Genomic DNA, 912,800 nt, shown 5'->3' with positions numbered 1-912,800 from the left:
GACCTTGAGGATCTCCACGCGCTGGCGGGCGGCGACGCCGAGCTCCTCGACGAGGCGGTCGGGCTCCACGCCGAGGCCGTAGCGCTCGGAGATGTCCTTGATCTTGCGGCGGGCCTTGGCACCGATGCCGTACAGCTTCTCGCTGCCCAGCACCACGTTCTCGAGGACGGTGAGGTTGTCCGCGAGCATGAAGTGCTGGTGGACCATGCCGATGCCGCGCACGATGGCGTCGGCCGGGGACGAGAAGGTCACCTGCTCGCCGTCGACCGCGATGGTGCCCTCGTCCGGCTTCTGCATGCCGTAGAGGATCTTCATCAGGGTCGACTTGCCGGCGCCGTTCTCGCCGACGAGGGCGTGCACGGTGCCCTTGTTGACGGTGAGGTGGATGTCGTGGTTGGCCACGACGCCCGGGAAACGCTTGGTGATCCCGGCGAGCTCGACGGCGGTCACCTGACCGTTGACCGCCGCGCCGGCCGGAGGGCTGCTGGACGCTTTGATGGCGCACACTCCTGGGGACGGGGGTCGTCTACGCGCGTAGCGCCCCTATGGCCTGAAAAGGGGCCGGCGTACCGCGACAACGGGGTACGGGGAGCGAGCCTCCCCGTACCCCGTCGAGCGGACACAACCCCTGGGGTTACCGCTGCTCAGGGTCTGGCTTCACTCAGCTGGTCTTGACCTTGATCTCGCCGCTGACGATCTTCTCCTTGGCCGTCTTGAGGGCTTCCTGAAGCTCGGCATTGTCCGCGAACTTCGGGTTGGAGTTCGACAGGCTCACCTCACCCGACTTCAGATCGCCACGAACGATACCGGTCTCGGGCTTGCCGTCCTCGACCGACTTCGCCAGGTTGTACACCGCCTTGGCGACGTCCTTCATCGCCGAGGTCAGGATCGAGTCCTTGTACTTGGCGAGCGCTTCCTGGCTGTACTGGTCGGAGTCGACGCCGATCGCCCACACCTTGTTGGCGGCGGCGGCCTCGATGACACCCTGACCGGACACACCGGCGGCGGCGTAGACGACGTCCGCCTTCTTCTCGATCTGGCCCTCGGCGGCCGACTTGCCCTTGTCGGGGCTGGAGAAGCCACCCTCCTCAGCGGTCTGCGTGAGGTACTGGGTGAGGACCTTGGCCTTGGGGTTGGTGTCCTTGACGCCCTGCTCGAAGCCGGCCTGGAACTTGTGGATCAGCGGGATGTCCACGCCGCCCACGAAGCCGACGGTGTTCGTCTTGGTGCTCTTGGCGGCGGCGACACCGGCCAGGTACGACGCCTCCTCCTCGGAGAAGACGAGGTCGGCGACGTTCTTCGCCTCGACGGTGGAGTCGTCGACGATGCCGAAGGTGGTGTTCGGGAACTTCTCGGCGGCGCCCTTGACGGCGGCGGCGTAGGCGTAGCCGACACCGATCACCGGGTTGTAGCCCTGCTTGGCCAGCGACGCGAGGCGCTGCTCCTTGTCGGCGTCCGTCTCACCGTCGGTGGGCTCGACGTCGGCGGTCGTGTAGCCGAAGTCCTTCTTCGCCTTCTCCAGGCCCGCGTACGCGGCGTCGTTGAAGGACTGGTCGCCCTTGCCGCCGACGTCGTACGCGATGGCGAGACCCTTGTCCCCGCCCTTCGAACCCTCCGAGGAGGCCTCGGTGGAGGTGCCGCCGCAGGCGGAGAGAGCGAGGGCCAGAGAGGCGGTCGCTGCGCCCGCGACCGTGATCCGGGAAATCCGGCGCATGTCGTGTGACTCCTGTCGTACTAGCGCCGGGACGGTACAGCCTTGGGACAGCTTGCAGCTACGGCGCTGGCTTCCGCCGCAGAGTAACGCGCGTAGACCTGCCAGGAAACCCCTTCTGTCCACCTTGTTATAGGCCCGTGGCCAACCGCATGCCCGGGGCACTCCGAGGGCCCGCGACAGGGGCCGGCGGGTGGCCGAGGGTGACCGGCGCGTCACTCGCGCGGGGGGCCGGGAACGGCGAGCGGGCGGGCACCCGAGGGATGCCCGCCCGCTGAACGCCCGCACGGCCGAACTGCCGTACGACCGCGACTACTCGGTCTTGACCTTGATGGTGCCGTCGATGATGCCTTCCTTGGCCTTCTCGACGGCCTCGGCCAGACCCGGGATCTTCGCGAACTCGGGGTTGGAGTCCGACAGGCCCACGCCGTCGACCTTGAGGTCGAAGGTCTGCGTGCCGGTCAGCGGCTCACCGTCGTGGACGGACTTGGCCAGCGTGAACACGGCACCGCCGACGTCCTTCAGGGCGGAGGTCAGGATCGAGCCCTTGTAGTTGGCGAGGGCCGCCTGCTTGTACTGGTCGGAGTCGACACCGATCGCCCAGACCTTGGCCTTCGACGCGGCCTCGATGACGCCCTGGCCGGAGAGGCCGGCGGCGGCGTACTCGACGTCCGAGCCCTTCTCGATCTGGCCCTCGGCGGCGGCCTTGCCCTTGTCGGGGCTGGAGAAGCCACCCTCCTCGGCGGTCTGCGTCAGGTACTGCGACAGGACCTTCACCTTGGGGTTGGTGTCCTGCACGCCCTGCTTGTAACCGGCCTCGAACTTGTGGATCAGCGGGACGTCGACACCGCCGACGAAGCCCACCGTGTTCGTCTTGGTGGCCTTGGCCGCCGCGACACCGGCCAGGTAGGAGGCCTCCTGCTCGGCGAAGACGAGGGAGGCGACGTTCTCGCCCTCGACCACCGAGTCGACGATGCCGAAGGTGGTCTTCGGGTACTTCTTGGCCACGGCCTCCATCGCGGGACCGTAGGCGAAGCCGACGCCGATCACCGGGTTGTAGCCCTGCTTGGCCAGCGACGAGAGCCGCTGCTCCTTGTCGGCGTCCGTCTCGCCCTCGGTGGGCTCGATGTCGGCCGTCTTGTAATCGAACTCCTTCGCCGCCTTCTGCAGGCCGGCGTAGGCGGCGTCGTTGAAGGACTGGTCGCCCTTGCCGCCGATGTCGTAGGCGATGGCGAGACCCTTGGAGTCGCCGCTGCCGTCGCTTCCGCTGCCGCTGTCACTGCTGGTACCACCGCACGCCGTGGCAGCGAGCGCGATCGACGCGACCCCCACCGCGACACTGGTCAGTTTGGATGTCCGACGCATCGTGAAGTCCCCATTCTCCAAGCCCCGCAGTGGGTGCTGGGTTCGGCGCACATTAACGCGCGTAGACACTCCTGGGAACGGGGTTTCGCCGTGCCGTTATCCATTCGTGCCGATGGCCGGTTACGTCCTTGTGAACCACCGGACCGAAAGGCACGCATGGGGCGATCGCACCCACGGGTGCCTTCCGCGCGACAGCGCTCCGGACCGCCCGCCATGGCCCAGACTCCCCCCGGCTCCGGCGGGTCGCAAGCGGAGGGGGCGAGACGAGTGGCGGGGTGTCCGGGGCGCGCTCCGGGGCCGCGTTCCGGGCGCCGGGCTCAGCGGGTCGCGTCGAGCAGGGCCGCCGCCGTGAACAGCTCCACGCCGACCGTGATGGCCGACTCGTCGACGTCGAAGTCGCCCTGGTGCAGGTCGCGGCCGATCCTGTCGCCCGGGTGGCGGACGCCGAGGCGGGCCATGGCGCCGGGGACGTGCTCCAGGTACCAGGAGAAGTCCTCGCCGCCGAGGCTCTGCTCGGTGGACTCGACGGAGTCGGCGCCGCGCCGGGCGGTCATCGCGTCGCGGAGCAGCTCGGTGGAGTCGGCGTCGTTGACGACGGGCGGGACGCCCCGCACGTAGTTGATCTCCGACTTGGCGCGGTGCAGGTTGGCGACCTCGTCGATCGCGGCGACGACCAGGTCGGGGGCCTGCCGCCAGGTGTCGAGGTCGAGGCAGCGCACGGTTCCGGCCACCTCGGCGTGCTGCGGGATGACGTTGGGCGCGTGCCCGGACTCGACGCGGCCCCAAGTCACCGACAGTCCGCTGCGGGCGTCGACGCGCCGGGCGACGATCGCCGGCACATCGGTGACGACGCGGGCGACGGCGGTGACGAGGTCGGTCGTCAGATGCGGGCGGGCGGTGTGTCCGCCGGGGCCGTCGAGAGCGATCTCCAGCCGGTCGCAGGCGGAGGTGATGGCGCCCTGCCGCAGCCCGATCCGCCCCGCGTCCACCTTGGGGTCGCAGTGCAGGGCCAGGAACCGGCCCACCCCGTCGAGCACGCCGTTCGCGATGGCCTCGACGGCGCCGCCGGGGAGGACCTCCTCGGCGGGCTGGAACAGCAGCCGGACCGGCCGGGGCAGCTGTCCACGCCGCTCCAGCTCGGCCAGGACGAGCCCGGCGCCGAGGACGACGGTGGTGTGCACGTCGTGGCCGCAGGCGTGGGCGCGGTCGGGCACGGTGGAGCGGTAGGCGCACTCACTCTTCGTGTCCGGGATGGGGAGCGCGTCGATGTCGCCGCGCAGCGCGAGCATGGGGCGTCCGCCGTCCCACTCGCCGATGTCGCAGACGAGGCCGGTGCCGCTCGAGAGGACGCGGGGCTTCAGGCCGGCCTTCTCCAGGCGGGCCTTGATCGCCGCGGTCGTTCTGAACTCTTGATTGCCGAGCTCAGGGTGCATGTGGAGGTCGCGCCGGAACTCGATGAGCTCGGCGCGCAGCGCTTCCGGCAAGGTGCCGGGGAGTGCTGATTCTCCGGTTTGGTCGGCCTCGGACTCTGCGGACATCAGTTGGTTCACCCTCTGAAGGGTAGGACGCCGAGGCGGCCAACTGACCCTCGATCAACAAAACTTCAACCCGTTCGGGGAAGAAAATCTGGCCGTCCGACGCGTAGGTATTGATTTGGGTGGGTAAACTCACGCGCTTTTCACAGAGCCGGCCCTTGTGGTCGACGCAGCGTGACGACGACACGGGCGGCCCATACTCCACGGATACCACGCCGCGGACAGAACTGTCGGTTGTGTTCACCTGTCGGGACCGGACGCTCCGCGCGAAGCGCCGGACAGGGGGCTTGGCGGCGTCCTAGGGTCGCCGGGTGCCAGCCGACTTTCTGGAGGCCACGCGGGCCTCGTACGACACCATCGCCGCCGCCTGCACGGACCGCTTCCCGAACCGGCCGGGCGACCGGCATCCGCTGGACCGGTCGCTGATCGACGCGTTCGCCGAGCTGGCGGCCGCGCACGCCCCGGCGCCGGTGGCCGACCTCGGCAGCGGTCCTGGCGCGGTCACCGCGCATCTGCACGGGCTCGGCCTCACCGTCTTCGGGGTCGACCTGTCCCCCGGCATGGTGGCCCTGGCCCGGCGCGCGCATCCCGCGCTGCGCTTCCACGTCGGCTCGATGACGGCACTGGACCTGCCGGACGGGACACTGGGCGGGATCGTCGCCGCGTACTCGCTCATCCATGTGCCCGACGAGCATCTGGCGGACGCGTGCGGCGAGATGGCACGGGTGCTGCGGCCGGGGGCGCCCGTGCTGCTGGCGTTCCAGTCCGGGGAGGCGGGGCGGATGCATCTGGCCGAGCGGTTCGGGCGGGACGTCGATCTCACCTACCACTGGCGCACCCCGGGGACGGTCGCCGAGCGGCTGGCGGAGGCCGGGCTGCGGGTGACGGCTCGGGTGCTGCGGGAGCCGGTCGGCGAGGAGAAGCGTCCGCGGGCCTTCCTCCTCGCCGACAAAGTCAGCCCGCGCTGATCGCCGCCAGACGGTGCACGTCGCGTGCGGTGCCGGTGACGCCCGACAGAAAGCCCTGGGCGCGGGGGGAGGCGTGGGCGGTCAGCCACTCCGGGTCGATGTCGCACACGGCGACCCGGACGCCGGTGCCGGCCAGCGCGAGCGGCAGGGTGTGCACGACGGTCGACGGAAAGCTCAGGACCGTACGGCCGATCGGTCCACGGCGGGCGATCAGTTCCAGGGGGAGGTCGGGCCGGACGACCTCCAGTCCCGTCTCGACCGCCAGCCGGTGCAGTTTCTCGGCGCTCTCGCGGCGGTGGGCGAAGTAGCGGGTGGCGCCGTGCGCCGCGGCCAGGGAGCGGACGGCCCGCAGATAGCGGTCGCCCTCCACCACGCCGGTCTCGACGAGGGACGTGCCGACCAGGTCGGCGCCCTTGGTGATACGGGGCGGCCCGAACCGTTCACGGGTCCAGGCGAAGGTGTTCGCCGTGACCGTCACGCCGGGCGGGGTCTCAGTGACCGGCATGGACGAGAAGACCTCGACGGTCCGGCTGCCGCCGGGGGTGAGGCGTCTGCGGGCGACCGCCGACACCGGCGCGAACAGCAGGTCGCGCGGGCCGGGGCGACCGCCCTTGCGGTGCCAGCGGACCAGGCGTTCACCACGGGCGAGCTGCGCCACGAACTCCATGGTGGCGGTGCCGTCGTCGACGACGACGAGGTCCCGGGCGCCGGTGATCGTCAGCAGCAGCTGGACGTACCGGGAGAAGGGGTCGCCGAGGACGATCCGCTCGGCGCGGCGCAGCAGGCCGGCGAGCCCGCCGATGGTCCGGAAGGGTGCCGTGGCACCGCCCCGGGCCTCCTCCCAGCGGATGGTGTGCCCCTCGGTGCGGGCCAGTTCGGCCGTCCTGCGGAGCTGACCGCGGGTCATGGGGTCGGTCGGGGACAGCACGACGAGGGTGAGCCCCGCGCCGGGCGCGTGGGCGTGGGCCCACTCCAGCACGTTCAGGAGCTGTACCGGGCTCTCGACGAACGCGAGAGTGGAGTGGCCGGCGTTCCCGGCGCGGCGGCTCATCGGTGTGACCGTCCCTGCCTCGTGGTGTCCGGGTTCAGACCGTGACCGGTTCGCCGGCCGCGGCGGCGATCTCCGCCTCGGCGACCACGCCGGAGACGCGGCGGAGCTTCTTCATGGGGCCGAGCTCGGAGTCGTAGACCTTCTTCACGCCGTCACCGAGGGACGCCTCGATGGTGCGGATGTCCCGGACCAGTCGGGTGAGGCCCTGCGGCTCGACGGAGGCGGCCTGGTCGGAGCCCCACATGGCGCGGTCCAGGGTGATGTGCCGCTCGACGAAGGCGGCGCCGAGGGCGACGGCGGCGAGCGTGGTCTGCAGACCGGTCTCGTGGCCGGAGTAGCCGATCGGGACGTTCGGGTACTCCTTCTCCAGCGTGTTGATCACGCGGAGGTTCAGCTCCTCGGCCTTGGCCGGGTAGGTCGAGGTGGCGTGGCACATCAGGATGTTGTCGGAGCCGAGGACCTCGACGGCGTGCCGGATCTGGCGCGGGGTGGACATGCCGGTGGAGAGGATGACCGTACGGCCCGTCGCGCGCAGTTCGCGCAGCAGTTCGTCGTCGGTCAGCGAGGCGGAGGCCACCTTGTGGGCGGGCACGTCGAACTTCTCCAGGAAGGCGACGGCCTCGGTGTCCCACGGGGAGGCGAACCAGGCGATGCCCTTCTCCCTGCAGTACGCGTCGATCTGCCGGTACTCGTCCTCGCCGAACTCGACGCGGTGCCGGTAGTCGATGTACGTCATCCGGCCCCAGGGGGTGTCGCGTTCGATGTCCCACTGGTCGCGCGGGGTGCAGATCTCGGGGGTGCGCTTCTGGAACTTGACGGCGTCGCAGCCGGCTTCGGCGGCCACGTCGATCAGCTTGAAGGCGTTCTCCAGCTCGCCGTTGTGGTTGATGCCGATCTCGCCGCAGATGTACACGGGGCGGCCGGGGCCGACCTCGCGCGAACCGAACGTACGCAGACGGGAGTTGGTGCTCATCAGAGGATTCCTCACTTGGGCTTACTTGGGGAGGGAGTCGAGGGAGGGGCCGAGGATCCAGCCGGCGATCTCCCGGACAGCGCCGTCGCCACCGGGGGCGGTGGTGACCGCGCGCGCGGCGCCGCGGACGACGTCGTGGGCGCTCGCGACCGCCACGGGCCAGCCGGCGAGGGCGAAGCACGGGAGGTCGTTGACGTCGTTGCCGACGTAGAGCACGCGCTCGGGCGCGATGCCCTGTTCCTCGCACCACTGCTTGAGGGCGAGGTCCTTGCGGTCGACGCCGTGCAGCACGGGGATCCGCAGCTTGCGGGCGCGGGCGGCGACGACCGGGTTCTGTTCCGTGGACAGGATCAGCAGCTTCAGTCCGCTTCGGCGGAGGGCCGCGATGCCGAGGCCGTCGCCGCGGTGCACGGCGACGAACTCCCGTCCGTCGGAGTCGATCAGCACCCGGTCGTCGGTCTGGGTGCCGTCGAAGTCCAGGACCACCGCGTCGATGTCGGCGGCGGTCGGCAGCGCACCAGGGCCGTCGAGGAGGGGGGCCAGTGCGCGGGCGCGGGCCAGGTCGTGCGGGTCGTCGATCTCCAGGACGCGGGCGGGGTCGGTCCGCACGAGTTCGGTGCGGCCGAAGAACCGGTGACCGTGCTTGCGGAAGCCGGCCGCGTCCATGGCGTAGGCGGCGCCGGTCTCCAGGAAGTCCTCGGGGCGGTCCTGGCGGCGCGGGCGGTGGGACGGGTCGTGGTTGACGCCGTGGCCGCCGCCCCCGGTGGACTCGCCGGTCTCGCCGGTCGCTGTCTCGCGCCACACGAAGCCGTGGAAGGGTGCCACGGTGACGGCGGTGTCGGCGCCGTTCTCGGCGACCGCGGCGGCGACCTTCTCGATGTCGTCGCGAACCAGGAACGGGCTGGTGCACTGCACGAGCAGGACCACGTCGACGGGCGCGCCGTGCAGCGCCTCATGGGTGTCGAGGGCGTGCAGGACCGCCGCCTCGGAGGTGGCGGTGTCCCCGGCGATGGCGGCGGGCCGCAGTACGACCTCGGCGCCGGCCTGCCGGGCGGCTTCGGCGATGGCCCGGTCGTCGGTGGAGACGACGACGTCGGTCACCAGCCGGCTCGCCCGGCAGGCGCGCACCGCGCGGGCCACCAGCGGGACTCCGCCGACCGGGGCGAGGTTCTTCGCGGGCACGCCCTTGGAGCCGCCGCGTGCGGGGATCACGGCGAGCACCCGGCGGGTCGAGGTGCCGTGGCCCGTGGCCGGGTCGGACATGGTTTCTCCTTGTCGATGGGGGCGTCCTTGGGCGGTCACAGCTCGCCCATCCGCCGGATCACGGGGGCGACGCGCTGGACGCCGTGCCGGTAGGCGCCGCGCGCGGCCCGGCGCACGATCTGCCGGACGGGGCCGGGCGCTCCGGCGGTGGCGGGCGCTCCGGGCAGCGGTGAGCCGTCGGGGGTGAGGTGGTGGCGGGCGAGGACGGCGGGGAGGTAACCCTGGGCCGTGGCGGGGGTGTAGTACGGGGTCAGGGGCGGGAGCGGCAGGGCGAGGAGCTCGGCGATCCGTTCGCGGGCCGCGTCGAACGCGCCGTCCGTGGCCACGCCCTGCCGGGCCACCCACTCGTCGTCCGGAGCCGGCCGGTGTCCGGCGTCCAGCTGGTCCCAGGAGGCCAGGCAGCCGGAGCCGATGAAGTGGTGGTTGCCGAGCGCCTCACGCACCCCGAGGTCGGTGAGGACCGCGGTGGGGATACGGCGGTGCAGGGACTCCAGCGCGGCCGTGGAGCTGACCGTGACCAACAGGTCGGCGCGGTCCAGCACCTCGCCCATGTGCCCGTACACCAGCTGGAAGTTGTCCGGCGCGGCCAGCTTCCCGGCGAGCTTCTGGTACGGCAGTTCCTCGATGTGCGTGGTGTGTTCGCCCGGCCTGGAGCGCAGCTTGAGCAGGACCTCCCGCTCGGGGTGCAGCCGGGCGTGCCGGACCAGGCGCTCCAGCAGATACGTGCGGTCCCGGCGGTTCTCCGGCACGGACGGCTGGGCCGCGAACACCACCGTGTACGGATCGTGCTCCCCCGTGTAGGGATCACCGCCCAGGAACGGCAGTGCCACCTCGGTCACCGCCGAGGCATCGGCACCGACCCCCTCGTACACGGCCCGGAACCGCTCGGCGTCCTGCCGGGAGTTGGCGAGGACGAGGTCCGCGCCGTGCCGCAGCAGCAGGCCGTCGGCGAGCTTCTCGTAGACGACGCCGACATAGCCGGTGACCACGACGGGGCGCCTCTCGCGGTCCTCCCACACGCGCTTGAGCCCGTGCAGCACGGCCTGCACCCCGCCGCCGACCAGCGCGAGGACGACGACGTCGTACGGCTGCCGGGCCATGGTGTCCAGGAACTCGGCCGTGGTCACCTCGCGCAGGGAGTCGGCGGGGACGCCGACCTCCTGGAGCTGGCGTGGTGTGGGGGTGGCCCGGCCGCGCAGGAGGTATCCGTCCAGGCGGACGTCCGTGTCCTCGGGGGCGATACGGCGCGCGGTGAGCGCACCCCATTTCCACCGGGTGTCGGAATCCGCGAGGACGGCCACTCGCCGGGTCTTCGTCGTTCTCGCTGGCACGTCGATGACGCTAGGAACGCATTCGGGACGGCCGCCCAACCCGAACACAACAAACGGTGAACAGCGCACCGACGAACGGCGAATCCGGCCGCCTCAGGGGGGAGGGAAAACCCGGTTCACGGCTTCTCCACTCGCCGTTCACCTGAAATCAATTGAGGCGTCAAGACGAATGCCGGGCCGCCCCCTACGGTCTTTTCCGTGGTCAAGCTCTCCGTCATCGTGCCGTTCTTCAACGTGCGGCAATACGCGCCCGACACCCTCAGGAGTCTTCGTGCGAACGCACGCGACGACTTCGAGTTCATCCTCGTCGACGACTGTTCGCGCGACGGGACCCCGGAGATCCTCGCGCGCGCCGAGCGCGAGCTGCCGGGTGCCGTGCTCGTGCGGCACGAGCGCAACGGGGGGCTGGCGACCGCGCGCAACACCGGGATCGACCGGGCGCGCGGCGAGTATCTGACGTTCCTGGACGGCGACGACTGGCTGGCGCCCGGCTACTACGCCCGGCTGGTCGCCGCCATCGAGGGGCTGGGCTGCGATTTCGTGCGCACGGACCATGTCCAGTGCACGGGGCGGGCGCGGACGGTGCACCGGGTGCCGCACGGCCGCCGGGGTGTCGTGCTGCGTCCGCGGGACGCGATCCTGCCGGCCGACCGCTCCACGTCCGTCGACTACGCGTACGCCTGGGCGGGCGTCTACCACCGCCGGCTCGCCGAGCGGGGGCTGCTGCACTTCACCGACGGGCTGCGCACCGCGGAGGACCGGCCCTGGATCTGGCGGCTGCACCGCGAGGCGGAGTCCTTCGCCGCGGTCGGACTGCTCGGTGTCTTCTACCGGCGCGGGGTCGCCTCGTCGCTGACGCAGATCGGGGACGTACGGCAGCTGGATTTCATCCGCGCATTCGACCAGGTCGTGTCGGAAACGGCACAGGATTCCGCCGCGGATGTTCTGCTGCCGAAAGCCGTGCGCACGTATTGCGCGATCATTTCCCATCACCTGACGTCCATCGAAAGGTTCGAACCGGCGGTGGCGAGGAAACTTAAATCGATGAGTGCCGCGGCGCTGCGCCGAATGCCGCAGGATGTGCTGGAGGAGGCGCTGGACTCGATGGACGTGCGGCGCGCCACCCGGCTGCGGCGGCTGCGGCGCCGTCCCGCCGTCGTGGGGGCCGCCGCGTGACCACCCGGATCTTCCAGGCGTCCACGCTGTACGGCGCCGCCACGCTGGCCGCCGCCCTGGACGCGGGCTGCTTCGACTCCACCGGCCGTCGCGTCCTGCTGGTCTGCAACAACGCGGCGACCCCCGAGACCACTCCGGGTCTGGACTCCATGCCGGGGTTCGCGCGGCTGCGCGACCGGTTCGACGACGTGGTGTCGTACAACGAGACGTTCTTCCCTTTCCACCCCGGCGGGTGGTCGCCCCGGCCCGACGATCTGCCGTTGTGGGAGCGGTTCCTGCGGCACGAGTGGCGCCTGGGCGACGACGATGTCGAGCTGGCCGTCGAGTCGATCCAGGTCGACCCGTCGCTGACGCTCGCCCGGATCTTCACCGGCGCCCCCGTCACCGTCTACGCGGACGGCCTGATGAGCTACGGCCCGACCCGCAACAAGATCGACCCGCTGGTCGGCACCCGGGTGGACCGGGTGCTGCACGTCGACCTGGTCCCGGGGCTCGCCCCGCTGCTGCTCACCGAGTTCGGCGTACCGGCGGAGGTCGTGCCGGCGCCGGCGCTCACCAAGGTGCTGGCCTCCCTCGCGGACGGGGCCGAGGGCCTGCCGGACGTCGAGGAGCCCGCGCTGCTGCTCGGCCAGTATCTGTCCGCGCTCGGCATCCTCTCCCCCGACGAGGAGGACGCCCTGCATCTGCGGATGCTGAGGGGTGTGGTGGCGCTCGGCCATGAGCGGGTGGTGTTCAAGCCGCATCCGTCGGCGCCCGCGCGGTTCACGCGCAGTCTGGAGGAGGAGGCGGGGCGGCTCGGCGCCGAACTCGTCGTCTGTGACACACCCGTGCTCGCCGAGGTGCTGTTCCAGCGGACGCGTCCGGCGCTGGTGGCCGGCTGCTTCTCCACGGCGCTGCTGACGGCGTCCGCGCTGTACGGTCTGCCGGTCGCCCGGGTGGGCACGGACCTGCTGCTGGAGCGGCTGACGCCGTACGAGAACAGCAATCGGGTGCCCGTGACGATCGTGGACGCGCTGCTGCCCGCGCTGGAGGACCCGGGGGCGGTGGCGGAGCGGCGTCCGGGCAGGGACGTCGAGGCGCTGGGCGCGCTGGTGCGCGCGGTCGGTTTCGCGATGCAGCCGAAGATCCTGCCGGGGCTGCGCGCGGAGACGGAACGCTATCTGGCGGCGCATCAGGACGACGGCACGCTGCGTTACTTCAAGCGCCGGCGGCTGACCTCGCTGGGGCTGCCGGGCGGGCTGCCCGCGCAGCTGTCCTTCCTCCCGCGCAACGCCACCGTACGCCGCGTGGCCCGCCGCGCCCGGGACATACGCCGGTCGGCCCGCGGGGGCTCCGCGTGATCGACGCGCCCATCGCGGCGAAGGCTCCGGCCCGCCCGGTCAGCCGCCCGGGCCAAAGCCGGCTGCGCGCCCTGGACGGACTGCGGCTCGTCGCCGCGCTGATGGTGGCGGCGTACCACTACGGCGGCCGCGACGGCGAGGTAGCCCACGCCTGGGGCAGCTCGCCGAGCCTGCAGTTCCCCACGCTGCACAGCTGGTTCGCGTACGGCTGCCTGGGTGTGCAGGTGTTCTTCGTGATCAGCGGCTTCGTGATCTGCATGAGCGGCTGGGGCCGCACCCTGACGTCGTTCTTCGCGTCCCGCGCGGCCCGGCTGCTGCCGGCGTACTGGGCGGCGGTCGTCCTGGTGACGGCCGTGTTCGCGCTGCCCGTCGTCGCGTACCGGGCGGTCTCGCCCAGCGACGCACTGGTGAACCTGACGATGCTCCAGCAGCCGCTGGGCGCCGACCGGGTGTTGGGGGTGTGCTGGACGCTGTGGGCGGAGATCCGCTTCTACGCGCTGTTCGCGCTGTGCGTCGTGCTGCCCGGCGCGACCCGGCGGCGGATCATCCTGTTCTGCGCCGCCTGGACGCTGGCCGCCGCACTCGCGCAGGCCGCCCGGGAACCGCTCCTCGACCTCGTGCTGATGCCCGAGTACGCGCCCTTCTTCATCGGCGGGGTCGGCCTGTACCTGGTGCACCGCGACCGGCGGGACGCCTACGCGTGGGGTGTCGTGGCGGTGAGCTGGCTGCTCGGCCAGCACCAGGCGGTGACCCGGCTGTGGCACGCGCCGGACGTCGACGCCTTCTCGTACCGCGGTTCGCTCGGCATCATCCTGGTCGTCACCTGCGGCTTTGCGGCCGTGGCCGCGATCGCGCTGGGGTGGCTGCGGTGGGCCGACCGGCGCTGGCTGACCGTCGCCGGCGCGCTGACGTACCCCTTCTACCTGGTGCACGAGCATCTGGGCTGGGTCGTCATCGAGGCGCTGCACCAGGGGCTCGGTCTGCCGTCCGCGGCCACCGCCCTGCTCACGGTCGCCGCGATGCTGTTCCTCGCCCGGCTCTTCAACCGGTACGTCGAGGAGTGGGCGACCCCGCTGCTGCGGCGGGCGCTGTCCTCCCGCCCACGGTGACGGGCAGCGCCCAGCGGATGCCGTAGCGGGCCTCGCCACCACGCGACCTACGGCACCGGAGTCTTCCTGGTCCGCCCCGACGGTTGTGTCGGCTGGGCGGGGACGACCGCGGAGGGACTGGCGCAGTACGCGGGGGAACTCCGCCTGGTCTGACCTACGCGCCGGCCAGCGACAGCTTCACCGCGAACCCGAGGAACAGCGCACCCGCCGCCGAGGTCGCCCCGGCCGACAGACGCCTGCGGCGGCGGAACGCGGCGGCCAGCCGGGTGCCGCTGAAGATCAGGGCGCTGAGGTAGAGGACGCTGGCCAGCTGCGCGAGGGTGCCGAGCACCACGAAGGAGACGGCCGGGTGGGCGTAGGCCGGGTCGACGAACTGCACGAAGAAGGCGACGAAGAACAGGATCGCCTTGGGGTTGACCAGGCTGACGACCAGGGCGCGGCGGAAGGGCCGCTCCTCGCCGGCCGGGGCCTCCCCGGTGGCCGCGGCGACCGTCTCCCGGCGGGTGCGCCACATGGCCCAGGCGGCCCGCAGCATGCCGATCGCGAGCCAGGTCAGATAGCCCGCGCCGGCGTACTTCACGATCCCGAACAGCAGGGCGTTCGCCTGGAGCAGCGAGGCGACCCCGGCCGCGGACAGGGTCATCAGCACGGCGTCCCCGCACCAGACGCCGGCCGCGGCGGTGTACCCGGCGCGGACGCCGCGCCGGGCGGCCACCGAGAGGACGTAGAGCGAGTTGGGACCGGGCAGCAGGATGATGAGGACCAGACCTGCCAGATAGGTCGGGAGATCGATGACGCCGAACATGGACAGGAGTGTCACACGTGTCCCGGCGCGTGCACCCGGTGTTCCGCAGGGTGGGACACCGGCGTCCGGCGGCCGTGCTCAGAAGGTGCCGGACGGCTCGTAGCGGCCCCACACCTCCCGCAGGGTGTCGCAGACCTCGCCCACCGTGGCGCGGGCCCGCAGCGCCTCCTTCATCGGGTACAGCACGTTGTCGTCGCCGGCCGCCGCCTTGCGGAGCGCGGCCAGCGCCGTCTCCACCGCCCGCCCGTCGCGTTCGGCGCGCAGCCGTGCGAGCCGCTCGGCCTGCCGGGCCTCGATGGCCGGGTCCACCCGCAGCGGCTCGTACGGCTCCTCCTCGTCGAGCCGGAACCGGTTGACGCCGACGACGACCCGTTCGCCCGAGTCGGTCTCCTGCGCGATCCGGTAGGCGTTGCGCTCGATCTCGTCCTTCTGGAACCCCCGCTCGATGGCGGCGACGGCACCGCCGAGGTCCTCGACCCGGCGCATCAGGTCCCGCGCGGCCTCCTCCACGTCGTCCGTCATCCGCTCCACGGCGTAGGACCCGGCGAACGGGTCGACGGTCGCGGGCACGTCCGTCTCGTAGGCGAGCACCTGCTGGGTGCGCAGGGCCAGCCGGGCGGAGCGGTCCGTCGGCAGGGCGATCGCCTCGTCGTAGGAGTTGGTGTGCAGGGACTGGGTGCCGCCGAGCACCGCCGCGAGGCCCTGGACGGCGACCCGCACCAGGTTCACCTCGGGCTGCTGGGCCGTCAGCTGGACTCCGGCGGTCTGGGTGTGGAAGCGCAGCATCAGGGACTTCGGGTTCCGGGCGCCGAACTCCTCCCGCATGACCCGGGCCCAGATCCGCCGGGCGGCGCGGAACTTGGCGACCTCCTCCAGGAACGTCGTCCGGGCCACGAAGAAGAACGACAGCCGGGGCGCGAAGTCGTCCACGTCCATGCCCGCGGCGACCGCCGTACGGACGTACTCGATGCCGTCGGCGAGGGTGAAGGCGATCTCCTGGACGGGGCTCGCCCCCGCCTCGGCCATGTGGTAGCCGGAGATGGAGATGGTGTTCCAGCGCGGGATCTCGGCCCGGCAGTACCGGAAGATGTCCGCGGTCAGCCGCAGGGAGGGCTTCGGCGGGAAGATGTAGGTGCCGCGTGCGATGTACTCCTTCAGCACGTCGTTCTGGATCGTGCCGGTGAGCTGGTCGGCGCCGACGCCCTGCTCCTCGGCGACGAGCTGGTACAGGAGCAGCAGCAGGGCCGCCGGCGCGTTGATGGTCATGGACGTCGACACCTGGTCCAGCGGAATGCCGTCGAACAGCACCCGCATGTCGTCGATCGAGTCGACGGCCACGCCGACCTTGCCGACCTCGCCGTGCGCGAGGGGCGCGTCGGAGTCGTGGCCCATCTGGGTGGGCAGGTCGAAGGCGACGGAGAGCCCGGTGGTGCCGTGCCCGATGAGCTGCCGGTAGCGGGCGTTGGACTCGGCGGCCGTGCCGAACCCGGCGTACTGGCGCATCGTCCAGGGCCGCCCGGTGTACATCGTCGGGTAGACGCCGCGGGTGAACGGGTAGGCGCCGGGCTCGCCCAGCCTCTCGGCGGGGTCCCAGCCCTGGAGCGCGTCCGGTCCGTAGACCGGTTCGATGGGCAGTCCGGACTCCGACTCACGCGCCATGGTGGGTGCCTCTCGCGTCGCTGGGGTGTCGTCGGGCGGCCCGTCCCGCCGGCCACCGTGACTCCTGTGTTCCACCATGCCGCCTGGTTCGCCACCGGTCACGCGCGGGGAACATGTCGAGTGACATCCGCATGGCCGGGGGCGGCCGCGATGAGACGACGGGGGCCTGGATGCGTACCAGGGGCATGGGGCGGAGCACTCGGGACGGGCGCGGCGGACGACCGGGCGGCCTGCGCGTGCCGACGGCCGTGGCTGCCTGCGGAGCGGCGATCGCCGTGCTCGGCGGCTGCACGGTGCAGGGACCGGACGGGGAGCGGCAGTCACCGGTGCGCGTAGAGCTGCCGAGCGGCACCCCGTCGCCGAAGTCGGCGCCGCCCGACGACAAGCCGAGCGCCCCGGCGGCACCGCCCGCGCCCGCCGTCCTGTGGAAGCCCGGCGACAAGGGCCGCGACATACGGGAACTGCAGGCGCGGCTACGCCAGATCGCCTGGCTCTACGACGGGCCGACCGGTGTCTACGACGACCTCACCGAGCGGGCGGTCCGGGGCTTCCAGGGCAAGCGGGGCCTGCCGAAGACCGGCAGGACGGACCGGGTCACCTGGGAGCGGCTGCTGAAGATGACCCGTGAACCGGGCCGCTGGGACCTGTATCTGATGGGCGGCCAGCCGGCCGACGCGCCGGACGCCCGCTGTCTGACCGGCCGGGTGCTGTGCGTCAGCAAGGAGAGCCGGACGCTGCGCTGGATGGTGGACGGCCGGACGGAGCTGACGGTGCCGGTGCGGTTCGGCTCGGAGTACACCCCGACCCGGGAGGGCGTGTTCAGCGTCTACTGGAAGTCACGCCACCATGTGTCGACGCTCTACGACTCCCCGATGCCGTACGCGATGTTCTTCAGCGGCGGGCAGGCGGTGCACTACTCGTCGGACTTCGCGGCCCGGGGTTACGCGGGCGCCTCGCACGGCTGTGTGAACGTGGCGGACGAGCCGGCGATCCGGGAGATGTTCGCGCGGGTGCGGACCGGCGACAAGGTCGTCGTCCACTGGTGAGAGGCGGTGTGTGGGGCGCGGGCGGGACCGGGGGAACGTGTCCCGCCCGCGCCGATGCACGAGCCGTAGGTACGGGGGGAACCCCGGCTCTGTGCGAGGGCCGATGACCAGTCGGCTCACTCAGATCAGCGCCGGGGCGCCCGAAAACGTCACTCCGGGTGCGAAGATTTTTCTATCCGTCTCAAAAACCGCAGGTCAGCGGCTTGCGACGGAGCCGCTCTCGGTGTCGTCGGTGGGGCGTGCGCCCGCTTCGGGGTTCTCCTGGGAGCTCCGGTCGTCGCCGCGGGTCAGGCCGTTCGGGGTGTCGTCGTCCCGGCCCGGACCGCCCCCGTCGCTCCAGTCGCCGTCGTCGTGCCGCCCGTCGCCGTCACCGTTGCCGTGGCCCCGGCCCTTGTCCCGGTCCTTGGCGTCGCCGCCGGTCCGGGCGTCCACGAGCCGCAGGACCCGGTCGCAGTACGTCTGCACCCGGCCGTGGCCGCCCGCCGCGCCCTCCAGGGTGCGGCGGCGGTCGCCGGCGACCGCCTTGCCGTCCCGGAAGTCCCGGCAGGAGGAGACGACTCCGCGCCACCAGCCGCCGGAGCCGCGCCGGCCGTCGCCGTCGGCCTTGTCGTCGGCGGGTCCGCCGGGCGGCGTCTCCTTGCCGGCGCCGGGGTCCTGGGTCGCCGCGTTGCCGCCGCCGGTCGGGGTGCCGGCCGGCGCGTCCTCCTCCGGGGAGGGCGATACGAGCGGGCGTTCCGTCTCGGGCGGCGCGGAGACCGTGGAGGCGGGGCGGGCGGGCTCGTCGCGGTCGAACGGCGTCGGCAGGACTCCGGTTCCGGCCGCCACGGCGACTCCGCCGACCATGCCGACGGCGAGCGCGGCGGCGAGGGCGAGCCGGACGGGCCGCCCCCGGCGCGGGCGCCGCAGCCGGTCCACGGGGGCGCCGAGCCGGACGAGACCGACCTCGTCGGCCGTCGGTCCGCCCAGCGTGCCGGGGGTCGCGGGAATGCCGTCGCGGCCCGCGCGGGATGCCCGGAATGCCGCCAACGCGGTGGCCTCTCCCGGGAGTTCTTCGCAGGCCGGCGCCGGTTCGGCGGTCAGTGCCTCAAGGGTCTTGGCGAGCCGTTCGGCCTGATCGCGGTCGGCCGGGTCGACAGCTTCGAGTGACTCTCCCCGCAGCAAGCGTTCCGCTGTTTCGCGGTCCAGCCACCTGTTCAGCTCGTCGGCCATCACACATCCTTCTGCGTCCGCGTACGCAGATGCGTCACAGTCGCGGACGTCACCGCGCGGCGACGCGGTTCTCGCTGCGGCGGCAGGGCGTCGAGCACCCCGGCCGATTCCGGATCGTCACCGAGCAGTTCGGCGAGGCGCTTCAGGCCCCGGTGCGCCGCGGTCCGTACGGCACCCGGGCGCTTGCCCAGCGTCTGCGCGGCCGTCTTGGCGTCGAGGCCGACGACCACGCGCAGGACGACCGCCTCGGCCTGGTCCTGGGGCAGCCGCGCGATGAGGGAGAGGGTGCCGTCGGTGGCCAGCGCCTCGATCGCCTCACCGGCCGTGTCGGACTCGGCGGCCTTGCCCGTCAGCTCGGTCTCGTCGCCGCCGATCGCGGGGCGGCGCCCACGCATCCTGATGTGGTCCAGCGCCCGGTTGCGCGCTATGCGCGCCGCCCAGCCGCGGAACCGGTCCGCGTCCCCGCTGAACCGGTCCAGGTCGCGCGCTATCTGGAGCCACGCCTCGGAGGCGACGTCCTCCGCGTCCGGATCGCCGACCAGCGTCCGCACGTATCCGAGCAGCCGCGGGTGCACGGAGCGGTACACAGTACGGAACGCGGTCTCGTCCCCGTCCTGTGCCGCAAGCACCGCGGTGGTCAGCTCCGCGTCGTCCCCCAGCACTGGATACCTCAATTGATGGTTGCGGCAACAGGACCGCAGGTCGTTGCGGTGGTACTAGGCCCCCCGCGTCCGGCGCGAAAGGCACGTTACGGCCTGAAACCGCCGCTCGTCCATGTCTGTACAACATGCAACCACCCAGGATTCCGGCTGTCCCGCCGTCCGGGTGTGACAGAAAACGCAGTCATGGCGCTGTAGAGAGTACGGGCCGCCGCGCGGCCCGTGCCGCGCGACGGCCGGGGCCTCTCCTGTGGGGGGTGGCGGCCCCGGCCGTTGCTTTGGCCGGCATTCGCGCCTTCTCGAGCCTTTTGGGCCTACGGGCACACGCGGGCGGCTATCACGCCGATTCCCGAGCGCGGGTCAGCCCTTGTTCTTCCCGGAGTTCCGGGCATTCCCGTCGTTCGCGTCATTGGCGCCGTTCGCACCGTTCGCGTCGTTTCCGTCGTCCTCGACGCCCTGTCCCGGCCTGCCCGCGCCGGTTCCCGTGCCGTCCTGGCCCTTGCCGGTGGCCGGTGTTCCGGGCGTGCCTTGGCCGGGATCGCTGCCAGGGCTGCCGCTCGGGCGGGCCGGTGCCGTCGCCAGGCGGTCGGCGCAGTAGGCGGCGACCCTTTCCTCGCCGCCCGCCTCCGCGACGAGCCGTTGCCACGCCGTCGACTCCAGCGCCTGACCCCGGCCCGCGACCTTGCCGTACGCACGGCACTTGGCCTCGGTGTCGCGGGCGTTGCCCGGGTGGTCCGGGCGGGTGGTCCGAGGTGCGGCGGACGGCGGTGAGGAAGGCGCGGCCGACCGGCGGGAAGCGCTTTCGGACGGGGACGTCCGGCGCTTCTCCGGAGCCTCCGTGGGACCGGACGCATTGATGGCGGCGGCCGCGACCCCGCCCAGCGTCAGACTGGCGAGCAGCAGCGACAGGGTGGCCCGCGCCGAGATCGCGAGGCGGCGCCGCTGCCGGGGCCGCCAGTCGTCCCGGCGCCGGGTGCGCGCCCGGTGGGCGCCTTCGGCGCGGGCGGCACGGAACGCGGCCACGGCCCGCTGCTCCCCGGCGGCGTCCGGGCGGTGCCCGCGCAGCACTGCGGCGGACAGAAGCTCCTCCAGCGCGGCGTCGTCGAGCACGGCCTGGGGGGTGGACGGGTGACGGGCCGTCATCCGGTCGGGGTGCGTGCGCCGACGGCCGGGCGTCGCACCGCCGCTCTGCCGTTCACCCATGTCCGTTTCCGTTCCCGTCCGATTTCGCTCCGCCGACTCCGGTCCGCCGGGCGCCTGCGCCCCGCGTGTGACAGCCCTGCCGCCGGGAGCCGTAGAGCCTCTACGTCTCCTGCGTCCGTACGTCCCGTCCGTCCGTACGACTCACCCGCACCCGCCGCCCGCGACGCATGTCACGTGCCGGGCGTCCGGCCGCCGTCGCCCGCACAGGTCATGTCGATTCCCCCAGCGTCCCGGGGCCGTCATCCGTCACACCGGCCGCGCCGAGCTGGTCGGCGAGCCGCTTCAGTCCCCGGTACGCGGCGGTGCGCACCGCGCCCGGGCGCTTGCCGAGCACCCGGGCCGCCGCCGGGCCGTCGAGTCCGACGACCACCCGCAGCAGCACCGCCTCGGCCTGGTCCCTCGGCAGTCCGCGGACCAGCCGCAAAGCCTGTTCCGTGGAGATCGACTCCAGCGCCCGCTCATGTGTGCTGGACGGGTCGGGCAGTTCCAGGACGTCCTGTTCCAGCACGGACGACCGGGGCCGTACGCGCTGCCGGCGCAAGTGGTCCAGCGCGCGGTGCCGGGCGATCGTCGCGGTCCAGCCGCGGAAGCCGGCGCCGTCGCCGGAGAACCGGCCGAGGTCGCGGGCGATCTCCAGCCAGGCGTCGGACGCCACGTCCTCGGCGTCGTTGCCGACCAGACCGCGCAGATAGCCCAGCAGCCCCGGCTGCACCAGCCGGTACGCGACCGCGAACGCGGCCTCGTCGCCCTCCTGGGCCCGCGCGACGGCCGCGCCCAGTTCCCCGTCGTGCGCGAGCGCGCGCCGGGGTTCCCCTCCTCGAGCCAAGAACTGTCCTCGTCCGTACCGGTTCGTGGCGATCCGTACCGCTTCGGTACGCCCACCCTTGCGCACGTCCCCTTCACGCTCAACAGCGCCCCGCGCCACGGAAGTGTCACTGGTGACGGCGGTATCGGTCCTGTCCACGGCCCGGTACAACCCTCTCGGCACCTCGTGAGTCAGACGCCGCGAGTGAGGGCCCGTGCACCCTCGGCCCCGCGTTCGGGGCCCGGTGCGCCCGCCCCGTAAAGATCAATTAAGAGGATGTACACGTCATGGCTACCCAGGCCCCTCGCCGTTCCCTTCGCGGCCTCTCCGTCGCCGTCGCTCTGATCGCCGCCGGGGCGGTGGGCTGTTCGGGTGTCTCCGACGCCGTCGACAGCGCCAAGGACGGTGCGAAGAAGGTCGCCCGTCAGCGCTCGGTGTTCTCCCTGGACATCGGTGACTGCTACAACCCCAACGGCAAGGCCGAGGGGACCGCCTTCACCGTGGAGATCGTGCCCTGCGACGAGGCCCATGTCGGCCAGGTCGTGGGCGAGTTCTCGATCGACAAGGGCAAGGAGTACCCGGGCGACGACGGCGTCTCCACGATCGCGGACAACCAGTGCCCGGTCGAGGCGCAGAAGTACTCCCCGGACACCTGGGCGCTCCCCAAGGGCGTCTCGCTCTTCTACTACACGCCCACCAAGGAGAGCTGGGAGACCGGCGACCGTGCCGTGAGCTGCACCTACACCTCGGAGAAGGGCAAGTTCAGCGGCACGCTGGACACGTCCAAGTCGCTCAAGCCCGAGCAGGCCACCTTCCTGAAGGGCTCGAACGCCGTCTACGAGGCCCTGTGGGCGAACCAGTCCGAGAAGGACACCGTCGAGGCCGACCTCGCGGGTTACAAGAAGCAGGCCAAGGCCGTCGCGGCCGCCCTCGCCACGCACGTGGACGGGCTGAAGGGCATCGAGGGCGCGGAGGTCGCCAAGCTGCGCACGACCCTGGAGAAGGCCGCCGCCGACTGGAAGAAGGCCGCGGGCGCCGCCGACGCCGACGCGTTCTACATCGCCTACGACCCGGCGTTCGACGGCATCGACCCGAACAAGTCGGTCGCGTCCCGCAAGGAGCTGGGCCTGGCCACCACCGTCCCGGCCGACGAGGCCGAGGTGTGGGCGGGCTGATCCACCGCCTCGGACCGACGGGGCCGTGTCCGGACGGACCGGCCCCGTCGCCGTGCCCGGCCTCTCCGCGGGGTCGAGGGTGACGGTTCGGGCTGTGTCTGCGCTGTGTGTAATCGCCACCCGAGTGACAGGTGTGGCATCCGTAAACTGCTCATAGGGGTGGGACAGTTGAGTCCTCGTAAGACTCATGCGTACAGGCCGCTCAGTCTGAAGAGACGTGCGTGGCTGACCGTGGGAGCCGTGGTGTTGAGCGCGGCGGGCGTGGTCACCTACGCCATCGCCGAACCGTCGACGAAGGCCGACGGCGCGCGCGAGACCCGCAAGCCCGCGATCCACACGCTCAAGCTCAAGGACCGCGGCGCCGGGCGCAAGGGTCTGGAGAGGCGGAGCACCGAGCGTTTCAGCGCGGTCGTGCTGACGTGGAACGACCCGGAGGCCGAGGCCAAGGGCACCCCGGAGGTGCGCACCCGCGACCTGGAGACGGGCAAGTGGTCCCCGTGGCGGCGGGTCGCGCTGGAGCCGAGCCAGGCGGACGGCGCGGAGGGCGAGCGGGCGGCCCTGCGCGGCGGTACGGAGTCGGTGTGGACCGGTGACTCCGACGGCATCGAGCTGCGGGTGGTGAACGCGGACGGCACCGAGGCCAAGGGCCAGCCGGCCGGCATGGACGTCAAGCTGCTCGACCCGGGCACGGACCCGAAGGGCACGCTCCGGCCGGCCGCGTTCTCCGCCGACGAGACCCCGGACCCGGCGACGGACACCCCGACGGACCCCGCCACGGACACGCCGACGGACCCCGCCACGACGGCCGATCCCACCGACCCGGCCCCGACCACCGAGGCCCCGGCCCCGACGGACACGCCGACGGACACGCCGACCGACACCGCGTCCCCGTCGCCGACGCCGACCGCGCCCGAGCCCCGGCCCTCCACGGTCGTGAAGCCCCCGATCATCACGCAGGCCGAGTGGGGCGCGTCCACGGACTACGACGGCACGCCCTCCTACAGCGAGACGATCAAGGCCGCCGTCATCCACCACACCGGCGTCGACACCGACAACGCGGTGTCCTGCGCCGACTCGCGGGCCCGGCTGCGCACCATCCAGCAGTCCCACTTCAGCCAGGGCTACTTCGACATCGGCTACAACTTCGTCGTCGACCGCTGCGGCCAGATCTTCGAGGGACGCAGCGGCGGGATGGACCTGCCGGTCATCGGGGCGCACGACGCCGGGTTCAACACGGACACGGTCGGCATCTCGTACATCGGCAACTTCGAGAGCGCCAAGCCGAGCAAGGCCGGCCTGGACGCCATCGCCCGGGTCGTCGCCTGGAAGTTCGGGATGTACGGCGTCGACCCGACCGGCAAGGTCGCTCTGACGTCCGGCGTCCCGCAGGGGTCCAGCGGCAACAAGTTCCCGCTGGGCGCCTCCGTCACGCTGCCCCGGGTCCTCGGGCACCGGGACACCAACACCACGGCCTGCCCGGGCGCCAACCTGTACCCGAAGCTCTCCCGGATCGCCCAGCTCGCCGCGACCCCGGGCATCTCGCACGCCCTGCCGACCTCGGACACCGACCGTGACGGCCTCGCAGACCTGGTCGCGGGCACGCCCCGCGCGCAGAGCGGCGGCGGCACCGTCACCGTCGTCCCGGGCGGCGTCGACGGCCCGGTCGCGGCGGCCCGGCGGACGTTCAGCCAGAGCAGCACCGGCGTCCCCGGCTCCCACGAGTCCGGTGACGGCTTCGGCACCTCCACCGCGTGGGGCGACGTCAACGGCGACGGCCACGCGGACCTCGCGATCGGCGCGCCCGGCGAGGACGACACGAGCGGCCACGCGGACCGCGGCGCCGTCACCGTCCTCTACGGCCCGGCCCTGAACTCCGGCTTCTCGTACACGACGTCGGGCTCGGTCACGGCCACCGGCGCCAAGCTCGGCTCGACCGTGGCGGTCGGCGACTTCGACGGCGACGGCAAGGCCGACGTCTTCGCGGCCGGCACCGGCAAGGGCGGCAACTGGAACGCCCGTCTGACCGGCGGGAAGACCAGCACCGGCACGCTCACCTCGGCCACCGGCGCCATCGCCTACCTGGACTCCGCGACCGGTGACTTCAACCGGGACGGCTACGCGGACGTCGCCCTCAACTACCGTGACGCCGGCGGCATCGGCCGTGTGGTCCGCTTCGCCGGTTCGGCGACGGGCCTGACCAAGGTGGGCGTCCTCTCCGTCAAGGGCGGGCGGGCCGTCGCGTCCGGCGACGTGGACGGCAACGGCTACGACGACCTGGTCATCGGCCAGCCGTACGTCGCCGAGTCGGGTGCGGCCACCGGCGGTCAGGTGACCATGCTGTTCGGCACGTCCGCCGGGTTCACCACGACCGGCATGAAGGTGATCCACCAGAACACGGCGTCCGTCCCCGGCTCCAACGAGGCCGGTGACGCCTTCGGCGGCTCGGTGTCGGTCGGCGACCAGAACGCCGACGGCTACGCGGACGCCCTGGTCGGTCTGCCCGGCGAGGACATCAGCCGCGACGGCAACCGGTCCAACGCCGGTATGTCGGTGCTGCTCAAGGGCACCGCGTCCGGTCTGACCGGGGCCGGTTCGATCGCGTTCTCGCAGGACACGTCCGGGGTGCCTGGCGTCTCCGAGTCCGGTGACACGGCCGGTTCCTCGGTGTCGCTGACGGACTTCTCCGGGTACGGCCGGGCCGATCTGGTCATGGGCGTGGAGGGCGAGGACGCCGGCAACGGCATCGTCATGTACGTCCCGAGCGGCAGCGCGGGCCTCGGCTTCGGCAGCACCGCCATCCTCAGCCGGACCCCGCTGGGCACGCCGTCCGGCGCCCACCTGGGGCAGACGCTCACCCCGTGAGCGAGGGGTGCGGGGCGCCGGACGGCGCCCCGCACCGCCGGGTCAGCGGCGTGTCCCGCTCGTCGCGTCCCGGCACAGCAGACGCAGCGACCCGTCGCCCGCGAAGCACCGGCGGGCCTCGTCGATCGGGTCCCACAGGCGCCCGTCGGGCGTACGGACCCAGTGGTCGCCGCCGGTCGACCACCACTCGGCCCCGGTCCGGCGGGCGATCACCTCCCCCGCGTAGGCGCCGAGTCCGCGCAGCACATGGGCGGCGGCGGCCGGCGGGGTCCCCTCGCGGCGCAGTCCCTCGATCATGCGGTCGACCCGCCACAGACTCTGCTCGGAGTAGTCCAGGCGCAGCCGCGCCCCCTCGCGCATCGTCGCCACCGCGTCCGTCGCCCACCGGACCGGCTTGGTCGCCGCCGCGGGCCTGGTCTCCTGCTGAGTCGTCACACCCTGGAGAGCGTGGCCCGACGGCGATCCGTCACGCCGTTCCGGCGGCTTTCCCGGACCCGTGCAGGACCGCCGCACGGCACTCCCACGACGGGCACAGGACTCTCTCAGGAACGGGGTTTGGGCCGGTCGGGTGCCCGGAATCGAGGGTTCAGCCCCTTCCGCGGGCCCGGCGCGACACGACCGCCCGGAGCACGCGCCGGCCCTCCGTCGACACCTCCAGCGCCCGGCGCACCCCGCCCGCCCCGTGGCTGTCGAGGATCTCCAGGACGCTGATCTGGCGGCGCAGTTCGGCGACGACGAGCGGCGAGACGCCCTCGGGGCGTGCGTCGGAGGCGTCGGCGGCGCGCACGGTCTCCAGCGCCCCGGACGGCACGGCCGCGCCGTCCTCCTGCGCGGGATCGAGGAGCCGGTGGATCTGCAGGGACGCCACCGAGCAGCCGTCGGCCCAGGTGCGGGCCTCGGCGGCGGAGCGGACGGCGGGGGCTGCGGCGAGCATGCGCCGGGCCAGCAGCGCGGCCTCGTCCTCGATGTCCTCGTCGTCCACGACATCGGCGACGCCCAGCTTGGCGCGGACCTGGTCGAGGAGGGTGCCCCAGGCGGCCGGGTCGCCGTCGGCCGCGAGGTTGGCCCACAGGGGCCGCAGCACCTCGTCGTCACCGCCGAGCAGCGGCACGCACCGATCCAAACAAGCCAACCCGCTGGCGGCCAGTCCGCGTTCGTCGGCCTGAGCGATCATTTCCACCAGGCTCATCCACGCCTCCCTAAGCGGGTCATCTCCGAGGGTGCGGGGCCCCCGCACAGGCCCCAGCCGGGCTCCTTTCTCACGGAGCCCGCACTTCCCCTTACTGCGTGCGACGGCCCCGGAGTGTCACAGCGGGACCACACCCAGCCGATCGAGCAGCCGGAAGAAGAGGTTTTCGGCCAAGGAGTCCGCTTCGGCGGTGAGTACGTCCAGCACTGCCTCGGCGTTCACCTCGTGCCCGGCCTCGGCGGCCCAGGCGACGGCCCGCTCCGCGGCGTCGGCCGGTTCGAGGAAGTAGTCCTCCAGGGAGAGCCCGTCCTCCCCGGCGCCGAGGTGGCGGGCGGTCGCGGCCCGGTTGAGGCAGGTGGTCCAGGCCCCGCTGTCCGGGGCGGCCGCCTCCACGACGACGCCGGCGCTGTCCATCACATAGCCGAACAGCGCGGGCGCCCCGGTCTCGGCCGCCAGGTCGTTCATGCTCGCGATCCGGTCGTCCCCGCCCGGGTACTCCCACACCTGCCAGCCGTCCGGCGCCCGTCCGCGCAGTGTCATCCCCTCGGCGCCGGCCAGCGCCTCCCCTTCCGCCAGCGGCCGCTCCCCGCGGCCCACGACGAAGTAGCCCCAGTAGCCCATCCGGTGTCCCCCCGGTGATCGGTGTCGGCTCGGGCCGAATACACCACATTCGTACGGGGGTGCGCAGGCGTTCGGGTCAATCGGCGGGGCGGTCCAGTTCGTCCGCGAGGGCCTTGAACTTGGTCCAGGACAGGTCCGGCTCGCCCGGGTCCCAGGTCTTCTGCATCATCGCCCGCAGCGGCATCCGGATGCCGGCCGCCACCTGCGCCTGGGTCTGGGCGTTCGCGATGTCGCACCAGACCGCGAAGGAGGCGCCGAGGATCTGGCCGTCGTACTTGGCGGGGACGGCGGTGGTCCCGCGCAGCACGCGCGGTGTCCACTGCTCGTAGATCCGCTCGCCGGTCGGGTAGACGAAGGTCTGCGGCTCCCCGAGCACGTAGTAGAGGAACTCGTCGTTGTAGTTGATGACCTTCCGGCCGGCGCTCAGATACTCCTCGGGGGTGCGGGCCCCGATCTCCTTGCCGGTCCAGTACGCCACCTGGATGTCCTTGTCGGCCTGCACCTTCGTGTCCCGGAAGAACCCGTCGTTCCAGGCGCGGGGCGTGCGGTCGTGGGCGCGGACGGTGTCGGCGCGGTCGTTGACCCAGCCGGTGGCGAGGTCGGCGACGCCTGCGCCGGAGCCGAAGGCCTCGCGGGCGGCGCGGGCCAGCTGCGGATAGGAGGCCTCGGGATTGGAGACGACCAGCGCCTGGTACTCGTCGCCGCCGAGGTGCCACTGGTCCCCGGGGAAGAGCCCGGCGTACTCGTTCAGCAGGTCGTCCACGATCTCGGCGGCGGCGGGCTTGGAGATGTCGATGGCGCCACGCGTCGGCACGCCGTTCACATTGCGCAGCTGCAGGTCGGGGTGGGCGGCGATGACGGCCCCGAGGTGCCCGGGCGAGTCGATCTCCGGGACGACGGTGATGTGCCGGCTCTCGGCCAGCTTCACGATGGCGCGGACCTGCGCCTTGGTGAGGTGCTCCTTCGACACGATCTCCGGGTGCGAGGAGGACTCGATACGGAACGCCTGGTCGTCGGAGAAGTGCAGACCGAGCTGGTTGTACTTCAGGTCGCCCAGCTCCCGCACCCGGTCCTCGATCCAGTCCGCGGTGAAGTGCTTGCGGGCGATGTCGAGCATGAATCCGCGCACCGGCTTGGCCGGCTCGTCACGGACGACGCCCTCGGGCGCGGTGCCGCCGCCGTGCACCTCCTGCTTCAGCGTCCGGGTGCCGTAGAAGACGCCGGCCTCGGCGGGCCCGCTGATGACGACACGCCCGTCGCGGACGGTCATCGTGTACGACTCCGGGTTCGCTCCCTCGTCGTCGTTGAGCGACAGCCGTACGTCGCCGGCGCGGACGTCGTCCTTGCGGCCCGCGTACGTCAGGTCCAGCTCGCCCGCGAGGAGCCGGCCCTCGTCGGCGAGCTCGTCGTCGCTGACGACGACCCGGTGCTTGTCGGCGGGCTGCCAGCCGGGGCCGCGCGCGGCGGTGTGGGACCGCACGGCGGGGATGGTCGAGGGCGCCTTGGAGAGCGGGTAGGTCCGGGTGGGCGACGGGGTGGCGCCGTCGGTGCCGGAGAGGCCCTCGGAGGCGCCCGGGGCCGACCCGCGGGGACCGGATCCGGCCGAGTCGCCGTCACCGCCGCTCGCCAGGAGGCCGAGGCCCACTCCCGCGCCGACCGTCACGAGGACCACCGCGACGATCAGCACCCACGTCTGCTTCAGGGCCTTCTTCGCCGGTGCCCGGCGCCTGTGCTTGTGCTGGCTCACGGCGCCAACCTAGGGCCTGTGCGCATCGTCAGCCGTCCAGCACACGTTCTGAAACTCTCCCGTTCGGCTGAAATTCGGGCATCGGTCGGACACCTCACGTCCACAGTCGGTAGCGTGGCGCCACTCCTCTCCCGAATTCCCCTGCCGAAACCCACGTGACGCCCACACATCTTCCTGGCCGAGTGGCCATACCCGCACTGCCCGAGCAGAGCCGCACAGCGCCTCCGGGCGGGCTGGACCCGTTCAACGCCGCTCCCCCGCGCGAGGCCCGGGCCGTCCTTCTGACCTGCCTGCACAGCGTCCGTTGGGCCGAACGGGTGACGGACCACCGCCCCTACCCCGACCTCGGCGCACTGCTGGCCGCCTGCGACGAGGCCGCGTACGACCTGACGCCGGCGGAGCTGGCGCGGGCGCTGGCGGCGGAAGGGCTGCCGTCGCTGCCGGAGGACGTGTACGCGGCGGCGCACACCGCACTGAGTGCCGCGTACGCCGCATATGAGGCCAAATTCGGGCATGGGTTCATTATCTGCCTGGACGGCCTGTCGGGCACCGAGAGCCTGGACCATGTTTTGGCAGGCATCCGGTCACGATTGGCAAACGATCCTGAGGAAGAAAGGGTCCTCGCGGCCGAGGAACTACGGCGGCTCGCGAAGGGCCGGCTGATCGGCCATCTCGCCTGACCCGGGCATTCCGCCCCCAGCCGCGCGAATGGACCATCCGCGTGCCAGTTTGATCACACCAACAGGCCCGGCGTAAGCGCCGCAGGCAACCGTCGCTACGATGCTGGGGGCCGGTGGACCGTACCCGGCCGGGCCCGACCGACAGCACAAGCCGGCAGGCCCCGATACCCCGCTCCCGGAGGGACTTCCGTGCCGGCTGGAACGCTGTACCGCGGCCGGGAAGGAATGTGGTCCTGGGTGGCTCACCGAGTCACCGGCGTCCTCATCTTCTTCTTCCTGTTCGTTCATGTGCTGGACACCGCTCTCGTCCGTGTCTCCCCCGAGGACTACGACAAGGTCGTAGCCACCTACAAGACGCCGATCGTCGCGCTGCTGGAGTACGGCCTCGTCGCCGCCATCCTGTTCCACGCGCTCAACGGCCTGCGCGTCATCGCCGTCGACTTCTGGTCGAAGGGCCCGCGCTACCAGAAGCAGATGCTCTGGTCCGTCGTCGGTCTGTGGCTCGTGCTCATGCTCGGGGCGATCTACCCCGTCCTCGGCCACGCCGCTCGTGAACTGTTCGGGAGCTGACGCACATGTCCACGACTGAAACCACCGCTTCCGGGATCGGCCCGGTCGAGGGTGACTCGCTCTACAACGTCGACAACCCGGCCCCGCTCATCGAGGCCCCGCGCAAGCGGACCAAGAAGACGCCCCGGTCCACCCGGGGCAACTTCGAGCTGGCCGCGTGGCTGTTCATGCGCCTGTCCGGCGTCGTGCTGGTCGTCCTCGTCATCGGCCACCTGCTGATCCAGCTGGTCCTGGACGGCGGCGTCTCGAAGATCGGCTTCGCCTTCGTGGCCGGCCGCTGGGCCTCGCCGTTCTGGCAGGTCTGGGACCTGCTGATGCTCTGGCTCGCGATGCTCCACGGCGCCAACGGTCTGCGCACGGTCATCAACGACTACGCGGAGCGCGCCAACACCCGGCTGTGGCTGAAGGGCCTGCTCTACACCGCCACGGTGTTCACCATCCTGCTGGGCACGCTGGTGATCTTCACCTTCGACCCGAACATCCGCTAGGCACGGGGCTGAGGTAACCGACCATGAAGATCCACAAGTACGACACCGTCATCGTCGGCGCCGGTGGCGCGGGTATGCGCGCGGCCATCGAGTCGACGAAGCGCAGCCGCACCGCCGTGCTGACCAAGCTGTACCCCACCCGCTCCCACACGGGCGCCGCGCAGGGCGGCATGGCCGCCGCGCTCGCCAACGTGGAGGAGGACAACTGGGAGTGGCACACCTTCGACACGGTCAAGGGCGGTGACTACCTGGTCGACCAGGACGCCGCCGAGATCCTGGCGAAGGAGGCCATCGACTCCGTCCTCGACCTGGAGAAGATGGGCCTGCCGTTCAACCGCACCCCGAACGGCACCATCGACCAGCGCCGCTTCGGCGGTCACAGCCGCAACCACGGCGAGGCCCCGGTCCGCCGGTCCTGCTACGCCGCGGACCGCACCGGCCACATGATCCTCCAGACGCTGTACCAGAACTGCGTCAAGCACGGCGTGGAGTTCTACAACGAGTTCTACGTCCTGGACCAGCTGATCACCGAGGTCGACGGCGTCAAGAAGTCGGCCGGTGTGGTCGCCTACGAGCTGGCCACCGGCGAGATCCACGTCTTCCAGGCGAAGGCCGTCATCTACGCGTCCGGCGGCACCGGCAAGTTCTTCAAGGTGACGTCCAACGCGCACACCCTGACCGGTGACGGCCAGGCCGCCGTGTACCGGCGCGGTCTGCCGCTGGAGGACATGGAGTTCTTCCAGTTCCACCCGACCGGCATCTGGCGCATGGGCATCCTGCTGACGGAGGGCGCCCGCGGTGAGGGCGGCATCCTCCGCAACAAGGACGGCGAGCGCTTCATGGAGAAGTACGCGCCGGTCATGAAGGACCTCGCCTCGCGTGACGTCGTCTCGCGCTCCATCTACACGGAGATCCGCGAGGGCCGCGGCTGCGGTCCCGAGGGCGACCACGTCTACCTGGACCTCACGCACCTCCCGCCGGAGCAGCTGGACGCCAAGCTCCCGGACATCACGGAGTTCGCGCGGACCTACCTCGGCATCGAGCCCTACACGGACCCGATCCCGATCCAGCCGACCGCGCACTACGCCATGGGCGGCATCCCGACCAACGTCGAGGGTGAGGTCCTGGCGGACAACACCACCGTCGTCCCGGGCCTGTACGCCGCCGGCGAGGTCGCCTGCGTGTCCGTGCACGGCGCCAACCGCCTCGGCACCAACTCGCTGCTGGACATCAACGTGTTCGGCAAGCGGGCGGGCATCGCCGCCGCCGAGTACTCCCAGAAGGCCGACTTCGTCGAGCTGCCGGAGAACCCGGCCGAGCTGGTGCTCGAGCAGGTCGAGCGGCTGCGCACCTCCACCGGCACCGAGCGGGTGGCCACCATCCGCAGGGAGCTGCAGGAGACCATGGACGCCAACGTCATGGTGTTCCGCACGGAGCAGACCATCAAGACGGCGGTCGAGAAGATCGCGGAGCTGCGCGAGCGCTACAAGAACGTCTCGATCCAGGACAAGGGCAAGCGGTTCAACACGGACCTGCTGGAGGCCATCGAGCTGGGCAACCTGCTCGACCTGGCCGAGGTCATGGCGGTCTCCGCGCTGGCCCGCAAGGAGTCCCGCGGCGGTCACTACCGCGAGGACTACCCGAACCGCGACGACGTCAACTTCATGCGCCACACCATGGCGTACCGCGAGGTGGGCGACGACGGCACGGAGTCCATTCGTCTCGACTACAAGCCGGTCGTCCAGACCCGCTACCAGCCGATGGAGCGTAAGTACTGATGGCAACCCCCGTACTGGACAAGGCCGAGGCGCAGTCCGAGGCCTCCCCCTACATCACGGTCACGTTCCGGGTCCGCCGCTTCAACCCGGAGGTCGCGGCCGAGGCGGTGTGGGAAGACTTCCAGCTGGAGATCGACCCCAAGGAGCGCGTCCTCGACGGCCTCCACAAGATCAAGTGGGAGCTGGACGGCACGCTGACGTTCCGCCGCTCGTGCGCCCACGGCATCTGCGGCTCGGACGCGATGCGGATCAACGGCAAGAACCGCCTCGCCTGCAAGACGCTGATCAAGGACATCAACCCCGAGAAGCCGATCACGGTCGAGCCCATCAAGGGCCTGACGGTCCTGAAGGACCTCGTGGTCGACATGGAGCCGTTCTTCCAGGCGTACCGGGACGTCATGCCCTTCCTCATCACGAAGGACACGAACGAGCCCACGCGCGAGCGTCTGCAGTCGGCGGAGGACCGCGAGCGCTTCGACGACACCACGAAGTGCATCCTCTGCGCGGCCTGCACCTCCTCGTGCCCGGTCTTCTGGAACGACGGCCAGTACTTCGGCCCGGCGGCCATCGTCAACGCACACCGCTTCATCTTCGACTCGCGTGACGAGGCCGGCGAGCAGCGCCTGGAGATCCTGAACGACAAGGACGGCGTCTGGCGCTGCCGCACGACCTTCAACTGCACGGACGCCTGCCCGCGCGGTATCGAGGTCACGAAGGCGATCGCCGAGGTCAAGAGGGCCCTGATCACCCGCCGCTACTGATCACGCCGCACACCGGCCTCAGGGCCCCGCTCCCGCCTCACCGGGAACGGGGCCCTCTGGCGTTTCTGTCTGGTTCCGACCTCTACCGAATGACTTCTTCCGGCTGCCACACTTCGGGCACATTGCCCGGATGGGGGACGGTTGATGGAGAAGAGCGATGAGCCGCTCGTAGGACCGCCGGTGCCGGTTCCGCTCGGCTACGCGGAAGCCTCGGTCGCCCTGCAGACGGTGTCCGCGCCCCTGCTGGCCGGGGCATCGCTGACCCTGCTCGGTGTCATCGTCGTGGACGCCGGCGACTTCCGGTGGCCGGGGCTCACCCTGCTGATCGTGGTCTCCGCTTCGATGGCGCTGATCGCGAGCATGCAGATCGGTGCCGACGCCCGGCAGTACCTGTACAACCGGGACACGATCAACGCCTGGTACACCGAGGACGAGCAGCGGCGGAGCGCGGGGCTGAAGGAGCGCAGGGAGAGGGACTTCCGCCGCTGGCGCCGACGCAATCACCGTGCCGCGATCGTCTTCAACACCGGCACGCTGCTGCTGATCCTCGCCGTGTCGACCGCCCTGGCCCCACCGGGCCGGGACCAGGCCGTCTGGCGCTGGATCGCGGCCGGACTCGCACTGGCGGGCGCGTTCGTCGAGGCCTGGTGGGTGCACCGGCTGTTCCGCCGGGACGGGCCGCCCCGGGAGAAGACCAAGTCGCTGGACGGAGGCAAGCGTTGATCGTCTACGAACTGACTCTTCCGGGGCATCCCCCCGGCTGGAGCGCCTGCCGGCACCTTTCGTGCGAGGCCGAGTTCCGGATACACGTCCGGCGCTTCGGCTCCGCCGCCCTGGACGCAGCTCTGGAGCAAGGGCCGGAGGCGGTGCGGGCGTACATCGAACGTTCGGGAGCCGACGGAGTACCGCATGTCCCGGCGTGCCCCTTCAGGTTCCTGCCCCCGGACCTGCTCGCGCTGGGCACCGAGGAGGAGATCCTGCGCTATCGCGAGAAGATCCTCGCCCTCGTCAAGGAGGACCTCCTCTAAGGGCCCGGCTCTCGTCGGCCGTCGGCGCCGTGCGTGCCCTGGGCGCGAGCGGTCCGTCCCGGGCGGGCCGGATGGCTGTAGGGGCTCTCGGGCCGCCGGACCCCGGCGAACAGGTCGGACACCTGTGAGAACAGCGCCCCCTCGCTCCTGCCGTCCGCGGGCAGCGGGTAGTGCAGCGCCTCCAGCAGGTCGAAGCGATGCAGGTCGTACACGAGGTGCATCAGGCCCGAGTACGTCTGAGCAGCCGTCACCGCCCCCTTGTAGGCGACGGCGGCCAGAAGCAGTCCGGCGCCGCACAGCCACCAGGCGGACGGCTCGTCGTACAGTGCCGCGCCGCCGACGGCCGTGAGGGCCAGGAAGGCCCAGCAGAGGTTCACCGCGGTGTCGAGCATGTCGCGGGCGGACCCGAGCGCCTCGGCCATGCGGCCGGATACCTGGAGCGCGATACGGGGCCATGAGGTCAGCGTCGTCAGACCGTACCGCTCCCCCGCGGAGACCTCCCCGGCGCGCAGGGCGTTGCCGAGCGCGGTGGGCAGCAGGGCGTCGACCGGAGGGTGGGCGGCGAGGCGGCGGCGGGCTTCGGCCCGTATCCGCAGTCCCCGTTCGCCGCCCACCGGCCCGTGCGTGCGTCGCCGCAGCGCCTGCCACCTTCTGCGCTGCACGTGGGCCAGCAGTCCCGCGAGCCAGGCGGTGAGGGGCCAGCGGTCCCAGTAGCCCTCCAGTACGCGGACCGCGCGGACCTGGAAGGGCTGGAGGAGGAGGGCCAGGCAGGTCGCGCCGAGCGTGATCGCGGTGATCGTGCCGAGCACGTCGGCGGGGCGGCGAGGGCAGACGGCCCCCCAGTCGCTGTGGCCGGTGAAGCTGCCCGCCCGCAGCAGCGCCAGCACTCCGGCGACGAACAGCGCGCACGGCGTGAAGTGCACCGCCAGCACCCGTCGCACCAAGCCCGTCCCCTCCAACACCTTTTGAGCGCTGTTCAGTATGGAGGGCGGGCGTCCACACGGCGGAGGGAGGTGCCGCTACAGCCGGCTCAGGGTCGCACGATGCCTCCGACCGTACGCACCGGCACCGACAATCACCGGATCCCGTGGATCATCCCCTTATTCTGACGCCATGTCAGATGACGAGTCCTACGAGCTGCTCGGGTTCGACAACGTACTGCTGCCGGTCGGCGACATCGCCGAGGCCGTCGGGTTCTACGAACGGGCCGGGTTCACCGTCGGGTTCCGGCTCGACGAGGCCGGGATCGCGCTGCTGAAGGTGGGGGGCGAGACGCCGGGCATCCTGCTGCGGCACGAGGACGGCTTCGGGCACCGCACCCCGCCGTGGCCGTCCGCGCGCGTGTGGCTGGAGGTGCCGGACGCGCGGGCGGCGGCGCGGATCCTGCGGGACGCGGGGACGCAGCCGCTGGACGAGCCGTTCTCGACCGCCACCGGCTGGACCGTGGAGATCGCCGACCCCTGGGGGAACGTCATCGGCCTCACGGACTACACCAAGCGCCCGGAGCTGGGCCGAAGGCCCTGACGACGGAGGCCCCCTGACGGCGTGACGCACGCCTCACGCCGTCGAGTTGAACGTGTTCAAACACAGGTCTACTGTCATCCACGACAGCGAGTTGAACACGTTCAAGAAGGGGGCCGGGCCATGGACCGCACGGTCATCGCCTATGTCATCTACCTGGTCGTCAGCATCGGGCTGACCATCTGGGTGGCCCGTACGCTCAGCCGCAACGGCCGCATCTTCCTCGCCGACGTCCTGCACGGCAACGAGAAGCTCGCGGACGCCGTGAACCACCTGCTGGTGGTCGGCTTCTACCTCGTCAACCTCGGCTTCGTCGCGCTGTATCTGAGCGACGACGACACCGTCGTCGACACCCGCGGCATCTTCGAGGCCCTGTCGACCAAGCTCGGTGTGGTCCTGCTGGTCCTCGGTGTGATGCACCTGGCCAACGTCTACGTCCTCAACAAGATCCGGCGGCGCGGTGTGATGGAGCGCGAGCAGCTGCCGCCGGTCGCGCCGCAGGGCTGGGTCGCCCCCACGGCCGAGGCCTGAGCGGCGGGGCCCGGCATGACCGCCGAGACGGCCGCCCGGGCGGCCAGGATTCCGGTCCGCGCGCTCACCGTCCTCTACGACGCCGAGTGCTCCCTGTGCACCTTCCTCCGCGACTGGCTCGTACGGCAGCCGCAGTGGGTGCCGCTGGAGCTGGTGCCCGCCGGGTCCGCCGAGGCCTGCCGGCGCTTCCCCGGCCTCGACCACGCCGGCACCTTCGAGGAGATCACGGTGGTCGGCGACGCCGGGCAGGTCTACCGGGGCGCCGACGCCTGGGTCGTCACCCTGTGGGCCCTGCGGAAGTACCGGCCGCTCGCGCACCGGCTGAGCACCCCGTCCGGGGCGCGGCTCGCCCGGGGGGCCGTGCTCGCTGCCGCCGCGTGGCGCGGCACGAAGAGCCGGGGCGGCCAAGCACCGCGACGCGGCGACGGATGGGTGTACGACCGGCGGGCGGGGTGGACGTACCACCCGCCGGGGTGTGCCGACGGGAGGTGCGCGGCCCCCTCGTGAACAGGGGACACGAGGGGGCGCGTACGGCGGGGCGCGCGAACTGGTTTGGCATGCACCCTTCCAAAACGGCGTTCGGGTTGGCACGCTGCACCCGGTTCCGCACTCCGCAATCGCACCGACTGTCGCAGCCGGACGGCCCCCCGGGGCCGTCCGGGCCCCCCATCGCAGAAGGAGTACGCGTGAGAGGCACACCCCGCACCCGTCGGATACCCCGCCCCGCCCTCGGCGTCCTGATCGGCGTCACCGCGCTGTTCACCGCCGGCACCCTCGCCACCCCGGCCGGCGCCGCCCCCGAGCCCGGCCCCTCCCCCGCCCGCGTCCACTCCGTGCCGGCCTCGGCACAGCAGCAGGCCCGCGACTTCTGGACCCCGGAGCGGATGCGCTCGGCGGTCCCGCTCGACCTCCTCGACGCGGACGCCCGCTCGACGGACGCCGCACCGCGCGCGGGCCGCCCGGCCACCGTCGCGCCCACCGCCCCCACCGCCGGGACGGCGGACGTCGGCCCCGCCGCCTTCCCGAACGGCGGCGGCGCGTGGACCGGCGGCGGCGCCGTCGTCAACACGGCGGGCCGCGTCTTCTTCACCTACCAGGGCCGTACGGCGTCCTGCTCCGGCAACGCGGTCACCAGCGCCAACAAGAGCACGGTCATCACGGCCGGCCACTGCGTGAAGCTGGAGGGCGCCTGGCACACCGACTGGGTCTTCGTGCCCGGCTACCACGACGGACAGGCCCCGCACGGCCGCTGGACGGCGACGAAGACGCTGTCCACCCCGCAGTGGACGGCGAGCGAGGACATCAACTACGACGTCGGCGCGGCGGTCGTGGCCCCGCTGGACGGACAGCGGCTCACGGACGTCGTCGGCGGGCAGGGGCTGGCCTTCAACACCGGCTACAACCTGCGCATGTACGCCTTCGGGTTCCCGGCCGCCGCCCCCTACGACGGGCAGAGGTTCATCTACTGCTCCGGCACGACCAACCGGGACTTCCTGCTCTCCAACGACCATGGCATGGGCTGCGACATGACCGGCGGCTCCAGCGGAGGCCCGTGGTTCACGAAGTTCGACGAGACGACCGGCACCGGACTGCAGTCCTCGGTGAACAGCTTCAAGTACAACTTCCTGCCCAACCGCATGTACGGCCCGTACTTCGGCGCCGACGCGCAGAACCTCTACCAGGCGGCGCAGTCCTCCTGATCCGCAATGGTTAGGCTCGCTCCGTGCCCTCGAAGAACGACCGCCCCGAGCAGGGCGACACGCCCAGCAAGTCCGAGCAGACCCGCGCGCTGATCCTGGAGACCGCCATGCGGCTGTTCCAGGAGCGCGGCTACGACAAGACGACGATGCGGGCGATCGCCCAGGAGGCCGGGGTCTCGGTCGGCAACGCGTACTACTACTTCGAGGGCAAGGAGCACCTGATCCAGGGCTTCTACGACCGGATCGCCGCCGAGCACCAGGCGGCGGTCCGGGACATCCTGGCCCGGGAGACGGATCTGGAGGCGCGGCTCGCGGGCGTGCTGCGGGCCTGGCTGGACATCGCCACGCCGTACCACGAGTTCGCGGTGCAGTTCTTCAAGAACGCCGCCGACCCCGACAGCCCGCTCAGCCCCTTCTCGCAGGAGTCCGAGCACGCGCGCCAGGAGGCCATCAGCATCCACCGGCAGGTGCTGGCGGGCGCGACCCGGACGAAGGTCCCGGAGGAGCTCCGGGAGATCCTGCCCGAGCTGATGTGGCTCTCCCAGATGGGGCTCGTCCTGTACTGGATCTTCGACCGGACCGAGGGCCGTGAGCGCAGCTACCGGCTCGCCGAGCGCGGCGCCCGGCTCACCGCGCGCGGGGTGTCACTGGCCCGCTTCCGGGTGCTGCGCCCGCTGGTCCGCGAGGTGCACGACCTGTTCACGGACTTCCTGCCGGGCATGACCCGGATGATCCCGGACCCGGCGAAGGAGTCCCCAAGGGCGCCCGCGCGCGACGAGCGCCCCTGAGGTGAGCCGGGTCAGTTGACGGCGTCGACCTCGTCCCCGGTCAGTTCGACGTCGTGCACGAGCGGCCCGTCGCCCACGACCACGTGCGCGGCGCGCGACCCGTACGCCGGGGCGCTCGCCGCCAGCAGATAGGTCCCCGGCCCGGGCACCGAGACGATGTACGACCCGTCGGCCAGGGACGTCACCCGGTCCAGCTGCCGGCCGCCCTTGCTGAGCAGTGTGACCGCCGCGCCGTCGACGGGCTCGCCGTCGGCGCTGAGGACGAAGCCGTGCACGACCGAGGTGACGGACGGGCCGGCGGGCGCCGCCTCGGCCGGCGCGGGCTCCTCCGCCGGTTCGACGGCCAGATGCGGCAGCCGCTTCTCCATCCAGTCGGGCAGCCACCAGTTGGCCCTGCCGAGCAGATGCATCGCGGCCGGTACCAGCGCGGTGCGCAGGATGAAGGCGTCAAGGGCGACGGCCGCCGCCAGTCCGATGCCGGCCATCGCGCCCTCCATGTCGCCGCTCAGCACGAACGCGCCGAACACGCAGATCATGATGAGGGCGGCCGAGTTGATGACCCGGCTGGTCTCCGCGAGGCCGACGCGCACCGCGCGTGCGTTGTCCTTGGTGTGGACCCACTCCTCGTGCATCCGGCTCACGAGGAACACCTGGTAGTCCATGGACAGGCCGAACAGCAGCGAGAGCATGATGACCGGCAGGAACGAGGTGATCGGGCCCTCCTTGCCGACGCCGATCAGCTCGGTGCCCCAGCCCCACTGGAAGATCGCCACCAGCACGCCGAAGGACGCGGCGGCCGCGATCAGGTTCATCAGGGCGGCGGTCAGCGGCACCACCAGCGAGCGGAACGCGACCAGCAGGAGCAGGAAGCCGAGCGCGATGATCGTCGCCACGAAGTACGGCAGCCGGTCGCCGGTCACCGCCGCGAAGTCCTTGAACACGGCCGTCACCCCGCCCACATGGGCTTCGGCGCCCGACTGCGGGATCACGTCGTCCCGCAGCCGGTCGATCAGGGCGTCGGTCTCCTCGGACTGCGGTGAGGTGTCCGGCACGACCTGGATGACGGTGACCCCGTTGGCGGGCGGCACGGCCGCGACCTGCGCGACGCCCTCGGTGGAGCGGATGCCCTCGACCAGGCCGGCGGGCGCGTCTCCGTCGACGACGACCTGGAGCGGGCCGTTGAAGCCGGGCCCGAAGCCCTCGGCGAGCAGGTCGTACGCCTGCCGGGTGGTCGTGGACTCCTGGTGGTTGCCCTGGTCCGTGGCGCCCAGCCGCAGCGACAGCACGGGGATCGCGAGGACCGCCATGACGACGACGGCCATCGCGACGACCGGGCGCGGGCGCCGCTGCACATACGCCGACCAGCGCGCCGCCAGCCCGCTGGTCTCCGCGGGCTCCGGGCCGGCCGCGGCGAGCCGGGCGCGCTGCCGTCGGCTGAGCACCCGCATGCCGAGCAGTCCGAGGAGGGCCGGCAGCAGGGTGATCGCGGCCAGCACGCTCAGGACGACGGTGAGCGAGGTCGCGACGACCACGCCGTCGAGGAAGCGCATGTTCATCACGAGCATCCCGGCGAGGGCGATGCACACCGTGCCGCCCGCGAACAGCACCGCCCGCCCGGAGGTGTTGAGGGCGGTCACGGCCGCGTCCTCCGGCTTCATCCCGCGCAGGATGCCGCGCCGGTGCCTTGTGACGATGAACAGGGCGTAGTCGATGCCGACGCCGAGGCCGATCAGGGAGCCGAGCAGCGGGGCCACCTCGGGCACGTCGGTGACATGGCTCATCAGCATCGTGGCGATCATGCCGGTGCCGACGCCCGCGACGGCCACGACGATCGGCAGCAGCATCGCGAACAGCGAGCCGAACGCGAGGAACAGCACGACGGCGGCCGCGAGGATGCCGACAGCCTCCGCGGTGCCCTGCGGGGGCTCCTGGGTGCGGGCGATGGCCTGCCCGCCCAGCTCGACCGCCAGACCGTCCTGCTCGGCGGCCTGAGCGGTGTCCACCACGTCCTCGATGAGTTCCATGGGGACGGCGTTGGCCTGCTCGGTGAAGGTGACCTGCGCGTACGCGATCGTGCCGTCCCGGCTGATCTGCGCGGCCCCCTGCTCCGCGTACGGGTCGGTGACCTCGCCGACGCCCTTCATCCGCCCGATCTCCTCGAGGGCGGGCTCGATCCGGGACCGTACGGACGCGTCCCGCACGGATCCCTCGTCCACCTTCCACACCACCGTGTCGGTGTCGCCGGCACGCTCCGGGAAGGCCTTCTCCATCAGGTCGTACGCGGTCGCCGAGTCGGTGTCCGGGAGGGAGAAGACGTCCGCATAGTTCGTGCCGGCCTGCGAGCTCGCCGTGCCCAGGCCGAACAGCGCCCCCAGCCAGAGCAACAGGACCACCAGCCGGTGCCGATAGCACCACCGTGCCAATGCCGCCACGCTCAACGCTCCTTAGTCGGTCGGATGGTCCCCCAGGTCCTGCGCAACAGCATTGGGTGTGCGCCCGCCCGCGCGGCAGCCGACGGCCACGACTCTCAAGGAACTCCAAAGACGGAACCGGCCCGGACGCACGCGAGCCCACAGATACTGGGGGCATGACGACGGCTTCAGGCACCGTGCTGGTCGTGGAGGACGAGGAGAGCATCGCCGACGTCCTCGGGATCGCCCTGCGCTACCACCGGTTCGAGGTGATGACGGCGGGCACCGTCCGCGACGCGCTCGCCCTCACCGAGCGCACCCGCCCGGACGTGGCACTGCTCGACGTCATGCTCCCGGACGGCGACGGCCGAGCCCTCGGCCGTGAACTGCGGCGCACCCGGCCCGATCTGGCCCTGGTCTTCCTCACCGCGCGCGACGCGCCCGCCGAGATCGTCGGCGCCCTCGGCTTCGGCGACGACTACATCACCAAGCCGTTCGACGTGGACGTGGTCGTCGCCCGGATCACGGCCGTGCTGCGCCGCACCCGCCCGGCCGACGTCCTGCCCCAGCGCCCGCCGCTGCGCTACGGCGACCTGGAGCTGGACGAGGCGACGTACTCGGTGCACCGCGCGGGCCGCACCGTCGAACTCACTCCCACCGAATACGCGTTGCTGCGCTTCCTGGTGCGCAACGGCGGACGGGTCGTCCCCAAGGAGCAACTCCTGCGCCATGTCTGGCAGTACGAGCACACCCCGCCGGAGTCGACCGTCGTCGAGACGTACATCAGCTATCTGCGGCGCAAGCTGGACACCCTGGGGCCCCCGGTGATCACCACCCGGCGCGGCGTCGGATACGGGCTGGCATGAGGGCCCGGCACCTGCTGCAGCGGTGCCGGATCCGCGGCATACGCTCGCTGCGCGGCAAGCTGACCCTGGTGAACGTCGCGCTGCTGGCCGCGGGCATCGTCGTCGCGACCGCCGTCAGCCTGATGACCGCGCGGTTCTATCTGCTCGACAAGGTCGACACCGAGCTGAAGAGCGCCCGCGGCACCCTCAGCCAGGCCGGGTTCACGCTGCGCCAGATCGAGTCGCTGAGCGAACTGGGCATCGCCCTGGACAAGTTCAGCGGCGGCGGCGCCACCGACACCGACCCGCTGCCGGGCCCGTCCATGGTGTACGTCGCCGTCGGCGCCACCGGGGAGCCGGTCGCCCTGGGCCCGCTGCGGCCGACGGCCCGCCAGCACGCCCTCGCCTCCGCCGTCGACGATCCGCGGGCGCTGGCCGCCGACGAGGAGCCGCGCGACGTCACGGTCGAGGGCGAGCGCTACCGGATGGCCGGGGCCCGGCTGGCGGACGGCACCGTCGTCCTGGTCGCCGTGCCCACCGAGGGGCTGCACGAGGGCATGGGCAAGGCGCTCAAGATGGATCTGGCCGTCGGCACCGGTCTGCTGGCCCTGCTCGTCTGCCTGACGATGTTCAGCGTGCGCCGGCGGCTGCGGCCGCTGGAGGACATGGTGGAGACGTCGTCGGCCATCGCCGAGGGCGATCTGACCCGCCGGGTCCCCTCCAGCGGCAACGCCACCCTGGAGGTCGAACAGCTGCGGCTCGCCCTGAACTCGATGCTGCACCAGGTGGAGTCCGCGTACCGCACCCGCGAGCGCAGCGCGGCCCAGCTGCGGCGCTTCGTCGGCGACGCCTCGCACGAGCTGCGCACCCCGCTGTCCGCGATCCGCGGCTATCTCCAGCTGTACGACAAGGGGATGCTCCCGGACCAGGCCGAACGCAAACGGGTCTGGGACCGGATGAACGGCGAGGTCGACCGGATGGGCCGGCTCGTCGACGAACTGCTCACCCTGGCCCGCCTGGACCAGCGGCCCGCGCTGCGGTTCCGCAACGTGGACCTGAGCCGGCTGGTGCGGGAGGCGGCGGAGGATCTGCGGGTGCAGCAGCCCGAACGGCCGCTGACGGTCGGCGCCGAGGGTTCGCTCCTGGTGCACGCCGACGAGTCGGGGCTGCGTCAGGTGCTGGGCAATCTGCTGAGCAACGTCCGCATCCACACGCCCGCCGATGTGCCGGTGCGGCTGGAGGTGGAGCGGGACGACACGGCCGTACGGCTGTGTGTCACCGACCGGGGGCCCGGGCTGTGCGAGGAGGACGCGGGCCGGGTCTTCGACCGGTTCTTCCGGGCCGGCGGGGGCGCCGGCAGCGGCCTCGGCATGGCGATCGTGCAGGGCGTGGTGGAGGCGCACGGCGGGGAGGTCGCCGTGCGGACGGCCCCCGGTGAGGGGCTGGCCGTCACGGTGACCCTGCCGGCGCCGGCGGTGTCCGCGTCCTGACACCGCCGGCGGTGCGTTGCCCGCGTCAGATCCAGCCGAGGCTCCACAGCCGGAACACGCCGGTGCCGTCGGAGAGGTACTGTCCGCCGCCGACGTCCTCGGTGGTGACGACGTACTCCTTGGCCTGCCACAGCGGGATCACCGGCACGTCCCGGGCGACCGCCTCCTGCATGTCGCGGAAGTCCCGGGTGGCCTGGGCCCGGTCGGCGTACTGCTGGCTGGCGGTGATCAGCCGGTCGACCGTCCTGTCGCTGTACCCGGTGTTCATGGTGCCCTTGGTGCCGACGAGGGGGCCGCCGTAGGTGTCCGGGTCCGGGAAGTCGGCGACCCAGCCGACCGCGTAGGCGTCGAGCTTGCCGCCCGCCCAGCGCTTCTGGAAGTCGGTCCACTCGTAGCCCTTGACGTCGACCTTGAACAGGCCGCTCGCCTCCAGTTGCTGCTTGATCTCCTCGGCCTCCTCGGCGCCGGAGCCGCGGCCGGTGGCGTAGCCGTAGGTGAAGCGCACCGGCAGGCTGATCCCGGCGTTCTGCAGAAGGGCCCGGGCCTTCGCGGTGCTCTGCTTCGGGTAGGCGTCGAAGAACGAGGTGGTGTGGCCGGTGATCCCGGTCGGGATCAGCGAGTACAGCGGGTCGACGGTCCCCTTGTAGACGGTGGCGGCCAGCTTCTCGCGGTCCATCAGCCACGCCATGGCCTTGCGCACCCGCACGTCGTGCAGCGGGGAGGAGGCGCGGGTGTTGAGGTACAGGTTGCGGACCTCGGAGCTGTCGGCCTCCGAGACGCGCTGGTCGGTGTCGGCGGCGTTGAGGCCTGCGAGGACGCGGGGCGGCAGGGTGCGTGTGGCCACGTCGATCCGCCGGTCGTTCCAGGCGTCGCCCAGGGCGTTCGCGTCGGAGTAGTACCGCAGTTCGACCGGGCTCCCCGAGCCGTCGACGGCCCCCTCGTACCGGGGGTTGGGGTCGAGCTGGGCCTGCTTGCCCTCGCTGTAGCCGGACAGCGTGTACGGGCCGGTGCCGTCGACGGAAGTGCCGGTGCGCAGCTCGCCCGCCGGGTACTTCTCCCGGTCGACGATGGCGCCCGCGCCGGTGGCCACCTTCAGCGGGAACGTGGCGTCCGGCGACGACAGCCGGAAGGTGACCGTACGGCCGCTCGCGCGCACCGAGCCGAGCGTGTCCAGCAAGGAGGCCGGGCCGACGTCCGAGTTGATCCGCTTGACCCGGTCGAAGGAGAACTTGACGTCCTCCGCGGTCATCGTGCGGCCGCTCGGGAACGTGAGGCCCTCGCGCAGCTCGCAGCGGTAGGCCCGCAGGCCGTCGCCGACCCAGCCGCAGCTCTCGGCGGCGTCCGGGACGGGTGTGACGCCGCCCGCTTCGAAGGTCATCAGTGACTGGAAGACGTTGCTGAACAACGCCCATGAGCCGGCGTCGTAGGCGCCGGCCGGGTCGAGCGAGGTGACGGCGTCCGTCGTGCCGACCGTGATGGTTCTGTCCTGGTTCTGCCGGGACGGCAGCAACTGCCAGCCCCCCACTCCCACGGCCGCCAGTACCAGCAGCGTCGCGAGAATCCGCATGCGAACCGTACGCATGGGTGTGCCCTCTCCCCAGGCCCCTCGGGGCCCCCGCATGAGCTGAACAATTCACGCCACTCCCCTAAGCGGCGGGCACACCTAACCACACGGATTTCAGCGGGCGGAAGAGGATTCTGGGGACATGAGAAAGATCTTACCTACAGGCGATTCCAGCAGGTTTCACAATCCGGTCACTCGGCGGGCACACGCGGGTCATGCCTGACGGGACGCCAGCTGGATCACGGTGATGTCGGAGGGGGCGCCCACGCGTGTGGGCGGGCCCCAGGCGCCCGCGCCCCGGCTGACGTACAGCTGGGTGTCGCCGTAGCGCTCCAGACCGGCCACCGTGGGGTTGGCCAGCTCGGCGACGAGGCTGCCCGGCCAGAGCTGGCCGCCGTGGGTGTGCCCGGAGAGCTGGAGGTCGACGCCGTGGTCGACGGCGTCGTGGATCTGGACCGGCTGGTGGGCGAGGAGCACGCATGCGCGTGCCCGGTCGCGGTCGCCGAGCGCCCGGCCGAAGTCGGGGCCCTGGCCCTCGTCCTCGCCCGCCACGTCGTTGACGCCGGCCAGGTCGAAGTGGGGCAGTTCCGTACGGGCGTTCTCCAGGGGGCGCAGGCCCAGCCGGCGCACCTCCTGGATCCACTGCCCGGCGCCCGAGAAGTACTCGTGGTTGCCGGTGACGAAGAAGCTGCCGTCACGCGCGCGGAGTTGTGCGAGCGGCGCGGCGGCGGGGCCGAGGTCGTGGACGCTGCCGTCCACCAGGTCGCCGACGACGGCGATGAGGTCGGGCTGGGTGCCGTTGATCGTGTCGACGACCTTCTGCGCGAAGCCGCGGCCCAGCACGGGGCTGAGGTGGATGTCGCTGACGACGGCGATCCGGTAACCGTGCGCCGCGCGCGGGAGCTTGGCCAGCGGGACGGTGACCCGCTTCACGCCGGGGCCGCGCAGCACGCTGTGGGTGCCGTATCCGACGGTGCCGACGGCGGCCGCCGCGGCGGTGCCGGCGACCACCCGGGAGACGAACAGGCGCCGCGTGAGGTCCGGGCGGGGGCCGTCGGAGTCGCCGGCGCCCGGGGTGGGGGCGGCCGGGGGCGGGTCGGCGGTGAGCGCGGCCGTGCGGCCCGGGGCGGCGGACGGGCCCCCGTGAGCGCGCGGGCCGGCCGTCGCCGTGGCCGGGGCGGCGGACGCGGCGGTGTCCGGCTCCGGGCTCGGCGCGGGCTGCTCGGCGCCCGCGCGGCGGTCGAGAAGGCGGCGCAGCAGCGGCCGGACGAGCTCGCCGGCCAGCAGGAACAGCAGCAGGTACAGCGACAGGGCCAGCCACAGGAAACCCGGCCAGGCCAGGATCCGCTGGAGCGGGAAGGGCGCGCCCGCACGCTCGGCGACCAGGGCGCCGACGGTGAGCGCCCAGCCGCCGGCGATCACGACCACACCCGCGCGGCGCACGGCCCCGGGGTCCCGCGTCGTGTCGCGGAAGAGGCGCCGCCACACCCACCAGTTGCCCGTCACCAGGACGGACAGCACGAGCAGTGCGACGAGCACGAAGACGATGACCACGCCGGCGTTCCCTTTCCCTTGCGTGCCGGGTGAACGTCCGGCCCGGTGGCCGAGTTCCTATGACGTCCGGCGCAGTGCGCGCACTCCGCGCAACCCGATGGCCCCGACGACCGTCCCCAGTACGAAGGAGACGACGGCGAGCAGCAGATGCACCCAGAAGTACGCCGTGGGGTCGCCGTCCTCGAACGCGAGCCCGCTGCTGTCCTTGATCAGGTTTTTGACGAAAGTGACCCAGATGACCCAGCTCCACACTCCGAAGGCGAGCAGGAACCAGGAGACGGGGCGGCTGAGCTTCATGTCCTCAGTATCGCCGTCCCCCGTCGGGTGCGCGGAGCGGGGTGGGGGCGGGGACGGGACTTCCATGGGAACGCCCTGTACGTTTCCGCTCGTGCCCGCACCTACGAAGACCGCCAGGCGTGGCCTGCTGGTCGCCTCCGCCGTCCTGTCGTCCCTCGCGCTGACCGCGCCCGTCGCCCACGCGGCCCCCCGGCCGTCGCCGGGCACGAGCCCGTCGGCCACTCCCCCGGCGGACATGTCGACCGTGGGCGGGGCGCAACTGGGCCGCCCCGGCACCCAGGTGAACCTCGCGGGCGACGCCCCCGTCCTGCCGAAGGACCTGTCGGCGCGCTCCTGGATCGTCGCCGACGCCGAGTCCGGCGATGTGCTCGCGGCGCACAACGCGCACTGGCGACTGGCCCCGGCGAGCACCCTGAAGATGCTGTTCGCCGACACCGTGCTGCCACGCTTCCCCAAGGACACCGAGCACAAGGTGGCCGTGTCCGACCTGGCCGGTGTCGGCGCCGGCTCCAGCGTGGTCGGCATAAAGGAGAACGAGACGTACAAGGTGCACGACCTGTGGCTCGGCGTCTTCCTGGCGTCCGGCAACGACGCCGTGCACGTGCTGTCCGCGATGAACGGCGGCGTCGACAAGACGGTGCGGGAGATGAACGAGCACGCCGAGGAGCTCCAGGCCCTCGACACCCATGTGGTCTCCCCCGACGGCTACGACGCCCCGGGCCAGGTCTCGTCGGCGTACGACCTGACGCTGTTCGCGCGCTCCGGGCTGCAGAAGAAGGACTTCCGGGAGTACAGCTCGACGGTCCGGACGAAGTTCCCCGGCGCGACGAAGAAGAGCAAGGGCAAGTCGGTGCGCGGGTCCTTCGAGATCCAGAACACCAACCGGCTGCTGCGCGGCGACTCGGACATCTCCGTCTATCCGGGCATCGCCGGGGTGAAGAACGGTTACACCACCAACGCCGGTCACACCTTCACCGGTGTCGCCGAGCGCGACGGCAGGGTGCTGCTGGTCACGGTCATGAACCCGGAGAAGCAGGAGCACAACGAGGTCTACAAGGAGTCCGCGCGGCTGCTCGACTGGGGCTTCGAGGCGGCCGGCAAGGTGCAGCCGGTGGGTGAGCTGGTGCCGCCCAAGAGCGCCCAGGCGAGCGCGCAGCCGGGTGCGGGCACGTCCGGGGAGGCCGGGGGCGCCAAGGGCGCGGAGAAGTCCTCGAAGCCTGCCGTGGGCGCCTCCGCGGCGAGCGGGTCGGGCGGCATGGGGGTCGCGCTCGGGATCGCCGCGGGTGTCCTCGCGCTGCTCGGCGCGGGTGTCTTCCTGGTCAACCGCCGGTGGCCGCTGCCCGACCTGGTGCGCCGCCGGGGCCGTTCCTGATCGTGCCGTCGGACGGGTCCGGGCCGCCGGAGGTCTCCGGTGCCGCGGACCCGTCCCCCAGCTCGGTCTCCTTGCTGCCCGTCGCCGTCCAGGCCGCGCAGAACACGACGAGTTTCGATGTGAAGTTGATCCAGAGCAGCAGGGCGACGGGCACCCCGAAGGCGCCGTACATGCTCTTCGTGGCGACGCCCTGGATATAGCCGCTGAGCAGCAGTTTCAGCAGTTCGAAGCCGATCGCGCCGATCAGGGCGGCCACCAGCAGCCGGCGGCGCGGCGGTTCGACGCCCGGCAGCAGGGTCAGCACGTAGAGCAGGACGAGGAAGCCGGCGAGCACCGCGACCAGGAAGGCGGCGGCCCGCAGCAGGACCCCGCCCCAGCCGCCCTCGTCGACGCCGAGCTGTCGGGTCGTCCAGCCGACGGCTGCGGAGGCGACGGTGGAGGCGAGGATCGTCACCAGGATCGCGCCGCCGAGGCCGACCAGGACGCCGGCGTCCTTCACCTTGTGCAGGAGGGGGTTCTCCTCCTCGTCGGGCAGCTCCCACACCGCGCGCAGGCACTCGCGCACCGAGCCGACCCAGCTGATGCCGGTGAGCAGCAGGGCGGCTCCGGCGATGAGTCCGACGGTGCCGGCGTTCTGCACCAGGGCGTCGATGTCGAGCTGGTCGGAGATGCCGGGGACCTGTTCGGCCAGCTTGTCCTGGAGCTTGTCCTGCTGCTCCTTGTCGAGCGTGGCGGCCGCGACCGCCGCGGCCACGGTGAGCAGCGGGAACAGCGCGACGAAGCTCACGAACGTCATCGCCGCCGCCAGCCGGGTCCACTTCACCCGGTCCAGGCGCTCGTACGACCGCCACGCGTGCGTGGTCATCAGCCGGGCCACCCAGGGGCCCACGACGGGGAGTTTTCTCAGCCAGTCCACGATCCGACTCTCCCCTCCGCGCGGAACACCCATGTCCGTGTGCCCCAGAACCGCAGGACCGTAGCCAGCGACATGCCGACGACCGCCCCCGAGACGGTGTCGGCGCGCTGGGAGGTGAACCCGAGCCCGTAGTGGCTCACGGCCAGACAGAGCAGCTGGACGGCCGCCCCGGCGGCGTTGACGAGGAGGAAGGCGGCGTAGGGGCGCGGTCCGCGGGGCCGGGTGTGCCGGTAGGTGCCGAGGGCGTTCCCGGCGTAGGCGACCGTGCAGCCGGCGAGGAAGGAGAGCCCCTTGGCGGTGAGCGGGCCGAGACCGGCGGGACCGCGCAGGGCGGTGAACAGCGCGAGGTCGACGGCGTAGGCGGCGAGCCCGGCGGCGGCGAAGCCCAGGATCTCGCGGCGGGCGGGCCGCCCCCTCACCAATTGGCCACCGCCAGCGCGTACATCGTCATCCACACCGCCCCGATGACCGTCAGGGCCCGGTCGCGCAGGACCACCTCCTCGGGCTCGCCCGCCGTGCCCCGGTCGGCGAACACGGCGTACCGCAGGATCGCGAGGACGAAGGCGACCATGGACAGCTGGCGCCAGGGCAGCACGCTGGTGTGCGGCACCCCGCCCTCCTCCAGGGCCCACAGGCAGTACCCGAGCACGGCGACGCCGGCCGCGAGCTGCCAGACGAAGCGCAGATAGCCGGGGGTGTACTCGGTGAGCAGCGCGCGCGTGGCGCCCGCCTTGCCGGCCATCTGGACGGCCTCGGAGTAGCGCTTGGCCGCCACCATGAACAGCGCCCCGAACCCGGTCGTGATGAGGAACCAGCGCGACAGCGGGATACCGAGCGCGAGCCCGCCCGCCACGGCCCGCATCAGGAAGCCGGTGGTGACGACCACGAGGTCGACGACGAGGACGTGCTTGAGGCGGACGCAGTACGCCAGTTGCATGGCGAGGTAGGCCACCAGCAGGGCGGCGACGGCCGGTGCGGTCAGCCAGGCGGCGAGAGCGGGCGCGAGGACCGCGAGGAGGCCGCCCATGGCGTACGCGACGGGGACGGGGACCTGCCCGGCGGCGACCGGGCGGTGGCGCTTGGTGGGGTGGGCGCGGTCCGCCTCGGCGTCGCGGGCGTCGTTGACCAGGTAGACGGCGGCCGCGCACGCGGTGAACAGCGCGAAGACGAGCGCGAGTTGGGTCAGGGCGTGCGCGGAGAAGAGCCGGCCGGCGGCGGCCGGGGCCGCGACGACCAGGACGTTCTTGACCCACTGCTTGGGGCGCGCGGCCCTGAGCAGGCCCTTCGCCACGACGCCCGGGCCGCGTCCGCCGGCCGGGGGTTCCGTCCGGGGCGCCGCCCTGCGCTGCTCGTGGAGCGTCGCGTCCCCGGCACGCGCGGCGCTCGTCAGGGGCCCTGCCTCAGGCATGGACGCCTCCCGGGCCCATCCAGCGCGCCCCGAGACGCGCCGTGAGCGCGCCGAGGGCGGCGCCCGCGGCCACGTCCGACGGGTAGTGCACGCCGACGACGAGACGGGACACGCACATGGCTGCGGCGAGCGGCGCGATCGCGGGTGCCCCGAGCGCCCCGAAGGCGACGGCCGCGGCGGTGGCGGAGGCGGCGTGGGAGCTCGGGAAGGAGTGCCGGCCCGCGGTGCGCACGAGCGGTTCGACGTGCGCGGGGCGCGGGCGGCGCACGATCCGCTTGACCGCCATGCTGACGAGGTGGGCGCCGGCCGTGAGCGCCGTGCCGCGCAGCCAGGCTCCGCGCCGCCCGCCGTCCACGGCGGCTCCCGTCAGCCCCGCCGCCAGCCATAGCGCGCCGTGTTCGCCCGTCCAGGACAGGGCGCGGGCGGCGGTCGCGACCCGCGGGTCGCGGGCTCGGGCGTGCAGGGCGGTGAGGATGCGGTGGTCCGCGCCCCGAAGGCCTGGCCGATCGATGGCGTCGAGGTGGTCCATGTGGACCCACTGTTCACGCCCACGGTCCCGCGATTACGGCAATATTGAGCGACATCCCATTAATCACCCATTTCGGGGAGGGCTGGGATGTTTCAGAAGTAATGCCGTACAAGCGGGCGCTACGGTCGCCGACATGTCTGCCGAGACCGTCTCCGTCACGGGGTGGGGCCGTACCGCCCCCACCACGTCCGTGCTGATCCGTCCCCGGACCTACGAGGAGGCCGCCGCCGCGGTCCGCGGCTGCGGGGCGCGCGGCGGCATCGCGCGGGGCCTGGGACGGGCGTACGGGGACGCGGCGCAGAACGCCGGGGGCACGGTCCTCGACATGACCGCCCTGGACCGGGTGCACGCCGTCGACGCGGCGGGCGGGGTGGTGTCGTGCGACGCGGGTGTCTCCCTGCACCGGCTCATGGAGGTCCTGCTGCCGCTCGGCTGGTTCGTGCCCGTCACGCCCGGGACCCGCTATGTGACGGTCGGCGGCGCGATCGGCGCCGACATCCACGGCAAGAACCACCATGTGTCCGGCTCGTTCTCGCGGCACGTCCTGTCGCTGGAACTCCTCACCGCCGACGGCGAGATCCACACGGTCCCCCGCGGCACCCCCCTGTTCGACGCCACCACCGGCGGCATGGGCCTGACCGGCGTGATCCTCACCGCCACCCTGCAACTCCAACCCGTGCAGACCTCGCTGATGACGGTCGACACCGAGCGGGCCCGCGACCTGGACGACCTGATGGCCCGTATGACGGCCACCGACGACCTCTACCGCTACTCGGTCGCCTGGATCGACCTGCTGGCGCGCGGCACGGCTACCGGACGCGCGGTCCTCACCCGCGGCGACCACGCCCCCCTGGAGGCGCTGCCGAAGGGGAAGCGCGCGCGGAGGCAGCCGCTGGCCTTCCGGCCCGCCCGGCTGCCCGCCGTCCCCGCCGTGCTGCCCGAGGGGCTGCTGAGCCGCCGTACGGTCGGCTGGTTCAACGAGTTCTGGTACCGCAGGGCGCCTCGCGCGCGTACCGGAGAGCTCCAGACGCTGTCCGCGTTCTTCCACCCGCTGGACGGCGTGCCGCACTGGAACCGGATCTACGGCCGGGGCGGCTTCGTGCAGTACCAGTTCACGGTCGGGCACGGCCGGGAGGACACCCTGCGCACGATCGTGCGGCGGCTGTCCGAGCACCGCTGCCCGTCGTTCCTGGCCGTCCTCAAGCGGTTCGGGGACGGCGACCCGGGCTGGCTGTCCTTCCCGCAGCCCGGCTGGACCCTCGCCCTGGACATCCCGGCCTCGCTGCCCGGCCTGGGCGCCCTCCTGGACTCGCTGGACGAGGACGTGGCCACGGCCGGCGGACGCGTCTACCTCGCCAAGGACTCCCGGCTGCGGCCCGAGCTGCTCGCCGCGATGTACCCGCGCCTCGACGACTTCCGCGCACTGCGCGCCCGCCTGGACCCCCGCGGCCTGTTCGTCTCGGACCTGGCCCGCCGCCTCGATCTCTAGCCACTGCCCCCCAACCCCCAAGGAGCTTTCGTGAAGGACGCCTTCGGCATTCCCCAGTCCCTGCTCGTCCTCGGCGGCACATCCGAGATCGCGCTGGCCACCGCCCGCCGGCTGATCACCCGCCGCACCCGTACGGTCTGGCTGGCGGGCCGCCCCTCGCCCGCCCTGGACCGGTCCGCCGACGAACTGCGCGCCCTGGGCGCCGACGTGCGCACGGTCGCCTTCGACGCGCTCGACCCCGAGTCCCACGAGCCGGTGCTCGGCAAGGTCTTCGCGGAGGGCGACATCGACATGGTGCTGCTCGCCTTCGGCATCCTCGGCGACCAGGCGCGCGACGAGCGCGAGCCGCTGAACGCGGTCCGGGTCGCCCAGACCAACTACACCGGTGCCGTGTCCGCCGCCCTGGTCAGCGCCTGCGCCCTGCAGTCCCAGGGGCACGGCTCGCTGGTCGTGCTGTCCTCGGTGGCCGGCGAGCGGGCCCGCCGCGCCAACTTCATCTACGGCTCCAGCAAGGCCGGCCTGGACGCCTTCACCCAGGGCCTGGGCGACGCGCTGCACGGCACCGGCGTGCACGTCATGGTCGTACGCCCCGGGTTCGTGCGCTCGAGGATGACCGCCGACCGCGAGGAGGCGCCGTTCGCGACCACCCCGGAGGCGGTCGCCACGGCGATCGAGGTGGGGCTGCGGCGGCGCTCGGAGACGGTGTGGGTGCCGGGCGCGCTCCGGGTGGTGATGTCGGCGCTGAGGCACGTCCCGCGCGCGGTGTTCCGCCGGCTGCCCGTGTGAGGACGGTGACGGCTACGTGGCCGGGATGGAGCCGCGCTCGACATGTTCGGCCTGCGGGGGGACCACCGGGCCGCCGAAGGTGAAGTCCCGCAGCCTGCGCCAGACGCCGTCGGCGCCCTGCTCGTACAGGGCGAAGCCGGTGCAGGGCCACTCGGCCCGGTAGTCGGCCAGCTCCTCGAACGCGCGGTCCATCGACTCCTCGTCGATGCCGTGCGCGACGGTCACATGCGGGTGGTACGGGAACTGCAGCTCGCGCGCGACGGGCCCCGAGGCGTCCCGGACCTGCTTCTGCAGCCAGGTGCAGGCCTCGGCGCCCTCGACGACCTGGACGAAGACCACCGGCGACAGCGGCCGGAAGGTCCCCGTGCCGGACAGCCGCATCGGGAAGGGGCGGCCGGCGGCCGCGACCTCCACGAGGTGCGCCTCGATCGCGGGCAGCAGCGAGGAGTCGACCTCGGTCGGCGGCAGCAGCGTGACATGCGTGGGGATGCCGTGAGCCGCGGCGTCGCCGAAGCCCGCGCGCCGCTCCTGGAGCAGGCTGCCGTGAGGCTCCGGGACCGCGATCGACACACCGATCGTTACGGTCCCCACGTCGTCTCCTGTCGTTCGTCGGTGAGTCCGCCGTCGCGGAGCTCGTACCCGTCGGGTGGGCGCGGGTGACGGACGATGCCGTCACCCGCTATCGACTGTACGGCCACGGCCCCGCCGCGGGCAGGCGCAACCGAAGTGATGTGCAGCGCTGTGCGGTGGTGCGGCCGGCGCACCACCGTCTCCGCCGCCCGCGGTCGGGCGGGGTCAGTGCTTGGCGGGCAGGAAGCCCACGCTGTCGTACGCCTGGGAGAGCGTCTCCGCGGCGACGGCACGCGCCTTCTCCGCCCCCTTGGCCAGGATCGAGTCGAGCGTCTCCGGGTCGTCCAGATACTGCTGGGTGCGCTCCCGGAAGGGCGTCACGAACTCGACCATGACCTCGGCGAGGTCCGTCTTGAGCGCACCGTAGCCCTTGCCGTCGTACTTCTGCTCCAGTTCACCGATTCCCGTACCTGTGAGGGTCGAGTAGATGGTCAGGAGGTTGCTGACGCCCGGCTTGTTCTCGGCGTCGAAGCGGACGACGGTGTCGGTGTCGGTGACGGCGCTCTTGACCTTCTTGGCGGTGGCCTTCGGCTCGTCCAGGAGGTTGATCAGGCCCTTCGGCGTGGACGCCGACTTGCTCATCTTGATCGACGGGTCCTGGAGGTCGTAGATCTTCGCCGTCTCCTTCAGGATGTACGGCTTCGGGAGCGTGAAGGTCTCGCCGAAGCGGCCGTTGAAGCGCGTGGCGAGGTCACGGGTGAGCTCGATGTGCTGGCGCTGGTCCTCGCCGACGGGGACCTCGTCGGCCTGGTACAGCAGGATGTCCGCGACCTGGAGGATCGGGTACGTGAACAGGCCGACGGAGGCCCGGTCGGCGCCCTGCTTGGCGGACTTGTCCTTGAACTGGGTCATGCGGGAGGCCTCGCCGAAGCCGGTGAGGCAGTTCATGACCCAGGCCAGCTGGGCGTGCTCGGGCACATGGCTCTGCACGAACAGCGTGCAGCGCTCGGGGTCGAGCCCGGCGGCCAGCAGCTGGGCGGCGGCGAGCCGGGTGTTGGCGCGCAGCTCGGCCGGGTCCTGCGGGACCGTGATCGCGTGCAGGTCTACGACCATGTAGAACGCGTCGTGGGTCTCCTGGAGCGCCACCCACTGACGGACGGCGCCGAGGTAGTTGCCGAGGTGGAACGAACCCGCGGTCGGCTGGATCCCGGAGAGCACGCGCGGGCTGCCCGGCACGGCGGAGCCGTTCCCCTGAGGGTGGTCGTGGGCGGCGAGTGGGCGATCAGTGGCCATGCACACCATTCTCTCAGGTCCCGGGGGCCGGTCCGGAACAGGCCGCGTACGAACGGGAACCGATCGGGCCCGGGCGGTGTACCAAGGATGTGAGGACGCGGGAGGGGGGCCGCATCGTCGATGAGGCCGCGGTGATCGCACGCGTACGTGCCGGGGAGCCGGAGGCGTACGCGCAGCTGGTGCGGGCTCATACGGGCATCGCGCTCAGGGCGGCCGCCGCGCTCGGCGCGGGTGCGGACGCGGAGGACGTGGTGCAGCAGGCGTTCGTGAAGGCGTACTGCTCGCTGGGCCGCTTCAGGGACGGCTCGGCGTTCAAGCCGTGGCTGCTGTCGATCGTGGCCAATGAGACGAGGAACACAGTGCGGGCGGCGGCCCGTCGGCGCACCCTCGCCGGGCGCGAGGCGGCGATGGTCGAGGCGGACCCGCTGATACCGGAGTCGGCGGACCCGGCGGTGGCCGCGCTGGAGCGGGAGCGCCGGGCCGCGCTCCAGGCCGCCCTCGACCGGCTGAGCGAGGAGCACCGTCTGGTCGTCACCTACCGCTATCTCCTGGAGATGGACGAGGCGGAGACGGCCCAGGCGCTGGGCTGGCCCCGTGGCACGGTGAAGTCCCGGCTGAACCGCGCGCTGCGGAAGCTGGGACGGCTGCTTCCGGAATTCGAGCCTCGGGAAGGGGGTGAGACGCATGGGTGACGGGCGGGGGCGAGGCTCCGGGGACGCGTTCGGCGGCGCGGACGGCGGCCGGGGGCGCGGTCCAGGCGCGGACGACGGCCGAGGTCGCGGTCCGGGCGCGGACGACGGCCGAGGTCGCGGTCCAGGCACGGACGACGGCCGAGGTCGCGGTCCAGGCACGGAGGGGTCCGGCCTGCCCGAGGAGCTGCGGGCGCTCGGGCGTGCGCTGGACGCGCGGGTCGGCGCGGACGGCCCCGAGACGATGGTCGAGCGGGTGCTGGCCGAGATACTCGCCGAGCGTCTGCCCGTCCCGGCGCCCGAACCGCCGGGTCCCCGTGAGCGGCTGCGCGCGCTGCGGCGCTGGGCGCGCCGGCGATGGCGTGCGCTGATGGCCGCTCTGTGCGGCCTGGTGGCCGTGCTCGTGCTCACGCCTCCGGTGCGGGCGGCCGTGCTCGACTGGTTCGGCTTCGCGGGCGCCGAGATCCGGTACGACCCGTCGGCGACGCCCTCCCCCGGTGCCGGGGTCCCCGGCTGCGGGAGCCCGGTGCCGCTCGCCGAGGCGGAGCGCCGCGCCGGGTTCGCGCCGGTGGTGCCGGGGCGGCTCGGGACGCCGGACGCGGTCGCCGTCACCCGCGAGCCGCAGGACCGGTTCGTCGTCAGCCTGTGCTGGTACGAGGGCGGGCGCACGGTCCGGCTCGACGAGCGGCGTGCGGGGCTGGACCCCCGCTTCGGCAAGACGGTGCGGGTCCAGCCGCGGTGGATCGAGCTCGGTCCGGAGGGGACGGACGGCGAGGCGCCCCGGACGGGTCTGTGGTTCGACCGTCCGCATCTGCTCTCCGTCTGGCTCGCGGACTCGCAGGGCGTCTTCGAGCGCGAGGTGCGCACGGCCGGACCGACACTGCTGTGGACGCACGAGACCGGGGGCGGGACGGTGACGTTCCGGCTGGAGGGTGTGGAGGGCGTCGCCCGGGCGACGGAGATCGCGCGGTCCGTGGAGGAGTGAGGGTGCGCGGTCCGTGGAGGAGTGAGGGTGCGCGGTCCGTGGAGGAGTGAGGGCGCGCGGTCCGTGGAGGAGTGAGGGCGCGCGGTCCGTGGAGGAGTGAGGGCGCGCGGTCCGGGGGTCGGTGCCGGTGCGGGGTGCCGGTGCCGGTGCGCGGTGCCTGTGCCGGTGTCGGGCCCGGAAAAGGTGGGCCCGAGGTGGGAACCGGGTGGGGGCGGGCGGTGTACCAGAAGTGTCATGCGGCTCGGGGACGGGCCGCTCGGGTGGGATTCGGGTTGGGGGTTCGGATGTGGGGAGCGGAGAGCGGCAGGCCGCGGGGCTCGTGGCGCCGACTCATGGGTGTGGCGGGGGCGTTGCTCGCGGGCTGTGCGCTGCTGCTGTGGGGGCTGGCGCCCGTGGCGTCCGCCGGCGGACCGACGAGCGTGCTCCTGTCGGCGCCGGGGAACCAGCGGACGGCGGCGCTGTACTACTCCGACCGGGAGTACGTCGCGCTGGAGAAGCTGCTCGGCACCCCCGCCAGGGGGTCCCGGGAGCAGCCGCCGGATGAGTCGCTGATGGCGGCCGACCAGATCAACGTCACGTGGATGGTGCACGACGTGACGCCGTGGCGCATCGACCGGGTCCACCGGATGGCGCGCGGCAAGGACGTGTGGATCCGCCGGACGACGGACGTCGAGCGGCAGACGCACGGCTCCTGGTACCGGGCCGCCCGTCCGGGCGAGCTGCGCGCCCTGCTCGACGAACTGGACCTGACGGGCGGGCCGACCTCGGCACCGGGGGCGTACGAGGAGCCGGCCGAGACGGGGGACACGGCGGCGGAAGCCGAGGAGGCTGCGGGCTCGGGGGCGGCGGCCTCGGCTTCTCCCGCCGCCCGGGCGTCGTCCGGGCCGAGTGCCGGTACGGGCTGGTGGTGGGCCGTGCCGGGCGCGGTGGCCGGGGCGGTGCTGGCGCTGGGGCTGCGCCCGGTCGTCGCCCGGCGGCCCTGGGACCGGCTGCGTGGTGAGCCGGGCCCGCGTCAGGAGCTGCGGGACGTGTGAGCTGGGCCCCGGCGGGGCGGGCAGGCATCGGACTGGGACGGACGGTGAGGGGAGCCGTGGGGGCCATGGGGCGGGCGAGGGGGGCCATAGGGGTGAAGGAGGCGGGGCGGAGAAGGCCGTGGCGGTGGGGCGCGGAAGGCGTGGGGCGGCTCGGGACCGTGGTCCTCGCGCTGGTGTCGGGTGCGGTGGTGTCGGGTGTACTGGCCGGCGAGTCCGGGGCTGTCGCCTCGGCGGCACCGGTGCCGGTGCGGGATGTGCCCGATGTGGCGGTGGTCGTCGAGGGCGACGGGGGGCGGACGACGGCGCTGCACTCCGGTGACCGGGACTTCGCCCGGCTGTGGCAGCTGTTCCATCCCACCTACGCGGGGACCGAGCGGGTGCCCCGGGAGTGGGCCGAGGGGCGCCATCCGCCGGTCCGGCTCACCGTGCTCTGGGGGCTGACGGGCATCGGCGGCTGGCCGCAGACGGACCGGGCGCCGGGTGGGGATGTGGCCCTGCGGCGCCAGGACCAGCTGGTCGTGGCGGGCGACGGTACCCCCTGGGTGCGCTCGGACCTCGCGCCGGACGTGGAGGACGACGACATCCGCTGGCATCGCGCCCCACGGTCCGTCTTCGAGCGGCTGGAGCGCGGGCGGCTGCTCGGCGGGGCGGAGGACGTACCGGCAGGGAGCGGCCTGACGGGGGACGGTACGGCGGAGGCCGTAGCCGGGGAGCGGGCCGGGGCGGAAGCGGACGAGGTCCGGTGGGCGCTGGCCGGGCTCGCCGTCGGTGTCGCGGCCGGCGCTGGCGGGACGGCGCTGATACGCCGCGCGGCGGCCCGGCAGGGAGCCGGACCGCCGCGGGAGGAGCCGCGTCAGGAGCTGATCGACCTGGACCGGTGAGGCACCGGACGGGTCGCGGACAGCTCGCGGGCGGGTCGCCGGGCCGTCAGCCCAGGTCGACCTCCGGGTACAGCGGGAAGCCGGCCACGAGGTCGGTGGCCCGGCGGGAGATCTCGTCCGAGACCTTCGCGTCGAGGATGTGCGCGGCCTTGGAGGGGGCGCCCGACTTGGTGGTGCCGGGCTCGGTGGTGGTGAGGACACGGTCGATGAGGGCGGCGACCTCGTCCATCTCGGCGGTGCCGAGGCCCCGGGTGGTCAGGGCGGGCGTGCCGATGCGGATGCCGGAGGTGTACCAGGCGCCGTTCGGGTCGGCCGGGATGGCGTTGCGGTTGGTGACGATGCCGGAGTCGAGCAGCGCGGCCTCGGCCTGGCGGCCGGTGAGGCCGTAGGAGGAGGCGACGTCGATCAGGTTCAGATGGTTGTCGGTGCCGCCGGTGACCAGGGTGGCGCCCCGGCGCGTCAGGCCCTCGGCCAGCGCGCGGGAGTTGTCCACGATGCGCTGGGCGTAGTCCTGGAAGGAGGGCCGGCGGGCCTCGGCGAGGGCGACGGCCTTGGCGGCCATGACGTGCGGGAGCGGGCCGCCGAGGACCATCGGGCAGCCCCGGTCGACCTGGTCCTTGAGGGAGTCGTCGCACAGCACCATGCCGCCGCGCGGGCCGCGCAGCGACTTGTGGGTGGTGGTGGTGACGATCTGGGCGTGCGGGACCGGGTCGAAGTCGCCGGTGAGGACCTTGCCGGCGACGAGACCGGCGAAGTGGGCCATGTCGACCATGAGCGTGGCGCCGACCTCGTCGGCGATCTCGCGCATGATCCGGAAGTTCACGAGACGGGGGTACGCGGAGTAGCCGGCGACGATGATCAGCGGCTTGAACTCTCGGGCGGACGCGCGCAGCGCCTCGTAGTCGATCAGGCCGGTGGCCGGGTCGGTGCCGTAGGAACGCTGGTCGAACATCTTGCCGGAGATGTTCGGGCGGAAGCCGTGGGTGAGGTGGCCGCCGGCGTCCAGGGACATGCCGAGCATGCGCTGGTTGCCGAAGGCGCGCCGCAGCTCGGCCCAGTCGGCCTCGGAGAGGTCGTTGACCTGGCGGGCGCCGGCCTTCTCCAGAGCGGGGGCCTCGACGCGGTCGGCGAGGACGGCCCAGAAGGCGACGAGGTTGGCGTCGATGCCGGAGTGCGGCTGGACGTAGGCGTGCCGGGCGCCGAAGAGCTCCTTGGCGTGCTCGGCGGCCAGGGACTCGACGGTGTCGACGTTGCGGCAGCCGGCGTAGAAGCGGCGGCCGACGGTGCCCTCGGCGTACTTGTCGCTGAACCAGTTGCCCATCGCCAGCAGGGTGGCCGGGGAGGCGTAGTTCTCGGAGGCGATCAGCTTGAGCATCTCGCGCTGGTCGGCGACCTCCTGGCCGATCGCGTCGGCGACGCGCGGCTCGACGGCGCGGATCACGTCGAGGGCGGCACGGAAGGCGGTGGACTCGGGAGAAAGGGACTCGGCTGGCATGGGGACCTCCGGACGTCGTGTGCAGCGTTCACGGGTCGGCCCAGGCGCACGGCACTCGCTCTGGACGGGGTCCAGTGGGCCGCTCCCCGATGGTTGGTCCATCCCAGCGCGCCAGTCACGGCCCGTGAGCCAGCCTACCGGGCGGGCCGCGCCGGGGGCCCGCACGTCCACCATGCGGGCCCGGCGTGGGCGGTCGGGGATGCCGTCAGAGGATCACGTGCGGGAGGAAGCGGGCGTACTCGTCCGTGATGAGACCGGAGGACTCGCGGATGCCGAGGCCGGCCGGTTCGTCCTCGACGATCCAGGCGCCGAGGACGACGTGGTTGCCGTCGAACACGGGCAGCGGGGCCAGCTGCTGATAGCAGCAGGGCTCGTCGCGCACCTCGGCGGCGGCACCCTTCTCGTGGACGGTGACGCCGGCGCCCTCGCGGCCGAGCAGCGGCTTGGCGACGTAGCCGGTGGTGTCCGCCAGGTCGCGGGGGCCGTCGAGGTAGGCCGGGAGGAGGTTGGGGTGGTCCGGGTAGAGGTCCCACAGGACGGCGAGGAGGGCCTTGTTGCTGAGGAGCATCTTCCAGGCGGGTTCGATCCACAGGGTGGTGCCCGTGCCGCCGCCGTTGTCGAGGGTGTCGAGGACGTGACCGGCGAACCGATCGGTGGTCAGCCACTCCCAGGGGTAGAGCTTGAAGCAGCTGCGGATGAACCGGATCCGGGTGTCGACGAAGCGGCCCGACAGGTGCTCCCAGCCGATCTCCTCCATGGAGATCCAGCCGGTGTCCAGACCGGCCTGCTCGGCCGTCTCCTTGAGATAGGCGACGGTCATCAGGTCCTCGCCGAGCTCGTCGGCCGAGGAGTACGCGAAGTACAGGGGGCTGCCGGGCGGGAGCCGGTGCGCCTGGCCCCGCCAGGCCTCGACGAGGCGTTCGTGGAGGGAGTTCCACTGGTCGGCGCCGGGAAAGCGCTCCTCCATCCAGAACCACTGGGGTGAGGCGGCCTCCACCAGCGAGGTCGGGGTGTCGGCGTTGTACTCCAGCAGCTTGGCCGGGCCCGTGCCGTCGTGGCGCAGGTCGAAACGGCCGTAGACGGAGGGGAGTTCGGCGCGCCGGCGCCAGGACTCGGTGACCGCGTCGACGACCCGCGGGTCGGTGATGCCGAGGTCGGCGAAGCGGCCGGCTGAGACGATGTGGTCGGCGGCGGCGAGGCACATGTGGTGCAGTTCGGCGACGACCTCCTCCAGCGCCTCGACCTCCTCCAGGGAGAAGACGTAGTAGGCGCTCTCGTCCCAGTAGGGGCGCAGGGAGCCGTCGGGGTGACGGGTCAGCGGGTAGACGAGGCCCTGTTCCTCGACCGTCCGCTGCCAGTCGGGGCGGGGTTCGATGGTGCGACGCTGCATCGGGGCGCCTCCGCTCAGCCGCCGCCGCTGCCGGAGCAGCCGAAGCCGCCCCGGTCGACGGCCTCGCTGCGGCTGAAGGTGCCGGAGTCGGCGCGGCCGCGGGACACGTCGGCGTCGTAGTACCAGGCGGCGTCCGAGCGGCCGGACGTCTTGCGGCCCTTGCCGCTGGAGGAGCCGGAACCGCCCGAGCAGTTCTTGTCCGCGACGACCTTGTAGCCCTCGTAGGTGTAGCTGTCCCGGTCGACGCAGCGGCGGTCGGGGTCGGAGCCGCACGAGGTCAGGGCCGCGGCGATGACTCCCATACCGCCGAGGACGACCGTGCTGGACCGCAGCCGTCGTCGTGTTTCCGCCATGTGTGTCTCCCCCGTCGAGTTCGTGTCCGTGTTTTGTCCGTGGTTCGTCAGGCGGACAGCCTAGGGAGGTGACGGGCGCGCCGTCGTAGCGGGGCTGGGTTTCCCCTCCTCCCCTACAGTCGCTTTGTGCTGTTAGGGATGCTCTGTGCGTTGGGTGCGGCGGTCTGTTTCGGAGCGGCGACCGTGCTGCAGGCGATGGCCGCGCGGACGGCGAGCGCACAGGGAGGCGGGGGCGGCGAGGCGGGCGTGCTGCTGCGCGCGCTGCGGCAGTGGCGCTATCTGGCCGGTCTCGGGCTCGACGGACTCGGCTTCGTGCTGCAGGTCGTGGCGCTGCGCTCGCTGCCCATCTACGCGGTGAGCGCCGCCCTCGCGTCCAGTCTCGCCGTCACGGCGGTCGTCGCGGCCCGGCTGCTGCGGGTGCGGCTGAGCCGGGCCGAGTGGGGCGCGGTGGCCGTGGTGTGCGCCGGTCTGGCGATGCTGGGCCTCGCCTCGGGGACGGAGGGCGACAAGGAGGGGTCCGACGCGCTGAAGTTCGCGATGCTCGGGGTGGCGCTGGCCGTGCTGTGCGTGGGGCTGGCCGGGGGCCGGCTGCCGGAGCGGGGGCGCGGGCTGGTGCTCGGCCTGGCGGCGGGGTTCGGCTTCGGGGTGGTGGAGGTGTCCGTACGGCTGATCGACTCGGTCTCGCCCCGGCATCTGCTGTCCAACCCGGCGACGTACGCGCTGCTGCTCGGCGGCGGGGCCGCGTTCCTGGCCCTGACCTCGGCGCTCCAGCGCGGCTCGGTGACCGTGGCCACGGCGGCCCTGGTGATCGGCGAGACCGTCGGCCCGGCGCTGGTGGGCGTGGTCTGGCTGGGCGACCGCACCCGGGAGGGCCTGGCCTGGCTGGCGGTGCTCGGCTTCCTGGTGTCGGTGGCGGGGGCGCTGGCCCTGGCCCGCTTCGGGGAGGCACCGCCTCCACAGGACCCGGGGATTTCCCCGGGTGCTTCCCGGAGGCCCGGGGAGGGCCACCGTCCCTAGCGTTCCGCTGTACCGGCCGACAGGCGGCCGGAGCGAACCAGGGGGTAGTCATGGGACCGAACGACGCACAGATCGTCCGGGTGTTCAGCCGCGAGCCCAAGGGCGCGATCGCGGACATCACGCTGGACCCGAAGACGGACGGCGAGATCGTGGTCGAGGCGGAGGCCGGCGACACACTGCACGACGGGCAGGGGAAGTACACGGTGACGCTCGCCCTGCGCGACCTCTCCGACGGCACGGCCGTTCTCGCACAGGTGGCGGGCGCCGCTCAGCCCGGTCTGGTGGAGGGCTCGTTCGGCGACGCCCACTGGCCGGACCTGCCGGGCCGTTTCGAGTTCGTCGTGAGCAGTGCCGAACTCCAGGCGCACAAGGGGCACCTGCTCCAGGCGTACGCGACCGTCCTCTACGGCAACAAGAAGATCGGGGCGACCTCAGCGATCAGCCCGCTGTTCCAGGTGCTTCCGCGCTAGGGACGATCCGGGCGGCGAGTTCCACCCGGGACCGGATGCCCAGCTTGGCGTAGGCATGGCTCAGGTGGTACTCGACGGTCTTCGCGCTGAGGACCAGCTCGCGGGCGATCCGGCGGTTGGTCAGCCCGGTCGCCGCGAGCTGGGCCACGGCGAGTTCCTGCGGGGTCAGTCCGTGCCGGGGGCTCGCGGTGCCGTGGGGGGCGGCTCCGCAGGCGGCCAGTTCCCGGTCGCAGTGCTGGAGGAACGGCACGGCGCCCAGTTCGTCGAACGCCGCCCGGGCCGCGGTCAGCCGGTCCAGGGCGGCGGTCCGGCGCCCGGTGCGCCGCAGGAAAGCGCCGAAGTCGAGCTCGACGCGCGCCCGTTCGAACGGCAGGTCGAGGGCCGCCGACCGCTCCAGGGCCTCGGTGAAGGCGTCCCGGGCGCTCTTCGGCTCCCGGCGGGCCGCGTGCAGGGTGCCGCGCGCCCGGCAGACGGCCACCAGCGTCGACGCCCGGGAGCGGCGTACGGCACGGGTGTGCAGGGCCGTCAGCACCTCCTCCGCCTCGTCGAGGCGGCCGGCGGCCACCAGGGCGTCGGCCAGGAGGTCCCGCCAGGGCACGCACGCCGGCTCGGCCGTGAAGTCGAGCTCCTCATGGGCGAGGAGAGGCAGCAGGCGGTCCACTGCGGCCGTGGGGTCGCCCTGGACGAAGGCCAGCCAGCCAAGGCCGTACGCCACGAAGACCTCGACCATGGCCGACTCCCGGACCACCGGATTCGCCCGGGCCAGCCGCAGATGACGGGCGGCGCCCTCCAGGTCGCCGCGGGCCGCGAGCGGGAGCGCGGCCTCGGCGTGGATCACCGGCGCGAACCAGCGCTGCCCGAGGTCGGCGGCGACGGAGGACGCCGCCTCCCAGTGGGCCGTCGCCGGGTCCCAGGCCCCGCACCGGAACTCGGCCTTCGCCAGGACGGCCAGCGCGATCACCCGCAGCGGCACCGGTCCCTGACGGGCGAGTTCGGCGGCCCGCTCCAAATCCTGGCGGGCCCGGCCGCAGCGGTCGGTGTAGAGGTGCAGGGCGCCCCGGCCCATGAGGAGTTCGACGTCCTTCGCGCCCACGAGGGCGGCGGCCGGCAGCCCCTCGGCCAGCCGGAACCCGGTGTCGTACGCGCCGAGGTGCCCCAGCGCGGCCAGGTGCACGAACCGCAGCGTGCCCCCGCAGCGCGCCCGTCCGCCGGGCTGCCGGGCCCGGTCGGCCCAGGCGCACACCTGGGAGGACAGGCCGCGCATCATGTGGACCATCACATGCTGTTCCGCGATCCGGGCCTCCAGGGCGGGGTCGGCGCCGGGGACGCGCAGCCGCCACGCCTCCTCCAACAGGGTGGCGGCCCGCCCGATGTCCCCGGCGACCAGCGCGAGATGACCGCGCACGCAGCACCGCAGGGCCTCCTCGGTGCTCTCGGGGAGGGCGGCCGCCACACCCCGCGCCTCCTCCTCGCGGCCGTCGAACAGCAGGGCCTCGACCGCCTCGCAGTCCAGCCGCGCCGCGTCCGCGGGGGTGGCGGTCAGCCGGGCCGCGTACCGCAGCAGGGGCGCCGCCTCCACCCAGCGCCCGAGGGCGCCGCGCCGCCGGGCGCAGTCGGCGAGTTCGGCGGCCAGCCGCTCGTCGGGGCCGTGCGCGGCCCGCGCCCGATGGTGCAGCCGGGTGAACGGGTCGTCCTCGGCCTGCGCCGCCCTCGTGTGCAGGGCCGTACGGCGGACCGGGCCGAGCCGGTCGTACACGGCCGCGCGGATCAGCGGGTGCGGGAACGCGACGGTGACGGCGCCGGCCTGGGGCAGTTCCCGCAGCAGACCGTGGGTCAGGGCCTGGGCCAGCGCGGCAGGCGGGTCGCCGACGCCGGCGAGCCGGGCGGCCCGGGCGAGGGCGCACGGGGTGCCCAGCACGGCGGCGGCCCGCACCAGGTCGCGGGCGGGCCGGTCGCAGCGCGCCAGCCGGTCCCGTACGAGGCGGGTGTACGACCGCGGCGCGGGCAGCGCGGCGTCGGCGGACCGGAGCGTGCGGGCGGGCACCTCCTCCAGCAGGGCCCGGCAGTGCAGCGGGTTGCCGCCGGTGTGGCGGTGCAGCCGGAGCGCGGCGGCCGGCTCCAGCGGCTCGGGGAGGAGGCGGGCGCTGAGCCCGGCGACGTCCCTCACGCCCAGTCCGCCGAGCCGCAGTCGCAGGGCTCGGTCGTCGGTGAGGATGCGGCGCAGCCCGTCGGGCAGACCCAGGTCGTCCACGTCGCGCACGACCATCAGGCACAGCACCCGGTCGGCGTCGAGGCGGCGCAGCGCGAAGGTGAGGGCGTGCTGGGACGGCGCGTCCGCCCAGTGCGCGTCGTCCACGACCAGGACGACCGGATGCGAGCCCTGCAGTTCACCGAGGGGTTCCAGGAGCGTGGCCCCGGCGGTGAGCGGGTCGGTGCGCACGGGTCGGCCGAGGAGCTGGTCGAGGACGCCGTACGGCAGGGCCGCCTCGTTCGCCTCGCCGGCCGCCGTGAGGACACCGCCGCGCGCGGTGCCGTCGACGAAGTGCCGTACGAGGGCGGTCTTGCCGATGCCGGCGGGCCCCTCGACCACGACCAGCCGGGGCCGGCCCTTCGCGGCCTCCTCGTAGCAGCGGCGCAGTGCGGCGAGTTCGCCGGTCCGCCCCAGGAAGTCGGCGGTCCCCGCCCGGCTCCCCCCGTGCATGGCCGTGTCGGTCACAACCCCTCCCCCGAGGTCGTTTCCCGGTGCCGCGTCCCGGCGCCGGGCCGGTCCAGCATCCAGCGCGCGGGCGGTGCGAGGGGGCGGAAGGCGGAGAACTACGCCCGGGGGCAGGTGCCGGAGGGTGGTGCTCTGCGCGAGGCCGGGTACGCGTGGCGGCGGGGAGCGTGCGGGCCGATGGCGTATCCAGGGGCAGGGCGCGTACGGGCCGGGCGCGGTTCAGGGCAGGACCCGGCAGAGGGCCTCCAGGGTGCCCGCCCAGGCGTGGTCCGGTGGGGTGCCGTAGCCGACGACCAGGGCGTCGAGGGGGTCGGTCAGGGCCTGTTCGTGGCGGTAGAAGCCCAGGCCGTGCAGGGCGAGGCCCTGCCAGGCGGCCGCCTGGACCACGGTGCCCTCGGTGCCGGGCGGGAGGCGCAGGACGGCGTGCAGGCCGGCGGCGATGCCGGTGACGGGGATGTCGGGGGCTTGTTCGGCGAGGGCCCGCACCAGGGCGTCCCTGCGGCGCCGGTAGCGCAGACGGGCCGCGCGGACGTGCCGGTCGTAGGCGCCTGAGGTGAGGAACTCCGCGAGGGTCAGCTGGTCGAGCACGCCGCAGGTGTCGGAGCCGCCCTTGGCCTCGGTCACCTCCTCTACCAGCGCGGGCGGCAGCACCATCCAGGCCAGGCGCAGGCCGGGGGCGAGGGCCTTGCTGGCGGTGCCGAGGAAGACGACATGGCCGGGGGCCAGGCCCTGGAGGGCGCCGACGGGCTGGCGGTCGTAGCGGAACTCACCGTCGTAGTCGTCCTCCAGGACGAGTCCGCCGGTGCGGCGGGCCCACTCCACGACCGGGGTGCGGCGGCTCTGGTGCAGGGGCACGCCCATGGGGAACTGGTGGGCGGGGGTGAGCAGGACGGCCCCCGCGTCGGCGGGCGGCTCCCCCGGGTCCGTGCCGCGCTCGTCGAAGGGCAGGGCCGGGATGGCGAGGCCGGCCGCCGTCAGCTGGCGCCGGTGCGGTGCGAGACCGTACGACTCCACGGCGACCGTGCGGACGCCGCGTGCCCGCAGGACCTGGCCGAGCAGCCGCAGGCCGTGCACGAAGCCGGAGCACACCACGATGTGCTCGGGGTCGGCGCGTACGCCCCGGGCGCGGGCGAGGTAGCCGGCGAGCGCGGTGCGCAGTTCGGCGCGGCCGCGCGGATCGCCGTAGCCGAGGGCCTGATTGGGGGCGGCGAGGAACGCCCGGCGGGCCGCCCGCAGCCACTCCGCGCGCGGGAACGCGGCGAGGTCGGGGGTGCCGGGGACCAGGTCGTGGGCGGGGCGGGAGCCCTCCGGGCGGGGGCGGACGGGGGTGCCGGGCGGCGGGATCACCGGACGGTCGGCCACCCGCGTGCCGGACCCCTGCCGGGCGGTGAGCCAGCCCTCGGCGACCAGGTCGGCGTAGGCGTCGGCGACCGTGTTGCGGGCGATGCCGAGGTCACCGGCGAGGGAGCGGGAGGAGGGCAGCCGGGTGCCGGGGGCGAGCCGGCCGGTGCGGACGGCTTCGCGCAGGGCGTCGGTCAGGCCCCGGCGCAGTCCGGGTCCGGTGGGGTCGAGGTGCAGGTCGATGCCGAAAGTGGCCCAGCGTTCCGCCATGGAAATGGACCATACTCCTGGGCTGCCTCGCACCTAGATTCAAGGCATGACGAACACGCCGACCACCACGGACACCACCTCCGAGCCCTATGCCGCCGAACAGCCCGCCCGTCTGGAGTGGGTGCGGCACTCCCCCGAGGTCTACAAGGCGATGGTCCGCCTGGACGCCGCCGCCCGGAAGGGCCTCGACCCCCGGCTGCTCGAACTGGTCAAGGTCCGCGCCTCCCAGCTCAACCAGTGCGCCTACTGCCTGGACATGCACTCCAAGGACGCCCTCGCGGCCGGGGAGAGCGTCGAGCGGATCGTGCAGCTCGCCGCCTGGGAGGAGTCCCGGCACTTCTACACGGAGAAGGAGTGCGCGGCGCTGGAGCTGACGGAGGCCGTCACGGTCCTCACGGACGGGTTCGTGCCGGACGAGGTGTTCGAGCGGGCCGCCAAGCACTTCGCGGAGGCGGAGCTGTCCCAGCTGATCGCCGCGATCACGGTGATCAACGCCTGGAACCGCTTCGGCGTGACCTGCCGCCTGACGCCGGGCCACTACCGGCCGGGACAGCACGGCTGATCCGCGAGCGGCCGAGGCCCGGCCCGATCCCCCGTGAGGGGATCAGGCCGGGCCTCGGCCGGTGCGAGGGTGCCGTTCGCGTCAGGGCAGCCACTTCTTCCAGTCGGACTCGTGGGCGTCCACCCACTTCTTCGCCGCCTCCTGCGGCGACATCTTCCGGTCGGCGATCAGCAGGGAGACCTCGTTCTGGTCCTCGGTCGTCCACCTGAACTTCTTCAGCAGGGCGGCCGCGTCGCCGCCGCTCCTGGCGAAGTCCGCGTTGAGGTACTTCTGGAGCGGGGTGTGCGGGTAGGCGCAGGCGACCTTCTCCGGGTCGGCGTCGCAGCCCTCCTTGTACTCGGGCAGCTTCACCTCGGTCATCGGGACCTTCTCGAACAGCCACTGCGGCGAGTACCAGTACGTCAGGAAGGGCTTCTTCTCCTTGGCGAACTGCTTGATCTGGGTGATCTGGGCCGCCTCGGAGCCGGCGAACACCACCTGGTAGTCCAGGTCGAGGTTCTTCACCAGCGCCTTGTCGTTGGTGACGTAGGACGGTGAGCCGTCCATCAGCTGGCCCTTGCCGCCGCTCTCCGGTGTACGCATCCGGTCGGCGTACTTGTTCAGGTTCTTCCAGTCGGTGACGTCCGGGTGGGCCTTCGCGAAGTACGTCGGGACGTACCAGCCGATGTGCCCGGTGACGCCGAGGTCGCCGGCGTTCACGATCGTCTTCTTGTCCTCGACGTACCGCTTTTCCTCGTCCGGGTGCCCCCAGTCCTCCAGGAGGGCGTCGACCCGGCCCTGGCTGAGCGCGTCCCAGGCGGGCACCTCGTCGATCTGCACGGTGTCGACGCGGTAGCCGAGCTCGTGCTCCAGGAGGTACTGGGCGACGGCCACGTTGGCCTGGGCGCCCACCCAGGACTGCACGGACAGGGTGACGGTCCTGGCTCCCTCGGCGTTGGCGAAGGGCGATGCCTGCTTCGTCATGTCGGCGGCGCCGCAGCCGGTGAGCAGCGCCAGCGAGGACACCGCGGCCCCGAGGGCCGTCGTACGGATGCGCGGACCCATGTCAGGCTCCCTTCGTCGCGCGGCGTTCGGTCGGCTGGGTCACCCGGTCGAGCATCAGGCCGAGGCAGACGATCGCGGCGCCGGCCACCAGACCGGTCGCCAGGTCGCCCTGCGCGAGGCCGAAGACGACGTCGTAGCCGAGCGCGCCTCCGCCGACCAGGCCGCCGATGATGACGACGGCGAGGACCAGGACGACGCCCTGGTTGACGGCGAGGAGCAGCGCGCGGCGGGCCAGCGGGAGCTGGACCTGGCGGAGCTGCTGCGCCGGGGTCGCGCCGAGCGAGCGGGCGGACTCCAGGGCGGCCGGGTCGACCTGGCGCAGGCCCTGCGTGGTGATCCGGACGACGGCGGGCAGCGCGTAGACGACCGCGGCGGCGACCGCGGGGGCCCGGCCCACACCGAACAGGGCGACGACCGGGATGAGGTACACGAACTGCGGCATCGTCTGGAAGACGTCCAGGACCGGGCGCAGCAGCCGTTCGAAGCGGTCGCTGCGGGCGGCCGCGACACCGGTCGCGAAGCCCACGACCAGGGTGACGGCGACGGCCGCGAGGACCTGGGAGAGCGTGTCGAGCGACGGCTTCCACACGCCGAGCACACCGATCGCGGCCAGGGCGAGGACGGCGGTCAGCGCGGTGCGCCAGGTGCCGATCAGCCAGGCCAGGGCGGCGACGATCAGCAGGAGTCCCCACCAGGGCAGCCCTTGCAGGCCGTCGCGCACCGGGTCGAGGACCCAGGTGGTGAAGCGGCCGGCCCAGTCGGCGGTGCCGCCGACGACGGGCACACCGGAGTAGAGGTGCGCGGTCATCCAGTCGACGGCGCGGTTGACGGGCTCGGCGATGTTCAGGACCCACGCGTCGGGCCAGTCGAGCCGGCCCACGAGCCGACCGGCGACGGCCACGGCGACGGCACCGGCCAGCGCGACCAGCCACAGTCGCCGGCCGTGGGGGTGCGGCTCCTCGCCGAGGGCCTCCCCGGCGGCGCCGGTGACGCGGTCCAGGACGACGGCGAGCAGCACGATCGGGATGCCGGCGGCGAGCGCGGCGCCGACGTCGACCGAGGCCAGCGCCTGGTAGACGCGGTCACCGAGGCCGCCCGCGCCGATGACGGAGGCGATGACCGCCATCGACAGCGCCATCATGATCGTCTGGTTGAGGCCGAGCAGCAGTTCCTTGCGGGCCAGCGGGATACGGGCGGTCAGCAGGCGCTGCCGCGCGGTCGCGCCGAGCGACTCGACGGCCTCCAGGACCTCCTTGTCGGCGCCGCGCAGGCCCAGGGCGGTGAGCCGGGCCATCGGCGGGGCGGCGTAGACGACGGTGGCGAGGACGGCGGCGGGCACGCCGATGCCGAAGATCAGCACGACGGGCAGCAGATACGCGAAGGCGGGCAGCACCTGCATGGTGTCCAGGACGGGCCGCAGCACCTTGTCCGCGCGGTCCGACAGTCCGGCGGCGAGCCCCAGCAGGGCGCCGACGACGACCGAGGCGAGGACGGCCACGACCATCAGAGCGAGGGTCTGCGTGGTCGGCACCCACATGCCGAGGAACCCGCAGGCGAGGAACGCCACGCCGGTCCCGGCGGCCAGCCTCCACCCGGCGACACGCCAGGCGACGAGGGCCGCGGCGGCGGTGACACCGGCCCAGCCCGCGGCGAGCAGCACGAGGTACACACCCCGTACGGCGAGCACGACCGCGTTGCTGATGTGCCCGAAGAAGTAGAGGAACAGCGGGTGGCTGTCGCGGTTGTCGATGATCCAGGTGCTGGTGTCGGTCAGCGGCCCGGACACGTCGATGGTGAGGGCGGCCGGCCAGCTGCCGCTGGACCAGCGGGCGTGGGCCAGCGGCACCAGGATCGCGGCGACGACGGCGAGCACCGCGAGCTTGCGGACGGCGGGGCGCGCGAGCAGGCCCGGCGCGGCGGGGCGCGCGGCGGTGGCGGTGACGGTCGTCATCAGACCGCCCCCTTGGGCTGCTCCGTTCCGGCCACGACACCGAGAAGCCGTTCGTGGTCCACCACCCCCAGGCAGCGGCCGTCCTCGACGACCCGGGCCGGGGAGCCGGTGCGGGCCACGGCCTCGATCGCCTCGGACACGGTGGCGTCCGGCGCGAGGGCCGGGCCGTTGCCGGTCTCGTCGGCGGATGCGGCGCGCATGGCGGTGCGGACGGTCATGACCTGTTCGCGCGGGACGTCACGGACGAACTCACGGACGTAGTCGTCGGCCGGGGAGCCGACGATCTCCTCGGGGGTGCCGAGCTGGACGACCCGGCCGTCGCGCATGAGGGCGATGCGGTCGCCGAGCTTCAGCGCCTCGCTCAGGTCGTGGGTGATGAAGACCATCGTGCGGCCCTCCTCCTGGTGCAGGCGGACGACCTCCTCCTGCATGTCCCGCCGGATCAGCGGGTCGAGCGCGCTGAACGGCTCGTCGAAGAGCAGCACCTCGGGGTCGACCGCGAGCGCCCGGGCGAGCCCGACGCGCTGGCGCTGACCGCCGGAGAGCTGACCCGGTCTGCGGTGCTCCATGCCCTGAAGGCCGACCTTGGCCACCACCTCGGCGGCCCGCTCGCGGCGCGCGGCCTTGCCGAGGCCCTGGATCTCCAGCCCGTACGCCACGTTGTCGAGGACGGTGCGGTGCGGGAGCAGGCCGAAGTGCTGGAAGACCATGGCGGCGCGGTGCCGGCGCAGTTCGCGCAGCCGGCCGCGGTCCATGGCGCGGACGTCCTCGCCGTCGATGGCGATGCTGCCGGCGGTCGGCTCGATGAGCCGGGTCAGACAGCGCACCAGGGTGGACTTGCCGGAGCCGGACAGGCCCATGACGACGAAGACCTCGCCCTTGCGGACGTCGAAGGACACGTCCCGCACGGCCGCCGTGCAGCCGGTGCGCTCGCGCAGCTCGGCCGCCGGGAGCGCGGCGAGTTCCGGGTCGGCGGGGACCCGGTGCGCCTTCGGGCCGAAGACCTTCCACAGGCCGTCGACGGAGAAGACCGGCTCACCGGTCGGGGGCTTGCGGGTCTCGGGTGTCGCGTCACGAGGCGTCAGGGGAGCGGTCGTACTCATCACGCCTCACCTCCCATCAGGTCCGCCGCCTCCTCCCCGACCATGAGCACACCGATCATCGGGTTCACGGCGGTCATGGTCGGGAAGACGGAGGCATCGGCTATTCGGATGCCTTCGAGGCCGCGGATCCGCAGTTCGGGGTCCACGACGGCCAGTTCGTCGCCGGCGGCGCCCATACGGCAGGTGCCGGCCGGGTGGTACACGGTGTGCGCGACCTTGCGCGCGTACTCGCTGAGCTCCTCGTCGCCGGTGATCTCCGGGCCGGGGCAGACCTCGCGCTTGATCCAGTGCGCGAGGGGTTCCCGCGCGGCGATCTCGCGGGCGATGCGGATGCCGTCGACGAGTGTGCGGGCGTCGTAGTCGTCCTCGTCGGTGAAGTACCGGAAGTCCAGCGCGGGCTTCACGGACGGGTCGGCGCTGGTCAGGTAGAGCCGGCCGCGGCTCTTCGGCTTGGGGATGTTCGGGGTCATGGAGACACCGAACTCCGGCCGCTGGTAGCCCAGTCGCTCCGGGTTGTCCGTGAACGGGATCTGGTAGAAGTGGAACATCAGGTCGGGGCCCGGGTGTTCGGGGTCGCGCCGCACGAACAGGCCCGCGTCGGAGTCCATCGCGGAGTTGTCCGGGATGGGTCCGTCGGTCTCCCAGACGATCACGGACTCGGGGTGGTCGAGCAGGTTCTCGCCGACGCCCGGCAGATCGTGGGCGACCGGGATGCCCAGCTCGGTCAGGTCCCGCGCCGGGCCGACGCCGGAGTGCAGCAGCAGACGGGGCGTGTCCACGGCGCCGGCGCACAGGACGACCTCGCGGCGGGCCCGGATCAGCGTCTCCTCGCCGTCCTTGGTCCGCACGTGCACGCCCTCGGCGCGGGTGCCGTCCAGCTCCAGCCGGTACGCCCACGTCTCCAGCAGGATCGTGAGGTTCTCCCGCTCGTCCATGACGGGGTGCAGATACGCCACCGACGCCGAGGAGCGCTTGTTGTTCTCGGGGTGGTAGGCGAGGTCGAAGAAGCCGACGCCGTCGGTGAACGGCTTCTTGTTGAAGCCCTCGACACGTGGGACGCCGAGCGTCTCCCGGGCGGCGTCGACGAAGTCGCGGGCGATGGCGTTCCGGTCCTTCTCGTCGACCGGGACGATGTTGTTCTTCAGCCGGGCGTAGTACGCCTCCATGGGCACCGCGCCCCAGCCCTCGGCGCCGGCCGCCTCCCACTCGTCCCAGTCGGACGGCAGCGGCTTGAAGGCGATCAGGGTGTTGTGCGAGGAGCAGCCGCCGAGCACCCGGGCCCGGCTGTGCCGGATGTGGCTGTTGCCGCGCGGCTGTTCGGTGGTCGGGTAGTCGTAGTCGAGTTCACCGCCGAGGAGGCCCATCCAGCGGCGCAGGGTCAGGACGTCGTCGCGGCCGACGTCACTGGGGCCGCCCTCGATGACGGCGACGGTGACATCGGGGTTCTCGGTGAGCCGGGAGGCGATCACCGAACCCGCGGTGCCACCTCCGACGACGACGTAGTCGTAGACAGGGGTGTTCTCGGACATGAGGGGGGTACTCCAGGGGCTTGCGACGTCTCGTACGGCGAGAAGGGGTCGAAGTGTCAGCCGGCGAACCAGCGCACCGGGCGGGGCGCGAGGTTCTGGTACACGTGCTTGGTCTCGCGGTACTCGGCGAGTCCTGCGGGGCCGAGTTCGCGTCCTACGCCGCTCTTGCCGAAGCCGCCCCACTCCGCCTGCGGGAGGTAGGGGTGGAAGTCGTTGATCCAGACGGTGCCGTGGCGCAGCCGTCCGGCGACCCGGCGGGCGCGGCCGGCGTCGGCGGTCCACACGGCGCCGGCGAGGCCGTACTCGGTGTCGTTGGCGAGGGCGACGGCCTCGTCCTCGGTGCGGAAGGTCTCGACGGTGAGGACCGGGCCGAAGACCTCCTCGCGGACGACGCGCATCTCGCGGTGGCAGTGGTCGAGGACGGTCGGCTCGTAGAACCAGCCGCTCGCCGGGCGGTCCGCGGACGGCTCGGGACGCCGGCCGCCGGAGCGCAGCACGGCGCCCTCCTTGAGCGCGGACTCGACGTACGCCTCGACCTTGTCGCGCTGCTGCTCGGAGACGAGCGGGCCGCACTCGACGCCGTCGGCGGTGCCGCGGCCGAGGCGGATCTTCTGCGCCCGGCGGGCGAGTTCGCCGACGAAGCGGTCGCGTACGGGCTCCTCGACGATGAGCCGGGAGCCGGCCGAGCAGACCTGGCCGCTGTGGATGAACGCGGCGTTGAGGGCCTGGTCGACGGCGGTGTCGAAGTCCTCGTCGGTGGCGCAGGCGTCGGCGAAGACCACGTTGGGGTTCTTGCCGCCGAGTTCGAGCGCGACCTTCTTGACGGTGGGCGCGGCGGCCTGGGCGACCTTGGTGCCGCTGGCCAGGCCGCCGGTGAAGGAGACCAGGTCGACGTCGGGGTGCTCGGAGAGCCGGGCGCCGACGGAGTGGCCGGGGCCGGTGACGATGTTGGCGGCACCGGCGGGCAGGCCGGCCTCGGCGAGCAGGTCGATCAGGGCGATCGTCGTCAGCGGGGTGATCTCGCTGGGCTTGACGACGAAGGTGTTGCCGGCGGCGAGCGCCGGGGCGATCTTCCAGCTGGCCTGGAGCAGCGGGTAGTTCCACGGCGTGATCAGCGCGCAGACGCCGACCGGCTCGTGCACGACGACGCTGTGGAGGTCCGGGGACCCGGCGTCGACGACCCGGCCGGGGGCCTCGGCGGCGACGAGGTCGGCGAAGTACCGGAAGGCGTCGGCGACGCAGTCGATGTCGACGCGCCCCTCCTCGACGGTCTTCCCGGCGTCGCGGCTCTCCAGCAGGCCGAGCTTCTCGCGGTCGCGCACCAGCAGGTCGGCGACCTTGCGCAGCAGGGCCGCCCGGTCGGCGACCGGGGTGCGGGGCCACTCCCCCTGTCCGCCGTCGAAGGCGCGCTTCGCGGCCGCCACCGCCAGGTCGACGTCCTGCTCGTCGCCCTCCGCGACCACGGCGAACGGCGACGCGTCCGCGGGGTCGAGGATCTCGCGCGTCGCGCCGGAGACGGCGCCGCGCCATTCCCCTCCCACGTGGATGGTGCCGCGTGCCTGGAGTTCCGTACTGTCCGCCATGATCGGTGTTGCCTTCCGTTCCTGTCACGAACCCATGCGTCACACAGGGGTCACTCACGGGACCGAGTGCACCTGCCCGCACCCCTCGCTTACATGCGCGATCGGCGAACGAAAGTGCGCCGGGTCACTGGAGATCCGCCCATAACCTGACATAGCGCATCGCCACCTCGGCCTGGGCCGGGTGCGGGTTCGAGAAACGGCGGCCCGGCGTCAGCTCGGGGTGAACGCCGACCGTGCGTTCTGGAGGGTCTCCTGGCTCGTGGGCCAGTCGTCCGTCGTGCCGCGGACGACCATGGCGTACAGACCGCCGTCGTCCGTCCGGAACACCCGGTCGACGGCCCTGACCCGCTCGCCGAGGTCCTTGCTGTCGTACTCGTAGACGAGTTCGCTCGCATCGGTCTCGCCGGGGACGGGGCCGCGGCTGATCTCCGTGAAGCCCGGCTGCTCGGAGAGGGTCTTGAAGGCCTCGCCCAGGGCCTCGTCGGGGGTGAAGCCCGGTTCGACCACCTCGAAGATCTGCAGCAGACTGCGCTCGTCGGGCGAGGTGTAGAAGACGACGGCCCCGGCGTCGCGCTCGCTGCGGGTCCAGTCCTCGGGGACCACGGTGGTGAAGCCCGAGGGGTCGTCGACCAGGCGGTGGCCGGCCGGTACGTCGGGTGACTCGGACGCGGCGGAGAACGTGTCGTCGGTCGGCTCGGCCCAGTCGGACGTGGCGTCCGAGGGCCCTGTCGGGGCGTCCTCGGAGGTGGCGGACGTGCTCGACGCGGTGCCGCCCGCCTTGTCGTCGCCGTCGTCCCCCGTGCCGCCGACCGCGAGCCAGGCCGCCAGCGCGGTGACCGCGACCGCCGCCACGGCCGCGCCGGCGATGACTCCGGTGCGCCGGCCGCCCGGCGCACCGGGCGGTACGGAGGGCGGCTGGGGCCGGCCGGGCGGAGCCGGCGTGTGCCGGTCCCCCGGCGCCTCGCCGCCGGAGCCGTCCGTCCCGGGTGGCCGAACGGGCGGCGGGGGCGGGGCGGGGTGACCGTCCGCGCCCACCGGCACCCACGACTGGGTCTCCTTGTTCCACCGGACCTCGCCGGCGCCCCGGCCCCCCATCGTTCAGCCCCCGATGAGTCCGGCCACGGCCGTGCCGAGGGCCGTCGCCGACGTGATCGCGCCGAGGACGCCGCCCGACGCCTCGAGGGCCGTACGGAGCCGGGTGAGGACGCCCGGCTGGGCCTGGCCGGTGGTGGTGACCTGCCGCTCGGTCTCCTCCAGGCTCGCGGAGAGTTCCCGCGTCTCGGGGGTGACCGGGTACCTCTTCAGGTCCTCGCCGAGCTCGCGGACGGCCTGGAGCAGCGCCTGGTACGACTCGTCGGCCGGGGCCGACGTCGACGTGTAACTGGCGCTCGCCCCGGCACCGACCGCGATGCCGTTGCCGGTGACGGATCCCCCCACATAGGTGCCGGAGCCCTGGGCGTCGCCCGCCGGTGACTGGTTCATGTCGTCCTCCCGTTGTCTGCTGGTGCTTCGGCGTCCGCCGCTACTTCGGCGCGCCGCCGGAACGTGCCGACGGAGCCCCGGACGGCTTGCCCGCCGGCGCGGTGGCCTTGCTGTCCCTGCCGATGGCGATGCCGTTGCCCTGGACCGAGCCGCCGACGAAGGTCCCGCTGTTGTTGAACACGTTGGTGACCTTCTGCTCGAACTCCGCGATGTCGTACCCCGCGTTCCACAGCGCCTGACGGACCCCGCCCGCGATCCGGTCCTGTACCGACTTCAGATAGCGGGCGATGTCCATCTCCTGGAAGAGGGTCGCCCGGTCGTCCGCGCCCAGTTCCCGCACGGAGGCGCCGGGCCCGTCCGGCAGCGTGTCCGCGTGGACGCCGGTGAGCTGGCGCCACTGCTGGGCGACGGCGCGGACCAGGACGCGCAGGGCCTCGCCGGTGGTGGCCGGGACGCGCAGCAGCGCGAAGACGTAGCGGCCGAACCCGCCGCGGTGCAGATGCTCGTGCGCCGTCCTGTCGGCGGTCGCGAACAGCGGGTCGACGGGCGGCAGTACGTGCGGCGCGACCTCCAGCATCAGCATCCCGCCCTGCGTGTGGACCCGGACGAACACGGTGACGACGATCTCCTCGTCCCAGCCGCCGACCCGGACGCGCAGGAAGTGCCGCCGCTGCTCGCCGCCCTCCTCGACGGCGTCGGCGCGGTGCATCGCGTACGTCTCCGGCGTGTACGGGAAGGCCATCCGGCTCGGCAGCCCTTCCGCGGGCAGGAACACGCACTCGTCCACGACGAGTTCGCGCAGCCGGTCGATCACGACGTCGGACGCCTGCAGGGACGTGCGGGCCGACGGCTCGCGCAGTTCCTCCAGCAGCGGTCGGATCTTCTGCAGGACCGTGTCGTTGTCGAGCGGCTCCGCGGGCGCGGGCGCCGCCCCGGGCTTGGTGAGGGCGTCGATCGGCGAGTCGCCGTCACGCGTGTCGCGGGGGCGCAGCTCGATCGAGAGGGACCACGGTTCGAACGGCACGCCCGCGCCGCGGAACGGATCGGACTTCGCGTAGAGGATCAGCGGCGCGTGCTGTTCCTGGCGGACACGCCGGCTCAGTTCCCGGAACCGCGGCCCGGTCGCGGCCTCGGCCGGGTCGCCGGCGACATCCGGGAAGCGCTCCTTGGACAGCTCGCCCGCGATGGTGCGCGCGAACAGACCGCGCTGCCCCACGCTGAGCAGGGCGAGCAGCAGCGGCAGGGCCAGCAGACACGCGGCGGTGAAGCGGTTGAGATCCGCGAAGTCGCCGGCCAGCAGGTCCGGGAAGCCGAAGTCGCCGCTGCCCGACGAGTCGAGGAAACCGTCACCGGAAGTGCCGAAGGAGCCGGAGACGCTCCCGTCGGACGCGGCCTCCTCGGCACCGGCGACCAGCACCAGGATGAGAAGGCCGTACAGGCGGAACAGGTCGATACGCCCGTACCAGCGCAGCGTGAAGGCGACGAGGCGACGGATCAGGGCGAAGTGCTGCGGAAGCTGCCTGTCGACGGCACGGCTGCCGCCCAGCCGGCGGCCCAGCGCGATCAGGAGGATCGGAAAGACCACCATCACGATCAGCCACTTGGTGAGGACCGCCGCGACCACCCACAGGCCGGCCATGCCGGCCGCCCAGGCCACTTCCTGACGGCGGGCGCGCAGGGCGTGCGCGAGAACCCGGGCCGCGTCGAAACCGTAGGAGGGGGCGGCGAACCGCTCACGGTGCACATACAGCTCGTCGATCACCGCGTCCCGGTAGCCGACGTGCAGATACGTCCCCGCGCACAGCAGCCGGCACGCCTCGCTCCGCGCCGGATCGACCGGACGGCGTTCTCCGGTTCTCGGCTCCGGCGCCCGCTGGGGCGGGAGCTGCGGCTGGGTCATGGATCGTCCCCCCGACGCAAAGCAGTCGTTCCTGTCCGTGAATCCATGGCCATGGATCAACTGTGTGGCGGAGCAAGGGAGTTGAGCAGGCCAGGATCGACCAGCATAGGACACCGCTGTGACACCAGTCACCTGAAGCCGACGTCTCACCCCCGGCCCTCACGTTTCCCGCGCAACCCCGAACGCACCGGTCCCCGGACGGCTGTCGCCGTCCGGGGACCGGTGGTGGTGAGTCGGGTCGGACCCCTCGGGGTCGGACCGTCAGATCAGGCCGAGGGCGCGGACCGCCTCGCGCTCCTCCTCGAGCTCCTTGACGGAGGCGTCGATCCGGGTGCGGGAGAACTCGTTGATCTCCAGGCCCTGGACGATCTCGTACGTGCCGTCCTTCACGGTGACCGGGAAGGAGGAGATGAGGCCCTCGGGGACGCCGTAGGAGCCGTCCGACGGGATGCCCATGGAGACCCAGTCGCCCTCGGCGGTGCCGTTGACCCAGGAGTACACGTGGTCGATGGCGGCGTTGGCGGCGGAGGCGGCCGACGAGGCACCGCGGGCCTCGATGATCGCGGCACCGCGCTTGGCGACGGTCGGAATGAAGTCCTCGGCCAGCCACTTCTCGTCGTTGACGACCTCGGCGGCGTTCTTGCCGGCGATCGTGGCGTGGAAGATGTCCGGGTACTGGGTGGCGGAGTGGTTGCCCCAGATGGTGAGCCGCTTGATGTCGGCGACCGTCGAGCCCGTCTTCTTCGCGAGCTGGGTCAGCGCGCGGTTGTGGTCCAGGCGGGTCATCGCGGTGAAGCGCTCGGCCGGCACGTCCGGGGCGGCGGCCTGGGCGATCAGCGCGTTGGTGTTCGCCGGGTTGCCGACGACCAGGATCCTGACGTCGTCCGCGGCGTGGTCGTTGATGGCCTTGCCCTGCGGCTTGAAGATGCCGCCGTTGGCCTCGAGGAGGTCACCGCGCTCCATGCCCTTGGTGCGGGGGCGGGCGCCCACGAGCAGACCGACGTTGGCGCCGTCGAAGGCGACGTTCGGGTCGTCGGTGATGTCGATGCCCTGGAGCAGCGGGAACGCGCAGTCGTCGAGCTCCATCGCGGTGCCCTCGGCGGCCTTCAGGGCCGGCGTGATCTCCAGGAGCCGCAGCTTGACCGGCACGTCCGCGCCGAGCAGCTGGCCTGAGGCGATGCGGAAGAGCAGGGCGTAACCGATCTGGCCGGCCGCGCCGGTGACGGTGACGTTCACGGGAGTGCGGGTCATGGCGTTCTCCGTAGGACAGCTGTCGGTGGGTCGTCCCCGCCCCTGGGTGCGGGACGTCAGGATGATCGATCTCTTGGCGTCGAGAGATCCACCGGTCAGGCTATCGCGCATCGGAGGGCGCGCACGGCCGGGTCCCTGTGGCCCGGCCCACAGAGTCACCGGTATGGCCAGGAAGGACCGTGCGGTCGCGGGAACGAGGAGGCGGCCACCGGTCCGGGAGAGCAGGACCTGGCGGCCGCCGGGTGGGGGTACCGATGCCGGACTCCCGTGGGGGTACCGTGCGCGTGCCCCGTAATCCGGCGCCCATTCCTGCCCCGCCGGATTTCTTCCCGGCCCCCTGTGCGGGCCGGGTGTCCGACGGGGCCGGGCGGCCCGCTACTTCGTGCAGCCGTCCTGTCCGGCGGGCAGCGTCACACAGGCGACGGCCTCGCCCGCGTCCTTCACCGCGACCATCGGCGTGTAGGCGATCGTGTCGCCGGCCTCCGTGATGGAACCGGTCTCCTTGGCCTTGCCGACCGCCACCGAGACCTCGGCGCCCTGCGACGCCTGGGTGACCCGGCCCCACGCGGCGCCGCACGTCTCGCTGTAGCGGACCTCGACCACGGCCGTGCCGACGGTCGTGGTCTTCGCGGTGGTCACCAGGTCGCCGCTGCACCCCATCGCCTCGGCGTCCTTGCCGGTGCAGGAGTCGCCGCTGCACTTCACGCCGGGCGGCAGCTCCGGGTCGGTGGTGACACTCGGCGCGGGCGACTTGGCGACCCCGCCGTCCGGCTTCCCGCCGCCCTCGGTGAGGTAGAAGGCCAGGCCGATCACGACCAGTACGCCGACGACACCCGCGAGGAACATCGTCAGCCGCCGCTTGCCCGCGCCGGCGGGGGCGGGAGCCCGCCGGTCGGCCCGGGGACCCTGCGGCGGCTCGCCGAACGAGCCCTGGGCGCCGGGCGGATAGGCCCCGGCCGGCGACGCGCCGGTCGGCGCGGGGCCCCGATAGCCCGCCACGCCCCAGGAGTTGCCCCCTGAGGACTCGGCGTCCCGGACGTCCCCGGAGTCCCGCGCCGGGGCCGGACGGCCCGAGGAGTCCCGTACGTCGGGGGCGGACGGCTGCACCGGGACCGAGGGGGCCACCCCGGCGGGACCGGCCACGCCCGGTGTCGCCGTGGCGCTTCCGCCGCGACGGGCGCCCCGGCCGGTCTTGGCGCCGCCCTTGGCAGCACTGGCCGGCGGCGGTCCGAACTCGCTCAGGGCCGCGCGGGCCTGGGAGATCCGGATCGCCTCCATGGTCATGTCGTGGCGCATCTCCGAACGGCTCCAGGCGCGTTCGGCCAGCTCCCACATCGTTGTCAGGTGCACCGGGTTGGTCCCGGTGACCTCGGCGAGCGCCACGATGGCGCCCTTGGGCGCGAGCAGCCGTCCGTTCAGATACCGCTCCCAGGACGTCTTGCTGTAGCCGGTGCGGTCGGCGAGCGCGGCGATGCTCAGACCACTGCGGTCGACGAGCCTGCGCAACTGGCTCGCGAACTCTCTGACCTGCGGATCCATCTCATCCGGCAAGTCCTTCCAACGAGGCATTGTCCCCCCTCTTCCCCCGGTTGGTGCTGGTGTTACTCGCGATTCCCCCGCGCGTGGTGCCCTCTGCCGAGTCCCCGGTGTGGCTACCCACAGGGATGCGCCCACTGAGGATCTCAGTTCCCGGGGTGGGGGCGCACGGGAGCATCGGGACCGTGAGCGTGCACCGTCGCACGCCCGACCGGTCGCGTCCAGTGTTCCACCGGCTCCCCCGGCCGGCCCACGCAACCCTGGTAGTAAGCCCTTGCGGTACCGCGGAACGCCCCGGACCGTCCCGATCGACCACGCTAGCCCTCCGGTCGAACGGCTTTCTCGCACATGCGCGAACTTGTCAACACATCGCCACATGGAACGCACAAAAACGATCACTGGGGTCGCACGCGCAGCATTCGGACACATGCGCGCCCTCTCACCCCGGGCGGCTCCTCAGCGCGCCACCGCCCCTGTGGGCCGGCCGGGCTCAGCCGAAGGCGAGGGCGCCGATCACGGCCGTCAGCGCCAGGACGGCGGCGAGGATCAGGGCGGTCGTCAGCAGGCGCCGGGAGGAGGCGGCGGGGGCCGGTGGCGGCCCGCCCCACCAGGGCAGGGTCGGCTCGTCCTCGTAGTCGTCGCCGGGGTCCTGCGCGGCGGCGGTCTGCGTGGGCGTCTCGGGGATTGGGGGCGCGGCGTCGTCCGGCTCTCCCGGGAGCGCTGGGGACGCGGCGTCGTCCGGCTTTCCGGGGAGCGGCGTCTGCTTCGGCCAGACCTTGACCGCCAGCTCCCAGCGCACGCCGAAGCGCTCGGCCTCCTCCGCCCCGGTCCCGGCGACCCGGCACAGCGCGACGACGGCCTGCCGGGGCGGCGGCTGGGTGGCGTTGAGGTACCGCTGCCAGGAGGACTTGCTGTACGCGGTGCGCGCGCCCAGCGCGACCAGGCTGAGGCCCGTGCGGTCCTTGAGCAGCCGTAACTGCTCCACGAAGTGCCGCACCTCGGGCGGCAGACCCTCGGGCAGCGGCTGCCACGCACCCATCGCTCACCTCCGAACCGACTCGTTCGGGTGACGACGCGACGGCGCGCCTTGGTTCCCGGTGCGTGGGGCGTAGCGGAACGGTCACTTCCGTGCCACAGCGCGCGGACAGCCGTTGAACAGGGACTCCGCCGTGCCCGAGGGTTGACGCACGACGGCGGCCCGTCCCTCTTCGGGGGAGGGGACGGGCCGTCGTCGTGCGCGAGGTCTCGGTCGTCGACTCGGTCGTGGACTCAGCCGTCGACTCAGTTGTCGACCGTGAAGTGCAACGCGTCGTTCAGGAACGGGATGGTCAGCACCGGGTTCGGCTGGGCCATCAGCGCCAGCAGCACGATCGCGCCCCCCAGCACGCCGTACGTCACCATGTCGGTGAAGCGGGAGCGCACCGCGAGCATGCCGACGCTCGGCAGGGCCCAGCGCAGCACCGCGCCGAGCAGCAGTGCGCTGCCGATCAGCAGCGTGCCGGCCCGGAAAACGTCGAGCGCCGTGACGAGCAGCCCGACCGCGACCAGCCCGCAGACGACCAGCACCGGCCACTGCCGGGCCGGGGCGGGGGCGTCGCCGGGCGCCGCCCGGCCGCCGCCCTCCGGGCGGGCCGTGTCCTTGGTGAACAGCGGGAAGCGCCGGGTGGTCCGCCGGGGCGTGCCGTCCGCGTCCGGCGCGCTGATGGGGTCCCGGACCTCGATGTCGTCCGCGCCGTCGGCGCCGCCGTCAGCCGACACTGCGCTCCGCCGCCTCGACCACGTTGACCAGCAGCTGCGCCCGGGTCATCGGGCCCACGCCGCCGGGGTTCGGGGAGATCCAGCCGGCCACCTCGGCGACACCGGGGTGGACGTCGCCCACGATCTTGCCCTCGGCGCTGCGCGAGACGCCGACGTCGAGGACGGCCGCGCCGGGCTTGACGTCCTCGGGGCGGATCAGATGGGCGGAGCCCGCGGCGGCCACGATGATGTCGGCGCGCTTGAGGTGGGACGACAGGTCACGCGTCCCGGTGTGGCACTGGGTCACGGTGGCGTTCTCGCTGCGGCGGGTCAGCAGCAGCGGCATCGGGCGGCCGATGGTGACACCGCGGCCGACGACCACGACCTCGGCGCCCTTGATCTCCACGCCGTAGCGGCGCAGGAGGGTGAGGACGCCGTTGGGGGTGCAGGGCAGCGGGGCGGGCTCGTTCAGGACGAGGCGGCCCAGGTTCATCGGGTGCAGGCCGTCGGCGTCCTTGTCCGGGTCCATCAGCTCCAGGATGCGGTTCTCGTCGATGCCCTTGGGCAGCGGGAGCTGCACGATGTAGCCGGTGCAGGCCGGGTCCTCGTTGAGCTCGCGGACGACCGCCTCGATCTCCTCCTGCGTGGCGGTGGCGGGCAGTTCGCGCTGGATGGAGGCGATGCCGACCTGTGCGCAGTCGCGGTGCTTGCCGGCGACGTACTTCTGGCTGCCGGGGTCGTCCCCGACCAGGATCGTGCCGAGGCCGGGCGTGACGCCCTTCTCCTTCAGCGCCGCCACGCGGGCGGTCAGATCGGACTTGATCGCGGCTGCGGTGGCCTTGCCATCGAGAATCTGGGCGGTCATGCCCCCCATCCTCCTTGATGACGCCCTTCCTCTTCCAATCCGGGTCGCATCCCGGTCGTATCCCTGTCCCATCCGGGTCATGGACAGGGCTTCCGGCGCATCTCCGGGCGTATGCGTTCATGATCAGCGATGTTGCACTTGCACAACACATAGGGAATGCGGCTGGACAAGTAAGAGCCGACTAAAGAACGATGTGACTGCAGTGCCGCGGGCAGTACCGGGGGGACGAACCGCATCAGTCACATCTCCTCCGCACCGTGCCGCGCGTCCCCGCACTCGGACAACGGAGGAAAGACCGCCATGAGTTTCGGCGACCCGAACAACCCGTACGGCCCGCCGCCCCAGGGCCAGCCCGGTTACCCGCCGCAGCCCCCGCAGGGACAGCCCGGTTACGGCTACCCGCAGGGCGCTCCCCAGCAGCCGCCCGCCTACGGCTACCCGCAGCAGGGCCAGCCGGCCTACCCCGGCTACCCGGGCGGACCCGCGATGCCCATGGAGATGCCGGGCCTGATGAAGACGGCCCGTGTGCTGCTCTTCATCCTTGCCGGCTTCCAGCTTCTGTTCGGCCTGATCGCCGGTGTCGCGGTCGGCGCGGCCCAGGACCTGTCCAACGGCGTCGGCTCCGGTGACAGCACCGACTCGCTGGCCGGTCTGGGCTTCCTGCTGGCGGGTCTGCTGCTGGCGCTCGGCGCGCTGTCGATCTTCCTGGGTGTGAAGTTCAAGAACGGCGGCAGCGGCATCCGCGTCACGACGATCGTGTACGCCGCGTTCATGATCCTCGGCGGCATCGTCAACATCACGAGCGGTGGCAACGGCTCCGCCACCTTCGGCGGTCTGATCTCTCTCGCCATCGCCGGCATCATCCTGACGTCGATGGTCAACAGCCAGGCGTCCGCCTGGTTCAACCGTCCGCGGTACTGAGCCGCGCCGCGCGCACCGACACAGCCGAGGCCGTGTCCACCCGCACCGGGGGGGGGCACGGCCTCGCTGTGTGACCGCCCCCGTGTCACCCAGGAAATGAACACCTGTTCGGCATTGCCGGGTTGTCGCCCTGATCTTGTCAGTGCCCCCCGGCATGATGGTCACGCGGCTTGTGGCGCACGGGAGTCGGGGGAGGCATGTGCCCTCCCACGTCCTGCGTGCCGCGCTTCACCGTCGAGCCGCGGTCCTGATCTCCCGCATGGAAGGTTCACCTGTGAGAACGAACCGCATCGCCCTGGCCCTCGTAGCAAGCGCTCTCGCGCCGGCGCTTCTTGCGGCCGTACCGGCCTCCGCCGCCGACGCGGCGCCGTCGTCCGTCACCGTCACGGCGGTGGCCGCGACGGACGACCCCGGCACACCGGTGGACGAGATGTCGGAGGAGGAGCTGCGCGCCGCCATAGCCGCCGTCCTGGCCGACCCGGACTCCGGCAGGGGCGTCGAGCGGGAGGCGAACGAGGCCCTCGGCGGCACCGTGGAGGACATGCGCGAGTTCCTCAAGACCGGCTACCGCCTCGCCCAGTACGAGGACGACAAGGTCGCCGTCGTCACCATCCTCGGCAAGCCCTACGCCGGAAAGCGCGTCAAGCAGGAGATCTACGCACTCCTCGACGCACCCACCCCCGAAAACCTCCGCACCTGGCTCGAGACCGGCTACCGCCTCGCCCAGTACGAGGACGACAAGGTCGCCGTCGTCACCATCCTCGGCAAGCCCTACGCCGGAAGGCGCGTGACGCAGGAGATCAACGCGCTCCTCGACGCACCCACCCCCGAAAAGCTCCGCACCTGGCTCGAGTCCGGCTACCGCCTCGCCCAGGCCGAGGACGACCGCGTCGCCGTGGCCCGCATCCTCGCGGATCCGACGATCAGCGCCGCCCTGCGCGCGGCGGCCGAGGACGTCATCGACGGCACGCCGGAGGAGCTCCGGTACTTCCTGGCGACCGGGCAGTACGAGGTGGACAAGTAGGACGTCGTCCGCCCGGCCGACCGTATCGGGGGCCGGGCGGACGGACCCGTCAGTGGAAGAAGTGGCGCGTGCCCGTGAAGTACATCGTCACGCCGGCCTTCTTCGCGGCCTCCACGACCAGTTCGTCACGGACCGAACCGCCGGGCTGGACCACGGCCTTGACGCCCGCCTCGACGAGGATCTCCAGACCGTCCGGGAAGGGGAAGAACGCGTCGGACGCGGCGTACGAGCCCTGGGCGCGCTCGGCGCCCGCCCGCTCCACCGCGAGCTTCGCGGAGTCGACGCGGTTGACCTGGCCCATGCCGACGCCGACCGAGGCGCCGTCCTTGGCGAGCAGGATGGCGTTGGACTTCACGGCCCGGCAGGCCTTCCAGGCGAAGGCGAGCTCGGCCAGCTCCTCGGCGGAGAGGGCCTCGCCCGTCGCCAGGGTCCAGTGCGCCGGGTCGTCGCCCTCGGCCTGCAGCCGGTCGGTGACCTGGAGGAGCGCGCCGCCGTCGATGGGCTTGAGCTCGACCGGGTTGGCGGGGGCGGCCGGAGCCTTGAGGACGCGGATGTTCTTCTTCTTGGCGAGGGCCTCGAGGGCGCCGTCCTCGTAGTCGGGCGCGACGATGACCTCGGTGAAGATCTCGGCGACCTGCTCGGCCATCTCCTTGGACACCGGCCGGTTCACGGCGATCACACCGCCGAACGCGGACAGCGGGTCGCAGGCGTGGGCCTTGCGGTGGGCCTCCGCGACGTCCGCGCCGATCGCGATGCCGCACGGGTTGGCGTGCTTGATGATCGCGACGCAGGGCTCGGCGTGGTCGTACGCGGCACGGCGCGCGGCGTCCGTGTCGGTGTAGTTGTTGTACGACATCTCCTTGCCGTGCAGCTGCTCGGCCTTGGCCAGGCCGGCGCCCGTGCCGTCGACGTACAGCGCGGCCGGCTGGTGCGGGTTCTCGCCGTACCGGAGGGTGTTCTCGCGCTCCCAGGTGGCACCCAGGAAGTCGGGGAACCGCGACTCGTCGACGGGGGCGTAGGAGGACGCGAACCAGCTGGCGACCGCCACGTCGTACGCGGCCGTGTGCTGGAACGCCTCGGCGGCGAGCCGCTTGCGGGTGGCGAGGTCGAAGCCGCCGCCCTGGACCGCGGCGAGGACGTCGCCGTAGCGGTCGGGGCTGGTGACGACGGCGACCGAGGGGTGGTTCTTGGCGGCCGCGCGCACCATCGAGGGACCGCCGATGTCGATCTGCTCGACGCACTCGTCGGGCGACGCGCCGGAGGCCACGGTCTCGCGGAACGGGTAGAGGTTGACGACGACCAGGTCGAACGGCTCGACACCCAGCTCGGCGAGCTGCTCGCGGTGGCTGTCCAGCCGCAGGTCGGCGAGGATGCCGGCGTGCACGCGCGGGTGCAGCGTCTTGACGCGGCCGTCCAGGCACTCGGGGAAGCCGGTGAGCTCCTCGACCTTGGTCACGGGGACACCGGCAGCGGCGATCCTCGCGGCCGTGGAGCCGGTGGAGACGAGCTCGACACCCGCCTCGTGCAGGCCGCGCGCGAGGTCTTCCAGACCGGTCTTGTCGTAGACGCTGACGAGCGCCCGTCGAATGGCCCGCTTGTTGCTCTCGGCGGTCACTGGATAACTACCTTTCGTCCCTCAATGCGATAGCCGTTGCGGGCGATCCGCCCCACGACCTCGACGAGCAGCCTTCGCTCGACTTCCTTGATGCGCTCGTGCAGAGCGCTCTCGTCGTCCTCGTCCCGGACCTCGACCACGCCCTGGGCGATGATCGGACCGGTGTCGACGCCGTCGTCGACGAAGTGGACGGTGCAGCCGGTGACCCTGGCTCCGTACGCGAGAGCGTCGCGGACGCCGTGGGCGCCGGGAAAACTGGGCAGCAGGGCGGGGTGGGTGTTGATGAACCGGCCGCCGAAGCGCGCCAGGAACTCCTTGCCCACGATCTTCATGAAACCGGCGGAGACCACGAGGTCGGGCTCGTACGCGGCGACGGCCTCGGCGAGCGCGGCGTCCCACTCCTCGCGGCTGCCGTGGTCCTTCACCTTGCACACGAACGTCGGCAGCCCGGCGCGCTCGGCGCGGGCGAGCCCCTCGATGCCCTCGCGGTCGGCGCCCACGGCCACGATCTCGGCGCCGTACGCCTCGGATCCGACGGCGGCGATCTCGTCGAGCAGCGCCTGGAGGTTGGTGCCGGATCCGGAGACCAGGACGACGAGGCGCTTGGCCACGGGCTTGGCGGCCACGATGAGCCCTTTCTCGGGGGTGCGTTCTTCGCGGCCGGCGGCACGACGAGCACCGCTTGTGCGTTCATACGAATGCGTCGCGCCCCGGGATACGGGGAAGTCTACGAAGCAGCCGACCGGCAGCAACGATACCGGCACCGGGAAGCGGCCCCCATGGGACGGGGGCCCGGCCGGGGGGTAGCGTCTGCTGGGGGCGGCTCGGGAACGCGGCCGGTGTCCGGTGCGTTCAGGAAGTGTCAGCTCAGACAGCTCACCAGCCCAGCAACTCAGCAGCCGACCGGCCCGCGCGGCCGGACGGCCCGCCCGGACCCACCGTCCGTTCCGCCCATGTCCTGTCCAGCCAACTTCAGGGAAGACGCTCGATTTGATGCCGGACCGCAGCCTGCGACTCCTCACGCTCCCCTCGCATCCGGTGCAGGGAGGGGCGCACAGCGGCGTGCTGCTGCGGGAGCGCCCCTCCTCACCGCCCGACGCGCCCTCCGGCGGCCAGGGCGGCGACGAGCGGGGCGACGGCCGGAAGCAGGACGACAACCCCTTCGCCCCGCCCCCCGAGGGCACCCCGGACCGGCCCTGGCAGCCCCGACGCCCGGCGGGCGGGGACGACTCCCAAGGGTCCGGCGACGGCGGTGAGCCCGCGTGGGGCAGCCAGTGGAGCGACCGCCAGCCCGGCCGCTCGTCCGGCGGCTTCGGCGAGCGGCCCTCCCGCGGCGGCGGCCCCGAAGGCCCCGGCCAGGGCGGCGGCCCCGGTTCGGGCATGCGCTGGGACCCGACGGACCCGGCGCAGCGCCGCGCCCGCTACGCGCTGCTCTCCGGTATGTGGGCCTTCTTCTTCGCCCTGTTCAGCTGGCCGTACGCGGCTCTGCTCCTGGGCGCGCTGTCCCTGTACTGGGGGATCAGCAGCCTGCGCGCGAAGCCCCGCACGCCCGACCCGGACAGCCCGGCGCCCGCCAGGCCCGGTGGCCGGCCGCAGACGACCGCCGCGGTGAGCGGCCTGGTCACGGCGTCGCTCGCGCTCGCGGTGGTCGCCGCCGGGTTCACGGCGCAGATGGTCTACAGCGACTACTACACGTGCCGCAGCGACGCGCTCACCAGCGAGGCGGAGCAGTCCTGCAAGCAGCTGCTGCCGGAGGAGCTGCGGGGGGTGCTGGGCAGCACGGAGTGACGGCGGGTCCGGCGCCCCTTGGGGGGCGGCTGTTCCGTCAGGGGGCGTCGGCGGCCGGCTGAGGGGGCGTGGGGGGCGTTTCCGGGTCAGCTTTGGGTGCCGGGGTGGTTTCGGTCTCGCTGGGGGTTGCGGGTAGCGCTTGTGCCTCCGGTTGTGTGTCGTCGTCCGGGTCCTGGGGTGTTGGGGCGTCCGGGGTGTCCTGCGCGGGGGCTGCTTCGGCGTGCGGTTCGTCGCGCCGTTCGTCGTCTGATGCGTTCGGTTCGTCGTCGTGGTCAGGCTGGGGCGCGTTCCGTGCGGGGCCGGTGGGCTGCTCGAAGTCGTCCGGCTCGAACGTCGTGTCGTGGTCGTACGCCCCGTACGGCACGTCCTCCACGAGGTCGTAGGCGTCGCCCTCGTCGTCGCCGTCGTACTGCCGTGGCGCCGGCTGATCCTTCACCAGGGCGGTGAACGGCCCCTTCCGCGCACCGGCCGTCGCCCTCTCCGCCGGGCGCCCGGCCGTGGGCGCCTGTCCCGTGCGGGGCGGGCCGATCACCGTGCCGCGCGGCTCTGTGGCCTGCCGTCCGGCGCGCCCGAGGCACCGCCAGCCGCGGACGATCACGGCCACCGGGACGCCGACCAGCGCGAACCACACCAGCGTCGCCGCACCCGCCTGCCACCACACCGGGCCGAAGTCCGCCAGGGCGCCCCGCCCGAGCGGGCCGCCCGACAGCCCGGCCAGCACGGCGACCACGGACGCGCAGATGAGGGAGGCCAGCAGGGCGGCCACGGCCGTCCGCAACGGGGACCAGGTCGGGGCGGCCGGCCCGGTGACCCGGTCTCGCCGTGGGCCGGGATCGGAGGCACCCGATCCCCAGCGGGCGGCACCCCGGCCCAGCACCACACCGGCCACCACCGGGACCGCCGCCACGGCCCACTGGAGCGGTCCGGCGATCCCGGTCGACGGCACCGCCTCCAGCAGCGGGAAGGGCGGCAGGGGCGGCGGCGGTGCCGAGGTCAGCGGGGCCACCACATGCCCGGTGCCGAGCACGAAACCGGGGCCGAGGGCGTAGGACGCCGCCCACACGGCGGCGTTGGGCACCAGGGCGGCGCACAGCATCAGGACGCCGATCCGGCCCGACCAGCCCTGGGTCAGTCCGGCGAACGTCGCGCGGGTGTCCGCGCCGTGCCACACCAGGGACACGGCCACCAGCAGCGCCCCGCCGCCGACGAGCGCCGCCGCGCCCGCCCCGGCCGCGCGGGCCGCCGCCGCCAGCCGGGCGGGCGTGTCCGGTCGCTGCGCGAGCCTCCGCGCGCGGCCCGGGAGCGCGCCGAGCAGCCCGTGCGCCGCCCCGGGCCGGCGCTCGCACGCCGTCCACACGCCCACCCCGGCGACCACCATCACGACGAGGGGGACGCACAGCACGGCCGACGGCCAGGACGGCTTCAGGACACCGCCGGCCGCGTACAGCGCAGCCGCCGTCGCCACCCCGAGGTAGCCGAGGACGACCCCGGCCCAGGCCGTGGGCCCGGGCACCGGCGGGGCGCCGTCGCCGCCGTCCGCCGCCGCGTCCCGCGCCGCACGGTGCACCAGGCAGACCGGCAGCACGAACAGCAGCAGCGGGGTGATCCCGACCGGTACCGAGGCGCCGGAGAGGGTGTCGGCGCGGATCAGTTCGGCGCCGTGCCCGAGCAGCCACAGCACCGCCGCGATCCGCAGCGCGCCGCCGGGGCCGCTGTCGGGAAACGGCGAGATGACCCACAGCACCATCACGAGGACGACGAGCGCCCCGAGCCCGAGCGCCGCGGCGACCGCCCCGTTGAGAAGGCTGGCGCTCAGCCCGGGTGTTCGGTGGCGCAGCCGCGTGAGCAGGGACGACAGAGGCGTTCGGCGAGCGGTCATCTCGATCACGCGGCCATGCTCCCAACGACACGCGCTCAACCCTCGCAACAGGCGAACCTCCGAAGTGTCGCCCAATATACGTTTATGTACTTTTTCACACGGAGGGGTGCACTGTGACGCAGAGCCCGGCAGCCCCGATTCCCCCGCCCACGGAGCGCCGACGCCTGCGTGAGGCCGGGTCCTTGACACAGGCTCAGGTCGCGGAACGGGTCGGCGTCAACCGCCGGACGGTGCGTGCCTGGGAGACCGGCCGCGCGGTTCCGCAGGGCCGGGAGGGGGAGGCGTACCTGGAGCTGCTGAGGTCGCTGGAGGAGCGGAGGAGGGATCAGAAGCCGGTCGCTGATGTCGAGGTGACGCCGGATCAGCCCTTGGAGGAGAGTGAGGGCGACAGCGAGGTCGAAGGGGGCGCTCTCGGCCTGGATGCGGGGCCCGCTCCCTCCACCCGGACCGACCGGCCCCTCACCCCCGCCCAGGCGTTCGACGCGCTGTACGCCTTCTGCGCCCCCGCCCTCGTACGGCAGACCTATCTGCTCAGCGGGCGGCGTGAGCTGGCGCGGGAGTCGGTCGAGCGGGCCTTCCAACTCGCCTGGGAGCGCTGGCCCGAGGTCGCCCGGGACCCCGACCCGGCGGGCTGGGTGCGGGCGGCGGCGTACGACTTCGCCCTGTCGCCCTGGCACCGGTTCCGCCCCCGCTACCGGCACCCCGAACCACCGCCCGCCGACCGGGCGGACCGGCTCCTGCTCGACGTCCTGCTCGATCTGACGCCGCCGCAGCGCCGCACCCTGCTGCTGTACGACGGGGTCGGACTCGACCTGCCCGAGACCGCGGCCGAGACCGAGGCGAGCACCCCGGCCGCCGCCAACCGCATCCTGCACGCCCGTGCCGCCGTCGCCACCCGGATGCCGACCCTGTCCGACCCGGACGATCTGCACCGGCGGCTGGCCGAGCTGGCCTCGGCGGAACGTCTGCGCGCCCCCGCCCCGGCCGCCGTGCGCGAGGGCAGCGAACGCCGGGCCCGGTTCTGGACCCGCGCGGCGATCGCGTTCACCGTGGCGCTGATCGGCACGACCGCCCTGACGCTGCGGACGGCCCCGACCCACTACGAGCCGCCGGTGCCGCCGGGGGCCACCGTGCGCGGGGTGCCGCCGCCGGTGGCGCCGGGGCCCTTGTCGCACAAGGAACAGAAGCTGCGCGACAAGCTCCGCTCGGAGCTGCACCACGGTCCGGAACGGCTCGCGCCCCAGTCCTTCTAGCCTTCTCGAGCATGGAAACGTCGGTGGGCCCGCCCCCGGAAGGGGACGGGCCCACCGACACGTCGGCGCGATGCCGGGGCGCTGACTCAGCCGCCCAGGATCTCGCGGGCCAGCTTCGCGGTCTCGGTCGGCGTCTTGCCGACCTTGACGCCGGCGGCCTCGAGGGCCTCCTTCTTCGCCTGCGCGGTGCCGGAGGAACCGGAGACGATGGCGCCGGCGTGGCCCATGGTCTTGCCCTCGGGCGCGGTGAAGCCCGCGACGTAGCCGACGACCGGCTTGGTCACGTTCTTGGAGATGTACTCCGCGGCCCGCTCCTCGGCGTCGCCGCCGATCTCACCGATCATGACGATCAGGTCGGTGTCGGGGTCGGCCTCGAACGCGGCGAGCGCGTCGATGTGCGTGGTGCCGATGATCGGGTCGCCACCGATGCCGACGGCGGTCGAGAAGCCGATGTCACGCAGCTCGTACATCATCTGGTACGTCAGCGTGCCGGACTTCGAGACCAGGCCGATACGGCCCGGCTTGGTGATGTCGCCGGGGATGATGCCGACGTTCGAGCCGCCCGGGGTGATGATGCCGGGGCAGTTCGGGCCGATGATCCGGGTCTTGTTGCCCTTCTTGCCGGCGTACGCCCAGAAGGCGGCCGAGTCGTGCACGGCGATGCCCTCGGTGATCACGACGGCCAGCGGGATCTCGGCGTCGATGGCCTCGACGACGGCGTCCTTGGTGAACTTCTCCGGCACGAAGATGACGGAGACGTTGGCGCCGGTCTTCTCGATGGCCTCCTTGACGGTGCCGAAGACCGGTACCTCGGTGCCGTCGAAGTCCACGGTCTGACCCGCCTTGCGCGGGTTCACGCCGCCCACGACGTTGGTGCCGTCACCGAGCATGAGCTTGGTGTGCTTCATGCCCGTGGCGCCGGTCATGCCCTGGACGATGACCTTGCTGTCCTTGTTGAGCCAGATAGCCATGGTGTGTTGTGTCCTCGTCCTGAGTGCTTACTTGGCGGCGTGGGCCAGCTCGGCGGCCTTGTCGGCCGCGCCGTCCATGGTGTCGACGCGCTGGACCAGCGGGTGGTTGGCGTCGGTGAGGATCTGCCGGCCGAGCTCGGCGTTGTTGCCGTCGAGGCGGACGACGAGCGGCTTGCTGACGTTCTCGCCGCGGTCCTCGAGCAGCTTCAGGGCCTGGACGATGCCGTTGGCGACCTCGTCACAGGCGGTGATGCCACCGAAGACGTTGACGAAGACGGACTTGACGTCCGGGTCGCCGAGGATGATCTCGAGGCCGTTGGCCATGACCTGGGCGGAGGCGCCACCGCCGATGTCCAGGAAGTTGGCCGGCTTGACGTTGCCGTGCTTCTCACCGGCGTAGGCGACGACGTCCAGGGTGCTCATGACGAGACCCGCGCCGTTGCCGATGATGCCGACCTCGCCGTCGAGCTTGACGTAGTTGAGGTTCTTCTCCTTGGCGGCGGCCTCGAGCGGGTTCGCCGCGGCCTTGTCGTGGAGCTCCTCGTACTCGGGGTGACGGAACTCGGCGTTGTCGTCGAGCGACACCTTGCCGTCCAGGGCGAGGACCTCGCCGGAGGCGACCTTCGCGAGCGGGTTGACCTCGACGAGGAGGGCGTCCGACTTGATGAAGGTGTCCCACAGCTTGATCAGGACGTTGGCGACCTTGTCCGCGACCTCGGCCGGGAACTTGGCAGCCTCGACGATCTCGCGGGCCTTGGCCTCGTCCACGCCGTCGATGGCGTCGATCGCGATCTTGGCGACGGCCTCCGGACGGGTGGCCGCCACCTCCTCGATCTCCATGCCGCCCTCGACGGACGCGATGGAGAGGAAGGTGCGGTTGGCACGGTCGAGGAGGAAGGAGACGTAGTACTCCTCCAGGATCTCCGGGGCCGTCTCGGCGATCATCACCTTGTGGACCGTGTGGCCCTTGATGTCCATGCCGAGGATGTCCGTCGCGCGGGCGACGGCCTCGTCCGGGGTCGCGGCGAGCTTCACGCCGCCGGCCTTGCCGCGGCCACCGACCTTCACCTGGGCCTTGACGACGGACTTGCCACCGAGACGCTCAGTGGCTGCGCGGGCCGCCTCAGGCGTGTCGATGACTTCACCGGCCAGCACCGGTACATCGTGCTTGGCGAAGAGGTCCCTCGCCTGGTACTCGAACAGGTCCACGCGCTTCCGTCCCTATCAGTGATCTCGCGGTTCGTTGGATGCGTGGGCGTGCCGCGAAGGGCAACGTGACGTCCGCTCTGTCACAAGGGAGGCGCACACGGTGTCCGAGCGCGCGGCATGTCCGTCTCGCAGGTTATCGCCGCATGGCGGGAGCCTCTAAATCGCGGGTCACACGTGAGCGGTGATACCTGTCACATGATGCCGCGATCGGTGGATATCACTGGCACGGCGTGCCGAACGCACGGTCGAAAGGGAAGGACCTCACCGGGTTGGGGTTGACCCGGTGAGGTCCTCTGAACAGCCCGGAAGCGGCGGAACAGGGCCGCTTCGATGGGCCCTGGCCGGGGTGATCCCCACCCCAATGGGGATCACCCCGGCCTGTCCGCGGGGTCCGGACCCGAACGACCGACGGCTTTCGCCCGTCCGGGTCCAGGACGCCCGCGAGTCGGAAGGCGGCGTCATGCGACGCCGGGGGTGCCGGCCGGCGGCGCCGGGGGCGCTCTGCGGGCGGGGGGTTGGTGTGCGGCTGGCCGGGGGCTGGTCCCTGTCGAGGGGGCGCGATGGCGGGCGGCTGCCCTGCCGGGGCCAGGGCTGCGCGTCCAGGGTTGCGCGGCGCGAGGTTGCGAAGCGCGGGGTGGGGAGCGCAAAGGCGGGGGACGCGCCGGCTACCGGGCCACTACGGCGAGAACCGCAGCGGCGGCGGTCAAGCGGGGGAAACCGGGACGTCCCCGCTCCGGTCCCGTGTCTCGTCCGACTCCGCCCGGACGGCGGCGCCGGGGACCAGTCGCACCGGCACCCGGTGCTCCACGGACACCGCATGGGCGTCGGCGTACCGCAGCCCGCTGTTGTCGCCGCTCGAACGGCTGCCCGGCACCCCGGCCGGCTGCTCCACCGGCGCCTGACGCACGGGGCCGCATCCGAACGGTGCCTCCGGCCGCGCGGCGACGACGTCCCCGGCGCCCCTTGGGCTGGAGCCGACCGCCTGCTCGTGGTGCGGCTCACCCCAGGGGCCGTAGGCGCCGGTCGTCCCGGTCGTCTCGGTCGTCCTGGTCGTCTCGGCCGCTTCGGGCGTCTTCTCGTCGGTACGGCCCTTGCCGTCCCGGTGCTTCCCGGGCTTGGGCACACTGGGCACGGGCTCGGGCGTCTGGGCGGTCCCGCCAGGCTCGGACGGGTCGAACGGGTCGGGGAGATCCGGCAGGCCCGGCGCTTCGGTGGCGGGCGGGTCCGGCAGGTCCGGGACCTCCCAGTCGGGCCAGTCCGGCACCCCGGGCGGCGTCGGCGGCGTGACCGGCGACGTGGCGGGGGGCGGCAACCGCTTCTGCACCTCGGTGAGGGCCGCGCCCACCGTCTGCTCGACGGTCCGCGCCAAGCCGTCCGTCACGCCCGTCACGGTCCCTACGAGGTCCTGCGCGGGCCGGGCCTTCGGGGCAACCGGCGGGCTCGCGGCCGACTGGGCTGCCTCGCCTGCCTCCACCCGCGTCCCCACCGGTGCACCGACCCCCTCCGCCGCACTGGCCCGCTCCCCGCAGAGGAGTGCCAGCGCGAACAGCCCGCCGACGAGCAGCGCCAGTTGGAGCGCACGCCGTCCGGCCGCGGCGCGCGGGACGCGCACCGCGGCATCGGGTGAGGCGGCGGGCGGGGACACGGTGGGGAGCCTCCCGTGGGTGGAGCAAGGACGTGGGCGGGACGAAGGACTTCGGTGGAGCAAGGGGTTGGGGCGCCGGGGTGTATGCGCTTACGGAGGACGCCACACCCCTGCAGGAACGCAGATCCTCGCACGCCCCTCCCGCGGTCGCGCAAGCCCTGTGTGGCCGTTGGCCACTCATGTCCGTTTTTCTGGCCGGAGTCCATCGCCCGCCCGCTCAACGCCGTTCCCGCGACGGGCCGTCAGGGGGTGTCCGGCACCGGGATCGGCCGCTTCTCGATGGCCGCCGCCATCACCTCCGGGAACAGGTCGGGCGTGCAGGCGAAGGCCGGCGCCCCCAACGCCGCCAGCGCCGCCGCGTGTTCACGGTCGTAGGCGGGCGCCCCCTCGTCGGACAGCGCCAGCAGCGCCACGAACTGCACCCCCGACGCCTTCATCGCCGCGACCCGCTTGAGCATCTCGGCGCGTATGCCGCCCTCGTACAGGTCGCTGATCAGCACGACCACCGTCTCGGCGGGCCGGGTGATCTGCGACTGGCAGTACGCGAGCGCCCGGTTGATGTCCGTACCGCCGCCGAGCTGCGTACCGAAGAGCACGTCGACGGGGTCGTCCAGCTGGTCGGTCAGATCGACCACCGCCGTGTCGAAGACGACCAACCGCGTGTCGATGGACCGCATCGAGGCCAGCACGGCCCCGAACACCGACGCGTACACCACGGACGCCGCCATCGACCCCGACTGGTCGATGCAGAGCACGACCTCCTTCTTCACCGACTGCGAGGCCCGCCCGTAGCCGATGAGCCGTTCCGGCACGATCGTGCGGTACTCGGGCAGGTAGTGCTTGAGGTTGGCCGCGATCGTGCGGTTCCAGTCGATGTCGTGGTGGCGCGGCCGGTTGATCCGCGCGCTGCGGTCGAGGGCGCCCGTGAGCGTGGCCCGGGTGCGGGTGGCGAGCCGCTTCTCCAGGTCCTCGACGACCTTGCGCACCACGGCCCGCGCCGTCTCCTTCGTCGTTTCCGGCATGGCCCGGTTCAGCGAGAGGAGCGTGCCGACGAGGTGGACGTCGGCCTCGACCGCCTCCAGCATCTCCGGTTCCAGCAGAAGGGTGGACAGCCCCAGCCGGTCGATGGCGTCCCGCTGCATGACCTGGACGACGGAGGAGGGGAAGTAGGTCCGGATGTCACCCAGCCAGCGCGCCACGGACGGCGCCGACGCCCCGAGCCCCGCCGAACGGTCCTTGGCCGTCTGCTTCTTGTCCCCTCTGCCGTAGAGGGAGGTCAGCGCTCCGTCCATCGCGGCGTCCCTGCCGGAGAGAGCGCACCCTGTGCCGTCGGCGTCGTCCCCGCCCAGCACCAGCCGCCAGCGGCGCAGCCGCTCCCCCGCCGGGTCCCTCACCTCTGTCGTCATCAGCACGACCCCCTTCGGCACCGTTCCCACAGCGGCATCACCAGCACGGCCCGGGGCGTCGTCGCCCTCGCCGTGGTCTGAGCGCGGCCCGGGTGCCGTGCGGCACCCGTCGTCCCGGCGCCGGTGTGCTCCCGGCGCTCCAGTAGTCCCTCGGTCCTCATCCCGTCGCCCCCACGAGGTCGTCGGCGGCGGGGCTGCCGCGCCCGGCGGCCCCGTCCTCCGTCCCGTCCAGTCCCAGCAGCAGGCGTACGACCGGCATCACCGCGTCCGCCCGCTCGATGTCCAGCTCGTCGGCGAAGCCGGGTATGCCGCCACCAGCGGTCCCCACGCCCTGCCGTTCGCCCGGCCCGCGCCGGACCAGCTCCCCCAACGTCCGCCGCACGCCCGGCTCGTACGCCGAGAAGGTGCGCCGCAGCAGCGGCAGCACATCGGTGAACGCCTCCGCCGGCACCCCCGTCAGCCAGGTGTCGACCAGGCCGAGCAGCCGCTCGTCGTGCACGAGCAGCATCCCGCCGCCGGAGCCCCCGCCGACGAAGCCCTCGATCCACGCCGCCGCGTCCGCCGGCGGTGTCCCCGGCGACAACGCCAGCCCCATCAGCCGCGCGGCGTCCTCCTGCCGCAGCTCCCCGTCGTCCAGGAGCAGCCGCACCGCGCGCCCCCTGATGACGCCGGGCACGGTGTCCCGGCCGGACAGCACCCGCAGCACCTTGTGCCAGCGGCGCCGCATCCCGGTCTCCGCGTCCCCGAGCAGCCCCAGCGCTCCGTGCACCGCGTCGACATGGCGCCGCATCTCGTCCGCCGCGTCCGTGTCGAGGCCGACGCAGGCCGGGGGCAGACCGACGAAGACGCGCTCGGCGAGTCCGGCGGCCACCTCCGCCAGCGCGCCGGTGTCGGTGCCGCGCACATCGCCGTACCGCAGGGAGCGCACCAGCGCCGGCAGGGCCTGGGCGAGGTGACCGACGTCCGCGTCGAGTGCCGCCCGGTCGGCCAGGACGCCCATCACCACGGGCAGCGCGTCCGGCAGTTCGGCCAGCAGGCAGCGCTCGGCCAGCGCCGTCACATCGGCGAGCCCCGGCGCGGCGACGGCGTCGGCCTCGGCCTTCGCGGTGGCCGCCATGAGCACGGTGGTCCCCCACACGCCGGCCTCGGCGACCCGCACCGCCAGCTCGGGCTCCCACCGCAGCCGCCAGGTCTCCCGGAACGTCCCGGTGCTCCCCCGCGACGCGACCGGTTCGCCCCAGGCCACGCCGAGCAGCCGCAGCCGGTGCAGCAGCCTGCTGCGCTCGGCGTCGTTCTCCTTGCGCAGGTCCAGCTCCAGCTCCCGCTCCAGCGCCTCCGGCCTGAGCCGCAGACGGCGCTGGATCCGGTCGAGATCGCGCTGCAACGGCACGGCCGGCGCCGACTCCGGCACCTCCCCCAGCACATCCCCGACGATCAGCCGGTCCCGCACCAGCTCCAGGGGGACGTCCGAGCCCTCGCACATCACCGCCCGGATCGCGTCGGTGGTCTCGCTCAGGCCCGGCAGTGGGCGGCCGCGCACCACCGCCAGCGTCTCCGCGAGCCGGACCGCCTCGATGACATGGGCCGAGGAGACGATGCGGTCCTCGTCCCGCAGCAGTCCGGCGACCTTCGTCATCCAGCGCTCCACGGGCCGGTCGGGCGCACCGAACAGATGCCCGTACCACCCCGGTGAGTCGATGCCCGCTCCGTAGCCGCTCGCGCGGGCCAGCCGGCGGTGCGTCCACGGCACCCAGGTCATCTCGGCCTTGACCTTGGGCAGCCCCTTCAGCAGCGCCTTGTCGGCGGTGACCGTGCTCTTCTGCCGCAGGGCGGGCACATGCCACGCCCCGCACACGACGGCGACGTCGTCCCCGAACTCCCGCTGGGCGGCGCGCATCTGGAGGCGCATATGGGCCTCGCGCACCAGGTCCCGATCGTGCCCGCCGCTGCCGTACACCTCCCGCAGGGCGGACATGGCCTCCTCCAGCCCCAGGAAGGGCGCGAACGCGTCCCCTCCGGCCGTCCCCCGGTGCTCGACGACGTCCTCCCACCAACGCTCGGGATCGTCGTAACCGGCGGTCTCGGCGAGCACGGCCAGCGGGTCGACCCGGACGTCGGCCGGGGCCTCCTGCGGGTCCTCCGGCTCGGCGGTGGACTCGGGCCGCTGGTCGCCGTCCCGGCCCCACGCCAGAGTGTGCGTGGCCGGCAGGTCGATGAAGCGGGCAGGGACCCGGTGCTCCAGCGCCCAGCGGAGGGCCACCCACTCCGGGGAGAACTCGGCGAGCGGCCAGAACGCCGAGCGGCCGGGCTCGTCCACGGCGTGGGCGAGGAGGGCGACCGGCGGCCGCATGCCCTCGTCCCCGGCGAGCGGAACCAGCGCATCGGCCTCGGGCGGCCCCTCGATCAGCACGGTGCGCGGCCGGGCCGCGTCCAGCGCCGCGCGGACCGCCCGCGCCGATCCCGGCCCGTGATGCCGTACGCCGAGCAGCAACGGCCCGGCAGGCCGGGCCATGGAGGCAGCCGCGGCGTCCTGCCCGGCCGGGCCCGTGTCCCGTGCTCCGGAGCTCGTCCCCGCACCTTCCCCCACGGACCTCTCAACACCTGTCACTTCGGCCCCCTCACTCCGCGCCACCGTCCGTCCCCCGTTCACGTCGCCCCTCGTTCACGCCGTACCCTCGCCCCCATCCGGGCCGCGCGACCTCGTTCACGCCGCACCCCGCCGTCGCCGTGGGTGCTCACCCCACCTGTGTCGCTCGCGGCGTCACTCCCCCGCGCACCGCATGTCCGGACCGCGTCCGGCGGCCGTCGCGTCTCGGCCGGCCGGACGCTCCGCCCGGCTTCGATCCACCGGCCGGTTTCGACCCCCCGCCGGGGCGACCCCATCCGAGGTCGTCGCTCACGCACTCACCTCCCGGCAGGCGCGGTAGAAGTCGGTCCAGCCGTCCCGCTCCCGGACGACCGCCTCCAGGTACTCCTGCCAGATGACGCGGTCGGCGGCCGGGTCCCGGACGACGGCGCCGAGGATGCCCGCGGCGACGTCTCCCGGCCGCAGCACCCCGTCGCCGAAGTGGGCGGCCAGAGCCAGGCCGTTGGTGACCACGGAGATCGCCTCGGCCGTCGAGAGCGTGCCGCTCGGCGACTTCAGCTTCGTCCGGCCGTCGGCCGTGACCCCGTCGCGCAGCTCCCGGAACACGGTGACCACGCGGCGGATCTCGTCGATGCCGTCGGGTGCCGTCGGCAGGTCGAGGGAGCGCCCGATCTGGTCGACACGGCGGGAGACGATCTCCACCTCCGCGTCGGCGCTCTCCGGCAGCGGCAGCACGACCGTGTTGAACCGGCGGCGCAGCGCGCTCGACAGGTCGTTGACCCCGCGGTCCCGGTCGTTGGCGGTGGCGATGAGGTTGAAGCCGCGCACGGCCTGCACCTCCTGCCCCAGCTCCGGTATGGGCAGCGTCTTCTCCGACAGGATCGTGATCAGCGTGTCCTGCACGTCCGCCGGGATACGGGTCAGCTCCTCGACCCGCGCCGTCATGCCCTCCGCCATGGCCCGCATGACCGGGCTGGGGACCAGGGCGTCCCGGCTGGGGCCGTGCGCGAGCAGCTGCGCGTAGTTCCACCCGTAGCGGATGGCCTCCTCGGGGGTGCCGGCCGTGCCCTGCACCAGCAGCGTCGAGTCGCCGCTGACCGCCGCGGCCAGGTGCTCGGAGACCCAGGTCTTCGCGGTGCCGGGCACGCCGAGCAGGAGCAGGGCGCGGTCCGTGGCGAGCGTGGTGACGGCGACCTCGACGATGCGGCGCGGGCCCACGTACTTCGGAGTGATCACCGTGCCGTCCGGGAGGGTGCCCCCGAGCAGATAGGTGGCCACGGCCCACGGCGACAGCTTCCAGCGGGCCGGGCGCGGCCGGTCGTCCTGCGCGGCCAGCGCGGTCAGTTCATGGGCGAAGGCGTCCTCGGCGTGCGGTCGCAACGCCTGGGCCGCCTCCGTCTCCCCCGCCTCGACGGACGTCGGCTCAACGGACACAGTCATGGCAAAGTCCCCCTCCAGCTCAGCCGGTTCGGATCTGGGTCCAACCCTGCACCACCCCACTGACAACGCGTCGTGACCTGCGGAGACACCGCCGCCGACCGCTGCGCCGGACCGATTGTCAGTGGCGGGATCTACCTTCGGAGACATGACTCAGCAGGGGGTGCGCTGGACCGCGGACCAGGTGCTGGCACTGGCACCTGACGCCGCATCACGCAAAGCGGGAAGCAAACTCGGGGCGGCGGGGCCGTGGTCCGAGGCGGGGAGTTCCGACGAGGGGACGGTGTGGGGACTGTGCAAGGGCAGTGGCAGCAAGCCGTATCAGACGGTCATCGATCTCGCGGACGCGTCCGGGCCCGCGTACAAGTGCAGTTGTCCCAGCCGTAAGTTCCCGTGCAAGCACGCGCTCGGGCTGCTGCTGCTCTGGGCGGGCGGGGACGGGGCCGTGCCGGACGGGCAGGCGCCGGACTGGGCGGAGCAGTGGCTGTCGGGCCGGCGGCAGCGGGCCCAGGAGAAGCGGGCGGCGGGCCGGGCCGGCTCTTCCGCGGCCGCGGCCGATCCGGAGGCGGCCAGGCGCAGGGCGGAGCGGCGGGCCCTGCGGGTCACCGCGGGGGCGACGGAGCTGGAGCGGCGGCTCGCCGATCTGCTGCGCGGCGGGCTGGCCGGTGCGGAGCAGGCGGGGTACGGGCTGTGGGAGGAGACGGCCGCCCGGATGGTCGACGCCCAGGCGCCCGGGCTGGCCGCGCGGGTGCGGGAGCTGGGTTCGATACCGGCGTCCGGTCCCGGCTGGCCGGTCCGGCTGCTGGAGGAGTGCGCGCTGGTGCACCTCCTCGACCAGGGCTGGCTGGGCCGTGAGCGGCTGCCGGCCGAGCTGGCGGAGACGGTCCGCTCGCGCGTCGGCCTGCCGTCCTCGGCGGATGGTCCGCCGGTGCGGGACCGCTGGCTTGTGCTCGCCCAGTACGACGTGGCGGACGTGAAGCTGACGACACGCCGGATCTGGCTGCATGGCGCCGACTCGGGCCGTACCGCTCTCCTCCTCTCCTTCGGTGCGGCGGGCCGCGCCCCGGAGCTGACCCTGCCGGTGGGGCTCGCCCTCGACGCGGAGGTGTCGGCGTACGGGGGTGCCGGGCAGGTACGGGCGGCGCTGGGCGAACAGTTCGGACCGCCCACGCCGACGGCGATCCGGCCTCCGGGGGTGACGACGGCGCAGGCCGCCGCCCGGTACGGGGAGGCGCTGCGCGCCGATCCCTGGCTGGACTCGGTGCCGGTCACATTGGACCGGGTCGTGCCCGTCCAGGACGGCGACGGCTGGCAACTCGCGGACGCCGAAGCCGACTCGGCGCTGCCGCTCACGGCGGCCGCCCGCTCCCGGCCGGGGCTGTGGCGGCTGGTCGCGCTGTCGGGCGGCACACCGGTCACGGTCTTCGGCGAGTGCGGGCACCGCGGCTTCACCCCGCTCACGGCCTGGGTGGACGGGACGGGAGAGGCGGTGCGCCTGTGGTGACCGTCCAGCGACGCCCGCCCCGAGGCGAGCGCCCCTCACCGTACTCATCGCACCCACGGCACGACGGCAACGGCAACGGCAGAGAGGGACGAACGACATGAGCAGCCCTTCCCTTCCCGTGGACTCACCGGCGCCGGGCGCCTGGGAGGAGCTCGTCACGACGGCGCTGCTCGGCACGGACCGGCGCACGCTCCCGGGCTGCCCGCCCGGCCAGGAGGCCCCGGTCGCGCTGCTGGACCTGGCGGCCGTCGAGACCGTACGGCGACGGGCCGGGCTGCGTCCGGCGCGCGCGGCGGAGCGCCCGCAGCCCGCTCCCGAGGAACCGCGACCGGCGCTTCCTCCGGCGGCGGCCCGCAGGCTGGCGCTGCTGCTCGCGGACCGTCCGGGGACGGGCAGTGGCCGTCGGGGTTCGGCACCGGACCTGATGGAGCTGCTGCCGCAGTGGCTGGCGGCGGCCAACGAGCGCGGCTTCGCCCCTCCCCCGCAGGCGCTGCCCGCGCTGCTGGACGCGGCCCGGGGGCGCACGGATCTGCGGCCGGCGGCGCTGACCTTCGCGGGCCCGCGCGCGATGTGGCTGGCCCGGCTGAACCCGGACTGGCGGTTCGCGCTGCGCACGGCGCCCGGCGGAGGCGCCGCCGCGCCGCCGCTGGAAGACCCGGCGCAGGTGGAACGGCTGTGGCAGGAGGGGCTCTTCGCGGAGCGGGTCGCCCTGCTCGCCGCGATCCGCGCGCGGGAGCCGTCGGCCGCCCGAGAGCTGCTGGCCACGACGTGGGGGACGGAGCGGGCCGAGGACCGGCTGATGTTCCTGGACTCGCTGCGCACCGGGCTGGGCCCGGAGGACGAGCCGTTCCTGGAGCAGGCGCTCGGCGACCGCAGCCGTAACGTCCGGGCGACGGCGGCGGAGTTGCTGTCGGCGCTGCCGGGCTCGGCGCTCGCGGCCAGGATGGCGGTCCGGGCCGGGGCGTGCGTGGCCGTCGATCACACGGGGGACGCGCCGACGCTCACCGTGGAGGCGCCGCACGAGTGCGACGCGGCCATGGAGCGTGACGGCGTCGTGGCCAAGGCTCCGCCGGGCCGGGGTGAACGGTCGTGGTGGTTCGGTCAGTTGGTGGAGGCGGCACGGCTGGGCACGTGGCCGGGGCGGCTCGGCGGACGGACACCGGAGGAGATCGTCACCCTGCCGGTGGCGGACGACTGGCAGGGCGAACTGCACGCGGCCTGGTGCCGGGCGGCGGTGCGGCAGCGGGACGCCGAGTGGGCGAGGGCGCTGCTCGGATCGCCGGCGGCTCCGGAGGCGGGCGGTCCGGGGGCCGTGTCCCTGGCCGAGCGCGCCAAGCTCCTGGCCACGCTGGACACCGGTGAGCGGGCCGAGTGGGTCGCCGGGTTCATCGCGACGCACGGACTGTCGGAGGCGTTCCAGCTGCTGGGCGTGTGCGCGGTGCCGTGGGGCGGGCCGCTGGGACGTGCGGTGGTCGACGCGCTCAACATCGCGCGGGACGCGGGGAGTTACCCGTGGAGTTTCAGCGGGGTGATGGGGCTGGCGGAGCGCTGCCTCGACCCGTCCGAGGCCGGCCGCCTCGACGGCCTCCTGGCGATACCGGACGAACCGGAGGACGCGTCGCCGGGGGCGACGGGCTACTGGGCGGAATCCTTCCAACGGCTGGTGACGACGCTACGGCTGCGCGCCACGATGATCGCCGAGCTGGAGGGGTCGGAGGCCGTCCGGACGTGAGCGGTGACCTGCCGGGCGCCGGGCACATCCGACGCCCAGGGGACGCGGGTGCGCCCGGCGCGCAAAACGGGACGTGGGCCCGAGCCACGGGAAATCCCCGTGAATCACCCCGCCCGCGGGGCAACTGGGCTGCGGGCCGGGGGCGCCCGGAACCGGACGCTGCCCCGGGGGCACTCACACCGTCAACCCGGGGCGCAGCCCCACCGGCGGTCCCCCAGTCACGCCCCTGCACCCCACCGGCGGTATCCCTGCCCCGCCGAGGCCCCCCGGTACCGGGGCACGCCTCCCCTCAAGGCCCGCGCCGGCGACTACGCGCCGGCCGGCTGCCGCACGTTCTCGCGGACCCAGTCCACGATCGACTGGGTCGTGGCGCCGGGCGTGAAGATCTCCGCGACGCCCTTCTCCTTCAGCGGGGCGATGTCCGCCTCGGGGATGATGCCGCCGCCGAACACGAGGATGTCCTCCGCGTCGCGCTCCTTGAGGAGGTCGATCACCGCGGCGAAGAGCGTGTTGTGGGCGCCGGAGAGGATGGACAGGCCGATTGCGTCGGCGTCCTCCTGGATCGCCGTGTCGACGATCTGTTCCGGAGTCTGGTGGAGGCCGGTGTAGATGACCTCCATACCGGCGTCGCGCAGCGCCCGCGCGATCACCTTCGCCCCGCGATCGTGGCCGTCGAGCCCCGGCTTGGCGACCACCACGCGGATCGGACCGGCTGCCACACCCATCACTGCCTCCATGAAGCGACTACATCCATCCGTACCGACAAGTACCGCTCACATATGAGGTATGCCGCACTCGGCCTACTTGTCATACATGGTGCACGTATCGCACTGTCCGTCACCCGTTCCGGCACGCACCGCGCCGGACGTGCGACGACCGCACGGACGCCCGGGCCACACCGCCCGGAAGTGAACGCACGTTATCTCCAGCATCCCGCAACCGGCAGTTTCGCGGTGCTGACCGAGGGGGAAATCACACGTGGGACACGTTCGCCGCGCAGGTTCCACTCATCGCGGCACACGCGCCGCGGCGATGAGCGGTGCGCGCGTCGCGCGGGATCCCGCGCACAAGGAGCCGCAGCGAGGTCGTCGCACCACCGCGCCACCGGACGGCGCGCCGTGGTGATGCGACACGTCGGCGGTGGCACGAAGGGCACATAGGGCAGGTAAGGCACGACAAGCGGGAGCTCGTCGCCCCACCGGCAGCAAGCCCCCTCAGGTCATCGGCGCCGCACGGCCGCACGGGCCGGCGCACCTCTCACGCCTCGCTCACCCCGCTTCCCTTCCGCTGCCCGCCCGCCGACCGCCTCCGCCGCGACTTCCCACGAGGGCACACGGGGGCCGGAGCCGTCTCCTGCGTGCCACAAGGAGGTCGGCCATGAAGGTCACCGGGGCACTCCCCTTTCTCCCGTTCTGCCGACGCCTGCTCCCGAGCGGACTCGCCGGCCTCTCCCTCACCCTGCTGAAGGCGACCGCCCTGGAGATCGCGATCCTGGCCGGTCATGTGCTGCTCTATCCGTCCGGCATCGCCCAGGAGCGCCGCTCATCCGGCGCGCTCCCCGCGCGGGACACCACCCGGCTGCCGGCCGAGGCGGCAGCGCCCGTCGTCCTGCTGCACGGCTTCATCGACAACCGCTCGGTGTTCGTCCTGCTGCGCCGCACCCTCGCCCAGCACGGCAGGCACCAGGTCGAGTCGCTCAACTACTCCCCGCTGACCTGCGACATCCGCACCGCCGCCGAACTGCTCGGCCGGCATGTCGAGGGCATCTGCGAGCGCACCGGCAGCAGCCGGGTCGACATCGTGGGACACAGCCTGGGCGGTCTGATCGCGCGCTACTACGTGCAGTGCCTCGGCGGCGACCTCCGGGTCCGCACCCTCGTCACCCTCGGCACACCGCACTCCGGCACCAGCGTCGTGCCGCTGGCCAACGCGCACCCGATCGTGCGCCAGATGCGTCCTGGCTCGGCCGTCCTCGAGGAACTGGCCATGCCTGCGCCCGGCTGCCGTACGCACTTCGTGAGTTTCTGGAGCGACCTCGACCATCTGATGGTCCCGCTGGAGACGGCCTGTATCGACCATCCCGATCTGATCGCACAGAATGTCCGGGTCACCGGAATCGGTCATCTCGCGCTGCCGGTCCACCCGGCCGTGGCGACCGGCATACGGCAGGCCCTCGACACCGTCCCGGCGGACGCGGGCACCTCCCGGGAGACCGACGGCCTGACCGTGGCCTGACCCCGGCCGACCGGAAGCACCCGGCGGGCCCCACGGCCCGCACGACACCCACTCGGCTTCGAACAGCCTTCGAACACAAAGCCAAAGTCGCGCCCACTGACCGCCAAATCACGGCCGAATGCCCGTTTCCTGCGCGCCTAAAACCTGCCGAAGATTGTCGCGCCCGCGTACCGCCGGGTACAGTCGCCGCACTGCTCTGGCAGCCCCTGTTGTCGAGGCGAGAGAGAAGTTGGTGAACGATCGTCACCCGTCGGGGACCATGACCTCCCCGGTCTCGGCCTCCGATGCCGCCTCGGCGCAGTACGCGTCGTACGGCACCCAGGAAGCGCCCTACGGTGACGCGAGCGCGTACGGCACCTACGACGCCACCGGCTACGCGGCCGGCCACGCGACCACGACGTTCGACGCGGACCCCCTCTTCGGCAGCCTCCCCGGTGACGGCACGGGCGCCTACGACGCCACGCAGTGGTCCACCGGTACCCACACCGCGCACTACGACACCTACGCGGGCGAACAGCACGGCGAGCAGCACACCGCCTACGGCACCGGCGCGTACGACACGAACGCCTGGACCGCCGAGCACGAGCGCCTCGACTTCGTCCCGCAGCAGGCCAACGGCCATGACGTGTCGGGGCAGTGGGACGCGCAGGCCTGGCAGCAGCCCGACCAGTCCGGTGCCGCCCCGGCCGACCCCACCCAGCAGTGGGAGTGGGGCACGCAGAACTTCGACACCGGCGCGTACGACGCCACGCAGTGGAACTCCGACGGCGGTTCCGCGCAGGCGACCGACGCGTACGACACGTCAGCAGAATCCTTCGACCAGCAGGCCACCGCGCACTTCGAGCAGGCCGAGCACACCTCCTACGACCAGTCCGCGTCCTACGACGAGCACTCCGCGTACCAGGACCAGTACGAGGACCAGACGCCGTACGAGGACGAGGCGCGCTACGACGGAACCGACCAGGAGGCCGCCGAGGCGACCTCGACCGGTCAACTCCCGGTCGTGGAGCCCCTCCTGGACGACCAGGAGGAGATCACCCCGGCTCCCGCGCCGCGCGCCGCCTCCCGCGGTGGGGCGCGCTCCCGCCGCCGTACGCCTCCCAAGCGCTCCGCGCTGTTGACGATCGCGGTGCCGTCGGCGTGTGTCATGGGTGTGGCGGGTATCGCCGCCGCGTCCGTCGGTGACCTCACCGACGACAAGGAGCCCCGCACGCTGGCGTCCGAGGGCGAGGCGGTGAAGCCGTCCGCCGCGAACAACAAGCTGGACAGCCAGCTCGAGAGCCTCTCCGCCGGCGCCGACGACTTCGCGGACCGGGCCAGCCGCACGCAGGAGCGCATCGACCTCAAGGCGCAGAAGGCCGCCGAGAAGCGGAAGGCCGCCGAGGAGGCGGCCCGCAAGGAGCGGCTGCGCCCGAAGTTCGCGGTCCCCGTCGCCCAGCACGGCCTCAGCGCCTACTACGGCCAGTCCGGCATCAACTGGATGTCGGTCCACTCGGGCATCGACTTCCCGGTCTCGTACGGCACCACGGTGCTGGCCGCGACCGACGGCACGGTCCGCACCCAGTGGAACAGCGCCTACGGCAACATGATGATCGTGACCGCGAAGGACGGCACGGAGACGTGGTACTGCCACCTCTCCACCTACCGGGTCGCCTCCGGTACGACCGTCAAGGCCGGTGACCCCATCGCGTACTCCGGGAACTCCGGCAACTCCACGGGTCCGCACCTGCACTTCGAGGTCCGGCCCGGCGGGGGTTCGGCGATAGACCCGCTGTCCTGGCTGCGCAGCCACGGCCTCGACCCGTCGTAGAGCCCCAGCCCCCTACCCGCGCCGCATCCGGAACGCCCGGCCCCCGTCCGTCCGACGGGGGCCGTCTCATGTCCGCAGCTGAGCAGCTGAGCCGCCGGCGAGGAGCCGCAGCCCCGCCGGCGAGGCGCTACAGCTTCTCCACCGGCGCGTACCGCAGCAGCAGCCGCTTCGGCTTGACGTCGCCGAAGTCGATCGTCGCCTCGGCGTTCGCGCCCGTGCCCTTCACCGCCATCACCGTGCCGAGCCCGAACTGGTCGTGGGTGACCCGGTCCCCCACCGCCAGCTGCACGACAGGCTTCTCCGAGGTGCGGCGCGTCGCGAAGCCGGACGCGCCCGACGCCGAGGAGCGCGAGCGGGACGAGGACAGCGACGCCGCCACACCGCCGGCCGGACCGGACGACAGCGGCGAACTCCCGCCCGTCCGCTTCCAGTCCACGTGCATGGCCGGGATCTCCTCCAGGAACCGGGAGGGCGGGTTGTACGACGGCTGGCCCCAGGCGCTGCGCATCGCGGAGCGCGTCAGATACAGCCGCTCCCGCGCCCGCGTGATGCCGACGTACGCGAGCCGCCGCTCCTCCTCCAGCTCCTTGGTCTCGCCGAGGGCGCGCATGTGCGGGAACACGCCGTCCTCCATGCCGGTGAGGAAGACGACCGGGAACTCCAGGCCCTTGGCGGTGTGGAGGGTCATCAGGGTGATGACCCCGGAGCCGTCCTCCTCCTCGTCCGGGATCTGGTCGGAGTCGGCGACAAGCGCGACCCGCTCCAGGAAGGCGGCGAGCCCGCCGGACTCCTCGCCTTCGGCCGACTCCTGCTCGAACTCCAGGGCGACGGCCGCGAGTTCCTGGAGGTTCTCGATGCGGGTCTCGTCCTGCGGGTCGGTGGAGGCCTGCAACTCGGCCAGATAGCCGGTCCGTTCGAGCACGGCCTCCAGGACCGTCGCCGGGCCGGCGCCGGACTCGACGATCGTGCGCAGCTCCTCCATCAGCGTGTTGAACCGCTTGACGGCGTTCGTGGACCGCGCGGCCATGCCGTAGGCCTCGTCGACGCGGCGCAGGGCCTGCGGGAAGCTGATCTTCTCCCGCTGCGACAGGGCGTCGATCATGGCCTCGGCGCGGTCGCCGATGCCCCGCTTGGGGACGTTGAGGATCCGGCGCAGCGGGACGGTGTCCTCGGGGTTGGCGAGGACCCGCAGGTAGGCGAGGACGTCCCGGACCTCCTTGCGCTCGTAGAAGCGCACACCGCCGACGACCTTGTAGGGCAGTCCGACGCGGATGAAGACTTCCTCGAAGACACGGGACTGTGCGTTCGTCCGGTAGAAGACGGCGACGTCGCCGGCCTTGGCCTCGCCCGCGTCGGTGAGACGGTCTATCTCCTCGGCGACGAACTGCGCCTCGTCGTGCTCGGTGTCCGCGACGTAGCCGGTGATGCGTGCGCCGGCGCCCGCGTTGGTCCACAGGTTCTTGGGCCGGCGGGACTCGTTGCGCTCGATGACGGCGTTGGCGGCGCTGAGGATGGTCTGGGTGGAGCGGTAGTTCTGCTCCAGCAGGATCGTCGTCGCGTCCGGGTAGTCCTCCTCGAACTGGAGGATGTTGCGGATGGTGGCGCCGCGGAAGGCGTAGATCGACTGGTCGGCGTCACCCACCACACACAGCTCGGCGGGCGGGACCTCGGCCTCGGGGGGCACGTCGACGGGGTGCTCGGAGGTGCCGACCAGCTCGCGCACCAGCGCGTACTGCGCGTGGTTGGTGTCCTGGTACTCGTCCACCAGCACATGACGGAAGCGGCGGCGGTAGTGCTCGGCGACGTCCGGGAAGGCGCGCAGCAGGTTGACCGTCGTCATGATCAGGTCGTCGAAGTCGAGGGCGTTGGCCTCGCGCAGCCGCGACTGGTAGAGCGCGTACGCCTGGGCGAGGGTCTTCTCGAACCCGTCGGTGGCCTGGGCGGCGAAGTCCTCCTCGTCGATCAGCTCGTTCTTCAGATTGCTGATCTTGGCGCTGAACGACTTGGGCGGGTACCGCTTCGGGTCGAGATCGAGGTCCCGGCACACCAGCGCCATCAGCCGCTTGCTGTCGGCGGCGTCGTAGATCGAGAACGACGACGTGAACCCGAGCTTCTTGCTCTCCCGGCGCAGGATGCGGACGCAGGCGCTGTGGAAGGTCATCACCCACATCGCGTTCGCCCGCGGTCCGACGAGCTGCTCGACGCGCTCCTTCATCTCGCCGGCGGCCTTGTTGGTGAAGGTGATCGCCAGGATCTGGCCCGGATGCACGTTCCGCTCGCCGAGCAGGTACGCGATGCGGTGCGTGAGCACGCGCGTCTTGCCGGACCCGGCACCGGCGACGATGAGCAGCGGGGTGCCGGAGTGGGCGACGGCCGCGCGCTGGTTCTCGTTGAGCCCCTCCAGCAGCGCGGCGGCGTCGAGGGCCGGGCGCGGGGCACCGTCCCGGTAGTACGCGTCACGGTCCGGCGGCACGTCGAACTTCCCGCCGAACAGATCGTCCGGGATCGACTCCGGAGTGTGATCGTCCTCGGGCGGTGGCGGGTGCTCTTCCCCGTGGGCCCGTGGGGCCTGGAGGTCCGCCAGGAAGCTGTCGTCAAAGAGGCTGCTCATCGCTCTCCGAGTCTAGGCGGCCCCACCGACAACCGGCCGCCGTCCCGAGAACATCACACCCTCCGGTCCGCGGCCCGCCTCCACCCGCGATCACCCGGTGACCGTCCGAAGTCACCCCATCACGCCACACACCGACCTGGATCAATCCCCAGTACCGGCGCACCACACACAAAGAGGGTGAATGGTCGCCAACGCGGACCGATCATCCGTCGGAGCGTCCTCGACCCACTCCCCTGACCGAAGGTCACGAAAATGTATCGGGCATATCGCACATCAACCTTCACAGCGGCCACACCAGTTGGCTACCGTGCCGGGCAGGCCGTACGACCCCCACCGGCGATCGACGCCGGGCCGCACGGCCTCCGCCGAGTCCGGTTCATCCGGAGCCGGGGACCCACCGAACCCGGGGTGAATCGGCCCGACTTCCCGTCCAGGGAACGGCCGTAGGGCAACCCTTCCGAACCACCCGCCCGAACCCGACAGCTAACTCGGTAGGCGGAGCACGGAAGGAGTCGCCTCCCTTGGCGTCGCACCGCAAGTCGCGTCCCTCCGGTACGCGCGTGGCAGGCATACGGACCCCCGCGCTGGCCACCGCGGCCCTCACGTCCGTGGCCCTGCTGTCCCAGACCGCTCAGGCGAGCCCGTCCTCCGACGACCGGCCGAGCCTCGAGGAGGTCGAGAAGAAGGTCGACGATCTCTACCGCCAGGCGGAGTCGGCCACCGAGAAGTACAACGCGGCCAAGGAGAAGACGACCAAGCAGCGCAAGCGGGTCGACACCCTCCTCGACGACGTCGCCCGGCGCACGCAGAAGCTCAACGACGCGCGCGAGCAGCTGGGCCGCAACGCCGCCGCCCAGTACCGCACCGGCGCCACCGCCCCGGACACCGCGACGTTCCTCCTCGCGGACACCCCTCAGGACTACTTCGACCAGTCCCAGCTGATGGACCGTATGACGGGACGTCAGAAGGAATCGGTCGACGACTACTTCACCCAGCAGTCCGCGACGATGAAGAAGCGGCAGGAGGCCACGCAGAGCCTCGAGACGCTCACCGAGTCGCAGAAGGACCTGCGGACGGCCAAGTCCACCGTCCAGAAGAAGCTCGCGGACGCCCGCCAACTGCTCTCCGAGCTGACCGCGCAGGAGAAGGCCCGCCTCGCCGCGATCGAGAAGCGCAAGCAGGAGGAGGCCGCCCGCAAGGCGGAGGAGCTGGCGCAGCAGCAGGCGGAGGCCGAGCGCAAGCGCGAGGAGGCCGCGCGGCAGCAGGAACAGGAGAGCCAGGAGCAGGGCACCACCGCGCCGGACGCGTCGTACGCCACCAAGGCGCAGAAGGCGCTGTCCTTCGCCCGCACGCAGATCGGCAAGCCGTACGTCTGGGGCGCCACCGGCCCGGACTCCTACGACTGCTCCGGCCTCACCCAGGCCGCGTGGAAGGCCGCCGGGGTCGACATCCCGCGCGTGACCTACGACCAGGTGAACGCCGGCACGACGGTCCCCGTGTCCAGCGCCCAGCCCGGTGACCTGGTCTTCTTCTACGACGACATCACCCACGTGGGCCTCTACATCGGCAACGGCATGATGATCCACGCCCCGAAGCCCGGCACGTACGTGCGCGAGGAGTCGATCTTCTACGACGGCGAGTCGTCGATCCACAGCATCGTCCGTCCGGCCTGACGGACAGCGGACAGCGGACAGCGGACAGCGGCCAGCGGCCAGCGGCCAGCGGCAAAGGGGAGGGGGCCCGTGACCATGACGGGGGTCGTGACGGCGGTCAGCAGGAACGAGGTGTACTCGTTCACGAAGCCGAACCGGGAGAGCATCACGCTCCTCGCCGGCCTGGGCGTCGACGGGGACGTCCACGCCGGGGTGACGGTGAAGCACCGCTCGCGGGTCGCCCAGGACCCCACCCAGCCGAATCTTCGCCAGGTGCACCTCATCCACGAGGAGCTGTTCGGTGAGCTGGCCGAGGCGGGTTTCCGGGTGACGCCCGGCGAGCTCGGCGAGAACGTCACCACACGCGGCCTCGACCTGCTCGCCCTGCCGGTGGGCACGCTGCTGCGCATCGGCGCCGAGGCCGTGGTGGAGGTGACCGGGCTGCGGAACCCGTGCCTGCAGATCGACCACTTCCAGGACGGGCTGCTCAAGCGGGTCGTGGGGCGCGACGAGGCCGGCCGTCTCGTGCGCAAGGCCGGGATCATGGGCGTCGTCGCGGAGGGCGGTGTGGTCCACCCCGGCGACGCGATCGAGGTGGAGCTGCCGGACGGGCCGCATCGGCCGCTGGAGCGCGTCTGACCTCCGGTGGGTTCCGTCGCCCCCGCCGATTCACCCACCCTCCGCGCGCGCCCCCACCCGCGCGCCCGTGCCGCGCTCCTTAGCATCGGCCCATGCCCGCCGCCACACCCGCGTCCGCGTCCCCCCTGCCCCTCTGGTGGTCGCGACGTCCCCCCGCAGCCGGCGCCTCGGTCATGGCGACCGGCATCATCTCGGTGGCCCTGCACGAGACGGGCTACGCGACCCTGTCCCGGATCGCCCTGGTCCTGGCATGCGTCGCGTGGCTGGCCCTGGCCTGCGACTTCCTCGCCCGGCTCCTGTGGCACCGCTCCGAGTGGCTGAGGGAGGCGGTCACCCCGGCCTCGCTCTGCGCCGTCGCCGCGACGGCCGTCCTGGGCACCCGCTTCGCCCTGGCAGGCCGGCAGGTGCTCGCCGAGACGCTGCTGGCCCTGGCGTTCGTGCTCTGGCCGGCCCTGCTCTACGTCGTCGTACGCCACTGGCGGCCCGGGATGCCGGGCTCCGTCTTCCTCGGCTGCGTGGCCACGCAGGGTCTCGCCGTCCTCGCGGCCACGCTGGCCGCCACGGCGGGGGCGGCCTGGCTCGCGCACGCGGCCTTGGTGCTGTTCTGGCTCGGCCTGCTCCTGTACGCCGTGGCCCTCACCCGCTTCGACCGGCGGGAGATCGTCCGCGGAGCCGGGGACCACTGGGTGGCGGGCGGCGCGCTCGCGATCTCCGCGCTGGCCGGCGCCCGGCTCCTCGCCGCCGACAGCCGCGCCCTGTACCTGTGGAACGAGGACGACTTCGACGTGCTGCGCACGGTGACCTACGCCCTGGTCGCCCTGGACGCCGCCTGGTACGTGGTCATGCTCGTCGGCGAGATCGCCCGGCCGCGCCCGCGCCACGACGTACGCCGCTGGGCGACCGTCTTCACGATGGGCATGTCGGCGGCGGCGATGCTCTCCGTCGCCGCCACCCTGGACGTCCCGTGGCTGGAGGTTCCCGGCGAGGTCCTGATGTGGATCTCGGTGGCGGTATGGCTGGCGGTCGCCGCCGGAGCCGTACGGAACCACCTCGCGGTGGCCGGTCCTTCGGCCGGTGTCAGGTCCAGAGGACGGCGATGAAGACGTTGGCCAGGGTCAGCAGCCCCACCAGGCCGAACAGCTTCGCGTCCACCTTCTCCTCGTCCCGCTTCACATAGACGAGTCCGAGGATCACGACCAGCAACGCCAGCTTCACGCCGATCTTGACCTTGTTCACCGGCTGGTCGTCGGCCTGGTTGAGGCCGACCAGGATCACCCCGGTGACCAGCATGGTCAGCGCGCCGTGCAGCATCGCCGGCACGAACCGGGCGGTGCCCTGGCCCATCGCCTTCATCTGGGTGAGGAAACCGCCGAGCAGCGAGGCGATGCCGACGATGTGCAGGCCCACGAAGAGGTGGATGAGTACGTCCATGGGGCCGGAGCCTAACGACCGGCCCGGGCCCTGCCGCCACCGGGTGCGCGGCGGCCGCTCAGCTCCCGGCGACTGACCGGGCCCGGGTGCGGTGCTCGCGTTTCGATGCCCGCGACCCCGGCCGGCCGTGCATATATGCGCTCCATAGCAGCCCGTCCCGCCCTCCATCCGCCGAAGCCGCACATCGGTCAGCACACTGCGTGAACAAGACGCCGCGATCGCGGGATCACGCTCACTTACGGTCACGCCCGGTCCTCTCCCGGCACTTCCGCACAACGCGTTACCGACCCGACACATACCGGTTTAGCGTCCTCCACCAGGTGACCGGCTCCCCACCGCCGCCCGGGCCAGGGGCGGCTGTCGGCCACCACCGCCGAGAAAGGTTCGGCGGCGGTCCGCTCCCCCTGTGCGGGTCGCCGCCGGACGCGCGAGTCCCCCCGATGGAAGGATGTGCAGTCCACGTGGCAGCGCACCGGAAACCCCGCTCGAGACCGGCCGCAGGCGGCGCCGCCCGCACGGCCTGGACGATCGCCCTGGCGGGCGCGGCGACGGCGACGGGGTTCGACGGGGCGGCGCAGGCCGAGCCGCAGCTGACACCCGAGCAGATCAAGGCGAAGGTCGACAAGCTGTACCAGGAGGCCGAGGTCGCCACCGAGAAGTACAACGGCGCGCAGGAGAAGGCGGAGGCGGCCCGGAAGCGGATCCGCACCCTTCAGGACGAGGCCGCGCGCAAGACGGAGAAGCTGAACGCGGCGCGGGACGCGTTGGGTTCGATGGCGGCGGCCCAGTACCGGGACGGCGGCCTCGACCCGGCCTTCCAGCTCGCGCTCTCCTCCGACCCGGACCGCTATCTGCAGGGCGCGGAGTTCGCGGAGCGCGCCGGCAACCGGCAGGCGTCCTCCGTCGCCGGTGTCCGCAGGCAGCTGCGCGAGATCGAGCAGCTTCGCGGCGCCGCACGCGTCGAGCTGGCCTCGCTGACCTCGCGCGAGGCCGAGCTCAAGCGCCACAAGAAGACGATCACCGGCAAGCTGGACACGGCCCGTGCGCACCTGGCCCGGCTCGGCGGCGACGAACGCGCCCGGCTCGACGACCGTGCCGACCGCTCGGCCTCCGGTGCCCGCACCGCCCTCGCCGCACCCGGTTCGGCGGCGGCGCAGGCCCCCAACGCCCGGGCCGCTGCCGCCGTGTCGTACGCCTACAGCAAGCTCGGCAGCCCCTATGTGTGGGGGGCGACCGGTCCGAACGCCTTCGACTGCTCGGGCCTGACGCAGGCCGCCTACCGCGCGGCCGGTGTCTCCCTGCCCCGGACGACCTACAGCCAGATCGGCGCGGGCCGCCGGGTCTCCCGCTCCGAACTGCTCCCCGGCGACCTGGTGTTCTTCTACTCCGGCATCAGCCACGTCGGCCTCTACATCGGCAACGGGCAGATGATCCACGCCCCCAACCCGTCGGCGCCGGTGCGGGTGGCCCCGCTCGACGAGATGCCGTTCGCGGGGGCCACGCGCGTGGCGTGACGGGACGGGTCAGACGAGCCGCCGGGCCGTCGCCCACCGGGTCAGCTCGTGCCGGTTGGAGAGCTGGAGCTTGCGCAGCACCGCCGAGACATGCGACTCGACCGTCTTCACCGAGATGAACAGCTGCTTGGCGATCTCCTTGTACGCGTAGCCGCGCGCGATCAGCCGCAGGACCTCCCGCTCGCGCTGGGTGAGCCGGTCCAGGTCCTCGTCGACGGGCGGCGCGTCCGTCGACGCGAAGGCGTCCAGGACGAACCCGGCGAGGCGCGGCGAGAACACCGCGTCGCCGTCCTGGACCCGGAAGATGGAGTCGACCAGGTCGGTGCCGGTGATCGTCTTGGTGACATAGCCGCGCGCGCCGCCCCGGATGACCCCGATGACGTCCTCCGCGGCGTCCGAGACGGAGAGCGCGAGGAAGCGGACGGGCCGCTCGGCGTCCGCCATCAACGGGGCGCAGCGCCGCAGGACTTCGACACCGCCTCCGCCGGGCAGGTGCACGTCCAGGAGGACGACCTCGGGTCGGGCCGCGGTGATGACCGTGACCGCCTGGTCGACGTCCGCGGCCTCGCCGACGACCTCGACGCCGGTCTCCTCGGTGCGGCCGATCTCGGCCTGGACTCCGGTGCGGAACATGCGGTGGTCGTCGACGAGGACCACGCGCACCCGCCGCTCGCCCGCGTTTCCCCCGGTCGACTCCACGGGTTCGCTCGCCTCGGTCGGGTCGCTCATGACGTCTTCTCCGCCCTCTCCATCTCCAGCTCGACCTCCGTGCCGCCGTCGGGCACCGCCCGCAGCCGGGCCGTGCCGCCGTTGCGCTCCATGCGGCCGATGATCGATTCTCTGACGCCCATGCGGTCGGCGGGTATCGCGTCCAGGTCGAAGCCGGGACCGCGGTCCCGGACGGAGACGAAGACGGTCCTCCCCTCCACCTCCGCGTAGACCTGCACGGCGCCGCCCTCGCCACCGTACTTGGCGGCGTTCACCATCGCCTCGCGCGCGGCCTGCATCTGTGCGGCGATCCGCTCGTCGAGGGGGCAGTCGCCGACGACCACGACCTCGATGGGGACGCCGTGCTTGTCCTCGACCTCCGCCGCGTTGCGCCGGACGGCGTCGGCGAGGTTGGCCGGTTCGTCCTCCTCGTCCTTGCCGGTGCCCTCCGGCTTGTAGAGCCAGGTGCGCAGGTCGCGTTCCTGGGCGCGGGCGAGGCGGCGGACCTCGCTCGCGTTCTCCGCGTTGCGCTGGATCAGGGTGAGCGTGTGCAGCACCGAGTCGTGGACGTGGGCGGCGACCTCGGCGCGCTCCTGTGCGCGGATGCGCATGAGCCGCTCCTCGGAGAGGTCCTGGGTCATCCGCACGAGATAGGGGCCCGCGAGGAGCGTTATCCCGACGAGGACCGCGAGGGCGGCTTGGAGGATCGAGCCGAGGTGGGCGGCGGAGCCCTGGAGCACGAAGATGCCGGAGACGCCGGCCGTGACGAGGACGACGCCGGCTGCGGCGCGCAGCAGGGTCAGGGTGCGCCGGCGCCGGCCGACCTCCATCCAGCGGGCCCTGCGGGCGTTGTCCGCCTGGCGCCAGACCAGGGCGACACCGGCGCCGACGAGTACGGCGGGCAGGAGGTACGCCTTGGCGCCGTTGCCGACGTCGACGCTGCCGACGAAGACCATGGCCACGACGACCATGAGGAGCAGCGCGACGATCTGGCCCTTGTCCGGCTTGCGGGCGACGAGTCTGCGGCGGCCGTCGGCCGCGGTCTCGGTGGTGAAGGGGGACGGCCGCTGGGCGCCGACCCCGCCGACGCCGAGCGGTACGAAGAACCAGAACGCGGCGTACAGCAGGGCGCCGAGGCCGTCCGCCATGAACAGTCCGACGAAGACGAGCCGCACCCAGATGACGGGCAGGCCGAGGTGCCCGGCGAGCCCCCGCGCCACGCCCCCGAGCCAGCGTCCGTCACTGCTGCGGTAGAGCTTGCGCGGCGGCCGCGGTTCGGCGAGTGGCGCTGCTGCGGCTTCCGGCATGCCATCGATGTTCACACGGGCGGCCCATCGGGGCATCAGGGTCGGCCCCCTAGACGTCCCTGATCTTCGGCCCGGCGGGTCTCGAACGCTTCCCCCTCCCCCGGCTCAGGGCGATATCAGGGTCCGACCAGGGTCGTCCCGACTCCCGCCGGGCCGACCCGCCCGTCACCATGGACCCATGACAGATCACCAGCACGCCGCGGACTCCGGGCCCGAGCCGGACGCCGTGCCCTCCGCGGGCGCCGCGTCGGGCCGGCCGTCCGCGGGCGCCGCGGGTGAGGAACCGCGCGCACGCACGGGCACCCGGGAAGCGGAGGGCGAGACGGCGGACGCGGACGCGGTGTCGGGTCCGCCGCACCGGTTCCGGCGGGACCGGCCGCACAAGATGCTGGCCGGCGTGTGCGCGGGTCTGGGCCGGCAGTGCGACATGGACCCGGTGATCTTCCGGATCACCCTCGCCGTGCTCTCCGCGACCGGCGGCATCGGCCTGATCTTCTACGGTTTCGCCTGGCTCCTCGTCCCGTACGAGGACGACGACGAGAACGAGGTGCGCAAGCTGCTCACCGGCCGGGTGGACGGGCACGCGCTGACGGCCGTGCTGTTCGCGCTGGTGGGCTGCGGCGTCTTCCTGACGATGCTGAAGAACGGCGGTGTGCTGACCTTCGCCGTCGTCCTCTCCTTCCTCCTGGCGGGCGCCGGATACTGGTCGCGGCACCGCGGCGCCCCCGACCCGGACCCGCTCGCCGCGCAGGCGGTGGCCGACGCGCCACCGGAGGCGCAGGCGCCGCCGGTCCCGGCCGCCTACCCGTCCTGGTGGCGGGATCCCATCGTCAAGGACGGGACACATGAGGGCGGCACCGGCTATCTGTGGGGCCCCCATGACGCCCACGACCGGGACATAGCGGCGGCGGTCGCGATCGGCCGCGGCACCTGGCGCAGCCGGGCGGAGATACGAGCGCGGCCTCCGGCCCCGCCCCGGCCGCGCGGTCCCCGCCGGATCGGCGGCTGGGTGTTCCTGCTGGCCCTGCCGGCGGGGGCCGCGGGGACGGCCGGCACCTGGCACGACCAGCCGCTCGGCACCAGCCTCCAGACGGGTCTGGCCTGTGCCCTGCTCATATTCGGCCTGGGGATCGCGCTCAGCGCGTTCATAGGCCGCACGGGCGCGGGCACCGTCTTCCTCGCGGTGGTCACGGCCGGCCTGCTGGCGGCGTCGGCCGCTCTGCCGAAGGACGTCGGCACCCGGTGGGTCGAGACGACCTGGAGCCCGGCGACGGCGGCGGAGGTACGGCCCGCCTACGACCTCGGCACCGGGGTCGGCACCCTCGATCTGACCGGGGTGCCGTTCGAGTCGGACCAGCCGGTCACGACCCGCGCGGATGTGGGCGTCGGCCGGCTGAAGGTGCTCGTCCCCAAGGGCGTCACGGTGGAGCTGAGCGTGGACGTCGGCGTGGGCGACATCCAGTTGCCGGGCGACGACCGCCAGGACGTCGACGTCGCCCCGGGCAAGCACAAGGAGCTGACCCTGAAGCCGCCGAAGGGCACCAAGAGCGTGGGCACACTGGACCTCGACCTGGATGTCGGCATCGGACAGGCGGAGGTGCGCCGTGCTGCGTCATGAGTTCCAGCCCGGCCGGCTGGTCGCGGGAGCCTTTCTGACCCTCGCCGGTGTCCTCTACGTGGGGGACGCGGCGGACGCCTGGGAGACGCCGTGGTTCGCGGTGATCCCGCTGGTGGTCGGGGGCCTGTTCCTCGCGGGCGCGGTGGGCCTCCTGGCACGGATGGCCCGCCGTCACCGCACCCCGCCCCGGCCGGAGACACACCCCTGACCGAAGCCACACCCCGGACCGTGGACACACCCTCGACCGAGTCCCGGCCAGGGATCAGCGCAGTCCGACCCGTTCCCGTCGGCGTGCGTGGAGGAGGGCGTCGACGGAGAACAGGGGCGTGCCGGCGAGCACGAGCGGCAGCCAGGCCATCAGATAGGCCAGGTCGTTGCCGTAGTAGTAGGGGTCGGAGGCCCAGCTGACCGTGAGCCACAGGCTCAGCGAGATCAGCGCGCCGCCCAGGGCCGCCAGCCGGCCGAGCAGTCCGATGAGGGTGCCGATGCCGACGGCGAGTTCACCGAAGGCGATGGCGTACCCGAAGGCCACCGGGGCGTCGAGGGCCATGTCGACCATGGCCGGGATCGCCGCCGAGTCCCGTACGGCACGCATCATGTCGCCGATGGACCCCGCCCCGGAGCCCTTCAGGAAGGCGCTGTCGGTCAGCTTGTCCAGGCCGGCGTAGATGAACGTCACGCCGAGGAAGATCCGGAGCGGAAGCAGTGCGTAGCGGGAGGCCGTGTCCCGCCAGCCGCTGCCCGAGGAACCCGTGTGCATAACGTGCGTCATCGCCGAAGCCGCCTCTCGCCCGCCGTGATCCCTCGAACGACCATACGTAGGGAACTGCCGCACCGCTCAGGCACGCGCGGCACCCCGGCATTCTCCGCCGCATCCAGTCAAAACTTCAATCACTGAACACGGCCAACTGGCCGAACCTCACCGGTCACTCGGTCACCCGGCCCCTCGGTCACCCGGTCACTCGGTCACTCGGTCACTCGGTCACGTCGATGGCGTAGCGGTTGGTCTCCACGCCGGCCGCGGTCACCACCTGCACCTCGACCCGGCCCGGCTCCACGTCGGCCGGGACCGGCACCGTGAGCACCGCGTCGGCCGGGTTGCTGAACCCGCCGCTCACCGGCACCAGCGGCACATGCACATGCACCGCCCCGATGCGGACCACCATCCGCGCCAGCCGGTCGGCCCGCTGCGCGCCCGGCGGTACGAACCCGGCGCCGCGGATCTCGATGTCGTCCCCGGTGCGGATCGGCGCGTCCAGGTCCCCCGCCTCCCGCGCGCGCACCACGGAGAGGATGACCGGGCGGCCGCCCTCCGCGTACTTGCCGGCCAGATAGGTCGCCGCCGAGATGAGCACCACGACCGCGAGGCCCCACGGCAGATCGGGCAGTTGGTCCGGCCGCCGCCCCAGCCGTACCGCGGCGAACAGCAGCGCGACGGTGCCGATGACCACGTACTGGATGTCGGCGAACGTCCCGCGCCCCGCGTCGTCGGTCAGCAGGTCCGCGGCGCGGGGCCGGTCGGCCGGCACCTTCTGCAGCCACTGTCCGAGCACCCGCACCCCGACGACCCGCCGGACCAGCACCGCGATCGCGCACACCACGGCGAGCACGGTCACCACCCCGGCGCCGCGCCGCAGTTCGAGTCCTCCGATCAGCGCGTCGCGCTCCGCGTGACCCGAGGCTGCGGCGAGCCGTCCGGCCAGGACGAGCACGGCGTACGCGACGAAGAGCACCCAGGCCGCGGCGACGGCACGCGAGGTGGAGAGCCGGTTGTCCTCGCCGATGACCGGTGCGAGGGCCCCGCCGCGCGCCCGGTGGAACCAGGACGCCGCGGTGAGCGCCGCCGCCGTCACCACCGCCGCGAGCAGCCCGGCCGTACGGGCCGTCGTCCAGCCCGCCCCGATCGCCGTGAGCGCCTGGGCCAGGAGCAGCGCCAGGACGAGCCCCCAGACGACGCAGGCGGTGCGCCACCACAGCCGTCCCAGCCATGCCTCGCCTTCGGCGCGGCCGCGTTCGGCGACCTGTTCCGCGGACTGCGTCAGCTCCTCGGACACCCACTGACGGGAGGCCGAGGCCGAGTGGGCCACCGCCGCCGGAAGTCCCTGTCCGGCGGCGAACTCGTCCCGCTTGAGCAGGAACTCGGCCACCGCCCGCCGGTGTCCCGCACGCGCCCCGTGGGGGCAGTCCCCGCACGTGCAGCCACCCCCGTGCGGGCGCTCCACCGCGCCGCTCCGCCCAGCCTCCTGCACCGCCACGCCCGACGCCCGCCTTCCGACGACCTCACGCCCGTACGCCCTGTGGCGCCACGGGTTCCCCCGGGAGAGCCGCGCCGCCCGCGCGCGTTCCACAACTCCCGTCCGACGACGACGAATTGTGCCGTACTCCACCCGGGGGCCGCCCGGCAGGCCCGGTCGGGACGGGTGAGCGCGGTCCCGGTGTGTTGACCCGGCTGCGAGAATTCCCTTATGGCCGAGATCATCCAGCGTGACGGGACCTGGGCCTTCGACGGCACGACCGTCCGGATCACGCCGGGTCTCCACCGTTCCGTGCCGCTGTTCCGGCAGACGTACGGGGAGATCGCCGTGCCTCTGGAGGCGGTCGCGGGCGTCGCCTTCGAACCGGAGCGCCGGCGCGGACGGCTGCGGATGCGGCTGCGCGAAGGGGCCGATCCGCTGCTGCAGGCGACCGGGGGCCGGCTGCCCGAGGGGTCGGACCCGTACCGGCTTGCGGTGGACACTGACCGTGCGGGGGTCGCCGCCTATCTGGCGGAGGAGATCCGCCGGGCGCTGCTTCTGGACCAGGTCCCGAAGGAGCCGGTCACGGCCTATCTGCTGCCGGGCCCTCCGGTGCCGGTGTCGGTGCGGACCTCCGACGGCACGGTCTCCTTCGACGGCGGCCGGGTGCGCATCGACTGGTCGGACACCTCGGAGCGGGTGAAGCGGGCGACGGGCCCGCGCGTCATCGACGTCGACGACCTGGTGCAGGTCGAGTGGCTGCCCAACTCCCGCTCGGAGGACGGCTGTCTGCGCTTCGTGACCCGGGAGACGGTGTTCTCCGCCCTGCCTCCGGAGAAGGACCCGTACGCCCTGGACCTGTGGGGCAGCGCCCGCCGCGATCTGCTCACCGCGCTGGTGGCTGCCGCCGTCACGGCCCGTCTCCCGCATGCGTCCACCCGGCTGGGCGCGGCCCCCGTGGGCCGGTCCCCGGCGCGCGTCCCGGCGCCGGCCGGCGACCACGACGTACTACTGCGCCGGTTGCGGGAGTTGGGCGACCTGTATCGCGAGGGCGTGCTCACGGACGAGGAGTTCGCCCGGACGAAGGCGGCGGTACTGCGCGGCTTCTGACCGGCCCGGCCGGGTGTCAGCTCAGCAGATCCGGTTCGCTGCGGGCTATGTTCTGCCACATCGGCTGGTAGTTGATCCAGGCCACGAGGTCGCCGCCGAGCTGTTCGCGGGTGGCGACCGCCATCCGGTGGTCGATCAGGACCGGCCGGCCCGCGGCCCGGGCCGTGAGCTGCACCTGGCAGGAGCGTTCCATGGACAGGAACCACCAGGCGGCCGCGTCCACCGAGTCGCCGACGGTGAGCAGACCGTGGTTGCGCAGCACGAGCGCCTTGTGGGAGCCGAGCGCGGCGGCGATCCGGCGGCCCTCGGCCGCGTCGACGGCGACCCCGCTGTAGGCGTCGTAGAGCGCGTGGTCCTCGTAGAAGGCGCAGCTCTCCTGGGTGATCGGGTCCAGGAGCTCGCCCAGCGCGGCGAGGGCACGCCCGTGGACGGAGTGGCAGTGCGCGACGGCGACGACGTCGGGCCGGGCGGCGTGGACCTGTGAGTGCATGGTGAACGCCGCCTGGTTGACGTGGTAGCGGCCCTCGATCACCTGCCCCTCGGAGTTGGCGAGGACCAGGTCGCCGACGGTGACATGGCTGAACGGCATCCCGAACGGATTGACCCAGAAGCAGTCGCTGTACTCGGGGTCGCGCGCGGTGATGTGCCCGGAGACACCGTCCTCGAAGCCCATCCTGCCGAAGATCCGCAGCGCTCCGGCGAGGCGTTCCTTGCGGTGCCTCCGCTCGTCCTCGGCCGAGTCGTGCATCGGCGGCATGGCGAACCGCAGCTGATCGGTGGGCAGCGGCGGGGGCGGAGTGGGCCCGGCGGGCGTCCCGTGCATGTGTCCTCCGGCATGGGGGGCGTACGGGGCGGAAGTTACCCTCGGTCAGCGCAGGACGACAGGTGTACGAGATAACGATGCCGTGAACCAGGACGACAGCGGCCGTCGGCGAACCGTTCGGCGTAAACCGGACAGACGATGTCGGGTTTCGGAGTCAGACTCGGCGGCATGACAGCGAACTGGTCCGCCTTCGTCACCGCCGAGCCGGAATTGGCCCGGCTCGTCGAGGCCCGCTTCGGCGCCTTCACCCATCACGTCCTCGCCACGCTCCGCAAGGACGGCTCCCCGCGGACCTCGGGTCTGGAGGTGCGCTTCCTGGACGGCGAGCTCTGGCTCGGCATGATGCCGGACTCGCTCAAGGCCCTCGATCTGCGCCGCGACCCGCGCTTCGCGCTCCAGGCGAACCCCGGCGAGGGCCAGACCATGGGCGGGGGCGATGTACGGATCGCGGGACGCGCGGTCGAGGTCGAGGACCCCGCGCAGAAGGCCGCGTACGGCGAAGAGGTGGAACCGCCGGAGCCGTTCCACCTCTTCCGTGCCGAGCTGACGGAGGTCGTACGGACCTACGTCGAGGACGAGAAGTACCTCGTCGTCCAGGTCTGGAAGCCCGGCGGGCAGGTGCGCGTGATCAGGCGCACCTAGAAACCCGAAGGGAGATCTACTCCCACTCGATGGTGCCCGGGGGCTTCGAGGTGATGTCGAGCACGACGCGGTTGACGTCCCGGACCTCGTTGGTGATCCGGGTCGAGATCCGCCCCAGGACGTCGTACGGCAGCCGCGACCAGTCGGCGGTCATGGCGTCCTCGGAGGACACCGGGCGCAGCACGATCGGGTGGCCGTAGGTGCGGCCGTCGCCCTGGACGCCGACGCTGCGGACGTCCGCGAGCAGGACCACGGGGCACTGCCAGATCTCGCGGTCGAGGCCGGCCGCGGTCAGCTCCTCGCGGGCGATGGCGTCGGCCTCGCGCAGCAGGTCCAGGCGCTCCTTGGTGACCTCGCCGACGATGCGGATGCCCAGGCCCGGGCCCGGGAAGGGCTGGCGCTGGACGATCTCCTCCGGCAGGCCGAGCTCCTGGCCGACCATGCGGACCTCGTCCTTGAAGAGCTTCCGCAGCGGCTCGATGAGCTGGAACTCGAGGTCCTCGGGGAGGCCGCCCACGTTGTGGTGGGACTTGATGTTGGCGGTGCCGGTGCCGCCGCCGGACTCGACGACGTCCGGGTACAGGGTGCCCTGGACCAGGAACTCCACGGCCGGGCCCTCGTCGGCGATGATCTCCGCCTGGGCCTGCTCGAAGACCCGGATGAACTCGCGGCCGATGATCTTCCGCTTCTCCTCGGGGTCCGAGACCCCGGCGAGCGCCTTGAGGAACCGCTCCTCGGCGTCCACGACCTTCAGCTGCACACCGGTCGCGGCGACGAAGTCCTTCTCGACCTGCTCGGTCTCGCCCGTGCGCATCAGTCCGTGGTCGACGTAGACGCAGGTCAGCTGGGAGCCGATGGCCTTCTGGACCAGGGCGGCGGCCACGGCGGAGTCGACGCCGCCGGACAGACCGCAGATGGCGCGCTTGTCGCCGACCTGCTCGCGGATCGCGGCGACCTGCTCGTCGATGACGTTGCCGGTGGTCCAGTCGGGCTTCAGCCCGGCGCCCCGGTACAGGAAGTGCTCCAGCACCTGCTGGCCGTGCGTGGAGTGCATGACCTCGGGGTGGTACTGGACGCCGTAGAGCTTCTTCTCGTCGTTCTCGAAGGCGGCGACCGGGACGACCTCGGTGGAGGCCGTCACGGAGAAGCCCTCGGGGGCGGCGGAGCAGGCGTCGCCGTGCGACATCCACACGTGCTGCTCGGCCGGGGTGCCCTCGAAGAGGGTGGAGGACACCTTGGAGACGTGCAGATCGGTACGGCCGTACTCGCGGGCACCGGTGTTGTCCACCGTGCCGCCGAGGACCTGGGCCATCAGCTGGAAGCCGTAGCACATGCCGAAGACGGGCACACCGGCCTCGAACAGCTCCCGGTCGAGGCGGGGGGCGCCCTCCTCGTACACGGACGAGGGGCCGCCGGAGAGGATGATCGCCGCCGGGTTCTTCGCGAGCATCTCCGCGACCGGCATGGTGCTCGGCACGATCTCGCTGTAGACCCGGGCCTCGCGGACACGACGGGCGATGAGCTGGGCGTACTGCGCGCCGAAGTCGACGACCAGGACGGTGTCGGGGGCGGCGGCGGGGTTCGCTGATGACACGGGTTGCCTTCCGGCGGTGAGCGAGGTGTGTGTGGGGCCGAGTCTACCGGGCGTCGCACGCCCGCCCCGGGGCCGAAGCCCGTCTCACGATGCGAACCGGCTTGGACACCCTAGGCGAGCGCGGCATACTGGCCGCATGCTCACGCACCAGACGTTCCTGTTCACCTATGGCACCCGGCCCGCCGGCTGCCATGGTCGTGCTGCTTGAGCAACTGACAAGCGACTTCCCAGGCGCCCCGGGCCGACAAGGCCCGGGGCGCCTGTCGTTTCCCGGGTCCTGCCGCTCCGGGGCACCTCCCATCACGAGGAGCCCCCGATGACCACCACCCATGTGACCCCCGCCGAGGCGACCGGCGCCCGCACCGCCGAGGCCGCGGACGTGATCACCGGTGCCCGTGAACGCATCGACGCCCTGGACGACCGGATCATCGGGCTGATCCGGGAGCGTATGGCTGTGTCCGCCGTCATCCAGGAGGCGCGGATCACCTCCGGCGGCCGGCGGGTGAACCTGTCCCGCGAGATGGAGATCCTCAGCCACTACAGCGAGGCGCTGGGCAAGCCGGGGACGGGCCTCGCGATGACGCTGCTCGAACTGTGTCGCGGTCGCATCTGAGTTCGGCGCCCCTCTCACCCGGTCGGAGCGTGACGTCGCCCGGACCGCTTCGTTGGTACCGGTGTCCGTGCCAGCCAGGGGCGGGCCCGAAAGAACCACGCGTGGCTCGCCGGGGCGTTGTGGCGTACGGATCGCCGTACGCCGTGGGACCTCGCTCCGGGTGAGTGACCGGACGGCAGGGGACAGCAGCCCGGTCACCCAAGAGAAACGGCCGGCTTCGGGGACGCCCGGGGCCGGCCGGCAAGAACACCGACGGAGTACGGGGCGGCCCGAGCGGTTGCCGAGCCCCCGCCCGTCCCGCACGATGCGAGAGACCCTTTCAGCGGCGCACTCCCCCGGCGCCGCTCCCCCAGGCACCGGCGCGCCCTGACGCTGGTGCTGACCACAGAAGGGCCCCGCGGCCCCGCACCGCGGGGCCCTTCTCATGCCCGCGTCCGCCAGGGCGTCAGGTGCGGCTGACGACCCCGCACTCCTCACGGCGGTCCTCGGGGATGTCCTTGCTGCGGTCGTACGGGTCCGTCGTGGGGCCGGTGGGCGGTGCGCCGGTCGGCTCCGCGGAGTCGAAGTGCGGGTGCAGATAGCCGTCGTGGAGGTCGCAGGCGGTGTTGCCGACCTCCTGGTCGTAGCGCTTGACGACGATCTTCCCCGGGGTGACCTGGTAGCGGGTGGGATCGGAGACCTCGACGTCGAGGACGCGGCGGACGATGGTGCGGGCCACTTCGTCCGAGCCCTCGCGGACCAGCGGGTAGACGAAGGTGTAGTCGGCGTGCACGGCGACGGAGGCGTCCTCGCCCCCCTTGAACGTCATACGCCCCCGCGTCTTGACGACGTCCCCGGCGAGCCGCACCTCGGCGGGGTCGAAGCGGCTGAACATCCAGAGCGGGTCGTGCTTCTTGTCCGGCTTGCGCAGCGCGGTCCTCAGCAGGTCGAGCAGTTCCTTCTGGCGCGGCTCGATGACGTCGAGCGCGGTCTCCGGGCGCTCGCCGCGCAGGGTGGCCGGGTCGAGATTGGCGTCCACGAGGAGCCTGCGGGTCTGCCGCAGGGCCTGTTCCACCTGGGCCTTGGTCAGGGTGCCGACCGGGGTGGCCGCCGGGAGGGTGATACCGGCCTCGCCGTCCGCCCAGCGCTCGGCGGGCGAGCCGGCGAAGGGCCGGGCGACGGTCGGGGTGTCCGGGTCGGCCTCACCCGGCGCTGCCGTCGGCGCCGCCGTCTCCGCCGGGAGCGGTGAGGCGGCGGCCGCGTCCGAGGCCTCGGAGGCGGTGCCGAAGGGGTCGCCGGAGATCAGGGAGGGCCGTACGGCCACGACGGCCACGGCGACGGCGAGCGGCACGCCGACGATCGCCCACCACCGGCGGCGGCGGGTGGCGCGCCCGTTCATCTCCTGCCAGGCGGGGCCAATGCGCCAGCCGGGAGGCAGCTCACCGCGGGCCTCCTGGGCGCGCAGCCGCTCGGTGACCATCCGGGCGCGCGCGGACGGCTCCTTCGGCGCGGAGGCACGGCCGCGCTCGGCGTCCTCGACGAACTTCTGCAACTCCTCGTCCGAGAGGGACGGTGCGGAGGGCTCCGCCTCGTCACCGGATGCGGAGGAGGTGCCGTCTGACGGTCTGCCGGCCATGGATGTGTGAGCGCTTTCTCTCGAACTCCGGTACGGCCGCTGAGAGTACGTCAGGTCGGCGGGCCGTGATCCAGCCTCTGTGACCCAGGCCACATAAATTTTCTGTGAGTGCAGGCACAACCTTTGCGCGCCGTCGGTGATCAAAGTCTGCGAACCAAGGGCCACACCCGCGCCCCACACGCGGAGGCCTCCCGATACCCGTGCCGCGTCCGGCGGCACAACGGACTTTCGAGGTCTTCATGAAGCTTCGCCGTGCCCTGGCCGCCGCAGCGACGACGGCGGTCATAGCACCGATCGCCCTGCTGTCCGCGCCGGCCGCGTTCGCCACGGACGAGACCACCGCGCCCGCCACCACGGAGACCACCACGCCGGCCACGGGTGACACGACGCCTCCGGCCGACGAGGAGACGACGGCTCCGGCGGACGACGAGACGACCGCGCCGGCCGACGAAGAGACGACCGCGCCCGCCGACGACGAGACCACGGCTCCCACCGACGAGGAGACCACCCCCGGCGACGAGGAGACGACCACCGCTCCCGACGACGAGGAGACCACGCCCGCCCCCGAGGAGAGCACTCCCGGTGAGGACGAGGAGCTCCCGTACTGCGAGGAGGTCGACGAGGACTTCGCCGAGGAGGCCCTCGCGGTCGAGGTCAGCGCCCTCCCCGGCAAGATCGTGGCCGGCAGCGGCTGGCACTCCTTCAACCTGAAGGTCACCAACACCTCCGACGTCACGCTCAAGGACGTCGCGTTCTACGCCGAGGTCGAGAGCACCAAGTTCTGGGAGACCTGGGAGCCGACCCTCAGCCCGCACGTGGACCTGCAGTTCCGCAACCCGTCCACGAACTCCTGGGAGAGCATCAAGGGCGCCGAGGGCTTCGCCGGTGGCTACTTCTGGGGCACCGAGACGATGAAGCCGAACGACTACAACAAGATCGACCTGCGGGTGAACATCCACAAGGGTGCCCCCGCCGGTGAGTCGTACCACTTCGGCACCGGTGCCTACATCGACAACATCAACGGTGAGGACTGCATCGCCGAGGGCTTCGGCGACGGCTGGTTCTTCGACGTCCTGCCCGCCGGCGCCTCGAACGAGGACCCGGGCGAGGCCGAGCCGGGCGCCGAGAAGCCCCCGGCCGCCACGCCGGAGAAGCCGCAGGGCGGCGTCAGCGAGCAGCCGGTCACCGGCAGCCTCGCCGAGACCGGGTCCAGCTCCCAGCTGCCCGTCGTCGCCACGGTCGGCGGTGTCACGATTCTCGCCGGTGCCGGCGTGATGTTCGCCATGAAGCGTCGTCGGAGCGGTGCCGAGGCCTGAGCCTCCGCCGTCTGACGCACCACACAGAAGGACCTGCGCTCGGAGGGGGGCGCAGGTCCTTCTGGTTTTTCCGACAAGTCCCGCCGGCTACTTCTTCGGGGGCACCGCCGGCATCCCCAGGAACGGCAGCTTCAGCGCGCCGAACGCCTCCTTCGGCACCACCGGCGCCTGGGGCTCGACGGGCTTCAGCCGCTCGTACGCCGCTCCCTGCGCGGGACGCGGGTCGGCCTCGCCCTTGTTGGGCCAGTACGACATCGCCCGCTCGGCCTGCGCGGTGATCGTCAGCGACGGGTTGACGCCCAGGTTGGCGGAGACCGCCGCCCCGTCGACGACCGAGATCCCGGGGTGCCCGTACAGCCGGTGGTACGGGTCGATCACACCGGTCTCCGGGGAGTCGCCGATCGGGCAGCCGCCGAGGAAGTGGGCGGTGAGCGGGGTGCCCATCAGCTCGCCGACGTTGGAGCCGGGGAAGCCGTTGATGTCGGCCGCGATGACGGAGGCGGCCTCGGAGGCGGCCTTGATCTGCTTGGGGTTGGGCGCGCCGTGGCCCTGCCGCGCGGTCAGCAGCCCCTTGCCGACACCGTCCGGCTTCAGATACGTCGTCAGCGAGTTGTCCAGCGACTGCATCACCAGGCCGATGATGGTCCGCTCCGACCAGCGGCGGTTGGACAGCGAGCGCAGCACCAGCAGGGGGTGCCGGGCCGCGTTGGCCAGCCAGGCGCCGGCACGGGACCGGCCCTCGGCGTAGGGGACCTGGAGGATGGACAGGCCGCCCATCGAGTTGGAGCCCTTGCCGTACCGGACGGGTTCGATGTGGGTGTTCTCGTCCGGGTGGATGGACGAGGTGATGGCGACACCGCGGGTGAAGTCGACCTTGGGGGCGCCTGTCAGCTTGCGGTAGCGCCGGCTGTCGGTCTGCGCGCCCACCAGTGCCTCGGAGTTGGTGCGGGTCAGCTCGCCCAGCTTGTCGGAGAGGTGCGGCAGCTGACCGCCGGCCTTCATCCGGTGCAGCAGGGTCTGGGTGCCGTAGGTGCCGGCCGCGATGACGACCCGGCGGGCCTTGAACAGCCGGCCCTCGCCCTTGCGCCGGCTGTCGGTCGGCACGGTGGCGACGGCGTAGCCGCCCTGGGAGTCGTCGGTGACGGAGACGACCGTGGTCAGGGGGTGCACGACCGCGCCCGCCTTCTCGGCCAGGTAGAGGTAGTTCTCGTTGAGCGTGTTCTTCGCGCCGTGCCGGCAGCCCGTCATGCACTCGCCGCACTCCGTGCAGGCCCGCCGGGACGGTCCCGTGCCGCCGAAGTACGGGTCGGCGACCTCCTCGCCGGGGCGGGCCTTCGCCGTGCCCTCGGCGTCCTTGCCGTCGCCGAAGAACACGCCGACCGGCGCCATGTGGAAGGTGTCGCCGACGCCCATCTTCTCGGCGGCCGCCTTGAGGTGCACGTCGGACGGGGTCATCGTCGGGTTCAGCCGGACGCCGAGCATGCGCTGGGCCTGGTCGTAGTACGGCTTCAGCTCCTCCTCCCAGTCCGTGATGTCACGCCACTGGGGGTCCTCGAAGAACGGCTTCGGCGGGACGTACAGCGTGTTGGCGTAGTTGAGGGAGCCGCCGCCGACGCCCGCGCCGGCCAGCACCATGACGTTGCCGAGCAGATGGATGCGCTGGATGCCGTACATGCCGAGCCTGGGCGCCCAGAGGTAGTTCTTCAGGTCCCAGGAGTTCTTCGGCAGGGTCTGGCGGGTCCAGCGGCGGCCGGCCTCGAGGACGCCGACGCGGTAGCCCTTCTCGGTCAGGCGCAGTGCCGTGACCGAGCCGCCGAACCCCGATCCGACGACGATGACGTCGTAGTCGTACCCGGAACCGTCGTCCTGCTCGGGGGCAGAGTTCTCCTGTGACACGTGCTCTCCTCGTCGAAAGCGGTGGTGCGGTGGCCTCGGACAGCGGCCCTAGCGGAAACGGAGTGCCTTCATCACCCGCAGGCTCCGGCTCATGAACCGGGCGTACTTCTCGTCGTCCATCCCGAGCGACGGCGCCATCGGCAGCAGGCGCTGTGTCGCGACCGTCTGGGCCTCCGTGTACTTGAGGATGCCCTCGGAGCCGTGGCGGCGGCCGAGACCGGAGTCCTTCATGCCGCCCATCGGCGACTGGACGCTGCCGTAGGCGGGCGCGTAGCCCTCGTTGACGTTGACGGTGCCGGTGCGCAGCCGGGCCGCGACCGCGCGGCCCCGCCGCCCGTCCTTCGTCCACACCGACGAGTTGAGCCCGTACGGCGTGGAGTTGGCGTGGGCGATCGCCTCGTCGTCGGTCCTGAACCGGTAGATGGAGACGACCGGGCCGAACGTCTCCTCGGTGCACACGGCCATCGGCGCCTCGACACCGTCGAGGATGGTCGGCTCGAAGAAGTACGGGCCGATGTCGGGGCGGGCCACACCACCGGCGACGAGCTTGGCGCCCTTGGCGACGGCCTCCTCGACATGCCGGGTGACCGTCTCCAGCTGGCGCTCGCCGACCAGGGAGCCCATGTCGGCGCCGTAGGCGAGGGACGTGCCGAGCCGCATGGCCTTGGTGCGGGCGGCGAACCGCTCCAGGAAGGCGTCGGCGACGGACTCGTGGACGTACAGCCGCTCGATGGAGATGCACAGCTGGCCGGCGGAGGAGAAGCAGGCGCGGACGGCACCCGCCGCCGCCTTCTCCATGTCGGCGTCGTCCAGGACCAGCATGGCGTTCTTGCCGCCGAGTTCGAGCGAGACGCCGACCAGACGGGCGGCGGCGCTCTGCGCGACCTCGCGGCCGGTGCGGGTGGAGCCGGTGAAGGAGACGTAGTCGGCGTGCTTGACGACCTCGGGGCCGACGACCGGGCCCTCGCCGAGCACGACCTGGAAGACGTCGGCGGGCAGTCCGGCCTCGATCAGCAGGTCCCGCGCCCACAGGGCGGTGAGGCAGGTCTCCGTGTCGGGCTTCATCACCACGGCATTGCCCGCGACGAACGCGGGGAGCGCGTCGCCGACGGACAGCTCCAGCGGGTAGTTCCAGGGGGCGATCTGGCCCACGACCCCGCGAGGGTGGCGCAGTTCGGTGACCCGGGTGAGCGTGGGCACGGCACCCGTGTGCCGCTTGGGCCGGAGGTAGGCGGGGGCCTTGCGCCCGTAGTGGCGGGCGGCGACGGCGACGGCCTGCACCTCCTCGTGCGCGTGCAGCCGGGCCTTGCCGGTCTCCAGCTGGATGAGGTCCAGCACCTCCGCCTGACGCTCGAGCACCAGGTCGTGGAAGCGCAGCAGCACGGCGGCGCGCCGGCGTACCGGGACCTGCTCCCACACGGCCTGCGCCGCGCGGGCCGCCTCGAACGCCTCGCGGACGTCCTCGGGCGTCGACTCGGGCAGGTCGGCCAGCTTCTCGCCGGTGAACGGCGTGTGGTTGGCGGTACGGCCGGACCCGGCCACGCCCTTGGTGAGCTGGGCGACCAGCTCGGGCGTGACCACGTCGGCCGCGGTGCGGGCGCCCTCCGGGGCGGGGGCGAGGGGGTTCGTGCCGGTCTGGGCCGGGGCCTGCGCGTCCGTCATGAGGCGCAGGGTATGCCGCGCCGGAGCCTTTGTGTACCCGTCGGTAACGGGGATTCACCGACTGCTCACACACTGCCAGTGGACACTGGCAACAAACGCGCTGATCAGGGCGTTGCCGTGAACGCACCTGGCCGGTCGGTCTCGAGTCGGTCACGGGGCACCGGCGGCGGCCCTCCGGTTCAGAGCTTGTCGATCTCCAGATGGTCGATCGCGGTCCGCGCCACCTCGCGTCCGCGCTCCGTGAAGTCGCCCGCACCCGGGTGGACGACCGACAGCTTGTACATGTCCCCGGCGGAGGTCTTGTAGTAGAAGACGCGCAGCTCGCGCGGCCGGGGGTTCTGCGTGTCGGTGGTCGTGTAGGTGACCAGGTTCTCGGCGGACTTCCTGCCCTGGTACGTGGTCTGCTTCGGCTCGGTCCTCGGGTTCTGCGGCATGCCGATGTCGTAGTCGCCGCTCCGCTTGAAGTCGCTCTCGTCGTCGTACATCTCGGCGGCGGCGGACGCGGCGATGTCGCTGCCGGTGTCCTCGGCCTTCTTCTCCAGCGACAGGCTGACCCAGATGGCACCGCTCGGGTCGGTGTACGTGACCCAGTGGTCGTCGTCCGTCTCCTGGGGCACGGTCCGCTTGTACTCGTCCGGCACCAGCAGCGTCGCGCCGAGGGCCTTCTCCTCGTGGGTGTCCCAGCCCTCCGGCACCGACCCGGCGAACGGGTCCGCGATCACCAGATACGCCGTCACCGCGGCCGCGACCGCCGCCGCCGCGATCCCGAGCAGCGTCTTCGGCCCCAGCACGACCCCTCGCCGCACGCTCGCCGGGAGCCGTACGGGCTGGGTGACGGCCGGCTCCGGCGGGTTGGCCGCGCGTTCCAGCAGGACCCGGACCTGCGCGGCGTTCGGGCGGCGCGAAGGGTCCTTGTTCAGCAGGCCGTTGATGGCCTCGGCGAGCGGGCCCTGCGCGGCGGCGGGCGCCGCGGGCACGGCGTTGAGCACGGACTGGAGCGTCGCGGGGGTGTTGCTGCGGCGGAACGGCGAGACGCCCTCCGTCGCCGCGTACAGGACGACGCCGAGGGACCACAGGTCGCTGGCCGGGCCCGGGCGCTGGCCGAGCACCCGCTCGGGCGCGATGTACTCCGGAGAGCCGACGAAGCCGCCGGTGTCGGTCAGATTGGTCTCGCCCTCGATCTGGGCGATGCCGAAGTCGGTGAGCACGACCCGGTCGTGACGGCCGAGCATGACGTTGTCCGGCTTGACGTCCCGGTGCAGGATGCCCGCCGCGTGCGCCGCCTCCAGGGCGCCCAGCACCTCCAGGCCGATCCGGGCCGCCTCCCGGGCGTCGAGGGTGCCCTCCTGGAGCGCGTCCCCGAGGGAACGTCCCTGCACCAGCTCCATGACGATCCAGGGGCGGCCGTCCACCACGGCCACGTCGTGCACGTTCACCACGGCCGGGTGGTCGAGCCGGGCGGCGGCGCGCGCCTCGCGGCGCATCCGCTCGAAGGCGTTGGCCCGTTCCCGCTCGGGGAGGTGGTCCGGTACGCGGGGTTCCTTCACGGCGACCTCGCGGTCCACCGTCTCGTCCTTGGCGCGCCAGACGGTGCCCATGCCGCCGTGACCGAGCTTGGCGAGCAGCCGGTAGCGGCCCGCGACCAGCCGGCCGGTGCCGGGTTCCGGCGCGGACCGGGCGGGCCGCCCGGAAGACGCGGCTCCGGCGGACCGTACAGGGGCCGCCTGCTGCGGTACGGCCGCCGTGGGCGCCGCGTACGGGTTGTCCGGGTGCGGCACATGGGCGAACGGCGCCGGCTGCGGAGGCTGCAGTTCAAAGCTCGTCGGCTCGTCGGGCCGGTCTGGGAATCCCCCGTTGCTGCTCATGGATCCATCCATATCGTGCCGGGCGGCCGGGGATCCAGCGGCGGCGCCTTCGGTCACACAGCCGTGACGCGGGTCGCTCCTTATCTCCGGTTCGTCCCGGACGAAGGCGTTTCCGGGGTCGGGGAGTCGGGGGACCTGTCGGGGGTGGCCGTCGGCCCGTCGGACGGGCGTTCCGTATCGCTCGCCCCCGCCGACGGGCTCGCCGAGCTGGTCGGCGGCACGTCGGGTCCGCCGCCGCCCCCGTCCGCCAGCAGCGCCGCCGCCGCCCCGGCCACCGCCGCCGCGGCGGCCAGCACCACGGCCGCCGCGACCTTGTGGGTCGTCCAGGGCCGCTCCGGCCGCTCCGCCCGCCTGCTGAACCGTTTCGGCAGCAGATCCTCGCCGGTCGTCAGGAACTCCCGCAGCATCCGCTCCGCCTCCGCCGCGTCCAGCCGGGCGGCGGGGTCCCGCTCCAGCAGGCCCTGGACGACGGGCAGGATCGGCGCCGCCTGCGCGGGCGGCCGCACCTCGTCGGAGACCACGGCCAGCACGATGCCGCTCAGTGAGTCGCGCCGAAAGGGCGACTCACCGCTCAGCAGCGCGCACAGCAGCGCCCCCACCGACCACAGGTCGGACGCCGGACCGGTCCGCGCCCCGGACATCCGCTCGGGCGCGGTGTACTCGGGTGACCCCACGAAAGAGCCGGACTCGGTCAGCGTGCTGCTGCCCGGCACCCGGGCGATGCCGAAGTCGGTGAGAACGACACGCTCGGTGCCGCTCTCCACCAGCACGTTGGCCGGGGTGATGTCCCGGTGCACCACCCCGGCGGCATGCGCCGTGCGCAGCGCGTTCAGCAGGTCGGCGCCGATCCGGGCGGCCTCGCGGGCGTCCACGGGGCCGTGCGCGGCGAGCCGGTCGGCGAGCGAGTCGCCGTCGATCAACTCCATGACGATGTACGGGCGTTCGCGCTCCTCGATCACGTCGTGGACGACGATCACATGCGGGTGCCGCAGCTGTGCCACCGCCTGAGCCTCGCGTAGCCACAGCGCACGCTGCCGTCGCGCCTCGGACGCGCTGAGCGTCTCGTCGACCGGGATCTCCTTCACGGCCACCCGTCGCCCGAGCAACTGGTCGGTGGCCTGCCAGACGACGCCCATGCCGCCGCGGCCGACCTTCGCCTCGAGACGGTAACGCCCCGCTATCACACGGAAGTTGGCCCCCTCGGTCCCCATGCGACTCATCATGCCGCACCGGACGCTCCCGCTCCGGGCACCGATCGGCCAACTGTGCACAGCAGCAAAGCACGTCAAAAGCCGCCGACCACAGGGGGCGCGGGTGGGTCAGGAACCGGTGCGCCAGCCCCGCAGCACCGCCGAGAACTGTTCGCGGGCCTCCGCCCAGTCCTTCTGCGGCGAGGACATGTAGATCGCGTACTCGGTGCCGTCGCGGTCGATGTACCCCTGGTCGATGGCGCGGCGGGGGCCGGGGAAGGGCGTGTCCTTGGGCTGCGCGTCCCAGGTGTACTCCCACAGGGAGCCGGCGCGGTCGCGGTAGAGGTTCTCCTTCAGGTACCCCAGCCGATACCCGATGAGCCGGTCCTTCACCTGCTGTTCCAGGTCGACGAAATGGTCGTGGGCGGTCGCGAAGTCGGGCGAGGTGTCGACGGAGACCCGGACGAAGTGCTCCCCGCCGTCCGGGGAGTAGTCGACCTGCTGAAGGCCTTCGACCTCCTTGCCGACCACCTTCCGCTGCCAGCCCTCGGGCAGGTACAGGCTGAAGCCCAGGGGGTCGTCGACCTTCTTCCAGGAGGACGGCACCCCGCTCACGTCCACCTCCGCCTGCTCGGTGGCCGATTCCTTCGGGGTGGCGGGCGTGGACGGCGGCGCCGAGCTGACGGACGAACCGCCGCCGCCCGAGCCCCACTTCTGCAGCACCACGGCCGTGCCGCCGCCGATGACCGCGGCCAGGGCGACGACCAGGGCGACCGAACGCAGCCGGCGCCGCTTCGGCGCGGGGGCGGGCGGAACGGCCGCGGCCGGCTGCCCGACGGGCGGCCCGAACGCCGTCGGACCCGTCGTCGGCGGATACGGCGTGGCGCTGTGCACGGCACCCTGACCGGGGGCGGTGTGGGCCTCCGGCTCGTACCGGTTGTGCTGGGTCGGCACATAGGCCTGCGCCTCGCTGGGACGCCGTCCCTCAGCCGCCTCGGCCAGCATCTGCTCCGCCTCGGCGGCGTCGGGGCGGGTGACCGGATCCTTGCGCAGCAGGGCGGTGATCACGGGTCCCAGGGGCCCGGCCCGCTGCGGCTCCCCCGCGTCCTCCTCGACGACCGCCTGCATGGTGCTCAGCGGGGAGGTGCGGCGGAAGGGCGAACGGCCCTCGACCGCCGTGAAGAGGGTGGCGCCGAGCGCCCACAGGTCCGAGGCCGGCCCCGGATCGTGTCCGCGGATGCGCTCAGGTGCCAGGTAGTCGACGGAGCCGACGACCTCTCCGGTGCGGGTGATCGTCGTGTCGCCCTCGATCTGGGCGATGCCGAAGTCGGTGAGCAGGACGCGGCCGTCCTCGGCCAGCAGGACGTTGCCGGGCTTGATGTCGCGGTGCAGGACGCCCGCGGTGTGCGCGGCGCGCAGCGCCCTCAGCACCCACAGCCCGATCCGCGCGGCCTCGGCGGGCTCGACGCGCCCCTGGTCCTTGACGGCGTCGGCGAGCGAGCGGCCCTCGATCAGCTCCATGACGATCCACGGGCGCCCGTCGTGCTCCAGGACGTCGTGCACGGTCACCACGGCGGAGTGGTTGATGCGCGCGGCGGCCCGCGCCTCCGCCCGGGTACGGGCGAGCAGCCGGTCCTGGTCGCTCTCGGAGACGTAGAGGGCGGCGGTGAGTTCCTTGATGGCCACGGCCCGGTGGAGCACTTCGTCGTGCGCACGCCAGACGCGGCCCATACCACCGCTGCCGATGGCCTCGGTGAGCCGGTAGCGGCCCGAGACGAGCTGGCCCTGCATCTTATTCACGTTGCCCCGCAATGTTCTTGACAGGGTCAGGTTAGGGACCGGGCCATGCGACCGGAACCGCGGGGGTGCCAAGGAGACCGCACTGTGATGGTTCTCGCCTTCCGCTTGCCGGGGCAACCCCAACGCCGTTGTCACACACGGTTTTCGGACCGCCTCACCTGGTGATGCGATACGTCGCCGACGCCTGCTCGAACAGCCGCGTGACCTCGTCCCGCTCGGCCTCCGGCCCCCGCACCTGTACGACGTGGTACCGGCCGTCGGCGAGGATCGCGAGGTTCCGTACGAACAGCTCGCGTCCCTGGCCGTCGGTCCAGGTGAACTGCCCCTCGGCCATTTTCCGTTCGCCGACCTGAATGGTCCTCAGCCCGCCCGAGGACGCCCAGCTGGAGTCCCGGTACGGCTGCAACTCCCGCTCGTGCTCCCGCTGGTAGACCATGGGGTCGCCGCCGTACTGCTGCGCGGTGTCCCGACCCGGCACCAGGATCAGGTCGAAGTCGCCGTGCGCGTAGACGACCGGGCCGCGTCCGCTGCCGCCGCTGCGGCTCCAGCCGTTGGCCACGGCCACCTCGAAGCCCGCCGGGTCCTTGCGGACGGTGAAGCCGTCGGGCACGTCGGGGCCGGTCGTCTGCGTCTCGTCGGACCCGGCCGACTCCGAGGAGCCGTCGCCGGGCGACGGGGAGGTCTGCTCGGGACGCGGCTCGCTGCTCGCCTCGGCGGTCTGCTCGGGCGGCGCCTGGCTCGCGGCCGCCGTCTCACCGGCCTTCGAGGTGGCGCCGCTGTCCCGGTCGGCCTTGGGCATGAACAGCATGGCGTACGCGATCGCCGCGGCCATCCCGAGCAGGACGAGCAGCAGCAGCGTCCGGCCGAGCCTGCGGGGCGAACGCCCGCCCTGGGGAGCCCGCTTGTGCCGCCCCTGGTGGGCGGGCAGCCGGGCCCGGCGCCGGCGCACCAGCTCGCCGCGGCGCCGGACGATCGGCAGCCGGTTCGGGTCGACGGGCGGGGCGGCGACGACATGTGCGCCGGCCTCCGGCTCGGGCGCCGAGCGCACGAGGGAGCGCAGCCAGCCGCGCAGCTCCTCGAAGTCGGGCCGCTCGGTGGGGTCCTGACGCAGCAGCGACTCCACGACGGGCCGCAGCGGTCCGCACTCCTCGGCGAAGGCGGGCGGCTCGGCGCACACCATCTGCACCAGCTCGGCCGTCGACTCCTCCGGGTAGGGCGCGTGCCCCTGGACGGCCCGGAAGAGCAGCGCGCCGAGCGCCCACAGGTCGGTCGCGGGCCCGATCGGGGCGGCCAGCTGCCAGTTCTCGTGCACGGGACCGGCCTGCTCCGGCGCCCACCGCTCGGTGACCGGCCCGACGACGGCCATACGGGCCTGCCGGGCCCGCTCGGCGGCGAGCGCGGTGCTGGGGCCCTTACGGGCGGTACCGGACACCAGTTCGTCCCAGCGGCTCCCGGAACGCGCCGAAGGCACGGCGGCCGGTGCGTCGGCGGTCTCCTCGCGGGGCGCGAAGCCCGGCTGGGAGCCCGCGGGTGGCAGGGCCGTACGGGCGCTGTCGGTGTCGGTGGGGGCGCGCCCGGTACCGGGCCGGGGAACGGCCCCCTGCCAGGACGGGGCCCGCACACCGTACGGGTCGGCGATCTGCCCCGGCGGGGTGCCGCCACCGCCGGAGAGGTACGGCGGGGCCGTGCGGCCCTCCGGGGCGGTACGGGCGCCGGGCAGGGCGGCCCGTTCGCTCTGCTGTGCCTCCTGCACCCGGGCCGCGGCGCGGGCGCCCGCCCGGTAGGCGGCGATCGCGCCGGCCCGGGCGGCCCGGATGTCGGCACCGGTCTCCAGGGCGCCGCGCGGTGCCGTGCCGGGGCCGTCGGCGCCGGGGACCGGCCGGGTCTTGTTCGTGCGCGCCTCGATGGCGGCCCGCCGGGCGGCCTCCGGGTCGGCGTCCGGGCGGGGGGCGGAGCCCGCGGGGCCGGTGCTCGCGGCGGGCGCCGGTCCCGGGTCCGCGCCGTCCTCGGGCGGCACCGGGTCGTATCCGCAGAGCGCCTCCTCGGCGGCGCCGACCGCGAGCCCGGTCAGCATCACCCGGCCGTCGTCGCAGACCAGGACCGTACGGGCGGTGATGTTCCGGTGCACCCAGCCGTGGGCGTGCAGGACGCGCAGCGCCATGAGGACGTCGGAGGCCACCTCGGCCGCCCGGTAGGGCGACAGCGGCTGCTCGGCGAGCAGCGCGGCGAGCGGGCGGGCCGCCACCAGCTCGCTGACTATCCACAGCGAACCACCCTCGGCGAACACGTCGAAGACCTGGTCGAGGCGGGGATGGTCGGGGATGCGGGCGGCGGCCTGCGCGGCCTCGACCGCCCGCCGCACGGCGGGGTCGGCGGGCCGGCGGCCGGAGTCGCGGGCCCGCGCGTCACGGGCGGTGAAACCGTCGGGCAGCCCTTCGGCGTCGAGCACCTCGGCCTCGACGACCTCGGGCAACGGCACCTGACGGATCAGGACTTCCTGTCCGCTGTAGGTGTCGAAGGCGCGGCTCTCGGTGAGTTCGTACGCGTCGGAGGGCGGCAGCGGCAGGCGGTAGCGGTCGGCGAGCACCCGGCCCGCGTAGTCGTCCACGTTGCCTCCCCCGGCCGCCCGGTCGGTCGATTCCGTTCGCCTCGTGTCGCCTTCCGGACGCCGGAACGGATGCGTACGGTCCGCGAGCTTTCACGATACGTGCCGGAGGCAACTCTCCAGGAGAGGTTGCCGGATCTCACGGAGCAATCGCGGCGGCCCCCGCCCGGAGGGAGAGCCCCCGCTTCACGACTTGGGCTTGAACGTGCCCGTGAGCGCCTTCCATGTGCCCTTGCGCAGATCGCTGTCCCAGTCCGCGGCCTTCGCGGTGTACATCAGCGCGTACCCGGAATGGTCGTTCACCACGAAACCGCGGTCGATCGTGCGGTACTTGGTGCCGCCCTCGACATAGGTGAACTCCCAGTCGGCGGTGTTCCAGCCGCGGTAGTCCACCTGCTCTATGCGGATCTTCTTGTACTGGGAGCGCACCATGTAGCGCTCCTGGCTCTTCCAGTCCGCCACCGGGTCGCCCTTGGGCGTCGACGTCCAGGCCACGAGCAGCTTCTGCCCGTCCGGGCCGGTGAACCGGTCGCCGGCCGAGCCCGTGGACTGGAACTTCCAGCCCTTCGGCAGACCGATCGAGTAGCCCTGGCCGCCCTTGTGGGTCGACTCCACGGCGGCGCCGCCGGAGCCCTGCCCGCCGCCGTCGCCGCCACCGGCGGCCTCGCTCGACCCGGCGCTCGGCTCGCTCCCGTCGCCCTTGCCGGTGCCGGAGTCCGGATCCGCCGTGGACTTCGCGTCGCCGTCGCCGCGGCCGGTGCCGCCCTCGTCGTCGCTCTTGGTGTCCGGGGTCTCCTTCCCCGCGGCCGACGATCCGGTGCCGCCCGGCTTCCCGGACGCCTCGGAGCCGTCGTCGCCCAGTGTCAGCGCCAGCACCACGCCGAGGACGGCGACCAGGACGACCACCGCGATGATCAGCAGCGTCCGCTTCGGGACGACGTCGGTGAGCGGCGCCCGCTGGACGGGCCGCGCGGGCAGATCCGGCGGCGGCATCACGGGCCAGCCGGAGCTGGGGCCGGAACCGGCGTCGTTGGTGGTTCTGGCGTCCTCGGTGGCGGGGGTCGACTTCGACTTGGCGGGGGTTGCGTCGGCGGGCGCACCCGCCGCCGGCGGCGACCCGGCGGCCGCGTCCGCCCCGGCCGCCCCGGCCGCCCCGGTGCCCACCGCGGCCTTGCGCACCGAACGGAGCGCGCCGCGCAGCCGCTCCCCGGCCTCCTCGGCCTTCCGGCTCGCGGCGGCGCCCGAACGCCCCTTTCGCGAGGGCGCGTCGGACTGCGACGGCAGCGGGACGACCTTCGTCGCGTCGGACGCCTCGGCGGCCCGCTCGGAACGCGGCGCGTGGATGACGGCGTTGAGCATCGCCCGTGCGCCGGCGTCGTCGAGTCGCTTCTCGGGGTCCTTGGTGAGCAGGCCGTGGATGACGTCCCGCAGCGGCCCGGCGTTCTTGGGCTCCTCCAGCGGCTCGGTCATCACGGCGGTGAGCGTCGCGATCGCGGAGCCCTTGTCGTACGGCGGCACGCCCTCGACGGACGCGTACAGCAGACCGCCGAGCGACCACAGGTCGGCGGCGGGGCCGGGCTTGTGGCCGCGCGCCCGCTCGGGCGAGATGTAGGAGGGGGCGCCGACGAGCATGCCGGTCGAGGTGATGGACGGGTCGCCCTCGACCTGGGCGATACCGAAGTCGGTGAGCACGACCCGGTCGGTGTCGGACTCCAGCAGGACGTTGGACGGCTTCACGTCACGGTGCAGGATGCCCTCGCGGTGCGCGGAGCGCAGCACGTCCAGGACGGCCAGGCCGACCTCGGCGGCACGCCGGGGCTCCAGCAGGCCGTCCTCACGGATGACCTCGGCGAGGGACTTGCCCTCGACGAGCTCCATCACGATCCAGGGCCGGTCGTCCTCGTCGACCACGTCGTACACCGTGACCGCGCTGTTGTTCCGGATCCGGGCGATCGCCTTGGCCTCGCGCAGGGTGCGGGTGATGAGCCGGCGCTTCTCCTCCTCGTCGATGTTCGACGGGAACCGCAGTTCCTTCACGGCGACGGTCCGGCCGAGCGTCTCGTCGACGGCCCGCCAGACGGTGCCCATGCCGCCCCGGCCGAGGACGCCCCCCAACCGGTACCGCCCCGCGAGGAGACGCTCGTGGTCGTCCTGACGAGTCTCCTGGCGAGAAGTGCTCGCCCGCTCCGCCTCCGACATGCGTCCCCTCATACAACCCGCCCTGACAGAGCCTCCATTGTCCCTCACGCGACAAGCGCCCGACGCCCAGGGTGCCCCTCGTGGCGCAACATGTTCGAATCCGGTCCGGCACCTGGACACAAGGGCTCCGGGCCCGGGTGGGGCCCGGAGGTCGTCTTCCGTATCGGGCTACCTCGGCACGATGTCCGGTGCGCCCAGGCGGGCCGCGTCCGCCGTCAGGTCGTCCGGCTGGCGCTGTGACTCGCGTTCGGCCTCGACGCGCTTGTTGTAGTGCTCGACCTCGCGCTCGATCTGCTCCTTGTCCCAGCCCAGCACCGGTGCCATCAACTCGGCGGCCTCACGGGCGCACCGGGTGCCCCGGTCGAAGGTCTCGATGGAGATGCGGGTGCGCCGGGTGAGGACGTCGTCCAGATGCCGCGCGCCCTCGTGGGAGGCGGCGTAGACGACCTCGGCCCGCAGATAGTCGTCGGCGGACTGGAGGGGTTCGCCGAGGGTCGGGTCGTCGGCGATGAGTTCGAGGACTTCCTCGGTCAGCGAGCCGAACCGGTTCAACAGGTGCTCCACGCGCACCACATGAAGGCCCGTCCGCTCCGCGATGCGCGCACGCGCGTTCCACAGGGCCCGGTAGCCCTCGGCGCCGATCAGCGGGATGTCCTCCGTGACGCACTCCGCGACCCGCATGTCGAGTCCGTGCACCGCCGCGTCCACCGCGTCCTTGGCCATCACGCGGTACGTCGTGTACTTGCCGCCGGCGACGACGACGAGTCCCGGCACGGGGTGGGCCACGGTGTGCTCGCGCGAGAGCTTGCTGGTGGCGTCCGACTCGCCGGCCAGCAGCGGGCGCAGCCCCGCGTACACGCCTTCGACGTCGTCCCTGGTCAGGGGGACGGCCAGGACCGAGTTCACATGGTCGAGCACATAGTCGATGTCGGCGCTGGACGCCGCCGGGTGGGCCTTGTCGAGGTCCCATTCTGTGTCGGTGGTGCCGACGATCCAGTGCCGGCCCCAGGGGATGACGAACAGCACGGACTTCTCGGTGCGCAGGATCAGCCCGGTCGTGGAGTGGATGCGGTCCTTGGGCACGACCAGGTGGACGCCCTTGGAGGCGCGGACGTGGAACTGGCCGCGCTCCCCCACCATCGACTGGGTGTCGTCGGTCCAGACCCCGGTGGCGTTGACGACCTGCTTGGCGCGGATCTCGTACTCGCCGCCGCCCTCCGCGTCCTGGACGCTGACGCCGACGACACGCTCGCCCTCCCGCAGGAAGGAGGTCACCCGCGCGCGGTTGGCGACCTGGGCGCCATAGGCCGCCGCGGTGCGCACCAGGGTGGCGACATAGCGGGCGTCGTCCATCTGGGCGTCGTAGTACTGGAGGGCGCCGACCAGCGCGTCCTTCTTCAGCGCGGGGGCGACGCGCAGGGCGTGACGGCGGCTCAGATGCCGGTGCAGGGGCAGGCCCCGGCCGTGGCCGCGGGCCATCGACATGACGTCGTAGAGGGCGACGCCGGAGCCGGCGTACAGCCGCTCCCAGCCCTTGTGCTGCAGCGGGTACAGGAACGGCACCGGCTTGACCAGGTGCGGGGCCAGCCGCTCCAGCAGCAGGCCGCGTTCCTTCAGGGCCTCCCGGACGAGTGCGAAGTCGAGCATCTCCAGATAGCGCAGGCCGCCGTGGATGAGCTTGCTGGACCGGCTGGAGGTGCCGGACGCCCAGTCGCGGGCCTCGACCAGCCCGGTCGACAGGCCGCGGGTCACCGCGTCGAGGGCCGTGCCCGCGCCGACCACTCCGGCGCCCACGACCAGCAGGTCCAGCTCGCGCTCGGCCATGGCCGCCAGTGACGCGGCCCGCTCCTCCGGCCCCAGTGTCGCTGTCCTCACCGCTGCCTCCCGATGATCGGTCGCGTAAGCCGCACCCGTCGGGCGAAGCCCGCCTCGTACCCCCCATGCCCAGAATTCTGACCGGGTTGCCCGAGTTCAGCCACCACGTACCCCCAGCCTGTGGACAACACTCCTGGAAACGCGATCATTCAATGCGGCAAATCGGTCATATTTACTCCTAGTCTGACATTGCGCTCCCTCGTTCTGTCCACCGGGGTTGCGCACCAGCCATATGTCGGTTACTGGGAAGGACGGCCCACGTATGCCCGCAGATCTCGCCGTCATCGGACTGGGCCCGTACGGCCTGCCCCTGGCCAAGGCAGCCGTGGCCGCCGGCATCCCCACACTCGGTTTCCGCACCGGTCCGGAGGCCGCCTCCCTCAGTCCCGCCGAACTGCGCCGGATGCTCTCGGGGGGCTTCCGGCACGCCACCAGCCCCGCCGAGCTCGGCCGGGTCCGCACCGCCGTCATCTGCTCGCCGACGCCGCTCGGCGCGGACGGGGCGCTCGACCTGAGCGAGGTGGAGGCCGCCGCCCGCGCCCTCGCGACCCGGCTGCGCCCGCACTCGACGGTCATCCTGGAGTCGCCGGTCCCGCCCGGCACCACCGAGGACGTGCTGCGGCCCCTGCTGGAGGAGGGCTCGGGGATGCGCGCCGGCCGCGACTTCCACCTCGCCTACTCGCCCAGCCGTGTCGACCCCGGCAACCGCGACTTCCACCCCGCCAACACCCCCAAGGTGATCGGCGGTCTGACCCCCGCATGCACCGAGTCGGCGGCCGCCTTCTACGGCCGCCTCACCGACAAGGTGGTCCGCGCGCGGGGCCTGCGCGAGGCGGAGACCGTGCAGGTGCTGGAGACGAACTTCCGGCACGTGAACATCGCCCTCGTCAACGAGATGGCCGTGCTCTGCCACGACCTGGGCGTCGACCTGTGGGACGTCGTGCGCTGCGCCGAGACCAAGCCGTTCGGCTTCCAGGCGTTCCGCCCCGGCCCCGGCGTCGGCGGCCACGCCGTCCCCCAGGGCCTGACCGCCCACACCGGCCGCTCCCTGCGCATGGTCGAACTGGCCCAGCAGGTCAACAGCCAGATGCCCCGTTACGTCGTCCAGCGCGCCGCCACCCTGCTCAACGAGCACGGCAAGTCCGCGCGCGGCGCCCGCATCCTCCTGCTCGGCGTCACCTACAAGCCGGACCTCGCCGACCAGCAGTCCACCCCCGCCCAGGAGGTCGCCGTCCGCCTGCTGGAACTGGGCGCGTCCATCAGCTACCACGACCCGTACGTGCCGTCCTGGAGCGTCCTGGACCGCCCGGTCCCCCGCGCCGACTCCCTCTACGAGTCAGCCGCCGACGCCGACCTGACGATCCTCCTCCAGCAACACCGCACCTACGACCTCCAGGGCCTCTCGGTAAAGGCCCAACTGCTCCTCGACACCCGAGGCGCGGCCCCGACGGGGGCGGCGCACCGGTTGTGAAGAGGGGCGCACAGACGGACGCCGCCTCACGGCTGGTGGCATGCGGCCGACGGCCCGGGTACCTGACGAGCACAGGTGGAGCCCACCGCAGCGGCTACTGCGGCAGGCTCCAGGATGGATCACGGAGTGTCCGCCCCTAGTTGCTGCGGGGGCGGCCGCTCACCATCCGGAAATACGCAGGATCCACCTCCTGCGGCACTTCACCATCCACAGACGGATCCGGTCCCAGTCCAAGCCCCGCAGGGCACTCAGGGCATGCGAAAGGGGCCGGTCGGAGGACCGGCCCCTTTCGGCGTACGGCCGGCGGCTAGCGCTGGTGCTGGGAGTCCGCCACCGTGACCTCGACGCGCTGGAACTCCTTGAGCTCGCTGTAGCCGGTCGTGGCCATGGCGCGGCGCAGGGCGCCGAAGAAGTTCATGGAGCCGTCGGGGGTGTGCGAGGGGCCCGTCAGGACCTCCTCGATCGTGCCGACCGTGCCCAGGTCGACCTTCTGGCCGCGCGGCAGCTCCGTGTTCACGGCCTCCATGCCCCAGTGGCAGCCGCGCCCCGGCGCGTCCGTGGCACGGGCCAGCGGGGAGCCCATCATCACGGCGTCGGCGCCGCAGGCGATCGCCTTGGGCAGGTCGCCGGACCAGCCGACGCCGCCGTCCGCGATCACATGGACGTACCGGCCGCCGGACTCGTCCATGTAGTCGCGCCGGGCCGCCGCCACGTCCGCGACCGCCGTGGCCATAGGGACGCGGATGCCCAGCACGTTGCGCGTGGTGTGCGCGGCGCCGCCGCCGAAGCCGACCAGGACGCCCGCGGCGCCGGTGCGCATCAGGTGCAGGGCCGCGGTGTAGGTGGCGCAGCCGCCGACGATCACCGGGACGTCGAGCTCGTAGATGAACTGCTTCAGGTTCAGCGGCTCGTGCGAGGACGAGACGTGCTCCGCGGAGACCGTCGTACCGCGGATGACGAAGATGTCCACGCCCGCGTCGACGACCGCCTTGGAGAACTGGGCGGTGCGCTGCGGGGAGAGCGCGGCGGCCGTGACCACACCGGAGTCCCGCACCTCCTTGATGCGCTGCCCGATCAGCTCCTCCTTGATCGGAGCGGCGTAGACCTCCTGGAGGCGGCGCGTGGCGGCCTCCGTGGGCAGCTCGGCGATCTCGTCGAGCAGCGGCTGCGGGTCCTCGTACCGGGTCCACAGGCCCTCGAGGTTCAGCACGCCGAGGCCGCCGAGCTCGCCGATGCGGATGGCGGTGGCCGGGGAGACGATCGAATCCATGGGGGCGGCCAGGAACGGCAGCTCGAACCGGTAGGCGTCGATCTGCCAGGCGATCGAGACCTCCTTCGGGTCCCGCGTACGGCGGCTGGGGACGACGGCGATGTCGTCGAAGGCGTACGCCCGGCGGCCGCGCTTGCCGCGCCCGATCTCGATCTCAGTCACGTCTGTGGCCTTTCCCTGATGCGTTGCAGCGTCTACCAGTATCGCCGACGGGCACGACGAGGGCGGCCCCGGATACGCCCGGGGCCGCCCTGTCGCGGGAGCCGGCGGCTACTTGTTGCTGTAGTTCGGCGCCTCGACCGTCATCTGGATGTCGTGCGGGTGGCTCTCCTTGAGTCCCGCCGAGGTGATCCGGACGAAGCGGCCCTTGGACTCCATCTCGTCGATGGTGGCCGCGCCGACGTAGCCCATGGTCTGGCGCAGACCGCCGACGAGCTGGTGCAGCACGTTGGCCAGCGGGCCGCGGTAGGGCACCTGGCCCTCGACGCCCTCGGGCACCAGCTTGTCGTCGGAGGAGACCTCCGCCTGGAAGTAGCGGTCCTTGGAGTACGACCGGCCCTGGCCGCGGGACTGCATGGCGCCCAGCGAGCCCATGCCGCGGTACGACTTGAACTGCTTGCCGTTGATGAAGAGCAGCTCGCCCGGCGACTCCTCGCAGCCCGCGAGCAGCGAGCCCAGCATCACGGTGTCGGCGCCGGCGGCGAGCGCCTTGCCGATGTCACCGGAGTACTGCAGGCCGCCGTCGCCGATCAGCGGGATGCCGGCGGCGCGGGCGGCGAGGGACGCCTCGTAGATGGCGGTGACCTGCGGGACGCCGATGCCGGCGACGACACGGGTCGTACAGATGGAGCCCGGTCCGACACCGACCTTGATGCCGTCGACACCGGCGTCGATCAGGGCCTGCGCGCCGTCACGCGTGGCGACGTTGCCGCCGATCACGTCGACGGGGACGGCGGACTTGATCTTCGCCATCCAGCTGAGGGCGTTGCTGTTGTGCCCGTGCGAGGTGTCGACGACGAGGAAGTCCACCCCGGCCTCGGCGAGCGCCTGGGCCCGCTCCAGCGCCTCGGGGCTGGCGCCGACGGCGGCGCCGACGAGCAGCCGGCCCTCGGCGTCCTTCGCGGCGTTCGGGTACTTCTCCGCCTTGACGAAGTCCTTGACCGTGATCAGGCCCTTGAGGGTGCCCTGGTCGTCGACGAGCGGCAGCTTCTCGATCTTGTGCTTGCGCAGCAGCTCCATGGCCTCGACGCCGGAGATGCCGACCTTGCCCGTGACCAGCGGCATCGGGGTCATGACCTCGCGCACCTGGCGGGAGCGGTCCGACTCGAAGGCCATGTCGCGGTTGGTGACGATGCCGAGCAGCTTGCCGGCCGGGTCGGTGACCGGGACACCGCTGATGCGGAACTTGGCGCACAGGGCGTCCGCCTCGGCGAGGGTCGCCTCCGGGTGCACCGTGATGGGGTCGGTGACCATGCCCGACTCGGACCGCTTCACCAGGTCGACCTGGTTGACCTGGTCCTCGACGGACAGGTTGCGGTGGAGCACACCGACGCCGCCCAGGCGGGCCATCGCGATCGCCATCCGGGACTCGGTGACCTTGTCCATGGCGGCGGAGAGCAGGGGGATGTTGACCCGTACGTTGCGGGAGATGCGGGACGAGGTGTCGACCGCGTTGGGCAGGACCTCGGAGGCGCCCGGCAGCAGCAGCACATCGTCGTAGGTAAGCCCGAGTGTCGCGAATTTGGCGGGCACTCCGTCGACGTTGGCAGTCATGACACCTTCCCCAAATGGCCTTGATCGGTGCGGATGTCCATGCTAACGGGAAGCAGAGGTGTCACATTCCACGGTTCCGGGCGGCTTTCGGCTTCGTATGTTTCTACGGAATCGGAGCAACACCCGTTCACCCGGTGGGACTACTGCTCGGCGAGTGCCCGCAGCCTGCTCAGGGCCCGGTGCTGGGCGACCCGGACGGCGCCGGGTGACATTCCCAACATCTGGCCGGTCTCCTCCGCGGTCAGACCCACCGCGATCCGCAGCAGGAGCAGCTCCCGCTGGTTCTCCGGCAGGTTGGCCAGGAGCTTCTTGGCCCACTCGGCGTCGCTGCTGAGCAGCGCGCGCTCCTCGGGGCCCAGGGAGTCGTCCGGCCGCTCGGGCATCTCGTCCGAGGGGACGGCCGTCGACCCGGGGTGGCGCATGGCCGCGCGCTGCAGATCGGCGACCTTGTGCGCGGCGATGGCGAAGACGAACGCCTCGAAGGGGCGGCCGGTGTCCTTGTAGCGCGGCAGCGCCAGCAGGACGGCGACACAGACCTCCTGGGCGAGGTCCTCGACGAAGTGCCGGGCGTCACCCGGCAGCCGCGACAGCCGGGTGCGGCAATAGCGCAGAGCCAGGGGGTGGACATGCGCGAGCAGGTCGTGGGTGGCCTGCTCGTCCCCGTCCACCGCGCGATGGACGAGTGCACCGATCGCCCCTGCGGCATGGGCCGCCTCGTCGTCGCGCATCGGTCCATGGTGCCCTGCGGCCGCATGCTCCGCGGCATCGCGCCCGTCGTTGTGCACCGAAGCGTTATGAGCAGGTGCGCCGGAACTCATATCCTGCGCCCTCCCCTTCCGCTCGACCGACTCGTCCCCGAGAGACTCCACACCTCAAGGATGCGGCATCCGCGGCGAAACGAGCACCGGGCACCGATCGGACCCGTTGCCCGGCCTCGAAGCCGCGCCCCCACGGGGGCGCGGGACGAGACATGGTGCGGCCCGGCCGCGCGCCCGCGACCAGCCACGACGAACCCGGGGCCACCGGGCGACGCGACGCGCCCCACGGCGGGACGCTCAGCGCACCAGGCCCCACCGGAACCCGAGCGCCACGGCGTGGGCCCGGTCCGAGGCGCCGAGCTTCTTGAAGAGCCGGCGGGCGTGGGTCTTAACGGTGTCCTCGGACAGGAAGAGCTCACGGCCGATCTCGGCGTTGGAGCGGCCGTGGCTCATGCCCTCGAGCACCTGGATCTCACGCGCGGTGAGCGTCGGGGCGGCGCCCATCTCGGCGGAGCGCAGCCGGCGCGGGGCGAGCCGCCATGTCGGGTCGGCCAGCGCCTGGGTGACCGTGGCCCGCAGCTCGGCGCGCGAGGCGTCCTTGTGCAGATAGCCGCGGGCACCGGCGGCGACCGCGAGGGCCACGCCGTCCAGATCCTCGGCGACGGTGAGCATGATGATGCGCGCACCGGGGTCGGCGGACAGCAGCCGCCGTACGGTCTCCACGCCGCCCAGACCGGGCATGCGCACGTCCATCAGGATCAGGTCCGAGCGGTCGGCGCCCCAGCGGCGGAGGACTTCCTCGCCGTTGGCCGCCGTCGTCACGCGCTCGACACCGGGCACGGTCGCGACCGCGCGGCGGAGCGCCTCTCGGGCAAGCGGGGAGTCGTCGCAGACGAGGACGGATGTCATGGCCGCCCTCCGCAGCTGATGCACGTCACCTTGAGCCTCCAGGCTGGTACGAAATGTCACCTGTGCGGTCGACCGTCTCGGACGCTTGCCCGAGCGCTTCTTGTTTCAACCGCCTCCGCCCTCTCAACGACGGTCACTCGAAAGAGTTACGGGGGCATGTGCCGTCTTCGGCACTCTACGTGAGGGGACGGACACGGGGCAGACATGAGGGGCGGACCCTCCCCGTTTCATCACAAGCCGTGCCCCATTCAGCCCTTTTTCTTCCTGTTTCACGGCGTTTGGGGCTAGATTCGCAATGAGTCATATTTTCATCTTCTTAGATCGTAGATGTACGGTCGTAGACACCGTATCCGCCCAGAACGGCTACAAGGGGTCACGCAATGGCAGATTTCTCCCGCCTTCCCGGACCGAACGCGGACCTGTGGGACTGGCAGCTGCTGGCTGCATGTCGCGGGGTGGACAGCTCGCTCTTCTTCCATCCGGAGGGCGAGCGCGGGGCGGCCCGGAGCGCTCGAGAGAACTCGGCCAAGGAGGTCTGCATGAGGTGCCCCGTGCGCGCACAGTGCGCGGCGCACGCGCTGGCGGTACGCGAACCGTACGGCGTATGGGGCGGCTTGACCGAGGACGAGCGCGAAGAGCTCATGGGGCGGGCACGCAACCGGCTGGTGTCGGCGTCGACCACCGGCGGGGACGCGGGTCCCGACCGCTGAAGGAACGTTTCTCCATCCAGGGCACGCATTGCGTGCCCTCTCTCATGCCCGGGGCCGCTCTCCTACGGTGCGGACCGGCCCGGGCCGGCGGCGGCGCGGCCGAGCTGGTCCAGCGTCGCGGCGACGGCCGGCACCTGGGCGAGGTCGGGCAGCGTGAGGGCGACGATCTCGCGGCGCACCGCCGGTTCCAGCGCGACCATGCGCACCCCCCGCGGCCGTACGGACTCCACGGCGAGCTGGGGCAGGACCGCCACGCCGAGACCGGCGCCGACCAGGCCGACGACCGCCGGATAGTCGTCGGTGGCGAAGTCGATGCGCGGGGTGAAACCGGCGCTCGCGCACACCTCCACCAGCTGACCGCGGCAGCGCGGGCACCCCGCGATCCACGGCTCGGCCGCCAGATCGCCGATGGCGACGGACGCCGGCGACCCCGCGCGGGCGAGCCGGTGCCGCTCCGGGACCAGCCCGACGAGACGGTCCGTGAGCAGCGGGCGGACCACGAGGTCCTCCCACTCCTCGGCGCCCGCCGCGCTCTCGTACCGGAAGGCGAGGGCCACGTCGCACTCGCCCTCGCGCAGCATCTCCACCGACCTGGGCGGCTCGGCCTCCTCCAGGGAGACGCGGGTGCCGGGGTGGGCGGCGCGCAGCGCGGCGAGGGCGGTCGGGACGAGGGTGGAGCTGCCGCTGGGGAAGGAGACGAGCCGGACCCGTCCGGCGCGCAGGCCCGCGATGGCGGCGACCTCCTCCTCGGCGGCGGTGAGTCCCGCGAGGATGCCGGTGGCGTGACGCACCAGTGCCTCACCGGCCTGGGTCAGCCGCATGACGCGTCCGGTGCGGATCAGCAGCGGGGTGCCGACGGCCGTCTCCAGTGCCCTCATCTGCTGGCTCACGGCCGGCTGGGTGCAGCCCAGTTCGCGGGCGGCCGCCGAGAAGGAGCCGGTGGTGGCGACGGCGCGCAGGACGCGGAGATGACGGGCTTCGAGCACGTCACCGAGCATAAGCGAAGCTTGGGGTGCGCGCTGAATATCGCGTCGACACTTTGACCGCCGGTCGCCTACCGTGCCGCCATGAAGCTTCTGTCAGTGAATCTCGGCCGCCCGGAGGCGGTGCCGTACACGGACCACGTCGACGGTGTGACCGGTATCGACAAGCGCCCCGTCGAGGGCCCGGTGCGGGTGACGGCACCCGGACCGAAGGGAGTCGGCGGAAGCGGCCTCGCCGGGGACGCGGTGTGCGAGAAGAAGCATCACGGCGGCGACGACCAGGCCGTGTACGCGGTGGCGCGCGAGGACCTCGACGTCTGGGAGCGTGAGCTGGGGCGCCCGCTGCGCAACGGCGTGTTCGGCGAGAACCTCACGACCTCCGGGCTCGACGTCTCCGGGGCGCTGATCGGCGAGCGCTGGCGGGTGGGGCCCGATCTGCTCCTCGAGATCACCAGCGGCCGTATCCCGTGCCAGACCTTCCAGGGCCATCTGGGTGAGCGGCAGTGGGTGAGGCGGTTCACCGCGCAGGCCGCGCCGGGGGCGTATCTGCGGGTGATCGAGCCGGGCGAGATCCGCGCGGGCGACGCGATCGAGATCGTCCGCCGGCCCGACCACGAGGTGACGGTGGCGTTCCAGTTCCGGGCGGTCACGACGGAGCGGGCGCTGCTGCCCCGGGTCCTGGCCGCGGCCGAGTGGCTGCACCCGGAGGCGGTGGAGACCGCGAGGAAGTACGTGGCGAAGCACAGCTCCTGACACGACACCAAGACCCGGGCCCTGCACCGGAGTTGCCGTCCAAGGCCGCCCGAACGGCGGCCCGAGGAGCGGAACCAGTCCCTCCGGGTCACTAACCTTGCGCCATGACAACGGCATTGATCACGGGATCGACCGCGGGCATCGGCGCCGCGTTCGCGCGTCGGCTGGCCGCCGACGGGCATGACCTCGTCCTGGTGGCCCGGGACACCAAGCGGCTGCGCGAGCAGGCCACGGAACTGCACGACCGGCACGGCGTCGAGGCGGAGGTGCTGACGGCCGACCTCGCCGAGGACTCCGGGATCGAGGCGGTCGCCGCCCGCCTCGGCGACCGCCGCAACCCGGTCGACCTGCTGATCAACAACGCGGGGTTCGGCAACAAGGGCCGCTACCTCGACGTGTCCATGGCCGACGAGCTGCGGATGCTGAAGGTGCACTGCGAGGCGGTGCTGCGGCTGACCTCGGCGGCGGCCGGGGCGATGCGCGAGCGGGGCCGGGGCGGTGTCGTGAACGTGGCCTCGGTGGCGGCGTTCGTGCCGCGCGGGACGTACGGCGCGTCCAAGGCGTGGGTCGTGCAGTTCACCCAGGGGGCGGCGCGGGATCTGGCCGGGAGCGGGGTGCGGCTGATGGCGCTGTGCCCGGGGTTCGTCCGGACCGAGTTCCACGAGCGCGCGGGCATGGGCACGGACAACATCCCCGGGTGGATGTGGCTGGACGCCGACAAAGTGGCGGCCACCGCGCTGGAGGACCTGGCGCGGGGGCGGTCCCTCTCCATCCCCGACCCCCGCTACAAGGTGCTGCTGGGGGCGGCGAAGCTGGTGCCGCGGGGCGTGCTCGGCACGATCTCGTCGCGGACGGGCCGCAAGTACGGTCCGCAGTAGAGGGCGGTCCGGACGCGGAGGACAATGAGGGTGTCCACACAGGGGGGCCGGGAGGCGCCGGCGTCATGACCTTCGTACAGCTCATCGACTGCAGGACGGACCGGTTCGACGAGATGAACCGGCTGATGGACAAGTGGGTCGAGCAGACCAAGGGGAAGCGGACGGCCACGCACGACGTCATCGGCCGGGACCGCTCCGACGGCTCGCACTTCGTGGAGATCGTGGAGTTCCCGTCGTACGACGAGGCGATGCGCAACTCGCACCTCCCGGAGACCGGCCGGATCTACGAGGAGATGGTGGCGCTGTGCGACGGGCCACCGGTCTTCACCGATCTGGACGTGGTGCGCGACGAGCAGCTGAACGTCCTGGTCGCGCGGGCCTTCTTCACGGCGATGGGCCGCACGCCCCCGGACCGGATCGTCGCTCGGCTGACGGACGACTACGTGGACCACGACCCGTCCTACCCGCGCCCCGTCCGGGGCCGCGACGGGATCCGCGCGGTGCTGGAGGGCTGGTACGGCGCCTTCGACTTCACGTTCCGCGTCGACGACCAGATGGCGGAGGACGACCGGGTGTGCAGCCGCTGGACCTGGACCGCCCACCACAAGGGCGAGTTCCTGGGCGTTCCGGCGACCGGCCAGGACGTGAGCATGCAGGGCATGACCTGGCAGCGCTTCCGCGAGGGCCGCATGTGCGAGAGCCACTGGATGTACGACCGCGCGGGTCTGATGGAACAACTGGGGGTACTCGGCGAATGACCGCGAAGGGGAAGGCCCCGCCACCGTCCTGAAGGACGGCGGCGGGGCCTTTGTCGACCCGGCGTCGTACTAGTGGGCGTGGCCGTGGCTGTGGCCTGCGGCGGCCGGCTCTTCCTCTTCCTTCTTCTCGACGACCAGGGTCTCGGTCGTGAGGAGGAGGGAGGCGATGGAGGCGGCGTTCTCCAGGGCGGAACGGGTGACCTTGACCGGGTCGATGACGCCGGCCTTGACCAGGTCGCCGTACTCGCCGGTGGCGGCGTTGAAGCCCTGGCCCTTGTCGAGCTCGGCGACCTTCGAGGTGATGACGTAGCCCTCGAGGCCGGCGTTCTCGGCGATCCAGCGCAGCGGCTCGACGGCGGCCTTGCGGACCACGGCGACACCGGTGGCCTCGTCGCCGGTCTTGCCGAGGTTGCCCTCGAGGACCTTCACGGCGTGGACGAGCGCGGAGCCACCACCGGAGACGATGCCCTCCTCGACCGCGGCGCGGGTCGCGGAGATGGCGTCCTCCAGACGGTGCTTCTTCTCCTTCAGCTCCACCTCGGTGGCGGCGCCGACCTTGATCACGCACACGCCGCCGGCCAGCTTCGCGAGGCGCTCCTGGAGCTTCTCGCGGTCCCAGTCGGAGTCGGTGTTCTCGATCTCGGACTTGATCTGGGCGACGCGGCCCTGGACGTCCTCGGACTTGCCGGCGCCGTCGACGATGGTGGTGTCGTCCTTGGTGACGGTGACGCGGCGGGCGGAGCCCAGCACGTCGATGCCGACCTGGTCGAGCTTGAGGCCGACCTCCTCGGAGATGACGGTGGCGCCGGTGAGGGTCGCCATGTCCTGCAGCATCGCCTTGCGGCGGTCACCGAAGCCCGGGGCCTTGACCGCGACCGCGTTGAAGGTGCCGCGGATCTTGTTCACGACCAGGGTCGACAGGGCCTCGCCCTCGACGTCCTCGGCGATGATCAGCAGCGGCTTGGAGGAGTTGGTCTGGATGACCTTCTCCAGCAGCGGCAGCAGGTCGGCGATGGAGGAGATCTTGCCCTGGTTGATGAGGATGTACGGGTCCTCCAGGACGGCCTCCATGCGCTCCTGGTCCGTCACGAAGTACGGGGACAGGTAGCCCTTGTCGAAGGCCATGCCCTCGGTGAAGTCCAGCTCAAGACCGAAGGTGTTGGACTCCTCGACGGTGATGACACCGTCCTTGCCGACCTTGTCCATCGCCTCGGCGATGAGCTCGCCGACCTGCTGGTCCTGGGCGGACAGACCGGCGACGGCGGCGATGTCGGACTTCTCGTCGATCGGGCGCGCGGTCGCGAGGAGCTCCTCGGAGACGGCCGCGACGGCCGCGTCGATGCCCTTCTTCAGGGCGGCCGGGGAGGCGCCGGCGGCGACGTTCTTCAGGCCCTCGCGCACGAGCGCCTGGGCGAGCACGGTGGCGGTGGTGGTGCCGTCACCCGCGATGTCGTTGGTCTTGGTCGCCACCTCCTTCACCAGCTGGGCACCGAGGTTCTCGTACGGGTCCTCGACCTCGACCTCACGGGCGATGGTCACGCCGTCGTTGGTGATGGTGGGGGCGCCGAACTTCTTGTCGATGACGACGTTGCGGCCCTTGGGGCCGATCGTCACCTTGACCGTGTCGGCAAGCTTGTTGACGCCGCGCTCGAGGGCGCGACGGGCGTCCTCGTCGAACTTCAGGATCTTCGCCATGACAGCGGGAGCCCTCTCGGATTGTGGGTTCTGAAAAAACACTGCGCCCCGGGCGCCCGGTTCTTATGTGGTCGCGGGGGCCAGGGGCGCAGCTGAAAGCAAGAGCTTCGAGGCGTCTTACTTCTCGATGACCGCGAGCACGTCGCGGGACGAGAGGACGAGGTACTCCTCGCCGTTGTACTTCACCTCGGTGCCGCCGTACTTGCTGTACAGCACGATGTCGCCGACCTTCACGTCGAGCGGAAGACGCTCGCCGTTCTCGAAGCGGCCCGGACCGACGGCGAGGATGACGCCCTCCTGGGGCTTCTCCTTCGCGGTGTCCGGGATGACCAGGCCAGAGGCGGTGGTCTGCTCGGCGTCGAGCGGCTGGACCACGATGCGGTCCTCAAGCGGCTTGATGGCAACCTTGGAGCTGGTGGTCGTCACGATCCGACCTCCCCCTTCGGAGATCTCACGGGGTTAACTGTCTGAGGTGGCGACCAGGTCGATCCGTCGTCGCGGGTGCCGGACCTGCCCGTCGCGTTGTTGGCACTCTCCAGTGGGGAGTGCCAGAGCCGAGACTATGACCGCGATTAGCACTCGGTCAAGCGGAGTGCCAATTCGCTCGTGGCGCGGCGCGCCGCCCGCGCCACCGGGAAGAGCCCGGCGAGCGTCTACACGTAGTCCTCGAGGCGTCCGACCGTCAGGCCGCGCTTCTGGATCTCCCGCAGCAACCGGGTGGTGCGCTCGCGCAGCGACAGCCCGGCCGGCTCCCCGGACGGCACGGAGACGATGTCGCCGGGGCGCAGCCGCGCGGGCCCCTTCGCGTACGTCAGTCCGCCGTCGCCCTCCATCGCCGCCCGCCACAGCACGACGGCGGTGACCCCGCAGTCGGCGGCGGCGCGCAGCGTGGTGGCGTCGTGGACGCCGTAGGGCGGCCGGAAGAGCCGGGGCCGGATGCCGAAGCGGGCGCGCAGCTTGTGCTGCTGGCCGCAGATCTCGGCGCGCTGGCCGGCGTACGGCAGCCCGCGCAGGGCGGCGTGGTCGAGGGTGTGGTTCTGGATGGACGCGCCGACCGAGCGCAGCCGCGCGAAGTGGCCGTAGCCGGGGCCGACGACGCTGTCGGTGAGGAACATGCTGACGGGCAGCCGCAGTTCGCGGACCATGTCGACGAACCGGGGGTCCTTCTCGGCGCCGTCGTCGTAGGTGAGGAAGACGACCCGGTCGCGGGTGGGGACGCGGTGCACGACGGGCGGGGGGCCGCCGGGGCGGTGCGGCAGCCGCCGGGCGGGCGGCGAGGGCGGCGCGGGCAGCGGGTCGCTCAGGCCCCAGCGGCGGTACGGCTGCGCGGTGTGTGTCGCGTTCTTCGCCGAGCGCGTCGCCTCCTGGCCGGACCCGGCCCGGGACGCGGTGGGCGCGGTCTCCCCCGCGCATCCGGCGAGCAGGGCGGTCGCCAGGGCCACGGCGGCGAGCGCGCGTGCCCCCGGCGGCGTCCTCACAGGTAGTCCTCCAGCCGGGCCACCGCGAACCCCTCGGCCGTGACCTTGTCCAGGAACCTGCGGATCATGTCGGGCATTGTGCCCTTCCACTCGCCCCGGCCCCGGAAGTGACTGAGCACGATGTCACCCGGACGGATCTTCCGGTCCCACTCCCGGTACTCCCAGTGGTCGACGAAGACCTCCTCGTTCCACAGGGGGACGTACCGCACGCCGCAGGACTTGGCGGCGCGCAGGGTGTCGCGGTCGTAGTTGCCGAAGGGCGGCCGGAACAGCGCGGGGCGCTCGCCGTAGCGCTCCTCCATGACGTCCTGCATGCCGCAGATCTCGTACTGCTGGCGGCGGTAGGACAGGGCGGGCAGATAGCGGTGGTGGAGGGTGTGGTTGTGCAGGCCCGTGCCCGTGCGCCGCATCCGCTCGAAGTAGCCGTAGTCGTCCTTGATCACGTAGTCGCTGAGGAAGGCGGTGTACGGCACCTTCAGGTCGCTCATCATGCGCAGGAACGCCGGGTCCTTCTCGGCGCCGTCGTCGATGGTCAGGAAGACGACCTTCCGGGTCGTGGGGACGGTCGTGAAGACCGGCGGGAGGCCCAGCTCCTCGTGGCCGTCGACCTCGAAGCCCTTGCGGGTGGTGATCTCCGGCTTGGACCTGGGCGGTGGCGGGGGCACGAGCGGGACACGGGCGAGCCGCCAGCGCCGGGCGGCGGCGACCCGGGCGGCATGGGCCTGCTGCGCCGACTGCGGCCGCCGGCCGTCGGGGGCGCGAGTGCCGTCCGGCCTGCGCGTGCTGTCCGGCGGGCGCGTGCCCTGCGGACGCGACGCGGGAGCGTCGGCCGACCGGCTCGGGACGGGACCCGCGGCCGGGGAACCGCCGCCCGGCTGACCGGCGATACCGCCCTGCGCACACCCCGAGGCGATGGCCGCGGCGGCGAGCACGGCGACGACTCCCCGGAGCCGCGCCCGCCGAAGCCGCGCTCCCTGGAGCCGCGCCCCCCGAAGCCGAAGCCGTCCCTTTTTGTCATTTTGTACTACAAGTCGCATGGAGCCGGATCCTGACAGGCACCCGCACCCGGACCGGGACGACAGCGCCGCCGTGGAGCGGACCATCCACCGACTGGCCGACAATGACCCGGTGAACGACCACCTCGACGCCTTCACCGCCCTGCTCGCCCCCGAGGGCCGCGCCCTCCTCGACGCCGCGCGCGACACCGACCCCGCCGACGAACTCGCCGTCGCCACCAGGCTGCGCCGCGAGCACCCGGCCGAGCTGGTCTCCGCGGCCCTCGGACAGGCGCGGCTGCGGCAGCGCGCGGCGGCGAAGTTCGGCACCGAGGACGCGGGACGGATGTACTTCACGCCGAACGGCGTCGAGCAGTCGACGCGGGCGAGCGTGGCGGCGTACCGGGCGGCCCGGATGCGGGAGCTGGGCATCGGCTCGGTCGCCGACCTGTGCTGCGGCATCGGCGGCGACGCGATCGCGCTCGCGCGGGCCGGCATCCGGGTGCTGGCGGTCGACCGGGACCCGCTGACGGTGGCGGCGGCCCGGGCCAACATGACGGCGCTCGGGCTCGCCGGCCTCGTCGAGGTGCGCGAGGCGGATGTCACCGAGGTCGGCACCGCCGGATTCGACGCCGTGTTCGTCGACCCGGCCAGGCGCGGCGGACGCGGCCGCATCTTCGACCCCGAGGCGTACTCGCCGCCCCTGTCCTGGGCCGTGGAGACGGCGCGGACCACGCCCCACGCCGCCCTGAAGGTGGCGCCGGGCATCCCGCACGAGGCGGTCCCCGGCGACGCCGAGGCCGAGTGGATCTCGGACGGCGGGGATGTGAAGGAGGCGGTGCTGTGGTTCGGGACGGCCCCCGGCGCGATCCGGGCCACCCTGCTGCCGGGCCCGCGCTCCCTGCTCTCCCGCGGCCTGCCCGACCCCGAGGTGCGGCCCGTCGGCCGCTACCTGTACGAGCCGGACGGTGCCGTCATCCGGGCCCATCTGGTCGCCGAGGTCGCCGAGTCACTGGATGGCGGGCTGGTCGACGCGACGATCGCCTACGTCACGGCGGACACACTGCGTCCCACGCCGTACGCGACCGCGTACGAGATCACCGACCAGCTGCCGTTCAACGTGAAGAAGCTCAAGGCGCTGCTGCGGGAGCGCGGGGTGGGCACGCTGACCGTGAAGAAGCGCGGGTCGGCGGTCGAGCCGGAGGAACTGCGCCGCAAGGTCAAACCGCAGGGCCCGAACGCCGCCACCGTCTTTCTGACCCGGGTGGCGGGCGCCCCGACGATGCTCGTGGGGCACCCCGCCTAGGCCGTGTCCGCAAAGTCCCGCCTGCCGTTCGACGCCCGGCACGCCCTCTCGCCGCACCGGCCGGCCACCCGCGTACAACCAGTACGCGGGAGCCCGGCCTGCTCCAAACGAAAGGCCCTAAGGGGTGGCGTCCGCCGCCCGTCTCAGCAGCAGCTCCCGCTCCTGCTCGTTGCGCGTCAGCGCCGCCGCGCGCTCGAACGCCGCCCGCGCCTGCGCCGTACGGCCGAGGCGCAGCAGCAGATCGCCGCGCACGCTCGGCAGCAAGTGGTAGTCGCGCAGCGCGGGTTCGTCCGCGAGGGAGTCGACGATCTCCAGGGCGGGTCCTGGGCCCTCGGCCATCGACACGGCCACCGCACGGTTCAGCTCCACCACCGGTGACGGCGACTGGGCGGCGAGCAGCCGGTAGAGGGTGCTGATGGTCCGCCAGTCGGTCTCCTCGTAGGTGTACGCGTGCGCGTGGCAGGCGGCGATGGCGGCCTGGAGGGCGTACGGCCCGGGGGCGCCCGTGGCCGTCGCGCTCGCCAGGTCCAGGGCGTCGACGCCCCGGGCGACGAGCATGCGGTTCCAGCGGCGCCGGTCCTGGTCGCGCAGCAGGACGGGCGTGCCGTCGGGGGCGGTGCGGGCGGCCGTGCGGGACGCCTGGAACTCCAGCAGCGAGGCGAGCCCGTGCACCTCGGGCTCCTTCGGCATCAGCGCGGCCAGCTGGCGGGCCAGCCGCAGCGCGTCCTCGCACAGCGCGGGGCGCAGCCAGTCGTCGCCCGCGCTGGCGGCGTACCCCTCGTTGAAGATCAGGTAGATGACGTCGAGGACCGAGCCGAGCCGGGCCTCGCGGTCGGGTCCGTACGGCACCTCGAAGGGCACGTTCCGGCGGGCCAGGGTGCGCTTGGCGCGGACCACGCGCTGGGCGACCGTGGCCTCGGGGACGAGGTGGGCGCGGGCGATCTCGGCCGTGGTCAGACCGCCGACCAGCCGCAGGGTGAGGGCGGTGCGGGCCTCCGGGGAGAGCACGGGGTGGCAGGTGGTGAAGACGAGCCGCAGCAGGTCGTCGTCGATGGCGTCGGGGTCGGCGGGCTCCGGCGGCGGTGGCACGTCCTCCAGGTCCCGGCCGATCTCCCGGAGCTTGCGGGCGTAGTTCTCCCGGCGGCGGACCAGGTCGACGGCACGGTGCCGGGCGGCGGCGGTGAGCCAGGCGCCCGGCCGGTCGGGCACACCGTCGCGCGGCCACTGTTCCAGCGCGGCGACGAGGGCGTCCTGGGCCAGTTCCTCGGCGATGCCGACGTCCCGGACGATCCGGGTGACGGCGGCGACGACCCGGGCGAACTCCAGCCGGAAGACGGTCTCGATGGCGGACCGGGGATCGGCGGCGGACGGGGTGCCGGACGTCGGCCGGAGGGCTGGGCCGGACGGGGTGCCGAAGTCCGACCGGGGATCGGAGCCGGACGGGACGCCGGAGGCCGACCAGGCATCGGAGCCGGACGGGACGCCGGAGGCCGACCAGGCATCGGAGCCGGACGGGACGCCGGAAGCCGACCAGGCATCGGAGCCGGACGGGACGCCGGAAGCCGACCAGGGATCGGAGCCGGACGGGACGCCGGTATCCGACCGGGGGCCGGGGCCGGACGGGGTACCGGAGTCCGGACGAGGATCGGGGCCGGACGGGGTGCCGCGGCCCGGCCCGGGGTCGATGGCGCGCGATGTCTCCACAACCCACCATCGAACACCCTGCCGGTCCCGGCGCCCAGCGGACGGGCTCACCCCTCGGCGATCTCCCGCACCTCGCAGGTGACGGTCCAGAACTCCTCGTGGACCTTCAGGAACCGCGTGGTCCACTCGATGGCCTCGGCCTTGTCCTTGCACTGCATGAGCGCGTACCCGCCGACGACCTCCTTGGCCTCGGTGAACGGCCCGTCGGTGACGGAGATCCGGCCACCCTCCCAGTGCACCCTGGTCCCCTGCGCGGACGGCAGCAGGCCGGCGGTGTCGAGCATGACGCCCGCCTTGGTGACCTCCTCGATCAGCTCGCCCATGCGCCGCATCAGCTCGGGGCTCGGACCCTCGGCGGGGGCGGACGCCTCGTCGATCTTCACGAGCGACAGGTATCGGGGCATGGTGACTCCTCGTGCTGCGGTGACCGGGCCCTTCCCGGCCTCTCACCCCTGCGTCGAACGGCGGGCCGCCGGATCGACACGTCCTCCGGGATTTCTGAGAAATCTTTTCTCAGCGCAGCGACTTCCACAGCTCGCCCGCCTCCGGCTCGTCCGCCACGACCCTGTTGTGGTTGGACGGCGCGGGCACCACCGGCATGGTCACGGTCCTGACCGTGTCGGACGTCAATCCGCGCAGGCTCTGGCCCAGGCCGGTCAGCTCGCTCAGCGAGTCGAGGCCCGTGTCCGTGGTCAGGGCGCCGGTCACCGCGTCGGCGACCCGGTAGAGCTTCGCGGGGTCGGTGAGCAGGTCGGTGGCGGAGATCTGGTCGAGCAGGGCCTTCACCAGCTTCTGCTGGAGCTCGATACGGCCCAGGTCGCTGCCGTTGCCGATGCCGTGCCGGGTGCGGGCCAGGGCCAGCGCCTGCTTGCCGTCCAGGTGGTGCGTGCCGGCCGCGAGGTCGAGGTGGCTGTCCTCGTCGTGGATGTCCTCGTCCGTGGTGACCGTGACCCCGCCGAGGGCGTCCACCAGCTTCGCGAACCCGGAGAAGTCGAGCTCGACGTAGTGGTCCATCCGCACCCCGGTCAGCGACTCGACCGTCTTGACCGCGCACACCGGACCGCCCAGCGCGTAGGCGCTGTTGAACATGGCCTGGTACGCCGGCCGGGTCGAACCGCCGGACGGCAGCGGGCAGGAAGGCCGGTCGACCAGGGTGTCGCGCGGGACGCTCACGACCGTCGCCGCGGTGCGCCCGGCGTCGATGTGGAACACCATCGCGGTGTCCGAGCGTGCGCCCCCGCTGTCGCCCCCGCCGAGCTTCTTGTTGTCGGCGCCGCTGCGCGAGTCCGAGCCGAGGACCAGGATGTTCAGCGCCTCCGTCGGCAGCGGCGACGCCGACGGCGTCGGGGTCGTCATCGCCCGGGGCGGGCGGTCGTCGCCCAGCGCCTGGTCGATGTCGACGCCCGTGATGTTGTCGTCGAGATGCCGGTAGGCCCAGGCCGCCACCCCGATCGCCAGGGCCAGTAACGCCGCGAGGGCGATCCCCGCCCGTCGCCATACGGACGCCCGCCGGCCCCCGCGCCCCCCGTCGTCGTCCCCACTCGCTGCCCGCCCACGTCCCCTCATGGGGAGGAACGTACGTCCGAATTATTACGGCCAGGGAGCCCGGTGCCGCTTTTCTCGCGAAATTCTCAGACTTCTCTCAGGAAGGGGCCGAATGTTTCGGTCCCCGGCGGGCGTCAGAGCTCCGGCGGCGGGGCCGTGCTGCTGCGGACCACCAGGCTGGTCGCCAGGTCGATCCTGGTCGCCGTGGGGGCGGTCTGCTCCCGGGCGAGGTCGAGGACCAGCTTCGCCGCCGCCTCCGCCATCTCCGTCAGCGGCTGCCGTACGGTCGTCAGCGGCGGCCCGACCCACCGGGCGACCGGCAGATCGTCGAACCCGACCACGCTCAGGTCCTCCGGCACCCGCAGCCCCAGCTCCCGCGCGGCCTCGTACAGGCCGAGCGCCTGCAGGTCGTTGCCCGCGAAGACCGCGGTGGGCCGGTCCGGGCGGCGCAGCAGCTCCAGGCCCTGCCGGTAGCCGGTCTCATGGTGGAAGTCGCCGGTGCGCACCATGCTCTGATCGACCGCCATCCCGGCGGTCTCCAGGGCCGCGCGGTAGCCGTCGAGGCGGGCGCGGCTGCACATCATCCGGGACGGCCCGGTGATCGCGCCGATCCGCCGGTGCCCCAGCTCGATCAGATGCCGGGTGGCGGCGAGGCCGCCCTGCCAGTTGGTGGCGCCGATGGACGGCACGTCGGCGCCCGGGTCGCCCGCCGGGTCCATCACCACGAACGGGATGGAACGGCTGGTCAGCAGGGCGCGCTGCGACTCGTCGAGGTCGGACAGCACGAGGATCACGCCGTGCGGGCGGCGGGCGGCGACCTGGTCGGCCCAGGTCCGGCCCGGGGTGAGGCGCCCGGCGCTCTCGCTGAGCACGACGCTGAGCCCCGCGTCCCTGGCGACGTTCTCGACGCCCCGGATGACCTCCATCGCCCACGCGCTCTCCAGCTCGTGGAAGACCAGGTCGATCAGGGGCGAGCGGCCGGTCTCGGCCCGCCGTCGGCGGTAGCCGTGGGCGCGCAGCAGCTCCTCGACACGGGTACGGGTGCCCGGGGCGACGTCCGCGCGCCCGTTGAGGACCTTCGAAACAGTCGGCGCCGAGACACCCGCCTCGCGGGCGATCTCGGCGAGCGTGGCCGTCCGCCCGGAGCGGCCGGCCGTCGGCGCCGTCGACGGTGCCGACCGGGTCTCCGGCACGGCCGTCCGGGATTCAGCGGTCTCACGGGCTGTCATGGCGGCGATCGTAACCCCGCCCGGCCCCGTGACGAACCCCTTCTTTCCGAGTCTTCGCACCGGAACATTCGCGCGACGTCACGAAAGCTTCGGTTTGCCGAGTCGGCCCCCTCACCCGTCGGACCGGCCGGAACCCTCCGTACCGAGCGACTCGAACCGCCATCGGTGCACGGCCCGGACCACCAGACCGGCGTCCGGTTCGGGCAGTTCCGGCACCTCGGCGTCGGCGTCCGCGTCCCACCACGTGACGACGAGGACCCGGTCCTGGGGCGCCCGGAAGGTCTCCCGGCGCAGCGGCGGCCGGGGCAGCTCCTGCACCCGCGCCCAGGCGAGCAGTTCCTCGCCCCGGCCGGGGACCGCCCGCGCCTCCCACATCAGGGCGACGGTCACGAGTACAGGTTCTCCTTGCTCACCTCGTGCACATGGTCGTGCCCGGTGCCCGGCACATGCGGGTCCGTCACCGGCAGCGAGGAGTCCGCGGACAGGTCCCAGTCGGAGGCCGCCCGGTTGCGCGCGACCATCTCGGCGCCGAGCGCGGCGACCATCGCACCGTTGTCCGTGCACAGCTTCGGGCGGGGCACCCGCAGCCGGATGCCGGCCGCCTCGCAGCGCTCCTGGGCCAGCGCCCGCAGCCGGGAGTTGGCGGCCACGCCGCCGCCGATCATCAGATGGTCGACGCCCTCGTCCTTGCAGGCCCGTACGGCCTTGCGGGTCAGCACGTCGACGACCGCCTCCTGGAAGGAGGCCGCGACGTCCCGCACCGGCACCTCCTCGCCGACGGCCCGCTTCGCCTCGATCCAGCGGGCGACCGCGGTCTTCAGACCGGAGAAGGAGAAGTCGTACGCCGGGTCGCGCGGCCCGGTCAGACCGCGCGGGAACGCGATCGCCTCCGGGTCGCCCTCGCGGGCGTAGCGGTCGATGACGGGGCCGCCGGGGAAGCCGAGGTTCAGCACCCGGGCGATCTTGTCGAACGCCTCGCCGGCCGCGTCGTCGATGGTCGCGCCCATCGGGCGGACGTCGGAGGTGATGTCGGAGGACAGCAGCAGCGAGCTGTGCCCGCCGGACACCAGCAGGGCCATCGTCGGCTCGGGCAGCGGCCCGTGCTCCAGCTGGTCCACGCAGATGTGCGAGGCGAGGTGGTTGACGCCGTACAGCGGCTTGCCCAGCGCGTAGGCGTACGCCTTGGCCGCCGACACGCCGACCAGCAGGGCGCCCGCGAGGCCGGGACCGGCCGTGACCGCCACACCGTCGAGGTCACGGGCGCTCACGCCCGCCTCCTTCAGCGCCCGGTCGATCGTCGGAACCATGGCCTCCAGGTGCGCCCGGGAGGCGACCTCGGGCACGACACCGCCGAAGCGGGCGTGCTCGTCGACGCTGGAGGCGACGGCGTCGGCGAGGAGGGTGGTGCCGCGGACGATGCCGACGCCGGTCTCGTCGCACGAGGTCTCGATGCCCAGAACGAGGGGTTCGTCCCGCGAGTCAGCCATTGATCTCAGTTCCTTGTACGGAGTCGTCACCCGAGGCGCTGCCGCTGTCGGGCGCTGTGGTCAGTCGCATCACCAGGGCGTCGACGTTCCCCGGCTGGTAGTAGCCGCGCCGGAAGCCGATCGCCTCGAAGCCGAAGCGCTCGTAGAGCCGCTGGGCGCGGACGTTGTCCACCCGGCACTCCAGCATCACCTCGGCGCACTCGAACTCGGTGGCGGCGCGGAGCAGTTCGGCGAGCAGCCGACCGCCGAGGCCGGTCCCCCAGTGGTCGCGGGCGACGGCGATGGTCTGGACGTCGGCCAGATCGCCGGCGGAGGCCAGCCCGGCGTAGCCGACCAGACGCCCGTCCTCCTCGGCGACGACATAGCGGCGGGTGGCCTCGGCTCCGCGGGAGTGCGCCAGTTCGGACCAGAACATGCCCCGGGACCAGGCGTCCTCGGGGAACAGCTCCTTCTCCAGCGCCAGCACGAAGTCGATGTCCCACCAGCGCATCTCGCGCAGCGTGGGGCCCTCGGCGCCGCCGGGGGTGGTCGCGGGTCCGGTCACTTGGGGGTGACCACCTTGTAGTTCTTGGGGACCTGGGCGTCGGGGCGGCGCAGGTACAGCGGCCGGGGCGCGGGCAGTTCCTCCCCGGCGGCCAGCCGCTCGGCGGCCAGGGCCGCCAGGGCGGCGGCCGACACATGCTCGGGCTCGTGGACCTGCGGGAACGTGTCGGGGTAGAGCAGCGCGCCGGCGCCGACCGCCGGGAGCCCGGCGACCTCGGCGGCGATGTCGGCGGGCCGGTCGACGGCCGGTTCGGTCAGGCGGGTACGCGAGTCGGCGTACCGCGCCCAGTAGACCTCCTTGCGCCGGGCGTCCGTCGCCACGACGAAGGGGCCCTTCTCGATGTGGGCGGCGTAGGCGAGGCCGTCCAGCGTGCACACGCCGTGCACGGGGACGCCGAGGACGAGCCCGAAGGTGTCGGCGGTCATCAGGCCGACTCGCAGCCCGGTGTAGGGGCCGGGGCCGACGCCTACGACGACGCCGGTGACGGCGTCCAGCTTCACACCGGCCTCGGCGAGGACCCGGTCGACGGCCGGCAGCAGCAGCTCGCCGTGCCGGCGCGCGTCCACCTGGCTCGAGGAGGCGATGACGTCCGTGCCGTCGTGCAGTGCGACGGTGACGGCGGGGGTGGCGGTATCCAGAGCGAGCAAGAGCACGCAAACAGCCTACGGCGCCCGGGGCGCCGGAAGTGCCGCCCCGGTCGGGCCGCCGGTGACTGCTACGGTCGGCGTGATCACGTGGCGCGAGCGAACGCTGAGGTGGTGACGGTGGCGGGCAGCAGTTCCGGATTCGTCGTGGGCCTGACCGCGGCCGCCCTCGCAGCGGTCGGGTTCCTCACCTTCCAGGCCGCCGCGAACGTCCCACCCGACCTGGGCGAACGCACCGGCGGCACGCTCGGCGTGAGCACCTCCAAGGCTCCCCGGGACAGCGACGATCCGGAGGCGCTGCCCGCCGGCTCCGGCATCGGGGAGCGGGTCGTGTACTCGCTGGACGACGACCGGGTGTGGCTGGTCGGGAACGGCGACAAGGTCAAGCGGACGTTCCGGGTGTCCCCCGGATCGGTCGACCCGGCGCCGGGCGCCTACACGGTCGGGTCCCGCTCCAGCTCGATCACCGGAACCGACGGGCTGCCGGTGGAGCACGTGGTGCGGTTCGCGTCGGTGGACGGCGTGACCATCGGGTTCAGCGCGGCCGTCCCGGGCGGCACCCCGCAGCCGGACCCGGTCGCGCGGACGGGCGGCATCCGCGAGTCGCGCTCGGACGGCACGGCCATGTGGAAGTTCGCCACGATCGGCCGCACGGTCGTCGTGATCCCCTGATCCGGCGGGTCAGGCGGCCTCGGGGCGTGGCTCGGCGACCGGGCGGGACTCGGGCGCGGGCGGCGGTGTGGAGACGAGTCGCGCGGCGGCGTTGGCCGCCAGCAGATCGCGCACGGACAGGGAGACGCCGTCGGCCGGTGGGTACGGCCGCGGCCGGGCCTCGCCGTGGGGCGTGTTCTCCGATGCCGGCATGGACGCCTCCTGAGGTCGGGGGCGGGCGCGGTTAGGCAGACCTAACCACGGACTGGAGTCCATGTGACCACGCCCACGACCGTGAACGCAATGTTTTCCCGACACGTTGTCGGAACGGCCTCGCCGGGAGCGCTTCAGGCGGACGGCACAGGTCGACGGCTGGACGGCCGGCCCCGCCCCGGACGCTTCAGGCGGACGGCACAGGTCCACGACTGCACGGCCGGCCCCGCCCCGGACGCATCAGGCCGCCAGCACGCTCAGGTCCACCGCTCCCCAGCGCTCGCCCAGCCCGGTCACCGTCACCTGGCGCACCTCGTCGGTGGTGTCGCCGACGGCCCGGTGGATGACGACCTGGAGGCGCTCCTCGGTCAGCTCCTCGACCTTGCCCTCGCCCCACTCCACGACGACGACCGACTCGGGCAGCGATACGTCCAGGTCGAGGTCCTCCATCTCGTCCAGGCCGCCGGACAGCCGGTAGGCGTCGACGTGGACGAGCGGCGGGCCGTCGCCGAGCGACGGGTGCACGCGGGCGATCACGAAGGTCGGGGACGTCACCGCGCCCCGGACCCCGAGGCCCTCGCCGAGCCCCCGGGTCAGCGTGGTCTTGCCCGCGCCGAGCTCCCCGCTGAGCATCAGGAGGTCGCCGGCGCGCAGCAGCTTGGCGAGCCGGCGGCCGAGCTCGCGCATCTGCTCGGGGGAGGTGACGGTCAGCTGAAGATCACCCGCGTCGTGCGGTGCTGCTGGTGCTTCCATAGCCACTAACCGTAGCCCCTGCGGGCACCGCGCCCGCGCGCGTGAGCAGGTCCGCGAGGCGGTCCGTGACGACCTCCGGGTGCTCCAGCATGACGAGGTGCCCGGCGTCCGGCACCAGAACCAGTTCGGCCTCCGGCAGCAGATCGGCGATGGCCTCGCTGTGCTCGCTCGGTGTGACCAGGTCGCCCACGCCGGCGAGCACGAGCACCGGCATGTCGGTGAACAGGGGGAGCGCCTCGGTCTTGTCGTGGTCGGCGAAGGCCGGGTAGAACTCGGCGACCACGTCGATCGGGGTGCCCTCGATCATCCGCTCGGCGAACCGGGCGATCGCCGGGTCCACGTCCCGCGACGAGAACGAGTACCGCTTGATGATCCCCGCGAACAGGTCGGCGGTGGCCCGGCGCCCCTTCTCCACCAGCTCGGCGCGCTGCCCCAGCGCCTTGAGGACGCCCGGCAGCACCCGGCGCACCGCGTTCACCCCCGCGACGGGCAACCCGAAGTTGACCTCGCCGAGCCGCCCGGACGACGTACCGACCAGAGCGGTGGCGACGACCCGCTCGCGGATCAGCTCCGGGTACTCGTCGGCGAGCGCCATCACGGTCATCCCGCCCATGGAGTGCCCGACCAGCACGAGCGGTCCCTCGGGCGCCGCCGCGTCGATGACGGCCTTCAGGTCCCGCCCCAGCTGCTCGATGTCGACGTGCCGCCCCTCCTGGGTCTGGGCGACGCCGCGCGCCGACCGCCCGTGGCTGCGCTGGTCCCAGTGCACCGTGCGTACGACTCCGCGCAGCGCCGCCCGCTGGAAGTGCCAGGAGTCCTGGTTGAGGCAGTAGCCGTGGCTGAAGACGACGGTGACGGGGGCGGGCGCCTTGCGGCCGAACAGCCGGCGCCTGCGAGGGCTGAGCGCGGGCGCGGACTCCGGGTCGACGTCGTCGACCTCGTAGTACAGCTCGGTGCCGTCGTCGGCGTACGCCTTGCCGGGGGTGCCGCGCAGCGAGCCGTAAGGGCCCGCCGAGTCGAGGGCGAGGCGTGCCTTCTGCCGCATGCCGCGGCCCACGGTCATCCGCTCTATGGCGACACCCGCGGCCGCGCCGGCCGCGATCACGCCTATCGCCGCGCCGGCGAGACCGGTCGCCCTGCGCCAGCCCGCGGCCGCCTCCGAGGCGGAGGCGACGGCCGCGACGGCGGCCTCCGCGCTGCTCTCGCTCACGTACCGCTCCTCTTCGCTGGGTCCGGTCTGCCGGTGTGACGACGGTGGTGGACGGTGCCGGTGGTCCGCGTGGGGCCCCCTACGGGTTACCCCTCTCGTTCCTCTTTCACATGAATGTACTCACTGGTAGCAACCGCGTGGCCGCACACACCGCACTTCGCGAGGAACCGGCGGCCTCGGCTACCGGGTCCCGTCGACATAGACGCGGGGGACGCGCGATCCGATGCGCGTGACGATCTCGTACCCGATGGTCCCCGCGGCCTGCGCCCAGTCCTCGGCCGTGGGCTCGCCACCGTCACCGGGGCCGAACAGCACGGCCCGGGCGCCCGCCTCGGGCTCGTCCCCGCCGAGGTCGACGACGAACTGGTCCATCGCGACCCGCCCGGCGACCGTCCGCCACTTGCCGCCGACCAGGACCGGACCGGCACCCGAGGCGTGCCGCGGGATGCCGTCGGCGTAGCCGAGCGGGACGAGGCCGAGGGTGGTCTCGCCCGGGGTGACGTAGTGGTGCCCGTAGCTGACGCCGTGACCGCCGGGCACCTGCTTGACCAGGGCCAGGGACGCCGAGAGCGTCATCACGGGACGCAGGCCCAGGTCGGCGGGGCTGCCGAGCTCGGGGCTCGGTGAGACGCCGTAGAGCGCGATGCCGGTGCGCACCAGGTCGAAGTGGCTCTCGGGGAGCGTGAGCGTGGCCGGGGAGTTCGCGATGTGCCGCACCTCGGGGCGCGCGCCCCGCTCCTCGGCGTACGCGGTCATCTCCCGGAAGCTGTCCAGCTGGGCGGCGATGGAGGGGTGGCCCGGCTCGTCGGCGCAGGCGAAGTGCGACCACAGCCCGGTGATCCGGATCAGCCCGTCGGCCTCGGCGCGCAGCGCCTCCCGGACCAGCTCGGCCCAGTCGTCCCCGGGCTGGCAGCCGCCCCGCCCGAGGCCGGTGTCGGCCTTGAGCTGGACCCGCGCGGGTGTCCCGACCCGCCGGGCCGCCTCGGTGACCTCGCGCAGCGCCCACATCCCGCTCACGGAGACGTCCAGGTCGGCCTCGATCGCCTCCTGCCAGGGTCCGCCGGGCGTCCACAGCCAGCACATGATCCGTACGCCCTGGATGCCGGCGGCGCGCAGCGCGAGCGCCTCCTGCGGGGTGGCCGTGCCCAGCCAGGTCGCCCCGGCCTCCAGCGCGGCGCGGGCGCAGGGCAGCGCCCCGTGGCCGTACGCGTCCGCCTTGACGACGGCCATGAGGGCGGCGCCGGGGGCGCGGCCGCGCAGCGTCCGCACGTTGGCCCGCAGGGCGGCCAGGTCGATCTCGGCGCGGGCACGCGCGGGCGCGGTCCGCTGTGGTGCTGTCTCTCTCATCGCGCCCCCAGTGTCTCAGAGGGGCCCGGCGACGCCGTCGCGCCGGACCCCCGGGACCCGATCAGCCCTCGGTCCGGTGGCCCCACACGTAGACGCGGTCGCCCTTCCTCAGCAGCTTCCACAGGGCGCGGGCGTCGTCCAGGCGCATGTTCACGCAGCCCATGGAGCCGACCTCGGTGAAGATGCTGCCGTAGACGCCGTGGAAGGCCTGCCCGCCGTCGAAGAACTGCGCGTACGGCATCGGGCTGTTGTAGAGCGTCGACACGTGGTTCTTGTGCCGCCAGTAGACGCGGTGCCACCCGGCGCGGGTGCCGTAGCCCTTGCGTCCGCTGCGCACGGACACCGGCTGGAAGACGACCTTGCGGCCCGTCTGCACCCAGGCGATCTGCCGGTCGAGGTCCACGCAGGCGACCCGGTACGCCCGCACGGGGCACTTCCCGGCGGCGTTGGGGTTCTTGCGCGCCGACTCCAGCCGCATGGTGGCCCAGGTGACCGGTCCCGCGAAGCCGATCGCGGGCTTGATCCTGTGCTTGACCTGGAAGCGGCGGATGGCCCGGCAGTCGGCGGCGGACTGCTCGCCGTCCGCCTTCCGCCCCAGCCACCGCTCGACCTCCCGCTGGTGCGGCCCGTCCTCGTCGCTGCACTTCACGCCGCCGAGGGCGTCCATCGGAGTGACGTACTCGACGAGGTCGCGTGTCGCGTCGGGGGCGTCCTTCGGCTCGACGGCGTCCTCCTCGGCGCTGGGCTCGTACACCTTGGGCGGCAGGGCCTGGTCCGCGGTGTCGGCCGGGGCGGGCTGGAGCAAGTCGAGGGGGACACCCGGTACGAGTTCGGCGCCCGGCCCGCCGGCCGGGGGCTCGGGGTCCGCCGAGGCGCTGCCGACGGGCAGCAGGGAGGCCGCCGCGAGCATCACGGCGATGCTCCGGCAGGCGATACGTCCGCTGATCATGCGCACAGGGAAGCGTGCGCTCCGGGCCCGGTGGGAGGCGCCGCGCGGCGGGGTCACCCGTACGAGGACCCATAGGGTGCTCGCCATGAGCATCATCGGGGTCGGCATCGACGTGGCCGAGATCGACAGGTTCGACGCGGCGCTGCGCCGCACGCCCGGGCTGGCCGAACGGCTGTTCCTGGAGAGCGAGTTGCTGCTGTCCGGCGGTGAACGCCGGGGCGTCGCCTCGCTCGCCGCGCGCTTCGCCGCCAAGGAGGCCCTCGCGAAGGCGCTCGGCGCGCCGGCGGGCCTGCTGTGGACCGACGCCGAGGTCTACGTCGAGGACAGCGGCCGGCCGCGGCTGCGGGTGCGCGGCACGGTGGCGGCCCGCGCGGCCGAACTCGGCGTGCGGTCCTGGCACGTGTCCCTCAGCCATGACGCGGGGGTCGCCTCGGCGGTCGTGATCGCCGAAGGCTGATTCGATGCGCCGGGTCACGCCCGGTGCGTCAGACTCGGTCGTATGCGGACTGCGTACGGCGTGGAGACGGTAAGGGCGGCCGAACGGGAGCTGATGGCACGGCTCCCCGAGGGGGCGCTGATGCAGCGGGCGGCGGCCGGACTCGCCGCGGCCTGCGCGGACCTGCTGGGCCGGGTGTACGGCAGCCGGGTGGTGCTGCTCGTCGGCAGCGGCGACAACGGCGGCGACGCCCTGTACGCCGGTGCCCGGCTGGCCCGGCGCGGAGCCGGCGTCACGGCGGTGCTGCTCTCCCCGGAGCGGGCGCACCCGGGCGGCCTGGCCGCGCTGCGGAAGGCGGGCGGGCGGAGCGTCGGCGCCGACGCGGGCGCGGAGTTGGTCGAACGCGCCGACCTCGTCGTGGACGGCATCGTAGGGATCGGCGGCAAGGGCGGGCTGCGCCCCGAGGCGGCGGCGCTGGCGCACGCGGCGGAGCGGGCCCGGGTGCCGGTGGTCGCGGTGGACCTGCCGAGCGGTGTGGACGCCGACACGGGCGAGGTGCACGGGACGGCGACGCGGGCGGACCTCACGGTCACGTTCGGCACGCACAAGCCGGGGCTGCTGATCGACCCGGCCCGCGAACACGCCGGTGTGGTGCGGCTGGTCGACATCGGGCTGACGCTGCCGCACGACGCGGTGGAACTGGAGGCGCTGCAACACGCGGACGTGGCGCGTCTGTTGCCGGTGCCTGCGGCGGAGTCCGACAAGTACCGCCGGGGCGTGGTCGGCATCGCGGCGGGCTCGGCGCGCTATCCGGGGGCGGCCGTGCTCGCGGTGTCGGGCGCGCTGCGCGGCGGTGCGGGCGCGGTGCGGTACGTCGGCCCGGCCGCCGACGCGGTGATCGCACGGTTCCCGGAGACGCTGGTGTCGGATCGGGGGCCGGCGAAGGCCGGGCGCGTGCAGGCGTGGGTGGTCGGGCCGGGCGCCGGGGACGACGCGGCGACGGTCGCCGAGGTGCTGGCGGCGGACGTGCCGGTGCTGATCGACGCCGACGGGCTGCGGCTGGCGGACCGGGAGGCGGTACGGGCGCGGACGGCGCCGACGCTGATGACCCCGCACGCCGGGGAGGCGGCGGCGCTGCTCGGTGTCACCCGCGAGGAGGTCGAGGCGGCCCGGCTGACCTCGGTCCGGGAGCTGGCGGCGCGCTACGAGGCGACCGTGCTGCTGAAGGGGTCCACGACCCTGGTGGCCGGCGCCGGGGGCACCGGCCCGGTCCGGGTGAACCCCACGGGCACGTCCTGGCTGGCCACGGCAGGCAGCGGGGACGTCCTGTCGGGCCTCGCGGGCTCCCTGCTGGCGGCGGGCCTGGCGCCGCTGGACGCGGCGAGCGCGGGGGCGTATCTGCACGGCCTGTCGGGGCGGTTCGCGGCGGACGGCGCCCCGGTGGGCGCCCACGACGTGGCGGAGGGCATCCCGGAGGCGTGGCGGGACGTGGTGGGCTGAGCGGGCGCCGGGTCACCGCAGGGCGATCAGCCCGCGTCCGTCGCCCGGAACCCGCACGCCTCGAGGTAGAAGGGCCGCAGCCCCTCTTCGAAGTCGACGTGCAGCCAGTGGCAGCCCGCCGAGCGGGCCTCCTCGGCGGCGACGGCCACGAGCTCGGTCCCGACGCCCCTCCCCCGCCGGTCCGAGGCGACCATCGTGTCGAGGAGGAAGGCGTGCGCACCGCCGTCCCACACGACGTTGACGAACCCGACGAGCCGCCCGTCCCGCCGCGCGCAGACCCAGCCGAGGCTGTGCCGGCGCACCCGCGCGCCCCACTCGGTGCCCGTCGGAGCGTGCCCGAACGCCTCGCCGTGCAGGGCGTCGACGGCCGCGTCCTCGAAGTCGCCCCGCCACGCGTACGTGATCGTCATGCCGGGAGCGTAGGCAACGGGCGGCTCCGCGCGCCGGGGTTTTCCCGCCGCCTACTCCACCGTCACCGACTTCGCCAGGTTCCGCGGCTGGTCCACCTCGTTGCCGCGGGCCGTCGCCAGTTCGCAGGCGAAGACCTGGAGCGGCACGGTGGCCACCAGCGGCTGAAGCAGGGTCGGGGTGGCCGGGATGCGGATGAGGTGGTCGGCGTACGGCACGACCGCCTCGTCGCCCTCCTCCGCGATGACGATGGTGCGCGCGCCCCGCGCCCGGATCTCCTGGATGTTGGAGACGATCTTGTCGTGCAGGACCGACCGGCCCCGCGGCGACGGCACGACCACGACGACGGGCAGGTCGTCCTCGATCAGGGCGATCGGGCCGTGCTTCAGCTCGCCCGCCGCGAAGCCCTCGGCGTGCATGTAGGCGAGCTCCTTCAGCTTCAGGGCGCCCTCCAGGGCGACCGGATAGCCCACGTGCCGGCCGAGGAACAGCACCGTGTTCTTCGCGGCGAGGCTCCGCGCCAGCTCCCGCACCGGTTCCATGGTCTCCAGCACCCGGTCGACCGCGCCGGCGATCTGCGAGAGGTCCCGGATGACCGCGCGGATCTCGTCGCCCCACTTGGTGCCCCGCACCTGCCCCAGGTACAGGGCCACCAGATAGCAGGCGACCAGCTGCGTCAGGAACGCCTTCGTCGAGGCGACCGCGACCTCCGGCCCGGCGTGCGTGTAGAGCACGGCGTCGGACTCGCGCGGGATCGTCGACCCGTTGGTGTTGCAGATCGCCAGCACCCGGGCGCCCTGCTCACGGGCGTGCCGCAGTGCCATGAGAGTGTCCATGGTCTCGCCGGACTGGGAGATGGCGACGACCAGCGTCTGCTGGTCCATGATCGGGTCCCGGTACCGGAACTCGCTCGCCAGCTCCACCTCGCACGGGATGCGCGTCCAGTGCTCGATGGCGTACTTGGCGATGAGCCCGGCGTGGAAGGCCGTACCGCAGGCGACGATGACGACCTTGTCGACCTCGCGCAGCTCGGAGGCGCCGATCCGCACCTCGTCGAGCCGGAGCGAGCCGGCCGCGTCGATGCGTCCCAGCAGGGTGTCGGCGACCGCCTTGGGCTGCTCGGCGATCTCCTTGAGCATGAAGTAGTCGTAGCCGCCCTTCTCCGCGGCGGCCGCGTCCCAGTCGACCCGGTAGGAGCGCACGTCGGCGGGTTGCCCGTCGAACCCGGTGACCCGCACCCCGTCCCGGCGCAGCTCCACGACCTGGTCCTGGCCCAGCTCGATCGCCGAGCGGGTGTGGGCGATGAACGCGGCGACGTCCGACGCGAGGAAGGCCTCGCCCTCGCCGACGCCCACCACGAGCGGTGAGTTGCGCCGGGCGCCCACGACGACGTCCGGCTCGTCGGCGTGCACGGCGACCAGGGTGAAGGCGCCCTCCAGCCGGCGGCACACCAGCCGCATGGCCTCGGCGAGGTCGGCCGTCACCGAGAACTCCTCGGCGAGCAGATGGGCGACGACCTCGGTGTCGGTCTCGGAGGCAAGGTCGTGGCCGCGCTCGGTCAGCTCGGCGCGCAGGGCGGCGAAGTTCTCGATGATGCCGTTGTGGACGACGGCGACCCGTCCGGCGTTGTCCAGGTGCGGGTGGGCGTTGGCGTCCGTGGGGCCGCCGTGCGTGGCCCAGCGGGTGTGCCCGATGCCGGTGGTGCCGGTCGGCAGCGGCCGCTCCGTCAGCTCCTTCTCCAGGTTGACGAGCTTTCCGGCCTTCTTCCCGGCCGCCAGCCCGCCGTCCGCGAGCACGGCGACCCCGGCCGAGTCGTAGCCCCGGTACTCCAGCCGCTTCAGTCCGGCCATGACGATGTCGAGCGCCGGCTGCGACCCCACGTATCCCACGATTCCGCACATGCGCGGCAGCCTACGGGCGGATCCGGGACCCGAAGCGCCGATTCGTGCCCGATTTCGGAAATTCCTACGGTGGTACGAACGCTCCGGACGACCGGAAGCAGCCGGGTCGCCGTCACGTGACGGATCCCACCCTGCCGTCCTTTCGTACTGCCGTAACAATGGACTGTGATCTCTCCGGTCTCCTCGATGCCCCGGAGCGCCCACCGGCAGCGGCCGGAGGCGACTCCCTACGTGGACCTCACCCGCTCGGAGTGGAGTGCGCTGCGCGACAAGACCCCGCTGCCGCTCACGGCGGAGGAGGTCGAGAAGCTGCGCGGTCTCGGCGATGTCATCGACCTCGACGAGGTGCGGGACATCTACCTGCCGCTCTCCCGCCTCCTCAACCTCTACGTCGGTGCCACGGACGGTCTGCGCGGCGCGCTGAACACCTTCCTCGGCGAGCAGGGCTCCCAGTCCGGCACACCCTTCGTGATAGGCGTCGCCGGCTCGGTCGCCGTCGGCAAGTCCACGGTGGCCCGTCTGCTGCAGGCGCTGCTGTCGCGCTGGCCCGAGCATCCGCGGGTCGAACTGGTCACCACCGACGGCTTCCTGCTGCCCACCGAGGAACTGCAGGCGCGCGGCCTGATGTCGCGCAAGGGGTTCCCGGAGTCGTACGACCGGCGCGCGCTCACCCGCTTCGTCGCCGACATCAAGGCGGGCAAGGACGAGGTCACCGCCCCCGTCTACTCGCACCTGATCTACGACATCGTCCCGGACAAGCGGCTCACCGTGCGCCGGCCCGACATCCTCATCGTCGAGGGCCTGAACGTCCTCCAGCCCGCCCTCCCGGGCAAGGACGGCCGCACCCGGGTCGGTCTCGCCGACTACTTCGACTTCAGCGTGTACGTCGACGCCCGCACCGAGGACATCGAGCGCTGGTATCTGCACCGCTTCAAGCGGCTGCGCGAGACCGCCTTCCAGGACCCCTCCTCGTACTTCCGCAAGTACACGCAGGTGTCCGAGGAGGAGGCCCTCGACTACGCCCGCACCATGTGGCGGACCATCAACAAGCCGAACCTGGTGGAGAACATCGCCCCCACCCGCGGCCGGGCCACCCTGGTCGTCCGCAAGGGCGCCGACCACAAGGTGCAGCGGCTGAGCCTGCGCAAACTGTGACGGCTACGCTGCCCCCATGCTCCACCTGCGACTGATCTCGCCGCCCGAACGGACCGAGGACGTCGTCGGGCTGATCGAGCGGACGGTGGGGACGGCCCATCTCGTCGTCCTGCCCGGCGCGGCCCGCGACCCCGCCGGGGACCTCGTCCTGTGCGACGTGGCGCGCGAGTCGGGCGACGCGCTCCTCACCGGGCTCCAGCGTCTGGGTCTCGAGGACGACGGGTCCATCGCCGTGGAGAACATCGACCTGTCGCTGTCCCGGCGGGCCGAACAGGCCGAGAAGGACGCCCCCGGCGAACCCGCGGACGCCGTGCTGTGGGACCACCTGACGGAGGCCACGCACGAGGAGTCCACACTCTCCGCGACCTATCTGGCGTTCATCACGCTCGCCACCATGATCGCGGCCTGCGGTGTCGTGCTGGACAACGCGGTGCTGATCGTCGGGGCGATGGCGGTCGGCCCGGAGTTCGGCCCACTGGCCGGGATCTCCACGGCGACCGTGCGGCGGCAACCCCGGCTCGCACTGCGGTCGGTGGTCGCGCTCATCGCCGGGTTCGCCGTGGCGATGGCGGTGACCGTCGGCTTCAGCTGGTTCATGGACGCCCTGGGGCTTTTCTCCGAACGGCAGTTGGAGGCCGACCGGCCCAACACGGCCTTCGTCTACGCCCCCGACTGGTTCTCGTTCATCGTGGCGGTCCTCGCCGGGACCGCCGGCACGCTCTCGCTGACCTCGGCCAAGTCCGGCGCCCTGGTGGGCGTCGCCATCTCGGTGACGACGGTGCCGGCCGCCGCCAACGCGGCAGTCGCCCTCAGCTACGGCGACACCTGGCAGACCTGGCGCTCCTCGGAACAGCTCCTGCTGAACCTGCTGGGCATCGTCCTGGCCGGCACGCTCACGCTGGTGCTCCAGAAGTGGCTGTGGTCGCGGCAGCCGCGCAAGGTCAACGCCGTCTGAGAAGGCGAGGACCGCACGACGCGGCACGCCGCGCGGTCCGCCGCCTCGACGCCGCACGCCCGTGGCATCAGCTGCGGCGGCCCACGGTGTCCTCCAGCCAGTCGAACACGACCTCGCAGTGCTGCTGGGGCGCCATCGGCGAGCAGTGCAGTTGGGCCCCCGTGGCGGACGTCAGCCTGATGTACTCCTTGGGGGCGCGCAGCAGTTCGTACATCTCCCGCGGCTGGCCGGGGTAGAACTGCTCGTCCTCGTAGTCGAGCACGAGTGTCGGCGCCTCGATCCGGCGGACCACACCGGTGATGTCCATGGCCGCGACCCGCCGCGCGGCGGTCCAGAAGTCGGTGAACATCCGCCCCCGGCGCGCTTCGAGCATCGCCTCGACGGAGAACGGCTCGAACCGCTTCTTCACCAGGTACGCCTCGGACGGGCCCAGCTCGGGCACGACCTCCTCGTTCCAGATCCGGTTGGTCTCCTCCCGGTCCGGGGTGAGGATCTCCCGCAGCTCCGCGGGGAAGGCCAGCCACGGGTCGAGGCAGCCGGGCATCGCGACGAGCGCGGCGATCCGGTGGTCGAAGGCGGCGGCGCGCGGAGCCAGATTGCCGCCCATCGACAGTCCGGTCAGCGCGATCCGCCGGCCGTCGACGTCGGACCGGCGCAGCAGCCAGTCGATCAGGGGGCCGACCACCTGCTCCCAGCGCGGGGTGAACACCACCTCGTCGACGAAGAGCAACTGCCCCTGCCCGGGGCCGTCGTAGACGAGCGCGTTCCAGCCCCGGTCGAGCGCGGCCATGACCCCGTACGTCCACATGTCGACGTTCTGCCCGTCGCTGCCGTTGGTCAGGATCACCGTCGGGCGGGGCGTGCCGGAGGTGTCGGGCCGGAAGAACCACACAGGCAGCGGCGTCCTGCCGTACGGGACCCGGTCGGTGGTCGCGGCGGGGTCGCAGAGCCGGGCGAACCTCTCCCAGTTGCGGCGCCCGGCGAGGTAGAGCGGCTCCTCGTCACCGGGGGTGCTGGAGCCCAGGACGAAGAACAGCGCCTGGCCGTAGTACTGCGCGGCGCGCAGCGAGCGGAACCGGTCGGTCTCCCGATGGCCGGTGCGCAGGGAGTCGAGCCGGTCGCCCCAGGCGCGGAACTCCGCGGTGTACGTGTTCTCGTTCGCCCCGGCCGCGTTGATCGCGTTGACGGCGGTGAGGACTTCGCCGACCTCGGAGGCCCTGCCGCCCGCGGCCCCCAGAGCCAGCAGGGCGCCGAAGTTGAGTCCCGGGTCGGCGAAGAGCTGCATGGCACCGGGCGTCGGCGAGCCGTCGGGGGTCGGGCCGGCGGCGACGGCACCGGCGGGTGCGGCGGAGGCGGCCGGTGCGCCGAGGCCGACGCCCCCCACCGCTCCGGCGGCGCCCGCGAAGAGTCCGGCGAGCGCGGTCCGGCGGCTCGGCGCGCTGGAGGCGGCGTGAACGGGAGGCGGTACGAGGTTCCTCGATGAGTCCATGGACCCTGAAACTAGGGTCGCGTCCCGCGTCGGACGCGGCGCCACTCCACGCGCCACGGACCCGTCCCCCTGGATGGAGGCCCGTCACCGGCGGCTCGGCCGCGGTGGACGGAACCTCCGCTCCAGGAAGGCGCGGTCAGCCCAGCGCGGACTTCACCACGTCGGCCAGCCGTCCGGCCACGGACTGCGCCTGCTCGATGTCGGCGGCCTCGACCATCACGCGGACCAGCGGTTCGGTGCCCGAGGAACGCAGCAACACCCGTCCGGTGGCGCCGAGTTCACGCTCGGCCTCGGTGACGGCGGCGGCGAGCTCGGCCGAGGTCTTCACCCGCGACTTGTCGACGTCGGGGACGTTGATCAGCACCTGCGGCAGCCGGTCCATCACTCCGGCCAGCTCCCGCAGCGGGCGCCCGGTCTGCGCGACGCGGGCGGCGAGCAGCAGCCCGGTCAGCGTGCCGTCGCCGGTGGTGGCGTGGTCGAGGATGATGACGTGCCCGGACTGCTCGCCGCCGAGGGCGTAGCCGTGCTCCTTCATCTCCTCCAGGACGTACCGGTCGCCGACGGACGTCTGCACCAGCTTCAGGCCCTCGCGCTCCAGCGCCAGTTTGAAACCCAGGTTGGACATGACGGTCGCCACCACGGTGTCGGACCGCAGTTCGGAGCGCTCCCGCATGGCGAGCGCCAGTACGGCGAGGATCTGGTCGCCGTCCACCTCGTCACCGGTGTGGTCGACGGCGAGGCAGCGGTCGGCGTCGCCGTCGTGCGCGATCCCGAGGTGGGCGCCGTGCTCGACGACGGCGGCCTTCAGCTTGTCCAGATGGGTGGAGCCGCAGCCGTCGTTGATGTTGAGCCCGTCCGGCTCGGCCCCGATGGTGACGACCTCGGCACCGGCCCGCCGGAACGCCTCCGGGGAGACACCGGCCGCGGCGCCGTGCGCCTCGTCGAGGACGATCTTCAGCCCGTCCAGCCGGTTGGGCAGCACGTTCAGAAGGTGCCCGACGTAGGCGTCGAAGCCCTCCTCGTAGTCGCGCACCCGGCCGACGCCCGCGCCCGTCGGCCGCTCCCACGGCTCGCCGTGCCGGTGGGAGTCGTACACCGACTCGATCCGGTCCTCCAGTTCGTCGGCGAGCTTGTGGCCGCCGCGGGCGAAGAACTTGATGCCGTTGTCGGGCATGGCGTTGTGGCTGGCGGAGAGCATGACTCCGAGGTCGGCGCCGAGCGCGCCCGTGAGATACGCCACCGCGGGCGTCGGCAGCACGCCGACGCGCAGGACGTCCACTCCGGCGCTCGCGAGGCCCGCCACCACGGCGGCCTCCAGGAACTCCCCGGACGCGCGCGGGTCCCTTCCGACCACCGCGGTCGGCCGGTGGCCCTCGAAGGTGCCCGCCTCGGCCAGTACGTGCGCCGCCGCCACGGAGAGACCGAGGGCCATCTCGGCCGTCAGATCCGCGTTGGCGACACCCCGCACGCCGTCCGTGCCGAAGAGTCGTCCCACTTGTCCTCCTGAGGAAACTTCATTTCCGGGAAGCGGAGCCGGCGCCCGCCCTGACGCGGCCGCCGGTGGCTCCCGCTCCCCGGCATTCCATGCCGGGGCATCGGATCACACAAGCCTTTGAACGTCTTGTGCCGTTATACGCCCGCGCCCGGTGATAAGACGAACGCCCCGGTGGCACAGTGGCGTGCCGCCGGGGCGTTCGGAGTACCGGAGTACGTGCAGAGGCAGCTGGCGCTTAGCGCTTGCTGTACTGCGGGGCCTTGCGGGCCTTCTTGAGACCGGCCTTCTTGCGCTCGACCGCACGGTCGTCGCGCTTGAGGAAGCCGGCCTTCTTCAGCGGGCCGCGGTTGTTGTCGACGTCGGCCTCGTTCAGCGCGCGGGCGACACCGAGACGGAGCGCACCGGCCTGACCGGAGACACCGCCACCGGAGATACGGGCGACGACGTCGTAACGACCCTCGAGCTCGAGCACCTTGAAGGGCTCGTTGACTTCCTGCTGGTGCACCTTGTTCGGGAAGTAGTCCTCGAGGGTGCGACCGTTGATCTTCCACTTGCCGGTGCCCGGGACGATCCGGACACGGGCGATGGCGTTCTTGCGACGGCCCAGGCCGGCGGCCGGCTGGGGCTCACCGAAGCGCGAGGCGAGGGACTCGGAGGTGTACTCGCCCTCCACCGGAACCTCGGACTCGCTGGTGTAGCTGTCGATGTCAAGCTCTTCGAGCGGCTGCTCGGCAGTGGTCTCGGCCACGATTCTCCTCAGATTCTCTTCAGTCTTAGGGGGTGGCCGGACTTACTGCGCGACCTGGGTGATCTCGTACGGCTGCGGCTGCTGCGCGCCGTGCGGGTGCTGGTCACCCTTGTAGACCTTCAGCTTCGAGAGCATCTGACGGCCCAGCGTGTTCTTGGGGAGCATGCCCTTGACGGCCTTCTCGATGGCCTTCTCGGGGTTCTTGTCGAGGAGCTCGTCGTAACGGACGGAGCGCAGACCACCCGGGTAGCCGGAGTGGCGGTACGCCATCTTCTGGGTCCGCTTGTTGCCGGAGAGGTGCACCTTGTCGGCGTTGATGATGATGACGAAGTCACCAGCGTCGACGTGCGGCGCGTAGATCGGCTTGTGCTTGCCCCGGAGGAGCGTCGCGGCAGTGGTGGCGAGACGACCCAGGACGACGTCCTGAGCGTCGATGACGTGCCACTGGCGCGTCACATCGCCGGGCTTGGGGCTGTACGTACGCACGGTTCGTAGCCTTCGCTTCGAGTGAATGGTCCTGAACAGGTCACCGAAACGATCACGACAGCCTGAGCCACTGCGGCGACGCATACCGCGTACGTGGGGTTGCTGGTCATCGGCCCGGTGGACCGGTGTAAGGGCCCGTCCCGTGAGAATGAGCAAGCCAATACACAACGAACATGCAGGATACCTGCGGCGCCCCAGCCGGGTCAAAACGGGTTGCCCACGGCCGGCGTCGCTGTTCCGTGCCCAGGGTAGTCGACGCGCGGGGCCCTCCCGCTCACGCGCCGGACGCACCGCTGCGCGCCGCCACCCCGCGCGAGGGCGGGACCGGCACGGACGGCGCCGTCTCCGGGCCGGGCTGCCGCAGGGCGTGCAGTCCCACCGTCACCGCCAGGGCGCACAGCGTCACCGCGTCCCGGAAGGCCCGCCGCTCGCCCTCCTCCAGATAGGGCCAGGTCACCCCGGGCAACTGCGGCACCAGTGCCATCCAGAACCAGACCGAGCGGGTCACCGAGGCCGCGTACGGCAGCCCGGCCAGCAGCAGCGGCACCGGGACCAGCAGATAGTGGTCGTACGACGGCCGGGAGACCAGGAAGGCCGAGAGCATCAGCAGCGCCCCGGTCTCCGCGTACCGCAGGGGGCCGCCGCCCCCGTGCCAGCGCCGGTACGCACACCAGACGCCCGCCGCCGCCAGCGCGCACCCGAGGGCGCCGGCCAGCGGCCCGGGCACCCCCATCCTGGGCAGTACGGCCGCCGGGGAGGCCTCGTAGAGCCGTACGAACCGGTCGTCGCCGCTGAGCAGGAACGGCACGGTCCGGGTGAAGAACCCGGCCGGGTCCGGCAGGGTGAGGGCCGCGCCGGCCGAGGCCGCCACCGGCACCGCGACCAGCACCGCGAGGGCCCGCCACCGCCGGGCGAACAGGAACAGCAGGGCCATCGGCGCGAGCAGCGGCTTCAGCGCGATCGCGGCGCCGAGCACGGCCGCGGCGGACACCCAGCGCCCGCGTCCCGCGAGGAGCAGTGCCAGGGGCAGGGCCAGGGCCGCGGTCGCCGTCCAGTTGCCCAGCCAGACGAGATGGGCGAAGGGGGCGAAGCCCGCCGCGAGCCCGAGCAGCCCGAGGGCGGCGAAGCGGCTGCGCAGCGGGACGCCGTGCAGCCGCAGTGCGCAGACCCACCCGCCGACCAGGCAGGCGGTCACCGTGAGGGGCGCCAGCACGAGCAGCACGTCCCGGTCCATCAGCACCTGCGGGGCCGCGGCCAGCACCGCGCTCGGCAGATAGAGGAAGTGGGGGTCGTCATACGGCGAGCCGCCCTCCAGCCAGACCTTGGCCGCGCGGACGACGATGGCGTTGTCCATGCCTCCGCGCGAGGTCAGACGGGCCGTGCGCGCCACGAGGGCCCCCAGCACGGCGGCCAGGGCGACCCACAACGGCACGCTCGCCGGTCGTACCAACCACCCGGAGATGTCGCTTTTGCGCTCGCTCATCCCCTGAACGCTAGGTGCCGAAGGGCCCTTTGGGGCGGACCGGCACACCCGAGCTCCGTCTAAGATGCGCCCCATGAGCTACGGGCAGCAGGGGGGACCCCCGTCCCAGTGGGATCCCTGGAAACCGCATTCCCAGCAGCCGTGGAACGACGGCACCGACCAGACTCCGGACTGGGCCGCGCTCGCGGAGGCGTCGGAGACCCGCAACAAGCGGCGTCGGCTGCTGTTCATCGGCGGTGGCGCGCTGGCCACCGTCGCCATCGGCGCGGCCGTGGCCGTGGCCGTGGTGTCGGCGAACGGGGACAACTCCGCGTCCGGCTCACCGGCTTCGGGTCTGCCCTCGACGGCCGACCTGCCGGGCGAGTCGGCGGCCGTGCCGTCGTTCGCGCCGACGAGCGCACCGCCGCCGCTGGACCCGAAGGACTTCATCGCCAGCAAGAACAAGGACACGGCCCCGCTGGGCGCCCAGATCCTCTTCCCCGGCACGCAGCTGACGATGGGGGAGACGGTCTACAAGAAGGGCGCGACGGAGGACACGAAGAACTGTTCCGCCGCCACCAAGGGCGGGCTGCCGAAGATCCTCGCCGAGGGCGACTGCACCCGCTTCATGCGCGTCTCGTACGTCAAGGACGGCATCGCGGTGACGGTCGGCGTGGCCGTCTTCGACACCGAGGCGAAGGCGCAGAAGGTCAAGGGCAAGGTCGACACCAAGAAGGACATCGTCCGCTCGCTGTCCGGCAAGGGTGTCAAGGACTTCTGCACCTCGGCGGTCTGCCGTTCGACGTCCAACTCCTACGGCCGCTACGCCTACTTCACCATCACCGGCTTCACCAACGGCCGGGACATGACGGACAAGGACACCGCCGCCTTCAAGGCCGGCGACGACCTGGCCGAGTTCACGTTCCGTCAGATCCGCCGGCGCGGCGAGGCGCAGGCGTCGGCGGCGGCCGGCGAGTGACCGGCCGCCGCTAGGCGGGCTCCACCGGGCCGGGGTTCCCGGCCCGGGTCAGAGCCGCTTGGCGCTGCGCAGCGTCTTCGCGTAGTAGCCGTTGCCGTCGAGCCGGGAGACGCCGCCGACGTCGCCGATGGTGGGTCCGTTGACCTCCTCGCGGCTGGACACGAAGATCAGGTGCCCCTCGGTGTCGTGGCCGAGGACCATGCCGACGTGGTCCAGGCGCTGGCCGGTGCGGGTGTCCAGCTTGAAGAAGACGAGGTCGCCCGGCTGGAGCTGGTCGATCGCGGCGGGCCGGTCCTTCGCGGAGATGCCGCTGAGCGGCAGGATGTCGGCGCCCACCTTGGAGCGGGCCATGCCGTTCGCGGTGCGGGGCAGGCCGTCGCCGGAGGTGTCGGAGGACATCAGCGGGAAGCGCGCCCGGTAGCCCAGCACCATCCGGATGAAGCCCGAGCAGTCGATGGAGCGGGCCCGCATCGACTCCGGCTGCCCGACGGTGCCGTCCCGGAACGGGTAGGGCACCTGGAGGTAGTCGTAGAAGTCGGACTGCTCCAGGCGCAGGTCGCCCCCCTCGGCGCCGGTGGTGTTCAGCGGCCCGAAGCTGGCGTCACCGGCGTAGACGACACCCTGCTCGTCCTTCTTGTCCGGGGCGCCCGCCACGTACTGGAAGGCGAACGCGAAGATGTCGTCCTCCTTGCTGTCCTTGTACTCGGCGTACCAGTCCTTGAACCACTTCTTGTTCTCGGCGCCCTTGGTCCACGGCTCCGGCATCAGCCGCACCCAGTCCGTGGTGCTGACCTTGGACGCGGTCGACGCGGGCTCCTGGAAGGTGCGGGCCGGACCGGTCAGCGTCGCGGTGCGCGCGCCGTCGGTGAAGACGGCCTTGATCTGCCCGTCGGCCCCGCGCAGCACCGAGCGCGCCGGGTTCTCCAGCCGCGACCAGGTGGTCCTGGCCTCGGCGGCGCCCGTGCTGCGGCCGCCCTCCAGGACGCCGACGTTGCGCACCTCGGTGATCCCCGGGTCCTCCTGCTTGCGCAGCTCCACCGTGAGGTAGCCGGAGGTGCCGACCAGCGCCAGCAGCACCAGGCCGGTGACGACGGGCCTCGACTTCTTCTTCCCTGCCATCGTTAGCTCCTCGGTTCTCAGACGGTCGGCATGACGCCGAGCAGCAGGCCGGCGGCGACGACGATGTAGGCCATGAGGGACACCGTGCCGGTGGCCAGCAGCGTGGCCCCCTTGGGCTGGCGCACCATCTGGTAGGCGATCAGGCCCGGCACGATGAAGCCGAGCGTCTGGTTGCCGTACAGCAGCGGGAACTCCAGGGAGAGCACGATCATCACCGTGGCCTGGAGGAGCACGCCGAGCAGCACCACGGCGGCGAACAGCCGCTTGCCGTAGAGGATCACCAGCCGCTGCATGATCTTGGTGCCGCCGTAGGTGAGGGCGGTGACGCCCACCACCATGGCCGCGCGCTGGAGGTCCTCGATGAGGGTCAGCGCCAGCCAGCCGGGGGTGATCATTCCGCCGGGCGACAGGTTGGTCGTGAGATAGCACAGCAGCGAGAAGAACAGGCCTATGGCGATGCCCAGGGCGGCCATCTCGGGGGTCAGGGCGGCGGTGGTCAACGGGGTCTCCGGACGAAGGGTGCGGGTTCGTGGGCGGGGCGGGCGGCCTGCGGGGCGGGCCGCCCCGCGGGGTCAGGCGCGCGGGTGGTGTCCGCCGTCGCCGGCCGGCGGGCGCGGTGGCCTGCCCTGGTGCTCGTCGGGGTGCGGCTGCCGCGGCGGGCGACCCGTGCCGTGGGGCTGCCCGGGGTGGTGGCCGTCCGGGCCGGTGCCCTGCGGGAGCTGCGGCCGGGCGGGCTGGTGCGGTGCGCGCTGGGGGCGGCCCGACGTCTGGAACCAGTTGGAGACCTGCTGCTCCCCGCCGGGGGCGGGCTGCTGCTGCGCGTACGGCGCCGCCGTGCCGTGCCCCTGCTGCGGGGCGTGCGGGGCGTGTCCCCCGTCGTGCGCGCCCCAGCCGTCGGCCTGCCGGCCCGGTGCCTGCGCCTGCGCCTGCGCCCCGGCGTAGGCCGCCGCGGTGTCGCCGTACGACGCCGTGGGCTGCGCGGGGATGCGGACGACCGGGATCTCCTGGGTCTGCGAGGCCTGGTACCGCTCCTCGTACGCCGTCGGGTAGGAGGCGTACGGGTCGAGGCGCTGGGCCTGCTGCGGGGCACTGGTCACCGCCTCGGGTGCGTCCTCCACGGCGCTCTCGTCGGCGGGCAGCTCGGCCAGGTACTCCAGCAGCTCCTCGCCCTGCCCGTGGATGTTGCCGATGGCGACCAGGGAGGAGCCGTCGGCCATCCGGCCGAGCAGGGTCGGCATGAACTCGTCCGCCGAGCGGCGCTCGCCGCCGAGGTCGACCGCGCGGTCGCGCCAGTCGGCCGGGATGGCGTCGATGGCGCTCTTGGCCGGGTGGCCGATCACGAAGACGTTGTCCGGCTGCAGGTCGGGGATGATCTCGCCCATCTGCCCGTTGCGCTCCACCCGGTCCGGGCGGCAGTTGATCACGACGTTCAGGGGGCGGCGGATCGCGCCGAGGTCGAGCAGCTGGTTGATGTTCATCAGCGTCGACTCGGGGTCGTTGGCCGCGAACACGTTGGCGAAGGCCAGCCGCTTGCCGTCGGGGCCGACATAGCGCTCCACGGAGAGCACACCGGGGTCCGGCGGGGCGTCGTACATGCCCTGCAGGGCGACCTGCCGCTCGACACCCAGCAGCTCGGCGACGACCAGGGCGATCGCCACGTTCTCCTTGAACGTGAACCAGCTGAAGCCGCGCAGCTCCTCGTCGGTGACGGTCTCCGGGTCGGCGTAGACCAGCTTGCAGTTCCGGGCGTCCGCCTCCTCCTGGAGGATGTGGAAGCGCTCCTTCTCGGCGGTGACGCAGATGCCGTCCTCCGGCATCGAGCGGCACAGCGAGCGCGCCACGTCGTCCAGGGTGGGGCCCATCTCGGCGAGGTGGTCCTCACGGACGTTGCACAGCACGCCGATCGTCGAGCGGATCAGCTTGCTCTGGTTGACCTCCTGGAGCGCCGGCATGACCGCCATGCACTCGATGACGAGCGCGTCGGGACGGTAGGTGGCGGCCCGGCGGACGATGCCGATCTGCTCGACGACGTTGGCGATGCCGAACTTGCGGTAGACCGGCTCCTCGGTGGCGTCCGGGTGGATGAAGCGGGCCGCGGTGCCCGTCGTCTTGGCGACGGTGACCAGGTCACCGCCGCGCAGGGCGCCCGCGCACAGCCGGGTGATCGACGACTTGCCGCGGATGCCGTTGACCAGCACCCGGGAGGGGATGGAGTGCAGCGCGGCGTAGTGCCTGCGCTGCTCGATGATGCCGGCGACCAGCAGGAACACCCCGCCGATCAGCAGCACGAAGTACAGGTAGAGCACGTCCGGTCACCTTCCTCCGGCGCCGAGCCGGGGCTCGGCACTCCGGCGCGCCTGGTTCTGCCTGCGAGCCTGCAGCTGCTGGCGGACCAGTTCGAGGCTGCGGACGACGGCGCCCACCTCGTCGTGGTAGCGGGGGTACAGCACGGTCTTGAGGTCGCCGTCGGCCAGCTTCTCGGCGCTGCTCGCCAGGGCGCGCAGCGGCCGGACCACGACCAGGTGGATCCAGCCCAGGCACACCACGATCAGGGCGAGCCCGAGCATCCCGGCGAGCACGCTGCGGTCCTCGCGCTCGTACGCGGCGATCTCGAAGTGCTTGGCGTTCTGCCAGCTCACGACGGTCCAGCCGATGTCGGAGGCCACACCGCCGCCGGAGAAGGGCGCCGCCGCGGCGACCGTGACCGAGCGGCCCTCGCGGATGAGCAGCCCGTTCTCCACGGGTCCGGCGCCGACCCTGAGACCGCCGGCCTTCACGAGGTCGGTGAGCGAGTCCCGGGGCAGCCCCTCGAAGGCGAGGAAGCCGTCGCTGGCGCCGATGGTCCGGGCCTTCGCGTCGACGACCCGGACCTCGCCGAGGCCGGGCCGGGCCAGCAGCGAGTTCAGGAACTCGACGCGGATCTCGCCGACGAGCGTCATGCCCTTGTGCTCCGGTACGGCGGCCGCGGCCTGGATCACCGGCTTCTTGCCGCCCTCGCCGGTCACCCGGATCAGCGGGGCGTCCTCGCCCTTGGTCCCCTCGTCGTCTCCCCAGCCGGCGTGCGGCTCGTCACCGGCGCGCGCGATCACCTCGCCGCCCCGGTCGAGGACGTAGAGGGAGCCGTAGCGAGTGTGCTCGCGCAGGGCGTCGGACAGGACGTCCGAGGCGGTGTCCGCGTCGGACGGGTCGATCAGCCGGGTCATGGACGCGAGGTCGGCCTGGGCCTCGTTCAGCGCCCGGCGGACCCGGTCGGCGACGAGGTCGGTGCGGTCGCGCTGGTCGTTGACCATGGTGCTGGGCACGCTGACGGAGGCGTCCGTGCGGTTGAGCAGCAGGCCGACGGGCACGCACCACAGCAGGAGCAGGAAGGCCGTCAGGGCGAGCGGCACCCGCAGCCCGAACCGGCCGCGGCGGCCGGTGCGCTGGGTGGAGGGCTCCACGTCCCCGCCGGCCAGCTGCGCGCGCAGCCGTTCCAGGGCGGCGCCGACCCGGGCGGCCTCGCCCCAGCGGGGCACGGCGACGGGCCGGGTCAGATCGCCGCGGGCGAGCCGGCGGGACTCCAGGAAGAGGGCGAGCAGGGGCCGCTGCACGGCCCGCCAGAGCAGGGCGGCCGCGAGCAGGCCGACGACCACGAGCACACCGGCCGCGATCAGCCCGTACAGCTCGCGTTCCTGCCCGGCGGCCTCCTCCTGCACCACGGGGAGCATGGCCACGACGGTCAGACCGAGGCCCGCGCCGACGCTCTTGCGCTGCTCGGGGTCGGCGGAGGCGAGGGAGGCGTAGCCGGCGGTGGCGATCCGTCCGTTGTAGGAGTCGCCGAGCAGGGTGCCGCTGACGCCGGGGTAGCCGCGGGAACCGGGCTCGCGGGCGCTGACCGGGTCCTCCTCGGTCTCCTCGGCGGCGTCCTCGGAGAGGCGGCTCATCTGCTTCTGGAGGAAGGTGAGCTCGTCGCGCTCGGCGTCGGAGTTCAGCGCCTCGGCCTGCTCGAAGCCTGCCGTGGCGAGGATCTCGCCGCCGCGGGCCACGACCGCCATCGAGCGGAACGGGCCGAGGTTGATGGCGGGGACGGAGAGGCTGTTGGAGGCGATGAGGAGCTGCTGCGGGCGGTCCTTCCAGTCGAGGAGCGCCATGGTCATCAGCCGCACGTCGCCGGTCTTCAGGCGGACCATGCGCGGCGTCAGGGCGTTGTCGCCGGTGAGCGCGTCCTTGTCGAGCCAGCCCAGAGGAATCGTTTCACCACGGGCGGCGAGCACCTTGCCGCTCTCCAGGTCCAGCACGGTGGTGCCGGTCCACTTCTGGTACGTGTTGCTCAGGTCCGACAGGACCCGCTCCGGCTCCGTGTACTTCCCGGCGTTCAGCACGGCCGCGGTGCGGTTCAGGTCGGTGACCCGCTCGTCGATCGACGCGCGTAGGGCGATGGCGCCGTCCTCCGCGAAGTGCTGCTGGGACCCCAGCACGGCCTTCGGCACGACGGGCTCGCCGGCCGGGCCCAGCACCTTCGCGGTCAGCCCGGCCAGGGCGACGATCAGCAGGCACAGCAGCGCGATCGGCGGGCGCACGCCGCCCAGCAGCGGCATGTCGGCGCGTCTGCGCATGCGCCGCCGACCGCCGCGTCCTGGACGCGCGGAGCCTTTTGTTGGAGTCACCGGTGGTTTCCTTCGCCTCTTCACTACTCGGGCGCTCGTGGCAACCACCGCTGAAGCGGGCAGGAGACGCCGTCGCCTTAAAAGACTTCCGACAGGCGCGGGGGTTGGGCTCCCGCACCCAAGAGCTTGCTGTGTCCCTTGTCACTTCCCGAGGGACAGCGGCTCGAGGCCGTCGCCGCCGGGTGCGCCCCGGTTGTAGAGGAAGCCGCGCGTCCGGTCGGCGGCCAGCCGATAGCGGGCGATCCGCTCCTCGGACAGCTCGCCGGGGTGGTCGAGCGCGTCCTGGACGTCCACCAGCCGGTGGTCGACGACCGCGCCCTTCGGGGCCTTCTCCCCCGCCTCCAGCTCCGGCGGGATGTCGACCAGCGTGGTCCGGTAGCGCGCGTCGACCTTCCAGCCGTCCGTCGTCTCCTTGAACTCGAACCAGCCGATCGCGCCCTCCTCGGTGAGGCCGGTCGGCGAGGAGTGCCGGGCGACCTGGTTGCCCAGGCTGTAGGCGATCCAGGTGCCGTTGACCTTCTGGATGGGCTGCACGACGTGCGCGTGGTGACCGATCACCAGGTCGACCCCGGTCTCCTCGGTGATCCGCTCGGCCAGCTCCAGCTGCGGCACGCTCGGCTCGTTGTAGTGCTCCAGACCCCAGTGCACGGAGAGGATCACGACCTCGGCGCCCTTCTTACGGGCGCGCGCCTCGGCCTTCTTGATCTCGTCGGTGCTGAGCCGGTTGAACGCCCACTGCTGCTTCTCGGGCGTCGGGTTGAGGAACGACTCCCACGAGAACGCCAGGTGAGCGACCTTGACGCCGTTGACGTCCCGGATGTTGATCTGCTCTGCTTCCTTCGGCGTCCGCGCGGACCCGGTGTGGCCGAGGCCCACCTTGTCCATGGCGTCCAGCGTGCGCTTCACGGCCTTCAGGCCATGGTCGAAGGTGTGATTGGAGGCCGTCGAGCAGGTGTCGTACCCCACGTCCTTGAGGGTCGTGAGGATCTGCGGCGGGACCAGGAACTCGGGGTACCCCTCGAAGGGTCCCTTGGGGGTGCCGACCGGCGTCTCCATGTGACAGATGGCCAGGTCGGCCTTGCTGATGACGGGCTTCACGCCCGCCATGAGCGGTCCGAAGTCCAGCCCGGCCTGCCCCTCCCCGGTCCTCTCGGCGTCCTTGGCCGCCTGGTCGACCAGCTCGGGGTGGATGAGCACATCACCCGCGGCGGCGACGGTGAACGAGCGGCCACCCGGCTTCACCTGGGTACCGGACGGCTCGGAGGAGGTACAGGCGGCCACGAGGCCCGCCAAAGCCCCCAGAACCGCCACCGAGCGACCTATACGGAGAGACTTACGGAATGTCACCGCGACATACTCACATGCCACTCACATCTCGATCACGCTCGTTCGTCACAAAAACATCACGTTTCACTCGCATTCTTGCCCCGGTGGTTTTGACCGTCGCATTGGCCGCCTGCGACACGACGTCGTCCGAGGGCCCGGAACAGTCCGCTCCGCGGGCCCGTGAACTCGTCGATCTGCGCAGCCGCATCCTCGACTACACCGCGGACCTCACGGCCGACGGCGACTACTCCGCGCCGGACGACGACGAGCGCGAGCGGCTCGCCGAGGGCGTGGGACACCTGCTCGACGGCGACGCCGCCGAAGCCGCGCACGTGCTCGACCCCCTCGGCCTCGCCGTCACCCGCCTCACCGACACCGACTCCGGCCGCCGCTACGACGAGATAGCCGCCACCGAGCCCGACTCCGACGCGGCGACCTGGGGCCGGCTCTACCTGAACGCCGACTCCGTCCAGCGCTGGAACGTCCAGGTGCCCCACCCGGTCTCCGACCGCGACACCGAGGAGCTGGGCGTACGGCTGCTGGAGGGCACCCCGTCCGGCTCACTGGTCCTGGCCGGCGCGCACCGCAAGGCAGGGCGCTCCGGCGCCGCCGACGTCGCCCACCGCGAGGACAGCGCCTTCCACACGGTCGTCGAGGAGCTGCAGAAGCGCGGGGTGCCCGGCCTCCAGCTGCACGGCTTCACCCGCAACTCCGAGCGCCCCTACCGGGCCATCGTGTCCGGCGGCGCCGCCCAGAGCGCGCCCGCCGAGGCCACCGCCCTGGCCGACCGTCTGGAGGCCGACGGCCTGCGGGTCTGCCGGGGCTGGTCCGACCGCTGCCCGCTGGAGGGCACGACCAATGTGCAGGGCAGGTCGGCCGAGCGCCGGCACGCCCCGTTCCTGCACGTGGAGCTGTCCTCGACGGCCCGCGGCGACGGCCGCGGCGCCGACGACACCGCGGACGCCCTCGCCGACACCCTGGCCACCTGGGCCCGGGACTGAGCTCAGCAGCAGCCGGCCCCGGGCAGCGTCCGCTTGTTGCGCGCCTCCTTGTTCCGCGCGGCGAGCAGCTCGTCCGCGGGGTAGCCGACCTCCTCGAGGGTCAGCCCGTGCGGCCGTACGACGTGCACGGCGGAGTCCCGGACACCGGCCGCCAGCACCTTGCCCGGCCAGTCGGGCGGGCGGTGCCCGTCCCCCACGAACAGCAGCGCGCCGATCAGCGAGCGCACCATGTTGTGGCAGAAGGCGTCCGCCCGCACGGTCGCCGTGATGATCCCGTCGTCGCCGCGCACCAGGCTCAGCTCCTGGAGCGTGCGGATGGTCGTCGCGCCCTCGCGCTTCTTGCAGTACGCCGCGAAGTCGTGCTCCCCGAGGAGCCGCCGCGCCGCCTCGTTCATGGCGTCCACGTCGAGCGGCCAGTCGTGCCACAGGACGTGGTTGCGCAGCAGCGGATCGACGCCCCCGGGGTTGTCGGTCACGCGATAGGCGTACCGCCGCCACACCGCCGAGAACCGGGCGTTGAACCCGGCCGGCGCCTCGCGCAGCGCCCACACGCGCACATCCCTGGGCAGCCGCCCGGCGAGCCGCTTGAGCAGCTTCTCGCTGTGCTCGGCCCACACCGCGCGCGGTAGATCCACGTGCGCGACCTGCCCGCGCGCGTGCACCCCGGCGTCCGTCCGCCCCGCCACGGTCAGCTCGTACGTGGTGTCCCCGGACCGTGTGACGGTCCGCAGCGCGTCCTCGATCTCCCCCTGGACGGTCCGCCGCCCGCCGGCCTGCTTGGCCCACCCGGAGAACTCGGTGCCGTCGTACGACAGATCGAGGCGCAGCCGTACGTACCCGGGTTCCACTTCGTCACTCACCCGTAGATCCTCTCAGCGAAACGAAAGCGGGCCCGCCCCCCGGAAGGGACGGACCCGCGATCGAACAGCCCGGACTAGGCGTCCTTCGACTCCTCGGCGGGAGCCTCGTCGGCCTTGGTCGTGTCGACCGTGGCCTCGGTGGCCTCGGCGTCCTTGGCGGCACGCTTGGTGGCGGCCTCGGCCTCACCGGTGGCCTCCTGGGCGACCGTCAGCGCCTCGACCAGCTCGATGACAGCCATGGGCGCGTTGTCGCCACGGCGGTTACCGACCTTGGTGATCCGGGTGTAGCCACCCGGGCGGTTCTCGTACCGCGGGCCGATCTCGGTGAAGAGCGTGTGGACGATGCCCTTGTCCGTGATGACCTGGAGCACCTGACGGCGGTTGTGAAGGTCGCCCTTCTTCGCCTTGGTGATCAGACGCTCGGCGTACGGCCGCAGACGGCGGGCCTTCGCCTCGGTGGTGGTGATCCGGCCGTGCTCGAAGAGGCTCTTCGCCAGGTTCGCGAGGAGGAGCTTCTCGTGCGCGGCGCTGCCGCCCAGACGGGCACCCTTGGTGGGCTTCGGCATGTTCTTTCTCCTGTGTGTCTGCCCCGGCCGTATCAGGTACCGAGGTCAGTATCCGAGCAGGCGGTCGCCTGTCGGAGATCCGGGCACAGGCCCCGCAAGGGGCCGTGCCCGGAAGGGGCGCGGGGAACTGCGCGAGAAACCACAGCGCACCCGCACCCGAGTACGGACCGGAAGGCCCGAGCTCCTAGTACTGCTCGGTCTCCACAAAGCCCGCGTCCGCGTCGTCGTCCGCCCCGAAGGCGTCCGCGGCAGCGGTGGGGTCGAACCCGGGAGGCGAGTCCTTGAGCGCCAGGCCCATGCCCGCCAGCTTGGCCTTGACCTCGTCGATGGACTTCGCACCGAAGTTGCGGATGTCCAGCAGGTCCGCCTCGGAGCGGGCGACCAGCTCACCCACGGAGTGGATGCCCTCGCGCTTGAGGCAGTTGTACGACCGAACGGTGAGCTCCAGCTCCTCGATCGGCAGCGCCAGATCGGCGGCGAGCGCGGCGTCCGTCGGGGACGGACCCATGTCGATGCCCTCGGCGTCGATGTTCAGCTCGCGGGCGAGACCGAACAGCTCGACCAGGGTCTTGCCGGCGGAGGCCATGGCGTCACGGGGACGCATCGCCTGCTTGGTCTCGACGTCGACGATCAGCTTGTCGAAGTCGGTCCGCTGCTCGACACGCGTGGCCTCGACCTTGTACGTGACCTTCAGCACCGGCGAGTAGATCGAGTCGACCGGGATACGGCCGATCTCCTGGCCCACCTGCTTGTTCTGCACGGCGGAGACGTAACCGCGGCCGCGCTCGACCGTCAGCTCCATCTCCAGCTTGCCCTTGCCGTTGAGCGTGGCGAGGACGAGGTCGGGGTTGTGCACCTCGACACCGGCCGGGGGCGCGATGTCGGCGGCGGTGACCAGACCCGGGCCCTGCTTGCGCAGGTACATCACGACCGGCTCGTCGTGCTCCGAGGAGACGACCAGCTGCTTGATGTTGAGGATCAGGTCGGTGACGTCCTCCTTGACGCCCGGCACGGTGGTGAACTCGTGCAGGACGCCGTCGATGCGGATGCTGGTGACAGCGGCACCGGGGATCGACGACAGGAGGGTGCGGCGGAGGGAGTTGCCGAGGGTGTAGCCGAAGCCCGGCTCCAGCGGCTCGATCACGAACCGGGAGCGGAATTCGTCGACGACCTCTTCGGTCAACGAGGGACGCTGAGCGATCAGCATGTGTGGATCAGATCCTTCTTTCGTGGACGCCCGCTATTTGACGTCCGACGGAGACCGCCCCCGGCAAGAGGGACGGGTACTGCAAGGGTACGGGCGATACGGCCCCGAAGAGCCGTACCGCCCGAAAAGCCCGGTGAAGCGTGCGTCAGACGCGACGGCGCTTCGGCGGACGGCAGCCGTTGTGCGGGGTCGGGGTGACGTCCTGGATGGAGCCGACCTCGAGGCCCGTGGCCTGCAGGGAGCGGATCGCGGTCTCACGACCGGAACCCGGGCCCTTGACGAACACGTCGACCTTGCGCATGCCGTGCTCCTGAGCGCGGCGGGCAGCCGACTCGGCGGCCATCTGCGCGGCGAACGGCGTGGACTTCCGGGAGCCCTTGAAGCCGACGTGGCCGGCGGAGGCCCAGGAGATCACGTTGCCCGACGGGTCCGTGATGGAGACGATCGTGTTGTTGAACGTGCTCTTGATGTGCGCGTGGCCGTGAGCGACGTTCTTCTTTTCCTTGCGGCGCACCTTCTTGGCAGCGCCCTGACGACCCTTGGGGGCATCTGTACTCCTACGGGAGGTGGTCGGTCCTACAGCGAAGACCGCTGGACTGCGAAGTCCGCTGAGGACTACTTCTTGCCCGGCTTCTTCTTGCCGGCGATGGCGCGACGCGGGCCCTTGCGGGTACGCGCGTTGGTGCTGGTGCGCTGACCGCGGACGGGCAGGCCGCGACGGTGACGCAGACCCTGGTAGGTGCCGATCTCGACCTTGCGGCGGATGTCGGCCTGGATCTCGCGACGGAGGTCACCCTCGGTCTTGATGTTGTTGTCGACGTACTCGCGGATCGCGACGAGCTGCTCCTCGGAGAGGTCGCGGACGCGGGTGTTCGGGTCGACGCCGGTCGCGGCCAGCGTCTGCTGCGAAAGGGTCCGGCCGATGCCGAACACGTAGGTGAGGGCGATCTCCACGCGCTTTTCGCGCGGGATGTCAACACCGGAAACGCGTGCCATTCAATGGCTCCAGTTGGTTGTCGGAGGTCTTCCACAGAACCGGCTCCCAGCCGCCGTACCAGGTACGAACTGGGTCCCCGGCCTCCGAACCGGGGGTGTCAGGCGATCGCTCGCCCGGGTCCTGCGTATGAACAAATTCAGCTCGCGTCGCGCGAATCTCTGCGATAGCGGTGCAGAGGGGTGAGGTCGTGCGTCAGCCCTGGCGCTGCTTGTGGCGCGGGTTGTCGCAGATGACCATGACCCGGCCGTGACGGCGGATCACCCTGCACTTGTCGCAGATCTTCTTGACGCTCGGCTTGACCTTCATGGGGTGAGGTTCTCCGGGTCAGTGCCAACGCCCCGGCAAGACCGGGGCCCGGGCAAGATCTACTTGTAGCGGTAGACGATCCGGCCACGCGTGAGGTCGTACGGAGACAACTCCACCACGACCCGGTCGTCAGGGAGGATGCGGATGTAGTGCATACGCATCTTGCCGCTGATGTGTGCCAGGACCTGGTGGCCGTTCTGGAGCTCGACCTTGAACATGGCGTTCGGCAGAGACTCGACGACAGTGCCCTCGATCTCGATGGCACCTTGCTTCTTGGCCACGCTTCGCCCTTCGGAATCGACTACCTTGATCGACCCGTGCACTTTTCCTGTCTCGGTGAGATACAGGCGCATGCGGACATGCGGGTACACAAGAGCCGACGAGTCAGTCTACGTCAGCGCACCCGGAAAGACGAATCGGGGAAGTCTGCCCCACGCGAGTGATCCTTACGCAAGCGGATCGGGAGCAGCAGTCACGCCGAGCTCGGCCAGCTTGGCCTTGCCACCGTCGGGGGCCGTGAGGACCAGAGGGCCCTGCTCGGTGAGCGCGACCGAGTGCTCCCAGTGGGAGGACCAGGTGCCGTCGGTCGTGATGACCGTCCAGTCGTCCTCGAGGACCTCGGTCTTCGGCGTGCCGAGCGACACCATCGGCTCGATGGCCAGGCAGAAGCCGGGGACCAGCTTGGGGCCCTTGCCCCGCCGGCGCTCCACGTAGTTCAGCAGATGCGGGTCCATGTGCATCTCGGTGCCGATGCCGTGGCCGCCGTAGTCCTCGATGATCCCGTAGCGGCCGCCGCCCGGCTTGGGCTGGCGGCGGATGTACGTCTCGATGGCACGGGAGATGTCCACGAGGCGGTTCCCGAGCTTCATGGCGGCGATGCCCGCCCACATCGACTCCTCGGTCACCCGGGAGAGCTCGACCAGCTCGGGGGCGTGCCCGGAACCCACGAAGGCCGTGTAGGCGGCGTCGCCGTGCCAGCCGTCGACGATGGCGCCGCAGTCGATGGAGATGATGTCGCCGTCCTTGAGGACGACCTCCTCCGACGGGATGCCGTGGACGACGACGTCGTTCACGGACGTGCAGATCGTCGCGGGGAAGCCGCCGTAACCCAGGAAGTTCGACTTGGCGCCGTGCTCGGCGAGCACCTTGCGCGCGACCTCGTCCAGGTCCTTGGTGCTGGCCCCCGGCACCGCGGCCTCCCGCGTGGCGGCGTGGATGGCGGCGACGACGAGCCCCGCCTGCCGCATCTTGGCGATCTGCTCGGGGTTCTTGATCTGCACCATGCCGGGTTGCGCCTCCTGAACAGCGTCTATAGCGGCACCCCAGGATACGCTCACGCGCGAACGCACGGAAAAGCCCCCGTCGCTGCCGGTGAGCGACGGGGGCTTCCACGTGTGGAGACCGAACTACTGCTGCCCGGCCTTGTCGCGCTGCAGCGCCTGCATGGCGCGCGCCGTGACGTCCTCGACCTTGCCGAGCGCGGAGATGGTCACGACCAGACCCTGCGCCTTGTAGTAGTCGATGATCGGCTCGGTCTGCGTGTGGTAGACCTCGAGCCGCTTGCGGACCGTCTCCTCCGAGTCGTCGTCCCGCTGGTACAGCTCGCCGCCACAGACGTCGCAGACGCCCTCCTGCTTCGGCGGGCTGTACGTCACGTGGAAGACGTGGCTGGAGTCCTTGCGGCAGACCCGCCGCCCGGCGATCCGCTTGACGACCTCGTCCTCGGGGACCTCGAGATCCAGCACCGCGTCGAGCTTCATACCCGCGGCGCTGAGCATCTCGTCGAGCGCCTCGGCCTGCGACACATTGCGCGGGAAGCCGTCGAGCAGGAAGCCGTGCTCGGCGTCCGGCTGCTCCATGCGGTCCTTGGCCATCCCGATGGTGACCTCGTCCGGCACCAGGTTGCCCGCGTCCATGTAGGACTTCGCGAGCTTGCCGAGGTCCGTCTGCTGGCTGATGTTGGCGCGGAACAGGTCGCCCGTGGAGATGTGCGGGATCGACAGGTTGTTGGCCAGGAACGCGGCCTGCGTTCCCTTCCCGGCACCCGGCGGCCCGACGAGGACGATTCGCATCAGCGGAGGAACCCTTCGTAATTGCGCTGCTGGAGCTGGCTCTCGATCTGCTTCACGGTCTCGAGTCCCACACCCACGATGATCAGGATGCTGGTCCCGCCGAACACGAAGTTCTGGTTTGCCCCAAAACCAGCCAACGCCATTGTCGGCACGAGAGCGATCAGGCCCAAGTACAGCGAACCCGGCCAGGTGATCCGGTTGAGTACGTAGCTCAGGTACTCAGCGGTCGGTCGGCCAGCCCGGATGCCCGGGATGAAGCCACCATACTTCTTCATGTTGTCGGCGACTTCTTCGGGGTTGAAGGAGATGGCGACGTAGAAGAAGGCGAAGAAGACGATCAGCAGGAAGTACAAAGTGACGTGGATCGGGGCGTTGGGCTCGGCCAGGTTCTTCTCGACCCAGACCTTCCAGTCCGCGGTCCCGCTGGAGAACTGCGCGATGAGCGCCGGGATGTAGAGCAGCGACGAGGCGAAGATGACCGGGATCACACCGGCCTGGTTCACCTTGAGCGGGATGTACGTGGACGTGCCGCCGTAGGAGCGGCGTCCGATCATGCGCTTGGCGTACTGGACGGGGATCCTGCGCTGAGCCTGCTCCACGAAGACCACCAGGCCGACCATGACGAAGCCGACGAGCATCACGGTGCCGAACTCGATCCAGCCGCCCGCGAGGTCGCCCTGCTCCTTGATGGCCCACAGCGAGGCGGGGAAGGTCGCGGCGATCGAGATGAACATCAGGATCGACATGCCGTTGCCGATGCCGCGGTCGGTGATGAGCTCACCGAGCCACATGACGACGGCCGTACCGGCGGTCATGGTGATGACCATCGTGATGGTGGTGAAGATCGAGCGGTCCGGGACGATCTGGCCGGCCACCGCGCACTGCGGGAACAGCGAGCCGCTGCGGGCCGTCGCGACGAGGCCGGTGCCCTGGAGGATGGCGAGCGCGACCGTGAGGTAACGGGTGTACTGCGTGATCTTCGCCGTACCCGCCTGACCCTCCTTCTTCAGGGCCTCCAGACGCGGGATCACGACGGTCAGCAGCTGCAGGATGATGCTCGCCGTGATGTACGGCATGATGCCGAGCGCGAAGATCGTGATCTGCAGCAGCGCTCCGCCGCTGAACATGTTGACCAGGCCGAAGATGCCCTGGTTCGTGCTCGCCTGGTCGATACAGACCTGAACGGCCCGGTAGTCGACGCCGGGGATCGGGATGTGTGTACCGATCCGGTAGATCACGATGATGCCGAGCGTGAAGAGCAGCTTCTTGCGCAGGTCGGGCGTCTTGAACGCCCGGGCGAACGCGGTGAGCACGGTGCCTCCTGCGACCCCCGCGCAACTGCGTCAAGGGTGACGGTCTGAGGTTCGACTGATAGGGAACGACTTAGCTAACGGTCAACTGCCGCTCAGAGTGCCCCATTGGAGCACCCGGTGAAAGTGGGCAGTGCAGGCCACCTTACCGGCGAGACCGCCCCCCTAGGAACGACCAACCGGGGATACCCCATTTGTGGGGTATCCCCGGTCGGGATCGCTCAAGTCATCGAGACGCCTGATGCAATCAGACGAGCTCGGTGACGCTGCCGCCGGCGGCGGTGATCTTCTCCTTGGCGGAGCCGGAGACGGCGTCGACCGTCACCTGCAGCGCCACGGAGATCTCGCCCTGGCCGAGCACCTTGACGAGGCTGTTCTTGCGAACGGCACCCTTCTCGACCAGGTCCGCGACCGTGACCTCGCCGCCCTCGGGGTAGAGGGAGGCGAGCTTGTCCAGGTTGACGACCTGGTACTCGGTCTTGAACGGGTTCTTGAAGCCCTTGAGCTTCGGGAGACGCATGTGGAGGGGCATCTGGCCACCCTCGAAGCGCTCCGGAACCTGGTAACGGGCCTTGGTGCCCTTGGTACCACGACCGGCCGTCTTACCCTTCGACGCCTCACCACGACCGACACGGGTCTTCGCGGTCTTGGCGCCCGGGGCGGGACGGAGGTTGTGGATCTTCAGCGGGTTGTTCTCCGCCATGATCAGTCGACCTCCTCGACCGTCACGAGGTGGCGGACGGTGTGCACCATGCCGCGGAACTCGGGACGATCCTCCTTGACGACCTGCGTGTTGATGCCCTTGAGACCAAGGGACCGCAGGGTGTCGCGGTGGTTCTGCTTGCTGCCGATGTAGGACTTGACCTGCGTAATCTTCAGCTGCGCCATGATTACGCACCCGCCCCGGCACGCGCACGCAGCAGAGCCGCGGGGGCGACGTCCTCGAGCGGCAGACCACGGCGGGCCGCGATCTCCTCGGGACGCTGCAGGCCCTTCAGGGCCTCCACGGTCGCGTGCACGATGTTGATCGCGTTGTCGGAGCCGAGCGACTTCGACAGCACGTCGTGGATACCGGCGCACTCGAGCACGGCACGCACCGGGCCACCGGCGATAACACCGGTACCGGGCGACGCGGGCTTGAGCAGCACGACGCCGGCAGCCTTCTCACCCTGGATGGGGTGCGGGATGGTGCCCTGGATACGGGGGACCTTGAAGAAGTGCTTCTTGGCCTCCTCAACACCCTTGGCGATGGCGGCCGGCACCTCCTTGGCCTTGCCGTAACCGACACCCACGGTGCCGTCACCGTCGCCCACCACGACCAGCGCGGTGAAGCTGAAGCGACGACCACCCTTCACAACCTTGGCGACGCGGTTGATCGCGACAACGCGCTCAACGTACGCGGTCTTCTCGGCGGCGGCGTTGCCACCGTCGCGACCCTTCCGGTCCCGCCGCTCGCCGCCACCGGCACCGCCACCGCGGCGCTGGGGTCCAGCCATTGGAATTACCTCTCTCTGTTTCCGCTAGCTACGGAACCGACTCAGAACTTGAGTCCGGCCTCGCGGGCGGCGTCCGCCAGGGCGGCGATGCGCCCGGCGTACTGGTTGCCACCACGGTCGAACACGACAGCCTCGACGCCGGCGGCCTTGGCGCGCTCGGCGACCAGGGCGCCGACCTGCTTGGCCTGCGCGGACTTGTCGCCCTCGCCACCGCGGATCGTGGTGTCCAGGGTGGACGCCGACGCCAGGGTGTGACCCTTGATGTCGTCGATGACCTGGGCCACGATGTGGCGGTTCGAGCGGGTAACGACCAGACGCGGACGCTCCGCCGTTCCGTTGATGTGCTTACGGATCCGGATGTGGCGGCGCTTGATCGCGGCGCGCTTGTAGGCGTCGCCCTTGAGGATCTTCTGTCCGTATGCCATGGCTTACTTACCCGCCTTTCCGACCTTGCGGCGGATGACTTCGCCCTCGTACTTGACGCCCTTGGCCTTGTACGGGTCGGGCTTGCGCAGCTTGCGGATGTTGGCCGCGACCTCGCCGACCTTCTGCTTGTCGATGCCCTCGACCGAGAAGCGCGTGGGCGCCTCGACCTTGAAGGTGATGCCTTCGGGGGCCTCGACAGTGATCGGGTGGCTGTAGCCGAGAGCGAACTCCAGGTTCGAACCCTTGGCCTGCACGCGGTAACCGACACCGCTGATCTCGAGCTTCTTCACGTAACCCTGGGTCACGCCGGTGATCATGTTCGCCACCAGCGTGCGGGACAGGCCGTGCAGGGCCTTGTTCTGACGCTCGTCGTTCGGGCGGGTCACCGAGAGGGTGCCGTCTTCGCCCTTGGCGACCTCGATCGGCGCCGAGACGGTGTGGGTCAGCTCGCCCTTGGGGCCCTTGACCTTGACCGTACGGCCGTCGATGGTGACGTCCACGCCGGCGGGAACCGCGATGGGGAGCTTGCCGATGCGCGACATAGCTGTTTCCTCCGTTCCCTTCTGCTACCAGACGTAGGCGAGGACTTCCCCACCCACGCCCTTCTTGCCGGCCTGCTTGTCGGTGAGGAGACCGTGCGACGTGGAGATGATCGCCACGCCCAGGCCGCCGAGCACCTTCGGCAGGTTGGTGGACTTCGCGTACACCCGGAGACCGGGCTTGGAGATCCGCTTGATGCCCGCGATGGAGCGCTCACGGTTCGGGCCGAACTTCAGCTCGAGAACGAGGCTCTTGCCGACCTCGGCGTCCTCGACCTTCCAGCCCGTGATGAAGCCCTCCTGCTGGAGGATCTCCGCGATGTGCGACTTGATCTTCGAGTGCGGCATCGCCACGGTGTCGTGGTACGCCGAGTTCGCGTTCCGCAGACGCGTAAGCATGTCTGCGATCGGATCAGTCATGGTCATGAATTGGCCTTCGGCCTCTCTCGCCGGGGTTTCCTGGTGCGCCATCCCTCTCCCCGATCCGAGACGGGACGGGTGCGGCGCGGTGGACCTACGGCGTAGTAAGTCGTAAGGGCGGCAGCAGGCGCCCAACCCCACAAGCCTAAGGCATGCGGGCTGGGCGTCCTGCCGCCCTGTCTGCTTACCGAGAGCCTTGGTTATCCCTGAAAGTCGGGATTACCAGGAGCTCTTGGTCACGCCCGGCAGCTCGCCACGGTGAGCCATCTCACGAAGGCACACGCGGCACAGGCCGAACTTGCGGTACACGGAGTGCGGGCGGCCACAGCGCTGGCAGCGGGTGTAGCCACGCACACCGAACTTGGGCTTGCGAGCAGCCTTAGCGATCAGAGCCTTCTTCGCCATCTCGCTCACGCCTCCTTGAAGGGGAAGCCGAGGTGACGAAGGAGCGCGCGGCCCTCAGCGTCGTTGGTCGCCGTGGTGACCACGGTGATGTCCATACCCCGGACGCGGTCGATCTTGTCCTGGTCGATCTCGTGGAACATGACCTGCTCCGTGAGACCGAAGGTGTAGTTGCCACGGCCGTCGAACTGCTTGGGGGACAGACCACGGAAGTCGCGGATGCGCGGCAGCGCGAGCGACAGGGTGCGGTCCAGGAACTCCCACATGCGGTCGCCACGGAGCGTGACGTGGGCACCGATCGGCTGGCCCTCACGCAGCTTGAACTGCGCGATGGACTTGCGGGCCTTGGTGACGGCCGGCTTCTGACCGGTGATGGTGGTCAGGTCGCGGATCGCGCCCTCGATCAGCTTCGAGTCACGGGCGGCGTCACCGACACCCATGTTGACCACGATCTTGACGAGGCCGGGGATCTGCATGACGTTCTCGTACTTGAACTCGTCACGCAGCTTGCCCGCGATCTCCTCGCGGTACTTCGTCTTGAGACGCGGAGTGGTGGTGGTAGCCATCAGATGTCCTCACCCGTCCGCTTGGCAACGCGGATCTTGTTGCCCTCGTCGTCGAAGCGGTAACCGACGCGCGTGACGACCTTGTTGCCGTCCTTCTCCACGACCAGCTGGACGTTGGAGACGTGGATCGGGGCCTCGGTGGTCACGATGCCGCCGGCCTGGGAACCGCGAGCGGTCGGGCCGGCCTTGGTGTGCTTCTTGACCCGGTTGACACCCTCGACCAGGACACGGTCCTCGCGGGGGAAGGCCGCGATGACCTTGCCCTGCTTGCCCTTGTCCTTACCGGTGATGACCTGGACCAGGTCGCCCTTCTTGATCTTCATGCTTACAGCACCTCCGGCGCGAGCGAGATGATCTTCATGAACTTCTTCTCGCGCAGCTCACGGCCGACCGGGCCGAAGATACGGGTGCCGCGAGGGTCGCCGTCGTTCTTCAGAATGACGGCGGCGTTCTCGTCGAAGCGGATGTACGAGCCGTCCGGACGGCGGCGCTCCTTGACGGTGCGAACGATGACCGCCTTGACGACGTCACCCTTCTTCACGTTGCCACCGGGGATCGCGTCCTTGACGGTGGCGACGATGACGTCACCGATGCCCGCGTAGCGGCGACCGGAGCCACCGAGCACACGGATGCAAAGGATCTCCTTCGCACCAGTGTTGTCGGCGACACGCAGTCGCGACTCCTGCTGGATCACGTCTATCTCCTGTTTGTCTGCCGGTTCCCCGGGAGCCGCTCGGCGAGCGGCTCCCGGAGCCTGGCGGAACTGACCTGCCGGGTTTGCCCCGCAGGAATTACTTGGCCTTCTCGAGGATCTCGACGACGCGCCAGCGCTTCGTGGCGGACAGCGGCCGGGTCTCCATGAGGAGGACGCGGTCGCCGACACCCGCGGCGTTCTGCTCGTCGTGCGCCTTGAGCTTGTTCGTACGGCGGATGACCTTGCCGTACAGCGCGTGCTTGACACGGTCCTCGACGGCGACGACGACGGTCTTGTCCATCTTGTCGCTGACGACCAGACCCTCACGGGTCTTGCGGAAACCGCGAGCTTCCTTGTTCTCAGTCACGTTGCTCTCGCTCATGCGTTCTCCACCGTTTCGATGCCCAGCTCACGCTCGCGCATCAGGGTGTAGATCCGCGCGATGTCCTTACGGACGGCCTTCAGCCGACCGTGGTTTTCGAGCTGACCCGTGGCCGCCTGGAAGCGGAGGTTGAACAGCTCTTCCTTGGCCTCGCTGAGCTTCGCGAGAAGCTCCTCGTTGCCCAGCTCGCGCAGCTCGGACGCCTTGGTACCGGCCGACATCACGCTTCACCTGCCTCGCGCTTGACGATCCGGCACTTCATCGGCAGCTTGTGGGCTGCGCGAGTCAGGGCCTCACGGGCGATCTTCTCGTTGGGGTACGACAGCTCGAACATGACGCGTCCGGGCTTGACGTTGGCGATCCACCACTCCGGCGAACCCTTACCGGAACCCATGCGGGTCTCGGCCGGCTTCTTGGTGAGGGGACGGTCCGGGTAGATGTTGATCCAGACCTTGCCGCCACGCTTGATGTGGCGGGTCATCGCGATACGGGCCGCCTCGATCTGGCGGTTCGTCACGTAGGCCGGGGTCAGCGCCTGGATGCCGTACTCGCCGAACGCAACCTGCGTTCCACCCTTGGACATACCGTTGCGCTTCGGGTGGTGCTGCTTGCGGTGCTTGACCCTACGGGGGATCAGCATGACGGTCAGGCCTCCGTTCCGGTGCTCTCAGCCGGAGCGGCGGCGGGAGCCTCGGCCTTGGGGGCCTCGGCGCCTGCAGCCTGCTGCGGCTTACGACCGCGCCGCTCGCCACCGCGGCCACCACGGGCCGGGCGGTCGGCACCGCCGCGCGCCGGGCGGTTACCCGCACGGGCAGCGGCGTTCTCGGCGCGGACCTCGGCGATGTTCTTGACGTCGCCCTTGTAGATCCAGACCTTCACACCGATACGGCCGAAGGTCGTCTTGGCCTCGAAGAAGCCGTAGTCCACGTTCGCGCGGAGCGTGTGCAGGGGCACGCGGCCCTCGCGGTAGAACTCCGAGCGGGACATCTCGGCGCCACCGAGGCGGCCACCGCACTGGATCTTGATGCCCTTGGCGCCGGCCTTCATGGCGGACTGCATGCTCTTGCGCATGGCCCGACGGAAGGAGACGCGGGAGGAGAGCTGCTCGGCGACGGCCTGGGCCACCAGCTGAGCGTCCGTCTCCGGGTTCTTGACCTCGAGGATGTTCAGCTGGACCTGCTTGCCGGTCAGCTTCTCCAGGTCACCGCGGATGCGGTCGGCCTCGGCGCCGCGGCGGCCGATGACGATGCCCGGGCGAGCGGTGTGGATGTCCACACGCACACGGTCACGGGTGCGCTCGATCTCCACCTTCGAGATACCGGCGCGCTCCATGCCGGACGTCATCATCCGACGGATGGCGACGTCTTCCTTGACGTAGTCCTTGTACAGCTTGTCGGCGTACCACCGGGACTTGAAGTCCGTGGTGACACCGAGCCGGAACCCATGCGGGTTAACCTTCTGGCCCATTACCGGGTTCCTTCCTTGCTGGCGACGACCACGGTGATGTGGCTGGTCCGCTTGCGGATCCGGTAGGCACGGCCCTGGGCGCGCGGCCGGAACCGCTTCAGGGTCGGGCCCTCGTCGACGTACGCCTCGCTGATGAACAGCGAGGAGGCGTCCGTGTGGTCGTAGTTGTGCGCGGCGTTGGCAATGGCGCTGTCGAGCACCTTGCCGACCGGCACGGAGGCTGCCTGCGGAGCGAATCGCAGAACAGCCTGGGCCTCCGTGGCGTCCATGCCACGGATGAGGTCCACCACGCGGCGGGCCTTCATGGGCGTGACGCGGATGTACCGCGCCTGGGCCCTGGCTTCCATGGTTGTCCCTTCAGTTTCTTACGTGTCTGAATGCGATCCGCTACTAGCGGCGCTTCGACTTCCGGTCGTCCTTGACGTGGCCCCGGAAGGTGCGCGTCGGCGAGAACTCGCCGAGCTTGTGGCCGACCATCGACTCGGTGACGAACACCGGGATGTGGGTCTTGCCGTTGTGCACCGCGAGCGTGTGGCCGAGCATGGCCGGCACGATCATGGAGCGACGGGACCAGGTCTTGATGACGTTCTTGGTGCCGGCTTCGTTCTGGGCTTCCACCTTCTTGATCAGGTGGTCGTCGACGAAGGGCCCCTTCTTGAGACTGCGCGGCATCTAAACCCGCTCCTAGCGCTTCTTGTTCGTCTTGCGGCGGCGGACGATGTACTTGTTGCTCGCCTTCTTGGGAGCACGAGTACGACCTTCCTTCTGACCCCACGGGGAGACCGGGTGGCGACCACCGGAGGTCTTGCCCTCACCACCACCGTGCGGGTGGTCAACCGGGTTCATCGCCACACCGCGAACGGTCGGGCGGACGCCCAGCCAGCGCTTGCGGCCGGCCTTGCCCCAGTTGATGTTGCTCTGCTCGGCGTTGCCGACCTCGCCGACGGTGGCGCGGCAGCGCACGTCGACCAGGCGGATCTCACCGGACGGCATGCGGAGGTGGGCCATCTGGCCCTCCTTCGCGAGCAGCTGCACGGAGGCACCGGCGGAGCGGGCGAACTTGGCGCCGCCACCGGGACGGAGCTCGATCGCGTGGATCGTGGTACCGACCGGGATGTTGCGGAGCGCCAGGTTGTTGCCCGGCTTGATGTCGGCCCCGGGACCGTTCTCGACGCGGTCACCCTGCTGCAGGTTGCGCGGGGCGAGGATGTAGCGCTTCTCGCCGTCGGCGTAGTGCAGCAGCGCGATGCGCGCGGTGCGGTTGGGGTCGTACTCGATGTGCGCGACCTTCGCCGGCACGCCGTCCTTGTCGTGACGACGGAAGTCGATCACGCGGTAGGCGCGCTTGTGTCCGCCACCCTGGTGGCGAACGGTCACACGACCGGCGTTGTTACGGCCGCCCTTGCTGTGCAGCGGGCGGACCAGCGACTTCTCCGGCGTGGACCGCGTGACCTCGACGAAGTCGGCGACGCTGGAGCCACGGCGGCCCGGCGTAGTCGGCTTGTACTTGCGGATTCCCATTTCTCAGTCCTCGTCCGATATCGGACGATCCGACCCGCTTACGCGGTCGGACCGCCGAAGATGTCGATACGGTCGCCCTCGGCGAGGGTCACGATCGCGCGCTTGGTGCCCGCGCGCTGGCCGAAGCCGGTGCGGGTCCGCTTGCGCTTGCCCTGGCGGTTGATCGTGTTGACCCCGGTGACCTTGACGTCGAAGACCGCCTGGACGGCCTGCTTGATCTGGGTCTTGTTGGCGTTCGGGGCGACGATGAACGTGTACTTGTTCTCGTCGAGGAGCGCGTAGCTCTTCTCCGACACGACCGGCTTCAGCAGCACGTCACGGGGGTCCGTGTACGCCTTGCTCGCCGGGGTGACGACGGTGTTCTTGCCCTCGGCGGCGTGGCGACGCGCCTTGGCGACGCGCGCGGCCTTGGCGGCCTTGGCCGCCTTGGAGGCAATGCTCGGGTGACGCGTAGCCATCAGGCCTCGCTCCCTTCGGTGTCATCGGCCTTCGGGCCCGACACGAAGGACTCGAACGCGGCCTGGGTGAAGACCACGTCGTCCGAGACGAGAACGTCGTACGTGTTCAGCTGGCCCGGCTCCAGGATGTGGACCTGGGGCAGGTTGCGGGCGGACAGCCACGCGGCCTCGTCGGCGCGCTCGACGACCAGGAGCAGGTTCTTGCGCTCCGAGATCTTGCCGAACAGGCTCTTCGCGGCCTTCGTGGACGGGTTGTCGCCCTCGATCACGCCGGAGACGACGTGGATGCGGTTGTTGCGGGCCCGGTCGGTGAGGGCGTGGCGCAGGGCCGCGGCCTTCATCTTCTTCGGGGTCCGCTGCGAGTAGTCACGCGGCACGGGACCGTGCACGACGCCACCACCGGCGAACTGCGGCGCGCGGGTCGAACCCTGACGGGCGCGACCGGTGCCCTTCTGGCGGTACGGCTTCTTGCCGCCACCACGGACCTCGCCACGGGTCTTGGTCTTGTGCGTGCCCTGTCGGGCAGCGGCCAGCTGGGCGACGACGACCTGGTGAAGCAGCGGAACGCTGATCTTCTCTACGTCGAAGATCTCCGCGGGGAGCTCGACGGTACCGGCCTTGTCGCCAGCCGGCGAAAGGATGTCAACAGTGCTCATCGGTTACCTCAGGCCCCCTTGGCCGCGGTGCGGACCAGGACGAGGCCGCCGTTCGGACCGGGAACCGCGCCCTTGATGAGCAGCAGACCCTTCTCCGCGTCAACGGCGTGGACGGTCAGGTTCTGGGTGGTGACCCGCTCGTTGCCCATGCGACCCGCCATACGGAGGCCCTTGAACACACGGCCCGGGGTGGCGCAGCCACCGATGGAACCGGGAGAGCGGTGCTTGCGCTGGGTGCCGTGACCGGCGCCGAGGCCCTTGAAGTTGTGACGCTTCATGACACCGGCGAAGCCCTTGCCCTTGCTCTTGCCGGTGACGTCGACCTTGACGCCCGCCTCGAAGACCTCGGCGGTGACTTCCTGACCGAGGGTGTACTCGGAGGCGTCAGCCGTACGGATCTCGACGAGGTGGCGACGGGGGGTGACGTCGGCCTTCGCGAAGTGGCCCTTGAGGGGCTTGTTCACCTTGCGCGGGTCGATCTCGCCGAAGGCGATCTGGACCGACTCGTAGCCGTCGACGTCGTTCGTACGCACCTGGGTGACGACGTTGGGGCCGGCCTTGACGACGGTGACCGGAACAACACGGTTGTTCTCGTCCCACACCTGCGTCATGCCGAGCTTCTCGCCCAGGATGCCCTTGATCTGCTTAGCCATCGTTCAGATCACCGGCCTCAGAGCTTGATCTCGATGTCGACACCGGCCGGGAGGTCGAGTCGCATCAGAGAGTCAACGGTCTTGGGGGTCGGGTCGAGGATGTCGATCAGGCGCTTGTGCGTGCGCATCTCGAAGTGCTCGCGCGAGTCCTTGTACTTGTGCGGCGACTTGATGACGCAGTACACGTTCTTCTCAGTGGGCAGCGGCACCGGGCCCGCGACCGACGCACCAGTGCGAGTCACCGTCTCGACGATCTTCTTCGCCGAAGAGTCGATGACCTCGTGGTCGTAGGCCTTGAGCCGGATGCGGATCTTCTGTCCCGCCATGGCTACTCAGTAGTCCTGTCTCTCTTACGCTCTGGAACCCGGTGTTCCCTTGACCTCCTCCGACCCACGCGGTCGGGCGTGTCGCGCTCCCGCTGACACAGATGTCCCTTGTTCGAACATCCCTGCGTAGGAACACGGCCCTTCCGGAACCGCAAGCCGGGAGCTAGGAGGCCCACCGGGTGCCTGGTCGGTGCCGCGCTGTCACTTCCCGGAAGATTCCCGTACGTCCGCCCCAGCGCTGCCTTTCGGCAGTTAGGGCGACGAGTACTGTGGGACTCGCTTCCGGTCCTCCCGGCGGGAGGCGCGCAGCATCAACACTCGACCGAGCAACCCCGCTAGTCTGCCATACGGGGCAGGGGCCTGGCCAATCGAGCCGGAGACAATACCCCGAGCGTGACGCAGGTCAAACCCTGGGCCGCCGTGCGCGCCTCCCCGACGTGTCAGATGACGCCCTGGGCCAGCATCGCGTCGGCCACCCGCTCGAAGCCCGCGATGTTCGCACCGGTCACATAGTCGCCCGGAGCGCCGTAGCGCTCGGCGGTCTCGGCGCAGGTGGTGTGGATGTCGGCCATGATGCGGGCGAGTTCACGCTCGACCTGGTCGGCCTTCCACGACGTGCGCGAGGCGTTCTGGGTCATCTCCAGCGCGCTGACCGCGACACCGCCGGCGTTGGCCGCCTTGCCCGGGCCGAAGGCGACCCCGGCCCGCTGGAACAGTTGCACGGCCTCCGGCGTGGTGGGCATGTTCGCGCCCTCGGAGACCGCCTTCACGCCGTTGCGGATGAGCGTGTCGGCGTCGACGGCGTTCAGCTCGTTCTGGGTGGCCGACGGCAGGGCGACGTCCGCGGGGACCTCCCAGACGCGTCCACCGGGCACATAGCGCGCGGAGGCGCCCCGGCGCTCGGCGTACTCGCTCACCCGGCCGCGCTCGACCTCCTTGATCCGGCGCAGCAGCTCCACGTCGATGCCCTTGTCGTCGACGACATAGCCGCCGGAGTCGGAGCAGGTGACCGGGTTGGCGCCGAGGGCGGCCAGCTTCTCGATGGTGTGGATGGCGACGTTGCCGGAGCCGGAGACGACGGCGGTCTGGCCCTCCAGGTCCTCGCCCCGGGAGCGCAGCATGGCCTCGGTGAAGAGCACGTTGCCGTACCCGGTGGCCTCCGGGCGGATCAGCGAGCCGCCCCAGCCGGCGCTCTTGCCGGTGAGGACGCCGCCCTCCCAGCGGTTGGTGATGCGCCGGTACTGGCCGAACAGGTAGCCGATCTCCCGGGCGCCGACGCCGATGTCACCGGCGGGGATGTCCGTGTACTCGCCGATGTGCCGGTACAGCTCGCTCATGAAGGACTGGCAGAAGCGCATGACCTCGGCGTCGCTGCGGCCCTGCGGGTCGAAGTCGCTGCCGCCCTTGCCGCCGCCGATACCGAGCCCGGTGAGCGCGTTCTTGAAGATCTGCTCGAAGCCCAGGAACTTGATGATGCCGAGGTTCACCGAGGGGTGGAAGCGCAGACCGCCCTTGTAGGGGCCGAGGGCGCTGTTGAACTCGACGCGGAAGCCGCGGTTGACGTGGACCCGCCCGTGGTCGTCCTGCCACGGGACCCGGAACATGATCTGCCGCTCGGGCTCGACCAGCCGCTCCACGAGCCCCGGCTCCGCGTACTCGGGCCGTGCGGCGAGCACCGGTGCGAGCGTCTCCAGCACCTCGCGGGCGGCCTGGTGGAACTCCGGCTCCGCGGGGTTGCGGCGCTCCACCTCGGCACGCAGACGGTCGAGGGAGGACTTGGGATCGGGTCGGGAGGACACGGGGGTCACAGGGCAGTCCCTTTCTGGCACGGCTTCACCGGTACGGCACCGGTGGGGGCGCTCGGCGCCGTTGCCGCGCGCGGGACGGCGGCCGGGTCGTGGACCTATACGAGTTTTCGTATACGACACGCCGGCCAACCGTCCCAGTGTTACTCCTGTGTTACGCGAATACCAAGGGGCGGGCCCGAATGTCCGCCATCTGGACAGGCGCGGACGACTCAGTGCCCAGGGTGCTTCGGCCCCTTCGGACCGCCCTTCCCGCAGTCGTCCTCGCGGGCGTCCTTCAGCGTGTCGCGCAGCGCGTAGTACGCCGGCTTGCGGCCGAAGCCGTCCGTCATGACCGTCGCGAAGCCCTCGCCCTGGAAGAACACCGGGACCCACGAGTACTTGTCGGTGAAGCCCCAGATGGTGAACGAGTTGCAGCCCTCGACCTCCAGGCACGCCTGCAGCATCCGCTGGTAGTACTCCGCCTGCTGCTTCTCCTGGGCCGGGGTCGGGACCGAGCCCTCCGGGACGTCCATGCGGACGTCCAGCTCGGTGACCGCCGTCTCCAGGCCGAGCGCGTCGAAGCGGCGCAGGTTGTCGGCGAGGTCGCCGGGGAAGCCGTAGCGCGTGCTCAGGTGGCCCTGCACCGAGAAGCCGTGCACCGGCACCCGCTGCGCGCGCAGATCCTTCACCAGCGCGTAGTACGCGTCACTCTTCGCGTTGACGCTCTCGACGTTGTAGTCGTTGAGGAACAGCTTCGCCTTCGGGTCCGCCCGGTGCGCCCAGCGGAACGCGTCCGCGACGATCCCCGGACCGAGCTCACGGATCCAGATGTTGTCCCGCGTACGCAGGTTGCCCTGGTCGTCGAAGATCTCGTTCGCCACGTCCCACTGCTGGATCCTGCCCTTGTACCGGCCGACCACCTTGGTGATGTGCTCGCGCAGGATGCCGCGCAGCTCCGCCTCGGTGAAGTCGCCGTTCTCCAGCCACGCGGGGTTCTGGCTGTGCCACAACAGCGTGTGCCCGCGCACCACTTGGTGGTTCTTGCGCGCGAACTCGACGATCGCGTCCGCCTGTCCGAAGTCGTAGCGGTCGCGCTCGGGGTGGATGTAGTCCCACTTCATCTGGTTCTCGGGCGAGACCGAGCTGAACTCCCGCCCCAGGACCTTCCGGTACTCCTTGTCGTATGTGAACGGGTCCGGGTAGTCCTGCTCCAGGTGGTGGCCGCCGCCGGCCACGGCCGTGCCGATCACGAAACCTTCGGGGGCGGCCGCGCGCAGCCGGTCGGGCGCTGCGTGGGCGTGCGGCGGCGCCTTGGGGCCGGCCTTCGGGGTGGCGGACGCCGAACCGCCCAGGAGCGGCAGGGCCAGTGCTGCGGTGGCGAGGGCCACGGTGGCGAAACGAAGGGGTCTCATGCGGCTTCCATTCCCGTCCTCGTTCTCGAATGTTTCGAAATCGCATCCGAAACATTAGGGGGTGGGGCGGACGGTATGGTCTGGCCGAGCGGCGCGTCAATACCCGTGCACGCGCGGGGTTTTCAGGCCGCGCTCATCCCGCCGACGGACGGATCACCTCCTCCGCCACCCACCGGGCGATGCCCTCGGGAAACGGCGCCGGCAGCCCCAGCACGACATGCCGGAACCCCGCCTCCAGCGCCTCCCCCACGGCATCCCGTACGGCGTCGGGCCGGCCGGTGTCGACCGGGAGGTGGATCGACCGGACGATCGACGCGGGGTCGCGGCCGATGTCGGCGCAGTACCGGTCCAGCAGGGCGCTGCGCCGCACCACGTCGTCGATGTCGCCGCCCGGCACGTTCCACATGTCGGCGTGGACCGCGGCCACGCGCAGCGTCGCCGACGACCGGCCGCCGACGAGGATCGGCGGATGCGGGCGCTGCACGGGCTGGGGGCGGGCGAAGGCCCCGGTCAGCCGGTGATGGGTGCCGTGGAAGTCGAACGGCTCCTCCGCGGTCCACAGCCGGCGGATCACCGTGCACGCCTCGGCGAGGCTCTCGACCGCCTGGGCCGGCTCCAGGAAGGGCAGCCCGTGGGCCGGGTACTCGCGCCGGGCCTCCGGAGGGTGGGGCCGTGAGCCCACCCCGATGCCGAAGTCCAGTCGCCCGCCGGAGACGACGCCCACCGTCGTCGCGATCTTGGCGAGATGCGCGGGCGCCCGGAACCGGTTGCTGGTCACCAGGACCCCGAGCCGGAGTCGCCCGGTCTGTGCCGCGAGGGCGGCGAGCAGCGTCCAGCCCTCGAAGATCGGCCCCTGGGGGTCGCCGAAGATGGGCATGAGGTGGTCGAACAGCCAGGCGTGCTCGACCTCGGGGACCTCGTCCGCCTCGCGCCAGACGCGGACGAGGTCGTCGTAACCGACCTGCGAGGGCGCGGTCATGATCCCGAAGCTGGGTCGGGGGGTTCCGGACATCAGGTGCCGTCCGTCCCGGTCAGCGACGGCGCAGGGACGCGTCGAGCAGCGCGGGAGGCGTGTCGAACTTCTCCTGCGGGGCCAGGTCGGTGCCGGGGGTGACGATCTCGTCGATCGCGTCGAGGACGTCGGCGGAGAGCACGGTGTCGGCGGCGGCGAGCTGGGAGTGCAGGTGCTCCAGCGTGCGGGGGCCGATGAGCGCGGCGGTCACGGCGGGGTGGGCGTTCACGAACCCGAGCGCCAGCTGGATCAGGGTGAGACCGGCCTGGTCGGCGACCTCGGCGAGCCGCTCGACGGCTTCGCTACGGGCCTGGTTGGAGGGGATCGAGAGGTCGAACCGCTCGGGCAGCAGCTTCGAGCGGCTCGTGGCCACTTCCTGGCCCTTGCGGACCGCGCCCGACAGCCAGCCCGACGCCAGCGGGCTCCACACCAGCACGCCGAGGCCGTATTCCTGGGTCACCGGAAGGACGTGCGACTCGATGCCGCGCTGGAGGATCGAGTAGCTGGGCTGCTCGGTGACGTACCGACCCACACGCAGCTCTCGGGCGGCCCACTGCGCCTGCACGATGCGGTACGCGGGGAAGGTGGAGGAGCCGAAGTAGCGGATCTTCCCGGCGCGCTGGAGGTCGGTCAGGGCCGACAGGGTCTCCTCGTCGGTCGTCGTGGGGTCCCAGCGGTGGATCTGGAACAGGTCGACGTGGTCCACACCGAGGCGGCGCAGGCTGTCGTCCAGGGCCTTGTGGAGCCAGCGGCGGGAGCTGCCCCGGTGATTGCGCTCCTCCCCGATCGGCATGGTGGCCTTGGTGGCCAGCACGATGTCGTCGCGGCGGCCCGCGATGGCCTTGCCGACCATCTCCTCGGACTCGCCCTCGCCGTAGAAGTCGGCGGTGTCGATGAGGTTGACGCCGGCCTCCAGGGCCGCGTCGACGATGGCGGTGGCCTCGTCCTGGGTGGTGCGTCCGATGGCGCCGAAGTTCATCGCGCCGAGCGCGAGCGTGCTGACCTGGACGCCGGTGCGGCCGAGCGTGCGGTACTGCATGGGAGCCTCCTACACTGAAAACGGAACAACGTTCCGGTACGCCACTCACGATACGGAACAACGTTCCGTTTCCGCAAGGGCAGACGTACGAAAGGGCTCGGCGAACCCCCGTGAGACCATGCGGGGACCCGGCGAGCGAGCGAGGAGCACGCGGTGAGCGACAGCGACCAGCGCGACGGAAGCGCGGCCACGTCCCGGCGGAAGGACGCCCGGCGCAACAAGGAGACGCTGCTCGACGCGGCCGCCGCGGTCTTCGTCACCTCGGGCGTGGACGCCCCCGTGCGTGACATCGCCGCCCGCGCCGGCGTCGGCACGGGCACCCTCTACCGGCACTTCCCGACCCGCGCGGACCTGATCATCGCCGTCTACCGACATCAGGTGGACGCCTGCGCCGAGGCCGGTCCCGCGCTGCTCGAAGAGGCGCCGACCCCGCACGCGGCCCTGCGCCGCTGGATCGACCTGTTCGTGGACTTCCTGGTCACCAAGCACGGGCTCGCCGCCGTGCTGCGCTCCGACCAGTCCGGCTTCACTGCCCTGCACGAGTACTTCCTGGACCGTCTGGTGCCCGTCTGCGCCGACCTGCTGGCCGCGGCCGTCGCCGCCGGCGAGATCCGCGACGACGTCCCGGCCCTCACGCTGCTGCGCGGCGTCGGCAACCTCTGCATCGGCGCCGAGAACGACCCCGACCACGACGCCCGCCGGCTCGCCGCGGTACTGGTCGACGGGCTGCGCCGCACCCCCTGACGGACCGCGTCCGGACCTGTCTCCGGGCATGCGAAAGGGCCCGCACGACCGAAGTCGTGCGGGCCCCTCCAGGTGCTCGCGCTGGAGCTACCAGGTCAGATCGACAATTACTTGTTGATCTTGGTGACCTGGCCGGCGCCGACCGTCCGGCCACCCTCACGGATGGCGAACTTCAGGCCCTCTTCCATGGCGACGGGCTGGATGAGCTCCACCTTCATCTCGGTGTTGTCACCCGGCATGACCATCTCGGTGCCCTCGGGGAGGGTCACGACGCCGGTCACGTCCGTCGTACGGAAGTAGAACTGCGGACGGTAGTTGTTGAAGAACGGCGTGTGGCGGCCACCCTCGTCCTTGGACAGGATGTAGGCCTGCGCCTCGAACTCGGTGTGCGGGGTGACCGAGCCCGGCTTGATGATGACCTGGCCGCGCTCGACGTCCTCGCGCTTGATGCCGCGGAGCAGCAGACCGACGTTCTCACCGGCCTGGCCCTCGTCGAGCAGCTTGCGGAACATCTCGATGCCGGTGACCGTGGTGGTGGTCGTCTCCGGCTTGATGCCGATGATGTCGACGGTCTCGTTGACCTTGAGGACACCACGCTCGATGCGGCCGGTGACGACCGTACCGCGACCGGTGATGGTGAAGACGTCCTCGATCGGCATCAGGAACGGCTTGTCGACGTCACGCTCGGGCTGCGGGATCGCCTCGTCGACGGCGGCCATCAGGTCCAGGACCGACTGGCCCCACTCCTTGTCGCCCTCGAGCGCCTTGAGCGCCGAGACCTTGACGACGGGAACGTCGTCGCCCGGGAACTCGTACTCGGAGAGGAGCTCACGGACCTCGAGCTCGACGAGCTCCAGGATCTCCTCGTCGTCCACCATGTCGGCCTTGTTCAGGGCGACGACGATGTACGGGACGCCGACCTGGCGGGCCAGGAGCACGTGCTCCTTGGTCTGCGGCATCGGGCCGTCGGTGGCGGCGACCACGAGGATGGCGCCGTCCATCTGCGCCGCACCCGTGATCATGTTCTTGATGTAGTCCGCGTGACCGGGGCAGTCGACGTGGGCGTAGTGACGCGTCTCGGTCTGGTACTCGACGTGCGCGATGGAGATGGTGATACCGCGCTGGCGCTCCTCGGGAGCCTTGTCGATCTGGTCGAAGGCCGAGGCCTCGTTCAGGTCCGGGTACGCGTCGTGCAGCACCTTGGTAATGGCGGCCGTAAGGGTCGTCTTACCGTGGTCGATGTGACCGATGGTGCCGATGTTGACGTGGGGCTTAGTCCGCTCGAACTTCGCCTTCGCCACGGGGTCCTCCTGTGGAGTGGTTCTGAACGCCTTGCTTCATCGGCGCCAGGTGATCTTTGCTGGAAAGCCCGGGCCCCGGGGCATTCCGCCCGCTGTTGCGGTGGAATGCCCCCTGAGGCTCCGGAGTCAAGCCTAAAGCGTGTGAACGCGGTGCGTTACTCGCCCTTGGCCTTCGCGATGATCTCCTCGGCGACGTTCCGCGGAACCTCGGCGTAGGAGTCGAACTGCATGGAGTAGCTGGCCCGGCCGGACGTCTTGCTGCGCAGGTCGCCGACGTAACCGAACATCTCCGAGAGGGGCACGAGGCCCTTCACGACGCGAGCACCCGCCCGCTCCTCCATGGCCTGGATCTGGCCACGGCGGGAGTTGATGTCACCGATGACCTCGCCCATGTAGTCCTCGGGCGTGGTGACCTCGACGGCCATCATCGGCTCGAGCAGCACGGGGCTGGCCTTGCGCGCGGCCTCCTTGAAGGCCTGCGAGCCGGCGATCTTGAACGCGAGCTCGGAGGAGTCGACCTCGTGGTAGCCACCGTCGAGCAGCGTGACACGCACGCCGGTCATCTCGTAGCCCGCGAGGATGCCGAACTGCATGGCCTCCTGCGCACCGGCGTCCACCGAAGGGATGTACTCCTTCGGGATACGGCCACCGGTGACCTTGTTCACGAACTCGTACGAGGCGTCGCCGCCCTCGATCGGCTCGATCGCGATCTGCACCTTGGCGAACTGGCCGGTACCACCAGTCTGCTTCTTGTGCGTGTAGTCGACGCGCTCGACGGCCTTGCGGATCGTCTCACGGTACGCGACCTGCGGCTTGCCGACGTTGGCCTCGACCTTGAACTCACGGCGCATACGGTCGACCAGCACCTCGAGGTGCAGCTCGCCCATACCACCGATGATGGTCTGGCCGGTCTCCTCGTCCGAGTGGACCTGGAAGGAGGGGTCCTCCTCCGCGAGACGCTGGATGGCGACACCCAGCTTCTCCTGGTCACCCTTGGACTTGGGCTCGATGGCGACCTGGATGACCGGCGCCGGGAAGTCCATGGACTCCAGGATCACCGGCTGCTTGTCGTCGCTCAGCGTCTCACCGGTGGTGGTCTGCTTGAGGCCCATGACGGCGACGATGTCGCCGGCGCCCACCGACTCGATCTCCTCACGCTTGTTCGCGTGCATGCGGTAGATCTTGCCGATGCGCTCCTTCTTGCCCTTGACGGAGTTCAGCACCTGGGTGCCGGACTCCAGGCGACCGGAGTACACGCGGACGAACGTGAGCTTGCCGAGGTGCGGGTCGCTCATGATCTTGAACGCCAGCGCCGACAGCGGCTCCTCGTCGGACGGCTTGCGCTTGACGACGACCTCGGGGTCCTTGACGTCGTGGCCCTCGATGGCCTCGACGTCGAGGGGGGTCGGCAGGTAGCGCACGACCGCGTCGAGCAGGGGCTGGACGCCCTTGTTCTTGAACGCGGTGCCGCAGAACACCGGGGTGACCGTGGTGTCGCTCGACTTGCCGGACGCGATGGTGATGCGACGGATCGCGGCGTACAGCTGCTCCTCGGTGGGCTCCTGGCCCTCCAGGTACAGCTCCATGATCTCTTCGTCGTTCTCGGCGACGCCCTCGATCAGCTTGCCGCGGTACTCCTCGGCAGCCTCGGTGTGCGTGGCCGGGATGTCGACGACGTCGTACATCTCGCCCTTGGCGGCCTCGGCGGACCACACGAGCGCCTTCATGCGGACCAGGTCCACGACGCCCTTGAAGTCGGCCTCGGCACCGATCGGAAGCTGCATGACCAGCGGCTGCGCACCAAGGCGGTCCGAGATCATGTCGACGCAGCGGTGGAACTCGGCACCGGTGCGGTCCAGCTTGTTCACGAAGCAGATGCGCGGCACGCCGTAACGGTCGGCCTGACGCCACACCGTCTCGGACTGCGGCTCGACACCGGCGACACCGTCGAACACCGTGACGGCACCGTCGAGCACGCGGAGCGAACGCTCCACCTCGACCGTGAAGTCGACGTGACCCGGGGTGTCGATGATGTTGATCGTGTAGTCGTTGTCCTCGAGCGGCCAGTGACAGGTGGTGGCAGCAGAGGTGATCGTGATGCCACGCTCCTGCTCCTGCTCCATCCAGTCCATGGTGGCAGCGCCGTCGTGGACTTCACCGATCTTGTAGCTGACGCCGGTGTAGAAGAGGATCCGCTCGGTGGTGGTCGTCTTGCCCGCGTCGATGTGGGCCATGATCCCGATATTGCGGACCCTGGCCAGGTCAAGTGAAGTGGTAGCCATAAGGCTTCAGTCTTCTCTCGGTCTCGATGGGGTCTGCGACTACCAGCGGTAGTGCGCGAAGGCCTTGTTGGACTCGGCCATCTTGTGGGTGTCCTCGCGCTTCTTCACGGCCGCACCGAGGCCGTTCGACGCGTCGAGGAGCTCGTTGAGCAGACGCTCGGTCATGGTCTTCTCGCGACGGGCGCGGGAGTAACCGACCAGCCAGCGCAGCGCGAGCGTGTTGGCACGACCGGGCTTGACCTCGATCGGAACCTGGTACGTCGCACCACCGACACGGCGGGACTTGACCTCGAGGGTCGGCTTGATGTTCTCAAGCGCGCGCTTCAGCGTGATGATCGGGTCGTTGCCCGTCTTCTCACGCAGACCCTCCATGGCGCCGTAGACGATGCGCTCGGCGGTGGAGCGCTTGCCGTTCAGCAGCACCTTGTTGATCAGGGAGGTCACCAGAGGAGAGCCGTAGACCGGGTCGATGATGACCGGGCGCTTCGGGGCGGGGCCCTTACGAGGCATTCTTACTTCTCCTTCTTGGCGCCGTAGCGGCTGCGGGCCTGCTTGCGGTTCTTGACACCCTGGGTGTCGAGGGAGCCGCGGATGATCTTGTAGCGAACACCCGGCAGGTCCTTCACACGGCCGCCGCGCACGAGCACGATGGAGTGCTCCTGCAGGTTGTGTCCCTCACCCGGAATGTAAGCGGTGACCTCGATCCCGCTGGTCAGACGCACACGCGCGACCTTACGCAGGGCCGAGTTCGGCTTCTTCGGGGTGGTCGTGAACACACGCGTGCAGACGCCACGACGCTGAGGGGAACCCTCGAGTGCGGGCGTCTTGTTCTTCTCGACCTTGTCCTGCCGGCCCTTGCGGACCAGCTGCTGGATCGTAGGCACTACTTCTCCGGTTTCTGTGTGCCGAATGGTGAAGCTAACCTGGAACATCGCCGACCCACGCGGTCGGGTGTGTCGAATCCGGCGGACTCCCGCCGCGAGGCGAAAAGAGCACAGATCACGGTGGCCGCTCACAGCTCGCTGTACGGTCTGAAGGCACGCACAAGAGCCAGGGCACACCCCAGGCACAAGGTCTGAGCGTACCTATCGCATTCGCTGCGGTCAAAACAAATGGGTCCGGCCCGCATCCCCATACGGCCGATGTCAAGACCACACGGCGATCTCGATCTTCGTTCCGTCGATCCGGCCACGTCACGGCCCCGTTCACGCGGACACGGCCGCGGCCACGATCATCAGCGTCAGCAGCGCCGCCCACGCCGCGTTCGACAGCCAGCCGAGGACGAGCCCCGTCAGCGCGAGCCCGTCACCGCCCTCGCCCGTACGCCGTATCCCCGCACGGGCCGAGTGCCCCAGCACCACGGCCGGTATGCCGGCGAGTCCGAAACTCATCAGGCAGAGCACCCCGCAGACGGCCGAACCGACCGCCTTGCCGTTGGTCCGCGGCCGGTCGACGGGCAGGAAGGTCCGCGGCACCGGTGTGACGGGCGCCGGCAGCGGCAGCGGCCCCTGGGGCAGATCGGCGACCAGCAGGGCCAGCTCCCCCACCGTACGAGCCGCGTAGGCCCGCGCGACCCGCTGCTCGAACTCGGACTTCTCCAGGCGTCCCTCCCCGAACCCGGCTCTGAGGACGTCCACGGCCCGCTCACGGTCGGCGTGCGAGGCGAGCATCACGGGGGCGGCGGCCCCCGCCCAGGGCTGCGGCACACCGCCCGCGTCCCTCTGCCACGGCTGCGGGCCGTGCGCCTGCCAGGGCTGCCACGGCGGCCACGACGGCTGAGTCATGGAGCACCTCCCCCGTAACGGTCGGAGTCCCTCCATCATGCGCCGAACGGGCGCCTCGGGCATCGGGGTCGGACCCTGACGGATCCCCGAGCGGCCCCCGAGCCGGCCCCCGAACCGCCCCGGGCACGCCGAAGGGCGGCCACCCCGAGGGGTGACCGCCCTTCACACGATCGCTCGCTTACTGGTTGTACGGACCGTAGTCGTAGTCCTCCAGCGGAACGGCCTGGCCGGAGCCGGTGCCGAACGGCGAGTAGTCGATGTCGTCGTAGCCGACGGCCGAGTACATCGCGGCCTTGGCCTCCTCGGTCGGCTCGACCCGGATGTTGCGGTAGCGGGACAGACCCGTACCGGCCGGGATGAGCTTACCGATGATGACGTTCTCCTTGAGGCCGATGAGCGAGTCGGACTTGGCGTTGATCGCCGCGTCCGTGAGGACTCGCGTCGTCTCCTGGAAGGACGCCGCCGACAGCCAGGACTCCGTGGCCAGCGAGGCCTTGGTGATACCCATGAGCTGCGGACGACCGGAGGCCGGGTGACCGCCCTCCTGCACCACACGACGGTTCTCGGTCTCGAACTTCGAGCGCTCGACCAGCTCGCCGGGCAGCAGCTCGGCGTCGCCGGACTCGATGATCGTCACCCGGCGGAGCATCTGCCGGATGATGATCTCGATGTGCTTGTCGTGGATCGACACACCCTGCGAGTTGTAGACCTTCTGGACCTCGCCGACCAGGTGGACCTGGACGGCACGCTGACCCAGGATGCGCAGCACGTCGTGCGGGTTGGTGGCACCCACGGTGAGCTTCTGGCCCACCTCGACGTGCTCGCCCTCGCTCACCAGGAGACGGGCGCGCTTCGAGATCGGGTACGCCGTCTCGTCGCTGCCGTCGTCCGGGGTGACGACGATCTTCTTGGTCTTCTCGGTCTCCTCGATCCGCACGCGGCCGGTGGCCTCGGAGATCGGGGCGACACCCTTCGGGGTACGGGCCTCGAAGAGCTCGACGACACGCGGCAGACCCTGGGTGATGTCGTCACCGGCCACACCACCGGTGTGGAAGGTACGCATCGTCAGCTGGGTACCGGGCTCACCGATGGACTGGGCGGCGATGATGCCGACCGCCTCACCGATGTCGACCAGCTTGCCGGTGGCCAGGGAGCGGCCGTAGCACATCGCGCAGGTGCCGACCTGGGACTCGCAGGTCAGGATCGAACGGGTCTTGACCTCCTCGACACCGTGGTGCACCAGCTGGTCGATGAGCACGTCGCCCAGGTCCACGTTGGCCGGCGCGATCACCTTGCCGTCGATGACGACGTCCTCGGCGAGCATGCGGGCGTAGACGCTGGTCTCGACGTCGTCCGCCTTGCGCAGCACACCGTCGGCGCCGCGGTTGGCGATCCGCAGCTTCAGACCGCGCTCGGTGCCGCAGTCCTCCTCGCGGATGATGACGTCCTGGGAGACGTCCACCAGACGACGGGTCAGGTAACCCGAGTCGGCGGTACGCAGAGCGGTGTCCGCCAGACCCTTACGGGCACCGTGCGTGGAGATGAAGTACTCCAGCACGGACAGACCCTCACGGAACGACGCCTTGATCGGACGCGGGATCGTCTCGTTCTTCGCGTTCGACACCAGACCACGCATACCGGCGATCTGACGCATCTGCATCATGTTGCCTCGTGCACCCGAGTTCACCATCATGAAGATCGGGTTGGTCTTCGGGAAGTTGTCGTTCATCGCCTCGGCGACCTCGTTGGTCGCCTTGGTCCAGATCGCGATGAGCTCCTGCGTGCGCTCGTCCTTGGTGATCAGACCGCGCTCGTACTGCTTCTGGACCTTCTCGTCCTGCGCCTCGTAGCCCTTGACGATCTCCTTCTTCGCCTCGGGAACGACGACGTCGGAGATGGCCACGGTGACACCGGAACGGGTCGCCCAGTAGAAGCCGGACGCCTTCAGGTTGTCGAGCGTCGCCGCCACGATGACCTTCGGGTAGCGCTCGGCGAGGTCGTTGACGATCTCGGAGAGCTGCTTCTTGCCGACCTCGTAGTCGACGAACGGGTAGTCCTCGGGCAGCAGCTCGTTGAAGAGCGCGCGGCCCAGGGTCGTCCGCAGCCGGAACGAGTCACCCTGCTGCCACTCCGGCTCGCCCTCCTCCTGCGCCGGCGGGGTCCAGCCGCGCGGCGGGATGGTGCCGACCGGGAAGCGGATGTCGATCTTCGACTGCAGCGAGAGCTCGCCGGCGTCGAAGGCCATGATCGCCTCGGCCACGGAGGAGAAGGAGCGGTCCTCGCCCTTCACGTCCCGCATCTCGCCGTCGGTGGTGAGGAAGAACAGACCGAGGACCATGTCCTGGGTCGGCATCGTCACCGGACGGCCGTCGGCGGGCTTGAGGATGTTGTTCGAGGACAGCATCAGGATGCGGGCCTCGGCCTGCGCCTCCGCGGACAGCGGAAGGTGCACGGCCATCTGGTCACCGTCGAAGTCCGCGTTGAACGCGGTGCAGACGAGCGGGTGGATCTGGATGGCCTTGCCCTCGACCAGCTGCGGCTCGAAGGCCTGGATGCCGAGGCGGTGCAGGGTGGGAGCACGGTTCAGCAGAACCGGGTGCTCGGCGATGACCTCTTCGAGGACGTCGTACACGACCGTACGGCCGCGCTCCACCATGCGCTTGGCGCTCTTGATGTTCTGCGCGTGGTTCAGGTCGACCAGGCGCTTCATCACGAACGGCTTGAAGAGCTCCAGCGCCATGGCCTTGGGCAGACCGCACTGGTGCAGCTTCAGCTGCGGGCCGACGACGATGACGGAACGCGCCGAGTAGTCGACTCGCTTGCCGAGCAGGTTCTGACGGAAGCGGCCCTGCTTGCCCTTGAGCATGTCGGACAGCGACTTCAGCGGACGGTTACCGGGACCGGTGACCGGCCGGCCACGACGGCCGTTGTCGAACAGCGCGTCCACGGCCTCCTGGAGCATGCGCTTCTCGTTGTTCACGATGATCTCGGGCGCGCCGAGGTCGAGAAGCCGCTTCAGGCGGTTGTTGCGGTTGATGACACGGCGGTACAGGTCGTTCAGGTCGGAGGTCGCGAAGCGGCCACCGTCCAGCTGCACCATCGGACGCAGGTCCGGCGGGATGACCGGCACGCAGTCGAGCACCATGCCCTTGGGGCTGTTGCTGGTCTGCAGGAACGCGGAGACGACCTTCAGGCGCTTGAGCGCACGGGTCTTCTTCTGGCCCTTGCCGGTGCGGATGATCTCGCGGAGCTTCTCGGCCTCCTCGTCGAGGTCGAAGGACTCCAGGCGCTTCTGCAGCGCCGCGGCACCCATCGAGCCGTCGAAGTACGTGCCGAAGCGGTCACGCAGCTCGCGGTAGAGCAGCTCGTCGCCCTCGAGGTCCTGGACCTTGAGGTTCTTGAACCGGGTCCACACCTCGTCCAGGCGGTCGATCTCGCGCTGCGCACGGTCGCGCAGCTGCTTCATCTCGCGCTCGGCACCCTCGCGCACCTTGCGGCGCACGTCGGCCTTGGCGCCCTCGGCCTCGAGCTCGGCCAGGTCGGTCTCGAGCTTCTTGGCGCGGGCCTCCAGGTCGGCGTCCCGGCGGTTCTCGATCTGCTGGCGCTCGACCGAGACGTGCGCCTCCAGGGAGGGCAGGTCGCGGGTACGGCGCTCCTCGTCGACGTACGTGATCATGTACGCCGCGAAGTAGATGACCTTCTCGAGGTCCTTGGGCGCCAGGTCCAGCAGGTAGCCGAGGCGCGACGGGACACCCTTGAAGTACCAGATGTGCGTGACGGGAGCGGCCAGCTCGATGTGGCCCATCCGCTCGCGGCGCACCTTGGCGCGGGTCACCTCGACGCCGCAGCGCTCACAGATGATGCCCTTGAAGCGGACACGCTTGTACTTGCCGCAGTAGCACTCCCAGTCCCGGGTCGGACCGAAGATCTTCTCGCAGAAGAGTCCGTCCTTCTCGGGCTTGAGGGTGCGGTAGTTGATGGTCTCGGGCTTCTTGACCTCGCCGTGGCTCCACTGACGGATGTCGTCAGCGGTGGCCAGACCGATCCGGAGCTCATCGAAGAAGTTGACGTCGAGCACTATGCGTCAATCCCTCTCAGGGTTGTAAGTCTTGGGGTCTGAAACGGGGGCCTGGGGGTCGGCGGGGCCCTGTGGGTAAGGGCCCCGCCGGACTCCCGTCAGACCTCTTCGACGCTGCTCGGCTCGCGCCGGGACAGGTCGATGCCGAGCTCCTCCGCAGCGCGGAAGACGTCCTCGTCGGTGTCACGCATTTCGATGGACATACCGTCGCTGGACAGCACCTCCACGTTCAGGCAGAGCGACTGCATCTCCTTGATGAGCACCTTGAAGGACTCGGGGATGCCGGGCTCGGGGATGTTCTCGCCCTTGACGATGGCCTCGTAGACCTTCACGCGGCCGGTGACGTCGTCGGACTTGATGGTCAGCAGCTCCTGGAGGGCGTACGCGGCGCCGTAGGCCTCGAGGGCCCACACCTCCATCTCGCCGAACCGCTGGCCACCGAACTGGGCCTTACCACCCAGCGGCTGCTGGGTGATCATCGAGTACGGGCCGGTCGAACGGGCGTGCAGCTTGTCGTCGACCAGGTGGTGCAGCTTGAGGATGTACATGTACCCGATGGAGATCGGGTCCGGGAACGGCTCACCGGAGCGGCCGTCGAACAGCCTCGCCTTACCGGTCGGCTGCACCATGCGCTCGCCGTCCCGGTTCGGGATGGTGTGCTGGAGCAGACCCGCGAGCTCGTCCTCGCGCGCACCGTCGAAGACGGGGGTCGCGACGTTCGTGCCCGGGGCGACCTGGTCGGCGCCGATCACCTGCAGGCGCTGCGCCCAGTCCTCGGCGAGGCCCGAGACGTCCCAGCCGCGGCTGGCGAGCCAGCCGAGGTGGATCTCCAGGACCTGTCCCGGGTTCATTCGGGACGGCACACCCAGCGGGTTGAGGATGATGTCGACCGGGGTGCCGTCCTCCAGGAACGGCATGTCCTCGATCGGCAGGATCTTCGAGATGACGCCCTTGTTGCCGTGACGGCCGGCGAGCTTGTCACCGTCGGTGATCTTGCGCTTCTGCGCGACGTAGACGCGCACCAGCTGGTTCACACCGGGGGGAAGCTCGTCGCCCTCCTCGCGGTCGAAGACGCGCACACCGATGACCTTGCCGGTCTCGCCGTGCGGCACCTTCAGCGAGGTGTCACGGACCTCACGGGCCTTCTCACCGAAGATCGCGCGCAGCAGGCGCTCCTCCGGCGTCAGCTCGGTCTCACCCTTGGGGGTCACCTTGCCGACGAGGATGTCGCCGGCGATGACCTCGGCGCCGATGCGGATGATGCCGCGCTCGTCGAGGTCGGCGAGGACCTCCTCGGAGACGTTCGGGATGTCCCGGGTGATCTCCTCGGGGCCGAGCTTGGTGTCACGGGCGTCGACCTCGTGCTCCTCGATGTGGATCGAGGAGAGGACGTCGTCCTGCACGAGGCGCTGCGACAGGATGATCGCGTCCTCGTAGTTGTGACCCTCCCACGGCATGAACGCCACGAGCAGGTTCTTGCCGAGGGCCATCTCACCGTTCTCGGTGGCCGGACCGTCGGCGAGGACCTGGCCCTCGACGATCCGGTCGCCCTCGTGGACGATGACCTTCTGGTTGACCGAGGTGCCCTGGTTGGAGCGGGCGAACTTGGCCAGGCGGTACGTGATGTACGTGCCGTCGTCGTTGGCGGTGGTGATGTAGTCCGCGGAGACCTCCTGGACCACACCTGCCTTCTCGGCCTTGACGACGTCGCCGGCGTCGACCGCGGAGCGGTACTCCATGCCGGTGCCGACGAGCGGGGCCTCCGCCTTGATGAGCGGAACGGCCTGGCGCATCATGTTCGCGCCCATGAGGGCACGGTTGGCGTCGTCGTGCTCGAGGAACGGGATCATGGCGGTCGCGACCGACACCATCTGGCGCGGGGAGACGTCCATGTAGTCGACGTCCTCGCCGCCGACGTAGTCGACCTCGCCGCCACGCCGGCGGACCAGGACGCGGGCCTCCTCGAAGCGGAGGTCGTCCGTCAGCGGCGCGTTGGCCTGCGCGATGACGAAGCGGTCCTCCTCGTCGGCCGTCAGGTAGTCGACCTCGTCGGTGACCTGGCCGTCGATGACCTTGCGGTACGGCGTCTCGACGAAGCCGAACGCGTTGACCCGGCCGTACGAGGCGAGCGAACCGATCAGACCGATGTTCGGGCCTTCGGGCGTCTCGATCGGGCACATGCGGCCGTAGTGCGACGGGTGGACGTCACGGACCTCGAAGCCGGCCCGCTCACGGGACAGACCACCCGGGCCGAGCGCGGACAGACGACGCTTGTGCGTCAGCCCGGACAGCGGGTTGTTCTGGTCCATGAACTGCGACAGCTGGCTGGTGCCGAAGAACTCCTTGATGGAGGCGACGACCGGCCGGATGTTGATCAGGGTCTGCGGCGTGATCGCCTCGACGTCCTGGGTGGTCATGCGCTCACGCACGACGCGCTCCATACGAGCCAGACCCGTACGGACCTGGTTCTGGATGAGCTCGCCGACGCTGCGCAGACGACGGTTGCCGAAGTGGTCGATGTCGTCGGTCTCGACGACGATGCTCTGACCGCTGTCGCCGACCGTCTCGGTCTCGCCCGCGTGCAGCTTCACCAGGTACTTGATCGTCGAGATGATGTCCTCGACGGTCAGGATGCCCGCGTCCAGCGGAGCGTCCGCACCCAGCTTCTTGTTGACCTTGTAGCGGCCGACCTTGGCCAGGTCGTAGCGCTTGGGGTTGAAGTAGAGGTTCTCGAGCAGCGTCTGCGCGGCCTCACGGGTCGGCGGCTCGCCCGGACGCAGCTTGCGGTAGATGTCGAGCAGCGCGTCGTCCTGGCCCTGGGTGTGGTCCTTCTCCAGGGTGGCGCGCATCGACTCGTACTCGCCGAACTCCTCGAGGATCTGCTCGGTGGTCCAGCCGAGCGCCTTCAGGAGGACGGTGACGGACTGCTTGCGCTTGCGGTCGATGCGCACACCGACCATGTCGCGCTTGTCGATCTCCATCTCCAGCCAGGCACCCCGGGACGGGATGATCTTGGCGGAGAAGATGTCCTTGTCGGACGTCTTGTCGATGGAGGAGTCGAAGTAGACGCCCGGCGAGCGGACGAGCTGCGACACCACGACACGCTCGGTGCCGTTGATGACGAAGGTGCCCTTGTTGGTCATGAGCGGGAAGTCGCCCATGAAGACCGTCTGGGACTTGATCTCGCCGGTCTCGTTGTTCGTGAACTCGGCGGTGACGAAGAGCGGGGCCGCGTACGTGAAGTCGCGCTCCTTGCACTCGTCGATGCTGTTCTTCGGGGGCTCGAAACGGTGGTCGCGGAACGTCAGCGACATCGACCCGGAGAAGTCCTCGATCGGGGAGATCTCCTCGAAGATCTCCTCGAGGCCGGACTTGGTGGGGACGTCCTGACCGGACTCCAGAGCCGCCTCGACCCGACTCTGCCAGGCGGTGTTGCCGAGCAGCCAGTCGAAGCTCTCGGTCTGCAGCGCGAGCAGGTTCGGAACCTCGAGGGGCTCCTTGATCTTTGCAAAAGAGATGCGCAGCGGGGCGGTGCTGGCGCCGTTGTTCGTATTCGCGGTCGAGGCGTTGCGCGAGGCGGCCAAGAGGGGGTCCTTCCGAGGGCTCGGACTCACTACGCGCGTACCGGCCCCTCACTCCCACATCGGGACAGACGTCGCCTGATCCGGCTGTTGGGCCAGGTCAGAGATGTCCGGTCGGCGATACTGAGGCGAGGGCAGACCCCTGGTGACGGGCAGGGGACAGCTAACAGGCAGCGCAAAGGGTCAGTGTAGCCACTAGGCACACTGATGTCCAGTCCCGGTTTTCAGAGACCCTCATTGTTCTCAACGCCTGCGCCATGCCTGCCTTCAACGCACGTTGATACTGCCCTCTTCGTCGCCGATCCATGCCTCGGATTCGGATCCTGTGACGACGCGTCCTGAGAATTGCGCGCTGCGTGCGGTTCGTCAAGGCCCTCATACCCGAACCCCGGGCCGACCAGGGACACGACGAAGATCACCATACCCCCCGACGAACGCGGCGCAAGGCAACCGCGGCCACACCCCGGATACGCCGAGGAGCGACCACCCGAATGGATGATCGCTCCTCGGTACGTCCGCGTTACAGCCCTAGCGGGCCGCTGCGTTCGTGAAGGTCTTACTTGACCTCGACGGAGGCGCCGGCGCCCTCGAGGGACTCCTTGGCCTTGTCCGCGGCCTCCTTGTTGACCTTCTCCAGAACCGGCTTCGGCGCACCGTCGACCAGGTCCTTGGCCTCCTTCAGGCCGAGGGAGGTCAGCTCACGCACGACCTTGATGACCTGGATCTTCTTGTCGCCGGCGCCGGTGAGGATGACGTCGAACTCGTCCTTCTCCTCGGCCTGCTCGGCCGGGGCGGCCGGGCCGGCCGGGCCGGCAACGGCGACGGCGGCAGCGGCGGTGACGTCGAACTTCTCCTCGAACGCCTTCACGAACTCGGAGAGCTGGATGAGGGTCATGCCCTCGAACTCGGCGAGCAGTTCGTCCTGGGTGAGAGCCACGATGGCTTTCCTTCCACTAATTCGGCAGGTGCCGGATGTACATGTGCTGGCGGGCGTACGTTGGCCCGCTACGACCTCCGCCTCAGGCGGCGGCGGTCATCGTGCGAGCCGAATTACTCGGCACCGCCCTGCTCGTCCTGCTTGGCACGAAGCGCGTCCACGGTGCGGACGAGCTTCGACGGGAGCGCCTGGAAGACCTGAGCAGCCTGCGTCTGCTTGCCCTTCAGAGCGCCCGCCAGCTTGGCGAGCAGAACCTCGCGGGACTCGAGGTCCGCAAGCTTCTTGATCTCGTCGGCGGACAGCGCCTTGCCGTCAAGGACACCGCCCTTGATGACGAGATTCGGGTTGTCCTTGGCGAAGTCGCGCAGACCCTTAGCCGACTCCACCGGGTCACCGGTGACGAAGGCGACAGCCGTCGGACCGTTGAACAGGTCGTCCAGCGTCGAGATCCCGGCCTCGTTGGCCGCAATCTTGGTCAGCGTGTTCTTCACCACGGCGTACTGGGCGTTCTCACCGAGCGAACGACGCAGCGTCTTGAGCTGCGCCACGGTGAGACCGCGGTACTCGGTCAGCACGGCAGCGCTGGAGTTGCGGAACTGCTCCGTCAACTCCGCCACTGCGGCAGCCTTGTCGGGCCTCGCCATAGAGTCTCGGCCTCCTTCCGGGTGATTCTGACCGCGCGGACCCGAAGGAGGACTGGGGAAAACGAAACGCCCCGGCGCAGGCGCACGGGGCGGACTCGACCGGCTCTGCGCACAGGCTGTGCGCCCCTCCGGGAGTTCTTCCACTGACACCTGCGCGGGTCGTCCGCTATTTCAGCGGATCCTTCGGCCACCGCGCCCTCATTCGAGCGCACGGCAACGACCAGCGGTCTTTGGCTTCTGTAGGAGAGTACGGGACGGTGTCACCGTCAGGCAAATCGCCCCTTACGGATCAGCTTCGGGGCTTCGCCTCCAGCAGTTCCCGCAGGTCGGCGGTGTCCCCGGCCGGCGGTTTCTCGACCGCGACGCGGACGCCGTAGTCGCGGTAGTACGCGGTCTGGGTCAGCGCCCCCGCGGCCGTACGGCCCTTCTCGACCTTTTTGACCAGCAGGTCCCGGTCGTCGACCCAGATGTCGACGGTCTGCCCGGCGGCGCCCTCCCCCGGCACGGTCCCCGAGTAGTGCGTGGCCCGGGTGCCCCGGACGGTCTCCTCGCCGACCTTGCGCACGTCCGAGGACGCGAGGAGCCGCTTCACCGAGGTGTGGGGCGCGGTGTCGCGCATCCGGTCGGCGAGGTCGGCCCCCGCGCTGCCCGCGACCCGCTCCAGGTCGTCGTAGGCGTATCTGATCCAGTGCCGGCCATCGGTCTTGCCGGCGAACACCTCGCCCATCCGGGCGTAGTACGCGTCCGGGAGGTAGCGGGCCTCCATCGACGTGCTGCCCAGCCGGCGCATCGTCTCGGCCGTGCTGCCGCCGGTGTACCGGATGCGCAGCGTGCCGGTGAGCGGGCCGCGCCAGGCGAGGGTGCCGCGGGCCGTCATGGAGAGCGCGGAACCCATGGTCGTCGTGGACTCCACGTACGACGACGCGGCGCGGTGCGTGGACCGCTCGGCCTCGCGCAGGGCGGCGGCCACGGCAGGGGCGGGCTCGGTGCGCTCGGGGCCCGCGGAGCCTTCGGGGGCGGTGCAGGCGGCCAGCGCGGTCAGCGCGACCGGCAGGGCGGTCCACGGCGCCGGCCGGCGGGCCCTCGTGCTTCTCATGCGTCCCCCCGTGCGGTTCCCCTGCGTGCACGGTAACCCAGGGCACCGACAGGGCGGGCGGAGACGAGGAACGGGCCCCGCACCCGGGAAAGGGTGCGGGGCCCGTCGTCGAGCCTGGTGAGCCGTTGGCTCAGACCGCGGCCGGGTCCTCCTCGACGAGGAGGTTGCGGGTGCGGTTGGAGTCGACCGGAATGCCGGGGCCCATCGTGGTGCTGATGGCGGCCTTCTTGATGTAGCGACCCTTGGCGGCGGACGGCTTCAGACGGAGGATCTCCTCCAGGGCCGCGCCGTAGTTCTCCACCAGCTTGGTGTCGTCGAACGACGTCTTGCCGATGATGAAGTGCAGGTTCGAGTGCTTGTCGACGCGGAACTCGATCTTGCCGCCCTTGATGTCGTTGACAGCCTTGGCGACATCGGGGGTGACGGTGCCGGTCTTCGGGTTCGGCATCAGACCACGGGGGCCGAGGACGCGGCCGAGGCGGCCGACCTTGCCCATGAGGTCCGGGGTGGCGACGACGGCGTCGAAGTCCAGGCGGCCCTTCGAGACCTCGTCGATCAGCTCGTCGGCGCCGACGATGTCGGCGCCCGCGGCACGCGCGGCCTCGGCACGGTCACCGGTCGCGAAGACCAGGACCCGGGCGGTCTTACCGGTGCCGTGCGGAAGGTTCACGGTGCCACGGACCATCTGGTCGGCCTTGCGCGGGTCGACACCCAGGCGGAAGGCGACCTCGACGGTGCCGTCGAACTTGGTCGTGGACGTCTCCTTGGCGAGACGGACGGCCTCGAGCGGGGCGTAGAGCTTGTCCCGGTCGATCTTGGCGTCCGCAGCGCGGAGAGACTTGCTGCGCTTGCTCACTACTGCTCCTGTGTGTGCTTAGGAGTCGTGGTCGGGGCCGAGCAGGCCCTCCCACGTTCTGCTTGTCGTACGGGGGGGTGGAGGTCAGCCCTCGACCGTGACGCCCATGGAACGCGCGGTGCCGGCGATGATCTTCGACGCGGCGTCCAGGTCGTTGGCGTTGAGGTCGGGCAGCTTGGTCTGGGCGATCTCGCGGACCTGCGCCTCGGTGATCTTGGCGACCTTGGTCTTGTGCGGCTCGCCGGAGCCCTTCTCGATGCCCGCGGCCTTGAGGATCATCTTGGCGGCCGGGGGCGTCTTGGTGATGAAGGTGAAGGAGCGGTCCTCGTAGACCGTGATCTCCACCGGGATGACCCAGCCACGCTGCGACTCGGTCGCGGCGTTGTAGGCCTTGCAGAACTCCATGATGTTGACGCCGTGCTGACCCAGCGCGGGGCCGACCGGCGGGGCCGGGTTCGCGGCACCGGCCTGGATCTGGAGCTTGATGAGCCCCGTGACCTTCTTCTTCTTGGGAGGCATTGCTCTCCGGGTCCTTTCGATTCGGGTCCTGCCCGCCTCCGGGGACCACCCGGACGCAGGCATACCGCACAACGATAACGGGTATAGATGCGCGGCCTGAAACCGAGCAGGTCAGACAGGCTGCGGGACAGCCGGTCTGACCTGTTCGGACGTTATCGGGAAGACGCCGACTAGTTCTTCTGGATCTGGTCGAAGCTCAGCTCGACCGGCGTCTCACGGCCGAAGATCTCGACGAGACCCTTGACCTTCTTCGAGTCGGCGTTGATCTCGTTGATCGTGGCCTGCAGCGTGGCGAACGGGCCGTCGGTGACGGTGACCGAGTCGCCGACCTCGAAGTCCAGCACCTGGACCTCGACCTTGCGCTGCGGCGCGGGCTTGCCCTCGGCCTCGGCGGCCTCGCGGGCGGCCTTCTCCTCGGCCTCCGGGGCGAGCATCTTGACGATCTCGTCCAGGGTCAGCGGGTACGGGTCGTAGGCGTTGCCCACGAAGCCGGTGACGCCCGGGGTGTTGCGGACGACGCCCCAGGACTCGTTCGTCAGGTCCATACGGACCAGGACGTAGCCCGGGAGCTTGTTCTGCTTGATCGTCTTGCGGTCGCCGTTCTTGATCTGGACGACCTCTTCCTGCGGCACCTCGGCCTGGAAGATGTAGTCCTCGACGTTCAGCGAGACGGCGCGCTGCTCCAGGTTGGTCTTCACGCGGTTCTCGTAGCCGGCGTAGGTGTGGATCACGTACCACTCGCCGGGCAGGGTGCGGAGCTCCTCGCGGAGGGCGGCGACGGGGTCGACCGGCTCGGTCTCCTCGGCCTCTTCCTCGGCGGCCTCGTCCGCGTTCTCGGCGGTCTCGGCATCCTCGGTCTCGGCGTCCTCGACGGCGTCGGCGTCCACGACGGTCACCGCGGCTTCCTCGGCGGGCTCGCCCGCCTCGGCGTCGGCAGCCTCGACCTCGTCCAGGTCCTCGTCCGCGCCCTCGACGATGTCGAGCTCGTCGTCCACGGACTGGTCCGGCTCGACGGCGTCGTTCAGGTTCTGGTCAGACACGGTGGCTGCTTCTTCCTGGATACATAGGGGTGGAACATGCGAAAGGGGCGCCGGTAACCCGCGGCGCCCTTCGCTCTTTGCTCAGCCGAAGACGTACTTGGCGGCGTTGTCGAGCCCATAGTCAATCACGGTCACGAGACCGATCATGATGACGACGAAGATGATCACCACGGTGGTGTACGTCGTCAGCTGATTGCGCGTCGGCCAGACGACCTTCCGGAGCTCCGCGACGATCTGGCGGTAGAACAGCGCGAGCCGCTTCAGCGGGCCCTTCTTGCCGCGCTTGCCGCCCTTGCGCGTCTTCTTCTCCGGCGCCTCGTCCTCGGCATCAGGCATGTCGATGGAGCCCACGGCGTCCGTCACTCGTCCTCACCTGATTCCGGGTCGTGGCCGTGCCGCGCCCGGTTTGAGCCGCACGGCGGTGCATTGCTGTACGTACATGCGCACACATCCTGGCGAAGGTGTGTGTAGCAGGGCCGGAGGGACTTGAACCCCCAACCGCTGGTTTTGGAGACCAGTGCTCTACCAATTGAGCTACGACCCTTTGTGTGTCCCCCAACGTACCGCATCCGCGCGGATGCTCGGTGTGCACCGTGCGGCGGCGGCTGCTGAAGGCCAACGAGGTGAGAGTGTACGTGGTCGCGGGCGCCCCGTCGAACAGAAAGTGGCCGATGGGAACCCGGCCGGCGCAGGACCTTCGGCCGGGCGGGCCTCCGCCCGCCCAAGATCGCGCTGGCCGCGGGCGGGATCCGGACGGATGTTCAGGCGATGTTCAGTCCGTGAAACCCGTGTGCCGGGCGCGTTTCCTGTCTGAAACGATGGGGCCATGAGCGCTGCAACCCCTCCGACCGAGCGCCGGGTCTCCGCCCGAATCGGCGCGATCTCCGAGTCCGCCACCCTCGCCGTGGACGCCAAGGCAAAGGCCCTCAAGGCCGCCGGGCGCCCGGTGATCGGCTTCGGCGCCGGTGAGCCCGACTTCCCGACCCCGGACTACATCGTCGAGGCCGCCATCGAGGCCTGCAAGAACCCGAAGTACCACCGCTACACCCCGGCCGGCGGTCTTCCCGAGCTGAAGGCCGCGATCGCCGCGAAGACGCTGCGCGACTCCGGCTACGAGCCCGACGTCTCGCAGATCCTCGTCACCAACGGTGGCAAGCAGGCCATCTACGAGGCCTTCGCCGCGATCCTCGACCCGGGCGACGAGGTCATCGTCCCGGCGCCGTACTGGACGACGTACCCGGAGTCGATCCGGCTCGCGGGCGGCGTCCCGGTGGAGGTCGTCGCCGACGAGACGACCGGCTACCGCGTCTCCGTGGAGCAGCTGGAGGCCGCCCGTACGGAGAAGACGAAGGTCGTCCTCTTCGTGTCGCCGTCCAACCCGACCGGCGCCGTCTACACCGAGGCCGAGACCGAGGCGATCGGCCGCTGGGCCGTCGACAACGGCCTGTGGGTCCTCACCGACGAGATCTACGAGCACCTGGTGTACGGCGGGGCCGCCGCGGTCTCCCTGCCGGGTCTGTTCCCCGAGCTGCGCGACAAGTGCGTCGTCGTCAACGGCGTCGCCAAGACGTACGCCATGACGGGCTGGCGGGTCGGCTGGGTCATCGGCCCGAAGGACGTCGTCAAGGCGGCGACCAACCTCCAGTCGCACGCCACCTCGAACGTCTCCAACGTGGCGCAGGCCGCCGCGCTCGCCGCCGTCTCCGGCGACCTGGAGGCCGTGTCGAAGATGCGCGAGGCGTTCGACCGCCGCCGCAAGACGATCGTGCGGATGCTCAACGAGATCGACGGCGTGGTCTGCCCGGAGCCCGAGGGCGCCTTCTACGCCTACCCGTCGGTGAAGGCCCTGCTGGGCAAGGAGATCCGCGGCAAGCGCCCGCAGTCCAGCGTCGAGCTGGCCGAGCTGATCCTGGAGGAGGCCGAGGTCGCGGTCGTCCCGGGTGAGGCGTTCGGCACGCCGGGCTATCTGCGGCTGTCGTACGCGCTCGGCGACGAGGACCTCGTCGAGGGCGTGAGCCGTATCCAGAAGCTGCTCGCGGAGGCCCGGGACTGACGTTCCCCTTCCGCTGTGAGGGCACCTCCGGTCCCGGAGGTGCCCTCATTTGTTTGTGCGAGCAAGACCACTAAAGGGGAAACCGCTACCGGGACCCCTCGGGCGTGCGGCAGGATCTGGGAATGGAGCGTGTACGTGATGTCTCTGAGCTGCCGAAAGCCCATCTGCACCTGCACTTCACCGGCTCGATGCGGCCGACGACCCTGCTGGAGCTGGCCGACAAGTACGGGGTACGCCTGCCCGAGGCGCTGACCGACGCGCTGACCAGAGGCGAGTCCCCCAAGCTGCGGGCGACGGACGAGCGGGGCTGGTTCCGCTTCCAACGCCTGTACGACGCCGCCCGCTCGTGCCTGCAGCAGCCGGAGGACATCCAGCGCCTGGTCAGGGAGGCCGCCGAGGAGGACATCCGGGACGGCTCGGGCTGGCTGGAGATCCAGGTCGACCCGACGTCGTACGCGCCCCGGCTGGGCGGGCTCATCCCGGCTCTGGAGATCATCCTGGACGCGGTCGAGACGGCGTCGCGGGAGACGGGGCTCGGGATGCGCGTCCTGGTCGCCGCGAACCGTATGAAGCACCCGCTGGACGCCCGCACCCTCGCCCGGCTCGCGGTGCGCTACGCCGACCACGGCGTCGTCGGCTTCGGGCTCTCCAACGACGAGCGGCGCGGCATGGCCCGGGACTTCGACCGGGCCTTCCACATCGCGCGCGAGGGCGGCCTGCTGTCGGCTCCGCACGGCGGCGAGCTGACCGGGCCGGCCTCGGTCCGGGACTGCCTGGACGACCTGGACGCGCACCGGATCGGGCACGGGGTGCGCGCGGCGGAGGACCCTCGGCTGCTGAAGCGCCTCGCCGACCGGGGGGTGACCTGCGAGGTCTGCCCGGCCTCGAACGTCGCCCTCGGTGTCTACGCCAAGCCGGAGGACGTCCCGCTGCGCACGCTGTTCGAGGCGGGGGTGCCGATGGCCCTGGGCGCGGACGACCCGCTGCTCTTCGGCTCGCGGCTGGCCGCCCAGTACGAGATCGCCCGGCGGTACCACGGGTTCAGCGACGAGGAGCTGGCGGAGCTGGCGCGTCAGTCCGTACGCGCCTCGGCCGCGCCCGAGGAGACGAAGAAGAGGCTGCTGGCGGACGTGGACGACTGGCTGGTTCGCCCGGCCGTCTGAAGTGGGCGTACGGCGGGTACGGCTTGAAGCAGACCAGCACCTCGTAGGGGTGCCCGCCACCGGGCGGCTGGGCGAGCGGCAGTCCCGTCATCATCGCCGAGTGCCCTTGGGCGACCCGCTTCCGGCGCGGTCCGAACCCTGCCGCGTAGGCGAATTCGGCGGCGGACGCGGCGAACACCTCGCGGCCGCCGAACAGGAAGAGCGTGCGCGCGTGGGTGGTGTGCCGTAGGTCGTCCCGGTCCCGCCGGTCCTGCCAGGCCTGGGCGTCCCGCTCGGTGCGGGCCTCGTCGGTGCGGGCGGTCAGCGGGGTGCCCTGGCGCAGCCCGCGCCGCAGTCCGGGCCATTGGCCGGGGCGCAGGCCGAGGGTGTGGTGGGCGAGGACGAGGTCGACCCGCTCGCCCCAGCCCTCGTCGGGCGGGACGCCGTCGCGCAGGGACACATGGACGATCGTGTGCGGGGAGCGGGAGGCGAAGGAGAACAGGGCGGCCAGCGTGTTGAGGCCGTCGTGGTCGCCGAGCAGCAGACCGATGGGGTCGGGCGCGGTCAGGGAGGTGTGGCGCAGCGGGGTCCTCGGGCGGACCACCCGGTGGGTGTGCGGTCCCGTCCGGGGCCGGAACTCCGTCAGCCTCAGCCGCATCTGCGCTGCCTCATGGCGTCAGGGTCGCGGGCGGGCGGCCTCCGGCGCAACGGAGATTCCGTCGAGGAGGGTTCGGGCGAGCCGGGCGGCGAAGGCGTCCGCCGGCGGGCGTCCGCCCTCCGGGCCCGCGTCGTAGGCGAAGGCGCGCTGGGCGCAGGCGCCGAGGAGCAGGGAGGCGGCCGCGAAGGTGTCGGCGTCGGCGCGGACGCGGCCCGCCGTCTGCTCGGCGCGCAGATAGGCGTCGAGGGCCTCGATGGGCTTGTGCGGACCGGCGCCCATGGTCCGCAGCGCGTCGTCGTGGCGCCGCTTGAGCTGGGGCTCGGCGTACAGGGAGGCGGCGATCGGGAAGCTCTGCTCGTAGAAGAGGGCGGCCTGCTCGGCGATCCGGGTGAGGTTGTCCTCCAGGGTGCCCGTGCCGGGCTCAGCCGTGAGGGTGCTGAGCAGGGGTGCCAGCCGGGGCAGCCGCTCGCCGAGGACCCGGACGAACAGCTCCTCCTTGCTCGCGAAGTACTTGTAGAGCGCGGCCTCGGAGCATCCGGCGGCCTTGGCGATCTCCTTGGTCGTGGCCCGGGCGAGACCGACGGTCAGCAGCAGGTCGTGGGCGGCGTCGAGGATGCGGACGCGGGCGGGCTTCTGCACGGATTCCACGCAACGGACCTTACCGGGGGTTGACGGGTGGGTGAGTACTTACCCACTCTAGAGACCAAACAGAGGTGAGTGAATACTTACCCACCAACAGTTTCGGATCGGGGAGAGCCATGAAACTCACGGTGTTCGGTGCCACCGGAGGCATCGGTCAGGAGATCGTCCGGCAGGCGCTCGCCGCCGGACACGAGGTGACGGCGGTCGTCCGGGACCCGGCGCGACTGCCGGTGACGGGCGCCGGCCTGGAGGTGTTCCGCTCGGACCTGACCGACCCGGAGGCCGTGCGCCCCGCGGTGTCCGGCCGGGACGCCGTCCTCTCCGGCCTCGGCGCCCGCAGCCGCAAGGACGCCGGGATCACCGCCCGGCTCACCCGTACGGTGCTGCGGGCCATGGAGGCAGAGGGCACACGCCGGCTGCTGGTGGTGAGCGCGGCACCGCTCGGACCGGCCGCGCCGCAGGACGGCCCGCTGGACCGCACGATGCACGCGGTGGTCTCCGCGGTGCTCAAGCCCGTGTACGACGACCTCCGGGAGATGGAGGCCGAGCTCGCGTGCAGCACGGTGGAGTGGACGTCGGTCCGGCCGCCCCGGCTCCAGGACAAGCCGCTCACCGGCGCGTACCGCACGGTGGTCGGCGGCACCCCGGCCCGGGGCCGCTTCATCGGCCGCGCGGACGTGGCGCACGCGATGCTGGCGATGACGCAGGACGCGTCGACGGTGAAGCAGGGGGTGGGGGTGGCGTACTGACGCCGTGACCGGCGGTGGCTTTGCGGGCTTCCCGGCGGACCTACAGGCTGACTCCCACCGTCACCGGCTCGTTGACCAGCGTGATCCCGAACGCCTCACGGACGCCGGCGACGACCTCGCGGGCCAGCGCCAGCAGGTCCTCGGTGGTCGCCGCGCCCCGGTTGGTGAGGGCGAGGGTGTGCTTGGTGGAGATGCGGGCGGGGCCGCTGCCGTACCCCTTGGTGAAGCCGGCCTTGTCGATGAGCCAGGCCGCGGAGGTCTTGGTGTGCCCCTCCCCCGCCGGGTACGCGGGCGGCTCCACGCCGTCGCCGAGACGCTCGCCCACGCGCGCGCGGAACGCCGCGAACTGCTCGTCGCTCAGGATCGGGTTGGTGAAGAACGATCCGGCGGACCAGGTGTCGTGGTCCTCGGCGTCGAGGACCATGCCCTTCCCGGCGCGCAGCTTCAGCACGGTCTCGCGCGCGGCGGCCAGCGGCACCCGGTCGCCGGCCTCCACACCGAGGGCGCGGGCCGTCTCGGCGTACCGGATCGGCGCGGAGAGCCCGTCCGCGTCCTCCAGCGCGAACCGGACGCGCAGCACCACATAGCGCTCGGGGTCGGACTTGAAGCGGCTGTGCCGGTACGAGAAGGCGCACTCCTCGTTCGTCAGCGTGACGGTCTCGCCGCGGCGGCGGTCGTAGGCGATCACCTCGGTGATCGTGGAGGAGACCTCCTGGCCGTACGCGCCGACGTTCTGGATCGGGGTGGCGCCCGCGCTGCCGGGGATGCCGGCGAGGCACTCGACACCGGCGAGCCCGGCCTCGACCGTGCGGGCGACGGCGTCGGTCCACACCTCGCCCGCGGCCAGCTCCAGGGCGCCGCCGGCGAGCTCGACACCCTTGGTGGCGACGACGAGTGCGGTGCCCTCGAAGCCCTTGTCGCCGATGACCAGGTTCGACCCGCCGCCGATGACCAGCAACGGGGTCCCCGCCGCGTCCGCCTCGCGCACGACGTCGATCACCTCGGCGTCGGTGGTTGCGGTGACCAGGCGGGTGGCCGGGCCGCCCAGCCGGAAGGTGGTGAGGGGGGCGAGGGGGGCGTCGTGGAGTACCTGCACGCGCCCAAGACTACGAGACGGCACCGACAGCCCCGGCACCCCTGTGGATACCGGGGCCACGTCGGCCTCCACGCGCGCGTGCCGGTCAGCCGAGCCGGCGCCGCGCCTCCGCCCAGTCCAGCGGGAGCGCGTCACCCGGCACCTCCCAGCGGGCGTACTTGGCGTCCCGCATCTGCCCGGACAGGCCACCGGCACTCGGGGCGTGCGGGCCGGAGCGGGCGAACTCCTTCAGCGCGGCCGGCGACTCCCAGGCGGACAGCGTCCAGAAGGTCCTCCTGAACACCTCGGCCTTCAGGGTGGCCCCGTACGCCCCGGGCGCCCGGCTCACCTGCCGCCACACGCCCGGCGTGCGCAGGAGGAAGCGGAACGCTCCCCACAGGGTGCGGGTCTCGAAGCGGGAGGCGAAGACGAGCACGTCGGTGCCGGGCGGAACGGGGTTCGGCGTGGTCCAGGGAAGCGTGGGCACAGCGGTTCCTCCTTCTCCTCGGGCAGGGCAGGGACGTCGGCGACAGGGCGTCACCGGACGGCCGGCTGGAGCTCGCGCTCCGGCAGGCTCTCGGCCGCGTCCCCGTCCGCCTCGACGGCGTGCCGCCGCCCCGGGACGAACAGCGCCGCGACACCGGCGAGGGCCACGACGGCGGCACCGGTGACCAGGGCGGGCCGCAGCCCGTCGACGAACGTCTGGCCGGTCTCGTAGCCGCCCTGGGCCGCGAAGATCGAGCCCATGACGGCGATGCCGAGCGCGCCGCCGACCTCGCGCAGGGCGTTGTTGGCGCCGGACGCGATGCCCTGCTCGCCGCGGCGGACGCTGGACATGACCAGGTGGGAGGCCGGGGCGAAGAACAGCGCCATGCCGACACCGCTGATGATCAGACCGGGCAGCTGGGCGGCGTAGGAGACGTCGACGGTGACCACGTACGCCATGTAGCCGAGACCGGCGGCCTGCAGGAACAGTCCCGTGGCGACCACGGGCCGGCCGCCTATCCGGTCGGCGAGGATGCCGGCGATCGGCGCGACCAGCATCGGCATACCCGTCCACGGGAGCATCCGCAGCCCCGCCTCGGTCGGCGAGTAGCCGAGCACGCCCTGCATGTACTGGCTGAGCAGGAAGATCGACCCGAACATCCCGAGGAACATCAGCAGGCTCGCCGCGTTGATCCCGGCGAAGGCGCGGGAGCGGAACAGCCTCATGGGCAGCATGGCGTTGCGGGCCCGGGCGCTGTAGAGGACGAACCCGACGAGCAGCGCCCCGCCCGCGAACAGGCCGGTCAGGACCAGACGCCCGGTCCAGCCGTCGGAGGGGCCGCGCACCAGCCCGTACACGATGCCGAAGAGTCCGCCGCTGGCCAGCAGGGTGCCGGGGATGTCGAGCGGGGCGCCGGTGCCGTGCGACTCGGCGAGACGCAGCCGGGCGAGCGGCAGCAGGGCGACGCCCAGCGGGACGTTCAGCCAGAAGATCCACTGCCAGGAGATGTGCTCGGTGAGGCTGCCGCCGATGAGCGGCCCGGACGCGACCGCGAGCCCGTTGACCGCGCCCCAGATGCCGAACGCCATCCCGCGCCGGGCCTCGGGCACCGCCGCCGTCAGCAGGGTCAGCGTCAGCGGCATCATGATCGCGGCGCCGACACCCTGCACCGCGCGGGCGGCGATCAGGGAGTCGATGCCGGGTGCCAGGGCCGCGGCCGCGGAGGCGACGGTGAAGATCATGATGCCGACGAGGAAGAGCCGGCGACGGCCGAAGCGGTCGCCGAGGGCCGCGCCGAACATCAGCAGGACGGCGAAGGTGAGCGTGTAGGCGCTGACCGTCCATTCCAGGTCGTGCAGCCCGCCACCCAGGTCCTCGCGGATGGACGGCAGCGCGGTGGTGACGACGAGGTTGTCGAGTGCGGCCATGAATCCGGCGACGCCGGTGATGATCAGGGCCCAGACGGCCCCGCGCGGGTTCGTCTCCCCCGCCTTGTGATCGGTCCGGTGTGACATCGCTCCCCCAGGAGTGTGCGATTCCGCTTGATAGTTATTGATCACTAACTTCTGCGGCCATAAAAGAGAGCGGCGATCCGCGCCGCCCTTCCTACGCCCCGTTCCCGCTTCCGCTCTCGTCCCCTTCGGCGGAATCCATGCCCGCCCAGACCCGGTGCTCGGGCGGGAAGCCCATGGCCACCAGGCAGTTGATGAGCATCCCGTACGCCATGAAGGTCGTCGTCTCGCCGACATCCGCCCCCAGCGACAGATGCACGGTGTCCCACAGGCGCATCCAGCCGGCCCGTACGGCCTCGCCGAACTCGTGGTCGCCCTCCTGCTCGGCGGCGGCCACGGCGAGGAACATCTGCATCTGCATCATCAGCCGCTCGGGATGCTCGGAGACCATCCGGCGATACGCCTCACCCATGGCATGCAGGGCCTCCTCGCCCTCCACCCCTTCGGCGGCCTCGGCGAAGACCCGGTGGATGTCCTCCACGCACTGCCCGGCGGCGGCCAGGAAGATCGCCCGCTTGCCCGGGAAGAGCCGGAAGAGATACGGCTGCGAGACACCGACCCGCTTGGCGATCGTCTCGGTGGACGTGCCGTGGTAGCCGCCTCGCGCGAACTCGGCCATGGCCGCCCGCACGACGCTCTCACGCCTCTCCTCCGCACTCATCCTTGCCATGCTTCGAAGTTAGTGCTTAATAACTAACTAAGTCAAGGGTGGGTCGAACGCCGGAAAAAAAGGGGGGCGCCCCCTCCAAGGAGGCGCCCCTCACACGCGGTCGTGCGTCACGCCAGCCGCACGACCGCCCGCGACATGCCGAGCACCTTCAGCCCGGCGCTGGTCACGGTCAGGTCCACACGGACCTTGTTGTCGTCGAGCTTGGCCGCGACCTTGCCGCTGACCTCGATCGTGGCGCCCTTGTCGTCGTTCGGGACGACGACGGGCTTGGTGAAGCGGACGCCGTACTCGACGACCGCCGCCGGGTCGCCGGTCCAGTCGGTGACCACCCGGATCGCCTCGGCCATGGTGAACATGCCGTGCGCGATGACGTCCGGGAGTCCGACCTCCTTGGCGAACTTCTCGTTCCAGTGGATCGGGTTGAAGTCGCCCGAGGCGCCCGCGTACCGCACCAGCGTGGCGCGGGTCACGGGGAAACTCTGGGCGGGCAGCTCGGTGCCGACCTCGACATCGTCGTACGCGATCTTCGCCGTCATCGGTCTCAGCCCTGCCCTTCCCCGGCGTCCGCCCCACGGGCCACGAGTTTCGTCCAGGCGGTCACGACGTGCTCGCCGGCCTCGTCGTGGACCTCACCGCGGACGTCCAGGATGTCGTTGCCCGCCATGGTCTTCACGGCCTCGATCGTCGAGGTCACGGACAGCCGGTCACCGGCGCGCACCGGGCGGGTGTAGGCGAACTTCTGATCGCCGTGCACCACCCGGCTGTAGTCCAGGCCCAGCTGCGGGTCGGCGACGACCTGCCCGGCGGCCGCGAAGGTGATGGCGAAGACGAAGGTCGGCGGGGCGATCACATCGGGGTGGCCGAGCGCCTTGGCGGCCTCCGGGTCCGTGTGGACCGGGTTGGCGTCACCCACCGCCACCGCGAACTCGCGGATCTTCTCGCGCCCCACCTCGTAGGGCTCGGTGGGCGGGTAGCTCCGCCCCACGAAGGACTGGTCGAGCGCCATGGCCCGGCACCTCCTGGTGTCGTCTGCTGCGATGGTCCTGATGCTGCGCCCGGTCGGCCGGAACCGAGCGGTAACCGCGGTGGAAACGACGCGAGGCCGCCCCCACGATCGGGGACGGCCTCGCGTACGAGCCTGATTTATCGCGTTTCGCGGTGCGCGGTGTGCGCATTGCAACGCGGGCAGTGCTTCTTCATCTCCAGACGATCCGGGTTGTTACGCCGGTTCTTCTTGGTGATGTAGTTCCGCTCCTTGCACTCCACGCAGGCCAGCGTGATCTTCGGGCGGACGTCGGTGGCAGCCACGTGAGTGCTCCTAAGACGAACGGATGGACTGATTCAACGCAAGAAAGAGTAGCCGATCGAAGGACCGACCCCGCAATCGGCTACTGTCAGTAGCGGTGACCGGACTTGAACCGGTGACACAGCGATTATGAGCCGCTTGCTCTACCGACTGAGCTACACCGCTGTGATGCGATCAGGCCCCGTCTTGCGACGGGAACCTTTCACACACCAGAGCCCCAAAACGGAATCGAACCGTTGACCTTCTCCTTACCATGGAGACGCTCTGCCGACTGAGCTATTGGGGCGAGCGATGAAGACATTACACGGTCTGCCGCCGTTCGCCCAAATCCGTTTCCCGGCCCCCGTCCGCACCCGAACACCGGGCCGAACCACCGCCTCCCGGACCCCACCACCACCGCGCCGACGGCCCCACCGCGAGGGACCACGCCGGTACGACTATTGCGCTCCTGCGCGCCAGGACCGGGTCGCCACCCTAGGCTCGACTCACTCTGCGTGATCTTGCATGCCCGGCGCAGTGCCCCTGCGGGGTCCGCAGCGCCGATGCGCAGCCCGAGCCCCTGGAGCGCGATGCCCGACAGCCACCCCCAGCCGCCCCCTCCGTCCTCGTCGTCGGGCCCGGCCGACCCCGGCTCCCTCCTGCTGTGCGGGGCGCGTCTCACCGACGGCCGGACCGTCGACGTACGGCTGAGCGGCGGGCGTATCGAGGCGGTGGGCACGGCGGGGAGCCTGACCGGGGACGGCACACGCGCGTCCGGGTCCCGGGTGGACCTGAGCGGCTACCTGCTGCTGCCGGCACCGGCCGAACCGCACGCCCACGGCGACACCGCCCTCTCCGCCGACCAGGACGGCCCCGCCTCCTACGAGGCCGAGGACGTCCAGCGCCGGGCCACGGAGGCCGCCCTGCTCCAGCTCGGCCACGGCGCGACCGCGCTGCGGGCCCATGTGCGGGTGGGCGACGTCCAGGAGCTGAACGCGCTGGCCGCCGTCCTCCAGGCACGGCGTGCGCTGCGCGGGCTCACGGAGTTGACGACCGTCGCGATGCCCCGGCTGCTGACCGGGGTGGCGGGCGCGGACGGGCTGGCCATACTGCGGGACGCGCTGAAGATGGGCGCCTCGGTGGTCGGCGGCTGCCCCGACCTGGACCCCGATCCGACCGGCTACGTCGAGGCCGTCCTGGAGGTCGCCTCCGAGCACGGCTGCCCCGTCGACCTGCACACCGACGCCACCGACCCGGCCAGGCTGTCCCGTTACGCCGCCATGGCGGGCGGACTGCGCCCCGGCGTCACGCTGAGCCCGTGCGGCGGACTGGGGCGCCTGCCCGCGGAGACGGCCTCCCGCGCCGCCGACCAGCTCGCCGCGGCCGGGGTCACCGTGGTGTGCCTGCCCCAGGGCGGCTGCGGGGGCGTGGAACGCCGCGGCACGGCGCCCGTACGGCTGCTGCGCGCCGCCGGGGTCCGGATCGCCGCCGGCAGCGGCGCGTTGCAGGACGTCTCCAACCCGGTCGGTCGCGGCGACCCGTTCGAGGCCGCCTACCTGCTGGCCTCCCGTCATGGACTGCGCCCCGAGGACGCGTACGACTGTGTGAGCGCGTCGGCGCGCGCGGTGCTGGGTCTGCCGGAGGTCCGCGTGGAGGCGGGCTTCCCGGCCGAACTCCTCGCGGTGCGCGGCGAACGCCTCGCGGCGGCGCTGTCCCTGGCCTACAGCCGGATCGTGGTGCATCGCGGCCGCGTAGTGGCCCGGACGAGCGCGGTCCGCGAATACTGCAACTCGGCCGCGACGGCGGAACTGGGCCTGCCGCGGCAGGGCCGCGGGGAGCTGTCGTGAGGGCGTGGGCCGGGGGTGCGGCTCCCCTGTGTGGGTGACCGGCCGGCGTCGTGCGGCGGACGGGGTCGTCCGGGCGTACGGTCGAAGGCATGCGCATTGTCATCGCTGGTGGTCATGGTCAGATCGCGCTGCGGCTGGAGCGGTTGCTCTCCGCGCGCGGTGACGAGGTAGCGGGGATCATCCGCAAGCCCGAACAGAGCGACGATCTGCGGGCGGCCGGTGCCGAACCCGTGGTGCTGGACCTGGAGTCGGCGTCGGTCGAGGAGGTCGCGAAGCATCTCGAGGGCGCCGACGCGGCGGTGTTCGCGGCCGGCGCGGGCCCGGGCAGCGGGCCCGAACGCAAGGACACGGTCGACAAGGGCGCGGCGGTCCTCTTCGCGGACGCGGCGGTCCGGGCGGGCGTACGCCGCTTCCTGGTCGTCTCCTCGATGGGCGCCGACCCGGCGCACGAGGGCGACGAGATCTTCGACGTCTACCTGCGCGCGAAGGGCGCGGCCGACGAGTACGTCCGCTCCCAGAAGGCCCTGGACTCGACGATCCTGCGGCCCGGCATGCTGACGGACGACGCCGGGACCGGCCTGGTCCGCCTGGAGGCCCGCACCGGCCGCGGCTCGATCCCCCGGGACGATGTGGCCGCCGTTCTCGCGGAGTTGCTCGACACCCCGGCGACGGCGGGCCTGACACTCGAACTGATCAGCGGCTCCACTCCCGTGCCGGTGGCCGTCAGGTCCGTGGCGGGCAACTGAGACACGTCCTGCGGTGCCGCTCAGAACAACGGCAACTGCCCGGGGAAGTCGGGCACGACGTACCCGTCCAAGGCGGGCTGAGCGGCACCGAGTTGTGTCTGCCTCCGGGACCCGGGGCACGACACGAGCTCCCCGCTCTGCCGCGCGCCGGGCGGATCGTGCCGTGCGAACCGCCCGCCGACGACGGCGATCTCTCGACGGCATTCGGGACAGCGTCTGCGAGGCGTGGCCATGGGGCCAGTGTGCCCCGCCACAGGGTCCCCGGGAACGCGACGGCGTCCCCGGTGCCTGGCCGAATCCCCGGGAGCGCGATGGTGCCCCGGCACCTCGCCGGACTCCGCGAACGCGATGGTCCCGGCAACCCGACAGTCCCCCGGGAACGCGAAAACCCCTCCGCGCTACGTTTCCGTAGTACGGAGGGGTTTTCCTCAGCGTGGCGGCGCCAGGATTCGAACCTGGGAAGGCTGAGCCGGCAGATTTACAGCGGGCTGGCCCCCTTCGGCCTGATCAGGGCTTTTTCTCGTTCCTGGACCCGATGGGGGACGCCTGGGGGCCGCCGAGGTGTACCACCCCAAGCAATTGAGGGGCGTGCTATCCCAACCTGGGCGCCGTCTGTACGGCATCACCTGCACGTCGTACTCCGTTTCGGTGACGGGTGGAACCGATGCGGTGGGATGGTGGTCCCTCTACGACGTGCAACCCCCTGCGGAGCGTGGTGCGACGGTACTGCCGTGGGCGCTGTAGGGGCCCGTTGGATGGGAGGGCAGGGCAGCATGGAGATTGAGCTGGCGGATGCGGTGGCAGCGTTGCGGGATGAGCTGTTGGAAGCCGCGGCGAGGGGTGCGGGGCAGAACCTTGCCTTCCAAGTCGGTCCGGTGGAACTGGAGTTCGCGGTGGAGTTGCGAGCGGATGCCAAGGTCAAGGCGGGGTTCAAGGCATGGGTGGTGTCCGCGGATGCGGAGGCCGGGATAGCGCGGGGCCGTACGCATCGGGTGAAGATCGCCTTGACCCCTAAGAAACCCGGCGGCGGGGATCTCCTCGTTCACGGCAGTCCTGAACGGCAGCAGGGCCCGGGGAGTGTCGAAGACCGGATCGAGGACTGACCTCATCCCGGGCCCGAGGCTCGGCGTGAGATGTATCGGGGCGGGGATGAATCGCGAACGTGTGGTGGCCGTCGACGGCCACAGCGGGCCAGGCTCGGGATATGTGATCAGTGACCGCGTGGTGCTGACCTCTGCTCACGTCGTCCCGGCCCGGGATGGGGCAGTGAGTTTCTTCCGGCCGGGCCGGAAGGAAAGTTACACGGCCAAGGTGGTGTGGCGCGGCACGCCGGGCGGCCGGGATGATGCCGCCCTGCTCCTGGTCGACGACCCGGCCTGGCAACCGCTCACGAGTCCGGCGGTGAAATGGGGCCGACTGGTCACCAGCCGGCCGGGAACGACCTGCCAGACCGTGGGCGTCCCGAACATGATCCAGCGGCCCGACAGACCGGTGGAGTTGTGGCAGGCCACCGGCACGGTCAACCCCGTCACCGGCAGGGTCGACAACCGGCACGTCGTCACGGTTGCCGAGCACCCGCCTCAGTCCACGGATGAGAGCCCGTGGGGTGGCCTGTCCGGGGCGGCTGTCTTCTGCGGTGACCTACTCACTGGCGTGATCGCTGCCGACCTGGCCGGACTGGCCCATGCCGGCTTGCACGCCGTTCCGCTGTACGTGCTGCTGCACATCCCTGCCTTCCGAGCCACCCTGTCCCAGCACGCGCCGGAGGCAGGCACGGGGATAGAGGCGGTGGAGTGGCAGGGGCTGGCGGATGTCAGCGACACCCGCAACGTAACTGCTTTCCATGCGGTTTCCTCTCCCGCGACGCTGCTGAAGGCGCGGCGGGCGGTCGTCCCCTTCCGTGGACGCGACGAGCTGCTTACCCAACTGCGTGCGTGGGCTGGTCTGCCGGGTTTCGGGGCGTGGCTGATCCACGGCCCGGGCGGGGAGGGCAAGACCCGCCTCGCCCACCACTTCGCCACCCTGCTCGCCGATCAAAGCGGGTGGGCGGTGCTGTGGCTGCGCGCCGACGCTCCGGCCAGCTCATTGGATGTAGTGGCATTGGCCGCCGCGCCTGTGTTGATTGTCGTGGACTACGCCGAGACCCGCACCGCCCAGCTCACCGACCTCTGCCAGGCCCTGGCCCGGCACGGCATCGGCATGGGCGTCGGCACACCGGTGAAAGTGCTGTTGCTGTCCCGTACCGCGGGAGACTGGTGGCAGACCCTGCAAGCCAAGACCCCAGCGGCCGAAGAACTGCTGGACGGCACGCCCGTCACACAGCTGAAGGTCCTGGAACGCGAGCTCGGAGACCGGCTGGACGCCTACCGGGAGGCGGCCATCAGCTTCGCCGGACAACTCCCCTACGTCCAAGGCTGGCAACATCACGACTGGCCAGCACTGGCCAACCAGCTCACCGACAGCATCTCAGCGGCTGCGCTGGAACAGGTGGGCATGAGCACGGCTCTGACCCTGCACATGACCGCCCTGGCCGACCTCCTAGATGCCGTCCGGCCAGCCGATGCCACATCAAGTCCCGGATACGTACGGGATGTGGAAGACCGGCTGTTGCGCCACGAATGGCGCTATTGGGAACACTCCGCCGTCGCTCGCGAGCTTCATCCCGCGCTGACCATGGACACCCTCACTCACGCCTTGGCTGCCGCATTCCTGCTGGGCGCTCCCGACCATCAACAAGCCGACAAGCTTCTCGCCAAGGTTCCCGGACTGTCGGATCAAAGCGAGGACCGTCGCAGCAGCGTGCACCGCTGGATCACCGGGCTGTATCCACCGGCCCCTGGCGGTGTGTGGGACAGTCTCCGGCCGGATCGACTTGCCGAACGCTTCACCGGACGCCACCTGCTGGCCCACCCCCGCCTGCCCGACAGGATCCTGCCCGGAGCTACCGAAGCCCAAGTCCGACAGCTTTTGACCATGTCCACCCGGGCCGCCACCCACCCACCCCTGCGCCGCCCACTTGCCCCCTGCTCACCGAACTGTGCCTTCGCCACCCTGACTCCCTGGTGACAGCAGCAATCGAGGTCGCCACCCAGACCGAAACCCCAACACCGCTTCTTCACGCCCTGATCCGGATCACCGATGCTCCCGACACCACCCTCGACACCCTGCAGCAACTCTCGAACCGGCTCCCGCACACGAGCCACAACCTCGCCGAGACAGCCGCCCACCTCGCTCAGCGACTCACCGACCACCACCGCGCCCTGGCCTCTACCGATCCCGACGCCTTCCTGCCCAACCTCGCCACGAGCCTGAACAACCTCTCCGTCCGGCTGGGAGAGCTGGGACGGCATGCGGATGCACTGACCGCCATCGAGGAAGCCGTCACCGTCCGCCGGGAACTGGCTGCGGCGCGTCCCGACGCCTTCCTGCCCAACCTCGCCACGAGCCTGAACAACCTCTCCGTCCGGCTGGGAGAGCTGGGACGGCATGCGGATGCACTGACCGCCATCGAGGAAGCCGTCACCGTCTACCGCCAGCTGGCCGCGGCGCATCCCGACGCCTTCCTGCCCAACCTCGCCACGAGCCTGAACAACCTCTCCGTCGATCTGGGAAAGCTGGGACGGCATGCGGATGCCCTGACCGCCATCGAGGAAGCCGTCACCGTCTACCGCCAGCTGGCCGCGGCGCGTCCCGACGCCTTCCTGCCCAACCTCGCCACGAGCCTGAACAACCTCTCCGTCCGGCTGGGAGAGCTGGGACGGCATGCGGATGCACTGACCGCCATCGAGGAAGCCGTCACCGTCTACCGCCAGCTGGCCGCGGCGCATCCCGACGCCTTCCTGCCCGACCTCGCCATGAGCCTGAACAACCTCTCCGTCGGTCTGGGAAAGCTGGGACGGCATGAGGATGCACTGACCGCCATCGAGGAAGCCCTCACCGTCTACCGCCAGCTGGCCGCGGCGCGTCCCGACGCCTTCCTGCCCGACCTCGCCATGAGCCTGAACAACACATCCATCCGGCTGGGAGAGCTGGGACGGCATGCGGATGCACTGACCGCCATCGAGGAAGCCGTCACCGTCTACCGCCAGCTGGCCGCGGCGCATCCCGACGCCTTCCTGCCCAACCTCGCCATGAGCCTGAACAACCTCTCCGTCGGTCTGGGAAAGCTGGGACGGCATGCGGATGCCCTGACCGCCATCGAGGAAGCCGTCACCGTCTACCGCCAGCTGGCCGCGGCGCATCCCGACGCCTTCCTGCCCGACCTCGCCATGAGCCTGAACAACCTCTCTGTCGGTCTGGGAAAGCTGGGACGGCATGCGGATGCCCTGACCGCCATCGAGGAAGCCGTCACCGTCCGCCGGGAACAGGCCGCGGCGCGTCCCGACGCCTTCCTGCCCGACCTCGCCGGCAGCCTGAACAACCTCTCCAATCGGCTGGGAGAGCTGGGACGGCATGAGGATGCACTGACCGCCATCGAGGAAGCCGTCACCGTCTACCGCCAGCTGGCCGCGGCGCATCCCGACGCCTTCCTGCCCGACCTCGCCGGCAGCCTGAACAACCTCTCCAATCGGCTGGGAGAGCTGGGACGGCATGAGGATGCACTGACCGCCATCGAGGAAGCCGTCACCGTCCGCCGGGAACTGGCCGCGGCGCGTCCCGACGCCTTCCTGCCCGACCTCGCCGGCAGCCTGAACAACCTCTCCAATCGGCTGGGAGAGCTGGGACGGCATGAGGATGCACTGACCGCCATCGAGGAAGCCGTCACCGTCTACCGCCAGCTGGCTGCGGCGCGTCCCGACGCCTTCCTGCCCGAGCTCGCCGGCAGCCTGAACAACCTCTCCGTCCGGCTGGGAGAGCTGGGACGGCATGAGGATGCACTGACCGCCATCGAGGAAGCCGTCACCGTCCGCCGGGAACTGGCTGCGGCGCGTCCCGCTGCACATCAGGCGGCCCTCGAACAGTCCCTGCGAGTTCTGTCCTGGCTGCAGGACGGCAAACAGTAAGCACTCCAGCATCCCGGGACAGCCAGCAGCGCTCTCCGGGTCGCTCAGCCACTGCCCCATCGCCCCGTGGCAGTCACGCGCGCCAGGTAGGCCTCGACGACGGCCCTCACCCTCGACAAAGACGCCCCGCCCAAGCGCCCCAGCAGACTTACAGCGGGCCGGCCCCGTTCGGCCTGAGCAGGTCTTCTTCTCGCTCTTGGCCCCACTGGGGGACATCTGGGGTCCGGTGCCCCGCCCTAAGCGATAGAGCGCAGCCCGTACTGCCTTGCGTGCAGTCTGTGCTGCATCGCTTGCAGTTCCTTGTCCGTTTGGGTGACGGGTGGAACTGATGCGGTGGGATGGTTGTCCCTCTACGTGTGTAATGCCCTGCGGGGCGCGACGCGACGGTTTGGCCGTTGGTGCCTAGTCGCTTGAACAGGGGCGTGGTCGTATGGAGATTGAGCTGGCGGATGCGGTGGCGGCGTTACGGGATGAGCTGTTGGAGGCCGCGGCGCGGGGTGCGGGGCCGGATCTGGCTTTCCAAGTCGGTCCCGTGGAAATGGAGTTCGCGGTCGAGTTGCGGGCTGACGCGAAGGTGAAGGCTGGATTCAAGGCTTGGGTGGTGTCCGCAGAAGCGGAGGCCGGGCTGGCGCGGGGCCGTACACACCGGGTGAAGATTGCCTTGACACCGAAGAAGCTGGGGGGTGGAGATCTGTTAATTCATGGCAGTCCGGACCGGCAGCAGGGCCCGGGAAATGTCGAAGCCAGGATCGAGGACTGACATCGTCCTGGGCTTGGCCTTGGCGTGGGGAGTATCGGGGCGGGGATGGATCGCGAACGCGTGGTGGCTGTCGACGGTGCCGGCGGGCAGGGCTCGGGCTATGTGATCAGTGATCATTTGGTGCTGACCTCAGCTCACGTTGTCCCGGCCCTGGGTGGGTCGGTGAAGTTCTTCCAGCCGGGCTGGCCGGTGCGGTACGCGGCAAGAGTGGTGTGGCGAGGAACTCCGGGCGGCCGGGACGATGCCGCCTTGCTCCTGATCGACGATCCGGCCTGGCAACCGCTCAAGAGTTCAGGGGTGCGTTGGGGCCGGCTGATCACCAGCCGGCCGGGAGCAGTATGCCAGGCCGTGGGAGTGCCGAACATGGTCCAGCGGCCCGACAAGCCGGTGGAGTTGTGGCAGGCCACCGGAACGATCAATCCCGTCAGCGGCCGTGTCGACAACCGCCACGTCGTCACCCTCGGCGAGCACCCGCCCCAGTCCACGGACGGGAGCCCGTGGGGTGGCCTGTCCGGCGCAGCTGTCTTCTGCGGGGACCTGCTCACCGGAGTGATCGCTGCCGACCTGGCCGGACTGGCCCACGCCGGCCTGCATGCCGTGCCTTTGTACGTGCTGTTTCACGATCAGACCTTCCGCGGCACCTTGACCCTGCACGCCCCGGAGACAGGCACCGGGATGGAGCCGGTTGAGTGGCAAGGGCTGGCGGACCACACCGACACGCTCCGTGCCACCAGCTCCCGTACGGTTTCATCGCCGGCAGCTCTGCTGAGGGCCCGGCGGGCGGTCGTCCCCTTCCGCGGACGCGAGGAGCTGCTCACCCAGCTGCACGCGTGGGCCAGCCTGCCGGGCTTCGGAGCATGGCTTATCCACGGCCCGGGCGGGCAGGGCAAGACCCGCCTCGCCCACCATTTCGCCACCCTGCTCACCCGGCAGAAGCCGTGGGCCGTCCTGTGGCTGCGCGCCGACGCCGCAGACGGCTCCCTGGACGTGGTGGCCGCAGCGACCGCGCCTGCACTGATCGTTGTGGATTACGCCGAGACCCGCACCAGCCAGCTCACCGACCTCTGCCAGGCCCTGGCCCGAGACGGCATCGGCACGGGCGCCGGCACTGCGGTGAAAGTGCTGCTGCTGGCCCGTACCGCGGGCGACTGGTGGCAGACCCTCCAAGACAAGACCCCGGCAGCCGAAGAGCTGCTGGACGGCACGCCCGTCACGCATCTGGGTGCCCTGGAATCGAAGTCTGGGAACCGACTGGACGGCTACCGGGAGGCCGCCGACAGCTTCGCCGGGCACCTCCCCTTCGTCCAGGGCTGGCACCACCACGACTGGCCAGCCCTGGCCCACCAGCTCACCGAAAACGTCTCAGCAGCCGCCATCAACAGAGAAGGCATGAGCACGGCGCTGACCCTGCACATGACCGCCCTGGCCGACCTCCTCGACACCGCCCAACCACCTCATACCACGGCAGGTCCCGCACCGGCCGCAGGTGTAGAAGACCGACTGCTGCGCCACGAACGGCGCTACTGGGAGAACTCCGCTGTCGCACGCGCCCTTCATCCGGCGCTCACCATGGACACCCTCATTCACGCCCTGGCTGCCGCGTTCCTACTCGGAGCGCCCGACCGGCAACAAGCCAACGAACTGCTCGCCAAGGTCCCTGGACTGTCGGATCAGAGCGAGGACCGCCGCAACAACGTGCACTACTGGATCACCGCGCTGTATCCCCCAGCTGATGACAGCGTGTGGGACAGCCTCCGGCCGGACCGGCTCGCCGAACGCTTCACCGGCCGCCACCTGCTGGCCCACCCCAACCTGCCCGACCGCCTCCTACCCGCCGCTACCGAGGCCCAGGCCCGACAGCTGCTGACCGTGTCCACGCGGGCGGCAACCCACCCATCCCTGCGCGGCGCTCTTGCACCCCTGCTCACCGAGCTGTGTCTTCGCCACCCAGACACCCTGGTGCCAGCAGCAATCGACGTCGCCACCCAGACCGAAACCCCCACACCACTTCTGCATGCCCTGACCCGGATTGCCGATGCCCCCGACACCACCCTCGACACCCTGCGGCAACTCACCGCCCGGCTCCCGGACGCGAGCCACAACCTGGCCGAGACAGCCGCCCACCTCGCTCAGCAACTCGCAGACCGCTACCGCGCCCTGGCTGCGGCGCGTCCCGACGCTTTTCTGCGCGTCCTCGCCATGAGCCTGAACAACCTCTCCATCCGGCTGAGTGGACTGGGGCGGCATGAGGAAGCGCTGGCCGCCATCGAGGAAGCCGTCACCATCCGCCGGGAACTGGCCGTAGCGCGTCCCGACGACTTCCTGCCCAACCTCGCCTCGAGCCTGAACAACCTCTCCGCCCTGCTGGGACGGCTGGGGCGGCATGAGGAAGCGCTGGCAGCCGTCGAGGAAGCCGTCACCGCCTACCGCCAGCTGGCTGCGGCGCGTCGCGACGACTTCCTGCCCAACCTCGCCACGAGCCTGAACAACCTCTCCATCCTGCTGGGAGGGCTGGGGCGGCATGAGGAAGCGCTGGCAGCCATCGAGGAAGCCGTCACCATCCGCCGCCAGCTGGCTGCAGCGCGTCCCGACGACTTCCTGCCCGACCTCGCCGACACTCTGAACAACCTTTCCGTCCGGCTGGGGGAGCTGGGGCGGCGCGAGGAAGCGCTGGCCGCCATCGAGGAAGCCCTCACCGCCTACCGCCAGCTGGCTGCAGCGCGTCCCGACGCCTTCCTGCCCGACCTCGCCACGAGCCTGAACAACCTCTCCGTCCGGCTGGGAGGGCTGGGGCGGCGTGAGGAAGCGCTGGCAGCCGTCGAGGAAGCGGTCACCATCCGCCGCCAGCTGGCTGCAGCGCGTCCCGACGCCTTCCTACCCAACCTCGCCACGAGCCTGAACAACCTCTCCGTCCGGCTGGGAGGGCTGGGGCGGCATGAGGAAGCGCTGGCAGCCGTCGAGGAAGCCGTCACCGCCTACCGCCAGCTGGCTGCGGCGCGTCCCGACGCCTTCCTACCCAACCTCGCCTCGAGCCTGAACAACCTCGGCAGCCTGCTGGGGGAGCTGGGGCGGCATGAGGAAGCGCTGGCCGTCATCGAGGAAGCCGTCACCGCCTACCGCCAGCTGGCCGTAGCGCGTCCCGACGCCTTCCTACTCAACCTCGCCGGCAGTCTGAACAACCTTTCCATCCTGCTGGGGGAGCTGGGGCGGCGTGAGGAAGCGCTGGCCGCCGTCGAGGAAGCCATCAGTATCCGCCGGAAACTGGCCGCAGCGCGCCCTGCTGTCCATCAGGCTGCCCTCGAACACTCCCTGCAACTTCTGTCCTGGCTGCTGGAGGGTCAAAAGTAGGCACCCAATCGCGGCACAACCAGCCGTGCTCTTCCCGCTGCTCAACCACCGCCCCATCGCCGGGCGGAAATCACGCGCGCCAGGTGGACCCGTACCCAACAGCCGCAGTTCGCAACGGCGGGGACGGCGACGCCCTCACTTTCAGCAAAGCGTTCTGTCCAAGGGCCTTGGCAGACTTACTGCGGGCCACTTCCACCGTCGGCGACCTGCGGCTTTCCATATACCAGTCGCTGCTGAGGGAGACCTGGGGGCCCAGAGTCGAGCAACGTGAAACCGGGCCCGAAGCGGTGCACCCAAAGGCTCTCGCGGCCATCAGGTAGGTCGGGTGCTGGAACGGGAGGCACCTGCTTTTCCCCGTAAGAACGGGCCCAGAACTGGCCGTCCAGAGAGAACTTCGGTCGGTCATCGTCAGATGAAACAGGAACGAGGCGGGTGGAGATCCACTCACCCTTGGTCGGTTCCGGCAACCCGAGCGCACGGGCGACGTGTGGGTGTGATCCTTGGTGGCCCAGAACGACAATGCCCTCCGGGCGCAGCTTTATCCGGGCGTCGCGGGCACGCTTCGGCGCGTCGTCCTGCTGGCCGACGGTCAACACGGCCTGACGGCCAATGAGCCGGTCTTGCACATCGCGGAACAACTGGTTCACACGCTGCTGCCCCGACGAGGATCGGCGGCCCGGCAGTCGGGCAGTGAGAATCCGCTCGCGTGTTGCGGGATCCAGGTGGCGGAGCAGGTTCGTCGGCAAATCCCTCTGGAGCCCACCCCAGAGCCAGTAGACCTCGGACTTGGCGCTGTCGGAGAGCTTGCGCTTGTTGTCTCGGTTGTAGGCGCGGACGAGGTCGCCGTTTGCACCCGGCGCTCTCTTCCAACGCAGGCGCTCGTCGGTGATCCGCACTATGCCAGCGGCCCACCGGCTCGTGTCGTCGTCAATCCAGGTGACGACTGCAGCATGGTCGGCACGGCCACTCCGCTCGCCGTGGTCGGCGCACAGATACATCTCCATCGGGATCTCCCAACCACCGAGATCCTTCGAGAACTTGCAGTCGATGTCGACGCCGGCAATGGACCAGTCGAGGTCTGCGCCGTTGTCGATGGCGAACTCCTTGGTGAGGTTCACCTCGACGGCCGTGCCGAGATATGTCTTCTCGGTTTTCGTCAGGTGCTGGTACGCCCAGCGCCCCGTCCGCTGGCCATCGAGCAACTCGTCCAGGGAGTCGCGGAGCGCCCATCGGAAGCGCTCCCGCGCCTCCGGTTGGCTGTAGAACCACTCCACGAACGGCGCGAGGTCATCGGGGACGGGTTGCCTGAGACCGGACCCGATCCGCCACTCACGCGGCACCCTGCTCATGGGCTCGGTCGGGAGATCCCAAGTGCGGTATGAATTGCGGCGCGAGTGCCTCGCCGCCAACGCACGCGAATCCTGCATGCCAACCTGAGCAGCGTCCTCAGGCAACCACAGACCCTCTTGTATCGTCACGTGCTGAAGTCTGACAGCAGACAGTCAGCCGGGTTCGACGAACCCTCCTCGACGGGTTTCGAGGAGGATGCACAAGCGTCAGGCCCGGACGAGCACCTCGTCGTCAGCCGCAGACCGGGCCTGCACCGGCAGTCGGTGCCACCGCTCAAGCTTCGCCAGCAGGTCCTCACTCGGAGCAGACCAGCCGAAGGCGGCACTCAGTACATGCATCGCCAGGCGTGGCGGAACGGCGTTCCCGATCTGTTGCCCGATGTCGCGACCGGACCATGGGTAGTCGGCAGGAAAGGTCTGCAGACGTCCCGCTTCGGAATGATTGAACCGATCTAGTTCAGCCCCGTCGAGGGAGACGACACGGTTTCGGCGGATCTTGCCGGTCACGGTGGCAGAGGGCTGGGATGAGGTCCTGCGCCCACGCAGCTTCGGGTCGCCACCCGTTCCGTAGTTCGAGATGACTTCGAAGGGCGTTCCTCGCTCGATCACGTCGCCCATGGTGCGCCACGGCTCCTTCGACGGATCGCCAGCATCTCGTGGAACCCCCTTGCGGTAGGTCCTATGAGTAGCGGCGGGCAGCTTCACGTCGTGCTCCCCCCGGCGCGCGACCAGTACGGCCCGCTTCCGCGTCTGCGGAACGCCGTAGGCCTCCGTGAGTAGGAGTCCGAAGTCAACCGAGTAGCCCTCGTTCTGGAGGGCTCGGGCGTACGCCTCCCACACCGGGAGCACCGCCGGCACCTGCTCCAGGACGATGGCCTCGTAGGGCTTCTTCTGTACGTCGATGGCTTCCAAGATCCATCGGAGGGGTTCCAGTACGAGGCCGGTCCGCTCGTCATCCAGGTTCGCGAGATCGCTAGCGATCTGTTTGCGGTCGACGCGAGCAGTCATGCGGTCGACGAATTTGAGCACGTCATCCAGAGCCTTACGGCCCGCACCGCTGCCTGCGACCGTAAAGGTCTGGCACGGCGGCCCGCCGGCCAGCACGTCTGCCTCTGGGAAATCAGCCGGACCGTACTGTCGCACGTCGCCCTGGACTGTGCCCAGGCCAGCAGCGCGACGGGTCTCGCAGGCGTCGGCATCCCATTCAACGCCGACAGTGGGCACTCCCAATTTCTCCGCGGCCACGTCCACGCCACCAGGTCCGGCGAACAAGTCGACGATCTTGACTGGCTGCACGCGATCTCCAGAGCCTCAGGGTGGCGGTCGAACGGCCGCACTTTGCGGTGCAGCGCTGTGCGAGCGTACCTGTGACCACTGACAACCAAGTGCTGCGCGACTCTCCCGCGCTCTTACGGGATCACGGACTCGTTCGGCTCGGCGCTTCGAGACCCGCTCGCGAGAACGTTCATGGCGCTCTGGACGCGCTGGCTCACTTCCCCGTCACCCACTGCGGTGCGATACGCGTAAGAGATCACGGTCAGGTCCTCGTCCGCGATCTCCCAAGGCGACGTGCAGTGAAGCACTCCGCCTGAGGCGACCGGTTCTGCCGCGGTGCGATCGAGGACGATGGAGTGGACGACAACCAACGCATTTGCCGGGTAGTACCGCCTCTGTTTCTCCACCTCGGCCTTGGTCAGGATGACATCGTGGCCGGCCGAGGTCGTTCCCTTGACCTCCACGCGCAAAACGTCCTCGCCCCGCTTCAACTCAAGGTCGAAGGACTCCCGATTGCCGACGTCCTTAACGTTCCAGCCCTGCGCCTCGAAGTACGCCGTCGCCGCAGCCACGCTGTGCCTCTCGATCGCGCTCCGCTCCCCTGCGGTGAGTCGGAAGCCCTGGCCGGACCGCATGGGACGCGCGGCCCTGCGGGTGCGTCGCCCCGCCGCGATGGCAGCAGTGCGCTCGGCTTCCAGCACCTCGGGAGCCGGGTCGCCCGGGATGTGCGGGGCCAAGCGCTCAGCTTCATAGATTGTGCAAAGCAAGCCGAGCATGAACCGCAGATCGTCGATCAGAACGGCCTGCGAAGGCAGCGCATCGCGGGAGTACTCGAAGGCGAGTACATTCCCCGGTCCATAGCCGCGGCCAAGCGGACGGGTTGCATCGAGCTGGATCTCATCATGGAGTTCTCGCCGACCAGCTACCTGGTCGGCGAGGATCGGACGGGCCCACCCAACCCGAGCCCTGAGGTCCTCGGCCTTACGCGCCTTGAAGTCGCCCCCGTTCCACACGGTCGTCCCTTGGTTAAGGGACAGGTAGACGCGGTCACCCCCCGCGCTGAACAGGTAGACCACATACCAACCAGTCGTGGCCCTCGGCGACTGCTCACGACCGAAGACGCGGACCCACGGGATCTCAGTCTTGAGCCCCGTCGCGTCCCGTCCCTCAACACCCAGGTTGTCGTGTGGTGTGCCAAGGGCGTCCGCCAGGGCAGGCCCATGCGTCCGAAGAAACTCGGGGAGCTCTTGCCTGATGACGACGCCCCGCGCCTTCATCTCCTCTGTGTTCGCGGCCGTCCACGATGGCTGAAGCTCAAGGACCTTGCTCAGAAGATCATTCACGCGCCGCAGCGTAGACCTGTCCTCTGACAACGCAGCTCCACCTGCACGGGGCGACTCTGGGGTCGGTCGCCCGCGTGCACTGGTCGCAGCTTCGCAGCTCGCGCCACTGCGGATCGATCGCCTGCCGCTATCGACCGCCGCAAACTCACCTCACCACGACGGTTCTCAAGACCGTTCGGTTTCGCGAAGTCGAATAGGCTCTGACCTGCCAGTTCGCTACGTCGAGCCGTACCATCCCTCCGATGCTGGCCAGAGGATGGCCGGACGGCCCTCAGCACAAGCGTCCACCCCGAGGCCCCGAAGCCGCCGTCATCCACGTCAACGACTACACGATGATCGAAGGCGCACCCCACCGGATCAGCGAGCAGGGCGCGCCGTCTCGCACACCGACCCGAACATCCAACCGTGTGCCTTCTGTCAGCCAGGCAGCGAGTTGGGCATCAAGGTGAGCTGATCAGCGTCGTTGCAAGTTATCCACAGGCTCGCAGTGAGACTGTGTTGATGCCCCAACCCACAACTTCTAGTGTGACGCACGCCACTCATGTCAAACTGTCAGCCAGTCAACGGCTGGGGGGCACGGGTGACAGCTTCAAAGGTTGAGTGGGACGGCCAGTTCCTCGCTCTGGACGACGGCGTCCCATATGGCTCTCTGCATTCCGCAGAGTGCAAGCAGCAATTCAGCCTGGCATACACACACGCCATTACGACTGCCGCCAGGTGCACAATTTCTGACCTAAAGGTCGATGTTGAGCGGATCGATTTCACGGTACGCCAGAGCGCCCGACACAAGAAGTACAGTTCGTCCCAGGTCGACATTCAGCTGAAGTGCACGGCACAAGATCTGGAGCATAAAGGCAGGCTGCGATGGAGGCTTAGCCGCGATCATTACGACTGGCTGCGTGACGTAGAAACATATAACCATAAAATTCTGGTCGTCGTCACAGTTCCTAAACTACTGGATGAGTGGCTTGAAACGAAAGACGATCACCTTCTACTCAGAAAGAAGGCGTATTGGGTCTGCCTAGAAGGCATGGGAGAAATTGAGGCGGATTCAACCTACGTCGACCTGCCGAAAGATCAGACATTCGACGTGGTACAGTTGCTGAACATTTTGCATCGAGTTGGGAACGGAGAGCGGCCGTGAGTATCACTCATAGTGAAGGGGCCCGCCCTTACGATCCTATCCGAGATCTCAGCCCCCAAGCGATTGAGGACTTCCTCCGTACCGTTGGTTGGACTCGCGAGGATTACCGAGAGGGCGTCAATAGCTTCTGGGTAAACGCAGCAGAAGGTGCAAGCCTCATGCTGCCTTATAACGCCCGCTTTCGCGACTTTAATACGCGGCTAAACGATGCATTGCGCACCATTTCCGAGGTGCACAATGTAAAAGGCGAAGCTTTGGCGCTGGAGATCGCGAGCGCCAGAAGCGACATTCTTCTGCTTCGCGCGGATCAGACAACGATCGATGGATCTATTCCGCTGACGGAGGCGCAAAGCCTGATCAATGGGGCGAGCCAGATGATTCTGGCTGCGGCTTGTAGTGCCATCAACCCCCGCCCGACCCATCCACCCCGGAAGCCAGACGCGGCTAAGGAGTTCCTGGCCGAGGAGGTTCGCATGGGTCACACTCTCCGAGGCAGTTTCGTCATAACAATTCTGGCGCGGCACGATAGTGCGGTTCGAGAAGAACTGCCTGGACCGACTCTTGATGCCGGAAACCCATCTGCAGACCGCATCGATGTACGAGCCTCGGAAGCGCCCGAAGGAGTAATTGAGTCCTATACGCGTCGCGTGATGTCGACGTTGGCCTCAGGACTTCAGGCCGCTAATGAGCTACTGCAAGATGAGCCACAGATCTCACAATCTGAGGCAGTCGAGCAAGGGGCAAGTGCACAGTTGCTTGAGTCGATTGGGCGCATGGGGTCTTGGGAAGGCATCAATTCCCTCGACATGTCCTTTCGCTGGTCCCCGTCACATCCAAGTCCTCCCGCGGAAACGCCGAACCGGGTGGTCCTACCGCGGGAGCAAGCGGAGAGAGCTACATTTGTTGGGAAAAACCTTCGCAGCCAGCCAAGCGTTTTGCATGAAAGCGTCGTAGGCCACGTTATTCGGCTTGAACGAGCCGAAGGCAAGGACGATGGAATTGCGGTAATTGACGGTGTACTGGGAAAGTCTCGCCGCCGCGTCAGAGTTCAGCTGAGTGGAGATTTCTACCGTCTGGCAATTAGGGCCCACGATCAACGAGCACCCGTTGTAGCAGTGGGCACCGTTACTCTTGAACGCCGCGCATGGTGGATCAACCGAGCGGAAGAATTCCGCCTGGCACTACAGTGAAGTCGCGCGTGAGTCGTGAGCGTCTCCGACTTATTCAAGCTGCATACGGAAGCCGTGCCGGGGCCGGAGTTCGATCCTCGAAATAGTGCTTCGCTGGCCTCGCCGGCCGCTGTGCGAGCCATCCGGAGACTCTCGGACCGCCATTCACTGCGCTGCCCTCGCACACCGTGCGGACATGCGTGAACCCTTGCGATAGGTAGTACTGCTGAAGGCCCTCGTTTGTGGTCCAGGCATCGAGGCGAAGCCATCGCGCACCCGCGCGATGCGCCCGGTCGCCAGCCCAGTCGAGCAGCTGTCCCCCGAGATTCTGTCCGGAGTACTGGCGGGCGACGGTGAGCTTGTTGATGAACATCGACGGCTCGGCCAGTTCAAGGTCAGTCCACAGGCCGTCTTCAGCGACCGGGGTCAGCGTTATGGTGCCAGCAGTGGTGTGCCCGTCGCGAAGCATGAACACAGTGCCTGCTTCGATCGTGGCCAGCAGCTTGTCAGCCGGGTACGGTCGGCTCCACTGGTCTGATCCAAGGTCCCGTAGCCAACCTGCCGCCTCCTCGCGGAAAGCCAACAGCTTGGCTACCTCGTGCGGCTCTGCTGAGGTGATGATCACGCGTTCTCTCTCCGGGCGGCTAGGTCGCCGATCTCGTAGTTCATTCGGTTCAGGTCACCCCGGAACGTCGTGACGGTGCACCGGATCGGACGGTCTACCGAGTAGCCCGTACGCGTCCAGAGCATCACCGGCACACCTGCCCCGATCTCCAGAAGACGCGCCTCCTCAGGGGTCGGCATCCGGGCTTCGATCTCATCGAAGTACCCGACTTGTTCGATGCCTTGAGCGGCCAGGTAGCGCGTTGTCCCCTCCTCGATGTCTCCAGGCTCAGCGAGTCGCGGCGATGCGTCGACCAGCCACGACGGATAGTAGGTCGCCTGTGTTGACCAGGGGACGTCGTCTACATAGCGGTGACAAAACCGCAGTACCGTCTTCGTACTTGGCTCGACCTTGAGGCGTTCAGCGATCTCCCGTGACGCCGGCAGCATCTCGACACGGAAGGTCTGATGCGGTCGACGCCCCGCGTTGGTGACGTCCGTGCTGTACGCATCGCCGTTCTGTGGGAAGGTCAGGTTCTCGAACCGCGAGGCGTTGAGTTCAAATACCTCGTGAGACTTGACCTCGTAGCCGAGTCCCTGGCTAGACGAGATCAGTCCCTCGCTGACCAGCAAGCTCAGCCCGTTGCGGATGGTGTTCCGCGAGGCGTCAAAACGCTGCTGTAGGTCGTTCTCCGAGGGCAGCCGCGATCCTGGCGCGTGAGTGCCGTTGACGATCTCACGGCGCAGGACGTCGGCGACTTGCCGGTACTTCGGCTGCTTGTTCATGCCTTCATCATGACGCACTCGCGCAACTTGTTGGTACATGTAGGCCCCGATCCCTTGACGGCTCACCGTGTGTGGGTGCAGCATCACTGCATCAGCTTGTACCAACAAGCTGAGCAGGTGGTGCAGCACCATTAAGTGTGTCTGCCTGCGCCGACAACTCCACAGCGTGATCCGCCACAGACATGACGGCCGTGACCACACCGGCCGAGGTGAGCGGAGACCAGTCGGTCATCTCCCGTCAGGGACACGTGCCGACTCAAAAGAACGGATCTGCCCAAGGGCACGCACGCCGCGCGAAGAGACCGAGATGCGATTCCTCGGAGGAGCGGGACTGAGGCACAGATCCATATCGCGCAGGACGGGCCGTCACCTCCCGTACAAGGTGTCCAGCGCGGCTCGGGCCCGCATATCTCTGACCTCTGCCGCACACGGCGGCCGGTTGCCTCCGCTGCTCGTCTTGTACGAGCAGCGCTGAGGGGAGCCGGACATTCCGACTTCAACGGCGCGAGCCCCCGGAGGCGCAACCCCGGGGGCTCTGTTCGGGCCGTTGCCACCTGATAGGGAGAACACGACCCATGGAACACATCGTGACTGTTCAGGACGCTGTTACCGCGTTCGCTTCGTTCATGGAGCCCACGGACGCGGAGCTGGACGCCATCGAGCGCGAGGCGCCGCTGATCAAGGCGGAGCTTGAGCTGCTGGATGTACAGATTGCGCTGCTGGACCGGCCGGCGTCCCCGCTCGGGGAGCGGCGGCTGCGCCGGGCGGCGAACAAGGTGCTCGCTGAGCGGGCGACGCTGGCCAACCGCGCCACCTCGGGTGAGGCGGCCTGATGGCCAGCAACTGGCTCCCTGACCTGCCGGAAGGACCCTGGCTGTGGCTAGCGGGCGCGGTCGCTGTGCTGGCTGTGGCGCTGTGGGCTGTGGGACAGTTGCGGCAGTCATCGTGGCTGTCCGGGATCGGCCCGCAAGCCTTCGTCGCGCTCGGAGGTGTGGCGGTCAGCGTGCATGGCCTGTGGGGCTTTGCCACGCAGACCAGCGGCCTGCCCACCGAGTTGGCGGTGGCGTTCATCTCGGTGTTCGACGCCGCAGAAATGACGCTGCTGGTCATGATGTACCGCGCCGCCGACCCCGAGCAGGGGTGGACGCGGGAGCTCCGGCTGATGCACCGCACCGCCTGGGTGCTGGTCGCCTTCTCCGCAGCGATGAACGCGGTGCACGCCCCGAACTGGTGGGCCCGCCCGGTGCTCGCCGCGGTGCCGGCGCTGGCTGCGTGGCTGATCGAACTCCAGCTGCGCAGCAAGCTGCACCACGTCAAGCCCGGCCAGGACGACGACGCGCGGCCTGGCCCGGCTCGGCTGGTGGCGCTGCTGTGGCAGCACGCGTGGGCTGAGCTGTTCGCCCTGCTCGGTCTGGACGCCCGTACGTCGTCGTCGGCGATCGCGCGGGCCGCGCTGGTGCAGCGGGCCGCGCTGCGCGTCTACCGGCTGCGCCTGGCCCTGGACGCCGGGAAGCCCCGCAAGGTGGGGCGTCGGCGTCGCCGGGCGCAGAAGGCGCTGGATCGTGCCGATGTCGCGGTCGACTCCGACCAGGCGCTTGCGCTGGCGCGCAGGCTGGCCACGCTCACGGGAGCGGACGCGTTCGCCGCACTCGACTACCGCCAGCCGGATGCTGTCCTGACGCTGATCGAGAATCTTGCGATCACCCCGGCCGTGCAGCGGCAGGAAGCCTCCGCCCTGACCGAGCAGGCGCGCGAGGCGTTGCAGCGCGCGGAAGCCGCGCGGCAAGAGGCAGAGGACGCGCGGCAGCGCGCGGCAGACGAACTCACCGCCGCGCGCGAAGAGCTGGCCAGGGTCCGGCAGGAGCAGGCCGGCTTGCTGGAGCAGGGCAGTGATGCGACCGGCCGCGCGGAAGCCGCGCGGCAGGAGGAGCAGGCTGCGCGGCAGCGCGCGGAGGCTGCGCGGCAGGACGAACAGCAGGCGCGGCAGCGCGCGCAGGACATGCTCGCCGACGCGCAGCAGCAGATCGACGCCCAGCGGCAGACCGTTACTGACCTGTACGCCGCGGTGGAGCAAGCGCGCGCGGACTATCAGTCGCAGGCGAACGCGTTGCGGCAGCTCAACGGCCAGATTCAGGAGGCGCAGACGCTGTATGAGCGGCTGCGTGGCGACCTGGCCGGTCTGCACCCGCAGGCCCCGGACGGGGATGCGGAGGGCGGACAGGTTGCGTGGAAGTCGCCTGCCAAGCAGGACGGTTGGGCCTACTACGTGAGCACCCTCTCCGGTGCCAACCCGGCCGAGCCGACCGCCGCTGAGTTGGCGGAGCGGTTCGGGGTGGACCCCGGAAACGCGCGGAACTGGCTGCGTGACTTCCGTGCCGCGCGCGCCACGCAGCTTGCCGCGCAGCCGCGCGCACTGAGCACCGCCTGACGCCGTGGCGAGCATCCCTACCTACCCGTGGCGGCTCGCCCCGGACGGGTTGGCGACCTTTCGGCAGCTTCGGGCGCGCGGCTTACGGCCCGGCGGACAGGACGTTGCCGCGCAGATGGAACGCCCGCGCCGCCGCTGCGGCCCGCTGGTCGCCTACCTGTACGAGATCCACATGGCCAAGCCCGTGCGGCCGATGACGCCCGCGAAGTGGGCGGCCCTGGCCAAGGCCAACACCGCGCGGCGCACCTGCCCCGAGTGTCGGCGGGATGCCGGATACGTCATCCCCACAACGCTCGGCATGTGCGTCACCTGCGCCTATCCCGAGGAACATCGCGCCGCCTGAACACCTCACCAACAAGGGAGTTCGCGTGAGCATCCCACGTCAACGCGCCCTCACAGCGGGCGCCGCCGCCGTCAGCACGGCCCTGTCCACCGCGATCGGTGTGCGGCTGTCCGGCTACGGCGTGCCCGCCGTGCTGCTGCTGGCCTGCTGCCTGTCCTGCACGGCCACGTTCTCCAGCCTCCTGTTCCGCGTGATCGGTGCCTGGTCCACGACCGTGCACCGGTGTGCGCGGCCCGGCTGTGACTTCCGCGTGAGCCTGACCCACACGGACAGCGCGGAGAACCGCAGGTGGCAGGAGATCGCAGCTCAGCACCCGCACCGCACCCACTGAACAGCGCAAACGTCCCTGAATTCGGCGGGCCCGGCCGCTCGCCTCCTACAGCACCGGCCGGGCCCTACTCCCCTAAGGAGTGCTCACAGCATGACGGAACTCAGTACTGAGCCGGTAGCCGTCGAGGCTGTCCCGACCATCCCGCCCCCGCCGTCCGACACACCAGCCACCACCGCGAAGGACACGGTGGACGTGGAGCACACACCGGGCGGCTGGCCGGTCGTCCCCCTGGCCCTGTCCGGGGCGAACAGCACCGTGGGCGCGCTCGCCGCCGCCTCCCTCGTAGGCGGCCCCATTGCCGCGGCCGTGGCCGCTACCGGCATGGTCGTACTCGGCACGGTCGCCGCCACCCGCAACCGGACCGCGAACCCCCGCCGAGAGGCCCGCAGGTCCTCGGCCCGCGCCGCCGGGCGTTCCGCTGCGCGCGCTGCTGGCTCGCGCAGCGGCGGAGCAGGCAGCCGCGGCAGCTCCGGAAGCCGCTCCGCTGGCTCGCGGTCCGGTCGCTCCGGTAGTCGGTTGGGCAAGGTGTCCGGTCAGCACCGCCGCGGCACCGGTGCCGCCACCCGCCACGGCAGCGCTGCCACCAGTACAAAGACCCTCGGCAAGGCCGATCGCGGCGCCTCCAAGCACGCGGCCGGTGGCACGGGGCGCGGTGGGAAGCCTGTCGGCAGCCGGGTCGGGCAGGTCAAGGCGCTGCGGGCCGCTCAGAAGGCTGCGGCGGGCTCGCGGGCCGCGCAGCGGGCGCAGACCACCAACGCACGGCGCGCGGTCGCCGACGCGCGCCGCAACGCCAAAGCCCAGGCCACCCGCAGCAACGCGGGCAAGCGCCCTGGTCTGACCGGCCAACTGATGGGCGCCGCGACGCGCAAAGCACGCGGCGCGCGGGATGCCGCCATCGCCAAACAGCGCGCCCGCCGGGATGCGAAGAACGGGCGCACCATCGCCGGGCAGCGGGCGCAGGTCCGCAAGGCCCCGGCCCGCAAGGCGGCACGGCAGGCACTGCGCAGGTCCGCGGCCCGCTTCCACGGCCGCCGCCTGGTCGCCGCGCTGCTCGCCCTGCCGGTCGGCCTGCTGGGCTGCCTGACCACCGCCATCGGCCGCAAGTTCGGCATCCGCTCCCTCATGCATCCCGGCCGGCGCCTGTACCGGCGGATGGTGCAGGCCGCGGGCGAGCAGCGCGCGAGCCGGGATGAGTCCACCCGCAAGAACCTGCGCGAGCAGGAGGCCGCCGCCGATGCGCAGGCCGAACAGGACGGCACGGAGGCTGTGGGCGAGCAGGTCGAGCGTCCGGCCGTCGACGTTCCCGCCAGCACGATCCCCGAGGTCAGTGAAGGAGAGCACGTGTCCGGATTCCGATTCGAAGAGGCCGCCGAAGAGATGGAGCAGGCGGCCAACTCCTACGAGCCCGAGAACGCCATGGAGATCCTGGCCATGGTCGAAGGGCTCCCGGCCGCGCTGACCAGCGTCGCCAACGTGATGAAGATCCTCGCGGAGCGCTCCGACTCGGAGTTTCCGCTGGAGAAGGAGGTCGCGGACGGCTTCAACGACATCTTCGGCGCCCTGATGAGCGCCGTCGCGGTCGCGGAGGACATGGGCCCGCTGTTCCGGCAGGCCCACGAGCAGGACATCGCCCGCCACGAGGACCCCCGCAACGGCACTGAGGCCGAGAAGGGCTGGAACGTCTGAGATGAGCAGCACCGCCACCGCCAACAAGAACGCGAGCAGTGGCCCGGTGCTGGACTGGGCGGCCGGTCACGGACCCGTGACCGGCGCCCTGTCCGCCACCACCGGAGCCTTCGCCATCGCCACCACCGGCGCCGCCACCGGTATGCCCCCCGGCTGGGCCCTGACCGTGGGCGCGGCCGGCGCCCTCGGCCACACGGTCATGGGTCTACGCGTGCGCAACGCCGGCCGCACCCTGGCCACCCGCGCCGCCTCCTGGCTGATCGGCGCCGGATGGACCACCTGGGCAATGACCCACGGCCCCCTCACCTGGGCCGCCCTCGGCACGCTCGCCACCATCGGCGTCGGCATCGGCGCCGCCGCCCGCGCCTCCGCCTTCTACGAAGAGGCCCGTGAAGAGGAAGCCATCGCCGCCGAGCAACGGCAGATCGCGCAGGAGCTCTCCGCGGAACGCCGGGCGATCGCCGCGGAGTGGGTGGAGCGCATCCAGCGGATCTGCTCGATCAGCGTGAAGGTACTGGCGGTCGAGATGTGGCCGACCGGTACCGGATACTCCCTGGATCTGGAGCCGCAGGGCGGCGTCACCTACGACCGCATCGCGCAGCACTCGGTAGCCCTGTCCGCGGACGCCAAGCTGCCCCACGGCTGCACCGCGGCCGCGACCCCGGGTATCCACCAGGGCCGCACCATCCTGGACGTCACCACCGTCAACGTCCTCAAGGAAGACTGCCGCTATCCGGACGACTACGGCCCTTTGTCGATCCTGACCGGCTTGCCGTGGGGCGTGCGCACCAACGGGGAGATCGTCTCCGCCTACCTGCGCGAGCAGTGCGCGCTGGTCGTCGGCCCGACCGGTTCGGGCAAGACGAACATGGTCCACGACATCCTGGCCAGCTTCGCCCGCGCCGATGACGTCCTCACGTTCGTGATCGACCTCAACGCGGGATCGGCCGGACTGCCGTGGGTACTGCCCGCGCTGAATGGCGAGATCAAACGGGAGGACGGCCAGCCGGTCCGCCCCGGCATCGACTGGCTGGCCGCTTCCTTCGAGGAAGCCATGCTGATGCTCGATACCGCCCTGGCCATCGGGCTGCACCGCAAGAAGGCGTATCAGGACCTGCTCGCCAAGGCGAACACTGATCTGCTGCCGATCAGCTCGAAGATTCCGCAGATCATGCTGGTCATCGATGAGGGCGCGGAGATCCTGGTCAGCACCGACCGGCAGATGAAGCAACTCGCCAAGAAGATTCTTGAGGTCATCCGGATGCTGCGCGCCATGGGCGTGCGGACCGTGCTCACCGCGCTCGGGGCGACCGGCAGCGTGCTGGGCAACCTGATGATCCGCCGTGAGGGCAAGGTCCGCGTCGCGCTGACCGGCGGTGAGACCGAGGGCATGGACCTGGGCAAGATGTTCCCGGGCCGGCGCGGACTGCGCGTCGAGCAAGCCCCGTATAAGGGAGCCGGGTTCATGGGCACCCCGGAATCACCTGCGGCGCTGTTCAAGGCGTGGCGCATCCTGCCCAACCAGATCCGGGACATCATCGCCGCCACCTCCGACCGGCACCCGCGGCTGGACGACGTGTCCGCCAAGGCCGCCGGAGCCGCCTACGCGCGGCGCTGGGATGCCGACCGCACCGCATGGATGCGGGACCTCACCCCCGGCAACGACCACGCCAACGACGACACCGCAGAGGGACTGAATCTGTCCGCGCTGCGCGAGCAGGAGGCGGCCCCGGTCTCCCCGGAAGACGAGATGCTGCGCCGTTTCCGTGAGGAGATCGACGCCCAGTTCGCCACCACACCCGACCCGCACACACCCGACACCGGCACACCGCCGCCGGCGGCGGGCGGGCTGAACCTGTCGGCGCTGCGGGGCGAGCAGGACAGCCCCGCACAGCAAGCGGCGCTGGCACTGTTGCTCGCATCCGGTCGCGAGGGCACCGGAGCGTCCGCGATCGCCCGCGCCCTGTCCGGGGAGCACGGAACGTCCCGTCAGACGGTCGTCGGCTGGCTGCGGGACTGGGTCAAGGGCGGCACCGCCGTCCGCATCGGTGAGGGCACCAAAGCCCGCTACGTCCACCGCCAGCACGCCCCCGAACAGCCCCCGGAGGGCTGACCCAGGGCCCGGGGGACTGCTGCTACTCCCAGCCCATGTTCCGGGCGACGATCTCCCGGGCGCGTTCCAGATCCCTCTCTGTCGTTCCGAGCGCCCACTCGTCGAGCTGTGCCAACAGGTCGTTCAGCGCCTGCTTTTCTGCTTTGTGGTTGACCGGCAACTGGTCGAAGTCCAACTCCATGAGCCAGTGGAAGAGCACCACCACATCGGGTGCCCAGAGGCTGACGTCGATATGAGAGTCAAGGTCCAGCGGGCCGCTTGCATCGTCGGTCATGACCGAACCATACGGCTGGCCGCTTCCACCCGGCTTGTCACTTGTCGCCCGCCGCTCCGGGGAGGGCTCTGGGCGGCTTGCTGAGGACCTGAAATGGCTTGTGACCTGCAAGGCGACAAGCGACAAGACAAGACAAGCGACAAGGAAGACGACAAGCCACGCGACAAGTACACCCACCCAACCGAGCGGGCCCGCACCAGTCCCGGGTGCGGGCCCGCAGCCCACCCGAGGGAGCCCTCGCCATGGACCACCGCACCCCGCCGGGGGACATCGCCCCGCACATACCCGCCGACACCTACCACCGCGCGCAGGCCACCGGACAGCCCGTCGTCATCGTCCTCAACGACACCCACCCGACGGGCATCCCCTGGCACCGCGTGCTGATCCCGTTCGCGATCGCCGGGGCGGTCGTGGCTGGCGGCTGGGGACTGGTCGCCTGCCTGTGCCTCCTGCTCGACGCCGCGGCCCACACCGCCACCGTCATCGCCGGCGCCGCCGGACCCATCGGCATCGGCGGCATCACCCTCAAGGTCTTTTCGAAGAAGTAGCTACGCCAAGGGCGGCCCCCCACTCTCGCCAAAGAAGCGGGGCCGCCCTTGTCCAGCCAGTCACCATCAAGGAACTGGAGACATCCAGGATGACCCAACCCACCGACATCCGGCGAGTGCACGCCGCGCTCGCCCCGCCCGAGCCTTTCCGCGTGTTGGACGGGTGCTGCTGCATCGGCGGCGCCACCGAAGGCCTGCGCCGTGCGTTCGGCCCGAACGTCCACATCACCGGCATCGACATCGAACCCCAACCCGACTACCCGGGCGATGTGTTCCACCGAGGCGACGTGGTCGAATTCATCCGCGACTGTGGCCGTGAGTTCGACTTCATCCACGTCTCGCCGCCCTGCCAGGGAGAGGGCGCCCCGACCAAGGGCACCAACGCCGCGCGCAACGCGGCGATCGGCCGCACCTACCCCCGTCTCATCCGGCCCGTCCGCGCCGCTCTTGAGGCGACCGGCCGGCCGTACGTGATGGAGAACGTGGCCGGCTCCGAGGTCCGCAAGGACATCCGCCTGTGCGGCGAGCAGTTCGGGCTGGCTGTGCTCATGCACCGCTACTTCGAACTCGGAGGCTGGGCAGCTACGCAGCCCGCCCACCCCAAGCACAGGGGGTACGTGCGCGGTTGGCGCCACGGCGAATACCGCGAGGGGCCCTATGTCGCCGCGTACGGCAAGGGCGGTGGGAAGGCCACCGTGGAGGAGATCCGGGCCGCGAAGGGCATCGACTGGTCCACCGACCACCTCCGCCTGAGGGAAGCTCTCCCGCCTGCCTACATGGAGTGGATCGGCCGCGCCTTCCTTGCTTCCGGAACGCTGGGGGTGGCGGCGTGAGCAGCCACCTGCGTACCGCCCTGCGGCTCGCGGCTGAGGGGCTGCCCGTGCTGCCGCTGCGCAAGGGCAAAGTGCCCTTCGCCAACTGCCCCGGCTGCCTGTACACCTCGTGCGGCGGCCGGCCGCACATGAAGACCCCCGGCCCCTGCACCTGCCCCGCCCCCTGCCACGGCTGGGCCGCCGCCACCACCGACACCAGCGTCATCGCCTCGCTGGCATGGGCGAGCGCATGGCAGGGCGCCGCGGCGATCGCCTACCACCCGGGCGGCGCCGGCCTGACGGTCGTGGACTGCGACAACGCCGACGCCATCGCGTGGGCCCGCAAGACCCTGCCCGCCACCCGGACCGTGCCCACGACCCGCGGCGAGCACTGGCTCTACCTCGGGACGATGCCGTCGGCCAACGGCGTGCGGCCCGGCGTGGACATCAAGTCCACCATGTCCTACGCCCGCTGGCTCGGGCCCGGCACCGGCACCATGACAAAGCTCCCGGACGTCGTGTGCGTGCTCACCGCAGCCAAGCCCGCCACCCCCGTAGCCGTCAGGGTTCCCACGCCGGCCGGGGGCGGGGAATGCCGCCACCGCACACCCGCCTACCTCGAACGCGGGATCGCCATGGCGGAGCAGCGCATCACCGAGGCCCGCTGCGCGATCCACGCGACCGTCTATCGAACCTTCCTCGCCGTGCTGTCCACGCACGGCCGGTGCGGCTGCCTCACCGAGGACCACATCGCCCGCCTGTTCACCGCCGCTCAGGCCAAGGGCGAGACGCCGCGGCACTGCACGGATGCGTGGACCAATGCACGCACCACGTTGGGGCTTTGAGCATGGAAGACGACGACAAGAACCCGGCCCGGAAGGTCATCGCGGACTACGCGAAAGAGCGCTTTCGCTACTTCCGCACCGCTGACGGCACCGTCTACGCACAGCGCAAAGGCCACCCCGTGGCCCGCCCCATCCGCTCCCAGGGCACCACCGGCAGCCACCGCCAAGAACTCATGGTCGGCCTGTTCAAAGACGGACTCGGCACGTTCAACGGCACCGCGATGAAGGAGGCACTCGACTTGATCGAAGCACTCGCCCTCACCGAGCAGGTCCAGCCCGTCCACATCCGCGTCGCCCCCGGCCTGGACGGAGCCACCTGGCTGGACCTGGGCCGCAACGACGGCCAGTCCGTCCGCATCCACCCCACCGGCTGGGACATCCGCACCCCCGACCCGGCAGAGGTGTGCTGGCGGCGCACCCAGCTCACCGGCGAACTGCCCCTGCCCGCCAAGGACACCAACGGCAAGGGCATCGACGCGCTGTTCAGGCTGTGCAACTTCGCCAACGCTGAGACCGAGTGCCTGGCCATGGCCTGGCTGATCGGCTGCCTGGAACCCTCCGTGCCCGTCCCCGCCCCCTTCCTGACTGGTCCCCAGGGCGCGGGGAAGTCGACCGGCGGGCGGATGCTGATCCGGCTCATCGAGGGCATGACCGGCGACCTGCGCCGGGCCCCGAAGGACGAGGACAACCTGATCGCGGCCGTCGCGGCGGGATGGGTCACCGCGCTGGACAACCTCTCCCACATGAGCCCGGACCTGTCCGACGCCATGTGCTGCATCGTCACCGGAGCCGAGTCCGTGAAGCGCGCTCTGTTCACCGATGGGGACGTCTTCCGCGCCCGCTACCGCCGCCCCCTGCTCCTGACCGGCATCGACGTCGGCGTCATCCGCCCCGACCTCGCCGAACGCCTCCTGCCGCTGCGCCTGGAGCGGCCGAAGGTGCGGCGCACCGAAGCGGAGCTGTGGGCGGAGTACGCCGAAGCCCTGCCCGTCATGCTCGGCTCCCTGCTGGACCTGACCGTCAAGGTCCGCGCCGCCACCGCTGAGACGCCGACCGACCTGCGGATGGCGGACTTCGCCCACCTGTGCGCGCAGCTTGACGCGGCGATGGGCCTCGGAGCTCTGGCGGCCTACCGGGCTGGGCTGGACGACCTCAACGACGACGTCATCGAGGGCGACCTGCTCGCGCAGACCGTGCTCCAGTACGCGGCCGGCATGGAACCGGGGGCGCAGGAGAAGATGTCGTCAGCGGAGTGGCTGCACCTGCTCACGCGGCTCTACAGCGGTGAGGAGTGCCGCCCGCTGCCCAAGGGGTGGCCGACCACCGGCAAGGTCCTCTCCGACCGGCTCAAGCGCCTACAGCCCACCCTCGCCGCCCGCGGCCTGCTCGTGGACTGGGGACGCACCAAAACGGCCCGCTACATCGAACTCACCGAACCCGCACCGGCACCCCAGCCGCAACAGGAAACGGCGTTCTGAACGCGGGGTTCACCCGACAACAGCAAGAAGAGCACCCGGGGGCGACGCGGCGCTGGGTGCTCCTATTGCTGTTCGGTGCGTAGCACCGCCCGAAGGACGCGCCGCGCAGCGGCTCCTTCTTCGCTCTCTGAGCCGCGCACAACAACAGACACCACCCCCTCCTTTTCCTAAGTAGGAGAACGCTGCGTCACCTGCGTCACCCACGCCCGAAAACGGCCCCTGACCAGCAGAGAAGGAGGTGACGCAGAGCCCAACCGCCTGCGTCATCGTGCGTCACCTGCGTCACCCCCCCCGGTGACGCAGGTGACACGGAGGTGACGCAGCCCCACCGTACTCCGTCACCGATAACCGCAGGTCAGCGACCTGAATGACGCAGGTGACGCGGTGACGCAGAAATCCGAACCTCGGACAGGTGCCAGCCCAGCCAAGACCAGAACCTCGAAGGAGTCGACTGTGGCACGCCCTCAGATGCTCAAGCTCCCCGAAGTCCTCGAAGAGATCGGCATGAGCCGCACCGCCTTCTACCGCATGCGCGCCCGCGGCCAAGCCCCCAAGCTCCGCAAGCTCCCCAACGGTCAGGTCCGTGTCAGCCGCGCCGACCTGGACGCGTGGTGGGAGAGCTGCACCGAGCACGCCGCCTGACCTGCATCGCCCATCGGGCCCGCCCTTCCGGGGCGGGCCCTTTCGCTGCCTGGAGAGCAATGCCCTTCACGTACGACGTTCGCGTCTACAGCATCGAGACCCGCCGAGACCGCCCGAAGCCCTATCGCGTTCGCTGGCTTGTCGGCCCCCAGAAGCACTCCAAGAGCTACACGGTCAAAGCCCAGGCAGATGGCCGCCGATCCGAGCTGATGACCGCTCTCCGCAAGGGCGAGCAGTTCGACGTGGAGTCGGGCCTGCCCGCCTCCGAACTCCGTGCGCTGAACGGCTCCGTGACCTGGTACGAGCACACCCGGGCGTACGTCGACGGAAGATGGGACCGCCTCCCGGCCAAGTCTCGCCGCAACGATGCCGACGCACTCGCCACCATCACGCCCGTGCTGGTGAAGACCACGGCCGGCCGCCCGGCGCCCAGAGTGCTGCGCAGGGCCCTGTACGGCTGGGCGTACAACAAGAGCCGTTGGGGCCAAGAGCCTCCCGCCGAAGTGGCTGACGCTCTTCGCTGGGTGGAGAAGAACTCCGTGGCCATCTCAGCGCTTGAAGACCCTGCGACGCTCCGCACTGCGCTCGACGCCCTGTCGACGCTGCTCAACGGCTCCCCCGCCGCGGGACGTACTGCCCGTCGCAAGCGAGCCTGCCTGAGCGACGTGCTCGGGCTCGCGGTCGAACGGCGGTACTTCACAATCCCCGTGAACCCCCTGACCACGGTGAAGTGGACGGCCCCGAAGTCCACCGAGGAAGTTGACCCAGCGAGTGTCGCCAACCCGCGCCAAGTGCGGGAACTGCTCGAAGCGGTACGCGCTCAGGGGGAGCGCGGAGCGCACCTCGAAGCCTTCTTCGGGTGCCTCTACTACGCCGCCATGCGTCCCGCCGAAGCCGTGGGTCTGAAGGCGTCACAGTGTCACTTGCCCAAGCGCGGGTGGGGCCACCTCACGCTTCGCGGCGGCATCGTCCATGCCGGCCACAACTGGACGGACGACGACCGGGCTCACCAAGAGCGCCACCTCAAGGCCCGAGCGGTCCGCGACTCACGGGTGGTGCCGATCCCGCCGCACTTTGTCGCGATGCTCCGGTGGCACATCGAGCGATATGGCGCAGCACCGGATGGCCGCCTGTTCCGCACGAGCCGCGGCGGTGTGATTCAGGACACGGGATACGGCGAGGTTTGGGCGGAAGCACGGAGCGCTGCTCTGTCCCCTTTCGAGGTGGCGTCGCCGCTCGCCCGCCGGCCGTATGACCTGCGATGCGCCGGGGTCTCCCTCTGGCTCTTCTCCGGTGTCGACCCTATGGAGGTGGCGCGTAGGGCCGGGCACTCCGTGGCCGTGCTCCTGCGGGTCTACGCGAAGGTTCTGGCGCAGGCCCAGGACCGAGCGAACCGCCAGATTGAGGCTGGCCTGCGGGAATGGCACTGAGAGAGCGCCTCCCCCGGGGGACGTCTGGGGGACACATGCTGACCAGGGACGGGTCGCACCTGAGACCAGGTGAGACAAGCCTCGCTTTTCGACCATCGTTCGAATCGATGTGTTCGAATACGAAAGAACCCCCTCCGCGCTGCGTTTCCGCAGTTCGGAGGGGGTTCCCTCAAGTGTGGCGGCGCCAGGATTCGAACCTGGGAAGGCTGAGCCGGCAGATTTACAGTCTGCTCCCTTTGGCCGCTCGGGCACACCGCCGGGGTCGCTGCCGTTCGAACCGCTCTGCGGCGGTGCTCCCTGGCAACGACGTAAACAATACCCGATGCGGAGGGGTGGTTCGCCACCCGATTGATCGCCACCCGGGGGACCCGGGGTGGCTAGGCTTGTCGGGATGCGGCCCGAGGTCCGCCCCGGGCTCGGCGGCCACCCCCACGCCCGCCGACACGCACCCATTCGCACCCCGATACAAGGAGCCACAGGACATGGCCGACTCCAGTTTCGACATCGTCTCGAAGGTCGAGCGGCAGGAGGTCGACAACGCCCTCAACCAGACCGCCAAGGAGATCTCGCAGCGCTACGACTTCAAGGGCGTGGGTGCCTCGATCTCGTGGTCCGGGGAGAAGATCCTCATGGAGGCGAACTCCGAGGACCGGGTGAAGGCCGTCCTCGACGTCTTCCAGTCCAAGCTGATCAAGCGCGGTATCTCGCTGAAGGCCCTGGACGCGGGCGAGCCGCAGCTCTCGGGCAAGGAATACAAGATCTTCGCGTCGATCGAGGAGGGCATCTCCCAGGAGAACGCGAAGAAGGTGGCGAAGATCATCCGCGACGAGGGCCCCAAGGGCGTGAAGGCGCAGGTCCAGGGTGACGAGCTGCGCGTCAGCTCCAAGAGCCGGGACGACCTCCAGGCCGTGATCGCCCTGCTGAAGGGCAAGGACTTCGACTTCGCGCTTCAGTTCGTGAACTACCGGTGATCGTTCAATCGCCGGTGACCGACTGAGCCGACGGGGTGAGGGGCGGGCTGGCCGGCCGCCCGGGCCCCGGGACCGGAAGGGTGAGCTCTCCGCGCGGGTGCGCGGGGTTCACCCTTCTCGCGTTCCGGCCCGTGGCCCGGGGTCGGGCTCCGCGGGGTCAGTCGCGTGAGTGGCCGAAGAAGATCCGGTAGGCGACCAGCAGCACCAGCGAACCGCCGATCGCCGACACCCAGGTGGCACCGTCGTAGAAGTCCTTGCTGATCGGGTGGTCCAGCCAGCGGGCCGAGATCCAGCCGCCGATGAACGCGCCCGCGATACCGATGAGCGTCGTGCCGATGAAGCCACCGGGGTCCCGGCCCGGCAGCAGGAACTTGGCGATGGCTCCGGCCAACAGCCCCAGGAAGATCCAGCTGATGATCGTCATACCCCTGAACCTGCCCCTCCGCGCCGTGCCTGCACTTCTCCAGGCACTGTGATCTCCGGCGCGCTCGTTCGCACACTCTTGCTGCTCCGTTGGTGAACAGGACGTATCGCCGGTGTCCTGTGGTTGCGGCGATCAGTAGGGTCGGGCCATGACACGGTCCCCCTCCGCCTCCCCCGGGCTACGGCGTTCGCTCGGAGTCGGTGACGCCGTCGTCATCGGGCTCGGCTCGATGATCGGAGCCGGGATCTTCGCCGCGCTCGGCCCCGCCGCCCGCGCGGCCGGCTCGGGTCTCCTCCTCGGGCTCGCGGTCGCGGCCGTCGTCGCGTACTGCAACGCCATGTCGTCGGCCCGGCTGGCCGCCCGCTATCCCGCCTCGGGCGGGACGTATGTGTACGGGCGCGAGCGACTCGGGGAGTTCTGGGGGTACTTGGCGGGCTGGGCCTTCGTGGTCGGCAAAACGGCCTCCTGTGCGGCGATGGCGCTGACGGTCGGGGCGTACGTCTGGCCGGGCCAGGCGCACGCGGTGGCGGTCGCGGCCGTGGTGGCGCTGACCGCGGTGAACTACGGCGGCATCCAGAAGTCCGCCTGGCTGACACGGGCGATCGTGGTGGTGGTTCTCGCCGTGCTCGCCGGTGTGGTGGTCGCGTGCCTGAGCTCCGGCCGGTCCGACCCCGGGCATCTGTGGACCGGAGCCTCGGGCGGTGTCGGCGGCGTCCTCCAGGCGGCCGGCCTGCTCTTCTTCGCGTTCGCCGGGTACGCGCGGATCGCGACCCTGGGCGAGGAGGTCCGGGATCCCTCGCGCACGATCCCCCGGGCGATCCCGCTCGCCCTGGGCGTGACGCTGGTCGTCTACGCGTGGGTCGCGGTGGCAGTCCTCTCCGTGCTGGGAGCCGAAGGGCTCGGGGCTGCGGCCGCACCGCTGACCGACGCCGTACGGGCGGCCGGGGTACCGGGGCTGGTCCCCGTCGTCCGGGTGGGGGCGGCCGTGGCGGCGCTGGGCTCGCTGCTCGCACTGATCCTGGGGGTCTCGCGTACGACGCTGGCCATGGCCCGCGACCGGCATCTGCCCGGCGCCCTGGCCGCTGTCCATCCGCGCTTCCAGGTGCCGCACCGGGCCGAGCTGGCGGTCGGCGCGGTGGTCGCGGTCCTCGCCGCCACCGTGGACGTGCGGGGTGCGATCGGCTTCTCCTCCTTCGGTGTGCTGGCGTACTACGCGGTGGCCAACGCATCGGCCTGGACGCTGGATCGGGCCCGGCGTGCACGTGTCGTGCCGGTGGTGGGGCTGGTCGGGTGTGCGGTGCTCGCCTTCTCCCTTCCGGTGGTCTCGGTGGTCGTGGGCGCGGGTGTGCTGGCGGTCGGCGGCGCCTTGTACGGGGTGCGGTGGTGGGTGGGGCGGCGGTCGTCCCGGGCGTAGGGCGGGATGCCGGGCCAGGGACGGAGGGCCGGGATGGTGGGGCTGGGCTCGCCTCAGGGGCTCAGGTGCTCAGGTGGTGGGGTGCGGGGACGGCGACGGTGGGGCGGGTTCGCCTCAGGAGCTCAGGAGCTCACGTGGTGGGGTGCGGGGACCCCGTGCGCAGGGGGAAGTCCGCCCACGGGGTCAGGTCCATGCCGTCGTTCGCCTCGTCGTACCAGCCGGTGCCGTCGAGCCAGGCGCGCAGCCAGTCGGCGAGGCTGGGGGCGTCCACGTACCAGGCGTGAGCGACGTCGTCGGCGTTCGGTTCGAAGAGGAGGACGGGGGCCTCGGGGCTGCGGCAGTCCACGCAGGCGTACATCGCGCAGCCCCAGTGGGATATCGGCAGGACCCCTTCGGGCCAGGGCCAGTCGGTGTCCGTCCGCGCCTCCTCCCGGTTGGCGAGGTACTGCGGGACGGCGGCCGGCTCGCCGGCGGGTGGGTTGTCGAGCAGCGGCAACAGGCCGTACTCCGGGCCGAATCCCCCGTCGCCTATGCGGAGGTAGAGGCCGGCGAGGAGCGGGGGCAGGCTGAAGCCGAGGGCGGCCTCGGCGCGGGCCACGGTGGCCGCGTCCACCGGCTCGGGAAGTGAAGGCCAGCCCCACGGACGGGTGTTGCGGGCCTGGTCCGCCACCCTCGTCAGCAACTGCTCGTTCTCGGTCATGCGTTCATGATGCAGGCCGCCACTGACAACCGGTCGGGCCTGTGGACAACCGGCGGACTGTGGACAATCGGGGCGCCGGGGTGTGGGCAGGCTGGGCGCCACGGTGTGGACGGTCACGGGCGCCGGGGTGTGGACAGTCACGGGCGCCGGGGTGTGGACAGTCACGGGCGGACGGTCCGGCTGCCGCCCCGTCTACCAGGTCGCCGCGAACGGCCTGTCCGTCGGCACGATCTCGCGGCCCAGCGGGAACAGCGACACCGGGATCAGCTTGAAGTTGGCGATGCCGAACGGGATGCCGATGATCGTCACGCACAGCGCGAGGCCCGTGACGATGTGGCCGATGGCGAGCCACCAGCCCGCGAGGACCAGCCACAGGACGTTGCCGACGCACGAGGGCGCGCCCGCGTCATGGCGCTCGACCGTGGTGTACCCGAAGGGCCACAGGGCGTAGACGCCGATGCGGAAGGCCGCGATGCCGAACGGGATGCCGATGATGGTGATGCACAGTACGAGGCCCGCCACCATGTAGGCGAGGAACAGCCAGAAGCCGCTCAGGACGAGCCAGATGACGTTCAGGATGGTCTTCACTGGTGGCCTGCCATCTTCTCGAGTCGGGCGATGCGCTCCGCCATCGGCGGGTGGGTGGAGAACATCTTCGCGAACCCTTGGCCGGGACGGAACGGGTTCGCGATCATCATGTGGCTGGCGGTCTCGATCCGGGGCTCGGGCGGCAGCGGCAGCTGCTTGGTGCCCATCTCCAGCTTGCGCAGGGCGCTGGCCAGAGCGAGCGGGTCTCCGGTGAGCTGGGCTCCGGACGCGTCCGCCTCGTACTCCCTGGAACGGCTGATGGCCAGCTGGATGAGGGAGGCGGCCAGCGGCCCCAGGATCATGATCAGCAGCAGGCCGAGGATGCCGGGTCCGTCGTCGTCGTCCGAGCGGCCGATCGGGATCAGCCAGGCGAAGTTGACCAGGAACATGATCACCGAGGCGAGTGCACCGGCGACCGACGAGATCAGGATGTCGCGGTTGTAGACATGGCTCAACTCGTGGCCGATGACACCGCGCAGCTCGCGCTCGTCGAGGAGGCGCAGGATGCCCTCGGTGCAGCACACCGCGGCGTTGCGTGGGTTGCGGCCGGTCGCGAACGCGTTCGGTGCCTCCGTCGGCGAGATGTAGAGGCGGGGCATGGGCTGACGGGCCTGGGTGGAGAGCTCGCGGACCATGCGGTACAGCCCGGGCGCCTCGAACTCGCTGACCGGGCGGGCCCGCATCGCGCGCAGGGCGAGCTTGTCGCTGTTCCAGTAGGCGTAGGCGTTGGTTCCGAGGGCGACCACGACCGCGATGACGAGCCCCGTCCGGCCGAAGAAACTGCCGATGACGATGATGAGTGCGGACAGTCCCCCGAGGAGGACTGCGGTCCTGAGCCCGTTGTGCCGGCGGTGCACGGTACGCCCTCCAAGTGGTGCGGCAGGGGAACCTCTACTGGTCGTTGTCCGACGCCACCGGTGTCGTGGTGTCACGTCCAGTGGACCCTTCTGTACTGGTCAACGCCAGGCGAAGGTCACGGGTTCCCTGGTCGGCCGCTGCCACGTCTGGGCTGTCCGGGTGAGGGCCCGGTGCACGCGGGCACGCGCGCGTGCCGGGACGGGCGGGGGCCGCAAGGGGCGCGTGTGGGGACGGGCGGGTCAGAACAGCCCGGTGTCGGCGAAGCGCAGGACCAGCTGGGGCGCTCCGGACAGGGCGACCGCGATGACGCCGGTGAGGGCGATCGCGGCGGTCACCGGGGCGGGCGGGAGATGCCTGACCGGCTCGCCCTCAGGGGCGCGGAACAGCAGGGCCGTCCACTGGAGGTAGTAGAAGAGCGCGATCACGACGTTGACCGCCATCACCACGGCCAGCCAGCCCAGACCCGCGTCGACGGCGGCGGAGAATACGGTGACCTTGGCGAACAGCCCGATGATGCCCGGCGGCAGCCCCGCGAGGCAGAGCAGGAAGAAGGCCAGGACCAGGGCGGACACGGGGTTGCGGGCGTACAGGCCGCGGTAGTCGCTGACCCGGTTCAGGGTCTTCGTACGGCCGACCAGTGCGGCCACCGCGAAGGCGCCCAGGTTCACGGCGCCGTACATGAGCGCGTAGGCCACGGTGGAGCCGATGGACCGCTCGGCGTCGCCGGAGTACGCGGCGGCGGCGATCGGCACGAGGAGGTAGCCGGCCTGGCCGACGGAGGACCAGGCGAGCAGGCGCACCGCGCTGTACGCGCGCGTGGCCTGCTGTCGCAGAGCGCCCACGTTGCCGACGGTCATGGTGAGCGCGGCGAGCGCCGCGAGCGCCGGGCCCCAGACGTCGGCGTACGACGGCAGCGCGACGACGGTGACGAGGATCAGGCCGGTGAAGCCGACCGCCTTGCCGACGACCGACAGATAGGCGGCGACCGGCAGGGGCGCACCGATGTAGGTGTCCGGCACCCAGAAGTGGAACGGCACGGCGGCCGTCTTGAAGGCGAAGCCGACGAGGGTGAGGACCACGCCGGTCTGGGTCAGGGTCTGGAGTTGGCCGTCGACGTCCTGGATGCGCTCGGCGAGCCGTGTGAGGTGCAGGGTGCCCGTCGCGGCGTACACGAAGCTGATGCCCATGAGGCTGACCGCTGTGGCGGTGACCGAGGACAGGAAGAACTTCAGGGCCGCCTCGGACGACCTGCGGTCGCCGCGGCGCAGGCCGACCAGGGCGAACGCGGGCAGTGAGGCGACCTCGAGGGCGACGACGAGGGTCGCGAGGTCGCGGGCGGCCGGCAGCAGCGCGGCCCCGGCGGCGGAGGACAGCAGCAGGAACCAGTACTCGCCTTCGGCCAGGTCCTTCCTGGCGTCCTTCAGTGCGGTGACCGAGAGGAGGGCCGCGAGAAGGGCGCCGCCCAGGACGAGGAACTGGATGACGAGGGTGAAGCGGTCCGCGGTGTAGCTGCACACGTCCGGAGCACCGGTGAGGCAGAAGGTGGAGCGGTCGCCGTCCAGGAGGGGCAGCAGCAGGAGCGCGGAGACGGCGAGGCCCGCCACGGAAGCCCAACCGAGCAGGGCCTTCCTGGTCTCGGGGACGAACAGGTCGGCCACGAGGACCGCGAGTGCCACGGCGGCCACGACCGTGGGCGGCGCGATGGCGAGCCAGTCGACGGACTGGACCAGCGACTCGGCGAGGGTGTGGGCCGGGGAGCTCATCGGGTGCCTCCTGCGAGGAGCTGCTGCACGGCCGGGTCGGTGAGGCCGAGGAGGGTCTTCGGCCAGAGGCCTGCGACGACGGTGAGGGCGACCAGCGGCGTCCAGGCCGCGAACTCGTAACCGTGGACGTCGGCGAGCCGCGGCGCCTCCTGCGGGACCGCGCCCATGCACACGCGGCGCACCACGACGAGCAGGTAGGCGGCGGTGAGCAGGGTGCCGAAGGCGCCGATCGCCATGAAGGTGAGGAAGGCCGGGCGGCTGAGGCCGGCGGCGGGGTCGAACGCCCCGAACAGGGCGAGCATCTCGCCCCAGAACCCGGCGAGCCCGGGCAGGCCCAGCGAGGCGACCGCCGCGAAGGCGAGCAGTCCGCCCAGGCGCGGGGCCTTGCCGTACAGCGCCGCGCCGGTCTCCTCGGCGAGGGTGTCGAGGTCGGTCGTGCCGGTACGGTCCTTCAGCGCGCCGACCAGGAAGAACAGCAGGCCGGTGATGAGGCCGTGGGCGATGTTGGCGAACAGGGCGCCGTTCACGCCGGTCGGGGTCATCGTGGCGATGCCGAGCAGCACGAAGCCCATGTGGCCGACGGACGAGTAGGCGATGAGGCGCTTGAGGTCGCCCTTCGCGCCCTGTTTGGCCAGCGCCAGGCAGGCCAGCGATCCGTAGATGATCCCGACGACGGCGAAGGCGGCGAGGTAGGGCGCGAAGTCGGCGAAGCCGTCGGGCGCGATCGGCAGGAGGATCCGCACGAACCCGTACGTGCCCATCTTCAGCAGGACACCGGCCAGCAGGACCGAGCCGACGGTCGGCGCGGCGGTGTGCGCGTCGGGCAGCCAGCTGTGCAGGGGCCACATCGGGGTCTTGACCGCGAGGCCGAGACCGATCGCCAGAACGGCGATGACCTGCACGGATGCGGTCAGTGACCGGCCGTTGTCAGTGGCGAGTGCCACCATGTCGAATGTGCCCGCCTCGAGACCGATCAGGAGCAGGCCGAGCAGCATGACGACGGAGCCGAGCAGCGTGTAGAGGATGAACTTCCAGGCGGCCGCGGCCCGGCCGTCGCCGCCCCAGCGGGCGATGAGGAAGTACATCGGGATGAGGACCGTCTCGAAGGCGAGGAAGAAGAGCAGCAGGTCGAGGACGGCGAAGGTGGCGAGGGTGCCGCCTTCCAGCAGGAGCAGCAGGGCGACGAACGCCTTCGGGGTGGGGCCGGAAGGCATCTTGAAGTACGAGTAGAGCGCGCAGAGGAAGGTCAGCAGCGCGGTCAGGACCAGAAGGGGCAGGGAGATGCCGTCGACACCGAGGTGGATGCGCACGTCGAGTGCGGGGATCCAGCTGATGTCCGTGCCGGCCTGCATCTTCGAGGGCTGGTCATGGTCGAAGCCCAGCGCGAGGACGATCGCGGCGATGAGCACCGCGCCGGTCACGGTCACCCCGTGCCGCAGCACCGCCTGGTCGGGTGACTTCCCCTTCAGCCCGGGCGGGGCGGGCAGGAGGGCGGCGGCCGCGCCGAGGAGCGGCCCGACGACGACGAACGCCAGAAGGAACTGCATCACGGACTCGTTGATATCGATCACGCCTGCTCACGCTCCCGTGGCGACGAGGACGGCGGCGACCGCGAGGACGACGGTGCCGGCGAGCAGCGCGCTCACATAGGTCTGCACATTGCCGGTCTGGGCGCGCCGGACGGCGACGCCGAGCCAGCGGGGAAGGGCGCCGGCGCCGCGTACGTAGGTGTCGACGACCTCGCGGTCGAGGAACCGGACGAGGGCCGCGCCGCCCCGCACGGGCAGGACGAACAGCGCCTGGTACACGGCGTCCAGGTGGAAGCCGACGGCCGCGTGGCGGTGCAGCGGGCCGAGCAGCAGCCTGCCGGGGTCCGCCGGGTCGGGTGCGTAGGCCACTCCCCCGTACACGGGCGCGTGGCTGGCGATGGCCTCCGCCTCGACCTGTCCGGCGTCGCCCTCGGGGTGGGCGACGACCGCGCCGATCGGGACGTCGGCCGCGAGGGAGGTCGTGTGCCGCCAGGCGGCGTAGGTGACGATGCCGCCGATGAGGGCGACTCCGGTGCCGAGGACGGAGGTGGTGAGGGTGGGCGCGAGGTCGTTGCCGTCGAACCAGTCGGGGAGCACGCGGTAGGCGAACGCGCCGACGGCCAGCGAGGGCACGGCGAGCACCCACAGCACCACGGTCATCGTGGCCGGCTGCCTGCCGTGGTCGGGGGCCGCGACGCCGTGGCCGCGGAAGGTGAGCAGCCACAGGCGGGTCGCGTACGCGGCGGTGAGCAGCGCGGTGATCACGCCGGCGATCAGGACGGTCCAGCCGGCGGCGCCCGGGGCGTGCTCGGTGTGGCCGGTGGCGACGTGCTCGGCCGCGCCCAGGACGGACTCCTTGGAGAAGAAGCCGCTGAACGGCGGGATCGCGGCGAGCGCGAGGAGCGCCACGGTCATCGTCCAGAAGGCGTCCGGGACCCGGTCGGGCAGCCCGCTCATACGGGACATGACGGCCAGCGAGTTGGTGCCGGCGGCGTGGATGATCACGCCGGCCGCGAGGAAGAGCAGCGCCTTGAAGGCGCCGTGCGAGAGGAGGTGGAAGACGGCCGCGCCGCGGTCCGCGACGGCCAGGGCACCGGTCATGTAGCCGAGCTGGCCGATCGTCGAGTAGGCGAGGACCCGCTTGATGTCGTCCTGGGCGAGGGCGGCGAGTCCGGAGCCGACCATGGTGACGGCGGCCATCACGGCGAGCACGACCATCGCGGCCTGGGAGGCCTCGAAGACCGGGAGGAGGCGGGCGACGAAGTAGACACCGGCGGCGACCATGGTCGCGGCGTGGATCAGCGCGGAGACGGGCGTCGGACCGGCCATGGCGTCGGGCAGCCAGGTGTGCAGCGGGAACTGCGCGGACTTGCCCGCCACTCCCGCGAGGAGCAGCAGCGCGACGAGGGTCGGGTGGTCGAGGCCTCCGTCCGCGACGGTGCCGAGGATCTCCGTGATCCGGAAGGACCCGGCGTCGGTGGCGAGCGCGAACAGGCCGATGAGGAAGGGGACGTCACCGAGCTTGGTGACCAGGAAGGCCTTGAGGGAGGCGGCGCGGGCCTCCGGGGTCTCCCAGTAGTGGCCGACCAGGAAGTACGAGCAGATGCCCATGATCTCCCAGCCGACCAGCAGCACCATCAGGTCGCCGGAGTAGACGACGAGCAACATGGCGGAGGTGAACAGGGAGACGAGCGCGGCGTACGACGGGTAGCGGGGGTCCTCGCGGAGGTAGCCCGTGGAGTAGATCTGCACGCAGGTCGCGACGACGCCGACGAGTACGGCGACCAGTGCGGCGAAGCCGTCGATGTACAGGGCGAGTTCGATCGGCACCGAGCCCGTGGGCGTGAGCTCGGTGGCGGCGTCGATCACCCGGTTACCGCCCTGGCGCACGGCGACGACGGCGGCGAGCACGACCGAGGCGAGGGTCGGCAGGACGGCGAGGGGCCGGACGAAGCCGGGTGCCGTGCGGCCCAGGAGCAGGCCGGCCGCGGCGCCGAGGAAGGGAAGGAGGGGGACGAGGACGGCGAGGGTGGTCGTGGTCACGCGGTGGCCTCAGCCTTCTCGGCCTGCCCGGCGGCGGGGCTGTCGTGATCGGGGTCGCGGCCCTCGGCGGTGTCGCGGAGCCGGTCGATGTCCGAGGTGCCGCGGTTGCGGTGGACGGCGAGCACGATCGCCAGGCCGATACCGATCTCGGCGGCCGCGATGGTGATCGTGAAGAGGGTGAGGGCCTGACCGGAGTGCAGGGTGTCCTCGGCGGCCCGGCTGAGCCAGACGTCGAAGGCGACCAGGTTGAGGTTGACGGCGTTGAGCATCAGCTCGACCGACATCAGGACCAGGATCGCGTTGCGGCGGGCGAGGACGCCGTACAGGCCGGTGCAGAAGAGCAGCGCGGAGAGCACGGCGGGATACGCGAGATGCATCAGCGGGCGCCTTCCTGGTCGGCCGACTGAGTTCCCTCAGACGCCCCATTTCGCCCGATCGGGTGATTACGGGAATCCGGGACGGATGGGGAACTCCCGGTCGCGGCTCGGGAGTTCACAGGAGGAGAGCCCGGCTCGTCCTTCTCCTTGCGGGACAGGACGATCGCGCCGACCAGCGCGGCGAGGAGGAGGACGGACAGGCCCTCGAAGGGGAGGACCCAGTTCTGGAAGAGGCTCTCGCCGGTGGCCTTGGTGGAGCCGGCGGCGGGACCGTCCAGATCGATCCAGGTCGTGCGGAAGGCGTCGACGACCACCCAGACGAGCGTGACCGCGGAGACGACGGCCACGGCGAGGGCGGCCCAGCGGTTCCCGGAGTCGGCGTCCGGGGAGCGGCCGATGGGAGCCCTGGTGAGCATCAGACCGAACAGAAGGAGGACGACGACGGATCCGACATAGATGAGGACCTGCACCCAGGCGATGAACTCGGCCGTCAGCAGCAGGTATTCGACGGCCAGACCGCCGAGCGCCACCACCAGCCACAGGGCGGCGTGCACCAGCTGCCGGGTGGTGACGGTGACGAGGGCGGCGCCGAAGGTGACCAGGCCGACGAGAAGGAACGTGATCTCGACACCCGTCGGGGAGAGAAAGCCGTGCGTGCCGTTCGACGGGGCCGCGTGAGTGGTCAGGGCGTTGGTGGTCAGGGCGTGCGCGGTGACGGCTGCTGCGGAGAGGCTCACGACTCCCCCTCCTGCGCGTCCTGTCGCGACTCCGCCTGTGCGGCCGTGAGCTTCTCGGCGGTCTTGCGGGCGGCGGCGATCTCCTTGGGCTCCTCGGCACCGGGGTCCAGGGCGGGCGGGGCCGGGACGGTCCACATCCACTCGCGCAGCTTGTCGCGCTCGTGGGTGAGGTCGCGGATGTCGGTCTCCGCGTACTCGAACTCCGGGGACCAGAACAGGGCGTCGAAAGGACAGACCTCGATGCAGATACCGCAGTACATGCACAGGGAGAAGTCGATGGCGAAGCGGTCGAGGACGTTGCGGCTGCGCTCCCGGCCACCCGGGGCCGCCGGCGGGACCGTCTCCTTGTGGGAGTCGATGTAGATGCACCAGTCGGGGCACTCACGGGCGCACAGCATGCAGACCGTGCAGTTCTCCTCGAACAGGCCGATCACGCCGCGGCTTCGGGGCGGCAGGGCCGGCTGGGTGTCCGGGTACTGCGCGGTGACGGACTTCCTCGTCATCGTGCGGAGGGTGACGGCCAGGCCCTTGGCCAGGCCACTGCCGGGGACGGGGGCCATGGTTACTGGATCACCACCTTGACGATGCCGGTGAGGGCGATCTGGGCGAGGGAGAGGGGGACGAGAAGGGTCCAGGAGAGCTTCTGCAGCTGGTCCTCGCGCAGCCGTGGGTAGGTGACGCGCAGCCAGATCACGATGAAGGCGAGGACGGCCGTCTTGAGCAGGGTCCAGACCCAGCCGAGACCGTCGGCACCCGCGGGACCGTGCCAGCCGCCCAGGAACAGGACGGTGGTCAGCCCGCACAGGACGACGATCCCGGCGTACTCGGCGAGGAGGAAGAGAGCGAAACGCCGCCCGGTGTACTCGGTGTAGGCACCGAAGATGATCTCCGAGTCGGCGACGGGCATGTCGAAGGGCGGTCGCTGGAGTTCGGCGAGGCCGGCGACGAAGAAGACGATCGCGCCGACGATCTGCCAGGGCAGCCACCACCACTCGAAGGCGTCGAGGATGCCGACGAGGGAGACCGTGCCGGCCGCCATCGCGACGGAGGCGGCGGTCAGCAGCATGGGGAGTTCGTACGCGAGGAGCTGCGCGGCGGTGCGCAGACCACCGAGAAGGGAGAACTTGTTGGCGGAGGCCCAGCCGGCCATGAGTGAGCCGAGGACGCCGACGCCCATGACCGCCAGGACGAAGAAGATGCCCGCGTCGACGACCTCGCCGACCGCGCCTTCGCCCGGGCCGATGGGGATGGCCAGGAGCACGAGCAGATACGGAAGGAGGGCCACGGCGGGGGCGAGCTGGAAGATCCGGCGGTCGGCGCCGGCCGGGACCACGTCCTCCTTCTGCGCGAACTTCACGCCGTCGGCGACGAGCTGGGCCCAGCCGTGGAAGCCACCGGCGTACATCGGGCCGAGGCGGCCCTGCATATGAGCCATCACCTTGTGCTCGGTCTGGCCGACGAGCAGGGGGAAGGTCAGGAAGACGACGAAGACGATCAGGAGTCGCAGGGTGACGTCGAGAGCGTCGTTCACCGCGGGCCTCCTGCGGGGTCGGTTCCTTCGTCGGGGTGCTCAGTGGGGTGATCGGCGGGCTGATCAGTCTGGTCGTCGGCCGGACCGTCGGGCTGCTCGGCGGTCTCCTCGCCGGGCCGGGGGTCGTCCTGCTGTTCTCCCCGCGCGTTCGATTCCTCGTGCGCGGTCGGTTCGGGGGCCGGTTCCTCGAAGGCCGGGCGGGCGTGGTGCCACGGAGCGTCCGGGCTGCGCGGAGCCCTCGGGGCGGCGGGGGCGCCGGGGCGGGGGCGGCCGCGTCCGGGGCGGGCGTGCCCGGGACGGGGCCGTCGTCCGGGGTGGCCGGAGCCGATGCCTCTCCCTCTCCCTCCGGGGCCGGAGCCGTGGGGGTCGGCGCTTCGGGGGCGGGGCGTTGGCTGGCCGAGCCTTCCGAGGCGCTGCGGGAGCGCCGGGGCGTGGCCGGGGTGCGCTGGGACGCCGAGCCCTCGCTCGCGCTACGGGCGCGGCGGGCCGAGGGCGCCGTGGTGCCGGGCTCGGCCGGGGCCCCGGCTTCCGCCCCGGCGACCGGGGCCTTGGACCCAGTGCCGGCGACCGGGGTCTGGGCCTCGGCTCCCGCTCCGGTGGCCGGGGGCTGGGCCTCAGCTCCGGTGGCCGTGGGCGGGGCGTCCGCTCCGGTGGCCGTCTGACTCGCCGAGCCCTGGGATGCCGTACGGGTGCGGCGGGGACGGGTGCCGGCGGCGGGGGCGGCCTCCGTCGGGGCGCCCGGCTGGGTCGCCGAGCCTTCGGCGGCGGAGCGGGTGCGGCGTACGGGGCGTTCTCCGGCCGTGCGTCCGGCGGCCCTGGCCGGGCGGGCCGGGGCGGGCGGGAGCTGGCCCTTGAGCGGACCCCACTCGTTGGGGTCGGGCACGCCGGGCGGGAGCATCTGGCGGCGCTTGGGGCCGCCGTGCTCGGACTCGCCGGGCTCCTTGGCGCCCGGCCACGCCTTGGCGACGCGGGCGGCCAGGACGAAGTCCTTGCGGAGGGGGTGGCCTTCGAAGTTCTCGGGGAGGAGGAGGTGGTCGAGACCGGGGTGGTCGGTGAACTCCACGCCGAACATCTCGTGGGTCTCGCGTTCGTGCCAGGTGGCGCCGGCGTAGACGCCGACGGCGGAAGGGAGGGTCGGCGACTCGTGCGGGACGGTCGTACGGACCAGGAGACGGCGGACGGGACCGAGAGCGGCGACGTGGGCGGCGACGCGGAAGCCGGTGCCGGGTTCGTCGACGGCGCTGAGCCAGTCGAAGTAGGTGCAGCCCAGGGTGTCGCGGGCGGTCTCCAGGGCGGTGATCCAGGTCGCCGGGGGCACGTCGACCGTGAGGACGTCGTAGGACTCCTCGGCGGTGGCCTCCGGGCCGAACAGTTCCTCGGCCGGGGCGGGCAGCCAGCCGATCGTCGTCATCGCCGGGCCTCCCGGGCATCGGGTCCGGCGTCGGTGCCGGCGTCACCGTCGGCCGCTCGAGTGCCCGGCGTCTGCGGACCCCGTACAAGGCCGCTCTGGAGGGCGGCCGTGGACGGGCGGGAGGTGGCGTAGCGGTCGGCCAGCGACTCCTGGGCGATCTTCTCCTGGAGCTTGAGGATGCCCTGGAGGAGCGCCTCGGGGCGGGGCGGGCAGCCGGGGACGTAGACGTCGACGGGGATGATCTGGTCGACGCCCTTGGTGACGGAGTAGGAGTCCCAGTAGGGGCCGCCGCAGTTCGAGCAGGCGCCGAAGGAGATGACGTACTTCGGCTCGGGCATCTGCTCGTAGAGCCGCTTCACCGCGGGCGCCATCTTGTCGGTGACCGTGCCGGAGACGACCATCAGGTCGGCCTGGCGCGGACCGGGCGCGAACGGGATCACGCCGAGCCGGATGAAGTCGTGGCGGGCCATCGACGCGGCGATGAACTCGATGGCGCAGCAGGCGAGGCCGAAGTTGAAGACCCAGAGCGAGTAGCGGCGGCCCCAGTTGAGGATCACCTTCATCGGCTCCGGGGCCAGGCGGGCGAGCGCGCCCAGCCGCTTCGGCTCCGGCAGCAGTACCGGCTGCTCGTTGGTGTCTGGCGTCACGTCCATGCCAGGACGCCCTTCTTGTATGCGTAGAGCAGGCCCACGGCCAGGAACCCCAGGAAGACGAACATCTCGACGAGCGTGGTGGCGCCATAGCCCGGGGCGGCGAAGACCGTCGCCCAGGGGAAGAGGAAGATCGAGTCGATGGCGAAGATCACGTAGAGGAAGGCGTACACGTAGTAGCGGACCTGGGTGTGGGCCCAGCCCTCGCCGACGGGGTCGACGCCGCACTCGTAGGTGAGGAGCTTCTCGGGTGTGGGGACCACGGGTCGCAGCAGGCGGCCCGCGCCGAAGGCGACGGCGACGAACAGCACGCCGACGACGGCCAGCAGCCCGACGACCGAGTAGGACTGGAAGTAGTCCGCCGAGACGACGACGTCATACGCATCCGCCGCGACGACGACGGTCTGTTCCGACACGTCCGTCCCTCGCTCCCTGACCTCGTGACCGATGTCCCAGGACCAGGCTCCACCCCGTCCGGGGCCAGTGTCCTGCGACGCGTGATCTCGTGAACAGTGCCGTGAACGTCGCTGTCGACGCTGTTCGACGATCTGTACGCACGGGAGTCTAGGCCCTGCTAAAGACACCGTAAGCAGCCCGTCACGCCTTGGGTTCCCGCAGGGAGGCGAGGAGCGTGCTCCTCGAGGCGGCGAGAAGCGTCCCGCGAGCCTGCGGCGGATGCCCGGAGGTGGGGTTTTCCCCAGGGCGTGGAGGCGGTCCACTCCATGGCGCGCGGGCGGCGCGCGCGGCACGCTAACCCATATGACCGAACGCCCCACCTCCTCGCAGCCCTCCTCGCGGGACGCCTCCGGGCCGTCCGACGGCACGCAGCCACCGCTGCCGCCCGCCCGTTTCGCCTATGACCGGCACACCTGGAAGGAGATCGCGCACCTGCTGGCGAACTTCCCGGTGTCGCTGGTGGGCTTCATCTATGTGGTGACGGTGTTGTTCACCAGTGCCGGGTTGACGGTGACGGTGATCGGGTTCCCGTTGCTCGCGGGCGGGCTGATGGGCGCGCGGCAGCTGGGCAAGCTGGAGCGGGCACGCGCGCGTGCGCTGCTCGGGGTGCGGGTGGACGAGCCGAGCAGGCTGCCGCTGCACGGCGGGAAGGACGGTTTCTTCCCGCAGCTGTGGCTGGCGCTGAAGGACCCGGTGGGCTGGCGGACGGTGCTGTACGACTTCATCCGGCTGCCGTGGGGCATCCTCACGTTCGTCATCACGCTGACGTCGTTGTTCGTGCTGTGGCCGGTCCTGCCGTTCATCGCGCGGGGTCTGTCGAACGCGGACCGGGCGATGGTGCGCGGGCTGCTGTCGCCCTCCGACGAGCTGGAGCGCCGTATCGCCGAGCTGGAGTCGGACCGCGGCGTCGTCGTCGACACGGCGGCCGCCGATCTGCGCCGTATCGAGCGCGACCTGCACGACGGGGCGCAGGCCCGTCTGGTCAACCTCGCCATGGGGCTGGGTCTGGCCAAGGAGAAGCTGCTGGAGGACCCCGACGCGGCGGCGGAGATGGTCGCGGAGGCGCACGGCGAGGTGAAGCTGGCCCTGCAGGAGCTGCGCGATCTGGCGCGCGGCATCCATCCGGCCGTCCTGACCGACCGGGGCCTGGACGCCGCCCTGTCGGCGGTCGCGTCGCGCTGCACGGTGCCGGTGAAGGTGACCGTGGACCTGCCGGCGAGGCCGGCCGAGGCCATCGAGGGCATCGCCTACTTCACGGTCTCCGAGCTACTGCAGAACGTCAGCAAGCACAGCGCGGCGGCGTCCGCGTCGGTGGACGTGTGGCGCCGGGACGACCGGCTGCTGATCCAGGTGCGGGACGACGGGCGTGGTGGTGCGCGCCTGGACGGCGGCACGGGGATGCGCGGGCTCGCCGACCGGCTGGGCGCCGTGGACGGGCTGTTCGTCGTCGACTCCCCCGACGGCGGCCCCACGACGGTGACGGCCGAGCTGCCGTGGCGGCCGCGTGCCGCGACCCAGGGGTAGGTCCACCCAGGGACGGCCCGGGGGTAGGGAAAACCCCCCGTCCAAGAGGCCGACGGTCTCCATGGTCCGGGCACGCGGGGTCGAGGAGGGTGGAGGTACGACGGCACAGCCTCGCACGGGGGCTGAGGGACGAGGAGAACGGACGACGCCGATGGCCACGGAGTACGGACAGGGTTACGGGCACGGGCTCGGCCACCCCGGGCACGGGTTCCCCGAGCACGGTGAGCGGCGGCACCGGATGCCGGCCGTGCTGCGCGCGCCGTTCGCGGCACGCACCTGGCGGGAGTTCGGCTACGTCCTGCTGGGTCTGCCGATCAGCATCATGCTCTTCGTGTACGCGGTCACGATGGTGTCGCTGGGGGCGGGCCTGCTGGTGACGTTCCTCGGTGTGCCGGTGCTGGCGGCGGCCCTGGCCGGCTGCCGGGGCTTCGCCGCGCTGGAGCGGGTGCGCGCCCGTGCCCTGCTCCACCTGGACGTGGGCGACCCGGAGCCGTTGCGGACCCGCTCGGGCGGCTTCATGGCGTGGGTCGGCGCCGTGCTGAAGAGCGGGACGTCGTGGCGGTCGGTGCTGTACGCGGTACTGCACTTCCCGTGGGCGGTGTTCTCCTTCTCCGTCGCGGTCAGCCTGTGGACGTACGGGTGGGCGCTGCTGACGTATCCGCTGTGGTTCTGGGTCTTCCCGGTCTGGGCGGGGCAGGACGGCCTGCAGCTGTTCGGCGACGAGACGCACAGCATCTACCTCGACAACCCGTTCGAGATCACCGTCACCGCGCTGGTCGGGCTGGTGTTCACGCTGGCCACGCCGTGGATCATCCGGGCGCTGACGACGGTCGACCGGGTGATGGTGCACGGTCTGCTCGGGCCGTCGCAGCTGGCCACGCGTGTGGTGGAGCTGGAGTCGGACCGCGGGGTCGTCGTGGACACCGCCGCAGCCGATCTGCGCCGCATCGAGCGTGACCTGCATGACGGGGCGCAGGCCCGCCTGGTGGCCCTGGCCATGGATCTGGGGCTGGCCAAGGAGAAGCTGACGGAGGACCCGCAGGCGGCGGCACGGATGGTCGACGAGGCCCACGGCGAGGTGAAGACGGCCCTGCAGGAACTGCGCGATCTGGCCCGCGGCATCCACCCGGCGGTCCTGACCGATCGCGGTCTGGACGCGGCCCTGTCGGCGGTGGCGTCGCGGTGCACGGTGCCGGTGGAGGTCCAGGTCGATCTGGAGCAGCGCCCGGTGCCGGCGATCGAGGGCATCGCGTACTTCACGGTCTCCGAGCTGCTGCAGAACATCAGCAAGCACGCGCGGGCCACCTGGGCGTCGGTGGATGTGTGGCGGGTGGAGAACCGGCTGATGCTCCAGGTCGTGGACAACGGCGTCGGCGGCGCCGACGTGTCCGCCGGCTCGGGTCTTGCGGGGCTCGCGGAGCGGCTCGACGCGGTCGACGGCATCCTCGTGGTCGACTCGCCGCAGGGCGGCCCGACCCGTGTGACGGCGGAGCTGCCCTGGCGGACCGTCTGAAGCGTTCCACAGCCGTCCCCGCATCGGTGGGGTGACAAGTGAGGATCCGGCTCCGGATGTTCGGGGCCGGATCGCCGTGTGCGGGTTGTCCACAGGCCCCCTCCGAGCGAGCCGCACGCGGGATACTGAGGTCGCGAGGACATCAGGGCCGGGGGATGCCCGGCCGATTCCCAGGGCGCGGGGGGCCGAGGATCGTGGAGGACAGGGTGCGGGTGGTCATCGCCGAGGATTCGGTGCTGCTGAGGGAGGGACTGACGCGGCTGCTGACCGACCGCGGGCACGACGTGGTGGCGGGTGTCGGGGACGGTGAGGCGCTGATCAAGACCATCACGGAGCTGGACGCCCAGGGCGAGCTGCCGGACGTGGTGGTCGCGGACGTACGGATGCCGCCGACGCACACGGACGAAGGGGTGCGGGCGGCCGTGCAGCTGCGCAAGGCGCACCCCGGTCTGGGGGTACTCGTCCTCTCGCAGTACGTGGAGGAGCGGTACGCCACAGAGCTGCTGGCCGGGTCCAGCCGCGGGGTCGGCTATCTGCTGAAGGACCGCGTCGCGGAGGTCAGGGAGTTCGTGGACGCCGTGGTGCGGGTGGCCCAGGGGGGTACGGCCCTCGACCCGGAGGTCGTGGCCCAGCTGCTGGGCCGCAGCCGCAAGCAGGACGTGCTCGCCGGGCTCACTCCGCGGGAGCGGGAGGTGCTCGGGCTGATGGCGGAGGGCCGGACCAACTCGGCGATCGCCCGGCAGCTGGTGGTGAGCGACGGAGCCGTGGAGAAGCACGTCAGCAACATCTTCCTCAAGCTCGGGCTGTCCCCGAGCGACGGGGACCACCGGCGGGTCCTCGCGGTCCTCACCTATCTGAACTCCTGACGTCTCCGGACTCCTGACATGACCGGTCTCCTGACGTGACCGGACGCCTGACCTGTGCGAACTCCCGACGCGGCCCGTCGGGAGTTCGGGTCGGCGGGAATCGGGTCGGCGGGAATCGGCCGAGGGATTCCCACAAGGGTTCGGTCAGGGGTTCGATAATCGGACGGCAATCGAACGGCAACCGAAGGAAGAAGTCGCAGCGTCTTCACGTTCAGCACCGGGGGGCTTGTGAATCATGGGGAGCAAAGGCGGGGCGCGGTTTCATCATCGAGTCCGTCATGCGAATGGCCCCGGGAGAGCGACCTTTGCGGACGTAGGGTTGATCCTGGGAAGGCTTGCGGGAAGGCCAGCCCAGACAGCCGCCTCGAGGGAGGTCCAGTTCAGTGACCAGCCAGGTCAGTAGCCCAGCGGAGCAGGCCGACGAAGCCGTCGTGGGAGAGCAGCGCAAACCGGCAGGGACGACGAAGGACGTACGCCGGCTGGATCGGGTGATCATCCGTTTCGCCGGGGACTCGGGCGACGGTATGCAGCTCACCGGGGACCGCTTCACCTCGGAGACGGCGTCCTTCGGCAACGATCTGTCGACCCTGCCGAACTTCCCGGCGGAGATCCGGGCCCCCGCCGGCACGCTGCCGGGCGTGTCGTCCTTCCAACTGCACTTCGCCGACCACGACATCCTGACCCCGGGCGACGCGCCGAACGTGCTGGTCGCGATGAATCCGGCGGCTCTCAAGGCCAATATCGGCGATCTTCCGCGCGGGGCGGAGATCATCGTCAACACGGACGAGTTCACCAAACGGGCGATGCAGAAGGTCGGCTATGACACCTCGCCCCTGGAGGACCGGTCCCTCGACGGTTACAGCCTTCACCCGGTGCCGCTGACGACCCTCACGGTCGAGGCGCTGAAGGAATTCGACCTCACCCGTAAAGAGGCCGAGCGCAGCAAGAACATGTTCGCGCTGGGCCTGCTCAGCTGGATGTATCACCGGCCCACGGAGGGCACGGAGAAGTTCCTGAAGTCGAAGTTCGCCAAGAAGCCCGATATCGCGGCCGCCAATATCGCCGCCTACCGCGCGGGCTGGAACTTCGGCGAGACGACGGAGGACTTCGCCGTCTCCTACGAGATCGCCCCGGCGACGAAGGCGTTCCCCGTCGGCACCTACCGGAACATCTCCGGGAACCTCGCCCTGTCGTACGGCCTGATCGCGGCGTCCCGGCAGGCCGACCTGCCGCTGTACCTGGGGTCGTACCCGATCACCCCGGCCTCGGACATCCTGCACGAGCTGAGCCGGCACAAGAACTTCGGCGTACGCACCTTCCAGGCCGAGGACGAGATCGCCGGGATCGGGGCGGCGCTCGGCGCGGCCTTCGGCGGTTCGCTCGCGGTGACCACGACGTCCGGTCCGGGTGTGGCCCTGAAGTCGGAGACCATCGGGCTCGCCGTGTCGCTGGAGCTGCCGCTGCTGGTCATCGACATCCAGCGCGGCGGTCCCTCCACCGGTCTGCCGACGAAGACCGAGCAGGCGGACCTTCTGCAGGCGATGTACGGGCGCAACGGCGAGGCACCGGTCCCGGTGATCGCCCCCTGCACCCCGGCGGACTGCTTCGACGCGGCCTTGGAGGCGGCCCGGATCGCGCTGACGTACCGCACACCCGTGATGCTGCTGTCGGACGGCTATCTGGCGAACGGCTCCGAGCCGTGGCGGATCCCGGAGGTCGACGAGCTGCCGGATCTGACGGTGCAGTTCGCCCAGGGGCCGAACCACACCCTGGACGACGGCAGCGAGGTGTTCTGGCCGTACAAGCGCGACCCGCAGACGCTCGCCCGCCCGTGGGCGGTCCCGGGCACGCCGGGTCTGGAGCACCGCATCGGCGGCATCGAGAAGGAGGACGGCACGGGCAACATCTCGTACGCTCCCGCCAACCACGACTTCATGGTGCGCACCCGCCAGGCGAAGATCGACGGCATCGAGGTCCCGGACCTGGAGGTCGACGATCCGCACGAGGCGACCACGCTGGTGCTGGGGTGGGGATCGACGTACGGCCCGATCACGGCGGCGGTCCGCAGACTGCGCACCGCGGGTGAGTCGATCGCGCAGGCCCATCTGCGGCATCTGAACCCGTTCCCGCGCAACCTGGGCGCGGTGCTCGCACGGTACGAGAAGGTGGTGATCCCCGAGATGAACCTCGGGCAGCTCGCCACCCTGGTCCGGGCGAAGTACCTGGTGGACGCCCACTCGTACAACCAGGTCAACGGCATGCCGTTCAAGGCGGAACAGCTCGCCAAGGCTCTGAAGGAGGCCATCGATGCCTGAGACGTCCCCGGAAGGCACGGGCACGATCGAGGCGCTCTCGCTCATCCCCAAGGCCACGGCCCGCCAGTCCATGAAGGACTTCAAGTCCGACCAGGAGGTGCGCTGGTGCCCCGGCTGCGGTGACTACGCGATCCTCGCCGCGGTGCAGGGCTTCATGCCGGAACTGGGCCTGGCCAAGGAGAACATCGTCTTCGTCTCGGGCATCGGCTGCTCGTCGCGCTTCCCCTACTACATGAACACGTACGGGATGCACTCCATCCACGGGCGGGCGCCCGCGATCGCGACCGGGCTCGCGACCTCGCGCCGCGATCTGTCGGTGTGGGTGGTCACGGGCGACGGTGACGCGCTGTCCATCGGCGGCAACCACCTGATCCACGCCCTGCGCCGCAACGTCAACCTCAAGATCCTGCTGTTCAACAACCGGATCTACGGTCTGACGAAGGGGCAGTACTCCCCGACCTCCGAGCTCGGCAAGATCACCAAGTCGACGCCGATGGGTTCGCTGGACGCACCCTTCAACCCGGTGTCGCTCGCGCTCGGCGCCGAGGCGTCGTTCGTGGCGCGCACGGTCGACTCGGACCGCAAGCACCTCACGCAGGTGCTGCGGGAGGCGGCCGCCCACCAGGGGACGGCGCTGATCGAGATCTACCAGAACTGCAACATCTTCAACGACGGCGCCTTCGAGGTGCTGAAGGACAGACAGCAGGCGGAGGAGGCGGTGATCCGGCTGGAGCACGGGCAGCCGATCCGCTTCGGGGGTGGGGGCACCTCCCGCTCGAGCGAAGCCGAGAGTGGGGGAGGTTCGCGGGGTGTCGTGCGGGACGCCGCCACGGGTGATCTGAAGGTCGTGACGGTGACCCCGGAGAACGAGTCTCGGATCCTGGTCCACGACGCGCACTCCGCGTCCCCGACGACGGCGTTCGCCCTCTCCCGGCTGGCCGATCCGGACACCCTGCACCACACGCCGATCGGGGTGTTCCGCGCGGTGGACCGCCCGGTGTACGACACGCTCATGTCCGAGCAGCTCGACACCGCGATCGATCAGAACGGCAAGGGTGATCTGGCGGCGCTGATGGCCGGCGGCGACACCTGGACGGTCGTGGGCTGACCTCGGCCGGGTCATGATCGTGTGGCTCGGGGGCGGTCGGGAGCGTGTGCTCCGGGCCGCCCCCTTGCTGTTCCGTGGCGCCGCTGCTGTTTCGTGGGACCTGGTGCTGTTCCGTGGGGCCTGGTCCGTGGGGCCTGACCAGCGCCGGCCGGGCGGTCAGCCCCGTTCCGCCGTCGCGTCGCTCTTACGGCTGTCGTACGCCTCGCGCGCCCGCTGCACGTCGTCCATCCGGCGCTCGGTCCACAGGGCGAGGGCGCGCACCTGTTCGGCGGCCTCGCGGCCGAGGTCGGTCAGGGAGTAGTCGACCCTCGGCGGGATCACCGGTTTGGCGTCGCGGTGGACCAGGCCGTCGCGCTCCAGGGTCTGGAGCGTCTGGGTCAGCATCTTCTCGCTGACCCGCCCGATCGTCCGGCGCAGCTCGCTGAAGCGGTACGGGCGGTCGAGCAGTTCCATCAGGACGAGGACGCCCCAGCGGCTGGTCACATGCTCCAGGACCAGGCGGTACGGGCACATCTCCTCGCCGGCCGTGTACGTGCCGGGCGCCATGCGGGACGTGCCCGCGGCGCCGGGTGCGGTCGAGACGGTACTTACTGCCATGCCCGTACCTTACTTCAAAGTGGGTACTTTCCAACAGTTAGTGCTGGTCCTAGGGTGAGTGACACCGCACCCCACAAGGAGTTCTGATCATGAGCATCGTCGTCACCGGAGCCACCGGGAACCTGGGCCGCCATGTCGTGGAGCAGCTGCTGGAGAAGGTTCCGGCCGACCAGGTCACCGCCGTCGCCCGCACCGCCGAGAAGGCGGCCGACCTCGCCGCACGCGGCGTACGGATCGCCGTCGCCGACTACAACGCGCCGGAGACCTTCGACGGCCTGTTCGCCGCCGGCGACAAGGTGCTCCTCATCTCGGGCAGCGAGGTCGGCGGCGCCCGGGTCGCCCAGCACCGCACGGTCATCGAGGCCGCGAGGACCGCCGGTGTCACCCTCCTCGCCTACACCAGCGCCCCCGGCTCGCTGACCGCCGCCCTCGCCGACGACCACCGGGCCACCGAGGAGGCGCTGCTCGCCTCGGGTGTGCCGTATGTGCTGCTGCGCAACGGCTGGTACCACGAGAACTACACCGAGAACCTCGCCCCGGTGCTGGAGCACGGCGCCGTCACGCACGCCGCCGGTGACGGCCGGGTCTCCTCCGCCGCCCGCGCCGACTACGCGGCGGCCGCCGTCGCCGTACTGACCGGCGAGGGGCACGAGAACACGACGTACGAGCTGGGCGGCGACGTCGCCTGGAGCTTCGGTGAGTACGCGGCGGAGCTGAGCCGGCAGACCGGCCGGGAGATCGCCGAGAACCCCGTCTCCGCCGAGACGCTGACCGGAATCCTGGCCGGTGCGGGGGTCCCCGAGCCGTTCGCCGCGATCCTGGCGGGCGTGGACACCTCGATCGCCAAGGGGGAGCTGGTCATCGACAGCGGTGACCTGTCCCGTCTGGCGGGCCGCCCGACCACACCGCTCGCCGACGCGATCGCCGCCGCGCTCAAGGGCTGAGCCCGGCCCCGCCCACGCCAGGCGCACCCCCGCCTGTCATGACCGTATGGCGATACGGACATGACAGGCGGGGGTCTTCGGCGTTACCTTCGAGCGGGTTCGTGGCAGCGGCCGCGCGACCGGGGTGAGAGCGTGAAGGAGGGGCCGTGACCCGGAAGTCCAGGGGCGAGCGGCACATAGGCCTGCTGAACGGATTCGCGGCGTACGGCATGTGGGGGCTGGTCCCCCTCTTCTGGCCGCTGCTCAAGCCGGCCGGCGCCGTCGAGATCCTCGCCCACCGGATGGCGTGGTCCCTGGCGTTCGTGGCCGTCGCGCTGGTGTTCGTCCGGCGCTGGGCCTGGGCGGGCGAGCTGCTGCGGCAGCCCCGGCGGCTGGCGCTGGTCGCGGTGGCCGCCGCGGTGATCACCGTGAACTGGGGCGTCTACATCTGGTCCGTGAACTCGGGCCATGTGGTCGAGGCGTCGCTCGGGTACTTCATCAACCCGCTCGTCACGATCGCCATGGGCGTGCTGCTCCTGAAGGAACGGCTGCGGCCCGTGCAGTGGGCGGCGGTCGGGATCGGCTTCGCCGCGGTCGTCGTCCTCACGGTCGGTTACGGCCGGCCGCCGTGGATCTCCCTCACCCTCGCGTTCTCCTTCGCCACGTACGGACTCGTGAAGAAGAAGGTCAACCTGGGCGGGGTGGAGTCGCTGGCCGCGGAGACCGCGATCCAGTTCCTGCCCGCCGTGGGCTATCTGGTGTGGCTGTCGGCGCAGGGCGAGTCGACGTTCGCGACCGAGGGCGCCGGGCACATGGCGCTGCTCGCGGCCACCGGCATCGTGACCGCGCTGCCGCTCGTCTGCTTCGGCGCGGCGGCGATCCGCGTGCCGCTGTCGACGCTGGGCCTGCTGCAGTACCTGGCGCCGGTGTTCCAGTTCCTGCTCGGCATCCTGTACTTCCACGAGGCCATGCCGGCCGAGCGGTGGGCCGGGTTCGCGCTGGTGTGGCTGGCGCTGACGCTGCTCACGGCGGACGCGTGGCGTGCCGCGCGGCGGGCCAGGGTCGCCGCCGCGATCGCCGCCGCACCGCGCACTGCGGAGAAGCCGGCCTCGTCGGCTTCGGCGGCCGTGGACGCCTGACACGACAATCCCCGGCGGCTGCGAACGCCTCGCACCGCATTCCTCGACGGCCGTGGACGCCTGACACCGCAATCCCGGGGGCGGCAACGGGATTACGCCGACTGGCGATTCCCGTTGCGCCCCGAACAGCCGCCCCCTACAAGTGGTCGCATGACTCAGGAACCCGCGAACCGCCCCGCCCCGCTGCACTGGAAGGTCGTCGTCGACTGCGCCGACCCGCAGGCGCAGGCCGACTTCTGGGCGGCCGCGCTGCACTACGAGGTCGAGGACAACGACGCGCTCATCGAACGGCTCCTGGAGGCGGGCGCGCTGCCCCGGGAGGCCACCGTCGAGTTCCACGGCCGGCTCGCGTTCCGGGACCTGGTGGCCGTACGGCATCCGGACGACCCGTACGACGAGGACAGCGGGACCGGTCTGGGGCGGCGGCTGCTGTTCCAGCGGGTGCCGGAGCCCAAGACCGTGAAGAACCGGCTGCACCTGGACGTCCACGCGGCGGCCGGGGCGCGCGAGGCCGAGGTGGAGCGGCTGGAGAAGCTGGGGGCGGGCGTACTGCGGCGGGTGAGCGAACCGGCCGGTGAGTGGGTGACCATGACGGACCCGGAGGGGAACGAATTCTGCGTGCAATGAGCTGCACGCCATATCGGCAGAGGTCGCTGCCGCGTGCCGAGTGAACGCTCATCGCCGGGTGAACGCTCGTCACCGGGTGAACGCCGTGTCCGGACGGCACTCTTGACGGAAAGTCAGATTCTGCCTGACCATCCAGTCACCCCATTCACCCGGACCCCTGTGGCCATCCCACAGGATCCCCCTGGACTTCGGGAGCCCCCCACATGAAGCTCTCCGTCTCCGGGCGCGCGACGGCGGCTGGTGCCGTCGCGGTTGCCCTCCTGCTCACCGGCGGATCCATAGCAGGCGCGTCGCCGACGGCTCAGCCCCTCGCCGCCGCGCCCGACATCCCGCTCGCGAACGTGAAGGCGCACCTCAGCCAGTTCCAGTCCATCGCCACGGCCAACGGCGGCAACCGCGCCCACGGCCGCCCCGGCTTCAAGGCGTCCCTCGACTACGTGAAGGCCAAGCTGGACGCCGCCGGCTACACGACGACCATCCAGCAGTTCACGTCGTCCGGCCGCACCGGCTACAACCTCATCGCCGACTGGCCCGGCGGTGACCCCGACCAGGTCCTCATGGCCGGCTCGCACCTCGACGGCGTCACCTCGGGACCCGGCATCAACGACAACGGCTCCGGCTCGGCGGCGGTCCTGGAGACCGCGCTCGCCGTGTCCCGGGCCGCCCACCGGCCGGCGAAGCATCTGCGCTTCGCCTGGTGGGGCGCGGAGGAGCTGGGGCTCGTCGGCTCCCGCTACTACGTCAACAACCTGTCCAGCGCCAACCGCGCGAAGATCACCGGCTATCTGAACTTCGACATGATCGGCTCCCGGAACGCCGGGTACTTCGTCTACGACGACGACCCCACGATCGAGAAGACCTTCAAGGACTACTTCGCCGGTCTCGGCGTCGCGACGGAGATCGAGACCGAGGGCGACGGACGCTCCGACCACGCGCCCTTCAAGAGCGCGGGCGTGCCGGTGGGCGGGCTGTTCACCGGGGCGAGCCGTGCGAAGACCTCCGCACAGGCGGCCAAGTGGGGCGGCACGGCGGGGCAGTCCTTCGACCGCTGCTACCACTCGTCCTGCGACACGACCTCCAACATCAACGACACCGCACTCGACCGCAACAGCGACGCCCTCGCCCACGCGGTGTGGGAGCTGTCCGACTAGGCGCTCGTGAGCGACGGGCGCCGGTGAATATCAGGCGCTCGTAGCGACGAGCGCCCGTCGCGATCAGGCGCCCGTCGCTCCGTCGGCCCGGGCGGCCCGTGCCGCGAGCCGGTCCATACGGGCCCGGGCCGACTCCAGCTCCTCGGCCTCCTCGGCGGTCGGAACCCCCTCGGCGACGAGTTCGCTCCACAGGCCGAGGAGGTTCCGGCCGAGGTCCTGGCCCAGTGCCGGATCCCGGACGGCCCGCCAGGCCGTGGCCGCGCCCTGGAGGCTGCTGTACGACGCCTCCGCGTCCCCGGCCCGGCGGTACGCCCACGCCACGTCGAGGGCCAGCGCGAAGGCACGCTCCGGCTCGCCCGCCAAGTAGGCGATGTAGGCGTCGAGTTCGCGCATCCGGAGCACTTCGGCGTGGTCGGCGCCCAGCAGGGCGGCAGCCTCGGCCACCGTCCGCCCCACCAGCTCGGCCGCCTCGGCGGTCCGCCCCGCGCGCACGGCGTCGTGGACCCGCGCCATCGGCCCGGCGAGCGGCGAGACGTCGGCGGCGGCACCGGGCTGCGACTGCGCGCCGTCGTCGAGCACGGACTCGGCGACGGCGTCGAAGCCTCGGGGCGGCGCGGGCTCGGGGGCCGAGACCGGAAGCGACTCCGGGTCCGATACGGCGGATGCGGTCGGGAGGGGTCGCGGCTCCGGCGCCACGCGTACGTCCGAAGTCCGGGCGTCCGGAGCCGGGGCGTCCGAAGCCCGGGCGTCCGAAGCCCGGGCGCCCGGGGCCGAGGCGTCCGAAGTCCGGGCGCCCGGCGCCGGGGCGTCCGTGGACCCGGCGTCGGCGGCACGCCCGTAGCCGTCCATGACCGGCGGTGGCCCGAACTCCCCCAGCGGGGCCGCGACCGTGCCGGAAGCCGCGTCATCCGTCCGCCGGGACACCGTACGCAGCCGGAACGTGGGCGGCGCGTCCGGCTCGGGCGCCCTCCGTGGCCGGAGGACCCGCGTGGCCCGGTCCTCCTCGGGTTCCACGACGGAAGAGGCGGGCGGCACCGACACACCCGGCGCGTCGGGTACGCGTGCGGGCTCCGTGCGCAACGGCTCGGCGGTGTAGCGGCTGGAACCGTCCTGCTCCACGCACAGCGGCACGACGTACCCGATGCGCTCGTCGTGGACCATCGCGTGCACCGGGTGCCCGGCGGCCACGGCGATCCGGTGCAGGTGGGTCAGCACGGCCCGCTGGATCTCCTCGCCCGGCGCCGCGGTGACGGGCACGCCGCCGATCGACGCGCCGGGCCCGGCGACCGGGACGCGTACGTCGATCGGCGCCGGCGCCACGGATCCCTCGGCGGACGCGGCACGTTTCTGTTCCCGCTTCATCACGCGGCTGAGACGAGACATCGCTTCCTCACTCGCATGCGCCGGGCAGGCGGTCGTTCAGGTCGGACACATCGTGGACGTCGAACACGTCGTCGACGTCGAACACCTCGTCAACGCCGGACACGTCGTACGCGTACTGTCGAGTCTCTCCGGCCGCGGGCGGCGCGGGCGTCACCGGGACGTCACAGACTCGTTCCAGGAGCTTGTGCCACGTCACGGCGTTCTCATGCCTCCCCCACACCGGGATCATGGCGTGACGAGGGAGGAGCGCGGGCATGCGCACCGACATGCGGGAACAGCAGGGGCCGTCCGGCCGGGGCCCGGAGATCTGGCTGCGCGGACCGGTCCCCCTTCCCGACGAACCGCCGCCCCCGTCCCCACCCTCCTCCCGCACCCCCCGGCGCTTCTCCTGGATCGGCCTGCACGGCGGGGCGGGCGTCACGACCCTCGCGACGGTGTACGGCGGCCAGGACTGCGGGCGGAACTGGCCCGGCCCGCACGACCCGCGCTCGGTGCTGCTCGTCGCGCGGACCCACGCGTCCGGGCTGGCCGCCGTGCCCGGCGCCCTCGACCTCTTCCGGCGCGGGGCGGCTCCGCAGGGGCTGGACCTCGAAGGCGTCGTGCTGGTCGCGGACGCTCCTGGCCGGCTGCCGCGCCCCCTCGCCGAGCGCGTCAGCGCACTCGAATCGGTGATCGACGTGTACCGGGTGCCGTGGGTGCCGGACTGGCGGCTCGGCGATCCGCCCGGCCCTCCGGCCCCGCCACCTCGGCAGACGGAGGTGCTGGCGCGGTTGACCGGCCACGGGCGCTGACCCATGCCGGGCCGCAGCCCCACCACATCCGAGGAGCCCGGCTCCCAGCCCCCGATCTCGGCTCGCTCAGCCGTGTCGATCGCCTCGGCCGTCCGGGCGGGGACCGTGCGCGCGGTCGACGTGACCACGGACGCCCTCGCCCGGATCGAGCGCCTCGACCGCGCCCTGTCCGCCTTCGCCGAGGTGTGGGACGAACGGGCACTGGAGTGCGCCCGCGAGGTGGACGCCCGGATCGACGCGGGCGAACACCTGCCGCTGGCCGGAGTCCCGATCGGGGTGAAAGGCCGACACGGGCTGCGTACGGCGGGCCCATTGCTCGCGGCGGGATGCGTGCCGGTCGGCGCGACGTCCGTACCGGGGCCGGGGACCCCGTGGCAGACCTGGGGTGCGGGACGGTACGGCCGTACGGTCAATCCCTGGCGGCCCGACCGTACGCCGGGCGGCTCGTCGGCCGGTTCGGCGGCGGCGGTCGGGGCGGGGCTGGTGCCGCTCGCCACGGGGAACGACGGCGCCGGGTCGGTACGGATTCCGGCCGCGTGGTGCGGGGGCGTCGGCCTGAAGGTGACCAACGGCCGCTTCCCCACCACGGATCCCACCGGGCTCATGGCGCCCGGGGTACTCACGCGGCGCGTGGCGGACGCGGCGGCGTACTGGGGCGTGATGGCGGGAGACACGCGCCCCCGCGCGTTCGAGCCACCCGAGTCGGCCATCCCACCCGAGCCGCCCGCACCCACCGCCCTCTGGTCCCCCGACCTCGGTTTCGCCTGCCCCGATCCGGAGGTCGTGGCGGTGGCGCACGCCGCCACCGCGCGGCTCGCCGAGGCCGGTGTCGTCCGGCTCGTGGATACGGAGCACCCCTTCCGGCTGAAGGACCCGGCCCCGGCATGGCTCGCCCTGCGCAGGCCCGACGCGGACTCCTCCCCCAAGGCCGCCGGGCACATCCGGGCCGTCAACGACCGTCGCCTCGCCGCCCTCTTCGACCGCACCCGCCTGCTTCTGACGCCGACGGCCCCCACCCCGCCGCACGGTCACGAGGGTCCAGGCGACCGGTACTCCACCGCGCTCACCTGGGCGTTCAACCTGAGCGGGCATCCGGCGATCAGCGTACCGGCCGGATTCGGGCCGGACGGCTGCCCGGTGGGGCTGCATCTGGTGGCGGCGCACGGCCGGGAGGCCTCCCTCCTCGCGGTGGCGGAGGCGGCCGAGGGCGTTCTGGGTCCCTGGACAGCTACATGCACACGCATATAATGCAGAGGCACTTAATCGCCGTGCACATCACCTGGGGGACCGATGACCCGCCGCTTCCTGTTCGTCCTCGGCAGCAGCCGTCCGGACGGCAACACCGAACTGCTGGCCCGCCGCGCCGCCGAGCAACTGCCCGAGGGCGTGGAACAGCAGTGGATCGACCTCGCGGCCCACCCGCTGCCCGACTTCGAGGATCTGCGCCACGACAGCGACCATGTGCGGCCGACGGAGGGGAACGTCGCGCTCCTGCTGGACGCCACGCTCGCGGCCACGGACGTCGTGATCGTCTCGCCGTTGTACTGGTACGCGGTGTCCGCGCACGTCAAGCGCTACCTCGACCACTGGTCGGGCTGGCTGCGCACCCCCGGCCTCGACTTCAAGGCCACCCTGGCCGGGCGCACCCTCTGGGGCGTCACCGCACTCGCCCACGACGAGCAGGTGGTCGCCGATCCGCTGATCGGCACCCTCAGCAACTCGGCCGCCTACATGGGGATGCGGTTCGGCGGGGTGCTGCTCGGCAACGGCAGCAAGCCCGGCGACGTACTGCGGGACGAGGAGGCGCTGAGCCGGGCGAAGACCTTCTTCGCCCAGGAGGCACCGCTCGCACGCTTCGCGTACGAGGACCGGGCCGCCTGACCGCTGCACCCGGTACGACTGCGGCCCGACCCACGGGGGGCCGGGCCGCAGTCATCTCACTTCGCGGAGCTACTCGGCCGAGTCGGCCGCCTTCACGAGCGTGGCCTTGTCGACCGCGCCGACGTAGACCTTGCCGTCGTCGGTGATCAGGGCGTTGATCAGGCGAGTCGAGAAGACCGTGCCCGAGCCGAACTTCCCGCCGGCCTTGTCGCCCAGCGAGTCGAGGAACCCGCCCAGGTCGCCGCCGACCTCGGACCCGGACGGAACGCCGGTGCCGCCGGTGTCGAAGACCGCCACCGTGTTCCAGCCCTCGCCGATGATCTCGGGACCGCCTTCGGCCCCCTTGCCGGAGTGACCGGGCGCGGGCGCCTTGGAGCCGAAGCCCTTCTCCAGCTCCTTGTCGAACTCCTTGCGGGCGTCGCCCTCGTCCCCGGCCGACTCGCCCTCCTCGGTGACCTTCGCCCCCTTGGGCGGGGTGAAGTCGAAGGTGGAGGCGGCGGGCTTGGCGAAGCTGACCTGCGTGAAACCGGCGTCGACCACGGCGGAGCCACCGCCGGCCGGGGTCAGCGTGAACTTCAGCGGCAGCCCGGTCTTCGCGTCCACCGCCACGGTGATCGCGCCGACCGTGGTGCCCGACTGCTTCGGCTTGATGAGCAGCCGGTAGGCGTCCCGGCCGGCGACGTGCGCGGTGCCGTCGACGGTGACCGACGTCGTGTCGTCGACCGCCTTCAGCGCCTCCTCGGTGAGCTCCTTGGGGCTGGCCGGGACCTCCTCGGACCTGCCCATGCTCTTCCGCTCCGCGTCGTCGGCGGTGCCGTGGAAGACCTCGTCGGACTTGCTGTCGTAGCCCCAGACGTCCTTGCCGTTGTGGATGAGGCTGTACTCGGAGCCGTTGTCCACGAGGGACAGCTTCTGCCGGTCCTCGCCGTCGACGGCGACGCGCAGGGTGTGAGTGCCGGACGCCAGTTCGGTCAGCCTGGCCGACGGGTCGGCGGAGGAACCGTCGCCCGATCCCGACCCCGTGATGCCCGAGGTGAGGCTCGACTCCAGGCCGCCGAGGTCGGGCAGCCCCAGATCCGTCGTGATCTTGAAGGTGCCGGACAGCTGCTGGACGTCCGACTCGGCGATCTTCTCGATCAGTTGCTGCGCCGTGATCTCCGGCAGGTCCGGGTCCCCGGCGTCGGCGAGCGCCGGGACCAGCCCGATCGTCGCCGCGGCGATCCCCACCACCGTGACCGGGACGACGTACCGTGCGGCCCTGCGCCGGCCCGCACGCGAGTCGTCGCCCTCCCCTGCGGTCGTACTGTCGTCGACTTCGTACGGTGCCATGTGTGCCCTACCTCCGTCGTCGGCGGCGGCCGTCCGTTCCGTCTTCGCGCCCGTGGGTCTCCCGACCCGGCATCCGTCCACCCCTGAGGCCGCCATTCTCACCCGAACCGGTGAGGACTGGGGTTTCCGTGATGTCCATCTGACCAAATCGGGCAGGGAGTTTCGTCAACCTGCGGAGCCAACTCCGCGTACACCTGCGGTATGACGCCGGAGGGGTGGACGTCCCCCGACCCGTAGGGGTCGAGGGAGTGGACGTTGCGAGGGTGCGACGGGGTGGGGGGCCGAGCGCCTCAGCCGGCCCGGTGCACCACGGCGTCGCACAGCTCCATCAGCGCGGCCTTCGCGTCGTTCTCCGGCAGCGGCGCCAGCGCGGCACGCGCGTCCTCCGCGTAGCGGACGGTGTCCCGGCGCGCCTGCTCCAGCGCCGGGTGCCCGCGCAGGGCGGCCAGCGCCTCGGCGAGCCGGTCGTCGTCGCTGAGGTCGGAGTCCAGCAGCTCGCACAGGGCGATGTCCTCCGGCAGCCCCAGGCGCTCCGCACGCTCGCGCAGCCGCAGCACCGGCAGCGTCGGGATGCCCTCGCGCAGATCGGTGCCGGGCGTCTTGCCGGACTCATGGGAGTCGCTCGCGATGTCCAGGACGTCGTCCGCCAGCTGGAAGGCGACCCCGAGCCGCTCGCCGTACTGCGTGAGCACGTCGACCACGGTCTCGTCGGCGCCCGACATCATCGCCCCGAAGCGGCAGGACACCGCGACCAGCGAGCCGGTCTTGCCGCTCAGCACATCGAGATAGTGCTCCACGGGGTCCCGGCCGTCCTGCGGCCCGGCCGTCTCCAGGATCTGCCCGGTGACCAGCCGCTCGAACGCCTCGGCCTGCACCCGCACCGCCTCCGGCCCGAGGTCGGCCAGGATGTGCGAGGCGCGCGCGAAGAGGAAGTCGCCGGTCAGGACCGCGACGGAGTTCCCCCAGCGGGTGTTCGCGCTGTCCACCCCGCGCCGGACCTCGGCCTCGTCCATCACGTCGTCGTGGTACAGCGTCGCCAGATGCGTCAGCTCCACCACCACGGCCGACGGCACGATCCCCGGGGCATACGGGTCCCCGAAGCGCGCGGCGAGCATCACCAGCAGTGGCCTGAAGCGCTTCCCGCCCGCCCGCACCAGATGCTGGGCGGCCTCGGTGATGAAGGGGACCTCACTCTTGGTGGCTTCGAGCAGTCCCTCCTCGACAGCCGCCAATCCGGCCTGGACATCGGCTTCCAGAGCCTGGTCCCGCACGCTCAGCCCGAACGGCCCGACGACGGTCACGAGGGGTCTCCTGTCTGCTGGTGTCTTTCGGCTGGTTACACGGTTTGTCGATAGGTCGCTGCCATCACTCAAGTCAGCGTATCCGGTCACGTTTCGATCACCGATGCCGCCCACCCGTCCACCACGGGCGACATCGGTCCACGGTCGGTATGTTTTTCGATCACCTGATAAGGGTGGAGATTCATCGATTTATCGGCATGTCACTGTGTGTAGCCACGCTGGCACCCGCCACTCCGCATCGCCGATCACGGACCCGCTCCGTACGGCAGCCCGTCTACCCCGGCCCGCCCCGGAGACGCCCTCTCCGCCACCTCCGCCCTGTCCGGCCACTCGGCACCCGCACACCCCCGCGCCCGACACCCACTCAACGACATGCACGGCACGCGAGGTTCCCCGACGTATCCGCAAAACGGACTTTCCGAACTCAAGGGACAGATAGGCGAGCTGACGAGGCCCGTCCGACGAGCAGGCAATAAACGGGGAGTTGGAGCCATTGCCCGATTTGCCGTTGTTGTGATCGCCGTGAGTTGGGTCACGCGACGCCGCCCCCCACCCCTTCCCGCCGGACCCCTTCGTCGCCTTACGACAAAAGCGAGTTGAGCGTTGGCAACCGCAAAGGATCAAGTACCCCATACGCCCCAGACCATGGTCAACTAGCACGTCAGGTGTCTGCGGCACTTGTTCCCGACATGTGCTCTCGCATACGTTCCGCTCTGTCGGGCGGACGCCGAATCCTGCCGCCGCCCGAGTCATCCACCTACGCACTCACGCACGGCAGGAGCGGGGGACCCAGGTAAGTCGCCGTACCGGACGCCTTGATGGCGCCCGGTCCGGCTAGGGGTGAAGTCGCGTCGTCCCACGACGACACGACCGGGCATCTCCCGCCCGAACCCGACAGCTCACCTCGCAGGCGCCGGAGAGGAACGAACAGCGCCATGTCCCGAGGCAAGCACCGCCGCACCCGTACCAGCCCGCTCGCCCGCCGCGTCATCGCCGCCGGCACCGGTACCGCCGCCCTCGCGCTCCCCCTGCTGGGCGCCACCACCGCGAGCGCCGCCGAGCCCGCCAAGGTCTCCACCGTGGCCAAGACCGGCTCGGTCAGCTACACCACCAAGAAGGGCGACACCCTCTACGGGATCGCCGACCGCTACGACGCCAAGGGCGGCTGGCGTCAGCTCTACAAGGACAACCGCAAGGCCATCGGCGACAACCCCCGGCTGATCCACCCGGGTGTCGACCTGAAGGTCCGCGCCACGAAGAAGGCCACGCCTGCCAAGGCGAACACCGCGTCCGCCCCCGTCAAGAAGTCCGCCGTCGCCCAGGCCACCCAGGCCTCCGCGAAGACCTACGCGAACAACCTCGACGGCTGGATCCGCGAGGCGCTGGACATCATGGCGCAGAAGGGGATCCCCGGCAGCTACGAGGGCATCCACCGCAACATCATGCGGGAGTCCTCGGGCAACCCGGCCGCCATCAACAACTGGGACTCCAACGCCGTCGCGGGCACCCCGTCCAAGGGCCTGCTCCAGGTCATCGACCCGACCTTCGCGGCGTACCACGTGGCGGGCACCGCGTACGACCCCTTCGACCCGGTCGCGAACATCACGGCCGCGTGCAACTACGCGGCCGCGCGCTACGGCTCGATCGACAACGTGAACGGCCCCTACTAGGCCCCACGTTTTCCGGCCCACGTCCCGGCCGTGTTCCGCCGGCGCTTCCCCTGTCCGACAGATCTAGTGGGGGAACTCGGCCAGGCTGCAGGCGAAGAGTCTCTCGAGGACGACGGCGATGCCGTCGTCCTCGTTGGACAAGGTGATCTCGTCCGCGACCGCCTTGAGCTCCGGGTGCGCGTTGGCCATCGCCACCCCGTGGGCCGCCCAGTCGAACATGGGGATGTCGTTGGGCATGTCCCCGAAGGCGATCGTCTCGTGCGGGCCCAGACCGAGGTGCTCGGCGGCGAGCGCGAGGCCGGTCGCCTTGGTGATGCCGCATGGCTGGAGTTCGACGGTGCCCGGCCCCGACATGGTGACCGTCGCCAGCGAACCCACCACCGCGCGGGCCGTCGCCGCCAACTCGTCGTCGGTCAGCGTCGGATGGCGCAGCAGCACCTTGCTGATCGGTTCGCACCACAGGTCGTCGCGGTGCCGCACCCGCACGGCCGGCAGGGTGGGGTGCGGCATCAGATACCCCGGCTCGATGAGCGTGAGCCCGTCGACGCCGTCCTGGTCGACCGCCGCGTACACCTGTCCCACCTCGGCCTCGATCTTGCCGAGGGCGGTCTCCGCCAGGTCCCGCTCCAGGGTGATGGACCACAGCAGACGGTTCCGGCCGGCGTCGTAGAGCTGCGCGCCCTGTCCGCACACCGCCAGTCCCCTGCTGCCCAGCACGTCCAGGAGGGGCCGCACCCTGGGCGCCGGGCGTCCCGTCACCACCAGGTGCTGGGCACCGGCCACCGCCGCCTGCGCGAGGGCCGCGAGGGACCGGTCGGAGAGCGTGTCGTCACCTCGGAGGAGGGTCCCGTCCAGGTCAGTGGCGATGAGTGAATATGCGATCGGTGCGGCCATGATCAGAGAATACGGACAGGAAGGCCCATCGACTCGACCTGAACCGGACGGCTGCTCGGTTCACATGAGTTGACACTCGTTCCGGTCCCAGTTGTGTCCAAGCGCGCACAACCAGCGCCCGTTTATGGCGATTTCGCCCCACGCGATCATCCCGGTCTTTCTCTCGGCCGTCCTGTCGGCCTTCTTGTCGGCCTTCCTGCGGGCGAGTTGGGGCCGCTCCCCGGTGACGATGCCTGTGACGACACATGTGATGACGCGTGCGACGCCACGGCCGGCCCCGGCCACCTGGGGCGGAGCCGATCGCCCTCCCCGGCGTCCCTGGCATGTTCACCCTGCCCAAGACAGCCACCTCACCCGTAACGTGGGCCCGACCACATGGCTTACGGAGCGTATGAGAGTGAGGCAGCACCCCATGCCCCCCTTCGATCTCCCCGAGGGCGACCCCTTCGGCGCGCACAACCTGCCGTACGGCGTCTTCTCCCTCCCGGGCACGGACTCCGCGCGCCGGGTGGGCGTCCGGCTCGGCGACCACGTCCTCGACGCGGGCCGCGCGGCCGAGGCGCTCGGCTCGCCGTACGCCCCGCTGCTCGCCCAGGAGTCGCTGAACCCGCTGCTCGCCGCGGGCCGCACCACCTGGTCGGACGTCCGGCGGGCGCTGACCGCCTGGGTGACGGTGCCGGCGCACCAGGAGGTGGTCGCGGACCTGTTCCACCCGCTCTCCTCCGTGACGCTGCACCTTCCGTTCGACGTCGCGGACTACGTCGACTTCTACGCCTCCGAGAACCACGCCCGGAACGTCGGCCAGATCTTCCGCCCGGACGCCGAGGACTCCCTCACCCCCAACTGGAAGCACCTGCCGATCGGCTACCACGGCCGCTCCGGCACGGTGGTCGTCTCCGGGACGGACGTCGTCCGCCCCTCCGGCCAGCGCAAGGCCCCCAGCGACCCGGCGCCGGTCTTCGGCCCGTCCGTCCGCCTGGACATCGAGGCCGAGGTCGGCTTCGTCGTCGGCAAGCCGTCCGCGATGGGCGCCCCGGTCCCGCTCGGCGACTTCCGTGAGCACGTCTTCGGCCTGTGCCTGCTGAACGACTGGTCGGCGCGCGACATCCAGGCCTGGGAATACGTCCCCCTGGGCCCGTTCCTCGGCAAGTCCTTCGGCACGTCGGTGTCGGCCTGGATCACCCCGCTGGACGCCCTGGAGGACGCCAGGACGGCACCGCCCGAGCGCACCCACCCCCTGCTGCCGTACCTCGACGACTCCGGCGCCGGGATCGAACCCGGCGGCTACGACCTGCGGATCACCGTGACCGTCAACGGCCATGTGATCTCCGAGCCCCCCTTCTCCACCATGTACTGGACGGCCGCCCAGCAGCTCGCCCATATGACGGTGAACGGCGCCTCCCTGCGCACCGGCGACCTGTACGGCTCCGGCACGGTCAGCGGCCCCACCGAGCGCGAGCGCGGCTCCCTCCTGGAGCTGACCTGGAACGGCCGCGACCCGCTGGAACTCCCGGACGGCAAGCGGACGTTCCTCGAGGACGGCGATGTGGTCACCCTGTCGGCGTGGGCGCCCGGGCCGGGTGGCGTGCGCGTGGGCCTGGGCGAGGTCACCGGCCGGATCGTGGCCGGCTGAGGCACGGTCACCGAGTGAGCGGGGTGTGCCTGTCGAGTCGGTCACGACCGTGGCTCCGTCGGCTCTTTCCCGCTGACTCCCGCCGGGCTCACCGTCATACTGGCTGGCGGTGGGAAGCGCGTCCCTCGGGGCGATCGCGGCCCACCGCCCCGCACCGTCGTCCGCGCACCTTCCTTCACCAGGATCCGGAGCCTCCGGCATGACCGTCTGCCTGCTCCTGCTGAGCATCGTCGGCCTGACGGCCGCCATTCCCGTCCCGCGTGCGCTGACCCGGGCCGCCTGGCCGGAACGGGACCCCGTGGTCGCGCTGTGGGTGTGGCAGTGCCTCGTCGCCACCGTCCTGCTGTGCTGCCTCACGGCGCTCGCCCTGGGCACCGCCGCCGTCTTCGGCACCGCCCGCGCCCAGTTGTTCGCCCCGGCACCGCCGTCCGTGACGGAGGCGTACGACCTCTCCGCCGCGCCGGCCTGGTCCGCGCTCCTCACCCTTCTGCTGGCGTGCGGGGCGGCCTGGACGACCGCGATGCTGGGGCGCGAGCTCGTCGAGGCGCGCCGGCGCCGCGGCCGCGCCCGGGCCCAGCTGCGCGAACGCGCCCCCGACCTGCCGGCCGGCCTCGGCTCCACCCGCGGCCCGCTGCTGGTGCTGGAGGACGAGTACCCGGACGCCTGGTGGATGCCGGGCAGCCCGCCGCAGCTGATCGTGACCACCGGCGCCCTGCACCGCCTCACGGACCACCAGCTCGACGCCGTCCTCACCCATGAGCGGGGCCACGCCCGCGCCCACCACGACTGGCTGCTGCACCTCTCCACCGCGCTCGCCACCGGCTTCCCCCGCGTCCCGTTGTTCGCCCACTTCTGCGACCAGACGCACCGCCTGGTCGAGCTGGCCGCCGACGACACGGCGTCCCGCCGCTGCGGCCATCTGACGACGGCCCTCGCCCTGATCGAGCTCAACCAACACCGGGGCGTGCTGTCCTGCGCCTCCACCCACCGGCTGCTGGGCGAACGCGTCGACCGTCTGCTTCAGCCGCCCCCGCGACTGGGCCGCCGTGACCGCGCGCTGACCACGACCCTGGCGGCCCTGGTCCCGCTGGTCCCCCTGCTGATCACCTTCGCGCCGGGGCTCCTCACGCTGTCCTAGCGAGGACTCACTCCCAGCCGTCGGGCTCCGGCTCCTCCTGCGCCCAGTCGAAGTCGTCCGCCGCGGGCCGGTCCACGGACCGCGGTGCGGAGTCCGATGCGGAATCCGAAGCGGACTGCGGAGCGGCCTCGGTGGCTCCAGGCGCCGTCAGCCCCGCCAGCACCTCGACCACCCCTTCCCCGTACGTCGCCCGCTTCTTCTCGCCGACGCCGCTGATCCCGCCCAGCTCGGCCACCGAGGTGGGCCACACCGTGGCGATCTCGCGCAGCGTGGCGTCGTGGAAGATGACGTACGCCGGGACGCCCTGTTCCTTCGCCTGTTCGGCGCGCCAGGCGCGCAGGGCCTCGAAGGCCGGCACCAGCTCCTGCGGCAGCTCGGCGGCGGGGCTCTTGGCCTTGCGGTCGCCACGTCCGGAACCGGAGCCCGACCGCGTGGACGCCGGTTTCTTCGGCTCCTTGCGCAGCGGCACCTCCCGCTCCCGCCGCAGCACCGAGCCGCTGGCCTCCGTCAGCACGAGCGTGCCGTACTCGCCCTCGACGGCGAGCAAGCCCTGGGCCAGCAGCTGGCGGATGACGCCCCGCCACTCGCCCTCGGTCAGCTCCTCGCCGATGCCGAACACGGAGAGCTGGTCGTGGTCGAACTGGATCACCTTGGCGGTGCGCCGCCCCAGCAGGATGTCGACGATCTGCAGCGCGCCGAACTTCTGCCCCCGCTCGCGCTGCAGTCGCACGATCGTCGACAGCACCTTCTGCGCGGCCACGGTGCCGTCCCAGGTCTCGGGTGGCGTCAGACAGGTGTCGCAGTTCCCGCAGGCGCCCGCCTCGGGGTCCTGGCCGAAGTAGGCGAGCAGCTGGCCGCGCCGGCACTGGACCGTCTCGCACAGCGCCAGCATGGAGTCGAGGTGGGCGGCCGCCCGGCGCCGGAACGCCTCGTCGCCCTCGCCCAGCTGGATCATCTTGCGCTGCTGGATGACGTCGTTGAGGCCGTAGGCCATCCAGGCCGTGGAGGGCAGGCCGTCACGCCCGGCGCGGCCGGTCTCCTGGTAGTAGCCCTCGACGGACTTGGGCAGGTCGAGGTGGGCGACGAACCGTACGTCCGGCTTGTCGATGCCCATGCCGAAGGCGATGGTCGCCACCACGACCAGGCCCTCCTCGCGCAGGAACCGGGACTGGTGGGCCGCGCGCGTCGCCGCGTCGAGGCCCGCGTGGTACGGGACCGCCTCGATGCCGTTGCGTGAGAGGAACTCGGCGGTCGCCTCGACCGACTTCCGGGACAGGCAGTACACGATGCCCGCGTCGCCGGAGTGCTCCTCGCGCAGGAAGCTCAGCAGCTGCTTCTTCGGGTCGGCCTTCGGCACGATCCGGTACTGGATGTTGGGCCGGTCGAAGCTGGCGACGAAGTGCCGGGCGTCCGGCATGCCCAGCCGCTGGGTGATCTCCTGGTGGGTGGCCCGGGTGGCGGTCGCCGTCAGGGCGATCCGGGGCACGTCCGGCCAGCGCTCGCCCAGCAGGGACAGGGAGAGGTAGTCGGGGCGGAAGTCATGGCCCCACTGCGAGACGCAGTGCGCCTCGTCGATGGCGAACACCGAGATCTTGCCCCGGGAGAGCAGATCCAGCGTCGCGTCGAGCCGCAGACGCTCGGGGGCCAGGTAGAGCAGGTCCAGCTCCCCCGCCGCGTACTGCGCCTCCATGACCCGGCGCTCGTCGAAGTCCTGTGTGGAGTTGATGAACCCGGCGCGCACGCCGAGCGCCCGCAGCGCGTCCACCTGGTCCTGCATGAGGGCGATCAGCGGGGAGACGACCACGCCCGTGCCCGGTCTGACCAGGGAGGGGATCTGGTAGCAGAGGGACTTGCCGCCGCCGGTCGGCATGAGCACGACCGCGTCGCCGCCGGCCACGACATGGTCGATGACGGCTTCCTGCTCACCCCGGAAGGAGTCGTATCCGAAGACGCGGTGGAGCGCCGCCAGCGCCTCGCTGTCGCCTGTCCGGTCCGCCTCGGTCACCGCTGGCATCTCGCTGATCACGCCCGTCGCACCCATCGCCGTGTCCCCCGCCCGTCGTCCCTCGACCACTGCCTCCACGATAGGGGTCCGCACCGACAGCCCCCCGGGTTATCCACAGGCTCACCCTTCGGGAACGGGAACGGCCCGGCTCCCTCGGAAGGAAGCCGGGCCGTCCGCACGGGGCTCGGTCAGCGCACGAAGACGCCCGCCTGGCTCGCCAGGTCCAGGAAGTACTGGGGCGCCACGCCGAGGACCAGGGTGACCGCCACGCCGACGCCGATCGCCGTCATCGTCAGCGGGGACGGCACCGCGACCGTCGGTCCCTCGGGCCTCGGCTCGCTGAAGAACATCAGCACGATGACCCGGATGTAGAAGAACGCGGCGATCGCGGACGAGATCACACCGACCACGACCAGCGGGGCCGCCCCGCCCTCGGCCGCCGCCTTGAACACGGCGAACTTCCCGGCGAACCCGGAGGTCAGCGGGATGCCCGCGAAGGCCAGCAGGAACACCGCGAAGACCGCCGCGACCAGCGGCGAGCGGCGGCCCAGACCGGCCCACTTCGACAGGTGCGTCGCCTCGCCGCCGGCGTCGCGCACCAGCGTCACCACCGCGAACGCGCCGATCGTCACGAACGAGTAGGCGCCCAGGTAGAAGAGGACGGACGACACCCCGTCCGGCGTGGTCGCGATGACACCGGCCAGGATGAACCCGGCGTGCGCGATCGACGAGTACGCCAGCAGCCGCTTGATGTCGGTCTGGGTGATCGCGATGATCGCGCCGCCCAGCATGGTGACGATCGCCACGCCCCACATGACCGGCCGCCAGTCCCAGCGCAGCCCCGGCAGCACGACGTACAGGATGCGCAGCAGCGCGCCGAACGCGGCCACCTTCGTCGCCGCGGCCATGAAGCCGGTGACCGGTGTCGGGGCGCCCTGGTAGACGTCCGGGGTCCACATGTGGAACGGCACCGCGCCCACCTTGAACAGCAGGCCCATGACGATCAGTGCGGCGCCGACGAGCAGCAGCGCGTCGTTGCCCATGGTGTTCGCGAGGGCCGGGGTGACCTCCGCGACGGTGCCGTCGACGACCCGCGCGATCGTGCCGTACGACACGGAGCCCGCGTAGCCGTAGAGCAGGGCGATGCCGAACAGGGTGAACGCGGACGCGAAGGCTCCCAGCAGGAAGTACTTGACCGCGGCCTCCTGCGACATGAGCCGCTTGCGGCGGGCCAGCGCGCACATCAGGTACAGCGGGAGGGAGAAGACCTCCAGGGCGATGAACAGTGTCAGCAGGTCGTTGGCCGACGGGAAGATCAGCATGCCCGCGACGGCGAACATCAGCAGCGGGAACACCTCGGTGGTGGTGAACCCGGCCTTCACGGCGGCCTTCTCGCTGTCGCTGCCCGGCACGGACGCGGCCTGGGCGGCGAAGGAGTCGACGCGGTTGCCGTGCGCCGCGGGGTCGAGCCGGCGCTCGGCGAAGGTGAACAGGCCGACGATGGCCGTCAGCAGGATGGTGCCCTGCAGGAACAGGGCGGGTCCGTCGACGGCGATCGCGCCCATGGCGGCGATGCCCGACTTGGTCGTGGCGTACCCGCCGGCGGCCAGCGCGACGACCGCCGCGAAGGACGCGATGAGCGCCACGACGGCGACGAACACCTGAGCGTAGTAACGGGACTTGCGCGGGACGACGGCCTCGATCAGCACCCCGATGATCGCCGCGCCGACGACGATCAGGGTGGGCGAGAGCTGTGCGTACTCGATCTTCGGCGTGTCGATCTTCGAGATCGGGTCGGCCGCGGTTGTCCACAGGCTGTGGACGGCTGATGCGCTCACTTGGCCGCCTCCACCTCGGGCTGGGGGTCCTTCTTCTCAACGTCGGACAAGGTCTGCTTGACCGCCGGGTTCACGATGTCCGTGACGGGCTTCGGGTAGACGCCCAGGAAGACCAGCAGGACGATCAGCGGCGCGACGACCGCGATCTCGCGCACCCTGAGGTCCGGCATCGCGGAGACCTCCGGCTTCACCGGGCCCGTCATCGTCCGCTGGTAGAGGACGAGGGTGTAGAGCGCGGCGAGCACGATGCCGAAGGTGGCGATGATGCCGATCGCCGGGTACCGCGTGAACGTGCCGACGAGGACCAGGAACTCGCTGACGAACGGCGCGAGACCCGGCAGCGACAGTGTCGCGAGGCCACCGATCAGGAAGGTGCCGGCGAGCACCGGGGCGACCTTCTGCACCCCGCCGTAGTCCGCGATGAGCCGCGAGCCGCGCCGGGAGATCAGGAATCCGGCGACCAGCATCAGCGCGGCCGTCGAGATGCCGTGGTTGACCATGTAGAGCGTCGCCCCGGACTGGCCCTGACTGGTCATCGCGAAGATGCCCATGATGATGAAGCCGAAGTGCGAGATCGACGCGTAGGCGATCAGGCGCTTGATGTCCCGCTGGCCGACCGCGAGCAGCGCCCCGTAGACGATGCTGATCAGCGCCAGCACCAGGATGGCCGGCGTGGCCCACTTGCTGGCCTCCGGGAAGAGCTGGAGGCAGAAGCGGAGCATCGCGAAGGTGCCGACCTTGTCGACGACCGCCGTGATGAGAACGGCGACCGGGGCGGTGGCCTCCTGCATCGCGTTCGGCAGCCAGGTGTGCAGCGGCCACAGCGGCGCCTTCACCGCGAAGGCGAAGAAGAAGCCGAGGAACAGCCAGCGTTCGGTGTTCGTCGCCATGTCCAGCGAGCCGTTGGCGCGGGCCTCGGCGATCTCCTGGAGGCTGAAGTTCCCGGCGACGACGTACAGGCCGATCACCGCGGCCAGCATGATCAGTCCGCCGACCAGGTTGTAGAGGAGGAACTTCACCGCGGCGTACGACCGCTGCGTCGACGCGACCTTCTCCCCGTGCTCGTGGGCACGGTCCCCGAAGCCGCCGATGAGGAAGTACATCGGGATGAGCATGGCTTCGAAGAAGATGTAGAAGAGGAAGACGTCGGTGGCCTCGAAGGAGAGGATCACCATCGCCTCGACGGCCAGGATCAGGGCGAAGAAGCCCTGCGTCGGCCGCCACCTCCGGCTTCCCGTCTCCAGCGGATCGGCGTCGTGCCAGCCCGCGAGGACGATGAACGGGATCAGCAGCGCCGTCAACGCGACGAGCGCCACCCCGATGCCGTCCACGCCGAGCTCGTAGCGGACCCCGAAGTCGGCGATCCAGGAGTGCGATTCGGTGAGCTGGTAGCGGTCGCCGTCCGGGTCGAACCGGACCAGGACGGCGATCGCGAGGGCGAGTGTGCCGAGGGAGAAGAACAGCGCCAGCCATTTGGCGGCGGTGCGCCGGGCGGCCGGCACGGCGGCCGTGGCGATCGCCCCGATCGCCGGGAGCGCCGCCGTGGCTGTCAGCAGGGGAAAGGACATCGGTATCAGACCGCCCTCATCAGCAGGGTCGCGGCGACGAGGATCGCCGCACCGCCGAACATCGAGACCGCGTACGACCGCGCGAAGCCGTTCTGGAGCCTGCGCATCCGTCCGGACAGGCCGCCGACCGAGGCCGCCGTGCCGTTGACGACACCGTCGACCAGGGTGTGGTCGACGTAGACCAGGGAGCGTGTGAGGTGCTCGCCGCCGCGCACCAGGACGACGTGGTTGAAGTCGTCCTGGTACAGGTCGCGCCGGGCCGCCCGGGTGAGCAGCGACCCGCGCGGGGCGACCACCGGGACCGGGCGCCTGCCGTACTGGGCCCAGGCGAGGGCGACGCCGACGACCATGCACGCCACGGTCGCGCCGGTGACGGTGCCCGCGCTGATCGGCGGATGGCCGTGCGTGTGCCCGGTGATGGGCTCGAGCCAGTGCACGAAGCGGTCGCCGATGCTGAAGAAAGCGCCGCCGGCCACCGAGCCGACCGCCAGCACGATCATGGGGATCGTCATGACCTTGGGCGACTCGTGCGGGTGCGGCTCCGCGTGCTCGCCGTGCGTCTCGGCGGCGGGCTCCGCGCTGGGCTCGGCCGGGGAGGCGGTCCTGGTGTGCCGCCAGCGCTCCTCACCGAAGAACGTCATCAGCATCACGCGCGTCATGTAGTACGCGGTGAGGGCCGCGCCGAGCAGGGCGCAGGCGCCGAGGATCCAGCCCTCGGTGCCGCCCTTGGCGAACGCCGCCTCGATGATCTTGTCCTTGGAGAAGAAGCCGGACAGGCCCGGGAAGCCGATGATCGCGAGGTAGCCGAGGCCGAACGTCACGAAGGTGACCGGCATGTACTTGCGCAGGCCGCCGTACTTGCGCATGTCGACCTCGTCGTTCATGCCGTGCATGACGGATCCGGCACCGAGGAACAGCCCGGCCTTGAAGAAGCCGTGCGTCACCAGGTGCATGATCGCGAAGACGTAGCCGATGGGGCCGAGGCCCGCGGCGAGGATCATGTAGCCGATCTGCGACATGGTCGAGCCGGCCAGCGCCTTCTTGATGTCGTCCTTCGCACAACCGACGATCGCACCGAACAGGAGCGTGACGGCGCCGACGATCGTGACGACCAGCTGTGCGTCGGGCGCCGCGTCGAAGATGGCGCCGGAGCGGACGATCAGATAGACGCCCGCGGTCACCATCGTCGCGGCGTGGATGAGGGCCGAGACCGGGGTCGGGCCCTCCATCGCGTCCCCGAGCCAGGACTGCAGCGGCACCTGGGCGGACTTGCCGCACGCGGCGAGCAGCAGCATCAGGCCGATCGCGGTGAGCTTGCCCTCGCTCGCGTCCCCGGCGAGACCCGGCTCCCCCTCGCCGCCGAGCAGCGGCCCGAAGGCGAAGGTGCCGAACCAGAGGAACATCAGCATGATCGCGATGGACAGTCCCATGTCACCGACGCGGTTGACCAGGAAGGCCTTCTTCGCGGCGGTGGCGGCGCTGGGCTTGTGCTGCCAGAAGCCGATCAGCAGGTACGAGGCGAGACCGACGCCCTCCCAGCCGACGTACAGCAGCAGGTAGTTGTCGGCGAGGACGAGCAGCAGCATCGCCGCGAGGAACAGGTTCAGATAGCCGAAGAAGCGGCGCCGGCGCTCGTCGTGCTCCATGTACCCGATCGAGTACACGTGGATCAGCGAGCCGACGCCGGTGATCAGCAGCACGAAGGTCATCGACAGCTGGTCGAGGCGGAAGGCGATGTCCGCCTGGAAACCCTCCACCTGGATCCAGGTGAACAGATGACTCGTCAGGGTCCGCTCCTCGGCGCCCCTGCCGAGGAGATCGGCGAAGAGGACCACACCGAAGGCGAAGGAGACGAACGACAGGAGCGTGCCGATCCAGTGGCCGACGGCGTCGAGCCGCCGGCCACCGCACAGCAGGACGGCCGCTCCGAGCAAGGGCGCCGCGATCAGCAGCGCGATCAGGTTCTCCACGATTCTTCCGACCCCTCAGAGCTTCATCAGGCTGGCGTCGTCGACCGAGGCCGAGTGGCGGGAACGGAACAGCGACACGATGATCGCGAGTCCGACGACGACCTCCGCGGCGGCCACGACCATCGTGAAGAAGGCGATGATCTGGCCGTCCAGATTGCCGTGCATCCGGGAGAACGCCACGAGCGTGAGGTTGCAGGCGTTCAGCATGAGCTCGATGCACATGAAGACGACGATCGCGTTGCGCCTGATCAGCACGCCGGTGGCGCCGATCGTGAACAGCAGGGCGGCGAGGTAGACGTAGTTGACCGGGTTCACTTGGACGCCTCCTCCGGCCGCTTGAAGGTGGCCGGCTCGATCGCGGTCCGCTCCAGGCGCTCCTCCGCGCGCTGCTCCAGCGCCCGCAGGTCGTTGAGCGCCTCGGTGGACACGTCACGGATCTGTCCGCGCTCGCGCAGCGTCTTGCTGACGGTGAGGTCGGACGGGGTCCCGTCGGGCAGCAGACCGGCGATGTCCACGGCGTTGTGCCGGGCGTAGACGCCGGGGGCCGGGAGCGGCGGGACGTGCCGGCCGGCGCGCACGCGCTCCTCGGCCATTTCCCGCTGGGTCTTGGCGCGTTCGGTGCGCTCGCGGTGCGTCAGCACCATGGCGCCGACCGCGGCCGTGATCAGCAGGGCGCCGGTGATCTCGAACGCGAAGACGTACTTGGTGAAGATGAGGGCGGCCAGGCCCTCCACGTTGCCGTTCGCGTTGGCCTGCCCGAGGCCGGCGAACTGCTGCAGCGAGGCGTTCCCGATGCCGGCGAACAGCAGGATGCCGAAGCCGAGGCCACACAGAAGGGCCAGCCAGCGCTGGCCCTTGATGGTCTCCTTCAGGGAGTCCGCGGCCGTCACGCCGACCAGCATCACCACGAAGAGGAACAGCATCATGATCGCGCCGGTGTAGACGACGATCTGCACGACGCCCAGGAAGTAGGCGCCGTTGGCCAGGTAGAAGACCGCGAGGACGATCATGGTGCCGGCGAGGCAGAGCGCGCTGTGCACGGCCCTCTTGAGGAAGACGGTGCACAGGGCGCCGAGCACGGCGACGGTGCCGAGGATCCAGAACTGCACGGCCTCGCCGGTGGAGGTGGAGTAGGCGGCGGCGATCTGCGCGCTCATCGGCCGACCACCTTCCCCGACGCCGGCTCGTCCTCGCCGAAGGTCGACGCGGCCTCCTGCGGCACCTCGCCCTTGGAGACCGCGACCTGCTGGGTCGTGCCCGGCGCGGCCTCCGTCACCAGCCCCCGGTAGTAGTCCTGCTCGTCGGTCCCGGGGTAGATGGCGTGGGGTGTGTCGACCATGCCCTCCTCCAGACCGGCGAGCAGCTGCTCCTTGGTGTAGATGAGGTTGGCGCGGCTGGAGTCGGCCAGCTCGAACTCGTTGGTCATCGTGAGCGCGCGCGTGGGGCACGCCTCGATGCACAGGCCGCACAGGATGCAGCGGGCGTAGTTGATCTGGTAGACGCGGCCGTACCGCTCGCCCGGCGAGTAGCGCTCCTCGTCGGTGTTGTCGGCGCCCTCCACGTAGATGGCGTCGGCGGGGCAGGCCCAGGCGCACAGCTCGCAGCCGACGCACTTCTCCAGGCCGTCCGGATGGCGGTTGAGCTGGTGCCGTCCGTGGAAACGCGGAGCGGTGGTCTTCTGCTGCTCCGGGTACTGCTCGGTCAGCCGCTTCTTGAACATGGCCTTGAAGGTCACGCCGAAGCCGGCTACCGGGTTCTGGAAGCCAGGCTTCGTCTGCCCGGCCTCCTTGGGCTCCTCAGCCATCGGACGCCTCCTTTCCATCCAGAGATCCGTCACTGTGAGTATCGGACCCGCCACTGACAATCAGCTCCCGCTCCCGGCGCGGAGCGCGCCGCGGGACCGGCGGCAACTCCTGTCCGGGCAGCGGCGGCACGGGGAATCCGCCGGCCATCGGGTCGAACGCGGCGGGTTCCTCGGCAGGCCGCTCGCCGCCCTTCGCGCGTTCGCGGAACAGGTCCGCGACGAAGGAGAGCAGCAGCAGCGCGATGACGCCGCCGCCGACGTACAGGGCGATGTCGGCGAAGTCGTAGTTCTCGTTGCGCAGCGTCCGCACGGTCGCGACCAGCATCAGCCAGACGACGGAGACCGGGATGAGGACCTTCCAGCCGAGCTTCATCAACTGGTCGTAGCGCACCCGCGGAAGCGTGCCGCGCAGCCAGATGAAGAAGAACAGCAGCAGCTGCACCTTGACGACGAACCAGAGCATCGGCCACCAGCCGTGGTTCGCGCCCTCCCAGAAGGAGCTGATCGGGTACGGCGCGCGCCAGCCGCCCAGGAAGAGCGTCACGGACACCGCGGAGACCGTCACCATGTTCACGTACTCGGCGAGCATGAACATCGCGAACTTGATCGACGAGTACTCGGTGTTGAAGCCGCCGACCAGGTCGCCCTCGGACTCCGGCATGTCGAAGGGGGCGCGGTTGGTCTCGCCGACCATCGTCACGATGTAGATCAGGAAGGACACCGGCAGCAGCACGATGTACCAGCGGTCCTGCTGCGCCTCGACGATCGCCGAGGTGGACATCGACCCGGAGTAGAGGAACACCGAGGCGAACGCGGCGCCCATCGCGATCTCGTAGGAGATCATCTGGGCGCACGAGCGCAGACCGCCGAGCAGCGGGTACGTCGATCCCGAGCTCCAGCCCGCGAGCACGATGCCGTAGATGCCGACCGAGGCGACCGCGAGGATGTAGAGCATCGCGATCGGCAGGTCGGTGAGCTGCATCGTGGTGCGCTGGCCGAAGATCGAGATCTCGTTGCCGGCCGGGCCGAAGGGGATCACCGCGATCGCCATGAAGGCGGGGATGGCCGCGACGATCGGCGCGAGGACGTACACCACCTTGTCGGCGCGCTTGACGATGACGTCTTCCTTCAGCATCAGCTTGATGCCGTCGGCGAGCGACTGGAGCATGCCCCAGGGGCCGTGCCGGTTGGGGCCGATGCGCAGCTGCATCCACGCGACGACCTTGCGCTCCCAGACGATCGAGAAGAGCACGGTCACCATCAGGAAGGCGAAGCAGAACACCGCCTTGACGGCGACCAGCCACCAGGGGTCGCGGCCGAACATCGAGAGGTCCTCAGCGGCGAGGTAGTACCCGCTCATGCCTCCACCTCCTCGGGGGTCTCGGACGCGAGGGTCGCCGGGCCGATGCGGACGAGTGAGCCGGGCAGCGCCCCGGTGTCGGAGGCGACGCCCGCGCCCACGGAGTTCAGCGGCAGCCACACCACCCGGTCGGGCATCGCCGTGATCTGCAGCGGCAGTTCGACGACTCCGGCGGGGCCGGTGACGGCGAGGACGTCGCCGTCCTTCACGCCGGCCTCGGCGGCCGTGGCGGCCGACACGCGCGCGTGGGCGGCGTGCCGGGTGCCGGCGAGCGCCTCGTCGCCCTGCTGGAGCAGGCCCTGGTCGAGCAGCAGCCGGTGCCCGGCGAGGACGGCCTCGCCGGCGGCCGGGCGCGGCAGCTGGGCGGCGATCTCCAGCGGCTGGGTGGCCCGCGGGCCGTCCCAGGCGCCGAGCCGGTCGATCTCCGCGCGCGTGGTGCGCAGATCGGGCAGCCCCAGGTGCACGTCCATGGCGTCGGCCAGCATCTGCAGGACGCGTCCGTCGGTCGGGGCGATGCGGCGGGTCATCTGGTCGGGCTTCAGCGCGGCCTCGAAGAAGCGCACCCTGCCCTCCCAGTTGAGGAAGGTGCCGGCCTTCTCGGCGACGGCGGCCACCGGGAGCACCACGTCGGCGAGCGCGGTCACCTCGCTGGGCCGCAGCTCCAGCGACACCACGAAACCGGCCTCGGCGAGCGCCTCGCGCGCGCGTGCCGGGTCGGGCAGGTCGGCGACCTCGACGCCCGCGACGAGCAGGGCCTGGAGTTCGCCGCGGGCGGCGGCCTCCACGATCTGGCCGGTGTCGCGGCCGTAGCGGGAGGGGAGTTCGGCCACGCCCCACAGGGCGGCGACCTCCTCCCGCGCGCGCGGGTCCGTGGCGGGACGTCCGCCGGGCAGCAGCGACGGCAGCGCTCCCACCTCGACGGCGGCCCGCTCGCCGGCCCGGCGCGGGATCCACACCAGCGCGGCGCCGGTCGCGGTCGCGGCCCGTACGGCGGCCGTGAGCCCGCCCTCGACGGCGGCGAGCCGCTCGCCGACGACGATCACGGCGCCCTCGGTGCGCAGCGCCCCTGCGGCCTCGGCGCCGGCGCCCTCCAGGCCCGTGCCGGCGGCCAGCGCGTCCAGCCACTTCGTCTCGGTGCCGGGAGCGGCCGGCAGCAGAGTGCCGCCCGCCTTCTCCAGGCCCCGGGTCGCGTGCGTGGCCAGCGAGAAGACCTTCTGGCCGTGCTTGCGCCACGCCTTGCGCAGCCGGAGGAAGACGCCGGGCGCCTCCTCCTCGGCCTCGAACCCGGCCAGCAGGACGGCGGGCGCCTGCTCCAGCGAGGTGTAGGTGACGCCGCTGCCGTCGAGGTCACGGCCGTGGCCGGCGATCTGCGCGGCCAGGAAGTCGGCCTCCTCGCCGCTGTGCACGCGCGCGCGGAAGTCGATGTCGTTGGTGTCGAGGGCGACGCGCGCGAACTTGCTGTACGCGTAGGCGTCCTCGACGGTGAGCCGGCCGCCGGTCAGCACGCCGGTCCGGCCGCGCGAGGCGAGCAGGCCCTGCGCGGCGATCTGGAGCGCCTCCGGCCAGGACGCCGGTTCCAGGTCGCCCTCGGCGTTGCGGACCAGCGGGGTGTCCAGCCGGTCGCGCTGCTGGGCGTAGCGGAAGCCGAAGCGCCCCTTGTCGCAGATCCACTCCTCGTTGACCTCGGGGTCGTTCGCCGCGAGACGCCGCATGACCTTGCCGCGCCGGTGGTCGGTGCGGGTGGCGCAGCCGCCCGAGCAGTGCTCGCACACCGACGGCGAGGAGATCAGGTCGAACGGCCGGGAGCGGAACCGGTACGCCGCCGAGGTGAGCGCGCCGACCGGGCAGATCTGGATGGTGTTGCCGGAGAAGTACGACTCGAACGGGTCGCCCTCGCCGGTGCCGACCTGCTGCAGGGCGCCGCGCTCGACCAGCTCGATCATCGGGTCACCCGCGACCTGGTTGGAGAACCGGGTGCAGCGGGCGCACAGCACGCACCGCTCACGGTCGAGCAGCACCTGTGTGGAGATCGGGACGGGCTTCTCGTACGTGCGCTTGCGGCCCTCGAAGCGGGACTCGGCGGCGCCGTGCGACATGGCCTGGTTCTGCAGCGGGCACTCGCCGCCCTTGTCGCAGACCGGGCAGTCCAGCGGGTGGTTGATGAGCAGGAGCTCCATCACACCCTTCTGCGCCTTCTCCGCGACCGGCGAGGTGAGGTGCGTCTTGACGACCATGCCGTCGGTGCACGTGATCGTGCAGGACGCCATCGGCTTGCGCTGGCCCTCGACCTCGACGATGCACTGGCGGCAGGCGCCGGCCGGGTCGAGGAGCGGGTGGTCGCAGAAGCGCGGGATCTCGATGCCGAGCTGCTCGGCGGCCCGGATGACCAGGGTGCCCTTGGGCACGCTGATCTCGGCGCCGTCGATCGTCAGCGTCACGAGGTCCTCCGGCGGGACCGCCGCCTCTCCCCCTCCGGAGGGAGCGCTGGTGGTCACAGTCATGCGTTCACCTCCGTGCGGTGGTCGGCCCAGGCCGTCGACCTGGCCGGGTCGAAGGGGCAGCCACGGCCCGTGATGTGCTCCTCGTACTCCTCGCGGAAGTACTTCAGCGAGGAGAAGATCGGCGAGGCGGCGCCGTCGCCGAGGGCGCAGAAGGACTTGCCGTTGATGTTGTCGGCGATGTCGTTCAGCTTGTCGAGGTCGCTCATCACGCCCTTGCCGGCCTCGATGTCGCGCAGCAACTGCACGAGCCAGTACGTGCCTTCGCGGCAGGGCGTGCACTTGCCGCAGGACTCGTGGGCGTAGAACTCGGTCCAGCGGGTGACGGCGCGGACCACGCAGGTCGTCTCGTCGAAGCACTGGAGCGCCTTGGTGCCGAGCATGGAGCCGGCGGCGCCGACACCCTCGTAGTCGAGGGGGACGTCGAGGTGCTCGTCGGTGAACATCGGCGTGGACGAGCCGCCCGGCGTCCAGAACTTCAGCCGGTGCCCGGGGCGCATGCCGCCGCTCATGTCCAGCAACTGGCGCAGGGTGATGCCGAGCGGGGCCTCGTACTGGCCGGGGCTGGCGACATGGCCGCTGAGCGAGTACAGCGTGAAGCCGGGGGACTTCTCGCTGCCCATCGACCGGAACCACTCCTTGCCCCGGTTCAGGATGGCGGGAACCGACGCGATCGACTCGACGTTGTTCACCACAGTGGGGCAGGCGTAGAGACCTGCCACGGCCGGGAAGGGGGACGCAGTCGCGGTTGACCACGGCGGCCTTCGAGCGAGTCGAGCAGCGCGGTCTCCTCACCGCAGATGTACGCCCCCGCCCCGGCGTGCACGGTGAGTTCGAGGTCGAGTCCGCTGCCCATGATGTTCTCGCCGAGGTAGCCCGCGGCGTAGGCCTCGCGCACGGCCTCGTGCAACCGCCTCAGGACGGGGACGACTTCACCCCGGAGATAGATGAAGGCGTGCGACGACCGGATGGCGTAGCACGCGATCACGATGCCCTCGATGAGGCTGTGCGGGTTCGCGAAGAGGAGCGGGATGTCCTTGCAGGTCCCCGGCTCCGACTCGTCGGCGTTGACAACGAGATAGTGCGGCTTGCCGTCTCCCTGCGGGATGAACTGCCACTTCATCCCGGTGGGGAATCCCGCGCCGCCGCGCCCGCGCAGACCGGACTCCTTGACGTACGCGATCAGGTCGTCCGGCGCCATGGCGAGCGCCTTGCGGAGCCCCTCGTACCCGTCGTGCCTGCGGTAGACGTCGAGCGTCCAGGACCGGTCCTCGTCCCAGAAGGCCGACAGCACGGGTGCCAGCAGCTTCTCGGGACTGTTCTCCTTCAGCTCCGGTGCCAATGTCATCACTCCCCCTCCTCGGCGACAGGCCCCGCCGGGTGGGCCGGGTCGGACGCGGACGAATCCTGCGGCGCGTCGTGCGAGCTGAGGTGTTCAGCCGGCGACGGGTGGTGCGCGGTCCTGTCCTGCTGCTCGTCGTGCGGTCCGCCGTCGCGTGGGTGGACCACGCGCGCGGGTGCGGTCTCCCCCTTGGCCAGGCGCAGGCCCACCAGTGACGCCGGTCCGGCGCTGCCGCCCTCCTCGACGGCCCCGGGACGCTCGTCGGGGAAGCCGGCCAGGATCCGCGCGGTCTCCTTGAAGGTGCACAGACGGGCCCCGCGCGTGGGCGCCACGTCACGGCCGGCGCGCAGGTCGTCGACGAGCCGCTTGGCGCTGTCGGGGGTCTGGTTGTCGAAGAACTCCCAGTTGACCATCACGACCGGCGCGTAGTCGCAGGCCGCGTTGCACTCGATGTGCTCCAGGGTGACCTTGCCGTCGCCGGTGGTCTCGCCGTTGCCGACGCCCAGGTGCTCCTGGAGCTCCTCGAAGATCGCGTCGCCGCCCATGACCGCGCAGAGCGTGTTGGTGCACACGCCCACCTGGTAGTCGCCGGAGGGCTTGCGGCGGTACATGGTGTAGAAGGTCGCGACCGCGGTGACCTCGGCGGTGGTCAGACCGAGCACGTCCGCGCAGAACTGCATCCCGGTGCGGGTGACATGGCCCTCCTCCGCCTGCACGAGGTGCAGCAGCGGCAGCAGGGCGGACCGTGAGTCCGGGTAGCGGGCGACGACCTCGCGGGCGTCGGCCTCCAGCCGGGCGCGCACGTCGTCCGGGTAGCCGGGGGCGGGCAGTTGGGGCATGCCCAGGCTGACGCCCCGCTCGGAAGATGAGGTGGTCACCGGTCGACGCCTCCCATCACGGGGTCGATGGACGCGACGGCGACGATGACGTCGGCGACCTGGCCGCCCTCGCACATCGCCGCCATGGCCTGCAGATTGGTGAAGGACGGGTCACGGAAGTGGACCCGGAAGGGGCGGGTGCCTCCGTCGGAGACGGCGTGCACCCCGAGCTCGCCCTTGGGCGACTCGACGGCCGCGTAGGCCTGTCCCGGCGGGACGCGGAAGCCCTCGGTGACCAGCTTGAAGTGGTGGATCAGGGCCTCCATGGAGGTGCCCATGATCTTCTTGATGTGGTCGAGGGAGTTGCCGAGCCCGTCGGGTCCCAGGGCGAGCTGGGCGGGCCAGGCGATCTTCTTGTCGGAGACCATGACCGGGCCCGGCTCGAGGCGGTCCAGGCACTGCTCGACGATCCCGAGCGACTGGCGCATCTCCTCCAGGCGGATCAGGAAGCGCCCGTAGGAGTCGCAGGTGTCGGCGGTGGGGACCTCGAAGTCGTAGGTCTCGTAGCCGCAGTACGGCTGGGTCTTGCGCAGGTCGTGCGGCAGGCCGGTGGAGCGCAGGATCGGACCGGTGGCGCCGAGGGCCATGCAGCCGGCCAGGTCGAGATAGCCGACGTCCTGCATACGGGCCTTGAAGATGGGGTTCCCGGTGGCGAGCTTGTCGTACTCCGGGAGGTTCTTCCTCATCTTCTTCACGAACTCGCGGATGTGGTCCACCGCGCCGGGCGGCAGGTCCTGCGCGAGTCCGCCGGGGCGGATGTACGCGTGGTTCATCCGCAGGCCCGTGATGAGCTCGTAGATGTCGAGAATCATTTCACGATCACGGAATCCGTAGATCATGATCGTGGTGGCGCCGAGCTCCATACCGCCGGTGGCGATGCACACCAGGTGGGAGGAGAGCCGGTTCAGCTCCATCAGGAGCACCCGGATGATCTTGGCGCGCTCGGTGATCTGGTCCTCGATGCCGAGGAGCTTCTCGACGGCGAGACAGTAGGCGGTCTCGTTGAAGAAGGACGTCAGGTAGTCCATGCGCGTCACGAACGTGGTGCCCTGCGTCCAGGTCCGGTACTCGAGGTTCTTCTCGATGCCGGTGTGGAGGTAGCCGATGCCGCAGCGGGCCTCGGTGACCGTCTCGCCCTCGATCTCCAGGATCAGGCGCAGCACTCCGTGGGTGGACGGGTGCTGGGGGCCCATGTTGACGACGATGCGCTCGTCGTCGGCCTTGGCCGCGCTCTGGACGACCTCGTCCCAGTCGCCACCGGTGACCGTGTATACGGTGCCCTCGGTGGTTTCGCGGGCGGATGCTGACTGAGTGCTCACGAGTACGACCTCCGCTGGTCCGGAGCCGGGATCTGGGCGCCCTTGTACTCGACGGCGATGCCGCCGAGGGGGTAGTCCTTGCGCTGCGGGTGGCCCTGCCAGTCGTCCGGCATCATGATCCGCGTCAGGGCGGGGTGACCGTCGAAGACGATGCCGAAGAAGTCGTACGTCTCGCGCTCGTGCCAGTCGTTCGTCGGGTACACGGGGACGAGCGACGGGATGTGCGGGTCGCTGTCGGGGACGCTGACCTCCAGGCGGATCAGCCGGTTGTGGGTGATCGAGCGCAGGTGGTAGACGGCGTGCAGCTCGCGGCCCTTGTCGTGCGGGTAGTGGACGCCGCTGACGCCGGTGCACAGCTCGAACCGCAGAGCCGGGTCGTCGCGCAGGGTGCGGGCGACGCGGACCAGGTGCTCGCGTTCGATGTGGAAGGTGATCTCGTCGCGGTCGACGACCGTCTTCTCGATGGCGTTGTCGGGCAGCAGGCCCTGTTCCTCCAGGGCGCCCTCGAGTTCGTCGGCGACCTCGTCGAACCAGCCTCCGTAGGGGCGGCTCGCCGGTCCCGGGAGGCGGACCGAGCGGACCAGGCCGCCGTAACCGGAGGTGTCCCCGCCGTTGTCGGCGCCGAACATGCCGTGCTGGACACGGATCTCCTCGCCGCCCTGGCCCCGCTGGCCGGGGAGGTTGGAGGCGGACAGGTCCTTCTCGGGGTTCACCCCGTTCGACCCGTTCGCCCCGTTGGTGCCGTTGGCGTCGCTCACCGCAGCAGCCCCTTCATCTCGATCGTGGGCAGGGCCTTGAGCGCCGCTTCCTCCGCCTCACGGGCCGCTTCCTCGGCGTTGACCCCGAGCTTGGAGCCCTGGATCTTCTGGTGCAGCTTGAGGATGGCGTCCATCAGCATCTCGGGCCGCGGCGGACAGCCCGGCAGATAGATGTCGACCGGGACGATGTGGTCGACGCCCTGCACGATCGCGTAGTTGTTGAACATGCCGCCCGAGGAGGCGCAGACCCCCATGGAGATCACCCACTTGGGGTTCGGCATCTGGTCGTAGACCTGCCGGAGCACCGGCGCCATCTTCTGGCTGACCCGGCCGGCGACGATCATCAGGTCGGCCTGGCGCGGCGATCCGCGGAAGACCTCCATGCCGAAGCGCGCCAGGTCGTATCGGCCGGCGCCGGTCGTCATCATCTCGATGGCGCAGCACGCGAGGCCGAAGGTGGCCGGGAAGACGGACGCCTTGCGCACCCAGCCCGCGGCCTGTTCGACGGTGGTCAGCAGGAATCCGCTCGGCAGCTTTTCTTCGAGTCCCATGTCTAAAGGCCCCTCAGTCCCATTCCAGGCCGCCGCGCCGCCATACGTACGCGTACGCGACGAAGACGGTGAGCACGAAGAGCAGCATCTCCACGAGCCCGAAGATCCCCAGGGAGTCGAAGGTGACGGCCCAGGGGTAGAGGAAGACGATCTCGATATCGAAGATGATGAAGAGCATCGCCGTCAGGTAGTACTTGATGGGGAAGCGCCCGCCGCCGGCCGGCGTGGGGGTCGGCTCGATCCCGCACTCATAAGCCTCGAGCTTGGCCCGGTTGTACCGCTTCGGACCGATCAGCGTGGCCATGACCACGGAGAAGATCGCAAAGCCTGCCCCGAGGGCTCCCAGTACGAGGATGGGCGCATACGCGTTCACCGCTCCTCGCTCCTCTCAGTCGGCACTGACTGCTGGCGGTTGTGCAGCGGGCCCGTTCGCCTCACCAACCTCACGAACCACGCCCGCCCCGGCGAAGATCGAGAACATGTGAAGCAGGTCACAAGCCCAACTGCCTCGCATCTTATGCCTGCCGGTCTGTGATCTGCGACACGGGGTATTGCACAAGCTTTGTGATCTCCACCACCTGACGAACGATCATGAACACGGATGAGCGGTGATCTTCGCACGTGAAGCGTCCGAGTGATCACCAGAGGTGACATTTTCGCTCGTCGCCCCAGCTCAGAGGGGTCGTCTCCATATCAAGAGGCTTCCCTTGCATGCAAATTGGAGTTGGACCGGAAGGCTTGATAGAGGACCGCGTTCACACATCAGAGGGAGCGACGGGGACCGATGTGGACGCGTGCACGCGTTCACGAACTCCGGGGGGCGCGATCCGGGCACCGGACGCACACGAGGCCGTGACCGTTGCGTGACCTCCGCCACACCTGTCGGGGCTCCGTAGAACCGGGCTTGGCCACCGGTCCCAACCAGTGGTAGCCGCGGGGCAATTCGGACTTAATGATGAAAGCCCGTGATCACGGGCAGGATGAGAGGCGTCCGCAATGTCCGTTACGGCGTCAATAAAGGGCGCTCCGCCGGGAATTTGGGGCGTCCGTTGAACAACTGTGGCGCAGCCCACGTTTCTTGAAGGTATGGAGGAGCCCCTGATACCGGTTGTACCCATGTCCCACACCGCTCACATACGCAGCCACCGGAAGCCCCGCCGCACCGCGTCGACGACGATCGCGATGCGCGCCGGAGTTGCCGGTGGCGTCCTCAGCATGGCAGCGGCTGGTGCTGCGGCCACGGCGAACGCCGCCGAGCCGGTCACGCAGACCATCGAACTGCCCACCCTGTCGGGTGACCTGGCGGACCAGCTCGCCCAGTCCGCCGACGCCACGCAGCTGGCGGCGGCCAACTACGAGCTCGAGGCCGAGCGTGACGCGGCCGCCGCCGCAGCGGCCGAGGAGGCCAAGAAGGACCTCGCGCAGGCCAAGAAGAAGGCCGAGGCGAAGAAGAAGGCCGAGGAGGCCCGTAAGGCCGCCGCAGAGGCCGCCGCGTCCCGCAGCACCGAGCGGGCCACCCTGTCCGCCTCCGCGAGCGTCTCCGCCCCGGCGAGCGGCAGCGTCGCGACGGTCATCTCGTTCCTCAAGGCCCAGGTCGGCGACGCGTACGTCATGGGTGCCACCGGCCCCAACGCGTGGGACTGCTCCAGCCTGGTGCAGGCCGCCTTCAAGCAGGTCGGCGTCGACCTGCCGCGGGTCTCCCAGGACCAGTCGATGGCCGGCACCGACATCCCGCTCTCGCAGGTGCAGGTCGGCGACATCCTCTACTGGGGTGGCAAGGGCTCCGCCTACCATGTGGGCGTCTACATCGGTAACGGCCAGTACCTGGACGCGGCCAACCCCTCCAAGGGCGTCGTCATCCAGGACCTGTCGGGTTACCCGGCGTCGGGCGCGGTCCGCGTGCTCTGAGCCGTACAGATCGACGTGAGGGCCGCAGCCGCTCGGGGGCAGCGGCCCTCACGCGTGCCCGGAGTTCCTCCGGGCCGAACCCATCAGGCCTTCGGGGCCACCTTGCTCAGGCCGTTGATGATGCGGTCCATCGCGTCGCCGCCGGTCGGGTCGGTGAGGTTCGCGAGGAGCTTCAGCGTGAACTTCATCAGCATCGGGTGGGTCAGACCGCGCTGCGTGGCGATCTTCATGACCTTCGGGTTGCCGATGAGCTTCACGAAGGCGCGGCCCAGCGTGTAGTAGCCGCCGTAGGTGTCCTTCAGGACGCGCGGGTAGCGCTGGAGGGCCATCTCCCGGCCCGCGGGGGTCGAGCGGGCGTGTGCCTGGACGATGACCTCGGCGGCGATCTGCCCGGACTCCATGGCGTAGGCGATGCCCTCGCCGTTGAAGGGGTTCACCAGTCCGCCGGCGTCGCCGACGAGCAGCAGGCCCTTGGTGTAGTGCGGCTGGCGGTTGAAGGCCATGGGCAGGGCGGCGCCGCGGATCGGGCCCGTCATGTTCTCCGGGGTGTAGCCCCAGTCCTCCGGCATCGAGGCGCACCACGCCTTCAGGACCTCGCGCCAGTCGAGCTCCTTGAAGGAGTCGGAGGTGTTGAGCACGCCGAGTCCGACGTTGGACGTGCCGTCGCCCATGCCGAAGATCCAGCCGTAGCCGGGCAGCAGCCGATCCTCGGGGCCCCGGCGGTCCCACAGTTCCAGCCAGGACTCCAGGTAGTCGTCGTCGTGGCGGGGGCTCTCGAAGTACGTCCGCACGGCGACGCCCATCGGGCGGTCCTCGCGCCGGTGCAGGCCCATCGCCAGGGACAGCCGCGTGGAGTTGCCGTCGGCGGCGACCACGAGGGGCGCGTGGAAGGTGACCTCGCGCTTCTCCTCGCCGAGCTTGGCGTGCACGCCGATGATCCGGCCGGTGCGGTCGTCGAGGATCGGGGCGCCGACGTTGCAGCGCTCGTAGAGCCGGGCGCCCGCCTTCTGGGCCTGCCGGGCGAGCTGCTCGTCGAAGTCGTCGCGCTTGCGCACGAGTCCGTAGTCGGGGAAGGAGGCGAGATCCGGCCAGTCCAGCTGGAGGCGCACACCGCCGCCGATGATCCGCAGGCCCTTGTTGCGCAGCCAGCCGGCCTCCTCGGAGATGTCGATCCCCATGGCGACGAGCTGCTTGGTGGCGCGCGGGGTCAGTCCGTCGCCGCAGACCTTCTCCCGCGGGAACTCGGTCTTCTCCAGGAGCAGTACGTCGAGTCCGGCCCTGGCGAGGTGGTACGCGGTGGTGGAGCCGGCTGGGCCCGCTCCGACGACGATGACATCGGCGGTGTTTTCGGAGAGGGGCTCGGTCACGGCGGGAACTCCCCAAGGTTCGGAATCTGCGTGCCGACGGGCACTGGACATGGGCAGTCTATGCAGCAGAATTGATCACCCGGCTGAAGGGCTGCCCTGTGAACCGAGCTCTGCCCGTAGTACGGCTGCGTGTGCCCACCGACGAGGACGCGGTGGCCTGGCACCGGGCCTTCGCCCACCCCGACGTCATGGAGTTCCACGGCGGCCGGGCCGCCGAACTCTCCGCCTACGAGGAGCTCACCGCCCGTCAGCGCCGGCACGACGCCGAGCGCGGATTCTGCCTGTGGACGATGCTCGACGAGGACGAGCGCGTCATCGGCTTCACCGGCGCCCAGCCCTGGGAGCGGGAGTGGGGCCCCACCGGGGAGATCGAGATCGGCTGGCGGCTGGCCCGCGAGCACTGGGGCAAGGGATACGTCACGGCCGCCGCGCGGCAGACGCTGGAGCGGGTGCGGGCGGCCGGGGTGCCGGGCGTCGTCGCGATGGTGGACGCGCGCAACGAGCGGTCGATAGCGGTGACACGGCGGCTGGGGATGGAGCTGGCCGAGGTGTTCAGCACGCCGGACGAGCGCCGGGGGCACTGCTACCGGCTCGATCTCGCCCCTTCGTCGGACACGCAGAGTAACTGACTGTCACAGAAAGATACTTGAAGCTTCCGGACGGCACCCCCGGGCGGTTACCCTGCAGATACCGCTGGGGGTGACATCTGTGCACACAACACCCACGACACCCGAGGTGCGGGTCCCGCGACTCGTCGGGCTGATGGCCATGGACGCGCGCGAGGCGGCCAAGTCCCGGGGTCTGTCCCTCATCGCACCCGACCGGCCGGACTTCTCCCTGGTCGTCGTCGACTACGTCGTCCGTCAGTACCCCCAGCCCGGCACTCCGGTGCCCCGGGACTCGACGGTCGCCATCTGGTTCGACTTCGGCGAGGGCGAGGGCGGCGGAGGTGTGCGCGAGCCCCGCGTACCGCGCCCGCCGTCGGGCGGCAGGCCCCGCGCGCTCGACGAGCCCGGCGACCCCTACCCGTTGGTCAGCTCTGCTTGAACCCGCGGTGCAGGGTGACGACCCCGCCCGTCAGATTCCGCCAGGCCACCTTCGACCAGCCCGCCTCGCGCAGCCGCTCGGCGAGGGCCGGCTGGTCGGGCCAGGCGCGGATGGACTCGGCGAGGTAGACGTACGCGTCCGGGTTGGAGGACACCGCGCGGGCGACCGGCGGCAGCGCGCGCATCAGGTACTCGGTGTAGACGGTGCGGAAGGGCGCCCATGTCGGGTGCGAGAACTCGCAGATCACGACGCGTCCGCCGGGCCGGGTCACCCGGTACATCTCGCGCAGCGCGGTGTCGAAGTCCTGGACGTTGCGCAGCCCGAAGGAGATCGTCACGGCGTCGAACGTGTCGTCCCGGAACGGCAGTCGGGTCGCGTCGCCCGCCGTGTACGGCAGCCAGGTGTTGTTCCGCTTGCCGACCCGGAGCATGCCCTGGGAGAAGTCGCAGGGCACGACGTAGGCGCCGGTGCGGGCGAAGGGCAGGGACGACGTGCCGGTGCCGGCCGCCAGGTCCAGGACCTTCTGCGCGGGGCGCGCGTCGACCGCCTTCGCGACCTCCTTGCGCCAGCGCCGGTCCTGCCCGAGGGAGAGCACGTCGTTGGTCAGGTCGTACCGTTCCGCGACGCCGTCGAACATCGAGGCGACTTCATGCGGCTGCTTGTCCAGGGATGCGCGCGTCACGGGCCCATTCTTGCAGCCGCTCCCCGGCCCGCCCCCAGCGGCTTCCCGGTCGGCAGGGCGGTCAGCGCCGGCGGTGCACCAGGCGGCCGGCCACGACGGTGGCCACGCAGGTGGACGCGCCCTCCCGGACGAGGGCCGCGCGGTCGGGCACGTCGAACACCGCGAACCGCGCGGGCTGCCCGGAAGCGAGGCCCGGCAGCAGGACGAGCGGCACCGGGGAGAGCGCCGGAGGGCCGGGCAGTACGGCAGGGCGTCCCGCCAGGGCGAGCCCGGCCCTGCGGACCGCGTCCAGGGCCTCCCGGCCGCGCAGTTCACCGGCGACCGCGACCGTGCCGTGCGCCAGCAGGCGCTGGACCCCTCGGCGTGCGCTGGCTCCCCGCACGGACGGTCCTCCGCCGAGGAGGTCCCGTGCGCGCTCGCCGAAGATCGGCTCGGTGCCGAGCCGGTCCGCCTCGCGCGGGTCGGGGTGGTACGCCTGCTCCAGCAGTTCGGGGCCGTACGGGTTGAGCAGTCCGGGTGTCAGGATGCCGGGCCACTTCCGCAGCCGGGCGTCCGGGTGGGCGGCGGCCAGTTCGTCGTACGGGCCGACGGCGGCGAGGTGCGCGCCGTCGACCAGGACGGCGCTCTCGGGCGTGGCGTCGGCGACGTGAAGGGTCAGCACGGGACGTCAGTTGGAGGCGAGGATCTTCAGCTCGGGGTGGGCCGTGCCGCCCTCGATGGCCGTCGAGGAGATGTGGGACATGACACGGCTGTCGACGGGGTCGTTCGCCGGGTCGTCGTGCACGACGAGGTGCTCGTACGTCGTCGAGCGCTGGGCCGGGACCCGCCCCGCGGAACGGATCATGTCGATCATCTCCTGGAGGTTGGAGCGGTGCCTGGCACCGGCCGCCGAGACGACGTTCTCCTCCAGCATGACCGAGCCGAGGTCGTCGGCGCCGTAGTGCAGCGTCAGCTGGCCCGCGTCCTGGCCGGTGGTCAGCCAGGAGCCCTGGATGTGGGCGATGTTGTCCATGAAGAGCCGGGAGATCGCGATCATCCGCAGGTACTCGAAGATCGTGGCCTGCGTCCGGCCCTTCAGGTGGTTGTTCATCGGCTGGTACAGGTACGGGATGAACGCGCGGAAGCCGCCCGTGCGGTCCTGCACGTCACGGATCATCCGCAGGTGCTCGATCCGCTCGGCGTTGGTCTCGCCGGTGCCCATCAGCATGGTGGAGGTGGACTCCACGCCCAGGTTGTGGGCGGTCTCCATGATCTCCAGCCAGCGCTCGCCGGACTCCTTCAGCGGGGCGATGGCCTTGCGGGGGCGCTCGGGCAGCAGCTCGGCGCCGGCGCCCGCGAAGGAGTCGAGGCCGGCGGCGTGGATGCGCTGGATGGCCTCCTCGACGCCGACCTTGGAGATCCGGGCCATGTGCTCGACCTCGCTCGCCCCCAGGCTGTGGATGACGAGCTGCGGGAACTCCTTCTTGATGGCCGCGAAGTGCTTCTCGTAGTACTCGACGCCGTAGTCCGGGTGATGGCCGCCCTGGAACATGATCTGGGTGCCGCCGAGTTCGACGGTCTCCGCGCAGCGGCGCAGGATGTCGTCGAGGTCGCGGGTCCAGCCCTTGGCCGTGTCCTTCGGCGGAGCGTAGAAGGCGCAGAACTTGCACGCCGTCACGCAGACGTTCGTGTAGTTGATGTTCCGCTCGATGATGTACGTCGCGATGTGCTCGGTGCCCGCGTAGCGGCGGCGGCGTACGGCGTCGGCGGCGGAGCCGAGCGCGTGGAGCGGGGCATCGCGGTAGAGGTCGAGCGCCTCTTCCGGGGTGATCCGCCCGCCCGCTGCGGCACGGTCGAGGACGGACTGAAGGTCGGCCTTCTCGGTCACCGGGGGCGTCCCTTTCGTCAAGGAGTCAGGAGGCTTGCGCGCAGCGCTCTGTATAAGGGTGGTGGTGGGAGACGGGCGGGCAGACCGGACCAGCGTACGCCAGGGGCCTGACACGGCCGACGTCAGGCCGCGTACGCCCCGATCAGCACCCCTGTCAGCGCCCCGCCGAGGAGGAACGGGCCGAAGGGGATCGCCGAGGTGCGGTCGGCCCGGCGCAGGGCGACCAGGCCCCAGCCGTACAGCGCTCCGGACAGGAACCCGGCGAAGGTGCCGAGCATGACCGTCGGCCAGCCGTACCAGCCGAGGACCGCGCCGGCGCCGAGCGCCAGTTTCACGTCGCCGAAGCCCATGCCGTCGGGGTTGAGCAGATGCAGGCCGTAGTAGAAGGCGCCGAGCGCGAGGGACGCGGCCACGGCGGTCGGCCAGTGCCCGGCGTGCTCGGGGACCGCGGCGACCAGGCCCAGCAGGGCGAGCGCGCCGCCCGCGAGGGAGAGGGTCAGCGGGTCGGGGAGCCGGCGCACCCTCAGGTCGACGAGGGTGAGCAGCACTCCGCAGGGTGCCAGCAGCAGCCAGGCGCCGAGCTCGGGCCGGGTGCCGGTGGCGGCGGCGAGGGCGGCGCAGACGACGGCGGTGACGAGGACGGGCGCGGTGGCGCCCGGACCGTACGGGGCACGGGGCCCGCACGTGCGACAGCCGGCCGGGCCGAGCCATCCCGCGACCGGGTGCCCGCCGGGGCAGTGCGCCCGCCACGGCTCCTCGTCGGGTGCGGCGAACCGGTACGCGGCGCGGGGCAGCAGGGCCCCCGCGAGCGCTCCCCACAGGGCGGCCACCGCGACGACGAGCGGGGTGCTCACCTCCATCAGCCGCTCCCCCCGCCGGTCTTCGACAGCCGGGCCTCGGGCTCGCCCTCCGCCGAGCTCTCCGAGCGGTACACCAGGTCGTCGCCCTCCGGGGTGATGCGGACGGTGTGCGGCTCGGGGTTGCAGCCGGCGTGGTTGCCCTTCGCGCCCACGGAGGTGACGACGAGCTGTTTCGCCGTCACCTCCTTCAGGGTGAGGACGTCGTCGCAGACGCCGCCGAGCAGATCGGTCTGGCGCAGCCGGCCCAGTTCCCCGCCGACCTCGGCGTTGTGGACGGTGAGCCGGAAGGTGCCGGCGGGCAGGGTGCCGCCCACAGCCGTGGCCTTCCCCTCCCAGGTGCCGAGGTAGCGGGCGGGGACGGCGCTCTGCGCCTTGCCGCCCGGCGCCTGGGACGAGGGGGCGTCGGAGCCCGCGCTCGAGTCCCGGTCGTCGGAGCCCCGGCCGGGCAGCCCGTCGAGGACGACCACGGAGCCGAGCATGACCGCCGCGAGCGCACCGGCCACGGCCAGCGTCACCGTGCAGCTGACCCTGCGCCCGCGCGCGGTGACGGTCACCCCCGGTGGGCCGGGCGGGGACGCCTCGGTGGAGGCGTCGGGCACCGCGTCCCGAGGTGCGGGCACCGGGGCGGGCATCACGGGAGCCGGCCCGAACTCGCCGACGGTGACCGGGCGGCTGAACGCCACGGGCCCGGACGGGGCGTCCTCCCCGGCCTCCAGGTTCAGCAGCCGTACGGCACCCCGGCTGACCTGCTCGACCAGCGGCCCGGGCAGCCAGCCGCCCGCGACCAGCCGGGCCGCGCCCTCGGGCGCCAGCCGCCCGGCGATCTCGCGAGGGGCGGGCCGCTCACCGGGCTCCTTGGCCAGGCACCGCGCGACCAGCTCGCGCAACGGCTCGTCCAGCGCGTCGAGTTCGGGCTCCTCGTGGACGACCTTGTAGAGCAGGGCCGCCGAGGTGTCGCCCGAGAACGGGGGTTCGCCGGCCGCCGCGTAGGCGAGCACGGCGCCCAGCGAGAAGACGTCGGCCGCCCCGGTGACGCCCTTGCCCAGGATCTGCTCGGGCGCCATGTAGCCGGGCGAGCCGATGGAGACGCCGCTGGAGGTGAGCGAGGCGGTGCCGTCCAGGGCCCGCGCGATGCCGAAGTCGATGAGCAGCGGGCCGTCCAGGGTGAGCAGGACGTTCGACGGCTTCACGTCCCGGTGGACCAGGCCCAGGTCGTGCACCGCGGCCAGCGCCTCGGCGAGCCCGGCGCCCAGGGCCCGTACGGACGGCGGGGGCAGGGCGCCCGCGTCGGCGACGGCGCCCGACAGCGACGGCCCGGCTGCGTACGCGGTGGCCACCCAGGGCAGGGCGGCCTCCGGGTCGGCGTCCAGCACGGGCGCCGTCCACGCGCCGCCCACCCGCCGGGCGGCGTCGACCTCGCGCCGGAAGCGGGCCCGGAACTCCTCGTCGAGCGCGAGGTGCGGATGCACGATCTTGACGGCGACCGTGCGCCCCCCGGAGCTGCGGCCCAGATAGACCCGGCCCATCCCTCCGGAGCCGAGCCGGCCGAGGAGCCGGTACGGCCCGACGACCGTGGGCTCGTCCATGCCGAGTGGCTGCATCGGCGTCCACCTCTCCCCCGTACGGCCCAGCGCCCCCGCGGACTTCGCAGCAGATTAGTGCGGATCGGGTCCGCGGTCCGCGTCGCGGACCGGAACCGCCGCCGCCGATCTGTCAGTCCGATGGGCGCGCGCCCGATGGGTGAAGGCCGGAGCCCGAAAACGCCCCCCGCGGCCCTCCGGACGTGCGGAGGGCCGCGGACAAGCGCTCACCGTGACGCATCGCCGGTGCCGGCCCCGGCGGCCGGACGCTCACGGATGGAGCAGTTCGACCTTCACGTCCGCGGGAAATCCGGTGGTCGGCCCGACGCGGCGCGCGAACTCCGTGACGGCTTCCAGCTGCGGGCCGCCGAAACGGAAGTCGAGGGTCGTGAAATACCGCTCCAGGACCTTCTCGTCGAAGGCCTCCCAGCGGGCCGCCTGTTCCGCGACCTTGCCGACCTCCTCCAGGGAGAGGTTGCGGGAGGCGAGGAATGCCTCGTGGACCTTGCGGGTGATGTCCGGCTCGCGTTCCAGATAGTCGCGGCGCGCCGCCCACACGGCGAAGACGAAGGGCAGCCCGGTCCACTCCTTCCAGAGCGCGCCGAGGTCGTGCACCTGGAGGCCGTAGCGCGGGCCGTCGAGCAGGTTGGCCCGCAGCGCCGCGTCGCCGATGAGGACCGCAGCCTCGGCCTCCTGCATCATCAGGCTGAGGTCGGGCGGGCAGGTGTAGTAGTCGGGCCGGACGCCGTAGCGCTCCGCGAGCAGAAGCTGGGCGAGCCGGACCGAGGTGCGCGAGGTGGAGCCGAGGGCGACGCGGGCGCCGTCCAGCTGGTCGAGGGGGACCTGCGAGACGATCACGCAGGACATCACCGGTCCGTCGCACCCGACGGCGATGTCGGGGAAGGCGACCAGGTCGTCGGCGTTGCGCAGGAACTCGACGAGGGTGATGGGACCGATGTCGAGATCGCCGCGCACCAGCTGCTCGCTGAGCTTCTCGGGGGTGTCCTTCGTGAGCTCGAAGTCGAGGAGCGTGCCGGTTCTCGCGAGCCCCCAGTAGAGGGGCAGGCAGTTGAGGAACTGGATGTGGCCCACGCGGGGCCGGGTGCGAGAATTGTCCACATCGCGAGACTAGACCCCATGGGGTACCGTTCGGCCTTCAGGGTCGGGACATCCAGGTCACCGCCTTACTGTCAACTCGGACACGGATCTTCAAACGTCCGAGTGACGTGATCTTGACCTCTATTGCTTTCGGCTGCCTGCGTGCTAGGCTCGCCGCAAGTTGCAGTTTGGTTTCCCTTGCAGTACAGAGCCTGCGGAGCATGTAACCGCGGGCTCTCGTCGTTTTCAGACGTATGCAGTTGTGCGGCACTTTGTTTTCACACTTGCAGGGTTCTGGAGCAGGGCAACCCTTTGGGCCCAAGGAGGGCTTATGGCTACCGGAACCGTGAAGTGGTTCAACGCCGAAAAGGGCTTTGGCTTCATCGCCCAGGAAGGCGGCGGCCCCGACGTCTTCGTTCACTACTCCGCGATCAACGCGAGCGGCTTCCGCTCGCTGGAGGAGAACCAGCAGGTCTCCTTCGACGTGACCCAGGGCCCGAAGGGCCCGCAGGCGGAGAACGTCACCCCCGTCTGATTCGGTCCTCGGAGCCTGGTGCTTTGATCCGGAACTGAGTGCAGTACCCAAGGAGCCCCGCGCCGCAAGGCGGCGGGGCTCCTGCCTTTTGTCTTCCAGCCCGTCCCTACACGTGCTGCATGACGAGGACGAAGAACGTCCCCGGCTCCAGCGCCTCGTACAGATGGGGCACGTCCCCGCGGTACGTCATGTAGTCCCCCGGCCCCAGTTCGGCCTCCTCGCCGCGCGGCCCCGCCTTCACCCGGCCCGCCCCGACGATCAGATGCTCCACCGTGCCCGGGATGTGCGGCTCGGACTCGCGGGCCGCGCCCGGCTCCGCGCGCAGGTGGTAGATGTCCCGCCGGGCGCCCGGCGGGCTCGCCGACAGCAGGGTGGCCGCATAGTCGGCGCGCTCGGACGCCACCGTGGGCCCCTCGCCCGCGCGGATCACCTGCACCGCGGGCGCCGGCGGCTCCACCAGTGTGCTGAACGGCACACCGAGCGCCACGCCGAGCGCCCACAGCGTCTCCACGCTCGGGTTCCCGCCGCCGCCCTCCAGCTGGGACAGCGTGGACTTCGCGATGCCCGCCCGCTTGGCCAGCTCGGACAAGGACAGCCCGGCGCGGGCGCGCTCGCGGCGCAGGGAGGCGGCGATCCACGTCAGGGGCTCACCCATGGACTCACTTCCAGTTCGTTCGCTCTACCGTCGTTCGCTGTGGCGGTCCGCTCGTTCGACTTGACGAACAGCAGCGCACCTGTTCATTCTGGGAAACATGCGTTCGCTGTTCCGAACACCGATGATGGCACCTCTGGTGCGCGACAGCGCCCTCGTCTGGCTGGCGAGCGGTGTCGTCGGCGTGTCCTTCGGCGCGATCGCGGTGGCCGGCGGGCTGCCGCTCTGGGTCCCGGTGGCCATGTCGCTCGTCGTGTACGCGGGCTCGGCGCAGTTCAGCGCCGTCGGGCTGCTGCTGGCCGGGGGCGGGCCGCTCGCGGCGGCCGCGACCGGGCTGCTGCTCAACACCCGCACCGCCGCCTTCAGCCTGGCCGTGGCGGACGTCCTCGGCCCGGGGCGGTTCGCCCGGCTGGCCGGGGCGCATCTGGTGACCGACGAGACGGTGGCGTTCACGCTCGCGCAGCCCGACCCGGACCGGCGCCGGGCGGCGTTCTGGGTGAACGGCCTCGGTCTGTTCGCCGCCTGGAACACCGGCGTGCTGGCCGGCGCCCTCGCCGGCACCGCGCTCGGCGACACGGCGACGTACGGACTGGACGCCGCCTTCCCGGCGGTGCTCGCGGCGCTGGTGCTGCCGGCCCTGCGCACCGACCGCTCGGCCCGCCGGGCGGCGCTGCTCGGCGCGGCGCTCGCGCTGGCCGTCACCCCCGCCGTCCCGGCGGGCGTCCCCGTGCTGCTGGCGCTCACCGGGCTGGTCGTCCACGGCCGGAAGGGCGGTACGGCATGACCTCCACGACGGGGACGGCCGTCGTGATCCTGGTGCTCGCGGTCGGGACGTACGCCTTCCGGCTGGTGGGCCCGGCGCTGCACGGGCGGGTCGTGCTGCCCGACCGGGTGCGGGAGCTGCTGGCGGCCGGCGCGGTGGTGCTGCTCGTGGCGCTGCTGGCGACGGGGGCGCTGACGGAGGGCGGCGGGTTCGCCGGCTGGGCCCGTCCGGCCGGGGTGCTGGTGGGCGGGGTCCTGGCGTGGCGGGGCGCCCCGTTCCCTGTGGTGGTGCTGGCGGCGGCCGGATCCGCCGCCCTGCTGCGGGCGTTGGGGGTGGCCTGAGCGGATCGCGTGGGAGGATCGCCGGATGACGAACGGTGGGAACGGCGGCGGCCGCGAGCGGGACACGAAACTGGCGACCGGTGTGTCGCTCGGCATCTCTCTGGGTCTGGCGCTCGGCGTCGTGTTCGGCACGACGGTCTTCGACAACCTGGCGCTCGGGCTCGGCCTGGGCATGGCCGTGGGTGTGGCGGTCGGGGCGGCACTGGGCAGCGCGCGCGGCGGTGACCGGATCCGCACGCCCGAGTAGGGCGCGACGAACGGCACTTGGGCGTTAGGGTCGCGGGCCATGACCGACTCCGACTTCCTGACCGCGACCCGCACCTTCTACGACGCCATCGCCGAGGACTACGCGAAGCTCTTCGAGGACGAGATGGCGCATCGGCCCCTGGAACGGGCCGTGCTGGGGGTGTTCGCCGAACTCGTGCGCGACGGCGGGCCGGTGGCCGATCTGGGCTGCGGGCCCGGCCGGACGACGGCCCGGCTGGCCGCGCTGGGTCTGGACGTCTTCGGCGTCGACCTGTCGGAGTCGATGCTCGCGATCGCCCGCCGGGAGAACCCGGGGCTGCGCTTCGAGCGGGGGTCGATGCTGGAGCTGGATCTGCCGGACGGGGCGCTGTCCGGCGCGGTGTCGTTCTACTCGTCCATCCATCTCCCGGACGACCGGCTGCCGGAGCTGTTCGCCGAGTTCCACCGGGTGCTGGCGCCCGGGGCGCCCCTGCTGGTCGCCTTCCAGGCCGGGGACGAACACCGGCACCACGACCGGCCGTTCGGGCACCCGGTGGCGCTGACCTTCCTGCGCCGGCGCCCGGAGGACATGGGCGCCCTGCTGACCCGGGCCGGTTTCGCCCCGTACTCCCGCACGGTCCGGGAGGCGGACCCCGCGCTGGACGAGACGGCCGCGCAGGCCTTCCTGATCGCCCGCCGCGGCGCCTGAGCCCGGGGCCCGCCCTCCGGTGTCCGTCAGCCGAGGCCGATCGCCGCGCAGTCGGCCGCGTACTCGGGGGTGCAGATCTGGCGGACGGTGTAGACGCCGTCCGCCACGACCGTGTCCTCGATGTTCTTGCGGGTGACGGCGACCACCGTCTGCAGCGCGGCCGGGATGTCCTCGTGGCTGGGGCTGTCGACCAGGTCCTGGGTGAGGGCGTCGAAGGCGACGTCCCGGCCCTGGACCTTGTAGACGGCCATCCGGGCGGCGGTGGTCGCCTCCAGCTCGAACGGCTTGTAGACCGTCATGTACTGCTCCCCGGCGACGATCCGCTGGATGGCGTCCAGGTTCGCGTCCTGCCCGGTGACCGGCGGGACCTCGCCGACGCCGGCCTCCTTCAGCGCGTCGATGGCGGCGCCCGCCATGTCGTCGTTGGCCGAGTAGACCGCCGCGATGCCGTCGGCGCCGACGGCCGCGATGGCCTTGCGCATGTTCTCCTTGGCGGCCTCGGGCGACCACTTGCGGACGTCGTACTCCTTGACGATCTTCACATCGCCCTTGAGCTCGGTGACCGCGCCCCGCTTGAAGCGGGCGGTGTTCGGGTCGCCGGGGTCGCCGTGCATCATGACGACCTTGCTGTTCAGGGCGTTCGAGCCGAGGCGCTGGACGAGGGCGCGGGCCTGCACCTCGCCGACGAGCTCGTTGTCGTGGGAGACGTAGGCGTCGACGGGACCCTCGGCGAGCCGGTCGTAGGCGATCACCGGGATGCCCGCCTCCTTGGCCCGGCGCACGTCGGGTGCGATGGCTCTGGAGTCGACGGCGTCCACCAGGATCACGTCCACCCGGTCCGCGATCAGCTTCTGGAACTGGCGGCTCTGCCGCCGGGTGCTGGACTCGGCGTTGGCGTAGGCGACCTTGCCCCTGCCGTGGGTGAGGAGGGCGACCTCCTTCTTGATCAGCGGGTGGTCGAACCGTTCGAACCGCGCGGTGGTTTTGTCGGGCAGGAGCAGTCCGACGGTGAGGTCGTCGCCCTTGCCGGGTTCCTGGGAGCCGTCGTCGCCGCCCGCGATGCCGCCGACGGCACCGCAGGCGGCGAGGGACAGTGCCGCGGCGGCCGCGGCGACGGCCGTGCGGGCACGGCGTATGACGGGGCGGTGGGGGGTGCGAGCGTTCACTGCTGCCTTCCGAGCGGGTGGTGTGGGGATCCGGACGGCCGTGGTCACGGCGGGCGGGGCAGGTCGGGTCGCGCGGTGACCGGGGCGGTCTCCGCACGCGGTACGGGGGTCCGGTGGGGTCAGCCGGCGTACAGGGCCTCCACGTCGGCGGCGAAGTCCCGCATGATCGCGTCCCTGCGGAGCTTCATCGACGGTGTGAGGTGGCCGTCCAGCTCGGTGAAGTCCACCGGCAGGACGGCGAAGCGGCGGATCGACTCGGGCCGGGAGACCAGCTTGTTCGCCTCGTCCACGGCGCGCCCGAGGATGTCCCGCAGCTCCGGGTCGTCCAGGAGGAGTTCGGCGGGGACCGGGTGCCGGCCGTTCATCCGGCGCCAGTGGGTGACGCCGTCCATGTCGAGGGTGATCAGCGCGGCGACGTACGGGCGGCGGTCGCCGACGACCAGGCACTGCGAGATCAGCGGGTGGGAGCGCAGCCAGTTCTCCAGCGGGGCCGGGGCGACGCTCTTGCCGCCCGCGGTGATGAGGAGTTCCTTCTTGCGGCCGGTGATCGTCAGATAGCCCTCGTCGTCCAGGGCACCGATGTCGCCGGTGGCCAGCCATCCGTCGGCGGCCGCGGGGACCACACCGCCGGCCGCCGGGTCCCAGTAGCCGCGCAGCACGTGCTCGCCGGAGAGCAGGATCTCGCCGTCCGCGGCGATCCGGACGCGGGTGCCGGGCAGCGGCCAGCCGACCGTGCCGAGGCGGGGTTGGAGGGGCGGCGTCACGGTGGCCGCGCCGGTCGTCTCGGTGAGGCCGTAGCCCTCGTAGACCTCGATGCCGGCGCCCGCGTAGAAGGAGGCGAGCCGGCGGCCCAGCGGGGAGCCGCCGCAGATCGCGTACTTGACCCTGCCGCCCATCGCGTTGCGGATCCGCCGGTAGACGAGCGGGTCGTACATCGCGCGGGCCGCCTTGAGCGCGGTTCCCGGGCCGGGGCCGGTGCCGGACTGGCGGGCCTCCTGCGCCTCGCCCCAGCGCTCGGCGACGCGCGCGGCCCGGTCGAAGGTGGACGCCCGGCCGCCCGCCTCCGCCTTGGCGCGGGCGGAGTTGTAGACCTTCTCCAGCATGTACGGGATGGTCAGCAGACAGGTCGGCCGGAAGGCGGCGAGGTCCGGCAGCAGGTCCTCGGCCTTCAGGCTCGGCGCGTGGCCCAGCCGGACCCGGGCGCGCACACAGGCCACCGCCACCATCCGCCCGAACACATGGGACATCGGCAGGAAGAGCAGCACCGACGCCTCTTCGCTGGTCCGCGCCTTGAAGATCGGGTAGAGCAGTTCGACGGCGTTGTCGACCTCGGCGAAGAAGTTGCCGTGGGTCAGCGCGCAGCCCTTGGGCCGGCCGGTGGTGCCCGAGGTGTAGATCAGGGTGGCCAGGGTGTCGGGCACGAGCATGCCCCGCCGGACGGCCACCTCACCGTCGGACACCTCCTCCCCGGCCTCCGCCAGCCGGTCGACGTGCCCCTTGTCCATCACCCACAGGCTGCGCAGGTCGGGGACGCGGTCCAGTTCCGGGCCGAGGGCGTTCGCCTGGGCGACGGTCTCGGTGATGAGGGCGACGGCACCGGAGTCCTGGAGGATCCAGCGGGTCTGGAAGACGGAGGAGGTGGGGTAGATGGGGACCACCACCAGTCCGGCGGCCCAGGCGGCGAAGTCGAGGAGGGTCCACTCGTAGCGGGTGCGGGCCATGACGGCGATCCGGTCGCCGGGCATCAGCCCCTCGCCGATGAGCCCCTTCGCGACGGCCTGCACCTGCCCGGCGAACTCCGCCGCCGTGACGTCCGTCCAGTTCCCGTCGTCGTCCCGGCGGCTGAGGACCACCGCGTCCGGCACCGCGTCGGCGTTGTCGAAAGGCAGGTCGGCCAGCGAGCCGTGGGTCACGGGCGGGGCGAACGGCGGTACGTACGCCTCCCGTACGGCGCCGTTCAGCCGCCGGGTCTCCGGTCGCACCAGGGTCGGGCCCGGAGCGTCGTCGTAGGCGGCCGAGGGGGCGAAGGAGGGAAGCGGGGTGGACACGGGCGGCTCCTGCGGGCGTGCAGCGGGGGAATCGCTTGCTGCATGAGGTACGTGCCTCGCGCACCGTGGTGTTCACCTGCCGAGGCCTGCGGAAACGGCTTACCGCTGGTTAAGGGCTGTCCCGTGATTCCCGGTGGATCGGCGCGCGGCGTCGGATGCGGTGCATCGCAAGGCGGAGGGCCGTCCGCATACCGGATGTATGCGGACGATCCGACAACGCGGCGAGGTGCCGTAGCTGTCGTCGCGCGCCCGCCGGGAATTGCGGGACAGCCCTTAGGCACGCGATCGTACGGCGCGGGCGTGGGGACGTTGTGCGGGTTCGGCGGCGGTCCGGGGACGGGTATGTGCAACCTCGCGGGTTATGTGAGAAGTCCTCAGCTTCGCTCCACGATCGCGGTCACCCCCTGCCCGCCCGCGGCGCACACCGAGATCAGCCCCCGGCCGGGACCGCCGCGTTCGGCCAGCAGCGCGGCCAGCGTCGCCACGATCCGCGCGCCGGTGGCGGCGAAGGGATGGCCGGTGGCCAGGGAGGACCCGGCGACGTTCAGCCGGGCCCGGTCGACGGGGTCCAGGCCCCGCTTCTCCCAGGCCGCGAGGGTGGCCAGCACCTGGGAGGCGAATGCCTCGTGCACCTCGACGAGGTCGAAGTCGCCGAGGCCGAGACCGGCCCGCTCCAGCATGCGCGGGACGGCGTACGTGGGTGCCATCAGCAGCCCGTCCTCGCCGTCGGCCACATCGCCGTGCGGGAAGTCCACGGCGGCGGTCTCGTAGGCGGTGAGGTGGGCCAGCGGCTCCAGGCCCCGGGCGGCCGCCCACTCCTCGCTCGCCAGCAGCACGACGGCGGCCCCGTCGGTCAGCGGTGTCGAGTTGCCCGCCGTCATGGTGGGCGCGGGCCCGTCCAGGCCGAACACCGGCTTCAGCGCGGCGAGTTTTTCCGGGGTGGAGCCGGGGCGGAGGTTCTGGTCGCGGTCGAGCCCCCGGAAGGGGACGACGAGGTCCTGGAAGAAGCCCCGGTCGTAGGCGGCGGCCAGCCGCTGGTGGCTCGTCGCCGCCAGCTCGTCCTGGGCCTCGCGGCTGATGCCCCAGGCGCGGGCGGTGACGGCGGCGTGCTCCCCCATGGACAGGCCGGTGCGGGGCTCGGCGTTGCGCGGGATGTCGGGGACGAGGTGGCCGGGGCGCACCTTGGCGAGCGCCTTGAGGCGGGCGCCGAGCGACTTGGCACGGCGCGCCTCCAGCAGCACCTTGCGCAGGTCGTCGTTGACGCCGAGGGGCGCGTCGCTCGCGGTGTCGGCGCCGCCCGCGACGGCCGCCTCGGTCTGCCCGAGCGCGATCTTGTTGGCGGCGGCGACGACGGCCTGGAGGCCGGTGCCGCACGCCTGCTGGATGTCGTAGGCGGGGGTGCGCGGGTCGAGCCGGGAGCCGAGGACGGTCTCGCGGGCGAGGTTGAAGTCGCGGCTGTGCTTGAGGACGGCCCCGGCGACGAACTCGCCGACGGCTCCGGGCCCTTCGAGACCGTACCGTTCGACCAGGCCGTCGAGGGCGGCGGTGAGCATGTCCTGGTTGGAGGCGGTGGCGTAGGGGCCGTCGGAGCGGGCGAACGGGACACGGGTGCCGCCGATGATCGCGACGCGCCGGACCGCCGGGGCCAACAGGGCGCTCATATGCCTCACTCCTCACGTCCACGATGACTTACCTCCGGTAACCTTACTCCCGAGTCAGTTCCGGAGCGCACTGGGAGTCCCGCATGGCCGACCGCTATCTGAGCTTCACGGGGACCGCCCCCGGCCGGTTCCTCACCCGCCGCCTGGGCCTTCCCCGGCCCGCCCCGCTGCACCGCTGGTCGCCCGAGCGGCCCGAACTCGTCGGCGAACGGCTGCTGCTGACGGCCGGCAAGTCCGACCTCGACCTCGCGGCGGCGGACCTCGGCCTCACCACCGCACCCGCCGAGCACCCGGCCGCCGTCGTGCTCGACGCCACCGGGGTCAGGGACGTCGAGACGCTGGCCGAGGTGCACGCTGTCCTGCACCCCGTCGTACGGTCCGTGGCGGAGAGCGGCCGGATCGTCGTCCTCGGCGCGCCCCTCGACCCCACCGACCACCACCAGGCCGCCGTCCAGCAGGCCCTGGAGGGCTTCACCCGCTCCCTCGGCAAGGAGATCGGCCGGGGCAGGACGGTCAACCTGGTCCGGCTCACCGACGCCCGCGCCGCCGCGTCCACCCTCGCCTTCCTCCTCTCCCCCAAGTCGGCCTACGTCAGCGGCCAGGTCGTCGAGGTCGGCGCGCGGGAGGTCACCCCGCCCGACGACCCCGCCCGCCCGCTCGCCGGGCGCACCGCCCTGGTCACCGGCGCCGCCCGGGGCATCGGCGAGGCGGTCGCCGAGACCCTGGCCAGGGACGGCGCCCGGGTCGTCGTCCTCGACGTGCCGCAGGCCGAGGACGACGCCCGGCGGGTGGCGGACCGGCTCGGCGGCACCTCCCTCGCCCTGGACATCACCGCGCCCGACGCCGGTGAGCGGATCGCGGCGGCGCTGCCGGACGGGCTGGACGTCCTTGTCCACAACGCCGGGATCACCCGCGACCGGCGTCTGGTCAACATGCCCGCGGAGCGCTGGAACGCGGTCCTGGACGTCAACCTGGCGAGCGTGCTGCGCACCACGGACGCCCTGCTCGCGGCCGGCGCCCTGCGGACCGGCGGGCGGATCGTGGCGACGGCGTCCATCGCCGGGCTGGCGGGGAACGCCGGGCAGACCAACTACGGCGCGAGCAAGGCAGGGATCGCGGGGCTCGTCCGCGCCCTCGCGCCGCGCGCCCTCGACGGACACGGGGTGACCGTGAACGCGGTCGCACCGGGCTTCATCGAGACGAAGATGACCGCGGCGGTCCCGCTGTTCATCCGGGAGGCCGGGCGGCGGATGAACTCCCTCGCCCAGGGCGGCCTCCCGGCCGACGTCGCCGAGACGACCGCCTGGCTCGCGCACCCGGCCTCGGGCGCCGTCAACGGCCAGGTCGTCCGGGTGTGCGGCCAGAGCCTGCTGGGGGCGTGATGACGACCGTCCTGACCGGTGCGCCCCGGCTGCCCGCCCTGCTCGCCCGGGGCGCGGCGCTCTCCCCGTTCAAACGGCCGCGCCCGGACGCGGAGTTCCCCCGGACCCGGCTCGTGCTGCCCGGCGTCCGCGTCGATCCGGCGCGCCTCGCGGCGTACGAGGAGGTGTGCGGCTTCCCGGCGGGCGGGGGCTCGCTGCCCGTCACCTATCCGCATCTGCTCGGCTTCCCGCTGGCCATGCGGCTGATGAGCGCGCGGCAGTTCCCGCTGCCCCTGCTCGGACTCGTCCACACCTCCATCGAGCTCACCCGGCACACCGCGCTGCCCGCGTCGGGCACGTACGAGGTCGGGGTGCGCGTCGACCGGCTGGAGCCGCACCGCCGGGGCACCGAGGCGGTCGTGGTCACCGAGGTGCGGTCGGAGGACCGTCCCGTGTGGGAGTCGTCCAGCCGCTATCTGGCCCGCCACCGCACCGACGGCACGGCGTCCCCGGCACCGGCGGAGGACCTGGAGCCGCTGCCCGAGGTCGCCGAGTGGGAGGTCCCCGCGGACGTCGGACGCCGCTACGGCGCCGCCTCCGGGGACCGCAACCCCATCCATCTGCACCCGCTCACCGCCCGCCTGTTCGGCTTCCCGCGCGCGATCGCGCACGGCATGTGGACGGTGGCCCGCTGTCTGGCCGCGCACGGCACCCCGGACGCGGTGCGGGTGCGGGCCGGCTTCCGGGCTCCGGTGCTGCTGCCCGCGACGGTGACGTACGCCGCCGGGGACGGGCGGTTCGAGCTGCGCGGCGACGGCCGCCTCCACCTGGCCGGGGAGGTCTACCCGCTCGCCTCCTGAGCGAGGTCCGGCGGGGTCCAGCGCCGGCCCTCCATGAGGTCGCCCAGCCCGGCCCACGCGAAGTTCATCAGCGTGGCCGCCGCCTGGCGCGCGCTCACGCCCGGGGTGGTGTTGGCCCAGTCGGCCAGCGACTCGGCGGCGCCCACCAGGGCCTCGGCGACCCCGGCGACCTCGCTCTCGGGGAGGTCGGGGTCGCGGTGCGCCTCGCGGGCCGCGACCACGATCAGCTGCGTGACGAACTCGACGATGTCCGCGCGCATCGCGGCGACCTCGGAGGCGAACGGCTCGCCGTGGGTGCGGGCCTGCAGATGCAGCACGGACCAGGCGTCCGGGTAGTGCGAGGTGTGGGTGAAGAACGCCCGCAGCCCGTCCCACAGCTGCCGGTCGGCGGGCAGCTCGGGCCGGATGCCGGACCGGATGGCCGCGACGAGCGCGGCCGACTCCCGCCGGATGCAGGCGGTGAAGAGGTCTTCCTTGGAGTTCAGGTAGAGGTACACCAACGGCTTGGAGACGCCCGCGAGTTCGGCGACCTCGTCCATCGACGCGGCCATGTACCCGCGCCGGCCGAAGGTCCGCACGGCGGCGTCCAGCATCTGCTGCTCACGGACGGCCCGTGGCATCCGTTTGGTCTTCACGGCACCCATGGCGCTCAGCGTACGGGCCGGGCGGGAGATCCCGCCCGGCCCGTCGCCAACCGGCGGTCCTACTCGTCGCCGGCCCGGTCCTCGGCGAGCCGCGCCACCCGGTCCGCCCACGGCTGGGCGTCGGCGGCCGGCAGCGCCGTCAGCCGCGGCAGCAGCTGCGCGGTGAGCAGCGTCGACAGCGCCGAGCTGTCGGCACCCGAACCGTCGGTGCGCACCACCACCGGCTGCGGGGCCCGCCCGGCGAGCTTCGCGCCCACCTCCAGACGGCGCCGCGCCAGTTCGTACTGGAGCACGGCCCGGTTGTCGCGGTACGCCTTGGCGAGGGCGCGCTGGGCGCGGGCCTCGTTCTCGGCGGCGATGAGACCGCTGCGGCCCCGCGTCTCGATCTCGAACCGCACCCGCTGGGCGTTGGTCTCCTGCTCCTCCAGCAGCTGGGCGACCTCCTCGCGGGCCCGGTTCAGCGCGGCCCTGACCTCGACGATCCGGGCGTCGCGCACCTTCTTGGCCCGCTCGATGTCCATGCCGAGCTGGTCGATACGGCGCTTGCGGACCAGGCCCCACTCCTGCTCGTAGGCCGTGCGCTCCTTGGCGACCCGCTCCCGGGTGGCCAGGTGCTGCTGGTACTGCGTCGGCAGTTGCACGTCCGGGATGTTGCAGCCGGTGATGCGCACGCCGTAGCCGGAGAGCTGGCGGTTGAGCAGCTCCTGCATGTCGGCCACGTCCGAGCCGCGCAGGTCGTACGCCCGCTCGGTGCGCATCTTGCGGGCGCGCTGGCGGATGGCGTCCTGCACGGCGCTGGAGAGCACCAGGTCGAAGTTGCCCGCGCCGATCGTGCGGACGAACAGCACGGCGTCGGTGATGCGGAACTTCAGGAAGAACTCGATGGAGCGCAGCGGCACGTTCTCCTGCGTCGGGCAGGCCATCACCGGTGCCGAGTACGGGATCTCGGTGGCGGTGTCGACGACGAAGTCGACCCGGGACCAGGGGTGCCACAGGTAGTGCCGGCCGGCGTCGAGGGTGCGTACGACGGCGCCGTAGCGGGTCAGGACGCCGTTGGTGCCCTGCTCGATCTCGACGATGGAGGAGCGCCACCACCACAGGACGCCGATCAGCACCAGCACGACGCCGCCGGCGTAGGACAGACCGGCCAGGGTGCCGTAGGCGAGGTCCCCGGCGGCCGACTCGGCGTCGGCCCCGGCCAGGGACAGCGTCACGCCCATGAGCAGGGAGTAGACGCCGAGCCACAGCGGCAGCATCCACCACACCCGGCGGCGGTGCCGGGGGATGATGACCGGGATCAGGGTGTCGGCCTCGCCGCCGCGCAGCAGCCGGGCGATGTCGGTCCAGGGCGCGACGGCCTCGGAGATGACCGACCGGCGGTGGGTTCGTACGGTGCTCACTGGGCGGCCTCCTCGGAGAGCTCGGTGTCGTCGGCCGCTTCGGCCGGTCCTGGTACGTCGGGCACCTCGACCACGGTGGGCCGGTCGGCGGCCAGCAGCGCGCCGATCTCCTCCTCGCGGGCGGCGATCCGCGCCGACACCTCGCCGAGCCGGGAACGGACGGCGGCCATGTCGGCGTCGCTGAACAGCTCGGTGCCGCGTTCGCCGACCAGTTCGCGGGCCAGCTCCAGGAAGTCGATGCCGGCGCCGTCGGCGGTGCCGCCGATGCGCACCAGCCGGGGCAGATGGTCGGCGACCTCCTCCAGGGTGTCCAGGACCTGCTGCTGGTAGCGGTACTCCAGGATCTCCGGGGCCTCCGCCGCGGTCACCGCGCGGATGTCGAGGGCCTGCGCCTCCAGGAGGGCCGCGTTGGCCTTCGCCTCCGACTCGGCCTGGACGTAGCGCTGGCGGGCCAGGGCCTCGGCGCGGTTGGTCTCGCGCTCCACGGCCGTGTCCATCTGCGCCTGGTACTGGGCGATGTCGGCCTGGATCGCGGAGAGCGTCTCCTGGCTGGAGGCGAGCTCCCGGCTCAGGTCGCCCTCGTCCTGCTCCTTGCGCAGCTGGAGCGCGTACTCGTGGGTGTACGCCTCCTTGGCCATCCGGACCATCTCGGGTGCCGCGAGGTCCATGCGGTAGCGCTGGTCGGACGGTTCGGCGTGGGTGATGTTGGCGTTGGTCAGCTCGACGGCCGGACGGAACTGCTGGTTGAGCTGCTCCAGGAGCCGGCCGGTGTCCTCGCCGACCATGTCGTAGATCCCGGCGGCCTCCTGCTCGTAGATGAGGCTGCGGATCGTCTCGCTGACGGCGTTGCTCAGCTTCTCCTCGAAGCCGCGCACCGCGCCGAGGGTGTACCCGAACTCGGTGGGGTCGCTGATCCGGAACTGGATGAACAGGTCGATCGACGCCTTCACCCCGCCCCGGGTCGGGGCCTCGCGCACCGGCGCGTTGAACGGGTACTCACGGGTGGTGTTGACGATGTACGACACCCGCTTCCAGGGGCTCAGCAGCACGACCCGGCCCGGTCCGACGACCTTCTCCAGCTTGCCGAACCGGGTGATCAGCGCCTGCGAGCCGTCCGGCACCATCACCATGCCCTGCCGCCACCACACGAAGGCGACCGCGGCGAGCGAGATGATCCAGTAGTGCACGCCGAACAGGGGGTTCGTCAGCACGTCGGCCCCGGCGGCCCCCACGATCGAGGCGCCCACGGCCCCCACGACGAGCAGGCTCAGCACCGGCAGCATGGAGAGGAACGAACGGCCCTTCGGCAGCACCATCGGGCAGATGGAGTGCACCACCTCGCCGCCCTCGCGCTCCTGCTCGCTGCGGCCGAGCGCCTCGCCGGCCTCGTCCAGCGGCACCGTCTTCTGCCGCATGACGGTGGCGGTCGAACCGCCCTGCTCCCGGGCGGCCGGGAAGTCGGCCGGGTCGATGTTCCAGCCCTGGGCCTCGTACTCGCCGCCGCCGTCCTGCCCGGCTCCCCGGCCGCCCGCCTGGCGGCGCAGTTCCTCCTGCGCGGCCCTGCGTGGATCGGTGCCCGAGGCGACCGCCTCGGCCACGCGTCGTGCGCTCGCCTTCGCGCGCCCTCGTGCCACAGTTCCCCCTTTGCGTTGCTGTGCCGGGCGCTTGTGCGGGCCCGGCGTGATCTCCGTCGTGATCCCCGCGGTGATCTCCGGCGTGATCTCCGGCGTGAGTCAAGCCATCCCACACCATGGGTCCGGAACAGCGTAAGGGGGGTGTACCGGGGCGTTACCGGACGGTAGTGGCAGGGGCTCCCCCTCCCCGGACGTCTGGTGCATGCGCACTAGGGGCGGCGGCACTTGGTCCGGACGCACCAGACGACGACGGGCACGGGGGACGATGCCCGGCGAAGCGCCCGGCGGGAGCGTGGGAGGTGCGCGAGAACCGCGCGTCTCCCGACTGCGAACAGGACTCCCATGACCACGACCGTCCTCGACCCGCCCGGCCCGGTGCGCCTCGGCAGACTGCCGATCGGCGCGCTCGGCGTCCTCGCGCTCGCCCTCGGCACCCTGCAGTCCGTGGTGGAGCCCGCGCTGCCGCTGCTCCAGCGGGAGCTGGGCGTCACACCGTCCCAAGGGGCCCTGGTCGCCAACACGTTACTGGTGACCGGCGCCGTCCTCACGCCCGTCGCGGGCAAGCTCGGCGACCGCTACGGCGGCAAGCGGGTGCTTCTCCGGCTGATGGCGCTGGTGTCGGCCGGCGGGCTGCTGGCCGCGTTGGCGCCCGGCCTGCCGGTGCTCCTGCTCGGTCAGCTGCTGCAGGGCGCCATGGTGGGCGCGCTGCCCCTCTCCTTCATCCTGGTGCGCACCCGTCTCCCGGCGCACCGGTCGCAGGCGGCCGTCGGCGTCGTCGTCGCGCTCTTCACGGGCGGCGGCACGGTCGGCACACTGGTCGCCGGACCGATCGCCGAACACCTCTCCTGGCACTGGATGTTCGCGCTGCCGACGATCGTGGTCGCCGCGGCGGCCCACGTCGTCGCCCGGACCGTGCCGGACGATCCGCCGGCCGCGTCGGACGACCGGATCGACTGGCCCGGTGTGCTGCTCCTGACCGGCACCCTGCTCGCGTTCATGGTCGGCCTCGTGACCGTGGCCGACGGAAGTCTGCCGCCTCTCGCGGCCGGGGCCGTCGCGGTGGGCGTGGCCGGGCTCGCTGCCGGCTGGGTGGCAGTCGAACGCCGGTCGGCCGCGCCGATGGTCGATCTGCGGCTGCTGGCCCGGCCCGCGATGGTCCAGGCCGTCCTGCTCACCCTGGTCGTCACGACCGCGTTCGGCATGGTCGCGTTCCTGGTCCCGCAGTTGTTCGCGGTGCCCGGCGACGGCTACGGGTTCGCGGCGGGCACCACCGCCATCGGTCTGTTCCTGCTGCCCGGCGCGCTGGCCGGTGCGGCGAGCGACGCGGTCGGCGGGGTCGCGGCCCGGTGGTTCGGCCCGCGTGCCGTGGTCGTCGCGGGCACGGTCGTCACCGCCGCCACGATGACCGCCCTGGCCTTCCGGCACTCCGAGTCCTGGCAGCTCGTCCTGGCGAAGGTGCTGACCGCGGTCGCGGCGGGCGCCGCCACCACCGCGCTGCTGTCCGGCACCGTCACCGCCGTCCCGGCCCGGGACACCGGTATCGCGACGAGTCTGCTCGTGGTGACCCGGGTGATCGGGGTGGCCGTCGGCGCCCAGCTCGCCGCCGCGCTGCTGGGCGCCGGTGCCGACCCGGTGACCGGGGCGCCCTCCGAGTCGGCCTTCGCGACCGGGTTCGCGGTCGCCGGACTGACCGCCGCCCTGTCCCTGATCGTCGTCCGTCTCACCCGGAAGGGAGCCCGCTCATGACCGCGCGGCCCACCGTCCTGATCTCCGGAGCCGGCGTCGCCGGACTCGCCCTGGCCCACTGGCTGCACCGCGCCGGGCACGCGGTCACCGTCGTCGAGAAGGCGGACGGCCCCCGCGACGGCGGCTACCCGGTCGACCTGCGCGGTACGGCGGTGGAGGTCGCCCGCCGGACGGGCGTCCTGCCCCGGCTGCGGGAGGCCCGGGTCGACATGCGGCGCGCCACGTTCCTACGGGCCGACGGCGGCGAGGTCGCCTCGGTCCCCGCGCGTGCCGTGGCGGGCGGCACCGGCGCCGACCACGTCGAGGTACGGCGCGGGGACCTGACCGCCGCCCTGTACGCGGGGGTCCGCGACGACGTGGAGTTCCTGTTCGGCGACCGCGCCGACGTCCTCGACGACTCCGGACACGGGGTGGACGTCACGTTCCGCGGCGGAGACCGGCGTACGTTCGGCCTGGTGGTCGGCGCCGACGGCGTCCACTCGGCGACCCGGGAGGCCGTGTTCGGCACCGAGGAGGGGTTCCACCACTACCTGGGCCACTGCTTCGGCATCTACACCATGCCGAACACCCTCGGTCTCTCCCACGAGTTGGCGATGTGGAACGCCCCGGGCCGGGCGGCGGCGCTGTACGCGACCGGGGGCGCCGGGGAGGACCTGCACGCCTTCCTCACCTTCCACCGGCCCACGCCGCCCGGCGCCCCGGTCCACCGGGAGGCGCTCGCCGAGGTCTTCGCGGACGCCGGCTGGGAGGTCCCCCGGATGCTGGACGCCCTGCGTGACGCGGACGACCTGTTCGCGGACACGGCCGGGCAGATCCGGATGCCCCGCTGGTCCCGGGGGCGCGTCGCCCTGGTCGGGGACGCCGCGTACGCGCCCTCGTTCCTCACCGGGCAGGGCACGAGCCTGGCCCTCGCAGGCGCCTACACGCTGGCCCGCGCCCTGTCCGCACACCGGGACCCCGCCAGGGCCTTCGCCGCGTACGAGCGGGTCACCCGCCCGTACGTCACCGCCAACCAGGCGCTGGCCGAGGACGGTGGGGCGAGCCTCTTCCCCACGACGGCGGAGGCCCTGGAGCGGCGCGACGCGAGGCTGCGCAGCCTCGCCACCCTGCCCCCGCCCCCGGCCCGCCCCGCCTACTCGGCACTGGCCCTACCCGACTGGGGCGTGACCCGGGCCAGGCCCGTCCGGTAGGCGACGACGACGAGCTGGGCCCGGTCGCGCGCCTCCAGCTTGGTCATGGCCCGCTGCACATGGGCGCGCACGGTGAAGGGGCTGAGGAACATCCGCTCGGCGATCTCCTGGTTGGACAGGCCGGTCGCGACCAGGGCGACCATCTCGCGCTCGCGCGGGGTGAGCAGGGCCAGCCGCTCCGACTCGTGCGCCGGCGGGTCGTCCGGGGTGGCCAGGAACCGGGCGACCAGGGAGCGCGTCGCCGCGGGTGACAGCAGGGTGTCCCCCGCGGCGATCGTCCGTACGGCGTCCGCGAGTTCCTCCGCGCCTATGCCCTTGCCGATGAACCCGCCGGCACCCGCGCGCAGCGCCTGAGCGACGTGCTCGTCGGTCTCGTAGGTGGTGAGGATCAGGACGCGGGTGTCGCGCAGAGCCGGGTCTGCGCAGATCTCCGCCGTGGCGGCGAGGCCGTCCACCTCGGGCATCCGGATGTCCATGACGACGACGTCGGGGCGCAGTTCACGGGCGAGCCGTACCGCCTCCCGCCCGTCACCGGCCTCACCGGCCACGGTGATGTCCCCGGCGCTCTCCAGCAGCATCCGGAAGGCACCGCGCAACAGCGCCTGATCGTCGGCGAGCAGCACCCGGTATGTCATGCCGCACCGCCGGGAATCCCAGGAGCCGGAAGCCGGGCCGTGACGAGGAAGCCGCCCTCTGGACGCCGCCCCGCCGAGAGATCGCCCCCGACCGCCGTGGCCCGCTCCCGCATCCCGATGAGGCCGTACCCGGGCGGCCGTTCCGGTGCCCCGCCCCCGCCCGGTCCGTCGTCGGCGACGGTGATGGTCACGCGGTCGCGGTGCCAGATGAGGGCGATCCGGGCCCTGCCGGTGCGGGCGTGCTTGGTCACGTTGGTCAGCGCCTCCTGCACGATGCGGTACGCGGTGAGGTCCACGCCGGGCAGCAGCGGACGGACCGTGCCCTCCTCGCGCACGGCCACCTCCAGTCCGGCCCGGCGGAAGGTCTGCAGGAGTTCCGGGAGTTGAGCCATGCCCGGGGCCGGTTCGGCGGGGTCGGCGGTGTCGCCGGTCTGGCGCAGCAGGCCGACCGTCACGCGCAGTTCGTCGAGGGCCTGGCCGGTGGTCGCGACGACGTCCCGCAGGCTGGTGCGCGACTGGTCCGGGCGGGTGTCGAAGAACTGGGCGGCGACCTGGGCCTGCGCGTTGGCCAGGGTGATCTGGTGGGCGACGAGGTCGTGCAACTCCCGCGCGATCCGCACCCGTTCCTCCGCCACCCGGCGGCGCGCCTCGGCCTCCCGGCTCTCCTCGGCGCGCGCCGCCCGCTCCTCCACGGCCGCGAGATACGCCCGCCGGTGACGCACCGCCTGCCCGACGACCCCGGCCACCAGCGGGGACGCCCCGACCACCCCCATCCTGCCGGCGTCCTTCCACGACAGGTCCCCGGTGAGGGGCACGGAGGCGAGCAGCAGCGCGGCGGCGGCGAGGGAGACGGCGCCGGCCGCACGCCGTTCGGTGGGGGCGGCGAGCACCCAGGCGTAGGCGGCGATCAGGGCGGGGGCCACGATGGGCGGGGTGAGCAGCAGCCCCAGGGGCTGCACCAGCACCCCCACGGCGGTGGTGCCCGCCAGCGCCGCGAGGGGCGCCCGGCGCCGCACCGGCAGCACCGCGCAGGAGGCCAGGGCGACGAGGTATGCGGCGGCGGGCGGCGCGGTGAGTGTGTCGTCGACCTGGATCGTGCCGCCGAGCAGGCACAGCACGCCCACCGCCGCCACGAGCGCGGCCTCCCGCCACCGCGCGGTGCGCGGTAACGGGAGGCCGGTGTCCGTGGCGGTCATGACGCGCTCAGGGCCGCGAGTGCATTGCTCAGCCCTGTGCCCGGGCGGCGTCGTCGACGTCGTCCTCCTGGCTGCGGCTGGCCTCCAGGTTCGACTTCATCCGGTCGACCCGCTGCACGATCCCGGCGGAGGCGCGGTCGCGTTCCTTGCGCAGGACGACGAAGCTGATCGGCGCCGAGAGCAGCAGAGCGAGCAGGATCATCCAGATGCCGTTGGAGGCGCCGAAGCCGCGCGGGACGATGCCGGTGTAGACGAGGCCCCAGACGACCACGAAGCAGCCCACGAAGACCCCGAGGCGCATCAGCGTGTAGCGGAGCATCTCAATCCACTCTTCCGTCAACAGTACGAACATTCCCAGAGGGCATCGTCCAGTGAAGCACGTCCGGGTCCCGATCTTGCAGGGGGCCCTCAGCCGAGCGGCAGCAGCATGATGACGTCGTCGCGGTCGTCGCCGGGCGCGACACGGATCGCCCCGGGGACGCGGCCGACCTCCTTGTAGCCGCAGGAGCCGTAGAACCGCTCCAGGCCGAGGCCGCCCCGGCAGGTGAGCCGGATCGCCTCGATGCCGTCGAGGCCGCGGGCGGCGTCCTCGGCGGCGGCGAGCAGGTCGCGGCCGTACCCCTTGCCCTGGTGGCGGGGGTGCACCATCACCGTGTAGAGCCACAGCCAGTGCGTCATCAGCCGGTGCGTGTTGTGGGTGAGGAAGGCGGCCGCGGCGATCCGGCCGTCCTCGTCGTGCCCGACGAGCAGCCGGGTACGGCCCTCCGCCATCGCGACCAGGTGCTTGACCAGCTCCGGCCGCACCGCCTCGGTCGTCACCGGCGGCACGAACCCGACGGAGCCGCCCGCGTTGGAGACGTCGGTCCACAGGTCGAGGATGCCGTCGCGCAGTTCGGCCGTGACGGCGGGATCCAGGGTGAAAGTAAGGGACACCCCAGCATCGTAGCCCTTACTCCAGCAGGCGCGCCGCCACTTTCAGATCGGAAAGGAGCCCGTCGTAGGCCGACTCCCGATCGTCCGCGCGCAGCACGGACGACGGGTGAACGGTGGGCACCAGCCGCTCCCTGCGCCCGTGGATCTCCTCCTCCGGCACGGTCCCGCGCACCTGCGTGACCCGGAACGACGAGCCGAGCAGCGCCTTCCCGGCGCTCGCGCCCAGCAGCACGATCAGCTCCGGCTCGACGACGGCCCGTTCGGCGGCCGGCCAGGGCGCGCACGCCGTCATCTCGCGCAGCGTCGGCGCCTTGTGGATACGGCGCTTGCGCGGCTCGGCGCGGGTGAACTTGAAGTGCTTGACCGCGTTGGTGACATACGCCTCGCCCGGGTCGATCCCGGCCTCGGCGAGCGCCCGGTCGAGCAGTTTCCCGGCGGGCCGACGAAGGGCCTGCCCTGCCGGTCCTCCTGGTCGCCGGGCCGCTCACCGACGAGCATCACGCGCGCGTGGCGTCACCGGCGCCGAAGACCGTCCTGGTGGCGCCGCGATGCAGCGGACAGCCCCGGCATCCTGCGGCAGCCCGCCCCGCTCCGGAACGAAGGGCTCCGCCGTGTAGCCGTCCTCGGGCGCCTTCACCGCCATACGGCGGCGGGTACCCCTTCAGGAGCGCGGGGAACTGCTACCCCTCAGGGGTGCGGGGAACTGCGCGAACAGCCCCCGCGGACCCTCACCCGCTCCCCGACCGGTCAGATCCGCATCGGCTGCGGCGACTCCCGGCGCAGCGGGTCCGGACCGTCGAACTCGCGGATGATCTCGTAGCGCGTGTTGCGCTCGACCGGGCGGAAGCCGGCGTCCCGGATCAGGTCCAGCAGATCGTCGCGGGTCAGTTTGTTCGGCGTGCCGAAGCTGTCCGCGTCGTGCGTGATCTTGTACTCGACGACCGAGCCGTCCATGTCGTCCGCGCCGTGCTGGAGGGCCAGCTGGGCGGTCTGCACGCCGTGCATGACCCAGAAGACCTTCACATGCGGGACGTTGTCGAACAGCAGCCGGGAGACCGCGAAGGTCTTCAGGGCCTCCGCGCCGGTCGCCATCGTCGTCCGCGCCTGGAGGCGGTTGCGGACTTTGCCGTCCTTCATGTCGACGAAGTCGTGCTGGTAGCGCAGCGGGATGAAGACCTGGAACCCGCCCGTCTCGTCCTGCAGTTCACGCAGCCGCAGTACGTGGTCGACGCGGTGGCGGGGCTCCTCGATGTGCCCGTACAGCATGGTGCACGGGGTCTTCAGACCCTTCTCGTGCGCCAGGCGGTGGATCCGGGACCAGTCCTCCCAGTGGGTGCGGTGGTCCACGATGTGCCGGCGGACCTCCCAGTCGAAGATCTCGGCGCCACCGCCGGTCAGCGACTCCAGACCGGCGTCGATCAGCTCGTCGAGGATCTCGGAGGCGGACAGCCCGGAGATGGTCTCGAAGTGGTGGATCTCCGTGGCCGTGAACGCCTTCAGCGACACGTCCGGCAGCGCGGCCTTCAGCTCCCGCAGCGAGCGCGGGTAGTAGCGCCACGGCAGGTTCGGGTGCAGTCCGTTGACGATGTGGAGCTCGGTCAGGTTCTCCGACTCCATCTCCTTCGCGAGCTTCACCGCCTCCTCGATGCGCATCGTGTACGCGTCCTTCTCCCCCGGCTTGCGCTGGAAGGAGCAGTACGCGCAGGAGGCCGTGCACACGTTCGTCATGTTCAGGTGCCGGTTGACGTTGAAGTGCACGACGTCGCCGTTCTTGCGGGTGCGCACCTCGTGGGCGAGGCCGCCGAGCCACGCCAGGTCGTCCGACTCGTACAGCGCGATGCCGTCCTCGCGGGACAGCCGCTCACCGGAGCGGACCTTCTCCTCCAGCTCGCGCTTGAGCCCGACGTCCATGCCAACACCTTTCCACGAAGCTCGCCCCCACGTTACGCCTGTGCCCTCAGACCTCTTCGGGCAGCTCTCCGACCCTGTTCTCCCACTTCGTGGAGAGCACGATGGTGGTACGGGTCCGGGAGACGCCCTCGATCCCGCTGAGCCGCCGGATGATCTTCTCCAGGCCGTCCACGTCGGTCGCCCGCACCTTGAGCATGTACGAGTCGTCGCCGGCGATGAACCAGCAGTCCTCGATCTCGGAGAGGTCCTTGAGCCGCCCCGCCACGTCCTCGTGGTCGGTGGCGTCCGTCAGCGAGATGCCGATCAGGGCGGTGACGCCGAGGCCGAGCGAGGCGGCGTCGACGGTGGCGCGGTATCCGGTGATGACACCGGCCGCCTCCAGCCGGTTGATGCGGTCGGTGACGCTGGGTCCCGACAGCCCGACGAGGCGCCCCAGCTCCGCGTAGGAGGCCCGGCCGTTCTCCCTCAGGGCCTGGATGAGCTGCCTGTCCACCGCGTCCATGCGATTCGAAGCCTTCCGCTGAAGAGGTCTGACGTGCTTGCTGGTCTGCTGCTGCCCGAAGTGATGAGCACGGCCGCCGGCGCGTGATGCGGGGCGGGCCGCTCAGGCGGGGCGGGCGCCCCCGCCGAGTTCGCCCTTCCACCGGCGGTAGAGCCGGTGCCGGACTCCCGCCGCGTCCAGGACGCGTCCGGCCACGAAGTCCACCAGGTCCTGGATGTGCGTGGCCCCCGCGTAGAAGGCGGGCGAGGCGGGCACGACGATGGCGCCCGCGTCGTCCAGGGTGACGAGATGCCGCAGCGTCTGCCCGTTCAAAGGGGTCTCCCGAACGGCGACGACGAGCCGGCGGCCCTCCTTCAGGGTGACGCTCGCGGCCCGCTGGAGCAGGTCCTTGGAGAGCCCGAGCGCGACCCCGGCCACACAGGCCGTCGAGGCGGGCACGATGAGCATGCCCTTGGTGGCGTACGACCCGGAGGACGGTCCCGCCGCCAGGTCCCCGGCCGGCCAGTACCGCACGTCCGTGAGGTCCGTCTCGAAGGTGCCGGGCTTGCCGTCGGCGCCACGGGCGAGCCATTCGCGCAGGTCGTCGCGCCAGTGGGCGTCCCGGAAGGAGATCCCGGTCTCGTCGAGCAGGGTGAGCCGCGAGGCCCGGCTGACCACCAGGTCGACGCTCTCCCCGGCGTCGAGGAGCGCGCGCAGCACCGCGGCGGCGTATGGGGTGCCGGAAGCGCCGGACACCCCTACGATCCAAGGCGTTCGGGCCGTCTCTCCTGGCTTGGCTGGGTTCACGACACCGAGCCTATCCGGCGGCACGGGGTGGGAACCGACCAAGGGGGCCCAGGCGTTCTCGTTCGGGGACGAGTCGGACGGTGGGATGGCCATGTCGGATGTGCGGGACGCGCTGCGCGCGGGGTCGCGCGGGGAGCGCGCGCTGACCGCGGCCAAGCTGATGCTGGGCTGGGTGGCGCTGCTGTGGCTGCTGGAGCTCGCCGACGTGGTGAGCGGTCACACGCTGGACGGCTTCGGGATCGTCCCGCGCACCCCGTCCGAGCTGGTGGACGTCGTCCCGGCGGCGTTCACGCACTTCGGCTTCGCCCATGTCGCGGCGAACACCGTGCCGCTGCTGGTCCTGGGCTTCCTCGCCGCGCTCGGCGGCATACGCCGGTTCCTCGCGGTGTGCGCGCTGGTCGTGGTCGCCGACGGGCTGGGCGTGTGGCTGATATCGCCGTCCGGCACCAATACGGCGGGCGCCTCCGGCCTGATCTTCGGCTTGTTCGGCTTCCTGCTGGTCACGGGCTTCGTGGAGCGCCGCCCGCTCGGTGTGCTGGTCGGTGTCCTGGTGGCCGCCGTCTGGGGCGGCTCCATGCTGGCGGGGCTCGCCCCGACCCAGTCCGGCGTCAGCTGGCAGGGGCATCTGGTGGGGCTGGTGGCCGGTGTGGTGGCGGCGTTCGTGCTGCGCCGCCGGGACACCGGCCCCCGTGAGCTGCCGGTCTGACCCCGCCGGGTCAGACGGTCAGCCCGCGCACCAGCAGGTCGAGCAGCGCGCAGACGAAGAGCGCGATCCCGATGAACCCGTTGACGCTGAAGAACGCCCGGTTCAGCCGGGACAGGTCGTGCGGGCGCACGATGGTGTGCTCGTAGACGAAGGCACCGGCCACGATCAGCACACCCAGCCAGAAGAAGACGCCGGCGCCGGTCGCGACCCCGTACCAGACGAACAGGGCGGTGGTGACGGTGTGGCAGGCGCGGGCGCCCCAGATGGCCGCCGGGATGCCGAAGCGCGCCGGCACCGAGCGGACGCCGATCTCCCGGTCGGTCTCCACGTCCTGGCAGGCGTAGATGAGGTCGAAGCCGCCGATCCAGACGCCGACGGCGAGACCCAGGATGACCGCGTCCCACGACCAGGAGCCGGTGATGGCCAGCCAGCCGCCGACCGGGCCCATCGCCTGGGCGAGCCCGAGGATGGCCTGCGGGAAGTTCGTGAACCGCTTGCCGTACGGGTAGACCACCATCGGTACGACCGCGATGGGGGCGAGCGCCAGGCACAGCGGGTTCAGCAGCGCGGCCGAGCCCAGGAAGACGACGAGGGCGATCAGGGCGCCGGTCCACGCGTGCCGCACCGACATCGCGCCGGTGACCAGTTCACGGTGCGCGGTGCGCGGATTGCGGGCGTCGATCTCGCGGTCGATGATCCGGTTCACGGCCATCGCGAAGGTGCGCAGCCCGACCATGCAGATCGTCACCAGGAGCAGCCGGCCCCAGTGGATGTTCCGGTCCCACTCGAACATCGCGGTGAGCGCGGCGATGTAGGCGAAGGGCAGCGCGAACACCGAGTGCTCGATCATGACCAGACGCAGGAACGCCTTGGTCCGTCCGGGCTGCGGGATCGCGGCGGAGGCGCTGCTCACAGGCCGTACTCCTTCCAGCGGCGGTCGACCTTCGCCGCCGTCTCCGGGTCGGACTCCACCATGTCCGGCCAGCCGCCGTCGCGGGTGTAGCCCTCCTCGGGCCACTTGCGGGTGGCGTCGATGCCGGCCTTGCCGCCCCAGAACTGCTGGTAGGAGGCGTGGTCGAGATGGTCGACGGGGCCTTCGACGACCGTGAGGTCCCGGGCGTAGTCGGTGTTGCCCAGGGCCCGCCAGGCGACCTCGTGCAGATCGTGGACGTCGCAGTCGGAGTCGACGACCACGATCAGCTTGGTCAGGGACATCATGTGGGCGCCCCAGACCGCGTGCATGACCTTCTGGGCGTGCTTGGGGTACTTCTTGTCGATCGAGACGATCGCGCAGTTGTGGAAGCCGCCGGCCTCGGGCAGGTGGTAGTCCACGATGTCCGGGACGATGATCTTCAGCAGGGGCAGGAAGAAGCGTTCCGTCGCCCGGCCCAGCGGCCCGTCCTCGGTGGGCGGGCGGCCCACGACGATGGACTGGAGCAGCGGCCGCTTGCGCATGGTGACGCAGTCGATGGTGAGCGCCGGGAAGGGCTCCTGCGGCGTGTAGAAGCCGGTGTGGTCGCCGAAGGGGCCCTCCGGGAGCATCTCGCCCGGCTCCAGCCAGCCCTCGATCACGACCTCGGCCTGCGCGGGGACCTGGAGCGGAACGGTCTTGCAGTCGACCATCTCGATCCGCTTGCCCGCGAGGAACCCGGCGAACAGGTACTCGTCGATGTCGCCGGGCAGCGGGGCGGTGGAGGCGTAGCTGACGGCGGGCGGGCAGCCGAAGGCGATCGCGACGGGCAGCCGCTCGCCCCTGCGGGCCGCCACCTGGTAGTGGTTGCGGCTGTCCTTGTGGATCTGCCAGTGCATGCCGATGGTGCGCTTGTCGTGGCGCTGGAGGCGGTACAGACCGAGGTTGCGGACGCCCGTCTCGGGGTCCTTGGTGTGCGTCAGGCCCAGGTTGAAGAAGGAGCCGCCGTCCTTGGGCCAGGTGAAGAGCGCGGGCAGCCGGTCCAGGTCGACGTCGTCGCCGGTGAGCACGACCTCCTGGACAGGGCCGTCCTTGACCTTCTTCGGCGGGACGTGGGTCATCGCGCCGAGCTTGCCGAAGGCCTCGCGGACCCCGACGAACCCGTGCGGCAGCTCGGGCTTGAGCAGCCCGCCGATCTTGTCCGAGATGTCGGCGTACGACTTCAGGCCCAGGGCCTTCAGCAGGCGCCGGTCCGTGCCGAAGACGTTCATCGCGAGGGGCATGTCGGAGCCCTTCACGTTCTCGAAGAGCAGGGCGGGGCCGCCGGACTTCTGCACCCGGTCGACGATCTCCCCGACCTCCAGGTACGGATCGACCTCCGCCTTCACGCGCTTGAGGTCGCCTTCCCGCTCCAGGGCCCGGAGCAGGGATCGAAGATCGTCGTAAGCCATGGGGTCAAGTATCCCCGAGCGGCTACCCTGGCCTGGAACCCGGGGGCCGTGCCCCCGGCCCGACGACCGTTCCACTGGAGAGGGCCCATGCTCCGGGTGCTGATGTTCCTCGTGCCACTGGCGCTGAGCGTGTACGCGTTCATCGACTGCATCAGCACGGAGGAAAAGGACATCCGCCACATGCCCAAGCCGCTGTGGGCGATCCTCGTGCTCGTCTTCCCGCTGGTCGGCTCGATCTCGTGGCTGATCGCGGGCAAGAGGCGCAGCCCGGCCGCCGACGGCTGGTCGGGCGTACGGGACCGCCGGCGGCAGCAGTGGGTGGCGCCCGACGACAACCCGGACTTCCTGAAGTCCCTGGGCGAGGACGGGAAGACGCGCGACGAGGACGAGGACGGCACCAAGCGCGACGAGCCCTGACCGGGGCGGGCCGCGCGTCACCAGGCGTGGGCGTCCCGCAGCTCCCGCAGACGGGCCGTCTCGCGTGCCGCTGTCGCGCGGTCGCCGACATCCAGTGCCATCGTGCCGCGGCCGTAGAGGTAGTACGCGTCCTCCCGGACGCACGGGTCGAGGCCGCGCACCCGGCTCAGCTGACCGAGGTAGACGTCGAGGGAGAGTTGCGTCCCCGACCGCCGGTCGCGGGCCGGGGTCGTCAGGCGGTCGCGCTGGACGTCCTTGTAGTGGTCGCGGGTCTGCCGGTCGCTCTCGTCGGGCCGCGGGACGCCCGGGTGGTACGGGTGGTCCTCGAGGTCGCGGGCCCACCTCTCCAGCGTCGCCACGGCCTCCTCGGCCTCCCACCGGTCGACGGGCCCGTACGCGGCCAGGCGCGCCCCCAGGTCCCGCGCCGCGCGCGCCCGCTTGTCGTCGTCGCAGCAGGCGGCCACGAAGGACGCCAGCACCCCGCCCCGCTGCCGCAGTTCGGCCACCCGCCAGGCCCGCCCCAGACGTCCCACCTGCACTCCTCACCCCCGGCGTCCGTGCGACGGTCCGGGCCCGGCAACCCAACACCGCCGCCCGGCCCCACGCCACCGAATTACCTGGTCGGCCGACCGGCGAAGACACCCAGGGCCACGAAGTCCGCCTCCCGCAGCCCGAGTCGGGCATCGATCCGGAGCAACAGCGCCGGCCCTTCGTGCCGAGCGGCGACGAAGTCCTCGTCCGCCGGGCCCAGTTCGTCGTCGACCCACGCGAAGGGCCGCCCCCGGGCGTGCTCGACGAGCGGCCCGGTCTTCCAGAAGGGTCCGTCGGTCCGCTCGCGGCTCGTGCCGGGCGGCCACTCGACCACAGGGAGGTCGGGCAGGCCGAGGACCGGCGCGATGAAGCGGTTCGCCTCCGCGCCCCAGGTGGTCGCCCACACCAGCTCGTACCGCTCGGCCGGCTCCCGCAGCCGGGGGCCGTGCCCGGGGTGCAGCCACACCCGCAGGGGCTTCACCCGGTGGGCGGGGGTGTACCGCTGCCGGGCGACCCAGCTCTCGGGCTTCATCCGGTGTGTCGTGTAGCCGTCCGGCCGGCGGTGGGGCTTGGCGGCGTACGGGTTCAGCGGGCCGTCGACGTCGAGGTGGAGCAAGGGGCGCACGGCTGCCGCTCCTCTCCGCGGGAACGGACGTGAGCGTAGTCGCGGGCCGGGCGCGGGGGCGCGGGGTTTTCGTGCCGTTGCCGGGTGGGCCCGTGCGCAGGACAGTGAGGGGATGGATCAGGGACTGGCGCGGCGGTGGCTCGGGACCGCGCTCGCGCAGGCGCGGGCCGGGCTCGCCGAGGGCGGCATCCCCATCGGGGCCGCCCTGTACGGGGCGGACGGGACGCTGCTCGGGCGGGGCAACAACCGGCGGGTGCAGGACGGCGACCCCTCGCTGCACGCGGAGACGGCCGCGTTCCGGGCGGCGGGCCGGCAGCGGTCGTACCGGGGCACGACGATGGTGACGACGCTGTCGCCGTGCTGGTACTGCTCGGGGCTGGTCCGGCAGTTCGGCATCTCGCGAGTGGTGATCGGCGAGGCGGTCACGTTCTCGGGCGGGCACGAGTGGCTGGCCGAGCACGGCGTGGAGATCGTGCTCCTCGACGATCCCGAGTGCGTGGCCTTGATGCGTGACTTCGTCGCCCGTCATCCCGATCTGTGGAACGAGGACATCGGGGAGTGAGACGCCGGACAGCCCTTAGGCGTGTTCCAGGCGCTCGATGAGCCGCTCGAAGCGGGAGCGCCAGCGCTGCTCCGTCTCGGCCTCGCCCTGGAACTCGTGGGTGAAGCGCAGCGCGGCCCCGTCCTCGCCGTCCCGTTCCAGGTGGAACCGGATGCGGCCGCGGTCCCCCGTGTACTCGGCGACCCGGTCCACGTCCCAGGCGGTGATCCGCCCGCTGCCCAGCTCGCCCAGGTCGACCGTGCCGCCGAGCCGGGGTTCGAGCGCGTCGACCGGGGTGCACCAGGACGCGAGGCCGTCGGCGGTCGCCAGAAAGGGCCAGACGGCGGCCATCGGACGGGGCAGCCGCACCAGGAAGTGCAGGATGTGCGTGTTCCCGTGGGTCTGGCTGGTGCCCTGTTCTACCGAACCGGTCATGACACCAGCCTGACCCCGCCGGACCCGGCGCGCACCTGTGGGCGGCGCCGGTCCGCGCCCCGGCTCAGACGCCGGCGTAGGAGTGCTTGCCGGAGACGAAGATGTTGACGCCGTAGTAGTTGAAGAGCCAGCAGCCGAAGGCGATCAGGGCCAGGTAGGCGGCCTTGCGGCCCTTCCAGCCGGCGGTGGCGCGGGCGTGCAGATAGCAGGCGTAGGCGACCCAGGTGATGAAGGACCAGGTCTCCTTGGGGTCCCAGCCCCAGTAGCGGCCCCAGGCGTCGCCCGCCCAGATGGCGCCCGCGATGATCGTGAACGTCCACAGCGGGAAGACGGCGGCGTTGACGCGGTAGGAGAACTTGTCCAGGGACGCCGAGGCGGGCAGCCGGTCCAGGACCGAGTTCGCGAAGCGGCCCGGCTTGCCGCCGCTCGCGAGCTTGTTCTCGTAGCTGTCCTTGAACAGGTACAGCAGCGTGGAGACGGCACCGACGTAGAACACCGCGCCGCAGAAGATCGCCGTGGAGACGTGGATGTACAGCCAGTACGAGTGAAGGGCGGGAACCAACTGGTCACTGGCGGTGTACAAGACAGTGACGGCGAGGCCGAGATCGAGGAGGACCGTGGTGATCAGGAACAGCCCGAGCCAGCGCACGTTCTTCTTCAGCGCCAGCAGCCCCAGGTACACGCCGACGGCGACCGTGGAGAAGGTGATGTTGAACTCGTACATGTTGCCCCACGGCGCCCGCTGCACCGACAGGGCCCGCGTGACCACTCCGCCGAACTCGACGAGGAACGCGAGGACGGTGAGCGAGATGGCGATACGCCCGTAGAGGTCGCCCTGCTCGTCCCCGCCGTGCGCGCCGGGCCCGTCCGGCACGTCCCGCTGTCCGGCCGCGGCCCGTACGACGACCTTCGGCCGTTCCAGTACGGCCGTGGAGCCGCCCTTGGTCACGGTTACGGCGGGCGCCTCGGCGGCCTTGGCGGACTTGGCCGGGGTGAGCGCGGCGGCCGTGCGGCCGACCTTGCTGCGGCTGCCGAGGAGCCATTCGGCGATGTACGCGAAGAAGGCCAGGGTGTAGACGGCCATCGACGAGTAGATCAGCGTGTTGCTGATGCTGGCCAGGTTCTCGTTGGTGGCGGCGGCCAGATCGGTTGCGGCGGCGAGAGTCACTTCTCAGCCCCTTCGGCAGGTACGGCTTGGGGGTCGGGGGTATCGGAGGAGGCGTCGTCGGTGTCCTCGGGGGCGGCTGCCCCGGGGGCCCGGTCGTAGAGGATCCCGGCGAGCTCGCCCAGCTCCTCGGGCACCTTCGCGGACTCGCTGCGGCCGAGGCCGGCCATCTCGACGACGGTGAGGCCGTCGTCCCCGGTGGTGGCCCGCACCCAGACCCGGCGGCGCTGGATGAACAGGGAGCCGGCGAGACCGAGGATCGCCGCGAGGGCGCCGGCGAGCGCCCAGCCGCTGCCGGGCTGGCGGGCGACCTGGAAGCCGGCCCACTCCTTGATCTCCTTCTCGAAGGTGATCGAGCCGGCGCCGTTCGGAAGGGTCAGGGTCTCGCCGGGCCGCAGGTTCTTCCTCAGCTGCGCGCCCTTGCCGTCCTTGAAGCCCTTCAGGTTCTTCTTGTCCAGCTGGTACACGCTCTGCGGGAGGCCCGAGTCGACACCGAGATCACCGTGGTAGGCCTCGACGTTCATGACCGGGCTGAGCAGCGCGGGGAACTGCGAGGCGAGTTCGTTGCCCGGGACGTAGGTGGGCAGCAGGAAGGCCTGGAAGCCGAGCTGCTCGCGCTCGCCCTTGGCGTCGCGGTAGCCGTCCATCACCTTGATCGCGCCGGTGGAGGTGACGTTGCCGTCGAGCGGGAGGAGGGGGACCGCGTCGTGGAAGACCTCGTTGCCCTTGCCGTCGCGGACGGTGATGACGGGGGCGTAGCCGTGGCTGACGAGGTAGACCTTGGAGCCGCCCATCTCCAGCGGCTCGTTGACCTTGACGGTGGTCTTCCTCTCCTTGCCGTCGGCGCCCGCGCTGTAGGTGAGGTCGGCCTCGTAGGTGCGCGGCGTGCCGCGGTTGGGTCCGGTCGCCTCGTAGGTGCCCTTGAACTCCTTCAGGCTGAAGCTGAACGGGTCCAGGTCGTCCTGGGAGAAGAGGCTGCCGGACTTGAAGTCGTCGTACTGGGTGAGCGTGTTGGAGAAGCCGTCGCCCTCGACGACCAGCTTGTTGCCCTCGGACTTGAACAGCTGGCCCCAGGCGAACGCCACCAGCATCACGATCAGCGCGATGTGGAAGGCGAGGTTGCCGACCTCGCGCAGATAGCCCTTCTCTGCGGCGACGGCGTCACCGGCGCGGTGGGCGCGGAAGCGGCGCTTCTTCAGCAGGGCGAGCGCGGCCTCGCGGACCTCCTCGGGTGCGGCCTCGGTGCGCCAGGTGGTGTAGGCGGGCAGCCGGGTGAGCCGCCTGGGCGCGCCCGGCGGCCGTCCGCGCAGCTGCCCGACGAACTGCCAGGTGCGCGGCACGATGCAGCCGATGAGGGAGACGAAGAGCAGGATGTAGATCGCCGAGAACCACACCGAGCTGTAGACGTGGAAGAGGCCGAGCTTGTCGTAGATCGGCGCGAGCGTCTCGTGCGTACGGCGGAACTCCGCGACCTTCGTCTCGTCGATGCCGGTCTGCGGGATGAGCGAGCCGGGGATCGCGCCGAGCGACAGCAGCAGGAGCAGCAGCAGCGCCACCCGCATCGAGGTGAGCTGCCGCCAGAACCAGCGGGCCCAGCCGATCACACCGAGCGACGGCAGGTTCGGGGCCTCCTCGGCGGGGGCGGTGGAGAGCTGGGAGCCGGCGGCGCCGAGGTCCTGGTCCTGCTCCTGGCCCTCGGGGACGGCCGGGGCGGCCTTGTCGGTCGTGTCGCTCATCGATCAGATCCCCACAGTGAAGCCGTTGGACCAGACCTGCATCTCCTGGACGATGCGGTCCCAGGCGCCGGTCAGCAGCAGGACACCGGTCACGATCATCATCGTGCCGCCGATCCGCATGACCCAGACATAGTGCTGCTTGACCCAGGCGAAGGCACCGAGCGCCTTGCGGAAGGCTACGGCAGCCAGGACGAAGGGGACGCCGAGGCCGAGGCAGTAGGCGACGGTGAGCAGGGCGCCGCGGCCCGCGCTCGCCTCGTTGTACGACAGCGCGATCACGGAGGTGAGCGTGGGGCCGAGGCAGGGCGTCCAGCCGATGCCGAAGAGGGCGCCGAGGAAGGGCGCGCCGACCAGCCCGGTCACGGGCCGCTTGTGGAAGCGGAACTCACGCTGGGTCATCCAGGGCATCAGGCCCATGAAGAAGACACCCATGGCGATCATGAGGACGCCGAGCACCTTCGACAGGATGTCCTTGTGCGCCTGGAGGTTGTCGCCGAAGTACCCGAAGAGCGCCCCGCCGGAGACGAACACGGCGGTGAAGCCGAGCACGAAGAGGGAGGCGCCGGCGACCATGCGGCCGCGCCGGGCCTCGGCGAGGTCGGTGCCGGTGACCCCGGTGACATAGGAGAGATAGCCGGGGACCAGCGGGAGGACGCAGGGCGAGAAGAAGGAGACGAGGCCGCCGAGCAGGGCGACGGGCAGCGCGATCAGAAGGGCGCCGCTCATCACCGTCTGGTTGGGTTCGGCGGCGAGTGTGGTGAGGGCGCTCACGTCACTTCTCCGCGAGGACGGGCTCGATCATGTCCCGCAGGGTGTCCTCGCCGAGGGGCGTCAGCGCCCGGGCCGCGATGTTGCCGTCCCGGTCGATGACGAGTGTGGAGGGGATGGCCTGCGGGTTGAGCGTGCCCTTGCCGAAGCGGAGCATCTGCTTCCCGGTGGGGTCGTACAGGCTCGGGTAGGTGACCCCGAACTCCTTCTCGAAGGCCTTCGCCGGGGTGGTGCTGGTGTCCCGGGTGTTGATGCCGACGAACTGGACGCCCTGGTCCTTGAGGTCCGTGTAGACGGTCTGGAAGTTCTTCGCCTCGGCCCGGCAGGGCGGGCACCACGAACCCCAGACGTTGACCACGAGGACCTTGCCCTTGTAGTCGGCGGTGGTGAGCTGCTTGCCGTCGATGGTGGCGCCGGACAACTCCGGCGCCTCGGCGCGCTCGCCCCGCTTCACGGTGTCGACGCCGTTGCCGCCGGCGACGAAGTTGGTGTCCCCGCCACCGCCCGAGGTGCCGCCCGAACTGCACGCGGACAGGACCAGCGCGGCAACGGCGGCACTGGCGGCGAGCGGGGCGATACGGCTACGGGCGCGACGGACGGCACTCATGTGAAAAGTTTCGCATGCCCGTACGGGGGATCTTGCGCGCCCCCCTCTCGGGCGTAAAACCGCATATCAGGCAGCGTTTCCGGACCCCTCGGAAGAGGTGCCGGACGGGGTCCCCGAGCCGCCCTCGGTGCCACCCTTGGTGAAGGCGCTCCAGCCGCCCGCAGGCTTCTGCCCGACGTCCAGCGTGCGCAACTTGTCGAGAATGTCCGGCTTCTGGACGTCCAGCCAGTCCACGAACTGCCGGAAGGAGACGAGCCGTATGTCGCCGCCCTTCTCCTTCTCGCGCGCCATATGCTTCAGCGCCTCCTCGACGGCGTCCATGTAGATGCCGCCGTTCCACTGCTCGAAGTGGTTGCCTATGAAGAAGGGGGCGCGGTTCGTCTCGTATGCCCGCTTGAATCCCTGGATGTACGCCTGTGTCGCCTGGGTGCGCCAGGCGGGGTGGTTGTGGCTCGGGGCGTTCGTGGAGTTGACCGACTGGTTGGCGAGGATGTTGTAGTCCATCGACAGGACCTCGAACGAACGGCCGGGGAAAGGTATCTGCTGCAGCGGCAGATCCCAGAGCCCCTTCTTCTTCACCGGCCACACCTGACGGCCGCCGGGCGAGGAGGCGTCGTAGCGCCAGCCCAGCTCACGGGCGGTGGGCAGCAGGTTGTCCTGCCCGAGCAGACAGGGCGTACGGCCGCCGACGAGCTCCTTGTCGTAGTCGAACGGCAGGGAGGGCAGATCGGTCCAGCCGGAGTTGGTGCGCCACTCCTTGACGAACGACTTGGCCTGGTCGATCTCGCTGCGCCACTGCTGCGGCGTCCAGTTGCCGACGGTGCCGTTGCCCGCGCAGAAGTGGCCGTTGAAGTGGGTGCCTATCTCGTGCCCGTCGAGCCAGGCGCGCCGGACGTTCTTCAGCGTCTGCTTGATGTGGTCGTCGGTGAGGTAGCCGATGTCGGAGGCGCCGCGCGGGTTGTTCGGCGGTTCGTAGAGCCGCTTCTTCGACTCGGGGAGCAGATAGAGCCCCGAGAGGAAGAAGGTCATGTGCGCCTCGTGCTCCTTGGCCAGGTCCAGGAAGCGCGGGAAGAGGCCGTTGCCGACCTCGCCGGCCCCGTCCCAGGAGAAGACGACGAACTGCGGCGGCTCCTCGCCCGGCTCCAGCGGCCGCGGCGCGTCCGGCTGGTGGGGCTGCTTGCCTGTGTAGGAGGTGGAGCCGTCGCCTATCGGGCGGTCGCGGTCGGCCTGCGAGCCGTGCCGGTTGTCCCGGTCGCCGCCGGAACCGCCGGGATCCTTGCGGTCCTTCGGCCCGCCGGACGACGTGGACGCGCCGCATCCCGCGAGTGAGAGGGCGGCGGCCGCTCCGGCCCCGATCCCGATGGCTCCCCGTCGGCTGATGTCGCGCATGGCTGCCCCGTCCGTCGTGCTGCTGAGGTGGTCACCCAGTCAGAGGTCACGACGAACGGGGTGGTTCCCGTCGCGCTGTGGAGGATTCGCGAGCAATGTCACCCGCGTGTATCAGCCACGGGGGGTCAGGCGCCGAAGCCCTTGCTCTGCCCCTGGACCGGCCTGGCGCCCGCCCGCAGATGCTCGGGGACGAGGTCGATCGCCGGCTCGGAGTAGCCGACGGAGACGATCCGGTCGCCCTGGTAGGTGAAGGACGTCAGCGACGCGAGCGTGCACTGCCGCTTGCGCGGGTCGTGCCACAGCCGCCGCTTCTCGACTGCGCAGCGCACGATCCAGATCGGCAGCTGATGGCTCACCAGCACCGCCTCGTGGCCGCGCGCGGCGTCCTTGGCGGCGTCGAGGGCACCCATCATCCGCACGACCTGCTCGGCGTACGGCTCGCCCCAGGACGGCTTGAACGGGTTGAGCAGGTGCTTCCAGTTCGCCGGCCGCTTCAGCGCGCCGTCCCCGACACCGAACGTCTTGCCCTGGAAGACGTTCTCGGCCTCGATGAGCCGGGCGTCGGTCGCGAGGTCGAGCCCGTGCGCCTTGGCGATCGGGGTGGCCGTCTCCTGCGCCCGCTCCAGCGGGGAGGCGCAGACATGGGTGATGTCCCGGTCGGTCAGGTGCTCGGCGACCCGGTCGGCCATCTGCCGGCCGAGCTCGGAGAGGTGGTAGCCCGCCAGGCGGCCGTAGAGGACGCCGTCCGGGTTGGCCACCTCGCCGTGCCGCACGAGGTGGACGACGGTGATGTCGCTGCTGTCGGTCATCGGCTTCTCGGAGGGCTCGGGAGTGGGCGTGTCTTCACTGGAGGGGGCGCGGGAGGTGTCGCTCATTCCGCCGTGGCCTCCGCCGCCGCTCGGGCCGCCGCCGGGAGGGCGTCGGCGATCCGCTGGAGGGCCCGCTCGTCGTGGGCCGTGGACACGAACCAGGACTCGAACGACGAGGGCGGCAGATAGACGCCCTGCGCAAGCATCGAGTGGAAGAACGCGGTGAAGCGGAACGACTCCTGGCGCTTGGCGTCCTCGTAGGTGCGGACCTCACGGTCGGTGAAGAAGACGGAGAACATGTTGGAGGCGTTCTGCAGCCGGTGCGCCACACCCTCCTTGCTGAGCGCCTCGGTGACGAGCCCCTGGATGGTCGCCGACACCTGGTCGATCGTGTCGTACGCGGCCTGGTCGAGGAGGCGCAGCTGGGCGAGACCGGCGGCCGTCGCGACCGGGTTCCCGGAGAGCGTGCCGGCCTGGTAGACGGGCCCGGCGGGGGCGAGGTGGGCCATCACGTCGGCCCGGCCGCCGAACGCGGCGGCGGGGAAACCGCCGCCCATGACCTTGCCGAAGGTCATCAGGTCCGGCTCGACCCCGTCCACGCCGTACCAGCCGGCGCGGCTGGTGCGGAAGCCGGTCATGACCTCGTCGGAGATGTACAGGGCGCCGTTCTTGCCGCAGGCGTCCTTCAGGCCCTGGTTGAAGCCGGGCCGGGGCGGGACGACGCCCATGTTGCCGGGCGAGGCCTCGGTGATGACGCAGGCGATCTCGCCGGGGTAGCGGTGGAACGCCTCGTGCACCGACTCCAGGTCGTTGTACGGCAGGACGATCGTGTCGCCGGCCTGGGCGCCGGTGACGCCCGGGGTGTCGGGCAGGGCGAAGGTGGCGACGCCGGATCCGGCGGCGGCGAGCAGCGAGTCGACGTGCCCGTGGTAGCAGCCGGCGAACTTGATCACCTTGGTGCGCCGGGTGAACCCGCGGGCGAGACGGATCGCCGACATGGTCGCCTCGGTGCCGCTGGAGACCAGGCGCACCTGCTCCAGGGGCCCGATCCGGTCGACCATCTCCTCGGCGAGCGCGACCTCGCCCTCACCGGGCGTGCCGAAGGAGGTGCCGCGGGCGACGGCCTCCTGCACGGCGGCGATCACCTCGGGGTGGGAGTGCCCGAGGATCATCGGTCCCCAGGAGCAGACGAGGTCGACGTACTCGCGTCCGTCGGCGTCGGTCAGGTACGGGCCGCTGCCGGACACCATGAACCGGGGCGTACCGCCCACCGCGCGGAAGGCGCGCACCGGGGAGTTCACACCGCCGGGCGTCACGGCGGCCGCACGGTCGAACAGCGCCTGCGAGGCGGGCGCATCGTATGGATAGGGCGTTCCTGAAGAGGGCGCTTCGCTCATGACCTGCGACTACTCCGACCTTTTCCGACCTTCGGTGATCATCCGGGGCTCCGGTTGCCTGTGACCTCCTCAGGGTAGGCCAGGGCCCGGCGACGGCAGCGAGCCGCCACCGGCGTGCGGACGGCCCCCTTCGCCCCTTCCGTCCCTGCGTACCCCGGCGTCACGGACGGGTGATCTGCGAGACTGGGCGTGATACACACAGCTCATGCGGGCCGTGGTGATCGGGGACCGGGGACATCTCACGCAGAGGTGTTTCGCCGCACGTTTCGGCGGGCGGCCGTGGGGGAGGTCACTGACACGATGATCGGGTTGCGCGGCGGGCGCCACGCGTCCTAGAACAGCAGTCGGGTGGAGATATGCATCGCGGTGGCGGACTGGGCGAGGGGACCGACGACCTGGGTCCTCGACGTGCCCGGCGGGGAAGGCACCGACGCGACGCGGAGGATTCGAACGAAGTACGCCAGGGACACGTTGTACCAGGTATGCCAGATGCGACGGGTGTACCGAGTGAGCACGAGCCGTTCGACCGGCGGATCGACAGCCGGGTCGACCGACTGAGGGCGGGGAGCAGGAATGGTGGTCGGGTGGGGGTGACGTACAAGTACTTCGGCGCTCCGGACGGCGCGACCGCGGCCCGCGTCCCGATCTCGATGCGCCCCGAGGAACTCGGCGGCGACGAGCTCGGCATGAACGGCATGTTCACCAAGATCAAGCCGGAGACGATGGCGGCCATGGTGCTGACGGGCATCGAAGGTGTGCCCCTGCACAAGGTGCCGCCCCTGGAGCTGGTCGTCCTCCACCCCGACTACGCCGTGGTGAAGCTGCCGATGACGGTCGTCGACCCGTTGCGCGGCATAGGCGAGGAGGCGGTGGGCGCGGCGGCCTTCATCTGGTCCACGGTCCCGGACCGCGGCGGGCCGCGCGACGCGTTCAACGTGTACCAGCTGCTCCACGAGTGGCAGGACTTCTCGCACCGCCTGCATGAGGCGGGGCATCAGCCGTACTGCTTGGTGTGGCCCTGAGCTGGGTTTCGTGAGGGGCGGGCGGGGTCTTCGGGCCTCGCCCTTTTGCATGCCGGGGAGGGGCCGTCAGGCGGCCAGGGCACTCGGTCAGGTAGTCCACCACGTGACCGGTGTCGGGGTGGGTCTCGCCGGGCTGTGTGGGCATGAGCCGGCCGGGGAGAACAGGCGCAGCGAGTCCCACATGTGCTGCCCAGCCCCGCCCGGTGCTGGTTCGGCGTCGAGGATGGTGAAGTCGATGCCCTGACGACGCAGGTGATGGCCGGCGGCGAGCCCTGCCCGACCACCACCGACCACCACCACATCCACGTGCTGCGTCACGGGGTCGTGGTCACCGCGTCGTCAGTGAACTTTTTACGCCAGGCGAGCGCGACGTAGACGAGGCCGATCAGCACCGGCACTTCGATGAGCGGGCCGACGACGCCGGAGAGGGCCTGGCCGGAGGTGACGCCGAAGGTGGCGATGGCGACCGCGATGGCCAGCTCGAAGTTGTTGCCCGCTGCGGTGAACGCCAGGGTCGTGGTCCGGTCGTAGGCCAGCCCCAGGCTCTTGCCGAGGAGGAAGGTGCCGAAGAACATCACAGCGAAGTACACCAGCAGCGGCAGCGCGATGCGGGCGACATCCAGCGGCTGGGAGGTGATGGTCTTCCCCTGCAGGGCGAAGAGGATCACGATCGTGAACAGCAGCCCGTACAACGCCCAGGGGCCGATCTTCGGCAGGAAGCGGGACTCGTAGCTCTCGCGGCCCATCTTCTTCTCGCCGATCCGGCGGGTCAGAAACCCGGCCAGCAGCGGGACGCCCAGGAAGATGACCACGTTGAAGGCGATCTCCCACATCGAGATGTCCAGGTGCTCCCCGTCGCCCAGGCCCAGCCAGCCGGGGAGCAGTTCGAGGTAGAACCAGCCCAGCAGGCCGAACGCCAGAACCTGGAAGACCGAGTTCAGCGCGACGAGCACGGCTGCGGCCTCGCGGTCGCCGCAGGCGAGGTCGTTCCAGATGATGACCATGGCGATGCAGCGGGCCAGGCCGACGATGATCAGGCCGGTGCGGTACTCGGGCAGGTCCGGCAGGAAGATCCAGGCCAGGGCGAACATGACCGCGGGTCCGAGGATCCAGTTGATGACCAGGGAGGAGATCATCAGCTTGCGGTCGCCGGTGACGGCGTCGAGCTTGTCGTAGCGAACCTTGGCCAGGACCGGGTACATCATGATCAGCAGCCCGAGGGCGATGGGCAGCGAGATGCCGCCGGCCTCCACCTTCGCCAGCGGGTCATTCAGCCCGGGGATCAGTCGCCCGAGTCCAAGGCCGACGGCCATGGCGATGAGGATCCACACCGCGAGGTAACGGTCAAGGGTGGAGAGCTTCTTGACGATCGAGTCGTCCTCCGCCCCGGCCGGAGCGGAGGTGGTGGGCTCGGTGGAGGTCACGGGCAGGCCCTCTTGTTGTCGGCGGCGGTGCGGGCGGACTCGGCCAGGTCGGCGAACTGCCCGGCGAGCTGGGCGATGACGTCGGGGCGGAGCTTGTAGTAGGTGAAGCGCCCGCACGGCTCGGTCTCCACGACCCCGGCCTCGCGCAGGACCCTGAGGTGGTTGGAGAGATTGGTCTGCCGGGCGCCGGTCTCCTCGACGAGGTGCGTGGTGCACAGCGTCTCGCGGGCCAGCAGGGTCACGATCCGGAGCCTGAGCGGGTCGGCCAGCACCCGGATCAGGTCAGTGTCGACTGACATCATCATGGACTGATACTCTCACATCACTCCGAGCTGATACCAGCCGGGGCTGACACCTGGGGCCCGCGCCCCGCTGCCCCGAAGGGGGTTCCCGTGACCGCATCCCCGCCCCCCGTCCTGCCCGATGAGCGCCTCGCGTCGGGCATCGCCCGACTCGCCCTGCGCTACCGCGGGCGCTTCGCCCCGGAGACCATCCAGCGCCTCGTCACCGACTCCTTCGAACGGCTGGCCGAGCACGCCCGCGTCCGCACCCACCTGGTCGTACTGGCCGAGCACCTCGCCACTGAGCGGCTGGACGCGCTGGCACACGTGCAGGGGGTGCCCGACTGCGGCGTGCCCCGCGTGCTGTTTGTCTGCAGCCACAACGTCGGCCGTTCGCAGATGGCAGCAGCCCTCCTCGCGCACCGCGCGGGCGGACACGTGGTCGTTTCGTCCGCGGGCACGCTCCCGGCCGCCGAGGTCGATCCGGTCGTCACCCAGGTGCTCACCGAGGCCGGCGTGGACCTCAGCGACGCGTTCCCCAAGCCACTGACCGACGAGGTCGTGCAGGCCGCCGACATCGTCATCACCATGGGATGCGGGGACGCCTGCCCCGTCCTGCCCGGCCGCTGCTACCTCGACTGGCCCGTCACCGACCCTGAGGGCGCCCCGATCGCCATGGTCCGCGGCATCCGCGACGCGCTCGACGCCCACATCACCGAACTGCTCGCCTCCCTGCCGAGCACCTGAATCCGCACCCCGCACCACCGTAAGAATCACTGACGAAGGAAGAAACCGATGTCCTCCAGCCCGCTCGCCTCCGTGCTGTTCGTCTGCGTCCACAACGCCGGCCGCTCCCAGATGGCCGCCGGATTCCTCCAGCACCTCGCGGGCGACCGGATCGAGGTCCGCTCCGCCGGCTCCGTCCCGGGCGACCAGGTCAACCCCTCTGCCGTCGAGGCCATGAAGGAAGTCGGCGTCGACATCGCCGACGCCAAGCCGAAGATCCTGACCACCGAGGCCGTCCAGGCGTCCGACTACGTCATCACCATGGGCTGCGGCGACGCCTGCCCCATCTTCCCCGGCAAGAAGTACCTCGACTGGGCCCTCGAAGACCCGGCCGGCAAGGGCGTCGAGGCCGTCCGCCCCATCCGCGACGAAATCAAGACCCGCATCGAGGCGCTCATCGCCGAGATCGACGCCAAGCAGGAGGCGTGACCTCAGTGAACGACACCGGCATACGCGAGGTCATCGTCATCGGCTCCGGCCCCGCCGGATACACAGCCTCCCTCTACACCGGCCGCGCCGAACTCAAGCCGCTTGTGTTCGGCGGTGCGATCTTCGTGGGCGGCGCGCTCACCACGACGACCGAGGTCGAGAACTTCCCCGGCTTCCCCGAGGGCATAGACGGCCCGGATCTGATGACGAACATGCGCGCCCAGGCCGAGAGGTTCGGCGCCGAGATGGTCGACGACGACATCGTCGCCGTCGACCTCACCGGGGACATCAAGACCGTCACCGACACGGCGGGCACGGTGCACCGCGCGAAGACGGTGATCGTGGCGACCGGCTCCGGCTACCGCAAGCTCGGCCTGCCCAAGGAGGACGAACTCTCCGGCCGGGGCGTGTCCTGGTGCGCCACCTGCGACGGCTTCTTCTTCCGGGACCGCGACATCGTGGTCGTCGGCGGCGGTGACACCGCCATGGAGGAGGCCACGTTCCTCACCCGCTTCGCCCGCTCGGTGACCGTCGTCCACCGGCGTTCCACGCTGCGCGCCTCGCAGGTCATGCAGAACCGGGCCTTCGCCGACGACAAGATCTCCTTCGCCTTCGACTCCGAGATCGCCGAGATCAAGGAGAGCAACGGCATGCTGGCCGGGCTCGTGCTGCGTGACGTCTTCAGCAGCGCCACCCGCGACCTGGACGCGACCGGCCTGTTCATCGCCATCGGCCACGATCCGCGCACGGAGCTGTTCAAGGGCCAACTGGACCTGGACGGCAACGGCTACATCCAGGTCGCCTCGCCCTCCACCCGCACGAATGTTCCCGGCGTCTTCGCCGCGGGCGACGTCGTCGACCACACCTACCGCCAGGCGATCACCGCCGCCGCGAGTGGCTGTGCGGCAGCGCTGGACGCGGAGCGGTATCTCGCGGCACTCGCCGACGGCAGCGCCGCGAGGCTTACGGCTGCCGTACCGGCCTGACGCGACTGGAGCGCCGGGGCGGCGTACCGGCTTCAGAGCCCAGCCGCCCCGGCCTCTCCGAGGTCAGCGGTATACGTAAATGCCGCGTAACACCGCGACTTGCCTCATAACCTCAAACCGCGCGGCGCCTTTGAGAACAACGCCCGCGCAGTATGGATGCTTGGGCCCGGGCAGCGCCTCGTACGTGTGCAGCGGCGGCTGTGCATGCAGGCCGGCGAGCACAAGAACTCCGACCGTACGGCCGCGCTCGTCCGGCAGCAGCCCAAGCGGCCGTCGGAGGTGCGGATGCAACAGTTGACGGACCTCGTCGTCAAGGCGCGAACGGACCCGGCCGACGCCAAGACGGCTCTCAGGCCGGCGGCTTACTCAGAGATCGTGCGCGAGGCGGGCGGAATGACACCCCTGCGCTCCGAGGCCGAGGTCGTACGGAGCAGCTGCACGAGGCGGGCCACCGGCCGTACTGCCTGATCCGGCCCTGAGCGGGCGCTGAACACGGAGAGGCGAGGTCTTCGGACCTCGCCCTTTCATCCGCCGTGCGGTGCCCCGCAGGAGCCGTCCGCGTGACGCGTCACGCCCTCTCCCGAACCGCCCCCGTCTCCCCCGGCCGTCCCGCCGTGAAGCCGATCGCCGTGCCGCCGCCCTCGCGGTGGAACGCGAACGGGGCTCCGCCGTGGGCGAGGGCCACCTCGCGGACGATCGACAGGCCCAGGCCCGAGCCCGGCAGGGAACGGGCGTCGGGGGCGCGGTAGAAGCGGTCGAAGACACGCATCAGGTCGTCGTCGGCGATGCCCGGGCCCCGGTCGAGGACCTCGACGCGGACCGTGCCGGGGCGGGCGGGCCCGGCGACGCCGATCTCGATGGGCGCGGTGCCGTCGCGGTCGAACTTCGCGGCGTTCTCCACGAGGTTGGTCAGGGCCCGCTGGAGCATCCCCGGCCGCCCGGTGAGGCTGGTGTCGCCGCAGGCGCGGACCACGATCCGCCGGCCGGTGCGCCGCCGGGCGAGCACGGCCACGTCCTCGGCGATCTCGGCGAGGTCCACCCGCTGGGCCGGCTCGGTGTCGGACTGCCCGGCGGCGAGGTCGACCAGCTCGTTGACCAGGTCGGTCAGCTCCCGCGCCTCCTGACCCAGGTCGGCGACCAACTCGTCGCGGGCGTCGGGCGGCAGCTCGTCGATGCGGCGCAGCAGCGAGATGTTGGTGCGCAGGGAGGTGAGCGGGGTCCGCAGCTCGTGCCCCGCGTCCTGCACGAGCCGCCGCTGGTCCTCCTCCGACTGAGCGAGCCGGCCCAGCATCCGGTCGAAGGCGCGGCCCAGCCGGCCGACCTCGTCGTACCCGGTGACCGGGACCTCGATACCGAGCCGGCGGGTACGGGCGACGTCCTCGGCGGCGTCGGTGAGGACGACGAGCCGCCGGGTGATGCGCCGTGCCAGCCACCAGCCGAACAGCCCGGCGAGGACGACGATGGCCGACATCAGCAGCAGCGTCCGCTGCTGGAGGGCCCGCAGCAGGTCCTCGGTGTCGCTGAACTCCTGGGCGATCTGCACGGCGCCCCGGCCGCCGCCGAGCGCGACCGTGGCGACGCGGTAGACGTCGTCGCCGACGTCTACGTCCCGGTGCTGGATCATCCGCCCGGCGGTCCGCTCGGCCGCGACCCGCCGGTCGGCGGCCTCGACCGGCAGCCCGGGGCTGCCGGGGTCGACGACGGCGCCGTCCGGCCCCAGCACCTGCACATCGGTGCGGGCGGGCCGGACCAGGTCGTGGCCGGGCGCGGAGGAGGAGAAGTCGTCCGGCGTCATCGGCCGCTGCCGCACCTCGCCCCGCAGGTCCTGCACGACCTCGTCGAACACGCTCTCCTGGTCCACCCGCACCAGACGGGCGGCCGCGGTGTAGGAGAGCAGGCCGACCAGCAGGGTGACGACGGCGGTGACGGCGGCGAAGGACACCGCGAAGGTGCCGCGCAGCGAGAGCAGTCCGGTGCGCCGGGGTCCGGTCAGCAGCCGGGCGAGCCGGCGGCGGACGCGGCCGGCCACTCAGTCCTCCCGCAGCACATAGCCCACGCCGCGCACCGTGTGGATGAGCTGCGGGGCGCCGGGCGCGTCGAGCTTGCGGCGCAGATAGCCGACGTAGACGGCGAGGTTCTTGGAGCCGGGGCCGAAGTCGTAGCCCCAGATCTTGTCGTAGATGGTGGCGTGGTCGAGGACGATCCCGGCGTTGCGTACGAGCAGCTCCAGCAGCTCGAACTCGGTGCGGGTCAGCTCCAGCTCGCGCTCGCCGCGCCAGGCGCGCCGCGCCTGCGGGTCCATCCGCAGCCCGGCGGCCTCGATGAGCCGCCCGGAGGCACCGGCGGGGGTCTGCCGGGGCGCTTCGGCGGGGGCGGGGGCGCCGTTCGTGTCGCCGGTGCGGCGCAGCAGGGCGCGCAGCCGGGCGAAGACCTCCTCGACGTCGAACGGCTTGACGACGTAGTCGTCGGCGCCCGCGTCCAGTCCCGCGATGCGGTCCTGGGTCTCCACGAGCGCCGTGAGCATGAGGATCGGGGTGTTGTCGCCCTCGGCGCGCAGCACCCGGCAGACCTGGAGGCCGTCGATGCCGGGCATCATCACGTCGAGGACGAGCACGTCCGGAGGGGTGCGGTGGGCCTGGGCGAGCGCCTCGACACCGTCGGCGACCGCGGTGACCCGATAGCCCTCCAGGGTCAGGGCACGCTCCAGCGCGTTGCGGATGGCGCGGTCGTCTTCGGCGAGGAGCACAGTGTGGGCCACGCCTTCATAGTGCCAAGGCCCCGGGCGGTCGGGCTGTGAGGGGCCGCATACGCTCACCCTTCTTACCGGGATCTCACGCTCGCCTTTCTCCTGTGATCCCGCTGTCGCCGTCAGTCGGCGGACCCCTCCGTCACCGCCGCCAGCTGTTCGGCGAACGGCACCACCGTGAAGGCGTCCGGCGCGGGCCGCCGCGTCGCCGACAGCCCCCGCATCAGCGCGGCCAGCTCGCCGGCCGCCCGTTCGATCCGTCCGTCCAGGCCCTCGGCGCCCCAGTCCTCGGAGGCCGCGTACACCCCGGTGGGGACGACGACGGCCCGCAGGTGGGCGAAGAGCGGGCGCAGCGCGTGGTCCAGGACGAGGGAGTGCCGGGCGGTGCCGCCGGTCGCGGCGATCAGCACCGGCATCCCGGTGAGCGCGTCCTTGTCGATGACGTCGAAGAACGACTTGAACAGCCCGCTGTACGACGCGGAGAACACCGGCGTGACGACGATCAGGCCGTCCGCCGAGGTCACCGCGTCGATCGCGGCGGCCAGCCGGCGCCCGGGGAAGCCGTTGGTCAGGTTCTGCGCGATCTCCACGGCGAGTTCGCGCAGCTCGACGACCCCGACGTCCACGTCCGCCTGGCGTCCCGTCGCGGCGGCCAGCCGGTCGGCGAGCAGCCGGGTGGAGGAGGGGACGCTCAGTCCCGCGGACACGACGACGAGCCTCATGCGACGGTCACCTCCTCGGCGTCCCTGCGGGCCAGCAGCGAGGCGTGGGTCGGGGCGTCCGGCACCCCGGCCGGGCGCCGGGCGGCGAACTCCTTGCGCAGCACCGGGACGACCTCCTCGCCGAGCAGGTCGAGCTGCTCCAGGACGGTCTTCAGCGGCAGCCCGGCGTGGTCCATCAGGAACAGCTGGCGCTGGTAGTCGCCGGCGTAGTCCCGGAAGGCGAGCGTCTTCTCGATCACCTGCTGCGGGGAGCCGACGGTCAGCGGCGTCTGCTCGGCGAAGTCCTCCAGCGAGGGCCCGTGGCCGTACACCGGCGCGTTGTCGAAGTACGGGCGGAACTCGCGCACGGCGTCCTGCGAGTTCTTCCGCATGAACACCTGCCCGCCCAGCCCGACGATCGCCTGCTCGGGGGTCCCGTGCCCGTAGTGCGCGTACCGGGTGCGGTACAGCTCGACCATCCGCTTGGTGTGGTCGGCGGGCCAGAAGATGTTGTTGTGGAAGAAGCCGTCGCCGTAGTACGCGGCCTGCTCGGCGATCTCCGGGGAGCGGATGGAGCCGTGCCAGACGAACGGCGGTACGCCGTCCAGCGGCCGGGGCGTGGAGGTGAAGCCCTGCAGCGGGGTGCGGAACTTGCCTTCCCAGTTCACGACGTCCTCGCGCCACAGGCGGTGCAGCAGGGCGTAGTTCTCGATGGCGAGGTTGATGCCCTGGCGGATGTCCTTGCCGAACCAGGGGTAGACCGGGCCGGTGTTGCCGCGGCCCATCATGAGGTCCATCCGGCCGTCGGCCAGGTGCTGGAGCATCGCGAAGTCCTCGGCGATCTTCACCGGGTCGTTCGTGGTGATGAGCGTGGTCGAGGTCGACAGGACGAGCCGCTCGGTGCGGGCCGCGATGTAGCCGAGCATGGTGGTCGGCGAGGACGGCACGAACGGCGGGTTGTGGTGCTCGCCGGTCGCGAAGACGTCCAGGCCGACCTCCTCCGCCTTCAGGGCGATGGCGACCATGGCCTTGATGCGGTCGCGCTCGGTCGGCGTGCGGCCGGTCGTGGGGTCCGGCGTGACGTCGCCGACGCTGAAGATCCCGAACTGCATGGTCGCTCACCCTCCAGGTTGTTTATGGTTCAACTATACCCGGAGAACGGTGACCCCCCATGGGCTATTCCCACCGCGGATCCCAGTACGGATCCGGCGCGGGTCCCAGCGTGGATCTCAGCGCGGAGCCGGTCGAGCATCCCAGCGCGGATCCCGGCCCGTCCGCGCGAGCAGCAGCTCGAACGCGGTCGCCCCCTCGGGCGCCGGCACCGGCTCCCCGAACGCCCCCATCGCCCGCGCCGTCGGCTCCAGCGTCTCCACCGCCCCCGCCAGCTCCGCCAGAACCGCCTCGTCGCACCCCGGGAACTCCTGGCCCGTCGCCCGCGCCAGATCCCACACGTGCACGGTGAGATCCAGCAGCACCATCGCGCCGACCAGCCGCGCGGGCATCCCCATCGCCCCCGTCGTCCCGTCCTCCACCCCCGGCGCCGACCACGCCGCCACCACCCGGCGGGCCTCGTCCGCAAGCCGCTCCCGCCACGCGGGATCCGAGCCGACCAGATCCGGGGTCTCCCCGAAGTCGGCCCCCTCCCGCACGGCCAGCCGCTGGAACTGCACCACCACCTGGAAGAGATGGTTGACCAGCGCCTTCACGTCGTACTCGGCACACGGCGTCCGCGCGCCCAGCGCCCCGTCGGGCACACCCCGCACCACCGGCACCGCCCGCTCGCACGCGCGGTCCAGCAGCTCCCCGATGCCGTACGTCTCCACCCTGTATGCGTCCATGCCCCCGACCGTAGGGACACCGGGGGCCGCCCCTCTTGAACAAACGCGACAACGAACGCGACGAGGAACGCGACGTACGATCCGCCCATGGAGGCACCCCGCCAGGACACCCGCGGGATCGTCGACCCGTCCGGGCTGCTCCGCCGCGTCCGGTTCCGGCGTCACGCGCCCGCCGAGCCGCTGCGCCGGTATGTCGAGTGGTACTGGCTGATCGACTGGGACCTGCCCGAGCCGTACGCCTCCCACATCGTCCCGCACCCGTCCGTCAATCTGACCTTCCAGTGGGACGAGGACGAGGGCGGCCCCTACGCCGAGCTCACCGGCGTCGCGCTCGGCCTCTACACCCGCAAGCTCACCGGCCGGGGCCGGGTCTGCGGGGTGAAGTTCCGGCCCGGCGGCTTCCGCCCCCACGCCCCCGACGCGCCGGTGTCCCGCTGGACGGGCCGCGCGCTCGACGCGGCGGAGGTCTTCCCCGCCGCCACCGCGGACACCGCCCGCACGATCGTGAGTCCGGCCGGCGACGACGCCCGGGTGGCCGCCCTCGACTCCTTCCTCCTCGCCCTCCCCCACGAACCAGACCCCCAGGCGGACCTCGCCGTCGACCTGGTCGCCCGGATCCGCGCCGACCGCACGATCCGCCGCGTCGCCGGCCTCGCGCGGGACGAGGGACTGTCGGTGCGCGCCCTGCAACGCCTCTTCTCCTCGTACGTGGGCGTCAGCCCCAAGTGGTGCATCCTGCGGTACCGCATCCACGACGCCCTCGAACGCGCCGGCACCGACGTCGACTGGGCCGCCCTCGCCCAGGAACTCGGCTACGCCGACCAGGCCCACCTGGTCCGTGACTTCACCTCGACGATCGGCGTGTCACCCACCGCCTACGCCCGCGCCGACAGCCGGTAGTGCCACGGGACCAGCACGAGCCGGCCGCGGACCACCAGGACTACGGAACGAGCACGAGCCGGCCGCGGACGCCGCCCTCGTCCAGCCGGGCGTGCGCCTTCGCCGCGTCGTCCAGGGCGTAGGTCTCGGCCACCCGGAGGGTCAGCACGCCTTCGTCCACCAGCCGGACCAGCTCGGCCAGCCGCGCGCCGTCGGCGCTCACCTCGACCGCCCCGGTCCGCACCCCGCGCACCGGCGCGGGCTCCGTGTGCGGGATGACGCCGAGGTAGGCGCCCCCGTCCCGCACCCACTCCAGCGCCGGTTCGCCCAGGACGGCGGCGTCCAGCACGGCGTCGAAGTTCCTGGCTCCGGGGTCGGCGGCCGTGAAACCGGCCGCCCCCAGCGACCGTACGAACTCCTCATCCGTCTCGCGGGCCAGTGCCGTGACGGCGATGCCCTGAAGCGCGGCGAGCTGGACGGCGTACCCGCCGACCGCCCCCGCGGCCCCCGTCACCAGCAGCGACCGTCCCGGGGCGAGTTCCAGCCGGTCCAGCGCCTGGGCGGCGGTCAGCGCGTTCAGCGGCAGTGCCGCCGCGTGCACCACGTCCACGGTCACCGGCGCCGTCGCGGCGGCGGTCGCGTCCACCACCACGTACTCGGCGTGGGTGCCCAGCGGCTTGACCATCCCGTGGTCGAGCGCGACCACCGCGTCGCCCACACTCCACGAGGTGGCGACGCCCACCGCGTCCACCGTGCCGGCGACATCCCAGCCCAGTCCGATCCGCTTCCCCGCGCCTCCGAAGACACCGGAGCGCACCCCCGCGTCCACCGGGTTCAGCGCGGCCGCCGCCACCTTGATCCGTATCTCCCTCGCACCGGGCTCCGGTACCGCGGTCTCCACGACCTCCACGGCCTCCGGCCCACCGAACGAGTCCACCACGACAGCACGCACAGCGTTCTCCTTGGTTTCGTCAGCGTCGACGGGGACGTTCTCCCGCCCCGCGCTCACAACCCTAGGAAGAGTTACTATCCAGCAGTAAGTAGTTACCTGAGAGTGCGTACATATCCCGGAGGTGAGTCATGGCGACCAGGACGGCGGCCCAGCGGCGCGAGCAGGCCCGCGTCGAGTACGACGCCTTCCTCAGGAGCTGTCCCACCAACCAGCTCCTGGACCGCATCAGCGACAAGTGGGTCAGCCTCGTCGTCTCCGCCCTCGCCCCCGGCCCGCTGCGCTACAGCGACCTGGGCCGCAAGATCGCCGGCGTCAGCCCCAAGATGCTCACCCAGACCCTGCGCTCGCTCGAACGCGACGGCCTGCTCACCCGCACCGTCACCCCGTCCGTCCCGGTGCGCGTCGACTACGAGCTGACCGCGCTGGGGCAGAACCTCGCCCAGCTGCTGACGGCCGTGAAGCACTGGGCCGAGACCCACTTCGACGAGGTGCACCGGGCCCGCGAACGCTACGACGCAGAGGGTCCCGAGGCCCCGTAGCGTCTCAGCGGCATGCCAGGCTGAGGGCCATGCTCATCCTGCGTTCCGCCGCCCTCTTCGTCGTCGCCGCCCTGTTCGAGATCGGCGGCGCCTGGCTGGTCTGGCAGGGCGTGCGCGAAAACCGCGGCCTGCTGTGGATCGGCGCGGGCGTACTGGCCCTCGGCGCCTACGGCTTCGTCGCCACGCTCCAGCCCGACGCGAACTTCGGCCGTATCCTCGCCGCCTACGGCGGAGTCTTCGTGGCCGGATCGCTGGCCTGGGGGATGGTTGCGGACGGCTACCGCCCGGACCGGTGGGACGTCACGGGCGCGCTGGTCTGCCTCGCCGGCATGGCGATCATCATGTACGTGCCGCGGGGCAACTGATCCGCGGCACCGGCGGGGCTCAGGACGGCTCGTCCGGCAGCAGCCCCAGCTGCCCCAGGAACTCCATCTCGTCGAAGTAGAGCCGGTAGTCGACGATCCGCCCTTCGTCGTCGACCTTGGCGAAGTCCACGCCGCGGATCCTGATCTCCTTCTGGGTCGCGGGCAGCGTCTCGCCCGTCGCCAACTGGATCGGCCCGGTGTTGTGGCCGTGGAAGACGCCCTCGTCGATGGCGGTGTCACCGACCTCGTAGGCGTGCACGGACTCGTAGCTGCCGTCGGGTACCGCCTGGCTCATCTGCCGCCAGTAGGCGGTGATGTCGTCACGGCCGTGCAGCTCCCCGCCGTCCGGTGTCACGGCGACCGCGTCCTTCGCGTAGACCTCGGCGATGGCGGCGGAGTCCGCGGTGGTGATCGCCGCGGTCAGCCGGTCCATGGCCTCACGTGCCTGTCCCATGATCCACCTCCTGCCCTGGGGATCACCCATCCCATTGTCCCACCGCACGGCCCGCCTATCCTGGCCGTGCAGCCCGTGAACCCGACCCCGCACCAGGAGCACCCATGCCGAGCGCCGCACCGTCCGCCGCCTCCCGCATCGCCGTCGTGACCGGTGCGAGCAGCGGGATCGGAGCCGCCACGGCACGGCAACTGGCCGCCGCCGGCTACCGCGTGGTCCTCACCGCCCGCCGCAAGGACCGGATCGAGGCGCTGGCCGAGGAGATCACCGCGGCCGGCCACTCCGCCACCGCCTACCAGCTGGACGTCACGGACCGCGCGGCCGTGGACGAGTTCGCGACGGCGTTCCGCACGGTCGGCGTCCTCGTCAACAACGCGGGCGGGGCCCTCGGCGCCGACCCGGTGGCCACCGGCGACCCGGACGACTGGCGCACGATGTACGAGACGAACGTCATCGGCACCCTGAATCTCACGCAGGCGCTGCTGCCCAGGCTGGAGGCGAGCGGCGACGGCACCGTGGTGGTCGTCTCCTCCACCGCCGGACACGCCGCCTACGAGGGCGGCGCCGGATACGTCGCGGCCAAGCACGGCGCGCACGTCCTGGCGGAGACCCTGCGCCTGGAGATCGTCGGCAAGCCGGTGCGGGTGATCGAGGTGGCCCCCGGCATGGTGCGGACCGAGGAGTTCGCGCTGACCCGCTTCGGCGGCGACGCCGAGAAGGCCGCGAAGGTCTACGAGGGCGTGGCCGAGCCGCTGACCGCCGACGACGTCGCCGACACGATCACCTGGGCGGTCACCCGCCCGAGCCACGTGAACATCGACCTGCTGGTCGTCCGCCCCCGGGCCCAGGCGTCCAACACCAAGGTGCACAGGGAGGCCCCGTGAGCCCCGCGGGCAAGGACCCGCACAACGAACGCCAGATGTGGTGGTGGCTCGCCTACTTCCTCTTCGGCATCCACATCGTGGCGTTCGTCATGATCTACGCGGTGACCCACGCACCGAAGTAGCCCGGGTGCGCGGCGGGCCGGTCAGCCCTTGACGCAGACGACCTGCTTCAGCTTCGCGACGACCTGCACCAGGTCCCGCTGCTGGTCGATGACCTGCTCGATGGGCTTGTAGGCGCCCGGGATCTCGTCCACGACACCGGAGTCCTTGCGGCACTCCACGCCTCGTGTCTGCTCCTCCAGGTCCTTCGTCGAGAACCGCTTCTTCGCGGCGGTACGGCTCATGCGCCGACCGGCCCCGTGCGAGGCGGAGTTGAAGGACAGCGGGTTCCCGAGGCCCTTCACGATGTACGAGCCCGTCCCCATGGAGCCGGGGATGATGCCGTAGTCGCCGGAGCCGGCCCGGATCGCGCCCTTGCGGGTCACGAGCAGGTCCATACCGTCGTAGCGCTCCTCGGCCACATAGTTGTGGTGGGCGCTGATCTCGGGCTCGAAGACCGGCTTGGCCTTCTTGAACTCCTTGCGGACGACGTCCTTGAACAGGGCCATCATGATCGTGCGGTTGTACTTGGCGTACTCCTGCGCCCAGAACAGGTCGTTGCGGTACGCCGCCATCTGCGGGGTGTCCGCGATGAAGACGGCGAGGTCGCGGTCGACCAGGCCCTGGTTGTGCGGGAGCTTCTGGGCGACGCCGATGTGGAACTCGGCGAGTTCCTTGCCGATGTTCCGCGAGCCGGAGTGCAGCATCAGCCACACCGCTCCCTCGGTGTCGGTGCACAGCTCGATGAAGTGGTTGCCCGAGCCGAGCGTGCCCATCTGCTTGGTGGCCCGCTCCTCACGGAACTTCACCGCGTCGGCGATCCCGCCGAAACGGCCCCAGAAGGCGTCCCACCCGGCCGTGCCGAAGCCGTGCAGCCGCGCCGGGTCGACGGGGCTGTCGTGCATGCCCCGGCCCACCGGGATGGCCTGCTCGATCTTCGACCGGAGCCGCGACAGGTCCCCCGGCAGGTCGTTGGCCGTGAGAGACGTCTTGACCGCCGACATCCCGCAGCCGATGTCCACGCCCACCGCGGCGGGGCACACGGCCCCGTGCATCGCGATGACGGACCCGACCGTCGCGCCCTTGCCGTAGTGCACGTCCGGCATCACGGCCAGGCCCTTGATCCACGGCAGGGTCGCGACGTTCCGCAGCTGCTGGAGCGCGGACTCCTCGACCGTCGCCGGGTCGGTCCACATCCGGATGGGAACCTTCGCACCCGGCATCTCTACGTACGACATCTCTTCCCCAATCCCCCGCAAAACACATACAAGTCTGAAATAGCAAAACTGGCGCCAAGGTCGGCGAAAAAGGACAGCGGACCGGCGTTCACAGCGATGCGTGCGATACACATTGTCTGCAGGGGGCGCCCCCACGCGGCAAGCGATTAACCAGCGCGGACACTGAGGGACCGGCGAACACACCGGCCACACCGCACCGTCGAGAGGAGCCTGACCGTGCAGCGGAAGGCGTACGTATCCGGCGTCGCCGCGCTCCTCGCGGTGCTGCTGGCCGGCTGCACCGGCGGGTCCGGCGAGGGCGGCGCCACCGACGACTCCAACCCCGGTGACTCCGGCACGGCCAGCGCCGTCGCCGAGCCCGGCCGGTACCGGAATCTGCCGGAGCCCTGCGGCACGGTCGGCGAGGAGACCCTCGACGAGCTGCTGCCCGGCATCAGGGAGATGACGGACCAGAAGCGCCGCGAGAAGGCGTACGAGGGCACCCCGACCCTCACCTTCGACACGGACCGCAAGGTCGGCTGTCGCTGGAAGGTCGAGTCCGCCGAGGCCACCGACCACCTCTTCGTCAACTTCGAGCGCGTGGTGGCCTACGACACCGCGACCAGCGACGACAGCGAGGCGGAGCGGCTGTTCGCGAAGCAGCGGGACGCCGCCGACCTGCCCGAGCCGGTGAGCACCGTCACGCCGAGCCCCGATGTGACCGGTTCCTCCTCGGCCTCACCGTCCGGCTCCCCCTCCTCGACGCCCTCCGGGTCCTCGTCCCCCTCGACCTCGGCGTCCGGCGGCACCCCGCCCGAACTCCAGCCGCGCGTCCTGGAGGACCTCGGGGACGAGGCGTTCCTCGACGACGCGCTCAACACGTCCGGATCGACCGCCCAGCAGCGCAAGGTGACTGTGGCGTTCCGCACGTCCAACGTGATCGTGACCGTCGAGTACGAGGAGCAGCCGATGACCGTCGGCGCGGTGCCCGACAGCGAGGAAATGCAGGACAGGGCCCAGAAACTGGCCGCGCAACTGGCCGACGCACTGGGTGACTAGCGCCTCCCGCGCACCCCTTCGCCCCTCGCCGCGACGTGATCGAAACGAGACCACACAGCTTCTTCACCGCGTACCGTGGCCCCTCGGACCCGATCCGACCGCAGAAACTCCGAGTGGCAGTCATGAGTGAAGGAACCATGCAGCGAGCAGCGATGCGAGATCAGATTGACCGGCGTGACCAGCGCGAGCAGCGGGCGAGGGGTCTGCGCCGGGCCCTTGTCTGCGCCGCCGCCGTCCCCGTGATGCTGATCGCCGCGGGCTGCTCGTCGGACTCCGGTTCCGGCGACAAGGCGTCCAAGGGCGGCGACGGCGACGGGGCGACGTCCTCGGCGTCGAAGTCCGCGAGCGCCTCGCCGACCGTGCAGGCCGCCGTGTACAAGTCGCTTCCCGAGGCGTGCAAGGTGCTGTCGGAGAAGACGCTGGACGACCTGGTGCCGAAGGCGAAGTCCGGCAAGAAGGGCTCGTCCGACGACACCTCGACGCGCGGCTCCTGCTCCTGGAGCAGCCTCGACAACAACGGTGTGAAGGGCTCGCAGTTCCGCTGGCTCAACGTCTCCCTGCTGCGCTTCGAGTCGGACGCCGCGCGCGGCGCCGGTGACAAGCTGGCGCAGGAGTACTACCGCACGCAGGCGCAGGACGCCCGCTCGGTGACCGGCGCGAAGAACACGAAGTCGCAGCCCGTGCAGGGCGTCGGCGACGAGGCGACGGCGGTGCGCTACGACCTGAAGAAGAAGGAGGGGTCCTTCAAGCAGGAGACGGTCGTGGCACGCACCGAGAACGTCGTGGTCACCGTCGACTACAACGGCGCCGGCCTGGCCGGTGAGAAGACCCCGGACGGCGACAAGCTGAACAAGCTGGCGCAGAAGGCGCTCGAGGAGGCCGTCGCGGCGGTCGCGAAGGCCAACGGCGCGGGCGGCGACGCGGGCACGCCGAGCAGCGCCCCTTCGAAGCCGGCGTCGAAGTCTCCCTCGGCCGAGCCGTCCAAGGACGCGTCGCGCTCCCCTTCCCCGTCAGCGTCGAAGAAGAGCTGACTGTCACACCCCGCCCACCGCTGCGTCACAACGCGCAGCTCAGCGGGGGAGGTTGACCGGGCCCGGTTCCCCTGGGGGACCGGGCTCGTGCCGGTCCGGGGGCACGGGCGCCTTCCGGATGTGCCACTCTGTTGCGCGCAACAACAGCCATGGGGAGGGGAGTACGAGTGGCCGGGCCACCGCAGCTGACTCGGATGCACCGCGTTCTCATCGGCGTGGTCGTCTTCGGCGCCGTCATCATCGCCGGTATCGGCTTCGCCGGTTCGTACGCGGCCGTCCGCGAGCTGGCCATCCAGAAGGGCTTCGGGAACTTCAGCTATGTGTTCCCGATCGGCATCGACGCGGGCATCTGCGTCCTGCTGGCCCTGGATCTGCTGCTGACGTGGATCCGCATCCCCTTCCCGCTGCTGCGCCAGACGGCCTGGCTGCTGACGGCCGCCACGATCGCCTTCAACGGCGCGGCGGCCTGGCCGGACCCGCTGGGCGTCGGCATGCACGGCGTCATCCCGATCCTGTTCGTGGTGTCGGTCGAGGCGGCGCGGCACGCGATCGGCCGAATAGCCGACATCACCGCCGACAAGCACATGGAGGGCGTCCGCCTCACCCGGTGGCTGCTCTCGCCCCTGCCGACCTTCCTGCTGTGGCGCCGGATGAAGCTGTGGGAGCTGCGCTCCTACGAGCAGGTCATCAAGCTGGAGCAGGAGCGGCTGGTCTACCAGGCGCGGCTGCGCTCGCGGTTCGGCCGGGCCTGGCGCCGCAAGGCCCCGGTGGAGTCGCTGATGCCGCTGCGTCTCGCGCGCTACGGCGTCCCGCTGGCGGACACCGCCCCGGCGGGCCTCGCGGCGGCGGGCATCGAGCCGGCGCTGCTGCCCCCGGCGCCGCAGCAGACCCGGGACGCGGTGTCCGCGCCGGCGGGCCCGGCGGCCCTGGACGGCGCCGGTTCCGGCCGTGCCGCGGTGGCCGTCCCGATCCCCCGGCAGGCGGGCCCCGTGGACGAGCGGTACCCGCGCCCGGCGGGTCCGCCGGAGCCGGACCCCGAGCCGGAGTACGTGCAGGACTGGTTCAACACGCCCCGGCAGGTCGAGTACCACGGCGGCTACGACGCCCAGTACGACCCCCAGGGACACCTGGAGGACTGGTACGCGGAGCAGCAGCAGGCCGACCAGTACCGGGACCAGTACGAGGAGGAGCCCCCGCTTCAGGAGCCCTCCCCGGAGGACACCGGCACGTTTCCGATCCCGGTGACGTCGGCCCGTACCCGGCAGCTCGGCGAGGGCGGCGGCACACCGGCCCGGGAGCCGTCGGAGGAGGACTACTACCAGGTCTTCCGTGAGTCGATCAAGGGCGGGAACGGCGCGCCGACGCCGCGCGGCTTCATCGCCGACGTCGAGGCCACGTACGGCGTGCGGCTGGACGAGGCCGAGGTCAAGCGCATGATGAACCGGTTCTCCAACCGGCTCAACGCGGAGCTGACGGACGAGCACATCGCCTGACCGCACAAGGACATCAAAAGAGGGGCCCTCGGGATCGAGGGCCCCTCTTCCGTTGGTCCGGTCAGGCGCCGAGCAGGTGCCGCACCCGCTCCTGACCCACCGCCAGCAGCAGCGTGGGCAGCCGCGGCCCGGTGTCCCGGCCCACCAGCAGGTGGTAGAGCAGGGCGAAGAACGACCGCTGGGCCGTCTTGATCTCCGGCGGCAGCTCCTTGGGCGTGGCGTCCGCGGAGAAGCCGGCCTGCACCTTGGGCACGCCGTACACGAGGTGGGTCAGACCGTCGAGCGACCAGTGCTCGGCGAGCCCGTCGAGCAGCAGCCGCAGCGACTGCTGGGACGCCTCGTCGAGGGACTTCAGCAGCTCGGCGTCGGGCTCCTCGCGCACGATGGTCCGCTGGTCGGCGGGTACGTGCGTGTTGATCCAGGCCTCGGCCTTGTCGTAGCGCGGACGGGCCTCGTCCAGGTCGGACAGCGGGTTCTCCGGGTCGAGCTCGGAGAGGATGCGCAGCGCCTGGTCCTGGTGCCCGGCGGTGATGTCCGCGACGGACGCGAGCGTCCGGTACGGCAGCGGGCGCGGCGTGCGCGGCAGCTCACCGGCGGCGGTGCCCACGGCACGGGAGTGCGCGGCCACGTCGGCGGGCAGCGCGGTGCCGTCGGCGACCTTGGCGTCGAGCTTGTCCCACTCGTCGTAGAGCCGCTGGATCTCCTGGTCGAAGGCGATCTTGAAGGACTGGTTGGGCCGGCGGCGGGCGTACAGCCAGCGCAGCAGCTGCGGCTCCATGATCTTCAGCGCGTCGGCCGGGGTGGGCACCCCGCCCTTGGAGGACGACATCTTGGCCATGCCGGAGATGCCGACGAACGCGTACATGGGGCCGATGGGCTGCTTGCCGCCGAAGATGCCGACGATCTGCCCGCCGACCTGGAACGACGAGCCCGGCGAGGAGTGGTCGACACCGCTCGGCTCGAAGATCACGCCCTCGTAGGCCCAGCGCATGGGCCAGTCGACCTTCCAGACCAGCTTGCCGCGGTTGAACTCCTCGAGCCGCACGGTCTCCGCGAAGCCGCACGCGTCGCACGTGTACGACAGCTCGGTGGTGTCGTCGTCGTACGAGGTGACGGTGGTGAGGTCCTTCTCGCAGTTGCCGCAGTACGGCTTGTAGGGGAAGTACCCGGCGGAGCCGGAGCTGCCGTCGTCCTCGGCGGCGGCGCCGGAGCCCTCGGCGGCCTCCAGCTCGGCCTCGTCGAGGGGCTTCTGCTGCTTCTTCGCCGGTGCCTTCTTGGTGCGGTACTGGGCGAGGATCGCGTCGATGTCACCGCGGTGCTTCATGGCGTGCAGGATCTGCTCGCGGTAGACGCCCGAGGTGTACTGCGTCGTCTGGCTGATGCCGTCGAACTCGACGCCCAGCTCGGCGAGCGACTCGACCATCGCCGCCTTGAAGTGCTCCGCCCAGTTCGAGTGCGAGGAGCCCTTCGGGGCGGGCACGGACGTCAGCGGCTTGCCGATGTGCGCGGCCCACGACTCGTCCACGCCGGGGACACCGGCCGGCACCTTGCGGTAGCGGTCGTAGTCGTCCCAGGAGATCAGATGGCGCACCTGGTACCCGCGGCGGCGGATCTCGTCGGCGACCAGGTGCGGGGTCATGACCTCGCGGAGGTTGCCCAGGTGGATGGGGCCCGAGGGGGAGAGGCCGGACGCGACGACGACCGGTTTGCCCGGGGCCCGACGCTCCGACTCCTCGATGACCTCATCCGCGAAACGGGAGACCCAGTCGGTGGTCTCGGTGCTCTGAGCCACGATCGGCACGTCCTTCTTTCTCCAGAACAGCCGCACGGTCCACGGCCGACACGTCATTCTCCCAGACGGCATCGTGCTCGAGAAAACGGCTTTACCACGCATGGGATACTGGCTGGGTCTATCCGTCCGACGAGGAGAACGGCACCCCATCCCATGGCCTCGGTCACGCCCCTCAGCGCTTCTGTCGAGCAGCAGCTCACGTCCGCCCTCTCGGCCACCCTGCCGGAGGCGACCGACGTCGACCCGCTGCTCCGACGCAGCGACCGGGCGGACTACCAGGCGAACGGCATCCTCGCGCTCGCCAAGAAGGCCAGGTCGAACCCGAGAGAGCTGGCCACCCAGGTCGTCGCGGGCCTCACCACCGGTGACGTGATCAAGGAGGTCGAGGTCTCCGGCCCCGGCTTCCTCAACATCACGCTCGCGGACCGCGCCATCACCGAGAACCTGGCCGCGCGGTACGCCGACGGCGACCGGCTCGGCGTGGCGCCCAAGGCCGAGCCCGGCATCACGGTCATCGACTACGCCCAGCCGAACGTGGCCAAGGAGATGCACGTCGGCCATCTGCGCTCCGCCGTGATCGGCGACGCCCTGCGCGGCATGCTCGACTTCACCGGCGAGAAGACGATCGGCCGGCACCACATCGGCGACTGGGGCACGCAGTTCGGCATGCTCATCCAGTACCTGATGGAGCACCCGGGCGAGCTGGCCCCGCCGTCGGAGGTCGACGGCCAGGAGGCCATGTCGAACCTGAACCGCGTCTACAAGGCCTCGCGGGCGCTCTTCGACGCCGACGACGACTTCAAGGAGCGGGCGCGCAAGCGGGTCGTCGCCCTGCAGTCCGGCGACAAGGAGACCCTGGAGCTCTGGCAGCAGTTCGTCGACGAGTCGAAGGTCTACTTCTACTCGGTCTTCGAGAAGCTGGACATGGAGATCCGCGACGAGGAGATCGTCGGCGAGTCCGCGTACAACGACGGCATGCCCGAGACGGCCCGCCTCCTGGAGGAGATGGGCGTCGCGGTCCGCTCCGAGGGCGCGCTCGTCGTGTTCTTCGACGACATCCGGGGCAAGGACGACCAGCCGGTCCCGCTGATCGTGCAGAAGGCGGACGGCGGCTTCGGCTACGCGGCCTCCGACCTGACGGCGATCCGCAACCGGGTCCAGGACCTGCACGCGACCACGCTGCTGTACGTCGTCGACGTGCGTCAGTCGCTCCACTTCAAGATGGTCTTCGAGACGGCCCGCCGGGCGGGCTGGCTGGGCGACGACGTCACCGCGCACAACATGGGCTACGGCACCGTGCTCGGCGCGGACGGCAAGCCCTTCAAGACGCGTGAGGGCGAGACCGTACGGCTCGAGGACCTGCTGGACGAGGCGGTGCAGCGGGCCGCAGAGGTCGTCCGGGAGAAGGCGCAGGACCTCACCGAGGACGAGATCCAGGAGCGGGCCGCGCAGGTGGGCATCGGCGCGGTGAAGTACGCCGACCTGTCGACGTCCCCCAACCGCGACTACAAGTTCGACCTGGACCAGATGGTGTCGCTGAACGGCGACACGTCCGTCTACCTCCAGTACGCCTACGCCCGGATCCAGTCGATCCTGCGCAAGGCCGGTGACGTCCGGCCCGCCGCGCACCCCGAGCTGGAGCTGCACCCGGCGGAGCGGGCGCTGGGCCTGCACCTGGACGCGTTCGGGGACACGGTCTTCGAGGCGGCGGCGGAGTACGCCCCGCACAAGGTGGCCGCGTACCTGTACCAACTGGCGTCGCTGTACACGACGTTCTACGACAAGTGCCCGGTCCTCAAGGCCGAGACGTCGGAGCAGGTGGAGAACCGCCTGTTCCTGTGCGACCTGACGGCCCGCACCCTGCACCGGGGCATGGCCCTGCTGGGCATCCGGACGCCCGAGCGCCTCTGAGCCCGGCCCGCGCACACGGCACACGGCCCGTCCTCTCCGACACGGAAGAGGACGGGCCGCGTGCGTGAAGTGCCGGGCTGCCGTCAGGCGTTGGCGAACCGCTTGAACGCCGCCTTGGTCCCGGACCCGGCGATCCCGTCGATGGCGCCGGTGTAGCCGTAGTTCCTGAGCAGACGCTGCAGCGCCTTGATGGTGTTCGGCCCGACGACGCCGTCGATCGAGCCGGTGTAGCCCCAGTACTCCTTGAGGCAGCGCTGGAACGCCTTCCAGCTGTTGGTGCCGAGCTGCCCGTCGATCGCCCCCGTGTAGCCCCAGTACTCCTTGAGCCAGCTCTGGACCTTCTTCGCCTCGGCCGAGGTCAGTCCGAGGTTGTTCACCGCGAGGACGCTCACCTCGGAGCTCACCGCCGGCTGGGTGTCCGGCGCAGCGAAGCTCGTCCCGGCGGTCGCGAGGCTGCCGGCGGCGAGGCCGACGACGGCGGTGACGCTGACGAGGGTCCTGGTCCAGACATTCGGTCGCATACGTGTCCCTCTCGATCTCGGTCGGCCGGCGGCGGGTGCCGCCTGGCTGGCGATACGAGCCTGGGGGCTGCCCGGGACCGGGTGCCACGGTCTCCGCCGAAGTGACGTCGCCGTGGGACGTCCCACCCGCCGACCTGCGCGAACGCGGTCCCGCGGGACGTCACGGCGGGACGCCCGCGGCCGGGCGGTGGCCGAATCGCCACGGCTGCCGGAACCGGCTTCCGTTGCGGACCGTGGTCGCTGATGCACAATGCGCCGGGGGCGCCGGGGGCCACTGACCACGGACCGCGGGCCCACACCGTGAACGCGAATGGGGGGAACATGTCGCGTTGGGCAGCGCTGTCCGCGGAACTGGATCCGCGGGTACGCCGGTTCGTGGTGTGCACGCGCCGGCTGAAGGACCACAGCGGGCTGAGTCTGCGGCAGCTGGCGGCGCGGACGGGGTACAGCCAGAAGTCCTGGGAGCGGTATCTCGGGGGCCGTTCGCTGCCGCCCCGGGAGGCCGTCGCGGCGCTGGCGGCGGCGGTGGGCGAGGATCCGACGCGGCTGCTCGCGCTGCACGAGGTGGCGGCGGAGGCGTGGCGCAGGGGACGCGCCGGTCCACCGGAACCGCCCGTGGCGCAGGACGCCCCCGATGGCCCGCCCCCGCCCGGGCGTTCGGCGCGGGTCGCCCTGATCGCGGGGGCCGTGGCGCTCGTGCTGGCGCTCTCCACGACCGTGCTCCTCGCCGTCCGGCTGAGCGGCGGCGAGCAGGACGGGCCGCCCGCGACGCTCGTGGCGACCGACGTGCCGTCGTCGGCGTCCGCCTCGCCCACGGCACCGCTCTACACCTGCCGCCTCGAACGCTTCGACGGCCGCTGGTACGCGGGCCTCAGCCGTACCCGGGACGCCATCCTGGCCCAGGGCCACGCGGGGCCGGACGTCGCCGAGGCCCAGTGCCTGCTGCGCCGGGCCGGTCTCGCGCCGGGCGCCGTCGACGGGCTCTTCGGTCCGGTGACGCAGCGAGCGGTCGAGGACCTTCAGCGGCGGGACGGTCTCGTGGTGGACGGCATCGTCGGTCCGCACACCTGGAAGGCGCTACGGGGATGACGACGCCGTCACCATCGCCGTCACCGGAACGGGCCCGGCTGGCGTCCGCGCTACGGGAGTTCAAGGACCGGACCGGGCTGAGCCTGGCCGGTCTGGCCGCCAAGACCACGTTCAGCAAGTCGTCCTGGGACCGGTACCTCAACGGCCGGACGCTTCCGCCTCGCGAGGCGGTACGGGAGCTGTGCCGTCTCGCCGGGGAGCCGGAGGGGCGCTGTCTGGCGCTGTGGGAGATCGCCGAGTCGGAGGGAAGCGGCCGCGCGGCCGAACGCGCGGAGCCCGCCCCACCACCGGAACCCGCGCCCGGGCCCACCGAGGAGCGAACCCCGGTGGAGCAGAACTCCGCGCACCGCCGGGCGACCCTGGCCGCCGTACTCGCCGCCGTGTCCGCCGTGGTCCTCGGGACCGTCGCCGCGGTGGCCCTGCTGCTGCCGGGCCGGGACGGTGGGCCGGGGGCCGCACCGGCGCCGTCCACGACCGGGCCGCGCTGCCAGGGCGCGGTGTGCGAGGGCAAGAGCCCGATGCACATGAAGTGCGCCGGCTCTCCGCAGACCCTCGCCGCGTACCGGACGGCGACGGGCGCCTGGCTGGAGCTGCGCTACAGCCATGAGTGCGGGACGAGTTGGGCGCGGATGTGGGGGACACGGATCGGGGACCGGCTGGAGATGTCGGCGGCCCGGCATCGCGGGGCGGCGGACGGGCGGGTGCGCAGCGTGCGGATCGAGGACGGCGTCGACGCGGACTCGTACGTCTACACGCCGATGACCGCGGCCGGCCCGGGCAGCGTCGTCCGGGCCTGCTTCGACCCGGCGGCGGGCGGCGGCGAGGAGTGCTTCGACAGCCGCGTCGCACGCTGAGCCCCGGCACCCAGGGCATTGTCAGTGCCGCCCCCTACAGTCACCGGCATGGCGACTCTTCCCAACCCGCTGCCGAAGCTCACGGGCGACCCCACCGGTGCCGGACTCGGTCTCCGGCTCCCGCCCGGGCGGCTCGTCGACACCACCCACCAGGGCCCGTGGCACGAGCCGTTGCTGTGGCTGGCGGACGCGCAGGCCGCGCCCGGCGACTGGGCCGCGCTGGCCCCGGCCCGGCGCTCCGCCGGGCTGCTGCCGGTCGTCGTCGACGCGGGCGGCGGGCCGGGCGGCCCGCAGCACTGGGAGCTGGCGCCCGACGCGATGTCGTACCCGGGGGACCATGACGCGGACGAGGTGCTGGCCGACCTCTGGGAGGAGTACGCGGCCGGGGAGACCGGCCGGGAGTGGCCCGGCCTGACCGACGCCACCGCGGCCGCCGACCCGGCCCCGGACGCGCCGGACGACCCGGACGCGGTGGCGATGGGCATCGTGGACGACCTGGTGGAGAGCGGCGGCCTGCTGGAGGACCCCCGTCTGGCCCTCGTCCCGGCCCGCCGCAGCGCGGACATCCCGGCGGCGATCGGCTGGTCGGGCCCGGTGAACCACGAGGGCGACACCGCGCGGCTGTGCGCGGTGCTCCGCTCCTGGGAGGACCGCTTCGGCATACGCGTGGTGGCGCTCGGCTTCGACCATCTGCTGGTCTCGGTCGCGGCTCCGCCGCTCACCCTGGCCGAGGCGGAGGCCGTCGCCGCCGAGCACTTCGCGTTCTGCCCGGACAACATCCTGCAGAGCGGCGACCCGAGCGTCCGCGCCTACGCCGAGACCCGCGTGCTGGGCCGACCGGCCTGGCACTTCTGGTGGGACTGACCCCCGCCCCCCCGGGCTGAGGGTCGTTGAGAGAGCTCGCCGTCTACCCCGACGCCGGCATCTTCCAGTACAACGAGGCGTTCGTGCACCAGGCCCTGAACTTCCTCCGCCGACTGATCCCGAGGCGACGGGCGGGGCGGTCGGGTCGGCCGAGCAGCCCGGTGATCCCTATGCCCTCTACAACGAACTTTCCGCGATATGGACGCCACCGTCCCGCCGTCCCACAATCGCGTCCCGGCCCGCCACATCCCAGCAGGTCAGAGCAATGCGCTGACCTCAGACGTCCCAGGTTTCCCGTACGGGGTAGCGAGCGCCCTCGCCGATCGAGCAGTGTGGGCACGATCCCAGCCCAGACTCACGGAGGGCCGCCGATGTCCGCACACCCCCCACGCTTCCGCGCCCGGCTGATCGCCGCCTCGCTGGTGGCGGTCGCCGCTTTCGCGCTCACCGCGTGCGAGGACGGCAAGGGCCTGCGCGACGAGGGCCCGTCGAAGGCGGCGGCCGAGAGCGGGCCGCCGCCGCACGACTCCGCTACTGACGGCCCAGCTTCTGCGCGACCTCCGTCGCCCAGTAGGTGAGGATGTTCCGCGCGCCCGCGCGCCGGATACCGGTCAACGACTCCAGGATGGCCCGGTCGCGGTCGATCCAGCCCTTCTCGGCGGCGGCCTCGATCATCGAGTACTCGCCGGAGATCTGGTAGGCGGCCACCGGCACGTTCGCCTCGTCCGCGACCCGCGCCAGGATGTCGAGGTAGGGCCCGGCAGGCTTGACCATCACCATGTCGGCGCCCTCCTCCAGGTCGAGCGCCAACTCCCGCAGGGCGTCCCGGACGTTCGCCGGGTCCTGCTGGTAGGTCTTGCGGTCGCCCTTGAGGGACGAGCCGACGGCCTCCCGGAAGGGGCCGTAGAACGCGGAGGCGTACTTGACGGTGTAGGCGAGGATCGCGACGTCCTCGCGGCCGATCTGGTCGAGCGCGTCGCGGATGACGCCGATCTGCCCGTCCATCATCCCGCTGGGGCCCACGACATGGGCGCCGGCGTCGGCCTGGACCTGCGCCATCTCGGCGTACCGCTCCAACGTCGCGTCGTTGTCGACGCGGCCCTCGGAGTCCAGCACACCGCAGTGCCCGTGGTCGGTGGTCTCGTCCAGGCACAGGTCGGACATGACGAGCAGGTCGTCACCGACCTCGGCCCGCACGTCCCGCAGGGCGACCTGGAGGATGCCGTCCGGGTCGGTGCCCGCGGTGCCGACGGCATCCTTCTTGCTCTCCTCCGGCACACCGAACAGCATGATCCCGGAGACACCGGCCGCCACGGCCTCCGCGGCGGCCTTCTTCAGGCTGTCCCGCGTGTGCTGGACGACCCCCGGCATGGCCTCGATCGGCACCGGCTCACTGACGCCCTCCCGCACGAAGGCCGGGAGGATGAGGTCGGCGGGGTGCAGCCGGGTCTCGGCGACCATGCGCCGCATGGTGGGGGTGGTCCGCAGACGCCGCGGCCGAGTACCGGGGAAGGATCCGTACGTCGTCATACCTCTACGCTACGCCCGCCCCACCCGTGCCTTTGCCGACGCGCAGTCGGCCCACAGGACCCCGTTGTCAGTGCCGGCGCCTACATTGCGGGAGTGGACGAGACGCCCCAGGACGACCGCACATTCCCTCCTGCCCTGGCCGAGCTGGCGCGCACGGAGATCGACTACGCCGACGGCGAGGGCATCGACCTCGAGCCCTACGACGCCTTCGAACCGGCCGAGGAGACCACCGGCTGGCTGCGCCAGTGGACGGGGAACGGCGAACTCGACGGCGACGCCTACCGGGTGTTCGGCCAGGACGGCACGGGCGGCCTCGCGGCCCTCTGGCTGATACGCCCGGGCCGCCCCCTCGCCGAGCAGCCCGTGGTCTTCATGGGCTCGGAGGGCGAGGTCGGCGTGGTCGCCGCCAACCTCTCCGACTTTCTGTGGATGCTGGCCGACGGCTACGGCCCCATGGAGGCCGTGCAGTTCGGGGTCGCGGAGCCACGCCCCGACGCGGCCCTGACCGCCCTCGCCGAACGCCACGCCACGACGTCCCGCCGCCCGGCCCAGGTCGTCGTGGACGAGGCCCGCGCCGAGTTCCCGACCTTCGCCGAGGACATCGAGGCACTCTGCCGCTGACCCCGCTCACGCCACGCCGCTGACCCCGCTCACGCCACCTGCGGTGGTGCGGACAGGGCGACGGACCGGCAGTCCCGGCAGCGCCCGGGATGGGGGGCGCGGAAGGCCCGTTCGCAGCCGTCGCAGTTCTGCAAGGGCAGGGGACGGTCCCTTCTTCCGTCCGCGAGCACCGGCGGGGGCGCGGGACGGGGCGGCAGCGCCACCGGCAGCAGGGCGTCGAGCCGGTAGCCGATCAGCCTCGCCGGGTTCCTCAGGTCGGTCGGGAGGTTGTCGGTCAGCGCGTGCTGGATCATGACGGCCGAGACCCCGTTGTCGAGCCACGCGGTGACGGCCGGCGTCAGCCGGTCGACATCCCGGCGGGAGAGGATCAGGCGGTCGTCCGCGCGGCGCAGACCCGCCAGCAGGGCGGCAGCCCTGTCGTGCCGGGGGTCACGAGGTGCCTTCGACTCCAGGGGTGGCGCTTCGACCGGGGGCGTCTGCCGGGGAGGGGCTTGGTCGCCCTCCTCGGGAGCGGCCTGCACGTCCCGTTGTGCCTCCGGCTGACGCTCGACGGCACGGCGACGGACCTGGGGGCACTCCGCCACGCGCAGCGGCGTGACGGCCGCCGCCGTCGCCGGGGCGTGGTGCGCGTACGTGCGGGTGACCAGGCGACCGGACTCGGTGTGCTCGCGGACCCTGCGCAGATAGCCGTGCTCCTCCAACTCGCGCAGGGCGGAGGCGATCCGGTCCCGCCCCTCGGGGAAGCGGTCGGTGAGACTGCGGATGTCGACGGGCGTGCCCTCGGGCACCGAGAAGATGTGGGTCGCGAGCCCGATGGCGGTCAGCGAGAGCTGACGGTGCTGGGCGAGGTGATTGCCGACGACGACGTACTGCCCGGACTGGTACGTGCGTACGTGGGTGACACCGGAGTGGGTGGTGCTCCGCCGAAGCTCCTGATTCGGACGCACGGCAGCGTTAGGCTTCATCTCAGCCATGGGGAAGCTCTCTTCTTCCTCGTTGGTCAGGCCCTCGCACTGGGATTGCCGTCCCGGCGGGGGCCGATGCATATGTGGATTCATGAGGGCGTTCGTCCGGCGCATATGCCCCGACCGCCTCGGGCTGAGCCTGCACGCTCCAAGGGCCGCCGCACCAGCCGGACCGACCACATTCACCCGCCCGAGTGACGGATGCCGGGTTTGGTTTGGTTGGTTGGTTTTTTCCCTGGGTTCTTTGGTCTTTTACCGCCCGCGGCCCCGCTCCGCGCATCGCCGCACGACGTGTTTCCAGGCTCCGGTCCGGGAAATCTGTCCGGCTTCTGTACGGGCCGTCCGGGGTGACCCCGCGTACTCGCCCCGAGTTGGTCCGGGGAAGGGGTGTGCGGCGGGAGGGACGACGGCATGAGCGGCTGGGAGACGGGGCTGGACGACGAGGAGGCCGGGGCCGTGATGCGCACGGTCGCCCGGCAGTTGAAGCTGTGGCGGGAGGCGACCGGGCTCACCCAGGCGGAGTTCGCGACGGCCATCGGGTACGGCGAGGACCTGGTCGGCGCGGTGGAGCGGGGCCGGCGCATTCCCCGGCCGGAGTACCTGGACGCGGCGGACCAGGCCCTGGGCGCGGGCGGGAGGATCGCCGCGATGAAGAAGGACGTGGTGGAGGTCCGGTACCCGAAGAAGGTACGGGACCTGAAGCGGCTGGAGGGGGAGGCGGTGGAGTTGGGGGCCTACAACAACTCGGTCGTGCACGGGCTGTTGCAGACCACGGCGTACGCCCGAGCCGTGTTCGGCGCGCGCCGACCGCCCTTCACCGCCGACGAACTCGACCAACGGCTGTCGGCCCGTGTGGCGCGCCAGGAGATCCTCGGTGACACGGCGGCTCGGTCCCTCTTCAGCTTCGTCCAGTGCGAGGCGACGCTCCGCAAGCCCCTCGGGGGCAGGATGGTCATGCGTGAACAGCTTGAACGGCTGCTGGAGGTGGCCCAGTTGCCCAACGTCGACCTCCAGGTACTACCGCTGAGCCTTGAGGAGAACTCAGGTCTCGCCGGTTCGTTCAGGCTTCTCAGACTCAAGGACGGCACCACCGTCGGGCACGTGGAGGTGCAGCACATCAGCCGCCTGATCACCGAGCCGAAGGAAGTGCAGCTCCTCGACATCCGTTATGGGACCATCCGGGCGCAGGCTCTCAGCCCACGAGAGTCGATGGCCCTCATCGAGACCGTGCTTGGAGAGACATGACCCTCAAGCCCTACACCGACGTCACATGGACGAAGAGCAGCTACAGCACGGACGAGGGCCCCGACTGCGTCGAAGTCGCCCCCACCCCCGACCACATACTCGTCCGCGACTCCAAGAACCCCCACGGCCCCCGCCTCGCCCTCACCCCCACCACCTGGACGGCCTTCCTGCCGTACGCCACCGCCTCCCGGCGCTGACGGAGGGAACGCGAACGGCCCGCACCCGGGAAACCCAGGTGCGGGCCGTCTCTCACGCTCAGGTCGTCGACCGGCGTCTCCGCGCCCCCGGGCGCCGCTCGCTCGGGCGGGTGACCGGGTCGCCCGCGTCGAGCGCGGCCGCCCGGCGCCGGGCGCCGAAGTCCGCCAGGGCCTCCGCCAACTTGTGCACGGACGGCTCGGGGGCCATCACGTCCACCCGCAGACCGTGCTCCTCGGCGGTCTTGGCCGTGGCGGGACCGATACAGGCGATCACCGTCACGTTGTGCGGCTTGCCCGCGATGCCGACCAGGTTCCGCACCGTCGACGAGGACGTGAAGAGCACGGCGTCGAAGCCGCCGCCCTTGATCGCCTCGCGGGTCTCCGCCGGCGGCGGCGAGGCCCGTACGGTCCGGTAGGCCGTGACGTCGTCGACCTCCCAGCCCAGCTCGATCAGCCCGGCGACGAGGGTCTCCGTTGCGATGTCGGCGCGGGGCAGGAAGACGCGGTCGATCGGGTCGAAGACCGGGTCGTAGGGCGGCCAGTCCTCCAGCAGCCCGGCGGCCGACTGCTCGCCGCTCGGCACGAGGTCCGGCTTCACGCCGAAGGCGATGAGCGCCTTGGCGGTCTGCTCACCGACCGCGGCGACCTTGATCCCGGCGAACGCCCGGGCGTCGAGGCCGTACTCCTCGAACTTCTCCCGTACCGCCTTGACCGCGTTGACCGAGGTGAACGCGATCCACTCGTAGCGGCCGGTGACGAGGCCCTTGACGGCCCGTTCCATCTGCTGGGGCGTGCGCGGCGGCTCGACGGCGATCGTCGGCACCTCGTGCGGCACGGCCCCGTAGGAGCGCAGCTGGTCGGAGAGCGAGGCCGCCTGCTCCTTCGTCCGCGGTACGAGCACCCTCCAGCCGAACAGCGGCTTGGACTCGAACCAGGACAACTGGTCGCGCTGGGCGGCGGCGGAACGCTCACCGACCACGGCTATCACCGGCCGGCCGCCCTCGGGCGAGGGCAGCACCTTGGCCTGCTTCAGCGTCTGGGCGATCGTCCCGAGGGTCGCCGTCCACGTCCGCTGCCGGGTGGTGGTGCCGGCGACGGTCACCGTCATCGGGGTGTCGGGCTTGCGCCCGGCCGACACCAGCTCGCCCGCCGCGGCGCCCACGCTGTCGAGGGTCGTCGACACGACGACGGTCCCGTCCGACGCGCCCACCTCGGTCCAGCACCGGTCGGACGCGGTGCGCGCGTCGACGAACCGCACGTCCGTGCCCTGGGCGTCGCGCAGCGGCACACCGGCGTACGCGGGCACGCCGACGGCCGCGGCGACACCGGGCACGACCTCGAACGGCACACCGGCCGCGGCGCAGGCCAGCATCTCGTCGGCGGCGTACGTGTCGAGCCCGGGGTCCCCGGACACCGCACGCACGACCCGCCTGCCGCCCCGCGCGGCCTCCATGACAAGATGTGCGGCATCCCGCACCGCGGGTAGCGCAGCGGTCGTTGACGCGCCGTCAACTACGGCCAGCTGGGGCGTGCCTGTGCCCGGGACGGTGTCCCCGTCGGGGCCCGTGTCCGTGTGCACTTCGGCGACGCCCTGCCTGGCGTGCTGACGTACGACGTCGAGCACATCGTGCTCGGCGACCAGGACGTCCGCGTGCGCCAGCGCCTCGACGGCGCGCAGAGTCAGCAGTCCCGGATCCCCGGGTCCGGCACCCAGGAAGGTGACGTGCCCGTGATCGAGGCCGGCGGTAAGGGTGGTGGGGCTCACTGTGCTCGCTCCCCCATCAGACCGGCCGCGCCCTGGGCAAGCATCTCGGCGGCGAGTCCGCGACCGAGCGCAAGCGCCTGGTCGTGCGTCTCGGGCACGGGACCGGTGGTGGACAGCTGCACCGTCCGCGTGCCGTCGGGGGTTCCGACGACGCCGCGCAGGCGCATTTCCTTGACAATCTGCCGTTCGGCCTGGGGGTCCCCTCGCTCCAGCGGAGCCGTGAGCGGGGGAAGGTCGGCCAGCGCGCCCACAGGGGCGGAGCAGCCGGCCTCCAGGGCGGCGAGCAGGGACCGCTCGGCGGTGACGGCGACCCGGGTGAAGGGGTCGTCGAGCTCGCCGAGCGCGGCGATGAGGTCCGCGTTGCCCGCGGTGCACTCGATCGCCAGGGCCCCCTGGCCGGGGGCGGGCAAAACCGTGTCGACCGACAGGAAGTCGGTGACCTCGTCGAGGCGTCCGATGCGGCTCAGGCCGGCCGCGGCCAGGACGACCGCGTCCAGCTCGCCGTCGTGGACGTACCGGATCCGGGTGTCGACGTTGCCGCGGATCGGAACCGTCTCGATGTCCAGGCCGTGGGCGCGGGCGTACGCGTTCAGCTGGGCGGCCCGGCGGGCCGAGCCCGTGCCGATGCGCGCCCCGCGCGGCAGGTCGGTGAGCTTGAGGTGGTGCCGGGCGACCAGCACGTCGCGCGGGTCCTCGCGCTCCGGCACGGCCGCCAGGACCAGCTCCTCGGGCTGCGCGGTCGGCAGGTCCTTCAGGGAGTGCACCGCGAAGTCGACCTCCCCGCGCAGCAGGGCGTCACGCAGCGCGGTGACGAACACACCCGTGCCGCCGATCTGCGACAGGGCCTCGCGGGAGACGTCACCGTACGTGGTGATCTCGACGAGTTCGACGGGGCGTCCGGTCACCTGGCTCACGGTGTCCGCGACCTGCCCGGACTGGGCCATGGCGAGCCTGCTGCGGCGGGTGCCGAGCCGTAGTGGCTGCTGAGTCATCGTGGGCCTCGGTTCTTCTCGGTGCTGTCCTCGGCCCGGGAGACGGAGGCCACCGTCTCCTGGTCGAGGTCGAACAGGGTCCGCAGGGCGTCGGCGTACCCGGCCCCGCCGGGTTCGGCCGCGAGCTGCTTGACCCGTACGGTCGGGGCGTGCAGCAGCTTGTCGACCACGCGCCGCACGGTCTGCGTGATCTCGCTGCGGTGCTTGTCGTCCAGGCCGGGCAGCCGGCCCTCCAGGCGGGCGATCTCGCCGGCCACGACATCGGCGGCCATCGTGCGCAGGGCGACGACGGTCGGCGTGATGTGCGCGGCCCGCTGCGCCGCCCCGAAGGCGGTGACCTCGTCGGAGACGATCCGGCGGACCTGGTCGACGTCGGCCGCCATGGGGGCGTCGGCCGAGGCCTCCGCCAGCGACTCGATGTCCACCAGCCGCACCCCGGTGAGCCGGTGCACGGCGGCGTCGATGTCCCGCGGCATGGCGAGGTCGAGGAGCGCGAGGACCGGCGTACGGCGGGGCGTCTCCACGGCCGGCTCGGGCCTGCGGCGCTCGGGGATCCGGCCGACGGTGGCCGCGGTCGCGGCGAGCGCGGTGATCAGCTCGGCGTCGGCCTCGGGGCTGCGGCGGGCCGCCTCCCGGCGGTCGACGGCGCCACCGGCCGCCCAGGCCGCGTGCTGTTCGAGGGTGGCCGCGTCCATACCGGCGACGGCGGCCTCGCCGTGCACGGAGAAACCTCCCTGCACGGCGGCGAGGTCCAGCGGGCAGTTCTCGTCGGTGCCGACCCCGGAGGGCGGCAGCGGGGTCTGCGGGGTGCCGTCGGCCTCGGTCCGGGGCGCGGGCGCCGTACGCCCGCTGCCGTCGAAGGCGACCGGCCGGCCCGTACGGCCCTCGACACCGCCGACGACGTCCTCGGCGGTGAGGACGAGACCGGTGGCCCCGGTGCAGGACACGACGACGTCGGCACGTGTCAGCTCGAGCGGCACCGCGTCCATCGGTACCGCGCGGGCCGGCACGTGGGTGCCGTCGGTGAGGATCTCGGCGAGGCGCTCGGCGCGCTCCCGGGTGCGGTTGGCGACGACGATCTCGCCGACACCGGCCCGCGCGAGGGTGGCCGCGGCCAGGGAGGACATCGAGCCGGCCCCGATGACCAGGGCCTTCTTGCCGCGGGCCCAGTCGGTGACCTCCGCGCCCTCGGCGAGCTGCTCCAGGCCGAAGGTGACCAGGGACTGCCCGGCGCGGTCGATGCCGGTCTCGGAGTGGGCGCGCTTGCCGACCCGCAGGGCCTGCTGGAACAGGTCGTTCAGCAGCCGTCCGGCGCTGTGCAGGTCCTGCGCCTTGGCGAGGGAGTCCTTGATCTGGCCGAGGATCTGGCCCTCGCCGACGACCATGGAGTCCAGTCCGCAGGCCACCGAGAAGAGGTGGTGGACGGCCCGGTCCTCGTAGTGGACGTACAGGTACGGCGTGAGCTCCTCGAGGCCGACCCCGCTGTGCTGGGCGAGCAGCGTGGACAGCTCGGCGACACCGGCGTGGAACTTGTCCACGTCGGCGTACAGCTCGATGCGGTTGCACGTGGCGAGCACCGCGGCCTCGGTGGCCGGCTCGGCGGCGACGGTGTCCTGCACCAGCTTGACCTGGGCGTCCGCGCTCAGGGCGGCGCGCTCCAGGACGCTGACGGGGGCGCTGCGGTGGCTCAGCCCGACGACGAGCAGACTCATGCCGGCATCACGGCGGGTACGTCCCCGTCGGGCCCCTGGTCGGCGGACTCGCTGCGGGCGGCGGCCTGGGCACCGCCGGCGGCGGCCTCCTCGCCGGCCTTGCGCTGCTCGTGGAAGGCGAGGATCTGCAGCTCGATGGAGAGGTCGACCTTGCGCACGTCGACGCCCTCGGGGACGGACAGCACGGTCGGCGCGAAGTTCAGGATGGAGGTGACGCCGGCGGCCACGAGGCGGTCGCAGACGGCCTGGGCGGCACCGGCCGGGGTGGCGATGACACCGATCGACACGCCGTTGTCCTGGATGATCCGCTCCAGGTCGTCGGAGTGCTGCACGGGGATGCCGGCGACGGGCTTGCCCGCCATGGCCGGGTCGGCGTCGATGAGCGCGGCGACCCGGAAGCCACGGGAGGCGAATCCGCCGTAGTTGGCGAGCGCGGCACCCAGGTTTCCGATGCCGACGATCACTACCGGCCAGTCCTGGGTGAGCCCGAGCTCACGGGAGATCTGGTACACGAGATACTCGACGTCGTAGCCCACGCCACGGGTCCCGTAGGAGCCGAGGTAGGAGAAGTCCTTGCGCAGCTTCGCGGAGTTGACCCCCGCCGCCGCCGCGAGCTCCTCGGAGGAGACCGTGGGGACCGAGCGCTCCGACAGTGCGGTCAGGGCTCGGAGGTACAGCGGAAGCCGGGCGACGGTGGCCTCGGGAATCCCTCGGCTGCGGGTCGCCGGTCGGTGAGTTCGGCCAGTTGCCACGGTGCTCCTGCGGGTAGAGCGGGGCTGTAGGCGGTCACACGTCCCTACATGACCGCCCCGTCGAATAGAGGCTATGTCTTTGTGAACGCGTGCACAAAGATGGTGTCCGATTTGCCCGCCCAACGTGACCGGGCTCACGCACGCCCGGCGCACTGGTGTGGAACCGGCGCATACGCACCACCGTTCCTCTGCTCCTGGGGGCAAAACCGCACACTCTCCTCAACGATCCCCGCCCCCGAGACCACTTCGCCGTCGATCCTAAGCCGTTTCCGGAGAACTTTGGACTACTCGGTCAGTGCTTTGCGGAGGCGATCCTCGTTCACACGCCAGAACGTGTGCTGGTCCCCGTCGACGAGGACCACGGGGATCTGTTCCCAGTACTGGTCGTGGAGTTGGGGGTCCTGGGTGATGTCCTTCCACACCCACGGCACCCCCGTCTCGGCGCACACCCGCTCCACCACACTCTGTGCGTCATCACACAGATGGCAGTCGGGTTTACCGATGAGGGTCACGAGCCGGTCCTGCGGAGGCTTGGCCGGAGTACGACGGAAGAGCGGACTCATGTCGGCCATTGTCCCGCGCCGCGCCGCCGATGGCCGACCATGCCGTTTAACTGCGCGGTCGCGGAGAGTTCACAGCTTTTGAACCTCTCGGCTCCAGCCGCTCCGAACAGAATGGCTATGCTCACGGGCATGGCCGCTCTTGGATGGCTCACTCCCCGTAGGCGCCCCGCCACGGCGCGGAGCGTGTTGGCTGGCGAGGCCTCGGCGGAGGCCGCCCGCAAGTCCTCGCAGGAAGTCACGGACGTCTCGGCCGCCGAGCCGGAGTTCCCGGTGCTCGGCGACGACCGCGCCGCCGCCTTCTTCGACCTGGACAACACGGTGATGCAGGGCGCCGCCCTGTTCCACTTCGGCCGGGGCCTGTACAAGCGCAAGTTCTTCGAGACCCGCGAGCTCGCCCGGTTCGCCTGGCAGCAGGCGTGGTTCCGGCTGGCCGGCGTCGAGGACCCCGAGCACATGCAGGAGGCCCGCGACTCGGCGCTGTCGATCGTCAAGGGCCACCGCGTCGCCGAACTCCAGTCGATCGGCGAGGAGATCTACGACGAGTACATGGCCGAGCGCATCTGGCCCGGCACCCGCGCCCTCGCCCAGGCCCACCTGGACGCCGGACAGAAGGTGTGGCTCGTGACGGCGGCCCCGGTGGAGATCGCCACGGTGATCGCCCGCCGCCTCGGCCTGACCGGCGCCCTGGGCACCGTCGCGGAGTCGGTGGACGGCGTCTACACCGGCAAGCTCGTCGGCGAGCCGCTGCACGGCCCGGCGAAGGCGGAGGCCGTCCGCGCCCTGGCCCTGGCGGAGGGCCTCGACCTGACCCGCTGCGCCGCGTACAGCGACTCGCACAACGACATCCCGATGCTCTCCCTGGTCGGGCACCCCTACGCGATCAACCCCGACGCCAAGCTGCGCAAGCACGCCCGCAAGCTCGACTGGCGGCTGCGCGACTACCGCACCGGCCGCAAGGCGGCGAAGGTCGGCATCCCCGCCGCGGCGGGCGTCGGCGCGGTGGCCGGCGGCACGGCGGCCGCGATCGCGATGCACCGCCGCCGCCGGTAGGCACGCCCGGCCCACGGGCCGATCCGACTCTCTACCCAGGCACCGCCGTGTCCAGTCACGTTGGCTGCACACGGCCACATCCCGTCCCGTTGTCTGCCGGAACCCGAACGCACTCGATCAACAAACGGTCACTCTGTGGCACCGGATCGAACGTCAATCGGTTACGGAAGAGACGCAATCGGTGATTTGTGCAACTGGGCGTAGCGGTGCCTGCACGAAGCGTTATTCTCCTCAGACGCATTCCGGTACCCCTCCGTCGCTACGACGGGTGAACGGTCCCGTACTGCACGTGATGGAAGCTCTGCCTCTGGGAGTCCCGTGTACCCACACGTCGGGGTTGACGCCTCGGGCCTGGCTACGCTCCGCGCGACGGTCCTCGACCTGTTGCGCGGGCTCGTCCCCACCGCGTACGCCGTCCCCGCCCTCGCCGTAACCGCCGCACCCGTAGGCCCGTGCTACGCGCTCGCCGAGGGGAGCGCCGCCGTCGGCAGACGGGGGCGCCAGACCGGCGCGACCACCGCCCGCCGCCCCGCGGCGGACAGCGACAGCGCGCGCATGATGGACCTGGTGGAACGCGCGCAGGCCGGTGAGGCCGACGCGTTCGGCCGGCTCTACGACCAGTACAGCGACACCGTGTACCGCTACATCTACTACCGCGTCGGAGGGAAGGCCACCGCCGAGGACCTCACCAGTGAGACCTTTCTGCGCGCCCTGCGCCGCATCGGCACCTTCACGTGGCAGGGCCGGGACTTCGGCGCCTGGCTCGTCACCATCGCCCGCAACCTGGTGGCCGACCACTTCAAGTCCAGCCGCTTCCGGCTGGAGGTGACCACCGGCGAGATGCTCGACGCCAACGAGGTCGAGCGCTCCCCCGAGGACTCCGTCCTCGAATCGCTCTCCAACGCGGCCCTGCTGGAGGCCGTCCGCCGGCTCAACCCCCAGCAGCAGGAGTGCGTCACCCTCCGCTTCCTCCAGGGCCTCTCCGTCGCGGAGACCGCCCGTGTCATGGGCAAGAACGAGGGCGCCATCAAGACCCTCCAGTACCGGGCCGTCCGCACCCTCGCCCGGCTGCTCCCGGACGACGCGCGCTGAGCGCGTCCCCCGTACCACACAGGTACTCTCCGCAACCTCCAACTCACCCACGGTGAAACTCCGTTGACTTCGCCGCCCGTTCATCCTCCGTCCGTAACCCAAGTGCCGCGCCACTCGTTGTGCGGGATGCAGGCTCCCTGTGGTCACTCCCTGACCCACTTCGATCACCCGATCGTGTGGAACCGATCAGGGAGTGCAACCCTCAGGACCCCCTGGGGAGTCGACCGTCATGACGAGAGGAGGTGCCGCCAGTGATCGCGAACGTATCGGCGCACCGGCGGGCGAGCGCCTTCGCCCAGGCCCTGGAGGAGCTGACCGACCGGGGCACGGCGGCCGAGCAGGCCGAGCAGCCCGGGGCCCCGCCACCGGCTGCTGCGGAACAGACCGGGCACGGACGCCTGTTGGCCCTGACCGCGGAGCTCGGCGAGCTGCCCAAGCCCGTGCTCGACCCCGAGGTCAAGGTCGTGCAGCGAGCCCAGCTCGTGGCCGCGATGGAGGCCATGCTCCAGGAGGGCACCGCGGCGGGCGAGGCGGGCCCCGCCCTGCCCGGACAGCGTTCCGACCGGGCGCGCGGCGCCCACCGGGCGACCCCGATGAGCAGGCTCCGCCCCCGATCCCGGCTCGCCAAGGGACTCACCGCCGGCGGACTCAGCGTCGGAGTCGCCGCCGGCGCCTTCGGCGGAGTGGCCGCCGCCAGCGGCGACGCCCTCCCCGGCGACTCCCTCTACGGCCTCAAGCGCGGCATCGAGGACTTCAAGCTCAACGTCCTGGCCGACGGCGAGGACGAACGCGGGCGCGTCTACCTCGACCAGGCCTCCACCCGGCTGAGCGAGGCCCGCCGGCTGATGGAGCGCGGCCGCGGCGGGCAGTACGACCACGAGTCGCTCGCCGAGATCCGCCGCGCCCTGTCCGGTATGCAGCACGACGCCTCGGAGGGCCACCGGCTGCTGCGTGAGGCCTACGAGCGCGACCCGGACTCCCTGGGCCCCATCCAGGCCCTCTCCGCGTTCTCCCGCTCCCACCGCGCCACCTGGGGCAGCATGCGCGAGCGGCTCCCGCTCCAGCTCGGGGACGTCAGCGAGCGTGTGTCGTCCGTCTTCGACGCCATAGACGAAGAGGTCGCCCCGCTCCAGTCCCTGCTCCCGCCGCCCCCGCAGGACAGCGGCGACGGCAAGGGGCGCGGCGGCTCCGGCTCGTCCTCCACCGGCACCTCCGGCGCCGACAGGTCGGCCCGGCCCAGCGCCGACGGCAGCGGTTCCTCCGAGGGCCACCGCACCAGTAGCCCCAGCAAGTCCGCCGAGGGCTCCGGCAGCGAGGGCGAGGGCCTGCTCGGCGGGAACACGGGCGGGCTGCTCGAGCCGCCCAAGGCCACCGGCGGCTCCGGCGCCTCCCCGTCGGCGTCCACCCCGGCCGACGGCCCGGCGGTCACGCTTCCGCCGCTGCTCCCGGGCCTCCTGCCCGGCCTGGGCATCGAGGGCGAGGACGCCGGCTAGCGGCCCCGCAAGCCGCCCGTACGACGATGGGGCACCCCCTTCCACCGGGGGTGCCCCATCGTCGTGTGTGCGGGTCAGAAGAAGACCGACCGGCGCTGCACCAGCAGCTTGTAGAGCGTGTGCTGGATCTGCTCCCGGACCTGGTCGGTGAGGTTGAACATCAGCATCGGGTCCTCGGCCGCCTCCGGCGGATAGCCGTCGGTGTGGATCGGCTCGCCGAACTGGATCGTCCACTTCGTCGGCAGCGGGATCGCGCCCAGCGGACCCAGCCACGGGAAGGTCGGCGTCAGCGGGAAGTACGGGATGCCCAGCACCCGGGCCAGCGTCTTCGCGTTGCCGATCATCGGGTAGATCTCCTCGGCCCCGACGATCGAGCACGGGATGATCGGCGTACGGCGGCGCAGCGCCGTGGACACGAAACCGCCCCGGCCGAACCGCTGCAGCTTGTACCGCTCCCCGAAGGGCTTGCCGATGCCCTTGAAGCCCTCCGGCATCACACCGACCAACTCGCCCTGCCCGAGCAGTCGGTCGGCGTCCTCCGCGCAGGCCAGCGTGTGCCCGAGCTTGCGGGCGAGCTCGTTGACCACCGGCAGCATGAACACCAGATCGGCGGCGAGCAGCCGCAGATGACGGCCCGCCGGATGATGGTCGTGCACGGCGACCTGCATCATCAGGCCGTCCAGCGGCAGCGTCCCGGAGTGGTTGGCGACGATCAGCGCGCCGCCCTCCGCCGGGATGTTCTCCACGCCCTTCACGTCGACCCGGAAGTACTTCTCGTACACCGGCCGCAGCAGGGACATCAGGACCTGGTCGGTGAGCTCCTCGTCGTACCCGAAGTCGTCGACCTCGTAGTCGCCGGTGAGGCGCCGGCGCAGGAAGGCCAGGCCGCTCGCGATGCGCCGTTCCAGACCGCCGTCGTGCGGGGGCTGCGGGGCCGGCTCTTCCTCAGGGGTCACAGGAACATCATCCTGCCCGAGGGACCGTCCCGGCAGGGGCTGGACCTCGCCGACCGGCCTGCCTTCACCGTTCCTGCGCCGGCTCGCCGCGCCCCGGCGCCGCGGCGGCCGCTGAACGGCGCCTCCGCGGGACCGGTCGTCGTCGAACGGAATGACCTTGGCGTCCGCCATCGTTGCTGCGCTCCTCAGTTGGCGCTCTGCGTCGGGGGGTGACCGCCGTCCAGGACGGGCAGTGCGGCGATCCGGTCGACGGCCCCCGCGAGGGCCTCGGGCGGCAGCAGCCCGGGACCGCGGCTGCTCGCGAAGTCCGCGAACGTCTCGGCCGTCGTGTACTTCGGCTGGAAACCGAGGGTCTCGCGCATCTGGTCCGTGGACACCACCCGGCCGTGGGTGAGCAACCGGATCTGCTCCGGTGAGAAGTCCGACATGCCCAGCGTACGCACCAGGGTGCCCACCCACGTCACGGCGGGCAGCAGCAGCGGCACCGTGGGCCGCCCCAGGCGCCGCGCGCACTGCGAGAGCAGCAGGACACCGTCCCCGGCGATGTTGAACGTGCCGCTGTTGAGGGTGCCCCGGCGCGGCTCGTGGGAGGCGATGCGCAGCACCTCGATGACGTCGTCCTCGTGCGCGAACTGCAGCCGCGGGTCGTACCCGAGGACCGTGGGCAGCACGGGCAGCGAGAAGTACGAGGCTAGCGGGGTGTCCGCGGTGGGGCCGAGGATGTTGGCGAACCGCAGCACGCACACGGCGACGTCGGGCCGCCGCCGGGCGAATCCGCGCACATAGCCCTCGACCTCGACGGTGTCCTTGGCGAAGCCGCCGCTGGGCAGGGACTTGGGCGGGGTGGTCTCGGTGAAGACCGCCGGATCGCGGGGCGCCGACCCGTACACGTTCGTACTGGACTTCACCACCAGCCGCTTGACCAGGGGGGACTTCTGGCAGGCGCCGAGCAGCTGCATCGTGCCGATGACGTTGGTCTCCTTGACCGAGGTCCGGCTGCCACTGGCCAGCGCGGTCCCCGTCACGTCCATGTGCACGACGGTGTCGGCGCCGCTCTCCGCGAGCACCCGCGCGATGGTGGGCTGACGGATGTCGGCCTGCACGAAGTCCGCGCCGCCCAGGTGGTGCTCCGGCGGGACGGCGTCCACGGCGATCACCCGGTCCACCTGGGGGTCCCGCTGGATCCGGCGTACGAAGCGGCCCCCGAGTTGACGGGCCACTCCGGTGACGAGCACGACCTTGCCCAAGATCAGCGCCTTCCTTCCAGCCCTCGTACCCCAGCCGAGTTCCCCGTGTGCCGCCAACTTAGCGGGTCGGTGTTGCGCTGTGATGACCACCCGATGCGTGACGTGACGGGATTTCCCCCGTCATACACCTGTGGCCCCCCACCGATGCGGTGGGGGGCCACAGACACGCCGCTTCTCGCGGCGCCGCCTACTTCTTGTTGCGACGCTGAACGCGCGTGCGCTTGAGCAGCTTGCGGTGCTTCTTCTTGGCCATCCGCTTGCGCCGCTTCTTGATAACAGAGCCCACGACTACCCTCGCTCACTTCTCATCACTCGGTGTTTGGGCGCCATGGGCCCACACGACCTACGAGGGGCTAGCCTACCCGCCCGAGCGCTGAGGTCGTAATCGAGGGGGCGAGGGGGGTCACCGGCGGTCCCGGGCACCCCCCGGCCCACTGCCGTCAGGCGGTTTCCACCCCCACGTAACTCTCGCGGAGGTACTCGTGAACCGCTTGCTCCGGGACACGGAACGACCGTCCCACCCGGATCGCGGGCAGATGACCGCTGTGCACCAGCCGGTACACGGTCATCTTCGACACTCGCATCACCGAGGCGACCTCCGCCACGGTAAGGAACTGAACCTCGTTCAGAGGCCTCTCGCCAGCTGCAGCCATGACACACCTGAACCTTCCGCACTCGACGGCCACCGGCTTCCCCTTCCGGTGACTCTTCGTCGTTGCGTGCTCACTCCCCAATGTAGGTGCGCATGATGCGAGTGGGGAAGAGGTGCAGCCATCGGCGACCTACTGTGACAGACACGCTCGATTGAGTACGTAGCGGGTAAGCGGCCGGTAGTAATCGGACCGCACGGCGTCATCAAGTGGAACGGCGACGGCCACGGACCCCTCGGCCTCCCCCACGAAGAGCGCGGGGTCATTGGTATCGGCCGGCCCAATGGCCTCGAACCCCAGCTGACCTGCCCCGCAGACCCAGCCGTGGTCCCCGATCACCAGCTCCGGCAGCGGCCCGCCGGCCTCGGCGGCGGCCGCCAGCGCGATACGAACCGGGAGGGGGGAGTGCGTGTGTGCGCCGGGCTCACAACCGGAGCGGGACGCGTCCGGCGCCCGCACCAGCGCGACTCCCCGTACGTAGGCGAGGTTGTACGTACGTAGACCGAACCGGGTCGTTATGTCGACACGGCGACCATGCGCGGGGGTGAGGACGGCACACCCCGCCGCCGAGAGCGCGTCTGCCAGGGCGCCGTAGAACCCGAGCAGCCGGTGGGGGTGGCCCGTACCGAGCAGCACCGGTGCGCCACGCTGCGCGACCCTCGCGATCCGGTCGGAGAACGCATCCAGAGCGGTCAGAGTCCGTTCCGGATCGATCACATCGAGACCCGAGACCTGACGCGGATCGGCCGAAACCCCACATCTCGCCGCCATCAGGGCCAGCAGCTCCCGCTGCCCCCAGACCCCCACGGGATCCAGCCCGAGGAGCACCCGGGGATCCCGGGCGGCGAACAGCCGGTAGCTCCTGAGACTCGCCTCACGGGAGGTGGCCACGGTCCCGGCCAGCCCCGCGGCCAGGAGATGAGCGCGCAGCGCCGCGGTATCCAGCACCCAGCGATCCTGGCGGACCGGACCCCAGAAGGACGCCCGAACCGTGCGAAGACCGCACGGTCGGGCTAACGAAAAGCGCCGGGCCGACCGACGCAGAACGGTCGGGCCGACGCAGAACTGTCGGGCCGACGCAGAACTGTCGGGCCGACGCAGAACTGTAGGGATGACGAGAACCAGGGGAAACACCCCTCAGGCGAGCAGCCCCCGCAGCGGGAACACCGCCTTGCGCGTCGCCAGCACCGCCTGGTCCAGCCGGTCCGCCGGGTCGTACCCGTCCTCCCAGTCCGCCCAGGACGCCGGCCACCGTCCGTCGGTCATCCGGGCCGGCCCCAACTGCCGTGTCCGCGCGTACACTTCCTGCCGCCAGCTCTCCGGGATCGGCGTCGTGGGCTCGATCGGCCGCCCCGCCGCGATCGCCACCAGATGCGTCCACGAGCGCGGCACCACCTCGACCACGGCGTACCCGCCCCCGCCCAACGCGATCCACCGGCCGTCGGCGTACTCGTGCGCCAGATCGTGACAGGCCACCTGCACGGCCCGCTGCGCGTCCAGCGACACTGCCAGATGCGCCAGCGGATCCTCGAAGTGCGTGTCGGCCCCGTGCTGTGTCACCAGCACCTGCGGCCGGAAGTCGGCGAGCAGCTCCGGCACCACGGCGTGGAAGGCGCGCAGCCAGCCCTCGTCCCCCGTGCCGGCCGGCAGCGCCACGTTCACCGCGGACCCCTCGGCGGCCCCGGTCTCCTGCGGCCACCCGGTCTGCGGGAACAGCGTCGCGGGGTGCTCGTGCAGCGAGATCGTCAGCACCCGCGGGTCCTCCCAGAACGCCGCCTGCACCCCGTCCCCGTGATGCACGTCGACGTCCACGTATGCGACCCGCTCGGCACCCAGCTCCAGCAGCCGGGCGATCGCCAGCGCGGCGTCGTTGTAGATGCAGAACCCGGAGGCGCCCGCCGGCATCGCGTGGTGCAGCCCGCCCGCGAAGTTCACGGCGTGCAGCGCGCTCCCCCGCCACACGGCCTCCGCCGCCCCCACCGACTGCCCGGCGATCAGCGCCGACACCTGGTGCATCCCGGCGAACGCCGGATCGTCCAGCGTGCCGAGACCGTACGACTGGTCGGCCGCCCGCGGATCCGCCGACGCCGCCTTCACGGCCGCGATGTAGTCCTCGCGGTGGACCAGCCGCAGCGTCGAGTCACCGGCCGGCTGGGCCGCGACGACGTCCACGTGCCGGTCCAGCTCGAAGGCCTCGACGAGTTTCCTGGTCAGGCCGAGCCGCACCGGGTCCATCGGATGGTCCCGGCCGAAGTCATAGCCCGTTACTGCCTGGTCCCACATCAGCTGTGCGCGGCCGCTCATGCCCGCCACCGTATCGGTCCGGCCGCGCGGCGAACGAAGGGGCGTACACGAGCGTCACCAGCACCAACACCATCGGCACCAGCATCGCCCCGCGATAGCTCCACGCGTCGCCCAGCGCCCCCACCAAAGGCGAACCGATCAGGAAGCCCACGTAGTTGAAGACGTTGAGCCGCGCCACCGCCGCGTCCGACGCCCCCGGGAACAGCCTCCCGGCCGCCGCGAACGTCTGCGGCACCAGCACACACAGCCCCAGCCCGAGCAGCGTGAACCCCAGCATCCCGACCCAGGCGCCCGGCGCCACCGCCACCACCGCGAACCCGACGGCCGCCACCAGCGCCCCCAGCCGCACCACGGCCACCGCCCCGAGCCGCCGCACCCCGAAGTCCCCGATGGCCCGCCCCAGCAGCGTGGTCACCATGTACACGTTGTACGGCACGGTCGCCAGCTGCTCGGAACTGCCCAGCACGTCCTGGAGGTACTTCGCACTCCAGTTGGAGACCGTCGAGTCACCGATGTAGGCGAAGGTCATCACCAGGCAGAGCGGCAGCAACAGCTTGAACGCGACGGCCTGCCCGCCCTCCCCCGCGTCCCGCGCCTCGGGCGCATCCGTCGCCTTGGCGTCGAGGTACCACCGGCTCCCCACGAGGGCGGCCGGCAACAGCACCGCGACGACCGGCAGATACGACACCGCCAGCGGCAGGTCCCAGTGCGCCCCCGCCCACGCCAGCGAGGCCCCGATGATCCCGCCCAGGCTGTACGCCGCGTGGAAGCTGAGCATGATGCTCCGCCCGTACGCCCGCTGCAGGCTCACCCCGAGCATGTTCATCGTGGCGTCCAGCGCACCCACGGCCAGCCCGAACGCCGCGAGCGAGACGGCCAGTTCGACCATGCTGTCCCCGGCGCCCACGCCGAGCAGCGCAAGCAGCACCACGGGCTGCGACCAGCGCAGCAACCGGCTCGGACGTATGCGCCGCACCAGCCGCTCGGTCGTGACGCTGCCGACGCCCGCGAGGATGGGTACGGCGGCGAGGAAGGCGGGCAGCAGCGCGTCGGACACCCCGTAGCGGTCCTGAATGGCCGGGATCCGCGTCACCAGCAGGGCGAAGGCGACGCCCTGGGCGAAGAAACCGAACGCCAGCGAGGCCCTGCCGCGCCGCAGCACATCAGTCATGGCGGCGAGCGTAGGGCCCCGGGGTACCCGTGGGTAGATCCGGCCAAAGATGAATTCCGCTCAGCTTCAACTGGCGGCGACCAGCGGCGCGGTGGCCGGACCGCTCACCACGGGCTCGCCCCGGCGCGCGTCCCGCTCGGCCCACGCCTTCGTCTCAGCGGCGACCATCGCCGCCATCGGCCCCGCCCCCAGCGCCCCGCCGACGAGGAAGCCGAGCACCATCGCCACGATCATGATCACGTTGCCGAGCCACACCATGGTGTCCACCGGCAGCGAGTACACCCCCACGACCCGTACGACGCACTCCGCGAACAGGACGACACCCCACACCAGCGAGAACATCCGCTCCGCCCGCCGGAACCGCGCCGAACCCCCGTGCAGCCGCGCCCAGGCCGCCTCCCGCGCCTGGTCGCCCCTCACCACCCAGGGCTTCATCCCGGCCGTCATCATCGGCCTGCCCAGCACCACCGAGACGATGACGCCGATCCCGATCACACTGCTGATGGCGCTGTCCTTGGCCATCATGAGCCGAGGATCACCGGCCACAAAGCTCAGCAGCAAGGAGACGACGTTCACCAGGAGGATCAGCGCGGCCATCCCGTTGACCTCGCGCGCCCGCCACACACCCCACCCGGTCCGCACGGCCGGCACGACACTGCTGAGCGCGAGCGCCACCAGGGTGCTCATCCCGAGGCCGTTCTTCAGCAGGTAGTAGGCCCCGAGGGGCAGCGCCACATCGATGATCAACGGCAGAAAGTTCCGCAGCAGCCTGTTCGGCGCGCTGGTGGTCGAGCTCGCCTCGGTCGTGCTTCCCTCGATCGTCCCCGTGTTCGTCGTCATGCCCACAAGCTTCGCGGCCAGGCGGGGGCGCCGGTAGAAACGATCGTCCGGCCCTCGGCATGACAAATGTCAGTCCAGCAGCCCGATCAACTCGCCCATGTCGGAGAAGAGTTCGGTGGCCCCGGACAGTCGCTCGGCCGGCGTCATCGCGGTGAACCCGACGACGTCCATCCCCGCGGCCAGCGCCGCCCGCACCCCCAGCGGGCTGTCCTCGACGACGACACACCGCTCGGGCGCGACCCCCATCCGCCGGGCGGCATGGAGGAACAGATCCGGTGCGGGCTTCCCCCGCCCCACGTCCTGCGAGCTGAAGATCCGCGCGTCGTCGAACCACCGGTCCAGGCCCGTCGTCCGATGCCCCACCCGGATCCGCTCATGACTCCCCGACGAGGCCACGCAGTACGGCACACCGCGTGCCGTGAGCGTCTCCAGGACGTCCACGGCGCCGGCCACGGGCTTCAACTCCCGCTCGAACGCAGCAAAAACGCGGGCGTGGAAGACATCGTCGAAGTCCGCCGGAAGCCGCTGCCCCGTCCGCTCGAGGACCAGGTCGTGCACCCGGTGCATCGCCGACCCCATGTAGTCCCGAACGGAGTCCTCGTACGAGGTCGGGTGCCCGAGCTCGGTCAGGTAGGCCGCGAGGTGCCGATTGGATATGGGCTCACTGTCGACGAGCACACCGTCGTTGTCGAAGATGACGAGGTCATAGCGCATATGCCCGAGCATACTGACCGGAAATGCGGAAAGGGCCCACACCATAAGGTGTGAGCCCTTTCCCAAAAATTGTTCGGCGGTGTCCTACTCTCCCACAGGGTCCCCCCTGCAGTACCATCGGCGCTGTAAGGCTTAGCTTCCGGGTTCGGAATGTAACCGGGCGTTTCCCTCACGCTATGACCACCGAAACACTATGAAACTGTTCAACCGCACCACACCGTGACCATGGCATGGGGTTGTTCGTGGTTTCAGAACCAACACAGTGGACGCGAGCAACTGAGGACAAGCCCTCGGCCTATTAGTACCGGTCACCTCCACACGTTACCGTGCTTCCAGATCCGGCCTATCAACCCAGTCGTCTACTGGGAGCCTTACCCCATCAAGTGGGTGGGAGTCCTCATCTCGAAGCAGGCTTCCCGCTTAGATGCTTTCAGCGGTTATCCCTCCCGAACGTAGCCAACCAGCCATGCCCTTGGCAGGACAACTGGCACACCAGAGGTTCGTCCGTCCCGGTCCTCTCGTACTAGGGACAGCCCTTCTCAAGACTCCTACGCGCACAGCGGATAGGGACCGAACTGTCTCACGACGTTCTAAACCCAGCTCGCGTACCGCTTTAATGGGCGAACAGCCCAACCCTTGGGACCGACTCCAGCCCCAGGATGCGACGAGCCGACATCGAGGTGCCAAACCATCCCGTCGATATGGACTCTTGGGGAAGATCAGCCTGTTATCCCCGGGGTACCTTTTATCCGTTGAGCGACGGCGCTTCCACAAGCCACCGCCGGATCACTAGTCCCGACTTTCGTCCCTGCTCGACCCGTCGGTCTCACAGTCAAGCTCCCTTGTGCACTTACACTCAACACCTGATTGCCAACCAGGCTGAGGGAACCTTTGGGCGCCTCCGTTACTCTTTAGGAGGCAACCGCCCCAGTTAAACTACCCATCAGACACTGTCCCTGATCCGGATCACGGACCCAGGTTAGACATCCAGCACGACCAGACTGGTATTTCAACGACGACTCCACCTGAACTGGCGTCCAAGCTTCACAGTCTCCCAGCTATCCTACACAAGCCGAACCGAACACCAATATCAAACTGTAGTAAAGGTCCCGGGGTCTTTCCGTCCTGCTGCGCGAAACGAGCATCTTTACTCGTAGTGCAATTTCACCGGGCCTATGGTTGAGACAGTCGAGAAGTCGTTACGCCATTCGTGCAGGTCGGAACTTACCCGACAAGGAATTTCGCTACCTTAGGATGGTTATAGTTACCACCGCCGTTTACTGGCGCTTAAGTTCTCAGCTTCGCCCGACCGAAATCGGACTAACCGGTCCCCTTAACGTTCCAGCACCGGGCAGGCGTCAGTCCGTATACATCGCCTTACGGCTTCGCACGGACCTGTGTTTTTAGTAAACAGTCGCTTCTCGCTGGTCTCTGCGGCCACCCCCAGCTCGAGGAGCAAGTCCTCTCACCGGATGTGGCCCCCCTTCTCCCGAAGTTACGGGGGCATTTTGCCGAGTTCCTTAACCATAGTTCACCCGAACGCCTCGGTATTCTCTACCTGACCACCTGAGTCGGTTTAGGGTACGGGCCGCCATGAAACTCGCTAGAGGCTTTTCTCGACAGCATAGGATCATCCACTTCACCACAATCGGCTCGGCATCAGGTCTCAGACTCAATGGTGTGCGGATTTGCCTACACACCGTCCTACACCCTTACCCCGGGACAACCACCGCCCGGGATGGACTACCTTCCTGCGTCACCCCATCACTCACCTACTACCAGCTCGGGTCACCGGCTCCACCACTCCGACCTCGTCCGAAGACTCAGCCGGCGGCTTCACGGGCTTAGCATCACTGGATTCGATGTTTGACGCTTCACAGCGGGTACCGGAATATCAACCGGTTATCCATCGACTACGCCTGTCGGCCTCGCCTTAGGTCCCGACTTACCCTGGGCAGATCAGCTTGACCCAGGAACCCTTAGTCAATCGGCGCAAACGTTTCTCACGTTTGTATCGCTACTCATGCCTGCATTCTCACTCGTGAACCGTCCACAACTACCTTCCGGTGCTGCTTCACCCGGCACACGACGCTCCCCTACCCATCACGATCCCCGTTGGGGGTACATATCGCAATGACACGACTTCGGCGGTACGCTTGAGCCCCGCTACATTGTCGGCGCGGAATCACTAGACCAGTGAGCTATTACGCACTCTTTCAAGGGTGGCTGCTTCTAAGCCAACCTCCTGGTTGTCTCTGCGACTCCACATCCTTTCCCACTTAGCGTACGCTTAGGGGCCTTAGTCGATGCTCTGGGCTGTTTCCCTCTCGACCATGGAGCTTATCCCCACAGTCTCACTGCCGCGCTCTCACTTACCGGCATTCGGAGTTTGGCTAAGGTCAGTAACCCGGTAGGGCCCATCGCCTATCCAGTGCTCTACCTCCGGCAAGAAACACACGACGCTGCACCTAAATGCATTTCGGGGAGAACCAGCTATCACGGAGTTTGATTGGCCTTTCACCCCTAACCACAGGTCATCCCCCAGGTTTTCAACCCTGGTGGGTTCGGTCCTCCACGAAGTCTTACCTCCGCTTCAACCTGCCCATGGCTAGATCACTCCGCTTCGGGTCTTGAGCGCGCTACTGAATCGCCCTATTCGGACTCGCTTTCGCTACGGCTTCCCCACACGGGTTAACCTCGCAACACACCGCAAACTCGCAGGCTCATTCTTCAAAAGGCACGCAGTCACGAGGCAAGCACAAGTGCTCGCCCGACGCTCCCACGGCTTGTAGGCACACGGTTTCAGGTACTATTTCACTCCGCTCCCGCGGTACTTTTCACCATTCCCTCACGGTACTATCCGCTATCGGTCACCAGGGAATATTTAGGCTTAGCGGGTGGTCCCGCCAGATTCACACGGGATTTCTCGGGCCCCGTGCTACTTGGGTGTCTCTCAAACGAGCCGCTGACGTTTCGACTACGGGGGTCTTACCCTCTACGCCGGACCTTTCGCATGTCCTTCGCCTACATCAACGGTTTCTGACTCGTCTCATGGCCGGCAGACCATGAAAGAGAGATCCCACAACCCCGAATGCGCAACCCCTGCCGGGTCTCACACGCATACGGTTTGGCCTCATCCGGTTTCGCTCGCCACTACTCCCGGAATCACGGTTGTTTTCTCTTCCTGCGGGTACTGAGATGTTTCACTTCCCCGCGTTCCCTCCACACTGCCTATGTGTTCAGCAGCGGGTGACAGCCCATGACGACTGCCGGGTTTCCCCATTCGGAAACCCCCGGATCAAAGCCTGGTTGACGACTCCCCGGGGACTATCGTGGCCTCCCACGTCCTTCATCGGTTCCTGGTGCCAAGGCATCCACCGTGCGCCCTTAAAAACTTGGCCACAGATGCTCGCGTCCACTGTGCAGTTCTCAAACAACGACCAACCACCCATCACCCCAAGCCTTACGGCTCGAGTGCACTGGGGCCGGCACTGAAAGCGACCATACGGCCGTACCTTCAGACACCCAACAGCGTGCCCGACACAGTCAGTTGACCAGATCAGCGTTCCACGCCCCGAAGAGCAGTACTAGCGCCTGGTCCATCCTGGACCGTGCCGAGTAGTCAACGTTCCACCCATGAGCAACCAGCATCAGACATTCGCTGATGTACTGGCCTCTGAACCAGGCAAGCCTGGCTTAGAAGTGCTCCTTAGAAAGGAGGTGATCCAGCCGCACCTTCCGGTACGGCTACCTTGTTACGACTTCGTCCCAATCGCCAGTCCCACCTTCGACAGCTCCCTCCCACAAGGGGTTGGGCCACCGGCTTCGGGTGTTACCGACTTTCGTGACGTGACGGGCGGTGTGTACAAGGCCCGGGAACGTATTCACCGCAGCAATGCTGATCTGCGATTACTAGCGACTCCGACTTCATGGGGTCGAGTTGCAGACCCCAATCCGAACTGAGACCGGCTTTTTGAGATTCGCTCCACCTCGCGGTATCGCAGCTCATTGTACCGGCCATTGTAGCACGTGTGCAGCCCAAGACATAAGGGGCATGATGACTTGACGTCGTCCCCACCTTCCTCCGAGTTGACCCCGGCGGTCTCCCGTGAGTCCCCAGCACCACAAGGGCCTGCTGGCAACACGGGACAAGGGTTGCGCTCGTTGCGGGACTTAACCCAACATCTCACGACACGAGCTGACGACAGCCATGCACCACCTGTACACCGACCACAAGGGGGCGCCCATCTCTGGACGTTTCCGGTGTATGTCAAGCCTTGGTAAGGTTCTTCGCGTTGCGTCGAATTAAGCCACATGCTCCGCCGCTTGTGCGGGCCCCCGTCAATTCCTTTGAGTTTTAGCCTTGCGGCCGTACTCCCCAGGCGGGGCACTTAATGCGTTAGCTGCGGCACGGACAACGTGGAATGTTGCCCACACCTAGTGCCCACCGTTTACGGCGTGGACTACCAGGGTATCTAATCCTGTTCGCTCCCCACGCTTTCGCTCCTCAGCGTCAGTATCGGCCCAGAGATCCGCCTTCGCCACCGGTGTTCCTCCTGATATCTGCGCATTTCACCGCTACACCAGGAATTCCGATCTCCCCTACCGAACTCTAGCCTGCCCGTATCGACTGCAGACCCGGGGTTAAGCCCCGGGCTTTCACAACCGACGTGACAAGCCGCCTACGAGCTCTTTACGCCCAATAATTCCGGACAACGCTTGCGCCCTACGTATTACCGCGGCTGCTGGCACGTAGTTAGCCGGCGCTTCTTCTGCAGGTACCGTCACTTTCGCTTCTTCCCTGCTGAAAGAGGTTTACAACCCGAAGGCCGTCATCCCTCACGCGGCGTCGCTGCATCAGGCTTTCGCCCATTGTGCAATATTCCCCACTGCTGCCTCCCGTAGGAGTCTGGGCCGTGTCTCAGTCCCAGTGTGGCCGGTCGCCCTCTCAGGCCGGCTACCCGTCGTCGCCTTGGTGAGCCATTACCTCACCAACAAGCTGATAGGCCGCGGGCTCATCCTGCACCGCCGGAGCTTTCGAACCACTTGGATGCCCAAGTGGCTCAGTATCCGGTATTAGACCCCGTTTCCAGGGCTTGTCCCAGAGTGCAGGGCAGATTGCCCACGTGTTACTCACCCGTTCGCCACTAATCCCCACCGAAGTGGTTCATCGTTCGACTTGCATGTGTTAAGCACGCCGCCAGCGTTCGTCCTGAGCCAGGATCAAACTCTCCGTGAATGTTTACCCGTGATCGGGTGCACACATCACGAGAGCGGAACATCGGGAGGAATAATCCCGATGTTCACAGCGTCCTCGCTGTGTTTTTTCAAAGGAACCTCGCCCCAGCAGATGCTGGAGACGGGGTATCAACATATCTGGCGTTGACTTTTGGCACGCTGTTGAGTTCTCAAGGAACGGACGCTTCCTTTGTACTCACCCTCTCGGGCTTTCCTCCGGGCGCTTCCCTTCGGTCTTGCGTTTCCGACTCTATCAGATCTTTCCGATCCGATTTCCTCGGTGCTTTCCAGGTTCCCGCTTCCGCGTTTCCCTTTCCGGCGGTTCCGACTTTACCAGATCCTTTTCGGCCTGATCCCCAGTCAGCGGAGCTTGTCTTCCCGGCCCTTGGGCCGTTCCGACGAGTGAGACTTTAGCGGATTCCTTGCTCCCGATCGAATCGGGGGCCGGCGTCCTTTCGAACGCGGATTCCTCATTCCGTAAATACGCGCGCCAACGACACGACGGCAGCCGAAAGACTGTCGTCGAGAGATGGTTGGTACTTGCGGAGTGGCTGTCCGGGGACCGACCGGGGTCGGCGCTCACGTCGGACAACTCGGAGAACAGTACGGATGGGCATGGGGCGTGTCAACTTCGCTGCGGTCGACACCCCGGCGGCGTACCCTGAGCCGCATGACGAAGCGCACGTGCACCCAGTTCTGGTGGGCCGCCTGACGGCGGCCGATGTCACGTGCGCACACACGGCCGCCGCCCCGGCGGCCGTTCTCGTTTCTCCCTCCTGAGGGTCGGCCGGCCGGGACGGCGGCCTCGACCAGGAGGTGGAGTGGATGACGCGGGTCTTCAGCGGGATCAAGCCGACGGGACACCTGACGCTGGGGAACTATCTGGGCGCCATGCGGCGGTGGGCCGCGGTCGACCAGCACCAGTCGGACGCCCTGTTCTGCATCGTGGATCTGCACGCGCTGACCGTGGACCACGATCCGGCGCGGGTGCGCAGACTCAGCAGGCAGGCCGCGACGCTGTTGCTCGCGTCGGGGCTGGATCCCCGACTGTGCACCGTCTTCGTGCAGAGCCATGTCGACGAGCACACCCGGCTGTCGTACCTGCTGGAGTGCGTGGCCACGGACGGCGAGATGCGGCGCATGATCCAGTACAAGGAGAAGGCCGCTCGGGAACGGGTGCGCGGGGGGAGTGTCCGGCTGTCCCTCCTCACGTATCCCGTGCTGATGGCGGCGGACATCCTGGCGTACGGGACCGACCAGGTGCCGGTCGGGGACGACCAGACGCAGCACGTGGAGCTGGCGCGGGACATCGCGGTGCGGTTCAACCAGCGGTACGGGCACACGTTCGTCGTGCCGCGGGCGACGCCGCCGCAGGTCGCGGCCCGGGTGATGAACCTGCAGGACCCGACGTCGAAGATGGGCAAGAGCGACGACTCGGGGCCGGGCATCGTCTATCTGCTCGACGAGCCGGACGTGGTGCGCAGGAAGATCATGCGGGCTGTCACCGACAGCGCCCGGGACGTCGTGTACGACCCGGAGACGCGGCCGGGCCCGGCGAATCTGCTGGAGATCCTGGCGGCCTGCACGGGTGGGAACCCATCCGAGCTGAGCGGTGTATATGAAACGTACGGGGCTTTGAAGCGGGACACCGCGGACGCCGTGGTCGAGGTTCTCAGGCCCGTGCAGGAGAGGCACAGGGAGCTGTGCACGGATCCTGGCTATGTGGAGGGGGTGCTGCGGGATGGTGCGGAGCGCGCGCGGGCGATGGCCCGGCCGACCGTGGATGCCGCGTATCGGTCGATCGGACTGCTGCCGGCGGCCGAGGCAGAGGATGTCGGTGCCGGTGCCGCTGTCCCCGATATCGGAGTGACCGCCTGAGCCGCCTGCGGGTCTGAGCCGCCTGGATCGGGCCGCCCGGTGCGGGGCGGCCCGGAGGCGTCAGCTGTTCCCGGAGGCAAGCTCGCGGCTGCGGTCGCGGGCTGCCTCGAGGGCGGCGATGAGGGCCGCGCGGACGCCGTGGTTCTCCAGCTCGCGGATGGCGTTGATGGTGGTGCCGGCGGGGGACGTCACGTTCTCGCGGAGCTTGACCGGGTGCTCACCGCTGTCGCGGAGCATCGTCGCGGCGCCGATCGCGGACTGGACGATCAGGTCGTGGGCCTTGTCGCGGGGCAGCCCGAGCAGGATGCCGGCGTCCGTCATGGCTTCGACCAGGTAGAAGAAGTAGGCCGGGCCGGAGCCGGAGAGGGCGGTGCAGGCGTCCTGCTGGGACTCGGGGACGCGGAGCGTCTTGCCGACGGCGCCGAAGATCTCCTCGGCGTGGGCGAGGTGGGCCTCGCTGGCGTGGCTGCCCGCGGAGATGACGGACATGGCCTCGTCGACGAGGGCCGGGGTGTTCGTCATGACGCGGACCACCGGGGTGCCGGTGGCCAGTCGGGACTCGAAGAAGGAGGTGGGGATGCCCGCCGCGCCGCTGATGACCAGGCGGTCGGCGGGGACGAAGGGGGCGAGTTCGTCGAGGAGGGTGCCCATGTCCTGGGGCTTGACGGTGAGGATCAGGGTGTCGGCCGACTTGGCGGCTTCCGCGTTGCTGACCGGGGTGACTCCGTAGCGGGTGCGGAGTTCCTCGGCGCGTTCCGGGCGGCGGGCCGTGACCAGGAGGTCTGCCGGTGTCCAGCCTCCGCGGATCATTCCGCTGAGCAGGGCTTCGCCGATCTTGCCGGTGCCGAGGACTGCGACTTTCTGGGTCATGGCTGGGGTGCCCTCCGGGGGTTGCGTCGTCCGCGTTCATCCTCGCACCGGAGGGCCGGGTGCGCGGTGGACTGTCCGGTGGGCGGACGCAGGGCGGTGCGGTCGGTCAGGCGGTGCGGTCGGTCAGACGGTGCGGCGGCGCAGGGTGGCGGCGCCCAGGCAGAGGACGAGGAGGGCGCAGCCCGCGACGATCAGGGCGTCGCGGACGAAGGCGGCCGTCATGTCGGAGTGCTGGAGGACTTCGTTCATGCCGTCGACGGCGTAGGACATGGGGAGGGCGTCGGAGAGGGCTTCCAGGGCGGGGTGCATGGCGTCGCGGGGAGTGAAGAGTCCGCAGAGGAGGAGCTGGGGGAAGATCACGGCCGGCATGAACTGGACGGCCTGGAACTCGGAGGCGGCGAAGGCCGAGACGAAGAGGCCGAGGGCGGTGCCGAGAAGCGCGTCGAGCAGGGCGACCAGCAGGAGCAGCCAGGGGCTGCCGGTGACGTCGAGGTCGAGGAACCACAGGGCGAGTCCGGTGGCGAGCGCGGACTGGACGATCGCGAGGGCGCCGAAGGCGAGGGCGTAGCCGGCGATCAGGTCGCCCTTGCCCAGGGGCAGGGCGAGGAGGCGTTCGAGGGTGCCCGAGGTCCGTTCGCGCAGGGTGGCGATGGAGGTGACCAGGAACATCGTGATCAGCGGGAAGATCCCGAGGAGGGAGGCGCCGATGGTGTCGAAGGTGCGCGGGCTGCCGTCGAAGACGTAGCGCAGCAGGAAGAGCATCACGCAGGGCACGAGGAGCATCAGCGCGATGGTCCGCGGGTCGTGGCGGAGCTGGCGCAGGACGCGGGCCGCGGTGGCGAGGGTGCGGGCGGGGCTGAGGGCGCCGGTGGGGGCCGGGCGGAGCGGGGTGGGGGTGCTCGCGGTGGTGCTCATCGGGTGGTCTCCTTCGCACGGGCGGCGGCGGCCGCCTCGTCGACCAGGTGCAGGAAGGCCGCTTCGACGGTCTCGGAGTCCGTGCGGGCGCGGAGGGCTTCGGGGGTGCCGTCGGCGAGGACGCGGCCCTCGCGCATGAGGAGGAGGCGGTGGCAGCGCTCGGCCTCGTCCATGACATGGGAGGAGATGAGGAGGGTGGCGCCGCGGGAGGCGGCGATGTCGTGGAAGAGGGCCCAGAGGTCGCGACGCAGGACGGGGTCGAGGCCGACGGTGGGTTCGTCCAGGACGAGGAGTTCGGGGGCGCCGAGGAGGGCTACCGCCAGGGAGACGCGGCTGCGCTGGCCGCCGGAGAGGGCACCGGCCAGGGCGTCGGCGTGGCTGGTGAGGTCGACGTCGGCGATGGCGCGGGTGACGGCGTCGGCGCGCCGGCCGGCGGCGGAGCGGCCGGGGTCGAGGATCGCCGCGAAGTAGTCCAGGTTCTGGCGGACGGTCAGGTCGTCGTAGACGGAGGGGGCTTGGGTGACGTAGCCGATGCGGGTGCGCAACGAGGGGTGTCCGGCGGGGTGGCCGAGGACGTCGAGGGTGCCGGTGACCTTGGCCTGGGTGCCGACGATGGACCGCATCAGGGTGGTCTTGCCGCAGCCGGAGGGGCCGAGCAGGCCGGTGATCTGTCCGCGCGGGACGGTGAAGGCCAGGTCGCGCAGGACCTGGCGGGTGCCGCGGACGACGGTGAGGGAGTCGGCGCGGACGGCCGGCTCGTCCCCGGGGCTGTCGGGAGGGTCGGTGCGGGCGGCATCATAATTCACCATGCGATGAATAATGCTCGCGCCGGGCCTTGAGCGTCAAGCACCGTGCGGGGTGCGGTTCCCGGTCCCGGGGGTGATGGCGACGACCAGGTCCACGTCGTACGTCTCCTCGACGGTGCCGTCCGGGAAGGTGCCGAGGAGATGGCGCCGCTCCTCGGCGAAGAAGGCTGCGCTCGCTTCGGCGCCGTTCACCAGGAAGAGCGAGTGGCTGGCGAGATTGGCCAGGTGGGTGTCGACGGGGACGCGGCGGCTCCAGCGGACCGTGCGGGAGGTGAAGGTGAGGCGGCCAGTGGGGTCTGCCTCGGCGGCCCGGGCGCCCCTGCCCTGCTGTTCGACGGCGGGGGCGACGGGCGCGGGGCCGCCGGAGTGGAGGCCGAAGCGGCTCTCGATCCGCATCGCCTGCTCGACGTGCCAGGGGATGTCGAGGGGGGTGATGTTCCACCACAGGGCGAGCGCGCCGCCGGGGCGCAGCACGCGCAGGGCCTCCGGCACCGAGCGGGCGGGGTCCGTCCAGTGCCAGGCCTGGGCGTAGGTGAGGAGGTCGGCCGAGGAAGTGGCCAGGGGCAGGGCGTCACCGGTGCCCCGTACGAGCGGGATGCCGGGATGGCCGCGGCGGAACTGGGCCGCCATGCCCTCGCCGGGCTCCACCGCCAGTACGTCGGCGCCGCGGTCGTGGAGCAGGGCGGTGGCGATCCCGGTCCCGGCGCCGACGTCCACGACCCGCGCACCGGCCAGGGGCCGCCCCGCGAGTTCCTCGACCGCGTCGAAGAGGGCGGGCGGATAGGAGGGGCGGTTCGCCGCGTACTGGGCGGCGGCGGTGTTGAAGGAGTGGGCGCGGGCCGCGTCGGAGGGGGCTGTCATGGAGCCATGGTGCCGCCCCTCATACGGTCGGCCACAGCGCCAGGGGCGTGCTCAGCGGTTGCGCTTGCTCTTGCGCTTGGACGGGTTGCCGGTGCGGCGGGTGGTGCGGGACTCGTGGCGCTTGCGGGCCGTCTCGTACTCCTGGCGGTGCAGTTTCTCGCCGGGGGCCTCGAACAGGGAGCGGAAGAAATAGGCGAGGAGGGAGCCGACGAAGCCGATGGTGAGCAGGCCGCGCAGGCTGGCCTGGCGGTCGGGGTCGGGGCGCTTGGTGTAGCCGTCCCAGGTGTGGCGGAACGCGAGCGCGCTGCAGACCGCGAACATCACGACGACCAGCACCGTCACGAAGCCGCCGGTGCCGGCGATCGCGATGCCCTGGTAGGCGAAGCGCAGCACCAGGCAGGCGGCAGCGGCGGCGGCCAGGGAGCCGACGGCCACGCCGAGCCGGCGGAGCGTGTAGCCCTGGTCGTGCTCGACCCAGGTCGTGCCGAAGAAGCGCAGGGGCTCGGGGCGGGGGCCCGAGGTGTCCGCGGGGGTGGCCGGGGTGCCGTTCGTCTCGCTCACGCGTCGATTATCGCCCCGGCGCCCTCGCCGGTCCCCGCTCAGGCCGTCAGGCCCCGGGCCCTGGGCTCGGGCCCCCGCCCGAGACCGTGGCCCTTGGCTTACGGGCCGCGGCCCGCGGCCCGTAAGCCAAGGGCCAGACCTCGCTACGAGCAGCGCGGGCGGATGTAGCCGTCGCTGCCGGTCCTGACGTACGTGTCGGAGACGTACTCGCCGTTGGCGATGTTGTCCCAGATGGTCGAGGTGCCGTACGGGCCGGTGACGCGGGTGCCGGGCCGCTGGCAGTAGATCGCGACCCGCGTGCCCTCGGGCAGGACCTTGATGATCGGGTAGCTGGTGCCGGGACCGCTGCGGACGTTGAGGCGCACGCCCGGCGCGATCGGGTAGTAGGGCACTCCGGCGGACGCCGCGAGTGTGCTGACGGCGTCGTCCTCGCCGCGGTCCGTCACTTCCGTACGGTCGACAGACATAGGTAATCCCCCCGTTGAGCCCACGACCATCGTGGGGCCCCGTTGATTCCCCCGGATCACGCCATGAAACAGGCGTGCTCAGATCGAACGGGAAGACTAGCAAGCCGCCTCTGTATCGCACGTGTCATCGACTAGGCTCCGTGCGTCGCGCGCGTGGACGAACAGCACGGGGGTGGTCCCATGGCGTCACGGCACAACATCGGGGCGGACGCCGAAGCGGAACTTCCCGAGTACGCCGGGCACTACCGCCTGGAGTCGGTCCTCGGTTCCGGGGGCATGGGCGTCGTCCACCTGGCCAGGAGCACCTCGGGCATGCAGGTCGCCGTGAAGGTCGTCCATGCCGAGTTCGCGAAGGACCCCGAGTTCAGGGGCCGTTTCCGGCAGGAGGTCGGGGCGGCGCGCAAGGTCAGCGGGGCATTCACGGCACCGGTGGTGGACGCCGATCCGGAGGCCGGACGGCCGTGGATGGCCACGCTGTTCATCCCCGGGCCGACACTCTCCGACCATGTGAAGCGGAACGGCCCCATGGACCCCGCACAGTTGCGGCGGCTGATGGCCGGGCTGGCCGAGGCGCTGCGGGACATCCACCGCGTCGGCGTGGTGCACCGCGATCTGAAACCGAGCAACGTGCTGCTCGCCGCCGACGGTCCGAAGGTCATCGACTTCGGCATTTCTCGGCCGAAGGACAGCGAACTGCGGACCGAGACCGGCAAGTTGATCGGGACGCCGCCGTTCATGGCTCCGGAGCAGTTCCGGCGGCCCCGGGAGGTCGGCCCCGCCGCGGACGTCTTCGCGCTCGGCTCGGTGATGGTGCACGCGGCCACGGGACGCGGGCCGTTCGATTCGGACAGCCCGTACGTCGTCGCCTACCAGGTCGTCCATGACGAGCCGGATCTGACCGGGCTGCCGGAGAACCTCGCCCCACTCGTGCTGCGCTGCCTCGCCAAGGAGCCGGAGGACCGGCCCACCCCGGACGAGCTGATGCGCGAACTGCGGTCCGTGTCGGCGTCGTACGACACACAGGCGTTCATACCGGCCCAGCGTGCGAGCGAGGACAGCGACCCCGAGCCCGGCCCCGGGACCGCGGGCAAGAGGCGAAGAACCGCCGGTTCGCGGCAGCCCCGGAAGACGGCGACGCGACGGCGGGTGGCCCTGGTGACGGCGGCCGTCGTCGCTCTGGGCGTCGTCGCCGGGGCCGCCGTGCTGTGGCCCGGGGACGAGCCCGAGCAGGAGGCAGGTGCGCGGAAGCCCGCTGCGGCGGCGTCGGCGGTCGAACCCTGGGCCGTGAAGCCGTCGCCGGAGCGTGGCGGACTGCCGCGATGCGCACACGACGGCCGGCGGCTGCTGTGTACGCAGCCTGGGCTGGTCAGCGCGCTCGACCCGGCCGACGGACGGGTGCTGTGGCGCCACGACCTCGCCACCGAGGACGACGCGCCGGGCGGCCCGCCGGTGTTCTCGGGCGGCCTCGCGCACGTGGCGACCCACGCGGACCGGCGGCTGGAGGCCCTCGACCCGGCGACCGGCGAGTCGCGGTGGGAGCTGGACGTGTCGGCGTACCGGGGATTCCGGTACGCGGGCGACATGCTCGTGCTGATCGGCGCGGACGGTGTGGCGCGGGGCGTGGACAGCGCGTCCGGCGAGACCCGCTGGAAGCGGCGGATCCCGGGGCTGGGTGAGGCGTACGCCGTCTCGTTCCCGGGCAATCCCTGGCTCTTCGTCGCGAACGTGTCGGACGGCGGCCGCACCCGGGTGCGGTCCATCGACCCGAAGGACGGCAAGGTGCGCTGGGACGCGCCGTTCGACGACGCCCTGACCCCCGTCGGCGCCACCGACGGCGAGGTCTTCCTCGTCGCGAGCGGCGGCGACTACGGCGAGGCGCTGGCCGTCGTCCGCTACAGCCCGGCGTCGGGCGCCACGCGGCGCGTGCGTCTGTCGGAGTCGCTGAACCGCGCGCAGGCCGGGGTGTACGGCGGGACCGTCCACCTGCTGGGGGCGGACGGCTCCCTCGTGGCCGTCGACATGCGCGCGGGCCGGCAGCGCTGGTCGGTGCAGACGGGCGTCAGCCAGGGCTCGGCGCCGGTCTTCGACGGCCGGCGTGTGTACGTGAGCGCGGTGGACGGGCGGCTGCTCGCCGTGGACGGGACCCGGGGGCGGCTGGTCGGCCAGACGGAGCCCCGGCTGAACCCGAACGCCGCGGCGGCCACCGCGAGTCTGCCCGCACCCGCCCTGGGCGACGGCCGTGTCCACGCCACCGCACCGGACGGCACGGTCTTCACCGTCGACGGCCGGTCGCCGGGCACATGGTGACCTGAGCCCCAGGGCCGTACGAAGGGACCGTACGGCGATGGGGCCGCCCCCGAAGGAGACGGCCCCACCGAATACACGATCCCGCCTGGTCAGCCCAGCTTCGAGACGTCGCGCACCGCGCCCTTGTCCGCGCTGGTGGCCATCGCCGCGTAGGCGCGCAGGGCCGCCGAGACCTTGCGGTCGCGGTTCTTCGGCGCGTACGCGCCGTTCAGCGCCCGCTCGCGGCGGGTCAGTTCGGCGTCGTCGACGAGCAGCTCGATCGTGCGGTTCGGGATGTCGATGCGGATGCGGTCGCCGTCCTCGACGAGGGCGATCGTGCCGCCGGACGCGGCCTCCGGGGAGGCGTGGCCGATGGACAGGCCCGAGGTGCCGCCGGAGAAACGGCCGTCGGTGATCAGCGCGCAGGTCTTGCCCAGGCCGCGGCCCTTGAGGAAGGACGTCGGGTAGAGCATCTCCTGCATACCGGGGCCGCCCTTGGGGCCCTCGTAGCGGATGACGACGACGTCGCCGTCGGTCACCTGCTTGTTGAGGATCTTCTCGACGGCCTCCTCCTGCGACTCGCAGACGACCGCCGGGCCCTCGAAGGTCCAGATGGACTCGTCCACGCCCGCGGTCTTCACGACACAGCCGTCGACGGCGAGGTTGCCCTTCAGGACCGCGAGACCGCCGTCCTTGGAGTAGGCGTGCTCGACGCTGCGGATGCAGCCGCCCTCGGCGTCCTCGTCGAGCGCAGCCCAGCGCTCCGACTGGGAGAACGCCTCGGCCGAGCGGACACAGCCGGGGGCCGCGTGCCACAGTTCGACGGCCTCCGCCGAGGGGGAGCCGCCGCGCACGTCCCAGGTCTTCAGCCAGTCGGACAGCGAGGGGCTGTGGACGGCGTGGACGTCCTCGTTGAGCAGTCCGCCACGGTGCAGCTCGCCCAGCAGGGCCGGGATGCCGCCGGCGCGGTGCACGTCCTCCATGTAGTACGTGCGGTCCTTGGCGACGTTCGGGGCGACCTTGGCCAGGCAGGGGACACGGCGCGAGACGGCGTCGATCTCCTCCAGGCCGAACGGCACGCCCGCCTCCTGCGCCGCGGCCAGCAGGTGCAGGATCGTGTTGGTGGAGCCGCCCATCGCGATGTCCAGGGCCATCGCGTTCTCGAACGCGGCGACGGTGGCGACGTTGCGCGGCAGCACCGTCTCGTCGTCCTGCTCGTAGTAGCGGCGGGTGATGTCCATGACGGTGCGGGCGGCGTCCTCGTACAGGCCCCTGCGGGCGGTGTGCGTGGCGAGGATCGAGCCGTTGCCCGGCAGGGAGAGGCCGATGGCCTCGGTGAGGCAGTTCATCGAGTTGGCGGTGAACATGCCGGAACAGGACCCGCAGGTCGGACAGGCGTTCTCCTCGATACGGAGGATGTCCTCGTCCGAGATCTTGTCGTTCACGGCGTCGGAGATCGCGTCGACCAGGTCGAGCGTGCGGACCGTGCCGTCGACCAGGGTGGCGCGGCCGGACTCCATGGGGCCGCCGGAGACGAAGACCGTCGGGATGTTGAGCCGCAGGGCGGCGTTCAGCATGCCCGGGGTGATCTTGTCGCAGTTGGAGATGCAGATCAGGGCGTCGGCGCAGTGCGCCTCGACCATGTACTCCACGCTGTCCGCGATGAGGTCGCGGGAGGGCAGGGAGTAGAGCATGCCGCCGTGGCCCATGGCGATGCCGTCGTCGACGGCGATCGTGTTGAACTCGCGCGGGATGCCGCCGGCCTCGCGGATGGCCTCGGAGACGATCCGCCCGACGGGCTGGAGGTGCGTGTGACCGGGCACGAACTCGGTGAAGGAGTTCGCCACGGCGATGATCGGCTTCCGGCCGATGTCCGCACCGGGTACACCGGAGGCGCGCATAAGGGCGCGTGCGCCCGCCATGTTGCGGCCGTGGGTGACTGTGCGGGACCTCAGCTCGGGCATCGTCGCTCGCTCCTTCAGACGGATAGGGCTGCTGTCGAGCGTACGCCGGTCATCCAGTGGGCGGGACGAGGCGTCCGTCATACGGGACGAATGTCTCGCGGAGAGAGCGGTACGGGGGTCCGGCGGCAGGCTCAGGGCCCGGTGAGGTGCCCCTGCACGACGGGGGCCACGCGCTCGACGATCCGCTCGATGTCCGCCGAGGCGATCGGCTCGATCTTGATGACGTACCGCATCATCGCGATCCCCACGAGCTGCGCGGCGGCCAGCTCGGCGCGCAGCTCCGCGTCCGGCGCGTCGATCTCCCCGGCGATCCGGCGCAGCAGCTGACTGGCGACGAGGCGGCGGAACACGGTGGCCGCGGCCTCGTTCGTGACCGCCGACCGGACGATCGCGAGCAGCGGCTTACGGGTCGCCGGGTTCTCCCAGAGCCCGAAGAGAAAGCGGGTCATCCGCTCGCCGACGTCGTCCAGGGGCGCCTCGAGGACGGCGTCGCGCACCTTCAGGGCGGGGACGAGGGCGACCTCGACGGCCGCCTCGAAGACCTGCTCCTTGGTGCCGAAGTAGTGGTGGACGAGCGCGGAGTCGACCCCGGCGGCCTTGGCGATGCCCCGCACCGAGGTCTTCTCGTACCCCCGCTCGGCGAACTCCTCGCGGGCCGCGTCCAGGATGCGCTCGCGGGTGCCGGCGGACTCCGTGCGCGGGGGCCGGCCCCGGCGTCGCCCGCCCGTGCCCGGCGCGGTGTCGGTCACGGCCGGGGCACCTTCACCGCGGACGCCAGATGGAGCCGGGTGAAGGCGAGGGCCTCCGCGAGGTCGGCCTCACGTTCGGCGCCGGACATCGCGCGCCGGGTGTTGACCTCGATGACGACGTGCCCGTCGAAGCCGGTCCGGGCGAGGCGTTCCAGGACCTCGGCGCAGGGCTGGTTGCCGCGGCCGGGGACGAGGTGCTCGTCCTTGGCCGAGCCCCGCCCGTCGGCGAGGTGCACATGGCCGAGCCGGTCGCCCATGCGGTCGACCATCTGGAGCGCGTCGCAGCGGGCGGTCGCGGTGTGGCTGAGGTCGATCGTGAAGTGCCGGTAGTCGTCCTGGGTGACGTCCCAGTCGGGGGCGTACGCCAGCATCTCGCGGTCGCGGTAGCGCCAGGGGTACATGTTCTCGACGGCGAAGCGGACGTCCGTCTCGTTCGCCATGCGCCAGATGCCCTCGACGAAGTCCCGGGCGTACTGGCGCTGCCAGCGGAACGGCGGGTGCACGACGACCGTGCCGGCGCCGAGCTTCTCGGCGGCGGCCTGGGCCCGCTGGAGCTTGGTCCAGGGGTCGGTGGACCACACGCGCTGGGTGATCAGCAGGCAGGGGGCGTGAACGGCCAGGATGGGGATGCGGTGGTAGTCGCTGAGCCGGCGCAGCGCCTCCAGGTCCTGGCTGACCGGGTCGGTCCACACCATGACCTCGACACCGTCGTAGCCGAGGCGCGCGGCGATCTCGAAGGCCGTCGCCGTCGACTCCGGATAGACCGAGGCCGTCGACAGGGCGACCTTCGCATCCGGGATGCGCACCACTGGATCTGCCACGAGGGACAGCGTACGGGGACTCCCCCGGCCCGCGGGAACGGATGACCATGTGCCCGGCGGCGTCGCACACAACCGGCCACCTGTGCGAACAGGGCATTCACGGGTCGGGGGGGCGGCCCGGGCTCCGGCCGGTGTGTGGCGGGCTTCACGCGGGGGTGCGGTGGACCGCCGGGGCGCGCGGGCGGAGCCGGGCGCCGCCCCACGGTCCGCACACCCTCACGCCCGCCACGGCCCGCACACGACCGCCCTCACGCCGGCCAGGGCCCGCACACGACCACCGCCCTCATGGGTTCATGTGATCCAGCTTGCGCAGGATGACGCCCTCGCGCAGGGCCCACGGGCAGATCTCCAGCGTCTCCACGCCGAACAGGTCCATGGCCCCCTCGGCCACCAGCGCCCCCGCGAGCAGCTGGCTCGCGCGGCCCTCGGAGACTCCGGGCAGTTCCGCGCGCTGGGCCTCGGTCATCCCGGCCAGCCGCGGGACCCACGCCTCCAGGGACTCCCGCTTCAGCTCGCGCTGGACGTACAGGCCCTCTGCCGAGCGGGCGGCACCGGCGATCCGGGCCAGCTGCCGGAAGGTCTTGGACGTGGCGACGACGTGGTCGGGCGCCCCGAACCGGGTGAACTCGCCGACCGTACGGGCGATCTCGGCCCGTGCGTGGCGCCGCAGCGCGCGTATGTCCTCCGGGTCCGGCGGATCGCCCGGCAGCCAGCCCGCGGTGAGCCGGCCCGCGCCCAGGGGCAGGGACACGGCGGCGTCCGGTTCCTCGTCCATGCCGTACGCGATCTCCAGGGAGCCGCCGCCGATGTCCAGGACGAGGAGTTTCCCGGCCGACCAGCCGAACCAGCGGCGGGCGGCCAGGAAGGTCAGCCGGGCCTCGTCGTCGCCGGCGAGGACCTGGAGCTCGACGCCGGTCTCGGCCTTCACGCGCGCGAGGACCTCGTCGGCGTTCACGGCCTCGCGCACGGCGGAGGTCGCGAAGGGCAGGACCTCCTCGACCCCCTTGTCCTCGGCGGCCTGGAGCGCGTCCTGGATCACCCGCACGAGCCGGTCGACCCCGTCGATGCCGATGGCGCCCTTGTCGTCGAGGAGTTGGGCGAGCCGCAGCTCCTCCTTGTGCGAGTGCGCGGGCAGCGGGCGCGCGCCGGGATGCGCGTCCACCACCAGCAGATGCACCGTGTTCGAACCCACGTCGAGGACACCGAGTCTCATGTACGGCACGCTACTGCCAGCCGGGCGCCGCTCCGTCCTCGAATGCGCAGGTGCGGACGCCGTACCCTGGACCCGTGCCAAAGACGAAAAAGGCGAAGGACGACAAGACGGCCAAATCAGCCAAGGGTTCTTCGCAGGCGAAGGCAGCCGCGGTGGCGAAGCCCCCCAGGAAGGGCCGGGACGCGGACGAGAAGGGGCTCGACTTCGCACGCGCGTGGGTGGAGTTCCCTGATCCGGCGGACGACGAGCAGGTCTTCCGCTGCGATCTGACATGGCTGACCTCTCGCTGGAACTGCATCTTCGGCAGCGGCTGCCAGGGCATCCAGGCGGGCCGCGCGGACGACGGCTGCTGCACGCTGGGCGCGCACTTCTCGGACGAGGACGACGAGAAGCGGGTCGCGGAGCATGTGGCGAGGCTCACGCCGGACATCTGGCAGCACCACGACGAGGGCACGCGGAACGGCTGGGTGTCCGAGGACGAGGACGGCGACCGCCAGACGCGCCCCTTCAACGGTTCGTGCATCTTCCAGAACCGTCCCGGTTTCGCCGGCGGCGCGGGCTGCTCGCTGCACATCCTCGCCCTGCGCGAGGGCCGCGAGCCGCTGGAGACCAAGCCGGACGTCTGCTGGCAGCTGCCGGTCCGGCGCACCTACGACTGGATCGACCGGCCCGACGACACGCGCGTGCTGCAGATCTCGATCGGTGAGTACGACCGCCGCGGCTGGGGCCCCGGCGGCCACGACCTGCACTGGTGGTGCACCTCGGCGACCTCGGCGCACGGCGCGGGCGACCCGGTCTACGTGTCCTACCGGCCGGAGCTGATCGAGCTGATGGGCAAGGCCGGCTACGACCGCCTGGTCGAGCTGTGCGAGGAGCGGCTGGCCTCGCAGCTGCCGCTGGTGGCCCCGCACCCGGCGGACCCGGTCGCCTGATCCGCAGAACACCCCTCTAGGAGTCCGTCGGGCTCGGCTCGCCGCTGCCGTCGGCCGGTGACGTGGTGTCCGACGGGCCGGTCGGGCCCGGTGTGGACGGGTCCGTCGACGGGGGCGGGTCGCTGGGTTCCGGATCAGTGGGCGTCGGGTCGGTCGGTGTCGGCGTCGGCGTCGTGGGCGTCGGGTCGGGATCGGACGACGAGGGCGGCGGATCGCTGGGGGTGCCCGGGTCGGTCGGCCGGCCGGGGTCCGAGGGGGTCGGCGCGGTGCCGTAGCCCTGGATGGTGACGAGGGTTCCGGCGGGCGAGATCGCGAGGCGCGCGCTCCAGAACCCGGACGGCTCCCGCAGATGGTCGACGTACACCTTGACCGTCGCCGACTCGCCGGGCGCGAGGGTGCCCGTCGACCGGCTCATATAGAGCCAGGGGGCCGAGGTGCTCGCGGACCAGCGCACCGGTGTGCGGCCCGTCGCATGGAGCGTGACCAGCGTGGTGTCGCCGCTGGTGGACGCGGACACCTCCAGCCGGGCGGCGCCCTTCTCCCCGGTGCCGCCGACGCTGATGACCTCCACGGAGACGTCCGGCGCGTCACGGTCGCCGAAGCGGTCCGCGTGCCGGGGGCTCGCGTTGCCGGCGTTCTCGTAGCCGCCGTCCGCGCCCTCGCCGTCGAGTGCGCCGGGGCCGTGCGCCGCGCCCGCGGTGGCCGAGTGCCCGTCGACGGACTCGCCGGTCGGGGTGCCCCGGTAGGCCGCCCACAGGGCGAGGACCGGGGCGGCGACGACGGTGGCGACGACCGTCGTGGTGACGGCACGCGCGCGCAGCCGGTCCCGGCGGGCGGCGCGGTCCTTCGGGTCCATCGGGAAGCCGCGCCGGTCGAAGCGGGGCACGGCGCCGCCCCGCGCGCGGGGGGCGTGGGCGAGGGCCATGTGCAGGGCCGCGCGCGGGGCGGGCAGCACGGGCAGCTCGGCGGGGGTGACGGCGGCGCCGGGCCACCGGCCGGGGACGGCGCGCTCGGCGGTACGGCGGCAACGCGGGCAGTCGTCGACGTGCCGGACGAGCTCGCGGCGCAGGGCGGTGCCGAGGACGAGCTGGCGGTCGCCGGTGAGCCGGGCGACGCCCGGACAGGTGCCGGTCTCGACGACGGCGAGGGCGGCGCGGGTGCGCTCGACCTCGCAGGCGGCGGAGGCGAGCAGCTCGCGCGCGGCGGCGAGGCCGAGACCGAGGACGGCGGCGACCTCATGGGCGGCCAGGTGGTGGCGTACGGCCAGCTCCAGGGCCTCGCGCTGCTCCGGGGTGGTGCCGGCCGCCTCCGGCCAGGCCAGCAGGGCCAGTTCGCGGCGCCGCTGCTCCTGGACGTCCTCGGGGACGGCGGGGCCCGGCTCGGGTCCTGTCCCCCGGTGGGCGCCGTGCCGGCCCGCAGCATGGCTGCCCTGACGTTTCTGCTTGGCCTCGGCCAGCTTGCGCAGGCATGCCCAGCGGGCCAGGGCGTACAGCCAGGGCCGCCGGTCGGCCGGGCCGTCCGGCACGCGCTGCCCGCGGCGCTCGGCGAGGACGAGGACGTCGGCGAGGGCGGCGGTCGCGGCGTCGTGGTCGCACAGCACGGACAGGCAGTAGGTGAACAGCCCGTCCAGATACGGCTCGTAGCGCGTGGACGGGTGCTGCGCCACCGTTCGCGCCGCCGCACGATCACGCGCTTCCCGATGCGCCCTGTGCGCGCCGGTGGTGCGGGTCGAGGTCTCCGGACTGCTGCTCGTCATTGGGGGACCGTAGGCGTCCGGCACCGGCGCCTTCTCCCTGCTTGAGCACTTTTAATCCGTACGGGTGAAACGATCCCTCAATGGGGTACAGGAGCCCCGGATTCCATGTCCTGTTCATGGCGAACGTCTGCCGAACGCGGGCCGACGGGCAGGCAACGCACGCCCGGCCCTGCGCCCAGAAGGTCCGCGCCCGGAGCGTTGTCAGTGCCCTCGGCTACGGTTCTTCGCATGGCTGCCCGTACCAAGTCCACCAAGGACCGCCCGTCCTACCGCTGCACCGAGTGCGGCTGGCAGACGGCCAAGTGGCTCGGCCGCTGCCCCGAGTGCCAGGCGTGGGGGACGGTCGAGGAGTACGGCGCACCCGCGGTCCGTACGACGGCGCCGGGCCGGGTCACCAGCTCCGCCCTGCCGATCGGCGAGGTCGACGGCCGTACGGCGACCGCCCGCAGCACCGGCGTGCCCGAGCTGGACCGGGTCCTCGGCGGCGGCCTGGTGCCCGGCGCGGTCGTCCTCCTTGCGGGCGAGCCCGGCGTGGGCAAGTCCACCCTGCTGCTGGACGTCGCGGCCAAGTCGGCGAGCGACGAGCACCGCACCCTCTATGTGACGGGCGAGGAGTCGGCCAGCCAGGTGCGGCTGCGCGCCGACCGCATCCACGCCCTCGACGACCATCTGTACCTCGCGGCCGAGACCGATCTCGCGGCCGTCCTCGGGCACTTGGACGCGGTGAAGCCGTCCCTGCTCATCCTCGACTCGGTGCAGACGGTGGCCTCCCCCGAGATCGACGGCGCCCCCGGCGGCATGGCCCAGGTCCGCGAGGTGGCCGGCGCCCTGATCCGCGCCTCCAAGGAGCGCGGCATGTCGACCCTGCTCGTGGGCCATGTCACCAAGGACGGCGCCATCGCCGGTCCACGCCTCCTGGAGCACCTGGTCGACGTGGTGCTCCACTTCGAGGGCGACCGGCACGCGCGCCTGCGCCTCGTACGCGGCGTCAAGAACCGCTACGGGGCGACGGACGAGGTCGGCTGCTTCGAGCTGCACGACGAGGGCATCGTGGGACTGACCGACCCCAGCGGCCTCTTCCTGACCCGCCGCGACGAGCCGGTCCCGGGCACCTGCCTGACGGTCACCCTGGAGGGCCGCCGCCCCCTGGTCGCCGAGGTCCAGGCGCTCACCGTCGACTCCCAGATCCCCTCCCCGCGCCGTACGACGTCCGGTCTGGAGACCTCGCGGGTCTCGATGATGCTGGCCGTGCTGGAGCAGCGCGGCCGGATCAGCGCCCTCGGCAAGCGGGACATCTACACCGCGACGGTCGGCGGGGTGAAGCTGTCCGAGCCCGCCGCGGACCTCGCGGTGGCCCTCGCGCTGGCCTCCGCCGCGAGTGACACACCTCTCCCCAAGAACTTGGTCGCGATCGGCGAGGTGGGCCTCGCGGGCGAGGTCAGACGGGTCACGGGCGTGCAGCGCAGGCTCGCCGAGGCCCACCGTCTGGGCTTCACGCACGCCCTGGTCCCGAACGACCCGGGGAAGGTCCCGCCGGGCATGAAGGTGCTGGAAGTGGCCGATATGGGAGACGCCCTCAGGGTCCTTCCGCGCTCGCGTCGGCGAGAGGCCCCACGGGACGACGAGGACCGCCGGTAGACTTTGCCCAGGTCTCGCCCGTCCGTACGAACCGAATGTGCGAAACGGGAGCGCCTTGGAACCTGCGACCGGAGGAGTGCAGTGGCAGCCAACGACCGGGCGTCAGCTCCCGGAAAGGCCGGCGGGAGCTCCGGTGCCGATGGCCTGATGCGCGCCTCACTGAGCGCCGTGGCACCGGGCACGGCGCTGCGCGACGGCCTGGAGCGGATCCTCCGGGGGAACACCGGCGGACTCATCGTGCTCGGCTCCGACAAGACCGTCGAGGCGATGTGCACGGGTGGATTCGTCCTGGATGTCGAGTTCACGGCGACGCGTCTGCGTGAGCTGTGCAAGCTCGACGGGGGCATCGTGCTCTCGTCCGACCTGTCGAAGATCCTGCGGGCCGGCGTCCAGCTGGTCCCGGACCCGACGATCCCCACCGAGGAGACCGGCACCCGGCACCGCACGGCGGACCGGGTCAGCAAGCAGGTCGGCTTCCCCGTCGTCTCGGTCTCCCAGTCGATGCGCCTGATCGCGCTGTACGTGGACGGTCAGCGCCGCGTCCTGGAGGACTCGGCGGCGATCCTGTCCCGCGCCAACCAGGCACTGGCCACCCTGGAGCGCTACAAGCTCCGCCTGGACGAGGTCGCGGGCACGCTGTCGGCGCTGGAGATCGAGGACCTGGTGACCGTCCGGGACGTCTCGGCGGTCGCCCAGCGTCTGGAGATGGTCCGCCGTATCGCGACGGAGATCGCCGAGTACGTGGTGGAGCTGGGCACCGACGGCCGGCTCCTGGCGCTCCAGCTGGACGAGTTGATCGCCGGCGTGGAGCCCGAGCGCGAGCTCGTGGTGCGCGACTACGTGCCCGAGCCCACCGCCAAGCGCTCCCGCACGGTCGACGAGGCGCTCTACGAGCTGGACGCCCTGTCCCACGCGGAGCTTCTCGAAATGCCCACGGTGGCCAAGGCGTTGGGCTACACCGGCTCCCCGGAGGCGCTGGACTCGGCGGTGTCGCCGCGCGGCTTCCGGCTGCTGGCCAAGGTGCCGAGGCTGCCGGGCGCCATCATCGACCGGCTGGTGGAGCACTTCGGCGGGCTGCAGAAGCTGCTGGCCGCCAGCGTCGACGACCTCCAGACCGTGGACGGCGTCGGCGAGGCCCGCGCCCGCAGCGTCCGCGAGGGCCTGTCCCGTCTGGCGGAGAGCTCGATCCTGGAGCGGTACGTCTAGGACCTGCCCAGGGCCCCGGTCCCGCTAGGGTCTTTCGTTTGGATCAGGCCGGATCAGGGAGCGGGGTCTGGGGCCGTACATCGCAAGGCGGAGGAGGGCGCCATGGCGGAGCCATGGCAACCGACGACAACGCGGCAAGGTGCGGCACCAGACCCCGCGAGCCCGGCATGATCCAAACGAAAGATCCTAGTCCTTGTCCAGCACGAACGACGTCTGCGCCGTGCCGAAGCCCGGCGTCTTCGTCTCCACCAGATAGGTCCCGGCCTCGGCCGCCCCGGCCTTCGGGGTGGCGCACTCCGGCGCGCTGGCCTTGCGGTCCCACTTCACGGTGTACGTGATGCTCGACTCGGCGGGCACCCGGAACTGCAGATTGCCGGCCCCGTCGGGACAGTCGGCGGAGGACCACATGTCGTCGTCGGCGCCGGCCTGCGTGATGGTCGTCACGGCGTTCTTCGGGCCGAGGTCGATCTTGCAGTCGTAGCTGGAGGAGTTGGCCGCCGTGAGCCGCAACGTGGGCTTCTGGCCGGGCGCGTAGGAGTTGCGCAGGCTGCGCAGCGTCAACTTCACCTGCCCGGCGACGCAGTTGGGCAGCGAGGACCCCTCGGCGACCGTGTCGCCCGCGCCGACCGCGGTGCCCGAGCCGCCGCCCGCGGAGCCGCCGCCGGAGCCGGCCTCGCCGCCGGAACTCCCGGCGTCCCCGCCGTCCGAGCCCGACCCGGAGCCGTCGTCCGCACCGGAACCGCCGGAGTCCCCGCCGCCGGGCGACTCGTCACGCCCGCCCGGCGCCTGGCTGATGGCCGGTCCGGAACCCGAGGGGCCCGGTGTGATCGTCGAGGGTGAGGGATTCTTGCCGTCGGACCCGCCGGCGCCGTTCTTTCCGCCCCCGCCGCCCGACGTGAGCACCCAGGTGGCCAGCAGGGCCAACAGGGCGAGCACGGACAGCATGACGGCCCTCCGTCGCCAGTAGATGGAGGAGGGAAGCGGCCCGACCGGATTGCGCAGAGATCCCACGGCGCAAACTGTACGAGAGATCGGTGGCCCAGCTTGCGTCACCCGCCGCCGAGACGACAACTTTTCCGGATCATCATCCCGGAGAGCCCCCGGAGCCGCCTTCCGGAGGCGAACTGCCGGAGCGGCCCCGGCACTTCGAAGCAGCACTCACGACCGATCCCCCGCCGACCCGGCCGCCGGGAAACGCACCGACACCGCCGCCTCCCCTTCCGGCCGCCCCCGGCATGGCAGGATCGGAAGGCCATGACTGCGCCCACGAAACCCCCGCACAGCCACTCCGCCGCGCCCCGTTCCGACGGCCCTCTCGGTCAGTCGCTGCACGGCGCCGTCATCGACTGGTTCGAGGAGAACGCACGCGACCTCCCCTGGCGGCGCCCCGACGCCGGTCCCTGGGGCGTGATGGTCAGTGAGTTCATGCTCCAGCAGACACCGGTCAGCCGCGTCCTGCCCGTCTACGAGCAGTGGCTGGCGCGCTGGCCCCGTCCCGCCGACCTCGCCAAGGACACCCCCGGCGAGGCGGTCCGCGCCTGGGGTCGGCTCGGCTACCCGCGCCGCGCGCTGCGGCTGCACGGCGCCGCAGTCGCCATAGCGGAACGGCACGGCGGCGACGTACCGACCGACCACGCGCAGCTCCTGGCGCTGCCCGGCATCGGCGAGTACACGGCCGCAGCGGTCGCGTCGTTCGCGTACGGGCAGCGGCACGCCGTCCTGGACACCAACGTCCGCCGGGTCCTCGCCCGTGCCGTCACCGGCGTGCAGTACCCGCCGAACGCCACGACGGCCGCCGAGCGCAAGCTGGCCCGCGCGCTGCTCCCCGAGGACGAGCGCACCGCCTCGCGCTGGGCGGCCGCGTCGATGGAGCTCGGCGCGCTGGTGTGCACGGCGAAGAACGAGGCGTGCCACCGCTGCCCGATCGCCGCGCAGTGCGCGTGGCAGCTGGCGGGCAAGCCGGAGCACGAGGGCCCGCCCCGCCGGGGGCAGACGTACGCCGGGACCGACCGGCAGGTGCGCGGCAAGCTGCTCGCCGTGCTGCGCGACGCCCACGCGCCCGTGCCGCAGGCGGCGCTCGACCGGGTGTGGCACGAGCCGGTGCAGCGCGCCCGCGCGCTGGACGGGCTCGTGGCCGACGGTCTGGTGGAGCCGCTGCCGGACGGGATGTACCGGCTGCCGGCGAGCTGACGCCCGGGGGGGAATCACCTGGCTCTGTCACAGGAACCGGGCTCCCCCGCCCCGTACTTCACAGCCGTCACCCGGCCCAGACTCGGGCATATCACTGCAGAGCGCCATCAACCACCCTGTTCGATTCGCCCGTTTCCTGCTTCCGTTACACAACCGACGGACAGCCGAGCGTTCCCCGCAGGCTGCCTCGGACAGCCCCGTGACAACGCCTCCGTAGCTTCATTCCCGTACCCGGCAGACGGGGACCGGTGACGAAGCACAGGCAGTACGACCGGCGGTGAACAGGCCGCCGGTGACGGGGAATCAGGAGGCGGTCAGGATGGCGCAGGGAGAGGTGCTCGAGTTCGAGGAGTACGTCCGTACCCGGCAGGACGCGCTGCTGCGCAGCGCCCGCCGGCTGGTCCCGGACCCGGTCGACGCCCAGGACCTGCTGCAGACCGCGCTGGTGCGCACGTACCACCGCTGGGACGGCATCGCGGACAAGCGCCTCGCCGACGCCTATCTCCGCCGCGTCATGATCAACACCCGGACCGAGTGGTGGCGGGCCCGCAAGCTGGAGGAGGTTCCGACCGAGCAGCTGCCCGACGCCTCGGTCGACGACGCCACCGAGCAGCACGCGGACCGCGCCCTGCTGATGGACATCATGAAGGTGCTCGCTCCGAAGCAACGCAGTGTCGTGGTGCTGCGACACTGGGAGCAGATGTCCACTGAGGAGACGGCCGCCGCCCTCGGCATGTCGGCGGGTACGGTCAAGAGCACGCTGCACCGGGCGCTCGCCCGGCTCCGCGAGGAGCTGGAGAACCGCGACTTGGACGCACGCGCGCTGGAGCGTGAGGAGCGGGAGCGTTGCGCGGCCTAGGCACGACGAAGGGCGGCACCGGGCGCTCGGACGGCGGCGACCCCGGCGCGGAGCCGGACGCCGCGGACGGCGGACCGGCGATCCGGGGAAATCTCCAGGCGGCGTTCACGGCGGTGGCCGTGGTCGTCGCCCTCGCCCTTTTCGCGTCCGCCTGCGCGACCGGCGGCACCGGCGCCCGTGACGAGGGACCGGCGCACGCCGAGAGCGTGGGCAGCCCCGCGCACTCCTCGGCCGATCTCGCGTCGGCCTCCCCCACACCCGTCCCGGACCGGCGCGCGGCCGTCCGGCTGGTGCAGGCCGATCCCCAGGTGTCACGGCAGGTCAAGCGGGACCTGAAGCCCTGTGTGTCCGACGAGTACCCGGTCGACGTGTCGTACGGTGAGCTGACCGGAGGGCCGGCTGACGACATCGTGGTCAACGTCCTGTCCTGCGGGGACGCGGTCGGGATCGCCTCGTACGTGTACCGGGAGCGCGACGGCTCCTACCAGAACGTCTTCAAGGCCGAGGAGCCTCCCGTCTACGCCGAGATCGACCGGGGCTATCTGGTGGTGACCGAGCAGGTGTACGCCAAGGACGACGCGCTGTCGAACCCGTCGAGCGAGAACGTCGTGTCGTACCGGTGGACGGCCGGCCGGTTCGTGCGGGAGTACAGCACCCACACCGACTACGGCACCCTGGACGACGGCCAGGACACGCCCGCACCGGCCGGCTGAGTGGCGCCGCACACGGCGGTGAACGCTTCGCCGGGCTGACGCGTCTGTGAAGTGAGCACGTCCGACGCACCCCTGACCGCACACGAGGACTGAGAGCACCTGGATGGCAGAGCAGACCCACGTCCTGTTCGTCGAGGACGACGACGTCATCCGTGAGGCCACCCAGCTCGCCCTGGAGCGGGACGGCTTCGCGGTCACCGCCATGCCCGACGGGCTGTCGGGGCTCGAGGCGTTCCGGGCCGACCGGCCCGACATCGCGCTCCTGGACGTCATGGTCCCGGGCCTGGACGGCGTGAGCCTGTGCCGCCGTATCCGGGACGAGTCGACCGTGCCGGTGATCATGCTGTCGGCCCGCGCGGACTCCATCGACGTGGTGCTGGGCCTGGAGGCGGGCGCCGACGACTACGTCACCAAGCCGTTCGACGGTGCCGTGCTGGTCGCGCGGATCCGGGCGGTGCTGCGCCGCTTCGGGCACGCGAGCGGTGGCGACCGGGCGGAAGACGGCGGTGACACGGTGGACGGCGGGCTGCTGACCTTCGGCGACCTGGAGGTCGACACCGAGGGCATGGAGGTGCGCCGGGCCGGGCAGCCGGTGGCGCTCACACCGACCGAGATGCGGCTGCTGCTGGAGTTCTCCTCCGCGCCCGGGACCGTGCTGTCCCGGGACAAGCTGCTGGAACGCGTGTGGGACTACGGCTGGGGCGGCGACACCCGGGTCGTGGACGTCCATGTGCAGCGGCTGCGCCAGAAGATCGGCCAGGACCGGGTCGAGACCGTCCGTGGCTTCGGCTACAAGTTGAAGGCCTGAGCGGGGCGGCATGCGGGGGTTGTTCGGGCGTACGGCCGCGTCGGGCGCGGGGGGCGGCGGGCTCGGCGAGCCGGCCGCGGCCGTGGCCGGGAGTGCCGGCGGTGTCATGGAGCGACCTGGGGGCGCGGTGATGCGGGGTCGTACGGGTGGGCGACGGGCCGGTCTGCGGGGCCGGGTGGCGATCCGCACGGGGCTGCGCTGGAAGCTGAGCGCGGCGATCGCGCTGGTCGGCGCGCTCGTCGCGGTCGTCCTGAGCCTGGTCGTGCACAACCAGGCCCGGGTCTCGATGCTGGACAGCGCGCGGGACGTCGCGGACGAGCGGGTGCAGATCGCCCAGCGCAGCTTCGAGCAGTCCAAGCGGCTGAACTTCCCCAACGCCACGATCGACGATCCGGAGCTGCCCGCCGCGCTGCGCGACAAGGTCGAGGAGGGCCGCCGGGCGACCTATGTCACGGAGACCGCCGGGGGCGCGCCCGACATCTGGGCGGCCGTCCCGCTGAGCAACGGGCATGTGCTGTCGCTGCGCAGCGGCTGGACCGACCGCAGCGAGCAGATCCTCAACCGGCTCGACCAGGCCATGATCATCGGCTGTATCGCGGTGGTGCTCGGCGGCAGCGCGCTGGGCGTGCTCATCGGCGGGCAGCTGTCGCGGCGGCTGCGCAAGGCGGCGGTCGCGGCCAACCGGGTCGCGAGCGGCGAGCCGGACGTCCGGGTGCGGGACGCCATCGGGGGTGTCGTACGGGACGAGACCGACGATCTCGCGAGCGCGGTGGACGCCATGGCGGACGCCCTCCAGCAGCGGCTGGAGGCGGAGCGCCGGGTCACCGCCGATATCGCGCACGAGCTGCGCACGCCGGTGACCGGACTGCTGACGGCGGCCGAGCTGCTGCCGCCCGGGCGGCCCACCGAGCTGGTCCTGGACCGTGCGAAGGCGATGCGCACGCTGGTGGAGGACGTCCTGGAGGTGGCCCGGCTGGACAGCGCCTCGGAGCGGGCCGAGCTGCAGGACATCCTGCTGGGCGAGTTCGTCGAGCGGCGGGTCGCCGTGAAGGACCCGGCGATCGAGGTGCGGATCGTGCACGAGTCGGAGGTCACGACGGACCCCCGGCGCCTGGAGCGCGTGCTGTTCAACCTGCTGGCGAACGCCGCCCGGCACGGCAGGCCGCCCGTCCAGGTCACCGTGGAGGGCCGGGTCATCCGGGTCCGCGACCACGGCCCCGGGTTCCCGGAGGACCTGCTCGCCGACGGACCGAGCCGCTTCCGTACGGGCAGCAGCGACCGCGCCGGGCACGGCCACGGGCTGGGTCTGACGATCGCGGCGGGGCAGGCCCGGGTGCTGGGCGCCCGGCTCACCTTCCGCAACATCCGGCCCCCCGGCTCCCCGGACGACCTGCCGGCCGAGGGCGCGGTGGCGGTCCTGTGGCTGCCGGAGCACGCGCCGACGAACACGGGCAGCTATCCGGCGCTCCCCTAGAACGCGTCGAGGGCCCCCGTACGGGGGCCCTCGCGCATTCCTGCGTCCCTACTCGGCGGGCTTCGCCTCGGGGCCGGTCCCCTTGAGCGGGACCTCCTTGACGAACACGGCCGTCACCAGGGACAGCACGGCGATCACGGCACCCAGCAGGAACGCGGAGTGCGTCCCGGAGGACACCGCGTGCTGGTACGCCTCCCGGGCCGCCTCCGGCAGCTTGGCGAGGCTCGCCGCGTCCAGCTGCGCCGACTGCTCGGTGACCTTCGCGCCCAGCGATCCGGCGCGCTCGGACATCACGTCCTGCACCCGGTTGTTGAACAGCGCGCCCATGACGGCGACGCCGAAGGACGAGCCGAGCGTGCGGAAGAGCGTGGTGGAGGAGGAGGCGACCCCCATGTCCTCCATCTCGACGCTGTTCTGCGCGACGAGCATGGTGATCTGCATCAGACAGCCCATGCCGAGTCCGACGACGGCCATGAAGACACCGGAGGTGAACCGGCTGGTCCCGGTGTCCATCGTGGACAGCAGGTACAGCCCGACGACCATCAGCGCGCTGCCGACGACCGGGAAGAGCTTGTAGCGCCCGGTGTTCGTGGTCACGCGGCCAGCGACCATCGAGGTGACGAGCATCGCGCCCAGCATCGGGAGCAGCAGCAGACCGGAGTTGGTGGCCGAGGCGCCCTGCACGGACTGCTGGTACAGCGGCAGGAACAGCGTGGCGCCGAACATCACGAAGCCGGTGATGAAGCCGATCACGGACATCAGGGTGAAGTTCCGGCTGCGGAAGATGTGCAGCGGCACGACCGGCTCGGCGGCCTTGGTCTGCCAGAACACGAATCCGACGAGCGCGACGACGCCGATCGCGACGAGCTCCATGATCATCGCGGAGTCCCACGCGTATTCGGTGCCGCCCCACGTGGTCACCAGGACGATCGCGGTGATGCCGACGGTGAGCAGGCCCGCGCCCAGGTAGTCGATGCGCGCCTGCGCCCGCTTCCTGGGCAGGTGCAGCACGACGCTGATCGCGGCGAGGGCCACGACGCCGAGGGGCAGGTTGATGTAGAAGGCCCAGCGCCAGCCCCAGTGGTCGGTGATGGTGCCGCCGACCAGCGGGCCTCCGATCATCGCCAGCGCCATGACGCCGGCCATCATGCCCTGGTACTTGCCGCGCTCCCGGGGCGGGATGAGGTCGCCGATGATGGCCATGACGCCGACCATCAGACCGCCGGCGCCGAGACCCTGCACGGCCCGGAACCCGATGAGCTGGCCCATGTCCTGGGCCATGCCGCTGAGCGCGGAGCCGATGAGGAACAGCACGATCGACGCCATGAAGACGCCCTTGCGGCCGTACATGTCACCGAGCTTGCCCCAGAGCGGGGTGGAGGCCGCGGTCGCCAGCGTGTACGACGTCACGACCCAGGACAGATGCTCCAGACCGCCGAGCTCGCCCACGATCGTCGGCATCGCGGTGCCGATGATCATGTTGTCGAGCATGGCCAGCATCATCGTGATCATCAGCGCGAGGAGGACGACGCGTACGCTCCTCGGCCGTTTGCCGTCCTGTGTCTCCTGGCCCGCGGGCCCGGTGCCCACCGTCAGAGTCTCCGCCATGATCCCCACTCCCCCAGGTACGGTACTTACTTGCCGCCCGGCTAGTTATCTACACTCAGGGGAAGGTAGACACTCAACTAGCCGGGCGTCAAGTAAGTTTTCTGGAAGGCCGAGGAGTACGAGGATGGGTGGCACCATGGACGGCACCAAACAGCGGCGCCGCGGGAACACCCGCCAGCGCATCCAGGACGTGGCACTGGAACTCTTCGCCGAGCAGGGCTACGAGAAGACCTCGCTGCGGGAGATCGCCGAGCGTCTGGACGTCACCAAGGCGGCGCTCTACTACCACTTCAAGACCAAGGAAGAGATCATCGTCAGCCTCTTCGAGGATCTGACGAAGCCGATCGAGGAGCTCATCGAGTGGGGCCGGCAGCAGCCCCACACCCTGGCCACCAAGCAGGAGATCGTCCGCCGCTACGGCCAGGCGCTCCAGGACGCGGCCCCGCTCTTCCGGTTCATGCAGGAGAACCAGGCGACGGTCCGCGAGCTGAGCATCGGGGAGATGTTCAAGTCCCGCATGCTCAGCATGCGGGACATCGTGATCGATCCCGACGCCGCCCTGGTCGACCAGGTGCGGTGCGTCAGCGCGCTGTTCACGCTGCACGCCGGGATGTTCGTGCTCAGAGACCTCGAAGGCGACCCCGAGGACAAGCAGGAAGCCGTCCTCGAGGTCGCCATCGATCTGATCACCCAGGCGCATCGGGGCGCCCGGACGTCTCAGTGACTCAGGTCTTCGTGACCCAGGTCTTCGTGACTCAGATCTTCAGACCCTTGGCCTTCAGGAAGGACACCGGGTCGATCGCGGAGCCGTAGTTGGCGGTCTTGCGGATCTCGAAGTGCAGGTGGGGACCGCTGGAGTTACCGGTGTTGCCGGACTTCGCTATCTCCTGGCCGGTCTTCACGACCTGGCCGATCTTCACCTCGACGCGCGACAGGTGGGCGTACTGGGAGTACGTGCCGTTGCCGTGCTTGATCACGATGGCGTTGCCGTACGCCGGACCGTCACCGGCGCCGTTGCCGCCGGCCTTCACGACGGTGCCGCCGTGCGCGGCCACGACCTGGGTGCCGGTCGGGACGGCGAAGTCCTGACCGCTGTGCTTGTGGGCCCAGCGGGCGCCGTTCTGCATGAAGGAGGCGGACTTCGAGTACTTCTTCACCGGCGCCACCCAGGACACGGCCTTCTTGGCGGCGGCCTTCTTGGCGGCGGCGCTCTGCGCCGTGACGGCGGCGGAGGCACCGGTGCCCGAGTTCATCTCGGCAGCGACCGCGCCTCCGGCGCCCAGCACGACCGAGGCTCCCAGTCCGGCGGCCAGCACAGCGGCACGGGTGCGGAACGCGGACGTACGGGGCGAACGGAAAGAAAAGCGCGGGGACATTCGAAACCTCACGGGGAAGACGACGGGGAAAGCCATTCGGCACTTGAGCCGCACCGGATGGCGCCATCCCTTGGTAACCCCACTCGGGCCCCGGACCAAAACCCCCCATCTACGACCGACCCTAGTACGTGCCCTCAAAAATCATGTATCCCGCCAGAACCCCTCAATACGGACTTACCAGCTCAGACACCTTGACAGAGGGGCAGGACGGGTGCCCGTCGGGGCGAAATGTCCCATTTGCCAAAAAGAGCAAACCTCCTATTACGCTTAGTACGTGACGTACCTCGCGTGCCCCATGTCACCGGCTCCCGCCTCTCAGGAACCTCTGAATGTGACCCGCGCTACGCGAATGCGCACGCCTTTCGGTAACAAATTCGCGCCCGCCTATGTGAGCCACGCCTCTTTGTCGGCTACCGTCCGGTAACCTGCGGGATTCCCGCGGGTCACCACGTTCCACGACCATGCACGCGACCCTTCAGCGCACATGACGTGAGAGGACCCCCCAGATGACGCTTCGCCCCTGGGCGCGCCGTATCGCGGTCGGATCAGCCTCCGCCGCCGCTCTCGTGGCCTTCGCCGTCCCCGCCGAGGCTGCGGGCCCCTCGACGGCCTCCACGTCCGCCACAGCCGCCGTGACGGCCGCCGCGGACGTCGACTACGCGACCTGGCAGCGGGACTGCCAGGCGGTGATGGACCAGGCCCTGCCGTATCTGAAGCAGCGGATCGCCGACGCCCGGCCCGGCGAGCGGCAGGCGATCGTCTTCGACATCGACAACACGACCCTGGAGACGGACTTCGGCTTCAGCTTCCCGCAGCCGGCCAACAGACCCGCCCTGCGGGTCGCCCAGTACGCGCAGGACCACGGGGTCGCGCTGTTCTTCGTGACAGCCCGCCCGGGCATCATCTCCGGGGTCACCGACTTCAACCTCGAGCACGTCGGCTACGACGTCTCCGGGCTGTATGTGCGCGGCTTCCTCGACCTGTTCAAGAACGTCGCCGACTACAAGACGGCCCAGCGCGTCGACATCGAGAAGCGCGGCTACACGATCATCGCGAACATCGGCAACAGCGCCACCGACCTCTCCGGCGGGCACGCCGAGAAGACGTACAAGCTCCCCGACTACGACGGACAGCTGTCCTAGGTCGTGTCCGTAAAGTCGCGTCGTCCGCCCGTAGGGCGGGCCGAGCGGCGTCCGGTGCGTGCTCTGGGGGTACCCCCTGCTCGAAGAGCTGGGGGGAGCGCCGGACGGGCTCCCGCGTACTGGTTGTACGCGGGTGGCCGGCCGGTGCGGCGAGTGGGGGTCCCCCCCTGCTCGAAGAGCTTGGGGGAGTGCCGGACGCCGAACGGCAGGCGGGACTTTGCGGACACGGCCTAGGGGGTGCCAGGCATGCCGAAGGGGCCGGTGCTGGGAAGCACCGGCCCCTTCGGTTGGGTCGTGAGGCTTACGCCTCCTTGCTCAGGTTCGGGCCGGTCCCACCGGCCGCCTGCTCGATCGGCGGGACGTCGGGCAGCGCCGACTTCTCCTCGCCGCGGAAGGTGAAGGTCTTGCTCTCACCCTCGCCCTCGGTGTCCACGACCACGATGTGACCGGGACGCAGCTCGCCGAAGAGGATCTTCTCCGACAGCGAGTCCTCGATCTCGCGCTGGATGGTCCGGCGCAGCGGCCGGGCGCCCAGCACCGGGTCGTAGCCCTTCTTGGACAGCAGCTCCTTGGCGGACTGGGAGAGCTCGATGCCCATGTCCCGGTCCTTCAGGCGCTCGTCCACCTTGCCGATCATCAGGTCGACGATCCGCAGGATGTCCTCCTGCGTGAGCTGCGGGAAGACGACCACGTCGTCGACGCGGTTGAGGAACTCGGGGCGGAAGTGCTGCTTGAGCTCGTCCGACACCTTGTTCTTCATGCGCTCGTAGTTGGTCTTCGTGTCACCCGAGGCGGCGAAGCCCAGGTTGAAGCCCTTGGAGATGTCCCGGGTGCCGAGGTTGGTCGTCATGATGATGACCGTGTTCTTGAAGTCCACGACCCGGCCCTGGGAGTCGGTCAGGCGACCGTCCTCCAGGATCTGCAGCAGCGAGTTGAAGATGTCCGGGTGGGCCTTCTCGACCTCGTCGAACAGGACCACGGAGAACGGCTTGCGGCGGACCTTCTCGGTCAGCTGGCCGCCCTCTTCGTAGCCCACGTAGCCGGGAGGCGAACCGAAGAGCCGCGAGACCGTGTGCTTCTCGCTGAACTCCGACATGTCGAGGGAGATCAGCGCGTCCTCGTCGCCGAAGAGGAACTCGGCGAGCGCCTTGGACAGCTCGGTCTTACCGACACCGGACGGGCCGGCGAAGATGAACGAGCCACCGGGGCGCTTCGGGTCCTTCAGACCGGCACGCGTACGGCGGATCGCCTTCGACAGCGCCTTGACGGCGTCGTTCTGGCCGATGACCCGCTTGTGCAGCTCCTCCTCCATGCGGAGCAGGCGGCTGGACTCCTCCTCGGTCAGCTTGAAGACCGGGATGCCGGTGGCCGTCGCGAGGACCTCGGCGATCAGCTCGCCGTCGACCTCGGCGACGACGTCCATGTCGCCGGCCTTCCACTCCTTCTCGCGCTTGGCCTTGGCGGCCAGGAGCTGCTTCTCCTTGTCGCGCAGGGAGGCGGCCTTCTCGAAGTCCTGCGAGTCGATCGCGGACTCCTTGTCCCGGCGGACACCGGCGATCTTCTCGTCGAACTCGCGCAGGTCCGGCGGCGCGGTCATCCGGCGGATGCGCATCCGGGAACCGGCCTCGTCGATCAGGTCGATCGCCTTGTCCGGCAGGAAGCGGTCCGAGATGTACCGGTCGGCCAGGGTGGCGGCCTGGACCAGCGCCTCGTCGGTGATGGAGACCCGGTGGTGGGCCTCGTACCGGTCACGCAGACCCTTGAGGATCTCGATCGTGTGCGGCAGGGACGGCTCGGCGACCTGGATGGGCTGGAAGCGGCGCTCGAGGGCCGCGTCCTTCTCCAGGTGCTTGCGGTACTCGTCCAGGGTGGTGGCACCGATGGTCTGCAGCTCACCGCGGGCCAGCATCGGCTTCAGGATCGAAGCGGCGTCGATGGCGCCCTCGGCGGCACCCGCACCGACCAGCGTGTGCAGCTCGTCGATGAACAGGATGATGTCGCCGCGGGTGCGGATCTCCTTGAGCACCTTCTTCAGGCGCTCCTCGAAGTCACCGCGGTAGCGGGAGCCGGCGACCAGCGCGCCGAGGTCCAGGGTGTAGAGGTGCTTGTCCTTGAGGGTCTCGGGCACCTCGCCCTTGACGATGGCCTGGGCGAGGCCCTCGACGACGGCGGTCTTGCCGACGCCGGGCTCACCGATCAGGACCGGGTTGTTCTTGGTACGGCGGGACAGCACCTGCATGACCCGCTCGATCTCCTTCTCGCGCCCGATGACCGGGTCGAGCTTGGACTCACGAGCGGCCTGGGTGAGGTTCCGGCCGAACTGGTCGAGGACCAGGGACGTCGAGGGGGTGCCCTCGGCAGGCCCGCCGGCGGTGGCGGTCTCCTTGCCCTGGTAACCGGAGAGCAGCTGGATCACCTGCTGCCGCACACGGTTCAGATCAGCGCCCAGCTTGACCAGGACCTGGGCGGCGACGCCCTCGCCCTCACGGATCAGGCCGAGCAGGATGTGCTCCGTGCCGATGTAGTTGTGGCCCAGCTGAAGAGCCTCGCGGAGCGACAGCTCCAGGACCTTCTTGGCACGGGGGGTGAAGGGGATGTGCCCGGACGGGGCCTGCTGGCCCTGGCCGATGATCTCCTCCACCTGCTGGCGGACCGCCTCGAGCGAAATCCCGAGGCTCTCAAGGGCCTTGGCGGCGACACCCTCACCCTCGTGGATCAGGCCCAGGAGGATGTGCTCGGTGCCGATGTAGTTGTGGTTGAGCATCCGGGCTTCTTCCTGAGCCAGGACGACAACCCGCCGCGCGCGGTCGGTGAACCTCTCGAACATCGTTAATCGCTCCTCAGAGCGGTCAGGCAGTGGGGGGAACTTCCCCTCCCTGTCCTTCCGCAGCTTAGTCCCGCAAGCGGGGACCGCTCATTCCAACTGCCGACACCGTCGATGGCCTCCTGACCCGTGACGCCGACATCTGCTCCAACCCGATGGTGCGAGACGATGTTCCCGCAGGCCAGGTGGTTACCCTCACCATCAGTACGCCGATGGCGAACGTGAGACCCACTGTCCTGCGTGTCGCCCCCTCCCACTAGGGATGTCTTACCCGCTGGGACTGACACTCCATGCCGTAGCCCCCGGTTCCCTCCGCTACGGGCGAACAACCTTGCGCCGCCTCACGCCTCCGGGCGCCCCCGAAGCGCGACGCTCCGCAGTCAAGGCGGCACGTCCCGTAACCGCTCAGGTCCTTCGGCGGTTCACCGGACATGGTCGGCCCCCGTCCCGTGGTCGCCGCGGAGCCCGTCGCGGACCCCGCCGTGATCCCCCCGCCCCGTCGGCCGCCCGATCCGCACGCGCCGGTCCGCCGGTGGTACGGCACGGCCCTCGACTGGGCGGCCCTGCTCACCCCGCCCGGCCCCGCGCCGTGCCTGCGGCTCGGGGTGCGGTTCGACGTGCTGGACGTGCCGGCCGAGGCGGGCCTGGCCGCGCTGCGCCATCTCGCGCCCGGGTCCCCGGTGGCTGCCCGGGACGGCCGGCTGCGGCTGCTGGTGGCGCCGGGGAGCGCGCAGGAAGTGCCGGGGGTGCTGGACTGGCTGGAGTGGGGCACGCTGCCGCTCGATCTGGCGGCGCTGGGCGCGGGCGCCCACATGGAGGCGCCCCTGCCGCCCGGGCAGGGGCTCACCGGGTCCGCGCCGGAGCCGGGCGGGACGCGGCCGCTGCCTCGGGGCCGCTCCGGTGCCGTGCAGGGGGCCGCCGTATGGCTGCGACCCCCCGAGCCTGGGGGCGAGGTCGAGGCCTCGCTGCCGACGCTGTCGGCCCTGGGGGGCGGTGGGGGCGCCCCCGATCTGGTGCGGGTGCTGGGCACGGTGGCGACACACTGCCACCGGCTGCGGTTGCGGCGCGGGTGCGCCCGGCCGGCCGTCGGTCCGTGACTCAGCCGTTGGCCTTCTCGTAGGCCTCGCGGATGCTCGCGGGAACGCGACCGCGGTCGTTGACCTCGTAACCGTTCTCCTTCGCCCACGCACGGATCTGCGCGGTGTCCTGGCTGCCGCTGCCGGAAGCGGCACGCGCCTTTCCACGCCCACCCGAAGCACGGCCTCCGGTACGACGGCCGCCCTTCACGTAAGGCTCGAGAAGACCACGGAGCTTGTCCGCATTGGCAGTCGTGAGATCGATCTCGTACGTCTTGCCGTCCAGCGCGAACGTCACGGTCTCGTCCGCCTCGCCGCCGTCGAGGTCATCGACAAGAAGGACCTGAACCTTCTGTGCCACCGGATTTCCTTTCATCGATAACGTGAGGACCGGGGGTCGCGGCGTCCGCCGTTTCGCCGTCCCCTGTTATATGCAGTACTGCAGTACGTCGGAAAGCAAACCGCTTTTGCCGGAAAAACACAAACCCCCGGGAGAGACCCGGCTCCCGCTCCCGCCGCGGAAACATGCGCGTTTCGGACATAGGGCACCTGGGCATGCCCGGTCGGGTGGAATACGGCTTGTCGAACCGGCGATCACAGATGCAGAAGCATCCGGCTGTTGCCCAAGGTGTTCGGTTTCACTCGTTCGAGACCCAGGAACTCCGCGACGCCTTCGTCATAGGAACGCAGCAGCTCGGCGTAGACATCCGTGTCGACCGGCGTCTCCCCGATCTCGACGAAGCCGTGCTTGCCGAAGAAGTCCACTTCGAAGGTCAGACAGAAAACCCGGCGAACACCCAGCCAGCGCGCGGTGTGCAGCAACTTCTCCAGCAACTGGTGACCGACCCCGGCGCCGCGCAGACCCGGCTTCACGGCCAGGGTGCGGACTTCCGCCAGGTCTTCCCACATCACGTGCAGGGCGCCGCAGCCGACGACCTCGCCGTTGTCGTCCCGTTCCGCGACCCAGAACTCCTGGATGTCCTCGTAAAGCGTGACCGTGGCTTTGTCGAGCAGGATGCGGCGCTGGACGTAGGCGTCAAGGAGACGGCGCACCGCCGGGACATCGCCGGTTCGCGCCCGCCGGACGGTGATGGCTTTTGCGGTGACTTCCGGGCTCCCCGCCGAGGCGCTTCCCCCGGAGTGGCTCTCTGCTGACATGAGCGGACGCTATCGCCCGCCGGACCCCTGCGCCGAGCCGGGGTTCTCCGGGGCGGTATCGCCGGCGGTATCGGAGCCGGTATCGGCACCGGGCGAATGGGCCGCGCCGCTATCGCCGCCGGTAACGTCGCGGGTATCGGGCGCCGGCGCCGGCTCGGCCGTTTCCGGACCCTGGACGATGCGTACGGCGTCCCGCAGGGCGGTGCGCTGTTCGTCGCTCATCATGCCGAAGAACGCGACGAGTGCGGCGGCGGGGTTGTCGCTCTGCGACCAGGCCTCGTTCATCAGGGCTGCGGCGTAGGCGGCGCGTGTGGAGACCGCCTCATATCGATAGGCCCGGCCTTCCGCTTCCCGCCGGACCCAGCCCTTCTGATGGAGATTGTCCATAACGGTCATCACGGTCGTGTACGCGATGGACCGTTCCTTCTGGAGATCTTCCAGGACTTCTCGAACGGTCACCGGGCGGTTCCACTTCCACACCCGCGTCATGACCGCGTCTTCGAGTTCTCCCAAGGGGCGAGGCACAACTCAGAACAATAGTGGGGAAACTGATCGTTGGCGCCCCGACGTGCACCTTCATCGGCAAACAGGAACAAAAAGGGCGTACGCCCCGGAAAGCGCACGGCATGCGTGCGGGGAACCGGAGTCGTACGCCCTGTGAGGCGGGAGAGTCAGGCGTCGGGCTGCGCGGAGGTGCCGCGGGAGCTCTCGGCGCGCGCGAGGGCGGCGTCCACGGCCGCGTCCTCCTTGGTCTTGTTCGCCCCGCCCTGCGTCTTCACGATCACCCGGATCAGTCCGATGAAGAACACGGCCATCACGACCGGCGGGAGCAGTGCGGAGACGTAGTCCATGGGTCCAGGGTAGCCAGGGGGCGGGGCGATCTTCGCACAGGGGCGCTCAGCCGGCGGCCAGCTGCTGGGGCGGGCCGGCGGGCGGCGGGGCCGGCTTGCGGCGGGGGAAGACCTCGCCCGGGGTGGGGATGGGGCGGCCGGGCTTGGGGGCGTCGGGTTCGCGCTCCGGCGACGGGGCGGCCGGCTTCTCGGCGGGCGGCTTGCGGGCCGGTTTCGCGGGCTCGTCACCCGCGGCCTGGGCGGGCAGGGTCACGGGCGCGGCCTGGAGGCCCCCGGGAAGGGCCTGGAGGCGCGTACGGGACGCCGGGACGAACGGCCTGGACTCGGCGGCCCGGGCGGGGGTGGGGCGCCCGTGAGGGGCAACCAGGTCCGTCACCGCCTGGGGGCGGAAGCGGGCCAGCAGGGCGGCCGCGGCCCGGTTGCCCCGCAGCGCCCCGAGGGCGGCGAGGTCGTCGGCGGTCGGCCGGTGCCCGGCGTCCAGGGCCTCCTGGAGGAGGGCGAGGTAGCCCGTCGCACTGCCGGGCAGGGCGGCGCGGTAGCGGGCGAGGTCGGCCACCAGGAAGGCGCGCCGCCGGGCGCCCTCGTGGATCGCCTCGTCGAGCGACTCGGCGAGATGGAGACAGTCCTGGACGTCTTCGGCCGAGGCGGGGCTGGGGTCAAGGGCGAGGGCGAGGGCGCGGCGGAGCACACGCAGCTCCTCCGCGCCGAAGGCCATGCCGCCGAGGGATCCGTAGGGCGTGGGCATGCCGCGACGATACGCGCTAATCGGACAAACCCGGCATAGGGGAATGGGTGTCGCCGGGGAGACACCCGGCTGGAGGTGCGCCGGGACAGCGGGCTCACCAGGGCCGATACGGCGATACCGGCCCTGGTGGCGGGGTCGGGTCAGCTCCGGGCGACGTTGCGTTCGTAGACCAGGCGGAGCCCGATCAGGGTCAGCCACGGCTCGTGCTCGTCGATGACGGTGCTCTCGCCGAGCACCGTCGGCGCCAGGCCGCCCGTGGCGATCACCGTCACGTCCTCCGGGTCGTCCGCGAGCTCGCGAGCCATGCGGGTGACGACCCCGTCGACCTGGCCCGCGAAGCCGTAGACGATGCCCGACTGCATGGCCGCGACGGTGTTCTTGCCGATCACGGTCCGGGGCCGGGCCACCTCGATCTTCCGCAGCTGCGCGGCCTTGACGCCGAGGGCCTCCACGGAGATCTCGATGCCGGGCGCGATCACGCCGCCGACGTACTCCCCGCGCGCGGAGACCGCGTCGAAGGTGGTCGCCGTGCCGAAGTCGACGACGATCGCCGGGCCGCCGTACAGCTCGTTCGCCGCGACCGCGTTGATGATGCGGTCGGCGCCGACCTCCTTGGGGTTGTCGAACTGGATCGGCACGCCCGTCTTCACGCCCGGCTCGACGAGGACGGCGGGGACGTCGCCGTAGTAGCGGCGGGTCACCTCGCGCAGCTCGTGCAGGACCGACGGGACGGTCGCGCAGATGGCGATGCCGTCGATCCCGTCGCCCAGTTCGTCCCCGAGGAGCGGGTGCATGCCCATGAGGCCCTGCAGGAGGACCGCCAGCTCGTCGGCGGTGCGGCGCGCGTCCGTGGAGATGCGCCAGTGCTCGACGATGTCCTCGCCGTCGAACAGGCCGAGGACGGTGTGGGTGTTGCCTACGTCGATCGTGAGCAGCATGCCGGTACCTACTCCGCCGCTCGCAGGTCGAGACCGATGTCCAGGATCGGCGAGGAGTGGGTGAGGGCGCCGACCGCGAGGTAGTCCACGCCGGTGTCCGCGTACGCCTCGGCGTTGTCCAGGGTCAGCCGACCGGACGCCTCCAGGGCGGCGCGGCCGTCGACGATCGCCACGGCCTCCTCGCACTCGCCCGGTGTGAAGTTGTCCAGCAGGATCAGGTCGGCGCCGGCGTCCACGACCTCGCGGAGCTGGTGCAGCGTGTCGACCTCGACCTCGATCGGCACGTCCGGGAAGGTCTCGCGGACCGCCTTGAAGGCCTGCGCCACACCGCCCGCCGCGACGACGTGGTTGTCCTTGACGAGGGCCGCGTCCGACAGGGACATCCGGTGGTTGACGCCGCCGCCGCAGCGCACGGCGTACTTCTCCAGCGCCCGCAGGCCCGGCGTCGTCTTGCGGGTGTCGCGCACCTTCGCGCGGGTGCCGTCCAAGGCGTCCGCCCACGCGCGCGTGGCCGTCGCGATGCCCGACAGACGGCACAGGATGTTCAGCGCGCTGCGCTCGCCGGTGAGCAGGTCGCGGGTGCGGGTGGTCACGGACAGCAGCTTCTGCCCCGCCGTGATCCGGTCGCCGTCCTCGACATGCCGCTCGACCTCGAACTCGTCCTCGCAGACGATCGACAGGACCGCTTCGGCGACCCGGAGACCGGCCACGACGCCGTCCTCGCGCGCGACGAAGTCGGCGGTGGCGACGGCCTCCTCGGGGATGGTCGCGACCGTGGTCACGTCCACGCCGCCGGCGAGGTCCTCCTGGATCGCCACGTTGGCGATGTCCTCCACCTCGACGGGGTCGAGACCCGCGTCGGCGAGGAGCTGGGCGAGCGCGGGGTCGAGCCCGCACTCCAGGTACTCCTCGCCGGCACCGCAGGCACAGTCGTCGCCGCAGCCGCCGTTCGAGGCGAGGGGAAGGTCGGGGGTGGTCACTGCTGTCACTGCTCCTGGGGCCGGGTCGGGGGGAGGTCTGCGGTGTCGGTGGTGTGCACGGCCAGTGTGCGGTCCGGGTTCAGGCGTACGACGATGTGGCGCCGCCAGGCCGTGTCGTCGCGGTCGGGCCGGTCCTCGCGCCAGTGGCAGCCCCGGGTCTCCTCGCGCATCCGGGCGGCGGCCACGAGGGCGCGGGCCACGCACAGGAGGTTCGTGGCCTCCCAGGTGTCGACGCCGGGCTCGGCGGTCTTGCCGTTCTCCAGGAGGGCGTCGCGGGCCTCGGCGTGCAGCCGCTGGATCTGCTCGGCCGCCTCGGTCAGGGAGGCGTCGGAGCGCAGGACGCCGGCGCCCATGGTCATGATCCGCTGGATCGCGAACCGGGCCTCGGGGGCGAGCAGCGGGTGCTCGGGGGTCTCCGGGTACGGCACGGGCTGCGGCACGCGCGCGGTGAGGCCGTCCGCGGCCCGGACCTCGGCGATGTCGGCGGCGATGCGCTCGGCGTAGACGAGCCCTTCGAGGAGCGAGTTCGACGCGAGCCGGTTGGCGCCGTGCACACCGGTGCAGGCCACCTCGCCGCACGCGTACAGGCCGGGGACCGTCGTCCGGCCCCGGGAGTCGGTGCGTACGCCGCCGGAGGCGTAGTGGGCGGCCGGGGCGACCGGGATGGGCGTGGTGACGGGGTCGATGCCGTTCGCGCGGCAGGCGGCCAGGATCGTCGGGAAGCGGTTCTCCCACATCTCGGCGCCGAAGTGCCGGGCGTCGAGGAACATGTGCCCGGCGTCCTGCTCCTGCATCCGCCGGGTGATGCCCTTGGCGACGATGTCCCGGGGCGCGAGCTCGGCCAGCTCGTGCTGTCCGACCATGAACCGCACGCCGTCGGCGTCGACCAGGTGGGCGCCCTCGCCGCGGACCGCCTCGGAGACCAGCGGCTGCTGGCCCTCCGCGTCGGCGCCCAGGAACAGCACGGTCGGGTGGAACTGCACGAACTCCAGGTCGCTGACCTCGGCGCCCGCGCGCAGGGCGAGGGCCACGCCGTCGCCGGTCGACACGGACGGGTTCGTCGTCGCGGAGAAGACCTGGCCCATGCCGCCGGTGGCCAGGACCACGGCGGGCGCGTGCACCGCGCCCACGCCGTCGTGCTGCCCCTCCCCCATGACGTGCAGGGTGACGCCCGCGGTGCGGCCCTCGGCGTCCGTGAGGAGGTCGAGCACCAGCGCGTTCTCCACGGTGCGCAGACCCCGCGCGCGGACCGCCTCGACCAGGGCGCGGGAGATCTCCGCGCCGGTCGCGTCACCGCCCGCGTGGGCGATGCGGCGGCGGTGGTGGCCGCCCTCGCGGGTCAGCTCCAGCCCGCCCTCGGAGGACTCGTCGAAGTGGGCGCCGGTCTCGATCAGCCGGCGTACGGCGTCGGGGCCCTCGGTGACGAGGATCCGTACCGCCTCCTCGTCGCACAGCCCGGCGCCGGCCACCAGGGTGTCGTCCAGATGCTGCTCGGGGGTGTCGCCCTCGCCGAGGGCCGCGGCGACTCCGCCCTGGGCCCAGCGGGTGGAGCCGTCGTCCAGGCGTGCCTTGGTGACGACGACGGTGTCGAGGCCGGCCGCCTCGCAGCGCAGGGCGGCCGTCAGGCCGGCGACGCCGGAGCCGACGACCACGACGTCCGCTGCGATGGACCATCCGGGCGCGGGGGCGTGCAGTCGTATGCCTGTGCTGGTCACGAGGCGGCTCCGAAGGTGAGGGTGATGTTGTCGATCAGCCGGGTCGCGCCGACCCGGGCGGCGACGGCGAGGACGGCCTCGCCGGTGAAGTCGTCCCCGATCTCGGTGAAGTCGTCGGGGTCGACGAGGGCGAGGTAGTCCAGTTCGAGCGGCGGGGTGAGCCGGGCGGCCTCGTCCAGGACCAGGCGGGCGGCGGCGCGGACGGCGGCGGCGGAACCGGGCGCGGCCTTGGCGACGGCGTGCGCGTCGGCCGCGGCGCGGGACTCACCGATGGCGCTGAGCGCCTCGGCACGCGCACGCGTGGCGGGCACCTCGCGGGCCCGCGCGCGCAGCGCCTCCTGGGCCGCGTGCCGGTCGGCGCCGGCGAACAGGGCCTGCGACAGGGCGAGCGCGGTGCGCCGCTCCTTGGGCGAGAGGTAGCGGTTGCGGCTGGACAGCGCGAGGCCGTCCTCCTCGCGCACGGTGGAGACGCCGACGATCTCCGCGTCGAAGTTCAGATCGCGGACCATACGGCGGATCAGCGCCAGCTGCTGGGCGTCCTTCTGGCCGTACAGGGCCACGTCGGGGCGGGTCAGGTGGAGCAGCTTGGCGACGACGGTGAGCATGCCGTCGAAGTGGCCGGGGCGGGAGGCGCCCTCCAGCCGCTCGCCCATGGGGCCCGCGGTGATCCGGACCTGGGGCTCGCCGCCCGGGTAGACCTCGTCGACGGCCGGGGCGAACACGACGTCCGCGCCCGCCCGTCCGGCGACCTCGAGGTCGGCGTCCAGGGTGCGCGGGTAGCGGTCGAGGTCCTCGCCCGCGCCGAACTGCAGGGGGTTCACGAAGACGGTGACGACGACCTCGCCGTCCGGTCCGGCGATCCGGCGGGCGGTGCGGATCAGGGTGGCGTGGCCCTCGTGCAGGGCGCCCATCGTCATCACGACGGCACGGCGGCCCGTGCGCACGCGCGCGTGCAGCTCGGCGGCGGTGCGCAGCAGGGTGGTGGTCATCGGGCCTCTCCCTCGGCGCCGTCGGGACCGGTCGCGAGCACGTCGAGGAGGTCCTCGGCGAGCTCCGGCTTCAGCAGCCCGTGGGCCAGCGCGCGGTCGGCGGTGGCGCGGGCCATCGCCAGATAGCCGGCGACGGTCTGCGGGGCGTGCCGGCGCAGCTCGGTGACGTGCGCGGCGACGGTGCCCGCGTCCCCGCGCGCGACGGGGCCGGTCAGGGCGGCGTCGCCGGAGCGCAGCGCGTTGTCCAGGGCGGCGCCGAGCAGCGGGCCCAGCATCCGGTCGGGGGCGGCCACGCCCGCCTCGCGCAGCAGCTCCATGGACTGGGCGACCAGGGTGACCAGGTGGTTCGCGCCGAGCGCGAGGGCCGCGTGGTAGAGCGGGCGGCGCTCCTCAGCGATCCACTCGGGCTCGCCGCCCATCTCGATGACCAGGGCCTCGGCGGCCAGCCGCAGCTCGTCCGGGGCGGTGACGCCGAAGGAGCAGCCGGCCAGGCGCTGGACGTCGACGGGGGTGCCGGTGAAGGTCATCGCCGGGTGCAGGGCCAGCGGCAGCGCGCCCGCGCGCAGGGCGGGGTCCAGGACCCGGGCGCCGTACCGCCCGGAGGTGTGCACCAGCAGCTGTCCCGGGCGGACCGCGCCGGTCTCTGCGAGCCCCTCGACCAGGCCGGGGAGCGCGTCGTCGGGGACCGTCAGCAGCACCAGCTCGGCGTGGGCCAGGACCTCGGCGGGCGGCATGAGCGGCACCCCGGGCAGCAGGTGCTCGGCGCGGCGCCGGGAGGCGTCGGAGACGCCCGAGACGGCGACCGGGCGGTGTCCGGCCAGTTGGAGGGACGCGGCGAGCGCGGGGCCCACCCGGCCGGCGCCCACGACACCGACGGTGAGCCGCGCGGGGCGGTCCCTGGGATCCGGCTGTTGGCTTGTACTCACTCGACGGTGGCCTTCCCGTTCCAGTCCGCTCGGGGTACCGGACGATTTCTCGTCATGTTAACGCGATTGGTTCGGCAGGGATCCGGTCGTCCACAGGCTGTGGGCCATCGCACGGCCCGGCCGCCCCGGCCGCCGGGCGCCGGGGCGGCCGGTGCCGCGTAAACCGGATGCCCGCGCGCACCGCCGTACGGGATCATCCCCGGATGAGCGACACGGCGCCGCACAGCGGGCAGCAGCAGGGCGGCACGTCGGACGAGGAGCGGCGGGGGCCGCTGCGCGAGCGGCGGATCACCGCCCAGCGCACCGCGAAGCGCGTGCTCGCGCGCCAGGGCTTCCAGAAGACCCTCCGCGAACGCCTGGCCCTGCTGGACGAGGCGCAGGACGTCTACGACCTGGACGAGCCGTCGGACGTCTACGGCAACCGCGTCGTCGAGGCCCTGGAGGAGAAGGTCGCCGGGCTGCTCGGCATGGAGGCCGCCGCGTTCTTCCCGACCGGCACGATGGCCCAGCAGATCGCCCTGCGCTGCTGGGCGGGCCGCACCGGGAACCCGGCGGTCGCCCTGCACGCGCTGAGCCACCCCGAGGTGCACGAACGCCATGCCCTCGGCCAGGTCAGCGGGCTCCGCCCGGTGCGGGTGACGTCCGAGCCCCGGATGCCGACGGCCGCCGAGGTGCGCGACCTCGCGGAGCCCTTCGGGACGCTCATGCTCGAACTGCCCCTGCGGGAGCCCGGATTCGTGCTGCCCACCTGGGAGGAGCTGACCGAGGTCGTGGAGGCGGCACGCGAGCGGGACGCCGTGGTGCACTTCGACGGGGCCCGGCTTTGGGAGTCCACGGTCGCGCTCGGCCGCCCGCTGCCCGAGATCGCGGGCCTGGCGGACAGCGTCTACGTGTCGTTCTACAAGTCGCTCGACGCCTTCGGAGGCGCGGCCCTGGCCGGCCCGAGGACCCTGGTCGAGGAGGCGAAGGTCTGGCGGCACCGCTACGGCGGCCAGGTCTTCCAGCAGTTCCCCACCGTGCTGTCGGCGCTGGTGGGCCTGGAGACCCGGCTGCCCCGGCTGCCCGAGTACGTCGCCCACGCGCGCGTGGTGGCCGCCGCGCTGCGCGAGGGGCTGGCCGCGGCCGGCCTGCCGTGGACGCGGGTCCACCCCGAGCCGCCGCACACCCACCAGTTCCAGGTGTGGCTGCCGTATGACGCCGAGGTGCTCGGGGAGGCGGCGGTCCGGCAGGCCGAGGAGACCGGGACGCTCCTGTTCACCCACTCCTGGCAGACCGCGGGCCCCGGCCTGTCCTTCACCGAGGTCTGCGTCGAGGCCGCGGGCCTCGACTGGTCCGCCGCCGACGTACGGGAGGCCGTCGCGGGCTTCGTGACCCGGCTGCGGGAGGAGACGGGCCGGTGATGCGGCAGCCGGATCTCGGGTGCGTCGATTGACGGCCGGCGTCAATCGGCGGTCGCGTTGTCGGTGGTGGGGTGCACCATGTGGGCATGAGCGTGAGCATCGACATCGCGGGGCTGCGGCCGGAGAGGGTCGCCGTCGTGCCCTCCCCCCTCGCCGAGCTCGGCATGGCGCTGCACGCGCTGTCGGAGCCGGGGCACCACCCGGGCCTCCAGGGCTGGGTGACCGGTGTGACGGCCCGGCTGGACCCGCACCTGGCCGACCGCATGAGCGAGGCCGACTTCCTGTGGCGGACGACGTTCTCGGACCTGTTCCTGCCCTACGCGGGCGTCCCCGGCGGAGCCCTGCCCGGCGAGACGCTCGCCGAGGAGCTGGATCTGCTGGACAAGCTGTCCGACGAGCAGTTCGTGGACGCCGCCCTGGAGTTCACCTGCGCCCTGCCGTACGGCACGCCGAGCCGGAGCGTGCTCGCCGACCCCGAGCTGCGCCGCCGCTCCCTGGAGCTGGCCGCCGCGCGCGGGCCGCAGCAGTTGCGGTTCACCGGACGGCTGCTCGACGATCCGGCGCTGATCCGGGCCTGGCTGCGGCAGTTCCTGGAGGACTGCGACGAGGCGTTCTTCGCCGACATCTGGGCCCGGCTGCGCCACCAGCTGACCGCGGACGCCCGCCACCGGACCGACCTCCTGCGGCACAAGGGGCTCGCCGAGGCGCTGACCTCGATCTCCGCGGCGGTGACGCTCGACGAGGCCGCCGGACGCATCACCATCGACAAGCTCCGCCAGGGCCACAGCCTGATCCGGGACGGCAGTCTGCTGCTGGTGCCGACGAGCCTGGGCTGGCCGCATCTGACGGTGCTGCACCGCTACGGCTGGCAGCCGGTCCTGCACTACACGGTCGGCTCCCCGGAGATCGCGTCCCCGCCGTCGGTCGGGCAGCTGACCCTGCGCATGACCGCCCTGTCCCACCCGGTGCGCATGCAGCTGTGCCGCAACCTCGCCCGCAGCACGTACACCACGAGCGAGCTGGTGCAGATCCACGGCATGTCGGCCCCGGAGATATCCCGGCACCTGAGCGTCCTCAAGAAGGCGGGCCTGATCACCACCCGCCGCCGGGGCCGGTACGTCCTCTACCAGCTGGACGTGACCTCGGTGGCCCGGCTCGGCAGCGACTTCCTCGAAGCGCTGCTGCGATGAGGGCGGCGTAGGGCGTCGAACGACCGTCAGTCGAGGCGGATGTGCCGGATCCCGACCGCCGCCTGCCGCAGCCGCGTCCGCACCGCGCCCTCGGCGTTGGGCCGCAGCGTCAGCCCGGCCAGGACGGCGATCCGGTCCGCCGTCCTCGGCACGCTCGTGCGGTCGGTCCACAGATGCTCGGCGAACTCCGGTTCGCGCAGCCGCTCCAGGCAGTGGTCGAGCCGGGACACCGCCCAGCTCTCCCGGCGCGGCCCGCCGCCCTTCCCCGCGGCGATCTGCGCCAGCCGCCCGAGGCCGCGCTCGCGCAGCCGCCGCAGGACGGTCTCGCGCTCCGCGAGGAGCGTGAAGTGCCGGACGTCGTGCCCGAGTTCGCGCAGCCGGCCCACCGTCTCGGCGAAGTAGTCCGGGTGCGTGACGGTCATCGGCGCGATGACGACGCCGTCGTGCCGGGTGAGCGCCAGGTCGAGGACCTCGACGACGCCCTGCCGCCAGGAGGCCAGATCCTGGAAGTCCCCGCGCAGCTCCGGCGGGAGCATGCGCCGCAGACCGAACCCGGGGTGCTCGGGGTCGCAGACGACGCTGCCGGGCAGCCGGCGCCGGATCTCGTGTGCGGTCTGTGTCTTGCCGCCCCCGAAAGGGCCGTTGATCCACAGGAGCATGCGCAGACCCTAGTGGGCGCTCGGCTCAGCCGTGGCCGCCCGCTCGGACCAACCCCGTCTCGTAGGCCAGGACGACCACCTGGACGCGGTCGCGCAGGCCGAGCTTGGTCAGGATGCGGCCCACGTGCGTCTTCACGGTGGCCTCGGACAGGACCAGCCGGGCCGCGATCTCGCCGTTGGACAGGCCCTGCGCGACCAGCACCATGACCTCGCGCTCCCGGTCGGTGAGCCGCTCCAGCTCCTTGTGCCGGGGCTCCCCTCCGGTGGAGGGCAGCATGGGCGCGAACCGGTCCAGCAGCCGCCGGGTCGTCGACGGGGCCACCACGGCGTCCCCGCTGTGCACCGAGCGGATCGCGGCGAGGAGTTCCCCGGGCGGCACGTCCTTGAGCATGAACCCGGAGGCGCCGGCCTTCAGCCCGGAGAACGCGTACTCGTCGAGGTCGAAGGTGGTCAGGATGAGCACCTTGGGCGGCTCGGGCTCCGAGCAGATGCGGCGGGTGGTCTCCACGCCGTCCAGCTTCGGCATACGGACGTCCATGAGCACGACGTCGACGGAGGTCGAGCGGAGCACCTGGAGGGCCTCGACGCCGTCCCCCGCCTCCGCGACGACCTCCATGTCCGGCTGGGCGGCGAGCACCATCCGGAACCCGGTGCGCAGCAGCACCTGGTCGTCGACGAGCATCACGCGGATCGCCATCGGGTCCTCTTCCGTCTCTTTCGGGGCTTGCGGTTCGCCGGGGGCTTGCGGAGGCGTACCGGGGCTTGCGGGCTTCGGGTGTGCGCGGGGCCGGGTCAGTGGGCCGGTTTCAGCGGAAGCAGGGCGCTGATGCGGAATCCTCCGCCCGGCCGCGGCCCGGCGTCCAGGGTGCCGCCGACCATGCCGACCCGCTCGCGCATGCCGATCAGGCCGTGGCCCTGTCCGTCGGCGCCGCCGTCCTCGTACAGCTCGTGCGGGGCGCCCTTGCCGTCGTCCTCGACGAGCAGGCCGAGCCCGTCGTCGAAGTAGACCAGGCGCACGCTGGCCCCGGCGTTCGGGCCGCCGTGCTTGCGGGTGTTGGTCAGCGCCTCCTGCACGATGCGGTACGCCGTGAGCTCGACGCCGCTGGGCAGCGGGCGCGGGGTGCCCTCGACCTTGAAGTCGACGGGCAGACCGGAGCTGCGGCACTGCTCGACGAGGTCGTCGATCTGCTCGACGTCGGGCTGAGGGACGTACTCGCCGGTCTCCTGGTGCTCGCCGGTGCGGAGCACTCCGAGAAGGCGGCGCATCTCGGCCAGGGCCTGGCGGCCGGTGGAGGAGATCGTCTCCAGGGCCTTCTTGGCCTGGTCGGGGGCGGTGTCGAGGACATAGGCGGCGCCGTCGGCCTGCACCACCATGACCGAGACGTTGTGCGCGACGACGTCGTGCAGCTCACGCGCGATACGGGCGCGTTCGGCGGCGACGGCGACCTTGGCCTGGGCCTCGCGCTCCTTCTCCAGCCGGGTCGCGCGCTCCTCCAGCTGCTCGTAGTAGGCGCGGCGGGTGCGGACGGAGTCGCCGAGCACCCAGGCGAGCGCGAAGGGCACGCTGAGGAAGATGATCAGCGCTATGTTGCTGAGGACGGTGGCCTCCTGCTCCGGCCACCGCAGCTGGGACAGCGGCGCCGCGCACAGGCCCGCGCCGAGCGCGAGCCGGGACGCCCAGCGGGCGCCGGTCGCGGCGACGGTGTAGACGATCACCAGGAACGCGAAATCGGCGGGCGTGGTCGCCACGTTCAGCACCAACTGCGCCAGACCGATCCCGATGGCCAGCAGCAGCATCTTCTCCGGCATCCGCCGGCGCAACGCGATGACCAGGCACAACAGCACCAGGATGGGGACGATGACGGCCTCGGACCCGGTGCCCTGGCCGTCGGCCCGCCCACCCTCCGGCTGGATGGCCACGCTCGCCACAGAGATCCCGAACAGGAGGACGGCCCAGAAGGTGTCGACCCCGGTCGGGTGCCTGCGGAGGAAGTCATAGAGGCGCTGCACGTAACCCAGCGTAGGGACACCAGATGTGTGCAGGGGTCAACCGGAGGGCCGATCCGCACCCCGCGCGCGTACTCCGCAAGGTGGAGGGACCGCATTCCTGTGCGCAGGAGAACGCCCTAGCCTGGGCCGGTGGCAGAAGAGGCGGCGGACGTGTGGCAGGGGTGGCGGGCGGCGGCGGAATCCGCCCTGTACGGCCCGGAGGGCTTCTACCGCCGCCCGGAGGGACCGGCCGGGCACTTCCGGACGTCCGTGCACGCCTCGCCGCTCTACGCGGCCGCCGTGGCCCGGCTGCTGTGCCGGGTGGACGAGGCGCTGGGCCGGCCGGACACCCTCGACCTCGTCGACATGGCGGCGGGCCGGGGTGAGCTGGTCACCGGTGTGCTGGCCGCGCTCCCCGCCGAGGTGGCGGCCCGCACGCGCGCGTACGCCGTCGAGATCGCCGCCCGCCCCCCGGATCTGGACCCCGGGGTGACCTGGCTGTCCGAGCCGCCCCGGCCGGTGACGGGACTGCTGTTCGCCAACGAATGGCTGGACAACGTTCCGGTGGAGGTCGCCGAGGTGGACGCTGAGGGCGTGCCGCGCCGGGTCCTGGTCCGCCGGGACGGCACCGAGCGCCTCGGAGAGCCGGTCGACGGCACCGAGGCGCGCTGGCTGGACCGCTGGTGGCCCCTGCCCGCGGAGGGCGGCGAGGGACTGCGCGCCGAGATCGGACTGCCTCGGGACGAGGCGTGGGCGGCCGTGACCGGCACGCTGGAGCGGGGGCTTGCGGTCGCCGTGGACTACGCGCACACGCGCGGTTCAAGGCCCCCCTTCGGCACGCTGACCGGCTTCCGCGAGGGACGCGAGACGGCTCCGGTGCCGGACGGCTCCTGCGATCTGACCGCCCATGTGGCGCTGGACGCGTGCGCGCTGCCCGGCGCCCGTCTGCTCACCCAGCGCGAGGCACTGCGCGCCCTCGGCATCACCGGCGCACGCCCCTCGCTGGAACTCGCCTCCACCCGCCCCGCCGAATATCTGCGCGCCCTCGCGAGCGCCGGTGAGGCCGCCGAGCTGACGGCGACGGGCGGCCTCGGCGACTTCGGCTGGCTGCTCCAGCCGGTCGGCGTCCCGGACGTCCTGGCCGGCGCTGCGGAAGACGCGGCGACCGGCGCCTGACGGCCGGGGCTACTTGTCGATGTCCCCGACCACGAAGAACATCGACCCCAGGATCGCCACCATGTCCGCGACCAGCGTCCCCGGCAGCAGCTCCACCAGCGCCTGGATGTTGTTGTACGAGGCCGAGCGCAGCTTCAGCCGGTACGGCGTCTTCTCGCCCTTGCTGACCAGGTAGTAGCCGTTGATACCGAGGGGGTTCTCGGTCCACGCGTACGTGTGCCCCTCGGGTGCCTTCAGCACCTTGGGAAGCCGCTGGTTGATCGGCCCCGCCGGCAGCTCCGCGATCCGGTCCAGGCAGGCGTCCGCGAGGTCGAGGGCGTTGTGGGTCTGCTCCAGGAGGCACTCGAACCGGGCGAGACAGTCGCCCTCCTGCCGGGTCACGACCTTCAGGACGTCCTGGAGCTCCCCGTACGCGAGATACGGCTCGTCCCGGCGCAGATCGAAGTCGACGCCCGAGGCGCGCCCGATCGGCCCGCTCACGCCGTACGCGTGCACGGCCTCCGGCGCGAGGACGCCCACCCCGCGCGTGCGCCCGCGGAAGATCTCGTTGCCGAGGACCAGATCGTCGAACCGGTCCATGCGGGAGCGCACGTCGGCGACGGCGGCACGCGCGCGCGTGGTCCAGCCGGCCGGCAGGTCCTCCTTGAGGCCGCCCACCCGGTTGAACATGTAGTGCATCCGCCCGCCGGAGACCTCCTCCATGACGTGCTGGAGTTCCTCGCGCTCGGTGAAGGCGTAGAAGATCGGCGTGATCCCGCCCAGCTCCAGCGGGTACGACCCGAGGAACATCAGATGGTTGAGGACGCGGTTCAGCTCCGCCAGCAGGGTCCGCGTCCAGACCGCCCGCTCGGGCACCTCCATGCCGAGCATGCGCTCCACGGCGAGGACGACGCCCAGCTCGTTGGAGAAGGCCGACAGCCAGTCGTGGCGGTTGGCGAGCATGATGATCTGGCGGTAGTCGCGGGCCTCGAAGAGCTTCTCCGCGCCGCGGTGCATATAGCCGATCACGGGCTCGGCGCTCGTGATGCGCTCGCCGTCCAGGACGAGCTTGAGGCGCAGCACACCGTGCGTCGAGGGGTGCTGGGGGCCGATGTTGAGCACCATGTCGGTGCTCTCCGCGGCGCCGCCGATACCGACCATGGTCTCCGTCGTAGGAGTCATGGCCCCAGTCTCCCCTACGTACGCTGACCCCATGGAGACGGGGAGCCAGAAGGACACGGGAACGGAGCGGGACCGGCGCACGGAGGACGGACCGGTGTGGACCGGGCTGCCGCCGGGGCTGCTGCGGATGCGCCGGCTGCTGCTGGTGGTGTGGCTGGGGCTGCTGACGGTGGGCCTGGGCGTGCTGCTCGGCTGGCTCGCCGGGCCCGGCTGGGCGGCGTTCGCCGCGCTGCCGCCGGCCCTCATGGTGTGGGGCTGGGTGATGCTCGAACGCAACTGGCGTTCCTGGCGCTACGCCGAGCGCGCCGACGACCTGCTGATCAGCCGGGGTGTGCTGTGGCGTGAGGAGACGGTCGTGCCGTACGGCCGTATGCAGCTCGTGGAGGTCACCTCGGGGCCCGTGGAGCGGCACTTCGGGCTGGCCAGCGTGCAGCTGCACACGGCCGCCGCCGCGACCGACGCCACCATCCCCGGCCTCGACCCGGCCGAGGCGGAGCGGCTGCGCGACCGGCTCACCGAGCTGGGCGAGGCCCGATCGGCGGGCCTGTGACGGCCCCGGGCGTCGACGACGCCATACGCGAGGCGCGGCCCGTGTCGGAGCGCCGGCTGCATCCCGTGACGCCGCTCCGGCGCGCGTGGGCGCCCGTCGCCGTGCTCATCGGCTGGGCGGTGCACGACCCCGACCAGGCGCAGCGCCAGCTGACCCGGCTGACGACCACGACCCTGCTGATCGCGCTCGCCGTGCTCGTCCCGGCCGCCGCCCTCTACGGCTTCCTGACCTGGTGGTACACGCACTTCGCCGTCACCGACTCCGAACTGCGCATCCGTACCGGCCTGGTGTTCCGGCGCACCGCGCACATCCGGCTGGAGCGCATCCAGGCCGTCGACGTCACCCAGCCGCTCCTCGCGCGCGTGGTGGGCGTCGCCAAGCTGAAGCTGGACGTCGTCGGCACGGACAAGAAGGACGAACTCGCCTTTCTGGGCGCGGAGGAGGCGCGTGCCCTGCGCGCGGAACTCCTGGCGCGCGCCGCCGGGTTCGCGCCGGAGACCGCGCACGAGGTGGGCGAGGCGCCCTCCCGCGAGCTGCTGCGGGTGCCGCCGCGCGTCCTCGCCGTCTCCCTCGTCCTGACCGGCGCGACCTGGGGCACGCTGGCCGCCGCCCTCGTCGTACCGGCCGTGCTGTGGCTGTTCACGGAGAGCGTGTGGACGGTGCTCGCCACCGCGGTGCCGCTGGTCGGCGCGGCGGGCGCGGCCAGCGTCGGACGGTTCGTCACCGAGTACGACTGGACGGTGGGCGAGTCGCCGGACGGGCTGCGCCTCGACCACGGCCTGCTCGACCGCGCCCACGAGACGGTGCCGCCGGGCCGCGTGCAGACCGTACGGCTGGTGGAGCCGCTGCTGTGGCGGCGGCGCGGCTGGGTGCGGGTGGAGCTGGACGTGGCCGGCTCGTCCAACTCGGTGCTGCTGCCGGTCGCCCCGCGCGAGATCGCCGAGTCGGTCGTGGCCCGGGTGCTGCCCGGGGTGACCGTCCCGCCGCCCGAGGCCCTTACGCGTCCGCCCCGGCGGGCGGGCCGCTGTGTGCCGCTGTGGTGGCGCGGACACGGACTGGCCGTCACGGACGCGGTGTTCGCGGCCCGCGCGGGTCTGCTGAGCCGCACCCTGGCCCTCGTCCCGCACGCGAAGGTGCAGAGCGTACGGCTCACCCAGGGGCCCTGGGAGCGCCGCTGGAACGTCGCCGACGTCCATGTGGACACGGGCGCCGGCAAGACCGTCACCGCGCGTCTGAGGGACGCCGGGGAGGCCGCGGAGCTGCTGCGCACGCAGGCGGAACGGTCTCGCACGGGGCGCCGGGACGCGCGGCCGGACCGCTGGATGGCCTGAGGCGCCCTTCGAGGCGCGAGAAAAGGGGCGCCGGGGACCGATCGTGGTCCCCGGCGCCCCTTCGCGTGGTTCAGGAGACCGCGCTGCGCAGTCCCTGGACGTCGATGTGCTCGGTCTCGTCGTGGGCCGTCAGGTCGATGACCTGGCCGACTCCACGGGACCGGTCGTCGGCGGGCTTGAACTCCGCCTCCGCCTCGGCCTTGTGCAGGGCGAGCGCCTCCTCGCCGACCACGTCGGCCAGGTCCTCGTTCTGCACGGACTCCAGCGCGGCGGGCCCGTCCTGCTTCTGGGTGCCGAAGAAGTCGAAGCCGCCCTCGACCGAGGGACGCCGTACGGGAGTTGCCGGGACGACGGCCACGGCGGTCGGCGCGATGAAGTGGCCGCCCGGCCGCCGGGCCGGCGGCAGCGCGGGCTGGGCCGATGCCGACGCGTCGGCCCGGGTGGTGGCGGCCGCGCGCTCGTGCCCGTCGGCCGCCCCGGACTTCCCCCGCGGGTCGTCCTCCGGCGCGCGCTCCGTCTCGGAGCCCGCGGTGCGCGGCGCCTCTGGGGCGCCCGCGCCGGCCTTCACGGCCCTCCGGCCGGAGGGGCCCTGCGGCGGGACGTGGTGCGGGGGCTCGCCCTTCGGGGAGCGGCCGGACGGCGCCTCGTCGGCGCCCTTCGCCGGACCGGTACCTTCCACCCGCTCGGCTGCCGGGTCCTCGTCGGCGGCCACGGCCTCGGTGTCCGCCGTACCGTCCTCGTCCGCGCTGTCGTCGGCAGCCGCCTCGGCGGCCTCCTCGTCGCCCGGACCGTCCTCGGTGGCCTCGGTGTCCCGTGCGTCCCGCGTGTCCTCGTCGAACCGCGACAGCGCCGCCTGCGCCCGCAGGAACAGGCGGGAGCCCTCGGGCGAGAAGACCGTCGGAGCCTCACCCGACTCGTTCTCACCGGGCTCCTCCGGCTCGGCGGCGGGCGCCTCGTCCTGCTCCACCGCCCCGGCCTCGTCCAGCGCCTCGGCGTCCGCGAGCGCCTCCGCGGCGGCGGTGTCCTCGGCGGCCGGGGCCGTGCCCGGCGGCAGGGCGCGCGCGGGCGTGGTCGCCTCTATCTCCAGGACCCGGCGCTCCTCCAGGACGCTCGCCCGCTCGGTCTCCGCCGTGGCGTAGCGGCGCAGCAGTGCCGCGTGCTCGTTGCGCAGCTTCGCGAGCTCGGCGCGCTTGGCACGCAGCCGCTGCTCCAGCTTCTGGCGCAGCTCGCGCGACTCGTCGAGGTCGGTCTCCAGTTCGGCGACCCGTTCCTCGTGCCGCCACTCGTCGCTCGCCCGCGCGCGCGTGAGGTCGGCGACCTGTTTGCCCGCCTGGGCGTCCCAGCGGCGCATGACGACCGCGCCGACGACCGCGGTGGCCGCGGCGGCCGCGGCCAGTCCGCGCAGCACGACCGGTTCGGTGAACACCCAGGGCGCCAGCGCCCAGACGACGGACACGCCTGCGATCGCCGACGGGGGCAGCACCCTGTGCAGGGGCGGGGAATGACGGTGACGTCCACGTGGCATGGCCAGAAACTTACCGCGCGTAGGCGTTTCTTGGAGCCCCGCCCCGTAAAAACACGGCCATCCCATGCCGTTCACACGGCATCAGGAATCACATTCGCCGTGGAATTGACCAGGAATCAAGATCGGGACGGCTCTTCCGCCCGCTCCGGGGTGCTCAGCCGCTCGCTCGTCCACTCCAGTGTCGCCGGAATCTCGCGCCGCCAAGTGTTGAAGTTGTGCCCGCCGCTTTCGAGGATGATCGAGGAGATCCGCGTCCGCTTCGTCGCTTTCACGCGCTCGATGAACTTCAGCGTGTCCCGGTAGTTGGATTCGCCGACCCTGCTGCTGCCGACGAGCAGGGACGTGTCCGGCGCGGGCAGGTTCTCCAGGCACCACCGCAGGTCGGCCCGGTCGCGCAGGTTCTTGTCGCCGTGGAAGAGGTCGCCGGTCGTCGCGTCGATCGGCGCCTTGTAGTAGGCGGAGAGCCCGGCGCCCGCGCCGTACACCGCCGGATGGTGCATGGCGAGCTTCAACGCGCAGTAGCCGCCGGTGGAATCACCGATGATCCCCCAGCCGCCGGGCCGCCCGCCCACCCGGTAGTGGCCTTCCACGGCGTCGGGCAGGTCATCGGCGAAGAAGGTCTCCGTCTGCGGGCCGTCCGGGATGTCGACGCATTCCGTGTCCCGGGGCGGCGCCACGGTCGGGCGCATCATCACCAGCACCATCGGAGACATACGACCCCGACCGGCGAGCCGCGCCGCCGTCTGCGGATAGTCGAGCTTGTCGACCAGCGCCTCGGCCGTCCCCGGATACCCGGTCAGGACGACGGACGCCGGAAACGTCCGGGTGCGAAATCCCGGCTGGAAATACTCCGGTGGCAGATAGACGTACGCGGGCGTCGCGATACGGCTCGTGCGGCCCACGATCTCGACCTTGTGGATCCGCCCGCTCACGGCCGGGTCCCCGCTCGCCGACCCGGGCACCCTGCGGGTGTCCACGACGCGCAGCGGGCCGTCCGCCGGGGTGTGGTCGACCACGACCCCCATGCCCTTCTCCTGCCCGAACAGATCGGCCCAGTCGGCATAGAAGCCGAAGGCCTGGTTGGCGGCGAGACCGACCGACGCGAACAGCGCCAGCTGCGTGCCGAGCAGCAGCCCGACCCGTCCGGCCACGGCCCGTACGCTCCGCCGGGCGAGCCGCGGCCACAGCCACACCGTGCCGGCGAACAGCCCCACGGCCGTCAGCACCGCCATTGCCAGCACCTTGTCGCTCGTCAGACCCATCAGTGGTCACCCGCCCGCGCTTTCCTCGGCCTCCGAAACGGTTTTGAGGAGCCGAGTGAACCTCTCCCCCCACGACACCGTCCTAGAAGGCGCAATGTCGCCGGATGCCCGAATCGGCACCGGATCCAAAACTCTCGCAGCACTCATGGGATGCGATGTCTGTCAGGACAGATGTGGAAATGTCGGGTGGGGTTCCGCGACGGCCGAGCCGGATACGGCATCTGTCGGGCCGGCTGCGGCCGCTGCTGCTGGGGCCGCGCCCCGAGGCCGTCCCGCTCCTCGTCGGACGGGCCTGCGCCCTGGTCGGACTGCTGAACGTCGCCGCGGGCGTGTTCCCGCGCTTCCGGCACAGCCGGATGCACGCCCTCGCCGAGGTGCTCCCGGGCGCCTTCGGGCCGTTCGCGGCCGCGCTGTCGCTCAGCGCCGGCGTGCTGTTGCTGCTGCTCGCGCACGGCCTGCGGCGCGGCAAGCGGCGCGCGTGGCGCGCGGCCGTCGTCCTGCTGCCCGCCGGAGCGGCGGCCCAGTTCACCTACCGCCACTCCGTCATCGGCGTCCTCATCTCCGTCTGGCTCCTCGTCACCCTGCTGCGCCACCGCGACCAGTTCACGGCCCTGCCCGACCCGCGCAGCCGCTGGCGCGCCCTCGCCAACCTCGTCCTCATGGGCGCCGGTTCGCTCGCCCTCGGCCTCGTCATCGTCAGCGCCCACCCGGGCACCCTGCTCGGCGACCCGAGCCTGGCCGACCGCATCAGCCACGTCCTGTACGGCATGGCCGGCTTCGAGGGCCCGGTCGACTACCGGGGCAGCACGTCCTGGACCGTCGCCTTCTCCCTCGGCGCGCTCGGCTGGATCACCGCCGTGAGCACCATCTACCTCGCCTTCCGGCCCGAACACCCGGCCGCCCGTCTCACCGAGGACGACGAGAGCCGGCTGCGTGCCCTGCTGGCCCGGCACGGCGGCCGCGACTCCCTCGGCCACTTCGCGCTGCGCCGCGACAAGGCCGTCGTGTTCTCCCCCAGCGGCAAGGCCGCGGTGACCTACCGGGTCGTCTCCGGCGTGATGCTCGCCAGCGGCGACCCCATCGGCGACGTCGAGGCGTGGCCCGGCGCCATCGAGCGCTTCATGGACGAGGCGAAGGCCCACTCCTGGACCCCGGCCGTCATGGGCTGCTCCGAGACGGGCGCCGAGGTGTGGACCCGCGAGACCGGGCTCGACGCCCTCGAACTGGGCGACGAGGCGGTGGTGGACGTCCCGGATTTCTCGCTCGCCGGCCGCGCGATGCGCAATGTGCGCCAGATGGTCAAGCGCATCGAGCGCGCCGGTTACGAGACCCGGGTACGCCGCGTCCGTGACCTCGGCGACACCGAGCTGGAGCGGGTGCGCCGCGCCGCCGAGGACTGGCGGGGCACCGACACCGAGCGCGGCTTCTCCATGGCCCTCGGCCGGGTCGGCGACCCCGCCGACGGCGACTGCCTCATCGCCACCGCTCACAAGGGCGACGCCGAACCGGGCCCCTACGGCGACCTCAAGGCCGTTCTGCACTTCGTGCCCTGGGGCACCGACGGCGTCTCCCTGGACCTGATGCGCCGCGACCGCTCCGCCGACCCCGGCATGAACGAACTGCTGATCGTGGCCGCCCTCCAGGCCGCCCCCAGGCTCGGCATCGCGCGCGTGTCGCTGAACTTCGCCATGTTCCGCTCGGCGCTGGCCCGCGGCGAGAAGATCGGCGCGGGCCCCGTCCTGCGCGCCTGGCGCGGCCTGCTGGTCTTCCTCTCGCGCTGGTTCCAGATCGAGTCCCTGTACAAGTTCAACGCGAAGTTCCAGCCCCGCTGGGAGCCCCGGTTCGTCGTCTACCGCGCCTCCGCGGACCTCCCGCGCCTCGGCATCGCGGCCATGCAGGCGGAGGGCTTCGTGAACCTGGCGCTGCCCCTGCCGCGCTTCCTGCGCCGCCGCACCACCGCCCCGCGCCCCTGCCCGCACCGTGTCCCCGAAGGGGATGTCCGGGCCGCCTGAGGCCCTCACCAGGGCGGTCCCGGGCCACGGCACGTCACCGCCCCGGCTTGGGCCTACGCTGAACGTATGAGCAAGCAGAGCGGACGCGGGCGGGTCGCGGGCCTTCCGCAGTGGGACCGGTGCGCGGTCATGGGAGTCGTCAACGTGACCCCCGACTCCTTCTCCGACGGCGGCCGCTGGTTCGACACCACGTCCGCCGTCAAGCACGGCCTCGCGCTGGTCGAGGAGGGCGCCGACCTCGTCGACGTCGGCGGCGAGTCCACCCGCCCCGGCGCCACCCGGGTCGACGAGGACGAGGAGCTGCGCCGCGTCATACCCGTGGTCCGCGGCCTCGCCGCCGAGGGCGTCACGGTCTCCGTCGACACCATGCGCGCCTCCGTCGCCGAGCAGGCACTCGCCGCCGGCGCCGCCCTGGTCAACGACGTCAGCGGCGGCCAGGCCGACCCCGCGATGATCCCGGTCGTCGCCGATACCGGCGCCCCCTTCGTGGTCATGCACTGGCGCGGCTTCCTGGAGGGCGGCAACGTCCGGGGCGTGTACGCCGACGTCGTCACCGAGGTCGTCGACGAGATCCGCGCGCGCGTGGACGCCGTCCTGGCCGGCGGCATCACTCCCGACCGCGTCGTCGTCGACCCCGGCCTCGGCTTCTCCAAGGACGCCGAGCACGACCTCGTCCTGCTCGCCCACCTCGACCGGCTGCACGCCCTCGGCCACCCCGTCCTGGTCGCCGCCTCCCGCAAACGGTTCCTCGGCCGCGTCCTCGCGGGCCCGGAGGGCGAGCCGCCGCCCGCCCGCGAGCGGGACGCCGCCACCGCCGCCGTCTCCGCGCTCGCCGCGCACGCCGGCGCCTGGGCCGTCCGCGTCCACGAGGTGCGCGCCACCGCCGACGCCGTACGGGTCGTGCACGCCGTCGAGGAGGCACGCGGCGGCGCGGCGGCCGGCGAAGGAGCCCGGTGAGCGCCCCCCACACCGACGTCGAGCAGGTGGAGGCGGCCAACACCGCCTTCTACGAGGCACTGGAGCGCGGCGACTTCGAGACGCTGTCCTCGCTCTGGCTGACCCCGGCCGACCTCGGCGTCGACGAGAGCTACCACGACCCGGCCGACGCCGGAGTGGTCTCCTGCGTGCACCCCGGCTGGCCCGTGCTCACCGGCCGCGGCGAGGTCCTGCGGTCGTACGCGCTGATCATGGCGAACACCGACTACATCCAGTTCTTCCTCACCGACGTGCACACCTCGGTCACCGGCGACACCGCGATCGTCACCTGCACGGAGAACATCCTCAGCGGGGGTCCCGCCCCCGAGGGCCACGACGACGAGCTCGGGCCCCTCGTCGGACAGCTCGTCGTCGCCACGAACGTGTTCCGGCGCACACCCGACGGCTGGCGGATGTGGTCCCACCACGCCTCCCCGGTCCTCGCCGAGAACGACACCGAGGACGGCGACGAGACCCCCGGCTGAGTGGGTACGCGGGCCACAGGGACCAAGACGTGGTTGGGATCGGCTGCCCGCGGGTAGGGGCGGCTTCCGATCGGGCCGCGCCCCCACGGCCCGGCGCTGTCGGTGCCCGCGGGTAGATTCGGTCGAGGCCGGTGTGCCGCCCGCACACGGCACCGACCGGCCGTCACCGACGACTGCAGGAGTGATTCGCGTGGATCGTGTCGCGCTGCGCGGCCTGAGGGCCCGCGGGTACCACGGGGTGTTCCCCGAGGAACGCAGAGAGGGCCAGACCTTCGTCGTCGACCTCGTCCTCGGCCTGGACACCCGGCCCGCCGCCGCCGACGACGACCTGGCGAAGACCGTGCACTACGGCATCGTGGCGGAGGAGGTCGTGGCCGTCGTCCAGGGCGAACCGGTCAACCTCATCGAGACGCTCGCCGAGCGCGTCGCCCAGGCCTGTCTGAAGCACGAAGGAGTCCAGGAGGTGGAGGTCACCGTCCACAAGCCGGACGCGCCGATCACCGTGCCCTTCGACGACGTGACCGTCACCATCACCCGGAGCCGAGTATGACCGCACCGTTCATCAAGGGCCCCAGCGACCCGACCGTCCAGCCGGTACCCGCCTCCGTCGTCGACAAGGTCGACGCCGCCGACACGACCCTGCACAACCCCAAATGGGCCGTGCTCTCCCTCGGCTCCAACCTGGGCAACCGTCTGGAGACCCTCCAGGGCGCCGTGGACGCCCTCGCCGACACGCCGGGCCTGCGGATCAAGGGCGTCTCCCCCGTGTACGAGACGGAGCCCTGGGGCGTCGAGCCGGGCAGCCAGCCGTCCTACTTCAACGCGGTCGTCGTCCTGAAGACCACCCTGCCGCCGTCCTCGCTGCTGGAGCGGGCCCACGCCGTCGAGGAGGCCTTCCACCGCGTCCGCGACGAGCGCTGGGGCGCCCGCACCCTCGACGTCGACATCGTCGCGTACGCCGACGTCGTCTCCGACGACCCGGTGCTCACGCTCCCGCACCCGCGCGCCCACGAGCGCGCCTTCGTCCTCGCGCCCTGGTACGACCTGGACCCCGAGGCGCAGCTGCCGGGCCGCGGCGCGGTCGCCGATCTGCTCGGCACTCTCACCCGTCGGGGTGTCGTCCCCCGCCAGGACCTGGAACTCCGGCTGCCCGAGTAGTCGTTAAGGTCGAGACGGCCCACACTCCGTGGGTGCCGGGGGAGCTGAAGGGACACCGTGAGAGAGCTGCGCATCAGGATGCTGGTCGGCGTGTTCGTGGTCGCCGGGGTCCTGTCCTGGGCGGGCGCCCGCCTGTGGAACTCGGTCGGGACCCTGCCCAGCGTCCCCCTCGCCGCCCCCATCGTGCTGGCGATCATCGCCGTGATCCTGCTGGCCACGGCGCTGTCGATCCGCTCCCGCCTCAGGGCGCAGCGCGAGCGCGTCCCGGAGGCCAAGGGCGTCGACCCGCTGATGGCGGCCCGTGCCGTCGTGTTCGGCCAGGCCAGCGCCCTGGTGGCCGCCCTGGTCGCCGGTATGTACGGCGGCACCGGGGTCGTCCTGCTGGAGTCCCTGGACATCCCCGCCCGGCGCGACCAGGCCATCTACGCCGGTTTCTCGGTCGTGGCCGCCATCGGTGTCATAGCGGCGGCCCTGTTCCTGGAGCGCGTCTGCAAGCTCCCGGACGACGAGGACGACCACGACGGCACCGGGGCGGCACCGACAACGTAGGCGCGGTCCCGCCCCCTGGGCCGGCCCCGCTCAGCGGGCCAGGATCAGGCTCATCGCCTCGGCGCGGGTCGTGGCGTCCCTGAGCTGGCCGCGCACGGCGGACGTCGTGGTCTTGGCGCCGGGCTTGCGGATACCGCGCACCGACATGCACATGTGCTCGGCCTCGACGACGACGATCACGCCCCGGGCCTCCAGGATGCGCATCAGGGAGTCCGCGATCTGCGTGGTGAGACGTTCCTGCACCTGAAGTCGGCGGGCGAACACCTCGACCAGCCGCGCGAGCTTCGACAGACCCGTGATCTTGCCGCTCTCGGCCGGGATGTAACCGACGTGCGCCACGCCGTGGAACGGCAGCATGTGGTGCTCGCAGAGGCTGACGATCTCGATGTCCTTCACCAGCACCATTTCGTCGTGCCCGAGATCGAAGGTCGTCGTCAGCACGTCCTCCGGGTCCTGACGCAGCCCCGCCAGAAGCTCCCGGTACGCCCGCGCCACCCGGGCCGGCGTCTCCCGCAGACCCTCACGGTCCGGGTCCTCACCGACCGCGATCAGCAGTTCCCGTACGGCGGCCTCGGCGCGCTTCTCGTCGAACTCGCCGATGCGGCCTTCGCCGTCCAGCGTCACCGGGTCGGTCATCTGGTGCCTCGTTCCTTCGCGGGTGCGCGTATGGGTCACGCGTCTGGTCACGCGTCTGATCTGCGGTCATACGAAATGCCGCGCCCCCCAGGCTAGAACCAGGGGGGCACGGCATCCATTCCGGGCCCGGTCAGCGACCGGGTGGGGCGTCAGCTCTCGGGACGCTCCTCGGGGGCCGGCTCGGCCGCCGGGGCGGGGTCCGTCACCGTCGACTTGGCGGTGCTGATCGCCGGCGTCGCGCCGTTGGCGCCGTTCGTCAGTGCGAGCTCCTTCGGGGAGAGCACCGGCGGACGGGTGGACGGCGTACGGCGGGAGGAACCGGTCCAGGCGGGCCGCGGCGGGCGCTTGACGATGGGGGCGAAGATCTCGGCGATCTCCTCCTTGCCCAGCGTCTCCTTCTCCAGCAGGGCCAGGACGAGGTTGTCGAGCACGTCGCGGTTCTCCACCAGGATTTCCCAGGCTTCGTTGTGCGCGTTCTCGATCAGCTTCTTGACTTCCTCGTCCACCAGCGCGGCGACCTCTTCCGAGTAGTCGCGCTGGTGAGCCATCTCACGTCCGAGGAACGGCTCGGTGTTGTCGCCGCCGAACTTGATGGCGCCGAGACGCTCGGTCATGCCGTACTGCGTGACCATCGCGCGGGCCGTGGCCGTGGCCTTCTCGATGTCGTTCGCGGCACCCGTGGTCGGGTCGTGGAAGACCAGCTCCTCGGCCGCGCGGCCGCCCAGCATGTAGGCCAGCTGGTCCAGCATCTCGTTGCGCGTGGTCGAGTACTTGTCCTCGTCCGGGAGCACCATCGTGTAGCCGAGGGCCCGGCCTCTGGACAGGATCGTGATCTTGTGGACCGGGTCGGAGTTCGGGGAGGCCGCCGCTACCAGGGCGTGTCCGCCCTCGTGGTACGCGGTGATCTTCTTCTCCTTGTCCGACATGATCCGGGTCCGCTTCTGCGGGCCCGCCACGACGCGGTCGATGGCCTCGTCCAGCATGTGGTTGTCGATGAGCTTCTTGTCGGAGCGGGCCGTGAGCAGGGCGGCCTCGTTGAGGACGTTGCTCAGGTCGGCACCGGTGAAGCCCGGCGTACGGCGGGCGACCGCCGACAGGTCGACGTCCGGGGCGACCGGCTTGCCCTTCTGGTGGACCTTGAGGATCTCCAGACGGCCCTGCATGTCCGGGCGGTCGACGGCGATCTGCCGGTCGAAGCGGCCGGGGCGCAGCAGGGCCGGGTCGAGGATGTCGGGCCGGTTCGTGGCGGCGATCAGGATCACACCGCCCTTGACGTCGAAGCCGTCCATCTCGACGAGCAGCTGGTTCAGCGTCTGCTCGCGCTCGTCGTGACCACCGCCGAGGCCGGCGCCGCGATGGCGGCCGACCGCGTCGATCTCGTCGACGAAGACGATCGCCGGGGCGTTCGCCTTGGCCTGCTCGAACAGGTCGCGGACCCGGGAGGCACCGACACCGACGAACATCTCGACGAAGTCGGAACCGGAGATCGAGTAGAAGGGCACGCCCGCCTCACCGGCGACGGCGCGCGCGAGAAGCGTCTTACCGGTGCCGGGAGGGCCGTAGAGCAGGACGCCCTTGGGGATCTTCGCCCCGACGGCCTGGAACTTGGCGGGCTCCTGGAGGAACTCCTTGATCTCCTGGAGCTCCTCGACGGCCTCGTCCGAGCCGGCGACGTCCGAGAACGTCGTCTTCGGGGTGTCCTTGGTGATGAGCTTCGCCTTCGACTTCCCGAAGTTCATGACCCGGGAGCCGCCGCCCTGCATCTGATTCATCAGGAACAGGAAGACGACGACGATGAGGACGAAGGGCAGCAGGGAGAGCAGGATGCCGACGAACGGGTTCTGCTTGGACGGCGAGACCGTGTAGCCGTCGGGGATCTGCTTCTGCTGGTACTTGTTCTGCAGGGTGTTGGCGATGTCCACACCCTGGTCGCCGATGTAGCTGGCCTGGATCTTGGTGGATCCGTCGACCTTCACACCGTCCTTGAGCTGGACCTTGATGTTCTGCTCGTCGCCGGTGGTGAGCTTGGCCGACTCGACCTTGTTCTCATTGATCGCCTGGACGACCTGGCCGGTGTCCACCGTCTTGTAGCCGCCGGACGAGCCGACGACCTGCATCAACACGACCACGGCAAGGACGGCCAGCACGATCCACATGACCGGCCCACGGAAGTATCGCTTCACGTCCATCCATACGGAGCGGTGCCGCCCCGTCCCTCCTGCCATAGTGAGTTTGATAAGACAGTTCTTCTGACGGTACCCCAGCTTCGACGCCCGTAGCCGCACGGGACGGCCGTCAAGCCCGTCTGCTTGCTCCAACGGCGCGACGCCCGCCGGGGTTCCCGATCTTCCTACGAAGCGGGGTCAGCCGCCGTAGACGTGGGGCGCGAGGGTACCGACGAACGGCAGGTTGCGGTACTTCTCGGCGTAGTCGAGGCCGTAGCCGACGACGAACTCGTTCGGGATGTCGAAGCCGACCCACTCGACGTCGATGGCGACCTTGGCCGCGTCCGGCTTGCGCAGCAGCGTGCACACCTTGAGGCTCTCGGGCTCCCGGGAGCCGAGGTTCGACAGCAGCCACGACAGGGTCAGGCCGGAGTCGATGATGTCCTCGACGATCAGGACGTGCCGGCCCTTGATGTCGGTGTCGAGGTCCTTGAGGATCCGCACGACCCCGGAGGACTGGGTGCCGGCGCCGTACGACGAGACGGCCATCCAGTCCATGGTGACGGGGGTGGACAGCGACCGGGCGAGGTCGGCCATGACCATCACCGCGCCCTTCAGCACGCCGACGATCAGCAGGTCCTTGCCCGCGTACTCAGCGTCGATCTTCGCCGCCAGCTCCGCCAGCTTCGCGTCGATCTCTTCCTTGGTGATGAGCACCTTCTTGAGGTCGGCACCCATGTCTTTCGCGTCCACCCGCATCACTTTCGGTCGGTCGTCCCGCATCAACGGCTCACGGCCCTACGGCTGACGTCCCCCGGGGAGTCCGGGGTCCTCCGGTGAGGAGGCCCGGTATCTCCCTGTGAGGGTCTTTTTCAGCCTTGCCGAATCACCAGTCTGCCACCCTGGCGGCGGGCGACGACTTTGCCGGGGAGGTTGATGGCTCCCTGACCGCGCCAGCCGGTGATCAGGCGGTCGACCTCCTCGACGTGCCGGGCGAAGAGCGAACCGGCGGGCGCGCCCGCCTCGATGGCGGCCCGGCGCAGGATCCGGCGGCGCACCGCGGGGGGCAGTGTGTAGAGCTTGGCGCAGTCGAGGAGCCCGGCGGCGTCGCGGACGGCGGTCTCGGCCTGGCTCGCCCAGGCGTCGAGGGCGTCGGCGTCGTCACGGGACAGCTGGGCGGTGCGGGCGAGGGCCTCCACGACACCCTTCCCGAGCGCCTTCTCGAGGGCGGGCAGGCCCTCCTGGCGCAGCCGGGAGCGGGTGTAGGCGGGGTCGGCGTTGTGGGGGTCGTCCCAGACGGGCAGCGACTGGACCATGCAGGCCTTGCGGGCGGTCTGCCGGTCGAGGCCGAGGAAGGGGCGGCGGTAGCGGCCGTCGGCCCCCGAGACCGCGGCCATCCCGGACAGGGAGCGGATGCCGGAGCCGCGGGCGAGGCCCAGCAGGACGGTCTCGGCCTGGTCGTCGCGGGTGTGGCCGAGCAGGACGGCGGCGGCGCCGTGGCGCTCGGCGGCGCCGTCGAGGGCGGCGTAGCGGGCGTCGCGGGCCGCGGCCTCGGGTCCGCCGGAGCGGCCGACGGTCACGGCGATCGACTCGGCCGGGTCCAGGCCGAGTTCGCGCAGGCGCAGCACGACTTCCTCGGCGCGCAGGTCGGAGCCGGGCTGCAGACCGTGGTCGACGGTGATGCCACCGGCGCGGATGCCGAGCTTGGGGGCCTCGAAGGCGAGGGCGGAGGCGAGGGCCATGGAGTCGGCGCCGCCGGAGCAGGCCACGAGGACGAGCGGGGAGGGGGTGCGCTCGTGCGGGGTGGCTCGCCGGGGCGTGCGCTGGGCCGGGCCGGGGAGGTCGTACGCCGTCTCACGCGCGGTGTCGCAGGCGACGCGCGCGGCGGCGACCGGCGTCACGGCCGGGGCCTGCGGCCGGGGGGAGCGGCTGCCGGGGGCGGGGACGTCGGTGGTTCGGTTGTGTTCGGTGAGGAGGTCGTGGAGTACGCGGCGAACCGCCAGGCGTATCGCCGCGACCGCAGGATGGGGACCCATGTCCGGTTCCCTTCATGAAGTTGTCCGGGGGTGTGGCCGAGCTCGGTCACTCAGAGTGTGTAGATGGTGACAGAAGCGGGCCGTTCCCCGAGCATTGCACGCCTACCCATGGCTCACGGTCCCTCGGACGGGTGATTGGAGGGGCGTTCGTCTGCCGTCGGCCGATTTCGGTTCACGGCCGTCGTATGAGATGCGCGGCGGGGCGCGGGCGTCATCAGTCGGCCTTGCGGTGCACGCGGGCGATCCAGTCCGCCGGTGCGGCGATCTCCGCCTTGGTGGGGAGGGTGTTCGGGGACGTCCAGACGCGGTTGAAGCCGTCCATGCCGACCTGGTCGACGACGGCCCGCACGAAGCGCTCGCCGTCGCGGTACTGGCGGAGCTTGGCGTCGAGGCCGAGCAGCTTGCGCAGGGCGGTGTCGAGCCGGGAGGCGCCCTTGGCGCGCCGCTGCTGGAACTTCTCGCGGATCTCGGCGACGGAGGGGACCACGTCGGGGCCGACGCCGTCCATGACGAAGTCGGCGTGGCCCTCCAGGAGGGACATCACGGCGGTGAGACGGCCGAGGATCTCCCGCTGCCCGGGGGTCTGGACGAGTTCGACGAAGGAGCGTCCGCCGTCGTCCTCCTCGGCCTCGGGCCGGCCGCCGGCGAGGGACTGCGCGGCCTCGCGGACCCGCTCCAGGACGGTCATCGGGTCGACGTCGGTCTCTCCGAGGAAAGACTGGATTTCGCCCTCGAGATGGTCCCGCAGCCAGGGCACGGCGCTGAACTGGGTGCGGTGCGTCTCCTCGTGGAGGCACACCCACAGCCGGAAGTCGTGGGGGTGGACGTCCAGTTCGCGTTCCACGTGGACGATGTTCGGCGCGACGAGCAGCAGCCGGCCGCCGCCGTTCTCACCGGCGGGCAGATCGCGGCCGGCCGGGGCGAACGTCTCGTACTGGCCGAGGACGCGGGAGGCCAGGAACGACAGCAGCATGCCCAGTTCGACGCCGGTGACCTTGCCGCCGACGGCGCCGAGGACGGCCTGCCCGGTGCCGCTGCCCCGGCGTTCCTGCATCTTCTCCAGCAGGGGCCGCAGGATCTCCCGGAACCCGGCGACGTTGGCCCGGATCCAGCCGGGCCGGTCGACGACGAGGACGGGGGTGTCGTGGATCTCGTCGGTGCCCATACGGGTGAACCCGCGGACGTGGGACTCGGAGGCCTTGGCGTGCCGGCGCAGTTCCGCGACGACGGCCCTGGCTTCGTCGCGGCTCACCTCGGGGCCCGGCCGTACCAGCCGGGTCGCGGTCGCCACCGCGAGATTCCAGTCGACCATCTGAGAAGAAGCAGCACCACCGATGCTCGTCATGCGTCAACCGTACGTGAGCGTCCCCGGTCGGGGCAGAGCGTGCGAGCCGGCGACCCCGGGGGTGGTGGTCACTGGCACCCGCAGGCGGCGAGGGCTGTTGCCGCCCGGTCGAGGGCGTTCTGGGCCGCGTCCCGGTTGTTGGTGCCGGAGGCGAGGAAGGCGAAGGCGAGCAGGCGTCCGTCCTGGTCGACGACGGTGCCGGCCAGGGCGTTGACCCCGGTGAGGGTGCCGGTCTTGGCGCGGACGACGCCCGCTGCGCCGTCGCCGTAGCGGCCGGAGAGGGTGCCGGTGAAGCCCGCGACGGGCAGGCCGGTGAGGGCGGCGCGCAGCTCGGGGTGGCCGGGGTCGGCGGCGCGGGCGAGGAGGGCGGTGAGGAGGTCGGCGGTGAGGGCGTCACGCCGGTCGAGGCCGCTGCCGTCCTTGAACTCGACGTCGGAGACCGGGAGTCCGAGCTTGTCGAGCTGGGCCTCGATGGCCTTGCCTGCGCCGGCGAAGTCGGGCCGCTCGCCGCTCGCGAGGGCGGTCTGGCGGGCCAGGGCCTCGGCGAGGTCGTTGTCGCTGTTGGTCAGCATGCGTTCGACCAGGGCGGTGAGCGGGGGCGAGGTGACCTGGGCGAGGGACTCGGCGCGGTTGGTGGCCTTGGAGGGGCCGGGCGCGCTGGTACGGACGCCGTGGTCGGCGAGGAAGCCGGCGAAACGTTCCGCGGCGTCCTCGGCCGGGTCGTCGCTGCGGTCGGCGGTACCGCTGCTGGAGTCGTCCAGGCGGCCCTCGTCGGCCATCAGGGCGGTGACGGGGGCGAGGTTCTGGTTCTTGCCGATGGGGTGCCGTTCGGAGCCGGCGTAGAGCGTCGTGTCGTAGGAGAGCGTGACCTTGCGCAGGCCGCGCTCCTTCAGGGCGTCGGCCGTCTTCGCGGCGAGGTCGCGCAGGCCGGCCCAGCCGCCGGTCTTCTTGCGGGCGGTGAGGGTCGGGTCGCCGCCGCCGACGAGGACCAGTTCCTCGGTGTCGGGTTCCAGGGCGGTGCGGGTGGTGAGGCGGTGGTCGGGGCCCATCGCGGTGAGGGCGGCGACGGCGGTGGCGATCTTGGTGGTGGAGGCGGGGGTGAGGGACTGCGAGGCGCCCTCGCCGTAGAGGCGCCGGCTGGTGGCCACGTCGACGACGGCGGCGCCGGTGCGGCTGCCGAGCTCCGGGGCGTCGAGGAGCGGGCCCAGGACGGTGGCGAGGGCCTTGCCGTCGGGGGCGGAACCGGCGTGGCCCGCGCCGGCGCCCAGGGCGGTGAGCACGGCGCCCGCGCTGGGCGCGGGGCGCGGGCCCCTGTCCCGTGCGCTGGAGGGGCCGGAGTCCCTGCCGTGATCTGTGCCACCCGTGCGCTCCTGGGCGACCGCCCGGTCCCGCTCGGCCGTACGCTGACCGGTGGAGTCCCAGGGGCCCGCCGCGGTCACCACCGTGGCGGCCAGCGCCAGTCCGACGGTGGCGGCTCCGGCGGTGTACTGCCAGGTCTTCGGCCTCGCGGCGCGTGCGAGACGGGGCCGCAGGGCGTCGGCGGCCCGCTCCAGTCGCGGTCCCAGGGCGCCCGCGAGCCGCGCCACATGCGGTCTCGCGGCCTGCCAAGGCCTCAGCTCGGGCACGATCACCAGCCCCTTTCGCGATCACACACCTGCGTGAGGGACACTTAATCACCAGAACTATGTGTTGATCATGGAGGAGTCACCGGTGGAGTTCGACGTCACGATCGAGATTCCGAAGGGTTCGCGGAACAAGTACGAGGTGGACCACGAGACCGGTCGGATCCGCCTGGACCGTCGACTCTTCACCTCGACCGCCTACCCGACCGACTACGGCTTCGTCGAGAACACCCTCGGCGAGGACGGCGACCCGCTGGACGCGCTGGTCATCCTGGACGAGCCGACCTTCCCGGGCTGCCTCATCAAGTGCCGCGCGATCGGCATGTTCCGGATGACGGACGAGGCCGGCGGCGACGACAAGCTGCTGTGCGTCCCGGCGACCGACCCGCGCGTGGAGCACCTGCGCGACATCCACCACGTGTCGGAGTTCGACCGCCTGGAGATCCAGCACTTCTTCGAGGTCTACAAGGACCTGGAGCCGGGCAAGTCCGTCGAGGGCGCCGACTGGGTCGGCCGCACCGAGGCCGAGGCCGAGATCGAGCGTTCCTACAAGCGCTTCAAGGACCAGGGCGGCCACTGAGCTTCCCCCTGGACCGTGTCCCACAGCCGTTCCACGGACGGGCCGTACGCCGGGCGTACGGCCCGTCCGTGTATCCCGGGTGTCTGTGCGCATACTGAAGAACGGCGGAAGGTGTCGTTCCAAGGAGAGCTGCGTACGTGACGGACGCGGAGGACCGCAAGCCGCAGTCGGACGAGGCGAGGATGGCGTTCACGCCGCCCGCCGGGGTGGAGGTGGGGGACAGCGAGTCGGAGACCACGTCGGAGTTCGCGCTCCCCAAGGGTCTCGACGTCCCTCAGCAGCCGCCCGCCGACCGGGAGGGCTCTGCGTTCAGCAGGCCGAGAGGCTACGCCGCCGAGGACACCCTGCCCGGCTTCACACCGCCGGGCGGCATCCCGCAGATCAGTCTGACCAAGGACGTGCCCTGGCAGGACCGGATGCGCACGATGCTGCGCATGCCGGTGGCCGAGCGGCCCGCGCCGGAGCGGCCGCACAAGGCCGAGGAGGAGGGTCCGGCCGTCCCGCGCGTGCTCGACCTGACCCTGCGTATCGGCGAGCTGCTGCTGGCGGGCGGTGAGGGCGCCGAGGACGTGGAGGCCGCGATGTTCGCGGTCTGCCGGTCCTACGGCCTGGACCGCTGCGAGCCGAGCGTCACCTTCACCCTGCTGTCGATCTCGTACCAGCCGTCGCTGGTGGACGACCCGGTGTCGGCGGCGCGCACGGTGCGCCGGCGCGGCACCGACTACACCCGGCTGGCCGCCGTGTACCAGCTGGTCGACGACCTCAGCGACGCCGAGACCCACATCTCCCTGGAGGAGGCCTACCGGCGGCTCGCGGAGATCCGGCGCAACCGGCACCCGTACCCGACCTGGGTCCTGACGGCGGCCAGCGGGCTGCTCGCGGGCGCGGCGTCCGTGCTGGTGGGCGGCGGGCTGCTGGTGTTCGTCGCGGCGGCCGTCGGCGCGATGCTCGGCGACCGGCTGGCGTGGCTGGCCGCGGGGCGGGGGCTACCGGAGTTCTACCAGTTCACGGTCGCGGCGATGCCGCCGGCCGCGGTCGGGGTCGCGCTGACGCTGTCGCACGCCGACGTGAAGGCGTCCGCGGTGATCACCGGTGGGCTGTTCGCGCTGCTGCCCGGGCGGGCGCTGGTGGCGGGCGTGCAGGACGGGCTGACCGGCTTCTACATCACCGCGGCGGCGCGGCTGCTGGAGGTCATGTACTTCTTCGTCGGCATCGTGACCGGCGTGCTGGTGGTCCTGTACTTCGGGGTGAACCTGGGCGCCAAGCTCAACCCGGACGCGGCGCTGCACATCTCCGAGCGGCCCTACTGGCAGATCGCCGCGTCGATGCTGCTGTCGCTGACCTTCGCGGTGCTGCTCCAGCAGGAGCGGTCCACCGTGCTCGCCGTGACCCTCAACGGGGGTGTGGCCTGGGTGGTGTACGGGGCGATGCGCTACGCGGGCGAGCTGTCGCCGGTCGCCTCGACGGCGGTCGCCGCCGGCCTGGTCGGTCTGTTCGGGCAGCTGATGGCCCGCTACCGCTTCGCGTCCGCGCTGCCGTACACGACGGCCGCGATCGGGCCGCTGCTGCCCGGTTCGGCCACGTACTTCGGGCTGCTGTCGATCGCGCAGAACGAGGTGGACGCGGGGCTGGTCTCGCTGGCCACGGCCGCGTCCCTGGCGATGGCCATCGCGATCGGGGTGAACCTGGGGTCCGAGATCTCCCGCCTCTTCCTGCGGATCGGCTCCCCGGAGAAGCGCCGGTCCGCCAAGCGGACGCGAGGCTTCTGAAACGGCGACGGACGCCCCCCGACGAGGGCGTCCGTCGCGAGCGGCCGGTTCAGTACCGCTGGTCCGGCGGGTACTGCCCGCCCTGCGGGCCGTAGCCCTGCGGGTGCGGGTACTGCTGGGCGTACGGCTGTTGGGGCTGCTGCTGCCCGTAGTGCTGCTGGTCGTAACCCTGCTGGTCGTGGCCCTGCTGCTGCCCGTAGCCGTACGGGTCCTGGCCGCCCTGCGCGGGGCCGCCCTGCCCGTCGTGGCCGCCGTACTGCTGCTGGGGGTCGTGGGACGGGATGCGGCGCAGCTGCGTCGTCGCGTCGTCCATCCGCTGGTACTGCTGCGGATGCCGGCCGTCCTCGTGGGCCGGGGCCTCGGCGGCGGCGCGCTTCTTCTTGCCGCGCTCCCGCAGGTACTCGATGATGATCGGCACCACGGAGACGAAGACGATCAGGACGAGGATCGCCTCGACGTTGCTCTTGATGAACGGGATCTGGCCGAGCCAGTAGCCCGCGAGGGTGACACCGCTGCCCCAGGCGACACCGCCGATGACGTTGTACGTGAGGAACGTGCGGTACTTCATCCGGCCGGCGCCCGCCACGATGGGGGCGAAGGTCCGCACGATCGGCACGAAACGGGCGAGCACGATGGCCTTGGGGCCGTACTTCTCCATGAACTCGTGCGCCTTCTCCAGGTTCTCCTGTTTGAAGACCTTGGAGTTGGGGCGGCTGAAGAGCCTCGGGCCGAAGAACTTGCCGATCATGTAGCCGACTTGGTCGCCGATGACGGCGGCCAGCACGATGAGCGTGCAGACCAGCCACAGGGGCTGGGTGATGTAGTTCCCCTCGGCGACGAACAGGCCTGCCGTGAACAGCAGGGAGTCCCCGGGCAGGAACGCGAAGAGGCCGGACTCCGCGAAGACGATCAGCAGGATGCCGGGGAGGCTGAACGTCTCGATGAGGTAGTCCGGGCTGAGCCACTCGGGGCCGAGCGCAAGCGTGGTCACGGGATTGTGGCTCCTGCGGGGATGGGGGGCGGGCGGTTGGTCACGAGCGAGTCAAAAATATCAACGCGCAACCGGTGTCCCAGGTTCCATTGACCCGTTCAGGATGCACTGTGCGACCTCGGCGACAAAGCTGTGGGGCATGGGCATCGATGAGTACGGCGGCGGGCAGGGCCCGCGCCCCGACGTTCTTGTAGTGACCACGAACGACGTCCCCGGGCACCGTGTGACGGAGGTCGTCGGGGAGGTCTTCGGGCTGACCGTGCGCTCCCGGCACGTCGGGAGCCAGATCGGCGCCGGGCTGAAGTCGCTGGTCGGCGGCGAGCTCAAGGGCCTCACCAAGACGCTGGTGGAGACCCGCAACCAGGCGATGGAGCGCCTGGTGGAGCAGGCACGCGCGCGAGGCGCCAACGGTGTGCTGGCGTTCCGCTTCGATGTGACGGAGGCGGCCGACGTGGGCACCGAGGTCTGCGCCTACGGGACCGCGGTGGTCCTGGCCCGGGAGTAGCCGGGCCAGGACCCCTCATGCGGTGTGCCGGTCCGCGTTGGCCTGGATCGCGTCGTGCAGGTGCTGGGCGAATCCGGCCCGCATGGTGTCGTAGAACGCGGTGAAGCGTTCGTCGGTGACGTACATCTCGGCGAGGCAGCGATGCATCGGGTGGCCGCACTCGTAGTACCAGGCGCCGATGTGCCGGCGGTGCTCCTCGGCCAGGTCCATGGCGGCCTGCCCGTCGGCGGGCTCACCGGCCTCCAGCAGGGCGACATAGCGCTCGGCCCACTCGGCGGCCTCAGCCTGGATCCGCTGCCAGTCCTCCTTGGTGTAGGCCGCGGCGCGGCGCTGTGACTCGGCGTACGCCTCAGTGTTGCCCCAGCGCTGTTCTGCCTCCTCGGCGTACTGCTCCGGGTCGTTCTCGCCGAAGACCTCGAAGCGCTCCTGCGGCGTGAGGTTGATTCCCATCGTGCGTGCCTCCATGGCGTGTTCCACGGCCGCCGCCATCTTCTGCAGCTTCTCGATCCGGGCGGTCAGCAGCTCGTGCTGCCTGCGCAGATGCTCGCGCGGGTCCGCCTGCGGGTCGTCGAGCAGGGCGGCGACCTCGTCGAGGGGGAAGCCGAGCTCCCGGTAGAACAGGATCTGCTGCAGCCGGTCGAGGTCGGCGTCGCTGTAGCGCCGGTGGCCCGCGTGGCTGCGCTCGCTGGGCACGAGCAGACCGATGTCGTCGTAGTGGTGCAGGGTGCGCACCGTCACACCGGCGAATCCGGCGACCTGTCCCACGGAGTAGCCCACTTCCGCTCCCTTCTCGGTACGTGCTCCACGGTGCGCCCTCACGCCGCGTGAGGTGCAAGTCCCGGGGCCCGGACCTACCGTCGGAGGTATGGCACTGCATCGCGGGAACAGCGAAGCACCGGATGTCCGCGACGGTGGGCGCAGGCTGGCCGTCAACCCGATCTACGGGGAGGCGAACCCGGCCGCGGGCATGACCGAGGCCCCGCCCACGCACCGGCTCCCGGACTCCCCCATGTCGCCGTCGACGGCGTACCAGCTCGTGCACGACGAGCTGATGCTGGACGGCAACTCCCGGCTGAACCTCGCCACCTTCGTCACCACCTGGATGGAGCCCGAGGCTTCGCTCCTGATGGCGGAGTGCCGGGACAAGAACATGATCGACAAGGACGAGTATCCGCGCACCGCCGAGCTGGAGCGGCGCTGTGTGGCGATGCTCGCCGATCTGTGGAACGCGCCCGATCCGTCGGCCGCCGTGGGCTGCTCCACGACCGGTTCCAGCGAGGCGTGCATGCTCGCGGGCCTGGCGCTGAAGCGGCGCTGGACGGCCCGCAACGCCGACCGGTACCCGTCCCCCGAGGCCCGCCCCAACCTGGTCATGGGTGTCAACGTCCAGGTCTGCTGGGAGAAGTTCTGCACCTTCTGGGAGGTGGAGGCGCGGCTGGTCCCGATGGAGGGCGAGCGCTTCCACCTCGATCCGCAGGCGGCGGCCGAGCTGTGCGACGAGAACACCGTCGGGGTGGTCGGCATCCTCGGCTCCACCTTCGACGGGTCCTACGAGCCCATCGCGGACCTGTGCGCCGCGCTGGACGCCCTCCAGGAGCGCACGGGCCTGGACATCCCGGTGCATGTGGACGGCGCGTCCGGCGCCATGGTGGCGCCCTTCCTCGACGAGCACCTGGTGTGGGACTTCCGGCTGCCGAGGGTGGCCTCGATCAACACCTCGGGCCACAAGTACGGCCTGGTGTACCCGGGCGTCGGCTGGGCGCTGTGGCGGGACAAGGAGGCGCTGCCGGAGGAGCTGGTGTTCCGGGTGAACTACCTCGGCGGCGACATGCCGACGTTCGCGCTGAACTTCTCGCGGCCGGGCGCCCAGGTGGTGGCGCAGTACTACTCGTTCCTGCGGCTGGGCCGGGAGGGCTACCGGGCGGTGCAGCAGGCGGCGCGGAACGTGGCCGGGCGGGTCGCCGGAGCCGTGGAGAAGCTGGACGACTTCCGGCTGCTGACCCGGGGCGACCAGCTGCCGGTGTTCGCGTTCACGACGGCGTCGGACGTCACCCGGTTCGACGTGTTCGACGTCTCCCGGCGGCTGCGGGAGGCGGGCTGGCTGGTGCCGGCGTACACGTTCCCGCCGAACCGGGAGGACCTGTCGGTGCTGCGGGTGGTGTGCCGCAACGGCTTCTCGGAGGACCTCGCGGACCTGTTCGTGGACGATCTGCGCCGGTCCCTGGCGGACCTGCGCCGGCAGCCGCACCCCCTGACACACGACAAGGGCGCGGCCACCGGCTTCCACCACTAGGCCGTGTCCGTAAAGTCCCGCCTGCCGTTCGACGCCCGGCACACGATCAGGCCGGGCTCCCGGCGCCTGGTCGACGAGCCACCCCCTGGGCTTCCAGGTCAGCGGCTCAGCCGGGCGAAGCGGCGCACCGCGAGCGGGAAGAACACGGCGAGCAGCCCGAGCGGCCAGGCGACGGCCGCGAGGACGTGGTCGGTGCCGGTGCCGGCGAACAGGTCCCGGACGGCGGAGGCCGTATGGGACAGCGGGTTCCACTCGACGGCCGTGGCGAGCCAGCCGGGCATGGAGCCGGGTTCCGCGATGGCGTTGGACAGGAACCCGACCGGCCAGACCAGGATCTGCACCGCCTGCACCATCTCCGGCTTCCCGGCGACGAGGGCGAGGTGGATGCCGATCCACAGCATGGCGAACCGGAACAGCAGCAGCAGTCCGACGGCGCCGAGGAAGCCCGCCGGGCCGCCGTCCGGGCGCCAGCCGAGGGCGAGGCCGACGCTGGTGAGGACGAGCACGCCGAGCGTCGACTGGATCATGTCGGCGGCCGAACGGCCCACCAGCACGGCCCCGTTGGTCATCGGCAGGGAGCGGAAGCGGTCGATGACGCCCTTGTCGAGGTCCCGGGTGACCGCGATCATCGTCCCCTCCAGCCCGAAGGCCATGGTGAGCGCCAGCATCCCGGGCATCAGATAGTCGAGGTAGGAGCCGACGACGCCCCGGCCGCCGCCCATGAGGTAGCCGAACATCAGCAGCAGCATCACGGGGAACAGCAGGCCGACCGCGACCGGCACGGGCTGCCGCGCCCAGTGGGCGAGTTCCCTGCGGGTCATGGTCCAGGAGTCGGTCACGGCGTGGGCGGGGGTGCTCATACGGTCTCCTTCACTCGCTCGGGGCCGCCGGTGAGGTGCAGGAACACCTCGTCGAGCGTGGGCCGGCGCAGCACGATGTCCTCGGCCTCGATCCCGGCCTCCGCCAGGGCCCGTACGACACCGGCGAGGGCGGCCATCCGGTCGGTGACCGGGGCGCTGAGCAGCCGCCGGTCGGTGTCGACGCTCACCTCGTCCGCCCGGACGGGCAGCAGGGCGACGGCGGCGCCGAGGGACCCGGCGTCGCGCAGGACGACGTCGATGCGGTCGCCGCCGGTGAGCGCCTTGAGGTGGTCGGCGGTGCCCTCGGCGGCGACCCGGCCGCCGTCGACCACCGCGATCCGGTCGGCGAGCTGGTCGGCCTCCTCCAGGTACTGGGTGGTGAGCAGGACCGTGGTGCCGCCGCCGACCAGGGAGCGGACCGAGGACCAGACCTCGGCGCGGCCGCGGGGGTCGAGCCCGGTGGTGGGCTCGTCCAGGAAGAGGACGTCCGGTTCGGTGATCAGGGACGCGGCCAGGTCGAGGCGGCGCCGCATCCCGCCGCTGTACTGGCGGACGGGTTTGCGGCCGGTGTCGGCGAGACCGAAGCGCTCCAGCAGTTCGCCGGCGCGCAGACGGGCGCGGCGGGTGCCGAGGTGGTGGAGCCGGCCGAACATCTCCAGGTTCTGATGACCGGACAGCTCCTCGTCGACGGCGGCGTGCTGGCCGAGCAGCCCGATGCTCCGCCGTACCCGGTAGGCCTCGCGCACGACGTCGTGCCCGGCCACCTCGACCCGGCCGGAGTCCGGCCGCAGCAGGGTGGACAGGATGCGGACCAGGGTGGTCTTGCCGGCCCCGTTGGGACCGAGCACGGCGTGCACGGTGCCGCGGGCGACCGTGAGGTCGAGCCCGTCCAGTGCGGTCCTGCCGGATGTGCCGCCGTACCTCTTGCGTACCTCTTCGACGGTGATCGCCGCTTCGGTCACAGGGACTCCCTCGCTAGTCAAACTTGACTACCCGAACGAAGCTAATGCCCGGGAGGGAGTTAGTCAAACTTGATTAGCGGCGATCTCCCGGATGCGGCTCGCCGGTGGCGTACGGGTTCTCCTGGTCCTCGGCGAGGATGCCGACGAACGGCTCGCCCTCGTCCGCGAAGGTGTAGGCGCCGCCCTCGATCCGGGCGATCAGGCCACGGGTCCACTCCCCCTCGGAGTCGGCGGTGTGGACCCACATGTTCATGATCTCGCCGATGTGGCCGAGCTGTTCGGGGCCGTCCTCGGGCACATAGTGCTTCAGGACGGCCGTCCGCCACTCCTCGATCCGCCGCACGCGCTCGCGCAGCAGCTCCACCGCCTCCGCGCGCGGCAGGTCGACGACGAAGCCCACGGCGGCCGTCTTCATGTCACCGCGCTGGTCGTAGGTGACCAGCGCCTCGCGCAGCAGCCGGAAGTACTCCTCGGTGCCCTCGCCGGTCACCTCGTACTCGGTGCGCGGCGGACCGCCGGCCGTGGACGGGGCGATCTCGTGCGCGTACAGCAGTCCCTGCTTCGCCATCTGCTTGAGCGCGTGGTAGATCGAGCCCGGTTTGGCGTTGGACCACTCGTGCGCGCCCCAGTACTCCAGGTCGTTGCGCACCTGGTAGCCATGGGCGCGGCCGTGCATACGGACCGCGCCCAGCACGAGGAGACGGATGGCTGACATGCCGTCCAGGTTAGAACGGGAAGCCGCTGCGGCCGTGCTGCACCGAGATCCACTTCATGGTGGTGAAGGCGTCCAGCATCGTCTCGCCGTTCAGCCGGCCGAGACCGGAGTGCTTCTCGCCGCCGAAGGGGACGATCGGCTCGTCGTGGACGGTGCCGTCGTTCACATGGAACATGCCGGAGTCGATCCGCTTGGCGAAGGCGACCCCGCGCTCGACGTCGGCGGTGTGCACGGCCCCGCTCAGGCCGTACGGGGTGTCGTTGACCAGCCGTACGGCCTCCTCCTCGCCGTCGAACGGCACGAGGAAGACGACCGGGCCGAAGACCTCCTGGCGCAGCAGCGCGGAGTCGGCCGGCAGGTCGGTCAGGACGGACGGCTCGACCAGGTTGTCCGTGGCCCTGCCGTGCACCAGGGCGGTCGCGCCCTCGGCGAGGGCCTGCGCGACCGTGCCCGTCAGCGCCTCGGCCTGGGAGGAGTTGATGACCGGGCCGATGACGGTCTCGGGGTCCCGCGGGTCGCCCACCTTCAGGGACTTCACCTTGGCGACGAACTTCTCGGTGAACGCGTCGGCGACCGTACGGTCCACGAGGACGCGGTTCGCCGCCATGCAGACCTGGCCCTGGTGGACGAACCGGCTGAACACGGCCGCGTCGACGGCGTAGTCGAGGTCGGCGTCGTCCAGGACCACCAGCGCGCTGTTGCCGCCGAGTTCGAGCACCGAGCGCTTGAAGTGCGAGGCGCACACGGTGGCGACGTGCCGGCCGACCTTGTCCGAGCCGGTGAAGGAGATGACCTTGGGGACCGGGTGCTCGATGAACGCGTCGCCTATCTCGGCGATGTCGGTGATGACGACGTTGAGCAGACCGGCCGGCAGACCCGCCTCCTCGAAGATCTTCGCGACCAGCGAGCCGCCCACGATCGGGGTGTTCTGGTGCGGCTTGAGCACCACGGCGTTGCCGAGCGCGAGGGCCGGGGCGACCGACTTCAGGGAGAGCAGGAAGGGGAAGTTGAACGGGCTGATCACACCGACGACGCCGACCGGCACCCGGTAGACGCGGTTCTCCTTGCCGTCCACGGGGGACGGGATGATCCGGCCCTCGGGACGCAGCGACAGATGGACCGCCTCGCGCAGGAACTCCTTGGCCAGGTGCAGTTCGAACGCGGCCTTCAGCCGGGTGCCGCCGAGCTCGGCGACGATCACCTCACTGATCTCCTGCTCGCGCTCCTCGACCACGCGCAGCGCCTTCTCGAAGACCGCGCGGCGGGCGTAGGGGTTGGTCGCGGCCCACTCGCCCTGGGCGCGGGCCGCCGCCCGGTACGCCTCGTCCACCTCGTCGACCGTGGCTATCGTGATCGACGCCAGCTTCTCGCCGTCGTACGGGTTGAAGTCGATGATGTCCCAGGAGCCTGTGCCCGGGCGCCACTCACCGTCGATGTACTGCTGAGCCAGGTCGGTGAAGTAGGACGACATGTGATCCCTCGATCCCTTGCGGACACCCGATCGGCCAGGTCGCCAATACGCTTGTCATCACGGTCTGATCACACGTCATCGTACTTGTGTTTTAAGAGAGTTGAAGGAGACCCCGGAGAAGATCCCGGCTCTCGTCCGGCCCCGGGCTGTCCTGCTGGAGCTCCTTCAGCGCGAGCTCGTACTGGGCGACGTCCTCGCGCTTGTCGAGGTAGAGCGCGCTGGTGAGCTGCTCCAGATAGACGACGTCCGAGAGGTCGGACTCGGGGAAGCTGAGGATGGTGAAGGCGCCGGACTCGCCGGAGTGCCCGCCGAAGCCGAACGGCATCACCTGCAGCCGCACATTGGGCCGCTCGGAGATCTCGATGAGGTGCTGGAGCTGGCCGCGCATGACCTCGCGGTCGCCGTACGGCCGGCGCAGGGCCGCCTCGTCGAGGACGATGTGGAACTCGGGGGCGTTCTCCGCGACGAGGTACTTCTGCCGCTCCAGGCGCAGCGCGACGCGCTTGTCGATGTCGGACGCGCTCGCGCCCTTCATCCCGCGCGCGACGACCGCGTGGGCGTACGCCTCGGTCTGCAGCAGGCCGTGCACGAACTGCACCTCGTAGGCGCGGATCGAGCTGGCCGCGCCCTCCAGGCCGACATAGGTGGGGAACCAGCTGGGCAGGACGTCCGAGTAGCTGTGCCACCAGCCGGCGACATTGGCCTCGCGGGCCAGGGAGAGCAGGGAGGCGCGCTCCTGCTCGTCCGTGATGCCGTACAGCGTCAGCAGGTCCTCCACGTCACGCGTCTTGAAGCTCACCCGGCCCAGCTCCATCCGGCTGATCTTCGACTCGGACGCGCGGATGGAGTATCCCGCCGCTTCACGGGTGATACCGCGCGCTTCCCGCAGTCGCCTCAGTTGCGAGCCGAGCAGCATGCGCCGCACCACCGATCCGGGCTCTCCCGCGCTCACGTCCGCCAGCCTCCCCAACCGTCTTCCCGGCCCGCAGTCTGCCACTAAAACACTTCGAGCAGTACTCGCCCGATTACAGAGACGGAAAGAAGCCAAGGATTCCACTCGTGAAGCAGTCAGCGGAAGACAAGAAGAGGGGGTGAAGTTGGCGGAAAAAATGGCCAACAAGCGGTACGGGAGCGTCCAATTCGGTCACGTGCACGTGCATCTGCCCTTGCATCTGCTCTGCGCTTCCGAAACCATGGTCCCGCGCAACCGCTGCATCGCCACGACCGCGAACTCCCGGGAGTGCCTCGCATGGGGACGAATGGATCGACCATGCTCGAGCCGTTACGGCAGGGCCTTCCGCCGCTGGACCCCGCAGCCGTCTCCAACGCCGCCTCCTGCGCCCTGCCGGCCAGGTACGAGGCCGTCCGCGAGGCCCGGAACTTCACCCGCCGCACCATGGACCAGTGGGAACTGGGCGACCGCTTCGACGACGTCTGCCTCGTGGTCTCCGAGCTGGTGACGAACGCCCTCCGGCACGCCCTGCCGTCGAGCGCCCCGCGCTCGCCCGAGCAGCCCCCGCCGGTACGGCTGCACCTGATGCGGTGGACCGAGCGGCTGGTGTGCGCGGTGCGCGACCCCAGCCACGACAGCCCGGTCGCCCGCGACACCGACGACTTCTCGGCGGAGTCCGGCCGCGGGCTGTTCCTGGTGGAGTCCTTCAGCGACGGCTGGGGCTGGCATCCGATGGCGGGCACGCTGAGCGGCAAGGTGGTCTGGGCGCTCTTCCGCCTCCAGCCCGCCGCCTGTACCGGCCCCTCGGACTGACGAGCCGCCCCGTCCGCCGACGCCCGGGTTCTACGCGCGTCACAGCGGCCGGGGCGCCGTCCTGTACCGGTATGGGACGGAACGGCCGCGTCAGCCGGCGACCAGGTGGTCGAACTCGCCGTCCTTGACGCCGAGGAGCATCGCCTCGATCTCGGCGCGGGTGTAGACGAGGGCCGGGCCGTCGGGAAAGCGCGAGTTGCGTACGGCGACATCGCCGCCGGGCAGCCGCGCGAACTCCACGCAGGAGCCCTGGGAGTTGCTGTGCCTGCTCTTCTGCCAGGCCACCCCGTCCAGCTCCGTGGCCGCCATGCCGTTGTACACGTCGTGGTCCACAGGTCGCTCCCCGATGGTGCGGTGGCTCTTCGCCATGAGGCATGAGGTGGTGCAGTGGTGCGTGTGCCGGACAACTGCTTTCGGATCATAGCCCCTGTTCACGTGCACCTGCATGAGCAGATGCACGTGCACGCGGGGTGTTCCCGCGGTTACTCCTCAGACGTACGCAGGTGCTCCCGGCGTTCCAGCGCAGGCCCGGGAATCGCGCCACACGGGTGTGCCGGCCCCCGCTCGTGATCGTCGCGCCCCGGGCGGAGCGGGGACGTCCGGATCGAACCCCTCGTGCACCGAACAATGACGTGTTCCTCGCGGCGGTCGTTCCAAACTCAAGTATCCGCCCCCGCAACGGAGTTGGCCGACAATGCCGTATGCCGCGCGGTGCGGCCGGGGTCGCCGGCCGACCCCGGTGCCGCGGGCGCCCCGAGAAGTCCCGGCTCTCCCGGAGACCACGAAGCGACTCCTTGGTAACTTGCTGCCGTCGTTCCGGCCACGCCCGGCCGGAACGGCCGTGCCGACCGCTACAGCTTGGAGCTCCCAGTGACCTCGGCGACTTTCTCGCGTACGCGCACCTCGGGCCGGTGGACGAGGGGCGTGGCCGTGACCGCGTCCCTGGTGGGCGCGCTCGCGCTCACCGCGTGCAGCTCGGGCGGCGACTCCGACGGCGACGCCTCCCCCAGCGGCGCCCCGACCAGCGCCGGGACCGGCGTGGGCACGGGCGGCGGCTCGGGAGACGGATCGGGCGGCGGTTCTTCCTCGGCCGCCGGTGATCTGGAGGGCAGCTGGCTGGCGACCACCGACGGCAAGGCCGTCGCCCTGGTCGTCACCGGCGACAAGGCCGGGCTGTTCGCGACCGGGGGGACCGTGTGCAGCGGCAGCGCCGGCAAGCGGACGATCAAGCTGTCGTGCACGGACGGCAGCAAGGACCGGGCGTCCGGGACGGTCGACTCCGTCGGCAAGGGCGAGCTGAAGGTGACCTGGAAGAGCGACCTGGGCGCGGAGACGTACACCAAGGCGGAGGGTGGCAAACTGCCGACCGGCCTGCCCACCGCCGGTCTGGGATCGTGATGTCCGATCGGTGACGTCACCGGCTCACCGACGCGACCTCCCGAGGACTCCATGCGCACCATCTCCGTCACCGCCTCCGTCGCCGCCCTCGCCGCGGCGCTCCTGCTGACCTCCTGCGACGACGCCAGGGACGCGAAGAACACCCAGGACAAGGCGGATACGACGGCCGGGGCGGGTTGCGCCGCCGATCTCGCCGTGCGGTTCGGGCCCGCCAACGCCGCGCCCGCCGCCGGGGACACCGGCAACGTGCCCGTCACCGTCACCAACCGCGGCGACGCCCCCTGCACCGTGGAGGGGCTGCCCGGTGTGGAGCTGGTCGCGGGGGACACGACCGCCGCGGTCCCGGCCGCGGAGGCCGCCTCGGGCGGGAAGGCGACCTTCGCGAAGGACGCCTCGCTGGCCTTCACCCTCACGTACGTCCGCGGCGAGGAGGGCGCCGAGACGTCCCTCGCGGCGCGGACGGCGACGGTCCGGCTGCCCGGCGCCGAGAAGACGCACAGCTTCAAGTGGGCGTACGGCGACATCGCCCTGAAGAGCGACGGGAGCACGCCGGACGCCTCGGTGACCGGCTTCCAGCAGTCGACGGACTGACGGCCGGAGGCGGACGGCGACCTGGACTCAGGTCAGCGGCCGGCGCGGGTCCACGCGGGCCCGGTCGGCCGCCTCCGCGCCCTCCGTCCAGCCCGCGTCGTCACTGACCCCGCGCAGCCGGGTCGTCGTGGTCCGCGGGAACATCCGGTCCAGCCGGTCGGTGACCGCCACCTCGCGGGACGCCAGGACCGGAAGCAGGTCGTCGGTCACCTGGGTCCGCACGGCGGCGGTCAGACGGGTGCTCACCTGGTGGGCGTAGGCCGCCAGGAACGACTGCCGGAAGGTCTTGGTCCGTCTGCGGCCGCCCGCCCGCTGCGCGGCCTCCGCCTTCGTCATGGCGGTCTGGGCCTGCACCAGCAGGGAGGTGTACAGCAGCTCCACGACCTCCAGGTCCGCCTCGAACCCGACGACGGTGGAGAACCCGAACGGCTCGTTCCACACGGCCCGGCAGTGGTTGGCCCGCGCCACCGCGTCCAGCAGCACGGCCTTGGCCTGCTCGTACGGCGGCTCCACCCCGATCCGGCAGGCGCCCGGCGCGTCGGCGGCCCCGGCCGGCGCACGGGAGGCGACCAGCGCCTCGTCGATGCTGTGCCGGGCCATCAGCTCCTGCGCCTTGGCGGTGAGCGCCTCGGCCTCCTGCGGGAACCCGGTCGCCTCGGCCTTCGCGAGCAGCGCGCGGATACGGGTGAGCATCCGGGACTCCGGGCGGGCGGTCCCGCCGGACGGGGCGGCCGTCTCCTCCAGGGGCTCCAGCGCGGGCAGGCGCAGCAGCAGGCGGTACAGCTCCAGTACCGCGGTGGCGTGCGAGAAGCGGTCGGTGCGGGGCGGGGCCTCGGCGGGCAGAGCGTCCAGCTGGGCCCGCCAGCGCGGTCCGCGCTCCCGGTCCTGGGGCGCCTGGTCCCGGATCAGCGCCGCGAGCAGGCGGACGTGCGTGTCGTCCAGGTCCCGCCGCACGAGCCGTACGAGGTCGGCGGGCTGCCAGCCGCGCCGCCAGGCCACCGCGACGAACTCCAGTCCGCGCCGGCCGAGTTCGGCGTCGGCCGCGGGGTCGGCGGCGAGCAGGCTGGCGCCCGTGTCGAGCGTCGCGTGCTCGGTGTCGTAGAGGGCGGCCTCGAAGGCGCGGTCGACGGTGCTGGGCGTGCTCACCCAGCGATCGTAAGTCTGTTCCCTCCGTCGTCCTCCAACACCCCACGACTGTCAACTACGGGTTGACACCCCACGACTGTCAACCTACGGTTGACACATGTCGACGAACCCGAGCATCACGTCATCCGTCCGTCTCGACGAACTCATCGCGGCCATCAAGAAGGTCCACGAGGAGCCCCTGGACCAGCTCCAGGACGCCGTGATCGCGGCCGACCACCTCGGCGAGGTGGCGGACCACCTGATCGGCCACTTCGTGGACCAGGCCCGACGCTCCGGCGCCTCCTGGACCGACATCGGCCGCAGCATGGGGGTCACCCGGCAGGCCGCCCAGAAGCGGTTCGTGCCCAAGGAGGGCAACGACCTCGACCCCCAGCAGGGCTTCGGCCGCTACACCCCGCGCGCCCGCAACGTGGTGATGGCCGCCCACAACGAGGCCATCGCGGCCCGCAACCCCGAGGGCCGCCCCGAGCACCTCGTCCTCGGCCTGCTCGCCGAGCCGGACGGCATCGCCGCGCGGGCGATCACGGCGCGGGGCGTCCTCCTCGACACCGTGCGCCAGGCCGCCTCGGAGGCCCTGCCGCCCGCCGCCGACGAGATCCCCGAGCTCATCCCCTACGGCTCCGACGCCAAGAAGGTCCTGGAGCTCACCTTCCGCGAGGCCCTGCGCCTCGGCCACAACTACATCGGCACCGAGCACATCCTGCTGGCCCTGCTGGAGTTCGAGAACGGCTCCGGCGTCCTGTCCGGGCTCGGCCTCACCAAGGAGGACGCCGAGGCGTACATCGCCGAGGCGCTCTCGCAGTACCTCCAGAGCGGTGAGCGGACCGCGCGGGAGGCGGCCGGCGAGGACGGCGCGGCCCAGGGCTGAGGCCGATGTCAGACCCGGGTGCCACACTCGCGGCATGACCGACCGGTGGGCGCTCGCCCCGGCCGAGGACGGCGGCGCGGAGCTCGCCCCCCTCGGCCCGGACGGGCTGCTCGCGGGCCCCGTGCACCGCGCACCCGACCTCGCGGAGGCGGTGCGCGCACGGCCCGACGTCACCCGGTGGGTGTGGCGGTCCACCGCCGAGGTCTATCCGCGCCTGCTCGCGGCGGGCGTGCGCGTGGAGCGGTGCTACGACATCGAGGACGCCGAGACCCTCCTCCTCGGCCACGAGGGGCGGCACGGAGCGCCGCGGTCCGCCGCCGCGGCCCTCGCCCGGCTGCGCGGCGGCCCCGTACCGCCCGATCCGCCCCAGCGCGCCGCCGAGCCGGGCTCCCAGTCCTCCCTGTTCGAGCCGCAGGCGGTCCATGTGCCGCTCGCCGACCTGGCCGAGGTGTACGCCGACCAGCAGCGGCGGCACGAGAGGACCGCGCATCCCGACCGTATGCGGCTGCTCACCGCCGCCGAGTCGGCGGGCATGCTCGTGGCCGCCGAGATGAACCGCTCCGGGCTCCCCTGGAGCGCCGCCGTCCACCGTCAGGTGCTCACCGACCTGCTCGGCGAGCGGTACGCGGGCGGCGGGGAGCCGCGCCGGCTGGCCGAGCTGGCGGACGAGGTGTCGGCGGCGTTCGGGCGCCGGGTGCGGCCCGATCTGCCGGCCGACGTGATCAAGGCGTTCGCCCAGGCCGGCGTCAAGGTCAAGTCGACCCGGCGCTGGGAGATCGAATCCGTCGACCATCCGGCGGTGAAGCCGCTGGTCGAGTACAAGAAGCTGTACCGGATCTGGGTCGCCCACGGCTGGTCCTGGCTGCAGGACTGGGTGCGCGACGGGCGGTTCCGGCCGGAGTTCCTCGCGGGCGGCACCGTCACCGGGCGCTGGGTGACCAACGGCGGGGGCGCCCTGCAGATCCCCAAGGTGATCCGGCGCGCGGTCGTCGCCGACCCGGGCTGGCGGCTCGTCGTGGCCGACGCCGACCAGATGGAGCCCCGGGTGCTCGCCGCGATCTCCCGGGACCCCGGCCTGATGGAGGTCGCCGGACGCGAGAGCGACCTCTACCAGGCCGTCTCCGACCGGGCCTTCTCCGGCGACCGCGCCCAGGCCAAGCTCGCCGTGCTGGGCGCCGTCTACGGCCAGACGTCCGGCGACGGGCTGAAGAATCTCGCCGCGCTCCGCCGCCGCTTCCCCAAGGCGGTCGCGTACGTCGACGAGGCGGCGCGGGCCGGTGAGGAGGGGCGGCTCGTACGGACCTGGCTGGGACGGACCTCGCCCCCGGCCGCGGGCGCCTCGGACGCGCCCGCCGAGGAGGCGGGCATCCCCGTCCCGGACGCCCCGGACACCCCGGCCGACGGCTCCTCGCCCCAGGACTGGGTGCCGGGGTACGCCTCGACGAACGCCCGCGCCCGCGGCCGCTTCGCCCGCAACTTCGTCGTCCAGGGCAGCGCCGCCGACTGGGCGCTGCTGCTGCTCGCCGCGCTGCGCCGGTCCTGCGCGGGGATGGCGGCGGAGCTGGTCTTCTTCCAGCACGACGAGGTGATCGTGCACTGCCCGGAGGAGGAGGCGGAGGCCGTGGTGACGGCGATCCGGGAGGCGTCGGCGCTCGCCGGACGGCTCACGTTCGGGGAGACGCCCGTGCGGTTCCCGTTCACGACGGCGGTGGTGGAGTGCTACGCGGACGCGAAGTGAGGGGCGGGCGGGTCGCCGTGCCCGGGCAGGCCGCTCTCCTGTACGGGCAGGTCGCTTCGCCGCGTCCTCAGAGAATCGGCGGGCGTCCCAGCCGGACGAGGCGTCCCACCGTGCGCCAGCTCATCGGCCGCCGCTCGCCCGCCGGTTCCCGGACGCCCTCCAGGAAGCCGCCGAACCAGGCCCGCAGCCCGGCCGCCGACCGGGTGCGGGCGAGCGTGAGCAGCACCCACACCCCGAGATGGACGGGGATGAGCGGAAGAGGGAGACGGCGCCGGGTCAGCCAGACCCGGTTCCGGGCGTTCACGCGGTAGTAGATGGCGTGCCGCGCGGGCGACGTCTTCGGGTGCTGGAGCAGCAGCTCGGGCGCGTAGAGGATGCGCCAGCCCGCGTCGATCGCCCGCCACGCCAGGTCGGTCTCCTCGTGGGCGAAGAAGAATCGCGCGGGCCAGTCGCCGGTCTGCGCGAGCATCGCCATGCGCAGCGCGTGCCCGCCGCCGAGGAAGCCGGTGACGTATCCGCCCCGCATCGGGTCGGACTTGCCGACCCTCGGTACGTGCCGCTGCTGTGTCTCGCCGTGCTCGTCGGCGATCCGGAACCCGACGATGCCGAGCCGGTCGTCGGCGGCGTACAGGTCCCGTACCCGGCGCAGCACATCGGCGTCGACGAGCAGCCCGTCGTCGTCCAGCTCGACGACGACGTCGACGTCCCCGAACGCGCGCAGCCGCTCGAGGGCGACGTTGCGCCCGCCGGGGCAGCCGAGGTTCTCGTCGAGTTCGATGCCGGTGAACTCGCCGGGCAGGGAGAGGCGTTCGGCGAACTCGGGAAGCGGGCAGCCGTTGCCGACGACCACGATGCGATGGGGGGCGAGGTCCTGCTTGGCCACGGACTCCAGCAGCGCGTCGACCTCCGCGGGACGGTTCCCCATGGTCACCACGGCCACGGCGATCCTCAGTTCCGTCATGCCTGTCCCTCGCCCGTCTCGTACCGCTGCCACCGTCATCAACGGCGTGATGCTAGTGGTTCACCGGGGCGACGCGTCACGTTCGCCCCTGGGGCCCCGGTCAGGCGCTCAGCGGATTGAAGCGCTCGGCCGCCATCACGTACCAGGCCGTGGCCCCCAGATGCCGGTACGGGTAGTAGCCGAACCCGAAGCCGGTGTCGATCGGGCTGGTGGCCGACACCACCCCGGCCCGCGCGGGCAGGGCGCGTCCGCCGACGGTCTGGCCGTCGCCGAGCCGGTCCTGGGCCCGTTCGATCGAGTCGAGCAGCCGCCGCGCCCGGGCCGCGTCGCCCCGTCCGTGCCGGTCGCGCAGGCAGAGCGCGAGATGGGCGGTGCCCTCGAACCAGACGCCGTTGCGGTCCGGCTTGGGCTGCCCCTCGGCGATCGGGCGGTCCTCGTCGGCCAGCAGGCTGGCGGAGCTGAAGGTGACACCCTCGTACGACTGCCCTGCCGGGACCGTGCTGTTGGGCCGTCCGGCGTGGTCGGTGACGGCGAGGTGGCGCGCGGCCCAGTCGAGCGAGCGCGCCCGGGACCGCGCGTCGAGGGCGAGGTACGTCCAGGTCTGGGTGTCCTCGGGGATGGGTGAGCGGTTGACGGTCACCCCGTCGTTGGTGCCGGTGTAGAAGAAGCCGCCGTCCGCCTCCCACATCCGCTCCACGAACGCGCGGGCGTGGGCCCGCCGCTCGCGCCAGACGCGGTCCCCCGTGAGCCGGGCGAGCCGCCCGAACAGGCCGACGAGGTCGGTGTTGTGCTCGGTGGAGGTGAAGGGGAGTTTCGCGCCCGACCCGTCGACACCGAACTTGTAGCCGCCGAGGGGTTCGTCGTCCGTACGCCCGTTGCGCTCGATCCACTCCCCGATCCGCACGGCACCGTCGCAAAAGCGGCGCTTCCCGGTCCGCCCGGCCAGGGTGGCCAGCGCGATCCCGGCCCAGGCCATGTCGCCGACGGCCGTCCCCGTGAACCCGAACTGCGTCCCCACGTTGGCCGTGCCGTCCGCCCGCACGAACCCGTCTGGCTGCAGCGTGCCGTCGTAGAAGGTGTACGGCCCCACGTTGTACGCCTGCCGCAGCCGCCCGTCGTCATGGGCGGGGTCGTGCGCCTGCGCGTACAGCAGCGCGTCCCCGAGCGCGACCGCGCGGGCGTGCGCGTCCGGCGTACGGGCGGCGAGGAGCGCGAGGATCGCGAGCCCGTTGTCGTAGGTGAAGGCGGTGCTGAAGAGACCGGCCTGGTCGGTGTAGCTCTGGGCGAGCCGGACGGGCCCCTGCCCGGGGTAGGCGTCCATGGCGGCGGCGAGGAAGGCCACGGCCCGGCGTCCGGCGGGCCCCGCGCCGTTTCCTCCGGAGGGGACACGCGCCTGTGCGGTGCCCGCGCCGGTCGCGCCGAGCACGGCGGCACCGAGGCCGGCCCCGATGAGCCCGCGACGGCTGAGAGCCGGGCCCTGTCTGTCGCTGAAGTCGGTCATGGGTCTCCCTCGGCCGGTGCTGGACACGTTTGAGAGCGCTCTCAAGAGCGCGCGGCCATTCTGCTGGCGGCCGGGAGCCGGGTCAACGCTTGTGCACACGTCACTGGTTACTGTGGATGAATGCTGAGGACAGGCCGGGTCCGGCGACGGCGCGGATCGGCCGTCGCCGGTGCTAGCGCACGACCTTGGCGAGCAGCGAGGCCACGTCGGCGAGGAACTGGAGCCAGGGACGGGCGCGTTCCGCCCGCCGCCCCAGCCGTCTCCCCCAGCCCCCGGACCGGCGGCTCTCCCGCCGGCTGAGCACCTTGTCCCGCAGCCGCTGTAAGTCCCTGATACGCCGCGCTCCGACACGTGTCTGTCGCCTCATGCGGGGACGCTAGCGACGCCGGACAGTGCACCGCAGGGCAGAGGAGCGCCAAAGGGCGGGCAGGGTTATTGGCGGTAACCGTCAGAAGCGGGCGAGGTGACGAGCCGCCCCGAACTCCCTTTTGAGGACCACTAGTTGCCACGGGCCCCATTGCGTCGTTGCGCATACTGTCTGTTGTCACCGCTTCACCTAGGTCTCACGACTTCCGCAGGACAGGACGGGCAGCCCTCGATGACGGCCATCACCAGCATCCGACTCGACGACGGCTCGCTGCTCCGGGTGGAGACCACCGCACCGGCGTCCGCGATCCCGGCACCCGAGGACGTCTACGAACCCATCCGGCGGCCACGCCCCGCCGACGACGCGGCCGGCGCGGCCGACACCCTGCGCGCCGCCGTCGACCGGGTGCGCCCGGCGGTCCAGGACATCGTCGACTCCCTGCGCTCCATGCCCCGCCGCCCGGACCGGATCACCCTGGAGTTCGGGGTGAAGGTGACCGCCGAGGCGGGCGTGGTCGTCGCGAGGAGTACGGCCGAGGCCCACTTCACGGTCGGCGTCGAGTGGGACACGACGGGCGGCACCGGCGCCTCCGATGCCGGCTGACCCGCTGCCGCGCCGGGCCCGCTACGAACGCGGAGCGGCCCGCGTGTTCTCGCCGGACGGCGAACCGGTCGGCGCCGGCTTCCTCGTGGACGAGGGCCTGCTGTGCACCTGCGCCCACGTCGTGGCGGAGCCGGACGGCAGCCCGCCCCCCGGCCCGGTCGAGGTCGACTTCCCGCTGCTCGCGGGTGCCGTACCGGGTCCGCGCGTCACCGCCGACGTCGAGTCGTGGCGGCCGGAGGACGACGTCGCGCTGCTGCGACTCAAGGCGCCTGTGGACGGCGCCGAACCACTGCCGACGGCGGACGGCTCGGACGGCGAGTGGGACCGGGACATCCGGGCGTTCGGCTTCCCGCCGCAGGTTCCCCGGGGCGTCAACGCGACCGGCACCCTGCGCGGCCGGCAGCGCGCCGACCTCATCCAGGTCGACCTGACCGCGCCGGGCGTGCGGATCGGGCCCGGGTTCAGCGGGGCCGCCGTATGGGACCCGGCGAACGAGGTCGTCGTCGGCATGCTCACCCTGCGCGGGAAGGGCCCCCTCGACGGCACCGCCTATCTGCTGGCGGCGGACCGGCTGGTCGGTCCCGATGTGCTCGGGTGCCCGTTCCGGGGCCTGGACCGGTTCGAGACCGAGCACGCCCGGTACTTCCACGGCCGGGAGGACGAGACCGGCAAGCTCGTACGGGCCCTGGAGTCCCGGCCCGTGACCGTGCTCGTCGGCCCCTCGGGAAGCGGCAAGTCGTCGCTGCTGCGGGCCGGTCTGGTGACGGCTCTCACCGATCGGGGCACGCCGTGGACGCTCCGGGTGCCCGAACCGGTGGACGCGGCCGGCGAGGCGGAGAACACCCCTGACGCTGAGGACGCCTGGGTCGCCGACGCCGTCACCGCGGCCTGGCACCGCGCCGCCCCCGACGACGGCGCCCGGCGCGCGCGCTTCGACGCCGTGCGCGAGGCGTGCGCCGGCTCCGACACCGACCGGCGCGCGCTGCGGGGCCGTATCAACGACGAACTCGGCTCGTTCGGCGCCGTGTTGCTCCTCGACCAGTTCGAGGAGTACGCCACCGCCTCGCCGCAGTCAGCGCTGCGTGCCTTCCGGACCCTTTCGGCGCTCGCCCAGGCGCCCGACCCGGCCCAGGGCGGCGGGCTGCGCGTCGTGTTGACCGCCCGCTCCGCCACGCTGGAGGCGCTGACCGCCGCCGACACCTCGTCCCGCCTGGGTGACGCCGTGCTGTTCCTCGCCCCGATGACGGCGGAGTCGCTGACCCGGGCCGTCGAGGAGCCCGTACGGGCGGTCCCCGGCCTGCGGCTGGAGGAGGGGCTGGCCGGGCGGCTGGTGGCCGACGCGGTGGACGAGCCGGGCTGTCTGCCGCTGCTGCAGTTCGCCCTGACCCAGCTCTGGCAGCGGCGCGAGGCGCACACGATGACCCATGCCGCGTACGAGCGGTCGGGCGGTGTCGTCAAGGCGCTCGCCGAGTACGCGAACGACGAACTGCGGAAGTGCCTCGCCGCGACCGGGACGTCGGGGGACACCGCCCGGCGGCTGTTCCAGCAACTGGCCCGCCCGGACGGCCAGGGCGGCTTCAGCCGGCGTGCCGTGCCCGTCCAGCAGCTCGTGCCGGAACAGGCGGCGTTGGCGCACGCTCTTGCCAAGAGCCGTCTCCTGGTGCTGGACGTCGGGGAGCGCCCCGGCCCTCCCGGCACCGTGCAGGTGGTGCACGAGGCGCTGCTGTGGAAGTGGGAGCGACTGGCGCAATGGCTGGCCGAGGGCGCCGAGTTCCGCGAGTGGCAGGACCGTACGGCACGCGACGCGGCGGAGTGGGACGGCGGAGGCCGCCCCGATGGGCTGCTGCCGCACGGGGTACGCCTCAACCAGGGCCTGCGCTGGCTCGCGGAACGCCCCGACGACCTCACCGACCTGGAGCGCGCCTATCTGGAGGCGGGCCGACGGCGGCAGCGGCGCGGACTGCGCCGGCTGTGGGGCGTCACCGCCCTGGTCACCGTGCTGGCGGTGCTGGCGACCACCCTCGCGGTGATCACGTACCGCGCCCGCCAGGACGATCTGCTCCAGCTGCGCACGGCCGCCGCCACGGAACTCGGCACCCTTGCCACCGATGTCGCGGAGCGCTCCCCGGACAGCGCCTTCCGGTACGCGGCGGGCGCGTGGTCGGCGCGGGACACGCCCCAGGCGCGACAGGCGCTCTTCGGGCAGTACGTGCGCGGGCACGACGTCGTCTCCGCGCACAGCGGGCTCTGGCCCGGCACGGTCCAGTGGACGACGATGTCGCCCGACGCCCGCACCCTGGTGGTGCTGTCCCGCCCGGACGGCGCGGCCGACCTGACCGCGACGGCCGTCACCGGCGCCCTCGACGGACGGCCCCGGGCGACCCGGCTCACGGGCGTCCCCGCCGGGCTGCGGGTCCAGGGTTTCCGGGACGCCGTCAGCGCCGACGGCCGGCGCTACGCCCTGGTCACCGTGGACGGACGGACCCTGCTGTGGGATCTGACCCGCCCGGAGTCCCGCCCTCGTCAGCTGTCCGGCGCTCTACCTGACCGGGGCGACGTCTACACCCCCCACCTGGACTTCTCCGAAGACGGCACCCGGCTGCTGTACTTCTTCGCCTTCCAGCGGCCCCGCCCCGAGGACGACGGCCGCAAGGCGCTCGTCCGCCTCTGGGACACGACTACCGGCGCCACCCTGCCCGTCTCCCAACGGCCCATGGCCCGGCGGAGCCCGCGCATGGCGTGGCTGCCGGCCGACGGTGACCGGATCGCGGTCGCCGCCACCGCGAGGAAGGGCGCGGACTTCTACCTCGACCTCTACGCCACGGCCTCCGGCGCGCGGGAGCGCCGCGTGTACGGCCCGGAGCCCGCCCTCAACCAGACCCCGGTCGGCCAGGGCGTCTGGCTGGTCCAGCAGGACGGCGTCCGCTGGTACCCGTTGGTCCCCGGCACGAAGGGACCGGACGGCACCTACCGGGGGGCGGTCACGACGGCCGACCTCACGGGCACCCACCTCTACGGCGAGACCGGGACGGTGTCGGCAGAGACGGGCGACCACCGCCGTGTCACCCTGCGCGACCCCCGCGGCGGCGACCGCTACTGGTCGGTGACCCTGCCGGGTGGTTCCTCCGACAACACCCTCGGCGTCGCCGGAAGCGGCACCGGGACCCGCACGGTCCTGACCGCCGAGGGCGACACCCTGCTGCGCGCCCGCGCACGCCCCCTCCCGGCGGCACCGACCGACCGCTCCACGGCCACCGCCCTCGCCTTCGCGCCCAAGAGGGACGGCTCACGCCTGGCGCGACTGCGCCCGGACCGACTGGAGATCCTCGGCCCCGGCGCCCGCACGCACGACACCCCGCTCCCCCGGCCGATCCGCGAGCTGGGCGATCTCGAACCGCACCTGTCGTGGGTCGACCGCAAGGGCGGGGACGCGGTGCTGGTCTGGTCGCAGGAGACCACGGACGCCTGGCTGTACGACGTGGACAGCCTGACCGCCCCCACCCGGGTCGCCTGGGACTGCGGCCGGACCGGCGATCCGTCCTGGAACACCCCGCAGGACATCGCGCAGACCGGCGAGGGCGATCTGGTGGTGCTGTGCCTGGGTGACGCGCTGGCCCGGCTGGACCCGCGCTCCGGGGTCCAGAGCGGCGGTCCCGTCCACCTCGAACGCTCCCCTCCGGAGCGGGGATTCACCGGCGAGACCGGACAGCTGACCCCCAGGCCGGGCCGCCCCCACGAGGTGGCGGTCGTCACCGACACCTGGCGTGAGGGAGGCCGCGTCGAGGTCTGGGACGTCCGGCGCGGCACCCGGGTGGCCCGCCTGGAGAGCACGCCCCTGGACTACGCCGCCGACCGCTGGGTGACGTTCACGCCCGACGGTGACCGTCTCGCCGCCCTCGACGAGGAACGGCGCGTGGTGTGGTGGCGGGTGGACGACGAACGCCGGGACGGTCTGACCCGGTCCATCGCCGACGCGACGGGACTGCTGGGCGTGGCACCGGACGGCACACTCGTCGTCAACCTCGTCGGCGACGTCGGCCTGGTCGCCCCGGACGACGCCGAACCGCTGGGCCGGCTGCGCCAGACCTCGGGCGACAGCCTGCGTATCGCCCAGGTCCGGGGCGACCGCCTTCGCCTCCTCTCGGACAAGGACGACCGCACGATCCACCTCTCCCCCACGGCCTGGCACACCACCCTGTGCGCGGCCCTCCCCGGCCCCAACAGCCGCACCCAACGCGAACGTCTGGACCTGGACACGGCCCGGGACACGGCACCCTGCCCGTCGGACTGACCACGCCACCTGGCGAAACGTGAACGCCCCGCCCTGCCCGAGGGGGGCGGGGCGGGGCCCGGAGACGTACGGCTCCGCGTGCACGGGGGTGGTACGGCGGAGCCGCGCGGTGCCGACAACCAGTCGGCGCCTCATCTCCTCACCGGGAAGACGAGCCTCGTGCTGGGGGAGCGTCGGCTGCTTCCCGGAGTACGGAGGGTGCGGAGCGTGCGGCCGGTGCGGTGCGCGCGGACGGTACGGGGCATGCCGGCGTCACGGCTCCCGCCGCCCCTGCACCTTGATCGCGACGGCCAGCAGCGCCACCGTCACGGCCGCCACATAGACGCAGGCCAGGTAGGGCCCGCCGGGGAAGGAGACCCCGCCGGACTGCCCCTGGAAGTCGCTCAGGGCCAGGAACGGCATCCACGGGCCGATGTCGATCCCCGCCAGCCAGTCCCCCGTGGCGGACAGCGCCGGTTCGACGACCAGCGCCCACACCAGCAGGACGGTGATGGTCGCGCCACCGCTCTTCAGGAGGAGACCGACGGCCAGGCTCAGCACGGCCACGAGGGCGAGCGCGACGGGAACGGTGAGGAGCTGACGCCACTCGAGCCCGCCGGAGGGCACGACGTCGACGTCGGGTGCCGCGACGGACGCGACGGCGACGCCTCCCGCCGCCAGCACGACCCCCATCAGCGCCGCGAGGACCGCGATCACCCCGGCCTTGCCCAGCAGCAGCCGGGTCCAGGACGGTACGGCGAGCCGGGACTGCCAGATCGTGCCCGTGCGGAACTCCATCGTGGCGCTGCGGGACGCGAACACCATGATCAGGAACTGCGCGAAGGCGGGACCGACCAGGACCTCGGAGAGCCCTGCCTCCTCCCCCTCCATGGGCGAGCGCACGGCGACGCCGCTGAGGGTGAGCGACACCAGCGCGGTGATCCCCAGCAGCCACGCCGTGGAGTTGAGCGAACGCAGCTTGTACGCCTCGGCTTTCAGCACGGCGGTACTGGTCATACGGCCCTCTCTTCCGCCGGGCGCACCGAGCCCCGGTACTCCACCGAGCTGCCCGTGAGCTGGAGGTAGGCGTCCTCCACGGTCCCCCGGCGCGGGGTCAGTTCGAACAGCACGAGGCCCGCCCCGGCCACGGCCCGGCCGATGTCCTCGCAGCTCAGCCCGGTCACGAGCAGCGGCGGAGCGGACGGGTCCGGCCCCGGGACGCCGTCGGTCACGGTGGCGCCCGCGTGGGTGAGCAGTTCCCGCAGCCGACCGGGTTCGGGCCCGCGGACGAACACTTCGGCCGCGGCGGAGGCGTCGACCGTGGTGAGTTCCGCGATGGAGCACTGCTTGATGAGCCGCCCCGGCCGATGACCACCACCTCGTCGGCCAACTGCGCCATTTCGGCGAGTAGATGACTGGACACGAGAACGCTGCGCCCCTCGGCGGCGAGCTGCCGCAGGAGCCCACGCATCCACGCGATGCCCTCGGGGTCGAGGCCGTTGGCGGGCTCGTCCAGAATCAAGATCCCCGGGTCACCCAGCAACGCCCCGGCCAGGCCCAGCCGTTGGGACATGCCCAGCGAGAAGCCGCCGACCCGCTGCTCGGCCACTTCCGTGAGCCCGACCCTGGCCAGGACCTCGTCCACCCGGCCGGTGTCGATCCGGTTGCTGTGCGCGAGCCATGTCAGATGCGCCCGCGCGCTGCGCTTGGGGTGCGCCCAGCGCGCGTCCAGCAACGCGCCCACGACACGCAGCGGTTCGGCGTGCTCGTGGTAGCTGCGCCCCTGGATACGGGCCGTCCCCCGGTCGGGCCGGGTCAGGCCGAGCGCCATACGCAGGGTCGTGCTCTTGCCGGCACCGTTCGGTCCCAGAAATCCGGTGACGGATCCCGGGCGCACGGTGAACGACAGGCCGTCGACCACGCGCTTCTTGCCGTACGCCTTGGTCAGGTCGTCGATCTCGATGGTGGACATCCCTTGCCCCCGCCCGTCAGGCCGTGGCGAGTTGGTGGACCACGGCGAACCCGCCGGCCAGCAGCAGGAGGACCACCCAGACCGCCTTGCCGACGGACGCTCCGCGCCGCACCGCGCGCACGCACTCGGCCACCGCGATCACCGCCGCCAGCAGCCCTGTGCCACCGATCACCGCGCCCAGGACGTACGCCCAGGTGTGGTCGCCCAGAGTGCGCAGCAGCGCGGCGGCCAGCCCGAGCGGCAGCACCGGCCAGGCGTCACCGCTGACGGAGGACGGAGCCTCGTGCGGCGTCACGGAGGGGCTTTCGTTGCTCATGTCTTCCTTGAGTCGAAGGGAAATCCAGTGGAGCGCGGTGGGGTGGGGAGTGCGGCGTGCGGGCCCCGGAACGACGAGGTTCCGGGACCCGCGTCCGCCGCGCCCCTGTCCGGCCGGTCCCGAGGCGGCCCGTCCGGACAGCCCGGACATCAGAGACCGATGAAGTCCCGGACGGCCGAGTAGACCTCGTACACCGTGGCGCCGACCTCGATCGCCTTGCGGACGAGCCACGGCACATAGCGCTCGTACGCCTTCTTGAAGGCGTCGTAGCCCGCGCGGGCCGCGTCCTTCAGCTTGTTCCAGGCGCCGGAACCGAGGTCCTTGAGCTTGTTGATGATCCAGGACCACCGGCCGCGCTCCCCGGCCCGGTCGCCCTGCCCGACGTATGCCCCGCGAGATGCCTCAGGGTGATGCCGGTCCCCGCCGGCACCCCGAGCCACCGCTCGACGGGGTCATCGAACCCGACCACCCCCTGCTCGGCCAGCCGCTGCAGCACGGTCGCGGTGACGACCTTGGTGAACGACCCCATCCCGGCATGCCGATCCGGATCATGCCCCCCACTGACGACCGGCTCCTCCTGGGAGCTGCCGAGAGCACAGGTGGGAACGGGACTTCGACTGCTGAGCACGTGCGAAAGATCCTCACGGGGTGGGCGTACGAGATACACCAAACCTTTCGCGAACAGCGGCCGAGCGAATCCTCTGCAGCGGCAGAATCCCTCCGCCCATGGACGGAGCACGAGCAGCCCGGATGGTCCCCCGGTCGCACAACCGGATCGGCTCGCACACCGTCTGACTCCAGTGGGCATCTCCCGAACCGGCCGACACCCGGCGCAGCCCGCCGACCCTCAGGGGGCGCCTGAGCTCAGGGGAGGACGGGCCGCTCCGCAGGCCCGGAGACCGCGGGCCGCGACGGCATGGGCACCCCGCACGCCTTCCCCGACGCGTCGAACAGGATTCCCGCTCCCTCAGGGGCCTTCCCCGCACCCACGAACATCCTCCAGCCGCTCTTCTCCAGGAGCCAGACCTGGCCGTCCTCGGAAGGCACCTGCTGCATGTGTCCCCAACCCCGCGCTTTCAGCACGGCAGTCACCGAGTCCACCGCCCCACGCTTCGGCACGTCTTCAGTCCGCAGAACCCCCAACACCCGGCACGGAGTCTGAAACGCGTCTCTGTCGGCGAAGATCAACCGCCGCCCCATCTCCGCAGCCGCGGCCGCCGCCCGGACATCACTCCGCACGGCGGTGACGGTCACCTCGTCACTGGTCGGCTTGTCGGCCGCACGAGCGGTCGCCGTCGCCCGCTCGTCTGCTGCGCCGACGCCGTCACCGCCGCCACCACAGCCAGTCAGCGCCGTCATCACCGCTATCGCGGTCACGGCCACTCCCACCCCACGCATGCGACCCGCCTTCGAACTGAGACCACCGACACCCGTGCGGCCCGCTCCCTACGCCGTCGCCGCATCCGCTGATGCAAAAAGCCCAGCTCAGAGCAATCTGAGCTGGGCTTCGGATGGAGCCGCCTTCGGGATTCGAACCCGAGACCTACGCATTACGAGTGCGTTGCTCTGGCCATCTGAGCTAAGGCGGCGCGCTGCCCGCACTATGGTGCGATCGGCAACGACGGTAAGTCTACACAGTTTCTGTGGTGCTCCGAACCAGCCCCCGGGCCACCCCGCAGGCCACCCCCGCGCCGCCCCGGACCCCTGCTGCCAGGGCGGACAGGGCGGCACGGGGGTGGAGAGCGGCGCGGTCGGCCGCCGGCCTCAGCAGCGCTTGTCCGCGGCCGGCGCCTTCCCCCGGACGAGGTACGCGTTGATCGTGCGGTCGACGCACACGCTGCCCCGCCCGTACGCCGTGTGCCCGTCGCCGTCGTAGGTGAGGAGGCGGGCCGAGGAGAGCTGGCGGGACAGGGCCTGGGACCAGCGGTACGGGGTCGCCGGGTCGCGGGTCGTGCCGACCACCAGGATCGGGGCCGCTCCGCGCGCCTCGATGCGCTGCGGCTGCCCGGTCGGCGCCACCGGCCAGTACGCGCAGTTCAGGGTGGCCCAGGCCAGGCCCTCGCCGAAGACCGGGGACGCCTTCTCGAAGGCCGGCAGGGCCTTGCGGACCTCCTCCGGCGTGGAGAAGGCCGAGGGCAGGTCCAGGCAGTTCACGGCGGCGTTGGCGAACATCAGGTTCGTGTAGCGGCCGTCGGCGTCACGCTCGTAGTAGCTGTCGGACAGGGCGAGCAGCCCGGAGCCGTCGTTCTCCCGCATGGCCGAGTTCAGCGCGTCGCGCAGGGTCGGCCAGGCGCCCTCGTCGTACATCGCCGCGATCACACCCGTGGTGGCCAGGGACTCGCCGAGCTCGCGGCCGTCCGCGTCCCCGGTGGGGACCGGCCGCGCGTCGAGCTTCCTGAAGAACGCCTTGAGGTTGGTCCCCACCTTCTTCGCCTCGTCGCCGAGCGGGCAGTCCTCGCGCCGGACGCAGTCCCGGGCGAACGCCCGGAACGCCGTCTCGAAGCCGGCCGTCTGGTCGAGGTTCATCCGCCGGGCGGGCAGCGACGGGTCCATCGCGCCGTCCAGGACCATCCGCCCCACCCGGTCCGGGAACAGCCCGGCGTACGTCGCCCCGAGGAAGGTGCCGTACGACGCCCCGACGTACGCCAGTTTGTCGTCGCCGAGCACCGCGCGCAGGAGGTCCATGTCGCGCGCCGCCTCGGTGGTCGAGACATGGCGCAGCAGACCGGGGGCGTCGGCCCCGCAGCCCTCCGCGAACCGCTTGTACGCGTCGACGAGCTCACCGACCTCCTTCTCGTCGTCCGGCGTGAAGTCGGTCCGGGTGTACCGGTCCATCTGCCGTCCGTCGAGGCATTCGACGGGCTCGCTGCGAGCGACCCCGCGCGGGTCGACGGCCACCATGTCGTAGCGGGCCCGGACGTCGACGGGGTAGCCGATCCCGGCGTACTGCTGGAGGTAGGCGATGGCCGAGCCGCCCGGTCCGCCCGGGTTCACCAGCAGCGAGCCGAGGCGTTCGCCGGGGCCGGTGGCCTTCTTGCGGGCCACCGCGAGCCGGGTCTCACCGGCGTCCGGTTTGGCGTAGTCGAGCGGAGCCTTCAGCGTGGCGCACTGGAACCCGGGCACCCCGCACGCCCGCCAGCTCAGCTTCTGGTCGTAGTACGGCGCGAGGGCCGCCGGCGTCGAGCGCGGGAGCGCGGCCAGGGCCGCCCCGGCCGCCGGGTTCCCCGCCGGCTTCGCCGCCCCGCCGGAGGAACAGGCCGAGACGAGGAGCGCGGCGGCGCCGAGCAGGGCTCCGAGGGTGCCCGCCCGCCGGGAACGGCGATGGCGGTCGCGTGCGCCCGGCGTGCTCGCGGCCGGGGCGGGGAGAGCTGAGGTGCTGCGCCAGGTGTGCATCTGGCGAGCGTAACTCTATGGAGTCGCATGGACGCCCTCCGTGCATATCTGCGCTCGTACGTGTTACACCGTGCGTCACTCGGTCGCTTCCCCGCCTCGGCAGCGGGGGGCGGTGAGGCCCTCCGCCCGGCCGCCGTCAGCCCGCTCTGAGGGCCATCGTCATCGCCTCCACCGCCAGCAGCGGCGCGACATTGCCGTCCAGGGCGTCCCGGCAGGCGGCGATCGCCTCGATCCGGCGGAGCGTGGCCTCCGGCGAGCTCGCCTGGGCCAGGCGCTGCAGGGCGTCCTCGACGTCGGTGTTGGCGAGGGCCACCCGGGAGCCGAGCTGGAGGGCGAGGACGTCCCGGTAGAACGCCGTGAGGTCGGTCAGCGCCAGGTCGAGGCTGTCGCGCTGCGTCCTGGTGCGGCGGCGCTTCTGCTTGTCCTCCAGGTCCTTCATCACACCGGCGGTGCCGCGCGGCATCCGGCCGCCCTGGGAGGCGCCCAGCGCCGCCTTCAGCTCGTCGGTCTCCTTGGTGTCCGTCTCCTCGGCGAGCTGCTTGGCGTCCTCGGCGGCGGCGTCCACCAGCTCCTGGGCGGCCTTGAGACAGGCGCCGATCTCGCCGAGCCGCAGGGGCAGCTTGAGGACAGCCGCCCGGCGCTGCCGCGCGGCCGGGTCCGTGGCCAGCCGGCGGGCCCGGTCGACATGCCCCTGCGTGGCGCGGGCCGCTGCGGCGGCCACCTCGGGCTCGACACCCTCGCGCCGGACGAGCATGTCGGCGATGGCGTCGACCGACGGTGTGCTCAGGTTCAGATGACGGCAGCGGGAGCGGATCGTGGGCAGGACGTCCTCGATGGAGGGCGCGCACAGCAGCCACACCGTCCGGGGGGCGGGCTCCTCGACGGCCTTGAGGACGGCGTTGGCGGACTTCTCGTTCAGCCGCTCGGCGTCCTCGACGAGAATGACCTGCCAGCGGCCGTTCGCCGGTGACGTGAAGGACTTGCGGACGGTGTCCCTCATGTCGTCGGCGAGGATCTGCGAGCCCACGGCGGCGACAGTGGTGACGTCGGCGTGCGTGCCCAGCAGGGCCGTGTGGCAGCCGTCGCAGAAGCCGCAGCCGGGCGAGCCGCCCAGGGCGCGGTCGGGGCTGACGCACTGCAGGGCGGCGGCGAAAGCCCGCGCCGCCTGGTTGCGCCCCGCTCCGGGCGGGCCCGTGAACAGCCAGGCGTGCGTCATCTTGGACGCCTCGGGCGGCGGGGCGTCCGTGGCCACGGCGGTGACCAGGGCGTCGGCGTCCCTGGCGGCGGCGTCCAGCTGCTCGCTGATCCGCTCCTGCCCCACCAGGTCGTCCCATACGGTCATGGGCGCCGCCCGCCTTTCGTCACACTTCGGGTCACCGCGTCCATTGTGCGGGCCGGCACTGACAACCCGGTCCGGCCGGACCGGCGGGGCTCAGCGCCGCCGGCCCCTGCCCCGGCCGCCGCCCTCGTCGGGGCGCTCGTCGTGCCCGTCGTGCGCGTCCTCGAGCGGGCCGAGCAGCTCGTCGGCCAGCGTCGGCAGGTCGTCCAGCGGGGTCTCCTCGGCCCAGTCGGAGCGGGCGCGGCGGCGCGGGGTGCCCGACTCGTCGACCTGGGGCATCTCGCGCGTGCGCTCCTCCTCGCGGAAGTACCCCGGCGGAACGCGATCCGCGGACCCCTCCGCGGGCACCGGCGGCAGGACCGCCGTTTCGTCGGCGGCCCCCGGCGGCACGGGCGGCAGTACGGCCGTCTCGTCCGCGGCACCCGGCGGAGCCGGCGGGACCGGAGGCAGTACGGCCGTCTCGTCGGCCGCGCCGGACGGCTCCGACACGCGCGGCAGCTTCGAGGTGGACTCCGCGGCGGACTCCTCGGCCAACGGGCGCTCGTCGCGCACCGGGCGCAGGACCGTCGTCTCGTCGGCCGCCCTGCCCGCCGCCGCCTGCTCCGGGGTGACCACCGGCGTCGGCACGGTCATCGCGTCGTCCGGCGCGGCCGGCGCCGCGGGTGCGGTCGGCCGGGGGCCCGCCTGCGCGGCGGCCGCGGCCTGCTCGGCGAGCCGCCGGGCCTCCTCGGCCCGCAGCAGGGCCTCCTCCGCCTTGCGCTGCTTCTCCAGACGCCGCTCCTCGGCCTCGGCACGGATGCGTGCCTCGTCCTCGGCCTGCTTGCGGCGCCGCTCCTCCTCGGCCTTGCGGCGCGCCTCCTCCTCGGCCCGCGCCTTCTCCTCGGCGAGGAGCCGCTTGCGCTCCTCCTCCGCGCGGCGCTGCGCCTCCTCGGCACGCAGGCGGGCCTCCTCGGCCTGCCGTTCGGCCTCGCGGCGCTGCGCCTCCTCCAGCTCGCGCCGCTTGCGCTCCTCCTCCTCGGCGCGCAGCCGGGCGAGCTGCTCCTGACGCTCACGCTCCAGGCGCTCCTCCTCGGCCTTGCGGGCGGCCTCTTCTTCGGCCTTGCGCCGGGCCTCCTCCTCGGCCTTGCGGCGCGCTTCCTCGCGCGCCTGGATCTCGGCCTCGGACAGGGGGAGCATCTGGTCGAGCCGGTGCCGGACCACCGTGGTGACGGCCTCGGGCTCCTGGGCGCCGTCCACCACCAGGTAGCGGCCGGGGTCGGCGGCGGCCAGCGTCAGGAAGCCGGAGCGCACGCGCGCGTGGAACTCCGCCGGCTCCGACTCCAGCCGGTCCGGCGCCTCGGTGAACCGCTCGCGCGCGGTCTCCGGCGCCACGTCCAGCAGCACGGTCAGATGGGGGGCCAGGCCGTTCGTGGCCCAACGGTTGATCCGGGCGATCTCCGTCGGCGACAGATCACGGCCCGCGCCCTGGTAGGCGACCGAGGAGTCGACGTACCGGTCGGAGATCACGACGGCGCCGCGCTCCAGCGCGGGCCGGACGACGGTGTCCACGTGCTCGGCGCGGTCCGCCGCGTACAGCAGGGCCTCCGCGCGGTGCGACAGGCCGGCGCTCGACACGTCCAGCAGGATCGAGCGCAGCCGCTTGCCGACGGGCGTGGCCCCCGGCTCACGGGTGACGACCACCTCGTGGCCCTTGCCCCGGATCCACTCGGCCAGCGCCTCGGCCTGCGTGGACTTCCCGGCGCCGTCGCCGCCCTCCAGGGCGATGAAGAAACCGGCGGTGGCGGGCACCTGCTCCGGGTCGTCGCCGCCGAGCACGGCATCCCGCAGATCCTTGCGCAGCGGAACCCCGGACCGGTCGTCGACCTTGGCCAGGACCAGCACGGCGACGGGCAGCAGCAGCGCGCCGACCAGCATCAGCGTGAAGGCTGCCCCGCCGTGGGCGAAGACGAACTTGCCGCTCTCCAGCCGGTGCGGCCCGATCAGCGCGGCCACCAGCGGCGCGAGCACGGCGCCGAGCGCGACACACAGCCGTACGACGGCGTGCAGGTGCTCCGTGGTGCGGGGCCGGCGGATTTCCTCGGCCTCCTGATCGAGCAGGGAGTGTCCGGTGTTGGCGGAGACGCCCGCGCCGATCCCGGCAAGGGCGAGGATCAGCAGCACGGTGGTGACGTCCGGGACCAGGCCCGCGGCGAGCAGGGCGACGCCGGTCAGAGCGACCGCGAGCGCGAGCAGGCGCCGCCGGGACAGGGCCGGCAGCACCGAGGGGGCCGTACGGATGCCGACGACGACACCACCCGTCAGGGCGAGCACCATCAGGCCGTACAGGACGGGGCCGCCGCCCAGGTCCTTGGCGTGCAGGACGGCCACGGCGACGGCGGCGGACACCGCGGCGGCGACGGCGGCGCACGCCGTCACGAGGAGGGTGATCGCGCCGGTGCGGCCCTTGTCGACACCGGTGCCGGTCTTGGGACGGCGCAGCCCCTCCAGCGGGGACCGCGCGCGCGGGGTGCGCGTGTCGGGCAGTTCGAGGAAGGTGACGACGGACAGGGACGCGGCGAACAGACCGGCGGCGACGTACGAGCCGAGAGCCGCCTGGTGCTGGGCGAACCAGTCGAGCCCGGCACCGAGCAGATTGTTCAGCAGGGACGCGGCGACCAGGGCGACGGCGGCCAGCGGAACCGCCACGAAGCCGGTGCGCAGCGACAGCCGGCGCAGCGCGTCCAGGTGGTCCGGCAGCGGCCGTACGGTCGCGCCCTCCGGCGGCGGGGGCGGCAGCAGGGCCGGGGCCGCGCTCTCACGGGCGACTGTCCAGAAACGCTCGGCGACGCCGGTGACGAAGACCGTCACGAGCAGCAGCGCGAGCGCGTTGTCCGGGGTCCAGTCGATCCAGAGGGGGGCGACGATGAGCAGGGCGGCCCGCAGTCCGTCGGCGCCGACCATGGTCCAGCGCCGGTCGAGCGGACCGTCCTGGGACGTCAGCGAGGTCAGCGGGCCGAGGAGCACGGCACCGAAGAGGAGCGTGGCCAGGATGCGCACGGCGAAGACGGTCGCCACTGCGAACGCCACACCGCGGTAGCCGCCGCCGAACGATTCCTCGGCGATCGCCGTCTGAAGGGCCAACAGGACCAGCACCAGCAGCGCGAGGAAATCGCCGACACCACCGACCAGCTGCGCGCTCCACAACCGCCTCAGCTGCGGCCGGCGCAGCAGGGCGCGGAGGGCACGCTCTCGGGAGTCGGCGACCAGCGCGTCGTCGGGGGCTTCGGGGTGGGCCGTTGGCTGCTCGGCTCGCGTCATGCGTTCAGCCTATCGGGACCCACCGACAGCCCGGCGCGCCCGCCCGAACGTACGCCCGGCCCGACACCAAACTGATGCCGAGGCGTTCGTTTTGCGAACCCGGAAGGGGGAACCGCCACTCAACCGACCGCCGGGACAACCCGGTTGGAGAGCCGCGATCCGGCCGGAAGAGCCGGACCGGCCCCCGTCTCAGTCGTCGCTCGACGAGGCCGGCGCGGCGGTCTTCTTCGCCGCCGTCTTCTTGGCCGTCGCCGTCTTCGCCGTCGTCTTCTTCGCCGCGGTCTTCTTGGCGGCCGTCTTCTTGGCCGGGGCGGCCTTCTTGGCGGTCGTCTTCTTCGCGGCCGTCTTCTTCGCCGTCTTCTTCGCGGGGGCCTTCGCCCGCTTCTCGGCGAGCAGCTCGAAGCCGCGCTCAGGGGTGATCGTCTCGACGCTGTCGCCGGAGCGCAGGGTCGCGTTCGTCTCGCCGTCCGTCACATACGGGCCGAAACGGCCGTCCTTGACGACGACAGGCTTCTCGCTGACCGGGTCGGTGCCGAGCTCCTTCAGCGGCGGCTTGGCGGCCGCGCGACCGCGCTGCTTGGGCTGGGCGTAGATCGCCAGCGCCTCGTCCAGCGTGATCGTGAAGAGCTGCTCCTCGGACTGCAGCGACCGCGAATCCGTGCCCTTCTTCAGATACGGGCCGTAGCGGCCGTTCTGCGCGGTGATCTCCTGGCCGTCCGCGTCCTCGCCGACGACGCGCGGCAGCGACATCAGCTTCAGGGCGTCGTCCAGCGTCACCGTGTCGAGCGACATCGACTTGAAGAGGGAGGCGGTCCGCGGCTTCACCGCGTTCTTGCCGGTCTTCGGGGTGCCCTCGGGGAGCACCTCGGTGACGTACGGGCCGTAGCGGCCGTCCTTGGCGACGATGGTGTGGCCGGTGGCCGGGTCGGTGCCCAGCTCGAAGTCGCCGCTGGGCCTGGCCAGCAGTTCCTCGGCCAGCTCGACGGTCAGCTCGTCGGGCGCCAGGTCCTCCGGGATGTCGGCGCGCTGGTGCTCCTCGGTGTCCTTCTCGCCGCGCTCGATGTAAGGGCCGTAGCGGCCGACGCGCAGCACGATGCCGTTGCCCACCGGGAACGAGGAGACCTCGCGGGCGTCGATCGCGCCCAGGTCGGTCACCAGCTCCTTGAGGCCACCGAGGTGGTCGCCGTCGCCGTTGCCGGCCTCGGCCGCGCCGCCGATGCCCGGGCCGTCGCCCTCACCGAAGTAGAAGCGCTTGAGCCACGGCACGGACTGGGCCTCGCCGCGGGCGATGCGGTCGAGGTCGTCCTCCATCTTGGCGGTGAAGTCGTAGTCGACGAGCCGCCCGAAGTGCTTCTCCAGGAGGTTGACCACGGCGAAGGACAGGAAGGACGGCGCGAGCGCCGTGCCCTTCTTGAACACGTAGCCGCGGTCGAGGATCGTGCCGATGATCGACGCGTACGTCGACGGGCGGCCGATCTCGCGCTCCTCGAGCTCCTTGACCAGGGACGCCTCGGTGTAGCGGGCCGGGGGCTTGGTGGCGTGCCCGTCGACCGTGATCTCCTCGGCGCCGAGCCGGTCGCCCTCGCCGACCTGCGGCAGCCGGCGCTCGCGGTCGTCGAGCTCGGCGTTCGGGTCGTCGGCGCCCTCGACGTACGCCTTGAGGAAGCCGTGGAAGGTGATCGTCTTGCCGGAGGCGCTGAACTCGACGTCCCGGCCGTCGGCCGCGGTGCCGCCGATCTTGACGGTCACGCTGTTGCCGGTCGCGTCCTTCATCTGGGAGGCGACGGTCCGCTTCCAGATCAGCTCGTAGAGCTTGAACTGGTCGCCGGTCAGGCCGGTCTCGGCGGGCGTGCGGAAGCGGTCGCCGGAGGGGCGGATCGCCTCGTGCGCCTCCTGCGCGTTCTTCACCTTGCCCGCGTAGGTGCGGGGCTGCGGGGGCAGGTAGTCGGCGCCGTACAGCTGCGTGACCTGGGCGCGGGCGGCCGCGATCGCGGTGTCGCTCAGCGTCGTCGAGTCGGTACGCATGTAGGTGATGTAGCCGTTCTCGTACAGCTTCTGCGCGACCTGCATGGTGGCCTTCGCGCCGAAGCCGAGCTTGCGGCTCGCCTCCTGCTGCAGCGTCGTCGTACGGAACGGGGCGTACGGCGAGCGGCGGTACGGCTTGGACTCGACCGAGCGGACGGCGAACTGCGTCTGCTCCAGGGCGGCGGCCAGCGCGCGGGCGTTGGCCTCGTCGAGGTGCAGGGTGTTCGCGCTCTTGAGCTGCCCCAGGGAGTCGAAGTCGCGGCCCTGCGCGACCCGCCTGCCGTCGACGGTCTGGAGGCGGGCGACCAGCGTCGACGGGTCCGAGGAGTCTCCGGCCCGGCCGGTCGAGAAGGTGCCCGTCAGGTCCCAGTACTCGGCGGAGCGGAACGCGATGCGCTCGCGTTCCCGCTCGACGACGAGACGGGTCGCGACGGACTGGACACGGCCGGCCGACAGGCGCGGCATGACCTTCTTCCACAGGACCGGCGAGACCTCGTAGCCGTAGAGACGGTCGAGGATGCGGCGGGTCTCCTGGGCGTCGACCAGCTTCTGGTTCAGTTCCCGCGGATTGGCGACGGCGGCCTGGATCGCGGCCTTGGTGATCTCGTGGAAGACCATCCGCTTGACCGGGACCTTCGGCTTCAGCACCTCCTGGAGATGCCAGGCGATGGCCTCGCCCTCGCGGTCCTCATCGGTGGCGAGGAAGAGCTCGTCGGATTCCTTCAGCAGGTCCTTGAGCTTCTTGACCTGAGCCTTCTTATCGGCGTTGACCACATAGATCGGCGCAAAGTCGTGTTCGACGTCGACGCCGAGACGACGGACCTCACCCGTGTACTTCTCCGGCACCTCGGCGGCGCCGTTGGGAAGGTCGCGGATGTGCCCGACGCTCGCCTCGACTACGTAGCCGGGGCCGAGGTAGCCCTTGATCGTCTTCGCCTTGGCAGGCGACTCGACGATGACGAGTCGGCGGCCGCCCTGTGCGGTCTCGCTGGTCGGGGACAACTTCGCTCTTCTCTCCGGTCGACGCTGGGCCTCCCCAGGATCGGTTGCGCCCGGGGTCGGGTGGTGGTGACGCTGCGGAGTGTGACGGTACATCCCGCCCCGTTGTCAAACGGGAAAAGCCCGCAACGGCCACTCGAACGGTAACCCGACTTCCGCCATTCCTGCCGCCCGGAGTGGCCACCGGCCTTTTCGAGCCTTTCCGGAAGATCGACCCCCAATTATCGGCCGCGCAGCTCACGAGCCGTTCCCACAGCCGGAAGAAGCCCCGGCCGCCGATGATCGCCGCGAGCGCCGGGACCGGGCCCGCGAGCACCGCCGATGCGACGGGGTTCACACCGGGGGCGAGGCTCGAAGGGCCCGTCGGCCCGCGCGGCCGGTCCCGGGAGGTTGGCCTGTTTCGCCCGCCCCACGGAACCGGCCCGGCCTCCGGTCAGCGTGCCGGTTCGAGGAAGCCCTGCTCCACGAGCAGCCGGATCTGGGCGGGCGTCCGGTCGCGCAGCACCACCGGGTCCTCGTTCATCAGCTGGGCGATGGCGTCCAGAATCCGCCCCGCGGTCAGCGAGCCGTCGCACACACCGGCGAATCCCGCGCCGACCGTGTCGACCTGGGTGGCCCGCCGCATGCCCCGGTGCTGGCGCAGCACCACATGCTCGGGGTCCTCGGCGCCGGGCAGCCCGATCTGCTCCTGAACGACCTCGCCGACCAGCCGGAAACGGTCCTCCAGCAGGGCGGCGTCGTCCCGGTCGCGCAGATAGTCGAGGCGTTCGAAGTGCGCGCGCACGGTGTCGCCGAGCGGCTGCTCGACGGGGTGCGGCCACTCCTCGACCGTGACCGTCGGCACGGCGGCCGACGTCCGGCGCAGGGTGACCCAGCCGAACCCGACGGCCTTCACCTTGCGCGCCTCGAACTCGTCCAGCCACGCGTCGTAGCGCGCCTGGTACGCGGCCGTGTCGCCCCGGTGGTCGCCGGCGTCCCGCAGCCACAGCTCGGCGTACTGCGTGACGTCCTGGACCTCGCGCTGCACGATCCACGCGTCGCAGCCGCGCGGCACCCACGCCCTGACGCGGTCCTGCCAGTCCTCGCCCTCCACATGCTGCCAGTTGGCGAGGAACTGGGCGTACCCTCCCTCGTTCAGGCGGTCGCCCGCGCCCTGGACGACCGAGCGGCACAGGTCGTCGCCGCCCATCCCGCCGTCCCGGTAGGTGAGCCGGGCGCCCGGCGAGATCACGAAGGGCGGGTTGGACACGATCAGGTCGTACGTCTCCCCGTCCTTCAGCGGCTCGAACAGCGACCCTTCCCGCAGATCCGCCCCCGGGGCACCGGAGAGCGCCAGGGTCAGCGCGGTGATGTGCAGCGCGCGGGGGTTGAGGTCGGTCGCCGTCACGCGCGTGGCGTGCTGCGCGGCGTGCAGGGCCTGGATGCCGGAGCCGGTCCCGAGGTCGAGGGCGGCGGCGACGGGCGTGCGCACGGTGATCCCGGCGAGCGTCGTGGAGGCGCCGCCGACGCCGAGGACGACCTCCTCGGCCTTGTTCCCGATGCCGCCGGCCCCGCCGACCGCGCATCCGAGGTCGGACACGATGAACCAGTCCTCGCCCTGCGGCCCGCCGTACGGCCGGACGTCGACCGTGGCACGGACGTCGTCGCCGCCGGCCCGGGCCAGCCAGCCGCTCTCCAGGCACAGGTCGACGGGCAGCACGTCCGCCACGCGCGCGTACGGCACCGGCTGCTGGAGCAGGAACAGCCGTACGAGCGCTTCCAGCGGGCTGTCGCCGCGCGTGGCCCGGAGCGCGGGGACCGTCTCGCTGCGGGCGAGCGCCGCGTACGCGGGCGCGCCGAGCAGCTCGAGCAGCCCGTCGGCGGTGAAGGAGGCCCCGAGCAGGGCTTCGCGCAGACGGGCCGCAGCGTCCGTCCGGCCGGCCCCGGGCAGCGCGGGGAGGTCGGACAGGACGGCCGGGCCGGTCGGCACGGCCCGGTCCGTCGGTCCGCCCGTATCGGCCGGGACGCTGCTGTCAGTCGGGGCGCTCGTGTCGGTCAGGACGGTCGGGTCAGGCTGGCGCGAGTCACTCACGCCCTCATTGTGACCCGCGCCGCCTCATGCGGCGCTCAGCCGGCGGACCCGGACTCGACGGCCTGCTTGCAGCCGTCCTGCGAGGTGAGTGCCGTCTTCACATCGCCCGACTCGAGCTTCTTCAGCGAGGCGATGGCGTTCTGACGCTGCGTCTCGACCTGCTTCATCTCGGCCGACACGTCCTTGAGGCCGGAGGCGAACTTCCCCTGGTCCTTGGTGTTCAGCCCGTCGACCTGTTTCTTCAGATCGGCGTAGGCGGCGGAGAGGTCGGTCAGCTTCTTGACGACGTCCTGCTGGTTCTTGGCGCCGCCCTCGACACCGGGGGGCGCACCGGCGTCGCGGATGAGCGCCGCGCGCGCCTTGTAGCCGTCCGCGAGGTCCTGGAAGGCCTTGGAGTCGGCGGCCTGCAGTTCCTTGGGCGTGCTGGAGGTGTCCTTGGCCGCCTTGGTGATCGCGACGTAGGCGGCCGAGATCTTGGCGTTCTGGGCCGGCACCTGGTCGCAGACCTTCTTGGCCCAGGCGTCGAGCTCCTTGTTGCCCTCTTCGCTCGTGCAGCCGGTCAGCGCCAGTATCAGTACCGCACCGCCGGACAGCGCGGCCGCGAGCTTCTTGTTCACCGGTTTGGTCCCTTCGTGGCTCTCGGCCACGGGACCCTACACGGCGGGCAGATGATGACAGCATGCTATTTGCGGCTTTTATCACCTCTTCGCACTGTTTACACCATGTGAGACAAGGGTCACGGCGTGGGGTGTGAACGAGCGAGGGGCGGGCGGCCGGCACATGGATCGCGCCGGTCCGCCCGCCCCTGGAGCCCTGCAGCCGGGCAGCCGGGCAGCCGGGCAGCCGGGCAGCCGGGCAGCCGTAAGACCGCCTACGAGACCACCGCGGGATCCGCCGGCTTGGACACCCTCTCCGCGTTGCCGTCGTCGCCCATGGCGATGCCGCGCCGCTTGGACACGTAGACCGAGCCGACGATCACCAGGAGCGAGGCGACGGCGATCAGGACCCGTACGGCGACGTTCTTGTCGTCGCCGTAGCTGAACTGGATGACCGCGGGCGCGATGAGCAGCGCGACGAGGTTCATCACCTTCAGCAGCGGGTTGATCGCCGGGCCCGCGGTGTCCTTGAACGGGTCGCCGACCGTGTCACCGATCACCGTCGCGGCATGGGCCTCGCTGCCCTTGCCGCCGTGGTGGCCGTCCTCGACGAGCTTCTTCGCGTTGTCCCAGGCGCCTCCGGAGTTGGCGAGGAAGACCGCCATGAGCGTGCCGCAGCCGATCGCGCCCGCCAGGAAGGCGCCCAGGGCGCCGACGCCGAGCGTGAACCCGATGAAGATGGGCGCCATCACGGCGAGCAGACCGGGCGTGGCGAGCTCGCGCAGGGCGTCCCGGGTACAGATGTCCACGACCTTGCCGTACTCCGGCTTCTCCGTGTAGTCCATGATCCCGGGCCGCTCACGGAACTGCCGCCGCACCTCGTAGACCACCGCGCCCGCCGACCGCGACACGGCGTTGATGGCGAGTCCCGAGAAGAGGAACACGACGGCCGCGCCGGCGATCAGGCCGACCAGGTTGTTGGGCTGCGAGATGTCCATCATCAGGTTCATCGGCGCGCCCTCGCCGGTGAGCTTCTCGCCGACGTCCCGCGCACCGGTGGTGATGGCGTCGCGGTACGACCCGAAGAGCGCCGCCGCGGCCAGGACGGCGGTGGCGATGGCGATGCCCTTGGTGATGGCCTTGGTGGTGTTGCCGACCGCGTCCAGGTTGGTGAGCACCTGGGCGCCCGCCCCCTCGACGTCGCCGGACATCTCGGCGATGCCCTGCGCGTTGTCGGAGACCGGTCCGAAGGTGTCCATGGCGACGATCACGCCGACCGTGGTGAGCAGGCCGGTGCCGGCCAGCGCCACCGCGAACAGCGCCAGCATGATCGACGTGCCGCCGAGCAGGAACGCCCCGTACACGCCGAGCCCGATGAGCAGCGCGGTGTAGACGGCGGACTCCAGGCCGACGGAGATGCCGGCGAGGACGACGGTCGCGGGACCGGTCAGCGAGGTCTTGCCGATGTCCCGGACGGGACGCCGGTTGGTCTCGGTGAAGTAGCCGGTCAGCTGCTGGATGACGGCCGCGAGCAGGATGCCGATGCCGACGGCGACGACCGCCAGGATCCGCGGGTCGCCGTCCTTGGCCGCGATGGCGCCGTCGGTGACGCCGTCGAGATCCGCGTACGACGACGGCAGGTAGGCGAACACGGCGATCGCGACGAGCACGATCGAGATGACCGCGGAGATGAAGAACCCGCGGTTGATCGCGGTCATGCCGCTGCGGTCGGACCGGCGCGGGGCCACCGCGAAGATGCCGATCATCGCGGTGATCACGCCGATCGCGGGCACGATCAGCGGGAACGCGAGCCCCGAGTCGCCGAACGCGGCCGACCCGAGGATCAGGGCGGCGACCAGCGTCACCGCGTACGACTCGAAGAGGTCGGCCGCCATTCCGGCGCAGTCGCCGACGTTGTCGCCCACGTTGTCGGCGATGGTCGCGGCATTGCGCGGGTCGTCCTCCGGAATGCCCTGTTCGACCTTGCCGACCAGGTCGGCGCCGACGTCGGCGGCCTTGGTGAAGATGCCGCCGCCGACACGCATGAACATCGCGATCAACGCGGCACCGAGACCGAATCCTTCGAGCACCTTCGGCGCGTCGGCCGCGTAGACGAGCACCACACAGGAGGCGCCCAGCAGACCGAGCCCCACTGTGAACATGCCGACGACGCCGCCCGTGCGGAAAGCGATCTTCATGGCTTTGTGCGAGACGGCGGTGAGATCCTTTTCCGGCTCACCTTCCGCGGGGGTCGCTTCCCGGGCCGCCGCGGCGACGCGCACATTGCTGCGCACGGCGAGCCACATGCCGATATAGCCGGTGGCCGCCGAGAATCCGGCGCCGATCAGGAAGAAGACCGATCGGCCGATGCGCTGATTCCAGTCGTCCGCGGGCAGCAGCATGAGCAGGAAGAACACGACGACGGCGAATACGCCGAGCGTGCGCAGCTGCCGGGCCAGATAGGCGTTGGCTCCTTCCTGGACCGCGGCGGCGATCTTCTTCATGCTGTCGGTGCCCTCGCCCGCCGCGAGCACCTGACGGACCAGGACGCCGGCGACGACGAGCGCCGCCAGGGCGACCACGCCGATCACCGAGATGATGACCCGGTTGTCATCCGTCAGTACGGCCGCTGCGAGGGTAGTGGGATGGTCAAGCTGATGAGGGGTAGAAAGCCCCGCCATTCGTCCTCCTTGACGCTTGGGCTGAGCTCAAGATGTGGACGGATTCTAGGTACCGGAACCTGATCAAAACAGATGGCGGTAAACGGAATTGGCCTTCACATGCCGTTCAGCAAATGATCGACATCCGGCCACAGAACCCGAAAGTGCTAATGCCCCAAAACCATTGACGCCCTGATTGACCCTTGATCGGATGATCGCGACCTTGATCAATGATCCGACAATCGATCGTGAATTACTTCACGAATTCACCGCCGCCATACGATAAAACACGAAGGGGCCCTGCTCAGCAGGGCCCCTTCGGGAAGTGCGGGGGTGAGTCGGGCCGGCGTGTCAGTCGACCTGTCAGGCCGGCGTGTCAGGCCGACGTGTCAGGGCAGCACCACGGTCTGCGGCGCGGTCGGCCACGTCATACGGATCAGCCCGCCGTGCTCGCCCGCCGAGACCTCGACGTCGTCGACGAGCCCGCTGATGACCGCGAGACCCATCTCGTCCTCCTCGGCGTCGATGTCGTCGGCGCCGGCGACCCGCTCACCGGGAACGGTGTGCGGCGCCTCGTCGCCGACCTCGATGGAGAACTGCTTCTCCTCCTCGATCAGCGCCACCTTCACCGGTGCCGTGATGCCGACACTCTGATGCAGCCCGACGGCACGGCTGCACGCCTCGCCCACGGCGAGCCTGACCTCATCCAGGACGGCCTCGTCCACTCCGGCCCTGCGCGCCACCGCTGCCGCCACCAAGCGGGCGGTCCTGACGTGCTCGGGCAGCGCGCTGAAGCGGAGTTCAACGGTGGCCATGCATCCCCCTCGGAACTTCGGGCGTGCTGTCAGGGGGACCGGGCCGCCGAAAGCCCGGTCCCCCGTCTCCTACCACTTCTCCCAGCCCGGGCACGCGTCACCGCGCCCCCGGGTGCGGTGACTCAGTCGGTCGCCGCCACCGCTTCCTCGACCGAGGTGTGGATCGGGAACACCTTGGTCAGACCGGTGATACGGAAAATCTTGAGAATGCGCTCCTGGTTGCAGACCAGGCGCAGGGAGCCCTCATGGGCACGCACGCGCTTCAGGCCGCCGACCAGCACGCCGAGCCCGGTGGAGTCGAGGAAGTCCACGCCCTCCATGTCGACGACGAGGTGGAAATTCCCGTCGTTCACCAGCTCGACCAGCTGCTCGCGCAGCTTGGGCGCGGTATATACGTCGATTTCGCCACCGACCTCGACGACCGTACGATCGCCGACGGTACGGGTCGACAGGGACAGGTCCACGGATCCTCCAGCACCTTGCTATCGAGCGGTCGCCCCTCGGGACACTCGGCTTGCAACCCCAAGGACGGTTCGCCAGCCGCGATGGCATTCAATCACTTACCGGCAGGCGTGCACGACGCCTTGGTCCCATTGTCCGTCACGCCAGTGACACACTCGGTGCCGATGGCCGAGAATCACCGATCCGATCGATCCCCGACGGGCCCCGTCTCCCGGGTGGACCCGGGCGCGGTGCTGGGCCGACTCGCCTCGGGGCCGAGTCGGGCTTCGCGCATCACTCATACGGAGCATGTGCCCCCGCGAGCGGGTCGCCATGCCGTCTGGCCGGACCGGATCCGCGCCGAGGTCATCGCCGCCGTACAGCGCGCCGGTATCGAACATCCCTGGGCCCACCAGGCACGGGCCGCCGAGCACGCCCTGGACGGCGAGTCCGTGGTCGTCGCCACGGGCACCGCCTCCGGCAAGTCCCTGGCGTATCTCGTCCCGGTCCTCTCCTCGCTCCTCGACGGCTCCGAGGCCCCGAACGGGCGTGGCGCGACCACCCTGTACCTGTCCCCGACGAAGGCACTCGCGGCGGATCAGTGCCGTTCCGTGAAGGAACTTTCACATCCGCTGGGCAATTCGGTCCGGCCGGCCGTGTACGACGGCGATACGCCGTTCGAGGAACGCGAGTGGATCCGCCAGTACGCGAACTACGTCCTCACCAATCCCGACATGCTCCACCGGGGCGTACTCCCGTCCCACCCGCGCTGGTCCTCCTTCCTCAAGGCGCTGAAGTACGTCGTGATCGACGAGTGCCACACCTACCGCGGTGTCTTCGGGTCCCATGTCGCCCAGGTGCTGCGGCGTCTGCGCCGCCTGTGCGCCCGCTACGGCTCCTCCCCCGTCTTCCTGCTGGCCTCCGCCACCGCCGCCGAGCCGGCCGTCGCGGCCCGGCGCCTGACCGGGCTGCCGGTCGTCGAGATCGCCGACGACGCCTCCCCGCGCGGCGAACTCGTCTTCGCCCTCTGGGAGCCCCCGCTCACCGACCTCCAGGGAGAGAAGGGCGCACCCGTCCGGCGTACGGCCACCGCCGAGACGGCGGACCTCCTGACCGACCTCGCGGTGCAGGGCATCCGCTCGGTCGCATTCGTCCGCTCCCGGCGCGGCGCCGAGCTCATCTCGGTGATCGCGCAGGAACGACTGGCCGAAGTCGATCGCTCGCTCGCCGGGCGTGTCGCGGCCTACCGGGGCGGCTATCTCCCTGAGGAACGCCGCGCCCTGGAACAGGCCCTGCACTCCGGCGAACTCCTCGGCCTGTCCGCCACCACCGCCCTGGAACTCGGCATCGACGTCTCCGGCCTGGACGCCGTCCTGATCTCCGGTTACCCGGGCACCCGCGCCTCCCTGTGGCAGCAGGCCGGACGGGCCGGCCGCTCCGGGCAGGGCGCGCTGGCCGTCCTGGTCGCCCGCGACGACCCGCTGGACACCTACCTCGTCCACCACCCGGAGGCCCTCTTCGACCGCCCGGTGGAGTCGACGGTCCTCGACCCCGACAACCCGTACGTCCTCGCCCCGCATCTGTGCGCGGCCGCCGCCGAGATCCCGCTGACCGAGGAGGACCTGGCCCTCTTCGGCCCGGAGGCCGAAGGACTGCTGCCCCAGCTGGAGGCGGCGAGGCTGCTGCGCCGCCGCACCAAGGCCTGGCACTGGACCCGCCGGGAACGGGCCGCCGACCTCACCGACATCCGCGGCGAGGGCGGCCGGCCGGTCCAGGTCGTCGAGGCGGGCACGGGCCGTCTGCTCGGCACCGTCGACGCGGGCTCCGCGCACACGAGCGTCCACGAGGGCGCGGTCCACCTGCACCAGGGGCGCACGTATCTCGTCCGCTCCCTCGACCTGGAGGACTCGGTCGCCCTGGTCGAACAGGCGTCCCCGTCGTACTCCACGGTCGCCCGGGACACGACGGCCATCTCCGTCCTGGAGACCGAGACCGAGATCCTGTGGGGCGACGGCCGCCTCTGTTACGGCTCCGTCGAGGTCACCAACCAGGTGGTCTCCTTCCTCCGGCGCCGGCTGATCACCGGTGAAGTGCTCGGCGAGACGAAACTCGACCTGCCTCCTCGGACCCTGCGCACCCGCGCGGTGTGGTGGACGGTCACCGAGGACCAGCTGGACGAGGCCCGGATCAACCCGGAGATCCTCGGGGGCGCCCTGCACGCCGCCGAACACGCCTCGATCGGCCTGCTGCCCCTCTTCGCGACCTGCGACCGCTGGGACATCGGCGGCGTGTCGATCCCGCTGCACCCCGACACCCTGCTCCCCACGGTCTTCGTCTACGACGGACACCCCGGCGGCGCCGGGTTCGCGGAGCGCGCCTTCCACACCGCCCGCGCCTGGCTGACGGCCACCCGCGAGGCCATCGCCTCCTGCGAGTGCGAGGCCGGCTGCCCGTCCTGCATCCAGTCCCCCAAGTGCGGCAACGGCAACGACCCACTGCACAAGCGGGGGGCGGTGCGGCTGCTTTCGGTGCTGTTGCGGGGGGCGGCGGAGGGCGAGGGCCAGGGTCCTCCGGGGGCGGCGGAGGGCGAGGGCGAGGGCCCTCCGGGGGCGGCGGAGGGCGAGGGTCCTCTGGAGGCTGATTCGGCTACGGACGGGGAGTCGGCCCGGGCATAGGCGGGGCGGCTCATCGGGTCGCCGGACGCCCGAGTCCTGCCGGTGACGCTCTCACGGCCCTCGTGGCGACGCTCTCACGGCCCCTCGTGGCGACGCTTCCACGGTTCCTCGCGGCCAGGCGGCCCTCCTCCCTCAGACGTCCCGGGCGTTCCCGCGGCGCCCGGTCCCCCGGGCCCCGCCCGCGCCCTCACCTCCGCGGTGAATGGGCCCCGGCCCGCCGTCGCCGTCACGTCCGACACATCGCCCACGACCACGCACCGCACCAGGCGTGCCCCCGTCTCCTCGGCGATCCGCTCCGCCCGGGCGCAGGCCCCGGCACTGCCCTCCGTCCAGTGATCCGCCGCCGCGAGGGCCGCCAGATCGGCCCCGCCTGCCGCACGATGCCGGATCACGACCGCCTGCCCGAGCGCGAGCACCACACCGAACACGACACACAGCACGGCGATCAGACCGAGACTCCAGGCAGTGGCCGAACCCCGATCCGAGCCTGGGCCCGTGCGCGACGCCTTGTGTGACGTCGTACGTGACGCTTTGCGTGGCGTCCTGACGAGGGTCCCGAGCCCTCGCCGCGCGCTCACGACTCCACCCCCACCATCTCCTCCGCCGCCGCCACGGCCTCCTCGCGGACCTCGAAGGGGAGCCCACGCAGCACCGGCGATCTGGCCACCACGACCACGCGGACCACGGCCCCCTCCCGGGCGACCGTCACCTTCGCCCCGTGCGGTGCGACGTCACCGGCGACCTCGACGACGGCGTCCTCCGGTTCCTGCCGAGCCGCCGCGCGGGCCCCGGTACGGGCCGCGTCCACGCACTGGATCTGCGCCGCCACGACGAGCAGCCCCCACACGAGCGCCATCGCGAACATCACGAGCACCGGCAGGACCACAGCCGACTCAGCTGTCACGAACCCGCGATCCGACCCCAGCACACCGCCCCGCCGCCTCGACCGGCCCTTTCCACCGCCGGCGAGGACCCCGCGGGCCGGGCGATCGCCCGACCCGCGTCCCTCCTCCCGCTCACGCCCCGCCATCGAGCGCCCGCTTCACGATGTCCTGCAGCTCCGCGCTGACCTCCCCGCTCGTCACGACCTTGTAGAGCACCACGGCGAACGCCACCGCCGCCACGATGCCCATCGCGTACTCGGAGGTGACCATCCCCGCGTCCCTCCGCGCCGCCCGCGTCCTGCCCAGCGCCTTGCCCACCAGGGCACCCATCCGTGCCCGTACCGCCTTGAACATCTGCAACCCCCGTGAGGTTCGGTCCCGTTGATCCAGCCGACTTGCATCCGCGCTCGACGCGCTCCTTTCGCGCGCCCCTACGGCTCACCCCGTCATGCGCCTCCCCCTCCCAACACACCGCCCGCCAGCCCGATGACCACCGGCGCCACGCCGACCGCGATGAACGCGGGCAGGAAGCACAGCCCCACCGGAGCGGTGACCATGACGGCCGCCCGCCTGGCCCTCTCCGTCGACGCCCGGGTCCAGTCGGCGCGGGCCTCCGCCGCGAGCCGTGCGACCGGTCCGGCCGCCGGCAGCCCCGAGACGCCGGCGCGTTCCAGCAACCGCGCCAGCCCCGCAGCCCCCGGCATCGACGCCAACCGCCGCCAGGCGTCGTACGGTTCACCGCCGAGCCGGCATTCCGCGGCGCCTCGCGCCAGCGCATCGCCGACCGGACCGCCCAACGCCTCGCCCACCGCCTGCGCGGCGATCACCGGACCGGCCCCGGCGGCGATGCAGGCGGCCAACAGATCGGCAGCGAGCGGTAGTCGACGTGCCACCTCGCCACCGTCGACCGCATCCACGTCCGCTCCAACCGCCCCCGCACCGGCGCCCTGCCTCCGGCGCCACCACCACAGCCCGACCGCCCCGGCCACTCCGACCAGCAGCCCCGCCACACCGCCCACAAGAGCCCAACCCGCAGCTCCGACGCCCACCACGGGCGCCCACCGCCCCATCCCCCGCCGGACATCGAGCCGTCTACGGACCGGCCCCCGGTCGGCACCTCTCAGCAGGCCCGCCAGCCGTCCTCTGACCTGGCGCTCCCGGCGGATTTCCGCCCACCACCGCACCAGCCACCCGATGATCAGCACCGCCCCCACGGCCATCCCCAGCCTGTGGACAACTTCTGCGCTCACCTCACGCCCTCCTCTCTTCGCACATGCCAGGTCGCCGCCTCATCCCGCCTCCGCTCCCCGCACGATGCGCGCCGCCCACCACATGCCGGCCGCCTCCAGCACACCGCCGACCACCAGGCACCCGAACCCCGCGCCCGTGTGCAGCAGCACGTGCAGCGGCTTCGCGCCCATCGCCGCGCCGAGCAGCAGCCCCAGCACCGGCAGCCCGGCGAGCATCACCACCGTCGAGCGAGCACCCGCCAACTGGGCTCTCAAGTCAGCGCGTTGATCCCGCTCGGCGCGGAGCGCCGCCTCCAACCGGTCCAGCCCGGCCGCGAGACCAGCGCCCTGGTCCACGGCGACTCGCCAGCAAGCGGCCAGCCCCGACAGCCCTTCGGCGCCGGGCCGGTGCGCCGCGGAGGCCAGCGCACGGGGAACGTCGCCACCGAACCGGGCCGCCGCCAGCACGGCCGACTGCGCCGAGCCGAGCCCGCCGGAGTCACGCGCCGCCCGCAGCAACGCCTCTCCGGGCTGCCGCCCTGCCCGCACCTCCCCTGCCAGCGCCCCGCAGAGCGCGATCACCGCGCCCCCGCGCACCTCACGCGCCCGCCGCGCCTCCTGGGCCAGACGCATCCGCCTCAGCAACGGCACCCCGGCCGCCCCGGCGACCAACGGCACCACCGACGCACCGAGCACCGCCAGCACCAGCCCCGCGACCAGGGCCCACCCCTCGGCCTTCAGCCGCCCGCGTAACCGCCGTAGCGTCCCCTCCACCCGCCGCCAACCGGACGAACCGGCCTCCAGGCCGCCGCCATCCGCGAGCAGCACCCGGAGCCTGCGGACCCCATGGTCCCGCCCGCCCACCAGACAGACGGCCGCAGCTCCCAGACACACACCGGCCGCCCCCAACCCGCCCAGCGCGCCGGACGCCAGCTCATCCACGGACACCACCGCCCACGGCACCCCTGGCGTCGACGCCCCCACGCAGCAGGCACTGAAGCCGCTCCCAGCCCCGCTCCGCCACGAACCCCTCCGGCGCCCACCGCAACGCCGGCACCGTCCGCACCAGTCCGGTCGGGTCCCGCTCCAGCACCTGCACCTCGGCGATCCGCCGACGCCCGCCCCGGTCCCGCACAAGGTGCAGAACCACCGACAGCGCCGCCGCCAACTGGCTGTGCAGGGCCGCCCGGTCGAGCCCGGCCGCCGTCCCGAGGGCTTCCAGGCGGGCGGGCACATCGGAGGCCGCATTGGCGTGAACAGTCCCGCAGCCGCCCTCATGGCCCGTATTGAGGGCCGCCAGCAGATGCACCACCTCGGGCCCGCGCACCTCGCCCACGACGAGCCGGTCCGGCCGCATCCGCAGGGCCTGCCGCACCAGGTCCTCCAGCGTCACGAGCCCCGCGCCCTCCTGGTTGGCGGGCCGGCTCTCCAGCCGTACGACGTGCGGATGGTCCGGCTTGAGCTCCGCCGAGTCCTCGGCGAGCACGATCCGCTCACCCGGCCCGACCAACCCGAGCAGGGCACTCAACAGCGTCGTCTTTCCGCTGCCGGTCCCGCCACTGATCAGGAAGGACAGCCGCGCGTCGACCAGGGCCCGCAACACCCGGTCCCCGCCCGGCGGCACCGTCCCCGCCGCGACCAGTTCGTCCAGCCTGAACGCCCGCGGCCGCGCCACCCGGAGCGACAGGCACGCGCACCCGACGGCCACCGGCGGGAGTACCGCGTGCAAACGGGTCCCGTCGGGCAACCGGGCGTCCACCCAGGGGCGGGCGTCGTCCAGCCGCCGGCCGGCCACCGCGGCGAGGCGCTGCGCGAGACGCCGTACGGCCGCCGCGTCGGGGAAGGACACGGAGGTCAACTCCAGGCCCCCGCCCCGGTCGACCCACACCCGGTCCGGGGCCGACACCAGCACGTCGGTGACAGCGGGATCGGCGAGCAGCGGTTCCAGCGGGCCGCTCCCGACCAGCTCCGACCGCAACTGCTCGGCCGCACCCAGCACTTCCGCGTCACCCAGCACCCTGCCCTGCTCACGCAAGGCCTGCGCGACCCGGGCCGGGGTCGGTTCGGCCCCGCTCTCCGCCAGCCACTGCCGCACCCCGTCGAGCAACCCGGCCGGCACGTCCGCCGCAGCGCCCCCGGGCACCCACCGCGCCCCAGCCGAACCCCCACCACTGGGCTGAACTCGCGCTTCACCGGCCCCCGACCGGCCCCACTCCCCTCCGGCTCCCGACCGGACCGGCGCCCCTGCAGCCACCGACCGCACCCGCGCCCCACGCACCCCCGGCGCCAGCCCTTCCGGACCTAAAGCCACCCCTTTCCCGACCGCATGCCGCGCCCCCCGCTCGGGAGGACCACCCGTATCCCCCACACCACTCACCGCCCACCGAGGCACCCGAGGCCCCGGCCTCGCCCCCGCCTCCGACCTCGCCACCGGCGCCGTCACCGTCCCCGCGCCCACGCGCGCCCCCTCCGTACTCATCCGTCCGCCCGCCTCTCCCACAGCTCCACCCGCTCCGTCACCCCGACCCCTGATCACGCCACTCGCCCCAGCCCTGAAACCGCCTCATCCCACCCGCACCTCGCACAACGCGCGCTCCCAGAACTCCCGGCAGAAGCGGGCCAGTGGGCCGCGCGCCGCCGCGCCGGGCGGTTCCCGGTGGTCGTGGGGCCGCAGGAGACCCGGTTCCACCGGCACCTCGCCCACCAGCGGAAGATCGAGGAGCCGGGCCACCTCCCGGTCGTCCAGACCGGGCGCGTACGGCCCTCGTACGGTCACGCGCAGATCCCTCAGCAGCAGCTGGACCGCCGAGGCCACCTGCCGGGCCGCCGCGACGGCGCGCAGTTCGGCGGGGACGACGAGGAGACCGACGTCGAGCTGGGCGAGGGCCTCGGCGACTCCGTCGTCGATCCGGCGGGGCAGGTCGACGACGACCGCCCCGCCTCGGCGCCGGGCCGCCGCCAGCACGGCGCGCATCGCCTGCGGGGGGACGGCGACGCTGTCGCCCCGGTCCCAGCTGAGCACGCGCAGGGAGTGCAGTTCGGGCAGGGACTCTTCCAAAGCCCCGCTGCCCAGCCGTCCTCGCGACCCGGCGAAGGCGGGCCAGCGCAGGCCCGCGGCGGCCTCCCCGCCGAGGACGACGTCGAGGCCGCCGCCCAGCGGATCGCCGTCCACCAGCAGGGTGCGCAGCCCTTCCCGCGCGGCCGTCACGGCGAGGGCACACGCGAGCGTGGAGGCCCCGGCGCCCCCTCTGCCGCCGATGACGCCGACGGTGAGGGCGGGCCGGCCGACACCTTCGGCGACGTCGGCGATCCGGTCGACCAGCCACTGCTCGCCGTCGGGAAGCATCAGGACATGGTCGGCACCGATCTCGACGGCCCGGCGCCAGACCCCCGAGTCGTCCTGGTCACGGCCGACGAGGACCACGCCGCCCCGGCGTCCGGCGCCCCGCACCCGGCGTGCGGCGTCGTCGCCGACGAGCACGAGTGGTGCCGCCTCCCAGCTGCTGCGCGGCTCCGGCACCCCGTGGTGCACCTCGGGTGTCGCGCCGGCCGCCGCGCACAGGCGCAGCAGGTCGTCGAGCAGGTCGGCGTCCTCGGTGACGATCAACGGCTTCCCGGGCCGCCCGGAGGCGGGGCCCGGCGGATCGTGTGTGACGGCTGCGGTCACTGTTTCCATCCCCCATCGCTGCATCGCTCGCGCAGCCCTGCGGCCACGCCATTCCCAAAGGTGTGAAGAGCCGGTAAGCGGCCCCATATGAACGGCCGATACGAACCGGCCAATCACGCCCGACAAACCGGAACCGGCCATGAAGTCGGCCCGCCGGGACGCGTCGGAATCACGATGCAGCGATCCGGCAAATCGTGTGGATCTTGGTCAATAACTGTGGACAACTCGGTAGTTGTGAATATGACCGTCACCCAATCCGGTGAGGCATGCACCGATCCCTGGACGGTCCCCGCACAGCACCGTGTTAACTACTCAGCGTGACGAATCGGAAGCACGCCGAAAGGGCGGCACGAGCCGCCCGGCTACGGCCTCACAGCCGTACACGTAAGGGAAAAACCGCCCCGGACATGCGACGACCCCCGCCGGGGGGGAGAGCGGGGGTCGTCTCCACGGCCGACTCGGGGGGGAGGAGTCGGACCGGGTTAGCACGGTCGCGAACGATCCGTGACTTCCATGGTGTACCCGAGAGCCTTCTCAAGCAAACCCACGCGCCAACCTTACGCCGAATGGGCTGCGCCTATGCTCAGGGTCGTGGAAAACCACTCCTTGCCCCGCACAGCCGCCTTCTTTGACCTGGACAAGACGGTCATTGCGAAGTCGAGCACGCTCACGTTCAGCAAGTCGTTCTACCAAGGCGGCCTGATCAACCGCAGGGCCGCCTTGCGGACCGCCTATGCGCAGTTCGTCTTCCGCGTGGGCGGTATGGACCACGACCAGATGGAGCGCACACGCGAGTACCTCTCCGCGATGGTCCGTGGCTGGAACGTCCAGCAGGTCAAAGAGATCGTCGCCGAGACGCTGCACGACCTCATCGACCCGATCATCTACGACGAGGCCGCCTCCCTCATCGAGGAGCACCACACCGCCGGCCGGGACGTCGTGATCGTGTCGACGTCCGGCGCCGAGGTGGTGGAACCCATCGGTGAGCTGCTCGGAGCCGACCGTGTGGTGGCCACCCGTATGGTCGTCGGCGACGACGGCTGCTTCACCGGGGAGGTGGAGTACTACGCGTACGGCCCGACCAAGGCGGAGGCGATCCGGGAGCTGGCCGCGTCCGAGGGCTACGACCTCGCGCGCTGCTACGCGTACAGCGACTCGGCCACCGACCTGCCGATGCTGCAGACCGTCGGGCACCCGCACGCCGTGAACCCGGACCGCGCCCTGCGTCGCGAGGCGCTCGCGCGCGGGTGGCCGATTCTCGACTTCCACCGGCCGGTCCGGCTCAAGCAGCGCATCCCCGCCTTCTCGGTACCGCCGCGGCCCGCCCTCGTCGCGGCCGCCGCCATAGGCGCTGCGGCGGCCACGGCCGGCCTGGTCTGGTACGCGAGCCGGCGCCGCACGGCGCTCGCCTGATCCGCGTACCCCGCCGCCTCATCCGTCACGCACGGATATCGATGCCCGTTTGGCTCGCATTTGAGAGCAAAAGTAAAGAACTACAGCGAGGTCTTCCGCTTGGTTGCGGTCTGGAGTACAAAGGACTCAACGGCCCGCGAGACCAAGGACATCCGAGAGGATCACCTTAGCTACGCAATTGGCCCCACGGACCGAGCATGGACATCGGGCACCCACGCGACGTCGACCCGTCGATTACGGGCCAGCCGCACCAGGTGACGGGCAAAGCTCCCGGCCTGATGGGCAATACATCGAGGACGCTTGGTAACCCGATGGACATGCCAGCGGCGGTACGAATCCTCGTACCGCCGCATTTAGTTGTCCGGGTTCTCCGGAGCCCGCGCGGCTTACGGAATGCGAGTCCCTCCGCGCGGCGAAAACAGCTCAGGCGGCGCCGCGCTGCAGCGCCTCGCAGACCGCCATGGACTCACGCGCCCCGAGCTCGACCGCCTTCCCGCAGTGGGCGATCCAGGCCGCCATGCCCTCGGGCGTGCCCGAGACATAGCCGTCGAGCGCCGCCAGATAGGCCGCACGACCCAGCTCGGCATGCCCCACCTCGGCCGCGCACACCGACTTCGGGTCCAGTCCGCTGCCCACCAGGACGACCCGCTCGGCCGTACGCGCGACCAGGCCGTTGTGGGAGGTGAAGGGGCGCAGCGCGAGCAGCTCGCCGTGCACGACGGCAGCCGTCACCAGAGCGGGCGCGGAACCGCCCGCGATGATCAGCTCCGCGAGGCCGTCCAGCCGGCCGTGCGCCTCCGCCGCGCTCGGCAGGGGCAGCTCGATCAGCGGTTCGTCGACCGCCTCGCCCTCCTGCCGCGGCCGCCCGACCCGCTCGTCACCGTCCGCGGCGGCCACCAGGTGCAGCCGGGCCAGGACGCGGAGCGGCGACTGGCGCCAGATGGACAGCAGTTGACCGGCCTCGGCGGTGAGCCGCAGGGCGGCGCCCATCATGCGCGCCTCATCGTCCCCGCTGAAGTCGGTACGCCGGCGCACCTCCTCGAGCGCCCAGTCCGCCCCGGACAGCGCCGCCGAGCCACGGGCGCCGCGCAGGGCCGCCTCGGACGTGATCTCGTTGCTGCGACGCCGCATGATCCGGTGCCCGTACACCCGGTCCACTGCCTTGCGCACCGACTCCACGGCCTCGGGCACACCGGGGAGCGACCCGAGGGCCGCGAGCGGATCGGCGGACGCTCCTGTCGTACTCATGAGTACGACATTACGCGCCGCCCCCGAACCGGCCGCCACCCCGCCCCGCTTCCCACGCCCGGAACGACGGCCTCCGCCCCTCCGACCGACAGCCTCCACCCCCTGCCACCGACGGCCTCCGCCCCTCCGACCGACAGCCTCCACCCCCTGCCACCGACGGCCTCCGCCCTCCGACCGACGGCCTCAACCCCTCGATCGAGTGGCCTTACGCCCCACATGTGCCACATACAGCTATTACCCGACTACGCTTGGTGAACATGAAAATTGCTTTCGTCGGGAAGGGCGGCAGCGGCAAGACGACGCTGTCCTCCCTGTTCATCCGCCATCTGGCGGCGGCCGGAGCGCCGGTCGTCGCCATCGACGCCGACATCAACCAGCACCTCGGAGCCGCGCTCGGTCTCGACGAGACGGAAGCCGCGGCCGTGCCCGCGATGGGCGAGCGGCTGCCGCTGATCAAGGACTACCTGCGCGGCCACAACTCTCGGATCACGTCCACCGCGACGATGATCAAGACGACACCGCCCGGTGAGGGATCGCGGCTCGTGCGGGTGCGCGAGCCGAACCCGGTGTACGACGCCTGCGCCCGCCCGGTGGAACTCGACGGCGGCGCCGTCCGTTTGATGGTCACCGGCCCCTTCACCGACTCCGACCTCGGAGTCGCCTGCTACCACTCCAAGACGGGAGCGGTGGAGCTGTTCCTGAACCACCTGGTGGACGGCCCCGGCGAGTACGTCGTGGTCGACATGACGGCGGGTTCGGACTCCTTCGCCTCCGGGATGTTCACCCGCTTCGACATCACGTTCCTCGTCGCCGAGCCGACCCGGAAGGGAGTCTCCGTCTACCGCCAGTACCGCGACTACGCGCGCGACTACGGCGTCGTCCTCAAGGTGGTCGGCAACAAGGTGCAGGGGCAGGACGACCTCGACTTCCTGCGCGCCGAGGTCGGGGACGACCTGCTGGTGACCGTCGGGCACTCGGACTGGGTCCGGGCCATGGAGAAGGGCCGCCCGCCGCGGTTCGAGCTCCTGGAGGACGCCAACCACACGGCCCTGCGCCGTCTGCGGACGGCCGCGGACGCCACGTACGAGCTGCGGGACTGGGAGCGCTACACCCGTCAGATGGTGCACTTCCACCTGAAGAACGCCCAGTCCTGGGGGAACGAGCGCACCGGGGCCGATCTGGCCGCGCAGATCGACCCCGGGTTCGTCCTCGGCGAGCACCTCGTCGCGCTCTCCGAGGCCGACGCCTCCTTGTCCCCGACCGCCTGATCGACCGATCGGCCCCCTACTGTCCCGCCGGCGCCCCCGGCACCCCCTTCGGGGCCGGGGCCCCGCCGCCCGACAGGAAGGACGCCCAGCCCTGCTTCGGGGCCTCGCCGACGTTCAGCGAGCGCAGCGTGCGCAGGGTCGCGGGGTCCTGTGCGTCGAGCCAGTCGACGAGCTGACGGAAGGACACGCAGCGCACGTCGGGCTTGTTGCAGACGGCTTCGACGGTCTCCTCGACAGCACGCATATAGGTGCCGCCGTTCCAGGATTCGAAATGGTTGCCGATGATCAGCGGGGCGCGATTGCCGTGGTACGCCCGCCGGAAGCCCATGAGCAGCCCTTCACGCATCTGGTCGCCCCAGAACCGGTGCTTGGACGGGTCGCCCTGGGTCTTCGTGCCGGACTGGTTGACCATGAAGTTGTAGTCCATGGTGAGCTGTTCGTAGGAGTGCCCGGGGAACGGCACGAGCTGCAGCGACAGGTCCCACAGCCCGTGCCTCTTCGTGGGCCACAGCTGGTTGTTGACGCCGCTGGAGTCGTAGCGGAAGCCCAGGTCGCGCGCCGCCTTGACGAAGTTCGAGCGGCCCTCCAGGCAGGGCGTGCGCGCGCCGATGAGCTCCTTGTCGTAGTCGAAGGGCAGCGGGTCCGCCTGTGCCATCCCGGTGTTGGTCTTCCAGGACTTCACGAACTTCTTCGCCTGGCCGATCTCCTCCTTCCACTCCTTCACCGACCACTCGCCGACCCCGCCTCCGCTGCCGCAGAAGTGCCCGTTGAAGTGGGTGCCGATCTCGTTGCCCTCCAGCCACGCGAGCCGCAACTGCCGCACGGTGTCGGCGATTCCCTCCTGGTCGTTGAAGCCGATGTCCGAGCGGCCCGGGGAGTGCTGCGGCGGCCGGTACAGGTCGCGCTTGTCCTCCGGCAGCAGGTACACGCCGCTCAGGAAGTACGTCATGGTCGCGTTGTTCTCCTTGGCGACCCTGCGGAAGTGCGAGAACAGCTTCTGGCTGTCCTCGCCGGCGCCGTCCCAGGAGAACACCACGAACTGCGGCGGCTTCTCGCCCGGCTTCAGCCTCTCGGGGCGCGGCAGATGCGGCTGCGCCCCCGTGTACGCCGTGGAGCCGTCGCCGATCAGGCGGATCGCGCTCTTCGGGGCGGGGGCCACCGGCTTCTGCTTCTGCGGCCCGGGCGCGGCGTGCCCGTCCGGCTCGGATCCGGCGCAGCCCGCGAGCGAGGCCGCGCAGACGGCGGCGAGCGCCGTGCACGCGGCGATTCTCCGGGCCCTGGCGGACCGGTGCGATGGGACGACTCGGTGGGGTGTGGCCGACCTGGGGGCTGGGGCGGCAACGCGGTGCGGAGCGGTCCTGCGGGTGGCGGCCATGTCCGTCCACCTTCTTCCTTCTCTCGGGTCCGGCGGCGCCGCCAAGATCGCATGAGCCGAAGGTGGAATTAGTACGACAAGCCGACTAATCCACCGCTTCACCCTCCAGGGCGATTTATTAGTCCATTTGCTCGGACACTCTATTCCCTCCCTTTACTCTCCATTACGATCTGTTTACCGACTGTCACCACCCGCCGCTGTACGCCGTGCCCACACGGCCGCGACCCCTGGCGCACGGCCAGAGGCACGAAGAGATCCGCGACCGCGCTGCCCCGGAGGAGACGGGAACATGTCAGCCTGCACCCCCACCCGCCACGACGACCCCCATCGCAAGGAACACAGCCACGAGCCCCACAGCCCGCCGTCGCCCCGGCCCCGAGGCCCCCGCCTCACCGGCGCCGACGTATCCGCGTCCATCGCGGTCTTCCTGATCGCCCTCCCCCTCTCCCTGGGCATCGCCCTCGCCACCGGCGCCCCGCTCCAGGCCGGCCTCGTGGCCGCCGCCGTCGGCGGAGTCGTCGTCGGACGGCTCGGCGGCGCCCCCCTCCAGGTCAGCGGCCCCGCCGCCGGACTCACGGTCGTGACCGCCGAGCTCATCCATCGCTACGGATGGCGTACGACCTGCGCCATCACCGTCCTCGCCGGTCTCGCCCAGCTCGGCCTCGGGCTCCTCCGCGTGGCCCGCACCGCGCTCGCCGTCAGCCCGGCCATCGTGCACGGCATGCTCGCCGGCATCGGCGTGACCATCGCCGTGGCCCAGCTGCACATCGTCCTCGGCGGCACCCCGCACAGCTCGGTGCTGCTCAATCTGCGGGACCTGCCCGCCCAGCTGGCTCAGGTCCAGACGGCCGCCCTCTCGGTCAGCGCGCTGACCCTCTGCCTCCTGCTGGCCTGGCCCCGCCTTCCCGGCCGCGCCGGACGGCTCCTGCGCGTCGTCCCCGCACCCCTCGTCGCCGTCACCGGAGCCACCACCTCCGCGGCATTTCTCGGGTTCGGTCTGCCCAAGGTCGACCTGCCGTCCTGGAGCAGCCACGCCCTCGCCGGCCTCCCCGAGGGCCCCGCGCTCGGCCTGATCGCCGCCGTGCTCACGATCACGCTGGTGTGCAGCGTGCAGTCGCTGCTCGGCGCGGTCGCCGTGGACAAGATGGTCGCTGCCCGGCCCGCGCTGTCCGGCCGCGTCCGCCGCGCCGACCTGGACCGGGAGCTGCTCGGACAGGGCGCCGCCAACGTCGTCTCCGGCGCCCTCGGCGGCCTGCCCATCGCCGGAGTGGCCGTCCGCAGCACGGCGAACGTCAACGCCGGTGCCGTCAGCCGGAACTCCACGATGCTGCACGGCGTTCTCGTAGTGATCGCCGCGCTGCTGATGGTCCCGGTCCTCGAGCTCATCCCCCTCGCCTCGCTCGCCGCCCTGGTGATGGCCGTCGGCATCCAGATGGTGTCCCTGCACCACATCCGCACGGTGACCCGCCACCGCGAAGTGCTCGTCTACGCCGTCACCACCGTCGGCGTGGTCTTCCTCGGCGTCCTCGAGGGCGTCGCTCTCGGGATCGGCATGGCCGTCGCCGTCGCCCTGCACCGCCTCACCCGCACCCGGATCACGCACCACGAGAAGGAAGGAGTCCATCACGTACACGTCAGAGGGCAGTTGACGTTCCTCGCGGTGCCCCGGCTCAGCCGGACCCTGCACCTCGTACCCCAAGGAGCGCACGCCGTCGTCGAGTTGGACGGCTCCTTCATGGACCACGCGGCGTACGAGTCCCTGCAGGACTGGCAGAACACCCAGACGGCGCACGGCGGCACCGTCGAACTGGTCGGTCGGCGCACCGGCGTCCGGATCGGCGAACCGACGGGACCGGCCGGCCTCCACCCGGACGGCGGGACGACCGCACCGGACTCGTCCGGCTGCCGGTGCCACCCCTGGACACCATGGCGCAACCACCAGTGCGCCATCCCGGAGACGGGCGGCCCCGCCCAGCGGAACAACGCCGAGACCACGACGGCTCGCGCGCCCGAGGACACAGAACACACCGAGCCCTCCGACCTCGCCACGAAACTCGACGCACTCGGCGCACCCGAAACCCCCGGCACCCCCGGCGCAACGGTCGAGGCCTCAGCGCCCCCCTCCAGCCCCCGCGCCCCGGACGCCACCACCCCCACAACGAACCAACTCGCCCGCGGCATCAGCGCCTTCCAGCGCAACACCGCGCCCCTCGTGCGGAGCGAGCTGGCAAGGCTGGCACGGGAGGGGCAGCAGCCCTCGCAGCTCTTCCTCACCTGCGCGGACTCACGGCTGGTCACGTCGATGATCACCAGCAGTGGCCCCGGCGACCTCTTCGTCGTCCGCAATGTCGGCAACCTCGTCCCGCCGCCCGGCGAGGAGAGCGGGGACGATTCGGTGGCCGCCGCGATCGAGTACGCCGTCGATGTGCTGCGGGTGCGGTCCATCACGGTGTGCGGACACTCCGGGTGCGGGGCGATGCAGGCGCTGCTCGCCGCCGACCAGGACACCGCGCAGACCCCGCTCCGGCGATGGCTGCGACACGGCCGGCCGAGCGTCGCCCGCATGGCCGACAAAAGCCGGCCCGCGGCCAGACTCGCCGGGCGGGCGGCGGCCGACACGGTCGAGCAGCTCTGCCTGACCAATGTGATCCAGCAGTTGGAGCATCTACGGGCTCACGACTCGGTGAGCCGCGCCCTGCGGGCAGGAGAGCTGGAGCTGCACGGGATGTACTTCCACGTCGGCGAAGCGCAGGCCTACCTGCTGTCCGAGGTGCACGAGGGCGAGGTGTTCGACCACGTGGGTGTGGCGGACCTGACGGCCTGACCCTCCGTAGACGCACGGCCCCGCCCCAGCCCCTCCCAAGGAGCACGGCCCCGCCCCGCCCTCCCCGGGTGCGGGGCCGTGCGCCCGACCGGCGGCCATCCGGGCGACTCCCCCGGGAGATCCGCACAGGCCGGAGCATCAGGGAGCGTCCGAGTGTGAAAGGGATAACAGACCTGAACCGCGTGCATACGGCGTCCGTGGGAACGGATGACCCCCGGCGCCGACAGCACGTGTGCACCCGACCTCAGACAGGTCTAAACCAATTATCCGTCGACCCTTGTCAGCGGGCCCTCGGGTCTGATGAGCTGTGGCCTGGGACACAACGGACACCCTGGGAAAGGGAGATGTCGTGAGCAACGAAAGCCTGGCCAACCTGCTCAAGGAAGAGCGCAGGTTCGCACCCCCCGCCGACCTGGCTGCCAACGCCAACGTCACGGCGGAGGCGTATGAACAGGCCAAGGCTGACAGGCTCGGCTTCTGGGCCGAGCAGGCCCGCCGCCTGACCTGGGCCAAGGAGCCGACCGAGACACTGGACTGGTCGAACCCTCCGTTCGCCAAGTGGTTCAAGGACGGCGAGCTCAACGTCGCCTACAACTGCGTGGACCGGCACGTCGAGGCCGGCCACGGCGACCGGGTGGCCATCCACTTCGAGGGTGAGCCCGGCGACAGCCGCGCCATCACCTACGCCGAGCTCAAGGACGAGGTCTCCAAGGCGGCCAACGCGCTGCTGGAGCTGGGCGTCCGCAAGGGCGACCGGGTCGCCGTCTACATGCCGATGATCCCCGAGACGGCCGTCGCGATGCTGGCCTGCGCGCGCATCGGCGCCGCCCACTCGGTCGTCTTCGGCGGCTTCTCCGCGGACGCCCTCGCGACCCGGATCCAGGACGCCGACGCCAAGGTCGTCATCACCTCCGACGGCGGCTACCGGCGCGGCAAGCCGTCCGCGCTCAAGCCGGCCGTCGACGAGGCGATCTCCAAGGTGGACAACGTCGAGCATGTGCTCGTGGTCCGCCGTACCGGCCAGGACGTGGCCTGGGACGACAGCCGTGACGTGTGGTGGCACGAGCTGGTCGAGCGGCAGTCCGCCGAGCACACGGCCGAGGCGTTCGACGCCGAGCAGCCGCTCTTCATCCTCTACACGTCCGGGACGACGGGTAAGCCCAAGGGCATCCTGCACACGTCCGGCGGCTACCTCACCCAGACCGCCTACACGCACCACGCCGTCTTCGACCTCAAGCCGGAGACCGACGTCTACTGGTGCACGGCGGACGTCGGCTGGGTCACCGGGCACTCGTACATCGTCTACGGGCCTCTGGCGAACGGCGCGACGCAGGTCATGTACGAGGGCACGCCGGACACCCCGCACCAGGGGCGCTTCTGGGAGATCGTGCAGAAGTACGGCGTCACGATCCTCTACACGGCGCCGACCGCGATCCGGACGTTCATGAAGTGGGGCGACGACATCCCCGCGAAGTTCGACCTGTCGTCGCTGCGCGTCCTGGGCTCGGTGGGCGAGCCGATCAACCCCGAGGCGTGGATCTGGTACCGCAAGAACATCGGCGCCGACACCACCCCGGTCGTCGACACCTGGTGGCAGACCGAGACCGGCGCCATGATGATCTCGCCGCTGCCCGGCGTGACCGAGGCCAAGCCCGGCTCGGCCCAGCGGCCGCTGCCCGGCATCGCCGCGACCGTCGTGGACGACGAGGCCAACGAGGTGCCCAACGGCGGTGGCGGCTATCTGGTCCTGACCGAGCCGTGGCCGTCGATGCTGCGCACCATCTGGGGCGACGACCAGCGGTTCATCGACACGTACTGGTCGCGTTTCGAGGGCAAGTACTTCGCCGGTGACGGCGCGAAGAAGGACGACGACGGGGACATCTGGCTGCTCGGCCGGGTCGACGACGTGATGCTGGTGTCCGGGCACAACATCTCGACCACCGAGGTGGAGTCGGCTCTGGTGTCCCACCCGTCGGTCGCCGAGGCGGCCGTCGTCGGCGCCACCGACGAGACGACCGGCCAGGCCATCGTCGCCTTCGTCATCCTGCGCGGCACGGCCGCCGAGACCGAGGACCTGATCGCCGAGCTGCGTAACCACGTCGGCGCCACCCTCGGCCCGATCGCCAAGCCCAAGCGGATCCTGCCGGTGGCCGAGCTGCCGAAGACCCGCTCCGGCAAGATCATGCGCCGGCTGCTCCGGGACGTCGCCGAGAACCGCCAGCTCGGTGATGTGACCACGCTGACCGACTCGACCGTCATGGACCTCATCCAGAAGAAGCTGCCGACGTCGTCCAGCGAGGACTGAGCACGCCCCACCGAAAGGCACCCGGCGACAGACACGCCGGGTGCCTTTCGCGTACGTACGACGCATCGGCCGTACACAGGACCGCCCCCCACGACAGGCCCCCACGTGCACAGCCCTGCACCCTTAGGTAGGCTAAACAAAGCGAAACTCGTTCATCGGTGCGCCGGGAAGTCTGGTCGGCATGTGCTCCGTCCTGCCCACCGACCGAAGGTAGTCCCGTGACCGCGTCCCCTCCCCCGCCCCCCGCCCGCAAGGCCTTCGGACGGCTCTCGCTCCCCGAGCGGAACTTCGTGGCGGAAGCGCTGCGCACCGAGACCGTCGGCGGAGTCCTGCTCCTCGTCGCCGCGATCGCCGCGCTGCTGTGGGCGAACCTCCCCGGACTGGGACACAGTTACGAGACTGTCGGCCACTTCCACCTCGGCCCTGAGGCCCTGGGCCTCAACCTCTCCATCGAGCACTGGGCGGCCGACGGCCTCCTCGCGATCTTCTTCTTCGTCGCCGGGATCGAGCTCAAGCGCGAACTGGTCGCAGGCGATCTGAAGGACCCGAGCAAGGCCGTCCTGCCGGTCGTCGCGGCGCTCTGCGGCATGGCGGTACCGGCGCTCGTGTACATACTCACCGTGGTCACCGGCGGCGGATCGACGGCGGGCTGGGCCGTACCGACGGCGACCGACATCGCGTTCGCGCTGGCCGTGCTCGCGGTCATCGGCACCTCACTGCCGAGCGCGCTCCGCGCCTTCCTGCTGACTCTCGCCGTGGTCGACGACCTCTTCGCGATCCTGATCATCGCGCTCTTCTTCACCGAGACCCTGAACTTCGCCGCGCTCGGCGGCGCCGTCGCGGGCCTGGTCGTCTTCTGGCTGCTGCTGCGCAAGGGCGTACGCGGCTGGTACGTGTACGTGCCGCTCGCCCTCGTCATCTGGGGGCTGATGTACAACAGCGGCGTCCACGCCACCATCGCTGGTGTCACGATGGGCCTGATGCTGCGCTGCTCCCGGCGCGAGGGCGAGGAGCACTCCCCAGGCGAGCACATCGAGCACCTCGTACGGCCGCTGTCGGCGGGCGTGGCCGTGCCGCTGTTCGCGCTGTTCAGCGCCGGGGTCGTGATCTCCGGGGGCGCGCTGCGCGATGTGTTCACCCAGCCGGAGACGCTCGGGGTGCTGCTCGGGCTGGTCGTCGGCAAGGCCGTGGGCATCTTCGGCGGCACCTGGCTGACGGCGCGCTTCACCCGGGCCTCGCTCAGCGACGACCTGGCGTGGGCGGACGTGTTCGCCGTGGCGACCCTCGCCGGGATCGGCTTCACCGTCTCCCTCCTGATCGACGAGCTCGCCTTCGCGGGCGACACCGCGCTCACCGACGAGGTCAAGGCGGCCGTCCTCCTCGGCTCGCTGATCGCGGCGCTCCTGGCGACCGTGCTGCTGAAGATACGGAACGCCAAGTACCGCCGGATGTGGGAGGAAGAGGAGCGCGACGAGGACGCCTCGGGGGTGCCGGACATCTACGAGCAGGACGACCCCGAGTACCACCTGCGCATGGCCGCCCTGCACGAACGCAAGGCCACCGAGCACCGCCGGCTCGCCGAGGAGAAGGCCGCGGCACGCCACGCGGTTGCCGAAGGGGCGGGCAGGGCAGGCGATGAGGGGCACCGTCGGGCATGATCTGACGGGACGGTACAAAAGACGGAACCGTACTCGGTCAGGCGGAAGACGGAACCGTGACTACGAGGGAGACCGCGATGAGCGCACCCGACGGCAGCCCGGTCGGCGCCGAACGCAGCATCGGCCAGCTGTTCGCCTCGGCGACGACCGAATTGTCGGCGCTGGTGCATGACGAGATCGCGCTGGCCAAGGCGCAGCTCAAGCAGGACGTGAAGCGCGGCGCGACGAGCGGCGGGGCGTTCTCGCTCGCCGGCGCGGTGCTGGTGTTCTCGCTGCCGATGCTGAACTTCGCGCTGGCGTACGGCATCAGGACCTGGAGCGACTGGAACCTGGCGATCTGCTTCCTGCTGTCCTTCGCCGCCAACGTCCTCGTCGCGGTCGTCCTCGCGCTGATCGGCGTCGTCTTCGCGAAGAAGGCCAAGAAGAGCAAGAGCCCGCAGAAGGTCGCGTCGTCGATGAAGGAGACGGCGGGCGTCCTGCAGAACGCCAAGCCGCACCCCCGTCCGGTTCCCGTGGCCGAGCTGGAGGACCGGGCACCCGCCGCCATCGAGGCTGTGGCACGCTCGTCGTCATGACGGATCCCGCCCCTTCGGCACCCACCGGTTCGGTCGTACGGCTCGACGGCCCCTGGACCCACCGGGACGTCGCGGCGAACGGCGCGCGTTTCCACATCGCCGAGATGGGCGACGGCCCCCTGGTCATGCTGCTGCACGGCTTCCCGCAGTTCTGGTGGGCGTGGCGGCACCAGCTCGTCGCGCTCGCCGACGCGGGCTTCCGCGCCGTCGCGATGGACCTGCGGGGCGTGGGCGGCAGCGACCGTACGCCGCGCGGCTACGACCCGGCCAACCTCGCCCTCGACATCACCGGCGTGGTCCGCTCGCTCGGCGAGCCCGACGCCGCCCTGGTCGGCCACGACCTGGGCGGATATCTGGCCTGGACGGCGGCCGTTATGCGTCCCAAGCTGGTGCGCCGGCTCGCGGTCGCGTCCATGCCGCACCCCCGGCGCTGGCGTTCGGCGATGCTCTCGGACGTGAAGCAGACCAGCGCGAGCTCCTACATCTGGGGCTTCCAGCGGCCGTGGATCCCCGAGCGGCAGCTGACCGCCGACGACGGCGCACTGGTCGGCCGGCTGATGCGCGACTGGTCGGGCCCGCGCCTGCCGGACGACGAGGCGGTGGAGACGTACCGCCAGGCGATCTGCATCCCGTCGACGGCGCACTGCTCGATCGAGCCGTACCGCTGGATGGTGCGCTCGCTGGCCCGGCCCGACGGCATCCAGTTCAACCGCCGGATGAAGCGCCCCGTCCGGGTGCCCACGCTCCATCTGCACGGCTCCCTCGACCCGGTGATGCGCACGCGCAGCGCGGCCGGTTCGGGCGAGTACGTCGAAGCCCCGTACCGCTGGCGCCTGTTCGACGGTCTCGGGCACTTCCCGCACGAGGAGGACCCGGTCGCCTTCTCCACCGAACTCATCAACTGGCTGAAGGATCCCGAGCCCGACCGGTGACCGGGCCGGCCCGCCCGCTATCCGGAACTGAACACCTGTTCTTCGAACAGCCAATTGCCTCCCGCATAGGCCAATTGGGGTCTCCCGGCGCGGTTATCGACCTTGGGGCGGGGGCAGACGTCGGGGTATGGGCTGGACGCACGACTACAGTGACGCGGCACGCAATCGGCGCTCGGCCGGCGGGCTGAGCTCCCACCAGCGAGGCAGCGCCCCGCAGATGCCGGTCGCGGATCCCCGGGTGGGGATTCCGCGCATCCTCCGCCGCCGGGCCCGCTGGGTCTCGGTACGCCTGCGCCACCCACGCGGCTGACCGACGCGCGAGGCCCCGGGCGTCACAACGCGCAGCTGTCGCTGTCCACCTGCTGGTCGGCGGCACGCCCCTTGGCGATGTCCTCCCGGATCTCGTCCGCGGTCAGCGCGTAGCCGGTGTCGGCGTCGTCGAGGGACTTGGCGAACACCACGCCGTACACCTTGCCTTCGGGCGTGAGCAGCGGGCCGCCGGAGTTGCCCTGACGCACGGTCGTGTACAGGGAGTAGACGTCACGGCTCACGGTGCCGCGGTGGTAGATGTCCGGTCCGTTCGCCGGCAGCCGCCCACGGACGCGCGCCGCCCGCACGTCGTACGCGCCGTTCTCCGGGAAGCCCGCGATGATCGCGCCGTCGCCGCTCTCGGCGTCGTCGGCCGTGAACTGCAGGGCGGGCGCGTCGAGCTTGGGCACGTCCAGGACGGCGATGTCGCGCTTCCAGTCGTAGAGGACGACCGTCGCGTCGTACCGCTTGCCCTCGCCGCCTATCTGGACGGTGGGTTCGTCGACGCCGCCGACGACATGGGCGTTGGTCATGACGCGGCGCTCGGCGAAGACGAAGCCGGTGCCCTCCAGCACCTTGCCGCAACTGGTCGCCGTACCCATGACCTTGACGATGGAGCGCTGGGCGCGGGTCGCCACGGGGCTCTTCGCGAGCGCCGGGTCGGGCGGCTGCACCTCGGTGATCGGCTCGTTGGAGAACGGGCTGAAGACCTGCGGGAAGCCGTTCTGCGCGAGGACGGAGGAGAAGTCCGCGAACCAGGTGTCGGCCTCGGCAGGGAGCGCCCGTGAGACCCCGAGGAGCACCTTGGAGCTGCGGACCTCCTTGCCGACGGTAGGCAGCGTCGTCCCGGCCAGAGCCGACCCGATCAGCCAGGCCACCAGAAGCATCGCCACCACGTTGACCAGGGCACCGCCGGTGGCGTCCAGCGCACGGGCCGGGGACCAGGTGATGTAGCGCCGCAGTTTGTTGCCCAGATGAGTGGTCAGAGCCTGCCCGATGGAAGCACAGACGATCACCACCACAACAGCGACAACGGCCGCAGTGGTACTCACCTCGGCGTTGTCAGTAAGGGCGTCCCAGATGACCGGAAGCAGGTACACGGCCACAAGACCGCCCCCGAGGAAGCCGATCACCGACAGGATGCCGACGACGAAGCCCTGGCGATAACCCACGATCGCGAACCAGACAGCGGCGACCAGCAACAGGATGTCCAGCACGTTCACCGGTTCTTGCCTCGCCTCATCACTCTTCGCTCACCAGGTCAGCCATGGACCCGGCGGCATTTCGGACACGAGGCCCCCCGGGACGGCACAGCACCGCAGACACCCTGTCATGACCGCCAGTCGAGCGGGACCTGCTTCCCCCGGTCCCAGGGCCGCTCCCAGCCGGAGAAATGGAGCAGCCGGTCGATGACACCGGCCGTGAAGCCCCAGACGAGTGCCGATTCGACCAGAAATGCCGGACCTCGATGACCGCTGGGGTGGACAGTGGTGGCACGGTTGTCCGGATTCGTGAGATCCGCCACGGGGACGGTGAAGACCCGGGCGGTCTCGTTCGGATCGACGACGCCGACCGGACTCGGCCGACGCCACCAGCCCAGCACCGGGGTGACGACGAACCCACTGACCGGGATGTACAGCCGGGGCAGCACTCCGAAGAGCTGCACGCCCGCCGGGTCGAGCCCGGTCTCCTCCTCGGCCTCCCGCAGGGCGGCCCGCAACGGCCCGTCGACCGCCGGATCGCCGTCCTCGGGATCAAGGGCACCACCAGGAAACGACGGCTGCCCGGCATGCGACCTCAACGAGCTGGCCCGCTCCATGAGCAACAGCTCAGGCCCGCGCTCGCCCTCCCCGAAAAGAATGAGGACGGCCGACTGCCGCCCGGCCCCGTCCTCGGGCGGCAGGAAGCGGCTCAGCTGCAACGGCTCGACGGTGTCGACGACCCGCGCCACCGGCTCCAGCCAGTCGGGCAGCCCGTCCTTGCTGAGCACCACCGGGCCGCCCTGCGTACCGCTCACCCGCGCCATCGCCACCCCCGTCGTCCTGCCAGCTTCAACGCGGGACGCCCTCCAGATCGTTCCGCCGTGCAACGACTCACGCGGCCCCCAACGGCGGGGCCGGCTTGCCCCCCGCGTCCAGATAGGACTGCGGCGGCTTCAGACGCTGCCCGGGGAAGCCACCCTTCTCGTACTTCAGCAGCTTCCGCGCCTTCTCGGGATCCGTCTCACCTTCACCGTAGGCAGGACACAACGGGGCGATGGGACATGCACCACAAGCAGGCTTCCGCGCATGACAAATACGCCGCCCGTGCCAGATCACATGGTGCGAAAGATCGGTCCACTCCCTCTTCGGGAACAGCGCCCCGACCTCCGCCTCGATCTTGTCCGGGTCGGTCTGCTCGGTCCACTGCCACCGCCGGACCAGCCGCTGAAAATGAGTGTCGACAGTGATCCCAGGCCGCCCGAAGGCATTACCCAACACCACAAAAGCCGTCTTCCGCCCCACACCCGGTAGCTTGACCAGCTCCTCCAACCGCCCGGGGACCTCCCCGCCGTAGTCCTCCACGAGCGCCTTGGACAGCCCCATCACCGACCGGGTCTTGGCCCGGAAGAACCCGCAGGGCCGCAGGATCTCCTCGACCTCCTCCGGATTGGCGGCGGCCAGATCCTCAGGCCCCGGATACTTCGCGAACAGAGCAGGCGTCGTCTGGTTCACCCGCAGATCAGTGGTCTGAGCACTCAGAACAGTCGCGACCAGCAGCTGGAACGGATTCTCGAAGTCCAGCTCGGGATGGGCGTACGGATACACCTCGGCAAGCTCCCGATTGATCCGCCGAGCCCGCCGCACCAGGGCGGTCCGCGACTGCCCCACGGCAAGCTTCGACGCGGCGGCCTCGCCCGGCGCCTTTTCAGCCGCCCGCGCCGCCCTCTTGCCCCCACCGGGACCCTGTTCGCCCACAGCGGAATCACGACGATCAACCACCCGCCCAGCCCCCTTGGCCTGTGCTCTCACCGGCGATTTGGACACTCGGCCAGCCTAAAGCCCGGCACCGACATCCGCCCTGGACCGCGAAGATCGGCCCCCAATTGGCCCCCTGCCGCTTACCCCAGGACATGTGTGCGGCATCCTTGTGACAGATCACACTGTTTGGACCGTCCGGCAAAATGGGGAACACGGTCCCCTGGCACGCGGGGGAATCGACCCCCTGAGCAGGTCGACAAGGAGAGAACTCGTGGACGACGTTCTGCGGCGCAATCCGCTCTTCGCGGCTCTCGACGACGAGCAGTCCGCGGAACTGCGCGCCTCCATGAGTGAGGTGACGCTCGCACGGGGCGACTCCCTCTTCCATGAGGGCGACCCGGGCGACCGGCTCTACGTCGTCACCGAGGGCAAGGTCAAGCTTCACCGCACGTCCCCCGACGGCCGCGAGAACATGCTCGCCGTCGTCGGCCCCGGAGAGCTCATCGGCGAGCTCTCCCTGTTCGACCCGGGCCCGCGCACTGCCACGGCCACCGCGCTGACCGAGGTCAAGCTGCTGGGCCTCGGCCACGGCGACCTCCAGCCCTGGCTGAACGCCCGCCCCGAGGTGGCCACCGCGCTCCTGCGCGCCGTCGCCCGCCGCCTCCGGCGCACCAACGACGCGATGTCCGACCTCGTCTTCTCGGACGTCCCCGGCCGCGTGGCCCGCGCCCTGCTCGACCTCAGCCGCCGCTTCGGCGTGCAGTCCGAGGAGGGCATCCACGTCGTCCACGACCTCACGCAAGAAGAGCTGGCCCAGCTGGTCGGCGCCTCGCGCGAGACGGTCAACAAGGCCCTGGCCGACTTCGCCCAGCGCGGCTGGCTCCGCCTGGAGGCCCGCGCGGTGATCCTCCTCGACGTAGAACGCCTGGCCAAGCGCTCGCGCTGAACAGCCGCACACCGGGGTCCCGCCTTCCACCGAGGGCGGGACCCCGCTGCGTGCGCCGCACCCGCGTACGGCGGGCGGTGAGGGGCCGGCCCGGGGGGTGTCCGACCGAGCGGCCGACATCGACGTACGCCCACTGGCAAGCGCACCGAGCCGCCGGACCGAGGACGGACACCCCCCGGCACGTCCCCGCCCCCGAAGGACACCGCGGGCGCCAGGCGCACCCCCACGGCCCGCACGGGCCGCCGCAGGCACAAACCCGCACCTCACCCCCCAGGCCCCCTCGAACATCCGCGCGCCAAGAGATAGCCTCGCGCCCATGGCAAACGGGCAGTGGTACCCACCGGAGTGGCCGGACCGCATCCGCGCGCTGGCGGAAGGAAGCCTCACCCCGGTGGCCCCGCGGCGCGCGGCGACGGTGATGCTGCTCAAGGACCACGACGCAGCCACCACACCCGGCCCCCTGGTCCACATGCTCCGCCGCCGCACCTCGATGGCCTTCGCCGGCGGCGCCTACGCCTACCCCGGCGGCGGCGTGGACCCCCGCGACGAGCACGAGATCCGCTGGGCGGGCCCCACGCGCGCGTGGTGGTCGTCCCGCCTCGGCGTCGAGGAGGCCACGGCCCAGGCGATCGTCTGCGCGGCGGTCCGCGAGACCTACGAGGAGGCGGGCGTCCTGCTCGCCGGCCCCACCGAGGACACCGTCGTAGGCGACACCACGGGCGACGACTGGGAGGCCGACCGCGCAGCCCTGGTCGCCCGCGACCTGTCGTTCGCCGAGTTCCTGGACCGCCGCGGCCTCGTCCTCCGCTCCGACCTCCTCGGCGCCTGGACCCGCTGGATCACCCCCGAGTTCGAGCCCCGCCGCTACGACACGTGGTTCTTCGTCGCCTCACTCCCCGAGGGCCAACGCACCCGCAACGCCTCCACGGAGGCAGACCGCACCGTCTGGATCCACCCCTCCGAAGCCGCGGCGGCGTACGACAAGGGCGAGCTCCTGATGATGCCGCCCACGATCGCGACCCTCCGCCAGCTGACCCCGTACGCCACAGCCACAGAGGCCCTCGCCGCCGCCCAGGACCGCGACCTCACCCCCGTCCTCGCACAGGCGACCCTCGTAAACGACGAGATCGTCCTCGCCTGGCCCGGCCACGACGAGTTCACGAAGCACATCCCGACCGCCGGCGAAGCCCCCGCATGACCGCCCCGGCACCCGCCCCCGCACAGCCGCCAGCCCCCACACCCGCCCCGGAAGGCCGCACCGCATGACGGACGCCGCAACCCTCCCCGGCCAGCCACGGGACACGGTCGTCTCCGGCCCGGCCACCGCCCGCGCCGTCAACGTCCTGGCCCCCAACGCGTCACCGATGACCTTGGACGGCACGAACACCTGGATCGTCGCCGAACCGGACTCCGACCTCGCCGTAGTGATCGACCCGGGCCCCCAGGACGAGGCCCACCTGCGCAACGTGATGGCGACAGCAGAACGCGCGGGCAAGCGCATCGCCCTGACCCTGCTCACGCACGGCCACCCGGACCACGCCGAGGGCGCCCTGAGGTTCGCGGAACTGACCGGCACGCACGTGCGTGCCCTCGATCCGGCGCTGCGCCTGGGCGACGAGGGCCTGGCCGCCGGGGACGTGGTCACCGTGGGCGGCCTGGAACTGCGAGTGGTCCCGACGCCGGGCCACACCGCCGACTCGCTGTGCTTCCACCTGCCCGCCGACCAGGCGGTCCTGACCGGCGACACGATCCTCGGCCGGGGGACGACCGTCGTGGCCCACCCCGACGGCCGCCTGGGCGACTACCTGGACTCCCTGAGGCGCCTGAGGTCCCTCACGGTCGACGACGGAGTCCGCACCGTGCTCCCGGGCCACGGCCCGGTGCTGGAGGACGCGCAGGGAGCGGTCGAGTTCTACCTGGCCCACCGCGCCCACCGTCTGGCCCAGGTCGAGACGGCCGTGGAGAACGGCTACCGCTCACCGTCCGACGTCGTGGCGCACGTGTACGCGGACGTGGACCGCTCACTGTGGCCGGCGGCGGAACTGTCGGTCCGCGCGCAGCTGGACTACCTGGAGGAACACGGCATCATCGAGCGCCCGTCCCTCTGAAAACCGGCCCGTAGGGACAAACCTGCCCGAACCACGGAGGCTCGTCCCCACAAACCCCAGCGCCCCGCAGGACTCGGCCGTGTCCGCAAAGTCCCGCCTGCCGTTCGACGCCCGGCACTCCCCCAAGCTCTTCGAGCAGGGGGTACCCCCAGAGCACGCACCGGACGCCGCTCGGCACGCCCTACGGGCGGACGACGCGACTTTACGGACACGACCTAAGCCCCGCTCAGCTCCACCTGCACCTCGACCTCCACAGGCGCGTCCAGCGGAAGCACAGCGACCCCCACCGCACTGCGCGCGTGGACGCCCTTCTCACCCAGCACCTCGGCGAACAGCTCGCTCGCGCCGTTGATGACACCCGGCTGCCCGGTGAAGTCCGAGGCGGAGGCGACGAAGCCCACGACCTTCACGACACGCGCGATGCGGTCGAGGTCACCCGCGACCGACTTCACGGCGGCGAGCGCGTTCAGGGCGCAGACACGCGCGAGGTCCTTGGCCTCCTCGGCGGTGACCTCGGCACCCACCTTGCCGGTCACCGGAAGCTTGCCGTCCACCATCGGCAGCTGCCCGGCGGTGTACACGTACACGCCGGACTGCACGGCAGGCTGGTAGGCGGCCAGCGGAGGAACGACCTCCGGCAGCGTCAGGCCCAGCTCGGCGAGCTTCTCCTCGACCGCGCTCATGCCTGCTTCTCCCGCTTCAGGTAGGCGACGAGCTGCTCCGGGTTGTTCGGCCCGGGCACGACCTGGACGAGCTCCCAGCCGTCCTCGCCCCAGGTGTCCAGAATCTGCTTCGTGGCGTGGACGAGCAGAGGCACGGTTGCGTATTCCCACTTGGTCATGCGGCCGACTTTATCCGCTGCCCCGGCCGACCCGGACGGCCGACCGCGTCACGTTGTCCACAGGCTGTCGCGTAGTCGGCGCAACGACTGGTTAGGCTCGAAGACGTGAGCAGGCTCCAGGTCGTCAGCGGTAAGGGCGGGACCGGAAAGACCACGGTCGCCGCCGCACTCGCGCTCGCCCTCGCGACGGAGGGGAAGCGGGCGCTTCTCGTCGAGGTCGAGGGCAGGCAGGGCATCGCCCAGCTCTTCGAGACGGAGGCGCTGCCCTACGAGGAACGGAAGATCGCCGTCGCGCCCGGGGGCGGGGAGGTGTTCGCCCTGGCCATCGACCCCGAACTGGCCCTTCTGGACTACCTCCAGATGTTCTACAAGATGGGCGGCGCCGGCCGGGCCCTGAAGAAGCTCGGCGCCATCGACTTCGCCACCACCATCGCCCCGGGGCTCAGGGACGTCCTGCTGACCGGCAAGGCCTGCGAGGCCGTGCGCCGCAAGGACAAGGCAGGCCGCTTCGTCTACGACTACGTGATCATGGACGCGCCGCCCACCGGCCGCATCACCCGCTTCCTGAACGTCAACGACGAGGTGGCGGGGCTGGCCCGGATAGGGCCGATACACAATCAGGCGCAGGCGGTGATGCGGGTCCTGAAATCCCCGGAGACAGCCGTGCACCTGGTGACGCTGCTGGAGGAGATGCCCGTCCAGGAGACCGCGGACGGCATCGCCGAACTGCGGGCGGCGCGGCTGCCGGTGGGCCGGATCATCGTGAACATGGTGCGCCCCGAGGTGTTGGACGCGACCGATCTGGAACTCGTCCGCAGCGTCCCGCGCGCCGCCTTGGCCAAGTCGCTGTCCGCGGCGGGGCTGGGCGGGGCGCGCCGGGGCGGGCGGGCCGAGCGGTTGGTCGACCCGCTGCTGGGCCAGGCCGCGGAGTACGCCGAGCGGCACGCGCTGGAGCACGAGCAGCGCGGGGTCCTGACCGACCTGGGCCTGCCGGTGCACGAACTGCCCCTGCTGGCCGAGGGCATGGATCTGGCGGGCCTGTACGCCCTGGCGCGCGAGCTGCGGGAACAGGACCTGTCGTGGTGACCCGCCGCAGGTCAGGGGCGTGGGCCCTGGAAGCAGGGGATGAGGGGATGTCATGACTGGTCCGAAGCCCGCGGAGAAGAACCTGGCGGCGAAAAGCGAGGCAAGAACGCAAAGCCGAACACCCGCACAGGCGCACCCACAGGCCCAGGACGCCCCCCGCCGCCCCCACCTCTCCCCCTCCCGCATCCTCGACCTGGACCCCCTGCTCGACGACCCGTCGACCCGGATCATCGTGTGCTGCGGCTCCGGCGGCGTAGGCAAGACCACCACGGCGGCGGCACTGGGGCTGCGGGCGGCCGAGCGCGGCCGGAAGGTCGTCGTCCTGACCATCGACCCGGCGCGCCGCCTCGCCCAGTCCATGGGCATCGACTCGCTGGACAACACCCCGCGCCGCGTGAAGGGCGTGGAGGATCACTCAGCGGCATCGCGTAGCGATTCGGTTGAGGGTGGTGGCGGGCGACGGGCGGGCGGCGAGCTGCACGCCATGATGCTCGACATGAAGCGCACCTTCGACGAGATCGTCGAGGCGCACGCGGACCCGGAGCGCGCGGCCGCCATCCTGGGCAACCCCTTCTACCAGTCGCTCTCGGCGGGCTTCGCGGGCACGCAGGAGTACATGGCGATGGAGAAGCTGGGCCAGCTGCGGTCCAGGGACGAGTGGGACCTCATCGTCGTGGACACCCCGCCGTCCCGCTCCGCGCTGGACTTCCTGGACGCGCCCAAGCGGCTCGGCTCGTTCCTGGACGGCAAGCTGATCCGGGTCCTGCTGGCCCCGGCGAAGGTCGGCGGGCGCGCCGGCATGAAGTTCCTGAACGTCGGTATGTCGATGATGACCGGCGCCCTCGGCAAGCTTCTCGGCGGACAACTGCTGAAGGACGTCCAGACGTTCGTGGCGGCGATGGACTCGATGTTCGGTGGCTTCCGTACGCGCGCGGACGCCACGTACAAGCTGCTCCAGGCGCCCGGTACGGCGTTCCTGGTGGTGGCGGCGCCGGAGCGGGACGCGCTGCGGGAGGCGGCGTACTTCGTGGAGCGGCTGGCCGCGGAGGACATGCCGCTCGCCGGACTGGTGCTCAACCGGGTCCACGGCAGCGGCGCCGACCGTCTGTCGGCCGAGCGGGCGCTCGCCGCCGCGGAAAATCTTGAAGAGCCCCGCATTGTGGATCAGGAGCACGGGAAAGCTGGTCTTCGTAACTCCCCCGACACGTACGACAGTTCAGACCCGGCCGCTCCCGAGGCACCAGCTCCCGACGCAGGCTCCCCCGCCGCCACGGACATGGAGCGCATCGCGGCCCCTGACGAGCCCGAGACCGGCGCTCCGCATGTGGAGCGGTCCGTCGACCAACTCACGGCCGGCCTGCTGAGACTGCACGCCGACCGTATGCAACTGCTCTCCCGCGAGCAGCGTACGCGCGACCGTTTCGCCGCGCTGCACCCCGAGGTCGCGGTGGCCGAGGTGGCCGCGCTGCCCGGCGACGTCCACGACCTGGCCGGGCTGCGGGACATCGGGAACCGGCTCGCGGCCAACCGGCCGGAGCTGCCGGACCCCGAGCCACCCACCACGGCGCCCGAGGCCTGACCCACCCTTGAGGCCGCGTTCAGGGCCCCGATCCGTCAGCCGACGGCCGCGTAGTCCTCGTACACCTCGTCGTCGTCGAGGGGCAGCAGCCCCGCTCCCCGTTCGTACTCCGTGCGCGCCGTCTCCAGCAGCCGGCGCCACGACGTGACGGTGGGCCGCCGACGCAGCAGTGCGCGGCGCTCTCGCTCCGTCATGCCTCCCCACACGCCGAACTCGACGCGGTTGTCGAGCGCGTCCGCCAGGCACTCCGTGCGCACCGGGCAGCCGGTGCACACCGCCTTGGCCCTGTTCTGCGCTGCTCCCTGAACGAACAGTTCATCCGGATCGGTAGTGCGGCAGGCCGCCTGCGCACTCCAGTCGACTACCCAGCCCATACCGGCGCCGTCCTCTCCCGAATCGAGGCTCCCCCACGGCGGCAGCGGCATATTCACCGCCGCCAGTTGAGGACGTTACGGAAGGTGGGCACAGCGCAACACCCCCAGCGGGCCCAATCTTGAATGGTCCGAACGGACTATGGGTAAGCGGCAGATCACCCGGGGGAGTGAGCTGGCGACATGCGCGACCTTCCCGGCAAAGCGGGACAGTTGGCTTGCGTCACAACGGGCGCCGTATGACACACGAGGCGGATTCGGACACGCGCCCACCAGAAAAAGTGGGGAACCTCCGGAACGATTCGGGGTCGCCGGACGTATTGATACGTGGCCGCACTGCTGTGACAGTTGAGAGCAGCTTAGGCCAAGGCCTGTGCGCCTGTCCGGCGAATGGGAAGGCACCGTGGCCCGCGTCACCCCGCCATGCCATGACCTGGCACGGTCGGCTCTCGGTTCGCTCATCTCTACGGTTTAGGCTTCCCCCATGCCAAAGAAGCGCTCGGGCGGTGGTCTGTCGGCAACGCAGCAGGCCGCGAAGTTCCTCGGTGTCAGTGTGCTCGCAGGAGCCGTGCTGGCGGGCATCGCGCTGCCCGCCGTCGGCGCGCTGGGGCTCGCGGCCAAGGGGTCGGTCGAGAGCTTCGACGAGCTCCCCGCCAATCTGAAGACCCCGCCGCTGAGCCAGCGCACCACGATCCTGGACGCCGAGGGCGGCATGATCGCCTCCGTCTACTCGCGCGACCGTACGGTGCTGGACCTCAAGGACATCTCGCCGTACATGCAGAAGGCGATCGTCGCGATCGAGGACGCCCGCTTCTACCAGCACGGCGCGGTCGACCTGAAGGGCATCCTGCGCGCGCTCAACAAGAACGCGCAGAGCGGCGGCGTCTCCGAGGGCGCCTCGACGCTCACCCAGCAGTACGTGAAGAACGTCTTCGTGGAGGAGGCCGGCGACGACCCGACCAAGGTCGCGCAGGCCACCCAGCAGACCCTCGGCCGCAAGATCAAGGAGCTGAAGTTCGCGATCCAGGTCGAGGAGGAGCTCGGCAAGAAGAAGATCCTCGAGAACTACCTGAACATCACGTTCTTCGGCCAGCAGGCGTACGGCGTCGAGGCCGCCGCCCAGCGCTACTTCTCCAAGTCCGCCAAGGACCTGAAGCTGCAGGAGGCCGCGCTGCTCGCCGGCATCGTGCAGTCGCCGAGCCGGTACGACCCGATCAACGACGAGGCCGAGGCGACGAAGCGGCGCAATGTCGTCCTGCAGCGCATGGCCGACCTCGGTGACGTCTCGCAGCAGGAGGCCGACGCGGCGAAGAAGGCCCCGCTGGGCCTGAAGGTCCACCGGCCGGAGAACGGCTGCATCACCGCCGTCAAGGGCGCCAGTTTCTTCTGCGAGTACGTCAAGCACGTCTTCCTCAACGATCCGGTCTTCGGGAAGAACCGCGAGGCCCGCGCCAAGATCTGGAACCGCGGCGGTCTGACGATCAAGACGAGCATGGACCCGAAGGCCCAGAAGTCGGTCCAGGCCTCGCTCAAGCAGCACGTCTACAAGTCGGACAAGGTCGCCGCGGCGGCCACCCTCGTCGAGCCCGGCACCGGCAAGGTCCTCGCCATGGGCCAGTCGAAGCCGTACGGCTCCGGCAAGAACCAGACCGAGCTGAACTACTCGGTGGACGCGGCGTACGGCGGCTCCAACTTCGGCTTCCCGACCGGTTCGACGTTCAAGCCGTTCGTGGCCGCGGCCGCGCTGGAGGAGGGCCGGCCGCCGACGCAGGAGTACTCGTCGCCGTACCAGATGCAGTACCCGAGCCCGGTCCAGACGTGCGACAGCAAGCCGTGGACCAATCTGCGCGGCGAGAAGCTGGAGAACGAGAGCGAGTCGGAGCACGGCCCGTACCGCCTGCGCAAGGCGATGGAGCTGTCGGTCAACACGTACTTCGTGCAGATGATCGCCGACATCGGCCTGTGCCCGGTCGTGAACATGACCGACCACCTCCAGGTCCGCCAGGGCAACGGCGACAAGCTCCCCGAGCGGCCCGCCATCGCCCTCGGCTCCGTCGGTCTCTCCCCGCTGACCATGGCGAGCGCGTACGCCGCCTTCGCCTCGCGCGGCATGTACTGCACGCCGGTCGCCATCGAGGCGATCACGCAGCGGGTCGGCGACCAGCAGAAGTCGCTGGAGGTGCCGAAGTCGACGTGCTCGCGGGCGATGTCCGAGAAGACCGCCGACACCGTCAACAGCCTGCTGCAGGGCGTGGTCGACTCCGGCACCGGCAAGGAGGCCGGCCTCACGTCCCGGGACAGCGCCGGCAAGACCGGTACGACGGACGAGCGGCGCAACGCCTGGTTCGTGGGCTACACCCCGAACCTGTCGGGCGCGGTCTGGGTCGGCAGCGCCACCCAGAAGGTCAAGATGCGGAACATCTACATCGGCGGCCAGTACCACGACCTCGTCTACGGCGGCCGGGTCCCGGGCCCGATCTGGCGGGACGCCATGGCGGGCGCGCTGGAGGGCAAGCCGGCCGAGCAGTTCCACACCGTGCACATCCCGGACGAGGACGAGGACCGGGACAAGGGCCGCGGCGACGACGATGACGACGACCAGGGGCGCGGCGACGACAACGGCAACGGCGACGGCTTCATCGGCGGTCTGGTCGGCGGGGCCAACGGCGGCGGCGCCGCCAACGGTGGCACGGGCGGCCCCGAGCCCGACCCGTCCTTCTCCATCCCGGAGGGCTTCTGGCGGGGCCAGTCGAACGGGAACGGCGCGGGTGGGCCTGGCTGACGCCCGTTGATCAGGCGATGACGAGGGGCCCGGCACATATGCCGGGCCCCTCGTCGTATCGGCCTCTGGCCGGCGCCTCTGCGCCCCTCAGCCGGCGAGAAGCTTCTTCACCGCGGCGGCGACCCGGCCGCCCTCGGCCTGACCGGCCACCTTCGGGTTCACGATCTTCATGACCGCGCCCATGGCCCGCGGGCCCTCGGCGCCGGCGGCCTTGGCCTCCTCGACGGCCTGCGCCACGATCTGGTTCAGCTCGTCGTCGCTGAGCTGCTTGGGCAGGTAGGCGGCGAGGACCTCGCCCTCCGCCTTCTCCCGCTCGGCCTGCTCGGCACGCCCGCCCTGCGCGAACGCCTCGGCGGCCTCCCGGCGCTTCTTCGCCTCGCGGGTGATCACCTTCTGCACCTCGTCGTCGGAGAGCTCGCGCTTCGTCTTGCCCGCGACCTCCTCCTTGGTGATCGCGGCGAGCGTCAGCCGGAGCGTCGAGGAGCGGAGCTCGTCGCGCTCCTTGATCGCGGCGTTGAGGTCTTCCTGCAGCTTCGACTTGAGCGTGGTCATGTGTCCGATTGTCGCAGGTGCGGGGACCGGAACGCCCGCTTATTTAAAGGGACCTGCGCCAGGAGGCCGTACCGGAGGCGGAGGCGGCCGCTCAGGGACCGCCGGGCGCGGGGCACTTCCCCGGTCTGACACGATGGTCGTATGCGCGCGCGATACGGAGTACCCCTTGGCATCACGGCGGTCGGCGCCGCCGGTCTGCTCTACTCGGCCGGCTTCGAGGCCCGTTCCTTCCGACTGCGACGGGTGACGGTCCCCGTCCTCCCGGCCGGCATGCGCCCGCTGCGCGTGCTCCAGGTCTCCGACATCCACATGGTCGGCGGCCAGCGCAAGAAGCAGCGCTGGCTGCGCTCCCTGGCCGGGCTGCGCCCCGACTTCGTGATCAACACGGGCGACAACCTGTCCGACCCGGAGGGTGTGCCGGAAGTCCTGGACGCGCTGGGTCCGCTGATGGAGTTCCCGGGCGCGTATGTGTTCGGCTCCAACGACTACTACGGCCCCAAGCTGCGCAACCCGGCCCGCTACCTGCTGGAGAAGGCGCAGGGCCGCCACGGCCTGAACGGCAACCCGCCCGCGGTCGACGCGATCCACAACCCGTGGGAGGACCTGCGCGAGGGCTTCGACGCGGCGGGCTGGCTGAACCTGACGAACACGCGCGGGACCCTCAAGGTCGAGGGCGTGTCCGTGGAGCTGACCGGGCTCGACGACCCGCACATCAAACGGGACCGCTACGAGCAGGTGGCGGGCGGCCCGTCCGGCGCGGCGGACTTCGCGATGGGCGTGGTGCACGCGCCCTACCTGCGCGTACTGGACTCCTACACGGCCGACGGCTACCCGCTGATCCTGGCCGGCCACACCCACGGCGGCCAGCTGTGCATCCCCTTCTACGGCGCCCTGGTCACCAACTGCGACCTGGACACGGACCGCGTGAAGGGCCTGTCCACCCACACGGCGGACGGCCACACGTCCTACCTCCATGTCTCGGCGGGCTGTGGCGCGAACCGCTACACCCCGTTCCGCTTCGCGTGCCCTCCGGAGGCGACGCTGCTGACGCTGGTGGGTCGGGAGTAGGGCTGTAGGGCGGGGCCTCAGGTGCTGCGGCAGGACCGGGCGGGGTAACCCACCCGGCCCACCCATATCGCCCATTTCACCCATGCTCCCTAGCGTGAGGTGCATGAGCGCCCCGATACCCCCGATACCCAGGGACATCCCGGATCTGCCCGCGATACCGGGCGTGCCCATACTGATGCCGTCCCACGTCCCCGCCACGGCGGTGGCCACCCCGGCCCGCCGCCGCCCGACGGCCGCCTTCCGCCTCCTGACCGCCCTAACGGCTACAGCAGCCGTAGCAATCGAACTGACCCTGGGCAGCCCCCTGCGCACCCTGAGCCACTTCGCCATCCAGAGCAACATCCTCCTGGCCCTGGTGTTCGCCGCGTCGGCCCGCCTGGCGTGGACGGCCCGCCGCCCGCTCCCCTCGTCCCTGACCGGGGCGACCCTGCTCTACGCCCTGATCACAGGCCTGACCTACCACCTGCTCCTGGCGAACGACTCGAGCCCCTTCGCCCTCCCCGGCGTCCTCACGGGCTCCGCGGCCGACCCGACGGGCTGGCACGCGGTCACGACCCAGATCCTGCACACGGTGACACCGCTGGCGGCCCTGCTGGACTGGCTCCTCCTGACACCCTCACGCGACCTGCACCTGCGCCAGGCGGCGCCCTGGCTGCTCTACCCGGTGGCCTACCTGGGCTTCGTCCTGACCCGAGGCGAGTTCCTGGTCCCCGCCGAGCCGGCCCGCTACCTGTACCCCTTCCTCGACGTCGCCGACCACGGCCTCAAGAGCGTCCTGGGCAACGCGCTGCTCCTGGGCCTCGGCATGTACGCCCTGGCGCTCCTCCTGGTGACCCTGGACCACATCCGCCCGAACCCGCTGCGCGGCCGCGTCCACCACCGCTCACAAACCGGATTTCGTCTCCAGCCACCGGTGGGCTAAAGTAAACGACGTCGCCGCGACAAGCAGCGACATCGGGGTGTAGCGCAGCTTGGCAGCGCGCTTCGTTCGGGACGAAGAGGTCGTGGGTTCAAATCCCGCCACCCCGACGCTGGTCAGAGGCCAGGTAGTGCATTTACTACCTGGCCTCTGTCGTGCCCGGGGGGCCAAACAGGGGGCCAAACAAAGTTGATCAGGCCACCACGTCGCTCTTTTCCTGCTCCTCCGCCGCCTCCCCTTCCTGATCATCGGCGAAGATGTCATCCATTGCTTCGGCACCCTTCGTGATCACAGGCCGGAGCTGCTTCCGGTAGACCGCCTCGGTCGTCGCCTGGCTGCTGTGACCAACCAGAAGAGCGATCGTCTCCAGCGGGATGCCATGGTCAGAGAGCAGCGACACGAAGCTGTGTCGGAGCTCCCGCGGCGTCCACTCCGGCTTCAGGCCGGCCTTTCGCACGATGGCTTTGAAGTCGCGCCGGACGTTGGCCGCGTCGAGCGGCTCACCGGTCCTGGTGGTGAAGACACGGCCCGTCCGGCTCCACTCCATCCCCCTCGATGCCCTCTCCTGCTGCTGCCATCGCAGGTGCTCTTCGAGGACATCGACCACCTGCTTCGGCAGAGCGATGGTCCGTCGGCTCTTCTTGGTCTTCGTTTCGCCGTGCTTGCGCACCGAGCGCCACACCGCGACGTGCGGCGGGATGCCGTCGTTCGTCTCAAGAAAGACATGGTCCCAGGTAAGGGGGCGCGCCTCCTCCGTACGGACACCGCTGAGAAGTGACAGGACCAGGTACGCGTACAGCCGCGAGCCTCGCGCGGCGGCGAGCACGGCTTTGGCCTGCTCCAGGTTCAGTGCCTTGCTCGGCCGGCCGGGGCGCCCCTCCGGGGCGGTGACGAGCAGCGCGACGTTCCGTGCCGCCTTGTCCCGGCGCTGGGCGTGCGCGATGGAGCGGCGCAGGATGGCGAGCAGGTCGCGCAAGCTTCGCGTGGCTAGTACTTCGGCCCTGTCGTCCAACCAGTCGTCAACGTCGTCCGCGCTGAGATCCTTCAGCTTGGCCTTGCCGAGCAGGGGAATCAGGTGCTTGTTCGCCATGCTGCGGTTCTTGCTGAGGGTCTGCTCGTCGCGTCCCTTCAAGCCACGCTCCAACCAGTCGTTCACGGCGTCGGCCACGGTGTAGTTCACCGGTGACTTGACGCCGGTCTGTACCTCCTTCTTCAAGTCCCGGATCTTCTGCCGTACTTCGGTCTTCGTCTTGCCGTAGACCTTCGGGCGGCGGCGCTTGCCGTTCGGGGCGTAGCCCAAGGAAACGGCCCCGACGTACCGCTTCTTGGCTGCGTCCCAATAGATGGTGTCTTCGCCATGACCGGCCCTGGTGGCGCGCTTCGGGGTTTCGCTCATGCTGCGTTGTGCCTCCAAGAATGCAGGGCCGCGCCCTGAAGGACGCGGCCCTGGAGAACGGGGTGTTGAGGTACTCAGGCGTTGACTTCCGCCTCGCGCTTGAGGAGTTCGACGTACTGCGCGATGTACTCCGGCGGCACAAGTCGGCGACGGCCGATGCGGACGGTCTGAAGTCGTCCGAGGCGTATCTCCTCGTAGACCATCGAGCGTCCGATGCGGAGAGCTTTGGCCGCTTCCTCGGGTCGGTAGAGGAGCTGTTCGGCTGGTGCGGCAACGGTGCTCATGCTGCGGTGCCTCCTCGGCAGGGTTCCGGGGGCTGTGGCCCCCTTCCTGTCAGGTCCGCTACTTCCGCTACCTCCGCTACCGTCCTGGTCAAAGGCATGATCCAGGTAGCGGATGGAGACAGCGGTAGCGGATGGAGCCGCTACCGGCCCCGGAACCGTGGCCGGGGCGGGTAGCGGGTGGGGCGACGCGGTAGCGGATGCGGAGTACCGATCCGCTACCGCTTCTAGGGCTCTGACCTGCCCGGTAGCGCCGGTAGCGGAAGTAGCGGACTTTCCGCGGGGGGCGGGCAGTAGCGCTGCCACGCGTCGTGCAGATCGGTCGCGTAGTAGCCCTTCATGACGCTCCCGCCGGTCTTGATGTTGCGGGCCGCAATCGGGGTGTTGTCCGCGGTCATGTACTCCCGCAGCATCCTCGACAGCCCGCGCGCGTCGAGCGGCTTGCCGCTCATGTCTGCCCACGGCGCCTCTTCGAGGCCGTGCAGCCTGTCGAGGATGGCGACGGTGGGCAGACGGTCGATGCCGTTGAACACGTAGTCGCGGAGGTCCGTGAGCAGACGGATTCCGATGCTGCCCTTGTCGCTGGTCTTGGCTGCGTTCACCAGCTCGATGCAGGCGGCGCGAGCCCGCGCCGGCCATGTGCCGCCAGCGGCGTCCGCGATGGCGAGCAGGGGTTCCCACACGTCCGCGGGCCGGTCGGTGATGCCCTCCGGGAGCTCCGGGAACACCCCGTCGACCTGGTCGCGGACGGACTGGGCCCAGGTGGAAAGCCGCTCGCGCAGCGCGTGCCCCTCCTTCTCGTGGATGCGCTGCCGGAACGGCTCCACCTGCTCGTTCGGGGCGCGGCGCCGCATGCGGACGATGACCGAGCGCGTGAGGATCGTGTCCGGCAGCGAGCCGAGCCCGGCGACCGCGACGGCGCAGAACGACGGGAACTCCTGTACCTGCTGATTGGAGCCGTCGCCCACGCAGCGCCACATGACGCCGGAGCGACGGTGTCCGGCGTTCAGGAAGCCTCGGAGCTGTTCGTTCTCTCCGGCCTTGGGACCGAAGACGGTGTCGATCTCGTCGAACAGGATCGTGGGCCTTCCCTCCATTCCCGACACCGCGCGGAAGAGCGCGGAGGCGGAGGCGTTGACCGCGACCATCGGTTGCGGCACGAGGGTTTCCACGATTTCCAGGGCACGGGACTTTCCGGAGCCCGGCTCCGGCGACAGGAACGCGAGCCGCGGGGTGGAGTCGAAGCAGTCGAGCAGGTGCGCGTGCGCGTCCCACAGCGTCACAGCGACGTACGCGGCGTCGAGGGGGAAGATGTTGAAGCGGCGGTGGAACGCTTCCACCTCGTCGAGCAGGACCGCGCCGTTCGTGGTGGAAGTCATGCGAGGGTCCTCCCTTCCTTTACAGGGGCGGTGCGGTGAGGGCAGACGCCGACGCATACGCGTTTGGTGAGTTCGGTGACGGCGGCGCGGCCACGGGCTCGTTCGTGGTGCCCGCAGGAGCACAGCCAGTCGGCCACCGGTACGCCGGTCGTGCGGATCTGGAGACCCGGCACGATGCCGGTCGCGGTGACCGGGTGCGGGTCAGAACGAAGAGCAGAAGGGACGCCCTGCCGGGCGGCGCCTTTCGGCTCGCCCACGGCCGGAGTGGTCGTGGCGTGTCCGGCGGCGCCCGGACCGGTCGGGGCTCCGGGAAGGCTCTTCAGTAGGGGGCGAGAGGGGCAGGCCGTGCCGTCGTCCGCCGGCCGTTCTGCGGAGTGGACCAACCTCAGTGAGGGGCGGTTGCGGGTACTCACGCTGCCCTCCGCTGCTGGTTGCGGGCAATCGACCAGTTCAGCCCGCTGCGGATGGTGGCCATGCAGGACCGCGGGGACAGACCGGCCTGCTCCCCCGCCAACTGAAGAGCCTCCTCAACCTGCTCCCTGGGGAGGTCGCCCCACGCGACGAACCGCCCCAGGGCTCGCGCCGCCCGGAGCAACGTGGCGTTGCGCTCGCCCTCCGGCGCCTGCCGTACGGACGCCGTTTCGGCGTTCAGGCCCGCTGCGGCGTACTTGGACGCTCGAACAGCCGACGGTGCAGCCGTTAGTGCCCGCGCGGCGTGACGACCCGTCAGATGGGCGCTGAGCCATTCAGGCAGAGGGGCAGGCGGAATGTCGTTGAGGAGCGCGTAGGTGCCCGCACGGGTGATGCTGCCGGGGGCGACCACGTAACCGCCCCACGCCCGGGTGTCGATGCGCTTGCCGAGCCGGCCGGCGGTGTTGCCAAGTCGCAAGTCGGCCGGAGCGGTGAAGTACAGGTGGGCCCCACCGCTCGCGGTCCGCACCGTGCGGGTCGTAGGCACGGCCTGTCCGGCGCGCTCGCAGAGCGCCGCAAAGGTCGTCACGCCGCTAGGCGTGTCCGTGCTGCTCTTCCGCTTGGGCATGTCGAGGTCGACCACGACCAGCCGGGACGGGCCGGTCGCAATGCCGACGTTGAACGGCAGCTCTCCCCACGCCCGACGGATGCGGTCCGGGTCGATGGTCGCGCGCTCCTCCCACTTGCGGTGTCCGCCGGCGCAGTCCCCGATGCCGGGGCAGACGTCCTCACCGTGCAGGGCGGGGCGCTTGTCGCCGGGGCGGAGCGGGAGGACGGCCCAGCCGCGCTCCGCTGCGTCGAGCGCGGCGTAGAGGAGGTGGCGGTTCATGCCGCCACCTCCAGCGTGCCCGAGGCGAGGAACGCACGCCCGATCCACTCCGTGTAGGCGGGTGGGATGGCCTCCGTCAGTTCCTCGCGGACGTCCGTCCACGTGATGTCCATCGCCGCCTGAAGCTCAGGAACCGACGGCTTGCCCCCGCCGTTGCCGTACGCGGCCACGTACGGGCCGTCGTAGAAACGGCCGTGCCGGTATCCGCGCACTCGACCCCGGTGGGGGACGTGCGCTCGCTGCTCGGTGCCCCATCCGCCCAACTCGAAGTTGCGGTGACGGATCACACCCAGACCGAACATCTCGCCGCACAGAGCCAGGTCTTTGCGGATTTTCGCGCGACCGTTGGGCTGCTCGATCACGTACGGCAGCCCCGTCGCGTCGAGCAGGTCCCGCACGGGCGCGACCAGGTCGACGTGGGTGCGGCCCCACCCTCGGGAGGTGTTGGTGCCCACGGTCAACGCGCACCCGTGCTGGCACGGCGGCGAGGCGTGCACGAACGCGTACCGCTCGATCTCGCCGGTCGCGATCAGGGCGGCGAGGTACGTGAGCGCGTCGCCGCGGTGGTAGGCGAAGGGGTAGTTCGGGCGGGCGACGATGTCGCAGCCGTCCACGGCGAACCCGGCCCGGTGGTAGCCCATGGCGGCGCCGCCAGCGCACGAGAAGAGATCCAGCAGGCGCAGGCGGGGACGACCGCGCCTCCTTTCAGTGGCATGGGCCGGACGGCCCTCGCCGAATGCACGACGTTGGGTCATGCTTGAGGTCTCCTGTTCTCTATGGAGGGACTGGAGAACCGGGGCGGGCGCAGGCTTGTGGTGAGACGGCGCCCGCCTCGGGCGTAGCTACTGGTGGGTGGTGCGGAGCGCGTAGTGGCGCTGGTGGCTCGGGCCGTGCTCGGTGAGCAGGCCCTGCCGGGCGAGCGACTTCAGGTCGCCCCTAGCCGTGGCGCGCTTCGGCGCGATGCCGAGCCGGGCGTAGAGGCGCATCACGCTGCCGGTCGTGATCGGGCCGTGCGGGTTGCGGTGCGCCTCGGAGAGCAGGGCGTCCGTGCGTCGGGTCTGGTTGCCGGTCACCAGCCACGTTCCTTGCTGATCTCGGCACCAGGCAGCGCGGGCAGACCCGTGCTCTCGATGCTCTTCGGATCGAAGCCGGGCAGCGCGGCGCGGGCTGTGAGCGCGGCGGCGAGCTGTTCGGCGTAGGCGGCGCCGGTGCGGGCCACCTCGATCTGGGTCGTGGCGCGCAGCGTCTCGACACGCTCGATGTGGGCACGCTCCTCGCGCCGCTCGCTCACGTGCCGCTCGTACGTGAGCGTGTCGCGGCGGTCGCGGCGCCAGTACCGGGCGGCGAGCCCGTAGGCGCCCGCGGTGGCCACGGACCACAGCAGCAGCGGCAGGGACATCCCGTCCGCGTATCCGGCCACGCCCGCGAAGGCGAGCGCGCCGGATGCGGCGAAGGCCGTCCCGGCGATGACGGAGTCACCCGCCCGTCCGACGCTCGCGCACGCGCCGGCCGCCGCGGCCCCCAGGGACAGCGTGGTCATCAGCACGGCGTTGCCGACGGAGTGTTCGGCGCCGTTGCCGTTCCAGATCCGGGCGAGCGCGAGCACGGTCGTGGTGGCGAGCGCGGGCGCGGCCTTGGGCGCGACGATGGCGAGCCAGTGCCGCGCGACGATTGGTTCGTTCATAGTCGTGGTCTCCTTTCTCACTTGCCGAGGTCGCTGAGGGCGGTGGCGAACGCCTGCACCAGGTCGTTGATGGGCCCATAGGCGCCGGTACCGGCGGTGAAGAAGCCGAACAGGAACAGCGCGAGGGCGGCGCCACCTCCGGCAGCCTTGGTCTTGAGGACGAAGGCGGAGGCGGCGCCGAACAGCAGCACGGCGGACATGTTGAGGATCACGGCAGAGAACTCGCTTTCGGGCGAGGTGGACGGATGGATACGCTCTGCGCGCCCCGGGTGCTGGCAAGTTCGGGGCGACAGACCGGCGACCGTGCCCGCCTGGCTCCAGCTAGGAGCGGGGCCCGTCTCATGACGGGCGGTCGCCGGTCGCCTGTCTCAGGAAGCGCCCGCGCGGTAGATGCGCGCCCAGCGGTTGTAGAACCACCGGCCGATGCGGATGCGCTTGCCGGTGGCGTTGCAGCGGCGGCAGTCCTTGCCGCGCTTCATGCGGCCCTTGCGGTCCGTCTTCATCTCGAAGCCCCAGCCGCGGCACTTGCGGCAGTTGCCGAACGGCGAGGCGGTGCACACGGCGACGTAACACAGAGTCACGCCGAACAGAAGGGTGATAGCGAGCAGGGCAAGGGTCATGAGAGGCCCTCCAAGGCGGTTTCCAGGGGTTTCCGCAGGTAGGCCGCTATCCGCTAGTGGCCTGATCAGGGCAGGTTTGGGGCGCTAGCGGGGCCGCTAACGTTAGCGGGGTGTGCCGCTAGCGCTAGCGGCCCCGGAGTGTCAGCCCGCGTCCCGCTTTCCGCTACGCTCCGCAATCGCGGAGGTGATGTGCGAGCGGTCGATGCCGCGCCGGTTGACGACCTTCCCGTCGACTCGACGGCCCACCTGGATGGTGGAGATGCCGTGCGGCTTCAGGGCCGCGGCGAGCGCGTCGGGGTCCCAGCCGTCGTAGACCTCGGGCCGCAGTTCGGCGAGCCGGCTCACGACCGTCTCGGACCAGACCTTGGCTTCCTTGGCCGCGACGACGGCGAGGATGTCGGCGAGCAGGTCGTAGGCAGCAGCGGTGGGCTCCGGCGCCTCACCGAGTGCGTGCCCAGAGAGGGTGCCCGCCTCCTCGCGCAGCCGGCGGGCGCGGGCGCCGATGGCTTCGGCCTCGCGTCCGTCGATGTAGACGGAACGCACGATCCGGGCGTCCGAGCCCTCGCCGACGAAGTAGTGAATGCCCTTGTCACCCCAGGCGAACATGGTCGCGCGCACGCCTCGCTTGTACGCGGATGTGCCGAGCACCATGTCGTTCTCCAACTGGCCCATGACCTTGAGGCACCAGCGCGCGGACGCGTTCGCGGAGATGCCCGTGGGCAGCGCCTTCGCGTCCGGTCGCTGGGTGGCCAGCAGCAGAACGATGCCGGTGGCCGGACCGCGCTTGACTAGGTCGGTGGCGATCTCCTCGAACTCCTTCGCGTGCTCGGGGTGCTCGAAGAGGACCTGGCACTCGTCTACGCCGATCACGATCGGGTGCAGGCCCAACGACCGCTTGTCGGCGAGTTCGCTGGTCACCTTCGACTCCGGGCAGATGTCCCGCGGCAGGGACCGGATCACCTTGGTTCGGCGTCGGAGCTCCTCGCGCAGCGCCCTGAAGTCGTTCAGGCAGTACTCGATGGAGTCGTCATCGTCCCCCGCAGCGTGCCGGTGTGACACGGCGTCCCCGACCGGGTCGAGGTCACCGGTGCCCTTCATGTCGTACGTGTGGAGTTCCGCCCTCGGGTCCAGCGCCGCGATCAGGAGCAGGAGACGGAGCAGGAAGGTCTTGCCCATGCGCGGGATGGCGCCGATGACGCCCGCGATGTACATCAGCGTTGCCGCGACCCACCGACCGCGCTGGTCGGTGCCGTAGGCGACCGGCTTGAACAGATCGACCGAACCGGTCTTGAGCAGCGGCCACTTGGGCTGCTTGGCTTTGGACATGTCCTGATCGCCGACCCACAGCACCAGGTGTCCGGTGTGCTCGTCCGGCACCGCCTCAGGCCACACACATCCCAGCGGCCGGCGCAGGCCGGAGGCGAGACGCTCGCGCCGCTCGATGATGTCGGTCACGGTCACGCCGTACGGGAGGTTGCCCTCCGCACGCCAGCCGGGGCCGTCGCGCGTGATCGGCGCGGTGAACTCGAACCCGTCGCGCCCCTTGGCCTGCGCCTGGTTGATGGCGGGGATACCGAGCGAGCCGAGCGCCCTCAGCACGATGTCACTGGTGAGCTTGACCGCCTTGGGCAGCTCCACCGCGCGGTGGATGACCGGGGCATCCGCCTTCCGGCCGGCGTAGCCGAGCGCCATCACGACCGCGCCCACGGAGACGGCCTGAAGCCAGTCAGGGGCGAGCACGTACATGGCGAGCGCGGCGCCCAGCCCGACGAACATCGCGAGCACGGTTACGAGGGTGCGCAGTCGGACCCGTCCGTCGCGCTGCCGCGACAGCTTCAGGTACTCCGCGGCGTCCTCGCGCCGGACCGCGGCGAGTCGGACCGGCTCGCCCTCGCGGTCGGCCACCCACCGCATCGTGCCGCCCACGAACTTCGCGGCGCCGGACGGCGCTTGCAGCGCGAGGCGCGCGGCGTAGACCGGGGTGCGCAGTGCGTGATAGCCGACCGAGTGGGCGTAGTGGCGGGTCACCCACGCCGATGCGGTCCGCAGTTCCGCCACGGACTTGAGCCACTGCGGTACGACCGGGCGGCGCTGCGCGGCGACCAGCCGACCGAGGTAGCCCGGACCGGCCGCGGTCGGGGTCGGCTGGTCGACCATCGCGCGGACGGTCGGGTCGGCCGACTCGGTGCCCGACCGACCGTTCTCCGGGTCGGCCGACGGGTCGGAGTCGGGTCGGGTGGTCGGGTCGGCCGACCCGGCGCGGGCCGACCGCGCCTTGTCGAGGTCGACCACCTCTCCCCCGGAGTCGGCGCCCATCTCGGCTTCGAGTCGGTTGAACAGTTCGTTTTCGTCGTCGGGGTGCTTCACTGAAGTCCCTTCCATCGGGAGGAGAGGCGGGGGCGGTCCGTCGCTGTAGGAGGTGAGCGGACCGGCCCCGCCGGCTCGTGTGCGAAGTTCAGGCGGCGCGCTGTTCCTCGGGGTAGGCGCAGGTCACGCACATGCCGAGCGAAATGGGAATGACGTATCCGGCATCCGTCCGGCAGGACGGGCAGGTACGTCGGGCGAGCATCGCTTTGGCGAGCGCGGACCGCTTGCCCGGCGTCATCGGTCGGACCGGCTTGGCGCGGTCGACGCGGTACAGGTAGGCGACGAGCGGACCGCGCCGGTAGCGCGGGCGCAGCACCTGAGCCGCGACCGGCTGGCCCCCCGGGCGCAGGCCACGGGCGCGGAGTTGGCGGCGCGTGGCGAGCCCGTCCGGGGCGTAGCGCCACGGGTAGGTGGGGATGCCGTACTGGCTACCGGAGGGGTCGTAGCACTTGCTGAACGCGGGGGCCATCAGGCGGCCTCAGCCGCGGGTGCCTCGCCCTCCGAGTCGTCCACAGACCGCAGCGAACGGCCCTGCGCGCGCTCTGACTTCAGGGTGTCGCGCAGCTTCCGGGCGTTGGTCTGGGAGACGTGCAGGGTGGTGCGGAGACGGTCCGCGGTCACTTCCGCGTCCGTCCACTCCGCTGTGACCGTCCGGGCTTCGATCAGCGCTTCCTCGAAGGTGCGCTGAGCCTTGCCCTTGGCCTTGTTGGTGGCGGCGCGTCGGCGCGGGCGCGGCTTGGACTCAGCCGGAGCGGCCGGCGGTTCCTCCACCAGAGGCGGCGCGGCTACCTCCTGCTCGGTGGCCGGGGCCTGTTCGCCCATGCGCAGTATGACGCGCTCGCGCCGCGGTGTCCTCCAACGCCAGAGCGGGCCGTACCGCTCGCGCAGGTCTGCGCGGGCCAGCAGCCGTTCCCGCTCGCAGGCGAGAGCCAGAGCGTAGGAGGTGACCTCCCACAGCGTCATGCGGCGCCACAGCGCGAAGGTGGACACGGGGGCCAGCAGCCACCGCGACCACCGGATCTTCTCCATTCGCCGCCCGGTGGCGGCGCCGATGCGCACGGCGTAGATGTGTGCGCCGATCTCGGAGAACACGACCCACAGGAGCGGCATCGTGCCGTGCGCGACCTTGGCCCACATGCCCTGTCCGGCGGCGACGTTCAGGCCGCACGTGACCAGCGTGAGTGCCCAGGGGACGAACCGCACCCACGCCAATGCCATGTCCATCCGGATCAGCAGCAGGTTGGCCACGGTGAACACCGGAATGGCCACATCGATGCCGACCGGCAGCATCCACGGCTCGCCGAAGCCCCAGCGGGCCGCGGCGGCCGACACGGCGTCGAACGACGAGACGAGACCGAGCGCGCCCACGCCGGCCGCGGCGAGCGCACCGACTCCGGCGAGCCCCATCTCGGGCTTCGTCAACGGCGGCACCCCGGACGGCGGCGCCTCCGGGGTGATGGTCGCGGTGGTCATGCCGCCACCCCCCGGCGTGCCGAGCGACGGCGGGCGGGGCGGCGGAGCGGAACCACGTCGAACAGTTCCGGGTGGTCCTCGACGATCCCCGCGGCCAGGCGGACCAGGTCGTCGGGGAGGTCGCTGTACTCGGGGTCGGTGAGGATGTCGCGCGCCGCGTCCATGCGAGCCGCGCGCTCTTCGTCCGTCTCGCCCTCGACCCCGAGCCACAGCTCAACCGGGGTGCCGAGCGCGAGTTCGGCGAAGTCATCGGCAGAAACGGCCTGTTGGCGACCGACGTACGTACGCATGTCAGCTCCTGAAATGGGAGGGACAGGGAGCCAGAGCAGTCGCAGGCGTTTTGGTGAGACGGCGACTGATCCGGAAGAACCCGAGCCGCAGAACGGCAAGGGGAAGTGCCCCGGGTCGGATTTGATCCGACGCCCTCGCGGCGGGATGCCGGGGCGGTGAACGTGTCTCCTTCGGGGGTGCCGTGCCCGTACCAGGTAGCGCGGCATGACCCCGTTGTAGGCGTATGGAGACGTGACCTTTCGGTCTAAGCCGTCCCGAAAGTGAAAAGGGTCGGGTCCGCCCTCGGCCCGCTCTGTCCCGGGCCCCTTGAGGCCGCGTCCGTGGACGCGACCCCCATTGGGTTGTGCGGTCTTGCAGGTCAAGCACTTGCAGGCACAGCCGGCCATGCCCTACCGGGTTCGCTGTGCTGATGTGTAACAGCATGTACTAGCACGTACCACTGCGCAAGAGGTCCGCGCAGATCTCGTGCTAGGGCGTACTAGTGGTGGGTACGCTCGATGGCGTGACCAGCGCTGAAATCTCGAAAGACGACCCTCGGACAGAGTCCGAGCAAGCGGCCGACATCCTGAGACAGGAGATCGCGAACGGCTCCATCCCGCCCGGCGCCCATGTGGGATCCGTCCGGGACTTGGCCACGCGGTTCAAGATCTCGGGAATGACCGTGCAGCGCGCGCTCGCGATCCTGCGCGAGGATGGGCTCATCACGACCACGGCCCGCGGTAGCTACGCTCGGGACCCCGAGCAAGCGACCGAACCGGGGGAGGCGAGCGCCGGCGTCGACCTCCCCGAAGTTCTGCGTCAGCTCGAACATCTCACCTCCCAAGTCTCAGATCTGCGGGGCAGGGTCGAACGGCTCGAAGCGCTCGGCGAGCCGGGTGGTGCGTGATCTGCAACCAGCATGCGGGGAACGGGAGTTGTGAGGTAAGTGACAGCTAGGGGACGGCGAGGCAGGGGCGGGGACACGTCTGGTGACACCCCGGTGTCCTCTTCCCTGTCCCCCTGGCTCGCGGGCAAGACTCGGAGTAGGCACTCGGAGGAGGGCGCATGACCGACGACAGGCCCGCATGGGCACGGCGCATCGCGGCTGAGCGAGCGGCACGCGACTGGTCGCAGCGGGACGCAGTCAGGGCACTGCGGGCGCACGCTCCCACGGAGCTCCCTGCGGAAGAGAGCATGATCCGTCAGTGGAAGCGCTGGGAGTCGGGGCAGATGCCGAACGACTTCTACCAACCGATCATCGCGGCCCTCTTCGGCACCGTGACGCGCGCGCTCTTCCCAGCACCCACGCGGCGGGACGGGGACGCGGAAATCCTGGCAGCGTCCGGCATGGAGACGCTGGAGATCGTGAGCCGTCTCAACCGGTCCGACGTCGACAACGCCACTCTCGATGCCCTGCGAATCACCACGGACCGGCTCGCCTCGGAGTACCCGTTCATGCCGAGCGAGCAGCTCCTCATCGAGGGGCGGCAGTGGCTCCGTCGTGTCGTCGACCTCCACACGAAAAGCCTCACGCTCGCGCAGCACCGCGAGGTGCTGGCACTGTCCGGTTGGCTGGCACTGCTGGTCGGCTGTGTCGAGTACGACACGGGCGACCGCCACGCGGCCGAGTCGACGCGACAGGCCGCGATGTCGCTCGCAACCGAAGCTGACCACGCAGAGGTTGCCGGCTGGGCGCACGAGATGCGTGCATGGTTCGCGCTCACGACCGGCGACTACCGCGGCGTCATCGCGGCAGCGCAGGCCGGAGCCGAGAAGGCGCAGCACCACGGGGTGGCCGTGCAGCTCGCCGCGCAGGAAGCCAAGGCGTGGGCACGGCTTGGGGATCGCCGACAAGTCGAAGTGGCCTTGGACAAGGGACGGCGGTTGCTCGAAGGGATGCCGTACCCCGAGAACCTGGACAACCACTTCGTGGTTGACCCTGCCAAGTTCGACTTCTACGCGATGGACTGCTACCGCCTGGTCGGCGAAGACAAGCTTGCGCGCACGCTCGCCGAAGAGGTGCTGCGCGCGGGAACGGATTTCGACGGGACCGAGCGCTCGCCGATGCGCAACGCGGAAGCACGCGTCACTCTTGGCGTTACGGCGGCGCGTGAAGGGGACATGGAACAGGCAGTCACCATGGGACGCCGCGCCCTCGAAGGGGACCGGCGGTCCGTGCCGTCGCTAATCATGACCAGCAGGGAGCTTGCGGCTGAGGTGAAGCGTCGCTACGCCTCCGAGCCAGCGGCACGAGACTACCTCGCACAGCTGCACAGTCTTGGACAGCAAAAGCCCGGCTTCCTCCCCCAGTGAGCAACGCTGGGTGACTCACAGAAAACGCGTGCGCAACGTCCCTGCCGCTGACAAAATAGAGCATCAGCAGTCAAATAAGGGAGGGACTAATGGGTGAGATTTACGGGGAATCCCCCCGCCCCTGGACGCTCGTCATTGGAATTCCGCAAAGCTCAAGCGAAGAAGAGCTTGTCGCCTCACTCCCCGGAACAGTTGTGCGGCGAGATGACCCTGAAGAAATTAGAACAGTAAGACAGGAAGACTTCAACGCCGCTATCATTTTCGGTGACGCGCCAATCCTCAACCGCCAACTAATGGTAATCCAAATCGGCGGATCAGGATGGCTCGAAACCATTCGTGCACGAAATATCGCCTATCGACTCGGTGGGTTTGCCCAAGGCCACTCCACACTCCTTTCGATTGAGACGGAAAACATCCCGGACGACGTTACAATCGCCCAGCAGCGCTCCCTCGCGGAGCACATCAAGAACCAGCAGCCACACGTGGTACTTCGACGAGTGGTCGGAACCACATGGGACCATGAGGGCATCACGCCCTTGGTTCGCGAGAAGAGTGGTGAAATCTGCTGTGGATGGTGGCAAAGGGGTGCGGCCGATGGGCCCGAGTGGTGGTGGTTCCCTCGCCACACCCCGGACCTCCCTTCATGGAGATCGGCCATTTATTCAAAATGGAACTCGATCCTGCCGCACGCTTTTCCGGCCGACACTAACGATTGGACCAGGTCACCCGAGTGGATGACACCGGAAGAGGAAATCGCCTCCAAGGCCCTTGACGAGCACAAGAAGGAGACAGAGAGAATCTACTCCTCTAGAAAAGCTGAGGAAGAACAACTAACAGAAACCCTCCAGAGGGTCTCGGCGGAGAGCGACGCTTCAACGAGATTGCTTCTAACCGCCCAGGGGAAGCCGCTCGTTTCTGCCGTGGCATCCGCCTTGGTTAAATTCGGATTCACGGTGGTCGATTCGGACGACGGTAAGGAGCAAGGGGCATACCTTCTTGAGGACCTGAAGGTAAGTTACGGAGAATGGGTTTGCTTGGCAGAGGTGCGCGGATACGCAAAGGGCGCAAAGACCAGCGATTTTCAACGTATTGAAAGAGCGGTTCGTCACTACGAGCGCGAGCATAGCAATGTACCGAGTGGCCGCTGGTACATTGTCAATCACAACATCAAGGCTTCTCCGAGTCTACGTCCACCAGTCCTAGCGGGAGCGACTGACGACATCGAGGTGTTTGCCGAGGAGCACGGTCTAGTGGTGGACACTCGTGACCTATTCAAGCTGGCGAAACGCGTCGAGGAGGGCACCTTGTCGCCCGACTCGGCCCGAGCGCACCTCATGGGAAGCACAGGGGTATTCGACGCCTCCACCACACTGGACGGCGAACCTCAACAGGAGGAGTAACCAGCCCGTCACCAGCATCTGCGCCTGACACTGTGGGGGGCCAAACAGGGGGCCAAACAGTGCAGCCGTGGCGAGACAGTCCCGGACCGTAGTGGACGGTACTGGAGAAAAACGAGCTGACCAACACCAGCTCTAAGAGGTCAACCGGGGCCCGATCGCGTTCGGGACGAAGAGGTCGTGGGTTCAAATCCCGCCACCCCGACAGTGAAGTACCAGGTCAGGGGCCTGATCCGCAGCGCGGGTCGGGCCCCTGAGTGCTTCCGGGGGCCATTTGGGCGCCGACTTCGAGATGCGGCTCCCGGATTCCCCGCGCCTCGCCCGCCGGCCGCCCCCGCCTGACGGACCGTGAGCTCCTCACCGGAAGCGCGCGACACTGAACCTGTGAACATCGAGCTTCTCGTCGTGCCCGACTGCCCGCACGCCGGTCCCGCAGCCGAGTTGCTTCGCCGAGTGCTCGTCCGCATCGGCCTCGACGACGCCGCATTCACCACGCGCGTGATCTCGGATACACGCGCGGCAGAGGCGGAGGGTTTCACCGGTTCGCCGACCTTCATGGCCGACGGGCGGGACCTGTTTGCCGAGCCCGGCCGCGCGCCGGGGATCGCGTGCCGGGTGTATCGAACGCCGGGCGGCCTGGCCGGACTGCCCGGTCTCGACCAGCTGCGGCGGGCCTTGCTCGGCGCCTCCGCAAGCAACGACTGAACCGAATGCCCGCCTGCCCTCGCGGAGCCAGGCGGTTTCCGTAGCATGGGAGTTGTGACAGCCCGTGCACAGCTCCACTCCGCGCGATCGCCCCGTGGGCGGTGGCGGGCGCTGCTGGTGCTCGGGCTGCTGGCCGGCCTTCTCGGTATGCACGCCCTCAGCCCGGGCTGGGCCGCGGCCGCTGACGCCCATCATTCCTCCTTCGCCTCTGCTCATGCCGGGATGGGGAGCGACGAGTACGTCTGCCACGGTGACAGCGGTGGCGGCCATGCCGAGCATGCCGATGCGACGTGCGCGTCCGGCGCCGTCGGCACGGGGCCGGTCCTTCCTGCGCCGTTGCCCGACCGTGTCGGCACGCTCGCGCCCGCCGACAGCGGCCACGGGTTCCTCGCCACCACGCCCGACGGCGGTCGGGCGCCGCCCACACTGGCCGAACTTCAACTCCTGCGGATCTAGGACAAGGCCAAGCCGTATCCCACCTCGCCGGTTGTGCCTCGGCGAGCGGCCGTACGGCACTCAGCCATGTCCCGCGCCGCTCGGCGCAGCATCCTTCGCAGACCGCAGGAGTACCACATGACCAGCATCCTTTCCCTCGTCCGTCGTGCCGCTCTCGGCACCACGGCCGTGACCGCCGCCCTCGTCCTCGCCGCCTGCGGCAGCGACAACGGCTCCGACACCGGATCCGGTACGCAGACGTCGGCCTCCGCCGGCGCCGAGGACACCGCCGGCGCCCACAACGACCAGGACGTCTCCTTCGCGCAGGACATGATCCCCCACCACCAGCAGGCCATCCAGATGTCGAGGATGGCCGCAAGTCAGGCGTCCTCCGCCGAGGTCAAGGACCTGGCCGCGCGCATCGAGAAGGCCCAGGACCCGGAGATCGAGACGATGTCCGGCTGGCTGGAGTCCTGGGGCGAGGACGTGCCCTCCTCCATGCCGGGCATGGACCACGGCGGTCACTCCGGCAGCTCCGACATGCCCGGGATGATGGACACCGAGGACATGGACGAGCTGATGGCGGCGTCCGGCAAGGGCTTCGACACGATGTTCCTGACCATGATGGTCGAGCATCACGAGGGTGCCGTGGAGATGGCCACCACCGAGAAGGACAAGGGCCAGTACGGGCCGGCCAAGGAGCTGGCCGACGACATCATCACCGCGCAGAACGCCGAGATCGAGGAGATGAACAAGCTCCTCGGCAAGAGCTGACGAGCCCGCAACGGGGGCTCGGGCCCGCTTCCGCGCAGCCCGGCCCCCGTGCAGGCGCGTCCCGCGCCGATCCCTTAGCCCTGCCCGCCACTCCTCCTCGCGCCTCACGGAGAGATCCTCAGCATGAAGATTCGTTCCCGCGCGGCCACCGTCATGACCGCGACCGTCCTCGCGGCCGTACTGGCCGCATGCTCCTCCAGCTCCGGCACCTCGTCCGACGCGACGTCGGCCGAAGTCCCCGGCAGCCTCGCCGTCAGCCATGTCCACGGTCTGGGCATCGACCCGGCCGACGGGCGCCTGTACGTCGCCACCCACGAAGGTGTGATCACCGTGGCCGACGACGGCACCGCCCGGCGGGTCGGCGACACGGCCGACTACATGGGCTTCACCGTCATCGGGGCGAAGAGCTTCCTCGGCAGCGGCCACCCGGCCGAGGGCAGCGGCGACCACGGCAACCGCGGCCTGATCCGGTCCACCGACTCCGGCAGGACCTGGAAGACCCTGTCCCTGGGCGGCACCACCGACTTTCACTCCCTGGAGTACGCGCACAACACCGTCTACGGCTACGACAGCACCCGCGGCCTGCTGCGCGTCAGCGCCGACCGGACGTCCTGGGACGACCGCGCCGCGCTCGCCGCCCTGGACATCGCCGTCAGCCCGCAGGACCGGGACGTCGTGCTGGCCACCACGGAGGACGGCGTCGTCATGAGCACCGACGGCGGCCGGAAGTTCCGCGCGGGGACCGGACAGGCCCTCGCCTTCCTGTCCTGGCCCGCGGCCGACGCCCTGTACGGTGCCGACCTCGCCGGTGGCCTGCACCGCAGCACTGATGGCGGCACCAGCTGGAAGGAGACCGGGACCGTTCCGGGTGGGCAGCCCCAGGCCCTGACCGCCGTCGACGCCAAGCGCGTCCTCGTCGCCACACAGGACGGCGTGTACGAATCCCGCGACAGCGGCAGGACCTTCACCCGACGGCTGCCCATGTCCTCCGCCGGGGGGCACTGAGCGCGCGGTCCGTCAGTGGCTGTGGCCCGAGTCGCCGTGGTCATCGGCCGCCGGGGATGAGGCGGTCGTCGGCTCCTCACTCGGGGTCGTCCCGTGGGCCGGGCCCTCTGTGAAGCCGGGTTCGTGCTGGTGGCCGTCCGTCCCGATCGTCTCCGGCTCGGCTTCGGCGGCGGGCTCCTCCCCGTGGCTGTGGCCGTGGCCGTCGCCGCCCGGTTGCGCGGCCATCTCCTGGGCGATGCCCTTCAACCCGACGAAGGCGACGGCCGCCGTGACCGCCACCAGGATCCCTGCCGGGCCGAGGATGCTGCGCCACCGGTCGGGACGGTGGCGCAGCACGTACGAGACGAAGGAGAGCGCGAGACCGAACGGGATCAGCATCGCCGCGCGTTCGGGGAAATCCTCGAAGTGCTGCAGACCGCCGCTGAGCATGCCGATGCCGAAGGACAGCGCGAGGGAGGCCGCGACCACGCCGCAGACCTTCGCTGCGCTGGGGCGGCCGCGGGTGAGGACGAACTCGTTGAGGATCGTGGCGCAGAGGAAGACGGCGGCGCCTATGACGGCGATGAGGCTGTAGCGGGTGGGATCGAGGGGGTGGTGCACGATGGCGCCGCTGATCAGCCCGGCTCCGACAAAGGTCGCCGCATAGCCCAGGTAGTCACCGAGCAGCGGGGTGCGCTTGGGCGCCCGGCGACGCCCTCGCCGCCCGCCGGTCCGGCTCTCGTACGGCGCCGGTTCCGCGCGGCGCGGCGCGGGCACGGTGCCGCCTCGATCGAACAGGTGCTGGCTGTCCTGATCTGCCGGGCGGGAAGGGTGTGGCGGGTGGACAGGGGGAGTCGGGCGGGAAGCGTACGGCGGTGCCGTCATAGAGGGTGCTTCGGCGACATGGTGCTGGGACACGGGAGCAGTGACACCTTTCGGCACGGGTCTGCCGTGTGGCCTGATGCGCTGTACGGACGTACGGCGCATCAGGGCGCTGGACGGCGGCCCGGAGAACAGGGACGGAGAGAGCGGTCGGGCAGCCCCTCACCGGAGCGGCGGACCGGAACTGTGAGCCGCGCAGAGGCATGGCGGTGCCGTCGACGCGGGTCTCCTCTCTAGATCCGCAGGACTCCCAGCGCGTGCGGTGACGTATGTGCGCGGCAGCTGAGAAGCCCGTCGGCGAGCGGCGCCCCGTGCGGCTCGGTCGTGGCCCCGGATGCGTGCTGCGCCGGGGGGTCTGACCACGGCCCGTTGGGCGCCGAGGCCCAACAGTCGGCCTCGGGCAGGGAGTCCAGGTCCGCGGTCGCAAGGGCGGTGGTGGGGCTCAGGGCTTCGCCGGATGTGCCCGTCTCGCGCCCGTGATGCCCGTTGGACGGTTCTTGGTCCGCCGCGGCCAGGCCGAAGTGGTGGGCGGACGTGTGTCCGGTGACGCCTCCATGGGCGTCGGCATGGGCGAGCGTATGGACGACGCCGAGGCCGACGAGGAGCAGGCCGAGCAGCAGCAGGCGTGCCAGGTGACCCCTGGTCGCTCCGGCTGTCCTCGTCACCTCGCCGCTCCTCGTCCGCGCCCCTGTGCGGAGTGCTCATCCTCGTGCTGGCCGCATCAGCGTACCCATGGCCCGTCGGGGTGGATCCCCGGATCCGGACGAGTGCACCTCAGCCCTCGTGCGAACGGCTGCGCACACACGATCACGGGGGCGGCCTTTCGGACGAGGCTGCTGTGGGCAGGGCGCGGCCGGAAGCCGACCGGCTCACTCAGCTTCGCGGGACCCGGGGGCGCCCGCCTGGGCGGTACAGCCGAACGCCTAGCAGTTCATCTGATGGGCGACACGAGGCCGCCGGGAGGACGAGGTGTCATCGGTGGGGTGCGGTGGCCGTGCGGCGGAACCTGACGGTCGCTGCGGTGGTGCGGGCCATCAGCCAAGCGGGCGGGTTGTCCGGCGGGGAAGGCTCCGGGTGCTCCATCGCCTTGCTCCCCTTGTCCGGTTCTCAGGCGGGTTCACGGGCCTGGGAGGTGGCGCGCCGCCGGCCGAGCTGCTTCTTTCTCTTCGGCACGGTGTGTCTCGTGCTCGGTGCCATGGGTGTCATGGGGCCCGCATGAGCCGTGAGAGCCTGCTGAGCGGTGTTCTCCGTATCGTCGCCGGGCGGCTCGCCGGCGTCATGGTCTCCAATGATCTGCGTGAACTCGTCGCGCTGCACGACCCGTTTCTGGGAACAGCTGACCGATGAGACCTGCGGCTCGGCGGTCGTCGTGCGCGGCTACTTCAGGTCGATCATGTGGACCGGCTGGCCGGTGGTGCGGGCGATGGTCTCGAAGTCGCGGTCGTGATGCAGCAGCGTGAGGCCGGCTTCCTCCGCTGCTGCCGCCACGAGAAGGTCGATGGCTCCGGCGCTGCGGTGCTCTCCCTTGGCTGTCAGCTCGCGCTGGACGACGCGAGCGCGCCGGTGGATGCCGTCGGGCATGGGGCACCAGGCGAACTGGTCCAGTCGTTCCTGGAGTGCTTCACGATCTTTCGCGGAACGTGCGGAGTAGAGCAGTTCCAGCTCCGTGAGGTCGCACAGGGCGACCAGCCCGGCCGCCATGCGCTGCTCCCACTCCTCCGTCGTCCGACGGAGGAGGATGCGGGCCAGGGCTGACGTGTCGATCAGGTAGTCGGGCACGCTCACCGCCCGGAGCCGCCTCGGTAGGTGCGCTTGTCCAGGAGGAGTTCGACGTCGAGAGCACCCTCGGCCGCCAGGTCCTGCAGTTCGTGCAGGGCGCGCAGGCGGCGGTTGCGGGCGACGATCTCCCGCAGTGCGGTGTTGATGGTGTCCCTCTTCGTGGAGGTGCCCAGTTCCTTGGCAGCGGCCTCCAGAGCGTCGTCGTCGAGGTCGATGACGGTTCTGCTCATGAACCCACCTCCGTATACATCGAGACGTGTATCAGTATACGTGGTCGGATGTATACGGGGCGGGGGCTTGATCCGTCAGGGGCGTACGCGCCGTCCGGCGGACTACCGCACGTCCACGTAGTCGCCCGGGGCCTTTACGGCGTTTGTTGTTGACGTGCCTCTGAATTCGTAGCGCCAGTAGCGGTCCGCTGTGGCCGTGACCTTGGCCGTGGGGACGCCGGTGGAGTTCGTCAGGGTGTAGCCGAGGGACTCGTAGTAGCTGGTGCCCGGGCGGCGGAACTCCAGGTAGGCACGTTGGCCGGTGTAGCCGCGGTAGTCGTGGGTGTCCCAGTTGGCGCGGGAGAGCTTGCCCGTGATCGTGAGGGTGCGGCCCTTGGCGATGGGCTCGGGTGAGGCGTTGGCCGTGAGCTTGGCGTAGCGCTTCAGGAAGAACGAGGTGTGGCCGTCGGTGGTGACGTAGTCGCCGTCGTTGGCCTTGGCCTGGACGGCGACCTTCCAGGTGCCGGCCAGGGAGTTCTTCAGCGAGGCGCGCGGGTCGATCGTGTAGTGCTTCGTGCAGGTGGACGTGGTGCCGCTCGCGGTGCAGGCCGCCGTCGTCTCCGTGGCCTTCAGCTTCGCGTCGGCCTTGGCCAGGGTGCTGCCGTGGTAGAGCGTGAAGTCCGCCGACCTGATGCCGGAGTCGTCGCTCGCCGTCAGCTTGACGGTGATCGTCCTGCGCTCGGTGATGCCGAGCACGACGTCGTTGCCCGAGCCGCCGCCACCCGTGATCCTGAAGGTGCCGAGGTCGAGGTTGCCCACAACGTCGTCCGCCCGCGCGCCCGGCGTGAGGAGGGCGGCCAGCGCCACGGAGCCGAGCAGGGCGGAACCGATCGTCGATCTTCGCATGGAGTCCCCGAGGGGTCGGGCCCGCCTGGTGCGGCGGGCCGCCGATGAAATCGACCGCAGTGTACGCAGGTGGATGATCAGTGCGGCAGGGGGCCGGAGGGGGATTCTTCCCTGGTCAGCGCCCTGCGTAGCGGGTTCTCCAGGACTGCCTGGCATAGGTGGCGGACCGGTGGGGTGCACAGGGCCGTCGTCAGTGCCGCCGCCAGTAGCGTCAGGATTGCCTTGCCTGCCGGGTTCTGGAGCCATACCGCCTCGTACCAGCCCTCGTGTTCTGCTGTCTGGGCTACGAAGCCGTGCAGAAGGTACGCGTACAGCGTTCCGGCGCCCAGCGGGGTGAACCACGTCCGGTGCCGGGGTACGCAGGCCAGGAAGCAGGCCGACAGGGTCATCGAGCAGGCGAAGGTGGCCAGGGTCGTCAACGGGCCCGCCCAGGCCGGGGCGCCCAGGCCAGCCGCGCTGTCGTTGTGGAAGAACCACGCGTAGTCCAGGTGAGGGGCCATCCAGTGGGCGCAGGCCAGGGCGGCCATCAGGAGGGGGGCGGCCACGAGGCGCGGGAGACCGTCGTGCAGTCGGGCCTCGCCTCTCTCGCCCAGCGTCAGGCCCAGTACGAAGTACGGCAGGAACTGCAGGACGCGCTGCAGGTCCAGGTCGTCGCCGAGGGACGGGGTGAGTGTCGCCAGGGCGGCGATCGCCAGGGCCCAGGGGACGGGATGGCGTACCGCGCGCCACGCCGGTGCCGTCAGGCGCCAGATGAACAGGGCCGCCAGGTACCAGGTCAGGTAGAGGGGGTCGAGCAGGGTGATCGGGCGGTCCGGGTCGTCGCTGCTCCAGCGGGTGAAGAGGGTGTAGGCCGTCTCGAAGGCGATGTACGGGATCGCTACGCCCGTGAGGAGGCGGGCGAGTTGGCTCGGGGTGGCCTCGAAGTGGCGTGACAGGTGGCCCGAGATGAGTGCGAACACCGGCATGTGGAAGGCGTAGACAAGCGTGTAGAGCGCGGTGACCGCTCTGCTGCCCTCGCGCAGCGGTTCCCAGGCGTGGCCCGCCGCGACCAACAGGACTGCCAGGTACTTCGCGTTGTCCAGGAAGGGGTCGCGGGCGGCGGAGGCCCGTCCGGGCTCCGCCGGTGTCCGCCCCTGCCGTCGTCCCGTCGCGGCGGTGGCCTCTCGTGCCGGTGCGTCCCCTGTGCGCGGCGCGACCGGTGCGGCTTCGGTGCGGAGCATCGCCCGCACCCTAACCACACCTGCCCGGCCGGTTTCAACCTGTGCCGGCGACGCCCGGAGTCCGCCCCGCCTATTCTTCTACGCGCCTGTAGAACAACCATGCACGGACGTGAAGGAGTGGACGCCACGATGGTGTTCAAGCGACTGCTCGGCTCGCTCGGTGTCGGGGGCCCCACGGTGGACACGGTCCTCGACCCGGGGCCGGCCCTCCCCGGCGGCACACTCGGCGGTCAGGTCCTCCTCCAGGGCGGCACCGCCGACTTCGACATCGAGCAGATCACCCTCGAACTCGTCGCCCGGGTCGAGGCCGAGCACGCGGACGGGGAGAGCGAGGGCGTCGCCGCCTTCGAGCGGGTCACCGTCGGCGGTGGGTTCCGGCTCGCGGCGGGTGAGGAGCGCTCGGTGCCGTTCGGTCTGGTGCTGCCGTGGGAGACGCCCATCACCGAGCTGTACGGTCAGCCGCTCGGCGTCGTCCTCGGTGTGCGCACCGAGCTGTCCGTCGCCGGAGCGCGGGACAAGGGCGATCTGGACCCGCTGACCGTCGCGCCCCTGCCCGTGCAGGAGGCCGTCCTGGAGGCGTTCGGGCAGCTCGGGTTCGGATTCCGCTCGGCCGATCTGGAGTACGGGCACATCGGCGGGACCGGACAGCGGCTGCCCTTCTACCAGGAGATCGAGCTCACCCCGTCGCCGCGGTACGCGCACCAGGTGAACGAGGTCGAGGTGACCTTCCTCGCCGGACCGGGCGGTGTGGAGGTGGTCCTGGAGGCCGACAAGCGCGGAGGGCTGGTCTCGGACGGTCATGACGCGCTCACCCACGTCACCGTCGGGCACGACGACAGCCGGGACTGGAGCGCGGAAGTCGACGGGTGGGTGGGGCGGTTGGTCGAGCACCGGGCCTCGTCCTACGGGGATCCCCACAGCGGTGCCTCGCATCACGGCCACCACTCCGGTCCCGGTGTCGGGACCGCCGTCGCGGCCGGGGCCGCCGGGCTCGCGGTCGGCGTGGCCGGCGGCCTGGTCGCCGCCGAAGTCGTCGACGAGGTCGGGGACTTCTTCGAGGGCGAGGAGGACGAGGAGGAGTGAGTGGTGCCACCGGGCAATGCCGCCCCCGGGCACCTGATAGTTTCTACAGCACTGTAGAAACAAACGCCGGGAACGAGCGACGGAGGAGTCCTCACATGGCCCTGTGGGACCGCATCAAGGAGTCCGCATCGACGATGCAGACCCAGCTGGTGGCGAAGAAGAACGACCTCAAGAGCGGTGCCTTCCGCGACGCGAGCATGGCGATGTGCGCACTCGTCGCCGCGGCCGACGGCACCGTCGATCCGTCCGAGCGGCAGCGGGTCGCCCAGCTCATCTCGGCCAACGAGGTGCTGCAGAACTTCCCCGCCGACGATCTGCGCCGTCGCTTCGAGGAGAACCTGGACCGTCTCACCACCGACTTCGACTTCGGCAAGGTGAGCGTCATGCAGGAGATCGCCAAGGCGAAGAAGAAGCCCGCCGAGGCGCGTGCCGTCGTCCAGATCGGCATCGTCATCGGCGGGGCCGACGGGCACTTCGACAAGGACGAGCAGGCCGTGGTCCGGGAGGCGTGCTACGCCCTCGGGCTGCCGCCGCACGAGTTCGACCTCTGAGCGGTCGCCGGAGCGTTCACGCGTCGGGCCGGTCCGTGCGAGCGAGCACGGGCCGGCCCGACGCGCCGTACACCCAAAGGCGTCAGCGGATCCGGTCCACGTCCAGATCGTCGCCCACGACCAGCGTGATCACGCCCGCCCCCGCGTTCGCGTCCGCCGCCTTCGGCCCCGGCGCCCCCGGCAGATGCGCGGCCAGGGCTCTCGCCTGCTGCTTCTGGTTTGCCGGGTAGGTGATCCCGGTGGTGCCGGCGGGCTCGGGCGCGTTGCCCGTACCGGTGACCGTGATGCCGGCCTCGCGCAGCTTCGCGGCGACCGTGCCGGCCAGGCCGGACGTCGAAGTGCCGTTCAGGACCTGGACCTTGACCGAGGAGGCGTACAGCGGCACCTTCGTGTCCGCCTTCAGACGGTCGCCGTCGACCTCCTTGTCCTTGGCCAGGGAGCTGAAGAGGTCGGTGGCGTGCGGGTACTGCCAGGCGACGTTGGCCTTGTCGGTGGGGACGTCGGCCTCGCGCGGGTAGTTGGGGACCGTGACGAAGGTCAGCCGGTCGCTCGGGATGCCCCGCAGCTCGGACGCCAGGGCGTACAGGGGCTTGATTCCGGCCAGATCCGGGTCCGTCGTCAGGGACTTGGTGGCGGACTTCAGAAAGCCGTAGAGGGAGGTGGGGCTGGTCAGCCGGTCCTGCGCCTTCTCGGCGAGGGCGTTCATGAACTCCTGCTGGCGGCCGATGCGCCCGATGTCCGAGCCGTTCCCGACGCCGTAGCGGACGCGGACGTAGCCGAGGGCCTTCTCGCCGGTGACGGTCTGGCAGCCGGCCTCCATGTCCAGACGGGCCTTCTCGGAGTGGATGGCCTCCTCGGGGCAGACCTCGATGCCGTCGAGGGCGTCCACCATGCCCTTGAAGCCCTGGAAGTCGACGGACATGAAGTGGTCGATGCGCAGGCCCGTCCGTGCCTCGACCGTCTTGATGGAGCAGGCGGCGGCCCCGGAGACCTCGCCGCCGGAACCGCCGATCGCGAACGCCTCGTTGATCTTGGCGTGGTGGGGGCGCGAGGTGCCGCCGCTCCCGTTCTCGCAGGCCGGTATCTCCACCCAGGAGTCACGCGGGAACGACACGACCGTGGCCCACTTCCGGTTCGCCGGCACGTGGAGCACCATCAGCGTGTCCGACTGCATGGTGGTCAGGTCCTTGCCGTACTTGGCGTTCGCGCCGTCGCGGCTGTCGGAACCGACCACCAGGATGTTCTTCGAGCCGGGGCTGAGGTTCTCCGGCCGGTCGCCGCCGATCTTGTCGTCCACGTCGGCCGACCCGATGCTGCCGTCGAGGTCCTGGTAGACCCACGCCCCGACGCCGGCCACGCCGAGCACGACCGCCGAGGTGACGCCGACGGTCCAGGCCAGTATCCGGCCCCTCCGCGTCAGCCGGGTCCTGCGCGCACCGGGCGACGCCATGCGCCGCCTCCCCGTTCCGCTCACGTTCCCTCCCCCTGGGGTCCGTCGCACCCTACATGGATACGGACATACGACGACCCGACCGGCCGTCCCTCCCGTCCGTCCCCCCTTGAACAGACGACGACCCGCGCCCCTTCCGTTGCCCGGCGGACGGAATCCGTCAACTCGGCCAGGTGGGAAGGGAGTCAGAGCGGGGTCGCCGCTTTCAGGATCAGGACCATGGTGACGGCGGCGTTCGCGGAGGACATCGCCGATACGGCCGTCCCGGCGGCCGCGCACCAGGCGGCGAGGCCCACCGAGGTGAACAGCGACGGCCAGCGGCGTACGGCGGGCTCCGGGCCGAGCAGGGCGGCGACCCGCCGGGGCACCGGCCCGGGCGCCGCGAAGCCGGCCAGGGTGGGCGCCGGGGTGCCCCGGGACACCAGCGCGGCCTTGCCGATGGCGTGGGCGACGGTCCGGCGGCTGCCGATCCGCCGGGCGGCCTCCTCGTCGGCCCAGCGCTCGGCGGTGTAGACGACGGCCGTACGCAGCGGGCGCAGGAACGGGTTGGCCCGTGCCGCGAGCTGGACGGTGAGCAGGAACCGGTGGTGCCCGCCGGTCAGATGCGCCCGTTCGTGCGCGAACAGCGCCCGGCGTTCGGCGGGCCGCAGCCGGTCCAGCAGGCCCGTCGTCACGACCACGCGGTCGCGCCGGCCGCCGGGCAGGGCGTACGCGTACGGCGTCTCGTCGCGCAGGACGGCGACCCCGGTCGGCGGCAGCCCGGACAGGGCTCGATGGGCTCGGCGGCGTACCCGGGCATGCCGCCACAGCGTCCGGGCGCAGGCCACGACGACCGCGCACAGCGACGGGATCGCCGCCTTGCCGACGACCTCGTCGTAGGGGACGGCGGCCCGTACCTCGGGGTCGGACCAGCCGTCGGGCAGCGGGTTGCCGGGGAGCTGGGCGGTGCCGACGACCATCACCAGGGCCAGGCACACCGTGCTGCACGCGGCCATCACCGCGGCGACGCCGGTGAGCAGCCGGGTCGCGGTGCGGGGGTGCAGATGCTGCTCGGCCAGCCGGGCGATCGGCCAGGCCGTCAGCGGCAGGACGAGCGGCAGAAAGACGAAGACCCCCATGAGGCGTCAGTCTTCCCCCGTGCCGTGCGCCCGACCCGTCCGGCCGCCCGTTCGATCCGCCCCTCCGGCCCGGCCGAGCAGATCGCGCAGCAGCCGCTCGTCGTCGGGGCCGAGACCGGTGACGAAGCTCGCCAGGACGGCCTCCCGGTCGCTCTCGGCGTCCAGGACCCGGCGCATCCGGTGCGCGGCGAGACCCGCCTGGTCGGAGGCCGGGGTCCAGGCGAAGGAGCGGCCCGCACGCTCCCGGGTGACGGCGCCCTTGGCCAGCAGCCGGGTCAGGATGGTGATGACGGTGGTGTAGGCGAGGTCGCCGCCGAGGCGCTCCTGCACCCAGCCGGCCGTCGCCGGGCCGTCGGCCTCGCCCAGCGCCGACAGGACCAGCGCCTCCAGCTCGCCCTGCCCCCGGCGCCGGGAACCTCGTCGCTCTTCCGTCATGCCCTGTTTCCCTCCCGCCGGCCCGCGCGTCACGTCGGCCCCGTACAACGGCTCGACGTAAGGAAAGCAGAGACGGTCTCCCCCCGGCTATCTACACTCCTGTAGATTCCTGGCGGTACGGCCCGCCGTCGTGGCCGGCCGCCCGGCCACCAGGAGGAGCGGACCTCATGTTCGGACTGAGCGAGATCGCGATCATCCTCATCGTCGTCATAGCCGTCCTCTGCGCCAAGAAGCTCCCCGAACTGACCCGCTCGGCGGGCAAGTCGGCGCGCATCCTCAAGGCCGAGGCCCGGGCGATGAAGGACGAGGACGACGGCGAGCGGGCCGCTCCGCGGGTGATCCCGGGCGAGACGGTCACCCCGCGCCCGGACGAGCCGAAGGCATGAGAGAGGGCCCCGCCTTCCGCCGGGGCCCGAAGATCCGGGGACGCCCTCCCGCCGGGGCGGAGGCGGACGTCACCAGCTGCGCATGTCGTCCCGCCGGGTGACGCACAGGGCCCAGATCACGAATCCGGAGATCGCGATGGCCACCACGGACCACACCGGGTAGTACGGCAGCGACAGGAAGTTGGCGATGATGATCAGCCCGGCGATGGCCACGCCGCCGACCCGGGCCCAGGTCGACGCCTGGAACAGCCCGATGCCGATGATCACGGCGATCGCCCCGAGGATGAGGTGGACCCAGCCCCAGCCGGTGAGGTCGAACTCGAACACGTAGTTGCGGGTGGCGAGGAAGACGTCGTCCTCGGCGATCCCCATGATGCCGCGGAAGATCGCGATGAGACCGGCGATCGTCAGCATGACCGCGGCGAAGGCCGTCAGGCCCGCGGCCCACGCGTACTTGGTCGTCTGGTCCTGGCGCGAGTGTGAGGTGGCCATCGTGTGCCTCGATTCCTTGTTCCGCGGGGCCCCTGGTGGTTCCCCATGGTGTCCGTCCCGGGCGGTCAGACCCGGGGGCCCGAGGAGGGCGGGGTGGAGGCGCCGGCCGCCGGGCCGGCGCCGCTGAGCACGAGTTCCTTGGCCCGGCGGAACTCGTCGTCGTCGATGTCACCGCGGTTGCGCATCTCGGAGAGCCTGGCCAGTTCGTCCGCGCTGCTGCGGCCGCCCGCCTCACCGGCCCGGTCGCGCACGTACTCGTCGAACGCGCGCTGCCGCGCCTGCGTGTGGGCGATCTCCCGGGCGCCCATCCCCTTGCCGCGGGCGATGAGGTAGACGAAGACACCGAGGAACGGCAGCACGATCACGAAGATCAGCCAGCCGGTCTTGCCCCAGCCGCTCAGCGCGTCGTCCCGGAAGATGTCACCGATGATCCGGAACAGCAGGATGAACCACATGATCCAGAGGAAGAACCACAGCAGCGTCCAGAACATGCTGAGCAGCGGGTAGTCGTAGGCGAGGTAGGTGTGACCGGTCATCGCTCTCCTCCGTCACGGCGTGCGGTCCCGTCCAGCGGTCCCGCTGCCATCAGAGTGCGCATGTTCACGTCGAGCGACCTCACCCTGGACGGGTGAAGTCGGTCTTGGGCGGCCTGGTCGCCGTCGCCGCCAGTACGGCGACCAGGGCCAGGGCGACCACCACCAGGCCGACGACCAGGGCCACCACGCCGACCGTGGGCCGGTTCCACAGCAGCAGGGCCAGCGCTCCGGCGCCGATGACGATGCCGGTGCTCCAGGAGCGGTGGGTGTCCAGCCAGCGACCGGCCGCGCCGGTGCGCAGTCCCGCGTCGCGCAGGGCGTGCCCGGCGGCGCCGGTGCCGCGCGCGGACTGGCCGCGCACCCAGCGGGCGACCCGGCTCGGGCCGAACAGATAGGCGGCGAGCGCCGTGATCACCGCGACGACCAGCAGGGTGCGGGTGCTGTCGCGCAGGAAGCGCACGAAGGTGTCGTAGATGGCCGCGGCGGCGTCGGTGGGCAGGACCGAGGTGGGCACGGAGTCCAGGTAGATCCGGCGGGCGACGGCGAGACCGACGAGGAGCACGATCATCATGACGGCGATGCCGGACGCCGTGATCAGCAGCATCACGCGGTGGGCGGGCGCGATCCACACGGTGAGCGCGGCCAGCACGATCGTGATGACCGGCAGCCAGACGCCCATGACGTCGAGCAGCCGCAGCGCGTCCTGCGCCTCGTTCAGCTTGTCGGTCTGGAAGAGGGTGATCTGCGCGTCCGGCGCGGGGATCGCGGACGCCTTGTCGAAGCCCTGCGCGACCAGGCGCTGCTTGACGTCGTCGATCAGGGGACCGACGTCCAGCTTGATGCTGTCGCCCTCGGCGCGCACCGCCCCGCTGTTGTCACCGGTGAGCACGCCGACGACGGCCGCGTGGGCCCGCCGGTTGGCGTCGACCCACACCTCCTCGAAGGTGCCGCTGGTGACGACCCGGTTGATGATGCCGTGCACGACGTCCGTCACGGCGGCCTTCAGCGGCCCGGCGAGCGCCTCCGTCCGGTCGACGATGGCCGGGGGCGCCCCGGCGTCGGCGAGCGCCTTGCCGAGTTCCCTCGTCACCGCGTCGACGTCGACGTTGGCGACGACCCGGGCCGTCAGCCGGTCGGTGACGACGTCCTGCACGGCCGGTTCGGACGCGAGAGGGGCGACGGTGTCGACGTACCGGTCGGTGTCGGAGACCGTGTCGGCCGTCCAGGCGGCGACGACGGCCGGCACCGACAGCAGAAGGGTGATCAGCAGCAGCAGCGAAGACCCGGCGTAGCGCGCCTTGCGGTGCCGTTGCGTGGAGGCGTGGCGCAGCCGTTCGTATGCGGCCGCCTCCTCCGGGGAGAGCACCCGGGGGCCGGGCGTGCCGGGGCCGGGCGTGCCGGGGCCCGGCTCGGGGCGTTCGGGGGGTTCGGGGGTCGCATCCGGGGGCATCGGCGCCTCCTCGGTCGCTCAGGGGGCCGCCTCGCGGGGCGGCGGTTCGGGCAGCGCCTGGCGCAGCGCGGCCCGCCAGGCGAAGGCGACGCCCAGTTCGGCGAGGCCGAGCAGGACGAGCCACAGTCCGAGCAGCCGGGTCAGGACGACGGCGGACTCGCCGGGCAGGGCCAGGACGACGATGCCCGCGACGACGCCGAGACCGGCGGCCGCGAGGACGACCCCGCGGTGCGGCATGCCCTTCAGCGCCAGCGCGGTCCAGGCGGTCAGCATGCCGGTGACGACCCAGACGGCGCCGACGATCAGGGAGAGCGCCGCGATGGTCTGGAGCGGGTTGCGCAGGCAGAGCACACCGGCCAGGACGAAGAGCACGGCCGCGAGCAGCTCCAGATGCCGGTCGCCGTGCGCCCGCGCGAACGAGGCGACGAACCGGAAGGCACCGGTGACCAGCAGATACAGCCCGATGATCACCGCCAGGACGTGCAGGGTGGCGTCCGGCCAGGCCAGCGCCACGACGCCGGGCACGAGCGTGGCCACCGCCGAGGCGAGCAGCCACTTCCAGGAGCCGCCGAGCGCCGACAACAGGCGCTCGGTCTCCTGGTCGGGTGGGGGGGCCGTCCCGCCGGCCAGAGGATCGGATCCGGTGTGCGGCGCCGGGCCACGCGACATGGTCATGGCTCCTCCTCGCGTGGTACGGCCGTCGCCAGCGGTCCGCCGACGGGACGGTGTGTGGCACCCCTCACCTGGATCAGCGTGCCCCGCGCCGCCGCTCGCCGGGTCACCCCTGGCGGGTGATCCGTGCGGGGCGCCCCGGCGATGAGGTGGACGGTGGAAGGGACTGCCGGTGCGCCCGGGCCCCGGGGGCACGCACCGCGGGCGCCGGCCGCACGGACGTGGAGGGCGAGCCATGACGATTCCGAGCGCGTTCACAGCGTCGCTGTCCCCGGCCGAGCGGGCGGCCCACGGCAGGAACGCCCGCAAGCGCGCCCCGCGCTCGGGCCAGGCCCGCTACGAGGCCGGCGGCCGCCAGGACCCGGTCGAGGTGATCGAGCGTCAGTCGGCCACGCGGGTGCGGGAGTTGGTGCCGATCCGGTACGCCCGGATGCTGGAGTCGCCGTTCCGCTTCTACCGGGGCGCGGCGGCGATCATGGCGATGGACCTCGGACGTCATCCGCACAGCGGTCTGACCGTGCAGCTGTGCGGGGACGCCCATCTGCTGAACTTCCGTCTGCTGGCCTCGCCCGAACGCCATCTGGTCTTCGACATCAACGACTTCGACGAGACGCTGGCCGGGCCGTTCGAATGGGACGTCAAGCGGCTCGCGGCCAGCTTCGTGATCGCCGCCCGGGCCAACGGCTTCGGCGCGCCGGAGCAGGACGAGGCCGTCCGCGCCTGCGTGCGCGGGTACCGGACGCGGATGCGGGAGTTCGCCGGGATGCGGACCCTGGACATCTGGTACGCCCAGGACGACGCCGACCGGATGCGCGCGCTGCTGGCGTCCGCGATGAACAAGCAGACCCGGCGCCGTACGGCGGAGGCCACCGCGAAGGCCCGTACCCGCACCCATATGCAGGCGTACGCGAAGCTGACCCGGCGCACCCCCGCGGGCCGGGTCATCGCCTCGGACCCACCGCTGATCACCCCGCTGCGGGACCTCCCGAGCGGCGCCTCCACGGACCGGCAGGAGAAGGAGCTGCAGGCGGTCGTCGAGGGCTATACGAAGACCCTGTCGTCGGAGCGCCGGCATCTGCTGCGCCGCTACCGGGTGGTCGACATCGCCCGCAAGGTGGTCGGCGTGGGCAGTGTCGGCACCCGCTGCTGGATCATCCTCATGCTCGGCCGCGACGACGACGATCCACTGCTGCTGCAGGCCAAGGAGGCGCAGGAGTCCGTGCTGGCCGCGCACACCGGCGGCGAGCGCTTCGACAACCAGGGCCGCCGGGTGGTGACGGGCCAGCGGCTGATCCAGACGACCAGCGACATCTTCCTGGGCTGGACCCATGTCGTCAGCGGCCTCGACGGGCAGGGCCGGGACTTCTACGTACGGCAGCTGCGGGACTGGAAGGGCATCGCGCGGCCGGAGCTCTGGGACCCGGCGCCGCTGTGCCTGTTCGGGCAGCTGTGCGGTGCGAGCCTGGCCCGGGCGCACGCCCGCTCCGGCGATCCGGTGGCCCTCGCGGCCTACCTGGGCGGTGGCGACCGCTTCGACCATGCCCTCACCGAGTTCGCGCGCGCCTACGCCGACCAGAACGAACGGGACTTCGAGGCGCTGGGCACGGCGGTGGCCGCGGGCCGCGTCGAGGCCCGGGACCTCTGAGACGGCCGCAGGAACAAGGCTGTTCACTCGGGCAGTTGCCGCATCTCCACGACCCGCAGGCCCAGCGACTGGCAGCGGGCCAGGAGCCCGTACAGCTGGGCGTCGTCGACGATCGGCCCGTACAGCACGGTCTGGCCGGACATCACCACGTGGTCCAGTTCCGGGAAGAGTCTGGCCAGCGTCTCCGACACATGACCCTCGACACGGATCTCGTAGCGCATCTGCTGCTCTCCCGCCGACCGCGGTTGCCAGTGCTGCCATGGTCGCGCCGGACCCCGGCCGCCACCTCACCCGGCGCAGGTGAGCCGGGTGAGGTGGCGGGACGCCTCAGTGCGACACGACGATCTTGAACACGACGATCAGGAGGCCGAACAGCAGGTTGACCGCGGCGCTCAGGGCGATCAGCCGTCGGGTCGCGCCGGCCCGTGCCGCCGCCGCCACGGACCAGCCGACCTGCCCGGCGACGGCGACCGAGAGGGCCAGCCACGCGGTGCCGGAGAGGTCGAGGCCCAGCAGGGGGCTGATGGCGACGGCCACGGCGGGCGGCACGGCCGCCTTGACGATCGGCCACTCCTCACGGCACACCTGCCACACGGTCGCCCGGTTCCAGGGCCGGTCGGCGAGCCGCGCGCCGAACAGCTGGGCGTGCACATGCGCGGCCCAGAACACCAGGCCGGTCAGAAGCAGCAGGACCACCAGCTCGGTGCGGTGGAACGAGCCGAGGGCACCGGCGCCGATCACCACCGACGCGGCCAGCATGGAGCCGTAGACGCCGCCGGTGTAGTCGGCGTGCGCCCGCAGCCGCGCCCGCCGCTCGCGCGCGCTCGCCCGGTGCTCGACGGCGGGCCGGGACGTCACAGCAGGTCCAGTTCGCGAGCCCGCCGGACGGCGTCGTTGCGGCGGTTGACGGCGAGCTTGCGGTAGACGCTCTTCAGATGCGTCTTGACGGTGTTCACGGACACGTACAGATCGGCGGCGATGTCCTCGGTGGACATCATCTGGGCGAGCCGCAGCAGCACGTCGTGCTCCCGTCCGCTCAGCGGCTCGACGAGGACGGGCGGCGGCTCGGCGTCGGCCGGCGGATGGTGCGGCGGGACGGCTGCCAGGTAGGGCTCGACCCAGGGTCCGGCCTCCCGGAACGGCCGGCGCAGCCGCTCGCGCCGGGCCTCCGCGACGGCCTGCACGACCAGCCGGCGGGCGGTGGCGGTGTCCCCCGCGGTGTGCGCGGCCTGCGCCCGCAGCAGCGTGGCGCGCACGAGCACCGCCGGGCCTCCGCCCCGCACGGGACCGCCGGGGTCGAGCAGTCGCAGTGCCCCGCCCGGGTCGCCGGCCGCGAGCCGGGCGCGGGCGGCGGCGACGGCGAGGACGGGTTGTTCGCCGCCCACCTGGTCCAGCACCTTCGTCGCCAGGTCGGGCCGGCCCTCGGCGAGGTGGGCGGCCGAGGCGACCAGCGCGGTGTGCAGGTGCTGCCAGGGCGAGCGGACGGCGGCGGGCACCGCCGGTTCGGCGGCCTCCAGGGCCGCGCGCGCCCTGCCGCGGGCCAGCAGCAGCCGGGCCGTGGTGAGCGAGCGGCCCGCCGCCGTCACCGGGTCGTGGACCGCCGGTCCGGAGGTCCGGTCGAGCAGCGCCCGCGCCTCGGCGAGGTCGTCGCGCTCGACGGCCGCGGCGGCCAGGACGACCGGGCCGAGCCCTGAGCCGGCGCCTTCGGCCAGCCCGAACCGCTCGGTCTCGGCGAGGGCGGCGGCCGCCTTGCGCTCAGCCGTGGCAGGCCGGCCGGAGAGGTGGTCGATGAGGGCGAGCAGCTCCAGGGACTCCGCCCGGGGCAGCGCTGTGGCCGCGCCGGTCGTGGTGCCCGCCACCGTGGTGAGCGCGGTCCGGGCCTCGTCGAAGTCGCCCGCCCACAGCCGGGCCGAGCCCAGATGGGTCAGCAGCAGCGCGGACAGCTCGGGGTGCTTGTCCAGCAGGTCGGCGGGGAGTTCGTGCTGGAGCGCGCGGGCGGCGCGGACCGCCTCCTCGGCGCACTGCGGGGAGCCGGTGAGCCGGGCCGCGAGCGCCTCCAGCAGGGCGCAGCCCAGCCGGGCCGCGGCGGTGCCGGGGCCTTCGGCGGCCAGCCGCTCGCGGACGGTCCCCAGGCCGGCGAGGGCGTGGTCGAGGTCGCCGCGGGCGAGGTCCCGGGCCACCCGGACCAGTTCGGCGGCGGGGCTCGCCGCCTCCGGGTCCATGCCGGAGAACAGGTCGGCGAGATGGTCGGTGCGCAGCCCGGTGAAGAGCTGCCCGAGCGCGAGGTCGTCGACGAGGGCCCCGGCGGTGAAGTCCCACGCCCCGGCCGCCGCGCCATGGGTCAGCGTCTCCGGCAGCTGTCCCGAGCGGCCCAGCCAGTGCGCGGCCCGCAGATGAAGGCCGGGTTCCAGGTCGGCGGAGCGTTCCCGCAGATGGGCCCGGAGGATCTCGCGGAACAGCGGGTGCAGGCGGTACCAGCCGTGCCCGAGGTCCTCGACGAACGCGTTCTCCCGGTGCAGGCCCGCGAGGATCGCCTCGGCGTCGCCGCGACCGGTCAGCTCGTTGGCGAGGTCCGCGCAGAAGCGGTCCAGGACGCTGACGCGCAGCAGGAGGTCCTGGGTGGCGGGCGGCTGCCGTTTGAGGACCTCCGCGAGCAGGAAGTCCGCGACCGTGCTGTGCCCGGCCTCGAACTCCTTCAGATACTCCTCCGGGTCGGGGTGCTGCTGGGCGGCGAGCGCGCACAGCCGCAGCCCGGCCGCCCAGCCCCCGGTGCGTTCGACGAGGGCGGTCGCGGCCTGCACGGACAGCCGCAGTCCGTGCCGCCGCAGCAGCGCCACGGCCTCCTCGGGGGTGAACGCCAGCTCGGCGTTGCGGATCTCGGTGATGGCGCCGGCCGCGCGGTAGCGGTGCAGGGGCAGCAGGGGTTCGGTGCGGGTGACGAGGACCAGGTGCAGTCCAGGACCGGCGTGGTGCAGGACGAACTCCAGCTGCTCGGCGACCTCGGGGGTGCCGACCCGGTCGTACTCGTCCAGCACCACGGTGAGTTCGTCGGTGCCGAGCCGGGCGGCGAGCCGGGTGAGCAGGGTGTGGTGCACGCGACCGGCGTCGGCGGGTGTGCCGACGTCGCCGGCGACCGGCACCCCGTGGGTGCGCAGCGCCTGCAGCAGATGGGCCCAGAACATCCCGGGGCCGCGCAGCGACGGGTCGAGGGTCAGCCAGACGACCGGGCGTTCCAGGCCGGCCGCCCAGTCGGCGACCAGCAGCGTCTTGCCGGCCCCGGCGGCGCCGTTGACCATCGTGAGCGGGGTGACCAGGGCCTGGTCGAGGTGGTGGACCAGGCGGTCGCGGCGCAGAAAGGTGGCGGGGCGGGTCGGGAGCGCGAAACGGGTCCGCAGGAACGGGTCGCCGAGGGGGTCCGCGTGGGGGGCGCCCGGTTCGGGGGGTATGCCGTCGCTCTCTGCCACCTCGTTCACCGCCTTGCAGCGCGAGACCGGCCTGCCGTCCCCTCCCCCACCACCATCACAGTTTTCGGGGGTTCGCGCGCGTCAAGCGGGTGCCACTCCGGGAACCGCGTCGTCCGGCACCGGTCCCTCCCCTCGTGGGGACCGGTGCCGGACGGCGGAGCGGGTGCCGGTCCCACGGCCTGTCTCCGGGCTCCGAGGACCGGCGCGGCCCGAACGGGTCGGGCGCGGGACGACGGCGGCGCGAAGCGCTCGCGACTCCCGCGGACAGCGAGGGTGTGAAAGCTGTCCGAGAACGTGCGGCGCCGGGTGGGACGGCTTCGGGCTCTGCGGCTGGTGAGCCCGCCTCGGCGGCGCGCGGCGCCTCCCGCACCTGCGTCGTGATCCTGCCAGTCGGAGGGTGCCCGCGAGGAGGTTCCGGTCTCCGGAGCGGGTCTTCCTCGCAGGTCAGCCGTATAAGGTGAGTTTTCCGGTCCGGAAGACCCGGTGGCGCGCGAGTGAGGGAGTGACGGTCTTGAGTTCCGAGTCGGCGGCGCGCGCGGCCTTCGCGGAACGGCTCGCGCTGCTCTACAAGGAGGCCGGGAACCCACCCCTGAAGAGCGTGGCCGAGGCGGTCGTACGGCTGCAGCGGGTGGACGAGCGGGGGCGCCCGGTCCGGGTGTCCGCGCAGCGGATCAGCGACTGGCGCAGGGCCCGGAACGTCCCGGCGCAGTTCGCCGCGCTCTCGGCCGTCCTGCACGTCCTCGTCCCGCAGGCCCGGCGGCTGCGCCCGACCCCCGTGTCGGCCGGTCTGTACGACCTCGTGCAGTGGCAGCACCTGTGGGAGCGGGCGACCTCCGGTCCGGGGCAGGACCAGGAGCAGGAGGCCTCGGCGGCGGTGGCCGGCGGGGTGTGCCCGTACCGGGGGCTGGCGTCCTACCGGCAGGAGGACGCCCGCTGGTTCTTCGGCCGGGAGCGCAGCACCGGCACCCTGGTCGCCCGGCTCCGCTCGGCGGAGCGCACCGGCGGCCTGGTGATGCTGGTCGGCGCCTCGGGCGCCGGGAAGTCCTCCCTGCTCAACGCGGGACTGGTGCCGGCCGTGCGGGAGGGCGCGCTGGGCGGCGACGGCACTCCGAGGGCGAGCGCCGTGCTGCAACTGGTGCCGGGCGCCGATCCGCTGGGCGAGCTGAGGCGCCGGGTGCCGGAGCTGACGGACGTCGTCTCCACAGCCCGGGGACCGGACGAGACGGACAGCGGCACGGACGAGACGGACACCGGCCCCGATCTCGTACGGGACGTGCGCGAGGCCGTCCTCGGCTGGGCCCGGCGCGAGGCCTCCGCCACCGGACCGCCGGGTTCGCCTCCGGACGTCCCCCAGGGCCCACCCGTACTGATCGTCGATCAGTTCGAAGAAACCTTCACCCTCTGTCCGGACGAGGCGGACCGCCGCGCCTTCGTCCGTGTCCTGCACGCGGCCTGCACCCCGCCCCGCCCCGGCGCCCCCGCTCCCGCCCTGGTCGTCCTCGGCGTCCGCGCCGACTTCTACGAACAGTGCCTGGTCCACCCCGAGCTGGCCGACGCCCTCCAGCACCGGCACATGGTCCTCGGCCCGCTCACCACCACCGAACTGCGCGAGGCCGTGACCGGACCGGCGAAGGCGGTGGGCCTGGAGCTGGAACCGGGGCTCGCCGAGCTGATCGCCCGGGAGGTCGGCGCGGACGGCCCGCGCGGCGCCCATGACGCGGGCGTGCTGCCCCTGCTGTCGCACGCGATGCTCGTCACCTGGCAGCGCCGCAAGGCCGGCCGGCTCACGCTCGCCGGATACCGCGCGGCCGGCGGCATCCAGGGCGCGGTCGCCGCGACCGCCGAGCGCGCCTGGGCACAGCTGGACCCGGCGGCCCGCACGGCCGCCCGGCTGCTCCTGCTGCGCCTGGTCCGGATCGGCGAGGACACCCAGGCGACCCGGCGGCGCGGCACCCGCCGGCAGCTCGCGGCGGAGGCGGCGGACCCGGCGAAGACCGAGGAGTCGCTGGAAGCGCTGGTCAGGGCCCGGCTGGTCACTCTGGACGCGGACACCGTGGAGATCACGCACGAGGCCCTGCTGCACGCCTGGCCCCGGCTGCGGGACTGGATCGACGAGGACCGCCAGGGCCATCTGCTGCGCCAGCGGCTGGAGGAGGACGGCCGGTCCTGGGAGGAGTCCGGGCGGGACTCCGCGCTGCTGTACCGGGGCTCCCGGCTGGAGCAGGCGCACGACTGGGCGCGCTCCGCCGGGAACACCTTCCTCACCCGAGGCGCCGTGGAGTTCCTGGCCGCGTCCGTCCGGCTGCGCCGGCGCACCGTGTGGATCCTGCGCGGCGGCGTCGCGGTGCTCGTGGCGCTCGCGCTGGTGGCCGTCGGGGCGGCGGCGGTGGCGTGGAAGCAGCGCGACGACGCCCTGTTCGCACAGGTGCTCGCCGAGGCCGACCGCTTCCAGTACACCGATCCCTCGCTGTCCGCCCAGCTCGATCTGGTGGCGCACCGGCTGCGCCCGGACGACGAGGAGACCGGCAGCCGGCTCGTCTCGATCGTGAACGCGCCGCTCGCCACCCCGCTCAGCGGCCACTCCGGCGCCGTCTACCTGACCTCGTTCCGCCCCGACGGCAAGGTCCTGGCCACCGCCGGCTACGACCGGACCGTCCGTCTGTGGGACGTGTCGGACGCGCGCCGCCCCCGCCCGCTGGGCGCGCCCCTGACCGGGCACCGCAGCTGGGTGAGCAGCGCCGTCTTCAGCCCCGACGGCCGCACGCTCGCCAGCGCCGCCGACGACGGCACCGTCCGGCTGTGGGACGTACGGCATCCGGAGCGGCCGGAGCCGATCGCCGCCTCGCTGACCGGGCACGAGGGCACCGTCTACCTGGTGGCGTTCAGCCCGGACGGCCGCACCCTGGCCTCGGTGAGCGAGGACCGTACGGTCCGCCTGTGGGACGTGTCCGACGCCGGGCGCCCGAAAGCGCTCGCCACGCTCACGGGGGCGAAGGCCGCCGTGCGCACGGTGGCGTTCGGCCCGGACGGCCACACCCTGGCGGCGGGCGGCGACGACGAGACCGTACGGCTCTGGGACGTGTCCGACCGGCGGCGGCCGGAGCGGCTGGCCACGCTGACCGGGCACACCGGCCTGGTGCACTCGGTGGCGTTCAGCCCCGACGGCCGCACCCTGGCCAGCGGCAGCGGCGACGACACCGTACGGCTCTGGGACGTGTCCGACGGGGCCCGCGCCCACCAGGTCGGCACCCCGCTGACCGGGCATCTGGGGCCCGTCTGGTCGGTGGCGTTCAATCCGGACGGGACGATGCTCGCCGCCGCCAGCGCGGACAGCACCGCGAGCCTGTGGAACGTCAGCGATCCGGCGGACGCCTCGCAGGTCGGCGAGCCGCTGGCGGGCGGCAGCGGGGAGATGTACGCGCTCGGCTTCAGCCCGGACGGCCGCACCCTCGCCACCGGCAGCGGCGACGGCAAGGTCCGGCTGTGGTCCATCCCGACGTCCGACATGACCGGCCGCACGGGCGCGTTCCGGCCGGACGGCAAGGTGCTGGCGACCGCCGCCCGGGACGGCAGCGTGCGGCTGTGGGACGTGGCCCGGCCCGACCGGCCCGTGCTGCTCAACGAGCCCTTCCTGCCCGGCGAGGGCGGACAGCGGTCCCTGGCGTTCTCCCCGGACGGGCACACCCTCGCGGTGCTGACCGGCAGCCGGGCGGTCCATCTCTGGGACGTCCGCGACCTCGCCCGTCCGGTCCCCCTGGGCTCGCCGCTCACGCTGCACACCCGGTTCATGGGCCCGGACGCGCTCGCGTTCAGCCCGGACGGGCGCACGCTGGCCACCGCGTACGACGACCGCACGATCCGGCTGTGGGACGTGCGCGACCCGGCCGACGCGAAACCGCTCGGGGAGCCGCTGACCGGCCACGGCGGCTACATCAACTCCCTCGCCTTCAGCCCGGACGGGCGCACCCTGGCCAGCGGCAGCGCGGACGCCACGGTCCGGCTGTGGGACGTGCGCTCCCCCGCCCGCGCGAGGCCGCTCGGGGACCCGCTGACCGGGCACGGCGGGCCCGTCAACTCGCTCGCCTACGCCCCGGACGGCCGCACGCTCGCCAGCGCCGGCGACGACGACGCGGTCCGGCTGTGGGACGTCATCGACCCGGCCCGGGCGCGAGCCCAGGGGGACCCGCTCACCGGCCACACCGAGGCGGTCGTCTCGCTGACGTTCGGCCCGGACGGCCGCACCCTCGCCAGCGGCGGCAACGACAACACGGTGCGGATGTGGGACGTCCGGGACCCGGCGCACGCCTCCGCGGTCGGCCGGGCCATGAGCCCCAACGCCCGGACGGGCAACTTCCTGGCGTTCCGGCCCGCGAGCAGCATGCTCGGCGTCTCCAGCGGCACCGACACCGTCCGGCTGTGGAACCTGGACGTCGACCAGGCGATCCACCGCGTCTGCGCGACGACCCGGGGCGTACTGACCCGGGAGCGGTGGGACGAGTATCTGCCCCGGCTGTCCTATGAACCTCCGTGCTCCGGGTGAACTCCTGTGACCTGTGCGGAGCGTGAGGGAGCGGGGACGCAAGTGATATGCCTGAGGCAACTTTGACAGCGTTTTCCGTGATCCCGATCACAACGCCTCACCGCAGCCGATCCGGCGGCTCCCACGAGGCTCGCGGCCTTGTTACTGTTGGCCACAGCCCGATCGCTGGTGCATCCCCCGTCGCCAGCGGTCGGGCCTTCGCATGTCCGTGGAAGGGTGGTGGGTCGCTCCGTGCTCCGGCGGGTCGTCGTCGTGACCGCGGTCCACGGACCCTCGGCCGCGTTCCTGCCACAGGCCCACGCGTCGCTCTGCGCCCAGGAGTTGCCGTCCGGCTGGGAGTGGCACTGGGTGATACAGGAGGACGGGCGCACCGACGCCGTCCACCCGTACGTCCCCGATGACGACCCGAGAGTGACGTTCCGTCAGGGCCGGCCCGGAGGCCCGGGTGTGGCCCGTACGCTCGCCCTCGCGCACACCGAGGGCGCCTACGCCAAGATCCTGGACGCCGACGACCAGTTGACCCCGGGGGCGCTCGCCCGCGACCTCGCCGTCCTCGAGGGGCACCGCTCCGTCGGCTGGACCACCTCCCGGGTGCTGGACCTGCTGCCGAACGGCTCGACGGCCGCGTTCCCCGGCGACCCGGCCGACGGCCCGATCGAGCCCGGCACCCTCGTCGGCGCCTGGCGGGCGAACGACTGGCTCGCCCCGGTCCACCCGGCGACCCTGTGCGTGCGCCGGGACCTGCTGCTGGCGCTCGGCGGCTGGATGGCGCTGCCCGCCTCCGAGGACACCGGCCTGCTGCTCGCGCTCAGCTCGGTCAGCCGCGGCTGGTTCTCGGCCGAGGTCGGGCTGCTCTACCGCAAGTGGGAGGGCCAGGCGACGGGACAGGCAGCCCATGTCGACCCCGCCGAACGGGCCGCGCGGATGGCGGTGGTGGAGGCCAGGGCCCGCGCGCTCGGCTCGTTCGGCTGGACCTACCCGCCGGTCACGGCGCCGGGCTGACCGCCCGGTCCGCCCGGCCCGCCCGGTCCTCGCGGTCGAAGGGCAGGTCGAGCATCCGGATCGCGTTGCCTCGCAGCAGCTTGTACGCCACCTCGTCGGAGAGCCCGCCGACATGCTCCTCGGCGACCCGTTTCGTCTCCGGCCAGGTGGAGTCGACGTGCGGATAGTCCGTCTCGAAGGTGGCGTTGTCCACGCCGACCGTCTCGATGGCCTCGATGCCGTGGCGGTCCCGGAAGAAGCAGCAGAAGATCTGCCGGTAGTAGTACGTCGACGGCGGCTCCGGGATCAGGTCCTTCACCCCGCCCCACGCCCGGTGCTCCTCCCACACGTCGTCGGCGCGCTCCAGCGCGTACGGGATCCAGCCCATCTGACCCTCGCTGTACGCGAGTTTCAGCCGGGGGAACTTCACCAGCACGCCCGAGAAGAGGAAGTCCATCATCGACGCCATGGCGTTGTTGAAGCTGAGGGACGCCTGGACGGCGGGCGGGGCGTCGGGGGACGCGGCCGGCATCTGCGAAGAGGACCCGATGTGCATGTTGACGACCGTGCCGGTCTCCTCGCAGGCCGCGAAGAACGGGTCCCAGTAACCGGAGTGGATCGACGGCAGCCCCAGATACGTGGGGATCTCGCTGAAGGTCACCGCGCGCACACCCCGGGCCGCGTTGCGCCGGATCTCCGCGACGGCGAGATCGATGTCCCACAGCGGGATCAGGCACAGCGGGATGAGCCGTCCGCCGCTGTCGCCGCACCACTCCTCCACCATCCAGTCGTTGTAGGCCCGTACGCAGGCAAGGGCGACCTCCTTGTCCTGGGCCTCCGCGAAGGTCTGGCCGCAGAAGCGCGGGAAGGTGGGGAAGCAGAGCGAGGCCTCGACATGGTTGAGGTCCATGTCCGCGAGCCGGGCCTTGGGGTCCCAGCAGCCGCGCCGCATCTGCTCGCGCGTGATCCCGTCGAGGGTCATCTCGTCCCGTGAGAAGCCGACGGCCGCGATGATCCGCTTGTACGGGAACAGTCCTCCGTCGTACTCCCACCAGTCGGTGATCTGGCCGTCCGGGTCGGTGGTGAACCGGTACTTCCCGCCGACGTACGCGAGTTCGCCGATCCCGGCGGTGAGGGGCTTCGGGCCCCGGTCCCGGTACTTGGCCGGGAGCCAGGTCTCGAAGAGGTGCGCGGGTTCGATCACGTGATCGTCCACGCTGATGACCTTGGGCAGGTCCTTCGTGCCGCTCTCGGTGTGGGCCACGCCTACCTCCTGGCTGCTGCGCCGCCGGCCGCCGGTGCCGCCTCGTTTCTGACGGGTCGTCAGATACAGGGTTCAGGGTAGTCCCCGGCCCGGGTCCCGCCAAGGGCTCGCCGGGCGGCGCCCGGCGCACAGAGGTCACCGGCTGTGGAACCGGCGATCACGATGAGGCAGTCTTCTCCCTCGTGGCAGTCCCGCAGCAGACCTCGATCAGTGACAGCACCGCGCACATGGTGGTGTGCGGCGACGACGGGCTCGCGCACCGGCTCGCGGCCGAACTGCGCGGCGTGTACCGGGAACAGGTCACGCTCGTCGTGCCGCCGTCGGAGCGGACGGTACGGCCACCGGTCGTCGGACGGGCCCGGGCCGCCTCGGCGGCGCTGCTGGGCGCGGTGACCGCGGCCGTGAACCGCGCGGGCACCGGCCCCCTCCCCGGCGAACCGGGCGGCACCCGGGTGCTGGAGGCTGTCGAGCCCAGCGAGGCGACGCTCGCCGACGCCGGGGTGGAGCGGGCCGCCGCCCTCGCCCTCGTCTACGACGACGACGAGACCAACATCCGCGCCGCCCTCACCGCCCGCCGCCTCAACCCCCGCCTCCGGCTCGTCCTGCGCCTCTACAACCGCCGGCTCGGCCAGCACATCGAGGAACTCCTCGACCAGGCCGCCGCGTTGGCGGCCGGCGCCGGCGAGGGCGGCCTCGACGCCTCCACGACCGTCCTCTCGGACGCCGACACGGCCGCCCCGGCGCTGGCCGCCACCGCCGTCGCCGGCACCACCAAGGTCGTCCAGACCGACGGCCTGTTACTGCGCGCTGTGGAACGGCCGCCCGGCGAGACCCGCCCCACCGACCTCGCCACCCTCGCCCTGCTGTCCACGACCCGCAGCGACCCGGCGGGCACCGACGGCTCGGAGGACAGCGGCGAGCACGGCCCGCTGATGCTGCCGGACGCCGCCCAGGTCGAGGCCGCTGCCGGACGCGGCACCGTCGTCCTGGAGCAGGTGTCCTACGCCGGTCCGCCGATGCCGTCGGGCCGCGGCGGACGCGGCCTGATGCCGTCGTTCGGCTCGCTGTTCTCCCGGCGGCTGCGCTGGTCGCTGGCCGGTCTGGTGACCTGTGTGGCGGGACTCGCGGTGGCGCTGACCGTGGTCAGCGGCGACCACCCGCTGCACGCGACCTACGTGACCCTGCTCGACCTCTTCGCCATCAACGAGCCCGCGCTCCACCAGCCCCTGGCCCACCAGATCCTGCAACTGCTGTCCGGGCTGACCGGACTGCTGCTGCTTCCGGTGCTGCTGGCGGCCGTGCTGGAGGCCCTCGGCACCTTCCGCTCGGCGTCCGCGCTGCGCAAGCCACCCCGGGGCCTCGGCGGCCATGTGGTGCTGCTCGGCCTCGGCAAGATCGGCACCCGGGTGCTGACCCGGCTGCGCGAGCTGCACATCCCGGTGGTGTGCGTCGAGGCCGACCCCGAGGCACGCGGCATGCCCACGGCACGGCGGCTGCGGGTGCCGGTGGTGCTCGGCGACGTCACCCAGGAGGGCGTCCTGGAGGCCGCGAAGATCCACCGCGCGCACGCCTTCCTCGCGGTGACCAGCGAGGACACCACCAACCTGGAAGCGGCCCTGTACGCCCGCTCCGTACGCCCCGACCTGCGGGTCGTCCTGCGCCTGTACGACGACGACTTCGCCAAGGCCGTGTACCGCACCCTGCGCGCCGCCCACCCGCGCGGCTACACCCGCAGCCGGAGCGTGACGCACCTCGCCGCGCCCGCGTTCGCCGGGGCGATGTCGGGCCGGCAGATCCTGGGCGCCATCCCCGTGGAACGGCGGGTGCTGCTCTTCGCCACGCTGGAGGTCGGCGGGCACCCCCAGCTGGAGGACCGGACCGTCGGCGAGGCGTTCCGGCCCGGGGCGTGGCGGGTGCTGGCCCTGGACCGGACCCCGCCCGGCGAACGCCGGGAGGAACCGGCCGCCGACCGGGCCCACGACGACCGGGCCGGCGCCCCCTCCGGCTGGGTGTGGGACCTGCCCGACACCTATGTCCTGCAGAGCGCGGACCGGGTCGTCCTGGCCGCCACCCGCCAGGGCATGGCCGAACTGCTCCGCCGCCGGGGCCGCGAGCGGGCGGGGACCTGAGTCGGCGGGTTCCGGGGCGGTCGGCCCCGGAACCCGGCCGCTGCTTCGGCTTCCCGCGCGTTCTACTTGCCGCGCGCGGGAAGGTGCCGCTCGGCGAAGTCCAGCTCCAGCCGCACCTGCTTGATCCGCTCGTCCACGACCAGCGAGCCGTGCCCCGCGTCATAGCGGTACACCTCGTGCACGGCGCCGCGCGCCTCCAGCCGCTTGACGTAGTTGTCGACCTGACGGATCGGGCAGCGCGGGTCGTTGACCCCCGCCGAGATGTAGACCGGGGCCTTCACCCGGTCCACATAGGTCAGCGGGGACGACGCCTCGAACCGCTCGGGCACCTCCTCGGGCGTGCCGCCCAGGAGGGTGCGGTCCATGGCCTTCAGTGCCTCCATCTCGTCGTGGTACGCCGTGACGTAGTCGGCGACCGGGACCGCCGCGATGCCCAGCGTCCACGCGTCCGGCTGGGTGCCGAGGCCGAGGAGCGTCAGATAGCCGCCCCAGGAGCCGCCGGTCAGGATCAGCCGCTCGGGGTCGGCGAGACCGGAGGAGACCGCCCACTCCCGGACCGCCGCGACGTCCTCCAGCTCGATCAGACCCACCCGGTGCTTCAGCGCGTCCGTCCAGGCCCGCCCGTAGCCGGTGGAGCCCCGGTAGTTGACCCGTACGACCGCGTAGCCGTGGTCCACCCAGGCCGCCGGGCCGGCCGCGAACGAGTCGCTGTCGTGCCAGGTCGGGCCGCCGTGGATGTCGAAGACCGTCGGCAGCGGGCCCTCGGCGCCGGCCGGCCGCTGCACCAGCGCGTGGATACGGCCGCCCGGGCCCTCCACCCACACGTCCTCCACCGGGACCGAGCCCGGGGACCTCATGCCGGGCGGGTCGAGGACGACCCGGCCGGTCGTGGACCGCACGGCCGACGGCTCGGCCGCCGACGACCACAGGTACTCGACGCTGCCGTCGGGCCGGGCCGTCGCCCCCGACACCGAGCCGGCCGGGGTGTCGATCCGCTCCAGCGCCCGGCGCCCCAGGTCGTACCGGAACAGCTCGCTGCGGGCCTCGAAGCTGTGCACGATCAGCAGACCCGTCCCGTCCGGGTACCACTCCGCGCTGACGTCGCCCGGCAGCTCCAGCGCCAGGTCCGTCTCCTCGCCGGTCGCCACGTCCCACACCAGCGGCTCCCAGCGGCCGCGCCGCTGATGACCGACGAGCAGCCGCGCGTCGCCGACCACCGGGGCGAAGCCCAGCACCTCCAGGCCCAGCTCCTCGGTGCCGCCCTTGGTGTCGTCCAGCTCGGCGACCGTCGAGCCGTCCGGGCGCAGCACCCGCAGCGCCGCGTGCATGGCGTCGCCGTGCTCGGTGTGCTCGACGGCGATCAGGGTGCCGTCGTGCGAGAAGTCGCCGACGCCCGCGGACTCGCGGTGCCGGTAGATCTCCACCGGCGGCTCGCCCGTGCGCGCCAGATGGATCGTGGTGCCCTCCTCGTCGGTGGAGCGGCCGACGACCGCGGTCCTGCCGTCCCGGCCGAGGGCGAGGCCCGCCGGGTAGGAGGCGTCCAGGCCGGGCGCCGCGAGCTCGTCCTCGCCGCCGTCGAAGGGCTGGCGGCGCCAGACGCCGAACTCGTCGCCGTCCTTGTCGTCGAACCACCAGATCCACGCGCCGTCCGGGGAGAGCACGCCGTCCGTCGTGCCGTTCGGGCGGTCGGTCACCTGGCGCTGCTCACCGGTCGCCCGGTCCCACGCGTACAGCTCGTACGTGCCCGTCGCGTTCGACACGAACAGCGAGCGGTCCGGGGCGTCCTCCGCCCAGTCGGGAAGCGACACCCGGGGCGCCCTGAAGCGCCGCTCCCAGTCCGGCATGTCCTCGTCCTGCTTCCGGTGATCCCGCGAAGCGGACCCGTGGCTCTCAGTCATGACCCCATAGTGCCTGGTCCGGACGACATCGTGCGGCCGGGATCCCCAGCCTGTGGAAAACTTCCCGCGCGCCCGGCCACGACCGCACCCCGCGCCCCGCCGCCGCCCCGCCGCCCCGTACCGTTATGGGCGTGTACCGGTTTCTGCTGACGCCCCGCTGGTGGGGGATCAACGTCTTCGTGCTGCTCGCCATCCCCTTCTGCGTGTTCATGGGGTCCTGGCAGCTCGGCCGGTTCGAGGACCGGGTGGAGGACCACCGCGGCGCCGGCGACCGGGCCGCGGAGAACCGGCGTGAGCCCGCCCGGCCGCTCGCCGAGCTGCTGCCTGTGGACAAGGAGACCGTGGGCCGCCAGGTCACCGCCCGCGGCCGGTACGCCGAGCAGTTCCTCGTCCCCGACCGCAAGCTCGACGGCGAACGCGGCACCTATGTCGTCACCCTGCTGCGCACCGCCGACGGCAGGGCCCTCCCGGTCGTCCGCGGCTGGCTGCCCGGCGCCGCCGACCCGGCCGCGGCCCCCGCCGCCCCCACCGGCGAGGTCACCGTCACCGGGGCGCTGCAGGCCTCCGAGGTGCCCGGCGAGAACGGCGTCCCCGCACGGGGCGGCCTGCCCGCCGGCCAGACCGCGGCGATCAGCGCCGCCTCCCTGGTCAACCTGGTGCCGTACGACGTCTACGACGCCTGGATCACCCTCACGAAGGCCGACTCCGGGATGAAGGCGGTGCCGGTCGCGACCGTCAACGACTCGGGCCTGGACCTGAAGGCGTTCCAGAACCTCGGCTACACCGGCGAGTGGTTCGTCTTCGCGGGCTTCGTGGTCTTCATGTGGTTCCGGCTGCTGCGCCGCGAGGTGGAGGCCGCGCGGGACGCGGAGCTCGGCCTCCTGCCGGACGCCGGCCCGGCGCCGGAGAAGGCCGGCGCCTGACCGCTCACGGCTTTACGCCCCCGGCAGTACGCCCGTCCAGTAGACGGTCCCCGCGCAGGCGTTGGACACCGTCACCGCGGCCGTCGGCGCGGCGGCCTCCGTGGTGTTGGACACCGTGACGCTTCCGTCGGCCGTCGGGTCCTCGCCCAGCAGCTGGGTGGAGGTGCCGGTGTCGCCGCCCGTCGAGGTGCCGGTGGTGGTGCCGCCCGCGCCCGTGCCCTCGGACGGGGTCGGGTCGGGGGTCGGGTCCGGACCGCCGGAACCGCCGCCGTTGCTCTCCCCCGTCGAGGGGCAGGTCTCCGACGGCACCCAGGCGAACTTCACCTCGTACGAGCCACCGGGCTTCAGGACGAAGGCGGCGACCTCCTGGGACGGGTCGGGCAGACCGGCCGCCGGGTCACCGGCGACATGCCGGAGCTGACCGATCTTGGTGCCGTCCGCCGCGCCCGCCGGGGACACCGACACCGTGCCCGGGCCGGCCACCGTGCAGTCGGCCGTGGAGGTGTTGCTGAAGCGGAAGGTGCCGTACACCGCGCCGGACGAGTCGGGGACGCCCGCCTCCTGGCCTGCGACGCCCAGCTGCCCGGCCGTGCACGCCGGAACCCCGGCCGTGCTGGTGGCCAGCGGGTCGTCGGCGCCTCCCGAGCCGGTGCCCTGGGCGGCGCCGTCACCCTTGTCCTTGTCCTTGCCGCCGCCCTGGCCCTCGCCGTGGCCGCCGCCGGAGGAGCCGCCGGACGTGCCCTCGCCGCCCTGCGTCTCCTTGCCCTGGCCGGCCCCGCCCTGCGCCTGCTCGCCGTGCCCGGCGTTCGAGGAGTTGACGTGGGCGCCGCCGGAGTTCGACACGTGCACCAGGGCCGGGACCGCGGTGCCCACGAAGAGGACCGCCGCCGCCGCGCCGACCAGCGCCTGCCGCTTACGGGCCCGGCGGGCCGGCACCGCCCGGCGCAGATGCTCCAGCGTGCCGTCGCGCGGTTCGATCTCCTGGACCGCGTCGTGCAATATGCGGCGCAGTGCCAGCTCGTCCGAGTCGAGCCCGTCGGCGGGGCCCTGGTCGTCGGGGCCGTGGTTCACAGTTCCGTTCCCAGCGTGCGATTGCTTCGGCTGATGCTCCTCGGGGCGCTCATGCGGCCCGCTGTGGTCCCCGCTCATGCCGGCGCCTCCATCGCGACCCGCAGCGCCGCGATGCCGCGCGAGCCGTACGCCTTGACCGAGCCCAGCGAGATGCCGAGCGTCTCGGCGACCTGCGCCTCGGTCATGTCCGCGAAGTACCGCAGGACCAGTACCTCGCGCTGGCGGCGCTGCAGGCCCTTCATCGCCTTGATGAGGGAGTCGCGCTCCAGCTGGTCGTAGGCCCCCTCCTCGGCGCTCGCCATGTCGGGCATCGGCTTCGACAGCAGCTTCAGGCCGAGTATGCGGCGGCGCAGGGCGGAGCGGGACAGGTTGACCACGGTCTGGCGCAGGTAGGCGAGCGTCTTCTCGGGGTCCCGGACGCGTTTGCGCGCGGAGTGGACCCGGATGAACGCCTCCTGGACGACGTCCTCGCAGGAGGCGGTGTCGTCGAGCAGGAGCGCCGCGAGGCCCAGCAGCGAGCGGTAGTGCGCCCGATAGGTCTCGGTGAGGTGGTCGACGGTCGTCCCGGCCGCCGCGGCGCTCTCCGCCTCGGAACCGTCACGCTGACTGGGGATGCGGGTCGGCCGCGCTGCGGGCATGGGCGCGATCACCGGCATGCCGCCGGGCGCACCGGGCATGCGGGGTCGGACGGGACGGCGGGGCGGCCGTAGGGCCGTACCGCGGGTCGCCGCGCTGAAGTCGAGAACCTCTGCCACGCCTGTTGGACACGCGTCCCCCCTGGAGGGTTGTACGTGCCGGACGTCACTTTTGCGTCAGTCGCCGCCACCGGCCCTCTCGTGCCAGGCAGCACGACCGACCGTGCGTCAAACGCCCACATGCCTACCCGCTCTTCCCTTGTGCCTCATCTGTGAACGGGCGTCCCCACGCCTGCTCGTGGCGTCCCCACGCCGGAAAAACGCGTCCTCGCGCTCTTGAGGGCGACCGCAAAGACGCTCCCCGCCCTGCAAGCGGTTGCAGGCGCGGGGAGAAAAATCTTCTGTCGCCGCGATGGTCCTGATCAAGGGGCCAGGACCATCGATCGGCTCACATTGTTCTCACAGATCCTACAAATGCGGCGGCGGGCCTTCAGCCGATTTCCGCGGCCACCAGTTCGGCGATCTGCGCGGTGTTGAGCGCGGCGCCCTTGCGGAGGTTGTCGCCGCAGACGAAGAGCTCCAGGGCGGTGGGGTCGTCGAGGGCGCGCCGCACCCGGCCCACCCAGGTCGGGTCGGTGCCCACGATGTCGGCGGGGGTGGGGAACTCGCCCGCCTCGGGGTCGTCGTAGAGCACGACCCCGGGCGCGGTGGCCAGGATCTCGCGGGCCTTGGCGACGGTGACCTCGCCCTCGAAGCGGGCGTGCAGGGTCAGCGAGTGCCCGGTCAGCACCGGGACGCGGACGCAGGTCACCGCGACCGGCAGCTGGGGCAGGCCGAGGATCTTGCGGGACTCGTCCCGCACCTTCATCTCCTCCGACGACCAGCCGTCCTCGCGCGGCGATCCGGCCCACGGCACGACGTTCAGCGCGACCGGCTCCGGGAACGGCCCGGTGTCGTCGCCGACGGCCCGCCGTACGTCGCCGGGACTGGTCCCCAGCTCGGTGCCGGCGACCAGGGAGAGCTGCCGGCGCAGGGTGTCGACGCCGGCCCGGCCGGCCCCGCTCACCGCCTGGTAGGAGGAGGCGACGAGGGAGCGCAGCCCGAACTCGGCGTGCAGCGCGCCGAGGGCCACGATCATGGAGAGGGTCGTGCAGTTGGGGTTGGAGACGATCCCGCGCGGCCGCATCCGCACCGCGTGCGGATTGACCTCGGGGACGACGAGGGGCACCTCCGGGTCCATCCGGAAGGCGCCCGAGTTGTCCACCACCACGGCACCCCGGGCGGTGGCGACCGGCGCCCACCGGGCGGCCACGTCGTCCGGCACGTCGAACATGGCGATGTCGACGCCGTCGAAGGCCTCCTCGGTGAGCGCCACCACCTCGACCTCCTCCCCGCGCACGGCCAGCTTGCGGCCGGCCGAGCGCGGGGAGGCGATCAGACGGATCTCACCCCAGATGTCCGCGCGCTGGGACAGGATCTGGAGCATGACCGAGCCGACGGCTCCGGTCGCCCCCACGACGGCGAGCGTCGGGCGGCGTGATCCCAGGGGGGCCATCAGCGCCCGGTGCCTCCGTACACGACAGCCTCGTCGCTGTCGGAGTCCAGGCCGAAGGCGGTGTGCACGGCGCGCACGGCCTCGTTGACGTCGTCGGCGCGGGTGACGACCGAGATACGGATCTCCGAGGTGGAGATCAGCTCGATGTTGACGCCCGCGTCGGACAGCGCCTTGAAGAAGTCGGCCGTGACGCCCGGGTTGGTCTTCATACCGGCGCCGACGAGGGAGATCTTGCCGATCTGGTCGTCGTAGCGCAGGGAGTCGAAGCCGATGCGCGAGCGGCTCTTCTCGAGCGCGTCGATGGCCTTGCGGCCCTCGGACTTCGGCAGCGTGAAGGAGATGTCCGTCAGGCCCGTGGAGGCCGCGGACACGTTCTGCACGATCATGTCGATGTTGATCTCGGCGTCGGAGATCGCACGGAAGATCGCGGCGGCCTCGCCCGGCTTGTCCGGCACACCGACGACCGTGACCTTGGCCTCGGACGTGTCGTGCGCGACCCCCGAGATGATGGCCTGCTCCACCTGCTTGTCCCCTCGCTGAATCGGCTCGCTGCTGACCCACGTGCCCTGCAGCCCGCTGAAGCTGGACCGGACGTGGATCGGGATGTTGTAACGGCGGGCGTACTCCACACAGCGGTGGAGCAGCACCTTCGAGCCGGACGCCGCCAGCTCCAGCATGTCCTCGAAGGAGATCCAGTCGATCTTCCTCGCCTTGCCGACCACGCGCGGGTCGGCGGTGAACACGCCGTCGACGTCGGTGTAGATCTCGCACACCTCGGCGTCGAGGGCGGCGGCCAGCGCGACGGCGGTGGTGTCGGACCCGCCGCGGCCCAGCGTGGTGATGTCCTTGCTGTCCTGGCTCACGCCCTGGAAGCCGGCGACGATCGCGATGTTGCCCTCGTCGACCGACGTCCGGATGCGGCCCGGGGTGACGTCGATGATCCGGGCCTTGTTGTGGACCGAGTCGGTGATGACACCTGCCTGGCTGCCCGTGAACGACTGGGCGGAGTGGCCCAGGTTTTTGATCGCCATGGCCAGCAGGGCCATGGAGATCCGCTCTCCGGCGGTCAGCAGCATGTCGAGCTCGCGCCCGGCAGGCATCGGGGATACCTGCTCGGCGAGATCGATCAGCTCGTCCGTCGTGTCGCCCATCGCGGAAACCACGGCGACCACCTGGTGGCCGTTCTTCTTGGCTTCCACGATCCGCTTGGCGACGCGCTTGATGCCCTCGGCATCGGCTACGGAGGAGCCTCCGTACTTCTGCACGACAAGGCCCACGTGCGCTCCTCGCTCAGTCCGTGTGTGTCGGCTCAGTTTACCGAGCGTCCGAAAACGACCATCGGGTTCCCAGATGGTGAGATTCGGTAGCTCCGGGATGGTCCCTGCCCGGTCGGGCGGGGTAGCTCCGGGCTAGTCCCTGCCCGGTCGGGCGCCGGGCACTCCGAAAGTGGGGGAGGTCACTCCGGGACGTGCGACGGAAAGGAGCGCCCGCCGGACGCCCCGCTACGGGGCCGAACGCATCCCGAGCTGGCCGCCGATCTCCTGCTGCATGACCCGGCCGGCCTCGAACTCCAGGGTCTCGTCGCCCATCACGCCCTGGTCGGTGTCCAGGCCGTCCAGCTCCTCCAGCGGCTGGTCGAGCCGGATGTGGGCGAGGACGGAGTGCAGCGCGCGCAGGGTCGCCGACGCCGTGGAGCCCCAGTTGGAGAAGTAGGAGAACTGCCACCACCACAGGGCCTCGGCGGTGCGCCCGGCGCGGTAGTGCGCCATGCCGTGCCGCAGGTCGGCGATGACGTCGGCCAGGTCGTCGGAGATCCGGGCCGGCACCGGCGCCCTGCGGGGCTCGTAGGGGTCGAAGACCTCGGAGTAGACGTCCACGGGGTCCAGCAGGCGGGCGAGGTTCTCGCGGAGCTCGTCCACGTCCTGCTCGGGGCCCAGGTCGGGCTCGTAGCGCTCGTCGGGGACGATGTCCTCGTGGGCGCCGAGACGGCCGCCGGCCAGCAGCAGCTGGGAGACCTCCAGCAGGAGGAAGGGCACCGTCGAGCCCGGCTCGTCGCCCTTCGCGACCTCCGTCACCGCGACCAGGAAACTCTCGATCTGGTCCGCGATCTGGACCGCGAAGTCGTCCGGGTTCGGCTCTGTCGCGTGCAGCGTGGCGTCAGACATCTAGGAGTCGTCTCCCCTCGAAGGCGCGGCCGAGGGTGACCTCGTCCGCGTATTCCAGGTCGCCACCCACCGGGAGGCCGCTGGCCAGGCGGGTGACCTTCAGGCCCATGGGCTTGATCATGCGCGCGAGATAGGTGGCCGTGGCCTCGCCCTCGAGGTTCGGGTCCGTGGCCAGGATCAGCTCGGTGACCGTCCCGTCCGCCAGCCTCGCGAGGAGTTCCCGTATCCGCAGATCGTCCGGGCCGACGCCCTCGATGGGGCTGATCGCGCCGCCCAGCACGTGGTAGCGGCCCCGGAACTCACGGGTCCGCTCGATCGCCACGACGTCCTTGGGCTCCTCGACCACACAGATGACCGAGGGGTCGCGGCGGGTGTCGCGGCAGATGTTGCACAGCTCCTCCTGCGCGACGTTCCCGCACGTCGCGCAGAAGCGGACCTTCGCCTTGACCTCCATGAGGGCCTGAGCGAGGCGCCGTACGTCCGTCGGTTCCGCCTGGAGGATGTGGAAGGCGATCCGCTGCGCGCTCTTGGGACCGACGCCGGGGAGCCGCCCCAGCTCGTCGATGAGGTCCTGGACCACGCCTTCGTACAACGGACTGCCGTCCTTCCTGGGTTCACTTGGTACGTACGGTAGTTGGCGCGCACCCGCCGGTGGAAGGCGGCGGATGACGCGCCGGGGTCAGAAGGGCAGACCGGGCAGGCCTCCGCCGCCCAGCCCCTGCGCCAGCGGGCCCAGCTTCTGCTGCTGGAGGGTCTGCGCGTTCTCGTTGGCGGCCTGGACGGCGGCGACGACCAGATCGGCCAGCGTCTCGGTGTCCTCCGGGTCGACCGCCTTCGGGTCGATCTTCAGCGACCTCAGCTCGCCGGAGCCCGTCACGGTGGCCCGCACCAGGCCGCCGCCGGCCTGGCCCTCGACCTCGGTCTGCGCCAGCTCCTCCTGCGCGCGCTGAAGATCCTGTTGCATCTTCTGCGCCTGCTGGAGCAGCTGCTGCATGTTCGGCTGGCCACCACCGGGGATCACGTCGGCTCCTCGCGTCTGTACGGCTTTCCCGTTCAGGACGAGCCTACGTGCTCCGGGCGGCCGTCGCCCCGGCACTCTTTCGAGTGAGTGGAACTCGGTTGAACTGGCGTCCTATACCTGATCAAGACCCACTTCCGGGCGGAAAAGACGCGAAAGACATCTCTTCGCCACCCATTGGGCGGTAGGAAGGGTCCGGCGCGTCAGCCTCAGGTGTCGCGTGACGTTCCGTGCGCCACGGGGGTCGTACCCGGCGCGCACGTCCCACGCACCGTGATCAGTAGGGAGTGCCGGGTGGGTCAGCCGGAGATGCAGCCCGAGAGGTCGCCGCAGGACGGGTGGGGCGGCGAGGGGGCGACCGGACTTCGGCCGGGCGATCTGACGGGGCGGGCCTTCCCGCTCGGGGACTGGGGGGAGCCCGCGGTGCGGTTGCACGAGCTGTACCGGTGGGTGGAGCACAGGGCGCTGGAGACCGCCACCTGGTACCTCGGGGACCGGGTGTGGAAGCGGCGCGGGGCCAGGGCGCTGCGCGGCGGCGCGGCCGCGGGCGCGGTCGTCGGGGCGGCGCTCCCGCTGCTCGATCTGACGGAGGTCGCGGACGGGGCGGCGCGCTGGGGGTATCTGGCGCTGCTGCTCGGCGTCGCGTGTGTCGCGGCCGATCGGTTCTTCGGGGTGACGTCCGGCTGGATAAGGGACGTCGCCACGGCCCAGGCCGTCCAGCGGCGGCTGCAGGCGCTCCAGTTCGACTGGGCGACGGAGAACGTCCGCGAGGTCCTGGGCCCCGCCGAGGGCACGGCGAGCGAGGCGGCCGAGCGGTGCCTGGGCGTGCTGCGGCGGTTCTCGGAGGACCTCAACGAGCTGGTCCGGGCGGAGACGGCGGACTGGATGGTGGAGTTCCGCACCGGCTCGGCGCCCCTGGGCATCCAGTCGGCGCTGTCCGGCGGCGCCCGGCAGGACGCCGGGGCGGGCGGCGGCCGTTTCCCGGTCCCCCCGGCGAACGGCGCGCGCCCGAACATGCCCCGTCAGCGGCCGCCCGAGCCCCGCTGACCCCTCACTGCTTCGTGTAGGTCAGCTTCTCGCCGCTGCCCACGGTCACGCGCTCCAGCCTGCCGTCGGGCAGCAGCCTGATCTGCGTGGCCTTGCCCGGGGAGCAGGTGGGGGCCTCGCCGACGGTCACCGTGGACGGGCCGATCGGCAGCGTGCCGTCCGGGTTGGGCTCGGCGGACAGCGCCGCGCTGAACTCGCAGTGGTAGGTGCCGCTCCCGGCGGGCCCGTCGGCGACGAGGGTGAGGACGGTGTCGCCCACCTCGCCCTGCCTCAGGGTCAGCCGGCGGCCGCTCGCTCCGTCGGCGCCGGCGATCGAGGCGGTCCAGGTGCCCAGCATCTCGGCGGGGATCGCGCCGTCGTCCGCCGACTCGCTCGGGGACGGCGTCGGGGACGCGGTCGTCGGATCGCCGGAAGGGTCCTTGGTGGCACCGGCGGTGGTGGGCGCGGGGGTCGGCCGGCCGCCGCCCTCGTCCTCGTGACCGCCGCTCATCATCGCGTAGACCGAGCCGCCCGCGGCGAGCGCCACGACCAGGGCCACGATCACCAGCACCACGGTGGACCGCCCACCACGGCCCCCGCCCTCGGGCGGGACCGGGTAGGCCGGGTCGTACGCCGCCGGGGGCCCGTACGGCGAACCCGGGCCGTACGGCGGGGTCGGCCCGTACGCCGGGGTGGCGCCGAGCGCGGGGGCCTGCCCGTGGGACGCCTGCGGGTACGACGGGTTGGGGCCGGCCGGCGGATAGCCGTACGCGTGCTGCTGCGGATGCTGCTGCGGGACGCCGTAGCCGGGGTGGGCCGGGGCGGGTGTACTCGGCGGGCCGGACCGGCCGGGTGTGCCGGGCGGGCCCGGCGGCGGGGTGCTGGGACCGCCCTGCCGGGCGGCGACGGTCGGCAGCTGGTGCGGGGGCGTCGCCGGACCGGCGGGGGCGTGCTCGGGGAGGCGGCGGGGGTGGGTTCCTCGGGGGCGGGGCCCGAGGGGGCGCCCTGGGACACGGGACCGGCGGGCGTGCCCGGGGTCGCGGCAGCGGGCCGTGCGGGGGCTTGCGGGGATGCGGGGCCGGAGGAGGCCGGGCCCGGTGCCGCGGCAGGGGCGGCCTTTCCGGCTGCCGGGGCCGAAGGCGCACCGCCCCCCGCCGGACCAGCCGGTGCCGGGGCGGGCGCCGGCACCGGGTCCTCCGCGTCCAGCAGCCGTACCGCGTGCCGTCCGAGCTGGGCGACCAGGGCGCTCGGCAGCCAGGGGTCACGGGAGCGGCCCCCGGAGACGGTGTCCTCGGCGCCCGTGCGCTCCAGGATCACGTCCAGCGAGGGCCGGGCCTCCGGCGCCTTGCGCAGGCAGTCGCGGACCAGTTCGGCGATCCCCTCGGGCACGCCCTCGAGGTCGGGCTCGTCCTGGGCGATACGGAACATCACGGCGTGCGCCCCGCTCTCGATCGAGCCGAAGGGCAGCCGGCCGGTGGCGGCGTACGCGAGCACCGAGCCGAGGCAGAACACGTCGCAGGCCGGGGTGATCCGGTCGCCGCGCACCTGCTCGGGCGCCATGAAGCCGGGCGAGCCGATGAGCGAGCCGGTGCGGGTGAGGCCGGTCTCGTCGACCGACTCCAGCGCCCGGGCGATGCCGAAGTCGATGACGCGGGGCCCGTCGATGGTGACGAGGACGTTGGACGGCTTGAGGTCGCGGTGCACTATCCCGGCGGCGTGGATGTCCTGCAGGGCGTGTGCGAGACCGGCCGCCAGGATCCGCACCGACCGCTCGGGCAGCGCCCCGTGGTCATGGCCGACGACCTGCTGCAGGCTCGGCCCGGCGACATAGCCGGTGGCGACCCAGGGCACCTCGGCCTCGGTGTCCGCGTCGAGCACGGGCGCGGTCCAGAACCCGCCGACCTGCCGGGCGGCCCGCACCTCCTGCCGGAACCGGGCCCGGAACTCGTCCTGCGCGGCCAGCTCGCGCCTGACCAGCTTCACGGCGACGGTGCGCCCGCGGTCCGACCGGGCGAGGTACACGTCCCCCATGCCGCCCGCGCCGAGCCGCGCCAGCAGCCGATACGCCCCGATCTGTGGCGGATCCCCCGGCCCCAGCTTCTTCATCGCACGCCCCCAACAGCCCCCGCCTATGCGTCGGCCCCACGATAGTGCGGCGTCCGGCGGGGTGAGCGGGGCGGCCTCTACGGTTCGGTAACGGGCAGGCCGGTCCGCTCCAGCACGTCCGACAGCCGTTCCAGGACGCGGACGGCCTCCGCGAGCTCCTCCTCCCCCATGGCCTCGGCCAGCCGGTCCGCGAAGGCCGCGTGGCCGGGGTCGATCCGGGCGACCGCCGCGCGCCCGGCGTCGGTGGGCGCGAGAAGCTTGGCGCGCCGGTGCGCCGGGTTGGGCCGGTACTCGGCGAGGCCCTTGTCCACCAGCAGGTCGGCGACGCGCTGCACGCTCTGCCGGGTGATGCCCATGGCGCGGGCCACCCCGGCGACGGGCAGGGGCTCGCGCAGGACCGCCCCGAGCACCTGCCACCAGGAGGCCGTCAGCCCGGCGGGCCGGGCCAGCTCCTCGGCGACCGCGAGGAACTGCCCGTTGAGCCGGAAGACCCCGAGCGCGCTCCGGCTGAGCAGGTCCTGACGGGCCCGGCTCACAGCACGCCGGCCTTCTCGAGGACGGCGTACGCGCCGGCGTCGGAGTCGTGGAAGAGCCGGTACCAGGCGTCGACGGCCTCGTCGTCGTAGACGTGGAGCAGACGCAGGATCTCCCGGGCGAAGGCGACGGGTTCGGTGGGCCCGGCGGTGACGAGCGCCCCGTCGGTGACGGCGTCGGCCTCGACGTACCGCTCGCCGCCGCCGTATCCGGTGGCCGCCAGATAGAAGGAGACGGCGCTGGTGTGGTCCCGGTCGTCGAGCAGGCCCTCGCGGGCCAGTCCGGCCGTCGCCCCGCAGATCGCGGCCACCGGCACACCCGCGTCCAGGAAGGCGCGGGCCGTGCGGGCGAAGGGCGCGAGGTCGTCACCGGCGTCCCACAGGTCGGCGCCCGGGAGGATCAGCAGGGCGGCGTCGGACGGCCGGACGTCGGCCAGGGCCAGGTCGGGCTGGACGCGCAGCCCGCCGATGCTCGTGACCGGCTCGGTGGTGGGGCCGACGGTACGGACCGGGTGGCCGGCCCGGGCCAGCTGGGCGGTGGCGTGACCGGTCTCCCAGTCGGCGAGGGTGTCGTAGACGGCGAGGTACACGGGCTTGCGGGTGGTGCCGGTGCTGCTGCTCATGGCTCCTCCTGGAGACGATGGCCGACCCTCGAACATGACAGTATTCTGTCTTTTCGACAGCCTACTGTCAACACATGCCGGTGCGGGACGGCCGCACACGTGGACAACCTGTCGTCAAAAACCCCGGACCGCGGGACAGGACGCCGATACCGCGTCCGGGCCGCCCCTCCCTACCCTCGGGCGCATGACCCCTCAGCCCCACCCCCAGGCAGGCGCCGCCGTGAAGGCCGCGGACCGCGCGCACGTGTTCCACTCCTGGTCCGCGCAGGAGCTCATCGACCCGCTCGCCGTCGCCGGTGCGGAGGGGTCGTACTTCTGGGACTACGACGGCAGGCGCTACCTGGACTTCACCAGCGGGCTCGTCTACACGAACGTCGGCTACCAGCACCCGAAGGTCGTCGCCGCGATCCAGGAGCAGGCCGCGCGGATGACGACGTTCGCGCCCGCCTTCGCGGTCGAGGCGCGCTCGGAGGCGGCCCGGCTGATCGCCGAGCGCACCCCCGGCGACCTGAACAAGATCTTCTTCACCAACGGCGGCGCGGACGCCGTGGAGCACGCCACCCGGATGGCCCGGCTGCACACGGGCCGCCCCAAGGTCCTGTCGGCGTACCGCTCGTACCACGGCGGCACCCAGCAGGCCGTGAACCTCACCGGCGACCCGCGCCGCTGGCCGTCCGACAGCGGCACCGCTGGCGTCGTGCACTTCTGGGCGCCCTACCTCTACCGCTCCCGCTTCTACGCCGAGACCGAGGAGCAGGAGTGCGCGCGGGCACTGGAGCACCTGGAGACGACGATCGCCTTCGAGGGGCCCGGCACCATCGCCGCGATCATCCTGGAGACCATCCCCGGCACGGCCGGGATCATGGTCCCGCCGGCCGGCTACCTCGCCGGGGTCCGGGAGATCTGCGACCAGTACGGGATCGTCTTCGTCCTGGACGAGGTGATGGCCGGGTTCGGACGGACCGGTGAGTGGTTCGCCGCCGACCTCTTCGGCGTCGTGCCCGACCTGATGACCTTCGCCAAGGGCGTGAACTCCGGCTATGTGCCGCTCGGCGGTGTCGCCATCTCCGAGGAGATCGCGCAGACCTTCGCGCGCCGCCCCTACCCGGGCGGCCTCACCTACTCCGGGCACCCGCTGGCCTGCGCCGCCGCCGTCGCCACGATCCAGGTGATGGCCGAGGAGGGCGTCGTCGAGAACGCCGCGCGGCTCGGCCGTACGGTCGTCGGCCCCGCCCTCGCCGACCTGGCCGAACGGCACCCGAGCGTCGGCGAGGTGCGCGGCACCGGCATGTTCTGGGCCGTCGAGCTGGTCCGCAGCCGGGAGACCCGCGAGCCGCTGGTGCCGTACAACGCGGCGGGTGAGGCGAACGCGCCGATGGCGGCCTTCGCCGCCGCCGCGAAGGAGCACGGCGTCTGGCCCTTCGTGAACATGAACCGCACCCATGTCGTGCCGCCCTGCAATGTCTCGGAGGCCGAGCTGAAGGAGGGCCTGGCCGCCCTGGACGCCGCCCTGAGCGTGGCGGACACCTTCACCGATTAGCCCCGGGGGCGACGCCGGCGAGGAAGGTGCCGTCGCGAAAACTCCCGTCGCGGTCGAACGCGTAAGGTGGCGTGCTCGTAGACATGTACGTGCACTCGGACACGTGCACGCCACCTCATCGCGATCGACGGGAGACGCCCTGACCATGGCCGGGATCGGCGGCACCGGCTCCGTGACGCGGAGCACCCTGCGGCAGCAGCTCGCGGACGCCCTGCGGGACGAGGTGCTGGCCGGCCGGCTGCAGGCGGGACGGGAGTTCACCGTCAAGGAGATCGCCGAGCAGTACGGCGTCTCCGCCACCCCGGTCCGCGAGGCCCTGGTCGACCTGTCCGCGCAGGGGCTCCTCGAGGCCGACCAGCACCGCGGCTTCCGGGTGCACGAGTACACCGTCGACGACCACCGCGGCATCGTCGAGGCCCGCGCGCTGGTCATCGAGGGCATGTTCCAGGTCCTGGACCGGGACATGACGGGCCGCCGCGACCCGGACGACCCGCGTGTCGCCGCCGCCGTCGCCGGGGTGCGCCGCCGCGCCGAGGAGGCGCAGCGCGCCGCCGGCGCCGGCGACCTCACCGTGCTCGTCGGCTACGACCTGCGCTTCTGGCGGGAGTTGGGCGCCCTGTTCGGCAACCCCTACCTCGCCGACTTCCTGCACCGGCTGCGCGTCCAGGCCTGGGTGTGCACGGTGCAGCATCTGCGTCGGCTGCACGATCTGCGCGGGCATCTGTGGGCCCGTCACATCGAGCTGACCGACGCCCTCGCCCGCCGGGACCTCGCCACCGCCCGGGCCCTCATCGCCGCCCACGATCAGGAGGCGCTCGCCCTGATCGAGCGGCTGGCGGCCGGATGAGCCACCGGCACGGCCTGCCGGAGGCGTCCACGGACGACCGGCGGCCCGGCTCGGCACGCCCGAACTCTCCGTGGTGGCCCCCGCCTACAACGAGCGGGACCGGCTCGACCACACCCTCGACACCGTCGTCGCGCACCTCGACGCCCCGGACGGCCGGTGGGACGGCTGGGAGATCGTCGTCGTGGACGACGGGTCCACCGACGGCACCGCCGGACTCGTCACCGCCCGCGAGGACCCCGGACCCGGCTCGCCGGGGTGCTCGTCCTGGCCCCGCAGCCGCACGCCGAGGCGCTGCGGGAGACCGTACGCAAACTGGTGGGCTCGCCCGGCAGATGGGTGGACGGAGTATGGGTATGGGACCTGCACGGGCCGGGACGTCCGTGAGCGGCACTGTCTATCCTTCCCTGACCACCGTGCTACGCCTTTGCCACGTTGTGCGACCGTTGTGTGAGGAGCCCTCTTTTGGCCTGTGACCTGTGGCTGGTACCGCTCGTCGACGTGTTGTGCCACACCCCCGACAACCCGTTCGCCGAGGAACTCGCGCAATACAACAAGGTGCTCGCCGAGGCCGGGCTGCCGCCGGTGCCGGTGTACCAGTACATGCCGGGCCTGTCCGGGGACGTCGCCCCGGTCGCCGGCTTCGACTACGACGCGCTGCACTTCCTGCGCCGGGCCTATCTCCTCCAGGTGTGCGGACTGCCCGTGACACCGGTCGACGAACTCGGCGGCGACTACGAGCAGTTGCTGGAGATGTTCGAGTCGACGGCCCAGCAGTCCCATCTGGTCTGGCACTACGACCACGCGGGCGCCTACGTCCCCGTCGACTTCCCGCATCCGCTGGCCGACGACGACCTCCTCGCGGGCGGCGGCCCGCTGGGCTCCTCGCAGTCGCTGCTGCGTGAACTGGAGGCGGTGGCGCAGGTCATCGGCATCGACCCGGCGAACCCGCCCGCGGCGCCGCAGCCCCCGCTCGCGCCGACGGCCCTGGAGGAACCGGCCGTCCCCGCCCCCTACGACCCGAGCCCCTTCGCCCGCGAACGGCATGTGTGGCTGGGCCTGCACGCGGCGGCGACGCGGAGTCTGGCGCAGGGCTCGATGATCGTCTTCAGCTGACCGTTCCGGGGAGGGGGCACTCGGTCGTCCCCCTCCCCGAGCCGGTCAGTGCTGCTCGACGATGCGGATGGTGCGGATGCCGGTGCCCTGGTAGCGGGTCGGCGTTCTGGTCAGGACGGGGCGTCCGCGCGGCCACTCGACGGTGGGCAGGGCGAGATGCAGCACGTGCGCGCCGCTCCAGTCCGCCTCGTCCTTGCCCTCGTCACCGGCACCGGCCGTCCGCAGTCGCTTGCCCACAGCGGCGGCCGCGGGGAAGTCGAGCCCCTCGACATGGACCGAGGGCAGAGCGCCCAGGTGCTCGGCGACCCCGGCTCGCTCACGCTCGGCGGCGGCGAGGCTCAGTGCCGGGATGTAGACCCGCAGGGCGGGGTTCTTCTGCGCCTCGACGACCAGGCGCGAAGCCATGCTGTTCCCCGCGCCGAGGGCGAGGGCGGCCGTGTCGTCGAGGATGACGGCGCGCGGCAGCGGGTACCGCTTCTCGTCGGTCACTGGACCTCTCCGATGCGCCCGGCCTCGAGGTCCGCCCACAGCTTCTCCCCGGCCCGCTCGTCGTCCTCGGTGTACGGCCTCCCGAGGAAGTGCTCCTCGACGTACGCCTTGGTCTCCTCGTACCGCTTGCGCAGCTCTTCCTTGGTGGGCGTGGCCCCGGCCAGCTCCGCCACGAAGTCCCGCATGCTCATCCCGCGCTCCCGGGCCAGCTCCTGAAGCCGGTCGCGGACGGCGGGGTCAACCTTGATCGTGGTGTCGGCCATGAGGACAGTATACCGCCGGTATACCACCCCGGGCCGCTCCAATACGACGGTCATCGAACACATTCCCTTGCCCTAGAAGAACCGCCCGGCGCGCAGCCGGGCCTCCGTGTGGCCGTGGGCCGACGGCAGGAACGGCGGCGCGCCCCAGGTCACCGCCCTGCGGATCAGCGCGTCGCTCGCGCCCCGCCGCCACCACTCCTCGACCAGCGGAGCGAGCCGTCGCGCCTCGGCGCCGGAGAGGGTGAGGCGCCGGTCGTAGTCCCCGAAGGTGAGCAGCAGACGGGTCGCAGCGGCGGTCCGCGCGCCCGGCGGCACCTGCCGGCGCGGAACTTTTTCGGTTTCACCCGTTCGTGGCGCGGCGTCGCACGGCGCCTCGAACACCGTGTGAACGGCGGGGAGTTGGGCGGAGCGGCCCGCACCCGCCGCGCCACCCACCACACGCCGCCGGCACCGGAGTTCGTCCAGCTCACACAGAGTCGAGGCGATCCGCGACCGCCCGTCGGCCCACACGTCGGCGAGCACCCGGAGGAGGACACGGACGCTGTTCGGGAGGGCCGGGAGGTACGTCAGTACGCTCACCGCGCACCAGAAGGTGCCGCGATCGCCCGGAAGGTCGGCGGACAGGCCTGAAATGACGCGCGCAGGCGTCGTACGATGACCACGCATTGGGAGGGCTAGCTCCTGGTGTCGAGCCCCCGGGTGTTGGCGCACCGCGGGGGCGTTCCTGTTGGCGTGACTCTAAGGCCACGCAGAGCGACGCGCGCAAGCCGAAACCGCCTTTTTCCAGGCGGAAGTTGATGTTCTTCACTCCTGCGAGTGAAGGCCGCCGGCCGTTCCTGTCGTGTCCCCGCCCGGCGTGACCAGCCCCGTCTCGTACGCCACCACCACCGCCTGCGCGCGGTCCCGCAGCCGGAGCTTGGACAGGATGCGGGCGACGTGGGTCTTCACCGTGGCCTCGCTCAGGGCGAACCGGGCGGCGAGTTCGGCGTTGCTGAGACCCGTGCCCAGGCACTGGAGGACCTGACGTTCGCGCGGCGTGAGGACCGCCAGGTCGCGATGGAGCGCGGCGGTCGCCGTGTCCTGTGTGACGAAACGTTCGACCAGGCGGCGGGTGACGGCCGGGGCGAGCAGCCCGTCGCCGGTGCTCGCCAGCCGGACGGCGGCCACGAGGTGTTCGGGGGTGACGTCCTTGAGGAGGAAGCCGGTGGCGCCCGCGATGAGGGCGGCGTAGACGTAGCGGTCGAGGTCGTAGGTGGTGAGGATCAGGACGCGGGGCGGGTCGGTGATCGCGCCGGAGAGGATGCGGCGGGTGGCCTCCAGGCCGTCGAGGCCCGGCATCCGGATGTCCATGAGGACGAGATCCGGGCGGGTGCGCTCGACCGCCGCGACCGCCTCCTCGCCGTCCGCCGCCTCGGCCACCACGTCGATGCCGTCGGCGGTGAGGATCATCCCGAATCCGGTGCGGACCAGGGCCTGGTCGTCGGCGATCACCACACGCGGGGCGCCGGTCACGACACCCCCTCGGCCGGCCGGTCCTCCCGCACGGGCAGGACCGCGCGCACCCGGAAGCCTCCCGTCGGGCCTGGGCCCGCCTCCAGCGTGCCGCCGTAGACGGCGAGCCGCTCCCGCAGGCCGAGCAGGCCCCGGCCGCCCCCGGGGCCGGCCGGGGTCGCGGCCGTGCCCCCGGTGTTGGACACTTCCACGTGCACGGCCTGGGGTGTGTGGCCGACGAACACATTCACCCGCGCCCCGGCGGCGTGCTTGACGACGTTCGTCAGCGCCTCCTGCACGACCCGGTACACGGCCAGACCGGGGCCGGCGGCCAACGGCGCCGGGGTACCGGTGACGGTCAGCTCGACGGGGACGCCGGTCGCGCGGACGCGGTCCACGAGCACGTCGAGCTGGTCGAGACCCGGCTGCGGGGCGAGGCCCGTGTCGGCGGCCGGGTCCGGGCCCGCGTCGCCGTCCATCGTCAGCAGGCCCATCACGTGGCGCAGTTCGGCCATCGCCGTGCGCCCGCCCGCCTCGACGGCCAGCAGCGCCTCGCGGGCGCGGTGCGGCGCGGCGTCCATCACCTTCCGGGCTGCTCCCGCCTGGATCACCATCACGCTCACATTGTGGGTGACGACGTCGTGCAACTCCCGTGCGATCCGCGCGCGTTCGCGTTCGACCGCGAGTCGGGTGGCCGTCTCCTGCTGTTCCTGGAGGTCCCTCACGCGCTGCTGCCAGGTGTGGATCGCGTTCGCGCCGAGTCCCACCCCGAGCAGCACCAGGAACGGCACGAAGCTCTGGGTGAAGTACGGGAAGTACTCCTCGTGGAACACCGCCATGAGCACCGCGCCGAGCACGACGCCGGCCAGTGCCGGGACACGGCGCGGACTGTGCACGGCGGCGCTGTACGCGGCGGCCACGCACGACAGGAAGGTGTACACGGTCGCGTCCGTCGCGCCGGTGCGCTGGCCGAACACCAGGGTCGCCCCGAGCACCGCCCAGAACGCCGCCAGCGGACAACGGCGTCGGGCGACCAGGGGCAGTGCGGTCAGCGCGGCGAGGAACAGCTCCCCGGGGTCGGGCGAGGGGACCGGGAGGACGTCCGGCGGCCCGAAGGGCGGCGGGACGGCCGGCGCCCCCATGCCGACCCGCGGCACCTGCACGGCGGCGTCCTGATCGAGCGCGGCGCTGACCGTGCACACGGCCAGGACGAGCGCGAGGACCGCGTCGGCCGTCCACATCCACCGCGACGGCCGTGGCAGGGCCGTGTCGGCGGCCCTCCAGCGCCCCGCACCCGCCCGTCCGAACATCCCGGCTGCCCCGGCCACCCCGCTCATGGCGCCAGTCTCGCAAGGGCACGGCACGCGCACATCCCTCCCGCCGGGGACCGCCGCGCGGGACCGTACATCCTCCTCGTACATCCCGGGGATGACGTCCCCGCCGTGTCCCCCCGGTACGGCAGCCGCTCTCGCCGTCGAGGGCGACGCGCCCGGCACGCCCCCGCGCCTAGCGTCACGCCGGACCGATCGCACCCAGCCCGGGAGAGCCCATGACCACGACCGCGCCGCCTCTGATCGACATCCGCGACGTGAGCAGGACGTACGGGGAGGGGCCGCCGGCGCTGGCCGGGGTGAGCCTGAGCGTGCGGGCCGGGGAGGCGCTGGCCGTCCTCGGGCCGTCGGGCAGCGGCAAGTCGACGCTGCGTCGGCATGGTCTTCCAGTTCTTCAACCTGCTGGACGACCTCACGGTCACCGACAACGTCCTGCTGCCCGCCCAGCTCGCCGGCGTGCCCCGCGCCGAGGCCCGGCGGCGCGCCGCGGAGCTGCTGGCCCACCTCGGTGTCGAGCGGCACGCGGACGCCCACCCCGGCCGGCTGTCCGGCGGGGAGCGGCAGCGTGTCGCGGTGGCCCGCGCCCTGATGAACCGTCCGCCGCTGCTGCTGGCCGACGAGCCGACCGGCGCGCTGGACACCGCGTCCGGCGACGACGTACGGGAGCTGCTGGCCGCGCTCAACGCGGACGGGCAGACGATCGTACTGGTCACCCACGATCTGGGGCTCGCGGCGTCCTGCGCGACCCGGACGATCGAGCTGGTCGACGGCCGGATCGTCCGGGACTCCCAGGACGTCCGTCCGGCGGTGGCCCGGTGAGCGCCCTGGGCAAGGTGGTGCGGGCGGGCGTCGGGCGGCGGTGGACGCAGACCGTGGTGCTGGTGCTGACGACGCTCGTCGCGGTCGCCGCCTCGGTCGTGGCCGCCGGGGTGCTCACCGCGTCCCGCGCTCCCTTCGAGCAGGCGATGGCCGAGTGGCGCGGGGCCCATCTGGCCGCGCAGTTCGACGGCGGTGAGGTCACCGAGCGGGAACTCGCGGGCACGGCACGGGCGTCGGGGGTGACGGCCGCGGCCGGACCGTTCCGCACCCTGCGACTGCGTCCGCGCACGGTCTCGGCGTCCGACGCGCTGCCGGCCGGGGCGACCCTGCCCGCGCTGAGCGTGACCGGACGCGCGGACCCCGGGGGGCCGGTCGACCGGCTGCGGCTGACCGCGGGCCGCTGGGTCACCGGGCCCGGCGAGATCGTGCTGGCCGGGGACGAGTGGCCGTTGCGGCCGGGGGCCCGGCTGGCCCTCCCCGACGCGGCGGGCGGCCCGACGCTGACCGTGGTCGGCCTCGCCCGGTCGGTCACCGGCACCGCGGACGCCTGGGTGACCCCCGCTCAGGCCGCGGCTCTCTCCCCCGGGTCCGGCGCCGTCACGTACGAGATGCTGTACCGCTTCCGGCACGCCGGCACGGACGCGCGGATGTCCGCGGCGCGCGACGCGATCGCCGGCGCCGTGCCGCCGGACGCCCTGACCGGGACGCGGTCCCACCTCGTCGTCCGGCAGGAACAGCTCGCCAACGCGCTGGCGTTCGTGCCCTTCGTGGCCGCTTTCGGGGTGCTCGGTCTGATCCTGTCGGTGCTGATCGTCGGGATCGTCGTCAGCGGCGCGGTGGGTGCCGCCACCCGGCGCATCGGCGTCCTCAAGTCCCTCGGCTTCACCCCGGCCCAGGTGGTCCGGGCGTACGTCGCCCAGGCACTGGTCCCGGCCGCGCTGGGCTGCGCGCTGGGGGTGGCGCTCGGCAATGTGCTGGCGTGGCCGGTGCTCGGCGACCTCGACGACGTGTACGCCGGCGCGTCCGTGTCGGTGCCCTGGTGGGTCGACGTGGCGGCGCCCGCCGCCGCGCTCGCGCTGGTGGCGGTCTCCGCCCTCCTGCCCGCACTGCGCGCCGGCCGGCTGCGCACGGTGGAGGCGATCTCCGTGGGGCGGGCGGCGGCCGGCGTACGAGGGCGGACGGCCCGGCGGCTCACCGGGCGGCTGCCGTTGCCGCGTCCGGTCGGGCTCGGTCTGGCGCACCCGTTCGCCCGCCCGGCCCGCTCGCTGACGACGGCCGCCGCGGTGGCCGTCGCGGCGGTCACGGTCACCTTCGCGGCCGGGTTGGCGCTGAGCCTCGGTGCCGTGCAGTCGCACCGGCTGCTCGACTCCACCGCCCCGGTCGTCGTCACCGCCGGAGGCGGGCAGGGGCCGCCCGGCGCGCAGGTCGTCCGGGGTCCCGGCCGGCCGGAGAAGCCGGCCGCCGACCCGGCCGAGGTCGCCGCCGTCCTGCGTGCCCAGGAGGGGACCCGCCGCTTCTACGGCACCGCGCGGGCGGAGGTGGGCGCGGCCGGTGTCGCCGGCCGGACCGTCGTGACCGGGTACGAGGGCGACGCTTCCTGGGCCGCTCCCGACCTGGTCGCGGGTACCTGGCTGACCGGGCCCGGCCAGGCGGTGGTCACACGGCGCTTCCTCGACGCCGCCGGGATCGGGCTCGGCGACCGCCTGACCCTGACGGAGGCCGGGCGCCGCACCACCGTCCGGGTCGTCGGGGAGGCGTTCTTCACCGAGAACGACGGCATGACCGTGCTGACCCCGGCCGGCACCCTGACGGCCCTGGGCCTGGACGCCGGGCCGACCGGCTTCTACGTCCAGCCGGACCCGGGAGTCTCCGAGGACGCCTACCTGGCCTCCCTGAACAAGGCCCTGGACGCCCTCGGGGCGTACGCCCACCCGGGCGGCGACGGCTCCTCCGACGTGATCGCGGCCATGGACGCGCTGATCGGCACGCTCACCCTGCTGCTGGTGACGGTCGCGGGCCTGGGGGTGTTCAGCACGGTCGTCCTCGACACCCGCGACCGCGTCCACGAACTCGGCGTCCACAAGTCGCTGGGCATGACGCCCCGTCAAGTCGTCGGCATGGTCCTCACGTCGGTCGCCGGTATCGGCGTGGTCGCCTCGGCCGCGGGAATCCCGCTCGGTGTCGCCATGCACCGGCGGGTGACGCCGCTGATGGGCGACGCGGTGGGGATGGACCTGCCCGGCGCGTATCTCGACGTCCACACCTCACCGGTCCTGGCCGTGCTCCTGCTGGGCGGTGTGGCGGTCGCGGTGGCGGGCGCCCTGGTCCCGGCGGGCCGGGCCGCCCGGACGGACGCGGCCGTGGCACTGCGTACCGAGTGAGCGCCTGAACGCGCGAGCGCCCGGCCGGAGTTCCGGCCGGGCGCTCGCGCAGGTGGACCTACAGGAACGAGTTGATCTCGATGGTCTCGTCCCGGCCCGGGCCCACGCCGATCGCGGAGATCGGGGCGCCGGACATCTCCTCCAGCGCCTTGACGTACGCCTGGGCGTTCTTCGGCAGATCGGAGAACGACTTGGCCTTCGAGATGTCCTCGGACCAGCCGGGCAGCATCTCGTAGACCGGCTTGGCGTGGTGGAAGTCGGACTGCGAGTACGGCAGTTCCTCGACCCGCCTGCCGTCGATCTCGTAGGCCACGCAGACCGGGATCTGCTCCCAGCCGGTGAGGACGTCGAGCTTGGTGAGGAAGAAGTCCGTCAGGCCGTTGACCCGGGTCGCGTAGCGGGCGATCACCGCGTCGAACCAGCCGCAGCGCCGGTCACGGCCGGTGGTGACACCCCGCTCGCCGCCGATCCGGCGCAGCGCCTCGCCGTCCTCGTCGAACAACTCGGTCGGGAACGGACCGGCGCCGACACGGGTCGTGTACGCCTTGAGGATGCCGATGACCCGGCTGATCTTCGTCGGGCCCACGCCGGCGCCGGTGCAGGCGCCGCCCGCGGTCGGGTTGCTGGAGGTCACGAAGGGGTACGTGCCGTGGTCGATGTCCAGCAGGGTGCCCTGCCCGCCCTCGAACAGGACGACCTTGTCGTTCTCCAGCGCCTCGTTGATGACGAGGACGGTGTCGGCGACGTACGGGCGCAGCTTCTCCGCGTAGTCCAGCAGCTCCTCGACGACCTGGTCGACGGCGATCGCGCGCCGGTTGTAGAGCTTGGTGAGGATCTGGTTCTTGACGTCGAGCGCCGCCTCGACCTTCTGGGTGAGGATCGACTCGTCGTACAGGTCCTGCACGCGGATGCCGACACGGTTGATCTTGTCGGCGTAGGTCGGGCCGATGCCCCGGCCCGTGGTGCCGATCTTCCGCTTGCCGAGGAAGCGCTCGGTCACCTTGTCCACCGTCACGTTGTACGGCGTGATGATGTGCGCGTTTCCGCTGAGGAGGAGCTTGGACGTGTCGACGCCACGCTCGTTCAGACCGCTCAGCTCGGAGAGCAGGACCGACGGGTCGACGACGACGCCGTTGCCGATGACCGGCGTGCAGCCGGGAGACAGGATTCCGGAAGGGAGCAGGTGGAGGGCGTACTTCTGATCACCCACGACTACCGTGTGGCCGGCGTTGTTGCCGCCCTGGTAGCGCACCACATAGTCGACGGAGCCGCCTAGCAGGTCCGTCGCCTTTCCCTTGCCTTCGTCACCCCACTGAGCACCGAGCAGCACAAGTGCGGGCACGCGCGTACACCCCTTCCGGGCGGGGCATGTCCAAGGTCAGGGGTGTACGCCGCACGTGTGCGGGTGATACACCGGCGACCTTCGTTGGCCGCAAACCGTCGGACCGGATGCCCCGGAATAGACGAAGCCCCTGGCGCAATAGCGCAAGGGGCTCTTGCACAAAGATGCTACCCGAGGAAGCGAGGCATGGCCGAGGTGGCGACTTTCGCGAGGTCCGATCAGCTGCTGGTGGTGATCGATCCGGCAGCCCGCACGACGGACGGAGAGTCCGTACGCATCGCGAAAGACGTGCTCAGCGCGGGTGCGACCACCAAGGTGTGCCTGCCGGAGGACTCGGACGAGTTCGCCCGCGCCCTGGCCCGGCGCGGCGCGCGCCGGCCGGTCGTGATCGGCGACGACGGCGCTCTGCTGCGCGCGGTGTCGCTGCTGCACCGGCAGCGACAGCTGGCCGAATGCGTGCTGTCGGTGGTGCCCGTCGGGGGCGCGCTGACGCTGGCCGCGTCCCTCGGGGTGCCGCTGGGGGCGGTGGCGGCGGCCCGGGCGGCCCTGGACGGCGTGGAGCGCCGCCTGGACCTGCTCGTCGACGACAGCGACGGTGTGGTGCTGGGCGGGCTGCGGATACCTCCGATACGGGACCCGGCCGCACCGGACGGGGCCACCGCGGTGGGCCCGGGTGCCGGACGGCCGTGGCTGCGGACGTGCCAGTCGCTGGTACGGACGCTGGTGCCGCCGAAGGGCTCGTCCCCGGCCGCCGCCCAGGGGCCGTCGCGGCTGCGCGTCGAGGTCGACGGGACGACGCTGGTGGATCTCGACCAGCCGGTGGAGGCGGTGTCGGTGACGCCGGGGCTCGCGGGCCTGGCGGAGGTGGAGGTACGGCCGTCCTCGGTGGGCGCGGAGGCGTCCCCGCTGCGCGCCGAGGGCCGCACCGTGACCGTGTCGGGGGCGCACTTCCGCTACCGCGCCGACACGGCGGTCTCCGGGCCGGTGCGCAGACGCACGTGGACGGTGGGGGAAGGCGCGCTACGGCTGGTGCTGCCGGGCCGGTGAGGCCCTACGGGGTGCTCTGGCCGGTGCAGCCGGCCGGTGAGGTCCTACAGGGTGCTCGGGCCGATGCCGCCGGGCCACTGAAGTACGGGGCGCTCCGGCCGATGCCGCCGGGCAGCTGAAGGCTCTACCGGGTGCTCCGGCCGGTGCCACAAGGGCCGCTGAAGGCCTACCCGATGCCGCCGGGCCCCGACGAGGTCCTACGGGGCGCTCGGGCCGAAGGTCTTGTCGCGGTGTTCGCGCCAGCGTTCCATCAGGTGGGCGAGCTCGCCCTCCAGGTACTCGAAGAAGGCCAGTGTCTCGGCGATGCGCTGCCCGCCCGGGGTCGCCGGGCCGAGGCTGTCGACGCCCTCGCGCAGGGTCTGGCCCCAGCGCCTGAGGACGGCGTCGCGGTTGGTCAGCGCCTCGTACCACTGGTCGCTGTGCACCCGGTAGCGCTCGCGCCGTGAGCCCGGTTCGCGCTCGCGGGAGACCATGTGGACCTGGGCGAGGTAGCGCACGGCGCCGGAGATCGCGGCGGGGCTGACCTGGAGCTGTTCGCCGAGCTCGGCGGAGCTCATGGTGCCGGAGTCGGACGCGAGGAGCGCGGCGAACACCCGCGCCGCCATGCGCTGCATCCCGGCCTCGACGAGCTGCGCGGCGAAGGCCTCCACGAATTTCGACACCGCCTCGGGGTCCCGCCCCGCCTCGCTCGGTTCCATCATTCGTAGATCATCTCCCCTGCGTCCGCCCAGCTCGCGCGCCGTCCCCGAGTCTATCCGCGATTTATACGCTTCCTTAACTTCACAAATTTCTGAACGAAGCGTACGTTCTGAACCATGACGAAGGCAAACCCCGCCATTGAGGTATCCGGACTGCACAAGTCGTTCGGCAAGACGCACGCCCTGGACGGCCTCGACCTGGACGTCGAGACGGGCGAGGTCCACGGCTTCCTCGGCCCGAACGGCGCCGGAAAGTCCACCACCATCCGCGTCCTGCTCGGCCTGCTGCGGGCCGACTCCGGCGGCGCCCGGGTGCTCGGCCGCGACCCCTGGACGGACGCGGTGGAGGTGCACCGCCGGATCGCCTACGTGCCGGGGGACGTGACGCTGTGGCGGAACCTGTCGGGCGGTGAGGTCATCGATCTCTACGGCCGGCTGCGCGGCGGGCTGGACTCCCGGCGCCGCGCCGACCTGATCGAACGGTTCGAGCTGGACCCGACGAAGAAGGGCCGCACCTACTCCAAGGGCAACCGGCAGAAGGTCGCCCTCGTCGCCGCGTTCGCCTCGGACGTGGACCTGCTGATCCTCGACGAGCCGACCTCGGGCCTGGACCCGCTGATGGAGGAGGTCTTCCAGCACTGCGTGGAGGAGGAGCGCGACCGCGGCCGGACGATCCTGCTGTCCTCGCACATCCTCAGCGAGGTCGAGGAGCTCTGCGACCGGGTCAGCATCATCCGCAAGGGCCGCACCGTCGAGAGCGGTTCCCTCGCCGACCTGCGCCATCTGACACGCACGAGCGTCACCGCCGACCTGGCCGGTCCGCCCAACGGGCTGTCGCATCTGCCCGGCGTCCACGACCTCGACGTCCGGGGTCACCGCGTCCGGCTCCAGGTCGACACCGACAAGCTCGACGCCGTCCTGCGCTCGCTCAGCGAGTCCGGCGTACGGTCGCTGACCTCGACGCCGCCGACCCTGGAGGAGCTGTTCCTGCGGCACTACCAGGCCGACACGGACGAGGTGGCCGCCCGATGACCGCCACCGCCTTCGGGGCACGGCACGGCGGCTCGCGCCAGCTCGCCGGCACCGGGACCCTGCTGCGCTTCGCCCTGCGCCGCGACCGGGTGATGATCCCGGTCTGGGTGGCGGTGAACGCGCTGATGATCCTCTCCATGCCGAACACGCTGGAGAACCTGTACGCCACCCCGGCCGACCGCGCCAACCTGGTGCAGGACACCGCGACCAACGCCTCCTTCCGCGCGCTGATCGGCCCCGTCTTCGGCGACTCGATCGGCGCCCTGACGGCCTGGCGGGTCGGCGTCTACGCCGGTGCGCTCGCGGCCGTGGTCAGCATGCTCCTCGTCGTACGGCACACCCGGGACGAGGAGGAGAGCGGCCGTCAGGAGCTGGTCGCGTCCGGGATGGTGGGGCGCAGGGCCTCCCTGACGGCCGCTCTGCTGACGGCCGTGGTCGCGAACGCCGTACTGGCCCTGCTGGTCACGGCCGGACTCGCGGGCCAGGGCGCCACGGGAGCCCTGGCGCTCGGGCTCGGGCTCGCCGGGGTCGGCATGGTCTTCGCCACGCTGGCGGCGATCGTCGCCCAGTTCACCGAGAGCGCCCGGCTGGCGCGGGGCCTGACGGCCGGGCTGCTGGGCGCCGCGTTCGTGCTGCGCGCGGCGGGCGACTCGGCGTCGGACGACGGCTCGTCCGCGCTGACGTGGGCGTCGCCACTGGGCTGGCTGGAGAACCTGCGGCCGTTCGCGAGCGAACGCTGGTGGGTGCTGCTGCTGTTCGCGGGGGCGGCCCTCGTGCAGGGCGTGGTGGCGTACGAACTCGCCGGGCGCCGGGACGTGGGGATGAGCTTCCTGCCCACCCGTCCGGGCCCCGCGCTCGGGCGCCTCGGCACGGCGGGCGCGCTGGCCTGGCGCCTCCAGCGCGGCAGCGTGCTCGGCTGGAGCATCGGCTTCTTCCTCGCCGGGGTCGTCTACGGCGGGCTGACCGACGGGGTGGCCGACCTGGTCGGCGACAACGACAACGCGCGCGAGATCTTCGAGCGCATGGGAGGCCAGGCCGGGCTGACGGACGCCTTCCTGGCGTCGATGGTCGGCATGCTGGGCCTGATCGCGGCCCTGTACGTCGTGGCGTCGGTCCTGCGGCTGCACGGCGAGGAGACCTCGATGCGGGCGGAGCCGATCCTCGCGAACGCCGTGGGCCGGCTGCGCTGGGCGGCCGGTCACCTGGTGATCGCCTTCGCCGGCTCGGCCCTGATCATGCTCCTCGCCGGCCTGGGCTTCGCCGTCGGCTACGGCAAGGAGATCGGCCCGATCCTGGGCGCCTGCCTGGTCCAGCTCCCCGCGGTCTGGGTCGTCGGCGGTCTGGCGGTCCTGCTGTACGGCCTGCTCCCGCGGGCGGCGACGGCGGCCTGGGCGGTGGCCGGCGCGGTTCTGCTGATCGGCTGGGTGGGCCCCGCGCTGGACGTGCCGCAGGCCGTGCTGGACCTGTCCCCCTTCGGGCACCTGCCGAAGCTGCCGGGCGGCGGGATGGAGTGGGGGCCGGTGCTGATCCTGCTGGCGCTGGCGGCGGCACTGGTCACTGCGGGGTTGGCAGGCCTACGGCACCGGGACATGACCACGTGAGGGCGATCAGTCGACGTACTGCTTGAGTTCATCGGTGTCGAGTTCGATGCCTACGGGGGCGGGGAGAGTGACCTTGCCCCCGAGCCGCACGGTGTGGATCTCACGGTAGCCGTCCTCCAGATCGGGGGCGGTGTGCACGAGGACCGAGAGATTGTCCCGGTCGATCAGCAAGTAGACGGGGATGCCGGCCTCGGCGTAGGCCCGGGGCTTCTCCACACGGTCGCGGTTGTGTGTGTCCGAGTCGTACGACGTGATCTCGACGGCCATCAACACGCCATCGGGTTCGGCCCAGTCGCCCTGACCATTGAAGTAACCCACCGGCGCGAGCAGGGCATCCGGCCGGGCCCGGCCCCTGCGGTACGCCTCGACCTTCAGCCCCTGGTTCGTCGTATAGAGGGTGAGGTCAGGTCGTGCCTGCTTGCACTTGAAGACCAACCACATCGCGATCTCGCCGTGGCTGCCGTTCGTCACTTTCCTGACCCCGATCCGTCCGTCGATGAACTCGAAGCTGACGGTCTCGTCCTCACGAGCGGCGAATTCCGCGATCCGCTCGAACATGTCCACCGACAACTGAGACGACGCACGCTCTGCCATAACCGTCATGGTGCCTCCCTTCGCAGGCATGCACCAGGATGACGAGCCGCCGACAGCCCTCGATCAGGATTCGCTCAGCGATCAGCCGAACGAGTGATCACCTCACCTCGACGCTCAGCCCTTCCAGGCCCCGGATCACGAAGTTCGGCTTGCGCTCGGGCTCCTCCGCCGCCCTCAGGGTCGGCGCCTGCTCCAGGAGCGCCGACATGGACGCCGCCAGCTCGATACGGGCCAGCGGGGCGCCGATGCAGTAGTGGATGCCCGCGCTGAAGGAGATGTGGGGGTTGTCCTTGCGGGTGAGGTCCAGGGCGGCCGGGGCCTCGAAGACCTCGGGGTCGTGGTTGGCGGAGCCGAAGAGCATGGCGATCTCCGCGCCGCGCGGGATCGTGGTGCCGTCGATCTCGATGTCGTCCAGGACCCAGCGCTCGAAGAGCTGGAGCGGGGTGTCGTAGCGCATCAGCTCCTCGATCGCGGAGGGGATCAGGGAGTGGTCGGCGCGCAGGGCCGCGAGCTGGGCCGGGTTGCGGAACAGCGCCCACCAGCCGTTGACCGTGGCGTTCACCGTGGCCTCGTGCCCGGCGTTGAGCAGCAGGACCGCCGTCGAGATCATCTCCTGCTCGGTGAGCCGGTCGTCCTCGTCGTGCGCCGCGATCAGCCCGGAGATCAGGTCGTCGCCCGGCTCCTTGCGGCGGGCCGCGATCAGCTCGCGCAGGTAGTCGGAGAACTCGATCGAGGCGCGGACCGCCTTCGCGGCCGTCTCCGGCGGCGGGTTCAGCTCGTACATCCCGCAGATGTCCGCCGACCAGGGCCGCAGCGGTCCGCGGTCGGACTCCGGGATGCCGAGCATCTCCGCGATCACGGCGACCGGCAGCGGCTCGGCGACCTCCGTCAGCAGGTCGCCGCCGCCCCGCTCGACCAGCCCGGCGACCAGCTCGCCCGCGAGGTCGCGGACGTACGGCCGCAGCCGCTCGACCGTGCGCGGGGTGAACGCCTTGGACACCAGGCGCCGGATCCGGGTGTGGTCCGGCGGCTCCAGGTCGAGCATGCCGTGGTCGTTGAGCGTGTGGAACGGCTCGTGCTCCGGCGGCGGCGTGCCGCGCCCGAACTCCTCGTGGGTGAAGCGGTGCAGATACGTCCGCCCCAGCCGGCGGCCGCGCAGCAGCGCCGACACGTCGGCGTGGTGCGGGACCAGCCACTGGTTCGTGGGCTCGAACCAGTGCACCCGTCCCCGGGCCCGCAGTTCGGCGTAGGCGGGGTAGGGGTCGGCGAGGAACGCCGGGTCCCAGGGGTCGAAACCGAGGTCGGAAGGAGCTGCCATGCACGGACGGTAGACCGCCGTCCCCCCTCCTGACCAGGGGGGCACCCTACGCGGCGCCGAAGTCCGGGAGGGTGACCGTGCCGTCGTCGGCCAGCGGGAAGGACGGGTTGTGCGCGACCTCCCACGGGTGCCCGTCGGGATCGGTGAACGCCCCGGAGTAGAAGCCGACGACGTTGACGGCGGCCGGTTCGGTCACCGTGCCGCCCGCGTCCGGCACGGCCGCGAGCAGGGCGTCGACCTCGTCCCGCGAGCGGACGTTGTGGGCGAGGACGACGCCGCCGAACCCGCCGGGCTCCCCCGGCTCCAGCCCGCAGTCGCGCGCCAGTTTCTCCCGGCTCCACAGCACCAGGCCGAGGCCGCCCGCCTGGAAGAAGACGGTCTCCTCGACCTCCTGCCCCCGCCAGCCCAGCGCCGCGTAGAACGCCTTGGCGCGGGCGAGGTCGGAGACTCCCAGCGTGATCAGGGTGATGCGCTGTTCCATGGAGTCACCGTAGCCCCGCGGGACGCCGGCCTCAGCCCGGTGTGACCAGCCGGGCCTCGTACGCGAAGACCGCCGCCTGCGTACGGTCGCGCAGCCCGAGCTTGACCAGGATGCGGCTGACATGGGTCTTGATCGTGGACTCGGCGACCACGAGCCGCTCGGCGATCTCCGAGTTCGACAGGCCCTGCGCGATCAGCACCAGCACCTCCGTCTCCCGCTCGGTCAGCTCCCCGTACGCCGCGTGCGCGGACGACATCGCGCGCGGGGCGTCCGACAGCTTGGAGAACTCGGTGATCAGCCGCCGGGTGACCGACGGGGCGAGCAGCGCCTCCCCGGCGGCCACCACGCGCACCCCGTCGGCGAGCTGACGTGCGGAGGCGTCCTTCAGCAGAAAGCCCGACGCCCCGGCCCGCAGCGCCTGGTACACGTACTCGTCGAGGTCGAACGTGGTCAGCACCAGCACCTTCGCCGTGCCGTCGGCGGCGACGATCTCGCGGGTCGCCTCGATGCCGTTCAGCTCGGGCATGCGGATGTCCATCAGGACGACGTCCGGGCCGAGCTCCCGGACCCGTTCCACCGCCTCGCGGCCGTTGACGGCCTCCCCGACGACCTCGATGTCCGGCATCGCGTTCAGCAGGACCGAGAAGCCCTCGCGGACCATCATCTGGTCGTCGGCGATCAGCACCCGGATGGTCATGCGCTGTCCTCCGCGGCCGCCTCGACGGGCAGGAACACCGCCACCTCGTAGCCGCCGTCGTCCGTCGCGGCGGCCGTCATCCGCCCGTTGAGCATGGAGACCCGCTCCCGCATACCGGTGATGCCGTGCCCGGCGCCCGGCGACGGTTTCACCAGGGCCGGCGCGGGCGGCGGGCCGTTGACTATCCGCAGCCCGAGCCCGCCGAGGACATAGCCGACCTCGACCTGGGCGCTCGCGCCGGGCGCGTGCCGCAGGCTGTTGCTCAGCGCCTCCTGCACGATCCGGTACGCGGACAGCTCCACGCCGGGCGGCAGTTCGCGGACCGCGCCGGTCACCGTCTTGCGCACGTCGAGCCCGGCCTCCCGCACATTGGCGAGCAGGGCGTCCAGGTCGGCGAGGGTGGGCTGCGGGGCGTCGGGCGCCTCGTAGTCCTCGGCCCGTACGACACCGAGGACGCGCCGCAGCTCGGTCAGGGCCGCCACCGCGTTCTCCCGGATGGTGGCGAACGCGCGCTCCAGCTCGGGCGGCGGGTTCTCCACCCGGTAGGGCGCGGCCTCCGCCTGGATGGCGACGACGGACATGTGGTGGGCGACCACGTCGTGCAGCTCCCGGGCGATGGTGGTGCGCTCCTCCAGCAGGGTCCGCCGGGACCGCTCCTGCGCGGTGACCGTCTGCTGGGCGCTCACCTCCTGCTGCGCGGCCTGGCGGACGTGCCGCAGGGAGACCACGAGCAGGGCGAACGCGGACGTCACCAGCATCGGGGCGCCGTTGGAGTAGTAGTACGACCCGCCGATGACACCGTCCGAGAGGACGACGTACACGGCCGTGACGACCCACATCCAGACGGCGGTTCGGGGCCGGGTGCGCAACGCCACCACGACCAGCACCGTGAGGTGGCAGAGGAACGCGCCGGGCATCCACGGCCAGTCCGACCCGCCGCCGTTGAGGGCCGCGGTCACCGGCGTGATCGCCAGCGACAGCCAGAACGCGCCGACGGGCCGGGTCAGCGTGGTGACGACGGGCAGCGCGCACAGCAGACCGGTCAGCAGGGCCCTGGCGTCCCCGCCGGGCTCGGCGCCGGACAGGGCGCCGATCAGCAGGGTGAACAGCGCGATCCCCGCGATCACCGCGTGCGGGAGGCGTTCGGCGGCGGTGCGCATCCGGCCGGGCAGCCGGCGCACGAACGGGCCGTCGGTGCGGCGGTGCGGCAGCGGGCGGTAGGCGAAGGGGTCGCGGAACAGGTCCTCGCGCAGTCCCTGGAGGGAGTTGCGGGCCAGCCGGTACTCGGGGCTGCGCTGTCTGCCCGCGTCCCCCGGCGGCGGGGGCGGCATCTGGGTCGTCTCGGTCACGTACAGCACCGTAGGGGCAGGGCGGGCACCCGGTCGTCCCCATGGAGGCGGGTTCTTCCGCGTACATCTCAGGTACTACGGGGAGCGTCGCAGGTCGCGAGGGGTACGGCCGGGGCGGCGGGCCCGCTCACCAAGCCAGCTGGGCGATCTCCTCCACCACGACCGCGCAGGCGTCCGCCGCCGGGTCGATCAGCGGGAAGTGACCGACGTCCTCGAGGAGCGTCAGCCCGGCCACCTCGCCCGCCTTCGCCGCCGCGTCCGCGTACGCCTCGGCGACGGCCTGCGGGACCACGATGTCGGTACGGCCCTGGACCAGCGTCGTCGCGATCCCGGTGGGCAGCAGCAGCGCGGGATCCGCGTAGGGCTGCCGCTCGGCGAACTCCGGCCCGGACCCGAGCAGCTGGCGTACGGCGCCGCCGCAGACGTCCAGCTTGTCGGCGACCGCGAGGTCGGCGATCGGGGCGAGCGCCACGACCCCGCGCAGCGGCGGGGGCCCGTCGGTGCGCCAGGGGGAGCCGGCGGGCAGGACGTGCCGGGCGGCCGCCCACAGGGCCAGATGCCCGCCCGCGGAGTGCCCGGCGAGCACGATCCGGCGCGGGTCGGCCTGCGGCAGCGCCTCCCGGGCCAGCGCGGGCAGCGCGTCCAGCGCGGCGGCGACGTCGTCGAAGGTGTCGGGCCAGCGCCCGGCCTCCGTCCCGGCCCCTTCGGCGCCGCGCCGGTACTCCACGTTGGCCACGGCGAAGCCGCGCCGCGCCATGAAGGCCGCGAACGGGGTGAGGTGCCGCCGGTCGTACGGGGCCCGCCAGGCACCGCCGTGCAGCAGGACGACCAGCGGGGCCGGACCGGCGGGCGCGGCGGTTCCGCGGGGCGCGTAGAAGTCGACGACCTGGTCGGGATGGGCGCCGTAGGAAGCCGTGGCGTCGGGGTCGACGGGCGGGTGCGAGAAGGCCGACTCCTCCTCGGCGGCGTCCCGGGCAGCGGCGACGTCGTCCGGCATGCTCCAACCTCTCAGCGACGAAACGGAATTGGACGGAAGCGGGGGTGGCGGTCCAGGGGACACCTCGGCCGTTGGCGGGGACGGTATCAGGCGGATGACGTGCGCGAACACGCGCATGTCACACACCGTGAGGGTCACACGGCCGCCCGGTGCGCCGAGGAGACCCATATGTCCGCCGAACCCGGAACGCCCCCGCCGCCGCGGACGGGGGCGTCGGCCGCCCAGCCGTCTAGCCGTCCAGCACGTCCGCGAGGACGCGGGCCGCCCGCTCGGTGTCCGCGAAGGACACGTACAGCGGGGTGAAGCCGAAGCGCAGCACGTCCGGGTGACGGAAGTCCCCGACCACACCGCGCGCGATCAGCTCCTTCATCACGTCCCCGGCATCGGCGCACCGCAGCGCCACCTGACTCCCCCGCTCCGCGTGCGCGCCCGGCGTGACGGACTCCACCCGTCCCGCGGGCACATACGCCTCGACGCACTCCAGGAAGAAGTCCGTCAGCGCCAGCGACTTGGCCCGCACCGCCTCCACCGGCACCCCGTCCCACACGTCCAGCGCCGCCTCCAGGGCGAGCATGGACAGGATGTCGGGCGTGCCGACCCGGCCGCGCATGGCGCCGGACGCCGGGGCGAACTCCCGGCGCATCCCGAAGGGTTCGGCGTGCGAGTTCCACCCCGGCAGCGGCGAGTCGAACCGGTCCTGCAGACCGTGGCGCACATACAGGTACGCCGGTGAACCCGGGCCGCCGTTCAGGTACTTGTAGGTGCAGCCGACCGCCAGGTCCACGCCGTGCTCGTCGAGACCGACCGGCAGCGCGCCGGCGCTGTGGCACAGGTCCCACACGGACACCGCGCCCGCCGCGCGCACGGCGGCCGTCAGCGACGGCAGGTCGTGCAGCCGCCCGGTGCGGTAGTCGACGTGGTTGAGCAGCACGGCGGCCGTACGGTCGCCCAGCGCGTCCGGCACCTCGGCGGGCGTCACCGGCCGCAGCGTACGGCCGGTCATCCGGGCCGCCGACTCGGCGATGTACCCGTCGGTGGGGAAGGTGGTGGCGTCGACGAGGATCTCGTCGCGGCCGTCCCCGGCGATACGCACGGCGGCGACCAGCGCCTTGAAGACGTTGACGCTGGTGGAGTCGCCGACGACGATCTGCCCGGGTGCCGCGCCGACCAGCGGGGCGATCCGGTCGCCGATCCGCTCCGGCGCGGTCCACCAGCCGCTCTCCTCCCAGGAGCGGATGCGCAGCTCGCCCCACTGCCGGCGTACGACGTCCTCGATCCGGCCGGGGACGTGCGCGGGCAGCGCGCCCAGCGAGTTCCCGTCGAGGTAGACGACATCGTCGAGGACGAACCGCGCGCGGACGCCCGCGAGTTCGTCATCGGCGTCCAGCTTCTCGGCCCGCGCGGCGAGCTCGCTCGGCTCAGACATGGGACCTCGCCGTCCACAGCTCCGGGAAGACGTTCTTCTGGGCGCGCTTCTCCAGCCAGGCCACGCCGGCCGAGCCGCCGGTGCCGGTCTTGGCGCCCATCGCGCGGCGGGTGGCGACCAGGTGGTCGTTGCGCCAGCGCCACACCAGCTCGGCGACGTCCGTGAGGGCCTCGCCCAGACGGGTGAGCTCGGCGCTCTGGTCGCCCGTGTAGATCTCCGTCCAGACCGCCTCGACGGCCTCCGACGGCTCGTAACGGCGGGTGACGTCACGCGTCAGCACCTGCTCGGGGATCGCGTGACCGCGCCGGGCGAGGAAGCGGAGCACCTCGTCGTACAGGCTGGGCTCGTGCAGGGCCTTCTCCAGCTCCGCGTGGACGCGCGGGGCGCCGCGGTGCGGGACGAGCATCGACGCCGACTTCTCGCCGAGCAGGAACTCCAGCCGGCGGTACATCGCGGACTGGAAGCCGGACCCCTCGCCGAGCGCGCTGCGGTACGAGTTGAACTGGGCCGGCGTGAGCTGCCCGAGCGGCGTCCAGGAGGCGTTCAGCGCCTCCAGCTCCCGCACGGACCGCTTCAGGGCGTCGATCGCCACACCGGGGCGGTCCTCGCGCAGCGCGCGGGCCGCGGTCTCCCACTCGTGGACGATGACGGTGAACCACAGCTCCATGACCTGGGTCGTGACCAGGAAGACCATCTCTCCGGGATCGTCGGAGAGGGTGTGCTGCAGGTGGGTGAGGACGTCCGCCCTGACGTAGTCCTCGTACGGTGTCGTACCCGCGAAGTCGAGGTTCGGGGTCTCGGGCTCCTGAGTCCCCGCGGTGGTGTCCGCGGGCCGATGAGCCTGCTGGGACATCGCTGTCTCCTGTGTAACTCCGGGTAGCGGTCCGCCCTGCCGTTATCGGCAAAGGGGCCCCGGTCCCCACCCGCATCCTCAGCCATGCCCCCGGAACCCCGCAAGGCCCGCCCGGTCACACCGGGCGGGCCTCGCGGAACGCCTGGGACCGCTAGGCCGTGTCCGCAAAGTCCCGCCTGCCGTTCGACGCCCGGCACGCCCTACGGGCGGACGACGCGACTTGACGGACACGACCTAGGGGTGTCTGACAATTCCCACCTGCCTCTCCGGGGCGGACGGCGGGAATTGCCGGACACCCCCTAGCCCAGAGTCTGGGCGGCGGTCGGCGAGGAGTCCTTCAGGAACTGCGAGCAGCGCTCGTACTCCTCCTGCTCACCGATGGACCCGGCGGCCCGGGCGAGGGCGTGCAGGGCCCGCAGGAAGCCCCGGTTCGGCTCGTGCTCCCACGGGACGGGCCCGTGGCCCTTCCAGCCGCTGCGACGCAGCGCGTCCAGACCGCGGTGGTAGCCGGTGCGCGCATAGGCGTACGACTCCACGACGCTGCCCCGCTCGAACGCCTCGTCGGCGAGCTGGGCCCAGGCCAGGGAGGAGGTCGGGTACCGGGCGGCGACTTCGGAGGGCGCGGTACCGCCCGCGAGCAGCTCACGGGTCTCCGGGTCGTCGGGCAGATGGGTCGGGGGCGGCCCCCCGAGCAGATTTTCATGAATGGCCATGGCCCCAGTGTCGTCCATCCCACCCACGAGAACCGCACCACCTGTCGTGGTCCCACTCAGCCCGCCCACACCGAGGCTCGTCCGGCCCTCGAGGACACACCCCAGCCGCCCACCACCCGGCCCGCCCCCACCCACCCGGCCCGTCCGGCGTTCGACGACGAGGCCCGTCCAGGGCCGAAGCGGGGGCCCGGGGGCGGCAGCCCCGAGGGACGGGACGGGAAGGGGCGGCGGGGGCGGGAAAACCAAAAGGCCCACCCCTACTCCCCCAGCCTCCCCCGGCTCCCCTGCCCCTCCAACGGAGGCGACACAACAGACCCGTGCCGCAGACACTCCGGCTTACGGCACCCCGCCGGCAACGCCCGCACCGTCACGAACGCCACCACCGCCCCCACCACCAACACCCCCGCGCAAATAGGCATCGCCCGCCGAAACGCCGCATCAAAGGCGGACGCCGACCGATACGCCTCCTCCCCCATCCCCGCGAGCAGCGGCAACGCCGCCACCGCCACCAGCCCCGCCGCCCGAGCCGCCGCGTTGTTGATCCCGCTGGCCAGCCCCGCCCGAGCGGTATCGACGGACCCGAGAACGGTCGCCGTCAGCGGCGCCACCAGCGTGACCATGCCGAGCCCCAGCACCAGCAGCGCGGGCAGCACGTCCGACACGTACACCGCCCCCGGCCCCACCCGCAGCATCAACAGCATCCCGCCCGCACACACCAGCGGCCCCACGGTCAACGGCACTCGCGGCCCGATCCGATCCGCGAGAGCCCCCGACCGCGCCGAGAACAACAGCATCAGCGCGGTAGTCGGCAGCAGCGCCGCCCCCGCCCCGAGCGCCGAATACCCGGCGACCACCTGCAACTGCAGCGCGGCCAGGAAGAAGAACCCGCCGAAGGCCGCGTACACGCACAGCGTGACCAGATTGACGGCCGTGAACTGCCGCGAGCGGAAGATGTCGGGCGGCATCATCGGATCGCTCCGATGCCGCTCCACCCACACGAACGCGACCCCGGCACCGACCCCCGCCACCGCGGCGACCACCACCGTCGCCGACCCCTTCGGCGCCTCGATCAGCGCGTACGTCACGAGGGCCAGGGCCAGCGCCCCGAGGGCCGCCCCGAGCACGTCGAAGCGGCCGTGCCGGGTCCCGTCACCCGACTCGGGGACGTGCCGCACGGCGATCGGCGCGCACACCAGCGCGACGGGCACGTTCAGCAGGAACACCCACCGCCAGCCCGGCCCGTCGACGAGCCAGCCGCCCACGAAGGGCCCGACGGCCGCCCCGACCCCGCCGAACCCGGACCACAGGCCGACCGCGCGCGCCCGGTCGTCGGGGTGGAAGGACGCCTGGATCAGCGCCAGCGACCCCGGCGTCAGCAGCGCCCCGCCGATCCCCTGCAGGGCGCGGGCGGCGACCAGCACCTCGACGCCGGGCGCGAGCCCGCACAGCAGCGAGGCCGCCGCGAACCACACCACGCCCACCACGAAGATCCGGCGCCGCCCGTACCGGTCGCCGAGCGAGCCGCCGAGCAGGATCAGCCCGGCCAGCGTCAGCATGTACGCGTTGACGGTCCACTGGAGCGCGGCGAGGTCGGCGTCGAGGTCCCGGCCGATACGCGGCAGGGCGACGTTGACGACGGTGGAGTCCAGCATCGCCATGCTGGAGCCGAGGACGGTGGTGAGCAGGACCCACCGGCCCTGCGATGAGGCCAGCCGGACGTCGGGCATGTCCCCAGGTATACAGCGAGCCCGGCGCCATGGCAGGCGCCGGGCTCGCGGGGTCCCCGAGGGGACGGAACTACTTGATCTTCGTACCGGCGGAACGCAGGTGCGTGCAGGCCTCGGTCACCCGCGCGGCCATGGACGCCTCGGCGAGCTTGCCCCAGGTGCGCGGGTCGTAGGTCTTCTTGTTGCCGACCTCGCCGTCGACCTTCAGGACGCCGTCGTAGTTGCGGAACATGTGGTCCGCGACCGGACGCGTGAACGCGTACTGGGTGTCGGTGTCGATGTTCATCTTGACGACGCCGTTCTCCAGCGCGGTGCGGATCTCCTCCTCGGTGGAGCCCGAGCCGCCGTGGAAGACGAAGTCGAACGGCTGCGAGCCGGCCGGCTTGCCGTACTTGGCGGCGACGCCCTCGTTGAGCTCCTTCAGCAGCTCGGGACGGAGCACGACGTTGCCCGGCTTGTACACGCCGTGGACGTTGCCGAAGGACGCGGCGAGCAGGTAGCGGCCCTTGTCGCCCAGGCCCAGCGCCTCGGCCGTGCGGATCGCGTCCTCGACCGTGGTGTAGAGGGAGTCGTTGATCTCGTGGGAGACGCCGTCCTCCTCGCCACCGGTCGGGGTGATCTCGACCTCGAGGATGATCTTGGCGGCGCGGGCGCGCTCCAGCAGCTCCTGCGCGATGGCGAGGTTGTCGGCGAGGGTCTCCGCCGAGCCGTCCCACATGTGCGACTGGAACAGCGGGTTCTCACCGCGCGCGACGCGCTCCTCGGACACCGCGAGCAGCGGGCGTACGTACCCGTCGAGCTTGTCCTTCGGGCAGTGGTCGGTGTGCAGCGCGACGGTGACGTCGTACTTCTTGGCGACGATGTGCGCGAACTCGGCCAGGGCGACGGCGCCGGTGACCATGTCCTTGTTGTGCTGACCGCCCAGGAACTCGGCACCACCCGTGGAGATCTGGATGATGCCGTCGCTCTCCGCCTCCGCGAAGCCGCGCAGGGCCGCGTGCAGGGTCTGGGAGGAGGTCACGTTGATGGCCGGGTAGGCGAACTTGCCTGCCTTCGCCCGGTCGAGCATCTCGTTGTAGACCTCGGGGGTTGCGATGGGCATCTGTCCGCTCCTTGGAGTGTGCGGGTCGGCGTACTGCGTACGGCGTTCTTCTTGGCCCTGACCTAGACCTTGGGGGGTTGTGACGTCGTCGTCGGCGCCCATCTTTCCAGACGAACCCGGATGCTCCGAGCGTCTGTCACCAGCCGAGACGGACCCGGCCGGAAGGGGGTGTCAGTCCAGGCCGAGCTCGTCCTTGGAGTACGCGTACAGGTACGGCACTTGGGCGCCCTCACGGATCTTCTCGGCGGCGCCGGTGGCCCGGTCGACGATGGTCGCGACACCGGCGACCTCGGCGCCCGCCTCGCGCACGGCCTCGACGGCGGTGAGAGGCGAACCGCCGGTGGTGGAGGTGTCCTCGACGACGAGCACCCGGCGGCCGGCGATGTCCGGCCCCTCGACACGGCGCTGCAGGCCGTGCGCCTTGGCGGCCTTGCGGACGACGAACGCGTCGAGCCTGCGGCCGCGCGCGGCGGCGGCGTGCAGCATGGCGGCGGCCACCGGGTCGGCGCCCATGGTCAGCCCGCCCACGGCGTCGAACTCCAGGTCGGCGGTCAGGTCGAGCAGCACCTGCCCGACCAGCGGGGCGGCCTCGCCGTCGAGGGTGATGCGCCGCAGGTCGACGTAGTAGTCGGCTTCGAGGCCCGACGACAGGGTCACCTTGCCGTGCACCACGGCCTTGTCCTTGATCTGCTGCAGCAGCGCCGCACGAACGTCAGTCATGCCGCCCAGCTTAAGGGCGTCGCCAGCGCCAGACGGTCGTGGCCTCCAGCGGCTCCAGGGGCGTGACCAGGCGGGGATGGGTGTTCAGCCCGTTGGGCGGGCCGGTCTGCGGTTCGACGCAGACGGCGGCCTCCTGCTCGTCGTAGACGACGACCCACTCCTCGCGGCTGGTCACCTTCAGCTCCAGGCGCTCCGGCCAGGTGAGGGTGACGTCGACGCCGCCGGGCATGCCGAAGCAGTCGTCCCAGGGGCCAGGGCGCGGGTCGATCCGGTCGCCCGTGGGGAGGTGGTCGTCGCCGCGCTCCTCCTGCCAGGCGGGGCCGAAGTCGAGCCGGACGTCCTCGCCGCCGTCGCCGAGATTCCGGTTGAACCAGGGGTGCCAGCCGATCTGCGCCGGGAAGGAGGCGTCGTACGTCTCCACGGACATGGTCAGCGTGAGGCTGTCGGGGGTGAGCGCGACGCGCTGGGTGACGCGGCCCGGGTAGGGCCAGGGCTCGGTCAGGTCGTAGGTGAGGACGGTCTCGGCGTCGGTGTGCCGGGCGACCTTCCACACCCCGTCGCGGGCGGTGCCGTGGATGGCGTGGGGCGGGGCGTTGAGCGGCATCTGCCGTACCTCGGCGCCGTCGCGGAAGCGGCCGTCACGGATCCGCCCGCACCAGGGCACCATCGGGAAGCAGCCGAACCGCTCGCCCTGCCGCAGCAGCTCCGTCCCGCCGACGCGCAGTCCCCCGACCCGTCCGCCGTTGCCCGGCAGTACGTCCACCTCCGCGTCGCCCGCGGTCAGCGTGATGTGTTCGGTACGCACAGCACGACCCTACCGGGGGCGATCAAGGCCGCCCGGCGCGTCAGCGGCGGCGGCGCAGCATCCGGCCGGCCACGATCGCCGAGGCCACTACGACGGCGGCGGCCGGGGCGGCCCAGCGCAGCGCGGAGTTCGGCGCGAGGGACTGCGGTGGCGGCACCGGGGCGTACCGGCCGCGCGGCGGGGCGTGGTCGACCTCCTCGGCGCTGCGGCCGATCATCGTGCGCCGGGCGTGCGCGGCCTCCGCGACGGGCGCCTCGCCCGCCTCTTCGCTCCCCTCGCTCTCCTCGTCCTCCGCTTCGAGGGCGGGCGGCGGCACCTCGGTGTCGAACACGGACGGCGGTTCCGGCACGGGCGGGTCCTCGGCGTCCGGGGTCGTCTCGAAGTCGCTGGTCACGCGTGGCTCGAACTCGCCGGGGGCGAGGGACTCCTCGACGCCGTCGTCGGCGGCCTCGGGTCCGGCGGACTCCGCCGCCACCGCGCCGAGCTGCTCGGCGAACCGGTTCAGCAGCCGGGTGACGGCCGTATGGACGGCGTCGGCGTCGAACTCGCTGACGCGCCCGTCCGCGGAGGCGCCGCCCTCGAACACGAGCGTGGCCCCGCCGTCGGCGTCCCGCGCGTGCAGGGTGAGCGCGAGCTTCACGGAACCGGTTCCGCGCGCCTCGGCCGCGTCGCCCTCCACGGTGTAGGCGCCGTCGTCCCGCGCGGAGATCCGTACGGCGCCCCGGTAGGTGATGGTGTGCCCGGCGACGCGCAGCTTCAGGCGCCCGGCGACGGGCTCGGCACCGGCGTCCTGCTGGAGCCCGGGGACCGCGCGGGCGACCCGCACGGGGTCGGCCAGCACCTCCCTGAGCCGCTCGGCCGGGACCGGAACGAACACCTCATGCTCCATGCCGATCGAGCCTACCCAGCATGGCGTGAACCGCACCCACACAATCCCGGATTCCCGTGGGCCGTGTGCCCGCCGGGGAGCCTCAGTACCGCGGATGCACGAGGGTCGACGCGGGCAGGCCGGGGACCCGCGACGCCTCGGCCGCCCGCACACCCGCAGCCGGCTTCCCCCGCAGCGGTGGTGGCCCGTCCCGCCCGGCCAGGACGAACCCCCAGTCGTCCGGCGCCCGCGCCGGGCCCGCCGCGGGGTCGCGCGGTGCGAGGGAGTACGGCGTGGTCCGCAGCCCGGCGGCGCGCAGCGTGGCCTCGACGGTCCAGAAGACGCGCGGGTCCGGGGAGACCGGCCCGGCGTGCACGGCGAGACGCCCGTGCGGGGTGAGGGCGCGGCGGGCGAGGCCGTAGAACTCCTGCGAGTACAGCTTGGCGCTGTCGGTGACCCCGGGGTCGGGCAGATCGGAGACGATCACCTCGTACGAGCCCGGCGGGACCGACCGCAGCACACGGAAGGCGTCGGAGCCGCGGACCCGCACGCGCGGGTCGCCGTAGACGTATCCGTTGAGCCGGGACAGCGGCGGGTCCTCGCGGGCCAGCCGCACCACCTCGGGGTCGGACTCGACGATGTCGACCCGGCGCACGCCGGGGTGGCGCAGCACCTCACGCGCCGCCAGTCCGTCGCCGCCGCCGAGGATCAGCACGCGCGCGTGGCCCCCGCTCATCGCGGGGTGCACCAGCGCCCCGTGGTAGCGGCCCTCGTCCCGGCCGCTGACCCGGAGCCGGCCGTCGAGGAAGAGGTCGAGGGGGCGGCCGTCGGTGCCACCGGTGATGACGACCTCCTGGACGCCCGTGCGCACGGCCACCCGCACGTCCTGCCCGTACACCGCGTGCCGCGCGGCCCGCTCGAAGTCGTCGACGAGGACGGTGGCGACGGCGAGGACACCGAGCACGGCGAGGTTGACGGCGAGGAGGACCCGGCGGGCGCGGGGGCTGAGGTCGGCGCGGAACACCCCGAGGACGAGTGCGGCGCCGACGACCGCGTTGACCCCGCCGACGACGAGGGCCGACGTCAACTGCCCGAGCAGCGGCAGCAGAAGAAAGGGAAAGGCCAGCCCGCCGACGAGCGCGCCGACGTAGTCCGCGGCGAACAGGTCGGCCACCGCGCCGCCCGCGTCCTGGCGGCGGATGCGCTGGATCAGCTCCATCAGCAGCGGGACCTCGGCGCCGATGAGCAGTCCGATGACCAGGGAGAAGGTGACGAGGAGGGCGCGGGGGGCGTGCGTCCACGGGCCGCCCCAGTCGCCGGTCCAGGCGAAGACGGCGTACAGGGCGAGCGCGCTGCACCCGCCGACCAGGGCGAGGACCGCCTCGATGGCGCCGAACCCGGCGGCGGCGCGGGGCCGCAGACGCTTGGCGGCGAGGGAGCCGATGCCCATGGCGAAGACCATGACGGACAGCACGACGGACGCCTGGGTGACCGAGTCGCCGATCAAGTACGAGGCGAGCGCGACGAGTTCCAGTTCGTACACGAGTCCGCAGGCGGCGCAGACGAAGACGCCCGCGAGGACCAGGAACCGCCCGGTGTCCGGCCGGACCGGCAGCCGCGCCCGGCCGCCCCAGGAGGGCGTCGTGCCGGGAGGCGCGGGGGCGTGCGGTTCGATCACGTTGCCGACGGTACGTTACGCCTGGGGCACGCTTCGTCACCCACACGTGTGGAAACTGGCGCCTCGGGAGACGTCGATGGTTTATCCGGCGAGGACGGCGGAGGGGCGCAGCCGGTTGGCCGTGGGGCGGCCGGGGCCCGCCGGGACGCGCACCCCGACCCGGGTCCGGGTGGCCACCAACTGGCCGTCCTGCGGGTAGGCGTGCCAGGTCCGCCAGTGCACCTGCCCCTCGTGCCGCCGGGCCAGCATCGCGGTGAAGGCGTGCGGGCTCCCGGGGAACACCCCGGCCAGGCCGTGCGGATGGTCGGCGACCAGCGCCAGCAACTCCTGGGCGCGACCCGCGAACTGGCCCGGTGACAGCACCTCGACCTGGGCGGCGAACTCGTACTCCCAGTCGCCCGCGCGCTTGGCCACGCCGAGCGGGAGGGGGGTGCTGCTGCCCGGAATGCAGGCCACCGTCTCCGAACAGCGTCCCCGCTCCTCGTCGAGGAGGACCTGGTGGGAGGCGCCGAGCAGCCTCAACTGGAGTCTGGCCGGGCCGAGTTCCAGGTCGAGCGTGGCGAGTGCGGGAAGCGGCTCCCGTCCCAGGGTCCAGGCCAGGTCGGCGGCGCGCGTGTCGGTATAGGCGGTGTTCAGGGTCGTGAGCATGGATGGGCTCCGCTAGCACGCAGGAGGAAGGTGGGGTGCCGGCCGTCGTCGCACTGCCGGCACCGGGACGTCGGCCCCGTCAGCCCGGTCGGCGGTCAGATGGGTGTCCGTGGGACGTCCGAGGGGGCTGCGTAGGTGAACTTCACTGAATCATGAACTGCTTCGACAACACAGCGTTTTTACCCAAGTTCGTAGGGTTTCCATCCCTCGGAGGGCTTATCAGCTCAACTGTTCAACTCCGGCGTGCGCCTGTACGAGGGGCGCGCGCGCCGGAGCCCTTCGCCGGGAAACGGAGAGCGGGGCCGGTCCAGGCACCGGCCCCGCTCCCTGGTGGATGCGGCTCCCCCTGCTGGGTGGAGCTCAGCTGCCCCGTGTCAGCTGCCTCCGCCACCGCATCCGCCCCCTCCGCCGCACGACGACCCGCCTCCGCAGGACGAGCCGCTGGAACAGGAGGAGCTGCCGCTCGAGCAGGACGACGAGCTCCCGCCGTCCCCACTGCCGACCCACCAGCTGTTGCTGCTGCCCCCGTCGCTGCCGCTGTACGAGCTGCGGCTGCGCCCCCGCGCCCTGCTGACCGACCGCCGCCCAGCGTTGCGGGCGATGGACACGAAGACCAGGACGAACACCACTGCGACCAGCGCCACGACAAGTCCTGTGACCATGGCGTCAGCCTCCTTCCGCTCCCCCGAAGCGACCCAAGACGTCCCCCCGTGGGCGCCCCCGCTCGGTGTGTGCGGGGGAGATGCCCGGACCACTCCCGGCCCAAAGCAGAGTTGAGGAAATCCAGAGCCTTCTCGAACACCGGCGGGGCGGTGCTGGGCCGTCCACGGGCCGTCATCCCCGTCCAGACACCCCCGGAACAGACTGTCGATGGCCCGTCGGGCCCGCTCCCGGCGGTAGGCGATCAGGTGGGCGTACACCCCGCCGTTCAGCCGTCACCCCAGCCGCGGAACGTCCCTGAACCGTCAGTCACGTCGGCGAAGTCCAGGTTGCGATGTTCAGGTTGGCGGACATCTCGGGGTACCACCGGGCCGGGACCCGGAACGTCCGTCCAGGTTCGTCGTAGAGGTCGACAGCCACGAGCGGAGACGAAGGGTCAGTCATGGTGGTCGCATCCGCGAGGAATACGTAGGTGAGTTTGTCGTCATCCTCGGTGGCGTCATCCTCGTCGATCAGCATCTGGATACTCACGTCGGTGAAGCGGGGGGATCACTGACGTACGTGGCGTGCGGGGATCCGTCTGCGGCGTCGACCGCTGCTTGCACTGCGGATCAGGCCGCGTCATCACTGAAGTCGTTTCGCAGGACCGTCGAGGTCAGATCCTTCGGTGCAGGCAGGGCATGCTTTCACCTGTGAGGAGTTATTGGAGTCAGGCCTTCTCTGGGCCGTCCGCGGGCATCCGATGACAACAGATAACGAGATCACAGCGGGGGAGGGTGTCACGATGCCCGGCCTCCTCAACCGCATCGCATGGATGGCTGTACAGGGATATGTCAGCTGCGCGGGCGGCCCATGACGATGGTGGCAGCGCTCAGTGCTCCAGCGCCAACCACTGCGAGGACGATCCGCAGGGCGAGGGGAGAGTGCGCCCCGAGGATCGCCGGCATGGCCACAAGAAAGGCTCCCAGCGCACTGATGGCGACTCGAGACAGCAGCCGTACACGCGAGTGCCTGACGATCACAGGAAGGCGTATCGCAGCGACTGGCGTGCTGCCCGCTTCTTCTGGGCCCAGCCTTATGGTGACGTGAGTGAGAGCGTCGAAAGAGGCAGCGTCGGGCTGCAGCCAGAACTCGGTGGAGTCGTACCGTAGAGCAACGTCATGGGAGGCGTCCGAGGAAACCCGTAAGAAGCGGCCGTCGGTGCTGCAGGTCAGGGCGATCTTTGGCGCTTCGGTGTAGCGCGGGGAGTAGAAGCTGACAGGGAGCCGGGCCGGCTTCAGGTCGCTCAGGCTCAGACGGCCGTCCGGCTCGAACGCGAAGGATGTCGCTTTGGCCAGGTGCACTGGCTGGTCGACCCGCATGAAATACGAGCTTTCAAAGGTGGTGTGCAGGGCGAGTCGCCGCGCCACACTGAGCCACAACTGCGCCTGGTCTTCACTGGTGCGGATAGGGAAGGCCGGGAACTTGAGAACGGCCGGATAGTAGGCGCCGCCGTTGCCTTCGATGATCTTGTCCAAGACCTTGCGACTCTCCGCGACTATGTCAGCCCTGGACAGGGAGTAGTCGTCCAGGTCCACATGGTCGGTCACACGCAGCTTGAAGAGAAATACATCGGCCGCACACTCGGCGGCCACGACCTCGGCCACTCGGACGGGGAGGATGAACGCATCGGTGGGGGAGTCCGCGTCGGCTACGAAGCCTATGAGCGCACGGACGCCCAGAATGCTGCCATTGGCGACCTTCTGCTGAAGGGGCGGGGCCACGTACTGGGCCTCGTAGCGGAACTGAAGAGTGGCACCTCGAGGTAGAGCTAGTGCCGTAAGAATGTCCTCGGCGTACCTGCGTCTGAGGTTCGACGACAGCAGCAAAACCTGCGGGCGTTCGTCCTGACCAGCCATGTCCCCCCCATGAGAGCTCGACCGCCGTGCTCGCGGTGACCTCAGACCGACTCGTACAGAGTCTGCATGCCCCACTTCTCTCGCATGGACGCCTCCAGACGGGTGTAACGCGGCCAGACACGATCGCGGGGCAGCTCGTCCATGGCCAGGCGCGTCACGGGCTCATAGTAGATACCGCCGTCCACCAGCTTTTCGTATCGTTCACAGATCACCTTCTGCTCGAAGCCGTCCGCTTGATCGCAGGTGAGGTCGATGACCTGGCGGGCAGGATCGTTCGGGGGGCCGACCTCGATCCAGCAATGGTGATCGACCGAAGAGTAGCCACGCTTCTCGAAGCGAAGCCTCCCATAGCAGTAGGTCGCTTCGATCTCTCGCTGACGCAGCAAACGCGCCAGCCACACGGAGCTGACGCCGCATTGCCCCTTCGACGACAGAGGCTCCAGGGCGTAACTCGGGTGCGCTGTGCTTTTCGACCAGGCGGCTTCGAGATGCTCCCGGTACCGGAGCAGTTCAGCGACATCGAGTCGGGGGGGGTGAGATGCCTCGCCATTTACTGAGGGCTCGGCTAGGTGATGGAGAGTCTTCACTTTTCGGGTTTCTTTTCTCGTTGTGCTGTCCGTGCCGAGCACCACCAGTAAATTCCGGTAGTTCTCCGGCCGACGGTCCGTGCAGAGGTCCGACATCGACTGCCTCCTCGTCAAGTAATTACCGAACGAGTCATAGCAGTACGCCACCGGAGCGCTGGCGAATGGAGTGAAGTTGGACGCATGCAGCGCCGATCCAGTGAATCCCAGGAGGGGGTTGAACGCTGTCACGACGAATTTGCACCCCAAAGCCCGTACGTACCTCACAGCCTGCCCGATGGTGAAGCTCATGAGGTTCCGTGCAGCGTCGGACAGCCCTAGGGCCCGGGTGAGGACAAGCACATTGTCCCGTCGTGCAGCGAGGCCGTGCGCCTGCAGCGCAGCGATGGTTCCCGGCCGGTCGCACATGGAGAACGCCAGGTAGCTGGAGGGATGTGAGGCGCCCTGCAGGTAGCAACCGAGTTCAATGAACGTGTCGGCCCGCGGGCTGAGCAGGTAGTGCAGCCTTGCCTGGTACAGGTGGCCGACGCTAGGTGGCACAACGGCAAATTTCATCCCCACGGGGGATCCATCGGTACGCTTGATGGTGAAGTTTCGCCGGACCTCACCGCCCCCAAGCAGTAGCGAGCTGTTGGCAAGAAGATCGGCCTGTTCGGAATCTCCGGCAATTCGGCTGCACCGAGCAATCAACCGAGGCCGTAACTCGTCGTACAGAGCACTATGGCTCGACGGGCCTACCTGTCGGCCCGCGATCGACGGAGCGTGTAAACGCAGCTGTATGTCGAAATCGCGAGGACTTGTCCCGCAGAGCGCGGCGTCAGTGGCGACGAGGTCGCGACAGCGCCTGGAGAACTCGTCGATAGCGGGGTTCCTGAGCTGCTCCACCAATGCCAACCAGGAGTTGCCGGATCGAGCGCCAGCGCCGCTGGCCTGCCGAGCAAAGGCGGCCCTGGGGGGCCTGCGGCTGCGGGTCGCTGACCGTAAGACGTGGTCGGAAGCGGCAGAGCCGAGGGCGGTTTCGGTCATTAGACATCTCCGCTATCGGTCACCGGCAGGACTGAACATGGTACGGGCGCCGACCTGACCTGTCAGCTAAAGCATGCTCAACGCCCGCTGCGGGCAGGGGTGTTGTAGCCAGTCGCCGCACGCTTCGCTCCGGCTCCGGAAATCACCCCCTCGGGATCTTGGCGTTCCGGTAAAGCTCAGTCAGAACTGCCCCCATCTCGAACCTCAAGTGTGGACAAAAGCTTCATAAGTCGCTCGTCGAAGCCTCATTGCTCAGGTCACGGACGCGGGCACCGTGCACATTGTGTAGCGGCGTGTTCATACGCCAGCTGTCGGTGGTGCATCAGTCGAACCAGCGCGCCAATCCCCTGCGCGGGTTGTTGACTGGGACCGTGAGTTGAGGAAAGCCCGGGCTCGGGCGGAGGATGACGGGCATGACCTCCTCCTCGCGCCCCCTGCTCAACCGCCGGCTCGCCGAGTTCGGGACGACGATCTTCGCGGAGATGTCGGCGCTCGCCCTGAGCACCGGGTCCATCAACCTCGGGCAGGGCTTCCCGGACACCGACGGGCCCGAGGAGGTCCGGGAGGCCGCGGTGCGGGCGCTGCGCGACGGGCGGGGCAACCAGTACCCGCCGGGGCCCGGCGTCCCCGAGCTGCGCGCGGCCGTCGTCGCGCACCAGGAGCGCCGCTACGGCCTGTCGTACGACCCCGACACCGAGGTCCTGGTCACGGCGGGCGCCACCGAGGCCATCGCGGCGGCGCTGCTCGCGCTGGTGGAGCCCGGCGACGAGGTGATCGCCCTGGAGCCGTACTACGACTCCTACGCGGCCTGCATCGCCATGGCGGGCGGGACCCGGGTGCCGGTCACCCTGCGCCCGCACGACGGCGCGTTCCGGCTGGACCTGGACGAGCTGCGGGCCGCCGTCACCGACCGCACCCGCCTCCTTCTCCTCAACACCCCGCACAACCCGACCGGCACGGTCCTCACCCGCGCGGAGCTGACCGCGATCGCCGAACTGGCCGTCGAGCGCGACCTGCTCGTCGTGACCGACGAGGTGTACGAGCACCTGGTCTTCGACGACGCCGAGCACATCCCGCTGGCCTCGTTCCCCGGCATGCGCGAGCGCACGGTGACGATCAGCTCGGCGGGCAAGACGTACTCGTTCACGGGCTGGAAGGTCGGCTGGGTGACGGCCTCCCCCGCCCTGGTCACGGCCGTCCGCTCGGCCAAGCAGTACCTGACGTACGTCTCGGCGGGCCCGTTCCAGTACGCGGTCGCCGAGGCCCTGTCCCTCCCCGACTCCTACTTCGACGACTTCCGCGCGGACATGCTCGCCAAGCGGAACATCCTGGCCGGCGGCCTGGAGGAGGCGGGCTTCACGGTCTACCGCCCCGCCGGCACCTACTTCATCACCGCCGACATCCGCCCCCTGGGCGAGTCCGACGGCATCGAGTTCTGCCGCACCCTGCCGGAGCGGGCCGGCGTCGTCGCCATCCCGACGGCGGTCTTCTACGACCACCGCGACCAGGGCGCCCCCTTCGTCCGCTTCGCCTTCTGCAAACAGACCCACGTCCTGGAGGAGGCGGCGTCCCGTCTGAAGACGCTGTCGGTCTGACTGCGGACGGACCTACGACCGGCCGTCCGACTCGGGCTCGGGACGCGGCAGCTCGCGGGCGGTGTCACCGAGCCGAGCGGCGGCTCCGATCGTGACCGCGCTGCCGCGCCGTTGGACGAGGGCGTTGGAGAGCACCGTGAAGTCGGCCGTGAGGCGGGTGCGGACGTGGATCACGCCGGTCGTCGGAGCTCCGGCGTCGGCGCGCAGGCGCGCGTTAGACTGCGGGTCAGCCATCGGGAAGGTATCGCTTCCTGATCGGTCAGGCCCTCGATCGGGATTGCCGTCCCGGCCGGGGGCCGATGTCTTTGTGCGGTTGTCGCGGCGAACGTAACCGCCCCTGTCCGGCCCCTGCAAGCCGGTCACCCGGACGAGTGACGAGCGCTGCGCGGCCGGGGAGGGTGGGTGGGCGGGGAGTTCTTTCCCCCGGTTCTTTCAGGAGGTCAGCGGCCCACCGGACCCTCGCGGGCAAGGACCCGGTGGACCCGGGAAGCGATCTCAGCGAGCCTTCAACGCACCTATGAACGCCGCCCAGGAAGCCGCCTCGAAGCACAGCGCCGGGCCGTCAGTGGCCTTGCTGTCACGGACGGGGACGATGGGGCCGAATCCGTCGGCCACCTCCACGCAGTCGCCCCCCGCTTGATTGCTGAAGCTGCTCTTGCGCCACGCGGCGCCGTTCAGTTCGGGACGGGAGATTCGAGCCACGGTAGTCGCCCTCCATCGCGGACCGGATCATGTCGAGAGACATGAGCGGGGGCAGCGCAGCCGCCCGCAGCCGATCGTAAATCACCTTGTAGCGACTGACGTTGACCGGTTCCTCGATGAGTTGGCCGTAGTCCGAGCCCTCCGTGTAGGCCACCTCGGACCCGTCCGGCAGAGCGAGAAGGGACAGCGAACCGCCCATCGCCTCGTGTCCGCCTTGGTCGAACGGCAGGATCTGCACGGTGATGTGGCGCTCCACCGCCGCATCCAGCAGCCGTCCCAACTGCTTCCGCATCACGGCGTGCCCGCCGATCGGGCGCCTCAGCACCGCCTCGTCCAGGACCACCCAGAGTTCGGGGCGGTCCACCGAGCTCAGCCGGTCCTGCCGACCCATGCGGGCGGACACCCGCTCCTCCAGCTGTTCCTCGCCCTCCAGGAGGGCATCGAGGCTCAGCACCCCGCGCGCGTAATCCTCCGTCTGCAACAGACCCGGCACCACATGCGCCGCGTACTGCCGGACGGCCACCGCCCGTTCCGACAGTTCCATGAACTTCCGGGACCAGTCCGGGAACGCCTCCCGGTACACGTACGGCCACAGCTCGACCAGCAGGTCGTCCGCTCCGAGGGCCGCGTCCAGCGCGCGGGCCAGTTCCAGCGTGGGCTTCGCGCCGGACGCCCGCTCGATCTGGGTGATGCGGGTGCTCACCACATGCGTGCGTTCGCCCAGTTCGGCCTGGGTCATTCCGGCCGCCGTACGGAGGCGGCGCACCCGCGCGCCGAACAGGGCCGCCATCGACGCGCTGGGGTCGATTCCGTTGGCCAAGGCGTCACTTCCGTTCCTTACGGGTGGAGAAGTAAGGCTGCGTCACCTGGTGAGCGTAGGCCGTTCGCCCCAACCTTGAACACAGAACGTGACGACTCGTGTACGACAAGGACGGATGACCGGCCGTGCCGACAGAAACCCCCACACTCACCGAGCAGTTCGCCCCGACACCGCGAGGTGCGCGGCTCGCCCGGCACCTCGCCGTCCGGTGGATGGAGGAGCGGGGCTGGCCGCCCGCGTCGGACGGGTCGTGCGCGGTCTCCCTCGTCGTCGCCGAGCTGGCGGCGAACGCCGTGCTGCACGGACGGGTCCCGGGGCGGGCCTGCGCGCTCCGGCTCGCCCTGGACCCGGTGGCGCACCTCGTGCGGGTCGAGGTCGCCGATGCCGCCGCCGGGAAGCGGCCGCCCGCCTCCGCTCCCCCGGCGTGCCCCGAAGGCGAGTCCGGGCGGGGGCTCGTCCTCGTGGAGGCTCTGGCCGTGCGGTGGGGGTGGGAGCCCCGTCGGCCCGTGGGCAAGACGGTGTGGGCCGAGGTCTCCGTCGAGCCGGTGAGTACCCGCACAGGTACCTGCTCGGGTACGTGTACTCATGCCTGAGCGGGGCCGTCCGGGCCACTGTGGTGGTCACACCCAGTCGTACCGCCGGCTCGAAGGGCCTTCCCATGCAGACCTCTCCCCGCCTCCGCCTGCCGCGGCTCGTCGTGCTCGGAACGGACAGCCGGCTCGCACGGGGCTACCTGGCGGTCTTCGCCCTGAGCATCCCGGTCGTGCTGCTCTTCCCGGAGAGCCCCTTCGCCATGGCCCCGATACTGCTCACGGCACCGCTCTCCCTGTTCGCCATGGTCCTGCCCTTCGGGCCCGGCACCGAGGGCGGCGGGGCGGCCGAGGCGCTGGCCACCGGGTTCTGGGGCGGGTGGGTCCTGCTGTCCGCCCTCGTGAACGCCGCCGCGCTCGGCGCCCTCACCAGGAGGCCGGACGCCGCCCCCGCCGTACGTCGCCACCCCGGGAAGCTGCGGGCGCTGCTCGCGCCCGCCTTCGACAACTGGCTCGCCCGCGCCTACTGCGCCGTCGTCGCCGTGGCGCTCGGCTTCTTCCTGTACGCCGTGCTCCTGTCGCCGGACCCGGGCTTCGCGGGGATCTGGCCCCTCATCACCGCCGCCCCGTTCAGCTTCCTCGCCGTGCCGCTCTCGCTGCCCGCGGAGCACTCCGGGATCCCCGGGCTGGGCACGCTGGTCTTCACCGTCGCCGTGGGCCTCGCCGGGCTGGTCAACGCCGTGCTGATCGGGCGGCTCGCCCACCGGCTGCGGGGCGAAGGGCGCTGAGACGCGGAAGAGCCCGGCACCAGGCCGGGCTCTCCTCCGCCCGCGGCACTGCGCCGCGGGCACGTCCGTCGTGACGACTACTCGTCGTCCTCGGGCTTGTCCGCCTCGTTGATCTCCTGCTCCAGGCCGAGCTGCTCGACGAGCCACTTGTCGAACTCGATGGCGGCCCGCACCCAGCTGACCGTCGACGAGACGAAGTGCTCCAGGCTGACGCCCGTGCCGATCAGCATCTGCGCCTCGCCGATGAGGCGGACGGTGCCGTCGTCGTGCGTGTGGCTGTAGACCTTCGGCCACAGCGTCCGGCGGTTCCAGTCGTCGATCGACTCGAGAAGCGCGGGCTTCTCGTCGATCTGGTGGGGCCGGTCGTAGAACGTCCGCACCGAGAAGACCTGCTGGTCACCCTCGCCGCGGAACATGAAGTACGTACGGAACTGCTCCCACGGCGCCGCGAGGTCACCCTCGTCGTCGACGACGTACTTCAGCTCCATCTGGTCGAGGAGCTGCTTCACGAGGTCCTGATCCGGGATTACGGGGCCGGGCGGAGGCCCGGGCTGCGGCTGCTGGCCCCCGAAGTTCGGAATCGAGGACGGGTCGATGCTCACCGTGATTTTCCCTTCGTACGGATTCCGCCATCCTCCCCCATGCAGGGAGGGGGGTGGCAAGCCCGGACGGGCCCTGTCAGCCCACGGCTGACTCGATCCGGTCAACGGGACGGGTACCCGGTTCCGGCCGGGTACCCGTGATCACGGTGCCGGGACGCCTCAGAGCGTCTTCCCGGTGGCCGGTCCCACGATCAGTCCGTCGCCGAAGGCGTCCACCCGGACCGTGTCGCCGTCCTTGACCTCCCCGGCCAGGATCTCCTTCGCGAGCCGGTCCCCGATGGCCGTCTGGACCAGCCGGCGCAGCGGCCGGGCACCGTACGCCGGGTCGTTGCCCTCGTCGGCGAGCCAGGCCAGCGCCTCGTCGGTGACCTCCAGGGTGAGCCGGCGCTCGGCCAGCCGCTTGGCGAGCCGGTCGATCTGCAGCCGGGCGATCCGGACCAGCTCGTCCTTGGTCAGCGCCGAGAAGACCACGAGGTCGTCCAGCCGGTTCAGGAACTCGGGCTTGAAGGAGGCGCGGACCACCTCCAGGACCTGCTCCTTCTTCTCCTCCTCGCTGGTGATCGGGTCGACCAGGTACTGGCTGCCCAGGTTGGACGTCAGCACGAGGATCGTGTTGCGGAAGTCCACCGTCCGGCCCTGCCCGTCGGTGAGCCGCCCGTCGTCCAGCACCTGGAGCAGGATGTCGAAGACCTCCGGGTGCGCCTTCTCCACCTCGTCCAGCAGGACGACGCTGTACGGCCGCCTGCGCACCGCCTCGGTGAGCTGGCCGCCCTCCTCGTAGCCGACGTAGCCGGGGGGCGCGCCGACCAGCCGGGCCACGCTGTGCTTCTCGCCGTACTCCGACATGTCGATGCGGACCATGGCCCGCTCGTCGTCGAAGAGGAAGTCCGCGAGCGCCTTGGCCAGCTCGGTCTTGCCGACACCGGTCGGGCCGAGGAAGAGGAACGAGCCGGTCGGACGGTCCGGGTCGGCGATACCGGCCCGGGTGCGCCGTACGGCGTCGGACACGGCCTGCACGGCCTCCGTCTGCCCGATGAGCCGCTTGCCCAGCTCCTCCTCCATGCGCAGCAGCTTCTGCGTCTCGCCCTCCATGAGCCGGCCCGCGGGGATGCCGGTCCAGGCGGCGACGACGTCCGCGATGTCGTCGGGGCCGACCTCCTCCTTGACCATCGTGTCCCGCGCGGCCTCCTCCTCGGCCTCGGAGGCGGCCTCCAGCTCCTTCTCCAGGGCCGGGATCTCGCCGTACAGCAGCTTGGAGGCGGTGTCGAAGTCGCCGTCGCGCTGGGCGCGCTCGGCCTGGCCGCGCACCTCGTCGAGCCGTTCCTTCAGCTCACCGACGCGGTTCAGGGACTGCTTCTCCTTCTCCCAGCGGGCGGTCAGGCCGCGCAGCTCCTCCTCGCGGTCGGCGAGGTCGCGGCGCAGCTTCTCCAGCCGCTCGCGGGAGGCGGGGTCGGTCTCCTTCTCGAGGGCCAGCTCCTCCATCCGCAGCCGGTCCACGGAGCGCTGGAGCTCGTCGATCTCGACCGGCGAGGAGTCGATCTCCATCCGCAGCCGGGAGGCGGCCTCGTCGACGAGGTCGATGGCCTTGTCGGGCAGGAAGCGGGAGGTGATGTACCGGTCGGACAGGGTGGCGGCGGCGACCAGCGCGCTGTCGGCGATCTGCACCTTGTGGTGGGCCTCGTAGCGGCCCTTGAGCCCGCGCAGGATGGCGATGGAGTCCTCGACGCTGGGCTCGGCGACCAGCACCTGCTGGAAGCGCCGCTCCAGCGCCGGGTCCTTCTCGATCCGCTCGCGGTACTCGTCCAGCGTGGTCGCGCCGACCATGCGCAGCTCGCCGCGCGCCAGCATCGGCTTCAGCATGTTGCCGGCGTCCATGGCGGAGTCGCCGCCCGCGCCCGCGCCGACGACGGTGTGCAGCTCGTCGATGAAGGTGATGATCTGCCCGTCGGAGCCCTTGATCTCGGCCAGGACGGTCTTCAGGCGCTCCTCGAACTCACCGCGGTACTTGGCGCCCGCGACCATCGCCCCGAGGTCCAGCGCGACGAGCCGCTTGTCCTTCAGGGACTCGGGCACGTCCCCCTTGACGATCCGCTGCGCGAGCCCTTCGACGACGGCGGTCTTGCCGACGCCGGGCTCACCGATCAGGACCGGGTTGTTCTTCGTACGGCGGGACAGCACCTGCACGACCCGGCGGATCTCCTGGTCCCGTCCGATGACGGGGTCGAGCTTGCCCTCGCGGGCGGCGGCGGTGAAGTCGGTGCCGAACTTCTCCAGCGCCTTGTACTGCCCCTCGGGATCGGCGGTGGTCACGCGGCGGCCTCCCCTGGCCTTCTGGAAGGCGTCCAGCAGCTTCTTCGCGGTCGCGCCCTGACGGGTGAGCACATCGGCCGCGGGACCGCCCTTGGCGGCGATCCCGATGAGCAGGTGCTCGGTGGACAGATACTCGTCGCCGAGGTCCTTGGCGCGGGCCTGCGCGTCCGCGATCACGGCGAGCAGGTCGCGGTTGGGCTGCGGGGGCGCCACGGTGGATCCCGTCACGCTGGGCAGGGCGGCGAGCGCCTTCTCGGTGCCGGCCCGTACGGCGGCCTGGTCGGCCTCCACGGCGGCGAGCAGATCGACGATGTTCTCGTTGTCCTGGCCCTCGAGCAGAGCCAGCAGCAGGTGGGCGGGGGTGAGATCCGGGTGTCCCTCGGTCACGGCCCGGTTGCTGGCCGCGTTGATCGCGTCCCGGCTCCTGTTGGTCAGCTCGGCGTCCACGTGTCCGTTCTCCTCCTGGCGTCAGCGTCTCCCATTAACTGACAAAGTCAGCGTACACAAACTTGAGTCTATTCCACTCAAGCTGGGCCTGGGAGCCCTGCGCCCGCTAGGTTCCCCACCATGGCCGCATACCCCCAGGATCCGGGCGCTCCCGACGCGCCGTACCTCTCCTTCTGGCAGGAGAGGCATCTGTGCACGCTGACCACGCCCCGCCCCGACGGCACCCCGCACGTGGTGCCCGTCGGTGTCACATACGAGCCCGAGGCCCGGCTGGCTCGGGTGATCACGAACAAGTCCAGCCGGAAGGTGGCGCACGTGCTCGCCGCCGGGGCCGCGGGCGCCCCGGGCGCCGTCTGCCAGGTGGACGGCGGACGCTGGGCCACGCTGGAGGGGATCGCGCACGTCAGCTCGGAGCCGGAGCGGGTGCGGGAGGCCGAGCGGCGCTACGCCGTCCGGTACGGGCGGACGCCTGCGCCCAATCCGGACCGGGTGGTCATCGAGATCGCGCTGAAGCGGGCGATGGGGCGCGGCTGAACCACTGGGCGAGTCGCGGACGCGGACCAGCCGGTTCCGGCCCCGTCGAGGGTCGCCGTAAAGCGGGAAATATCCTGGAAAACTGCAGCGGCGTCACCGTGTTCAGGTCACGGTGACGCCGCTGCGGGGGGAAGCACCTGAGCGATCTGTTACGACGGGGGAATCGCGTCAGGCACTGCGGGGGGTGGCTGAGATGGTCCTTGCTGCCGGTGTCTCCGGCTCCACGAGACGGTGGTCCCGCTGGTCCAGGTTGACGAAGATCATTCCGTACCGGATGGCGCACCGCACGGGCTGCGGCGCCCCCCGAGGCCGCCGCAGACACCGGTAGGCCCGCACGTCCTCGTCCTCGTCGCGCGTGACGACCACCGGTTCGCCGAAGACGGTCACCATCAGGGAGTCACCGGGGTGGGGGATCGCGGTGACCAGGTCGATGAAGTGCCACCCTGAGCGGTAGGCGGTCGCCATCTCCCTGCGGAAAGACCGGTCGTCGGGTGGGGTGGTCATGCCGACTCCTGCACACTGCCGCCATTCACACCGATGGCCGGCCAGGAACTGTCCCCGGCGATCACGACAGTCGGGGCCGCACTGGGCCAGCTGCTGTCCGCCCGCGAGTCGCTCTTCGCTTCCGAAAGGCCACTCAGGGCTCCGACGGCCACAACGGCGGAGAAGGCGGCGACAAGAATCGAGCGAAGCATTTTGTTCCGCATAGTCGGCTTCGTCCTCACTTGAAGGTCCCCTCTTCCCCCGTCGAGTAAGACGATGGCTCATTCGGGCACTTCATGGCCACACGATCGGTGCATCATGTTCCTGCATGTTCAGGACCATGGGGGGTGGAGATTTGGCAACGAATCAGACTAAAGCGACACATCCCCATGCGATGACCGAGATGTGCGCTCAAGGCAGCCGTCTCTATGCGAACGCGCTGCGTGCAGGGCGTATCGCCCGCGAGGACGTGGAGTCCGCGCCCTGTCTGATGGAGTTCGCGCTGCTCTATCCGGACCCCGACGACGCGAACTGGCTGATCCCCCTTCCGGCCTCGGTGGCGCTCGCGCAACGGCTCAATCCCATCGAACGGGAGATCGCCGAGCGCCGCCGGCTCTCCGTCGAGCTGACCGAGTCCCTCCAGCCCTTCATGGACCTGAGCACCCAGGTCACCGGAAGCACCCACTCGATCACCGTCCTGGAGGGCGGCGAGCGGATCAACGCCGCCCTCAACCTGGCCACCGCCCAGTGCCAGACGGAGATGCTCACCATCCAGCCCAGCACCCGCATCTCGGAGAGCAGCCTCCTGCAGGGCCTGGAGCGCGACCGGCCGCTCATCGAGCGCGGCGTGCGCATCCGGACCCTCTACCAGCACACCGTGCGCTACAACCCCGGCAAGCTGGCGTACGTCGCCCAGCTCTCGGACGGCAAGGTCGAGTACCGCACGATCGACGAACTCGTCGAACGCCTCATCATCTGCGACGAGTCGGTCGCCTTCATCCCCACCCGCGACGACCAGCAGGTGGCCCTGGAGCTACGGCACCCCGGGCTGATCCGCTACCTCATCAAGGTCTTCGAGTTCATGTGGAGCCGCGCGGTCCCGCTGAGCGAGCACGCCCCCTACGAGACCGCCCCCGACGGCATCACCGACATCCAGCACACCATCGCCAAGCTCCTGGTGGAGGGCCATGTCGACGAGGCCATCGCGCGCCGGCTCGGGATGAACGTCCGCACCTGCCGGGCCCACATCGCCAAGCTGGCCACCGCCCTGGGCAGCGGCAGCCGCGCCCAACTCGGCTATCTCATCGCCCAGTCCGGCATCCTGAACGAGGATCACCGGCCGGGAGGCAGCTGAGCCGCGTCCCGCCCGGCCGGCACCCCGAACGGCTGCGGGGCGGGGATCTGGGCCGCGCGCGCCGCCCGGTCCAGGCCGACCTGCGCGATCCGTACACCCAGCTGCGTACGGCTCGCCGCGCCCAGCGTCTCCGACAGGCGGGCGATGTGCGCCCGGCAGGTGCGCACGCTGATGCCCAGCCGCTCCGCGATGACCGCGTCCTGGTGCCCCTCGGCGAGCAGCGCGGCGATGGACTGCTCCCGGTGCGAGATGCCCTCGAAGCCGGTGTCGGGGATCGGGGCGGTGAGCGGGATCGCCAGCCGCCACAGCCGGTCGAACGCCGTCACCAGGTAGTTGACGAGGGCCGGGTGCCGCAGCTCCAGCGCCATCGTGCGGTCGGTGTTCGCCGGGATGAAGGCCACCGTGCGGTCGAAGAGGATCAGCCGGTCGATGACCTCGTCCAGGGTGCGGGCCTCCACCGCTTCACCCATCAGCTCCAGGTAGTTGAGCAGCCCTTGCCCGTGCCGGGCCACATGCGTGTACAGGTCGCGCATCCGCACGCCCCGGCCGCGCAGCGCCATCGCCCGGTGCAGGCCCTCCGTCAGCTCGTGCTCGGGACGGATGCCGCCGGGCTGCACGGTCAGCACCTCGCGGGTGCACGCCTGCGTGGCCTCGTCCAGCGCGGCCTGGATACGCGCGTCACCGTCGAGGATGCGCAGGGCGGTGCCCTCGACGCCGGACGCCTGGCTGGGGAGCGGGGCGAGTCCGGCGTACCGCTCGAAGGCCGCGACCGCCGAGCCCATCCGCAGCTGGGCCGTGCTGACCTCGTCGTACATCCCGCGCAGCAGCCGGGTCATGACCTCCTGGGGGGAGGTCGGCACCAGCCAGTCCATGTCGTCGGGGTCCGGGTGCAGCAGCGCCAGCTCCAGCAGGCAGGGCACCGGTCCGGCGTCCGGGCGGGACACCCGGCCGCGGCGGACGGCCCGGGAGTACACGCGGTCCCCGGCCTCACACAGGCGGTCGGCGCCATGGGGATGCTCCTGCTCCCCGTGCCCGGCCATCGCTCCATCCACCCCCGGTCTCGCCTCGCGCGCCGGTACCGCGCCCGGCCCTGCGGGCCTGAGGTTCGCTCGCGCTTCCGCAGCGCAACTATGCGCGGACGGGCCGTGGTCCGCAACACGGCTCCCGGCGCGCGCCGGGCCACAACATCCCGTTACATCCTGGTATTTCCGTCCCTCAGGGGCGCCGGTCTGCAACAAGCTGATGGGGTGTTTTCAGCCGTGTAGGCCGCGCACAGGCCGATCTCCGCCCATGAGGTCCGTCGAGGGGTCCGGACAACGCGGGAGCCGCCGGGGCGCGATGCCCCGGCGGCTCCCCTGGATCGTCCGTCGGCGGCTACTTGTTGAGGCCCGCCTGCTGGCACGCTGCCTTGTACTTGGCCGTGCAGATCTCGGACAGCTTGTAGATGCCGTCGGCCAGGACCGTCTTGTCGATGTTCGACTTGGTCAGGGCGGACACCGGGACCAGCAGCGCCGGGATGTCCTGGTGGGTGGGGCTGTCGACCTGGTCCTGGGTGAGGGAGTCGAACTGGATGTCCTTGCCCTGGACCTTGGCGACGGCCATCTCGGCGGCGCTCTCGGCCTCGTGCGGGTAGGACTTGTACACGCTCATGTACTGCTCGCCGCTCAGGATGCGCTGCACGGCGTCCAGTTCGGCGTCCTGCCCGGTGATGGGCGGCAGCTGGGTCACGCCTGCGGCCTTCAGGGCCTTGATGACACCGCCGGCCATGCCGTCGTTGGCGGAGTAGACACCCTTGATGTTGTTGAGGCCGATCTCGTTGAGCGCCTCGGTCATGTTGGCCTGGGCGTTCTCCGGCTTCCAGTCCTTGGTGTCGTACGACTTGGCTATGTCCACCGTGCCCTTGAGCTCGGAGAGCGCGCCCGACTTGAACTGCTTGGCGTTGGGGTCGGTGAGCGAGCCGTTCATCATGACGATCTTGTCCGACGAGTCGACGTCGCCCATCGCCTCCAGCAGCGAGCGGGCCTGCACCTCGCCGACCAGCTCGTTGTCGAAGGAGACGTAGGCGTCGATCGGGCCCTCGGCGAGGCGGTCGTAGGCGATGACCGGGATACCGGCGTCCTTGGCCTTCTCCACACCGCCCGCGATGGCGTGCGCGTCCACGGCGTCCAGCAGGATGACGTCGACCTGGTCGTCGACCATCTGCTGGAGCTGCTCCGCCTGCTTCTTCGCGTCCGCGTCGGCGTTGCGGTAGACGACCTTGCCCTGCCGGCTGGTGAGGCTCTCCACCTTCTTCTTGATGATGGGGTAGTCGAACTTGTCGTACCGGGTGTTCGCGGTCTCCGGCAGCAGCAGGCCCACGGTGACGTCGTTGCCCTTCGTCGGGCTCGCCTCGCTGCTGTCGCCCGTTACCCCCAGCCCCCGCACGCGCCCAGCGCGAGGGTCATCGTGGAAGCGGCGGCCACGGCGGTGGCGGTACGGCGCAGAGAGCGCAAGGGACGCATAGAGAAGCTCACTTCTGGTGCCTTCGGGACACGGGCGCTCCATTGCGCCCCAATGTCTGAAAAGACAACGCGCCGACGCCCCCCAGCGTCAAGCGGAACCACTTAACGAGTGCGCAACACTACGCTCCGTCGATCATGTAAAGACATTGCGGAACTTCGCGATTCACCTGTTACACCCCCTCCACCGGATCCCACCCGGCGAGCAGGCGGAGGCGGTAGCGGAATCCGTACAACCAACCCCGTTCGTGGTGAGTCCTGTTCAGGACGGCTCGCACCGCCGTCCCGTACTCGACCAGAGGATCGAATGAACCCAGCCAGACGCGCGACCGCCGCCGCGGCGACGACGGTCGCGCTCGCCACCGCGGGCACCCTGCTCACCACGGTCACCCCGGCGTCGGCCGCGGTGACCTGCACGTCACCGGTCTTCAAACGGCAGTTCTTCGCGAACACGTCCTTCTCCGGCACCGCCAAGAAGACGGACTGCGACAGCGCCATCGACCAGAGCTGGACCGGCGCCCCCATCACCGGACTCCCGAAGGACAACTTCGGCGTCCGCTGGAGCGTCACCCGCGACTTCGGCTCCGGCGGCCCCTTCACCCTCACCGCCTCCGCCCTCGACGGCATCCGCGTCCACCTCGACGGCACCCGCAAGATCGACCTGTGGAAGAACACCTCCACCACGGTCACCAAGACCCTGAACCTCACCATCCCCTCCGGCAGACACACCCTGCGCGTGGACTACGTCAACTGGACCGGCAGCGCCAAGGTCAAGTTCACGTACACCCCCCGCACCACCGCCTCGGTGGACAAGACGAAACCCCTCGCCCCCACCGGCGCGAAGGCCGTCTACGACACCACCACCGGCAAGACGAAACTCACCTGGACCGCGAGCAAGGAGATGGACCTCTCCGGCTACCGCGTCTACCGCCGCCTCAAGGGCGCCTCGTTCAGCGCCACGCCCCTCGCGACGACCACCTCCACCTCGTACACGGACACGACCCTCCCGAAGACGGGCGCGACCTACTACTACGAGGTCCGCGCCAGGGACAAGGCGGGCAACGAAAGCACAGGCTCCACGGACCAGCCGGTGACGACGGTCGACCTCACGCCCCCCGGGCGGGTCGGGCCGGTCGCGGTGCTGGGCACGACCGCGGGCAACTCCGTCAGCTGGCCGGCCTCCACGGCGAAGGACGTGCACCACTACGAGGTGTGGGGTGCGCCGGACGGCCAGTCCGACCCGGACGGCCCCACCCTCGTGCTCGGTACGTCATGGACGGACGTCACGGCTCCCGTCGGCTCGGCCTACCGCTACACGGTGCAGGCCGTCGACGCGGCCGGGAACATCGCCGCGCCCTCCGAGCCCCAGGTCGTCACCCGTCCCGCGGCCTCCACGACGCCCGCGCCCTCCGGCCTGACGAGCACGCTCGGGGACTCGATGACGTGGCTGCGCTGGACGCCCGCGCAGGGCTCCCCGGCCGCCTCCTCCTACCGGGTCTACCGCCGGACGGCGGCGGACGGCGGCTGGACACTGCTGGGCAGCGTCTCGACGGCGTCGTACGAGGACCGCACCGCCCCGAAGGGCAAGGCGTACTACTACGTGGCCGCCGTCGACGGCACGGGTGCCGACTCCGTGCCCTCCCCGCAGCTGACCGTGGACCGGCTCACCCCGGCCACCGCGACGGGCCCCGCCCAGCCGCGGCTGACCCTGGTCTCCTCCGGCGGTACCCGCCATCCCATCATCGTGAAGGCCGAACCGGGGGCGGGCGACGAGGGACGGCTGCTGCAGGGGTACACCTGGGACATCTCGGGCGCGTGCGGCGACAGCGGCCTCGGCCACATGTCGACGACCGGCACCATCGAGTGGACCCCTCCGTACAACGGCCCCTGCATGGTGACCGTGTTCGCCGTGGACGCCTACGGCCGCACCGGTGAGCGCGGCGCCTGGCTCGAGTTCACCGTGAACCGCTGACCTCGTCACAGCGCACACGAAAGGGGCCCGGAGAAGATCTCCGGGCCCCTTTTCCGTTTTTGTGGCTGTGCGTGGCCGGGCTAGTCCTTCGCGCGCTTCGGGCGCCAGACGACCAGGGCGCTGGTCTGCTGGACCTCCTGGTACGGGACCAGGTCGCGGCGGTACGACGCGTGCACCGCCGCCTCGCGCTGGCGCATCGTCGCCGCCGCGCCGTCCAGGGCCGCCTGCAGTTCGGCGACGCGGGTCTGGAGCGCGGCGACCTGGTTCTCCAGTTCGATGATGCGCTTGATGCCGGCCAGGTTGATGCCCTCGTCCTGCGACAACTGCTGCACCTGGCGGAGCAGTTCGATGTCGCGGGCCGAGTAGCGCCGGCCCCGCCCGGGCGTGCGGTCCGGGGAGACCAGGCCGAGGCGGTCGTACTGACGGAGGGTCTGCGGGTGCAGGCCGGACAGCTGGGCCGCCACCGAGATGACGTAGACCGGGGTCTCCTCGGTCAGTTCATACGGGTTGCGCCGACGACCGTCCATCTGACTCATGCTCCCTTCGCGGCCTGGAACAGCTCCGCCCGCGGGTCCTCGCCCGCGGTCGCCTCGCGATACGCCTCCAGCGCTTCACGAGCCTTCCCCGTCACGTCCTTCGGGACACTCACCTCGACGGTGATCAGCAGGTCCCCGCGGGTGCCGTCCTTGCGGACCGCGCCCTTGCCCCGCGCCCGCATGGTGCGCCCGTTGGGCGTGCCCGGCGGCAGCTTCAGGGTCACGGCGGGACCGCCCAGGGTCGGGACCCTGACCTCGCCGCCGAGGGCCGCCTCCGCGAACGTCACGGGGACGGTCACCGTCAGGTTGTCGTCCTTGCGCCCGAAGACCGGGTGCGGGTCGACGTGGACGGTGACGTACAGGTCACCGGCGGGGCCGCCCCGCTCGCCGGGCGCGCCCTTGCCGCGCAGCCGGATGCGCTGCCCGTCGGACACCCCGGCGGGGATGCGGACCTGCATCGTCCGGGACGACTTGGCCCGGCCGCTGCCCTTGCACTCCGCGCACGGGTGCTCGGCGATCAGACCGCGGCCCTTGCAGTCCGGGCACGGGTCGGTCAGCGAGAAGCCGCCGCCCGAGCCGCGGGCCACCTGGCCGGTGCCGACACAGGTCGGGCACACACGCGGGGTGCCGTTCTTGTCACCGGTGCCGGCGCACGCCTTGCACGGCGACTGGGAGGACATCCGCAGCGGGACCGTCGCACCCTCGATCGCCTCGGTGAAGCTGAGGCTGACCTCGGTGTCGATGTCCTGGCCGCGCCGGGGCTGGGTACGGGTCGTCCCCGGTCCGCCCCGGTTGAACAGGCCACCGAAGACATCGCCCAGCCCGCCGCCGAAGCCGCCGGCTCCGGCCTGGCCGCCGCCCTGCGCGCCCCCGAAGAGATCGCTCAGGTCGAAGTTGAACGAGCCGCCCGCGCCGCCCGGGCCCGGGCGGAAGCCGCCGTTGCCGAACAGGGCGCGGGCCTCGTCGTACTCCTTGCGCTTCTTGGGGTCGCCGAGGATGTCGTTCGCCTCGGAGATCTCCTTGAAACGCTCCTCGGCCTTGGCGTTGCCCTTGTTGGCGTCCGGGTGGAACTCGCGGGCGAGCTTCCGGTACGCCTTCTTGATCTCGGCCTCGGTGGCGTCCTTGGGGACGCCGAGGACCTTGTAGTAGTCCTTCTCGATGAAGTCCTTGGTGCTCATCCTCGACGTCCCTCCTTCCTCATCGGTTCAACGTCAGCCCTCGTCCGGGCCACCGCTCTCCTTGTCGTCGGCCGCCTCCGCGGACTCCTCCTTGACGGTCTGCGCGCCCGGCTGGGGCTCGGCTACGGCCACCCGCGCGGGGCGGATGGTGCGTTCGCCGATGCGATACCCCGGCTGGAGGATCGCGACGCAGGTCGTCTCGGTGACGTCCGGCGCGTAGCTGTGCATCAGCGCCTCGTGGATCGTCGGGTCGAAGGGCTCGCCCTCCTTGCCGAACTGCTGGAGGCCCATCTTCGCCGCGACGGTCTCCAGCGACTCCGCGACGGACTTGAACCCGCCGACGAGCTCGCCGTGTTCCCGCGCGCGGCCGATGTCGTCGAGCACGGGCAGGAGCTCGGTCAGGAGGTTCGCGACGGCGATCTCCTTGACCGTGATCCGGTCCCGCTCCACGCGGCGGCGGTAGTTCTGGTACTCGGCCTGGAGCCGCTGGAGGTCCGCGGTGCGCTCGCCGAGCGCGGTGCGCACCTGGTCCAGCTGGGCCACCAGGCCCGGGTCTGCGTGTCCGTCCCCGGCCGGGGCCGTCCCCTCGTGGGGGGCCGCCTTCGGCTCGGCGTCGTCAGGGGTGGCGCCGGAGGGGACGTCGGGCTTCTCCTCGAAGCCCGGGGTCTCCTCCGTCATTACGCGGCACCGTCCTTACGCTCGTCGTCCACGATCTCGGCGTCCACCACGTCGTCGTCGGCGGCCTTGGCGCCACCGGCCTCGGCACCCTCGGCGCCGGCACCGGCGGCCTGGGCGTCGGCGTACATGGCCTGGCCGACCTTCTGGGAGACCGCGGCGACCTTCTCGGTGGCCGTGCGGATCTCCGCGGTGTCCTCGCCCTTGAGCGCGGCCTTCAGCTCCTCGACGGCGGACTCGACCTCGGTCTTGACCTCGGCCGGGACCTTGTCCTCGTTGTCCTTGAGGAACTTCTCCGTCTGGTAGACGAGCTGCTCGCCCTGGTTGCGCGCCTCGGCGGCCTCGCGGCGGGCGTGGTCCTCCTCCGCGTACTTCTCGGCCTCTTCGCGCATCCGGTTGACCTCGTCCTTCGGCAGCGAGGAGCCACCGGTGACGGTCATCTTCTGCTCCTTGCCCGTGCCCAGGTCCTTGGCGGTCACGTGCATGATGCCGTTGGCGTCGATGTCGAAGGACACCTCGATCTGCGGGACGCCACGCGGCGCCGGCGGCAGACCGGTCAGCTCGAACATCCCGAGCTTCTTGTTGTACGCCGCGATCTCGCGCTCGCCCTGGTAGACCTGGATCTGCACGGACGGCTGGTTGTCCTCGGCCGTCGTGAAGATCTCGGACCGCTTGGTCGGGATCGTGGTGTTGCGCTCGATGAGCTTGGTCATGATGCCGCCCTTGGTCTCGATACCGAGGGACAGCGGGGTCACGTCGAGGAGCAGGACGTCCTTGACCTCACCCTTGAGGACACCGGCCTGGAGCGAGGCGCCGATGGCGACGACCTCGTCCGGGTTCACGCCCTTGTTGGCCTCCTTGCCGCCGGTCAGCTCCCTCACGAGCTCGGCGACCGCGGGCATACGGGTGGAGCCACCGACGAGGACGACGTGGTCGATCTCGTTGATGGAGACGCCGGCGTCCTTCATGACGTTGAAGAACGGGGTCTTGCAGCGCTCCAGCAGGTCGGCCGTCAGCTGCTGGAACTGAGCCCGGGTGAGCTTCTCGTCCAGGTGCAGCGGGCCTTCGGCGGAGGCGGTGATGTAGGGCAGGTTGATCGAGGTCTCGGTGGACGAGGACAGCTCGATCTTCGCCTTCTCGGCAGCCTCACGCAGACGCTGCAGAGCCATCTTGTCCTTGGACAGGTCCACGCCGTGACCGGACTGGAACTGCTTCACCAGGTAGTCGACGACACGCTGGTCCCAGTCGTCACCACCGAGGTGGTTGTCACCGTTGGTGGCCTTCACCTCGACGACGCCGTCGCCGATCTCCAGGAGAGACACGTCGAAGGTGCCGCCACCGAGGTCGAAGACGAGGATCGTCTGGTCGTCCTTGTCGAGGCCGTACGCCAGCGCGGCCGCGGTGGGCTCGTTGACGATGCGCAGGACGTTCAGACCGGCGATCTCGCCGGCCTCCTTCGTCGCCTGGCGCTCGGAGTCGTTGAAGTAGGCGGGGACGGTGATGACCGCGTCCGTGACCTTCTCGCCCAGGTACGACTCGGCGTCGCGCTTCAGCTTCTGGAGGATGAAGGCGGAGATCTGCTGCGGGTTGAAGGGCTTCCCGTCGAGCTCCATCTTCCAGTCGGTGCCCATGTGACGCTTCACGGAACGGATGGTCCGGTCCACGTTGGTCACCGCCTGACGCTTGGCGACCTCGCCGACGAGCACCTCGCCGTTCTTGGCGAAGGCGACGACGGACGGCGTGGTCCTGGCGCCCTCGGCGTTGGTGATGACGGTGGGCTCGCCGCCCTCCAGAACGCTGACGACGGAGTTAGTCGTGCCCAGGTCGATGCCGACCGCACGTGCCATGGTTGATTCCTCCAGCTGACTTGAGTGGAACGGACTCAAGTGTGCATGACCGCTCGCGACGGGTCAACAGAGCTGAGTCGACCTCACTCAAGTCTTATCCGTTCCTTACACGCAACTGCGCGCCTACCTGCGAGGATGCCATACGCCGGGATGCATGAACGGAGTCCTGCACCGGCACACGAGGTTGACGCCTGGGGCCGTAGGGCTTGATGTGCAGCAGCGCGAGGACGACGAGGGCGGAGCCCGCCCCGACCCACCACGCGGCCGTCGCGCCGAGCCGCCCCAGATGCACCAGGACGCCGACGACGACCCCGGGCAGCGCGGCGGCGCCCAGCAGGACGGTCGTGCCCTGCGGGGTGAGCCCGGCCCGGCGCAGCCGGTGGGCCAGATGGTCCGGCGCGCCCCGCAGCAGCGGCCGTCCGGCCAGCCGACGCGAGACGGTGACCAGGACCAGATCGGCGACGGCGAGCGCGGACAGCCCGTAGAGGACCCCGGCGCTTGCGGCCGGGTCGTGCCCGGCCCGGGTGATCACCGCCGACGACGCCAGTACGAACCCGACGAAGAGCGAGCCGGTCGCGCCGAGTCCGACCCGCGCGGGATGCCAGTTCGGCAGCAGGAAGCCGGTCAGGGCGGCGGCGAGCACGCTCAGCAGCACCGCCAGCTCGTCCATCACCTCGGCCGCCGCGCAGACGCCCACCCCGAAGGCGGTGAGCACTCCCACGGTTCCGGCGAGCGCGTCCGCGTGGTCCAGCGCCTTGAAACCGACGGCGACCAGGACGATCCAGGCGACGGCCGACACCCCAGCCAGAACCCGGTGTCCCCGTACGGCACCACGCAGGCCGCCGCGACGGCCGTACCGCCGACGAGGAATCGCGCCTTCACCCGCCGTACGTCGGCGACGAGCCCGAGCAGGGCGACGGCGCCCGCGGCGACCAGCAGCCGCATGGTCTCCGAGCCCAGCCGGGCGTACCCGGTCCACTCGCCGGCGGCGGCGACCAGGCAGGTCACCAGGGCGACCGCCACTCCGCCGAGCAGGGGCAGGGGTCGCTGTCGGCGCCGGTCGAGAATGCCGAACCGCAGAGCGGGCAGACGGAGCAGCGCCGCCAGCAGGGCGGTGACCAGGAGCGCGGTGGTGGCGGCGGTGATCCCGTAGAGCACGGAGCCAGATTAGTGCCGTATATACCATTTCGGCATGAATAACACGATCGGTTCATGATCGGATCGCAATCGGTTCCCGATCGGGAACCGATCGGTTCTTAAGGCAAGCCTCAGCGATCCAGATCACCCCGCCCCTGGCTACAGTGCGACGGAGGATGCGGGTAGTCTCAGAGGACTGCATAAGTTACCGCTTAGTAATGTAGCCAGTAATGTCGAGGGACCCCCTCGAACCACCCCTCGCAGGCCCGAGGAGCCCCGAAATGCAACTCGCCGCGATCATCGTGTCGCTGGTGCTGACCGTGGTCGGCGTTGCGCTGCTCGCACGCGCCATCGGCCAGTTCGTCCGGTACTTCAAGCTCGGCCAGCCGGTGCCGGCCGGCAGCCGCACCGACAACCCCTACGCGCGCAGCGTCACGCTCGTGAAGGAGTTCCTCGGCCACACCCGGATGAACCGCTGGGGCATCGTCGGCGTCGCCCACTGGTTCGTGGCGGTCGGCTTCCTGACGCTGCCGCCCACCCTCGCCCAGGCGTTCGGGCAGCTCTTCCAGGCCGACTGGACGCTGCCGGTCATCGGCACGTTCCTGCCGTTCGAGATGTACATCGAGTTCATCGGCCTGATGACGATCCTCGGCATCGCCGTGCTCATCGTGATCCGGCTGCTGAGCCTGCCGTCCCGCCCGGGCCGCAAGTCCCGCTTCGCCGGCTCCAAGGCCGGGCAGGCGTACTTCGTCGAGTACGTCATCCTCACCATCGGCCTCGCCATCTACGTGCTGCGGGGCCTCGAGGGCGCGCTGCACCACGTCGACAGCTACGAGCCCGCGTACTTCGCGTCGTACCCGCTGGTGCTGGCCTTCAAGGGCCTGAGCGTCACCGCGCTGCAGAACCTCGTCTACTTCGTCGCGATGATCAAGATCGGCACGTCCTTCGTGTGGATGATCGTCGTCTCGCTGAACACCAACATGGGTGTCGCCTGGCACCGCTTCCTGGCGTTCCCGAACATCTGGTTCAAGCGCAACGCCACCGGTGAGACCGCGCTCGGCGCCCTGCCCGCGATGACCTCGGGCGGCAAGCCGATCGACTTCAGCGACCCCGGCGAGGACGACGTCTTCGGCGTCTCCCAGGTCGAGCAGTTCTCCTGGAAGGGCCTGCTGGACTTCTCCACCTGCACCGAGTGCGGCCGCTGCCAGTCGCAGTGCCCCGCCTGGAACACCGGCAAGCCGCTCTCCCCGAAGCTCCTCATCATGTCGCTGCGCGACCACGCGCACGCCAAGGCGCCCTACCTGCTCGCGGGTGGCGGCAAGACCATGGAGGGCGAGGAGAAGGCGTCCGAGGAGCAGCTGAAGGACGTCCCCGCCGCCGCCCTCGCGGAGGCCGAGCGTCCGCTGATCGGCACCGCCGAGGAGAACGGCGTCATCGACCCGGACGTCCTGTGGTCCTGCACCACCTGCGGCGCCTGTGTCGAGCAGTGCCCGGTGGACATCGAGCACATCGACCACATCGTCGACATGCGCCGCTACCAGGTGATGATCGAGTCCGCGTTCCCGTCCGAGGCGGGCACGATGCTCAAGAACCTGGAGAAGAAGGGCAACCCCTGGGGCCTGGCGAAGAAGCAGCGCCTGGAGTGGCTCAAGGAGGTCGACTTCGAGGTCCCGGTCGTCGGCAAGGACATCGAGGACCTCACCGAGGTCGAGTACCTGTACTGGGTCGGCTGCGCCGGCGCCCTGGAGGACCGGGCCAAGAAGACCACCAAGGCCTTCGCCGAGCTGCTTCACATCGCGGGCGTCAAGTTCGCGATCATGGGCGGCGACGAGAAGTGCACCGGTGACTCCGCCCGCCGCCTCGGCAACGAGCCCCTGTTCCAGGAGCTCGGCATGGAGAACGTCATGGCGCTGAACATGGCGTTCGGCGAGGAGATGGACGACGAGGGCAAGGTGACCGAGGAGTCCCGCAAGCCCAGGTCGGCCAAGAAGATCGTCGCCACCTGCCCGCACTGCCTCAACACGATCGGCAACGAGTACCCGCAGATCGGCGGCGACTACGAGGTCATCCACCACACCCAGCTGCTCCAGCACCTGGTGGACGAGGGCAAGCTGATCCCGGTCACCCCGGTCGAGGGCATCATCACCTACCACGACCCGTGCTACCTGGGCCGGCACAACAAGATCTACACGCCCCCGCGCGAGATCATCGCCAGCGTCCCGGGTCTGCGGAACGAGGAGATGCACCGGCACAAGGAGCGCGGCTTCTGCTGCGGCGCCGGTGGTGCCCGGATGTGGATGGAGGAGCGGATCGGCAAGCGCATCAACAACGAGCGCGTCGACGAGGCCCTCTCCACCAACCCGGACATCGTCTCCACCGCCTGCCCGTTCTGCCTCGTCATGCTGACCGACTCGGTCAACGGCAAGAAGAACGATGGGAAGGCCAAGGAGTCCATTCAGGTCGTCGACGTCGCCCAGCTGCTGCTGGAGTCGGTCAAGACGCCGGTCACGGACGACGAGCCGCCCGCGGGCGAGGCCGGAGCCGAGAACGAGCCGGAGCCGGCCCCGGCGAAGTAGCCGCGAGCTCAGGCACACGACGAAGCCCCCTGGACCCGTACGGGACAGGGGGCTTCGTCGTGGGGCAGGCTGGAGGAGGGCACCCGTTCGAAAGGAACCGTCGCGTGATCATCTTCGGCACCAAGGGCTACCTCTACCAGCTCGCCGTACTGACGCTGGTGTGCGGCCAGTGCGGCAACCCCTCGGCCCATGCGCTGAGGAAGCGGATCACGAAGTTCACGCTGTTCTTCGTGCCGCTCTTCCCCGTCTCCACCCGGTACGCGACGCAGTGCACGTTCTGCGGCGCGGAGCAGAAGGTCACCCAGGAGCAGGCCGACCGGCTTCTGGCGCAGGCCGCCCCCGGGGGCCCCGGTCAGCAGGCGTACGGCGAGCCGCGGCAGCCGTACCGGCCCTGACGAGCCCGGCGGCCCGGGTACCGGGACCCCCGGCGGAGGCCTAGGGGGTGTCTTGTCGATCAGGCCGGATCGGCCCGCGGTGTCTGGTGCCGTGCATCGCAAGGCGGAGGAGGGAGTCGATGCGGCGCGGTGGGGGTGCCCCCGCGGGAGCTCGTTCGAGCGTGGGGGAGAGTGACGACAACGCGGCGAGCACGGCACCAGGCGCCGCGAGTCCGGCCTGATCGACGAGACACCCCCTACCCCTTCGGCGGCTGCTTCTGGGCGCCCACCGCGTCGGCGGCGTGCCGGGGGCCGGGCCGGGACGAGAACTGCCCGATCAGCTCGCGGAAGCACACCAGGGCGGTGATCGGCGGGATCCCCACGACCACCATCGCCAGCAGCGAGTGCGGCGACTGCCCGATGCACAGCGCCACGGCGGTGCCGGAGGCGATCAGCATGACGGCCCAGGACTTGCGGGCGGTCCGGCGCTGGACCGACGCCCGCAGGATGGACAGCCCCGCCAGCAGCCACGGGCCGTAGACGGTCAACGGCCACCAGTGGGCCAGCTTGGGCGCCACCACGAGCAGCGCGATCGTCCGGAGCTGGTCGTACGAGTACGAGATGGACCAGGTGAGCATCGTCACCGCGCACAGGGTGATGAGGGTGACCAGGATCGAGACGGTGAGGACCTTGGGGTTCTTGGTGAGCGAGTGCGCTCCGGGCTGCGGCCGCTTGCGGTGCACCGGGCGGGGCGCGGGGCGGCGGTCGGCCTCCTGACGGGGCGGGGACGGGTCCGGGGCGCGGGCGGCGCCGAGCATCTGCGCCAGCTCCTCGTCCAGGTCCCAGGCCTCAGGCGACATGCTTCCGTCCGACGGCTGCCAGAGGTTCTGCATATCGAGCTGCTGGGTGTAATGAGGCTGCTCGCCCACCGGCTCATAGTCGGTCCTCATTTCCTACGACCCCTCCCCTTCGCGCACCGCTCGCAGATATTCACGCTCCATCCGGCCGATGGTTCTCAGGAAGTCGTCGAGCAGATCAGAGCAATAGGTGATGCTCTCCGCAGTGATCTGATCAGCTGCCTGACGCGTGCGAAGCGCGCACTCCTCAGCTGCGTGTTTCTCCTGCCAAGTCACGCCCACCTAACGAGCGCCATCCAGGGCAGGACATCTGGCATTCGGGGGAATATGCGTCAACGGTGATGATATGGAATATCCCATGACCGCCGCCGCCCGATGAAATTCGGAATATCGGAGACGGCACTTTTCCTTTGCGGATCATGGCCGAATTCCACACACCGCGGCCGCCGTCCGGTCAGGGGTGCACGCGCCCGGTGGTGGAGGCGAAGCCCAGCCAGGTGTGGCGGTTCCCCCACCAGCACCAGCCGACCTTCGGGGCGTCCTTGCGCTCACGGCCGTCACGGCCGGTGCCGTTGCTGATCCAGATCGCCGGGGTGCGGGCGTCGAAGGTGCCGTCGGCCTTGCGCAGCCGGGAGGCGATCGTCATGAAGCAGCGGCCGCGCTCCAGGGCCGCCGGCTGCTGGAGCACCCAGTGCAGGCCCTCGGTGAGGGTCAGCGGCGTACGGCCCCGCCCGGTGAGCTCGGGCAGCGCCTCCTCGGGGCTCCAGTTGGCCAGATCGTCCCCCCGGTCCACACCGGTGACGAGGTGGAAGGGCCCCTCCTCGGGCCCGCCGGGGAGTTCGACGCCGACGGGGGCGAAGTCGTCGACGTCGGGCATGTCGACGACCACGAAGCCGGGCTTGTCGCGCCGGCGCAGCAGCGGCGCGAGCGCGGAGGCCGGGACACGGTCCGGGTGCACGGTGAGCAGGGCGCCGGGGTGGGCGTCCCCGGCCCGCCCGGCGAAGGCGCGCAGGTCGTCGGCCGGGGTCTTGGCGAGGTCGTGCACGCCCAGCTCGATCAGGCGCTCCGCCTGCGCGGCGAGCGGCGGCAGGGCGGTGACGGCGGCGGTGGACGAGGTCTCGGGCACGGCTCTCCTCAAGGTGCTCCGCGGGTGGACCCCGGATCAACGAAGCGGTTCGCACGGGCGTTCCCGCGCGGACGGCGCACGGCGCGACTCGGGCGTATTCAAGCCACATCCGCCCATCCCGCCACCGCGTCCGGACCCAGGGCTGTCGCCGCCTCTCGAACGCGTGCATCATTACCCAGTTGTTGTCCCTGGTAATGACGAGGTGAGCGGTGCGCGCGCGACGAAGCGGGTGGGGTACGGCGGCCGTGGCCGGCACCCTCGCCACCCTCACGGCCCTGTCCCTGACGGCGTGCGGCCCCACCGCCCACGACGACGCGAAGGCCGAGCCCAGCCCGCTGCGGGTCGCCGACGCTCCCGCCGAGCTCCCCGTCCCGCGGGGCGACGGCAGCAAGGTCCCGGACGACTTCAACGGGGACGGGCACCGCGACCTCGTCCTGAACGACCTGGTGAAGGCGCAGGCGCACACGGACGACGCCGGCATCGGGATCGTCTACGGAAGCGCCCGCGGACTCGCGCCCGGCGCCCGGCAGCTGCTCGACCCCCGGCGGAACGCGGCCGCCACCGACGGGCAGCAGCCGGCCGTCTTCGACGCGGAGGCGACCTGCGACCTCGACGACGACGGCTTCACCGACCTGGTGGTCTCCACCGACCCGCCGTTCGACGGCCAGGGCCGGCCGCCGGTCCCGCTGCAGATCCTCTTCGGCTCGCCCGGCGGCCTGACCGGCAAGGGGGTCAAGCTGACCGTCCCCGACAAGGCCCGTATCGGCAACGACTGGCCGGACCAGCCCGTGTGCGGCGACTTCGACGGCGACGACGCCCAGGACCTCGTCGTGCACGCCTCGGGCGGCCGGCTCAGCTTCCTGCGCGGCCCGTTCGACCGCGACGGCGCCCCCCGCGCGGCCGGCGCGCCCCTGCCCTCGCCCGGCAACCTCCCCACGGGACCGGCCGCCGACGTCGACGGCGACGGCTACGACGACCTGATCGTGCGTACGGCGGAGGGCTCCGGCAAGTCGGCGGTGGTCCTCGGCGGCCCCGACGGCCCGAACCGCACGGGGGTCACCCTGCCCGCCGGCATCGACCTCGCCCTCGGCGCCTTCGGCCGGGGCAAGGCCCTGGACGCGGCGGTCGGCGCGATGGGAGGAACGTCTCTGCGCTACGACCTCCCGGCCGTCGCCGCCCGCGCGTCGCTCGGCACCTCCGGCTCGATGCTGGACGCGGCAGACTTCGACGGCGACGGACTGAGCGAACTGCTGTCCAGCGGCTCGCAGTTGCGGGTCTTCCCGGGCCGCTCCGGCGGGCTCCGCACGGCCGGCATGGTCACCGTGAAGCCGCCGGCCCGCGGCACCACACGCGTCCTGGCCACCGGCGACTTCGACGGCGACGACCGGGCGGACCTGGTCGTACGGACGTATGTCGGCGAGACCAAGGACACGGTGGCCGTGTATCCGGGCCGCGCGGCGAAGGACGGCCTGCTGGCGGCCGAGCCGACGGTGACGTTCTCCAGCTCGGAGTTCCTGGCGCCCTGAGCGGTGCCGGTGCCCTAGGCCGTGTCCGCAAAGTCCCGCCTGCCGTTCGGCGTGCCCTACGGGCGGACGACGCGACTTTACGGACACGACCTAGAGCTCCGAACAAAAGTGGAGTCCGATCAGCTCGCGACGTCTGGTGCGTGCGATCGCAAGGCGAGCGTGCGGGCCAGGCGTCGTGAGCCGGGCTCCACTTTTGTTCGGAGCTCTAAGCGGTGCCTGTACCGGTGCCGCTGCCCTGCGCCTGCTTCGCCGTACGGCCCAGGAGCCGTGTCATGGCCTCGGCGGCCCGTACGGCCGCGTCCCCGCAGCAGTTGTTGAACAGCACATGCAGGGCGTCCACGCGGCCGGCCAGCGCCTCCAGCCGGGGCAGCCACTCGCACAGCTCGTCCTCGTCGTAGCAGTGCCGGAAGCGCTCCTCCTTGCTGCCGGTCCCCCAGTGCGCGCTGCGGCCGTGGAACCGTACGACCGACAGCCCGGGCGAGGTGACCGGGGCGACCGGTGGCACGGACGCGGGCAGTGTCTGCGCCATGTCCACGGCGACCGCCGCCATCCCGTGCCGGGTGAGCAACGCCCGGGTGACGTCCGCCTGTTCGCCCCGCCACCACGCCGGATGCCGGAACTCCACGCTCACCGGCCACCCCCGCGTCCGCCGCGCCGTCTGCTCCAGAAACGTCTCCGCGCGCGCCCCGGGCCGGAACCACGGCGGGAACTGGAACAGCACCGCACCCAGCCGCCCGGCCCGCCGCAGCGGCGCGATCCCCGCCGTGAACCGCGCCCACACCTCGTCCAGGATGCGCGGGTCCCGCGCGTCGGCCGGCCAGCCGCGCGGCATCAGGGCCGGCCGGGTCGGATGCCCGGTCAGCAGCGAGAAGGCCTTCACGTCGAACACGAAGCCGTCCGGCGTCCGCTCCGCCCACAGGGCGCTGTTCCGCTCCCCGGGCAGCGCGTAGTACGTGGCGTCGACCTCGACCACCGGGAAGCGCTCGGCGTAGTGCCGCAACCGCCCCTCGGCGTCCCGCCGCCCCACCGGGTACCAGCCGCTGCCGACCAGCGCCCGGTCCGTCCACGAACACGTGCCCACCAGGATGTCGCCCATGGGACGGCGGTTACCCGCACGCCCGGCGGCCAGACGTGCGGGCCATCCGTCTGCGGATGTGGCCTCCGGGGCTCGCGCGTAGTCTGGTCCGCGTACATCCGACGCGCCCCCGGGCGCGAACTCGCAGGTCAGGTGTGCCCCCACCCGTCGTTGTGGCCGAGGCGCGCCCGGACGAGCGGAGGACCAACGATGGGTACAGTCACCACCGACGACGGCACCACGATCTTCTACAAGGACTGGGGTCCACGCGACGGGGAGCCGATCGTCTTCCACCACGGCTGGCCGTTGAGCGCCGACGACTGGGACAACCAGATGCTGTTCTTCCTGTCGCACGGCTACCGGGTCATCGCCCATGACCGGCGCGGCCACGGACGGTCGACGCAGACCTCCGAAGGCCACGACATGGACACGTACGCGGCCGACGTCGCCGCCCTCACCGACGCGCTCGACCTGCGCGACGCGGTCCACATCGGGCACTCCACGGGCGGCGGCGAGGTCACGCGCTACGTCGCCCGCGCCAAGCCCGGCAGGGTCTCCAAGGCCGTGCTGGCGGGCGCCGTTCCGCCGATCATGGTCAAGTCGGAGAGCAACCCCGGCGGCACCCCGATCGAGGTGTTCGACGGGTTCCGCGAGGGTCTCGCCGCCAACCGGGCGCAGCTCTACATCGACGTGCCGTCGGGGCCGTTCTACGGCTTCAACCGTCCCGGCGCCGAGGTCTCGCAGGGACTGATCGACAACTGGTGGCGGCAGGGCATGATGGGCGCCGCCAACGCCCACTACGAATGCATCAAGGCGTTCTCCGAGACCGACTTCACCGAGGACCTGAAGCGGATCGACGTCCCGGTGCTGGTCATGCACGGCAGCGACGACCAGATCGTGCCGTACCAGGACTCGGCCCCCCTGTCGGCCAAGCTCCTGAAGAACGCAACGCTCAAGACGTACGAGGGCTATCCGCACGGGATGCTGACGACGCACCCGGACGTCCTCAACCCGGACATCCTGGAGTTCGTCCGGTCCTGACGCCGGTGGCGTCCCCCGCGGGTCACCGCACCGGGAAGCCGCAGGTGTAGCCCTGGGCCGCGAGCCACGGCAGGACGCGGCGCAGGGCCTCGACGGTCTGGGAGCGGTCGCCACCGGCGTCGTGGAACAGCAGCGTCGGCCCGTTGGCCAGCTCGCGCCGCACGGTGGCGACGATGGCGTCCGCGCCCGGCCGTTCGAAGTCCTTGGTGTCGACGTTCCAGCCCAGCGGCCGCATACCGCGCGAGGCGGCGAGCTTACGGCTGTACGGGGTGAACGCCCCGCCCGGTGCCCGGTAGTACATGGGCCGTACGCCCCCGGACGCCTCGGTGATCATGCGCTCGGCGTCCAGGATCTGCTGCGACTGGTAGGTCTGGGAGTTCTTGTCCATGGCGGTGTCGTGGGACACCGAGTGGTCGCACAGCCGGTGCCCCTCGGCGACGACCTTCTTCACGAGGTCCGGGTACGCCTTGGCCTGGGTGCCGACCATGCAGAACGTGGCCTTCACCCCGTGCTCGCGCAGCACGTCGAGGACCTGCGGGGTCCAGTCGGGGTCGGGGCCGTCGTCGATGGTGATGTTGACGCCGCGTGCCCCTTTCTCAGAGGCGTGCGCGATGGTCACGGCGACCGGCTCGACGGCACGTTCCGCCGGCGCGGGCGCCTTGGGGGCCGCCCCGCCCGTAGCCCCTGCCTGCGCGGTCCACACCGAGGCCCCCGTGGCCAGGATCGTCACGCCCAGCGCCGCCCCGATCAGCTTGCCGTACCAGCCCCGCCCGCCCCCGTGCCGTGCCATGTCCGCCCCACTCTCCCGCAGTTCCTCGCCGATGCCCGGTCACTGACGACCACCTGGCATGACGAGGGACGGCGGCTCGGGGATCCGTCCGTTACCGATCACGGACGATCCCGGGGGAGTTCGGGGACAACTCGGCGGGGCGCAGGGCCCGGCGCCGTCGTGCCGGCCGCTCTCGGGCGGCCGTGGGAAGCGGGGCTCAGGCGGGGCGCGTGGGGTGCGTCAGGCGGGGCGCGTGGGGTGCGTCAGGCGGGGCGCGTGGGGTGCGTCAGGCGGCGCGCCGGCGTCGCGCGCCCCGGTTCTGCTGGGCGCCCCGGTTGTTCTGGGCACCGCGGTTGTTCTGGCCGCCGCGGTTGCCCTGGACGCTCTGGGCGCTCTGGGCGCTCTGGACGGCGATCAGCTCGTCCTCCCGGTCGTCCTCGTCCTCCTCGGTCCAGACGCCCTCGTCGTCCCCGAAGTCGGGGGCCTGGAAGGGCGTCGTGGTGGGAGGCGGAGAGGCCGCGCCGGCCGCGCGGGGCTGCCCTTCGAGGGCGGAGAACAGCGAAGTGGTCGATTCGATGGGAGTTCTGCCTTTCGTGCAGGTCCCACGACGGGACCTGGGGTGCCGTGACCGGGCACCGGCGGCTACTAGAGCTTGGTCATCTTGGCGTACGGGCTCACGATCCGCATCTGAGCGGAGCCGAAATCCACAAGAGCCGCGACCCCGTCCTCGATGCCGACCACACGGCCGAGGCCGTACACATCATGGGTGACCTGATCGCCCATGGCGAAGTGTTTTGGAGCCGGCACGACCGGGGCCTTGAAGGGGCTGGTGGGCAGATGACGCTTCGGCGCCGGAGGCTTTGTCATGGCTCAGTATGCGCCTTCGGGCACCCGGCCCGCTGTGGCCCCGGGCACAAGAAAGCCACAGATGGTGTCACGTACGTCCCTGACCTGCGGTTTCACAAATCCATATCGTCGGCCGGATCAGAACGCACGGGCGGTGATCATGGGGTTTCCGAACACGTCGTACACCGCCGCACGCCCCTGCTCCGCACCCTTCCACGCGGCGAACGCCTCGGCGACCGCGCCGGCGGTCGCGAGGGGGTCCCGTACCGGGGTCGGGCCGCCGTTGATGTCGGTGGAGACATGGGCGTCGCCGCTCTCCCCGTCCCCCGCACGGATGATCCGCCGAACGCGCCCGACGGCCTCCTTCTGCCGGGCATTCCCGTGCCGCCGGACCCAGTCGCGCAGCTCCTCGGCGGTCTTCCTGGACTTCGCCTGGTCCGGATCGGCGGGCATCCGCTCCCCCGCGGGCCGCGCGTCGTCCTCGGCCGTACAGGCGGTTCCGCCGGCGAGCAGGGCGACACCGAGCACGAGCAGGGCGGCGGTGCGGGGCGTACGTCTCACAGGGCTCTCCGTCGGTGGGCCGGGCGGGTGTCCGGACGGCAGGGTAACGGGCCCGGTGTGGCGGGTTGTTGAGCTTTTCACCGACTACAGGGCACGCCGAGGGCCTTTCCCCCCAAGCAGGGAGCAAGGGGACGACTAGGCTTGTCCGGCATGGAGCCGCCCGAGGGACCCGAGTCCGGTGGGGAGAAGGCGTACTACGTCACGACCCCCATCTACTACGTCAACGACGCCCCGCACCTGGGCCACGCCTATACGACGCTCGCCGCCGACGTCCTCGCGCGCTGGCACCGGCAGCGCGGTGAGAAGGTCTGGTTCCTCACCGGCACGGACGAGCACGGCCAGAAGATCCTGCGCACCGCGACCGCGCACGGCGTCTCCCCGCAGGAGTGGTGCGACCGGCTCGTCGAGGAGGCGTGGCAGCCCCTGTGGCGGCACCTGGAGATCGCGCACGACGACTTCATCCGCACCACGCAGCGCCGGCACACCGACCGCGTCCAGGAGTTCGTCCAGGACCTGTACGACAACGGCGAGATCTACAAGGCGGACTACGAGGGCCCGTACTGCGTCCACTGCGAGGAGTTCAAGATCCCCGCCGAACTCCTCGACGGGGAGGGCGAGTACGCGGGCCAGAAGCTGTGCCCGATCCACCGCAAGCCGGTGGAGCTCCTCCAGGAGGAGAACTACTTCTTCAGGCTGAGCGACTACCCCGAGCGGCTGCTCGCCCACTACGGGGCCCACCCGGAGTTCATCCAGCCCGAGTCCGCGCGCAACGAGGTCGTGAATTTCGTCCGGCAGGGCCTCCAGGACCTCTCGATCTCCCGCTCGACGTTCTCCTGGGGCGTCCCGGTGCCGTGGGACGACCGGCACGTCATCTACGTCTGGGTGGACGCGCTGCTGAACTACGCGACGGCGGCCGGCTACAACGAGAACCCGGCCAAGTTCGCGACGACGTTCCCGGCGGACGTCCATCTGGTCGGCAAGGACATCCTGCGCTTCCACGCGGTCATCTGGCCCGCGATGCTGATGGCCAACGGCCTGCCGCTGCCCGGCCGGATCGTCGCCAACGGCTGGCTGCTGGTGGGCGGCGAGAAGATGAGCAAGTCCAACCTCACCGGCATCAGGCCGCAGGACCTGACCTCGCACTTCGGCGTGGACGCGTACCGCTGGTACTTCCTGCGCGCGATCGCCTTCGGCCAGGACGGCGCGTTCTCCTGGGAGGACTTCTCCGCCCGCTACACCAGCGAGCTGGCCAACGACTACGGCAACCTGGCCTCCCGCGTGACGGCCATGATCGGCCGCTACCTCGACGGCGAGCTGCCCGCCTCCACCGCCGAGGGCGACGCCGAGCAGGCGATCCGCACCGGCCTGACCAGGACGGTCGCGGAGGCCGACCGCAGGATCGGCGAGGACCTGGACTTCCAGGGCGGCATCGCCGCGATCTTCGACTTCGTCCGGCAGGTCAACGGCTACCTCACCGAGCAGGAGCCGTGGAAGGTGGCCAAGGACGACAGCGAGGCGGCCCGGGCCCGGCTCGCGACGATCCTCTGCACCGCCGCGGAGTCGCTCCGCGCCCTCGCGGTCCTGCTGCACCCGGTGATGCCGGAGACGTCGCGGCGGCTGTGGACCTCCCTGGGCGCGGAACCCGCCCTCGGCCCGCTCGCGGACCAGAGAATCCAGGCGGCCGGGGACTGGGGCAGGCTGCCGGCCGGGACGAGGGTGGTGAAGGGGGCGGCGCTGTTCCCTCGGCTGGAGGAGGGGGAGCGGGGGGCCTGAGCCGGGCCGCACAAACGCTCGACACCCGCTCCGCCCGACCGAGTTGCGTGGGCCGATGGGCTGACGGCCGAGTCGATCATGCTTGGCGACACGCCGGCTCCGCCACGGTGACCGGGCTGAAGGCGGACGTGGCGAGCGACGCGGGCAGTGGGGCGGCGGATGCGCGCGGAAGGCGCTGAAGTGCACCAGGCGTCCGGCGGAGTGCGGGTAGCGGGATGGGCGGTGCGGCCGGCCGGGGTCCGATGTCCGAGCCGACTGCCATGATCCCCGTATGCCGCTGATACCGGGATACGAGTACGGCCCCCTGGCCGACGGGCACGCCTACCTGGACGATCCCCTCTTCTGGCCGGTGCACCTCGGCAGTTGCCTGCGGGGCGAGGCCGCCGAGGAGGCCGCGTTCGGTGCCGACCGGGACGCGGCGATGGAGCTGTACCGCACCCTGTCCTCCGACCACGAGTGGCCCGTGTTCAGCGTGCCGTTGCGCTCGGGCCACATCCTGTACGTCGTCTACCGCAACCTCGACGGGGAGTGGGGCGTGGACTATCTGGTGCATCATCCGTCCTGGCCGAGCGCCGAGACGCTCGCCGTGGACGACGGTCACTTCATGGGGCCGGGGACGGCCTGGCACGAACTCGCGGGCGCAGCCGGTCAGTCGGTGTCGACGGGCGTCACCGATGCCGATGCCCGGCTGCTGCTTCTCTTTCCCACCCTCGGCGACGCGGACCTCCCGGACGACGCCGCTCCCCGGCTCGCGGCCGCGCTCGACGCGCTGACCACGATCGAGGAGCCCGCCGAAGTGGCGCGCATGCTGCTGGAGCACCAGGGGCAGTGGGGGCCCGCCCACTGGCGCCACAGGGACGGTGTCTGGATCAACGACGGCGGGCACTCCTACCGCAACCCGGGCAACCCCTTCGCACTGCCGGAAGGGCGGTTGCGGGAGATCGGGGCGGCGCTGGACGGGGAGGGGCCGGCGCCGGGCGGGACCGGGGGCACCGGCACCTCGTGAAAGCGGCGATTGCGGCGATCGGGCGCGGTGGAGGAGTGCCAGGGGGCAGGATTCCCGGGGGTTCGGCGACCGTCAGGGGGACCGCTCATGCCGTACGGCTCCGTGGAATGGCCCGCGCGCAGTCTGCTGGGGGTGCTGTCGCCGCAGGCGCGGCAGGAAGTGCTCGGGCTGGGCGTGCGGAAACGGTTCGAGGCCGGGGAGGTGCTGCTGCGCGAGGGGGCGACCGACCGGCATGTGCTGGTGCTGCTCTCCGGCTTCGCCAAGGTGACGGCACGGGTGGAGAACGGCGAGACCTCGCTCCTCGCGGTCCGCGTCGGCGGTGACACCGTCGGCGAGATGGCGGCCGTCGACGGCTCGGCGCCACGCTCGGCGACCGTGACGGCCTGCGGCCCGATGACGGCCCGGGTGGTGCAGCCCGGCCCGCTGCACGAGCTGCTGATGCGGCGGCCCGAGGTGTCCGTGGCGCTGACCAGGATCATCGCCGACCGGCTCCGCTGGGCGAACCGACGCCGTCTGGACTTCCGCGGCTACCCGGCGAAGGTCCGACTGGCCCGCCTCCTGGTGGAGCTGGCCACCACCTACGGGCACCCGGTGGACGGCGGAGTCGTCGTCGGCTGCCGGCTGACCCAGCCGGAGCTCGCCGCGCTCACCGGCGCCGCCGAGACCACCATCCACAAGGGCCTGAGAGAACTTCGCCTGAACGGGCTGCTGGAGACCGGCTACGGCACCACGACCATCCGTGACCTGCCCCGGCTGACGGAGCTGGCGGACCTGACCCACGAGTGAGACGCGGCGGGTCAGGTCAGCAGCGGGCGGGCCGTCACCAGCAGCCCGGCGCTCACGCCCATCACCGCCGTGCACACCACCGCCACCGTCAGACACCGGTACTTGCGCACGGCCACTCCGGCGAGGAACCGGATCGTGCAGGACAGCTCCTGGCGCAGCCGCTCCTCCTCGCCCTCGGCGCCGGCCGGCGGCAGAAGATCGGGACCGGCCGCCAGATGCGCGAAGCTGTAGCGGTTGACGCCGTGGGGCCGCAGCACCCGGGGGCGCAGCGTGGCCGCCAGTGATCCTGCGCCGCCCAGGAGCGCGCAGACGAACAGGACCAGCAGACTTCCGGCCACTACGCCCCGTAGACCGCCGTTCTGCGCGGTGTGCAGGGCCTGTCCGCTCCATGATCCCGCCGTGCCGACCATCGCCGCCTGGGCGGCGGCCAGGATCCCGGCCTTCATGTCGGCGTGCTGGTGTGTGGCCTGCAGGGCGTCGAACATCGCCTGCTCGGGACGGCTCTGCGGTTCGGCGCCGATGGGCGGCATGCGCGTTCCTCCTGCGGTGGACGGTGCGGTCGGAACATCAGTAGGCACCCGGGCCGTGGCACGGCACCTCGCATTAATGCGGGATCTCGTATGACCGGATATCACCCTCGCCGGACATGTACCAGCCCGTAACTTCTGTCACCCGCAGTATGTTTCCGCCCCTTCCGCATCCCGTACTTCGACGGGGTCTCCCCACTCATGAGGCGTGTACGACTGGCGTGCCGGCGTCCGCCTGTGGGGGAAGCGGACGCCGGCGTGTCCGGTGCGCGCCCTGGACGCACGGGCACGGAGCGCGACTCCAAGCAATGAGCGGAGATTTCGATCATGGAAACGTTCGGTCGCAGACTGCTGCTGGCGGTCGACGCCAAGGGATACGGCGGTGTCGACGTACTGACGCAGCGCCAGTTCCAGGAGGCGATCCAGCGACTGCTCGCCGAGGCCGCCGAGGCCGCCGGCCTGGAGCGGGAGCGGTGGGACACCCAGGAGGGCGGTGACTCGGTGCTCGCCGTCCTGCCGGACGGGGCCTCCGAGCCGGCCCTCGTCGACCCCTTCATGCGGCGGCTCGACGCCGGGCTGCGGGCCTTCAACCACGGGCGGCTGCCCGAGGCGTGGCTGCGGCTGCGGGCCGCCGTGCACTTCGGTACGGCGTCGCCGGCGCCGACCGGCTTCGTGGGCCGGGCGCCCGTCGAGATCGGGCGCATCCTGGACAGCGCTCCGCTGCGGTCGGCCCTGGCCGCGGTGCCGGACGCCTGTCTGGCCGTGGCGGTCTCCGCGACCGTCTTCAACGACGTGGTGCGGGAGGCGTACACGACCTTCCGTGCGCAGGAGTTCGGCGAGGTGCGGATCGCCGAGAAGGAGTACGCGGGGCGGGCCTGGATCTGGGTGCCGGGAGCCGACCTCCAGGCGCTCGACCTGGGCAGCGGCGGGGACGACGCCGCCGGGAGGGCACGTACGTCCGGCGACGGGGGTGGTGAAGCCGTCGGCGCGCGCCCCCCGAGTGCGCCAACTGCACCGAGCACCACGGTGGTTACCGTCAACACCGGAACCATCCACGCGCAACGTGCCGTCTTCGGGATCCACAACTGAGTCCGCTGGAACCGAGTGACGGCTGAGTATGGACGAGCAAGCAAGCGCACAGACCGGCCGGGACGACGCCCCGGACGCCCCGGATCCGGCGGAGTCGGAGCGACAGGCTCCGCAGCCCGGAACCGGGCCCACCACTTCCGGGACCGAGACCGGGTCCACCGGACCGACCCCCGGAACCGCACCCGGCGAACCGCCCCGGACGCCCGAGGACTCCGACGAGACCCCTGACAGCGACAGCGACGGCACCGGTGACGCCCCCGAGCGGACGACGGCCGAGGAAGCCGCCGACGACAACGCCCGGGCCGACTCGGCGAACCAGGTCCACCACAACAACGTCAACCAGTACTTCCTCGGCGCCCTGGACGCGCCGGAGATGCACTTCGGCATCGGCGCCGCCGACTCCGCCCACGCCCGGCGCCGTGCCGTCGGCCGCCTCGACGCCGGCGAGGCCGACGCCGTCCTCGCGTCGTACGTCGAACCCGACTGCTTCGAGGAGGCCGTGACCGCGCTGCAGCGCGACGGTGTCGTCGTCCTCGTCGGCCCGTCCGGCACCGGCAAGCGCGCCGGGGCCGTGGCGCTCGTCGCCACCGTCGCCGAGGGCAGCGACTACGTCGTCCTGTCGCCGGGCCGCAGCCTGGAGGAACTCGCCAACGGGCGCGTCGAGTTCACCAAGGGCGTCGGCTATGTGCTGCTCGACCGGATGCACGAGGGCACCACCGCCACCGCCGACTTCGACTGGCGGCGGGTCCGCGACACCGTGCGCGAGCACGGGGCGCACCTGGTGGTGACCACCGTGCACGAGCCGCAGGGCCGGGCCCCCGAGGCCGTACGCCATGTGGCCTGGCGGGCGCCGGACCCGGCGGCCGTGCTGCGGGTACGGCTCACCCGGGCGCGGTGCGTGCCGGAGACCGTCGAGCGGGCCGCGCAGCTGATGCCCGAGGGCTGCCGGACCGCAGAGGTCGTCGCGGCGGCCGAGCGGATCGGCGCGGGCGCCGAGGCCGACGTGGTCTGGAAGGAGTACGGCTCCAACGCGGCGGCACCCGTGCGAGAGTGGTTCGCCGCGGAGCGCACCCCGCAGGAGTGGGCCGAGGTCACCACGCTCGCCTTCGTCACCGGTGCGGGCTTCCGCGACTTCGAGACCTGCCAGCAGCGGCTGGAACGGCATGTGGCGCGGGCCTTCGCCGAACCGACCGAGGAGGAGGCCGCCGAGGCCGCCCGGCGTGCCGCCGACCGACGTCTCGCGCTGGCCCGCAACGCCCTGGTCACCGTCGAGGAGCGCGAGAACGGCGCGCTCACCCGCACCGCGCTGGTCTTCGCCCACCAGCAGCACCGGGCGTGGGTGCTGCGCGAGCTGTGGACCATGCGCTCGACCGTGTACTGGGACGGTGTGCGGGACTGGCTGACCGAACTGCTGAGCGACGGCCGGACCGACCTGGAGCTGCAGCTCTCCATCGCCCAGGGGCTGGCCCTGCTCACCCCCTCCGCCTTCGAGGAGGTCGTCCAGAACTATCTGCACCCCTGGGCGTCCGGTGTGGCGGGCCCCGCCGGGCAGTCCACCGCCACCCTGGTGCTGCACTGCATGTGCCTCGACGAGAGCCTCGCCGCCGTGGCACTCGGCGTGGCCCGGGACTGGTCCCGCTCCTACGACCCGGTGGTGCGCTCCACGGCCACCGCCGCGTTCAGCGGCCAGCTCGGCGTACGGTTCCCGACCGACGCCGTGCACACCCTGCTGCGACTGACCGGGCGGGGCGCCGGGGCCGCCTTCGCGCTGGCCGGGCTGGTCGCCGTACTGGCCGAATGCCGGCAGGACACCGGCGCGGTGTTCCGCCCGCTCGCCTACCGGCTGCGCGCCCAGCGTGATCTGCCGGCGGACCGCTCCAAGGAGGGCGTCCTCGACGCCGCGCTGACCGTCCTGCGGGCACGCGACGCGCGCACGGGCCGCCCCGTCTGCGCCGACGTCCTGGTGCACAGCCCCGCGCAGACCGAGAAGGTCGGCGAGCTGTGGGCCGGTGTCCTCGGCAACCTGCCCCGCCGGCGGCGGGCACTGGACGGCCTGTACGCCACGGTGGCCGCCCTGCCCTCCGCCTGCGAGAACCCCGACCCCGCCGCCGTCCGTCTGGGTACGGCCGTCGGCACCGCCCTGCGCCCCCATGAAGGACCCGCGCTGCGGGCCGGCTTCGAAGCGGCCGTCCGCCGCGCCGAACGGACCGGACCGGCGCCCACCCATCTGATCCACCTCTTCCTTGACGCCGTACTGAGCACGGAGGAATGACAGGTATGGCCGAGAATTACCCGCTCGTCGAGCAGCGGGAGTACACACGCGCCGGAAAACGCGGAGGCTTCCTGAGCCGGCGCGTGTCCCGCACCGACGACGAACTGCCCACCGTCGCCGCGCACCATGTGCGCGTCTTCCGGGTCGGCGAGGAGTACGTCGAGGACCACGGGCAGCTGCGATCCGACGACCGCACGGTGGTCGACGCCAGTTCCGTCACGGTCGTCGACCGGCGGGTCGAGAAACCCGTCGTGGTGGAGACCAGCATCCCGTCCGGCGAGGTCGGCGACTTCACCGTACGGACGACCTTCTACTGCACGGTCGTCGACGCCTGCGCGGTCGTACGCGACGGCGTCACGGACGTCGAGGCGCTGCTCCTGGGCCATCTGCGCTCGGTACCCGGGTTCACCGAGGACGGCAGCGACCGGCCCATCGTCGACTCGCTCGCCGTCCGCGACCGTATCGACGCCCGGCTCACCGCGTACCAGGAGATGCGCCCGGCCGTGCTGTCCGGGATGCGCGTCCGGCACGGGGCGGTCGAGGTCCTCACCCCCGCGGAGCTCGCCGAGGCCCTCGCGAAGGAGGAGGAGAGCCGCCGCGTTCTGGACTGGACCCGCGAGCGGGAGGAACGGGAGCAGGAGGCCAACCTGCGCCGGGCCCTGCTGGAGACCGAGCTGGAGATCCGGCGCGAGGAACTGCGCAACATGAGCGCCGTGAGCAGGGAACGCAACCGGCAGGAGGAGGAGCGGCTGCGCAACCGCTACCAGCGCGACGAGGACGCCGTCCAGCAGGAGCACGAACTCGAACGGCAGCGCGCGCGCAACCGCGCCACCCGCGCCGAACTCGTCGAGGACCTGCAGATCGTCGGCACCGACCCCAGCGCCGCCGACTTCCTGGCCATGCGCTCCGGCGACATCTCCTCCGACGACCTCGCCCAGCGGCTGGACGGCAGGCGCCGGGCCGACCACGAGGCCGCGCTGCAGCGGCTCTCCGTCGACCGGGAGGACGAGCGCTGGAAGCTCGAACGCGACGACCGCCGGTACGAGCTGACCCGCGCCGACCGCCGCGAGGACGCCATCGAGGAGCGCCGTGCGGAGCTGCGCCGCTGGGAGGCGGAGCGCGAGGACGAGCTGCGCAGCCGCCAGGAGGCACGGGCCGACGCTGAGCGGCGCCGGCGCGACGACCGCGAATGGGCCGGCGAGGTGCTCAAGGCGAAGACCGCGCTCACCAAGGAGGCGTTCGCCCGCGGTCTGTTCGACGGCGTGGCGAGCGGCCCCGGCGAGTTCATCAACGGCGTCAGCGAGGTGACCGTCAAACCGCAGTCCGACGGGGACGCGCTGCCGGGCCAGGACGAGGCCTCGGGCGAGCTGGAGGGAGCCGCGCGGACATCCGTCTCCGGCGACCGCGCCCGCCGAACGGCCGCGGCCGACCTCGACGACGACCTCGACCTCGGCGGCACCGACTCGGAGGCGAGCCTTGGCCACTGACACCCCGCTGCGCCCGTACGACAGCGCCCCACCGGACGACGACCGGGGCTCCGTACGCCCGATCCCGCCCGGCACCGGAGCGGCCGCGCGGCTGCGCCGGCTGATCGGCATCCGCGAGGAGCTCCTCGCCTGGGTGCCGGAGGAGCGCACGCGCTACACCTGGTACGGCGCGATCGTCCTCAACACGGCCCTGGTCGGCGCCCTGTCCATGTCCCTGGCGCTCGGCAGCTTCCGCTCCGACCTGCCGCTGGTGGTCGTGCTCCTGGTCGCGGCGGTCTGGTTCTGGGTCGTCCTCGTGATGGACAGCTGGCTGGTCTCCAGCACCCACGGCACCAAGGTCAAGAAGTGGTCGCTCGGTCTGCGCCTGCTGCTGTCGGTGCTGCTGGGCCTGTTCATCGCCGAGCCGATCCTGTTCCAGATCTTCGACAAGGAGATCCGCCAGGAGATCGCCGTCGGCAACGAGCAGAAGGTCGCCGACTACCGGGGCATGCTCGTCGCCTGCAACCCGACGGACGGCGCCTCCACCGCCGACCGCGCGGAGTGCCGGCGCTACCAGCTGAAGATCGCCGGGTCCCCGGCGGAGCTCTCCCAGCAGACGGAGAGCAACGCGTCCCGGGCGAAGGCGCTGGAGACGCAGGTGGCGTCGATCAACCGGACGCTCAAGGACCGGATGGCGGCCGAACAGCGGCTCTGCGGCCGGGACAACTGGATCTGGCGGGGCGGCGTCAGGGACGTCACCATCACCTGCGAACGGGCCCGCGAGGACTCCTCGTCGTACCGCGAAACCAGCAAGATCGACACGTACGAGAAGCAGCTCGCGGCCCTCAGGGCCGAGGGCCAGACCCTCGCGGAGAAGAAGAACAAGGCCGCGGAGACCTACCAGCCGCTGCTCCAGCGGGCCATCGACACCCGGACGAAGGAACGCGAGGCCGCCCTGGACACGGACGGCATCCTCACCCGGGCGCACGGCCTGAAGACGGTCGCCGGCTCCGACGGCTTCGCCTTCTTCCTGACCATCGTCCTGCACCTGCTGCTTCTGGGCTTCGACGCCCTGCCCGTCCTGGCCAAGTTCATGAGCGGCAGCACCATGTACGACAGGATCCTCGGCTCCCGCTTCGAGGCCAGCCGCCGGCTGCACGCCGAGGAACTCCAGGTACGGCACGAGTGCGCGCGGATGGAACACGACGTACAGCGCCACCGCGTCGAACTCGACGCCAACGACCGGATGCAGACCCTGGACCACCGGTACCGGACCGCCCAGGCGGAACGCGCCGTGAAGGAACGCGCCGAGCTGGACGCCCGGATGAACCGCATCCTGCGCACCCGCCACGCCTGAACGCGGACGGGGTGGTGTGCCACCGGCTTCCGGCAGCACACCACCCTGTCCGGGCGGTATGTGTCCGTCAGTCGAAGGGAACGGCGTCGGCCGCGGCCGTGTGCCAGTTGGTGACGATCGGCTTGTCGACGGAGATCGTGCCGACCTTCAGGGAGACCGGGTCGGCGTCGGAACCGTCGACGGCCACGATGATGGAGTCCAGCTCCTTGCCGTCGTTCGTGTTGGTCGTCTTCGGGTTCACACCGGCGTAGGCGGTGGTGCCGCCGGTCAGCTTGATCGGCTCACCGACGGACTGCTCCGCCGGGCCGGCCTCGGTACCGTCCGACCCGAACGCCACGGTCGGGTGGGTGCCGGGCAGGTAGCAGGTGATCCCCGGCTTCGCCTTGGCGACGACCAGGATGTATCCGCCCGCCTGCGATTCGGAACGGGTGCTCCAGGTGATGTCGTTGGCCCCGCAGCCCTGCTCGACCGGCACCCGCGTGCCGTCACCGGTGTCCACCCCGGACCCGCTGTCCTCCGCGTCGCCGGTCCCCTTGCCCTTGGCACCGCCCGCCTTCTCACTGTCCCCACCCGCCGAGCCGGACGAGGCGGCGGACGAACCCGCCGTGTTCGAGGCGGGCGCGGAGCTCTGCGCGGCACCGGTGTCCTTGGCCGCGTCCCCGTCCTCACAGGCGGTCATCAGCAGGGCCCCGCCCAGGACGGCGGCGGAGAGAAGAAAGGCCTTGCGGTGGTTGCGGAACATCGGATCCCCCTACATCACAGTGGTCAGTGGTGATTCATGACGAAGCCGCTCTCGGCTTTGCGGTCACTCGATCACTATGAGGGCCTCCGGAGCCCGAAGGCTCCCACCGCAGTCGTTCCAGGACACCGTTGTCACAGGCTGAGGACATGGTGAAGGAGGCGTGGGGGAACGCGCCCACGGCGATCGCCGAAGGTGGCACTCCCAGTGACAGTCTCCCCAGGAGTGGCGTCAGGAGGGGTCTGGCTGGGGTCGGCCGGGCGGCCGAGGGTGGGGGCATGACCACCGCTGACACCACCACGAGTTCCCCAGCCGAGCAGGCGAGTCCAGTCAGGATGACCGGCCGTCAGGTCGCCGCCCTGGTGGTGCTCCTGGCCTCGCAGTTCATGATGGCCGCCGACTTCTCCGTCCTGAACGTCGCGCTCCCCGAGGTCGGCACCGCCCTGGGGTTCTCCACCGGCAGCCTCCAGTGGATCACCACGACGTTCGCGCTGTGCGCCGCCGGCTGCACCCTGGTGTTCGGGCGCGTGGGCGACTACGTGGGGCGTCGGCGCATCTTCACCGCGGGGATGGCCGTCCTCGCCGTCTCGTCCCTCATCGGCGGCATCGCGGACTCCCCGGGGTTGCTGCTCGTCGCCCGTACCCTCCAGGGCCTGGCCACCGCCGCGGTCACGCCTGCCGCGCTCGCCCTGCTCACCACCGCCTTCACCGAGCCCACCCTGCGCACCCGTGCGCTCGGCCTGAACAGCGTGATGATGAGCTCCGGTTTCAGTGTCGGCGCGGTCCTCGGCGGTGTCCTCACCGACGTGTTCTCCTGGCGCTGGGCGTTCTTCATCAACATCCCCGTGGCCATCGCCGCCATCCTGGTCGTGCCGCTGGTCGTCGACGAGAGCAGGGCCGCGCAGCGCACCCGGATCGACCTGCCCGGTGCCGTCCTGATCACCCTCGGCCTCTTCTCCGGCATCTACGGCGTCACCCGCGTCGGCGAGGAGGGCTTCGACCTGATCGCGGGCGCCGCCCTGATCGGCGGTGCCGTGCTGCTGGCCGTGTTCTGGGCGGTGGAGAGCCGTACCGCCGACGCCCTGGTGCCGGTGCGCGTCCTGAAGAAGCCCGACATCGCGTTCGGCAACCTGGCCGCCCTGTTCATCTTCGGCGGCGAGACCGCGCTGATCTTCTTCACCGGCCTGTACGTCCAGGACGTGCTCGGCCTCTCCTCCCTCGTCGCCGGCCTGGTGCTGCTCGGCATCGGCGTGGGCCAGATCATCGCCGGCACGGTCGGCCCGCGCATCCTCCAGCGCGTCCAGCCGCGCACCCTGCTCGGTGTCTCGCTGTTCCTGCAGGGCGCGTTCATGCTGCCCGCGCTGTGGGCGACCGCGGACTCCCGCTGGCTGATCCCGCTGATCGCCACACAGTTCGTGAACGCCTTCTTCTCCATGACGGCGGCCCTGTCCTTCATGGTCATCGCCACCTCGTCCGTCGACTCCGACCTGCAGGGCATGGCGACGGGCATGGCCACGCAGAGCCAGCAGGTCGGCATCGCCATCGGCATCCCGCTGATCAGCGCCGTGTTCGCGGCCGTCATCGGCCACGGCACGGTGACCGCGGCCGAGGAACTGAACGGCATCCACACGGCCATCGGCATCGCCGGCGGCTGCCAGGTCGTGGTGGGACTGCTGCTGGGGGTGGCGTTGCGCCGCAGGACGGCCCTGTCCGGCTGAGTCACGGACAGCGGCCCCGGACGGCCAGGAGGGCGCATCCCCCGTCACCTCGCGGCACCGCACGGCCGGGAAGACGGATCCCCCGTACCGCCTTCCCGGCCGTCGCGCATCGCCGTCCCGTACCGGACTTCCTCCTCCTAGAGTCGTGAAGGTGGAGCACATCGTGAACACGGACCTCGGCAGCTACCTCCGCCAGATGCGCGAACGCGTACGGCCGGAGCAGATGGGCCTTCGATCCAGCGGCTCCCGGCGCGTCCCGGGCCTGCGCCGCGAGGAGGTGGCCGCGCTCGCGGGAGTGAGCCAGACCTACTACACACGGCTGGAGCAGTCGCAGACCGCACACGCCTCGCCCCAGGTGCTGCTGTCCATCGCCCGGGCCCTGCAACTGACCGCCGACGAGCGGGACTACCTGCTCAAGATCGGTACGCCGGTGCAGAACCCCCATGAGCCGGCGCCGAGCGGCGACCGGATCAGCCCCTGCACGAGGATGCTCGTCGAGTCCCTCGGGAACGTGGCGGTCGCCGTCCTCAACTACCGCTGCGACATCCTCAGCTGGAACGCCCTCTACCACCGGCTGTTCGCGCCGCACCTGGACTTCGACGCCCCGGAGCAGCCCGAACAGCGCCCGAACATCATCAAGATGAACTTCCTCGACGACAACGTCCGGACGCTGTACGCCGACTGGGGCGCCGAGTCGGAGGCGAACGTGACGTATCTGCGCTTCATCTCCGGCAACCACCGGCACGATCCGCGCCTGGCCGAACTGATCGGCGAACTCACCATTCGCAGCGAGGAGTTCGCTGCCCTGTGGTGCCGCCAGCGGGTGTCCAACTGTGTCGAGGGCACCAAGCTCTTCGATCATCCGGTGGTCGGCGAACTGGAGCTGATGTACCAGTCGGCGGACCTTCAGGACGGCAACATCCTGAAGTTCTACCACGCGGAACCAGATTCCCCGCATGAGGCGGCGCTGCAACTGCTGATGGTGGACGTGGACGCGGCACACCAGCCCTGAACTGCGAGAAAGACGGCACCCCGGCCCTGGTGGACCGGGGTGCCGTCGCCCTCGGCGGGCGGCGGACGCGCTCAGGACCGCCGGAGCGCCGTGACTCCCCACGGCGTCGCCTTCCTCCGGACCCGCCGGACCCGCCCGTCCGGCGGGTCCCGAGCCGTCGGGGCCGCCCGACGCGCCCGCGCCCGGCGACTCCGCCGCCCTCGGGGGCGCCGGCCGGGAGGGCCGGGAGCCGCCCGGCCGACCGGCCGACCCCTCCGGCTCGCCGTCCTCCACGGGCCCGGTGAAGCCCGCTCGTACCACAACGGCAACAGATGAGGAGCCGGACGAGGTGGGCGATGCGGTACCCAAGACGGACGCCCCGGCCGCCGAGAGCTTGCCCGCGGAGCAGTCGACGGCCGCTCACGGGAGGCGGTATCGAGGCCCCCCTCGGCCTCTCCGACCGGCGGATTCCCGCGTTCACACCGGGCGTGGGGCCGGCTCCGGTGGGCCCTCGGCATCGGCTGCCTCGGGGTGCGGATGCGCCGCCGCCGAGCGACTCGTGACGGCCCGGGTCCCCCTTGAGTCGGACCTCCGGCGTCCGCCTCAGGTCGGTTGTCCACCGCGGACTTACTCGGTATACATACTCGGTATGTCCATCCGGCACGGGCTTCTCGCCCTCCTCGAACGCGGCCCGCGCTACGGCTCACAGCTCCGTACGGAGTTCGAGTCCCGCACCGGCTCCACCTGGCCGCTCAACGTGGGTCAGGTCTACACGACGCTCAGCCGGCTCGAACGCGACGGCATGGTCGTGCAGGACGGTGAGGACGAGGCCGGCCACGCGCTCTACGCGATCACCGACAGTGGTCGCGACGAACTTCGCAGCTGGTTCGAGCACCCCGTCGACCGCACCAGCCCGGCCCGTGACGAGCTGGCCATCAAGCTGGCCATGGCCGTCGGGGCGCCAGGGGTCGACATCCGTGACGTCATCCAGTCCCAGCGCCGGCACACCGTGAAGGCCATGCAGGACTACACCCGGCTGAAGGCGCAGGCCCTCACCGCCGTGGAGAAGAACGGGGACCGGGAGCGGGACGACATCGCCTGGCTCCTCGTCCTGGAGCAGCTGATCTTCCAGACCGAGGCCGAGGCGCGCTGGCTCGACCACTGCGAGTCCCGGCTGATCCGGCTCTCGTCGACCGCCCAGGCGGTGGGGCCGGAGCCGGCCTCGCCAGGGGCGGTGGCGGGAGCGGCGGGGACGGGGGCGCGGGCGGCAGGCAGGGCAGAGAAGACCGCACGCCACCGCCCGTGACGTCCGACCTTCACGAGCGGCCGCCCTCGCCGAACAGCGCGACGGAGCAGGCCACGGCCGCGACACCTTCGTCCTGAGCGCCCGAACGACCGGACCCACGGGGCCGACCGAGTCCACCCGCTCCACCCGGCCCACTCGTAGCACTTGAAGGCTCCGAACCACCCGACCAGACCCATACCGTACGCACGGCGCTGCCAACGACCGTCCGTCGCACCGACGTCCGGCCGCTCGCCGGCGTACGCCCGAGGGGAAACCATGTCCACACCACAGCAGCAGCCCGTGCTGAGCCTGCGGAACCTGACCCGCGTGCACGGCTCCGGCGCCACCGAGGTGCACGCCCTGCGCGGCATCGACCTCGACGTCCACCCCGGTGAACTCGTCGCCGTCATGGGCCCGTCGGGCTCCGGCAAGTCCACCCTGCTCACCATCGCCGGCGGCCTCGACAACCCCACCTCCGGGCAGGTCTTCGTCGAGGGCACCGACATCACCGCCCTCGGCATCAAGGGGCTCGCAGCCCTGCGCCGCCGCAGCATCGGCTACGTCTTCCAGGACTACAACCTCATCCCGGCCCTCACCGCCGCCGAGAATGTGGCCCTGCCCCGCGAACTGGACGGCATATCGACCCGCAAGGCCCGCACCGAGGCCCTCGCCGCCCTCGCCGAGATGGACCTCGGCCAACTCGCCGACCGGTTCCCCGACGAGATGTCCGGCGGCCAGCAGCAGCGCGTGGCCATCGCCCGCGCCCTCGTCGGCGACCGCCGGCTCGTCCTCGCCGACGAGCCCACCGGCGCCCTCGACTCCGAGACCGGCGAGTCCGTGCTGGGCTTGCTGCGCTCCCGCTGCGACGCCGGAGCCGCCGGCGTCATGGTCACCCACGAGCCGCGGTTCGCCGCCTGGGCCGACCGGGTCGTCTTCCTGCGGGACGGCGCCGTCGTCGACCAGACCCTGCGCAGCGACGCCGACTCGCTCCTGACCGGCCGGGCGGCCCAGCGGTGACGACCTGGTTCCACTCCTGGCGGGCCGCGGTCCGCATCGCCCGCCGTGACGCCTGGCGCTCCAAGGGCCGCAGCTTCCTCGTCCTCGCCATGATCGCGCTGCCGATCCTGGGCGTGAGCGCCCTGGACCTGACCGTACGCAGCGCCGAACTCACCCCCGCGCAGCGGATGGAGCGCACCCTGGGCGCCGCCGACGCCCGCTTCTCCGACGCCCGAACGGCCGGCGTGGCCATCCTGCAGGACCCCGCGGGCGAGCAGAGCACCCCGGCCGGGGACTACTCCTCACCGGGCGCATCCTGGCCCGACGGCCCGACCGATGTCACCAAGACCATCCCGGCCGGTTCGACGGTGCTGACCGACAGCAGCGGCACCGCCAAGCTGACCACCACGCACGGTCTGCTCCAGACCGAGGTCCGTGAGCTGGCCGCCGCCGATCCCGTGGCCCGGGGCATCATGCGGCTGCAGGAGGGCCGCTTCCCCGAGAAGAACGACGAGATCGCCGCGACCACCCGGTTCCTGGAGAGCAGCGGGCTGTCCGTCGGCTCCACCCTCACCGCCCGCGGCTTCGACCGCACCTATGTGATCAGCGGCTCGTACGAGCTGCCCAGCGACCTCACGGCACAGCAGGTCAACGCCCTGCCGGGGGCCTTCCTCGCGCCGTACGCCAAGGCGGTCGAGAAGGCCGGGCTGCCGAAGCCCGACATCTCCACCACCTACCTGGTGAAGAAGGCCGGTGGTTTCACGTGGAACACGGTCCAGGGGATCAACGCCAAGGGTGTCCTGGTCGCCTCGCGCGTCGTGGCACTCGACCCGCCCGCCGACTCCGAGGTGCCGCTCTACCAGAGAAAAGACTGGGCCAACTACAACAGCGGGGGTACCGACGCCGCCGCGCTCGCCGCCGTGGGCACGGTCGTCGGCTTGGCGATGCTGGAGATCTGCCTGCTCGCCGGTCCCGCCTTCGCCGTCGGCGCCCGTCGTTCCCGCCGCCAGCTCGGCCTGGTCGGCGCCAACGGCGGTGCCCGCAGCCATGTCCGGGCCATCGTGCTGAGCGGCGGCCTGGTCATCGGCGTCGCGGCGGCCCTGGTCGGCATCGTCCTCGCCCTGGTCCTGACCTTCGCCCTCCGTCCGCTCCTCGAGGACTACATGGGGCAGCGGTTCGGCGGCTTCACCGTCAGGCCGCTGGAACTGCTCGCCATCGCCGCGCTCGCCGTCCTCACCGGCCTGCTCTCCGCGGTCATCCCGGCCGTCACCGCCTCCCGGCAGACCGTCCTGGCCTCCCTCACCGGCCGTCGCGGCGTGCGCCGCAGCAACCGCGTGCTGCCGCTGATCGGCTTCGGCGCCGTCCTGCTCGGCGCGACCATCGGCCTGTACGGCTCGGTCGTCTCCGACCAGTTCGTCCTGGTCGCGGGTGGCTCGGCCATCGCCGAGCTGGGTGTGGTCGCCATGACGCCCGCCCTGGTCGGCCTGTTCGGCCGGGCCGGCCGCTGGCTGCCGCTCTCGCCGCGCCTCGCCCTGCGGGACGCCGTCCGCAACCGGGGCCGTACGGCACCCGCTGTCGCCGCCGTCCTGGCCGCCGTCGCGGGCACCGTCGCCGTCTCGACGTACGCCGCGAGCCGCGACGCCCAGAGTCTGGCCGAGTATCAGGCCAGCCTGCCGCACGGGGCCGTCGCCGCACTCGTCACCGAGGAGGGAGGCCGGGACGTCCCCGCGGTCCGCGACGCCGTGCAGCGGACGCTGCCCGTCGACGTCCGCGCCGACGTGTTCCGGATCGCCGTCGGCAAGCCCGGCTGCGCCCCGTACGGCGAGGGCGAGGGCTGTGGCCGCTTCGACGTCGTCATCCCGCCGGCCAACGAGTGCCCGCTGTGGGCCGTCTCCCCCGACGGCTCCGACCCGGCGGAGAAGTACACCAAGGAGCAGCGGCGCGCCCTCGCCAAGGACTGGCGCTGCCTCTCGCACGCCGGCAACGGCATCTACGTCGAGGAGGGGCTCCTCGTCGCCGACGCCCCGCTCCTGAAGGTCCTCGGCATCGACGACCCGGGTGCTGCCAAGGCCCTCGCCGACGGAAAGCTCCTCAGCTTCCACAGGCCCCAGGTCGACAGGAACGGCACCGTCGGCATCAAGCTGATCACCGACCCGAAGGCCGCCGACCGCGCCGTCGAGCAGAACAAGCCGGTCCCGGGCGAGCTGAAGTCCTTCCCCGCCTACCAGGTGCCCGGCTCGCCCGACTCCTACGGAGTGGAGAGCGTGCTCAGTCCCGCCGCCGCCGAGGCCGCCGGACTGACCACCGTCCCCCTCGGCGCCGTCTTCAGCACCGACCGGATGCCCAGCACCGAGCAGCGGCAGAGGCTCGACGCCGAGATCGCCAAGCTCGGCAGCAACGTCGAGCTGACCGTGGAGGAGGGCTGGGTCGACGAGAACAAGCTCGTCCTGCTCGCGCTGACCGTCTTCGCCGGCCTGGTCACCATCGGTGCGGCCGGCATAGCCACCGGTCTCGCCCAGGCCGACGCGGAGGCCGATCTCAAGACGCTCGCCGCGGTCGGCGCCCCGCCCCGGGTGCGCCGCACGCTCAGCGGCTTCCAGTGCGGTGTGATCGCCGCGATGGGTGTGGTCCTCGGCTCGGCGGCCGGTCTCCTGCCCGCGGTCGGACTGCGGCTCACCGAGGAGCGTGAGCGGATGCGCTCCTACCAGGAGGCTCTCGACCAGGGGTGGGGCGGCGTCGGTGACGCCCCGCCGTACGTGCCGATCGTCGTCCCCTGGGAGACACTCGCCGCCCTCCTGGTGGCCGTGCCCCTCGGCGCCGCCCTGCTGGCCGCACTGGTGACCCGCTCGCGCGGGGCGCTGGCCCGCCGCGCCGCGCACTGAGCCTCCGTCGCCGGACCGGGCCCCTGGACGAGGGTGGATCACGATCACCCTCGTCCAGGGGCACACCGTGTGGGGAAGCACGCGGTCGAGGATCTGCTCCACCGCATGAGCACCGGCCACTGTGTCGTTTGTGAGCCGCGGGTGGAAAGACGGGAGCTGAGATTGCTGACGTCCGGTGGATCCGCGGGGCCGCAGAGGGCGGTGAGGTCGAGAAAATCGGCCAACTGCGCACGGGACCAGGGGATATCGACAGCCATCGCGTCCTGGTGCCCCACGCCACCGACAGTGCCTGGCCCCGACCGCGGCCTGACCTCAGGCCGCGGTCGACGCCTTGATCAGCAACTGGCCCATGGCGGCCAGGACGGACGGCTCCACCCGGTAGTAGACCCATGTGCCGCGGCGCTCGGAGGTCAGGAGACCGGCTTCCTTGAGCTTCTTCAGGTGGTGGGAGACGGTCGGCTGGGAGACGCCGACGTCGGAGATGTCGCACACGCACGCCTCGCCGCCCTCGTGCGAGGCGACCGCGGAGAACAGCCGGAGCCGTACGGGGTCGCCCAGCGCCTTGAACATACGGGCGGCGGTCTCGGCCTCCGCGGCGTCCAGGGGCCGCTCGGTCAGCGGCGGGCAGCACGGCGCCACACTCTGGCCCTCGGGTTCCAGCAGCGGCAACACCTTCGCGTTCGACATGCGTCTATGTTGACACATGTCGAACCAAGCGGGCCAGGGTCATCGACGCCCGAGGCGGGCCGACAGGTGACGGGCGACGCGGGCGGCGTCCCGGCCTACGCCGCGCAGGGAGTTCGACGACAGGGCGCGCTGCCACTCCAGCCCGACGAACGCCAGACCCGGAACCGTGAGCGCCGCGCCGCCGCGGTGCCGGGGGTGGCCGCCGGCATCGAGGGCGCCGTCGAGGTCCGCGAGGTAGGGGACGTCAGGGCGGTATCCGGTGGCCAGGATGATCGTGTCCACCTCCTCGCGGGTGCCGTCCACCCACGCCGCCTCGGCCCCGTCGAGGCTGGTGAACATCGGCTGTCGGTCCGGCCGCCCCTCCCTCACAGCGCTCCGGTAGCGGCCGTCGTCGAGGACGGGCTGAGTCGGCGGTTCGCGCAGGACGCTGCCGAGAGGCACTGCGTCCAGACCGGTGTACCGCAGCCAGAAGTGCAGGTCGCGGCCGAGGATCCGCCGGCGGGCGAACTTCACCGGTTTCCGGCTGGCGAGCGTGGCGCGTGATGTTCCGGCGAGCTCGGCGGCGATCTGCACCGCGGAGTTGCCCGCACCGACCACTACGACGCGCCGCCCGGTGAACGGCCGGGGTGTGCGGTACTCGGCGGCGTGGAGTACCTCACCAGGGAAATCGTCAAGGCCTGGAAGGGTCGGACGGTACGGGCGGCCGAACGTGCCGGAGGCGGCGACCACGGCCCGCGCCGAGAGGCTGTCGCGGTCCTCGAGCTCCAGCTCGAACCGGGCGTCGCCGGTCCGGTGAACCACGGTGACGCGGTGGCCGGTGCGGATGTCGGCGCACAGATGGGCGGCGTAGTCGGTGAGGTACGAGATGACTTCGTCGCGATGCGGGTAGCGGTCCGGATCTCCCGGGAAGATCAGGCCGGGCAGTGCGCTGTACCGGGCGGGCGAGAAGAGGGTCAGGCTGTCGTAGTAGCGCGGCCACGACCCCGCCGCCCTGTCCGACGCCTCCAGCACCACAGGTGTCACACCCTCCCGCAGCAGGGCGTGCGCCATCGCCAGGCCGGCCTGACCGCCACCGATCACCGCGACGTCGACGTGCTCCATCATCGGGCTCCATAATTCGATAGCTGTCTATGTTGACGCCCATCAATACAGGTGCCATGCTTGATCCCGCAAGACATCGACAACAATCGAAACAGGGAGTCCCTATGCTCGCCTGGATCCGGGGCGCTCTGGCCCGCTCCACCGCCCGCCACCTGGCCGGCGTCCAGTTCTGCGACAGCTGCGCAGCCGTCTGCGACGCCGCGTGCCGGGCGGATGCCCGGCGCCGCAGTACGCACCTCGCACTCACCACCCTCCGCTGACCCACCCGCGCCGCAACGACATCGAGGAACAGCCGTCATGGACAAGCTGGAAGAGCAGAACCTGCCCGTCGTGGTCATCGGAGCCGGACCGGTCGGCCTGGCCGCCGCCGCCCACCTGGTCGCACGAGGCATCGAACCGCTCGTGCTGGAGGCCGGCACCGCGGCCGGCAGCGCCGTGCGCGAGTGGAGCCATGTCCGGCTGTTCTCCACCTGGAGCGAACTCACCGACCCGGCAGCCGAGAAGCTCCTCGCCCCGACCGGGTGGGTGGAGCCGGACCCGGACTCCTGTCCCTCCGGTGGCGAGTGGGCCGACCTGTACCTGCGGCCGCTCGCCGACGTCCTCGGTGACCGCGTGCGCACCGGCGTCCGGGTGACCGGCGTGTCCCGCACCGGTCGTGACCGGGTCGTCGACGCCGACCGTGAGGCGCAGCCCTTCGTCATCCACATCGCTCACACCGACGGCCGGGAGGAGAAGCTGTTCGCCCGGGCGGTCATCGACGCCTCCGGCACCTGGGCCGGCCCCGGCCCGGCCGGCGGCAGCGGACTGCCCGCACTCGGCGAGCGCGCGGCCGCCGACCAGATCACCTACCGGGTGCCCGACCTGAAGGACCCGGCCGTACGGGCCCGGTACGCGGGCAGGCGCACCGCCGTCATCGGCTCCGGTGCCTCCGCCTTCACCGCGCTCGCCTACCTCGCCGACCTGGCCGAGGCCGACGACGGCGCCGGCACCCACGCCGTGTGGATCCTGCGCCGAGGCATCTCCGGCTCGACCTTCGGCGGCGGCACCGCCGACCAGCTCCCGGCCCGCGGCGCGCTCGGGCTCGCGGCCAAGGCCGCGGTGGACGACGGTCACGCGGACGCCGTCACCGGCTTCCGCACCGACGCGATCGAGCGCACCGGCGACGGCCGCCTGGTCCTGGTCGCCGAGGACGGCCGCCGCCTGGAACCGGTGGACGAGGTGATCGCGCTGACCGGGTTCCGGCCGGACCTGTCGTTCCTGTCGGAGATCCGGCTCGGCCTGGACGAACGGCTCCAGGCCCCCACCGCGCTGGCCCCGCTGATCGACCCCAACCAGCACTCCTGCGGCACCGTCTACCCGCACGGCCACCGCGAACTCGCCCACCCGGAACAGGACTTCCACCTCGTCGGCATGAAGTCCTACGGCCGCGCCCCGACGTTCCTGGCGATGACCGGATACGAGCAGGTCCGCTCCGTCGTGGCCGCCATCGCCGGGGACACCGACTCCGCCGACCGCGTCGAACTCACCCTCCCCGAAACCGGGGTGTGCGGCGGAGCAGGGCTCTTCGACGCCCCCGAGGCGGACCGTGGCGACGACGGCTGCTGCGCCCCGACGCCGCAACTGGTCCAGCTCGGCGCGAAGGCGCCTGCCGAGGAGGCCTCCGCGGGCGGCTGCTGCGGCTCGTGACCACTCTCCACACCCGCAACGACGGGGCCGCGACCGGAACAGGGGACCGGTCGCGGCCCCGCGCGGTCATGACCGCCGGATCGGTGCTCGGAACCACCAGCCTCGTCGTCATCGCCGCCGCCCCGAACGAGGACCGGCAACGGGAGGTCGCCGCCGGGCTGGACGACCTCTACGCGCCGAGCGTGCGCAACACCACCCCGACGACCGGGCGCACCACAGGGAGGAACCGTCGGCGGACTCATGGTGCGGTGGTGGTGCGGCGCCCGCTCACCGGCCTGGACAACAAAGAAACCCCCGGGTCACTGACCTGGGGGTTTCGCATGGAGCGGGTGACGAGAATCGAACTCGCGCTCTCAGCTTGGGAAGCTGATGTTCTACCATTAAACTACACCCGCGTAAGACGCCCGATCCGGGGTAACCGGAGGGGGTGTCCGATCGCCTCGTCACTGTACCTCATCTCCGGGCCCGGGCGCTGTCGCGTCGGGGCCTGAGTGGTTTTCAGGGGGGCGTTTTCAGGGGGTGGACGCGACTGCGGGGCGCCGGAGTTGGGGCGTACCGTGGAGGGGTGGAAGAGGGTCCGGGCGGGGTCGGAGTGCCGCCTGGAGAGCCGTCCCTTTGATCCCGTAATGTGGCCTATCGTCGTCCGGCAGGCAGCAGCCGGGCGCGGCTCTTGGGGAAGGGACTTCAGGACTTGATGGAGCGCACCGTCGTCCAGTGTGCCGAAGGGCACGTGTTCAGCACCGCCTCGTTCCCGATGCAGCAGGCCGAGCGGCTCGGCCCCGGCCGGCTCGTGCGATGTCCCCGCTGTGCCCGGCTCCGCAGCGCGGTGCCGGTGCAGGTGGAGAAGCGGTAGCCGGCGGCACGGACAGGCACGGCGTGGGGCGCGCGGACGGTGCGGTTGTGGCCGGTACGCGCGCCTTGCGTATCCTCGGGGCGTGCTTCTCTCAGACAAGGACATCCGGGCCGAGATCGACGCCGGGCGGGTCCGGATCGATCCCTACGACCACTCCATGGTGCAGCCGTCCAGCATCGACGTACGGCTGGACCGGTACTTCCGGGTGTTCGAGAACCACCGGTACCCGCACATCGACCCCTCGATCGAGCAGGCGGATCTGACGCGGCTCGTCGAGCCCGAGGGCGACGAGCCGTTCATCCTCCACCCCGGGGAGTTCGTGCTCGCGTCGACGTACGAGGTCATCACCCTCCCCGATGATCTTGCTTCCCGGCTCGAGGGCAAGTCCTCGCTCGGGCGGCTCGGGCTCGTCACGCACTCGACCGCCGGGTTCATCGACCCGGGCTTCAGCGGGCACGTCACCCTCGAGCTGTCGAACCTCGCCACGCTGCCGATCAAGCTGTGGCCGGGCATGAAGATCGGGCAGCTGTGCATGTTCCGGCTGACCTCGCCCGCCGAGTTCCCCTACGGCAGCGAGCGGTACGGGTCGCGGTACCAGGGGCAGCGCGGGCCGACCGCGTCCCGGTCCTTCCAGAACTTCCATCGGACCCAGGTGTGAGGACGGCATGAGCGACGCCCCCGTGCGGGAGAACCTGACCTACGAGGCCTTCGGCAGCGCCGTCCGTGAGCTGGCGCAGACCATCGCCGACGACGGCTACCAGCCGGACATCGTGCTGAGCATCGCCCGGGGCGGCGTCTTCGTGGCCGGGGGGCTCGCCTACGCGCTCGACTGCAAGAACCTGCACCTGGTGAACGTCGAGTTCTACACCGGCGTCGGCACCACGCTGGAGATGCCGGTCATGCTGGCGCCCGTCCCGAACGCGATCGACTTCACCGACAAGAAGGTGCTGATCGCCGACGACGTCGCCGACACCGGCAAGACGCTCAAGCTCGTCCACGACTTCTGCGTCGAGCACGTCGCCGAGGTCCGCTCCGCCGTGATCTACGAGAAGTCCCACTCCCTCGTGAAGTGCGAGTACGTCTGGAAGCGCACGGACGACTGGATCAACTTCCCGTGGAGCGTTTTGCCTCCAGTACATAAGTCGGGCGAGGCGGCAAAGGCGAACAGGGAGGCGCTCTAGGTCCCTTGAAGATCGGCACTGGTTCGGGCGCACCCGTGGTTGTCAGTGCCGACCGATATGCTTCTGCCGTGCACTTCCGGTCCATCCTGAGCTTCGGCCCTAAGAGCCGAGGGCCCCACCAGTTATGGGGGGTTGGCGTCACCGGATTGGAAATGCACATGGCAGATCTGCGGAAGCCGGACGATCGCGAAGAGCACCAGCGAGACCCGAGGCGATGGCTCGTAAAGGCTGAGGTCTTGGTCGCGTTGCTCACCGCGATTGCGGCGGTCGCAGGCTGTGTGGAGCAGCTGGCGCGATAGGGCGTCGACGTAAGTGGTGAGCCGGACGACGGTAGGGCAGCAAAGCGGGCCCGGCCGTTAGCTAGTCGGCCGGACCCGCTTAACGACTCCACGCGGGGGCCCGGACCCTGGCTGCAACCAGGGCCGGGCTCTTTCGCGTAGAGCCAGCCATGGAAGCTGAGCCCGTTTGCCGTGCTCAGCGGCTAGGTATGCACGTGTGCATGCGTGCACATCCCGACTATAGCTCCACGGCCTAGGCCGTTCCTATCTGGGGAAGACCACGCCTTGGCGGTCCTCCGTTCGGTGATTACTCCGCTCCCTCGCCTCAGCCCCCACTTTCCCCAGCTCCCATCCCGTCCGCCGTCGACCCACACACCGTGGAGCGGGCGTGGTTCAGGGCGTCCAGGTGGAGCGCGCCACTGTACGAACGACCTGGACGCCCTGGGCCGCGTCTGCTCGGCTCTGCCTGGGTCGGCGGTGGACGGGATAGGAGTTCCCCGCGCACGCCACTACGCGCCCGCGGCCGGGAACGGCGCCCCCTCCATCCCGGTGCCGGCCGATCCCCCGCCGGAGGCATCGTCTTGACCTTGGGCCGCTCTCTGCGGTGATCGCCTCATGGCATCCGGCCCTATCCACTCGTGGGCGCGCGTCGGCGCAGCGCGGGGCGGAGCGGGCCGAAGGCAGGAGCGTCGCCCGGAGCGGAGCCGGGAAGCGCGCCCGGCGGAGCGGAGCGCAGCCGGGGCTTGATGAGGTAGAGAAACCTGTAACAGCTCTGGTCAGGCGGTCGGGGAGACGTAGCACACGGCTGGGATGGCATCGCCGTTGCCGAAGTGATGAATGGTCTCGCCGATCTTCCGCCAGCCAAGCCGTTCGTAGAGGCGGATAGCGGATGCGTCCTTGACCATGACATCGAGGACTAGGCGAAGCCCCTGGGTGCGCGCATAGGACACAGCGGCTTCCATGAGGCGTTGGCCGGCTGCTTGCTTCCTGGCTGACTGCACCACGAACAACCGTGCCAGCACGCCTACGTGGTCCGCGTCGTCGTTGCTCTGCTTGACCCAAAGGTCTACGGCGGCTTCCCCCTGCGGCTTCATCACCGCCACGTGACCCACGATCCTGCCGCCACTCTCTGCGACCCATGCGGCCAGGACATCCTCGGATTTGATCCAAGCTTCCGGGTCGTCGACACCTTCCACCGGATAACCGTCCGTGTCGTGGACCTCGACCAGCGCCGCCGCGGCGCCGGCCAGATCGTCATCGGTGAACGGGCGGGTGATCACGGATTCCAAGGTCAGTCCTCCTGCTCGACGGGCAGTTCATAGAGCAAGCCGGTTTGGTCGGCTCTATGGACGTACCGCGACACCTCGAAGGGAATGCCGTCTTGATCGAGACTGGTGTGTAGGACTTCAAGCACTGGCACCCCGGGCAACAGTTGCAAGACTGCGGCCTCTTCCGGGGTCGGCATTCGAGCGCTGATCTCGTCACGGACGCGCGTCATGACGTGCCCAAGGTCCTGGAGCCGTCCGTAGATGCCGTCCTTGCCGGTCTTGGCCTGCATGAGAAGCGTTCCCTGGGCCTCATCCCATCGAAGGTACGTCGAAACGATCTGTACCGGCTCGTCGTCGGCGAAGTAGTGGTTCTCCCGGTGGACGACACTCTCATCGTCCGCTGGCACACGCAGACGCTCGGCTACGTCCGCCGGCGGCTTCTCTCGCGTGATCGACGGAACCTCGATCCTCGCCACCTTGCCCTGCCGCTTCGCCTCCAGGCGGAACGGGGTCAGTCCCGTCTCCCGGTTCTTGAGCGAGTAGCGATCGCTGCCGAAGCGGAAGAGACGTTGTGGAGTCCGGACGAACACTCCGCTGCCCTGCTTGGCGGTGACGAGTCCCTGTTCGGCGAGGATGCGCACCGCTTCACGTGCGGTGTTGCGCGCCGACCCGTACTGCTCGGCGAGCTTTCGTTCAGACGGCAACTTGTCGCCGCTCCGGAGTTCTCCGGTCTCGATCTGGCGGCGTAGGTCTTCGGCGATGCGCCTGCTCGGTAGCTGTTCAGCCGAGGCGCCGGACGGGGTCATGCGGACCACTCTAGCAACTGGCTCAAGCCAGATGCTTGACCCGCATTGGCCGCTCATGCTCAACTGGCTTAAGCCAGCAGGTGGCTCAAGCCAGTTGGGCGCACAACACTCGTGCGCCCTCGACTGAGGGAGTGACGCATGCCGTCGTTCAAGATCGACCTTTCGACCGCCGTGGTGTTCGTGGCGACCGCGCCCGAGCCGAAGATGGCCAACAAGAAGACCGGTGAGCGGGCCGTGGACCGGGACACCGGTGCGGGCCTGTCCACCGTGGGCCTGCTCGTGTCGGACGAGGGGGAGGGCAACCTCTACCAGGTCACCATCCCGGAGACGGGCTACCCCGAGGGTCTGGCCCCGGGCATGCCGGTGCGGGTGGTCGGCCTCAAGGCCCGTGACTGGGAGAACGAGTTCAACGGCCAGAAGCGGCACGGGATCTCGTTCCGCGCCGTCGCGATCACGGCGGCGGCTTGATCATGAGTGACCTGACCCTGTTACTGGAGGCCACGGGCGCCTTAGCGGGCGCCGGCGGTCTCGGCTACGCGAAGCACCGGGCGCCGCGCGTGTACTGGTCGACGGTGGGCCTGCCGCTCACCTGGGGCCGGTTCACCTTGTCCTACCGGTCCACGATGGAGGTGTGCGGGCTCACCGTGCAGCCGACCGGTCTGCGGGCGCTCATGACCCGCAACCTGTCTCGTCGTGAGGTGCGGCCGGTGCCGCCGAAGGTCCGCCGAGTCCGCCCCACCTCCACCGGGCTGCGCATCATGCTTCGGCTTCCGGCCGGCCTGGAGCCCGCCGACGTGGCCACCTCTTCGGAACGGCTGCGCCACGCCTTCGGTGTCCAGTCGATCACCGTGGCCGAGACCAAGCCCGGCTATGTCGAACTGCGGATGACGGGCTACGACGTACTACGCCGCGTCCGTCTCCCCCGCTCCGCACAGCCCCGCGGGCTCGTGGTCCCGGTGGCTCTGCGCGAGGACGGCACGGTCTTCGAGCGGGATTACCGCGCGATTCCGATGGCACTGACCCTGGGAGCGAATCAGTCCGGAAAGTCCGTGTACCAGCGGAACTTGGTCAAGGGTCTGGCGAAACTCCCGGTGGGTCTGGTCGGCATCGACTGCAAGCGCGGTGTCGAGCACAGCCGCTACGCGCCTCGCCTGTCGGCCCTGGCCACGGACCCGGACATGGCCGGGCGGCTGATAGACGCGCTGGTCCTGGAGATGAGTGAACGCTTCGATCTCCTCGCCCTGCACGGTGTCTCGGACATGTGGGACCTGCCTGCGAAGCTGCGGCCGGTGCCGCTGGTTGTCCTGATCGACGAGGTGGCAGAGCTGTTCTTCGTCACCTCGAAGAAGGACGAAGCGGCCCGCGACCGGACGGTCATGCAACTGGTCCGGCTCGGTCAGATGGCCCGCGCGGTCGGCATCTACCTGGAGGTCTGCGGGCAGCGCTTCGGCTCCGACCTCGGCAGGGGCGCCACCGCCCTGCGCGCCCAGCTCACCGGCCGTGTGGTCCACCGCGTCAACGACAAACAGACCGCCGAAATGGGCCTGGGCGACATCGCCCCGGACGCGGTAATGGCGGCGACCTCGATCCGCGCCGACCGCCCTGGCGTCGCGGTGGCCGGCGACACCTCTGGTGGGTGGTCCCGCATCCGAACCCCGGAAACCACGCCGGCCGAAGCGGCGGCCGTGTGCCGGGAGTTCGCGCACCTCACCCCGGAGCTGCCGTTCCTGGCGCCGTTCCGGCCCCCGGCCCGGCAGGTGGTGCCGCCGATGCCCACCGTCCCGCCGCTGGTCACTCCGCAGCCCTGACCTCTTGGAAGGGGGGTTCGCTCGTGGCTCCGCGCAAGACCGCCAAGCCCCAGACCACCCCGTGTTCGCCCTGCAAGGGCACGGGGGAGGTCACCCGCCCCGTCCGTGTCGGACGCAACCGCAGGACGGTCGGCCAGCAGGCCGGCCTATGCCTGAACTGCTTCGGTGCCGGCGAGGTCCCTGCCGACGCCTTACCCCCAGAGGGGAGGTGAAATGCCCGTGTTCCGCTCGATCCGCATCGACGCCGTACTCATTCAGGCCGTGATCGCCGGTGCTCTGTCCTTCGCCCACCTGCACGACCTTGCCGAAGCGGCCGGCCAAACCGGTTGGAAGGCGTGGGCCTACCCCGTCTCCGTCGACCTGCTCCTGGTCGCCGTGTGGCGCCGACTGCGCACCGAACGCTCGAAGCTCGCCTGGTTCTGGTTCCTGGTCGCGCTGGTCGCCTCCCTCGGCGCGAACATTGCCACCGCGGGACTCCTCGACCTGAACCACGTCCCGGCCTGGCTGCGCATTCTCGTCGCCGGCTGGCCCGCCCTGGCCTTCCTCGGCGGCACCCTCCTCGCCCACACGCCCACCGACCCGGCCCCCGCACCGGCTCCGGAGCGTGCGCCACGGCCAGCACCGGCCGTAGACCGCCCCACGGCGCCCGAACCAACCCCGGAACCGGCCCCGGAGATCCCGACGCCGGAGCCTGCCCCGGCACTGCCGCAAGCCCCGGCCCCGACTCCCGCGGTGCCTCCAGCGTTGATCGACCACGCCCGGAAGGTCGCCACCGAGCACCGCACACGTACCGGCTCGGACATCGACACGGCCACCCTGCGCGCTCGCCTCGGCGTCCCGGAAGACCTTGCCGGCGCGATCGTCGCCCAACTCGCCTGAAAGGAGGTGACCCGCGTGCGCCCGAACCGCTTCTACGACGTGATCCGCGTCGGCCCGGTCCGCGTGGCCTCGTTCAACAACGGCCGGGGCCAGACCCGACACACCGCCGCCTGCACCGCCCCGAAGTGCGGCTTTTCCAACGAATACGGCGACCGGTCAGCCGCAGAACTCGCCGCCCGCACCCACCGCTGCGCCTGAAAGGAGGCACGCCGTGCAGTTACCCGAAGACCAGATCCGCGCCGGTCACATCCCCGCCGACCTCTACCGGCAGCTCCCGCCCGGCACCGACGTGCGAAGCGTCGTGATCGGCCAACAGGCCCCCCGCTCCTACACGGGCCCGATCGTCCTGACGCTCGTCGTCCTCACCGGATCGGTCGCGGTGCTGCTGGTCATCGCCTTCGTCGTCCAGGTCATCGCCGGCGCCGCCGTAGCGGTCCTGTCGGCCACCGGCGGCCTCAGCTACACGATCAACCGCACCGCCAAGCGCAAGAACCTGCGCAGCAAGTAACGCCCTCCGGGGCGGCCTCAACCGCCAAGTTTCCGCCGCCCCGGACGGCTCGCCCATCCAGATCCAACGGACCCGAAAGGGAAGCCTCATCATGCCCCAGCACGCCCAGAACACGCGCGTCTGCCGCGACTGCGACGGCTTCGCCACGGTCGCCATCACCACCGGCACCCGACACGACGACGGCTCTCGCGTCACCCTCCGGATCACCTGCACCGGCTGCAACGGCACCGGCCACACGGTCCCCGCGGCCCTTGCCCGGACGGGCCGGTGACTGTCGTGAGCCTCCTGAACTGGAACTCCGGCCAGCACTACGACCACGGCGGCGACTGCCCGTGCACCCAGTGCGGCAAGCCCACCCCGCTGCGCTCCCACGCCGGCGAACCCGTCCACAAGGTCTGTGCCGAGGACTGGAACGAACGCAACCCGAACGCCCCGCGGCATGAGCACGACGGCCGCGACCTCGGCACCCAGCGGTTCCACTCCGACCCCCCGCGCAAGAGCAACAAGGGCGGTGCCCGATGACCACCCCCGGCCGGGTCCTTGATCTGTTCTCCTGCTCCGGTGGAGCCGCCATGGGTTACCACCGCGCCGGGTTCCAGGTCGACGGCTGCGACATCGCCGACCGCCCCCGCTACCCCTTTTCGTACCACCGGGGCGACGCTTTGGAGTACCTCGCCCGCCTGATCGCCACGGGCGAGATCGAGCGGTACACCCTCGTGCACGGCTCCCCCCCCTGCCAGGCCAGCTGTGCGTTAACCGTGGGCACGAACGCCTCCCAGGGGTGGGGCGGCTCGCACGTCGACCTCGTGGCTGCCACCCGTACCCTCCTCGACGCGTCGGGCCTGCCGTACGTGATCGAGCAGCCCAACGGCCGGGCAGAGATCCGCAAAGACCTCTCCCTGTGCGGCGAGATGTTCGGGCTCGGCGTTTTGCGTCACCGCAACTTCGAACTGGGCCGCTGGGCCACCGCGCAGCCGGCGCACCCCCGGCACCGGGGTTACGTGCGCGGCCACCGCCACGGCGTCCGTCGCGACGGCCCGTATGTCGCCGCGTACGGCAACGGCGGCGGCAAGGCGACCGTCCCGGAGATGCAGCGCGCCATGGGCATCACCTGGACCGACGTACGCGAGGAACTGACCGAGGCAATCCCGCCCGCCTACACCGAGTGGATCGGTCACGCCTTCCTGACCGCCCGGCAGGAGGTCTTCGCGTGAGCGACTCCGCCACCATGGCGGGCCTGGACCCGGCCACCCTCGCCGACGTGCTGAGGCTGGCCGGGTCTCCCGGCTTCGACCGCATCCGAGAACAGATCAAGCGCACCGGAGGTTGCACCGACCCCATCCGCCTGATGGGCTCAACCGTCACCCGCGATGTGGCCACCGGGCAGGTACTGCACACGTACTCGACCGACACCGAACCCGGAGGCGTCCTGCGCGTCGCCTGCGGCAACCGCCGTGCCTCGCGCTGCCCGGCCTGCGCCTGGACGTACGCGGGCGACACCTACCACCTCATCCGGGCCGGACTCGTGGGCGACCCCGCCAAGGGCACCCCGGAGACGATCCGGGATCACCCGCGGGTCTTCGCCACCCTCACCGCACCCTCCTTCGGCCCGGTCCACAACCGGCCCGGCAACCGCCCCTGCCGATGCGGCACCCACCACGCCGAGGACGCCCCGGAGTTAGGCACACCGCTCGACCCTGACGCCTACGACTACGCGGGCGCGGTGCTGTGGAACAACCACGCCTCGGACCTGTGGCGCTACTTCACGATCTACCTGCGCCGAGAGATTGCCAAGCGGGCCGGACTGACCCAGAAGGCAGCACGCGAGCAGTCGCGGGTGTCGTTCGGGAAGGTCGCCGAGTACCAAAAGCGCGGAGCCGTGCACTTCCATGCCGTGATCCGCTTCGACGGCCCGGCCGGCCCCGACGACCCGCCGCCCGCGTGGGCCACCCTCGACCTGCTCAACGACGCCATCCGTGCCGCTGCGGCCCGCGTGGAAGTCGACGTGCCCCCGGCCGGCGACCAACCGGCACGGACCCTGCGATGGGGCACACAGCTCGACGTGCGCCCGATCCGGGCCTTCGGAGACGGCGAGGACATCACCGAGCAGGCCGTCGCCTCCTACGTCGCCAAGTACGCCACCAAAGCCGCCGAGACTACCGGCACCGTCGACCGCCGCATCGGCAACAGGGAGGCCCTGGTCCTCCTCGACGTCCCCGAGCATCCGGCCCGGCTCATCGCTGCGTGCCTCGACCTCCACCCGCTCTACCCGGACCGCAAGCTCCGCGACTGGGCACACATGCTCGGCTTCCGCGGCCACTTCTCCACCAAGTCCCGCCGCTACTCCACCACGCTCGGCGCCCTCCGCCAGGTCCGCGCCGACTACCGCGCCGCCCAGCAACGCGCCGCGCTCGGCCTGCCCGACCCCGACGACGAGGAGGTAACCACCCTGACCCTTGCCCACTGGACCTACGCGGGGCATGGCCACACCCCCGGCGAATCCTGGCTCGCCGCCACCATCCGCCGGGACATCCAGCACAACCGCGAACTCGCCCGCGAAGCGCTGGCCGACTGGGAAGGGGGTGACTCGGATGCCGAGTAAGACTCAACCGACAACGCGTAAGCCCGCGATGTCCAAGGACGAATGGATCGCGAAGCACCTTCGCCACGCGCCGGCGAGGGATGACGAGTGGGTGCGTCGCCTTCTGGTCCTCCAGGGGAGGGCGTAGTCGTGGCTCTCAGGGTTGCGGTCTACACCCGCATCTCGCGTGACGACGAGGGTGACGGCCTGGGTGTCGCACGTCAGCGCGAGGACTGTGAACGGCTGGCTGATCTCCGAGGCTGGGCCATCGCGAAGATCTACGAGGACAATGACGTCTCCGCCTACAAGCGCAACGTGCGACGGCCCCAGTTCGAACTGATGCTGAATGACCTGGCGGACGGTCTGATCGACGGCGTAGTGGCCTACGACCTCGATCGGCTTGCCCGTCAACCGAAGGATCTGGAACGGCTCATCGATCTCTTCGACGAACGGCGACGGCGCGTCTTCGCCACTGTCACCAACGACGTCAATCTCGGTACAGCCGATGGTCGCACCATGGCTCGCGTGATGGTCGCTTTCGCCAACAAGTCCTCCCACGACGCATCTCGGCGCATCCAGCGCAAGCACCTCGAACTGGCGCTACAAGGTAAGTCCAACGGCGGGCCGGCCCCCTACGGCTGGCAATCCGACGGACGGACCGTTGATCCGATCGCTGCGGAGCACATCCGCGCCGCACAGAAGCAACTGCTGGCCGGCGTGCGCATCGGAACCATCCGCACAGACTGGCAACGTCGCGGCCTCGGGCATCCCCGTGAAGGCACTACGCGGCTCCCGCATCACCTGGTCGAACGGATGCTCACTAATCCTCGGCTGTGCGGTTACCGCACCTATCACGGTGAAGTCCTTCTCGATGATGACGGCCAGCCGGTCATCGGTCAGTGGGAACCGATCAACACCGTTGAGGAGTGGGAAGCGGTCTGCGCCGTGGTCGCGGAGCGCAAACAGAAGTACCCCGGGCACTCGCTGGCCAGGAAGTACCTGCTGTCTGGGATCGCCCGCTGCGGCTTGTGCCACTCCAAGATTCGCGGACAGGTCAACAGGCGTCGATCCCCGAACTCCAAGGGGGCCACGTTCAGCTATCAGTGCTCCGTCGTGAACGGTGGCTGTGGCAAGGTCGGACGGGCCGGCGAATCCGTTGACGAGTTCGTGATCAGCTTGGTGCTCGCAGAGCAACGTGAGAGGGCCGCGAGCACGACAGTGCCGGGGGAAGAACCATGGCCAAGCGCGTCCCTGCTTGATGACGTCGAGGCGGACATCACGGCCTTGACGCAGGCTGCGAAGGCCAAGGAGATCACGGTCTCAACGCTGCTTCAGCTCCTGCCGGACCTGGAGCGAAGGCGGGACGAGCTGAAGCTGGAGCGAGGGCGCCACAGCAAGACCCGGCAGCAGCCGGCATCCCTGAGCGTCGACACCATCGAGGACTTCCGCGCGCTCCCGATCGAACGCCAGCAGGCATTGATCTTGCACAGTCTCTCGGCGGTGCTGATCCATCCGGCGGGAAGGGGAACGCGCAGGTTCGACCCGAGCTTGATCGAGCCTGTCTGGCGCTGACAGGGCAAGACTCAGAACGCGAGGCTGTGCATCCGCCGGCCTCGCGTTCCTGCATGTTCGCGAAACGTCCTGACCAGGCAAAAGGCAGCGAGCCAACTACCCTCATCGGGTCAACGACGCCTGGAGTGTCCTGCCTCCAGTACATAAGTCGGGCGAGGCTCCGAAGGAGAACAAGGAGGCGCTTCAAGACGCTCCAGCCCCGGATCACGCGGGGAAGTGACGCCACTTCCCCTCGGAGACCACCTCGACCTCACCGTCGACGACCGTGATGGCGGTGTCGTCGTCGATCGCGTACGCGGGATTCGGGAGGCCGGCCGCCCACTTCTCCGCCTTCGCCATCGTGTTCTCCGGCAGGTCCGGGTGCTCCAGGTGCGGGAAGATCGAGAAGTCGACGACACCCAGCCCGCTGTCGTCCCCGGTGGGCGCCGTCCACTCGACGAAGTACTCGCCGATCCGCGGGGCCATCGCCATGCTCCCGGCGCTCAAGCCCACCCAGACCTTCTCGCTCAATGACGGCAGCAGGTCCGCCAGACCGGACTGGCGCATCCAGTGGGCCAGATACAGGGCGTCCCCGCCGTTCACCAGCAGGACGTCCGCCTCCTGGACCCAGGGGACCCAGCGCTCCGCACCGATGCTGGGCAGCGCCGTGAGCTCCAGCACTCCCAGGGACTTCCACCCCAGGCCGCACATGGGCAGGGGCGACCGTCCGCTGATGAACCGCCAGGCCCCGGCAGGACTGCCCATCGGGTGCCCGTAGCCCGCGGTGGGAACGCACAGGGCGTCGGCCTCGGCGATCGGCTTGCCCAGCAGGCGCACGAGCGCGTCCCGGATGCTCGCGTTGGTGATGCCCGCCGCCGTGAGAAGAAGCTTCAAGATGACTCCCGACACGTGTGCGATGGATGCGATGGAGTGGTCTTTGGCCTGCGATCTGTGTGATCTGACCCGGTGGACAGACCGGGGACCGCCCCGGAACTCATCGCTGTGCGGCGTGGCAGGACCCGTGACTACGCGCCGGGGGCCCGGTACCCGACCTGGCCTGCCTTCTGGAGGGCCTCGATCGTTTCGTCGACCGTCAGGAGCACCGTCGTCTCGAACGAGCTCAGGGCGCCGCCTCCGCTGATCGCCAGGGCGACTGCGGCCATGGAGACGTTGTCGGGGGCCTCCCACAGGTTGTAGCCGTCGCGGGTGCCGAAGGCGTACCAGAAGCCGTGGAGCCTGCCGCCGACGGACTCGATGTACGCCTGGGCGGCCTTCGCGCGGTCCTCGGGGTGGGCGATCAGCCGCGCCCAGGTCTCCGGCGTGTAGCTGAACCTCGACAGGTAGAGCGGCATCGTTTCTCCCCTTTCGGGCCAGTACGTTCTGTGTGTACCCGTACCCCTACCGGTCGGGGTTTACGGAAAGGGCCCCCGCCGGCGATGCGGCAGGGGCCCTTTTCCGTTGGCTGGGGGCTAGAACGTGCCCAGTTTCACGATCGACAGGAGGGCGACCAGTTGGATCGCGCTCGCGCCCAGGGCCTTCGGCCAGGGGAGGTCGTGGGACTTGGAGACCATCAGGGTGAGCAGCGCGCCGCCCGCCACCCAGGTCGCCCAGCCGAGGATCTGGACGAAGGGCGCGTCGCCGCCCGCGAACATCGCGACGACCAGGCGCGGGGCGTCCGTGAGGGACATGATCAGCATGGAGAGGCCGACCGTGGGCTGCCACGCTCCGTCGCCGCCCAGCTGGCGGGCCAGGGTGTGGGTGACGACGCCCAGGACGAAGGCCGACAGGACCATGGCGACGGCGGTGGTCAGGACGATCGGGACCGCGTTGGAGAGGGTCGCGTTGATCGCGTCCGCGCGGGCGCCGTCGAAGCCGAAGACCGCGAGCAGGCCGTAGAGGAACGTCACGATGAGCGCGGGGCCCCACATCGAGTAGTCCCGCATCTGCAGGAAGGTCTGCGCGGGCGAGAGGATCACGCCGCGCAGCAGGTCCTTCCAGTGCAGGCGGGGGCCGACCGGCCCGGCCGGGGCCGTGCCCGCGCGGTAGGTGTCGCCCTGCGTGTACGGGTCCTCGCCGACGGAGAAGGCCTGGGTGTGACCGGGGTTGTTCGCCGCGTACGGGTCGGCGGGGGCGCCCGGGTAGCCGCCGTCGCCGAAGTACTCCGGCTCGCCGTGGTTCGCCGGACCGGGGCCGTGGGCGCCGGGGCCGCCGTGCCCGCCGCCGTGCGCCTGCGGCCAGCCGCCTCCGCCGCCCGAGCCGGTGTACGGCTGCTGCGGCGGCGGAGGGTAGCCGTACGACGGTCCCTGGGGCGTCTGCTGCGTGTGCGGGGTGCCGTTGTTCCGGCTGCCCCGTCCGATCCTGAATCCAGCCACGTCTTCGAACGTACCTGGTCCTGGCAAACGGCGTGCCGGGCCCCGGGGTTAGGGCCCGGCTTTGCTGCCGAGCTGTGACATCCCCTAAGGGTGCCCCCGAGGGGGGGCGGAGCAGCAGGAGTCAGCTGAGCATGTTCTGGCCCAGGCGCAGGTAGCCCGAGGGCAGGCCGAGGGAGCCGGGGCCGAAGCTGCTCGCGTTCGTGGTGGTCACGCCCGTGGCCGAGCCGCGCAGGCTGTAGATCGAGCCCGCCGGGTGGTTCTCGCCGTCGGCGCCGACGGACAGGTCGGCGCGGCCGTCGCCGGTCAGGTCGGACAGGCGCACCGAGGCCCCGAAGCGGTCGGCGGACTCGGCGGTGCCGGGGACGCCGGCCGTGTTCTGTGTGAACGCCTTGGCGCCGGTCGCGGTGAGGCCGGCGGCGGAGCCCCGGAGCACGGTGACGCTGCCGGCGATCTTCGCGTCGCCGATCGTCTCGTGGATCGTGCCGACGGCGAGGTCGGCGTAGCCGTCCTTGTCGATGTCGCCGAGGGAGAGGTCGTTGCCGAACCAGTCGCCTTCCTCGTCGGAGCCGGGGACGCCGGCGGTGTCCTGGGTGATCGTGGTCTGGGCGCGGGTGCCGACGCCGTTCGGGCTGCCCAGGTAGGCGTTGACGGAGCCGCCGAGGCTCTTCACGCCGTCGCCGTACGTCGAGGTGACGATGTCGTCGTAGCCGTCGCCGTTGAGGTCGCCGGTGGCGGCGATCTCGTAGGCGCCGTCGACCAGGATCGTCTGGCGGGTGAAGCCGGACGAGGAGCCCAGGTAGACGAAGGCGCCCTCGTCGTAGGTGCCGGCCTGGGTGCCGCTGACGACCAGGTCGTCGGTGCCGTCGCCATCGACGTCGCCGGCGGCGAGGTTCTGGGAGCCGTAGATGGCGCCGGTGTTCAGGTCGGTGGTGAGGACGTCGCGGGACGCGGCGCCCGAGGCCTTCAGGAAGCCGCCCTTGTGGATCCAGACGTCCTTGCCGGTGCTGCCGACGGCGAGGTCGGCCTTGCCGTCGCCGGTGAAGTCGCCGACGGTCAGCGACATGCCGTACTCGTCGTGGGCGGAGGGGGCGCCGTCGGGGACGGACTGGCCGCCGGACAGGCCGTTCTTGCCGCCCCAGAGGATCGTGACGGAGCCGCCGTCGACGTCGGAGCCGACGTCCTCGCCGGGGCTGGCGACCACGAGGTCGGCGTAGCCGTCCCGGTTGAGGTCGCCGGAGGTGAGGCCCCGGCCGAAGCGGTCGCCCTGCTCGGCGGTGCCGGGGACGCCGGTGGTGTCCTGCGTGATGATCGCGCGGCGGGAGGCGCTGATGCCGCTCGCGGAGCCGTAGGTGACCACGACGGCGCCCGCGTCGGTCTTGCCGCCGACCGGGGTGTACGGCGCCGCCGTCGCGAGGTCGCGGTAGCCGTCGCCGTTGAAGTCGTCCGCGTACTTCGCGGGCGCGGCGGCCGCCGGGGCCGCGGTCAGCAGCGGGGCGGCCGTCAGGGTGGCCGCGACGGTGGCCGTGGCGAGCGCGAGGGAGTGGAGGCGCGTGCGGTGGTGCCGGAGCATGTGGGGTCTCTCCTGCGGTGTCGGGATGGTCCGCGGGGCCGGCCGCCGCGGGTCGCGGGCGGCCGGTCCCCTCGGGAGGTCCGGGTGGTGCGGTGGGTCAGCCGGCCAGGACGTCGCCGAAGTAGGCGAGGCCCGAGGCGCCACCGACGGTCGCGCTGCCGAAGGACTTGGCACCGGTGGCGGTGATGCCGGAGGCGGTGCCGCGCAGCGTCCAGACGGAGCCGGCGCCGTCGTTCTCCCCGCGGGCGCCGACGACGAGCTCGGCGCGGTTGTCCTTGCTGGCGTCGGTGAGCAGCACGGAGTGGCCGAAGTAGTCGTACGACTCGGCGGTGCCGGGGACGTTGGTGGTGTCCTGCGTGAACGCCTTGGAGCCGGTGCCGGTCAGGCCGGAGGACGAGCCGCGCAGGACGACGACCGATCCGGCGTCCCGCTTGCTGCCGAGGTCCTCCTCGGCGACGCCGACCGCGATGTCGGTGTAGCCGTCGCCGTTGGTGTCGCCGGCGTCCAGGCTCCAGCCGAAGGCGTCGTTCTTCTCGGAGGCGCCGGGCACGTTCGCGGTGTCCTGCGTGATGCGGACCGGGGTGCGGGTGCTCAGGCCGCCGGACGCGCCGTAGGTCACGGTGATGGCGCCGCCGAGGCCGCCGTTGGGCTCGTCGGTGGACTTCTCCATGAAGTTGCCGGTGACGATGTCGCCGTAGCCGTCCTTGTTCACGTCGCCTATGACGGACGCGTAGCCGCCCGCGACCTTGGCGCCGGGGGTGAGGCCGGACGCCGAGCCCTTGTAGAGGACGCCGCGGGTGCGGTAGCCGCCGCTGTACTCCTCCTGCCCCATGACGAGCAGGTCGGTACGGCCGTCGCCGGTGACGTCGCCGGAGGTGATCCGGTCGGCGTTGATGCCGGTCTGCTCGTCGGTGTCGATGCCGGTGAGCGCGGCGGCCTTGCCGGTGCGGGTCAGCGGGCCCTTGAAGATGTTCAGCTCCGGGTAGGCCAGGTTCACCGCGGCGAGGTCGGTGGCGCCGTCGCCGTCGAAGTCGCCGGTGGCCACGGACCAGCCCAGCTCGCTGCGGTACTCGGGCAGCGGGGAGGACACGTCGGTGCCGGACGTCACGCCGTTCGCGCCGCCCCACAGCACGGTCAGGGCGCCGAAGTCGTCGGTGGAGCCGATCCGTTCGCCGTGCACGCCGACGACGATGTCCGTGTAGCCGTCGCCGTCGAGGTCGCCGGTGGTGACGCGGTCGCCGAAGTAGTCGCCGCTCTCCGGGACGCCGGGGATGCCGGCGGTGTCCTGGCTGATGATCTGCCGCTTGCCGGTGTTCGGGCCGCTGGAGCTGCCGTAGACGACGGCGACGTAGCCGGCCTTGCTCTTGCCGGCCACCTTGGCCAGGGGCGCGGCGATGACGGTGTCGCGGTAGCCGTCGCCGTTGATGTCGCCGTCCAGGCCGGAGGGCGCGGCGGTGGCCGCGGTGGCCGGGAGCGCGGTCAGCAGGCCCGTGGTGACGGCCGCCGCCAGCAGAAGGGTGCGCTTGCGCACGGTGAGGTCCCCTTTCAGGTGGGAAGGGTGCGGAAGTCGAGTGCGGGGTGGCGCGTCACTGGGCGATGTCCGAGCCGAAGTAGTAGCCCTTCACGGAGACGGCCGTGGCGGTGATGCCCTGGGCGCCGCTGGTGGTCAGGCCGGTCGAGGCGCCGCGCAGGGTCCAGACGCCGCCGGTGCCGTTCTCGTCGACGCCGACGGTGAGGTCGGCGCGGCCGTCCTTGGTGACGTCGGTGAGGTCCACGGAGGTGCCGAAGCGGTCGCCGCTCTCGGCGGTGCCGGGGACACCCGCGGTGTTCTGGGTGTACGACTTCGAGCCGGACGTCCTCAGACCGGACGCCGAGCCGAACAGCACGGTGACCGAGCCCGCGTCCTGCGCCTTCTCGAGGTCCTCGCCGGGGGCGGCCACGACGACGTCGGCGTAGCCGTCGCCGTTGATGTCGCCGGTGCTCACCTCGGAGCCGAAGGAGTCGCCGGTCTCGCCGGAGCCGGGGACGCCGGTGGAGTCCTGGTGGACGACGGTCGGCTTCTGCGCGGGGTCGGGGCCGGTCGGACCGCCGTACCAGACGGTGATCTGGCCGCCCTTGTGGCCGCCGGGCTTGTCGGCGCTCGGGTCCGAGGCGTCGCCCAGGACGAGGTCGCCGTAGCCGTCGCCGTTGATGTCGGCGATCGAGCCGCTCATGCCGTCCGCCTGGGTCAGCTCGCCGAACTTGTAGCCGGTGCCCGTCCAGCGGTAGGTGAGGACGGTCCCGCCGGTGTCGCCGTCCACCATCATCGGGTAGACGCGTTCGGCGGCGCGGTCGCCGCTCAGGTCGCCGGCGATGACGTCGTACGTGGTGCCGACCTCGCCGACGCGCTGGTGGCTGAGCGGGCCGCCGGTGCGGGTGAACGGGCCCTGGTAGAGGTGGGTGTGGTTCTGGCCGGTGAGCGTGACGTCGGTGTCGCCGTCGCCGTCGAAGTCGGCGGCCGCGGCACCCCACGAGTAACCGCCGTACCGGGCGAGGCCGGACGGCTGGGGCAGGCCCTTGCCGCCGCTCGGACCGGACTTGGAGCCCCACAGGACGGTGCCGGAGCCGACGCTCACATCGGTGCCGACGGTCTCGCCGGACGCGCCGACGACGAGGTCGGAGTAGCCGTCGCGGTCGAGGTCGGCGGCGGCGATCGAGGAGCCGAAGAGGTCGCCGGACTCGGCGGTGCCGGGGACACCGGCGGAGTTCTGGGTGATCACGGCCTTGCGGCTCGCGGAGAGACCCGAGGACGAGCCGTACAGCACGACGACGGCGCCCGCGCAGGACTCGGCGCCCACCTCGGCGCACGGTGCGCCGACGGCGACGTCCCGGTAGCCGTCGCCGTTGAAGTCGCCGGCCAGCTTGGACGGCGCGGCCGAGGCGGCGGTCGCCGGAAGCGCGGTGAGCAGTCCCGTGGTGAGGGTGGCGACGAGGAGGAGGGGGCGCTTGCGCAAGGTGGTTGCTCCTGGTGAGGCGGGTCGGGGCCGGGCCCGTGGGGACGGTGAGGAACGGGCCCGGCGGGCGGCGGGACACCCGACCGTGCGGGTGACGCGGTACGGGCGTGGGGTCCGCCGCGGGGGTGGCCGTCCGTCTCCTCCCGCCGGCCGCCACCGCCCGGTGGGCGGGGGGTCGGCGGGGGGACGGGCGGCCGGTGGCCGGTGATCGGGGCCGGTGGCCGGGCTTGGGTCAGGCGGCGAGGAGGACGCGCGGGGTCGGGCTTCCGGCGGCCGGGACGGCCGGGACGCCTGTGGCATCCGGGATGCGGCGATCGGTCCCGCGCGAAAAGACCGGGCGGGCGGCCGCGGTGGCCGTCCCGGGGGCACGGCGGAAACCGGCGGGCCGACGCGGGCGCGCGGCCGCGAGCACGGGTACGTGTGCGTGGTGCATGCGAAATCTCCTGCGGCATGCGGGATGCCCCGCGGGGCATCGCAGACGGGGTGCGACCTGCCTCGTTCACCTGGCTTTGGCCATGGCTTTACGAACAGTCGACTCTCAGGAGACCTTCAGCGGGGTCCAAGGGTTGTACGCGAGTTCAACGAATTTCCCCGGGGCCCGACGGGTGAAAGCGCGGGCACCGGGCGGTGGGCGTACGGCCGGGCGGGAAGGTCCTCGGCCGTAGCACGGTGACAACGAGCGAACGGCGAACGAGGTCAGGAGCGTCCGATGCCGAAGTTCCTCATCCAGGCCACCTACACCCCCGAGGGCACCAAGGGGCTGCTCAAGGAGGGTGCGAGCAGCCGCCGTACGGCGGTCGAGCAGGCCGTGGCGAGCCTCGGCGGGACGGTCGAGACGATGTACTTCGCCTTCGGCGAGCACGACATCGTCGTCGTCGTCGACTTCCCCGACCCGGTCGCGATGGCCGCCGTCAGCCTCCGGGTGAAGGCCAGCGGCGCCCTGCGCACCCAGGCCACCCCCCTGCTGAGCCTGGACGAGATCGACGAGGCGACCCGCCGCCAGGTGTCCTTCCGGGCACCCGGCGCGTAGAAGTCCCGCACAGTCCCGTAACTCAGCCGTCGGACCGCTCGGCCAGCGTGTGGGCGACGAGCGCGTTGGCGTGGCCGTGCCCGAGGCCGTGCTCGGTCTTGAGCCAGCCGACCAGCTCCATGTGCCGGGTCAGCGGCGAGGTGCGGATGAGGTCCTTCCAGTGCTCGACCGGGCGGCCGTACTTCTTCTCGATCGAGGGGAAGTAGGAGGCGGGGCCCTTCACCGGTGCGCTCATGTCGTCCGTCCGTTCCGGTAGGGGAGTGGCTGTGTCTGTCGTCATGGAGGACCGGCGGCGACGGTGGAACTGATCGCCCAGCGCATGTGAGCTGCATCACCCATCCCTGCACGTCACCTGACGGGGTGACGGCTTCCTGGAACTTCGCCGGAGCGGCGGGAGTTGTCACCGTGACGTGCGGGAGCGCGCGGCGACCGAGCCGACCGATACGAAGCCGAGGTGGCACGCATGGCGATGTGGGACCGGATCAAGGACCAGGCCAAGGGATTGCAGCAGGCCCAGGGCCGCGGCTCCGGCGGGCACGGACGCCCGGGCTCGGGGTCCGGGGGTTCGAAGGCGCAGCTGGTGAGCGCGCTGAAGTCCCAGCTGACCTCGCTGAAGACGGAGTTGAAGAGCGGCGCGTACAGAGACGCGAGCATGGCCATGTGCGCCCTGGTGGCCGCCGCCGACGGGCACGTCGACCCGGCCGAGCGGCAGCATGTGGAGTCGCTGATCCTGAACAACGACGTGCTGCAGAACTTCCCGTCGGAGCAGCTCCGTCAGCGCTTCAACAAGCATGTGGACCAGATGGCCGCCAACTTCCAGCAGGGCAAGGCCGACGCGCTCCAGGAGATCGCCAAGGCCGCGAAGAAGCCCACGGAGGCCCGTGCCGTCGTGCAGACCGGGTTCGTCGTGGCCGGCGCTGACGGCTATGTGGCCCCGGCCGAGGAGCAGGTGCTGCGCGAGGCGTGCGGCGTGCTCAACCTGTCGCCGCAGGAGTTCGGTCTCTGACGACTCCGGCGAGGTCGGTGCTGCTGCGGATCCTGCGAGACCGATGCTGCTGCGGGCACGGCGAGGTCAGTGCGGCGGCGCCCCCGGCATCGTCGTGAGCCCCGGTGCCGGCTCCGGCCAGACCAGCAGCAGCGGGCATGGGGCGTGGTCGACGACGAAGCGGCTGGCGGGGCCCAGGCTGTGGGGCCCGAGCCGGCTGCGGTCGCCGTCGCGGGCCAGGACGAGCAGGTCGGCGCCCTCCGCGGCGGCGACGACCTCGCGTTCGACGCGGCCGGTGCGCTCGGTGCGGGTGCAGGGCCGGCCGAGCCGTTCGGCGGCCGCGCCGAGCAGGCCCTCGGCGGAGGCTGCGGCGAGGTGCTCGACCCGGGTGCCGGGGTCGCGTTCGGGATGGCCGCGGCCCAGCAGCCCGGCGAACGCGCTGTGCGCGGCCTCGGCCACGTCGTCCCCGGTGACGTGCAGCAGGACGATCCCGTCGCCCTCGGACGTGTGCCGGCGCGCGGCGTCCACGCAGGCCGGCCAGGTGCCCTCGACGATCCAGACGACCACGGCCATCGGCTTCAGCCTCCTCCGATCACGGCCAGTGAGGCCCACAGTGCCACCACGGCGGCGCACAGGCTCGCGGGTACGGCGTACAGGCCGAGCCGGGTGAACTCCCCCAGCCGTACCTCGGTGTCGTGGGCGTGCACGATACGCCGCCACAGCAGGGTGGCCAGCGACCCCGCGTAGGTCAGGTTGGGGCCGATGTTCACGCCGAGCAGCACCGCGAGGACCGCGCCGGGCCCGGAGCCGGCGGTCAGCGGCAGCAGGACCAGCACCGCCGGCAGGTTGTTGATGACGTTGGCGAGCACCGCGGCGAGCACGGCGATGCCGAACAGGGCGGCCAGTCCCGTGCCGTCGGGGACGAGGCGTCCGAGGGCCGTGTCGAGCCCGTTGTCCACGACCGCGCGGACGACGACCCCGAGGGCCAGGACGAACGCGAGGAAGGGCACCGACGCGGCGTTCAGCAGCGCCTTCGCGGTGGTGCGGCGCCGTAGCAGGGCCCGTACGGCGAGCACGGCCGCGCCCGCGAAGGCCGCCCAGGCCGGGTCGACGCCGACGGCCGAGGTCACCACGAACCCGGCCAGCGTGCAGCCCACCGTCACCAGCGCGAACAGCGGCAGTGCGGGGGCGTCACCGGCGGACGGGGCCTGCGCGCCCGCGTCGAGGTCGGTGGCGAAGAAGCGCCGGAAGACGGCGTACTCGACGGCGATGGCGGCCAGCCACGGCAGCGCCATCAGCGCGGCGAACCGGGTGAAGGTCAGCCCGCTCGCCGCGAACGCCAGCAGGTTCGTCAGGTTGGACACCGGCAGCAGCAGGGACGCCGTGTTCGACAGATGGGTGCAGGCGTAGACGTGCGGTTTGGGACGGGCGCCGAGCCGGGCGGCGGTGGCGAACACGACGGGGGTGAGCAGGACGACGGTGGCGTCCAGGCTGAGCACGGCCGTGATCGCGGACGCGGCGAGGAACACCTGGCCGAGCAGCCGGCGTGGCCGGCCCGCCGCCGTTCGCGCCATCCACGCCCCGCACGCCTGGAACAGCCCCTCGTCGTCGCAGAGCTGGGCGAGCACCAGGACGGCCGCGAGGAAGCCGATCACCGGGCCGAGGCGTTCGGCCTCGTCGAGCGCGTGGGCGGGTGAGAGGGCGCCGGTGGCGACGACCAGTGCCGCGGCCGGCACGGCGATCACCGCCTCGGGCAGTCCGAAGGGCCGGACGACGGCACCGGCCAGCACGAGCACGAGCATGGCCACAGACAACGTCTCCGCGAGCGAGGCGTTCAGCTTCCGGTCCTTCCGGGCAGGGCGGAGGGTCCGCCGGTCGATCTCGCCGCACGGTACTCCGCGCGGCCGCCTCCCGGCCCGCCCCACCCCGATCCCCACCAGGTGTTCTACCCAGCTCCTACCGGCGCTCGGCCGTCTCGCGGCCCGGTGCCACCGTCGGCACCTCGCCCCGCGCGCTCGGGGACGCCGTGGGCCGGGCCGCCTGGTCCTCCACGGGTGCGTCCGTCACCCGTCGCCGGCTGTCGGCGGGCGCCGAGGTGCCGGTCCTCGACGCCTCGGACGGCGGCGCCGACGGCGTCCGCCCGGCGGACGGCTCCGTGCTCGGGCTCGGCACCGGTTCCGGGGTCGCCGGTGCCGTACGGCCGCCCGTGGGCGGCGCGAGCGGCGGGGCCGGGGACGTCGGCGTGTCCGGGCGCTGCCCGGTGAACGGCAGCGCGGCCAGCAGCGCCACCGCGCAGGTCACGCCCACCCCGGCGGCCGTACGCGCCAGGCGGCGGCGGGACGCGCGGCGGCGGATCGCCTCGTAGTGGCCGGGCGGCGGGGCCAGATGCTCGGACGGCGGGCGCAGGACGACGAGCAGCGGGTCGTCGTCGGCGAGGGCGCGGCCGTCCGGTTCGTCGCCGTCAATGCGAGTGGTCAAGGCTTCTCCTCAGGTGGACGCGGAGCAGTTCGCGGGCCGCGTGCAGGTCGGCCTTGACGGTTCCTTCCTTGCGCCCGGTCAGCACGGACACCTCCCGGATCGGCATGTCAGCGTAGTAGTGGAGAAGGATGGGGATGCGCAGCCGTTCCGGCAGCGACTGGACCAGCAGCCGGACCGACGGGTCGGCCTGCTCGGGGTGCGGTGCGACGGCGGCCTCGGTGGTCGCGCGGCGCACGGCCCGGCGTTCGCGCTCCAGCTTGCGCCAGTGGTCGCGGACCAGGTTGGCGGCGGTGACGTAGACGAAGCCGCGTGGTTCGTCCACCTTGCTCCAGCGGGCCCAGAGCCGGGTGAAGGCCTCCGACGCGATCTCGTGGGCCGTCTCGTCGTCGTCGACCAGCCGACGGCACCAGCCGGCCAGACGGGGGTAGAGGGCGGCGAACAGCTCGGACGCCGCCTCGTCTCGGGACCGTTTCAACGCTCTCCATGGTCGGGCCGGCGACCGGGTCGCCGGCCGGGGTGTCACGGGGGAGGATGCCGGTCCGGCCGCGCGCGTTGCGCGGTCCGGACCGGTTTCCGCCCCGGCGGCCGGTCAGAGGGACGGTGGGCCGGTCACGGGGACGACGGGCTCAGCACCGCGAACACGATCACGTTGTCGCGGTACTCCTGTCCCTCGCGGGGCCCGCCGCAGGTGATCAGCCGCAACTCGGGCCGGTCCACGTCCCCGTAGACGTCGTCCGAGGGGAACGCGGCCTTGGCGACCGTGCGGACGGAGCTGACCGCGAACACCGCGGTGCTGCCGTCCTGCCGGCGCGCCTCGATCCGGTCCCCCTTGCGCAACCGCCTGAGGTCGTGGAAGACGCCGTCGCCGTACTCGCCCACGGTGACGTGGCCGAGGACGACCGACGGGCCGACCTCGCCGGGGGTGGGCGAGTGCCGGTACCAGCCGGCGCGGTCGTGGGCGGTGATGGGCGGCACCTCGACGGTGCCGTCCTTCTCCAGGCCCAGCCGGATCAGCGGGGTGTCGACGTCGATGGCGGGGATGCGCAGCCGGACGGGCGCCGAAGGGCCCAGGGCGCGTGCGGCGTTCGCGGACGACCCGGCGGACCGGTCGCCGCTCCCTGCGGCGCCCCCGGTGCCCCGCGTCCGGCGGGCGGGCGCGCTCGCGGACGACTCCGAGGCGCCGCCGCCGCAGCCCACCAGGACCGAGGCGAGCGCGGCCGTGCCGAACGCGCGCCGGGACAGCGGCGTCATGCGCCGTGCGTCCGCCGGCGCCGGACGACGAACGTCGCGCCTCCGGCGAGGAGCACCGCGGCGGCGCCGGCACCGGTCAGGGCGCCCGTGGAGGTGCCGGAGGACGAGTCGGCCACGCCCGTGTCGGGCGCGCCGGACGGGCGGACGGCGACCTGGCCGCGCTCCGCCGGCACCGGCGAGGCGGCGTCCCGCGCGGGCTCGCTGGGCACGGGCGAGGCGGCCTCCTGCGCGGGGTCGCTCGGCACCGGGCTGGGGGTGCGGGTCGCGGTGCTGGGGGCGGTGCTCGGGGCGGAGCTGTCGGCGAGGGCCGGGGCGGCGCTCGCCAGCAGGGCGGTGCAGGTGAGTGCCAGGGCACTGAACACGGTTCGGCGCATCGGTCGCTCTCTTTCGTCGTTCGCCCGGTGGAACGCCGGGCGGGTGGTGACGGGTCGAGCGGAGAGACGACGCGGCCCCGGGCCGGGTTGTAAAGAGTCGGCAAAGCCGGTGCGGGGAGCGTGCCACGGGCGGGTGATGGAACGTCAGTCCAGGGAATTCCACGGCTGTCAGGGGAAGTTGACGGGACACAGCCCTCCGACGAAGGAGAACGCCATGCCCGAGGTCCCCGCCGAGCAGCCCGGCCGGGTGCGTGAGCTCCGGCTCGTCGTCACGGCCGACGACTACGACGAGGCCCTGCGCTTCTACCGGGACGTCCTCGGCCTGCCCGAGCAGGCGGCGTTCTCCTCGCCGGACGGCCGGGTCACGATCCTGGACGCCGGCCGGGCCACCCTGGAGCTGACCGACCCGCACCACGCGGAGTACATCGACGAGGTCGAGGTGGGCCGCCGGGTCGCGGGACACGTCCGGGTCGCCTTCCAGGTGGACGACTCCCCTGCGGTCACCGCCCGGCTCGCGGCGGCCGGCGCCGAGGTGCTCTCCGAGCCGACGCGCACGCCCTGGAACTCCCTGAACTCCCGGCTGGAGGCGCCGGGCGCCCTGCAGCTGACGCTGTTCACGGAACTGGGGGAGACGCCGCAGGAACCGACGAAAGGCGATTCACCCCAGGCATAGCCTATTCGTCCGTTTTGGTGATAATTGAGACATGACTACGGCGACGCTTGAACTGGCGGCCACATCCACCGAGGTCCTGCGGTGGATCGCCGCTCTGGCGGGTGGGATTTTCATCGCCGGCGCACTGGTGTGGGCGGTGCAGTTCGGCATGCGGGTCCGCGACAAGGAGTCGCCGCGGCCCACTCCGGAGGAACAGACGCATCTGCCCGACGGCGGTGCCGTCCACGAGATCCGTGAGGTGCGGGAACCCGACGAGGTGCCGCACGGCGAGGGCGGGGAACGACTCCTGCCGCACGAGCTGCACGCCGCGAGCAGCAGGCGCAGCGAGGACCAGCACCGAAGGCGCTGGGATCCGGGGCACAGCGGGTCCTTCGGGGGCGGCGGCATCGGCCACCGCTGACCGTCGATCGCTCCTGACCCGGCCCGCGCGCCGGGTCAGGTGGGATCGGGCGCCAGGGCCAGTGCCATGATCACGAAGAAGTCGACGGCCACCATGATCACCGACCAGACCGGCGCGTACGGCAGGAACAGGAAGTGCGCGACCATGCCGAGCGACGCCAGGAAGATGCCGGTGAGCCGGGCCCACCAGGCGCCCCGCAGGATGCCGTAGCCGACGGACACGGCGACCACGCCGAGGGCGAGCAGCACCCAGCCCCAGGTCGTGAGGCTCCCCTTGAAGACGTAGTCGCCGACACGTGCGTACACGTCGTCGGCGGCGAGGGCCGAGATGCCCTGAAGGATGGCGAGCACCCCGTCGACCAGCATCAGCACACCGGCGAAGACCAGTGCGCCGGTCAGCCCCCCGGAAGGGCGACGGGGCCCGTACGACGGGGAGGCGGCCCTGGACGCGGACGGGCCGGCGGCGCTGTGGGCCGCGTCGGTGGCGTGCGCCTGCGACTGCTGCTGGGTCATGGCTGCCGTACCCCACTTCTCGCGTGGAACGCGATCGGTCGTGCCAACGGGTGCTGCGGTCGCTATGACGATCCGGGCGCCCGGGGCCGCCCACCAGGGGGCACGGGCCGATCGGGTGACGGCCGGGGTGCAGGCGGGGCCGTCGCGGCCTTCACTGGAGGGACCGCCGCACCTCCCTGGAGCCGTCATGCCCTCTCCCCGCACTCCCCGGACCCGGACCGCCGTGCTGCTGACGGCCGCCGCGCTCACCGTCGCGACGCTCACCTCGTGCTCGGACGGCGACACCCCCGCCTCGGTGGCCAGCAAGGCGGCGTCCGCGTACGCCTCGGCGACGGCGGAGGCGGGCCGCGCGCTGGACGAGATCAAGGGCGGGGTGAACGCCAAGGACGCCGTACGGGTGGGCGCGGTGACGACGAACGCGGACGGGCGCGCGGAGGCGGAGATCTCGGCGGAGAACACCACCGACTCGAAGAAGTCCTTCGCCGTCCAGGTCGACTTCAAGGACGACGACGGCAATCTGCTGGACGCGGCGGTGGTGACCGTGTCCGACGTGGCGGCGGGCGCCACCGGCAAGGCCACCGCCCGCAGCACCCGCGACCTGAGCGGCCAGGTGCGCGCGGAGGTGGCGCGGGCGGTGCGCTACTGAACCCCCGCGGCGGTCAGCCGGCGACCGTGATGGCGATCTGCTCGCTCGTCGCGGACACCCCGTTGAGCGTGGCCGTCGCCTGGAGCAGGCCCGGACCTGCGGGCAGCGCGACGCCCGGCACGCACGACCAGGTGCCGTCCGGCGCGGCGGTGGCCGAGCAGACCTCCTGCTCCAGCGCGTCCACCACGGTGACCTGGGCGCCCGGGTAGGCCGTGCCGGAGGTCTCGGGCGCGCTGCCCAGGGCCACTCCGGAGGGGGGACGGGACAGGGTCGGCGCGGGCAGGCCGACCGTCACCGCGCAGCCGCCGCGCTGGTGCACCGTGCCCTTGGCGTCCTTGAGGGCCAGGGTGCAGTCGGGGAGCCGGGTGCCCGGCTCGGCGTCCGGGGCCACCGTCAGCACGAACGGGAACGTCCGCCCGTGCCAGGCGGTCGCCGCGGCCGTCCCCTCGAAGGCGTACGAGGCGCTGGCGCCGCCCACCGCCACCGTGCCCCGGTAGCCGGTCGCCGCGAACGGCATCCCCGTCACCCGGGCCCCGGCCGGTGCCGTCAGCGTCAGCACGCTGCCGGCGCCCAGCGGGGCGCCCTCGTAGCCGCCGACGTGGACGATGCCCGCGCGGCCGGGCTCGATCGTGGCGCTCGCCCACAGCTCGTGCCCCACGGGGTCGGGCGAACCGCCGGCCGCCTGCGCCATACCGGTCGGGCCGGCCGCGAGCAGCGCGCCGGCGACGGCCGGCGCGGCGAGGATCGTCGTCTTCCAGGTCCTGCTCATCGTCGGGGGAGCTCCTCACATACCTCGGCGGTACCCCACCCTCGCCCGCGATTCTCGCGGCCGGAGCCCCGCCCGGCCCGCGCTCGGCGGCCGGACGGGGCCGGAGGGACGACAGCTACCACCCGTCCGGGCGCGGCGGCGGGCGCCTACGCGAGCCAGGCCGTCGTGTCCGGGGCGAGCCGGCCCGACTCCAGTGGGGCGCTGCTGAGCAGCACCTCCCCCGGCGGCAGGTCGACCGGATCGGCGGAGAGGTTGGCGACACAGCGCCAGCCGTCGGAGCGGGCGAAGTGCAGCACTCCGGCCGGGGCGTCCGGGATCCAGCGCAGCTCCTCGCCGTCCAGGAGCTTGCGGCGCAGCCGCAGCGCCCGGCGGTACAGCTCCAGGGTCGAGCCCTCCAGACCGTCCTGCGCCTCGACGGCGTACGCGGCGAAGCGCTCCGGCTGCGGCAGCCAGGCCCCGCCCGCGCCGAAGCCGTACGACGGGCCGGTCGTCGTCCACGGCAGCGGCACCCGGCAGCCGTCGCGGCCCTTGCGCACCCGCCCGGTCTGCTCCCACACCGGGTCCTGGAGGACCTCGACGGGCAGGTCGGCCACCTCGGGCAGCCCGAGTTCCTCGCCCTGGTAGAGGTACGACGAGCCGGGCAGCGCCAGCATGAGCAGGGTGGCGGCGCGGGCGCGGCGCAGGCCCGCCTCCTCGTCGATCTCGGGGGCGTGACCGCCCGACAGCAGCCAGGCGTTGTCGTCGGTGCCGGGCGGCAGCATCAGCCGCGAGGTGTGCCGGACGACGTCGTGGTTGGACAGCACCCACGTGGCCGACGCGCCCGCCGAACGGGCGGTGGCGAGCGAGTCGGTGATGATCCGGCGCAGCTCCTCGGCGTCCCAGCCGGCCTGGAGGTACTCGAAGTTGAACGCCTGGCCGAGCTCGTCCGCGCGGGCGTACAGCGCTCGGCGGGCGGCCGGGTTCACCCAGGCCTCGGCGACCGCCATGCGGGGCGGGCGGTAGGAGTCGAGGATCTTGCGCCAGTCGCGGTAGATCTCGTGGACCTCGTCGCGGTCGTAGAAGGGGTGGCTGCCGGGCGGGAGGTCGGGGAGCGCGTCCTCGCGGCTCAGCTCGGGGGTGCCGAGGTCGCGCAGCGGTTCGCTCAGGTCCTTGGCGAGCGCGTGGGCGACGTCGACGCGGAAGCCGTCGACGCCCCGGTCGGACCAGAACCGCAGGGTGGTCCGGAAGTCGGCGCGGACCTCCTCGTTCTCCCAGTTGAGGTCGGGCTGCTGCGGGGTGAACAGATGCAGGTACCACTGCCCGTCGGGCACCCGCTGCCAGGCGCTGCCGCCGAACACGGACTGCCAGTCGGTCGGCGGGAGTTCGCCGTGGGCGCCGCGTCCGTCGCGGAAGACGTAGCGTTCACGGGCGGCCGAGCCCGGTCCGGCGCGCAGCGCCTCCTGGAACCAGACGTGCTGGTGGGAGGTGTGGTTGGGGACCAGGTCGACGATGACCTTCAGGCCGAGGCGGTGGGCCTCGGCGGCCAGGGCGTCGAAGTCGTCGAGGGTGCCCAGGCGCGGGTCGACGTCCCGGTAGTCGGCGACGTCGTAGCCGCCGTCGGCCAGCTCGGACGGGTAGAAGGGGCTCAGCCACAGGGCGTCCGCGCCGAGGGCGGCGATGTGGCCGAGGCGCTGGGCGATCCCCTTCAGGTCCCCGAGCCCGTCGCCGTCGCCGTCGGCGAAGCTGCGCGGATACACCTGGTAGATGACGGCCTGGCGCCACCAGTCGGGGTTGCTGGACGAGAGGTCGGGCGTGGTGGTGCGGACGGTCACGCGGTCTCCTCGTGGATCGGTACGGCGACATCACCAACACTGTCCACTTGGCCGGAAAAGCGAACACCGCGCAGAGCGGATCGAATCATTCCTCCTGTGACGGGATCGTGATGGACGCTTGAACTCCCTTTACGTTTCCGCAGGTTGACACGGGTGATCCGCCCCAAGACGATGTGCACACGCTGTGGCGCATGTGACCAATGGGCCCAGTGTTTTCTTCTTCGACCACTCTCCACCCCACGAGGGGATACGCATGTCCATAGCGAGACGTGTCATCGGACGGCGCCTGCTGGGGGCGGGCGCCGCGTCGCTCGCCCTGTGCGCCGCCACCGTCGCCGCCGCGCCCGGCGCCTGGGCCCACGGCTCGGGCGGCGACGGCTGGAACTCCGGCGGCAGCTACCGGCCCGGCACCGGCGCCGGCACCCGGACGGCCACCGACCGCTGCGAGTTCTCCCTCGACGGCACGCACTTCACCGCCTCCGTCAAGGTCGACGACCAGAATCTGAAGGTCACCGGGGACGGCAAGGCCCACATCACCGTGCGCGCCGCCGACGACGCCACCACCTGCACCGCCTCGCTCGCGTCGTACCTGGCCCACGGCCCGTCCTTCGCCACCTCCGGCGAGCAGGTCTTCGTCGACTTCGACACCGTGACGGTGAAGCCGGGCACCACCGACACCCTCGACATCGCCGTGCCGGACGCGGGCTGCTTCGCGCAGATCGACCTGTACCGCGGGGCCGTGAAGTTCGACGGGAAGCACGACGCGAACGACGGCTTCGAGCACGGCGACCTGCCCAAGGGACCGGACCGCCCGGTCATCAAGGACAAGCTGATCGCGGCCTGGAACGGCGGCACGAAGGACTGCACCACCGAACCGCCGGCCACCGAGGAGCCCCCGACGACACCTCCGGCGGAGCCCTCCGAGCCCGCGACCGACGAGCCGTCGACCCCGGCCGACGAGTCGACCCCGCCCGCCTCGGACACCCCGTCGACGGAGGCCCCGTCCCCGGAGCCCTCGGACTCGGCGTCCGCGGCCGCCCCGTCCCCGAACGGCGGCGGCGACCTCGCGCAGACCGGCGGCAGCAGCGCGACCGGGCCGATCGCGCTCGGTGCCGTGGTGCTGGTCGCGGGCGGCGCGGCGTTCGTCGTCGCCTCGAAGCGGCGCCGCTCGGCCCGCTCCTGAGCGAGCCGCCGACGGGGGCCCGGGGACCACTCCCCGGGCCCCCGTTCACGTATGCGAGGGAAGCCGACGGGCCGTCAGACGCCCGCGACCGTCTCCAGGTACAGCTTCACGAACCGGTCGACGTCCACGTCCAGCGCCACGTCCACCAGCGACTGCTCGCGCAGCCCCGCGTGGATCTCGGACTCGCCGGGGCGGGGACGCCGGTCCACGAGGGTCTGGCCGCGGGTGGGTCCCGGCGCCAGGGACACCTCCACGGGCAGCAGCCGGGTCGCGATGCCCGCCGGGTCCACGACCGCGCAGACCGCGCCCGCGTCCCCGATGCCGCCGGCCTCCGGGTCGCCGTCGACGTCCGGCGCGGCGGGGCGGTGCGCGAGCAGGTCGCCGGCGAGCCGGGCGCCCGGCTCCGTGCTCTCCCGCAGTGCGCGGACGTCCGCGCCGGGCACCACGACCCGCTGGAAGACGTCCAGGCCGTACATGGTGATCGGCACCCCGGCGGTGAGCAGGATCGCCGCGGCCTCCGGGTCGTGCCACACGTTGAACTCCGCGACCGCCGTGGCGTTCCCGCAGGCCACCGCGCCGCCCATGAAGACGATCCGCTCGACGTTGTCCGTCACCTCGGGGTGGGTGCGCAGCAGCAGGGCGATGTTGGTGAGGGGCGCCGTCGGGATCAGGGTCACCGGGCGCGGGGACGCCAGGATCTCCCGGCGCAGCAGGTCGACCGCGCCGAGGTCGGAGGGGACGCGGGTCGGGGCGGGCAGGCCGATGTCGCCCATGCCGTCGTCGCCGTGCACGTGCCGCGCCGAGCGGGACGGCTCGATCAGCGGACGGGCGGCCCCACGGGCCACCGGGATCTCCGGGGCGCCGGCCACCTCCAGCACGGTCAGGGTGTTGCGCACGACGCCGTCCACGTCCGTGTTGCCGGCCACGCAGGTCACCGCGCGCAGGTCCAGCCCCGGATGGCGTACCGCGAAGAGCAGGGCGAGGGCGTCGTCCACGCCCGTGTCACAGTCGATGATCACCGGGATCGGCCGGCCGTCGTTCGTCACGGCGGGTCTCCTGTCTGGAGCAGTGCGGTGGCGGGCCCTACGAACCGACCTTACGGTGTCGTACAGGTGGAGTGCGTCGCCGTATGACGTCGCCACGCGGAAGCGTGTGCGCGGCGTCATGCGGCGTCTCCGCTGTTCGGGCCTCATGTGTGTCGGGCCGGGCGGGTGTCACCCGGACGGACCGGCGCGCTGGTGGGCCGGGGCCCGCGGTGGTGCCTTGGGAACACGTGCCGATCTTGAGCGCGCCCCTCACCCAGCCCAGGGAGGCCCTGCGATGCCCCGTCCCCCGGCCCGTGCACTCGTCGCCCCGGCGCTCTCGGCCGCCGCCCTGCTGTCCGTCTCCGCGTGCGCGCTCGCCGGTCAGGAACAGGCCCCGCCCCCGCCGGTGAACGCCCCGGCGTCCGCCGCCCAGTCCCCGGCGGCAGCCCCGACGCTCACCGAGGCGCAGGCCCGCGCCGCACTCGTCACCGAGGCCGACCTCGGGGAGCCGTGGGTGCCCACCCGGGGCTTCGCGACCTGGCGGGAGGCCATGCTGAAGGCGACCGCCGAACCGGCGGAGTGCGCGGACCTGCTCGACGCCCTGTACGCGGAGGAGTTCTTCGGCGCGGACGCCACCACCCGGGCGTCGGTCGGCCTGGACGACGACTGGGGCGGCGCCCAGCTGCGCTACCAGGTCGTCGCCCATCGCCCGGACGCCCTGGACCGGGCGATCGAGCGGCTCGGCGACTTCCCCCGGCGGTGCGGCTCGTTCACCGCCACCGCGCCGGGCGGCCCGATGTCCGTCGAGGTCAGGGCGGTGGGACTGCCGAAGCTCGGGGACGCCCGGCAGGCCCTGCGGATCGTCCTGAGCGCCGTCTCCGAGTACGGGGACGGGCCACGGCTCACCCTGGACGTGGCCGCCGTACGGGTGGGCGACGACGCGATCGCCGTCACCAACGGCAGCCTCGGCGAGGTGCCGTCCGACGCCACGCTGACGGCCGTCGAACTGGGCACGAGCCGGCTGGAGGAGGTCAGGAAGCGGGGCCGGGCCGAGGTCTGAACCGGTCCGGGCCGCGCACTACGCCATACGCTCCACGGCGCGCTTGGCCTCCGCCAGGCCCGCGCCGGTGACCTCCCGGTAGACCTTGATCGCCTGGATCTTCTTGTCGTCCCGCAGCAGCGCCGCGACCTCTTCGAGGCGCGGGTCCTGCTCGCGCAGTCCCAGATGCCCGAGGACCAGGTCGAGCTTCTGCTCGATCCGGGCCGCGCGGCGCTCCGCCCGGGACATCCGGCTCTGCAGGCTCAGCAGGAGCAGGACAGCGGCGGCCACCGCGAAGATCATCGCCAGCGTCTCCATACAGGGGAGGACGTCTCCGGGACCGCCGGGGTTCACTCGTCGTCGTCGAAACGCAGCCGGTGGGCCACCACGTCGTGGGAGACGTCCAGCGCGGTACGGCCCTGTGCGAAGGCGTGCGCCCGCAGCCGGGCCAGCGCCTCGTCCGTGCCGACGGCGAGCTGGGCCATGATCACGCCGGCGGCCTGGTAGAGCGGGTCGTGGTCGGCGGCGAGCCCGCCCAGCCACACGTCCTCGTCCTGCTCGCCCGTCGCCTCCTCGTGCGGCAGCGCCATCAGCGCGGTCGTCATCATCCCGGCGACCAGCCGGGCCGTGCGCAGCTCTCCCCGGGTCAGCGTGCCGGGGGTGTCGCCGTAGAGGTCGAGGGTGCCGACGCAGACCTGGGCGTCGCCGAGCGGCAGCGAGTAGACGGCGCTGACGCCGGCCGCCGTGGCCTGCTGGGCGAAGACCGGCCAGCGCGCCACGTCCCCTCCGGTGGTCAGATCGCCGGCGAGCACGGGCGAGCGGCTGCGCGCGGCCAACTGGCAGGGGCCGTCGCCCAAGGTGGCCTGGATCTCGGTGACATACGCGGCCCGGGGGCCGCTCGCGCCGAGCTGGACGGGCATCCCGTCGCAGTGCAGCGACACGCTGGCGCCGACCACGGGCAGCAGGTCGACGGCGGCCCGGCACAGCCGCTCGGGCACCTCGCCGGGACCGGCGCCGGTCATGCACGCGGCGATGGCGTCCGCGGCACTTCGGGGTTCCGGGTCCGGTTCCCCGCGGTGCTCGTCTCCGCGCCGCACGACTGCCTCCCGGTAGGGCCGCACAGGGGCGGCCCGGTGACTCCCCCTGCCGCCCGCCCCGGACGCGCCCCGACTACCCCTGCACCTCCGCGCGAAACCCGCCGGGGGTTCCGTCAGAGCGGCGGCTGTGCGGGTGCCGGGCCCAGGGTGGTCGTACCGGGGGCCGTGCGGTGGCCAAGGCCCGTGCGGTAGGCGTCCAGGGCCGCCTCGACGCGGCCGGTACGGCGGAGGAGGTCGCCCAGGAGGCGGCACAGGTCGGCCAGGTCACCGGCCGCGCCCGCGCGCTCCAGCAGGCTCAGGGCGCGGACGTAGTGCTCCTCGGCGGTGTCGGTCTCGCGGGCGTCCTCGGCGATGATGCCGAGCAGCCGGTGGGCGGCGGCGGAGTGCAGCGCCCCCCGCTCGGAGCTGAGGTCGCTGAGCACCTCGTGGAGGAGGGCGGCGGCCTCGGCGGACTTGCCGCGCCGGTGCAGGACGTCGGCCAGCTCGACGGCGACCTGGCTGGTGTAGAGGGCGGCACGCTGGGCCGTGAGCATGGTCTGCGCCTCGCGCATCTCCGCCTCGGCGCGCTCGAGGTCGCCGTTCTGGGCGTAGACGTACCCTCGCATCCAGTGGCAGTTGGCGAGTTCGGTGCGGATCTGGAGCTGCCGGTACAGCTCGGCGGCCTTCGCCAGGGAGGCGTCGGCCTCGGCGATCCGGCCCTCGGCGAGCAGGGTGCGGGCCACGGCCCGGTGCATCCGCGCCACCAGGGCCGGGTCGCCGGCCTGCGGGGCCAGGGCGAGCGCGTACTCGGCGGCCTGGGCCGCGCGGGCGTGGGCGCCCATGTCCATGTAGGGGCCGATGACGCTGGCGTACAGCATCAGCAGGGCGTCCGGGTCGTGCAGTCCGCCGCGGTTGAGCTCGTCGAGGGCGGACTCCAGGAGGTAGACGGCGTACCGGAGTTCACCGGTGAGGTAGTGCGCGACGGCCCGGCCGCGGACGGCCGGGGCGCGGGCGGGCAGCGGTGCCCCGGCCGCCGTGAGGACCTGCTCGGCCTGCTCGAAGTGGCCGCGCGCTGCGTCCAGTTCGCCGGCGTCGAGGCCGCACTCGCCGAGTCCGAGCAGGGCGGCGGCCCGCTCCTCGGCGAGGTCGTGGGCGCTCGCCTCGCCGAGCAGCGCGGTGAACTGCCCGGCCGCCGCGGCGGTGTCGCCGGTGGCGAGGAGGCGCTGGGCCTCGGTGAGCCGCAGCCGCAGATCGGTGCCGAGATGGGCGGGGCGGCCGGTGGCCAGCTCCTCGAAGGCGACGCCGAGCCGGTCGGCGATGTGCCGCAGCGCCTCGTCGGAGGCGCGGACCCGGCCGGCCTCCAGGGTGGAGATGTAGGCGGGGGTGTACGCCGGCTCGGCCAGCTGCCTCTGGGTCAGGCCCCGGTCGGCGCGCAACTGCTGCACCCTGCGCCCGATCGTCCCCGGATCGTCACGTTCCGACACGCTCAACTCCCCCTGGGGCCCTTGCCGTTCGAGTGCGACAGCCCCTAGGTTAAACCGCGTATTAAACGTGGTTAACCCTTGGCTGTTGCGAGGTCGCCGTGCAGCAACGCACCAGCACCACCGAGCGCTACACCCGAGGCGTCGCCGCCGCGGTGGTCGCCGTGACGACCCTGATCCTGGCGGCCAACGCGGGTCCGGCGAGAGCGATGGAGCCGAAACCGGCACAGCAGCGGACTCAGCATGTCATTCCGGCGGCCCCCACGCCGTAGGTCTCACACAATCGCCGTGCCCGTCCGGGTGTTCACCCGCTGACCTGGAGCTGGCGCAGCTGACGGTGCACGTTCTCCAGGGCGCCCCGCCGGCGCCCCGGCACCCGGCCGCGCAGCTCCATCAGGATCGGGCCGAGCTCCCGGGCGAGCGCCGGGTCGTCGATCCGGCCCCACTGGTGGTGGGCGTGGTCCACCGCCGACTCCACCGCGGGCGCGTCCGGCGACTGCCCCGCCGTCAGCCGCGCCGAGGCGACCGTCAGCCAGGTGCGGCAGCTGCGCACCGGGTCCCCCGCCAGCATCGCCAGGTCCGCGCGGACCTCGATCCAGTGCAGCGCCTGCTCGGAGGCGGGCCCGTGGGTGTGCACGGCGGTCTGCTCGTGCCGGGCGGCCAGCGCGTCCGCCTCCGTGTGCCGCCCGGCCCGCGCGGCGGCGGCGATCTCGGCGTGCGGGTCGCCCGGCGCGGGCGGACACGCGCTCAGCACCAGGTCGACGCCCAGGCCGGCCTCCGGCGCGATCCGGGCCAGCGCCTGCTCGTGGAGCCGGTCGAGCGGCGGCCGCAGCCCGCTGCGCAGCAGTGTGGCGACCGCCCTCATGTACACCGGGCCGGCCGGCGCCCGGCGGCCCGGGGGCGGTGCGATCCGGCCGAGGACGGTGGTGCCGCGCCCGCAGTCCAGGGGCCGGGTGCGCAGATGTTCCCAGGTCTCGGCGTCGGCGTGCAGATCGAGGATCAGGGCCGTCGACCCGGGCGGGCGCAGCCGCAGCTCCTCGCCGATCCAGTGCCAGGGGAGCCCGGTGTAGCGGACGGTGGCCGGTGTCGAGCGGGCCAGCGCGAGATGCGGCAGGCGCTGGCGCCGGTCCAGATGCAGCTGGCCGGTGACGAACACGGTGAGCGGGCCGGGGGAGACGGCGGCGGCCCGCAGCCGGGTCAGCACGGCCTGCGGTTCCAGGGGGTCGGCGAGCTCGACGACGTTCGCGGTGTCGGTGCCGGCCAGCACCGGCGGCGGCACGGCGGCCAGCACGGGGAGCACGGAGGCCGCGTCCACCAGGCGCCCCCGGCCGGCCGGAGCGGCGGCGAGCAGCAGCACTGTTCCGGGCATCGGTCCCTCCCCGTCCCCCGTCGATCACGTACGGCAGCACCGTAACCGCTGTCCGTGCGGGACGGGCATCTCAGGGCGGCTAAGGGCCGTCCCCCGGTGGCTCGTTCCCCCCTGGGGGGATGCGCCGGACCGCGAACACCGTGGTGTCGTCGCCGAGATGGCCGCCGCTGTGCCGCAGCGTGCTCTCCCGGACGAAGTCGACCAGCCGCCCGGGCTGCGCCACGCCCGGGTCGGCGGCGACGGCCTCGGCGACCGCGCCGGCCAGCGGGAAGAAGACGCCGTGCGCGTCCCGTGCCTCGGTGACCCCGTCGGTGGTCATCAGCAGCGTCTCGCCGTACCGCAGGGGCGCCCGCAGCACCGGCGGCGGCCCGGCGGACGGGTCCAGCTCGCTCAACCCGACGGGGAGACGGGGGCGGCACTCCAGCGCCCGTACCCCGTCGGGCCCGACGACGAGGGGACTGTCGTGACCGAGCACCACGGCCTCGACGGTCTCGGGTTCGGCGTCGGGGAACCCGACCAGGACGACCGTGGCGAACCGGTCGCCGTCCGCCCGCCCGAGCGCGGCCCGCATCCGCACATGCCGCTGGAGGCGCAGCTCCAGCCGGGCGGCGATCGTCGGCAGATCCGGCTCGTGATAGCCGGCCTCGCGGAACGTGCTGAGCAGCGCGGCGGCCACCTCGACCGCGCCGAGCCCCTTGCCCTGGACGTCACCGAGGATCACGCGCGTGCCGTGCAGACCCGTCTGGATGTCGTAGAAGTCGCCGCCGACCCGGGCCTCGCTGTCGGAGGCGAGATAGACGGCCGCGTGCTCCAGACCGCCCCAGCCCGGCGGCAGCGGGCGCAGCACGGTGCGCCGGATGGTGGCCGCCACGTCCTCGATGTGCAGCATCCGCTGCTCGCCGCGCACCCGGACCACGCAGGCCAGCGTCGCCAGCACCCCGCCGATGGCGGCGAGCACCAGGTCGGGCAGCCCGGCCTGGAACTGGTGCGGCAGCACGGCGTCGGCGGCGATGTACGTCAGGGGCGCCAGCACCGCGTACACGGCGGTACCCCACACTCCGCAGATCGCGGCCGCGGTGCCCGGCACCAGCACGATCCAGGACAGGATGCGGAAGTCGCTGCTGGTGCGGAAGTCGACGGCGACGATCGCGACGAGCAGCAGCAGCGGCGGCAGCCAGGCCACGCTCCGGCCCCGCACACGCAGGGGCCGCGCCCGGCGCGCGTCGCCCAGCGGGCTGACTTCACCGTCGCTGACGGCCCTCATCCGCTCAGCGAAACACGGTGTCCCACGCCCCGCATCCGGGTCGCCGACTTGCCGGGCCGCCGCCCCAGGTGTGCTCTGGAGTGCGGGGGCGGAGAGGAAGGAGTGCTCCCATGGCTCATGCGGCACCCGCGTCCCGGCGGCGGACGGCGCGCCCCCGCCCGTCGACCGACGTCTTCAGCCCGCGCGCGCACCGGATCGCGAGCATCGCCGTCCCGGTCGTCCTCGGACTCGTCTACGGCTACTGGGTGGCGGCCGACCGCCGGTCCGGCGGTGAGATCACCGGCTGGAACCTGCTCCTGGGGTTCGTCTCCGCGGCCGTGTTCATGCTGCTGTTCGTCGCCGTACGGACCGTCTCCCGCCAGATGCCGCGCGAGACGCACGCGATCATGTGGGCCGCCTTCACCGGCTGCGCGGTGGGGTTCCTGTACAGCCAGACCGGCCACAGCGTGGTCAGGTCGTCGCTGATGGGGCTCGTGTTCGCAGCGGCCTGCTTCATCGTGCTGTTCTACCGCTACTACACGCACGAGGACGCCAAGGGCCGGCCGACGTCCTGACCCCGCACATGGTTCGGCCCCGGCCGCGCGCCGGGGCCGAACCCTTTCCCCTGTATCCGCCCACCCGGGGGTCCGGGGGTTTCTCCTCGCTCCCCATCTCTCCATGACACACCCGTTCGGGTGAACCCTCCACCGGAGAGGGAACGGGCGCGCCCGGATGCAGGCGCCCACCGCGCGCCCCGGACCGCCCGGCCCTTGGCTTGAGGGGTGTCCACCCGGCTGCGCGACGCCCTGTCGGCAGCGCTGATCGCGCTGTCGTGCCTCCTCCTGCCGTGCGGCGCCACGGCGGCGTGGGCCGCCTACGGGCTCGCCGACACCGGCCGCTATGTCACCGCGATGGCGCCGCTCGCCTCCGACCCGGCCGTGCGCGGCACGGTCGCCGACGCCCTGGGCACCGGCATCCTGCGCGAGGTCGACCGACGGCTGGGCGGCGCCCCGGGAGCACCCGAGCCCCGCACGGTCCGCCCCTTCGTCCGGGACGCCGCCGACTCCTTCACCCGCACCGCGGCCTTCCACGCCGCCTGGGACGCCGGCAACCGGGTCGTCCACGAGGCCGTCCTGGACGCGCTGCGCAGCCGCCGCACCGGCCCCGTCACCGTCGATCTGGCGCCGGTCACCGCGCAGGTCAGACAGCGGCTGCTGGACGACCACGTGACCGTCGCCCGGCACATCCCGGTCGAGCACACCGAGGTGCCCGTGCTCGGTGCCGACGAGCTGGCCCGGCTCAGAAAGGGGTACGACGTGCTGGAGGTCGCCGGTCTCTGGCTGCCCGTCGCCGCGGGCGTGCTCGCGGTGACCGGCATCGCCGTCGCCGCCTGCCGCCGCCGCGCGGTCACCGCGACCGCGCTCGGCACCGCGCTGGGCGGCGCCCTCCTGGTCCTCGCCGTGTCCCTCGGACGCCGGCTGACCCTGGCCGATCTGCCCGAGGCCGTCCATCGCCCGGCCGCGGGCGCCGTCTACGACGCGCTGACCGGGCCGCTGCGCTCGGTGGCCTGGTCACTGGTCGCCCTCGGCCTGGCCGTCGCCCTCGCCGCCCGTCTCACCGGGCACCTGTCCCGGCGCCGCCGCCGGCCCGCCGAGCCGGCCACCGACCCCGCCCACCGGCCGACCCGCGCCCGGGTCTGACGAGGCCCGACGCTCCTGGCACCGGCGGACCCGACCTCGTAACGTCGTCGCCGTGACAGCACGGGGGACACATGACGGACACGGACGCCATCGCGCCGGGCGACGGCTCGCCGGGCTGTTCCTGCTCGGCGTCACCGTCGTCGGCGCCTGCCGGGCCGCCGACACCGACGCCCTGACCCCCGTCCCGCAGGCGCTCGCCTTCCTGCCGTGGCTCCTCGTGCCCACGGTGACCGCTCTGCTGCTGGCGCTGCTCGCGCGCTGGTGGACAGGGCTGGTCTGGGCGGTCGCCGTGATGGGCCTGCTGGCCTGGTACATCGAGCCGTACGGCAGGACCCGCCTCCCGGACGGGCCGCCGCTGGCCTCCCTGCGGATCCTGACCGCGAACGTCGAGTTCGGGCAGGCGGCCGGCGCGCTCGCCGCCGCCGTCGGCGACGAGAACGCGGACCTCGTGTTCGTCCAGGAGTGCGACCAGCCCTGCGACGCGCTGCTCCGACGGGAGCTCGGCACCAGTCATCCGCACCGGGTGGCGGAGCCGGCCGCCGGGTCCCACGGGTCGGTCCTGCTCAGCAAGTTCCCGCTGACCCCCGCCGAGGGTGTCGACGGCACGATGGCCATGCCGGGCGCCGTCGCCGACGTCCGCGGGCAGCCCGTACGGCTCCAGCTCGCGCACCCCATGCCGCCGCTGCCCGGCCGGGCCGGGCCCTGGCGCCGCGAACTCGGCGCCCTGCGCGACGTCGCCGCCGGACGCGGCCGCACCCCGCTCGTGCTCGCCGGGGACTTCAACGCCTCGCAGGACCACGCCGCCTTCCGCCGCGTCCTGGACACCGGCCTCCAGGACGCCGCCCGGCTCGGCGGCCACGACCGCACCCCGACCTGGCCCGCCCGCACGACCCCGGCGTTCGGCGCGCAGATCGACCACGTGCTGCTCTCCAGGGACTTCTCGGTGCGCACGATCCGCTTCCTCGACCTGCCCGGCACCGACCACCGCGCCGTGCTCGCCCACGTCACCCTGCACCGCCCGCAGGGCTGACCACATGGGCGCGGCCGCCCTGTGCAGGAGGGCGGCCGCGTCGTGTGGGGGGTGGAACGAGGAGGAAGCTCCTCAGCGGAGGGCTCCCTTTTCGAGGGCCTTGTCGAGGGCGGCGGCGAACCCGTTGGCCCACAGCTGGTCGACGCGGGCCCGCTCGTTGGCGTCCGGCTGGGAGTTGGTGCACGAGGTGCCGGGGCCGCCGCCCGACATCAGCTCGCTGCACGGGCCCTCGTAGTGGTCCGGCAGCCCGAGGACGTGGCCGGTCTCGTGCGCGGTGACGCGGGTGGAGTCGTACTGCTGGTTCTGCGCGTAGTCGAGGAAGATGTAGCCGTTGCCGTGCCCGTCCGTCGACGCGTACGAGCCACGCGAGTCGTTGCCCTCGCGGTAGCTGAAGTCGGCGTTCGAACCGGCCTGGAGCTTGACGTTGGAGACCGAGCTGTTCCAGATCTGGGCGCTGCGGGATATCTGCGCGCTGAACGTGGGGGCGCCCGAGGCGTCGTAGACGACGGTGACGGCCGCGGCGGCCTTCGGACGGACGGCCTGCTTCTCGGCGACCGACTTCAGCACGGCCTGGAAGAAGGCCCGGGTGGCGGCGGAGTCGGCCGAGTCGGCGGTGAAGCCGGCCTGGACGGGAGCGGGGGCCGCGGTCGCCGGGGCGACCGTGCCGAGGCCGAGGGCCGCGACACCGAGAGCGGCCGCCGCCGTCGTGCGTGCGGACAGGGCGAAGGACATGCGCATCGAGGACTCCTAGGTGGGGGGTGAGTCGTCAAGGCGAGTGTCCGCGTCCGAAAGGCCGCTGTGATGATGGCAATCGGCGATAGCACAGGCCTATCAGGGCCCCGATTCGCCGCGTTCCACGGGGATTTGGGTGGCTGGTGAAACCAGTCCTTCCGCTTTAGTCTCCCAGGGCATGGAGCTCGAGGTGAGACACCTCCGCGCGCTGTGCGCGATAGCCGACACCGGCAGTCTGCACCGGGCCGCTCGGCAACTGGGCGTCGCCCAGCCATCGTTGAGCACACAACTGCGCCGGATCGAACAGGAGCTGGGCGGCGAGCTGTTCCTGCGGGCCCGCACCGGGTGCCGCCCCACCCCGCTGGGCCGGCTGGTCCTCAGCCGCGCCCGCCCCCTCGTCTCCGACATGCGGGCCCTGGTCGCCGAGGCACGGGCGGCCGCGATGGGCGGCGCCGCCCTGCGCGTCGGCTCGACCGCGAGCGAGGCCCTGGCGGGCTGGCTGCGCCGGCTGCGCGGCCACGGCCAGGACCCCACCCTCCATATGAACGTCTCCCCGAACGCCCTGCTGCGCATGGTCGCCGACGGTCAGCTCGACGTCGCCTTCGTGCACGAGGTGGAGGGCTGCCCCCTGCGCATCCCGCCCGAGCTGCGGATCCGCGTGCTGATGGACCGCGAACCGCAGTTCGTGTCCCTGCCCACCGACCACCCGGCGGCGGCCCGGCGCGAGGTCGACCTGCACGACCTCGCCGGCGACCGCTGGATGGTCGACCCCACGGTCGACGGCGAATGGGACGCCGTGCAGCGGATGTTCCGGGCGGCGGGCGTCAACCCGCAGGTCCTGCACGGCGACTACTACACGGCCGACGCCCTGGTGGCCACCGGCGAGGTGGTCGCCGTCTGCCAGCCCACCCACGCCGACAGCCCCACGATGGCCGTACGGCGGCTGCGCGGCGACCCCCTCGGCGTACGGCTGCTGCTGGCGGCCCGCACCGAGACCGATCTGGACGGCGTCTACCCCGCGCTGGAGGCGGCGTACTGGGAGGCGGCCCGCCAGGCACCGGCGTACCGGGACTGGCTGGAACACGACGGCGACCGCCGCCCGCCCAGGGTCCCGGTACTCCCCTGACGGGCCTCAGATACCGATGTCCCGCCCGTCCGCCCGCCACACGGCCACCACCGCGGGCCGGTTGACCCGCCCCGGCCCGTCGGGCCAGGCACTCAGCGGCTTCTCGGCCGTCGCCCCGTCGATCTCGCCCGGGTGCTGCACGGCTACGAGCACGCGCCGGTCCTGGACCAGCGGGCCGCAGGTCTCCGCGCCGTTCGGCATCGCCAGGAACTGCTTGAGCTCCCCGCGCCGGTCCCCGCGCGTGGCGACGCCGAAGAGGCCGTCGTGGTGGCCGAGGGCGTTGCCGTCCGTGGAGATCCACAGGTTGCCGTGCGGGTCGAAGGCCACGTTGTCCGGGCAGGAGATCGGCGAGACCTGGTCCTTCGGGAACCCGGCGAAGTAGGTGGCCGGGTCGTCCGGGTCGCCCGCCACCAGGAACAGCGACCAGGCGAACCGCTCGCTGTCGGCCCGGTTGCGGTGCTCGGTCAGCTCCAGGATCTGGCCGTGCTTGTTGGCGACGCGCGGGTTGGCCTCGTCGGGCTTGGGGTTCGACCCGACGCCCCGGTTGCTGTTGTTGGTCAGGGCCACGTACACCTTGCCGGTGTGCGGGTTGGGCTCGATGTCCTCGGGCCGGTCCATCTTGGTGGCGCCGACCTTGTCCCCGGCGAGCCGCGTGAAGACGAACACCTCTTCCGCGCTCATTCCCTCGACGTGCGAGACGGCCCCGTGCGCGGTGGCGGTGGCCAGCGGGATCCACTCACCGCCGCCGTCGAACTCGCCGTCCGCCGGGAGCTTGCCGGTCCCGTCGATCTCGATGGCGGGGGAGTCACCGGTGAGCCGGGCGACGTACAGCGTCCCCTCGTCCAGCAGGGACAGGTTGTGCTCGCGGACGGCCCTGCTCGAACCCCTCCGCATCCGCTTGCTGCCGACGAACTTGTAGAAGTAGTCGAAGCGCTCGTCGTCACCGGAGTACACGACCGGCCGTCCGTCGTCGGTCAGCCGCACGGTGGCGCCCTCGTGCTTGAACCGGCCCAGCGCGGTGCGCTTGCGCGGCGCGGAGGCCGGGTCGTACGGGTCCAGCTCGACGACCCACCCGAAACGGTGCGACTCGTTCGGCTCCTGGGCCACGTCGAAGCGCCGGTCGAACCGCTCCCACTTGCGCTCGGTCGCGCCGCTGCCCAGCCCGTACCGCTTGTCGGTCGCGCGGGTGGCGTGGGCGAAGTACTGGTTGAAGTTCTCCTCGCCGTGCAGGGTGGTGCCCCACGGGGTGACGCCGCCGGAGCAGTTGTTGAGGGTGCCGAGCACCTTGGTGCCGGTGCGGTCGGCGGAGGTCCTCAGCAGCTCGGACCCGGCGGCCGGCCCGGTCACCCGGAACTCGGTGGTCGCCGTCACGCGCCGGTTCAGCGGGTGCCGGGGCACCGGAGTGAGCTTCCCCGACCGGCGGTCCTCCTCCACCACGACCGCGGACAGCCCGTGGGCCGCCCAGGCGACCTCGACCTGCTGCCGGGTCGGGTTCTCGGGGTCGTAGCCGCGGAACATGAGCACCTCGTCGGTGTACTCGTGGTTGGCGACGAGGATCTGCCGGTGGGGCTCGCCGTGCAGCGGGAGCAGGGCGAGGAAGTCGTTGTTGTAGCCGAACTGCTTCGCCTGCGCCTCCGCGGTCTGGCGGTCCGGGTCGAAGGCGGGCGCACCGCGCAGGATGGGCTCGCCCCAGCGGATGACGACGTTCTGGGCGTACCCGTCCGGAATCGTCACGGTGTCGGCGGTGTTCGGCGCGACGGGCGTGAACCGCAGCCCGCGCGCACCCCGGTCCCCACGGTGCCCACCCGCGGCACTCGCCTGAGGAGCGGAGACGGTCGCGGAGGCCCCGACCGCGGCGGCGGCCGTGACGACGGCGGCGGCCCGCATCACGGTACGACGGCTCAGGGCCCCGGCGACGACGTCCCCGACGTACGGGTTGGCACTGGTGTTCGGAACCTCGTGGAAACAGGCGTCCCCACATCGGAAACGGCAGGTGAGGGCTGCTCGGCCCCCGTGGTGCGCGGCGCCGTCGACGCCGACGATGGGCAACTGGATACGCATGGCTGCTGGTACTCCCCTTGCTTCCCCTGGAGATGCGGCGTGGGGGACGCTAGGGGCGCGGCCGAGCGGACGCGGGGCGCGCGCGTGAACACAGAGTGAACCGAAGGTGGCTGTCCGAGACGCCGGGAGGCGGCTCGATGCGACCTTGACGAGGGGGAGCGCTTGTGTTCACCCCTCCCCAAGATCACCACCAGGGGCCGCTAACCTTACGTGTCCGTCCTGGCCAGGGATCTACGGGCATCAACTCACGCGAAGGGTTGCGCACATGGGCATTCTCACTCTCCTGCGGAACGCGTTCGGCCGATCACGCAAGGGGCGGACCGCCGAGGCGGAGGGTGCGACTCCTTCCCAGGAACCGCAGCCGACCGCCACCGTCACCGTCCCGGAGCCGCGCTCGTCCGAGCCGGAGAAGACCGACACCGAGAACGAACACGACCTGGTGTCGGCGGCCTTCGACAACGTAACGGTCCCCAAGCAAACGCCTGCGGCAGCAGACCCGACACCCTCTGCTCCGGAGCCGACCCACCAGGCCGAGGAACCGGCCACGGAGCCGAAGCCGACGGCCGAGGCGGCCACGGAGGCCCCGAAGCCCGAGGAGCCGGCGACCGAGGAGCCGAAGGCCGGGGCGGAGGAGCAGCAGGAGCCCGCCACCGAGCCGGAGCCCGAGCCCAAGCCCGCCACCGAGCCGGAGCCCGAGCCGGCGGCCGTGCCCAAGCCCGTCGCTGAGTCGGAGCCCGAGCCGGCGGCCGAGCCCAAGCCCGTCGCTGAGCCGGAGCCCGAGCCGGCGGCCGAGCCCAAGCCCGTCGCTGAGTCGGAGCCCGAGCCGACCCCGGAGCCCGAGGCTGCCCCCGAGCCGGCCGCGGAAGCCGAGCAGCCGGAGGCCCCCCAGGCCGAGGAGCAGCCCGAGCCCGCCACCGAGCCCGCCGCTGAGTCGGAGCCGGCCGCTGAGTCGGAGCCGGAGACCGCACCTGAGCCGGTCGCCGAGCCCGAGCCGGAGCCGGTCGCAGAAGCCGAGCCCACCCCCGAGCCGGTCGCCGAGCCTGAGCCCGAGACCGCGCCCGAGCCGGAGCCGGTCGCCGAGGCCGCCCCGGAGCCGGAGGCCGAGGAGCCGGAGGCTCCGAAGGCTGAGGCAGAGCCGGAACCCGCCGCAGCCGCCGACGGCGAGGAAGCCCCGCAGGGGCCACCCGCGGCCGACGACGAAAGCAGCACGGGCGGTGCGGGTGGGAACACCCAGGCCGAGGCCGACACAGCCGTCCCGGCGAACCTCCGCACCGCCCACACCGCCGCCGCCAAGGCCCTCGCCACCCACGACCTGACCGGCACCCTCGCCAAGACGTACCTCGTCCTCGACCGCTCCGCCTCCATGCGCCCGTACTACAAGGACGGCTCCGCCCAGGCCCTGGCCGAGCAGACCCTCGCCCTCGCCGCCCACCTGGACGACAAGGACCCGTCCGTCCACGTCGTCTTCTTCTCCACCGAACTCGACGGCACCGGCGAACTCACCCTCACCGAGCACGAGAACAAGATCGACGAGCTCCACGCCGGCCTCGGCCGCATGGGCCGTACCAGCTACCACGTAGCCGTGGAGGAGGTCGTGGCCCACCACGCCAAGACGGCCCCCGACACCCCCGCCCTGGTCGTGTTCCAGACGGACGGCGCCCCCGACGCCAAGACCCCGGCCAACCAGGCCCTCACGGACGCCGCGAAGAAGCACCCGAACGTCTTCTTCTCGATCGTCGCCTTCGGAGACCCCGAGCAGAAGGCGTTCGACTACCTCCGCAAGCTGAAGACGGGCAACACCGCCACGTTCTTCGCAGGCGAGTCCCCCCTGGAGCTCACGGACGACCAGCTCTACGACGGCATCCTGTCGTCCTGGCGCCCGTAGGACCCCCAGGCACCCGAGCCGCCCGCTTCCCACCCCTTAGAACGGGAGACGGGCGGCTCGCCCATGTCGGCTACGATTTCAAGGTTCGAAAGTGACGGCAGCGGCCGCAGAACCCGGCACCCGTCACCCCACGTAACGACCTGGGAGCAGCCCGCGATGGCTCGACACCTCATCACCAGCGCCCTTCCGTACATCAACGGGATCAAGCACCTGGGCAACATGGTGGGGTCCATGCTCCCGGCGGACGTGTACTCCCGCTACCTGCGCCAGCGCGGCCACGACGTCCTGTACATCTGCGCGACGGACGAGCACGGCACCCCGGCCGAGCTGGCCGCGAAGGAGCAGGGCCTCCCCGTGGACGTGTTCTGCGCCCAGGCGCACGACGCACAGAAGGCGGTCTACGACGGCTTCGCCCTCGCCTTCGACCACTTCGGCCGCAGCTCCAGCGCCGAGAACGTCGAGATCACCCAGCACTTCGCCCGCAAGCTGCACGAGAACGGCTTCATCGAAGAGCGCGCGATCCGCCAGGTGTACAGCCCGGCCGACGGCCGCTTCCTCCCGGACCGCTACGTCGAGGGCACCTGCCCGCACTGCGGCTACGACAAGGCACGCGGCGACCAGTGCGAGAACTGCACGCGCGTCCTGGACCCGACCGACCTGATCGAGCCGCGCTCGGCGATCTCGGGCTCCACGGACCTGGAGGTCCGCGAGACCAAGCACCTCTTCCTCCTCCAGTCCAAGCTGCAGAACGAGGTCGCGGAGTGGGTGACCCGGCACGACGGCGTCTGGCCGCACCTGGCCTCCTCCATCGCCCACAAGTGGCTGACGGAGGGCCTGCACGACCGGGCGATCACCCGTGACCTGGACTGGGGCGTGCCCGTCCCGGCGGACACCTGGCCGGAGCTGGCGGCCGAGGGCAAGGTCTTCTACGTCTGGTTCGACGCCCCGATCGAGTACCTGGGGTCGACGAAGGAGTGGGCCGACCAGGACCCGGAGAACCGTGACTGGAAGTCGTGGTGGTACGACGTCGACACCGAGGTCCGCTACACGCAGTTCATGGCGAAGGACAACGTCCCCTTCCACACCGTGATGTTCCCGGCGACGGAGCTGGGCATCCGGGAGCCGTGGAAGAAGGTCGACTTCGTCAAGGCGTTCAACTGGCTGACGTACTACGGTGGCAAGTTCTCGACGTCCCAGAAGCGCGGTGTCTTCACCGACCAGGCGCTGGAGATCCTGCCCGCCGACTACTGGCGGTACTTCCTGATCGCCAACGCCCCGGAGTCGGACGACGCGTCCTTCACCTGGGAGCACTTCACCGCGACGGTGAACAAGGACCTCGCCGACACCCTGGGCAACTTCGTCAACCGCGTCCTGTCCTTCTCGAAGAAGCGCTTCGGCGAGGAGGTCCCGGCGGGCGGCGAGCCCGGCGAGGCGGAGACGAAGCTGGGCGAGCAGATCACGGAGCTGCTGGCCGAGTACGAGTCGCACATGGAGTCGCTGCAGTTCCGCAAGGCGGCGTCGGCCCTGCGGGCGCTGTGGTCGGCGGGCAACTCCTACCTGGAGGAGAAGGCCCCCTGGCTGGAGATCAAGACCGACAAGGACGCGGCGGCGCTGACGCTGCGCACGGCGATGAACCTGATCCACCTGTACGCGGTGGTGTCGGAGCCGTTCATCCCGACGACGTCGAAGGCCATGCGTGAGGCGTTCTCCCTGCCGGACGACACGGCGACCTGGGTGACCCCGGAGGAGGCCCGGTCCCTGACCGCCGTCCCGGTCGGCACCCCCTTCATCGTCCCGCCGGTCCTCTTCGCCAAGCTGACGGACGACGACCTGGAGCTCTACAAGGAGCGCTTCGGCGGCGAGTAGTCCGACGCCGGCCACCCGACGAAGCCGGCCCACGCCTCCGCCCCGAGGGCGAGGCGCGGGCCGGCTTCGCCGTACTTGGAGTCCCGCACGTGGACGGTGCCGGGGGCGAGGGCGAGCTCGACACAGGAGTTGCCGTCCGTGCCGCTGCTGTAGCTGCTCTTGAACCACTCCAGCTCGGCAGGGGTCTCGCGGGTCATGTCTCTCCCAGCAGTCTCTCGATGAAGGCCAGCGACTCCCTCGGAGGGAGTGCCTGCGCCCGGATCGTGCCATACCGCAGCTCGAGGACGCGCAGCTGTTTCGGATCTCCGGTCGGCCGCCCGTTGAACGCGCCGTCGGAGCGGCCCACCGCCGTGCCGTCCGGGAACTTCAGCAACTCGATCTTGCCGTCCACCCCTGGATGAGCGTCCGTGTTCGTCGGCATGACCTGAAGCGTGACGTTGTTCAACCGCCCCACCTCCAACAGGCGTTCGAGCTGCCGTCGCCACACCATTGTGCCCCCGACCTCTCTGCGTACCGGTGCCTCTTCCAGGACGAAGTGCAGCGACGGGGCGGGGTCCCGCTGGAAGACGGACTGGCGGGCCAGTCGCGCGGCCACCATGCGTTCCACGTCGCCCGCCGAGTAGGGCGGTTGGGCCGCCTCCATCAGGGCCCGGGCGTGGTCCGGTGTCTGCAACAGCCCGTGCACGCTGTTGCACTCGTACACCCCAATTTCCACCGCCCGCGCCTCCAGCTCCCCCAGCTCGCGCACGCGTTTCGGGTACCGGACCTTGGCGACGTCCTCCTTCATCGCCGCGAGCAGCCCACCCGCCCCCAAAACCTCGTCCGCCCTGTCCAGATACTCCTGCCGGGGAATGCGCTTACCGCTCTCGATCTTGTAGACGAGGTCCTCCCCGTACCCCACCGCCCTGCCGAACTCCCCGGCCCGCATCCCCACCGCCTCGCGCCGGAGCTTCAACTGCCGCCCCACGGTGGCGACCACGGCCACGCCCCACTCGTCGTCCGGGTCCACCTCCCACCCCGGTTCGTCGGCCTCCGTCCTCAGCATGCGCACCCCTCCGTCGTCCGCCTCGCACCGCTCACGCCCTCCCCGTACGCAACGCCCCGACAGGCCCGGACAGCACCGGACAACGACTGGACAGTCACCGTACGCAACCGCGGTGTCACTCCTCACGGTAGGCACATGCGGCCACTCTGAGTGACGTGAATCAGAAGCCCGACTCCCCCGGACACCCTGTCCGCAACTTCAGCGTGCTGCTGTCCCCGACCCCCCGGGGTGCCCGCCTCGCCCGCCTGCTCGCCACGGAACAACTCCGTCGCTGGGACCTCCCGTTGGACCCGGCCCGGCTCATCGTGGCCGAACTGGCGAACAACGCCGCCACCCACGGTCGCGTCCCCGGCCGGAACTTCCAGCTCCTGCTCTACGTGGTCGGCACGACGCTCCGCATCGAGGTCACGGACACGTGCGGTGACGAACTCCCGCACCACGAAGCCCCCGACCCCACCGCCGAATCCGGCCGCGGCCTCACCCTCGTGACCGCCCTCGCCGACCGCTGGGGCGTCTCCCGCAGCCTGCCACCCCGTAAGACGGTCTGGGCCGAACTCGCCGTCCGCGCCGCTCAGTCACCGGAACGTGACCGCCCACACTCCGGTCCCACCTGCGCTCCCTATGTACTACCCACTGGGGAGAAAGCACCCCGCCAAGCCCCACCCCTCCCTCCCGCCGGGCAAACTCACTCCCGCGAGTGAATATGCCCAAGTGGGCTGGATATGGGCCCGGTTGCCTGCCTTACGCTCAGCGCCGGCAGCACAAGCGCAAGACAACCCCAAGACATGCGACGGCCCTCGCCGGGACTGACATTCCCAAGGCGAGGGCCTGACCACCGAGGAAGAAAAGGGCCTTCCCGATGGATACCGAAAACCCTAGCGCGCCCGCGCGCCCCCAGTCCCGTATCCGGGGCAAGAACCACCCCGACGGGCACAGGACCGCCGGCATCGTCCACGACCACGTCCGCCACACCGAGAACTTCACGGTGATCGGCAACGACCTGGCCCAGCACCCGGAGCTGTCCCTTCTCGCCATCGGACTGGCCTGCCACATCCAGTCCGTGCGGCCGGGCACCGCCGTCGACATCAAGACGCTCGCCGCCCGCTTCCCCGAGGGCCCCACGAGGATCGCCGCCGCCCTGCGCGAGCTGGAAGAGCACGGCTACCTGCGCCGCACCCGCGAACGTACGGCGACGGGCCGGATCGTCACCCGCACGGTCTCCTGCAACCGGCCGGGCCACCGGGGCGCCCGCGAGCAGACCACCCGCAGGCCCGCCCGCCGCACCTCCCTCGAGGAGCCCGCACCCCGCAAGCGACTGCCCGCCGTCCCCCAGCCGTCCCGTCCCTGGACCGCCCTCCTCCAGACGGCCGTCGACGTCCTGTCGGGCCTGCGCCGCGAGGACCCGCGCCTGCTCCTGTCCGCCACGGACGCCGAGCACCTCGCCCCCGGTGTCGCCGCCTGGCTGGAGCGCGACATCACCCCCACCGCCGTACGGCGTGCCCTCACCGACAACCTGCCGCACGAGCCCCTGATCCGCCCGGCGGCCTTCCTGGCCCACCGCCTGACGGCCCAGCTCCCGCCCCCACCCCCGCTCCGCCCCCCGGCGCCACCGGCCCCTGAACCCCGCCACCGGCTCCAGACCTGCGAAGGCTGCGACCGAGCCTTCCGCTCCCCCACCCCAGGCCGCTGCCGCGACTGCCGATCCGCTGGACATGTCGCAGGGCGCCTAGCATGAAGGCGACGATCCTTGCCCCTGGGCAGAGACGACGAGGAGCGAGCGCCATGACCATCGCACCGGACAACGCGCAGCGGGGCGCTTCCCTCCTGTACCGGGCCATGCGCGACTTCGTGGAATCCACGGCCGGCACCCTCCCGGGAAAGTTCGAGATCACCAAAGAAGGAATCGTCGTCGACATGATGTCGCCTGTGCGGCCGCACGAGCTCACCGCGCTGCGTCTTCGGAAGCGCCTGGAGAAGGTGATGCCCGAGGAGATCGTGGCGCACGCGGGCGAACCCGACGTCGAGATGGTGCCGGAAGGCATCATGCGCCGCCCCGACCTCATGGTGATCGCCGAGGCCGACATGGAGGGGCAGGGCTCCTTCGATCCTCGTACGCTCATCGCCGCCGTCGAGATCGTCTCGCGCTCCAACCCGGACAACGACTGGGTCACCAAGTTCCGGGACTACCCCCTGATCGGCGTCCCGGTCTACGCGATCTTCGATCCCCGCACGGGGACGGGCGCCGTCCTCACCGACATCCACGCCACCCCCGACGGCCCCCGCTACGCCACCCGCAAAGATTTCGTGTACGGCGAGGACGTCACGATCGCCGGCTGGACCATCTCCACCGACGACCTGCCCCGCTACGAGGACGCCAACTCGGGAGCTTAGAGAAGAATCGCCCCGCCACTCGGCAACGATCCGACCCCACCGCCACCACCACCCCCGTTGCGACCGTATGGTTTTCGCCATGGCAGTCCCAGAGGTCATTCCGATCGCCTACGAGCCCCACGGCCGCACCGAGGCGATCGGCTGTTACGAGGACGGGCAGTTCATGGGCTCCGTCACCTACGCCTTCCCCAAGGGCTTCGAGCTCGGTCCCGGCTGGGAAGAACAGAAACGCCTCTACGCGGTGCTGCACACCTTCGAATCCGACGGCACGTACCGCGACTCGGAGATCTGGTGCGCGGGCACCTGGGCCGAGCAGCAGCGCGACCCCGACGGCCCGGACTCGGTGCTCTCCCGGGCCCGGGTCCACCTCGCGACCCGGCTGCGCGGCCTCCCCCGGCGCACGTACACGAACATCGCCGTACGGCCCTTCCAACTGACCGTCGACAACGTCCTGTTCGGTCTCGTGACCGGGGACGACGACGGGGAGGGCTGGGCCGAGCTGTACCCGGACCACCTGGGGTTCGGCGAGCCGTGGGACGGAACGTACGACACCTGACGGGCACCTGGTTCCGACCCCCGTCGCCTACGATGGCTGGCCTACCAAAGGGGGGTCATCCATGGCACTGTTCGGCAACGCCCACACCATCGACCAGGGGCAGGCGCAGCAGGACTACGCGCGGCTGCTGGGGCACGGGGAGCAGGTGCACGCGGCGTACCTGCTGATACGGGACACCATCCTGTTCACCGACCGGCGGCTGATCCTGGTCGACAAGCAGGGGATCACCGGCAAGAAGGTGGAGTACCACTCCATCCCGTACCGCAGCATCACGCACTTCGCGGTGGAGACCGCCGGGACCTTCGACCTCGACGCCGAGCTGAAGATCTGGGTCTCGGGCAACTCCGTCCCGATCGAGAAGACGTTCACCAAGGGCGTCGACATCTACGAGGTGCAGGCGATCCTGACGCAGTTCGTCGCCGGGTAGGACCATAATCGGCGGATCATGATCCCGAGCCGCCGTCATCTCACCACCGACGTCCTGACCGTGGGCGCCCGTTACGCACTCGTCCTGGCCGGCGAGTGCGCCGTACGGGCCCACGGGCTCGCGCCCGCGCCGCGGCGGGAGGCGCCCCCGCGCGACGTGGGTGCGGAGGCGTTGGAACTGCCGGGCGCGGAGGTCCACCGGCGTCGGCGCCGGCCGCGCCCGCTGGAGTTCGCCACGCAGGCCGCCGAGCCCATGGACCGGCTCGCGGCCGTGCTCCGCGCCGGGCTCGCCGAACGCGGTTGGGACGTACGGCCCGTGGAGACCGACCCGCTGTCGGCGCGGCTGCTCGTCACCGACTCCGACACCGGCGAGGAACGCACGGTCGACGTCGTCAAGGAGACCTTCTGGCGGCCCCCGGTCACCACCGACCTGGGCCCGGCGCTCGCCCTGGAGGACGTCATCGGCACCAAGGTCCGGGCCCTGACCGACCGCGGCACCGCCCGGGACGTCGTCGACGTGTATCTGGCCGCGCCCGGCTGGAGCTTCCCCGACCTGGAGGAACAGGGCCGCCGGCACGCCTGGGACACGTTCGACCCCGCCGACCTGCAGTCCCGGCTGGAGGCGACGGACCTGCTGGACGACCGCGAGTTCACCGCCCGGGGCCTCGCCGAGGACGCCGTGCCGGAGCTGCGCCGCTGGATCCGTGCCTGGGCCGACGACATCGCCGAACGCCTGCTGGAGGAAGAGGCCCTGCGGCCACCCCCCGAGGAGTGAAAACCGGCCAGGCGCGCCTCGCCGTTCACCCTCCTTCACCTGCGCAAACGCCCTCCCGGGAAGATCCCTGCCACTGGTAGCATTCGGCCACTTGTGCGAGGGCAGGGGCCCTCGTAGGGGAGGGAACCTCACGTGGGCAGACACGCCCTGAGACGGGGCGGTCGCACCGTCCTCGTCTCCACGCTGACGGCCGCCCTTGCGGCCGGCACCATCACCTTCTTCTCCGGGGCGCGGGACGGCCGCGCCGAGGCGGCCACCACCAACGCGGCACCCGCCACCACGGAGATCGTCCTGGACGCCCCGCGCAACGAGACCCGGCGCAGCGACCGGGTGCTCGTGGCCGGCGAGACCGGCTTCCTGCACCGGCAGGCCAATGTCGCCGGGCTGCTCTGGACGGACTACGACGACGGCACCACCGTCACCGTCGAGGACGCGTCCGGCGTCTACAAGCCGACCACCACCAGCTGCTACGACCTCGGGTCCCGCTGCGCCTCCGGCGTGTTCGGGCAGGGCGCCGACACCGTCGCCCTGCCGCACCGCAGCTACGGCGACCCGGTGACCCTGTGGAGCCCGGGCGGCGGCGCCCTGCGGACCGTGGACCTGCGCTCGTCCGCGTCCCGGATCGGCACCTACGGCACGACCACGGTCGCGATCGAGCGCGAGGGCGAGGGATACGTCCCGCACCTGGTCGACCTGGTCGACGGCGTCCAGCGCGACCGGGCGGTCACCGGGTTCCCGGCAGGCGGGGTATGGGAGAACAACTTCGGGCGGACCGGTGATGCGAAGGGCGCGCTGCTGACCTACCCGGACCGCGACGCGAACGGCGACCTCACGACGTACACCGTCGCCTACCTGGACTTCGCGGCCGCGCACCTCACCCCCGTCTTCACCGGCCTGTCCCGCGAGACGACCCCCGAGGTGCTGCTCACCGAGGACCGCGTCGGCTGGTACACCAAGGCCGCGGGTCTGCACCTCAAGCCGCGCGCCGACCTCACCGCGGCGGAGACCGTCCCGGTGCCCGGCTCCGCCGACACCACCACACCTGTCCCCACGCCGGCCCTGGTCGGCGACTGGCTGGTCCTGGCGGGCGCCCCCGGCGTCAAGGCGGTCTCGCTGACCGACGGCACCAGCAGAACGCTGCTCAGCGCGTCGTACGGCAACCCCGTCGCCACCCCGGGCGGCGGCGCCCTCGTCACCGGCGGCACCACCTCCGCCGACTGGTGGGTGCAGCGCGTGAGCGCCGGACCCGACGGCACCCCGCAGCTGACCAAGCTGCTCAAGGTACCGCCGTACGAGAACACCAAGACCGGCATCGCCCTCGCGCGCGGCAGTCTCCGCGTCGCCGAGGACGACCCGAACCGCTCGGCCGACAGCACCTCCGTGCGCACCCTCACCACCGACGGCGGCGCGAAGCTCACCGCGTCCGCCGCCACGGCGAGCACCTCGATCGTCGCCAAGTGCCCCTACCCGGACACCGCCTGCTCGGCGCTGTGGGGCCGCTACCGCGACGGCCGCTCCAGCGACGTTCACCTCAGCACGTACTACGACGGCGACGAGGGCGGCAGCGGTCTGGAGAACGCCGACCGGATCGACTCGATCGGCTCGCACACGCTGGAGTTCCACACGGCGGGCGGCACCCTCGTGGACGTCTCCGACGACCACGCCGTCTACAACTCGGGCGGCTCCTCGCCGACGCAGTACGTCGGTGAGTTCGGCCAGGGCCAGAAGCTGAAGCGGTCCGTCCGGGCCGCCGCGCTGAACGGCCCCACCCTGTGGAGCGCCACCACGACCTCCGGGCAGCTCACCTCGTACAGCATGACCACCGGCAAGACCCTCGCCACGGTCACCGTGCCAGGCCTGTCCTGTGTGCCGAGCGAGCTCCAGGCGGCGGGCCGCTGGGTGTACTGGGCCTGCGGAAGCGCCTCGGGGGGCGTGTACGACAGCACGGCCCGCACCTCCCGGGCTGTCACCCCCGGCGACGTACTGCTCGGCGACGGCTTCACCGTCCGCCACGACCACGCGGCCGGACGGCTGGTCCTCACCGAGGCGGCGACCGGCACCAGCCGGATCATCGCCTCCGGCCTGCCGGACCACGGGCCCGTCGACCGGCGCTACCGCTGGACCGTCGACGAGTACACCGGCCTGGTCGCCTGGTTCGACTCCTTCGAGCAGACCCATGTCGCGACGACCGGTGTCACGCCGTCGCCGCTCACGGCCTTCGAGACCAACGTGTCGAGCTACGTGGACAGCGCCGAGCCGCTCACCGGCTTCTGGTACCTGTCCCGTCCGGTCGGCTCGTGGTCGCTGACCCTCACGTCGCTGCAGAGCGGCGCCGCCGGCAAGGCCACCCGCACGATCACCGGTGGCGCCGCGCAGGATCTGGTGTCGGCCACCTGGAACGGCAAGACCTCGGGCGGCAGCTGGTTCCCGACCGGGAAGTTCACCTGGACGCTGAAGGCGACCGCCCAGGGGACGTCCTCCGCGCTCACCGTGAGCTCGGGCTCCGCCTTCCTCTCGCGGGGCGCGGCCGTCCGCCACGACCACACCAGCCCCGACGGTCCCGACGGCCGCGGCGACCTGCTCACCCTCAACTCCTCGGGCGGGCTGACGTTCCACAGCGGCACCGGCACCGGCAAGTTCAGCTCGAAGTACACCGGCAGCGGCTGGGCGACCAGCGTTCTCGCCGTCCCGTTCGGCGACCTGAGCGGGGACCGCTGCAACGACGTCCTCGTCCGCTACAGCAGCGGCGCGCTGCGGCTGTACAAGCCGGGCTGCGGCAAGGCGGTGACACCCTCGACGTCGTACACGACGCTGGCGAGCAGCGGCTGGACGCAGTACAACGTGCTCACCTCGCCCGGTGACGTCACCGGGGACGGCCGTCCTGACCTGATCGCGCGGGCGTCCTCGACCGGCACGGTCTATCTGTTCAAGGGCACCAGCACCGGCAAGCTCTCCTCCCGGGTCACGCTCTACTCCGACTGGAAGAGCCACCGGAAGATCGTCGGCGTCGGCGACATCACCGGCGACGGCAAGGCGGACCTGCTCGTGCAGGACTCGGCGAACACGCTGTGGCGCTACAACGGCAAGGGCGACGGCACCTTCGCCGCCCGCGTGAAGGTCTTCTCCAACTGGGGCGGCTCCTACAACACCGTGGTCGGCGTCGGCGACATCACCGACGACGGCAAGCCGGACCTGGTCTCCCGGGACAGCAACGGCTACCTGTGGCGCAACAACGGAGACGGCAAGGGCTCGTTCGGCTCACGGACGCAGATCGCGACCGGCTGGAAGGGCTACAAGTTCGTGTCCTGACCCTTCTCGGGTCGGCCATGCGAAAGGGCGGTGGCCCGGAACCCCGCGGTTCCGGGCCACCGCCCTTTCGTGCGTCGCGACTACTTCGGCTGGGGCTTGCGCACCGACAGGTGCAGCTCCTTCAGCCGGGCCTCCTCCAGCTCCGTCGGCGCGCCCATCATCAGGTCCTGGGCGTTGCCGTTGAGCGGGAAGGCGATCGTCTCGCGGATGTTCGGCTCGTCGGCGAGCAGCATCACGATGCGGTCGACGCCGGGGGCGATGCCGCCGTGCGGCGGGGCGCCGAAGCGGAACGCGCGCAGCATGCCGGCGAACTTCTCCTCGACCGTCTCACGGTCGTAGCCCGCGATCTCGAACGCCTTGAGCATGATCTCCGGCTCGTGGTTCCGGATCGCGCCGGAGGACAGCTCGACGCCGTTGCAGACGATGTCGTACTGCCAGCCCAGGATGTCCAGCGGGTCCTGGGTCTCCAGGGCCTCAAGACCGCCCTGCGGCATCGAGAAGGGGTTGTGCGAGAAGTCGATCTTGCCGGTCTCCTCGTCCTTCTCGTACATCGGGAAGTCGACGATCCAGCAGAAGCGGAAGACGTTCTCCTCGAAGTGGCCGGCGCGCTTGGCGGCCTCGACGCGGACCGCGCCCATGATCTTCGAGACCTCGTCGAACTCGCCCGCGCCGAAGAACACCGCGTGGCCGGGGGCCAGCGCGAGGCGCTTGGTCAGCTCGGCGACGTTCTCCTCGGTGAGGAACTTGGCGATCGGGCCGGTCAGCCCGCCGTCCTCGCCGACCCGCACCCAGGCGAGGCCCTTGGCGCCCTGGGAGACCGCGAAGTCACCGAGCTGGTCGAAGAACTTGCGGGGCTGGGCGGAGACGTCCGGCACCGGCAGCGCGCGCACGTGCTTGCCCGCGAACGCCTTGAACTCCGAGCCCTCGAAGATGTCCGTGATGTCGGCCAGTTCGAGCTGGGCGCGCAGGTCCGGCTTGTCGGAGCCGTACTTGAGCATCGCCTCGCGGAACGGGATGCGCGGGAACGGCGAGGTGACGTGGCGGCCGTTGCCGAACTCCTCGAACAGCTCGGTCATGAGCTTCTCGATCGGCTGGAAGACGTCCTCCTGCTCGACGAAGCTCATCTCGACGTCGAGCTGGTAGAACTCGCCCGGCGAGCGGTCGGCGCGGGCGTCCTCGTCACGGAAGCAGGGCGCGATCTGGAAGTACCGGTCGAAGCCCGAGATCATCAGCAGCTGCTTGAACTGCTGCGGCGCCTGCGGCAGGGCGTAGAACTTGCCCGGGTTCAGCCGGGACGGGACGACGAAGTCACGGGCGCCCTCGGGGGACGTCGCGGACAGGATCGGCGTCGCCATCTCGTTGAAGCCGAGGGCGACCATCTTCGAGCGGATCGAGGCGATGACCGACGACCGCAGCATGATGTTCTTGTGCATGCGCTCGCGGCGCAGGTCCAGGAAGCGGTACTCCAGGCGCCGCTCCGCGTTGACCCCGTCCTCGGTGTTGATCGTGAACGGCAGCGGGGCGGCGGCGCCGAGCACCTCGACCTCGCCGACCTCGACCTCGATCTCGCCCGTGGGCAGGTCGGGGTTCACGTTCTCGGCGCCACGGGAGACGACCTTGCCGTCGATCCGGATCGTGGACTCCTTGGAGACCTTGTCCAGGGCCTCGTAGGAGGGGGTGCCGGGGCGGGCCACGAGCTGCGTGATGCCGTAGTGGTCGCGCAGATCGATGAAGAGGATGCCGCCCAGGTCGCGCCGATTGTGCAGCCAGCCACTCAGCCGGACGTCGGTGCCGACGTCAGAGGAGCGGAGCTCGCCGCAGGTGTGGGACCTGTACCGATGCATCGTCGTTCATCCAGTCTTCGCGGATCGGGGGCGTGGTTCCCGTGAAGGAGAGGCTTTGTTTCACGTGAAACTCCACCCAAGCCTACCGGGCAGCCCGTGATCGCCTCCCCACCGTTTTCCCGCGCCCCGAAGCGCCGGACCGCGACGGCTTCGGTGGCAGTGTGCGATCAGCTCTTCTTAGAGTGGGGCCATGCGCACTGGTGAGGCCCTGCCCGCCGTGGAGGAGGTCCTCACCGTCCTCGCGACCGGTTTGTGGCACTGGGACACCGAGACGGGGCTGGTCACGGTCGACGCGGAGGCGGCACGGCTGCTCGGGCTGCCGGCCGAACCCCGCACGCTCAGTCAGGCCCAGGTCCGGTCGCGTCTGCATCCGGTGGACTGGAACGAGATCACCTCCGTGATCCAGCTCGCCGTGGCCGAGGGCACGCTCGGGGAGGCGCGCGTACGGATCATGGACGACCGGGGGAGGGTCGTCCGGGTCGGGCGCAGCCGCTTCCACGCCGCCTTCGACCAGGAGAAGCACACGTTCGAGGTGACCGGCTCCCTCCAGGAGGTCACCGAACCGGCGCCGGGCACCTCCTCGGAGCGCACCGCCGTCACCGGTGACTGGCGGCGCTCACGGGAGGCGTTCCTGCTGGACGCGGGCCGGGCGCTGGCCGAGGCACGCTCGACGTCGGAGGTGCTGCGGGTCGCCGCGGGCCTGGCCATGCCGGGCTTCTCCCCGGACGGACTCGCGGTGTTCGGCGTGACGGGCGACCGGCTGACGGTCATCGGCCACCACGGCTACGAGCCCGGCGACGAGGACCCCTTCAAGGGGCTGACCCTGGAGTCGGACTACCCGGCCTCCGAGGTCATCCGCACCGGCCGCGCGGTCTATCTGTCCTCCCCCGAGCAGTACAAGGAGCGCTATCCGGCGACCTGGCCGATGGCCGCCCGCTTCCACCGGCGGTCCTGGGCGTTCCTGCCGCTGGTCGTGGCGGGCCGCACGATGGGCGCCTGGATGGCCGCGTTCGCCTATCCGGTCGCGTTCACCCCGGACGAGCGCTCGGTGCTGACGACGGTGGCCCGCATGCTCGCCCAGGCCCTCTCCCGGGCCGAGGCCGCCGAGACCGCGCGGGAGCTGACGGACGGCCTCCAGCGGTCGATGCTGCCCCGGCTGGGCCCCGAGATACCGGGGATGGCGGTCGCCGCACGCTATGTCCCGACCGGTGGCGGGCTCCAGGTCGGGGGCGACTGGTACGACATGATCCCGCTGCCCGGGGGCCCGTCCTCCGGCGCCGGCCGCTTCGCCCTGGTCATCGGCGATGTGCAGGGCCACGACGTACGGGCCGCCGGGCTGATGGGCCAGCTGCGGATCGCACTGCGCGCCTACGCCTCCGAGGGCCATCGCCCCGACGCCGTGCTCTCCCGCGCCTCCCGCTTCCTGCACGGCATGACGTTCGGCACCGCCGAGGAGGACCCTGCCGCACTGCGCTTCGCGACCTGTCTGTATGTGGAGGTCGATCCGGTGACCGGGGTGCTGGAGGTCGCCCGCGCCGGTCACCCGGACCCGGCCATCCGGATGGCCGACGGCACGGTGCTGAACCGCTCGACGGCCGGCGGGCTGCCCCTGGGCATCGACCCGGACGCCGACTACCCCACGACCACGCTCGCCCTTGAACCCGGCGAGACCATGCTGATCTGCACGGACGGCCTGATCGAGACCGGCGGCCACGACCTGGGCACCGGCTGGCGCCGGATCCGTACGGTCCTGGAGGGCCACGACGGCGATCTGGAGTCCCTCGCCGACGCGCTCGTCCAGGCCGTCCACGGCCCGTCCTCCCATCACACCCCCGGCCCGCTCGCCGACCGGCGCGAGGACGACATCGCGGTCCTGCTGCTGCGCCGGCAGGGGGACGGCCCGTCCGGCACCCGGGCCCCCGGACGGCCCTCGGTCCGCCGCACGATGATGTCGGTGGCGCAGGCGGAGCCGGAGCGCGTGGCCGTGGCGCGTCAGCAGCTGCGGGAGCTGCTGCACGACTGGGCGGTGCCCGACCAGGTCGACTCGGCGGTCCTGCTGCTCTCCGAGACGCTGACGAACGTCCTGGTGCACACCGACGCGGACGCCCTGCTCCGCGCCGAGGTGCGGGGCGGGACGGGGGAGCGCCGGCTGCGGATCGAGGTGTCCGACCCCAGCGACGATCTGCCGCACATGCGCCGGCCCGGAGAGCTGGCGTCGTCCGGGCGGGGACTGGTCCTGATCGAGCTGCTGGCGCACGCCTGGGGCGTCGACCCCCTGGGCGAGGGCAAGACCATCTGGTTCGAGCTCTACGAGTCCGGCGGCGGCGACGGCTCCGGCACGGCCGTGGCGCCGGGCGGGTCGGGGCGGGCGTAACGCTCTCTCAGTTCATGGGCGACGCCGGTGGCGGCGGCCGTCAGGGGCACGGCGAGCAGCATCCCGAGGATGCCGGCCACGGACGCGCCCGCGGTGATCGTCACCATGACGAAGGCCGGGTGCATCTGGACCGTGCGGCTCTGGATCATCGGGGTCAGCACATGCCCCTCCAGCTGCTGCACGGCGAGCACGATGCCGAGGACCCACAGCGCGATGACGAACCCCCGGTCGGCGAGCGCGACCAGCACGGCGACGGCACCCGAGATGAACGCGCCCAGATAGGGGATGTACGCCCCGATGAAGACGAGCGCGCCGAGCCCGACCGCGCCCGGTACGTCGAGGATCAGCAGGCCGACGGTGATGCACAGGGCGTCGATGAGGGCGATGAAGGTGGTCCCCCGCATGAACCCCTCGACGGCCCGGAAGGCCCGCCGGGCCATGGCCTCGGCCATGTCGCCGCTGTGCCGGGGCACCAGGGAGCGCAGCACGCCGGCGGCCCGGTCGGAGTCGCGCAGGAAGAAGAAGACGAGCAGCAGCGCGAGCACGCCGATCGCGATGGTCTCGCCGACCACGCTGACCCCGCTGATGACACCGGAGGCGGCGGTCCCGCCGAACTTGGAGAGCAGTTCGCGGGAGTTGCCGGCGAGGTCGTCCAGCGAGGTCCCGGCGGGCCCGAAGCGCTCGGTGAGATCGCGTCCGGCCTGCTGGAGCGAGGCGACGATCTCGTCGCCGCTCTCCACGACGGCGGCGGCGACGATGTAGACGGCCCCGCCGACCACCGCCACCACGGCGACACAGGTGAGCCCGGCGGCCAGCGACCGGTTCACGCCCGCCTTGACCAGCCGCCGGTGCAGCGGGCCCAGCAGCGCGGTCCCGAGCAGCGCGAGCAGCACGGGGACGACCGCCGTGCTCAGCTCCACCGTCAGCAGGATGCCGACGTAGACGACCCCGGCGACGAGCAGGAAGACGGCACACCACGCGGCGAGGCGGCGGACGGGCCCGGGCAGCAACGGTGGGGGAGCCTGCACCCCTCCAGCGGATCATGAGCGGGGCCGGGTGTCGTGCGCGGCGATCCGGGCGGGTGACGGACGGGAGGAGGCCCGCGGCCGCACCGTGTCGGTGTGGCCGCGGGCCTCTTCGTGCGCCGTGTGCCGGTCAGTCCTGGTCGGGACCGTCGGCGCTCATGCCGTGCACCGCCGGGACCGTTCCGAGGCGGCCCTTCTGGAAGTCCTCGAAGGCCTGCATCAGCTCGTCCTTGGTGTTCATCACGAACGGGCCGTAGTGGGCCATCGGCTCCCGGATGGGCCGGCCGCCCAGGAGGACGACCTCCAGGTCCGGCGTGTGGGAGTCCTGCTTCTCGTCCGCGCGGACGGTCAGCGAGCCGCCGGCGCCGAAGACCGCGGTCTGGCCGAGATGGATCGGACGGCGCTCGGCACCGACCGAGCCCTTGCCCGCCAGGACGTACGCCAGGCCGTTGAAGTCCTCCCGCCAGGGCAGGGTGACCTCGGCGCCCGGCGCCACCGTCGCGTGGATCATCGTGATCGGCGTGTGCGTGATGCCGGGACCGGCGTGCCCGTCCAGCTCACCGGCGATGACACGCAGCAGCGCGCCGCCGTCGGGCGTGGTGAGCAGCTGGACGCTGCCGCCGCGGATGTCCTGGTAGCGCGGGGCCATCATCTTGTCCCTGGCCGGGAGGTTCACCCACAGCTGCAGGCCGTGGAAGAGGCCGCCGGACATGACGAGGGCCTCCGGCGGCGCCTCGATGTGCAGGAGGCCCGAGCCCGCGGTCATCCACTGGGTGTCGCCGTTGGTGATCGTGCCACCGCCGCCGTTGCTGTCCTGGTGGTCGAAGATCCCGTCGATGATGTAGGTGACGGTCTCGAAGCCGCGGTGCGGATGCCAGGGGGTGCCCTTCGGCTCGCCCGGCGCGTACTCCACCTCGCCCATCTGGTCCATCATGATGAACGGGTCCAGATGGCGGTAGTTGATCCCGGCGAACGCGCGGCGCACCGGGAAGCCCTCACCCTCGAAACCGCTCGGCGCGGTCGTGACGGTGAGCACGGGACGGGCCACGGCCTCCGCGGGCGCGGCGACGCGGGGCAGCGTCAGCGGGTTCTCGACGGTCACTGCAGGCATGTCGGTACCTCCTTGTGCGGCCAGTTTAGTTGAGCGTTGAACTTCTTGCCACCCCGAACGCACAAAGCCCGGAGGGCATTCCCTCCGGGCGCTTGATCCGGGAAAGCGGCTCAGTGTGACAGCAGGCGCGCGGCGGGCGCGCCGGGGTCACCCGCTCCGGACCACCTGGTCCGGTGCGTTCCGGCCGTGCGGGCGGGCCGTACCGGCGGTCACTAGCCGTACATACGGCGCATGGCGAACTCGACCATCTGCTCGACGGCCTTCGCGTCGAAGACCATGCGGTGCTCGCCCTCCATGTCGAGGACGAAGCCGTAGCCGGTCGGCAGCAGGTCGATCACCTCGGCGCCGGTGATGACGAAGTACTTGGACTCCTTGCCCGCGTACCGGCGCAGCTCCTTCAGCGAGGTGAACATCGGGATCACCGGCTGCTGGGTGTTGTGCAGGGCGAGGAACCCGGGGTTGTCGCCGCGCGGGCAGTAGACCTTCGACGTGGCGAAGATCTGCTGGAAGTCCTCGGCGGCCAGCTGGCCCGTGGTGAACGCGCGCACGGCGTCCGCGAGGGACGGCGCGGACGGCTCGGGGTAGAGCGGCGGCTGCTGGCCGTACCCGCCGACACCACCGGCCATGGGCTGCTGCGGCGGCGGGGCGTACTGCTGCTGCGCAGCACCACCGTCCATGGGCTGGCCGTATCCATACATGCGCGCAAGCGTACCGACAGCGACCGCGCCCGCGGAGGGGTACGGCCACCAAGGTCGATCCGGTGGGACCTGTCACAGATCCGGGATCGGGGTTGCGTCTTATTACTGGCGGGTAGCATCATCGTAGCTACTTGTTGGTACGTGAACTAGCGCGAGGATCCAGTGCCTCGCCGACCCGCTACGGAGCCGTGACCATGGGGCACTACAAGTCGAACCTCCGCGACATCGAGTTCAACCTCTTCGAAGTACTCGGACGCGACAAGCTGTACGGCACGGGTCCGTTCGAGGAGATGGACGTCGAGACCGCGAAGAGCATCCTCGAGGAGCTGACCCGCCTCTCCGAGAACGAGCTCGCGGAGTCCTTCGCCGACGCCGACCGCAACCCGCCGGTCTTCGACCCGGAGACCAACACCGCGCCCGTCCCGGCGTCCTTCAAGAAGAGCTACCAGGCCTTCATGGACTCCGAGTACTGGCGTCTCGGCCTGCCCGAGGAGATCGGCGGCACCACCGCGCCCCGCTCCCTCATCTGGGCCTACGCCGAGCTCATCCTCGGTGCGAACCCGGCCGTGTGGATGTACTCCTCGGGCCCCGCGTTCGCCGGCATCCTCTTCGAGGAGGGCAACGAGGTCCAGAAGCACATCGCGAAGTTCGCCACCGAGAAGCAGTGGGGCTCCACCATGGTCCTCACCGAGCCGGACGCCGGCTCGGACGTGGGCGCCGGCCGCACCAAGGCCGTGCAGCAGGAGGACGGCTCCTGGCACATCGAGGGCGTGAAGCGCTTCATCACGTCGGGTGAGCACGACATGTCGGAGAACATCCTCCACTACGTGCTCGCCCGCCCCGAGGGCGCGGGCCCCGGCACCAAGGGCCTGTCCCTCTTCCTCGTCCCGAAGTACCTCTTCGACTTCGAGACCGGCGAGCTGGGCGAGCGCAACGGCGTCTACGCCACGAACGTCGAGCACAAGATGGGCCTGAAGGCGTCCAACACCTGCGAGATGACGTTCGGCGACAAGCACCCCGCCAAGGGCTGGCTGATCGGCGACAAGCACGACGGCATCCGCCAGATGTTCCGCATCATCGAGTTCGCCCGCATGATGGTCGGCACGAAGGCGATCTCCACGCTGTCGACGGGCTACCTCAACGCGCTGGAGTACGCCAAGGAGCGCGTCCAGGGCCCCGACCTGGCGAACTTCATGGACAAGAGCGCCCCCAAGGTCACCATCACCCACCACCCCGACGTGCGCCGCGCCCTCATGACGCAGAAGGCGTACGCGGAGGGCATGCGCGCCCTGGTGATGTACACGGCCTCCGTCCAGGACGCCATCCAGGTCAAGGAGGCGGCCGGCGAGGACGCCAAGACCGAGCACGCGCTCAACGACCTGCTCCTGCCGATCGTCAAGGGCTACGGCTCCGAGAAGGCCTACGAGCAGCTCGCCCAGTCGCTGCAGACCTTCGGCGGCTCCGGCTTCCTGCAGGAGTACCCGATCGAGCAGTACATCCGGGACGCCAAGATCGACACCCTGTACGAGGGCACCACCGCCATCCAGGGCCAGGACTACTTCTTCCGGAAGATCGTCCGCAACCAGGGCGCGGCCCTGAACTCGCTCGCCGAGGACATCAAGAAGTTCCTGGCGGTCGGCGAGGGCGGCGAGGAGCTGGCGGGCGCCCGCGAGCACCTGGCCAAGGCGGCCGTCGAGCTGGAGGCCATCGTCGGCCTCATGCTCACCGACCTCGCGGCCACCGAGCAGGACGTCAAGAACATCTACAAGGTGGGCCTGAACACCACCCGCCTGCTGATGGCCTCCGGTGACGTCGTCGTCGGCTACCTGCTGCTCAAGGGCGCCGCGATCGCCGCCGAGAAGCTCCCGACGGCCTCCGCCAAGGACAAGGCGTTCTACACCGGCAAGATCGCGGCGGCGAAGTTCTTCGCGGCCAACGTCCTGCCGGGCGTCACCGGCGCGCGCAAGCTCGCCGAGAACGTCGAGCTGGACCTGATGGAGCTGGACGAGGCGGCCTTCTAGTCCTTCGAAGGACCCGCCGGGCGCGGGAACGGCTCACCGGCAACGGGCTGTTCCCGTCACTCACGGACAATCCACATCGCCCGCACGAGGGCCCGCTCCCCTTCACGGGAGCGGGCCCTCGCACGTCGTTAAGGTGAACCCATGAGCGCACCCCCCCGCTTCGACCGCGGCCACACCGACGACCTCATGTCCTTCCTCGCGGCGAGCCCGTCGCCGTACCACGCCGTGGCGAACACCGCCGAACGGCTCGAGAAGGCCGGCTTCCGCCAGGTCGCCGAGACGGACGCCTGGGACGGGTCGAGCGGCGGCAAGTACGTGCTGCGCGGCGGGGCGATCGTCGCCTGGTACGTCCCCGAGGGCGCGGCGCCCCACACGCCGTTCCGGATCGTCGGCGCCCACACCGACTCCCCCAACCTCCGGGTCAAGCCGCTCCCCGACACCGGTGCGCACGGCTGGCGCCAGGTCGCCGTCGAGATCTACGGCGGACCGCTGCTCAACTCCTGGCTCGACCGCGACCTCGGCCTCGCCGGCCGGCTCACCCTGCGGGACGGCTCGACCCGGCTGGTCAACGTCGACCGGCCGCTGCTGCGCGTCCCCCAGCTCGCCATCCACCTCGACCGCGCGGTGTCCACGGACGGCCTCAAGCTCGACAAGCAGCGCCATCTGCAGCCCGTGTGGGGCCTCGGCGACGTCCGCGACGGCGACCTGATCGCCTTCCTGGAGGAGACCGCCGGCATCGCCCCCGGCGAGGTCACCGGCTGGGACCTGATGGTCCACTCCGTCGAGCCCCCCGCCTACCTGGGCCGCGACAAGGAGCTGCTGGCCGGCCCGCGCATGGACAACCTGCTCTCCGTCCACGCCGGGACCGCCGCACTGACCTCCGTGGCCGGCTCCGGCGCCGGGCTGCCCTGCATCCCGGTGCTCGCCGCCTTCGACCACGAGGAGAACGGCTCCCAGAGCGACACCGGCGCCGACGGCCCGCTGCTCGGCGGCGTCCTGGAGCGCTCGGTGTTCGCGCGCGGCGGCTCGTACGAGGACAAGGCGCGCGCCTTCGCCGGCACCGTCTGTCTCTCCTCGGACACCGGCCACGCCGTGCACCCCAACTACGCCGAGCGGCACGACCCCACGCACCACCCGCGCGTCAACGGCGGCCCGATCCTCAAGGTCAACGTCAACAACCGCTACGCCACGGACGGTTCGGGCCGTGCGGTGTGGGCGGCGGCCTGCGAGAAGGCGGACGTCCCCTTCCAGTCGTTCGTCTCCAACAACTCCATGCCGTGCGGCACCACCATCGGTCCGATCACCGCCGCGCGGCACGGCATCCGCACCGTCGACATCGGCGTGGCCATCCTCTCCATGCACAGCGCACGGGAGTTGTGCGGCGTCGACGACCCGTGGCTGCTCGCGAACTCCCTGGCGGCGTTCCTGGAGGGGTAGTTGAGGACCGCGCGCCGACGCCGCGGTGTGAGCGTCTCCGACCGGGGTACCCGGACGTCCGGACCGGATCGTCCGGACCGGACAGGAGGCGACACTCATGGGCCTCGGCGGGTGCATCATCCTCATCGCCGCGGGAGCCATCCTCACGTTCGCGACCGACTGGGAGATGGACGGGGTGAACCTCGACCTGGTCGGGGTCATCCTGATGATCGTGGGCCTGATCGGCGTCACGACCTTCAGCAGCATCGCCCGGCGCAAGCGCGTGGTGGTGCCGCCCGCGACCCCGGTCGTCGGCGAAGAACCCCACCGGCGGGACGGCTACAGCGACGGCTACGGCGTCTGAGCGTCCGGCTCCGCGAACACCAGTGGCAGACGCTCGGCGCCCCGGGCGGCCGGCCGGACGGGGACGTCCCAGTCGCGCCGGTGCACATGGCAGGCCGGATACGGGATCTCGGGGTCGTCGTCGCAGGACACGACCGTCGCCGAGACACGCAGGACGCCCGGCCCGGCGGACGGGTCGAACACGAGGGCGCGGGAGAGCGACGTCCCCGCGCCCTCGCCCGTGCGCAGCAGCTCCGGGGGCGTCGCGGACACCAGCAGCCGGGCCGGCGGCCCGTACCGGTCGTCCGCCCGCTGCCCCGCCGGGGCCTCGAAGACCACGTCCAGCACGACCTCGCCGGCCACGTCCATGACGTCCCGCCGCGTTCGGCGTTCCGCCGCGCCCTCCAGGGCGTCCTCCGGCAGCCGCAGCCGGGTCAGCCGGTGCCGGGCCGACTCCACGACCACGATGTCCGCGCCCACCGTCACCGCGTCCGACGGCTCCCGCAGATCCGTGGCGAGCGTGGAGAGTTCACCGGTCGCCGGGTCGTAGCGGCGCAGCGCCTGGTTGTAGGTGTCGGAGACCGCGACCGAGCCGTCCGGGAGCGCCGTGACGCCCAGCGGATGCTGGAGCAGTGCCTGCCCGGCCGGGCCGTCGCGGTACCCGAAGTCGAACAGCCCGGTGCCGACCGCCGTACGGACCACGCCGTCCCGGTCCACCCAGCGCAGCGCGCTGGTCTCCGCGTCGGCCACCCACAGCCGTTCGCCGTCCGGTGACACCGCGAGCCCCGACGGCTGGGCGAACCACGCCTCGTCCGCCGGGCCGTCGACCAGCCCCTCGTTCGCCGTCCCCGCCGCCACCGCGACGGTGTCCGCCGCCGGGTCGTACGTCCACAGCTGGTGGACGCCCGCCATCGCGATCCACACCCGCCCGGCGAACACCGCCACGTCCCAGGGTGAGGACAGGTCCGCCTGCCGCGCCGGGCCCGTCGTGGCCGCGCCCCGCCGCCACGGGCGTCCGGTGCCCGCGAGCGTCGTGACGGCGCCGGTCGCGAGGTCGAGGCGGCGCAGCGCGTGGTTGACGGTGTCGGCGACCACCACCGACCCGTCGGGCAGGAGCGCCAGGCCCTGCGGCTCGGCGAACGACGCCGCCTCCGCGGGGCCGTCGGTGAACCCGCGCGCACCGGAGCCGATCCGCCGTACGACGCTCTCGCCGTCCTCGGCGAACTCCACGAGCCGGTGCCGGGTGGTGTCGCTGACCAGGAACCCGCCGCCGGGCAGCGCCATGACCTTGCCGGGGTAGCGCAGCACGGTCGGCTCCGGTTCCGGCGCCACGTACGGCCCGTCCCCGCGCCGCAGCGTGCCCTTCGCCGTGTGCTCGGCCTCCAGCTCGGCCACCAGCCGTCCGATGGCGTCGGCGTGTCCCTCGCCGGAGAGCTGCGCGACGACGTACCCCTCCGGGTCGATCACCGCGAGCGTCGGCCACGCCCGCACCGCGTACTGCCGCCAGGTCACCAGCTCCGGATCGTCCAGGACGGGATGCTCGACGCCGTACCGCTCCACGGCGTCGGCGACGGCGGTGTGCTCGGCCTCGTGCGCGAACTTCGGCGAGTGCACGCCGACCACGACGACGGTGTCCCGGTGCTTCGCCTCCAGCTCACGCAGTTCGTCGATGGCGTGCAGGCAGTTGACGCAGCCGGACGTCCAGAAGTCGAGGATCACGATGCGTCCGCGCAGCTCGGCCAGGGTGTAGGGGCGGCCGCCCGTGTTGAGCCAGCCGCCCGCGCCGGTCAGCTCGGGGGCGCGGACGCGGGCGTGCCGGGGTGCTCGGTCGGTCATGTCCCCAGGGTGCCACCGGCCGCGCGGAGTCAGCCCGACGGCCTACAGGCGTGGTTCCGGGGCCGGTGGCGGGGAAGCCCTCGTGGCATGAGATTTCTCGTGCGGGACCGGCTGCTCGGCTTCGGTGACGACTACTGGATCGAGGACGACCGGGGAAACAAGGTCTTCCTCGTCGACGGCAAGGCCATGCGGGTGCGGGACACCTTCGAGCTGAAGGACGTGCAGGGCCGCGTCCTCATCGACATCCGGCAGAAGATGTTCGCCCTGCGCGACACCATGGTGATCGAGCGGGACGGCCGGCCGCTGGCGACGATCCGGCGCAAGCGGCTGTCGCTGCTGCGCAACCACTACCGGGTGGCCCTCGCGGACGGCAGCACCGAGCTCGATGTCAGCGGCAGGATCCTCGACCGGGAGTTCGCCGTCGAGTACGACAGGGAACTGCTCGCCGTGGTCTCGCGCCGCTGGCTGCACGTCCGGGAGACGTACGGCGTGGACGTGGTGCGCGAGGACGCCGACCCGGCGCTGCTGATCGCGGTGGCGGTGTGTGTGATCCACCTGGCGGAGAAGGAGCGCGGGGACGACTGAGGCGCGGCCGGCACCGCGCGGGGCTCACCGCCGGGGCGCGGCTCAGCGCCGGGGCGGGTCGAGCCCGAGCACCCGGTCCTTCAGGGCCGGGAACTGATCCCGTGTCACCGCGACCCGGCCGGGGTCGAACTCCACGGTGAGGACCTCTTCGCCGGGTCCGGCCTGGGCCAGCACCTCGCCCCAGGGGTCCACGACGATGGAGTGGCCGGCCTGTGGAACTCCCGCGTGCGTCCCGGCCGTTCCGCAGGCGAGCACATACGCCTGGTTCTCCACCGCGCGGGCCTGGGCGAGCAGCGTCCAGTGCGCCCGGCGGCGCTCCGGCCAGCCGGCGGGGATCACAAGGGTCTCGGCGCCGGCGTCGACGAGGCCGCGGAAGAGTTCGGGGAAGCGCAGGTCGTAGCAGGTGGCGAGGCCCAGGGTGGTGTCGGGCAGCCGGACCGTCACGAGATCCCGGCCGGCGCCCATCAGGACGGCCTCGCCCTTGTCGAAGCCGAACCGGTGGATCTTGCGGTAGGCGGCGGCGAGGTCGCCGGAGGGGGAGAAGACCAGCGAGGTGTTGTAGAGCGGACCGTCCGGGTCGCGCTCGGGGACGGACCCGGCGTGCAGCCAGACACCGGCGTCGCTCGCGGCCTTGGCCATCGCCTCGTACGTGGGTCCCTCGAGCGGTTCGGCCTCGGTGCCGAACCCCTCGTAGGCGAAGGCGCCGGTGGTCCACAGCTCGGGCAGGACGACGAGATCCGCTCCGGCTTGTTCTCGTACCAGGGAGGCGACCCTCACCCGGCGCGATTCCACCGATTCGTCCTCATTCACGTCGATCTGGAGCAAAGAGGCGCGCACACTACCACCGTCCTGGCATTCGAGCCGTCCACACGGGCCTACGATCGTCACACGAAAGCACTGCCGGGGTGCCTCACAGCAGCGTAACTTTGGGGGTCCCCCCTGTTCGAGCGCAGCCGAGAACGTGGGGGGACAGCCGAGACACCCGCCGACAGCCGCCGCCGCCCACTGGCACCGCCGCCAGAACCTGCCCGCGAACCGACGTACCAACCGCCGAGGGGTCCCGTTCCGTGAGTCTGCATCCCACCCTCCAGCCCTACGCCGACGCCTGGACCCACTCCATCGACGCGATATCCGAGCTGGTCACCCCGCTCGTCGAGGGGGAGTGGAACCGGCGCACCCCCTGCCCCGGCTGGTCGGTGCGCGATGTCGTCTCCCATGTGATCGGCCTGGACTGCGAGATGCTGGGCGACCCGCGCCCCATCCACACGCTGCCGCGCGACCTCTTCCATGTGACCAACGACCACCAGCGCTACATGGAGATGCAGGTCGACGTCCGCCGCCACCACACGGCGCCGGAGATGACGTCGGAGCTGGAGTACACGATCATCCGCCGCAACCGCCAGCTGCGGAACGAGAGCCGTGACCCCGGCACCAAGGTGCGCGGCCCGCTGGGCGCGGAGCTGACCCTGGAGGAGGCGATGCGCACGCACGCCTTCGACGTGTGGGCGCACGAGCAGGACCTGCGCGCCGCGCTGGGCCGCCCCGGCAACCTGGACTCCCCCGGCGCGCTCGTCGCGCGTGACGTGCTGCTCGGCCGGATGCCGGAGGTCATGGCGAAGGTGGACGCGCCACGCAGCTCGGCGATCGTCCTCGACGTCCACGGCCCGGTCGAGTTCCTGCGCACGATCCGGATCGACATCCAGGGCCGGGGCACCCTGGAGACGGCCCCCGCGCTGGGCCCGGCCGCCTCGCTGACCCTGGACTGGGAGACGTTCGTACGGCTGGCCTGCGGCCGGGTGACGCCGGAGGCGGTGGCGGACCGGGTGAAGACGGAGGGCGACCCGGATCTGACGGCGGCCATCCTGCGGAACTTCACGGTCACCCAGTAGCCCGTCAGGGGCGCGGCGGGAGAAGGCGGCTTGCCGAAATCCGGTGTCGCCGCCACCCGGCCGCGGCTAGCGTCCCGCCGTGACCGAAACAGACACGCACCTCTCCGCCGGCCCGCCTCAGTCGACCCGGCTGACCTTCCACGGCCCCCTGTCCGAGCAACGCGCCGGCCGGCTCGTCGAGCGGCTGGCCCGGACGGAGCCCGCCACCGTCCTCGACATCGGCTGCGGCTGGGGCGAGTTGATGCTGCGGGTGCTGGAGGCGGCGCCCGGGGCCACCGGGGTCGGGATCGACCTCAAGGCCCAGGACCTGGCCCGGGGCCGACGTGCCGCCGAGGAGCGCGGGCTGGCCGGCCGCGTGGAGTTCGTCGAGGAGTCGGCGACGGGCACGACCCGCGGCCCGGCCGATCTGGTGCTGTGCGTGGGCTCCAGTCAGGCCCTCACCGCGCTGGAGCCGCCCGCGCTGATCACCGACGCGCTGCGCGCGCTGCGCGGCCTGGTCGCCGACGGGGGCCGGGTGCTGCTCGGGGAGGGCTTCTGGCAGCGCCGGCCGACCGAGGCCGAGCTCGCGGGCATGTGGCCGGGCGCCTCCGCCACCGACCATCACGACCTGGGCACCCTCCTGGACCTCGTCGTCGAGGCCGGTTTCCGTCCGGAGTGGACGGAGACGGCGGACGCCGGCGAGTGGGAGGAGTTCGAGTCGGCGTACCAGGCGGACGCCGAGGTGTGGCTGGCCGACCACCCGGACCACCCCCTCGCGGCGGAGACGCGGGAGCGCCTCGACCGGCACCGCGCCCAGTGGATGGGCTACCGCGGCATCCTGGGCCTCGCCTACCTCACGCTGGTGCCCGTGCGGTGACTCAGGCGGGGACGTGCACGGTCTCCACCCGGCTGGCGACCAGGCGTTCCCGCTCCCGGCGGGCCGCCCGCCCGCGCAGCCGCAGGATCTGGCTGACGCCGAGGGCCTGGAGGACGAAGACCGCCGAGAAGGCGATCCGGTAGTCGTCGCCGGTGGCGTCGAGCAGCACCCCGACCGCGAACAGCGTCGTCATGGAGGCGATGAAGCCGCCCATGTTGGTGATGCCGGAGGCGGTGCCCTGTCGCTCGGGCGGGTTGGCCGGGCGGGCGAAGTCGAAGCCGAGCATCGAGGCCGGGCCGCAGGCGCCGAGCACCACGCACAGCACGACGAGCAGCCCCATCGGCGCCGTCTCGCCGGGCCAGGCCAGGGTCGTCGCCCACAGGACGGAGGTCGCGGCGACGGTGCCGAGGGCGAGCGGCAGCCGGGCCCCGTGGTGCCGGGCGACGACCTGGCCGTAGACGAGGCCGACGGCCATGTTGGACAGGACGACGAGGGTGAGGAGCTCCCCGGCGGTGGCGCGGGTCAGGCCCTGCGCCTCGACCAGGAAGGGGAGCCCCCATAGCAGCAGGAACACCATCGCGGGGAACTGCGTCGTGAAGTGCACCCACATGCCGAGCCGGGTGCCGGGCTCCCGCCAGGACGCGGCGATCTGCCGGCGGACGTAGGCGGCGCCCTGGTGCGGCACCGGCTCCGGTTCGTGGCCCTCGGGGTGGTCCTTGAGGAACAGCAGGGTCAGCACGAGCACCACGACGCCGGCGCCCGCGCTGCCCGCGAAGGCCGCCGTCCAGCCCACGCCGTGCAGCAGCCGGGCCAGGACGAGGGTGGAGACGAGGTTGCCCGCCATGCCCACGAGACCGGCGAGCTGGGCGACCAGCGGGCCGCGCCGGGCCGGGAACCAGCGGGTGCCCAGCCGCAGCACGCTGATGAACGTCATCGCGTCGCCGCAGCCCAGCAGCGCCCGCGAGGCCAGCGCCATGCCGTACGACGGGGAGAAGGCGAAGGCGAGCTGGCCCGCGGTGAACAGCACCGCGCCCATGGCGAGCACCTTCTTGGTGCCGAGCCGGTCGACGAGCAGGCCGACGGGTATCTGCATGCCCGCGTACACGAGCAGCTGGAGGATGGAGAACGTCGACAGCGCGGAGGCGTTGACGTCGAAGCGGTCGGCGGCGTCGAGTCCGGCCACGCCCAGCGAGGTGCGGAAGATGACGGCGACGAAGTAGACGGAGACGCCGATGCCCCAGACGGCGATCGCGCGACGGCCGCCCAGGGGTGCCCGCTCCGGGGCGGGACCGCCGGGCCGGGTGGAGGCGGGCTTCATCGCTCCTCACCCCGGGCCAGGTGGGAGAACCAGTCGATGTGCCGGTGGACCAGCTCGACGGCCGCCTGTGCGTCGCCGGAGCGCAGGGCCGTGAGGATCTCCTCGTGCTCGCCGAGGGTCTTGGCGATCCGGTCGGGGTGGGAGTGCATCACGGCGGCGCCCATGCGCAGCTGCCGGTCGCGGAGCTGGTCGTAGAGGCGGGAGAGGATCTCGTTGCCGCCGCTGCGGACGATCTCGGCGTGGAAGCAGCGGTCGGTGACGGCGGCCCCGGCGAGGTCCCCGGCGGCGGCCTGCGCCTTCTGCCGCTCGAGCAGCTCCTCCAGGCGCTCGAGCAGCCCGGGGGGCGCGGGGACGGCCTGGCGCGCCGCGTGCTCCTCGACGAGCATCCGCGTCTCCACGACGTCCTTGATCTCCTGCGCGGAGACCGGCAGGACCAGCGCGCCCTTCTTCGGGTAGAGCTTCAGCAGCCCCTCGGCCTCCAGCCGCAGCAGCGCCTCGCGGACCGGGGTGCGGGAGACCCCGACGGCGTCGGCGAGCTCCCCCTCGGTGAGCAGGGTCCCGCCCTCGTAGCGGCGCTCCAGCACGCCCTGTTTCACATGGCTGTAGACACGGTCGGCGGCGGGCGGCTGCTTCACGGGGGCGGGCGGGGCGGTAGGCATGCCCACAGCATAGATACAACACGTACGCAAGGCGGGCACGGTCCACGATGCGGACCCGTCCGGTGGAATCTCCCGGCAAAGAAGCAGCGTTCGGACCAGCGGCGGCACAACCTTGTGTGCTACTTACGTGTCACACACGTGCGGCCCCACTTTCTTCCCCTCCAACTCGGCCGCACCGCAGGGGCATAAGACGCAATCGGGGTAAATCAGTTGATAACTGCACACAAGGGCATGCGCGTTCGCAGAGCCGCCGCCGTCGTCCTGACGACCGGCGCCGTGTTCGCCACCGGCGCCCTCACCGCGGCGCCCGCGCAGGCCGTCACCACGCCCTCGATCAACGCCAAGGGCGGGTTCGTGATGAACGGCGCCACCGGCAAGACGCTCTTCTCGAAGTCGGCGGACACCAAGCGGCTGACCGCCTCGACGACGAAGGTCATGACCGCGAAGGTGGTGCTCTCGCAGTCGAACCTCAACCTCGACACGAAGGTCACCATAAAGAAGGAGGTCAGCAACTACATCGTGTCCAAGGGGGCGTCCTCCTCCAACCTGATCGTCGGTGACAAGGTCACCGTCCGTCAGCTGCTGTACGGGATGATGCTCAAGTCCGGCTGCGACGCCGCGATGACGCTCGCCGACAAGTACGGCACCGGCTCCACGGTCAACGCCCGCGTGAAGTCGTTCATCGGCAAGATGAACACCATGGCGAAGAGCCTCGGCATGACGAACACGCACTTCGACTCGTTCGACGGCATCAGCAACGGCTCGAACTACTCGACGCCGCGCGACCTGACCAAGCTGGCCCGCAGCGCGATGAAGTCCTCGACGTTCAAGACGATCGTGAAGACGAAGTCCTACACGGCGAAGACCATCACCAAGACCGGCTCCACCCGCACGATGGCGGCGTGGAAGAACACCAACACCCTGCTGGGCTGGAACGGCACGCTCGGCGTGAAGACCGGCTCGGGCTCCCAGGCGAAGTACTGCCTGGTCTTCGCGGCCACCCTCAACGGCGAGTCCGTGATCGGCACCGTGCTCACCGCCTCCTCGGAGGCCAACCGCACGGCGGACGTGAAGAAGCTCATCACCTACGGCTACGCCAAGATCAGCTGACCTTCGGCGAGCGGTCGGGCATGACGAAAGGGGCGGTCACCGCGAGGTGACCGCCCCTTTCAGCGCCTTCCGGGGCTCACGCCCAGGTGATCAGCCGCTTGGGCTGCTCCAGGATCGCTGCCACGTCCGCGAGCACCTTGGAGCCCAGCTCGCCGTCGACCAGACGGTGGTCGAAGCTCAGCGCCAGCGTGGTGACCTGACGCGGCTTCACCTTGCCCTTGTGCACCCACGGCTGGGGCTTGATGGCACCGACCGCGAGGATCGCGGACTCGCCGGGGTTGAGGATCGGCGTGCCGGTGTCGACGCCGAAGACGCCGACGTTGGTGATGGTGACCGTGCCGCCCTGCATCGCGGCCGGCGTGGTCCGGCCCTCGCGGGCCGTCGACACCAGCTCGCCCAGCGCCTCCGCCAGCTGCGGCAGTGTCTTGGCCTGCGCGTCCTTGATGTTCGGGACGATCAGGCCGCGCGGGGTCGCCGCGGCGATGCCCAGGTTCACATAGTGCTTGCGCACGATCTCCTGGTTGGCCTCGTCCCAGGTGGCGTTGACGTCCGGGTTGCGCTTGATCGCGACCAGCAGGGCCTTGGAGATCAGCAGCAGCGGGTTCACCCGCAGACCGGCGAACTCCTTGTCCCCCTTCAGCTCCTCGACCAGCTTCAGGGTCCGCGTCACGTCCACCGTCACGAACTCCGTGACGTGCGGGGCCGTGAACGCCGAGCCCACCATCGCCGCGGCCGTGGCCTTGCGGACGCCCTTGACCGGGATACGGGTCTCCCGGGCGCCGTCGTACGAGGCGGCGGTCGCCGGGGCGGCCGCCGCTGCGGGCGCCGGGGCCTGGGGTGCCTCGGGCGCCGGCTCGGCGGCCGGGGCCTGCGCCGCCACCGCCGCGTGCACGTCCTCGCGGGTGATGATGCCGTCGGGGCCGGTCGGGGTGACCGTCGCCAGGTCGACGCCCAGGTCCTTGGCCAGCTTGCGCACCGGCGGCTTGGCCAGCGGACGGCCCAGGGCCGGCGCGACCGCGGGACCGTGGCCGTTCAGCTCTGCCTGGAGGGCCTGCGCGGCCGGCTCGGGCTCCTCGCGCGGCACCTCGGCGCCCTTGCGCGGGCGGCGCTTGGTGGACGAGGCGGAGACGCCGTAGCCGACGAGCACCGGCTGGCGGCCCTGCGGCTCGGCCTCCTCCTCGGGCTCGGCCTGCGGCGCCGCTGCGGGCGCCTCGGCGGCCGGGGCCGCCCCGCCGGCAACGTCGACCGCGATGATCGACGTGCCGACGTCGACCGTGGTGCCCTCGGGGAAGTGCAGGGCGCGGACCACACCGTCGTAGGGGATGGGCAGCTCGACGGCCGCCTTGGCGGTCTCGACCTCGCAGACCACCTGCCCGTCGGTGACGGTGTCGCCCGGCTGGACGTACCACTTGAGGATCTCGGCCTCGGTGAGACCCTCACCGACGTCGGGCATCTTGAACTCGCGCACGGACGCGTCTGTCATCGTCGTCACGACCCTCTCCTCAGTACGCCAGGGCACGGTCGACGGCGTCGAGCACCCGGTCCAGGCCCGGCAGGTACTCCTCCTCCAGGCGCGCCGGCGGGTACGGGGCGTGATAGCCGCCGACCCGGAGCACCGGGGCCTCCAGGTGGTAGAAGCAGCGCTCGGTGATCCGGGCGGCGATCTCCGCGCCCGAACCGAAGAACACCGGGGCCTCGTGGACCACGACCAGCCGGCGGGTCTTCTCCACCGAGGTCTGGATGGAGTCGAAGTCGAGCGGGGAGACCGAGCGCAGGTCCAGGACCTCCAGGTCGCGGCCCTCCTCGGCGGCCGCCGCGGCGACCTCCAGACACGTCTTCACCATCGGGCCGTAGGCGGCCAGCGTCAGGTCGCGGCCCTCGCGGACCACCTTCGCCTTGTGCAGCGGGCCGGGGATGGCGTCGGTGAGGACCTCGCCCTTGTCCCAGTAGCGGCGCTTGGGCTCGAAGAAGATCACCGGGTCGTCGCTCTGGATGGCCTGCTGCATCATCCAGTACGCGTCGGACGCGTTCGACGGGGAGACGATCTTCAGACCGGCCACATGCGCGAACAACGCCTCGGGGGACTCCGAGTGGTGCTCGACCGCGCCGATGCCGCCGCCGTAGGGGATGCGGACGACGACGGGGAGCTTGACCTTGCCGAGCGAGCGGGCGTGCATCTTCGCGAGCTGCGTGACGATCTGGTCGTACGCGGGGAAGACGAAGCCGTCGAACTGGATCTCGACCACCGGGCGGTAGCCGCGCAGCGCGAGGCCGATCGCGGTGCCCACGATGCCCGACTCGGCGAGCGGGGTGTCGATGACCCGGCTCTCGCCGAAGTCCTTCTGCAGGCCGTCGGTCACCCGGAAGACACCGCCGAGCTTGCCGACGTCCTCACCCATCACGAGGACCTTCGGGTCCGTCTCCAGGGCGCGGCGCAGCGATTCGTTGATCGCCTTGGCCAGAGCCATCTTTTCCGCTGCCATGTCAGGCCCCCTCTACGTCCGCGAACGACGCCTGGTAGGCGGCGAACTGGGCGCGCTCCTCGTCGACGAGCGCGTGCCCGTCCGCGTACACGTTCTCGAAGATGGCGAAGTGGTCCGGGTCCGGCATGGCGCGGACCGCCTCGCGCACTCGTTTGCCCAACGCCTCGCTCTCGGTCTCCAGTTCCGCGAAGAATCCCTCGTCCGCGTGGTTTGCGGACTCCAGGTACGCGCGCAGGCGGAGGATCGGGTCCTTCGCCTCCCAGGACTGGCGCTCCTCGTCCCCGCGGTAGCGGGTCGGGTCGTCGGAGGTGGTGTGGGCGCCCATGCGGTACGTGAACGCCTCGACGAGTGTCGGGCCCTCGCCGCTGCGGGCGCGCTCCAGCGCCCACTTCGTCACGGCGAGGCAGGCGAGGACGTCGTTGCCGTCGACGCGGACGCCCGGGAAGCCGTAGCCCTGCGCGCGCTGGTAGAGCGGCACGCGGGTCTGCTTCTCGGTGGGCTCGGAGATCGCCCACTGGTTGTTCTGGCAGAAGAACACCACGGGGGCGTTGTAGACCGCGGAGAACGTGAAGGACTCGGCCACGTCACCCTGGCTGGAGGCGCCGTCGCCGAAGTAGGCGATGACCGCGCTGTCCGCGCCGTCCTTGGCGATGCCCATCGCGTAGCCGGTGGCGTGCAGCGTCTGGGAGCCGATGACGATCGTGTACAGCTGGAAGTTGTTGCTGTTCGGGTCCCAGCCGCCGTTGTTCACGCCGCGGAACATGCCGAGCAGATTGGTCGGGTCGACGCCCCGGCACCAGGCGACGCCGTGCTCGCGGTACGTCGGGAAGACGTAGTCGTCCTCGCGGGTGGCGCGGCCGGAGCCGATCTGGGCGGCCTCCTGGCCGAGCAGCGAGGCCCACAGGCCCAGCTCGCCCTGGCGCTGCAGGGCGGTGGCCTCGGCGTCGAAGCGGCGGGTGAGCACCATGTCGCGGTAGAGGCCGCGGAGCTCTTCGGGGGTGATGCCGGCGACGTACTTGTCGAACTCGGCGTTCTTGACGCGCTTGCCCTCGGGCGTCAGCAGCTGGACGAGCTCCGGTTCGGTGCTCGCCGTCTTCCTCGCGGATGTGGTCTTGCCGGCCGTGCTCTTGGTACCGGCGCTGCGTCGCGGCTTTCGCGCGGCAGTGCTCTCCACGGTCACGTGTGCTCCTCCGTCGGTCCGGCTACCCGGGTTCGCCGGGTGCTGGGGTTACCCCCTGTTCCGCGGTGGGAACGTGGGGGCGCGGCTCACCTGCGGCCCTCGGACGCACGGGGTGGGTGCGGCTCGTTGGGGACAGGCGTGACAGGTGCCCCGGCGAGCGCCCTGCAAAAGGCACGTTACCCAGTGCTCCACATTTCTGTGAAACCCCTCCTGACCTGCGATTTTGCTTGGAAATCCAAGTAAATCGCGAAAGTCGGGAACAGTCCTGGTCACAGCCTTGCAGGGGGCCGGAACAACGGCACGTTATATCGGTGAGCCAGGTCACGGGAAGGGTCGTCGTGTCACGTTCCGTGCCCGGTGGCCACGCGGTGTGACAAAGCGCAGCTCAGGGGTGTACCGGGGGTAAGAGAAGCGCGCGTGAGCCCGTTCGGGGCGCACGCGCGCGTGGGGTGGCTGGGAGCGCCGGTCGGTCAGAGACCGCCGCCGACAGTGGTCCCCGTCGAGGCCGTCGGGTCCGGCGGCGGCGTGGAGGGGTCCTCCGTGGCCGGGTCCGTCGGGTCGTCCGTCGGGTCCTCCGTCGGCTCCTGCGTCGTCGGGTCCTGGGTCGGCTCCTGGGTGGGCTTCTCCGTGGGCTGCTGCGTCTGGTCCTGGGTCGGCGACCAGTCCGGGTCGGAGCCCGGGTCCGTGCCGCCGTCCTCGTACTCGCCGGAGTCGTCCTCGGTGACCTCGTCGGTCGGCTGCTCGGACGGCTTGTCCCGGTCCTCGCTCTGCGTCGCGGTGGGCTTGGTCGGCGTGTTGTCGCTGCCGCCGCCCTTGCCGTTGTTGACGGCGAGCGCGACACCGGCCGCGATCGCGATCACCGCGAGGACGGCGAGGATCCACAGCTTGCCGCGGCCGCTGCCCCGGTTGCCGTGCCCCTCGAAGCCGCCGTCGTCCCCGCCGCCGTAACCGCCGGGCAGGATCGGCTGCGGGATCTGCGTCGTACCGGAGGCCGGGTCTCCCGGGTGGCCCATGACCGCCGTGTGCGCGAAGCCGCCGGCCGGGGTGTGCCGGCCCTCGTGCATCGTCACCGGGCCGGTGTTCCAGGTGCCGGTGTGGCCGCCCTGGTCGTACAGCATCTGCAGGGCGTACTGGACGAGGCCGCGCATCTCCTCGGCCGTCTGGAACCGGTCGTCCGGCTCCTTGGCGAGCGAGCGCATGACGAGGCCGTCGAGCTCCGGCGGCGCGGCGTCGGACGCCTCGGACGGCGGCGTCGGGATGTCCTGGACGTGCTGGTAGACCACCGACAGCGGGGTCTCGCCGGTGAAAGGCGGGCGCAGCGCGAGGAGTTCGTACAGCAGACAGCCGGTCGCGTACAGGTCGGAGCGGTGGTCGACCGCCTTGCCGAGCGCCTGCTCGGGCGAGAGGTACTGCGGGGTGCCCATGACCATGCCGGTCTGGGTCATCGTCGACTGCGCGCCGTGCAGGGCGCGCGCGATGCCGAAGTCCATCACCTTCACGGCGCCGTTGTTGGTGATGATGACGTTGGCCGGCTTGATGTCGCGGTGCACGATGCCGTGCTGGTGCGAGTAGGCGAGGGCCTCCAGGACGCCGGAGACGATGATGAGCGCCTGCTCCGGGCCGGGTGCCTCGGCGTTGATCAGGAGGTCGCGGATGGTGCGGCCCTCGACGATCTCCATGACGATGTACGGCACGGAGTGGCCGCCGACGACGTCCTCGCCGGAGTCGTACACGGCGACGATCGCGTGGTGGTTGAGGCCGGCCACGGACTGGGCCTCGCGTGTGAAGCGGGCCTTGGACACCGGGTCCTCGGCGAGGTCGGAACGCAGCAGCTTGACCGCCACCGTGCGGCCCAGGCGCACGTCCTCGGCGGCGAACACCTCGGCCATGCCGCCCCGGCCGAGTCTGCCGGTCAGCCGATAACGGCCGTCCCCGACAAGCCCGCCGTTACCCCACATCTCCGGCGCGTCTGACATACCGCCGCCAGCCGCCTCGGGGTCGGACGGGCCCTGAGCGCGCTGCTGCTGTGCCATCGGTCCTCGCCGTCGTTTCTGCCCGCGGTGCGCGCGGTGTTGTTACGGTCTCCGTCGGCCACGCTACAGCCTCATCGCAAGGCGCCGGTCCGGGACGGCCGCCCCGGTCCGACGAAGACGGACCGGTCATGAAACCTTCACCCGGCCCCCACGTGCAAATTGTGTGCACCGACGGTACGGCCCCTGTAACGCTTGGGCGACGCTGCCTTCGCGTACGGTCACGGAACGGGCACCTCGCTTGACCTGTCGGTGCCGTGGGGCAGACTTGGCCGGGAATAGCACATTGGATCAATCGGGATCATCGGATCCCGACAGCCGCAGGCGCCCAAGGGGCACGGGGGACGCAGAACATGAGCCAGGACGGCGCACAGAACGCGCACGCGGGACGGTCGCTGGCCGGTGGCCGCTACCAGTTGCGCGACCTGCTCGGCCAGGGCGGCATGGCCTCCGTCCACCTCGCCTACGACTCCGTGCTCGACCGCCAGGTCGCGGTCAAGACGCTGCACACCGAGCTGGGCCGCGAGCCGGCGTTCCGTGAGCGGTTCCGCCGCGAGGCCCAGGCAGTGGCCAAGCTCACGCACACCAACATCGTCTCCGTCTTCGACACCGGCGAGGACGAGATGGACGGCATGACGACGCCGTACATCGTCATGGAGTACATCGAGGGCCGTCCGCTCAGCTCCGTCTTCGACGAGGCCGTGCGGCAGTCCGGCGCGATGCCCGCCGACCAGGCGCTGAAGGTCACCGCGGACGTGCTCGCCGCGCTGGAGATCAGCCACGAGATGGGCCTGGTCCACCGCGACATCAAGCCGGGCAACGTCATGCTGAACAAGCGCGGCGTCGTCAAGGTCATGGACTTCGGCATCGCGCGCGCCATGCAGTCCGGCGTGACGTCGATGACGCAGACCGGCATGGTCGTCGGCACCCCGCAGTACCTCTCACCGGAGCAGGCCCTCGGCCGGGGCGTGGACGCCCGCTCCGACCTGTACTCGGTCGGCATCATGCTGTTCCAGCTCGTCACCGGGCGGCTGCCGTTCGACGCGGACTCGCCGCTGGCCATCGCCTACGCGCATGTGCAGGAGGAGCCGGTCGCCCCGTCCTCCATCAACCGCTCGCTGCCCCCGGCGGTGGACGCGCTGGTCGCCCGCGCGCTGAAGAAGAACCCGAACGAACGCTTCCCCAGCGCCGAGGCCATGCGCGACGAGTGCCTGCGTATCGCGCAGTCCTTCCAGGCGGCGCCGCCGAGCATCGTGCCGGGCGCGCACACCCAGAGCGGCCAGGGCGTCGGCGCCTCGGTGTTCCCGCCGGTCGGGCAGACCCCGCCGAGCACGGGCCCCGTCCAGACGCCGTACCAGCCGGGCCCCACCCCGTCCCCGTACGGCACCCCGGGCACCCCGCCGCCGTCCGGGCCGTCCCCTGCGTACGGCTATCCGCAGCAGTCCGGCTTCGCGACGCCGGCGCCCGCCTCCTACGGCGGCCAGCCCGGGCACCCGACCCCGCCGCCGTACACGATCGCGCCCCAGGGGCAGGGTCAGGGTGGATCGGGCGGTGGGAAGAGCAACCGGCCGGTGATCATCGGCTCGATCGTGGTGTCCCTGCTCGCCGTGGGCGGTCTGGTCCTGGCCCTGTCGCTGAAGGGCGGCGACGGCGAGGAGGGCAAGGGCGGCGGTGGCGGCGGTACGGCCGCGGCGACCGAGATCTCCAAGGAGCCCGGCTGGCGGCAGGGCGACACCTCGCGGACCGTCGAGACGAGCGAGTGCACCGAGCCGCGCGAGGCCTACCTCGACCCCGACAAGGTGACGATGCCGGATCTGACCTTCCGGTACTGGCCGTCGGTCGAGAAGTGCCTGAAGGCCGCCGGCTGGAAGTACGAGAAGGTCGACAAGAACGAGAACACGTACGGCCAGGGCACCGTCATGGAGCAGGACCCCAAGGTCCGCCAGGACTTCGACCCGGACAACCCCCCGGTGATGACGTTCACGGTGTCCACCGGCAATCCGGAGTGACGGACCGACGGAGAAGGGCCCGGCGGCATCGGCCGCCGGGCCCTCGTCGTCTCTGATCCGGGACGCCCTACAGGTACGGGCCGCCCGTCCGGCCGGCCTGCAGGTGGTCGCCGTCGTCGCCGCCGACACCGGGCGGGAGGGCCCGGCGCATCTGCTCCAGCTGGGCGCGCGCCGCCATCTGCTGGGCGAACAGGGTGGTCTGGATGCCGTGGAAGAGGCCCTCCAGCCAGCCGACCAACTGAGCCTGCGCGATACGCAGTTCCGCGTCGGACGGCGTCCCCTCGTCCGTGAACGGCAGGGACAGCCGCTCCAGCTCCTCGACGAGCTCGGGGGCGAGGCCGTCCTCCAGTTCCTTCACCGAACTGGCGTGGATCTCCTTCAGCCGGGCCCGGCTCGCCTCGTCGAGGGGAGCGGCGCGCACCTCTTCGAGCAGCTGCTTGATCATGCTGCCGATGCGCATGACCTTCGCGGGCTGCTCCACCTGCTCCGTCACCGGGATCTCGCGGGAGTCGTCGTCTCCGCCGCCGCCACCGAGCGCCATCCCGTCCTGGCCCACGACCAGGATCTGAGGGTTCTCGGGTTGCCTGTCGTTCCTCGGCATCTCCATGCCGCCATTCTCTCGCACGGGTACAGCACATCATCGGGGTGCCCCCGATGCGGGCTGATCCACCGTTCCCGCCAGGGGACTTTCCGCGGGGCGCGCCGGGCGGGTCGGCCGGGTGGCGGCGCCCGGAATGCCGGGTGCGCCGGGTCCTGTGAGGCTTGTCCCCAAGGGTGGGTTCTGGCTCGGGGTGCCGCGGACTCTTGGGTGGTGAAGGCAGTGGGAGCGATGGGGGTCATGCGCACGACCGGGCTGCTGGGTGTGCTGGTCGTCGGGCTGGTCACGGGAGCGGCCGGCTCCGGCCCGGCCTACGGCGCCGGACAGGGCCTCACTGCCGGTATGCGGAGTGCCACGGCGGACCCGTCCGACGGCAGGTCGGAGGGGCCGCACCGGCCCGGCACCGGACCACGGCCGTCCGCCGAGGGACGGGACGCCTCCGGGGCGCCCTCCGCCACGCCCGCGCGCCGCGGCGACCGCCACGAGCACCGCGGGCCGGGCGGGCGCGAGGAAGCCCTGGAAGCACGGGACGAGGAGGAGGTGCGGGAGACCTGGCACTCCGGGCGGCGGGAGCCGTCGCCCAGCGCCAGCGCCCACGGGCCCGGCGGCCGGACCGAGCCGTCCGGCGAACCGTCCCGGGCCGGCAGCCGCGCCGGTGAGGGCCGCGAGCGGCCCGGACGCCCGAAGGCGCCGCCGGAGGAGTCGGAGGCGACGGTGCGCCCGGCGGGCGACCAGGACGCCACGGCACCGGCCGAGGAGGACACCGCCCCCGTCGACCAGGACCCGGCCGCCGACGCCACCGCGCAGCCGTCCGGCCGGGCGGCGGACGACGCGGGAGGCGCCGGCACCGGCCAGCGGGCGCAGCCCGTCCTGCAGGTCCTGCCGCTCGGCACCGGCCTGGTGCTCATCGGGCTCGGCCTGGGCCTGGCCTTCGTCGGACTGCGCCTGCGCCGCGGCTGACTACGGCACCACCAGCAGCACCTTGCCGACGTGTCCGCTCTCCTCGACCACCCGGTGCGCCTCGGCGGCGTCGTTCATCGGGATCTCGCGGTCCACGACCGGACGGACGTGCCCGGCCTTCACCAGCGGCCACACGTGCTCGCGTACGGCCGCGACGATCGCCGCCTTCTCCTCCAGCGGGCGGGACCGCAGGGAGGTCGCGCTGATCGCGGCGCGCTTGGCCAGCAGGGCGCCCAGGTTGAGCTCGCCCTTCACCCCGCCCTGCAGCCCGATGATCGCGAGGCGGCCGTTGACGGCGAGCGCCCGGACGTTCCGGTCGAGGTACTTCGCGCCCATGATGTCGAGGATCACGTCGGCCCCGGCACCGCCGGTGGCCTCCTTGATCTCCTCGACGAAGTCCTGCTCGCGATAGTCGATCAGGATGTCGGCGCCCAGCTCGGCGCACCGCTCCAGCTTCTCCTTGCTGCCCGCGGTGACCGCGACCTTCGCGCCGACCGCCTTGGCGAGCTGGATCGCGATGGTGCCGATACCGCTGGACCCGCCGTGGATCAGCAGGGTCTCGCCCGGACGCAGATGGGCGATCATGAACACGTTCGACCAGACCGTGCACACCACCTCGGGCAGCGCGGCGGCCCGCGTCAGGGTCACGCCCTCCGGGACCGGCAGCAGCTGCCCGGCCGGCACGGCCACCTTCTCGGCGTAGCCGCCGCCCCCGAGGAGGGCGCATACCTCGTCGCCGACGGCCCAGCCGGAGACACCGGGCCCCACCTCGGCGATCCGGCCGGAGCACTCGAGGCCGGGGTACGGGGACGAGCCGGGCGGCGGGTCGTAGAAGCCCTGCCGCTGCAGCAGGTCGGCGCGGTTGACGGCACCCGCCACCACCTCGACCAGCACTTCGCCCTCGCCCGCCACGGGGTCCGGGACCTCCTGCCACACCAGGGCCTCGGGCCCACCGGGTTCCGCAATCGTGATCGCATGCATGCCCCGGACGCTACTCCCCGGCCCCCGCCCAGGTCAGCGTCCGCCCGCCGTGCGCCGAGGCGCGTCCCGCCGAAAATCCTGTGCGTCACCGATGAGTTTGCGGGACCGTAAAAGTCTCCCCATGCGTGACCCAAGAACGCGGAAGGACCCTCCGGAAGGACCACGAAGCATGAGCACGCAGACGACCGGTCTCGCCATCGAGACCGCGGGCCTGGTGAAGACGTTCGGTGAGACACGGGCCGTCGACGGCGTGGACCTCGCGGTTCCGGCCGGCACGGTCTACGGCGTCCTGGGCCCGAACGGCGCCGGAAAGACGACCACGGTGAAGATGCTCGCCACCCTGCTGCGCCCGGACGGCGGCGAGGCCCATGTGTTCGGCCACGACGTGGTCCGCGAGGCCGACGCGGTCCGCGGCCGGGTCAGCCTCACCGGCCAGTACGCCTCCGTCGACGAGGACCTGACCGGCACGGAGAACCTCGTCCTGCTGGCCCGTCTCCTCGGCCACCGCAAGCCGGCCGCACGCGAGCGCGCCGCCCAGCTGCTGGAGGCCTTCGGGCTGACGGATGCGGCGGGCAAGCAGGTCAAGAACTACTCGGGCGGTATGCGCCGCCGGATCGACATCGCCGCGTCCATCCTCAACACCCCCGACCTGCTCTTCCTCGACGAGCCGACGACGGGCCTCGACCCGCGCAGCCGCAACCAGGTCTGGGACATCGTCCGCGCGGTCGTCGACCAAGGCACCACCGTGCTGCTGACCACGCAGTACCTGGACGAGGCCGACCAGCTGGCGTCCCGGATCGCCGTCATCGACCGGGGCCGGGTGATCGCGGAAGGCACCAAGGGCGAGCTGAAGGCGTCCGTCGGCGCCGGCACCGTCCATCTGCGGCTGCGGGACCCGGCCCAGCGTCCGCAGGCCGCGGACATCCTGCGGCTGGCCCTCGACGCCGAGGTGCAGGCGGAGCCCGACCCCGTGGCCCTCACCGCCCGCGTCGGCGGCGCCGGCAACGGGCAGGGCGCGGCGGAACAGGCCGGCCGCGCGCTCGCCGAGCTGGCCCGCGGCGGCATCACCGTCGACAACTTCTCGCTGGGCCAGCCCAGCCTGGACGAGGTGTTCCTCGCCCTGACCGGCCACGACACCCACGAGACCGACGGCGACCAGGACGAGGTGGCGGCATGAGCACCGTGACACAGACCGAGAGCGGCGAACTCGCCCCTGTCAGCACCGAGTCGCTCGCCGCGCTGCTGATCGCCAAGGAGCGTCCGCAGCGGCCCAGCGCCTGGTCGGCGTCGATGACGTTCGGCTGGCGGGCCATCCTGAAGATCAAGCATGTGCCGGAGCAGCTCTTCGACGTCACGGCGTTCCCGATCATGCTGGTGCTGATGTACACGTATCTGTTCGGGGGCGCCCTGGCCGGGTCCCCGACGGCGTACATCCAGTTCCTGCTGCCGGGCATCCTGGTGATGTCGGTCGTGATGATCACCATGTACACCGGTGTCTCGGTGAACACCGACATCGAGAAGGGCGTCTTCGACCGGTTCCGGACGCTGCCCATCTGGCGTCCGTCGACGATGGTCGGCTATCTGCTGGGCGACGCCCTGCGCTACACGATCGCGTCCCTGGTGATGCTCACCGTCGGCATGATCCTCGGCTTCCGCCCGGACGGCGGAGTGGGCGGCGTGGTCGCGGGCATCGCGCTGCTGGTCGCCTTCTCCTTCGCCTTCTCGTGGATCTGGACGATGTTCGGGCTGATGCTGCGCTCCGAGAAGTCGGTGATGGGCGTCAGCATGATGGTGATCTTCCCGCTGACCTTCCTGTCCAACGTCTTCGTCGACCCGAAGACGATGCCGGGCTGGCTCCAGGCGTTCGTCAACAACAGCCCGATCACGCATCTAGCCTCGGCGGTGCGCGGGCTGATGGCGGGCGACTGGCCGGCGGCCGACATCGCCTGGTCGCTGGGGTGGACGTGCCTGTTCGTGCTGGTCTTCGGGCCGATCACGATGCGGCTCTACAACCGCAAGTAGACGAGACGGGGCGTCAGCCCTGGGGCAGCCGCTTGGCGTCGGGCGCGACATGCGCGCCCGGCGTCACCCGCACGATGGTGATGAGCCGGTCCGTCAGCTCCAGGGTGCCGACGGCCGGGTCGTCGTAGCCGAGCACCCGGTGACCGCGCAGAACGCTGATCACCAGGTCGTTCAGCTCCCGGAGGTTCTTGCCCACCTCGGCCTTTATGACCGGCCGTTCGACGATGTCGAGTCCGGTGCCCTGATGGATCAGGTCCTCCAGCACCATGCCGGCCGCCGGGCTGAGCACGGACAGACCGAGCAGCCGTCCGGCCGCGCTGGCACTGGTGATGACGGCGTCCGCCCCGGACTGCTTGAGCAGCGGTGCGTTCTCCTCCTCGCGGACCGCGGCCACGATCTTGGCGCCCCGGTTGAGCTGCCGGGCCGTGAGGGTCACCAGGACGGCCGTGTCGTCACGCTGGGTCGCGATGATGATCTTCCGCGCCTTGTGCACCTCGGCCCGCTTCAGGACCTCGCTGCGCGTCGCGTCCCCGGTGACCCCCGCATAGCCCTCGGCGACGGCGGCCTCGATCACCTTGGAGCTGGGGTCGACCACGACGACCTGGTCCTTCTTCAGCCCCGTCGCACAGACGGTCTCGATCGCCGACCGTCCCTTGGTGCCGAAGCCGACGACGACGGTGTGGTCGCGCAAGGTGGACCTCCAGCGGTTCAGGCGCCATTCCTCACGGGTCCGTTCGGTCAGGACCTCGAGCGTGGTGCCGACCAGGATGATCAGGAAGAGCACCCGCATGGGCGTGATGACGAAGATATTGGTCAACCGGGCCGCGTCGCTGACCGGGGTGATGTCACCGTACCCGGTGGTCGACAGCGTGACGGTCGAGTAGTAGAAGGCGTCGAGGAAGTCGACCGAGCCGTCGGAACTGTCGTTGTAGCCCCCGCGGTCGGCGTAGACGATCAGCGCCGTGAGCACCAGCAGGGCGAGGGCCAGCAAGACCCGCTTGGCCACCTGTCGGAACGGGTGCTCCACGATCTTCTTCGGGAGCTTGACCCGATAGGTCGCGATCCGCTCGTCCGCCTGACGGGCGATCGCGTCCTGACCGGAAAGTTTCACGTGAAACACACCTCGATACCGGCGGCCGCCCAGGGCAGATCCAGCAGTGCGGTCTCCTGACCGGCGCGGGCACCGCCGGGCGGTACGACGGCCAGGGCGTCGGCCGCCGCCATGCCCCGCAGCATGGCCGGACCGTGGTAGTGCAGCGGCACCGCGTGGTCACCCCGCAGGACCACCGGCACCAGCCGGGTGTCGTACGGGTGCCCGTGCACCGCTTCCTTCAGCGGGAGCGTGTAGGACTCCGGCGCGGGGCGTGCCGCGAGCGTGCGAAGCAGCGGCTCGGCGAGGGTGAGCAGCCCCGACACGGCGGCCAGCGGGTTGCCGGGCAGGCCGACGAGGTGCTGGTCCTCCTTGAGGCGGGCCAGCAGCATGGGGTGGCCGGGGCGCACCGCGACACCGTCCACCAGCAGCTCGGCGCCCATGCGGTCCAGTGTGGGGTGCACCTGGTCGACGGGTCCGGCGGCGGTGCCGCCCGTGGTGACGACGAGGTCGGCGGACGAGGTGCCGAGCGCCTTCTGCAGGGCCTTGGCGGAGTCGCCGAGCCGGCGCACGGCGACGATCTCGGCGCCGAGGGCGCGCAGCCAGGGCGGCAGCATCGGCCCGAGGGCGTCCCGGATCAGTCCGTCGTGGGGGAGCCCCTCGGTGAGCAACTCGTCGCCGAGGACGAGGACTTCCACCCGGGGGCGGGGCACGGCGGTGAGGGTGTCGTACCCGGCAGCGGCGGCCAGGCCGAGCACGGCCGGGGTCACGATGGTGCCGGTCGCGAGCAGATGGTCGCCGGTACGGCACTCCTGGCCGCGCGGGCGGATGTCCTGGCCGGGCTCGATGTCCCGGTCGGCGTGCAGCCGGCCCTTGGCGTCGGTGTGCCCGTGCTCGGAGCGCAGCACGGCGGTGGTGTCCGGCGGGATCCGGGCGCCGGTCGCGATCCGGACGGCCTCGCCGTCGGTCAGCGCGGCGGCGTCGGCGTGCCCGGCCAGGACGCCCTCCTCGCGGACCGCCCAGGGGCCGGGACCGGCGATCGCCCAGCCGTCCATCGCGGAGGTGTCGAAGGAGGGGAGGTCCGTCAGGGCGGTGAGCGGGGCGGCCAGGGTCAGGCCGAGGGCGGCGTCCAACGGCACCGAGACGGGGGCGCGGCGCGCGGCCTTCACCGCGGCGCGGGCCGCCTGGGCGGCGATCTCGCGGGCGTCGGGCCAGCGGGTGGCCCGGTGGCCGCCGTCCGTGCCGTGCCGTCCGGAGCCTTGGGGGCGTGGGACGGGCGCGGGTGCGGAGTCGCCGTTCGTGGGCGGGGTGTGGCCGTGGCCGTCGTTCACCAGGGCGAGCACCTCCTCGATGTCGAGGTCCTCCGCGTCCTCACCGGCACGCGTGCCGCCGGCGGTCATCCGGCGTCCGGACGGGTGCCGGGGGTGGTGTCGGGGGCCGCGTCGGCCTGGGCTGCCGCGGCCTCGTCCGCCCAGCGCTGGGCGAGGGCGGCGGCCTTGCGGGACGCCTCGGCGACGGCTTCGGGGCCTCCCTGGGCCCGGCCGGCCGCGTAGCCGACGAGGAAGGTGGTCAGGGGAGCCGCGGGCCGCGCGACGCCGTGGGCCGCGTCCCGGGCCAGGTCCAGCAGGACCTTGATGTCGACGTCGAGGTCGATGCCCAGTTCGTCCTTGGCTGCGGAAATCCATTCATCCAACACGTGCCCATGCTCCCTGATGCGTGCCCTGGCGGTGGCGAGGTCGTCCCAGGTGTCGCAGTCGAAGGACGCGACGGGGTCCGGGACACGGGTGAGGTCGAGGGCGCCGGTCAGCCGGCGCAGGGGGAGGCCGGTGAGAGCGCCGTGCTCCCGGGTGAGCGCGGCCAGTTCACGGCGCAGGGCCGGGGCGCGGTAGGCGGCGACGAGCGGCTGGTCGCGGCCGTCGGCGTCGGTGAGCAGCGCGCCCGCCGCGTCCGGGGCGGCGCCCAGGGTCGCCAGCAGGGTGCGCACCGTGGCCTCGTGAAGGAACGGCAGATCGGCGGAGAGGACGACGACCGTGTCGGCGTCGGTGTGCCGGAGCCCGGCGTCGAGGGCGGCGAGCGGGCCGCCGCCGGGCGGGTCCTCCCGCGCCCAGCGCACCGGCCGGGCGGTGGGGCGCGGGTCGGCCACGACGACGGTCACCCGCGCGTCGGCGCAGGCGCCGAGGACCCGGTCGAGCAGAGCCCGGCCGCCCACGCGCAGCCCGGGCTTGTCCACGCCGCCCAGCCGCCGGGCCGCCCCGCCGGCGAGCACGACGGCGTCGTACGCGGCGGGGGGAGCGCCCGGCGGGGGCGTGGGCTCGTACGCGGTCACCCCCCGAGTATGCGTGCCTCCGCGATCACAGGGAACGCACGGGGGGCCGCCCGTCGAGACGGGTGCGTCACAGGGTGCGCAGCAGCACCGCCGGGTTCTCGACGCAGTCCGCCACATAGCGCAGGAAGCCGCCGGCCGTGCCGCCGTCGCAGACCCGGTGGTCGAAGGTGAGCGCGAGCTCGACGACCTGGCGGACCGCCAGCTCCCCCTCGTGCACCCAGGGCTTGGGGATGATGCGGCCGACGCCGAGCATCGCGGCTTCCGGGTGGTTGATGATCGGGGTGGAGCCGTCGACGCCGAACACGCCGTAGTTGTTCAGCGTGAAGGTGCCGCCGGTCAGTTCGGCCGGGGTGAGGCTGCCGGCGCGGGCCGCCTCGGTGAGCCGGGCGAACTCGGCGGTCAGCGACTCCGCGTCCCGCGCGTGGGCGTCCCGGACGACCGGGACGACGAGGCCCCGCTCGGTCTGCGCGGCGAAGCCGAGGTGCACCTGCTCCAGCTGGACGACCTCCCTGGCCTCCATGTCGACCGTGGAGTTCAGCTCGGGGAACCGGGCGAGGGCGGCCGTGCAGATCCGGGCCAGCAGGGCGAGCAGGGAGATCTTCGGCCCGCCCGCGGCGTTCATCGCGGTGCGCGCCCGCATCAGCTCCGTGGCGTCGGCGTCCACCCAGCAGGTCGCGTCCGGGATCTCGCGCCGGCTGCGGGAGAGCTTGTCGGCGACGGCGCCGCGCACACCCTTGAGGGGCACACGGATACCGGCGGCGGGCGCGGAGGAGCGGATGGGGCCCTGCGCGGGCGCGGGCGCCGGAGCGGGGGCCGTCGGCTGTGCGGTGCGGCGGGTCTCGGCGGCCCGCAGGGCGTACTCGACGTCGGCGCGCAGGATGAGCCCGTCCGGTCCGGAGCCGTGCAGCTCCCGCAGGTCCAGGCCGTTCTCCCGGGCGAGACGGCGCACGAGCGGGGAGATCACGGGCACCGGGCCGTCCTCGCGGACCGGCTCACCGGCGGGCGGTGCCTCGGTGCCGTGGCCGGCGGCGGTCCCGACGGGCCGTGCCACGCGTTCGGCGTGCGGGGCGCCCGCGCGCGGGGCACCGTTCGGTGCGGCGCTCGGGCCGGTGTTCGTGCCGCCGCTCGCGGCGCCGTTCGTGCCGGCGTTCGGCGCGGCCGGGCGTACGCGGCGGCGGCGTGCGGGCGCCTCGGAGGTGCCGTAGCCCACCAGGACGTTGCCGGAGCCCTCGGAGTCCTCGCCGGAGGAATCGGGGGACGGCGCGCCGACGGCGACCGTCAGCAGCGGTGCGCCGACGGGCAGTTCGGTGCCCTCCTCGCCGAAGCGGGCGGTGACGACACCGCCGTAGGGGCAGGGCACCTCGACCATCGCCTTGGCCGTCTCGACCTCGACGACCGGCTGGTCGATCGCGACGACGTCGCCGACCTGGACCAGCCAGCGCACGATCTCCGCCTCGGTGAGCCCCTCACCGAGGTCGGGGAGCTTGAACTCCAGCACCTGTGCCATCAGCTCTCGGCCTCCCACTGCAGACGCCCGACGGCGTCCAGGATGCGGTCCACGCCGGGCAGATGGTGCCGCTCCAGCATCGGCGGCGGGTAGGGGATGTCGAACCCGGCCACCCGCAGCACCGGTGCCTCCAGATGGTGGAAGCAGCGCTCCGTGACCCGGGCCGCGATCTCCCCGCCCGGGCCGCCGAACCCGCCCGACTCGTGCACGACGACCGCGCGTCCGGTCCGCCGCACCGAGGCGGCGACCGTCTCGTCGTCGAACGGCACCAGTGAGCGCAGATCGACGACCTCCAGGTCCCAGCCCTCCTCGCGCGCCGCCTCGGCGGCCTCGAGACAGACGGGCACGGACGGTCCGTAGGTGATGAGCGTGGCACTCCGGCCGGAGCGCCGCACCACCGCGCGGCCGATCGGTTCGACGGACTGCGGCTCCTCCGGGTTCCAGTCGGCCTTCGACCAGTAGAGCCGCTTGGGCTCCAGGAAGACGACCGGGTCGTCGGAGGCGATCGAGGCGCGCAGCAGGCCGTAGGCGTCGGCGACGGTCGCGGGCGTGACGACATGGAGCCCCGGAGTCGCCATGTAGTACACCTCGGAGGAGTCGCTGTGGTGCTCGACGCCGCCGATGCCGCCGCCGTAGGGCACGCGGATGGTGATCGGGAGCGGCATCCTGCCGCGGGTGCGGTTGCGCATCTTCGCCACGTGCGAGACGAGTTGCTCGAACGCCGGGTAGGCGAACGCGTCGAACTGCATCTCCACGACCGGGCGCAGGCCGTACATGGCCATGCCGACCGCGGTGCCGAGGATGCCCGCCTCGGCCAGCGGGGTGTCGGTGCAGCGGTCCTCGCCGAACTCCTCGGCGAGTCCGTCGGTGACGCGGAAGACGCCGCCGAGGGTGCCGACGTCCTCGCCCATGACGTGCACGGACGGGTCGGCGGCCATGGCGTCGCGCATCGCGCGCGTGAGGGCCTGTGCCATGGTGGCCGGCTTGACGGCGACGGTGGTCATCGGTGCGCACCCCCGTGGGTGTCGTGCTCGGCGTCGAGTTCGGCCCGCAACTGGGCATGCTGCTCGCGCAGTTGCGGCGTGGGCTCGGCGTAGACGTGGGCGAACAGGTCGGCCGGGTCGAGCACCGCGTCCTGGTTCATGCGCTCGCGCAGGTCGGCGGCCATGGCCTCGGCGGCGTCCCTGGCGGCCTCCCGGCCGGCCTCGTCGAGCAGTCCGCGCGCGGTCAGCTCGCGGTCCAGGAGCGCGATCGGGTCGTGGTCGCGCCAGGCCTCCACCTCGGCGTCGCCGCGGTAGCGGGTGGCGTCGTCGGCGTTGGTGTGCGCGTCGATGCGGTAGGTGACCGCCTCGATCAGCGTGGGTCCGCCGCCCTCGCGGGCGCGCCGCACGGCCTCGCCGAGCACCTCGTGCACGGCGGCCGCGTCGTTGCCGTCGACCAGGCGGCCGGGCATCCCGTAGCCGACGGCCTTGTGGGCCAGCGACGGGGCCGCGGTCTGCTTGGCGAGCGGGACGGAGATCGCGAAGCCGTTGTTCTGCACGAGGAAGACGACCGGGGCCTGCCAGACGGCCGCGAAGTTCAGCGCCTCGTGGAAGTCGCCCTCGCTGGTGCCGCCGTCGCCGACCATGGCGAGCGCGACCACGTCGTCGCCCTTGATGCGGGCGGCGTGCGCGAGCCCGACGGCGTGCGGGAGCTGGGTGGCGAGCGGCGTGGACAGCGGGGCCACGCGGTGCTCGTAGGGGTCGTAGCCGGTGTGCCAGTCGCCGCGGAGCAGCGTCAGCGCCTCGACGGGGTCCACGCCGCGGGCGACGGCCGCGAGGGTGTCGCGGTAGCTCGGGAAGAGCCAGTCGCGCTCCTCGAGGGCCAGCGCGGCGGCGACCTCGCAGGCCTCCTGGCCGGTGCTGGACGGGTAGACCGCGAGACGGCCCTGCTTGGTGAGCGCGGTCGCCTGCGCGTTGTACCGGCGGCCGCGCACCAGCTCGGCGTACAGCCGGCGCAGCAGATCCGGGTCGGCCTTCGCGGCGGCCTCGGTGCCGAGAACGCGGTACGGCTCCGCGTCGGGCAGCAGGGGCGCGGGGTCCGTGCGGGGCTGCCAGGCGGGCGGCGGCGATGGCCGGTACGCGCCTCGCTGCTCCATGACCGTCATGACGGCACCTCCTCGTGGGAGTGGCTACAGGAGGCGCGGCGTCCGTGACGCGCCTCACCTACCGATTGTTCGGTCGCCGGCACATTTTGGCTACAGGCACCCCCAGGCTGTGGACAAACGGTTCTCCACATCCTCCAATGAACGCAGGACGTCCACGTGAGGAGGGTGGGGGGCCATGGAGTCTGAACAAATGGCCGAAGGCGAGGGGGACGGCCCGGTCCGGCCGCCGGCCCGTCCGCTGGACGCCATAGATCAGGACATCCTCCAGATGCTCCAGGCGGACGGCCGTGCCTCGATCCGGTCGGTCGCCGAGCGGGTGCACGTCTCCCGGGCCAACGCCTACGCCCGGATCAACCGCCTCGTCGAGGACGGCGTCATCCGCGGTTTCGGCGCCCGCGTCGACCACGAAAGGGCGGGCCACGGCACCTCGGCCTACATCACCCTGAAGATCGTCCAGAACTCCTGGCGCACGGTCCGCGAACAGCTGCGCCGACTGCCCGGCGCCTCCCACATCGCCCTGGTGGGCGGCGACTTCGACGTACTGCTCCTGGTGCACACCCCCGACAACAGGGCCCTGCGCGAGCTCGTCCTCACCCGGCTCCAGGCGATCCCGGAGGTGCTCAGCACCCGCACCCTGCTCGTCTTCGAGGAGGAGGACCTGGAGCCCCAGGGCTGACCCGCGCGCGTACGCCCCCGCCGCCGGTCAGCCGGCCTTGCGCAGTCCGTCGAAGACCAGGCGGACCACCGTCTCGGCGACCTCGCGCTGATTCATCCCGCGCCCGTCCGGCCGGTACCACTCGACGATCGAGTTGATCATGCCGAAGACGAGCCGGGTGGCCAGGCGCACCTCGACGTCGGCGCGCACCTCGCCGTCCGCCGCGGCCGCCTTCAGCAGCTCGGCGACCCGGTGGTCGAAGTCGCGGCGCCGCTCCAGTGCCCACCGCTCGGTGTCGGTGTTGCCCCGCACGCGCAGCAGCAGCGTGACGTAGGGCAGCTCGGTTATCAGCACCTCGACCATGCGCCGTACGACGTACTCCAGCCGGTCGGCGGCGTGGCCCGTGCGCGCGTGCTCCTCGTCGAGGATCCCGAACAGACCGTCCAGGGCGCGGCTGACGGCACGCTGCAGCAGCTCCTCCTTGCCGGTCACATGGTGGTAGATCGACGACTTGGAGATGCCGGCCGCCTTGGACAGGTGCTCCATGGAGGTGCCGTCGTAGCCCCGCTCGTTGAAGACCTGGACGGCGACCGAGAGCAGCGTCTCCGGCGTGTACGTGTCGCGCTTGGCAGTGGTCATGGGGTGCTGCCCTCCCGGGTCATGAGGAGCCGCCCTGGCGCTTGTCGGAGGCGTAGGCGTGGCGGTACAGCGCGAGGGACGGGGCGTAGCGGCCCGACGGATCGCGCAGGTGCAGGTCGTCGAGGAGGGCGTAGGCCCAGTTGCGTCCCAGCCGGCGGCTCCACTCGAAGGGGCCGAGCGGGTAGTTGACGCCCAGGCGCATCGCGGTGTCGATGTCCTCCTCGGTGGCGACGCCCTTGGCGACGGCGTCGTGCGCCAGATCGACGATCCGTGCCACGGTCCGGGCGACGATCATGCCGGGGACGTCGCCGATGACGCTGACGTCCTTGCCGAGCGCCTGGAAGAGCCCGACGGCCTCCGCGAGGGTCGTCGGCGAGGTGTCCTGGGAGGCGGACAGGGCGATCCGGGTGGCCCGGCGGTAGTCGAGGGCGAGGTCGAAGTAGACGACGTCGCGGAACTCCACCGAGGTCTGCCCGTCGGCGAGCGCGAGCTGGCCGCCGCTCGGCAGCACCAGCCGGGTGCCGTGGTCCTCTTCCTCCTCGCGCACCGGGATGCCGGCCTCGCGGATCAGCGCCAGCAGCTCGGAGGCCGGGCCGAGGTCGCCCTCGGCGACGACGTGGGCGGGGGTGCGGCCGGGCTCCGCGGTGTGCGGCTCGGGCCGCTCGGCGGTCCCGTCGGCGTAGTCGTACCAGCCGTGCCCGGTCTTGCGGCCCAGCCGGCCGGACTCGACCAGGCGCCGCTGGGCGAGCGAGGGCGTGAAGCGCACGTCCTGGAAGAAGGACTCCCACACGGAGTGCGTCACGGACTCGTTGACGTCCTGCCCGATCAGGTCGGTCAGCTCGAACGCGCCCATCTTGAAGCCGCCGCACTCGCGCAGCACGGCGTCGATGGTGGCCGGGTCGGCGCCCTGCGCCTCGTACACGGCGAACGCCTCGGCGTAGAAGGGCCGGGCGATGCGGTTGACGATGAAGCCGGGGGTGTCGGCGCAGGCGACCGGCGTCTTGCCCCACGCGCGGGCCGTCTCGTACGCGCGCGTGGCCGACGTGACGTCGGTGGCGAACCCGGAGACGACCTCGACCAGCGGCAGCAGCGGGGCGGGGTTGAAGAAGTGCAGGCCGACGAACCGGCCCGGGTTGGCGAGCGCGCCGCCGATGGCCGTCACCGACAGGGAGGAGGTGTTGGTGGCGAGCAGGCAGTCCTCGCCGACGATGCCCTCCAGCTCGCGGAACAGCTCCTGCTTGACGTCCAGGCGCTCCAGCACGGCCTCGACGACCAACGCGCAGTCGGCGAGGTCGGAGAGCGACTCGGCGGGCAGCAGCCGGTCCCGCGCCGCGTCGCGGTCGGCGCCGCTCAGCCGCTCCTTCTCGACGAGCCGGTCCAGGCGCGCGACGATGGCGTCGGCGGCGGCCCGGGCCCTCCCCGGAGCGGCGTCGTACAGCCGTACGGGATGCCCCGCCACCAGTGCGACCTGGGCGATGCCCTGGCCCATGGTGCCGGTGCCGACGACGGCCACGGGGCTGCTGAGGTCGAGTGCTGTCATGGGCGCGATCCTCCCGCACGGGGTTTTCCACAGATGCGGCGGACCCCCTTGAACCGACCGATCGTTCGGTTACTCTAACTCTGACCGCCTGTTCCTGCCCATGTTTCTGCCCAGGTCATGAGCTCGACGAAGAGCTCAGGAAACGAGGAGTTGGTCCCGCATGGCCACCGCCGAACTCACCGCCCACGAGCTGATCGCCAAGCACCGGCCCACTCTCGACCAGGCCCTGGAGGCGATCCGTACCCGCGCCTACTGGTCCCCGCACCCGGAGCACCCCAAGGCCTACGGGGAGAACGGCAGCCTGGACGCGGCGGCGGGCAAGGCCGCCTTCGACGCCCTCCTCGGCAGCCGCCTCGACCTCGGCCAGCCCGGCACGGACGGCTGGGTCGGCGGCGAGACCTCCCCGTACGGCGTCGAGCTGGGCGTGGAGTACCCGCACGCGGACCTCGACGAGCTGCTGCCGGCCATGCGCTCCGGCATGCGGCAGTGGCGGGACGCGGGCGCCGAGACCCGCGCGGTGGTCTGTCTGGAGATCCTCAAGCGGATCAGCGACCGGACGCACGAGTTCGCGCACGCGGTCATGCACACCTCCGGCCAGGCGTTCATGATGGCGCTCCAGGCGGGCGGCCCCCACGCGCAGGACCGCGGCCTGGAGGCGGTGGCCTACGCGTACGTCGAGCAGGTCCGCACCCCCGACAGCGCCGAGTGGACCAAGCCCCAGGGCAAGCGCGACCCGCTGGCGCTGAACAAGCGGTTCACGCCCGTCCCGCGCGGCATCGCCCTGCTCATCGGCTGCAACACCTTCCCGACGTGGAACGGCTACCCGGGCCTGTTCGCCTCCCTCGCCACCGGCAACGCCGTCCTGGTCAAGCCGCACCCGCGCGCGGTGCTGCCGCTCGCGCTCACCGTCCAGGTCGCGCGGCAGGTCCTCACCGAGGCCGGCTTCGACCCGAACCTGGTCGCGCTGGCCGCCGAGCGCCCCGGCGAGGGCATCGCCAAGACCCTGGCGACCCGCCCCGAGATCCGGATCATCGACTACACCGGCTCCACCGAGTTCGGCGACTGGCTGGAGGCCAACGCCCGCCAGGCGCAGGTCTACACGGAGAAGGCCGGCGTCAACACGGTCGTCGTGGACTCCACCGACGACTACAAGGGGATGCTGTCCAACCTGGCGTTCTCGCTGTCCCTCTACAGCGGCCAGATGTGCACCACCCCGCAGAACCTGCTCATCCCGCGCGACGGCATCCGCACCGACCAGGGCCCCAAGACCTACGACGAGGTCGTCGCCGACCTCGCGCGCGCGGTCGACGGCCTCCTCGGTGACGACGCCCGCGCCAACGCGCTCCTCGGCGCCCTGGTCAACCCGGACGTGAAGGCCCGGCTGGAGGCCGCCCCCGGTCTCGGCGAAGTCGCCCTCGCCTCACGGGAGATCACCCACCCGGAGTTCCCGGGCGCGGTGGTGCGCACCCCGGTCATCGTGAAGCTGGACGGCGCCAAGCCCGACGACGAGGCCGCCTACATGAGCGAGTGCTTCGGTCCGGTGTCGTTCGCCGTCGCCGTCGACTCGTCGGCCGACGCGGTGGAGCTGCTGCGGCGCACGGTGCGCGAGAAGGGCGCGATGACCGTCGGCGCGTACACCACCGACGACGAGGTCGAGGAGGCCGTGCAGGAGGTCTGCTTCGACGAGGCGGCCCAGCTGTCGCTGAACCTCACGGGCGGCGTGTACGTCAACCAGACGGCGGCGTTCTCCGACTTCCACGGCTCGGGCGGCAACCCCGCGGCCAACGCGGCGCTGTGCGACGGCGCGTTCGTCGCCAACCGCTTCCGTGTGGTCGAGGTGCGCCGCGAGGCTCAGGGCCTGTCCTGACCCGGGGCGGCCGCGCCCCCGGTCAGACTCCAGTGGTACAGCGTCATGGCCACGCTGGTGGCCAGGTTGTAGCTGGAGACCTGGGGGCGCATCGGCAGCGCCACCAGGCGGTCGGCCCGCGCGCGTAGTCCGGCCGACAGCCCGCTGCGCTCGGACCCGAAGGCGAGGACGGCGTCGTCCGGGAGCTCGACGCCCCGGATGTCGTCGCCCTCGGGGTCCAGCGCGAACAGCGGGCCCGGCGGCAGCTCCGCCACGTCCAGCCGCTCCACGGCCGTCGCGAAGTGCAGGCCCGCCCCGCCACGCACGACCGTCGGATGCCAGGGGTCCAGGGTGCCGGTGGTGACCACCCCGGTCGCGCCGAACCCCGCGGCCAGCCGGATCACCGCCCCCGCGTTGCCGAGGTGACGCGGATCGTCGAGGACCACGACGGGGGCGGTGCGCCCGGCCCGCGCCAGCCGCGCCAGATTGGCCTCTCGGGACGGGCGTACGGCGAGGGCGGCCACCGCGGTGGGATGCGGACGCGGCACGAGCGCGGCGTACTCCGCCTGCGTGACCTCGGTGAGGAGCGTGTCCAGGACGTCCCGCACGTCCGGGGCCAGTTCCTCGGCGAGGGCGAGCGCGGCCTTGCGGTCGACGGCCACCGCCACCGGGACCTCGGCGCCGAAGCGGACGGCGTGCTTGAGGGCGTGGAAGCCGTCCAGCAGGACGGACGTGCCGGAGAGACGGTGCCAGAGGCGCGAGGCGTCGGCACCCGTGGCGGGGTCGGTCATGCCGTGAAGCCTACGTGCGTGGGCTCGGGGTCCTCCGGGGCCCGCTGTTCCGGCACCGCCCGCCGGCCGTCGCCCCGCCGCCGGACAGCACCCGCCAGCCGGGCCCGCGCGCGGGCCGCCCGTCCGCCGAGCCGGCGCAGGAACGGCGTCGGCAGGAACACCGCGTCCGCCGCGATCATCGCCAGCGAGAAGAACGGCAGCCCGAGCACGACCGCGATCACGGCGTGCTCGGTGATCATCGCCGCGAGCAGGACGTTCTTCACCCTCCGGTGGAAGAGCGTGAACGGGAACGCCACCTGCACGAGAACCGTGCCGTAGGTGATGAGCAGGACCATCGTGCCGCTCGCGGACAGCAGCTCGGCGAGATCCGCCCACGGCGAGAAGTACTCGAGGTGCAGCGGGTAGTAGACGGCCGTGCCGTCCTGCCAGCGCGAGCCCTGGATCTTGTACCAGCCGGCGGTCGCGTAGATCAGGCAGGCCTCCGCCATGATCACGAACAGGGCGCCGTTGTGCGCGATGTTGCCGACGACGTCGAGCAGGATGCGGGGCTGGTCGGTGCGCGCCCGGCGGTCCACCACCCACCACACCGCCGTGCCGAGCCACACCGTCCACAGGATCACCGGGATCGTCGGGTCCCCGTCGAGCCGGCCGACGGCGGTGACCGCGCCCAGCACCAGGCCGAGCACCGCCCACAGCGCCGGGCCCACCCGGTCGGCACCGACCCGCTCCCCCCGCGCGCGGGCCGCCTCGGCGCGGCGCGCGCGGCGCCGGTCCAGCGACCAGACCTGGCCGCAGCGGGTGAAGACCAGGTAGACACACATCAGATGCAGCACGTTGTCGCCGCCGTCGCCCACGAACACCGAGCGGTTCTGCAGCGAGAGCACCCCGACCATGAACAGCACGGACATCGTGCGGGTGCGCCAGCCGAGCAGCAGCAGCACCGACGCCAGCACGGCGAAGGCGTAGACGGTCTCGAACCAGATCCGGCTGCCGGACCACATCAGGGCGGTGAAGGCCCCGTTCGTCCCGACCAGCTGCTGGGCGAGGTCGAAGTCCCACGGCCCGTCGGGCCCGTACAGCTCCCGCCGGTGCGGGAGCTCCCGCAGCAGGAACAGCAGCCAGGTCGCCGTGAACCCGATCCGGATGACGGCCGTCTGGTACGGGCCGAGCGCGGACTCGGTCACCCGGGCGATGGCGGCGGAGACGCAGAGCGCGACGCGGTTCACCGGGCACCCTCCTCCGCACGGGCCTCCGGGACCCGCCACCAGGGCAGGACCCGGTAGGTGGGCCGGTCGGAGACCTGCTCGTCGCTCCACTTCGGGGGGCGCACATTGGTGGTGCGGGAGCGCACCTGGACGCGTTCCACGACACCGCCGTCACCGGCCGCGTCCGCACGCTCAAGGCGCAGCTCCACGGTCCGCCGCAGATAGGACTCGGAGAGGGCTCCGCGCAGACCCACCGGACGGTTCTCGGCGTCGTGCGTGGCGACGAAGAAGTCCCAGGCCCGGCGCAGCGCGTTCTGCTGGGTGTGGCTGGGGATCGGATTGCCGTCGATGGCCCGGCCGTCCTCGGCCGACAGGTCGTACCAGCGGGGGGTGCGGATCCGGCCGTCGGCGGTCGCCACGCGGGCGCGGGCCTGGACGGCGATGTTCTGCTGCAACGGGTTCGGCGCGAACAGCTTCCAGTTCTGCTCGAACTCCGGATATATCCAGTCGTCTATCGCCTGCCCGTGCTGCTTGGTGACCGTGTTCGACGGCGCGACATGCAGGAAGACCATGGCGATGTGGACGCAGACGGTGATGGCGACGACGGCGAGAGCGAGGGCCGCGGCGATCTGGTACCGCAGCGAGAGGGCCGCCACCCCGCCCCGGGCCACTACCGGATCGGCTCCCGGCTCCGTTTCCGGCTCCGTTTCCGTTCGCGGGGCGGGCGGGGGCACGTCGGCGGCCGGAGCGTCATGCGGCTCCTCACCGGGCCCGTGCCGCACGGCCGAGCGAGCCTCGTGCGCGTCCATCCTGCCCCGTTTCCCGATTCCGGTCCGTCTTTCCCAGGCGTCGCACGGGAACGGTACTCAGGCTTGCCCGCCGGGCACACCCCCTGCCGGGCCGCCGTTGCCCACACCATACGGGGGTCCGGGCGGGGGCATTCCCTTCTTCTAGAACCTGTTCTATCTTGACGCTCCGTCAGATCACTGTGGACCTGGACCGGAACGTGTGGAAGGGCAGGGACCGTGGACTTCACCTTCACCGAGGAGCAGCAGGCGGCGGCCGAGGCGGCCCACGGGGTGTTCGCCGGGGTCGCGCCCGACGCGGTGCCCTCGCCCGCCCTCACCCCGGGCGCCGTCGCCGACGGCTTCGACCGCGCGCTGTGGGACCGGCTGGCCGAGGCCGACCTGCTGAGCCTGCTGCTCGCGGAGGAGTACGGCGGGGCGGGCCTCGACCCGATCGCGCTCTGCCTCGTCCTGCGCGAGTCCGCGAAGGTGCTGGCCCGGGTGCCGCTGCTGGAGAGCGTCGCCGCCGCGGCCGCCGTCCAGGCGTACGGCACCGGGGAGCTGAAGGACCGCGTGCTGCCCCGGGCCGGACGCGGGGAACTCGTGCTGACGGTCGCCGCGCACGGCCGCACCGGCCATGACCCCGCCGAACTCGCGGTCACCGCCCGGCAGGACGGCCGCGACTGGCTGCTGGACGGCACCCAGACCACGGTCGCCTGGGCCTACGACGCCGACCTCGTCGTCGTCCCGGCCCGCACCCCCGCCGACCGCACGGTCCTCGCCGTGGTGCCGCGCGAAGCTGCCGGGCTCTCGCTCGCCGAGCAGTTCTCCACCAGCGGCGAACGGCTGGGGGAACTGCGCCTGGACGCCGTGCGCATCCCCGCGCGGGACGTGATCGACACCCCGGGCGCCTGGGAGTGGCTACGGCATCTGCTGGCCACCGGGACCTGCGCGCTCGCCCTCGGCCTGGGCGAACAGGTCCTGAGCATGACCTCCGCCTACGCGTCCAGGCGCGAACAGTTCGGGCATCCCATCGCCACGTTCCAGGCGGTCGCGGTGCAGTGCGCCGACCGCTACATCGACCTGTGCGCCATGGAGGCCGCGCTGTGGCAGGCCGCCTGGCGGATCGGCTCGGGGACACCGGGCGCCCTGCCCGCCGCCGCTGACGTCGCCGTGGCCAAGATCTGGGCGTCGGACGGCGTACGCCGCGTCGTGCAGACCGCACAGCATCTGCACGGCGGCTTCGGCGCCGACGTCGACTACTCCCTGCACCGCTATCACGCCTGGGCCAAGCACCTGGAGCTCTCGCTCGGCCCGGCCGCAGCCCACGAGGACACCCTCGGAGACCTGCTCGCGGCCCACCCCCTGGGGTGAACGTGCCCTCGACGGCCGGCTGGCCCGCCGCGACGCCTCAGAGGACGAAGCCCGGCTGCCCCTCGTCGGTCACCACGGGACGCCCCGAGGCGGCCCACACCTGCATACCGCCCTCGACGTTCGCCGCGTCGACGCCCTGCTGGGCGAGGTACATCGTGACCTGCGCCGAACGCCCGCCGGAACGGCAGATCACATGCACCCGCCCGTCCTGCGGCGCGGCCTCGGTCAGCTCGCCGTAGCGCGCCACGAACTCGCTCATGGGAATGTGCAGGGCACCCTCGGCGTGACCCGCCTGCCACTCGTCGTCCTCGCGGACGTCGAGCAGGAAGTCGTCGTCCTTGAGGTCCGTGACCTCGACCGCCGGTACGCCAGATCCGAAATGCATACTCCGACGCTACCCGACCCGCGCCCCGCGCCGGGGCGCCCGCGTCACCGGGGGCTCAGACGCCGGTGCCGTCCGCCGAGCTGCCGTGCCCCTGCGCGAGCAGCCCCGCCAGCTCGTTCTCCCGCTCGGCGACCTGCGTCAGCAGCTGCTCGGCGATCTCGTCCAGCAGCCGGTCGGGGTCGTCGGGAGCCAGCCGGAGCATCGCCCCGATCGCGCTCTCCTCCAGCTCCCTGGCGACCAGGGTGAGCATCTCCTTGCGCTGGGCGAGCCACTCCAGACGGGCGTACAGCTCCTCCGCCGCGCTCGGCCCCTGCTCCTCGGGACCCGGCCCGGCGGCCCACTCCTCGGCCAGCTCCCGCAGCAGTGCCTCGTCGCCCCGGGCGTAGGCGGCGTTGACGCGGGTGATGAACTCCTCGCGCCGGGCCCTCTCGTCGGCCTCCTGGGCCAGGTCCGGATGCGCCTTGCGGGCCAGCTCGCGGTAGAGCTTGCGGGCCTCGTCGCTGGGACGCACCCGCTGCGGCGGACGCACCGGCTGGTCCGTGAGCATCGCCACGGCCTCCGGGAACAGCCCCGAGTCGTCCATCCAGCCGTGGAACAGCTCCTCGACGCCGGGCATCGGCATCACCCGGGCCCGCGCCTCGTCGGCCTTGCGGATGTCCTCGGGGTCGCCGGTGCGCGCGGCGACGGCCTCGGCGATCCGGGCGTCCAGCTCGTCGAGCCGGGCGTACATCGGGCCGAGCTTCTGGTGGTGCAGCCGGGAGAAGTTGTCGACCTCGACGCGGAAGGTCTCCACCGCGATCTCGTACTCGATCAACGCCTGCTCGGCGGCCCGTACGGCCTTCTCCAGCCGCTCCTCGGGCCGTGCCCCGTCCGCCTGCGCGGCCGCTCCCGCGGGCACCTCGGCGTCGCCGGGCGCCGCCGCGTCGGCGGTCTCGGCCTGGGACTGCTCAGCTTCCGGCGTAGTCACCCGCCCAGCGTAGGCCACCCGGCCGCCGGCTGTTCGAACACCGCCGCTCCGCCCGGCTCCCGCACCCTCACACCCCCAGCTCCGCCGCGATCCGCCCCGACCGCACGGCCGCCACCAGGTCGGCGTGATCCGCCTCGGTCCGGTCGGCGTAGGCGACGGAGAACGCGGCTATCGCCTCGTCCAGCTCCTCGTTCTTGCCGCAGTAACCGGCGATCAGACGCGGGTCGGCGCTGTGCGCGTGGGCCCGGGCCAGAAGGGCGCCGGTCATCCGGGCGTAGTCGTCGATCTGGTCGGCGGCCAGCGCCGCCGGGTCCACGCTGCCCTTGCGGTTGCGGAACTGGCGCACCTGGAAGGGCCGCCCCTCCACCGTCGTCCACCCCAGCAGGACGTCGCTGACCACCTGCATCCGCTTCTGCCCGAGCACCACGCGCCGCCCCTCGTGCTCCGGCTCCGGCACCTCGAACCCGGCCGTCGCCAGATGCGGGACCAGAGCCGACGGCCGCGCCTCCTTCACCTGGAGGACCAGCGGCTCGCCCCGGTGGTCCAGGAGCAGGACGACATAGGACCGTGTGCCCACGCTGCCCGTGCCGACGACCCGGAACGCCACGTCGTGCACCGCGTGCCGCGCCAGCAGCGGATGCCGGTCCTCGGGGAGCGTGTCCACGTAGCTCTCCAGGGACGCGACGACCGCCGCCGCCTCCTCGTCGCCGACCCGGCGCAGCACCGGCGGCGCGTCCACGAACCGGCGCCCGCCGTCCTCGGTCCGCTCGGTCGACTTCGCCGCGAAACGGCCGCTGGTGTTGGCCCGCGCCTTCTCCGCGACCCGCTCCAGGGTGCCGAGCAGGTCGTGGGCGTCGGTGTGGGAGACGAGCCGCTCGTCCGCGATGGCGTTCCACGCGTCCAGGGCGGGGAGCCGGGCCAGCAGCCGCATGGTGCGCCGGTAGGCGCCGGCCGCGTCCAGCGCCGCCAGCCGGCACACGTCTTCGTCCGCGCCGGCCTCCCGGCCCGCGAGCACCAGCGAGGTGGCGAGCCGCTTCAGGTCCCACTCCCAGGGGCCGATCAGGGTCTCGTCGAAGTCGTTCAGGTCGATGACCAGGCCGCCGCGCGCGTCGCCGTACAGCCCGAAGTTCGCCGCGTGCGCGTCCCCGCAGATCTGCGCGCGGATCCCGGTCACGGGGCTGCGGGCCAGGTCGTACGCCATGAGCCCGGCCGAACCGCGCAGGAAGGCGAACGGCGTCGCCGCCATCCGGCCCACCCGTATCGGCGTCAGCCCGGGGATGCGGCCGGCGTTGGACTCCTCGACGGCCGTCACGGCGTCCGGGCGGGCACCGTCCACGTCGAAGCGGGCGTGGTCACCGCGCTTGAGCCGCTCGCGCAGCGCCTTCCCCTCGGCCTTCGGCGCCCCACCGGCGTCCCGGTCGGCGAACCCGCGCACCCGCGGCAGCGAACGACGCACAGAGCCCGGACCCGACTCCGCCACGCCCGCCGAGCGCTCCGCAACGACCTCGGTCATGACGACCGCCTCCCCCACATCCAGCGCTGTGCACATCCCGCACGAACATCAACTCGTGCCGACCGTACAGCCGGTGGCCGAAACGCGTCAGTGCCTGTGGACAACTCCGGACCTGTGGAAAACGAACCCGGGTACCACCCGGAGAAGGGCGCCTCAGCAGCCCTCCGGCCGATCCCTCTCCGGCAGATGCTTCATCGCCCACCCGCCCAGCTCCTTGAGCGCGGGCTCCAGCGCGGCACCGGCCTCCGTCAGGCGGTACACCACGCGCAACGGCGGCCCCTCGTACACCTCACGCACCACGAGCCCCGCCGCGGTCAGCTCCGTGAGCCGGTCGGACAGCATCCGCTCGCTGATCCCGGGGATGGCCCGGCGCAGGGAGACGAAGTAGGCGGGGCCCGTCGTCAGCACGGACACGATCGGACCGGTCCAGCGCTTGCCGAGCAGCTGGAAGACGCGGGTGATGCCGTCGTCCACCTGCTTGCAGCTCGCTACGTCGTGACTCTCCTCACCCGCCATACCTCAAGGGTACTGGCCTTCCCGTGGGGGGATGAAAAAAAGTAAGCGACTGTGCTATCCATAGTTGAGTACGAAGTTACAGCCCCTGAGGAAAGCTTCACCCTCACGGCGGCAGCTCACCCCTATATGCCCTTTTGATCCTCTTCTTGGAGACGTCATGGCCACCCTGCTGCACATCGACTCCTCGGTCTTCCCGGCCGGAACCTCCTCGTCCCGCACCGTCACCGACGCCTTCCGGCGGACCTGGGAGGAGCAGCACCCCGGCGGCACGGTCATCCACCGCGACCTCGCCGCCCACCCGGCGCCGCACATCTCGGCAGCCGCCCACACCGCCGGCTTCGCGGACCCGGCCACGCACTCCCCCGAGCAGGCCGCCGCCTTCGCGGAGCGCGTGAAGCTGATCGAGGAGCTGGAGTCCGCCGACGCCGTCCTGGTCGGCGCGCCGATGTACAACCTGACGATCCCGTCGACGCTCAAGGCGTGGCTGGACAACGTGATCCTGGTCGGCCGCACCGTCGGCGAGGACGCGTCGCTGAAGGGCACCCCGGTCACCGTCGTCGCCAGCCGCGGCGGCGCGTACGGACCGGGCACCCCGCGCGAGGGATACGAGTACGTGCAGAACTACCTGTCGGCGATCTTCACGGACTTCTTCGGCGCCGACCTCACGTTCATCGTCCCGGAGCTCACCATGGCCCCGGCCGACCCGAAGATGGCCGACCTGGTCCCCCTGTTCGAGGCCTCGCACGAGCGCGCCCTCGACGAGGCCGCCACGACGGCCAAGACGCTCGCGCAGCGCCTCGTGGCCTGACTTCCACAGGCCTCTGACCTGAGAGCTTCATCACAGGACGGGCCGTCAGAGGCGGCCCTCCGCCCGCCCCTCGCGGGGGCGACGTGGCGAACACAACAGAAGAGGCGGCACCGTGTGAACGGTGCCGCCTCTTCGTCTGTGCGCGAGGGGGGAGTTGAACCCCCACGCCCTTGCGGGCACTGGAACCTGAATCCAGCGCGTCTGCCTATTCCGCCACCCGCGCATTGGGTGTGTCCTCAGGACCTTTCCGTGCGGTCCGGCGCCTTCCGACACCCAGAACATTAGCACGCTCGCCAGGGTGGATTCACATCCCTTATCCCCAGGCAGCCGCCGTGCGACCGGCGTACGGACGACATGCGCGCGCCGACCAGCGCAGTCGCGTCGTGACCCCCGCGCGGTGCCCCCGCGGCCCCGACGCCGGCGACGCCCCGCATCACACCTCACCAGGCCACAGCCACGTCCGCTCCGTATCGGGGAGAACTTGTTCACGTATCAACCTCGTACCGGTACCCGGCTTCTCCCCATGACCGGGCCGGGGTCCACGGTCAGGTGCGGGACACTGGTCTACGGCCCCCTCTACGATCCATGGCAGGACAGCGTCCACAAGGAGTTCGAAGGGGAGCTCCGAGGGGAACTTCGAGGGCGTCGACACCCGTCGACCGGGCCGACAGGGGGAACCAGCCGATCGACCGGCGCGTGGATACGATCAGTAAGCAGTACCAGGTAAGGCAGTGCCCGCCCCGCGGGATGCAGGACGCAGGCAACGACGGAGGAGGTGCCCCATGGGAGTCCTGAAGAAGTTCGAGCAGCGTCTCGAAGGTCTGGTCAACGGCACCTTCGCCAAGGTGTTCAAGTCCGAGGTGCAGCCGGTGGAGATCGCCGGAGCGCTCCAGCGTGAGTGCGACAACAACGCCACGATCTGGAACCGCGACCGGACGGTCGTCCCCAACGACTTCATCGTGGAGCTGAGCGCGCCGGACTACGAGCGGCTGAGCCCCTACTCGGGCCAGCTCGGCGACGAGCTCGCGGGCATGGTCCGCGACTACGCCAAGCAGCAGCGCTACACCTTCATGGGACCGATCAAGGTCCACCTCGAGAAGGCCGACGACCTCGACACCGGTCTGTACCGGGTGCGCAGCCGCACCCTCGCCGGTTCCACCGACCAGCAGGCCGGCGGCCCCCAGCGGCCCGCCCCGGCCGGACGCCCCGGCGCCCCGGGCGGCTACGGCTACCCGCCGGCCGCCGCGCCCACGGGCGCCCCGCCGATGCCTGCCGCGCCGCCCCCCGGCGGACGTCCCGGCGGCTACGGATACCCGCAGCCCGCCGGCGGCCCCCGGCCGCCCGCCGCACCGGCGCCCGGCGGACGCACCCGCTACTGGATCGAGATCAACGGCACCCGCCACCAGATCTCCCGCGCCACGCTCGTGCTGGGTCGCAGCACCGACGCCGACGTGCGGATCGACGACCCCGGCGTCTCCCGCCGGCACTGCGAGATCCGGACCGGAACGCCCTCGACGATCCAGGATCTCGGGTCCACCAACGGCATCGTGGTGGACGGGCAGCACACCACCCGCGCTACGCTCCGCGACGGCTCGCGGATCGTCGTGGGCAGCACCACCATCATTTACCGGCAAGCCGAAGGGTGAAGCGGGGGCAATGTCAGAGCTGACCCTCACGGTCATGCGGCTGGGTTTCCTGGCCGTACTGTGGCTGTTCGTGATCGTGGCCGTGCAGGTCATCCGCAGCGACCTGTTCGGTACGCGTGTCACCCAGCGCGGGGCCAGGCGAGAGGCCGGACGGCAGCAGCAGGCCGCCCGGCAGACGGCGCCGCCGCAGCAACGCGGCCAGCAGGGCGGCGGCCGCCAGCGCCGTAACGCCCCGACCAAGCTGGTCGTGTCCGAGGGCACGCTCACCGGCACCACCGTCGCCCTCCAGGGGCAGACCATCACCCTGGGCCGGGCGCACGACAGCACGATCGTGCTGGACGACGACTACGCCTCCAGCCGGCATGCCAGGATCTACCCGGACCGCGACGGCCAGTGGATCGTCGAGGACCTTGGCTCCACCAACGGCACGTACCTCGACCGAACGCGGCTGACGACCCCCACGCCTGTTCCGCTGGGCGCGCCGATCCGCATCGGCAAGACCGTCATCGAGCTGCGGAAGTAGTACGAACATGAGCGAGCGGAGCGAGCACGCAGCGGTGGCCCCCACCCCGGGCCCCGGCGCGCTCCCGACCGGAGGGTGGGCACCGTGCGGATGTACCCGGAGCCGACGGGCGAGGTGCGCATGAGTCTGTCACTGCGCTTCGCCGCCGGATCGCACAAAGGCATGATCCGGGAGGGCAACGAGGACTCCGGATACGCCGGGCCCCGCCTGCTCGCCATCGCCGACGGCATGGGCGGCGCGGCCGCCGGCGAGGTCGCCTCCTCCGAGGCCATCTCCACGATCGTCGCGCTCGACGACGACGTCCCGGGCTCCGACCTGCTCACCTCGCTCGGCACCGCCGTGCAGCGCGCCAACGACCAGCTGCGCTCCATGGTCGAGGAGGACCCGCAGCTCGAGGGCATGGGCACCACGCTCACCGCCCTGCTGTGGACCGGGCAGCGCCTCGGCCTCGTCCACGTCGGCGACTCGCGCGCGTACCTGCTGCGCGACGGCGTCCTCACCCAGATCACGCAGGACCACACCTGGGTGCAGCGGCTGGTCGACGAGGGCCGGATCACCGAGGAAGAGGCCACCACCCACCCCCAGCGCTCGCTGCTGATGCGCGCCCTGGGCAGCGGCGACCACGTGGACCCGGATCTGTCGATCCGCGAGGTCCGCGCCGGCGACCGCTACCTGATCTGCTCCGACGGCCTGTCCGGCGTCGTGTCCCACCAGACCCTGGAGGACACCCTCGCCAGCTACCAGGGCCCCCAGGAGACGGTCCAGGAGCTGATCCAGCTCGCCCTGCGCGGCGGCGGCCCCGACAACATCACGGTGATCGTCGCGGACGTCCTCGACCTGGACACCGGGGACACCCTCGCAGGGCAGCTCTCCGACACCCCGGTCGTGGTCGGCGCGGTCGCCGAGAACCAGCCGCACCACCTGCACGACAACGGCATCATGCAGACCCCCGCGGGCCGCGCCTCCGGGCTCGGCCGCCAGGTGCCCGGCCAGGGCGGGGGCGGCGAGTTCGGCCCGCCCGGCTCCGGCGACACCACCGGCTATGTGCCGACGGGCGGCTTCGGCGCCTACACCGACGACGACTTCGTCAAGCCCGGCAAAGGCCGCAAGTGGCTGAAGAGATCCCTCTATTCGGTCCTCGCGCTCGCCGTCATCGGCGGCGGCCTCTACGGCGGCTACCGCTGGACGCAGACGCAGTACTACGTCGGCACCAACGACGAGCATGTCGCGCTGTACCGCGGGATCAGCCAGGACCTGGCATGGGTGTCGCTCTCGAAGGTCGAGAAGGACCACCCCGAGATTGAACTCAAGTACCTGCCGCCCTACCAGCAGAAGCTGGTGGAGGCGACCATCGCCGAAGGCGGTCTGAAGGACGCGCAGACGAAGATCGACGAACTGGCGCTGCAGGCGTCCGCGTGCAAGAAGCGGGCCGAACGCCAGGCCGCCGAGAGCGAGAAGAACGCGAAGACGGGCGAGGGCGAGGCCGGAGGCACCACGGGAACCACCCGTACCTCCCTCACGTCCAAGGCGACATCGACGCCGTCGCCCAACCCGTCCACTTCACCTCCCTCGTCCACCTCCCCGACACCGACTGCGACGCCAAACCCCGGCCCGACCCTCTCGGAGGAAGAGCAGAAGGTCGTCTCGAACTGCGGTACGCAGTAGGCAAGCCGTGAGAGGCCCCGTCACACGATGAGCAGTACTACGAACTCGCCGACGCACCACACGTCCACGATCGGCGCCATCGGAGCGCCGAGCCGCCGCAACACCGAACTCGGGTTGCTGGTCTTCGCGGTCGTGATCCCGGTGTTCGCCTACGCCAACGTGGGTCTGGCGATCAACGACGAAGTGCCGGCCGGCCTGCTCGCCTACGGCATCGGCCTGGGCCTGCTGGCAGGCATAGGCCATCTGGGCGTGCGCAAGTTCGCGCCGTACGCGGACCCGCTGCTGCTGCCGCTCGCGACCCTGCTGAACGGGCTCGGGCTGGTCATCATCTGGCGCCTGGACCAGTCGAAGCGGCTGCAGGCGGGCAACACGTTCGTCGAGGCGGCACCGCGTCAGCTGCTGTACTCGGCCATGGGCATGGCCCTGCTGGTGGCCGTACTGATCTTCCTCAAGGACCACCGCGTCCTGCAGCGCTACACCTACATCTCCATGGCGGTCGCGCTGGTCCTGCTGCTCCTGCCGCTGGTGCCCGGGCTCGGCGCCGACGTCTTCGGCGCCAAGATCTGGATCAAGATCCCCGGCCTCGGCACGCTCCAGCCGGGCGAGTTCGCGAAGATCGTCCTCGCGGTGTTCTTCGCCGGCTATCTCATGGTCAAGAGAGACGCCCTGGCGCTGGCCAGCCGCCGCTTCATGGGCCTGTACCTGCCCCGCGGCCGTGACCTCGGACCGATCATCGTCGTATGGATGATCTCGATCCTCATCCTGGTCTTCGAGACCGACCTCGGTACGTCCCTGCTGTTCTTCGGGATGTTCGTCATCATGCTGTACGTCGCCACCGAGCGGACCAGCTGGATCGTCTTCGGTCTGCTGATGTCCGCGGTCGGCGCCGTCGGCGTGGCGAGCTTCGAGCCGCACATCCAGACGCGTGTGCAGGCCTGGCTCGACCCGGCGCGCGAGTTCGCGCTCAGCCGGGCCGGCGTCCAGGACGGCATCATCCACTCCGAGCAGGCCATGCAGGCCCTCTGGGCTTTCGGCTCCGGCGGCACCCTCGGCACCGGTCTCGGCCAGGGCAACTCCGACCTCATCGGCTTCGCCGCCAACTCCGACTTCATCCTCGCCACCTTCGGCGAGGAGCTGGGTCTGGCGGGCGTCATGGCGATCCTGCTGATCTACGGCCTGATCGTCGAACGCGGTGTGCGCACGGCCCTCGCGGCCCGCGACCCCTTCGGCAAGCTGCTGGCCGTCGGTCTGTCCGGCGCCTTCGCCCTCCAGGTCTTCGTCGTCGCCGGCGGTGTCATGGGCCTCATCCCGCTGACCGGTATGACGCTGCCCTTCGTGGCGTACGGCGGATCCTCAGTGATCGCCAACTGGGCCCTGATCGGCATCCTGCTGAGGATCAGCGATACGGCCCGCCGCCCCGCGCCGGCCCCGGCGCCCAACCCCGACGCCGAGATGACCCAGGTGGTCCGCCCGTCATGAACAAGCCCCTGCGCCGGATCGCGATCTTCTGCGGACTCCTCGTACTGGCCCTGCTGATCCGGGACAACTGGATCCAGTACGTCCAGGCCGACGAGCTGAGGACCGACAAGAACAACCGTCGCGTCATCATCGAGCGCTACAGCACGCCCCGCGGCAACATCATCGTCGACGGCAAGGCCATCACCGGCTACAAGGAGACGACGGGCAGCGACTTCAAGTACAAGCGGACCTACACCGACGGCCCCATGTGGGCGCCGGTCACCGGGTACGCGTCGCAGGCCTTCGGCGCCACGCAGCTGGAGTCCATCGAGGACGGCATCCTCACCGGCAACGACGACCGCCTGTTCTTCCGCAACACCCTCGACATGATCACGGGTAAGGAGAACAAGGGCGGCAACGTCGTCACCACGCTCAACGCCGCCGCGCAGAAGGCCGCCTACGACGGTCTGAAGAAGCAGGGCGGCAAGGGCGCCGTCGCGGCCATCGAGCCGTCCACCGGCAAGATCCTGGCGCTGGCGTCCTTCCCGTCGTACGACCCGTCGTCCTTCGCGGGCAACTCCACGACGACCGACACCAAGGCGTGGACGGGCCTGCAGAAGAAGAACAACCCGGCCGACCCCATGCTCAACCGGGCGCTGCGCGAGGTCTACCCGCCCGGCTCGACCTTCAAGGTCGTCACCGCGGCCGCCGCGCTGGAGCACGGCCTCTACACGGACGCGGACGAGAAGACGGACTCCCCCGACCCGTGGACCATGACGGGGACGAACACCAAGCTGCCCAACGAGGGCAACATCCCCTGCAAGAACGCGACGCTGCGGGTCGCCCTGCAGTACTCCTGCAACACCGTCTTCGGCAAGGTCGGGGCGGACCTCGGCAACGAGAAGATGCTGGAGACCGCGAAGGCGTTCGGCTTCACCGAGGAGCAGTTCACCCCGGTCCGCGCCACCGCCTCCGTCTTCTCCGACGACATGAACCCGTCGCAGACCGCGCTGTCCTCCATCGGCCAGTTCAACACCGCCACGACGCCGCTGCAGATGGCCATGGTGGCCTCCGCGGTCGCCAACGGCGGCACGCTCATGAAGCCGTACATGGTCGACGAGCTCCAGACGCACAACCTGGACGCCATCGAGAAGACCGACCCGGAGGAGCTGGGCAAGCCGCTGTCGGCGGAGAACGCCCAGATCCTGCAGTCGATGATGGAGACCGTCGTCGAGAAGGGCACCGGCACCAAGGCGCGGATCCCGAACGCGACCGTCGGCGGCAAGACCGGTACCGCGCAGCACGGCGTGGACAACAGCGAGAACCCCTACGCGTGGTTCATCTCCTACGCCAAGGTCGACGACAGCGCGCCCGTGGCCGTGGCCGTGGTGGTCGAGGACGAGAACGCCGTCCGTGACGACATCTCCGGCGGCGGTCTGGCGGCGCCCATCGCGAAGAGCGTCATGGAGGCGGTCATCAACAGCAAGAAGTGACCCCGCTCACGCCCCCTTCACATCGGTGCACGTTGCGATACCGGTCCTGTATCGGGTTACGGGCTTGGCCAGGTCACGCAGGATGAGCCGGGTACGGTATGCCCGGACGGACCACCGCCACACCCACAAGGGTGAGGGCGGGACCGACGGAGAGGGCTGGTAGGTAGCTATGGAAGAGCCGCGTCGCCTCGGCGGCCGGTACGAACTGGGCCAGGTGCTCGGTCGTGGTGGCATGGCGGAGGTCTACCTCGCGCATGACACCCGGCTCGGCCGCACCGTGGCGGTGAAGACGCTGCGGGCGGACCTCGCGCGCGACCCGTCCTTCCAGGCCCGGTTCCGCCGGGAGGCCCAGTCGGCCGCCTCGCTCAACCATCCCGCGATCGTGGCGGTCTACGACACGGGCGAGGACTACATCGACAACGTGTCGATCCCGTACATCGTCATGGAGTACGTCGACGGGTCCACGCTGCGTGAGCTCCTTCACAGCGGCCGCAAGCTGCTGCCTGAGCGGGCGATGGAGATGACCATCGGCATCCTCCAGGGTCTGGAGTACGCCCACCGCAACGGCATCGTCCACCGGGACATCAAGCCGGCGAACGTCATGCTGACGCGCAACGGCCAGGTCAAGGTCATGGACTTCGGCATCGCCCGCGCCATGGGCGACTCCGGGATGACGATGACGCAGACCGCGGCCGTCATCGGCACCGCCCAGTACCTCTCGCCGGAGCAGGCCAAGGGCGAGCAGGTGGACGCCCGCTCCGACCTGTACTCCACCGGCTGTCTGCTGTACGAGCTCCTGACGGTCCGTCCGCCGTTCGTCGGCGACTCCCCGGTCGCGGTCGCGTACCAGCACGTACGGGAGGAGGCCCAGGCCCCGTCGGTCTTCGACCCCGAGATCACGCCCGAGATGGACGCGATCGTGCTGAAGGCCCTGACGAAGGACCCGAACTACCGGTACCAGTCGGCCGACGAGATGCGCGCCGACATCGAGGCCTGCCTCGACGGCCAGCCCGTCGCCGCCACGGCCGCGATGGGATCCGTGGGCTACGGCGGCTACCCCGACGACCAGCCGACGACGGCCCTGCGCCAGCAGGACGCCGGCGCCACGTCGATGCTGCCGCCCATGAACCCGGACGACGGCGGCTTCGGCTACGACGACCGCGTCGACCGGCGCCGGCAGAAGAAGTCCAACACCTCCACGATCCTGCTGGCCGTCGCCGCCGTGCTGGTCCTGGTGGGCGCCATCCTCATCGGCAAGTGGGTCTTCGACGGCAACACCGCGAGCAACGACTCCGTGGCCGTCCCGAGCCTGATCGGCGAGAGCGAGAACGCCGCCCGGGAGCTCCTCGCCAACGTCGATCTGAAGCTGGGCGAGGTCAAGAAGGACGAGTGCGAGAACCAGCCCAAGGGCAAGATCTGCTCGCAGAGCCCCGACTCCAAGGAAGAGGTCGACAAGGGCTCCACCGTCGACGTCGTGGTGTCCACGGGCGCCCCGAAGGTGACGGTGCCGAGCGTGATCCGGATCAGCCTGGAGGACGCCCGGGAGAAGCTCGAGGGCGACGACTTCCAGTTCACGATCAAGACCGAGACGCGTGAGGTCTCCGCCGAGGAGCCCGGCACCGTCCTCGACCAGGACCCGCAGCGCGGCGAAGAGGTCGAGAAGGGCTCGACGATCACCCTGACCGTCGCCAAGGAGCAGGAGCAGTCGACCGTCCCGGACGTCGTCGGCCGTACCTGTGACGAGGCGAAGGCGCAGATGCAGGACAACGACCTCACCGGCAACTGCACCGAGGTCGAGACCCAGGACCCGAACCAGGTCGGCAAGGTCATTTCCACATCCCCGGCGGCCAACAGCAAGGTCGACAAGAACTCCACGGTGACCATTCAGATCGGCAAGCAGGCCGCGCAGAAGGCGCAGATGCCCAACGTCGTCGGTCAGACGCTCGGCCAGGCCAAGCAGACCCTGGCGCAGGCCGGGTTCACGAACATCCAGTTGGAGAACGGCAGCGACCAGAACGACAACGCCCTCGTCGTCCGGCAGGACCCCAACGCCGGCCAGCAGGTCGACCCCGCGAAGACCACGGTCAAGCTGACCACGGTCGGCTTCGGCGGCGGCAACGACAACGGAGGCGGCAACAACGGCGGCCCCTTCGGCTGACAGCACCGCATAGAAGAGCCCCGGTGTCCTCTCCAGGACACCGGGGCTCTTTCACGTCCGGATCAGCGCAGCTCCTCCGGCGGTGTGCGCTGCTCGTCCACCTTCTCGACGCGCTCCAGCTCGCCCCACACGACGTACCGGTAGCGGCTCGTGTAGATCGGCGTGCAGGTCGTCAGGGTGATGTAGCGGCCCGCCTTGGTCTTCCCGGACTCCTTGGGGACGTCACCGAGGACCTGGACGTTGTACTTCGAGGTCTCGGGCAGCACCGAGTAGACCTTGTAGACGTACCACTTGTCCTTCGTCTCGAAGACGATCGGATCGCCCTCGGCGAGCTTGTGGATGTTGTGGAACTTCGCGCCGTGCCCGTCCCGGTGCGCCGCGAGGGAGAAGTTGCCCTTCTTGTCCGACGTCGGCAGCGTCGCCTTGACCGGGTCGGTGTAGTACCCGGCCACCCCGTCGTTGAGGATCTTCGCCGTCGTGCCCTTCTCGACGAGGATCTCGCTCCTGCTCATCGCGGGGACGTGCAGGAAGCCGATGCCGGCCCCCGAGTCGAACTCGGCCGGACGCCCGGAACCGTCGTCCTGGTGCGCCCAGTTGTCCCGGACCTTGTCGGCCTCCTTGTCGGCCGCGCGGTCCGCGAGGACGTTCGTCCACCACAGGGAGTAGACGACGAACAGGCCCATCACCAGGCCCGCCGTGATGAGGAGTTCGCCGAAGACGCTGATCACCGCCGCGACGGGACCCAGCCGGCGGCGTTCCGGCCGGCGCGGGGACTGACGCGTCGCGGAGCGGTCCGCGTACTCGGTGTCGTCGGTGGTCGCTGCCACGTTCATCTGCCCTTAACTGACGAGCGCATCCGGCTTGCCCTTGCTGCGCGGCCGTTCCTCGACCATCTTGCCCCAGACGATCATCCGGTACTTACTGGTGAACTCCGGCGTGCACGTGGTGAGCGTGATGTAGCGGCCCGGTTTGGTGAACCCCGATCCCGGCGGGACCGGCTCCAGCACACTGACGTTGCTCGGCGAGGTCACCGGCAGGATCGACGCCATCTTGTACACGAAGAACTTGTCCTGCGTCTCCACGACGATGTCGTCGCCCGGGGTGAGCCGGTTGATGTACCGGAACGGCTCGCCATGGGTGTTGCGGTGTCCGGCCAGCCCGAAGTTGCCGGTCTTGGCGTCCGGCATCGCCGTCTTCAGCTTGCCCTCGCCGTAGTGGCCGACCATGCCCCGGTCGAGCACCTGCTTGTTGCTGATGCCCTCGGCGATCGGGACGACGACGTCCAGCTTGGGGATGTGCAGCAGGGCGAAGCCCTGGCCCGGCTCGAAACTGCCCGGGTTGCGCTTGCCGCTCGCCCAGTCGTTCTGGAGGCTGCTGGCCTCCTTGTCCGCCTGCGCGTGCGCCCGGATGTTCGTCCACCACAGCTGGTAGCTCACGAAGAGCAGCATCAGCACGCCGGTGGTGATGAACACCTCGCCGATGGCCCGGCTCGCCAGCGTGGCCGGGCCGGGCCGGCGGGCGCGCGCCTGCCGCCGGGCCTCCAGGCGTGAGCGGGGGGCTCCCGGGGCGTCCTGGTCCGCCTCCGCGGCCGCCGCGTCCGGCCGGTCGGCGCCACGGCGTCCGTGACGCCGCTTGGCGGCCTTCCTGCGGGCCGCACGGCCGCCCATGGGGGAATCGTCGGTGGTCTCCGCGGAACGGGCGGCAGAACGCGATCCGGCGGCGGCAGCGGTGTCGGCTATCCGCAGCGCCACGGTCTCGTCGTCCGGCGGCGGTATGTACGCCTGCTGCTCCTGTCGGACGTGCTGAGTGTGCTGGGGCTGAGTGTGCTGCGGCTGGGCGTACGGCTCCTGGTACGCCTCCGTGCCGTACGTCGTCTCCGCGCCGTACGTCTGCGCCCCGTACCGCTCGCTGCCGTAGCCGTCGGCGCCGTAACCGCCGCTCTGGTCCGCGGCGGCGGAGGCCGCGCCGCCGTACCAGTCCCCGTGCGCACCCGGGTCCCCGTACGGCTGCTGCCCGTACGGGGTGCCCTGGTCGCCGGCCCCGCCGTAGGAGTCCCCGGAGGACTGCCCGTAGGCGGTGCCGGACTCGCGCTCGGGGCGCAGCGCGGTCACGCCGTGGCCCTGCCCACCACCGGGGCGAGCCCCGCCGACCTCGCCACCGCGCCCTCGTCGCCGCATGCGGCCAGCCAGTTGGCCAGCATCCGGTGCCCGTGCTCGGTCAGCACCGACTCGGGGTGGAACTGCACTCCCTCGACCGCCAGTTCACGGTGGCGCAGGCCCATCACGATGCCGTCGTGGGTGCGGGCCGTCACCTCCAGCTCCGCCGGCACGGTCGCCGGCTCCGCGGCCAGCGAGTGGTAGCGGGTCGCGGTGAACGGCGTCGGCAGCCCCGCGAAGACGCCCTTGCCCTCGTGCTCGACGAGCGAGGTCTTGCCGTGCAGCAGCTCCGGGGCGCGGTCCACCACACCGCCGTACGCCACCTGCATCGACTGCATGCCGAGGCAGACGCCGAAGACCGGGACGCCGGTCGCGGCGCAGTGCCGGACCATGTCGACGCAGACCCCGGCCTGCTCGGGCGTGCCCGGGCCCGGCGAGAGCAGGACGCCGTCGAAACCGTCCTGGGCGTGGGCCGTGGAGACCTCGTCGTTGCGCAGGACCTCGCACTCGGCGCCCAGCTGGTAGAGGTACTGGACCAGGTTGAAGACGAAGCTGTCGTAGTTGTCCACGACGAGGATGCGCGCGCTCACTGGTTGTCCACCGTCACATCGTTGAAGGGCAGCAGCGGTTCGGCCCACGGGAAGACGTAGTTGAAGAGGACGTAGACCACGGCCATGACCAGCACGAGGGAGATCAACGCCCTCACCCATGCGTTCCCCGGCAGATGCCGCCAGATCCAGCCGTACATGCCGTCCCTTCCGTCGCACCACGGCACCAGAATCACGCCGTACGGTCACCAGACTAACGGCGCAGGGCCTTCGGTTTCCCGGCCTCCACAGGCTGCGTGGAGTCCAGGTGGGCCCACACGATCAGCCGGTGACTGTGCCCCCACTCGGGATCGCACGTGGTCAGCGTCAGATAGCGGCCCTCACGCGTATACCCCGACTTACGGGGCACAGGGTCGATCACCTCAATGTCGGAGGGCACTGTTTTGTAGGGGCCTTTGTCGATCCTGTACGTGAACCATGAGGTTCCGTCCGTCAGCACCACCGCGTCACCCGGGCGGAGCCGGGGGAAGTCCTTGAAGGGGTCGCCGTAGGTCCGCCGGTGCCCGGCGACCGAGAAATTGCCCTTCTCCCCCAACTGGGCGGTGTTCGCGTAGTGCCCGAGCCCTCTCTTGAGGGTCTTGGTGGCCGTGCCCTCGAGCACCGGCTTGTTCCACGTGAAACCAAGCCGCGGGATGTACATGATCGCGAAGGGCTTGTCCGCCGTGTAGGGGGCGGGCTCCGGCGGGCTCGCGGGCGTCTGCGGGGCGCCCGGGGCACCCGACGCCGAGGGCCGCACCGCGGCCTGGGCCCACTGCTCCTGTAACTGGTCGATCTGGTCGTCCATGACCGTGTCGGCCCGTACACCGGTCCAGAACAGCACGTAGACGACGAAGAGGACGATCACCGTGCCGACGGTGACGCAGAGCTCGCTGACGGTCCTGACGACGACGCGCACCGGCAGCTCCAGTGAGGCTCACTCCACGGGCTTGGCGTACTGCAGATCCACTGTGCCCGAGTAGCCCGGCAGAGTCACCGTCCCGTCCTCGGTGACTTTCCAGCCGAGTCCGTAGACGTTGACGTAGAGCATGTAGTTCTGGATCGCCGGCGAGGCCGCGAGGGCCTGCTGCATCTTCTCCGGGTCCCCGACCGCCGTGATCTTGTACGGCGGGGAGTAGACGCGGCCCTGGAGGATCAGGGTGTTGCCCACACAGCGCACGGCGCTCGTGGAGATCAGCCGCTGGTCCATGACCTTGATCCCCTTGGCGCCGCTCTCCCACAGCGCGTTGACCACGGCCTGGAGATCCTGCTGGTGGATGACCAGGTAGTCCGGCTGGGGCTCGGGATAGCCGGGGAGCTTGGCGGTGGCGTCCGGCGGGGCGTCGTTGAGCGTGACGGTGATCGCCTCGCCCGTCAGCTTCTGCGTCCCCGCACGCGCCTCCAGCGCGGTCAGCTTGGCGTCCTCGGCCTTGGTGCTGCCGTCGTCCCGCTCGGCGAGCGCCTCCACGTCCTCGCGCAGGGCCGCGTTGGTCTCGTCGAGCCGGCCGTTCTCGTGGCTGCGCTCCTGGATGAGGTCGGAGAGCTTCAGCAACGAGGCGTCCGTACGGATGTCGGTGCCCCTGGCGGTGCTGAAACTGGTGAAGAAGATGAGGCCCGCGAGGGCGAAGACAGCCGCGGTGAGCACGCGCACCGGACGGAATCGGCCACGGACAGGGCTGGATCCCGTACCGGGGGAGTCGGCAGAATTGCTCAACGTACCCTTATCTCCTTCGGCGCCGCGGAAGCACTACGCTAACGGACGCCCGGGGGAGCCCACAGTGTCCCCTTGTACGCTGCCCCGAGCCCGACCCCAGTTCTCTGCGCGGCCACGCAGCGCATCGACAGGAGAGACCCTCGTGCCGAAGTCACGTATCCGCAAGAAGGCCGATTACACGCCGCCGCCGTCGAAGCAGGCGACCGCCATCAAGCTGACCAGCCGGACATGGGTCGCGCCGGTCATGCTCGCCATGTTCGTCATCGGTCTCGCCTGGATCGTCGTCTTCTATGTGACCGACGGTTCCCTGCCGATCGACGCGTTCGGCAACTGGAACATCGTGGTGGGCTTCGGATTCATCGCCGCTGGATTCGGTGTCTCCACGCAGTGGAAGTGACGGCCCGAGAAGGGCGTGAAGCCGCGGTCGCCTCGCGGTGAACGCAGCTCTGCCCACGGCTATCCACTGAGTTATCCACAGCGGTTTTCCACAGTGTTGAAAAAGAACGACGATCTGTGGATAACCCACTGGGCATTGACGCCGGTGTGACGGAACTACCGGTGATCATGGCCTATCGAATGCTTGTTCGCCCCTTGCCTGACCTGCGGAAACGTTGGTTCGCAGCAGGGGGCGTCTCGCTGTCCGCACACTGTGCACAAGATCCGCCACCCGCTGTGGACAACAGTGCGTCTCAGGTGGCAGGAGCCGCCGCTCAGGTGAGCTGAAGGGTTCTGAGCACCGTCAGGAGAACGGCCACCGCGAGGACCCCGGCGACCGTGCCGTACTGGATCAGCGAGCGGCGCTCACGCGGGGCGTGGACCATGGCGTACCCGATGACGACACCGGCCACCAGACCGCCGATATGGGCCTGCCAGGCGATGTTGCTCCACCCGAAGGTGAAGATCAGGTTGATCACCAGCAGGGCGATGATCGGGCGCATGTCGTACTGGAGCCGGCGCATCAGGACGGCCGTCGCGCCGAACAGGCCGAAGATCGCGCCGGACGCCCCGAGCGAGGCCGTGGTCGGCGCGGCCAGCAGATAGGTGAGGGCGCTGCCGGCGAGCCCCGAGCCGAAGTAGAGCGCGAGATAGCGGGCCCGGCCGAGCGCCGCTTCGAGCGGGCCGCCGAGCCACCACAGGCTGAGCATGTTGAAGCCGAAGTGCCAGATCGCCTCGTGCGTGAACATCGAGGTCACCAGGCGGTACCACTCGCCGTCCGCGACCCCCGAGGTCGTCTGGAAGGGAGCGGGAGGCCAGGCCCCGATCAAGACGAGGTCGTTCAGCAGCGCTTCACTCGTCCGTACGGCGATGAACACCGCGAGATTGATCCCGATGAGGATCTTGGTGATCAGGCGGGGATCGGCGGCGATACTGCCGCCCGCGAGGGTGCGGGGCCGGGCGGCGTCCGGGGCATGGCCGGTGCCGGAGCCGGTGCGGACGCACTCGGGGCACTGGAAGCCGACGGAGGCGCTGATCATGCACTCCGGGCAGATGGGCCGGTCGCAGCGGGTGCAGCGGACACCGGTCTCGCGGTCCGGGTGGCGGTAGCAGACGGGCAGGCTCTGGGCGTCCTGCGGGCTACCCACCGGCTGGTCCATCGGTTCCCCTAGGTCGTCGTCCGCGGCGCACAGACTCATACACCGCCCCGCCCATCCTTACGGACGAGCGGGGCGATTGGTTCCCAGCGGGAGGTGTCGGGCGCCCACGCGGACGATGCCCGCCTCAGCCCTGGCGCGTCTCGATCACGACGGACTCGATGACGACGTCGTTCACCGGACGCTCGGTGCGCGGGTTCGTCTGCACCGAGGCGATCGTGTCGACGACCTTCTGGCCGGCCGCGTCGGCGACCTCACCGAAGATCGTGTGCTTGCGGTTCAGCCAGGTCGTCGGGGCGACGGTGATGAAGAACTGCGAGCCGTTGGTGCCCGGACCGGCGTTCGCCATGGCCAGCAGATAAGGCCTGTCGAAGGCCAGGTCGGGGTGGAACTCGTCCTGGAACTGGTAGCCGGGGCCGCCGGTGCCGTTGCCCAGCGGGTCACCGCCCTGGATCATGAAGCCGCTGATGACGCGGTGGAAGACGGTGCCGTCGTAGAGCGGGGCCGTGGACTTCTCACCGGTGGTGGGGTTGGTCCACTCACGCTCGCCCTGGGCGAGTTCGACGAAGTTCCTGACCGTGACCGGCGCGTGGTGGGGAAGAAGCCGCACCGCGATGTCGCCGTGGTTGGTCTTCAGGGTGGCGTAGAGCTGCTCGGCCACGATCTGCCTTCCGTCGTCGTCCTGTGATCCCTCGATCCTCGCACGGACGGCCCTCACGGCGGCCCGGCGCTCGGCAACCGGCACCCGACCGGGCAGATCGCTTGCGGAAAACGCGTCGAGTACTCCCGTGGCGGGGGCGCGACACGGCGAACCGTGGCATTGTCGACGACAAGCCACCGTTGCCCCATATTGATCTGTTATTCCGCTCGATCACTTTTCGACGGCACCCGAATGCCCGCCCACACATGCCGCTCCACGTCTTGGCAGGCATGATCCGTAAAAGGGTGGAAAGTCGAATTACCGTACGCCACCGAGGAGGAGGAACCCGTGACCCGCATCGACAGCGTGCGCGCCGCGACCGGCTCGGCGAAGGACAGCGTGCTGCACGCCGCGGAAGTGGTGGCGCCCTACGCCGACACCGCCAAGGACAGGGCCGCCCATTACGCACACGAGGCACGCGTACGGCTCGCGCCCAAGGTGACGCTGGCCACCGAGCAGGCCCGCGCGCAGTACGGCGTCCACGTCGCCCCGCGCCTGGAGCAGGCCCGCGCCCATGTGCCACCGAAGGTCGACCAGGCCGCCCAGGAGGCGGCACTCCGCACCCGAAAGGCGGCCCTGCAGGCCGCCGAGTACTCCCGGCCCAGGCTCGAGCAGGCGGTCGCCGCGGCCGGACCCGTCAGGGACGAGGCGGCCGCTCGTGGGGCCGCCGCACTGGCCGCGCTGCGCGGTCAGCTCACGGCGAAGGACGTGCAGAAGCTGGTGCGCAAGCATCAGCGGCGCGCCAAGGCCGGCCGCGTCGCGAAGGCACTGGCCGTCTTCGGCATTCTCGCGGGCGGCGCCTTCGCCGCCTGGAAGTGGTGGGACAAGCAGGCCAACCCGGACTGGCTGGTCGAGCCTCCCGCCGCGACCGAGGTACCGGAGTCCAACCGCCTGACGTCGGTGGACGGCACGGACCAGAGCGTGCTGGACCCCGAGGTCCAGGCGAAGGAAGCCGAGGAGGCGGCCCGGCGCGACGAGGGCAAGTGATCTGAGCGTCGGTCATCTCCGGCCCGTTCCATACGTTCCAACACCGCCAGGGGGCGGGAGACTTGAGTTCTCCCGCTCCCTGGCGGTGTTTCACGTGGAACATCGGCCCCCGTAGGAGACAACTCGTCGAAGATCGGCCGTCTTCGAGCGTCATCGGCCACCGCTCGAAGCGGTGAAGCAGCTGTGTTCGCACCCTCGCCCACGATGACGTTTGCAACGACTTGTGTGCGTGAGCTCCACACAAGCTCCCCTAACGGAACGCACCCTTCTGATTACCTGATCGCCTGAAGACCAGCTCACACGGTTGCCGGAACCCTCCGTACGACTGCCGGCGCCCTCTTGATCGAAGACGTCCACACCTGGGCCGAAGGCGACGAGAATGTTTGCGCAAATATGCGCAACGTTGCCACGGGCCTCACGCCGGTGACACACGTCACGGTGGAGCGGGTGGGGAGAAGGTGACTGGACAGACGAAACCGGCCAGCGCCCACGAGGGTGCCGGCCGGTCCGGGAAGTGGAGCCTAGGGGAGTCGAACCCCTGACATCTGCCATGCAAAGACAGCGCTCTACCAACTGAGCTAAGGCCCCGGAAGACGAGCATCCGTCCGGAACGAGCGCGTTCCGTCGGCTACCGCAGACCAGACTACCGGGTCGCGCCCCGTATCTCGCAAAAAAGATGGGGGGTCCCGATGCACAACCACTCTCCGTAAGATGCTCGACGTGGTTCGCTACAGCGAACCACGGTTTTGGGGAAGCGATGGGGAGACGCAATGGACGCCGCACAGCAGGAAGCCACCGCAAGAGCGCGGGATCTGCAGCGGAACTGGTACGGGGAGCCGCTGGGGACGCTCTTCCGTAGGCTCATCGACGATCTTGGTCTCAACCAGGCTCGTCTCGCGGGGGTGCTGGGACTGTCCGCGCCGATGCTGTCGCAGCTGATGAGCGGCCAGCGGGCGAAGATCGGCAATCCCGCCGTGGTCCAGCGGGTGCAGCTGCTGCAGGACTTGGCGGGGCAGGTCGCGGACGGCAGCGTGAGCGCGGCCGAGGCCACCGAGCGCATGGAGGAGATCAAGAAGTCGCAGGGGGGCTCGGTGCTCAGCAACACCACACAGACGACGAGCAGTTCGGGCGCTCCCACCGTGAAGCGGGTGGTCCGCGAGATCCAGTCGCTGCTGCGCTCGGTCGCGGCCGCCGGCGACATCATCGAGGCCGCCGACAGTCTCGCCGGGACCCACCCGGAGCTGGCAGAGTTCCTCCGGGTGTACGGCGCCGGCCGGACGTCCGACGCGGTCGCGCACTACCAGTCGCACCAGAGCTGAGCTGAGCCCGAGGCCCGGTCGCCGAAGGGGGTTCGGCGACCGGGCCGACGGCTACCCGGCCGACGACTGCCCTCGGGTGCGTGGGAGGGCCGCGCCCCACGGGAAGCCGCGCGGGAGGAGTCGTATCTCGCTTCGCGGGGGAGGCAAGGGGGATGACCGCAGGGGGAGGAGCGACGCACAGCCATGGGTGAGGTCTTCGCCGGCCGGTACGAACTGGTCGACCCGATCGGGCGCGGAGGCGTCGGTGCCGTCTGGCGTGCCTGGGACCACCGCCGCCGCCGGTACGTCGCGGCCAAGGTGCTCCAGCAGAGCGACGCGCACTCGCTTCTGCGCTTTGTCCGGGAGCAGGCCCTGCGGATCGACCACCCCCATGTGCTCGCGCCGGCCAGCTGGGCCGCCGACGACGACAAGGTGCTGTTCACCATGGACCTGGTGGGCGGCGGTTCGCTCGTCCACCTCATCGGCGACTACGGGCCCCTGCCGCCGTCGTTCGTGTGCACCCTGCTCGACCAGCTCCTGTCGGGGCTGTCGGCCGTGCACGCCGAGGGTGTCGTCCACCGTGACATCAAGCCCGCCAACGTGCTCCTGGAGGCCACCGGGACGGCCCGGCCACGCCTGCGGCTGTCCGACTTCGGCATCGCCATGCGGCTGGGCGAACCCCGGCTGACCGAGACCAACCTCGTGGTGGGGACGCCCGGTTACCTCGCCCCGGAACAACTCCTGGGCTCCGACCCGGACTTCCCGGCGGATCTGTTCGCCGTGGGACTCGTGGCGCTGTATCTGCTGGAGGGCGCCAAGCCGGATGCCAAGGCGCTGGTGCAGTACTTCACCGAGCACGGCACACCGGGTGCGCCCAAGGGGATACCCGAGCCGCTCTGGCAGGTCGTGGCGACGCTGCTCCAGCCCGATCCGGACGCGCGGTTCCGCACGGCCACCGGCGCGCGCAAGGCCCTCGCGTCGGCGGCCGAACTGCTGCCGGAACCCGGTCCCGACGACGAGCTGATCGAGATCTTCGACCAGCTCGGGCCGCTGCCCGCCGGATTCGGCCCGGACGGACCCCAGACGCGCGCGCCCGGCGTCATCGACGGAACGGGCACCGGCTCCGGTGCCCTCCGCGTGGACCGGCCGGCACCGGCCGGCACCGGCCACTCGGCATCCCTGACCGGGCATCAGCAGTCCTCCGTGCCGCCCCGTCCCGCCCCGTCGCCGCCCGCCTCGCCACCCCCCATACCGGCTCCACCGGCCGTCGCTCCCCCGTGCCGTCCGCCTCGGTACCGGCCCCGCCCCCGCACCGTCCCGAACCACCGCAGCAGGGCACCCGGACGCCCACGGACCCCTCGCCCTCCGGCGGCGTCCATCGGCTCCCGAACATGTCGGACACCGGAAGCTTCCAGCTCCCCCCGCCGGACCCCACCGTGAGTACCGCCCGCACCACGGCACCGGCGCCACCTCACGAGTACACCCCGAGCACACCCGCGACCTCGCCGCCCATCGATCCCCCGTCCCCCAGTACCCGTACCGGCCCCCGGCCCCGCGGACCCCCGACACCCACGCCCGGTCCCACATCCACACCCACGGCCACCCCGACACCGACGCCGTATCACCGCGTCGATGCCTCTACTGCTTCATACACCGCTCAGAGCCAGCAGGTTCCCTTCTCCTCGCCGCCCCTGCGCAGCCCCGCCCGCGTGGCGGCCACCGCGCCACCCGCCGTCCCGGTCCCCCGGCCAAGGTGGCCATCCCGCTCCTGCTGCTGGCGCTGGCCTGCTACGCGGTGGGATTCTGGGCGCTCAGCCAGATCTGAGGCCCCCGGGAGAGAGCTGCGCGCGCCCCCTGAACGCCCGAGCGCCCCTACGAACCCCCGAGCCTCCGGCGCGCGACCACGCTCCACACCCCGAGCACCCCCAGCAGCGCGGTCCCGGTGCCGATGCCGCTCACCGCCAGCACGGTCATCGCGGCATCCCCACGTCCGCTGCCGCCGCCCGCCGTACCGCCCGAAGACGCACCCCCCGTGACCTCGCCCAGGTCCAGGTCCACCGGCACGGCCTCGAAGACGTCGTCCGGCCGAGACTCCCCCGCATAGTCGGGCGCGGACTTCTCCGAGCCGTCCACCCGCACACGCAGGGCCACGTCGAAGGGCCCGTCGCCGAACTTCTCGGCCACCTCGGACGCCAGGTGCACCACGAGGTAGTAGGACCCGGCGAACCGCATGCCGCCGAGCCGGTCCGGGCCGGCGTACCGGTTCTCGTACGCGACCGGCGGCAGGGGCGGCAGCGAGGCGTCTTCCCGGCGCCCGGCGTAGTTGGCGGCCACGTCGTCGACGAACCCGCGGGCGGGGTTGTAGAGCTCAAGGCTCAGCGCGCCGGTCGTATAGCCGCCACGGCTGTCGGCGGCGGCCAGTTCTGCCGTGGCGGAGAGCTGTCCGCCCCAGCCGACGGGCACCCGGTAGAAGAGCGTGCCGCCGGGCTCGATGCCGGAGGTCCACACACCCGGGCCGACGGGCACCGCGGAGGCGAAGCCCGAGCCGCCCTCACGCGGAACGGCGTCACCGGTGGCGGGCCGGGGCGTCTGCGAGTTCCATGCCTCCGGGACCTCGGCGGCGACGGGCTCGCGCAGCGCCGGTTCCGAGACGACGGACAGCTCCAGGTCCCAGTCGTCCGCCACGCTCACGGGCGTACCGACGCGCTCGACGACGACGTGATAGGTGCCCGCCGTCTTGCAGCGGGGCCGATCGGCGGAGATCTCGCGGGCGCCCCAGGCGGCGATCGGGCGGGCGCTGCGGACGACGCCGAAGGTCTCGGTGTCGAAGGAGCAGGAACGTCCGGCGGCGTCCTGCACGGTCACCTTGATGCCCTCACCCGCGGAGACGGCGCTGCCGGGATCGGGGGCGGCGGTGGCGGAGACGTAGGTGTCGGAGGTGGCGTCGAGGTCGAGGGAGTAGTGCACGGGCCCGTCCCCGGGCAGCGAACTGCGGTACGTCGTCCCGGCGGTGAGGGGTTTCGCGCCGGCCGGGGTGGGGGCGCCGGTGACGCTGGTGGTGTCGGGGGCGAAGCCGTACGGCCCCGGTGACCCGGCGGCCAGGGCCGTGGGCACCGGAAGGGCGGCCGTCGCGCACAGCAGCAGCGCCCCTACGGCGGCCGACCGCGCACGGAGCGCGTGACGCACCGGACGCGCCCCCTGCCGTGCCCCCGTACGCCGCCTCATCACGCGCCACCCCTTCGCCGTCTTCCGGACCGTCGCCCATCCTGCCCAGCCCGGCCGCCCGGCGCCCCCGCATTGCGCACGCCCGTCCGAAACAGCGGCGTCTAGACGCAGTGATCGGCTTCCGCAACTCGAGGACGAGCCGCCACGCGTTGCTCCGAACACACGAAACCCCGGCCGCGTCGGCGGCCGGGGTCTGTGTCGAATCCGTTGTGACGGCTCACGAACCCGTGGGCACGGAGTCAGTCGCCTCCGTCCACAGATCCTGCTCGGCGCGATCCGCCTGGATCTGGCGGTACACGAGGAGCCCGCCGATGGCGGCCAGTGCGACCAGGAGAAGCTTCTTCACCGCGCGACCTCGTCTTTCCTTGACGTAGGGGACCTCTGGCGCCCGACTATACACACCGGCCGAGACCGATCGGTGACCTGCGTGGGGGCTCAACTGCCGCCCGGCACACCCCAGTAGATGGGGACGAACCGACTCCGGACCGGAGAGTGATCACCTCCGGACAGAGGGTGACTTTGTCGGCTTCCCACCACTTTTGCCACTCTTCGCGGCTCCTGCGGCCATTCGAGTGCTGTTCATCTGAAGATCGACGCGCCACGGGCGTCGGTCCATGACTTCGCGGCCCACATACACATCATGAGGAAAGTACGCAAATCGCCCAACCTGAAAGTGAGGGGCCATGACCAGGAACAAGGTCATGAACCTGTGGACCGCCATCGTCTCCGCCTTCCTGGCGCTGTTCACGGCGCTCGGCTTCGTCTCCAACACCGCCGCCGCGGCCTCGCCGCAGACCGAGACCTCCCGCAACACCGGCCGCGACGACAGCGACCGCAGCGCGGAGGTCGCGGTTCCGGCACCGCCCCACTGGGCCTGGTCCTACGCCAGGGCCCTGCCTCCCACGATGAAGCAGCGCATCCGGGCGGAGGCCCACGGAAAGACCCCCAGCTGCCGCCACCGGCCCCTCGCGGACACCGAATCGGCCGCATCGGTCCCGGCGACCCGCGAGTGCGCCACCGCCGCCTCGCCGGCCCAGCCCCTGGTGCCACACCAACGCTGACCTCTCGGCCCCGCCCGAGCGACAGCCCCTGCGACCGCAGGACAGCAGGAACAGACGTAACGCATCAGAAGCAACACCAGCAGCACGCAGTACGGACGCAGCACAGCAGTACGCAGTACGACGCAGCGGTGAACGACGCAGAACGACGCCCCCGGCTACGGCGGACGGACGTCATTCCGCCTCGACGATGTGCCGTAGATAGGCCCACGGGTCGTCGAGATACCGACGCCAGTGGTAGACGAGCTCCAGATCCCGCCACTCGGCGGGACGCATTCCGTGGTCACCCACCTCGATGATCTCGGCGCCGGGTAGCGCCGTGAGCACGGGTGAGTGCGTGGCGCAGATGATCTGCGCGCCGGAACGCCCCAGGTGATGCAGCAGCCCGACGAGTTGAAGACAGGAAGAGAAGGACAGCGCGGCCTCGGGTTCGTCCATGACGTACAGCCCGGGCCCCTCGAAACGCTCACGGAAGGCCATCAGAAAGCCTTCGCCGTGGCTCATCTCGTCCACGGCCCCCGAGAGCCTTCCCGTCGTCTGCTCCCGGCCCAGCGCGTCCAGCGCCGTCTCCGCCCGCAGGAAGAAACCCCTGCGGCGCGTCCGAGACCCGCGCAGCATGCGCCGGCCGGCCGCCGTCGCCTCGAATCGCACCCGCGCGCCCAGCTCCGAGGGCTCGCGGGCACTGGCGTATTTGTAGCCCGCGGACCCGCCCCAGGAGTCCAGGCCGAACCCCTCCGCCAGCGCCTCGACCAGCGTCGACTTCCCGGAGCCGTTCTCACCCACCAGGAACGTGACGGGCGCGGAGAACGTCAGTCCCTCCTCCAGCAGCTGCCGCACACACGGCATCGACCACGGCCACCGCCCCCCGGCCGCCTCGCCCTCGCTGACATGCGCATAGGCCCGTTCGACGATCACCCCGTCACCCTCCCACCCACCACTGACAACGGCCTCCACGGGCTGCGGTCGCGGTGCCGGGTGATCGCGGTGATCCTGACAGAGGAGCGTGGCCGACGTGGCACGGCTGACGAGCGCGCCGTACAGGAAGGTGACGGCTATGGCTGGATTGGCGGACGAGACACGACAAGGGGGCAGGGGGCCGGACGGCAGCGCGAGGCTCAGCGGCGCGTCCCTGTTCGCCGGGGCCGTGATGATGCTCAGCGGGCCGCTCAGCATCCTCATGGGGGCGTCCGGCATCGCCGCGGACAACCTGTTCGCCGCCTCCCAGTACGCCTACCGCTTCGACCTGACCGCCTGGGGCTGGATCCACATCATCGTCGGCCTGGCCCTCGTCATCGGCGGTATGGGCGTCGTGACGAACAAGAGCTGGGGCCGCGGAGTCGGCGCGGCCGCGGCGGGGATCAGCCTGATCACCCAGTTCATGTTCGTCCCGTACTACCCGCTCTGGGCGCTCCCCATGATGGTGCTGGACCTTCTGATCATCTTCGCCCTGACACGGTTCCACACGGGCCCAGAGGGCGGTTGGTGACCCTTCTCGGCACACACGGAAGGCCCCCGGTGCCCGCCCGGGGGCCTCTCTACGCGTGACGCGTGAGCCGCACGGCTCATAGGCGTGACCGCGGCATCAGGGAACCCTGTCGAAGGCGTCGAAGCAGACGCTGCGGTCGGCGTCGCAGATCTCGGCGTCCCAGGGGATCCGGCGATCGTCGTGCCTCCTCCCGTACGAGACGAAGGTGACGGTCCGGCCTGACGGAAACCGTACGGTTGCCTGCCTCACGGGGACGAGTGCCTTCTCCGATCGGCCGGTGTAGCCGAAGCGGCCCACCGCGTTCTCCACGACGGCCAGGTACCAGCCGTCGTCGACCTTCGGCGTCGGCGGGGTGTGCACTTGTTCGACTCCTGGCCGCGACGTCGGCATGGGGGAGCACTGGCTCGCGCTGCTCTCATGCTTCGACTCGTGGGCCATCCAGCAGAAGTGCCCGGAATCCGACATCCAGACCAACTGCGCCATCTGCCAGGGCTTTTCCCGTCCTCTCAGTACCGCCACATGTGCCGCGTCGGGATGGCCGCCCACCCTGCCCGGCTCATACTGCTCGTACTGCTTCCGCAGTTCGGCGTCCGTCGACGCGAGCAGCGTCGCCCCGAGTGGTTCGCCCGGCCCCCTCTCGGCCGTCGGCTTCGGCTTCGGCGTCTGCGAGACGGCGCTCGGCCTCTTGGCCTGCGGCTTCTCGCCGCTGCCCTCTTCCCCCGTGCATCCCGCGACCAGCAGCAGTCCTACGGCCGCGCCCACCACGATCTGTCGCTTCATCCCCGCCCCGATCCCCTGATCTTGGCGGATGAGGCTACCGGTCGGACGCTCGCAGAGCCGCCGGCGGAACCTGGGTGATGGCAAAAGACCCCCGGACCGATGGTCCGGGGGTCTTTTCGCTGGTGGGGCTAACAGGATTTGAACCTGTGGCCTCATCCTTATCAGGGATGCGCTCTAACCAACTGAGCTATAGCCCCGCCGCGCTCTGCGGTGTGTCTCCCGCGCGCTGACTCCTGAACATTAGCGCACGACACGGGCAGTCCCAAAATCGGTTCTCGGAGGGGCGGGGGGCAGGGCCGGAGCCCTGCCTCACTCGTCCTCCGCGAGGGTCAGCTCGACGCCGCCCACGAAGCCCGCGGAGAGGTTGTAGATGAACGCGCCGAGCGTCGCCAGCGCCGTCGCGAGGACGACGTCGATGACCGCGATGATCGACGTGAACAGCAGGACGTTCGGCAGCGACAGGAAGGACTGCAGGTCGAAGCCGTTCGACTCGTTCGAGCCGGTGGCCTCGGAGATCGTGCCGCCGACCGTGGAGAAGACACCCATGGCGTCCATGACCATCCACAGCACCGCGGCCGCGACGATCGTGCAGATGCCCAGCGCGATGGACAGCAGGAAGCTGACCTTCATCACCGACCACGGGTCCGCCTTGGCGACCCGGAGCCGGGCCTTACGGGTGCGCGGGGTCGTGCGCGCCCCGGTGCGCGGCTTGCGGACCGCGCCCGCCGGAGCAGCGCCCGCGGGGGCGCCGCCGGCCGGCGGGTAGGCCTGCGGCGGGTGGTACGGACCGCCTGCCTGCTGAGGCTGGCGCTCACCCGGCAGGGGCGACGCCTGCGGCTGTCCGCCCCCGGGGCGGCCGGGCCCCCACCGGCCGCGTAGGTGTCCGTCACGGTTCCCCCCTGGGATCCAGAAGCGTCGGGCGACGGCGCGCCCTTCGCGGGCGACGACTTGATCGCCTTCAGCTGCGTGGTGTGGGTGTCCGCCGCCTGCGCGGCGGAGCCACGACCGCCGCCGCCCGTCTCCGAACCGGCCGGAGAACCGGCCGGGATACCGGACGATCCGGTGCCCGTGGCTCCGCTCACGATGACTCACTCCTCGTGCTACTCGGCAGAGGGCGCGTCACCCTCGTCCGTGCCGGTGGTCGCGTCCCCCTCGGCGGTCTCGTCGACGGCCACGTCGCCGTCGACCTCCTCCGCCTCGCGTCCCGCCTCGGCGTTGCGTGCGATACCTACGACGGCATCGCGCTTGCCGAGGTTGATCAGTTGGACGCCCATGGTGTCACGGCCCGTCTCCCTGACCTCGTTGACTCGCGTACGAATCACACCGCCGCCGAGCGTGATGGCGAGGATCTCGTCGGTCTCCTCGACCACCAGCGCGCCTACGAGCGAACCGCGGTCCTCGACGATCTTGGCGGCCTTGATGCCCAGGCCGCCGCGACCCTGGACGCGGTACTCGTCGACCACGGTCCGCTTCGCGTACCCGCCGTCGGTGGCAGTGAACACGAACGTACCGGGTCGAACAACATTCATCGAGAGGAGCTCGTCGCCCTCGCGGAAGCTCATGCCCTTGACACCCGAGGTGGCACGGCCCATGGGCCGCAGCGACTCGTCCGTGGCGGTGAACCTGATCGACTGGGCCTTCTTGCTGATCAGAAGCAGATCGTCGTCGGCCGAGACCAGTTCGGCACCGATCAGTTCGTCGTCGGAACCGTCCTCCATCGAACGAAGGTTGATCGCGATGACACCGCCGGAACGCGGCGAATCGTAATCCTTCAGAGGCGTCTTCTTGACCAGCCCGGCCTTCGTGGCCAGCACCAGATACGGCGCCGCCTCGTAGTCGCGGATCGCGAGGATCTCGGCGATCGCCTCGTCCGGCTGGAAGGCCAGCAGGTTCGCGACGTGCTGCCCGCGCGCGTCCCGGCCGGCGTCCGGAAGCTCGTACGCCTTGGCCCGGTAGACACGGCCCTTGTTGGTGAAGAACAGCAGCCAGTGGTGCGTCGTCGAGACGAAGAAGTGGTCGACGATGTCGTCTTCCTTCAGCTTCGTGCCGCGCACGCCCTTGCCGCCGCGCTTCTGCGCCCGGTAGTCGTCCGTCTTGGTGCGCTTGACGTAGCCGCCCCGGCTGACGGTGACCACGATGTCCTCTTCGGCGATGAGGTCCTCGATGGACATGTCGCCGTCGTAGGGCACCAGCTTGGTCTTGCGGTCGTCGCCGTACTTCTCGACGATCGCGGCGAGCTCCTCGCTGACGATGCCGCGCTGGCGGACCGGGGACGCGAGGATCTCGTTGTACTCGGTGATCTTCGCCTGGAGCTCGTCGTGCTCCTGGACGATCTTCTGGCGCTCCAGGGCGGCGAGCCGGCGCAGCTGCATCTCGAGGATGGCGTTGGCCTGGATCTCGTCGATCTCCAGGAGCTCCATCAGGCCGCCGCGCGCGATCTCGACGGTGTCGCTGCGCCGGATCAGCGCGATGACCTCGTCGATGGCGTCCAGGGCCTTCAGCAGACCGCGCAGGATGTGCGCCCGCTCCTCGGCCTTGCGCAGCCGGAAGCGCGTACGGCGGACGATGACCTCGATCTGGTGCGTCACCCAGTGGCGGATGAACGCGTCCAGGGAGAGCGTGCGCGGGACGCCGTCGACGAGCGCCAACATGTTCGCGCCGAAGTTCGTCTGCAGGTCCGTGTGCTTGTACAGGTTGTTCAGGACGACCTTGGCGACCGCGTCCCGCTTGAGGACGATCACCCGGCGCTGGCCCGTACGGGACGACGTCTCGTCGCGGACGTCCGCGATGCCGCCGATCTTGCCGTCCTTCACCAGGTCGGCGATCTTCTGCGCGAGGTTGTCGGGGTTGACCTGGTAGGGCAGCTCCGTGACCACCAGGCACTGGCGGTTCTGGATCTCCTCGACCGCGACGACCGCGCGCATCGTGATGGAGCCGCGGCCGGTGCGGTACGCCTCCTCGATGCCCTTGCGGCCGACGACGAGGGCGCCGGTCGGAAAGTCGGGGCCCTTGATGCGCTCGATGAGCGCGTCCAGCAGCTCCTCGTGCGAGGCCTCGGGGTTCTCCAGGTACCACTGGGCGCCGGCGGCGACCTCGCGCAGGTTGTGCGGCGGGATGTTGGTCGCCATGCCGACCGCGATACCGGCCGAGCCGTTGATCAGCAGGTTCGGGAAGCGGGACGGCAGGACGGTCGGCTCCTGCGAGCGGCCGTCGTAGTTGTCCGTGAAGTCGACGGTCTCCTCGTCGATGTCGCGGACCATCTCCATCGACAGCGGCGCCATCTTGCACTCGGTGTAGCGCATGGCCGCCGCCGGGTCGTTGCCCGGCGAGCCGAAGTTGCCGTTGGAGTCGACGAGCGGCATGCGCATCGACCACGGCTGGGCGAGGCGCACCAGGGCGTCGTAGATGGAGGAGTCGCCGTGGGGGTGGTAGTTGCCCATGACGTCGCCGACGACGCGCGCGCACTTGTAGAAGCCGCGCTCGGGGCGGTAACCGCCGTCGTACATGGCGTACAGGACGCGGCGGTGGACGGGCTTGAGGCCGTCCCGGACGTCGGGCAGCGCACGCGAGACGATGACGGACATCGCGTAGTCGAGGTAGGAGCGCTGCATCTCCGTCTCGAGCCCGACGGGCTCGACACGCTGGGCGATGACGCCGCCCTCTTCAGGGGTGACGGGAGTGTTCTCGTCGGCCATTGCTGGTGAAGATCCTTCCTGGTGCGGTCAGCTGAGACCGACTCAGATGTCGAGGAAGCGGACGTCCTTGGCGTTGCGCTGGATGAACTGGCGCCGGGCCTCGACGTCCTCGCCCATCAGGACCGAGAACAGGTCGTCGGCCTGGGCGGCGTCGTCGAGCGTGACCTGGCCGAGGACGCGGTGCTCCTGGTCCATGGTCGTCACACGCAGCTCCTCGGCGTTCATCTCGCCGAGACCCTTGAAGCGCTGGATGGAGTCCTCACGGACCCGCTTGCCGCGCTGGCGGCCCAGCTCCAGCAGCGCGTCGCGCTCACGGTCGGAGTAGGCGTACTCCACCTCGTCGCGGCCCCACTTGATCTTGTAGAGCGGCGGACGGGACAGGAAGACGTGCCCGGCCTCGACCAGCGGACGCATGAAGCGGAACAGGAACGTCAGCAGCAGGGTGTTGATGTGCTGGCCGTCGACGTCGGCGTCCGCCATCAGGATGATCTTGTGATAGCGCAGCTTCTCGATGTCGAAGTCCTCGTGCACACCGGTGCCGAAGGCCGAGATCAGCGCCTGGATCTCCTGGTTCTGCAGGATCTTGTCGATCCGCGCCTTCTCGACGTTGAGGATCTTGCCGCGGATCGGGAGGATCGCCTGGTACTCCGGGTTGCGGCCGGACTTGGCCGAGCCGCCGGCGGAGTCACCCTCGACGATGAAGATCTCGCACTTGGTGGGGTCGTTCGACTGGCAGTCGGAGAGCTTGCCCGGCAGGGACGCGGTCTCCAGCAGGCCCTTGCGGCGCGTCAGATCGCGCGCCTTGCGGGCGGCCACGCGCGCGGTGGCGGCCTGGATGCCCTTGCGGATGATGTCCGCGGCCTCGTTGGGGTTGCGGTCCAACCAGTCCGCCAGGTGCTCGTAGACGACCTTCTGGACGAAGGTCTTCACCTCGGTGTTGCCCAGCTTCGTCTTGGTCTGGCCCTCGAACTGAGGCTCGCTCAGCTTGACCGAGATGATCGCCGTCAGGCCCTCGCGGATGTCGTCGCCCGTGAGGTTGTCGTCCTTCTCGCGCAGCAGCTTCTTGTCGCGCGCGTACTTGTTGATCAGCGAGGTCAGCGCGGCGCGGAAGCCCTCTTCGTGCGTACCGCCCTCGTGGGTGTGGATGATGTTCGCGAAGGAGTAGACGCCCTCGGTGTAGCTGCTGTTCCACTGCATCGCGACCTCGAGGGACAGGAGCTTGTCCTTGTCCTCCGCCTCCAGGTCGATGACGGTGGGGTGCACCACGTCCCCCTTGCGGGAGTTGAGGTACTTCACGAAGTCGACGATGCCGCCCTCGTAGTGGTAGTCGACCGACTTGACCTCGGCCTTCTCGTCGGCGCCAGCCTCGTCCGCACCGGAGGTCGCCTTCGCAGACTCGCGCTCGTCGGTGAGCCGGATGCGCAGGCCCTTGTTGAGGAACGCCATCTCCTGGAAGCGCCGCGAGAGCGTCTCGAAGGAGTACTCGGTGGTCTCGAAGATGTCCGGGTCGGCCCAGAAGGTGACCGACGTGCCGTGCTCATCGGTGGGCTCGTGCCTGGCGAGCGGGGCGGTCGGGACGCCGAGCTTGTAGTCCTGCGTCCAGCGGTAGCCGTCCGTCTTGACCTCGACGGCGACCTTGGTGGACAGGGCGTTCACCACGGACACGCCGACGCCGTGCAGACCGCCGGAGACCGCGTAGCCACCGCCGCCGAACTTGCCGCCCGCGTGCAGCACGGTCAGGACGACCTCGACGGCCGGCTTGCCCTCGGACGGGACGATGCCCACCGGGATGCCTCGGCCGTTGTCGACGACGCGGACACCGCCGTCGGCCAGGATCGTCACGTCGATCGTGTCCGCGTAACCGGCCAGTGCCTCGTCGACGGAGTTGTCGACGACCTCTTGCACGAGGTGGTGCAGTCCGCGCTCGCCGGTCGAACCGATGTACATACCGGGTCGCTTGCGAACCGCGTCCAGGCCCTCGAGGACGGTGATGGCGCTCGCGTCGTACGAGGAGGTGACCTCGGGGCTCGGCGAAGCGCCCGCGCCGTCGGCGCCGGCGTCGGTGGACGGAATGTTCTCGTTGGGGTTGCCGGAATCGGCCACGAAGCGCCCTTTCTGGCACAGCACGAGCCAAGCTCGTCGGCGGGTTGCCGGAGCGGCTGCGGCATGTTGCGTTGGTAAGCCTTGATCAGCGTTGCTCAGCGTGTCCCGGACGGTCCCCACGACTGGGGCGGGATTGTCCTCCAGTCTACCGGTAGCGCTGACAGTGATGGGGGTTTGCCGGTACCTGAGTCCGCATGTGCCGCCCTGAACCCGGCTCGGCCGACTCCCGATATGTGGAAGGGGGCTCCAAGAGGCTCACAGCGGCACTCAGCGCTTCGAGCCGTCAACCCTTGGCTACTTCGGAGTCACCTCACGATTCGCAACCGCGTGCGGTTGTACGACGAACGGCTCGCGGACGTCGTTTCGGGGCTGTGGAGAGGTGGTGATGTGATGTCTGTCACCTGCGCCGGAAGAGGGCGCCGGGACGCGTGTGACGGCTGTTTCGGGGGCTTTCAGCCGGGCGAGCCGGGCACTCCGGCGGGCCGGCTCAGCCGTAGGTGTCGCCCGGGCCCGTGCTGCCGGGTGCGCGCAGGGGGCCGTAGCGGCGGGCGGGGCCGCCGGGGCCCTGCACCTTGATCTGCCGGACGGACCCGTGGCCCAGGTCCTCGTTGAGACGGGCGACCAGGGTCGGCGCGAGGAGGCGCAGGTTCGTCGCCCAGGCCGTGGAGTCGCAACGTACGACCAGGACCCGCTCGTCCTCGTCGTACCGCTCGGGTACGCAGTGCTTGGCGACGTCCTCGCCGACGATCTCCGGCCAGCGGCCCATGACACCGCCCACGGCGGCCGGGGTCTCCCAACCGCGTTCGGTGATCAGGCGGTTGATGGCCGCGCCGAGCGCGAGGGGATCGCGTCCGTCGGCCCGCGCGCCGGAGCGCAGGCCGCCCCCGCGCCGCGCCTGCTTCTTCTGGTGGGCCGCGTCGCCACGCGCGCGTGCCTGCTCCTTGGCCGCGCGCAGCGCCACGCGCGCGAGGTCGACGCCGGAGGGCTCGGGCGTCCTGGCGGGCGCAGGGTCTCCGGAGGAGCCGGCGGGTTCCTTCTCGGACGGCCGGTCGCTCATACGCGCTCCACCGTCCCCTCGGACACGGCGTACCGCGCCCCCGCGAGGACGTGCGGTACGTCGTCGTCGACCGCGGCGGTCACGAGGACCTGCTCGCCGGGCGCGACGAGCTCGGCCAGGCGCTCCCGGCGGCGGCTGTCCAGCTCGGCGAAGACGTCGTCGAGGACCAGCACCGGCTCGTTGCCCTCGGCGCGCAGCAGGTCGTAGGAGGCCAGGCGCAGTGCCAGCGCGTACGACCAGGACTCGCCGTGCGAGGCGTACCCCTTGGCGGGCAGCTGACCCAGCTTGAGCAGCAGGTCGTCGCGGTGCGGCCCGACCAGGGTGACACCGCGTTCGATCTCCTGCTTGCGGGCCTCGGCGAGCGCCGCCATCAGCTGCTCGTACAAGTCTTCGCGGGTGTGTGCCTCACCGGGGGCGGACGGCTTGTAGTCCAGGGCGACCGGGCCGCCGCCGGGGGCCAGCTGCTCGTACGCCTTGTCGGCCAGCGGCTGGATCGCCGCGATCAGGTCGAGGCGCTGGGCGAGCAGTTCCGCGCCGGCGCGCGCGAGGTGCTGGTCCCAGACGTCCAGGGTGGACAGATCCATGGACCGGCCGCCGTGCCTGCGGGCCAGCGCGGCGGACTTCAGCAGCGTGTTGCGCTGCTTGAGCACCCGCTCGTAGTCGGAGCGCACGCCCGCCATCCGCGGGGAGCGGGCGGTGATCAGCTCGTCGAGGAACCGGCGCCGCTCGCCGGGGTCGCCCTTGACCAGCGCGAGGTCCTCCGGGGCGAACAGGACGGTCCGCACGATGCCGAGTACGTCACGCGGTCTGACCTGCGACGATCTATTGATACGGGCCCGGTTGGCCTTACCCGGGTTCAGCTCCAGCTCGACCAGCTGGGTGCGCTCGCCCTGCCGCACCTGGGCGCGGACGATGGCGCGGTCGGCGCCCATGCGCACCAGCGGGGCGTCGGAGGAGACGCGGTGGCTGCCGAGGGTGGCGAGGTAGCCGACGGCCTCGACGAGGTTCGTCTTGCCCTGCCCGTTGGGGCCGACGAACGCGGTGACGCCCGGGTCGAGCGGGACCTCGACCCGGGCGTACGAGCGGAAGTCGGCCAGCGAAAGATGCGTGACGTGCATGGTCGTTCGCCGACCTCCCCCAACGTGTGGTTCAACCGTCCCCAGCTGTGGACAACCGGGGGTGTCCAGGGTGCCAGATCGGCCACCCCGGACCATGGACCGCCTCCGCCCGCGGCCGGGACCGCGGGCGGAGGGCGGATCACTTCTTCTCCACCGCGTGCCCGCCGAACTGGTTCCGCAGGGCCGCGATCATCTTCATCTGCGGCGAGTCGTCCTGCCGCGAGGCGAAGCGCGCGAACAGCGAGGCCGTGATCGCGGGCAGCGGGACCGCGTGGTCGATCGCGGCTTCCACAGTCCAGCGTCCCTCGCCGGAGTCCTGTGCATAACCCCGGAGCCCGTCCAGGTGCTCGTCCTCGTCGAGGGCGTTCACCGCGAGGTCCAGCAGCCAGGAGCGGATGACCGTGCCCTCCTGCCAGGAGCGGAAGACCTCCCGGACGTCGGTCACGGAGTCGACCTTCTCCAGCAGCTCCCAGCCCTCGGCGTAGGCCTGCATCATGGCGTACTCGATGCCGTTGTGGACCATCTTCGCGAAGTGGCCCGCGCCGACCTTGCCGGCGTGCACCGAGCCGAAGTCGCCCTCGGGCTTGAGGGCGTCGAAGACCGGCTGCACCTTGGCGACGTCCTCCTCGGAGCCGCCGTACATCAGCGCGTAGCCGTTCTCCAGGCCCCAGACGCCGCCGGAGACACCACAGTCGACGAAACCTATGCCCTTGGCCGCCAGCTGCTCGGCGTGCCTCTCGTCGTCCGTCCAGCGGGAGTTGCCGCCGTCCACGACGACGTCGCCGGGCTCCAGCAGCTCGGCCAGCTCGTCGATGGTCGACTGGGTCGGCGCACCCGCCGGGACCATCACCCAGACCACGCGCGGGCCGGGGAGCTTGCCCACGAGCTCTTCCAGGCTGTGGACGTCCGCGAGGTCAGCGTTGCGGTCGTATCCGACGACGGTGTGGCCCGCGCGACGGATCCGTTCGCGCATGTTGCCGCCCATCTTGCCGAGGCCGACGAGACCGAGCTCCATCAGTTGTGTTCCTTCGGTTGCTGTGGCGTGTGAGGCACCTTCGTACCCGCGTACGAGCCTAAACCCGGACGTCCGCGCACAGCTGTGGGCATACGCGCTCATACGTACACCCTCACCTGGGAGGTTTCCCGGGGTGTCCCCACAGGCCGGAGCCGCTTCGTCCCCGGCCTGTGGACAACCCGCGGTGACCGCGGCCGGATCAGCCGCTCAGGCGCACCGGCATGATCAGGTACTTGTAGGCCTCGTCCGCCTCGGCGTCCAGGGCCGGCTTGCCGCTGAGCAGCGCGGGCTTGGTGGACGTCGTGAACGACAGCTGCGCCACCGGGGAGTCGATCGCGCTCAGGCCGTCCAGCAGGAAGGTCGGGTTGAAGGCGATCGAGATGTCGTCGCCGTCCAGCTGGGCGTCGACCCTTTCCACAGCCTGTGCGTCGTCGCTGGAACCGGCCTCCAGGATGAGCACGCCCTGCTCGAAGCTCAGCCGCACCGGCGTGTTCCGCTCGGCGACCAGGGCCACGCGCTTGACGGCCTCGACGAAGGGCGCCGTCTCGATCACGGCGACCGAGTTGAACTCCGTCGGGAACAGCGTGCGGTACTTCGGGAGGTCGCCCTCCAGCAGCCGGGTCGTCGTCCGGCGGCCCGCGCCCTCGAAACCGATGAGGCCCTCGCCCGCACCGGAGCCGGAGAGCGCCAGGGTGACGCTGTCGCCGCTCGTGAGCGCCTTGGCGGTGTCCAGGAGCGTCTTGGCGGGCACCAGGGCGACCGCGGACGCCTCGGGGTTCTCCGGCTTCCACAGGAACTCACGGACCGCGAAGCGGTACCGGTCGGTGGAGGCCAGCGTGACGGTGTCGCCCTCGATCTCGATGCGCACACCGGTGAGGACGGGCAGCGTGTCGTCGCGGCCGGCCGCGATGGCGACCTGGGCGGCGGCGGAGGCGAAGACCTCACCGGGGACGGTGCCGGTGGCTGTGGGCATCTGCGGCAGCGACGGGTACTCCTCCACCGGCAGGGTGTGGAGGGTGAAGCGCGAGGAGCCGCAGACCACGGTCGCCCGCACACCGTCTGTGGAGATCTCCACCGGCCGGTTGGGGAGCGCGCGGCAGATGTCCGCGAGGAGGCGGCCGGACACCAGCACGGTGCCCTCCTCCTCGACCTCGGCCTCCACGCCCACCCGGGCGGAGACCTCGTAGTCGAAGCTGGACAGGCTCAGCTGACCGTCCTCGGCCTTCAGGAGGAGGCCGGCGAGGACAGGCGCCGGCGGACGGGCCGGGAGGCTGCGCGCCGCCCAGGCCACGGCCTCCGCGAGTACGTCGCGTTCCACCCGGATCTTCACTGTTGCCGCCTCCTGCTGTTGCCGGCGCTTCTCGGCCTGCCTGGCTTCGTCGTCTGTCTCGGTGTCGTCGGCCCCAGTGAGGGGAAGGACACCGGGAACAGTCTGACGCACCCCACTGACAGTAGGTGCCTCTCGGGGTCAAGTCGTGACGTGGGGCAGCCGGGAGCCGGACAGCGAGTTGTGCACAGGGCCCTCTTCGAAACGAATTCCCAGCTCTCTCTAGTTGGGAGTAGTAGTAGGGCCTGTGGATACCGTGGATAACCTCGTTTTCCCAGCTCAGGGCCGAGATTTTGTCCACCGGTCCTGTGGGTGGAGGCCGTGGACAACCGGCCGCTTCTGTGGAGAACGGAAAGTTCTGCACATCCCGTGCACAGGCAGGGGCGACTTCTCCCCAGGGCCGTCCCCAGCTTTACCCGCCTTTCCCACAGGGCAACCCGGCACCTTCGTGTGACGCCTTTCACTCGCCCCGGTGAGGAGCCGCGTCGCGTTGCCGAACAGTGGACAGCGGTGTGGAGAAGCTGGGGATCACTGGGGACAACCGGCTCCAGCCTGTGGGTTGCCCGTGGACAACTCCGTGCACAGGCTGTGGATCTCCGCGTCGTCCACAGTCTGTGGAGATCGTTCGTCCACGAATCCACAACCGGTTGACCTGGCCGGATGGCCTTTCAACAGGCCGCCCTGTGGACGCAGTCTGGACAACTTTCCGGTCCCCAGGGTGTGGACGCGAGAAAGTCGCCGAATCTGTGGAGGAAGACCGTAACCCGGCAGGTAATCGAACAGCCTCCGTCGCGGGCCGGCACGCGCGGCATGCCGCCGGACATGACGAAGGGCGCCTCCGGATCTCCCGGGAGGCGCCCTTCGAGGGTGTGTGGACGGCCCTGGCGGGCCGGCGGCGGGCTGGGTCAGCCGTTCTTGATGCGGTTGGTGAGCTCGGTGACCTGGTTGTAGATGGAGCGCCGCTCGGCCATCAGATTGCGGATCTTGCGGTCGGCGTGCATCACCGTGGTGTGGTCGCGGCCACCGAAGAGCGCGCCGATCTTCGGCAGCGACAGGTCCGTCAGCTCGCGGCACAGGTACATGGCGATCTGGCGGGCCGTGACGAGCGCCCGGCCGCGCGAGGTGCCGCACAGGTCCTCGACCGTGAGCCCGAAGTAGTCGGCGGTGGCGCCCATGATCGCCGTGGAGGTGATCTCCGGGGCCGAGTCCTCGCCGCCCGGGATCAGGTCCTTCAGCACGATCTCCGTCAGGCCCAGGTCCACCGGCTGCCGGTTGAGCGACGCGAACGCCGTCACCCGGATCAGCGCGCCCTCCAGCTCACGGATGTTCCGCGAGATCCGGGAGGCGATGAACTCCAGCACCTCCGGTGGGGCGTTGAGCTGCTCCTGGACGGCCTTCTTGCGCAGGATCGCGATCCGGGTCTCCAGCTCGGGCGGCTGGACGTCCGTGATCAGACCCCACTCGAAGCGGTTGCGCAGCCGGTCCTCCAGGGTCACCAGCTGCTTGGGCGGCCGGTCGCTGGAGAGCACGATCTGCTTGTTCGCGTTGTGGAGCGTGTTGAAGGTGTGGAAGAACTCCTCCTGCGTCGACTCCTTGTCCGCGAGGAACTGGATGTCGTCGACGAGCAGGATGTCCATCTCGCGGTACCGCTTGCGGAAGCTGTCGCCCTTGCCGTCACGGATCGAGTTGATGAACTCGTTCGTGAACTCCTCCGAGCTCACGTACCGCACGCGCGTGCCGGGGTAGAGGCTGCGCGCGTAGTGCCCGATCGCATGCAGCAGGTGGGTCTTGCCGAGCCCTGACTCCCCATAGATGAAGAGGGGGTTGTACGCCTTCGCCGGCGCCTCGGCGACGGCCACCGCGGCCGCGTGCGCGAAGCGGTTGGACGCGCCGATGACGAACGTGTCGAAGAGGTACTTCGGGTTCAGCCGCGCGGTGGGCTCACCCGGGCCGGGCGCCGGCGCGGGCTGCGCGGCGAGCGGGCCGGGGGCACCGGAGGCCGGCAGGTTCGAGCCGACCGGCCCGCCGCGGTGCACATGACCGGAGCCGGGCGGCGGATCGGGCAGTTCGCGGCGCGGACCGCGGTCGTACTCCGAGCGCGGCTGGTCGTAGTCCGGGCGCTGCTGCTCGTAGTCGGGTCGCTTCTGCTCGTACTCGGAGCGGTGGTCCGAGCGGCGGTCCGACCGGTGATCCGAGCGGTGCTGGTCGTGGTCGGGGCGGTGCCCGTCGTACGACGACCGCTCCACCGGCTGCGGCCGGTAGTCCTGGGACGGGGAGCCGTAGGAGTCCTGGCCGTACGACTCCTGGCCGTAGGACTCCTGCGGCGAGGCGTACGGGTCCCGCTCCGGGAAGCCCAGGCGCTGCTGCTGCCAGCCGTAGTCGTCCTGGGACGGGCGCGGCCAGCTGCCCGGCGCGGGCTCGGACCGCTGGTACTCGCCCGGGTAGGCCGGACGCGCGTTCGGCAGCGGGTCGGACCGGTGGTCGTCGGCGCGGTGCCGGCCGTAGCCCTCGTACGACGGGAGCTCCGGCTCCTCGTAGCGGGGCGGGGAGGACTGAGGGGACTGCTGTGACTGCGGCGGCTGCTGGGACGAGGGCGTCGGCGGGGCCGGGGGCTCGCCCGCCGAGTCGTCGACGGTGATCGCGATACGGATCGGGCGCCCGCACTCACGGGTCAGGGTCTCGCTGACGACCGGGGCCAGCCGGCCCTCCAGTACGCCCTTCGCGAATTCGTTCGGTACGGCGAGCAGTGCGGTGTCGGCGACCAGCGCGAGGGGCTGGCAGCGCCGGATCCAGTGCTCGTCCTTCGCCTCCACACCCTGCCCGCGGCCCTCACCGAGGAGCTGCTCGAGTACTCGTGGCCACACTGCGGCAAGATCGGCAGGTACGTCAGCCACAGGGCACGCTCTCTCACGGGTCCCACGAACGTGTGATTGTGGGACGGGTCGGGATTCAATCGGGTGGAGTCAGAATCTGGGGGGACAAGGGAACGAATCGGAGTTCCGTCACGGTAGTCAGCGCGACGGGTACGGTTCAAGTCGTTGTCCCCAGCCTGTGGATAGTGTCCCCCAGTCGCGGCTGGTTTGACCGGATGGCGTAGCCGCGCGTACCGTAACCAGGTCGAGTTGTCGATGGCTGCTGCCGCCTGCCTCCGATGGGCACAGGTCACGTCAGGTGATCGGATAGCGGTGCACTCGGGCGTAACTGCGAGCTACTCGTGGGCGCACGGTGACAGCCAGGACGGCACCCGCCACCACCGATTGATTTCTGGAGCCCCCGAGTGAGCAAGCGCACCTTCCAGCCGAACAACCGTCGTCGCGCGAAGACCCACGGCTTCCGGCTGCGTATGCGTACCCGTGCCGGCCGCGCGATCCTCGCGTCCCGCCGTAGCAAGGGTCGCGCCCGTCTGTCCGCCTGATCCCGGTCAGGTCATGCCGTCGTGCTGCCCACCGAGAACCGGCTGAGGCGGCGCGAGGACTTCGCGACCGCGGTACGACGAGGGCGTCGGGCTGGACGCCCGCACCTCGTCGTCCATCTTCGTAGCGGTGCCACGGACCCGCATGCGCCTGGGGAGAGCGCTCCCCCGACGCGTGCGGGTTTCGTCGTGAGCAAGGCCGTGGGTGGTGCAGTCGTGCGGAACAAGGTGAAGCGCAGGCTTCGCCATCTGATGCGCGATCGAGTCGACCAGCTGCCCCCCGGTAGCCTGGTAGTCGTACGAGCGCTACCCGGTTCGGGTGACGCCGACCATGCACAGCTGGCCCGAGACCTGGACGCCGCTCTGCAGCGGCTCCTGGGAGGGGGCGCGCGATGAAGTACCCGCTGCTGGCTCTGATCAAGCTGTACCAGTGGACCATCAGTCCGTTGCTGGGCCCGGTGTGCAAGTACTACCCGTCGTGTTCCCACTACGGGTACACGGCCATCGACCGGCACGGTGCGATCAAGGGCACGGCGCTCACCGCCTGGCGCATCCTGCGATGCAACCCGTGGTCACTGGGCGGTGTGGACCATGTCCCGCCGCGCAAGCGTCCGCGGTGGCACGAGCTGCTGCGCAACGCATGGCGCGCACGCAAGGGCGGGCCCTCCGCCGCCGAAACGGCCATTGAAGAGAATGTTCCTTCGAGCCCGGCCGCAGAGACCTCGCCCCATGCCCAAGGAGCATGATTAGTGGACACGATTGCCAGCCTCTTCAGCTTCATCACGACACCCGTCTCATGGGTCATCGTCCAGTTCCACTCGGTGTACGGCGCCATCTTCGGCGAGGACACCGGATGGGCCTGGGGCCTGTCCATCGTGTCCCTGGTGATCCTGATCCGTATCTGCCTGATCCCGCTCTTCGTGAAGCAGATCAAGGCGACCCGGGCCATGCAGACGCTCCAGCCCGAGATGAAGAAGATCCAGGAGCGCTACAAGAACGACAAGCAGCGTCAGTCCGAAGAGATGATGAAGCTGTACAAGGAGACGGGCACCAACCCGCTCTCCTCGTGCCTTCCCATCCTGGCGCAGTCGCCGTTCTTCTTCGCCCTGTATCACGTGCTCAACAGCATCGCGAACAACGACACCGTCGGTGTCATCAACCAGAGCCTGCTGGAGAGCGCGCAGAAGGCGCACATCTTCGGGGCTCCGCTGGCGGCGAAGTTCACCGACAGCAGCTCTGACGTCGCCGCGCTCGACGCCTCGCTGACCACGGTCCGCATCGTCACCGCGGTCATGATCGTCCTGATGTCGGCGTCGCAGTTCTACACGCAGCGCCAGCTGATGACGAAGAACGTCGACACCACGGTGAAGACGCCGTTCATGCAGCAGCAGAAGATGCTCATGTACATCTTCCCGGTCATGTTCGCCATCTTCGGCATCAACTTCCCCGTCGGTGTCCTCGTCTACTGGCTGACCACCAACGTGTGGACCATGGGCCAGCAGATGTACGTCATCCACAACAACCCGACCCCGGGTTCCAAGGCTCAGGCCGCCTACCTGGAGCGTCTGACCAAGCGCGTCACGCAGCACGGCAAGGTCCGCGGCCGGGGCGAGAAGGCCATCGTCAAGGCGATCGTCGCCAAGGGCCGTGACCGCAACGAGTACGAGCGCAAGTTCATCAACAGTCTGTCCAAGGCGAACCTCGCGGCGCAGCCCGACGGCACCGTGATCAAGAGCGAGGGCGCCGTCGCCACCGTGACCGAGGACGGCACGCCGGCCGGTGGTGCTCCCCGGCGCCAGCAGCCGAAGCGCCAGAGCAAGTCGCAGCGCCAGGCCCAGAAGCAGGGCGACGAGCCGACGTCGCTGACGAAGTCCGACGCGCCCGAGGACGCCAAGCCCGCCGCGGCCAAGAAGCCCGCGCAGAAGTCGTCCGGCCAGGGCCGCAGCAAGGCCCAGTCCGGTCAGCGCAAGGGCGGACCGCAGCGCCCCAAGTCCCCGTCCAAGAAGTAAGAAGGAGCCCATCCCGTGACGGAAGGCACCACCTCCGCCGCCGCCGAGGGTGCAGACACCCTGACCCGCCTGGAGCAGGAGGGCGAGATCGCGGCGGACTACCTCGAGGGTCTGCTGGACATCGCCGATCTCGACGGCGACATCGACATGGACGTCGAGGCCGACCGCGCCGCTGTGTCGATCATCAGCGACGCCGGCGGCCGCGACCTGCAGAAGCTGGTCGGGCGTGACGGCGAGGTGCTGGAGGCGCTGCAGGAGCTCACGCGTCTCGCCGTCCACCGGGAGACCGGGGACCGCAGCCGCCTGATGCTGGACATCGCGGGCTACCGCGCCAAGAAGCGTGCCGAGCTCTCCGAGTTGGGTGCCAAGGCCGCCGCCGAGGTCAAGAGCTCCGGCGAGCCGGTCAAGCTGAAGCCGATGACGCCGTTCGAGCGCAAGGTCGTGCACGACGCGGTGAAGTCGGCGGGGCTGCGCAGCGAGTCCGAGGGCGAGGAGCCGCAGCGGTTCGTCGTCGTTCTGCCCGTCTGATCGGCCTTACGTTCTCCCGGCCCCGTCTGCCCGCAGGCGGGGCCGAACTTTGTCAGCGATAGTTCTCGTGGTTCTGGTGCAGGCGCCCGGTGCGCCGCACCGTACGGAAGGACGGTCCCCGTGACGGAGGCAGCGGAGCTTCCCCCCGCGCCCGAGCAGGCACGTGAAGTGTTCGGCGATCGCTTCGCGGACGCGGTCCGCTACGCCGAACTGCTCGCCGAGGCGGGTGTGCAGCGTGGTCTGATCGGGCCACGGGAGGTGCCTCGTCTGTGGGCGCGGCATCTCCTGAACTGCGCGGTGCTCTCCGAGGTCGTGCCCGAGAACGTGACGGTGTGCGATGTGGGCTCGGGTGCCGGTCTGCCCGGTATCCCGCTGGCCCTCGTCCGGGAGGACCTGAAGATCACCCTGCTGGAGCCTCTCCTGCGGCGGACGACCTTCCTGACGGAGGTCGTGGAACTGCTGGGCCTGGACCATGTGACCGTCGTCCGAGGCCGTGCCGAAGAGGTCATGGGGAAGCTGCAGCCCGTCCATGTCGTGACCGCCCGCGCGGTGGCTCCGCTGGACCGGCTGGCGACCTGGGGTATCCCCCTGCTGCGGCCCTACGGCGAGATGCTGGCCCTCAAGGGGGACACCGCAGAGGAGGAGCTGAAGAGCGCCGCTACGGCCTTGAGCAAGCTCGGCGCCGTAGGCACGTCCATCCTCCATGTGGGTGAGGGTGTCGTGGACCCGCTGTCCACGGTTGTCCGGGTCGAGGTCGGAGAGAGCCCGGGCGGTGTGCGGTTCGCGGCGAAGCGCGCCAAGGCCGCCAGGACGGGACGCACGCGCCGGCGCCGCTGATCCGTCCTGACGACGAGACGTACTCCACACAAGCTGGCCAACCTACCCATGCCGGAGTGTCGCGACAGTTCGGCCTCGGCTGCTGTGCATCGTGTTTCACGTGAAACGTCGCTCACTGTTGCACGGCATCATCAGCCGCGGCCGCGCTGCTGCCGAACCTCGAGATCGGAAGCCTCTCGGTTCTCTCGGAGAGGATGCTCCTGACAACAAACCGTCCCCCGCGAGGGGCACGGAGTTGTCCACAGAGGTGGATTTCTCCACAGAACACCAGGCCTCACTGGTTCACGACACCGAAGACATGGGAGGCTCTGTTCATTGCGAGCCTGAAGTCGAGGAGAGTGAATCCTTGCGGTCCGACGCCAACATCGCGGGACCGATGACCGATCCGGTCCCCGGTCCCCGTACCGAGTCAATGGGGGAGGATGTTTCACGTGAAACACCGCCCCCGATGGACGACACTCCCATCGGTCGTGCTGCCCAATTGGCGGTGGAAGCTCTGGGCCGCGCCGGCGAGGGTCTGCCACGGCCTGAGCAGACCCGTGTCATCGTTGTCGCCAACCAGAAGGGCGGCGTAGGGAAGACGACGACCACCGTCAACCTTGCCGCGTCCCTGGCTCTGCACGGCGGCCGTGTGCTGGTCATCGACCTCGACCCGCAGGGCAACGCCTCCACGGCTCTGGGAATCGACCACCACGCCGAGGTTCCCTCGATCTACGACGTACTGGTGGAGAGCAAGCCGCTCTCCGAAGTCGTCCAGCCGGTCCCCGATGTCGAGGGACTCTTCTGCGCCCCGGCCACGATCGATCTCGCCGGTGCGGAGATCGAGCTGGTCTCGCTGGTGGCGCGGGAGAGCCGGCTGGAGCGGGCCATCAAGGCGTACGAGCAGCCCTTGGACTACATCCTCATCGACTGCCCGCCCTCGCTCGGCCTGCTCACGGTCAACGCGCTGGTGGCAGGGCAGGAAGTCCTCATCCCGATCCAGTGCGAGTACTACGCGCTGGAGGGCCTGGGTCAGCTCCTGCGCAACGTCGACCTGGTCCGAGGACACCTCAACCCCGCCCTGCATGTCTCGACGATCCTGCTCACCATGTACGACGGCCGGACCCGGCTCGCGTCACAGGTCGCGGACGAGGTGCGCACCCACTTCGGTGAGGAGGTGCTGCGGACGAGTATTCCTCGCTCGGTCCGTATCTCCGAGGCGCCGAGCTACGGGCAGACGGTACTGACCTACGATCCTGGATCGAGCGGTGCCCTGTCTTATCTTGAGGCGGCACGAGAAATCGCTCTGAGGGGCGTCGGCGTGAACTACGACCCGACGCAGGCCCATATCGGGGCCCAGAGCAACCCGAACATGGTGGAGGGGATCCAGTGAGCGAGCGACGGAGGGGGTTGGGCCGTGGTCTTGGCGCGCTGATCCCTGCTGCCCCGACGGAGAAGACCGTGCCTCCGCCGGCGCTGGGTGGCAGTGCCGGTACGTCGGCTGCTGCTCCGGTGCTGAGTGACCGCGGTGTGGCCGCGGCCAAGGTGGCGACCTTGCCGCCTGTTTCACGTGAAACAGAGGAGCTGCCCTCGCACAGCTCCGCCGAGACGCCCTCGGCTCCCATGGGTGCCCACTTCGCCGAGATCCCTCTCGACGAGATCACACCCAACCCGCGTCAGCCGCGAGAGATCTTTGACGAGGACGCTCTGCAGGAACTCGTCACCTCCATCCAGGAGGTCGGTCTTCTCCAGCCGATCGTCGTACGTCAGCTCGGTCCCTCCCGCTACGAGCTCATCATGGGCGAGCGGCGCTGGCGGGCTTGCCGTGAGGCCGGCCTCGAAGCGATCCCGGCGATCGTGCGGGCCACGGACGACGAGAAGCTTCTCCTGGACGCCCTCCTGGAGAACCTGCACCGCGCGCAGCTGAACCCGATCGAAGAGGCGGCGGCTTACGACCAGCTGCTGAAGGACTTCAACTGCACGCACGACCAGCTGGCGGACCGCATCGGCCGGTCCCGTCCGCAGGTCTCCAACACGCTGCGTCTGCTGAAGCTGTCGCCCAAGGTGCAGAACCGTGTGGCGGCCGGTGTGCTCTCCGCCGGGCATGCCCGGGCTCTCCTCTCGGTCGATGACCCGGAGGAGCAGGAGCGGCTTGCCTACCGTGTGGTGGCCGAGGGCCTCTCCGTCCGGTCCGTCGAGGAGATCGTGACGCTGATGGGCTCGCGCCCGCAGAAGGCTCCTCGCTCCAAGGGTCCGCGGGCCGGGTCGGTGCCCTCGCCGGCGCTGTCCGACCTGGCGACTCGTCTCTCGGATCGTTTCGAGACGCGGGTGAAGGTCGAGCTTGGGCAGAAGAAGGGCAAGATCACCGTCGAGTTCGCCTCTCCGGAGGACCTGGAGCGGATCCTCAGCACGCTCGCTCCGGGGGAGAAGCTTGCGCTCCAGAAGAGCCTTCTCGGTGAGGACGACGAGGACGGCGAGAGCTGAGGGCGGGGCTGCTCTGGTAGGGCTCTCGGATCGGTTCTCTGATCGTGAGTGCGGGTCGTGTCCGGTGTGTACCGGAACACGGCCCGCACTTTGCTTTGATGCGGTATCGATGGAATCGCATCGTGGATACGATGCGATCGGGTATGGCGCATCCACTGGGCAAGACCTCTAAGGGGAGGCGGGGTCCATGCGAACGGTGAGCCGCACCGGACTGATGAGCGTGGCCCTGGGCCTGGGGGCGGTCGGCGGATTCGTCGGCAGTCTGCTCAAGGAGCGGAGCGCCTTGACAGCCGCCCGTGATGCCGCGGGCGAAGGAAGCGAGGAACAGCCTTCATGGGGCGTCGGCTCGTACCGCTCACGCTGGACAACCTTCCGGACCTTCCCAAGCGCTGCCGCTCGTGTGTCTTCTGGGAGCTTGACCCGGTCAGCGGTGAGGCAGCGGTAAAGGCGGGCACTGCCGCTCTGGAGAAGGAAGCCTGGATCTCCGCCGTCCTGCTGGACTGGGGCTCCTGCGGCCGTGTCGTCTATGTGGACGAGGTGCCGGTGGGCTTTGTGCTGTACGCGCCGCCGGCGTATGTCCCCCGCTCGAGCGCGTTCCCCACAAGTCCCGTGTCGCCGGACGCCGTGCAGTTGATGACCGCGTTCATCGTGCCCGGCTACCAGGGGCAAGGTCTGGGCAGGATGATGGTCCAGACGGTCGCCAAGGATCTGCTCCGGCGGGGCTTCAAGGCGATCGAGGCGTTCGGGGACGCGCGGTGGAAAGAGCCCGCGTGTGTGCTGCCCGCGGATCATCTCCTGGCGGTGGGCTTCAAGACCGTCCGCCCGCACCCCACGACACCCCGTCTGCGGCTGGAGCTGAGGACGACGCTCTCCTGGAAGGAAGACGTCGAGATGGCGCTCGACAGGCTGCTGGGTGCCGTGCAGAAGGAACCGGCACTGCGGCCTCTCTAAGCTCTACGGCGCCTGAGACTCCTTATGGCAAGCCGGCACACGAAAATGGGCCAACCCCGAAGGGCTGGCCCATTCGTGTTTCACGTGAAACATCACTCAGCGATGAAGTCCTCGAGGTCGCGGACGATCGCGGCCTTCGGCTTCGCGCCGACGATGGTCTTGGCGACCTCGCCGTTCTGGTAGACGTTCAGCGTCGGGATGGACATGACGCCGTACTTGGCGGCCGTACCCGGGTTCTCGTCAATGTTCAGCTTGACGATCTCGATCTTGTCGCCGTACTCGGCGGCGATCGCCTCGAGGGACGGTGCGATCTGGCGGCACGGACCGCACCAGGCGGCCCAGAAGTCCACCAGGACGGGCTTGTCGCTCTTGAGGACGTCCTGCTCGAAGGATTCGTCGGTCACGGTCTTCAGGGTGCCGGCCACTGCGGGCTCCTTAACTAGTGGTGCGTGGGGCGGGTGGGGTTCAGACTGCGGTCTTCTCGGGCTCGGCCTGCTCCTCGTCCGCCAGGGCGGCGAGGAAGCGCTCGGCGTCCAGGGCGGCGGAACAACCGGTGCCGGCCGCGGTGATGGCCTGGCGGTAGGTGTGGTCCACGACGTCACCGGCGGCGAAGACGCCGGACACGTTGGTGCGGGTGGAGGGGGCGTCGACCTTGAGGTAGCCCTCCTCGTCCAGCTCCAGCTGGCCCTTGAACAGCTCGGTGCGCGGGTCGTGGCCGATCGCGATGAAGAGGCCGGTGACCGCCAGGTCCGAGAGCTCGCCGGTCTTGACGTTGCGCAGCTTGAGGCCGGAGAGCTTCTGCTTACCCTGGACCTCGGCCACTTCGCTGTCCCAGACGAACTTGATCTTCGGGTCGGCGAAGGCGCGGTCCTGCATTGCCTTGGAGGCGCGCAGGGTGTCGCGGCGGTGCACGATCGTCACGGACTTGGCGAAGCGGGAGAGGAAGGTGGCCTCTTCCATCGCGGTGTCGCCACCGCCGATGACGGCGATGTCCTGGTCCTTGAAGAAGAACCCGTCACAGGTGGCACACCAGGACACGCCACGGCCGGAGAGGGCGTCCTCGTTCGGCAGGCCGAGCTTGCGGTGCTGTGAACCGGTAGCGACGATGACGGCCTTCGCCCGGTGGACGGTGCCGGCGGTGTCGGTGACGGTCTTGATCTCACCGGTCAGATCGACGTTGACGATGTCGTCCGGAACCAGCTCGGCGCCGAAGCGCTCGGCCTGGGAGCGCATGTTGTCCATGAGCTCGGGGCCCATGATGCCGTCCTGGAAACCCGGGAAGTTCTCCACCTCGGTGGTGTTCATGAGCGCACCACCGGCAGTGACGGCGCCCTCGAACACCAGCGGCTTCAGCGACGCGCGCGCGGTGTAGAGCGCCGCCGTGTAGCCGGCGGGCCCGGAGCCGATGATGATCACGTTTCGGACGTCGCTCACGGCTTGATTCCTCGTCTCTGGAATACGTCGTCGGACCGGTGAGAACTCCCTTGGAAGCTCTCACCCCACCCAACGGATCCTAAGGGGCGCGCATTCCCGCTGTGTCAGGGCACACGGTGATGCCCCCTTCACGGGTTGCCACGCCTGAGGTCGACCAATCGCGGGGCGTTCAGGAACGCGCGTAGGACTCGGTCAGAAGAACCTGGGCCTTGCTCGTCGTCGGGTGCTTCACACAGGTCGCGTCCATCAGATAGGCGGTGACCCGAGTGACATCGGAGGCGTCCGGGAGGACGACGAGCAACGCGTCCTTGCCCTTGTAGACGCCTTCCTCAGCGGCGAGTGCGCTGTCGTCGCGGCCGATGCCCTTCTGGACGCACTCCGGCACGTTGATCTCCCGCAGGACCCGCGGCCTCTTGGTGTCCGCGCCGCCTTCCACACCCATGCTTCGGTTGGGATTACGGGAGGTCGGTGCGGACTGCGCTGTCTTGTCGAGGAGGTCCGCGACCTTGCTCTCCAGCTTGTCCGCGGAGAAGGTGTCGGACGCCGTGTGGTCCCCTCCCGCGGTGGGGCTGGAACCGCCGCCGTTCACCGCGAAGACCAGCAGCACGGAGCCGAGTCCCAGTCCCACGGCCGTGAAGGCGGCGCCCAGGGCCGCCTTGCGGCTCCCTGCCCTCTTCCGGCCCTTGCGGCCGGGGCCGGTGGTCGACGAGCGCGGATGGCCCGCCGGACGGTCCACGGTGGGCGATGTTTCACGTGAAACATGAGAGTCGGCGATGTCCGCGCCGGTCTTCTCGCTCGGCGTCGGCTCCGCCGGATTCTCCGTCGCGGCCGAGCGAGCGAGGGACTCGGCGGTCAGGGCGGCGTCGATGCGTTCGGCCACATCGTCGGGCATCCGTGACGGGGCCGGCACCGAGCCGAGCAGTCCCTGGATCTCCTCCAGCGACTCACGGACGTCCGTGCAGAGCTCGCAGTCCTCCAGGTGCCGCTCTATGTCGGCGGCCCGGGACGGAGAGAGCAGGCCCTCGGTGAGGTCGGCGATCTCGGTGACGTCCGGGTGCCCGGCCTTGCCCGCCATGGATGTCACGCTCGCCCACCTCCGCCCTTCACTGCGGCTGAATCACTCGGACCGTTGTCGCGTGGCTCCGTGTCCTGACCCGTGGCACGTGGACCCACTGCCGGTGGGACGGATGTCCCCTGCGTCCGGTTCCGCCTCTCGCCCGGATCCTTTCCGCCGGCTCCGCGCTCGGGCCGCAGATGGGCGAGCAGAGGCAGCAGACGGGCTCTGCCCCGCGCACAGCGGCTCTTCACCGTTCCGGTGGGGACGTCCAGGACCCGGGCCGCCTCCGCGACGGGGTAGCCCTGCATGTCCACGAGGACGAGAGCCGCCCGCTGGTCGGGGGGCAGGGTGCCGAGTGCTTCCAGTAGTTGGCGGTGCAGATCGTTGCGCTCGGCGGGAGCAGAGGCCGACTCGTGCGGATCCAGGAGTTGCTCGAGGCGCTCGGTGTCGTCGACCGGCGAGGTCTTGCGCGAGGCGGCCTTGCGGGCGCGGTCCAGGCAGGCGTTCACCGTGATCCGGTGCAGCCAGGTCGTGACGGCCGACTGGCCCCGGAAGGTGTGGGCGGCCCGGTAGGCGGAGACGAGGGCGTCCTGGACGGCGTCGGCGGCCTCCTCGCGGTCCCCCAGCGTGCGCAGGGCCACTGCCCAGAGACGGTCGCGGTGGCGCCGCACGATCTCACCGAAGGCGTCGGGGTCCCCGGCCACGTGCAGGGCGAGGAGGTCCTGATCGCTCGCGTCGCCGTGAGCGGTGCGATCTGTCACACGGACCCCCTCCCCTGGGACGCAGTCAGCCGGTGAACTTCACTTCGGTGATGGCCTGCTTGTATCCAGGCTGACTGTAGTTGGCGGAGTCGGCGCCGGAGTACGGCATCGCGGTCAGCCACACCAGCACATAGCGGCTCTGGACCGGCTTCTCGACGGTCACCTTCGCGGAGATGCCGCTCGTCGTCGCCTGGCCCAGTTCCTTCATCGAGCTCAGCGGGGTGGACGAGTCGAGCGTGTCGGTGGCGTACAGCTTCACGGTGGTGTGATCGCCGCCGTACCGGAGGGACAGTGTCGCGGCCGACACCTCCTTCTCGGAGCCGAGGTCGTAGACGATGCCGACGCCGGGCTTGATCACTATCTTCGGACCGTCCTTGTAGCTGTTGGTCCGCCATCCCGTCGACGCGTCGTCGTCGTGCGTCAGACCCACGTCGTTGGGGTGCTGCGCGTCGCCCTCAGCCACGTACTCCTGGGCGCCGGCGATCGCGAGCGGCTTGGACGGCTTGTTCTTGCCGCTGTTCTTGTCGCCTTCGTCCGTCGTCTGCGTCCGGTTGGGGTCGTCGGACTGCTTGCCCCGGTCCATGAGGGCGTCGGCGAGCTGCCAGCTGCCGAGCCCCAGGGCGGCGATCAGGAGGGCCGAGACGCCCCACTTGAGGGCCTTGCCGGTGCGGCTCTGCAGCGGGGGCGGCGGGGTGGGCACCGGCTGGGTGACGCCGGGACGCGGCGCCGGACGGCCGTACGTGCCCTGCTGGTACGTGGTGCGCTGGTAGTCCGGCGGGGCCGTGAACGCGGGCTCCGGCGGGCGGATGCGGGGCATCTCGCCGATGGCCTTCACCAGCTCCTCCGGAGTGGTGCAGGCGGCCTCGTGGCGGGAGGCGGTGGCGCCGTCGTTGGCGAGCGCGCGCATGGCGAGTTCGGACAGCCCGCGGTGCACGCCGGCCCGCACCTGGTCCGGGGCGATCAGTCCGACGTCCTTGGGGAGCCCGGACAGGCCGTAGGCGTCGCTCTCGTAGGGCCAGCGCTGGGTGAGGCAGGCGTACAGCAGGGCGCCGATGGCCTCGGTGTCGGCGCGCTGCGGGGTGTCGGAGCTGATGCCGCGCAGCGCGGCGTTGACCGCGAGACCGCGGATGCGCCACTGCCCGGTCGAGGTGCGCAGTACGGCGTTCGGGTTGAGGCGCAGATGGGCCAGGCCCTCACGGTGTGCGGCCGCCATGGCGGCGGCCACCTGCGTGACCATCTGGTAGGCGTCGTACACCTCCAGCGGGCCCGCGGCGAGGAGGGCTGTCAGCTCCGTGGCGTCGGGCAGCCATTCGTGCACGACGTAGACGACGTCGTCCTCCTCGACGGCGTCGAGGACCTGGACGAAGCGGGGATCGCCGAGCAGCGCGGAGGAGCGGGCCGCGGCCAGCACGGCCCGGGCGCGCGCGTGATCCGCGGGCAGGATGTGGACGCCGACGGCGCGGCGCAGTTTCTCGTCGCCGGCACGCCAGCTGCTGAAACCGTCCAGACGGGTGACGCACTCCTCCAGGCGGTAGCGGCTGGCGAGCTTGTGTCCGCTGTGCAGCTCGGGCGCCGAGGCCTTCCCGGGACCCTCGGTCCCGCCACTCCCCTGTGCCTCGTCGATGTCCGTGCCCCGCTCCCGATTCGTGGCCACCCCGTCGGCCGTGGACGACTCGTCCGCCTGAGCGGTCAGCGGCTCGTCACCGCTGTTGTCTGCCACGTCGACGGCAGCCGTGCTCCGTTCCGCCACCGTCGTTCCAGCCTCCCCATTCAATGCGCGCCGCCACACCTCGTGCGCGCCGTCCGACGCCGAACCAATTGTGCCCACAGTCCGCCGCTATGCACGACACACGATGACGGACGATGGTTGTGCGCCTACCCCCACCTCAGCGACCCAGGCGCCCGCGGACCATGCCGACGAGCGAGTTCAGTTCCTCGATACGCATCCGCCGGGCGGCCACGAAGAAGACTCCGAGCAGGACCACCCCACCGGCCAGGACGGCGGTGAGCGAGCCGACGACACCCTGGCCGAGGGACCGGCTGATGCCGTAGCAGGCCGCGCCGCTGAGCAGCGCCGCCGGGACCGACGCGATGCAGAGCCGCGCGTAGGTCCGCGTCACGCGGGAGCCGTCCAGATCGCCGCCCAGCTTCAGCCGCAGCCGCCGCCAGGCCACCCCGACGCCGATCCCGTACGCCAGGCCGTAGGAGGCCGCCATGCCCACCACGGCCCAGCGGGCGGGCAGGACGAGGTAGCAGAGGCCCGAGGCGGCGGCGTTGCAGGCGGCGACGATGACCGTGTTGTAGAAGGGGGTGCGGGTGTCCTCGTACGCGTAGAAGGCGCGCAGGACGACGTACTGCACCGAGTAGGGGATCAGGCCGAGGCCGAAGGCCATCAGCATGAAGCCCATGTTCGTGGCCTGGTCGGCGCCGGACGAGCCGAACATCAGGGTGCACATCGGGATGCCGAGCGCGACGAACCCGAAGGCGAGCGGCACGATGGCCACCGCGGTGGTGCGCAGGCCCTGCGAGATGTCGTCGCGGACCGCGCCGGCGTCGTCCTCGGCGGCCGAGCGGGAGATCCGGGGCAGCAGGGCGGCCATCAGGGAGACGGTGATGATGGCCTGCGGCAGACCCCAGATGAGCTGGGCGTTGGCGTAGGCGGCGAAGCCGGTGCCTTCGTCGCCGGACGCGATACCGGCCGCGGTGGACAACTGGGTGACGACGAGGGCGCCGGCCTGGTTGGCCAGGACGAACAGGATCGTCCACTTGGCGAGCATGGCGGCCTTGCCGAGGCCGTGGCCCCGCCAGTCGAAGCGCAGCCGCATCCGGAAGCCCGTCTCCCGCAGGTACGGGATCATGGCGAGGGACTGGACCACCAGGCCGAGCAGGATGCCGATGCCGAGGAGCCGCTGGCCCTCCGGCGGGATGCTCGTGACGGACATCCCGGAGTGCTCGGCGGTGCCGTACACCCACAGGAACATGCCGAGCGTCACGATGATGACGACGTTGTTCAGGACCGGGGTCCACATCATGGCGCCGAAGCGGCCGCGGGCATTGAGGATCTGGCCCATCACGACGTGGACGCCCATGAAGAAGATCGAGGGCAGGAAGTAGCGCGTGAAGGTGACGGCCACCTCGTTGGCGGCGGGGTCGTCGGCGACATTGGTCGACAGCGCGCTCACCAGCACGGGCGCCCCGAGCATCGCCAACGCCGTGAGGGCGGCGAGCGCGACCATGACGAGGGTCAGCAGACGGTTCGCGTACGCCTCGCCGCCGTCCTCGTCGTCCTTCATGGCGCGGACGAGCTGCGGAACGAAGACCGAGTTGAGGCCACCGCCGACGGTCAGGATGTAGATCATCGTCGGCAGCTGGTAGGCGACCTGGAAGGAGTCGCCGAGCAGACCGAGGCCGAGCGCCGAGACGATCAGCATCGACCGGATGAACCCGGTGAGGCGGGACACCATCGTGCCGGCCGCCATGACCGCGCTCGACTTCAGCAGACCGCCGACGCGGCCGCCCTTCTTGGCGACGGGCGCGGGGGCCGGAGCGGGCGCCGGCTCGTCGCTCTCGGGTGCGGCGGCCGGGGCGGCCGTCTGCTGGGGACCCGGAGCGGGCGCGGGGGACGGGCCGGGGACCGTCGTCGGCTGGTACTGCTGCGGGCCGCCGCCCTGCTGCTGGTCCCGGAAGAGGTGCGCGAAGGCGTCGTGCTCGGGACGCTCCTCCGCCGAGTGCGAGACGAGGTCGTCGACACCGACGTACTGGGTCGTGCGGGGGTCGTCCCCGTACGGCAGGTACTGGGTCGGGCCCTCCGGCTCCGGTGCCGGTGTCTGCGCCCACACGTTCGGGTCGGGGGCGTACGGCGACTGCGGCGGCTGGGAGTAGAGCGGCTGCTGCGGCTGGTACGTGCCCGGCGGGGGCGGCGGGTGCGCGGCACGGTCGTACAGTGCCTCGGCGACCGGGTCCTGGGCGGTGATGTCCTGCCCCCGGTAGGGGTCCTGGTCGTAGGCGTCCTGGAGGTACATGTCCGCGGGGTGCTGCGGCGGTACCTGGCCATGCTCGGGCGGCGGGCCCTCGGGGTGCCCCGAGCTGCCCGCGGCCTGGCCGCGGTCACCGTCGTACGGCGCGTTCATGGCTACCCCACCTCATCGTCCCGGGCCCACCGGCCACGACTTCGCTCAACGGTCCACTCTCTCACCCGTGCCGGACGGGTCGGCGCTTTCCGCTGCGGTGTCCGGGGTCGGGTCACTCGGCTGCTCGGAGGTGCCTGCCCGGGCTCCGTCGCCCGGCTCCTCCTCGGTGAGGTCCTCGTCCGTGAGACGTTCCGCAGGGCCCTCCGGGTTCTCCGTATCGCCCTCGGACGGGCTCGTCCCCTCGGCCCCGTCCTCCGTGGCCGCACGGGCCGCCGCGCGCTTGCGCTGCGTGTACATACGGAACCCGGCGAGAACCAGCAGCAGGAATCCGCCGCCGATGACCAGCATCACGGTGGCCGTGAACTCGGTGACCTTCACATCGAACTTGACCGGGTCGCCGTACGCCCGGCCGTCCTCGGTGTACAGCTGGGCGATCACCGTCGCCTTGCCGTTGGCCTGCGCAGACGCTGTGAACTTCACCGTCTGGCTGTGGCCGCCGGAGACCGCGACCTCCTGCTCCTCGTAGGACTCGCCGCCGATCTCGAGGCGCCTCGGAGCGGTCGACCTGAGCCGCAGGACCAGGTGGTCGACCCCCTGCACCAGGTTGTTCTTCACGGTGACGGGGATCGTGGCGCTGCGTCCGGACAGCTTCGTCTCGGACTTGTCGATCAGTGTGACCTGGCCGGCGAGGGAGTCGACGTACGCCTCCACACCGTTGCGGAAGTCCGCCGCCGCGCCCGCGCGGCCCCGCCAGGACGTCGACATCATCCGGTTCATGGCCCGCCCGAAGGGGGTCACGACGCGGGACTGGTTGGTGAGGATGACCTTGAACCGGTCGAGCTTGTCCTGGGTGGTGGCGATCTGCGCGAAGGCGCCCCTGGGCAGCTCCCGCTTGCGCAGGGCGGAGGGGTACTTGGAGGCCGCCGGGACCCGTGTGGTGGCGGAGGCGTCCGGCTTGGCCGAGGCGGCCGCGGTGAGGTCCTGAGCCTGCGACCAGGAGCCGTCCTGCAGCGCCCGGACGGCCTGCGCCATGGTCTGGGCCTGGCTCGCGGTCGGCATGCGCTGCGGGGCGACGACGATGTTGCGCTGCTTGCCGGTCTGGAGGTTCAGGGTCAGGCTCTGGGCCAGGAACCGCTGCACCGCGAGCGTCGAGGTCGAGGCCCGGGTCAGATTGCCCTGGAACAGGGTCGACAGGCGGGCGTCCGCGACGACGGCGCTGGTGCCACCGCCGATCGGGCGGGCGGCCGACGGGGTGTACGGGAGGCTGTTGTCCTCCGCAAGGCTGTCGCTGCGGGCGATCACCTTGTCCGCGCCGGCGGAGGTGGCGACCTTCACGATCGAGGGGTCGACGGCGCCGTCCACGGGCCAGGCGAAGTCGGTCGCCGGTTCCACGTGGAGGATCGACTCGACGGTGTCCCCGGCGACGTCGGTCGCCTCCTTGTAATGGTTCAGGGACCCGGTGACGCTCGTGCCGTTGTGCGCGAGGGAGGCCAGGTCGGGGTCCCCGAAGGGCAGGGCGACGACCTCCTTGTCCTGGACGGCCTGCTGCAGGTCCGAGAGCCACTGCTTGGCGACGCCCTGATGGGTGCCGGGCGTCGTCGTGTCGCCCTCGCCCTGGATGCTGTAGCTCTCCGTCATCGCGTCCACGGAGGCGAGCAGGTCGGGGTCGATCACCCAGGTGACGTCGAGTTCCTTGCCGAGCGCCACCATCTGCTGGAGGCGGCCGCCGGGGGCGAGCTCCTTGGCGAGGTCGTCGTCGTGGAAGACGGGTGTCTGCGACTCGTCCGAACCGGTCTCGGCCGTCATGTGCGACGTCGAGATCAGTGGCCACAGCACGGTCGTCCGCGTCTTGGTCTCGGCCTCGTCGGGCTGCCACGGCAGGAACGTGCGCTGGATGCCGAGCACCTGCGGCCAGGGCTGGGCCGACGTCTCGCCGGACAGGGACACGGAGAGCTGGTAGACGCCCGCCTGGTCGAGGTCCAGCTTGTCGACGGGCACCGCGATGCTGAAGCGCTGGGAGATGCCCGGGGCCAGCTTGGCGAACTCCTTGACGTACTTCCCGCCCACCGGGTCGCCGTCGAGGCCGGGCTGGTAGGTGGTGCGTCGGGAGATCGTGTCGATGGCCGAGCGGGTGGCCACCGGTTGGCCCAGACGCAGGTCCACCTGGGCGTCGGTGACCGTCCGCTTCCCCTTGTTGGTCACCGTGCCGGTGACCGTGACGGTGTCGCCCTCTCCGGGGACGCCGGGGGTGAGGGAATCCACAGCCACATCGACCGATCCGGGGCCCGAGGCGGCGCTCAGAGAGCCCTGTGGGGCCGCCTGTGCCGAGGAGGAGGGCAGCTGGAGCAGACCGGCCAGCAGAGGCGCGCCGGCGAGCAGTGCCCCGGTGCGCCGCAGCCACCGGCGGGCAGGTGAGGGACTGGTCCCCTGGAAGTCTGCCGCCTCGGCCACGCGCTCGTCCGTCCCTAGTCGTCGTCAGTGGTCGTCGGAATGTGCGTCCAGGCATGGTAACGATGCCCGCTGAGGGGAAGTGCCGCGGTCTCCCTCAGCAAGATCGCTTTCGGCGACCGTTCTGTCAGATATGTGCCCGTATAAAAGGGAGGGATTTCGTACGGGGCAAGAGCAGATCTTGTGCCTGTATCGACGGAGGTGTCCGCGCCTCTCTCGGAGAGCCGGGGGCGCGCTGGGCAGGGAGCGGGCGCCCGCCCGGGCCACGTACCCTCTTCTGTTGTGCCGAACGCCAACGAAGACAAGCCCAGCGCCCTGAGCGAGGCGCAGCTCCGCGCGGTCAGTGAACTGCTGCGGGTCGCGCCCGTCGCCGACGATCTCGCCCGCCGATTCCAGGAGGCCGGGTTCTCCCTCGCCCTGGTCGGCGGATCGGTACGGGACGCGCTGCTCGGCCGGCTCGGCAACGATCTCGACTTCACCACCGACGCCCGTCCCGAGGACGTGCTGAAGATCGTGCGCCCCTGGGCGGACGCATTGTGGGAGGTCGGGATCGCGTTCGGCACGGTCGGGGCACAGAAGGACGGCTACCAGATCGAGGTGACGACGTACCGGTCGGAGGCGTACGACCGCACCTCGCGCAAGCCCGAGGTGTCGTACGGCGACTCCATCGAGCAGGACCTCGTCCGGCGTGACTTCACCGTGAACGCGATGGCCGTCGCCCTGCCGGAGAAGGAGTTCATCGACCCGCACGGAGGGCTCGAGGACCTCGCCGCGCGGGTCCTGCGGACGCCCGGCACCCCCGAGGAGTCGTTCTCGGACGATCCGCTGCGCATGATGCGCGCGGCCCGCTTCGCGGCCCAGCTGGACTTCGAGGTGGCGCCCGAGGTCGTGGCGGCCATGACCTACATGGCCGGACGCATCGAGATCGTCTCCGCGGAGCGGGTCCGGGACGAGCTGAACAAGCTGATCCTCTCCTCACACCCCCGCAAGGGTCTGACCCTGCTGGTCGACACCGGGCTGGCCGACCATGTGCTGCCCGAGCTTCCGGCGCTGCGGCTGGAGAGCGACGAGCACCACCGGCACAAGGACGTCTACGAGCACACGCTGATCGTGCTGGAGCAGGCGATGGACCTCGAGGAGAACGGTCCCGACCTGACCCTCCGGCTGGCGGCACTGCTGCACGACATCGGCAAGCCGCGTACGCGCCGCTTCGAGAAGGACGGCCGAGTCTCGTTCCACCACCACGAGGTGGTCGGCGCGAAGATGACGAAGAAGCGTATGACGGCGCTGAAGTACTCCAACGAGCTCGTGAAGGACGTCTCGCGCCTGGTCGAGCTGCACCTGCGCTTCCACGGCTATGGCACCGGGGAGTGGACGGACTCGGCGGTCCGCCGTTACGTCCGGGACGCCGGCCCGCTCCTGGATCGCCTGCACAAGCTGACCCGCTCGGACTGCACCACCCGGAACAAGCGCAAGGCGGCCGCGCTCTCCCGCGCCTACGACGGCCTGGAGCAGCGCATCGCTCAGCTTCAGGAGCAGGAGGAGCTCGACTCCATCCGCCCGGATCTCGACGGCAACGACATCATGCAGATCCTCGGGGTCGGTCCGGGGCCGGTCGTCGGCAAGGCGTACCAGCACATGCTGGAGCTTCGGCTGGAGAACGGGCCGATGGATCACGACGCGGCGGTGGCGGCACTCAAGGAGTGGTGGGCCGCACAGGACTGAGGTCCGGGGAGAGGTTGTGTTTCACGTGAAACACAACCGAGGACCGGCTGGGGACCCATTCAGGACGCACTGAGGGGCGATGTTTCACGTGAAACATCGCCCCTCAGTGCGTGAAGCTCAGATCAGACGTCCGACAGGCACAGCAGGAAGTTGTCGCCGTCACCGGTCTGCGCGTAGAAGCTCGTCGCACCACTGACCTTGCGGCACGCCGTCTCGGCGGTGAACGAGGTGTACGTGCCGTCGATCTTCTTCAGCACCTTGGCCTCGGCCTCCGAGGAGGTGCAGTCGACGACCTCCATCTCGTCGCTCGACGAGGAGGCGGACTTCAGGCAGTCGCCCACCTCAGCCTTGTCCGCGTCGTCCATGCTCGTTATGACACCGAGGACGATCGCCACGACGACGCCCACGCCCACGAGGACGTTCTTGATCGTCTTGAAGCTGACCTTGCGACGGGGCTGCTCCGGCGGAATGGGAGCGTAGGGGGCACCACCCTGCGGGGGAACGCCCGGGACGCCCGGCTGCTGAGGGTACGGAGCCTGGCCCTGCGGAGCCTGGGCGTACGGGTTCTGGCCCTGGGCGAATGGATTGCCCTGAGGCGGCGGAGTCGACACTTGGGGGTCCCCCTAGAACATGGGTGCTGATCGCGAGCTATGCGCGATGTAAGACGCACGTAAGCTACCGGCCCCCCCTGACAATTCCCCACCCGGGAGTGGCTCTGTGTCATTGCCGTGACACGGAGCGCCTCTCAAAATGGGCCATAGCAGCCGCAACCGCCGAGTAGATGACGGCGACCGTGACAATGAGCGGAGCCGAGCGGCCGTCCGGGGGCAGGATCAGGGCCGCCACCGCCGCAGCCCCGACGAACGCGACGTTGAACAGGACGTCGTAGACGGAGAAGGTCCGGCCGCGGAAGCCGTCGTCGACCGAGGACTGCACGACGGTGTCCGTCGCGATCTTCGCGCCCTGCGTCGTCACGCCCAGGACGAAGGCCGCCACCAGCATGGGGACGGTGGCGAAGGGCAGCCCGAGGGCGGGCACCAGGACGCCGGCGACGCCCGCGCAGACGGCGATCCAGCGCCCCGGGCCGAGTCGTCCCGCGGCAGCGGGCGTCACCACGGCCGCGGTGAAGAAACCGGCGCCGGAGAGCCCCAACGCGACGCCCAGCAGGGCGAGTCCGTCCTCCGTGTCCGAGGTGAAGGCGTACCGGCACAGCATGAGCAGGGTGACCAGCAGGGCGCCGTAGCAGAAGCGCATCAGGGTCATCGCCAGCAGCGCCCACGCGGCCTCCCGGCGCGGCGGGGCGGAGAGATGGCGTACGGCGGCCGCCAGGTCGCGCGTGGTGCCGGAGAGCGCCGAGGAGAGGCGCGGGCGTACCAACTCGGGATCGGGCCCGAGCAGGTGCGGTGCCATCCGCAGGGCCATCAGCCCCGCGCACAGATACAGGGCCGCCCCGAAGAGGACCACGGCGGCGTCCGAGTCCCACACCGCCAGCCGGACCACGAAGGCGAGACCGGCACCGGCGGTCGCGGCGAGCGTCCCGGCGGTCGGCGACAGGGAGTTGGCGACCACCAGCCGCTCACCGTCGACGACTCGCGGCAGCGCGGCGGACAGCCCGGACAGGACGAAGCGGTTGACCGCGGTCACGCACAGGGCGGAGACGTAGAACAGCCAGTCGGGCACGTCGGCGACGATGAGCACGGCCGTGACCGACGCGAGCAGGGTGCGCAGCAGGCTGCCGTACAGAAGGACCTGGCGGCGGCGCCAACGGTCCAGCAGGGCACCGGAGAAGGGGCCCACGAGGGAGTACGGCAGGAGCAGGACCGCCATCGCGGCGGCGATCGCGCCGGCGGAGCTCTGCTTCTCCGGTGAGAAGACGACGTACGTGGCGAGAGCGGTCTGGTAGACACCGTCGGCGCCCTGCGAGAACAGGCGTACGGCGAGCAGGCGCCGGAAGTCCCGGAAGCGCCAGAGGACCCGCAGGTCACGTACGACGGACATGGGGCACAGCCTCACATACGGCGAGGGCCCCCGGGACGACCCAGGGACCCTCAGCAGCTCTGGCAGGAGCGTTCCGGTGCGGCACCGCGCGCTCGGGGCGCGGTGCCGCCGTCGGGCGTGCCTAGGCCGTGTCCGCAAAGTCCCGCCTGCCGTTCGACGTCCGGCACTCCCCCAAGCTCTTCGAGCAGGGGGGACCCCCACTCGCCGCACCGGCCGGCCACCCGCGTACAACCAGTACGCGGGAGCCCGTCCGGCGCTCCCCCCAGCTCTTCGAGCAGGGGGTACCCCCAGAGCACGCGCCGGACGCCGCTCGGCCCGCCCTACGGGCGGACGACGCGACTTTACGGACACGACCTAGCGCTCGACCTCGCCCTTGATGAACTTCTCGACGTTCTCCCGGGCCTGGTCGTCGAAGTACTGGACCGGCGGGGACTTCATGAAGTAGCTCGACGCGGAGAGGATCGGGCCGCCGATACCGCGGTCCTTGGCGATCTTCGCGGCGCGCAGGGCGTCGATGATGACACCGGCGGAGTTCGGGGAGTCCCAGACCTCGAGCTTGTACTCCAGGTTCAGCGGAACGTCACCGAAGGCACGGCCCTCGAGGCGGACGTAGGCCCACTTGCGGTCGTCGAGCCAGGCCACGTAGTCGGACGGGCCGATGTGGACGTTCTTCTCGCCGAGCTCACGGTCGGGGATCTGCGAGGTGACGGCCTGGGTCTTCGAGATCTTCTTCGACTCGAGGCGGTCACGCTCGAGCATGTTCTTGAAGTCCATGTTGCCGCCGACGTTCAGCTGCATCGTGCGGTCCAGGACGACACCGCGGTCCTCGAACAGCTTCGCCATGACGCGGTGCGTGATGGTGGCGCCGACCTGGGACTTGATGTCGTCGCCGACGATCGGGACGCCCGCCTCGGTGAACTTGTCCGCCCACTCCTTGGTGCCGGCGATGAAGACCGGGAGGGCGTTGACGAAGGCGACCTTGGCGTCGATGGCGCACTGGGCGTAGAACTTCGCCGCGTCCTCGGAGCCCACGGGCAGGTAGCAGACCAGAACGTCGACCTGCTTGTCCTTGAGGACCTGAACGACGTCGACCGGGGCCTCGGCGGACTCCTCGATCGTCTCGCGGTAGTACTTGCCGAGACCGTCGAGGGTGTGGCCGCGCTGGACGGTCACGCCGGTGCGCGGCACGTCGCAGATCTTGATGGTGTTGTTCTCGCTGGCGCCGATGGCGTCCGCGAGGTCGAGGCCGACCTTCTTCGCGTCGACGTCGAACGCGGCGACGAACTCGACGTCGCGGACGTGGTAGTCGCCGAACTGCACGTGCATCAGGCCGGGGACCTTGGACGCCGGGTCGGCGTCCTTGTAGTACTCGACTCCCTGAACCAGCGACGCGGCGCAGTTGCCCACGCCGACGACGGCTACGCGAACCGAACCCATTCCGGTTGCTCCCTGTGTGTACGAGTGAGGTCCTGAGTGGATCTCACGTGGCGGTGTCGTCGGGCGTATCCGGTCGGGAGGTGTCTCCCGACCGGGGCAGGCCGCCCGGCGTTCCATGTGTGGTGTCCGGCGAGTCGGGCTCCCCGGAGGCGGAACCCTTCAGGTCCCGCCCGGCCCGCTCGCTCTCGATGAGCTCGTTCAGCCAGCGCACTTCGCGCTCCACGGACTCCATCCCGTGGCGCTGGAGCTCAAGCGTGTAGTCGTCGAGGCGCTCCCGGGTGCGAGCCAAGGAGGCGCGCATCTTCTCCAGGCGCTCCTCCAGCCGGCTGCGGCGGCCCTCGAGTACGCGCATGCGTACGTCCTGCGGGGTGCGTCCGAAGAAGGCGAATCGGGCAGCGAAATGCTCGTCCTCGTACGCGTCGGGACCGGTCTGCGAGAGCAGCTCCTCGAAGTGCTCCTTACCTTCCGCCGTCAACCGGTAGACGATTTTGGCGCGGCGACCCGTGAGTGGTGCGGCGAGGGCGTCCTCGGTGGTGCTCCCCGGCTCCTCGATCAACCAGCCGTTGGCGACCAGCGTCTTGAGGCAGGGGTAGAGGGTGCCGTAGCTGAAGGCGCGGAACACTCCCAGTGACGTATTGAGTCGTTTGCGCAGCTCGTAGCCGTGCATGGGGGACTCGCGGAGCAGTCCGAGGACGGCGAACTCGAGGATCCCGGAACGCCGGCTCATCCCCTCGCCTCCTCGCCTTGTCTCTCGCTGATGTATCGACTCGATACATCAGCACGATAGAACGGCCTTCCGGAAGCGACAAGTGGAGAAATGGTGAACGGGATCACATCACCGTCTTGTGTCGAGCGACTTGCCTGATTTGGGGTGAAGTTCGGGGTCGCGAGCACTTTGACGGTGCGTAGTCTGTGCGCCATGCACAGCACCGGGAACCAAGTGACGCCAGAGGACGTCGTCGTCCTTGGTGCAGTACGGATGAATGCGAAACCGCTCACATCCGTATGTCGGGGGGACCGGAAAACAGCCGCCGTTGCCAGGCGCGCAGGGGTGCGCCTGCCCGAGGAGTAGTCGTTCGATGAGCGAGCACCGTCGCAAACCGCCGCAGCCGCAGGGAGGCGGACGTGCCGCGGCCCGACGCGGCCAGTCCGGCTCGTCCACCGGCCGCCGTGCGGCACCGCGAGGCGCCACCGGATCTCCTTCCGACCCGTACGGGTCGGGTGCCACCGGATCAGGAGGCGAGGACCGTCTGTACGGCGGCCGCGCCGAGGCGCGACGCGCGGCCCAGAGAAGCAGTGGAAGCCGCCGCAGGGCGGCGGAACCGGCAAGGGGGGGCCGTCGCGCGGCCCCGGGCAGGGGACGTTCGGCACCACCCGCGGAGAAGCGGTTCATCGACTATCCGCGCGCCGGCAAGTACGGCGCGGCGCGATGGATGCCGTCCTGGAGGCTCGTGACGGGCCTCTTCCTCACCTTCATGGGAGGTCTGGTCGCGGCCGCGGGCATCGGATACGCCATGGTCGGCATCCCGAAGGCCCAGGACACGGCCCTCGCCCAGAACAACGTCTTCTACTGGTCCAACGGCAAGCAGATGGCCGCGACCGGTGGTCAGACGAACCGTCAGCTGGTGAGCGACGCGGAGATCCCGAGGGAGATCAAGGACGCGGTGGTCTCCGCCGAGAACGCGACCTTCTACGAGGACAAGGGCATCGACCCGGCGGGTATCGGCCGCGCGCTCTTCAACATGGCCAAGGGCGGCGAGACGCAGGGTGGTTCGACCATCACCCAGCAGTACGTGAAGAACACGTACCTGAGCCAGGAGCAGACGCTCTCCCGGAAGTTCAAAGAGCTGTTCATCTCCATCAAGGTCAACCAGAAGATGTCGAAGGACGAGATCCTCGCTGGTTACCTCAACACCGCCTACTACGGCCGCAACGCCTACGGCATCCAGGCGGCCGCTCAGGCGTACTTCGGCGTGGACGCCAAGAAGCTCACGCCGTCGCAGAGCATCTTCCTGGCCTCGGTCCTCAAGGGCCCGAACTTCTACAACCCCGACGGCGGTGTGGGCGCCAACGCCACGAAGGATCGGAACACCAAGCGCGTCAAGGACCGCTGGTCGTGGATCCAGGGCCGCATGGTCGAGGTGGGGCGCATGACGCAGGCCGACCAGGCCAAGGTCGGCGCCTTCCCCAAGCTGAAGAAGCAGAGCTCCAACCTGTCCGGTCAGACGGGATACCTCATCGACCTTGCCAAGGAGTACGTGGCGAAGAAGGCGGGCCTGTCTCCGGAGGACCTGGAGAAGGGCGGCTATCGCATCTATACGACCTTCGACAAGGACAAGGTCAACGAGCTGGCGGCCGCCGTCGACAAGACGGAGAAGAGCTTCCTCGACCCGAAGAAGCGGGAGAAGGACAAGTACGTCCAGTTCGGTGGCGCGTCGGTCGACCCCAAGACCGGAGCGATCGTCGCGATCTACGGTGGCGCGGGCTACAACAAGGGTCACTACTCCAACAACGCCAACACCCTGGGTGTACCGGTCGGATCGACCTGGAAGCCGATCGTGCTGGCGGCCGCGATGAAGTACGGGACGTACGAGACCGACGGCGAACCCTTGTCGCCGATGGCCCGGTACAACGGCAACGACCTCCTCGTCATCAGGGACAGGAACGGCGATCCGATCCCGGACGGCGACAAGCCGTTCCGTCAGAAGAACGAGGGCACCAAGGCCTGGGGCATGGTCACACTCCGCAAGGCCATGGAGCAGTCGATCAACAGCCCGTTCGCCCAGCTGGGCATCGACGTGGGTCTCGCCAACACTCAGGAACTCGCCCAGGACATGGGCATCCCGGCCAGCTCCTTCGACCAGGCCAACATCAAGAACGTGTCGTTCTCGCTCGGTACCTCGACCCCGAGCGCGATCCGCATGGCGGACGCGTACGGCAGCTTCGCCAACGACGGCATCCACTACGAGCCCTACTCCGTCACCAAGGTGATCAAGGACGGTGAGCCCCTCAAGGGCTTCGAGACGCCGGAGAAGGAAACCGCGATGGACGAGAACGTCGCGAACAACGTGACGGACGTCCTCGAGAACGTGGTCAAGAACGGCACCGGCAAGAAGGTCGCCGACATCGGGTTCCCCGTGGCCGGCAAGACCGGTACGACCGACGAGAACAAGTCGGCGTGGTTCGTCGGCTACACCCGCGAGCTGTCGACGGCCGTGACGCTGTTCCGGACGGATCCCGACAAGGGCAAGCTGCTCTCCATGAACGGCACCGGTGGCGTCTCCTCGATCCACGGTGGTGACATCCCGGCGGAGGTCTGGAAGGACTACATGTCCGAGGCCATGAAGAGCTACGGCACGCCGGAGCCGTTCCCGGATGCCGAGCCCATCGGTGAGATCGTCAACGACACTCCCTCGCCGACGGCGACGCCCACGCCCACCGAGACGGTCGAGGAGACTCCGTCCGAGACGCCGACCCCGTCCGACACACCCTCGCTGACCCCGACTCCGACGAGCACCTGCCGCCCGTTCGACTTCCGCTGTGAGGACGACAGTGGCGGTCAGAACGGAGGCACCGACGGGGGCGTGACGTCCTCCCCGACGGCCACCGAGACGGCGACGGACGACAGCGGCGGAGGCAATAACGGCGGCAACAACGGCGCCGGAGGCATCTTCGGTCGGCCGGAAGGCTGACCGAAGGGCTCAACCGCGATGAGAAGGCCGGTGGCCGGCATCCGAGTGATCGGATGCCGGCCACCGGCCTTTGGCGCTCTCACGGCCATGCAGAGGCTGTAGGAGCGGTGCCTGTGTCGATGGCGGCCCCTGTGCCGGGACGTCGGAGCTGAGCGCACTTCGGCTGATCCCTGTTTCACGTGAAACGTCGGTTTCACGTGAAACAGTCACCGGTCGCGCCCCGGCTTCCCGAGCCCGTTCTTCGACGCGTGCGGCAGGATGTGCCCCATGTCCAGTGCAGAGACGACGCCCATGAGCGCGCATGAGCCGGATCAGGTGCGGCCGACCAGGGAGGACGAGGTCGCCGCCCGTGGCAGTGAACTGATCGGTGGCCCGATCGGCCGGCGTGCCCTGCTCGGGACGTCCTGGTGGACGCCGGTACGGATCATCGCGCTGGTGGCCATCGGCATGTTCGCGCTCGGCCTGGTACAGAAGGCGCCCTGCTACAACGGCGCCTGGTTCTTCGGAGCCAGCTCCCAGTACACGCACGCCTGTTACTCGGACATCCCGCACCTGTACCAGGGGCGGGGCTTCGCCGACGGGCTGGTGCCGTACTTCGACAAGTTGCCCGGCGACATGCAGTACCTGGAGTACCCGGTGCTGACCGGCGTCTTCATGGAGGTCGCGTCCTGGCTCACCTCGGGCAGCGGCAGCATCCAGGACCAGGAGCAGTGGTACTGGATGGTCAACGCCGGGATGCTGATGGTGTGCGCCGCGGTCATCGCCGTGTGCGTGACCCGCACCCACCGGCGGCGGCCCTGGGATGCGCTGCTCGTCGCCCTGGCGCCCGCCTTCGCGCTGACGGCGACCATCAACTGGGATCTCCTGGCCGTGGCCCTGACAGCGGCGGCGATGCTGATGTGGTCGCGTGGCCGCCCACTCGCCTTCGGGATCCTGCTGGGCCTGGCCACCGCCGCCAAGCTGTATCCCGTCTTTCTGCTCGGTGCCCTCTTCGTGCTCTGCTGGCGCGCGGCCAAGTGGCGCGACTTCGGCCGGGCCCTGGGCGGTACCGCGCTCGCCTGGCTGGCCGTCAATCTCCCGGTCATGCTGCTCGCCTGGGACGGGTGGTCGCAGTTCTACCGGTTCAGCCAGGAGAGGGGCGTCGACTTCGGCTCCTTCTGGCTGATCCTCGTTCAGAACTCCACGGACCCGCTGAGCACCGAGACCGTCAACACCCTCGCCACGCTGCTGATGCTGCTGTGCTGTGCCGGGGTCGCGGCGCTCGCGCTCACCGCACCGCGCCGGCCGCGCTTCGCCCAGCTGGCCTTCCTGATCGTCGCGGCGTTCATCCTCACCAACAAGGTCTACTCGCCGCAGTACGTCCTGTGGCTGGTGCCGCTGGCCGCGCTGGCCCGACCGAGGTGGCGGGACATCCTCATCTGGCAGGCCTGCGAGGTGGCGTACTTCCTCGGTATCTGGATGTACCTCGCCTACACGACCAGCGGGGACGCCCACAAGGGTCTGCCGCCGGACGGCTACCACTGGGCCATCGGCCTGCACCTGCTCGGCACCCTGTACCTGGTCGCCGTCGTCGTGCGGGACATCCTCATGCCGGAGCGCGACCCGGTGCGCAGGGGCGGCGAGGACGATCCGTCGGGCGGTGTCCTCGACCGGGCGGAGGACGTGCACGTGTTCGGAGCGGCAGCCCATCCGCCACGCCATGCCGCCCATGACGAGGAAGGCCCGCAGGTGGCCTGGGGCGACCGGAAGGCCGTCGACGGTTCGCTCTGAGCGAACAAAGGGGCGGGGGTACCACGCAGAAGGCCGTACACGGAGGTTCCGTGTACGGCCTTTCGTCGCTCGAGGGGTCTCGACTCAGCGGTCCACGATGCGGTCGAACTGCGTGGTGGTGTGCCGCAGATGGGCGACCAGCTCGTCACCGACCTTCGGCTCGGGCGCGTCCGACGGCACGAAGAGAATCGAGACCTGCATGTGCGGGGGCTCCGCGAACCAGCGCTGCTTGCCGCCCCACACGAAGGGCGAGAGATTCCGGTTCACCGTGGCGAGGCCGGCGCGGGCGACGCCCTTGGCGCGCGGCATGACGCCGTGCAGCGCTTTCGGGGCCTCCAGGCCCACCCCGTGCGACGTACCGCCCGCCACGACCACCAGGAAGCCGTCGGAGGCCGTCTTCTGCTGGCGGTAGCCGAACCGGTCGCCCTTGGAGACGCGCGTGACGTCCAGGACGGCGCCGCGGTACTCGGTGGCGTCGTGGTCCCCCAGCCACAGCCGGGTGCCGATCCGGGCGCGGAAGCGCGTCTGAGGGAACTGCTGCTGCAGACGGGCCAGTTCCTCGGCCTTGAGGTGGCTGACGAACATCGTGTGCAGCGGCAGCCGGGCCGCCCGCAGCCGGTCCATCCAGCCGATGACCTCCTCGACGGCGTCCGAGCCGTCCGTGCGGTCGAGCGGCAGGTGGATGGCGAAGCCTTCCAGCCGGACGTTCTCTATGGCGGCGTGCAGCTGGGACAGCTCGTGCTCGCTCACTCCGTGCCGCTTCATCGAGGACATCACCTCGATGACGACGCGGGCGCCCACGAGGCCGTACACGCCGTCCACCGACGACACCGAGCGGATGACGCGGTCCGGCAGCGGCACCGGCTCCTCACCGCGGCGGTACGGGGTGAGTACCAGCAGGTCCCCGCCGAACCAATCCTTGATGCGCGCGGCCTCGTACGTCGTGCCGACCGCGAGGATGTCGGAGCCCAGCCGGGTGGCCTCCTCCGCCAGCCGCTCGTGCCCGAACCCGTAGCCGTTGCCCTTGCAGACCGGCACGAGGCCCGGGAACTGCTCCTGCACGTGCTTGTGGTGCGCCCGCCAGCGCGCGGTGTCGACGTAGAGCGTGAGCGCCATGGCCGGACCTGGAACCTTTCTCGTGGCTGCGGTGTATCAGAGGTATGGAAGCTATCGACGGTGCGGGTACTGACGGTATCGAAGCAGTGACCGCGAGGTCAGCGACGCGACATGTAGATGTCGAGCGCCTTGTGCAGCAGCTTGTTCAGCGGGAAGTCCCACTCGCCGAGGTACTCGGCGGCCTGACCGCCGGTGCCGACCTTGAACTGGATCAGACCGAAGAGGTGGTCGGTCTCGTCCAGCGAGTCGGAGATGCCGCGCAGGTCGTAGACGGTGGCGCCGAGCGCGTAGGCGTCGCGCAGCATCCGCCACTGCATCGCGTTCGAGGGCCGGACCTCACGGCCGATGTTGTCGGAGGCGCCGTAGGAGTACCAGACGTGGCCGCCGACGATGAGCATCGTCGCCGCGGACAGGTTCACCCCGTTGTGCCGCGCGAAGTACAGCCGCATGCGGTTGGGGTCCTCGGTGTTGAGGGCCGTCCACATGCGCTGGAAGTACGACAGGGGGCGCGGCCGGAAGTGGTCGCGCACGGCCGTGATCTCGTACAGCCGCTGCCACTCCTCCAGGTCCTGGTAACCGCCCTGGACGACCTCGACGCCGGCCTTCTCGGCCTTCTTGATGTTGCGGCGCCACAGCTGGTTGAAGTTCTTGTGGACCTCTTCGAGCGAGCGGTTGGCCAGCGGCACCTGGAAGACATAGCGCGGCTGTACGTCGCCGAAGCCGGCCCCGCCGTCCTCGCCCTGCTGCCAGCCCATACGGCGCAGCTTGTCGGCGACCTCGAAGGCGCGCGGCTCGATGAAGTCGGCCTCGATGTCGCGCAGTCGCTTCACGTCCGGGTTCTGGATGCCCTGCTTGATGGAGCCCGCGTCCCAGCGCCGGATGATCACCGGCGGGCCCATCTTCACGGAGAAGGCGCCCTGCTGCTTCAGGTGGGCGAGCATCGGCTCCAGCCACTCGGTCAGGTTCGGCGAGAACCAGTTGATGACCGGGCCCTCGGGCAGATAGGCGAGGTATCGCTTGATCTTGGGGAGCTGGCGGTAGAGGACGAGACCCGCGCCGACCAACTGGCCGCTGCCGTCGAACCAGCCGAGGCTCTCCGAACGCCACTCCGCCTTGACGTCAGCCCAGGCCGGAACCTGCATGTGGCTCGCCGACGGCAGGCTCTGGATGTATGCCAGATGCTGCTCGCGACTGATCGTCCTCAGGGTCAGGCTCATTCGGGGCGCTCCTCGGGCTGGTGTGTCCCCATGGGAACAGGGGCTCCGGCTCTAGCGCCGAAGCCTACTGCGCCCGGGAAGCGCCTCGACCGGGCGTACGAAAGCTGCGCCCCGGCTCCGGGTGCCTCCGAGACGTCCGCTGGGTGTTCTATGCGGTGTTGTGGCGATGTCGGTGGCCGGCCTCCCGGCCACCGGTTCGAGGAGGGCCTCCCAGGTGCGTCAGACGCCGCCGAAGAGCCCGCCGTGTGCCATGCCGAGGAAGAAGCCGACTCCCGATGCGCCGAGGCCCACGATCAGGCCGAAGCGCTCACGGGTCGTCACCGAGATCCATTGGCCGTAGGCACCGGTGGCGATGCCGATCAGTCCGGTCCAGGAGCTGAGCAGGTGCAGGTTGTGGAACTGGGCCGTGACGAAGGACGTGATGCCGAGCACCAGGGTCACCACGAGCAGGGTGTCCTGGAGGGGATGGGCCTTTCCGTCCGTGGCGAAGAGGCCTCCGGCGGTGTTGGGTCGCAATGCCTGTGCCATAGGGCACCTCCTGCGAAAAGCGGCGCATCGTAGCGCCATACACACCCGATGTGTACAGATTGTGGGTGACGGCGGCCGGATTTCAACCGGAAGCCGGTGTGCAGGTACTGTGTACCGTCTGCAGCGGTGTCTGCCCGAGCTCGGGAGAACCGCAAGGTCACCCCCGATTGTCAGTGGCGGCCGATACCGTTGCGTACGCATCACGACCCTCCTGCCACGGAACGACCGTGGCCGCTGAGTCCAAAGGAGGTGGGTTCCACATGCGTCACTACGAGGTGATGGTCATCCTCGACCCCGATCTGGAGGAGCGCGCTGTCGCCCCCCTGATCGAGAACTTCCTCTCCGTCGTCCGTGAGGGCAACGGCAAGGTCGAGAAGGTCGACACCTGGGGCCGTCGTCGTCTCTCGTACGAGATCAAGAAGAAGCCCGAGGGCATCTACTCGGTCATCGACCTGCAGGCCGAGCCTGCGGTCGTCAAGGAGCTCGACCGCCAGATGAACCTGAACGAGTCGGTCCTCCGGACCAAGGTCCTCCGTCCCGAGATGCACTGAGCTCCGCTCAGCTGATTTCGGGATTCGAGTAGCAAGCAGCCAGAGCAAACCCGCCGAGAGGTTCCCCCATGGCAGGCGAGACCGTCATCACGGTGGTCGGCAATCTTGTCGACGACCCCGAGCTGCGCTTCACCCCGTCCGGTGCGGCGGTCGCGAAGTTCCGTGTCGCGTCCACCCCCCGCACCTTCGACCGTCAGACGAACGAGTGGAAGGACGGCGAGAGCCTCTTCCTCACCTGCTCGGTCTGGCGTCAGGCGGCGGAGAACGTCGCCGAGTCGCTCCAGCGAGGCATGCGCGTCATCGTGCAGGGCCGGCTGAAGCAGCGGTCCTATGAGGACCGTGAGGGTGTCAAGCGCACGGTCTACGAACTGGACGTCGAGGAAGTCGGCGCCAGCCTGCGCAACGCCACGGCCAAGGTCACCAAGACCTCCGGTGGCGCTCGCGGTGGCCAGGGCGGTTACGGCGGCGGCGGTGGCGGCGGCCAGGCCGGCGGCGGCTGGGGCGGTGGCTCCGGCAGCGGTCAGCAGGGCGGCGGCGCTCCCGCCGACGACCCGTGGGCGACCGGCGCTCCCGCCGGTGGCAACCAGGGTGGCGGCGGCTGGGGTGGAAACTCCGGCGGCGCCGGCGGTGGCGGCGGCTACTCGGACGAGCCCCCCTTCTAGACCTTCGGGTCCAGGGGTGGGTCGTACCCACACTTCTTGATCACACAGGAGATACACCATGGCGAAGCCGCCTGTGCGCAAGCCGAAGAAGAAGGTCTGCGCTTTCTGCAAGGACAAGGTCACGTACGTGGACTACAAGGACACGAACATGCTGCGGAAGTTCATTTCCGACCGCGGCAAGATCCGTGCCCGCCGCGTGACCGGCAACTGCACGCAGCACCAGCGTGACGTCGCCACGGCCGTGAAGAACAGCCGTGAGATGGCGCTGCTGCCCTACACGTCCACCGCGCGATAAGGGAAGGGTGACCGACACATGAAGATCATCCTCACCCACGAGGTCTCCGGCCTCGGTGCCGCGGGCGACGTCGTCGACGTCAAGGACGGTTACGCTCGCAACTACCTGATCCCGCGGAATTTCGCTATCCGCTGGACCAAGGGTGGCGAGAAGGACGTCGAGCAGATCCGTCGCGCTCGCAAGATCCACGAGATCCAGACCATCGAGCAGGCCAACGCTGTGAAGGCCCAGCTCGAGGGTGTCAAGGTCCGCCTGGCCGTCCGCTCCGGCGACGCCGGTCGGCTCTTCGGCTCCGTCACCCCGGCCGACGTCGCTTCGGCGATCAAGGCCTCCGGTGGCCCCGAGGTCGACAAGCGCCGCATCGAGCTCGGCGCGCCGATCAAGACCCTGGGCGCCCACGAGACGTCCGTGCGTCTGCACCCCGAGGTTGCCGCCAAGGTCAACATCGAGGTCGTCGCGGCCTGATTGCCGCACTCGGCTTGATCAGCTGAGAGAAGGGGCCGTACCCGCCCGGGTACGGCCCCTTCTCTGTGAGTTGGGCTGGGTTCGCTTCGAGTTGGGCTGGGTTCGTTTCACGTGAAACACGCCGTTTCACGTGAAACGTCAGCGCGTCGCGCCCGTGACGACCCAGCGACCCGAGCGGGCCCGCAGCCAGAGCGTCAGCATGCGGACCGTCATCATCAGCGTCATGGCCGCCCAGACGCCGGTCAGGCCGCCTCCAATGACCGGGACGAGCAGGGCCACGGGGGTGAAGACGACCAGCGTGGCCACCATCGCCCAGGCGAGATAGGGGCCGTCACCGGCTCCCATCAGGACACCGTCGAGGACGAAGACCACGCCGCAGATCGGCTGGGACAACGCCACCACGAGCAGTGCGGGCAGCGCGATGTCCTGGACCGCGCTGTCGCTGGTGAACACGGGCAGGAACAGTGGCCGTGCGACCACCACGAGCAGCCCGAGGCCGATACCGGAGGCGATGCCCCACTCGACCATGCGGCGGCAGACGGCTCGGGCGCCGGCTGCGTCATTGGCCCCCAGGTACCGGCCGATGATCGCCTGGCCGGCGATGGCGATGGCGTCGAGCGCGAAGGCGAGCAGGCTCCACAACGACAGGATGATCTGGTGGGCGGCGACATCGGCGTCTCCCAGCCGGGCCGCGACGGCCGTCGCGATCATCAGAATGGCCCGCAGCGACAGCGTGCGGACCAGCAGCGGTACTCCCGCCTGTGCTGAAGCCCGTATGCCGGCCGCGTCCGGGCGCAGGGAGGCTCCGTGTGAACGGGCTCCGCGGATCACGACCAGGAGATAGACGGCGGCCATCGCGCACTGCGCCAGGACGGTTCCCCAGGCGGAGCCGGCGATGCCGAGGCCGGCGCCGTAGACCAGGCCGACGTTGAGCACGGCGTTGGCGATGAAGCCGCCGACGGCGACATAGAGAGGGGTCCGGGTGTCCTGGAGCCCGCGCAGCACTCCGGTCGCTGCCAGGACGACCAGCATCGCGGGGATGCCGAGCGCCGAGATCCGCAGATACGTGGTCGCGTACGGGGCGGCGGTGTCGGAGGCGCCGAAGAGTTCGACGAGGAACGGTGCTGTGGGCAG

General features: G+C 71.3%; 842 protein-coding genes, 10 tRNA genes, 3 rRNA genes, 12 pseudogenes and 3 riboswitches (2 of these 870 running past the window's edge). Of the genes and pseudogenes, 323 read left to right on the top strand and 544 right to left on the bottom strand.

Annotated elements, in window-relative coordinates; translation table 11 throughout:
* From DC008_RS21800 to DC008_RS21785, 4 genes are all read right to left on the bottom strand, one after another.
* On the bottom strand, positions 1-450 hold the 5' portion of the coding sequence (locus DC008_RS21800) for an ABC transporter ATP-binding protein (protein ID WP_108710809.1). It extends 1,128 nt beyond the left edge of the window; the window shows 450 of its 1,578 coding nt (coding positions 1-450); the start codon lies at positions 448-450; its stop codon lies off the left edge, out of view.
* 211 nt (positions 451-661) lie between these two features.
* On the bottom strand, positions 662-1,714 hold the full coding sequence (locus tag DC008_RS21795) for a BMP family lipoprotein (protein ID WP_108708388.1): 1,053 nt from the start codon (positions 1,712-1,714) through the stop codon (positions 662-664).
* A 309-nt stretch (positions 1,715-2,023) separates the two neighbouring features.
* Positions 2,024-3,076 (bottom strand): BMP family lipoprotein, encoded by a 1,053-nt coding sequence (locus DC008_RS21790; protein ID WP_108708387.1) that lies wholly within the window; start codon positions 3,074-3,076, stop codon positions 2,024-2,026.
* 317 nt (positions 3,077-3,393) lie between these two features.
* The gene (locus DC008_RS21785; RefSeq protein ID WP_055621680.1) at positions 3,394-4,614 is read right to left on the bottom strand and encodes a M20 family metallopeptidase; all 1,221 of its coding nucleotides are present in this window, start codon (positions 4,612-4,614) and stop codon (positions 3,394-3,396) included.
* A 308-nt stretch (positions 4,615-4,922) separates the two neighbouring features.
* On the opposite strand from DC008_RS21785, the gene DC008_RS21780 reads away from it, so the two are divergent.
* Positions 4,923-5,579 carry a class I SAM-dependent methyltransferase gene (locus DC008_RS21780; protein ID WP_108708386.1) on the top strand — a complete coding sequence of 219 codons (657 nt, stop codon included), beginning with the start codon at positions 4,923-4,925 and terminating at the stop codon, positions 5,577-5,579.
* On the opposite strand, the gene DC008_RS21775 is transcribed toward DC008_RS21780, so the two are convergent.
* The 4 genes from DC008_RS21775 to DC008_RS21760 are packed head-to-tail and all read right to left on the bottom strand — an operon-like array spanning position 5,566 to position 10,197.
* On the bottom strand, positions 5,566-6,630 hold the full coding sequence (locus DC008_RS21775) for a hypothetical protein (RefSeq protein WP_108708385.1): 1,065 nt from the start codon (positions 6,628-6,630) through the stop codon (positions 5,566-5,568). The genes DC008_RS21780 and DC008_RS21775 overlap by 14 nt on opposite strands.
* Before the next feature lie 34 nt (positions 6,631-6,664).
* Positions 6,665-7,603, bottom strand: coding sequence for an N-acetylneuraminate synthase family protein (locus tag DC008_RS21770; protein ID WP_108708384.1), 939 nt, complete (start codon positions 7,601-7,603; stop codon positions 6,665-6,667).
* 21 nt (positions 7,604-7,624) lie between these two features.
* A complete protein-coding gene (locus tag DC008_RS21765; RefSeq protein ID WP_108708383.1) occupies positions 7,625-8,866 on the bottom strand; it encodes an N-acylneuraminate cytidylyltransferase in 1,242 nt (413 codons plus the stop codon).
* Positions 8,867-8,901: 35 nt separating this feature from the next.
* Positions 8,902-10,197: a DUF6716 putative glycosyltransferase gene (locus DC008_RS21760; RefSeq protein ID WP_108708382.1), complete on the bottom strand. Its 1,296-nt coding sequence runs from the start codon at positions 10,195-10,197 to the stop codon at positions 8,902-8,904.
* A gap of 198 nt (positions 10,198-10,395) precedes the next feature.
* Between DC008_RS21760 and DC008_RS21755 the strand changes: the two genes are divergently transcribed.
* The 4 genes and pseudogenes from DC008_RS21755 to DC008_RS36345 form a co-directional block, all read left to right on the top strand.
* Positions 10,396-11,373, top strand: coding sequence for a glycosyltransferase family 2 protein (locus DC008_RS21755; RefSeq protein ID WP_108708381.1), 978 nt, complete (start codon positions 10,396-10,398; stop codon positions 11,371-11,373).
* The gene (locus DC008_RS21750; RefSeq protein ID WP_108708380.1) at positions 11,370-12,713 is read left to right on the top strand and encodes a polysialyltransferase family glycosyltransferase; all 1,344 of its coding nucleotides are present in this window, start codon (positions 11,370-11,372) and stop codon (positions 12,711-12,713) included. Before DC008_RS21755 ends, DC008_RS21750 begins: the two co-directional genes overlap by 4 nt.
* Positions 12,713-13,822, top strand: coding sequence for an acyltransferase family protein (locus DC008_RS21745; RefSeq protein WP_244221506.1), 1,110 nt, complete (start codon positions 12,713-12,715; stop codon positions 13,820-13,822). The genes DC008_RS21750 and DC008_RS21745 overlap by 1 nt, the downstream gene beginning before the upstream one ends.
* A 48-nt stretch (positions 13,823-13,870) precedes the next feature.
* Positions 13,871-13,975, top strand: a pseudogene (locus DC008_RS36345) (hypothetical protein); the annotation flags it as partial.
* A 1-nt stretch (position 13,976) separates the two neighbouring features.
* On the opposite strand, the gene leuE reads toward DC008_RS36345, so the two are convergent.
* Together leuE and DC008_RS21735 are read right to left on the bottom strand one after the other, a co-directional pair.
* Positions 13,977-14,627 carry a leucine efflux protein LeuE gene (leuE, locus tag DC008_RS21740; RefSeq protein ID WP_108710808.1) on the bottom strand — a complete coding sequence of 217 codons (651 nt, stop codon included), beginning with the start codon at positions 14,625-14,627 and terminating at the stop codon, positions 13,977-13,979.
* A gap of 78 nt (positions 14,628-14,705) precedes the next feature.
* A complete protein-coding gene (locus tag DC008_RS21735; RefSeq protein WP_108708378.1) occupies positions 14,706-16,286 on the bottom strand; it encodes an acyl-CoA mutase large subunit family protein in 1,581 nt (526 codons plus the stop codon).
* Between the two features lie 185 nt (positions 16,287-16,471).
* On the opposite strand from DC008_RS21735, the gene DC008_RS21730 reads away from it, so the two are divergent.
* The gene (locus DC008_RS21730; RefSeq protein WP_244221396.1) at positions 16,472-17,332 is read left to right on the top strand and encodes a L,D-transpeptidase family protein; all 861 of its coding nucleotides are present in this window, start codon (positions 16,472-16,474) and stop codon (positions 17,330-17,332) included.
* Between the two features lie 195 nt (positions 17,333-17,527).
* Here the strand turns inward: DC008_RS21730 and DC008_RS21725 are convergent, their stop codons facing one another.
* The 4 genes from DC008_RS21725 to DC008_RS21710 form a co-directional block, all read right to left on the bottom strand.
* Complete coding sequence (locus tag DC008_RS21725) at positions 17,528-18,541, bottom strand: hypothetical protein (protein WP_108708376.1); 1,014 nt, start codon at positions 18,539-18,541, stop codon at positions 17,528-17,530.
* Positions 18,541-19,203, bottom strand: a complete 663-nt coding sequence (locus DC008_RS21720; protein WP_055621666.1) for an RNA polymerase sigma factor — start codon at positions 19,201-19,203, stop codon at positions 18,541-18,543. Before DC008_RS21720 ends, DC008_RS21725 begins: the two co-directional genes overlap by 1 nt.
* Before the next feature lie 357 nt (positions 19,204-19,560).
* Complete coding sequence (locus DC008_RS21715) at positions 19,561-20,403, bottom strand: hypothetical protein (RefSeq protein WP_208645943.1); 843 nt, start codon at positions 20,401-20,403, stop codon at positions 19,561-19,563.
* 208 nt (positions 20,404-20,611) lie between these two features.
* Positions 20,612-21,229 carry an RNA polymerase sigma factor gene (locus DC008_RS21710; RefSeq protein ID WP_055621664.1) on the bottom strand — a complete coding sequence of 206 codons (618 nt, stop codon included), beginning with the start codon at positions 21,227-21,229 and terminating at the stop codon, positions 20,612-20,614.
* A gap of 266 nt (positions 21,230-21,495) precedes the next feature.
* On the opposite strand from DC008_RS21710, the gene DC008_RS21705 reads away from it, so the two are divergent.
* Positions 21,496-22,383, top strand: a complete 888-nt coding sequence (locus tag DC008_RS21705) for a septum formation family protein (protein ID WP_108708375.1) — start codon at positions 21,496-21,498, stop codon at positions 22,381-22,383.
* 243 nt (positions 22,384-22,626) lie between these two features.
* On the top strand, positions 22,627-25,245 hold the full coding sequence (locus DC008_RS21700) for an N-acetylmuramoyl-L-alanine amidase (protein ID WP_208646123.1): 2,619 nt from the start codon (positions 22,627-22,629) through the stop codon (positions 25,243-25,245).
* A gap of 42 nt (positions 25,246-25,287) precedes the next feature.
* Here DC008_RS21700 and DC008_RS21695 read toward each other — a convergent pair whose 3' ends face one another.
* The 4 genes from DC008_RS21695 to DC008_RS21680 form a co-directional block, all read right to left on the bottom strand.
* Positions 25,288-25,680 carry a hypothetical protein gene (locus DC008_RS21695; RefSeq protein ID WP_108708373.1) on the bottom strand — a complete coding sequence of 131 codons (393 nt, stop codon included), beginning with the start codon at positions 25,678-25,680 and terminating at the stop codon, positions 25,288-25,290.
* A 151-nt stretch (positions 25,681-25,831) separates the two neighbouring features.
* The gene (locus DC008_RS21690) at positions 25,832-26,434 is read right to left on the bottom strand and encodes a hypothetical protein (protein WP_108708372.1); all 603 of its coding nucleotides are present in this window, start codon (positions 26,432-26,434) and stop codon (positions 25,832-25,834) included.
* Between the two features lie 117 nt (positions 26,435-26,551).
* Positions 26,552-27,055 (bottom strand): hypothetical protein, encoded by a 504-nt coding sequence (locus tag DC008_RS21685; protein WP_108708371.1) that lies wholly within the window; start codon positions 27,053-27,055, stop codon positions 26,552-26,554.
* 76 nt (positions 27,056-27,131) lie between these two features.
* Positions 27,132-28,742, bottom strand: a complete 1,611-nt coding sequence (locus DC008_RS21680; protein WP_108710807.1) for a beta-N-acetylhexosaminidase — start codon at positions 28,740-28,742, stop codon at positions 27,132-27,134.
* 215 nt (positions 28,743-28,957) lie between these two features.
* Between DC008_RS21680 and DC008_RS21675 the strand changes: the two genes are divergently transcribed.
* The 7 genes from DC008_RS21675 (at position 28,958) to DC008_RS21645 (ending at position 34,107) form a co-directional block, all read left to right on the top strand.
* Positions 28,958-29,482: a 2-oxo-4-hydroxy-4-carboxy-5-ureidoimidazoline decarboxylase gene (locus DC008_RS21675; protein ID WP_108708370.1), complete on the top strand. Its 525-nt coding sequence runs from the start codon at positions 28,958-28,960 to the stop codon at positions 29,480-29,482.
* 189 nt (positions 29,483-29,671) lie between these two features.
* Positions 29,672-30,052, top strand: a complete 381-nt coding sequence (gene sdhC, locus DC008_RS21670; protein ID WP_078504082.1) for a succinate dehydrogenase, cytochrome b556 subunit — start codon at positions 29,672-29,674, stop codon at positions 30,050-30,052.
* A 5-nt stretch (positions 30,053-30,057) separates the two neighbouring features.
* Positions 30,058-30,540 carry a succinate dehydrogenase hydrophobic membrane anchor subunit gene (locus DC008_RS21665; RefSeq protein WP_055621657.1) on the top strand — a complete coding sequence of 161 codons (483 nt, stop codon included), beginning with the start codon at positions 30,058-30,060 and terminating at the stop codon, positions 30,538-30,540.
* A 23-nt stretch (positions 30,541-30,563) separates the two neighbouring features.
* Positions 30,564-32,318 (top strand): succinate dehydrogenase flavoprotein subunit, encoded by a 1,755-nt coding sequence (gene sdhA / locus DC008_RS21660; protein WP_108708369.1) that lies wholly within the window; start codon positions 30,564-30,566, stop codon positions 32,316-32,318.
* Positions 32,318-33,079: a succinate dehydrogenase iron-sulfur subunit gene (locus DC008_RS21655; RefSeq protein ID WP_108708368.1), complete on the top strand. Its 762-nt coding sequence runs from the start codon at positions 32,318-32,320 to the stop codon at positions 33,077-33,079. Before sdhA ends, DC008_RS21655 begins: the two co-directional genes overlap by 1 nt.
* 144 nt (positions 33,080-33,223) lie before the next feature.
* Positions 33,224-33,802, top strand: coding sequence for a hypothetical protein (locus tag DC008_RS21650; protein ID WP_108708367.1), 579 nt, complete (start codon positions 33,224-33,226; stop codon positions 33,800-33,802).
* Positions 33,799-34,107 (top strand): hypothetical protein, encoded by a 309-nt coding sequence (locus DC008_RS21645; protein WP_108708366.1) that lies wholly within the window; start codon positions 33,799-33,801, stop codon positions 34,105-34,107. The genes DC008_RS21650 and DC008_RS21645 overlap by 4 nt, the downstream gene beginning before the upstream one ends.
* Here the strand turns inward: DC008_RS21645 and DC008_RS21640 are convergent.
* On the bottom strand, positions 34,104-35,048 hold the full coding sequence (locus tag DC008_RS21640) for a hypothetical protein (RefSeq protein WP_244221505.1): 945 nt from the start codon (positions 35,046-35,048) through the stop codon (positions 34,104-34,106). The genes DC008_RS21645 and DC008_RS21640 overlap by 4 nt on opposite strands.
* Before the next feature lie 172 nt (positions 35,049-35,220).
* Between DC008_RS21640 and DC008_RS21635 the strand changes: the two genes are divergently transcribed.
* From DC008_RS21635 to DC008_RS21615, 5 genes are all read left to right on the top strand, one after another.
* On the top strand, positions 35,221-35,631 hold the full coding sequence (locus DC008_RS21635) for a VOC family protein (protein WP_108708365.1): 411 nt from the start codon (positions 35,221-35,223) through the stop codon (positions 35,629-35,631).
* Positions 35,632-35,751: 120 nt separating this feature from the next.
* Complete coding sequence (locus tag DC008_RS21630; RefSeq protein WP_108708364.1) at positions 35,752-36,159, top strand: hypothetical protein; 408 nt, start codon at positions 35,752-35,754, stop codon at positions 36,157-36,159.
* A gap of 15 nt (positions 36,160-36,174) precedes the next feature.
* Complete coding sequence (locus DC008_RS21625; RefSeq protein WP_108708363.1) at positions 36,175-36,666, top strand: thiol-disulfide oxidoreductase DCC family protein; 492 nt, start codon at positions 36,175-36,177, stop codon at positions 36,664-36,666.
* Positions 36,667-36,845: 179 nt separating this feature from the next.
* The gene (locus DC008_RS21620; RefSeq protein WP_244221394.1) at positions 36,846-37,859 is read left to right on the top strand and encodes a trypsin-like serine peptidase; all 1,014 of its coding nucleotides are present in this window, start codon (positions 36,846-36,848) and stop codon (positions 37,857-37,859) included.
* A gap of 23 nt (positions 37,860-37,882) precedes the next feature.
* Positions 37,883-38,647: a TetR/AcrR family transcriptional regulator gene (locus DC008_RS21615; RefSeq protein ID WP_108708362.1), complete on the top strand. Its 765-nt coding sequence runs from the start codon at positions 37,883-37,885 to the stop codon at positions 38,645-38,647.
* Positions 38,648-38,658: 11 nt separating this feature from the next.
* Here the strand turns inward: DC008_RS21615 and DC008_RS21610 are convergent, their stop codons facing one another.
* On the bottom strand, positions 38,659-41,070 hold the full coding sequence (locus DC008_RS21610; protein ID WP_108708361.1) for an MMPL family transporter: 2,412 nt from the start codon (positions 41,068-41,070) through the stop codon (positions 38,659-38,661).
* Between the two features lie 164 nt (positions 41,071-41,234).
* On the opposite strand from DC008_RS21610, the gene DC008_RS21605 reads away from it, so the two are divergent.
* Together DC008_RS21605 and DC008_RS21600 are read left to right on the top strand one after the other, a co-directional pair.
* On the top strand, positions 41,235-41,924 hold the full coding sequence (locus DC008_RS21605; protein ID WP_108708360.1) for a response regulator transcription factor: 690 nt from the start codon (positions 41,235-41,237) through the stop codon (positions 41,922-41,924).
* Positions 41,921-43,393, top strand: a complete 1,473-nt coding sequence (locus DC008_RS21600; RefSeq protein ID WP_108708359.1) for a sensor histidine kinase — start codon at positions 41,921-41,923, stop codon at positions 43,391-43,393. The genes DC008_RS21605 and DC008_RS21600 overlap by 4 nt, the downstream gene beginning before the upstream one ends.
* A gap of 25 nt (positions 43,394-43,418) precedes the next feature.
* Here the strand turns inward: DC008_RS21600 and DC008_RS21595 are convergent, their stop codons facing one another.
* From DC008_RS21595 to DC008_RS21585, 3 genes are all read right to left on the bottom strand, one after another.
* A complete protein-coding gene (locus tag DC008_RS21595) occupies positions 43,419-44,975 on the bottom strand; it encodes an ABC transporter substrate-binding protein (protein WP_108708358.1) in 1,557 nt (518 codons plus the stop codon).
* A gap of 195 nt (positions 44,976-45,170) precedes the next feature.
* Complete coding sequence (locus tag DC008_RS21590) at positions 45,171-46,511, bottom strand: metallophosphoesterase (RefSeq protein WP_108708357.1); 1,341 nt, start codon at positions 46,509-46,511, stop codon at positions 45,171-45,173.
* A 57-nt stretch (positions 46,512-46,568) separates the two neighbouring features.
* Positions 46,569-46,808 carry an SCO4848 family membrane protein gene (locus DC008_RS21585; protein ID WP_055625315.1) on the bottom strand — a complete coding sequence of 80 codons (240 nt, stop codon included), beginning with the start codon at positions 46,806-46,808 and terminating at the stop codon, positions 46,569-46,571.
* A 91-nt stretch (positions 46,809-46,899) separates the two neighbouring features.
* Here DC008_RS21585 and DC008_RS21580 point away from each other — a divergent pair, with 91 nt between their 5' ends.
* Complete coding sequence (locus tag DC008_RS21580) at positions 46,900-48,180, top strand: D-alanyl-D-alanine carboxypeptidase family protein (protein WP_341867297.1); 1,281 nt, start codon at positions 46,900-46,902, stop codon at positions 48,178-48,180.
* Here DC008_RS21580 and DC008_RS21575 read toward each other — a convergent pair.
* Genes DC008_RS21575 through DC008_RS21560 form a run of 4 tightly spaced genes read right to left on the bottom strand, consistent with a single transcriptional unit; the run spans position 48,128 to position 51,033 of the window.
* Positions 48,128-49,096, bottom strand: coding sequence for a YihY/virulence factor BrkB family protein (locus DC008_RS21575; RefSeq protein WP_235073780.1), 969 nt, complete (start codon positions 49,094-49,096; stop codon positions 48,128-48,130). The two genes, DC008_RS21580 and DC008_RS21575, sit on opposite strands and share 53 nt — an antisense overlap.
* Positions 49,084-49,518 carry a GtrA family protein gene (locus DC008_RS21570; RefSeq protein WP_164492342.1) on the bottom strand — a complete coding sequence of 145 codons (435 nt, stop codon included), beginning with the start codon at positions 49,516-49,518 and terminating at the stop codon, positions 49,084-49,086. Before DC008_RS21570 ends, DC008_RS21575 begins: the two co-directional genes overlap by 13 nt.
* On the bottom strand, positions 49,512-50,504 hold the full coding sequence (locus DC008_RS21565; protein WP_108708353.1) for a decaprenyl-phosphate phosphoribosyltransferase: 993 nt from the start codon (positions 50,502-50,504) through the stop codon (positions 49,512-49,514). Before DC008_RS21565 ends, DC008_RS21570 begins: the two co-directional genes overlap by 7 nt.
* Positions 50,497-51,033, bottom strand: coding sequence for a phosphatase PAP2 family protein (locus tag DC008_RS21560; RefSeq protein ID WP_108708352.1), 537 nt, complete (start codon positions 51,031-51,033; stop codon positions 50,497-50,499). Before DC008_RS21560 ends, DC008_RS21565 begins: the two co-directional genes overlap by 8 nt.
* A gap of 133 nt (positions 51,034-51,166) precedes the next feature.
* Between DC008_RS21560 and dprE1 the strand changes: the two genes are divergently transcribed.
* Both dprE1 and dprE2 read left to right on the top strand, forming a co-directional pair.
* Positions 51,167-52,522: a decaprenylphosphoryl-beta-D-ribose oxidase gene (gene dprE1 / locus DC008_RS21555; protein ID WP_108708351.1), complete on the top strand. Its 1,356-nt coding sequence runs from the start codon at positions 51,167-51,169 to the stop codon at positions 52,520-52,522.
* A gap of 30 nt (positions 52,523-52,552) precedes the next feature.
* On the top strand, positions 52,553-53,308 hold the full coding sequence (gene dprE2 / locus DC008_RS21550) for a decaprenylphospho-beta-D-erythro-pentofuranosid-2-ulose 2-reductase (protein WP_108708350.1): 756 nt from the start codon (positions 52,553-52,555) through the stop codon (positions 53,306-53,308).
* Between the two features lie 12 nt (positions 53,309-53,320).
* Here dprE2 and DC008_RS21545 read toward each other — a convergent pair whose 3' ends face one another.
* Both DC008_RS21545 and trpS (DC008_RS21540) read right to left on the bottom strand, forming a co-directional pair.
* A complete protein-coding gene (locus DC008_RS21545) occupies positions 53,321-53,899 on the bottom strand; it encodes a 2'-5' RNA ligase family protein (RefSeq protein ID WP_108708349.1) in 579 nt (192 codons plus the stop codon).
* A gap of 204 nt (positions 53,900-54,103) precedes the next feature.
* Complete coding sequence (trpS, locus tag DC008_RS21540) at positions 54,104-55,096, bottom strand: tryptophan--tRNA ligase (RefSeq protein ID WP_108710803.1); 993 nt, start codon at positions 55,094-55,096, stop codon at positions 54,104-54,106.
* A 164-nt stretch (positions 55,097-55,260) separates the two neighbouring features.
* Here trpS (DC008_RS21540) and DC008_RS21535 point away from each other — a divergent pair, with 164 nt between their 5' ends.
* The 4 genes from DC008_RS21535 to DC008_RS21520 all read left to right on the top strand — a co-directional run bounded on the left by DC008_RS21535 (position 55,261) and on the right by DC008_RS21520 (position 58,760).
* Positions 55,261-55,863, top strand: coding sequence for an RNA polymerase sigma factor (locus DC008_RS21535; protein ID WP_208645938.1), 603 nt, complete (start codon positions 55,261-55,263; stop codon positions 55,861-55,863).
* On the top strand, positions 55,847-56,845 hold the full coding sequence (locus tag DC008_RS21530) for a hypothetical protein (RefSeq protein ID WP_425276548.1): 999 nt from the start codon (positions 55,847-55,849) through the stop codon (positions 56,843-56,845). Before DC008_RS21535 ends, DC008_RS21530 begins: the two co-directional genes overlap by 17 nt.
* Positions 56,846-57,177: 332 nt before the next feature.
* Positions 57,178-57,879: a type III PLP-dependent enzyme domain-containing protein gene (locus tag DC008_RS35260; protein ID WP_123954020.1), complete on the top strand. Its 702-nt coding sequence runs from the start codon at positions 57,178-57,180 to the stop codon at positions 57,877-57,879.
* A 140-nt stretch (positions 57,880-58,019) separates the two neighbouring features.
* Complete coding sequence (locus DC008_RS21520) at positions 58,020-58,760, top strand: hypothetical protein (protein WP_425276547.1); 741 nt, start codon at positions 58,020-58,022, stop codon at positions 58,758-58,760.
* Positions 58,761-58,806: 46 nt separating this feature from the next.
* On the opposite strand, the gene DC008_RS21515 is transcribed toward DC008_RS21520, so the two are convergent.
* The 3 genes from DC008_RS21515 to DC008_RS21505 form a co-directional block, all read right to left on the bottom strand.
* On the bottom strand, positions 58,807-60,255 hold the full coding sequence (locus DC008_RS21515) for a glycine hydroxymethyltransferase (RefSeq protein ID WP_108708348.1): 1,449 nt from the start codon (positions 60,253-60,255) through the stop codon (positions 58,807-58,809).
* 31 nt (positions 60,256-60,286) lie between these two features.
* Positions 60,287-60,384, bottom strand: a riboswitch (ZMP/ZTP riboswitch).
* A 76-nt stretch (positions 60,385-60,460) separates the two neighbouring features.
* Complete coding sequence (locus tag DC008_RS21510) at positions 60,461-61,645, bottom strand: glutathionylspermidine synthase family protein (protein WP_108708347.1); 1,185 nt, start codon at positions 61,643-61,645, stop codon at positions 60,461-60,463.
* 14 nt (positions 61,646-61,659) lie between these two features.
* On the bottom strand, positions 61,660-61,998 hold the full coding sequence (locus DC008_RS21505) for a hypothetical protein (RefSeq protein WP_108708346.1): 339 nt from the start codon (positions 61,996-61,998) through the stop codon (positions 61,660-61,662).
* A gap of 138 nt (positions 61,999-62,136) precedes the next feature.
* Between DC008_RS21505 and DC008_RS21500 the strand changes: the two genes are divergently transcribed.
* Positions 62,137-63,015 (top strand): DMT family protein, encoded by an 879-nt coding sequence (locus DC008_RS21500; protein WP_244221392.1) that lies wholly within the window; start codon positions 62,137-62,139, stop codon positions 63,013-63,015.
* A 50-nt stretch (positions 63,016-63,065) separates the two neighbouring features.
* Positions 63,066-63,485, top strand: coding sequence for a hypothetical protein (locus DC008_RS21495; protein WP_108708345.1), 420 nt, complete (start codon positions 63,066-63,068; stop codon positions 63,483-63,485).
* On the opposite strand, the gene DC008_RS21490 is transcribed toward DC008_RS21495, so the two are convergent.
* Both DC008_RS21490 and pdxR read right to left on the bottom strand, forming a co-directional pair.
* The gene (locus DC008_RS21490; protein WP_108708344.1) at positions 63,454-66,201 is read right to left on the bottom strand and encodes a helix-turn-helix transcriptional regulator; all 2,748 of its coding nucleotides are present in this window, start codon (positions 66,199-66,201) and stop codon (positions 63,454-63,456) included. The genes DC008_RS21495 and DC008_RS21490 overlap by 32 nt on opposite strands.
* A gap of 219 nt (positions 66,202-66,420) precedes the next feature.
* Positions 66,421-67,812, bottom strand: a complete 1,392-nt coding sequence (pdxR, locus tag DC008_RS21485; RefSeq protein WP_108708343.1) for a MocR-like pyridoxine biosynthesis transcription factor PdxR — start codon at positions 67,810-67,812, stop codon at positions 66,421-66,423.
* A gap of 46 nt (positions 67,813-67,858) precedes the next feature.
* On the opposite strand from pdxR, the gene DC008_RS21480 reads away from it, so the two are divergent.
* Positions 67,859-68,374, top strand: a complete 516-nt coding sequence (locus DC008_RS21480; protein WP_108708342.1) for a carboxymuconolactone decarboxylase family protein — start codon at positions 67,859-67,861, stop codon at positions 68,372-68,374.
* Positions 68,375-68,455: 81 nt separating this feature from the next.
* Here DC008_RS21480 and DC008_RS21475 read toward each other — a convergent pair whose 3' ends face one another.
* The 13 genes from DC008_RS21475 to DC008_RS21415 form a co-directional block, all read right to left on the bottom strand.
* A complete protein-coding gene (locus DC008_RS21475) occupies positions 68,456-69,418 on the bottom strand; it encodes an ABC transporter substrate-binding protein (RefSeq protein ID WP_108708341.1) in 963 nt (320 codons plus the stop codon).
* Position 69,419: 1 nt separating this feature from the next.
* Positions 69,420-71,369, bottom strand: coding sequence for an ABC transporter permease (locus DC008_RS21470; protein WP_108708340.1), 1,950 nt, complete (start codon positions 71,367-71,369; stop codon positions 69,420-69,422).
* Entirely contained in the window at positions 71,369-72,472 is a 1,104-nt protein-coding gene (locus DC008_RS21465) for a quaternary amine ABC transporter ATP-binding protein (RefSeq protein WP_164492341.1), read from the bottom strand. The genes DC008_RS21470 and DC008_RS21465 overlap by 1 nt, the downstream gene beginning before the upstream one ends.
* On the bottom strand, positions 72,472-74,001 hold the full coding sequence (locus tag DC008_RS21460) for a GMC family oxidoreductase (protein ID WP_108708339.1): 1,530 nt from the start codon (positions 73,999-74,001) through the stop codon (positions 72,472-72,474). The genes DC008_RS21465 and DC008_RS21460 overlap by 1 nt, the downstream gene beginning before the upstream one ends.
* Before the next feature lie 56 nt (positions 74,002-74,057).
* Complete coding sequence (locus DC008_RS21455) at positions 74,058-75,584, bottom strand: aldehyde dehydrogenase family protein (protein WP_108708338.1); 1,527 nt, start codon at positions 75,582-75,584, stop codon at positions 74,058-74,060.
* A gap of 210 nt (positions 75,585-75,794) precedes the next feature.
* On the bottom strand, positions 75,795-76,679 hold the full coding sequence (locus DC008_RS21450) for a hypothetical protein (RefSeq protein WP_108708337.1): 885 nt from the start codon (positions 76,677-76,679) through the stop codon (positions 75,795-75,797).
* Positions 76,680-76,682: 3 nt separating this feature from the next.
* Complete coding sequence (locus tag DC008_RS21445) at positions 76,683-77,066, bottom strand: hypothetical protein (RefSeq protein WP_108708336.1); 384 nt, start codon at positions 77,064-77,066, stop codon at positions 76,683-76,685.
* 40 nt (positions 77,067-77,106) lie between these two features.
* Positions 77,107-78,966, bottom strand: coding sequence for a hypothetical protein (locus DC008_RS21440; protein ID WP_244221391.1), 1,860 nt, complete (start codon positions 78,964-78,966; stop codon positions 77,107-77,109).
* A 261-nt stretch (positions 78,967-79,227) separates the two neighbouring features.
* The gene (locus tag DC008_RS21435) at positions 79,228-80,217 is read right to left on the bottom strand and encodes a malate dehydrogenase (protein ID WP_108708335.1); all 990 of its coding nucleotides are present in this window, start codon (positions 80,215-80,217) and stop codon (positions 79,228-79,230) included.
* 375 nt (positions 80,218-80,592) lie between these two features.
* Positions 80,593-81,786 carry a helix-turn-helix domain-containing protein gene (locus tag DC008_RS21430; protein WP_108708334.1) on the bottom strand — a complete coding sequence of 398 codons (1,194 nt, stop codon included), beginning with the start codon at positions 81,784-81,786 and terminating at the stop codon, positions 80,593-80,595.
* A 457-nt stretch (positions 81,787-82,243) separates the two neighbouring features.
* Positions 82,244-82,792: a helix-turn-helix domain-containing protein gene (locus DC008_RS21425; RefSeq protein WP_108708333.1), complete on the bottom strand. Its 549-nt coding sequence runs from the start codon at positions 82,790-82,792 to the stop codon at positions 82,244-82,246.
* 242 nt (positions 82,793-83,034) lie between these two features.
* Complete coding sequence (locus DC008_RS21420) at positions 83,035-83,511, bottom strand: DUF3017 domain-containing protein (RefSeq protein ID WP_108708332.1); 477 nt, start codon at positions 83,509-83,511, stop codon at positions 83,035-83,037.
* The gene (locus tag DC008_RS21415; RefSeq protein WP_055625283.1) at positions 83,501-84,355 is read right to left on the bottom strand and encodes a bifunctional methylenetetrahydrofolate dehydrogenase/methenyltetrahydrofolate cyclohydrolase; all 855 of its coding nucleotides are present in this window, start codon (positions 84,353-84,355) and stop codon (positions 83,501-83,503) included. Before DC008_RS21415 ends, DC008_RS21420 begins: the two co-directional genes overlap by 11 nt.
* 300 nt (positions 84,356-84,655) lie before the next feature.
* On the opposite strand from DC008_RS21415, the gene DC008_RS21410 reads away from it, so the two are divergent.
* Both DC008_RS21410 and DC008_RS21405 read left to right on the top strand, forming a co-directional pair.
* Complete coding sequence (locus DC008_RS21410) at positions 84,656-85,276, top strand: hypothetical protein (RefSeq protein ID WP_108708331.1); 621 nt, start codon at positions 84,656-84,658, stop codon at positions 85,274-85,276.
* Positions 85,277-85,550: 274 nt separating this feature from the next.
* Positions 85,551-86,300 carry an ALF repeat-containing protein gene (locus DC008_RS21405; RefSeq protein WP_108708330.1) on the top strand — a complete coding sequence of 250 codons (750 nt, stop codon included), beginning with the start codon at positions 85,551-85,553 and terminating at the stop codon, positions 86,298-86,300.
* Positions 86,301-86,349: 49 nt separating this feature from the next.
* Here the strand turns inward: DC008_RS21405 and purH are convergent, their stop codons facing one another.
* Together purH and purN are read right to left on the bottom strand one after the other, a co-directional pair.
* Positions 86,350-87,915, bottom strand: coding sequence for a bifunctional phosphoribosylaminoimidazolecarboxamide formyltransferase/IMP cyclohydrolase (gene purH, locus DC008_RS21400; protein ID WP_108708329.1), 1,566 nt, complete (start codon positions 87,913-87,915; stop codon positions 86,350-86,352).
* Positions 87,912-88,541: a phosphoribosylglycinamide formyltransferase gene (gene purN / locus DC008_RS21395; protein WP_108708328.1), complete on the bottom strand. Its 630-nt coding sequence runs from the start codon at positions 88,539-88,541 to the stop codon at positions 87,912-87,914. Before purN ends, purH begins: the two co-directional genes overlap by 4 nt.
* Positions 88,542-88,908: 367 nt before the next feature.
* Here purN and DC008_RS21390 point away from each other — a divergent pair, with 367 nt between their 5' ends.
* Complete coding sequence (locus tag DC008_RS21390; RefSeq protein WP_108708327.1) at positions 88,909-89,703, top strand: hypothetical protein; 795 nt, start codon at positions 88,909-88,911, stop codon at positions 89,701-89,703.
* A 37-nt stretch (positions 89,704-89,740) separates the two neighbouring features.
* Here DC008_RS21390 and DC008_RS21385 read toward each other — a convergent pair whose 3' ends face one another.
* Positions 89,741-91,582, bottom strand: a complete 1,842-nt coding sequence (locus DC008_RS21385) for a cell division protein PerM (protein ID WP_244221503.1) — start codon at positions 91,580-91,582, stop codon at positions 89,741-89,743.
* 113 nt (positions 91,583-91,695) lie between these two features.
* On the opposite strand from DC008_RS21385, the gene DC008_RS21380 reads away from it, so the two are divergent.
* A complete protein-coding gene (locus DC008_RS21380; protein WP_108708325.1) occupies positions 91,696-92,835 on the top strand; it encodes a helix-turn-helix domain-containing protein in 1,140 nt (379 codons plus the stop codon).
* 86 nt (positions 92,836-92,921) lie between these two features.
* Here DC008_RS21380 and sucD read toward each other — a convergent pair whose 3' ends face one another.
* From sucD to DC008_RS21350, 6 genes are all read right to left on the bottom strand, one after another.
* Positions 92,922-93,806 carry a succinate--CoA ligase subunit alpha gene (gene sucD / locus DC008_RS21375; protein WP_055625201.1) on the bottom strand — a complete coding sequence of 295 codons (885 nt, stop codon included), beginning with the start codon at positions 93,804-93,806 and terminating at the stop codon, positions 92,922-92,924.
* A gap of 27 nt (positions 93,807-93,833) precedes the next feature.
* Positions 93,834-95,015, bottom strand: coding sequence for an ADP-forming succinate--CoA ligase subunit beta (gene sucC, locus DC008_RS21370; RefSeq protein ID WP_108708324.1), 1,182 nt, complete (start codon positions 95,013-95,015; stop codon positions 93,834-93,836).
* A 703-nt stretch (positions 95,016-95,718) separates the two neighbouring features.
* Positions 95,719-96,660, bottom strand: a complete 942-nt coding sequence (locus DC008_RS21365) for a hypothetical protein (RefSeq protein WP_108708323.1) — start codon at positions 96,658-96,660, stop codon at positions 95,719-95,721.
* A 242-nt stretch (positions 96,661-96,902) separates the two neighbouring features.
* Complete coding sequence (locus DC008_RS21360) at positions 96,903-98,066, bottom strand: VWA domain-containing protein (protein ID WP_108710799.1); 1,164 nt, start codon at positions 98,064-98,066, stop codon at positions 96,903-96,905.
* Positions 98,067-98,223: 157 nt separating this feature from the next.
* Positions 98,224-100,578 (bottom strand): DUF5682 family protein, encoded by a 2,355-nt coding sequence (locus DC008_RS21355; protein ID WP_108708322.1) that lies wholly within the window; start codon positions 100,576-100,578, stop codon positions 98,224-98,226.
* A 384-nt stretch (positions 100,579-100,962) separates the two neighbouring features.
* On the bottom strand, positions 100,963-102,093 hold the full coding sequence (locus DC008_RS21350; protein ID WP_108708321.1) for an ATP-binding protein: 1,131 nt from the start codon (positions 102,091-102,093) through the stop codon (positions 100,963-100,965).
* A 145-nt stretch (positions 102,094-102,238) separates the two neighbouring features.
* Here DC008_RS21350 and DC008_RS21345 point away from each other — a divergent pair, with 145 nt between their 5' ends.
* On the top strand, positions 102,239-103,594 hold the full coding sequence (locus tag DC008_RS21345; protein WP_108708320.1) for an SWIM zinc finger family protein: 1,356 nt from the start codon (positions 102,239-102,241) through the stop codon (positions 103,592-103,594).
* Positions 103,595-103,691: 97 nt separating this feature from the next.
* The gene (locus DC008_RS21340; protein ID WP_108708319.1) at positions 103,692-105,326 is read left to right on the top strand and encodes a DUF5691 domain-containing protein; all 1,635 of its coding nucleotides are present in this window, start codon (positions 103,692-103,694) and stop codon (positions 105,324-105,326) included.
* A gap of 308 nt (positions 105,327-105,634) precedes the next feature.
* On the opposite strand, the gene icmB is transcribed toward DC008_RS21340, so the two are convergent.
* Positions 105,635-106,051: a coenzyme B12-dependent isobutyryl CoA mutase small subunit gene (gene icmB, locus DC008_RS21335; protein ID WP_108708318.1), complete on the bottom strand. Its 417-nt coding sequence runs from the start codon at positions 106,049-106,051 to the stop codon at positions 105,635-105,637.
* Between the two features lie 652 nt (positions 106,052-106,703).
* On the opposite strand from icmB, the gene DC008_RS21330 reads away from it, so the two are divergent.
* Positions 106,704-107,561 carry an esterase/lipase family protein gene (locus DC008_RS21330; RefSeq protein ID WP_108708317.1) on the top strand — a complete coding sequence of 286 codons (858 nt, stop codon included), beginning with the start codon at positions 106,704-106,706 and terminating at the stop codon, positions 107,559-107,561.
* 259 nt (positions 107,562-107,820) lie between these two features.
* Positions 107,821-109,371, top strand: a complete 1,551-nt coding sequence (locus DC008_RS21325; RefSeq protein WP_244221502.1) for a M23 family metallopeptidase — start codon at positions 107,821-107,823, stop codon at positions 109,369-109,371.
* 127 nt (positions 109,372-109,498) lie between these two features.
* Here DC008_RS21325 and pcrA read toward each other — a convergent pair whose 3' ends face one another.
* The gene (gene pcrA, locus DC008_RS21320) at positions 109,499-111,982 is read right to left on the bottom strand and encodes a DNA helicase PcrA (protein WP_108708315.1); all 2,484 of its coding nucleotides are present in this window, start codon (positions 111,980-111,982) and stop codon (positions 109,499-109,501) included.
* A gap of 353 nt (positions 111,983-112,335) precedes the next feature.
* Positions 112,336-112,495: riboswitch (cyclic di-AMP (ydaO/yuaA leader) on the top strand.
* An 8-nt stretch (positions 112,496-112,503) separates the two neighbouring features.
* On the opposite strand from pcrA, the gene DC008_RS21315 reads away from it, so the two are divergent.
* The 3 genes from DC008_RS21315 to DC008_RS21305 all read left to right on the top strand — a co-directional run bounded on the left by DC008_RS21315 (position 112,504) and on the right by DC008_RS21305 (position 115,373).
* Complete coding sequence (locus DC008_RS21315; RefSeq protein WP_108708314.1) at positions 112,504-113,655, top strand: C40 family peptidase; 1,152 nt, start codon at positions 112,504-112,506, stop codon at positions 113,653-113,655.
* A gap of 75 nt (positions 113,656-113,730) precedes the next feature.
* On the top strand, positions 113,731-114,273 hold the full coding sequence (locus DC008_RS21310) for an MOSC domain-containing protein (RefSeq protein ID WP_208646122.1): 543 nt from the start codon (positions 113,731-113,733) through the stop codon (positions 114,271-114,273).
* Between the two features lie 92 nt (positions 114,274-114,365).
* Positions 114,366-115,373 carry a tellurite resistance/C4-dicarboxylate transporter family protein gene (locus DC008_RS21305; protein WP_108708313.1) on the top strand — a complete coding sequence of 336 codons (1,008 nt, stop codon included), beginning with the start codon at positions 114,366-114,368 and terminating at the stop codon, positions 115,371-115,373.
* Here DC008_RS21305 and DC008_RS21300 read toward each other — a convergent pair.
* On the bottom strand, positions 115,351-115,704 hold the full coding sequence (locus tag DC008_RS21300) for a hypothetical protein (protein ID WP_108708312.1): 354 nt from the start codon (positions 115,702-115,704) through the stop codon (positions 115,351-115,353). The two genes, DC008_RS21305 and DC008_RS21300, sit on opposite strands and share 23 nt — an antisense overlap.
* A 461-nt stretch (positions 115,705-116,165) precedes the next feature.
* Between DC008_RS21300 and DC008_RS21295 the strand changes: the two genes are divergently transcribed.
* Complete coding sequence (locus DC008_RS21295; RefSeq protein ID WP_108708311.1) at positions 116,166-117,218, top strand: C40 family peptidase; 1,053 nt, start codon at positions 116,166-116,168, stop codon at positions 117,216-117,218.
* A gap of 9 nt (positions 117,219-117,227) precedes the next feature.
* Here DC008_RS21295 and DC008_RS21290 read toward each other — a convergent pair whose 3' ends face one another.
* Together DC008_RS21290 and DC008_RS21285 are read right to left on the bottom strand one after the other, a co-directional pair.
* A complete protein-coding gene (locus DC008_RS21290; RefSeq protein ID WP_108708310.1) occupies positions 117,228-117,947 on the bottom strand; it encodes a LuxR C-terminal-related transcriptional regulator in 720 nt (239 codons plus the stop codon).
* Entirely contained in the window at positions 117,944-119,269 is a 1,326-nt protein-coding gene (locus DC008_RS21285; RefSeq protein WP_079033918.1) for an ATP-binding protein, read from the bottom strand. The genes DC008_RS21290 and DC008_RS21285 overlap by 4 nt, the downstream gene beginning before the upstream one ends.
* Positions 119,270-119,411: 142 nt before the next feature.
* Between DC008_RS21285 and DC008_RS21280 the strand changes: the two genes are divergently transcribed.
* Entirely contained in the window at positions 119,412-120,851 is a 1,440-nt protein-coding gene (locus tag DC008_RS21280) for a PspC domain-containing protein (RefSeq protein WP_108708309.1), read from the top strand.
* Positions 120,838-121,059, top strand: coding sequence for a hypothetical protein (locus tag DC008_RS21275; RefSeq protein WP_108708308.1), 222 nt, complete (start codon positions 120,838-120,840; stop codon positions 121,057-121,059). The genes DC008_RS21280 and DC008_RS21275 overlap by 14 nt, the downstream gene beginning before the upstream one ends.
* Before the next feature lie 54 nt (positions 121,060-121,113).
* Here DC008_RS21275 and DC008_RS21270 read toward each other — a convergent pair whose 3' ends face one another.
* Both DC008_RS21270 and DC008_RS21265 read right to left on the bottom strand, forming a co-directional pair.
* A complete protein-coding gene (locus DC008_RS21270; RefSeq protein ID WP_108708307.1) occupies positions 121,114-121,623 on the bottom strand; it encodes a DoxX family protein in 510 nt (169 codons plus the stop codon).
* Positions 121,624-121,825: 202 nt separating this feature from the next.
* Positions 121,826-123,106, bottom strand: a complete 1,281-nt coding sequence (locus DC008_RS21265; RefSeq protein ID WP_108708306.1) for a hypothetical protein — start codon at positions 123,104-123,106, stop codon at positions 121,826-121,828.
* Positions 123,107-123,316: 210 nt separating this feature from the next.
* Between DC008_RS21265 and DC008_RS21260 the strand changes: the two genes are divergently transcribed.
* Entirely contained in the window at positions 123,317-124,195 is an 879-nt protein-coding gene (locus tag DC008_RS21260) for a DUF4429 domain-containing protein (protein WP_108708305.1), read from the top strand.
* 16 nt (positions 124,196-124,211) lie between these two features.
* Here the strand turns inward: DC008_RS21260 and DC008_RS21255 are convergent, their stop codons facing one another.
* Complete coding sequence (locus DC008_RS21255; protein ID WP_108708304.1) at positions 124,212-125,018, bottom strand: class II aldolase/adducin family protein; 807 nt, start codon at positions 125,016-125,018, stop codon at positions 124,212-124,214.
* A gap of 168 nt (positions 125,019-125,186) precedes the next feature.
* Here DC008_RS21255 and DC008_RS21250 point away from each other — a divergent pair, with 168 nt between their 5' ends.
* Positions 125,187-125,660: a pyridoxamine 5'-phosphate oxidase family protein gene (locus DC008_RS21250; RefSeq protein ID WP_108710797.1), complete on the top strand. Its 474-nt coding sequence runs from the start codon at positions 125,187-125,189 to the stop codon at positions 125,658-125,660.
* A 16-nt stretch (positions 125,661-125,676) separates the two neighbouring features.
* On the opposite strand, the gene guaA is transcribed toward DC008_RS21250, so the two are convergent.
* Positions 125,677-127,254, bottom strand: a complete 1,578-nt coding sequence (guaA, locus tag DC008_RS21245; protein ID WP_108708303.1) for a glutamine-hydrolyzing GMP synthase — start codon at positions 127,252-127,254, stop codon at positions 125,677-125,679.
* Positions 127,255-127,570: 316 nt separating this feature from the next.
* On the opposite strand from guaA, the gene DC008_RS21240 reads away from it, so the two are divergent.
* The gene (locus DC008_RS21240; RefSeq protein WP_108708302.1) at positions 127,571-127,867 is read left to right on the top strand and encodes a chorismate mutase; all 297 of its coding nucleotides are present in this window, start codon (positions 127,571-127,573) and stop codon (positions 127,865-127,867) included.
* A 445-nt stretch (positions 127,868-128,312) separates the two neighbouring features.
* Here the strand turns inward: DC008_RS21240 and DC008_RS21235 are convergent, their stop codons facing one another.
* Positions 128,313-129,482 (bottom strand): hypothetical protein, encoded by a 1,170-nt coding sequence (locus tag DC008_RS21235; RefSeq protein ID WP_108708301.1) that lies wholly within the window; start codon positions 129,480-129,482, stop codon positions 128,313-128,315.
* A gap of 239 nt (positions 129,483-129,721) precedes the next feature.
* Between DC008_RS21235 and DC008_RS21230 the strand changes: the two genes are divergently transcribed.
* Positions 129,722-130,798, top strand: a complete 1,077-nt coding sequence (locus DC008_RS21230) for an LPXTG cell wall anchor domain-containing protein (protein WP_108708300.1) — start codon at positions 129,722-129,724, stop codon at positions 130,796-130,798.
* Positions 130,799-130,885: 87 nt separating this feature from the next.
* On the opposite strand, the gene DC008_RS21225 is transcribed toward DC008_RS21230, so the two are convergent.
* From DC008_RS21225 to DC008_RS21190, 8 genes are all read right to left on the bottom strand, one after another.
* Positions 130,886-132,694: a GMC oxidoreductase gene (locus tag DC008_RS21225; protein ID WP_108708299.1), complete on the bottom strand. Its 1,809-nt coding sequence runs from the start codon at positions 132,692-132,694 to the stop codon at positions 130,886-130,888.
* Between the two features lie 48 nt (positions 132,695-132,742).
* Complete coding sequence (locus DC008_RS21220; RefSeq protein ID WP_108708298.1) at positions 132,743-134,356, bottom strand: succinic semialdehyde dehydrogenase; 1,614 nt, start codon at positions 134,354-134,356, stop codon at positions 132,743-132,745.
* Between the two features lie 179 nt (positions 134,357-134,535).
* Positions 134,536-136,221 carry a serine/threonine-protein kinase gene (locus DC008_RS21215; protein ID WP_164492340.1) on the bottom strand — a complete coding sequence of 562 codons (1,686 nt, stop codon included), beginning with the start codon at positions 136,219-136,221 and terminating at the stop codon, positions 134,536-134,538.
* An 80-nt stretch (positions 136,222-136,301) separates the two neighbouring features.
* A complete protein-coding gene (locus DC008_RS21210) occupies positions 136,302-137,432 on the bottom strand; it encodes a serine/threonine-protein kinase (RefSeq protein WP_108708296.1) in 1,131 nt (376 codons plus the stop codon).
* 108 nt (positions 137,433-137,540) lie between these two features.
* Complete coding sequence (locus tag DC008_RS21205) at positions 137,541-139,202, bottom strand: serine/threonine-protein kinase (RefSeq protein ID WP_108708295.1); 1,662 nt, start codon at positions 139,200-139,202, stop codon at positions 137,541-137,543.
* Between the two features lie 163 nt (positions 139,203-139,365).
* On the bottom strand, positions 139,366-141,819 hold the full coding sequence (locus tag DC008_RS21200) for a protein kinase (RefSeq protein ID WP_108708294.1): 2,454 nt from the start codon (positions 141,817-141,819) through the stop codon (positions 139,366-139,368).
* Positions 141,820-142,002: 183 nt separating this feature from the next.
* Entirely contained in the window at positions 142,003-144,015 is a 2,013-nt protein-coding gene (locus DC008_RS21195) for a serine/threonine-protein kinase (protein ID WP_108708293.1), read from the bottom strand.
* Between the two features lie 168 nt (positions 144,016-144,183).
* Positions 144,184-145,890: a glycerol-3-phosphate dehydrogenase/oxidase gene (locus tag DC008_RS21190; RefSeq protein ID WP_108708292.1), complete on the bottom strand. Its 1,707-nt coding sequence runs from the start codon at positions 145,888-145,890 to the stop codon at positions 144,184-144,186.
* Between the two features lie 262 nt (positions 145,891-146,152).
* Here DC008_RS21190 and DC008_RS21185 point away from each other — a divergent pair, with 262 nt between their 5' ends.
* Complete coding sequence (locus DC008_RS21185; protein ID WP_108708291.1) at positions 146,153-147,361, top strand: nucleotide sugar dehydrogenase; 1,209 nt, start codon at positions 146,153-146,155, stop codon at positions 147,359-147,361.
* Positions 147,362-147,668: 307 nt separating this feature from the next.
* Here the strand turns inward: DC008_RS21185 and DC008_RS21180 are convergent, their stop codons facing one another.
* From DC008_RS21180 to DC008_RS21165, 4 genes are all read right to left on the bottom strand, one after another.
* Positions 147,669-148,793, bottom strand: a complete 1,125-nt coding sequence (locus DC008_RS21180; RefSeq protein ID WP_055622494.1) for a GuaB3 family IMP dehydrogenase-related protein — start codon at positions 148,791-148,793, stop codon at positions 147,669-147,671.
* Positions 148,794-148,901: 108 nt separating this feature from the next.
* A complete protein-coding gene (guaB, locus tag DC008_RS21175; protein WP_055622495.1) occupies positions 148,902-150,404 on the bottom strand; it encodes an IMP dehydrogenase in 1,503 nt (500 codons plus the stop codon).
* Between the two features lie 140 nt (positions 150,405-150,544).
* A complete protein-coding gene (locus DC008_RS21170) occupies positions 150,545-151,132 on the bottom strand; it encodes a sigma-70 family RNA polymerase sigma factor (RefSeq protein WP_055622496.1) in 588 nt (195 codons plus the stop codon).
* A gap of 327 nt (positions 151,133-151,459) precedes the next feature.
* Positions 151,460-152,071: a response regulator transcription factor gene (locus DC008_RS21165; RefSeq protein ID WP_003948568.1), complete on the bottom strand. Its 612-nt coding sequence runs from the start codon at positions 152,069-152,071 to the stop codon at positions 151,460-151,462.
* Between the two features lie 380 nt (positions 152,072-152,451).
* Between DC008_RS21165 and DC008_RS21160 the strand changes: the two genes are divergently transcribed.
* Complete coding sequence (locus tag DC008_RS21160; protein ID WP_055622497.1) at positions 152,452-152,781, top strand: WhiB family transcriptional regulator; 330 nt, start codon at positions 152,452-152,454, stop codon at positions 152,779-152,781.
* 62 nt (positions 152,782-152,843) lie between these two features.
* On the opposite strand, the gene DC008_RS21155 is transcribed toward DC008_RS21160, so the two are convergent.
* Positions 152,844-153,767: a LysR family transcriptional regulator gene (locus DC008_RS21155; protein ID WP_108710796.1), complete on the bottom strand. Its 924-nt coding sequence runs from the start codon at positions 153,765-153,767 to the stop codon at positions 152,844-152,846.
* A gap of 81 nt (positions 153,768-153,848) precedes the next feature.
* Between DC008_RS21155 and DC008_RS21150 the strand changes: the two genes are divergently transcribed.
* The 3 genes from DC008_RS21150 (at position 153,849) to DC008_RS21140 (ending at position 156,153) form a co-directional block, all read left to right on the top strand.
* On the top strand, positions 153,849-154,517 hold the full coding sequence (locus tag DC008_RS21150; protein ID WP_108708290.1) for an MOSC domain-containing protein: 669 nt from the start codon (positions 153,849-153,851) through the stop codon (positions 154,515-154,517).
* Positions 154,518-154,621: 104 nt separating this feature from the next.
* Complete coding sequence (locus DC008_RS21145; protein WP_108708289.1) at positions 154,622-155,395, top strand: SDR family NAD(P)-dependent oxidoreductase; 774 nt, start codon at positions 154,622-154,624, stop codon at positions 155,393-155,395.
* A gap of 65 nt (positions 155,396-155,460) precedes the next feature.
* On the top strand, positions 155,461-156,153 hold the full coding sequence (locus DC008_RS21140) for an ester cyclase (protein ID WP_108708288.1): 693 nt from the start codon (positions 155,461-155,463) through the stop codon (positions 156,151-156,153).
* Positions 156,154-156,222: 69 nt separating this feature from the next.
* Here DC008_RS21140 and groL read toward each other — a convergent pair whose 3' ends face one another.
* The 4 genes from groL to DC008_RS21120 all read right to left on the bottom strand — a co-directional run bounded on the left by groL (position 156,223) and on the right by DC008_RS21120 (position 160,363).
* Positions 156,223-157,848: a chaperonin GroEL gene (groL, locus tag DC008_RS21135; protein ID WP_108708287.1), complete on the bottom strand. Its 1,626-nt coding sequence runs from the start codon at positions 157,846-157,848 to the stop codon at positions 156,223-156,225.
* Between the two features lie 117 nt (positions 157,849-157,965).
* Entirely contained in the window at positions 157,966-158,274 is a 309-nt protein-coding gene (gene groES / locus DC008_RS21130; protein WP_013001368.1) for a co-chaperone GroES, read from the bottom strand.
* 227 nt (positions 158,275-158,501) lie between these two features.
* Positions 158,502-159,326 carry a polysaccharide deacetylase family protein gene (locus DC008_RS21125; RefSeq protein WP_244221390.1) on the bottom strand — a complete coding sequence of 275 codons (825 nt, stop codon included), beginning with the start codon at positions 159,324-159,326 and terminating at the stop codon, positions 158,502-158,504.
* Positions 159,323-160,363, bottom strand: coding sequence for a polysaccharide deacetylase family protein (locus DC008_RS21120; RefSeq protein WP_108708286.1), 1,041 nt, complete (start codon positions 160,361-160,363; stop codon positions 159,323-159,325). Before DC008_RS21120 ends, DC008_RS21125 begins: the two co-directional genes overlap by 4 nt.
* Here DC008_RS21120 and DC008_RS21115 point away from each other — a divergent pair.
* Positions 160,362-161,627 (top strand): THUMP-like domain-containing protein, encoded by a 1,266-nt coding sequence (locus DC008_RS21115; RefSeq protein WP_108708285.1) that lies wholly within the window; start codon positions 160,362-160,364, stop codon positions 161,625-161,627. The two genes, DC008_RS21120 and DC008_RS21115, sit on opposite strands and share 2 nt — an antisense overlap.
* 117 nt (positions 161,628-161,744) lie before the next feature.
* On the opposite strand, the gene DC008_RS21110 is transcribed toward DC008_RS21115, so the two are convergent.
* From DC008_RS21110 to tsaB, 8 genes are all read right to left on the bottom strand, one after another.
* A complete protein-coding gene (locus tag DC008_RS21110) occupies positions 161,745-162,971 on the bottom strand; it encodes an RNA polymerase sigma factor (protein WP_108710795.1) in 1,227 nt (408 codons plus the stop codon).
* 407 nt (positions 162,972-163,378) lie between these two features.
* Positions 163,379-163,735, bottom strand: coding sequence for a YciI family protein (locus DC008_RS21105; RefSeq protein ID WP_055622504.1), 357 nt, complete (start codon positions 163,733-163,735; stop codon positions 163,379-163,381).
* Positions 163,736-163,844: 109 nt separating this feature from the next.
* Entirely contained in the window at positions 163,845-164,897 is a 1,053-nt protein-coding gene (locus DC008_RS21100; protein WP_108708284.1) for an LCP family protein, read from the bottom strand.
* A gap of 113 nt (positions 164,898-165,010) precedes the next feature.
* The gene (locus DC008_RS21095; protein WP_164492339.1) at positions 165,011-166,105 is read right to left on the bottom strand and encodes a LacI family DNA-binding transcriptional regulator; all 1,095 of its coding nucleotides are present in this window, start codon (positions 166,103-166,105) and stop codon (positions 165,011-165,013) included.
* Between the two features lie 111 nt (positions 166,106-166,216).
* Positions 166,217-166,495, bottom strand: coding sequence for a hypothetical protein (locus tag DC008_RS21090; RefSeq protein WP_108708282.1), 279 nt, complete (start codon positions 166,493-166,495; stop codon positions 166,217-166,219).
* The gene (tsaD, locus tag DC008_RS21085) at positions 166,492-167,592 is read right to left on the bottom strand and encodes a tRNA (adenosine(37)-N6)-threonylcarbamoyltransferase complex transferase subunit TsaD (RefSeq protein WP_108708281.1); all 1,101 of its coding nucleotides are present in this window, start codon (positions 167,590-167,592) and stop codon (positions 166,492-166,494) included. The genes DC008_RS21090 and tsaD overlap by 4 nt, the downstream gene beginning before the upstream one ends.
* A complete protein-coding gene (rimI, locus tag DC008_RS21080; RefSeq protein ID WP_108710794.1) occupies positions 167,585-168,082 on the bottom strand; it encodes a ribosomal protein S18-alanine N-acetyltransferase in 498 nt (165 codons plus the stop codon). The genes tsaD and rimI overlap by 8 nt, the downstream gene beginning before the upstream one ends.
* Positions 168,083-168,132: 50 nt before the next feature.
* Positions 168,133-168,789: a tRNA (adenosine(37)-N6)-threonylcarbamoyltransferase complex dimerization subunit type 1 TsaB gene (tsaB, locus tag DC008_RS21075; protein ID WP_108708280.1), complete on the bottom strand. Its 657-nt coding sequence runs from the start codon at positions 168,787-168,789 to the stop codon at positions 168,133-168,135.
* A 111-nt stretch (positions 168,790-168,900) separates the two neighbouring features.
* On the opposite strand from tsaB, the gene DC008_RS21070 reads away from it, so the two are divergent.
* Positions 168,901-169,452 carry a hypothetical protein gene (locus DC008_RS21070; protein WP_208645934.1) on the top strand — a complete coding sequence of 184 codons (552 nt, stop codon included), beginning with the start codon at positions 168,901-168,903 and terminating at the stop codon, positions 169,450-169,452.
* Positions 169,453-169,461: 9 nt separating this feature from the next.
* Here the strand turns inward: DC008_RS21070 and DC008_RS21065 are convergent, their stop codons facing one another.
* The 5 genes from DC008_RS21065 to DC008_RS21045 form a co-directional block, all read right to left on the bottom strand.
* Positions 169,462-169,644, bottom strand: a complete 183-nt coding sequence (locus DC008_RS21065; protein WP_108708278.1) for a hypothetical protein — start codon at positions 169,642-169,644, stop codon at positions 169,462-169,464.
* A 240-nt stretch (positions 169,645-169,884) separates the two neighbouring features.
* Positions 169,885-170,397 (bottom strand): tRNA (adenosine(37)-N6)-threonylcarbamoyltransferase complex ATPase subunit type 1 TsaE, encoded by a 513-nt coding sequence (gene tsaE, locus DC008_RS21060; RefSeq protein WP_055622511.1) that lies wholly within the window; start codon positions 170,395-170,397, stop codon positions 169,885-169,887.
* The gene (locus DC008_RS21055; RefSeq protein ID WP_108708277.1) at positions 170,363-171,607 is read right to left on the bottom strand and encodes an alpha/beta fold hydrolase; all 1,245 of its coding nucleotides are present in this window, start codon (positions 171,605-171,607) and stop codon (positions 170,363-170,365) included. Before DC008_RS21055 ends, tsaE begins: the two co-directional genes overlap by 35 nt.
* Positions 171,608-171,787: 180 nt before the next feature.
* Positions 171,788-172,954 carry an alanine racemase gene (alr, locus tag DC008_RS21050; protein ID WP_108708276.1) on the bottom strand — a complete coding sequence of 389 codons (1,167 nt, stop codon included), beginning with the start codon at positions 172,952-172,954 and terminating at the stop codon, positions 171,788-171,790.
* A gap of 61 nt (positions 172,955-173,015) precedes the next feature.
* Complete coding sequence (locus DC008_RS21045) at positions 173,016-173,903, bottom strand: L,D-transpeptidase family protein (protein ID WP_244221389.1); 888 nt, start codon at positions 173,901-173,903, stop codon at positions 173,016-173,018.
* Between the two features lie 85 nt (positions 173,904-173,988).
* Here DC008_RS21045 and DC008_RS21040 point away from each other — a divergent pair, with 85 nt between their 5' ends.
* Both DC008_RS21040 and DC008_RS21035 read left to right on the top strand, forming a co-directional pair.
* A complete protein-coding gene (locus DC008_RS21040; protein WP_108710792.1) occupies positions 173,989-174,360 on the top strand; it encodes a holo-ACP synthase in 372 nt (123 codons plus the stop codon).
* A gap of 42 nt (positions 174,361-174,402) precedes the next feature.
* Positions 174,403-175,839: an NAD(P)H-hydrate dehydratase gene (locus DC008_RS21035; RefSeq protein ID WP_108708275.1), complete on the top strand. Its 1,437-nt coding sequence runs from the start codon at positions 174,403-174,405 to the stop codon at positions 175,837-175,839.
* Between the two features lie 26 nt (positions 175,840-175,865).
* Here DC008_RS21035 and DC008_RS21030 read toward each other — a convergent pair whose 3' ends face one another.
* Complete coding sequence (locus DC008_RS21030; protein ID WP_108708274.1) at positions 175,866-176,249, bottom strand: GNAT family N-acetyltransferase; 384 nt, start codon at positions 176,247-176,249, stop codon at positions 175,866-175,868.
* A 51-nt stretch (positions 176,250-176,300) separates the two neighbouring features.
* On the bottom strand, positions 176,301-178,148 hold the full coding sequence (gene glmS / locus DC008_RS21025) for a glutamine--fructose-6-phosphate transaminase (isomerizing) (protein ID WP_108708273.1): 1,848 nt from the start codon (positions 178,146-178,148) through the stop codon (positions 176,301-176,303).
* 186 nt (positions 178,149-178,334) lie between these two features.
* On the opposite strand from glmS, the gene coaA reads away from it, so the two are divergent.
* Together coaA and DC008_RS21015 are read left to right on the top strand one after the other, a co-directional pair.
* Positions 178,335-179,303, top strand: coding sequence for a type I pantothenate kinase (gene coaA / locus DC008_RS21020; protein WP_055622517.1), 969 nt, complete (start codon positions 178,335-178,337; stop codon positions 179,301-179,303).
* A gap of 16 nt (positions 179,304-179,319) precedes the next feature.
* The gene (locus tag DC008_RS21015; RefSeq protein WP_108708272.1) at positions 179,320-180,258 is read left to right on the top strand and encodes a DUF389 domain-containing protein; all 939 of its coding nucleotides are present in this window, start codon (positions 179,320-179,322) and stop codon (positions 180,256-180,258) included.
* A gap of 67 nt (positions 180,259-180,325) precedes the next feature.
* Here DC008_RS21015 and DC008_RS21010 read toward each other — a convergent pair whose 3' ends face one another.
* The 5 genes from DC008_RS21010 to DC008_RS20990 all read right to left on the bottom strand — a co-directional run bounded on the left by DC008_RS21010 (position 180,326) and on the right by DC008_RS20990 (position 185,959).
* On the bottom strand, positions 180,326-181,747 hold the full coding sequence (locus DC008_RS21010) for an alpha/beta hydrolase family protein (protein WP_108708271.1): 1,422 nt from the start codon (positions 181,745-181,747) through the stop codon (positions 180,326-180,328).
* Between the two features lie 136 nt (positions 181,748-181,883).
* Entirely contained in the window at positions 181,884-183,242 is a 1,359-nt protein-coding gene (gene glmM / locus DC008_RS21005; protein WP_108708270.1) for a phosphoglucosamine mutase, read from the bottom strand.
* A gap of 235 nt (positions 183,243-183,477) precedes the next feature.
* The gene (gene rpsI / locus DC008_RS21000) at positions 183,478-183,990 is read right to left on the bottom strand and encodes a 30S ribosomal protein S9 (RefSeq protein ID WP_055622521.1); all 513 of its coding nucleotides are present in this window, start codon (positions 183,988-183,990) and stop codon (positions 183,478-183,480) included.
* Positions 183,991-184,032: 42 nt separating this feature from the next.
* Positions 184,033-184,476 (bottom strand): 50S ribosomal protein L13, encoded by a 444-nt coding sequence (gene rplM / locus DC008_RS20995; protein ID WP_010036634.1) that lies wholly within the window; start codon positions 184,474-184,476, stop codon positions 184,033-184,035.
* Between the two features lie 274 nt (positions 184,477-184,750).
* Positions 184,751-185,959, bottom strand: coding sequence for a glycosyltransferase 87 family protein (locus DC008_RS20990; protein ID WP_108708269.1), 1,209 nt, complete (start codon positions 185,957-185,959; stop codon positions 184,751-184,753).
* A gap of 73 nt (positions 185,960-186,032) precedes the next feature.
* Here DC008_RS20990 and DC008_RS20985 point away from each other — a divergent pair, with 73 nt between their 5' ends.
* A complete protein-coding gene (locus DC008_RS20985) occupies positions 186,033-186,917 on the top strand; it encodes a hypothetical protein (RefSeq protein ID WP_108708268.1) in 885 nt (294 codons plus the stop codon).
* Between the two features lie 48 nt (positions 186,918-186,965).
* On the opposite strand, the gene DC008_RS20980 is transcribed toward DC008_RS20985, so the two are convergent.
* The 5 genes from DC008_RS20980 to DC008_RS20960 form a co-directional block, all read right to left on the bottom strand.
* Positions 186,966-188,036: a C40 family peptidase gene (locus DC008_RS20980; RefSeq protein WP_108708267.1), complete on the bottom strand. Its 1,071-nt coding sequence runs from the start codon at positions 188,034-188,036 to the stop codon at positions 186,966-186,968.
* Between the two features lie 17 nt (positions 188,037-188,053).
* Positions 188,054-188,536, bottom strand: a complete 483-nt coding sequence (locus DC008_RS20975) for a poly-gamma-glutamate biosynthesis protein PgsC/CapC (protein ID WP_030950648.1) — start codon at positions 188,534-188,536, stop codon at positions 188,054-188,056.
* Between the two features lie 72 nt (positions 188,537-188,608).
* A complete protein-coding gene (pgsB, locus tag DC008_RS20970) occupies positions 188,609-190,342 on the bottom strand; it encodes a poly-gamma-glutamate synthase PgsB (RefSeq protein WP_108708266.1) in 1,734 nt (577 codons plus the stop codon).
* Between the two features lie 6 nt (positions 190,343-190,348).
* On the bottom strand, positions 190,349-192,613 hold the full coding sequence (locus DC008_RS20965; RefSeq protein WP_108710791.1) for a HAMP domain-containing protein: 2,265 nt from the start codon (positions 192,611-192,613) through the stop codon (positions 190,349-190,351).
* A gap of 210 nt (positions 192,614-192,823) precedes the next feature.
* The gene (locus DC008_RS20960; RefSeq protein WP_235073533.1) at positions 192,824-193,963 is read right to left on the bottom strand and encodes a CapA family protein; all 1,140 of its coding nucleotides are present in this window, start codon (positions 193,961-193,963) and stop codon (positions 192,824-192,826) included.
* 149 nt (positions 193,964-194,112) lie between these two features.
* Between DC008_RS20960 and DC008_RS20955 the strand changes: the two genes are divergently transcribed.
* A complete protein-coding gene (locus DC008_RS20955; protein WP_374207395.1) occupies positions 194,113-195,009 on the top strand; it encodes a hypothetical protein in 897 nt (298 codons plus the stop codon).
* Positions 195,010-195,011: 2 nt separating this feature from the next.
* On the opposite strand, the gene truA is transcribed toward DC008_RS20955, so the two are convergent.
* The 35 genes from truA to DC008_RS20775 all read right to left on the bottom strand — a co-directional run bounded on the left by truA (position 195,012) and on the right by DC008_RS20775 (position 217,583).
* Positions 195,012-195,869, bottom strand: coding sequence for a tRNA pseudouridine(38-40) synthase TruA (truA, locus tag DC008_RS20950; protein ID WP_108708264.1), 858 nt, complete (start codon positions 195,867-195,869; stop codon positions 195,012-195,014).
* 74 nt (positions 195,870-195,943) lie between these two features.
* On the bottom strand, positions 195,944-196,435 hold the full coding sequence (gene rplQ, locus DC008_RS20945; RefSeq protein ID WP_055622527.1) for a 50S ribosomal protein L17: 492 nt from the start codon (positions 196,433-196,435) through the stop codon (positions 195,944-195,946).
* A 184-nt stretch (positions 196,436-196,619) separates the two neighbouring features.
* The gene (locus DC008_RS20940; RefSeq protein ID WP_003966937.1) at positions 196,620-197,642 is read right to left on the bottom strand and encodes a DNA-directed RNA polymerase subunit alpha; all 1,023 of its coding nucleotides are present in this window, start codon (positions 197,640-197,642) and stop codon (positions 196,620-196,622) included.
* Between the two features lie 145 nt (positions 197,643-197,787).
* Complete coding sequence (rpsK, locus tag DC008_RS20935; RefSeq protein WP_003998807.1) at positions 197,788-198,156, bottom strand: 30S ribosomal protein S11; 369 nt, start codon at positions 198,154-198,156, stop codon at positions 197,788-197,790.
* Positions 198,157-198,257: 101 nt separating this feature from the next.
* Entirely contained in the window at positions 198,258-198,638 is a 381-nt protein-coding gene (rpsM, locus tag DC008_RS20930) for a 30S ribosomal protein S13 (protein WP_004984507.1), read from the bottom strand.
* A 193-nt stretch (positions 198,639-198,831) separates the two neighbouring features.
* The gene (gene rpmJ, locus DC008_RS20925) at positions 198,832-198,945 is read right to left on the bottom strand and encodes a 50S ribosomal protein L36 (RefSeq protein WP_003974245.1); all 114 of its coding nucleotides are present in this window, start codon (positions 198,943-198,945) and stop codon (positions 198,832-198,834) included.
* Between the two features lie 59 nt (positions 198,946-199,004).
* The gene (infA, locus tag DC008_RS20920) at positions 199,005-199,226 is read right to left on the bottom strand and encodes a translation initiation factor IF-1 (protein WP_003948620.1); all 222 of its coding nucleotides are present in this window, start codon (positions 199,224-199,226) and stop codon (positions 199,005-199,007) included.
* Between the two features lie 165 nt (positions 199,227-199,391).
* Positions 199,392-200,228, bottom strand: a complete 837-nt coding sequence (gene map, locus DC008_RS20915; RefSeq protein WP_108708263.1) for a type I methionyl aminopeptidase — start codon at positions 200,226-200,228, stop codon at positions 199,392-199,394.
* Positions 200,229-200,351: 123 nt separating this feature from the next.
* Positions 200,352-201,017 (bottom strand): adenylate kinase, encoded by a 666-nt coding sequence (locus DC008_RS20910; RefSeq protein WP_108708262.1) that lies wholly within the window; start codon positions 201,015-201,017, stop codon positions 200,352-200,354.
* Positions 201,017-202,330 (bottom strand): preprotein translocase subunit SecY, encoded by a 1,314-nt coding sequence (gene secY / locus DC008_RS20905; RefSeq protein ID WP_108708261.1) that lies wholly within the window; start codon positions 202,328-202,330, stop codon positions 201,017-201,019. The genes DC008_RS20910 and secY overlap by 1 nt, the downstream gene beginning before the upstream one ends.
* A 244-nt stretch (positions 202,331-202,574) precedes the next feature.
* Positions 202,575-203,030, bottom strand: a complete 456-nt coding sequence (gene rplO / locus DC008_RS20900) for a 50S ribosomal protein L15 (protein ID WP_055622531.1) — start codon at positions 203,028-203,030, stop codon at positions 202,575-202,577.
* A gap of 2 nt (positions 203,031-203,032) precedes the next feature.
* Complete coding sequence (gene rpmD, locus DC008_RS20895; protein WP_003974250.1) at positions 203,033-203,215, bottom strand: 50S ribosomal protein L30; 183 nt, start codon at positions 203,213-203,215, stop codon at positions 203,033-203,035.
* A 2-nt stretch (positions 203,216-203,217) separates the two neighbouring features.
* Entirely contained in the window at positions 203,218-203,823 is a 606-nt protein-coding gene (rpsE, locus tag DC008_RS20890; RefSeq protein WP_055622532.1) for a 30S ribosomal protein S5, read from the bottom strand.
* A 41-nt stretch (positions 203,824-203,864) separates the two neighbouring features.
* Positions 203,865-204,248, bottom strand: coding sequence for a 50S ribosomal protein L18 (gene rplR / locus DC008_RS20885; protein WP_055622533.1), 384 nt, complete (start codon positions 204,246-204,248; stop codon positions 203,865-203,867).
* A gap of 3 nt (positions 204,249-204,251) precedes the next feature.
* Positions 204,252-204,791 (bottom strand): 50S ribosomal protein L6, encoded by a 540-nt coding sequence (gene rplF, locus DC008_RS20880; protein ID WP_055622534.1) that lies wholly within the window; start codon positions 204,789-204,791, stop codon positions 204,252-204,254.
* A 24-nt stretch (positions 204,792-204,815) separates the two neighbouring features.
* Positions 204,816-205,214 carry a 30S ribosomal protein S8 gene (rpsH, locus tag DC008_RS20875; protein ID WP_053759511.1) on the bottom strand — a complete coding sequence of 133 codons (399 nt, stop codon included), beginning with the start codon at positions 205,212-205,214 and terminating at the stop codon, positions 204,816-204,818.
* A 213-nt stretch (positions 205,215-205,427) separates the two neighbouring features.
* The gene (locus tag DC008_RS20865; RefSeq protein ID WP_003948630.1) at positions 205,428-205,613 is read right to left on the bottom strand and encodes a type Z 30S ribosomal protein S14; all 186 of its coding nucleotides are present in this window, start codon (positions 205,611-205,613) and stop codon (positions 205,428-205,430) included.
* Between the two features lie 5 nt (positions 205,614-205,618).
* Entirely contained in the window at positions 205,619-206,176 is a 558-nt protein-coding gene (gene rplE, locus DC008_RS20860) for a 50S ribosomal protein L5 (RefSeq protein WP_007494758.1), read from the bottom strand.
* Positions 206,176-206,499 carry a 50S ribosomal protein L24 gene (gene rplX / locus DC008_RS20855; protein WP_003992365.1) on the bottom strand — a complete coding sequence of 108 codons (324 nt, stop codon included), beginning with the start codon at positions 206,497-206,499 and terminating at the stop codon, positions 206,176-206,178. The genes rplE and rplX overlap by 1 nt, the downstream gene beginning before the upstream one ends.
* A 2-nt stretch (positions 206,500-206,501) precedes the next feature.
* Entirely contained in the window at positions 206,502-206,870 is a 369-nt protein-coding gene (gene rplN, locus DC008_RS20850; RefSeq protein ID WP_003998823.1) for a 50S ribosomal protein L14, read from the bottom strand.
* Positions 206,871-206,967: 97 nt separating this feature from the next.
* The gene (rpsQ, locus tag DC008_RS20845) at positions 206,968-207,252 is read right to left on the bottom strand and encodes a 30S ribosomal protein S17 (protein WP_039656223.1); all 285 of its coding nucleotides are present in this window, start codon (positions 207,250-207,252) and stop codon (positions 206,968-206,970) included.
* Positions 207,249-207,473: a 50S ribosomal protein L29 gene (gene rpmC / locus DC008_RS20840; protein WP_108708260.1), complete on the bottom strand. Its 225-nt coding sequence runs from the start codon at positions 207,471-207,473 to the stop codon at positions 207,249-207,251. Before rpmC ends, rpsQ begins: the two co-directional genes overlap by 4 nt.
* Positions 207,473-207,892, bottom strand: coding sequence for a 50S ribosomal protein L16 (gene rplP / locus DC008_RS20835; RefSeq protein WP_009190136.1), 420 nt, complete (start codon positions 207,890-207,892; stop codon positions 207,473-207,475). The genes rpmC and rplP overlap by 1 nt, the downstream gene beginning before the upstream one ends.
* Positions 207,893-207,897: 5 nt before the next feature.
* Positions 207,898-208,719, bottom strand: a complete 822-nt coding sequence (rpsC, locus tag DC008_RS20830; RefSeq protein WP_014674374.1) for a 30S ribosomal protein S3 — start codon at positions 208,717-208,719, stop codon at positions 207,898-207,900.
* Positions 208,719-209,066: a 50S ribosomal protein L22 gene (gene rplV, locus DC008_RS20825; RefSeq protein ID WP_003998827.1), complete on the bottom strand. Its 348-nt coding sequence runs from the start codon at positions 209,064-209,066 to the stop codon at positions 208,719-208,721. The genes rpsC and rplV overlap by 1 nt, the downstream gene beginning before the upstream one ends.
* A 43-nt stretch (positions 209,067-209,109) precedes the next feature.
* On the bottom strand, positions 209,110-209,391 hold the full coding sequence (rpsS, locus tag DC008_RS20820) for a 30S ribosomal protein S19 (protein ID WP_019753092.1): 282 nt from the start codon (positions 209,389-209,391) through the stop codon (positions 209,110-209,112).
* Between the two features lie 12 nt (positions 209,392-209,403).
* The gene (gene rplB, locus DC008_RS20815; RefSeq protein WP_055622537.1) at positions 209,404-210,240 is read right to left on the bottom strand and encodes a 50S ribosomal protein L2; all 837 of its coding nucleotides are present in this window, start codon (positions 210,238-210,240) and stop codon (positions 209,404-209,406) included.
* Between the two features lie 38 nt (positions 210,241-210,278).
* Positions 210,279-210,698, bottom strand: coding sequence for a 50S ribosomal protein L23 (gene rplW / locus DC008_RS20810; RefSeq protein ID WP_055622538.1), 420 nt, complete (start codon positions 210,696-210,698; stop codon positions 210,279-210,281).
* Entirely contained in the window at positions 210,698-211,354 is a 657-nt protein-coding gene (rplD, locus tag DC008_RS20805; RefSeq protein WP_055622539.1) for a 50S ribosomal protein L4, read from the bottom strand. The genes rplW and rplD overlap by 1 nt, the downstream gene beginning before the upstream one ends.
* An 8-nt stretch (positions 211,355-211,362) precedes the next feature.
* Entirely contained in the window at positions 211,363-212,007 is a 645-nt protein-coding gene (gene rplC / locus DC008_RS20800) for a 50S ribosomal protein L3 (RefSeq protein ID WP_062706771.1), read from the bottom strand.
* 17 nt (positions 212,008-212,024) lie between these two features.
* Complete coding sequence (gene rpsJ, locus DC008_RS20795; protein WP_003948644.1) at positions 212,025-212,333, bottom strand: 30S ribosomal protein S10; 309 nt, start codon at positions 212,331-212,333, stop codon at positions 212,025-212,027.
* Positions 212,334-212,773: 440 nt separating this feature from the next.
* On the bottom strand, positions 212,774-214,132 hold the full coding sequence (gene gdhA / locus DC008_RS20790) for an NADP-specific glutamate dehydrogenase (protein ID WP_108710789.1): 1,359 nt from the start codon (positions 214,130-214,132) through the stop codon (positions 212,774-212,776).
* 218 nt (positions 214,133-214,350) lie between these two features.
* Positions 214,351-215,532 (bottom strand): endo-1,4-beta-xylanase, encoded by a 1,182-nt coding sequence (locus tag DC008_RS20785; protein ID WP_108708259.1) that lies wholly within the window; start codon positions 215,530-215,532, stop codon positions 214,351-214,353.
* Positions 215,533-215,665: 133 nt separating this feature from the next.
* Positions 215,666-216,544 (bottom strand): LLM class flavin-dependent oxidoreductase, encoded by an 879-nt coding sequence (locus tag DC008_RS20780; RefSeq protein WP_108708258.1) that lies wholly within the window; start codon positions 216,542-216,544, stop codon positions 215,666-215,668.
* Positions 216,545-216,563: 19 nt separating this feature from the next.
* Positions 216,564-217,583 (bottom strand): aldo/keto reductase, encoded by a 1,020-nt coding sequence (locus tag DC008_RS20775; protein WP_108708257.1) that lies wholly within the window; start codon positions 217,581-217,583, stop codon positions 216,564-216,566.
* 153 nt (positions 217,584-217,736) lie between these two features.
* Between DC008_RS20775 and DC008_RS20770 the strand changes: the two genes are divergently transcribed.
* Positions 217,737-218,327, top strand: a complete 591-nt coding sequence (locus tag DC008_RS20770; RefSeq protein ID WP_108708256.1) for a TetR/AcrR family transcriptional regulator — start codon at positions 217,737-217,739, stop codon at positions 218,325-218,327.
* Positions 218,328-218,434: 107 nt separating this feature from the next.
* Here the strand turns inward: DC008_RS20770 and tuf are convergent, their stop codons facing one another.
* From tuf to DC008_RS20690, 15 genes are all read right to left on the bottom strand, one after another.
* A complete protein-coding gene (gene tuf / locus DC008_RS20765) occupies positions 218,435-219,628 on the bottom strand; it encodes an elongation factor Tu (RefSeq protein WP_108708255.1) in 1,194 nt (397 codons plus the stop codon).
* A gap of 155 nt (positions 219,629-219,783) precedes the next feature.
* On the bottom strand, positions 219,784-221,910 hold the full coding sequence (gene fusA / locus DC008_RS20760) for an elongation factor G (protein WP_055622546.1): 2,127 nt from the start codon (positions 221,908-221,910) through the stop codon (positions 219,784-219,786).
* Between the two features lie 39 nt (positions 221,911-221,949).
* Entirely contained in the window at positions 221,950-222,420 is a 471-nt protein-coding gene (rpsG, locus tag DC008_RS20755; protein ID WP_003992340.1) for a 30S ribosomal protein S7, read from the bottom strand.
* 2 nt (positions 222,421-222,422) lie between these two features.
* On the bottom strand, positions 222,423-222,794 hold the full coding sequence (gene rpsL, locus DC008_RS20750) for a 30S ribosomal protein S12 (protein ID WP_003948652.1): 372 nt from the start codon (positions 222,792-222,794) through the stop codon (positions 222,423-222,425).
* 321 nt (positions 222,795-223,115) lie between these two features.
* On the bottom strand, positions 223,116-223,694 hold the full coding sequence (locus tag DC008_RS20745) for a DUF1707 and DUF4190 domain-containing protein (protein ID WP_108708254.1): 579 nt from the start codon (positions 223,692-223,694) through the stop codon (positions 223,116-223,118).
* 178 nt (positions 223,695-223,872) lie between these two features.
* Positions 223,873-227,772 carry a DNA-directed RNA polymerase subunit beta' gene (locus DC008_RS20740; RefSeq protein ID WP_108708253.1) on the bottom strand — a complete coding sequence of 1,300 codons (3,900 nt, stop codon included), beginning with the start codon at positions 227,770-227,772 and terminating at the stop codon, positions 223,873-223,875.
* 98 nt (positions 227,773-227,870) lie between these two features.
* Positions 227,871-231,356 (bottom strand): DNA-directed RNA polymerase subunit beta, encoded by a 3,486-nt coding sequence (gene rpoB, locus DC008_RS20735; protein ID WP_055622548.1) that lies wholly within the window; start codon positions 231,354-231,356, stop codon positions 227,871-227,873.
* Between the two features lie 553 nt (positions 231,357-231,909).
* The gene (rplL, locus tag DC008_RS20725; RefSeq protein WP_108708252.1) at positions 231,910-232,293 is read right to left on the bottom strand and encodes a 50S ribosomal protein L7/L12; all 384 of its coding nucleotides are present in this window, start codon (positions 232,291-232,293) and stop codon (positions 231,910-231,912) included.
* A 110-nt stretch (positions 232,294-232,403) separates the two neighbouring features.
* Positions 232,404-232,934 (bottom strand): 50S ribosomal protein L10, encoded by a 531-nt coding sequence (gene rplJ, locus DC008_RS20720; protein ID WP_055622549.1) that lies wholly within the window; start codon positions 232,932-232,934, stop codon positions 232,404-232,406.
* A gap of 289 nt (positions 232,935-233,223) precedes the next feature.
* Positions 233,224-234,030, bottom strand: coding sequence for an SCO4651 family lipoprotein (locus tag DC008_RS20715; protein WP_108708251.1), 807 nt, complete (start codon positions 234,028-234,030; stop codon positions 233,224-233,226).
* Positions 234,031-234,160: 130 nt separating this feature from the next.
* On the bottom strand, positions 234,161-234,886 hold the full coding sequence (gene rplA / locus DC008_RS20710) for a 50S ribosomal protein L1 (protein ID WP_019329683.1): 726 nt from the start codon (positions 234,884-234,886) through the stop codon (positions 234,161-234,163).
* An 84-nt stretch (positions 234,887-234,970) separates the two neighbouring features.
* Positions 234,971-235,405, bottom strand: coding sequence for a 50S ribosomal protein L11 (rplK, locus tag DC008_RS20705; protein ID WP_055622551.1), 435 nt, complete (start codon positions 235,403-235,405; stop codon positions 234,971-234,973).
* Positions 235,406-235,575: 170 nt separating this feature from the next.
* On the bottom strand, positions 235,576-236,445 hold the full coding sequence (gene nusG / locus DC008_RS20700) for a transcription termination/antitermination protein NusG (RefSeq protein ID WP_055622552.1): 870 nt from the start codon (positions 236,443-236,445) through the stop codon (positions 235,576-235,578).
* Between the two features lie 81 nt (positions 236,446-236,526).
* Complete coding sequence (secE, locus tag DC008_RS20695; protein ID WP_108708250.1) at positions 236,527-236,808, bottom strand: preprotein translocase subunit SecE; 282 nt, start codon at positions 236,806-236,808, stop codon at positions 236,527-236,529.
* 108 nt (positions 236,809-236,916) lie between these two features.
* Positions 236,917-236,989, bottom strand: a tRNA-Trp gene (locus DC008_RS20690).
* Positions 236,990-237,271: 282 nt separating this feature from the next.
* Between DC008_RS20690 and DC008_RS20685 the strand changes: the two genes are divergently transcribed.
* Both DC008_RS20685 and DC008_RS20680 read left to right on the top strand, forming a co-directional pair.
* Positions 237,272-238,498 (top strand): pyridoxal phosphate-dependent aminotransferase, encoded by a 1,227-nt coding sequence (locus DC008_RS20685; protein ID WP_055622554.1) that lies wholly within the window; start codon positions 237,272-237,274, stop codon positions 238,496-238,498.
* Between the two features lie 122 nt (positions 238,499-238,620).
* Entirely contained in the window at positions 238,621-239,661 is a 1,041-nt protein-coding gene (locus DC008_RS20680; RefSeq protein ID WP_108708249.1) for an adenosine deaminase, read from the top strand.
* On the opposite strand, the pseudogene DC008_RS20675 reads toward DC008_RS20680, so the two are convergent.
* Together DC008_RS20675 and DC008_RS20670 are read right to left on the bottom strand one after the other, a co-directional pair.
* Positions 239,645-240,298, bottom strand: a pseudogene (locus tag DC008_RS20675) (hypothetical protein); the annotation flags it as partial. The gene DC008_RS20680 and the pseudogene DC008_RS20675 overlap by 17 nt on opposite strands.
* A gap of 18 nt (positions 240,299-240,316) precedes the next feature.
* Positions 240,317-240,946, bottom strand: a complete 630-nt coding sequence (locus DC008_RS20670; RefSeq protein WP_108708248.1) for a TetR/AcrR family transcriptional regulator — start codon at positions 240,944-240,946, stop codon at positions 240,317-240,319.
* A gap of 110 nt (positions 240,947-241,056) precedes the next feature.
* Here DC008_RS20670 and DC008_RS20665 point away from each other — a divergent pair, with 110 nt between their 5' ends.
* Positions 241,057-241,689 (top strand): NAD(P)-dependent oxidoreductase, encoded by a 633-nt coding sequence (locus tag DC008_RS20665; RefSeq protein WP_108708247.1) that lies wholly within the window; start codon positions 241,057-241,059, stop codon positions 241,687-241,689.
* Positions 241,690-241,729: 40 nt separating this feature from the next.
* Here DC008_RS20665 and DC008_RS20660 read toward each other — a convergent pair whose 3' ends face one another.
* From DC008_RS20660 to DC008_RS20620, 9 genes are all read right to left on the bottom strand, one after another.
* Positions 241,730-242,785 carry a UDP-N-acetylmuramate dehydrogenase gene (locus DC008_RS20660; RefSeq protein ID WP_108708246.1) on the bottom strand — a complete coding sequence of 352 codons (1,056 nt, stop codon included), beginning with the start codon at positions 242,783-242,785 and terminating at the stop codon, positions 241,730-241,732.
* A gap of 85 nt (positions 242,786-242,870) precedes the next feature.
* Positions 242,871-243,251, bottom strand: a complete 381-nt coding sequence (locus DC008_RS20655) for a DUF3291 domain-containing protein (protein ID WP_108708245.1) — start codon at positions 243,249-243,251, stop codon at positions 242,871-242,873.
* Between the two features lie 50 nt (positions 243,252-243,301).
* Positions 243,302-244,765, bottom strand: a complete 1,464-nt coding sequence (locus DC008_RS20650) for an MFS transporter (protein ID WP_108708244.1) — start codon at positions 244,763-244,765, stop codon at positions 243,302-243,304.
* 91 nt (positions 244,766-244,856) lie between these two features.
* Positions 244,857-245,432 (bottom strand): TetR/AcrR family transcriptional regulator, encoded by a 576-nt coding sequence (locus DC008_RS20645; RefSeq protein ID WP_208645932.1) that lies wholly within the window; start codon positions 245,430-245,432, stop codon positions 244,857-244,859.
* A 107-nt stretch (positions 245,433-245,539) separates the two neighbouring features.
* Positions 245,540-245,968 carry a MaoC family dehydratase gene (locus DC008_RS20640; RefSeq protein ID WP_055622562.1) on the bottom strand — a complete coding sequence of 143 codons (429 nt, stop codon included), beginning with the start codon at positions 245,966-245,968 and terminating at the stop codon, positions 245,540-245,542.
* A 5-nt stretch (positions 245,969-245,973) separates the two neighbouring features.
* Complete coding sequence (locus DC008_RS20635; RefSeq protein WP_108708242.1) at positions 245,974-246,438, bottom strand: MaoC family dehydratase N-terminal domain-containing protein; 465 nt, start codon at positions 246,436-246,438, stop codon at positions 245,974-245,976.
* A gap of 137 nt (positions 246,439-246,575) precedes the next feature.
* Positions 246,576-246,740, bottom strand: coding sequence for a 50S ribosomal protein L33 (gene rpmG, locus DC008_RS20630; RefSeq protein WP_003948671.1), 165 nt, complete (start codon positions 246,738-246,740; stop codon positions 246,576-246,578).
* A gap of 90 nt (positions 246,741-246,830) precedes the next feature.
* Positions 246,831-246,903 (bottom strand) — tRNA-Met (locus tag DC008_RS20625).
* Between the two features lie 48 nt (positions 246,904-246,951).
* Positions 246,952-247,024, bottom strand: a tRNA-Thr gene (locus DC008_RS20620).
* 283 nt (positions 247,025-247,307) lie between these two features.
* On the opposite strand from DC008_RS20620, the gene DC008_RS20615 reads away from it, so the two are divergent.
* Both DC008_RS20615 and DC008_RS20610 read left to right on the top strand, forming a co-directional pair.
* Positions 247,308-248,564, top strand: coding sequence for an amidohydrolase family protein (locus DC008_RS20615; RefSeq protein ID WP_108708241.1), 1,257 nt, complete (start codon positions 247,308-247,310; stop codon positions 248,562-248,564).
* Between the two features lie 89 nt (positions 248,565-248,653).
* Positions 248,654-249,310 (top strand): SDR family oxidoreductase, encoded by a 657-nt coding sequence (locus DC008_RS20610; RefSeq protein WP_108708240.1) that lies wholly within the window; start codon positions 248,654-248,656, stop codon positions 249,308-249,310.
* Positions 249,311-249,330: 20 nt separating this feature from the next.
* On the opposite strand, the gene DC008_RS36025 is transcribed toward DC008_RS20610, so the two are convergent.
* The gene (locus DC008_RS36025; RefSeq protein ID WP_079033677.1) at positions 249,331-249,543 is read right to left on the bottom strand and encodes a hypothetical protein; all 213 of its coding nucleotides are present in this window, start codon (positions 249,541-249,543) and stop codon (positions 249,331-249,333) included.
* Positions 249,544-250,083: 540 nt separating this feature from the next.
* Between DC008_RS36025 and DC008_RS20600 the strand changes: the two genes are divergently transcribed.
* From DC008_RS20600 to DC008_RS20570, 5 genes are all read left to right on the top strand, one after another.
* Positions 250,084-250,413 (top strand): trypco2 family protein, encoded by a 330-nt coding sequence (locus tag DC008_RS20600; protein ID WP_108708239.1) that lies wholly within the window; start codon positions 250,084-250,086, stop codon positions 250,411-250,413.
* Positions 250,414-250,459: 46 nt separating this feature from the next.
* On the top strand, positions 250,460-252,376 hold the full coding sequence (locus tag DC008_RS20595) for a S1 family peptidase (protein ID WP_108708238.1): 1,917 nt from the start codon (positions 250,460-250,462) through the stop codon (positions 252,374-252,376).
* Positions 252,373-254,313 (top strand): tetratricopeptide repeat protein, encoded by a 1,941-nt coding sequence (locus DC008_RS20590; protein ID WP_164492338.1) that lies wholly within the window; start codon positions 252,373-252,375, stop codon positions 254,311-254,313. The genes DC008_RS20595 and DC008_RS20590 overlap by 4 nt, the downstream gene beginning before the upstream one ends.
* 430 nt (positions 254,314-254,743) lie before the next feature.
* Complete coding sequence (locus DC008_RS20575) at positions 254,744-255,073, top strand: trypco2 family protein (protein WP_108708237.1); 330 nt, start codon at positions 254,744-254,746, stop codon at positions 255,071-255,073.
* Between the two features lie 45 nt (positions 255,074-255,118).
* Entirely contained in the window at positions 255,119-258,421 is a 3,303-nt protein-coding gene (locus tag DC008_RS20570; RefSeq protein ID WP_244221387.1) for a tetratricopeptide repeat protein, read from the top strand.
* Between the two features lie 176 nt (positions 258,422-258,597).
* Here the strand turns inward: DC008_RS20570 and DC008_RS20565 are convergent, their stop codons facing one another.
* The 3 genes from DC008_RS20565 to DC008_RS20555 form a co-directional block, all read right to left on the bottom strand.
* Positions 258,598-259,899, bottom strand: coding sequence for a NaeI family type II restriction endonuclease (locus tag DC008_RS20565; RefSeq protein ID WP_244221386.1), 1,302 nt, complete (start codon positions 259,897-259,899; stop codon positions 258,598-258,600).
* A gap of 78 nt (positions 259,900-259,977) precedes the next feature.
* Entirely contained in the window at positions 259,978-261,066 is a 1,089-nt protein-coding gene (locus DC008_RS20560) for a DNA cytosine methyltransferase (RefSeq protein ID WP_108708236.1), read from the bottom strand.
* Between the two features lie 113 nt (positions 261,067-261,179).
* Positions 261,180-262,388: an MrcB family domain-containing protein gene (locus DC008_RS20555; RefSeq protein WP_244221385.1), complete on the bottom strand. Its 1,209-nt coding sequence runs from the start codon at positions 262,386-262,388 to the stop codon at positions 261,180-261,182.
* Between the two features lie 580 nt (positions 262,389-262,968).
* On the opposite strand from DC008_RS20555, the gene DC008_RS20550 reads away from it, so the two are divergent.
* Positions 262,969-263,532 (top strand): DUF4365 domain-containing protein, encoded by a 564-nt coding sequence (locus DC008_RS20550; RefSeq protein ID WP_164492337.1) that lies wholly within the window; start codon positions 262,969-262,971, stop codon positions 263,530-263,532.
* Positions 263,529-264,722: a hypothetical protein gene (locus DC008_RS35255; RefSeq protein ID WP_123954018.1), complete on the top strand. Its 1,194-nt coding sequence runs from the start codon at positions 263,529-263,531 to the stop codon at positions 264,720-264,722. The genes DC008_RS20550 and DC008_RS35255 overlap by 4 nt, the downstream gene beginning before the upstream one ends.
* A gap of 34 nt (positions 264,723-264,756) precedes the next feature.
* Here DC008_RS35255 and DC008_RS20545 read toward each other — a convergent pair whose 3' ends face one another.
* Complete coding sequence (locus tag DC008_RS20545; protein WP_108708234.1) at positions 264,757-265,326, bottom strand: GNAT family N-acetyltransferase; 570 nt, start codon at positions 265,324-265,326, stop codon at positions 264,757-264,759.
* On the bottom strand, positions 265,323-266,090 hold the full coding sequence (locus DC008_RS20540) for a GntR family transcriptional regulator (protein ID WP_108710785.1): 768 nt from the start codon (positions 266,088-266,090) through the stop codon (positions 265,323-265,325). Before DC008_RS20540 ends, DC008_RS20545 begins: the two co-directional genes overlap by 4 nt.
* A gap of 575 nt (positions 266,091-266,665) precedes the next feature.
* On the opposite strand from DC008_RS20540, the gene DC008_RS20535 reads away from it, so the two are divergent.
* The 6 genes from DC008_RS20535 (at position 266,666) to DC008_RS20505 (ending at position 272,991) form a co-directional block, all read left to right on the top strand.
* On the top strand, positions 266,666-266,923 hold the full coding sequence (locus DC008_RS20535; protein WP_108708233.1) for a DUF6284 family protein: 258 nt from the start codon (positions 266,666-266,668) through the stop codon (positions 266,921-266,923).
* Positions 266,923-268,518: a DUF2637 domain-containing protein gene (locus tag DC008_RS20530; RefSeq protein WP_108708232.1), complete on the top strand. Its 1,596-nt coding sequence runs from the start codon at positions 266,923-266,925 to the stop codon at positions 268,516-268,518. The genes DC008_RS20535 and DC008_RS20530 overlap by 1 nt, the downstream gene beginning before the upstream one ends.
* A 4-nt stretch (positions 268,519-268,522) precedes the next feature.
* On the top strand, positions 268,523-268,861 hold the full coding sequence (locus DC008_RS20525; protein WP_108708231.1) for an RRQRL motif-containing zinc-binding protein: 339 nt from the start codon (positions 268,523-268,525) through the stop codon (positions 268,859-268,861).
* A 25-nt stretch (positions 268,862-268,886) separates the two neighbouring features.
* Positions 268,887-269,192, top strand: coding sequence for a hypothetical protein (locus tag DC008_RS20520; protein WP_108708230.1), 306 nt, complete (start codon positions 268,887-268,889; stop codon positions 269,190-269,192).
* A 525-nt stretch (positions 269,193-269,717) separates the two neighbouring features.
* Positions 269,718-270,878 (top strand): hypothetical protein, encoded by a 1,161-nt coding sequence (locus DC008_RS36015; protein WP_279632346.1) that lies wholly within the window; start codon positions 269,718-269,720, stop codon positions 270,876-270,878.
* A gap of 1 nt (position 270,879) precedes the next feature.
* The gene (locus DC008_RS20505) at positions 270,880-272,991 is read left to right on the top strand and encodes a hypothetical protein (RefSeq protein WP_108708228.1); all 2,112 of its coding nucleotides are present in this window, start codon (positions 270,880-270,882) and stop codon (positions 272,989-272,991) included.
* A 22-nt stretch (positions 272,992-273,013) separates the two neighbouring features.
* Here the strand turns inward: DC008_RS20505 and DC008_RS20500 are convergent, their stop codons facing one another.
* Positions 273,014-273,265, bottom strand: coding sequence for a hypothetical protein (locus tag DC008_RS20500; protein ID WP_108708227.1), 252 nt, complete (start codon positions 273,263-273,265; stop codon positions 273,014-273,016).
* Positions 273,266-273,507: 242 nt separating this feature from the next.
* Here DC008_RS20500 and DC008_RS20495 point away from each other — a divergent pair, with 242 nt between their 5' ends.
* From DC008_RS20495 to DC008_RS20470, 6 genes are all read left to right on the top strand, one after another.
* Positions 273,508-273,813 (top strand): hypothetical protein, encoded by a 306-nt coding sequence (locus DC008_RS20495; protein ID WP_108708226.1) that lies wholly within the window; start codon positions 273,508-273,510, stop codon positions 273,811-273,813.
* A gap of 89 nt (positions 273,814-273,902) precedes the next feature.
* Positions 273,903-274,646 carry a DNA cytosine methyltransferase gene (locus DC008_RS20490; RefSeq protein WP_108708225.1) on the top strand — a complete coding sequence of 248 codons (744 nt, stop codon included), beginning with the start codon at positions 273,903-273,905 and terminating at the stop codon, positions 274,644-274,646.
* Positions 274,643-275,470, top strand: coding sequence for a bifunctional DNA primase/polymerase (locus DC008_RS20485; protein ID WP_108708224.1), 828 nt, complete (start codon positions 274,643-274,645; stop codon positions 275,468-275,470). The genes DC008_RS20490 and DC008_RS20485 overlap by 4 nt, the downstream gene beginning before the upstream one ends.
* Positions 275,471-275,472: 2 nt before the next feature.
* A complete protein-coding gene (locus DC008_RS20480) occupies positions 275,473-276,948 on the top strand; it encodes an ATP-binding protein (RefSeq protein WP_108708223.1) in 1,476 nt (491 codons plus the stop codon).
* 453 nt (positions 276,949-277,401) lie between these two features.
* Positions 277,402-277,590: a helix-turn-helix transcriptional regulator gene (locus DC008_RS20475; protein WP_108708222.1), complete on the top strand. Its 189-nt coding sequence runs from the start codon at positions 277,402-277,404 to the stop codon at positions 277,588-277,590.
* Between the two features lie 59 nt (positions 277,591-277,649).
* Positions 277,650-279,020, top strand: coding sequence for a tyrosine-type recombinase/integrase (locus DC008_RS20470; protein ID WP_108708221.1), 1,371 nt, complete (start codon positions 277,650-277,652; stop codon positions 279,018-279,020).
* Positions 279,021-279,196: 176 nt separating this feature from the next.
* Here DC008_RS20470 and DC008_RS20465 read toward each other — a convergent pair.
* Positions 279,197-279,278, bottom strand: a tRNA-Tyr gene (locus DC008_RS20465).
* 224 nt (positions 279,279-279,502) lie between these two features.
* Between DC008_RS20465 and DC008_RS20460 the strand changes: the two genes are divergently transcribed.
* A complete protein-coding gene (locus tag DC008_RS20460; RefSeq protein ID WP_108708220.1) occupies positions 279,503-279,991 on the top strand; it encodes a YajQ family cyclic di-GMP-binding protein in 489 nt (162 codons plus the stop codon).
* Between the two features lie 157 nt (positions 279,992-280,148).
* Here DC008_RS20460 and DC008_RS20455 read toward each other — a convergent pair whose 3' ends face one another.
* The gene (locus DC008_RS20455; protein ID WP_108708219.1) at positions 280,149-280,415 is read right to left on the bottom strand and encodes a GlsB/YeaQ/YmgE family stress response membrane protein; all 267 of its coding nucleotides are present in this window, start codon (positions 280,413-280,415) and stop codon (positions 280,149-280,151) included.
* 148 nt (positions 280,416-280,563) lie between these two features.
* On the opposite strand from DC008_RS20455, the gene DC008_RS20450 reads away from it, so the two are divergent.
* Complete coding sequence (locus DC008_RS20450; protein WP_108708218.1) at positions 280,564-281,829, top strand: APC family permease; 1,266 nt, start codon at positions 280,564-280,566, stop codon at positions 281,827-281,829.
* A gap of 130 nt (positions 281,830-281,959) precedes the next feature.
* Here the strand turns inward: DC008_RS20450 and DC008_RS20445 are convergent, their stop codons facing one another.
* The 13 genes and pseudogenes from DC008_RS20445 to DC008_RS20385 all read right to left on the bottom strand — a co-directional run bounded on the left by DC008_RS20445 (position 281,960) and on the right by DC008_RS20385 (position 294,432).
* A complete protein-coding gene (locus DC008_RS20445) occupies positions 281,960-282,529 on the bottom strand; it encodes an SMI1/KNR4 family protein (protein WP_108708217.1) in 570 nt (189 codons plus the stop codon).
* 192 nt (positions 282,530-282,721) lie between these two features.
* The gene (locus DC008_RS20440; RefSeq protein WP_108708216.1) at positions 282,722-283,117 is read right to left on the bottom strand and encodes a YccF domain-containing protein; all 396 of its coding nucleotides are present in this window, start codon (positions 283,115-283,117) and stop codon (positions 282,722-282,724) included.
* Complete coding sequence (htpX, locus tag DC008_RS20435; protein ID WP_108708215.1) at positions 283,114-283,974, bottom strand: zinc metalloprotease HtpX; 861 nt, start codon at positions 283,972-283,974, stop codon at positions 283,114-283,116. The genes DC008_RS20440 and htpX overlap by 4 nt, the downstream gene beginning before the upstream one ends.
* A gap of 240 nt (positions 283,975-284,214) precedes the next feature.
* Positions 284,215-285,738, bottom strand: coding sequence for an NADH-quinone oxidoreductase subunit N (locus tag DC008_RS20430; RefSeq protein ID WP_108708214.1), 1,524 nt, complete (start codon positions 285,736-285,738; stop codon positions 284,215-284,217).
* Positions 285,735-287,309, bottom strand: coding sequence for an NADH-quinone oxidoreductase subunit M (locus DC008_RS20425; RefSeq protein WP_108708213.1), 1,575 nt, complete (start codon positions 287,307-287,309; stop codon positions 285,735-285,737). Before DC008_RS20425 ends, DC008_RS20430 begins: the two co-directional genes overlap by 4 nt.
* Before the next feature lie 6 nt (positions 287,310-287,315).
* Positions 287,316-289,310, bottom strand: coding sequence for an NADH-quinone oxidoreductase subunit 5 family protein (locus DC008_RS20420; protein ID WP_108708212.1), 1,995 nt, complete (start codon positions 289,308-289,310; stop codon positions 287,316-287,318).
* Positions 289,307-289,687, bottom strand: coding sequence for an NADH-quinone oxidoreductase subunit NuoK (nuoK, locus tag DC008_RS20415; RefSeq protein ID WP_108708211.1), 381 nt, complete (start codon positions 289,685-289,687; stop codon positions 289,307-289,309). Before nuoK (DC008_RS20415) ends, DC008_RS20420 begins: the two co-directional genes overlap by 4 nt.
* The gene (locus DC008_RS20410) at positions 289,687-290,424 is read right to left on the bottom strand and encodes an NADH-quinone oxidoreductase subunit J family protein (RefSeq protein ID WP_382112886.1); all 738 of its coding nucleotides are present in this window, start codon (positions 290,422-290,424) and stop codon (positions 289,687-289,689) included. The genes nuoK (DC008_RS20415) and DC008_RS20410 overlap by 1 nt, the downstream gene beginning before the upstream one ends.
* On the bottom strand, positions 290,421-290,984 hold the full coding sequence (locus DC008_RS20405) for a NuoI/complex I 23 kDa subunit family protein (RefSeq protein WP_108708210.1): 564 nt from the start codon (positions 290,982-290,984) through the stop codon (positions 290,421-290,423). The genes DC008_RS20410 and DC008_RS20405 overlap by 4 nt, the downstream gene beginning before the upstream one ends.
* Before the next feature lie 2 nt (positions 290,985-290,986).
* Entirely contained in the window at positions 290,987-291,955 is a 969-nt protein-coding gene (locus DC008_RS20400; protein WP_108708209.1) for a complex I subunit 1/NuoH family protein, read from the bottom strand.
* Positions 291,952-293,366, bottom strand: a pseudogene (locus DC008_RS36565) (NADH-quinone oxidoreductase subunit C). Before DC008_RS36565 ends, DC008_RS20400 begins: the two are co-directional and overlap by 4 nt.
* Positions 293,363-294,019, bottom strand: a complete 657-nt coding sequence (locus tag DC008_RS20390) for an NADH-quinone oxidoreductase subunit B (RefSeq protein ID WP_108708208.1) — start codon at positions 294,017-294,019, stop codon at positions 293,363-293,365. Before DC008_RS20390 ends, DC008_RS36565 begins: the two are co-directional and overlap by 4 nt.
* Entirely contained in the window at positions 294,010-294,432 is a 423-nt protein-coding gene (locus tag DC008_RS20385; protein ID WP_055622584.1) for an NADH-quinone oxidoreductase subunit A, read from the bottom strand. The genes DC008_RS20390 and DC008_RS20385 overlap by 10 nt, the downstream gene beginning before the upstream one ends.
* Positions 294,433-294,775: 343 nt before the next feature.
* Here DC008_RS20385 and DC008_RS20380 point away from each other — a divergent pair, with 343 nt between their 5' ends.
* From DC008_RS20380 to DC008_RS20360, 5 genes are all read left to right on the top strand, one after another.
* The gene (locus DC008_RS20380; RefSeq protein ID WP_108708207.1) at positions 294,776-295,996 is read left to right on the top strand and encodes a sensor histidine kinase; all 1,221 of its coding nucleotides are present in this window, start codon (positions 294,776-294,778) and stop codon (positions 295,994-295,996) included.
* Positions 295,997-296,147: 151 nt separating this feature from the next.
* Positions 296,148-297,509 (top strand): sensor histidine kinase, encoded by a 1,362-nt coding sequence (locus DC008_RS20375; RefSeq protein ID WP_108708206.1) that lies wholly within the window; start codon positions 296,148-296,150, stop codon positions 297,507-297,509.
* A gap of 155 nt (positions 297,510-297,664) precedes the next feature.
* Positions 297,665-298,375, top strand: coding sequence for a response regulator transcription factor (locus tag DC008_RS20370; protein ID WP_247689225.1), 711 nt, complete (start codon positions 297,665-297,667; stop codon positions 298,373-298,375).
* Positions 298,376-298,758: 383 nt separating this feature from the next.
* The gene (locus tag DC008_RS20365; protein WP_108708205.1) at positions 298,759-300,690 is read left to right on the top strand and encodes a 2-oxoacid:acceptor oxidoreductase subunit alpha; all 1,932 of its coding nucleotides are present in this window, start codon (positions 298,759-298,761) and stop codon (positions 300,688-300,690) included.
* On the top strand, positions 300,683-301,798 hold the full coding sequence (locus tag DC008_RS20360; protein ID WP_108708204.1) for a 2-oxoacid:ferredoxin oxidoreductase subunit beta: 1,116 nt from the start codon (positions 300,683-300,685) through the stop codon (positions 301,796-301,798). The genes DC008_RS20365 and DC008_RS20360 overlap by 8 nt, the downstream gene beginning before the upstream one ends.
* 156 nt (positions 301,799-301,954) lie before the next feature.
* Here DC008_RS20360 and DC008_RS20355 read toward each other — a convergent pair whose 3' ends face one another.
* Positions 301,955-302,344 (bottom strand): winged helix-turn-helix transcriptional regulator, encoded by a 390-nt coding sequence (locus tag DC008_RS20355; RefSeq protein WP_108708203.1) that lies wholly within the window; start codon positions 302,342-302,344, stop codon positions 301,955-301,957.
* A 140-nt stretch (positions 302,345-302,484) separates the two neighbouring features.
* On the opposite strand from DC008_RS20355, the gene DC008_RS20350 reads away from it, so the two are divergent.
* The 4 genes from DC008_RS20350 (at position 302,485) to DC008_RS20335 (ending at position 306,235) form a co-directional block, all read left to right on the top strand.
* On the top strand, positions 302,485-303,339 hold the full coding sequence (locus DC008_RS20350) for an SDR family oxidoreductase (RefSeq protein ID WP_108708202.1): 855 nt from the start codon (positions 302,485-302,487) through the stop codon (positions 303,337-303,339).
* 209 nt (positions 303,340-303,548) lie between these two features.
* Positions 303,549-304,457, top strand: coding sequence for an EamA family transporter RarD (rarD, locus tag DC008_RS20345; protein WP_382106232.1), 909 nt, complete (start codon positions 303,549-303,551; stop codon positions 304,455-304,457).
* A 150-nt stretch (positions 304,458-304,607) separates the two neighbouring features.
* Positions 304,608-305,084, top strand: a complete 477-nt coding sequence (locus tag DC008_RS20340; RefSeq protein WP_108708200.1) for a VOC family protein — start codon at positions 304,608-304,610, stop codon at positions 305,082-305,084.
* Positions 305,085-305,287: 203 nt separating this feature from the next.
* On the top strand, positions 305,288-306,235 hold the full coding sequence (locus DC008_RS20335) for a M28 family metallopeptidase (RefSeq protein ID WP_108708199.1): 948 nt from the start codon (positions 305,288-305,290) through the stop codon (positions 306,233-306,235).
* A 63-nt stretch (positions 306,236-306,298) separates the two neighbouring features.
* Here the strand turns inward: DC008_RS20335 and DC008_RS20330 are convergent, their stop codons facing one another.
* Both DC008_RS20330 and DC008_RS20325 read right to left on the bottom strand, forming a co-directional pair.
* On the bottom strand, positions 306,299-307,618 hold the full coding sequence (locus tag DC008_RS20330; protein ID WP_108708198.1) for a hypothetical protein: 1,320 nt from the start codon (positions 307,616-307,618) through the stop codon (positions 306,299-306,301).
* A gap of 7 nt (positions 307,619-307,625) precedes the next feature.
* Positions 307,626-307,886 carry a hypothetical protein gene (locus DC008_RS20325; protein WP_123954017.1) on the bottom strand — a complete coding sequence of 87 codons (261 nt, stop codon included), beginning with the start codon at positions 307,884-307,886 and terminating at the stop codon, positions 307,626-307,628.
* Between DC008_RS20325 and DC008_RS20320 the strand changes: the two genes are divergently transcribed.
* The 3 genes from DC008_RS20320 to DC008_RS20310 are packed head-to-tail and all read left to right on the top strand — an operon-like array spanning position 307,873 to position 310,290.
* Positions 307,873-308,409, top strand: a complete 537-nt coding sequence (locus DC008_RS20320; RefSeq protein ID WP_108708196.1) for a DUF6668 family protein — start codon at positions 307,873-307,875, stop codon at positions 308,407-308,409. The genes DC008_RS20325 and DC008_RS20320 overlap by 14 nt on opposite strands.
* Before the next feature lie 3 nt (positions 308,410-308,412).
* On the top strand, positions 308,413-309,657 hold the full coding sequence (locus tag DC008_RS20315; RefSeq protein WP_108708195.1) for an amidase: 1,245 nt from the start codon (positions 308,413-308,415) through the stop codon (positions 309,655-309,657).
* Positions 309,658-309,699: 42 nt separating this feature from the next.
* The gene (locus DC008_RS20310) at positions 309,700-310,290 is read left to right on the top strand and encodes a flavodoxin family protein (protein WP_108708194.1); all 591 of its coding nucleotides are present in this window, start codon (positions 309,700-309,702) and stop codon (positions 310,288-310,290) included.
* Positions 310,291-310,359: 69 nt separating this feature from the next.
* Here the strand turns inward: DC008_RS20310 and DC008_RS20305 are convergent, their stop codons facing one another.
* Both DC008_RS20305 and DC008_RS20300 read right to left on the bottom strand, forming a co-directional pair.
* Complete coding sequence (locus DC008_RS20305; protein WP_108708193.1) at positions 310,360-311,619, bottom strand: LolA family protein; 1,260 nt, start codon at positions 311,617-311,619, stop codon at positions 310,360-310,362.
* A 290-nt stretch (positions 311,620-311,909) separates the two neighbouring features.
* On the bottom strand, positions 311,910-312,920 hold the full coding sequence (locus tag DC008_RS20300) for a polyprenyl synthetase family protein (protein ID WP_108708192.1): 1,011 nt from the start codon (positions 312,918-312,920) through the stop codon (positions 311,910-311,912).
* Positions 312,921-313,672: 752 nt separating this feature from the next.
* Positions 313,673-313,848: riboswitch (cyclic di-AMP (ydaO/yuaA leader) on the top strand.
* 7 nt (positions 313,849-313,855) lie between these two features.
* On the opposite strand from DC008_RS20300, the gene DC008_RS20295 reads away from it, so the two are divergent.
* Complete coding sequence (locus tag DC008_RS20295; RefSeq protein ID WP_108708191.1) at positions 313,856-314,590, top strand: transglycosylase SLT domain-containing protein; 735 nt, start codon at positions 313,856-313,858, stop codon at positions 314,588-314,590.
* A 63-nt stretch (positions 314,591-314,653) separates the two neighbouring features.
* Here the strand turns inward: DC008_RS20295 and DC008_RS20290 are convergent, their stop codons facing one another.
* Complete coding sequence (locus DC008_RS20290; RefSeq protein WP_108708190.1) at positions 314,654-315,484, bottom strand: HAD family hydrolase; 831 nt, start codon at positions 315,482-315,484, stop codon at positions 314,654-314,656.
* Between the two features lie 412 nt (positions 315,485-315,896).
* On the opposite strand from DC008_RS20290, the gene fahA reads away from it, so the two are divergent.
* On the top strand, positions 315,897-317,117 hold the full coding sequence (fahA, locus tag DC008_RS20280; RefSeq protein WP_108708188.1) for a fumarylacetoacetase: 1,221 nt from the start codon (positions 315,897-315,899) through the stop codon (positions 317,115-317,117).
* Positions 317,118-317,316: 199 nt separating this feature from the next.
* The gene (locus tag DC008_RS20275) at positions 317,317-318,255 is read left to right on the top strand and encodes a M56 family metallopeptidase (RefSeq protein WP_108708187.1); all 939 of its coding nucleotides are present in this window, start codon (positions 317,317-317,319) and stop codon (positions 318,253-318,255) included.
* A gap of 7 nt (positions 318,256-318,262) precedes the next feature.
* Here DC008_RS20275 and recQ read toward each other — a convergent pair whose 3' ends face one another.
* From recQ to DC008_RS20200, 15 genes and pseudogenes are all read right to left on the bottom strand, one after another.
* Entirely contained in the window at positions 318,263-320,296 is a 2,034-nt protein-coding gene (gene recQ, locus DC008_RS20270; protein WP_108708186.1) for a DNA helicase RecQ, read from the bottom strand.
* A 152-nt stretch (positions 320,297-320,448) separates the two neighbouring features.
* Positions 320,449-322,098 carry an NADH-quinone oxidoreductase subunit NuoN gene (gene nuoN / locus DC008_RS20265; RefSeq protein WP_108708185.1) on the bottom strand — a complete coding sequence of 550 codons (1,650 nt, stop codon included), beginning with the start codon at positions 322,096-322,098 and terminating at the stop codon, positions 320,449-320,451.
* Positions 322,095-323,666, bottom strand: coding sequence for an NADH-quinone oxidoreductase subunit M (locus DC008_RS20260; protein ID WP_108708184.1), 1,572 nt, complete (start codon positions 323,664-323,666; stop codon positions 322,095-322,097). Before DC008_RS20260 ends, nuoN begins: the two co-directional genes overlap by 4 nt.
* A gap of 5 nt (positions 323,667-323,671) precedes the next feature.
* Positions 323,672-325,636, bottom strand: a complete 1,965-nt coding sequence (nuoL, locus tag DC008_RS20255; RefSeq protein ID WP_108708183.1) for an NADH-quinone oxidoreductase subunit L — start codon at positions 325,634-325,636, stop codon at positions 323,672-323,674.
* Positions 325,637-325,651: 15 nt separating this feature from the next.
* Entirely contained in the window at positions 325,652-325,951 is a 300-nt protein-coding gene (gene nuoK, locus DC008_RS20250) for an NADH-quinone oxidoreductase subunit NuoK (RefSeq protein WP_055622609.1), read from the bottom strand.
* Positions 325,948-326,793 carry an NADH-quinone oxidoreductase subunit J gene (locus DC008_RS20245; protein ID WP_108708182.1) on the bottom strand — a complete coding sequence of 282 codons (846 nt, stop codon included), beginning with the start codon at positions 326,791-326,793 and terminating at the stop codon, positions 325,948-325,950. The genes nuoK (DC008_RS20250) and DC008_RS20245 overlap by 4 nt, the downstream gene beginning before the upstream one ends.
* Positions 326,790-327,440 (bottom strand): NADH-quinone oxidoreductase subunit NuoI, encoded by a 651-nt coding sequence (gene nuoI, locus DC008_RS20240; RefSeq protein WP_108708181.1) that lies wholly within the window; start codon positions 327,438-327,440, stop codon positions 326,790-326,792. The genes DC008_RS20245 and nuoI overlap by 4 nt, the downstream gene beginning before the upstream one ends.
* Positions 327,433-328,800, bottom strand: coding sequence for an NADH-quinone oxidoreductase subunit NuoH (gene nuoH, locus DC008_RS20235; RefSeq protein WP_108708180.1), 1,368 nt, complete (start codon positions 328,798-328,800; stop codon positions 327,433-327,435). Before nuoH ends, nuoI begins: the two co-directional genes overlap by 8 nt.
* Positions 328,797-331,301 carry an NADH-quinone oxidoreductase subunit G gene (locus tag DC008_RS20230; RefSeq protein ID WP_108708179.1) on the bottom strand — a complete coding sequence of 835 codons (2,505 nt, stop codon included), beginning with the start codon at positions 331,299-331,301 and terminating at the stop codon, positions 328,797-328,799. Before DC008_RS20230 ends, nuoH begins: the two co-directional genes overlap by 4 nt.
* Positions 331,298-332,646 (bottom strand): annotated as a pseudogene (nuoF, locus tag DC008_RS20225) (NADH-quinone oxidoreductase subunit NuoF). Before nuoF ends, DC008_RS20230 begins: the two are co-directional and overlap by 4 nt.
* On the bottom strand, positions 332,646-333,518 hold the full coding sequence (gene nuoE, locus DC008_RS20220) for an NADH-quinone oxidoreductase subunit NuoE (protein ID WP_108708178.1): 873 nt from the start codon (positions 333,516-333,518) through the stop codon (positions 332,646-332,648). Before nuoE ends, nuoF begins: the two are co-directional and overlap by 1 nt.
* Positions 333,515-334,837: an NADH-quinone oxidoreductase subunit D gene (locus DC008_RS20215; RefSeq protein ID WP_108708177.1), complete on the bottom strand. Its 1,323-nt coding sequence runs from the start codon at positions 334,835-334,837 to the stop codon at positions 333,515-333,517. The genes nuoE and DC008_RS20215 overlap by 4 nt, the downstream gene beginning before the upstream one ends.
* Positions 334,834-335,595 (bottom strand): NADH-quinone oxidoreductase subunit C, encoded by a 762-nt coding sequence (locus DC008_RS20210; protein WP_108708176.1) that lies wholly within the window; start codon positions 335,593-335,595, stop codon positions 334,834-334,836. Before DC008_RS20210 ends, DC008_RS20215 begins: the two co-directional genes overlap by 4 nt.
* Positions 335,592-336,146, bottom strand: coding sequence for a NuoB/complex I 20 kDa subunit family protein (locus tag DC008_RS20205; protein WP_030494814.1), 555 nt, complete (start codon positions 336,144-336,146; stop codon positions 335,592-335,594). Before DC008_RS20205 ends, DC008_RS20210 begins: the two co-directional genes overlap by 4 nt.
* A 13-nt stretch (positions 336,147-336,159) precedes the next feature.
* Entirely contained in the window at positions 336,160-336,519 is a 360-nt protein-coding gene (locus DC008_RS20200; RefSeq protein WP_030950624.1) for an NADH-quinone oxidoreductase subunit A, read from the bottom strand.
* A gap of 713 nt (positions 336,520-337,232) precedes the next feature.
* On the opposite strand from DC008_RS20200, the gene DC008_RS20195 reads away from it, so the two are divergent.
* Positions 337,233-338,054 (top strand): C40 family peptidase, encoded by an 822-nt coding sequence (locus DC008_RS20195; RefSeq protein WP_055622618.1) that lies wholly within the window; start codon positions 337,233-337,235, stop codon positions 338,052-338,054.
* Positions 338,055-338,137: 83 nt separating this feature from the next.
* Here the strand turns inward: DC008_RS20195 and DC008_RS20190 are convergent, their stop codons facing one another.
* Positions 338,138-339,472, bottom strand: a complete 1,335-nt coding sequence (locus DC008_RS20190) for a geranylgeranyl reductase family protein (RefSeq protein WP_108708175.1) — start codon at positions 339,470-339,472, stop codon at positions 338,138-338,140.
* A 20-nt stretch (positions 339,473-339,492) separates the two neighbouring features.
* On the opposite strand from DC008_RS20190, the gene DC008_RS20185 reads away from it, so the two are divergent.
* Positions 339,493-340,050, top strand: coding sequence for a GNAT family N-acetyltransferase (locus DC008_RS20185; RefSeq protein WP_208645931.1), 558 nt, complete (start codon positions 339,493-339,495; stop codon positions 340,048-340,050).
* Between the two features lie 79 nt (positions 340,051-340,129).
* The gene (locus tag DC008_RS20180) at positions 340,130-340,468 is read left to right on the top strand and encodes a PASTA domain-containing protein (RefSeq protein WP_267890973.1); all 339 of its coding nucleotides are present in this window, start codon (positions 340,130-340,132) and stop codon (positions 340,466-340,468) included.
* Here the strand turns inward: DC008_RS20180 and DC008_RS20175 are convergent.
* The 6 genes from DC008_RS20175 to DC008_RS20150 all read right to left on the bottom strand — a co-directional run bounded on the left by DC008_RS20175 (position 340,455) and on the right by DC008_RS20150 (position 346,576).
* The gene (locus tag DC008_RS20175) at positions 340,455-341,150 is read right to left on the bottom strand and encodes a demethylmenaquinone methyltransferase (RefSeq protein ID WP_055622622.1); all 696 of its coding nucleotides are present in this window, start codon (positions 341,148-341,150) and stop codon (positions 340,455-340,457) included. The genes DC008_RS20180 and DC008_RS20175 overlap by 14 nt on opposite strands.
* Before the next feature lie 61 nt (positions 341,151-341,211).
* On the bottom strand, positions 341,212-341,811 hold the full coding sequence (locus tag DC008_RS20170) for an imidazolonepropionase-like domain-containing protein (RefSeq protein WP_108708173.1): 600 nt from the start codon (positions 341,809-341,811) through the stop codon (positions 341,212-341,214).
* Between the two features lie 6 nt (positions 341,812-341,817).
* Complete coding sequence (mqnC, locus tag DC008_RS20165) at positions 341,818-343,017, bottom strand: cyclic dehypoxanthinyl futalosine synthase (protein WP_108708172.1); 1,200 nt, start codon at positions 343,015-343,017, stop codon at positions 341,818-341,820.
* A gap of 122 nt (positions 343,018-343,139) precedes the next feature.
* Positions 343,140-343,877, bottom strand: a complete 738-nt coding sequence (locus DC008_RS20160; protein ID WP_425276546.1) for a prepilin peptidase — start codon at positions 343,875-343,877, stop codon at positions 343,140-343,142.
* A complete protein-coding gene (locus DC008_RS20155; RefSeq protein WP_108708171.1) occupies positions 343,877-345,478 on the bottom strand; it encodes a serine/threonine-protein kinase in 1,602 nt (533 codons plus the stop codon). The genes DC008_RS20160 and DC008_RS20155 overlap by 1 nt, the downstream gene beginning before the upstream one ends.
* A 249-nt stretch (positions 345,479-345,727) precedes the next feature.
* A complete protein-coding gene (locus DC008_RS20150) occupies positions 345,728-346,576 on the bottom strand; it encodes a menaquinone biosynthetic enzyme MqnA/MqnD family protein (RefSeq protein ID WP_108708170.1) in 849 nt (282 codons plus the stop codon).
* 310 nt (positions 346,577-346,886) lie between these two features.
* Here DC008_RS20150 and DC008_RS20145 point away from each other — a divergent pair, with 310 nt between their 5' ends.
* A complete protein-coding gene (locus DC008_RS20145; protein ID WP_003992177.1) occupies positions 346,887-347,090 on the top strand; it encodes a cold-shock protein in 204 nt (67 codons plus the stop codon).
* Between the two features lie 106 nt (positions 347,091-347,196).
* Here DC008_RS20145 and DC008_RS20140 read toward each other — a convergent pair whose 3' ends face one another.
* Positions 347,197-347,745, bottom strand: a complete 549-nt coding sequence (locus DC008_RS20140) for a helix-turn-helix domain-containing protein (protein WP_108708169.1) — start codon at positions 347,743-347,745, stop codon at positions 347,197-347,199.
* A gap of 97 nt (positions 347,746-347,842) precedes the next feature.
* Between DC008_RS20140 and DC008_RS20135 the strand changes: the two genes are divergently transcribed.
* The 4 genes from DC008_RS20135 to DC008_RS20120 are packed head-to-tail and all read left to right on the top strand — an operon-like array spanning position 347,843 to position 349,780.
* A complete protein-coding gene (locus DC008_RS20135) occupies positions 347,843-348,526 on the top strand; it encodes an AzlC family ABC transporter permease (RefSeq protein ID WP_108708168.1) in 684 nt (227 codons plus the stop codon).
* Positions 348,523-348,846 carry an AzlD domain-containing protein gene (locus tag DC008_RS20130; RefSeq protein ID WP_108708167.1) on the top strand — a complete coding sequence of 108 codons (324 nt, stop codon included), beginning with the start codon at positions 348,523-348,525 and terminating at the stop codon, positions 348,844-348,846. Before DC008_RS20135 ends, DC008_RS20130 begins: the two co-directional genes overlap by 4 nt.
* A 25-nt stretch (positions 348,847-348,871) precedes the next feature.
* The gene (locus DC008_RS20125) at positions 348,872-349,093 is read left to right on the top strand and encodes a glycine zipper domain-containing protein (RefSeq protein WP_108708166.1); all 222 of its coding nucleotides are present in this window, start codon (positions 348,872-348,874) and stop codon (positions 349,091-349,093) included.
* 39 nt (positions 349,094-349,132) lie between these two features.
* Positions 349,133-349,780 carry a class I SAM-dependent methyltransferase gene (locus DC008_RS20120; protein ID WP_108708165.1) on the top strand — a complete coding sequence of 216 codons (648 nt, stop codon included), beginning with the start codon at positions 349,133-349,135 and terminating at the stop codon, positions 349,778-349,780.
* 26 nt (positions 349,781-349,806) lie between these two features.
* On the opposite strand, the gene DC008_RS20115 is transcribed toward DC008_RS20120, so the two are convergent.
* The 3 genes from DC008_RS20115 to DC008_RS20105 all read right to left on the bottom strand — a co-directional run bounded on the left by DC008_RS20115 (position 349,807) and on the right by DC008_RS20105 (position 354,655).
* Complete coding sequence (locus tag DC008_RS20115; RefSeq protein WP_108708164.1) at positions 349,807-350,946, bottom strand: sugar ABC transporter substrate-binding protein; 1,140 nt, start codon at positions 350,944-350,946, stop codon at positions 349,807-349,809.
* Between the two features lie 119 nt (positions 350,947-351,065).
* Positions 351,066-352,994 carry an AMP-dependent synthetase/ligase gene (locus DC008_RS20110; RefSeq protein WP_108708163.1) on the bottom strand — a complete coding sequence of 643 codons (1,929 nt, stop codon included), beginning with the start codon at positions 352,992-352,994 and terminating at the stop codon, positions 351,066-351,068.
* Between the two features lie 374 nt (positions 352,995-353,368).
* Positions 353,369-354,655 carry an acetyl-CoA C-acetyltransferase gene (locus tag DC008_RS20105; protein WP_108708162.1) on the bottom strand — a complete coding sequence of 429 codons (1,287 nt, stop codon included), beginning with the start codon at positions 354,653-354,655 and terminating at the stop codon, positions 353,369-353,371.
* A gap of 83 nt (positions 354,656-354,738) precedes the next feature.
* On the opposite strand from DC008_RS20105, the gene DC008_RS20100 reads away from it, so the two are divergent.
* Positions 354,739-356,037, top strand: a complete 1,299-nt coding sequence (locus DC008_RS20100; protein WP_108708161.1) for a 3-oxoacyl-ACP reductase — start codon at positions 354,739-354,741, stop codon at positions 356,035-356,037.
* Entirely contained in the window at positions 356,037-356,876 is an 840-nt protein-coding gene (locus DC008_RS20095) for a MaoC/PaaZ C-terminal domain-containing protein (RefSeq protein ID WP_108708160.1), read from the top strand. The genes DC008_RS20100 and DC008_RS20095 overlap by 1 nt, the downstream gene beginning before the upstream one ends.
* On the opposite strand, the gene DC008_RS20090 is transcribed toward DC008_RS20095, so the two are convergent.
* The 3 genes from DC008_RS20090 to DC008_RS20080 are packed head-to-tail and all read right to left on the bottom strand — an operon-like array spanning position 356,858 to position 360,554.
* Entirely contained in the window at positions 356,858-357,520 is a 663-nt protein-coding gene (locus tag DC008_RS20090; RefSeq protein WP_108708159.1) for a TetR/AcrR family transcriptional regulator, read from the bottom strand. The genes DC008_RS20095 and DC008_RS20090 overlap by 19 nt on opposite strands.
* A gap of 59 nt (positions 357,521-357,579) precedes the next feature.
* A complete protein-coding gene (locus tag DC008_RS20085; protein ID WP_108708158.1) occupies positions 357,580-358,920 on the bottom strand; it encodes an SPFH domain-containing protein in 1,341 nt (446 codons plus the stop codon).
* Positions 358,917-360,554 carry an SPFH domain-containing protein gene (locus DC008_RS20080; protein WP_108708157.1) on the bottom strand — a complete coding sequence of 546 codons (1,638 nt, stop codon included), beginning with the start codon at positions 360,552-360,554 and terminating at the stop codon, positions 358,917-358,919. The genes DC008_RS20085 and DC008_RS20080 overlap by 4 nt, the downstream gene beginning before the upstream one ends.
* Positions 360,555-360,896: 342 nt before the next feature.
* Here DC008_RS20080 and DC008_RS20075 point away from each other — a divergent pair, with 342 nt between their 5' ends.
* Together DC008_RS20075 and DC008_RS20070 are read left to right on the top strand one after the other, a co-directional pair.
* Positions 360,897-362,300, top strand: coding sequence for an MFS transporter (locus DC008_RS20075; RefSeq protein WP_108708156.1), 1,404 nt, complete (start codon positions 360,897-360,899; stop codon positions 362,298-362,300).
* Positions 362,297-363,490 (top strand): FAD-dependent monooxygenase, encoded by a 1,194-nt coding sequence (locus DC008_RS20070; RefSeq protein ID WP_108708155.1) that lies wholly within the window; start codon positions 362,297-362,299, stop codon positions 363,488-363,490. Before DC008_RS20075 ends, DC008_RS20070 begins: the two co-directional genes overlap by 4 nt.
* On the opposite strand, the gene DC008_RS20065 is transcribed toward DC008_RS20070, so the two are convergent.
* From DC008_RS20065 to DC008_RS20030, 8 genes and pseudogenes are all read right to left on the bottom strand, one after another.
* The gene (locus DC008_RS20065; protein WP_108708154.1) at positions 363,433-364,125 is read right to left on the bottom strand and encodes a response regulator transcription factor; all 693 of its coding nucleotides are present in this window, start codon (positions 364,123-364,125) and stop codon (positions 363,433-363,435) included. The two genes, DC008_RS20070 and DC008_RS20065, sit on opposite strands and share 58 nt — an antisense overlap.
* Positions 364,122-365,321, bottom strand: a complete 1,200-nt coding sequence (locus tag DC008_RS20060) for a sensor histidine kinase (protein WP_108708153.1) — start codon at positions 365,319-365,321, stop codon at positions 364,122-364,124. The genes DC008_RS20065 and DC008_RS20060 overlap by 4 nt, the downstream gene beginning before the upstream one ends.
* A gap of 28 nt (positions 365,322-365,349) precedes the next feature.
* A complete protein-coding gene (locus DC008_RS20055; protein WP_055622643.1) occupies positions 365,350-365,640 on the bottom strand; it encodes a DUF4229 domain-containing protein in 291 nt (96 codons plus the stop codon).
* 89 nt (positions 365,641-365,729) lie between these two features.
* Positions 365,730-366,254: a GNAT family N-acetyltransferase gene (locus DC008_RS20050; protein WP_108708152.1), complete on the bottom strand. Its 525-nt coding sequence runs from the start codon at positions 366,252-366,254 to the stop codon at positions 365,730-365,732.
* 16 nt (positions 366,255-366,270) lie between these two features.
* Positions 366,271-366,704: pseudogene (locus DC008_RS20045) on the bottom strand (uracil-DNA glycosylase family protein); the annotation flags it as partial.
* 297 nt (positions 366,705-367,001) lie between these two features.
* Complete coding sequence (gene mqnE / locus DC008_RS20040; RefSeq protein ID WP_055622646.1) at positions 367,002-368,165, bottom strand: aminofutalosine synthase MqnE; 1,164 nt, start codon at positions 368,163-368,165, stop codon at positions 367,002-367,004.
* Between the two features lie 46 nt (positions 368,166-368,211).
* On the bottom strand, positions 368,212-368,667 hold the full coding sequence (locus DC008_RS20035; RefSeq protein WP_055622647.1) for an Lrp/AsnC family transcriptional regulator: 456 nt from the start codon (positions 368,665-368,667) through the stop codon (positions 368,212-368,214).
* Between the two features lie 102 nt (positions 368,668-368,769).
* A complete protein-coding gene (locus DC008_RS20030; protein ID WP_079033680.1) occupies positions 368,770-369,453 on the bottom strand; it encodes a UbiX family flavin prenyltransferase in 684 nt (227 codons plus the stop codon).
* A gap of 91 nt (positions 369,454-369,544) precedes the next feature.
* Here DC008_RS20030 and DC008_RS20025 point away from each other — a divergent pair, with 91 nt between their 5' ends.
* On the top strand, positions 369,545-370,159 hold the full coding sequence (locus tag DC008_RS20025) for a rhomboid family intramembrane serine protease (RefSeq protein WP_425276545.1): 615 nt from the start codon (positions 369,545-369,547) through the stop codon (positions 370,157-370,159).
* A gap of 10 nt (positions 370,160-370,169) precedes the next feature.
* On the opposite strand, the gene mqnP is transcribed toward DC008_RS20025, so the two are convergent.
* Both mqnP and DC008_RS20015 read right to left on the bottom strand, forming a co-directional pair.
* On the bottom strand, positions 370,170-371,072 hold the full coding sequence (gene mqnP / locus DC008_RS20020) for a menaquinone biosynthesis prenyltransferase MqnP (RefSeq protein WP_108708150.1): 903 nt from the start codon (positions 371,070-371,072) through the stop codon (positions 370,170-370,172).
* Complete coding sequence (locus DC008_RS20015; RefSeq protein ID WP_055622651.1) at positions 371,069-372,520, bottom strand: menaquinone biosynthesis decarboxylase; 1,452 nt, start codon at positions 372,518-372,520, stop codon at positions 371,069-371,071. The genes mqnP and DC008_RS20015 overlap by 4 nt, the downstream gene beginning before the upstream one ends.
* An 87-nt stretch (positions 372,521-372,607) precedes the next feature.
* Here DC008_RS20015 and DC008_RS20010 point away from each other — a divergent pair, with 87 nt between their 5' ends.
* Entirely contained in the window at positions 372,608-372,937 is a 330-nt protein-coding gene (locus tag DC008_RS20010; protein ID WP_108708149.1) for a PLD nuclease N-terminal domain-containing protein, read from the top strand.
* Positions 372,938-372,954: 17 nt separating this feature from the next.
* On the opposite strand, the gene DC008_RS20005 is transcribed toward DC008_RS20010, so the two are convergent.
* Together DC008_RS20005 and DC008_RS20000 are read right to left on the bottom strand one after the other, a co-directional pair.
* On the bottom strand, positions 372,955-373,470 hold the full coding sequence (locus DC008_RS20005) for a hypothetical protein (protein ID WP_108708148.1): 516 nt from the start codon (positions 373,468-373,470) through the stop codon (positions 372,955-372,957).
* An 80-nt stretch (positions 373,471-373,550) separates the two neighbouring features.
* Positions 373,551-374,093, bottom strand: coding sequence for an HAD domain-containing protein (locus tag DC008_RS20000; RefSeq protein WP_108708147.1), 543 nt, complete (start codon positions 374,091-374,093; stop codon positions 373,551-373,553).
* Between the two features lie 112 nt (positions 374,094-374,205).
* On the opposite strand from DC008_RS20000, the gene DC008_RS19995 reads away from it, so the two are divergent.
* Positions 374,206-374,655 carry a nucleoside deaminase gene (locus DC008_RS19995; protein ID WP_108708146.1) on the top strand — a complete coding sequence of 150 codons (450 nt, stop codon included), beginning with the start codon at positions 374,206-374,208 and terminating at the stop codon, positions 374,653-374,655.
* A 15-nt stretch (positions 374,656-374,670) separates the two neighbouring features.
* Here the strand turns inward: DC008_RS19995 and DC008_RS19990 are convergent, their stop codons facing one another.
* The 8 genes from DC008_RS19990 to hemL all read right to left on the bottom strand — a co-directional run bounded on the left by DC008_RS19990 (position 374,671) and on the right by hemL (position 382,940).
* Complete coding sequence (locus DC008_RS19990) at positions 374,671-375,069, bottom strand: SRPBCC family protein (protein WP_108708145.1); 399 nt, start codon at positions 375,067-375,069, stop codon at positions 374,671-374,673.
* 64 nt (positions 375,070-375,133) lie between these two features.
* Complete coding sequence (ccsB, locus tag DC008_RS19985; RefSeq protein ID WP_108708144.1) at positions 375,134-376,237, bottom strand: c-type cytochrome biogenesis protein CcsB; 1,104 nt, start codon at positions 376,235-376,237, stop codon at positions 375,134-375,136.
* Positions 376,234-377,970: a cytochrome c biogenesis protein ResB gene (resB, locus tag DC008_RS19980; RefSeq protein ID WP_108708143.1), complete on the bottom strand. Its 1,737-nt coding sequence runs from the start codon at positions 377,968-377,970 to the stop codon at positions 376,234-376,236. The genes ccsB and resB overlap by 4 nt, the downstream gene beginning before the upstream one ends.
* A 3-nt stretch (positions 377,971-377,973) precedes the next feature.
* Complete coding sequence (locus DC008_RS19975) at positions 377,974-378,741, bottom strand: cytochrome c biogenesis CcdA family protein (RefSeq protein ID WP_055622658.1); 768 nt, start codon at positions 378,739-378,741, stop codon at positions 377,974-377,976.
* A 1-nt stretch (position 378,742) separates the two neighbouring features.
* Entirely contained in the window at positions 378,743-379,345 is a 603-nt protein-coding gene (locus tag DC008_RS19970) for a TlpA family protein disulfide reductase (protein ID WP_055622659.1), read from the bottom strand.
* A 66-nt stretch (positions 379,346-379,411) separates the two neighbouring features.
* The gene (locus tag DC008_RS19965; RefSeq protein ID WP_108708142.1) at positions 379,412-380,734 is read right to left on the bottom strand and encodes a polysaccharide deacetylase family protein; all 1,323 of its coding nucleotides are present in this window, start codon (positions 380,732-380,734) and stop codon (positions 379,412-379,414) included.
* Positions 380,735-380,859: 125 nt separating this feature from the next.
* The gene (locus DC008_RS19960) at positions 380,860-381,543 is read right to left on the bottom strand and encodes a histidine phosphatase family protein (RefSeq protein ID WP_108710781.1); all 684 of its coding nucleotides are present in this window, start codon (positions 381,541-381,543) and stop codon (positions 380,860-380,862) included.
* A gap of 62 nt (positions 381,544-381,605) precedes the next feature.
* A complete protein-coding gene (gene hemL, locus DC008_RS19955; protein WP_108708141.1) occupies positions 381,606-382,940 on the bottom strand; it encodes a glutamate-1-semialdehyde 2,1-aminomutase in 1,335 nt (444 codons plus the stop codon).
* A gap of 584 nt (positions 382,941-383,524) precedes the next feature.
* Here hemL and DC008_RS19945 point away from each other — a divergent pair.
* Positions 383,525-383,962, top strand: coding sequence for a hypothetical protein (locus tag DC008_RS19945; RefSeq protein WP_003974483.1), 438 nt, complete (start codon positions 383,525-383,527; stop codon positions 383,960-383,962).
* Positions 383,963-384,020: 58 nt separating this feature from the next.
* Here DC008_RS19945 and DC008_RS19940 read toward each other — a convergent pair.
* The 3 genes and pseudogenes from DC008_RS19940 to DC008_RS19930 form a co-directional block, all read right to left on the bottom strand.
* Positions 384,021-384,280, bottom strand: a pseudogene (locus DC008_RS19940) (FAD-dependent oxidoreductase); the annotation flags it as partial.
* The gene (gene arsB, locus DC008_RS19935) at positions 384,277-385,386 is read right to left on the bottom strand and encodes an ACR3 family arsenite efflux transporter (protein ID WP_108708139.1); all 1,110 of its coding nucleotides are present in this window, start codon (positions 385,384-385,386) and stop codon (positions 384,277-384,279) included. The gene arsB and the pseudogene DC008_RS19940, both read right to left, overlap by 4 nt.
* Positions 385,383-385,691, bottom strand: a complete 309-nt coding sequence (locus DC008_RS19930; RefSeq protein ID WP_108708138.1) for an ArsR/SmtB family transcription factor — start codon at positions 385,689-385,691, stop codon at positions 385,383-385,385. The genes arsB and DC008_RS19930 overlap by 4 nt, the downstream gene beginning before the upstream one ends.
* An 87-nt stretch (positions 385,692-385,778) precedes the next feature.
* Here DC008_RS19930 and DC008_RS19925 point away from each other — a divergent pair, with 87 nt between their 5' ends.
* The 4 genes from DC008_RS19925 (at position 385,779) to DC008_RS19910 (ending at position 388,336) form a co-directional block, all read left to right on the top strand.
* On the top strand, positions 385,779-386,414 hold the full coding sequence (locus DC008_RS19925; protein WP_108708137.1) for an arsenate-mycothiol transferase ArsC: 636 nt from the start codon (positions 385,779-385,781) through the stop codon (positions 386,412-386,414).
* A 48-nt stretch (positions 386,415-386,462) separates the two neighbouring features.
* Positions 386,463-386,882, top strand: coding sequence for an arsenate reductase ArsC (locus DC008_RS19920; RefSeq protein WP_108708136.1), 420 nt, complete (start codon positions 386,463-386,465; stop codon positions 386,880-386,882).
* 5 nt (positions 386,883-386,887) lie between these two features.
* Positions 386,888-387,868, top strand: a complete 981-nt coding sequence (gene trxB / locus DC008_RS19915) for a thioredoxin-disulfide reductase (protein ID WP_382112939.1) — start codon at positions 386,888-386,890, stop codon at positions 387,866-387,868.
* Positions 387,869-388,024: 156 nt separating this feature from the next.
* Entirely contained in the window at positions 388,025-388,336 is a 312-nt protein-coding gene (locus DC008_RS19910) for a hypothetical protein (RefSeq protein ID WP_123954016.1), read from the top strand.
* Positions 388,337-388,436: 100 nt separating this feature from the next.
* Here the strand turns inward: DC008_RS19910 and DC008_RS19905 are convergent, their stop codons facing one another.
* The 5 genes from DC008_RS19905 to DC008_RS19885 form a co-directional block, all read right to left on the bottom strand.
* Complete coding sequence (locus DC008_RS19905; RefSeq protein WP_244221384.1) at positions 388,437-389,897, bottom strand: sensor histidine kinase; 1,461 nt, start codon at positions 389,895-389,897, stop codon at positions 388,437-388,439.
* Positions 389,898-390,626 (bottom strand): response regulator transcription factor, encoded by a 729-nt coding sequence (locus DC008_RS19900; RefSeq protein WP_108708133.1) that lies wholly within the window; start codon positions 390,624-390,626, stop codon positions 389,898-389,900. It lies immediately after the preceding gene.
* A gap of 110 nt (positions 390,627-390,736) precedes the next feature.
* Entirely contained in the window at positions 390,737-391,336 is a 600-nt protein-coding gene (locus DC008_RS19895) for an FMN reductase (protein WP_108708132.1), read from the bottom strand.
* Positions 391,333-392,427: an LLM class flavin-dependent oxidoreductase gene (locus DC008_RS19890; protein ID WP_108708131.1), complete on the bottom strand. Its 1,095-nt coding sequence runs from the start codon at positions 392,425-392,427 to the stop codon at positions 391,333-391,335. Before DC008_RS19890 ends, DC008_RS19895 begins: the two co-directional genes overlap by 4 nt.
* 117 nt (positions 392,428-392,544) lie before the next feature.
* A complete protein-coding gene (locus DC008_RS19885; protein ID WP_108708130.1) occupies positions 392,545-393,153 on the bottom strand; it encodes a TIGR03086 family metal-binding protein in 609 nt (202 codons plus the stop codon).
* Between the two features lie 87 nt (positions 393,154-393,240).
* On the opposite strand from DC008_RS19885, the gene DC008_RS19880 reads away from it, so the two are divergent.
* The gene (locus DC008_RS19880; protein ID WP_108708129.1) at positions 393,241-394,053 is read left to right on the top strand and encodes a helix-turn-helix domain-containing protein; all 813 of its coding nucleotides are present in this window, start codon (positions 393,241-393,243) and stop codon (positions 394,051-394,053) included.
* A 40-nt stretch (positions 394,054-394,093) separates the two neighbouring features.
* Here DC008_RS19880 and DC008_RS19875 read toward each other — a convergent pair whose 3' ends face one another.
* Positions 394,094-394,984 carry an NADP-dependent oxidoreductase gene (locus DC008_RS19875; protein WP_108708128.1) on the bottom strand — a complete coding sequence of 297 codons (891 nt, stop codon included), beginning with the start codon at positions 394,982-394,984 and terminating at the stop codon, positions 394,094-394,096.
* 128 nt (positions 394,985-395,112) lie between these two features.
* On the opposite strand from DC008_RS19875, the gene DC008_RS19870 reads away from it, so the two are divergent.
* Positions 395,113-395,523 (top strand): winged helix-turn-helix transcriptional regulator, encoded by a 411-nt coding sequence (locus DC008_RS19870; protein ID WP_108708127.1) that lies wholly within the window; start codon positions 395,113-395,115, stop codon positions 395,521-395,523.
* A gap of 29 nt (positions 395,524-395,552) precedes the next feature.
* The gene (locus DC008_RS19865) at positions 395,553-395,888 is read left to right on the top strand and encodes a YnfA family protein (RefSeq protein WP_055622676.1); all 336 of its coding nucleotides are present in this window, start codon (positions 395,553-395,555) and stop codon (positions 395,886-395,888) included.
* Positions 395,889-395,907: 19 nt separating this feature from the next.
* On the opposite strand, the gene DC008_RS19860 is transcribed toward DC008_RS19865, so the two are convergent.
* Positions 395,908-396,342: an ester cyclase gene (locus DC008_RS19860; RefSeq protein ID WP_108708126.1), complete on the bottom strand. Its 435-nt coding sequence runs from the start codon at positions 396,340-396,342 to the stop codon at positions 395,908-395,910.
* Positions 396,343-396,446: 104 nt separating this feature from the next.
* Between DC008_RS19860 and DC008_RS19855 the strand changes: the two genes are divergently transcribed.
* Positions 396,447-397,226, top strand: a complete 780-nt coding sequence (locus DC008_RS19855) for an SDR family NAD(P)-dependent oxidoreductase (RefSeq protein WP_108708125.1) — start codon at positions 396,447-396,449, stop codon at positions 397,224-397,226.
* Positions 397,223-397,348: a hypothetical protein gene (locus tag DC008_RS36270; RefSeq protein WP_256959440.1), complete on the top strand. Its 126-nt coding sequence runs from the start codon at positions 397,223-397,225 to the stop codon at positions 397,346-397,348. Before DC008_RS19855 ends, DC008_RS36270 begins: the two co-directional genes overlap by 4 nt.
* 21 nt (positions 397,349-397,369) lie before the next feature.
* On the opposite strand, the gene DC008_RS19850 is transcribed toward DC008_RS36270, so the two are convergent.
* Positions 397,370-398,563, bottom strand: a complete 1,194-nt coding sequence (locus DC008_RS19850) for an RtcB family protein (protein ID WP_108708124.1) — start codon at positions 398,561-398,563, stop codon at positions 397,370-397,372.
* Between the two features lie 216 nt (positions 398,564-398,779).
* Here DC008_RS19850 and DC008_RS19845 point away from each other — a divergent pair, with 216 nt between their 5' ends.
* The 3 genes from DC008_RS19845 (at position 398,780) to DC008_RS19835 (ending at position 402,125) form a co-directional block, all read left to right on the top strand.
* Positions 398,780-399,601 carry a hypothetical protein gene (locus tag DC008_RS19845; RefSeq protein ID WP_055622681.1) on the top strand — a complete coding sequence of 274 codons (822 nt, stop codon included), beginning with the start codon at positions 398,780-398,782 and terminating at the stop codon, positions 399,599-399,601.
* Between the two features lie 137 nt (positions 399,602-399,738).
* Entirely contained in the window at positions 399,739-400,632 is an 894-nt protein-coding gene (locus tag DC008_RS19840) for a DUF3558 domain-containing protein (RefSeq protein WP_235073464.1), read from the top strand.
* Positions 400,633-400,799: 167 nt separating this feature from the next.
* The gene (locus DC008_RS19835) at positions 400,800-402,125 is read left to right on the top strand and encodes a DUF2637 domain-containing protein (RefSeq protein ID WP_108708122.1); all 1,326 of its coding nucleotides are present in this window, start codon (positions 400,800-400,802) and stop codon (positions 402,123-402,125) included.
* A 61-nt stretch (positions 402,126-402,186) separates the two neighbouring features.
* On the opposite strand, the gene lysS is transcribed toward DC008_RS19835, so the two are convergent.
* On the bottom strand, positions 402,187-403,926 hold the full coding sequence (gene lysS / locus DC008_RS19830; RefSeq protein WP_108710779.1) for a lysine--tRNA ligase: 1,740 nt from the start codon (positions 403,924-403,926) through the stop codon (positions 402,187-402,189).
* 144 nt (positions 403,927-404,070) lie between these two features.
* On the opposite strand from lysS, the gene argS reads away from it, so the two are divergent.
* A complete protein-coding gene (argS, locus tag DC008_RS19825) occupies positions 404,071-405,828 on the top strand; it encodes an arginine--tRNA ligase (RefSeq protein WP_108708121.1) in 1,758 nt (585 codons plus the stop codon).
* Between the two features lie 83 nt (positions 405,829-405,911).
* On the opposite strand, the gene DC008_RS19820 is transcribed toward argS, so the two are convergent.
* Complete coding sequence (locus DC008_RS19820) at positions 405,912-406,349, bottom strand: peptidoglycan-binding domain-containing protein (RefSeq protein WP_108708120.1); 438 nt, start codon at positions 406,347-406,349, stop codon at positions 405,912-405,914.
* Between the two features lie 321 nt (positions 406,350-406,670).
* Here DC008_RS19820 and DC008_RS19815 point away from each other — a divergent pair, with 321 nt between their 5' ends.
* From DC008_RS19815 to DC008_RS19805, 3 genes are read left to right on the top strand one after another with little or no spacing between them, the layout of a single operon-like run.
* Positions 406,671-407,438 (top strand): peptidoglycan-binding protein, encoded by a 768-nt coding sequence (locus tag DC008_RS19815; protein ID WP_108708119.1) that lies wholly within the window; start codon positions 406,671-406,673, stop codon positions 407,436-407,438.
* The gene (locus tag DC008_RS19810) at positions 407,435-408,292 is read left to right on the top strand and encodes a helix-turn-helix domain-containing protein (protein WP_108708118.1); all 858 of its coding nucleotides are present in this window, start codon (positions 407,435-407,437) and stop codon (positions 408,290-408,292) included. The genes DC008_RS19815 and DC008_RS19810 overlap by 4 nt, the downstream gene beginning before the upstream one ends.
* Before the next feature lie 48 nt (positions 408,293-408,340).
* Entirely contained in the window at positions 408,341-409,156 is an 816-nt protein-coding gene (locus DC008_RS19805; RefSeq protein WP_108708117.1) for a DUF4253 domain-containing protein, read from the top strand.
* Between the two features lie 531 nt (positions 409,157-409,687).
* Here DC008_RS19805 and hemB read toward each other — a convergent pair.
* Positions 409,688-410,686, bottom strand: a complete 999-nt coding sequence (hemB, locus tag DC008_RS19795) for a porphobilinogen synthase (RefSeq protein WP_108708115.1) — start codon at positions 410,684-410,686, stop codon at positions 409,688-409,690.
* Positions 410,687-410,779: 93 nt separating this feature from the next.
* On the opposite strand from hemB, the gene DC008_RS19790 reads away from it, so the two are divergent.
* Positions 410,780-411,307 (top strand): SMI1/KNR4 family protein, encoded by a 528-nt coding sequence (locus tag DC008_RS19790; RefSeq protein WP_108708114.1) that lies wholly within the window; start codon positions 410,780-410,782, stop codon positions 411,305-411,307.
* Between the two features lie 29 nt (positions 411,308-411,336).
* On the opposite strand, the gene DC008_RS19785 is transcribed toward DC008_RS19790, so the two are convergent.
* A complete protein-coding gene (locus tag DC008_RS19785) occupies positions 411,337-412,254 on the bottom strand; it encodes a helix-turn-helix domain-containing protein (RefSeq protein ID WP_341867296.1) in 918 nt (305 codons plus the stop codon).
* 429 nt (positions 412,255-412,683) lie between these two features.
* Here DC008_RS19785 and DC008_RS19780 point away from each other — a divergent pair, with 429 nt between their 5' ends.
* Both DC008_RS19780 and DC008_RS19775 read left to right on the top strand, forming a co-directional pair.
* Positions 412,684-413,517, top strand: a complete 834-nt coding sequence (locus DC008_RS19780) for a helix-turn-helix domain-containing protein (RefSeq protein WP_108710778.1) — start codon at positions 412,684-412,686, stop codon at positions 413,515-413,517.
* Positions 413,514-413,714 carry a DUF397 domain-containing protein gene (locus tag DC008_RS19775; RefSeq protein ID WP_108708112.1) on the top strand — a complete coding sequence of 67 codons (201 nt, stop codon included), beginning with the start codon at positions 413,514-413,516 and terminating at the stop codon, positions 413,712-413,714. The genes DC008_RS19780 and DC008_RS19775 overlap by 4 nt, the downstream gene beginning before the upstream one ends.
* A 58-nt stretch (positions 413,715-413,772) precedes the next feature.
* Here DC008_RS19775 and DC008_RS19770 read toward each other — a convergent pair whose 3' ends face one another.
* From DC008_RS19770 to DC008_RS19750, 5 genes are all read right to left on the bottom strand, one after another.
* Positions 413,773-415,479, bottom strand: a complete 1,707-nt coding sequence (locus DC008_RS19770) for a bifunctional uroporphyrinogen-III C-methyltransferase/uroporphyrinogen-III synthase (protein WP_055622694.1) — start codon at positions 415,477-415,479, stop codon at positions 413,773-413,775.
* The gene (hemC, locus tag DC008_RS19765) at positions 415,476-416,471 is read right to left on the bottom strand and encodes a hydroxymethylbilane synthase (protein WP_108708111.1); all 996 of its coding nucleotides are present in this window, start codon (positions 416,469-416,471) and stop codon (positions 415,476-415,478) included. The genes DC008_RS19770 and hemC overlap by 4 nt, the downstream gene beginning before the upstream one ends.
* Positions 416,468-418,183: a glutamyl-tRNA reductase gene (locus DC008_RS19760; protein ID WP_108708110.1), complete on the bottom strand. Its 1,716-nt coding sequence runs from the start codon at positions 418,181-418,183 to the stop codon at positions 416,468-416,470. Before DC008_RS19760 ends, hemC begins: the two co-directional genes overlap by 4 nt.
* Entirely contained in the window at positions 418,180-418,935 is a 756-nt protein-coding gene (locus tag DC008_RS19755; RefSeq protein ID WP_108708109.1) for a redox-sensing transcriptional repressor Rex, read from the bottom strand. The genes DC008_RS19760 and DC008_RS19755 overlap by 4 nt, the downstream gene beginning before the upstream one ends.
* 284 nt (positions 418,936-419,219) lie before the next feature.
* Entirely contained in the window at positions 419,220-419,498 is a 279-nt protein-coding gene (locus DC008_RS19750) for a glutaredoxin family protein (RefSeq protein ID WP_164492334.1), read from the bottom strand.
* Positions 419,499-419,627: 129 nt separating this feature from the next.
* Between DC008_RS19750 and DC008_RS19745 the strand changes: the two genes are divergently transcribed.
* From DC008_RS19745 to DC008_RS19735, 3 genes are all read left to right on the top strand, one after another.
* Positions 419,628-420,548: an HAD family hydrolase gene (locus DC008_RS19745; RefSeq protein ID WP_055622725.1), complete on the top strand. Its 921-nt coding sequence runs from the start codon at positions 419,628-419,630 to the stop codon at positions 420,546-420,548.
* A gap of 318 nt (positions 420,549-420,866) precedes the next feature.
* On the top strand, positions 420,867-421,640 hold the full coding sequence (locus DC008_RS19740; RefSeq protein ID WP_108708107.1) for an ECF subfamily RNA polymerase sigma factor, BldN family: 774 nt from the start codon (positions 420,867-420,869) through the stop codon (positions 421,638-421,640).
* 251 nt (positions 421,641-421,891) lie between these two features.
* Positions 421,892-423,133 (top strand): DUF5667 domain-containing protein, encoded by a 1,242-nt coding sequence (locus DC008_RS19735; RefSeq protein WP_108708106.1) that lies wholly within the window; start codon positions 421,892-421,894, stop codon positions 423,131-423,133.
* 74 nt (positions 423,134-423,207) lie between these two features.
* On the opposite strand, the gene DC008_RS19730 is transcribed toward DC008_RS19735, so the two are convergent.
* The 12 genes from DC008_RS19730 to DC008_RS19675 form a co-directional block, all read right to left on the bottom strand.
* Positions 423,208-424,260, bottom strand: a complete 1,053-nt coding sequence (locus DC008_RS19730; protein ID WP_108708105.1) for a lysophospholipid acyltransferase family protein — start codon at positions 424,258-424,260, stop codon at positions 423,208-423,210.
* Positions 424,261-424,274: 14 nt separating this feature from the next.
* The gene (locus DC008_RS19725; RefSeq protein WP_108708104.1) at positions 424,275-425,336 is read right to left on the bottom strand and encodes an NAD-dependent epimerase/dehydratase family protein; all 1,062 of its coding nucleotides are present in this window, start codon (positions 425,334-425,336) and stop codon (positions 424,275-424,277) included.
* A gap of 187 nt (positions 425,337-425,523) precedes the next feature.
* Positions 425,524-425,622, bottom strand: a complete 99-nt coding sequence (locus DC008_RS19720; protein ID WP_003948845.1) for a 30S ribosomal protein bS22 — start codon at positions 425,620-425,622, stop codon at positions 425,524-425,526.
* Between the two features lie 154 nt (positions 425,623-425,776).
* Positions 425,777-425,989, bottom strand: coding sequence for a helix-turn-helix domain-containing protein (locus DC008_RS19715; protein ID WP_004984898.1), 213 nt, complete (start codon positions 425,987-425,989; stop codon positions 425,777-425,779).
* Positions 425,990-426,118: 129 nt separating this feature from the next.
* A complete protein-coding gene (locus tag DC008_RS19710; protein WP_108708103.1) occupies positions 426,119-426,934 on the bottom strand; it encodes a phosphatase in 816 nt (271 codons plus the stop codon).
* 189 nt (positions 426,935-427,123) lie between these two features.
* Positions 427,124-428,290 (bottom strand): acetoin utilization protein AcuC, encoded by a 1,167-nt coding sequence (locus tag DC008_RS19705; protein WP_108708102.1) that lies wholly within the window; start codon positions 428,288-428,290, stop codon positions 427,124-427,126.
* Positions 428,241-429,461: an MFS transporter gene (locus DC008_RS19700; RefSeq protein ID WP_108708101.1), complete on the bottom strand. Its 1,221-nt coding sequence runs from the start codon at positions 429,459-429,461 to the stop codon at positions 428,241-428,243. The genes DC008_RS19705 and DC008_RS19700 overlap by 50 nt, the downstream gene beginning before the upstream one ends.
* Positions 429,462-429,527: 66 nt before the next feature.
* Entirely contained in the window at positions 429,528-430,301 is a 774-nt protein-coding gene (locus DC008_RS19695; RefSeq protein WP_235073453.1) for a VC0807 family protein, read from the bottom strand.
* Between the two features lie 69 nt (positions 430,302-430,370).
* Positions 430,371-431,015: an HAD family hydrolase gene (locus tag DC008_RS19690; RefSeq protein WP_108710777.1), complete on the bottom strand. Its 645-nt coding sequence runs from the start codon at positions 431,013-431,015 to the stop codon at positions 430,371-430,373.
* Positions 431,016-431,086: 71 nt separating this feature from the next.
* Positions 431,087-431,203, bottom strand: a 5S ribosomal RNA gene (rrf, locus tag DC008_RS19685).
* Positions 431,204-431,293: 90 nt separating this feature from the next.
* Positions 431,294-434,416 (bottom strand): 23S ribosomal RNA (locus DC008_RS19680).
* Between the two features lie 312 nt (positions 434,417-434,728).
* Positions 434,729-436,254 (bottom strand): 16S ribosomal RNA (locus tag DC008_RS19675).
* Together the 16S, 23S and 5S rRNA genes form the textbook arrangement of a ribosomal RNA operon.
* Before the next feature lie 824 nt (positions 436,255-437,078).
* Between DC008_RS19675 and trpS (DC008_RS19665) the strand changes: the two genes are divergently transcribed.
* Positions 437,079-438,131, top strand: coding sequence for a tryptophan--tRNA ligase (trpS, locus tag DC008_RS19665; protein ID WP_108708099.1), 1,053 nt, complete (start codon positions 437,079-437,081; stop codon positions 438,129-438,131).
* Between the two features lie 60 nt (positions 438,132-438,191).
* Here trpS (DC008_RS19665) and proC read toward each other — a convergent pair whose 3' ends face one another.
* The 6 genes from proC to DC008_RS19635 form a co-directional block, all read right to left on the bottom strand.
* Entirely contained in the window at positions 438,192-439,001 is an 810-nt protein-coding gene (gene proC / locus DC008_RS19660) for a pyrroline-5-carboxylate reductase (RefSeq protein ID WP_055624660.1), read from the bottom strand.
* A gap of 123 nt (positions 439,002-439,124) precedes the next feature.
* Positions 439,125-439,916: an ABC transporter permease gene (locus tag DC008_RS19655; RefSeq protein ID WP_108708098.1), complete on the bottom strand. Its 792-nt coding sequence runs from the start codon at positions 439,914-439,916 to the stop codon at positions 439,125-439,127.
* Entirely contained in the window at positions 439,913-440,725 is an 813-nt protein-coding gene (locus DC008_RS19650) for an ABC transporter ATP-binding protein (protein ID WP_108708097.1), read from the bottom strand. Before DC008_RS19650 ends, DC008_RS19655 begins: the two co-directional genes overlap by 4 nt.
* Before the next feature lie 33 nt (positions 440,726-440,758).
* The gene (locus DC008_RS19645; RefSeq protein WP_108708096.1) at positions 440,759-441,583 is read right to left on the bottom strand and encodes a class I SAM-dependent methyltransferase; all 825 of its coding nucleotides are present in this window, start codon (positions 441,581-441,583) and stop codon (positions 440,759-440,761) included.
* A 51-nt stretch (positions 441,584-441,634) separates the two neighbouring features.
* Positions 441,635-442,144, bottom strand: coding sequence for a hypothetical protein (locus DC008_RS19640; RefSeq protein ID WP_108708095.1), 510 nt, complete (start codon positions 442,142-442,144; stop codon positions 441,635-441,637).
* A gap of 143 nt (positions 442,145-442,287) precedes the next feature.
* Positions 442,288-442,611: an SH3 domain-containing protein gene (locus tag DC008_RS19635; protein WP_108708094.1), complete on the bottom strand. Its 324-nt coding sequence runs from the start codon at positions 442,609-442,611 to the stop codon at positions 442,288-442,290.
* Positions 442,612-442,791: 180 nt separating this feature from the next.
* Here DC008_RS19635 and DC008_RS19630 point away from each other — a divergent pair, with 180 nt between their 5' ends.
* Positions 442,792-444,918, top strand: a complete 2,127-nt coding sequence (locus tag DC008_RS19630; protein ID WP_108708093.1) for a protein kinase domain-containing protein — start codon at positions 442,792-442,794, stop codon at positions 444,916-444,918.
* An 89-nt stretch (positions 444,919-445,007) separates the two neighbouring features.
* Here DC008_RS19630 and ilvD read toward each other — a convergent pair whose 3' ends face one another.
* From ilvD to DC008_RS19610, 4 genes are all read right to left on the bottom strand, one after another.
* A complete protein-coding gene (gene ilvD / locus DC008_RS19625; protein ID WP_108708092.1) occupies positions 445,008-446,861 on the bottom strand; it encodes a dihydroxy-acid dehydratase in 1,854 nt (617 codons plus the stop codon).
* A 131-nt stretch (positions 446,862-446,992) separates the two neighbouring features.
* Positions 446,993-447,610: a TetR/AcrR family transcriptional regulator gene (locus DC008_RS19620; RefSeq protein ID WP_108708091.1), complete on the bottom strand. Its 618-nt coding sequence runs from the start codon at positions 447,608-447,610 to the stop codon at positions 446,993-446,995.
* Entirely contained in the window at positions 447,607-448,431 is an 825-nt protein-coding gene (locus tag DC008_RS19615) for a sugar phosphate isomerase/epimerase family protein (protein WP_079033862.1), read from the bottom strand. Before DC008_RS19615 ends, DC008_RS19620 begins: the two co-directional genes overlap by 4 nt.
* Positions 448,432-448,714: 283 nt before the next feature.
* Complete coding sequence (locus DC008_RS19610) at positions 448,715-449,644, bottom strand: Ppx/GppA family phosphatase (protein ID WP_108708090.1); 930 nt, start codon at positions 449,642-449,644, stop codon at positions 448,715-448,717.
* Positions 449,645-449,718: 74 nt separating this feature from the next.
* Here DC008_RS19610 and DC008_RS19605 point away from each other — a divergent pair, with 74 nt between their 5' ends.
* Positions 449,719-450,576, top strand: a complete 858-nt coding sequence (locus DC008_RS19605) for a DUF3109 family protein (RefSeq protein ID WP_108708089.1) — start codon at positions 449,719-449,721, stop codon at positions 450,574-450,576.
* 16 nt (positions 450,577-450,592) lie between these two features.
* Here the strand turns inward: DC008_RS19605 and DC008_RS19600 are convergent, their stop codons facing one another.
* Positions 450,593-452,332 (bottom strand): BACON domain-containing protein, encoded by a 1,740-nt coding sequence (locus DC008_RS19600; RefSeq protein WP_108708088.1) that lies wholly within the window; start codon positions 452,330-452,332, stop codon positions 450,593-450,595.
* 228 nt (positions 452,333-452,560) lie between these two features.
* Between DC008_RS19600 and radA the strand changes: the two genes are divergently transcribed.
* Positions 452,561-453,970, top strand: a complete 1,410-nt coding sequence (gene radA / locus DC008_RS19595) for a DNA repair protein RadA (protein ID WP_055624673.1) — start codon at positions 452,561-452,563, stop codon at positions 453,968-453,970.
* 81 nt (positions 453,971-454,051) lie between these two features.
* Complete coding sequence (gene disA, locus DC008_RS19590) at positions 454,052-455,176, top strand: DNA integrity scanning diadenylate cyclase DisA (RefSeq protein ID WP_055624674.1); 1,125 nt, start codon at positions 454,052-454,054, stop codon at positions 455,174-455,176.
* Between the two features lie 186 nt (positions 455,177-455,362).
* Here disA and DC008_RS19585 read toward each other — a convergent pair whose 3' ends face one another.
* Positions 455,363-456,187, bottom strand: coding sequence for a hypothetical protein (locus DC008_RS19585; RefSeq protein WP_108708087.1), 825 nt, complete (start codon positions 456,185-456,187; stop codon positions 455,363-455,365).
* A 243-nt stretch (positions 456,188-456,430) separates the two neighbouring features.
* Between DC008_RS19585 and DC008_RS19580 the strand changes: the two genes are divergently transcribed.
* The 5 genes from DC008_RS19580 to cseC all read left to right on the top strand — a co-directional run bounded on the left by DC008_RS19580 (position 456,431) and on the right by cseC (position 461,220).
* Positions 456,431-457,366, top strand: coding sequence for an HhH-GPD family protein (locus tag DC008_RS19580; RefSeq protein ID WP_108708086.1), 936 nt, complete (start codon positions 456,431-456,433; stop codon positions 457,364-457,366).
* 319 nt (positions 457,367-457,685) lie between these two features.
* Positions 457,686-458,225 carry a SigE family RNA polymerase sigma factor gene (locus DC008_RS19575; protein ID WP_055624676.1) on the top strand — a complete coding sequence of 180 codons (540 nt, stop codon included), beginning with the start codon at positions 457,686-457,688 and terminating at the stop codon, positions 458,223-458,225.
* On the top strand, positions 458,213-458,938 hold the full coding sequence (locus tag DC008_RS19570; RefSeq protein ID WP_267146315.1) for a hypothetical protein: 726 nt from the start codon (positions 458,213-458,215) through the stop codon (positions 458,936-458,938). The genes DC008_RS19575 and DC008_RS19570 overlap by 13 nt, the downstream gene beginning before the upstream one ends.
* Positions 458,939-459,041: 103 nt before the next feature.
* Positions 459,042-459,746, top strand: coding sequence for a two-component system response regulator CseB (cseB, locus tag DC008_RS19565; protein ID WP_055624677.1), 705 nt, complete (start codon positions 459,042-459,044; stop codon positions 459,744-459,746).
* A gap of 10 nt (positions 459,747-459,756) precedes the next feature.
* Complete coding sequence (cseC, locus tag DC008_RS19560; protein ID WP_374207416.1) at positions 459,757-461,220, top strand: two-component system sensor histidine kinase CseC; 1,464 nt, start codon at positions 459,757-459,759, stop codon at positions 461,218-461,220.
* A gap of 48 nt (positions 461,221-461,268) precedes the next feature.
* On the opposite strand, the gene DC008_RS19555 is transcribed toward cseC, so the two are convergent.
* Positions 461,269-462,828, bottom strand: a complete 1,560-nt coding sequence (locus tag DC008_RS19555; RefSeq protein WP_108708084.1) for an MDR family MFS transporter — start codon at positions 462,826-462,828, stop codon at positions 461,269-461,271.
* A gap of 124 nt (positions 462,829-462,952) precedes the next feature.
* Here DC008_RS19555 and DC008_RS19550 point away from each other — a divergent pair, with 124 nt between their 5' ends.
* Positions 462,953-463,552, top strand: coding sequence for a TetR/AcrR family transcriptional regulator (locus tag DC008_RS19550; RefSeq protein ID WP_108708083.1), 600 nt, complete (start codon positions 462,953-462,955; stop codon positions 463,550-463,552).
* Between the two features lie 31 nt (positions 463,553-463,583).
* Here the strand turns inward: DC008_RS19550 and DC008_RS19545 are convergent, their stop codons facing one another.
* Positions 463,584-464,204, bottom strand: a complete 621-nt coding sequence (locus DC008_RS19545) for a M23 family metallopeptidase (RefSeq protein WP_108708082.1) — start codon at positions 464,202-464,204, stop codon at positions 463,584-463,586.
* A gap of 506 nt (positions 464,205-464,710) precedes the next feature.
* On the opposite strand from DC008_RS19545, the gene DC008_RS19540 reads away from it, so the two are divergent.
* Positions 464,711-465,346: an HAD family acid phosphatase gene (locus DC008_RS19540; protein ID WP_108708081.1), complete on the top strand. Its 636-nt coding sequence runs from the start codon at positions 464,711-464,713 to the stop codon at positions 465,344-465,346.
* 301 nt (positions 465,347-465,647) lie between these two features.
* Here DC008_RS19540 and DC008_RS19535 read toward each other — a convergent pair whose 3' ends face one another.
* Positions 465,648-468,173: an ATP-dependent Clp protease ATP-binding subunit gene (locus DC008_RS19535; RefSeq protein WP_108708080.1), complete on the bottom strand. Its 2,526-nt coding sequence runs from the start codon at positions 468,171-468,173 to the stop codon at positions 465,648-465,650.
* A gap of 428 nt (positions 468,174-468,601) precedes the next feature.
* Here DC008_RS19535 and DC008_RS19525 point away from each other — a divergent pair, with 428 nt between their 5' ends.
* Positions 468,602-469,267, top strand: coding sequence for an SCO3374 family protein (locus tag DC008_RS19525; RefSeq protein WP_108708079.1), 666 nt, complete (start codon positions 468,602-468,604; stop codon positions 469,265-469,267).
* A gap of 1 nt (position 469,268) precedes the next feature.
* On the opposite strand, the gene DC008_RS19520 is transcribed toward DC008_RS19525, so the two are convergent.
* From DC008_RS19520 to DC008_RS19475, 10 genes are all read right to left on the bottom strand, one after another.
* Positions 469,269-469,607 carry a histone-like nucleoid-structuring protein Lsr2 gene (locus DC008_RS19520; protein ID WP_086872689.1) on the bottom strand — a complete coding sequence of 113 codons (339 nt, stop codon included), beginning with the start codon at positions 469,605-469,607 and terminating at the stop codon, positions 469,269-469,271.
* 233 nt (positions 469,608-469,840) lie between these two features.
* The gene (locus tag DC008_RS19515; protein ID WP_055624685.1) at positions 469,841-470,404 is read right to left on the bottom strand and encodes an amino-acid N-acetyltransferase; all 564 of its coding nucleotides are present in this window, start codon (positions 470,402-470,404) and stop codon (positions 469,841-469,843) included.
* Positions 470,405-470,413: 9 nt separating this feature from the next.
* Positions 470,414-470,893, bottom strand: a complete 480-nt coding sequence (locus tag DC008_RS19510; RefSeq protein ID WP_244221499.1) for a BlaI/MecI/CopY family transcriptional regulator — start codon at positions 470,891-470,893, stop codon at positions 470,414-470,416.
* 182 nt (positions 470,894-471,075) lie between these two features.
* Entirely contained in the window at positions 471,076-471,255 is a 180-nt protein-coding gene (locus DC008_RS19505) for a hypothetical protein (protein WP_108708077.1), read from the bottom strand.
* Between the two features lie 46 nt (positions 471,256-471,301).
* Positions 471,302-471,970, bottom strand: coding sequence for a hypothetical protein (locus tag DC008_RS19500; RefSeq protein WP_108708076.1), 669 nt, complete (start codon positions 471,968-471,970; stop codon positions 471,302-471,304).
* Between the two features lie 170 nt (positions 471,971-472,140).
* Positions 472,141-472,938, bottom strand: coding sequence for a type III pantothenate kinase (locus tag DC008_RS19495; protein ID WP_108708075.1), 798 nt, complete (start codon positions 472,936-472,938; stop codon positions 472,141-472,143).
* Positions 472,939-472,946: 8 nt separating this feature from the next.
* The gene (gene nadC / locus DC008_RS19490; protein WP_108708074.1) at positions 472,947-473,918 is read right to left on the bottom strand and encodes a carboxylating nicotinate-nucleotide diphosphorylase; all 972 of its coding nucleotides are present in this window, start codon (positions 473,916-473,918) and stop codon (positions 472,947-472,949) included.
* A gap of 5 nt (positions 473,919-473,923) precedes the next feature.
* Positions 473,924-475,633 (bottom strand): L-aspartate oxidase, encoded by a 1,710-nt coding sequence (locus DC008_RS19485; RefSeq protein ID WP_108708073.1) that lies wholly within the window; start codon positions 475,631-475,633, stop codon positions 473,924-473,926.
* A complete protein-coding gene (gene panC / locus DC008_RS19480; RefSeq protein ID WP_108708072.1) occupies positions 475,630-476,622 on the bottom strand; it encodes a pantoate--beta-alanine ligase in 993 nt (330 codons plus the stop codon). Before panC ends, DC008_RS19485 begins: the two co-directional genes overlap by 4 nt.
* Entirely contained in the window at positions 476,619-477,548 is a 930-nt protein-coding gene (locus tag DC008_RS19475; RefSeq protein WP_108708071.1) for a Rossmann-like and DUF2520 domain-containing protein, read from the bottom strand. Before DC008_RS19475 ends, panC begins: the two co-directional genes overlap by 4 nt.
* A 203-nt stretch (positions 477,549-477,751) precedes the next feature.
* Here DC008_RS19475 and DC008_RS19470 point away from each other — a divergent pair, with 203 nt between their 5' ends.
* Together DC008_RS19470 and DC008_RS19465 are read left to right on the top strand one after the other, a co-directional pair.
* Positions 477,752-478,948, top strand: a complete 1,197-nt coding sequence (locus DC008_RS19470; protein WP_108708070.1) for a threonine aldolase family protein — start codon at positions 477,752-477,754, stop codon at positions 478,946-478,948.
* Positions 478,949-479,034: 86 nt separating this feature from the next.
* Complete coding sequence (locus DC008_RS19465; RefSeq protein ID WP_108708069.1) at positions 479,035-480,138, top strand: DUF5937 family protein; 1,104 nt, start codon at positions 479,035-479,037, stop codon at positions 480,136-480,138.
* A gap of 26 nt (positions 480,139-480,164) precedes the next feature.
* Here DC008_RS19465 and DC008_RS19460 read toward each other — a convergent pair whose 3' ends face one another.
* The 3 genes from DC008_RS19460 to DC008_RS19450 all read right to left on the bottom strand — a co-directional run bounded on the left by DC008_RS19460 (position 480,165) and on the right by DC008_RS19450 (position 482,807).
* On the bottom strand, positions 480,165-480,797 hold the full coding sequence (locus DC008_RS19460; RefSeq protein ID WP_108708068.1) for an AAA family ATPase: 633 nt from the start codon (positions 480,795-480,797) through the stop codon (positions 480,165-480,167).
* A gap of 25 nt (positions 480,798-480,822) precedes the next feature.
* Entirely contained in the window at positions 480,823-481,494 is a 672-nt protein-coding gene (locus DC008_RS19455) for a response regulator transcription factor (RefSeq protein WP_055624697.1), read from the bottom strand.
* Positions 481,495-481,589: 95 nt separating this feature from the next.
* Positions 481,590-482,807, bottom strand: a complete 1,218-nt coding sequence (locus tag DC008_RS19450; protein ID WP_108708067.1) for a sensor histidine kinase — start codon at positions 482,805-482,807, stop codon at positions 481,590-481,592.
* Between the two features lie 129 nt (positions 482,808-482,936).
* On the opposite strand from DC008_RS19450, the gene DC008_RS19445 reads away from it, so the two are divergent.
* Positions 482,937-483,962: an SAM-dependent methyltransferase gene (locus tag DC008_RS19445; RefSeq protein ID WP_108708066.1), complete on the top strand. Its 1,026-nt coding sequence runs from the start codon at positions 482,937-482,939 to the stop codon at positions 483,960-483,962.
* 9 nt (positions 483,963-483,971) lie between these two features.
* On the opposite strand, the gene DC008_RS19440 is transcribed toward DC008_RS19445, so the two are convergent.
* Positions 483,972-485,123, bottom strand: a complete 1,152-nt coding sequence (locus DC008_RS19440; RefSeq protein ID WP_108708065.1) for an NADH-quinone oxidoreductase subunit D — start codon at positions 485,121-485,123, stop codon at positions 483,972-483,974.
* A 31-nt stretch (positions 485,124-485,154) separates the two neighbouring features.
* Between DC008_RS19440 and DC008_RS19435 the strand changes: the two genes are divergently transcribed.
* Together DC008_RS19435 and DC008_RS19430 are read left to right on the top strand one after the other, a co-directional pair.
* Positions 485,155-485,673, top strand: a complete 519-nt coding sequence (locus DC008_RS19435; protein ID WP_108708064.1) for a PH domain-containing protein — start codon at positions 485,155-485,157, stop codon at positions 485,671-485,673.
* On the top strand, positions 485,670-487,004 hold the full coding sequence (locus DC008_RS19430; RefSeq protein WP_108708063.1) for a PH domain-containing protein: 1,335 nt from the start codon (positions 485,670-485,672) through the stop codon (positions 487,002-487,004). Before DC008_RS19435 ends, DC008_RS19430 begins: the two co-directional genes overlap by 4 nt.
* Before the next feature lie 70 nt (positions 487,005-487,074).
* Here the strand turns inward: DC008_RS19430 and DC008_RS19425 are convergent, their stop codons facing one another.
* Positions 487,075-488,529 carry a hypothetical protein gene (locus tag DC008_RS19425; protein ID WP_108708062.1) on the bottom strand — a complete coding sequence of 485 codons (1,455 nt, stop codon included), beginning with the start codon at positions 488,527-488,529 and terminating at the stop codon, positions 487,075-487,077.
* Positions 488,530-488,645: 116 nt separating this feature from the next.
* Complete coding sequence (locus tag DC008_RS19420) at positions 488,646-489,791, bottom strand: alpha/beta hydrolase (RefSeq protein WP_108708061.1); 1,146 nt, start codon at positions 489,789-489,791, stop codon at positions 488,646-488,648.
* A 179-nt stretch (positions 489,792-489,970) separates the two neighbouring features.
* Here DC008_RS19420 and DC008_RS19415 point away from each other — a divergent pair, with 179 nt between their 5' ends.
* The 6 genes from DC008_RS19415 to DC008_RS19390 all read left to right on the top strand — a co-directional run bounded on the left by DC008_RS19415 (position 489,971) and on the right by DC008_RS19390 (position 494,970).
* Positions 489,971-491,803 carry a phosphatidylglycerol lysyltransferase domain-containing protein gene (locus DC008_RS19415; protein ID WP_108708060.1) on the top strand — a complete coding sequence of 611 codons (1,833 nt, stop codon included), beginning with the start codon at positions 489,971-489,973 and terminating at the stop codon, positions 491,801-491,803.
* Between the two features lie 66 nt (positions 491,804-491,869).
* Entirely contained in the window at positions 491,870-492,760 is an 891-nt protein-coding gene (gene folP, locus DC008_RS19410) for a dihydropteroate synthase (RefSeq protein ID WP_108708059.1), read from the top strand.
* A complete protein-coding gene (locus DC008_RS19405; protein WP_108708058.1) occupies positions 492,757-493,263 on the top strand; it encodes a nuclear transport factor 2 family protein in 507 nt (168 codons plus the stop codon). The genes folP and DC008_RS19405 overlap by 4 nt, the downstream gene beginning before the upstream one ends.
* 190 nt (positions 493,264-493,453) lie before the next feature.
* A complete protein-coding gene (gene folB / locus DC008_RS19400) occupies positions 493,454-493,813 on the top strand; it encodes a dihydroneopterin aldolase (RefSeq protein ID WP_055624708.1) in 360 nt (119 codons plus the stop codon).
* Positions 493,810-494,421, top strand: a complete 612-nt coding sequence (folK, locus tag DC008_RS19395) for a 2-amino-4-hydroxy-6-hydroxymethyldihydropteridine diphosphokinase (RefSeq protein WP_108708057.1) — start codon at positions 493,810-493,812, stop codon at positions 494,419-494,421. Before folB ends, folK begins: the two co-directional genes overlap by 4 nt.
* A 57-nt stretch (positions 494,422-494,478) precedes the next feature.
* Positions 494,479-494,970: a DUF3180 domain-containing protein gene (locus tag DC008_RS19390; protein WP_108708056.1), complete on the top strand. Its 492-nt coding sequence runs from the start codon at positions 494,479-494,481 to the stop codon at positions 494,968-494,970.
* A gap of 30 nt (positions 494,971-495,000) precedes the next feature.
* Here DC008_RS19390 and folE read toward each other — a convergent pair whose 3' ends face one another.
* The 6 genes from folE to dacB all read right to left on the bottom strand — a co-directional run bounded on the left by folE (position 495,001) and on the right by dacB (position 502,783).
* A complete protein-coding gene (gene folE / locus DC008_RS19385) occupies positions 495,001-495,606 on the bottom strand; it encodes a GTP cyclohydrolase I FolE (protein WP_108708055.1) in 606 nt (201 codons plus the stop codon).
* Positions 495,607-495,755: 149 nt separating this feature from the next.
* Complete coding sequence (gene ftsH, locus DC008_RS19380; RefSeq protein WP_108708054.1) at positions 495,756-497,795, bottom strand: ATP-dependent zinc metalloprotease FtsH; 2,040 nt, start codon at positions 497,793-497,795, stop codon at positions 495,756-495,758.
* A 174-nt stretch (positions 497,796-497,969) separates the two neighbouring features.
* Entirely contained in the window at positions 497,970-498,530 is a 561-nt protein-coding gene (hpt, locus tag DC008_RS19375) for a hypoxanthine phosphoribosyltransferase (protein WP_055624713.1), read from the bottom strand.
* Positions 498,531-498,643: 113 nt separating this feature from the next.
* A complete protein-coding gene (gene tilS, locus DC008_RS19370) occupies positions 498,644-499,807 on the bottom strand; it encodes a tRNA lysidine(34) synthetase TilS (RefSeq protein ID WP_108708053.1) in 1,164 nt (387 codons plus the stop codon).
* Positions 499,808-500,021: 214 nt separating this feature from the next.
* Positions 500,022-501,152 (bottom strand): zinc-dependent metalloprotease, encoded by a 1,131-nt coding sequence (locus tag DC008_RS19365; RefSeq protein ID WP_108708052.1) that lies wholly within the window; start codon positions 501,150-501,152, stop codon positions 500,022-500,024.
* 68 nt (positions 501,153-501,220) lie between these two features.
* Complete coding sequence (gene dacB, locus DC008_RS19360; RefSeq protein WP_108708051.1) at positions 501,221-502,783, bottom strand: D-alanyl-D-alanine carboxypeptidase/D-alanyl-D-alanine endopeptidase; 1,563 nt, start codon at positions 502,781-502,783, stop codon at positions 501,221-501,223.
* A 79-nt stretch (positions 502,784-502,862) separates the two neighbouring features.
* Between dacB and DC008_RS19355 the strand changes: the two genes are divergently transcribed.
* Positions 502,863-503,354, top strand: coding sequence for an inorganic diphosphatase (locus tag DC008_RS19355; protein ID WP_031487466.1), 492 nt, complete (start codon positions 502,863-502,865; stop codon positions 503,352-503,354).
* A 137-nt stretch (positions 503,355-503,491) separates the two neighbouring features.
* Entirely contained in the window at positions 503,492-505,123 is a 1,632-nt protein-coding gene (locus tag DC008_RS19350) for a threonine/serine exporter family protein (RefSeq protein WP_108708050.1), read from the top strand.
* Between the two features lie 49 nt (positions 505,124-505,172).
* Here the strand turns inward: DC008_RS19350 and DC008_RS19345 are convergent, their stop codons facing one another.
* A complete protein-coding gene (locus DC008_RS19345; protein ID WP_108708049.1) occupies positions 505,173-506,114 on the bottom strand; it encodes a DedA family protein in 942 nt (313 codons plus the stop codon).
* A gap of 139 nt (positions 506,115-506,253) precedes the next feature.
* On the opposite strand from DC008_RS19345, the gene DC008_RS19340 reads away from it, so the two are divergent.
* Positions 506,254-506,619, top strand: a complete 366-nt coding sequence (locus DC008_RS19340; RefSeq protein ID WP_055624719.1) for a YbjQ family protein — start codon at positions 506,254-506,256, stop codon at positions 506,617-506,619.
* A 15-nt stretch (positions 506,620-506,634) separates the two neighbouring features.
* On the opposite strand, the gene DC008_RS19335 is transcribed toward DC008_RS19340, so the two are convergent.
* Positions 506,635-507,396, bottom strand: a complete 762-nt coding sequence (locus DC008_RS19335; RefSeq protein WP_108708048.1) for a MerR family transcriptional regulator — start codon at positions 507,394-507,396, stop codon at positions 506,635-506,637.
* An 88-nt stretch (positions 507,397-507,484) separates the two neighbouring features.
* Between DC008_RS19335 and gad the strand changes: the two genes are divergently transcribed.
* Positions 507,485-508,912, top strand: a complete 1,428-nt coding sequence (gene gad / locus DC008_RS19330; protein WP_108708047.1) for a glutamate decarboxylase — start codon at positions 507,485-507,487, stop codon at positions 508,910-508,912.
* Positions 508,913-509,010: 98 nt separating this feature from the next.
* Here gad and DC008_RS19325 read toward each other — a convergent pair whose 3' ends face one another.
* From DC008_RS19325 to DC008_RS19305, 5 genes are all read right to left on the bottom strand, one after another.
* The gene (locus tag DC008_RS19325) at positions 509,011-509,772 is read right to left on the bottom strand and encodes an ABC transporter permease (protein ID WP_108708046.1); all 762 of its coding nucleotides are present in this window, start codon (positions 509,770-509,772) and stop codon (positions 509,011-509,013) included.
* Positions 509,769-510,734: an ATP-binding cassette domain-containing protein gene (locus tag DC008_RS19320; RefSeq protein WP_108708045.1), complete on the bottom strand. Its 966-nt coding sequence runs from the start codon at positions 510,732-510,734 to the stop codon at positions 509,769-509,771. The genes DC008_RS19325 and DC008_RS19320 overlap by 4 nt, the downstream gene beginning before the upstream one ends.
* A gap of 73 nt (positions 510,735-510,807) precedes the next feature.
* Positions 510,808-511,449, bottom strand: a complete 642-nt coding sequence (locus DC008_RS19315; RefSeq protein ID WP_108708044.1) for a PadR family transcriptional regulator — start codon at positions 511,447-511,449, stop codon at positions 510,808-510,810.
* Between the two features lie 10 nt (positions 511,450-511,459).
* The gene (locus DC008_RS19310; RefSeq protein WP_108708043.1) at positions 511,460-512,920 is read right to left on the bottom strand and encodes an aldehyde dehydrogenase family protein; all 1,461 of its coding nucleotides are present in this window, start codon (positions 512,918-512,920) and stop codon (positions 511,460-511,462) included.
* 91 nt (positions 512,921-513,011) lie between these two features.
* Positions 513,012-513,836, bottom strand: coding sequence for a helix-turn-helix domain-containing protein (locus tag DC008_RS19305; RefSeq protein WP_055624746.1), 825 nt, complete (start codon positions 513,834-513,836; stop codon positions 513,012-513,014).
* A 354-nt stretch (positions 513,837-514,190) separates the two neighbouring features.
* On the opposite strand from DC008_RS19305, the gene DC008_RS19300 reads away from it, so the two are divergent.
* Positions 514,191-514,685 (top strand): ATP-binding protein, encoded by a 495-nt coding sequence (locus tag DC008_RS19300; RefSeq protein WP_108708042.1) that lies wholly within the window; start codon positions 514,191-514,193, stop codon positions 514,683-514,685.
* Positions 514,686-514,775: 90 nt separating this feature from the next.
* Here the strand turns inward: DC008_RS19300 and DC008_RS19295 are convergent, their stop codons facing one another.
* On the bottom strand, positions 514,776-515,054 hold the full coding sequence (locus DC008_RS19295) for a DUF397 domain-containing protein (RefSeq protein WP_055624727.1): 279 nt from the start codon (positions 515,052-515,054) through the stop codon (positions 514,776-514,778).
* A 561-nt stretch (positions 515,055-515,615) separates the two neighbouring features.
* Between DC008_RS19295 and DC008_RS19290 the strand changes: the two genes are divergently transcribed.
* Both DC008_RS19290 and DC008_RS19285 read left to right on the top strand, forming a co-directional pair.
* Positions 515,616-516,083 (top strand): hypothetical protein, encoded by a 468-nt coding sequence (locus DC008_RS19290; RefSeq protein WP_244221383.1) that lies wholly within the window; start codon positions 515,616-515,618, stop codon positions 516,081-516,083.
* Between the two features lie 51 nt (positions 516,084-516,134).
* On the top strand, positions 516,135-516,674 hold the full coding sequence (locus DC008_RS19285) for a DUF4232 domain-containing protein (protein WP_108708040.1): 540 nt from the start codon (positions 516,135-516,137) through the stop codon (positions 516,672-516,674).
* Positions 516,675-516,701: 27 nt separating this feature from the next.
* Here DC008_RS19285 and DC008_RS19280 read toward each other — a convergent pair whose 3' ends face one another.
* Positions 516,702-517,820: a DUF2786 domain-containing protein gene (locus DC008_RS19280; RefSeq protein WP_108708039.1), complete on the bottom strand. Its 1,119-nt coding sequence runs from the start codon at positions 517,818-517,820 to the stop codon at positions 516,702-516,704.
* Positions 517,821-517,917: 97 nt separating this feature from the next.
* Between DC008_RS19280 and DC008_RS19275 the strand changes: the two genes are divergently transcribed.
* Positions 517,918-518,688 carry a Clp protease N-terminal domain-containing protein gene (locus tag DC008_RS19275; protein ID WP_108708038.1) on the top strand — a complete coding sequence of 257 codons (771 nt, stop codon included), beginning with the start codon at positions 517,918-517,920 and terminating at the stop codon, positions 518,686-518,688.
* A 34-nt stretch (positions 518,689-518,722) separates the two neighbouring features.
* A complete protein-coding gene (locus tag DC008_RS19270) occupies positions 518,723-520,426 on the top strand; it encodes a bifunctional 3'-5' exonuclease/DNA polymerase (RefSeq protein WP_108708037.1) in 1,704 nt (567 codons plus the stop codon).
* A gap of 67 nt (positions 520,427-520,493) precedes the next feature.
* Here the strand turns inward: DC008_RS19270 and DC008_RS19265 are convergent, their stop codons facing one another.
* The 3 genes from DC008_RS19265 to DC008_RS36265 all read right to left on the bottom strand — a co-directional run bounded on the left by DC008_RS19265 (position 520,494) and on the right by DC008_RS36265 (position 523,192).
* Positions 520,494-521,387: a glycosyltransferase family 2 protein gene (locus DC008_RS19265; protein WP_108708036.1), complete on the bottom strand. Its 894-nt coding sequence runs from the start codon at positions 521,385-521,387 to the stop codon at positions 520,494-520,496.
* 100 nt (positions 521,388-521,487) lie between these two features.
* The gene (locus DC008_RS19260; RefSeq protein ID WP_108708035.1) at positions 521,488-522,888 is read right to left on the bottom strand and encodes a Tat pathway signal sequence domain protein; all 1,401 of its coding nucleotides are present in this window, start codon (positions 522,886-522,888) and stop codon (positions 521,488-521,490) included.
* Between the two features lie 172 nt (positions 522,889-523,060).
* Entirely contained in the window at positions 523,061-523,192 is a 132-nt protein-coding gene (locus DC008_RS36265; protein WP_279632342.1) for a hypothetical protein, read from the bottom strand.
* A 294-nt stretch (positions 523,193-523,486) separates the two neighbouring features.
* On the opposite strand from DC008_RS36265, the gene DC008_RS19250 reads away from it, so the two are divergent.
* Together DC008_RS19250 and DC008_RS19245 are read left to right on the top strand one after the other, a co-directional pair.
* A complete protein-coding gene (locus DC008_RS19250) occupies positions 523,487-523,858 on the top strand; it encodes a CU044_2847 family protein (RefSeq protein WP_108708033.1) in 372 nt (123 codons plus the stop codon).
* Complete coding sequence (locus DC008_RS19245) at positions 523,848-528,149, top strand: serine protease (RefSeq protein ID WP_108708032.1); 4,302 nt, start codon at positions 523,848-523,850, stop codon at positions 528,147-528,149. Before DC008_RS19250 ends, DC008_RS19245 begins: the two co-directional genes overlap by 11 nt.
* A 252-nt stretch (positions 528,150-528,401) precedes the next feature.
* Here DC008_RS19245 and DC008_RS35465 read toward each other — a convergent pair whose 3' ends face one another.
* The 15 genes and pseudogenes from DC008_RS35465 to bldG all read right to left on the bottom strand — a co-directional run bounded on the left by DC008_RS35465 (position 528,402) and on the right by bldG (position 548,075).
* Positions 528,402-529,145 (bottom strand): hypothetical protein, encoded by a 744-nt coding sequence (locus DC008_RS35465; RefSeq protein WP_164492333.1) that lies wholly within the window; start codon positions 529,143-529,145, stop codon positions 528,402-528,404.
* Positions 529,142-530,100: pseudogene (locus DC008_RS19235) on the bottom strand (ABC transporter ATP-binding protein). Before DC008_RS19235 ends, DC008_RS35465 begins: the two are co-directional and overlap by 4 nt.
* Before the next feature lie 16 nt (positions 530,101-530,116).
* Positions 530,117-530,416: a hypothetical protein gene (locus tag DC008_RS19230; RefSeq protein ID WP_108708031.1), complete on the bottom strand. Its 300-nt coding sequence runs from the start codon at positions 530,414-530,416 to the stop codon at positions 530,117-530,119.
* 289 nt (positions 530,417-530,705) lie between these two features.
* Positions 530,706-530,945: a serine hydrolase domain-containing protein gene (locus DC008_RS36005; RefSeq protein WP_244221382.1), complete on the bottom strand. Its 240-nt coding sequence runs from the start codon at positions 530,943-530,945 to the stop codon at positions 530,706-530,708.
* A gap of 335 nt (positions 530,946-531,280) precedes the next feature.
* Positions 531,281-531,793: a hypothetical protein gene (locus DC008_RS19220; RefSeq protein ID WP_108708029.1), complete on the bottom strand. Its 513-nt coding sequence runs from the start codon at positions 531,791-531,793 to the stop codon at positions 531,281-531,283.
* A 135-nt stretch (positions 531,794-531,928) separates the two neighbouring features.
* Positions 531,929-532,005: transfer RNA gene (locus tag DC008_RS19215), tRNA-Thr, on the bottom strand.
* Between the two features lie 175 nt (positions 532,006-532,180).
* A complete protein-coding gene (locus tag DC008_RS19210; protein WP_108708028.1) occupies positions 532,181-533,809 on the bottom strand; it encodes an alpha/beta hydrolase in 1,629 nt (542 codons plus the stop codon).
* A 136-nt stretch (positions 533,810-533,945) separates the two neighbouring features.
* Positions 533,946-535,151, bottom strand: a complete 1,206-nt coding sequence (locus tag DC008_RS19205) for a DNA polymerase III subunit delta' (RefSeq protein WP_108708027.1) — start codon at positions 535,149-535,151, stop codon at positions 533,946-533,948.
* A gap of 90 nt (positions 535,152-535,241) precedes the next feature.
* Complete coding sequence (gene tmk / locus DC008_RS19200; RefSeq protein ID WP_108708026.1) at positions 535,242-538,445, bottom strand: dTMP kinase; 3,204 nt, start codon at positions 538,443-538,445, stop codon at positions 535,242-535,244.
* A 189-nt stretch (positions 538,446-538,634) separates the two neighbouring features.
* On the bottom strand, positions 538,635-541,472 hold the full coding sequence (gene topA, locus DC008_RS19195) for a type I DNA topoisomerase (RefSeq protein WP_108708025.1): 2,838 nt from the start codon (positions 541,470-541,472) through the stop codon (positions 538,635-538,637).
* Positions 541,473-541,902: 430 nt separating this feature from the next.
* Entirely contained in the window at positions 541,903-543,438 is a 1,536-nt protein-coding gene (locus DC008_RS19190) for a DUF7059 domain-containing protein (RefSeq protein WP_382107613.1), read from the bottom strand.
* 137 nt (positions 543,439-543,575) lie between these two features.
* Positions 543,576-544,157 (bottom strand): small secreted protein, encoded by a 582-nt coding sequence (locus DC008_RS19185; RefSeq protein WP_208645929.1) that lies wholly within the window; start codon positions 544,155-544,157, stop codon positions 543,576-543,578.
* A gap of 254 nt (positions 544,158-544,411) precedes the next feature.
* Complete coding sequence (locus DC008_RS19180; protein WP_108708023.1) at positions 544,412-546,817, bottom strand: sodium-translocating pyrophosphatase; 2,406 nt, start codon at positions 546,815-546,817, stop codon at positions 544,412-544,414.
* Between the two features lie 368 nt (positions 546,818-547,185).
* Positions 547,186-547,611: an ATP-binding protein gene (locus DC008_RS19175; protein WP_055625061.1), complete on the bottom strand. Its 426-nt coding sequence runs from the start codon at positions 547,609-547,611 to the stop codon at positions 547,186-547,188.
* Between the two features lie 122 nt (positions 547,612-547,733).
* A complete protein-coding gene (gene bldG / locus DC008_RS19170) occupies positions 547,734-548,075 on the bottom strand; it encodes an anti-sigma factor antagonist BldG (protein WP_010986038.1) in 342 nt (113 codons plus the stop codon).
* An 81-nt stretch (positions 548,076-548,156) separates the two neighbouring features.
* Between bldG and DC008_RS19165 the strand changes: the two genes are divergently transcribed.
* Positions 548,157-550,727 (top strand): DEAD/DEAH box helicase, encoded by a 2,571-nt coding sequence (locus DC008_RS19165; RefSeq protein WP_244221381.1) that lies wholly within the window; start codon positions 548,157-548,159, stop codon positions 550,725-550,727.
* 74 nt (positions 550,728-550,801) lie between these two features.
* Here DC008_RS19165 and DC008_RS19160 read toward each other — a convergent pair whose 3' ends face one another.
* The 7 genes from DC008_RS19160 to ssd form a co-directional block, all read right to left on the bottom strand.
* On the bottom strand, positions 550,802-551,176 hold the full coding sequence (locus DC008_RS19160) for an Rv3654c family TadE-like protein (protein WP_244221498.1): 375 nt from the start codon (positions 551,174-551,176) through the stop codon (positions 550,802-550,804).
* A gap of 125 nt (positions 551,177-551,301) precedes the next feature.
* The gene (locus tag DC008_RS19155; protein ID WP_108708021.1) at positions 551,302-551,757 is read right to left on the bottom strand and encodes a TadE family type IV pilus minor pilin; all 456 of its coding nucleotides are present in this window, start codon (positions 551,755-551,757) and stop codon (positions 551,302-551,304) included.
* Entirely contained in the window at positions 551,744-551,965 is a 222-nt protein-coding gene (locus DC008_RS19150; RefSeq protein WP_108708020.1) for a DUF4244 domain-containing protein, read from the bottom strand. The genes DC008_RS19155 and DC008_RS19150 overlap by 14 nt, the downstream gene beginning before the upstream one ends.
* A gap of 92 nt (positions 551,966-552,057) precedes the next feature.
* On the bottom strand, positions 552,058-552,861 hold the full coding sequence (locus DC008_RS19145; RefSeq protein ID WP_108708019.1) for a type II secretion system F family protein: 804 nt from the start codon (positions 552,859-552,861) through the stop codon (positions 552,058-552,060).
* Between the two features lie 39 nt (positions 552,862-552,900).
* The gene (locus tag DC008_RS19140) at positions 552,901-553,749 is read right to left on the bottom strand and encodes a type II secretion system F family protein (RefSeq protein WP_108710774.1); all 849 of its coding nucleotides are present in this window, start codon (positions 553,747-553,749) and stop codon (positions 552,901-552,903) included.
* Between the two features lie 25 nt (positions 553,750-553,774).
* On the bottom strand, positions 553,775-554,983 hold the full coding sequence (locus DC008_RS19135) for a TadA family conjugal transfer-associated ATPase (protein ID WP_244221379.1): 1,209 nt from the start codon (positions 554,981-554,983) through the stop codon (positions 553,775-553,777).
* Positions 554,984-555,403: 420 nt separating this feature from the next.
* Positions 555,404-556,516 carry a septum site-determining protein Ssd gene (ssd, locus tag DC008_RS19130; protein ID WP_108708018.1) on the bottom strand — a complete coding sequence of 371 codons (1,113 nt, stop codon included), beginning with the start codon at positions 556,514-556,516 and terminating at the stop codon, positions 555,404-555,406.
* A gap of 570 nt (positions 556,517-557,086) precedes the next feature.
* Between ssd and DC008_RS19125 the strand changes: the two genes are divergently transcribed.
* Positions 557,087-557,920, top strand: a complete 834-nt coding sequence (locus DC008_RS19125; RefSeq protein WP_055625067.1) for an HAD family hydrolase — start codon at positions 557,087-557,089, stop codon at positions 557,918-557,920.
* A 423-nt stretch (positions 557,921-558,343) separates the two neighbouring features.
* Here the strand turns inward: DC008_RS19125 and DC008_RS19120 are convergent, their stop codons facing one another.
* A complete protein-coding gene (locus DC008_RS19120; protein WP_055625068.1) occupies positions 558,344-559,168 on the bottom strand; it encodes a Fic family protein in 825 nt (274 codons plus the stop codon).
* A gap of 257 nt (positions 559,169-559,425) precedes the next feature.
* Here DC008_RS19120 and DC008_RS19115 point away from each other — a divergent pair, with 257 nt between their 5' ends.
* Positions 559,426-560,436, top strand: a complete 1,011-nt coding sequence (locus tag DC008_RS19115) for an ATP-binding protein (RefSeq protein ID WP_108708017.1) — start codon at positions 559,426-559,428, stop codon at positions 560,434-560,436.
* A gap of 16 nt (positions 560,437-560,452) precedes the next feature.
* Here DC008_RS19115 and DC008_RS19110 read toward each other — a convergent pair whose 3' ends face one another.
* A complete protein-coding gene (locus DC008_RS19110) occupies positions 560,453-561,811 on the bottom strand; it encodes a polysaccharide deacetylase family protein (RefSeq protein WP_244221378.1) in 1,359 nt (452 codons plus the stop codon).
* 289 nt (positions 561,812-562,100) lie between these two features.
* Between DC008_RS19110 and DC008_RS19105 the strand changes: the two genes are divergently transcribed.
* The 6 genes from DC008_RS19105 to DC008_RS36000 all read left to right on the top strand — a co-directional run bounded on the left by DC008_RS19105 (position 562,101) and on the right by DC008_RS36000 (position 570,415).
* On the top strand, positions 562,101-564,635 hold the full coding sequence (locus DC008_RS19105; protein WP_167457955.1) for a SulP family inorganic anion transporter: 2,535 nt from the start codon (positions 562,101-562,103) through the stop codon (positions 564,633-564,635).
* Positions 564,636-564,984: 349 nt separating this feature from the next.
* Positions 564,985-566,940 (top strand): acetate--CoA ligase, encoded by a 1,956-nt coding sequence (acs, locus tag DC008_RS19100; protein WP_108708016.1) that lies wholly within the window; start codon positions 564,985-564,987, stop codon positions 566,938-566,940.
* Between the two features lie 218 nt (positions 566,941-567,158).
* A complete protein-coding gene (gene nhaA, locus DC008_RS19095) occupies positions 567,159-568,598 on the top strand; it encodes a Na+/H+ antiporter NhaA (RefSeq protein ID WP_108708015.1) in 1,440 nt (479 codons plus the stop codon).
* Positions 568,599-568,675: 77 nt separating this feature from the next.
* The gene (locus DC008_RS19090; protein ID WP_108708014.1) at positions 568,676-569,173 is read left to right on the top strand and encodes a phage holin family protein; all 498 of its coding nucleotides are present in this window, start codon (positions 568,676-568,678) and stop codon (positions 569,171-569,173) included.
* Entirely contained in the window at positions 569,170-570,105 is a 936-nt protein-coding gene (locus DC008_RS19085) for an alpha/beta fold hydrolase (RefSeq protein WP_055625074.1), read from the top strand. The genes DC008_RS19090 and DC008_RS19085 overlap by 4 nt, the downstream gene beginning before the upstream one ends.
* A gap of 127 nt (positions 570,106-570,232) precedes the next feature.
* Positions 570,233-570,415 carry a hypothetical protein gene (locus tag DC008_RS36000; protein ID WP_079033903.1) on the top strand — a complete coding sequence of 61 codons (183 nt, stop codon included), beginning with the start codon at positions 570,233-570,235 and terminating at the stop codon, positions 570,413-570,415.
* 22 nt (positions 570,416-570,437) lie between these two features.
* Here the strand turns inward: DC008_RS36000 and DC008_RS19075 are convergent, their stop codons facing one another.
* From DC008_RS19075 to nth, 3 genes are all read right to left on the bottom strand, one after another.
* Positions 570,438-571,637 (bottom strand): MarP family serine protease, encoded by a 1,200-nt coding sequence (locus tag DC008_RS19075; RefSeq protein ID WP_108708013.1) that lies wholly within the window; start codon positions 571,635-571,637, stop codon positions 570,438-570,440.
* A 107-nt stretch (positions 571,638-571,744) separates the two neighbouring features.
* The gene (locus DC008_RS19070) at positions 571,745-572,440 is read right to left on the bottom strand and encodes an NUDIX hydrolase (protein WP_108710771.1); all 696 of its coding nucleotides are present in this window, start codon (positions 572,438-572,440) and stop codon (positions 571,745-571,747) included.
* Between the two features lie 67 nt (positions 572,441-572,507).
* Positions 572,508-573,395, bottom strand: coding sequence for an endonuclease III (gene nth / locus DC008_RS19065; protein ID WP_374207417.1), 888 nt, complete (start codon positions 573,393-573,395; stop codon positions 572,508-572,510).
* A 250-nt stretch (positions 573,396-573,645) separates the two neighbouring features.
* On the opposite strand from nth, the gene DC008_RS19060 reads away from it, so the two are divergent.
* From DC008_RS19060 to DC008_RS19050, 3 genes are all read left to right on the top strand, one after another.
* Positions 573,646-574,320 carry a Crp/Fnr family transcriptional regulator gene (locus DC008_RS19060; protein WP_015658871.1) on the top strand — a complete coding sequence of 225 codons (675 nt, stop codon included), beginning with the start codon at positions 573,646-573,648 and terminating at the stop codon, positions 574,318-574,320.
* Positions 574,321-574,636: 316 nt separating this feature from the next.
* Complete coding sequence (locus DC008_RS19055; protein ID WP_108708011.1) at positions 574,637-575,518, top strand: NUDIX hydrolase; 882 nt, start codon at positions 574,637-574,639, stop codon at positions 575,516-575,518.
* Between the two features lie 64 nt (positions 575,519-575,582).
* Positions 575,583-576,428 carry an MBL fold metallo-hydrolase gene (locus tag DC008_RS19050; protein ID WP_108708010.1) on the top strand — a complete coding sequence of 282 codons (846 nt, stop codon included), beginning with the start codon at positions 575,583-575,585 and terminating at the stop codon, positions 576,426-576,428.
* A 215-nt stretch (positions 576,429-576,643) separates the two neighbouring features.
* On the opposite strand, the gene DC008_RS19045 is transcribed toward DC008_RS19050, so the two are convergent.
* Positions 576,644-577,111, bottom strand: a complete 468-nt coding sequence (locus DC008_RS19045; RefSeq protein WP_108708009.1) for a RidA family protein — start codon at positions 577,109-577,111, stop codon at positions 576,644-576,646.
* Complete coding sequence (gene sp36 / locus DC008_RS19040; protein ID WP_003975360.1) at positions 577,108-577,269, bottom strand: Sp36 family protein; 162 nt, start codon at positions 577,267-577,269, stop codon at positions 577,108-577,110. The genes DC008_RS19045 and sp36 overlap by 4 nt, the downstream gene beginning before the upstream one ends.
* A 105-nt stretch (positions 577,270-577,374) precedes the next feature.
* On the opposite strand from sp36, the gene bagA reads away from it, so the two are divergent.
* Both bagA and bagB read left to right on the top strand, forming a co-directional pair.
* Complete coding sequence (gene bagA, locus DC008_RS19035; RefSeq protein ID WP_108708008.1) at positions 577,375-578,355, top strand: ATPase BagA; 981 nt, start codon at positions 577,375-577,377, stop codon at positions 578,353-578,355.
* A 52-nt stretch (positions 578,356-578,407) separates the two neighbouring features.
* Positions 578,408-579,934 carry an ATPase BagB gene (gene bagB / locus DC008_RS19030; protein WP_244221377.1) on the top strand — a complete coding sequence of 509 codons (1,527 nt, stop codon included), beginning with the start codon at positions 578,408-578,410 and terminating at the stop codon, positions 579,932-579,934.
* 35 nt (positions 579,935-579,969) lie between these two features.
* Here the strand turns inward: bagB and wblA are convergent, their stop codons facing one another.
* Positions 579,970-580,308 carry a transcriptional regulator WblA gene (wblA, locus tag DC008_RS35615; RefSeq protein ID WP_055625082.1) on the bottom strand — a complete coding sequence of 113 codons (339 nt, stop codon included), beginning with the start codon at positions 580,306-580,308 and terminating at the stop codon, positions 579,970-579,972.
* 481 nt (positions 580,309-580,789) lie between these two features.
* On the opposite strand from wblA, the gene DC008_RS19015 reads away from it, so the two are divergent.
* Positions 580,790-583,087 carry a transglycosylase domain-containing protein gene (locus DC008_RS19015; protein WP_108708007.1) on the top strand — a complete coding sequence of 766 codons (2,298 nt, stop codon included), beginning with the start codon at positions 580,790-580,792 and terminating at the stop codon, positions 583,085-583,087.
* 87 nt (positions 583,088-583,174) lie between these two features.
* Here DC008_RS19015 and DC008_RS19010 read toward each other — a convergent pair whose 3' ends face one another.
* On the bottom strand, positions 583,175-583,639 hold the full coding sequence (locus tag DC008_RS19010; protein WP_055625084.1) for a GatB/YqeY domain-containing protein: 465 nt from the start codon (positions 583,637-583,639) through the stop codon (positions 583,175-583,177).
* A gap of 141 nt (positions 583,640-583,780) precedes the next feature.
* On the opposite strand from DC008_RS19010, the gene DC008_RS19005 reads away from it, so the two are divergent.
* From DC008_RS19005 to DC008_RS18995, 3 genes are all read left to right on the top strand, one after another.
* On the top strand, positions 583,781-584,707 hold the full coding sequence (locus DC008_RS19005; protein ID WP_108708006.1) for a metallophosphoesterase: 927 nt from the start codon (positions 583,781-583,783) through the stop codon (positions 584,705-584,707).
* A gap of 103 nt (positions 584,708-584,810) precedes the next feature.
* Positions 584,811-585,629, top strand: a complete 819-nt coding sequence (locus DC008_RS19000) for a Pr6Pr family membrane protein (protein ID WP_108708005.1) — start codon at positions 584,811-584,813, stop codon at positions 585,627-585,629.
* Positions 585,630-585,662: 33 nt separating this feature from the next.
* A tRNA-Pro gene (locus tag DC008_RS18995) sits at positions 585,663-585,736 on the top strand.
* An 83-nt stretch (positions 585,737-585,819) separates the two neighbouring features.
* Here the strand turns inward: DC008_RS18995 and DC008_RS18990 are convergent.
* From DC008_RS18990 to DC008_RS18925, 13 genes are all read right to left on the bottom strand, one after another.
* The gene (locus DC008_RS18990; RefSeq protein WP_108708004.1) at positions 585,820-587,022 is read right to left on the bottom strand and encodes a tyrosine-type recombinase/integrase; all 1,203 of its coding nucleotides are present in this window, start codon (positions 587,020-587,022) and stop codon (positions 585,820-585,822) included.
* 74 nt (positions 587,023-587,096) lie between these two features.
* The gene (locus tag DC008_RS18985) at positions 587,097-587,306 is read right to left on the bottom strand and encodes a helix-turn-helix domain-containing protein (RefSeq protein ID WP_108708003.1); all 210 of its coding nucleotides are present in this window, start codon (positions 587,304-587,306) and stop codon (positions 587,097-587,099) included.
* A 224-nt stretch (positions 587,307-587,530) separates the two neighbouring features.
* On the bottom strand, positions 587,531-588,682 hold the full coding sequence (locus tag DC008_RS18980; RefSeq protein ID WP_108708002.1) for a DUF3631 domain-containing protein: 1,152 nt from the start codon (positions 588,680-588,682) through the stop codon (positions 587,531-587,533).
* A gap of 409 nt (positions 588,683-589,091) precedes the next feature.
* Positions 589,092-589,982, bottom strand: a complete 891-nt coding sequence (locus DC008_RS18970) for a bifunctional DNA primase/polymerase (RefSeq protein ID WP_108708000.1) — start codon at positions 589,980-589,982, stop codon at positions 589,092-589,094.
* Positions 589,979-590,737: a DNA methylase gene (locus tag DC008_RS18965; RefSeq protein WP_425276544.1), complete on the bottom strand. Its 759-nt coding sequence runs from the start codon at positions 590,735-590,737 to the stop codon at positions 589,979-589,981. Before DC008_RS18965 ends, DC008_RS18970 begins: the two co-directional genes overlap by 4 nt.
* Positions 590,738-590,824: 87 nt before the next feature.
* On the bottom strand, positions 590,825-591,055 hold the full coding sequence (locus DC008_RS18960) for a hypothetical protein (protein ID WP_108707999.1): 231 nt from the start codon (positions 591,053-591,055) through the stop codon (positions 590,825-590,827).
* Positions 591,052-591,666, bottom strand: coding sequence for a hypothetical protein (locus DC008_RS18955; protein ID WP_108707998.1), 615 nt, complete (start codon positions 591,664-591,666; stop codon positions 591,052-591,054). Before DC008_RS18955 ends, DC008_RS18960 begins: the two co-directional genes overlap by 4 nt.
* Before the next feature lie 17 nt (positions 591,667-591,683).
* Positions 591,684-591,878: a hypothetical protein gene (locus tag DC008_RS18950; RefSeq protein WP_108707997.1), complete on the bottom strand. Its 195-nt coding sequence runs from the start codon at positions 591,876-591,878 to the stop codon at positions 591,684-591,686.
* A 156-nt stretch (positions 591,879-592,034) separates the two neighbouring features.
* Positions 592,035-592,286, bottom strand: coding sequence for a hypothetical protein (locus DC008_RS18945; RefSeq protein ID WP_108707996.1), 252 nt, complete (start codon positions 592,284-592,286; stop codon positions 592,035-592,037).
* 141 nt (positions 592,287-592,427) lie between these two features.
* Positions 592,428-594,653: a cell division protein FtsK gene (locus DC008_RS18940; RefSeq protein ID WP_208645927.1), complete on the bottom strand. Its 2,226-nt coding sequence runs from the start codon at positions 594,651-594,653 to the stop codon at positions 592,428-592,430.
* Between the two features lie 88 nt (positions 594,654-594,741).
* Complete coding sequence (locus DC008_RS18935; protein ID WP_108707994.1) at positions 594,742-595,122, bottom strand: RRQRL motif-containing zinc-binding protein; 381 nt, start codon at positions 595,120-595,122, stop codon at positions 594,742-594,744.
* Complete coding sequence (locus tag DC008_RS18930; protein ID WP_244221376.1) at positions 595,122-596,126, bottom strand: DUF2637 domain-containing protein; 1,005 nt, start codon at positions 596,124-596,126, stop codon at positions 595,122-595,124. The genes DC008_RS18935 and DC008_RS18930 overlap by 1 nt, the downstream gene beginning before the upstream one ends.
* Positions 596,123-596,416, bottom strand: a complete 294-nt coding sequence (locus DC008_RS18925) for a hypothetical protein (protein WP_108707993.1) — start codon at positions 596,414-596,416, stop codon at positions 596,123-596,125. The genes DC008_RS18930 and DC008_RS18925 overlap by 4 nt, the downstream gene beginning before the upstream one ends.
* 503 nt (positions 596,417-596,919) lie before the next feature.
* Between DC008_RS18925 and DC008_RS18920 the strand changes: the two genes are divergently transcribed.
* The 7 genes from DC008_RS18920 (at position 596,920) to DC008_RS18895 (ending at position 603,025) form a co-directional block, all read left to right on the top strand.
* Positions 596,920-597,303: a GntR family transcriptional regulator gene (locus DC008_RS18920; protein WP_164492331.1), complete on the top strand. Its 384-nt coding sequence runs from the start codon at positions 596,920-596,922 to the stop codon at positions 597,301-597,303.
* 158 nt (positions 597,304-597,461) lie between these two features.
* A complete protein-coding gene (locus DC008_RS18915; protein WP_108707991.1) occupies positions 597,462-598,709 on the top strand; it encodes an NsdA family TPR-like regulatory protein in 1,248 nt (415 codons plus the stop codon).
* A gap of 89 nt (positions 598,710-598,798) precedes the next feature.
* Positions 598,799-600,109 carry a hypothetical protein gene (locus DC008_RS35245; RefSeq protein WP_123954015.1) on the top strand — a complete coding sequence of 437 codons (1,311 nt, stop codon included), beginning with the start codon at positions 598,799-598,801 and terminating at the stop codon, positions 600,107-600,109.
* A gap of 381 nt (positions 600,110-600,490) precedes the next feature.
* Positions 600,491-600,811 (top strand): DsbA family protein, encoded by a 321-nt coding sequence (locus DC008_RS18910; RefSeq protein ID WP_108707990.1) that lies wholly within the window; start codon positions 600,491-600,493, stop codon positions 600,809-600,811.
* Positions 600,812-600,865: 54 nt separating this feature from the next.
* Entirely contained in the window at positions 600,866-601,267 is a 402-nt protein-coding gene (locus tag DC008_RS18905; RefSeq protein ID WP_208645924.1) for a DUF6153 family protein, read from the top strand.
* 117 nt (positions 601,268-601,384) lie between these two features.
* A complete protein-coding gene (locus tag DC008_RS18900; protein ID WP_108707988.1) occupies positions 601,385-602,020 on the top strand; it encodes a DUF305 domain-containing protein in 636 nt (211 codons plus the stop codon).
* Positions 602,021-602,143: 123 nt separating this feature from the next.
* Entirely contained in the window at positions 602,144-603,025 is an 882-nt protein-coding gene (locus DC008_RS18895) for a F510_1955 family glycosylhydrolase (protein ID WP_108707987.1), read from the top strand.
* A gap of 12 nt (positions 603,026-603,037) precedes the next feature.
* Here the strand turns inward: DC008_RS18895 and DC008_RS18890 are convergent, their stop codons facing one another.
* On the bottom strand, positions 603,038-603,781 hold the full coding sequence (locus tag DC008_RS18890) for a UbiA prenyltransferase family protein (protein ID WP_108707986.1): 744 nt from the start codon (positions 603,779-603,781) through the stop codon (positions 603,038-603,040).
* 338 nt (positions 603,782-604,119) lie between these two features.
* On the bottom strand, positions 604,120-604,551 hold the full coding sequence (locus tag DC008_RS18885) for a hypothetical protein (protein ID WP_108707985.1): 432 nt from the start codon (positions 604,549-604,551) through the stop codon (positions 604,120-604,122).
* A 550-nt stretch (positions 604,552-605,101) separates the two neighbouring features.
* On the opposite strand from DC008_RS18885, the gene DC008_RS36260 reads away from it, so the two are divergent.
* Positions 605,102-605,233: a hypothetical protein gene (locus tag DC008_RS36260; RefSeq protein ID WP_279632341.1), complete on the top strand. Its 132-nt coding sequence runs from the start codon at positions 605,102-605,104 to the stop codon at positions 605,231-605,233.
* 30 nt (positions 605,234-605,263) lie between these two features.
* Here the strand turns inward: DC008_RS36260 and DC008_RS18875 are convergent, their stop codons facing one another.
* The 4 genes from DC008_RS18875 to DC008_RS18860 all read right to left on the bottom strand — a co-directional run bounded on the left by DC008_RS18875 (position 605,264) and on the right by DC008_RS18860 (position 608,000).
* Positions 605,264-605,671, bottom strand: a complete 408-nt coding sequence (locus tag DC008_RS18875; protein WP_108707983.1) for a PIN domain nuclease — start codon at positions 605,669-605,671, stop codon at positions 605,264-605,266.
* Positions 605,668-605,895, bottom strand: coding sequence for a type II toxin-antitoxin system VapB family antitoxin (locus DC008_RS18870; protein ID WP_108707982.1), 228 nt, complete (start codon positions 605,893-605,895; stop codon positions 605,668-605,670). The genes DC008_RS18875 and DC008_RS18870 overlap by 4 nt, the downstream gene beginning before the upstream one ends.
* 102 nt (positions 605,896-605,997) lie before the next feature.
* Positions 605,998-606,780 carry a DUF5707 domain-containing protein gene (locus tag DC008_RS18865; protein WP_108707981.1) on the bottom strand — a complete coding sequence of 261 codons (783 nt, stop codon included), beginning with the start codon at positions 606,778-606,780 and terminating at the stop codon, positions 605,998-606,000.
* Between the two features lie 77 nt (positions 606,781-606,857).
* Positions 606,858-608,000, bottom strand: a complete 1,143-nt coding sequence (locus DC008_RS18860; protein ID WP_108707980.1) for an acyltransferase family protein — start codon at positions 607,998-608,000, stop codon at positions 606,858-606,860.
* 129 nt (positions 608,001-608,129) lie between these two features.
* Between DC008_RS18860 and DC008_RS18855 the strand changes: the two genes are divergently transcribed.
* Together DC008_RS18855 and DC008_RS18850 are read left to right on the top strand one after the other, a co-directional pair.
* Positions 608,130-609,083, top strand: coding sequence for a sporulation protein (locus tag DC008_RS18855; protein ID WP_208645922.1), 954 nt, complete (start codon positions 608,130-608,132; stop codon positions 609,081-609,083).
* A 95-nt stretch (positions 609,084-609,178) separates the two neighbouring features.
* Positions 609,179-609,634 (top strand): tellurite resistance TerB family protein, encoded by a 456-nt coding sequence (locus tag DC008_RS18850; RefSeq protein WP_055621281.1) that lies wholly within the window; start codon positions 609,179-609,181, stop codon positions 609,632-609,634.
* Between the two features lie 82 nt (positions 609,635-609,716).
* Here the strand turns inward: DC008_RS18850 and DC008_RS18845 are convergent, their stop codons facing one another.
* The 3 genes from DC008_RS18845 to DC008_RS18835 form a co-directional block, all read right to left on the bottom strand.
* Positions 609,717-611,084, bottom strand: coding sequence for an LCP family protein (locus DC008_RS18845; RefSeq protein ID WP_208645920.1), 1,368 nt, complete (start codon positions 611,082-611,084; stop codon positions 609,717-609,719).
* Between the two features lie 185 nt (positions 611,085-611,269).
* The gene (locus DC008_RS18840) at positions 611,270-612,202 is read right to left on the bottom strand and encodes a M56 family metallopeptidase (protein ID WP_108707978.1); all 933 of its coding nucleotides are present in this window, start codon (positions 612,200-612,202) and stop codon (positions 611,270-611,272) included.
* A gap of 6 nt (positions 612,203-612,208) precedes the next feature.
* Positions 612,209-612,637 carry a BlaI/MecI/CopY family transcriptional regulator gene (locus tag DC008_RS18835; protein WP_108707977.1) on the bottom strand — a complete coding sequence of 143 codons (429 nt, stop codon included), beginning with the start codon at positions 612,635-612,637 and terminating at the stop codon, positions 612,209-612,211.
* A gap of 167 nt (positions 612,638-612,804) precedes the next feature.
* Between DC008_RS18835 and DC008_RS18830 the strand changes: the two genes are divergently transcribed.
* Entirely contained in the window at positions 612,805-613,023 is a 219-nt protein-coding gene (locus DC008_RS18830) for a twin-arginine translocase TatA/TatE family subunit (RefSeq protein WP_055621279.1), read from the top strand.
* A 69-nt stretch (positions 613,024-613,092) separates the two neighbouring features.
* Here the strand turns inward: DC008_RS18830 and DC008_RS18825 are convergent, their stop codons facing one another.
* The 4 genes from DC008_RS18825 to DC008_RS18810 all read right to left on the bottom strand — a co-directional run bounded on the left by DC008_RS18825 (position 613,093) and on the right by DC008_RS18810 (position 616,176).
* Positions 613,093-613,515: a DUF7144 family membrane protein gene (locus DC008_RS18825; protein ID WP_055621278.1), complete on the bottom strand. Its 423-nt coding sequence runs from the start codon at positions 613,513-613,515 to the stop codon at positions 613,093-613,095.
* Between the two features lie 65 nt (positions 613,516-613,580).
* Positions 613,581-614,051, bottom strand: a complete 471-nt coding sequence (locus tag DC008_RS18820) for an SHOCT domain-containing protein (protein ID WP_108707976.1) — start codon at positions 614,049-614,051, stop codon at positions 613,581-613,583.
* Positions 614,052-614,130: 79 nt separating this feature from the next.
* The gene (locus tag DC008_RS18815) at positions 614,131-615,501 is read right to left on the bottom strand and encodes a hypothetical protein (protein WP_108707975.1); all 1,371 of its coding nucleotides are present in this window, start codon (positions 615,499-615,501) and stop codon (positions 614,131-614,133) included.
* Positions 615,502-615,519: 18 nt separating this feature from the next.
* The gene (locus DC008_RS18810) at positions 615,520-616,176 is read right to left on the bottom strand and encodes an HdeD family acid-resistance protein (RefSeq protein ID WP_108707974.1); all 657 of its coding nucleotides are present in this window, start codon (positions 616,174-616,176) and stop codon (positions 615,520-615,522) included.
* Between the two features lie 232 nt (positions 616,177-616,408).
* Between DC008_RS18810 and DC008_RS18805 the strand changes: the two genes are divergently transcribed.
* Entirely contained in the window at positions 616,409-617,818 is a 1,410-nt protein-coding gene (locus DC008_RS18805; protein WP_108707973.1) for a DUF2252 domain-containing protein, read from the top strand.
* Positions 617,819-617,841: 23 nt separating this feature from the next.
* Here the strand turns inward: DC008_RS18805 and DC008_RS18800 are convergent, their stop codons facing one another.
* From DC008_RS18800 to DC008_RS18790, 3 genes are all read right to left on the bottom strand, one after another.
* Complete coding sequence (locus tag DC008_RS18800; RefSeq protein WP_055621273.1) at positions 617,842-618,039, bottom strand: hypothetical protein; 198 nt, start codon at positions 618,037-618,039, stop codon at positions 617,842-617,844.
* A 106-nt stretch (positions 618,040-618,145) separates the two neighbouring features.
* Positions 618,146-618,676, bottom strand: a complete 531-nt coding sequence (locus tag DC008_RS18795) for a hypothetical protein (RefSeq protein WP_108707972.1) — start codon at positions 618,674-618,676, stop codon at positions 618,146-618,148.
* Positions 618,673-621,291: a winged helix-turn-helix domain-containing protein gene (locus DC008_RS18790; RefSeq protein ID WP_425276543.1), complete on the bottom strand. Its 2,619-nt coding sequence runs from the start codon at positions 621,289-621,291 to the stop codon at positions 618,673-618,675. The genes DC008_RS18795 and DC008_RS18790 overlap by 4 nt, the downstream gene beginning before the upstream one ends.
* A gap of 493 nt (positions 621,292-621,784) precedes the next feature.
* Here DC008_RS18790 and DC008_RS18785 point away from each other — a divergent pair, with 493 nt between their 5' ends.
* On the top strand, positions 621,785-625,822 hold the full coding sequence (locus DC008_RS18785) for an nSTAND1 domain-containing NTPase (RefSeq protein ID WP_108707971.1): 4,038 nt from the start codon (positions 621,785-621,787) through the stop codon (positions 625,820-625,822).
* Between the two features lie 231 nt (positions 625,823-626,053).
* Positions 626,054-626,824: a glycosyltransferase family 2 protein gene (locus tag DC008_RS18780; RefSeq protein ID WP_108710765.1), complete on the top strand. Its 771-nt coding sequence runs from the start codon at positions 626,054-626,056 to the stop codon at positions 626,822-626,824.
* Here the strand turns inward: DC008_RS18780 and DC008_RS18775 are convergent.
* The gene (locus DC008_RS18775) at positions 626,808-628,067 is read right to left on the bottom strand and encodes an amidohydrolase family protein (RefSeq protein WP_108707970.1); all 1,260 of its coding nucleotides are present in this window, start codon (positions 628,065-628,067) and stop codon (positions 626,808-626,810) included. The genes DC008_RS18780 and DC008_RS18775 overlap by 17 nt on opposite strands.
* Before the next feature lie 227 nt (positions 628,068-628,294).
* Between DC008_RS18775 and DC008_RS18770 the strand changes: the two genes are divergently transcribed.
* Positions 628,295-630,196 carry an NAD-binding protein gene (locus tag DC008_RS18770; RefSeq protein WP_108710764.1) on the top strand — a complete coding sequence of 634 codons (1,902 nt, stop codon included), beginning with the start codon at positions 628,295-628,297 and terminating at the stop codon, positions 630,194-630,196.
* A 62-nt stretch (positions 630,197-630,258) separates the two neighbouring features.
* Here DC008_RS18770 and DC008_RS18765 read toward each other — a convergent pair whose 3' ends face one another.
* A complete protein-coding gene (locus DC008_RS18765) occupies positions 630,259-632,094 on the bottom strand; it encodes a S9 family peptidase (protein ID WP_108707969.1) in 1,836 nt (611 codons plus the stop codon).
* 131 nt (positions 632,095-632,225) lie between these two features.
* Between DC008_RS18765 and DC008_RS18760 the strand changes: the two genes are divergently transcribed.
* Entirely contained in the window at positions 632,226-633,017 is a 792-nt protein-coding gene (locus DC008_RS18760; protein WP_208645919.1) for an SURF1 family protein, read from the top strand.
* A gap of 12 nt (positions 633,018-633,029) precedes the next feature.
* Here DC008_RS18760 and DC008_RS18755 read toward each other — a convergent pair whose 3' ends face one another.
* From DC008_RS18755 to DC008_RS18725, 7 genes are all read right to left on the bottom strand, one after another.
* Positions 633,030-634,088, bottom strand: coding sequence for a hypothetical protein (locus DC008_RS18755; RefSeq protein ID WP_108707967.1), 1,059 nt, complete (start codon positions 634,086-634,088; stop codon positions 633,030-633,032).
* 74 nt (positions 634,089-634,162) lie between these two features.
* Positions 634,163-634,765 carry a SigE family RNA polymerase sigma factor gene (locus DC008_RS18750; RefSeq protein ID WP_086866933.1) on the bottom strand — a complete coding sequence of 201 codons (603 nt, stop codon included), beginning with the start codon at positions 634,763-634,765 and terminating at the stop codon, positions 634,163-634,165.
* A 448-nt stretch (positions 634,766-635,213) separates the two neighbouring features.
* Positions 635,214-636,278, bottom strand: a complete 1,065-nt coding sequence (locus DC008_RS18745; protein WP_108707966.1) for an aspartate-semialdehyde dehydrogenase — start codon at positions 636,276-636,278, stop codon at positions 635,214-635,216.
* A complete protein-coding gene (locus tag DC008_RS18740; RefSeq protein WP_055621265.1) occupies positions 636,278-637,555 on the bottom strand; it encodes an aspartate kinase in 1,278 nt (425 codons plus the stop codon). The genes DC008_RS18745 and DC008_RS18740 overlap by 1 nt, the downstream gene beginning before the upstream one ends.
* Before the next feature lie 225 nt (positions 637,556-637,780).
* Positions 637,781-638,443: a DUF5063 domain-containing protein gene (locus DC008_RS18735; protein ID WP_108707965.1), complete on the bottom strand. Its 663-nt coding sequence runs from the start codon at positions 638,441-638,443 to the stop codon at positions 637,781-637,783.
* Positions 638,436-639,035: a recombination mediator RecR gene (gene recR / locus DC008_RS18730; RefSeq protein ID WP_055536881.1), complete on the bottom strand. Its 600-nt coding sequence runs from the start codon at positions 639,033-639,035 to the stop codon at positions 638,436-638,438. The genes DC008_RS18735 and recR overlap by 8 nt, the downstream gene beginning before the upstream one ends.
* An 87-nt stretch (positions 639,036-639,122) precedes the next feature.
* On the bottom strand, positions 639,123-639,464 hold the full coding sequence (locus DC008_RS18725; RefSeq protein WP_108707964.1) for a YbaB/EbfC family nucleoid-associated protein: 342 nt from the start codon (positions 639,462-639,464) through the stop codon (positions 639,123-639,125).
* Positions 639,465-639,755: 291 nt separating this feature from the next.
* Between DC008_RS18725 and DC008_RS18720 the strand changes: the two genes are divergently transcribed.
* Entirely contained in the window at positions 639,756-640,508 is a 753-nt protein-coding gene (locus DC008_RS18720) for an SLATT domain-containing protein (protein WP_108707963.1), read from the top strand.
* A 4-nt stretch (positions 640,509-640,512) separates the two neighbouring features.
* On the opposite strand, the pseudogene DC008_RS18715 reads toward DC008_RS18720, so the two are convergent.
* The 3 genes and pseudogenes from DC008_RS18715 to DC008_RS18705 all read right to left on the bottom strand — a co-directional run bounded on the left by DC008_RS18715 (position 640,513) and on the right by DC008_RS18705 (position 643,749).
* A pseudogene (locus DC008_RS18715) lies at positions 640,513-642,593 on the bottom strand (serine/threonine-protein kinase).
* A 77-nt stretch (positions 642,594-642,670) separates the two neighbouring features.
* Positions 642,671-643,129, bottom strand: a complete 459-nt coding sequence (locus tag DC008_RS18710) for a MarR family winged helix-turn-helix transcriptional regulator (protein WP_108707962.1) — start codon at positions 643,127-643,129, stop codon at positions 642,671-642,673.
* A complete protein-coding gene (locus DC008_RS18705) occupies positions 643,126-643,749 on the bottom strand; it encodes a type 1 glutamine amidotransferase family protein (RefSeq protein ID WP_108707961.1) in 624 nt (207 codons plus the stop codon). The genes DC008_RS18710 and DC008_RS18705 overlap by 4 nt, the downstream gene beginning before the upstream one ends.
* A gap of 184 nt (positions 643,750-643,933) precedes the next feature.
* Here DC008_RS18705 and DC008_RS18700 point away from each other — a divergent pair, with 184 nt between their 5' ends.
* The 4 genes from DC008_RS18700 to DC008_RS18685 all read left to right on the top strand — a co-directional run bounded on the left by DC008_RS18700 (position 643,934) and on the right by DC008_RS18685 (position 647,249).
* A complete protein-coding gene (locus DC008_RS18700) occupies positions 643,934-645,289 on the top strand; it encodes an aspartate aminotransferase family protein (protein ID WP_108707960.1) in 1,356 nt (451 codons plus the stop codon).
* A 145-nt stretch (positions 645,290-645,434) separates the two neighbouring features.
* On the top strand, positions 645,435-646,136 hold the full coding sequence (locus DC008_RS18695; protein WP_108707959.1) for a GntR family transcriptional regulator: 702 nt from the start codon (positions 645,435-645,437) through the stop codon (positions 646,134-646,136).
* A 70-nt stretch (positions 646,137-646,206) separates the two neighbouring features.
* Complete coding sequence (locus tag DC008_RS35995; RefSeq protein ID WP_308313347.1) at positions 646,207-646,587, top strand: glycosyltransferase; 381 nt, start codon at positions 646,207-646,209, stop codon at positions 646,585-646,587.
* Positions 646,588-646,598: 11 nt separating this feature from the next.
* The gene (locus DC008_RS18685) at positions 646,599-647,249 is read left to right on the top strand and encodes a phospholipase D-like domain-containing protein (protein ID WP_108707958.1); all 651 of its coding nucleotides are present in this window, start codon (positions 646,599-646,601) and stop codon (positions 647,247-647,249) included.
* Positions 647,250-647,294: 45 nt separating this feature from the next.
* On the opposite strand, the gene DC008_RS18680 is transcribed toward DC008_RS18685, so the two are convergent.
* The 5 genes from DC008_RS18680 to DC008_RS18660 form a co-directional block, all read right to left on the bottom strand.
* On the bottom strand, positions 647,295-647,738 hold the full coding sequence (locus tag DC008_RS18680) for a PIN domain-containing protein (protein ID WP_108707957.1): 444 nt from the start codon (positions 647,736-647,738) through the stop codon (positions 647,295-647,297).
* Positions 647,735-648,001, bottom strand: a complete 267-nt coding sequence (locus DC008_RS18675) for a cupin domain-containing protein (RefSeq protein WP_235073988.1) — start codon at positions 647,999-648,001, stop codon at positions 647,735-647,737. Before DC008_RS18675 ends, DC008_RS18680 begins: the two co-directional genes overlap by 4 nt.
* 72 nt (positions 648,002-648,073) lie before the next feature.
* Positions 648,074-648,580, bottom strand: a complete 507-nt coding sequence (locus DC008_RS18670; protein WP_108707955.1) for a hypothetical protein — start codon at positions 648,578-648,580, stop codon at positions 648,074-648,076.
* 225 nt (positions 648,581-648,805) lie between these two features.
* Entirely contained in the window at positions 648,806-649,513 is a 708-nt protein-coding gene (locus DC008_RS18665; protein ID WP_108707954.1) for a response regulator, read from the bottom strand.
* A complete protein-coding gene (locus DC008_RS18660) occupies positions 649,510-650,829 on the bottom strand; it encodes a sensor histidine kinase (RefSeq protein ID WP_244221374.1) in 1,320 nt (439 codons plus the stop codon). The genes DC008_RS18665 and DC008_RS18660 overlap by 4 nt, the downstream gene beginning before the upstream one ends.
* A 212-nt stretch (positions 650,830-651,041) precedes the next feature.
* Between DC008_RS18660 and DC008_RS18655 the strand changes: the two are divergent.
* Together DC008_RS18655 and DC008_RS18650 are read left to right on the top strand one after the other, a co-directional pair.
* A pseudogene (locus DC008_RS18655) lies at positions 651,042-651,642 on the top strand (ABC transporter ATP-binding protein).
* Positions 651,639-654,023 (top strand): ABC transporter permease, encoded by a 2,385-nt coding sequence (locus tag DC008_RS18650; RefSeq protein WP_108707953.1) that lies wholly within the window; start codon positions 651,639-651,641, stop codon positions 654,021-654,023. The pseudogene DC008_RS18655 and the gene DC008_RS18650 overlap by 4 nt, the downstream one beginning before the upstream one ends.
* Before the next feature lie 58 nt (positions 654,024-654,081).
* Here DC008_RS18650 and DC008_RS18645 read toward each other — a convergent pair whose 3' ends face one another.
* Positions 654,082-655,365, bottom strand: a complete 1,284-nt coding sequence (locus DC008_RS18645; RefSeq protein ID WP_108707952.1) for an adenylosuccinate synthase — start codon at positions 655,363-655,365, stop codon at positions 654,082-654,084.
* A gap of 186 nt (positions 655,366-655,551) precedes the next feature.
* Between DC008_RS18645 and DC008_RS18640 the strand changes: the two genes are divergently transcribed.
* The gene (locus DC008_RS18640; RefSeq protein WP_055621247.1) at positions 655,552-656,412 is read left to right on the top strand and encodes a diacylglycerol kinase family protein; all 861 of its coding nucleotides are present in this window, start codon (positions 655,552-655,554) and stop codon (positions 656,410-656,412) included.
* 197 nt (positions 656,413-656,609) lie between these two features.
* On the opposite strand, the gene DC008_RS18635 is transcribed toward DC008_RS18640, so the two are convergent.
* The gene (locus DC008_RS18635; protein ID WP_055621246.1) at positions 656,610-657,113 is read right to left on the bottom strand and encodes a GbsR/MarR family transcriptional regulator; all 504 of its coding nucleotides are present in this window, start codon (positions 657,111-657,113) and stop codon (positions 656,610-656,612) included.
* Between the two features lie 114 nt (positions 657,114-657,227).
* Here DC008_RS18635 and DC008_RS18630 point away from each other — a divergent pair, with 114 nt between their 5' ends.
* Positions 657,228-658,142, top strand: coding sequence for an ABC transporter ATP-binding protein (locus tag DC008_RS18630; RefSeq protein ID WP_108707951.1), 915 nt, complete (start codon positions 657,228-657,230; stop codon positions 658,140-658,142).
* Entirely contained in the window at positions 658,139-659,743 is a 1,605-nt protein-coding gene (locus DC008_RS18625) for an ABC transporter permease (protein WP_108707950.1), read from the top strand. Before DC008_RS18630 ends, DC008_RS18625 begins: the two co-directional genes overlap by 4 nt.
* A 6-nt stretch (positions 659,744-659,749) precedes the next feature.
* Here the strand turns inward: DC008_RS18625 and DC008_RS18620 are convergent, their stop codons facing one another.
* The 19 genes and pseudogenes from DC008_RS18620 to DC008_RS18525 form a co-directional block, all read right to left on the bottom strand.
* Positions 659,750-660,346, bottom strand: coding sequence for a Uma2 family endonuclease (locus tag DC008_RS18620; protein ID WP_108707949.1), 597 nt, complete (start codon positions 660,344-660,346; stop codon positions 659,750-659,752).
* 88 nt (positions 660,347-660,434) lie between these two features.
* Positions 660,435-661,655 (bottom strand): cytochrome P450, encoded by a 1,221-nt coding sequence (locus DC008_RS18615; RefSeq protein WP_108707948.1) that lies wholly within the window; start codon positions 661,653-661,655, stop codon positions 660,435-660,437.
* A 46-nt stretch (positions 661,656-661,701) separates the two neighbouring features.
* Positions 661,702-662,136: a VOC family protein gene (locus DC008_RS18610; RefSeq protein ID WP_108707947.1), complete on the bottom strand. Its 435-nt coding sequence runs from the start codon at positions 662,134-662,136 to the stop codon at positions 661,702-661,704.
* Positions 662,137-662,167: 31 nt separating this feature from the next.
* Positions 662,168-662,833, bottom strand: a complete 666-nt coding sequence (locus DC008_RS18605) for a response regulator (RefSeq protein ID WP_108707946.1) — start codon at positions 662,831-662,833, stop codon at positions 662,168-662,170.
* Positions 662,830-664,182, bottom strand: a complete 1,353-nt coding sequence (locus DC008_RS18600) for a sensor histidine kinase (protein ID WP_374207411.1) — start codon at positions 664,180-664,182, stop codon at positions 662,830-662,832. The genes DC008_RS18605 and DC008_RS18600 overlap by 4 nt, the downstream gene beginning before the upstream one ends.
* Before the next feature lie 127 nt (positions 664,183-664,309).
* On the bottom strand, positions 664,310-665,179 hold the full coding sequence (locus tag DC008_RS18595) for an alpha/beta hydrolase (RefSeq protein WP_108707945.1): 870 nt from the start codon (positions 665,177-665,179) through the stop codon (positions 664,310-664,312).
* Between the two features lie 229 nt (positions 665,180-665,408).
* Entirely contained in the window at positions 665,409-666,605 is a 1,197-nt protein-coding gene (gene kynU, locus DC008_RS18590) for a kynureninase (RefSeq protein WP_108707944.1), read from the bottom strand.
* A complete protein-coding gene (locus DC008_RS18585) occupies positions 666,598-667,458 on the bottom strand; it encodes a tryptophan 2,3-dioxygenase family protein (RefSeq protein WP_108707943.1) in 861 nt (286 codons plus the stop codon). The genes kynU and DC008_RS18585 overlap by 8 nt, the downstream gene beginning before the upstream one ends.
* Positions 667,459-667,757: 299 nt before the next feature.
* A complete protein-coding gene (locus DC008_RS18580; protein ID WP_108707942.1) occupies positions 667,758-668,171 on the bottom strand; it encodes a DUF3151 domain-containing protein in 414 nt (137 codons plus the stop codon).
* A gap of 257 nt (positions 668,172-668,428) precedes the next feature.
* Positions 668,429-669,898 (bottom strand): MFS transporter, encoded by a 1,470-nt coding sequence (locus DC008_RS18575; protein ID WP_108707941.1) that lies wholly within the window; start codon positions 669,896-669,898, stop codon positions 668,429-668,431.
* A gap of 70 nt (positions 669,899-669,968) precedes the next feature.
* Complete coding sequence (gene fbaA, locus DC008_RS18570; protein WP_108707940.1) at positions 669,969-671,000, bottom strand: class II fructose-bisphosphate aldolase; 1,032 nt, start codon at positions 670,998-671,000, stop codon at positions 669,969-669,971.
* Between the two features lie 171 nt (positions 671,001-671,171).
* Positions 671,172-671,720, bottom strand: a complete 549-nt coding sequence (pyrE, locus tag DC008_RS18565; RefSeq protein ID WP_055621234.1) for an orotate phosphoribosyltransferase — start codon at positions 671,718-671,720, stop codon at positions 671,172-671,174.
* 10 nt (positions 671,721-671,730) lie between these two features.
* Positions 671,731-672,525, bottom strand: a complete 795-nt coding sequence (locus DC008_RS18560) for an aldose epimerase family protein (RefSeq protein WP_108707939.1) — start codon at positions 672,523-672,525, stop codon at positions 671,731-671,733.
* Between the two features lie 40 nt (positions 672,526-672,565).
* Positions 672,566-673,414: an SRPBCC domain-containing protein gene (locus DC008_RS18555; protein WP_108707938.1), complete on the bottom strand. Its 849-nt coding sequence runs from the start codon at positions 673,412-673,414 to the stop codon at positions 672,566-672,568.
* Between the two features lie 82 nt (positions 673,415-673,496).
* The gene (locus tag DC008_RS18550) at positions 673,497-675,071 is read right to left on the bottom strand and encodes a polyamine aminopropyltransferase (protein WP_108707937.1); all 1,575 of its coding nucleotides are present in this window, start codon (positions 675,069-675,071) and stop codon (positions 673,497-673,499) included.
* Between the two features lie 81 nt (positions 675,072-675,152).
* A complete protein-coding gene (locus tag DC008_RS18545; RefSeq protein ID WP_108707936.1) occupies positions 675,153-675,719 on the bottom strand; it encodes a DUF2617 family protein in 567 nt (188 codons plus the stop codon).
* A 969-nt stretch (positions 675,720-676,688) separates the two neighbouring features.
* Positions 676,689-676,913: pseudogene (locus DC008_RS18535) on the bottom strand (DUF6924 domain-containing protein); the annotation flags it as partial.
* A 299-nt stretch (positions 676,914-677,212) separates the two neighbouring features.
* Positions 677,213-678,277, bottom strand: a complete 1,065-nt coding sequence (locus DC008_RS18530) for a hypothetical protein (protein WP_108707933.1) — start codon at positions 678,275-678,277, stop codon at positions 677,213-677,215.
* A 41-nt stretch (positions 678,278-678,318) separates the two neighbouring features.
* Positions 678,319-679,746, bottom strand: a complete 1,428-nt coding sequence (locus DC008_RS18525; RefSeq protein ID WP_164492330.1) for a transglutaminase-like domain-containing protein — start codon at positions 679,744-679,746, stop codon at positions 678,319-678,321.
* Positions 679,747-680,291: 545 nt separating this feature from the next.
* Between DC008_RS18525 and DC008_RS18520 the strand changes: the two genes are divergently transcribed.
* Entirely contained in the window at positions 680,292-681,482 is a 1,191-nt protein-coding gene (locus DC008_RS18520) for a pyridoxal phosphate-dependent aminotransferase (RefSeq protein WP_108707931.1), read from the top strand.
* 12 nt (positions 681,483-681,494) lie between these two features.
* On the opposite strand, the gene DC008_RS18515 is transcribed toward DC008_RS18520, so the two are convergent.
* From DC008_RS18515 to DC008_RS18505, 3 genes are all read right to left on the bottom strand, one after another.
* A complete protein-coding gene (locus DC008_RS18515; protein WP_108707930.1) occupies positions 681,495-681,716 on the bottom strand; it encodes a hypothetical protein in 222 nt (73 codons plus the stop codon).
* A gap of 261 nt (positions 681,717-681,977) precedes the next feature.
* Positions 681,978-682,097: a DUF397 domain-containing protein gene (locus DC008_RS35990; protein WP_235073452.1), complete on the bottom strand. Its 120-nt coding sequence runs from the start codon at positions 682,095-682,097 to the stop codon at positions 681,978-681,980.
* A complete protein-coding gene (locus DC008_RS18505; protein WP_108710760.1) occupies positions 682,060-682,974 on the bottom strand; it encodes a helix-turn-helix domain-containing protein in 915 nt (304 codons plus the stop codon). The genes DC008_RS35990 and DC008_RS18505 overlap by 38 nt, the downstream gene beginning before the upstream one ends.
* 155 nt (positions 682,975-683,129) lie before the next feature.
* Between DC008_RS18505 and DC008_RS18500 the strand changes: the two genes are divergently transcribed.
* Together DC008_RS18500 and DC008_RS18495 are read left to right on the top strand one after the other, a co-directional pair.
* Positions 683,130-683,597: an ATP-binding protein gene (locus DC008_RS18500; RefSeq protein WP_108707929.1), complete on the top strand. Its 468-nt coding sequence runs from the start codon at positions 683,130-683,132 to the stop codon at positions 683,595-683,597.
* Positions 683,598-683,662: 65 nt separating this feature from the next.
* On the top strand, positions 683,663-684,322 hold the full coding sequence (locus tag DC008_RS18495; protein ID WP_108707928.1) for an SCO4225 family membrane protein: 660 nt from the start codon (positions 683,663-683,665) through the stop codon (positions 684,320-684,322).
* A gap of 77 nt (positions 684,323-684,399) precedes the next feature.
* Here DC008_RS18495 and DC008_RS18490 read toward each other — a convergent pair whose 3' ends face one another.
* Positions 684,400-684,924: a YbjN domain-containing protein gene (locus DC008_RS18490; RefSeq protein ID WP_055621227.1), complete on the bottom strand. Its 525-nt coding sequence runs from the start codon at positions 684,922-684,924 to the stop codon at positions 684,400-684,402.
* Between the two features lie 159 nt (positions 684,925-685,083).
* Complete coding sequence (clpB, locus tag DC008_RS18485) at positions 685,084-687,681, bottom strand: ATP-dependent chaperone ClpB (protein WP_108707927.1); 2,598 nt, start codon at positions 687,679-687,681, stop codon at positions 685,084-685,086.
* A 120-nt stretch (positions 687,682-687,801) separates the two neighbouring features.
* Here clpB and DC008_RS18480 point away from each other — a divergent pair, with 120 nt between their 5' ends.
* The gene (locus DC008_RS18480; RefSeq protein WP_108707926.1) at positions 687,802-688,215 is read left to right on the top strand and encodes a pyridoxamine 5'-phosphate oxidase family protein; all 414 of its coding nucleotides are present in this window, start codon (positions 687,802-687,804) and stop codon (positions 688,213-688,215) included.
* A gap of 168 nt (positions 688,216-688,383) precedes the next feature.
* On the opposite strand, the gene DC008_RS18475 is transcribed toward DC008_RS18480, so the two are convergent.
* Positions 688,384-688,719 carry a Rieske (2Fe-2S) protein gene (locus DC008_RS18475; protein ID WP_055621224.1) on the bottom strand — a complete coding sequence of 112 codons (336 nt, stop codon included), beginning with the start codon at positions 688,717-688,719 and terminating at the stop codon, positions 688,384-688,386.
* A gap of 373 nt (positions 688,720-689,092) precedes the next feature.
* On the opposite strand from DC008_RS18475, the gene DC008_RS18465 reads away from it, so the two are divergent.
* Complete coding sequence (locus DC008_RS18465; RefSeq protein ID WP_234350822.1) at positions 689,093-690,052, top strand: helix-turn-helix domain-containing protein; 960 nt, start codon at positions 689,093-689,095, stop codon at positions 690,050-690,052.
* Here the strand turns inward: DC008_RS18465 and DC008_RS18460 are convergent.
* Both DC008_RS18460 and DC008_RS18455 read right to left on the bottom strand, forming a co-directional pair.
* The gene (locus DC008_RS18460; protein WP_208645917.1) at positions 690,031-691,092 is read right to left on the bottom strand and encodes a helix-turn-helix transcriptional regulator; all 1,062 of its coding nucleotides are present in this window, start codon (positions 691,090-691,092) and stop codon (positions 690,031-690,033) included. The two genes, DC008_RS18465 and DC008_RS18460, sit on opposite strands and share 22 nt — an antisense overlap.
* 334 nt (positions 691,093-691,426) lie before the next feature.
* Positions 691,427-692,553: pseudogene (locus DC008_RS18455) on the bottom strand (sugar ABC transporter substrate-binding protein).
* 304 nt (positions 692,554-692,857) lie between these two features.
* Here DC008_RS18455 and DC008_RS18450 point away from each other — a divergent pair.
* A complete protein-coding gene (locus DC008_RS18450; RefSeq protein ID WP_108707924.1) occupies positions 692,858-694,522 on the top strand; it encodes a fibronectin type III domain-containing protein in 1,665 nt (554 codons plus the stop codon).
* A gap of 80 nt (positions 694,523-694,602) precedes the next feature.
* Here the strand turns inward: DC008_RS18450 and DC008_RS18445 are convergent, their stop codons facing one another.
* From DC008_RS18445 to DC008_RS18425, 5 genes and pseudogenes are all read right to left on the bottom strand, one after another.
* The gene (locus DC008_RS18445; protein WP_108707923.1) at positions 694,603-695,049 is read right to left on the bottom strand and encodes a heat shock protein transcriptional repressor HspR; all 447 of its coding nucleotides are present in this window, start codon (positions 695,047-695,049) and stop codon (positions 694,603-694,605) included.
* A gap of 5 nt (positions 695,050-695,054) precedes the next feature.
* The gene (gene dnaJ, locus DC008_RS18440) at positions 695,055-696,236 is read right to left on the bottom strand and encodes a molecular chaperone DnaJ (protein ID WP_055621218.1); all 1,182 of its coding nucleotides are present in this window, start codon (positions 696,234-696,236) and stop codon (positions 695,055-695,057) included.
* Between the two features lie 33 nt (positions 696,237-696,269).
* The gene (gene grpE / locus DC008_RS18435; RefSeq protein ID WP_108707922.1) at positions 696,270-696,914 is read right to left on the bottom strand and encodes a nucleotide exchange factor GrpE; all 645 of its coding nucleotides are present in this window, start codon (positions 696,912-696,914) and stop codon (positions 696,270-696,272) included.
* Positions 696,914-698,758 (bottom strand): molecular chaperone DnaK, encoded by a 1,845-nt coding sequence (gene dnaK / locus DC008_RS18430; RefSeq protein ID WP_055621216.1) that lies wholly within the window; start codon positions 698,756-698,758, stop codon positions 696,914-696,916. Before dnaK ends, grpE begins: the two co-directional genes overlap by 1 nt.
* A gap of 94 nt (positions 698,759-698,852) precedes the next feature.
* Positions 698,853-699,916 (bottom strand): annotated as a pseudogene (locus DC008_RS18425) (MraY family glycosyltransferase).
* Between the two features lie 260 nt (positions 699,917-700,176).
* Between DC008_RS18425 and DC008_RS18420 the strand changes: the two are divergent.
* Together DC008_RS18420 and DC008_RS18415 are read left to right on the top strand one after the other, a co-directional pair.
* Complete coding sequence (locus tag DC008_RS18420) at positions 700,177-702,471, top strand: (Fe-S)-binding protein (protein ID WP_108707921.1); 2,295 nt, start codon at positions 700,177-700,179, stop codon at positions 702,469-702,471.
* Between the two features lie 104 nt (positions 702,472-702,575).
* Complete coding sequence (locus tag DC008_RS18415) at positions 702,576-702,866, top strand: zinc-ribbon domain-containing protein (RefSeq protein WP_108707920.1); 291 nt, start codon at positions 702,576-702,578, stop codon at positions 702,864-702,866.
* A gap of 236 nt (positions 702,867-703,102) precedes the next feature.
* Here DC008_RS18415 and DC008_RS18410 read toward each other — a convergent pair whose 3' ends face one another.
* Both DC008_RS18410 and DC008_RS18400 read right to left on the bottom strand, forming a co-directional pair.
* Complete coding sequence (locus tag DC008_RS18410; RefSeq protein ID WP_235073422.1) at positions 703,103-703,795, bottom strand: DUF2637 domain-containing protein; 693 nt, start codon at positions 703,793-703,795, stop codon at positions 703,103-703,105.
* A 361-nt stretch (positions 703,796-704,156) separates the two neighbouring features.
* Positions 704,157-704,828: a DUF5701 family protein gene (locus DC008_RS18400; RefSeq protein ID WP_108707917.1), complete on the bottom strand. Its 672-nt coding sequence runs from the start codon at positions 704,826-704,828 to the stop codon at positions 704,157-704,159.
* 209 nt (positions 704,829-705,037) lie between these two features.
* Between DC008_RS18400 and DC008_RS18395 the strand changes: the two genes are divergently transcribed.
* On the top strand, positions 705,038-706,354 hold the full coding sequence (locus tag DC008_RS18395) for an FG-GAP repeat domain-containing protein (RefSeq protein ID WP_108707916.1): 1,317 nt from the start codon (positions 705,038-705,040) through the stop codon (positions 706,352-706,354).
* A gap of 205 nt (positions 706,355-706,559) precedes the next feature.
* Here DC008_RS18395 and DC008_RS18390 read toward each other — a convergent pair whose 3' ends face one another.
* The gene (locus tag DC008_RS18390) at positions 706,560-707,450 is read right to left on the bottom strand and encodes a DUF72 domain-containing protein (RefSeq protein ID WP_108707915.1); all 891 of its coding nucleotides are present in this window, start codon (positions 707,448-707,450) and stop codon (positions 706,560-706,562) included.
* 189 nt (positions 707,451-707,639) lie between these two features.
* Between DC008_RS18390 and DC008_RS18385 the strand changes: the two genes are divergently transcribed.
* Positions 707,640-708,470: an alpha/beta fold hydrolase gene (locus tag DC008_RS18385; RefSeq protein ID WP_108707914.1), complete on the top strand. Its 831-nt coding sequence runs from the start codon at positions 707,640-707,642 to the stop codon at positions 708,468-708,470.
* Positions 708,471-708,492: 22 nt separating this feature from the next.
* Here the strand turns inward: DC008_RS18385 and DC008_RS18380 are convergent, their stop codons facing one another.
* The 3 genes from DC008_RS18380 to DC008_RS18370 all read right to left on the bottom strand — a co-directional run bounded on the left by DC008_RS18380 (position 708,493) and on the right by DC008_RS18370 (position 710,646).
* Positions 708,493-709,260: a polysaccharide deacetylase family protein gene (locus tag DC008_RS18380; RefSeq protein ID WP_108707913.1), complete on the bottom strand. Its 768-nt coding sequence runs from the start codon at positions 709,258-709,260 to the stop codon at positions 708,493-708,495.
* Positions 709,261-709,884: 624 nt separating this feature from the next.
* On the bottom strand, positions 709,885-710,106 hold the full coding sequence (locus DC008_RS18375) for a hypothetical protein (RefSeq protein ID WP_108707912.1): 222 nt from the start codon (positions 710,104-710,106) through the stop codon (positions 709,885-709,887).
* A 117-nt stretch (positions 710,107-710,223) separates the two neighbouring features.
* A complete protein-coding gene (locus DC008_RS18370) occupies positions 710,224-710,646 on the bottom strand; it encodes a hypothetical protein (RefSeq protein WP_108707911.1) in 423 nt (140 codons plus the stop codon).
* Positions 710,647-710,796: 150 nt separating this feature from the next.
* Between DC008_RS18370 and metG (DC008_RS18365) the strand changes: the two genes are divergently transcribed.
* The 3 genes from metG (DC008_RS18365) (at position 710,797) to DC008_RS18355 (ending at position 714,211) form a co-directional block, all read left to right on the top strand.
* A complete protein-coding gene (gene metG / locus DC008_RS18365) occupies positions 710,797-712,419 on the top strand; it encodes a methionine--tRNA ligase (protein ID WP_108707910.1) in 1,623 nt (540 codons plus the stop codon).
* A 271-nt stretch (positions 712,420-712,690) separates the two neighbouring features.
* A complete protein-coding gene (locus tag DC008_RS18360; RefSeq protein WP_108707909.1) occupies positions 712,691-713,425 on the top strand; it encodes a hypothetical protein in 735 nt (244 codons plus the stop codon).
* Positions 713,426-713,512: 87 nt separating this feature from the next.
* Positions 713,513-714,211: a Crp/Fnr family transcriptional regulator gene (locus DC008_RS18355; RefSeq protein WP_108707908.1), complete on the top strand. Its 699-nt coding sequence runs from the start codon at positions 713,513-713,515 to the stop codon at positions 714,209-714,211.
* An 11-nt stretch (positions 714,212-714,222) separates the two neighbouring features.
* Here the strand turns inward: DC008_RS18355 and DC008_RS18350 are convergent, their stop codons facing one another.
* Positions 714,223-714,741: a Pycsar system effector family protein gene (locus DC008_RS18350; RefSeq protein ID WP_108707907.1), complete on the bottom strand. Its 519-nt coding sequence runs from the start codon at positions 714,739-714,741 to the stop codon at positions 714,223-714,225.
* A 324-nt stretch (positions 714,742-715,065) separates the two neighbouring features.
* Here DC008_RS18350 and DC008_RS18345 point away from each other — a divergent pair, with 324 nt between their 5' ends.
* Genes DC008_RS18345 through DC008_RS18330 form a run of 4 tightly spaced genes read left to right on the top strand, consistent with a single transcriptional unit; the run spans position 715,066 to position 720,922 of the window.
* On the top strand, positions 715,066-715,827 hold the full coding sequence (locus tag DC008_RS18345; RefSeq protein WP_108707906.1) for a hypothetical protein: 762 nt from the start codon (positions 715,066-715,068) through the stop codon (positions 715,825-715,827).
* 28 nt (positions 715,828-715,855) lie between these two features.
* Positions 715,856-718,099: a hypothetical protein gene (locus DC008_RS18340; protein ID WP_108707905.1), complete on the top strand. Its 2,244-nt coding sequence runs from the start codon at positions 715,856-715,858 to the stop codon at positions 718,097-718,099.
* A 5-nt stretch (positions 718,100-718,104) separates the two neighbouring features.
* Positions 718,105-719,586, top strand: coding sequence for a hypothetical protein (locus tag DC008_RS18335; RefSeq protein ID WP_108707904.1), 1,482 nt, complete (start codon positions 718,105-718,107; stop codon positions 719,584-719,586).
* Entirely contained in the window at positions 719,576-720,922 is a 1,347-nt protein-coding gene (locus DC008_RS18330; protein WP_108707903.1) for a DUF4407 domain-containing protein, read from the top strand. The genes DC008_RS18335 and DC008_RS18330 overlap by 11 nt, the downstream gene beginning before the upstream one ends.
* A 67-nt stretch (positions 720,923-720,989) precedes the next feature.
* Here DC008_RS18330 and DC008_RS18325 read toward each other — a convergent pair whose 3' ends face one another.
* Positions 720,990-721,664: a DUF4232 domain-containing protein gene (locus DC008_RS18325; RefSeq protein ID WP_108707902.1), complete on the bottom strand. Its 675-nt coding sequence runs from the start codon at positions 721,662-721,664 to the stop codon at positions 720,990-720,992.
* Between the two features lie 275 nt (positions 721,665-721,939).
* On the opposite strand from DC008_RS18325, the gene DC008_RS18320 reads away from it, so the two are divergent.
* From DC008_RS18320 to DC008_RS18295, 5 genes are all read left to right on the top strand, one after another.
* The gene (locus tag DC008_RS18320) at positions 721,940-723,379 is read left to right on the top strand and encodes an MFS transporter (RefSeq protein ID WP_244221373.1); all 1,440 of its coding nucleotides are present in this window, start codon (positions 721,940-721,942) and stop codon (positions 723,377-723,379) included.
* A gap of 151 nt (positions 723,380-723,530) precedes the next feature.
* Positions 723,531-724,391 carry a helix-turn-helix transcriptional regulator gene (locus DC008_RS18315; RefSeq protein WP_108710759.1) on the top strand — a complete coding sequence of 287 codons (861 nt, stop codon included), beginning with the start codon at positions 723,531-723,533 and terminating at the stop codon, positions 724,389-724,391.
* Between the two features lie 628 nt (positions 724,392-725,019).
* Positions 725,020-725,676 (top strand): PadR family transcriptional regulator, encoded by a 657-nt coding sequence (locus DC008_RS18305; protein ID WP_108707900.1) that lies wholly within the window; start codon positions 725,020-725,022, stop codon positions 725,674-725,676.
* 255 nt (positions 725,677-725,931) lie between these two features.
* Positions 725,932-726,672, top strand: coding sequence for an ABC transporter ATP-binding protein (locus DC008_RS18300; protein ID WP_108707899.1), 741 nt, complete (start codon positions 725,932-725,934; stop codon positions 726,670-726,672).
* Positions 726,669-729,533 (top strand): ABC transporter permease family protein, encoded by a 2,865-nt coding sequence (locus DC008_RS18295; RefSeq protein WP_108707898.1) that lies wholly within the window; start codon positions 726,669-726,671, stop codon positions 729,531-729,533. The genes DC008_RS18300 and DC008_RS18295 overlap by 4 nt, the downstream gene beginning before the upstream one ends.
* Before the next feature lie 312 nt (positions 729,534-729,845).
* Here DC008_RS18295 and DC008_RS18290 read toward each other — a convergent pair whose 3' ends face one another.
* Both DC008_RS18290 and DC008_RS18285 read right to left on the bottom strand, forming a co-directional pair.
* Entirely contained in the window at positions 729,846-730,220 is a 375-nt protein-coding gene (locus tag DC008_RS18290; RefSeq protein ID WP_108707897.1) for an ArsR/SmtB family transcription factor, read from the bottom strand.
* A 39-nt stretch (positions 730,221-730,259) separates the two neighbouring features.
* On the bottom strand, positions 730,260-731,321 hold the full coding sequence (locus DC008_RS18285; protein ID WP_108710758.1) for a flavin-containing monooxygenase: 1,062 nt from the start codon (positions 731,319-731,321) through the stop codon (positions 730,260-730,262).
* A gap of 104 nt (positions 731,322-731,425) precedes the next feature.
* Between DC008_RS18285 and DC008_RS35460 the strand changes: the two genes are divergently transcribed.
* Both DC008_RS35460 and DC008_RS18280 read left to right on the top strand, forming a co-directional pair.
* Positions 731,426-731,581, top strand: a complete 156-nt coding sequence (locus DC008_RS35460) for a hypothetical protein (protein WP_164492329.1) — start codon at positions 731,426-731,428, stop codon at positions 731,579-731,581.
* A gap of 37 nt (positions 731,582-731,618) precedes the next feature.
* A complete protein-coding gene (locus tag DC008_RS18280) occupies positions 731,619-733,007 on the top strand; it encodes an NAD(P)-binding domain-containing protein (protein WP_108707896.1) in 1,389 nt (462 codons plus the stop codon).
* A gap of 321 nt (positions 733,008-733,328) precedes the next feature.
* Here the strand turns inward: DC008_RS18280 and DC008_RS18275 are convergent.
* A tRNA-Gly gene (locus DC008_RS18275) sits at positions 733,329-733,402 on the bottom strand.
* A gap of 299 nt (positions 733,403-733,701) precedes the next feature.
* On the opposite strand from DC008_RS18275, the gene DC008_RS35455 reads away from it, so the two are divergent.
* From DC008_RS35455 to DC008_RS18265, 3 genes are all read left to right on the top strand, one after another.
* Positions 733,702-733,860: a hypothetical protein gene (locus DC008_RS35455; RefSeq protein WP_164492328.1), complete on the top strand. Its 159-nt coding sequence runs from the start codon at positions 733,702-733,704 to the stop codon at positions 733,858-733,860.
* Between the two features lie 82 nt (positions 733,861-733,942).
* The gene (gene dcd, locus DC008_RS18270) at positions 733,943-734,518 is read left to right on the top strand and encodes a dCTP deaminase (protein ID WP_055621172.1); all 576 of its coding nucleotides are present in this window, start codon (positions 733,943-733,945) and stop codon (positions 734,516-734,518) included.
* Between the two features lie 7 nt (positions 734,519-734,525).
* Positions 734,526-735,041: a phosphoribosyltransferase gene (locus DC008_RS18265; protein ID WP_108707895.1), complete on the top strand. Its 516-nt coding sequence runs from the start codon at positions 734,526-734,528 to the stop codon at positions 735,039-735,041.
* Positions 735,042-736,095: 1,054 nt separating this feature from the next.
* On the opposite strand, the gene DC008_RS18260 is transcribed toward DC008_RS18265, so the two are convergent.
* Positions 736,096-736,599 carry a GNAT family N-acetyltransferase gene (locus tag DC008_RS18260; RefSeq protein ID WP_341867320.1) on the bottom strand — a complete coding sequence of 168 codons (504 nt, stop codon included), beginning with the start codon at positions 736,597-736,599 and terminating at the stop codon, positions 736,096-736,098.
* Positions 736,600-736,610: 11 nt separating this feature from the next.
* Positions 736,611-737,393: a GntR family transcriptional regulator gene (locus tag DC008_RS18255; RefSeq protein ID WP_108707893.1), complete on the bottom strand. Its 783-nt coding sequence runs from the start codon at positions 737,391-737,393 to the stop codon at positions 736,611-736,613.
* 138 nt (positions 737,394-737,531) lie between these two features.
* Between DC008_RS18255 and DC008_RS18250 the strand changes: the two genes are divergently transcribed.
* The 10 genes from DC008_RS18250 (at position 737,532) to DC008_RS18200 (ending at position 744,741) form a co-directional block, all read left to right on the top strand.
* The gene (locus tag DC008_RS18250; RefSeq protein ID WP_108707892.1) at positions 737,532-737,861 is read left to right on the top strand and encodes an SCO3933 family regulatory protein; all 330 of its coding nucleotides are present in this window, start codon (positions 737,532-737,534) and stop codon (positions 737,859-737,861) included.
* A 2-nt stretch (positions 737,862-737,863) separates the two neighbouring features.
* Positions 737,864-739,201, top strand: a complete 1,338-nt coding sequence (locus DC008_RS18245) for an FtsK/SpoIIIE domain-containing protein (protein ID WP_108707891.1) — start codon at positions 737,864-737,866, stop codon at positions 739,199-739,201.
* Positions 739,202-739,420: 219 nt separating this feature from the next.
* Positions 739,421-740,080, top strand: coding sequence for a DUF2637 domain-containing protein (locus tag DC008_RS18235; RefSeq protein ID WP_108710757.1), 660 nt, complete (start codon positions 739,421-739,423; stop codon positions 740,078-740,080).
* Between the two features lie 15 nt (positions 740,081-740,095).
* The gene (locus DC008_RS18230) at positions 740,096-740,278 is read left to right on the top strand and encodes a mobile element transfer protein (protein ID WP_052836926.1); all 183 of its coding nucleotides are present in this window, start codon (positions 740,096-740,098) and stop codon (positions 740,276-740,278) included.
* A gap of 13 nt (positions 740,279-740,291) precedes the next feature.
* On the top strand, positions 740,292-740,588 hold the full coding sequence (locus tag DC008_RS18225) for a hypothetical protein (RefSeq protein WP_108707889.1): 297 nt from the start codon (positions 740,292-740,294) through the stop codon (positions 740,586-740,588).
* A gap of 91 nt (positions 740,589-740,679) precedes the next feature.
* Positions 740,680-740,859 carry a hypothetical protein gene (locus DC008_RS18220; RefSeq protein WP_108707888.1) on the top strand — a complete coding sequence of 60 codons (180 nt, stop codon included), beginning with the start codon at positions 740,680-740,682 and terminating at the stop codon, positions 740,857-740,859.
* A 5-nt stretch (positions 740,860-740,864) separates the two neighbouring features.
* Positions 740,865-741,110, top strand: a complete 246-nt coding sequence (locus tag DC008_RS18215) for a hypothetical protein (protein WP_244221372.1) — start codon at positions 740,865-740,867, stop codon at positions 741,108-741,110.
* The gene (locus DC008_RS18210; RefSeq protein WP_108707886.1) at positions 741,107-741,802 is read left to right on the top strand and encodes a DNA cytosine methyltransferase; all 696 of its coding nucleotides are present in this window, start codon (positions 741,107-741,109) and stop codon (positions 741,800-741,802) included. Before DC008_RS18215 ends, DC008_RS18210 begins: the two co-directional genes overlap by 4 nt.
* Positions 741,799-743,190 carry a replication initiator protein RepSA gene (repSA, locus tag DC008_RS18205; RefSeq protein WP_108707885.1) on the top strand — a complete coding sequence of 464 codons (1,392 nt, stop codon included), beginning with the start codon at positions 741,799-741,801 and terminating at the stop codon, positions 743,188-743,190. Before DC008_RS18210 ends, repSA begins: the two co-directional genes overlap by 4 nt.
* Positions 743,191-743,319: 129 nt before the next feature.
* Positions 743,320-744,741: a recombinase family protein gene (locus DC008_RS18200; RefSeq protein ID WP_108707884.1), complete on the top strand. Its 1,422-nt coding sequence runs from the start codon at positions 743,320-743,322 to the stop codon at positions 744,739-744,741.
* Positions 744,742-744,945: 204 nt separating this feature from the next.
* Here the strand turns inward: DC008_RS18200 and DC008_RS18195 are convergent, their stop codons facing one another.
* The 6 genes from DC008_RS18195 to DC008_RS18170 all read right to left on the bottom strand — a co-directional run bounded on the left by DC008_RS18195 (position 744,946) and on the right by DC008_RS18170 (position 751,655).
* Positions 744,946-745,614, bottom strand: a complete 669-nt coding sequence (locus tag DC008_RS18195) for a Type 1 glutamine amidotransferase-like domain-containing protein (protein ID WP_108707883.1) — start codon at positions 745,612-745,614, stop codon at positions 744,946-744,948.
* Positions 745,615-745,745: 131 nt separating this feature from the next.
* On the bottom strand, positions 745,746-746,072 hold the full coding sequence (locus DC008_RS18190; protein ID WP_108707882.1) for a GYD domain-containing protein: 327 nt from the start codon (positions 746,070-746,072) through the stop codon (positions 745,746-745,748).
* 117 nt (positions 746,073-746,189) lie between these two features.
* Positions 746,190-747,092 carry a Yip1 family protein gene (locus tag DC008_RS18185; RefSeq protein ID WP_108707881.1) on the bottom strand — a complete coding sequence of 301 codons (903 nt, stop codon included), beginning with the start codon at positions 747,090-747,092 and terminating at the stop codon, positions 746,190-746,192.
* A gap of 121 nt (positions 747,093-747,213) precedes the next feature.
* Complete coding sequence (locus DC008_RS18180; RefSeq protein ID WP_108707880.1) at positions 747,214-748,662, bottom strand: FG-GAP repeat domain-containing protein; 1,449 nt, start codon at positions 748,660-748,662, stop codon at positions 747,214-747,216.
* Positions 748,663-748,759: 97 nt separating this feature from the next.
* On the bottom strand, positions 748,760-750,193 hold the full coding sequence (locus DC008_RS18175) for an FG-GAP and VCBS repeat-containing protein (protein ID WP_108707879.1): 1,434 nt from the start codon (positions 750,191-750,193) through the stop codon (positions 748,760-748,762).
* A gap of 55 nt (positions 750,194-750,248) precedes the next feature.
* The gene (locus tag DC008_RS18170; protein ID WP_108707878.1) at positions 750,249-751,655 is read right to left on the bottom strand and encodes an FG-GAP-like repeat-containing protein; all 1,407 of its coding nucleotides are present in this window, start codon (positions 751,653-751,655) and stop codon (positions 750,249-750,251) included.
* A 709-nt stretch (positions 751,656-752,364) separates the two neighbouring features.
* Here DC008_RS18170 and DC008_RS18165 point away from each other — a divergent pair.
* Complete coding sequence (locus tag DC008_RS18165; RefSeq protein WP_108707877.1) at positions 752,365-752,685, top strand: GYD domain-containing protein; 321 nt, start codon at positions 752,365-752,367, stop codon at positions 752,683-752,685.
* A 22-nt stretch (positions 752,686-752,707) separates the two neighbouring features.
* Here the strand turns inward: DC008_RS18165 and DC008_RS18160 are convergent, their stop codons facing one another.
* The gene (locus DC008_RS18160; protein ID WP_055621164.1) at positions 752,708-752,920 is read right to left on the bottom strand and encodes a DUF4287 domain-containing protein; all 213 of its coding nucleotides are present in this window, start codon (positions 752,918-752,920) and stop codon (positions 752,708-752,710) included.
* A 228-nt stretch (positions 752,921-753,148) separates the two neighbouring features.
* Here DC008_RS18160 and DC008_RS18155 point away from each other — a divergent pair, with 228 nt between their 5' ends.
* Positions 753,149-753,691 carry a tellurite resistance TerB family protein gene (locus tag DC008_RS18155; RefSeq protein ID WP_108707876.1) on the top strand — a complete coding sequence of 181 codons (543 nt, stop codon included), beginning with the start codon at positions 753,149-753,151 and terminating at the stop codon, positions 753,689-753,691.
* A gap of 66 nt (positions 753,692-753,757) precedes the next feature.
* Here the strand turns inward: DC008_RS18155 and DC008_RS18150 are convergent, their stop codons facing one another.
* The 6 genes from DC008_RS18150 to DC008_RS18125 all read right to left on the bottom strand — a co-directional run bounded on the left by DC008_RS18150 (position 753,758) and on the right by DC008_RS18125 (position 757,773).
* On the bottom strand, positions 753,758-754,243 hold the full coding sequence (locus tag DC008_RS18150) for a universal stress protein (RefSeq protein ID WP_108707875.1): 486 nt from the start codon (positions 754,241-754,243) through the stop codon (positions 753,758-753,760).
* Between the two features lie 5 nt (positions 754,244-754,248).
* Positions 754,249-755,472 (bottom strand): SLC13 family permease, encoded by a 1,224-nt coding sequence (locus DC008_RS18145; RefSeq protein ID WP_425276542.1) that lies wholly within the window; start codon positions 755,470-755,472, stop codon positions 754,249-754,251.
* A gap of 154 nt (positions 755,473-755,626) precedes the next feature.
* Positions 755,627-756,148 carry a hypothetical protein gene (locus DC008_RS18140; RefSeq protein WP_108707874.1) on the bottom strand — a complete coding sequence of 174 codons (522 nt, stop codon included), beginning with the start codon at positions 756,146-756,148 and terminating at the stop codon, positions 755,627-755,629.
* Entirely contained in the window at positions 756,132-756,623 is a 492-nt protein-coding gene (locus DC008_RS18135) for an RNA polymerase sigma factor (RefSeq protein WP_108707873.1), read from the bottom strand. The genes DC008_RS18140 and DC008_RS18135 overlap by 17 nt, the downstream gene beginning before the upstream one ends.
* 134 nt (positions 756,624-756,757) lie before the next feature.
* Positions 756,758-757,399 (bottom strand): class F sortase, encoded by a 642-nt coding sequence (locus DC008_RS18130; RefSeq protein ID WP_108707872.1) that lies wholly within the window; start codon positions 757,397-757,399, stop codon positions 756,758-756,760.
* The gene (locus tag DC008_RS18125; RefSeq protein WP_108707871.1) at positions 757,396-757,773 is read right to left on the bottom strand and encodes a Tat pathway signal sequence domain protein; all 378 of its coding nucleotides are present in this window, start codon (positions 757,771-757,773) and stop codon (positions 757,396-757,398) included. Before DC008_RS18125 ends, DC008_RS18130 begins: the two co-directional genes overlap by 4 nt.
* Positions 757,774-757,987: 214 nt before the next feature.
* On the opposite strand from DC008_RS18125, the gene DC008_RS18120 reads away from it, so the two are divergent.
* Together DC008_RS18120 and DC008_RS18115 are read left to right on the top strand one after the other, a co-directional pair.
* Entirely contained in the window at positions 757,988-758,446 is a 459-nt protein-coding gene (locus DC008_RS18120; RefSeq protein ID WP_108707870.1) for a VOC family protein, read from the top strand.
* A 31-nt stretch (positions 758,447-758,477) separates the two neighbouring features.
* Positions 758,478-758,846: a DUF6479 family protein gene (locus DC008_RS18115; protein ID WP_108707869.1), complete on the top strand. Its 369-nt coding sequence runs from the start codon at positions 758,478-758,480 to the stop codon at positions 758,844-758,846.
* A 35-nt stretch (positions 758,847-758,881) separates the two neighbouring features.
* On the opposite strand, the gene DC008_RS18110 is transcribed toward DC008_RS18115, so the two are convergent.
* Positions 758,882-759,358 carry a DUF7144 family membrane protein gene (locus tag DC008_RS18110; protein WP_108707868.1) on the bottom strand — a complete coding sequence of 159 codons (477 nt, stop codon included), beginning with the start codon at positions 759,356-759,358 and terminating at the stop codon, positions 758,882-758,884.
* 187 nt (positions 759,359-759,545) lie between these two features.
* Here DC008_RS18110 and DC008_RS18105 point away from each other — a divergent pair, with 187 nt between their 5' ends.
* On the top strand, positions 759,546-760,004 hold the full coding sequence (locus DC008_RS18105) for an FxLYD domain-containing protein (RefSeq protein WP_108707867.1): 459 nt from the start codon (positions 759,546-759,548) through the stop codon (positions 760,002-760,004).
* A gap of 13 nt (positions 760,005-760,017) precedes the next feature.
* Here the strand turns inward: DC008_RS18105 and DC008_RS18100 are convergent, their stop codons facing one another.
* On the bottom strand, positions 760,018-760,773 hold the full coding sequence (locus DC008_RS18100; RefSeq protein WP_108707866.1) for an Ig-like domain-containing protein: 756 nt from the start codon (positions 760,771-760,773) through the stop codon (positions 760,018-760,020).
* 146 nt (positions 760,774-760,919) lie between these two features.
* Complete coding sequence (locus DC008_RS18095; protein ID WP_108707865.1) at positions 760,920-762,584, bottom strand: glycoside hydrolase family 13 protein; 1,665 nt, start codon at positions 762,582-762,584, stop codon at positions 760,920-760,922.
* Between the two features lie 253 nt (positions 762,585-762,837).
* On the opposite strand from DC008_RS18095, the gene DC008_RS18090 reads away from it, so the two are divergent.
* Positions 762,838-763,767 carry an LAETG motif-containing sortase-dependent surface protein gene (locus DC008_RS18090; protein WP_108707864.1) on the top strand — a complete coding sequence of 310 codons (930 nt, stop codon included), beginning with the start codon at positions 762,838-762,840 and terminating at the stop codon, positions 763,765-763,767.
* 74 nt (positions 763,768-763,841) lie between these two features.
* Here the strand turns inward: DC008_RS18090 and DC008_RS18085 are convergent, their stop codons facing one another.
* The gene (locus DC008_RS18085; protein ID WP_235073391.1) at positions 763,842-764,813 is read right to left on the bottom strand and encodes a nucleoside hydrolase; all 972 of its coding nucleotides are present in this window, start codon (positions 764,811-764,813) and stop codon (positions 763,842-763,844) included.
* Positions 764,814-765,087: 274 nt separating this feature from the next.
* On the opposite strand from DC008_RS18085, the gene DC008_RS18080 reads away from it, so the two are divergent.
* Complete coding sequence (locus tag DC008_RS18080) at positions 765,088-765,852, top strand: hypothetical protein (RefSeq protein ID WP_108707862.1); 765 nt, start codon at positions 765,088-765,090, stop codon at positions 765,850-765,852.
* A gap of 18 nt (positions 765,853-765,870) precedes the next feature.
* Here the strand turns inward: DC008_RS18080 and DC008_RS18075 are convergent, their stop codons facing one another.
* The 5 genes from DC008_RS18075 to DC008_RS18055 form a co-directional block, all read right to left on the bottom strand.
* A complete protein-coding gene (locus DC008_RS18075; RefSeq protein ID WP_108707861.1) occupies positions 765,871-766,149 on the bottom strand; it encodes a ribosomal protein L7/L12 in 279 nt (92 codons plus the stop codon).
* Positions 766,150-766,181: 32 nt separating this feature from the next.
* Entirely contained in the window at positions 766,182-766,928 is a 747-nt protein-coding gene (locus DC008_RS18070; RefSeq protein WP_164492326.1) for a GAF and ANTAR domain-containing protein, read from the bottom strand.
* Positions 766,929-767,041: 113 nt separating this feature from the next.
* On the bottom strand, positions 767,042-768,391 hold the full coding sequence (locus DC008_RS18065) for a helix-turn-helix domain-containing protein (RefSeq protein ID WP_108707860.1): 1,350 nt from the start codon (positions 768,389-768,391) through the stop codon (positions 767,042-767,044).
* Positions 768,392-768,692: 301 nt separating this feature from the next.
* A complete protein-coding gene (locus DC008_RS18060; protein ID WP_108707859.1) occupies positions 768,693-769,757 on the bottom strand; it encodes a hypothetical protein in 1,065 nt (354 codons plus the stop codon).
* A 79-nt stretch (positions 769,758-769,836) separates the two neighbouring features.
* Entirely contained in the window at positions 769,837-771,021 is a 1,185-nt protein-coding gene (locus DC008_RS18055) for a PP2C family protein-serine/threonine phosphatase (RefSeq protein WP_108707858.1), read from the bottom strand.
* A 110-nt stretch (positions 771,022-771,131) separates the two neighbouring features.
* Between DC008_RS18055 and DC008_RS18050 the strand changes: the two genes are divergently transcribed.
* The 3 genes from DC008_RS18050 (at position 771,132) to DC008_RS18040 (ending at position 773,730) form a co-directional block, all read left to right on the top strand.
* The gene (locus DC008_RS18050) at positions 771,132-771,575 is read left to right on the top strand and encodes a hypothetical protein (RefSeq protein WP_108707857.1); all 444 of its coding nucleotides are present in this window, start codon (positions 771,132-771,134) and stop codon (positions 771,573-771,575) included.
* Between the two features lie 207 nt (positions 771,576-771,782).
* Positions 771,783-772,700 carry a hypothetical protein gene (locus tag DC008_RS18045; RefSeq protein WP_108707856.1) on the top strand — a complete coding sequence of 306 codons (918 nt, stop codon included), beginning with the start codon at positions 771,783-771,785 and terminating at the stop codon, positions 772,698-772,700.
* A 52-nt stretch (positions 772,701-772,752) separates the two neighbouring features.
* A complete protein-coding gene (locus DC008_RS18040; protein ID WP_108707855.1) occupies positions 772,753-773,730 on the top strand; it encodes an endonuclease/exonuclease/phosphatase family protein in 978 nt (325 codons plus the stop codon).
* Positions 773,731-773,802: 72 nt separating this feature from the next.
* On the opposite strand, the gene snpA is transcribed toward DC008_RS18040, so the two are convergent.
* Complete coding sequence (snpA, locus tag DC008_RS18035; RefSeq protein WP_108707854.1) at positions 773,803-774,468, bottom strand: snapalysin; 666 nt, start codon at positions 774,466-774,468, stop codon at positions 773,803-773,805.
* A 172-nt stretch (positions 774,469-774,640) separates the two neighbouring features.
* Here snpA and DC008_RS18030 point away from each other — a divergent pair, with 172 nt between their 5' ends.
* Positions 774,641-775,588, top strand: coding sequence for a LysR family transcriptional regulator (locus tag DC008_RS18030; protein ID WP_108707853.1), 948 nt, complete (start codon positions 774,641-774,643; stop codon positions 775,586-775,588).
* A gap of 6 nt (positions 775,589-775,594) precedes the next feature.
* On the opposite strand, the gene DC008_RS18025 is transcribed toward DC008_RS18030, so the two are convergent.
* Positions 775,595-777,649 (bottom strand): PhoX family protein, encoded by a 2,055-nt coding sequence (locus tag DC008_RS18025; RefSeq protein ID WP_108707852.1) that lies wholly within the window; start codon positions 777,647-777,649, stop codon positions 775,595-775,597.
* 265 nt (positions 777,650-777,914) lie between these two features.
* Here DC008_RS18025 and DC008_RS18020 point away from each other — a divergent pair, with 265 nt between their 5' ends.
* Both DC008_RS18020 and metG (DC008_RS18015) read left to right on the top strand, forming a co-directional pair.
* Positions 777,915-779,534, top strand: coding sequence for a VWA domain-containing protein (locus DC008_RS18020; RefSeq protein WP_108707851.1), 1,620 nt, complete (start codon positions 777,915-777,917; stop codon positions 779,532-779,534).
* A gap of 156 nt (positions 779,535-779,690) precedes the next feature.
* A complete protein-coding gene (gene metG / locus DC008_RS18015) occupies positions 779,691-781,400 on the top strand; it encodes a methionine--tRNA ligase (protein ID WP_108707850.1) in 1,710 nt (569 codons plus the stop codon).
* On the opposite strand, the gene DC008_RS18010 is transcribed toward metG (DC008_RS18015), so the two are convergent.
* Together DC008_RS18010 and DC008_RS18005 are read right to left on the bottom strand one after the other, a co-directional pair.
* Positions 781,373-781,597, bottom strand: a complete 225-nt coding sequence (locus DC008_RS18010; RefSeq protein ID WP_108707849.1) for a DUF397 domain-containing protein — start codon at positions 781,595-781,597, stop codon at positions 781,373-781,375. The genes metG (DC008_RS18015) and DC008_RS18010 overlap by 28 nt on opposite strands.
* Positions 781,594-782,445 carry a helix-turn-helix domain-containing protein gene (locus tag DC008_RS18005; RefSeq protein WP_164492325.1) on the bottom strand — a complete coding sequence of 284 codons (852 nt, stop codon included), beginning with the start codon at positions 782,443-782,445 and terminating at the stop codon, positions 781,594-781,596. Before DC008_RS18005 ends, DC008_RS18010 begins: the two co-directional genes overlap by 4 nt.
* Positions 782,446-782,600: 155 nt before the next feature.
* Between DC008_RS18005 and DC008_RS18000 the strand changes: the two genes are divergently transcribed.
* The 7 genes from DC008_RS18000 to DC008_RS17970 all read left to right on the top strand — a co-directional run bounded on the left by DC008_RS18000 (position 782,601) and on the right by DC008_RS17970 (position 789,902).
* Positions 782,601-783,146, top strand: coding sequence for an ATP-binding protein (locus DC008_RS18000; RefSeq protein WP_208645915.1), 546 nt, complete (start codon positions 782,601-782,603; stop codon positions 783,144-783,146).
* 158 nt (positions 783,147-783,304) lie between these two features.
* Positions 783,305-784,180: a helix-turn-helix domain-containing protein gene (locus tag DC008_RS17995; protein ID WP_108707847.1), complete on the top strand. Its 876-nt coding sequence runs from the start codon at positions 783,305-783,307 to the stop codon at positions 784,178-784,180.
* Positions 784,181-784,227: 47 nt separating this feature from the next.
* The gene (locus tag DC008_RS17990) at positions 784,228-784,836 is read left to right on the top strand and encodes a Uma2 family endonuclease (protein WP_108707846.1); all 609 of its coding nucleotides are present in this window, start codon (positions 784,228-784,230) and stop codon (positions 784,834-784,836) included.
* Between the two features lie 79 nt (positions 784,837-784,915).
* Positions 784,916-785,392, top strand: coding sequence for a hypothetical protein (locus DC008_RS17985; RefSeq protein WP_108707845.1), 477 nt, complete (start codon positions 784,916-784,918; stop codon positions 785,390-785,392).
* A 61-nt stretch (positions 785,393-785,453) separates the two neighbouring features.
* Positions 785,454-785,819 (top strand): PH domain-containing protein, encoded by a 366-nt coding sequence (locus DC008_RS17980; RefSeq protein WP_055621131.1) that lies wholly within the window; start codon positions 785,454-785,456, stop codon positions 785,817-785,819.
* A gap of 18 nt (positions 785,820-785,837) precedes the next feature.
* Positions 785,838-786,593: a nucleotidyl transferase AbiEii/AbiGii toxin family protein gene (locus tag DC008_RS17975; protein WP_108707844.1), complete on the top strand. Its 756-nt coding sequence runs from the start codon at positions 785,838-785,840 to the stop codon at positions 786,591-786,593.
* Between the two features lie 132 nt (positions 786,594-786,725).
* Entirely contained in the window at positions 786,726-789,902 is a 3,177-nt protein-coding gene (locus tag DC008_RS17970) for an FG-GAP repeat domain-containing protein (protein WP_108707843.1), read from the top strand.
* 80 nt (positions 789,903-789,982) lie between these two features.
* Here the strand turns inward: DC008_RS17970 and aspS are convergent, their stop codons facing one another.
* Positions 789,983-791,746, bottom strand: a complete 1,764-nt coding sequence (aspS, locus tag DC008_RS17965; protein WP_108707842.1) for an aspartate--tRNA ligase — start codon at positions 791,744-791,746, stop codon at positions 789,983-789,985.
* 190 nt (positions 791,747-791,936) lie between these two features.
* On the opposite strand from aspS, the gene DC008_RS17960 reads away from it, so the two are divergent.
* On the top strand, positions 791,937-794,120 hold the full coding sequence (locus DC008_RS17960) for an ATP-binding SpoIIE family protein phosphatase (protein ID WP_108707841.1): 2,184 nt from the start codon (positions 791,937-791,939) through the stop codon (positions 794,118-794,120).
* Here the strand turns inward: DC008_RS17960 and DC008_RS17955 are convergent.
* The 3 genes from DC008_RS17955 to DC008_RS17945 all read right to left on the bottom strand — a co-directional run bounded on the left by DC008_RS17955 (position 794,054) and on the right by DC008_RS17945 (position 796,954).
* A complete protein-coding gene (locus tag DC008_RS17955) occupies positions 794,054-795,148 on the bottom strand; it encodes an AI-2E family transporter (protein ID WP_108707840.1) in 1,095 nt (364 codons plus the stop codon). The genes DC008_RS17960 and DC008_RS17955 overlap by 67 nt on opposite strands.
* A gap of 127 nt (positions 795,149-795,275) precedes the next feature.
* On the bottom strand, positions 795,276-796,256 hold the full coding sequence (locus tag DC008_RS17950) for a pirin family protein (RefSeq protein WP_108707839.1): 981 nt from the start codon (positions 796,254-796,256) through the stop codon (positions 795,276-795,278).
* Between the two features lie 212 nt (positions 796,257-796,468).
* Entirely contained in the window at positions 796,469-796,954 is a 486-nt protein-coding gene (locus tag DC008_RS17945) for an SseB family protein (protein WP_108707838.1), read from the bottom strand.
* Between the two features lie 194 nt (positions 796,955-797,148).
* On the opposite strand from DC008_RS17945, the gene DC008_RS17940 reads away from it, so the two are divergent.
* The 3 genes from DC008_RS17940 (at position 797,149) to DC008_RS17930 (ending at position 800,755) form a co-directional block, all read left to right on the top strand.
* The gene (locus DC008_RS17940) at positions 797,149-798,975 is read left to right on the top strand and encodes an acyl-CoA dehydrogenase (protein WP_055621123.1); all 1,827 of its coding nucleotides are present in this window, start codon (positions 797,149-797,151) and stop codon (positions 798,973-798,975) included.
* Between the two features lie 141 nt (positions 798,976-799,116).
* The gene (locus DC008_RS17935) at positions 799,117-800,412 is read left to right on the top strand and encodes a M18 family aminopeptidase (RefSeq protein WP_055621122.1); all 1,296 of its coding nucleotides are present in this window, start codon (positions 799,117-799,119) and stop codon (positions 800,410-800,412) included.
* A 97-nt stretch (positions 800,413-800,509) separates the two neighbouring features.
* Entirely contained in the window at positions 800,510-800,755 is a 246-nt protein-coding gene (locus tag DC008_RS17930; protein ID WP_108707837.1) for a DUF6458 family protein, read from the top strand.
* Here the strand turns inward: DC008_RS17930 and DC008_RS17925 are convergent.
* Positions 800,743-802,569 carry an NHL domain-containing thioredoxin family protein gene (locus DC008_RS17925; protein WP_108707836.1) on the bottom strand — a complete coding sequence of 609 codons (1,827 nt, stop codon included), beginning with the start codon at positions 802,567-802,569 and terminating at the stop codon, positions 800,743-800,745. The genes DC008_RS17930 and DC008_RS17925 overlap by 13 nt on opposite strands.
* Positions 802,570-802,656: 87 nt before the next feature.
* Here DC008_RS17925 and DC008_RS17920 point away from each other — a divergent pair, with 87 nt between their 5' ends.
* Positions 802,657-803,154: an LURP-one-related/scramblase family protein gene (locus tag DC008_RS17920; RefSeq protein ID WP_108707835.1), complete on the top strand. Its 498-nt coding sequence runs from the start codon at positions 802,657-802,659 to the stop codon at positions 803,152-803,154.
* Between the two features lie 42 nt (positions 803,155-803,196).
* Here the strand turns inward: DC008_RS17920 and DC008_RS17915 are convergent, their stop codons facing one another.
* The gene (locus DC008_RS17915; protein WP_108707834.1) at positions 803,197-803,991 is read right to left on the bottom strand and encodes a carbon-nitrogen family hydrolase; all 795 of its coding nucleotides are present in this window, start codon (positions 803,989-803,991) and stop codon (positions 803,197-803,199) included.
* Positions 803,992-804,221: 230 nt separating this feature from the next.
* On the opposite strand from DC008_RS17915, the gene DC008_RS17910 reads away from it, so the two are divergent.
* Positions 804,222-805,043 (top strand): maleylpyruvate isomerase family mycothiol-dependent enzyme, encoded by an 822-nt coding sequence (locus DC008_RS17910; protein WP_108707833.1) that lies wholly within the window; start codon positions 804,222-804,224, stop codon positions 805,041-805,043.
* Between the two features lie 79 nt (positions 805,044-805,122).
* Positions 805,123-805,899 (top strand): SAM-dependent methyltransferase, encoded by a 777-nt coding sequence (locus tag DC008_RS17905; RefSeq protein WP_108707832.1) that lies wholly within the window; start codon positions 805,123-805,125, stop codon positions 805,897-805,899.
* Position 805,900: 1 nt separating this feature from the next.
* Here the strand turns inward: DC008_RS17905 and DC008_RS17900 are convergent, their stop codons facing one another.
* Positions 805,901-807,217, bottom strand: coding sequence for an MFS transporter (locus DC008_RS17900; RefSeq protein ID WP_108707831.1), 1,317 nt, complete (start codon positions 807,215-807,217; stop codon positions 805,901-805,903).
* The gene (locus DC008_RS17895) at positions 807,214-807,876 is read right to left on the bottom strand and encodes a GntR family transcriptional regulator (RefSeq protein ID WP_108710753.1); all 663 of its coding nucleotides are present in this window, start codon (positions 807,874-807,876) and stop codon (positions 807,214-807,216) included. The genes DC008_RS17900 and DC008_RS17895 overlap by 4 nt, the downstream gene beginning before the upstream one ends.
* A 231-nt stretch (positions 807,877-808,107) precedes the next feature.
* On the opposite strand from DC008_RS17895, the gene DC008_RS17890 reads away from it, so the two are divergent.
* On the top strand, positions 808,108-808,986 hold the full coding sequence (locus DC008_RS17890) for a D-alanyl-D-alanine carboxypeptidase family protein (RefSeq protein WP_164492324.1): 879 nt from the start codon (positions 808,108-808,110) through the stop codon (positions 808,984-808,986).
* Positions 808,987-809,062: 76 nt separating this feature from the next.
* Here the strand turns inward: DC008_RS17890 and DC008_RS17885 are convergent, their stop codons facing one another.
* The 4 genes from DC008_RS17885 to DC008_RS17870 form a co-directional block, all read right to left on the bottom strand.
* A complete protein-coding gene (locus DC008_RS17885; protein WP_108707830.1) occupies positions 809,063-810,478 on the bottom strand; it encodes a dihydrolipoamide acetyltransferase family protein in 1,416 nt (471 codons plus the stop codon).
* A 10-nt stretch (positions 810,479-810,488) separates the two neighbouring features.
* The gene (locus tag DC008_RS17880; RefSeq protein ID WP_055621112.1) at positions 810,489-811,469 is read right to left on the bottom strand and encodes an alpha-ketoacid dehydrogenase subunit beta; all 981 of its coding nucleotides are present in this window, start codon (positions 811,467-811,469) and stop codon (positions 810,489-810,491) included.
* A gap of 1 nt (position 811,470) precedes the next feature.
* A complete protein-coding gene (gene pdhA / locus DC008_RS17875) occupies positions 811,471-812,649 on the bottom strand; it encodes a pyruvate dehydrogenase (acetyl-transferring) E1 component subunit alpha (RefSeq protein ID WP_108707829.1) in 1,179 nt (392 codons plus the stop codon).
* A 470-nt stretch (positions 812,650-813,119) separates the two neighbouring features.
* On the bottom strand, positions 813,120-814,682 hold the full coding sequence (locus tag DC008_RS17870) for a protein kinase domain-containing protein (RefSeq protein WP_108707828.1): 1,563 nt from the start codon (positions 814,680-814,682) through the stop codon (positions 813,120-813,122).
* Positions 814,683-815,032: 350 nt separating this feature from the next.
* Between DC008_RS17870 and DC008_RS17865 the strand changes: the two genes are divergently transcribed.
* A complete protein-coding gene (locus tag DC008_RS17865; RefSeq protein WP_108707827.1) occupies positions 815,033-816,688 on the top strand; it encodes a protein kinase domain-containing protein in 1,656 nt (551 codons plus the stop codon).
* A gap of 67 nt (positions 816,689-816,755) precedes the next feature.
* On the opposite strand, the gene DC008_RS17860 is transcribed toward DC008_RS17865, so the two are convergent.
* Positions 816,756-817,295 carry a bacterial proteasome activator family protein gene (locus DC008_RS17860; RefSeq protein WP_108707826.1) on the bottom strand — a complete coding sequence of 180 codons (540 nt, stop codon included), beginning with the start codon at positions 817,293-817,295 and terminating at the stop codon, positions 816,756-816,758.
* A 231-nt stretch (positions 817,296-817,526) separates the two neighbouring features.
* Here DC008_RS17860 and DC008_RS17855 point away from each other — a divergent pair, with 231 nt between their 5' ends.
* The gene (locus DC008_RS17855) at positions 817,527-818,246 is read left to right on the top strand and encodes a hypothetical protein (RefSeq protein ID WP_123954013.1); all 720 of its coding nucleotides are present in this window, start codon (positions 817,527-817,529) and stop codon (positions 818,244-818,246) included.
* Here the strand turns inward: DC008_RS17855 and DC008_RS17850 are convergent, their stop codons facing one another.
* Positions 818,247-819,227: an NAD(P)H-quinone oxidoreductase gene (locus DC008_RS17850; RefSeq protein WP_108707824.1), complete on the bottom strand. Its 981-nt coding sequence runs from the start codon at positions 819,225-819,227 to the stop codon at positions 818,247-818,249.
* A 169-nt stretch (positions 819,228-819,396) separates the two neighbouring features.
* Here DC008_RS17850 and DC008_RS17845 point away from each other — a divergent pair, with 169 nt between their 5' ends.
* Positions 819,397-820,404 (top strand): ATP-binding cassette domain-containing protein, encoded by a 1,008-nt coding sequence (locus tag DC008_RS17845; RefSeq protein ID WP_055621105.1) that lies wholly within the window; start codon positions 819,397-819,399, stop codon positions 820,402-820,404.
* Entirely contained in the window at positions 820,401-821,249 is an 849-nt protein-coding gene (locus DC008_RS17840) for an ABC transporter permease (protein WP_108707823.1), read from the top strand. The genes DC008_RS17845 and DC008_RS17840 overlap by 4 nt, the downstream gene beginning before the upstream one ends.
* Positions 821,250-821,262: 13 nt before the next feature.
* On the opposite strand, the gene DC008_RS17835 is transcribed toward DC008_RS17840, so the two are convergent.
* From DC008_RS17835 to pdhA (DC008_RS17810), 6 genes are all read right to left on the bottom strand, one after another.
* Complete coding sequence (locus DC008_RS17835; protein ID WP_164492323.1) at positions 821,263-822,369, bottom strand: potassium channel family protein; 1,107 nt, start codon at positions 822,367-822,369, stop codon at positions 821,263-821,265.
* Positions 822,357-823,739, bottom strand: a complete 1,383-nt coding sequence (locus tag DC008_RS17830; RefSeq protein ID WP_108707821.1) for a molybdopterin molybdotransferase MoeA — start codon at positions 823,737-823,739, stop codon at positions 822,357-822,359. The genes DC008_RS17835 and DC008_RS17830 overlap by 13 nt, the downstream gene beginning before the upstream one ends.
* Entirely contained in the window at positions 823,736-824,665 is a 930-nt protein-coding gene (locus DC008_RS17825; protein ID WP_235073353.1) for an NTP transferase domain-containing protein, read from the bottom strand. Before DC008_RS17825 ends, DC008_RS17830 begins: the two co-directional genes overlap by 4 nt.
* 67 nt (positions 824,666-824,732) lie before the next feature.
* A complete protein-coding gene (locus DC008_RS17820) occupies positions 824,733-826,172 on the bottom strand; it encodes a dihydrolipoamide acetyltransferase family protein (protein WP_108707819.1) in 1,440 nt (479 codons plus the stop codon).
* Positions 826,172-827,176, bottom strand: coding sequence for an alpha-ketoacid dehydrogenase subunit beta (locus tag DC008_RS17815; RefSeq protein ID WP_108707818.1), 1,005 nt, complete (start codon positions 827,174-827,176; stop codon positions 826,172-826,174). Before DC008_RS17815 ends, DC008_RS17820 begins: the two co-directional genes overlap by 1 nt.
* Complete coding sequence (gene pdhA, locus DC008_RS17810) at positions 827,173-828,318, bottom strand: pyruvate dehydrogenase (acetyl-transferring) E1 component subunit alpha (protein ID WP_108707817.1); 1,146 nt, start codon at positions 828,316-828,318, stop codon at positions 827,173-827,175. The genes DC008_RS17815 and pdhA (DC008_RS17810) overlap by 4 nt, the downstream gene beginning before the upstream one ends.
* A gap of 175 nt (positions 828,319-828,493) precedes the next feature.
* Here pdhA (DC008_RS17810) and DC008_RS17805 point away from each other — a divergent pair, with 175 nt between their 5' ends.
* Positions 828,494-828,994 (top strand): Lrp/AsnC family transcriptional regulator, encoded by a 501-nt coding sequence (locus tag DC008_RS17805; protein WP_370592082.1) that lies wholly within the window; start codon positions 828,494-828,496, stop codon positions 828,992-828,994.
* A gap of 27 nt (positions 828,995-829,021) precedes the next feature.
* On the opposite strand, the gene DC008_RS17800 is transcribed toward DC008_RS17805, so the two are convergent.
* Together DC008_RS17800 and DC008_RS17795 are read right to left on the bottom strand one after the other, a co-directional pair.
* A complete protein-coding gene (locus DC008_RS17800; protein WP_055621096.1) occupies positions 829,022-829,612 on the bottom strand; it encodes a TetR/AcrR family transcriptional regulator in 591 nt (196 codons plus the stop codon).
* 19 nt (positions 829,613-829,631) lie between these two features.
* Complete coding sequence (locus tag DC008_RS17795) at positions 829,632-831,152, bottom strand: 3-hydroxyacyl-CoA dehydrogenase (RefSeq protein WP_108707816.1); 1,521 nt, start codon at positions 831,150-831,152, stop codon at positions 829,632-829,634.
* A gap of 160 nt (positions 831,153-831,312) precedes the next feature.
* Between DC008_RS17795 and paaN the strand changes: the two genes are divergently transcribed.
* Positions 831,313-833,019 (top strand): phenylacetic acid degradation protein PaaN, encoded by a 1,707-nt coding sequence (paaN, locus tag DC008_RS17790; RefSeq protein ID WP_108707815.1) that lies wholly within the window; start codon positions 831,313-831,315, stop codon positions 833,017-833,019.
* Here paaN and DC008_RS17785 read toward each other — a convergent pair.
* Genes DC008_RS17785 through DC008_RS17775 form a run of 3 tightly spaced genes read right to left on the bottom strand, consistent with a single transcriptional unit; the run spans position 833,004 to position 835,803 of the window.
* Positions 833,004-833,789, bottom strand: a complete 786-nt coding sequence (locus tag DC008_RS17785; RefSeq protein ID WP_108707814.1) for a TrmH family RNA methyltransferase — start codon at positions 833,787-833,789, stop codon at positions 833,004-833,006. The two genes, paaN and DC008_RS17785, sit on opposite strands and share 16 nt — an antisense overlap.
* Entirely contained in the window at positions 833,786-835,015 is a 1,230-nt protein-coding gene (locus DC008_RS17780) for an HTTM domain-containing protein (RefSeq protein WP_108707813.1), read from the bottom strand. The genes DC008_RS17785 and DC008_RS17780 overlap by 4 nt, the downstream gene beginning before the upstream one ends.
* Positions 835,012-835,803 carry a DUF5819 family protein gene (locus DC008_RS17775; RefSeq protein WP_108707812.1) on the bottom strand — a complete coding sequence of 264 codons (792 nt, stop codon included), beginning with the start codon at positions 835,801-835,803 and terminating at the stop codon, positions 835,012-835,014. The genes DC008_RS17780 and DC008_RS17775 overlap by 4 nt, the downstream gene beginning before the upstream one ends.
* Positions 835,804-836,019: 216 nt before the next feature.
* Here DC008_RS17775 and DC008_RS17770 point away from each other — a divergent pair, with 216 nt between their 5' ends.
* Positions 836,020-837,153, top strand: coding sequence for an acyl-CoA dehydrogenase family protein (locus tag DC008_RS17770; protein ID WP_108707811.1), 1,134 nt, complete (start codon positions 836,020-836,022; stop codon positions 837,151-837,153).
* A 37-nt stretch (positions 837,154-837,190) separates the two neighbouring features.
* On the opposite strand, the gene DC008_RS17765 is transcribed toward DC008_RS17770, so the two are convergent.
* The 4 genes from DC008_RS17765 to DC008_RS17750 form a co-directional block, all read right to left on the bottom strand.
* A complete protein-coding gene (locus DC008_RS17765; protein WP_108707810.1) occupies positions 837,191-837,538 on the bottom strand; it encodes a rhodanese-like domain-containing protein in 348 nt (115 codons plus the stop codon).
* Between the two features lie 55 nt (positions 837,539-837,593).
* Positions 837,594-838,505 (bottom strand): J domain-containing protein, encoded by a 912-nt coding sequence (locus DC008_RS17760; protein WP_108707809.1) that lies wholly within the window; start codon positions 838,503-838,505, stop codon positions 837,594-837,596.
* 67 nt (positions 838,506-838,572) lie between these two features.
* Positions 838,573-840,018: a DUF2252 domain-containing protein gene (locus DC008_RS17755; protein WP_108710751.1), complete on the bottom strand. Its 1,446-nt coding sequence runs from the start codon at positions 840,016-840,018 to the stop codon at positions 838,573-838,575.
* Positions 840,019-840,171: 153 nt separating this feature from the next.
* On the bottom strand, positions 840,172-840,534 hold the full coding sequence (locus DC008_RS17750; protein WP_108707808.1) for a winged helix-turn-helix transcriptional regulator: 363 nt from the start codon (positions 840,532-840,534) through the stop codon (positions 840,172-840,174).
* Positions 840,535-840,691: 157 nt separating this feature from the next.
* Here DC008_RS17750 and DC008_RS17745 point away from each other — a divergent pair, with 157 nt between their 5' ends.
* Positions 840,692-841,342: an FMN-dependent NADH-azoreductase gene (locus tag DC008_RS17745; RefSeq protein ID WP_108707807.1), complete on the top strand. Its 651-nt coding sequence runs from the start codon at positions 840,692-840,694 to the stop codon at positions 841,340-841,342.
* Positions 841,343-841,481: 139 nt separating this feature from the next.
* Here DC008_RS17745 and DC008_RS17740 read toward each other — a convergent pair.
* A tRNA-Leu gene (locus DC008_RS17740) sits at positions 841,482-841,565 on the bottom strand.
* Positions 841,566-842,124: 559 nt separating this feature from the next.
* Here DC008_RS17740 and DC008_RS17735 point away from each other — a divergent pair.
* From DC008_RS17735 to pknB, 6 genes are all read left to right on the top strand, one after another.
* Positions 842,125-842,988 carry an FhaA domain-containing protein gene (locus DC008_RS17735; RefSeq protein ID WP_055621085.1) on the top strand — a complete coding sequence of 288 codons (864 nt, stop codon included), beginning with the start codon at positions 842,125-842,127 and terminating at the stop codon, positions 842,986-842,988.
* A gap of 10 nt (positions 842,989-842,998) precedes the next feature.
* Positions 842,999-843,511: an FHA domain-containing protein FhaB/FipA gene (locus DC008_RS17730; protein WP_055621084.1), complete on the top strand. Its 513-nt coding sequence runs from the start codon at positions 842,999-843,001 to the stop codon at positions 843,509-843,511.
* Between the two features lie 90 nt (positions 843,512-843,601).
* Positions 843,602-845,176, top strand: a complete 1,575-nt coding sequence (locus DC008_RS17725; protein ID WP_108710750.1) for a Stp1/IreP family PP2C-type Ser/Thr phosphatase — start codon at positions 843,602-843,604, stop codon at positions 845,174-845,176.
* Between the two features lie 27 nt (positions 845,177-845,203).
* Positions 845,204-846,655, top strand: a complete 1,452-nt coding sequence (locus DC008_RS17720) for an FtsW/RodA/SpoVE family cell cycle protein (RefSeq protein ID WP_108707806.1) — start codon at positions 845,204-845,206, stop codon at positions 846,653-846,655.
* Positions 846,652-848,127, top strand: coding sequence for a peptidoglycan D,D-transpeptidase FtsI family protein (locus tag DC008_RS17715; RefSeq protein ID WP_108707805.1), 1,476 nt, complete (start codon positions 846,652-846,654; stop codon positions 848,125-848,127). The genes DC008_RS17720 and DC008_RS17715 overlap by 4 nt, the downstream gene beginning before the upstream one ends.
* A 169-nt stretch (positions 848,128-848,296) precedes the next feature.
* A complete protein-coding gene (gene pknB, locus DC008_RS17705; protein ID WP_108707804.1) occupies positions 848,297-850,285 on the top strand; it encodes a Stk1 family PASTA domain-containing Ser/Thr kinase in 1,989 nt (662 codons plus the stop codon).
* A 62-nt stretch (positions 850,286-850,347) separates the two neighbouring features.
* Here pknB and DC008_RS17700 read toward each other — a convergent pair whose 3' ends face one another.
* Genes DC008_RS17700 through DC008_RS17675 form a run of 6 tightly spaced genes read right to left on the bottom strand, consistent with a single transcriptional unit; the run spans position 850,348 to position 854,739 of the window.
* Entirely contained in the window at positions 850,348-851,118 is a 771-nt protein-coding gene (locus DC008_RS17700) for a class E sortase (protein WP_208645913.1), read from the bottom strand.
* A gap of 6 nt (positions 851,119-851,124) precedes the next feature.
* Positions 851,125-852,396 (bottom strand): class E sortase, encoded by a 1,272-nt coding sequence (locus DC008_RS17695; RefSeq protein ID WP_244221371.1) that lies wholly within the window; start codon positions 852,394-852,396, stop codon positions 851,125-851,127.
* Positions 852,393-853,031 carry an aminodeoxychorismate/anthranilate synthase component II gene (locus DC008_RS17690; RefSeq protein ID WP_055621079.1) on the bottom strand — a complete coding sequence of 213 codons (639 nt, stop codon included), beginning with the start codon at positions 853,029-853,031 and terminating at the stop codon, positions 852,393-852,395. Before DC008_RS17690 ends, DC008_RS17695 begins: the two co-directional genes overlap by 4 nt.
* On the bottom strand, positions 853,028-853,189 hold the full coding sequence (locus DC008_RS17685) for a hypothetical protein (RefSeq protein WP_107096718.1): 162 nt from the start codon (positions 853,187-853,189) through the stop codon (positions 853,028-853,030). Before DC008_RS17685 ends, DC008_RS17690 begins: the two co-directional genes overlap by 4 nt.
* 53 nt (positions 853,190-853,242) lie before the next feature.
* Positions 853,243-853,944 (bottom strand): class E sortase, encoded by a 702-nt coding sequence (locus DC008_RS17680; protein ID WP_108707802.1) that lies wholly within the window; start codon positions 853,942-853,944, stop codon positions 853,243-853,245.
* Positions 853,945-853,962: 18 nt separating this feature from the next.
* Positions 853,963-854,739, bottom strand: coding sequence for a DUF881 domain-containing protein (locus DC008_RS17675; RefSeq protein WP_108707801.1), 777 nt, complete (start codon positions 854,737-854,739; stop codon positions 853,963-853,965).
* 142 nt (positions 854,740-854,881) lie between these two features.
* Between DC008_RS17675 and crgA the strand changes: the two genes are divergently transcribed.
* Positions 854,882-855,136 carry a cell division protein CrgA gene (gene crgA / locus DC008_RS17670; protein WP_108707800.1) on the top strand — a complete coding sequence of 85 codons (255 nt, stop codon included), beginning with the start codon at positions 854,882-854,884 and terminating at the stop codon, positions 855,134-855,136.
* A 313-nt stretch (positions 855,137-855,449) separates the two neighbouring features.
* Here crgA and DC008_RS17665 read toward each other — a convergent pair whose 3' ends face one another.
* Complete coding sequence (locus DC008_RS17665) at positions 855,450-856,334, bottom strand: rhomboid family intramembrane serine protease (RefSeq protein ID WP_108707799.1); 885 nt, start codon at positions 856,332-856,334, stop codon at positions 855,450-855,452.
* Between the two features lie 124 nt (positions 856,335-856,458).
* Complete coding sequence (locus DC008_RS17660; protein ID WP_055621074.1) at positions 856,459-856,992, bottom strand: peptidylprolyl isomerase; 534 nt, start codon at positions 856,990-856,992, stop codon at positions 856,459-856,461.
* A gap of 327 nt (positions 856,993-857,319) precedes the next feature.
* Here DC008_RS17660 and DC008_RS17655 point away from each other — a divergent pair, with 327 nt between their 5' ends.
* Positions 857,320-858,018, top strand: a complete 699-nt coding sequence (locus DC008_RS17655; RefSeq protein WP_055621073.1) for a DUF5324 family protein — start codon at positions 857,320-857,322, stop codon at positions 858,016-858,018.
* 515 nt (positions 858,019-858,533) lie between these two features.
* Here DC008_RS17655 and DC008_RS17650 read toward each other — a convergent pair.
* Positions 858,534-858,606: transfer RNA gene (locus tag DC008_RS17650), tRNA-Ala, on the bottom strand.
* 182 nt (positions 858,607-858,788) lie between these two features.
* Between DC008_RS17650 and DC008_RS17645 the strand changes: the two genes are divergently transcribed.
* On the top strand, positions 858,789-859,337 hold the full coding sequence (locus tag DC008_RS17645; RefSeq protein ID WP_108707798.1) for a helix-turn-helix domain-containing protein: 549 nt from the start codon (positions 858,789-858,791) through the stop codon (positions 859,335-859,337).
* Positions 859,338-859,520: 183 nt separating this feature from the next.
* Positions 859,521-860,756, top strand: a complete 1,236-nt coding sequence (locus tag DC008_RS36255; RefSeq protein ID WP_341867292.1) for a serine/threonine-protein kinase — start codon at positions 859,521-859,523, stop codon at positions 860,754-860,756.
* A 432-nt stretch (positions 860,757-861,188) separates the two neighbouring features.
* Here the strand turns inward: DC008_RS36255 and DC008_RS17635 are convergent, their stop codons facing one another.
* On the bottom strand, positions 861,189-862,502 hold the full coding sequence (locus DC008_RS17635) for a hypothetical protein (RefSeq protein ID WP_244221370.1): 1,314 nt from the start codon (positions 862,500-862,502) through the stop codon (positions 861,189-861,191).
* Between the two features lie 256 nt (positions 862,503-862,758).
* Positions 862,759-862,887, bottom strand: coding sequence for a DLW-39 family protein (locus tag DC008_RS35965; protein ID WP_003999697.1), 129 nt, complete (start codon positions 862,885-862,887; stop codon positions 862,759-862,761).
* Positions 862,888-863,224: 337 nt separating this feature from the next.
* On the opposite strand from DC008_RS35965, the gene DC008_RS17625 reads away from it, so the two are divergent.
* Positions 863,225-863,602, top strand: a complete 378-nt coding sequence (locus DC008_RS17625) for a DUF6344 domain-containing protein (RefSeq protein WP_108707796.1) — start codon at positions 863,225-863,227, stop codon at positions 863,600-863,602.
* Positions 863,603-863,773: 171 nt separating this feature from the next.
* On the opposite strand, the gene DC008_RS17620 is transcribed toward DC008_RS17625, so the two are convergent.
* Positions 863,774-864,514 carry an AAA family ATPase gene (locus DC008_RS17620; RefSeq protein WP_108710748.1) on the bottom strand — a complete coding sequence of 247 codons (741 nt, stop codon included), beginning with the start codon at positions 864,512-864,514 and terminating at the stop codon, positions 863,774-863,776.
* Positions 864,515-864,653: 139 nt separating this feature from the next.
* On the opposite strand from DC008_RS17620, the gene DC008_RS17615 reads away from it, so the two are divergent.
* Positions 864,654-865,085 (top strand): DUF7144 family membrane protein, encoded by a 432-nt coding sequence (locus DC008_RS17615; RefSeq protein ID WP_235073332.1) that lies wholly within the window; start codon positions 864,654-864,656, stop codon positions 865,083-865,085.
* Positions 865,086-865,181: 96 nt separating this feature from the next.
* On the opposite strand, the gene DC008_RS17610 is transcribed toward DC008_RS17615, so the two are convergent.
* The 10 genes from DC008_RS17610 to dnaA all read right to left on the bottom strand — a co-directional run bounded on the left by DC008_RS17610 (position 865,182) and on the right by dnaA (position 879,074).
* Positions 865,182-865,865, bottom strand: coding sequence for a hypothetical protein (locus tag DC008_RS17610; protein WP_108707795.1), 684 nt, complete (start codon positions 865,863-865,865; stop codon positions 865,182-865,184).
* A 120-nt stretch (positions 865,866-865,985) separates the two neighbouring features.
* Positions 865,986-866,062, bottom strand: a tRNA-Ile gene (locus DC008_RS17605).
* A gap of 112 nt (positions 866,063-866,174) precedes the next feature.
* Positions 866,175-866,687, bottom strand: coding sequence for a DUF3566 domain-containing protein (locus DC008_RS17600; protein ID WP_108710746.1), 513 nt, complete (start codon positions 866,685-866,687; stop codon positions 866,175-866,177).
* Between the two features lie 278 nt (positions 866,688-866,965).
* A complete protein-coding gene (gene gyrA, locus DC008_RS17595; protein WP_108707794.1) occupies positions 866,966-869,560 on the bottom strand; it encodes a DNA gyrase subunit A in 2,595 nt (864 codons plus the stop codon).
* 42 nt (positions 869,561-869,602) lie between these two features.
* The gene (gyrB, locus tag DC008_RS17590; RefSeq protein WP_108707793.1) at positions 869,603-871,687 is read right to left on the bottom strand and encodes a DNA topoisomerase (ATP-hydrolyzing) subunit B; all 2,085 of its coding nucleotides are present in this window, start codon (positions 871,685-871,687) and stop codon (positions 869,603-869,605) included.
* A 463-nt stretch (positions 871,688-872,150) separates the two neighbouring features.
* Positions 872,151-872,720, bottom strand: a complete 570-nt coding sequence (locus DC008_RS17585) for a DciA family protein (RefSeq protein WP_108707792.1) — start codon at positions 872,718-872,720, stop codon at positions 872,151-872,153.
* Positions 872,717-873,838: a DNA replication/repair protein RecF gene (gene recF, locus DC008_RS17580; protein ID WP_108707791.1), complete on the bottom strand. Its 1,122-nt coding sequence runs from the start codon at positions 873,836-873,838 to the stop codon at positions 872,717-872,719. The genes DC008_RS17585 and recF overlap by 4 nt, the downstream gene beginning before the upstream one ends.
* Positions 873,839-873,977: 139 nt before the next feature.
* On the bottom strand, positions 873,978-874,853 hold the full coding sequence (gene gnd / locus DC008_RS17575) for a phosphogluconate dehydrogenase (NAD(+)-dependent, decarboxylating) (RefSeq protein WP_055621062.1): 876 nt from the start codon (positions 874,851-874,853) through the stop codon (positions 873,978-873,980).
* A 199-nt stretch (positions 874,854-875,052) separates the two neighbouring features.
* On the bottom strand, positions 875,053-876,183 hold the full coding sequence (gene dnaN, locus DC008_RS17570; protein WP_108707790.1) for a DNA polymerase III subunit beta: 1,131 nt from the start codon (positions 876,181-876,183) through the stop codon (positions 875,053-875,055).
* Between the two features lie 902 nt (positions 876,184-877,085).
* Positions 877,086-879,074, bottom strand: a complete 1,989-nt coding sequence (gene dnaA, locus DC008_RS17560; protein WP_108707789.1) for a chromosomal replication initiator protein DnaA — start codon at positions 879,072-879,074, stop codon at positions 877,086-877,088.
* A gap of 383 nt (positions 879,075-879,457) precedes the next feature.
* On the opposite strand from dnaA, the gene rpmH reads away from it, so the two are divergent.
* The 9 genes from rpmH to DC008_RS17515 all read left to right on the top strand — a co-directional run bounded on the left by rpmH (position 879,458) and on the right by DC008_RS17515 (position 886,380).
* Complete coding sequence (rpmH, locus tag DC008_RS17555; protein WP_003956500.1) at positions 879,458-879,595, top strand: 50S ribosomal protein L34; 138 nt, start codon at positions 879,458-879,460, stop codon at positions 879,593-879,595.
* Positions 879,596-879,616: 21 nt separating this feature from the next.
* Positions 879,617-879,988, top strand: a complete 372-nt coding sequence (gene rnpA / locus DC008_RS17550) for a ribonuclease P protein component (RefSeq protein WP_079033564.1) — start codon at positions 879,617-879,619, stop codon at positions 879,986-879,988.
* On the top strand, positions 879,985-880,338 hold the full coding sequence (yidD, locus tag DC008_RS17545) for a membrane protein insertion efficiency factor YidD (RefSeq protein WP_055621059.1): 354 nt from the start codon (positions 879,985-879,987) through the stop codon (positions 880,336-880,338). The genes rnpA and yidD overlap by 4 nt, the downstream gene beginning before the upstream one ends.
* 3 nt (positions 880,339-880,341) lie before the next feature.
* Positions 880,342-881,601: a membrane protein insertase YidC gene (yidC, locus tag DC008_RS17540; RefSeq protein WP_108707788.1), complete on the top strand. Its 1,260-nt coding sequence runs from the start codon at positions 880,342-880,344 to the stop codon at positions 881,599-881,601.
* Positions 881,602-881,616: 15 nt separating this feature from the next.
* Positions 881,617-882,129, top strand: coding sequence for a Jag family protein (locus DC008_RS17535; protein ID WP_108707787.1), 513 nt, complete (start codon positions 881,617-881,619; stop codon positions 882,127-882,129).
* A 120-nt stretch (positions 882,130-882,249) separates the two neighbouring features.
* Complete coding sequence (rsmG, locus tag DC008_RS17530) at positions 882,250-882,966, top strand: 16S rRNA (guanine(527)-N(7))-methyltransferase RsmG (RefSeq protein WP_108707786.1); 717 nt, start codon at positions 882,250-882,252, stop codon at positions 882,964-882,966.
* Positions 882,967-883,264: 298 nt separating this feature from the next.
* Positions 883,265-884,338, top strand: a complete 1,074-nt coding sequence (locus DC008_RS17525; RefSeq protein WP_108710745.1) for a ParA family protein — start codon at positions 883,265-883,267, stop codon at positions 884,336-884,338.
* Positions 884,335-885,429 (top strand): ParB/RepB/Spo0J family partition protein, encoded by a 1,095-nt coding sequence (locus DC008_RS17520; protein ID WP_108707785.1) that lies wholly within the window; start codon positions 884,335-884,337, stop codon positions 885,427-885,429. Before DC008_RS17525 ends, DC008_RS17520 begins: the two co-directional genes overlap by 4 nt.
* Positions 885,430-885,762: 333 nt before the next feature.
* Positions 885,763-886,380 carry a GNAT family N-acetyltransferase gene (locus tag DC008_RS17515; protein WP_108707784.1) on the top strand — a complete coding sequence of 206 codons (618 nt, stop codon included), beginning with the start codon at positions 885,763-885,765 and terminating at the stop codon, positions 886,378-886,380.
* 92 nt (positions 886,381-886,472) lie between these two features.
* Here DC008_RS17515 and trxA read toward each other — a convergent pair whose 3' ends face one another.
* The 7 genes from trxA to DC008_RS17480 form a co-directional block, all read right to left on the bottom strand.
* On the bottom strand, positions 886,473-886,805 hold the full coding sequence (gene trxA / locus DC008_RS17510; protein ID WP_055621052.1) for a thioredoxin: 333 nt from the start codon (positions 886,803-886,805) through the stop codon (positions 886,473-886,475).
* A gap of 40 nt (positions 886,806-886,845) precedes the next feature.
* Complete coding sequence (gene trxB / locus DC008_RS17505; protein WP_108707783.1) at positions 886,846-887,814, bottom strand: thioredoxin-disulfide reductase; 969 nt, start codon at positions 887,812-887,814, stop codon at positions 886,846-886,848.
* Between the two features lie 169 nt (positions 887,815-887,983).
* Positions 887,984-888,898: an anti-sigma factor family protein gene (locus tag DC008_RS17500; protein ID WP_108707782.1), complete on the bottom strand. Its 915-nt coding sequence runs from the start codon at positions 888,896-888,898 to the stop codon at positions 887,984-887,986.
* Positions 888,895-889,632, bottom strand: a complete 738-nt coding sequence (gene sigM / locus DC008_RS17495; protein ID WP_108707781.1) for an RNA polymerase sigma factor SigM — start codon at positions 889,630-889,632, stop codon at positions 888,895-888,897. Before sigM ends, DC008_RS17500 begins: the two co-directional genes overlap by 4 nt.
* Before the next feature lie 25 nt (positions 889,633-889,657).
* Positions 889,658-891,382 (bottom strand): protein kinase family protein, encoded by a 1,725-nt coding sequence (locus tag DC008_RS17490; RefSeq protein WP_108707780.1) that lies wholly within the window; start codon positions 891,380-891,382, stop codon positions 889,658-889,660.
* 136 nt (positions 891,383-891,518) lie between these two features.
* Entirely contained in the window at positions 891,519-893,762 is a 2,244-nt protein-coding gene (murJ, locus tag DC008_RS17485) for a murein biosynthesis integral membrane protein MurJ (protein WP_108707779.1), read from the bottom strand.
* Positions 893,763-893,807: 45 nt separating this feature from the next.
* Entirely contained in the window at positions 893,808-896,213 is a 2,406-nt protein-coding gene (locus DC008_RS17480; protein ID WP_108707778.1) for a DUF6049 family protein, read from the bottom strand.
* Between the two features lie 279 nt (positions 896,214-896,492).
* On the opposite strand from DC008_RS17480, the gene DC008_RS17475 reads away from it, so the two are divergent.
* Positions 896,493-897,935 carry a CCA tRNA nucleotidyltransferase gene (locus DC008_RS17475; protein WP_108707777.1) on the top strand — a complete coding sequence of 481 codons (1,443 nt, stop codon included), beginning with the start codon at positions 896,493-896,495 and terminating at the stop codon, positions 897,933-897,935.
* A 122-nt stretch (positions 897,936-898,057) separates the two neighbouring features.
* Here DC008_RS17475 and DC008_RS17470 read toward each other — a convergent pair whose 3' ends face one another.
* From DC008_RS17470 to DC008_RS17450, 4 genes are all read right to left on the bottom strand, one after another.
* Entirely contained in the window at positions 898,058-898,546 is a 489-nt protein-coding gene (locus DC008_RS17470; protein ID WP_208645911.1) for an LppU/SCO3897 family protein, read from the bottom strand.
* A gap of 109 nt (positions 898,547-898,655) precedes the next feature.
* The gene (locus DC008_RS17465; protein ID WP_108707776.1) at positions 898,656-899,933 is read right to left on the bottom strand and encodes an MFS transporter; all 1,278 of its coding nucleotides are present in this window, start codon (positions 899,931-899,933) and stop codon (positions 898,656-898,658) included.
* Between the two features lie 354 nt (positions 899,934-900,287).
* Complete coding sequence (locus tag DC008_RS17455; protein ID WP_055621042.1) at positions 900,288-901,370, bottom strand: inositol-3-phosphate synthase; 1,083 nt, start codon at positions 901,368-901,370, stop codon at positions 900,288-900,290.
* Between the two features lie 43 nt (positions 901,371-901,413).
* Complete coding sequence (locus DC008_RS17450; RefSeq protein WP_108707774.1) at positions 901,414-902,097, bottom strand: PadR family transcriptional regulator; 684 nt, start codon at positions 902,095-902,097, stop codon at positions 901,414-901,416.
* A gap of 352 nt (positions 902,098-902,449) precedes the next feature.
* Between DC008_RS17450 and DC008_RS17445 the strand changes: the two genes are divergently transcribed.
* Together DC008_RS17445 and DC008_RS17440 are read left to right on the top strand one after the other, a co-directional pair.
* The gene (locus DC008_RS17445; RefSeq protein WP_164492322.1) at positions 902,450-905,062 is read left to right on the top strand and encodes a transglycosylase domain-containing protein; all 2,613 of its coding nucleotides are present in this window, start codon (positions 902,450-902,452) and stop codon (positions 905,060-905,062) included.
* 267 nt (positions 905,063-905,329) lie between these two features.
* Positions 905,330-906,832 (top strand): glycosyltransferase family 87 protein, encoded by a 1,503-nt coding sequence (locus tag DC008_RS17440; protein WP_208645909.1) that lies wholly within the window; start codon positions 905,330-905,332, stop codon positions 906,830-906,832.
* Positions 906,833-906,916: 84 nt separating this feature from the next.
* On the opposite strand, the gene DC008_RS17435 is transcribed toward DC008_RS17440, so the two are convergent.
* The 3 genes from DC008_RS17435 to DC008_RS17425 all read right to left on the bottom strand — a co-directional run bounded on the left by DC008_RS17435 (position 906,917) and on the right by DC008_RS17425 (position 909,693).
* The gene (locus DC008_RS17435) at positions 906,917-907,948 is read right to left on the bottom strand and encodes an alanine racemase (RefSeq protein WP_055621038.1); all 1,032 of its coding nucleotides are present in this window, start codon (positions 907,946-907,948) and stop codon (positions 906,917-906,919) included.
* Positions 907,949-908,046: 98 nt separating this feature from the next.
* Positions 908,047-909,165 carry a peptidoglycan bridge formation glycyltransferase FemX gene (femX, locus tag DC008_RS17430; RefSeq protein WP_108707771.1) on the bottom strand — a complete coding sequence of 373 codons (1,119 nt, stop codon included), beginning with the start codon at positions 909,163-909,165 and terminating at the stop codon, positions 908,047-908,049.
* 219 nt (positions 909,166-909,384) lie between these two features.
* Positions 909,385-909,693, bottom strand: coding sequence for a hypothetical protein (locus tag DC008_RS17425; protein WP_108707770.1), 309 nt, complete (start codon positions 909,691-909,693; stop codon positions 909,385-909,387).
* 260 nt (positions 909,694-909,953) lie between these two features.
* Here DC008_RS17425 and rpsF point away from each other — a divergent pair, with 260 nt between their 5' ends.
* The 4 genes from rpsF to rplI all read left to right on the top strand — a co-directional run bounded on the left by rpsF (position 909,954) and on the right by rplI (position 911,666).
* On the top strand, positions 909,954-910,244 hold the full coding sequence (gene rpsF, locus DC008_RS17420; RefSeq protein ID WP_086797674.1) for a 30S ribosomal protein S6: 291 nt from the start codon (positions 909,954-909,956) through the stop codon (positions 910,242-910,244).
* Positions 910,245-910,312: 68 nt separating this feature from the next.
* Positions 910,313-910,906: a single-stranded DNA-binding protein gene (locus DC008_RS17415; protein WP_108707769.1), complete on the top strand. Its 594-nt coding sequence runs from the start codon at positions 910,313-910,315 to the stop codon at positions 910,904-910,906.
* A 58-nt stretch (positions 910,907-910,964) separates the two neighbouring features.
* Entirely contained in the window at positions 910,965-911,201 is a 237-nt protein-coding gene (gene rpsR, locus DC008_RS17410) for a 30S ribosomal protein S18 (protein ID WP_003949403.1), read from the top strand.
* Positions 911,202-911,219: 18 nt separating this feature from the next.
* Positions 911,220-911,666 (top strand): 50S ribosomal protein L9, encoded by a 447-nt coding sequence (rplI, locus tag DC008_RS17405; RefSeq protein WP_108707768.1) that lies wholly within the window; start codon positions 911,220-911,222, stop codon positions 911,664-911,666.
* A gap of 138 nt (positions 911,667-911,804) precedes the next feature.
* Here the strand turns inward: rplI and DC008_RS17400 are convergent, their stop codons facing one another.
* A protein-coding gene (locus DC008_RS17400) for an MATE family efflux transporter (RefSeq protein WP_108707767.1) crosses the window boundary here: on the bottom strand, positions 911,805-912,800 show its 3' portion. It continues 342 nt past the right edge of the window; 996 of the gene's 1,338 nt are visible here — the last part of the coding sequence; its start codon lies beyond the right edge, outside the window — the gene reads right to left on this strand; its stop codon occupies positions 911,805-911,807.

It is taken from the genome of Streptomyces nigra, from assembly GCF_003074055.1.
Taxonomy (GTDB): Bacteria; Actinomycetota; Actinomycetes; order Streptomycetales; family Streptomycetaceae; genus Streptomyces; species Streptomyces nigra.
This window is presented reverse-complemented; position numbering and strand designations above follow the sequence as displayed.

Excerpts from the sequence above, each read along its gene's own strand:
- DC008_RS20785 (WP_108708259.1), bottom strand. The coding sequence starts at position 215,532 with ATGAGACCCCTTCGTTTCGCCACCGTGGCCCTCGCCACCGCAGCACTG.
- DC008_RS20665 (WP_108708247.1), top strand. The coding sequence starts at position 241,057 with ATGAAACTCACGGTGTTCGGTGCCACCGGAGGCATCGGTCAGGAGATC.
- rplJ (WP_055622549.1), bottom strand. The coding sequence starts at position 232,934 with ATGGCGAGGCCCGACAAGGCTGCCGCAGTGGCGGAGTTGACGGAGCAG.
- DC008_RS20190 (WP_108708175.1), bottom strand. The coding sequence starts at position 339,472 with ATGTCCAGTGCCCGTCGGCACGCAGATTCCGAACCTTGGGGAGTTCCC.
- glmS (WP_108708273.1), bottom strand. The coding sequence starts at position 178,148 with ATGTGCGGAATCGTGGGATACGTGGGGTCGCAGCCGGCGCTCGACATC.
- DC008_RS17945 (WP_108707838.1), bottom strand. The coding sequence starts at position 796,954 with ATGTATGGATACGGCCAGCCCATGGACGGTGGTGCTGCGCAGCAGCAG.
- DC008_RS17920 (WP_108707835.1), top strand. The coding sequence starts at position 802,657 with ATGAGATTTCTCGTGCGGGACCGGCTGCTCGGCTTCGGTGACGACTAC.
- DC008_RS21470 (WP_108708340.1), bottom strand. The coding sequence starts at position 71,369 with ATGACGACCGTCACCGCCACCGCCGCGCGCCCCGCCGCGCCGGGCCTG.
- DC008_RS19165 (WP_244221381.1), top strand. The coding sequence starts at position 548,157 with ATGGCATTCAATCACTTACCGGCAGGCGTGCACGACGCCTTGGTCCCA.
- DC008_RS18855 (WP_208645922.1), top strand. The coding sequence starts at position 608,130 with ATGGTGTTCAAGCGACTGCTCGGCTCGCTCGGTGTCGGGGGCCCCACG.
- DC008_RS20390 (WP_108708208.1), bottom strand. The coding sequence starts at position 294,019 with ATGGACGTGACGCCAGACACCAACGAGCAGCCGGTACTGCTGCCGGAG.
- rarD (WP_382106232.1), top strand. The coding sequence starts at position 303,549 with ATGTGGGGGCTGGTCCCCCTCTTCTGGCCGCTGCTCAAGCCGGCCGGC.
- DC008_RS20310 (WP_108708194.1), top strand. The coding sequence starts at position 309,700 with ATGACCCGCCGCTTCCTGTTCGTCCTCGGCAGCAGCCGTCCGGACGGC.
- DC008_RS17730 (WP_055621084.1), top strand. The coding sequence starts at position 842,999 with ATGTCAGAGCTGACCCTCACGGTCATGCGGCTGGGTTTCCTGGCCGTA.
- DC008_RS17895 (WP_108710753.1), bottom strand. The coding sequence starts at position 807,876 with ATGCCTACCGCCCCGCCCGCCCCCGTGAAGCAGCCGCCCGCCGCCGAC.
- DC008_RS17685 (WP_107096718.1), bottom strand. The coding sequence starts at position 853,189 with ATGTACGGCTGGATCTGGCGGCATCTGCCGGGGAACGCATGGGTGAGG.
- DC008_RS21770 (WP_108708384.1), bottom strand. The coding sequence starts at position 7,603 with ATGAGCACCAACTCCCGTCTGCGTACGTTCGGTTCGCGCGAGGTCGGC.
- DC008_RS18705 (WP_108707961.1), bottom strand. The coding sequence starts at position 643,749 with ATGAGCAGCAGCACCGGCACCACCCGCAAGCCCGTGTACCTCGCCGTC.
- DC008_RS18935 (WP_108707994.1), bottom strand. The coding sequence starts at position 595,122 with ATGGCCCCCGCGTTCAGCAAGTGCTACGACCCCTCCGGTAGCCAGTAC.
- DC008_RS20260 (WP_108708184.1), bottom strand. The coding sequence starts at position 323,666 with ATGTCCTTTCCCCTGCTGACAGCCACGGCGGCGCTCCCGGCGATCGGG.
- DC008_RS18555 (WP_108707938.1), bottom strand. The coding sequence starts at position 673,414 with ATGGAGCATGAGGTGTTCGTTCCGGTCCCGGCCGAGCGGCTCAGGGAG.
- paaN (WP_108707815.1), top strand. The coding sequence starts at position 831,313 with ATGGCCACCGCCGAACTCACCGCCCACGAGCTGATCGCCAAGCACCGG.
- DC008_RS17995 (WP_108707847.1), top strand. The coding sequence starts at position 783,305 with ATGGATACCGAAAACCCTAGCGCGCCCGCGCGCCCCCAGTCCCGTATC.
- pdhA (WP_108707817.1), bottom strand. The coding sequence starts at position 828,318 with ATGACGGTCATGGAGCAGCGAGGCGCGTACCGGCCATCGCCGCCGCCC.
- rplQ (WP_055622527.1), bottom strand. The coding sequence starts at position 196,435 with ATGCCGAAGCCCACCAAGGGTGCCCGTCTGGGCGGCAGCGCCGCGCAC.
- DC008_RS18575 (WP_108707941.1), bottom strand. The coding sequence starts at position 669,898 with ATGCCCGACGTCCGGCTGGCCTCATCGCAGGGCCGGTGGGTCCTGCTC.
- DC008_RS18990 (WP_108708004.1), bottom strand. The coding sequence starts at position 587,022 with ATGAGCGAAACCCCGAAGCGCGCCACCAGGGCCGGTCATGGCGAAGAC.
- DC008_RS20535 (WP_108708233.1), top strand. The coding sequence starts at position 266,666 with ATGGAACACATCGTGACTGTTCAGGACGCTGTTACCGCGTTCGCTTCG.
- DC008_RS19550 (WP_108708083.1), top strand. The coding sequence starts at position 462,953 with ATGGGTGGCACCATGGACGGCACCAAACAGCGGCGCCGCGGGAACACC.
- DC008_RS21255 (WP_108708304.1), bottom strand. The coding sequence starts at position 125,018 with ATGCACGGGACGCCCGCCGGGCCCACTCCGCCCCCGCCGCTGCCCACC.
- DC008_RS18595 (WP_108707945.1), bottom strand. The coding sequence starts at position 665,179 with ATGCCGGACGACGTCGCCGCTGCCCGGGACGCCGCCGAGGAGGAGTCG.
- DC008_RS19695 (WP_235073453.1), bottom strand. The coding sequence starts at position 430,301 with ATGACGACGAACACGGGGACGATCGAGGGAAGCACGACCGAGGCGAGC.
- DC008_RS18965 (WP_425276544.1), bottom strand. The coding sequence starts at position 590,737 with ATGACCCAACGTCGTGCATTCGGCGAGGGCCGTCCGGCCCATGCCACT.
- DC008_RS36000 (WP_079033903.1), top strand. The coding sequence starts at position 570,233 with ATGGGCTGGACGCACGACTACAGTGACGCGGCACGCAATCGGCGCTCG.
- DC008_RS18420 (WP_108707921.1), top strand. The coding sequence starts at position 700,177 with ATGCAACTCGCCGCGATCATCGTGTCGCTGGTGCTGACCGTGGTCGGC.
- leuE (WP_108710808.1), bottom strand. The coding sequence starts at position 14,627 with ATGTTCGGCGTCATCGATCTCCCGACCTATCTGGCAGGTCTGGTCCTC.
- DC008_RS18335 (WP_108707904.1), top strand. The coding sequence starts at position 718,105 with ATGGCCGAGAATTACCCGCTCGTCGAGCAGCGGGAGTACACACGCGCC.
- DC008_RS21270 (WP_108708307.1), bottom strand. The coding sequence starts at position 121,623 with ATGACGCACGTTATGCACACGGGTTCCTCGGGCAGCGGCTGGCGGGAC.
- DC008_RS19990 (WP_108708145.1), bottom strand. The coding sequence starts at position 375,069 with ATGACCGGTTCGGTAGAACAGGGCACCAGCCAGACCCACGGGAACACG.
- DC008_RS19775 (WP_108708112.1), top strand. The coding sequence starts at position 413,514 with ATGACCCTCAAGCCCTACACCGACGTCACATGGACGAAGAGCAGCTAC.
- radA (WP_055624673.1), top strand. The coding sequence starts at position 452,561 with ATGGCTGCCCGTACCAAGTCCACCAAGGACCGCCCGTCCTACCGCTGC.
- DC008_RS21605 (WP_108708360.1), top strand. The coding sequence starts at position 41,235 with ATGACGACGGCTTCAGGCACCGTGCTGGTCGTGGAGGACGAGGAGAGC.
- DC008_RS17735 (WP_055621085.1), top strand. The coding sequence starts at position 842,125 with ATGGGAGTCCTGAAGAAGTTCGAGCAGCGTCTCGAAGGTCTGGTCAAC.
- DC008_RS18895 (WP_108707987.1), top strand. The coding sequence starts at position 602,144 with ATGAAGATTCGTTCCCGCGCGGCCACCGTCATGACCGCGACCGTCCTC.
- DC008_RS19920 (WP_108708136.1), top strand. The coding sequence starts at position 386,463 with ATGTCCTCCAGCCCGCTCGCCTCCGTGCTGTTCGTCTGCGTCCACAAC.
- DC008_RS21440 (WP_244221391.1), bottom strand. The coding sequence starts at position 78,966 with ATGACCCAGCCGCAGCTCCCGCCCCAGCGGGCGCCGGAGCCGAGAACC.
- DC008_RS19805 (WP_108708117.1), top strand. The coding sequence starts at position 408,341 with ATGGCGACTCTTCCCAACCCGCTGCCGAAGCTCACGGGCGACCCCACC.
- DC008_RS20325 (WP_123954017.1), bottom strand. The coding sequence starts at position 307,886 with ATGTCGGTGCGCATGCCCGCGCTCCTCCCTCGTCACGCCATGATCCCG.
- DC008_RS17855 (WP_123954013.1), top strand. The coding sequence starts at position 817,527 with ATGCGCACGACCGGGCTGCTGGGTGTGCTGGTCGTCGGGCTGGTCACG.
- rpmC (WP_108708260.1), bottom strand. The coding sequence starts at position 207,473 with ATGTCGGCCGGTACCAAGGCGTCCGAGCTGCGCGAGCTGGGCAACGAG.
- DC008_RS18915 (WP_108707991.1), top strand. The coding sequence starts at position 597,462 with ATGACCGACGACAGGCCCGCATGGGCACGGCGCATCGCGGCTGAGCGA.
- DC008_RS18125 (WP_108707871.1), bottom strand. The coding sequence starts at position 757,773 with ATGCGCCGAACCGTGTTCAGTGCCCTGGCACTCACCTGCACCGCCCTG.
- DC008_RS19085 (WP_055625074.1), top strand. The coding sequence starts at position 569,170 with ATGACGGATCCCGCCCCTTCGGCACCCACCGGTTCGGTCGTACGGCTC.
- rplV (WP_003998827.1), bottom strand. The coding sequence starts at position 209,066 with ATGGAAGCCAGGGCCCAGGCGCGGTACATCCGCGTCACGCCCATGAAG.
- DC008_RS21495 (WP_108708345.1), top strand. The coding sequence starts at position 63,066 with ATGGGACCGAACGACGCACAGATCGTCCGGGTGTTCAGCCGCGAGCCC.
- DC008_RS17800 (WP_055621096.1), bottom strand. The coding sequence starts at position 829,612 with ATGACCACTGCCAAGCGCGACACGTACACGCCGGAGACGCTGCTCTCG.
- tmk (WP_108708026.1), bottom strand. The coding sequence starts at position 538,445 with ATGACGCGAGCCGAGCAGCCAACGGCCCACCCCGAAGCCCCCGACGAC.
- yidD (WP_055621059.1), top strand. The coding sequence starts at position 879,985 with ATGAAGTACCCGCTGCTGGCTCTGATCAAGCTGTACCAGTGGACCATC.
- DC008_RS19645 (WP_108708096.1), bottom strand. The coding sequence starts at position 441,583 with ATGACAGCCCCCTCCGACGCGGCCCGCGCCCACTCCTTCAACACCGCC.
- DC008_RS17450 (WP_108707774.1), bottom strand. The coding sequence starts at position 902,097 with ATGAGCCGGCGTTCCGGGATCCTCGAGTTCGCCGTCCTCGGACTGCTC.
- DC008_RS19155 (WP_108708021.1), bottom strand. The coding sequence starts at position 551,757 with ATGGCGGGGCGTGAGCGGGAGGAGGGACGCGGGTCGGGCGATCGCCCG.
- DC008_RS18810 (WP_108707974.1), bottom strand. The coding sequence starts at position 616,176 with ATGACCATGTCGCGTGGCCCGGCGCCGCACACCGGATCCGATCCTCTG.
- DC008_RS20065 (WP_108708154.1), bottom strand. The coding sequence starts at position 364,125 with ATGACATACCGGGTGCTGCTCGCCGACGATCAGGCGCTGTTGCGCGGT.
- DC008_RS20160 (WP_425276546.1), bottom strand. The coding sequence starts at position 343,877 with ATGGAGGTGAGCACCCCGCTCGTCGTCGCGGTGGCCGCCCTGTGGGGA.
- DC008_RS19505 (WP_108708077.1), bottom strand. The coding sequence starts at position 471,255 with ATGGACTACGTCTCCGCACTGCTCCCGCCGGTCGTGATGGCCGTGTTC.
- DC008_RS18210 (WP_108707886.1), top strand. The coding sequence starts at position 741,107 with ATGACCACCCCCGGCCGGGTCCTTGATCTGTTCTCCTGCTCCGGTGGA.
- rpsR (WP_003949403.1), top strand. The coding sequence starts at position 910,965 with ATGGCGAAGCCGCCTGTGCGCAAGCCGAAGAAGAAGGTCTGCGCTTTC.
- DC008_RS20155 (WP_108708171.1), bottom strand. The coding sequence starts at position 345,478 with ATGCAGCCACTCGGCATGGACGAGCCCACGGTCGTCGGGCCGTACCGG.
- mqnE (WP_055622646.1), bottom strand. The coding sequence starts at position 368,165 with ATGGACGTCGGGCTCAAGCGCGAGCTGGAGGAGAAGGTCCGCTCCGGT.
- DC008_RS18930 (WP_244221376.1), bottom strand. The coding sequence starts at position 596,126 with ATGACCACCGCGACCATCACCCCGGAGGCGCCGCCGTCCGGGGTGCCG.
- DC008_RS21240 (WP_108708302.1), top strand. The coding sequence starts at position 127,571 with ATGACCACCACCCATGTGACCCCCGCCGAGGCGACCGGCGCCCGCACC.
- DC008_RS18410 (WP_235073422.1), bottom strand. The coding sequence starts at position 703,795 with ATGAGGACCGACTATGAGCCGGTGGGCGAGCAGCCTCATTACACCCAG.
- rplX (WP_003992365.1), bottom strand. The coding sequence starts at position 206,499 with ATGAAGATCAAGAAGGGCGACCTGGTCCAGGTCATCACCGGTAAGGAC.
- DC008_RS21040 (WP_108710792.1), top strand. The coding sequence starts at position 173,989 with ATGAGCATCATCGGGGTCGGCATCGACGTGGCCGAGATCGACAGGTTC.
- DC008_RS21505 (WP_108708346.1), bottom strand. The coding sequence starts at position 61,998 with ATGGCGGAAACACGACGACGGCTGCGGTCCAGCACGGTCGTCCTCGGC.
- DC008_RS18290 (WP_108707897.1), bottom strand. The coding sequence starts at position 730,220 with ATGTCGAACGCGAAGGTGTTGCCGCTGCTGGAACCCGAGGGCCAGAGT.
- DC008_RS19260 (WP_108708035.1), bottom strand. The coding sequence starts at position 522,888 with ATGACCGACTTCAGCGACAGACAGGGCCCGGCTCTCAGCCGTCGCGGG.
- DC008_RS19960 (WP_108710781.1), bottom strand. The coding sequence starts at position 381,543 with ATGACCGACAGCAGCGACATCACCGTCGTCCACCTCGTGCGGCACGGC.
- DC008_RS21350 (WP_108708321.1), bottom strand. The coding sequence starts at position 102,093 with ATGACTGTGTCCGTTGAGCCGACGTCCGTCGAGGCGGGGGAGACGGAG.
- DC008_RS20715 (WP_108708251.1), bottom strand. The coding sequence starts at position 234,030 with ATGAGAAGCACGAGGGCCCGCCGGCCGGCGCCGTGGACCGCCCTGCCG.
- DC008_RS20375 (WP_108708206.1), top strand. The coding sequence starts at position 296,148 with ATGGCCACGGAGTACGGACAGGGTTACGGGCACGGGCTCGGCCACCCC.
- DC008_RS21775 (WP_108708385.1), bottom strand. The coding sequence starts at position 6,630 with ATGAGCCGCCGCGCCGGGAACGCCGGCCACTCCACTCTCGCGTTCGTC.
- DC008_RS18090 (WP_108707864.1), top strand. The coding sequence starts at position 762,838 with ATGTCCATAGCGAGACGTGTCATCGGACGGCGCCTGCTGGGGGCGGGC.
- hemL (WP_108708141.1), bottom strand. The coding sequence starts at position 382,940 with ATGAGCGAAGCGCCCTCTTCAGGAACGCCCTATCCATACGATGCGCCC.
- DC008_RS19865 (WP_055622676.1), top strand. The coding sequence starts at position 395,553 with ATGCTCATCCTGCGTTCCGCCGCCCTCTTCGTCGTCGCCGCCCTGTTC.
- DC008_RS21790 (WP_108708387.1), bottom strand. The coding sequence starts at position 3,076 with ATGCGTCGGACATCCAAACTGACCAGTGTCGCGGTGGGGGTCGCGTCG.
- DC008_RS21565 (WP_108708353.1), bottom strand. The coding sequence starts at position 50,504 with ATGCCTGAGGCAGGGCCCCTGACGAGCGCCGCGCGTGCCGGGGACGCG.
- DC008_RS19815 (WP_108708119.1), top strand. The coding sequence starts at position 406,671 with ATGTCGCGTTGGGCAGCGCTGTCCGCGGAACTGGATCCGCGGGTACGC.
- DC008_RS19855 (WP_108708125.1), top strand. The coding sequence starts at position 396,447 with ATGCCGAGCGCCGCACCGTCCGCCGCCTCCCGCATCGCCGTCGTGACC.
- DC008_RS18180 (WP_108707880.1), bottom strand. The coding sequence starts at position 748,662 with ATGCTCCGGCACCACCGCACGCGCCTCCACTCCCTCGCGCTCGCCACG.
- DC008_RS18130 (WP_108707872.1), bottom strand. The coding sequence starts at position 757,399 with ATGACGCCGCTGTCCCGGCGCGCGTTCGGCACGGCCGCGCTCGCCTCG.
- rpmJ (WP_003974245.1), bottom strand. The coding sequence starts at position 198,945 with ATGAAGGTCAAGCCGAGCGTCAAGAAGATCTGCGACAAGTGCAGGGTG.
- DC008_RS36260 (WP_279632341.1), top strand. The coding sequence starts at position 605,102 with ATGAGCCGTGAGAGCCTGCTGAGCGGTGTTCTCCGTATCGTCGCCGGG.
- DC008_RS20380 (WP_108708207.1), top strand. The coding sequence starts at position 294,776 with ATGACCGAACGCCCCACCTCCTCGCAGCCCTCCTCGCGGGACGCCTCC.
- DC008_RS21655 (WP_108708368.1), top strand. The coding sequence starts at position 32,318 with ATGGCAACCCCCGTACTGGACAAGGCCGAGGCGCAGTCCGAGGCCTCC.
- DC008_RS19000 (WP_108708005.1), top strand. The coding sequence starts at position 584,811 with ATGAGCGCCCCGATACCCCCGATACCCAGGGACATCCCGGATCTGCCC.
- DC008_RS19365 (WP_108708052.1), bottom strand. The coding sequence starts at position 501,152 with ATGACGAGCATCGGTGGTGCTGCTTCTTCTCAGATGGTCGACTGGAAT.
- sp36 (WP_003975360.1), bottom strand. The coding sequence starts at position 577,269 with ATGACCAAGTGGGAATACGCAACCGTGCCTCTGCTCGTCCACGCCACG.
- DC008_RS20405 (WP_108708210.1), bottom strand. The coding sequence starts at position 290,984 with ATGGCCCCCGTCCCCGGCAGTGGCCTGGCCAAGGGCCTGGCCGTCACC.
- DC008_RS17785 (WP_108707814.1), bottom strand. The coding sequence starts at position 833,789 with ATGACCGACCCCGCCACGGGTGCCGACGCCTCGCGCCTCTGGCACCGT.
- DC008_RS19125 (WP_055625067.1), top strand. The coding sequence starts at position 557,087 with ATGCTCAGGGTCGTGGAAAACCACTCCTTGCCCCGCACAGCCGCCTTC.
- dnaJ (WP_055621218.1), bottom strand. The coding sequence starts at position 696,236 with ATGAGCACCAAGGACTTCATCGAGAAGGACTACTACAAGGTCCTCGGC.
- DC008_RS20140 (WP_108708169.1), bottom strand. The coding sequence starts at position 347,745 with ATGGGTGAGCCCCTGACGTGGATCGCCGCCTCCCTGCGCCGCGAGCGC.
- DC008_RS19470 (WP_108708070.1), top strand. The coding sequence starts at position 477,752 with ATGAGCGACACGGCGCCGCACAGCGGGCAGCAGCAGGGCGGCACGTCG.
- DC008_RS21665 (WP_055621657.1), top strand. The coding sequence starts at position 30,058 with ATGTCCACGACTGAAACCACCGCTTCCGGGATCGGCCCGGTCGAGGGT.
- DC008_RS18050 (WP_108707857.1), top strand. The coding sequence starts at position 771,132 with ATGGCTCATGCGGCACCCGCGTCCCGGCGGCGGACGGCGCGCCCCCGC.
- DC008_RS19690 (WP_108710777.1), bottom strand. The coding sequence starts at position 431,015 with ATGCGCTATGACCTCGTCATCTTCGACAACGACGGTGTGCTCGTCGAC.
- DC008_RS18460 (WP_208645917.1), bottom strand. The coding sequence starts at position 691,092 with ATGGCCGGGCACGGGGAGCAGGAGCATCCCCATGGCGCCGACCGCCTG.
- rplF (WP_055622534.1), bottom strand. The coding sequence starts at position 204,791 with ATGTCGCGCATCGGCAAGCTCCCCATCGCGGTTCCCGCCGGCGTGGAC.
- rplO (WP_055622531.1), bottom strand. The coding sequence starts at position 203,030 with ATGGCGGAGAACAACCCGCTGAAGATCCACAACCTCCGTCCCGCCCCG.
- DC008_RS18850 (WP_055621281.1), top strand. The coding sequence starts at position 609,179 with ATGGCCCTGTGGGACCGCATCAAGGAGTCCGCATCGACGATGCAGACC.
- DC008_RS17860 (WP_108707826.1), bottom strand. The coding sequence starts at position 817,295 with ATGGAGATGCCGAGGAACGACAGGCAACCCGAGAACCCTCAGATCCTG.
- rplC (WP_062706771.1), bottom strand. The coding sequence starts at position 212,007 with ATGGCTAAGCAGATCAAGGGCATCCTGGGCGAGAAGCTCGGCATGACG.
- DC008_RS20985 (WP_108708268.1), top strand. The coding sequence starts at position 186,033 with ATGAGCTACGGGCAGCAGGGGGGACCCCCGTCCCAGTGGGATCCCTGG.
- DC008_RS20865 (WP_003948630.1), bottom strand. The coding sequence starts at position 205,613 with ATGGCGAAGAAGGCTCTGATCGCTAAGGCTGCTCGCAAGCCCAAGTTC.
- DC008_RS20245 (WP_108708182.1), bottom strand. The coding sequence starts at position 326,793 with ATGAGCGCGCAGATCGCCGCCGCCTACTCCACCTCCACCGGCGAGGCC.
- DC008_RS18305 (WP_108707900.1), top strand. The coding sequence starts at position 725,020 with ATGTCCATCCGGCACGGGCTTCTCGCCCTCCTCGAACGCGGCCCGCGC.
- hemC (WP_108708111.1), bottom strand. The coding sequence starts at position 416,471 with ATGACTCAGCAGCCACTACGGCTCGGCACCCGCCGCAGCAGGCTCGCC.
- DC008_RS20645 (WP_208645932.1), bottom strand. The coding sequence starts at position 245,432 with ATGGCAAGGATGAGTGCGGAGGAGAGGCGTGAGAGCGTCGTGCGGGCG.
- DC008_RS19890 (WP_108708131.1), bottom strand. The coding sequence starts at position 392,427 with ATGCAGTTCGGGATCTTCAGCGTCGGCGACGTCACGCCGGACCCCACG.
- DC008_RS19655 (WP_108708098.1), bottom strand. The coding sequence starts at position 439,916 with ATGAGCACCACCGCGAGCACCCCCACCCCGCTCCGCCCGGCCCCCACC.
- rpsF (WP_086797674.1), top strand. The coding sequence starts at position 909,954 with ATGCGTCACTACGAGGTGATGGTCATCCTCGACCCCGATCTGGAGGAG.
- DC008_RS19635 (WP_108708094.1), bottom strand. The coding sequence starts at position 442,611 with ATGTCTGTCGACCGTACGGAAGTGACGGACCGCGGCGAGGACGACGCC.
- DC008_RS18900 (WP_108707988.1), top strand. The coding sequence starts at position 601,385 with ATGACCAGCATCCTTTCCCTCGTCCGTCGTGCCGCTCTCGGCACCACG.
- DC008_RS21430 (WP_108708334.1), bottom strand. The coding sequence starts at position 81,786 with ATGCCTCGTTGGAAGGACTTGCCGGATGAGATGGATCCGCAGGTCAGA.
- DC008_RS35245 (WP_123954015.1), top strand. The coding sequence starts at position 598,799 with ATGGGTGAGATTTACGGGGAATCCCCCCGCCCCTGGACGCTCGTCATT.
- DC008_RS20010 (WP_108708149.1), top strand. The coding sequence starts at position 372,608 with ATGCTCCGGGTGCTGATGTTCCTCGTGCCACTGGCGCTGAGCGTGTAC.
- DC008_RS19455 (WP_055624697.1), bottom strand. The coding sequence starts at position 481,494 with ATGGCGATCCGCGTGATGCTCGTCGACGACCAGGTGCTGCTGCGCACC.
- DC008_RS19270 (WP_108708037.1), top strand. The coding sequence starts at position 518,723 with ATGACCGACCGGTGGGCGCTCGCCCCGGCCGAGGACGGCGGCGCGGAG.
- DC008_RS21390 (WP_108708327.1), top strand. The coding sequence starts at position 88,909 with ATGCCGGACCGCAGCCTGCGACTCCTCACGCTCCCCTCGCATCCGGTG.
- DC008_RS35460 (WP_164492329.1), top strand. The coding sequence starts at position 731,426 with ATGCTCGCCTGGATCCGGGGCGCTCTGGCCCGCTCCACCGCCCGCCAC.
- gnd (WP_055621062.1), bottom strand. The coding sequence starts at position 874,853 with ATGGAGCTCGGTCTCGTCGGCCTCGGCAAGATGGGCGGCAACATGCGC.
- DC008_RS19610 (WP_108708090.1), bottom strand. The coding sequence starts at position 449,644 with ATGAGACTCGGTGTCCTCGACGTGGGTTCGAACACGGTGCATCTGCTG.
- DC008_RS18390 (WP_108707915.1), bottom strand. The coding sequence starts at position 707,450 with ATGGGCGACATCCTGGTGGGCACGTGTTCGTGGACGGACCGGGCGCTG.
- cseB (WP_055624677.1), top strand. The coding sequence starts at position 459,042 with ATGGCAGAGCAGACCCACGTCCTGTTCGTCGAGGACGACGACGTCATC.
- DC008_RS18945 (WP_108707996.1), bottom strand. The coding sequence starts at position 592,286 with ATGACCCTTGCCCTGCTCGCTATCACCCTTCTGTTCGGCGTGACTCTG.
- DC008_RS20275 (WP_108708187.1), top strand. The coding sequence starts at position 317,317 with ATGACCGTCTGCCTGCTCCTGCTGAGCATCGTCGGCCTGACGGCCGCC.
- wblA (WP_055625082.1), bottom strand. The coding sequence starts at position 580,308 with ATGGGCTGGGTAGTCGACTGGAGTGCGCAGGCGGCCTGCCGCACTACC.
- recQ (WP_108708186.1), bottom strand. The coding sequence starts at position 320,296 with ATGGGTGCGACGGGCGTGATCAGCGAGATGCCAGCGGTGACCGAGGCG.
- DC008_RS20445 (WP_108708217.1), bottom strand. The coding sequence starts at position 282,529 with ATGACCGAGAACGAGCAGTTGCTGACGAGGGTGGCGGACCAGGCCCGC.
- DC008_RS21425 (WP_108708333.1), bottom strand. The coding sequence starts at position 82,792 with ATGGGTGCGTGGCAGCCGCTGCCCGAGGGTCTGCCGCCCGAGGTGCGG.
- DC008_RS18845 (WP_208645920.1), bottom strand. The coding sequence starts at position 611,084 with ATGGCGTCGCCCGGTGCGCGCAGGACCCGGCTGACGCGGAGGGGCCGG.
- DC008_RS21725 (WP_108708376.1), bottom strand. The coding sequence starts at position 18,541 with ATGGCCGACGAGCTGAACAGGTGGCTGGACCGCGAAACAGCGGAACGC.
- DC008_RS21285 (WP_079033918.1), bottom strand. The coding sequence starts at position 119,269 with ATGCCCCGATGGGCCGCCCGTGTGAACATCGATGGCATGCCGGAAGCC.
- DC008_RS17515 (WP_108707784.1), top strand. The coding sequence starts at position 885,763 with ATGGGGCGTCGGCTCGTACCGCTCACGCTGGACAACCTTCCGGACCTT.
- map (WP_108708263.1), bottom strand. The coding sequence starts at position 200,228 with ATGGTGCAGATCAAGAACCCCGAGCAGATCGCCAAGATGCGGCAGGCG.
- DC008_RS21140 (WP_108708288.1), top strand. The coding sequence starts at position 155,461 with ATGACCTTCGTACAGCTCATCGACTGCAGGACGGACCGGTTCGACGAG.
- DC008_RS21160 (WP_055622497.1), top strand. The coding sequence starts at position 152,452 with ATGGCAGATTTCTCCCGCCTTCCCGGACCGAACGCGGACCTGTGGGAC.
- nuoI (WP_108708181.1), bottom strand. The coding sequence starts at position 327,440 with ATGGCTGAGGAGCCCAAGGAGGCCGGGCAGACGAAGCCTGGCTTCCAG.
- DC008_RS21170 (WP_055622496.1), bottom strand. The coding sequence starts at position 151,132 with ATGCGCGACGACGAGGCGGCCCATGCCGCAGGGGCGATCGGTGCACTC.
- murJ (WP_108707779.1), bottom strand. The coding sequence starts at position 893,762 with ATGAACGCGCCGTACGACGGTGACCGCGGCCAGGCCGCGGGCAGCTCG.
- dnaK (WP_055621216.1), bottom strand. The coding sequence starts at position 698,758 with ATGGCACGTGCGGTCGGCATCGACCTGGGCACGACTAACTCCGTCGTC.
- DC008_RS19910 (WP_123954016.1), top strand. The coding sequence starts at position 388,025 with ATGCTTGGGCCCGGGCAGCGCCTCGTACGTGTGCAGCGGCGGCTGTGC.
- DC008_RS21690 (WP_108708372.1), bottom strand. The coding sequence starts at position 26,434 with ATGAGCCTGGTGGAAATGATCGCTCAGGCCGACGAACGCGGACTGGCC.
- DC008_RS19005 (WP_108708006.1), top strand. The coding sequence starts at position 583,781 with ATGCGCGCGCGATACGGAGTACCCCTTGGCATCACGGCGGTCGGCGCC.
- DC008_RS18020 (WP_108707851.1), top strand. The coding sequence starts at position 777,915 with ATGGGCATTCTCACTCTCCTGCGGAACGCGTTCGGCCGATCACGCAAG.
- DC008_RS19880 (WP_108708129.1), top strand. The coding sequence starts at position 393,241 with ATGGAGGCACCCCGCCAGGACACCCGCGGGATCGTCGACCCGTCCGGG.
- DC008_RS20430 (WP_108708214.1), bottom strand. The coding sequence starts at position 285,738 with ATGAGCTCCCCGGCCCACACCCTCGCCGAGTCGCTGGTCCAGTCCGTC.
- DC008_RS20230 (WP_108708179.1), bottom strand. The coding sequence starts at position 331,301 with ATGACTGTGACCACCAGCGCTCCCTCCGGAGGGGGAGAGGCGGCGGTC.
- DC008_RS21510 (WP_108708347.1), bottom strand. The coding sequence starts at position 61,645 with ATGCAGCGTCGCACCATCGAACCCCGCCCCGACTGGCAGCGGACGGTC.
- nuoH (WP_108708180.1), bottom strand. The coding sequence starts at position 328,800 with ATGAGCGGGTACTACCTCGCCGCTGAGGACCTCTCGATGTTCGGCCGC.
- DC008_RS21220 (WP_108708298.1), bottom strand. The coding sequence starts at position 134,356 with ATGACGGACGCGCAGGCCCCGGCCCAGACCGGCACGAACCCCCTCGCC.
- DC008_RS18285 (WP_108710758.1), bottom strand. The coding sequence starts at position 731,321 with ATGGAGCACGTCGACGTCGCGGTGATCGGTGGCGGTCAGGCCGGCCTG.
- DC008_RS20015 (WP_055622651.1), bottom strand. The coding sequence starts at position 372,520 with ATGGCTTACGACGATCTTCGATCCCTGCTCCGGGCCCTGGAGCGGGAA.
- DC008_RS17850 (WP_108707824.1), bottom strand. The coding sequence starts at position 819,227 with ATGCATGCGATCACGATTGCGGAACCCGGTGGGCCCGAGGCCCTGGTG.
- DC008_RS17930 (WP_108707837.1), top strand. The coding sequence starts at position 800,510 with ATGGGCCTCGGCGGGTGCATCATCCTCATCGCCGCGGGAGCCATCCTC.
- DC008_RS21035 (WP_108708275.1), top strand. The coding sequence starts at position 174,403 with ATGCGGACTGCGTACGGCGTGGAGACGGTAAGGGCGGCCGAACGGGAG.
- DC008_RS19205 (WP_108708027.1), bottom strand. The coding sequence starts at position 535,151 with ATGACCGTATGGGACGACCTGGTGGGGCAGGAGCGGATCAGCGAGCAG.
- DC008_RS20455 (WP_108708219.1), bottom strand. The coding sequence starts at position 280,415 with ATGACGATCATCAGCTGGATCTTCCTGGGGCTGTTGGCCGGAGCCATC.
- icmB (WP_108708318.1), bottom strand. The coding sequence starts at position 106,051 with ATGGGTGTGGCAGCCGGTCCGATCCGCGTGGTGGTCGCCAAGCCGGGG.
- DC008_RS19745 (WP_055622725.1), top strand. The coding sequence starts at position 419,628 with ATGGCCGCTCTTGGATGGCTCACTCCCCGTAGGCGCCCCGCCACGGCG.
- DC008_RS20355 (WP_108708203.1), bottom strand. The coding sequence starts at position 302,344 with ATGGCGCCCGGCACGTACACGGCCGGCGAGGAGATGTGCCCGTACCGC.
- DC008_RS18360 (WP_108707909.1), top strand. The coding sequence starts at position 712,691 with ATGCCGCTGATACCGGGATACGAGTACGGCCCCCTGGCCGACGGGCAC.
- DC008_RS21010 (WP_108708271.1), bottom strand. The coding sequence starts at position 181,747 with ATGGACTCATCGAGGAACCTCGTACCGCCTCCCGTTCACGCCGCCTCC.
- ftsH (WP_108708054.1), bottom strand. The coding sequence starts at position 497,795 with ATGGACGTGAAGCGATACTTCCGTGGGCCGGTCATGTGGATCGTGCTG.
- DC008_RS20940 (WP_003966937.1), bottom strand. The coding sequence starts at position 197,642 with ATGCTGATCGCTCAGCGTCCCTCGTTGACCGAAGAGGTCGTCGACGAA.
- DC008_RS21185 (WP_108708291.1), top strand. The coding sequence starts at position 146,153 with ATGCCCGCAGATCTCGCCGTCATCGGACTGGGCCCGTACGGCCTGCCC.
- DC008_RS21650 (WP_108708367.1), top strand. The coding sequence starts at position 33,224 with ATGGAGAAGAGCGATGAGCCGCTCGTAGGACCGCCGGTGCCGGTTCCG.
- DC008_RS19650 (WP_108708097.1), bottom strand. The coding sequence starts at position 440,725 with ATGGTGAATTATGATGCCGCCCGCACCGACCCTCCCGACAGCCCCGGG.
- DC008_RS18700 (WP_108707960.1), top strand. The coding sequence starts at position 643,934 with ATGACCCCTCAGCCCCACCCCCAGGCAGGCGCCGCCGTGAAGGCCGCG.
- DC008_RS20350 (WP_108708202.1), top strand. The coding sequence starts at position 302,485 with ATGAGCATCGTCGTCACCGGAGCCACCGGGAACCTGGGCCGCCATGTC.
- DC008_RS17975 (WP_108707844.1), top strand. The coding sequence starts at position 785,838 with ATGATCCCGAGCCGCCGTCATCTCACCACCGACGTCCTGACCGTGGGC.
- DC008_RS21500 (WP_244221392.1), top strand. The coding sequence starts at position 62,137 with ATGCTCTGTGCGTTGGGTGCGGCGGTCTGTTTCGGAGCGGCGACCGTG.
- DC008_RS18450 (WP_108707924.1), top strand. The coding sequence starts at position 692,858 with ATGAACCCAGCCAGACGCGCGACCGCCGCCGCGGCGACGACGGTCGCG.
- DC008_RS20965 (WP_108710791.1), bottom strand. The coding sequence starts at position 192,613 with ATGCCGCTGCTGGGCGGCGTGCGCCCGCCGATCGCGCTGCTGTGCCTG.
- DC008_RS20540 (WP_108710785.1), bottom strand. The coding sequence starts at position 266,090 with ATGAACAAGCAGCCGAAGTACCGGCAAGTCGCCGACGTCCTGCGCCGT.
- DC008_RS20460 (WP_108708220.1), top strand. The coding sequence starts at position 279,503 with ATGGCCGACTCCAGTTTCGACATCGTCTCGAAGGTCGAGCGGCAGGAG.
- DC008_RS17845 (WP_055621105.1), top strand. The coding sequence starts at position 819,397 with ATGAGCACGCAGACGACCGGTCTCGCCATCGAGACCGCGGGCCTGGTG.
- DC008_RS18080 (WP_108707862.1), top strand. The coding sequence starts at position 765,088 with ATGCCCCGTCCCCCGGCCCGTGCACTCGTCGCCCCGGCGCTCTCGGCC.
- DC008_RS21385 (WP_244221503.1), bottom strand. The coding sequence starts at position 91,582 with ATGACCGCTCGCCGAACGCCTCTGTCGTCCCTGCTCACGCGGCTGCGC.
- proC (WP_055624660.1), bottom strand. The coding sequence starts at position 439,001 with ATGACCCAGAAAGTCGCAGTCCTCGGCACCGGCAAGATCGGCGAAGCC.
- DC008_RS17865 (WP_108707827.1), top strand. The coding sequence starts at position 815,033 with ATGAGCCAGGACGGCGCACAGAACGCGCACGCGGGACGGTCGCTGGCC.
- DC008_RS21715 (WP_208645943.1), bottom strand. The coding sequence starts at position 20,403 with ATGGGTGAACGGCAGAGCGGCGGTGCGACGCCCGGCCGTCGGCGCACG.
- DC008_RS19175 (WP_055625061.1), bottom strand. The coding sequence starts at position 547,611 with ATGGCCACCGTTGAACTCCGCTTCAGCGCGCTGCCCGAGCACGTCAGG.
- DC008_RS20105 (WP_108708162.1), bottom strand. The coding sequence starts at position 354,655 with ATGAGCGCCCTGTTGGCCCCGGCGGTCCGGCGCGTCGCGATCATCGGC.
- hpt (WP_055624713.1), bottom strand. The coding sequence starts at position 498,530 with ATGCGGGTGGACGCGAAAGACATGGGTGCCGACCTCAAGAAGGTGCTC.
- DC008_RS18955 (WP_108707998.1), bottom strand. The coding sequence starts at position 591,666 with ATGAACGAACCAATCGTCGCGCGGCACTGGCTCGCCATCGTCGCGCCC.
- DC008_RS18355 (WP_108707908.1), top strand. The coding sequence starts at position 713,513 with ATGCCGTACGGCTCCGTGGAATGGCCCGCGCGCAGTCTGCTGGGGGTG.
- DC008_RS19435 (WP_108708064.1), top strand. The coding sequence starts at position 485,155 with ATGGAGACGGGGAGCCAGAAGGACACGGGAACGGAGCGGGACCGGCGC.
- DC008_RS20615 (WP_108708241.1), top strand. The coding sequence starts at position 247,308 with ATGCCCGACAGCCACCCCCAGCCGCCCCCTCCGTCCTCGTCGTCGGGC.
- DC008_RS21445 (WP_108708336.1), bottom strand. The coding sequence starts at position 77,066 with ATGAACCAGTCACCGGCGGGCGACGCCCAGGGCTCCGGCACCTATGTG.
- DC008_RS18265 (WP_108707895.1), top strand. The coding sequence starts at position 734,526 with ATGAGCGACGCCCCCGTGCGGGAGAACCTGACCTACGAGGCCTTCGGC.
- DC008_RS17615 (WP_235073332.1), top strand. The coding sequence starts at position 864,654 with ATGGCTGGATTGGCGGACGAGACACGACAAGGGGGCAGGGGGCCGGAC.
- DC008_RS20025 (WP_425276545.1), top strand. The coding sequence starts at position 369,545 with ATGTCGGATGTGCGGGACGCGCTGCGCGCGGGGTCGCGCGGGGAGCGC.
- DC008_RS36255 (WP_341867292.1), top strand. The coding sequence starts at position 859,521 with ATGGGTGAGGTCTTCGCCGGCCGGTACGAACTGGTCGACCCGATCGGG.
- DC008_RS21410 (WP_108708331.1), top strand. The coding sequence starts at position 84,656 with ATGAGTTTCGGCGACCCGAACAACCCGTACGGCCCGCCGCCCCAGGGC.
- DC008_RS18250 (WP_108707892.1), top strand. The coding sequence starts at position 737,532 with ATGCCGTCGTTCAAGATCGACCTTTCGACCGCCGTGGTGTTCGTGGCG.
- DC008_RS18925 (WP_108707993.1), bottom strand. The coding sequence starts at position 596,416 with ATGCGTACGTACGTCGGTCGCCAACAGGCCGTTTCTGCCGATGACTTC.
- DC008_RS17935 (WP_055621122.1), top strand. The coding sequence starts at position 799,117 with ATGAGCGCACCCCCCCGCTTCGACCGCGGCCACACCGACGACCTCATG.
- DC008_RS21340 (WP_108708319.1), top strand. The coding sequence starts at position 103,692 with ATGAGCAGCCCTTCCCTTCCCGTGGACTCACCGGCGCCGGGCGCCTGG.
- DC008_RS19300 (WP_108708042.1), top strand. The coding sequence starts at position 514,191 with ATGCTCGAGCCGTTACGGCAGGGCCTTCCGCCGCTGGACCCCGCAGCC.
- DC008_RS18245 (WP_108707891.1), top strand. The coding sequence starts at position 737,864 with ATGAGTGACCTGACCCTGTTACTGGAGGCCACGGGCGCCTTAGCGGGC.
- DC008_RS18585 (WP_108707943.1), bottom strand. The coding sequence starts at position 667,458 with ATGTCCCAGCAGGCTCATCGGCCCGCGGACACCACCGCGGGGACTCAG.
- DC008_RS18320 (WP_244221373.1), top strand. The coding sequence starts at position 721,940 with ATGACCACCGCTGACACCACCACGAGTTCCCCAGCCGAGCAGGCGAGT.
- DC008_RS20090 (WP_108708159.1), bottom strand. The coding sequence starts at position 357,520 with ATGGGTGCCGTGAAGACCAAACGGATGCCACGGGCCGTCCGTGAGCAG.
- DC008_RS20070 (WP_108708155.1), top strand. The coding sequence starts at position 362,297 with ATGACCGCGCGGCCCACCGTCCTGATCTCCGGAGCCGGCGTCGCCGGA.
- tsaD (WP_108708281.1), bottom strand. The coding sequence starts at position 167,592 with ATGGCTGACTCGCGGGACGAACCCCTCGTTCTGGGCATCGAGACCTCG.
- DC008_RS18695 (WP_108707959.1), top strand. The coding sequence starts at position 645,435 with ATGGCCGGGATCGGCGGCACCGGCTCCGTGACGCGGAGCACCCTGCGG.
- DC008_RS19895 (WP_108708132.1), bottom strand. The coding sequence starts at position 391,336 with ATGAGGCTCGTCGTCGTGTCCGCGGGACTGAGCGTCCCCTCCTCCACC.
- DC008_RS18605 (WP_108707946.1), bottom strand. The coding sequence starts at position 662,833 with ATGACCATCCGGGTGCTGATCGCCGACGACCAGATGATGGTCCGCGAG.
- DC008_RS20335 (WP_108708199.1), top strand. The coding sequence starts at position 305,288 with ATGAAGCTCTCCGTCTCCGGGCGCGCGACGGCGGCTGGTGCCGTCGCG.
- DC008_RS17870 (WP_108707828.1), bottom strand. The coding sequence starts at position 814,682 with ATGGCACAGCAGCAGCGCGCTCAGGGCCCGTCCGACCCCGAGGCGGCT.
- DC008_RS18075 (WP_108707861.1), bottom strand. The coding sequence starts at position 766,149 with ATGGAGACGCTGGCGATGATCTTCGCGGTGGCCGCCGCTGTCCTGCTC.
- DC008_RS18190 (WP_108707882.1), bottom strand. The coding sequence starts at position 746,072 with ATGCCGCTCTACCTGTCGAGGTTCAGCTACACGCCGGAGACCTGGGCG.
- DC008_RS19850 (WP_108708124.1), bottom strand. The coding sequence starts at position 398,563 with ATGTCGTACGTAGAGATGCCGGGTGCGAAGGTTCCCATCCGGATGTGG.
- DC008_RS20775 (WP_108708257.1), bottom strand. The coding sequence starts at position 217,583 with ATGCAGTACCGCACGCTCGGCCGCACCGGCGTCCAGGTCAGCACGCTC.
- DC008_RS18345 (WP_108707906.1), top strand. The coding sequence starts at position 715,066 with ATGGAAACGTTCGGTCGCAGACTGCTGCTGGCGGTCGACGCCAAGGGA.
- tsaE (WP_055622511.1), bottom strand. The coding sequence starts at position 170,397 with ATGGAAGCACCAGCAGCACCGCACGACGCGGGTGATCTTCAGCTGACC.
- DC008_RS19780 (WP_108710778.1), top strand. The coding sequence starts at position 412,684 with ATGAGCGGCTGGGAGACGGGGCTGGACGACGAGGAGGCCGGGGCCGTG.
- rpsG (WP_003992340.1), bottom strand. The coding sequence starts at position 222,420 with ATGCCTCGTAAGGGCCCCGCCCCGAAGCGCCCGGTCATCATCGACCCG.
- dprE1 (WP_108708351.1), top strand. The coding sequence starts at position 51,167 with ATGTCTGCCGAGACCGTCTCCGTCACGGGGTGGGGCCGTACCGCCCCC.
- DC008_RS19460 (WP_108708068.1), bottom strand. The coding sequence starts at position 480,797 with ATGCTCCTGTGGATCAACGGCCCTTTCGGGGGCGGCAAGACACAGACC.
- DC008_RS19930 (WP_108708138.1), bottom strand. The coding sequence starts at position 385,691 with ATGATGATGTCAGTCGACACTGACCTGATCCGGGTGCTGGCCGACCCG.
- DC008_RS18010 (WP_108707849.1), bottom strand. The coding sequence starts at position 781,597 with ATGACCCGCGAGACCCCTGCCGAGCTGGAGTGGTTCAAGAGCAGCTAC.
- DC008_RS20340 (WP_108708200.1), top strand. The coding sequence starts at position 304,608 with ATGACTCAGGAACCCGCGAACCGCCCCGCCCCGCTGCACTGGAAGGTC.
- DC008_RS18870 (WP_108707982.1), bottom strand. The coding sequence starts at position 605,895 with ATGAGCAGAACCGTCATCGACCTCGACGACGACGCTCTGGAGGCCGCT.
- panC (WP_108708072.1), bottom strand. The coding sequence starts at position 476,622 with ATGACCACCACCCTGCTGCGCACCGCCGCCGAGCTGCACGCGCGCGTG.
- DC008_RS17715 (WP_108707805.1), top strand. The coding sequence starts at position 846,652 with ATGAACAAGCCCCTGCGCCGGATCGCGATCTTCTGCGGACTCCTCGTA.
- DC008_RS19305 (WP_055624746.1), bottom strand. The coding sequence starts at position 513,836 with ATGCTGCTCGGCTCGCAACTGAGGCGACTGCGGGAAGCGCGCGGTATC.
- groL (WP_108708287.1), bottom strand. The coding sequence starts at position 157,848 with ATGGCGAAGATCCTGAAGTTCGACGAGGACGCCCGTCGCGCCCTCGAG.
- DC008_RS20330 (WP_108708198.1), bottom strand. The coding sequence starts at position 307,618 with ATGTCTCGTCTCAGCCGCGTGATGAAGCGGGAACAGAAACGTGCCGCG.
- DC008_RS19810 (WP_108708118.1), top strand. The coding sequence starts at position 407,435 with ATGACGACGCCGTCACCATCGCCGTCACCGGAACGGGCCCGGCTGGCG.
- DC008_RS21730 (WP_244221396.1), top strand. The coding sequence starts at position 16,472 with ATGGGGCGGAGCACTCGGGACGGGCGCGGCGGACGACCGGGCGGCCTG.
- DC008_RS18340 (WP_108707905.1), top strand. The coding sequence starts at position 715,856 with ATGGACGAGCAAGCAAGCGCACAGACCGGCCGGGACGACGCCCCGGAC.
- DC008_RS19340 (WP_055624719.1), top strand. The coding sequence starts at position 506,254 with ATGGGCATCGATGAGTACGGCGGCGGGCAGGGCCCGCGCCCCGACGTT.
- DC008_RS18675 (WP_235073988.1), bottom strand. The coding sequence starts at position 648,001 with ATGGCCGACACCACGATCAAGGTTGACCCCGCCGTCCGCGACCGGCTT.
- DC008_RS18815 (WP_108707975.1), bottom strand. The coding sequence starts at position 615,501 with ATGCCCCCGGATGCGACCCCCGAACCCCCCGAACGCCCCGAGCCGGGC.
- DC008_RS35455 (WP_164492328.1), top strand. The coding sequence starts at position 733,702 with ATGGAGCGCACCGTCGTCCAGTGTGCCGAAGGGCACGTGTTCAGCACC.
- DC008_RS18300 (WP_108707899.1), top strand. The coding sequence starts at position 725,932 with ATGTCCACACCACAGCAGCAGCCCGTGCTGAGCCTGCGGAACCTGACC.
- DC008_RS18480 (WP_108707926.1), top strand. The coding sequence starts at position 687,802 with ATGGCCGCATACCCCCAGGATCCGGGCGCTCCCGACGCGCCGTACCTC.
- DC008_RS17435 (WP_055621038.1), bottom strand. The coding sequence starts at position 907,948 with ATGGCGCTCACGCTCTACGTCGACACCGCGCGCTGGCGGGCGCACCAC.
- DC008_RS20290 (WP_108708190.1), bottom strand. The coding sequence starts at position 315,484 with ATGGCCGCACCGATCGCATATTCACTCATCGCCACTGACCTGGACGGG.
- DC008_RS20360 (WP_108708204.1), top strand. The coding sequence starts at position 300,683 with ATGCCTGAGACGTCCCCGGAAGGCACGGGCACGATCGAGGCGCTCTCG.
- rpsC (WP_014674374.1), bottom strand. The coding sequence starts at position 208,719 with ATGGGCCAGAAGGTTAACCCGCATGGGTTCCGGCTCGGTGTCACCACG.
- DC008_RS21030 (WP_108708274.1), bottom strand. The coding sequence starts at position 176,249 with ATGACGATCACGTACGCGTGGCGGGGCGACTTCGAGGACGCGGCCGTC.
- DC008_RS20495 (WP_108708226.1), top strand. The coding sequence starts at position 273,508 with ATGGACCACCGCACCCCGCCGGGGGACATCGCCCCGCACATACCCGCC.
- rimI (WP_108710794.1), bottom strand. The coding sequence starts at position 168,082 with ATGCGCTGGTGGGACATCGACTTCGTGCTGGCGCTGGAGAAGGAGCTG.
- DC008_RS35260 (WP_123954020.1), top strand. The coding sequence starts at position 57,178 with ATGGGTGTGGCGGGGGCGTTGCTCGCGGGCTGTGCGCTGCTGCTGTGG.
- DC008_RS19730 (WP_108708105.1), bottom strand. The coding sequence starts at position 424,260 with ATGGCGGACGCCAAGGTCATTCCGTTCGACGACGACCGGTCCCGCGGA.
- DC008_RS17805 (WP_370592082.1), top strand. The coding sequence starts at position 828,494 with ATGGAGTCTGAACAAATGGCCGAAGGCGAGGGGGACGGCCCGGTCCGG.
- DC008_RS20205 (WP_030494814.1), bottom strand. The coding sequence starts at position 336,146 with ATGGGACTCGAAGAAAAGCTGCCGAGCGGATTCCTGCTGACCACCGTC.
- DC008_RS20570 (WP_244221387.1), top strand. The coding sequence starts at position 255,119 with ATGGATCGCGAACGCGTGGTGGCTGTCGACGGTGCCGGCGGGCAGGGC.
- rpsJ (WP_003948644.1), bottom strand. The coding sequence starts at position 212,333 with ATGGCGGGACAGAAGATCCGCATCCGGCTCAAGGCCTACGACCACGAG.
- pyrE (WP_055621234.1), bottom strand. The coding sequence starts at position 671,720 with ATGACTGACGTTCGTGCGGCGCTGCTGCAGCAGATCAAGGACAAGGCC.
- pcrA (WP_108708315.1), bottom strand. The coding sequence starts at position 111,982 with ATGAGCAGCCTCTTTGACGACAGCTTCCTGGCGGACCTCCAGGCCCCA.
- DC008_RS21230 (WP_108708300.1), top strand. The coding sequence starts at position 129,722 with ATGAAGCTTCGCCGTGCCCTGGCCGCCGCAGCGACGACGGCGGTCATA.
- DC008_RS17755 (WP_108710751.1), bottom strand. The coding sequence starts at position 840,018 with ATGACCGAGGTCGTTGCGGAGCGCTCGGCGGGCGTGGCGGAGTCGGGT.
- DC008_RS21735 (WP_108708378.1), bottom strand. The coding sequence starts at position 16,286 with ATGGCGCGTGAGTCGGAGTCCGGACTGCCCATCGAACCGGTCTACGGA.
- DC008_RS17425 (WP_108707770.1), bottom strand. The coding sequence starts at position 909,693 with ATGGCACAGGCATTGCGACCCAACACCGCCGGAGGCCTCTTCGCCACG.
- DC008_RS20640 (WP_055622562.1), bottom strand. The coding sequence starts at position 245,968 with ATGACGGCGAAGATCGCGTACGACGATGTCGAGGTCGGCACCGAGCTG.
- DC008_RS21305 (WP_108708313.1), top strand. The coding sequence starts at position 114,366 with ATGCCCGCCGCCACACCCGCGTCCGCGTCCCCCCTGCCCCTCTGGTGG.
- DC008_RS17610 (WP_108707795.1), bottom strand. The coding sequence starts at position 865,865 with ATGAAGCGACAGATCGTGGTGGGCGCGGCCGTAGGACTGCTGCTGGTC.
- DC008_RS18800 (WP_055621273.1), bottom strand. The coding sequence starts at position 618,039 with ATGCGCTACGAGATCCGTGTCGAGGGTCATGTGTCGGAGACGCTGGCC.
- DC008_RS21480 (WP_108708342.1), top strand. The coding sequence starts at position 67,859 with ATGACGAACACGCCGACCACCACGGACACCACCTCCGAGCCCTATGCC.
- rplB (WP_055622537.1), bottom strand. The coding sequence starts at position 210,240 with ATGGGAATCCGCAAGTACAAGCCGACTACGCCGGGCCGCCGTGGCTCC.
- DC008_RS18980 (WP_108708002.1), bottom strand. The coding sequence starts at position 588,682 with ATGACTTCCACCACGAACGGCGCGGTCCTGCTCGACGAGGTGGAAGCG.
- DC008_RS18325 (WP_108707902.1), bottom strand. The coding sequence starts at position 721,664 with ATGTTCCGCAACCACCGCAAGGCCTTTCTTCTCTCCGCCGCCGTCCTG.
- alr (WP_108708276.1), bottom strand. The coding sequence starts at position 172,954 with ATGAGAGAGACAGCACCACAGCGGACCGCGCCCGCGCGTGCCCGCGCC.
- DC008_RS21455 (WP_108708338.1), bottom strand. The coding sequence starts at position 75,584 with ATGGCGGACAGTACGGAACTCCAGGCACGCGGCACCATCCACGTGGGA.
- DC008_RS17665 (WP_108707799.1), bottom strand. The coding sequence starts at position 856,334 with ATGGACCAGCCGGTGGGTAGCCCGCAGGACGCCCAGAGCCTGCCCGTC.
- DC008_RS21345 (WP_108708320.1), top strand. The coding sequence starts at position 102,239 with ATGACTCAGCAGGGGGTGCGCTGGACCGCGGACCAGGTGCTGGCACTG.
- DC008_RS17775 (WP_108707812.1), bottom strand. The coding sequence starts at position 835,803 with ATGGACGCGCACGAGGCTCGCTCGGCCGTGCGGCACGGGCCCGGTGAG.
- DC008_RS19840 (WP_235073464.1), top strand. The coding sequence starts at position 399,739 with ATGCAGCGAGCAGCGATGCGAGATCAGATTGACCGGCGTGACCAGCGC.
- DC008_RS35465 (WP_164492333.1), bottom strand. The coding sequence starts at position 529,145 with ATGACCAGTACCGCCGTGCTGAAAGCCGAGGCGTACAAGCTGCGTTCG.
- DC008_RS18750 (WP_086866933.1), bottom strand. The coding sequence starts at position 634,765 with ATGCCCGGTGCGCCCGGCGGCATGCCGGTGATCGCGCCCATGCCCGCA.
- rplK (WP_055622551.1), bottom strand. The coding sequence starts at position 235,405 with ATGCCTCCCAAGAAGAAGAAGGTCACGGGGCTCATCAAGCTCCAGATC.
- DC008_RS17465 (WP_108707776.1), bottom strand. The coding sequence starts at position 899,933 with ATGTCCGTCGTACGTGACCTGCGGGTCCTCTGGCGCTTCCGGGACTTC.
- DC008_RS18005 (WP_164492325.1), bottom strand. The coding sequence starts at position 782,445 with ATGCTGAGGACGGAGGCCGACGAACCGGGGTGGGAGGTGGACCCGGAC.
- DC008_RS17585 (WP_108707792.1), bottom strand. The coding sequence starts at position 872,720 with ATGAGCGACCGGCCGTCCGAGAAGGAACCCGCCGGCTCCTCCGGAGAC.
- DC008_RS18465 (WP_234350822.1), top strand. The coding sequence starts at position 689,093 with ATGACCGAGATGTGCGCTCAAGGCAGCCGTCTCTATGCGAACGCGCTG.
- DC008_RS18160 (WP_055621164.1), bottom strand. The coding sequence starts at position 752,920 with ATGAGCGCACCGGTGAAGGGCCCCGCCTCCTACTTCCCCTCGATCGAG.
- tilS (WP_108708053.1), bottom strand. The coding sequence starts at position 499,807 with ATGGGTCCCCATCCTGCGGTCGCGGCGATACGCCTGGCGGTTCGCCGC.
- DC008_RS18635 (WP_055621246.1), bottom strand. The coding sequence starts at position 657,113 with ATGATGGAACCGAGCGAGGCGGGGCGGGACCCCGAGGCGGTGTCGAAA.
- DC008_RS20470 (WP_108708221.1), top strand. The coding sequence starts at position 277,650 with ATGCCCTTCACGTACGACGTTCGCGTCTACAGCATCGAGACCCGCCGA.
- DC008_RS20650 (WP_108708244.1), bottom strand. The coding sequence starts at position 244,765 with ATGTCACACCGGACCGATCACAAGGCGGGGGAGACGAACCCGCGCGGG.
- DC008_RS21120 (WP_108708286.1), bottom strand. The coding sequence starts at position 160,363 with ATGCGACTTGTAGTACAAAATGACAAAAAGGGACGGCTTCGGCTTCGG.
- DC008_RS18630 (WP_108707951.1), top strand. The coding sequence starts at position 657,228 with ATGACGAAGGCAAACCCCGCCATTGAGGTATCCGGACTGCACAAGTCG.
- DC008_RS19885 (WP_108708130.1), bottom strand. The coding sequence starts at position 393,153 with ATGGACGCATACAGGGTGGAGACGTACGGCATCGGGGAGCTGCTGGAC.
- DC008_RS19325 (WP_108708046.1), bottom strand. The coding sequence starts at position 509,772 with ATGAGCACCCCCGCCCACGCCGTGACCGACTCCTGGACCATGACCCGC.
- DC008_RS18660 (WP_244221374.1), bottom strand. The coding sequence starts at position 650,829 with ATGAGCGGGGTGGCCGGGGCAGCCGGGATGTTCGGACGGGCGGGTGCG.
- DC008_RS17880 (WP_055621112.1), bottom strand. The coding sequence starts at position 811,469 with ATGGCAGCGGAAAAGATGGCTCTGGCCAAGGCGATCAACGAATCGCTG.
- DC008_RS21415 (WP_055625283.1), bottom strand. The coding sequence starts at position 84,355 with ATGACCGCCCAGATTCTCGATGGCAAGGCCACCGCAGCCGCGATCAAG.
- DC008_RS21600 (WP_108708359.1), top strand. The coding sequence starts at position 41,921 with ATGAGGGCCCGGCACCTGCTGCAGCGGTGCCGGATCCGCGGCATACGC.
- DC008_RS20595 (WP_108708238.1), top strand. The coding sequence starts at position 250,460 with ATGAATCGCGAACGTGTGGTGGCCGTCGACGGCCACAGCGGGCCAGGC.
- DC008_RS18350 (WP_108707907.1), bottom strand. The coding sequence starts at position 714,741 with ATGCCGCCCATCGGCGCCGAACCGCAGAGCCGTCCCGAGCAGGCGATG.
- DC008_RS19580 (WP_108708086.1), top strand. The coding sequence starts at position 456,431 with ATGACTGCGCCCACGAAACCCCCGCACAGCCACTCCGCCGCGCCCCGT.
- fusA (WP_055622546.1), bottom strand. The coding sequence starts at position 221,910 with ATGGCTACCACTTCACTTGACCTGGCCAGGGTCCGCAATATCGGGATC.
- rpsQ (WP_039656223.1), bottom strand. The coding sequence starts at position 207,252 with ATGAGCGAGAGCAACGTGACTGAGAACAAGGAAGCTCGCGGTTTCCGC.
- DC008_RS19465 (WP_108708069.1), top strand. The coding sequence starts at position 479,035 with ATGAGCGTGAGCATCGACATCGCGGGGCTGCGGCCGGAGAGGGTCGCC.
- rpsE (WP_055622532.1), bottom strand. The coding sequence starts at position 203,823 with ATGGCTGGACCCCAGCGCCGCGGTGGCGGTGCCGGTGGCGGCGAGCGG.
- DC008_RS18735 (WP_108707965.1), bottom strand. The coding sequence starts at position 638,443 with ATGTCTGACGCCACGCTGCACGCGACAGAGCCGAACCCGGACGACTTC.
- DC008_RS19535 (WP_108708080.1), bottom strand. The coding sequence starts at position 468,173 with ATGTTCGAGAGGTTCACCGACCGCGCGCGGCGGGTTGTCGTCCTGGCT.
- fbaA (WP_108707940.1), bottom strand. The coding sequence starts at position 671,000 with ATGCCCATCGCAACCCCCGAGGTCTACAACGAGATGCTCGACCGGGCG.
- DC008_RS21785 (WP_055621680.1), bottom strand. The coding sequence starts at position 4,614 with ATGTCCGCAGAGTCCGAGGCCGACCAAACCGGAGAATCAGCACTCCCC.
- gyrA (WP_108707794.1), bottom strand. The coding sequence starts at position 869,560 with ATGGCCGACGAGAACACTCCCGTCACCCCTGAAGAGGGCGGCGTCATC.
- DC008_RS19600 (WP_108708088.1), bottom strand. The coding sequence starts at position 452,332 with ATGACGAGCAGCAGTCCGGAGACCTCGACCCGCACCACCGGCGCGCAC.
- DC008_RS18860 (WP_108707980.1), bottom strand. The coding sequence starts at position 608,000 with ATGCTCCGCACCGAAGCCGCACCGGTCGCGCCGCGCACAGGGGACGCA.
- DC008_RS21045 (WP_244221389.1), bottom strand. The coding sequence starts at position 173,903 with ATGATCAGCGGACGTATCGCCTGCCGGAGCATCGCCGTGATGCTCGCG.
- DC008_RS18145 (WP_425276542.1), bottom strand. The coding sequence starts at position 755,472 with ATGCTCGTGCTCGTGCTGGCCGGTGCCGTCGTCCGGCCCTTCGGACTG.
- DC008_RS17900 (WP_108707831.1), bottom strand. The coding sequence starts at position 807,217 with ATGAAGCCCGCCTCCACCCGGCCCGGCGGTCCCGCCCCGGAGCGGGCA.
- DC008_RS21165 (WP_003948568.1), bottom strand. The coding sequence starts at position 152,071 with ATGACATCCGTCCTCGTCTGCGACGACTCCCCGCTTGCCCGAGAGGCG.
- grpE (WP_108707922.1), bottom strand. The coding sequence starts at position 696,914 with ATGACGGAGGAGACCCCGGGCTTCGAGGAGAAGCCCGACGTCCCCTCC.
- DC008_RS18770 (WP_108710764.1), top strand. The coding sequence starts at position 628,295 with ATGGTGGTGTGCGGCGACGACGGGCTCGCGCACCGGCTCGCGGCCGAA.
- DC008_RS21685 (WP_108708371.1), bottom strand. The coding sequence starts at position 27,055 with ATGGGCTACTGGGGCTACTTCGTCGTGGGCCGCGGGGAGCGGCCGCTG.
- DC008_RS20635 (WP_108708242.1), bottom strand. The coding sequence starts at position 246,438 with ATGGCGCTCGACCAGTCCTTCGTGGGGCGGAGCTACCCGCCCACCGAG.
- rpsH (WP_053759511.1), bottom strand. The coding sequence starts at position 205,214 with ATGACCATGACTGATCCGATCGCAGACATGCTTACGCGTCTGCGGAAC.
- DC008_RS21435 (WP_108708335.1), bottom strand. The coding sequence starts at position 80,217 with ATGACCCGCACTCCCGTGAACGTCACCGTCACCGGCGCGGCCGGCCAG.
- DC008_RS19045 (WP_108708009.1), bottom strand. The coding sequence starts at position 577,111 with ATGAGCGCGGTCGAGGAGAAGCTCGCCGAGCTGGGCCTGACGCTGCCG.
- DC008_RS21290 (WP_108708310.1), bottom strand. The coding sequence starts at position 117,947 with ATGAGCGACCCGACCGAGGCGAGCGAACCCGTGGAGTCGACCGGGGGA.
- rpsS (WP_019753092.1), bottom strand. The coding sequence starts at position 209,391 with ATGCCGCGCAGTCTCAAGAAGGGGCCCTTCGTCGACGACCACCTGATC.
- DC008_RS19540 (WP_108708081.1), top strand. The coding sequence starts at position 464,711 with ATGACGCTTCGCCCCTGGGCGCGCCGTATCGCGGTCGGATCAGCCTCC.
- DC008_RS21145 (WP_108708289.1), top strand. The coding sequence starts at position 154,622 with ATGACAACGGCATTGATCACGGGATCGACCGCGGGCATCGGCGCCGCG.
- DC008_RS19265 (WP_108708036.1), bottom strand. The coding sequence starts at position 521,387 with ATGACGGAACTGAGGATCGCCGTGGCCGTGGTGACCATGGGGAACCGT.
- DC008_RS18805 (WP_108707973.1), top strand. The coding sequence starts at position 616,409 with ATGACGATTCCGAGCGCGTTCACAGCGTCGCTGTCCCCGGCCGAGCGG.
- DC008_RS21150 (WP_108708290.1), top strand. The coding sequence starts at position 153,849 with ATGAAGCTTCTGTCAGTGAATCTCGGCCGCCCGGAGGCGGTGCCGTAC.
- DC008_RS18220 (WP_108707888.1), top strand. The coding sequence starts at position 740,680 with ATGCCCCAGCACGCCCAGAACACGCGCGTCTGCCGCGACTGCGACGGC.
- DC008_RS19420 (WP_108708061.1), bottom strand. The coding sequence starts at position 489,791 with ATGGGTCTGACGAGCGACAAGGTGCTGGCAATGGCGGTGCTGACGGCC.
- DC008_RS18620 (WP_108707949.1), bottom strand. The coding sequence starts at position 660,346 with ATGACGGTTATGGCAGAGCGTGCGTCGTCTCAGTTGTCGGTGGACATG.
- DC008_RS17745 (WP_108707807.1), top strand. The coding sequence starts at position 840,692 with ATGGCCACCCTGCTGCACATCGACTCCTCGGTCTTCCCGGCCGGAACC.
- DC008_RS18765 (WP_108707969.1), bottom strand. The coding sequence starts at position 632,094 with ATGACTGAGAGCCACGGGTCCGCTTCGCGGGATCACCGGAAGCAGGAC.
- folK (WP_108708057.1), top strand. The coding sequence starts at position 493,810 with ATGACCGCACCGTTCATCAAGGGCCCCAGCGACCCGACCGTCCAGCCG.
- DC008_RS21235 (WP_108708301.1), bottom strand. The coding sequence starts at position 129,482 with ATGGCCGGCAGACCGTCAGACGGCACCTCCTCCGCATCCGGTGACGAG.
- DC008_RS18060 (WP_108707859.1), bottom strand. The coding sequence starts at position 769,757 with ATGCCCGGAACAGTGCTGCTGCTCGCCGCCGCTCCGGCCGGCCGGGGG.
- DC008_RS18120 (WP_108707870.1), top strand. The coding sequence starts at position 757,988 with ATGCCCGAGGTCCCCGCCGAGCAGCCCGGCCGGGTGCGTGAGCTCCGG.
- DC008_RS19575 (WP_055624676.1), top strand. The coding sequence starts at position 457,686 with ATGGCGCAGGGAGAGGTGCTCGAGTTCGAGGAGTACGTCCGTACCCGG.
- DC008_RS18545 (WP_108707936.1), bottom strand. The coding sequence starts at position 675,719 with ATGCTCACGACCCTGAACACCGCCTATACCGACACGCGCGCCGCCGAC.
- DC008_RS21205 (WP_108708295.1), bottom strand. The coding sequence starts at position 139,202 with ATGCAGGGCCAGCTCGTCTCGGGCCGCTACCGGCTCACCGAGGCCATC.
- DC008_RS20100 (WP_108708161.1), top strand. The coding sequence starts at position 354,739 with ATGGCCGACCGCTATCTGAGCTTCACGGGGACCGCCCCCGGCCGGTTC.
- rplE (WP_007494758.1), bottom strand. The coding sequence starts at position 206,176 with ATGGCTACCACCACCACTCCGCGTCTCAAGACGAAGTACCGCGAGGAG.
- DC008_RS19750 (WP_164492334.1), bottom strand. The coding sequence starts at position 419,498 with ATGAGTCCGCTCTTCCGTCGTACTCCGGCCAAGCCTCCGCAGGACCGG.
- DC008_RS21450 (WP_108708337.1), bottom strand. The coding sequence starts at position 76,679 with ATGGGGGGCCGGGGCGCCGGCGAGGTCCGGTGGAACAAGGAGACCCAG.
- DC008_RS17980 (WP_055621131.1), top strand. The coding sequence starts at position 785,454 with ATGGCACTGTTCGGCAACGCCCACACCATCGACCAGGGGCAGGCGCAG.
- DC008_RS36005 (WP_244221382.1), bottom strand. The coding sequence starts at position 530,945 with ATGGGGTCGTTCACCAAGGTCGTCACCGCGACCGTGCTGCAGCGGCTG.
- DC008_RS18495 (WP_108707928.1), top strand. The coding sequence starts at position 683,663 with ATGCAGACCTCTCCCCGCCTCCGCCTGCCGCGGCTCGTCGTGCTCGGA.
- DC008_RS19275 (WP_108708038.1), top strand. The coding sequence starts at position 517,918 with ATGTCGACGAACCCGAGCATCACGTCATCCGTCCGTCTCGACGAACTC.
- DC008_RS21795 (WP_108708388.1), bottom strand. The coding sequence starts at position 1,714 with ATGCGCCGGATTTCCCGGATCACGGTCGCGGGCGCAGCGACCGCCTCT.
- DC008_RS18150 (WP_108707875.1), bottom strand. The coding sequence starts at position 754,243 with ATGGCCGTGGTCGTCTGGATCGTCGAGGGCACCTGGCCGGCCTGCGTG.
- metG (WP_108707850.1), top strand. The coding sequence starts at position 779,691 with ATGGCTCGACACCTCATCACCAGCGCCCTTCCGTACATCAACGGGATC.
- DC008_RS21100 (WP_108708284.1), bottom strand. The coding sequence starts at position 164,897 with ATGAGGGGACGTGGGCGGGCAGCGAGTGGGGACGACGACGGGGGGCGC.
- snpA (WP_108707854.1), bottom strand. The coding sequence starts at position 774,468 with ATGCGCATGTCCTTCGCCCTGTCCGCACGCACGACGGCGGCGGCCGCT.
- DC008_RS21355 (WP_108708322.1), bottom strand. The coding sequence starts at position 100,578 with ATGGCCCGGCCTGCCGGGCCGTTGCTGCTCGGCGTACGGCATCACGGG.
- bagB (WP_244221377.1), top strand. The coding sequence starts at position 578,408 with ATGACTGGTCCGAAGCCCGCGGAGAAGAACCTGGCGGCGAAAAGCGAG.
- kynU (WP_108707944.1), bottom strand. The coding sequence starts at position 666,605 with ATGTCTGAGCCGAGCGAGCTCGCCGCGCGGGCCGAGAAGCTGGACGCC.
- DC008_RS21465 (WP_164492341.1), bottom strand. The coding sequence starts at position 72,472 with ATGAGTACGACCGCTCCCCTGACGCCTCGTGACGCGACACCCGAGACC.
- argS (WP_108708121.1), top strand. The coding sequence starts at position 404,071 with ATGGCCTCGGTCACGCCCCTCAGCGCTTCTGTCGAGCAGCAGCTCACG.
- hemB (WP_108708115.1), bottom strand. The coding sequence starts at position 410,686 with ATGACGACGTACGGATCCTTCCCCGGTACTCGGCCGCGGCGTCTGCGG.
- DC008_RS17455 (WP_055621042.1), bottom strand. The coding sequence starts at position 901,370 with ATGGGTTCGGTTCGCGTAGCCGTCGTCGGCGTGGGCAACTGCGCCGCG.
- DC008_RS17820 (WP_108707819.1), bottom strand. The coding sequence starts at position 826,172 with ATGGCACAGGTGCTGGAGTTCAAGCTCCCCGACCTCGGTGAGGGGCTC.
- DC008_RS18625 (WP_108707950.1), top strand. The coding sequence starts at position 658,139 with ATGACCGCCACCGCCTTCGGGGCACGGCACGGCGGCTCGCGCCAGCTC.
- DC008_RS19760 (WP_108708110.1), bottom strand. The coding sequence starts at position 418,183 with ATGAGTCTGCTCGTCGTCGGGCTGAGCCACCGCAGCGCCCCCGTCAGC.
- DC008_RS20745 (WP_108708254.1), bottom strand. The coding sequence starts at position 223,694 with ATGACTCAGCCGTCGTGGCCGCCGTGGCAGCCCTGGCAGGCGCACGGC.
- DC008_RS19510 (WP_244221499.1), bottom strand. The coding sequence starts at position 470,893 with ATGACGCGGGTGTGGAAGTGGAACCGCCCGGTGACCGTTCGAGAAGTC.
- ssd (WP_108708018.1), bottom strand. The coding sequence starts at position 556,516 with ATGGAAACAGTGACCGCAGCCGTCACACACGATCCGCCGGGCCCCGCC.
- DC008_RS19120 (WP_055625068.1), bottom strand. The coding sequence starts at position 559,168 with ATGAGTACGACAGGAGCGTCCGCCGATCCGCTCGCGGCCCTCGGGTCG.
- DC008_RS20125 (WP_108708166.1), top strand. The coding sequence starts at position 348,872 with ATGACGAACGGTGGGAACGGCGGCGGCCGCGAGCGGGACACGAAACTG.
- DC008_RS18445 (WP_108707923.1), bottom strand. The coding sequence starts at position 695,049 with ATGGACGGTCGTCGGCGCAACCCGTATGAACTGACCGAGGAGACCCCG.
- DC008_RS17750 (WP_108707808.1), bottom strand. The coding sequence starts at position 840,534 with ATGGCGGGTGAGGAGAGTCACGACGTAGCGAGCTGCAAGCAGGTGGAC.
- DC008_RS17795 (WP_108707816.1), bottom strand. The coding sequence starts at position 831,152 with ATGACAGCACTCGACCTCAGCAGCCCCGTGGCCGTCGTCGGCACCGGC.
- DC008_RS21360 (WP_108710799.1), bottom strand. The coding sequence starts at position 98,066 with ATGACGACAGAGGTGAGGGACCCGGCGGGGGAGCGGCTGCGCCGCTGG.
- DC008_RS18115 (WP_108707869.1), top strand. The coding sequence starts at position 758,478 with ATGACTACGGCGACGCTTGAACTGGCGGCCACATCCACCGAGGTCCTG.
- DC008_RS21330 (WP_108708317.1), top strand. The coding sequence starts at position 106,704 with ATGAAGGTCACCGGGGCACTCCCCTTTCTCCCGTTCTGCCGACGCCTG.
- DC008_RS19525 (WP_108708079.1), top strand. The coding sequence starts at position 468,602 with ATGGTCGGCCCCCGTCCCGTGGTCGCCGCGGAGCCCGTCGCGGACCCC.
- rplI (WP_108707768.1), top strand. The coding sequence starts at position 911,220 with ATGAAGATCATCCTCACCCACGAGGTCTCCGGCCTCGGTGCCGCGGGC.
- guaB (WP_055622495.1), bottom strand. The coding sequence starts at position 150,404 with ATGACTGCCAACGTCGACGGAGTGCCCGCCAAATTCGCGACACTCGGG.
- trpS (WP_108708099.1), top strand. The coding sequence starts at position 437,079 with ATGACGCGGGTCTTCAGCGGGATCAAGCCGACGGGACACCTGACGCTG.
- DC008_RS19715 (WP_004984898.1), bottom strand. The coding sequence starts at position 425,989 with ATGGCTGCAGCTGGCGAGAGGCCTCTGAACGAGGTTCAGTTCCTTACC.
- DC008_RS19115 (WP_108708017.1), top strand. The coding sequence starts at position 559,426 with ATGAAAATTGCTTTCGTCGGGAAGGGCGGCAGCGGCAAGACGACGCTG.
- DC008_RS19110 (WP_244221378.1), bottom strand. The coding sequence starts at position 561,811 with ATGGCCGCCACCCGCAGGACCGCTCCGCACCGCGTTGCCGCCCCAGCC.
- folE (WP_108708055.1), bottom strand. The coding sequence starts at position 495,606 with ATGACCGACCCGGTGACGCTGGACGGCGAAGGCCGCATCGGCGAGTTC.
- rpsM (WP_004984507.1), bottom strand. The coding sequence starts at position 198,638 with ATGGCACGCGTTTCCGGTGTTGACATCCCGCGCGAAAAGCGCGTGGAG.
- DC008_RS20145 (WP_003992177.1), top strand. The coding sequence starts at position 346,887 with ATGGCTACCGGAACCGTGAAGTGGTTCAACGCCGAAAAGGGCTTTGGC.
- DC008_RS18515 (WP_108707930.1), bottom strand. The coding sequence starts at position 681,716 with ATGGCTGACCCGCAGTCTAACGCGCGCCTGCGCGCCGACGCCGGAGCT.
- DC008_RS19295 (WP_055624727.1), bottom strand. The coding sequence starts at position 515,054 with ATGGCGAAGAGCCACCGCACCATCGGGGAGCGACCTGTGGACCACGAC.
- DC008_RS19210 (WP_108708028.1), bottom strand. The coding sequence starts at position 533,809 with ATGCACACCTGGCGCAGCACCTCAGCTCTCCCCGCCCCGGCCGCGAGC.
- DC008_RS18830 (WP_055621279.1), top strand. The coding sequence starts at position 612,805 with ATGTTCGGACTGAGCGAGATCGCGATCATCCTCATCGTCGTCATAGCC.
- DC008_RS19245 (WP_108708032.1), top strand. The coding sequence starts at position 523,848 with ATGCCGGCTGACCCGCTGCCGCGCCGGGCCCGCTACGAACGCGGAGCG.
- DC008_RS20780 (WP_108708258.1), bottom strand. The coding sequence starts at position 216,544 with ATGTCCGGAACCCCCCGACCCAGCTTCGGGATCATGACCGCGCCCTCG.
- DC008_RS19150 (WP_108708020.1), bottom strand. The coding sequence starts at position 551,965 with ATGTTCAAGGCGGTACGGGCACGGATGGGTGCCCTGGTGGGCAAGGCG.
- pknB (WP_108707804.1), top strand. The coding sequence starts at position 848,297 with ATGGAAGAGCCGCGTCGCCTCGGCGGCCGGTACGAACTGGGCCAGGTG.
- DC008_RS20120 (WP_108708165.1), top strand. The coding sequence starts at position 349,133 with ATGACCGACTCCGACTTCCTGACCGCGACCCGCACCTTCTACGACGCC.
- DC008_RS18530 (WP_108707933.1), bottom strand. The coding sequence starts at position 678,277 with ATGGCTGGTCAGGACGAACGCCCGCAGGTTTTGCTGCTGTCGTCGAAC.
- DC008_RS20130 (WP_108708167.1), top strand. The coding sequence starts at position 348,523 with ATGACCTCCACGACGGGGACGGCCGTCGTGATCCTGGTGCTCGCGGTC.
- DC008_RS18380 (WP_108707913.1), bottom strand. The coding sequence starts at position 709,260 with ATGGCACGGCACGGGGGCGGGCGGGGCTGGTACGGCAAGCTGATCGGG.
- DC008_RS21635 (WP_108708365.1), top strand. The coding sequence starts at position 35,221 with ATGTCAGATGACGAGTCCTACGAGCTGCTCGGGTTCGACAACGTACTG.
- aspS (WP_108707842.1), bottom strand. The coding sequence starts at position 791,746 with ATGCATCGGTACAGGTCCCACACCTGCGGCGAGCTCCGCTCCTCTGAC.
- DC008_RS18985 (WP_108708003.1), bottom strand. The coding sequence starts at position 587,306 with ATGAGCACCGTTGCCGCACCAGCCGAACAGCTCCTCTACCGACCCGAG.
- DC008_RS18030 (WP_108707853.1), top strand. The coding sequence starts at position 774,641 with ATGGAGCTCGAGGTGAGACACCTCCGCGCGCTGTGCGCGATAGCCGAC.
- rplR (WP_055622533.1), bottom strand. The coding sequence starts at position 204,248 with ATGGCATACGGACAGAAGATCCTCAAGGGCGACGCCTACAAGCGCGCC.
- DC008_RS17645 (WP_108707798.1), top strand. The coding sequence starts at position 858,789 with ATGGACGCCGCACAGCAGGAAGCCACCGCAAGAGCGCGGGATCTGCAG.
- DC008_RS21105 (WP_055622504.1), bottom strand. The coding sequence starts at position 163,735 with ATGCCCCGATACCTGTCGCTCGTGAAGATCGACGAGGCGTCCGCCCCC.
- DC008_RS18865 (WP_108707981.1), bottom strand. The coding sequence starts at position 606,780 with ATGCGAAGATCGACGATCGGTTCCGCCCTGCTCGGCTCCGTGGCGCTG.
- DC008_RS17960 (WP_108707841.1), top strand. The coding sequence starts at position 791,937 with ATGCGCACTGGTGAGGCCCTGCCCGCCGTGGAGGAGGTCCTCACCGTC.
- coaA (WP_055622517.1), top strand. The coding sequence starts at position 178,335 with ATGCCCCGGAGCGCCCACCGGCAGCGGCCGGAGGCGACTCCCTACGTG.
- DC008_RS19180 (WP_108708023.1), bottom strand. The coding sequence starts at position 546,817 with ATGGCGGGGCTTTCTACCCCTCATCAGCTTGACCATCCCACTACCCTC.
- DC008_RS19105 (WP_167457955.1), top strand. The coding sequence starts at position 562,101 with ATGTCAGCCTGCACCCCCACCCGCCACGACGACCCCCATCGCAAGGAA.
- DC008_RS21015 (WP_108708272.1), top strand. The coding sequence starts at position 179,320 with ATGCTCCACCTGCGACTGATCTCGCCGCCCGAACGGACCGAGGACGTC.
- DC008_RS18640 (WP_055621247.1), top strand. The coding sequence starts at position 655,552 with ATGGCCGAGGTGGCGACTTTCGCGAGGTCCGATCAGCTGCTGGTGGTG.
- DC008_RS20450 (WP_108708218.1), top strand. The coding sequence starts at position 280,564 with ATGACACGGTCCCCCTCCGCCTCCCCCGGGCTACGGCGTTCGCTCGGA.
- DC008_RS20505 (WP_108708228.1), top strand. The coding sequence starts at position 270,880 with ATGAGCAGCACCGCCACCGCCAACAAGAACGCGAGCAGTGGCCCGGTG.
- gad (WP_108708047.1), top strand. The coding sequence starts at position 507,485 with ATGGCACTGCATCGCGGGAACAGCGAAGCACCGGATGTCCGCGACGGT.
- DC008_RS19555 (WP_108708084.1), bottom strand. The coding sequence starts at position 462,828 with ATGGCGGAGACTCTGACGGTGGGCACCGGGCCCGCGGGCCAGGAGACA.
- sucD (WP_055625201.1), bottom strand. The coding sequence starts at position 93,806 with ATGGCTATCTGGCTCAACAAGGACAGCAAGGTCATCGTCCAGGGCATG.
- DC008_RS20305 (WP_108708193.1), bottom strand. The coding sequence starts at position 311,619 with ATGGCACCGTACGAAGTCGACGACAGTACGACCGCAGGGGAGGGCGAC.
- DC008_RS19705 (WP_108708102.1), bottom strand. The coding sequence starts at position 428,290 with ATGAGCGGCCGCGCACAGCTGATGTGGGACCAGGCAGTAACGGGCTAT.
- DC008_RS20910 (WP_108708262.1), bottom strand. The coding sequence starts at position 201,017 with ATGCGAATCGTCCTCGTCGGGCCGCCGGGTGCCGGGAAGGGAACGCAG.
- DC008_RS36025 (WP_079033677.1), bottom strand. The coding sequence starts at position 249,543 with ATGGCCACGCCTCGCAGACGCTGTCCCGAATGCCGTCGAGAGATCGCC.
- DC008_RS20600 (WP_108708239.1), top strand. The coding sequence starts at position 250,084 with ATGGAGATTGAGCTGGCGGATGCGGTGGCAGCGTTGCGGGATGAGCTG.
- DC008_RS21210 (WP_108708296.1), bottom strand. The coding sequence starts at position 137,432 with ATGGGGACCGAGGGGGCCAACTTCCGTGTGATAGCGGGGCGTTACCGT.
- DC008_RS17940 (WP_055621123.1), top strand. The coding sequence starts at position 797,149 with ATGGGGCACTACAAGTCGAACCTCCGCGACATCGAGTTCAACCTCTTC.
- DC008_RS21560 (WP_108708352.1), bottom strand. The coding sequence starts at position 51,033 with ATGGACCACCTCGACGCCATCGATCGGCCAGGCCTTCGGGGCGCGGAC.
- DC008_RS20055 (WP_055622643.1), bottom strand. The coding sequence starts at position 365,640 with ATGCTCCGCTACACGCTGATGCGCCTCGGGGTCTTCGTGGGCTGCTTC.
- DC008_RS19970 (WP_055622659.1), bottom strand. The coding sequence starts at position 379,345 with ATGAGTGCCGTCCGTCGCGCCCGTAGCCGTATCGCCCCGCTCGCCGCC.
- DC008_RS21705 (WP_108708375.1), top strand. The coding sequence starts at position 21,496 with ATGGCTACCCAGGCCCCTCGCCGTTCCCTTCGCGGCCTCTCCGTCGCC.
- DC008_RS18840 (WP_108707978.1), bottom strand. The coding sequence starts at position 612,202 with ATGGGGGTCTTCGTCTTTCTGCCGCTCGTCCTGCCGCTGACGGCCTGG.
- DC008_RS21515 (WP_108708348.1), bottom strand. The coding sequence starts at position 60,255 with ATGCCAGCCGAGTCCCTTTCTCCCGAGTCCACCGCCTTCCGTGCCGCC.
- DC008_RS20075 (WP_108708156.1), top strand. The coding sequence starts at position 360,897 with ATGACCACGACCGTCCTCGACCCGCCCGGCCCGGTGCGCCTCGGCAGA.
- DC008_RS21300 (WP_108708312.1), bottom strand. The coding sequence starts at position 115,704 with ATGGACGTACTCATCCACCTCTTCGTGGGCCTGCACATCGTCGGCATC.
- DC008_RS19860 (WP_108708126.1), bottom strand. The coding sequence starts at position 396,342 with ATGGGACAGGCACGTGAGGCCATGGACCGGCTGACCGCGGCGATCACC.
- DC008_RS18835 (WP_108707977.1), bottom strand. The coding sequence starts at position 612,637 with ATGACGGAAGAGCGACGAGGTTCCCGGCGCCGGGGGCAGGGCGAGCTG.
- DC008_RS17415 (WP_108707769.1), top strand. The coding sequence starts at position 910,313 with ATGGCAGGCGAGACCGTCATCACGGTGGTCGGCAATCTTGTCGACGAC.
- DC008_RS21115 (WP_108708285.1), top strand. The coding sequence starts at position 160,362 with ATGGAGCCGGATCCTGACAGGCACCCGCACCCGGACCGGGACGACAGC.
- DC008_RS20575 (WP_108708237.1), top strand. The coding sequence starts at position 254,744 with ATGGAGATTGAGCTGGCGGATGCGGTGGCGGCGTTACGGGATGAGCTG.
- DC008_RS18505 (WP_108710760.1), bottom strand. The coding sequence starts at position 682,974 with ATGGCGGCCCTGTTCGGCGCGCGGGTGCGCCGCCTCCGTACGGCGGCC.
- DC008_RS17445 (WP_164492322.1), top strand. The coding sequence starts at position 902,450 with ATGAGCGAGCACCGTCGCAAACCGCCGCAGCCGCAGGGAGGCGGACGT.
- DC008_RS19230 (WP_108708031.1), bottom strand. The coding sequence starts at position 530,416 with ATGAGCAACGAAAGCCCCTCCGTGACGCCGCACGAGGCTCCGTCCTCC.
- DC008_RS20480 (WP_108708223.1), top strand. The coding sequence starts at position 275,473 with ATGGAAGACGACGACAAGAACCCGGCCCGGAAGGTCATCGCGGACTAC.
- DC008_RS18520 (WP_108707931.1), top strand. The coding sequence starts at position 680,292 with ATGACGGGCATGACCTCCTCCTCGCGCCCCCTGCTCAACCGCCGGCTC.
- DC008_RS21325 (WP_244221502.1), top strand. The coding sequence starts at position 107,821 with ATGACCTCCCCGGTCTCGGCCTCCGATGCCGCCTCGGCGCAGTACGCG.
- DC008_RS18475 (WP_055621224.1), bottom strand. The coding sequence starts at position 688,719 with ATGACCACCCCACCCGACGACCGGTCTTTCCGCAGGGAGATGGCGACC.
- DC008_RS20035 (WP_055622647.1), bottom strand. The coding sequence starts at position 368,667 with ATGGACGCGGTGGACAGGCAGCTCATCCAGGCCCTGAGGGAGAACGGC.
- DC008_RS20060 (WP_108708153.1), bottom strand. The coding sequence starts at position 365,321 with ATGACCGCCACGGACACCGGCCTCCCGTTACCGCGCACCGCGCGGTGG.
- DC008_RS17700 (WP_208645913.1), bottom strand. The coding sequence starts at position 851,118 with ATGAACGTGGCAGCGACCACCGACGACACCGAGTACGCGGACCGCTCC.
- metG (WP_108707910.1), top strand. The coding sequence starts at position 710,797 with ATGGAGCCGCCCGAGGGACCCGAGTCCGGTGGGGAGAAGGCGTACTAC.
- DC008_RS17950 (WP_108707839.1), bottom strand. The coding sequence starts at position 796,256 with ATGCCTGCAGTGACCGTCGAGAACCCGCTGACGCTGCCCCGCGTCGCC.
- femX (WP_108707771.1), bottom strand. The coding sequence starts at position 909,165 with ATGAGCCTGACCCTGAGGACGATCAGTCGCGAGCAGCATCTGGCATAC.
- DC008_RS18255 (WP_108707893.1), bottom strand. The coding sequence starts at position 737,393 with ATGACCCCGTCCGGCGCCTCGGCTGAACAGCTACCGAGCAGGCGCATC.
- DC008_RS19820 (WP_108708120.1), bottom strand. The coding sequence starts at position 406,349 with ATGCGACCGAATGTCTGGACCAGGACCCTCGTCAGCGTCACCGCCGTC.
- DC008_RS20500 (WP_108708227.1), bottom strand. The coding sequence starts at position 273,265 with ATGACCGACGATGCAAGCGGCCCGCTGGACCTTGACTCTCATATCGAC.
- DC008_RS19965 (WP_108708142.1), bottom strand. The coding sequence starts at position 380,734 with ATGCGCGACATCAGCCGACGGGGAGCCATCGGGATCGGGGCCGGAGCG.
- DC008_RS18110 (WP_108707868.1), bottom strand. The coding sequence starts at position 759,358 with ATGACCCAGCAGCAGTCGCAGGCGCACGCCACCGACGCGGCCCACAGC.
- DC008_RS19050 (WP_108708010.1), top strand. The coding sequence starts at position 575,583 with ATGACGGACGCCGCAACCCTCCCCGGCCAGCCACGGGACACGGTCGTC.
- DC008_RS21195 (WP_108708293.1), bottom strand. The coding sequence starts at position 144,015 with ATGTCGGAGGCGGAGCGGGCGAGCACTTCTCGCCAGGAGACTCGTCAG.
- DC008_RS17925 (WP_108707836.1), bottom strand. The coding sequence starts at position 802,569 with ATGACCGACCGAGCACCCCGGCACGCCCGCGTCCGCGCCCCCGAGCTG.
- ilvD (WP_108708092.1), bottom strand. The coding sequence starts at position 446,861 with ATGCCCGAGCTGAGGTCCCGCACAGTCACCCACGGCCGCAACATGGCG.
- DC008_RS19630 (WP_108708093.1), top strand. The coding sequence starts at position 442,792 with ATGGCGTCACGGCACAACATCGGGGCGGACGCCGAAGCGGAACTTCCC.
- DC008_RS18155 (WP_108707876.1), top strand. The coding sequence starts at position 753,149 with ATGGCGATGTGGGACCGGATCAAGGACCAGGCCAAGGGATTGCAGCAG.
- rplD (WP_055622539.1), bottom strand. The coding sequence starts at position 211,354 with ATGAGCACTGTTGACATCCTTTCGCCGGCTGGCGACAAGGCCGGTACC.
- DC008_RS20490 (WP_108708225.1), top strand. The coding sequence starts at position 273,903 with ATGACCCAACCCACCGACATCCGGCGAGTGCACGCCGCGCTCGCCCCG.
- DC008_RS19515 (WP_055624685.1), bottom strand. The coding sequence starts at position 470,404 with ATGTCAGCAGAGAGCCACTCCGGGGGAAGCGCCTCGGCGGGGAGCCCG.
- nuoK (WP_108708211.1), bottom strand. The coding sequence starts at position 289,687 with ATGCATCTCGCGTATCCCGCCGTGCTCTCCGCGCTGCTCTTCTGCACC.
- DC008_RS19090 (WP_108708014.1), top strand. The coding sequence starts at position 568,676 with ATGAGCGCACCCGACGGCAGCCCGGTCGGCGCCGAACGCAGCATCGGC.
- DC008_RS21585 (WP_055625315.1), bottom strand. The coding sequence starts at position 46,808 with ATGAAGCTCAGCCGCCCCGTCTCCTGGTTCCTGCTCGCCTTCGGAGTG.
- DC008_RS18105 (WP_108707867.1), top strand. The coding sequence starts at position 759,546 with ATGCCCTCTCCCCGCACTCCCCGGACCCGGACCGCCGTGCTGCTGACG.
- rplP (WP_009190136.1), bottom strand. The coding sequence starts at position 207,892 with ATGCTGATCCCCCGTAGGGTCAAGCACCGCAAGCAGCACCACCCGAAG.
- DC008_RS20095 (WP_108708160.1), top strand. The coding sequence starts at position 356,037 with ATGACGACCGTCCTGACCGGTGCGCCCCGGCTGCCCGCCCTGCTCGCC.
- cseC (WP_374207416.1), top strand. The coding sequence starts at position 459,757 with ATGCGGGGGTTGTTCGGGCGTACGGCCGCGTCGGGCGCGGGGGGCGGC.
- DC008_RS17830 (WP_108707821.1), bottom strand. The coding sequence starts at position 823,739 with ATGACCGCCGGCGGCACGCGTGCCGGTGAGGACGCGGAGGACCTCGAC.
- DC008_RS21215 (WP_164492340.1), bottom strand. The coding sequence starts at position 136,221 with ATGAGCAGCAACGGGGGATTCCCAGACCGGCCCGACGAGCCGACGAGC.
- DC008_RS17985 (WP_108707845.1), top strand. The coding sequence starts at position 784,916 with ATGGCAGTCCCAGAGGTCATTCCGATCGCCTACGAGCCCCACGGCCGC.
- pdxR (WP_108708343.1), bottom strand. The coding sequence starts at position 67,812 with ATGGCGGAACGCTGGGCCACTTTCGGCATCGACCTGCACCTCGACCCC.
- DC008_RS20320 (WP_108708196.1), top strand. The coding sequence starts at position 307,873 with ATGCGCACCGACATGCGGGAACAGCAGGGGCCGTCCGGCCGGGGCCCG.
- DC008_RS19995 (WP_108708146.1), top strand. The coding sequence starts at position 374,206 with ATGGATCAGGGACTGGCGCGGCGGTGGCTCGGGACCGCGCTCGCGCAG.
- DC008_RS17765 (WP_108707810.1), bottom strand. The coding sequence starts at position 837,538 with ATGCATTTCGGATCTGGCGTACCGGCGGTCGAGGTCACGGACCTCAAG.
- DC008_RS19070 (WP_108710771.1), bottom strand. The coding sequence starts at position 572,440 with ATGGCGCGGGTGAGCGGTACGCAGGGCGGCCCGGTGGTGCTCAGCAAG.
- DC008_RS18580 (WP_108707942.1), bottom strand. The coding sequence starts at position 668,171 with ATGGCCATTCATGAAAATCTGCTCGGGGGGCCGCCCCCGACCCATCTG.
- DC008_RS21475 (WP_108708341.1), bottom strand. The coding sequence starts at position 69,418 with ATGGGTCCGCGCATCCGTACGACGGCCCTCGGGGCCGCGGTGTCCTCG.
- DC008_RS19870 (WP_108708127.1), top strand. The coding sequence starts at position 395,113 with ATGGCGACCAGGACGGCGGCCCAGCGGCGCGAGCAGGCCCGCGTCGAG.
- DC008_RS17840 (WP_108707823.1), top strand. The coding sequence starts at position 820,401 with ATGAGCACCGTGACACAGACCGAGAGCGGCGAACTCGCCCCTGTCAGC.
- DC008_RS19545 (WP_108708082.1), bottom strand. The coding sequence starts at position 464,204 with ATGTCCCCGCGCTTTTCTTTCCGTTCGCCCCGTACGTCCGCGTTCCGC.
- DC008_RS19500 (WP_108708076.1), bottom strand. The coding sequence starts at position 471,970 with ATGGCCTTCGGCGCGGAGGAGCTGCGTGTGCTCCGCCGCGCCCTCGCC.
- DC008_RS20135 (WP_108708168.1), top strand. The coding sequence starts at position 347,843 with ATGCGTTCGCTGTTCCGAACACCGATGATGGCACCTCTGGTGCGCGAC.
- DC008_RS18375 (WP_108707912.1), bottom strand. The coding sequence starts at position 710,106 with ATGACAAAGCCTCCGGCGCCGAAGCGTCATCTGCCCACCAGCCCCTTC.
- DC008_RS17720 (WP_108707806.1), top strand. The coding sequence starts at position 845,204 with ATGAGCAGTACTACGAACTCGCCGACGCACCACACGTCCACGATCGGC.
- DC008_RS21250 (WP_108710797.1), top strand. The coding sequence starts at position 125,187 with ATGACAGCGAACTGGTCCGCCTTCGTCACCGCCGAGCCGGAATTGGCC.
- DC008_RS21460 (WP_108708339.1), bottom strand. The coding sequence starts at position 74,001 with ATGTCCGAGAACACCCCTGTCTACGACTACGTCGTCGTCGGAGGTGGC.
- DC008_RS20685 (WP_055622554.1), top strand. The coding sequence starts at position 237,272 with ATGAGCGCTGCAACCCCTCCGACCGAGCGCCGGGTCTCCGCCCGAATC.
- DC008_RS21625 (WP_108708363.1), top strand. The coding sequence starts at position 36,175 with ATGACCGCCGAGACGGCCGCCCGGGCGGCCAGGATTCCGGTCCGCGCG.
- recF (WP_108707791.1), bottom strand. The coding sequence starts at position 873,838 with ATGCACGTCACGCATCTTTCGCTGGCCGACTTCCGCTCGTACGCCCGG.
- rplW (WP_055622538.1), bottom strand. The coding sequence starts at position 210,698 with ATGGCTACGCGTCACCCGAGCATTGCCTCCAAGGCGGCCAAGGCCGCC.
- DC008_RS20315 (WP_108708195.1), top strand. The coding sequence starts at position 308,413 with ATGCCGGGCCGCAGCCCCACCACATCCGAGGAGCCCGGCTCCCAGCCC.
- DC008_RS20980 (WP_108708267.1), bottom strand. The coding sequence starts at position 188,036 with ATGGCAGGGAAGAAGAAGTCGAGGCCCGTCGTCACCGGCCTGGTGCTG.
- DC008_RS21310 (WP_208646122.1), top strand. The coding sequence starts at position 113,731 with ATGACGGGGGTCGTGACGGCGGTCAGCAGGAACGAGGTGTACTCGTTC.
- DC008_RS21095 (WP_164492339.1), bottom strand. The coding sequence starts at position 166,105 with ATGACAGCCCGTGAGACCGCTGAATCCCGGACGGCCGTGCCGGAGACC.
- DC008_RS18385 (WP_108707914.1), top strand. The coding sequence starts at position 707,640 with ATGGGTACAGTCACCACCGACGACGGCACCACGATCTTCTACAAGGAC.
- DC008_RS18745 (WP_108707966.1), bottom strand. The coding sequence starts at position 636,278 with ATGGCCCCCCTGGGATCACGCCGCCCGACGCTCGCCGTCGTGGGGGCG.
- DC008_RS19015 (WP_108708007.1), top strand. The coding sequence starts at position 580,790 with ATGCCAAAGAAGCGCTCGGGCGGTGGTCTGTCGGCAACGCAGCAGGCC.
- rpmD (WP_003974250.1), bottom strand. The coding sequence starts at position 203,215 with ATGGCGCAGCTGAAGATTACGCAGGTCAAGTCCTACATCGGCAGCAAG.
- DC008_RS17815 (WP_108707818.1), bottom strand. The coding sequence starts at position 827,176 with ATGACCACCGTCGCCGTCAAGCCGGCCACCATGGCACAGGCCCTCACG.
- DC008_RS19055 (WP_108708011.1), top strand. The coding sequence starts at position 574,637 with ATGGCAAACGGGCAGTGGTACCCACCGGAGTGGCCGGACCGCATCCGC.
- DC008_RS18825 (WP_055621278.1), bottom strand. The coding sequence starts at position 613,515 with ATGGCCACCTCACACTCGCGCCAGGACCAGACGACCAAGTACGCGTGG.
- DC008_RS21065 (WP_108708278.1), bottom strand. The coding sequence starts at position 169,644 with ATGCCGGCATCGGAGAACACGCCCCACGGCGAGGCCCGGCCGCGGCCG.
- DC008_RS17725 (WP_108710750.1), top strand. The coding sequence starts at position 843,602 with ATGTACCCGGAGCCGACGGGCGAGGTGCGCATGAGTCTGTCACTGCGC.
- DC008_RS20990 (WP_108708269.1), bottom strand. The coding sequence starts at position 185,959 with ATGAGCGAGCGCAAAAGCGACATCTCCGGGTGGTTGGTACGACCGGCG.
- DC008_RS18100 (WP_108707866.1), bottom strand. The coding sequence starts at position 760,773 with ATGAGCAGGACCTGGAAGACGACGATCCTCGCCGCGCCGGCCGTCGCC.
- DC008_RS17890 (WP_164492324.1), top strand. The coding sequence starts at position 808,108 with ATGCGCGTTCGCAGAGCCGCCGCCGTCGTCCTGACGACCGGCGCCGTG.
- DC008_RS17525 (WP_108710745.1), top strand. The coding sequence starts at position 883,265 with ATGGGAGGCTCTGTTCATTGCGAGCCTGAAGTCGAGGAGAGTGAATCC.
- DC008_RS18615 (WP_108707948.1), bottom strand. The coding sequence starts at position 661,655 with ATGGCAGCTCCTTCCGACCTCGGTTTCGACCCCTGGGACCCGGCGTTC.
- DC008_RS18970 (WP_108708000.1), bottom strand. The coding sequence starts at position 589,982 with ATGAACCGCCACCTCCTCTACGCCGCGCTCGACGCAGCGGAGCGCGGC.
- DC008_RS19700 (WP_108708101.1), bottom strand. The coding sequence starts at position 429,461 with ATGACTGATGTGCTGCGGCGCGGCAGGGCCTCGCTGGCGTTCGGTTTC.
- DC008_RS21280 (WP_108708309.1), top strand. The coding sequence starts at position 119,412 with ATGACAGATCACCAGCACGCCGCGGACTCCGGGCCCGAGCCGGACGCC.
- DC008_RS21765 (WP_108708383.1), bottom strand. The coding sequence starts at position 8,866 with ATGTCCGACCCGGCCACGGGCCACGGCACCTCGACCCGCCGGGTGCTC.
- DC008_RS18610 (WP_108707947.1), bottom strand. The coding sequence starts at position 662,136 with ATGGAACAGCGCATCACCCTGATCACGCTGGGAGTCTCCGACCTCGCC.
- DC008_RS19250 (WP_108708033.1), top strand. The coding sequence starts at position 523,487 with ATGACGGCCATCACCAGCATCCGACTCGACGACGGCTCGCTGCTCCGG.
- DC008_RS17990 (WP_108707846.1), top strand. The coding sequence starts at position 784,228 with ATGACCATCGCACCGGACAACGCGCAGCGGGGCGCTTCCCTCCTGTAC.
- sdhA (WP_108708369.1), top strand. The coding sequence starts at position 30,564 with ATGAAGATCCACAAGTACGACACCGTCATCGTCGGCGCCGGTGGCGCG.
- fahA (WP_108708188.1), top strand. The coding sequence starts at position 315,897 with ATGCCCCCCTTCGATCTCCCCGAGGGCGACCCCTTCGGCGCGCACAAC.
- DC008_RS20610 (WP_108708240.1), top strand. The coding sequence starts at position 248,654 with ATGCGCATTGTCATCGCTGGTGGTCATGGTCAGATCGCGCTGCGGCTG.
- folP (WP_108708059.1), top strand. The coding sequence starts at position 491,870 with ATGAGCAAGCAGAGCGGACGCGGGCGGGTCGCGGGCCTTCCGCAGTGG.
- DC008_RS21630 (WP_108708364.1), top strand. The coding sequence starts at position 35,752 with ATGGACCGCACGGTCATCGCCTATGTCATCTACCTGGTCGTCAGCATC.
- DC008_RS17440 (WP_208645909.1), top strand. The coding sequence starts at position 905,330 with ATGTCCAGTGCAGAGACGACGCCCATGAGCGCGCATGAGCCGGATCAG.
- DC008_RS18280 (WP_108707896.1), top strand. The coding sequence starts at position 731,619 with ATGGACAAGCTGGAAGAGCAGAACCTGCCCGTCGTGGTCATCGGAGCC.
- DC008_RS21260 (WP_108708305.1), top strand. The coding sequence starts at position 123,317 with ATGGCCGAGATCATCCAGCGTGACGGGACCTGGGCCTTCGACGGCACG.
- DC008_RS20295 (WP_108708191.1), top strand. The coding sequence starts at position 313,856 with ATGTCCCGAGGCAAGCACCGCCGCACCCGTACCAGCCCGCTCGCCCGC.
- DC008_RS19495 (WP_108708075.1), bottom strand. The coding sequence starts at position 472,938 with ATGCTGCTCACGATCGACGTAGGCAACACCCACACCGTCCTCGGCCTG.
- DC008_RS19010 (WP_055625084.1), bottom strand. The coding sequence starts at position 583,639 with ATGACCACGCTCAAGTCGAAGCTGCAGGAAGACCTCAACGCCGCGATC.
- DC008_RS19415 (WP_108708060.1), top strand. The coding sequence starts at position 489,971 with ATGTCGGGTGGGGTTCCGCGACGGCCGAGCCGGATACGGCATCTGTCG.
- DC008_RS17625 (WP_108707796.1), top strand. The coding sequence starts at position 863,225 with ATGACCAGGAACAAGGTCATGAACCTGTGGACCGCCATCGTCTCCGCC.
- DC008_RS20680 (WP_108708249.1), top strand. The coding sequence starts at position 238,621 with ATGGAGCGTGTACGTGATGTCTCTGAGCTGCCGAAAGCCCATCTGCAC.
- DC008_RS18820 (WP_108707976.1), bottom strand. The coding sequence starts at position 614,051 with ATGACCGGTCACACCTACCTCGCCTACGACTACCCGCTGCTCAGCATG.
- DC008_RS18055 (WP_108707858.1), bottom strand. The coding sequence starts at position 771,021 with ATGAGGGCCGTCAGCGACGGTGAAGTCAGCCCGCTGGGCGACGCGCGC.
- resB (WP_108708143.1), bottom strand. The coding sequence starts at position 377,970 with ATGAGCGACACGACCGACAAGGCCGCCCCGGCCGTCCCCGAGGGCCAG.
- DC008_RS20370 (WP_247689225.1), top strand. The coding sequence starts at position 297,665 with ATGCCCGGCCGATTCCCAGGGCGCGGGGGGCCGAGGATCGTGGAGGAC.
- DC008_RS21595 (WP_108708358.1), bottom strand. The coding sequence starts at position 44,975 with ATGCGTACGGTTCGCATGCGGATTCTCGCGACGCTGCTGGTACTGGCG.
- DC008_RS19425 (WP_108708062.1), bottom strand. The coding sequence starts at position 488,529 with ATGCCACGTGGACGTCACCGTCATTCCCCGCCCCTGCACAGGGTGCTG.
- DC008_RS20195 (WP_055622618.1), top strand. The coding sequence starts at position 337,233 with ATGGAGGAGCCCCTGATACCGGTTGTACCCATGTCCCACACCGCTCAC.
- DC008_RS18025 (WP_108707852.1), bottom strand. The coding sequence starts at position 777,649 with ATGCGTATCCAGTTGCCCATCGTCGGCGTCGACGGCGCCGCGCACCAC.
- DC008_RS19315 (WP_108708044.1), bottom strand. The coding sequence starts at position 511,449 with ATGTCAGCCATCCGTCTCCTCGTGCTGGGCGCGGTCCGTATGCACGGC.
- DC008_RS19285 (WP_108708040.1), top strand. The coding sequence starts at position 516,135 with ATGCGCACCATCTCCGTCACCGCCTCCGTCGCCGCCCTCGCCGCGGCG.
- DC008_RS20530 (WP_108708232.1), top strand. The coding sequence starts at position 266,923 with ATGGCCAGCAACTGGCTCCCTGACCTGCCGGAAGGACCCTGGCTGTGG.
- DC008_RS19310 (WP_108708043.1), bottom strand. The coding sequence starts at position 512,920 with ATGTCGTCCTACTTCACCGACCTGGCTCAGCAGTACATCGACGGTGAG.
- DC008_RS18165 (WP_108707877.1), top strand. The coding sequence starts at position 752,365 with ATGCCGAAGTTCCTCATCCAGGCCACCTACACCCCCGAGGGCACCAAG.
- DC008_RS19440 (WP_108708065.1), bottom strand. The coding sequence starts at position 485,123 with ATGACTCCTACGACGGAGACCATGGTCGGTATCGGCGGCGCCGCGGAG.